Genomic DNA, 904,911 nt, shown 5'->3' with positions numbered 1-904,911 from the left:
ACGGCGTCACGATGCGCAGGCCACCGCCCGGTGACGCCACGGACTCCAGGTAGGGCAGCAGACCGGCGGCGAATGCGGCGGCGTCTTCCCGGATCGACGGCACCGTCTCGACCAGTTCGGCGAGCACCGCCAGGCCGAAGTCGACGGCGAGCGGCTGGCTTTCCGGCGCGCGGACGTCGGGTTCGAGCGCGTGGCCCAGCCCGCCGTCGGGATTGCGGTAGGCGGCGAGCGCGGCGAGCACCCCAGGCGCCGCGTTGTGTGCTCCGGCGCGCACCTCGGCGAGCCGCCGCTCCAGCAGCCGGGCGTGGGTGGCCAGGAATTCCCTTGCGCGGGCGAGGTTTTCGGTGTTCATGCCGGCGACCGTAGGCCGGCGCGCCCGGCGCCGTCTTGAACGGAACGGAAGTACGCCGACGGCGTGGAACCGGTCAGCTCGCGGCAGTCCCGGCTCAGGTGCGCCTGGTCGGCGTACCCGGCTTCGGCGGCGAGCGTGGCCAGGTCCGGCACCGCCCCGGCGAGCTCGATGGCCCGCCGCAACCGGGCCACCCGCAGGTAGGTGGCGGGCCCGTAGCCGACCGCCGCGCCGAAGCGGCGGCGGAACTGCCGGGCACCCAGGTCCAGCCCGGTGAGCGCCGCCGACACCCTCGGCACCCCGCGATCCAGCCGGGCCAGCACCACGTCGAGCGCCTGATCCGCCGGGTCCTCCGGCACGCCGACGAGATCGATCAGGGCGGCAGGGGAGTCCAGTACGCGCTCGCCGAGCCTGCGTCCGCGCGCACCCCACAGGTCGGCCAGGTCGACCCGCTGGTCACGCAACTCGTCGGCGGGCACACCGAGCACCCGCGGCGCGTGCCCCGGCCGGAACCGGACCCCGTGCAGCCTGGTGCCCGGCGCCTGCTCCGACCACCAGGCCGTGGTGTCCGGCCCGGCGACAAAAACGCGGCCACCGCCCGCGATCAGGTCGAGGCAGCCGTCCGGCACGATCCGCTTGCCGCCGCCCGCCTCGGCCACCGACAGCCAGCGGCAGCGCACCACCGAGCGCAGTGGGGCGGGAGCGGGCAGTTCGCGGTACACGCCGCCATCATGCACCGGGCCCCCGACAGTTTCGCGGGGTACGGTCGGGGCGTGGCTTTGGTGACCATCGACGACATCTCCGATGCGGCGAACCGCATCGAAGGGCTCGTGCTGCGCACCCCGCTGGTCGACAACCAGGTGCTGTCGCACGAGTTCGGCACGCGGGTGCTGCTCAAGGCCGAGAACCTGCAGCACGCGGGCAGCTTCAAGGTGCGCGGTGCGCTGAACACGCTGCTCACCTGGCAGGAACGCGGTGAGCTGCCGGAGGGCGTGGTCAGCTTCTCCGCCGGCAACCACGCGGCGGCCGTCGCGTACGCGGGCAAGCGTCTCGGCGTGCGGGTCATCGTCGCCATGCCGAGCAATCCGGTGCCGTCGAAGGTGGCGAACGTGCGGCGGTTCGGCGGTGAGATCGTGCCGACCGACGACCTGGCCGCGACGCTGGCCGAACTCGCCGAGGAACACGGTTTCCCCATCCTGCACCCGTTCGACCAGCCCGAGGTGATCGCCGGGCAGGGCACGGCCGGGCTGGAACTGTGCGCGGACGGCCCGCCGCCCGATCTGGTGCTGGTGCCGGTCGGCGGTGGCGGGCTGCTCAGCGGGGTGGCCGCCGCGGTGCGCAAGCTGGCGCCGTCGGCCCGCGTGGTCGGCGTCGAACCGGCGACTTCGAACGCGATGAGCCAGAGCCTGGCCGCGGGCAAGGTGGTGCGGATCGACAACCCGTCGGCGACCGTGGCGGACGGGCTGACCGCGCCCTTCGCCGGTGAGCACACGCTTCCGCACGTCCAGGCCTATGTGGACGACGTGGTCGAGGTGGACGAAGCCGCCATCTCCGCGGCGTGGCCGGAGCTGATCGAGTCGAGCAAGCTGCTGGTGGAGCCCGCGTCGGCGGTGTGCCTGGCGGCGCTGCGGTCCGGCGTGGTGGAGGCGCCGCGGGACGGGGTGACCGTGCTGGTCGTCTCCGGCGGCAACGCGGACCTGACCCGGCTGGCTTGAATGCCACGCTGTCTGGTCACCGGGTCGACCGGGTACATCGGCGGCAGGCTGGTGCCGAACCTGCTCGCGGCGGGGCATTCGGTGCGGTGCCTGGTGCGGGACCCGTCGAAGCTGCGGGACGTGCCGTGGGCCGGTGAGGTCGAGATCGTGCGTGGTGACGTGCTCGACGCGGACAGCCTGCACGCCGCCACCGAAGGCATCGACGTTCTCTACTACCTCGTGCATTCGCTTTCGCGGAAGGGGTTCGCCGGGATCGACCGGCGGGCCGCGCTGCTCACCGCGGAGGCCGCGCGGGACAACGGCGTCGGCCGCATCGTCTACCTCGGCGGGCTGAAGCCCGAGGGCGAGGAGCTGTCGGACCACCTCGCGTCGCGTGCCGAGGTCGGCGAGATCTTCCTGCGCTCGGGCGTGCCCACGGCCGTGTTGCAGGCAGCGATCATTCTCGGCTCCGGTTCGGCGAGCTTCGAGATGCTGCGGTACCTGACCGAGCGGCTGCCGGTGATGGTGGTGCCGAAGTGGGCGCACCACCGGGTGCAGCCGATCGCCGTTCGTGACGTGCTCCGCTACCTGACCGGCTGCGCGGACCTGCCCGCCGGCGTGAACCGCGCCTTCGACATCGGCGGGCCGGACGTGCTCACCTACCAGGAGATGATGCGCCGCTACGCCCAGGTTTCCGGATTAATCCGAAGAGTGATGGTGCCGGCACCCGTGCTCACGCCCCGGCTTTCGTCGCACTGGGTGAACCTGGTGACGCCGGTGCCGCAGGCCATCGCCCGGCCCCTGATCGATTCACTGGTGCACGAGATGGTGTGCCGGGAGCACGACATCGAGCGGTACCTGCCCACGCCGGCGGACGGGCTGGTGAGCTACGAGCGGGCCGTTGAGCTGGCCTTGGCCCGGATCCGGGACGCCGACGTGCCCACCCGCTGGGCCGGTGCGTCGGTGCCGGACGCGCCCGCCGAACCGCTGCCGTCGGACCCGGACTGGTCCGGCGGCTCGGTCTACACCGATCACCGGCGGTCACCGTGCGCGGCGCCGCCGGAGGCGCTCTGGCGGGTGATCGAGGGCGTCGGCGGCAGCCACGGCTGGTACTCGTTCCCGCTGGCCTGGGCGGTGCGTGGCTGGCTGGACCGGCTGGTGGGCGGGGTCGGGCTGCGGCGAGGGCGGCGTGACCAGCAGCGCCTGCACCTGGGCGAGGCGCTGGACTGGTGGCGCGTGGAAGCCATCGAACGCGGTGAGCTGCTGCGGTTGCGCGCGGAAATGAAGGTGCCGGGGCAGGCGTGGCTGGAACTGGCGGTGGAATCGGCGGAGTCCGGTTCGGTGTACCGCCAGCGCGCGGTGTTCGTGCCGAAGGGACTGGCCGGGCACCTGTACTGGTGGGCGGTCGCGCCGTTCCACGGGCTGGTTTTCGGCGGCATGGTGCGGAACATCGTGCGCACCGCCGAGAAGCCAGAACCCCCGAAAGAGTGAATGTTCAAATATTCCGACCTTCGGGGGTAACGGGCCAACGCGATTAAGCGAGTATTAGGCAGCGTGCCCGACCTGGGGCGCGGTGACGTGGGGAGCGGCACCTGTGACAGCAGCCGAGGACGACGAGGAAGCAGCGAAGCGGGCCGCCGAACGCCGGGCGCGCCGGTTGCTGGGCGGGGTTTCGCTGGTGCTCGGGGTGGCCGTGGTCGGGGCCGCCAGCATCGTGCTGCAGGTGACTGCCGGGGAGCGGACGGCCAGGTCGAACCAGCAGGCGCCGCGGGTGCGGGCCGACCACGTGGCGCCGATCGCGCCACCGATGCCGTCGAAGTACGTCACCTACGAGCTGAGCGGCGACAACGGCGCGCGGAACATCACCTACGTGGGCAACGAGCTGACCGTGGCGCAGGAGATGAGCGCCGAGCTGCCGTGGTCGCGGACGCTCGAGCAGCTGACCCCCAGTTCGGGCTACTTCAGCATCTCCGCGCAGAACCCGGCGGCCGGGAGCCTCACCTGCCGCATCGTGGTGGACGGCCAGGTGGTGTCGCAGAAGTCGACCACCGTGGCCAAGAACGTGGTGACCTGCTCGCACAGCCGGTAACCACCTTCCCAGCGCCGCATGCCGTGACGCCGCCAGCACGGCATGCGGCGCGCCACGCGCGCGGGGAGTGAGTCGGGCAGGATCGGCGCGGTGAGTGCAGCAATCGAGGCGGGGCCCCTGCTGGCCGCCGTGCTCGCGGTTTTTGTCCTGATCGCGGCGACCGTGGTGTGGCGCGGCGGGCTCGGCTCCGGCCGCGCGGTGCTGGTCGCGGCCGTGCGCGCGGTGGTCCAGCTGGCCGCGGTCTCGCTGGTCATCACGGCGATCCTCCGCTCCGGCTGGTGGACCGCGGGCTTTGTGCTGTTCATGTTCGCCGTCGCGTCGTTCACCGCGTACCGGCGCGTCGAGGCGCCGGGCGGCTGGCCGTGGTTCGCCGCGGCGATCGCCGCCGGGGTCCTGCCGGTGCTCGCGTTGGTGCTGGCCACCGGCGTGGTGCCGGGGAAACCGATCGTGGTGGTGCCGATCGCCGGCATCGTGATCGGCGGCGCGATGACCGCCACCGCGCAGGCGGGCCGCCGCGCGCTCGACGAGTTGAAGACCCGGCACGGCGAGTACGAGGCCGCGCTGGCACTCGGCTTCATGCCGCGTGCCGCCGCGCTGGAGATCTGCCGCCCGTCGGCGGGGCACGCGCTCATTCCCGGCCTCGACCAGACCCGCACGGTCGGGCTGGTCACGCTGCCGGGCGCCTACGTCGGCATGCTGCTCGGCGGTGCCAGCCCGGTGCAGGCCGGCGTGGCGCAGCTGCTGGTGCTGATCGGCCTGCTGGCCGCGCAGTCGATCGCGGTGCTGGCCACCGTGGAGTTCGTCGCGTTCGGCCGGATCAGCTGGTGAGGTGCGCGGTGTCGTTGTAGCGCCGGACGATCCACTGCGGCCCGTGCACCACCAGCTGCGAGAACGAGCCGTTGTCCGCGCCGACGAACGCGAACGGCCGCGAGCGCGCGGCCAGCGCGAGCGCCTGCCCGATCACGCCGCCGTGGGTGAACACCGCGACCCGCTGACCGGCGTGCTCGGCGGCGATCCGCTCGATCCCCGCGCGCACCCGCGCGGCGAACGCGTCGTCGTCCTCCGCGCCGGGCGCCACGCTCCAGCGTTCCTCGGCCCACAGCCGCTCGGCCAGCGGGTCCCGTTCGGCCACCTTCTGCCGGAAGACCCCGCCTTCCCATTCGCCGAGGAAGATCTCGCGCAGTTCGGGGATCACCCGCGGGGTGATGCCGAGCCGTTCGGCCAGTGGCGCCGCGGTCTGCGCGGTCCGCCGCAGCGGTGTGACGTAGAGGGCGTCGAACTGCTCCTTGCCGAGCCGTTCGGCGATCAGCTGGGCCTGTGCCAGGCCGTCGGGCGCGAGTTCGGGATCACCCTGGCCGTCGACCAGCGGGAACGGCTTGCTGGCGCGGGCGGGCGCGGATTCGCCGTGGCGGATCAGCAGCAGGTCGGCCGCGCCCGGCGGGGCGGTGAAGCGGCGTTGGCGGTACTCGGGCTCGGCGGGCTCCTCGGGCATCGTCACGCCTGCGAAGGGTAGCCCCAGCGGTCCCTTGCCCGGAAATCGGAAAGTGTTCCAGGGTGGTTTGGACCATTCCCCCGGGAGCAGCCATGCGCCGCACGCCGAAGTTGCTCGCCGCGATCGCGGTGCTCGTCCCACTCCTGACGGCCCTGGCCGCCACACCACCGGCGCCCGCCGGGTCCACGGTGCTGGCCGGGCTGGTGGCGAACGGCAAGTACGGTGACGTGACCTCCTTGCTGCGCAAGGGGAACAACGCAGCGGGACCTGGCCATCCACTTCATCGACTGGGCGCAGCTGCCACCGGACCGCAACCAGAGCCTGCTCCGCGATGTGCGGCAACTCCCGGCGGAAACGAACCTCGTTGACGGACGCCTCGAACATCCGGTTCGTCCGCGGGGCGCCGTCGGTGCGGTAGAAGCGCTGGGCGAGGTCGTTGCCGACAAGCACGTGTCCCCGGCTCCAGTGGGGTTGCCGAAGGTGTAGCTCGCCGCGCGGCCCTCAGGGCGGAGTCCGTCGAGGTAGTCGCCGGGCAGGAGCCCGCGGTAGGCGGCGTGCCACGACCGGACGTGCACAGTGGCCACCCCCGGGGCTCGCATCTCGATCGAACATGTGTTCTACTGGACGGGCCGGCTCCGATGGGGAAGATCGGGGCCGGCTCCAGCTTCAGGAGGGGCGTCATGGCGGTTGAGATCACCAGCCGGATCACCAGTCAGCGGGTGCGGTTCCGCAGCAGGCTGGCCGCCGAACGCTACGCCGAAATCATTGGCGGCGGGCTGGCGAACTGGGAGTTCGCCGCGGTCGACGGTGAGCCGGAGCCGCCGGTGGAGATCCCGGTACAGGCACGGCGGCTGGTCCACCTGGTACTCGAGGACTGGCGCCGCCGCGGTTCGTCGGCGCGCCCGCCCGTGACGTCCTGCACCCGACGGGAGGGCGCGATCGACTGAGTTCGCCGTTGGTTCCGCGCGCCTGAGCGCTCGGAGCGCGCCGATGCCGCGGCTCCGCATCCGCCACAGTTCGGCTCCGCAGAGGGTCGCGCGACGCGAGGCGTGCGGCCAAACTGCGCGCCCCCTATAGCTGCGACCGGGCCGGGACATTTGCCAGCCCCTGCGCAACCAGGACGATGCGGCTAGGCCTGCGCGACCGAACGTATGCGGCCAGACCTGCGCGGCTGACCCGCCGCAGCCAAGCCGCCGCGGGTGAGTCTGCGCCCCGGGAAGCAATGCGACGGGAATCGATGCAGCGGCAGCCAAACCGCCGCAGCTGAGCCGCCGTGGGTGGCCTGCGCGACCGGAACCAATGCGGCAGGTGCCAACGCGCCTGGCCTTGCGCCATCCGGAGCCAACACAGCTGAGCCCCGCGGTCAGAACTTACGCGACCCTCGGTCACCCTCAGGCAACCCGCCAGGGCAGTCAGCAGAAATTTCAACTCATAGTTGACGGCTTCAACAACGAGTTGTAGCGTCCTGCTCCAGCATTTCCCCTGGTCGCGGAGGTGGCCCATGCCCGCTCGAAAACTTGTGCCTGCGTTCGCACTGCTCGCGCTCGCTCTGACCGCCTGCGGTGGCGGGCCGGACGGTGCCGGTGGTGGACCGGCCCAGCAGCCCGGCGGCGGGGTGTCGGCCGGCGTGCCGGACACCGCGCCCGTGCTGGCCAAGATCACCAAGGACGAGCAGCTCAACGCCGGGCTACCGGCCCCGGTCAAGCAGGCAGGCGTCCTGCGGATGGGCTCCTACCTGCAGTCCGCGCCGAACAACTTCTACGCCGCCGACGGCAAGACCCCGGTCGGCTACGAGGTGGACCTGGCCAAGGCGATCGGCGCCAAGCTCGGGCTCACCGTCGCCCACCAGGACATGGCGTTCAGCTCGCTGATCACCAGCCTCCAGTCCGGCCGGATCGACCTGACCATGGCGGCGATGAACGACACCGCCGAGCGCCAGCAGCAGATCGACTTCGTCGACTACTTCACCTCCGGCATCACGATCATGGTCCGCAAGGGCAATCCGGACGGGGTGAACGGCCCGGAAACCCTGTGCGGCAAGGCCGTCGCCGTGGTGCAGGGCACCAGCCACCAGAAGTACGCCACCGAGCAGAGCGAGCGGTGCAAGCAGGGCGGCAAGCCCGAGATCACCGTCACCGCCACCGACAGCGACACCCAGAACCAGAACCAGCTGCGCACCGGCCGGGTGGCCGCGGTGCTCAACGACCTGCCGAGCGCGGTCTACATCTCGAAGACCGCCGGTGAGGGCCAGTTCTTCGAGGTGATCCCCGGCGAGCCGATCAACGGCGGCCCGTACGGCATCGGCGTGAACAAGGGCAACGCCGGACTCGCGCAGAGCGTGCAAAAGGCGCTGCAGGCGCTGGTCACCGACGGCACCTACAACGAGATCCTGCGCGCCTGGGGCGTGGAGCAGGGCGCGGTCGGCGAGGTGAAGCTCAATGGCGGCTCCTGAGCTGCCGATCGTCCGGCTCCGCCACTGGGGCCGGTGGGTCAGCGGCGCGGTCATCCTGGCGCTGCTCGCGGCGCTCGGCGTGGCGCTGGCCCAGGCGAAGATCGACTACGAGTCGGTGCCGGAGTTCCTCTGGTACCGGGTGATGGCCGTCGGCCTGCTGAACACCGTGCTGCTGGCGGTGGTCTCGCAGGGGCTGGCGATCGTGCTCGGCATCGTGGTCGCGCTGATGCGCCGCTCGGCGAACCCGGTGGCCCGCTGGTTCGCGGTGGTCTACATCTGGCTGTTCCGCGGTTTGCCGGTGCTGCTGCAGATCCTCATCTGGTACAACCTGGCGCTGGTGTTCGAGTTCATCTCGATCCCGCTGCCGTTCGGCGGCGGCTACCTGCTGCACGAGCCGACCAACGTGCTGGTCAGCGCGTTCGTCGCGGCCCTGCTCGGGTTGACGCTGAATGAAAGCGCGTACATGGCCGAGATCGTGCGCGCCGGGCTGAACAGCGTGGACGGCGGGCAGACCGAGGCGGCCAAGGCGATCGGCATGACCCCGGCCACCACACTGCGCCGGGTGGTGCTGCCGCAGGCGATGCGGGTGATCATCCCGCCCACCGGCAACGACTTCATCAACATGCTCAAGGCGACCTCGATGGCCTCGGTGATCGGGGTGACCGAGCTGATCCACGCCTCGAACAACATCTCGTCGAACAACCTGCTGGTGATGGAGACCCTGCTGGCGGCCGCGATCTGGTACATGGTGGTGGTCACCGTCGCCGGGATCGGGCAGCACTACCTGGAACGGGCGTTCGGCGCCGCCGACCGGGCGGGCGTCGCGGCGGGGCCGTGGTCACGGGCGGCGCGCGCGTTGCGCACGGTGCCGCTGCGGAGGGGGAAAGATGCCATCTGAGGACCCGTTGCTGCGCGCGGTCGGCGTGCGCAAACGCTTCGGCTCGGCCGAGGTGCTGCGCGGGATCGACCTGTCCGTCCGGAAAGGACAGGTGGTCTGCCTGCTCGGCCCGTCCGGCGCGGGCAAGAGCACGTTCCTGCGCTGCGTCAACCACCTCGAGCCGATCGACGGCGGCCAGGTCTGGGTCGACGGCGAGCCGATCGGTTTCCGCGAGCGCCACGGCAAGCTGTACGAGCTGCGTGAACGCGAAGTGGCCAAGCAGCGCCGCGACATCGGCATGGTGTTCCAGCGGTTCAACCTGTTCGCGCACCGCAGCGTGCTGCAGAACGTGGTGGAGGGACCGGTGCGGGTGCGCGGGATCGAACCGGACCAGGCGCGGGAGACCGCGATGGCGCTGCTCGACCGCGTCGGCCTCGCCGATCGCGCCGGTGACTACCCGGCCCAGCTCTCCGGCGGGCAGCAGCAGCGCGTCGCGATCGCGCGGGCGCTGGCCATGCGGCCCAAGCTGATGCTGTTCGACGAGCCGACCTCCGCACTCGACCCGGAGCTGGTGGGGGAGGTGCTCGAGGTGATGCGCGGGCTGGCCGAGGACGGGATGACCATGCTGGTGGTGACACACGAAATGGCCTTCGCCAAGGAAGCCGCCGACGAGGTGGTGTTCATGGCGGACGGCGCGGTGGTGGAAACCGGGCCGCCCGCGCGGGTGCTGGGCGATCCGCGGGAGCAGCGCACCCGCCAGTTCCTGGCGCGGGTGCTGCCGTGAACCGGATTTCCGCGCGGTACCTGGTCCAGTTCGACGAGACGCCCGGCTACCTGGACTTCGCCCGCTTCGGCCCGCCGTCGCACGCGGTGCTGGACACCACGGCCACCCTGCTGGACCGCTCGGTCAAGGCCGGGCAGTCCACTGTGGACGACCTGATGCTGCAGGAGGTCCGGGCGAAGGCGGCGGTGGCGCGGTTGTGCGGCACCGACACCGACCACGTGGTGCTGGTGCCGAACACCAGCACCGGCCTGTTCCAGGCGGCGTTCAACGCCACCGGTGAGGTGCTGGTCTCGGCGAGTGAGTTCCCGGCGAACACCTATCCGTGGGCCCGCGCGGAGCAGGGCGGCCGGGCGAAGGTGCGCTGGCTGCCCGCCGGGCACGTCACGCCCGAGGCGGTCGCGGCCGCGCTGACGCCGGAGATCACCGTGGTTTCGGTGAGCGCGGTGGACTTCCGCACCGGCTACCGCGCGGATCTCGGTGCGCTGCGGGAGGTCGTCGGCGACCGGTTGCTCGTGGTGGACGGGATCCAGGGCTTCGGGGTGGTCGAGGCGCCGTGGGAAGTGGCCGACGTCCTGGTCGCGGGCGGTCAGAAGTGGCTGCGGGCGGGCTGGGGCACCGGCTTCGCCGTGTTGTCGGACCGCGCGCGCGAACGCATGGAGCCGCTGCTGTCCGGGTGGACCGGAGCCCGTGATCCGGGGTTGTTCGACGACGAGATCCACCCGGCGGCGGACACCGCGGCCTCGTGGTCGATCAGCAACCTGAGCCCGGTCACCTCGGGTGCCTTCGCCGCCGCGCTGGAACTGGTCGAAGAGGCCGGGGTCGCCGCGATCGAGGCGCGGATCGCCGAGCGGGTCGGGGAGCTGGAGGAGGTGATCCGGTCGTGTGGCGGGGAAATCGTCTCGGCGACCGACCGCCGCGGCGGCATCCTGGCGTTCACCCTCGGCGACGTGCCGAGCGAGCGGGTCGGCGCGGCGCTGACCGCGGACGGGATCACCGCGACCGTGCGGCCCGAGCACGTCCGCCTGTCCCCGCACGCCTCCACGCACGCCGGTGCGGCCGAAGCGCTGCGGTTGACGCTGTCCCGGCTGCGCCGCCCGGCGGTGCCGGCGCACGGCACGACCGCGCGGGTCGCGGGCAAGGTGGACGACGTGCTCGCGGCGCTGGTCCCGGCGGTGGACGGGCTCGCCGCGATGCTCGGGCCGGGCAACGAGGTGGTGCTGCACGACCTGTCGCGGCTGCCGGATTCGATCGTGGCCATCGCGGGCGGGCTGACCGGCCGCGACGCCGGCGGGCCGATGACCGACCTGCTGCTCGGCCTGGTCCGCCGCGGCACCACGCAGGACCTGATCAACTACGAGACGCACGGGCCGGACGGGCGGCCGATCCGCTCGTCGACGATGTTCCTGCGGGACGCCGACGGCACCGCGATCGGCTGCCTGTGCGTGAACAGCGAGACCACCGGCGCCGACGACACCGCGGCGGTCCGGCGCGAGAGCTTCCCGCCGGACGTGGACAGCCTGCAGCGGTTCCTGATCGAGCGGGCGGTGGAGAAGGTGGCGATCCCGGTCGAGCTGATGAAGAAGCCGCACAAGGCCGCGGTGGTGCGCGAGCTGGACGAGGCCGGGTTCTTCCTGATCAAGGACTCGGTCGACTTCCTGGCCGCCGAGCTGGAGGTGACCAGGTACACGATCTACAACTACCTCAACGAAACCCGCAAATGAGCCGCGGTGGCGTGTGACCGTTTGGTCACGTAACCTGGTCCGATGACCGACGACGACCGGGTGTTCAAGGCGCTCGCCGACCCGACGCGCCGGTTCCTGCTCGACCTGCTCTTCGCCCGCGACGGGCGCACGCTCACCGAGCTCGAATCGGAACTGGAGATGTCGCGCTTCGGCGTGATGAAGCATCTCAAGGTGCTCGAGGAGGCGAACCTGGTGCTGACCAAGCGGTCCGGCCGGGAGAAGCTGCACTTCCTCAACGCCGTGCCGATCCGGCTCATCCACAACCGCTGGATCGACAAGTACACCGAGCAGCAGATCTCCGCGCTGGCCGAGCTCAAGGCCGATCTGGAGAACGGCTCCTGAGCGGTGTCACCGGCGGGCCCCGGCGCGCTCGCCGTGTTCTTTCTGCAGGGCCGCGGTCAGCTGTTCCGCGCTGATCCGGTGCCTGCTGACGAAGTAGAGCACCGACCCGGCGGGCAGCGCGGTGTCCCACGACGGGCTGACCAGCAGGTCGTCCGGGGTGCGCACGGCGAGCACGGTCGCGTTGTGCTTCCTGCCGAGCGCGGTCTGGCAGTCGCCGAAGGTGGTGGTGCCGGGCAGCCGCAGCGAATAGGTGTTCCCGTTGCCGCCGTGGGTCATCAGTTCCTCGTAGACCTGGGTGATCCCGGGGTCCTGCAGCTCCTCGGTCAGCATGTGCGGGTTGTGCCACTGCACGCAGTGGATGGTCTCGCTGACGTACCGGAAGTGCTTGGCGCGGTCGAGGTCGCGCAGCGCGACCACCACGTGCGCGGAGGACTGCAGGTGGTCCACCGTGACGGCCACGGCCAGCGCCTCGTTGTCGTCGCGCGCGTCGATGAGCACGGCACGCGCGTGGTGCACGCATGCCCGGCGCAGCACGCTTTCCGTGGTGAGGTCACCGCGCACGAACTCCACCGTGCGTTCCGGCAACGGGTTCGTCTCCACCTCCGGCCAGGCCGCGAGCACCAGCCGCAGTGAGGCGTCGGAGTGCAGTTCGTCGAGGATGCGCTCGGTGCGGCCGGGTGTGTAGCCCAGCACCACGATGTGGTCGGCGACCTCCAGCCTGCCGGATCCGTGCATGCGGCGTCCCCTCCGTTTCTCGATCATCGACGCCAGCTGGGCGAACAACGTGGTCAGCGTGGCGATCCCGCCGACGATCACGTAACCGCCGACCACGTGCCCCCAGGTGGTCTCCGGGTAGAAGTCGCCGTAGCCGACTGTCGAGGCGGTGACCACGAACCACCACCAGAAGTTCGACGGCGTGACCAGCTCGCTGCCGGACGGCTCGGCCAGCAGCATCAGCGGCCAGCTGGTGGCGAAAACGACCAGGATCACGGCCAGCGGGGGCACGCCGACCCGTGAGCCGAGGGCGCGGCGGATGAGCCGGATCAGGAAAACGGGCACCCGATACCTCCCCTTTCGCCGTGTTCTTCCGAGTTCCGCCAAGTTCCGGACACCGTAACCGCGGCTCGCCGCGCCCGTGTGCCGAATGGCGTCACGAGATCATCACACCCGAGCCGTGGCTTGACGCGGGGCACGTCAGGACCTATGGTCAACGCATCAGTTGATAAACAAGTTCGTTGATTAAGGAGTGCGGAGATGACCGGCACCACGATCACCGCCCAGCCCGGCACCCCGTTCATCGAGGTCGTCCGCGACTTCGACGCACCGCCGGAGCTGCTCTTCCGAGCCTCGACCGACCCGGAGCTGGTGGCCCAGTGGCAGGGGCCGCGGGAAATCGAGATGCGCGTGCTCGAGTACGACGTGCGGCCCGGCGGGCGCTACCGGTACGTGCACGTCGACCGCGAGGGCGAGCACTACTTCAACGGCGTGTTCCACACCGTCGAGGCGGAAAAGCAGCTCGTGCGGACCTTCGAGTTCGAAGGCTGGCCGGGCACCGTCAGCCTCGAGTCGTCCACCTTCGAGGAACTCGACGGCGGCCGCACCCGGCTGTGCACCCGCAGCGTCTTCCCGACCGTCGAAGCCCGCGACAGCATGGTGGAAAGCGGCATGGAGTACGGCGTCCGCGACGCGATGGACCGGCTCGCGGCGCTGGTCGGCCCGGCTAGGGGACGGGTGGTCGTGGACATCTCGATGTCGCTGGACGGGTACGTCGCCGGGCCGGACGCCAACGAGCAGCAGGGCCTCGGGGTCGGCGGGGACGACCTGCACCTGTGGGCGATGGGGGAGCGGGCGAACGAGCGTGACAAGGAGGTGCTCGACGCCTCGTACCACCGGTCCGGCGCGGTGATCATGGGGCGTCGGCTGTTCGACATCATCGACGGGCCGCAGGGCTGGAACGACGAGGTCGGCTACGGCGCCGAGCGCGACCAGAGCGACCTGCCGCCGATCTTCGTGCTCAGCCATTCCGTGCCGGAGAAGGTGCGGTTGTCGCGCAACTTCGTCTTCGTCGCCGACGGCCTGGAAAGCGCGCTGGAGCAGGCGCACGCGGCGGCGGGCGGCAAGGACGTGGTGATCATGGGCGGCGGCGAGACCTGCGGTGCGTTCCTGCGCGCCGGTCTGGTGGACGAACTGGTGCTGCACCTCGCGCCCGTGGTGCTCGGCGGCGGGACCCGGCTCTTCGAGCCCGGCGCGCCGATCCGGCTCGATCGCGTCGGTTCCGTGTCGACCCCGGCGGCCGAGCATCTGACCTATCGTGTGCGCAGGACTTCCTGAGCTCCTTGAGCTTCCTGACCGACCGGAGTGGGCCGATGGCTGTGGGGGAAGAGCGCGACGGGGTGCCGCTGACCAATCTGGACCAGCCGCTCTTCGACGGTTCCGGGGCGACCAAGCGGGACCTCGTCGACTACCTCGACGCCGTGGCGGACCGCATCATTCCCGGTCTGCGCGGCAGGCCGCTGTCGGTGGTGCGGGTGCTCCGCGGGCGGGCGCCGTTCATGCAGAAGAACGTTCCGAAGAACACACCGGAGTGGGTGAAGACGGTGGCGTTGTGGGCGGACAGCTCGAAGCGCGAGGTCTCCTACGCGCTCTGCGACGACCGGCCGACGCTGCTGTGGTTCGCCAACCAGCGCGCGGTCGAGTACCACCCGACGCTCAGCCTCGCCGAGCGGCGCGTGCACCCGACGCACCTGGTGCTCGACCTGGACCCGCCGGCCGGCGACGACTTCGACGTGGTGGTGCGGGCCGCGTTCCTGGTCCGGGAGGCACTGGCGAACGACGGCCTGCGGGGCTTGGTGAAGACCAGCGGTTCGAAGGGCGTGCACATCTTCGTGCCGCTGGCGCCGGACCAGGCCATCGACGACGTCGCCGCGGCGACCCGCGCGCTGGCGGCGCGGGCCGAGCGCATCGACCCGGTGCTGGCCACCACCGCGTTCATCCGCGAAGACCGCGAGGGCAAGGTTTTCCTGGACTCCACCCGAGCCGGCGGCGCCACGGTCGTGGCCGCGTACAGCCCGCGCCTGCGCCCCGGCACCCCGGTGTCGTTCCCGGTGTCCTGGGACGATCTCGATCGGGTGAAGCCCGCCGATTTCACCCTGCACACCGCCCCCGGCTTGCTGGGTGATGCCGACCCGTGGGCGGAGCAGATGCCGGAACCGCAGCGCTTGCCCGCGGACCTGGTCGAAGAGGGCCACACCATCCCGATCGCCAGGGTCCAGGCCATGCACGAAGGAAAACGCCGAGCCCGAGCCCGCCGCGACGATGATCCGGTCGCTCAGTGACCGTGGCGGCTGAGCCAGTGCGGGGTGCAGCAGAATTCGCAGGGCTCCACCTCGCCGGGATTCACCGAAGCCCAGACGCCTCCTGTGCGATGAGCCTGGTGGCGTGCCGTTATCGTCGGGCCACGGTAATGCGAAGATCTTTCTTCGTGGCCGGGACGGCGGAATTTCGCCCCGATGCTGCAGGGGCCGGGCAGATCCCTGCACTCGGTGCAGTTCGTCGAGGGGGCGGAGCCCGGCGCTGTCACCTACGTGAGTGGTGAGTGGTCACCGTTAGAGGGCTTTTCGGCGCCACTGGTGGCGTGTGGTGCTGCACTTTGATCATGACTGAATTCACGCGCAGACTGCTCGCACTCGTAGCCGGTTGCCTCCTGCTGACCGCCGTCCCAGCCACGGCCGCTCCGGCCGCCCCGGCGGGCGTCGAGACGTTCAAGGGCGTCAAGGTGCACGCCAAGGCCGACAAGGCGAAGGTCAAGGTCAATGAAAAGGTCCGCATCCGCGGGTCGCTGGAGATCCCGGCGCGCTCGGAGGCGGCCGAGACGGTGATCATCCAGAGCCTGCAAGCCGGGGTCTGGGTGGACCTGCGGTCGACCTCGTGCCGGCCGAACAGCTCGTTCTCGCTGAGCCTGTCGTTCAGCGTGTCGGCGCAGCTGACGCTGCGGGCCTACCACCCGGCGACCACGTTGTACGCGGCCGCGTCCTCGGAAACCTTCGTGCTGCTGGTGGTCTGATCACGGCCGGGCCGGTGGGAGGCGCAGCTCGACCTGCACGCCCTTCGGCCCGGAGGTGGTGAACGCCTGGCAGGTCACCAGGAGGCCCTGCTGGTGGAACTCGCGCACGGCGTTGCCGTAACGGAGCGTCATCGCGCGGGTCAGCTGCCCGACGCGTTGCCCGTCCAGGCGTACTTCGATGGCGTTCTGCCCGCGGTGCTTGCCGCTGGTGATCTCGCAGAAGTCCAGTGACGCGACCACGTTGCGGAACTCCCGGCCCGGCGCCGGGGCGTGGCGGGCGAGCACGTCCTGGTGGTCCTCTTCGTTGGTGACGGTGCAGCTCCAGTCGTCGCGCAGCAGGACCGCTCGCTTCGACCGCTGGGCCACCAGTGGGTCCTCGCCGCCGAGGGTGAACCGCAGCTCGCGCGGCGAGGCGAGGTGCAGGTAGATCCCGTAGAACTTCGCCCCGCCGCCCGCGATCCGCGCGGGACAGGTGCCCAGGCAGCCGTCGGCCCGCAGTTCGAGCAAGGTGGGCTGGTACTCCTTGGCGAGTTCGGCGGGGAGATAACCGACCGGCGCTGTGCGGTCGCCGTCGACCACGTCGACGCGCACGGCATTCGGATCCCATTTGTTGCCTGGCTCGGGAACCAGTGCCGCGGTGACCGGGATGTGGCTGGCGAAATCGCCGGTGGTGGCCAGTCCCGCGGCCGCGTTGCGGAGTGCGTGCTGGTATTGGGATTCACCAACCACCCGGACGCGCCCGTGATCGGGCAATGGCGTCGGCCGCAGTGCCGGATGGGACCCTCTTCGCAGGAAGGACAACACCCTGCGAAAGTCGGCGCTGGCCACCCCGTCGTTACGGCTGGGGAAATTCGCTGGCGACGTCGGCGGTGTCGTGCAGGAGCTGCTCGCTCGGCCGCCCACCGGCCGGCGCCGCCTCGGCGACGACCACCAGCGTGCCGTCACGCCGGGAATCGTAGTAGCGGCCGGTGAATTCGACCCCCGTGAGTCCCAGTGCCGCTCCCGCCGGCGGGGACACGTTCCCCGTTCCATCGATGTCGACCAGCGACTTGAACTCGGCGGCGTCCCCGGCCTTGCCCATGCGCACCCACGCGATGGAAACCGCGATTTCGTTGCCCTGCTCGTCGTTCACCGCGAAGAGCATCCGGTCCAGTTCGCGGCACGGGGTGCGAAGGAAGAACTGCTGGACATCGCCGAAGGAATGCTTGGCGCAGTTCAGTCCGCGCTGGGTGTTCTTCCTGATGTTCTTCATCTTGAGCTGACGAAACGCGTTTCCGTGCTGCCCTTTCTTGGCGGCCTGCTTACCGCCGGACTTACTCACCGAATTGACGGCACCACTCCCGGACCCGGCGCCGACGGACGCCGTACCACCACCGACGGCACCACCCCCGAATGCCATGAGCCCCGCGACCGTGGCCGCGGCCAATCCGGTACCGCTCTTCGTCCAGCGCCCCTTCTCGTCACGTGGTTGATTCCACCAGCCCATCCGATCCCTCCCCGGCTCGGATGAACGATCTTCCCCCGCGATTCCGGGAAAAGCGACCCTGTGCGATCACTACCCCTCGAACAGAGCATTTGGCCGGGTCAAACCCGCACTCAGTCGAGGCTGAGCGAGAAGATTGATCCGTCCGGGCTGACCGAATATGCTTCACCTGTGCCGCGCCGCTGAACCGGTTCGTGCGGTAGGCCATCGGCGAACTCCGCCTGGGTGTCAATGATGGCTTCGGGGCTGCCCTCCTCCAGTGCTCGGTCGACGGCCGAGTTGATCGCATACCTGACCGTGAGCAGTTGCCCGGCAACGGTGAAGGTAGTGCTGGTGCCTCGCGCGCGCCCGTAAGGCGTCTCGAACTCGTTGCGGGCGCGGGGCTGGCGGTCGAGGCGTTCCGACATGACCGTGGGTGCCCAAGTCTCGAAGGCTTGCCGGTTACCGCCGAAGTCGGCGAGCGTCGCCCACGACGCGCGTACCGACGCGGCAGCCAGCGCGGCCGGTGACCACTCCCGCTCGTCGGTGAGCCGGAAGCCGCGGACGTCGGCGATCGTGCCGGCGTCCACCACGTGCGAGCGCTCGTCCTCTCCCTCCGGATCGAGCGCCAGGTACCGCAGGCGGTCGGCGGCGATCACACTCGTCGCGAGTCCGGTGGGCACTTCGCCGCCCACCGAGATACCACCGAGTTGAGTGAGCGCCTTCGCCATTTGCTTCACTGCGTTACCACGTGTTTTGGTGCCCTTGCACTCCAAGGTGCGAAGAACGTACCCGCGACGGGCCGAAGGGTGCTGGCCGACCAGAAGGTAGTCGGGACGATTCGTGTTCACCTTTCGCACGGCATGCTTGGCGCCGCCCGCGAAGACGTACCGGTCGTCGAGCGCGGCGTCGATGTCGACGATGCTGATCGGAAGACGTGTGGTGACGGCCTGCTGGAACCAGCGGATCGCCAGGACCGCGCCGAAGGCGATGCCCATCTCTTCCGAGGTCACTCGCCGCTGGTTGCCGACGATTCGGCGGCCCGCTTCGCTGACGACGAGTTCCGGTGTCCCGGGCTTGTTCTTCCTGTGGTCGAAGAATCCCGCGTACCGCGTCAGCGCCCACTGCGCGTAGAAGTCGAGGAGATTGCTCAGGTATCGCGGCTTTGTCACATACGACAGCTGGTGCAACGCCTCAACCGGCCGAACGCGGATTCCCTGGCCCAAGCCGCGTGCCGGTGAAAGAACCTTGTCGGATGGTACGTACGCCGCGGCCTTTGTCACCTGACGTAAAAGCGTCTCGTCACTTTGGCCGGGCAGGAGAACGGGGGAGTCGACGATTTCCAGAGCTCGTGCGAGGTCCACAGTTCAGTGTTTCAGCTCGCGGCGAGCGCACCAACCGGGTCAACACCGAATGAGCGGTGATGATTGCCGTCCCGGGGGATCGGTTGTACTGTGGCCGCGCGGCAAGGGGCTTGGGATTGGGCCTGGGCCACCGCTGACCTTCTTCACCGGCAGGGAGCGCCGGAAAGCGCCTGCGCCACCGCCTGGTCCGCTGATCTTCCTCGCCGATGCGCCTGCCGCGCGTCGGCTGAAGGGGTGTGTCCATGACCGTTTACTCGGATCACGCCAACCGCGGGAAAGTGCAGATTCTGGCGACTTATCAAGGGCCTGCCGGTGTCACGTCGGCCACCGTCACCAGTGTCGAGGACCTGGCGCTCGCGGCGCCGATCGTCGGCGCGCTCAACCGGATTTCCGCCTGTGCCACGGTTCCGGTCAGCGTCTGGGACGACCGGCGGGGGCGCTTCGACGAATACCCGGCGGACCACCTGGCCGCGTTGACCGACCGCGACGCGCGACCGAGCCTGCTCACCGGGACGCACAGCCTCTGGTACGAGCACGCCATGGTGTTCCTGCACCGGGCACTGGCCGACCTGGACACGGCGGCCGCCGCCGCGCCGCCGCCGGTTCGGACGGCGATCGGCGCGGAGCTGGCGGCGGAAGCGCGTGCGCTCCGCGACGAGCTGGCCGAGCACCGGGAGGGCGTCGAGCCGCCGGAATCGGGGGAGCGGCGCAGCTGGGAGTTCGAGGCGCCGTTCGTGGTCATCGACGAAACGGTGTCCGGCCTCGGCCAGCGAAGCCGGGACGCCCTGACCGAACTGGACCGAGGACTGGACCAGACCGAACGCGAACAGGCCGTGGCGGATCTGCGCCTGCTCCTCGACGCCTACCTGCGGTGCTCCAACGACGAAGCGCAGCTACTGCTCGACGGCTTCGAGATCAGCGACGACCCGGACGACGGCTACCACCTCAACATCCAGGCGCCGATGCCGGGCGGCAAGTGGGAACGGACCGGGTGGAACGTCGAACTCTGCCGATGGGTGCCGGACGACGACGGAGCCAGCGGTGAGCCGGTGCTCCACTGCGCCCTCCCGGACCCGCCGTCGGTCCCGGACTTGGTCAGTCTGCTGAACCACAGCAACGGCCGGGCCGACGTGCTGGCCGGTTGGGCGGAAACCCCGGTCGGCGAAGCGCTGGCCGGTACGTCCCTGGCCGTGACCAACCGCTACGAGTGACAACCGGCACGAGTGACAAACCGGTACGGGTGAGGCCGCCTGCCGTGAGCGGCCTCACCCGCCAGCGAACTCACCAGCCGCGGGAACGCCACTCATCGAGGTGGGGGCGCTGTTCGCCCAGCGTCGAGTCGTCGCCGTGGCCCGGGTAGAACCAGGTTTCATCCGGCAGGACGTCGAAGATGCGCGAAGTCACATCGTCGATCAGCGACCTGAAGTCCTCCGGCGACCCCGTCTTGCCGACCCCGCCGGGGAACAGCGAATCGCCGGTGAAGAGGTGCGGGTGGCCGTCCGGGTCCCGGTAGAGCAGGGCGATCGAGCCCGGCGTGTGCCCCCGCAGGTGGATGACCTCCAGTTCGCACTCGCCCACCGACACGGTGTCGCCGTGTTCCAGCAGGAAATCGGGCGGGACGGGCAGCGGATCGGCGTCGGCGGGGTGGGCGGCGGTGTTCGAGCCGTTGGCACCGGCCACCGCGCCCAGCGCCTGCCAGTGGTCCGCGTGCTGGTGCGTGGTGACCACGGTGCGTAGCGCCGGGCGGTCGGGACCGTGGCCGATCAGGTCCGAGATGCGCTCGGGATCGGCCGCCGCGTCGATCAGCAGGGCCTCCCCGCTGGCCCGGCAGATCAGCAGGTACGCGTTGTTGTCCATCGGCCCGACCGACAGCTTGGTGATGGTCAGCTTCGGCAGCGTCCGGCGGGCGGCGTCGCCGCCCGGTTCGACATGACCGGTATAGGTGTCCACGACGTTCACGCGTCGAACTGTAGTACGAATTCCCCTCACCCGATCGAAGCCGCCGTTCGCGGCCACGTACCCTCGAACCCGGCGCGAATTCGCAGCCCCACCAGGCAGGACACGAGCGTGCCGAAACTGTCGGTGGTGCGACCTAGCATGGGGGCGGCCGCCCCATACCCGGCCGTTCCGAATCCAGTGAAGGGACCTCGCGTGGCTGATCGCCTCGTTGTTCGCGGTGCCCGTGAGCACAACCTCCGCGGTGTCGACCTCGACCTGCCGCGGGACAGCTTGATCGTGTTCACCGGCCTCTCCGGCTCCGGCAAGTCGAGCCTGGCCTTCGACACGATCTTCGCCGAGGGCCAGCGTCGTTACGTGGAGTCACTCTCGGCCTACGCCCGGCAGTTCCTCGGCCAGATGGACAAGCCCGACGTCGACTTCATCGAGGGCCTCTCGCCCGCGGTGTCGATCGACCAGAAGTCCACCTCGCGCAACCCGCGCTCGACGGTGGGCACCATCACCGAGGTCTACGACTACCTCCGCCTGCTCTACGCGCGCGCCGGCAAGCCGCACTGCCCCAAGTGCGGCGAGGCGATCAGCAAGCAGACCCCGCAGCAGATCGTCGACCAGGTGCTCGACATGGAGCCCGGCGTCCGCTTCCAGGTGCTCGCGCCGGTGGTCCGCGGCCGCAAGGGCGAGTACGTCGACCTGTTCGCCAACCTGCAGCAGCAGGGCTACTCGCGCGTCCGGGTGGACGGCGCGGTGCACTCGCTGACCGACCCGCCGAAGCTGAAGAAGCAGGAAAAGCACGAGATCGGCGTGGTGATCGACCGCCTGACCGTGAAGACCAGCGCCAAGCAGCGGCTCACCGACTCGATCGAGACCGCGCTGCGCCTGGCCGACGGCCTGGTCGAACTCGAGTTCGTCGACCTCGACGAGCACGACCCGCACCGCATCCGCGGCTTCTCCGAGCACCTCGCCTGCCCCAACGGCCACCCGCTGGCCGTGGAGGACTTCGAGCCGCGCTCGTTCTCGTTCAACTCGCCCTACGGCGCCTGCCCCGAGTGCACCGGCATCGGCATCCGCAAGGAGGTCGACCCCGAACTCGTGGTGCCGGACGACGAGCTGTCGCTCGGCGAGGGCGCGGTCGCGCCGTGGGCGGGCGGCCAGAGCGCCGAGTACTTCCAGCGGCTGCTCGAGTCGCTGGCCGAGACCATCGGCTTCCGCATGGACACCCCGTGGCGGCGGCTGCCCGCCAGGGCGCAGAAGGCCGTGCTGCACGGCGTCAACGAGCAGGTGCACGTCCGCTACCGCAACCGCTACGGCCGCCAGCGCTCCTACTACGCCAACTTCGAGGGCGTCATCCCGTTCCTCGAACGCCGCCAGGAGCAGACCGAGTCCGAGTACATGCGCGAGCGGTACGAGGGCTACATGCGCGAGGTGCCGTGCCCGGCCTGCCAGGGCACCCGCCTCAAGCCGGAGATCCTCGCGGTCACCCTGGAGCACCGCACGCACGGCCCGCGCTCGATCGCCGAGGTCTGCGCGCTGTCGGTGGACGAGGCTTCGGAGTTCCTCAACGGCCTGGCCCTCGGCAAGCGCGAGGCGATGATCGCCGGCGCGGTGCTCAAGGAAATCCAGGCCCGGTTGCAGTTCCTGCTCGACGTCGGCCTCGACTACCTCTCGCTGGACCGCGCCTCCGGCACGCTCTCCGGTGGTGAGGCGCAGCGCATCCGGCTGGCCACGCAGATCGGCTCCGGCCTGGTCGGCGTGCTGTACGTGCTGGACGAGCCGTCGATCGGCCTGCACCAGCGCGACAACCACCGGCTGATCGAGACGCTGACCCGGCTGCGCGACCTCGGCAACACGCTGATCGTGGTCGAGCACGACGAGGACACCATCCGCGCCAGCGACTGGGTGGTCGACATCGGCCCCGGCGCCGGCGAGCACGGCGGCCACATCGTCCACAGTGGACCGTACAAGAAGCTGCTGAAGAATAAGCAGTCGCTGACCGGGGACTACCTGTCGCGGCGCCGCGAGATCGAGGTGCCGCAGATCCGGCGCCCGATCGACCGCAAGCGCCAGCTGACCGTGGTCGGCGCACGTGAGCACAACCTGCGCGGACTGGAGGTGTCCTTCCCGCTGGGCTGCCTGGTCTCGGTCACCGGTGTCTCCGGTTCCGGGAAGTCCACCCTGGTCAACGACATCCTGGCCACCGTGCTGGCGAACAAGCTCAACGGCGCCCGCCAGGTGCCCGGCCGGCACACCCGGATCAAGGGCCTGGACAACGTGGACAAGCTGGTGCGGGTGGACCAGTCGCCGATCGGCCGCACCCCGCGGTCGAACCCGGCCACCTACACCGGCGTGTGGGACCACGTGCGCAAGCTGTTCGCGGCCACCACCGAGGCCAAGGTGCGCGGCTACCAGCCGGGCCGGTTCTCGTTCAACGTCAAGGGCGGCCGCTGCGAGGCGTGCGCCGGTGACGGCACGATCAAGATCGAGATGAACTTCCTGCCGGACGTCTACGTGCCGTGCGAGGTGTGCAAGGGCGCGCGGTACAACCGCGAGACGCTCGAGGTGCACTACAAGGGCAAGACCGTCTCGGACGTGCTGGACATGCCGATCGAGGAGGCCGCGGAGTTCTTCGAGCCGATCAAGGCGATCCACCGCCACCTGCAGACCCTGGTCGACGTCGGCCTCGGGTACGTCCGGCTCGGGCAGCCGGCGCCGACGCTGTCCGGTGGTGAGGCGCAGCGCGTCAAGCTGGCCAGCGAGCTGCAGAAGCGGTCCACCGGCAAGACGGTCTACATCCTGGACGAGCCGACCACCGGGCTGCACTTCGAGGACATCCGCAAGCTGCTCGGGGTGATCAACGGCCTGGTGGACAAGGGCAACTCGGTGATCGTGATCGAGCACAACCTGGATGTGATCAAGACCTCCGACTGGCTGATCGACATGGGCCCCGAAGGTGGGTCCGGCGGTGGCACGGTGGTCGCGCAGGGTACACCGGAGCAGGTGGCCGAGACCGAAGGCAGCTACACCGGGGAGTTCCTTCGGGAAATCCTCACCGCGGGCTGACCGGTGGCGTCCATAATGGCCGCGTGCGGCTGAACGACTACCGGTTCCGCGACACCTGGCTGGTCGGGGCCCCGGTCCGCCCGGTGTTCGCCACCCTGGTCGATCTCGGTGCCTATCCCCAGTGGTGGCCCGACGTGCGGTCGGTGCGGCAGGTGGACGACCACACCGCGGAGCTGGTGTGCCGCGCGCGGCTGCCCTACGCGCTGACGATCACCATGACCAGGGCCGAGGAGAACGAGCGCGACGGCAGGCTGCGCGTCGACCTGCACGGTGATCTGGTGGGCACGCTCGGCTGCCTGCTCTCCGCGCAGGACGGCGCCACGCGGCTGGACATCACCCAGCACGTGGTGGCGGAAAAACCGCTGCTGCGGTGGCTGTCGCCGGTGGCGGCCCCGGTGTTCCGGGCCAACCACGCGCTGATGATGCGCCGCGGCAGGCGAGGGCTGGTGCAACGGTTGGGCGCGCACGCCGGAAAGTGATTGACTGGTTCCATGGGGAGAATCGGTCATTTCACCACGGTCGAGGGGCGGTCCCGGTACTTCGCCGCGTACGAAGCGGCGATGCGGGAGTGCCCGGGGGTGCGCGCGGAACGGGACGTGCCCAGCCGGTACGGCACGGTGCGCGTCTACCGCTACGGCGATTCCGGGCGTCCGCCGATCGTGCTGCTGCACGGCTCGCACGCCAGCTCGGCGATGTGGGCGCCCAACCTGCCGGGGCTGGTCGCCGAGCGCACCGTCTACACGGTGGACACGCTCGGCGAGCCGGGCGCGAGCGTGCAGACCGTGCCGATGCGCGACGGTGCCGACCGCGCGCGTGCGCTGGAGGACGTGTTCGAGGAGCTGGGCCTGACCGGCTTCCACTTGGCGGGACTGTCCGCGGGCGGCTGGCAGACGCTGAACCAGGCACGGCATTTCCCTGGCCGGCTCGCGTCGATCGCGTTGTTCGACCCTGCCAACACGCTCGGCAAGCTGACCAGGCGGTTCTTCGCCGGGGCGCTGGCCGCGCACCTGCTGCCCGGCGACGCGGCGATGAAGCGGTTCCTGAGCTGGACCGCGGGCGGCGGCTCGTGGCCGGAGGTGCCCTCGACGCGGGTGCTGCTCGCCGGGATGACCGAGTTCCAGTCTGGCCTGCCGTTCCTCGGTTATCCGGGTGACGACGTGCTGCGGGCGGTCGAGGTGCCGGTGCTGGTGCTGATCGGCGGGCGAAGCGTGGTGCACGACCCCGAGGCGGCGGCCGAGCGTGCGCGGACGCTGTTCCGGGACGCCGAGGTGGAGCTGTGGCCGGAGGCGACGCACGCGCTGATCGGTGAGCAGCCGGAGCGGGCGGTCCAGCGCCTGCTGGAGTTCGCCGCCAAGCACGACTGACGCGGTTGCGAGCCTTGGGGGAAGCTCGCAACCGCGTCAGTTCGCGGCGGGTGGGGCCGGGGCGCCCCTAGTTCACCGCCGCCGGTTCCCGCCGCGGTGTGGCTTCGTCACCGCCGGCGGGTTTGTGGTCGTCGACCAGGGTGGCTTCGTTGAACGGGTCCTGCCCGTCGAACACCCGCCGCGCCTGGCCGCGGTCGAACTCCTTGGTCCACGAGCCGATCAGCACGGTGGCCACCGCGTTGCCGGCGAAGTTGGTCACCGCGCGGGCCTCGGACATGAACCGGTCGATGCCGAGGATGAAGCCGACGCCGTCGACCAGCTCGGGCCGGTGCGACTGGAGGCCACCGGCGAGCGTGGCGATGCCGGCGCCGCTGACCCCGGCCGCGCCCTTCGACGCGATGATCATGAACACCAGCAGGGAGATCTGCTCGCTGACCGGCAGCGGGCTGCCCTGCGCGGTGGCGATGAACAGGGTCGCCATGGTCAGGTAGATCGCGGTGCCGTCGAGGTTGAACGAGTACCCGGTGGGCACGGTGATGCCGACGACCGGCTTGCTCACCCCGAGGTGCTCCATCTTCGCGATCAGCCGGGGCAGCGCCGATTCCGACGACGAGGTCGACACGATCAGCAGGAACTCGCGGCCGAGGTAGCGCAGCAGCGAGAACAGGTTGACCCGCGCGCCGAACCACAGCACCGAGCCGAGCACCACAAAAACGAACAGCAGGCAGGTGGCGTAGAAACCGAGCATGATCACCGCGAGGCTCTTCAGCGCGTCCCAGCCGGTTTCGCCGACCACCGCGGCGATCGCGCCGAACGCGCCGACCGGCGCGGCCCACATGATCATCGCCAGGATGCGGAAGACCAGCCGCTGGATGTGCTCGATGCCCCGCAGCACCGGCTCACCGGCGCGGCCCATCTTCTGCAGCGCGAACCCGGCGAGCAGCGCGACCAGCAGGGTCTGCAGCACCGAGCCTTCGGTGAACGCCGAGACCAGGCTCTCCGGGATGATGCCGAGCAGGAAGTCGACGGTGCCCTCGGAGCCCTCCGCCTGCTGCTGCGCCTTCGCGGCGGCCTCCGGCGACAGGCTCAAGCCCTCACCGGGGTGCAGGATGTTCCCGACCACCAGGCCGATGCCCAGCGCGAAGGTGGACATCGCGAGGAAGTAGACGATGGCCATCAGGCCGACCTTGCCCACGCTGGCGGCCTTGGCCACCGAGCCGATGCCGAGCACGATGGTGCAGAAGATGATCGGCGAGATCATCATCTTGATCAGGTTCACGAACCCGGTGCCGAGCGGCTTGAGCTCCTTGGCCACGTCCGGGGCGGCGAAGCCGACGATCACGCCGAGCACGACGGCGGCGATCACCGCGAGATAGAGGTAGTGCATCCGATCCCGGCGCTTGCCGGGCGGAGCCGAGCCGGCGGTGGTCGTCGGTGATGATGGCACCGTTGCCTCCAAGTTGCGTCAAGGTTTCCGGTGACTATGCGGACCCTGGTGAGCGGGGTCACGGTTGTGTTCATTTCGTTCACGAACCGCGCCACATCGACGCCCCGCGCGGCGGGTGTGCTGGTATGTGGGCGTGTCGAACCGGTGGAGCCTCGCGCGTCAGCTCCTGCTCGTGCAGGTGGTGCTGGTGGCGGCGCTGGTCGGTGGCGGGGTGACACTGGCCTATGTGGACGCCGAGCGCGCCACCGAGGACCGCGCGACCGAGGAGGTCACCACGGTGGCGGTCACCGTGGCGGACTCGCCGAGCGTGCGGACCGCGGTGCTGGGCCCGGATCCGAGCGCGGAGCTGCAGCCGTTCGCCGAGCGGGTGCGCGCGGACACCGGGGTCGACTTCATCACGATCATGGACACCGGCGGCATCCGCTACACCCACCCGAACCCGGCGCTGATCGGGCAGCCGTTCGTCGGCAACACCGCGGCCGCGCTGCGGGGCGAGGTGCTCACCGAGACCTACACCGGCACGCTGGGGCCGTCCAAGCGCGTGGTGGTGCCGGTGACCGCCGAGCCGGGGCGGGTGATCGCGCTGGTCAGCGTCGGCATCACGGTCAGCACGATCAGCGCGGAACTGCGTGAGCGGGTGGTCACCGTGCTCGCGGTGGCCGGGCTGGTGCTGGCGGTCGGGCTCGCGGGCAGCCTGCTGGTGGCCGCGCGGCTGAAGCGGCAGACGCGCGGGGTGGCGCCCGCCGAGCTGAGCGCGATGTTCGACTACCACGAGGCGGTGCTGCACGCCGTGCGCGAGGGCCTGGTGCTGATCGACTCGCGCGGGGTCATCGCGTTGATCAACGACGGCGCGCGGACGCTGCTCGGCCTGCCGGAGGACGTGCAGGGCACGCCGGTCGCCGAGACCGGGCTGCCGGAGGAACTGGTCGCGGCGCTGCTGTCCGGGGAACCGCGGTCGGACGAGATCCACGTGACCGACACCGGGGTGCTGCTGCTCAGCGCGCAGCCGGTGCGCTCGCGTGAACGGTCGCTCGGCAGCGTGGTGACCATTCGCGACCACACCGAGCTGCAGACGCTGACCGGCGAGCTGGACACCGTGCGCGGGTTCGCCGAATCGCTGCGGTCGCAGGCACACGAGTCGGCGAACCGGCTGCACACGGTGGTTTCGCTGGTGGAGATGGGCCAGCCGGAGGAGGCGGTGCGGTTCGCCACGGCCGAGCTGGAGGTCGCGCAGCAGCTCACCGACCAGGTGGTCGGCGCGGTGTCGGAGCCGGTGCTCGCCGCGCTGCTGCTGGGCAAGGCCGCCGAGGCGAGCGAGCGCGGTGCCGAGCTGACGCTCACCCCGGACACCGCGATGGACGCGGGCACCGGCGGGGTGGACACGCGTGATCTGGTGACCATTCTCGGCAACCTGGTGGACAACGCGATCGACGCCGCGATCGCCGGAGCCGGGAACGGCAGGCCCACGGTTTCGGTCACCGTGCGCCAGGAGGACGGGGAACTGCTGTTGCGCGTGGCCGACACCGGTCCGGGAATCGATCCGGAGAGCGCCGAGCAGGTGTTCCGGCGGGGCTGGTCGAGCAAGCCGGCCGACGGGCCCGCCGGGCGCGGGCTCGGGCTCGCGCTGGTCGGCCAGGCGGTGCGCCGCCACGGCGGCACGATCGAGGTCTCGCGTGACGTCGGCGCGGTGTTCACCGTGCGCCTGCCCCAGCGGGGTGAGCGGTGATCCGCGTGCTGGTGGTCGAGGACGACCCGGTGGTGGCCGAGGCGCACCGGCGTTACGTCGAGCGCGTCGCGGGCTTCACCGTGGTCGCGGTCGTGCACTCCGGCGGGGACGCGTTGCGGGCCTGTGAGCGCATGCCGGTCGACCTGGTGCTGCTGGACTTCTTCCTGCCGGACAGCCACGGCCTCGCGGTGTGCCGGGCCCTGCGTGCCGCCGGGGTCGCGGTGGACGTGATCGCGGTGACCTCCGCGCGCGACCTGGCGGTGGTGAAGGCGGCGGTGTCCGTCGGCGTGGTGCAGTACCTGCTCAAGCCGTTCACCTTCGCCTCGCTGCGGGAGAAGCTGGAGCGGTACGCGCGCTTCCGCGACCGGTTCACCGAATCCGGCGAGGTCAGCGGGCAGGCCGACGTGGACGGGGTGCTGGCCACGCTGCGGGCCCCGGACCACCACGCGCTGCCCAAGGGCATGAGCGCGCAGACGCTGGAGGCGGTCACCGAAGCGCTGGCCACCGCGGCCGAGGGCCTGTCGGCGGGTGCGGCGGCCACCGTGGTCGGCGTGTCGAGGGTGACCGCGCGGCGGTACCTGGAGTACCTGGCCGACAGCGGGCTGGCGCGGCGGGAACCGCACTACGGGCAGGTCGGCAGGCCGGAGGTCTGGTACCGCCCGGCATGAGCTGGGTCACACCGTTCAACAAATGCGGGTTCCGGCGGGGTTTCCCGTGCGCCCAGTTCAACCAGGCAGAAGGGAGCTGTGGTGCCGGACGGGTTCGACCAGTTCGCCGCCGATCGGCTCGATCGGCTGCTGCGGTACGCCACCGCGGTGACCTGCGACCGCCACCTCGCCCAGGACATCGTGCAGGACGTGCTCCTGCGCGTGCAGCGCCGCTGGTCCCGGATCGAGCAGATGGACGCGCCGTACCTCTACGTCAAGCGCATGGTCACCAACGAGTACCTGTCGTGGCGGCACCGCCGGGCGGCACGGGACATCGCTTCCTCGCAGCGCACGCTCGACGCGCTGACCCCGCCGGTCGGTGATCCCGCGGTGCGGCACGCCGAGCGCGACGCGATGCGCGCCAGGATCGCGGTGCTGCCGCGCCGCCAGCGCGCGGCGCTCGTGCTGCGGTTCTACGAGGACTGCACCGACGCCGAGATCGCCCAGGTGCTCGGCTGCACGGAAAGCACCGTGCGCAGCCACATTTCCCGCGCGCTGGGCACGTTGCGCGCGGGTGCCCGTCTTCCCGCGGAGGTGACGCGATGAACGAGGAACAGCTGATCCGCCAGGCGATCGCCGACGAGGCGGCGCAGGCGGCCCCGGCCGAAGAGGTGCTGGCCGGGCTGCGCAACCGCCGGCCGCGCCGCCCGGTGCTGCCGGTGGCGGTGGCCGGGCTGGCGGCCGCCGCGGCGGTGGTGGCGACCGTGGTGGCGGTGCGGCCGTACGCCGATCCGGCCGCTCCGGTGGCCGCCGCACCCACCGCGACCGACGTGCTGCTGGTCGGCGCGGACGAAGGCGGGCGTGCCGACGCGATCGTGCTGACCAGGCTCGGCGCGGACGGGGTGGTGCGCGGGGTTTCGCTGCCGCGTGACATCGGGGCCGGCGAGTCGACGCTGGGCCAGACCTTCGCCACCCGCGGCATCGACGGCCTCACCGCCGCGGTGGAGGAGCTGACCGGGGTGCGGCCGGCCCACCACGCCGTCGTCGACATGGCGGGGTTCGCCCGGCTGAGCGACGCCGTCGGCGGGGTCGAGGTCTGCTTGCGGAACGCGACCAGCGATCCGCGCTCCGGCGCGGCGTTCCCGGCCGGTACGCAAACGCTTTCAGGGGAGCGGGCGCTGGCTTTCGTGCGTCAGCGGATGGGGCTGCCCAACGGCGACCTCGACCGCACCGCCCGGCAGCGCGCCTTCCTGGGCAGCCTGGTCGGCAAGCTGTCGCAGTCCACTATGGACAAAGCGGAGCTGGTGAAACTGGTGCAGGGCGACGTGCGGACCGATCCCGGCTGGGACGTGGCGGAGTTCGCCACGCGGGTGCGGGCCGCCGGCGACCTGGCGGTGGTTCCCGCCGAGGAGGTCCAGGTGGAGGGGGGCAGGTCGCTGCTGGTCGCCGATGCCGCCGAAACGAAGTCCTTTGTGGACGGAGTGCTGGGCGGTGGGCGGCCGGGCGGCCCTGGCGGCCCGGCCGCGGGCCCGTCCTGCGTGGACTGAGCAGGCGTGCACGCTGCTCAGCGCGGGCGGCCCGGCACCCCGGGCCGCCTCTGCCACGGGTGCGGGCCGTCCAGTGCGCGGTATTCGACACCGAGCGCGTCCAGCCGGGGCAGGTGCGCCTCGGCTAGCCGCGCGGAGAACTCGCCGAAGTCACGCGGACCCGAGGACCAGACGACCTCGGCGAACGCGCACAACCGCGGGAAAACCGCGTAGTCCACGCGCCGCACCGAATCCAGGTGCTCGGTCCACACCTGCGCCTGCGCGCCGAGGATCCGCGGCCGCGCGTCCTCGGGCAGGTCCGCCGGATACGGCTCGTAGGCGTAGAAATCCGCCAGCGTGCGCAGGAAACCGACCGGGATCGGCTCGTCGGGGTGATCGGCCTGCCGGTGGTCGAGGTAGACGTGCTGCTCGGGGCACATCACCACGTCGTGCCCCGCCTTGGCCGCGACCACGCCGGCTTCCTCGCCCCGCCACGAGCCGATGATCGCCGAGGTGGCGGGCTTGCCGTCGAGGATCTCGTCCCAGCCCAGCGCCCGCCGTCCCCGGCTTTCCAGGTGTTCGATCATCCGGTCCACGAACCACGCGTGGCGCTCGGTCGCGCCGGGCACCTCGTCCCCGCCGATCGCGATGACCTCGCTGGGAAAGATCTCCAGCACCGCGTCCAGCACCCGGCGATAGAAGTCCACAGTGGACTCCTTCGGGTCGAGCAGGCGCGGGTTGACCCCCCACGAGGTCCACACCTCGACCGGCTCGCCGGTGCCCAGCTCCGGGTAGGCCGCGATGGCCGCCTGCGAATGCCCCGGCACGTCGATCTCCGGCACCACGGTGATGTGCCGCTGCGCCGCGTAGGCGACGATCTCCCGCAGGTCGTCGGTGGTGTAGAAACCGCCGTGCGGCCGCCCGTCGCGCTCCGGCCCGTCGTGCCTGCCCACCATCGACCCGTGCCGCCAGCCGCCGACCGAGGTCAGCCGCGGGAACTCCGGGATCTGCACCCGCCAGCCCTGGTCGTCGGTCAGGTGGAAGTGCAGCACGTTCAGCTTGTGCGCGGCGAGCAGGTCAATGAACCGCAGCACCTCCGCCTTGGTACGGAAGTTGCGGGCCACGTCGAGCAGGCAGCCGCGCCAGGCGAACCGCGGGTGGTCGGTCACCACCCCGCACGGCACCGGATCCGGGGCGAACCCGGCGGCGCGGAACGCCGACGGCCCGCGCAGCTGCCGCAGCGTCTGCTCACCGTAGAACCGGCCCGCCGCGTCCGAGGCGCTGAGCGTGATCGCTTCGGGCGTGATCTCCAGCCGATACCCCTCGGGCGGGATGGTGCCGTCCTCGCGATGGGTCACGGTGTCCACAGTGGACGTGCCAGTCGATGGCTCGATCGAGACCGGCCGGGGGAGCAGGCCGCGCAGTCCATCGAAGCCGGTCATCCCTTCACCGCCCCCGCCATGCCCGAGACCAGCTTCCGCTGCACCAGCAGGAAGAAGACCAGCACCGGAATGGTCATCAGCGTGGAACCGGCCATGATCGCGCCCCAATCGTTTTCCTCCGGCTTGAAGAACACCAGGATGCCCAGCGGCAGCGTCTGGTTGCTGGTGTCGGAGATGATGAAGGTCTTGGCGAACAGGAAGTCGTTCCAGGCGTGGATGAACGACAGCACGCTGGTCGCCACCAGGCCCGGCGCCACCAGCGGGAACAGGATCTGCCAGGTGAACCGGAACCGGCTGGCGCCGTCCACGGTCGCCGCCTCCTCCAGCTCGGCGGGCACCGCGGCGACGAACCCCCGCAGCATCCAGATCGCGAACGGCAGGGTGAAGGCCAGGTGCACCAGCACCAGCGAGCCCAGCTCGTTCAGCCCGAACGCCGGTGCCACGTCACCGACCGAGCGCATCAGGAAGAACAGCGGAATGGTCAGCGCCTCGATCGGCACCATCTGCGCCACCAGCAGCATCACCAGCAGCACCGTGCGGCCCTTGAACCGGAACCGGGTCAGCGCCACCGCGGCCAGGAAGGACAACAGCATCGACAGCGCGACCACCACCACCGCGACGATCACGCTGTTGACGAAGTACCGGCCCAGCCCCGCCGAGGTCAGCACCCGCTCGAAGCTGTCGAAACTGGGGGAGAAGGTCCACGGCCGCGGGTTCGCCGACTGGATCTCACCGGCCGGCTTGAGCGCCGAGAGCACCATCCAGTACAGCGGGAAGGCCACGATCCCGGCCACCACCACGGTGATGATCTCCGCGACCAGCCTGCCGGTGCGGCGGGGCCGCCGCCGTTTCGGGGCGCGTGCCGGGGTGTCCGCCACCGGCGGCGCGGTCGCCGTCGCCGTCATATCAGCCCCGCTTCCCGTTTCTGCGACCGGACGTAGAGCGTGGTGATGGACAGCAGGAGCAGCGTCATCACCACCCCGATCGCGGCGCCGAGGCCGTAGTCGGCCCCGGCGAAGGCTTCCTGGTAGGCGTAGACGTTGAGCACCAGGTTCCGCCCGGCCAGCCCGCCCCCGTTGGTCATCACGTAGATCTGGGTGAACACCTTGAAGTCCCAGATGATCGACTGGATGGTGGCGATCATCAGCACCGGGCGCAGGATCGGCAACATCACCGAGGTGGCGATGCGCGTCCACGACGCACCGTCCAAAGTGGCCGCTTCGAGCACCTCCTCCGGGATCGCCTTGATCCCGGCGTACATGGTGATCATCACGAACGGGAAGGAGCACCAGATCACCTCGGCGGCGACCAGGCCGAACGCGCTGTAGGTGTCGAAGGTCCACGAGTGCCGGGCCATCGATTCGAAGCCCAGCCCGGACAGCACCTCGTTGACCAGGCCGAAGTCGGTGTCGAACAGGAACAGCCAGATGTAGGACCCGGCCAGCGCCGGGGTCGCCCACGCGCCGAGCGCGGCGATGAACAACAGCATGCGCGGCACCGCGCGCACCCGGCTGGCCAGCACCGCGAGCGTGGTGCCGACCACCAGGCTGCCGATGACGCAGACCGCGGCGAAGCCGACCGTCTTGGCCAGCACCGTCCAGAACTGCGCCTCGCCGAGCAGCTTGGTGTAGTTGCCGAACCCGACGAACTCCAGCGGCGCCCGGCCGGCCGCCTGCGCCTGGCCGTAGTCGTAGAATGAGATCAGCACCAGCTGGTAGATCGGGTAGGCCAGCACCGCGAGCAGCAGGACCGCCGCGGGCAGCAGGTAGATCGCGGCCGCCCGCCCGTCACCGCGGTTGCGGGACGGGCGGGCGGCGCCACCACGGGGTGGGGTCGTGACCGGGAGGATCTGCGTCGCCATCGGGCCCCTACGAACCGAACGCGTTGTTCATGCGCTCGCTCGCCCCGGCCAGCGCGCCGTCGATGTTCTGCTCCCCGGTGACGATCTGCTGCACCGCGGTGGGCAGGATCTTCTGGGCGTCGATCTTGGACCAGGCCGGGGTGGCGGGCACGAACCTGCTGCCAGCGGCCACCGTGTCGGTGAACGGCTTGAGGAACGGGTCGGAGGCGGCCAGCTGGCGCTGCACGCTGCCGAGCGTGGGCAGGTTCCCCATCGCGGTGTACATCTTGGCCTGGTACTTGGCGTTGCCGAGGAGCTGGGTGAACTGCACCGCCAGCGTCTTGCGCTTGGTCGCGCCGAACACGCCGAGCAGGTTGCCACCGGCGAACGTCGGCGCGATCGAGCCGGGGTCCTTGCCGGGCAGCGGCACCACCGCGTACTTGTCCTTGAGGCCCTCTTCGACGGCCTTGCGGTTGAAGTCACCGCCGACGGTCATGCCCGCCTTGCCGCCGGAGAAGGCCTGCACGCTCTGGGTGCCGGTGAGGTTGGCGCACTGCTCCGGCGGGCAGATGTCCGGCTTGATCAGGTCGGCGTAGGCCTGCACGCCGGCCTTGGCCTCGGCCGAGGTGAGCGAGGCGGTCCAGCGCTCGCCGTCCTGGCGGGCGATCTCACCGCCGTTGGCCCACAGGAACGGCAGCATCGCGTAGGTGTACTGCCCGCCGACCGAGATGCCGTACAGGTCGGGCTTCGCCTGGCGGATCTTGCGCGCGGTCTCGGTCAGCTCGGCGATCGACTTCGGTGGCTGCAGGCCGAGCTCGGTGAACACGTCGGTGCGGTAGTACAGCGCGCGGATGCCGGTGAACCACGGCAGGCCGTAGACCTTGCCGTCCACCTTCGCCGTGTCGAGCACGTTCGGCAGCAGGTCGGCGCCCTCGGACCAGTTCTGGATGTCCGCGGTGAGATCGGCGAAGGCGCCGGTCTCGGCGTAGCTGGCCGCGTCGGTGTTGCCGAACTCGGCCACGTCCGGCGCGTTGTTCGGGTCGTTGAAGGCACCGGAGAACTTGTCGGCGCGGCCTTCCACGGCCACCCACTGCACCTCGACCTTGACGCCGGGGTGCGCGGCCTCGAACTCCGCGATCGCCTCGTTCACCACGGCTTCCTTGGGCTGGCGCTTGGCCTCGTCGAACAACCACACGCGCAGCGGGCCGGTCTGCTCGTCGCCGCCCTCGGCCGGGCCACTGGACTGGGTGGGCGCGCAGGCGGAGGCGGTGAGCCCCGCCGCCAGCGCCACCGCCGCGACCACGCGGCTGAGTCTTCTGTTCATCAAGCACTCCGTTGCACTATTCGCAATGGGCGTTTCGCTATTAGCAACGAATCGTAGGACTGTGCTCGCGCCCACACAAGGGTCTAGACCACCCGGAGCGATTCCGTGACGAGCCGCCGTTGACCATCAGAAGGACACGAATGTGGCTTTGGGGGCCGATTCCGCCCTGTCGTGTCTCGGGAGATCTGTCGCAGTGTTGTCTCGGTTGTTGTGACACATGTTAGGCGGCGGGGGTGAGGGTGCCTTGCCAGTCTTTGGTGTGGTCGAGGTGGGTGTGGCCGATGGGGTGGCCGTGGCTGGTGTAGGCGGTGATCCGGTCGCCGTCGCGGATGATGGTGATGGTGTTGCCGGTGTGTTCGCGGCCGATGAGTAGGCGTTTTCGGTGTCCGAGATAGATGGTGCCGAGTTTGCTGACGGTGAGCCGGTGGATGGTGGCGTCGGTTTGGACGGGCGGGTGGGTGGGGCCGCCGTGGTGTTCGGCGTGGGTCCAGGCGTGGTGCGGGGTGTGGCGGCCGAGCGCGCTGTGCCCGCGGCGGGTGTTGTAGTAGTCGCGGTAGGTGTCGAGCAGTGTTTGCAGGCTGGTCAGGGTGGTTGGTGGGTGGGGTTGGCGAGCCAGCCATTTTTTGAGGGTTTGATGGTGGCGTTCGACTTTGCCGCAGGTTTGCGGGTGGTAGGGGCTGGAGTGGATCAGGCGGGCGCCGGTGGTGGTGACGGTGCGGGCGAACTGGGTGGGGCCGGCGTGTGGGTGCCGGGGATGGGCGGTGAAGGCGGGGCCGTTGTCGGAGAGCACGATCGCGGGTGGGCCGTGCTCGGTGAACGCGGCACTGATCGCGGTGCAGGCCGCCGCGGCGGTTTCCGACCGGGCTGCCTGGCAGGCCAGCAGCATGCGGGTGCAATCGTCGAGCACATCGAAGACCACGGCCTTGCTGCCGTCGGCGAGCACGATCTCGGTGGCGTCGATCTGGTAGCAGTCCCGGGGCCGGGCATAGCTGAACCGCCGCCAGGACGACCGCGGCCGTTTACGGGGGTTGCTGACCAGCAGGCCTTTCCGGTCCAGGACGCGGTTGATCGTGGCCCGCGACGGCACCGGCCAGCCCTGTCCCGCCCAGTCCCGCTCGGCCGCGAGCACCTCGAGCCGGTCATGGATGAAATCCGCGCCGTTGTCCGGCGCCAGTTCCTGGCGTAACCGCACGATCTGAGCCACCACCGGCTCCGCGGTGGCGTGCGGGACAGTGACCGGACGCCGGGACCGAGGGCTCCACTGTCCCTCGGCCCGGGCCCGTTCCCGATGCCGGTAAAACGTGCGCCGGTCAACACCGTTGACCCGGCACCACTCCGACACGTTCCCGACATCAGCCCCCGCAGCCACCACCGCATCCATCAGATGCATCATCGCCCGTTTCCGCGCCATGGCCAGCCACCACAACGCCGTCCAGGCAACAGACCCCGCAGCATCACCCACCCAGGGTGTGTCACTTGCTCAGAGACACAACCTGTGTCACATCAGCTGAGACTGAACAGGGCCGATTCCGCCCCGAAAGCCACATTCGTGTCCGGCAGCCTTCAGGCGACCTCTACGGAATCACACGGTCAGTCACCGGAAGAGCACAAAGGCGACATGGTTGACCGCCAGCGAGCCCGCCGGCTTGCCCAGCAGGCCGGTCGCCGGGTCGCGCGGTAGCCAGGTCACCGTGTTCGAGCGCTGGTTCGCCACGTAGACCCACCGCTCCGACGGGTCGAGCGTGAAGTGCCGCGGCCAGGCGCCCCCGGTGGTGGCGTTCTCGCCGATCCGCTTGATTTCCGCACCACCCGCGCCGACGCCGAAGGTGGCGATGGTGTCCTCACCGCGGTTGGAGGCGTAGACGAACCGGCCGTCCCGCGAAATCGCGATCTCCGCCGGGTACTGCGGTGCCGGAGCGGTCGAGGGCACCGTCGGCACCACGGCCCCGGCGGTCAGCTTGCCCGCGCTCGCGTCCCAGGCGGCGACGGTGATCTCCGCGCGCAGCTCACCGAGGATGTAGGCGTACCTGCCGTTGGGGTGGAACACCAGGTGCCGCGGCCCGGCCCCCGACGGCAGCTTGAGCTGCTGGTGCTGCGTGAGCTTCCCGGTGCCGGTGTCCAATTTGTACACGTACACCGAGTCGGTGCCCAGGTCCACCGCGACCACCCACCGGCCGCTGGGATCGGTCACCACCTGGTGCGCGTGGGCCTCGCGTTCCCCGCCGGTGTGCTTGACCACATCGGTCGGCGGACCCGCCTGGCCGCTCTGGATCGGCAGCACCGACACCGTGCCGTCGGTGTAGTTGGCGGTCAGCACGAACTTCCCGCTCGGGTGCACCGAAAGGTGCGTGGTGCCCGCGCCGCCGACGGCCTGCGTGCCCAGCACCTTCGGCGGGTTCCCCGCGCTCAGCGTGGTCACCCGGCCGTCCGGCACCAGCTCGTTGGTCGAGTACAGCTTGTCCTTCCACGCCGCCAGCCACGACGCGTCCGGCACGCCCGGCACGGTCGCGCCCAGCTTCAGCGCCGGGCCGCTGCCCCGCGTGGCCACCTGCAGGCCCACGCCGGGCGGCTCGCCCCAGGTGGTGTAACTGCCCAGGTAGACCACGCACCCCGCCCTTTCCGTGCTCGCGGCCGCGCGGCCGGTGAGCATGCCGGTCATGCCGACGGCGCTCGCCGCACCGACGGCCCCCAGGAACTTCCGGCGATCGAACCCAGCCATCCATCCACTCCTTCAGTTGTGGTGAAACAGTTGTGGCGGTTTCGGGTACTGCGTCAGACGAACGCCATGATCAGTGCGGCAACGGCGAAACCGGCGACCGAGAGCACGGTTTCCAGCACTGTCCACGTTTTCAGGGTGTCGGCCACCGAGATGCCGAAGTAGCGCGAGACGATCCAGAACCCGCCGTCGTTGACGTGCGAGGCGATGATCGACCCGGCCGCGATGGCCACCACCAGCAGCGCCAGCTGCACCTGCGAATAACCCAGCTCGGTGACCGTCGGCGCGATGATGCCGCTGGTGGTCACGATGGCCACGGTGGCCGAGCCCTGCGCGATCCGCATGCCGCAGCTGATCACGTACGCGGCCAGGATCACCGGCAGCCCGGCGTCGTCCAGCGAACCGGCCACCGCCTTGCCGATGCCGGTGGCCGAGAGCACCGCGCCGAAGAACGCGCCGGCGCCGACCACCAGCAGGATCATCGCCACCGGCCGCAGCGCGGTGGCCGACAGCTCGCTCAGCTGCTTGCCGGTCATCCCGCGCCGGGTGCCCAGCAGCCACGACGCCAGCAGCACCGCGATGGTCAGCGCCACCGCCGGTGTGCCGATGAAGGCGGCGATGCCGGACAGCGTGGTGGACTCCTTGGGCAGCCAGATGCTGCCGAACGTGCCGACCAGGATCAGCACCAGCGGCACCGCGATGATGAACGCGACCAGCCCGAGCGACGGCGGGTTCTCGTGCTCGTCGTCGCCGTTCTCCACCAGCATTTCCTCGGGCACCGGCAGCACGATCTTCTTGCCGATCCACGACGAATACACCACGCCGCCGATGAACCAGGCGGGCAGCCCGCAGATCGCGCCCATCAGGATGACCCAGCCCAGGTCCACACCGAGCAGCCCGGCCGCGGCCACCGGGCCGGGGTGCGGCGGCAGGAAGGCGTGCGTCACCGAAAGGCCGGCGAGCAGCGGCATGCAGTACAGGATGATCGACTTGCCGCCCTGCTTGGCGGCCACGTAGACCAGCGGCGCCAGCACGAAGATGCCGATGTCGAAGAACACCGGGATGCCGAAGATCAGCCCGGCCACGCCCATCGCCAGCGGTGCGCGCTTCTCCCCGAAGGCACGCAGCAGCGAGGAGGTGAGCACCCTGGCGCCGCCGGAGCGTTCCAGGATCGCGCCGAGCAGGGTGCCGAGCCCGATGATCGCCGCGATGTGCCCGAGAATGCCGCCGAAACCCTTTTCCAGCAGGGAATCCGAGGCCTTCTGCGCGGACCCGACCAGGGTGCCCACCGGCACGCCGGCGGCCAGCGCGGTGAGCAGGCCCACCACGATCAGCGCGATGAACGGCTCGAGCTTGAGCTTGATGATCGACAGCAGCAGTACCGCGATGGAGAGCGCGGCGAGGGTGAGCAGGCCGGCCGTGGAGTGCTGCAGCCAGTCGATGAATCCGGTCATGTGGTCGTGCTTTCTCGCTTGCGGAGTGAGTGCCCGGACAGCGCCCCGGTGGCGCGGCCGTCGTCGATCGCGGCGACCCCGTTGACGAAGACGTGCGGAATGCCGTGAGCCTGCTGCCGGGGTTCGTCGAAGGTGGCGGTGTCGGCGACCGTGTCCGGGTCGAACAGCACCAGGTCCGCCGCGTATCCCTCGCGCACCAGGCCGCGATCGGCCAGCCGCAGGCGCTTCGCCGCGCGCCCGGTGAGGTGCGCGACGCAGTCGGCGAGGTCCAGCACGCCCAGTTCGCGGACGTACCTGGCGAGGTAGCGGGGGAAGGTGCCCCAGGCACGCGGGTGCGGGCGCGCGCCGACGAGCAGGCCGTCGCTGCCGCCGGTGTGCGTGACGTGCCGCATGATCGCCTGCACGTTCTCCTCGTGCCCAACGTGCATCAGGCACGAGGTGCCCAGCCGCTCGGAGATCAGCACGTCGAAGTACAGCTCGGCGGCGGGCCGCCCGGCACGCCGCGCGGATTCGGCCACGCTGTGCCCGACGAGGTGCGCGTTGTCCGGGTTGCGCACGCCGTTGATCTCGATGGCCTCCCAGTCGATCGGCACGCCGTGCGCGCCGTCCGAACCGGTTTCCTCGATCTCGACGCGGATCCGCTCGCGGAGGCCCGCGTCGGCCAGCCGGTCCAGCGTCGCCTCCAGGCCGCCTTCGGCCGACCAGCTCGGCAGCAGCGCGGACAGATAGGTGGCGCCCGGCAGGTACGGATAGGTGTCGAGCGAGATGTCGCAGCCGTCGGCGAGCGCGTCGTCCAGCAGCGCCAGCAACTCCGGCGCGCGGCCCTTGTTCACCGAGAAGTTCATCGTGGCGTGCGCGAGGTGCAGCGGGCAGCCCGACCGCCGCGACACGTCGACCATCTCGGCGAAGGCCTCCAGCGCACCCGCGCCGTAGCTGCGGTGGTGGGGGCTGTAGTAGCCGCCGTGCGCGCCGACCACGGCACACAGCTCGACGAGTTCCTCGGTGCTCGCGTACATGCCCGGGGTGTAGGTCAGGCCCGACGACATGCCGACCGCGCCTTCGGCCAGCCCGGTGACCAGCAGCTCGCGCATCCGGTTCAGCTCGTCCTCGGTGGCGGGCCGGTCGTCGAAGCCGACCGCCAGCATGCGCACCGAACCCTGCGGGATGAGGTACGCGGCGTTCACCGCGATGCCCTGGTCGAGCCGGTCGAGGTACTCGCCGACCGAGCGCCAGTTCCAGTCGAAGCCCGGCGGGTCGTCGTTCCACCCGGCGAGCTGGGCGCGCAGCGCGGCCAGCGTCGAGTCGTCGACCGGGGCGTAGGACAGCCCGTCCTGGCCCAGCACCTCGGTGGTCACGCCCTGCGACACCTTCGCGAGGTGGTCCGGCTGGGCCAGCACCTGGATGTCCGAATGGGAGTGCATGTCGATGAAGCCGGGGGAGAGCACCAGGCCGTCGGCGTCGAGCGTGCGGCGCCCGCTGAGGGAGCCGGGCGCGCCGATCGCCGCGATGCGGCCGCCATCGACGCCGACGTCACCGGGTTCGATGGGGGCGCCGGTGCCGTCGGCGATCCACGCGCCCCTGATCACGAGTTCCATGAGCCGCCCTCAGAAGTAGGTCCGGACGAAGTCGACGACCGTGCGGCCGTCGGCGGCCACCACCGGGATGAGCGGCCACTTGTCGAACACCGTGCACGGGTGCGACAGGCCGAGCCCGATCCAGTCGCCGACCGCGACCGGCGAACCGGGCGGCAGCGAGAGGAAGGCGTGCTGGTCGTTCATCGCGGTGATGGTGTGGCCGCTCAGCGCGTCCACGCGGTCGTCGGGACCGCGCCGCAGCTGCGGTTCGGGCAGTCCTTCGTCGAAGGACGCGTCGCGCTTGCCGATGGTGAGCAGCGCCAGTTCGCCCGACGGCTTCGAGGTCACCAGCGCCCAGGCACGCAGCGCGGACCGGAACGGCTCGGCGCCGGTGGTGCGCGGGTGCTCGCCCAGTGGGGAGATGCCGCGGTAGAAGCCGTCGTCGTGGGTGAGGTAGGCGCCGCTGCGCAGCACCGGGCGGATGGTGAGCCCGTCCGGCCAGCCGGTGGTGATGCCTTCGGCGACCTGGTCGAAGTACGCGCTGCCGCCCGCGGTCACGATGATCTCGTCCACGTCGGCGAACAGGCCGCGCCCGTGCAGGTCGACGGTCAGCGCACGCAGATCGTCCACATAGGACTTCACCCGGGCCTGGGACGCCTCGCTCGCGTCGTGGGCGAGTGCGCCTTCGTACCCGCCGACCCCGGCCAGCCGCAGCGCCGGGCTGGCGTGCACGGCTTCGGCGACGGCGAGCGCGGTGGCCTGGTCGCGGGCGCCGGTGCGGCCGCCGTCGGCGCCCAGCTCCACCAGCACGTCCACCGGTCGCGTGCCGGTCAGCGCGGCGTTCATCCGCGTCACGCCCTCGGTCGAATCGACCCAGCAGGTGAACTCGAAGCCGGGGTCGGCGTCCAGCTCGGCGGACAGCCAGCGCAGCGCGGCCGGGTCCACCAGCTGGTTGGCCAGCAGGACCCGGGAGACGCCGAACGCGCGGTAGACCCGCAGCTGGCTCGCGTTCGCCGCGGTGATGCCCCACGCGCCGTGCTCGATCTGCCGGGCGAACAACGCGGGCGCCATCGTGGTCTTGCCGTGCGGGGCCAGCTCGACCCCGTGCGCGGCGCACCACTTCGCCATCTCCCGCAGGTTGTGCGCGAGTGCCGCCTCCTCGAGCACCACGACCGGGCCGAGGAAGCCGTCGGCGAACAGGTCCGGTTCGGCCGCCGCGGCGTCACCGATCCGGCGGCCGGACAGCGCGGCCGGGATCGACTTGAATCGCCAGTCGAGGGTTTCGTTCCGGGCGCTTTCCAGCGCGGCCTCGTTGATCTCGCAGCTCACCAGCCAGCCTCCAAGCGTTGCATATGTTGCAACGGGCGTTGCGCATATTGCGTGGCATAGGTGTAGCATCCGGGTCGCGACTGGTCAACGGCGAGAAAACGCGGGGAGTCGGGTTTGTCCAACCTGCCGGAAGTGCTCTGCATCGGCGAGTCGATGGCGCTTTTTGTCCCTGGTGAAGCCGGGCCGCCGCACCGCGTGCGGTCCTGGCAGCGCACGATCGGCGGTGCGGAGTCCAATGTGGCCTGCCACCTCGCCGCGCTCGGCCTGCGCAGCCGCTGGGCCAGCGCCGTCGGCGACGATCCGTTCGGGCGCGCGCTGCTCGAGGAGATCGCGGCCGCGGGGGTGGACGTCGGCGGTGCCGTCGTCGATCCGGCGCGGCCGACCGGGTTGTACGTCAAGGAGAGCAGCTCCGGCGGCAGCCCGGTGCGCTACTACCGGTCCGGTTCGGCGGCTTCGGCGATGGGCCCGGACCTGCTGCGGAACCTCGACCTCGGCGCGGTCGGCGTGATCCACCTGAGCGGGATCACGCCCGCGCTGTCGGCTTCCTGCGCCGAACTCGTGCGCGCGGTGCTGGCCCTGCCGCGGGCGGGCACGCGGGTCTCGTTCGACCTGAACTTCCGCCCGGTGCTGTGGTCCGGCCGCGATCCCGCCGCCGAGCTGACCGCGCTGGCCCGGCGGGCCGACGTGGTGCTCGCGGGCGACGACGAAGCCGAAATCGTCTGGGGGAGCGGCGATCCCGGTGTGCTGCGCAAGCGCCTGCCCGAGCCCGAGACGCTGGTGATCAAGCACGGCGCGCGCGGCGCGACCCTGCTCGAAGGCGATCGCGAACCGGTGTTCGCGCCCGCGCTGAAGGTGGACGTGGTCGAGCCGGTCGGCGCCGGGGACGCCTTCGCGGCCGGTTTCCTCGCCGCCACCCTGCGCGGGGCGGACCCGCTGACCCGGTTGCGGTCCGGGCACCTCCAGGCGGCATCTACGCTGCGCACGCACGACGACGTGGGGCCGCCGCTGCCCCCCGGGGTGGTCGCCGAACTGCTCGCCGCCGACGAGCGGGCCTGGGCGGCGACCCGGCTGACCGACGAAGGAGTGGTGCGCGCATGAGCCAGAGCCTGGACCGGGCGCTCATCGTGCTCGCGGGGCTGGCGAAGGAGCACAAGACCCTCGACCAGCTCGCCGAGGAGGTCGGCGTGCACAAGTCGACCGTGCTGCGGTTGCTGCGCACCCTGGAGCAGCACCACTTCGTCCGCCGCGACGGCACGCGGTACTACCGGCTCGGCACCGCGTTGTTCGACCTGGCCAACCAGGCGCTCGAAGGCTACGACGTGCGCCGCGCCGCGCAGCCCGCGCTCGCCGCGCTCAACGCGCGCACCGGGCACACCGTGCACCTCGCCAGCTACGACGACGGCGAGGTGGTCTACATCGACAAGTACGAGGGACGGCATTCGGTCCGGATGTACTCGCGGGTCGGCAAGCGCGCGCCGCTGCACTGCACGGCGGTCGGCAAGGTGCTGGTCGCCTCGTTCCCGCCGGACCGGCGGCATGAGGTGGCTCACCGCGTGGACTACGTGCGGCTGACCGCGAATACGATCACTTCGGCAGCCGGGTACCTGGCCGAGCTGGAGCAGGTGGAGCGCCGCGGGTACGCGGTGGACAACGCCGAGCACGAGGACTTCATCCACTGCATCGCCGCCCCCGTGCGCGGGGCGGGCGGCGAGGTGCTGGCCGCGGCCAGCCTTTCGGTGCCGAAGGTGCTGCTGGACTACGACGGACTGCTCGCGCTGGTACCGGAACTGGTGTCGGCCGCCGAGGAGGCGTCCATCCACAGTGGATGGACGGGAGCGAGGAACACGGAAGGATGAAGCACATGGGCAAGGTCGCGATCAGCACGGAGAACGCCCCGACGCCGGTGGCGAACTTCGCGCAGGCCGTTCGCAAGGGGAACATCCTGCAGCTGGCCGGCCAGGTCGCCTTCGAACCCGGGACGAACAAGATCGTCGGGGATTCGGTCGGCGAGCAGACCCGGCAGACGGTCAAGAACCTGACCGCGGTGCTGGAGGCGGCCGGGGCGAGCTGGGACGACGTGGTGATGGTGCGGGCCTACCTGACCGACACCGGGCACTTCGCCGAGTTCAACGAGGTCTACAACGAACTGATCGGCGGCGAGCCGTTCCCGGCGCGCACCACGGTCTACGTCGGCCTGCCCGCCGGCCTCCTGGTCGAAATCGACGTCCTCGCCGTCATCGGGGATTGATCCCGTGTCACGAATGTGGCTTTCGAGACGTTTCGCGTCCCGAAAGCCACATTCGTGACACCTTCCGGTCAGGGAAGTTCGCTGTACGCGCTCAACGCGGGCTGCCCGCCCAGGTGCGCGTAGAGCACCGTCGAATCCCGCGGGATCTCCCCGCGTGAGACCAGGTCGATCAGCCCGGCCATCGACTTGCCCTCGTACACCGGGTCGGTGATCATCCCCTCCAGCCGGGCCGCCGTGCGCATTGCGTCCACAGTGGACTCGTCGGGCACGCCGTAGATCCCGGCGTGGTACCGCTCGTCGAGGATCACCTCGTCCGGCTCGCGCGGGGTGCCGATCAGCTCGGCCGTCGCCTTCGCGATCCGGCCCACCTGCGCCCGGGTTTCCGCGGGCTTCGCCGAGGCGTCGATGCCGACGATCCGGCGCGGCCGCTCGCCCAGCGCCGCCCCGGCGATCATGCCCGCCTGCGTGCTGCCGGTCACCGAGCAGACCACGATCGTGTCGAAGTACACGCCGAGTTCCCGTTCCTGCGCCTCGACTTCCCGCATCCAGGTCGCGAAGCCGAGCCCGCCCAGCCGGTGATCCGATGCACCCGCCGGAATCGCGTACGGCTTGCCGCCACGCGCCGCGATCTCGGCGATCGCCTGCTCCCAGCTCTCCTTGAACCCGATGCCGAACCCGGCGTCGACCAGCCGGACGTCGGCGCCCATCAGCCGCGACAGCTGGATGTTGCCGACCCGGTCGTAACCGGGGTCCTTCCAGTCCACCCAGCTTTCCTGCACCAGCACGGCGTTCAGCCCGGTGCGCGCGGCGGCCGCGGCCACCTGCCTGGTGTGGTTGGACTGCACGCCGCCGATCGAGATCAGCGTGTCCGCGCCGCTCGCCAGCGCGTCGGCGACCAGGTACTCCAGCTTGCGGGTCTTGTTGCCGCCGTACGCGAGCCCGGAGTTGACGTCCTCGCGCTTGGCCCAGACCTCCGCCCCGCCGAGGTGCCGGGTGAGCCGGTCCAGCCGGTGCACCGGCGACGGGCCGAACAGCAGCGGGTGGCGGGGGAAGTCGGCAAGTGGCATCAGGTTTCCTCTCCGGCGTCCATCAGGTCGCCGAGTTCGGCCCAGATGCGGCCGGTGATCCGGACGGCTTCGCCGGTGTCACCCGCCGCGCAGGCGTCGATGAGCTGTTCGTGCCGCCGCACCGAGCGGTGCGCGGGCAGGCTGGAGAACCGCGCGCGCTCGAGGCGGCGCAGGAGCGGGGTGTAGCGGTCGAGCGTTTCGGCGACCGCGCGGTTCCCGCAGGCTTCCACCGGTACGTCGTGGAACTCGTCGTCCGCCTCGATCGCCGCGTCGACGTCGCGGGCTTCGACCGCCGCCGCGAACTTCGCGTTTGCGGCCCGCATCCGGTCCAGGTGCACTGGCCCGAGCCGGGCCGTGCGCACGGCGAACTCGTGCAGCACGCGGGTCAGCTGGAGCGCGTCGCGCACGTCGTCGCTCTCCAGCGGCGCGACCCTGGTGAAGCTCTGCGGCTTCGATTCGACCAGGCCCTCGGCGGTCAGCCTGGTCAGCGCCTGCCGCACCGGCGCGCGGGAGAGTCCCAGCTCCGCGGCCAGGTCGTGCTCGCGCAGCTGCTGCCCCGGCGCCAGCTCCCCGGTGATGATCGCGCGGCGCAGGAGTTCGTACGCCTCGTCGCGCAGCAGCACACGCCGGACCGGCTTCAGGGCACTCATATCTAACATGTTAGCTGTCGGAAAACGGGACCGCCAGGGTCCCTGCCGGGTGTGACTCAGTGCACGGGGCCGGTGTACTTCTCGCCGGGCCCCTGGCCGGGCGCGTCCGGCACGGCCGACGCTTCGCGGAAGGCCTTCTGCAGCGACTGCAGCCCGTCGCGCAGCGGGCCGGCGTGCGCGCCGAGGTACTCCGCCGACGACGTGACCAGCCCGGCCAGCGCGGTGATCAGGCGCCGCGCCTCGTCGAGGTCGCGGCGCGGGCTGGTGTCCGGGTCCTCGTCGGCGAGGCCGAGCCGCTCGGCGCCCGCCGACATCAGCATCACGGCGGCGCGGCTGATCACCTCTACACTGGGAATGGTCTCGAGCTCGCGGATGCCGTCGGCGTCCGTTCCGGGGGAATTCTGAGGCTGGTGTCCAGCGTTGTCCGACACGTCTGGTACCCTTCCACGAGCGACCAGCCCCCGAGTGATCGGGGGCGGCAAGTGGAGCCCCGCTCCCACCCGCGTCGCCGCTCGAGGCGGCCGGGTCCGGTCTCGCGAAACGGCACGACCCACCTCGGGCGTGGCCGTCGCGAAGGCAGCCGACCTCGTGTCGGCGGTCGATCGGATGAGGGCCCCGCGGCCGCACCCAGTGCGGAAGCCGGGGCCTTTGGTATGTGGGCACCAGGTCGAACGAGCAGAGCAGAACATTACTCGGACCAAGGAGGCCCCATCAGCTCCGAGACGCGCATCAACGAGCGCATCCGCGTTCCCGAGGTCCGGCTGGTCGGACCCAACGGGGAGCAGGTCGGCATCGTCCGCATAGAGGACGCACTCCGGCTCGCCCAGGAAGCGGACCTGGACCTCGTCGAGGTCGCCCCGCAGGCACGGCCGCCGGTAGCCAAGCTCATGGACTTCGGGAAGTTCAAGTACGAGAGCGCCCAGAAGGCCCGCGAGTCGCGCCGCAACCAGCAGCTGACCGTCATCAAAGAGCAGAAGCTGCGCCCGAAGATCGACCAGCACGACTACGAGACGAAGAAGGGCCACGTGTCCCGCTTCCTCGCAGCCGGCAACAAGGTCAAGGTCACGATCATGTTCCGTGGCCGGGAGCAGTCCAGGCCGGAGCTCGGCTTCCGGCTGCTGCAGAAGCTGGCCGACGACGTCCAGGAGCTCGGCTTCGTGGAGTCCTCGCCCAAGCAGGACGGCCGCAACATGATCATGGTGCTGGCGCCGCACAAGAACGTGAAGCCGCAGAAGGCGAAAGCCAAGGAAACCGAAGCCGAAGCCGCGGATTCCTGACCTCGCCCGCTCGGGCCGGCACAGTCAGCAGCACACCGAGATTTCGGTGTGCTGCCGCACGAAAGAGGATGAAAATGCCCAAGAACAAGACGCACAGCGGGACGTCCAAGCGAGTCCGCGTCACCGGCACCGGCAAGATCCGCCGTCAGAAGGCCGGCCGCCGTCACCTGATGGAGAAGAAGGCCAGCAAGGTGACCCGCCGCCTCGAAGGCACCACCGAGCTGGCCAAGGCCGACGTCAGCCGCGTCAAGCGCCTCCTCGGCCGCTGACCGCACTTGCTCTGAACACCCCCGGGGCGTGATTCGCCCCCCGAGATCGACAGGATGGACCCGTGGCACGCGTCAAGCGGGCGGTGAACGCCAAGAAGAAGCGTCGCACAACTCTCGAACTGGCCAGTGGTTACCGCGGTCAGCGCTCCCGGCTGTACCGCAAGGCCAAGGAGCAGACGCTTCACTCCCTGAACTACGCCTACCGGGACCGCCGTGCCCGCAAGGGTGACTTCCGCCAGCTGTGGATCACCCGGATCAACGCGGCCGCCCGGGCCAACGGCGTGACCTACAACCGCTTCATCCAGGGCCTCAAGGCCGCTGGTGTCGAGGTCGACCGCAAGATCCTCGCGGACCTCGCGGTGAACGACGCCGCCGCCTTCACGGCGCTGGCCGAGCTGGCCAAGCAGCACGTGACCACCGGCGAAGAGAAGAAGTCGGCCTGAGCACCACCGGCGTGAACCAGCGACCCGGGGACGGTCCCCCCGCCTTGGCGGGGCACAGGACCCCCCGGGTCGTTGCTGCGCGCAGGCTCACTTCGCGGTCCGGCCGCACCGAGGCCGGCCGATTCCTCGCCGAGGGCGCCCAGGCGGTCCGCGAGGCGCTCACGCACGGGACCGTGCACGAGCTGTTCGCCACCGAAGCGGCCGCCGCCAAGCACCCCGAACTGGTCACCCGAGCGGCGGAATCCGGTGCGCGGATCTCCTCGATCAACCAGCGTGCCGCCGAAATGCTCTCGGAAACCGTTTCACCGCAAGGGCTTGTCGCGGTCTGCGAGCTGGTCGACGTACCGCTCGCCGACGCGCTGTCCGGTTCGCCGCGACTGGTCGCCGTGCTCGCGGGCATCGCCGACCCCGGCAACGCGGGCACCGTGCTGCGGGTGGCCGACGCCGCCGGCGCGGACGCGGTGATCTTCGCCGGGGACGCCGTCGACCCGCACAACGGCAAGTGCGTGCGTGCCTCCACCGGCAGCCTGTTCCACCTCCCGGTGGCGCGCGAGCGTGATGTCGCCACCGCGATCGAGGCGTGCCGGGCTGCCGGCCTGCGGGTACTGGCCGCCGACGGGTACGCCGAGGCGGGCCTGGACTCCGCCGACGACCTGGCCGAGCCGTCCGCGTGGGTGCTCGGCAACGAGGCGCACGGCCTGCCCGCCGAGGTGCTCGCGCTCGCCGACCGGGGCATCCGGGTGCCGATCTACGGCAAGGCCGAAAGCCTCAACCTGGCCACCGCCGCGGGTTTGTGCCTCTACGCCAGCGCACTCGCCGCGCACCGCTGACCAGCCGCCTTGTTGATCTTTCAAGAAATCAGCTTTGAGCAGGGGTTAGCCGTCGGCGCGATTCGCCGGTCACCTAGACTCTGCGGCTGAATGTGCACGTGCGCCCGCGAACCCGTCCCGAGTGGACGCCGAGGAGCTATGTCCGAAGCCAACAACAGCCAGGAGCCGGCCACCGCCGACGCGCTGGCCCCGGAAACCCTGCAGGCCGCCGTCAAGTCCGCGGACACGGACTTCGCCGCGGCCGCGGACCTCGACGCCCTCGCCGCGTGCAAGCCGGCGCACCTGGGTGACAACTCCCCGCTGATGCTGGCCCGGCGGCAGATCGGCGGCCTGCCCAAGCAGGAGAAGGCCGAGGCCGGCAAGCGGGTCAACGAGGCACGCCAGGCCATCCAGGGCGCCTTCGACGCGCGCCGCGCCGCGCTGCAGGTCGAGCGGGACGAGCGCGTGCTGCGTGACGAGGCCGTCGACGTGACGCTGCCGTGGGAGAAGGTCGCGCCCGGCGCCCGGCACCCGATGACCACGCTCGCCGAGCGGGTGGCCGACGTGTTTGTCGGCATGGGCTACGAGGTCGCCGAGGGTCCCGAGCTGGAAGCCGAGTGGTTCAACTTCGACGCGCTGAACTTCGGCAAGGACCACCCCGCGCGGCAGTTGCAGGACACCTTCTACGTCGGCCCGGAGGACTCCGGGCTGGTGCTGCGCACGCACACCTCGCCGGTGCAGGCCAGGACGCTGCTGCACCGCGACCTGCCGGTCTACGTGGTCTGCCCCGGCCGCACCTACCGCACCGACGAGCTGGACGCCACGCACACGCCGGTGTTCCACCAGGTCGAGGGCCTCGCGGTGGACAAGGGCATCACCATGGCCCACCTCAAGGGCACGCTGGACGCCTTCGCGCGCGCCATGTTCGGCGAGCGCTCGAAGACCAGGCTGCGCCCGCACTTCTTCCCGTTCACCGAGCCGTCCGCCGAGGTGGACGTGTGGTTCGAGGAGAAGAAGGGCGGCCCCGGCTGGGTCGAGTGGGGTGGCTGCGGCATGGTCAATCCCAACGTGCTGCGGGCCTGCGGGGTCGATCCCGAGGTCTACTCCGGCTTCGCCTTCGGCATGGGCCTGGAGCGCACCCTGCAGTTCCGCAACGGCATCCCGGACATGCGCGACATGGTCGAAGGCGACGTCCGGTTCACCCTTCCCTTCGGAACGGAGGCGTAGTGCGAGTTCCCGTCAGCTGGCTGACCGAGCACCTCGAACTCGGTGAGGGCGTCGGGCCGCAGGAGCTGGTCGACGCCTTCGTCCGGATCGGCATCGAGGTCGACGCCGTGCACCCGCTCGACGCGGTCACCGGTCCGCTGGTGATCGGCCGCGTGGTCGAGATCGAAGAGCTCACCGAGTTCAAGAAGCCGATCCGGTTCTGCCGGGTCGAGGTGGGCGAGGAGCACGCGCCCGAGGACACCGGCGAGGAGCCGGACCCGTCGGCGATCAAGACGCGCGGCATCATCTGCGGCGCCTCGAACTTCAACGAGGGCGACCTCGTGGTGGTGGCGCTGCCGGGCGCGGTGCTGCCCGGCGGCTTCGCCATCGGCTCGCGCAAGACCTACGGCCGGACCAGCGACGGCATGATCTGCTCGGCGCGTGAACTGGGCCTCGGTGACGACCACAGCGGCATCCTGGTGCTGCCGCCGGGCACCGCGGGCCCCGGTGACGACGCCGCCGAGGTGATCGGCCTCTCCGACACCGTGCTGGAGCTGGCGCCGACCCCCGACCGCGGTTACGCGCTGTCCATCCGCGGCCTGGCCCGCGAGCTGTCGAACGCCTTCGACGCGCCGTTCGGCGACCCCGGGCTGAGCGAGATCCCCGGTGCCGAGGGCGAGGCCTGGCCGGTCCGCATCGAGGACCCCGAAGGCTGCTGCCCGCGGTTCGTGCTGCGCCGGGTCACCGGGCTGGACGCCTCCGCGCCGACGCCGTGGTGGATGCGCCGCCGCCTGATGCTGGCCGGCATGCGGTCGATCTCGCTGGCCGTGGACGTGACGAACTACGTCATGCTGGAGCTGGGCCACCCGCTGCACGCCTTCGACACCACCGCGATCCAGGGTGAGCTGGTCGTCCGCCGGGCGAAGCCGGGCGAGAAGCTGACCACGCTGGACGACGCGGAGCGCGAGCTCGACTCCGACGACATCGTCATCGCCGACGACTCCGGCGTGATCTCGCTGGCGGGCACCATGGGTGGCGCCAGCACCGAGATCACCCCGGAAAGCACCGACGTGCTGCTCGAAGCCGCGCACTGGGATCCGCCGTCGATCAGCCGGACCGCGCGGCGGCACAAGCTGTTCTCCGAGGCCGCGAAGCGGTTCGAGCGGTTCACCGACCCGCAGCTGCCGCCGGTGGCGGTGGAGCTGGCGGCGCGGCTGCTGCGCCAGTACGGCGACGGCCGCATCCAGCCGGGCCGCACCGACGCCGGTCAGCTGAAGCCGGTCGCCGAGATCACCATGCCGATCAACCTGCCCGACAAGGTGGCCGGCGTGCGCTACGACCGCGGCGTCACCGCGCGGCGGCTGAGCCAGATCGGCTGCAAGGTCGGCATCGCCACCTCCGACGACGGCACCGCGCTGGTCACCGCCGTGCCGCCGAGCTGGCGCGGTGACCTGGTGCAGCCCGCCGACCTGGTCGAGGAGGTGCTCCGGCTCGAGGGCTACGACAGCATCCCGTCCGAGCTGCCGACCGCGCCGGCCGGTGCCGGGCTGACCGAGGCGCAGCGCCGTCGCCGCACGGTTTCGCGTTCGCTCGCCGCGGCGGGTTACGTCGAGGTGCTGCCCTTCCCGTTCGTCGCGAAGTCCACTTGGGACGCCTTCGGGCTGCCCGAGGACGACGTGCGCCGCCGCGCGGTGAAGGTGCTCAACCCGCTGGAGTCCGAAAAGGACGAGCTGGCCACCTCGCTGCTGCCCGGCCTGCTGGAAACGTTGCAGCGCAACGTTTCCCGCGGCTTCCGCGACGTCACCCTGTACCAGATCGGCCAGGTCGTGCTGCCCGCCGAGAAGCCGGCCGCCATGCCGCGGCTCGGTGTCTCGGCGCGTCCCGCCGACGAGGAGCTGGCCGCGCTGGAGGCCGCCGTGCCCGCGCAGCCGGTGCACGTCGCCGTGGTGCTGACCGGTCACCGCGAGCGCCCCGGCTGGTGGGGCGAGGGCCAGCAAGCCTCGTGGGCGGACGCCGTGCAGGCGGCCCGCACCGTCGCCGCCGCGGCCGGTGTCGAGCTGGAGGTGCGCTCGGCGGACCTGCTGCCGTGGCACCCCGGCCGCTGCGCCCGGCTTTTGGTCGGCGACTGGCCGGTCGGGCACGCCGGTGAGCTGCACCCGAAGGTGGTCGAAGCCCTCGGCCTGCCCAAGCGCACCGTGGCCATGGAGCTCGACCTCGACGCGATCCCGCTGCTGGAACGCCGCCCGGCGCCCGCGGTGTCGCCGTACCCGCCCGTGCTGCTGGACGTGGCACTGGTCGCCGACAGCTCGGTGCCCGCGGCCGAACTGGCCGAGACCCTGCGCCGTGGTGGTGGCGAACTGATCGAGGATGTCTCGCTGTTCGACACCTACACCGGCGAGCAGGTCGGTGCCGGCAAGCGCTCCCTCGCCTACAAGCTGCGGTTCCGCGCGCCGGACCGCACGCTCAAGGTCGAGGAGGCCACCGCCGCCCGTGACGCCGCGGTCGCGGCGGCCGCCGAACGCTTCGGGGCCACCCTGCGCGCCTGATTCAGTTTTTCAGGTTCTTCAGTGCCTCCCTTCGTGACAGCGGGGAGAGGTCGCCGTGGTTCTCGGCGAAGGCCAGCACCCAGTCCGGGTCGGTCTTCGCCAGTTCCCGCAGGGCCCAGCCGATCGCCTTGCGCAGGAAGAAGTCCGGCTCGCCGATGCTGGCCTCGATGGCCTGGGTGAGCAGCCCGGTGTCGGTCGCGGACTTCGCCCCGATCTGGCAGATGATCGCGGTGCGGCGGCGCCAGTGGTCCTCGTCGGCGGCCCAGTCGAGCAGGACCGGCTTCAGCACGCCGGGATCGGTCCGCAGCAGCGGGCCGATCCGGCGGATGGCCACCTCGTCCACGTAGTCCCACCAGGCTCCGGTGACGATCAGCTCCTCGTACAGCTCGAGCAGGCCGGGCGACTGCCAGCCGCGGTAGGCGCCGTGCCCGGTCAGGTCGATCGCCAGGTACCGCTCCTCGCGGTAGCCGGCCTCGCGCCACAGTTGGCGGGTGACCGCGGTGAACTCCGCGACGTCGGCCAGTGGGTACGCGCGGAACAGCCGGTTCGCCAGCTTGCGCCTGGCCGGGGCGGGCACCCCGCGGAACGGCATCGCCGACTTCATGTACCGCTGCATCTGCGGTGCCTTCCCGGCGTCGGCCAGCTCCGCCAGCCCGGCCCGCGCGGCCGCCACCAGTTCTGCGGTCATCACCCGTCCTTCCCCTCGGCCGCCCACCATAAGCACCCCACCCGACAGTTTCCCGCCACCGCCCTGCGCGACCACCCGATCACCGCCGGTGTTCGCAAACTGTCGGACCCCGTGGCTAGCGTCCGGCGCATGACAGTTTCCGAACAGCACCGGACCCAGATCCGGACCGAAACCGCTACCTACACGGTCGAGGCCGCTTCCCTGCCGGAAGCGCGCCTGGTGGTGGACGTGCACGCCGCCGGGCCGCAGGGCGAGCCCGTCGCGGACGGCCGCCTCGACCTCGACGCCGCGGCCGCGGCCACGCTGGCCACCGTGCTCTCGAGAGCGCTGCGCTCGGCGGGCGCGCTCGGCCGCACCGGCCCGCGAAGATCGGGGCCGCGGCCGGCGCAACAGGGCCAGCCCTGGTCGCCGACGCTGGATGCCGCCCTCGAACGCCGGTGGATGGCGGGCGAGCCGGTCGAAACCATCGCCGAGGCCTTCGGCCGAAGCCCGGGCAGCATCCGGGCACGCCTGCCCAGGGTGGGCTGCGACCCGGAGAACCCGGGCGCCTACCTACCGGACCCGCCAAGCCGGCGAGAGGTGACCGCGATGAGCCCCTGACCCCACGCGATGAGCCTCCGACGCCACACGGTGAGCCCCCGGGCGCCGCCACCAACGGCGCCCGGGGCACACCCGTTGCCTCCGGCCGCGACCTCGGTGCCGCCCGCCCCCATGCGGGCGGTGCAGGGAACGCCTGTTTGCTTGAGGTCACAGCCTCACGGCTCTGGCTGTCCGCTCCGGTACGAGCAAACAGCAGTGGGCACGTGCGGCTGCGGGGCGCAGCCTCGGTGCCGCTGCCTTGCGCAGCGCGGCCCACTCGGCGCACGTGCCGCCCGCCCCGCACGGACGGCACCTGCCCGGCGCGGGCGGCGCCCGCCTTGTGCAAGTGCCGCCCGCCTTGGGTAAGTGGGCATGCCCAGCGCGGGCGCTGCTCGCCTTGCGCAAGTGCCGCGCGCCCTGCGCGAGCGTCACCTGCCGTGCGCAGGGCAGCGCTTGGGACGTGCCCGGTGCTTCCAGCCGAAGCCTCGGCCATGCTTGCTCGCCCCTGCGCGAGCGAGCGGAGGCACCTGCCGTGCCCAGCCACGGCCTCCGGAGCCACCCCGCGCGGGCGGCGACCCGGAGCGCTCCATGCAACCAGCCCGCGCCCACCTACTTCATGCGCCGGGCGCGCTACCAAACTCCAGGAAGGAGGTCGGCCGGACACCCCAACCCCAAACCCGGTTTGTTTAGAATTGCGTCAGCGTGCATAATCATGCGTATGACGGTGAAGGCGGCGGTGGCCGGCGCCAGCGGGTACGCGGGGGGCGAACTCCTGCGCCTGCTGCTGGTCCATCCGGAGATCGAGATCGGCGCGCTGACCGCGGCGAGCAGCGCGGGGGACAGGCTGGGCCAGCACCAGCCCCACCTCGTGCCGCTCGCCGACCGGGTGCTGGCCGAAACCACGGCCGAGACGCTGGCCGGCCACGACGTGGTGTTCCTCGCCCTGCCCCACGGGCATTCCGGCGAGATCGCTGCGCGGCTCGGCGAGGAGGTGCTGGTGGTCGACCTCGGCGCCGACCACCGGCTCCGCGACGCGTCGGACTGGCAGCGCTGGTACGGCGGCGAGCACGCGGGCACCTGGCCGTACGGCCTGCCCGAACTGCCCGGCGCCAGGGAGAAGCTGTACGGCACCAAGCGGATCGCGGTGCCCGGCTGCTTCCCGACCGGTGGCTCGCTGGCGCTCGCGCCCGCGTTCGCCGCGGGGCTGGTGGAGCCGGAGGCGCACTTCGTCTCGGTGACCGGCACCTCGGGCGCTGGCAAGAGCCTCAAGCCGCACCTGCTCGGGTCGGAGGTGATGGGTTCGGCCAGCGCGTACGGCGTCGGCGGTGCACACCGGCACACCCCGGAGTTCGCGCAGAACCTCGGGCTGGTGGCGGGCGAGCGGGTGACCGTCTCGTTCACCCCGGTGCTGGCGCCGATGCCGCGCGGCATCCTGACCACCGCCAGCGCGCCCCTGCGCGCCGGCACCGACCTCGACGCGATCCGGACCGAGTACGAGAAGGTCTACCACGACGAGCCGTTCGTGCACCTGCTGCCAGCGGGCAGCTGGCCGAGCACCGCCGCGGTGCTGGGCTCGAACGCGGTGCACCTCCAGGTGACCGTGGACGCCGACGCCGGGCGCCTGGTGGTAATCGCCGCACTGGACAACCTGACCAAGGGCACCGCCGGCGGCGCCGTGCAGTCGGCGAACCTGGCGCTGGGCTTCGAAGAAACCACCGGACTTTCCACAGTGGGAGTAGCACCATGACGATCACCGCTCCGCGGGGCTTCCGGGCCGCCGGGGTGACCGCGGGCCTCAAGGTCAGCGGCAAGCCCGACGTCGCGCTCGTGGTCAACGAGGGCCCGTCCGACGTGGCCGCGGCCGTGTTCACCACGAACCGCTGCAAAGCCAATCCCGTGCTGTGGAGCGAGCGCGTGCTCGACGACGGCCGCGCCCGCGCGGTCGTGCTGAACTCCGGCGGCGCCAACTGCTACACCGGCCCGCAGGGTTTCCAGAACACGCACAGCGCCGCCGAGCAGGTCGCCGCGCGGCTGGACCTCGGTGCCGTCGAGGTGGTGGTCTGCTCCACCGGCCTGATCGGCGAGCAGCTCGAAGCCGACAAGCTGCGCACCGGGATCGACGCCGCGGTCGACGCGCTCTCGGCCGACGGCGGCCCCGCTGCGGCCGAGGCGATCATGACCACCGACACCCGCCCCAAGGAGGCCGTGCGCCAGGGCAACGGGTTCACCATCGGCGGCATCGCCAAGGGCGCCGGCATGCTCGCCCCCGCGCTGGCGACGATGCTCGTGGTGCTCACCACCGACGCCGACGTGGACCAGGCCACCGCGGACGCCGCGCTGCGGGAAGCCACCCGGCTCACCTTCGACCGGCTCGACTCCGACGGCTGCATGTCCACCAACGACACGGTGGTCCTGCTGTGCAGCGGTTCCTCCGGGGTGAAGCCGGGCCCGAACGAGTTCGGCGAGCTGCTCCGCGACCTCTGCCACGACCTGGCCCAGCAGTTGCTCGGCGACGCCGAGGGCGCCGACCACGACATCGCCATCGAGGTGGTGAACGCGGCCACCGAGCAGGACGCGGTGAACGTGGGCCGCGCCATCGCGCGCAGCAACCTGTTCAAGACCGCGGTGTTCGGCAAGGACCCGAACTGGGGCCGCATCCTCGCCTCGGTCGGCACCACCGACGCGGTGTTCGAGCCGGACCGCCTGGACGTGGCGTTCAACGGTGTCTGGGTGTGCCGCAACGGCGAACCGGGCGAATCCCGCGACAAGGTGGACCTGAACCCGCGCGAGGTGACCGTGACCGTCGACCTCAAGGCGGGCCTGGCCGCGGCCACCATCTGGACGAACGACCTGACGCACGCCTACGTGCACGAGAACTCGGCGTACTCGACATGACCCCGTCCGAATCGGTGATCAGCGCCGACGAGCGGCTGGCCACCGCCGCCGAGAAGGCGGGCGTGCTGGTCGAGGCCCTGCCGTGGCTGCAGCGCTTCCACGGGGCCACCGTCGTGGTCAAGTACGGCGGCAACGCGATGATCGACGACGAGCTCAAGCGCGCCTTCGCCGAGGACATGGTGTTCCTGCGGCTGGCCGGGCTGCGCCCGGTGGTGGTGCACGGCGGCGGGCCGCAGATCAGCGCGATGCTCGCCCGCCTCGGCATCGAGGGCGAGTTCAAGGGCGGCCTGCGGGTGACCACCCCGGAGACCATGGACATCGTGCGCATGGTGCTGGTCGGCCAGGTCAGCCGCGAGCTGGTCGGGCTGATCAACGCGCACGGCCCGTACGCGGTCGGCATCTCCGGTGAGGACGCGCGGCTGTTCACCGCGGAACGCAAGCAGGCCACGGTGAACGGCGAGGCGGTGGACATCGGCCTGGTCGGCGAGGTGGCCTCGGTCAACCCGGACGCGGTGCTCGACATCGTGAACGCGGGCCGCATCCCGGTGGTCTCCACGGTCGCCCCGGACGTCGACGGCGTGGTGCACAACGTCAACGCCGACACCGCGGCGGGGGCGCTCGCCGCCGCGCTCGGCGCCGAGAAGCTCGTGGTGCTCACCGACGTCGAGGGGCTCTACGCGAACTGGCCCGACCGGTCCTCGCTGGTGGACCGGATCCGGGTGGACCGGCTGGAGCAGCTGCTGCCCGGGCTGGCCAGCGGCATGATCCCGAAGATGGAGGCCTGCGTGCGCGCGATCCGCGGCGGGGTCCGCCGCGCGCACGTGATCGACGGCCGCCTCGCGCACTCGGTGCTGCTGGAAGTGTTCACCAGCCAGGGGATCGGCACCATGGTACTGCCGGAGGGAGAGCCGGGATGAGCACGATCAAGTCCAATGAGGACGGTCAGGCGCGCTGGCGCTCCGCGCTGATGGACAACTACGGCACGCCGAAGCTGACGCTGGTGCGCGGCGAGGGCGCCACGGTGTGGGACGCGGACGGTAAGTCCTATGTGGACCTTCTCGGCGGGATCGCGGTGAACGCGCTCGGCCACGCGCACCCGGCGGTGGTCGAGGCGGTCAGCGAGCAGGTCAAGCTGCTCGGCCACACGTCGAACCTCTACGTCAACCCGGTCACCGTGGAGCTGGCGGAGGCCCTGCTCGACGTGGCGGGTGTGCGCGGCGACGGCAAGGTGCTCTTCGTGAACTCGGGCGCGGAGGCCAACGAGGCCGCGCTCAAGCTCAGCAGGCGCACCGGCCGCACCAAGGTGATCGCCTGCGAGGGCGCCTTCCACGGCCGGACCATGGGCGCGCTCTCGCTCACCGGGCAGCCCGCGAAGCGGGACCCGTTCGTGCCGCTGGTGCCGGGCGTCGAGCACGTCCCGTTCGGCGACGTCGAGGCGCTGCGCGCCGCGGTGGACACCGAAACCGCCGCCGTGTTCATCGAGCCGATCCTCGGCGAGGGCGGTGTGGTGCCCGCGCCGGACGGCTACCTGCGCGCGGCGCGTGAGATCACCGAGGCCGCGGGCGCGCTGCTCGTGCTCGACGAGGTGCAGACCGGCATCGGCCGCACCGGCGCCTGGTTCGCCCACCAGCACGACGGCGTGGTGCCGGACGTGATCACCCTGGCCAAGGGCCTCGGCGGCGGCCTGCCGCTGGGCGCGGTGATCGGTGTCGGCGCGGCCGCCGACCTGTTCGGCCCCGGCCACCACGGCACCACCTTCGGCGGCAACCCGGTGGCCTGCGCGGCCGGGCTGGCCGTGCTCCGCACCATCGCCGTCGACGGGCTGAACGAGCACGTCGCCGCGCTCGGCAAGGACATCGCGGCCGGTGTCGACCAGCTCGGCCACCCGCTGGTGACCGGCGTGCGCGGCCAGGGCCTGCTGCTCGGCATCACGCTCGCCGAACCGGCTTCGGCCGCGGTCGCCCAGGCCGCGCAGGACGCCGGTTACCTGGTGAACCCCATCCAGCCCGACACCGTCCGGCTGGCACCCCCGCTGACCCTGAGCGCGGAGGAGGCGGCCGGTTTCCTGGCCGCGCTGCCCGCCGTGCTCGGCCCCACCACCCAGGACTGAGAACCCATGCCAAGGCACTTCCTCCGGGACGACGACCTCACCCCCGACGAGCAGCTCGCCGTGCTCGACCTCGCCGACCGGCTCAAGGCCGCTCCGCTCAGCTCGCGCGCGCTGGAGGGCAAGTCGGTCGCGGCCATCTTCGAGAAGAACTCGACGCGCACCCGGCTGTCCTTCGACGTCGGCATCGCGCAGCTCGGCGGGCACCCGGTGATCGTCGACGGCCGGTCCATGCAGCTCGGCCGTGAGGAGACCATCGAGGACACCTCGCGGGTGCTCTCGCGCTACGTCGACGCGGTGGTCTGGCGGACCTTCGCGCAGAAGCGCATCGACGCGATGGCCTCGGTCTCCCGCGTCCCGGTGATCAACGCGCTGACCGACGAGTTCCACCCGTGCCAGGTGCTCACCGATCTGCAGACCATCCGCGAGCGCAAGGGCAAGCTCGCCGGGCTGACCATGGTCTACCTCGGCGACGGCGCCAACAACATGGCGCATTCGCTGCTGCTCGGCGGCACCACGGCCGGCATGAACGTGCGCGTGGTCTCGCCGGAGGGCTTCCAGCCGGACCAGCAGGTGATGCTCGACGCCAAGCACCGCGCCAGCGAAACCGGCGGCAGCGCGACCGTGTTCACCGATCCGCACGCCGCGGTCGACGGCGCCGACGTGCTGGTCACCGACACCTGGACCTCGATGGGGCAGGAGAACGACGGGCTGGACCGGGTCGGCCCGTTCCGCTCGCTCCAGGTCAACGCGGCCCTGCTGGAACGCGCCGCGCCGGAGGCGATCGTGCTGCACTGCCTGCCCGCGCACCGCGGCTGGGAGATCACCGACGAGGTGCTCGACGGCCCGGCCAGCGCGGTGTGGGACGAGGCGGAGAACCGGCTGCACGCGCAGAAGGCGCTGCTGGTCTGGCTCCTGGAAAACTCGCGCGACGAGCGACGCCGATGAGCAGGGCGGCCAGGCAGGCCAGGATCATCGAGCTGGTGTCCACGATGGCCATCCGCAGCCAGACCGAGCTGGCCAAGCTGCTGGCCGCGGAAGGCACCGAGGTCACCCAGGCCACGCTGTCGCGCGATCTCGACGAACTGGGCGCCGTCAAGCTGCGCGGGGCCGATTCGGGCGCGCCGATCTACGTGATCCCCGAAGACGGCAGCCCGGTCCGCGGCGTGCAGGGCGGGACCTCCCGGCTGGCGAAACTGCTGGCCGAGCTGATGGTCTCGGTGGACGCCTCGGGCAACCTGATGGTGCTGCGCACGCCGCCGGGCGCGGCGCAGTTCCTGGCCAGCGCGATCGACCGGGCCGCGCTGGAGGAGGTGGTCGGCTCCATCGCCGGCGACGACACGGTGGCCGTGATCGCCCGCGAGCCGCTGACCGGCAAGGGCCTGGCGGAGAAGTTCGCCGAACTGGCGGACCGCTCGTCCACACCGGACGAGTGAGTAGGGTGCCCGGCGAAGGAAACCAGCGACGAGAAAGTGTGTGAGCGAGTGAGCGGGAAAGAGCAGCCGGTCCAGCTGTGGGGCGGCCGGTTCGCCAGCGGGCCTGCCGAGGCCATGGCGGCGTTGAGCCTGTCGACGCATTTCGACTGGCGGCTGGCGCCCTACGACATCGCCGGTTCGCGGGCGCACGCCAGGGTGCTGCGCAAGGCCGGGCTGCTCACCGAGGACGAGCTGACCGGCATGCTGTCCGCGCTGGACACGCTCGCCGACGACGTGGCCTCCGGCGCGTTCACCCCGGAACTGGCCGACGAGGACGTGCACACCGCGCTCGAACGCGGCCTGCTCGAGCGCGCGGGCGCCGAGCTGGGCGGCAAGCTGCGGGCGGGCCGGTCGCGCAACGACCAGGTCGCCACGCTGTTCCGGATGTACCTGCGTGACGCCGCGCGGCGAATGGTCGCGGGCACGCTGGACGTGGTGGAAGCGCTGGTGTCGCAGGCCGAGCGCAACGCCGACGCGATCCTGCCGGGCCGCACGCACCTGCAGCACGCGCAGCCGGTGCTGCTCGCGCACCACCTCCAGGCCCACGCGCACGGCCTGCTGCGTGACGTCGGCCGCCTGCGGGACTGGGACGCGCGGGCCGCCGAGTCGCCGTACGGATCCGGTGCGCTCGCGGGTTCGTCGCTCGGGCTCGACCCGGAGGCCGTGGCCGCCGAGCTGGGCTTCGACACCTCGGTGGAGAACTCCATCGACGGCACCGCTTCGCGGGATTTCGCCGCCGAGTTCGCCTTCGCGCTGGCCATGCTCGGCGTGAACCTGTCGCGGATCGCCGAAGAGGTGATCATCTGGAACACCGCCGAATTCGGGTATGTCACGCTCGACGACGCCTGGGCCACCGGCAGTTCGATCATGCCGCAGAAGAAGAACCCGGACGTGGCGGAGCTGACCCGCGGCAAGTCCGGCAGGCTGATCGGCAACCTGACCGGCCTGCTGGCCACGCTCAAGGCGCAGCCGCTGGCCTACAACCGGGACCTGCAGGAGGACAAGGAGCCGGTGTTCGACTCGGTCGAGCAGCTGGACCTGCTGTTCCCGGCGATCGCGGGCATGCTCGGCACGCTCACCTTCCACACCGGCCGCCTCGCCGAACTCGCGCCCGCCGGGTTCACCCTGGCCACCGACATCGCGGAATGGCTGGTGCGGCAAGGGGTGCCGTTCCGCGTGGCGCACGAAGCCGCGGGGGAGTGCGTGCGCGTGGCGGAGGCCAGGGGCGCCGGCCTGGAGGACCTGACCGACGAAGAGCTGGCGAAGATCCACCCCACGCTGACCCCGCGGGTGCGTGAGGTGCTCACCATCGAAGGGTCGGTGGCTTCACGGGACGCGCGTGGCGGTACGGCCCCGGTGCGGGTCGCCGAGCAGCGCGAACGCCTGGTGCACAAGATCGGCGAACTGCGCGACTGGCTCAAGTAGCGCGCGACTTCGCCGCCGAGCGCAGTTTCGCGCGCACGGCCTTCGTGGTCATCGGGCCGAGGCTTTCCAGCACGTCGGCCAGCGCGGCGAGCTGGGTGAGCGCGCCGAGCGCCTGCTCACCGCCCGCCGGGTCGACGCTCTCGAACAGGGTGAGCCCGAGGAACCCGGCCGAGGTCGCGCGAGCGAGCCCGGCCGGGTCGGCGAACTCGGTCAGCGGTGAACCGGCGAGCACCCGCAGGAGCGTGCTCTCCACTTCGGTCGTCCACTTGGCCAGCGCCTCCCTGGTCGCTTCGGCGAGCCGTCCGCCGCCCTGCGACCCGGCCAGCGTCTGCGCCAGCACGGCCAGATTGCCTTCGGCGCGCTCGGTTTCGTGGATCTCGCGGCCGAGCGCGAGCAGTTCGCCGAGCGTGCGCACCTCGGCGAACCGGTCGCGGTAGGCCGCGACGCGGGCTTCGGTGGTCTGCACGCAGGTCTGCGCGATCAGCTCTTCCAGGGTGCCGAAGTGGTAGAAGATCAGCGCCTGGTTCGCGCCGGCGGCGGCCCCCACCGAGCGCGCGGAGACCGCGGTGATGCCCTGTTCCCTGATGACCGCGAGCACGCCGTCGATCAGCCGCTGCCTGGTGTCCACCGTGTTCACCACAACACCTTCTCGCGCAGTGGTTTCACCGCGCCGCCCGCCCCCTGTTCGACGAAGGTCGCGGTGAACCGGCCGTGGTAGCCGAACACCGGGCCGAACCGCGGATTGGCCACCACCACCTCGACGCGGAACTGCCCGAGTTCCTCGTCGAACCACTCGTCCACGGTGGCGGTGCCGCAGATCCGCCGCGGCAGGACCGTCCGCAGTGGACCTTCGCGCAGCCGGAACTCGCCGGAGCTGATCCGGAAGCCGCCGTCCTCGCGCACGCTCACCCGCAGTTCGGCGGCCACGTGCTGGTGCGTGCCGAGGTAGTCGACGATCCGGCCGGTGGCCGCGTCGAACACCATCTGCGCGTCGAACCGGCGGCGCTTCCCCGGGAGTTCGAAGGTGCGCACGAAGGAGACCGTCTCGCGCCCGAACGAGTCGGTGTACGGGTGGTTCTCGATGGTGAACGGCACGTTCTCGCCCTGTTCGGGAAACAGGATGTGGCGGGTGGTGCCCAGGCGCAGGAACGGCGTGGTGTAGCTCGGCCCTCGCCAGATCCGGTCCATCACGCCGCGGCCGACCATGCCGATGCCGCTGGCCGTGCCGAGGCTGAGCCGCTGCCGTACGCGCGGGTGCAGGCGGGCGAAGTCAGTACCGAAAGCTCGTTCGAAGATGGTCAAGTCCGCTCCTGGAGTGTTCGGGTTCGACGCCGGTCTCGAGCCAGCGGCGGAGCCGGTCGAAGGACAGCGCGGTCAGCCGGGCGAAGACCGGCCGGAACACCCGGTCGGCCGCCTGGCCGAGGGCGCCCCAGCGGGTCGAGTAGTCGAACCCGGTGGTGAAGCGGACGCCGCCGGGTTCCGGCGCGTACCGCCAGTACCCCGAGCCGTGGTGGATCAGCGACAGGGGATCGGCCGAGCGGAACCGCAACGCCGAGGTGCGGCCGCCGTCGGCGCGGTGGCGTTCTCCGGCGTGCGTGCCGAGGCCGGTGACCGTCACGCCGAGGAAGCGGCTGGTGTAGCGGAACCGGCCCGGCGCCAGCGGGGTGATCTCGGTGAACCGCAGGTCCCAGCGCGCGTGCAGGACGGGGTCCTGGGTGTGCTGCCACAGCACGTCGAGATCCGCCCTGATCAGCGTCTCCACCTGGATCGGAGCCATCGGACCCCCTCGTTCGCGCGACGTTTTGAGCGACCGCTCAACTCACTGTACCCCGAGTTGAGCGTCCGCTCAAAACACCTCCTGGTTAGGATCGGATGGGGACGAGGGGAGAGCGGTGCTGGATCACCTGGATCACTTGGTCTACGCGACACCGGAGCTCGGCCGGACGGTCGAGGAGCTGACCGGACGCGGAATCGCGTTGAGCCCCGGCGGGCCACATCCCGGCCTCGGCACGCGCAACCACCTCGCCGCGCTCGGTGACCACGCGTTCCTCGAGGTCATCGGCCCGGACCCGGACCAGCCGGAGCCGGCCACGCCGCGCCCGTTCGGGATCGACGAGCTCATCGCGCCCCGCCTGGTGACCTGGGCGATCCAGGTCCCGGACCTCGACCTGGCGCTGGAGCGCGCCCGCGCCGCCGGGCACGAGCCCGGCGACGCCGTCCCGATGTCGCGCCGCCGCCCCGACGGCGTGCTGCTGTCCTGGCGGCTCGCGTTCCCGCCGGACAACCAGGGCGGACTGATCCCGTTCGTGATCGGCTGGGGTGACACGCCGCACCCGTCACGCGGGGCCGCGACCGGCACGCGCCTGGTTTCGCTGCGCGGGGAACACCCCGACCCCGGACGCCTCGGACTGGTGTTCGCCGCGCTGGACACGGAACTCGAGGTGACCGAGGCCGCCGAGCCCGCGCTGGTCGCCGAACTGGCCACCGTCTCGGGAACGGTGGTGCTGCGGTGACGGGAAGACTGGTCACCGCGGACGAGCTGGCCATCGACCCGGTTGTCGCGGCGCCCTTCCTGCTGGGCTGCGAGCTGGAGGCGGACGGCCCCGACGGCACGGTGCGCGTGCGCCTGGTCGAGGTCGAGGCGTACCGCGGGCACGACGATCCGGCGTCGCACTGCTACCGCGGCCGCACCCCGCGCAACGACGTGATGTGGGGGCCGGCGGGTCACCTGTACGTGTACTTCGTTTACGGAATGCACTTCTGCGCGAACGTGGTGTGCGGCGTCGACGGGGTGCCCGGCGCGGTCCTGCTGCGCGCGGCCGAGGTGGTCGACGGCGCCGACGTGGTCCGCGCCCGGCGGCCGAAGGCGCGCTCGGCCACCGTCGCGAATGGACCCGCCATCCTGACCTCGGCACTGGGCCTCGACCGCGCGCACAACGGCACCGACCTGCTCGACCCGGCGTCGCCGATCCGCCTGCTGGCCGGGGACCGGGTCGACACCGGTGAGATCCGCACCGGCCCGCGCGTGGGTGTGGCCGCGGCGATGGACACGCCGTGGCGGTTCTGGGTGGACGGTTCGCCGGCGGTCTCGACCTACCGGCGCGGCGGGCGGGTGCGGCCGGGGCGGTAGAGCCCGCCCGGAAACCGATTGCGCTGGTGGGGGATCATTCAAGGCGTGAGTGCGCACATCCTTGACGAACTGTCCTGGCGCGGCCTGATCGCGCAGTCCACCGACCTCGACGCCCTGCGCCGAGACCTGGACCAGGGACCGCTCACGCTCTATTGCGGCTTCGACCCGACCGCGCCCAGCCTGCACGCCGGCAACCTGGTCCCGCTGCTGATGCTCAGCCGGTTCCAGCGCGCCGGGCACCGGCCGATCGTGCTGGCCGGCGGCGCGACCGGGATGATCGGTGATCCGCGCGACACCGGCGAGCGCACGCTGAACTCGCTCGACGTGGTCGGCGAGTGGGCGGGCCGGATCCGCGGGCAGCTCGAGCGGTTCGTGGACTTCGACGACTCGCCGACCGGCGCGGTGGTGGCCAACAACCTGGACTGGACCGGGCAGCAGTCGGTGCTGGAGTTCCTGCGCGACGTCGGCAAGCACTTCCCGGTCAACACCATGCTGAACCGGGAGACGGTGAAGCGGCGGCTGGACACCGACGGCATGTCCTACACCGAGTTCAGCTACCTGCTGCTGCAGTCGCAGGACTACCTGCACCTGAACCGCACCTACGGCTGCACGCTGCAGGTCGGCGGCTCGGACCAGTGGGGCAACCTGGTCGGCGGCGTGGACCTGATCCGCCGGGTCGACGGCAAGAGCGTGCACGCGCTGACCGCGCCGCTGGTCACCGACGCCGAGGGCCGCAAGTTCGGCAAGTCCACCGGCGGCGGCAACCTGTGGCTGGACCCGGAGATGACCTCGCCGTACGCGTGGTTCCAGTACTTCGTCAACGTCGGTGACGCCGACGTGATCCGGTACCTGCGGATGTTCACCTTCCTCACCGCCGAGGAGATCGCGGCGCTGGCCGAGGACACCGAGCAACGACCGCACCTGCGCTCGGCCCAGCGGCGGCTGGCGGAGGAGTTCACCACGCTGGTGCACGGCGAGGCGCAGACGCGGCAGGTCATCGCGGCCAGCCAGGCGCTGTTCGGCCGGGGCGAACTCGCCGAGCTGGAGGCGCCGACGCTGGACGCCGCGATGGCCGAGGTGCCCAGCGGCGAGGTGAAGCTGTCCGACGAGCCCACCATCGTCGAGCTGCTGCTGGCCGGCGGGCTGGTGGACAGCAAGGGCGCCGCGCGCCGCACGGTGAAGGAGGGCGGCGCGTACGTGAACAACACGAAGGTCACCGACGAGGAGTGGAAGCCGTCGGCCGGTGACCTGCTGCACGGCCGGTGGCTGGTCGTGCGCCGGGGCAAGCGCAACATCGCCGGCGTCGCCGCGGTGTAGTGGCGCGGGCCGGAAACAGGGCCTGACCAGCGGATTCGCCGTAAAGGGACCCCCTGTTTCCGGCCCCATCCACCCCGTGTAATGTTCTCTTCGTCGCCAGGGAGACCGGGCGGCCGCCGGGACTGCGAACCAAGCTCCCACCTCGTGTGGTAGAGTGGGTGGTCCCAAATCTGGAGCGGACACTACCCCCACTGAATCCGAGTGGTTCGACGTTGGGTAGGCTGTTCCGGGGCCAAAAACCTCGTGGTGTGTTGCTTGAGAACTCAACAGTGTGCTAGTGAACTAAGCCAGTAGAGCTTATATGAAACCCCTCGTCGGGGTTTCCTTTGAGAAGCTAGAAATATAGTCTAGATCAAATTCATTGTTGGAGAGTTTGATCCTGGCTCAGGACGAACGCTGGCGGCGTGCTTAACACATGCAAGTCGAACGATGAAGCCCTTTCGGGGGTGGATTAGTGGCGAACGGGTGAGTAACACGTGGGTAATCTGCCCTGTACTTTGGGATAAGCCCTGGAAACGGGGTCTAATACCGGATAGGACCGCGCATCGCATGGTGTGTGGTGGAAAGCTCCGGCGGTACAGGATGAACCCGCGGCCTATCAGCTTGTTGGTGGGGTGATGGCCTACCAAGGCGACGACGGGTAGCCGGCCTGAGAGGGCGACCGGCCACACTGGGACTGAGACACGGCCCAGACTCCTACGGGAGGCAGCAGTGGGGAATATTGCACAATGGGCGCAAGCCTGATGCAGCGACGCCGCGTGAGGGATGACGGCCTTCGGGTTGTAAACCTCTTTCGACAGGGACGAAGCGCAAGTGACGGTACCTGTAGAAGAAGCACCGGCTAACTACGTGCCAGCAGCCGCGGTAATACGTAGGGTGCGAGCGTTGTCCGGAATTATTGGGCGTAAAGAGCTCGTAGGCGGTTTGTCGCGTCGGCCGTGAAAACTGGAGGCTTAACCTTCAGCTTGCGGTCGATACGGGCAGACTTGAGTTCGGTAGGGGAGACTGGAATTCCTGGTGTAGCGGTGAAATGCGCAGATATCAGGAGGAACACCGGTGGCGAAGGCGGGTCTCTGGGCCGATACTGACGCTGAGGAGCGAAAGCGTGGGGAGCGAACAGGATTAGATACCCTGGTAGTCCACGCTGTAAACGTTGGGCGCTAGGTGTGGGCGACATTCCACGTTGTCCGTGCCGTAGCTAACGCATTAAGCGCCCCGCCTGGGGAGTACGGCCGCAAGGCTAAAACTCAAAGGAATTGACGGGGGCCCGCACAAGCGGCGGAGCATGTGGATTAATTCGATGCAACGCGAAGAACCTTACCTGGGCTTGACATGCACTGGAAACCGGCAGAGATGTCGGCCCCCTTGTGGCCGGTGTACAGGTGGTGCATGGCTGTCGTCAGCTCGTGTCGTGAGATGTTGGGTTAAGTCCCGCAACGAGCGCAACCCTTATCCTATGTTGCCAGCGGTTCGGCCGGGGACTCGTGGGAGACTGCCGGGGTCAACTCGGAGGAAGGTGGGGATGACGTCAAGTCATCATGCCCCTTATGTCCAGGGCTTCACACATGCTACAATGGCTGGTACAGAGGGCTGCGATACCGTGAGGTGGAGCGAATCCCTTAAAGCCGGTCTCAGTTCGGATCGCAGTCTGCAACTCGACTGCGTGAAGTCGGAGTCGCTAGTAATCGCAGATCAGCAACGCTGCGGTGAATACGTTCCCGGGCCTTGTACACACCGCCCGTCACGTCATGAAAGTCGGTAACACCCGAAGCCCATGGCCCAACCCCTTGTGGGAGGGAGTGGTCGAAGGTGGGACTGGCGATTGGGACGAAGTCGTAACAAGGTAGCCGTACCGGAAGGTGCGGCTGGATCACCTCCTTTCTAAGGAGCAACACATCCCAGCCCACGGGCTGGGAGTGGCCAGGGTTCAAGTGCCGAATGTGTACTTGCCGTGGTTGCTCAAGGAATTGTGGAACTACTGGTTATGGTCTGCTTGGTGAGAGCGGGCTCTGTTAGTACTGATCGTTCGCGGTCGTGGAACGTGGAGTCGGCGCTTGGTGAGTGGGTTGTTTGCTGGCACGCTGTTGGGTCCTGAGGCAGCACGCTGGTGTTGTTTCTGGTGTGGTGTTTGAGAACTGTAGAGTGGATGCGAGCATCTTTGTGGTCAAGTTGTTAAGAGCACATGGTGGATGTCTAGGCATCAGGAGCCGATGAAGGACGTGGGAGGCTGCGATAAGCCTCGGGGAGCTGTCAACCGAGCTGAGATCCGAGGGTGTCCGAATGGGGAAACCCAGCACCAGTTATGTGGTGTTACCCGCCGTTGAATATATAGACGGTGTGGAGGGAACGCGGGGAAGTGAAACATCTCAGTACCCGTAGGAAGAGAAAACAACCGTGATTCCGTGAGTAGTGGCGAGCGAAAGCGGATGAGGCTAAACCGTGCGCATGTCAAGCTGTCAGGCGTTGTGTGTGCGGTGTTGTGGGACCTGTCTTCCAGGAACTGACATTTCTGGCATGATGCTGCATGGTTAGTGGAATCACCTGGGATGGTGGACCGGAGTGGGTGAGAGTCCCGTACGCGAAAACTGTGTTGGTGTTGTGTGATGGTGTTCCCGAGTAGCAGCGAGCTCGTGGAATTTGCTGTGAATCTGCCGGGACCACCCGGTAAGCCTAAATACTTCCTGGTGACCGATAGCGGACTAGTACCGTGAGGGAAAGATGAAAAGTACCCCGGGAGGGGAGTGAAAGAGTACCTGAAACCGTGTGCTTACAAGCCGTCAGAGCCTTCGGGTGATGGCGTGCCTTTTGAAGAATGAGCCTGCGAGTTAGTGCTGCGTGGCGAGGTTAACCCGTGTGGGGTAGCCGTAGCGAAAGCGAGTCTGAATAGGGCGTGTGTAGTCGCGTGGTCTAGACCCGAAGCGGAGTGATCTACCCATGGCCAGGGTGAAGCGCCGGTAAGACGGTGTGGAGGCCCGAACCCACTTAGGTTGAAAACTGAGGGGATGAGCTGTGGGTAGGGGTGAAAGGCCAATCAAACTCCGTGATAGCTGGTTCTCCCCGAAATGCATTTAGGTGCAGCGTCGTATGTTTCCCATCCGGGGTAGAGCTACTGGATGGCCTAGGGGCCTTACCGGGTTACCGAAGTCAACCAAACTCCGAATACGGGTGGGTGAGAGTGCGGCAGTGAGACGGCGGGGGATAAGCTTCGTCGTCGAGAGGGAAACAGCCCAGAACACCAGCTAAGGCCCCTAAGTGTGTGCTCAGTGGGAAAGGATGTGGGATTGCCCAGACAACCAGGAGGTTGGCTTAGAAGCAGCCATCCTTGAAAGAGTGCGTAATAGCTCACTGGTCAAGTGGTCCTGCGCCGACAATGTAGCGGGGCTTAAGCACACCGCCGAAGCTGTGTCATTGACACAATAGATCCGCTTCGCTCTTCGGAGCGTTGTGTAGTCGTGTTGATGGGTAGGGGAGCGTCCTGCATCCAGGGAAGCCGCGGTGTGAACCAGCGGTGGAGGGTGTGGGAGTGAGAATGCAGGCATGAGTAGCGAATGCAGAGTGAGAAACTCTGCCGCCGGATGACCAAGGGTTCCTGGGCCAGGCTAATCCGCCCAGGGTAAGTCGGGACCTAAGGCGAGGCCGACAGGCGTAGTCGATGGACAACGGGTTGATATTCCCGTACCCGAGCATGTGCGTCCCTGATGAGGCAGTTGATACTAACCACCCAAAGCTGTTGTTGGATCCTTCGGGTGAAGACTTCAGTGGAGCGTGGGGCCTGATTCTGTAGTAGTCAAGTGATGGGGTGACGCAGGAAGGTAGCTCCGCCAGTGAATGGTAGTACTGGTGTAAGCGTGTAGGCCGTCATGTAGGTAAATCCGCATGGCAATAGGCTGAGACGTGATGCGTAGCCGATTGAGGTGAAGTAGAGTGATCCTATGCTGCCGAGAAAAGCCTCTAGCGAGTGCGTGCACGGCCCGTACCCCAAACCAACACAGGTGGTCAGGTAGAGAATACTAAGGCGATCGGGTGAACTGTGGTTAAGGAACTCGGCAAAATGCCCCCGTAACTTCGGGAGAAGGGGGGCCAAACACCTTGAAGTCCCTTGCGGGCTAGGGGTGGGTGGCCGCAGAGACCAGCGGAAAGCGACTGTTTACTAAAAACACAGGTCCGTGCGAAGAAGTAATTCGATGTATACGGACTGACGCCTGCCCGGTGCTGGAACGTTAAGAGGACCGGTTAACTCCTTTCGGGGGGTGAAGCTGAGAATTTAAGCGCCAGTAAACGGCGGTGGTAACTATAACCATCCTAAGGTAGCGAAATTCCTTGTCGGGTAAGTTCCGACCTGCACGAATGGCGTAACGACTTTCCGGCTGTCTCAACCACAGGCCCGGCGAAATTGCATTACGAGTAAAGATGCTCGTTACGCGCGGCAGGACGGAAAGACCCCGGGACCTTTACTATAGTTTGGTATTGGTTTTCGGTTCGGTTTGTGTAGGATAGGTGGGAGACTGTGAAGCCTTCACGCTAGTGGGGGTGGAGTCGTTGTTGAAATACCACTCTGGCCGGATTGGGAATCTGAACCTACGCCCATGATCTGGGTGAGGGACAGTGCCTGATGGGTAGTTTAACTGGGGCGGTTGCCTCCTAAAGGGTAACGGAGGCGCCCAAAGGTTCCCTCAGCCTGGTTGGCAATCAGGTGTTGAGTGTAAGTGCACAAGGGAGCTTGACTGTGAGACTGACGGGTCGAGCAGGGACGAAAGTCGGGACTAGTGATCCGGCACCTCCTGGTGGAAGGGGTGTCGCTCAACGGATAAAAGGTACCCCGGGGATAACAGGCTGATCTTGCCCAAGAGTCCATATCGACGGCATGGTTTGGCACCTCGATGTCGGCTCGTCGCATCCTGGGGCCGGAGTAGGTCCCAAGGGTTGGGCTGTTCGCCCATTAAAGCGGCACGCGAGCTGGGTTTAGAACGTCGTGAGACAGTTCGGTCCCTATCCGCCGCGCGCGTAGGATACTTGCGGAAGGCTGTCCCTAGTACGAGAGGACCGGGACGGACGAACCTCTGGTATGCCAGTTGTCACGCCAGTGGCATGGCTGGTTGGCTACGTTCGGAAGGGATAACCGCTGAAGGCATCTAAGCGGGAAGCCTGTTCCTAGATGAGGTATCCCACCCCATGTGGGTTAAGGCCCCCAAGAGACGATTGGGTTGATAGGCCAGAAATGGAAGCGCAGTAATGTGTGGAGTTGACTGGTACTAATAGGCCGAGGACTTGCTACAAAGGTGCTTCGCATCCACTCTACGGTGTCTGAGACACCACACCAGAACGCTTGAGCAGCATTGTGTGTTGTTTCGTAGTGTTTCGGTGGTTATAGCGGCGGGGAAACGCCCGGTCCCATTCCGAACCCGGAAGCTAAGCCTGCCAGCGCCGATGGTACTGCACTCGAAGGGGTGTGGGAGAGTAGGACGCCGCCGAACTCAACATGAGGGAGCGGGGTTCCAGCCAGTGATGGCTGGGACCCCGCTTTCGTGCTGTTCAGGGCCATTGGGCTACCGCGCCGCAGGGGTGGCGGAGCCGGCCAGATACAGTTGTGTGCTGGCCCCATGTGGGCCTTTCCCACTTTCGAGGTCTCTGCTAGGAGGACAGGTGTCCGAGTTCGGTCGGCGCGATTCTGAGGACGACCGCGAGGGCGGTCGCCCGCGGCGGCGCGACTCGAGTCCCCGCGGCAAGCAGCAGGGCGGTGGGCGCCCCACCCGGCAAACCAGCGACCGCGGCAGCCACAAACCCCGCGGCGACAACAAACCCTTCAAACCCCGCGACGACCGCGGCGGCTTCAAACCGCGGGATGACCGCGGCGGCTACAAGCCCCGCGAAGGCGGCGGCTACAAGTCGCGCGATGATCGCGGTGGTTACAAGCCTCGCGAAGGCGGCGGCTACAACCGCGATGACCGTGGTGGCTCCAAACCTCGCGAAGGCGGGGGCTACAAGCCCCGCGACGACCGCGGTGGCTACAAGCCGCGGGAGGATCGCGGCGGGTTCAAATCCCGTGATGACCGCGGTGGTTACAAGCCCCGCGAGGGCGGCGGTGGCTACAACCGCGACGATCGTGGCAGCTTCAAGCCGCGCGAGGACCGTGGCGGCTACAAGTCCCGTGATGACCGTGGCGGTTATAAGCCGCGCGAAGGCGGGAGCTTCAAACCCCGCGAGGACCGTGGCGGCTTCAAGCCCCGTGATGACCGTGGCGGTTATAAGCCGCGCGAGGGTGGCGGTGGCTACAACCGCGATGATCGTGGTGGCTTCAAGCCGCGCGAAGGTGGCGGCTTCAAGTCTCGTGAGGATCGCGGGGGTTTCAAGCCTCGGGAGGATCGCGGCGGGTACAAGTCGCGTGACGATCGGGGCGGTTACAAGCCTCGGGAGGATCGCGGCGGGTTCAAGTCCCGTGATGACCGGGGCGGGTACAAGCCGCGCGAGGGCGGCGGGGGTTACAACCGCGAGGATCGTGGCAACTTCAAGCCCCGTGAGGAGCGTGGTGGCTTCAAGTCTCGTGACGACCGTGGGGGTTTCAAGCCGCGTGACGACCGGGGCGGCGACAAGCCTCGCGAGGACCGTGGCGGGTACAAGCCGCGTGAGGACCGTGGCGGGTACAAGCCGCGTGAGGACCGTGGCGGGTACAAGCCGCGTGAGGATCGGGGTGGTGACAAGCCCCGTGAGTACAAGTCCCGCGAGGGTGGGTTCAAGCCTCGTGAAGACCGGGGTGGCAAGTCCCGCCAGGGCGGCTACAAGCCCCGGACCGATGACCGCGTGGTGGACGACGCCGAGTTGGCGAAGGAGCTGCTCGAGGCCCCCGAACTCCCCGAGGACATCGACTTCTCCGACCTCGACGAGGACGCGCGCCGCGAGTTGCGGACGTTGCCCAAGGGGCTGGCCGAGACCGTCGGCAAGCACCTCGTCGCGGCCGGCGGGCTGATCGACACCGATCCCGACGCCGCCTTCGAGCACGCCAAGTACGCCAAGGCCAAGGCCGCCCGCGTGCCGATCGTGCGCGAAGCCCTCGGCCTGGTCGCCTACCACTCCGGCAAGTGGGCCGAGGCGCTCACCGAGCTGCGCGCGGTCCGCCGGATGACGCGCACCGACTCGCACATCGCGATCATCGCCGACTCCGAGCGCGCCCTCGGCCGCCCCGAGCGGGCGCTCGACCTCGCCAAGGAAGCCGACACCGCACGCCTGCCGCGGGAGGTGCAGGTCGAGCTGAAGATCGTCGCGGCCGGAGCGCGCCGGGACCTCGGGCAGCTCGACGCCGCCGTTGTCTCGCTCCAGGGTGACGACCTCGACGCGCGCAAGCGTGAACCGTGGAGTGCGCGCCTCTTCTACGCCTACGCCGACAACCTCCTCGCCGCCGGCCGCCGCGACGAGGCGATCACCTGGTTCCTCCACGCCGCCGAGGCCGACGAGGACGAGCAGACCGACGCCGCCGAGCGCGCCGCCGAGCTGGGGCAGGCCGAAGGTGAGTGACGCGCTGCTGGCGGCCTACGACTCGCTGCTGTTCGACCTCGACGGCACGGTCTACCACGGCGCACGGGTCATCCCCGGCGCGCCCGAGGTGATCGGTGAGGCGCGGGCCGCCGGCACGGCGGTGCGGTTCGTCACCAACAACGCCTCCAAGGCCCCCGCCGCGGTCGCCGAGCACCTCAACGGCATGGGCATCGACGCCCAGCCCGGCGAGGTGCACACCAGCTCCCAGGCCGCCGCGAAGGTGCTCGCCGAGCGCCTCCAGCCGGGCGCCCAGGTGCTCGTCGTCGGCGCGCCGTCGCTGTGCGACGAGGTGGAGGCCGTCGGACTGCGACCGGTCCGGGAGCACTCCGACCAGGTCGAGGCCGTCGTCCAGGGCCATTCGCCGGACACCGGCTGGGCCAACCTCGCCGAGGCGTGCATCGCGATCCGCGGTGGCGCGCTGTGGGTGGCGAGCAACGTCGACAAGACGCTGCCGACCGAGCGCGGCCTGCTGCCCGGCAACGGCTCCATGGTCGCGGCCCTGCGCAGCGCCACCGATCGCGAGCCGATCGTCGCGGGCAAGCCGGAGGCGCCGCTCATGCGCACCGCGGCCCAGGGCCGGGCGCTCGTGGTCGGCGACCGGCTCGACACCGACATCGCGGGCGCGGTGGCCGCCGGGCTCGACGCGCTGGTGGTGCTCACCGGCGTGGACACCCCGGCCAGCCTGATCGCCGCCATCCCGGCCGAGCGCGCGCGGTTCCTCGCCGCCGACATCACCGGGTTGCGGGCGTCCGCCGAGGAAACGCTGATCGCGCCGAAACCGGGCTGGACCGTCACCGCCGGGCCGGACGCGCTGGAGGTCACCAGCGACGGCGGCACCGACGCGCTCGACCTGCTGCGCACGCTGTGCGCCACCGCGTGGGACACCGGCGTGACCGGCGTCAAACCGGTCGGCGACACCGCGAAGGCCGCACTCAGCGAACTCGGCCTCATCGGTTAGCGTGGTGGGGTGCAGGAGCAGAACCACCCCGTTCCGCGGCCGGTGCCCGGACCGCCGGGACAGCAGTCGCAGCCGCAGCCGATCGACCCGCGTGCCGGGATCGACGAGGCGGTGTCGGGGCTGGCCGAGCTGGACCGCGTCCCGCTCGCCGAGCACGTGGAGCGCTTCGACGCCGTGCACACCGAGCTGACCGTCGCGCTCTCCAGCATCGACAAGGTCTGACGCCGATGGCCCGCAGGGCACGGCTCGACGCGGAGCTGGTGCGCCGTGGCCTCGCCCGCTCCCGTGAGCAGGCGAGCTCGCTGATCGCGCAGGGCAAGGTGACCGTCGGCGGCATGGTCGCGACCAAGCCGGCCACCGGCGTGGAGGCCGCCGCGGCGATCGTGGTGCGCGACGAGGACGACCCCGGCTGGGCCTCGCGCGGCGCGCACAAGCTGCTCGGCGCCATCGAAGCCTTCGAACCCGGCGGGCTCACCGTCGAGGGCAAGCGCTGCCTGGACGCGGGCGCGTCCACTGGCGGGTTCACCGACGTGCTGCTGCGCGCGGGGGCCGCCCAGGTGGTCGCCGCCGACGTCGGCCGCGGCCTGCTCGACTGGCGCCTGCGCACCGACGAACGCGTGGTCGTGCTGGACAAGACGAACGTGCGCACGCTGACGCCCGAGCTGATCGGGGGCCCGGTCGACCTGGTGGTCGCCGACCTGTCGTTCATCTCGCTCAAGCTGGTGCTGCCCGCGCTGGTGAGCTGCGTGCGCGAGGGCGCGGACCTGCTGCCGATGGTGAAACCGCAGTTCGAGGTCGGCAAGGACCGGCTCGGCAGCGGCGGGGTCGTGCGTGATCCCGGGCTGCGGGCCGAAGCCGTGCTGGCGGTGGCGGCCGCGGCGGCCGAACTCGGCCTGACCACCCGCGGGGTGGTCGCCAGCCCGTTGCCCGGCCCGTCCGGCAACGTCGAATTCTTCGTCTGGTTGCGGCGTGCCGCCGCGGAATCGGCCGTGGACGTGGACCTCCTGGTCCGCACCGCGGTCCAGGAGGGTCCTTCGTGACGCTTCGGCGTGAGGTGCTGCTCGTGGTCCACCCCGATCGTGACGCCACGGCGGGCGCGGCCAGGGAGGTGGCCGCGCAGCTGGCGGCCGCCGGGGTCCGGCTGCGGGTGGCCGACGAGGAGGTCCGGCAGCTCGTCCAGGCCGACCGCCACGCCCCGGAGTGCACGGTGGTCGCGCCCGACGACGATCCGGCGGCCGGTACCGAGCTGGTCTTCGTGCTCGGCGGCGACGGCACGCTGCTGCGCGCGGCGGAACTGGCTCGACCGGCGGGCGTGCCGGTGCTCGGGGTGAACCTGGGCCGCGTCGGCTTCCTCACCGAGGCCGATTCCGACGCGCTGGCCGAGACCGTGCGGCGCGTGGTCGAGGGCCACTACCGGGTCGAGGAGCGGATGACGGTGGACGTCACGGTCGCCGTCGACGGCGAGATCGTGGCGCGCACCTGGGCGCTCAACGAAGCCAGCGTGGAACGCAGTTCGCGGGTGCGGATCCTGGACGCGCTGATCGAGGTCGACGGCCGCCCGGTGTCTTCGTTCGGCTGCGACGGCGTGCTCTGCGCGACGCCGACCGGGTCCACCGCCTACGCCTTCTCCGCCGGCGGGCCGATCATGTGGCCCGACGTGGAGGCGCTGCTGGTGGTGCCGAGCAACGCGCACGCGATGTTCTCGCGGCCGCTGGTGGTCTCGCGGAACTCGGTGATCACCGTCGGCATCGATCCCGAGGGCTCGACGGCCGTGCTGACCTGCGACGGGCTGCGGCACTTCGAGCTGCCGCGCGGGGCCAGGGTGCGCGTGGTGGCCGGCCGGGTGCCGGTGCGGCTGGCGCGGCTGTGGGACGGCCCGTTCACCGACCGGCTGGTGCACAAGTTCGCGCTGCCGGTCAAGAGCTGGCGCGAACGCGACCGCCACAAACCACGCTGACGGCCCGTTCGCACCGGTTTTCCGCAGGAACTTCGCCGTTGTTGCGAGTGCCGGGCGCGCGTCGCCCGGACGGGGCACTACGGTTGGTGGCGTGCTGGCCGAGATGCGCATCCAGGGCCTCGGGGTCATCGAGGACGCCCTGCTCGAGTTGCACCCGGGATTCACCGTGGTCACCGGCGAGACCGGGGCGGGCAAGACCATGGTGGTCACCGGGCTGCACCTGCTCTCCGGAGGACGGGCGGAGGTGTCGAAGGTCCGCGTCGGTGCGGGGAAAGCGCTGGTCGAAGGCCGCTTCGAAGGGGTGACCGGCAAGGTCGCCCTGGACATCGTCGGCGACGCCGGCGCCGAGGTCGAGGACGGCGGCGGGGTGATCGCGCTGCGCTCGGTGGCCAGTGACGGCCGCTCGCGCGCGCACCTCGGCGGGCGTTCGGTGCCGGTCGGCGTGCTGGCCGACCTGTCCGAGCAGTTGCTGGCCGTGCACGGCCAGAACGACCAGCTCCGCCTGCTGCGCCCGGCCGAGCAGCGGGCGGTGATCGACCGGTTCGCCGGTGACGCGGTGGCCGGGCCGCTGGAGCAGTACCGGGCGGTCCGCGAGGAGTGGCAGGCGGTGGTCACCGAGCTGACCGATCGCACCACCCGTTCGCGTGAGCTGGCCCAGCAGGCCGACATGCTGCGCCTCGGCCTGACCGAGATCAGCTCGGTCGAGCCGACGCCCGGCGAGGACACCGAGCTGACCGAGCAGATCAAGCGGCTGTCCGCGATCGACGAACTGCGCGCGACGGCCACCGAAGCGCACCACGCGGTTTCCGGCGCCCAGGACGGTGACCTGGAAGCGCCGGGCGCGCTCGGCCTGGTCGGCGAGGCGCAGCGGCGGCTGGCGAGCGCCGAGGACCAGGTGCTGCGCGACATGGAGCCGCGGCTGGCCGAGGCCGCCGTGCTGCTCGCCGACGTGGGCACCGAGCTGGGCAGCTACCTCGAATCGCTGGAGGCCGACCCGGCGCGGCTGGAGCAGGCGCTGGCCCGCCAGTCCGAGCTGAAGAAGCTGATCCGCAAGTACGCCGCGGACATCGACGGGGTGCTCGCCTGGGCCGAGGACGCGCGGCAGCGGCTGTCCACGATGGACACTTCGGAGGAGGCGCTGGCCGAGCTGGCCGCGCGCCGTGACGAGCTGGCCAAGCAGCTCGGCGAGCACGCGGCACGGCTGTCGGCCGCGCGCCAGGTGGCCGCGAGCGAGCTGGCCAGGGAGATCACCGCCGAGCTGGCCGGGCTGGCGATGGGCCAGGCGCAGATCGAGGTGACCGTCGGCGTGCGCGAGGTCGACGAGTCCGATCCGCACGCGCTGGTGGTCGACGGCCGGACGGTGCACGCCGGGCCGGACGGGGTCGACGAGGTCGAACTGCTGCTGCGCGCGCACAAGGGCGCGCCGCCGCTGCCGGTGCACAAGGCGGCCTCCGGCGGTGAGCTGTCGCGCGTGATGCTGGCCATCGAGGTGGTGCTGGCGCACGCGGACACCGTGCAGACGCTGGTGTTCGACGAGGTGGACGCCGGGGTCGGCGGCCGCGCGGCGGTGGAGATCGGGCGGCGGCTGGCCCGGCTGGCGACCAGCCACCAGGTGCTGGTGGTCACGCACCTGCCGCAGGTGGCCGCGTTCGCCGACCGGCACCTGGTGGTGGACAAGGGCATGTCCGACGGCATCACGCGCAGCGGGGTGAAGGTGCTGCAGCAGTCCGAGCGGGTGCTCGAGCTGGCCCGCATGCTGGCGGGCATGGACGACACCGAAACCGGCCGCGCGCACGCCGAGGAACTGCTCGCCGCCGCGGAAGCGGACAAGTACTCGTTCACCCGGCTGCCCCGCGAGGGCCGGAAGGGATCGAAGAAAAAGCGCACGAAATAGTGACCCCTCCCCGTAGTGGGGGATACGCAGGGTGAACCGCACACCGATCGTTGGATTCTCGAAATGCGTACCGGCGTGGCGGCCACCGTCTCACGTGCCCATTTGTCACCATCGGTCCCATGAAGCTCACCGGCTTGCTCTCGCGGAACGACGAAACCCGTCCCGGTGTGACCGGGGTGGCGCGGGTCGACCGGCGCACCAGGGAGTTGCTCCGCCGGATCTCCCCCGGTGACATCGCCGTGCTCGACCAGCTCGACCTGGACCGGGCCACCGCGGACGCGCTGGTGCGCGCGGAGGTGGCGGGCGTGGTCAACGCCTCGCCGTCGATCTCCGGCCGGTTTCCCAACCTGGGCCCGGAAATCCTGGTGGCCGCCGGCATCCCGCTGATCGACGCGGTCGGCGGTTCGGTGCTGCGCACCATCAAGGACGGCAGCAAGCTGCGCCTGCACGAGGACAGCCTCTACCTCGGTGAGCGCAAGGTCGCCTCGGGCACCCGGCAGACGCGGGAGAGCGTGGCCGACCAGATGATCGAGGCCAAGGCCGGGATGTCCACCCAGCTCGAGGCCTTCTCGGCGAACACGATCGAGTTCCTGCGCCGCGAGCGCACGCTGATCCTGGACGGGGTCGGCGTGCCGGAGCTGCGGACGTCGCTGCGCGACCGGCACGTGCTGGTGGTCGCCGCCGGCAACGGGCACGCGGAGGACCTGAAGAAGCTGAAGAAGTACATCGGCGAGCACCGGCCGGTGCTGGTCGGCGTGGACGGCGGCGCGGACACCCTGATCGCGCAGGGGCACAAGCCGGACGTGATCGTCGGCGATCCGCTGGGCATCGAGGCGGAAACGCTCAAGTGCGGGGCGGAGGTGGTCGTGCCCGCGCAACCGGACGGCCACGCGCCCGGTGTCGCCCGCATCCAGGACCTCGGCATCGGCGCGGTCACCTTCCCGGCGTCGGGCAACGCCGAAGACCTCGCGCTGCTGCTGGCCGACGCGCACGAGGCGAGCCTGGTGGTCACCGTCGGGTTCCAGGCGACGCTGCGCGAGTTCCTCGACCACGGGCGGTCCGGCTCGAACCCGTCCACCTTCCTGACCCGGCTGAAACTGGGCACGAAGCTGGTCGACGGCAAGGCTGTGGCGACGCTGCACCGCGGCCGGGTCTCCGGCGGGATGATCCTGTTCCTGGTGCTGGCCGCGCTCGCCGTGGTGGCCGCCGCGCTGCTGGTCTCCGACGCCGGTGAGGTCTATCTCGATTGGCTCGCCGACACCTGGCGGTCCTTCACGAACTGGGTCAAGGGGCTCTTCACGTGATCTCTCTGCGCTATCACATCGTTTCCATCGCGGCGGCCTTTCTCGCGCTGGCCGTCGGCGTGGTGCTGGGCTCCACGGCGCTGAACGGGCCGCTGCTGTCCGGATTGTCCGACGACAAGGCCGAACTGGGCAGGCAGGTGTCCGATCTGGAGGCCGAGCGCAACGCGCTGACCGCGCGGCTCGGCGATTCCGACGCCTTCGCCGGTTCGGTCGGGCCGAAGATCGTGGCCGGGCAGCTGGACCAGCGCTCGGTGGTGCTGGTCACCACCGAGGAGGCGAAACCGGCCGACCGGGACGCGCTCAAGGAGCTGATCGGGCAGTCCGGCGCCACGGTCACCGGCGAGGTGCAGCTGACCCAGTCCTTCGCCGACCCGGCCAAGGCGGACCAGCTGCGGCAGGTGGTCACCCGGCTGCAGCCGGCCGGGGTGAGCTTCCCGACCGCGGGCGACCCTGGCACGCTGGCCGGTGCGCTGCTGGGCTCGACCCTGTTGCTGAACAAGGATTCCGCGCAGCCGCAGTCCACTCCGGACGAACTGGCGGCGGCGCTGGGCGGGCTGTCCGACGGCGGGTTCATCAAGACCTCGGGTGAGGTGAAACCGGCGCAGGAGGCCGTGGTGCTGGTCGGCGGCAAGGCCACCGGCGACGGCGCCGGTGACCGCGCGGCGACGGTCGCGCGGTTCGCCACGCAGCTGGACCGCTCCGGCGCGGGCACCGTGCTCGCCGGGGACCTGGCCTCGGCCGAGGGCACCGGGGCGCTGGGCGTGGTCCGCGCGGACACCTCCGCCACCTCGATCCTGTCCACTGTGGACAACGTGGACACCGCGGCTGGGCGGGTGGTCACCGTGCTGGCGCTGCGGGAGCAGCTGGACGGCGCCGCGGGGCGGTACGGCATCGCGGGCAACGCGCAGAGCCCGGCCCCGGGCGTGAACCGGGACGGCAGCTAGCACCCGAACGACTCAGGACACGAATGTGGCTTTCGGGGCGTAATTCGCCTCGAAAGCCACATTCGTGTTCAGGCCTCGAGCAGGGTGGTCCAGGCGTCGACGAAGCCGGGGAAGGTTTTGCCGACGGTGGCCGGGTTCTCCACCTGAACACCCGGGACGCGCAGCCCGGCGACGGCGCCCGCCATCACCAGGCGGTGGTCGTCGTAGGTGTGGAAAACGCCCGCGTGCATGGGGGCCGGGGTGATCCGCAGGCCGTCCGAGGTTTCGGTGACGTCCGCGCCCAGGCCCGACAATTCCGTGGCGAGCGCGGCCAGCCGGTCGGTCTCGTGGCCGCGCAGGTGCGCCACCCCGCTGATCACCGACGGACCGTCCGCGAAGCACAGCAGCGTCGCGATCACCGGGGTCAGTTCACCGACCTCGTGCAGGTCGAACTGACCGCCGCCGAATCCGCCGCCGCTGGTGACGGTCAGGCCGGTCTGGTCGAGCTCCACCTTCGCGCCCAGTTCGCCGACCAGGCTGCGCAGCCAGTCCCCGGGCTGCGTGGTGTATTCCGGCCAGCCCTCGACCCGCACCGAGCCGCCGGTGAGCAGCGGCGCCACCACGAACGGGGCGGCGGTGGACAGGTCCGGCTCCACGGTGAAGTCCGGGCAGGACAGCGCGGCGGGCGGCACGAAGAACTCGGTGCCCGACCGTTCCGGTGCGGCACCGAAGCGGCGCAGGATGTCCAGCGTCATCTCGATGTGCGGCTCACTCGGCGGGGTGCCGGTCAGGCGCACGCGGACGCCCTCACCGAACGCCGGGCCCGCCAGCAGCAACGCGGACAGGAACTGGCTCGACGCCGAGGAATCCAGCTCCACGTCACCACCGGCGAGGCCACCGCGGCCGGTCACGGTGAACGGCGGCGCGCCGCGGCCGTCGTCGTCGATCTCGGCGCCGAGCGCGGACAGCGCGCCCAGCAGGGGAGCGAGCGGGCGGCGGCGGATCGCCTCGTCCCCGTCGAAGCGCACCGTCCGGCCGCCCAGCGCGGCCAGCGCGGGGGTGAACCGCGCCACCGTGCCCGCGTTACCGAGGGTGACCACCGCCTCGCCGGAACCGGCTTCGATCGGGTGGATCCGGGTGCCCGCCTCGGTTTCGGCAAAACCACCGCCGAGCGCGGACACCGCGCCCAGCATCAGCCGGGTGTCGCGCGAAACGAGCGGCTCGCGCACGAGCGTCGGCCCGGTGGCGAGCGCGGCGAGCACGTAGGCCCGGTTGGTGAGCGATTTGGAGCCAGGTACCCGGACGGTCGCGTCCAGTGGTCGCGTGCTCACCGGTGCGGTCCAGGTCTCGGCTTCGGCCATGTGTTCTACCCCTCGGCTTCCGTGCGCGGGTGTGGCAGCGGTGGCGCTCGCCGCCGCTCGTGTTAGCGTAAAAGCCCGTGGACGACACTCCCGCGCCGGTACGCGAAGTGCCGGTGGCCGAGTGTGCGTCCTGACCGGCAGACGGTGAGGACTAGTTGAACACGGGAGTCTCCTTGGTGCTTCAAGCACGTACGACCAAGCACGTATTCGTGACCGGGGGCGTCGCCTCCTCCCTGGGCAAGGGACTCACCGCCTCTAGCCTCGGCCAGCTGCTGACCTCGCGGGGCCTGCGGGTGACCATGCAGAAGCTGGACCCGTACCTCAACGTCGATCCCGGCACGATGAACCCCTTCCAGCACGGCGAGGTCTTCGTCACCGAGGACGGCGCGGAGACCGATCTCGACATCGGCCACTACGAGCGCTTCCTCGACCGTGACCTCAACGGCTCGGCGAACGTCACCACCGGGCAGGTGTACTCGCAGGTGATCGCCAAGGAGCGGCGCGGCGAGTACCTCGGCGACACGGTGCAGGTGATCCCGCACATCACCGACGAGATCAAGTCGCGCATCCTGGCGATGGCCGAGCCGGACGACGAGGGCCGCCGTCCCGACGTGGTGATCACCGAGGTCGGCGGCACCGTCGGCGACATCGAATCGCTGCCGTTCCTGGAGGCCTGCCGCCAGGTGCGGCACGACGTCGGCCGCGACAACTGCTTCTTCCTGCACGTGTCGCTGGTGCCCTACCTGGCGCCGTCCGGTGAGCTGAAGACCAAGCCGACGCAGCACTCGGTGGCCGCGCTGCGCAACATCGGCATCCAGCCCGACGCGCTGGTCTGCCGGGCCGACCGGGACCTGCCGGACGACCTCAAGCGCAAGATCGGCCTGATGTGCGATGTGGACACCGAGGCCGTCGTCGCCTGCCCGGACGCGCCGTCCATCTACGACATCCCGAAGGTGCTGCACCGCGAGGCTCTCGACGCGTATGTGGTGCGGCGGCTGGGCCTGCCCTTCCGCGACGTCGACTGGACGGTCTGGGGTGACCTGCTCGACCGCGTGCACAACCCGGCCGAGACCGTGCGCGTGGCCGTGGTGGGCAAGTACATCGACCTGCCCGACGCGTACCTGTCGGTGACCGAGGCGCTGCGAGCCGGTGGTTTCGCCAACCGCGCCAAGGTGGAGATCGTCTGGGTCGCCTCCGACGAGGCCACCACCCCGGCCGGCGCGGCCGCCGCGCTGTCCGATGTGGACGGTGTGCTGGTGCCGGGCGGGTTCGGCGTGCGCGGCATCGAGGGCAAGGTCGGCGCGATCACCTACGCGCGCACCCGCGGCCTGCCGGTGCTCGGGCTGTGCCTCGGCCTGCAGTGCATGGTGATCGACGCGGCGCGCAACCTGGCCGGGCTCACCGACGCGAACTCCGCCGAGTTCGACGAGGAGACCCAGCACCCGGTGATCTCCACCATGGCCGACCAGCGCGACGTGGTGGCCGGGGAGCGCGACATGGGCGGCACCATGCGGCTGGGCGCGTACCCGGCGAAGCTGCGGGCCGGTTCGCAGGTGGCCAAGGCCTACGGGCAGACCGAGGTGTCCGAGCGGCACCGCCACCGGTACGAGGTGAACAACAGCTACCGCAAGCAGCTGGCCGAGGCCGGGCTGGTCTTCTCCGGCACCTCGCCGGACGACCGGCTGGTGGAGTTCGTCGAGCTGCCCGCCGACGTGCACCCGTTCTTCGTCGGCACGCAGGCGCACCCGGAGCTGAAGAGCCGCCCGACGCGCCCGCACCCGCTGTTCGACTCGTTCATCCGCGCGGTGGTCGCCTACCGCACCGCGGACCGCCTTCCGGTGGCGCTGCCGGAGTCGACCGTCGGCGCGTCCTCGTGACCGCACCGGGCAGCCACAACTTCACCGTGGTGTCCACTGAGGACGTCCACATCGGACGCGTGGTCGGGCTGCGGGTGGACGAGGTGGCCATGCCGGGCGGGGGATCCGCCCGGCGTGAGGTGGTCGAGCACCTCGGCGCGGTCGCGGTGGCGGCGCTCGACGAGCACGGCAGGCTCACCTTGATCCACCAGTACCGGCACCCGCTGGGGCGCCGGATCTGGGAGCTGCCCGCCGGGCTGACCGACAAGCCCGGTGAGGAGCCGGTGGTGGCCGCCGCGCGCGAGCTGGTCGAGGAGGCCGGGCTCAAGGCCGAGCGGTGGGAGACGCTGGTGGACGTGGCCGCGTCGCCGGGGTTCACCGACGAGGTGGTCCGCGTGTTCCTCGCCCGCGATCTGTCCGAAGTGGACCGTGAGGTGCTCGGCGAGGAGGAGGCGGACCTGGTGATCCGCAAGGTCCCGCTGGCCGAGGCGGTGGCGATGGCGCTGCGGGGCGAACTGGTCAACGGGGCGACCGTGGCCGGGGTGCTCGCCACGCACGCGGTCCTGTCCGGCGCGGCGGAGACCCGCCCGGCCGACGCCCCCTGGCGCGACCGCCCCCACCGCTTCGCCGCCCGCAGCTAGTGTCCTGAGTCGTTAATTTTTGGTCACCGTAGTCTGGGTTGATGCCGAGTGCGAAGTTGGTGCCGCTGACCCTGACCGACGAGGAACGTCGCATCCTGGAAGGCTGGACGCGGCGGCGGACCACCGCTCAGGGACTGGCCATGCGAGCACGGATCGTGCTCACCTGCGCCGAAGGTGGTTCCAACACCGACATCGCCGAACGACTACGGCTCAACCGGAGCACGGTGGCGACCTGGCGGGCACGGTTCGTCCGTGACAGGCTCGACGGCCTGTCCGACGAACCGCGCCCCGGCCGACCGCGCACCATCACCGACGAGCAAGTCGAACACGTCGTGGTCACCACGCTGGAAACGAAGCCGGCCAACGCCACCCACTGGTCGACCCGAGCGCTGGCTGCGCAGACCGGAATGACACAGTCCGCGGTCTCGCGGATCTGGCGGGCCTTCGGCCTCAAACCGCACAAGATCGACACATTCAAGATCAGCAAGGATCCGTTGTTCGTGGACAAGGTCCGCGACGTCGTCGGCCTCTACCTCGATCCCCCCGCCAAAGCCGTGGTGCTGTGCGTGGACGAGAAGACCCAGATCCAAGCCCTGGACCGCTCCGCCCCGGTGCTGCCGATGCTGCCCGGCGTGCCCCAACGGCAAAGCTTCGACTACGTCCGCCACGGCACCACCAGCCTGTTCGCTGCTCTGGAGGTCGCCACCGGCCAGGTCATCAGCGCCGTCAAACGCCGCCACCGACAGCAGGAATTCCTCGCGTTCCTGCGCACCATCAACACCAACGTGCCCGCCGAGCTGGACGTTCACGTCATCCTGGACAACCTGTCCACCCACAAAACCCCAGCAGTGAAAACGTGGCTGCTCAAACACCCACGCTTCCACCTGCACTTCACCCCGACCAGCTCATCCTGGCTCAACCTGGTCGAACGCTTCTTCGCCGAGATCACCGTCAAACTGCTACGGCGAGGCGTCCACCGCTCGGTCACAGCCCTGGAAAAAGACATCCAAAACTGGATCAAACAGTGGAACACCAACCCCAAGCCCTACGTCTGGACCCGCACCGCAGACCAGATCCTCGAATCCCTCGCCGCCTACTGCCAACGAATTAACGACTCAGGACACTAGCGGCCCCCGGGCAGCTACTCGAGCGGGCGGCCCCTCAGGCAGCTATTCGAGCAGGCAGCTATTCGAGCAGGCGGCGGCCTTGGCCGTCGTAGCCGCCGTTGGCGAGGATGACGATGCCGTCGATGATCGGCCACAGCGCTCCGGCGCCGCAGGTGACCAGTACCACCAGCAGCTGGGCCAGGCCGATCCCGACGTGCCCGGCGTAGAGCCTGCCGATGCCGAACGGCAGCAGGATCTGCAGCAGACCGGTGGCCAGCTTCGACTTGTCCGACAGGCCGCGCGCCGCCGGGGTGTAGCCGTACACCGGCTGCGGGTACGGGCTGAACGCGGGCACCGGCGGCGGGCCGGGCGGGCGCAGCACCGGCGGGTGCGGTTCCGGCAGGTCGGCGAACAGCGGGACCAGATCCGCCTTCGTCTGCGCCCCGAGCGCGGCGGTCACGCGCTCCTCGTACTCGCCGGTCTCGAGGCGCCCGGCGGCGAAGTGCTCGCCGAGGGCCTCGACGCACTGCTCCCGCTCGAAGGTGCCGATGCGCACGGCATCGGGATCTGGCGATGTGGTCACCTCACCGACGGTAATGGAAGCCGCGGTGGTATGTGGCGTGATTCGGCGGTGTCGAGTCGCGTTCGTGCTCTGGTACCCAGCGCCGGGCCTGCGGCACACATCTCGACGGCCCAGCTTCCCACCGGCGGCGTTGCCGGTTCACCCGAGTACAACGCCGGTACGCGGGTGAACCGGCGCCTGGCCGGTGGAAACCTGGATCCGCCGATATGTGCACCGCATTCCCGGCGCAGGGCACTAGAGTGGCGCGGTGCCCAGGCCGGTAGCCGGTGTGATCAAGGCGTACCTCAACCACCTCACGGTGGAGCGGGGCACCGCCAAGAACACGCTGGACAGCTACGCGCGCGACCTGCGCCGGTACGCGGCGCACCTGGAGGCGTCTGGGGTCACCGACTTCACCGCGGTGAGCCCGGAGCACATCGCCGCGTTCGGGGCCGCGTTGCGCGAGGGGGACGGTGAGCACCAGCCGCTGGCTGCGTCGTCGTCGGCGCGGGCGCTGGTGGCGGTGCGCGGGCTGCACCGGTTCGCGCACGCCGACGGCATCACCGAGCAGGACCCGGCACGCGAGGTGCGCCCGCCGGCGGCGGCCAGGCGGCTGCCCAAGGCGCTGCCGGTGGACCAGGTGCTCAAGCTGCTCGACACCCCGCCCGCCGAGGGCGACCGGCCGCTCCGCGACCGCGCGCTGCTCGAACTGCTCTACTCGACCGGCGCGCGGATCTCCGAGGCGGTCGGGCTGGACCTCGACGACATCGACGCCGCCGAGCGCACCGTCCGGCTCGACGGCAAGGGCGGCAAGCAGCGGCTGGTCCCCATCGGCCGCCCGGCCGTCGAGGCGCTCGACGCCTACCTGGTGCGTGCGCGGCCCTCGCTCGCCGCCCGGGGCCGCGGCACCGCGGCGGTGTTCCTCAACGCCCGCGGCGGGCGGCTGACGCGGCAGAGCGCGTGGCAGGTGCTCAAGACCAGCGCCGAACGCGCCGGCATCCAGGCCGTGGTTTCACCGCACACGCTGCGTCACTCCTTCGCCACGCATCTGCTCGAAGGCGGGGCGGACGTGCGCGTGGTCCAGGAACTGCTCGGGCACGCCTCGGTGACCACCACGCAGGTGTACACGCTGGTCACGGTCAACACGCTGCGCGAGATCTACGCCACCGCGCACCCCCGCGCACTGGGCTGAACCCGCAGGCTAGTCCGAATGGCCCTGGCACTCGGTCGGCTGACGGCGGTCAACTAGTGCGGACACGCCCGGCGAGCCGCTTTTGCGCCCCCGTGCTACGCGCATAGGCTCCCGGCAGACCGCTGAGCAAGGAGCTTTCGAGGTATGTCGACATCGGAGCCGCCGGAGCGAGCGTCGGAGTCCGCAGGTTCTGCCGCCGCGAGCCTCAGCAAGATGACCATCGCCATCGAAGGAGACCAGCTCTCCGACGACGACCTGGACCCGGAGGCTCTCGTTCCACCGCTCAACGGCAAGAAGTCACGGGATCGGCTCGGCCCCACCGGAAGGCCCTACCGCGAGATCGCGGAGCCGCCCCTGCTCGACAAGCACGGCCCCGCCACCATCCTCGCCATGTGCAACCAGAAGGGCGGGGTGGGCAAAACCACCTCGACCATCAATCTCGGCGCCGCACTGGCCGAATACGGCCGCCGCGTGCTGCTGGTCGACTTCGACCCGCAGGGCGCGCTCTCGGTCGGCCTCGGCATCCAGCCGCACGAGCTGGACTACACCGTCTACAACGTGATCATGGAACGCTCGGTGAACATCCTCGACGTGATCCGCTCCACCGGGGTGGAGAACGTCGACCTGCTGCCGAGCAACATCGACCTGTCCGCCGCGGAGGTGCAGCTGGTCGCCGAAGTCGGCCGCGAGCACACGCTGCTGAGGGTGCTGAGACCGGTCATGGACACCTACGACTATGTTCTGGTCGACTGCCAGCCCTCGCTCGGCCTGCTCACGGTGAACGCGCTGACCGCCGCGGACGGCGTGGTGATCCCGCTGGAGTGCGAGTTCTTCAGTCTGCGAGGCGTGGCGCTCCTGATCGACACCATCGAGAAGGTGCGTGAACGCCTCAACCCCAAGCTGGACATCACCGGGATTCTCGCGACCATGTTCGACCCGAGAACCCTGCATTCGAAGGAGGTCATGGCGCGCGTGGTGGAGGCATTCGGCGAGACCGTGTTCGACACGGTCATCAACCGCACCGTGCGGTTCCCGGAGACCACCGTGGCCGGGGAACCGATCACCAAGTGGGCACCCAAATCGGCCGGTGCGATGGCCTATCGCGCACTGGCCCGCGAGGTGATCGCCCGGTGAGCAGGAGAGCACCCCTGCCCGGCGCGTCCGAACTGTTCCGCCTGACCAGCAGCAGCAACGCACTCGAACTGACCGTGCCGGCGGAGCAGGCCGCGCCCGCTCCGGAGCCCGAGCCGGCGCCGGAACCACCGCGGCGGCTGGTGCGCGGGGCCAAGACGGCCCGCTCCAGCACGCCCCGGCAGAAGCACGACGCGAAGATCACCGTCTACGTGTCCGGGGACGAGCTGCTCGCGATGGAGCACGCCCGGCTGACCCTGCGCGGCTCGCACAGCCTGGTGGTCGACCGCGGCAGGCTGGTCCGCGAGGCGGTCGCCGTGCTGCTGGCCGACTTCGACGAGTTCGGCGAGGACTCGGTGCTGGTGCACCGGCTGCGCGCGGCGGGCTCGGACGACGCCGCCGAGAGCGGGGCCGGCGGCTGATGACCGGAACCGAGCCGGCCGGGAGCACCGAACCCCGGCCGGAATCGGTGGACGAGGGCGCGGCCGGCAAGTTCAAGGTCCGGCTGGCCAACTTCGAGGGCCCGTTCGACCTGCTGCTGCAGCTGATCTCCCAGCACCAGCTGGACGTCACCGAGGTGGCGCTGCACCAGGTCACCGACGACTTCATCGCCTACACGCGGGCGCTGGGCGCGGAATGGGACCTCGACGAGACCACCGAGTTCCTGGTGATCGCGGCGACCCTGCTCGACCTGAAGGCGGCGCGGCTGCTGCCCGCCGCCGAGGTCGAGGACGAGGACGACCTGGCCCTGCTGGAGGCCCGCGACCTGCTGTTCGCGCGTGTGCTCCAGTACCGGGCGTACAAGCAGGTCGCCGCGTTGTTCGCCGAGCTGGAGGCCGGTGCGCTGCGCCGGTACCCGCGCTCGGTGGCGCTGGAGGAGCGTTACCTCGGGCTGCTGCCGGAGGTGATGCTCGGCGTGGACCCGGCGAAGTTCGCCGAGATCGCGCTCGCGGTGTTCCGGCCGAAGCCGCCGCCCACGGTGTCGCTGGACCACCTGCACATGGGCAAGGTGTCGGTGCGCGAGCACGCGGCGCTGCTGCGGCTGCGGCTGGCCGAGCAGGGCACGGCCACCTTCACCGACCTGGTCTCCGACTGCGAGCACACCATCGAGGTGGTGGCGCGGTTCCTGGCGCTGCTGGAGCTCTACCGCGAGTCCACCGTGCAGTTCGAGCAGCTCGAGGCGCTGGACGAGCTGCACGTGCGCTGGACCGGCGGCTCGGTGGAGCAGGCGAGCGCGGCGGCCGAGCAGGACCGCGCGATGATGGACGACGAGGAGTACGGGTGAACCCCGAAGAGATGCTGGACGTGGACGCGCCGGACCCCGAGGAGGAACTGGTCGCGGTCCGCGGTGGCACGGCCACGCCCGATCTCGGCGAGGACGCGGTGCTGGAGGCGGCGCTCGAGGCGCTGCTGCTGGTGGTCGACTCGCCGGTGAGCGAGGAGTCGCTGGCCGGTGCGCTGGAACAGCCGGTCGAGCGGGTCACCGCGAAGCTCGAGTCGATGTCGACCGCGCTGACCGAGCGCGCCAGCGGCATCGACCTGCGCCGGGTCGGCGAGGGCTGGCGCTACTTCACGCGCGACACCTACGCGCCGTACGTGGAGAAGCTGCTGATGGACGGGCAGCGCGCGAAGCTGACCCGTGCCGCGTTGGAGACGCTCGCCGTCATCGCCTATCGTCAGCCGGTGACCCGGGCCAGGGTCGCCGCCGTTCGCGGGGTCAACGTGGACGGGGTGATCCGGACGCTGCTCGCGCGCGGGCTGGTCGAGGAGACCGGTACCGACGCGGAGACGGGTGGCAACCTCTACGTGACGACCGAGCTGTTCCTGGAGCGACTGGGGCTCTCGTCGCTGGCCGATCTCCCGCCCATCGCTCCGTTGCTGCCTGAAGTGGATTCCATCGATGACATCGGCTGACGAAGGTGTTCGCCTGCAGAAGGTGCTGGCGAAGGCCGGGATCGCCTCCCGCCGGGCCGCCGAGGACCTGATCGCGCAGGGGCGGGTGAGCGTGGACGGTGAGATCGTCCGCGAGTTCGGGCGCCGCGTCGACCCGGACAACGTGGTGATCCGGGTGGACGGCACGCGCGTGGTGCTCGACGACACGCTGGTGTACCTGGCGCTGAACAAGCCGCGCGGCATGCACACCACGATGACCGACGACCAGGGCCGCCCGTGTGTCGGCGACCTGGTGCGCGACCGGGCCGAGCGGCTGTTCCACGTCGGCAGGCTCGACGCGGACACCGAGGGCCTGCTGCTGCTGACCAACGACGGCGACCTCGCGCACCGGTTGATGCACCCGTCGTTCGAGGTGCTCAAGACCTATCTGGCCGAGGTCGAGGGCTCGGTGCCGCGCGGGCTGGGGAAGCGGCTGCGCGCCGGTATCGAGCTGGAGGACGGGCCGGCGCGCGCGGACCAGTTCCGGGTGAAGGACATGCAGGCCGGGCGGACGCTGGTGGAGATCGTGCTGCACGAGGGGCGCAAGCACATCGTGCGCCGCATGCTCGCCGAGGTCGGGCACCCGGTGCGGAAACTGGTGCGCACCTCGGTCGGCGACATCCATCTGGGCAACCTGCGCTCGGGTCACCTGCGCGCGCTGACCCGCAAGGAAGTCGGCTCACTGCACAGCTCGGTGGGCATGTAGCTCGGGTCTCGCGGACACGAATGTGGCTTTCGGGGCGAAATCCGCCCCGAAAGCCACATTCGTGTTCACCGGTGGGACCCGGCCGGTGCCCGGGTCGCCGTGCAGGCGTTGCCCTGGAGGCTGGATGTCACGAATGTGGCTTTCATGGCGCCAGACGCTATGAAAGCCACATTCATTGCAACTCAGCCGGTCGAGACGGCGGCTTGGGTGCGGGTTTTCTTGGTCAGGGCGCGTGCGATGGGCTCGACCACGCGGGCGGCTGTCGGGCCGAGGATGGCCATGAGCAGGACGTAGGCGGTGGCCAGCGCGGCCAGTTCCCCGGTGACCGCGCCCGCCGACACGGCCAGTCCGGCGATCACGATGGAGAACTCCCCGCGTGCCACCAGCGCCGCCCCGGCGCGGGCCCGGCCCATGCGGCCGACGCCCTGGCGCCTGGCCGCCCACCAGCCGGTGGCCACCTTGGTCAGCGTGGTCACCACCGCCAGCGCGACCGCCCAGCCCAGCACCGGCGGGATCGACGCCGGGTTCGTGTTCAGGCCGAACACCACGAAGAACACCGCGGCGAACAGGTCCCGCAGCGGCTCCAGCAGGTGCGTGGCGTTCTCCGCGGTGGATCCCGAGATCGCGATGCCCAGCAGGAACGCCCCCACCGCGGCGGAGACCTGCATGGCCGAGGCGATCCCGGCCACCAGCAGCGCCGCGCCGAGCACCTTGAGCAGGAACACCTCGCGGTCCGGGCTGTCCACCACCGCCGAGACGTACCGGCCGAACTTCAGCGCGATCAGCAGCACCACGGTGATCACCAGCAGCGAGATGCCGACCGCCTGCGCGCCGCCGAGCAGGCTCACGCCACCCAGCACCGCGGTCAGGATCGGCAGGTACAGCGCCATCACCAGGTCCTCGAACACCAGGATCGACAGCACCACCGGGGTTTCCCGGTTACCGAGGCGCCCGAGGTCGCCGAGCACCTTCGCGATGATGCCGGACGAGGAGATGTAGGTGACCCCGGCCATCACCAGCGCGCCGACCGGACCCCAACCCAGCAGCAGCGCCACCGCCGCGCCCGGCGCGGCGTTGAGCACGATGTCCAGCAGCCCGGCCATCCACGACCGCTTGAGCCCGGTGAACAGCTCGGCCGCCGAGTACTCCAGGCCCAGCAGCAACAGCAGCAGGACCACGCCGATCTCACTGGCCAGGTGCGTGAAGTCGCCGATGTCGCCGAGCGGGATCAGCCCGCCCTGGCCGAAACAGAGGCCACCGATCAGGTACAGGGGAATGGGCGACATGCCGATCTTGCCGGCCAGCCTGCCGAGCGCGCCGAGGACGAAGAACACGCCGCCGAGCTCGATCAGGGCCAGTGCGGTGTGGTCCACGTTCTCCAGCCTCTGTAATTCACGTACAACTTCAGGTGAGCGATCCTCAGCCGTTCTTGAGGATCTTGTAGGCCGCCTGCAGCCCTTCGGAGGTGCCGACGGTGACCATCAGGTCGCCGCCGGTCAGGGTGAAGTCGGGGGCGGGGGAGGGGTGCACCTGCCCCGCCCGCATCACCGCGACCACCGAGACGCCGGTGCGCGAGCGCAGCGCGGTGTCACCGAGGGTGCGGCCGTCGAACGGCGAGCCGGTGCCGACCGGGAGCTGCTTGGTGTTGATGCCGGGCAGATCGGCGTGCTCTTCCTTGAGCTGCGCCACCAGTTGCGGCGCGCCGAGCAGGTTGGACAGCGCGGCGGCCTCGTCGATGGTCAGCGGCAGCGCCGCCAGGCAGGCGTCGGGATCATCGGACTTGGACACGATGAGCTCGATCTGCCCGTCCCGGTGGTTCACCACACCCACCCGTCGCCCGCTGCGCAGGGCGAAGTCCTTGCGCACCCCGATTCCGGGCAGGGGAGTCACTTCCACGTTCACCGGTCCACGGTAACCCATTTACCGGGGCGGGATGGCCGGAAGGTCGATTCCAGCCGTGGACCGTCCGAAGTGGACAGAGCGGGCGGATCAGCCGATGGTGGGCACACCGCGGCGGCGGCGGATCTCGGCGACCGTGCGCTCGACGCCCTCGCGCAGCTGCGCCATCGAGCCGTCGTTGACCAGGTGGTGGTCGGCCAGCGCGATCGCGGTGGCCTTGTCCAGGGTCCGGATCTCCCGCAGGTCGCGCGAGTGGATCTCGGCCGGGGTGAGCGGGCGCACCGGCCGGTGGGCGAGCCGTTCCTCGCGCACCGCGCGGGGCGCGTGCACGGCGATCAGGCTGAGCTGGTCCGGGTAGCGCTCGTGCAGCAGCTCGTACTCAGCGTAGCTGTACAGCCCGTCGATGATCACCTCGTCGTGCGCGCCGAGGTGCTCGTCGACGTCACGGCTGGCCAGGTGGGCGATGGCGGACATGCCGTGCGCGGCACGCAGTTCCTCGCGCACCACGCGCTCGGTGTCCTCGGTCACCTTGAGCCCGCGCCTGCTGACCTCAGCCACCACCACGCCACCGAAGTAGACGACCGGCACGCCGAGCAGCTCGTGCAGCAGTTGCACCACACTGGACTTACCGGTTCCGGCGAGCCCGACGACGGCGAAGATGCCACGTCCAGCATCGTGATTCACAGGCGTTCCTGACCTCGGTCGTCGTGCACGTCGGGGATTCACTTAGTGTACAAGCGACTGGACTTGCCTCGAACCAGAGGTTCACGAGCGGGGATTGACCGACCATGGTGCAGCTGGGGTTTCAGCGAGACGGTGCGCTGCCGGACGGAGCGGTCCCCTGGCTGCACGACTTCGGCAAGCTGATCGGCCGCCACGGCTTCGCCCCCGCCTTCCGGGTGCGGGTGCACGGGGCCGAGCGGGTGCCGCGGACCGGGCCGCTGGTGGTGATCGCCAACCACAGCTCGATGCTGGAACCGCAGCTGATCTACGGAATGCTGCCGCGCCGGTGCGCGTTCCTGGTGAAGCAGGAGCTGTTCACCGGGGCCGCCGGCTGGGGTCTGCGCCGTCTCGGCCAGATCCCGGTCCGGCGGGGTGCGCCGGACCGGGCGCCGCTGCTGACCGCGGTTTCGGTGCTGCGCGGCGGCGGTGCGGTCGGGGTGTTCCCCGAGGGCACGCGTGGCGCGGGTGACGTGGACAATGCGGAGCGGGGTGCCGCCTGGCTGGTCCGCGCGTCCGGCGCGACCGTGATCGGCGTGGCGACCAGGGGTACCCGCAAGCCGGACGACGGCAGGCGCCGGTTCCGGCCGCGGGTGGACATCCTGGTGGGAAACCCGTTCACGGTGAACGTGGACAAGGGCCGCGCCGGCCTGGAAACGGCGACCGAACAGCTTCGCGGCGAGCTCGCCGCGGTGGTACGAGCGCTCGACGAGTGGCGCGAGGCGCACGGGATCCGTGCGCAGGGACGGAAAGAGCAGGCATGACGGAGTTGACCGGGGCAGACGGCACGTGGTCCGACGAGTCGGAGTTCACCGTGCTGGACGGGGACTTCAGCGACGGCGCCGAAGGTGACGCGGAAGGCGGGCAGGCACAGCCCGTGCTGGCCGTGGTCGGCAGGCCGAACGTGGGCAAGTCCACGCTGGTCAACCGCATCCTCGGGCGCCGGGAAGCGGTGGTGCAGGACACCCCCGGCGTGACCAGGGACCGGATCGCCTACGACGCGCTGTGGGCCGGGCGCCGGTTCACCGTGGTGGACACCGGCGGCTGGGAACCGAACGCGAGCGGGCTGCAGGCCTCGGTGGCCGCGCAGGCCGAGATCGCGATGAACACCGCCGACGCGGTCCTCGTGGTGGTGGACGCCACGGTCGGCGCCACGGCCACCGACGAGGCCGTGGCCAAGGTGCTGCGGCGGTCCAAGCGGCCGGTGCTGCTGGCCGCGAACAAGGTCGACGACGAGCGCCTGCTGGCCGAAGCTGCGTCGCTGTGGTCGCTCGGCCTCGGCGAGCCGCGCCCCGTCAGCGCGCTGCACGGGCGCAGTTCCGGTGACCTGCTCGACGCCATCGTCGAGGCGCTGCCCGAGGCCCCGCGTGACGCCGACCGCCCGGCCGGGCCGCGCCGCGTGGCGCTGGTCGGCAAGCCGAACGTGGGCAAGTCCAGCCTGCTGAACAAGCTCACCGGCGAGGAGCGCTCGGTGGTGGACTCGGTCGCGGGCACCACCGTCGACCCGGTCGACTCGCTGGTCGAGCTGGACGGCGAGCCGTGGCGGTTCGTCGACACCGCCGGCCTGCGCAAGCGCGTGCAGACCGCCAGCGGCACCGAGTACTACGCCTCGCTGCGCACCAAGACCGCGATCGACGCGGCCGAGGTGGTGATCGTGCTGCTGGACGCCAGCGAGCCGATCAGCGAGCAGGACCTGCGGGTGCTGACCATGGTGGTCGAGGCGGGCCGCGCCTGCGTGCTGGCGATGAACAAGTGGGACCTGGTCGACGAGGACCGCAGGCACCAGCTCGAGCGCGAGCTGGAGCGCGGCCTGGTCCGGGTGCCGTGGGCGGAGCGGGTGAACATCTCCGCGCTGACCGGCCGCTCGGTGCGCAAGCTGGCCCCGGCCCTGCGCACCGCGCTCGAGTCGTGGGACCAGCGCGTGTCCACCGGCCAGCTCAACGGCTGGCTGTCCGACCTCGTCGCGGCCACCCCGCCGCCGGTGCGCGGCGGCAAGCAGCCGAAGGTGCTGTTCGCCACCCAGGCCGGTATTCGCCCGCCCACGCTGGTGTTGTTCACCACCGGTTTCCTGGAGGCCGGTTATCGCCGGTTCATCGAGCGGAAATTCCGGGAGCGGTTCGGTTTCACCGGCAGCCCGGTACGCATCAACGTGCGGGTCAGGGAGAAAAAACCCAAGCAGGGCGGCCGGAAGCCGGTTAAGCGTTCCTGAAGCACCGGACCGGGTGATCTCCGACATAAATCCGAGACCCTCCGGATACCGGGCGTTCACCTGACGTATTCTGGTCGGCCTGGACGCGGGCGCCTCATTCGGGAGAGCGAGCCCGAATGACGCTCGTCGGAAAGGTGAGTGAAGGTCTTCAGTGACCCTGACCGCTGATCATCGGCCTTTTTCCTGCGTTGCCGAGGTGACCGTCGCGCCCTCGGCCGCGCCCGTTCTCGACCGCGCGCTGTTCTGGTCCGGCCTGGCCGCCAGTGAGCGCACCCTGCTCGACGTGCTCGGCTCGACCGTGGCACGGCACCCGAACGCACCCGCGCTCGACGACGGCCACACCGTGCTGTCCTACCGCAGGCTCGCCGAAGAGGTCGACGACCTCCGCGCCAAGCTGGCGGCCACCGGCATCGGCGCGGGTGACCGCGTCGGCGTGCGGATCTCGTCGGGCACCGTCGAGCTGTACATCGCCATTCTCGCGGTGCTGGCGGCGGGCGCGGCCTACGTGCCGGTCGACGCCGACGACCCGGACGAGCGCGCCGAGCTGGTGTTCGGCGAGGCCGGGGTGTGCGCGGTGCTCGGTGACGGCGGCTCGATCACCGAGCTGGCCACGCCGTCCGGTCGCGTCGGCACACCCGCGCCGTCGGATGACGCCTGGATCATCTTCACCTCCGGGTCCACCGGCAAGCCGAAGGGCGTGGCGGTGAGCCATTCGGCCGCCGCGGCTTTTGTGGACGCCGAGGCCCAGCTGTTCCTCACCGACGAGCCGCTCGGCCCCGGCGACCGCGTGCTCGCCGGGCTGTCGGTGGCTTTCGACGCGTCGTGCGAGGAGATGTGGCTGGCGTGGCGCCACGGCGCCTGCCTGGTGCCCGCGCCGCGCTCGCTGGTGCGCACCGGCGTCGACCTCGGCCCGTGGCTGGTCGCGCAGCGCATCACCGTGGTCTCCACCGTGCCGACGCTGGCCGCGCTGTGGCCCGCCGATGCGCTGGAAGACGTCCGGCTGCTCATCTTCGGCGGCGAAGCCTGCCCGCCCGAACTGGCCGAACGCGTCGCCGTCGAGGGCCGCGAGGTGTGGAACACCTACGGCCCCACCGAAGCCACCGTGGTCGCCTGCGCCGCGCAGCTGACCGGCGATGGCCCGGTCCGGATCGGCCTGCCGCTGGCCGGCTGGCAGCTCGCCGTGGTCGACGAGCGCGGTGAGCTGGTCGGCATGGGGGAGACCGGTGAGCTGGTGATCGGCGGGGCCGGGCTGGCCCGCTACCTCGACGAGGCCAAGGACGCGGAGAAGTTCGCGCCGCTGCCCGCGCTGGGCTGGCGCCGCGCCTACCGCAGCGGGGACATGGTCCGCGCCGAGCCGGAGGGCCTGCTCTTCCTCGGCCGCGCCGACGAGCAGATCAAGCTCGGCGGCCGCCGCATCGAACTCGGCGAGGTCGACGCCGCGCTGCAGGCGCTGCCCGAGGTGGCCGGTGCCGCCGCGGCCATTCGCAAAACCAAGGCGGGCAACCAGATCCTGGTCGGTTACGTGGTTCCCCGTGACGGCGCCGAGTTCGACATCGACGCCGCCACCGCGCAGCTGCGCGAAAGCCTGCCCGCCGCGCTGGTCCCGTTGCTGGCGCCGGTCTCCGGCCTGCCGACGCGGACGTCGGGCAAGGTCGACCGCGACGCGCTGCCCTGGCCGCTGCCGTCCGTGCCCGAACAGTCCACTTCGGACACCCGCGGCGGGCTGACTCCGACCGAGGCCTGGCTGGCCGAGGGCTGGGCGGAGATCCTCGGGGTCACCGTGCGCAGCGGCAAGGCCGACTTCTTCAGCAACGGCGGTGGCAGCCTCACCGCCGCGCAGCTGATCGCGCGCATCCGCACCCGGCACCCGTCGGTGTCGGTCAACGACATCTACCAGCACCCGAAGCTGGGCTCGCTGGCCGCGATGCTCGACGAGCTGAGCACCGCCGAGACCAAGCGCCGCGAGATCGCGCCGACCCCGCGTCGCGCGGGTGTCCTCCAGAGCCTGCTGATGCTGCCGCTGATGGCGCTGCCCGGCCTGCGCTGGACCACCATCGCCGCCGCGCTGTCCACCGCGCTGGCCGAATTCGGCGGCCTGGGCTGGGCGCCCGCGGTGTCGTGGTGGCTGCTCGGCGCGGCCTGGCTGCTGCTGTTCACCCCGGCCGGGCGCATCGCGATCTCGGCCGGCGGCGCGCGGCTGCTGCTGCGCGGGGTCCGCCCCGGCAGCTATCCCCGCGGCGGCAGTGTCCACTTGCGACTGTGGACGGCGGAGAAACTGGCCGAGTACAGCGGTGCCGCCGAAGTCGCGGGCGCGTCCTGGATGACGCACTACGCCCGTGCACTCGGCGCCAAGGTGGGCAAGGACGCCGACCTGCACTCGCCGCCGCCGGTGACCGGCCTGCTCAAGCTCGGCCGCGGCGCCGCGGTGGAACCGGAGAGCGACCTGTCCGGCTACTGGGTCGACGGCGACCTGGTGCACATCGGCAAGATCCGGATCGGCGCGGACGCGCGGATCGGTGCCCGCAGCACGCTGTTCCCCGGCGCCCGGATCGGCAAGGGCGCGGAGATCGCGGCCGGCTCGACCGTGCGCGGTGCCGTCCCGGCCGGGCAGCGCTGGGCCGGTTCACCCGCCGAGCGCAGCGGCAAGGACGCGCTCAAGTGGCCGTCGAGCCGCCCGCCGCGGTCCCGCCGCTGGGCGGCGATCTACGGGCTGACCTCGCTGCTGCTGGGCCTGCTGCCCGCGGCCGCCGCGGTGCCCGCGCTGGTGCTGCTGTCCCGCGGGGTGCTCGGCGCGTCCAGCCTCGGTGACGCGGTGGGTGGCGCGCTGGCGCTGGTCCCGCTCGCCACCGTCGCGTACTTCGGCGCGTACGCGCTGCTGGTGCTCGCCGGGGTGCGCGCGCTGAGCGTGGGCATGGTCGAGGGTTACCACCCGGTGCACGGCCGCGTCGCCTGGCAGGTGTGGGCCACCGAGCGGCTGATGGGCATGGCGCGGACCGGGCTGTTCCCGTTGTACGCCAGCCTGTTCACCCCGGTCTGGCTGCGCCTGCTCGGCGCGAAGGTGGGCCGTGGCGCCGAGGTGTCCACGGTGCTCGCGCTGCCGAAGATGACCCAGGTCGACGACGGTGCCTTCCTCGCCGACGACACCATGGTCGCCACCTACGAACTCGGGCACGGCTGGCTGCACGTGGCGCCCGCGCGCATCGGCAAGCAGGCCTTCCTCGGCAACTCCGGCATCACCGCGCCGGGCCGGTCGGTGCCCAAGCGCGGGCTGGTCGGCGTGCTGTCGTCCACCCCGCTGAAGGCGAAGAAGGGCTCCTCGTACCTCGGCATGCCGCCGATGCCGCTGCGGCGCTCGGTGGAAAGCGGCGACGCCGGGCGCACCTACGCCCCGCCGGCGCGGCTGAAGCTGGCACGCGGGCTGATCGAGCTGTGCCGGATCGTGCCGGTGATGTGCGGCGTGGCGCTGTCGGTGCTGGTGCTGGCCGCGTTGTCCGCGCTGGTCACCGCGGTCGGCCTGGGCTGGACGCTGCTGCTGGCCGGGCCGGTGCTGTTCGCCGCCGGGGTGGCGGCCGCGGGCACCGCGACCGCGATGAAGTGGCTGCTGGTCGGGAAGTTCCGCCCGGTCGAGCACCCGCTGTGGAGCTCGTTCGTCTGGCGCAACGAACTCGCCGACACCTTCGTCGAGGTGCTCGCGGTGCCGTGGTTCGTCGGCGGGGTCAGCGGCACGCCGCTGCTGCCGATGTGGCTGCGCACGATGGGCGCCAAGATCGGGCGCGGGGTCTGGCTGGAGACCTACTGGCTGCCCGAGTCGGATCTGGTCACGCTCGGCGACGGCGCCACGGTGAACCGGGGGTGCGTGGTCCAGACGCACCTGTTCCATGATCGAATCATGCGCATGGACGGGGTGAACCTGCACGAGGGCGCCACGCTCGGGCCGCACGGCATCGTGCTGCCCGGCGTCGGCATCGGTGCCCGCACCACGGTCGGGCCGGGTTCGCTGGTCACCCGCGGCGACGAGGTACCGGCCGACAGCCGCTGGCTGGGCAACCCGATCGCGGCCTGGCCGGCCAAGGGAGGGCGCCGGGGGTGAGTGCGGCGAAGTCGATGCAGCCCGCGCCCGGCGCGGACACCTCACCGGATTCGTACCTCCCCGCCCACGGCAACGGTGGTTACCGGGTCACCCGCTACACCCTCGACCTGGACTACAAGGTCGGCCCGAACCGGCTCGCCGGGCACGCGGTGATCGAGGGCGTGGCCACCGCGCCGCTGTCGCGGTTCAGCCTGGACCTGGCCGGATTCCGGATCGGGCGCGTGCAGGTCAACGGCCAGAGCGCGAAGTACACCCAGCGCGCGGGCAAGCTGCACGTCAAGCCGCAGCGCGCGCTGCAGCCGGGCGCGGCGTTCATGGCCGAGATCCGCTACACCGGCAACCCGCGCCCGATCACCTCGCCGGACTGGGGTGACATCGGCTGGGACGAGCTGACCGACGGCGCGCTGGTGGCCAGCCAGCCGGTCGGCGCGCCGTCCTGGTTCCCGTGCAACGACCACCCGTCGGACAAGGCGGCCTACCGGATCTCGGTGACCACCTCCTCGGCCTACACCGTGCTGGTCACCGGGAACCTGCTCGCCAAGCGCCAGGGCGCGAGCACCACCACCTGGGTGTTCGAGCGGCCGGAGCCGACCGCCAGCTACCTGATGGGTGTCCACATCGGACGGTACGAGCAGCTGCCGCTGGCCGCCGAGCCGGTGCCGCAGGCCGCGGCGGTGCCCGCCAGGCTGCGCCGGCTGTTCGACCGCGACTTCCGCCGCCAGCCGGACATGATGGACGCGCTGGAGGGCTTCTTCGGCCCATACCCGTTCGGCGAGTACGTGATCGTGGTGACCGACGACGAGCTGGACGAGCCGATCGAGGCGCAGGGCCTGTCGGTGTTCGGCGCGAACCTGCTCGACGGCCGCGGCACGCACGAGCGGCTGATCGTGCACGAGCTGGCGCACCAGTGGTTCGGCAACAGCCTGACCGTGGCCGAGTGGAAGCACATCTGGCTCAACGAGGGCTTCGCCACCTACGCGGAATGGCTGTGGTCGGCCGAATCGGGCGGGCTGAGCGAGGACGTGCACGCGCGCCGGTGGCACGCGGCGCTGGCCGGGCGCCCGGCGGACCTGCGCATCGGCGATCCCGGGGTGGCCAACCTGTTCGACGAGCGCGTCTACAAGCGCGGCGCGCTCACCCTGCACGCGCTGCGCAAGCTGCTCGGCGACACGGTGTTCTTCGCGTTGCTCAAGGACTGGACGAGCCGCCACCGCCACGCGACGGTGACCACCGCCGACTTCGTCGCGCTCGCCGAGCAGCACGCGGGCCGCCCGCTCGGGGAGTTCTTCGACGCGTGGCTGTTCACCCCCGCGCTGCCGCCGTTCCCGGGGTGATGATCACCGCCTTGGCCATCCGGACGATCTCGGCGATCACGTCGTCCAGCGGGGTCCGGTAGCCGCCGGTGGACCAGTGGAAGACCAGCTCGTTCACCGCGCCGATCAACGCCACCGCGCCGAGTTCGAACTCGCGTTCCTCGGCCTCGCCGCGGGACACCGCGCGCCTGGCCTCGGCCACCAGCATCTGCACCCAGCGGCTGCGCCAGGCCAGCCGGTGCGCCTCCACCGCCGGGCTCACCCCGATGATCTCCACATAGGACAGTTTCGCCCGGCGGGGATCGGCGGCGGTGGAGGTGATGTAGGCGCGCACCGCGTGCTCGATGCGCACGGTCACGTGCTCGTCGTCGGTTTCGGCGAAGGCGGTGGCGACCGCCGCCACCGCCGTTTCGATCACCTGGTCGTGAATGGCCATCAACAGCGCTTCGCGGCTGCTGAACTCCTCGTAGAAATTGCGCGTGGACACCGATGCCGCCGCGCACAGCTTCTCGATCGAGCTGGCCGGATAGCCTTCGGTGCCGAACAGTTCGAGCCCGGCCTCGAGCAGGCGGCCGCGCCGTTCGGCTCGGCGGTCGGCTGCCGAGCGACCGCCGTACACGCGCCGGGGGGACGGTTCTTTCGCAGGCACCCTTGCCACCCTAGTGGGCTGGGGCACACTAGGGGACCATCAACGGCTTTCCGTGGCTGGCCCGGACCGGAAGGCGCAGCAGGCCACGGATTCCGGCGCTCGGCCGCCGCCGCGGGGTGCCGTCGAGCGCGAGGTCCGGCAGCCGTTCGGCCAGTGCCCGCAGCGCGATCTCGGCCTCCAGCCTGGCCAGTGGCGCGCCGAGGCAATAGTGGATGCCGCTGGAGAAGGCAAGGTGTTCCCGTTCCGGCGTTCGGGTGATGTCGAAAACCTCCGGATTCGCGAACACCGCGGGATCACGGCCGGTCGCGCCGATCATCACAAAAACGAGTTCGTTTTCGCGGATTCGCGTGCCGGCCAGTTCGACCTTCTCGTGCGCCACGCGGACCGTCTGCTGCACGGGCGGGTCGTAGCGCAGGGTTTCCTCGGCGGCCGCCCTGGCCAGTCCGGGATCGTCACGCAGCAGCCCCCACTGCCCGGGGTGGTTCAGCAGGGCGAACGTGCTGTTGCCGATCAGGTTCACCGTGGTTTCGAACCCGGCCACCAGCAGCAGTTCGCAGGTCGCCAGCAACTCGGGCAGGGTCAGCTCGCCCGCGTCGTGTGCCTCGGTGAGCTGGGTGAGCACGTCGGCTTCGGGGTGTTCGCGCTTGGCGGCCATCAGCGTGCGGAACAACGCGTACATCTCGTCGGTGGCGGTGCGCAGTTCGCGGGCGAGCCGCAGCGAGGTGATCCCGTCGAGCGCCTGGGCGAGCACCCGGCCGTAACCGAGGAAGCGGTCGGTGTCCACCGGCGGAATGCCGAGCAGTTCGCTGATCACCCGGATCGGCAGCGGCCCGGCGAAGTCGGCGATCAGGTCGAAGTTGTCCTTCGCCGTGGCGCGGTCGAGCAGGTCGTGCGTGATCGACTCGATCAGCGGGCGGTAGCCGTCGAGCCTCGCCGGGCCGAACGCGGGACGCGAGAGCTTGCGCAACCGCGTGTGGTCCGGGGGATCGAGTTCGAGGAAGGACTGCACCACCTCCGGGCCGCGGGCCATGGCCAGGGTGTCGAAGAAGCGCGGCAGCCTGCCGTCGGTGCGCTGCACACCGAAGCGGCGGTCACGCAGCACCAGGTTGCAGTGCTCGAAGGTGGCCGTCACGGCGCCGAGCTTGTTGCGGTACAAGGATTCCCGTGCACGCAGCCGGGCGTAGGCCGGATACGGGTCGGGCTGGGCGCCGACGGAGAGGCGGATGAACTCGTCACCGGTGGCGCGCAGCAGCCAGGTGCCGGCTCGCTCGATCGCGATGCGGGTGGACAGGCGGGCGTCGGACAAGGTGATCACGATGGTGCTCCTTGCTTGTCGTGGCTTGCTGTCGAACGGGGTCAGCGCACGCCGAGCCCGGTGCGCGCGGTTTCCAGTGCGATCTTCGGCGCGTCCAGCGGCGCGAGCTTGCCCCGCACGACGCTCTCCCACGCGGCGTAGGCGACGGAGTTGAGCGTGGCCGACACCCACCAGGCGGGCAGGTCGGCCCGCAGCAGCCCGTCACGCTGGGCGCGGGCGATGAACTCGTCGACGGCCAGTTCCAGCCGTTCGATCGCGACTTCGATCTCCTTGACCGGATCCAGCGTGGGCTGGCGGAACAGGAAGGCGATCCGCGAGCTGAGCCCCACCGAGGCCTCGACGAACTTCCGCAGGGTCTCGTCGGTGACCGGGCCGTCGGCGGTCACGCCGGTTTCCTCCATCGCCAGCTCGATCTGCTCGATCGAGTCGCGGGCCACCGCGAGCAGGAGGTCCTGGCGCTTCGGATAACGCTTGTGCAGGGTGGTCCGCCCGATGCCCGCGGCTTCGGCGATGGCCGAGAGCGAGGCCGTCGGATCGAGCGCGAGCAGGTCCGCGGCAATGCCCAAGGTGGACTTGCGCGTTCCGAACTGAACATCCATGTTCACCAAAGTACACAGATGTTCGCTTCGGGGTGGTGGGGTTTCCGCTCAGCGGGGGAGTTCGGCCAGTGCCGGGCGCCCGGCGGGGGAGCCGGTGTCGATCCAGTGCGCCAGCCGTTCCGGCGCGAACAGCTCGTCGATCACCATGAACGCGGCGCCGACCAGCCCGGCCTCGTCGCCCAGCGTGGACCTGGCGATCCGGAGCTCCCGCGTGGCCAGCGGCAGGGACCGGCGGTAGACCGTCTCGCGCAGCGTGGCCAGCAGCAGGTCGCCCGCGCCGGACACGCCACCGCCGACGATCACCAGCGCCGGGTTGTAGAAGCTGACCAAGGTGGCCAGCAGGCTGCCGACCAGCCTGCCCGCCTGGGTGAGCAGCTCCACCGAGGTCCGGTCGCCGCTCTGGGCCGCGATCGACAGGTCGGCCGCGGTGAGCGTGCCCCGCTCGGCGAGGCGGCTCGCCAGGAACTCGCTGCGCCCCTCCTTCGCCGCGGTGGCGCCGTCCCTGGCCAGCGCGGCGCCCCCGGCGAAGGCCTCCAGGCAGCCGGTGTTGCCGCAGCGGCACACCACCACCGGATCGTCCGCGACCGCGGCGTGCCCGATGTCGCCAGCGCAGCCCTGGCTGCCGCGGTGCAGCCGCCCGCCGGAGACCAGCCCGGCGCCGATGCCGGTGCCGATCTTGATGTAGATGATGTCCTGCTGGCCGCGGGCCGCCCCGGCACGCAACTCGCCCAGCGCCATCGCGTTGACCTCGTTGTCCACCCACACCGGCGCGCGGTAGCGGGCGGCCAGCCTGTCCCGCACCGGGTAGCGGTCCCAGCCGGGCATGATCGGCGGCGCGCTCGGCCGCCCGGTGGCGAACTCGACCGGACCGGGCAGGCCGACGCCGATGCCCCAGACCGGCGCGCCGCCGTCCAACTCGTCCAGCAGTTCGCCGAACAGTTCTTCCACCCGGTCCAGCACCACCTCCGGCCCGAGCGCGACGTCACCCGGCTCCTCGCGGCTGGCCAGCACGCGGCCGGTCAGGTCGGTGGCGGCGGTGGCGATGCTGGTGGCGCCCAGCTCGGCGGCGAGCACCACCCCGGCCTCGGCGCGGAACCTCAGCTCTCGCGGCGCCCGGCCACCGCTGGACGGGCCGAGCCTGTCCTCTTCGAGCAGCCCGCAGCCGGTCAGCTCGCCGACCCGCTGGGTGATGACCGTGCGGCCGAACCCGGACAGCCTGCTCAGCTCGGGCCGCGTGCGGGCGGCACCACCGCGCACGAGGTCGAGCACGGTGGCGAGGCCGCCGAGGTGGTCGGACGGGACCGGGCTGGCCGGCGAGGATGGCTCCACCAGGTCATTTTCGCCCATCCGGCGGCTCCGGCGGTGGTAATCACGTTGGCCGTGTCGTGACCGTGCGCTAAGCTCGTTCGCATGGCTTACCAGTTCTACCTCTGATTTCGCCCGCCCGGCGCCGCGGTGTTCCGCGAGCGCGGGCTCTTCCGCCGTCATTCGACCGGAACTTTCCCGGTGGCTTCCGCGCGTCCGCGTGCCCCGGGCCCGAAATCGGAGTGGAACTTTGTCACGCACCCGAAAATCCGCCCACCTCCAAGCTGAGCGACTGGGCAAGTCCTTCGGCGCGCAGCCCGTGCTCGAAGAGGTCTCGCTGGTGGTCAGCGCCGGGCAGTGCCTCGGCGTGGTCGGCGAGAACGGCAGCGGGAAGACCACGCTGCTGCACATCCTGGCCGGCGAGCTGCCACCGGACACCGGCACGGTGTCGCGGCACGGCTCGATCGCGCTGGCCGGTCAGGAACTGCCGTACGCCGAGGACGACACCGTCGCCTCGCTGCTCGACATCGCGCTGGCCGGTGCGCGTGCCGCACTGGCCGAGCTGGATGCCGCGTCGGCCGCACTGGCCGAGCAGGAACCCGGCGCGGACGACCGGTTCGCCACGGCGCTCGCCCGTGCCGAGGAACTGAAGGCGTGGGACGCCGAACGGCGCGCCGACCTGGCGCTCGCCGGACTCGGCGCCACCGCCGACCGGGAACGCAGGCTCGCCGAGCTTTCGGTGGGGCAGCGCTACCGCGTCCGGCTCGCCTGCCTGCTCGCCGAGGGCGTCGACATCCTGCTGCTCGACGAGCCGACCAACCACCTCGACGCCGCCGCGCTCGGTTACCTGACCGGCCGGATCCGCGAGTACCCCGGTGCCGTGATCCTGGTCAGCCACGACCGGATGCTGCTCGACGAGGTGTGCGGCTCGCTGCTCGATCTGGACCCGACCGCGGACGGTGGGCCGAAGGTCTACGGCGGCGGGTACACCGAGTACAAGCGGGAGAAGGCAGCCGAGCGCGTGCGCTGGGAACAGCGGTACGCGCTCGAATCCGGCGAAGCCGAGCGGCTCGAGCACGACGCGAAGGCGGCGGCGAACCGGCTGATCTCGTCGTGGCGCCCGGACAAGGGCACGAACAAGCACCAGCGGGCCACCCGGGCGCCCGGCCAGCTGCACAACGTCCAGCGCCGGATCGAGGCACTGGCCGAGCGCCGGGTGCCGCCGCCACCGGAACGGCTGAGCTTCGCCTGCCCGGATCTGGCCGGCACCGGCCAGGGCGTGGTGCTCACCGCGTCCGGCGTGGCGGTGCCCGGCAGGCTGGCGCTGCGCGAGGCCATCGCACTGTCCACAGGGGACAGACTGCTGGTCTCGGGCGCGAACGGCGCCGGGAAGTCGACCCTGCTCAACGTGCTGGCCGGACGGCTGGAACCGGCGGCCGGCGCGGTGTGGCGGGCCGGATCGGCACGGATCGGCCTGCTGGCACAGGAATCCGACTTCCCCGACACCGGGATCGGGGCGGCCACGCTGTACGAGCGGCGGGCCGCGGAACTGGTGTCGCGCGGTCAGCTCCCGGCCGGTTCGGTGGTGCCGCTGCGGCGGCTCGGCCTGTTCTCCGCCGCGGACGCCGACCGCCCGGTGAACCGGTTGTCCACCGGGCAGCGGCGCCGGCTCGCGCTGGCGTTGCTGCTGCTGCGCGCGCCCCACGTGCTGCTGCTGGACGAGCCGACGAACCACCTGTCGGTGACACTGGTCGACGAGCTGACCGAGGCCATCCAGCAGACGCCGGTGGCGGTGGTGGTGGCCAGCCACGACCGGCAGCTGCGCGCGGACCTGGCGGACTGGCCGTCGCTGGAACTGGCCGCCTGAGCACGGGCGGGCCGGGTATGTTCGATCGGGTGAGGCCACCGCTTGATCCCGACATGTTCGACCCGGCCTGCCCGAGCAGCGTCACCCCGATCCGGATCGGGGACAAGTGGGCGGGCATGGTGCTGATCTGCCTGGAGCACGGGCCGCGCCGGTTCTCCGAACTGCGCGTGCCGCTGCGCGGGGTCACGCCGAAGGTGCTCACCGAAACCCTGCGCGGGCTGGAGCGCGACGGCATGGTGGTGCGCACGGTCTATCCGGAGGTGCCGCCGCGGGTCGAATACGAGCTGACCCCGTTGGGGCGCACGCTGTTCGGCCCGATCGCGGCCTGCCGGGAATGGGCGGCGAAGCACCTGCCCGAGATGCTGGCCGCGCGTGATGCCTATGAACGGCGCGAGGCCGTCGTAGACTGAGGCATGGGAGTCCTGCTGCTGTACGGGCTCGTGGCCATCGCGCCGACGCTGCTCTGCTGGCTGCTGCTGCGCCTGCCGCGGCTGATTCGCCTTGTGCGCCAACGCTTTTTCCCGCCGCCCCCGGTTCCGGCGCATCCGCCGGTGCAGGTGCTCGCGGCCGATCTGCGACGGGTGCACCGGCTGCTGGCGGCCTACGGTCCGGGCACCCCGGCCGCCCGCCGCACCGGCACCCGGCAGGCCTACGACGCCCTGCTCGCCGAAGCGTGCGCGGTGCTCGAAGTGCCGCACCGCCTGGACGCGCTGCCCGAGGGCATGGACCGGGAAATCGAACGGCTGCGCGTGGAAGACGCCCTGCGCGAAGCCGGGCTGACCATTCCGTGAGCCGAACGCGGAAGGTGGCCCCACCACACGGGCGGGGCCACCTTCGGCAACGCTCTGCCGGACCTCAGTCCAGGTAGTCGCGCAGGACCTGCGAACGCGACGGGTGCCGCAGCTTCGACATGGTCTTCGACTCGATCTGCCGGATGCGCTCACGGGTGACGCCGTACACCTGCCCGATCTCGTCTAAAGTCCGCGGCTGGCCGTCGGTCAGGCCGAAGCGCAGCCGGACCACGCCCGCCTCGCGCTCGGACAGCGTCTGCAGCACCGACTGGAGCTGGTCCTGCAGCAGCGTGAACGACACCGCGTCCACCGCGACCACGGCCTCGCTGTCCTCGATGAAGTCACCGAGCTGCGAATCGCCCTCGTCGCCGATGGTCTGGTCGAGCGAGATCGGCTCCCGCGCGTACTGCTGGATCTCCAGCACCTTCTCCGGGGAGATGTCCATCTCCTTGGCCAGCTCTTCCGGAGTCGGCTCGCGGCCGAGGTCCTGCAGCAGCTCGCGCTGGATGCGGCCGAGCTTGTTGATCACCTCGACCATGTGCACCGGGATGCGGATGGTGCGGGCCTGGTCGGCCATCGCGCGGGTGATCGCCTGCCGGATCCACCAGGTGGCGTAGGTGGAGAACTTGAAGCCCTTGGTGTAGTCGAACTTCTCCACCGCGCGGATCAGGCCGAGGTTGCCCTCCTGGATCAGGTCCAGGAACGCCATGCCGCGGCCGGTGTAGCGCTTGGCCAGCGAGACCACCAGGCGGAGGTTCGCCTCGAGCAGGTGGTACTTCGCCCGCTCGCCGTCACGCACGATCCACTTCAGGTCGCGCCGCATCTGGGTGGTGAGCTTCTCGCCCTCCTCCTCGGCGGTGCGCACGCGCTCGGCGGCGTAGAGCCCGGCCTCGATCCGCTTGGCCAGCTCCACCTCCTCCTCGGCGTTGAGCAGCGCGACCTTGCCGATCTGCTTGAGGTAGGCGCGGACGGAGTCGGCCGACGCGGTGAGCTCGGCGTCCTTGCGGGCCTGCCGCAGGACCTCGGACTCCTCCTCGTCCCAGACGAAGTCGGGGTCGTTGGCGTTCTTGCCGCCCTTGGCCGCCGTGCGCTCGCCGCGCGAGCCGGCGGCCGGGGCCTCGGCTTCGTCCGCGTCGGGCTCGTCCTCGTCGGACTCCTCGCTCACCGTGGCGTCGACGACGTCGATCTCGACGCTCTCGAGATCGGCGAGGTCGGCATCCAGCGCGGCTTCGTCGATCTCCTCGCCGACGCCCTCACCATCGGCGCCCTTGGCCTCGTCGGCCTTGCCGGCGGCCTTCTTGGTGCGGCCGCCCTTCGCGGGGGCCTTCTTGGCGCCGGTCTTGGCACCGGTCTTGCGGGCGGCAGGCTTCGCGCCCCCCGAGGTGCCTTCGGGCTGAGTCTCGGGATCCACGTCCTTGCCTTCCGGCGAGGTCTTGGCGGCGCTCGTTGTCTTCGTCCCGCCTCGGGTTGCGGTTCTTGCGGCTGCCACGTACGCCCTTTCGCAGCGGTCGATCATGGCGAGCCGAGACACTCCGGCCTCAGCTGCCTCAGATTCGGGGAACACCCCTCGGCCTGCGGTTTTGCCCGCCGTGGCCGTGGGCCGTGTTCCATTGTAACGACGTTGCCCTCGAGCGTCGCGAAGCGATCATCCCCGGGCATGGCGAGGGGGGTGCTCCAGCGGCCCCGATCAGTGCTCGATACCCTCCACGGCCGCCGCGGCCGCGCCGACGATCCCGGCGTTGTTCTGGAGCGAGGCGACCACGATCGGCGTGCGGATCTCGAGCAGCGGGACCCACTTCTCCGCCTTCTTGCTGACCCCGCCGCCGACGATGAACAGATCCGGCCAGATCAGGTTCTCCAGCACGGAGAGGTACCGGTCGACCCGCTTCGACCACTCCGGGTAGGACAGGCCCTCGTTGTCCTTGACCGACGCGGCCGCCTTCTTCTCCGCGTCGTGCCCGTCGACCTCGAGGTGGCCCAGTTCGGTGTTGGGCACCAGCCTGCCGTCGAGGAACACCGCGCTGCCGATGCCGGTGCCGAAGGTGAGCAGCGCGGTCACGCCCTTGCGCGCGGCCGGGTCACCGAAGCGGATCTCGGCCATGCCCGCCGCGTCCGCGTCGTTGAGCATGGCGATCTCGTCCACACCGCGGCCGAGCCGCTTGGCGAACAACGCGTCGGCGTCGGTGCCGATCCAGCTCGGGTCGATGTTCGCCGCGGTCATCGCGACGCCCTTCTTGATCACCGCGGGCAGCGTGACGCCGACCGGGCCCGCCCAGCCGAAGTGCCCGACGATCTCGGCGACCACGTCCGCCACGGCGTCCGGGGTGGCCGGGCGCGGGGTGTCGATGCGGAGACGGTCGCCGATGAGCTTGCCGTTCTCCAGGTCGACCAGGGCACCCTTGATCCCGCTGCCGCCGATGTCGATGCCGAACCCTCGGGTCGCCGTCATGGGCGTGGTCCCTTCCTTCTCGATTCAGAAAACCGCTCGGGTGACTGTAACGGCACCGGTTCGCATGATGTGGTGGGAGCTATGGAGTCGATATCAACGCGGGCGCTGGCGGAACTGACGGGGATCGCGGAGCAGGTGGCCGCCGAGGCCGCCGAACTGGTGCGGACGGCGCGGGAGAAGGTGCTCGCCGGTGGGTCTGTGCTGGTGGACACGAAGTCCAGTGAAACCGATGTGGTGACCGCGGTCGACCGCGAGTCGGAGCGTTTTGTCCGCGCCAGGCTGGCCGAGCTACGGCCGGGCGAGCCGGTGCTGGGCGAGGAGGACGGCGGTGAGCTGGCGCCGGGCACGGTCAACTGGGTGGTGGACCCGATCGACGGCACGGTGAACTTCCTCTACGGCTTCCCCTGGTTCGCCGTCTCGCTGGCCGCGCAGGTGGACGGGGTGTCGGTGGCCGGTGCGGTGGTCGAACCGGTCAGCGGGCGCCGCTGGACGGCCACCAGGGGCGGTGGCGCGTACCTGGACGGGCGGCCGCTGCGCGTGGGTGCCCCGGAGCGGCTGGAGCTGGCGCTGGTGGGCACCGGGTTCAACTACGACCGGGACCGCCGGAAGCGGCAGGCCGAGCTGGTGGCGACGCTGCTGGGGCGCGTGCGGGACGTCCGGCGCGCGGGTGCGGCGTCGCTGGACCTGTGCGCGGTGGCGGCGGGCTGGATCGACGCCTACTTCGAGCACGGGCTGAACCGCTGGGACTGGGCCGCGGGCGCGCTGGTGGCCGCCGAAGCGGGCGCGGTGGTCGGCCTGCCGGGGGAGGAGCCGCGACTGGGCGGCGACTTCACCTTCGCCGCGGCACCGCCGATCGCGGACGCGCTGCGCGAGGCGCTGGCCGAGGCGGGCAGCGCCGGGATCTGAGCGGTCGGCAGCAGCGGTCAGCAGTAGCCGGTGCGGGCCGCGGCCAGCCGTTCCTTCTCGATGGTCGGCGCGGTCTGCCCGGTGGACTGCTCGTTGCCGCCGGAGTCCGACTCCTGGTTCTGGCTGGACCAGGTGCTCAGCTCCTTGAGGATGTCCAGCCCGGCCTGGTTCGGCCGCGGGTCGGTGAACTTGGTGCCGATGCTCAGGTCGACGCTGGCGTCCTCGCGGTTGTCCTGGACCAGCTCCACGCACGGGTCGACCAGGCTCAGCGTGCGCGCGGCGGCCCGGCCGTTCTCGCCGTAGCGGATCTGGCCGCGGCAGACCGCTTCGGTGCCCTCGTAGGCCGGGTCGTTCTCCGGGTCCGCGGCCTCGGTGAAGCCGAGTTCACGCAGGGTGGCCGTGGTGATCGCGCCCTGGCCGCGGGTACCGCCCGCGTTGAGCACCTTGAGCGAGATCTTGTCCGGCGGGATGGGCGCGGTGTCGTCGAGCGCGTCGTGCGCGACCGGGGTGTAGGTCACGCCCTCCGGCGCCACCGGGGCGGGCTCGCACCGGATCGCGTCGTTGATGTCGTCCTTGGTGAGCAGGGCGTTGATCCACACGCCCATCGCGATCGCCCCGAGCACGCCGATGACGATCAGCGCGGGCCACGGCCGCCGCTTGCGATACAGCCGTGACTTCCCGTTCCCCGACGCCACTGACCTGCCCCTTCCCAGAGCGCAGAAACTCGCGCGATGCGCCACCCACCGTTGTGCCGTTCAGACTAGGCGTTACGTCCTCCAGACGCCGGAAGCGCCACCGGGGTTGCCCGCACCAGCCCGGAAAAGAATCGCACCACGACGGCCCACAGCCGGGCAAGGAGGCAACACGCCGGGTGACCGGCCGCCACCGGTGCAGCCTAGTCAAGGCCACCCCGGGCTCCTCCTGACGGGTGACTTCGGAACGGACAAGGGTGACGGGTTTCGGTGCGGGGTATGCCGTGAGCTACCCTCTGCGGGCTCCGGCCACCCAGCGTGCGCGAGAAAGAGATCTGGCTCACGGGATTCGCCGGGCACAAACAGGGGCGCTGGAACGTTAACCAGCGGCACGGAGGACCACGGGCGAGCCCGGGGTCCGGCCACTGACATTCGAAGCTGATCGCAGGGGTGAGGGACAATGGCGACCGACTACGACGCTCCGCGCCGCAGCGAAGCCGACGAGCTGGCCGAAGACTCGTTGGAGGAGCTGAAGGCGCGCCGGAACGAGAACCAGTCCGGTGTCGTCGACGTGGACGAGGACGCGACGGCCGAGAACTTCGAACTGCCCGGGGCTGACCTCTCCGGGCTTTCGGGGGAGGACCTGACCGTCAAGGTGGTGCCGAAGCAGGCCGACGAGTTCACCTGCTCGGTCTGCTTCCTGGTGCACCACCGCAGCAGGCTCGCGGAGGAGAGCGGCGGGCGGATGATCTGCCGCGACTGCGCGTGAGGCGGCACCACCAGGGGATTCTCGGGGCGTTTCGGTGAACGGGGCGTTATCGGCTTGGGATGCCGGTAACGCCCCGTTCCGCACCTCAGGCGGACCGGGGCTCGCTCAGCAGCTTCGCCAGCGCCTCCGGCTTGCGCGTGCTGAACAGCCAGTACGGCGTGGGGTCGGCGGGGTCGTCCAGCCGGACCCGCAGCGCCGGGCCCACCCAGCCGCGGTGCACCACGAACGCGGCGGGATCGGCGTCCCGGCCCAGCGCGCGGCGCTTGTCGTTCTTGGCGATGACCTCGACCTCACCGGCGAAGCGGACGGGGAGATGCGCGTCACCCACCCACAGCTCGGTTTCGCCGTCGCGCCGCAGCACGCGGACCTTCGTCCGGCCCATGCTGAGCAGGATCGCCACCACCAGCGGCAGCACGATCAGGTAGGGCAGCCAGGCACGCACGCCCGGATAGCCCATGTGGATCTCGGCGGCGAGCAGGCCGCCACCCAGCAGCGGGAGCGGCCACAGCCACCACGGGACGTAGAGGCGTTCGGAGTGCAGCACCTCGCCGGTGATCTTGCTCGCCCGTTCTTCGGCCACGTTCGCGCTCTCGGTCACGGGTTCAGGGTAGTCTCGCGGCCCGTGTCCAGCGTGCAGGTACTCCTCTCCCGGGTAGATCCCGGCGTCCCGCTGCCCGGCTACGCCCGGCCGGGTGACGCCGGTGCCGATCTCGTCACCACCTCCGACGTGGTGCTCGACCCCGGGGAACGGGTGGTGGTCGGAACGGGGATCGCGATCGCGCTCCCCGAGGGGTATGCCGGGTTCGTGCACCCGCGGTCGGGGCTGGCCGCGCGGGCCGGGCTGTCGGTGGTGAACACGCCGGGCACGATCGACTCCGGGTATCGCGGGGAGATCAGGGTGTGCCTGATCAACCACGACCCCAGGGAGCCGCTGAAGCTGGCGCGTGGCGACCGGATCGCGCAGCTGGTGGTGCAGCGCGTCGAACACGCGCGGTTCGTCGAGGTGGCGGAGCTGCCGGAGACCGAGCGGGGTGGTGGCGGTTACGGGTCGACCGGTGGCCACGCGGTGTTGAGCTCCGGCGTACCCGCCGGTGAGGGAACGGAGAAGTAGTGGGGATTTTCGGACGCAAGCGGCGCGCGTCGGCGGCGGACGAGCGGCCGAGGGGCAGGCACGCGGCGCCGGACAGTGACGACACTGACGCTGACGACGACTACGACGACGAGTCGTACCTCGAGCCGGAAGCGACGACCGGGCCCTACGACGTCGCCGACGCGCCGGAGGACGACGGGATCCCGCGCATCGACCTCGGTTCGGTCCGGGTGCCGGTGCCCGAAGGCGCGCAGGTGCAGGTCGAGATGGACCAGGCCACCGGCGGGGTGCGCGCGGTGCACGTGGTGACGCCGGTGGGGCAGGTCACGGTCAGCGGGTACGCGGCGCCGAAGTCCGGCGGGCTGTGGACCGAGGTGTGCAAGGAGCTGACCGACCAGCTGCGCGCGGACGGCGCGAGGGTGCAGCCGGGCCGCGGTGAGTGGGGCATGGAGCTGTCGGCCATCGTCGGTGAGGTGGCGCTGCGGTTCATCGGGGTGGACGGGCCGCGCTGGATGCTGCGCGGGGTGATCGCCGGCCCGCAGTCGCAGGCGGCCGCGGCGCCGGACGTGCTGCGCGAGATCGTGCGGCACACCATCGTGGTGCGCGGCGACGCGCCGATGCCGGTGCGCACGCCCCTGACGATCGAGCTGCCGGAGGCCGTGCAGCAGCACATCGCCGCCCAGCAACAGGGCGGCTGAGCGAACACGAATGTGGCTTTCGGGGCGGAAACGCCCCGAAAGCCACATTCGTGTCCGGGCCGTGGCGCCGGCTAGCGGATGTCCGAAGTGCGCAGCAGCCGGTATTCGCGCCGCTTGACGTCCCACACCTCGACCGAATCCCCGTGGGGTTCGGGAGCCACGGCCAAGATCACCTCGCCGCCGTACTCGAGTTCGATCGGTGCGCCGGCGAGGAAGGGGCCGAGACGGTCCTCGGGCAGGCGTAGAGCGCGTGCCAACGCGTCGAAGTCGGGTTCCGGACCCACCGCGGGCACCTCGAGCAGCCGCCCGGCCAGCTCGGCCGGGTCCTCTCGCGCGGGTTCCGCGTACGGCGCGGGGCCGGGCTCGGTGAGCTTCCCGGCGGCGGCGAGCAGGCCGGGCGCGTTCGTGCGCAGGATGGTGCCTTCGGCCGCCTCCACCACGGCCCTGCCCAGCTCGGTGAGCGTCCCAGCGCGGGTCAACCCGAGCAACTCGGCGTCCGCGAGCGCCTGCCGGATCTGGTCCTCGACCACGTCGGCGACCACGAGCGGGGTCAGCCAGGAAACGCGTGCCGTCAACGCGGCTGCGTCCGCCTGACCGCGGCCAGGGCCGAACGAGCCGAGCAACGGCAGCAACCGGCTGCGGATGCGGGCGCCGGCGATCTCGTGCTGGGCGCTCTCGGGGTCATCGGGGTGGTCGGCGGCTTCCCACCAGATCGACAGGAGCGCGACCAGGGTCGTGCCGTCCGGTTCGGCCTGGAGCCGGATCGCTTCGCCGGAGGGGACGAGGGTGCCTTCCGGCGTGGCCTCGAGCAGCCCGGCCTTGAGCGCCAGCGCCAGCACCAGTTCGATCTCGGCCCGGGTCCCGCCGGTCTGCTTGGTGAGGCGGTTGACCATCCGCGCACCCACCTGCCCGGTCTTGCGCAGGGCGAGCGGCTCGGCGGCCGCGCTGTCGATGGTCGCGCGGTACCGGGCCAGCAGGCGGAGCGTTGCTTCGGCCGCTTCCGGCTCGATCCGCGCCTGGTCCACGGCGACGGTGGTGACCTCGGGCGGCTCGGGATCGAACGGCAGGTGGTAGCCGGGCCCGCGCACCGCCAGCGCCACCTCGAGCGGCATGTGCACCTCGGTGAAGAAGGTGGCGAACAGCAGTGCGCGCTCGACCGCCCAGCCCGCCGGGAAGTCCTCCGCGCGCGCGTTCTCCGGGTCCATCGGCAGCACGTCCGCGCGCTCTGGACCGTGCCAGGCGAGGTCGTGCAGCAGCGCCCGCGTGTCGGCGGGGGCTTCGGCGATCAGCGCCCGCATCCGCTCGCCGTCGCGGAAAAGAGCGAGCAGCTCCTTGCGGCCGGGAACGCCGTGCTGGGCGCAGAGGGTGCGGAGCCCTCGCGCGTCCAGGCCGTCCAGGAGTTCGGCCATCGGCATGCCGAGGCCGTGCACGCCGTAGGCGTACGGGTCGAACGCCACGCAGACGCCGAGCGCGCCCGAAGGCAACGGCCAGGCCAGCGCCCGTTCTTCCAGCGTGGCCACCAGTGGTTCGACCACCGAGGCGGTGGTGCCGAGGAGTTCCGCCACCGCGGGGATCGTCACCTCCCGCCCGAGCGCACGGCAGAGCTGCGCGGCTCGCAGGAACTGCACCCCCGGTGCGGTCAGGTCCGCGATCGCCTCGATCATCGACGCCTCGTCGTGCAGGCGCACGGCGATGTCCGCGAGCCGCCGGGGCCGCGGTGCTTCGGTGACGAGCGGCCGCCGGGCGAGCACGGCGGCGAGCGCGGTCTTGTCCAGGGCGCTCAGCCAGGTGAGCAATCCGTCGTCGTGGTGTTCATCCGGTCGCACCGGCCCGACGTTAGAGGGTGCCCGCTTGCCGCCATGCGGCGACCGCCGCTTGGCCGAGGGATTCGCGGTCCTCGCCGAGTGCCGCGAGGGTGGTTTCGCACACCCGCGCCCGCGGCAGCGCGGCCGCCCATGCGCGGGCGACGGCCGCCGGGTGCACCGGATCGTCCGTGCAGGCCGCTATCCCGGCCGGAACCCGCAACCGCGCCAAGGCATCCAGGGTCGGCGCCGGGTGGCCGCCCGCCGCCCGCAGACCGGCCGCCAGCGCGTCGCCGTGCCGGGGCCAGGCACGCCGGAGTTCGGCCGCCAGCCAGGGCGCCACGCCGTCGGTGGCGGTGCGCAGGGCGTTCGCGAGGCCGTCGCGCTCCACCATTTCCGCCGAGATCCGCGCGGCGACCGAGGCGGGCGCTCCGTCCGGCACGCCGTTCCACGCGGGCAGGGCGAGCACCAGCCCAGAACACCGTTCAGGATTTCGCAACGCCCACTCCGCCGCCAGGTGCGCGCCCAGTGACACGCCTCCCACCAGCAGTTTTCCGCCGGATTCCGCCGCGGCGGAGGTGAAGGCGGCCAGATAACCCTCGATCAGCGCCGTGCCGTCGGGCGGTGGCGCGGGCGCGACCAGCTCGATCCCGGCGGCACACAGCGGCCCCGCGAAGGCCGAGCGGACAAAAATCTCGTCGGATCCGGTGCCGGGCAACAGAACGGCGGTCGTGCAGGTCACGTTGCGATCCTGGGTGGAAATCGGTTTTCCTGGCCCGGAAAAGCTACGCTGGTTAGGCACGGGCCGTTCAAGTCGGGGGCCCCGGAGCACAGGAGCACCGCATATGCCCGCCAAAGACGGCGGCTACTTCAGCCGGTTGGTTCGCAAGCTGACCACCGACGTCGAGGAGCTCGACGCCGACGATCTTTCCGAAGAGTCCGAAAAGTCCGGAGCGCGCCGCGCCTGCGACTGCCGGTCGGGTGAGGAAGTGACCGTGCTCGGGCGGCTCAGAAGCGTCGAGCTGTGCCCGTCCGCCGACGTGGCCACGCTGGAGGCCGAACTGTTCGACGGGACCGACGGGGTGACCCTGGTCTGGCTCGGCCGGCGCCGCATCCCGGGCATCGAGCCTGGGCGGACGGTGAAGGCACGTGGCAGGATGGCGGACCGCGACGGCCGCAAGGTGCTCTACAACCCGTACTACGAGTTGCAGACCACTTCCTGACGCCGTGCTTGTCCGTGCACCCCGAGCAGAGTGGTAACACACCGTGAGCGAAAACCCGCGAACCGATCGCCAGGACGCCGACGGCGAGAACCAGCAGCAGGAACGCAAGATGCCCACGGTCTGGGAGGACATGGGCGGCGCGATGGGGCTGTTCTACTCGTCCTTCCCGGTGATGGTGTTCGTGCTGGTGAACTCGTTCGCCGGGCTGATGCCGGGGATCTGGAGCGCGGTCGGCGTCGGCGTGTTCTTCGTGATCTTCCGCGCGGTCCGCAAGGAGCCGATCAAGCCGGCCGTGTCCGGTTTCATCGGCATCGCGATCTCGTCGTTCATCGCCTACCGCACGGGTTCGGCGAAGGGCTTCTTCCTGGTCGGGATCTGGTTCAGCCTGGCCTGCTTCGCGATCGTGGCGCTCACCATCGTGTTCCGGTACCCGCTGGTCGGGGTGCTGTGGAGCGTGATGAACCGCGTGCCGATGAAGTGGAAGAAGGACAAGTCCTCGGTCTACGGCTACGACCTGGCCACCGCGGCGCTGGCGGCGGTGTTCGGGGCGCGGTTCATCGTGCAGCGGTGGCTGTACGAGGAGGATTACACCGGCTGGCTGGCCTTCGCGAAGATCGCCATGGGCTATCCGCTGTGGGGTTTGGCGCTGATCGTGGTGGTGTGGGCGATCCGGCGCGCGGACAAGCGGATCAAGCAGCGTGAGGCCGAAGAGGGCCCGGAACCGGCCGAGGAGACCGACGAGCAGGTCGAGGCCAGGCTGCGGGAGAAGTACGCGCAGACGCCGGACCAGAGCACGTAACGCGCGGGCTTGGACACGAATGTGGCTTTCGGGGCGAAATCCGCCCCGAAAGCCACATTCGTGTCCGGGCAGCGCGGCCATCGGCGACCGCGACGCAGCGCCCAGCGAGCCTGCCCGCCGGGTGGCTCGGATGTCACGAATGTGGCTTTCGAGACGCCAGACGTCTCGAAAGCCACATTCGTGACACCTCGGCTTCCCCCGGGCGCCACTGCGCTCACCAGTGCGGCCTCACACCAGGGGCTCGTGCCGCAGGCCCCGGAGCACGCTGAGCAGTTCGGTGCGCCGCTGGTGCGACAGCGGCCGGTACGCGCGGGCGGCGATCCGGTCGGTCAGCGCGTCGATCCGGACGCGTTCCGGTGAGCCCGCCGCCAGCCGCCGGACCGAGCGCACGGTGTGCCCTTCGGCCTGCCACGCCGCCGCGTGGCCGTCGGCTCGGTGGTGACGCAGCGCATTCAGCCGGTGGAACAGATCACCCGCCACACCGGGGTCCGGATTGTGTTCGGCGAGCCTTGCCACGGCGTCGAACACCGGGCCGCCGGAGGTCCCGACCGCGCCCGAGACGACCTCGTCGGCTAGTGACTTCCCTAGAACTGGTTCGCCCCAAAGGGTGCGGGCCGTCTGCGCCTGCGCGACCGCCAGCTGGCGCAACAACGCCCGCCCCCGCGAGCTGACCACGACCGTTTTGGCCGTTTTGAGCAGCCAGCCCGCTGCCACGAGCGCGTCGAGCCGCGCCTCCAGACCTGTGACGTACCGGTGCAGCCCGCGCACCACCTCCAGCGGCACCGGCTTCGACACCCCGAGCAGGCCGAGTTCGACCAGCGTGCCCGCGTGCGGTGGCAGCCCGTGCCGGTCGAAGATGGCCGGCGCCAGCCGGGTCGCGGTGAGCTTGTGCACGGCGGGCACCAGCCGGTCCAGCTCCGCGCCCACCGCGGCCGCGGTGACGGCCGCGTCGGCGGCGTCCAGCGCCATCCTGGTGGCCTCGATCAGCTCCTCGTCACCGCCGTAGAGCCGCAGGCGCATCGCGGTGGCGAACCGCTCCCTGGCCAGCACCCAGTCCCCGGCGTCGTAGGCGCACTTCCCGGCGTGCTGGTAGACCACGTGCACCTGATCTCCGGCCAGGTGCGCGTCGCGGAGGCAGTGCCGGAACTCCGATTCGGCCAGCGTGAACCGGCCCTGCCACTGGTGCACGTGAGCCAGCCGGACCCGCGCCAGCACCGCGTCACGCGGCTTGGTGGCCAGCTCGACCGCGCGGCCCAGCTGGACCTCGGCCTCGTCGAGCCGCTCCAGCATGCGGGCCGCCACACCGATGGCGGTGCGGTGCGCGCGCTCGTCGTCGGGATCCGACGGCGGGGTCCGCGCCAGCGCCGCGTCGAGCCACAGGGTCAGTTCCGCGGGGTTCTCGATCGTCTCGCGCAGGCTTTCCGGATCGATGCGGTAGCGCGCAGGCCAGACAGGTTGGGCCATGTCAGACGATCAGTACCCCAGCGCCGCGCGGATCTCCGGTTCCACATCGGACTGCGAGACGAACAGCAGCTCGTCCCCGGCCTCGAGCGGGTCGTCCGGCTGGGGCACGATCACCCGCTCCCCGCGCAGGATCGTCACCAGCGCCGCGTCCCGCGGCAGGGCCAGATCCGCCACCGGGCGCCCGGCCAGCGGGGTCTCCTCCGGCAGCGTGATCTCCACCAGGTTCGCCTGGCTCTGCCGGAAGGTCATCAGCCGCACCAGGTCGCCGACGCTGACCGCCTCCTCCACCATCGCCGCCAGCATGCGCGGGGTGGACACCGCCACGTCCACCCCCCACGCGTCGTTGAACAGCCACTCGTTGGCCGGGTTGTTCACCCTGGCCACCACCCGGCGCACCGCGAACTCGGTCTTCGCCAGCAGCGACACCACCAGGTTCACCTTGTCGTCACCGGTGGCCGCGATCACCACGTCGCACAGCTCGATGTCCGACTCCTCCAGAGTGGACACCTCGCAGGCGTCGCCGAGCACCCAGTCGGCCTGCTCCACGGTTTCCGGCATGAACTGGTCGGACTGGCGCTCGATGAGCATCACCTGGTGCCCGGCGTCCACCAGTTCTGCGGCGATCGACCGGCCGACCGCGCCGGCTCCGGCAATGGCGACCCGCATCAGTTCTCCTCCTCGGGGGCGCGCGCGGCCACGCTCGTCACGTCGCTCACCGTGCCCGAGTGCGCGGCCACGTAGACCACGTCACCGGACTGCAGCACGGCCTTCGAATCGGGCAGCACCCCGGTGCCGAACCGCATGATGAACGCCACCCGCGCGCCGGTTTCGGCCTGGAGCTGGGCCACGCTGCGGCCGATCCAGTCCTCGTGCAGCGGCAGCTGGAGCAGCGCGACCGTGCCGGAGGGATCCCGCCACGCCGAGGCCACGCCGTCGGGCAGCAGGGTCCGCAGGAACCGGTCGGTGGTCCACGGCACGGTGGCCACCGTCGGGATGCCGAGGCGCTCGTAGACCGCGGCGCGCTTGTGGTCGTAGATCCGCGCCACCACGTGCTCGACGCCGAAGGTCTCCCTGGCCACCCTGGCCGAGATGATGTTCGAGTTGTCACCGCTGGACACCGCCGCGAAGGCGCCGGCGCGCTCGATGCCTGCCTCGGTCAGCACCCGCCGGTCGAAGCCGACCCCGACCACCTGCTGGCCGTGGAAGTCGCTGCCCAGCCTGCGGAACGACTGCTGGTCGCGGTCGATCACGGCGACCTCGTGCCCGAGCCGTTCGAGTGCGGCGGCCAGCGATGCGCCCACCCGGCCGCACCCCATGATCACCACGTGCACCGTTGCGCCTCCCTAATCTCACACACCAGCGGAGAACCTACCGCCAGCACCCCGGAGAGGGGAGGGCGCCTTACCGCGCGGCGCCCGGCGGGGTGTGCGCGGGCTCCATTACCCTTCGGCCGTGTCCAAGTTCGCCACCGCGGTCAAACGGCTGGTACTGGGTCGGCCGTTCCGCAGCGACCGGCTGGCCCACACCCTGCTGCCCAAGCGGATCGCACTCCCCGTCTTCGCCTCCGACGCGCTGTCCAGTGTCGCGTACGCGCCGGAAGAGATCTTCCTGACGCTCAGCGTCGCCGGGCTGGCCTCGTTCACCATGTCGCCGTGGATCGGGCTGGTCGTGGTGGTGGTCATGCTGGCCGTGGTCGCCAGCTACCGGCAGAACGTGCACGCCTATCCCAGCGGCGGTGGCGACTACGAGGTGGCCACGGTCAACATCGGCCCGAAGGCGGGGCTGACCGTGGCCAGCGCGCTGCTGGTCGACTACGTGCTGACGGTGGCGGTGTCGATTTCCGCGGCCGCGGCGAACATCGGCGCGCTGGTGCCGTTCGTGGCCGAGCACAAGGTGATGTTCTGCATCGGCGGCATCCTGCTGCTCTCGGCGATGAACCTGCGTGGCATCCGCGAGTCCGGCAGCACCTTCGCGGTGCCCACCTACGCGTTCATGCTCGGCATCTTCGTGATGATCACCTACGGGCTCTACCGCACGCTGGTGGCCGGTGAGGAGCTCAAGGCCGACAGCGCCGGGCTGCAGCTGGCGCAGGACAACGAGCACCTGACCGGGCTGGCGATGGTCTTCCTGGTGCTGCGCGCGTTCACCCAGGGCTGCGCCGCGCTGACCGGGGTCGAGGCGATCAGCAACGGCGTGCCCGCCTTCCGCAAGCCCAAGTCCCGCAACGCGGCCACCACGCTGCTGATGCTCGGCACCATCGCGGTGACCATGTTCATGGGCATCATCGTGCTGGCCCGCGAGACCGGCGTGGTGCTCGCCGAGAACCCGGCGGAGCAGCTGCTCAACGCGCCGCCCGGCTACACCCAGGACACGCTGGTGGTGCAGCTGGCCGAGACGGTGTTCTCCGGCTTCGCGCCCGGGTTCTTCTTCGTGACCGTGGTCACCGCGCTGATCCTGGTGCTGGCCGCGAACACCGCGTTCAACGGCTTCCCCGTGCTCGGCTCGATCCTGGCGCAGGACCGGTTCCTGCCGCGCCAGCTGCACACCCGCGGCGACCGGCTGGCCTTCTCCAACGGCATCCTGTTCCTGGCCGGGTTCGCCATCGTGCTGGTGGTCGCCTTCGACGCCGAGGTGACCCGGCTGATCCCGCTGTACACCGTGGGCGTGTTCGTCTCGTTCACGCTGAGCCAGATCGGCATGCTGCGGCACTGGAACCGGCTGCTGGGCAACACCGAGAAGCCGCCGGCGCCCGCCGAGCGGCGCCGGATGCGGCAGTCGCAGAGCATCAACGCCTTCGGCCTGGTGATGACCGGCTCGGTGCTGGTCATCGTGCTGATCACCAAGTTCCTCGCCGGCGCATGGATCGCGATCGTCGCGATGGTGGCCATCTTCGGTGTGATGAGCGCGATCCGGAAGCACTACGACCGGGTGGCCGAGGAACTGCGCAAGGACGACGAGATGCCGGTCGTGCTGCCCTCGCGCAACCACGCGGTGGTGCTGGTTTCCCAGCTGCACCGCCCGACGCTGCGGGCGCTGGCCTACGCGAAGGCGACCCGGCCGGACGTGCTGGAGGCGGTCACCGTCAACGTGGACGACGCCGACACCCGCAAGCTGGTTTCGGAATGGGGCAAGAAGGGGTTCAAGGTGCCGCTGAAGGTGGTCGAGTCGCCGTACCGCGAGATCACCAAGCCGGTGCTGGACTACGTCAAGCGCATCCGGGGCGACAACCCGCGTCACGTGGTCACCGTGTTCATCCCGGAGTACGTGGTCGGGCACTGGTGGGAGCAGGTGCTGCACAACCAGAGCGCGCTGCGGCTCAAGGGCAGGCTGCTGTTCCAGCCGGGGGTGATGGTGACCAGCGTGCCGTGGCAGCTGAAGTCCTCGGAGAAGGCCTACGACCGGGCGGGCCGGGAGCGCCCGGCCGCCGGTGACGTGCGGCGCGGCCTGATGGGTTCGTCCACTTCGGAGCGCGGCCAGTGAGCGAGAGCTGGCGTGGCAGGCGGATCGAGCTGGAGATCGGCGCGGTCGCGCACGGCGGGCACTGCGTGGCGCGGGCCGAGGGCCGGGTGGTTTTTGTGCGCCACGGCCTGCCGGGGGAGCGGGTGATCGCCGAGGTCACCGAGGACAAGGGCGGTTCGTTCTGCCGGGCGGACGCCGTCGAGGTGCTCACCGCCGCGCCGGAGCGCGTGACGCCGCCGTGCCCGCTGTCCGGTCCCGGGCTCTGTGGCGGCTGCGACTGGCAGCACGCTTCGCCTGCGGCACAACGGGAAATGAAGGCCGCGGTGATCACCGAGCAGCTGCGGCGGCTGGCCGGACTGGAGCGCGAGGTCGAGGTCGAGGAGCTACCCGGCGGGCCGCTCGGCTGGCGGACGCGGGTGCGGCTGGTGGCCGGTCGCGACGGGCGCGCCGGGTTGCGCGCGCACCGCAGCCACCGGGTGATCCCGCTGGCGGGCAACGGCTGCCCGATCACCGTGCCCGGCGCGCTGGACGGGGTGCTGGCGCGGAAGTGGCGTCCCGGCAGCGAAATCGAGGTGGCGGTGGACGGCGACGGACAGGTGCATGTGGACAGTGCCGGGGTCGCCGTCCAGCACGCCGCCGGCCGGGACTGGCGCCTGGACGCGCACGGTTTCTGGCAGGTGCACCCGGCCGCCGCGGACACTTTCGCCGGCGTGGTCGGGGAATGGGCGCGGGCGCCGCGGACCGGGCGCGTGTGGGACCTGTACGCGGGCGTGGGGTTGTTCGCGTCGGTGCTGGCCGAGCAGGTCGGCGAGCGGGGCAACGTGCTGGCGGTGGAATCCGGCCGGCGCGCGGTGGTCGACGGCACGGCAAACCTGGTGGACCTGCCGCAGGTGCACTGGCGGTCCGGGCTGGTGGAGGACGTGCTGGACGCGCTGGACCCGGAGGACGAGCGGCCGGACGTGGTGGTGCTGGACCCGCCGCGGAAGGGCGCGGGCAAGGCGGTCGTCGACGCGATTGCCGAAGGATCGCCGGAGCGGGTGGTGTACGTGGCCTGTGACCCGGCGGCGCTGGCGCGGGATGTGGCCACGTTCGGGGAGCACGGGTACGAACTGGCGGAGTTGCGGGCTTTTGACGCGTTCCCGATGACGCATCATGTGGAGTGCATCGCGTTGTTGCGGTAGGGGGCCACCCCACCCCGGTATTTCATTGTGACGACGGCGAAGAACCCCTTGTCAAGGCGGGAAAGAGTACCTTGACAAGGGGTTCTTCGCCGTGTTTTTGGCTGCGGACCGGGGTGGGGAAGGGGGGCTCTGGGCGGTCCTTCGGTTTGCGCTCCCGGCTCACCTTGTGTCTGTTTGCTCCCGGCTCGCCTTTGTGTTCGCGGTGGCTCGCGCTTCGCGCCTCGTTTGCTCGCGGCTCGTGTCACGAATGTGGCTTTCGAGACGCCAGATGTCTCGAAAGCCACATTCGTGACGGTGGGTCGGATCAGCGGCGGGCGGCGCCTAGGCCTTGGCGTCTTCGGCGATCATGTCGGCGCAGCGTTCGCCGATGGCCATGGTGGTGATGCACGGGTTCACCGCGACCAGGAACGGCATGGCCGAGCCGTCGCAGACGCGGAGGCCGTCGACACCGCGCACCCGCAGGCGTTCGTCGAGTGGTGCCATCGGGTCGTCCGCGGCGCCCATTTTCACCGTGCACGACGGGTGGTACACGGTGTTGTGCGTCTTGCGCAGGTAGTCCGCGATCTCGTCGTCGGTCTGGGCTTCGGCGCCCGGGGCGAGTTCGGCACCGGCGTACGCGGCCATGGCGGGCTGGGCCACGATCTCCCGCGCCAGGCGCACGCCGTAGGTCATCACGCGCATGTCGTGCGGATCGGTGAAGTACCGCGGATCCACCTTCGGCCGGTCGCGGAAGTCCCTGGTGCGCAGGCGAACCGTGCCGGTCGAGCGGCTGCGGGTGACGTTCGGGGTCAGGCAGAAGCCGTTCTCCGTGGTCGGGTAACCGTGCCGCAGGGTGTTCAGGTCGAACGGCACCGAACCGTAGTGGAACATCAGGTCCGGCCGGTCCAGGCCCGGCTCGGTGGTGGTGAAGATGCCGATTTCCCACCACTGCGTGGATTCGGTGACCATCGGCTGCTTGGCGTCCCACTGGACCAGGCCCTCGGGGTGGTCCTGCAGGTTCTCGCCGACGCCCGGCGAGTCCACCAGCACCTCGACGCCGACCTCGCGCAGGTGCTCGGCGGGCCCGATGCCGGAAAGCATCAGCAGCTTCGGCGAGTCGATCGCGCCCGCGCTCAGGACCACCTCGCGGCGCGCGCGGATTTCCCTGCTGTGCAACAGGTCCGGCGCCTGGTATTCGACACCGGTGCAGCGCTTGCCGTCGAACACCAGCTTCTTCGCCCGCAGCCCGGTCCGGACCTCCAGGTTCGGCCGCTTGCCGAGGATCGGGTGCAGGTACGACACCGACGCCGAGGACCGCGTGCCGTCCTCGCGGGCGTTGATCTGGAACCAGTTCGCGCCGTGCGTCACCGTCTTGCCGGAGTTGAATTCGGTGCGCGGGATCCCCGCCTGCTCGCACGCCTCCAGCAGGGCCACCCCGACCGGGTCGTGCGGCGGCACCGAGCGAATGGTCACCGGGCCGGACCGGCCGTGGTGCTCGCCGGGCCCGTCGTTGGTCTCGAGTTCCTTGTACAGCGGGAAGATGTCCGCCGCCGACCAGCCGGGCAGGCCGAGCGAGGCCCATTCGTCGAGGTCCTCGGCCGGGGCCCAGAACGCGATGCACGAGTTGTGCGAGGAGCACCCGCCGAGCACCTTCGCCCTGGCGTGGCGCAGGAACGAGTTGCCGGAGTCCTGCGGCTCGACCAGGTAGTCCCAGTCATAGGCCGACTCCAGCAACGCCATCCACCGGTCCAGCTTCAGAATCGCGTCATCGTCCACATCGGACGGACCGGCTTCGAGCAGGCACACGGTGACCGACGAGTCCTCCGACAAGCGCGCCGCCAGCACCGAACCGGCGGTCCCCCCGCCCACGATGACGTAGTCGAACTCCTCGCTCACGCGGTTTCCTCCTGTTTCTCCGGGTCGGTCGCCCGGTGGTCGTCGAGAATGCCGGTGTGGTGGCGCAGCCGGAACCAGTAGTAGGCGAAGCCGACCACGGCCACCCCGCCGACAAAGAGCACCGCGCCCCATTCCAGGTACCAGTGGTAGGGCTCGGTGGCGTTGTAGACCTCACGCCGCGGCCAGGCCAGGTTCACCACGATCCCGGCTCCCCACAGCACCCCGAGAATGTTCACCGGCAGCCCGAGCTTGCCGAGCGAGAAGTACTTCACCCCCGGCGTTTCCGGCGGCGGCCACTGCCCGCGGAACCGCTTGACCAGCATGGGCACCGTCACCAGCAGGTAGGCGATGTAGATCATGATGATGCCGATGCTGGTGATCACCGTGAAGATCTGCGGCTGGCCCACGTTGACCACCAGGATCACCACCGCCAGCACGCCGGTCACCACCGCCGGGATCACCGGGGTCTTGGTCTTCGGCGAGATCCGGGCCAGTTTCGACCCGGCGGGCAGCGCGTTGTCACGTGCCATCGCGAACATCATCCGGATGGCGGCCGACTGGACCGCCAGGTTGCACACGGTGATCGCGATGACCACGGTGACCAGGAAGACCTTGCCGACCGTGCTGCCCAGCACGTCCAGCACGATGAACTGCAGCCCGCCGGTGGCGATCTCCGGGTTGTTGATGTCCCCGACCGCCATCAGCGCGAACAGCAGGATGAGCCCGCCGATGACAAACGACGCGATCAGCGCGCGCAGGATGGCCTTCGGCGCGTTGCGCCGCGGGTTGTGCGACTCCTCGCCGAGCGAGCTGGCGGTGTCGAAGCCGTACATCACGTACGTCGAGGCGAGCGAGGCGACCAGGAACGCGCCGAGATAACCCATGCTGTGCCCGGCACCGGTGTCCTGCGTCTCCATCACCACCTCCGGGCCGCGGGTGATGTTGGCCGCCAGCAGCACGATCAGCAGCACCGCGGCGATCAGCTCGATGAACACCCCGGCGCTGTTGATCCGCGCCATCAGCTGCACACCCCACGCGTTGACCACCGTGGTGAACACGATCAGCGCCGTGCCCAGGATCACCGCGTTCACCGCGGGGTCCTCGGCGAACTGGAAGAAGTCCAGGATCTGCGGCAGCGTGATCTGGTAGGCCAGCGCCACCGACGCGATGGTCACGATCGACGCGGTCAGCATCATCCAGCCGGCCAGCCAGGCCACGTGCTGGCTGCCCAGCCGCTTCGACCAGTTGTAGATCGAACCGGCCACCGGGTAGTGCGCGGCCAGCTCGGCGAAGGACAGCGCCACCATCAGCTGACCGGCGAACACCAGCGGCCACGACCACCAGTAGGCGGGCCCGCCGAAGCTGAAGCCGAAGTAGAACAGCTGGAAGGTGCCGGTGAGGATGGAGATGTAGGAGATGCCGGCGGCGAAGGTGTGGAAGTTCCCGAGCGTTCTTTCCAGTTCCTGCTTGTAGCCGAAACCGGCCAGGCCGTCGTCGGTCTGACTCATCGCACCATCCTTCGCTGTGGGGTGGGGGACGGGATTCAGCTTTGGCCGCCGGAGAACCAGTGCTGCGGTCCTGGCCGGGTGTTCTGGTAGATGTGCTTGGCCTCCTGGTATTCGGCGAGCCCGGTCGGGCCGAGTTCGCGGCCGAAGCCGGACTGCTTGAACCCGCCCCATTCGGCCTGCGGCAGGTACGGGTGGTAGTCGTTGATCCAGATCGTGCCGTGCCGCAGCCGGTTCGCCACGCGCTGCGCCTTGGACACGTCCGAGGTGAACACCCCGCCCGCGAGGCCGTAGTGCGTGTCGTTGGCGATGCGCACCGCGTCGTCCTCGTCGGTGAAGGTCTCCACGGTGAGCACCGGGCCGAAGGACTCCTCGCGGACCGCGAAGCTGCCCTGCGTCACGTTGTCCAGCACGGTCGGCAGGTAGTAGTGGCCGCCCGCGTACTTCTCGCCCTCGGGGCGCTTCCCGCCGGTGCGCAGCACGGCGCCCTCGGCGATCGCCTTGGCCACGTAGTCCTCCACCTTGGCCAGGTGCGCCGCGGAGATCAGCGGGCCGGTCTCGGCGTCGGGATCGAACGGGCCGCCGATCCGGATCAGCTCGGCGCGGCGGACGATCTCGTCGACCAGCTGATCGTGCAGCTCCTCCTGCACGATCAGCCGGGCACCCGCCGAGCAGACCTGGCCCGAGTGCAGGAAGACCGCGGTCAGCGCGAAGTCGACCGCGGTGTCGAAGTCGGCGTCGGCGAAGACCACGTTCGGGTTCTTGCCACCGAGTTCCAGCGCCACCTTCTTGACCGTGGCCGCCGCGGCGGCCGCCACGATCCGGCCGGTGGCCAGCCCGCCGGTGAACGAGACCAGGTCCACGTCCGGGTGCTCGGACAGCGGCGCGCCCGCCTCCGGGCCCGCGCCCAGCACCAGGTTGGCCACCCCGTCCGGCACGCCGGCCTCCATCAGCAGGCGCATCAGCATGATCGAGGTGTGCGGGGTCAGCTCGCTCGGCTTGAGCACGAAGGTGTTGCCCGCGGCCAGCGCCGGGGCCACCTTCCACGCGGTCTGCAGCAGCGGGTAGTTCCACGGTGTGATCAGCCCGCAGACACCCACCGGCTCGTAGGTGATCCGGCTGATCGCGTCCGGATTGCCGGTGTCCACCACCCGGCCGCTGTCCTGCCCGGCGAGCTTGCCGAAGTAGCGGAAGCAGGCGGCGATGTCGTCCATGTCGTATTCGCTCTCCACCAGCCGCTTGCCGGTGTCGAGCGATTCGGCCCGAGCGAAGCTCGCCTTGTCGCGCTCCAGCAGCTCGGCCACCCGGAGCAGGACGTCACCGCGTTTCCAGCTCGGCGTGGACGGCCACGGCCCGATGTCGAAGGCGTCGCGCGCGGCGGCGATGGCCGCCTCGGTGTCCTCGCGCGTGCCTTCCGCGACCTCGGCGACCAGTGAACCGTTGGCCGGGCACCGGATCTCCCTGGTCTTCCCCGCGACCGAGGCCACCCACTGCCCACCGATGAAGAAGTCCGCCATCTGCCCTCTTTCGACCTGTGTCCCGTTTCGCGCGCGTGCGAGGGGGAATCCTACGCCGATCGGGCGGTTTGGCCATCCGGGTGCGACGGGCCGGGTGATCTCGCTAACGCGGTGCGGGCTCCCAGTTGGACAGTCGGTCGAGTTCCGGGTAATAGTTCCGCGCCCGCCCCGTGCCGTCGATGGTGGCGGCGAGCTTCATGCCCACCTTTTCGATCGCCTGGTAGCTGACCATCGCCAGCGGGATCACCACCACCAGCAGGCAGACCGCGGTCACCACGAACGCGGTAGGGGTCCCGCGATCGGGCAGCAGCCCGCTCGCACCGAGCACGCGCAGAACCGGTTCGTGCCACAGGTACACGCTGTAACTGGCGACGCCGATGGTGACCAGTGGCCGCCAGCTCAGCAACCGCGGTGGCGCGACGGTGGTCAGCGTGGTGCTGGTGATCACCAGCGCGCAGCCGAGGCCGACCACGGTGTGCACGAACGCTTCGGAGAGGTCCGCGGTGTGCGCGAGATAGACCAGTCCTGCGCCGGTGAGCGCGAAACCGGCGCGCTGCCAGCGCGCGGCGAGCCGGAACCCGGCCGCCGACGCCACCGCCATCAGCAGGCCGATCGCGAAGAGGTCCAGTTTGGCCAGCGGGCCGAACCAGACCGACCACCGGTCGTGCGGCACCTGCCAGACGTACTTCGCGAGGATTTTGTAGCCGAGGCTGAGCGCGGCCAGCGTGCCCGCGCCGGTGAGCAGCACGGCCAGTTTCGCCCGTGTGCCACCGAATCGGGCGCACAACCGGTAGGCGAGCGGGCCGAGCACGGCCAGCAGCAGGTAGAAGTGCATCTCGTCGGCGAGCGACCAGGCCGGGCCGTTGGTCCAGAAGATGTAGTCGTCGCTGTAGACGTGCGTGAAGGTCAGGTGCAGCACCAGATCCCGCCACTGGCCGGGGAACTCCGGATTGGTCATCGTCCAGACCACCAGCACCACCAGGAAGTACAGCGGCACCAGCCGGGCCACGCGCTTGACCAGGAACACCCTGGCCGGCCTCGGTTCGCTCAGCCCCAGCGCGGCGCGCGCGACCGGGATGCCGAGCAGGAACCCGGAAAGCACGAAGAACATCGCCACGAACAGGTCGGTGGCGAGCAGGATTTCGTGCCACACCGTGCCTTCCAGCGGCCAGTGCGCGGTGCGGTTGGACTGGTAGGCGTGGAACACCGCGACCGCCATCGCCGCGAGCGCCCGGTAGACGTCGAGCTGGTACCGCTGTTTCATCCGCGCTCACCCCGCACCGGCACCTGCCGCGGCGTGATCGCCCACTTGCGCTCCCCGCTGAGTTCCTTCAGCTGCGCCACCCTGGCGACGTGGTTCTTGAATTCGGTGTAGAAGAACAGTGAAACCACCAGATAGGCCCAGAACCAGCGCTGGTGCCGCCGCACTTCGGGCGCGGCCAGCCGCCAGGCGAACAGCACCTGGCTCGGCCCGGCGGAAAAGGTGTAGAGCGTGCACAGCACGAAGGTGGGCACGAACCAGTCCATTTCGGTGATCCCGCCCTGGCGCCAGGCGATGAACGCGATCACCGGGATCATCTGCAGCGCCAGCCACGGGAAGATCTCGCGCCAGCCGAGCAGGAAGGTGATGCCGAGCTTGTTGCGCAGGGTCAGTTCGTCGGACTTGAGCGCCGCGCGCAGATGCCGCCGCGAGACCTGGAACCAGCCCTGCGCCCAGCGGATCCGCTGCTTCCACAGCGCCGACAGGGTCGCGGGCGCCAGTTCCCGGCTGACCAGCGCCGGGTCGTTGCGCACGGTCCGGCCGGCCAGCAGCACGCGCATCGAGGAGTCGATGTCCTCGGTCAGCATCTGGCCGTGCATCCGGGTTTCGTGCAGCACCTGGGTGCGCCAGAAACCGTTGGAGCCGCCGAAGATGCCGAACCCGTGCAGCTTGGTGCGCCCGGGGTGGCTGACCGCGTAGATCGACTCGAACTCCACCGCCACCGTGCGCGAGACCCAGGACGCCGAGCCGTTGCGGATCACGCAGTGGCCCTGCACCACGTCCGCGCCGTGGGAGATCCACCGCCAGGCCCGGTCGAAGGCGTTGGGCGCCGGGTGGTGGTCGGCGTCGAACACGCCGACGAACTCGCCGGTGACCACCTCGAGCGCGGCGTTGACGTTCTGCGCCTTGGAAGTCGAGTACGGCACCTGCATCACCACCAGCCGCGGGTCCTCGGCGGCCAGCGCCCGCAGGTCGTCCTCGACCGGCAGCGGGTGCGGGGTGTTGTAGGCCAGGATGATCTGCAGCGGGCCGTCGTACTCCTGGCGCCGGAACGCCTGCAGCGTGTCCACGATGGTCGCGGCCTCGTTCGGCAGGTAGGCCGGGATGATCGCGGACGCGGCGGGCGGCGGGGAGGCGGGGGAGTCCGGCGGCTGGTCGGGGTCCAGGGCGTGCAGGTTCTCCACCCAGATCACCACCGCGGTGAGCACCAGCGAGATGGTCACCACCAGGTAGGCGGCCGTGCCGAGGTCGACGCCCGCGCGGTAGGCCAGCACCAGCCCGGCGAACGGCGCCACCACGCCGATCAGCACGGTGGCCAGCGCCTGGAGCACGGTGCGCAGCGGGCCGCCGGAGGCACGCTTGGCGTGCCGGGCGGGCGGCGCCGGGGTCCACTTGCGCGGGATCAGGTCGACCTGGCTGGTGGCCAGCTCGACCGCCTCGGTGGCGCGCTGGGCGAGCTGGTCGGGGTCGGTGCAGGCGGGCCGGTCGGCGGCGTCGGCCCAGCCGATCACCGGGGTGACCGCGAGGTTGTTGTCGCCGAGGCGGACGGGCAGCCTGGCCAGCCGGGTCGAGATGCCCTCCAGCCGGGCGCGCACCTGCCAGGCGGCCGCGCCGCGCAGGGTCAGCACCAGGCCGCCGTGCCCGTCGGGTGCGAGCTGCTCCTGGTCGGACAGCTCCGGCCGGAGCATCCAGGCGACTTCTTCGAGCACGCGGTCCACGCCCTTGTGGCCGAACCGGGATTCGATGCGCGGTGCTTCGACGAACCGGACCACCGCGACCACCGGCGGCCGCCGGTGCGCGGTGGGGCCGTGGAGCGCGCGCGAGGTCTGCTGGTGCCAGTGCTCGGCCGGTGCCAGCACCGGCATCGATCCGCGAGCAGCGGGAATCGGCACGGTAGAGCTCACCCCCAGGTGTGAATCGATCGAGCTGTTCGCCGGGTCACGCTACGAGCAGTGACCACCCGGCTGGCTAGAGCAACCGGATCAAGTGAGAGGCGCTTCACATACTTTCGATATTGATGGTTTGTTTCCAACCATTGACGACCAGATGAAGTGACTCGCTTCGCCGCAGGCCAGCGCCCTGATCACCCGGTCGGGACGTGATGCCAGCCGCGTGGCGGATCCGGCCGCCCGCGGGCTCCGTAGACTGGGCGGTCGACGGACTTGTCGAGCGGGCGAGGTGGAGCGTGACGTTGCTGGATTCCGTGCACGGACCGGCGGACCTGAAGCGGATGGAGCACGGCGAGCTGGCGCGGCTGGCCGGCGAGATCCGGGACTTCCTGGTCGAGAAGGTGTGCCGGACCGGTGGTCACCTGGGCCCCAACCTGGGTGTGGTCGAGCTGACCATGGCGCTGCACCGGGTGTTCGACTCGCCGTCGGACGCGATCGTCTGGGACGTCGGCCACCAGAGCTACGTGCACAAGATCGTCACCGGCAGGCACCCGGAGTTCGACGGGCTGCGCCAGCAGGGCGGGCTGACCGGCTACCCCTCGCGCGCCGAGAGCGAGCACGACCTGGTGGAGAACAGCCACGCCTCGGCCGCGTTGTCCTATGTGGACGGCCTGGCGAAGGCGTTCGAGCTGGGCGGCGGGGGCAGGCACGCGGTGGCGGTGGTCGGCGACGGCGCGCTGACCGGTGGCATGTGCTGGGAGGCGCTGAACAACATCGCCGCCGCCCCGCACCGGCCGGTGGTGATCGTGGTCAACGACAACGGCCGCTCCTACTCGCCGACCATCGGCGGGCTCGCCGAGCACCTGGCCTCGCTGCGGCTGCGCCCCGGCTACGAGCGCCTGCTCGACGGCGGCCGCGAGCTGCTGCGCCGCACCCCGATCGTGGGCAAGCCGATCTACGCCGCGCTGCACGCGGCCAAGGCCGGGCTCAAGGACGCGGTCAGCCCGCAGCGCATGTTCGCCGACCTCGGGCTCAAGTACGTCGGCCCGGTCGACGGCCACGACCTGCCCGCGCTGGAGAAGGCGCTGCACAGCGCGAAGGCCTTCGGCGGCCCGGTGATCGTGCACGCGGTGACCGAGAAGGGCCACGGCTACCCGCCGGCGGTCAACCACGAGCACGACCAGATGCACCAGACCGACCCGCTCGACCCGGAGACCGGGCTGCCGCCGGTCAAGGGCCCGAGCTGGACCGGGGTCTTCGGCGACGAGCTGGCCGCGATCGGCGAGGAGCGCGAGGACGTGGTGGCGATCACCGCGGCCATGCTGCGCTCGACCGGACTGCACAAGTTCGCCGAGAAGCACCCGGACCGCTGGTACGACGTCGGCATCGCCGAGCAGCACGCGGTGGCTTCGGCCGCCGGGCTGGCGATGGGCGGCATGCACCCGGTGGTGGCCATCTACGCGACCTTCCTCAACCGCGCCTTCGACCAGGTGCTGATGGACGTGGCGCTGCACCGCCAGGCGGTCACCTTCGTGCTCGACCGCGCCGGCATCACCGGCCCGGACGGCGCCAGCCACCACGGCATGTGGGACCTGTCGCTGCTCGGCCTGGTGCCCGGCATGCGGGTGGCCGCGCCCCGGGACGCGATCACCCTGCGTGAGGAGCTGCGTGAGGCGGTGGCCGTGTCCGACGGGCCGACCGCGCTCCGGTTCTCCCGCGGTGGCGTGATCGAGTCGGTGCCCGCGGTGGACCGGCTCGGCGTGGTCGACGTGCTGCGCCGCCCGGACGGCGGGGCCGGGACGGACGTGCTGCTGGTCGCCGTCGGTGCCTTCGCGAAGCTGGGGCTGGCCGCCGCGGACCGGCTGGCCGACCAGGGCATCGGTGTCACCGTGGTGGATCCGCGGTGGGTGCTGCCGGTGCCCGGTGAGCTGACCGCGCTGGCCGAGGCGCACCGGCTCGTGGTCACCGTGGAGGACAACGGGCGGCACGGCGGCTTCGGCTCGCTGCTGGCCGCCGCCCTCCGCGACGCCGACTGCGCGACGCCGGTGCGGGACCTGGCCGTGCCGCAGCGGTTCCTGGAGCACGGCACGCGGGACGAGGTGCTCGCCGAGGTCGGCCTGACCGCGCAGGACGTGGCGCGGCGGGTCACCGAATGGGCCTCGAACCTGGTCGGCACGCCCGCCCAGGACCCCGCCGTGAAGTCCACCCAGGACTGATCGGCGGCTTCGCTCAACCTTTCCGCGCTCCCCGGTGTGATGCCTGACGAAGACACCACCAAGGGGGTTCGGTGAAGGACACGGGAGAGTTCGAGCGGTTCGTCTGCACCCGTGATTCTGCCGCGCCTCCGGCGCGGCGGCGAGGTCGCTTGGATCCGATCGCTTCCCTCGGGCTTTCGAGGCCGTGGGCGGCCTCGAAAGCCCTCAGTCCAGCGATCGGCGCGACCTCGCATTGGTGACCAGCCGCCGGTCGCGCCGCGTCGCCGAGGCCCCGCTGCTCGACGCGGCCCGTGCTGCCGGGTGACCCGGTGGATCCGGCCGCGGCGCTGCCGGTCCGCCTGCGGCTGCCGGACGGGCAGGGCTGGGTGGTCGCCGCGAAGGGCGCGCGCCTGGACTACCGCACCGGCGAGGCCCGGGAAGGCGACTTCGCCGATGCCGCCCTCATCCCGGACGCCGCCACCCAGGTGCAGATCCGCCACCCGGGCCGGTGTCACGAATGTGGCTTTCGAGACGCGAAACGTCTCGAAAGCCACTCAGTGTCAGGGTTGGTGTGGCCGCTCGTGGTGGGCGGTTAGGGTCCGGTCTTGATCGCGTGGTGACTCTGAAAGCCACTGCCGTTGCTGGCTTGCGAACGAATTGTCCAGCGTGATCAAGGTCCGGGCCTGGCTGGCCTGACTTGATAGAAGCGTGGGCATACGCCATCAACCTCGACTGAGGTGTGTCCGACCAGCCCGGCCCGGAAAAGACGCATGTTCTCCGGCTAGGGAAGGAACACACGCGGTGTCCATGGTGGTCATTGGCATCGATCCGCACAAGTCCAGCCACACCGCGGTCGCGGTCGATCAGACCGGCCGCCGCCTGGGGCAGAAAACCGTGACCGCCGACCCCGACGGGCTGCTGCGGCTGCGGTCCTGGGCCACCCAGTTCGGCACCGGGCCGCGCTGGGCGGTCGAAGACGGCCGCGGCGTGGCCGGGCGACTGGTCCGCACCCTGATCGGCACCGGCGCCACCGTGGTCTGGGTCCCACCCACACTGATGGCCGCCTGCCGCGCCAGCGCCCGCACCCGCGGTAAATCCGACCCGATCGACGCCCTGGCCATCGCCCGCGCCGCCCTGCGCGAACCCGACCTGCCCACCGCACACCTGGACCAGACCGCCCTGGACCTGCGCCTGCTCTCCGACCGGCGCGAACGCCTGGTCAACCGCCGCACCGCCAGCATCAACCAACTGCGCTGGCACCTGCACGACCTCGACCCCGCCCTGGACCAGACCCACCCCCGCCTGACCGGGCCCCGCGCCCAGCACACCCTCACCACCGCCCTGTCCACCCTGCCCGCCAGCGTCCGCCGCGACCTCGCCCTGGACCTGCTCACCGAGATCACCACCCTGACCCAGCAGATCACCCAGCTCGAACACCAACTCCGCACCCGAGTCCAGCCCCTGGCCCCCACCCTGCTGGCCATCACCGGCGTCAGCACCGTCCTCGCCGCGAAAATCATCGGCGAAACCGCCGGCATCACCCGCTTCCGCTCACCCGCCGCCTACGCCATGCACACCGGCACCGCACCCATCCCCACCTGGACAGCCAACAAACCCCACTACCGCCTCAACCGCGGCGGCAACCGCCAACTCAACACCTGCCTCCACCGCATCGCCATCACCCAACTCACCCACCACCCACCCGCCCGCACCTACCGCGACAACTGGACCAAACACCACCCCCACGCCACCACCAAAGCCGCCCTCCGCGCCCTCAAACGCCACCTCGCCAACACCATCTACCGAGCACTCACCACCGACCTCACTTGACATAGAAGCTTCATTCGTGACACCTAGACGAGTAATGCGTAAGTCGGTCAGTGGTCGTAGGCGGTAAGGGATCGGGTGACGGGTTGGCCGGTGGCGCGGTTGTGCCAGATGGCGGCGGTCAGCGCGAGTAGTCGTTGGGCGATGCGGACGCCGACGCCCTCGATGGTGCGCCCACCGTGTTGTTCGAGGTTTAGTTGACCTTTGAGTGTGTCGTTGACCGACTCGATGAGCTGGCGGATGGACTTGAGCAGCGGTTCGCCGGGATGTGGTGTGCGGTTGCGGTAGGACGGGCGGATCAGCCGGATCCCACGCTCGTGCAGGAACCGGTCCAGCTCACGGGAGACGTAGCCCTTATCGGCGATGATCAGCAGGCCGGGACGTTCGCCGAGTAGGTGGGGTTCATGGTCGCACAGGGCCATGAGCACCTGCCGCTCGTCGATCTTCGGATCGGCCAGTGCCCAGGTGACCGGAAGCCCGGCCGGGGTGCAGACCAGGTGCAGGCGCAGGCCCCAGAACCAGCGGGAGTGCGAACGGCAGAAGCCGTATTTCGCCCAGCCCGCCAGGTCCGAACGCTTGGCCGTTGGCCGGGAGCGGCCGCACTCCACCGGGGTGGAGTCGACGATCCAGGTCGTGTCGGTCCACAGGTCGGTGTCCGCCGCCAGCCAGCGCATCACCTGCTTGATCAGTGGCAACGCGGCACGCAGGCGGCGGTTGTAGCCGGGCTGTCCAGGCAGGAACGGAAAGGCGCCGGGCATACGGGCGGGTACGAACCGCAGCCAGCGGGCTTCGGAGGTGAACCCGAGCAATGCCTGGCCCACCGCGAGGGTGACCAGCTCGGCGTCGGTCAGCCTGGGCGGTCTGCCCAGGCGGCGCCTGCTCGCGAGGTGGTCGTCGATCCTGACGTAGAGTGCGGTCAGAAGGGTGTTCAGGTCTGTCGTCACAAACGGATCTTGAACACCCTTCGTCCTTCCCCGGCTACCACCCCGACTTACGCATTACTCGTCTAGGCGAATGCGGGCTGTGCAGGGCCGTGGACTTCGGCGGGTTCCGGGAACACCCGTAGCAGCACCGGGTAGGCGACGGCGGCGGTGAGCAGGGTGACCGGCAGGCTGATGTCCACCCCGCCCGCGATCTCGCGCAGGGGCCCGGCGATCATCGGCGTGTTCGCGGTGAGCAGGCCGAGCGTGGTCGCCGGGAGCCACGCCGCCATCGCCCGCCAGTTCACGCCGCGGGTGAACCAGTACCGCCCGCCGCGCCTGCCCTCGTTGAACACCTGCAGGTCCACCGGATCGTAGTAACCGCGCCGGACCAGGTAGCCGATCATCATGATCACCATCCACGGCGACGTGCACAGCACGATCAGCGTGGCGAAGGCGTTGATGCTCGACACCATGTCCAGCGCGAAGTTGCCGACGAAGATGAACACCACCGAGAGCGAGCCGATCAGCAGCGTCGCCTGCACGCGGCTCAACCGCACGAAGATGGAGCTGAAGTCCAGCCCGGTGCCGTACAACGCGGTGGTACCGGTGGACAAGCCGCCGATCAGCGCCACCACGATCAGCGGAATGGCGTACCACAGCGGGGAAATCGCGGTCAGCCCGGCGATGTAGTCGCCCGCGTCGGTGACCAGGGTGGCGGTGGCGATGCCGAAGCCGAACGGCAGCAGCGTGGCCACCTGCGCCAGGAACGGCGCCGCCAGCAGGGAACGGCGGCTGTGCGTGGCCGGGATGTACCGCGACCAGTCACCGAGGAAGGCGCCGAACGAGATCGGGTTCGCCATCACGGTCAGCGCGGCGAGAATCCACGTCGGCCAGAACGTGCCGAGCGCGTACTCGCCGGTACCCGCGAACGACGGGTCGAACTTCCCACCATATGCGAAAACCCCGAGCAGCATGATGATCGTGCCGAGGCTGACCGCGATCCGGTTGATCAGCAACATGAACCGGTACCCGTAGATGCACACGACCAGCGTGGCCACCGCGATCACGCCGTACGCGACGCCACGCAGCACCGCGCCGCCATCGACGCCGAACAACCGTTGCGCGGCACCGGCGACCGCGTCCCCGCTGACCCACACCGAGATCGCGAAGAAGGTGATCGCGGTCAGCAACGACAGGAACGAGCCGACGCACCGGCCGACCACCCCGAAGTGCGCGCCGGAGGACACCGCGTTGTTCGTCCTGGTCACCGGGCCGAACAAGCCCATCGGCGCGAGCACGCAGGCGCCGGCGAGCACCCCGGTCACCGTCGCCGCGGCGGCGGCCCAGAAACCCAGCCCGTAGGCGATCGGCAGCGTGCCGAGAATGATGGTGGCGAAGGTGTTCGCGCCACCGAAGGCGAGCCGGAACAGGTCGCGCGGTCGGGAAGTCTGCTCCGCGACCGGGATCGGCGCGATGCCGTTGTGCTCGACGGTGGTGATCCCGGGCGGTGTCCTGGGCTGTGTCTTGGGCTCTGTCTTGGGCTGTGTTGTGGGCATACCGCACCCGTCCTTTGTTGTCTGCGCGTTATTCGCCGCTGTCACAGTGGAACGGTGACCCGGCAGCTGGTGGTGGCAGGTCCGTCCCGCACGGTGGTCGCGCTCGGCGTGGCCGGTGCCGGGCTGGGCACCGGCGTGTCCTGGCTGGACCTCTACCTGCTGTCCTCGGCCCGTGACCAGTGCGTGGTCGGCATGTCCGCGTTCGAGAACTCCGGGCTGCTGGTGTTCTCCGTGCAGCCGGTGCTGTGGGCGGTCAACTTCCTGGCGTTCACGCTGCTCTACGCCGGGCTGTTCCCCTTGTTCCTCGACGGGGACACCGCCGCGGCGCGGTTCGCCGGGGTGGTGGCCTGCCTGCTGCTGACCGCGGTGCTGGTGGCCGCGTCGGTCTGGATCAGCATGGCGGTGTGGTCGCCGGAGCAGGTGGCTCCCGGTTGTGCCGGGGGACATCCGCCGTGGTGGCCGTCGTGGGCCGCGCTCTGAGCTGTTCGTAGCTATTCGTAACGCGTCATCACGTGCTTGACGCGCGTGTACTCGGCGAAGGAATAGGCCGAAAGATCCTTGCCGTGGCCCGAATGGCCGAATCCGCCGTGTGGCATTTCCGCGGCCAGCGGCCCGTGCGTGTTGATCCACACGCAGCCGAAGTCCAGTTCGCCGGAGACCCGCACGGCCCGCGCGTGGTCGTTCGTCCACACCGAGGACGCCAGCCCGTACGGCACACCGTTGGCCAGTTCGACCGCTTCGGCCTCGTTTCCGAAGCGCTGCACGGTGATCACCGGCCCGAAGATCTCCTCCTGCACGATCTCGTCGTCCTGTGCCAGCCCGGAAACCACCGTCGGCTCGAAGTAGAACCCGGCACCGGCGGGGCTGGTGCCGCCGGTGTGCACGGTGGCGTGCGCGGGCAGCCGGTCGATCAGCCCGCGCACCCGGTCCAGTTGCGCCGCGCTGTTCAGCGGGCCGAAGTGGGTGCCCGGCCGGTGCGCCGCGGCGGCCTTGGTGAGCACGGCGGTGAACTCGTCGTGGATCGACTCGTGCACCAGCACGCGGCTGCCCGCGGTGCAGTCCTGCCCCGCGTTGTAGAAGGCGGCGCCCACGATGCCCTCGGCGGTTTCTTCCAGGTTCACGTCCTCGAACACCAGAAGTGGCGCGTTGCCACCGAGTTCGAGGTGCGTGCGCTTGAGGTCGGCGGCGGCGACGGTGGCCACGTCGATCCCGGCCCGGGTGGACCCGGTGATCGACACCAGTTCCGGGATCGGGTGGCGGACCAGTGCGCGGCCGGTGTCGCGGTCCCCGCAGATCACGTTGAACGCCCCGGCTGGCAGGAACTCGGCGGCCACCTTCGCCAGCAGCACCGCCGTGCCCGGCGTGGTCTCGGCGGGCTTGAGCACCACGGTGTTCCCGGCGGCGAGCGCGGGCGCGATCTTCCAGACGCCCATCATCAGCGGGTAGTTCCACGGCGCGATCTGCGCGCACACGCCCACCGGCTCACGCCGGATCGACGAGGTGTGCCCGGGCAGGTACTCCGCCGACGCGGTGCCGTCCAGCTGACGCGCGGCTCCGGCGAAGAACCGCAGTGCGCTCACGCTTTCCGGGACCTCCTCTTCGAGCACCACGCGCCGGATCTTGCCGGTTTCGCGGACCTCCGCGTCGGCGAACTCCTCGGCGCGGGACTCCAGCGCGTCGGCGATCTTCAGCAGGGCCAGCTGCCGTTGCGCCGGGGTGCTGCGGCGCCAGGCGCGGAACGCACGCCGCGCCGACTCGAGCGCGGCGTCCACATCGGACTGTTCCGACAACGGGCTGGTGCCGGACATCTCGCCGGTGGCGGGATCGGTCAGCTCCAGCGTGCGCCCGCCCGTCGCGGGGACTTCCTTGCCGTCGACGAAGTTCATGCGATCCCTCACTGCTCAGGGTGGTCGAGGTGGGTGGGTTCGAACATGCGCAGCAGCGCGGGCAGCACCACCACGCTCGGGCCCGGTGTGGCCAGCGCCTTCGCCAGGTCGGCGCGCAGGCCGTCCACAGTGGACAAGGTTGCTGGCACGCCGAACGCCTTCGCCAGCGCGACGAAGTCCGGCCGGGCCAGTTCGGTGGCGTGTGCCTGGCCGAAGGCGCCGGTCATGTACTCGCGGAGAATGCCGTAACCACCGTCGTCCACGACCAGCCAGGTGACGTCCAGGCCGTGCTGCGCGGCGGAGGCGAGTTCCGCGATGCCGTACATCGCCCCGCCGTCACCGGACACGGCCAGCACCGGGCCACGCCGCGCGGCGGCCGCCCCGAGCGCGCCGGGCAGGCCGTAACCCAGCCCGCCCGCGCCCTGCGCGGTGTGGATCGGGGCGCCGTCGGCGTTCCAGGCCGACCAGGCCCAGTAACCGAGCACGGTCATGTCCCAGAAGCTCGGGGTGCCTTCGGGCAGCGCCGCGCGGACCTCGGCGAGCACCCGCTGTTCCAGGTCGAGCGACTGCGCACCGATCCGGGCACGAACCTTGGCCAGCAACTCGGCGACGGCGGCTTCGGCCCGCCCGTCGGCTTCCCGCGCCGGGGCCGCCTCCAGCAACGCGGTGAGCGCGAGCCGGACGTCGGCGTGAATGCCCAGCGCGGGGTGGTTGGACTCCAGCTTCCCGGCGTCCGCCTCGATCTGGATCATCCGGCCCCGCGGGGTGAACCGGTGGTAGTTGCTGGTCAGCTCACCGAGCCCGGAGCCGAGCACCAGCAGCACGTCCGCGCCGGCCAGGAACTCGGTGGAATGCCAGTCCTCCAGCCAGGACTGCCCGGACAGCGGGTGGTCCCAGGCGATGGATCCCTTGCCGCCGAAGGAGGACAGCACCGGCGCGCGGACCAGTTCGGCCAGTGCGCGCAGTTCCGCCTGCGCGCCCGAGCGGACCACCCCGCCGCCCGCGAGAATGACCGGGTTGCGCGCGGAACCCAGCAACCGCGCGGCTTCGGCGGTCAGTTCGGGCAGCGGCGCCAGTGGCTTCGGCGTGGCGGTGACCGACGTGATCGGCGGCAGGGCGGCCGGGGCCAGCAGCACGTCCTGCGGGATCTCCACCCACACTGGGCCGTACGGCACGGTCGCCGCCGACTCCCACGCCTCGCGCAGCGCGCCCGGGATCTGGCTGGCCGTGCGCACCACGTGCACCGACTTCACCACGTCGCGGAAACTCGCCGCCTGGTCCGGGAGTTCGTGCAGGTAACCGTGCCGCCCGCCGCCGAGCCCGGCCGCCGGGACCTGGCTGGAAATGCCGAGCACCGGCACCGAGGACGCCCGGGATTCCTGCAGTGAAGCCAACGTCAGCAGCGCACCCGGTCCGGTGGAGACGATCATCGGGGTCACCGGCACCGGTCCGCCGGGCTGCGCGGTGAGCCGGGCACGGGCGTGGCCGTCGGCGGCGAAGGCGAGATTGTTCTCCACCCGCGCGCCGATCAGCCGCAGTTCGGGGGCCCGGCGCAGCGCCTCGAACAGGCCGAGCGCGTGCTGGCCGGGCAGCCCGAAGACGGTGTCCGCGCCGAGCGCCCGCAGCGTCTCGACCACCAGGTCGCCGCCGATCCTCATGCGGACTTCCCGAGCGCGAGCAGGCTGACCAGGTCGTAGGCCACGTGCGAGGCGGCGATGGCGGTGATCTCGGCGTGGTCGTAGGCCGGGGCCAGCTCGACCACGTCCCCGCCGATCAGGTTCAGCCCGCGCAGCCCGCGCACGATCTCCAGCAGCTCACGGCTGGTCATGCCACCGGCTTCGGGCGTGCCGGTGCCGGGGGCGTGCGCCGGGTCGAGCACGTCGATGTCGATGGACACGTACAGCGGGCGGTCGCCGATCCGCTGGCGCAGCGCGTCCACGGTTTCGGTGACACCACGCCGCAGCACGTCGCCGGAGGTGACGATGCCGAAGCCGAGCCGGCGGTCCTCCTCCAGATCCCGCTTGCCGTACAGCGGACCGCGAGTGCCCACATGCGACAGCGCGCTGGTGTCGAGAATGCCCTCCTCGGACGCCCGCCGGAACGGGGTGCCGTGCGTGTACGGCTCGCCGAAGTAGGTGTCCCAGGTGTCCAGGTGCGCGTCGAAGTGCAGCAGCGCCACCGGTCCGTGCTTCTTCGCGGCCGCGCGCAGCAGCGGCAGCGCGATGGTGTGGTCACCGCCGACGGTGACCAGCTTCGTGCCGTCCGCGGTGAGCGCTTCGGCCTCGTGCTGCAGGGTTTCGATCGCCTCCCCGATGTTGAACGGGTTGATCGCGATGTCCCCGGCGTCGACCACCTGCGCGGCGGCGAACGGCGAGACGTCCAGCTCCGGGTGGTACGGCCGGAGCAGGCGGCTGGCCTCCCGCAGGGCCGCCGGGCCGAACCGCGCGCCCGGCCGGTAGGACACCCCGGCGTCGAACGGCACCCCGACCACGGCGACGTCGGCGCGCTCGACCTGGTCGGCGCGCGGCAGCCGGGCGAAGGTGGCGAACCCGGCGAACCTCGGCACCTTGGACGAGTCGACGGGACCGATCGGGGACTGCGCACTCACTGCGTGAACTCCTTTTCTGCTGCCGCGGTTTCGCGGCCGGCCAGGCGGTTCGACCAGCGGTCCAGCACCGCGGGCGAAGTGGGCGGGGTGGCCAGGCTGACCACCAGGTAGACCAGCAGGCTGCTGCCGAGACCCCAGTAGATCGGCGAGTTCGCGGCCATGCCGTCGACGATCATCAGCACGATCGCGGCCAGCGCGCCGACGGCCATCGAGGCGACCGCGCCCTGCCGGGTGCCGCGTTTGAAGAACAGCCCGCCGATGATCGCCACCAGCAGGCCGCCGACCAGGATGTTGTAGGCGATGGTCAGCGCGGCCACCACGTCGGTGACCACCATGGCGATGCCGATCGCGACCAGCCCGAGCACCAGCGTGGTGACCCGGTTCTTGCTCACCTCGGCCTCCTCGCCCGACGGCGCCGTCCGGCCGCGCAGCTTGCCCAGGAGGTCGGTGGTGCTCACCGTGGAGCAGGCGATCAGCGCGCCGCTGGCGGTGGACATCATCGCCGACAGCGCCGCGGCCAGCACCAGCCCGCGGACCCCGGCGGGCAGCAGGTCGGCCACGATCGTGGCGAAGGCGTCCTGCGCGCTGGCGAGCGTCGGGTAGAGGACCTTCGCCGCGGCCCCGATCAACGCGCCCGCGAGGCCGTAGATCAGGCAGTACACGCCGGAGCCGATGCCGCCGCTGGTCGCCACGCGCGGGGTCCGCGCGGTGAACACGCGCTGCCAGATGTCCTGGCCGATCAGCAGGCCGAAGCCGTAGGTCAGCACATAGGTGATGATCGAGCCGGTGCCGATGCTGGTGAAGTCGAAGAAGCTGGCGTCGAGCCGCTCGGCCATGCCGCCGAAGCCGCCCGCCGCGCCGACCGAGACCGGCAGCAGCACCAGCAGGATGCCGATGGTCTTGATGACGAACTGCGCGATGTCGGTCAGCGTGATCGACCACATGCCGCCGAGCACCGAGTAGAGCACCACGATGCCGCCGCCGATGGCGATGCCGGTCCACTCCGGGATGTCCAGCAGCACCTTGAACACGGTGGCGAAGGCGAGCGTGGAGGTGACCGTGAGCATCAGCGTGTACGCCCACATCACGATGCCCGAGATGGTCGATGCGGACTTCCCGCCGTACCGCAGGTCGAGCATCTCGCTGACGGTGTAGACCTTCAGCTTCACCAGGCGCCGCGCGAACAACGCGTGCAGCACCAGGATGCCGAGGCCGATCGAGACCACCAGCCAGGCGCCGGAGATGCCCCAGGTGTAGCCGAGCTTGACGCCGCCGACGGTGGACGCGCCGCCCAGCACCACCGCCGACATCGTGCCCGAGTACATGAACCAGCCGAGCCGCCTGCCTGCCACCAGGTAGTCGCTCTTGGTCTTGGCCAGGCGCAGGCCGTACCAGCCGATGCCGAGCATGCCGGCGATGTAGAGCGCGATCACCACATAGTCGGCGACCATGGGTTCCTCCTCGGACGGGGGCGTGTCCGGGTCACCGTAGGACCGGATTCCGATCGCCTGAACGGGATGTTCTGTCCCAGTTTCGAGTAATCTGTGGTCATTATGGCCAGGAACGCGGAAACCTTCGGCACTCCGGTGAACATTCCGTTACGGGCGGTTGTCGGCAACTCGGAGCTGGCCGTGGAGGTGGTCCGCGAGACGCTGCGGCCGGGCGCGCTCGACCTGCCGGTCCGCTGGGCGCACGTGTGCGAGCTGCGTGACCCGTCGCCGTACCTCCTCGGCGAGGAACTGCTGCTCACCGCGGGCGTGAACCTGCCGGCCGAGCAGGCCGAGGTGGACCGGTACGTGCGCGGGCTGCGTGCCGCGGGCATCACCGCGCTCGGCTTCGGCATCACCCCGCCGATGCACGAGCAACTGCCGGAACCCCTGCGCCGCGCCTGCGCCCGCGCCGGCCTGCCGCTGCTGGTGATCGGGGTGCGGACGCCGTTCATCGCGGTGAACCGGGTGGTCGCGGTCGCGCTGGCCGAGGCGGCGCAGCGCGAGCAGCGGCGGATCACCCAGGCGCGTGAGGCGCTGACCAGGGCCGCCGCCGGTGGGCTGGCCGAGCTGGCGCGCGGGCTGGCCAAGCACGTGTCCGGCTGGGTGGCGCTGGTCGGGAAGAACGACGTGCTGGCCGCCGAGCACGAGGTGCCGTCGCCGTTCCCCCCGGAGCTGGGGGAGTTGTTCGCCCGGCTGCGGGGCGGGTCGGGCATCCGCAGCGCCACCACGGAACTGCCGGACGGCACCTTCGTGGTCGCCCAGCCGGTGTATCCGCAGGCCACTGCGTCACACCTGGTGGTGGTCGGCAGGCGGGCGCGGTTCGACGGCACCGACCGGGCGATCGTGGCGGTCGGCGCGGCCCTGTTCGGGCTGGCCAGCCGCGCCGGCTCGGACACCGCCGGGCTCGGGGCCGCGGTCACCGCGCTGGTGCTCGCGGAACACCCGCCCGCGGCCCCGCTGGCCGAACTGCTCGGCGAGGGCGACTACCGCGTGGTCGCCGGGTTCGCGCACGGAGCCGGTCCCGGTGACGTCGCCGCCGGGTACGACTGGCTGCGCACCCGGCTCGACACCCCGCTGGTGGAGCTGAAACCGGGCCCCCGGTTCACCGCGGTCGTCCGCACCCCGCCGGACGCGCGTGCCCGCGAGGAACTGCTCGCCGCGGGCTGGCTGGTCGTGGTGAGCGCACCGCACCCGGTCGAGCGCCTGCCCGACACCGCCGCCGAACTGGCCGCCCTGGAGCAGCGCGCGCTGGTGCTCGGCCGCCCGGTGCTGGCCGACGGCAGCGGGCTGGCCGCGCTGGTGCCGCCGGGCCACGCCGCCGACTACGCCGAGCGCACGCTCGCGCCGCTGCGGGCGCTGGGCGACGACGGCCTGCTCGACACCCTGCGCACCTGGCTGGCCCACCACGGCGGCTGGGACCGGACCGCGTCCGCGCTGGGCGTGCACCGCAACAGCGTGCGGCACCGGATCGCCAGGGTGGAACGCGTGCTCGGGGTCGATCTCGCCGACCCGGAAACCCGGATGGAGCTGTGGTTCGCGTTGCGCTGGGCCGGCTCGTGAGGCGTCTCTGTCCGATCAGGTCACTCTCAGGATCGTGTGGGATTGTGTATCCGTGCGGATTCTGGTAGTCGAAGACGAAGAACCCCTCGCCGAGGCCATCGCCAGAGGCCTGCGCCGCGAGGGCATGGCGGTCGACGTCGCCTTCACCGGCGACGAGGGCCACGAGAAGTCCACCATCACCCGGTACGACGTGGTCCTGCTCGACCGCGACCTGCCCGGCATGTCCGGCGACGAGCTGTGCAAGGAGATCGTCGAGTCCGGTGAGCTGACCAGGGTGCTGATGCTGACCGCCAGCGGCACGGTGGAGGACAGGGTGGCCGGGCTGTCGCTCGGCGCCGACGACTACCTCGCCAAGCCGTTCGCCTTCCCCGAACTCGTCGCCAGGGTGCGGGCACTGGGCAGGCGCGCCACCCCGGCCGCGCCGCCGCTGCTCACCGCCGGCGACGTCCGGCTCGACCCGGCCAAGCGCACGGTCAGCCGCGCCGGCGGGCCGGTGGAGCTGACCCGCAAGGAGTTCGGCGTGCTGGAGGTGCTGCTCTCCGCCGGTGGTTCGGTGGTCAGCAGCGAGGAACTGCTGGAGCGGGTCTGGGACGAGAACGCCGACCCGTTCACCACGACCGTCCGGGTCACCGTGATGACCCTGCGCAAGAAGCTGGGCGAACCTGGGATCATCGAGACCGTGGTGGGATCTGGCTACCGGGTACCCGGTGCCGGTCACGGGTGAACCGGCACCTCCAGCTGATCCCGGCGCGGAGCCTGCGCGCCCGGATCACGCTGCTGTCGACCGCGCTGTCCGCCGCGGTCAGCCTCGTGCTGCTCTACCTGGCGTGGTCGCTGGTCGGTGACTCGGTGGCCGCGGTGCCCGAGCTGCCGCCGGGCACCAAGGTGCGCGTCGACGGCGTGAACGTGGACTCCTCGGTGCTGACCGCGCACCTGCGCGAGCACGCGCGGAACAAGGTGCTGGTGGTCGGCGCGGTCGCGTTCTGCTGCGTGGTGGCGGCGACGGCGGTGCTGGCGTGGACGCTGACTTCGCGCGTGCTGCGGCCGTTGCGTGAGATGACCAGCACCGCGCGGCGGTTGTCGGTCGAGTCGATGGGGGAGCGGATCGGCGTGCGCAACGCGCGCGACGAACTCGGTGAGCTGGGCGCGACCCTGGACGCGATGCTCGACCGGCTGCAGGCCGCGTTCGACACGCAACGCCGGTTCGTCGCCAACGCCAGCCACGAACTGCGCACCCCGCTGTCGGTGATCCGCACGGAACTGGACGTCACGCTCGCCGACGACCAGGCCGACGAGGCGGAGCTGCGCCGCATGGCCGGGGTGGTCCGCGACGCCACCGAACGCGCCGAGCAGCTGGTCAGCTCGCTGCTGCTGCTCGCGCGCACGGACGGCGCCGGGGTCGGCCCGACCGAGCCGGTGGACCTGGCGGCGGTGGTCGACACCGCGTGGAACGGGGTGTACCGGGAGGCCGAGCGGCGCCAGCTGCGCACCGACTTCCAGCTGGTGCCGTCGTACTCGATCGGCGACCCGGCGCTGCTGGAGCGGATCGCCGGGAACCTGCTGGAGAACGCGGTGCGCCACAACGTCGACGGCGGCTGGATCGAGGCGGTCACCCAGCCGGGTTCGCGGTGGACCACGCTGCGGGTGCGGTCTTCGGGCGGGCTGGTCGATCCGGCGACGGTGTCCGAGTTGTTCGAGCCGTTCCGCCGGGAGGGCGTGGCGCGCACGGCGCGGACCGGCGCCGGGCTCGGGTTGTCGATCGTGCGTGCCGCGGTGCAGGCGCACGGCGGCGTGGTTTCGGCGGAACCCGTGGTGGGCGGCGGGCTTTCGGTGACCGTGCACCTGCCCGCGCTGACCGGGACCGGGGTGCCCACGTGACCGACGTGCCGCTCGCCCGTGCGCACGCGCAACTGCTCGCCGGGCCGCGGGCGGACGGCGTGGCCGAGGTCGTGCGCCAGGTGGTCGCCCTGCAGGCGCAGGACATCCGGGCCAACCGGCTGGGGGTGCGCGTGCGGTCCGCCGGGCTGACGGCGTCCGATGTGGACACCGCGTGTGCTTCGGGTGCGGTGGTCCGGACCTGGGCGATGCGCGGCACGCTGCACATGCTGGCCGCCGAGGACGCCGCGTGGATCGTCGGGCTGCTCGGGCCGCGGTTCGCCGCGGCGGGCCGGGGACGCCGACGCCAGCTCGGGCTGGACGACGAGGTCGCCGCGCGCGGGGTCGCCGCGCTGCGGGCCGTGCTCGCCGGGAAGTCCTTGCCGCGCAACGAGATCGTCGCTGAACTAGCGGCGCACGGGGTGGTGCTGGACCCGAAGTCGCAGGCGCCCGCGCACCTGCTCGCGTACGCCGCGATGACCGGGGTGATCTGCCGGGGCGCGGATGCCGGTGACGAGCCGACGTACGCGTTGTTCCCGGAGTGGGTCGGTCCATTTGAGACACTGCGGGAAGACGAGGCGCTGGCGCGGCTGGCGTCGCGTTATCTGGCCGCCTATGCTCCGGCGACCGCCGAGGATTTCGCGGCCTGGTCCGGGCTGACGCTGCGGCAGGCGCGTGCCGGTTTCGCCGATGCCGATCATTCCGAAGTGGCCGTCGTGGATGATTTCTCGGTGCGTTTGCTCGGTCATTTCGATACGTATCTGCTCGGTTACCGAAGTCGCGAACTCGCCGTTCCGGCCGAGCACGACCGGCGCATCCAGGCCGGTGGCGGGTTCATCATGCCCGCGGTGCTGGTGAACGGCCGGGTGGTCGGAACCTGGCGCCAGGAAAGGAAAAAAGGTGTGCTGGAGGTGCGGGTCGAGCCGTTCGGCGAACTGCCCGGCTGCCTGCGCTCCGCGTTGAGTGCCGAAGTGGACGACCTCGGCCGCTTCCTGAGAATTCCCGTTGTCTTCCATTCAGCGGGCTAACCCGCTCGCCCAATGGTGGTAAGGTCGGTCGCAGTCGGCATTGGGGAGATGCCGCTGCGATGAATCCGAGGGGGATTCTGATCATGCACAGACATTCTCGGGAAAGCTATTACGTGGTCGGTGAAGGTGATCTTTCCTTCGACGCCGAGCGCAATCCGGTCAGCAGCCGCCCGTCCGCCCGCTCGGAACTGCGCCGGTTCCGGTTCTCGCGGCTGGGCCCGGTGGGGGAGCAGGTGGATCCCGCGCTCGCCCAGGAGCTGGCCGCGGCGATGACGGTGGAGCAGGACACCTCGGGCGCGGCGCCGGTGGAGCCGGTGCCCGCCGGGTTCACCTATCTCGGCCAGTTCGTCGACCACGACCTCACCCTCGACCGCACCGCGGTGGACTTCGGTGAGGACGTCTCGCTGGAGGACCTGATCGCCGGGCGCTCGCCCGCGCTCGACCTGGACGCGCTCTACGGCCGCGGCCCCGAGCGGGACAGGCACCTCTACACCGACGGCGTGCACCTGAAGGTGGGCACCACCGCGGCGGTGCCGCTGGACGGGGCGAACACCAACCGCACCGGGTTCGACCTGCCGCGCAAGGGCACCGGGGAGACCAAGGCCGAGGAGCGCTCGGCGGTCATCCCGGACGCGCGCAACGACGAGAACCTGGCCGTGGCGCAGACGCACCTGGCGTTCATCCACTTCCACAACAAGGTGGCCGACGTGCTGGCCGCCGAGGGCGTGCCGCCGGCGCAGCTGTTCGAGCGGGCCAGGGCCGAAGTGGTGCGGCACTACCAGTGGCTGCTGCGCACCGACTACCTGCCGCGCATCGCCGACCCGGCCGTGGTCACCGAGGTGTTCACGAACGGGCGGCGGTTCTTCGAGCCCGCGCCGGACGCGCACGACGCGGCGACCATGCCGATCGAGTTCTCCGTGGCGGCCTTCCGGCTCGGGCACAGCATGGCGCGCGCCACCTACCAGTGGAACCGGTTCTTCCGGGCGGGCGCGCCCGCTGGGATCGCCACCATGCTGCAGTTGTTCATCTTCAGCGGCACCTCGGGCACGTTGTCGCCGACCGGGAACCCGGCCGATCTCGACGACCCGAACGCGGGCACCTTCCTGCGGTTGCCGACCAACTGGATCGTGGACTGGCGGCGGCTGCACGACTTCCCCGGCGCGGGGCGGCCGGATCTCGGTGTGCCGGAAGGGGAGGGCAACGTCGCGCGGCGGATCGACACGCTGCTCACCAACCCGCTCGCCACGCTGCCCGCGGGCACCTTCGACGGCCGCGGGCAGAACCTGGCGCCGGACGACATCCAGCGGAACCTGGCCTACCGCAACCTGATCCGGGCGAACATGGTGAAACTGGCGTCGGGGCAGCAGATGGCCGCGTTCTTCGGGGTGAAGGAGCTCACCGGGGACGAGCTGCTGTCCGGTGACGGGCAGGGCGCGAACCTGGCGGCGCTGAGCGAGGAGCACCGGGAGGCGCTGGTCGCCAGGACGCCGCTGTGGTTCTACATCCTGCGCGAGGCGGAGGTGCACGGCGGGAAGCTCGGTGCCGTCGGGGCCACGATCGTGGCCGAGGTGTTCAGCCGATGCATGGACGCCGCGCGGTACTCGATCCTGCGGGAACCGGCCTGGCGCCCGCGCTTTGGCACGGCGGAGGGCCGGTTCGGCATGGCGGACCTCCTGCTGTTCGCCTTCGACGGCGACCCCGCCAAACTCAACCCCCTGGGCGACGGCTGACCTACGGGTCTGCCCACCCTGCGTGCCCCGGCTTGGACGCCGGGCCCACCGGACACGAATGAATGTGGCTTTCGGGGCATTTTCCGCTCCGAAAGCCACATTCGTGTCCGCTCCGGGAGCCGGGTACGCGCCTCAAGTCCTCACGTCACGAAAGCCACATTCGAGGCGTTCCGCGTCACGAAAGCCACATTCGAGACGCCCGCCCGTCGCCCACCGCCACCCTCAACGGAGCTTCGCACTGTTCTGACCGCGTCACGAAAGCCACATTCGTGACATCGGACCGCACCCGGCTCCGGCAGCAAGCGGCCCTCGGCCCCTTCTCGGCCAGCAGAACACGAATGTGGCTTTCGGAGCGTTTCCCGCCCCGAAAGCCACATTCGTGTCCGCGCCGAGAGCCGGGTACGCGCCTCAGGTGCCGCGGGAAAGCGGACCCGGCCGCCTCACCAGTAAACGGCGACGCCGACGTTCAGCAGGGCCAGCCCGCCGACCACCGGCAACCCGGCCTTGGGCAGCTTCCCCGGTTTGTGCGCCTCGAAAGCGACCACCAGCACCGCCAGCGCGATGACCAGTTTCACCGCGACCTTGACGTTGTTCGGCTCCACCGCGACCAGGCCGCTCGACGCGATGCCGACCAGCGCCGCGCCGGTCAGCACCTGCAGGCCCGAGCTGTGCAGCACCAGGGTCGGCACCCCGGTCCGCTTGGCGATCAGTTCCCCGGCCACCCCGCCGAGGATCCCGGCCATGCCCACCAGGTGCAGCACCACCAGGGTGCTGTACAGCACGTTCATCCGCACACAACTCCTTCGCTCCCGCCGGAGCACAGCCTACTACGCGACGTCGTATGACATCGCGTAGTAGGCCATCCGGAGCTACGCGGTCGGCACCGAAGCCACGCCCGGAGCCAGGAACGGCTTCCCGTTCACCTTCTCCGAGACCCCGCTCCGGTCCAGGTACGGCGTGATGCCGCCGAGCCAGAACGGCCAGCCCGCACCGAGGATCAGGCACAGGTCGATGTCCTGCGCCTCGGCGACCACACCCTCGTCGAGCATGATTCGCACCTCCTCGGCCAGCACCGACAGCGCCCGCTCCCGCAGCTGCTCCTCAGTGGACGGACGATCGCCCTGCTCCCACAACGCGACGACCTCGGGATCGACGGTGGCGTTGCCCTTGTCGTCCCACTGCCACACCGCGGACTTGCGTGCCTCGACGAACTTCGCCAGGTTCTGGCTCACCCCGAACCGGTCCGGGAACGCGCGGTGCATCGTCTCCGCCACGTGCAGCGCGACCGGCGGGCCGACCAGCTGCAGCAGCGTCAGCGGCGACATCGGCAGCCCCAGCGGGTCCAGCGCGCGGTCGGCCACCTCGAACGGCGTGCCCTCGTCGACCGCCGCCAGCACCTCGCCGAGGAAGCGGGTGAGCAGCCGGTTGACCACGAACGCGGGCGCGTCCGAGACCAGCACGCTCGACTTCTTCAGCTGCTTGCCGACCGCGAACGCGGTGGCCAGCGAGGCGTCGTCGGTCCGCTCGCCGCGCACGATCTCCAGCAGCGGCAGCACCGCGACCGGGTTGAAGAAGTGGAAGCCCACCACCCGCTCCGGGTGCCGCAGCTTCGACGCCATCTCGGTGATCGACAGCGACGAGGTGTTCGTCGCCAGGATCGCCTCCGGCTTCACGTGCTCTTCGACCTCGGCGAAAACCTGCTGCTTGACGCCGAGTTCCTCGAACACCGCCTCGATGACGAAGTCCGCGTCGGCGAAGGCCGCCTTGTCCAGCGAGCCGGACACCAGCGCCTTGAGCCGGTTCGCCGCATCGGGCGAAACCCGCTTCTTGGCCAGCAGCTTGTCGATCTCGCCGTGCACGTAGCCGACACCGGAGTCCACCCGCTCCTGGTCGATGTCGGTGAGCACCACCGGCACCTTCAGCCGCCGCACGAACAGCAGCGCCAGCTGGCTGGCCATCAGCCCGGCACCGACGATGCCGACCTTGTTCACCGGCCGCGCCAGCGACTTGTCCGGCGCCCCGGCCGGTCGCTTGGCGCGCTTGTTGACCAGGTTGAACGAGTACAGCCCGGCCCGCAGCGTGTCGGTCATCAGCACGTCGGCCAGCGCCTCGGTCTCCGCCGCGTACCCGCGGTCGAGATCGTTGGCCCGCGCCAGTTCCAGCAGTTCCACGGCCTTGTTCGCGCCGGGCGACGCGCCGCGCGTCTTGCCGTCCACAATGGACTTCGCGCGGGCGATGGCGGCGTCCCACCCGGCACCGCGGTCGATCTCGCGACGCGGCGGGGTGAGCTCACCGCGCACCACCTTCGCCAGCCACAGCAGCGACTGCTCCAGGTAGTCCGCCGAACCGAAGAGCTCGTCCACGATGCCCAGTTCCGCGGCCTGCGCGGGCTTGAGCATCTTGTTCTGGCTCAGCGCGTTCTCGATGATCACGGTGACCGCCGCGTCCGGCCCGATCAGGTTCGGCAGCAGCTGCGTGCCGCCCCAGCCGGGGAACAGGCCGAGGAAGACCTCGGGAAAGGCGATCGCCGCGGTGTTCTCCGCCAGCGTGCGGTAGTGGCACGACAACGCCAGCTCGAGCCCGCCGCCCATCACCGCGCCGTTGACGAAGGCGAAGGTCGGGATCTTCGACTCGGTGAGCCGCCGGAACACGTCGTGCCCGGTCTGCGCGATCTGCAGCGCCAGGTCGCGCCCGGCGATCTGCTCCACGCCGGACAGGTCCGCGCCGACGGCGAAGATGAACGGCTTGCCGGTCACCGCGATGGCCACCGGCTCGGCCGCGAACGCCTCGTCGATCGCCGCGTTCAGGCTGACCAGGCTCTGCGGGCCGAAGGTGGACGGCCGGGTGTGGTCGTGGCCGTTGTCGATGGTGATCAGCGCGACCTGGCCGGCCAGGCCCGGCACGGTGATCAGCCGGGTGACCGCGCGGGTCACCACCTCGTCGGGGAAGGCCGCCTCGGCCTCTGCTGCGGAAATCACTTGTTCCCCTCCCAAGCCGGGTTCTCCCAGATGACCGTGCCGCCCATGCCGATGCCGATGCACATGGTGGTCAGGCCGTAGCGCACGTCCGGCCGCTCGGCGAACTGCCGCGACAGCTGCGTCATCAGCCGGACGCCGGACGAGGCCAGCGGGTGCCCGCAGGCGATCGCGCCACCCCACTGGTTGACCCGCGGGTCGTCCTCGGCGATGCCGAAGTGGTCGAGGAAGGCCAGCACCTGCACGGCGAAGGCCTCGTTGATCTCGAACAGGCCGATGTCCGAAATGGACAGTCCGGTGCGGGCGAGCAGCTTCTCGGTGGCCGGCACCGGGCCGATGCCCATCACCTCGGGCTCGACACCGGCGAACGCGTAGCTGACCAGCCGCATGCCGACCGGCAGGCCCAGTTCCTCGGCCACGTCCTCGGCGGCCAGGATGGCGCCGGTGGCGCCGTCGTTCAGCCCGGCGGCGTTGCCCGCGGTGACCCGGCCGTGCGGCCGGAACGGGGTCTTCAGCCCGGCGAGCTGCTCGACGGTGGTGCCGGGACGCGGCGGCTCGTCCTCGGTGGCCAGGCCCCAGCCCAGCTCGGCGTGGCGGGTGGCGACCGGCACCAGCTCGGGGCCGATCTTGCCCGCCTTCACCGCGTCGGCGTAGCGCTCCTGGCTGCGCGCGGCGTAGGCGTCGGTGCGCTGCTTGGTGATCTCGGGGTAGCGGTCGTGCACGTTCTCCGCGGTCTGGCCCATCACCAGCGCGGTCGGGTCGACCAGCTTGTCGGCGATGATGCGCGGGTTCGGGTCCACGCCCTCGCCCATCGGGTGGCGGCCCATGTGCTCGACCCCGCCGGCGATGGCGATGTCGTAGGCACCGAAGCCGATGCCGCTGGCGGTGGTGGTGACCGCGGTCATCGCGCCGGCGCACATGCGGTCGATGGCGAAGCCGGGCACCGACTTCGGCAGCCCGGCCAGCAGCGCCGCGGTGCGGCCGATGGTCAGCCCCTGGTCCCCGGTCTGCGTGGTGGCCGCGATGGCGACTTCGTCCACACGCTCTGGCGGCAGTTCCGGATGGCGCCGCAGCAGTTCCCTGATGACCTTGACCACCAGGTCGTCGGCGCGGGTACCCGCGTAGATGCCCTTGTCTCCGGCCTTGCCGAACGGCGTGCGCACCCCCTCGACAAATGCCACGTTGCGCACTGCTCGTGCTGACACGGGTGCTCCTCACTCGGATCGGGTGTTCGGATACCCGCGACCATAGCGCTGGTTACCCGTCGGTAACCAGCGCTGTGGTCCAGTCGAGTGGTGGACACCACGTCAGCGCAGGCCGTTGTGGGTGGCGCTCATCAGCACGCCGGTGTCACCGGACATCTCCCAGATCATCGCGCCGAGCAGGCCCTTCTCCTTGATCCAGGCGGTTTTCTTCCCGATGGACCACGCGTCGTCGAAGGTCCACCACTGCCCGCCGTTGCCGGTGAAGCACGAGGTCGCCACCGCGGCCTCGTCGTGGTGCACGATGCAGTTCGGCACGCTCGCCACCAGGTTCGAATAACCTCGTGTGCCCGCTTCCTCGGCGAACTGCCCCGGCGCCGCGCCGTTGGCCGCCTGCCACTCACCGGCCTTGCCGCCGTCGGTCACGCCCTGCCAGCCGCGGCCGTAGAAGGCCAGCCCGACGGTCAGCTTGCGCGGGTTCACCCCGGCGTCGAGGTACGGCTTGATCGCGTTCTCCACGCTGAAGTGGAAGTTGTACGGGTCGTCGGGGTCGGTGTACAGGTTGCCCTGGTGCCCGGTGCGGTTCGGCTCCCACGAGTTGTCGCTGCCCGCGCCGTGGAAGTCGTAGCCCTGCACGTTGAAGATGTCCAGCGAGTTCGCCACCGGGCCCAGTTCCCAGCCCGCCTCGATCTTCGCCGGGTCGGCCGGGGTGAACGCGGTCAGCTGGTAGCGCTTGCCGTGCTGCGCGCCGAGTTCGTCCATCTGCCGGCGGAACTCGTTGATCAGCAGGGTGTTGTTCACCTTGTCCGCCGGGCTGACGTGGTTGCCGGGATGGCCTTCCGCGCCGGGCCATTCCCAGTCGAGGTCGATGCCGTCGAAGATGCCCGCCGCGGTGCCCGGCCCGCCGGCGCCGTTGTAGACCGGCAGATTGCCCTTGAGATAGATGTCCAGGCAGGAGGCGACGAACTTCTTGCGCGCGGCGTCGGTGGCGGCCACGTCGGAGAAGTACTTCGAATAGGTCCAGCCGCCGAGCGAGATGAGCACCTTCAGGTGGGGGTGCTTCGCCTTGAGCTTCTTGAGCTGGTTGTAGTTGCCGCGCAGCTTCTCCCAGCCGGTGTCGGCCACGCCGTCGACCGACTGCGCCGCCGACATCGGGCGGCTGTAATCAGCCTCGGCGTCACCGGCGCCGTCGCCCTGGTTCGGGTCCTGCGGGTTCGGCGTGGTGCCCTTGGTGACGCCCTGCAGGCAGGTCAGGTTCACCGGATCGATGTTGCCGAAGGCGTAGTTCAGGTGGGTCAGCTTCGCCGCCGCGCCGTTGGTGTCGAGGTTGCGCACGAAGAACTGGCGGCCGTAGATGCCCCACTGCACGAAGTAGCCGATCTTCGCGTACCCGCCGACGATGTCGCCGGTTTTCGCGGTGACCGTGTTGCTCGGTGCCGAGGTGTTGTCGTAGCCGTCGCGGGCACGCACCGAGAAACTGTACGAAGTGGACGGTGTCAGCCCGCTGATCTTGGCGCTGGTGGTGGTCACCGTGGCGGCCAGCGCGGTGCCGCGGTAGACGTCGTAGGCGGCCACGCCGGTGTTGTCGGTGCTCGCGGTCCACGCCAGCGAGACGCTGCCCGCGTCGGTTCCGGTGGTGTGCAGGTTGCCCGGCGCGCTCGGGGCCAGGGTGTCGTCGGCCGGGTTGTTCGTGCGCACGGCCAGCGGTGCGGACGCGGGGGAGGCGAGCCCGGCGGTGTCCTTCGCGACGACGGTGAACGAGTAGCCGGTGTTCGGAGTCAGCCCGGTGATCGTCGCGGTGGGGCTGGTGACCGTGGTGGCCTTGGTGTTGCCGTTGAACACGTCGTAACCCGCCACGGGCAGCGAACCCGGCGCCGACGCGGTCCAGGTGAGCGTCACCGACTTCGTCGTTTTCACCGTGGCCTGCACGTTCGAAGGTGCCGACGGCGGGGTGTCGGGGGAGCCGTCGCAGTTGGCGTTCGCGATCCGGCACGCGGTCGGGGTGGCCGCCGCGCTGAGCTGGAACGTCGGGCTGTACGGATAGGTGGATTTCCCGGGCTGCAGCGTGTTGATGTAGTGCGCCGGGGCCAGGGTGACCTCGGTGCCGTGCTGGGTGACGGTGCCGTGCTGGCCGCTGGTGGCGGTGACCCCGGCGGGCAGCCGGAAGGTGATCGTCCAGCCGGAGACGGCGGTGGACCCGGTGTTGGTCACCTGGTACTCGCCGGTGGTGCCGGTGAGGGTGAACGCGGCGGTCAGCGGGCTGGCGGCGGCCGCGGGTCTGCCGAGCGCCGCCGAAACCGTGATCGCCAGCAGGAAGGACAGCAGTGCGCTGAGCAATCGGCGTGGGGTGTGCCGCATGGCCTGATCCTTTGCGCGAGGACGGGATAGTGGTCCAGACCATTCCACGCTAGCGGGCGACCGGTGATAGGTATAGACCATTGTTCAACTGGGTCGATCCAGCCCACCCGCGCGGCACCTGGCACCATTCCAGCGTGCGGAACACGGGCAGAGTGGGCAGACCGCGGGCCAACGGCGTCGCGGCGAGCAGGCACGACGCGCGCGAGGCCGTGCTCGACGCGGCCGCCGAGCTGTTCACCACGGCCGGGTACACGGCCACGACCACCCGCGCGATCGCGGAACTGGCCGGGCTGCGGCAGGCCTCGCTCTACTACCACTTCCCGGCGAAGGAGGACCTGCTCGCCGCGCTGCTCGCGGAGACGGTGGACCCGTCGCTGGCGGTGGCCAGGGAACTGCTGGGGGAGCTGGCCCCGGCCGAGGTCCGGCTGTGGGCGCTGAGCTACTCCGACATCCGCCTGCTCGGCACCGCCCGGCACAACCTCGGGGTGCTGTGCCTGCTGCCCGAGGTCAAGGCGCTGAACCTGACCGGCTTCCGGGCCGCGCGCGCCGAGCTGAAGGACTGCTACCGCGCGCTGATCGCCGAGGCCGGGGCGGAACCGGCGTCGCTGGACATCTGCACCAGCCTGGCGTTCGGCCTGGTGGAAAGCGTCGCGTCGGCTCGCCGTGACAACCCGCGGCTGGACGTGGAAGCCCACGCGCGCCACGGCGCCGACGCCGTGCTGCGCCTGGCGGGCCTGCCGGGCGCGAGCGGTTCGGTGCGGGCGGCGGGCCTGGCGTTGCTCGAAGCCGCCGCCCTCGAGTGCTCGCGCGTCTAGGTGTACTGCCCCGGGAGGTTGGGAACGCGGCTGGCGGGTGGGTGGCCGCCGAGTGCGGTGTGGCCGCGGTGGTGATTGTAGGTGTGTAGCCAGCCGGGGAACGCGTCACGTCGTGCTTGTTCTGACTGGTAGGGGCGGGCGTAGGCCCATTCGTCGAGCAGGGTGCGGTTGAAGCGTTCGACTTTGCCGTTGGCCTGGGGTCGGTAGGGGCGGGTGCGTTTGTGGCTGATGCCGGCAGTGGCGAGGGTGTCGCGCCAGGCGCGGGATGTGTAGCAGGAGCCGTTATCGGTCAGGACCCGCTCGACGGTGATGCCGTGGGCGGCGAAGAAGGTCTGAGCGCGGAGCCAGAACGCCACCGCGGTGTCTTTCCTCTCGTCGGGCAGGATTTCGCTGTAGACGAGCCGGGAGTGGTCGTCGAGGGCGTTGTGCAGGTAGCTGTAGCCGATCGGTGCCCGGTTGTTGCGGCGTTCGGTGGTGGTGGCGCGGGCGTTGCGCCGGGAGTGGGCGCGCCCGAGTACCCGGTGCCCGCCGCCGTGGGGGATGTTGCCCAGCTTCTTGATGTCCACGTGCACCAGTTCGCCGGGGGTGGCGCGTTCGTAGCGGCGGATCGGGCGGCCGGTGGCCCGGTCGAGATGGGCCAGCCGCGCCAGGCCGAACCGGGCCAGTACCCGATGCACGGTGGAAGGCACCAGGCGCAGGAAGAACGCGATCCGCGCCGGCCCCCACCGCCGCAACACCCGGACCTTGATGATCCGCCGCTCGGTGCGCGTCGGGGTTCTGCGCGGGCTGGAATGCGGGCGTGAGGACCGGTCGATCATGCCCGCCTCGCCCTCGGCGCGGTATCGGCCAGCCCACCGCCGCGCGGTGGACACCGAGACCTGGAACCGCTCCGCGGCCCGCCGCAGCGGCCACTGATCGTCCACGACACAACGAGCCAGGCAGCCTGCCTACCGGGGTCAAGGGTGCGTTAGCGTGGGTCACGAGGGCCTCCGTGGGCTTGGTGCAGATGTCGCAATCCACACCGAACCCGGAGGCCCTCCCTCATACCAAGATCATCCGACTACGTGTCCCCACGTTCGCAACCTCCCGGGGCAGTACACCTAGTTCTCGGCCGTGGCCGCCAGCGCCTTCACCAGCGCGGGCACGGTCAGCTCGAGCTGCCACGGACGGGCCCCGCCCGCACGCAGCACCTCGGCCACCCCGGCCTCGTCGCGGTTCTCCGGCGGCCGCCAGCAGGTGCGGCGGACCAGCTCGGGCAGCAGCAGGTTCTCCACCGGCAGCCGGTGGTGCTCGGCCAGCGCGGTGAGCGCGGCCCGCGCCGCGGACAGCCGGGCCGCGGCGTCCGGGTCCTTGTCGGCCCAGCGGTTCGGCGGCGGCGGGCCGTCGGTGGGCTGGGCGGGCAGCGGCAGCTCCGACTTGGGCAGCGCACGCGCCACCTGCAGCGGCCGCAGCCAGGTCGAGGCGAACTTGCGCTGGACGCGCCCGCTGAACACCGGCAGCGCCTGCAGTTCGGCGGTGGTCTTCGGATCGGCGAGCACCGCGCTGACGATCGCGCTGTCCGGCAGCACCCGGCTGGGTGCCCGGTCGCGCTTGCGCGCCATCTCGTCGCGGATCTGCCAGAACTCCCTGACCGCGGCCAGGCCACGCGGGGAGCGGATCTTGTGGATGCCGGAGACCCGGCGCCACGGTTCGGCCCTCGGTGGGGGCGGGGGAGCGGTGCGGACCGCCTCGAACTCCTGCCGCGCCCAGTCGAGCTTGCCCTGTGCTTCGAGTTCGGCTTCGAGCTTCTCGCGCAGCGGGATCAGCAGTTCGACGTCCAGCGCGGCGTAGTTCAGCCAGTCGACCGGCAGCGGGCGGCGGGACCAGTCGGCCGCGCTGTGCCCCTTCTCCAGCTGGTAGCCGAGCAGCCGCTCGACCAGCGTGCCGAGCGCGACCCGGTCGTACCCGGCCAGCCGCCCGGCCAGCTCGGTGTCGAACAGGGCGGTCGGGCGCAGGTCAAGCTCGGCGAGGCAGGGCAGGTCCTGGGAAGCCGCGTGCAGCACCCATTCGGCGCCGTTGAGCACGTCGGCGAGCGGCCCCAGCTGCCCGCTCAGCGGGATGGGGTCGACGAGGAAGGAGCCCACGCCCTCCCGGCGCAACTGCACCAGGTAGGCCTTGGGCCAGTAGCGGTAACCGGAGGCCCGCTCGGTGTCCACCGCGATCGCGCCGGTGCCTTCGGCGATCCGGGCGCAGGCGTGTGCCAGCGCCTCCGGGTCCGCGATGACCCCGGGGGTCCCTTCGGCCGGTTCCCTCAGCGGAATCGGCGCCGGCGAGTCCGGCGAACCGGGCGTCGCGCCGTCCTGATCAGCGGTATCCACCCCATGACCCTACGGTAAGGGCCGGCCGCGCCTGGCCGGCCCTTACCGCAGTGTGCCTGACTAGCGGATGACGCCCGCGCGCATGGCCAGTGCGACCATCTGCGCCCGGTCACCGGTGCCGAGCTTGCGGCCGATCCGCGACAGGTGGGACTTCACCGTGAGCGCGGAGAGGCTGAGCTCCTCACCGATTTCCTTGTTGGACTGGCCGTCGGCGACGAGCTGCAGCACCTCCACCTCGCGAGCGGACAGCTCGCGCGGGGTGTTGTCGGTGCCGGCGACCCTGGTGCCGGTGGCCAGGACGGGAGCGACGCTCGGATCGGCGTAGACGCCGCCCTCGAGCACCCTGCGCACGCCGTCGGTGACCACCACCGGCGACGCGGACTTCAGCAGGTATGCCTGGGCGCCCGCCTGGAACGCCGAACGCACCGCGTACGGATCGTCCGAGGACGCGAGCACCACCACGCGAGGCCAGCCATGGCTACGGAGTTCCGTGACCAGCTCGATGCCGCTGCCATCGGGCAGGCCGAGATCGAGGATGGCCAGGTCGCACGGCCCGGTGGCCGTCGCCCTCGCCCTCGCCTCGGCCACCGTGGCGGCCTCGTGAACGGTGCCCGCACCCATCTGTGCGAGTCTTGCTGCGATTGCCTCCCTCAACAACGGGTGGTCATCGACCACCAGTACGGAAAAAAGTTCTTCCCGCGGGTGCGGAACCATGCTCGCCGGCAATGCACCGGCTGGCGTGGAACGGACGGCCTGAGATAAGCCGACGGCAGCCACGTCACTACCTCCCTGGAGTCGGTCGTGCCCCCCGACCGGCACCGGGACTTTCGGCCAATCAGCCGCGCCAGCTTTAGACCGAAAGTGGTGTCGTCGAAGGCACTCTAGCCGCCCGAGAGGGTCAGTGGGGGGATCGAACGGGTACGGATCTGGATCGAGTCGTCACTCCATGGCATCGTCGTCACACGATCGGGGTAGTAATGCGCATCTGGCTAACAGATGCCTGAAGACCGGCGATGAACAGAGGTTGCTGCCACCCGGATGGGCGTGCATTCGCTACGTGCATCCGCAGAGGAACACTCTCGCGGGTACTCCGGGGCCTCCGCTACGGCCGGTCGGGGGAGGCACGCGCGGTCTGGCCGACCGGACCACCGGGTCCCAGTTGTCCGGTGGACAACCGGATGAACGCGTGTTTTCCGGACATAACAGTCACATCGCGCATCCGCTGTGTGACGGACTGCGGGATTCCGGCGCCTGGCCGCCGGTGCCGTCCCCCATCCGCCGAACCCCCGCGGGGGAGACCCGCGAGCCTCTCCGGGCAAACCGCCCACATCGATCCGGGCGGCTGGTTAGAGTGTGCGCGGTCCGCCGGGCGATGACCGGTTCGACGAGATTCCGGTAGCCGGGCGTAATGGGGGTTTCACACGAATGGCTGACGTGCTCATTGTGGTGCTGCTCGTCCTGGTGCTGGCCGCGCTGGTGGTGGTCGGGGTGCTCCTGGCCCGCCGCGGCCGGTCCGCGCCGAAGGCCGAAGCACCACGCGCCGACCCGTTCGGCTCCGGTGACGTGGACGCGGTGCGCGGGGATCCGCGGACGCTGGGCCCCGGGGCGATCGCCGAAATCCGCGGTGAGTCCTACGCCGTGCGCGGCACGCTGCGGCTGACCGAGGACGGCTGGTCGTGGACCGAGCACCTGCTGGAGAACGCCGCGGGCCGCCGGTTCTGGCTGTCCGTGGAAGAGGACCCGGAGCTGGAGCTGGTGCTGTTCACCGCCCTGACCGACGTGACGGTCACCCCGGGCAAGACCATCGAGCTGGACGGCCGGACCTACCGCCACCAGGAGTCCGGCACCGCCACCTTCACCGCCGAGGGCACCACCGGCCTCGACTCCGGCGGGACCGTGCACTACCAGGACTACGCCGCCGGTGACGACGCCCGGCTGTCGCTGGAGTCCTACGGCCAGAGCGGGAAGTGGGAGGTCAGCCGCGGTGAAGTGCTGTCGCGGTACGAGGTGCGGATCTACCCGCCGGCGGGCTGACCGGGGCGGACTGGGGAAGAGGACGACGTGAAATACCGGCTGTGGTTCGTGCTGGGCGGGGTGCTGGCGGTGATCGCGCTGATCATCGCGGTGAACCTGCTGTTCTTCGGCGGGACGAGCGTGGCGAACTTCGTGGACAACGAGTTCGACCGCGACACCTCGCAGGACTTCGACACCGACGTGCGCTCCTACACCTCGGGTGAGAAGCCGAGCGCGGTGTCGACGCTGATCGTCACCGACTGGAAGCCGCTGGCGCAGTCGGCCGACAATTCGGGCATCTACCTGCGGTATTCATCGGATGCCGTGGTCATCACCCCGCGGGGGACCGGCTCGACCATCCAGGTGATGGACGTGGACCGGGCCTACCGGCGCTACGGGCACACCAGCGGGTACTGGGGCTGGACCTCCACGCACGGCGGTGACTTCCGCGGCCGCGGACCGGGGGCGGGCAAATGAGCCAGACCGAACCGAAGAAGCCGGGCAAGGGCTGCGCCTGGTTCCTGGTCGCGCTGATCGTGGCCGGGGTGGCGTGGGGCGTGTTCAGCGAGGTCGGTGGTGCGGCGCCGCCGGACCCCGGCAAGTTCCACAACGCCGACACGACTTCGTATTCCGACGGCACCAGGTACGGCGGTGGGTTGCTGCCCGCATTCAGCCCGGCCGCGCAGGAGGAGCTGACCCAGGGGCTCGCCGAGCTGGAGAAGGCGTACGGCATCTGCTTCGGGTGGAGCCTGGAGGACGGTTCGACGAAGAAGGTGCAGCTCGGCTCGAGCCGGGGGCCGGGCGTCGCGGCGAACACCTGCCCGCGCTGGCTGGAGACACGGGTGGCCGTCGGGTACAGCACCGACAGCTCCGAATCACCGGACGGCGTCCGGGTGTCGGCGGCTGGCTCGCCCGAGTTCACGAAGCTGCCCCGCGAGGACGACTTCGCGCGGCTCGGGGTGAACGGCCCGGCGCTGGTGGAGGACCCGGTGGGCGGCACCGGGCACGCGGCGCTCGGGCTGCCGCTGCTGATGGTCGAGTCGGGCGCGCTGCAGGCGGTGCCCACCCCACCCCCGGCGGACCGGCCCACCCCGCGGCCACTGGGGCGGGCGGGCAGTTCGGACTTCCCACTGAGCACGACGCTCACTTTGTCCGGGCTCGGTGTGGGGATCGTGGTGTGCGTAGTGCTGGGCTTCTGGATGCGTTCGCGGGCACGAAAGAAGAACGCGGGTTCGGCGCCTGCCGGGCCGCAGCCAGGCCAGCAACCGCCGGGCTACCCGCCGCGCTCCGGCCAGCAGGGCCAGCCTCCGCAACCCGGCCAGCAGAGTCAGCCGGGGCAACCGGGCCACTCAACGCAGCCCGGGCACCAGGGCCAGCCGGGGCAACCGCAGCCTGGCCACCCAGGGCACCAGGGCCAGCCATCGCAGCCCGGGCAGCAGGGGCAGCCGGGCCAACCCGGGCAGTCGGGCCAGCCTGGGCAGCCGGGCCAGGCCACGCAGCCGGGGCACTCGGGGCAGTCACCGCAGTCAGGCCAGCCGAGCCCGCCCGGTCAGTCAGGCCAGCCCGGTCATGCCGGGCAGCAGCCGGGGTGGGGTGGGCAGGCGTATCCCCAGCAGCCCCCGTACCCGCCTCACCCCCAACAGCCCTGGCCACCATCCGGCCGCTGACGCTGAACCCCAACCCAAGCACCGATAAGCACTGAAAGGCGACCATGTCCGAACTCGTTCTCGGCCTGCTGGCCACGCTGGCCTACGGCGCGGTCGGCACCATCCTGATGGCGCTCGGCTTCGTGCTGGTCGATCTCGCCACGCCCGGCAAGCTCCGCGAGCTGATCTGGGTGCAGGGCAACCGCAACGCGTCGGTGCTGCTGGCGTCCGGGCTGCTCGGCGTCGGCGTCATCGTCACCACGGCGATCATCACCAGCGACAGCGACCTGGTCACCGGCCTGATGTCCACCGTGGTCTTCGGCCTGGCCGGGCTGGCGCTGATGTCCATCGCGTTCGTGCTGCTGGACCTCGCCACCCCGGGCAAGCTCGGCGAGATCCTGGCCCGCCCCGAACCGCACCCGGCGGTGTGGGTCTCGGCCGCGGTGCACGTCGCGGTGAGCGCGATCATCGCCGCCGCCATCACGTGACCGCCACCCAAGAGAGCATTCGGGCGCCCCGCACGCGCCTGGCCAGGGCCGCGGTCCTGCTCGCCGTTTTCATCTGCGCGGCCTGCGGCCTGGTCTACGAACTCGCGCTGGTCGCGCTCGGCAGCTACCTGATCGGCGACACCGTCGGGCAGGCCTCGATCGTGCTGTCGGTGATGGTTTTTGCGATGGGCGTCGGCGCGTTGCTGGCCAAGCCGCTCCAGCGCCGCGCCGAGGCCGCGTTCGCGGGCATCGAAATCGCGCTGGCGTTGCTCGGCGGGCTCAGCGTGCTGCTGCTCTACGCCGCCTACGCCTGGCTGAGCCTGTACGTGCCCGCGCTGGTGGTGATCGCGCTGCTGCTGGGCATGCTGATCGGCGCCGAGATCCCGCTGCTGATGGCGCTGCTGCAGCGGATCCGCAAGCAGGACGCGGGCAGCGCGGTGGCCGACCTGTTCGCCGCGGACTACGTCGGCGCGCTGCTCGGCGGGCTGGCTTTCCCGTTCCTGCTGCTGCCGGTGTTCGGCCAGATCCGCGGTGCGCTGCTGGTCGGCGCGGTGAACGCGATCGCCGGGCTGGGCCTGGTGCTCACCGTGTTCCGCAAGCGGCTGCGGCGGCGGACGCAGGCCATCCTCGCGGTGGCGGCGGTCGGCGTGACCGTGGTGCTCACCGCGACCTTCGCCTTCGCCGGGCAGTTCGAACTGTCCGCGCGGCAGGCCCTCTACGCCGACCCCGTCGTGCACGCCGAACGCACGCCGTACCAGGAGATCGTGATCACCGAGTCGGTCAACCTGAGCGGACCGCCGGACGTGCGCTTCTACCTCAACGGCGACCTGCAGTTCAGCTCGGTCGACGAGTACCGCTACCACGAGGCGCTCGTGCACCCGGTGCTCGCCGGTCGCCACGAGAGCGTGCTGATCCTGGGCGGCGGCGACGGCCTCGGGCTGCGTGAAGTGCTGCGCTACCCGGACGTCCGGAACGTGACGCTGGTCGAGCTGGACCCCGAAGTGGTGCGGCTGGCCAGGTCCCAGCCCGAACTGCAGGCGATGAACCGGGGCGCGTTCAACGATCCGCGGGTCCAGGTGGTCAACGCCGACGCGTTCACCTGGCTGCGCGAGAACGCCGCGCGGTACGACTCGATCATCGTCGACATGCCCGATCCCGACTCCACGGCGACCGCGAAGCTGTACTCGGTCGAGTTCTACGCGCTGGTCCGGCGGGCGATGGCCGACGGCGGACGGCTGGTCGTGCAGGCCGGATCACCGTACTTCGCGCCGCGCTCCTACTGGTGTGTCGAGTCGTCGCTGCGGGAGGTCGGCCTGCGCACGGTGCCTTACTACATGTCGGTGCCGAGCTTCGGGGACTGGGGCTTCCACCTGGCCGCGGTGAACAGCGAGCCCGAACTCGCGCTTTCGCCCGCCGCGCCGCCGTTGCGTGCGCTGGATACCGAATCGCTGCGCGCGTCCGCCGTCTTCCCGGTGGATCGACGGCGCATCCCGGACGTGCCTTCGTCCTCGTTGATGCAGCCCCGGGTGCTCGACTACGCGAAGGACGAATGGCGCGCCTACTAGGAACCCGAGCGTTGTTCGAACAAGGACACGCCCACCGGCGGTAGGCCGACGACGCTGGACATCAGCTGCACGAACGCCTCGCCGTGCGGGCGCAGGCCCGCGTCGTCCGGCGTCCAGGACGCCCGCAGCTCGAGGTCGTCGGTGCGGGCGGGCCCGGCGATGTCGCCGAAGCGGGCCGACGAGGTTTCGGTGACCGTGCCGCCGAGCGCGGTGTACCCGGCGCCGGTGGCCTCCAGCGCGTCGGTCAGCCACGACCAGCCGACGGCGGGCAGGAACGGGTCGGTGGCCAGCTCGCGGTCGAGTTCGGCACGGACGTAGACCACCATGCGCAGCACCCCGTTCCAGCCCTCCTGGCCGTCCGGGTCGTGCAGCAGCACCAGCCTGCCCGACGCGAGCACGTCGGCAGGGCCGGTGACCTCGCAGCTGAGCGCGTACGCCCAGGGGGCGAGGCGCTGCGGGGCGCGCATCGGCTCGAGAACCACCTCCGGACGGGCGCGCACCGAACCCAGTGCCGCCACCGCCTCGCGGAAGAGGTCTGGCGCATGCGTCATCGCGGTCACGCTCTGGACTGTAGGCCGGAAAGTGCCCGCTGAGCTGGCGGACGCGCCGTCAGGTGCCTGGAAATCGGCCCTGACCTCCTGCGTGGCACGATGTAACCGATGTCTTCCTCTGCTTCAGCGCCCGCGAGCGCCACCGCGCGCCGCGCGCTGCCCGATGCCCCGTTCCTGCTGGCCGCGCGGGGTGAGCGGCCCAGCCGCCTGCCGGTGTGGTTCATGCGGCAGGCCGGTCGTTCGCTGCCCGAGTACCGCGAGCTGCGCGCGGGCACCGCGATGCTCGACGCCTGCTTCGACCCGGAGATGCTCGCGGAGATCACCCTGCAGCCGGTGCGGCGGCACGGCGTGGACGCGGCGATCCTGTTCAGCGACATCGTGGTGCCGCTGAAGGCGGCGGGTGTGGACATCGACATCGTCGCGGGCACCGGCCCGGTCGTGGCGTCGCCGGTGCGTGACGCCGCCGCGGTCGCCGCGCTGCCCGAGCTGGACGCCGAGCAGGTGGTCCCGGTTGCCGAGGGCGTGCGGCTGCTGGTCGAGCGGCTCGGCGAAACCCCGCTGATCGGGTTCGCCGGCGCGCCGTTCACGCTGGCGTCCTACCTGATCGAGGGCGGGCCGAGCCGCAACCACGAGCGCACCAAGGCGCTGATGCACTCCGAGCCGGAGGTCTGGCACGCGCTGGCGGACAAGCTCGCCGACATCGCGCTCGGCTTCCTGCGGGTGCAGATCGCCGCCGGGGTCGACGCGATCCAGCTGTTCGACTCGTGGGCGGGGGCGCTCTCGCCGCGTGACTACCGCGAGTTCGTGCTGCCGCATTCGGCGAAGGTGTTCGCCGGGGTGGCCGACTCGGGCGTGCCGCGGATCCACTTCGGCGTCGGCACCGGGGAACTGCTGTCCGACCTGCGCGACGCCGGTCCCGACGTGGTCGGGGTCGACTGGCGCGTGCCGCTCGACGAGGCCGTCCGACGGCTGACCGCCACCCGGCCCGGTTCGGCGCCGGTGGTGCAGGGCAACCTGGACCCGGCGCTGCTGTTCGGCTCGTGGCCGGTGCTCGAGGCCGAGGTGCGCCGGATCGCCGAGGAGGGCCGCGCGGCCGCCGCGCACATCTTCAACCTGGGACACGGCGTGCTGCCCGACACCGACCCCGAAGTGATCACCCGGGTGGTCGAACTCGTGCACTCGCTGTAACCGATGGTCACCAGGATCGCCGTGGTCGGCGGTGGCGTCTCCGGGTTCGCTGCGGCCTACCGGCTGCGCCGCCTGCTCGGTGCCGGGGCCGAGCTGACCGTGTTCGAGTCGACCGGGGTGATCGGCGGCAAGCTGCGCACCGGCACGCTGGCGGGACGGCCGTTCGACCTCGGCGCCGAAGCCTTTCTCGCCCGCCGTCCCGAAGCGGTGGCGCTGGCGCGGGAACTGGGGCTCGACGTGGTCCACCCGACCGGGGCACGGGCGACCGTGCGCGCGGGCGCGCAGGCGAGGCAGCTGCCGCCGGGCACGGTGATGGGCGTGCCCGCGAGCGCCGACGCGGTGGCCGGGGTGCTGTCTCCGGACGGGCTGGCGGCGGTGGCCGCCGAAGCCGCGTTGCCGCCGGTCGTGTTGCCCGAGGGTGACGTGCCCCTGGGCAGGCTGCTGCGGTCGCGCTTCGGTGACGAGTTGGTGGACCGCCTGGTCGACCCGCTGCTCGGCGGGGTCTACGCCGGGGGAGCGGACGGGCTCGGACTGCGCGCGACCATGCCGGGCCTGGCCGGTGCGCTCGACCGGGGAGCGGCCACACTGACCGAAGCCGCCGCGTCGCTGGTGCCCGCATCGCCGAGCGGCGCGCCGGTGTTCGGCACGCTCAGCTCCGGACTCGGCACCCTGATCGACCGGCTCGCCGCGGCGTCGGGCGCCGAGGTCCGCACCGGGACGACGGTTCGTGAACTGCATCGCCTGCCCGCCGGCTGGCGCCTGGTCGTCGGTGCCGCCGCCCCCGCCCACGCGCCGGAAGAGTCCACTGTGGACTTCGACGCGGTGCTGCTGGCGGTGCCGGCCCCGGCCGCCCGGCGGCTGCTCGACGGCGTCGCGCCCGCGGCGTCGTCGGCGTTCGGGCAGGTCGAACTGGCGTCGATGGCGGTGATCGGGCTGGCGCTGCCGCCGGGCACCGAGCTGCCGGACGCGTCGGGAGTGCTGGTCGGGGCGTCGGAGCGGCGCGCGGACGGCAGGCCGTTCGCGGTCAAGGCGTTCACCTTCTCGGCCAGGAAGTGGGCGCATCACACCGGCGACGACGGCGTGGTGCTGCTGCGCGGGTCGGTCGGCCGGTTCCGCGAGCCGGGCGCGCTGCACGCCGACGACGACGAACTGGTGCGGCTGGTGCTCGACGACCTCGCCGAACTGACCGGGGTGCGGGCCGAACCGGTGGACACCGTGGTCACCCGCTGGGGTGGCGGGCTGCCGCAGTACGGCGCCGGGCACACCGAGCTGGTCGCGTCGATCGACCGTGCCGTGGCCGGGCTGCCCGGCCTGGAAGTGGCGGGGGCCACGCTGCGTGGTGTCGGCATTCCCGCCTGCGTCGCCACCGCGGACGCCGCCGCCGCGAGGCTGGCGGAGTTTGCGAAGATGGACGCATGGCGCGGCTGAACTACAACGAGCTCAACGACACCATTCGCTACACCGCCTGGTCGGTGTTCCGGGCCGAACCGGGCCGGCTGCCCGAGGACCGCGGCCCCGCCGCGCGCGAGACCGCCGAGTTCCTCGACGGTCTCGAGAGCAAGGGCGTGGTGGTGCGCGGGGTGTACGACGTCGCCGGCCTCCGCGCCGACGCGGACTACCTGATCTGGTGGCACGCCGAGGAGATCGAGCAGGTGCAGGCCGCCTACACCGGGTTCCGGCGGACCCCGCTCGGGCGGGCTTCGGTGCCGGTGTGGAGCCAGGTCGCGCTGCACCGGCCCGCGGAGTTCAACCGCAGCCACATCCCGGCGTTCCTGGCGGGGGAGGAGCCGCGGAAGTACGTGTGCGTGTACCCGTTCGTGCGGTCGTACGAGTGGTACCTGCTGCCGGACGAGGAGCGTCGCAAGATGCTCGCCGACCACGGCAAGGAGGCGCGGGACTACCCGGACGTGCGAGCGAACACGGTCGCTTCGTTCGCGCTGGGTGACTACGAATGGATCCTGGCCTTCGAGGCGGACGAGCTGCACCGGATCGTCGACCTGATGCGGCACCTGCGCGGCACGGAGGCGCGGCTGCACGTGCGGGAGGAGATCCCCTTCTACACCGGCACGCGGGTGCCGCCGGCGGAGCTCATCCAGAACCTGCCGTAGCGACGGGGTGGCATAGGCCACTTGGCAACGACGGCGGTAAGGTGGCCCACATGTCTTTCCCCGAGATCAACCGGAAGCAGAAGCAACTGCGCCACGACGTCGACGACGTGTACGAACTCCTCGACGACACGAACAAGAGAGTCGACGTCATCGACAAGCGGATCGATGGCATCGACACGAGGGTCGACGCCATCGACACGAAGGTGGCGTCGGTCCTCGAAGTGCAGCATGACCACGGTGCTCAGCTGAGCCGGATGCAGGCCACGCTGGAAGCACACACCGAGGCGCTCGCCCACCACGAGACCCGGTTCGACACCATCGACACCCGCCTGAACCGAATCGACACCCGGCTGGATGGCTTGGATACCCGACTCGGCGAGTACGACGCTCGGTTCGGCCGGATCGAAACCCGGCTGGACGGGCATGACATCGAGTTCGAGAACATCAAGGTTCGCCTGGACGCCCAGTCGCTGATGCTCAGCGGTCAGGCGGCCAAGATCGACAGTCAAGGGGCCATGCTCGATAGGCAAGGCGCCATGCTCGACAGCCAGGCGGCCAAGCTCGACAGCCAAGGTGCCAAGATCGATAGCCAAGGGGTCAAGCTCGACAGTCACGGAGCCAAGCTCGACAGCCAGGGCGAGCAGTTGAGGCAGATCATCGAGCTGTTGAGCGGGCAGCGGCCCGAGAGCAACTGAGGGAACGTGATCGAAGAAGAACTCGCCGCGGTGTGGCGGCAGGTCAGCGGGGAAAGCCTGCCGCCGGGGGCGGTGGCGGTCGGGGGCGAGGAGTCCGTGCTGCCCGGGCCGTTCCGGGTGGCGGCCGCCGCGGCGGCCAGTGTCGGGGTCGCGACGCTCGCCGCGGGTGAGTTGCTTCGGGTGCGGGGGATCGAGCCGCCGCCGGTCGCGGTTGACCTGCGGCATGCGGTGGCTTCGTTCCACAGTGAGCGCCACCTCCGGGTGGACGGCCAGGTCCCCGGCGAGCTGTGGGCGCCGTTGACCGGCGACTACCTCGCCACCGACGGGTGGGTCCGGCTGCACTGCAACTACCCCCGCCACGTCGCCGCCGTCTGCTGGGGGCTCGGCACCGCCGCTACCCGCGAGGCGGTCACCGAGGCGGTCGCCAAGCGCCGCGCCCGCGAGGTGCAGGAGGCGGTGATCGCGGCCGGTGGGGCGGCCGCGTTGCTGCGCACCCGCCAGGACTGGCTGAACCACCCGCAGGGCGAAGCCGTCGCGGGACAGCCGCTGGTCGAGCTGCGCCAGACCGGCGACGCGCTGCCGAAGCGGCTGTTCGAGTCGGACCGCCCGCTCGGCGGGGTCCGCGTGCTCGAACTGACCCACGTCATCGCCGGGCCGGTGGCGGGGCGAGTGCTCGCCGCGCACGGCGCCGACGTGCTGCACATCGGCGCCGCCCACCTGCCGCGGATCGATCCACTGTGGATGGACACCGGGCTCGGGAAGCGTTCTGCCTTCACCGATCTCACGCAGGACGCCGGTCGTGCGCGGCTGCGCAAGCTGCTGGCCAGGGCGGACGTGTTCGTGCAGTCGTTCCGTCCCGGCGCGCTGGCCCGCTGGGGCTTCTCGCCGGAGGAACTGGCCTACGAGTTCCCTGGCCTGATCACGCTCGACCTGTCCGCGTACGGCTGGCACGGCCCGTGGCGCAACCGGCGCGGCTTCGACAGCCTGGTGCAGCTGGCCACCGGCATCGCCGCGCACGCCGGGCTTGATCATCCCCGCCCGCTGCCCGCGCAGGCGCTCGACCACGCGACCGGCTGGCTCGCCGCGGCGACGGTGATGACCGCGGTGCGCCGCGCCGCCACCGATGGCGGCGGCTGGCGTGGGCAGGTGGCGCTCGCGCACACCGCGGAATGGCTGGAATCCCTGGGGCGCCGCGAAATCACCGACACCGGCTACCAGGTGGACGACCTGCTGGCGACGCTGCCCAGCGCCTATGGCGAACTGACCTACGTCCCGGTGCCCGGTGCGAATCCACAGTGGACGGAAGGTACCCGGCTACCGGGCTCGGATCGCCCGTCCTGGTAACCGCCGCCACCAGCGCGGTGGCTTCAGCTCGCCCTTCGCGGTGAGCCAGTTCGCGAAGTTTTCCGCGTCCTGCCGCATCCGGACGCCTTCTTCACGGGGGTGCGCGGCCGCGTACTCGTCGAACAGGGGCGTGAACCTGTCGTCCAGCTCCTGCGCCAGGTCGGGCCGCAGGTAGGCGACGACCCGGCGGCGCTTGGCGCGCAGCGCCCGCACCTCGACGGCCACCCGGTCGGTGTCGAAGCCGGGTGGGGGAGTGCCGTCGGCGAGTAGTGCACGCAGTAGGTCCGCTTGCTGCGCCGCCAGGTGTTCGCGGCTCATGGCTCGACCACCGTGCGGATTGCGGTTAGTGCTCGGTTCATGGGCTGATCGCCGTGTGGATTGCGGTGGGTGGGGTGGGGTGCCGTGGGCGCGTGGTGCGCGTAGTGGGCTGCCCGCTGTTGCTGGCTCATGGCTCGGCCACCGTGCGGATTGCGGTTAGTGCTCGGTTCATGGGCTGATCGCCGTGTGGGTTGCGGTTAGGTCGGCGTTGGTGGCGTGGGTTTTGTTGTGTTTCAGTGGCATGCCGGTGGGCCGCTTGCGATTGTGGCTTGACGTTTGCCTGGCGCGCGTTGAAGCCGGTTGGCGGGGTGGCGTCGGCGTGTGGTGCGCGTAGCGGGTGGCCCGCTGGTCCCGGCTCATGGCTTGACCGCTGTGTGGGTTGCGGCTGGTGGGGTGGGTACCGTCGGGTGCGTGGTGCGTGGTGCGTATAGCGGGCGGACCGCTGTTTCCGGCTCATGGCTCGATTACGGCGCGGATGGCGGCCAGTTCCGCGGCCAGTTCGGCATCGGTGGGGTAGGCGTCATCGCGTTCTAGGAGGACGCCGGGTGGGTCCACTCTGGACCGTAGCTCGCCGAGTAGGTCCAGTACCGGTGGTGGCACGGCGTGGGCGTGTGTGTCGTGGTAGATGCCGTGGTGTTCTTCGCCGCCGGCCACGTGTACGTAGGCGAGCCGGTCCAGGGGGATTTCGTCCAAAAAGGACACGGGGTCGCTGCCCAGGTTCCGGGCGTTGGCGTACAGGTTCGCCACGTCCACGATCAGCAGGCAGCCGGTGCGATCGGTCAGCTCGGCCAGGAACCGCGCCTCGCTGAGCTCCGGATCGGGCCACTCCAGCAGCGCCGCGATGTTCTCCAGCGCGAACGGCACCCCGAGGATCGACTGCGCCAGCTTCACGTTGTCCACCAGCACGTCCAGCGCCTCGCGCGTACGCGGCAACGGGATCAGGTGACCCGCGTCCAGCCCGCCCGCGCGCACGAAGCACACGTGGTCGCTCGCCACCGGCGCCCCCAGCGCCTCGGTCAGCTCGGCCAGGTGCTCGACCCGCCGGGTGTCCAGTTCCTCGGCGCCACCCAGCGAAAGCGACACCGCGTGCGGCAGCACCGGCATGCCGCGATCGCGCAGCGCGGTCAGCGTCGCCGGGAGCGCGCCGGGCTGGAGGTTCTCCGCGACCACCTCCACCCAGTCGACCCCGGGCAGGCGCGGCACCGTCAGGTCCAGCTCCGGCCGCCAGCCGATCCCGACGCCGAACCGGGGCAGCTCAGCCACCACAACCCCCGCCGCAGCCACCACCGCACCCGGACGAACCACCGCTGCAGGACGAGCCGCCACCGTCCCCACCGGACGAACCGCCCGCGGGAGGAGCGGCCAGCGCCGTCCGCAGTTCCTCGTCCGGATACATCATCATGCCGCCCAGCGCGACCGCGCCCGCGGCACCGGCGAGGATCGGCACCGCCGCGGACGACCGGTGCGGGCCGCCCGACCGCGTGGAATGCCGCTGCGACTGCGCCTTCCGCGCGCTCGCCAGCTGCACCGAGCCCTGCGCGGTCGGCCGCACCATGGGCGCCGCCTTGGCCACCCGTGAGGCGATGAACGTGGCCACCGCGGCGATGATCAGCAGGAAGATCAGCACACCCACCGGCCGGTCCAGCGCGATACCGCTGATCAGCCGCACCACGCCGATGCCCAGCACCAGCAGGTACAGCGAGAACACCATCCGCCGCAGGACCACGCGCCCGCCGATGGGCCGGATCAGCCCGGCGTCGGTGAGATGCTTGGCCATGCCGCGAAGCACCGCCGCCGAGCGCAGTTCGCGGCGCAGGTCGGGCATCCGCGTGGTGCCGCGGCGCGCGACCACCCGGTACACCGCCTGCTCCACCGGATCGGACGGCACCGCACCGGCGGCGCTCACCCGCCCCGTGCTGTCCGCGCGGAACACCCCGCGCTCGAGCAGCGACGCCACGGCGGTCTCGACGACCCGGTCGTGCCCACCGGCCAGGAACGCCACCTCGTACACGTTGCCGGGCACGTACGCGGTGGCCGCCCGCTTCCCGGTGAAAGCGAGCACGATGCGGCCGACGAGCGCGATCACCAGTGGTGCGGCCAGCAGGCACAGGTACCCCACGATGAACCCCGGACCCGAGATGCCCCATGGGTCTTTCATCACTCGGCCTCCCACCGAATCGAACCTGTCCGGAGCCTAGGTCAGTGCACCGACAGTTCTGGCCGTAATTCCACCGGCATCAGCTGCCGCCGCCTCCGCCACCACCACAACCGCCACCGCAGCCGGAACCGCAGCCACCGCCGTCCCCGGCGCCGCTGTCGCCGGGCACCCCGTGCCCGAACGCGCCCGCGAGCAGCGTTCCGGCGATCACCCCGGCGCTGCTGGTCCCCGGGTAGCGTCGACGCGAGCGGTTGAACTTCAGCTCCAGCACCGGCGCGACCTCGGGATCCGGATAGGCTGACAGGCCGCCGTTCAGCGCGACCTCACGCGTCACGCCGGTCAGGTTCTGCCGTGACGCGCGCAGCACCTGCTTGCCCAGCTCGGTTTTGAGCAACCGCGGCCGCCGGCGGGCCGGGGCCAGCGCGGCGAAGGCGGCACCGGCCGCGACGAAGATCAGGAAGCTGAGGAAACCGATCGGTGTGCTCGTGGTGACCACCGCGAACCAGCGCACCAGGCCGAACAGCGTGACCAGGCCGTAGAGCACGGTGACCCCGAGCCAGATCACGTGCGTGGGCAACTCCGGCTCGATCAGCCGGCGGAGTTCGAGATCACGCCGGATCTCGGTCAGCTCCGGTGACTTCAGCGCGGCGACCGCGGCTTCGTTCGTGGTCGTGCCGAGATAACCGGTCTCGAAGATGACGCGCTCGAGGTCGTCCTCCGGCTCACCGCCGACCGAGGTGACGCGCCCGCCGCTTTCCGCCCGCAGGCTGCCGCGGTCGACCAGGGCGGCGATGGCCGTTTCGACCGCACGCAGCGGACCGCGGGCCAGGTAGGCGACGTGGTAGTCGGTCGGCAACGGCGAATCGTCCGGTGCGGAGCCGTGCAGCCGCAGCTGCCGGACGGCCAGCGTGACCAGCGCGCCGAGCAGCCCCGGAACCACCAAGAGGGCCAGGTACAGCCCGAGGAAACCGGATCCGGTCAGGCCCCAGGTCTCGTCCATCGCTCAGCCTCCTCCGCCACCACCACCGCAACCGCCGCCGCCTCCGCAACTGCTGCCACCACCCGACGAGGACGACGACGAGCAGCCGCTGCCGGCCGACGCGCAACCCGTACCACTCACCATGGCACCACCGGCATAGCTTCCGCACGAAGAATTCGACCGCCGCCGCCGGGGCAGGGCCATGCTGTACCGCAGTGCCTTGCGGATCTTGTGGTCCGGGTACGACGAAAGGCCGTGAGCGGCCACCTTTCCCGGCGCTCCGGGGAAGGTGGCCGTGTGCGTCCGCCTGCCTTCCTGCGTCGGCTGGTCACCGCCGCGCACCAGCAGCGTCGACGTGGTGATCAGGCCGGCCAGCGCGGCGACCACCATCAGCGTCAGGTAGCCGACCGGGAACTGCCCGGCGACTCCGACCGCGATCCGGAACAGGCCGAGCAGCAGCACGAGGCCGTACAGCCCGAGCGCGGTGAAGCACACCGCACGCCGCCGCCGGGCGTCGACCAGCAGTCCCTTGGCGACCAGGTCGGCCCGCAGCGCCTGCATGGCACCGGAGCGGCCGAGCCCGGTGACCAGCGTCAGTGGCGTGCGACCGCCCGCGCCGCTCGTGCTCGCCAGCACCTGCTGTTCCAGCGGGTTCGCGCCGGCGCCGCCGGTGTGGCGCAGGGTGCCCGAGGAATCCGCCCGCAGCAGGCCGCGCTCGATCAGCCCGGCCAGCACCGTCTCGGCCGCGCGTCGCGGGCCGCCGCGCAGGAACGCGGCCTGGACCGCGTCGAGCGGGCCCTGCCCCGCGCCGGCGGTGCCCGAGCGGAGCCGCACCAGCCCGGAGGCCAGCACCACGGTCGGTACGGCCAGGCAGCAGGCGTAGATGATCAGGAAAACCGGGCCGGACAGCCCCCACGGATCAGCCATTCGGTGCCCCTCCCACCCGAAGCGTGCGCGTCACGGTATCGGGCGGGGGAGGCGGCTGTCCCCGGAACGGGTTACGGCTTGGGCACCAGTTTCAGCGAGATCGAGTTGATGCAGTACCGCTGGTCGGTCGGCGTGTCGTAGCCCTCGCCCTCGAACACGTGCCCGAGGTGGCTGTGGCACGACGCGCACAGCACCTCGATGCGGACCATGCCCATGGTGCGGTCCTCACGCAGCAGCACCGCGTCGGAATCGGCGGGGTCGTAGAACGACGGCCAGCCGCAGTGGCTTTCGAACTTGGTGTCGCTGCGGAACAACTCGGCGCCGCAGGCGCGGCACTCGTAGACGCCGGTGGTCTTGGTGTCGGTGTACTCGCCGGTGAACGGGCGTTCGGTGCCTGCCTCACGCAGCACCGCGTACTCCTCGGGGCCGAGCTGCTCCCGCCACTCCTGCTCGGACTTCACCACGCGGGGAGTCGCGCCGACAACGGGCTTCATACCTTTCACACCACCCACGTTACTCGGCGAGCCAGGCCAGCGTCCGCAGCACGATGTCCCACGAGGCGACGATCACGCCGATCAGGATGAGGCACACCACGGCCACCGCCGTCCACCAGCGCAAACCACCGGCGCGGCGGCTGGAGTCGGCGAACTCGGCCACCCCGTCCAGCGAGGCCTCCACGGTGAAGGCGGGCCCGCAGCGCTCGATCCGGTCGAGATGGCGGGCGAACTCCTGGGCTTCCGGATCCGCCGGGTCCAGCCCGACGAGGTCTTCGTGGAACCGGGGGTTCGGCTCGTCGTCCGACCTGCCGGTGCTGTTCTTGGCAGCGGCCATGGCTTCACGGTATCGCGTCAGTAGCGCCATCGGGTGCGCGCCACGACTTCTTCGGCGGAGAGGCCGCCGAACAAGGCGACCTCGCCGCGACGCACGGTGATCACGGTGTCCACCAGTTCCTCGCCGAGCGCCTTGCGCAGCGCCGGGTCCGCTTCGAAGGCGGTGACCGCCGCGCTGAGGTTGTCCGGCAGGCGTTGCACGGTGTCCTCGGGCAGGGTGGCCGGGTCGACCTGGATCGGCTCGGGCAGCGCCGCCTGCTCGGCGATGCCGGTGGAGCCCGCGGCGAGCAGCGCGGCCACCACCAGGTACGGGTTCGCGGCCCCGTCGAACGCCTTGACCTCCAGGTTCGCCGCGCGCTGGCCGTGGCCGGACTCCCCGGAAACCAGGCGCAGCGCGGCTTCGCGGTTCTCCCAGCCCCAGCAGCGGAACGGACCGGCCCAGTGCGACGGCACCAGCCGCAGGTAGCTGGCCACCGACGGCGCGCCGATGGCGAGCAGGCCGGGCAGCCGGTCCAGGATGCCGCCCGCGAAGGCCTCGGCCAGCTCGGTGAGCCCGTGCCAGCCGTCGCCGTCGGCCATCAGGTTGGTGCCGTCACGCCACAGGCTCAGGTGCACGTGCCCGCCGTTGCCGACCCCGCCCGCCACCACCTTCGGCGCGAAGGTGGTGCGCAGGCCGTGTCGCCGGCCGACCGCGCGAATGGTCTCGCGCACCAGTACCAGCAGGTCCGCCGCGCCCACCGGGTCCGTTGCCGCCACCGACACCTCGAACTGACCGGCGGCGTATTCGGGGTGCAACTGCTCGACGGCCACGCCCTGCGCGCTCAGCGCCTCCAGCAGTTCGTGCAGGTAACCGGACAGGTCGGCGATCCTGGACATGCCGTAGGCCGGGCCCGGACTCGCCGGGACGAACTCGTCACCGTCACCGAGGGACACGCACCATTCGACCTCGAAGGCCAGCCGCGCGGTCAGGCCGAGTTCGGCGAGCCGGGCGACGGCCTGGCGCGCGAGGAGCCGCGAATCGCCCGGGTGTGGTGTGCCGTCCTGCTGGTAGCGGTCGGCGGGCGCCCAGGCCCAGCCCGGTTGTGCGGCCAGCACGGTCAGCCGGTCCAGGTCGGGGTGCAGCCGCAGGTCACCCGCCGGGCCGCCGGCGAACCGGCCGGTCACCGCGGAATCGTCGACCAGGAAGGCGTCGAACACCGGCGACGCGCCGATGCCCCAGGCGGCGGCGTGCTCGAGCCGCGGCACCGGGACCGCCTTGACGCGGGTGATGCCGCTGGTGTCCACCCAGGTCACCGCGACGGCGGCGACCCCGCGCTCGCCGAGCGCCGCGGCGAGCGGCCTGGCCTGTCCGGCACGCGCTTCGCGATCGTGCTGGTCCATCCCTCAAACCCCTTCAGCCGCGGTCTGGACAGAGCATCAGTTTCGCGTGAACGATCAACTTTGTCGTCCGCTATCCGGTCGAGAGAGGACAGATGGAGCCCGAACTTCCGCTGGTCGACCACCACTGCCACTCGGTGGTGCGGCGCGACCTGGACCGGCACGCCTTCGAAGCCCTGCTCACCGAGGCGCCCGAGCCGGGCACGCTGGGCGGTTCGCTGTTCGACTCACGCATCGGGCTGGCCGTCCGCCGGTGGTGCGCGCCGGTGCTGGACCTGGAAACCCACGCACCCGCTGACGAATACCTCCGCCGGCGAACCGAACTGGGCCACACCGAGGTCGGCAGGCGGTTCCTCGGCGCGGCCGGGCTGAGCGCGTTGCTGGTGGACACCGGGTTCGAGCCGGAACCGCTGCTGGGCCTGGCGGATCTCGGTGCGCTCGCGGACGCGCCCGCGCACGAGATCGTCCGGTTGGAACAGGTCGCCGAGCAGGTGCTCGCCGACGGTGTGTCCGCCGCCGGTTTCGCCGCGTCCTTCCGCGACAGGCTGGCCGCGCGCACGGAAAACGCGGTCGGCGTGAAATCTGTCGCCGCGTACCGGACCGGACTGGACCTCGCCCCGGAACGCCCCAGCCCGGCCGAGGTCACCGCTGCCGCCGGGCGGTTCCTGCGCGCGGGGCAGGGCCGGGTCGCGGACGAGGTGCTGCACCGGTTCGCCATCTGGTGCGGAGTGGACCTCGGGCTGCCCGTGCAGTTCCACATCGGCCTCGGCGACCCCGACCTGAACCTGCGTGACGCCGATCCGTTGCTGCTCATGCCGTTGCTGCGGGCACTGCAGCCGACCGGGATTCCGTTGCTGCTGCTGCACAACTACCCGTTCCACCGGGAAGCGGGTTACCTGGCGCAGGTGTTCGGCACGGTGTTCGTCGACATCGGACTCGCCGCGCACAATCTCGGCGACCGCGCCGGCGCGCTGCTCGCGGAACTCACCGAGCTGGCGCCGTTCGGGAAGGTGCTCTACAGCTCCGACGCCTTCGGCCTGCCGGAGCTGTACTTCCTCGCGGCCACGCTGTTCCGGCGCGCCTTGGACGAGGTGCTGACCGGCGGTGTCGAAGCCGGATCGTGGACCGAAGCGGACGCCGGGCGGTTCCGGCGGATGGTGGCCGGGGACAACGCGCGGCGCGTCTACTTCACCAGCTGACTCACTGCTGCGGGGCGGCGCCGTCGAGCTTGGTGTTCGTGTCGACGTAGAGCTGGCCATTCACCGCGACCACCCGGACCACCTTCTCCACCGAGCCGCCGCTGTGGCTCACGGTGACCTTGATGTCGACCGAGCCGTCCTCGTTGTTCGCCCGCTTGTAGGCGGTGGCGCCCTTGGAGCTGACCGACTTGAACTGCTGCCAGTACTGCTCGAAGGCCGCGGCGCTGCCGTAGTCGGCCTGCCCGGCCGGGGTCAGCATGGCCCAGGACGCGGCCGCACCACCGGGCAGGTTGTAGAAGTCGATCACCTTCTGCCCGGCCGGTCCCCATTCGACCTTGCCGGAGCTGGTGGTGTTCTGCTGCGACGGCTTGGCCGAGCTGGGCGGGGCCGAGGACTCGGCGGGGGCCTGCGACTGGCTGGTGGGGGGCGGGGCGCCCTGCGCGGTGTCACCGGACCCGTCGTCACCGCTGGTGGACAGCACGATGAGCACCACTACGGCGACCACCAGCACCGCGGCGCCACCGGCGCCGAGCATGAGCGCCTTGCGCTTGGCTTCGGACTGCTGGGCCGGGGTCCGCCCGGAGCTGAGCGCGGGCGGGGCGGCCGGGGCCTGCTGGGGTGCGGCGGCGGTCTGCTGCGGCGCCGCCGCCGGTCTCTGCGGCGGGAACGACGAGGTCGGGTTGACCGGCTTCGGCGCGGCGACCGGTACCGCGGCGGGCACCCCGGGCGCCTTGTCGGTGCGTGCCCACGGGGTGCGCGAAACCGGGTTGCCCCCGGCGGGCGTGGCGGGCTGTCGGCCGCCTCCGGCGACACCGAGCGCCGGGGAGACCGCGGCCGCGCGTGTGTCGCCCTCGCCCCTGGCCAGTGCGGCGAGCCGCTCGCGGGCCTCGGGCATGCTCGGCCGTTCCTCCGGTTCGACCTGCAGCATGCTCATCAGCAGCGCGGTGGCCGCGCCGGACTTGCGTGGCGGCTCGACCTTGCCGTTGGCCGCCTTGTACAGCAGCGCGAGCTGGTTCGTGGAGTTGCCGTAGGGCGCGACGCCCTCCAGCGCGTGGTAGAGCGTGGCGCCGAGCGCGAACACGTCCGACCCCGGTGACGGGTCGGCACCGCGGGCCAGCTCGGGCGCCAGGTAGGCGGGCGTGCCGCCGATCAGCCCGGTCTGGGTGAGCGTGAGGTCACCGGCGGCCCGCGAGATGCCGAAGTCGGTGATCTTGGTGGTGCCGGCGTCGTCGATCAGGATGTTGCCCGGCTTGACGTCGCGGTGCACGATGCCCGCCCGGTGCGCGGCCACCAGCGCCGCGGCCACCTGCTCGCCGATCCGCGCCACCTGGGGCAGCGGCAGCGTGGGGTTCTCCGCGAGCACCGCGGCCAGGCTGCGCGACGGCAGGTACTCCATGATCAGGCAGGGGTCGCCGTCGTGCTGGGCGATGTCGAACACCACGATGGCGTTCGGGTGCTGGAAGCGCGCGGCGTTCTTCGCCTCGCGCATCGCGCGCTGCCTGGAGTTGATCCGCTCGGCCTCGGACAGGCCGGGCTGGGCGAGGATCTGCTTGACCGCGACCGAGCGCTCGAGCCGCTCGTCGATGGCCCGCCACACCACGCCCATGGCGCCGCTGCCAATGTGCTCGACCAGGCGGTAGTGCCCTGCGATCAACTGACCGGTGTCGATGGCAACTACTCCTCGGAAGACGACGGCGCATGCTGGCTGGCTCGGCGCGAGCGACCGCTCAGCGCACCCGTTCGAGTGTAGCGGGCGCGGTGGGCGGCGCTGTCACGACACCGCGGGCGCGGGTGCGGCGGATTCCGGTTTTGTGCGCCGGATCACGCGGTACAGCCCGGCCGCGCCGATGAGCGCGAGCCCCGCGAAGCAAGCCAACAGGGCCGGATGTGTGGTGCCGGTGAGGGCGTCGCCGACCAGCACCACCAGCACGGTGCCGGGCAGGCTGCCGAGCGCGGTGCCCACCAGGTACGGCCAGAACCGGACCGACAGCACACCGCACGCCCAGCTCATCGGGGCGAACGGGACAAACGGGATCATCCGCAGCGAAGCCACCGCGAGCACCCCGCCGTCGGCCAGCCGGGCGTCCAGCGCGCGGAAGCGGCCGCGTTCGAGGTGCCCGGCCACCCATTCGCGGCCGAGCACCCTGGCCAGCCCGAAGCCGAGCGCGGCCGAGAGCACCGTGGCGAGCAGGGCCACCCCGATGCCGAGCACGTTGCCGAGCAGCAGGCCGGAGACCACGTTGAAGCTGGTGCGGGGGATCGGCGCCACGGTCAGCACCGAATACGCGCCGAGCAGCAGCACCGGCGCGATCCAGCCGGCGCCGGTCGCCCAGGCACGCAGCTCGGCCGGCGCCGGGACGTCGACCACGAGCGCGACCGCGACCAGTGCCGCGAACAGCACCAGCGCCACGATCAGTTTGGTCCGGCCGGTCATGGCACCCACGGTAATCGGGGTGACGGCGGGTGCCCGCACGTGGTCCAGTGGCGGGGTGCTGAATCTCGCGGCGCTGCGTGACCAGCCCGGCCTGCCCGGTGAGCTGGTGACCCTGCGGCAACTCGACGAAACCTTTCTCGACGGCGCGTGGGCCGTGCTCCAGGACCCCGAAACCCGGCGGCTGACCGGTACGCACGGCGTCTTCACCCGTGAGCAGGTCCACGACTACCTCAAGGGCAGGCCGGGGGCGCACGACCGCGCGGACTACGCGGTGGTGCGCAACACCGACGGCGTGTACCTGGGTGAGGTCGTGCTGATGGACCTGGACGAGGACAACCGGTCGATGGACTTCCGGATCGCGCTCGGCGGGCACGCCTTCGGCCGCGGGTACGGCACCGAGGCGACCCGGCTGCTGGTCGCGTTCGGGCTGGACGTGGTCGGCCTGCACCGCATCGGGCTGGAGGTCTACGACTTCAACCCGCGGGCGCGGCGGGTCTACGAGAAGTGCGGGTTCGTCGCCGAAGGCGTGCTCCGCGACGCGCTGCACTGGGACGGCGAATGGCACGACGCGGTTCAGATGTCCGTCCTGGAGAGCGATCCGCGACTAGGTTAGGCGCGTGGCCAAACACGGTGACCCAGTCGAGTACCAGGTGGGCGAGCGCACGGTACGGGTGTCCAGCCCGGACAAGGTGTACTTCCCCGAGCGCGGCATCACCAAGCGGCAGGTGGTGGAGTACTACCTGGCCGTCGGCGAGCCGCTGCTGCGCGCGATCGGCGAGCGGCCGACCACGCTCAAGCGTTATCCGGACGGCGTGACCGGCGAGCTGTTCTACGCCAAGCGCGTGCCCAAGGGCGCACCCGGCTGGGTGGACCGCGTGAAGATCACCTTCCCGTCCGGCCGGACCGCCGAGGAGGTCTGCCCGACCGAGCCCGCGGTCTTCGCCTGGGCGGCGAACCTGGGCACCTTCGACTTCCACCCGTGGCCGGTGCGACGCCCCGACGTGGACCACCCGGACGAGTTGCGCATCGACGTGGACCCGCCGGAGGAAGCGCGCTTCGCCGACGCCGTGCGTGTCGCCGGGACGGTGCGCGAGGTGCTGGCCGACGCCGGGCTGACCGGCTACCCGAAGACCTCCGGTGGCCGCGGCGTGCACGTGCTGGTGCGGATCCGGCCCGAGTGGGACTTCATCGCCGTGCGGCACGCGGTCATCGCGCTCGGCCGCGAGGTGGAGCGGCGCGTGCCGGAGCTGGCGACCATCTCGTGGTGGAAGGAGGAACGCGGCGGCCGGGTGTTCATCGACTACAACCAGGCCGCGCGGGACCGGACTGTCGCCTCGTCGTGGTCGGTGCGCGGCACCCCGCGTGCCACCGTGTCCACGCCGCTGACCTGGGACCAGCTGGCCGAGGCCGACCCGGACGAGTTCGACGTGCTGACCGTGCCGTCGTGGCTGGCCGAGCACGGCGACGCGCACGCCGGGTTGGACGACGAGGCGTTCGGCCTGGAGACGCTGCTCGAGTGGTACGACCGCGACGAGCGCGACACCGGGCAGGCGGAAATGCCGTATCCGCCCGACTATCCGAAAATGCCGGGGGAGCCCAAGCGCGTGCAGCCGAGCAAGGACCGGGACCGGCCGAAGTGAACCGCCGGGCCGAGGCGCTGTTGACCGCGTTCCTGCTGGTGGTGGCCGCGGTCCCGGCGGCGGCCGCGTCCGGCGCCGCGCTGCGGGTGCTGACCTTCAACATCCACTCCGGCATCGGCATGGACGGCAGGCTCGACCTGGCACGCACCGCCGGGGTGATCACCGGTTCGCGGGCGGACGTGGTCGGGCTGCAGGAGGTCGACGTGCACTGGTCGGCCCGCAGCGGGTACGCCGACCAGGCCGCCGAGCTGGCGCGGCGCACCGGGATGGAGCTGTTCTTCGCGCCCATCTACGACAAGGATCCCGAGCCGGGGCGCGCGGAGCGGCGGCGTTACGGCGTCGCGGTGCTCAGCCGCTTCCCGATCCGGCGGGCGGTCAACCACACCATCACCCGGCTGTCCACAGTGGACGCGACGCCGCTCGGGCCGATGCCGGGCTTCGCCGAGGCGGAACTGGAGGTGTGCGGGCGCGTGCTGCGGTTCTTCGTCACGCACCTGGACCACCGGCCGGATCCCGCGGTGCGCACCACGCAGGTGGGCGACATGCTGCGGGTGCTGGGGCCGGGCGTGCTGGCGGGCGATCTGAACGCCGGGCCGTCGGCGGCGGAGCTGCGGCCGCTGTTCGACAAGCTGCCGCCCACTGGTGTTGACGGAGCCACGTTCCCGGCGGACGCGCCCGATCGGCGGCTGGATTATGTGTTGAGCACGCTGGCCCCGGTTACCACGCGGATTCCGGTGGAGCGGGTGGCGTCGGATCACCGTCCGGTTCTGGCGACCGTGCAGTTGCCGTGAGAAACACTCAGGCCGGGCAGAGCGTGCCGTCCACCGGTGTTGATGGGGCCACGTTCCCGGCGGACGTGCCCGGTCGGCGGCTGGATTATGTGTTGAGCACGCTGGCCCCGGTTACTACGCGGATTCCGGTGGAGCGGGTGGCGTCGGATCACCGTCCGGTTCTGGCGACCGTGCAGCTGCCCTGAAAACACTCAGGCCGGGCAGAGCGTGCCGTCGTTCGGGATCTTGGCGTCGATCAGGAAGTCGCGGACCTTTTCGCCGACGCACGCGGACGCGCCGACCGCGCCGTGCCCGGCGCCCTGCCAGCCGATCCGCACCCCGCTGGGCATCTGCTCGGCGGCCCGCGTGGTGCCCTGCTCCGAGGTCAGCGGATCACCGGCGGTGCTCACCAGCAGCACCGGCGGCACCCCCGGCTTGCTCAGCGGCGGCAGCGCCTGCGTCGGCACCGGCCACGGGCTGCACCACGCCAGCCGCTGGGTGACAAACCCGCCGTACACCGGGTACCGGCCACGCAGGTCGCGGCTGATCGTGTCGATCTGGTCGGCGGACAGCCGCACCGTGGTGTCGTTGCACCGGGTGGCGATGCCGCTGTCGAGCCGGGTCGGGTTGACGCTGTCGTCCATTCGCAGCGGATCGGCGAAGGCGGCCAGTTTCGTGCCGTCACCGGACCGGGCCGCGGCGATCGCGTCGGCCAGTTCCGGCCACCGCTGGCGCTGCGCCAGTCCCGCGTTGATGGCGTGCATGGCGAGGCCGGGGCTGAGCAGGGTGCCGTCCCCGGTCGGCTGGCCGGTGACGCGCAGCTGGTCCAGCAACCCGGCGACCACCGTCTTGGCGTCACCGCCGAGCGCGCAGCCGCGCTGCGCGCAGTCGGCACCGAACGCCGCCAGCGCGGCCTCCCCACCGGCGGCCTGCGCGTCGTGCACGGAAGCCACGTCCGGTGACGGGTCGGGCGCGCCGTCCAGCACGAACCGGCCCACCTTGTCGGTGAACCGGACCGCGTAGGCGCCGAGCACCTGCGAACCCTCGCCCCTGGCCAGCGCGTTCAGCTTGGACAGGCCCAGCTGCGAGCGGATCTCGTCGAGATCGCCCGCGGTCCGCCAGCTGTCGAAGGCGCCCTGGTCGTCCTCCATGGTGATGCCGCACTGCTGACCGGCCTGCCGCGCGGCGTCCAGCAGCGGTTCGACCGACTCCTGCGCCGGGTCGAAGCCGATCAGCTCGCCGCGCACCTCGGCCGGGATGCAGCGCACCGGATCGGACTGCCCGCTGCCGCGCCGGTCCACGCCGATCAGCGAGAACCGCTGCAGCAGCTCGGGCGGCAGCGACTGGGCCAGGCGCAGCGCGTAGAGCGTGCCCGGCTCACCGTCGATGTCGTTGAGCACCACCAGCGGGACCGGGCCGGTGCCCGCCTTGAGCAGGTCGATCCGGAGAATGCCGCGGCCGGGCAGTTCGGGCGCGTCCAGCGGTGTGGACACCCGGCCGCAGCTGACCTGCAGGTTCGCCGGGACCGGCTGGCCGCCGAGCCGCTTGCCGGTGTCGGCGGCGCAGTCCTTCCACTCGACCCCGTTCTCGCGCGGCTCCTCCAGCGGCGGCAGCGGGGGCGTGGCGGGCGGGCCGGTGGCGGGGGAGACCGGCGGCAGCGGGCCGTCGTTCTCCACCACGGGCGGCCGGTTGGACGGCCCGGCGGTGCACGCACCCGCCACGGTGCACATCACGACCGCGAGTGCGAGGACAACCCGGCGCGTCAAACTGCTACTCCTCACCCGAACCCATTCGTCCCACCGAGCTTCGCATGCCCCGGGTATGGCCCGGGTGAGCAGGTCAGCCGACCCGCCTGACCTCACCGCGGAACACCGCGTCCAGGTCGTACCTGGCCGGCTCTTCGAGCTGCGCGTAGTCGCACGAGGACGGTTCGCGGTCCGGCCGCCAGCGGGCGAACTGCGCGGTGTGCCGGAACCGCGCCGGGTGCCCGCCCTCGGTGTGCTCGTAGCCGACCTCGACCACGCGCTCCAGCCGCAGCGGCACCCACGGTTGCTCCCCCGCACGCCAGCGGTTGACCGAACCGGGCAGCCGCTGCCCCGGCACCACGGCGTCGCCGAGCCACGGGTGCGGGCCGTCGGTGATCAGCGGCGCCAGTTCCTCGGCCAGTTCACGCCGCCGTGTCACCGGGAAGGAACCCACCACGCCGACGTGGTGCAGCACGCCGTGCTCGTCGTAGAGACCCAGCAGGAACGAGCCGACCATTTCGCCCGGCTCGCCGTCGACGTGCCAGCGCAGCCCGGCCAGCACGCAGTCCGCGGTGCGCGAGTGCTTGTACTTGAGCATGAGCCGCTTGCCCGGCTCGTAGGCGGCGTCCAGCGGCTTGCCGATCACACCGTCCAGCCCGGCACCCTCGAACAGCTCGAACCAGTGCCGCGCCACCGCCGGATCGGTGGTGGCCGGGGTGATGAACACACCGGGCAGCTGCTCCAGCCGGGCGCGACGGCGCTCGGTCGGCTCGTCCAGCAGCGACTCGCCGTTCAGCTCCAGCAGGTCGAAGGCGACGAACTGGGCCGGCGTCTCCTGCGAGAGCAGCTCGACGCGGCTCGCGGCGGGGTGGATGCGCTCGGTCAGCGCGTCGAAGTCGAGCCTGCCGCCGCGGCCGATGACCAGCTCACCGTCGAGCACCACCTGCTCCGGCAGGATGCCCGCGAGCGCTTCGAGCACCTCGGGGAAGTACCGGTTCAGCGGTTTCCCGGTGCGCGACTGCAGGGTCAGCTCGGCGCCGTCGCGGAAGACCAGGCAGCGGAAACCGTCCCACTTCGGCTCGAACAGCAGCCCGCCCGAGTCCGGGATGGACTTGGCCGGCTTGGCGAGCATGGGCTTGACCGGCATCGTCAGCGACATGCGCGTCATTCTGCTGGACGGCGTCCGCCGGGGTGGCCGGTCTGGCTTTTTCCACCCCGGCGTGGCATATCTACCCGTGCACAGCGACGGGAGGCGGGCGGATGGTGCCTGAGCCGGGAAGTGCGCGGCCGCTCCGGGTGGTGCTCGTGGAGGACCACAGCATGGTCGCCGAAGCACTGGAGATCGCCTTCGCCGACGTGCCCGACATCGACCTGGTCGCCTCGGCGCAGTCGGTGGAATCGGGGCTGGCGCTCACCCGCGCGCACCGGCCGGACGTGGTGGTGCTGGACCGGCGCCTGCCCGACGGCGACGGGATCGACGCGCTGCCGCGGTTCCGCGAGCAGTCCCCGCACAGCCAGGTGCTGGTGCTCACCGGCGAGGCGACCACGAACATGGCGGCCAGGGTGGTGGCCGCGGGCGGGGCCGGGCTGCTGGTGAAAACCGGGTTGTTCACCGACCTGGTGGCCGCGTTGCGCCGGGTGGCCGCCGGCAGTTCCGCCTTCGAGCCGGGCCTGCTGGCCGGGGTGCTGGACAGGCTGGCCTCGCGCGAGCGCGGCGAGCCGATGCTCACCGCCCGCGAACGCCAGGTGCTCGCGCTGATCGCCGAGGGCGCGGCCACCGATCGCATCGCCGCGGAACTGAATCTGGCCAGGAACACGGTTCGCAACCACATTCAGCGAATACTCGGGAAACTGAACGCGCATTCGAAGCTGGAAGCGGTCGCCTTCGCCCGGCGCAACGGCCTCATCGAGTAGTACTGAAAAAAATCACCGACTAGAACTTGCCGGTCCGGCGGTTGACCGGTGCGACAATGGGGCATCCGGAACCCGGCCCACCCACAAGGTGAGTGACAGGGAGACAGCGCCATGAATGCGAAGCCCGCGAACCGAACGCACCCCTGCGCCGCGAGCCGGATCGGCCTGTCCGATGTGGCCCGCGTGGAAACCGAGACCAGCACTTTCCGCGCGCTGGACTACCGCTACGGCGGTGGCTGGTGCCACGACGCGGCGCTCGCGCAGCTTTCGTGGGCTTATCGGCTGCTCGACGCCGCGGCCACGGAACGGGTGAAGGCGAAGTTGTGCACCGCGCTCGCCGATCTGACCAGTCTGGCCGGCTGGACCGCATTCGACGCCGGATTCCCGGACGCCGCGCACGCGCGTTTCGACCGTGCACTCGAACTCGCCAGGGAAGGCGGGGACAACGGCCTCGTGGCGAACATCCTCTATCGCAAAGGCAGGGTGTATTTGCACTACGAGGCACCGGGGCAGGCGCTGGCCGCGTTCGTCCAGGGCGAGCGCGCGGCCGCCGCGGCGGGGTCCGCGGTGATGCTGAGCGTGCTGTGCGCGAACCAGGCGTGGGCGCACGCGAAACTGGGCAAGCGCGACGACGCGATCCGCGCGCTCGGCCGGGCCGACGAGGCGTTCTCCCGCTCCGGGAACGAGGAGGTCCCCGTCTGGGTGCGGTTCTTCGACCAGAACGACCTCGCCGCGATGATCGGCACCGTCTACACCGAACTGGCGCTCGGCGTGGACTCCGCCTACGCCGCGCCCGCCTGTGACGAGCTCAGCTTCGTGGTCGAGCGGTACGGCCCGGACATGATGCGGAGCAAGGCCTTCTGCCTGGTGCTGCTGGCCATCGACCACCTGCTGATGGGGGATGTGGACGAAGCGGCCGAGGTGGGCGATCGCGCGCTGGCGGCCGCCGAAGGGATGAACTCGGCGCGGTTCGCCGACCGGCTGCGGCCGCTGGAAGCGGAGGCGGTCCGCCGGGCCGAGCACACCGAGGCTCGCGAACTCGCGGAGAGAATAGCTACCTTTGCCGCATGAGCCCAACGCGGCCGGGCACGCTCGGCGAGGAAAGCCTGCAGCAACTGCTGGAAGGGCTGAAGGCGGTCCGCGACGGGGATTTCAGCACCCGGCTGCCCCGCAGCGACGACCAGCTGATGGACGAGATGTCGGCGGTGTTCAACGGCATGGTCGACCAGCTCGCCCTGTTCACCTCCGAGGTGACCAGGGTGGCGCGCGAGGTGGGCACCGAGGGCAAGCTCGGCGGGCAGGCCGCGGTGCCGGGGGTCTCCGGCACCTGGAAGGCGCTCACCGACTCGGTGAACGCGATGGCGGGCAACCTGACCGGTCAGGTGCGGGACATCGCGGGCGTGGCCACGGCGGTGGCCAGGGGTGATCTGTCGCAGAAGATCACCGTGGACGTCAAGGGCGAGATGCTGGAGCTGAAGAACACCCTCAACACGATGGTGGACCAGCTTTCGTCGTTCGCCGACGAGGTGACGCGCGTGGCCCGCGAGGTGGGCAGCGAGGGCAGGCTCGGCGGCCAGGCGCAGGTGCCGGGGGTGGCGGGTACCTGGCGGGATCTGACGACGTCGGTGAACTTCATGGCGGGCAACCTCACCACGCAGGTGCGGTCGATCGCCGAGGTGACCACGGCGGTGGCGCGGGGTGACCTGACGCAGAAGATCGTGGTGGACGCGCGCGGCGAGATCCTCGAACTCAAGAACACCATCAACACGATGGTGGACCAGCTGTCGTCGTTCGCCGACGAGGTGACGCGCGTGGCCCGCGAGGTCGGCACCGAAGGCATTCTCGGTGGCCAGGCGCAGGTGCCGGGCGTGGCGGGTACCTGGCGGGACCTGACCACGTCGGTGAACTTCATGGCGGGCAACCTGACCAACCAGGTGCGCTCCATCGCGCAGGTGGCGACCGCGGTGGCCAAGGGCGACCTGACGCAGAAGATCGCGGTGGACGCGCGTGGTGAGATCCGCGAGCTGAAGAACACGATCAACACGATGGTGGACCAGCTGTCGTCGTTCGCGGACGAGGTGACGCGGGTGGCCCGCGAGGTCGGCACCGACGGGCGCCTCGGCGGCCAGGCCGACGTGAAGGGCGTGTCGGGTACCTGGAAGGGCCTGACGGAGTCGGTGAACGTGATGGCCGACAACCTCACCGAGCAGGTGCGCTCGATCGCCGAGGTGACCACGGCGGTGGCGCAGGGCGACCTGACGCAGAAGATCCGCGTCGATGCCCGCGGGGAGATCCTCGAACTCAAGGACACCGTCAACACGATGGTGGACCAGCTCTCCTCGTTTGCCGACGAGGTGACGCGGGTGGCGCGCGAGGTCGGCACGGAAGGCCGTCTCGGCGGCCGGGCGGACGTGAAGGGTGTTTCGGGTACCTGGAAGGGCCTGACGGAGTCGGTGAACGTGATGGCCGACAACCTCACCGACCAGGTGCGCTCGATCGCGCGGGTGACCAGCGCGGTGGCGCAGGGCGACCTGTCCAAGAAGGTCACCGTGGAGGCCAAGGGCGAGGTCGCCGCGCTCGCGCAGACCATCAACACCATGGTGGACACGCTGTCCGCCTTCGCCGACGAGGTCACGCGGGTGGCGCGCGAGGTGGGCACGGAGGGCATTCTCGGCGGTCAGGCCCGGGTGGCGAACGTGGCCGGCACCTGGAAGGCGCTGACCGACAACGTCAACTCGATGGCGGACAACCTGACCAGCCAGGTGCGCTCGATCGCGATGGTGACCACCGCGGTGGCGCAGGGCGACCTGTCGAAGAAGATCGACGCGGACGCCCGCGGCGAGATCCTCGAACTCAAAACGACCATCAACACCATGGTCGACCAGCTCTCGGCGTTCGCCGCCGAGGTCACGCGCGTGGCGCGCGAGGTCGGCAAGGAAGGCCGTCTCGGCGGGCAGGCCGAGGTCGAAGGCGTGTCCGGGACGTGGAAGCGGCTCACCGAGAACGTGGACGAGCTGGCGGGCAACCTGACCCGCCAGGTGCGCGCGATCGCCGAGGTGGCCAGCGCGGTGGCCACCGGCGACCTGACCCGGTCGATCTCGGTCGAAGCCCAGGGTGAGGTGGCCGAGCTCAAGGACAACATCAACGCGATGGTCCAGTCGCTGCGCGAGACCACCCGCGCCAACGAGGACCAGGACTGGCTCAACACCAATCTCGCGCGCATCTCCGGGCTCATCCAGGGGCACCGGGACCTGCGGGTGGTGGCCGAGCTGATCATGAACGAGCTGACCCCGCTGGTCGGCGCGCAGCACGGCACCTTCTACTTCGCCGATCCCGGGGAGGACCCGCCCCGGCTGCGGCTGATCGCCAGCTACGGGCACAACCCGGCCGAGCAGCTGCCCTCCGAGTTCGAGTTCGGCCAGTCGCTGGTCGGGCAGGTGGCCAAGAGCAAAACGCCGATCGTGGTCGACCGCACGCCGGCCGGTTACGTGCGGGTGTCCTCCAGCCTGGGCGCGGCGGCGCCGGTCAACCTGATCGTGTTGTCCGTCGTGTTCGAGGACCAGGTGCTCGGCGTGATCGAGCTGGCCTCGTTCGCGCGGTTCACCGACGTGCACCGCGACTTCCTCGAACAGCTCACCGAGACCATCGGCGTCAACGTGAACACCATCATCGCCAACGCCAGGACCGACGCGCTGCTGGAGGAATCCCAGCGGCTGGCCGCCGAACTGCAGGCGCGCTCGGAGGAACTCCAGGCACAGCAGGCGAAACTCCAGCGGTCGAACGCCGAGCTGGAGGAGAAGGCCGAGCTGCTGGCCAGGCAGAACCGCGACATCGAGGTGAAGAACTTCGAGATCGAGCAGGCCAGGCAGGAGATCGAGGAACGCGCGCAGCAGCTGGCGCTGGCGTCGAAGTACAAGTCGGAGTTCCTCGCGAACATGTCGCACGAGCTGCGCACCCCGCTGACCAGCCTGCTCATCCTGGCCGGGGTGCTGGCGCAGAACTCGTCGCAGAACCTGACGCCGAAGCAGGTCGAGTTCGCCAAGGTGATCCAGTCCGCGGGCACCGACCTGCTGCAGCTGATCAACGACATCCTCGACCTGTCGAAGGTCGAGGCGGGCAAGATGGACATCCACCAGGAACCGTTCCCGCTGGACCAGCTGCTGGACTACGTGCGGACCACGTTCCGGCCGCTGACCGCGGACAAGGGCCTGGAGTTCGACGTGGTGGTCGAGCCCGACGTGCCGTCGCGGTTGTTCACCGACGAGCAGCGGCTGCGACAGGTGCTGCGCAACCTGCTGTCGAACGCGGTGAAGTTCACCGAACACGGTTCGGTCGAGCTGCGGGTGAGCGTGGCCGGTGGCGGGTCCGAAGTGGCCTTCTCGGTGGTGGACACCGGGATCGGCATCGAGGAGGAGAACCTCGAGTCCATCTTCGGCGCGTTCCAGCAGGCCGACGGCACCACCAGCCGCAGGTACGGCGGCACCGGGCTGGGGCTGTCGATCAGCCGGGAGGTGGCCTACCTGCTCGGCGGCGCGATCGAGGCGGAGAGCAGGCTGGGCCACGGCAGCACCTTCACCCTGCGCCTGCCGGTGTCCCGGCTGTCCACTGTGGATGGTGCGGTGGTGGACCGGCTGCTGGAGCCGATCGAGGTCGGCGACCGCGCGGTGCTGGTGGTCGAGGCGGGGGAGGACGGGCTGCTGACCCTGCTCGCGCGCGGGGTGGCGCGGGACGCCGGCTCGGTGGCCGTGGACACCGTCGCCGCGCCGGACGACGCGGTGGAGCGGCTGGCCTCGCGGGTGTACGCCTGCGTGGTGCTGGATCTGAGCCTGCCGGGTGCGACCGCGCTGACCTTTCTCAAGCGGCTGGGGGAGTTCGACCGGACCCCGCCGGTGCTGGCGCACGCCACGCGGAAGCTGAGCGCGGCGCAGGACCGGCTGCTGCAGGCGCAGCTGCGGCACTCGGAGGTGACCGTGCTGTCCTCTTTGGACCAGCTGCGTGCGGAGATCACGGTGCGGGTGGCCGAGGAACCCGCGCCCGCGGAACCCGCCCCGGCGGTGGCCGACGAGCAGCGCCTGCGGGGCAGGAAGGTCCTGCTCATCGACGACGACGCGCGCAACGTGTTCGCCATCGCGGGCATGCTGGAGCTGCAGGGCATGGAGGTGGTGCACGCGCCGAACGGGCGGCTGGGCATCGAGCTGCTGCTGGAGCACCCCGACGTGGACCTGATCCTGATGGACGTGATGATGCCCGAGATGGACGGTTACGCCACCACGGCGGCGATCCGCGAGATGCCCCGGTTCGCCGGGCTGCCGATCATCACCGTCACCGCGAAGGCGATGGAGGGGGACCGGGAGAAGAGCCTGGCCGCCGGCGCCAGCGACTACGTGACCAAGCCGGTGGACGCCGGCGAACTGCTCAGCTGCATGAGCCGCTGGCTGAACCGCTGACCGCTACTTCACGCGTTGCTTGGTGCTGGCGTCCAGGTCGATGCGGACGGCGGTGGGCAGGGTGTCCACGCCGAGCGACTCCCTGGCCCGCGTGAGCACACGCGCGTCGAGTTCGTGCCACACGGTCTTCAGGTCCGCGCCTTCACGCAGCGAGATTTCCATGCGCAGCGCGGGTGAGGAGGCATCACCGACGGCCCGCACCCGCGCCCGGCTCACGCCTTCGACGGCTTCCGCGTCGGCGCGCACCGCACCCGAGATGGCGGCGGCGGTGACGGTCAGCTCCTGCCCCGGTGTCCGGTCCAGTTCCAGGTCCGGCCTGCCCTCCGGCCGCAGCGAGCGGAAGAACCACCACAGGCCGAAAACCAGCAGCACCACCCCGAGCACGATCGCGGCGACCTTCGCGAGCACCGGCTCGCGGCCCAGCCAGTCCACCGCGATCGGGTCGAGCACCGGGCGCTGCGCGCGGAAGGTGCCCAGCCATCCCTGCCCGACCACCAGCACCACCACACCACCGGCCAGCGCGAGCAGGCCGACGATCGAGGTCAGCGTGCGCTCGGCCCCGTAGGAACGCGCCAAAGCCTTGCTGGCGACGGATTTCATCGGCGGTCCTTCGGTGAGTCGACAACAACGGACACCTTCGGCTTGCGCACCAGCGGCACGTCGGCGACCAGCGCGCGCACCGTCTCCAGCAGCCGCGGCCGCAGCTCGCCCTCGGTGGCCAGCCGCGAAGTGGCGCGCACGCGCACCTTCTTCGCACTGGCCGTCACCGAGGCGCCGGTGACGTTGTCTTCGGCACGCACGTGCCTGCCGACCAGCCGCGCCAGCGAGCGCGGTGTGGTGGTGACGCTGACCTCGTCGGCCGGATCGGTCAGCCGCACCGCCCGCCGCCGCGCCGAAGCGGCGAACAACACCAGGACGAGCCCGCCGACGGCCACCGCGGCGGCGATCCACTGCACCGGGGCACTGGCCCAGTTCATTGTGGACAGAGCTTCCTGCCACCGCCGCCACGGCACGATCAGCGGTGAGCCGGCCGGGCGCCACCAGTGCCAGCCGACCTCGAGCGCGAGCAGCGCGCCGGCCGCCGCGACGGCCAGGCCGAGCAGGGTCGAAAGCAAACGGACGAAAACCCGCACGCCAAACTCCTCATCCTCATCGCACCCGTGGCCGGGTTTCCGGCACCAGCGCGGAAACCGTCACCGCGAGCGAGCGCACGTGGTAGGAGGTGATGTGCTCCACCTCCCTGGTCACCCGCTCCCGCACCTCGCCGACCACGGTGCGGACCGGGGCCGGGTAGTGCAGGGCGAGGTCGAGCGCCAGGTCCACGTCGTTGTCCCGGCCGGAGACCTTGGCACCGGCGCCGTGGCTGCCCAGGCCGAGCCCGGCCACCTTCCGCTCCACCTTGGCCGTGCCGGGCACCTCGTCGGCCGCGCGCTGGGCGACCTTGCGCACCACCGAGTGGTCGATGCTCAGCGTGCCGCGTTCGGCGGCGTCATCGTCGTCGGGCAGCGCGGCGACCGGCCGCTCGTCCAGTGCGGTCACCGGTCCCTGCCCTTGCCGAACATGTCACCGAGGTCCAGTTCACCGTCGAGCACCCGCCCGACCACCAGGCCGATCACGCCGACCGCGAGCGTGACGAGAAAGGCGGTGAAGCTCTGGCTCGCCGCGAGGCCGAGCACCAGCCCCGCGAGGATTCCGGTCTGCGTAGCGTTCATTCTTCCTTGGCTCCTTGGGTAGGGATGACGTCGGTGATCTCGATGTCGACCGGCACGTTCCCGGCGACCCGGCGCACCCGCTCGCGCAGTTCGGCACCGAGGCCGGGCAGCGGGCCGTCGAGCCGGAGCACCACGGCGACCTCGATGCCCGGCCCGTCGGCGCGCACGCCGGCCACGCGGCGGCCGGGCAGGTGGGTGCTCGGCCCGCCGGCACCCCCGGCCAGCCGGACCACCGACGGGTGCGCGAGCACCGCGCTCGCGATCTCGTCGGCCAGCGTGCCCGGCCGGCCGCTTCCGGATGCGGCGCTGGTCATCACTCGACCCGCGAGTTGCTTTCCTCGGCTTCGTCATCCTCGGGCAGGTGGATGTCGTTGACCGCGATGTTCACCTCGATCACCTCGAGCCCGGTGATCTGCTCGACGGTGCTGATCACGTTGCGCCGCACCGCGCGCGCCACGTCCACGATCCGCGCGCCGTACTCCACCACCACGTCGAGGTCCACCGCGGTCTGCTTCTCGCCGACCTCGACCGAAACCCCGGCGGTGGTCACCGTGCCCGAACCCGGGATGCGTTCCTTGATCGCGCCGAAGGCACGGGAGACACCCCCGCCGAGCGCGTGCACCCCGGACACCTCGCGGGCCGCGATGCCCGCCACCTTCTGCACCACCGCCGAGGCGATGGTGGTCTTGCCCTGAGCTCCGTCTTCGTTGAGCACCGGGGTGGACCCCGTCCGCAGTGCGGGAGTGGTGCCCTGGTTCGTCGCGCTCGTCTGCGCCATGTGAATGCCGCTCCTTTCCCAACCGTTGTGGCTCATTCGTACGATGGGTGCCGGTGCCGCGCCATTCCGCAACGTCCCTCGAATGGGTGAAGGAGGCGGCGCATCAGTCCACGTGGACGTCCACCACGTGCACGTTCACCGTCGGAGCCGGTTCGCCGAGTTCGGCCGAAAGCGCCCGGACGAGCGCGACGCGCAGCGCCTCGGCCGCTTCGTCCGCCGCCACGCCGTACCGGACCGTGGTGAGCACTTCCAGCCCTTCGGCTTCGAGCGCGACCGCGGCCACGTGCAGTCCGCCGATCCGGTGCCCGAGATCGGCCGCGAGCCGCCGGGTGAGCAGCACCAGCACCGGTTCGGTGATCCGGAGCTTGCCGCCGTCCTGGTCGTATTCGAACTCGGCCGAGCCGCCGCGCAGCCCGCGCACCGAGCGCAGGACCCGGTCGACCAGTCCCGGCGGGGTGGGCACCACCGTGCGGGCGGCGGCGCGCACCAGGTGCCAGTCGGGATCCTGCCGGGGGTCCCCGGCCGGTGCCGTGCTCATCGCAGCTCCTTGAGTTTCGCGAGCAGGGCCACCCTCGCGCGGTGCAACCGGGAACGCAAGGCCGGGACACTCACCTCGAGCACGTCGGCCACCTCCTCGTAGCTCAGCCCCTCCAGTTCGCGCAGCACCAGCGGAACCCGCTGCGACACGTCCAGTTCGGCGATGGCGCGCAGCGTGGCATCAACCTGCTCGGCCCGCACGACCTGGCCTTCCGGGTTCGCGCTGAGGTCGGCGAGCTGCAGGCCGGCGCCGTCCCCCTCCTCGGCGTCGAGCGAGACGGTCTGCCTGCGGCGGCGCACGTAGGCGAGCGCGGCGTTGGTGACCACGCGGTAGAGCCAGGTGGACACCGCCGACTCGGCGCGGAACCCGGACAGCCCGCGCCACGCCGAGATCCACGCGTCCTGCACCACGTCCTCCGCCTCGGCCGCGTTGCCGGTGATCCGCAGCGCCACCCGGTACATGCGCGGGGTGTGCCGCCGCACCAGCTGGTCGAAGGCGTGCGGATCACCCGCCGCGGCCTTGGCCAGCAGCGCCTGGTCCGGTTTCGGCTCGCCGGCCATGCTCAGGCGCGCCGGTACCGGAACATGGTGAACCCGTCTTCGTGCAGGATCGAGGCCAGCGCCAGCCGCCGCGGCACCAGGGTGTCGCGGCCGGCGGCGATGCGCCCGGCACCGGCCCCGGCCAGCAGCGGCGCCACGGTCAGGCACAGCTGGTCGACCAGGTCCTCCGAGATCAGCGCGCCGAACAGGTGCGGCCCGCCTTCGCAGTTGACCCGGCGCAGCCCGCGGCGGTCCAGCTCGGCCAGCGCGGTGGTCAGCTCCACGGTGAGCGGCCCGGCGATGATCACCTCGGCCCCGGCGTCGGCCAGCGCCTCGCGGCGGGCACGCGGTGCGCCTTCGGTGGTCAGGATGATCGGCGGCACCTTCGCGTCGGTGAACAGCGCCGAGTCCGGCTCGATCGAGCACCGCGCGGTGACCACCGCGATCGGCGGGATCTCGGCCAGGCCGAGCCGTTTCCGCGGCTCGGCCCGCTGCTCGCTCACGCGCACCCCGCGGTAGTTCTCCGCGATGACCGTGCCCGCGCCGACGAGAACAACGTCACACAGCGCGCGCCCGAGGCCGAAGATGTGCTTGTCCGCCGGGTGGGACAGGCCCTCGGACTTGTCCGCCACGGTCACCGCGCCGTCGGCCGAGGTCACGAAATTGACCTGCACCCAGGGTTTCGACAGGTCGTCGGGATAACCGTAGAGCCGTTCGAGATCGGCGTCGGACAAGTCGGACAGGTTGGATCGGGCGTCGTTCGGTGGCCAGAGCTGCTGCACGCCCTTCATCCCAGCACGGGTGGCCCGGTTACGCTCGCTCGCATGCCCCGCCTGATCGATCGCGACCCCCAGCTGGGCGCGGAGGAGCTGATCGGCTCACTGGTCCCGCCGCCGCGGTTCGACGGCGTGCGCTTCGCCACGTACGTGCCGAACCCCGCCGAGCCGAGCCAGGCCGCCGCCGTGCGTGACTGCTCGGCGTTCGCGGCCAGGGTCACCGCCGCGAGCAAGGCGAAGAAGTCGAAGTGGCGCAGCCTGTTCGGCGGCGGCGACAGCGCCGCGGACGGCAAGCCGGGGCTGTACCTGGACGGCGGGTTCGGTGTCGGCAAGACGCACCTGCTCGCGTCGATCTGGCACGAATCGCCGTCGCCCAAGGCGTATGCCACCTTCGTCGAGCTGACCCACCTGGTCGGCGCGCTGGGCTTCGCCGAGGCGGTGCGCCGGCTGTCCGCGCACCGGCTGCTCACCATCGACGAGTTCGAGCTGGACGACCCCGGCGACACCATGCTGGTCACCCGGCTGCTGCGGGAGCTGACCGACGCCGGGGTTTTTGTCGCGGCCACCTCGAACACGCTGCCGGACAAGCTGGGCGAGGGCCGGTTCGCCGCCGAGGACTTCCTGCGTGAGATCCAGTCGCTGTCCGCGCGGTTCGGCGTGGTGCGGGTGGACGGTCCCGACTACCGCCACCGCGGCCTGCCCGAAGCGCCGCCGCCCGCCTCGGACGCGGAGCTGGAGGCGTCGGCCGCCAGGGTGCCCGAGTCCACTGTGGACGACTTCGGCGAGCTGTGCGACTACCTGGCGAAGCTGCACCCGTCGCGGTACGGCAGGCTGGTGCGCGGTGTGCCGATGGTGCACCTGCGCGGGGTGTTCGCGGCGCCGGACCAGAACGTGGCGCTGCGGCTGGTCGCACTGGCCGACCGGCTCTACGACAGCGCGATCCCGGTGATGGCCTCCGGTCAGCCGCTGTCGGCGTTGTTCACCGAGGAGATGATCCAGGGTGGCTACCGGAAGAAGTACCTGCGGGCGGTGAGCCGCCTGACCGCGCTCGCGCGGGACGCGGCCAAGCCCGCGCCCCAGCCGTGAGCACCGCGGCGACCAGCGGCACCACCGCCGCCGCAAGGCCCGCGCCACCGGCCACGTCCGTGGCGTAGTGGTAGTGCAGGCCGATCATGCCGATCCCGGCGGCGGCCACCAGCAGCACGCCCACGCAGGCGACCAGCAACGCCGTGCGGGCGGCGCGGATCAGCAGCACCACCACGGCGAGCGTGGCGGCCAGGCTGGCCGTGTGCCCGCTCGGGTAGGCGAGGTGGTCGTCGTAGTACCGGCCGAACCACGGCTTGAGCACCCAGCTCGACAGCATCACCGCGACCGGCGGCGCCAGCGCGGTCAGCGCCAGCCCGGTCCAGTGGCGGCGGACCGCGCAGCCGGTCGCCAGCAGTACCAGCGCGGGCAGCAGCACGTACGGCTCGGTGGGGAGCACCAGCACGCGCAGCACGAACTCGTTGCCGCCCAAGGTGTTCTCCACCGCCTCGGCGATCCGCGCGTCCGGCGCGGCGAACGCGCGGTCACCGGCGAAAGCCAGGCCCAGCACCAGGAACACGGTCAACCCGGCCACCGCCGTGCCCAGCGTGACCGCGCTCCTGATCCTGGCCGCCCGTTCGATGCCGCCGAGCCTACGGGTAATTCGATCGCGTCCGCGCCGGAGGTCGGTCACCATGCGTGAGTGGGTTATCTCGAAGCGAGCGCGCTGTCCTACCGGCTCAGCGACGGCAGGCAGCTGTTCGAGGACGTCTCGTTCCGCGTCGGCCCGGACCAGGTCACCGCGCTGGTCGGCGACAACGGCGCGGGCAAGACCACCCTGCTGCGGCTGCTCGGCGGTGAGCTGACCCCGGTGTCGGGTGCCGTGCGCGCCCAGGGCGGGCTGGCGATGATGCCGCAGTTCATCGGCTCGGTGCGGGACGAGCGCACGGTCCGCGACCTGCTGCTCGCGGTGGCGCCGACGCCGCTGCGCGCGGCCGCCGCCGAACTCGACGCGGTCGAGCTGCTGCTGATGGACACCGACGACGAAGCCACCCAGATGCGGTACGCGGAGGCGCTCTCGGCGTGGGGTGAGGCGGGTGGCTACGCGGCGGAGGTCCTGTGGGACACGGTGACCGTCGCCGCGCTCGGCGTGCCGTACGACCGCGCGCGGTTCCGCGAGGTGCGCACGCTCTCCGGCGGTGAGCAGAAACGACTGGTGCTGGAAGCGTTGCTGCGCGGGCCGGAGCAGGTGCTGCTGCTCGACGAGCCGGACAACTACCTCGACGTGCCGGGCAAGCGGTGGCTGGAGGGCCGGCTGGCCGAGACGCCCAAGGCGGTGCTGCTGGTCAGCCACGACCGGGAGCTGCTGGCCGCGGCGGCCACCCACATCGTCACCCTCGAAGGCGGCACCACCTGGGTGCACGGTGGCGGATTCCGCCACTGGCACGAGGCCCGCGCGGCGCGCTGGGAGCGCATGGCGGAGCTGCGGCGGCGGTGGGACGACAAGCACGAGCAGCTGATCGAGCTGGTGCGCTCACTCCAGCGCGCGGCGTCGATGAGCGACGTAATGGCCTCGCGTTACCACGCCGCGCAGACCCGGCTGCGGAAGTTCGAGGAGGAGGGCGCGCCGCCGCTGCCGCCGAAGGAGCAGAAGGTCAAGCCGCGGCTGCGTGGCGGGCGGACCGGCCTGCGTGCGATCACCTGCGAGAACCTGGAGCTGACCGGGCTGATGCACCCGTTCGACCTGGAGGTCTTCTTCGGCGACCGGGTGTGCGTGCTGGGCTCGAACGGTTCGGGCAAGAGCCACTTCCTGCGCCTGCTCGGCGGGGACGGGGGCGTCGCGCACACGGGGGAGTGCCGCCTGGGCGCCCGGGTGGTGCCCGGCCTGTTCGCGCAGACCCACCAGCACCCCGAGTGGCTCGGCCGGACCCTGGCCGACCTGCTGTGGCGCGGCGACGACACCCGGCCGGGCGTGGACCGCGGCACGGCGATGGCCGCGCTCAGCCGCTACGGCCTGGCCGCCGCGGGGGACCAGCGGTTCGAAACGCTGTCGGGCGGGCAGCAGGCGCGGTTCCAGGTGCTGCTGCTGGAACTGAGCGGGGCCACGCTGCTGCTGCTCGACGAGCCCACCGACAACCTGGACCTGATCTCGGCGGAAGCACTGCAGGAAGCGCTGGCGGAGTTCACCGGCACGGTGGTCGCGGTGACGCACGACCGGTGGTTCGCGCGCTCGTTCGACCGGTACGTGCTGTTCGCGGCTTCCGGTGAGGTGACCGAGGTCGCCGAGCCGGTCTGGACCGAGGGCCGCGTGGACCGCGTCCGCTGAGTTGTGGACTATGCCACCCGTGGGGTACGGTGGCATAGTCCACTTCGGGAATGACTCAGGGGAGCGGGTAGGGATGCAGCGGCTTCCACACCTCGGCGGGGAAAACCGACTCGTCGAAGCGGAACGCGCTGCCCTCGGCGTCGAACACCACGAAGTGCTCTTCGAGCACGGCCGACGTGCCTGGGAGTTGGAGCCGCTCGCGCTCGTCGGCGGTGGCCATCCGGGCGCGGACCAGGTCGCGGCCGAACGACGGTCTCGGCCCGGCGCGCTCGGTGACGTACTCGTCCACCGCGGCCGGCGAAAGGCCGGTGTCCAGCAGATCCGGCGCCCGCGCGGCGACCTCACCGCCGAACCACGAGGTGCGCAGTTCCGCCGGGATGCCGTGGGTGTCGCTCAGCAGGACCTGCCGCCGGACCCCGCGATGCCCGGCCGGTGTGCCGAAGGCGTCCGCCACGTGCGGCGGCACCACGGCTTCTTCGGCGACCAGCACCACCAGCCCGGTTTCGGCGGGAAAACTCACGTCGAGCGTGCGCGAGGGGGCGAAGCGGTGCCCGCGCGCGCCGGGCAGGTCTTCGCGCACGATCGTGCCCGAGCCGTGCCTGCTCTCCACGTATCCCTGGTGCTGCAGCAAGCGCAACGCCTTGGCCGCGGTCGGGCGCGCGACACGGTGCTCCTCGGCGAGCTGCCGCTCGGAGGGCACGCTCGCACCCGGCGGTAGCTCACCGGAGACGATCCGGCTGCGGATGCCGTGCGCGATCTGGTGGTACTTGGGCGTTGTCTCAGCCATGCACATCCTGGTCGGGGTGGCCTAGGTCACCTGAACCCTAGCAGCCACTGGGCAAGTGCGGACTGGTTTGGGTGCCGGTGCGAGTCGCGGAGCGGGTTGGCGGCCCGCCTCCAGCGGCTGGCGCCGCTGGGAAACACCGGGTCAGTCGTCTTCTTCGAGTTCGGCTTCGACGCGCCCGCTGCGCACCGCGGCCGCCAGTTCCGCGTGGTCGGCCTCGGTCTGGTCGGCGTAGCGCACCGCATACCGGCCGATCGCCTCGTCCATCTCCTCGTCCTCGTCGAAGTACCCGGCGAGCAGGCGCGGGTCGATGGAGCGCACGTGCGCCCTGGCCAGCAACGCCCCGGCCAGCCGCCCGTAGTCGTCGAGGTGGTTGCCCTTGAGCGCGGTCGGGTCGATGTCGCCCTTCATGTTGCGGAACTGCCGCACGATGTAGGGCCTGCCTTCGATGGTGGTCCAGCCGAGCAGGATGTCGGTCTCGGCCTGCACCAGCCGGGCGCCGTGCACGATGCGCTGCCCCTCGTGCTCGGCCGGCGGGCAGTCCAGGTGGGGCTCCAGAGAGGACGGACGAGCCTCCTTCACCTGCAGCACCAGTGATTCCCCGGTGTTGCCGCGCAGCAGTGCCACGTAGCTGCGCAGCCCGACGCTGCCGGTGCCGACCACCCGGAAGGCCACATCGGACACCCCGAACCGGGTGATCAGGTTCCGCCGCGACTCGCGCAGCGTGTCCACATAGGACACCAGGCCGGTGGTGACCGCCTCGGCGGTGGCTTCGTCCACCCTGGTCAGCACCGGTGGCTCCTCGATGAACCGGTTCTCCCGCGTCCACTTCGCCACCACCTTGGCGCTGGTGTTCTTGCGGGCCTTCGCCGCGGCCTCGGCGAAGTCGTCGATCAGCTCGTCGGCCTTGACGCGGCTCAGCGCGGCCGCGTTGGGCAGCGCGTTCCACGACTGCATGAACGGCATCTCCGCCAGGTTGCGCACGGTCCGCCGGTAGGACTTCACCACGTCCTCGGCGGCTTCGAGGCACTTCGACGCGGAAACCCCGCCTTCCCGGCCCGCCAGCACCAGGCTGGTCGCCAGCCGTTTGACGTCCCACTCCCACGGCCCTGGCACGGTCTCGTCGAAATCGTTGATGTCCATCACGATCTCGCCGTCCGGTGTGCCGTACAGGCCGAAGTTCGCCGCGTGCGCGTCACCGCAGATCTGCGCGATCAGCCCGCTCCTGGGCGCCTCGGCGAGGTCGGCGGCCATCAGCCCGGCCGCACCGCGGAAGAACGAGAACGGCGAGGAGACCATCCGGCCCATCCGCAGCGGCACCAGCGACGGCAGCCGCCCGGCGTTGCTGGTGCCGATGAACTCCAGCACGCCGGGCCGCCGCGGCCCGGCCGCCTCGTGGTCGTGCGCGGCGGGCGGCGTCGCCTCGCGCAACGCCTTTCCCTGTGCCCGGACCTCGTCCGGGTCCTGGATCACTCGCAGCTCCGCTGCTTCCCGCCGTCCGCTGACCATGGCTGGCTCCCTCCGCCCGCTGCTGGGAGGGAGCTAACCAGATCGGGGCTACCGCGCGCCGATCACCTCGGCCAGCGCCTCGATGCCACGGTCCAGTTCGTCCTGTTCGATCACCAGCGGCGGCGCCAGGCGCAGCGTGTGCCCGTGGGTTTCCTTGCACAGCACGCCGAGCCCGGCCAGTGCCTGCGAGGCCTCGCGCCCGGTCGGGCCGCCGGGCGCGATGTCCACACCCGCCCACAGCCCGCGCCCGCGGACCGCGGACAGCCCGTTGCCGACCAGCTTCGCCAGCCGCTCGTGCAGGTGCGCGCCCAGTTCGGCAGAACGCTGCTGGAACTCGCCGGTGGCCAGCAGCCGGATCACCCCGCGCCCGACCGCGCACGCGAGCGGGTTGCCGCCGAAGGTGGACCCGTGCTCACCGGGACGCAGCACGCCGAGCACGTCACGCGACCCGACCACCGCGGACACCGGCAGAATGCCGCCGCCGAGCGCCTTGCCGAGCGTGTACACGTCGGCACGCACGTTCTCGTGCTCCAGCGCCAGCAGCGTGCCGGTGCGCGCCAAGCCGGACTGGATCTCGTCGGCGATCAGCAGCGTGCCGGTCTCGTCGCACAGCCGCCGCGCCTCGGCGAGGTAACCCTCCGGCGGCACGATCACCCCGGCCTCGCCCTGGATCGGTTCGAGCAGCACGGCCGCGGTGTTCGGGCCGATGGCCGCGCGCAGCGCCTCGGCGTCGCCGTAGGGCACGGTGACGAACCCAGGGGTGAACGGGCCGAAGTCGGCGCGCGCGGTCTCGTCGGTGGAGAAGGAGACGATGGTGGTGGTGCGGCCGTGGAAGTTGGACCCGGCCACCACGATCTGCGCCTGGCCGTCCGGCACGCCCTTGACCTGGTAGGCCCACTTGCGGGCGACCTTGACCGCGGACTCCACCGCCTCGGCGCCGGAGTTCATCGGCAGCACCATCTCGGTGCCGGTCAGCTCGGCCAGCTCCCGGCAGAACGGCCCCAACTGGTCGTGGTGGAAGGCCCGCGAGGTGAGCGTGACCCGGTTCAGCTGCTCGGTGGCCGCGGCGACCAGCGCGGGGTGCCGGTGCCCGAAGTTGAGCGCGGAGTACCCGGCCAGGAAGTCGAGGTACCGCTTGCCTTCGACGTCGGTGACCCAGGCGCCATCGCCTTCGGTGATGACCACGGGCAGGGGGTGGTAGTTGTGCGTGCCCCAGTGCTCGTCGAGGGCCACGTACTCGGCGGCGGAGGTTTCGGCGGCGGAGGTCGTCATGCGATCAGGTTAGGTCCTGCTCGCGGACTCTTCATCCGGAAATCATTGCTTCTGCCCGGCGTTCGTTGCGCAGTTGGCCGCTCTGGACCGCGATTCGTTGTGACCTCGCCGGGTGAGCACCGCTGCGTGCGGGTGATCACTGTTCTAGGGTCGCCGGATGACCGCGCGTGAGGTGTTCCGGGCCGTGAGCGGCGGCCTGCCCGACCCCGGCGACCGGCCGGCCGGGCCCGCCAAGAAGAGCAAGGCGCTCGGCGAGCTGCCCGAGCTCGGGGCCGAACTGGACGAGCTGCAGGAGCGGCTGTTCGCCGAGAGCGACCGCCGCGTGCTGCTGGTGCTGCAGGGCATGGACACCTCCGGCAAGGGCGGCACGGTCCGCCACGTGCTCGGCATGGTCAATCCGCAGGGCGTGCGGTACCAGGCGTTCAAGAAGCCGACCGCGGCCGAACGGCGGCACCACTTCCTCTGGCGGGTCCGCAAGGCGCTCCCTGATCCCGGGCAGATCGGGGTGTTCGACCGCTCGCACTACGAGGACGTGCTGGTGCCGCGCGTGCTCGGGCAGCTCGCCGGGCCGGAGCTCAAGCAGCGGTACCGCGAGATCAACGCCTTCGAACGGGAGCTGGCCGACACCGGCACCACGCTGGTCAAGGTGTTCCTGCACATCTCCCCGGAGGAACAGCTGCGGCGCCTGCGTGCCCGCCTGCTCGACCCGGCCAAGCGCTGGAAGTACACCCCGGCCGACCTCGAAGCCCGCGAGCGCTGGCACGACTACCAGCGCGCCTACCGCGGCGTGCTGCGGCAGACCAGCACCGCCGCCGCGCCGTGGTACGTGGTGCCCGCCGACCGCAAGTGGTACCGGAACTGGGCGGTGGCCACGCTGCTGCTGGAGACCTTGCGCGAGCTGGCGCCGGCCTACCCGGACCCGGGGTACGACGTGGCGGCCCAGCTGGCCGAGCTGGAAGCGGCGAAAGCGGTGCCGTAGCCAACCGCCGGTGGGTCTGACAGAGTTGCTGCCCGTGAGTGACGACGTCTCCTTTCTCCGGAAGCAGGCCCGCACCCAGCGGTTCACCCTGGGCGCGCCCAAGGAGTTCCGGATCTCCCCGGACGGCACCCGCGTGCTGTTCCTGCGCGCCGAGTCCGGGGTCGACCGGCGCACCAGCCTGTGGCACCTCGACCTGGGCACCGGCACCGAGACCAAGGTGGTCGACGCCGCCGTGCTGCTGCCCGGCGAGGAGGACCTGCCGCCGGAGGAGCGGGCCCGCCGCGAACGCAGCCGCGAGACGTCGGCCGGGGTGGTCGGGTACGCCGTCGACGCGGCCTTCCGCCTGGCCACCTTCAGCCTGTCCGGCAAGCTGCACACCGTCGACCTCGGCTCCGGCGAGATCACCACGCTGGTGGACACCGCGGTGATCGACCCGCGTCCCAACCCCGGCGGCACGCACGTGGCCTACGTGCGCGACCGGCGGCTGCGGGTGGCGGACCTGGCCACCGGCGAGGACCGGGTGCTGGTGGACGAGCCGGGCGAGCACATCGCCTGGGGGCTCGCCGAGTTCATCGCGGCCGAGGAGATGGGCCGCGCCCGCGGGTACTGGTGGTCGCCCGGCGGCGACCGGCTGCTGGTGGAGCGCAGCGACAGCAGCGCGGTGCCCCGCTGGACCATCGCCGATCCCGCGCGCCCGGACACCGGCGGGCACACCGTGGCCTACCCGGCCGCCGGATCGGCCAATGTGGACGTTTCGCTGTCGGTCATCGGGCTGGACGGCAGCCGGGTGGACGTCGAGCGCGGGGACTGGGAGTACCTGGCCGCGGTGCACTGGTCGGCGGGCGGCCCGCCGCTGATCGCGGTGCAGCCGCGCGACCAGCGGCGGCTGGAGATCCGCTCGGTGGACACCAGCGACGGCTCGACCTACCTGCTGCACGCGGAAACCGACGAGCACTGGGTCGAGCTGGTGCCCGGTTCGCCGGCGTGGACCAGCGACGGCAGGCTGGTCCGGGTCGGCGTCGCCGACGACACCTACCGCCTGTTCGTGGACAACCACGCGGTCACCGAGCCGGGGCTCCAGGTGCGCTCGGTGCTGCACGCCGGCGACGAGGTGCTGTTCAGCGCCTCGGCCGCGGACCCGACGCAGATCCACGTCTACCGCACCAACGGCGGCCGGGTGGAGCGACTGTCCCTTTCGGACGGTGTGCACATCGGTGCCGGTTCGGCCGCGGTGACCGTGCTGTCCTCGTGGAGCCTGGAGCACAGCGGGCCCGAGGTGACCGTGCTCAGCGACGCGCAGCCGGTGGCGAAGGTGGTTTCGTCCACTGTGGACCCCGGGCTGGAGCCGAACCCGGCCTGGCTGACGCTGGGGGAGCGCGGGCTGCGCGCGGCGCTGCTGCTGCCCACCGGGTACCGCCCCGAGCAGGGCAAGCTACCGGTGCTGCTCGATCCCTACGGCGGTCCGCACGCGCAGCGCGTGCTGCAGAGCCGCAACGCCTTCCTGAACCCGCAGTGGCTGGCGGACCAGGGCTTCGCCGTGCTGATCGCCGACGGCCGCGGCACGCCGGGACGTGGTCCCGCGTGGGAGAAGGAGATCTCGCGCGACCTCGCCGGGGTCACCCTGGCCGACCAGGTGGACGCACTGCTCGCGGCGGCCGCCGACCACCCGGCGCTCGATCTCGGCCGGGTGGGCATCCGCGGCTGGTCGTACGGCGGTTACCTGTCGGCGCTGGCGGTGCTGCGGCGGCCGGACGTGTTCCACGCGGCGGTCGCGGGCGCGCCGGTCACCGACTGGTCGCTGTACGACACGCACTACACCGAGCGCTACCTGGGCACGCCGCAGCAGGATGCCGAGTGCTACGAACGGAACTCGCTGCTCGCCGACGCCGGTGAGCTGCGGCGGGCGCTGCTGCTGGTGCACGGGCTCGCTGACGACAACGTTTTTGTGGCGCACACGCTGAGGTTGTCTTCGGCGCTGCTCGCGGCCGGGCGCCCGCACACCTTCCTGCCGCTGGCCGGTGCGACGCACATGACCCCGCAGGCCGAGGACGTGGCGGAGAACCTGCTCCGCCTCCAGGTCGGCTGGCTGCACCGGGAGCTGAACTCCCATCGAGAGGAGAACAACGCGTGACCAACCGCTGGGGCATCACGATCCCGTTCACCGGGGTGCCGCTCGCCGCGCACCGCGAACTGGTGCAGGAGTTGCCGGACCTCGGCTACACCGACGCCTGGTCCGCCGAAACCGCCGGTACCGACGCGTTCTCGCCACTGCTGCTGGCCTCGCAGTGGGCGCCTTCGCTGCGGCTGGGCACCGCGATCGTGCCGGTGTACACGCGTGGCCCCGGCCTGCTCGCGATGAGCGCGGCGACGCTGGCCGAATGCGCGCCGGGCCGGTTCGTGCTCGGCATCGGCACGTCGTCGCCGGTGATCGTGGAGGGCTGGAACGCCGCCGAGTTCAGCGAGCCGTTCGCGCGGACGCGGGACACGCTGCGCTTCCTGCGTGCCGCGCTGGCGGGGGAGAAGGTGACCGAGAAGTACCCGACGTTCTCGGTCAGCAAGTTCCGGCTGGAGCGCATCCCGGACCCCGCGCCGCCGATCATGCTGGCGGCGCTGCGGCCCGGCATGCTGAAGCTGGCCGCGAAGGAAGCCGACGGCGCCATCACGAACTGGCTCGCGCCCGCGGACGTGCCGAAGGTGCGCGAGGTGCTCGGCCCGGAGCCGGAACTGGCCGCGCGGATCTTCGTCTGCCCCACCGAGGACGCCGAGGCCGCCCGCGGCCTTGGCCGCCTGCTGATCAGCAGTTACCTGACCGTGCCGGTGTACGCGAAGTTCCACGACTGGCTGGGGCGCGAGGAGATCCTGGCCCCGATGCACCAGGCGTGGGCCGCCGGCGACCGGAAGGCGGCGAACGCGGCGATCCCGGACGAGGTGGTCGACGACCTGATCGTGCACGGCAGCCCGGAAGCCTGCCGCGAGCGCGTCCAGTCCTATGTGGACAACGGGCTGACCACACCGGTGATCGCCCTGCTGCCCACCGGCGGCGACCCGTTCGAACAGGTCAGGGCACTGCGCCCGCGCTGACCTCGCTGGGGCCTCACCGCAGGTGGAGGGTGAGCGCGGCGGCGCCGAAACCGGCGACCATCGTCGCCGCCACGTAGCCCACCGCCCGCGGTGCCTGGCCCCGGTTGATCAGCTCGACGGTTTCGAAACCGAAGGTCGAGTACGTGGTGAGCGCCCCGCACAGGCCGACCGCGAGCAGCGCCTGCGCCGCGCCGGTGACCCCGGTGAGCAGGCCGAGCAACGCCGAACCGGCCACGTTCACCGCGAACGTCGCCCACGGGAACGCCGTGCGCGACGCCCAGAGCCGGTGCACGAGATACCGCAGCACCGCACCGGCCGCGCCACCGACGGCAACGAGCAGCGCGGTCATCGCTCGCCCGATCGGGTGAACAGGCGCATTCCGGCCACCACGGCCAGCAGGCAGGCGACCAGCGTGCCGAAGGTGTAAGCCAGCGCGGGCAATGCGTGTCCGGTTTGCCCGGCTTGCAGCGCGTCGAGCACCGCCGTCGAATACGTGGTGTAGCCGCCGAGCACGCCGACACCGAGGAAAGCCCGCCACAACGGGTGGTCGGTTGCCGTGTACAACACGCCGATGAGCAGGCAGCCGGTCACGTTCACGAGCATTGTGGACACCGCGAAACCGCCCGGCGGGTGCGGAAACAGCACGGACAGGCCGAATCGGGCGAGGCTGCCGAGTGCCCCGCCGAGCGTGACCGCGCCCAGCAACCGAACCGGCAAGATCGTCACCTCCGCGGGCGAATCTACCCCGCGGTGGCCCGCGTAGACCGGATGGTGGAACCGCCACGCGCCCGGCCACCCACATGATGAAGCGGGAAGCGGTGGTCCGTACCCTGGTTCAGGGTAGGCAAACCTAAGGAGGACGGGTGGCGAACTCGCGCGGGGAACCGGGTCCGGCACTGGCCGGCGGAACGGCCGGGCACGAACGGCTGGCCGAGCTGATTCCCTTCGCGCTGCGGGGTTTCGCGGCCGGTGCCGCCGAACGCCGCGGACCCGCGCCGGGTGGCGGTCCCGCCGCGGTGGCCGCCGAACTGGCTTCCGCGTTGCCCAGTGGATCGTTGCTGGCCGAGGGCGTCGGCGCAGAGCGCGCGCTGACCGAGCTGAGCGCGCTGCTGGCCGCGGGCTCGGTCGATCCCGCGGATCCTTGGTGTGCCGCGCATCTGCACTGCCCGCCGCTGGCCGTGTCGGTGGCCGCGGACGTGGTGGCCGCCGCGCTCAACCCCTCGATGGACTCGTGGGACCAGGCACCGGTCGCCAGTGAGCTGGAACGCGAGTTCACCGCCGCGCTGGCCCGCGTCTGCTTCCCCGGTGAGGACACCGCACCCGACGCCGTGGTGACCACCGGCGGCACCGAGTCGAACCTGCTCGGCCTGCTGCTCGCGCGTGAGCACGCCCCCGGCCACCGCGTGGTCCCGGTCTGCGGCGCGAACGCGCATCACAGCGTGGCCAGGGCGGCGTGGGTGCTCGGGCTGCCCGCGCCCGTGGTGGTCGCCTGCGACGGCGACCGGCTGCGTCCCGACGCGCTCGCCGAGGCGCTGGACGCGCTCACCGAACCCGCCGTGGTGGTGGCGACCGCGGGCACCACGAACACCGGTGAAATCGATCCGCTGCCCGAAATCGCCGCGCTGTGCCGGGCCGCGGGCGCGCACCTGCACGTCGACGCCGCGTACGGCGGGATGGCGTTGTTCAGCCCGGCGCACGCCGGACTGCTGGCGGGGCTCGCCGAGGCCGACTCGGTCGCGCTGGACATGCACAAGTTCGGCTGGCAGCCGGTCGCGGCCGGGCTGCTGGCCTGCCGCGACGCCAGGATGCTCGGCGCGCTGAACGTGCGCGCGGAGTACCTCAACGCCGACGACGACACCGAAGCCGGGCTGCCGGACCTGCTCGGCCGGTCGATCCGGACCTCCCGGCGGCCGGACGCCTTCCGGATGGCGGTCACCTTCTACGCGCTGGGGCACCGGGAACTGGGCAGGCTGGTGGCGCGCTGCTGCGAAACCGCCACCGAGGTGGCCGAGGACATCGCCGCCGATCCCGGCCTGCACCTGTGGGCCGCGCCCTCACTGTCCACTGTGCTCTTCCGCCCGCGCGTGCCGGACGAGGTGGTGGCGCGGGTCCGCCGCACCCTGCTGGAGGCGGGCACCGCGGTGCTCGGCCGGGCCACCATGCCCACCGGGCCCGGCGGCGCCGAGCAGGTCTGGCTCAAGCTCACCCTGCTCAATCCCGAGGCCACCGCGGCGGACTACCGGCCGCTGCTGGACCTGGTGGTGCGGACGGCGGCGGAGCTGACCGCCGCCGGAGAGGAGCGGGTCCTTTCGTGAACGGCCCGGTGGACCTGGCGGGCGTCGGGATCGGCCCGTTCAACCTGTCGCTGGCCGCACTGGCCGCCGGGGTGCCGGAGCTCGACGCGGTGTTCTTCGAGCGCCGCCCCGGGTTCAGCTGGCATCCCGGGCTGCTCATCGAAGGCACCACGCTGCAGGTGCCGTTCCTGGCCGACCTGGTCTCGCTGGTCGACCCCACCAGCGAACTGTCCTTTCTGAACTACCTGCGGGCGAAGGACCGGCTGTTCCCGTTCTACTTCGCCGAGCGCTTCCACATCCCGCGCGCGGAGTACGACGACTACTGCCGCTGGGTGAGCGAGCGGCTGCCGTCGTGCCGGTTCGGGCGTACGGTGACCGGCGTGCGCTGGGAACCCGCGGAGAACGCGTTCGCGCTCTCCTTCGCCGAAGGTGATCCGGTGCTGGCCCGCAACGTCGTGCTCGGGGTCGGCACCTCGCCGAAGGTCCCGGAAGCGCTGCGCGAACTCGTCGCCGAACCCGGCGCGCTCGCCGTGCATTCGGCGGATTACCTCCAGGCACGCGAAGAACTGCTCGCCGCGCCGTCGGTCACCGTGCTCGGTTCGGGGCAGTCGGGTGCCGAGGTGTTCCTGGACCTGCTGCGTGCCCGGCCGCACGGCCTGCGCTGGCTGAGCCGGACGCGGTCGTTCGCGCCGATGGAGTACTCGAAGCTGGGGCTCGAGCAGTTCACCCCCGACTACACCGCCTACTTCCACGGCCTGGCCGAACCGGTGCGCGACCGGCTCGTCCCGTCGCAGTGGCAGCTGTACAAGGGGATCGACGCCGAAACGATCGCGGCCATCCACGACGAGCTGTACCAGCTGGGCATCGGCGGCCGCTGGCCGGACGTGACGCTCACGCCCGGCGTGGAGGTGGTCGGGGCCGGGCTCGCGGACGACGGCATCGAACTGCGCCTGCGGCACGCCGAACAGGGCAGCAGCGCGACCGTCCACACCGGAGCGGTGGTCGCCGCGACCGGCTACACCGAGACGCTGAGCCCGTACACCGGCGACTGCGAGCGCGACCGCGCCGGGCGCCCGGTGGTCGGCCGCGACTACCGGCTCGCGCTGCCACCCGAGGTGACCGGCTCGCTGTTCGTGCAGAACGCCGAACGCCACACCCACGGCGTCGGTGCCCCCGATCTCGGGCTGGCGGCGTGGCGCTCGGCCCGCATTCTCAACGCGCTCGGCGGGCGTACGGTCTACAGGTTGCCGGAACGCACCGCGTTCACCAAGTTCGGACTGGAGGGCTCGTGACCGAGACCGCGCAGGTTTCCCTGGCCAGCGACGATCCGGCGGACACCGCCGCGGCGTGGCGGGCGGCCGGAGCGCTGATCGTGCACAAGATGCTGGGGGAGTTGTCCTACGAAGGCCTGCTGCGGCCCGAGCCGGCCGACGCGGGCGACTCCGCGGAGTCGGACGACGGCCACCGCGGCTGGGTGCTGAACCTGCCGGGCGCGCGGTACGAGTTCCGCGCGCGCCGCGGTGCGTTCGACGCGTGGACCGTGCAAGCGGGCAGCGCGGTGCGGATCGCCGAGCGCACCGCGCCCGCCGACGATCCGCGGACGCTGGTGGTGGACGCCAAGGAAGCGCTCGGGCTGAGCGGGCTGCGCCTGGCGGACGTGCTGGCCGAGCTGACCGCCACGGTGGCCAACGAAGCCACCCGCCTCGCGGACGCGCCGAGCGCGGCCGTGCTGTCCACTATGGACTACAACCTGGCGGACGGGCACCTGACCGGGCACCCGCGGCTGGTGCTGAACAAGGGCCGTGTCGGCTTCTCGGCCACTGACCGCGAGCGGTACTCGCCGGAGTCGGGGGCGGACGTGGTGCTGCGCTGGTTCGCCGTGCATCGCGAACACGCCCAGTTCCGCTGCATCGGCGAACTGAGCGAGGAACGGCTGCTGGCCGAGGAACTCGACCACGACCTGCGTGCCGACTTCACCGCCCAGATCACCGAGTACGGGGATCCGGCCGACTACCTGCTGGTGCCGGTGCACCCGTGGCAGGCCGACGAGATCGTCGGCACGCTCTACGCCGCCGAGCTGAGCACCGGCGTGCTGATCGACCTCGGGCCGGGGCACGACCACTACCGTCCACACCAGACCGTTCGCACGCTGGCGAACATCGGCAGGCCGGAGCGCCGGGACGTGAAGACGGCCGTGTCGGTGCGCAACACGCTGGTCTACCGCGGGCTCAACTCGGCGGCCACGCTCGCCGGACCGGCGATCACCGCGTGGCTCAAGGAGGTCAGCGCCGCCGATCCGCTGCTCACCGAGCAGTACCGGTTCGAGCTGCTGGGTGAGGTGGCCAGTGTTTCGGTCCGGCACCCGCTGTTCGGCGCGCTGGACGAGCTGCCGTACCGGTTCCACGAAACGCTCGGCGCGCTCTGGCGCGAACCGCTGCGGGAACGCGTCGGCGACGGTGAGCACGCGCTGTCCTTCGCCGCGCTGCCGTATCGCGGGCCGGACGGGGAATCGGTGCTCGCCACGCTCATCCGGCGGTCGGACCTGGGTGCGGAAGCCTGGTGCGCCAAGGTGTTCGACCTGCTGCTGACGCCCTTGCTGCAATGGCTGCTCCGTTACGGCGTGGGGTTCTGCCCGCACGGCCAGAACCTGATCCTGATCGTGGACGAGGACGGCAGGCCACTCCGCGTGGCGATCAAGGATTTCGCGCAGGGCGTGGACCTGCTCGACGAAGAAGTCGACGTGTACGCGCGGCTGGCGCCGGAAGCGGCCGAGGAAATGCTGCGCTGGCCCGCGCACCTGCTCGCGCAGTCGTTGTTCAGCTCAGTGTTCTCCGGCCAGTTCCGGTTCTGGGCGGAACTGCTGCTGGACGAGCTTTCGCTGCCGCGCGCGCGGTTCTGGGAGCTGGTGCGCGAGGTGGTCAACCGGTTCCGCGAGGCCAATCCCGAACTGGCGGCGCGTTTCGACGCGTGCTCGCTGTTCGCGCCGGACGTCGAGCGGGTGACGCTGAACCGCGAACACCTCGCGGGCGAGGGCTTCGACAAGGTCGAGCGGGACGACGAGTTCGACGTGCGGTGGGGCCGGGCGCCGAACCCGTTGCACGGCCCCGATCCCGCGGGCGCGTGGTGAACGGTTCGCCGAGACCGGCCGGGCCGCGCAGCCTGGCCCAGCGGCGCGAAGCCGCGCGCGTGCCGGACGGTCTCGCCGAAGTGCCACGGGTGTTGCTGCTGGTGCCCGATCCGCACGCGCGGTTCGCCGGAGTCGAGCTGGACGGCCGGTTCTTCGCCGACGAGGTGCTGGCGAACGGGTACGGCGTCTGCTCGTATGTGTTCGTCTGGGACGTTCACCGGGATGTGCCGTCTACATTGGACGAGTCGCTGCGCCGGTATGCCGGCCGCTTCGGGGATCTGCGGATGCGACCGGATCTGGCCACGCTGACGCCGGTGCCGGGTGCGCTCGCGGTGGTCTGTGATGTCGAGTGGCCGGACGGCGCGGCCGTGGACATCGCGCCGCGCACGGTGCTCACCCGGCAGCTGGCCGCGCTGGAGGAACGCGGGCTGGTGCCGTCGGTCGGCATCGAACACGAGGTGACCTTCCGCGGCGCCGATGGTGAACCGCTCACCGCGCACCCGGTGGACTACGCACTCGGCGGCACGGAAAACTTGCGGCCGGTGCTCACCACCGCGGCCGAACTCCTGGCGCGGGCCGGGCTCGGTGTCGAGTCGGCGCGTGCCGAATGCCACCCTGGTCAGTACGAGATCGTGCTGCGGCACCGGGACGCGCTCGCGGCCTGCGACGACGCGCTCCTGCAGCAGTTCCTGGTGCGGCGGGCGGCTGCCGAGCACGGCGTGACCGCCGGGTACGCCGCAGCCGAGGGGAACGGCCGCGGCAGCTCCGGCCACGTCCACTTGTCACTGTCCGCTTTGGACGGATCTAGTGTGGACCGTGATCGCCTGAACGCTTTCCTGGCGGGCGTGCTGCGGCACGCCAGGGCGCTGACGCCGATCTGGGCGCCGACCTGGAACAGCTACGTGCGGCTGCGCACGGGGCCGTTCTCGCCGCGGGTGCTGCGCTGGGGGACTGACGACCGGACGGCGGCGGTGCGGGTGGCCGGTGGGGACACCCCGCGCCTGGAGTTCCGGTTCGCCGGCGCCGACGCGCAACCACACCTGGTCCTCGCGGCCCTGCTCGCGGCGGGCATCACCGGTCTCGACGAGAACCTGGCACCGCCGGCCGAGGGCGAGGTGTGCGGCGAGCTGGCAGGCAGCCCGTGGGAGGCACTGGCCGAATGCTCCGAACTGCTCGGCCCTGCGGTGGCCGCGCAGCAGAAGTCGTTGCTGCGCGCGGAAATCGAGGCCGGTCTCGAGTCGGTCAGCGATTGGCAGCGCGAGCGCGCGCGCCTGCGGTCCTGAGCGCGGGCAGCGCGAGGCAGATCAGGAAGGTCAGCGCCAGCAGCAGGTAGCTGTTCCCGGCGAACTGCTGGCCGGTGGTCCACAGCAGTTCCTTGTCGTTGTAGCCGGGCAGTTCGTGGAACGGCGCGAGGGTGAACGCGATCGTGGTGAGCAGCGCGGCGGTGAACCAGCCGATCGCGGCGAGTGAGTTTTCGGTCAGTCGGCGCACCACGTAGGCGAGCATCACCACCAGCGCGGGCACCACCCACACCCAGTGGTGCGACCAGGAGGTCGGGGAGATGACCAGCGCGAGCGCGGCGTTGGCCAGCAGGGCCGGTGCCGGGTCAGCGCGCCGCATCGCCACGATCGTCACGCCGAGCACGAGCAGGCCGAGCACGATCCACCACACCGTGACGTCGGCGGGGGAGAGGCCGAACCGCGCCAGCGCGGCTTCGATCGCCTGGTTGGTGCGGAACGGTGAGCCGCTGACCTCGGCGAGGCCCTCGGAACCGCCGGTCCAGAACTTCACCGACCCGGCGAAGTCGACGGCGAACCCGGCGACGGTGGCGACGGCGCCGGTCACCGCGGCCACGATCGCCGCCCGGTAGTCCTTGCGCAGCAGGAAGTAGAGGACAAAGGCGGCGGGCGTGAGCTTGATCGCCGCGGCGATGCCGACGCCGATCCCGCGTGGCCACCAGGTTTTCGGCGCCAGGCAATCGACCGCGACCAGGCCCATCAGCAGCAGGTTGACCTGGCCGAAGGAGAAGGTGTCGCTGACCGGTTCGAGGAAAACCGACAACGGCGTGGTCGCGGCGGCGATCATGATCGCGCCACGGGGGCCGCCCGCGGGCCACACGTGCCTGCCCACGACGTAGACCGTGGCCGCGATCGCGGCGAAGTTGGCCAGCACCAGGAGGGTGTTCGCGGTAACCCACGGCAGCGCGGCGAACGGCAGCAACGCCAGCAACGCGAACGGCGGGTAGATGAACGGCAGCGGATTGCCGATCTGCGTTTCGGGCATCACGCCGTACAGGTCGCCATCGGCTCGCCACGCGTTGTAGCCGTTGCGGTAGACCTCGAGATCGATCTGCCAGGAACCGGCGCTCTCGACCAGCGGCCACAACGTGAACCAGGCCCCGGCCAGGCCGAGCACGAGCACCACCCAGAAAAACCGCAGCGCGACCGGCTTCGGTGCCTCGTTTGCCAACGTCTCCCCCGCCCACGACCAAAGTGCGCGCCCAGTGTAGGCGGCTTCGACCGTGGCCCGATTCGCGGGAGCCAGCCCCTCCCCACGCCCCAAGCGCCGCTTCGAGCAGCCCTGTTGACGCCGCGACGCTACACCCCCGCCCATCCCTTGGGTGCCTGTGGATGGGGGAGCGGGTCGGGTTGGCTGTTGGGGTTGGCGTGGGAGCGGTTGGGTTGGGTGGCGGGGCGTCGTCGGCTTCGGGATGGTTTTGGCTGCGCGGTCGGCGAAGGCGGCGCTGCGGGCCGGTGGCAGGAAGGCGGCTCTGCGCGGTGGGGGCAGGAAGGCGGCTGTGGGTAGCGGCGTCACGAAAGCCACATTCGGGACGCCAGACGTCTCGAAAGCCACATTCGTGACACACCAGCCCCCGTCAGGCCCGTTGCGGTGAGCGGTGTGTGCGGCGGTAGGCCGAGGGCGGCGTGTCGTAGTGGTCGACGAAGGCTTGGCGCAGGGATTCGGTGGAGCCGAAACCGCACCGCCGGGCCACGGCGGTCAGGGGCAGGTCGGTGGTGCTGAGCAGTTGCGCCGCCGCCTCGGTGCGGACCTGGCGCACGTGCTTGCCCGGCGTGGTGCCGAGGTGTGTGTCGAACAGCCGCGTGAGCTGGCGTGTGCTCAGCCCCGCCCGCGCCGCCAGGGCCGGGGTACCGAGGTCGGCGTCCAGGTGGCTGGCGATGTGGCCGGTCAGGTCGCGCACCAGCGCGTGCTCCGGCGCCGGCGCGGTGAGGAACATGCTGACCTGCGCCTGGTTGCCCGGCCGCTGCAGGTAGGTGACCAGGTACCGGGCGATCTGCCGGGACATCGCCGGGCCGTGGTCGGCCTCGACCAGCGCCAGCGCGAGGTCGAGGCCGCTGGTCACCCCGGCGGAGGTGTAGACGTTGCCGTCGCACACATAGAGCGGCGCCGGATCGACGTCGACCTCGGGGTGCCGCCTGGCCAGCCGGGGCGCGTCGGCCCAGTGGGTGGTGCAGCGGCGGCCGGTCAGCACCCCGGCCGCGGCGAGCACGGTGGCGCCGGTGCAGACCGACGCCACCCGGCGGCTGGCCGCGGCGAGCCGCCGGACGTGCGCGATCATCCGCCCGTCCTCGGCGGCCTCCAGGTGCCCGAGCCCACCGGCCACCAGCAGCGTGTCGATCGGCCCGGTGACCTGGTCGAGTCGCACCTGCGGACTGAGCGAAAGCCCGGACTGGCAGCGGATCGGCCTGCCGTCCAGCCCGGCCAGCCGGATCTCGTAGGCGGGCTCGGCCTTCAGCCGGTTCGCCGCGTCGAACACGTCCGACGGGCACGCGATGTCGAGCAGCTCGGCCTCGGAAAAGGCCACGATGACGACCTGCCTGCCCGCCTTCACGGCCGGCGATCCCGGAAGGTGCGGCGCAGGTCGCTCACCCAGGCCCCGGGGTTCTCCCACGGGATGAAGTGGCCGCCGTGGTCGTGGGCGGTGACGTTGACGTGGTTGAACCAAGCGGCCTGCGGGCCGGTTTTGAACGCCTGGACGCGCTCCTCGGCGGTGTGGACGCCGGGCGGGTTCTCGTAGGTGACGAAGGTGAGCCCGGCCGGTGCCTCCACGACCGGGGTGCGGTCGTGGGCGGGGGTCCAGGGATAGCGGTTGGCGTTGGCGTAGTAGCGCATCGAGGTGGCGATGGAGTTGTTCACCCAGTAGATCGTGGCGTGGGTGAGCAGGTCGTCCTTGGTGAACACGGACTCGACGTCACCGCCGTTGTCGCTCCACGCGGCCCACCGCTCCAGCAGCCAGGCGAGCAGCCCCGCCGGCGAGTCGCTCAGCCCGTGGGCCAGCGTGGCGCCGTCGAGCATGTGCACGGCGAGGTGGGACGCCGAGCGGTGGTCCAGCTCGATCACGCGGGCGCGGACGTCGGCGGGCTGGTCGCCGGTGAGCGGACGGCCGCGGGCGAAGTCCCAGGCACGCGGGCCGGTGAAGAAGTCGAGCGGCAGGCCGGAGCCGATGTGGGTGCCGTACAGGTGGTCCGCGTACTTGTGGCCGAGCTGGCTCGAGACGATCCCGCCGATGTCGCAGCCCCCGGCGGCGTACTTCGCATAGCCCAGGGTTCCGGTCATCAGGGTGTGCCAGAGGTCGGCGACCTTCCAGAAGTTGACCTCCGGAAAACCGGTGAGCGGGCCGGGGAAGCCGAAGCCGGGCAGGGACGGCACGATGACGTCGAAGGCGTCCGCGGGGTCACCGCCGGAGGCGGCCGGGTCGGCGAGCGGATCGATCACCTTCGACCAGTGCCAGAACGTCCACGGCCAGCCGTGGGTGAGGATCAGCGGGATCGGGCGCGGGCCGCGGCCGGGCTTGCGCAGGAAGTGCACCGGCACACCGTCGACGCTGACCCGGTAGTGCTCGTAGGCGTTGATGGCGGCCTCGGCTTCGCGCCAGTCGTAGCCGTCCCGCCAGTACGCGACCAGCTCGCGGAGATAGCTGTCCGGGACGCCGTAGGACCAGTCCTCGTTCCCCTCGTCCAGCGGCGGCCGGGTCAGTGCGAGCCGGGTGCGCAGGTCGCCGAGCACCTCGTCGGGCACCCTGATCGGCGTGGGCGTCAGGGAAAAGCCGGTCATGGCCCGACGATAGCAGCGGATGTCTTACCGACACGGATCGCAGGAATACGGACATCGGCGGCCAGTGCCACCGCCGATGTGTCCATGGTGGACGGCATGACAAAAACGATCGCTTGCGTGCTGTACCCGGGGCTGACCGCGCTCGACCTGGTGGGGCCGCTGCAGGTGTTCAGCGTGCTGGCCGGGGTCTCCCCGGACTACCGGGTGGCCGTGGTCGGCCAGGACCGCGAGGTGGTGGACACGGACACCCCGCTCGGCCTGCGCCCCAGCCACACCTTCGACGAAGTGCCGTCGCCCGCCATCGTGGTGGTGCCGGGCGGTGGCGCGCCGACCTGGCGGGCGGCCACCGACGAGCGGCTGCTGGCCTACCTGCGGCAGGCGGCCGAGACCGCGGACGTGGTCGCGTCGGTGTGCACCGGCTCGCTGATCCTCGGCGCCGCCGGGCTGCTCGAGGGCCGCAAGGCGAACACGCACTGGAGTCACCGCGAGTTCCTGGCGGAGTTCGGCGCCGAACCGGTCGCCGAGCGCTGGGTGGAGGACGGCAAGTTCCTCACCGCGGCCGGCGTGGCCGCCGGGATCGACATGGCGCTGCACCTGGTGGCGCGGCTGGCGGGCGAAGAGGTCGCGCGTGGTGTGCAGTTCGGCATCGAGTACGACCCCGAACCACCGCAGGGCCCATTGGACTGGACCAAGGCACCGCACGAGCTGTTCGCCGCCTGGACCGCGGCCGGAATGCGCGAAGGCCTCGCCGGAACGCCTCTGGCCGAACGCTTCCTCCGGGAGTAAGGTCTAGACCATCCCGCCGCCGCAGGGATTCGAAGGGAACTGTGCCATGCCTTCACACGCTCCCCGGCGGCGGTGGGCCGCGGCGGGCCTCGCCGTCGCCACGGTCGCGACCGGGCTTTCCGTTGCCGTCGCGGCAGCCGACACGCTGGAAGCCGCGGCGTTGCCGGACGGGTTCCGCAGCGTCGGTTATATGCCGTCGTGGTCCGGGAACGTCAACAGCATCCAGTACGGCAAGCTGACCCACATCAACTACGCCTTCGTACTGCCGAATTCCAACGGCAGCCTGCAGGCCGTACCCGATCCCGGCAAGCTGCAATCGCTGGTTTCGCAGGGACACGGCAACGGCGTCAAGGTTTCGCTGGCCATCGGCGGCTGGAACAACGGCGACGACTCGGCCTTCGAGGCGCTGGCCGCGAACCCCGGCAGCCGGACCACGTTCGTCAACAGCGTGGTCAACGTGGTGAACCAGTACCACCTCGACGGCGTCGACATCGACTGGGAGTACCCCGACCCCGGCACCTCCGGCAACAACTTCACCGCGCTGATGCAGCAGCTCAGCACGGCGATGCACAGCCGGGGCAAGCTGCTCACCGCGGCCGTGGTTTCCGGTGGCAACACCGCGAACGGCGTGCAGCCCGCGGTGTTCGGCCTGGTCGACTGGCTCAACATCATGGCCTACGACGGCGGCAGCCCGCACGCGAACTACGACTGGTCGATCGCTTCGGCGAACGAGTGGAAGGCCCGCGGGCTGCCCGCCGCGAAAACCGTGCTGGGCGTGCCGTTCTACAGCAGGCCCGGGTACCTGACCTACGCGCAGCTGGTGGCGATGGACCCGGCGAACGCCAACCGCGACTGCGTCACCGTCAACGGCGCGCAGCAGTGCTACAACGGCATTCCCACGATCAAGCGGAAAACCCAGTGGGCGGTGGCGCACGCGGGCGGCATGATGAACTGGGAGCTGTCGCAGGACACCACCGGCAGCACCTCGCTGGTGAGCGCGATCTACGAAGCCGCGTCGGGCGGCGGCCAGGCCGGCCGGATCACCGGATACGGCGGCAAATGCGTCGACGTGGCGGGTGCGGCGACCGCGAACGGAACGGCCGTTCAGCTGTGGACCTGCAACGGCACCGCGGCGCAGCGGTGGACCTCGACCGGCGGAACCCTGCGCGCGCTGGGGAAGTGCCTGGACGTGACCAGCGCGGGCACCGCGAACGGCACGCCGGTGCAGCTGTGGGAGTGCAACGGCACCGGCGCCCAGACGTGGACGGCCACCGGCGGCGCCCTGCGCAACCCGGCTTCGGGCCGCTGCCTGGACGCCACCGGCCCGAGTTCGGCTGACGGCACGCGCCTGCAGATCTGGGACTGCGCGTGGTCCGGTAACCAGCTCTGGCAGCTCCCGGCCTGATCCGCCGACGCCTGCTCCAGAACACGAATGTGGCTTTCGGGGCGTTTTCTGCTCCGAAAGCCACATTCGTGTCCGCGCCGCCGCCCGTAGCCCGAATGGTGGTGTGCAATTAACCATCCATGCTGGTTCGATTCACGGCACCGCCGCCGGATGTCATCGGTCACTGCAAAAGGAGCAGTCCATGTCCCTGCGCCGCCGTATCGCCGCGGCCACCTCCGTGGTCGCCCTAGCCGGTCTGCTCGCCCCGGCCGCCGTCGCCGAGGTGGAACCACTGGCCATCAAACAGGTCGCCAGTGGTCTGAACCAGGCCTGGGCGGTCGACTTCCTGCCCGACGGCACCCCGCTGTTCACCCAGCGCAACGCCAAGTCCATCAGCAAGCTCACCGACGGCACGGTGGTGCCGGTCCAGACCATTGACGACGCGGTGGTCACCGCCGAGGGCGGGCTGCTCGGCCTGGCCGTTTCCCCGGACTACGCCACCGACCAGACCGTGTTCATCTACTACACCTCCAGGTCCGACAACCGGATCGCGAAGCTCACCCTCGGCGGCGAGCCCACGCCGATCGTCACCGGCATCCCGCGCGGCAGCCAGTACCACCACGGCGGCCGCCTGCGGTTCGGCCCGGACGGCTTCCTCTACGCGGGCACCGGCGACGGCCAGGTCGCCGACAACGCGCAGAACGACGCGTCGCTCGGCGGCAAGGTGCTGCGCGTGGACACCGACGGCAACGCCGCGCCCGGCAATCCCGGCGGGCACAAGTGGATTTCCAAGGGCCACCGCAACGTCCAGGGCGTCACCTGGGCCGGCGACGACCTCTACATCGCCGACATCGGGCCGAGCGACGTCGACGAGCTGAACAAGATCGAGCCCGGCGGCAACTACGGCTGGCCGACCTGCTCCGGCCCCTGCAACAACCCGGCTTTCAAGAACCCGGTGAAGACCTGGCCGACCTCGACGGCCACGCCGAGCGGGCTGGCTTACTACCAGGGCAGCTTGTACATGGCCTCGCTCAAGGGCGGCACGTTCAAGCTGACCACCTCGGGTGAGGGCGGCAAGATCTACACCGAGCTGGGCCGCACGCGCGACGAGGTCGCCGGGCCGGACGGGCAGTTGTGGGTGGTCACGCCGAGCGGGATCTACACCGCCGACGGTTCCTGACCCACCGCTTCCGGCGGACGTGCGACACTGTTCCGCCGTGAAGCCGTCTTCCCGTGACCCCGAACGGCCGTACGAGGAACTGTCCAACCGCGCGATCCGCTGGGCCGCGCTGGCGCTGGTCGTGCTGGGCGCCGGACTGGCCGCGGTGCTGCTCGTCGCGTTCGGCGACGGGCAGCACGCCGGCCAGCTGAACGCGATCCGCACCGCGGGCGCGATCGTGCTCGGCACCGGCGGCGCGGCGGCGCTGTGGCTGGCGGCCCGGCGTCAGCGCACGAGCGAGATCGCGCTGAACCAGAAGCACATCGACCAGCAGGCCGCCGACCGCGCCTTCGAGTTCCAGCTCCAGGTCAACGAGCAGAACCGGCAGCACATGGAACGCGTCGCCGCGGCCACCGAGCACGACGCGGAAGCCCGCCGCATCACCGAGCTGTACAGCACCTCGGTCGAGCAGCTCGGCTCCGACAAGGCGCCGGTCCGCCTCGGCGGCCTCTACGCGCTCGAACGGCTGGCGCAGGACAATCCCGGGCAGCGGCAGACCATTGTGAACGTGCTGTGTGCGTATCTCCGGATGCCGTTCGATACCCGCGAAGCGCAGGAACGCGAGGTCCGGACGACCGCGCAGCGCATTCTCGCCAAGCACCTCGAACGGAATGGGGCCGAATCCTGGGGCAGGCTCGATGTGGACCTCACCGGCGCGCACCTCATCGACTTCACCCTCATCCACGCCGACCTCGGGCGCGCGTGGTTCGAGCGCGCCGAGTTCGAGGGAACGGCGGATTTCCTCGGCACCGGTTTTGGTGATGCGCTCTTCGATGAAGTGGCTTTCTCCGGTGAAGCCGTTTTCGACCTCGCCGAGTTCGGTGCGCGCACGGAATTCCGGCAGGTGCGCTTCGCCGGTGCGGCCCGGTTCTCGGAGGCGCGGTTCCCCGACGAGGCCGACTTCCACGACGCGAAGTTCGAATCGGAGGCGGTGTTCCGGTCCGCCGTTTTCGGCGCGGGCCGCTTCGACGGCACGACCTTCTATCGTGGTGCCGTGTTCGACCAGGCGGCCTTCGGGGCTCCGGCGTTCTTCCGCCGAGCCGAATTCAAGGGTGACGCGGGTTTCCACGGCGCACGCTTCGAGCAGGGCGCGGTGTTCGACGGGGCGCAGTTCACCGATGACGCCCGGTTCCAGGAGTCGGCCTTCACCGGCGACGCCACGTTCGACGGCGTGGACTTTGCGGGCGTCGCCTCGTTCAGCCGGGGCTTGTTCGCCGGGAACTTGCAGGTGAAGGGCGCGCGGTTCGGCCGGAGCGCCCGATTCCACGACGTGGGCTTCGAGGGCGCGGTCGAGGTCACGGGCACCGAATTCGCCCGCGGAATGCCGGATGAACTGACCGAACGGGCCACCGGCCCGCTACCGTGAGAACGCCATCGTCATTCTGGGAGGACGTCTTGAAAAAGCTCATGGTGATCGGCGCACTGGTCGCGGGCGGGACCCTGCTCGGCTCCGGCGTGGCCGCGGCCGAGCCGAGCCCGCACTGCCAGCAGCACGGGTACTGCGTGTTCTCGGCGACCGGATTCGGCGGCACGAAGGCGAGCGTGCCGACCGGCGGCGGCTGCCGCGCGACGAGCGAACTGGGCATTCCGGTGGTGCGCTCGGCGGCCCGCGGTTTCGGTGACGGTTACGCGCTGGAGCTCTACGCCGACCAGAACTGCGCGACCTCGGCCGGCACCGTCTACTTCGAACTGCCGGACACCACGGCGACGGCGTACCGGCTCATCCCGATCCCGGGCTGAACCGGCACGCCGCCACCGTCACTCAGATCCCGCAGCTCGGGGCCGACCAGAACTGGCCGGACCGGTGCGCCACGTGGGTGTGGTCGTCGTGGCCGGGGTAACCCGGCCCGAGGATCTCACTGAACCCGTGGTTGCGGGCCTGCTTCGCGAGCCCGCAGAAGCCCTGCGAGCCCGCCCCGAGGTCCACGCCGTCGCCGTAGAGGTGACGGCTGTTCGTCGCGCCGCCGACCGCGTTGTTGCAGGCCACGCTGCGGAAGCCGCCGTTGACCACGATGGGCCGGTCTCCCATGGCGTGCCGCATCGCCTGCAGCTTCCACATCGACACCAGCGCGTTGGCCTTCGCCGTGGCGGCCGAAACCTTGCCGCCGGACCAGTCCGAGTTGCAGTTGTTCAGCTCGTCGTAGCTGAAGTTGACCGGCGTGCAGTCGTTGTCCTGCAGCTCGTAGAGCTTGGCGAAGGTGGCCGGGCCGGCGATGCCGTCGGCCCCGAGCCCGTACGCCTGCTGGAACCGGGTGACCGCGGCCTTGGTGCCCGCGCCGAACTGGCCGTCGATGGCCAGTACGCCTCCGTAGCCGGGATAACCGGCCACCCGGATCTGCAGTTGCCGGACGTCGTCGCCGGACGCGCCCTGGGAAAGGGTGCGCCCCCACGTGTAACAGGCGTCGGCGGCGGCCATGTCCTCGGCCGTCACCGGGCCCGGATCGGCGGCCGCCGGAGCGGCCACCGCGGTGCCGAGACCGGCCACGAGGGCCAGCATCGACAGCACAATGCGGATTCTCATACGGAAACACCTTTCAAGGCAGGGAAGGTGAGGTCCGCAGCGTGTCGATGTGACACTGAGCATGTCAATGAATCACCAGGCAAAGACCTGGTTCGGCCGAAAGTGACCGCCTGATCGGCTCACAACGAACGGATCTTGACAAACCACCCCTACCGCCCCCGTACGCGCACCAGGGGAGCTGTCACACCTGCTGGCCGAGCTTGAAGCCCTGCTCCCCGGCGGTGTAGGAGAAACCGTCCGCGCCGATGGTCACGTCCGCCTCGCGGGCCTCGGCGCGCGCCACCAGCGGCTGGGGGTTGCCGTCGAGGTCGAGCACCGCCGACGCCTCGGCGTACCAGCTCGGCACCACCGGATTGCCCCACCAGTCCCGCCGCTGGTTGTCGTGCACGTCCCAGCTGATCACCGGGTTGTCCGGGTCTCCGGTGTAGTAGTCGTGCGTGTAGATCTCGACGCGGTGCCCGTCCGGGTCACGCACGTACAGGTAGAACGCGTTCGACACGCCGTGCCTGCCGGGGCCGCGCTCGATCATCTCGGGCCGCCGCAGCGCGCCGAGGTGGTCGCAGATGTGCAGGATCTGGTGCCGCTCGTGGGTGGCGAAGGCGAGGTGGTGCAGGCGCGGGCCGTCACCACCGGTCAGCGCCACGTCGTGCACGGTCGGCTTGCGGAACATCCACGCCGCGTAGACGGTGCCCTCGTTGTCGCGGATGTCTTCGGACACCCGGAAACCGAGGCCTTCGTAGTACGCGCGCGCGGCGGGCACATCCGGCGTGGTCACGTTGAAGTGGTCCAATCTGGACAGTGCGCCCGCGCCGTGCACGTCGTAGCGCTGGGTGAACCGCTCGGTGTGCTCGGCGTGGTGGAAGAACTCCACCGGGAAGCCGAGCGGGTCCTGCACCCGGACCGCCTCACCGATGCCGCGCGTCGCGCCCGCCGGACGCCGTTCCACGCGCACGCCCAGCTCCCGGTAATACGCTTCGGCGAGCGCCAGGTCCGCTTCGGCACGCACCCGGTAGGCGAGCACGGCCACCGCGGGCACCGGCCCCCGGCGCAGGACCAGCGAGTGGTGCAGGTACTCCTCGAAGGCACGCAGGTAGATCGCCTCGCTGTCCTCGTAGGTGACCAGCAGGCCGAGCACGTCCACGTAGAAGGCGCGGGACGCGGCCAGGTCGGTGACCACGAGTTCGGTGTAGGCGCAGCGGAGCACGTCCGGCGGAGTGGTCATGACTGTCCCTTCCCGGCCGCGCCGAAGCGGGCCGTGTGCACCTCGCCGAGCGAGACGTGGATCGCCTGCTGGTCGGTGTAGAAGTCGATCGAGCGGTAACCGCCCTCGTGGCCCAGGCCGGAGGCCTTGACCCCGCCGAACGGGGTCCGCAGGTCGCGGACGTTGTGCGAGTTGAGCCAGACCATGCCCGCCTCCACCGACTGCGCGAAGGTGTGCGCGCGGGTCAGGTCCGAGGTCCAGATGTAGGCGGCCAGGCCGTACTTGACGTTGTTGGCCAGCGACAGCGCCTCGGCGTCGGAGTCGAACGGCGTGATCGCGACCACCGGGCCGAAGATCTCCTCCTGGAAGATGCGCGCGGTCGGCGGCACGTCGGCGAACACCGTGGGCGCCACGTAGTTCCCGGTGTCCAAACCGGACGGACGACCGCCACCGGCGAGCAGCGTGCCCTCGGTCTTGCCGAGTTCGACGTAGCTCATCACCTTCTCGTAGTGCTCCGGGTGCACCAGCGCGCCGACCTCGGTGGCCGGGTCGTGCGGATCACCGACCACGATGTGGCGCGCCCGGTCCGCGTACCGCTGGCAGAACTCGTCGTAGATCGCGCGCTCGACCAGGATCCGGCTGCCCGCGGTGCAGCGCTCGCCGTTCAGCGAGAACACCCCGAACAGGGTGGAGTCGATGGCCGCGTCGAGATCGGCGTCGGCGAACACCACCGCGGGTGACTTACCGCCCAGCTCCATCGACATGCCCTTGAGCGACGCGGCGCAGTTGCGGTAGATCAGCTGCCCGGTGGTGGTTTCGCCGGTGAACGAGATCAGCGGCACGTCCGGGTGCTTGACCAGCGCGTCCCCCGCTTCCTCACCGAAGCCGTTGACCAGGTTGAACACCCCGTCCGGCAGGCCGGCGTCGCGGAAGATCCCGGCCCAGAGGCTGGCCGAGAGCGGGGTGAACTCGGCGGGTTTGAGCACCACCGTGCAGCCGGAAGCCAGCGCGGGCGCCAGTTTCCAGCTCTCCAGCATGAACGGGGTGTTCCACGGCGTGATCAGCCCGGCCACGCCGATCGGCTTGCGGTGCACGTAGTTCACCTGGCGGCCCGGCACGCGGTAGGTGTCGTCGGCCTGTGCCACGATCAGGTCGGCGAAGAAGCGGAAGTTCTCCGCCGCGCGTTGCGCCTGGCCCAGCGCCTGGGTGATCGGCAGCCCGGTGTCGAAGGTTTCCAGTTCGGCGAGCCGCCGGTCCTGCGCCTGGACCGCGTCGGCGATCTTGTTCAGCACGCGGGCGCGGGCCCGCGGCAGCAGGCCCGGCCACGGGCCTTCGGTGAACGCGCGGCGGGCGGCGGCGACCGCCCGGTCGACGTCCTCGGCCTGTCCGGCCGCGGCGGTCACGTAGGTCTGGTTGGACACCGGGTCCAGCACGTCGAAGGTCTTGCCGGAGAGGCTGTCCACCAGCTCACCGCCGATGTAGTGCTGGATCTTCGACGGCAGGCCGCCGGGAACGTGGTGCTTGCCCATGCTTTTACTCGCCCTCCACCGCGGTGAGAAAACGTTCGCCCTGCGCCAGCAGGTCCTTGATCCGGGCGATGCCGGGTTCGGTCGGGGTGATCAGCGGCGGGCGCACGTACCCGGAGCCGATCAGCCCGCGTTGCTCGAGCACCCACTTGCCCGGCGCCGGATTGGTCTCCACGAAGAGCAGGTCCACCAGCGGGTGCAGGCCGTAGTGGATTTCCCGGGCGCGCTCGAAGTCGCCCGCCTGCCACGCCTCGTACATCTCCGCGCACGCGGCGGGCGCGAGATTGGCCGTGGCGCTGACAAAACCGGCACCGCCGAGCGCCAGCAGCGGCAGGCACAGCAGCTCGATCCCGGACCACACCAGCAGTTCCGGTCCGCACAGGTGCAGCACGCGCGAGAAGTGCTCGAAGTCCTTTGTGGTCTCCTTGACCCCGACGAAGTTGTCCACCTCGCGGAACAGCCGCGCCACGGTCTCCGGTGCGATGTCCACCGAAGTCCGGCTGGGCACGTTGTAGGCCACGATGGGCAGGTCCGGGAACTCCCGCGCGACCGTGCGGTACCAGGTGTAGAGCGCTTCCTGGGTGGGCCGGGCGTAGTACGGCGTGATGATCAGCGCCGCGTCGGCGCCCGCTTCGTGCGCGGCGGCGGTGAGTTCCAGGGTTTCGTCGAGCTTCGCCGAGCCGGTGCCGGGTACCACCGGCACCCGGTCACCCACCACGTCGAGCACCGTGCGGATGGCCGCCGCGCGCTCGGCCACCGTCTGCGCGCCCGGCTCGCCGGTGGACCCGCCGATCGAGATCCCGTGCGAGCCCGCCGCGAGCTGCCAGCGCACCAGGTTCGCCAGCCCTTCGTGATCGAGGGCGCCGTCGGCGGTGAACGGGGTCATCAGCGGCGCGATGGAGCCCTTGATGACCTGCGGATCCGAGCGGAATCGCATGGTTTGCCCTTTCTGTGTCTGCGGTTCAGTGGCGACCGGCCTGGTACGCCAGGAAGGCGTCCAGCGTCGCCAGCCGGTGCTCGCGCACGGCCAGCTCGATCTCCGTCGCGGGCGCGCCGCGGTCGAGCAGGCCGAGGATCTTGCGGTGCTCGGCCACTGATTCGTGGGCACGGCCGGGCACGAAGCTGAAGGTCGAGGTACGCAGCCCGCTGAGCCGGTTCCAGCCGCGGTTGACCAGGTCGAGCACCTGCGGATTCGGGCAGGTGGCGAACAGCACGCGGTGGAACTCGCGGTTCAGCGCGGTGAACCGGGACGGCTGGAAGTCGGCCAGGCAGGCGGTCAGCTCGTCGTTGAGCTCCTTGGCCCTGGCCAGCGCCTCGGCGGTGAGCGTGGGCGCGGCCAGCGCGGCGGCGTAACCCTCGACCAGCGCGAGCGTCTGCATGGTGTGCTGGTATTCGCTCTCGTCGACCATCGCCACCTGCGCGCCGACGTTGCGCTCGAAGGTGACCAGGCCCTCGGCTTCGAGCAGCCGGATCGCTTCGCGGATGGGCACCGGGCTGACGCCGAGTTCCTGCGCGAGCTGCCCGAGGACCAGGCGGTAGCCGGGGGAGAAGGTGCCGTCGCCGATGCGGGCCTTGATCCACTCGTAGGCGATGCGCGACTTGCTCATGGCACGGGAATTCACCGAGTTCACCGCTTCGCCAGCCATGCGGCGTACCTCCCCCGCCACTCGGCGTTCATCGGGTACAGGCCGTCCACGCGCTCGCCGGCGGCGACCTGCTCGGCGATGAACTCCTCCTGCCGCTCCTGCTCGATCGCCGCGTCGGCGACCTCCTCGGCCAGGTGCGGCGGGATGACCAGCACCCCGTCGTCGTCGCCGACGATCACGTCACCGGGCTGCACCGACGCGCCACCGCAGGCGATCGTCAGGCCGGTGTCCCACGGCACGTGCCGCCTGCCGAGCACCGCCGGGTGGGGACCGGAGTGATAGGTCGGGATGTCCAGCGCGGCCACCGCGGCCACGTCCCGCACGCCGCCGTCGGTGACGATGCCCGCCGCGCCACGGACCTGGGCACGCAGGGCGAGGATGTCGCCGACCGTGCCGGTGCCGGTTTCGCCGCGGGCTTCCATCACCAGCACGTCACCCGGTTCGAGCGCGTCGAAGGCGCGTTTCTGCGCGTTGTAGCCGCCGCCGTGCTCGCGGAACAGGTCCTCGCGGAACGGGATGTAGCGCAACGTCTTCGCCCGCCCGATCAACTTCACGCCGGGCCGGGTCGAGGTGACGCCGTCGATCGACACGTCGTTGTAGCCGCGCTTGCGCAACTGCGCCGACAGCGTGGCCGTGGCGACTCCTGCCAGCTTCGCCTTGAGTTCTTCGGTGAGCACGAATGCCTTTTCCCCGTAGGCTTCCGCGCGCTGCTTCGCGTCCACTTTGGGCTTCGCGCCGAACGATCCGAAGTGGACGGTTCCTTCGGTGATCGGGGTGACCAGCCTGCCGGTCGAGTGCCCGGAACCGTCCACCTCGACCTCGACCACATCGCCGGGCTCGACCACGGAGGCACCGGCCGGGGTACCGGTCAGGATGACGTCCCCGGGTTCGAGCGTGATCAGCTGCGACAGGTCCGCGACCAGCCTGCCGAAGTCGAACAGCAGGTCCGCGGTGGTGTCCTCCTGCACCAGCTCGCCGTTGACCCAGGTGCGCAGGCGCAGCGCGGCCGGATCGACCGCGTCGGCGGGCAGCACGGCCGGGCCGAGCGGGGTGAACCCGTCACCGCCCTTCGAGCGCAGGTTGGAGCCCTGATCGGCGTACCGGAGGTCGTACAGCCCGAAGTCGTTGGCGGCGGTCACCCCGGAGACGAACGACCAGCCGTCCTCCGGGTTGACGTGACGGGCGGGCTCACCGATGACCAGCGCGATCTCCCCCTCGAAGGCCAGCAGCTCGGTCCCGGCCGGGCGGGGGAGCGGGTCACCGCTGGCGGCCACCGAGGTCGGCGGCTTGAGGAAGTACGACGGCTGGGCCGGGGTGCGGCCGCGCTGCGCCGCCCGCGACGGGTAGTTCAGGTGCAGCGCGATGATCTTGCCCGGCCGCTCGGGAACGGTGCTGGTCATGGGCGTGGTCCTGACTGGAGGAAGAACATATCTCAGAAGGTATACGATTTCCGGCAAAGCTCAGTAGTGCAGCCAGACCGACTTCGTCTCGGTGTAGGCGTCCAGCGCCCACGGGCCCATTTCCCGCCCCCAGCCCGACGCCTTGTACCCGCCCCACGGCGCGGCCATGTCCGGGATCGACGGCATGTTCACAAAAACCGCACCCGCGCGGATGCCGTTGGCGAACCGCTGCGCGGTGCCGATGTCCCGCGTCCACACCGTGGCGGCCAGCCCGTATTCGGTGTCGTTGGCGCGGGCCAGCAGCTCGTCGGGGTCGTCGTACGGGGTGACCGCGAGGACCGGGCCGAAGATCTCCTCACGCATGATCGTCATGTCGTCGGTGGTCCCGGCGAACAGCGTGGGGGCGTAGAAGTAGCCGTCGCCGTCCACCACCCGGCCGCCGGTGACCAGCTCGGCGCCCTGCTCGCGGCCGGTCGAGACGAGGAAGTCCACGTGCTCGCGGTGCTTGGCGGACACCAGCGGGCCGAGCTGCGTCGACTCGTCCAGCCCCGGCCCGATCCTGAGGCCGTCGAGCCCGGTGGCCAGCTTGTCGACGAACTCCTGCTCGCGCTTGCGGTCGACGAAGAACCGGGTGTACGCGGCGCAGACCTGCCCGCTGTTCAGCGTGGCGCCCGCGAGATTGCCCGCGACCGCGGCGTCGATGTCGGCGTCGGCGGCGATGATGCTGGGTGCCTTGCCGCCGAGTTCGAGGGTGAGCCGCTTGAGGTTCGACTGCGCGCTGGCCGCGGTGATCAGCTTCCCGACCGCGGTCGAGCCGGTGTAGGACAGGTGGTCCACGCCGTGGTGGCGGCTGAGCAGCGCGCCCACCTCGCCGTCCCCGGTGACCAGGTTGACCACGCCCGGCGGGAACCCGGCCTCGGCCACCAGCTCCACCAGCCGGATGCTGGTCAGCGGGGTGACCTCGCTCGGCTTGACCACCACGGTGTTGCCGGTGGCCAGCGCCGGGGCGAGCTTCCAGACCAGGATCATCAGCGGGAAGTTCCACGGCGTGATCAGCGCGTTCACCCCGACCGGCTCGCGGCGCGTGTAGTGCAGCGTGTCCGGGAAGGACACCGGGTTCGTGGTGCCCTGGAGCTTGGTCACCCAGCCGGCGAAGTACCGCAGGTGCTCGGCCGCGCCGGTCACGCTGACCTGGCGGGAGATGCCGATCGGCTGGCCCTGGTCGCGGGTCTCCAGCGCGGCCAGCTCCTCGTGGTGCCGCTCGACCAGCTCGGCGAGGCGGAACAGCAGCGCGGCCCGCCGCACCGGCAGCAGCCCGGCCCAGGCGGGGTCGCCCAGCGCCCGGCGGGCCGCGTCCACCGCGGCGTCCACATCGGCGGCCGATGCGGTGCCGACCTCCTCGATCACCTTGCCGGTGGCCGGATCCCGCGTCGGCAGGGCGCCGCCGCCGGCGGCGGTCCACTGTCCGTCGATGAACAGGCGTGTGGCCATGGCAAGCTCCTCCTCAACCGGTGTGCGAACCGAGTATCGGGTGCCGCGCCGGTCGCGGTCTTGCCCGCCAGGGCACGCCGATTGTCGGCCAGCGAACCGAATCCGCCGGACCGCGCACTGGCGCGTGAGACTGCGGCCATGGACGTGATCGTGGTGGGTGCGGGCTCGGCCGGTTCGGTGGTCGCCAGGCGGCTGGCCGACGCGGGTGCGGCGGTGCGGCTGCTCGAAGCGGGCGGGCCCGACGGCAATCCGGCCATTCACGACCCGTCGCGGGCCGGGGAGCTGTGGCACGGTCCCGAGGACTGGGACCACTACACCGTGCCGCAGCCGCACGCGGCGAACCGGCGGCTGCACCTGCCGCGTGGCAAGGTGCTCGGCGGTTCGCACGCGCTCAACGCGATGATCTCGGTGCGGGGCGCGCCCGCCGACTACGACGGCTGGGACCTGCCGGGCTGGCGGTGGCACGACGTGCGCCCGGTGTTCGAGCGGATCGAGAAGGACCTGCTGGCGGTGGTGCCGAACGAGCCGCTGCACCCGATCCAGCGCTCCATTGTGGACGCGGCGGTGCAGGCCGGGCTGGAATTCAACCCGGACTACAACGGGGAACGGCTGGACGGGGTGTCGGTGCAGCGGATCACCGTGCGCGACGGCCGCCGCCTGAACACCTGGATCGCTTACGCCAAGCCGGTCGCCGGGCGGCTGACCGTCCACACCGGAGCGCTCGTGCACCGGCTGCTGTTCGACGGTGCCCGGGTGATCGGCGTGCTCGCCGAGATCGACGGCAGGCCGGAGCGGTTGTTCGCCGACCAGGTGGTGCTGGCCGCCGGTGCGCTGGCTTCGCCGGCGATTCTGCTGCGCAGCGGCGTCGGCCCGGCGGACGAACTGGCCGCGCTCGGCATCGAGGTGGTCGCGGACCTGCCGGGCGTGGGGCGCAACCTGCACGATCACCTGCTGTCCCCGGTCATCTTCACCACCGACCGGCGCGAGGTGGAGCCGCCGTCGCCCGGCCGGTCGGTGACCCAGACGCACCTGTTCTGGCGCAGCCGTCCCGGCCTGGCGGTGCCCGACACCCAGCCCATCCACTTCAGCGTGCCGATGTACGAACCGTGGATGACCGGGCCGGAAACCGGGTTTTCGCTGATGGCGGGCATGGTGTCACCGCGCAGCCGGGGCAGCCTGAAGCTGTCCGGGCCGGATCCCGAGGACGAACCGCTGATCGATCTCGCCGCGCTGGCCGATCCGGCCGACTTCGAGAGCCTGGTCGCGTCGGTGGAGCAGTGCCGCGAGATCGGCCGCGCGCCCGCGCTGGCGGACGAGTGGGGTGCCCGCGAGCTGTACCCGGAGCCCGGTGACGACGTGCGTGAGTACGTGCGGCGGACCGCGATCACGTACCATCACCAGGTCGGCACGTGCCGGATGGGCACCGGCGAGACCGCCGTGGTCGACCCGGAACTGGCGGTGCACGGGCTGGACGGCCTGCGCGTGGCCGACGCGTCGGTGCTGCCGCGGGTGACCACCGGCAACACCAACGCGCCCGCGGTGCTCGTCGGCGAGCAGGCCGCGCGGTTCATGCTCGGCCGATAGTCCGGCGCAGCCAGGAGGACCGGGTGGCGCGGGCCGCCCGGCTCACCTCGCTGTCCGGCGCGATCCGGTCGAAACCGTGGTACGCGCCCGCCCACACGTGCAGTTCGGCGGGCACCCCGGCCCGCCAGAGGCGCCGCGCGTAGTCGACGTCCTCGTCGCGGAAGATCTCGGCCGCGCCGACCTCGATGAACGCGGGCGGCAGCCCGGACAGGTCGGTGGCGGTGGCCGGGACCGCATACGGGGAGGTTTGCCCGTCCAGCAGCGAGCGCCAGCCGAACTCGTTGCTGGCCCGGCCCCACACCCCGCGCTCGGCGAATTCCACAGTGGACGCCGAGTTGTTGCGGCTGTCCAGCATCGGGCACAGCAGCAGCTGACCGGCCAGCGCGGGACCGCCCCGGTCCCGCGCGAGCAGGGCGAGGCCCGCGCTGAGCCCGCCGCCCGCGCTGCCGCCGCCGACCACCAGGCGCGCCGGGTCGAAGCCGAGCGCCGTGGCGTTCTCGGCCATCCAGACCAGGCCCGCGTAGCAGTCGTCGAGCGGTGCCGGGTGCGGGTGTTCCGGCGCCAGCCGGTACTCCACGGTCACCGCGACAAAGCCGAACTCCTCGACCAGCCCCACCATGCGCGGCAGGTCCGCGAACCGGTTGTCCACCACCATTCCGCCGCCGTGGATGTTGTAGAAACCGGGCGCGTTGGTGGCGTTCCGCGGCTTGACGACGGTGACGACCACGCCGGTGCCGGGTACCTCGTGGTCTGCCCACACCAGATCGCGGTCGCCGATGGCTTCGGCGCAGCTCAGGTTCGCGTCCGCCATCGCCTGGCGGACGGCGGGCAGCGACTCGGCGCTCAGCGGCGGCCCGTCCGGCAGCCCGCGCAGGGCCTCGGCCAGCTCGGGGTCGAAGGCGGTCACGGACCCTCCGGATCGACGACCCCGCGGTCCGCCCAGAACGGTTCGACCAGTTCACGCAGGTTCGGCACGCGCTCGGCCAGGTCCACCGCACCCAGGTTGTCCAGCAGCTGCCCGGTGCTGGTGGCGCCGAACAGGGTCGTGGTGTTGGCGGGGTGGGTGAGCGTGAAGGCCAGGCACAGCTGCGCCGGGGTCGCGCCCAGTTCGTTCGCGAGTTTCTGGATGCCCTCGGCGGAATCGGTGATGCGCTGCCGGATACCGCCAGGGTCGCGCCCGATCTGCCGGGAACTGCTCTTGCCCAGCAGCACGCCGCCTTCGAAGACGTCCGAGGACTGCAGCGTCACGCCGAGTTCCCCGAAGACGGCGGCGAACGGCTCACCGTCCGGAATGGACCGTCGCGCCACGCTGTACTTGAGCTGGGCGATGGCTGGGCCGGGCACGTTTTCGGTCTGGGCGAATTCGTGCAGCGCGCGAATGGTGGTGGCCGACCAGTTGTTCACGCCCCACTGCCGGATCAGCCCGGCCTGCCGCAGTTCGTCGAGGTCCAGCACGAGCTGGTGCAGGTCGGTGTCGTCGCGCCGGAGATCCCCGAGCACCACCAGATCGGCGTGCTCGACCCCGGCGCGGAACAACGCGTTGTCCAGCTGGTCACGCAGGCTCTGCGTCGGGTAGTTCTCCAGCCAGAGCTTCGCGGACAGCAGGTAGTCCTCGCGCCGGAGCCCGGCCGCGCGCACCATGGCGGAGAACAGCACGTCGGTGAACACCGGGGTGCTGCCGGGAAAGCCGTACACACCGACGTCGAACAGCGTGATGCCGTGGTCCACCGCGGTGCGAACCAGCTTCACCGCTTCGCGGAAGTCCATCCGGTCGTAGGTGTGCCAGGAACCGAGCGAGAGCACGCCGGTGAGCGGGCCGTCGCGGCCGATGCGGCGTTGCGGGATGACGGACATGGGGTCTCCTAGGGGAGCCGGGGATCGATGACGGCCTTGAGCTCGCCGAGCCGCGACATCGACTCGACGGCAGCGGAGGCGCCGGACAGGCCGACGGGCTCGCTGAACAGCTCGTCCCACGGCAGACGGTCGGCGAAGGTGCGGAAGAAGGACACCGAGCGGTGGTAGTCGGCGATGTCGCCGTTGAGCGAGCCGGCGACGGTGAGTTCCTTGCCCATCACCGTGCCCAGCGGGACAGGGGAGGGATCGGGGCCGGTGGAACCGACGATCGTGACAGTGCCGCGTTGTGCCGCGAAGGCCACGGCCTCCTCGCCGATGGTCGGGCCGCCCGCGAAGTCGAAGACGTGGTCGGCGCCGCGTCCGCCGGTGAGCTGCCGGACCTGCTCGATGCGGTCCTCGGGGGTGCCGTCCACCGGGATGGTCGCGGTGGCGCCGAAGCGTTCGGCGGTGCGGAGCCGGTCGTCCGGCCCGCCGATGGTGATCACCGTGCCGGCGCCGGAAAGGTGCGCGACGGCGGTGGCGAACACACCGAGCGCGCCCGCACCCTGGACGACCACCGTCGCACCCGGACGGATGCCGCCGGAGCGGGAGACGGCCCGCAGCACGGTTTTGCCCGCGCAGCCGGACATCGAGGCCCAGGTGTCCTTGATGTCGTCCGGCAGCACCAGCTTGGCGGCGCCGGGTGTCACGTAGCAGTACCGGACGAGTCCGCCGGTGGCGTACGGGAAGGCGTCGGCGCGCTGGAGGAAGCCGTAACCGCGGCGGTCGCAGGCGACCGGTTCACGCAGGATCGTGCAGCCGTAACACTTTCCGCAGGTCGATTCGGACCAGCCGATGCGGTCGCCCGGCACGATCTCGCGGCCCAGCGCGTCGGTGGTGCCGTCGCCCACGGCCACCACCTCGCCGACCATTTCGTGGCCCAGCACCATGGGGAGCATGCCGGGAAAGGTCATCTTCCCGGACCAGAGGTGCACATCGGTACCGCACAGCGTGGTGCAGGTGAGCTGGACCAGCGCGGCACCCGGTTCCGGCTCGTCCGGCAGCGGCAGTTGCCGCAGGAGCAGCGGGGAACCGTGGTCGGTGAGCACCGCGGCTTCGGTTCGGTGGGGCATGGTTTTTAGTCTACAGTCGTGGAAGAAAAAGTCCAGGTGCAGGAGGAAACCATGCCGTCACAACAGGTCTTTCCGTCGCTGGTGGTGCGTGGCGGGCCGATCCACACCTTCGACCCGGCGGGTTCGGTGGTTTCCGCGCTCGCGGTGCGGGACGGCCGGATCACCGCGCTCGGGGACGACGTGGTCGCCGGGCCGGACACCGAGGTGATCGAGCTGGCGGACAGGGCCGTGCTGCCCGGGATCAACGACTCGCACCTGCACGCGGCGTGGCTCGGGACGCGCTGGCCGGAGACGCTGCTTGGCGGATTCACCGGTGAGGAAGCGGCCGAGCTGCGGGCGGCGATCCTGCGGGCGGGCGAGGTGTGCGCGTCGCTGGGCATCACCAGTTACACCGAACCGGGGTTGGGGCCGGGGGAGACCGGGTGCTTCGGGTCCGAGGTGCTGGAGGAATACGCGCTTCTGGCGGAGGAAGGTTTGCTGCGGGCTCGAGTGACGGTGTTGCGGTTGTTCGGGCTGCTTGACGGGCCCAGTTCGCTGGCTGGTTTCGAGAGTGGGTTGGCTTCGCCGGTGCCTGTTTCGGATCCGTTGTGGCTCAATGTCGGCGGGGTGAAGATTTTTGCTGACGGCATTCCGCCGATGCGGTCGGCTTGGACGCACCATTGTTACGCGGACGGGACGCATGGTTCGTTGCTTGTCGGCGGTGAGGACGAGTTGGCGGCGATGATCTCGTTGGCGCACGAGGCGGGGTTGGTGGTGGGGGTTCATGCGACCGGTGATCGGAGTATCGAGGCGGCGCTGGGGTCGCTTCGGCGGGGTGATCATGTGGTGCATGGTGATCTGGTGACGGGGGCGCAGTTGGCGCGGATGGCTTCCCTGGGGGTGGGGTTGACCACTCAGCCCGCGATTGCGGAGGCGATGCGGCCGATGGTGGCTGAGGCGCTCGGGGGCGAGGTGGCTGGGCGGGCTTGGCCGTTGGCGGAAATGCTGGGGTCGGGGGTGTCGTTGACGTTGAGCAGTGACGCGCCGGTGGTTACACCGGATTGGCGGGTTCACGTCGCTGCGGCTGGCCGGTTGCTGGGAGTGTCCGGTGTGGACGGTGGGTTGTTGCGGCGGTTGTTGCGGTGTTATACGACTGCGGCTGCGTTGCAGGACGGGGCGGCGGGGTGGAAGGGGGCGTTGACGGTCGGACGGGTGGCGGATTTTTGTGTGCTGGCGGTGGATCCGTTTGGGGTTGCTTTTGAGGACTTGCCGGAGGTGGGCGTTTCGATGACGGTGGTTGGTGGCCGGGTGGTGTATTCAGGTGAGCAACTGGCCGCCGTCGACCTGGAGGCTGACGCCGGTGAGGTGGCCGGCGTCGGGGGAGGCGAGGAACAAGACTGAGGGGACGACGTCGGCGACGGAGGCGATGGTGCCCAGGGGGATTCTTGATTCCCAGGCTGATCGGGCTTCGGGGTTGCCGGCGAATCCGGCGGTCATGGGGGTGAGGACCGGGCCGGGTGCGACGGCGTTGACGCGGATGCCGTGCGGGGCCAGTTCGAGCGCGGCCGAGCGGGTGAGTGCTTCGACGGCGGCTTTGGTGGCTTCGTAGTGGCCGAGGCCGGGGGTTGGTTGCCGGGCGCCGATCGAGGAGATGTTCACGATCGTGCCGCGGGTACCGGTGTTGATCATGTGTGCGCCGACGGCTTTGGTCATCAGGAAGGTGCCGCGGAAGTTGACGCGTACGCAGCGGTCGAAGACGTCGATGTCCAGTTCGGTGAGCGGGGCGCTGCCGGCGGCCAGGCCCGCGTTGTTGATGAGTACGTCGATCGGGCGTTGGCGGGTGATTGTTGTTATGGCGGTGTCGATCTGGTGGGCGTCGGAGATGTCGAGGTGGATGTGCTCGGCGTTGCTGCTCTCCGGGGTGGCGAGGTCCGCGACGACGACGTGGTCGCCGTGGGCGAGGAAGGCGTCGGTGATGCCGCGGCCGATGCCGCTGGCGCCGCCGGTCACCAGCACGGTTCTCTTGTTCATTCTACGATCGTAGACTAAAACTGGGGTCGTTGTCGTGGAAAGGGGCGCGTTGTGTTGGAGAAGCGGGACGGGCTTGGCTTTGGTGCGTCGGCGCTGGGGTTGGGTTCGTGGAACACGTGGGATCGCATGGACTTCGACGACGCGGTGAGCTTGCTGCGGCGGGCGGTGGACGCCGGGGTGACGTTGTTCGACGTGGCGCACTACAACATGGGGCCGCATGCCGAGCAGTCGCGTACCGACATTATCTTCGGAGAGGCGATCCGGGCGGCGGGGATTGCGCGTGAGGACTACCAGTTGTGCGGGAAGCTGTGGTTGTGGGACTACCCGAAGACCGGGTTCGCCGAGCAGTTGGCCGTGTCGTTCGAGCGGGTCGGGGTGGAGCGGGCGGAGGCGGTGGTGGTGGGCGACTACTTCGAGCGGCCGGATGTGCCGCGCATTGTGACGGAGGTGGCGGAGCAGGTTCGGCTTGGCCGGTTCTCGGTGTGGGGGGTGAACAATTGGCGTGCGGATGATTTGGCGTCGGCGTTGGAGTTCGCGGCGCGAGAGGGGTTGCCGGGGCCGAAGTTCGCGCAGTTGAAGTACAGCGTGGTGCGGCGGTCGATGGCTGAGGGGTCGTATTATTCGGCGTTTTTTGGTGAGGGGTTTGGGTTGCAGGCTTCGGATGTGTTTGAGGGTGGGGTGTTGTTGGGTCGTCGGCCCGGACGGAAGATTGGGGCTGATGTCGGGGGGATTCGGGCGTCTGTTCGGGAGGCTGCTGGGGTGGTTGCGGAGGTGGCGGCGGAGTTTGGGGTTAGTGCTTCTCAGTTGGCGATCGCGTTTTGCTTGGCGTATGAGCCGGTTTCGAATGTTTTGTTTGGCGCGAGTAGCGTGGGTCAGCTGGTCGATAATTTGGGTGCGTTGCGGTTGGCGGCGAAGTATGGGGCGGAGATTCGGGAGGCGGTTTCTCATTTGTGGTTGGATCGGATGGTGTCCGCGGACGGTGCGTAGGGGTCCCCCGCCCCGGTCTTTTATTGTGACGACGGCTCGGTTTCCTTTGTCAAGGCGGGAAAGAGTACCTTGACAAAGGAAACCGAGCCGTGTTTTTGGCTGTGGACCGAGGCGGGGGAGGTGTGGGCGGTGGTCGGCTTTTTCTTCGCCTGTATGGCCTAGTGGTTTCGGCTGACTGTCGTACACCTGTGCGATAGAATGGGGGAATGGAAACGCTGGAGGAGATGCTCCTCGCGATGAAATCCACTGCCGCCGAGATCGCCCGCCTTGAGGGGCGGCTGGCTCGGCAGGTGGTCTCGTTCACCCGTGCGTCTTCGGTGAGGCGTGGGGTGGCCGAGGAGTTGGCGATGGCGTTGTGCCTGACGAAGTTCCGGGCGCAGGCGTTGATCGGCCACGCCGAAGGCTTGGTCGATCGGTTTCCTCGGGTGCTGGCGCTGGTCGAGGAAGGTCGTGTGCCGATGGCGTCCGCGGTGGCGGTGAATGATGCCGCGGTGTGGCTTGCCGACGACAAGGCGGCGGTGGTAGATGAGGTGATGGCCGGGCGCGTCGAGGGGAAGAATCCGACACAGGCACGGAGGTCGGGGAACTTGGCGGTGGCTCGGGCTGACCCGGAGGGGCTTGAGGAGCGGGCTCGTCGGCAGCGGGACGCGCGTTGTTTCGATTTGCGCCACGGGTCGGCTGGGGTGGCGGGGCTGTCGTTGGAGAATGCGCCGGTGGAGAAGGCGGTGGCGGCGTATGTGTGCGTGGATCGCCAGGCTCGGCGGTTGAGACGGGACGGGGAGATGCGCACGTTGGATCAGCTGCGTGCCGATGTGGCCTTGGACATGTTGGTGGGTAAGCAGTTCGGCGGTGAGGTGAAGGCGCACGTGTACTTGTATCTGGATGCGCTGACCTACGCCGGGCTGCGGGAGGTCCCCGCGGAGTTGGCGGGGCATGGGCCGATTCCCGCGTCGTTGGCGCGCGAGATCGCGGCCGCGCCGGGCACGGTGTTCCAGCGGATCCTGACCGACCCGGCGGGTGGTCAGGTCGTGGAACTGGGGCGGCGGCGGTACCGGCCGCGGGCTGGCCTGGACGAGCTGGTGCGGGTTCGGGATCGTGAGTGCCGCCGTCCGGGCTGCACGCGGCCCGCACAGTTCGGCGATCTGGACCACTGCGACACCCAAGGCCGCGGTTGGAAGGACGGCTGCCCAACCAACGCCACGACCCTGGTCGGCTTGTGCCGAGCCGATCACAAGCTGCGTGACCTACCTGGATGGCAGCACACGGTCGCCCCCGACGGCACGCTGACGATCACCACCCCCGCCAACCAGACCTACCATGCGGGGCCCGAACCCCTGTTGGGCTAACCCGCTGGACCCGAACTCGTGTTGGGCTAACCCCGCTGGCCCGAACCCCTGTTGGCTAACCCCTGGCCCGGTGCCGCTCCCAACGGCCAACCGCCCGCACTGGCTCCGAGGCCGCCCCGATCCACGCGCGCGGTCACCACGCCTGCTACTCAGCCCTATCGCACCGAACCCGAACTAATCCGACCTACCGCACGGGCCCGAACTAGCCCCGACCTGTCGCACGGGGCCGGAGCCGGTGGCGGCTAGCGCCCCTCGCCCGGTGCGGAGGCCCATCGGCCAACCGGCCGCCCTGGGTTCCCGGCGCCGACCTGGTCCGACGCCTGCCAACCAGGCCTACCGCACGGGGCCGGAACCGCTGGGCGCGCCTGGACCGGTGCCCATCGGCCAACAGCTAGCGCAGGAAGTCCAGGGTGGCTGCCTTGAATTCGGGGCTTCGGAGGGCGCCGCCGTGGTCGCCGGGGAGGGGGGTCAGGGTGGACCCGGGAATCATGGGGAGTAGCTGCTCGATGCCCTGGCTTACCGGGTCGTCGGTGCCTGCGACGAAGAGGGTGGGCACGGTGACGGCGCCGGCGGCCGGGGTGAACGGGTCCCGTCGCAGGCCTTCGATGCAGCGGGCGAGGGCGACCGGGTTGCGGCCGGGGGCGGTGATCAGGTGGGCGATCATGCCGGTCAGCGGATCGGCCGGGGGCTTACCGCCGTGCGCGAAGGCCAGGGCGGCATCGAGGTCGACGGCGGTGAACGGCTCCGTCGGGCTCAGGCCGCCGAGTACCAGGCGGCGTACCGGGGCCTGCGCGGGGAGTTCCCAGGCGAGCCGCGCGCCCAGCGAGTAGCCGACGACGTCCACTTCGGACTGTCCGATCAAATCCGCGAGGTCGGCGGTGATCGACTTCGCGGAGGGCGGCTCGGTGGGCGCGGGGCTGGAGCCGTGGCCGGGGAGGTCCGGCACCAGCACCTCCCGGCCGGCGGCGACCAGCACAGCCGGCCAGCCGGTGGTGATCCAGTCGGTGTGCCCGTCGGAGGCGAAGCCGTGCAGGAGGAGCACGGGCGGGCCGGTCGGCGCATCCGGGGTGAAGCGGCGCACTGTGGTCAAGGCGATCCTTTCAGCGTCGGACGGTGCGCAGGCGCCGCATGTCGTGCAGCGTCCTGGCGCGGGCGTCGACGGCTATTCGCAACGAGGTGCCGATGAGGTTCAGCAGGAACACGCAGAGCATGATCGTCACCCCGGGCACCACCACCAGCCACGGCGCCACCACCAGGTACGACCGGCCTTCGGCGATCATGTTGCCCCACGTCGGCGTCGGGGGAGCGATGCCGAGCCCCAGGAAGCTCATCGCGCCGTCGACCAGCATCGCCGCCGCGGCCAGGATCACCACCTGCACCAGCGCCAGCGGCAGCACGTTCGGGAACACGTGCACCAGCAAGGTCTTCGCGCGGCTCATGCCCGACACCCGCGCGGCTCCGATGTAGGCGCGGCCGGCGATGCCGAGCACCCGGCTGCGGATCACCCGTGCGGTGAACGGGGTGAAGATCACCGTCAGCGCGATCAGCTCGGTCCAGATGCTCGCGCCCAGCGAGATGGCCAGCGCCATCGCCAGAATGATCGCCGGGAACGACATCCACGCGTCCATCACGCGCATCAGCACCGCGTCCGCCGCCCGGTAGAAGCCGCTGACCAGCCCGATCACCAGCCCGGAGCAGGCCGCGCACAAGGTGATCAACGCGGACAGCCCGAGCGAGGCGCGCCCGCCGGAGACCAGCCTGGCCAGCACGTCGCGGCCGAACGAGTCGGTGCCGAGCGGGTGCGCGGCCGACGGCGGCAGCAGGCGGTTGACCGGATCGGTGGCACTGACACTGGGCAGGAAGAACGGCAGCACGATCACCGCGAGCACGATCAGCGCCAGCAGCGCGCTGGACACCACCAGCAGGCGGTTGCGCCGGAACAGGCCCCTCATGCCACCCGCACCTTCGGGTCGAGCAGTGCGTACGACAGGTCCACCAGCAGGTTGACCACCACGAACAACACCGCGACGAACAACGTCACGCCCTGGATCAGCGGGAAGTCCCGAGTGGACACCGCGCCCATCAGCAGGTGACCCAGCCCCGGCACCACGAAGATGGACTCGATGATCACGATGCCGCCGACCAGCATGGCGAAGTTGCTGCCCAGCTGGGTGACCAGCGGCATCAGCGCGTTCGGCAGCACGTGCTTGAGCATCACCTGCCGCTCGGACAGCCCCTTCACGCGTGCCGTGCGGAGATAGGCCAGCGGCAGCTCACCGAGCAGGCTTTCCCGCAGCGTCAGCACGAACAACGCGGTCTGCCCGATCACCAGCACGGTCAGCGGCAGCACCAGCGCGGGCACCGCGGCGACCGGATCGGTGAACAGGTTCTCGTAACCACTGGACGGGAACCAGCGCAGCGTCACCGAGAACACCAGCACCAGCACCAGCGAGAGCCAGAAGTCCGGCACCGCCATGCCGAGCGAGGACAGCCGGTCCAGCGTGCGGGCCACCGGGTTGCGCGGCGACACCGCCTGCCACGACGTGATCGCCACCGACAGGAAGAAGCTGACCACAGTGGACAGCACGGCCAGCGTCAGCGTCGGCACGATGTGCTCGGCGACCACCCCCAGCACCGGCGCGTGGTAGGTGATCGACGTGCCGAAGTCGCCTTGCAGCACGTTGCCGCCCCAGCTCAGGTACTGCTCCCACAGCGAACCGGCCAGGCCCATGCTCTCCCGCAGGGCGTCCACATCGGACGGTCGTGCGGTCGGACCGAGGATGGCCTGCGCCGGGTCGCCGGGAATCAGCCGGATGACGAAGAACATCATCGTGCCGACGATCACCAGGATGATCAGCAGGTCGCGCAGCCTGCGCAGCAGCAACCCGGTCATGACGCCAGCCAGCTGTTCCAGAACACGCGGTAGAAGTCCCCGTACCCCTTCAGCTTCGGCGAGCAGGCCGCGTACAGCTTCGACTGGCTCAGCGTGATCACCGACAGCTGCCGCCAGGTGAACGCCTGGAACTTGTCCACCACCGCCCGTGCCTGCTCGGGGGTGGCCGAGGCGTTGTACTCGGCCATCAGCGCGTCCAGTTCCGGCGAGGACGAGCCGTTCAAGGTGCCCAGGGTGAGCGCGGGCATCTGCGCCGGCGAGGTCAGCGCGGAGTCGAAGAACAGCGTGGTCAGGTCCCAGTCGCCGGGTTCCTTGGTCAGCGTGCCCAGCATGGTGGCGAAGTCGAAGGTGTCGATCTTGGTGCCGATGCCCAGCTTGGCCAGCGCGTCCTGGATCAGCACCGCCCACTTGGCGAACTCCGGGTACGAGTTCGTGGTGACGATGCGAATCGTGGCGCCCGCGGTGATCCCGGCTTCGGCGAGCAGCTGCCGGGCCTTCTCCGGGTCGTGCTGCCGGTAGATCTCGTCACCGGCGGTGGAGTAGAACGCCTTGTTGTCCGGGGAGGCGAACGCGCCGGTTTCGACGGTCAGGTCCTTGCTGCCGCCGGTGGCCGCGTTGATGGCCGGCTTGTCCAGCAGCAGGTTCAGCGCCTGCCTGGCCCGCGGATCGGCGAAGCGCGAACCGGGGTTGAAGTTCGGGATGACCACGTTCTCGTTGCCGCCGGGCAGGTGGCGCACCACCACGGCCGGGTTCGCGCGCAGGGTCTCGTACTGGTCGTTGGTCGGCATGGCGTGGTGCCACTGGCCGGTCTGCAGCCCGTTGATCAGCGCGTCCTGGTCGGCCACCACCTGGTAGGTCACCGTGTCCAGGTAGGCGTGCTTGGCCCCGGCCTGCCCGCCCCAGTCCTCTTCGGTGCGCGAGGCGTACCCGGGATGCCGTTCCAGCACCAGCTCGCGGCCGATGTCCCAGCTCTTCAGCTTGTACGGCCCGGTGCCGACGGCCTTGTCCTGCCCGAACCCGGTCGGCGGCACCCCGGCCAGGTTCTTCGCCTGGTAGATCTCGGTGCCCGCGCCGGCCAGCTCGTCGATCAGCGGGTACCGCGGCCGCTTGAGATGGATGGTCACGGTGGCCGGATCGGGTGCGGTGATCGAGTCGATGTCCGGCGACACCAGCTGCCCGGTGCGATGCGCCCGCTGCCAGCGCTGGAGGCTGGCCACCACGTCGTTCGCGGTCAGCGGGGCGCCGTCGTGGAAGGTCACGCCCTGGCGCAGCCGGAAGGTGTAGGTGAGCCGGTCCGGGCTGATGCTGTGGTCCTGCACCAGCATGGGCCGCGCGGTGAAGGTGCGGTCCACTTCGAACAGCTTCTCGTACATCATGTTGCCGATGTGCGCGGTCACCTGGCCGGGGTTGGCCACCATGTCCAGCGACTGCGGATCGGTGGGCACCGCGACGTCGAGATTGCCGCCGCGCACCGGCGGGCCGTCCGCGGCGGCACCCCCGCCCGCCGCCCCCATGCAGGAGCTGAGCAGTAACGCGCTCACCACGCCGAGCACCGCCGAAGTCAGGGTTCGTCTCATGGGCTTGTCGATCCTGTCTGGGGGAGCAGGGGCAGTTCGGGATTCGCCGCGAGCAGGCGGCGGGTGTACTCGTGCCGGGGCGCGAGCCGGATCTCGTCCGGGTCGCCGGTCTCGATCAGCTCACCCCGGTACATCACGCCGACGCGGTCGGCGACGGAGAGCACCAGGCTCAGGTTGTGCGTGATGAACAGGAAGCTCAGCGAGCGGGACGCCCGCAGCTCCAGCAGCAGGTTCATCACCTGGCCCTGCACCGAGACGTCGAGCGCGGAGGTGGGTTCGTCGGCCACGATCAGATCCGGTTCGGCGGCGATCGCGCGGGCGATCGAAACGCGTTGCCGCTGGCCGCCGGACAGCTGCGACGGCAACTTGGCCGCGGTCCCGGCGGGCAGTCCGACCTCGTCGATCAGCTCGGCCACGCGGCGGTCCAGCTCGGCGCCACGCAGGCCGGTGAGTTCCCGCAGTGGTTCGGCGATGATGCGCGCGGCGGTGTGCCGCGGGTCGAGTGAGCTCTGCGGGTCCTGGAAGATGAGCTGGGCGCGGCGGCGGAACGCGCGTTCGTCCCCGTCGAGCCCGGCCGGGGTGCAGCGGTGCTCGCCGAAGGTGATGGTGCCCGCGGTCGGCGGTTCGAGCGCGCTGACCAGCCTGCCGAGCGTGGTTTTGCCGGAGCCCGATTCACCGACCAGGCCGAAGAACTCGCCCGGCGCGATGGTCAGCGAGACCTCCTTGACCGCGTGCACCTCCGGCTGGCGGGTGAGCGAGAACCGGCCGCGGCGTCCGTACACTTTGGACACCGAGGCGATGACCAGCGGGGTGCCGGTGGTCTCCTGGCGGGGCTGGGGGAGCGGCCGGGTTTCGGTGGCCATCGCCGATTCGCCGTGCATCGCGGCTTCGAGCAGGGACTCGGAGATGGTCGGGAAACCGTCGCGCCTGCTCACGCCGAGCTGCGGCACGCAGTCCAGCAGCGCCCTGGTGTACGGGTGCCGTGGCGCGCCCAGGATGTCCTCTTTGGACCCGAGTTCGACGAGCCGCCCGCGGTACATCACCGCGATCCGGTCCGCCACCTGCGCGGCAACGCCCATGTCGTGCGTGATGAACACGCAGGCGGTGCCGTGGTCGCGGCGGACCCGGTCGAACAGGGTGAGGATCTCCGCCTGCGTGGTCACGTCGAGCGCGGTGGTCGGCTCGTCGGCGATGAGCAGGCTGGGATCGGCCATCAGCGCCAGCGCGATCATCACCCGCTGCTGCATGCCGCCCGACATCTGGTGCGGGTACAGGGAAAGCACCCGCTCGGTGTCGGTCAGCCCGACCTCGGTGAGCAGCCCGCGTGCCTTCTCCACCGCCTCGCGGTGCAACGGCGTGCCCTTGCGCACGGCCTGCCGCGGCAGGGAACCGGGGCGCCGGTAGGCCTCGATCAGCTGCCTGCCGACCCGCTGGCCGGGGTTGAGCGAATCCAGCGCCTCCTGGAAGATCATCCCGATCCGCGGCCCGCGATAGGCACGCATCTCGTCGGCGGACAGCTTCGTCAGGTCCACACCGTCCACAGTGATCTCACCGCGGGTGCGCACCGGTGCGACGAACTCCAGCAGCCGGATGATCGACAGCGCGGTCACCGTCTTGCCGCTGCCGGACTCGCCGACCACGCAGAGCGTCCGGCCGTGGTCGAGATCGAAGGACAGCTCGCGGACCAGTTCGCGTTCGGTTTCGCCGGTGAGCACCCCGACGGTCAGGTCCCGCAGTTCGAGCAGGGTCATGAAGTCCCCTTCCTTGGGCCCGCGCCATCGCGGGCCAGGGGGTGGTTCTACGCATGTTGACACTGCCGGATCGGCCCTGTCAATGGTTATTCTACAAACGTAGGAAGTTGATGTCCGACCGGTTTTGCTTGCCGCGGCGGGAAAAACCGACACTGGCATCTTTAGTCTACGTGTGTAGAATCTCGGCGGTGACCATCGGAGGAGGACAACCGTGAGCGGGTCGACCAGCAGTACCAGTCCCGAGCGCATCGTGGACGTGGCCGTGGGCTACATGGCGGCGAAGCAGCTTTTCGCGGCGACCCGGATCGGCTTGTTCGCCGCGCTCGGCGGTGGCCCGCTGACCGCCGCCGAACTGGCCGGGAAGACCGGCAGACCGGAGAAGATCACGCGGATCCTCGGTGACGCCATGGCTTCGCTCGGCCTGCTGTCGCGTGTGGACGGACGATATGCGCTGACCGCGGACACCGCGGCCCACCTCGGCGGCGGTGGTGGTCTCGATCTGGCGCCGTTCCTGCACTTCCTCGACTCGATCAGCTACGGCCACTGGCTGCAGTTCGGCCATACCGCCGACACCGGGGAACCCGGTGAGCTGGCCATGGACGAGGCGCGCTGGGCCACCTTCCTGGACGGCGTGATGACCTACAACGCGCTGCACGCGAAGATGCTCGCCGCGGCCGTCGACTACCGGCCCTGCCGGAAGCTGCTCGACCTCGGCGGGCTGTCGAGCGCGTTCGCGGCGGAAGCCATGCGCGCCAACGAAGAACTGCACACCACCTTCGTGTTCGACCCGCGTTCGGTCGAGCCGGTCACCAGCGCGGTGGCCGAGGCCGGGCTCGCGGACCGCGCGACGGTGGTGGGCGCGGAAACGGCGACGGCCCAGCCGGAAGGTGAGTTCGACCTGATCATGGTCAACCACGTGGTCCACCGGTTCACCGCCCCGCAGAACGCGGACATCCTGCGGAACGCCCGCGCGGCCGCCGCACCCGGTGCCCGGTTGCTGCTGCTCGACTTCTTCCTCGACGACGACGAGGTGCCGCGCCCGCTCGACGCGCTGCACGCGGGGGAGTACCTGGTGATCGACGGCACGGTGGTCTACCCGGAGGCCGAGGTGCGTGGCTGGCTGGCCGGCGCGGGCTGGCGGGTGACCGAGCGGCTGACCCTGCCGGGCAGCCCACGGGTCCTGGTCGCGGAAGCGGAGTGAGCCGGTGACCCTCGATCCCGCGGTCCGGGAACTGCTCGCCCGCAGCACACCGGCCGAAGCACCGGCGCGCCCGCCGGCCGCCGCCGAGTTGCGGGCCGCCTTCGACGCCTCGTGGCGGCGTCCCGAGTCGGTGGAGCCGGTCGCTTCGGTCACCGATTACGAGGTGCCCGGCGGCGTGCGTGTCCGGTTGTACCTGCCCGAATCCGCCACGCCGGTGCCGGTTTTCGCCTGGCTCCACGGGGGTGGGTGGACGATCGGCTCGATCGACGAGAACGAGCTCGCCTCGCGTGCGGTGTGCAACGCGGCGGGGGCCGCGGTGGCCGCCGTGGACTACCGGCTCGCGCCGGAACACCCGTTCCCGGCGGCGCCGGAGGACTGCTACCGCGTGGTCGAATGGCTGGCCGCCGGTGGGGCCGGGCCCGCGGTGGACGCGGCACGCATCGCGATCGGCGGGGAGAGCGCGGGCGGCAATCTGTCCACAGTGGTCTCGATGATGTCGCGCGACCGGGGCGGGCCGCGGCTGGCCGCGCAGGTGCTGATCTGCCCGGTCTACGCCCATCCCGACGACGGGTTCGCCTCGTACACCGATTTCGCCGAGGGCTTCGGCATGACCGCCGGGGCGATGCGGTTCTTCTTCGAGCAGTACGTCACCGATCCGGCCCAGCTGGACGATCCGTACCTGCTGCCGTTGCGGGCCGCCGACCTGAGCGGCCTGCCGCCGGCGCTGGTGCTGACCGCGGAGTACGACGTGCTGCGGGACGAAGGCGAGGAGTTCGCGCGGCGGCTGGCCGCCACGGGCACGCCGGTGGAGCTGACGCGGTACGCCGGTCAAATCCACGGTTTTTACGGCCTGTACACGGATCTTCCGGCTTCGCCGCGGTCACACGCCCAGGTCGCGGCCTACCTGCGGGCGGTGTTCAGGGCCGGGTGAGGCGGTCGAAAAAGGACTCCAGATGGGCCCGCTGCAGTGCGATGGTCGAGAATTCGCCGCTGACCAGGCTCATCACGTTCGCCCCGGCGTTCAGCAGGACGATCTCGTCGACCAGCTGCTCGTCGGGGGTCCCGGTGACGATGTCGCCGTCCTCGCGCCCCTCGGCCAGGTACCGGTGCAGCAGGCCACGCCACTCGCGCACGTGCTCCAGGTACTTGTCGTGCAGCTTCTGGTTGGTCAGCGACAGCTGCCAGAAGGTGAGCAGCACGCGCCCGGCGGCGATGCGGTCCTCGTCGATCGGCATCGCGGAGAAGCACAGCTCCCGCAGCGCCACCAGCCCGCGCAGCTCGTCGAGTTCCACGTAGGTGCGCATCATGCCGAGCGCGCGCTCGTAGGTGGCCTCGATGATGTCTTCCTTGCTGGGGAAGTACAGCTTGAGCGCGCCGTTGGCGAAACCGGCCGCGGCCGCGATCTCCCGCATCGTCGCGGCCTCGATGCCACCCCGGGTGATCAGCTCCCAGGTGACGTCGACGATCTCACGGCGACGCTGGTCGTGGTCGATAATCTTCGGCATCGGCTCATCTCCCGGACTGGTTCGTCTACCAGTGTAGGAGATCAGTCGCGCCGGAACACCCGGTGCCCGGCGAACCATGTTTCGGTCACCTCCGTGCGCGCGATCTCCGCCGGATCGGTCCGGAAGGGATCGCGGTCGAGTACCAGGAAGTCGGCCGACTTCCCGGGCGTCAGCGAGCCGGTGACGTCGTCCAGGCCCATCGCGCGGGCACCGGCCAGGGTGAACACCTCGATCGCCTCGGGCAGCGAGATCGCCTGCTCCGGCCACAGCGCACCGGGGTGCACGCCAGTCGGGTCACGCCGCGTGACCAGCCCCTGAATGCCCTCCCACGCATCGGGTGATTCGCTCACCGGCCAGTCCGAACCGCCCGCCACCAGCGCGCCGCTGTCCAGCAGGTCGCGGTTGGGTTGCATGCGCGCGGCCCGCGAACCGGGCAGCACCTCGGCGATGGCGGACGGGATGACCCCCGGCACCCACAGGAACGGCGAGATGTCGGCCGCGACACCCAGTGCGGCGAACCTCGGCACGTCGTCCGGGTGCACGAACTGGCCGTGCGCCACCTGGAACTTCGGCTCCGTGAACCCGGCCGCGCGCACCTTCTCGACCGCGTCGAGGGTGGCGCGGACCGAGGCGTCGCCAGTGCAGTGGACCTTGGCCGACAGCCCGGCTTCGGCGGCCGTGCGCAGCCAGCCTTCCAGCTCCTCGACGGGCATCGTGGTGGCGCCGCGGTGGCATGCCCCGTGCGCGTCGTCGGGCAGGTACGGCTCGAGGAAGGCGGCGGTGCGCGTCGGCGGCACGCCGTCGAGGAACACCTTCACGAAGTCCGGCCGGTGGTGCTCGCCGCGGTACTGGCCGGCGACCTCCAGCAGCGGCGCCCCGATCGGGTCGAAGCCGAAGATCGGGTCGTTGATCAGCAGGGACGACACCACCCAGGCGTGCAGCTCGCCCGCGTCGTCGAGCGACTTCAGCGCACGCAGGATGTCCGCCGACACCCCGGCGTCCTGGAACGCGGTGATGCCGTACGAATGCAGCGTGGCGATGCCGTGCCGGGACGCGGCGGCGTGCTGTTCGTCGCTGAGCGTCCGCGTGGCGCGCAGCGCGTGCTCGACCGGGACCCCGGCGGCCTCCAGCAGAACCCCGGTCGGCTCGCCGGTGGGGTCCCGGACGATCTCACCGCCCGCCGGATCCGGGGTGGCGGCGGTGATCCCGGCCAGCTCCAGCGCGCGCGTGCTCACCCATCGGTTGTGCCTGCTGTCGTCGGCCAGCGACACCGGACGGCCGCCCGCGGCTTCGTCCAGCGCGTGCCGCGCCGAGACTCGCGACAGCGTGCCGACCAAAGTGGACGCCCACGCGCCGCCGACCACCCATTCGTCCGGGCCCAGTCCCGCGGCGCGTTCGCGGACGGCGGCCAGGATGTCATCGAAGCCCGCCTCCGCGCCGAAGCCCAGTTCGAACAGGGCCGCGCGCCCGGCGAGCGCGTGGTGGTTGTGCACGTCGACCAGTCCCGGCAGGACAAACGCGCCACCGAGATCGACCACCTCGGTGTGCGGGCCGCGGTCGAGGTCCTCCAGCGAGAGCACCCGGCCGTCCTTGACCGCCAGCGCGGACGCCCAGGGCCGCGCGGGGTCCACTGTGTACACCGTGGCGTTGGTGAGGATCAGGTCGGCGGCCAAGGTTCAGCTCGCCGGGTCGAAGGTTTCGGGGTGCACGGTGGTGCTGAGCAGCCTGCCGTGCGCGCCGAAGGTGAAGTGGGTGGGCGTGCGGCCGGTCGAGTCCAGCCCGAACAACACCCCGTGGGAGCGCAGGCGCCGCGCGTCGCGGTGGTCGGCCACGGTCACCGACGCACACGGGATCACCTTTTCCCGCCAGGCGAACACATAGATCCCGGGTCGCAGCTCGTAGACCGAGTTCTCGTCGGTGTCGGCGAGCCCCTTCTCCGGACCGGCCAGGCACTGCCAGGTGTACCAGTGCGGGCTGAGGTAGATGTGCTCGTAGGCGTGCGCGGTGCTGTACACCCACAGCACGCGCCGCCCGACCAGCGAGGTGCTCGGCGCGAGCGGCTCCCCGTGCGCGTCGAGCCCGGCGATGGTGGCGGGCAGGAAGGTCTGGGTGACCCGGGGCGAGGTGTCGCCGATCCGGCTGAGCACCAGCAGCGCGCGGCCCTGGCGCAGGTCGAGCAGCAGGGTGAAGGCCTCCTCCTGCCGGGCCCGCGGGTGGAACTGCACGTAGTACAGCTCGTCGTCGACCAGGAACGTCTCGCACCGGTCGGTGCCGGAGCCGTGGTACCGCCACTCGATCCGGGTGCCGGAGAAGCCCGCGGTGAAGGTGGTGCCGTCGGCGCAGGTCAGTTCGTAGGACCGGCCGTGGAGGTCGCCGACCGTGGGCGCCTTGTTCGCGTCGAACCCGGGGGCCAGGCCGTCCAGCGGCAGCCAGGTGGAGGTGTCGGACAGGGTCAGTTCAGCCATGGGTGGGTCCTTGGTCGTCGTGACAAGAGTCGTTGTGGCAGGGGTCGTCGTGGCAGGGGGCGGCGGCCCCGGAGGGCAGGTCGAGTGCGGGATTGCGGTCGCGGAAGCCGTAGGGACGCAGGGAAAAGCCGGAGTAGTCGACCGGCATCACCGGCCAGTCCTCCGGCCGCGGGATGTGCGTGGGCCCGAAGACGTGCCACAGCACGAGATCGGTGCCGGTGAGGTCGCGGTCGGCCGCGGCCCACGCGGGTAGCCCGGCACCACCGGGATGCGCGTTCGGCCGGTCACCGGCGGGGAAGCGCTCGTCGGCCGCGTACGGCGTGGCCCACAGGTGCCGCGTGGCGAAGGTCGCTCGCTTGTGGACGGTCGAATCCGGTTGTGCCATCAGCGTGGCCGATGGCCGCGGCACGAGCTGGTAGGCGGTCGGCGTGCCGAGCCGGTTGACCCGGTCCGCGCTGCGGACCTCCCACACGCGGGCCTTCGACGGGTCCGCGAACCGCTGGGCCTCCCGCTCGGTGCGCAGCGGGGTTTCCCGCCAGGTGAACGCGTTGCCGTAGGGATTCTCTTCACCGGTCGGCACGCCTTCCACGTCGATCTCGAACAGCGAGTTGCGCTCGCCGTCGACGGCCATGTCCAGCCGGGCGCAGAACAGGTGCTGGTGCACCGGCGCGAACAGTCCGGGCGCGATCTCGTTGGCGTGCCGCTGCTTCGTGCCGGAGTGGCCGGCGCCGGCGAACACGATGCCGGTGGCCTTCGCCTCCAGCTCGATGGTGCCGTCGAGGTAGAGGTACCAGAAGAAGCCGTAGTCGTAGTTGCCGATGGTGGAGATCGACGAGATGACCAGCCGCCGCGACCGCCGGACCTCGGCGTGGCCGTCGAGATCGGTGTGCTTCCACAGGATGCCGTAGTCCTCTTCGTGCAGGCAGATCGCGCGCGGGATCTCAACGGGGTGCCCGTGGTCGTCGGCGACGAAGGCGGGGAAGTAGTGGATGACGCCCAGGCAGTCGCAGCCGAGCCGCAGGTTGTTGCCGTTCTTGCCGAGCAGGTACTCGCCGGCGTCGAAGTAGCTGATCCAGAACCGGCCGGGCGCGGTGTCACCGTAGGGCACCACCATTTCCGGCACCGACGCGCGGTAGAGCACCGACCGGTCGCCGAAGGTGAGCTGGTGCAGGGTCAGGCCTTCGCGGGCGTTGAACCCGACGCGCAGCCGCCACCCCTCCCAGGTGACCTCGCTGCCGTCGATGGTGAAGCTGGGCCCGTCCGGCTGGGTGATCTCGATCGGCTTGAGCGTGGTGCGCGGCGGCACGTCCCCGTAACGGCCGTGCTCGGGCGGGACCGGCACGCCGCCCTCGTCCTCGACCCGGAGCACGCGGCGCCCGGTGAGGTCGATGTGCACGATCAGCCCTTCGACCGGGTGCGCCCACGGGCTGTCCGCGGCGTGGTCGCGCAGGAAGGTCAGCGAGCGGATGACCCGGCCGGTCTCGTCGGGCCTGCCGAAGAAGCCGGGGGCCAGTGGTGCGCAGAACGCGTGCTCGATGTGGCCGGTGAGCCCGCGCCGCTCCATCGCCGCCCGCCATTCGGGCGACGCCTTGGTGATGGACGCGGCGAGGTCGTACTCCTCGAACAGGTACGGCGGCTGGCCTTCACCGCAGTCCTCGCACGACAGCAGCTCACCCTTGGTCACCGACACGACGGCGTCGCGGGCACGGCCGGTCGCGGTGTCCAGCAGGGTGTACTGGATGCGCCGGTCGGTGACCTGCGCGGCCACGCTCGCCTTGTCCGGTTCGACCGGCAGCACCTGCGGGAACCGGGTGGTCTCGGTGAGCAGGCCGGCCGCGGCCAGTACCGCGCGGCCCTCGGCCAGTTCCCCGGCGGTCAGCGGGTCGAGTGGGTGCATGCTCCGCAGTTTCGGGGGCCGGGCGGCCGGGCGGAACGCTCTCGCGGGCGTCGTGCGGGCGCGGACAAGAAGGGTGCACTGACGGCCAACCACCCGCCGCCCGCGGGCCCGCAGGATGACCGCATGCGACTGGACCTCGCGGGCAAGGCCGTGCTGGTGACCGGCGCGGCCTCCGGCATCGGGCTGGCCTGCGCGCGGGCGTTCCTGGCCGAAGGCGCGCGGGTCGGCGTGCTGGACCGGGCGCCCGCGCCCGAACTGGACGGCGATGTGGTGACCGTGCGTGCCGACGTGACCGACGAGGCGTCGATGGCCGCGGCGGTCGGTGAAGTGGCCGGGCGGTTCGGCGGGCTGGACGTGGTGGTCGGCTGCGCCGGGATCTCCGGCCCGGTCGGCACGCCGCTCGCGGACACCACGGCCGCCGAGTTCGGCGCGCTGCTCGCGGTCAACGTCACCGGGCAGTTCCTGCTGGTCAAGCACGCCGCGCCGTGGCTGAGCGCGGCCGGGGGCGCGGTGGTGCTGCTGGCCAGCGACTCGGCCTTCACCAGCGCGCCCGGCATGGTGCCCTACTGCGCGTCGAAGGGGGCCGTGGTGGCGCTGACCAGGGCGCTTTCGGTGGACCTGCCCGGCGTGCGGGTGAACTGCGTGTGCCCGTCGGTGGTGGACACCCCGATGGCGCGCGCCGATCTCGGCGCGGTGCTCGACGAGCCCGCGTTCCCGGTGCAGGCGGCCGAGGACGTCGCCTGCCAGGTGCTGTACCTGGCCTCCGCGTGCTCGCGGACGGTCAACGGCCAGGCCGTGCTCGCCGACTTCGGCGTCTCCGCGCGGTCCGGTTTTCCCGCCTAGAAAGGAATTCCCGAAGTGGACAAGGTGGTCGCGATCACGGGTGGCGGTACCGGTATCGGCGCGGCGGTGGCCCGCCGGTACGCGGGTGAGGGTGCCAGGGTGGTGGTGCTCGGCAGGCGGCGCGAGCCGCTGGAGAAGGTGGCCGCCGAAACCGGGGCGCACGTGATCGCCTGCGACGCCAGCGACCGCGAGGCCGCCGAGCACGCGGCCGCCGAGATCATCGGCCGGTTCGGCAGGCTGGACGTGGTGGTGGCGAACGCGGGCGGGCACGGCCTGTCCTCGGTGACCGACACCGGCGACGAGGAGTGGGAGCTGGCGCTGCGGTCCAATTTGTCCAGTGCTTTCGTGTTCTGCCGGGCCACCCTGCCGTCGCTGGTGGAAAGCGGCGGGCAGGTGGTGATCGTGTCCTCGCTGGCCGGGTTGTTCGCCGGGCCGAACGTGGCCGGGTACACCGTGGCCAAGCACGCGCTGATCGGGCTGACCCGGTCGATCGCCAGGGACTACGGGCCGAAGGGCGTGCGGGCGAACGCGGTGTGCCCCGGCTGGGTGCGCACGCCGATGGCGGACGGGGAGATGGACCAGTTCGCCGCGGCCGCGGGCTTCACCGGCGGCCACGACGAGGGCTACCGCCGCGTCACCGCCGAAGTCCCGCTGCGGCGCCCGGCCGAACCCGAGGAGATCGCGTCGATCGTGCGGTTCCTGGGCTCGGCCGAGTCGTCGTACATCACCGGTGCCGTCCTGGTCGCCGACGGCGGGGCACACGCGGTGGACCTGCCGACGCTGGCTTTCGAGCGCGCCGGCATGTAATCACGAGCCGCCGAGGTAGGCGGTGTGCAGGGTTTCGGGGGAGTCGAGCAGGGTGGCCGCGTCACCGGAGTAGGTGACGCGGCCCGACGACACCACGAGCGCGTCCCGCGCGACCCCGAGCGCCAGGTGCGTGAACTGCTCCACGAGCAGGATCGCCGCGCCTTCCTCGGCGAACCGGGTGACCATCGGCAGCAGCCGGGTGAACACCACCGGCGCCAGGCCCAGCGACATCTCGTCGATCAGCAGGAAAGCCGGGCGGGCGGCGAACGCGCGCGCCAGCACCACCATCTGCTGCTCGCCGCCGCTGAGCAGGGCGGCGGGGGAGTCGCGGCGCTTGGCCAGTTCCGGGAACAGGGCGAACAGCTCGTCGGCCCGCGCGCGGGTGCGCGCGGTGAGCATCAGGTTCTCCAGCACGGTCAGCCCGCCGAACACCGCGCGTCCCTGCTCGATGTGCGCCACCCCGCGCCGCGCGCGGGTCACCCTGGACTGCCGGGTGAGGTCTTCCGTTCCGATGTGGACGGTCCCGGCGGCGGCCGGGACCACGCCGGAGATCGCCTCCAGCAGGCTGGTCTTCCCGGCGCCGTTCGGCCCGACCAGCGCGGTGATGTGGCCCGGCTCCAGGGTGAAGCCGACGTCGGAGATCACCGGGCCCGCACCCCGCGTGACGGTCAGGCCGGTTACCCGCAAAGCGTTCACAACAGCTCCGTTTCACCCATGTACGCCTTGAGCACCGCCGGATCGGCCAGCACCTCGGCCTGCGGGCCGCTGGCCAGCACCCGGCCGAAGTCGAGCACGGTGATCGTGTCGCAGACCGAGCGCACCAGGTCCAGGTCGTGCTCGATGAGCAGGACCGACACGCCGAACCGCGCGGGCACCTGCCGCAGTCGCTCCCCGAAGGCCACGTGCTCGGAATGCGGCAACCCGGCGGCCGGTTCGTCGAGCAGCAACACCCGCGGCCTGGCCAGCAGGTGCCCCACCACCTCGACCAGCCTGCGCGCGCCCACGTCCACTTCGGACAGTGGTGTGCGCGCGTCCGGGCAGCCGAAGAAGTCCAGCGCCCCGGCGATTTCGGCCGCGCTCAGCCGCCGCCGGGCCACGAACCGCAGGTATGCCTCCACCCGCAGGCCCGGCGGTACGCGGTCCTGCTGGAAGGTCCGGCGCAACCCGGCGCGGGCGCGTTTCGACGGCGATCCGGTCAGCGGCCTGCCGTCCAGTTCGACGCTGCCCTCGGCGTCGGCCAGGAAGCCGCTGATCGCGTCGACCAGGGTGGACTTGCCCGCGCCGTTCGGCCCGATCACGCCCAGCACACCGTGTTCCGGTACTTCGATGTCCACAGAGGACAACGCGGTGACCTCACCGAAGCGCACGCCGAGCCCGCGTACCACGAGCACCGGCGGGCCGGGGACAACCGGCTCCACCGTGGTGGTCGCGTCGGCGAGTTCGAGCTTCGCCGGTGCGCCGGAGCGCCGGTACCAGAGCCGCCGCACCGCCGTGCCCAGGTTCCCGCCGCTGGTCAGCGCCTGGATGCCGAGCAGGCCGAACACCACGAACCCCCAGTCCTGCGGCACGCCCCAGCGCTTGAGCAGCTCGGGCACGCCGACCCAGAGCACCGCGCCGAGGATCGCCATGTCGATCAGGTGCGCGCCGGACATGATCGCCAGCACGTACAGCGCCAGCGACTGGATCGCGGTGAAGCTGGCCGGGAAGGCCAGCCCGACCTGCCCGGTGAGCAGGCCGCCGCTGATCCCGCCGAGCGTGGCGCTCACCGCGAACGCGGTCAGCTTCGAGGTGCGCACGCTCGCCCCGGCCGCCGCCGTGCCGCGTTCGGAGAACGCCACCGCCTGCCAGCCGCTGCCCCAGCGGCCGCGCCGCAGGAAGTACACGCCCAGGCAGCACCCCACCAGCACCACCACGGCCAGCAGGAAGTACGACCGGTCGTCGGAGAAGGCGTCCGGGCGCTCCACGGAGATGCCGGAGGCGACGCCGGGGAACTGCAGTTGCACCAGGGTGAGGTCGGCCGCCGCGGCCAGGCCGAGGGTGACCACGGCCAGGTTGATCCCGCGCAACCGCAACGCGGGCAGCCCGACCAGGACACCGACCAGCCCGGCGGCGAGCCCGCCGAGCACCAGCCACACCAGGAAGCCGCCGGGTGCCTCCGCGGCGTTCAGCGCGGACACCACCCAGGCGCCGACCGCGCCGAAGGTCAGCTGGCACAGCGAGATCATGCCCGCGCTGCCGGTGACCACCCCGAGCCCGAGCAGCGAGATCCGGCCGACGATCGCGCTCATGCCCAGGTACACGAAGTACCCGTCGAGCCCGGCGCTCAGCGCGTAACCGGCACCGATGGCCAGCGCGGCCACCGCGAACGGAAGCAGGCGCTCAACGAGCCGCATCCCACACCTCCTTGCGCTGCGACCACAGCAGCAACGCGACGATCACCGCGAACGGCAGGAAATACCGCGCCACCGACAGCCCGTCGACCTGCGCGGCCGCGCCCTGGACCAGGCCGAGCACCAGGCCGCCCGCCACCGCGAGATCGAGGCGGCGGAACCCGCCGAGCAGCGCCGCCGCGGCCGCCGGCACCACGAGCATGGCCAGCGACGTGGCGTCGTTGGACTGCGAAGGCGCCACAATGGACACCACGAGCGTGCTGACCACCCCGGTGGCCGCCCACACCGCGACGCTGAGCCGTTTCGCCGGGATGCCGAGCAGCTCGGCGGTGGTCGGGCGCTCGGACAAGGCCCGCAGTTCCACCCCGGCCGAGGTCCGGCTCAGCACCAGCCTGCTGGCCAGCGCGACCAGCACGGCCAGCGCCACGGTCACCACGGTGACCTGGCTGATCACCACGCCCCCGGCGGTCAGCGCCGGGCCGTCCAGGATCGGGTGGAACGGCTGCGGCTTGTTGCCGAACAGGATGAACGACAGCGAGATCAGCAGGAGCAGCACCGCGACGGTGACCGCCGAGCGGGCGCCGGTGTCGGCCTCGGCCAGCCAGGTGGACACGATCCAGCCGAGCAGCGCGCTGAGCAGCCCGCCGAGCAGGATGCCCGCCACCGTGGCCAGCCAGGTCGGCAGTCCGAACTGGACGGACAGGAAAACCGCCACGTAGCAGCCGAACATGCCGGTCGCGGACTGGGCGAAGTTGACCACCCGCACCAGCCGCGACATCAGCGTCAGGCAGACCGCGAGCACCGCGTACAGCCCACCGGCGGCGAGCCCGGCGAGAGCGCCTTGGAGCATGGGTGTCTCCCTAGTTCCGCGCGGGGATGCGCAGCCAGTCGCCGGCGGCCAGTTCCCACCGGTTCGTGCCGGTGGTCAGCTTGACCGGCCACCCCGCGGTGTTGGCGTGGTGCGATTCGCCCGGCCCGAACACGTACGGTGTGCCGACCATCGGATCGCTGATCGGCTTCATCTCGCGCAGCGCCTTGGTCACCGACTCGCGGGTGATCTCCCCGCCGATGCCCCGGATCACATCGAGGAAGTACTTCGCCGCCAGGTAACCGCCCTGGCTGAACGAGGTGAGCGGAATGCCGTTCTTGGTCATCAGCTCGCGCCAGTCCTTGTTCTGCGGGCTCCCGGCGTCGGTGAACGGGTAGAACTCGGCTGGCACGTACACCCCGGCGCCGGCGTTCGAGACGGCCTTGGCGTAGTTCTCGCTGTAGACGCTGGTCAGCAGCAGCCAGGTGACGTCGGTCCAGCCCTGCGCCTGCGCGGCCTTGAGCTGCCCGATCGAATCCGGCTCGACCGGGTTCACCGTGATCGCCTTGCAGCCGGCGTTGCGTGCCTTGACGATGTAGGAGGTGTAATCGGAACCGCCGTAGGGCACGGTCGCGTCGATATACTTGAGCTTCTTGCCGGTGATCGCCGACCACTCGTCGATCGCCGCCTGGTACGAGGGCAGCGTGTTGCCCGCGATCTCCAGCAGCGCGCAGATGTCGGTCAGCCCCAGTTCCTCCGAGCCGTAGAGCAGGCTCAGCGTCATGTCGTGGAACGGCCCGACGTTGACCGGCGCGATGTTGGGGCTGGAGAAGCACGCCGGGTCCACGCCGATGCCCGACATGGACAGGATCTTCTGCTGCTCGTAGTACTCGGCGTTGATCTCGCATTCGATCAGGCTCGACGAGCCGACCAGCGCGACCGCCTCGTCACCGCCGACGATCTCGCGTGCCGCCGCGGCGGCGGCCGCCGGATCGCCCTTGTCGTCGAGTGCTTTGTATTCGATCTGCCTCCCGTTCACCCCACCGGCCGCGTTGGCCGCGTCGAACACGGCCTTCGCCGCCTGCGAGGCCTCCGGGAAGGTGGCCGCACCACTGAGCGCGTTGACCGAACCAACCACGATCGGGCCAGCGGAACCGCTTTCGGCCCCGGCGCAGCCCGCGGTGGTCAGCACCACCGCGGCCGCCAGTGCACCCAGGCGCCGCATCACCGCTCCCCGGCCGCGCGGACCACCGGAGCGGAGTCGACGATCTGCTCGAAGCTGGCCAGCTTGCCGCCGTCGAACTTCCACACGTGCGCGACCCGCGCGGTGAACGAGCGCCCGGTCACGCGGTGCGTGGCCTGGTACGAGCCCAGCCCGATCACCGCGTCACCGGCGTCGAGCAGCTCGCCGAGGGTGAAGGTGTAACCGTCCCAGTCGCGGGCGATCGCCTCGAAGACGTTCTCCCGCACTTCTTCGGGGCCGACATACGTGCCGGCGTAAGGGAAACCGGCGGCCTCGGTCCAGGTGGTCTCGGGGCCCAGCGGGGCCAGCATGCCGGCCAGGTCGCCCTGGTCGCTGGCGTCGTAGTGCGCCGCGATGATGTCTGCATTGGACATGGAAGCTCCTTCAAACCGGTTGCGCGTCGGGATAGGCGACCGTGCCGAGTGGATAGATGTGCCCGCCGGCCCGGGAGTGCTCCGACCGGCCGTCGCCGGTCAGGCCGAGGAACACGCCGGTGGTCCGCAGCGCGTAACCGAGGTCGTGCAGCCACACACTGGCCACCGCGATGCGGAACTCCCGGAAGCAGAACAGGTAGAGCCCGTCGGAGAACTTCCACACCGTCGACAGGTCCATGTCACCGTGGCCGCGCTGCACGCCTTCGAGGCACTGCCAGGCGTAGCGCTGCGAGGACACGTAAACGTGCTCGTAGAGGTGATCCGGGCTGTAGCGGTAGATGTTGCGCTTGCCGATCAGGTCACGCGACGGCCCCGGCGCTTCGCCGGACGGCGTGCCCCCGTCGGTGGTTCCGGCCCGGAAGGTCTGCGAAACCCGGGGCACGCCTTCGACTTCCTCGGCGCCGATGACCGACCGCACGGCCAGCGCGCGGTGCGTGGTCGTGGAGAAAACGACGGTGAGCGCTTCACCTTCCACGCTGGTGTGCGGGAAATTCACGAAGAACACGTCGTCGCGCACGGCCACCGCGTCGTACGGGTCCTTGATCCCGTTGCAGGTGGCCGTTTCCGCGTCGTCGAACCGCAGCGCGAGCGCCGTGCCGTCGTCGAGGGTGACGGTCAGCTCACGGCCCGACAGGTCCGCGTTCGGCAGGCGGTAGGTGGCTATTCTGGCGGCGAACTCGTCATAGGTGCGCCATTGTTCGTCTGGGGTTCCGGGCATGCGGTCATCGTCGGCGCGCCTGCCGGGACGGGGCCAGCGGTCACGCGCTGGGCGGCAAGAACCGGTCGCTCACGGTCAAGCCGCGGCGCAGTTCGCTCGGCGAGCAGCCGAACTCGGTCTTGAACACCCGGCTGAAGTGCGGTGCGTCGACAAAGCCCCACTTGGCCGCGATGGCCGCGACCGGCCGCGCGGCGTGCACCGGATCGAGCAGATCGCGGCGGCAGTGCTCCAGCCGCCGGGTGCGGATCCAGCCGGAGACCGTGGTGCCCTGCTCGTGGAACAGCCCGTGCAGGTGCCGGGTGGAGATGTAGTGCTCGGCGGCGATCTGCGCCGGGCCGAGCTCGGTGGAGGACAGGTTCGCGTCGATGTAGGCCAGCACGCGGCGCATCAGCTCGTGGTGCGGCCCGGCGGTGGCGCGCGCCAGGTCCAGCTCGGTGGCGAACAGGGTGGCGAGCAGGTCCACCGCGGTGTGCGCGAGCCGGACGCCCGCCGGGCCGCCGAGCTGGTCGAGATTGGTGCCGAGCTGGGCGAGGAAGGGCACCACCACGTTGCCCATGCCCCGCTTGCCGGACATGCGGACCGCGGTGAGCTGGCCGACGAGGTCCTTGGGCAGGTCGATCAGCCGCTGCGGGAACATCACCACCAGCGTGCGGAAGTCCTCCTCGAACACCAGCGAATACGGCCGGTGCGTGTCGTACAGCGCGACGTCGCCGGGCCGCAGCAGGGCCTGCCGGTTGTCCTGCACCAGCAGCCCGGTCCCGGCCAGGATCAGGCTCAGCTTGTAGTAGTGCCGGTCGGCCCTGGCGATCAGCTCCGGGGTGCGCTCGACCACGTGCGCCGACGCGGTCACCTCGGACAGCTGCACCTGGTCGGCACCGCACGAGCGGATGCGCCCGCGGAACTGGTCGCGGTGGTCGCTGGTCACGCGCAGGGGCACGAACGACTGCGAAACCGCCGTGCGGAAGTCGGTGAAGTCACGGGCGACCAGGGTGGTGGTCGGGTCGGCGGTGGGGGACACGGCGTCACCTCACGACATCGGGAGGACCGGAATTTCATATACGATAAGCGATACGATGCCGTCGCGGCAATCATCCCGCGAACGATATGCCGATCTCCTGACGGGATCCAGCGCCGGGGTTTTCCCGCGATCCTGGCCGACTCGGCGCCTGGAACCCCCGATCCGGCCGGTCTGGGTGCAGGATTCCCGCGTTGACGAGCGGGGAACTGCTCCCTACCGTCTGCCCGCATGGTGATCGACGAACTGGACCGGCGCATCATCGCCGCGCTCCAGCTCAACGGCCGCGCGCCGTGGAGCGCGATCGCGCGCTGGGCCGGGGCCAGCGAGACCACCGTGCAGCGCCGGTTCGCCGCGCTGCACGAACGCGGGCTGGTGCACGTGGTCGGCGTGATCGATCTCGACCGCACCGCGGCGGGCTCGTCCATGCTGGTCCGCGTGCAGGCCCAGCCGGGCAAGGGCTGGGAGCTGGCCGAGCTGCTGGCGGCCCGGCCGGAGGCGCGGTTCCTCGCCGTGGTCACCGGTTCCGCCGACCTGATCGTCGACTTCGTCGCACACGACAACGACGAGCTGCTGCGGCTGCTGTTCACCGACCTGCCCGGCGCCGGCCTGATCACCGGCACCGACAGCGTCGCGGTGATCCGCACCTTCACCACCGCGCCGATGTGGGACACCGGCCTGCTCCCACCGGAAGCCGCCGAAGACCTGCGGCCCGGGCACCGGCCGCCGTTCGAGCGCGACGACTGGGACAGCCCGCCGCGGCGGCCGAGCGAGCTGGAGCGCGCGGTCGCCGAGGAACTCGCGGCCGACGGCAGGCTGCCGGTCAGCACTATCGCCCGGCGGCTGGACCGCAGCGAGTCGAGCGCGGCCAGGGCGCTGGAGCGGCTGGTGGCCAGCGGCAGCCTGCAGTTCCGCACGCTGGTCGAACCGGAACTGCTCGGCTACCGCGTGGAGTTCATGCTCTGGCTGTCGATCCACCCCGGCAAGCTCAACGAGGCCGGGCGCTGCCTCGCGCGGCATCCCGGCACGAAGTTCCTGGCCGCCTCCACCGGCCGGTTCAACCTGGTCGGGCAGATGGTGCTGCCGGGCACCGCCGACCTGTTCCGCTACACCGACGAGGTGATCGGCAGGCTGCCCGGCCTGACCGCCTCCGACGTCACCCTCCACCTGGCCACGCTCAAGCGCGCGTGGACCAGGGTCGACCGCTGATCCCCTGGAGGAAGCATGGAAACCGAGCCCTGGCAGTGGCCGGAGCGGACCTGGCGCGGCCACGTCGGCGCGGTCCGCGCCGGACGGCGGCTGGTGCCGTCGTCGTGGCCGGGCGGTGCCCGCGTCGCGGTCGCGCTGTCCTTCGACTCCGACCACGAGACGATTCCGTTGCGGGACGGGGAAACCAGCCCGGGCAGGCTCGCGCAGGGCGAGTACGGGGCCAGGGTCGGCGCCGGCCGCGTGCTGGAGCTGCTCGCCGAGCACGGCCTCCCGGCCACCTTCTTCATGCCCGCGGTGTCCGCTCTGCTGCACCCGGCCGAAGCGAAGGATTACGCGAGCGGACCGCACGAGATCGGCGTGCACGGGTGGATCCACGAGCGGAACACGCTGCTGTCCGAAAAGGACGAACGCGACCTGGTCCGGCGGTCGCTGGACACCCTGGCCGAGCTGACCGGGGTCCGGCCGGTCGGCATCCGCACGCCGTCGTGGGACTTCTCCTCGTCCACTTTGGCCATCATCAGGGAGCTGGGTTTCGCCTACGACTCCTCGCTGATGGCCGACGACGAACCCTACGAGATCCTGGCCGGTGGCGAGCCGACCGGACTGGTGGAGATCCCGGTCGACTGGATCAGGGACGACGCGCCGTACTTCACCATGGACCGCTACGGCTCGGTGCGGCCGTACACGCGCCCTCGTGACGTGCTGGAGATCTGGACCGACGAATTCGACGCGGCCTACCGCGCGGGCGGGGTGTTCCAGCTGACCCTGCACCCGCACGTGATCGGCCACCGCTCGCGGCTAGTGGTGCTGCGGGAGCTGATCGACCACATCCGCGGGCACCAGGACGTCTGGTTCACCACGCACGCGGACCTCGCGGCCGCCGTGCGCGAGATCCCTGGGAGCATGTCATGACCAGAGCGGACACAGTGGACACTGGCACGCGGTTGTCCCCGCGCCAGCGCAAGGCGATCGTCGCGGGCACCATCGGCAACACCGTCGAATGGGTGGACTGGGCGCTGTACTCGATCTTCGCCAAGATCATTGCGGCGGAGTTCTTCCCCGGCGGCGACGAGACCGTGGCGCTGCTGTCCACTTTGGCCGTGTTCGCGGTCGGTTTTGTGATGCGCCCGATCGGGGCCGCCGTGCTCGGTGCCTACGCCGACCGGCACGGCCGCAAGAAGGGCCTGACGCTGACCGTCGGGCTGATGGCGGGCGCTTCCTTTGTCATCGCGCTGACGCCGAACTACGGCGCGATCGGGGTGCTGGCGCCGGTGATCCTGCTGGTCGCCCGGCTGTTGCAGGGGTTCTCGGCGGGCGGTGAGTTCGGTTCGTCCTCGGCCTTCCTGGTCGAGTCGGCGGCCAAGGGACGCCGCGCGTTCGCCGGTTCGTGGCAGCAGGTCTCGGTGGGTGGCGGGGTGCTCATCGCTTCGCTGCTCGGCACCATCGCCACGTCCGCTCTGGACGAAGCCGCCCTGCACTCGTGGGGCTGGCGGGTGGCTTTCGTGCTCGGCGGGCTGCTCGGCCTGATCGGGCTGTGGCTGCGGATTTCGGTGGAGGAAACCGATTCCTTCACCAAAACCGCGGCGAGCCGCAAGGGCAACCCGCTCAAGGCGATGGTCAAGGAACACCCCGGCGCCGCGCTGCGCGTCGCGGGCATCACCATCGCGGGCACGCTGACCTACTACATCTGGGTCAACTACCTGCCCACCTACGCCAACATCACCACCGGGATCCCGCTGTCGCAGGCGCTGCTGTCCCAGACGCTGTGCCTGGTGGTCTTCGTGGTGCTGCTGCCGTTCGCCGGGCTGGTGTCGGACAAGCTCGGCCGCAAGCTCACGCTCGGCGTGTTCGCGGGTGGTTTCGTGGCGCTGTCGTGGCCGATGCTGCACCTGCTGGACAACAACTTCCTGAGCGTGTTCCTGGTGCAGCTGACCGGGATGCTGTTCCTGCTCGGCTACTCGGCGAACTGCGCGGTGATCATGGCCGAGCAGTTCCCGCCCGAGGTGCGGGCGACCGGCATCGCGCTGCCGTACGCGCTGGCGGTGGCGTTGTTCGGCGGCACCGCGCCGTACGTGACCACCTGGCTCAACGACATCGGCCAGCGTGACCTGCTGTGGCTGTACGTCTCCGGCTCGGCGTTGATCTCGCTGGTGGTCTACCTGACCATGCCGGAGACCAAGGACAAGGAGTTCGACTGATGCACGTGCTGGTCACCGGCGCGGCCAGGGGGATCGGGCGGGCCATCGCCGAGGAGTTCGGCGGTGCCACGCTCAGCCTGGCCGATCTCGACGGCGCGCTGATCCCGGATTCGCTGGGGTTCGCGATCACCGCGGACCTGACCGGGCCGGACGCGGCGGAGGAGGTCGTCGAGCGGGCGTGGCGGCGGAACGGGCCGGTCGACGTGCTGGTGAACGCGGCCGGGCGGTACCCGTCGCTGGACATGATCGACGTGGACGCGGCGGCGTGGGACGAGTTGTTCGCACTGAACCTCCGCGCGCCGGTGCTGGCCACGGCGGCGTTCGCCCGGCGGGCCGAAGGTCGCGGCGGCTCGGTGGTGAACATCTCGTCGGGGGCCGCGCTGCGGTCGCGTCCCGGCGGCGGTCCCTACGCCAGCACGAAGGCGGCGCTGGAGATGGCGACCCGGGCGGCCGCACTCGAATTCGGGCCGCTCGGCATCCGCGTCAACGCGGTGAGCCCGGGATTTGTGGCCGTCGACAGCGAGCGGAACCCGGTGGCGCCCGAGTACGCGGCGGCGGTTTCGGGCAATCCGCTCGGCCGCCCCGGCACGCCGGCCGACATCGCCCGCGCGGTCCGCTGGCTCGCCGGTGACGACGCTTCGTGGATCACCGGGGAGATCCTGCGGGTGGACGGCGGCTCCAGCGCCGGCGCCGCGCACCTGCCCCGCCTTTGGCCGTCCGTCCAGAAAGGACAGAACGCATGACCCGCGCGTACGCGGTGGTCGGTGGCGGTGCCATCGGCGGCACGCTCGCCTTCCACCTGGCCAGGGCCGGGCACCCGGTCACCGTGGTGGACAACGACACCGAGCACGTGGCGGCCATCCGCGACGGCGGCCTGACCATCGAACGCGGTGGTGCCAGGGAAAGCACCGAGGTGCGCGCGGTCACGCCCGGCGAGTTCGACGAGCCGCTGGGGCGGGTGCTGCTCGCGGTCAAGGCGCAGGCGACCGAGAGCGCCGCCGACTGGATCGCGCCGCGGCTGGCTAAGGACGGCTGCGTGGTGTCCATCCAGAACGGGTTCAACGAGCCGGTGCTGGCGGACCGGATCGGCTGGCCGCGGACCGTCGGCGCGTTTGTCAACATCTTCGCCGACCGCCTCGAACCGGGCGTGATCGCCGACGGCGGGGCCGGGGCGCTGGTGCTCGGGGAGCCGGGCGGGCAGCCGGTGTCGCCGAGGGTGCGGTCGATGGTGGACGACCTGAAGGCGTGGGGCCCGGCGCAGGCCAGCGACAACGTCGAGGGCTTCCTGTGGGCGAAGGCCGGGTTCGGCGCCATGCTCGCGGCCACCGCGCTGGCCGACGACGCGATGGCCGACCTGATCGACCGCCACCACCCGGCGATCCACGCGCTCGGTGAAGAGGTGTTCGACGTCGCCGCGGCGCTCGGTGTCCGGCTGGAGGCCTTCGACGCGTTCACCCCGGAAGCCTTCGTGCGCGGCGCCGACGCGGGGGAGCGGGCGGCGGCCACCGCGAAGCTGACCGCCTGGCTGCGCACGCAACCCAAGAACCGCAGCGGCATCTGGCGCGACCTGGCCGTGCGGCGGCGCCGGGTGGAGGTCACGACGCACTACGCGACCGTGCTGGCCGAAGCCGACCGGCTCGGCATCGCCACACCGGTGCTGCGTGCCGTGCTCGCCGGCCTGCGGGAACTGGAGGCCGATCCCGGCACCATGTCCGAGGCCCGGCTGGCCGCGCTCGACCGGCTGGTGGCGGGGTAGCGCGAACGGAGGTTGCGCTCCCGGTGGTGACCCTGCGAAGTTGATCGCCGTGGGACGCGGGCGCCGCCGGGCGAAGAAGCGGGAATCGGGCACGCTGTCGACCAGGGTGCGCCGGATCTGGGAGGTGGTGACCACCACCCTGGCCCTGCTCACCGCGGTCTACCTGGTGCTGAACACGATCGAGCCGACCAGGATGGTGCTCGAGCGGTACGTGCTGAAGCTCAACGTGGAGGCGCTGACCGCGATCGTGGCGATCATGCTGGAGGTCGCCATCGTGGCGGTGTACCAGCTGGGCAGGCAGGTCCGGGCGATGCGCGCGGAACTGGGGCCGCGGCAGGACACGCGGATCGTGAACGACGTCGGCGCCGTCGTCGACGCGGTGAAGCGGTTGTCGGCCGAGGGACGTCGCAGCGAGCGGACGCTGGACGTGCTCGGGCTGACGCTGAACACCACGTGGCCGCAGCTCGCCGCCTGGCTGACCGGGCACGACGCGCCTTCACACTGGCGGATCACGCTGTACAGCCTGGACCCGGCGTACCTCGAGCGGTCCGATGAGCTGCCCGGTTACTGGAGCAGCGAGGCCGCGCGCAGCCAGGAGCGGATCCGGGAGCGGGCCGAGGAGGAGGCCGAGGACCTGGCGCACCGGCGGATCAAGCTGGAGCTGCGGACCTACGCCTGCCTGCCGGCGGTGCACGGGTTCCGCCTGGGCAACGGGGACCTGTTCCTGGCCTATCTGCAGTGGACGGAGGCGGGCAGCATCCGGCCGTTCGAGTTCTACGAGCACATCCCGCGCGAGGACCAGTCGGCGCGGGCCAACCGGTACCGGGACCTGTTCGACAGCTGGCTCGCCCGAGCCGCCACCAAAGCAACCCCGGCCGTGCAATGAATGTGGCTTTCATTGCACGGCGGCCCCTTGGCGCTGCGCGTTCAGCAGCGGAGTGAGTTCGGTGACCACGGTGGTCAGGGGAGCGACGTCCCGCCGGATGCGGGCGGTCATGATGGCGCCTTCCAGCGTGCTGATCATCAGCGTGGCCAGCCGCCGGGCGCGTGACTTCGGCAGGCCCATCCCCACCAGCTGCCCGGCCACCGCCTCCTCCCACCGCGCCAGCGCGACGCGCAGCAGCTCGGTGACGGCCGAGTCACCGCTCGCGAGGTCGGCGGCGGTCGCCATCACCGGGCAACCGCGGTCGAAGCCGCGCCGGGTGAACTCGTCCTTCCACTGCTTGGCCAGATGCGCGAACAACCCGGCGGGCGTGGGCTTGCGCACCTTCGCGTAGGCCTCCGCGTGCCGCGCGGCGAAATCCGCCGACCACAGCAGCGCCTCCCCGACGAGCTGGTCCTTGCCGCCGGGGAAGTAGTGCTGGAACGACCCCCGCGGCGCACCCGCGTGCTCGACCACATCGCGCACCCCGGTGGCCGCCACCCCGCGCGTCCGCACCAGCTGGGCCGCGCTGTAGACCATGCGTTCCCGCGGCGATCGTCCGGTCAACCCTTCCCACCTTTCATGACAGCTGTCATAGTATGACACCTGTCATAGGAGGTGCGCATGCGGACCGGATTTCTCGGGCTCGGCGTGATGGGGCAGCCGATGGCGGTCAACCTGGCGCGCGCGGGCATCCCGCTGGTGGTGTGGAACCGCACAGTCGAGCGGGCCACCCCGCTGCGCGCGGCGGGGGCGACCGTCGCGGACCGCCCAGCGACGGTGTTCGACCAGGCGGACGTGGTGTTCCTGATGCTGACCGACGGGTCCGCCATCGACGCGGTGCTTCACCGCGGCAGCCCGGAATTCGCCGCGATGGTGGCGGATCGGGTGGTCGTGCACATGGGCACCACGTCGCCGGAGTACTCCCGCGGGCTCGAGGCCGACGTCCGCGCGGCCGGTGGTGGCTACGCCGAGGCGCCGGTCTCCGGCTCGCGCAAGCCCGCCGAAGCCGGGCAACTGGTGGGCATGCTGGCCGGCGATTCCGCGGTGACCGCCCGCGTGCGCCCGTTGCTGGCGCCGATGTGCCACGACGTGGTCGACTGCGGTGCCGTGCCGAACGGCATGCTGATGAAACTCTCGGTCAACCTGTTCCTGATCACCATGGTCACCGGGCTGGCCGAGGCGGTGCACTTCGCCGGGCGTCACGGCGTCGACCTGCCCACGCTGCTGGGCGTGCTCGACGCGGGACCGATGGCCAGCGCGGTCTCGCGGATGAAGGCACGCAAGCTCGCCGACCGCGATTTCGCCGTGCAGGCGGCGATCTCCGACGTGCGCTACAACAACGAGCTGATCGCCGCGGCGGCGCGTTCGGCAGGCGTGGCGTCACCCCTGCTCGACGTCTGCCTCGACCTGTTCCGCGAAACCGAGGCGCAGGGACTCGGTGACGCCGACATGGCCGCGGTGGTCAGCGCGATCGAGCGGCGGACCGCGTTCACATCCGCTCCACCGCTTCCTTCGCCTCCCGCAAGCCCGCTCCCGTCCGTTCCCGGTAGACCTTGATCGCCTGGATCTTCTTGCCTTCGTCCAGCAGCGCCCGGACGTCGTCGAACTCCGGCTCGGGCAGCTCGATGCCCTGATGTGCCATCAGCGCGTCGAGCTTCTCCTCGATGCGCGCCAGGCGCCGGTCCAGCCGGTCGGCCCTGGCGTCGGTCGCGGTGAAGCCGAGCCGGACCGCCAGCAGCAGGACAACCAGGGCGAGCAGCAACCATCCGTAATCCACGGCGCGGACCCTAACCGACGCGGCCCGCCGCCGCGTCGATCTCGGCCATGTGTGCCTCGGCCCACTCGCGCAACGCGGCCAGCGGAACCTCCAGCGACCGCCCGAGCCCGGTCAGGCCGTAGTGCACCCGCGGCGGCACCGCGCCCTCGACCCGGCGGGTGACCAGCCCGTCTTCGGTCAGCGCGCGCAACGTCACCGACAGCATCTTCTGCGACACCCCGGGCATGCGCCGCTGCAGTTCGGAGAACCGCAGTTCCGCCGGATCGGCCTCGGCGAGCAGCTTGATCACCATCGAGGTCCACTTCGAACCGATGCGGTCGAGCAACTGGCGGGTCGGGCACGCGGGATCGAACAGATCGCCACGGGTCACCTCGGGCTCACCTCCTGAGCGGAAAGTGCCGTCTTGGCGAAACCAAGTGGCTTACCTACGGTTTCCAGGTAACCAAAGGTAACTTATGGAGGTGGATCCGTGGTCACCGAGTTCCGGGTGGACACCGGCACAACCGAGCTCAACGTCGCCACCGCGGGCGGCCCCGGTCCGGCCGTGCTGCTGCTGCACGGCTGGCCGCACACCTGGCGGGTCTGGTCGAAGGTGCTGCCCGCGCTGGCCGCGGACCACCGGGTGCTGGCGCCGGACCTGCGCGGGCACGGCGGCAGCCGCCCCGAATCGGACGGCTACGAACCCATGTCGCTCGCCCGCGACCTCACCGGCCTGCTCGACGCGCTCGATGTGCCGTCGGCTTCCGTGGTCGCACTCGACGCCGGGGTGCACCCGGCCGTCGCGCTCGCGCTGACCGAACCGGCTCGCATCGACCGGCTCGTGGTGATGGAGGCGCTGCTGCCGTCCGACGGCGAGGACGTGCCGTGGTGGTTCGGGTTCCACGCGGTGCCCGGCCTGGCCGAGCGGGTGCTGGCCGGGCACGAAGCCGAGTACGTCGACCACTTCCTGCGCAGCGGCACCGAACGCGAAGGCGCTGTGCCGCCGGACATCCGCGACGCCTTCGTCGCGGCGTACTCCGGGGAGGACGCGCTGCGCCGCGGCTTCGAGCACTACCGCCACCGGCACCTGCCCCTGCCGCCGGGCAAGCTCGAAATGCCGGTGCTGGCCATCGGCGGCAACGTCGTGGGGGACCGGCTGCACCGGCAGCTGGGCGACCTCGCGCCCGACCTCACCGGCCGCCGGATCGACGCGGGGCACATCCTGCCGCTCGACGCGCCGGCCGAACTGCTCGGCGTACTCCGGCCGTTCCTGCGTTAGGAACTGCCGCGCACCACGAGTTCATGTGGTGCGACGATCGCCCGCGGCGCGCGGGATTCGCCGGTCAGGCAGTCGAGCGCGAGTTCGGCGATGGCGTTCTTGTCCGGCGAGATCGTGGTCAGCGCGGGCACGCTGAACCGGCCGTCCTCGATGTCGTCGAACCCGGCGAGCGCGAGGTCCTCCGGCACCGCGACACCCCGATCGGCGGCTGCCCGCAACGCGCCGAGCGCGAGTTCGTCGGTGAAGCAGAACACCGCATCGGGTGGCTCGGCGAGGTCGAGCAGGCCGAGCATCGCGCGGTGCCCGTCGGCTCGGTGCAACGTCCGCACCGGCACCTCCAACTCGGGCACCGGCGTGAGCCCGGCCGCGGTCAGCGCCTCCCGGTACCCGCGCAGGCGACGCCGGGCGGTCGCGTTCGCGACGTGCGGTTGCAGGCCGAGCGCGGCGACGCGGCGGCGGCCGGACGAGAGCAGGTGCGCGGTCGCGGCGCGGGCGGCGGTGACGTTGTCGATGGCCACGTGATCCACCGGCGCCGTGCTGTCGTGTTCACCGAGCAGGACCAGCGGCACGGTGTCGGTGCGCGCGGCCAGTTCGGCCGGGTCGACCGCCCACGGGTTGAACAGCACCCCGTCCACCAGCTGGGTGCGCTGCCCGTGCAGCAACCGGCGTTCGCGCTCGGCGTCGCCGTCGGTCTGGTCGATCAGCACGGTCAGCCCGCGTGCCTCGGCGATGCGGACCGTTCGCGCGGCCAGTTCCGCGAAATACGGCGAATCGACCTCGGGTATCACCAGTGCGACCAGCCCGGTGCGGCCGCGCCGCAGCGAGCGCGCGGCCATGTTGGGCCGGTAGCCGAGTTCGTCGATGCTGGCCTGCACGCGGGCCCTGGTGTCGTCGGCGACGTAGCGGAAGCCGTTGACCACGTTGGACACCGTGCGCACCGAGACACCGGCGTGCTCGGCCACCTCCCGCAGGCTCGCGCCCATGTCACCTCCCGACGACGTCCGGTCCAGGCTACCTCTTGCAACGTTGCATGCCACGTTGCAAACTGGGCGACACACCGAAGGAGGTCCCATGGACGAAGCTGAGCTGACGGCGGTCACCACCCGGATCGAGCAGGACGGCATCGCCGGCCTGCCCGGTGCCTTCGACCGGGCCTGGGTGAAGCGGCTGGGCGAGGACGTGGACGCCGCGTTCGCCGAGGCGCTGGCCCGCGAGGGCGGCGCGGTCGGCCGCGGCCCGAACCGCTACTACGTCGAGATCCATCCCGAGCAACTGCGCGGATTCGTCGAACTGGCCACGCACCCGTGGATCGACGCGGTGTGCGAAGCGGTGCTCGGCCCGGACTACCAGATCGTCGAGGTCGGGTTCGACGTGCCGCTGGCGGGCGCGGTCGACCAGCCGTGGCACCGCGACTTCCCGATGCCGCCGGAAACCCGCGACACCGGCAGGCTCACGTCGCTCGCCATCAACGTGACCACCGTGGACACCGAAGAGGACATGGGGCCGTTCGAGATCGCACCCGGCACGCACCGGGAAACCGGCGAGGACTTCGAGCACGGCATGTTCCCGGACAAGGCCAACTACCCGCGCTACCGCGAACTGGCGACGCGGAAGTACCCGAAGATGGGCGACATCTCCATCCGCTCCGCGCTCACCATCCACCGCGGCACGGCGAACCGCTCGCGGAAGTCGCGGCCGGTGCTGGTGCTGGGCGTGGACGCGCCGGGCGCGGGCAACGACGAACGCCACGACACCGCGGTGACCAGGCCGTTCTGGGAAAGCCTGCCGGAGTCGCTGCGGCGGCACCTGCACTGCCCGATCGTGGAACGGCTGGCCCCGATCACGCAGAAACACACCATCGAGGGCCTGGTGATGGGGGCGGCCGAGTAAGTTCCCTGGCATGTCGCATGGGCAAGACGACCAGCCCGCACCGCTCGTGGCCGGTCGCTACCGGCTCGGCGGTCCCCTCGGTGAGGGCGGCATGGGGGTGGTCTGGCGGGCCAGGGACGAACTGCTCGACCGGCCGGTGGCGCTCAAGGAACTGCGGCACACCACCGCGTTCGACCCGGCCGACCCCGATCCGGCCTACCGCCGGATGCTGCGGGAGGCGATGGCCGCCGCGCAGCTGCGCCACCCCGGCATCATCACCGTGCACGACGTGGTGATCGACCGCGACCGCCCGTGGATCGTGATGGAACTGGTCGAAGGCCCGTCGGTGGCGCAGCTGGTGGCCGGGCGCGGGCCGCTGCCCGAGTGGCAGGCCGCGGCGATCGGCCGCCAGATCGCCGCGGCACTGGCCGCCGCGCACGCGCGGGGCATCGTGCACCGCGACGTCAAACCGGCGAACATCCTGCTCGACGGGGACCGCGCGGTGCTGACCGACTTCGGCATCGCGGCGATGTCCGGCGCCACCGCGCTCACCGGCACCGGGCAGCTGATCGGCTCACCGGAGTTCATGGCGCCGGAACGGATCAACGGACATCCGTCCGGACCGGCCGGTGACCTGTGGTCCCTCGGCGTCACGCTGTACTTCGCGGTCAGCGGCCGGTCGCCGTTCACCGGGGAAGACCTGCAGGGCGCGCTGGCCGCGGTGCTGACCAGGGAACCCGCGCCGCTGCCGCACGTCCCGTCGCTGTGGCCGGTGATCGCCGCGCTGCTGCGGAAGAACCCGGCCGAACGCCCGGCGGGGGAGCAGGTGATCGCGCTGCTCAGCGGCCCGGCCCCGGCGTACCCGGTGGCACGTCCGGCCGGGGAGACGGGACGCTTGCCGGTGCGGCTGGCGCTGGTCGGCATGGTGCTGCTCGTGGTGCTCGCGGGCGGCGCGATCGCCTGGTGGCAGGGCACGCGCGACCGGTCGGAGGCGGAGACCCCGGCGGCGCAGTCGTCGTCGAAACCGGTGTCCTCGGCGCCCGTGGTCGAGGTCGAGGGATCGCCGACGGTGGACCGGATCCAGGCCCGCGGCACGGTGGTCATCGGGGTGAAGAGCGACCAGCCGGGCCTCGGCATGCAGAACCCGTCCGACGGCACGTACTCCGGGTTCGACATCGAGATCGCGCGGATCGTGGCGAGCGGGCTCGGGCTCGACGACAACCGGACCGTCTACCAGAACGTCGCCTCCGCCGAACGCGAGCGGGCGCTCGGCGAAGGCACCGTGGACTTCTACGTCGGCACCTACACGATCACCGAGGAACGCAAGAAGCGGGTGGGCTTCGCCGGGCCGTACCTGACCGGTGGCCAGTCACTGCTGGTGCGCCGCGGTGAACCGGCCATCACCGGCCTGGACACCTTGCGGGGCAAGAAGGTCTGCTCGGTGCTCGGCAGCACCTCGCTGGCCAAGGTCCTGGAGCTGAACGCCACCGAACCCGAGAACGTGGTGGGGCTCGGCAGCTATGCCGAATGCGTCGACCAGCTGCTCGGTGGTGAGGTGGACGCGGTCACCACGGACGACGCGATCCTCAAGGGCTACGCCGCGTCGGACCCGGGCGCGTTGCAGGTGGTCGGCGAGCCGTTCGACGAGGTGCGGTACGGCATCGGACTGGCCCACAACGACAAGCCGTTGCGGGACAAGGTGAACGAGCTGCTCCAGGCCGCACTGGACGACGGCCGCTGGCAGGCCGCCTACAACCGCACGCTCGGTCCGTCCGGCTCGACGTCGCCACCACCGGTGATCGACCGGTACTAAGCTGAGTTCATGCGGACCCGACCGACGCTGAGCTGGGCGTTCACCGGCGAGGCGCCGCCGCGCACCACCAGCCTGGACGAGGTCGTCGACGCTGTCGCCGAGCGGGGTGCGCTCGTGCTCAGCGGCGCCGGGCTGTCCACCGAGTCCGGCATTCCCGACTACCGGGGCGAGGGCGGCAGCCTCCGCCGTCACACCCCGATGACGTTCGACGAGTTCACCGGCAGCGTCGAAGGACGCCGCCGGTACTGGGCCCGCAGCCACCTCGGCTGGCGCACCATCGCGCGCGCCCACCCGAACGACGGCCACCGCGCGGTGGCCGTGCTCCAGGAACGCGGCCACTTCTCCGGCATCATCACGCAGAACGTCGACGGGCTGCACCAGGCGGCCGGCGCGCGGGACGTGATCGAACTGCACGGCAGCCTCGACCGGGTGGTCTGCCTGGACTGCCGTCGCCTCAGCCCGCGCGAGGAACTGGACCGGCGGCTGCGGGCGGCGAACCCGAACTTCGGCGGCGCGGCCACCCGGATCAACCCGGACGGCGACGTCGAGTTGGCTGAGGAGGACGTCCGCGGGTTCCGCCTGGTGGCCTGCGCGGACTGCGAGTCCGGCGTGCTCAAGCCGGACGTCGTGTTCTTCGGGGAGAACGTGCCGAAACCACGCGTGGAGCACTGCTACCAGCTGGTCGACGAGGCCGGTGCGCTGGTGGTGCTGGGTTCCTCGCTGACGGTCATGTCCGGCCTGCGCTTCGTCCGGCACGCGGCGAAGGCGGGCAAGCCGGTGCTGATCGTCAACCTCGGCCGCACCCGGGGCGACCAGTACGCGACGGTGCGCGTCGACCGCCCGCTCGGGCAGGCGCTGACCGAACTCGTCACGCGCCTCCGCTGAACCCGATGCGCGGTGGCGCTGTCACATCGGCTTGACTTACCGGGTCATCTCGATGACAACCCTCGAGGAAGGACAGTGGCCCGGTGGAATCCGTAGACGAGCGCGACCGGCTGGCGGCGGAGTTCGAGCAGCACCGCACCCGGCTGCGCGGCGTGGCCTACCGGATGCTCGGCTCGCTCGGCGAGGCCGACGACGCCGTGCAGGAGGCGTGGCTGCGGCTCAGCCGGACCGAACGTGACGAGATCGACAACCTGGCGGCCTGGCTGACCACCGTCGTCGCGCGGATCTGCCTGAACCTGTTGCGTGCGCGGGAAAACCGGCGTGAGGAGCCGCTCGACGGGGTGGACGGCGGCGCGGGCTCGGCGGATCCGGCCGAGGAAGCCGCGCTGGCCGACTCGGTGGGCGTGGCCCTGCTGGTGGTGCTCGACCTGCTCAGCCCGGCCGAACGCGTCGCGTTCGTGCTGCACGACCTGTTCGCCGTGCCGTTCGACGAGATCGGCACGCTGCTCGACAAGTCACCCGCCGCGGCCAGGCAACTCGCCAGCCGCGCCCGGCGCCGCGTGCGGGGCGCGGACCCAGCGCCCGCCGACCACGGCCGCCGCCGCGAGGTGGTGGACGCCTTCCTGGCCGCGTCCAGGGGAGGCGACTTCGGCGCGCTGGTCGCCCTGCTCGACCCGGACGTGGTGCTGCACGCCGACGCCGCGGCGGGCCCGGCACCCGCGCCGCTGGTGCTCCGCGGTGCCGCGCAGGTGGCGAAGGGCGCCATCGCCGCGGGCTCGGCGCGGGCCGCGTTCAGCGGACCGGCGCTGGTCAACGGCTCGCCGGGGGTCGTGCTGGCCCCGCACGGCAAGGTGTTCCTGGTGCTGTCGTTCACCGTGGAAGACGACCGGATCACCGCGATCGACATCATCGCCGAGCCGGAGCGCCTGCGCGGTGTGGAGATCGCGGTACTCGGCGACTGAGGCTCACTCGTCGTGCTCGTCCTCTTCCTCCGGGGGCGGCGCCTGCCGCCGGGCGAGCACGACGAGCAGCACGATGATCGCGACGGGACCGGCGAACAGCATGATCTCGTCCCAGCCGCCCTGGTGCGCCAGCACCACGTGCACGCGTCACGCTCCGGAAACCAGGTAGATGCCGATGGCGGTGTACCCCACCATCAGGGCCAGCACCGGGTACTGGCCCGCCCGCTCATAGTGCGGCCTGAGCACGGCGAGCGCACGGTCGTGGGCCGAGACCACACCGAGCACGTGCCCGAGCACGATGCCGCCGATCTGCACCGCGGCGATCACCGCTGGTGAGATGACCGTGTAGTCCACTTCGAGCAGCAACCCCTGCTGGCCTTCGAAGACGAAGAACGAGAAGTAGTGCGCGACGGTGTAGCCGACCATGATCGGCACCAGCGAGTGCGCGAACGCGCGGTAGGGCTCGGTGCCCTTGCGCAGGAACGGGCGGGTCAGCCGGACCGCGCCGGCGTACGCGACCGACAGCAGCGCGATCGCCAGCGCCAGCCCGGCGGTGCCGGTCAGCACGGCGGCCACGCCGTCCAGCTCGCGCGTGTTGTCCGTCCACAGTGGAAGCCTGGTCAGCCCGTCGAAGGCGGTGGCGCCGAGCACCACCAGGATGAACGGGGTCAGCCCGGCCGACCGGTCCAGGGTGAGCAGACCGTCGAGCGGGCTGCGCACGACCAGCCTGCCGTCCGCGCGCCTGCCGAGCGGGGACAACGCGGCGATCAGTCCGAAGTAGACCTCGAACGCGTCGCCCCGGTTGAACCACGCCGGGCCGTAACGCACGCCGCACGCGACCTGCACGAGCAGGTAGGCGGTGAGGTAGACGGCGACCGCGAGCGGCGCGTCGGAGTGCGGGAAGACCAGCTCCAGCCACAGGAAGGCGAGCACACCCGCGGTCGCCACGCGGTAACCGAGCCGGTCCGGCATCGGCGCGACGCGCGGCGTACGCAGGGCGACCCGGATCGACGCGGCAATCGCGCGTGCCGGGTTCACCAGCCGCCACACCGGTCCCAGCAGCAGCGACACCGCGACCATGCCCACCCAGAACCAGGCGTAGAACCAGGCGGGAGCCGGGTTCTCACCGCTGTCACCGCCAGACCACGCGGTGCCCAGCACAACGGCCAGCGCGAGCACGCCGACTAACCGGAGTACGACCCGGGTGACCGTGGCGCCGGCGGCTCGTTCGACGGTCCTCGGCAGCGGACGTCCGGCCTGTTCACCTCGCAGACGTGGCGTTTTCCACAGCGCGATCAGCGCGAAGAACGAGACGAGCACCGCGGCGGCACCCGCGTAGAGCGCCAGCCACAACGGCACCGGCAGGTCGGACCGGCCGCCGAGGCCGTGCGCGAGGAACACGCCGCCGGTCACTGCACCCGCAGTTCGGTCAGCGGCCCGGTCTCGTGCATCTCGACCTCGAACACACCTGGCACGTCCGCGGTGAAGGCCAGCGCCGCCGGGGCGCCCGGCCCGCAAGGCGCGGCCTTGTCGTAACCGTGCACGTGGAGTTCGTCGGTGGCGTCACAGGTGACCTCGATGGTCACCTGGGTGCCGGTGGTGACGGTGATCCGGTCCGGTCCCTCGGTACGGGCACCGCCCGCGACGGCGAACCGGTGGACCGCGTCGCCCGGGGAGGACTCCCCGGAACCGCACCCGGCGAGGCCGAACACCACCAGCGCGGCCATCAGCGCCGCCTGACCACGAACACGCCAGCTCACAGGACTTCCTCCACCCGGCTCGACTTTACGTGTGACCAACGGTAACATGCTATTTCCAGTAACTGTTACCCGAGGTAACACATAGATCGTCCGCCGGAGGACCAGCAGTGAACCTCGCACAGCCGACCAGTCCGCCAGCCGGTGGTGCCGAGCTCGGCCAGATCGCCATCGCCGGGCTGATGTTCTTCGTCGTCTTCCTGCCACTCGCCGTTTTTGTGCTGCGCGAGCGGGCGGGCAAGCGCACCGCGGCCGGGCGGCTCGCCGACTGGGCGGCCACACGGTCCGGCCTGCCCCGCTGGGCGGCGCTGCCGATGTTCCTCGCCGGGCTGTCCGGGCTCTCCGCGCTGATCGGCGTGTACTGGGACGTGCCGATCCACATGGAACTGGGCCGCGACGAGGGCCCGCTGGCCAACCCGTCGCACTACCCGATCTACTTCGGCCTGATGGGCATCTTCGCCAGCGGCGTGCTCAGCGCCGGGCTGGCCAAGGGCAAGCTGCCCGCGCGCACCTTCCCGATCGGCCCGCACTGGCGGGTGCCGATGGGCAGCGTGCAGATGATGGCCACCGGCCTGGTCGGCGTCGCCGGGTTTCCGCTGGACGACGTGTGGCACCGGTTGTTCGGGCAGGACGTCACCGAATGGGGCCCCACCCACGTGCTGATGATCGGCGGGGGCATCGGCGTGGTGATCGGCCTGCAGCTGCTGCTCGCCGAAGCGCGGCAGGTCGGCGCGAGCGGGCCGCTGGTCCGGTTGCTCGGCCCGCTGCTCGCCGGTGCGTGGATGATGGGTGCTTCGGCGTTCCTGATGGAGTTCGACCTCGGGGTGCCGCAGTTCCCGATGCTTTCCCAGGTCGTGCTGGTCGGCCTGATCGGCGGGTGGACCCTGCTCTACGGGCGGCTGAGCTGGGGGCCGGGCGGCACGCTGATCGTGCTCGCGGTGTTCCTGGGCAGCCGCCTGCTCTTCGCCGTCATCCCGTTCGCCGACGACCTGCACGTCGCGTCGCTCCTGCCGTACGTCGCCGAGGCCGTGGTCATCGAGGTGGTCGTGCTGCTCGCGGGCCGGGCGGGGGTCCACCGGCGCGCGGTGCTGGCCGGGATCGGCGCCGGCACGGTCGGCATGCTCGGCGAATGGGCGTTCTCCCAGTGGCTGATGCCGAACCCGTGGCCCGCCTCGCACCTGCCGCTGTTCCTCGGCTTCGGGGTGGCCGCGTCGGTCGCGGGCTGCCTGGTCGGGGCCTGGCAGTACCAGCAGGCGGAGAGCATCGCCGCGCCGGAAGGGCCGGTCGCCGGTTCACCGGAGCGGCGCGTGCGGCACGCCGCTGGGCTGGCCGGTGCGCTGGGCGCGGTCGCGCTGATGGCTGTGGTTGTGGTGCCGCAGGACCCGCCTGCCGGGCTGACCGCGGAGATCGCGCTGAGCGAGTCGACCACCGGGCTGCCGGTGTCCGCGCCGCACGGCGGTGGTGAGCCGCGCTGGGTCAACGCCGAGGTCCGCATCAGCGATCCCGCGCTCGCTTCGGACGCGCTCTGGCTGAACGGCTTTTCCTGGCAGGGCGGCGACTTCTTCACCAAGCCGCTGGAGCAGGTCGGCGAGGGTGTGTACCGCACGGCCGAGCCGCTGCCGGTCTACGGCGCGTGGAAGAGCGGGTTCCGGTTGCACACCGCGAACCGCATGCTGGCGCTGGCACCGGTGTACGCCCCGGACGACGCGGCCGCCGGCGCGCCCGCGATCGAGGCGGTCTCCGGCTCGCGGCCGTTCATGTCGGAGATCGAGTTCCTGCAGCGCGAGCGCAAGAGCGAGACCCCGGCCGTGCTGTGGACGGTCGCCTACGTGGTGGTCGGCCTGATCTTCGGCGGCATGTGGGTGCTGTTCGGCTGGCTGTACACCGCCGCCGCCGGTGTCCGCCCGGCACGCGCCCGGTCTACCGTCTAGGCATGAAGATCGTCGTTGATGACCTGTTCGGCCCGGAGATCGCCGAGTTCCTCGCCGAGCACGTCAGCGAAATGCGGTCGCTGACGCCGCTGGAGAGCAAGCACGCGCTGGACCTCGACGATCTCCGGAAGCCGGACGTGACCTTCTGGTCGGTCTACGACGACGACGCGCTGGTCGGCTGCGGCGCCATCAAGGCGCTCGACACCGAGCACGCGGAACTGAAGTCGATGCGCACCAGCACCACGCGCAAACGCGGCGGGGTCGCGTCGTTCCTGCTGGACCACATCCTGGCGGAGGCGCGGCGGATGCGGTTCTCCCGGATCAGCCTGGAAACCGGCTCCGCCGAGTTCTTCCGGCCCGCGCGGAAGCTGTACGAGAAGTTCGGCTTCACCTACTGCGAACCGTTTGGCGAGTACCGGCTGGACCCGCACAGCGTTTTCATGACCAGGACCCTCTGACGGGAACTCCGCGGCCACCGGCGCGGTTGTTGCGGTGTGACCCTCGGAGTGCTGTTCGCGCTGTCCATCCCCGGGCTGGTCTGCCTGCTGGTGCTGCTCGCCGCGGTCGAGCGGTTCGGGCGCTGGGTCGGCGACCGCGGCCTGCTGCCGTGGCGCCGCCGTCGCCGCGCCGCCGGTCGCGCTCCGCTGACCGCGACCGGCGTCGACGAACTACACGCGTTCTTCTCCGGCTCGCGCCGGGCGGAACTGGACGAGCGGAAGTCGCAGTCCCTGCTCCGCGAGGAGGCAGGCGACAACGCGCCCCCGCGCAGCCGGATCGATCTCGAGCGCGGCGTGGCCGACTTGGTGCTGCCGCCGCCGCGGAACCGGGACTAGGTCAGGTTCTTGCTCATCACGTCCCATTCGGTGGCGCACAGTCCGCAGTTCGGGCCCACGAACTGGGCGCGGCTCGCCTGGTCGCCTTTGAGCCGCCACTTCAGCCAGTGCCCGCCGACGCGGCCGAACTCACCGCCGTTCGGCTGGTCGAAGGTGCCGAAGTGGCCGACGTCCAGATTGCCCATGAACGCGGGCAGCCCGGCGGGCAGCCGCTGCCAGTCGTCCATCGCGTTCGGATAGGCGATATCGCTCGGGCCGCCGATGAAATAGGCGATCGGTGCGTGCAACCGCTGCAACAGGTAGTTCTGGCTGTCGCTGAGCAGCCCGCTGTTCCACAGCACGGTCGTGGTGATCTGCGGGTCGTCCGCCACCTCATAGGTCTCGATGCCACCGCAGGACTGGCCCATCACGGCGACCTTGGTGGTGTCGATCCGGCCGCGGTACTTGCTGCCGAAGCGGCTGTTCTCCGCGATGGCCCAGTCGATCGACTCGATCAGCATGTCCGAGTCGGTGGAGCCGAACCCGCCCGGCCTGCCGTTCGCGATCACCAGGAAACCGTGCGAGGCCCATTCGGTGAGGATGTTCTCGAACCAGGTGCCGTCCGCGCGGCAGGCGCCGTTGCCCCAGGCCACGATCGGCAGCTTCACCCCGGCGGGCAGGGTCTCCGGGCGGTAGATGGTGTGGTCGGGCAGCCGGAAGGTGGTCTCGTAACCGGCGGAGTACGGGCCGGAGCCGCCGAGCACCGACGGTGGTTCCGCGGCGGCCGTCGTGGAACCGGTGGTGACCAGGGCGGTGGTGAGCAGGCCGAGCAGAACTGTGCGCAATCGCATGGTGTTCTCCGGGTCGAGGGAGTGCGGCCGTGCCGAATTGTGGCGACCGCGCTCCGCACCCGGCCAGCGAAGCGGCGGCGGACCGGCGAAATTGCCGATAACCGTGCGAGTGTCCTCAGTGGACTGACAGGACGCCGGCGTCGGCATGGCGTCACCCGGACGCGACCACGATCGTGGGACGATCGCGACCATGAGTGAACTGCCGACGTCGTCAGTGAAGGTGAACGGGCACGAGCTGCGTTACTTCGATTCCGGTGGCGACGGCCCGCCGGTGCTGCTCGGGCACGGCTACTTCCTCGACCGCACGGTGTTCGCGCCGCAAGTGGAGGCGCTCGCGCCACGGTGCCGCCTCATCTGCTGGGACGCCCCGGCCCACGGCGACACCCCCGGCCGCGACGAGCGGATGACCTACTGGGACCTCGCGCGCGACCTGATCGGCCTGATGGACCACCTCGGCCTGGAGTCCGCGGTGGTCGGCGGCATCTCGCAGGGCGGGTTCGTCGCCCTGCGCCTGGCACTGCTCGCGCCCGAGCGGGTACGGGCGCTGGTACTGGCCGACACCGAAGCGACCGCGCTCGACGACGCCGACCGCACTGGGTACGAGGGCATGTTCGCCGCGCTCCGCGAAGCCGGTCCGGTCGACGAACTTCTGGTGCCGCTGTCGGCCCAGCTCCTCGGCGACGGGCAGCACGCGGCGCGGTGGCGGCAGCGCTGGCGCGACCAGGCCGCCCTGCCGCTGGGCACCACGACGCGGTGCCTGCTCGAGCGCGACGACGTGTCGGACCGGCTCGCCGAGATCACCTGCCCGGCGTTGCTGATCTGGGGTTCGGAGGACGTGTCGCTCCCACGCGACCGGATGGAGCTGCTGGCCGCCAGGCTACCGGGCGCCGGCGCGGTCCAGGTCATCGCCGGTGCCGCGCACACCCCGGCACTGACCCACCCGGAGCAGGTGAACCCGCTGCTGGAGCGCTTCCTCCAGGACCACTCAGGACTGCGCGGGTGACTCCGGTTCGGTGTCGAACCAGCCGGTGTCGCGTGGGCTGAGCGTAGCGATCGCCTCGTCGTGGAGGCTGGCGATCGCGCTCAGCGCTTCCTGCGCCTGCTCGGCCAGCCAGGTGTCGTCCTGCGTCTCGGGTGCGGTCTCCATCTCGGTTCCTTCACTCATCTGGATCTCGTATGCCTCGGAGGTTTGGGTGGCGGCGTGAGCTCGCCGTTGGATTCGGCGAGCCGGGTGGCGACGGTCCGGCAGTCCGCGCAGCCGGCGACGTGGTCTTCGATGCGCTGCGCCCGGTGGCACGACAGTCCACCGCGGATCCACGTGCCCATCTGGTGCCGGGGTGCCCGGCAGCCCAGCTCACCCGATTCGGGGACCTGCTCCTGGAGATAGGCCTTGCGCAGTCCTTCACGGGCGCGCTTCGCGAGCGCGGCGACTCCGTTCGGGGAGATGCCGAGCGTCGAAGCGAGGTCCACGGCCGGCGCCGATTCGATCTCGGTGTGCCAGAGCACCAGCCGCCAGCGCGGCGGCAGGCGCTGGAAGGCCGAGCGGGCCAGCTGGGTGTTCCACCGGCGCAGCACGATCTCGTCCAGACGGGGCGCGGTGACGTCGGGCCCGGCCTCCGGAGTGGTGCCGTACAGCTCGACCCTGGCCCGCGTCCGCCGCCAGGTGATAGCCAGATGACGCATGGTGACCAGCAGGTAGGGCCGCAGGTGCTCACGCGGACCGGCGCCGGCGCGGAGGGCGGCGAGCACGCGGGCGAACCCCTCGGCGACCAGCTCGTGCGCCTCGGCGGCGCTGCCCGCCCAGCGCCGCGCGAACTGCCGCGCCGGGTCGGCGTGCCGTTCGAACAGCACTCCGTAGGCGGTCAGGTCACCGGCGCGCACCGCGTCGAGCAGCGCGGTGTCGGTCAGCTCGGTCAGGTCCCCTCGAACAGCATTCGGCAACGCATCGGCCTCCTTCTCCCCAATTCGGCCGGTCCCGCGGTAACGAGTACAAGAATGTATCAGGTACACGGTCGTATTAGGCAGTTGATGGCCAGTAAACTGTGGGTATGCCTGCTTCGGCGTCCTCCGGCCGCACGGACGGCCGAGCCGCGCGCTGGGCTGGCCAGCGGGAACGTCGTCGCCGCGAGTTCGTCGAGGCCGCATTGCGGGCGATCAGGGAGCACGGGCCGGACCTGTCCACCGAGCGCATCGCGGAAGAAGCCGGGGTCGCGCGGACGCGGTTGTACAAGCATTTCACCGACGCCACCGATATCCACCGCGCCATCGCGGCGCGCGCCGTGGAATTGATCAACACCGAACTCGCGCCATTGTGGGATCTGCACGGTTCACCGGCGCAAATGATCAGTACCGCGGTCGACGCGCACATCCGGTGGCTGTCCGAGAACTGGCACCTCTACCGGTATCTGAGCAGGCTGTCGCTGTCCGGGCCGGATGCCGTCAACGATGTCAAAAGCACCATCGGCGAGCACCTGACCGTGTTGTTCGAGCACTACCTCGCGGCTTTCGGGCTGGACACCCGCGTCGCCGCGCCCGCCGCGTTCAGCGTGGTCGGGCTCGTCGACGCCAGCACCGCCCAGTGGCTCAAGGACACGCGAGGGCTCGAACACGCCGAGTTCGCCGGGCTGCTCGCGCGCTGGGTGTGGCGGATCGTCGACGACACCCTCCGCGCGGGCGGTGTCGAACTCGATCCCGGTGCACCACTGGCCATGCCCGACCTGGCTTTTCCCAGCGCGCGACCGGAGCCGGGCTGAGCGCCGGGCTCAGGGAACCAAGAGCGGCACCGGGATGAAGTCCGCGATGGCCTGCTGCCCGGCGATGTTGGCGTGCACGCCGTCGCCCGTGTCGTACGCGGGGTAGATTCCGTTGGGGTGCAAGGGATCCTTGAGCACCTGATCGAAGTCGACCACGGCGTCGCAGGTCCCGGAGCAGTTGTTCCAGCGCTTGGTGAACGTGCCCACCGCGTGCCGGTGGAGGTTCTGCGCGTCGGTGTACCCGGGGCGCGAGGTGATCGGCGTGACGTACACGTCGATCCCGGCGTCGCGCAGGCGCTGAAAGACCTGCCGGTAGCTGTCCAGGATCTGCTCGGCCGTGCAGCCGAAGGCCAGATCGTTGGTGCCGTAGTAGTAGATGACGCCGGTGACGCCGTGCAGCGCGAGCACGTCGCGGTCCAGCCGGGAAAGCGCGTCGAGGCCCGCGACCCGGCCGGGGGTGCCGGGGCATGCCGCCGAACTGGTGGTGCCACTGATCCCCGCGTTGGCGATGGTCACGCCCCGAGGTCCCTCGGCGACGACGCGGCGCGCGAGGTCGTCGGTCCAGCGTCGGTTGGTCCCCAGTTCGGTACAGCCGGGACCGCAGTTGGTGCTGCCGACGCCGTCGACCACCGAACTGCCGTAGGCGACGACCGTGCCGCGCAGCGCCCTGTTCCGCACGTCGATCGCGCTGACCAGGTAGGTCGACGTGACGGTTTCGGTGTACGCGGCGCCGGTGCTGTCCGCGGTGTGGTCGCCGGCGCCGGGCGCGGTGAGGTAGTTCTGGCGGAACGCGGACTCGTGCTGCCCGGGAACGACCGTGCCCGCCACGTACATGCTGATGCTGACGTCGGTGTCCGGCCGGGTGGCCAGCGCGGTGTCGTCGCTCCACACCTCACCGCCGGGCGGGATGGTCACCGACGGCTGCCCGTGGAAGGTCAGCGGCCGCGCGCCGGTGACCGAAGCGCCGGGGCCGCTGAGACCCGCCGTCGCGCGGTCAACGGTCAGTGGGGTCTTGCCGAAGGTGTTCTGCACGCGGATCCGCAGCGCGTCACCGCCCTGACTCAGGCGCGTGACCATCCGGACGGACTGGTTGTCCAACGTCTTCCCGGCGAGACCCTGCTGCGACTGCGCCCACGAGGTGAACCACGGGGAACGCTGCGGCTGGGTTGCGGGCGCCGAGCCCATCAGCAGTCCTGCCAGCAGGACCACGGCGGCGGCCAGCGCCGCCAGCCTTCCGGAACGCCTCATCGCACACACCTTTCAGTGGGACTCGCGGCTGACCTCGGAGCCGCTGGAACCGAGCAGAAAGTCCAGGTCCGCGCCGGTGTCGGCCTGGAGCACGTGGTCGACGTAGAGCCGTTCCCAGCCACGACGCGGATTCGCATACCCGGCGACGGTCGCCTCGCTGGGCGTCCGGGCCGCCAGTTCCTCTTCGGTCACCTCGACGTCGATGCGGCGGGCGGGTACGTCGAGGCTGATGACGTCACCGGTGCGGACGAGCGCGAGCGGACCACTGGCGGCGGCCTCGGGCGCGACGTGGAGCACGACGGTGCCGTAGGCCGTTCCGCTCATCCGGCCGTCGCACACGCGCACCATGTCGCGAACGCCTTGTTCCAGCAGTTTCCGGGGCAGCGGCATGTTGGACACTTCGGGCATTCCCGGATAACCCTTGGGCCCGCAGCCACGCAGTACCAGCACCGAATCGGCGTCCACGTCGAGCTCCGGGTCGTCGATACGCGCGTGGAAGTCCTCAATGGAGTCGAACACCACGGCCCGACCGCGGTGACGCAGCAGTTCGGGTGAGGCGGCCGCCGGTTTGATCAACGCACCGTCCGGCGCGAGGCTTCCGCGCAGCACGGCGATCCCGCCTTCGGTGACGAGAGGTTCGGCGCGGGTGCGGATGACTTCGGGGTCCCAGATCGGCGCGTCGTCGAGGTAGGACACCAGCGGTTGGCCGGTGATGGTCAGCGCGTCGGGGTCGAGCAGGTCGCGGACTTCGCGCAGCACGGCGAGCAGGCCGCCGGCGCGGTGGAAGTCTTCCATCAGGAACCGGCCGGCTGGCAGCAGGTCGACCAGGACCGGCACGGAGGAGCCGATCCGGTCGAAGTCGTCGAGGGATAACTCCACGCCAAGCCGCCCGGCGATGGCCAGCAGGTGGACCACGGCGTTGGTCGACCCGCCGATCGCGGCCAGCGCGACGATCGCGTTGCGGAACGAGTTCGCGGTGAGAAAGGTGCTCGGCCGGCGGTCCGCGGCGACCAGGTCGACCGCCAGGCGGCCGGTCGCGTGGGCGGCTTCCAGCAGGCGGCTGTCCGGTGCCGGTGTGCCCGCCAGCCCCGGTATCACCGTGCCGAGCGCTTCGGCGACCAGCGCCATGGTTGACGCGGTGCCCATGGTATTGCAGTGTCCGCGGCTGCGGATCATCGCCGATTCGGAGCGGGTGAACTGCTCCTGCGAGAGGGTGCCCGCACGGACTTCCTCCGACAGCCGCCACACGTCGGTGCCGCAGCCCAGCGGGGTGCCGCGGAAGGTGCCGGTGAGCATCGGTCCGCCGGGCACGACGACCGCGGGCAGGTCCACCGAAGCGGCGGCCATCAGCAGCGACGGGATGGTCTTGTCGCAGCCACCGAGCAACACGACCCCGTCGAGCGGGTTGGCGCGCAGCATCTCCTCGGTGGCCATCGCGGCCATGTTGCGCCACAGCATCGCGGTCGGCCGGACCTGCGTCTCGCCCAGCGACACCACGGGTAGTTCCAGCGGGACGCCGCCCGCTTCGTAGATCCCGTTCTTCACCGACGCGGCCACTTCGGACAGGTGCGCGTTGCACGGCGTCAGGTCGGAGGCGGTGTTGGCGATGGCGATCTGCGGCCGGCCGAAGGCGTCACCCGGTACGCCGCGGCGCATCCAGGCGCGGTGGATGTAGGCGTTCCGGTCTTGTCCGTCGTACCACTGTCCGCTGCGAAGCTTCCGTTCAGGCAAGGCGGACCGCCTTCCACTAGTCGGGTCGTTGATCTAGTGTTCGGAACCTGATGAACGATACGCAGGTTGGCTCGCCGCGCTCAAGGATCATGCGGGCTTTCGTGCTCACCGGCCCCGGGGTGTACGAGGTGCGGGAAGTGCCCGCGCCGCAAGCGGTTTCAGGTGAAGTGGTGGTCGACGTCGAGCGTGCTGGGGTGTGCGGCACCGATGCCGAGTTCTTCACCGGCGAGATGGCCTACCTGCACCAGGGGCATTCGTCGTACCCGATGCGCCTCGGGCACGAATGGGCGGGCACGGTGTCGGAACTGGGGGAGGGCGTCGATCCCGGTTGGCTCGGTCGCCGGGTCATGGGCGACACGATGCTCGGTGACCGAACCTGCCGCCGTTGCCGCCGGGGCCGCCAGCACGTCTGCGAGAACCGACAGGAGGTCGGCATCCGCGACGGCCGTCCAGGGGCGCTGGCCGAGCGGATCGCCGTTCCGGCCTGGTCGCTGCACGCGCTGCCGGACTCCGTGGACGCCGTGCTCGGGGCGCTGGTGGAACCGGGCGGCAACGCGCTGCGGGCGGCACGCGCGACCGGCGCTGGTCCCGGTGATCGCGTGCTTGTCATGGGGCCAGGCACGATCGGCCTGCTGACGGCGCTTTTCCTGCGGGCGGCGGACGCTGAGGTCCACCTGCTGGGCCACACCGCCGAGTCGCTCGAATTCGCGCGTAGCCTCGACTTCACGCACACCTGGACACGGGACGAACTGCCGGATCTGCCGTTCGACGCGGTGGTCGACGCGGCCAACGCCGAGCAACTGCCCGCGCTGGCCGTCGACCTCGTCGAACCCAGCGGGCGAGTTGTCTACATAGGACTGTCCGGGCAGCCGAGCCGAATCGACACCCGCGCGCTGGTACTCAAGGACGTCACCGCCACGGGCATTCTTTCGGCGTCTCCGGGGCTGGACGACACCATCACCGCGTACGCCGAGGGAACCGTCGATCCGAAACCGCTGGTCGCGGCGACGGTCGGGCTTGGTGAAGTCGGTGCCGTGCTCGCTGGCGAGCACGCCTTCGGGCCCGCTCCGAAGATCCACGTCGACCCTAGGCTTTGACCGAGCGCAGGGTAAGCAAGGTGATCTCACTCGGCGCGAACACACGCAGCGGCGGACCCCAGAACCCCGCGCCGCGGCTGGTGTACAGCTGGGTCGGGCCGTGCTGGGACAGGCCGTGCAGCACCGGCTGGTCGGTGCGGACCAGGTAGTGGAACGGCCAGATCTGGCCACCATGCGTGTGGCCGGACAACTGCAGGTCGACCCGGCCCGCGGTCTCGGCGATCTGCTTGGGCTGGTGCGCGAGCAGGAGGACCGGGGTGTCGGCGGGTGCACCGTCGAGCGCTTTGTCCAGTTCGGCACCGTGTCCGTCGAGACCGGAGGCGAGGGCCGTGGCGTCGTCGATCCCGGCCACCACCAGGCTGTCTCCGCCGCGTCCGACGGTGATGTGCCGGTTGTGCAGGGCTTCCCAGCCGAGTGAGGTGAGGTGGTCGAGCCACGCCTGCGCTTCGCCGAAGTACTCGTGGTTGCCGGTCGAGTACACGCGCGCCAGGCTTGCGGTGATCGTGCCCAGCGGCGCGACCTGCGCCCGCCGCTGCTCGACCGTGCCGTCGGCGATGTCGCCGGCATGCACGACGATGTCCGGGGTCAGCTCGTTCACCGCGGCGGCGGTGCGTCGCGACCAGCGCGTCCGGTCGAGCGGCCCGAAGTGCGTGTCGGTCAGCAGTGCCACCGTCGTGCCGTCAAGGCCAGGGCCGAGCCGGGGGAGGGTCACGTCGAGGCGGCGGATCCGCGGCACCCTCATCGCCTCGCGTACGCCGTAGCCGACCAGTACGAGGCTGATCACAAGCACCAGGACCGCGATGATCCGTGAACGCTGTGGTTCGGCCACGCCAAGTAGCGTGACCCTGGCCACCAGGCTGAGCACCGACCAGGCGAAGAGTACCCAGACCACACCGAGCGTGGTGTCGGCCAGGCGTGCTGCCCAGTCGCGGCCGCGCGCGTGGCCGAGGAACATCAGTACGGGGAACGCCAGCGCGGCGGCTCCGAACAGGACGGTCCCGGCCACCACCACGGGGGCGGACCACGGCAACACCACGGTGGCCCACGGCACTCCGAACAACAGCAGCAGCGCGAGCACCACAACACCGGCGAACACGCCGGGCCGCCGCCCACGCCGCTGCTGCCGAGGTGGCGTCGGCTGCTGAGTTTGCGTCATGACCCCACGTTACCCGCGTGCGGTGAGAGAACGCGATCTCGCTCCAGTCCTTGTTGGTGCAAAGTCAAATTATTGTGTTTGGCTGTGGATAGACTGGCGAGTTGTGGATAACTCGGGCTTTTATTCCGGGTGTCGAACGTGTGTTTGCTACCTTGGTGAGGTGTCTGATCCTCTTGAGGAGATTCTCCTCGCGATGAAATCCACTGCCGCCGAGATCGCCCGGCTTGAAGGGCGGCTGGCACGGCAGGTGGCCTCGTTCGTCCGTGCGTCTCCGGTGAGGCGTGGGGTGGCCGAGGAGTTGGCGATGGCGTTGTGCCTGACGAAGTTCAAGGCGCACGCGCTGATCAATCACGCCGAGGGGCTGGTGGATCACTTTCCTGTCGTGCTGGGCATGGTGGAAAGTGGCGCCGTGCCAATGGCTTCGGCGGTGGCGGTGCACGATGCGGCCGCTTGGCTGGTCGGCGAGAAGGCAGCCGTGGTTGACGAGGTGATGGCTGGTCGGCTGTCCGGGAAGAATCCCACGCAGGCGCGACGGTCGGCCAACGCGGCGGTCGCGCGGGCCGATCCGGAGGGCCTCGAAGAGCGGGTTCGCAAGCAGCAAGAGGACCGCTCATTTGGATTGCGCCACAAGGCTTCCGGGATCGCAGGGTTGTTCTTGGACAACGCGTCGGTCGAGAAGGCGGTTGCGGCGTATGTGTGCGTGGATCAGCAAGCCCGTCGGTTGAGGAACGGCGGGGATACTCGCACGTTGGCTCAGCTTCGAGCTGATGTGGCACTGGATATGTTGTTGGGTAAGCAGTTCGGTGGTGAGGTCAAGGCGCACGTGTATTTGTACCTGGACGCGTTGACCTACGCCGGGTTGCGTGAGAGTCCGGCTCAGCTGGCCGGGCACGGTCCGATCCCCGCGTCGCTGGCTCGCCACATCGCTTCCGGAACGAAAACCGTGTTCCAGCGGATCATCACCGACCCGGTAAGCGGGCAGGTGATGGAGTTGGGGCGGCGAAGATACCGGCCCAAAGCCGGGTTGGCCGAGCTGGTGCGGGTGCGGGATCGCGAATGCCGTCGTCCCGGGTGTACTCGGCCCGCGCAGTTCAGCGACCTCGACCATTGCGACCGCACCGGCAAGGGTTGGAAGAACGGCTGTCCGACCGGGCCGGCGACGCTGGTCGGGTTGTGCCGGGCCTGCCACCGGCTCCGCGACGTGCCCGGCTGGCACCACGCCGTCGACCCCGACGCCACCTTGACGATCAAGACGCCGGCCGGCCAGACCTACACGAGCAGGCCGGAGGCGCTGAGACCATAGCGCTGAGCCGTAGGGGCCGCTGGCGCCGACACCCCGGACCGTCAGCGTCGGAATGTCCGGCTTACGCCGGTAGTCCGCGTGCGTCGGCGTGCTCGGCCGCCGGTGTCAAGTGCGTGCCGACCATGATGAGGCGCAGTGCGCGTTCGGTGGCGTCGGTGAGCAGGGCGTCGGCGTCTCGGATGGCGTCGGCCAGAGTGCTGGGGGTGGCGAGAATGCCGCTGAACGCGTCGATCCCGGCGCTACGGGTGGTCTCGGCGCCGGCGCCGATGGTGCCGGCGAGGGCGATGACCGGAACATGGTGGCGTTTTGCCAGTCTCGCCACCTCGCCGGGCACCTTGCCGCGCACGGTCTGGGCGTCGATGGTGCCCTCGGCGGTGATCACCAGGTCGGCGGCGCTGATGCGCGCGTTCAGATCGAACTGGTCGAGCAGGACCTCGAACCGCGACCGCAGCTTTGCGCCCAGCGCACCCGCCAGGCCAGCGCCCAAGCCACCGGACGCGCCGCTGCCCGGGGCGAGCCGCAGGTCGAGGCCGCTGGATGTTTCGAGCAGGTCGGCCCAGCGGGACATCGCCGCTGCGAGGGCGTCGACCTGGGCCGGTGTGGCGCCCTTCTGCGGTCCGAACACGGTGGCGACACCGCAGTCGCCGGTGAGCACGTTGCACGGGTTGCAGGCCACGATCAGTTCGGTGTCGCGAAGGCGCGGGTCCAGCCTGCTCGTGTCCAAGGCCGTTGCGTCCTTGAGCGCATACCCGCCGAGTGGCAGGGGGCTGCCGTTGCGCCCGGTGATCCTGGCGCCCAGCGCGGTCAGCGCGCCCGCCCCACCGTCGCAGGTCCCGGAGTCACCACAGCCGATGAGGATGCGGGCGCAGCCGAGGTCCAAAGCGGACCGGATCAGCTCGCCGACCCCGTACGTAGTGGTGCGCCCTGGATCCCGCTGGTCGGCCGGGACCAGCCGCAACCCGGCGGCGGCCGCCATCTCGACCACCGCGGTGCGTGGTCCCGGTCCGCCCAGCAGTGCCAGCGGCGCGGTCACCGGAGCACTGACCGGTCCGGTCACCGTCACCGGAACCAGCTTGCCGCCGGTGCTCTCGGCGAGTGTGCGGGCCGAGCCTTCGCCGCCGTCCACGAGGGGCACGGTGTCGAGCAACGCGGTGGGTGCCACGCGCCGGACCCCGGTGGCGATGGCGTCCGCCACCGCTTCGGCGGACAAGGACTCCTTGAACCCGCTCGGGGCGATCACCAGACGCAGGGGCGTGGTCATTTCATCTCCTGGAGGTAGAGCGGCAGGCCGAGCCGCGGCCAGACGGCCGTGGCGAACAACAGGACGAGTCCCGCGACGAGCGGGCCGAGCAGCACCGAGAGCTTCAGCAGATCGCTCCGGTGATAGGTGGGCACGGTGGAGATTCCGCTGAACAACGCCACCGGCTTGGCCGAGGCGGGCAGTGTGTGGCAGAAGCCCGCCGCCACCGTCGAGGCGAACGCCGCGGCGACCGGGTTCAGCCCGGAAACCGCCGCCAGCGGCAGGATCAAGGGGACCAGTACCGACGATCGCGCCGAACGCGACTGCAGCACCAGGTGCGCGGCGACGCTGACGCCCACGATCCCCGCGAGCACCACGAACGCGTTGCCCGTGTGGTGGCCCATTGCCGCCTCCGCGAGCCACTGCGCCGCGCCGGACTGGTTCAGCGCCGACCCGAGTGCGGTGGTGGCCACCATGAACAGCAGCAGCGACCACGGAACCGAAGACAATGCGGAGTCGAGCGCCACCGTGCCTGCCTTCGGCACGGTGATCAGCACCGCCCCGGCGAGTGCCACCAGCGCCGCTGAAAGGCCGTGCCAAGACTCCGTGCACCACAGGGTGACTACGAGGGCGAGCACCGCCAATGCGCGGAGTTGCACCAGGTTCAAGCGCCCGAGTTCAACGCCCGCCTCCTCGGCGAGATGGCGAGGGTCCACAAGCAACGGTTGCCGCCGGTCGGCTCGTCGCGTCATCAGCAGTAGCACCAACTCGGCCGCGAGATGGCTGGTCAGCACAGCGATGGGCACGCCGAGCAGCAGCCACTGTCCAAACGAGATGCCGGAACCGGTCGACCCGGCGAGGATTTCGACGGTGATCAGGTGGGCTCCCGCACCGGTCAGCGTGGCCGCCGCGGACAGCAGGATGACCGTCGGCATCAGCAGGGCCAGTGCTCGGACCAGCGCCGGGCGGTCGCGGAATGCCTGTGCCAGTGCGAGGAACACCGGCAGCGCCAGCGCGGCGCGGCCCGAGGTGGCCGGGATGGCGAAAGCCGTGAGCACCAGCCACGCGGTGACCAGGTGGAACAGCGTTCTTGGCCGACCCGCCCTGGTGCACAACGTGATCGCGGCCCGGGCCGGCAGTCCGGTCGCCGAGATCCCCGCTGCCAGCACGAATGCCGAAATCAGCAACCACACCGTGTCCCCGCCGAGCGCGGCGAAAACCTGGTCGGCGTCCAGCACTCCGAGCAGGATCAGCGCGAGCAAAGCGGCGAAGCCGACATACGTGTCATTCCGGCCGAACAGCCAGAACAGCGTGGCACCGGCGAAAACGACCAGGGTGGTCCGGCCTGCCTCGGGCAGGCCGGAACCGGGCCCGGGCAGGGAAAAGTGCAGTGCGGTCAGTACGACCGCGGCCCCTGCCAGGCCGAACGGCCAGCGCGGTACGGGTGCGGCGGTGGGCCCGGCCGGTTCGGCACGCGCCGCGATCTTGAGCATGCCGTCGAGAATGTGGCCGGAGGCTGAACCGGCGGTGAAACGCGGATGAGCGAATCCTCATCGGGCGGTCGTCGTGTCCACTGGGGACGCACGCGCCGAACCCGCTGCTCCCAGGCTACGGGAAATTTTTACGTTCACCCGTTCGGCCCAGTGCATCCGGTGGTGTTCGGTGGCTAACGCTCGTACCTCGAGAAACGTGGGTAGTTGCCCGGATGCGCTCGGTAGCCGGTAGTTGATCATGGGGACGCAGCACACAGTCGGGTGGGCGGGGGCAACCGCGTTCGGGTGAGTCGTGGTAAAAAACGGATCCTGATCTGTTCCGCGGCAACACGGAGGGTGAGGCGAGCACTGGTGGCGATGAGCCCAGGGATCCAGCGATCCCAACGGTTCCTTCGACGGTCCTGCTTCCTCTGCCAGATCTCCACAAGCTTTCGCCGACCGTCACTCAGGAGTTCGTGAACCCCCGTGCAGAACAAAGATGACGCCGACAAGCCGTACGACAAGTCGATCCGGAAGCGGCTGACCCGGACCGTTCTCATCCCCAGCGTGACGCTGCTGGTGCTGTGGACCGCGCTGTCTTCGTACTTCTTCATCAACGGTCTCTACGTGCGCCTGGTCGCCGCGTCGGTGCGTGAGGTGTCCATTCCGGCCGCTACCGCACTGGCCGCGTTCCAGCAGGAACGCCAGACAGCCTTGCAGTACCTGGACAATCCGTCGGTCGGGCAGGCGCGGCTGCAGGACCAGCAGCGCGCCACCGACGAGAAGCTTTCCGCGCTGCAGGCCGCCTTCGATTCCACCATCTCCAGCGCGCCCGACGAGATCGCCACCAAGGTGAATGGGCTGAAGAGCCAGTTCGAGCAGTTGCCGGTGCTGCGCTCGCAGATCAACTTCCGCAGCATCGACCGCGGGCAGGTCAACGACTACTACAACGGCGTGCTGGACGCGGCGTCGAACCTGTTCGACACGCAGGCCCGCGTGGTGCCCGACGCCGAAGCTGCGCACGGTGGCGTCACGGCGACCATCGTGTTCCGCGCGGGCGACCTGATGTCGCGGGAAACCTCGCTTGTCTCGACCGCCTTCGCGGCCAAGGCCTTCGACCCCGACGACTTCGTCCAGTTCACCCAGCTGTCCGGCGCCTACCGCACGCAGCTGAGCCAGATCGAGCCGTTCCTCGACCCCGAGGTCCGTGCCCAGTACCAGGCGCTGACCGCGAGCCCGGCGTGGGACCAGCTCGCGAACGCCGAGGAGGCGCTGGTCAAGCGCGGCCCCTGGGCGGGCGCGCAGGCGAACAACCTGCCGGTGTCCGAAGCGGACTGGCAGAGCGCCGCGAGCCAGGTCGCGAACAGCCTCAACGACCTCGCCATCAAGCAGGCGGACAAGGTGTCCGCGGCCGCGATCGACTCCGGTGACGCCCAGCTGCGCAACGCCATCATCGGCAGCATCCTGGCGCTGCTGGCCTCGCTGGCGGCGATCATCGTCGCGGTGCGGGTGTCCCGCTCGCTCGTCGACCGCACGCTGATGACCCGCCTCGCCCGCCTGCGCGACGACGCGCTCGACCTCGCCCGCAACCGCCTGCCGCGCATCGTCGGCCGGCTGAAGGACGGCGAACCCGTTGACCTGAAACAGGAACTCCCGCAGCTCGACCACGGTCGCGACGAGATCGGCCAGGTGGCGGAGGCGTTCAACGCCGCCCAGCTCACCGCGGTCAACGCGGCGGCGAGCGAGGCCAAGGCCCGCAGCGGTGTGCACAACGTGTTCCTCGGCATCGCCCACCGCAACCAGGTCCTGGTCCACCAGCAGCTGCAGATCCTCGACGAGATGGAAAGCCGCGAGGAGAACTCGACGCAGCTGGCCTCGTTGTTCCAGCTCGACCACCTCGCCGCCCGCGCCCGCCGCACCACCGAGAACCTGATCATTCTCGGCGGCAAGCAGCCGGGCCGCCGCTGGCGCAAGCCGGTGCCGCTGATGGAGGTGCTGCGCGCCGCGATCTCGGAGACCGAGCAGTACGCGCGGGTCCAGGTCGAGCAGGTCGCCGACGTCGCCATCGTCGGCGTCGCGGTGGCCGACACCATTCACCTGATCGCCGAGCTGGTCGACAACGCGACCTCGTTCTCCCCGCCCGGTTCCCCGGTCGAGGTGACCAGCCGCCTGGTCGCCCGCGGTGTGGTGGTGGACGTGTCCGACCAGGGCCTCGGCATGAAGGACGGCGTCCGCCAGTGGGCCAACGAGATGATGGCCGAGGCGCCCGAATTCGACGCGATGGCCCTGCGGGCCGACTCCAGTCTCGGCCTGTTCGTGGTCGCGCGGCTGGCGAGCAAGCTCGGCATCACCGTCACCTTCGATCCGTCGCGGTACGGCGGCCTCCGCGCCACCGTGCTCATCCCCAGCCAGCACCTGGCCGGGAAGGAGACGGACCACCACGGCGAAGCGGAATTCGCGTCGCAGGAGGACAACGGGGTCCTCGCGTCAGTCGGCGCTCCGGCGTCACCGGTCCAGGCACAGGAAAGCTCCGCTCCGACGATGAACACGCCCAGCTCGTTCACCGACCAGATCCCGCTGAAGCGAGAGGTGAAGCCGAGGCCGTACCCGGCACGCGCGCACACCCCCGAATCCGGCACCCCGTTGGTGTTCACCGAGGCCAAGCACGCGGCCCCACCGGAGCCGCCGCCCGAGCCGCCGGTGGCCGACGACCGCCCGCGGCTGCCCCGGCGCGAGCCGCAGCAGAACCTCGTCGCCCAGCTCGAGCACGAACCGGACGACGACGTCCAGCAGTCGGTGGCACCGGGTGAGGGCACCGCGCGCACCCTCGCCGCGTTCCACAAGGGCACCCGTCGCGGCCGCGACGGGGACGCCGATTCGTAGTCCGCGACAGCACACGAAGTCCACATAGGAAAGTCAAGGTCTATCCGCATGAACGAGTACGGGAACGCCAAACCCGATCTCAACTGGCTGCTCGACGACGTGGTGAACCGGGTCGTCGGCGCGCAGAACGCCATCGTGCTGTCCGCTGACGGCCTGCTCATCGGCAAGTCGGCAGGCATGAGCAAGGACGACTCGGACCAGCTGTCGGCCATCGCGTCGAGCCTGCAGAGCCTGGCCAAGGGGGTGAGCAAGCAGTTCGCCCGCGGCGCGGTGCTGCAGAACATGATCGAGATGGAACTCGGTTACCTGTTCGTCTCCGCGGCCGGTCAGGGTGCCTGCCTCGCCGTGCTGGCGGGGGAGAACGTCGACGTGGAGATGATCGCCTACGAGATGAGCAGGCTGGTCAAGCGCGTCGGCGACTACCTCACCTCCGCTCCCCGTGAAGCCGCGCACGCCCTCCGGGAGGCCACGTGAGCGGGGAGGACGGCTGGTATGACGAGGCCGCCGGGCCGCTGGTCCGGCCATACACGATCACCAGCGGCCGCACCCCCGCCGAGACCGCCCAGCTGGACCTGTCCACGCAGGTGATGACCCTGCGGCAGGAGCAGGAACCGGCCGGGCTCGGCCCCGAGCACCAGGCGATCGTCCGGCTGTGCCGCAATCCGGTGTCCATCGCCGAGATCGCGGTGTACGTGAAGATCCCGCTCGGGGTGGTCCGCGTGCTGTGCGGCGACCTGATCGAGCGCGGTCTGGTGATCACCCGTTCCCCCACCCACCACCCGGCGCAGGCGCCGAACCTCGAAACTCTCCAGGCGGTTCTCGATGGCCTCATCAAGTACTGACGGCTCCGCGGCGGACAACGTCCCGACCCCGGTCAAGATCATCGTCGCTGGCGGGTTCGGTGCCGGGAAGACCACGATGGTCGGCTCGGTCAGCGAAATCCCGCCGCTGACCACCGAGGAGGTGCTGACCGAGGCGAGCGCCGGCGTGGACGACCTGTCCGGTGTGGAGCGCAAGCACACCACCACGGTCGCGCTCGACTTCGGCCGGATCACCATCTCGCCGCGGCACGTGCTCTACCTGTTCGGCACGCCGGGGCAGGCGCGCTTCTGGTTCATGTGGGACGACCTGGCGCGCGGCGCGATCGGCACCATCGTGCTGGTCGACACCCGGCGGCTGGAGACCAGCTTCGCCGCGATCGACTTCTTCGAGCGCCGGAAGATCCCGTTCATCGTCGCGGTGAACTGCTTCGACGCGGCACCCCGGTACGCCGCGGAGGAGATCCGCGAGGCGCTGGTGGTGCCGGACCGGGTGCCGATCGTGATGTGTGATGCTCGCGACCGTGACTCGAGCAAACTCGCGTTGATCCGCTTGGTGAAGCACGCGATGACGGTCCTGCCAGTACCAGCTTGATCCGTTGTGCGGCAAGGGAAGCGCTGGTGGTTCACCTGGATTTCGCAACGGCCTCCGGTGACACTTCGTGTCGGTGCGGGGTTGAACACTGTGTTGTCAACCCACACGGCGCAATTGGTTGGACCAGCCGGGTGCAGTTGATCAGTTGAATTCTCACCTGACTGCTACTCTTTGGCGCGTGGTCAATGGCTCGCCGTGGTTGTGTGATCAGGCAAGGGAAAACGGGAGCTATCCAGCACGCGGCCGGTTGTTCGGCGCGTTCCTGTGTGGAGCTTGGGCGACGGCGTGCGAGGCGCTCGAAGTGCCGCCGGACCAGGCTGCCTGGACCACGCGGCTGCTCGGCGCGGCGCTGCCCGCGTGGTCGGCCGACGTGATCGGGTCCACGCCGGACAAGCCTTCTTACGTTGCGGGAGACGGGTTCCCGGCCGAGATGTCGGTGAACTGGTCGAGCGGGCAGCCCGAGCTGCGGGTGCTGTTCGACTGCTTGGACGACGTGCAACACGGGCACAGCCTGATTTCCGCCGCGGCGCAGGGGGATGTTCGCGAGGGCATCCACCGGTTCTTCACGCCGGAGGCGGGCAGGCCGTCGTCGGCGCCGCTGTGGCACTCGGTGGCCTGGCGTCCGCCGTCGCGGCTGGTCCACAAGACCTACTTCGGGCTGTACGAATGGCCGGAGGACGAGCGGTACGCCGCGGTGGACGAGGCGATGGCCCGGCTGGGCATGGCCGCCGCCTGGGAAAACGCTCGTGCCCGGGTGGAAAACGCCGACGGGAAAAGGGAAATCGAGTTCTTCGCGGTCGACCTCGCCGGTGAGGCGGACGCCCGCGTGAAGATCTACTACCGCAACCACGGCGCCGACCTCGCCGAGGTGAACCGGATTGCCTCGACGGCACTGCGGCACGACACCGGGAGCGCGCTGGCCGCCTACCGCACGCTCGCTGGTTCCCGTGCCGACGCCGGTGACGCGGCGCTGAGCTGCCTCGCGTTCCGGTCTGGTGTGGACGGAGCCGACGAGTGCACCACCTATCTCCGGCTGTCCGACCTGGCCGCCGACGACCAGGAAGCGGTGGACCGCACCGCCGCGCTGCTCGCCGGTGAAGGCGTGGATCCCGCCCGGTTCCGCGCGCTGGCCGCTTCGCTGGCGCCAGGTGCCCTCGAGGACAGCCGGGGATTGCTGGAGCTGGTCAGCTACCGGGCATCCGGGCGGCGTGGTGACATCACCACGTACTTCCGGCTCCCGGTGTTCGAAACCTCCGCCGCCCGGCGGCTTTCGCCGGTTGATCTCGCGTAGCCGCACCGGGAAGATGATCATGCTTACCGCCACCGGAAGGAGCCGACCGTGAGCACCCAGGACGTGGACCGCATCGCCCGTTACAACGAGCAGCGGCAACAGGAGTACGCGTCGTCCGAGCTGATCCGCCTGCTGGCCGACGAGAACACCGCCGAGCCGACGAAGAAGGCGGTGCTGACCTACCTGCAGCCCTGGTCGAACGCCTTCCAGCGGATGATCAGCGCCCGCGTCACCTTCGAGTCCGACCCCGAGCTGCGCGCGCTCGCCCTGGAGCACCAGGAGGAGGAGATCGGGCACGACAAGATCCTGGCCAGGACCCGCGCGGAGGACAGGCGCCTGGTGTGGGACCCGGTCATCGAGTCGGGTGCGTCGTGGTTCGTCGACCAGTTCGCGATCCTGCCGAGCGTGCAGCGGGCGGTGCTCGCGCACCTCGCGCTCGAAGCGGGCAGCCTGGTGCTCAGCCAGGCTGGTACGAAGGCGTTCCCGGACGACCCGTACTTCGAACTGCACGACGAAGCGGACGTGGAGCACCTCGAGATGGGGTACCGCCTGCTGCGTGAGCGTTCCGATTGGACGGTGGACGAGCTGATCACCGTGCTGGACCGCGCGTGGCAGGTGATCGGCGTGGTGTCCGACCGCATCGCCGAGTGCGCGCGCCGGGACACCGCGGCGTGACGGCTGAGGCCGTCGCTGCCGAAAGCGCTCGTGCGTTCCAGGAGGCGTTCGGAGACCGGCTGACTGCCGTCTATTTGCTGGGAAGCCTTGCGTACGGCGGGTTTTCGCCCGCAGTGAGCGACATCGACCTCGCGCTGGTGCTCGCGGATTCGCGGGACGGCGATCGTGAGACCGTCGATGCGGTGTCCGAGGAACTGCGTGGGCGCGGCGGGATGTACGGGAAGCTCTCGGTTTTCTGGGCCTCGCTGGGCGCGTTGAGCGAAGGCCGAGACGACGGGCGTTTTCCCGCGCTGGATCGGCTTCAGTTGGCTGACCGCAGCCGGTTGCTGACCGGCGTTTCGGTCGAAAGCAAGGTGGCTCGTCCGGAGGCCGCGGAGTTGGCGCTGGAGAGCGCGCGGTTCGCGGTCGGTGTGCTCGCTACTGACGAGGTGGTCGCGGAGTTCCACCAGCCGCGCCGTCTGCTTTCGGATGCGGTGTGGTTCACGAAGGCTGTGTTGTTCCCGGTGCGTTTCCTGTACAGCGCCATGGAGTCCGGCGGCCGCGCGGCGACGAACGACGAGGCGATCGAGTGGTACCTGGCGCGGCAAGGGGCGCCGGGGAAGTCGCTGGTCGGGGTGGCCGCGGGGGTGCGTGCGGGGGAGCCGCTGGCGGTCGGGGCGGAGATCGCGCCCGAATTGCGCGAGTTGTACCGGTATTACCTTGACGAGGTGATGGCGCGGGTGGAGGACGCTGACCTTGTTGCCGCTTACGGCCGGTGGCGGGAGAAGTTGAGCTGAGTTCCGGAGGCCCGCCCCGTTTTGCGGTGAGTACAGCGAATCGGGGCGGGTTGACCGCGGTGCGCTCCAGCGCGGTGTCCTGACCGTCGTTCCGGGGCGGGGGATTGTTACCGGTTGCTGGTGAACCTCGCCAGGAGTGCCTCGGCTCGGGAGCCGATCAGGTGCATGCGGATCCGCTGCTCGTCCGGGTCGGTGTGGGCGGGGGACTGGGTGACCTGCCCCGGCCACTTCCGGTAGAGCAGGCCCGGGGTGGCGATGAAGTACCCGGGCGCCACGGCGTTCGCGGCCAGCAGGAGGCCGGTGTCCTCCGAAGCGGGCAAAGGGGACCAGCCGCCCAACATCAGGAGCAGGTCGCGCCGGAGGCACAGGGTGGTGCCGTGGACCGGCGGGCGGTGGTTGTGCGTCCGCCAGTGCCGGAGCACGCTGCCCGGCGCGAGCACGCCCTCGGCCGGGTCGTCGTCGAAAGCGGCGTGGCTGCCGTCCGGGAGCAGGTCGAGCGCTTTGCACGTGGTCCAGCCGAGCGACTCGTCGGCCAGTGCGGTGATCTCCCTGGCGAGCGCGCCCGGCAGCAGGAGGTCGTCGGCGTCGAGGTTCTTCACCAGTTCACCGCGGGCGCGGCCGGCCGCCATCGTGCGTGTGACACCGGGGCCGCCTTTGCGGTTGTGCCCGGGGCGCACGCGCGGATCGTCGGGCAGGCGCCCGGTGAGCAGGTCGCCGTCCCCGTCGGCCTGCACCAGCCATTCCCACGACCAGCCCGCCGGAAGCTCCTGCGCCGCCAGGGAACGGTAGGTCTCGTCCAGATGGGCCAGGCTGGGCGGGTGGACCGGCGTGATCACGCTGACCAGCCCTCGCTCGACTCCGGTGTGCACGCCTGAACTCTACAAACCCGCCAGCAGCGCGGCGAAGCCGTCGAGGTGGCGGGCGAGGCCGTACTCGAACAGGCCATCCAGGTCCGCCACCGTCTCTTCGGGGATCGTGGCCAGCAGCGGGAAGCGGCCGCTGTCGAGCAGGTCGCCGGTGCGTTCGCGCTGCGTCAGCCACCACCCGGCCAGCGTCACGCCCGTCTCCAGTTCCGTTTCGGCCTCCGCCGCCATGGCCCGCGCCGCGCTGACGACCAGCGAGTGCAGGGTGAGCGCTTCCCGGACCTTGATTGCCGCGTCAAGGCCGAGCCCGTCGAGCGCACGCAACGTCCATTCGGTGTGCGCCATCATGTTCGGTACCAGCAACGGCCGTGTGAACGAAAGCGCGCGGCAGCCAGAGGTGACGTCGGCTCAACGCCCAGTGCCCGCGGGCGACGAGTTCGAGCTTGGCCCGCCAGCCGTCCGGGTCGGGGCTGGGCAGGTCCAGCTCGCCGAACACCTCGTCGGCCATCTGCGTGACCAGCTCGTTCTTGCTCGCGATGGGCCGGTACAGGGTCATCGGCCCGGCGCCGAGGTCCGCCGCGATCCGGCGCATCGACACCGCGTCGAGGCCTTCGGCGTCGGTGATCGCGGCGGAGGATGTGCCCGCGGTTCACCCCACGCTGCGGCGTCGCGGCGGGCTGACGTTGCCTGGCCCGCGCGCTCACCACCGTGCCCGCGCCGACCTTCGCCTCGACCAGCCCGTCGTCGCGAAGCGCGGCCAGCACCGTCGATTTGCCCGGGCACGGCGACGAGGCCTTCTACCCGCGCGCCTACCAGGCCCCGCAGGACCTCGAAGCGCTGGCCACCGAACCGTCCCCGCTGGCGAAGATCACCATCGACGACTACGTGGAACACGTGGTGGCGGTGGTGCGCCGCGCCCGGCGATTCGGGCCGGTGAGCCTCGCCGGAGCCAGCCAGGGCGGGGTCACGGTGAGCCGCGTCGGCAACGTCATCCCGGACGAGTTGGCGCGCGTGGTCTACGTCGCCGCGTGGCGCTCGGCGGATCCGGCGGTGTTCGACGCGGTCAAGCAGTGCCTGGCCGCCGACTTCAGCGACGAGGACGTGAGCAGGCTGCTCAACCGGCTGGAGCCCGACGAAACCGCCGCGATCCCGGCGAGTGAGGCACGCGGCGAGGCGCACACCTGGGGCCGATTCCCCGTACCTACGTGCGGGACGTCGAGGCACCGCACGCCGGCCCGTTCGACCGGCCCGAACTGGTGGACATCGTCAGCGAACTGGCGTCCTAGAAGGGCACCACGGCGAGTGTCCACGCCAGCAGTGGCGCGAGCACGACCACCGAGCCGCAGTAGGCCAGCATCTGCCGCTGGAAGCGGACCTTGTCCGGCACCTGGGCCTGGGCGAGGATGATGATCCCGTTGGTGGAGAACGGGCTCACGTCGACCACGGTGGAGCAGAACGCGAGTGCGACCACCACCCCGGCGACGCTCAGATCACCCTGTTCCAGCAAGGGAAAGGCGAGCGGCAACGCGATGCCGAGCGTGCCGATGGACGAGCCGAAAGCCGACACCACACCGACCGCGAAGCACAGCAGCAGCGCGGCGAACAGCGGTGAGCCGAGCGAAGCCGCGGCGTCGCCGAGCATGGCGAGCGTGCCGTTTTCCTTCAGCACCGCCATGTAGCTGAGCATTCCGCACACCAGCACCACGGCGGACCAGTTCACGTTGTCGAACCCGGCCTGGTGTGCGGCCGGTGAGGCGAGCAGCAGCAGGGCGCCGATGACAAACGCGGCCACGCCCACATCCACCCCGGCCGCACCGGCGACGAGCAGCGCGAGCATTCCGGTCAGCGTCACGACGCGCATTGGCGTCACCTCGGTGCGCGTCGCGGCTGGGGCGAGTGTCGCAAGTGGACCACCGGTACCGCCGGGTGCCGGTGGTACCGCCGGGTTCTCGGCAGGCCGGAAGAGACCGCGGCCGAGCACGCCGAACAGCAGTGCCGCGATCAGCAGGTTCAGTCCGAAGGGGACGGCGAACAGCAGCACCGGGCTGACGTCGAACCCGGCGTTGGCCACCACACCGGTGGTGAACGCGCCGTAGACGGTGATCGGGGAGAAGGCCGTGGACAGCATGCCGTGCAACAGCATGCCGCCCATCAGCAGCGGGTGGATCCGGTAGCGGGCGGCGATCGGCATCGCCACCGGCGCGAGCATCGCGGCCGCGAGCACCGACCCGAGCGACATCAGGATCGCGGCCAGCGCGAACATCACCCAGGCGATCGCCCACCGCCGGCCGCGCACCAGCTGCAGCGACGCGGTGATGACCAGGTCGATCGTGCCGTTCACCTTCGCCACGCCGAACAGCAGGGTGATCCCCGCGACCAGGATGAACACGTCACCGGGGAAGAAGGTGAGCACCTCCTCGAGCGAAACCCCGGAGAGCGCGCCGACGCCGAACGCGGCGACGAAGGCGAGAACGCCCATGTTGACCGGCAGCGCCGTGGCGGTGGCGAACACCGCGGCGAGCACCACCAGTGAAACGGCGTGGACCATGGCTGACCCTTTCCGATCACGCGAGCCCGGCAGGGGCCACGTCACCATTGACGAGGTGTCGAAAGAGCGGGGGTTTCAGGCCGCGCGGGCCAGCACGTCCTTGATCAGGGCGACCGCGCCGGCGAGCGCGCGCTCGTCGATCCCGGTGGGCACACCGCGCGCGTGCAGGTACGCCACCAAGTCTTCGGTGGCGAGATTGCCGTGGGCGCCCGGCGCGAACGGGCAGCCGCCGTAGCCGCCGGCGGCACTGTCGAACCGGGTGATGCCCGCGTCCACCGCGGCGCTCACGGTGGACAGTGCCTGCCCGTGCGCGTTGTGCAGGTGCAGGCCGAACTCGGTGTCCGGCAACGCGTTCCGGACGAAAGCCAGTGACCGGGAGACCTGGGCGGGCGTCGCGGTGCCGAGGGTGTCGGCGAGCCCGATCCGCCGGATGCCCATGTCCGCGAAGCGCCGGGTCACGGCGAGCAGGGCGGACGGCGGGACATCGCCGTCGAAGGGGCAGACGAACGCCGTCGAGATCCCGCCGACAAAACGCACGCCGGGGTTTTCCGCGACGGCCGTGGCGATGTCGTCCACCGCCGCGTCGACGTCACGCCCGGCGTTGGCGCGGCTGTGCCCGGGGCTGGCCGAGGCGACCACGACGATCTCCTCGGCACCGGCTTCGACGGCCCGCCGCACCCCGCGCGCGTTCAACGCCAGCACGCTGTACCGCACGTTTTCGCGGTCCGGCAGGCGGGGCAGGAGCTCTTCGGCCCCGGCCATCTGCGGAACGCGCCGCGGATCGACGAACGAAGCCGCCTCGATGTGCCGCACCCCGGCGGCGACCAGGGCTTCGGCGATCCGGACCCGGCCGGCGACGGGCACCACGACCGGTTCGTCCTGCAACCCGTCGCGCAGCACCACGTCGGTGATCGTGACCGCCATGCTCAGACCACCTTCCGCTCGCGATACGCCGCCAGTTCCTCGTCGGTGAGGCCGAGCAGCCCGCCCAGCACCTCGTCGGTGTGCTCACCCAGCTCGGGGCCTGCCCACCGGACCTCACCGGGCGTGGCGGGCAGGTGGGGCACGACGCCGGGGAAGCGGATGTCCTCCGGTTCGCCGTCCACCACCACCTTCATCGGGCGCAGCATGCCGCGCGCCTGGTAGTGCTCGTCGGCCGCGATGGCGCGCGCGTCGTAGACGGGACCGGCGGGCACACCGGCTTCGCCGAGGATGCGGACGGCATCGGCCGCGCTGTGCCGGGAGGTCCACGCCGTGATCGCCTCGTCGAGCTCGGTTTCCCTGGCGTAGCGGGCATCCCCGTCGGCCAGGGTGGGGTCGGCGGCGAGGTCGTCGCGGCCCACGGCCGACATCAGGCGGCCGAAGGCGCCGCTGGAGTTGCCCGCGATCATCACCGACTGGCCGTCCGCGGCCGGGTACACCCCGCTCGGCACCACGCCGGGCAGGTTCCCGGCGGTGCGTTCGCGTGCCGTGCCGTAGGCGTCGAGGTCGGGGATGAGCGACTCCATCATCATGAACACGGATTCGTAGAGCGCGACGTCGACCAGGCGCGGCCCGGCGTGGGCCTGTCCTCTCGCCTTGGCCAGCAACAGGATCAGCGCGCCGACCGCGCCGTGCAGACCGGCGGCGGTGTCGGCGATCGGGGCGGCGGGGCGCACCGGCGGCCGGTCGGGATAGCCGGTCACGTGCCGCAGCCCGGCGAACGCCTCGGCGACCCCGCCGAAGCCCGCGCGGTCCCGGTACGGGCCGGTCTGGCCGTAACCGGAGATCCGCACCACGACCACCTCGGGATTGGCTTCGGTGAGCCGGTCCGGCCCGAGCCCCAGCCGTTCCAGCGCGCCGGGCCGGAAGTTCTCCACCACCACGTCGGTGTGCCGCACCAGGTCCAGCGCGATCCGGCGGCCTTCGTCGCCGCGCAGGTCGAGGGTGACCGACTTCTTGTTGCGCGCGATGGTCCGGAACAGCATCGACGTGCTGCCCCGGCTGCGCCGCCAGCCACGCAGCTCGTCCCCGGTGACGGGCCGTTCGATCTTGATCACCTCGGCGCCGAAGTCGGCGAACAGGCGCGTGGCGAACGGGGCCGCGATGAAGCTCCCCAGTTCGAGCACCCGGATTCCGGTCAGCGGAGCTTCGGCCACGATGCGGCTCCTTATCGAATAATGAGAAGCACTGTCATATACCGATAAGCACGGTAGGTGCAGTGGTCCCCTGACCGCAAGGGCCGATCGGGGTCAGCGGTACCGCAGCGCGCCTTCGAGCTGGTCCGCGACCTGCTCGACGAGTTCGCCGTACTGGGCGGCCGGGCCGTCTTCGCGCACGCGGAACACCGGCGCGGCCAGGCAGACGGCGGCGATCACGGCACCACGGAACCGCACGCCCGCGCTCACCGAGCACAGTCCCGGCGTGCGCTCGGAAACGCTCTCGAACACGCGCTCCCCGGTGTCGGCGAGCAGGGCCTTCGCCGCCGATCCCTTGGCGGACAACGGCAACACCGTGCCGACCGGCAGCGACGCGCGAAGCTCCTCTGTGGACTCCGCGCACACCACGCACAACCGGTCGTCGCCGCGGCGCACCCACAACTGCGCGGTCTCACCCGTTTTCGCCCGCAGTTCCTCGAGCACCGGCAGCGCGGCGACGGTGACGGCGGAGGAGGCGAACCGCGGACCGAGGTGGTGGCGCGCGTCGGCGTCGCGTTGCAGCAGGCCGTGCTTGACCATCGCGGTGACCAGCCGGTGCGCGGTCGGCACCGACAGGCCGACCGCGCGTGCCAGCTCGCTCGCGCCCATCGGGTTCGCCTCGACCACGTCGAGAATCGCCATCACCCGGTCGAGGACGCCGACGCCGGTTGCTTCCCTGTCCGCCACGGAGCACACCGTAACCGGTGGTGCGGGCGGCCAGCCGGTTCCCCGCTCAGAGGGTGGCCAGCTCCGCGGCCAGGTCGTCCAGGCCGAGCGAGCCCGCCGACAGGGCGGCCATGTGCCAGGACTTGGCGTCGAAGGCCTCGCCCTTGGCCTTGCGCGCCGCTTCGCGGCCGTCCAGCCACGCCCGTTCGCCGAGCTTGTAGCTGATCGCCTGGCCCGGCCTGCTGAGGTAGCGGGTGATCTCGCTGTCGATGTACGAATCCGGTTCGCTGCTGTGCGCGGCGAACAGCGCACGGCCCAGGTCCGGCGTCCAGTGCTGCCCGGCGCCCACCGGCGAGTCGCCCGGGATCGGCAGTCCGAGGTGCATGCCGATGTCGATGATCACCCGGATGGCCCGCATCAGCTGCGCTTCCAGGTAACCCAGGCGCGCGCCGGGATCGCGGAGGTAGCCGAGTTCGTCCATCAGCCGTTCCGCGTACAGCGCCCAGCCTTCGGTGCACGCGCTGACCTGGCCGATCCCGGCCTGGAACGCCGACAGCCGGTCGGCGAGGTGCGCCCACTGCGCCATCTGCAGGTGGTGCCCCGGTACGCCCTCGTGGTACCAGGTGCTGATCAGGCTCCACACCGGGAAGCTGGTGCGCCCGAGCGTCGGCAGGTAGGTGCGGCCGGGCCGGGTGAACGACCGGTCCGGGCGGACGTAGTACGGCGCGGCCGCGCTGCCCGGCGGGGCTTCGTGGGCCTCCACCCGGCGGATGCGGCCGGCCAGGTCGAAGTGCGTGCCGTCCAGGTCGCGGATGGCCTCGTCCATCAAGCCCTGCAGCCGGGCGAGGATCGCGGGCACGCCTTCGGCGCGCTCGCCGTGCTCGTTCAGGTGTGCCATCGCTTCGCCGATCGACGCGCCGGGCAGCACCCGCGACGCCTCTTCGGTGATTTCCTCGCGCAGCCGGTGGAATTCGGCCCAGCCCCAGTCGTAGGCCTCCCGCGGGTCGAGGTTCGAGCCGGTCCACTGGCGCGCGGCCACCCGGTAGCGCTCCTCGCCGACGCCGTCCGGCGTGCCCTCCGTCCGCGGCAGGTAGTCCTCGGACAACCACCCGCCCAGTTCGCGCACGGCGGCACCGGCCTGGTCGGCGGCACGGTCGAGGTCACCGCGCAGGGAATCCGGAACCGTCGCTTTCGCGGCCAGCCCGGCGAACCAGCCGCGCCCGTCCGCGACCGCGGACCAGTCGGCCAGCTGCCCGGCCAGCGTCCGCACCTGGCGCGGCGCGGCGGTGAGCCCGCGTTCCGCGCCGGTGCGCAGCGACTCGGTGTACCCGGCGAGCGCCGCGGGCACGTTGGCCATCCGCCGCGCGATCACCGCCCAGTCGTCGTCCGTGGCGGTCGGCATCATGGTGAACACCAGCCGCGTGACGTGCACCGGGCCGAAGATGTTGGACACGTCGCGCAGGTGCTCACCCGCTTCGCTGACGGCCAGGTTCGAGCTGAGCCGCTCGCGCAGCAGGCGGGCGCAGCGCCGCTCGTCGTCGTCCTCCGGGGCGGACGTGCCGCCGACCGCGGCCAGTGTGCGCCGGTCGAGGTCGTCGCGGGCCTGCTGGCCGTCGGGGGAGAAGTCGGGCAACCGGTCGTCACCGGGCCGCAGGCCGGTCATCGTGCCGATGATCGGGTTGAGGTCGGCGAGGTCGTCGGAGTAGGCGTCGGCGAGGTCGCGGATCGCGCGGGCGGGAGAAGCCATACCGGCACCGTATCTTGGTGCGGTGGACCAGGGTGAGGTGCTCGACGGGCGCTACCGGCTCGTGTCGCTGATCGGCCGCGGTGCGATGGGGGCGGTGTGGCTGGCGCACGACGACCGCCTCGGGCGCGAGGTGGCGGTGAAACAGCTGCTGGTGGACGGCCACGACACCGCCGCGGTCGCGCGGGCGGTACGCGAGGGGCGCAACGCCGGACGGCTGCGGCATCCGAACGCGATCGCCGTGTTCGACGTGGTCGAGCACGACGGACGGCCCTGCCTGGTCCTGGAGTACCTGCCGTCGAAGAGCCTGGCCGCCACCGCGGGCCTGTCGCCGCGTGAGGTGGCCGCGATCGGCGCGCAGCTGGCGTCCGCGCTCGCGGCGGCGCACGACGCGGGCATCGTGCACCGCGACATCAAGCCGGACAACGTGCTGATCGGCGAGGACGGCACGGCGAAGATCACCGACTTCGGCATTTCCCGCGCCGAGGGGGAAGCAGCGGTGACCGCGACCGGCGTGCTGGCGGGCACGCCCGCCTACCTGGCGCCCGAGGTCGCGCGGGGCGGCGAAGCGGACAAGCGGTCGGACGTGTACTCGCTCGGCGCGACGCTCTACGCGGTGCTGGAAGGCGAGCCGCCGTTCGGGATCGAGGACAACGCGATCGCGATGCTGCACAAGGTCGCGGGCGGCACGATCACGCCACCCCGCCGCGCCGGTGAACTGACCGGCGCGCTGCTGTGGCTGCTGCACGAGGACCCGGTGGCGCGCCCGTCGATGGCGTCCGCGCGCGAGGTGCTGGCCGCGGCCGCCGAGGGGCGCGAGGTGGCACCGCCGTCACCGAAGACGCCGACACTGCTGCTGCCCACGCGGCGGTGGCTGTCCCGCCGGACCGTGCTCGCGGGCACCGGCGCCGCGGCGCTGGTGGCGGCCGGTGTGGTGGTCGGGTCCCTGCTCAGCAGCCCGGATTCGACCGGCTCGGCGGCCCCGCCCGCGACCTCGTCTGCACCGCCGGTGGCTGACTGCGGCGCGCGGTTCACCGTGGGCGGCTCGTGGCCCGACGGCTACCAGGCGGCGGTGACCCTCCGGAACTCCGGCGACCGCGCGCTCACCGGCTGGCAGCTGAGCTGGACGATGCCGGACGGGCACCGCGTGGACAACCTGTGGGGCGGCCAGTTCACGCAGACCGGCACCGCGGTGTCGGTGACCAACGCCGACTACAACGTCACGGTCCCCGCCGGGGGCTCGGTGGAGGTCGGCATGACGGTGCGGGCGTCCACCGGCACCCGCGACGCACCGGAGGTCCGCTGCGAAGAGCGTTGACAGCCGGGCCTAACTGGAACTAACTTGGTTGCAGTTCGAAGGTCGCGAAGGGGGCACGGGTGGGACTCAGCAGCCGGAGTGCGGTGGCGATCCACGCGCTGACCCTGCTGGGGCGCTGGGAGGACCGGTCGCTGACCTCCGCGGAGATCGCGGACAGCCTGAACAGCAACGCGGTGCTCGTGCGCCGCATTCTCGGCGGCCTGCGCGACGCCGGTCTGGTGCTGGCCACCGAGGGGCGGGGCGGCGGCTGGTCGCTGGCCCGCGCGCCACGCGAAATCACGCTCTACGACGCGTATGCGGCGGTCGAGGCGGGCCCGGTCCTGTCGCGGCACGCCCATCCGCCGAGCGAGGCGTGCGAGGTCGGGCGCCACATGCAGGCGCTGGTCGACGCGGAGTTCCGGGAAGCGGAGCACGCGCTGGCGCAACGGCTGCGGCAGACGACCATCGCGCAGCTGGTCCGGCAGGTGGTCGCGCTCGAACGCGGCGCACCGGCCGGACGGTAGTACCCGGCGGAGGGTTCTCCGCCTTTCTTTTTGCCCTAACTGTAACCGTTGTAGTTGCAGTTTATCGAGAGGAATCCCGGATGACCGCAACACCTACCGCCACGCGCGGCCTGCTGGCGGTGCTCCTGCCGTCGATGCTGGTCACGGTGATCGCCAGCGACATGGTCAACCTGGTGCTCCCGTCGATCGGCGCCGAGTTCGACGCCACCGAAGCGGAACTCGCCTGGGTGGTCACCGGCTTCCTGCTGGTGTTCTCCGTTGGAATTCCCTTCTACGGCCGCATTTCCGACCGGGCCGGGCTGCGGCAGCTGTTCGCCTTCGCGTTGCTCGCCTACGCCGCCGGGAGCCTGGTCTGCGCGCTCGCCCCGGAACTGCTCGTCCTGGTGCTCGGGCGGATCGTGATGGGCGCGGGCGCGGCGGCGATCCCGGTGCTCTCGATCGTCGCGGTGACCCGGCTGGTGCCACCGGACCGGCGCGGCATGGGGATCGGCGTGGTGTCCGCGGCCGCCGGGATCGGCACCGCCGCGGGACCGGCGCTCGGCGGCGGCATCGGCCAGGCGCTCGGCTGGCCCGCGTTGTTCTGGCTGATGTTCGCCGCCGCGCTGGTGCTGCTGCCGGCCGCATGGCGTGTGCTGCCCGGTGCGCCGCCCGCCGCGGCCGGCCGGTTCGACCTGCTCGGCGGAATCCTGCTCGGGCTCGGTGCCGGGACCGTCCTTTTCGGATTCACGCGGGCGCAGGCCGCCGGGTTCGCCGCGCCTTCCGCGTGGGGCAGCCTGGTGCTGGCCGTGGTGGCGCTCGGGTTGTTCGGGTGGCGCACGACCCGCGTCGCGCGGCCGTTCGTGCCGCCCGCGTTGTTCGGCAACCGGGTCTACCGGGCCGCGGTGGTGGTCGCCTTCCTGGCCATGACCGTCAACCTGGGCGGGCTGGTTTTTGTGCCGCTGCTGGTGGTCGAGGTCAACGGGCTCACGCCGGGGGAGGGCGCGCTGGTGATGATCCCGGCCGGGCTCGCCGTCGCCGCGTTGTCACCGGTGATCGGGCGCGTCGCGGACCGGACCGGCACCCGGCCGCTGGTACTGGCCGGGCTGGTGGTGATGGGGTTGTTCTCGCTGTTCCTGGCGTTCTCCGCCGGGTCGGTGCTGCTGGCCGGGGTGGGCGTTCTCGGGCTGAGCGCCGGGGTCATCTTCGTGCTGACGCCGATCATCAGCGCGGCGGCGGGCGCGCTGCCCGCCGAGCAGGTCGGCGTGGGGCTGGGCATTCTGCAGGGCGCGCAGTTCCTGGGCGCCGGCGCCGGTCCGGCGTTGTTCGGCGTGCTCGTGACGGCGAGCAGGGAAGCCGGTAGCCTCGCCGTCGATGCTTATTCGGCCGTTTTCCTGGCCATGGGCGTCGTGGTGGTGTTCGCGCTGGCGGCGGCTTTCCGGATGCGCATCCCCGGATAAGGGGAGGGAATTCCCGCTTTTCTCGCCCGGTCGGGGGTAATTCCTTCGTTCGATGACGTGCCGCCGGTTCCCCGGCCCGAGAATCGGGCGCATGCGTGTACGGCGGTTCGCCTCGGTTTCTGCTGGTGTCGCGGCTGTGGTGGGGGTGGTCGTGGCCGTGGTGGCCGCTCCCGGCGCGGTCGCGGCGACCCTGCCGGGCGGACTCGGGCCGTGCGCCGGGAATGCCTGTCCCGGCAAATACCCGCCCGTCGGCAACGGTTCCTTCGCCGGTCGGGACAACGGCATCAATGTTTATGTCGGCGGTGGTTTCCAGGTGCGCGGTTCGGCCGCGGAAGCCGAGGGCCGCGTGGTCGTGCTGGGTGATTTCGACCAGGCGAAGGCGGCCGGAGTGTCCTCTGTGTACAACGTCGGCATCGCCGGGGTCGGCTCCAGGGTGCCGCCGCCGGACGGCGCGGACTTCCTGACCACCGGCGGCGACGTGCGCGTCGCCGGTGGGCAGCGGCTCCTCGCCGACGGCGGTGTGGTCCGGCACGCGGGCTCGCTCACCGGGACCGTCACCGGAACGCTGGTGGCGGATCCGGACGCGGCCAAGCCGTATCTCGGGCTGCGTGCGCAACTCGAGGCCGCGAGCCGCTGCTACACCCGCCCGGCGGCGACCGGCACCGCGCGCAACCAGGGTTACCGCACGCTGTTCACCGGGGACGGGCAGTCCGCGCTCCAGGTGTTCACTGTGGACTTCGACCTGACCGGGCCGGGCGGCGGCATGCAGGGCATCGAGTTCGAAGGCATTCCGGCGGGGGCGACCGTGCTGGTCAACCTGGTCGGCGCGGCGCGGACCATCAACACCTACAGCGGCGACCTCGCCGACCAGGATCCGCTGAACAAGCTGCGGGAGCGGCTGCTGTGGAACTTCCCGGACGCCGGTGAGGTGCGGATCGCCGGTGGTGCGCAGTTCCAGGGGAGCGTGCTGATCGGCAACCCGGACAGCCTCGCCACGATCACCGCCTCCGGCATGAACGGCCGGTTCTTCACCACCGGTTCGCTACTCCACACCTCGGCGGCGACCGGCGGGGGCGGGCAGGAAATCCACGCGTACCCCTTCGACGGCGACCTGCCCGACTGCACCACCCCGCCCACCACTGACCCCACTTCCACCGAGCCCACCACCACCGACCCCACCACAACCACAACGGAACCCACCACCACAACCACCGAGCCGACCACGACCGAGCCGACCACGACGACAACCGAGCCCACCACGACCACGACAACCACGACCGAGCCCAGCACCACGACCACCGAGCCCACGATCACTGAGCCCACGATCACTGAGCCGACGACCACCACGACGGAGCCGACCACCACCACGACCGAGCCCACCACCACGAGCCCGACGACCACCACGACGGAGCCCACGGCAACAACCGAGCCGACCACAACCGAACCGACGACCGAGCCCACCAGCACCACCACAGGCCAGACCACCACGACCGAGCCCGCCACCACGAGCCCGACGGCCACCAAGCTCACCTCGAGCAAAGCCCCCGGCGGCAGCTCGACCAGCAAGCAACCGATAGCGCCCCATCCCGGCGGCGGTCCAGCCGGCCACCGTCCCCTGGCGTCGACCGGGATCGACGTCCGCGTGCCCCTGATCCTCGGGCTGGGCATGCTCGGCCTCGGCGCCGTCCTGGTGGCCGTCGCGGTCCACCGCAACCGCCGCGAATCCTGACCCGGCTACCGGCTGATGCTCCGCAGGTGCGTCCGCAGCACGGCGTGCATCAGCTCAGGCGTCATCCGGTCCGGCTGAACGACGCCGTCGGTGAGCAGCCCGTCGACGAGCGCGGCGAGGCGTTCGGTCTCGACGTCGATGTCGAGACCCTCGCGCAGGGCACCGCGTTGCGCGGAACCTTCGAGGATCCGGCGCATCAGCAGGCGCACGCCGTCGTAGAGCCTGCGTAGCAGCGGCCGCAGCTGCGGGCTCGTGCGCGCCGCGTCGGCGAAGGCCAGCCACACGACGGCTTCGGTGTGGCGTTCGTCGTCCATCGGCAGCAGTTCCGCCAGCAGGTCCTCGACCGCCGCCAGCCGCGCCTCGTCGCTCGGCCCGGTCTTGGCGGGTTCGACCTTGGCCAGCACGCGGGCCGAGATCCGCTCGACGAACACTTCGAGCGCGAACTCGATCATCTCCTCGCTGCCGGTGAAGTAGTGCCGGACGGACCCGGTGGCCAGCCCGGCCTCGGCGGCCACGTTGCGCAGCGACGCCTGCGGCAGCCCGCGCGCGGCGACCACCCGGAACACCGCTTCGGCCACGGCGGTCCGCCGGGTCTCCGGATCGACGATCTTCGGCACGGTTGCCTTTGTAGCACAGCCTTGCTAATTTAAATGGCACAGCTGAGCTAAAAAGCTCACCCAGCACAACGGAGGGGGCCCGAGTTGCCTGGTTGGCTGACCGTCGTCCTGGTGGTCGCGGGGATCGGTTACACCATCGCGCGGCGCGCCATCGGCGAACCGCTCGCCGCGCGCGACCTGTTCGCCACGCCGGTGATCCTGCTGGCACTGGGCGTGCACCGGGTGTCCGAGCACGGGCACCTCGCCGCCGCGGACTGGTTCTGGCTCATCTGCACCGGGGTGGTGGGGCTCGCGTTCGGGGTGTGGCGCGGCACGACGGTGCGGCTGGCGGTCCGCGACGGCGTGCTCTGGCAGCGGTATCCGGCACGCGCGTACCTCGTCTGGGTGGTGTCGCTGGCGGGCAACGCTGCGCTCGGCTTCCTCGCGCTGTCCGCGGGCATGGCGGGTGACCTCCGGTCGATGCCGCTGTCGATCGGGGTCGGCCTGCTGGGGGAGGCGCTCGCGATCGGTGCGCGCGGGATGGCGGCGGGCGTGCCGTTCGCGCCCAGTGGCGCCGGGCATCCCGGCCTCCGGTTCGGCGCGCGCCCGGCCGAACTGCCGGACGCGCCCACTCTGCGGCAGGCTGTGCTGACCCTGTCCGGCGTGCGGCACTGAGGCCGCGCCTACCATCTACGCGTGGCAGAGCCTCCCGAAGCTGACCGGCCGGATGACTTCCTGTCCTTTGTGGACGTCGCGCTCGACCGGACCCAGGAACTGCTGCCCGGCACCGACCGGGCCGCGATGTCCATGGTGCTGCTGACCCACCGGGTGGCGAACGCGCTGGTCTACGACCTCGAATCGACCGTGCACCGGCCAGCCGGGTGGAGCTGGTCGGCGTTCCGGCTGCTGTTCACGCTGTGGGTGTCCGGCCCGCAGGAACCCAGCCGGGCCGCCGAGCTGACCGGGATGAGCCGGGCCGCGGTGTCCAGCCTGGCCAAGACCCTCACCACGGCGGGCCTGCTCGACCGGATGCCCGGCGAGCGGGACCGGCGGGCCGTGCGGCTGGGCCTGACCGACGCCGGCCGGGAGCGGCTGGAAGAGGCGTTCCGCAGGCACAACGACCGCGAACGGTCCTGGGCCGGTCTGCTCGAACCCGGCGAGCTGGAGGCGCTCAACCGCATCCTCACCAAGCTCGCCACGGCCGCGCACACCGAGGACTGGGTCAACCTGCGCTTCTGAATTCCTGTGATCCAGCTCACGCTGGTGTCCGTGGCCGGGGTCACGTACGTTCCCGGGTAATCAAACCTTTGATTATCTGCTGGGAAAGGGACTGCCGATGACGCACAGCCCTCCGCTCGCCCCGCCCGCCCAGTCCGCGCAACTGCGGCGCGTGGTCGGCGCGAGCCTGGTCGGCACCACGATCGAGTGGTACGACTTCTTCATCTACGCCTCGGCCGCCGGCCTGGTGTTCGGCACGCAGTTCTTCCCCGCGCTGGACGGCACGGCGGCGCTGCTGGCCTCCTTCGCCACGCTGGGCGTGAGCTTCGTGGCGCGGCCCGTCGGCGGCATCGTGGCCGGGCACCTCGGCGACCGTTACGGGCGCAAAGCCGTGCTGGTGGCGACGCTGCTGCTGATGGGCATCTCCACGGTCGGTGTCGGCGTGCTGCCGTCCTACGGCTCGATCGGCGTCGCCGCGCCCGTGCTCCTGGTGGTTCTCCGCTTGCTGCAAGGACTTTCCGCCGGCGGGGAGTGGGGCGGGGCCGCGCTGATGTCGGTCGAGCACGCGCCACCGGGCCGTCGCGGGTTCTTCGGCTCCTTCCCGCAGATCGGCGTGCCGATCGGGCTGCTGCTGGCGAACCTGGTCTTCTTCACCGTTTCGTCCGTCACCACCGCCGAGCAGTTCCAGGCCTGGGGCTGGCGCGTCCCGTTCCTGCTGTCGGTGGTGCTGATCGGGGTCGGGTTCTTCGTCCGCGCCAAGGTTTCCGAGAGCCCGGTGTTCACCGAGCTGCGTGACCGCCGGACGCGGCGCGCGGCCCCGCTGCCGCACCTGTTCCGCACCAACCGGCGTGAACTGCTCGTCGCCATCGGGCTGTTCATCGCCAACAACATGGTCGGCTACATCCTGATCGCGTTCATCAACTCCTACGGCACGCGCACGCTCGGCCTGTCCAGCACCACCATGCTGTTCGTCGGCATGGTCGGCGCGGTCGCCTGGGGGGTGTTCACCGTCCTTTCCGGACACTGGTCGGACCGGTGGGGCCGTCGCCGCACCTACCTCGTCGGCATCGTGGCGATGGGCGCGTGGACCTTCCCGTTCTTCCTGCTCTTCGACACCCGGTCGGTGCCGCTGATGCTGGCTTCGGTGATCGTGCTCGCGTTCGGGCTCGGCCTGACCTACGGCCCGCAGGCCGCGACTTACGCGGAACTGTTCCCGGCTTCGGTGCGCTACAGCGGCGTTTCCTTCGCGTATGCGTTCGGCGCGATCCTCGGCGGCGGGTTCGCGCCTCTGGTCGGAACCTGGCTGATCGGCGTCACTGGCACTTCTTTGTCGGTGTCGGCCTACATGCTGCTCGCGTGCCTGATCACCTTCGCCGCCGTGCTCGCCCTGCGCGAGCGCCCCGCCGCCGAACGCGAGGCGTTCGTGCTGGCGACAGACTGAATTCCGCACCACGAAAGGAAAACCATGGCCAAGCCGTTCGCGTCCTCCGCCGACACCGCCGCCAAGGAGCAGACCCTGGAGGTGCTCGCCGACGGCGTCTACGCGCTGACCGCCGAGGGCGACCCGAACATCGGCGCGATCGAGGGCGAGGACTTCCTCGTCTGCTTCGAGGCGCTCGCCACCCCGGTCGCCGCGCGCAAGTGGCTGGCGAAACTGCGCGAGCACACCGGCAAGCCCGTGCGGTACCTGGTGCTTTCGCACTACCACGCGGTGCGTGTGCTGGGCGCCAGCGCGTTCGGCGCCGAGACGATCGTCGCGCACGAGACCACCGCCGCGTTGATCGCCGAGCGCGGGAAACAGGACTGGGAAAGCGAATTCGCCCGCATGCCGCGCCTGGCCGAGGCCGCGGACTCGGTGCCCGGTCTCACCTGGCCGACGCTCACCTTCGCCGACCGCCTGACCATCGACCTCGGTGGCGACCGCGGCGAGCTGGTGCTGCAGTGGCACGGCCGCGGCCACACCGAAGGCGACATCACGGCCTGGCTGCCACAGCGGAAGATCCTGTTCGCGGGCGACCTCGTGGAGGCCGAGGCGGCGTTGTACACCGGGGACGCCTTCCACCGCGAATGGGCCACGGGCACGCTGGACGCGGTGCAGGCGCTCGGCGCGGAACAGCTGGTCGGCGGGCGTGGCGCGGTCAGCCGGGGCCGGGCGGCCGTCGATGCCGCGATCGAGCAGACGCGCGGTTTCCTGGAGGTGATGATCCGCGAGGTCGGTGCCGTGCGGGAGCGCGGCGGCACGCTCAAGGAGGCCTTCGACGCCACGCACGCGGCGCTGGTGGACGACTACGGCCACTGGCCGATCTTCGAGCACTGCCTGCCGTTCGACGTCTCGCGGTTGTGGGACGAGCTGTCCGGCATCGAGCGCCCGGTGATCTGGACCGCCGAACGCGACCGGGAGGTGTGGGCGCAACTGCAGGGCTGAGCACTCGGGCTGGAAAGGAGTCCTTCATGGCTGAACCGTGGCCGCTGGAGCCGGTTCTCGTGCTGGGCGCGGGGCCGGTCGGCCAGACCACGGCGCTGCTGCTCGCGCGGCACGGCGTGCCGTCGATCGTGCTCGACCGGCGCCCGGCCCGCGACCTGGCCGGGTCCAAGGCGATCTGCCAGCAACGCGACGTGCTCGACATCTGGGAGGCGGTCGGCGCGGGCCGCCGCATCGCCGACGAGGGCGTCACCTGGACCACCGCCCGCACCTTTCACGGCGAAACCGAGCTGTTCAGCTACACCTTCGCCGAGCCGGGCACGCCGGAGTTCCCGCCGTTCGTGAACCTGTCGCAGAGCCGCACCGAGGAGATCCTCGACGAGCGGATCGCCGCCGAGCCGCTGGTGGACCTGCGCTGGGGGCACGAGGTGACCGGCATCGACCAGGACACGACCGGGGTGACGGTCACGGCGGGTGACCGGTCGCTGCGGGGTTCCTACCTGGTCGTGTGCACCGGGGCCCGCAGCGACGAGCTGCGCCGCCTGCTCGGGGTCCGGTTCGACGGCGAGTCCTTCGACGACCGGTTCCTGATCTGCGACATCCGCGCCGACCTGCCCGGCTGGGCCACCGAACGGCGGTTCTACTTCGATCCCGCGTGGAACCCCGGCCGCCAGGTGCTCATCCACCCGTGCCCCGGCTCGACCTACCGCATCGACTGGCAGGTTCCGGCGGGCTACGACCTCGACGCCGAGGTCGCCTCCGGGGCGCTGGACGCCCGGATCCGCCGGATCATCGGTGACCGCGAGTACGAGATCGTCTGGAAGTCGGTCTACCGCTTCCACTCGCGCGTGGCCGACCGCATGCGGTGCGGGCGCGTGCTGCTCGCGGGGGACGCGGCGCACCTGGTCTCGCCGTTCGGGGCGCGTGGGCTGAACTCCGGCGTCGGCGACGCGGAGAACGCGGCGTGGAAGATCGCGTACGCCGGCCGTGGCTGGGCGCCGGAGGAACTGCTGGAGAGCTACCACGACGAACGGCACGCGGCGGCACGCGAGAACATCGCGGTCACCACGGCGACCATGGACTTCCTGGTGCCGCCCGACAAAGCCCGCGCGCGGCAACGAAGTGCGGTGCTCGCGCGTGCGGCCGTCGATCCGGAGGCGCGGGCGGCGGTGGATTCCGGGCGGCTCGCCGAGCCGTTCTGGTACGTCGATTCCCCGCTGACCACGCCGGATCCGGCGCGTCCGTTCGGCGGCCGCCCGCCACGTGGTGAGGTGCCGCCCGCCGGGCCGGGGGTGCTGCTCCCGGACGCGCCCGTGGTGGTGCCCGGGATCGGGCCGACGCGTGCTCGTGCCATCGCCCGCGACGGTTTTCTGCTGCTCAGCACGATCGAAGTAGTCGCGCCCGGCCGCGCGCGGGTGCTCCGGCTCGCCGAAATCGATCCGGACGGCGCACTGACCACCGCGCTCGGCGCCAAGCCGGGTGAGGTGTGGGTCGTCCGGCCGGACGCCCACGTCGCGGCCGTGCTCACCGAGCCGTCACCGGCGGAGATCGAGGCCGCGCTGGCGCGAGCGGCAGGCCGATACAGTGGACCCGTGTTCCGGACGGAGGCCGTATGAGCAGTCGAATTCCCGCTGTGGCAAGGCATCTCTGCGACGACGCGGCGGTGTTCCCGCCGGGTTTGGCGCCACTGCCCGACGCGGTCCGCGCCTATCTCGGCCGGGCCGGTGCTTGGTACGAGGACCTGGTCGGCCCGCTCGTGCTGGCGGCGAAGGCGCTCCCGGAGCTGGGTTCGCTGCTGCCGGACGACGGTACGCGGCTACCGCTCTCGGTGACCCTGCCCGACGGCCCGGCCGGGTTGCCGGGCGTGCTGGACGCGGTGGCGGCGCTGCCGGTCGAGCTGCGGTCGATCGAGGTGGCCGTGCCCGCCGGCCTGGCGGTCACCGACTTCCTGGCCCAGCTCGACGACGCGCCCGAGGTGGACGTCTACGTCGAGGTGCCGCGTGACGACCGGCGGCCGCGGGTGCTGGACGGCATCGCCGGGCGGTACCGCGCGAAGTTCCGGACCGGCGGCGTGCGCGCGGACCTCTACCCGGACGAAGCCGAGCTGGCCGCCGCGATCGCCGCGGTGGTCGCGGCGGGCGTGCCGTTCAAGGCCACCGCCGGACTGCACCACGCGGTGCGCAACACCGACCCGGAAACCGGGTTCGAGCAGCACGGCTTCCTCAACCTCCTGGTCGCCACGGACGGCCTGCTCGACGGCGGCTCCACCGAGGACGCCGCCGCCGTGCTGGCCGAACGTGACGGCGCGAAGCTCGCCGGTACGCTCGCTGCGCTCGGCGAGGAACGTGCCGCGGCGGTCCGCGCGTCGTTCACCTCGTTCGGCACCTGCAGCATCACCGACCCGCTCACTGAACTGGTGGAGCTGGGCCTGGTCACCGCGCCGCGATCCGGCGCCGGTACGGAAGGGACAACCGCATGACCGTGATCCGAGTCCCGGACGGCTCGCCGTTCGGCCACGACAACCTGCCGTACGGGGTGTTCTCCCGGCCGGGAGAGGCGCCCCGCGCCGGGGTGCGGCTCGGGGATTCCGTGGTGGACCTGGCGATCCTGCTCGGTGACGACGTGTTCGCCGCGTCGTCGCTGAACCCGTTCCTGGCGCAGGGTCGCGCCCGCTGGACCGAGGTGCGTGCCCGGATCGGCGAGCTGGTCGCCGGGGACGTGCCGGACCAGGCGGTCCATCCGGTCGCGCAGGTCGAGCTGCACCTGCCGGTCGAGGTCGCGGACTACGTGGACTTCTACGCCTCCGAGCACCACGCGTCGAACCTCGGCAGGTTGTTCCGGCCGGACTCCGAGCCGCTGATGCCGAACTGGAAGCACCTGCCGGTCGGTTACCACGGCCGCGCCGGGACCGTGGTGGTCTCCGGCACCGACATCGTGCGGCCGTGCGGCCAGCGCAAGGCGCCGGACGAGACCGCGCCGACCTACGGCCCGAGCCGGCGGCTGGACATCGAAGCCGAGCTGGGTTTTGTGGTCGGCACCGGCTCGCCGCTGGGCTCGCGCATCGGCGTCGGCGAGTTCGACGAGCACGTTTTCGGCGCGGTGCTGGTCAACGACTGGTCCGCGCGTGACCTGCAGGCCTGGGAGTACGTGCCGCTCGGCCCGCACCTCGGCAAGAGCTTCGCCACCTCGATCTCGCCGTGGGTGGTCCCGATGGACGCGCTCGCCGCCGCCCGCGTCCCGTTGCCGGGGCAGGACCCGGAACCGCTGCCGTACCTGCGCGGCGGGCAGTGGGGGCTGGACATCGACCTGGCGGTGGAGTGGAACGGCGAGGTCGTCGCCCGGCCGCCGTACCGCGAGATGTACTGGTCGCCGGCGCAGATGCTGGCGCACCTGACCGTCAACGGCGCTTCGGCGCGCACCGGTGACCTGTTCGCCTCCGGCACCATCTCCGGTCCGGAGAAGGAGCAGCGCGGGGCGTTCATCGAGCTGACCTGGGGCGGGCGCGAACCGGTGGTGGTCAAGGGTGAGGAACGCACCTTCCTGGCCGACGGCGACGAGGTGACGATCACCGCCACCGCGCCGGGCGCGAACGGCGGCCGGATCGGCTTCGGTGAGGTCACCGGCACGATCCGCCCGGCCGCCGGGGACTGAGCCGTGACCGGATTCGGCATCCCGCGCCCCGAGGTGCTCGAAGCCAGGCAGAAGCTGGTGCTCGACCACTTCCGCGACGAGGTCGCGCAGGACTGGGACGCCACCCTGTCGACCTTCCCGCACCCGCACTACGAAGTGATCGCGACGATGACCGTGCACGACGGCGAAAGCGCCGTCCGCGGTTACTACCACGACACCCGGACAGCGTTTCCCGACCAGCGTCACGAGCTGATCGCCCTGCGGCACAGCGCCGACGCGGTGATCGTGGAGTTCTGGCTGCTCGGCACGCACCTGGGGCCGTTCGGCAAGCTGCCGCCGACCGGCTCGAAGTTCCGGGTGCGCATGACGGCGTACTTCATCTTCGACGCCGGCGAGAACCTGGTGTGCGAGCGGATCTACTTCGACACGCTGTCCCTGCTCAAGCAGCTCGTCGGCGGGATCGACAAGCGGAAGCCGAAGAACTGGCTGCTGCTGGTCAGGCTGGTCCGCGGGCTGCTCGCGATGACCGGTGAGCAGCCCGACCGGCGCCTGGTCGAAACCACCGAACCGGCCGGGCTCACGGGCCCCGGTTCTCCAGCTCCCGGATGAGTGCCTGGCAGCGGCGGTCAGCGGAGAGGTAGGCGTCGGCGAAAACGTTGACCACCCCGCGCAGCAGGGCCCACGGTTGCCAGGCGGCGGGCGCCAGCGTGCGCCCGGCACGGCGAGCGATGGCGTCGGCGAGCACGCGGGCCGCCTGCTCGGCGGTGATCCGCCGCCGCAACGGCCGCGGCAGGCGGGCTTCCAGCGCGCGGCCCAGCGGGTCATCGTCCAAAGTGGTCCGCGCGAGCTGGGTGTCGACCACGCCGAAGTACGCGACGCCGACGCTGACACCGTGCGCGGCGAGTTCGAGCCGCAGCGCGCGGCCCAGCTGCTCCGCACCGGCCTTGCTGATCATGTACGCGGCGCCGCCGGGGCCGGGGGTGAAGGCCGCCGCCGAGGAGATCACCACGATGTGCCCGCGGCGGGTGATCACGTCCCCGATCGCGGGCCGGACCGAGTTGAACACGCCGGTGACGTTGACGTCGAGCACGCGGTCGAACTCGGCGTCGTCGATCTGGCGCAACGTCGCGGGCGGCGGGGTCACGCCCGCGTTGGCCACCACCACGTCCAGTCCGTGCGCGCGCTGGGAAAGCTCCCGCACCGCGTCGGCCGTCGCCGTGCGGGAGCGGACGTCCGCTGCCGCGGTGTGCACGCGGGAGCCGAGCGCCGCCGCGGCCTTGGCGAGCGCGTCGGCGTCGCGGTCCAGCAACGCGAGCACAGCGCCGCGCGCGTGCAGTTCGTGTGCCAGCGCCAGCCCGATTCCGGCGGCACCGCCGGTGATCAGCACGGCCTTGCCCGCGATGTCGTAGCTTCGCCCGCCGGGCAGCGGAAGCCCGAGGTCGCGCAGGGTCGACGTGACGGCGTTCATCGGTTCTCCCTGTCCAAGCGGTCCACGCGGGAAACCACACCAGAAGCCCAGCCGCCGGTGACCCGCCGCAGCACGGGACCGGATGCGGCGAGCACCGGCACCAGCCACGGCGCGGCGTCCACCGCGAAGGTCCAGCACAGCCGCGTCCCGCCCGTTTCGGGGAGTAGCCTGAGGTCCTCGGCGAACCGCCGGAAACCCGGCCGGTTCGCGGCTTCCGCGCTGAACGTCATCCGGCTGCCCTCGTCCCAGCGGTAGAACCGCTCGCGCAGCGAGGCCACCCCGCCGACGGTGACGGTCCTGGTGGTGCCCACGCCGAACGGCCGGGGTGAGGTCCATGCGGCGCCGGTGATCAGCTTCGACCACGACACCAGCGCGTCGTCCGCGGCGAGCACCTGCCACACACGCTCGGGCGGCGCGGCGATGTGGACCTCGTGCGGGAACCGGAACCGCGCGGTCCGGAGAAAGTTGTCGTCGCTCTCGGCGAGCGGGTACCACCGCGCCACGGTGTCCCCTTTCGGTCGGTTCACAGGTCGATGACCAGCGAGGAGGAGGTCGCGCGGGACACACAGACGAGCATCGAACCCGGCTCGGCGGGCAGGCGGCCGCGGTGCTCCACTTCGCCGTCGAGCACCCGGACGCGGCACGTACCGCAGAACCCCTGCTGGCACGAGTACGCGACGCCGGGCAGCTCACGCCGGGTCGCCGCCAGCGCGCTTTCGTCCCCACCCACGCGCACGGTGCCGCCGCTGCGCGCGAGGTGCAGGTCGAACGGCTTGCCCCCGGTCACCGGCAGCGGGCTGAACCGCTCGGTGTGCAGCGAAGCACGCGGGTTGATTTCCCGCAGCAGCTCACGCGCCCCTTCGGCGAGCGGCGGCGGCCCGCACAGGTACACGGCGGCGCCCGGTTCCGCGAGCGGCAGGATGGCGGTCATGTCGGGCACGCCGTGCTCGTCGTCGGGGCGGACGTCTACGTCGCCGAGCGCGCCCAGTTCGCCGAGGAACGGCATGCTCGCGCGCGACCGGCCCAGGTAGACCAGGCGCCACGGCGTCCCGCGCCGGTGACACGCGCGCACCATCGGCAGGATCGGCGTGATGCCGATGCCACCCGCGACGAACAGGTGCGAATCCGCGTCGACCAGCTGGAACGCGTTGCGCGGACCGCGCACGCGCACCCTGCCGCGCAGCCCGTCGTGGATTTCGCCGGACGCGGCCCCGATGCGGCGGACCGCGATCCGGTAGGTCCGGCGGTCGGCCGGGTCACCACACAGCGAGTACTGGCGCTGCCTGCCCGACGGCAGGAACAGGTCGAGGTGCGCGCCGGGGAGCCACGACGGCAGCTCGGCGCCACCGGGGTCGGCCAGCGTCAGGCTGATCACGTCCTCGGCTTCCGGTGCCGTACGCACGACCGCCAGGTCCAGGTCGAATCCCGTGTGGCGCACCGGATTCGGCCGCGACAGCAGGGGAGCGACGCGGCTGGTGGCGAACACGCGCCGGTACCCGCCGCTCGCCGCCGCGACCAGCCGCAGTGCCTTCGACGGCGTGAAGGCGGTCATCGGGCGGCGTGGTTGGCGGCGGGGGAGCGGGCGAGGTACCGCACCGCCTGGTCCATGCTGCCCAGCTGGGACGGGTGGAACCGCGGGTGCAGGTACTTCGGGATCTCGGTGACGAAGATCGTGGCCTTCGGGATCACCTCGCGCCGCGTCGCGCTGAGCAGCTGCCACGGCCAGCACCGGCCCTTGCCCGGCGTCGGATCCTTGCGGTGCAGGTGACCGGCCGTGGTCAGGAACAACACGGCGAGGGTGAAACTGGCCAGCAGCGCCGTGCGCACGCGCCGCGCGTAACCGCCGTCCACGTGCATGAAGGCGTCGAAGGCGACGTTGCGGTGCTCGACCTCTTCGGCGCCGTGCCAGCGGATCAGGTCCAGCATGGTCGGGTGCATGCCGAGGCGTTCGAGCTGGTCGGCGTTGAGCAGCCATTCGCCGACCACCGCGGTGTAGTGCTCCATCGCGGCGAACAGGCCCAGCCGCTCGCACAGCCACGCGTGCCCGGCCTTCCCGGTCAGGCCGCGGTTGCCGAGCACCTTGTCGACCAGCCATTCCATCTTGCGGGCCATCGGCTCGACGTCGAGGCCGAGCTTCGCCAGGTGCTCCCTGGCGCCCTCGTGGGACGCGGCGTGCGTGGCTTCCTGCCCGATGAAGCCGACGACCTCCTCCCGCAGGCGGGGATCGGTGATCAGCGGCAGCGCCTCGGCCAGCGTGGCCGACATCGCGCGCTCGCCCTCGGGCAGCACCAGGTGCATCACGTTGATCACGTGCGTGGCCATCGCTTCGCCGGGGATGTAGTGCATTGGCACGTCGTCCCAGGAAAAGTGCACGTCACGGGCGGCGATCGCGTGTGCCTGCCCGGTGTAGCGCCGCGCACCACGCGGGTCGACGACCGGCTTGCGGCCGAAGCCGCGAAGGAAGGACATGGACCGACGGTAGAAGCTGACATCAGCCAATGTCAACATCGGCCGATGTCAGCTTCTCGCGGGCAGCGGTCCTGGATCAGGCCTGATCGGGACGGGAACCGGCTTGGGCGATCTGCTCGATCACGCTGACCGCGTGCCGCACGAAGCGGTCGCGATCGACTGGCACGCGCTGGTTCAGCCAGCCCTGGTACAGCCAGGCCAGCGCGCCGAACACGGCCCGGGCGTTGAGTTCGACGTCCCGCTCGTCGGCGTCCTCCCCGGCCAGCGCCGGGCTGCGCAGCGCGAGCGCGATGGTCGCGGTGAACTCCTCGACCAGTTCGGTGCCCCGGCTGGCCAGCTCCGGCGCGGCCAGCGACTCGACAAAGAGCACCCGGCCCCGGCGCGGGTCCGCGGTGACGAACTCGGTGAACGCGGCCACCGCGCGGCGGACCAGGCCCGGACTGTCCGAAGAGGACTGTTCCAGCGCCTCGACCAGCACGTCCCTCGCCTGCCGTGCCACGGTTTCCAGCACCGCGGTGAGCAGTTCTTCCCGGCTGCGGAAGCTTTCGTAGAAGTACCGCTCGGTCAGCTTCGCTTCGCGGCAGACGCCCCGCATGGTCACCGCCGCCACGCCCTGCGTGCCCATGATGGCGAAGCACGCGTCGAGCAGTTGCGCCCGGCGCCGCGCCTGCCGCTCTTCGGCGGCGACGCCGCGCCACGGGCGGTGCACCCCGCTGTCGGGGCCGGGACTGGCGGCCATGCCCCTCATCCTGCCAGGCACCCGCCGCGAAGCCCGCTCACGCCGGGTCGGCGAGGATGCCGTTCACCCAGCTGCCCGGGTGAGTGGCGCCGTCCTGGCGCAGCACCGGCAGGTCGGACGGCCAGTCGAGCTGGAACGGCGTGGTCTGGCCGGGCGGGATGGTCTCGAGGTGGGTGGGCGTCCACGCGTCGTCCGGTGTGGACGGAGTCAGCACGGTGATGCCGGCGGTCGCGGTGTGGCCGGGCGTCACCACGTTGACCGGCGCGCCGTTGTCGATGCGCGGCAGGTGGTAGACCGGGCCCATCGGGTGGTCCGGTCCGAGCAGGTCGACGCCGGGCACACCGTGGAGACCGCAGTCCTGTCCGGAAATGTTGGTGTAGACCAGCGGAACCTCGTACTGGCCGGTGCTTTCGCCCGCCTGCTCCGGGGTGCCGAGCGAAACCGTCAGATCGTCGGTGGTGCAGCGCGGTGTTTCGTCGCTGGCCACCCGTACCGGCGCGGCACCGCCCGCCGCCCCGGAACCGCCCTGCTGCTGCGCGGGCGCCTGGCTCGCCGTGGTCGAAGACGAACCGCAGGCCGCGAGCGCGAAGACCCCCGCCACCGCCGTCGTGCCGAGCGCGATCCGCTTGAGCTGGCTGCCGAACATGTGTGCCTCCCCTTGCCTGTTTGCCTTACACAGGGAGGATGTCCGGGAGGGTGGTCGCGATGCGCCGCTGTGGGATTGGTCCCCCGAAAGCAACGTCCCGGGCTGCCACACGTCAGACAGCACGGTGGGAGCACGGCTCCCAGGAACGTCGCGGCCTTCCCGGCCCGCGGCGGGCCGGTGATGCTCGAAGGCATGAACGACACCGAAATCGTGGCCAACGCACACGAACGCTGGCTGCGGGGCTGGGATCGCGAACCTGGCGCGCCGCCCTTCGACTTCCGGGCGGTGCAGGGCGAATTCTACGACTGGGCAGCGGACGACCTGCTGCTCTACGACAGCGCCGATCCCGCGCATCGGGTGGCGCGCAGCGCCGAGCAGTACCGGTCGTGGTGGGAACCGGTATTCGACGGGCTGGCCGCCGCCGAGCACGAACTGTCCGACGGTCCGCACGTGCTGGTCTCCGGCGACCTCGCCACGTCACGGCTGATCTTCCTCGCGCGGCTGGTGGCCGCCGACGGCACCGAAACCCCCCTGCGGGCAACGAGTTCGCTGGTCTGGCGCCGCACACCGGCCGGGTGGCGGATCGCCTGGGACCACACGTCGTCGGTCAGTGAGCCGGTTTGACGTAGCGGGTGACGGTCCGCCGGAGCAGGTTCGGGGTGAAGCGCCGGGCACGCCAGAGCTGCCGGGTCCCGAACGCGGGGAAGAAGAACAGGGGAGCGGCGGGGTCGGCGATCGCTCGTTCGACCGCGTCCAGCACGGCCGCCGGATCGGCGCCCTTGCGACGGCCGAGCACCCCGGGGTCCGCCGCGCGCACGCCCTCGGCCAGCGGTGTTTCCACGTGGTCCGGGCACGCGCACAGCACCCGCACACCGGTGCCCGCGGTTTCCATCGCGAGCACTTCGCAGTAGGCGTGCACCGCGCTCTTCGAAGCCGAGTAGGCGGCGAGCCGGGGTGAGGGCAGCCAGCCGGCGAGCGAGCCGAACACCACGAAGCTGCCGCCGCCCGCTTCGATCATCGGCGGCACGGTCGCGCGCGCCAGGTGGACCGTGCCGAGGTAGTTGGTCTCGAACACCTTCCGCAGCTCGGCGGCGGGCTGGTCCACCGCACGGCCGATCCGGCACAGCCCGGCCGCGTGCACCACACGCTCGATCGGGCCGAGTTCGGCCGTGGCGTCGGCGACCGCGTCCCGCACGGCGTCCTCGTCGGTGACATCGCAGTGGTACGCGCGGACGGCCGGCGCCCGCCACGCCGGGCCCGTCAGATCGTCGAGGTCGAGCGCGGCCACCGGCGTGCCCGCCGCGGCCAGGCGGAGGGCGGCCAGCCTGCCCAGCCCACTGGCCGCACCGGTCACCAGCGCGGTCATCGCACCACCTCGGCGTCGCCGAAGCTCATCCGCATCCGGCCGATGACGCTGGTGAACAACGCACGCCCGGGCAGCCCGATCCGGCGGAGTTCGTCGGCGATCGGGTGGTCCCCGAGCCGCACTTCGGCACCGCCCGCCCTGGCACGTACCGCGCTCGCACGCAGCTCCCATGGCGTCCGGCGGAGCGCACCGTCGAGGCAGGTGTAGGCGTCGATGGAGGTGGCCGCGGCGCCGCTTGGCACCGGAATTCCCGGCCTGACCAGGAAACCGACCGCGAACCGGCCGCCGACGCGGACCGCGCAGCTCCGGGTGCGGCCGGACAGCCCCAGCTCGATGTCGGCCATCTCCTTGGGAAAACCCCAGATGGACCGGCCCGCCTCCAGCGTGAACGCCTGGTTGACCGGCAGCCAGTGGATGAACGCGCCGACCCCGCGACCGGTGGGGGAGCGGATCAGGAAAGCCACGCCGAATTCGTGGTAGGGCCCCAGATCCCCGTCCACGTAACGAACAAAAACCAGTGAGCACAACGCCCGCCCCTGCCGTGGTTCGGCGAGGTCCACCCCGGCGTACCGCACCACCTCGCGCGCGGGACCCGCCCGCACGGCGAAGGTGGCCGCGGCGGCGGTGGCGTCCCGGATGCGGACGGGCATGGTGACGTGCTGCCCCAGGATCACGTGTCCACTGTGGATGGTCATGGCGCCTCCTTCGATCGCAGGTGCCTGCGCAGGAAGGCCAGCTGGTGCTGGACCGCCTGCCGGAACCACGGGTTTCCGGGGAACACGTCGAAGTGGTCGCACGGGTAGTGCCGCACCTCGGCGCGCGCGGCCACCGCCGCCTTGGCCGCCGCGTGCGGCGGGCTCATCCGGTCCAGGTCGGCGATCTGGACCAGCAGCGGGCGCCGCACCCCGCGTGCCCGCCGCACCGGCCGGTACCGCGTGATCTCGACCATGGCCCGCGGATCGATTTCGTTGCGCCAGCTCGGACCCGCCATCGCGGTGTAGGCCTCGAACTGGCCGGGCAGCGACAGCACCGCACCCGAACCCGGCGGCCCGGCCAGCCGCACGGACTTCGGCCGCCGCACGGTGGTCAGCGCCGACCGAACCAGCCCGCGCGACCCGTGGTGACCGGCCGCGTGCCGGACCGCCGCCAGCCCGTCGACCATCGGCACGAGCGACACGGCCGCCGCCACCGCGGGGTCGGCGGCCGCGGTGACCAGCACGTGCCCACCGGCCAGCGAAGCACCCCACAGCACGATCCGCGCGGGATCCACGCCGTCGAGCCCGCGCGCGGCGGCCACGGCCGCGCGGTAGTCGGCGAGCTGGCGTGCGATCGACACCGACTGACGCGGCTCGCCACCGCTTTCGCCGAAGCCGCGGTAGTCGAAGGCGAGCGCGTCGAGCCCGGCTCCGGCGAATTCGGTGGCGAAGGCGTCGAGACCGCAGTCGCGCGTCGCGCCGAACCCGTGGGCCAGCACCACGCAGGGCACCCCGGCTTCGGTGCGCAGGTCGTCGGTTTCGGCCGGGAACCGGCGGCCCGCGCAGGTGGTGCCTTCGACGTCGAAGGTGACGGTCATGCGCACCTGCCGTAGATCGTCCGCAGCCACACCGTGACCAGCGTGTCCATCAGCGCGTCGGCGGACACGTCCGCGCCACGCGAGAGGCGTTCCAGCGCGCGGTCGTTGAGTTCGAGCAGCACGGTGGCCAGCAGCGCGGCGTCCGGCCCGTCCGGCGCGTTGCCCGCCGCGCGCTCCTGCTCGATCATGGTCGCCACCTGGGGCACGAAGGATTCGCGGTCGCGGTCCCAGAGCTCGCGCACGGTCTGGTCGGCGTCCCTGGCGTCGAGCATCGCGCGGAAGACGTGCCGGTGCTTGGCCCAGGCGTCGAAGAGCCCGGCCGTGGTGCGGCGGATGCGCTCCTCCGGGGTGCCGTCGGCGGAGAGCAGCGCGGTGCCCGCGGTGAACGCCTCCTGGTACATCTCGTCGCACAACGCGGCGACGGCGATCGCCTTGTTCTCGAAGTAGAAGTAGAACGCCGAGCGCGTGACCTCGGCGCGCTGCGCGATGTCACGCACGTTGATCGCGGCGAAGGTGTCCTCGCGCAGCAGCTCGTCGAGCGCGCCGAGCAGGGCCTTCCGGCGCTGGTCACCCCGGTTGGGCCCGCGGCGGTCCAGTACGTCCTTCATGCCGTCCTTTCCTCCGCGCGCCGGCGGCCTGCCGGTAGCTCCCTGGTGCGGATGTCGTGCTCGTAGATGAAGTAGTCGACCTGCTGCGTGTGGCGCGGGCGGTCGGCGAAGTGCGCGACGAACCGGCGTTCGTCCTCGGCGATGACCCGCCGCATCTCCTGCTCGCCGGGCAGGCGGTAGGTTCCGGCGAGCCAGGCCGCGAGCAGCCGTGCCTGGCATTCCACGAACGGGAACAGCGTAGGCGTCGCCTGCGCGAAACCGACAAACGCGAGATCGTCCAGTCCTGGCTTGAACATCCGCTTGTAGAGCGGCAGCCGGTTGTCCGGCGCGCTGAGGAATTCGGGGTCGAAGAACGGGAAGGTGATGTTGTACCCGGTCGCGTAGATGATCACGTCGAACTCGGCGGACGTGCCGTCGGCGAAGCGCACGCGGGTGCCGTCGAGCCGGCTGATGTCGGGTTTCGCGGTGACGTCACCGGAGCCGAACCGCAGCGGGAGTTCCTGCGACTGGGTGGGGTGCGCTTCGAGGAAGTGGTGGTTCGGCGTGGGCAGGCCGAAGCGTTCCGGGCGGCCGGTGAGCAGGCGCGGGCCGTGCCGCGCCAGCCGCCGCTGCCAGGACAGCGGGAGGTGCGGGCTGGTGGCGATGAGCCGGTCGGCGGGCACACCCGCGATGTACTTCGGCACGATCCAGGCACCGGAGCGAGTGGACAACACCACGGTGTTTCCCAGCGCGCGCTGGGAAAGCTCGACGGTGATGTCGGCGGCGCTGTTGCCGATGCCGACCACGAGCACCCGTTTCCCCTGGATTTCCAACGGGTCCCCGGGATCGATGTAGTGGTGCGAGTGGATGCTCTCGCCGGTGAACTCGCCGGGAAATTCGGGCAGCCGCGGATCCCAGTGGTGGCCGTTCGCCACCACCAGCGCGTCGAAATGACGGGTTTCCCCGTCGCCGGTGCGGATCTCCCAGCCGCCGCCGGGAAGCCGCCGCGCGTGCTCGACCGGCGTCTCGAAGCGGATGTTGTCCTTGAGCGAGAACGCTGCCGCGTAGCTTTCCAGGTATTCCTTGATCTGCGAGTGGTGCGGGAAGTCGGGGTAGTGCCCCGGGATCGGGAAGTCCATGAAGGACAGACGGTGCTTGGACGAGTCGATGTGCAGCGACCGGTACGCGCTCGAGTGCCCGTTCGGATTGCCGAAGGCCCAGTTGCCGCCGATCCGGTCGGAGGACTCGAAGCACTCGTACGGCACACCGTAGTCGGACAGCATCTTCCCGGCGCAGAGCCCGCTCAGTCCCGCCCCGATCAGGCAAGTCCGCCGCGTGGTCATGCCCGCTCACGCTACGAGCACATTTGACGCGTGTCAATTCGCCTGGACGTCTGTCGACTTTTGCCGGGCCGGCGGCTAGCGTGGTGGTGCATGAACGCTGACCCGCAGGCCGTCATCACCGCGCTGACCGGGCCCGGTGGTGAGTTCGAGATCGCCGAGCAGGACGTGCTCGGGGCGAAGATGCCGGTGTTCGCGCGCCGGGAGCCGAACCTGGGCGCGCTGTTCGCCGCGACGCCCGCACCGGGGGATCGCGAGTACCTGGTCACCGCACGCCGCCGGCTGACCTACGCCGAGCACGCCGAGGTGAGTGGCGCGTTCGCGGGCTTGCTGGCGCGGCGGTACGGGATCGGCAAGGGCGACCGGGTGGCGGTGCTGGCCGCCAACTGTCCTGAGTGGATAGTCGCGTTCTGGGGCGTGGTGCGGCTGGGCGCGGTGTGTGCTTCGTTCAACGCGTGGTGGACGACGGCGGAGATCGCTTACGCCGTCGGGCATTCACGGCCTCGCTTGCTGGTCGTGGACGGGGAGCGGGCCGCGAAACTGCCGCCGGAGCTGGGAATTCCGGTGCTGCGGCTGGAAAATGACCTGCCCGAGCACGGTGAATCGCCGCCGGAGGTGGCGGTTGACGAGGACGACCCGGCGGTGATCGTCTACACCAGCGGGACCACCGGGAAACCCAAGGGTGTCACGCATTCGCACCGCAACCTGGTGGCCACCGCCCACTACCACCGGCTGATGAAGGCGACGGCGGCCGCGCTGGACCCGCGGCAGGCGGAGCCGGGGCGGTGGCTGCTGAGCCTGCCGTTGTTCCACATCGCGAGCCTGCACAACGTGGCGGTGCCGAGGTTCGCGACGGGGGAGACGGTGGTGCTGACCGAGGGTGCGTTCGACGCGCGCCGGACGCTGGAGCTGGTGTCGCGGGAGCGGGTCACCAACTGGACCGTGGTGCCGACGATGGCGAGCAGACTGGCGGCGGTCGAGGTCGGCGAGTACGACCTTTCGGCGCTGAAGTCGTTCGGCCTGGCTTCGGCGCCGTCGTCGCCCGCCCTGCAGGCGCGGCTGCGGGAGCTGATCCCGGCGGCGCGGCTGAGCCTGATCACCAGCTACGGGCTCACCGAATCCTGCACCGGGGCGACGGTGACCAGCCCGGCCGCGCTGGCGGCGCACCCGGGGACCTCGGGCGCGCCGATCCCGACCGTGGCGGTGCAGGTGCGCGACGAGGCGGGCGCGGTGGTGCCGGACGGGGTGGAGGGCGAGATCTGGCTGCGGAGCCAGTTCACCATGCTCGGCTACTGGAACGACGACGCCGCCACGGCCGCCGTGTTCGACGAGGACCGCTGGATGCGCACCGGCGACATCGGCTGCCTGCGCGAAGGACTGCTCTACCTGACCACGCGGCGCAGCGACCTCATCCTGCGGGGTGGCGAAAACGTCTACCCGATCGAGGTCGAACACTGCCTGGACGATCACCCAGCGGTAGCGGAGTCGGCGGTCGTCGGGCTGGAGCACCCGGACCTGGGCCAGGAGGTCGGCGCCGTTGTTGTGCTTTCGTCGCCGGTGGCCGTGGAGGCACTGCAAGCCCACGCGGCCGATCGGTTGGCGTACTACAAGGTGCCCTCGCGCTGGCAACTGACCGACACCCCGTTGCCGCGCAACGCCACCGGAAAAGTGAACCGCGCCAACCTGCCGGGCTTCTTCAAGGATCTCGGAGGCTAGTCCGGCGCCGTGTTGTCGAAGTGGTCCGCTTCGCGGGGGGTCAGCTGCGATGGCCAGTACGGGCTGCCGTCCAGCGTGGCGTCGGTGAAGCGGATGTCACCGCTGAACGTGGCGTCCTCGAACGAGGTGTTGCCGTTGAAGAAGACCTGGCTGAACCACGCGTCCTTGGCGAATCTGGAGCCGAGGAAATAGGTGTCGCGGTTGAACGTCACGGCGGGCAGGTAGGCGTCGTCGAGGAAGCTGGTCCGCCGGAAGGACGCCGTCCTGGCGAAATTCGCCCGTGCGAAGACGACGCGGCCGCGAAAGACGCTGTCGTCGAAGTTCGATTCACCGAGGAACGTGGCGTCCCTGAACACGCTCGCTCCCGTGAACGCGGTGCCGTCGAACCGGGCGTTGCTGGCGAAGGTGGCCTGGTCGAATCGGGTGATCCCCTGGAAAGCCGCCTGGCAGAACCAGGCGTCGTCGGTGAAGGTGGCCCGTTCGAACCAGGTTTCGCCGGTGAACTCGATGCCGAGTAACCGGGTCTCACCGGCGAAGGTGGCGTCGGTGAAACGCGCGTTGTTCACCCGGCAGTCGCGAAGCGTGAAGTCGATGAGCAGGGCCCCGCTGAGGTCCAGGTCGATGTCCTCCCAGAACCGCCCGGCGTCCCGTAACGCGGGGTCGAGGTGCTCGGTCAGGATGCGTTGCGCGGTGACGCGTACCTCGCGTTCCTGCAGCTTCTCCCAGCGGTCACGGCGCGCTTCCGGCGGTTCCTCGGCACCCGGCGCGGACGACGGCAGTTCGTAGGGCATGCGCAGGTAGGCGCTGATCACGTTGACGATGGTCTGCCGCTGCGCGGAATTGTCCTGTGCGAGCCGGTCCAGCGCGTACAGCCCGGCCAGCCGGACGGTGGCCTTGTCCGCGCCGAGTTGCTCCACGGCCTTGAGGTAGAGCTCGGTTATCCGGCGCTCGGCGGCGTCGTGACGCAGGTCGGCATTGGCTTCCTCGCGGAGGATGAGGTCGTGTCGCTTCGTCGCCAGGTCGTGTTCCGCGGTTTGCTGACGGCGTGCGGTCAGCAGCAGCGCGACCGCTCCGCCCGCGCCCAGGACCACGGTCCCCACAGTGCGGACACCTTCGAGACGGGTTTTGCTGGCTTCGTTCCCGTCCCCGTACAAGGCGAGCAAGAGCCAGCACGCCGCGGCCGCGAACAACAGCAGCCCCAGTGCGCACAGCGCGATGGTTCGGTTCGTCAGGATCTTGTGCTGCCGTGACGAGTCTTCCCCCATCCTGCCAGCATCGCATTTCCCGGTGGTGAGAGGCAGTGACCGTTAGGCTGGCGGCATGCGGCGCCTTGAGCGGGTGGTGGGGGCGGTAGTGGGGTCCGCGGTGGGGGACGCGCTCGGCGCGCCGTTCGAATTCGGGCCCGCTGGGCGGTTTTCCGCGGGTGACGGGGAGATGAGCGGCGGCGGGGGCTGGGATCCCGGCGAGGCCACCGACGACACCCAGATGGCCGTCCACCTCGCCCAGTCGCTGCTCGAGCGCGGCGGGCTGGACCTGCCCGACATCTTCGCCCGCTTCCAGCGCTGGGCCGGCGCCGGTCCCCAGGACATCGGCCTCCAGACGCAGGCCGTGCTGACCAGCGGTGACCCGTGGAACCTCGCCGCCGCGCTGCAGTTCCAGCTGCACGGCCACGCCGCGGGCAACGGCGCCCTCATGCGGTCCACCACGTCCGCGGTGTTCTTCGCCAAGCAGAGCACCGAAGCCACGATGACCGCCGCCCGGCGGATCGCGGCGCTCACCCACGGCGACGCGGCGGCGTGGGAAGGCACGGCCATCGTCCACGAACTCCTGCGCGCGGCACTGGCCGAGGAACCTGCGAGTCTCCCCGCCGTAAGCCCACGCTTTGCCACGGTCCTCGATCCCGGCTGGCATCCCGACGCTGTACCTGGCGGACCTGACCGAACTCGCCGAACGCCTCGACCTCACCCCGGCAGGCGGCTGATTTCCCACAACGCCAGCGACTTGTCCGCGAACGCGCCGCCTTCCTCGGTGCAGCCCTCCAGCAGCACCGCCAGCGGCTCCGGGAAGCCGAACGGCTCCAGGCACAGGTTCAGCGGCCGCCAGTCGCCGGTCGAAATGTCCGTGTTCGCCGTGGTGCCACCGAAATGCGTGGTCAGCAGGTACCGCGAACCGCTGCGCCGCAGGTTCTCGATCGCCTTCCCGATGTCGGCGTAGCTCAGGTGGACCAGGCAGTCGCGGCACAGCACCGCGTCCGCCGCGGGCAGCGGATCCGCGGTCAGGTCGAGCACGCGGAACTCCCGCCCGTAGCGCTCGGCGTTCCGCTCGACCAGCTCCGGCACGATGTCGGCGCCGAGGTACCGCTCGATGCCGAGGTCGACGCCGCTCAGCCAGCCGAAGTCCCCGCACGGCAAGTCGAGCAGCGTCCGCACGCCGAACCGCGCCAGCAACCCGGGCAGTCCCTCCCGCAGCCCGCGCGTCTGCGCGTCCTCGGAACCGGGCCCGGACACCGATTCCGCGGCCCACAGGTTCGACTGGAAGATGTAGGTGAAGCGCTCCTGGTTGCCCATGCGCTCCAGCACGTCGGCGTGCTCCCGGAAGTTGCGCTGCGCCACCGTGATCGGCCTGTTGTCCATACCACCACGGTAGCGCCGCCGCGCGCTAGCCGATGGTGATCGCGTCCAGGCTGCGGGAGATCAGCGCGGGCAGCGAGCCGCCGTGGTCCACCCAGTCGTCGAGGCAGACGCGAATGGCGCCCATGGCGAACACGGCCAGCAGGCGCGGACGCGGGTCGCGCTCGGGGAACCGCGGCGCCAGCAGGCTCGCGATGGCCGCCTCGTAACGCTGGTAGGTCTGCATCGTCCAGGCGTTGAGCGTGGGCGACGAGCGGGTGAGCCGGGCGAGTTCCCAGATCTCGTCGCGGTGGGCGGCGAACTCACCGGCCAGCTCGCCGAAGGCCGCGGCCAGCACCGCCTTGGCGTCCAGTTCCTCGGGCTGCCGGGCGATCGCGCCGGTGACCAGGGTGAGCCAGGAACTGGTGATGCCCTCGGCGATCGCGCTCTCCTTGGTGTCGAAGTAGCGGAAGAAGGTCGCGCGCGCGACCTCGGCGTCGGCGGCGATCCGGTCGACGGTGGTGCCCGCGACCCCGTGCAGCCCGGCGAGCCGCGCGGCCGAGGCGGCGATGCGCGCGTTCGTCGCCCGCCTCTTGCGGGCGGCGAGCCCGTCCGGTTCACTGCGAGACATAGTCTCATTTTGGACGATGTCTCATCGAAGGGCCAGGGTGCGCGTCGTGGGCGAGAACCAGCGCAAGCAGATAGTCATGTCCGAGGAAGAGATCGCGCGGTTCCTCGAGGAGCAGCGGGTGGCCACGCTCGCCACGGTGGGCCCGTCGGGGCAGCCGCACCTGGTGGCGATGTGGTACGGGCTGATCGACGGGGTGCTCTGGTTCGAGACCAAGGCGAAGTCGCAGAAAGCGGTCAACCTGCGCCGGGACGGCCGGGCGACGGTGATGGTCGAAACCGGGCACACCTACGACGCGCTGCGGGGCGTCGCCATGGAAGGCCGCGCGACGATCGTCGAGGACCCGGACGCGCTGTGGGCGGTGGGGGTCAGCGTGTGGGAGCGGTACAACGGGCCGTACAGCGACGAGGTGAAGCCGATGGTCGAGTTCATGCTCGCCAAGCGCGTCGCCGTCCGCTTCGACGCCGAGCGGGTGCGGTCTTGGGACCACCGCAAGCTGGGGTTGCCTGAGCTGGAGGTCGGCGGCAGCACCGCCGCTTACCTCTGACCGCGCGAAAACCAGGCCACCTCACGTGGCGTGCGGTCGCGGTGCAACCTTCGCCGGACCGCCGCGTACCTGTTCCGGCGCGCACACCAGGACCACGACGGGTGGTACGCGGGCACCGCCGCCTGCTTGGCCAGCAACCCGGCCAGTCGGCGCAGGTTGGCGGGCTCCGGCGAGGGCACCACGTCGAGGTCGTTCGGCCGCAGGTCGGCGCCGTGCAGCAGGAGAACAGCGGAACCGCTGAGCACCCAGTCGATCCCGTGCTCGTGCAGGGCACGCAGCAGCGCGGCGGGTTTCAGGGTCGGACGGGATCGTGGATCGAGCACGCGGAACGCCCCAGCTCTTTTGTTCCCTCTTAAACGTATAGCGCACCCCGGGGCTTGCGGCAAGACCCCGGGCGTGCCGCAGAATCATGCGCCGTAGCGGAATTCGCGGTGAAGGGCGCGGATTTGACAACGGGTGGACAATAAAAAATCGGCGTGCCCTCCGTAAACATCCGGAGAACCCGCCGCTTCTACGTTCAGTTTAACCGCAGTGAGGGAATGTGTCAAATCAGGGGTACGAAGACGAATTGCGGTCCGAGCGCGAGTACATCGCCGGGCTGTACGCGCGGCTCGACGCCGAGCGCGCGCGGGTGAAGCGCGAGTACCAGGCGTCACTGGGGGCGAACGGCGTGGGCGCGATGGAACGCGACGTCGAGGTGCGCGCACTGGCCCGCGAGAGGAAACGGCTGGACGTGGTGGACAACGGGCTGTGCTTCGGCCGGTTGGACAGCGTTTCCGGCGAACATTCCTACATCGGCCGCATCGGTCTTTTCGACGAGGAGAACGGGTACGAACCGGTGCTGCTCGACTGGCGGGCGCCGGCGTCGCGCCCGTTCTACGTGGCCACCGCGGTCGAGCCGGAGAACATGCGGCGGCGAAGGCAGTTCCACACCCGCGGCCGCCGCGTGCTCGATTTCACCGACGAGGTGTTCGGCCGTCCCGGCGGGGACGAACGCGGCGACGCGGCCCTGCTCGCCGCGGTCAACGCGCCACGCGGGGACGGCATGGGCGACATCGTGGCGACCATCCAGGCCGAGCAGGACGAGATCATCCGGCTCGACCACCCCGGCGTGCTGGTGATCGAGGGCGGCCCCGGCACCGGCAAGACCGTGGTCGCGCTGCACCGCGTCGCCTACCTGCTCTACACGCAGCGGGAGCGGATGGAACGCCACGGCGTGCTGGTCGTCGGCCCCAATCCGGCTTTCCTGAACCACATCAGCCGCGTGCTGCCATCGCTGGGGGAGTCCGATGTGGTCTTCGTGACCCCCGGCGACCTGGTGCCCGGCCTGCACGTCACCGCCGAGGACACGCCCGAGGCCGCCAGGAGCAAGGGCTCGCTGAAGATACTGGACGTGCTCGCGGCGGCGATCGCCGACCGGCAGCGGCTGCCGGAGGAACCGCTGCCGATCGAACTGGCCGACGTCACCGTGCGGATCGACGCCGCGACCGCCGAATGGGCGAGGGAGGAAGCCCGCGCGAGCGGCAAGCCGCACAACGAAGCGCGTGCGGTGTTCACCGAGATCGTCACCTACGTGCTCACCGAGCGGGCGATCGGCCGAATCGGGAAGGGGTGGCTGACCCGGGACGACCGCGCCGCCTGGGAGGATCTGCGGTCCGATCTGCTGAAAGAACTCGCGGCGAGCGAGCAGTTCACCGCCGCGCTCGACCAGCTCTGGCCGGTGCTGACCCCGAAAAGCCTGCTGGGGCCGCTGCTTTCGTCACGCGAACGGCTGCGGGCGGCGGGCGCGGACGAGGTGCTGTGGCGTGAGGACGGCGAAGCGTGGACGACGTCGGACACGCCGCTGCTCGACGAACTGGTCGACCTGCTGGGGCCCCACCAGCCCGCCGACCGGAGCGTTGACCTGGAACGGCAGGCCGAGGCCGAGTACGCGGCCGGCGTGATGCAGGTGATGAAGCTGGACCGGGATGAGATGGACGAGGACGTCATGCTCTCGCCGGAGGACCTGATCTACGCCGAAGACCTGGCCGACCGCTTCGTCGAGCACGACACCCGCGACCTGGTCGAGCGCGCCGCCGCGGACCGGGACTGGACCTACCGGCACGTGGTGGTCGACGAGGCGCAGGAACTGTCCGAAATGGACTGGCGCGTGCTGATGCGCCGCTGCCCCAACCGGTCGTTCACCGTGGTCGGGGACCTGGCGCAGCGCCGGTCGGCGGCCGGGGCGCGGTCGTGGGGCTCGATGCTGGACCGGTACGTGCCCGGCCGCTGGGTCTACCGGCCGCTGTCGGTGAACTACCGCACCCCGGCGGAGATCATGGCGGTCGCGGGTTCGGTGCTCGCCGAGTTCGCGCCGGGCACGAAGCCGCCGGAGTCGGTGCGCGCCTGCGGGGTGGCGCCGTGGTCGCGGCAGGTCACCGAGGACGAACTGCCCGCCGCCATCGAGGAGTTCGTCCGCGAGGAGGCCGGTCGTGAAGGCACCAGCGTGGTGATCGGGCCGCCGGGTGTGCCGGGCGCGGTGCCGCCGTCGGAGACGAAGGGCCTGGAGTTCGACGCGGTGCTGGTGGTGGAGCCGGAACGGATCCTCGCCAGCGGCCCGCGGGGTGCGGCGGAACTCTACGTCGCCCTGACCCGCGCGACGCAGCGGCTGGGCGTGCTGCACCGGGGACCGCTGCCCACGGCGCTGTCCGGTCTCGAGGAAAGGACTATCTGCATTACGACCTGAGGGCGGGAGCGGCTGCACTAGCATGAACCGGCATGCACGGCAGTCGCGCCCCGCTGGAAGAAGCGCTGCGTGCCGCCACGGTTCCGCTGGTGTCCGGGAAGAAGGTGGGCACCGGGTTCTTCGTCGCACCCGACCTGGTGCTCACCAGCGCCCATGTGCTGGATGCTCCGGAGTCCCCGGTGACCGCGGCGGCCGGGCAGCGGTTCGAGGTGCTGCCCGGTACCTACCTGCCCGGCACGGTGGATCTGGTGCTGCTGCGAGCACTGGACACGCACCAGCCGGTGCCGGTGCAACTGGGCGAGCCCGCCGAAGCCGGTGACCAGCTCTGGACCTACGGCTATCCGGACGACAGCTACCGTGCCGGGGATTCGGCGTTGCTGGAGCTGGAAGGCTTTTCCGAACGTGACGACGGCACGATCCTGCTGAAAACCGCGCGGGGCCGGGTGCGGCCGGGCAACAGTGGCGGGCCGGTGCTCAACTGGCGGACCGGCGCGGTGTGCGGGGTGGTGCGCCTGCGCGACACCAGGCACGGCGACACCGCGCGCCTGGTGCCGGCGCGCACCGTCTTCGAATGCTACCCGTTCCTGCGCGGGCTTTCCGTGCGCTGGCTGGAGCTTCTGGACGACGACCAGCTCACCGCGCTCGGCGTGGCCTATCCGGGGCCGCTGATGCGCCGCTACCTGCGGGCGGCGGCCGCTGCCGGTGACGAGCACCCGTACGCCGCCGTGCTCGACGCGACCCCGCCACTGTCGAGGGTCTATCTCCGCCAGCACGCGAGCGACGGCACAGACCAGCGCGCCTTCGCCGACGACCTGGTGCGTGAACGGCTCGACGTGCAGGTCCTCGGTGGTCCCGGCGCGGGGAAGTCCAGCCTCGTTCGTCACCTGACCGCGGCCGAGGCGAACCGCTGGCTGGCCGGGTCGTCCGGCGCGTTCGTCCCGGTTCCGCTGCCCGCGGCGGCTTTGCTGGCGCCGGGCGGGCTGCCGGACCAACTGGCCGAGGGCGTCACGAGCATGCTCGACGTCGATCTCGACCGGGCGACGCTGGCGAAGTTGTTCAGCGAACCGCCGTTGCCCGGCGTGCCGTGGCTGCTGCTGGTGGACGGCGTCGACGAGGTGCTGGACCTGCAGCAGCGGTCGATAGCGCTGACCCGGATCGACGGGTATCGCGCGCGGGGCCACCGGTTCCTGGTGACCTCGCGGCCGTTGTCCGCCCCTGATCTGCAGCGGGGCTCGAGCAACGGGAAGTACCCGTACTTCTCGATCAGCCCGTTCGACGAGCCGCAGTTCCGCGAGTTCGCCAGGACCTGGTTCGCCGAACTCGGCGTCGATGATCCGGAACCCGCGGCGGCGCGGTTCGTCGACCGCATCCACCGGTCGAAACTCGCCGAACTGGCCGCCGTTCCGCTGACCGCGACGATGATGTGCGTACTGCACGCGCAGGACCCGGACCAGGACATCCCGGTCAGCAGGGCGGAGTTGTACGACCGGTTCGTCGCGTTGCTGGCCCGCCGTCGCGGGGTCGCCGGGGTCTACGAAATGGTGAGCCACTGGATCGGCCGTGGTACGCGCCGGGCCGAGCAGACCGCCGAAGACCTGCTGGCGCAGTTGCACGCCGTGCTGTCGCAGCTCGCGCACGAAAACCTCGATGGTGTGACCGGTCCGCTGCCGGAACGGGCCGCCGTGGTGTTCGCGGACCGGGGAGTGCGCCGGCCGGAGAGCGTGCCCGCCGGCGAGTGGATCAACGTGCTCCGCGAGGTCCTGCGCAGTTGTGGCCTGGTGGTGGAGAAACCGGCGGGGTTCACGTTCCTGCACCAGACCATGGAGGAGTACCTGGCTGCCTGCCACCTCGCCGAATACGGCGCCGCGGCACTGAAAGAACTGGCGCCGCGGGATGCGTGGCGGTCACCGGACCTGGAAGTCCGCCTGTTCCTGGTGGCCCGGCTCATCCAAGAAGAGGTGGAGGTGAGCCGGGCGCTGCTTCGGCTGCTCAAGCGCCGTCACCGCCGCACGAACCTCGGTTTTGTGCTGGAACTGGAACGCCAGGGTGTGCGGCTGCCGGACAGGGTGGAGCGGCAACTGCGGCAGGTGCTGGTGGCGCAGGTCGGCGACGAGAGCATCACGCACGCCGAATGGCTGGCCGCGGCCGAGGCGCTGCGTTGTCTCGACGAAGCTCACGCGGCCGAGGTCTTCCGGACGCTGAGCCAGTCGCGGGCCACCTTCCAGCGCCGGCTGAAAGCCGGCCTTCTCCTCCTCGGCCTGCGCCGGGAGACCGGATTGTCAGTGCTGGCGGGGCTCAGCGATGATCGGCGGCTGACCGGTGCCGACCGCCTGCTGGCCTCCCGCGCACTGGTCGAGGCGGACGCCGCACACGGCGTGCGGGCGCTGGCCGATCTCGCCGAAGACCTGCCGGACACCGATCTGGGACTGGAAGCGGCGCACGCGGTCGTGGGGCTGGACTGGGCGACGGGACTGGACCTCCTGAGCGGGGCCGTGGCCGGCTGGCGTGACGCCAGGATGCGGTTGAAGGCCGCGCGCATGATCAGCGCGCTCGACGCGGCGCGCGGGCTGACCGCACTGACCGGACTGGCGCGCGACCATCGAGTGGCCGCCGCCGAACGCCTGGCTGCGGCGGTGGCCATGGAGGACTGCGGTGCCGGGGCCAGTTTCCCGGTCCTGTCCGGGCTGGCGGTGGACCCGGCCATCGACGAGCGCATCCGGATCGAGGCGGCCGGGAAGCTGGCGGCCTGGGGACAGGCTGGCGGCGGCGAACTCCTGGTGAAGCTCGCGCTCGATCCGGCGATGAGCGTGCGGAAACGACTGGAGGCCGCGGCGAAGCTGGCCGAAGTGAGCCCGGCCGAAGGCCACGAACTGCGGATGCGGCTGGTCGCCGATCCGACGGTCGGGGACGAACGCCTGGACCTGGCCCTGATCACCGGTCCGATCGATCCGGCTGGTACGGCGCGTGTCCTGGTCCGGCTCTCCGAGGACGAGCAGTCAAACGCCGTCGTACGCCTGCAGGCCGCGCAGACCGTGCTGGAGTTCGCGCCGGCCGAAGGCATCGCGGCGTTGGAGCGGCTGGCGCGGGCGAGCGTGGCGACCCCGGTGCGGCTGGAGGCGGCGGGCATGGTCGCGGACGAGGACTTCGATCGCGGCACCCCGCTGCTGTGGGACCTGGTCGCGGACCCGCTGCTCGACTTTGCCACCAGGTTCACCGCGGCCAGGCAGCTCCACGGCCACGACCGTGAACTGGGCGGCGCCGCACTGGTCGAACTCGCCAGGGGCACGCTGGTGCCGGTGGCCGATCGGTTGCGGTTGGGGAAGGAGGTGCTGCCGTTCGACCGGGCGCTGGGCACGGGCCTGATCCGCTCGGCGGCCGAGCACTACACGGGCGGGCCCAAGCTCGACGCGCTGGCCGCGTTGCGTTCGGTGGAACCCGCCGAGGCGCGGCGGCTGTACAAGCGCTTCGTCGCGGACCGGTCCGTCCCGGCGGACCTGCGTGACCGAGCCTTGGCGCAACTGACTCCGTCTGAGCGCGCCGAACTCGAAAAGGCCGGCCAGGAGCCGAGACTCAGCCGCCGCCAGCAGCTGAAGCAGTACCAGTCGCGGGCGGAGGACCGCGAGCTGGCGCCGGAGGACCGGGTGGCGGCCGCGGAATCGCTGGCACGGCTGGATTCGGCGAAGGGCGGGGCCGCGCTGGAAGCGCTCGCCGAGGACACGCGCGTGCCGAAGCCGGTCCGGCGCCGGGCGGAGAAGTCGCTGCGGCGCGTGCGCTAGCTCGGCGGGCTCCACTCCATGGTGACCTTGATGTTCGCCTTTCCGGTGCCCTTGACCAGGATCGCGGTCAGTTTCCCGCTCTCCACGCCGACCTCACAGCCGAACTCCACGGTGACCTTGCCGGGCTTGGCCTTCTCGAAGCCGTTGAGCACGGCATCGGTGACCGACTGCGTCACGGCGGTCAGCGACGCGGTGAATTCGGGGAACGCGAAGGCCCGGGAGGCGACTTCCTCCTCTTCGTTGTCGCCGACCTGGCGCGCTTCGAGGAAAATCTGCTGACCGGCCATCTCGACCGGCAGGTACGCCGAACGTTCGTGCTCGTTCTCGTGCTCCACCCGTGGTCCCCCATCTCGTCGCGCTTGGTCCACGGCAGTCTAGTCCGGCCTAGTTCGGCGGCAGGCGGTATTCGGCGTGCACGAGTTCCAGCAGTTCCGCCACCGAGGTGTCCGCGGCGGCCCGGTCGAAGGTGATTTTCCCGTGCTGCAGCAGGTTCACCCGGTCGCACACGTCGACGACCTGCGCGTAGTTGTGCGCGATGAGAATGATCGCGAGGTCCCCGCGTTGCTTCAGTTCCGCCAGCAACCGCAGGATCAGCCCGCTTTCCTTGGCGCCCATCGCGGCCAGCGGTTCGTCGAGCAGCAGCAGTTTCGCGTTGGAGTACACCGACCGCGCCACCGCGATCGCCTGCCGCTGGCCGCCGGAGAGCAGGCCGACCTCGGCGGTCACCGACGGGATGTCGATGCCGATCGAGTCGAGCGCCTCCCTGGCACGCCGCCGCATCTCCCGGCGCCGCAGGAACGGCAGCGGCCGGTGCACCAGCTCCTTGTTCAGGTGCAGGTTCAGGTACACCGGCAGGTCGTTGACCATGGCGAGGTCCTGGAACACCGTTTCGATGCCGAGCGAACGCGCGTGCACCACCGACTTCAGCGTGACCGGCTCGCCGTCGACGAGCAGGCGCCCGCCGTCGGGCTGGTGGTAGCCGGTGAGGATCTTGATCAGGGTGGACTTGCCCGCCCCGTTGTCCCCGATCAGCCCGAGGATCTCGCCCCGGCGCACGTGCAGGTTGACGTCGGTGAGCGCGCTGACCGGGCCGAACCGCTTGCTCACGTGCTCGGCCCGGAGCAGGGCATCATCCATCACACCGTCCATCACAACTCCCTCGCGGCGAGGCGTTTGCGCAGCAGCGACAGCGAAACGTTGAGCACCATGGCGAGCAGGATCGCCGCGCCCAGCACCACGTTGAACGCGTTCGCGCTGACCCCGGTGAGGTTGAACCCGTCGAACACGATGCCCAGCAGCAGCGCCCCGAGGAACGCGCCGACCACCGTGCCCGACCCGCCGAGCAGCGCGGTGCCGCCGATGACCGCCGACGCGACCGCGAAGAACATCATGGTGAAGCCGCCGTTCGTCGGGTCGTAGGAACCGACCCTGGTGCCCTGCAGGATGCCGGCCAGCCCGGCCAGCGTGCTGGTGAGCGCGAAGTTGACGATCTTCACGCGGTTGACCGGTATCCCGGACTCCGCCGCCCCGACCGGGTTCCCGCCGGTGGCCCTGGTGTGGATGCCGAACCGGGTCGCCGACAGCAGCAGCTGCCCGAGCGCCACGATCACCACCGCCCAGGCGAACTCCGACCAGCGCGCCCCGCCGAACACCCCGACCAGCCAGCCCTCCGACGGCGCGCCGACCGGGCGGGCGTCGGAGATGATCAGCACCAGGCCCTGGAGCAGGAAGGCCATGCCCAGCGTGGTGATGAACGACGGAATGCCGAGCACGGTCCGGATCAGCCCGTTGACCACGCCGATCAGCGTGCTCACCAGCACCGCGCCGACCAAAGCCAGCCACAGCGGCGCGCCGTTGACCGAGAACAGCATCAGCGTGAACGGCGCGAGCGTGAACACGAACCCCGCGGACAGGTCGATTTCGCCGCAGATCAGCAGCATCACCTGGCCGGTGGCGATGATCGCCCACGGCGCCACGTACTGCGCGATCGTCTGGTAGTTCTCCGCGGAGTTGAACGCGTCGCTGGTGGCGGTGAAGTAACCCGCGGCGGCGACGGTGACCAGGAGGATGCTCAGTTCCCTGATCCGCAGCAGGCCGAGCAGGGCGGAGCGCCCGGAGTCCGGCATCGGTGGCCCTTCCTCGCGGCTGGCTCAGCGGGTCAGCGCCGACGGCGGCGGCAGCGGGATCGACGGTGGCATCGGGACCAGCGTGTTGTTCGGCCCGCCCTGGAACTTGCTGCCCGCGGTGGCGTACGGGCCGGCGTTCTCCTTGGTGACGAAGGTCAGCCCGGTGTCGGTGACCGGTGGCGCGACCAGCGTGCCGGACAGCCGGTACAGGTAGAGGTAGAGCACGGACAGGAAGCCCTGCAGGTACGGGGACTGGTCGATGGTGAAGTCCAGCGCGCCGGACGCCACGCCCTGCACGGTTTCGTCGAGCAGGTCGAACCCGCCGCCGCCGACGCGGCCGGTCAGCCCGCGGTCGGTGATCAGGCTCGCGCAGGCCGCGGTGCTGCCCGCGTCGACGGCGTAGATGCCCTGGACGCCGGGGTTTCCGGTGTAGGCGGCGGTCATCGCGTTGAGTTCGCCGGCCTGCTCGGCGCCGGTGTTGACCGAGCGCACGGTCACGCCGGGGGCGGCCTGCTTGAGCGCGTCGACGATGCCGTCGAGCCGCGGCTGCACGTTGTTGCCGCCCGGCTGGGAAATGCCGACCAGGATCTCACCGGAGGTCACCTTCTCGGCGATCCGCTGGCCCATCTTGAACCCGGACAGGTAGAGGTCCTGGCCGACGTAGGCGAGCGGGTGGTTGCCCGCCGCGTTCGCGTTGTAGGCGAGCACCGGGATCCCGGCGGCCAGCGCGCGCTTGGTCAGCTCGACGAAGGCGTTGTTGTCGGTCAGCGAGATCGCGATGCCGTCGGCCTTGCCGTTGAGCGCGGTTTCCATCGCGCTGGCCATCTGCGCGACGTTGCCGTTCTCCGAACCGGTCCACTGCGGTTCGGGGATGCCGAGCAGCGCGGCGGCGTCGGCGAGGCCGGTGCGGGTCGGCACGAAGAAGGAGTTCGTGGTGACGTGGTTGACGAACACGAACCGCCAGTCGGGGGTGTCCGGGAAGGTGCCCGTGCTCCGCTGGCCCTCCTGGACGCCGGTGCACGCGGACAGCAGCGCGCTCGCGGCGAGGACTCCGCCGCCCGCGCCGAGATAGCCCAGTGCGGCTCTGCGGGACGTGGTGCTGTCGGACTTCGCGAACCCCATCGTTCGACCCCGCATCCGTCTCGGCGGCAATGCTTGAATCATTGGATGATTGGGGTACGGAAGTCAAGGGCGCCCGGTTTGACTTCGGCCGGGGCGCCGCCGATGATCCGGTGGTGGAGAGCAGCAGTTCAGCGGGTCCGCTCGGCAGGCACCGGACCATGCACGGCCAGGTGGTGGAGTGGATCGGGCGGCGCATCGTCTCCGGAGAGCTGTCCTACGGGAGCAGGCTGCCGAACGAGGCCGAGCTGGCCGCGCAGCTGAAGGTCAGCCGCGGTGGCGTGCGGGAGGCGGTCAAAGCCTTGGCCGCCAAGGGATTGGTGGACGCGCGGCCGCGGCTGGGCACGCGCGTGCGGCCGCGTCACGAGTGGAACCTGATGGACCGCGAGGTGATCGACTGGCACGGCCAGGTGGCCGCGCCGGAGTTCCTCGACGACCTGCTGGAGCTGCGCCTGATGGTCGAGCCGGGCGCCGCGCAGCTGGCCGCCGAGCGCGCCACCGCCGAGCAGATCGCCACCCTGGAGAACGCCTACGCCGGCATGGCGGAGTTCGCGCCACGCCTGCCGGAGCACGAACAGTCCTTTGTGGACGCCGACCTGGCGTTCCACCTGACCCTGTTGCGGGCCAGCGGGAACCAGCTGATCGAGCAGCTGGGCAGGCTGCTGGAAACCAGCCTGCGGCACGGGCTGGCGGCCAGCTCGCACGCCCCCGGCGGGGTGGCGGCCACGCTGCCGCTGCACCACGCCGTGCTGGCCGCCGTCCGCGGGCACCGCCCGGTCGCCGCCCACCGAGCCATGCGGCGGCTGATCGAGACCACCACCAGCGCGGTCAACCGGATGAGCTGACCGGGCCAGGGGCGAACCGATCACCGGATCGGGCGGGGCGCGCGATCCGCGTTCCCATGACACGTGGTGTTCTGATCGCTACGGTGGGCGTGACCGCGAATCGTGCGTGAGGGGGCTGTGGTGGTGATGGGAGCCGGGCCGCGGCGGGCCGTGCCGTTCCTGGACCGGGCCGAGCAGCGGGGAACGATCGGCCGGTACCTCGCGAGCCGACGTGAGCTGGACCTGCCCGGGCTCGTCTGCGTGCACGCCAGTGCCGGCCTGGGAAGCTACAGCCTCGCGGCGGAGGTGTACGAGGACTACCGCCGCGCCGAGGGCGACTGCCCCTACCTTGAGGTCCAGGCCGCGACCGCGGATGGCGAGGCGCTGCCGCTGGAGGACCTGCTGCGCCAGGTGCTGCGGGGCCTCGAGGTGCCCGAGCGGGAACTGCCCAGCAAAGACGCCGATCTGGCGCAGGCCTACCAGCTGCTCTCGGCGGGCCGCCGGTTTGTCTTGCTGCTCAAGGACGTCGTCGATGTCGCGCAGGTCGAACCCCTGATCCCCAAGGCGGCGCCGTCGGCGGTGGTGCTGGTGACCAGCCGCCGCGCGTTGCGCAGGCTCGCCGCGAGCAACTTCATGCTCGTGCAGTTGCCGCAGCTGCCCGCGCCGGAAGCACGCGAACTGCTGCTCGCCAGCCTCGGCCCGACGGCGGCGGAGATCGACGACGCGCTGCTGGACGAACTGGGGGAGCTGTGTGGCGGGCATCCGCTGCTGATCCGCCTGGTGGCGGCGCATCTGCTCGGCCGCGCGCGGGTGGCCGAACCGCTGGTCAACCGGATCCGCCAGTCCCGGGCGGCGTTGCTGGAACTGGACGTGACGCAGCCGGTGGCGTCCTCGATCAAGCTGGCCTACGACGGGCTGACGACCGAATTCGCGCGCGTGTTCCGCCGGGTGGCCTTGCTGCCCGGCCCCGATTTCACGGCGGAAGCGGCCGAGGTCGCCTGCGGTGGCGATGTCACGGAAATGCTGGACGAACTGGTCGACGCGTCCCTGCTGTACTACGACGACGCCCGTGGTCGCTACTTCTTCCACGCGCTGGTTCGCGAACACGCGAAACTGCAGGAGGAAACCGAGGACCGCGCCGAAATCCTCGAGCGGGTCGTCACGTGGTACCTGGCCGAAGCCGCGCGTCGTGATCTGGCGCTTTCCGGGCGCTGGCGGATCGGTGACGTTTTCGCGGAAGTGGAGAATTCCGGCAGGCCTGTGCCCACGCGGGACGAGGCGCTGGCGTGGTTCGAGAACGAATGGCGAAGTGTCGCGGCCTGTGTGGCCGAGGCGGTCAATGCCAGTCGGAACGACGTCGCCTGGCAGCTTTGCGTGGCGTTGTTCAAGTTCCTGCACATGCACGGGTACACCACGGCCTGGCTGGAAACCCACCGGATCGGCATCGAGGCGGCGGAGTTGGACAGCGAAGCGGGCTTCATGCAGCTGGCGAACCAGCGCGGTGCCGCGTGGATGGAAGTCGGTGATGGGGAAAAGGCCCGTGCCGATTTCGAGGCTTCGCTGGCCGTCGCGCTGCGCCTGCGGCACCACATGGGCATGCAGTCGAACACGGAATGGCTTGGCAAGGTGGACGCCAAGCAGCGGAAATACGCCGACGCGCACCGGCGCTACGACGAATCCGAGCGGATGGTCGACGAAGCGGGCGCCAACATCCCACCCGGCCAAGCGGTGCGCATGCGGGCTTTGCTGCATCTGCAGCACGCGCGGGCGTATCTGGGCGAAGGGAACGATGCGGCGGCTGTTGCTTCCGTGCGGCGTGCGCTGGAATTCTTCGACGCGACGGCGGGGGAGCGGGAAAACACCGCCAAATGCCAGATGGTGCTCGGCGAGGCCGCCGAGGACGCGCTCGCCGGTGCCGAGGCCTATCGGACGGCGGCCGAGTTGTTCCGTGCGGACGGGCTCAAGCGGCGTCAAGCCGAGGCATGGCACGGCATGGGCAGTCGGCACCCGGATCCCCAGGCCGCTCGTGAGGCACTGGAACAGGCGCGTGCGTTGTACGCCGAAGTCGGTGATCCACGGGCGGAAGAGATCGACCTCGGCTGAATCAGCCGATGATCAGCCGCACGGTCCGCGGGCCGAGCCGCACTTCGAATCCGGCGGGCAGCTCGCGGCCGGTGTCAAGCCAGGGCAGCAGAGCGGTGGCGGCCGTTTCGGTCAGTTCCGGCTGGTCGGCGTGGATCGTCGCGGTGCGCCCGTCGCGGGTGGTGACCAGGCAGTGGTCGTCCCGGAGGTCCACCACGAGACGGCAGGCGGGACGGTCGGCGAAGATCGCCTCGGCGGCGGGACCGTCCGGGTTCGTGAGGACGGCCGCCGCCAGTCCGTACAGATCGCGGCGGGGGTGGTCGTAGGCGACCACGAGGTCGGTCTCCAGCGGTTCCGGCGGGCCGCCGTGGGGTGAGCGCACGTCGGCGGGCCAGCGGTTCAGCACCACGGCTCGCGCTCCGGCCGGTTCCGCGCGTGCTCGCCAGGCGCGGACTTCCTGGTGCAGCGGGACAAGGTCCTCGGCCCGGTACGGGGACACGACGGCGGCGAAGTCCGGCTCCGGCTGGCGCATCAGGCCGTAGAAGACCTGCCGGAGCTGCCGCGCCGACGCGCCGGGCAGTGAGGTCACCAGCGGGCGTACCTCGTTGCGGTCAGGCGGTTTCGCGGCGCGGAGCTGAGGGGCGAGCGGCTGGTGCGGGTCGAGCCGCGGGGTGGTCCGGCCGAGGGCGCCGATCGCCGACTCCGCGACGACGTCGGCCTCGGGAAAGGACGCCAGCAGGGTGGGCTTGCCGAGGGCGGCGGCGTATCCGGTGACGGCGCCGTGGTCGCCGATGACCACGTCGGCGGCGAGCAGGGCCTGCTGCCAGCCCTGGACCGGCGGGACGAGGTGGAGCCCGGCTCGCAGGCAGTCGGCGAGCCAGAGCCGGACCTGGGCCGGGCTGTGGGCGTACCAGAGGTTGGGGTGCAGCGCGGCGGCCACGAGGTGGTCGCCGAGGTCGAGTTCGGCGAGCAGGCGGGCGATCAGGCCGGGATGCCTGCCGTACAACGATCTCGGCCCCCAGGTGGAGGAGACCAGGACGACGGTGGTTTTGTCGCTTGCGCCCAGTGCTCGGCGATAGGACCTGCGGGCGGGTTCGCTGACGACCAGCCGGTCGAAGCAGGGATCACCGCCGACGACCGCCCTGGGCACCGCGGCGGGCACGGCCTGGGCGAGACGGGCTTTCTCCTGCTCGTGGGCCAGCACGATCGCAGCGGGCGCCACGGAACCGTTGCGGACCAGCGAGGCGGGGGACAGGCCGTAGACGGAGCGGTTTCCGGTTTCCGGTTTCCGGTTTCCGGTTTCCGGTTTCCGGTTTCCGGTTTCCGCGAATTTAGTGTACCCAATTCCATGGGAAAGCACCGCCAGTGGCGCCGGAATGTCGTGCAGGTTCCCACTATTGTGTACCGAAATGGCGAGATCGAATTCGGTGGCCCGTGCCTGGTCCCACGGCAGCACGACGGCGCCGAGTTCGGCCAGTTCCCGCTCGACCCCGGCCTCGGCGGCGGAGGCGCCGGGGATCGTGCAGGCCAGTTGCACCCGCCGGTCGGAGTCGAAGACGGTGAGCAGGTCGTGCAGCCGGTTCAGCGCGGTGACGGTGTGCACCACGATCAGCACGGTCCGCTCGGCCCGCGTGGTGTTCCAGAGGTGGCTCTCCGGCCCGAACGGGACCTTGGCCCACTGGCTGGCTGACACCTGGTTGCTCCTGCGTGCTGACGATCTTCCCGCACACTACCCGCGCCCCGCGGTGGCCGGGTGGTGGGCGCGCCGGGACAGCAGGGACTGCAGCACGACGAGCCCGCCCAGGACCAGGACTGCGACGCCGATCACACGCAGCCCGGAGCCCGTGCCCGCGACGAAGGCGGTGACGACGTCGTGCGTGCGGTCCGGCGCCGAGGTGAGGGCCTGCGCCACGGTGTGGGCGTGGACGTCCGGCGGCAGTTCGGCGGTGAACCGGGCGGTGAGCACCGTGCCGATGACGGCGACCCCGAGCGCGCTGCCGAATTCGCGGGTGGTGGCCTGCAGCCCGGTGCCGACGCCGGTCTGGGACGGCGGCAGCGAACCCGCGATGACCCCGGACAGCGTGGGCAGCGCCAGCGTCACGCCGATCCCGGTCACCACCAGCCACGCCGCGTAGGTGACGTACGGCGTCTGCGTGTCGCTTGTGGACAGTCCGAGCAGGCCGCCGCCGACGGAGGTGAAGGCGAGCGCCAGGGTGGCGTCGAGGCCGATGCGCCGCGCCACCTGCCCGGCGTACCGCCCGCCGAGAATGAGGGGCACGGTCAGCGGGATGATCCCGAGACCGGTCTCCAGCACGCCGAACCCCTTGCCGTACTGCAGGAACGACGCGTTGACGTAGAACAGCGCGAACATGCCGAAGAACACCGTGGTCATGCCGAGGCACGCGCTGCGCAGCCCGGCGACGCGGAACAGCCGCGGATCGAGCAGCGGGTGCTCGGTCTTCAGTTCGACGAAGGTCCACGCGGTGAACAACACGGCGGAACCGGCGAATCCGGCCACCACGATCGTGCTGCCCCAGCCCGCCTCCGGGCCCTGCACGATGCCGATCAGCAGGGCGACCGACGCGCCGACGAACAGCAGCGCGCCCAGCGGGTCGAGGCGGCGGTCGTGCCGGGACGACACCGGCGCGATCCGGCCGGTGAGCGCGGCGAGCCCCAGCGCGAGCGGCACGGCGGCGGCGAACAGCCACCGCCACGAACCGCCGGACATGATCGCGCCACCGCCGACGTTGCCCGCGACACCGCCGATGCCGGTCATCGACGCCCAGGTCGCGATGGTCGCCCCTTTCCGCTCGGCAGGCACCGCGTGCAGGAGGACGGCCAGCGTGTTGGGCAGCACGGCCGCCGCGCCGATGCCGGTGAGCGCGCGCCCGGCGAGCAGCACGACCACGTCGGGCGCGGTCGCGGACAGCAGCGCGCCCGCGGCGAACAGCACCAGGCCGGTGAGCAGCACGCCCTTGCGCCCGAAGCGGTCACCGGCCGCGCCGCCGGGAATCACCAGGCAGGCGAAGAAGATCACGTAGGTGTCGACGATCCAGACCAGCGCGGACGCCGACGGGTGCAGGGCACTCGCGGCCAGCAGCGGCACGGCCAGATTGATCGCGGCGACCATGCCGACCACCAGCACAACGCAGGCGCACATGACCGCGAGCAGGCCACGGCGTGCCGGAGTGGGAAGAACATTCGAGGACATGGCCCCGACGCTAGGAATCAAGACACCTGCCTCGCCACGCAACTTTGGCAAGGAGTCTTTGCGCGACACGCAAACCAGGTGCGCTGTCCAGAGCCGACCGCGGCGGCGGTTAGGCTCGCGGCCATGCCGGACACGCAGTACGAAGACCTCCTCCGCCACGTGCTGGACCACGGGGCACGCAAGGACGACCGCACCGGCACCGGCACGCGGTCGATCTTCGGGCACCAGCTGCGGTACCGGCTGGCCGACGGTTTCCCGCTGGTCACCACGAAGAAGGTGCACTTCCGCTCGGTCGCCTACGAGCTGCTGTGGTTCCTGCGCGGCGACGCGAACGTGACCTGGCTGCGGGACCACGGAGTCACGATCTGGGACGAATGGGCCGCGCCGGACGGCGATCTCGGCCCGGTCTACGGCGTGCAGTGGCGCTCGTGGCCGACCCCGGACGGCGGGCACGTCGACCAGATCAGCGAAGTGCTGCGCACGCTGCGCGAAAACCCCGACTCCCGGCGGATCATCGTCTCCGCGTGGAACGTGGCCGACATCCCGCGCATGGCGCTGCCGCCGTGTCACGCGTTCTTCCAGTTCTACGTCGCCGACGGCCTGCTGTCGTGCCAGCTGTACCAGCGCAGCGCCGACCTGTTCCTCGGCGTGCCGTTCAACATCGCCAGCTATGCGCTGCTCACGCACATGCTCGCCGAGCAGGTGGGGCTCGGAGTGGGCGACTTCATCTGGACCGGTGGCGACTGCCACATCTACGACAACCACGAGGAGCAGGTCCGCACGCAACTCGCCCGCGAGGCGCGTGCCTTCCCGACGCTGCGCCTGAAGCCGGCGGACAGCCTGTTCGACTACAGCTACGAGCACATCGAGGTCGAGGGCTACGACCCGCATCCCGGCATCAAGGCACCGGTGGCGGTGTGATCGGGCTGGTCTGGGCGCAGGCGGCGAACGGTGTCATCGGCCGCGACGGCACGCTGCCGTGGCACCTGCCGGAGGACCTCAAGCACTTCCGCACGCTGACCGCGGGCGCGACCGTGCTGATGGGCCGCCGCACGTGGGAGTCGCTGCCGCCGCGGTTCCGGCCGCTGCCGGGCAGGCGCAACCTCGTGCTGTCACGCACGCCGCAGGAAGGCGTGGAGACCTTCGCGGACCTGCCCGCGGCGCTCGCCGCGGTGTCCGGGGACGCCTGGGTGATCGGCGGCGCGGCGGTCTACCGGGCGGCGCTGCCGTATGCGGACCGGATCGTGGTCACCGAGATCCGGGAGTCATTTGACGGCGACACGCACGCGCCCGAGGTCGGGCGCGCGCCGGATTCGGCCGGGGAGTGGCAGGAGTCGGCGAGTGGCCTGCACTACCGCTTCCTCACCTGGACCGGAACCGGCGCACAGCCGGACTAGCTTGAGTTTTAACCTGTTCGTCGTGGTCGAGGTGTGCTCGTTTTGGTGTTCTTGCTGTGCTTGGGTTTTCGGGTGTTCGTGCTGGTGACGGTGTGGACGTCGTGGCGTGGTGCGGGTCGGTGATTGGGTGTTCCGGCGGAGCGTCCGGGGCCGGGCCGTGAGGGTTTCGGGACACCGGCGGGACAGGTGAGTTGTGGGCGCAGGTTCCGAAACCCTCGGCGGACTCTGGCCGGGGTGAGCCGCTGGGCTGGTCGGGGTTTCTCCCAGGGGCGGCGCAGGTCGGCGGTGAGGTCGCGGGTGAGGCGGAGTTGGGTGTAGGCGGTGATCAGCAGCCAGGTCCAGCGGTCGGCGGCCTCGGGTGAGCGGAGTTTCGGGGTGGTCCAGCCGAGGGTTTGCTTGAGCATGCGGAAGGTGTGCTCGATGTCGAAGCGGCGCAGGAACGCCTGCCAGGCCAGATCGACCTCGGCCTGGTCCAGGCCGGTGCCCGAGTGCCAGAGCCACACAGGTTTCGGGATCGCCCCGGAGGGCAGACGCTGGACCTGCAACCGGATCACGGTGCCCTCGATGATCGGCAGGGCGCCGTTGTGGCCGGCCCAGGCGATGCGGTGGGTCAGCCGTGGATGCAGCCGATCCCAGGCCCGGATCAGCGCGGGACCATAGAGCCGGGTCGTGGTGTCGGTGACGACATCAGGCTCGCCCCAGGTGTTCGGGTCGCCGAAAGCGAACTCGTCACCGTGGCGGCGGGGCCTGCCCATCGTGCCGGGCGGCTGCGGCGGGACCGGGCGATGCAGCACCCGATCGGTGCGCATCCGCACCAGCACGGTGATCGGAAGATCGGCCAGCACATGGGCCAGGCGGGGACCGTCGTAGCCGGCGTCGGCGACCAGCAGGATGTGCGGGTCTCCCGGCCGCCAGTGCCCGGCTGCGGTCAAGCGGTCCACCACGCCCCGGATCTGCCGGGCGGTCACGCTCGCGGCGTTGTCGCCGGGCGCGAGCCGGACCGCGTCCAGCGGCGCGGTCCACGAACTCCGTCCCGCTTCCAGCGCGACGACGACGGAGTAAGGCCAGCCGGGCACCATCATGTGCTGGTCCTTGCCGCGGCCGTAGGTGTGACACAGGACCCGCTGCGGACACGTGTGCGCCTCCGGGCGCAGCCAGCAGGTCACATCCACCGCCAGCACCAGCCGCCCGTCCGCGGCACGCGGCAGCGACACGCTGGTCAGCGCGGTCCGCAGCCGGTTGACCTCGACACGACCCCGCGCCAGCGCGGCATAGCCACTGCCATGACCACGGCGATGCTCACCGGCCAGCGATAACTCCGCGACCGACCGCACCGGCCCGTCAGCGCACAACACCGCGTCGGCCAACTCGAACAACGCGTCCGCCCGCCGGGTCAGGCACCGGTAGAACTCCTGCCGGAACACCGACAGCTCCCCGGACGCACCGGCGTCACGGGCGTGATGCACACTGATCAACTGAAGCCCTTGGTCTCGATCTTCCTCTGTCGCAAGAAGAAGGATCACCCAAGGGCTTCACTCATGATCAACAGGGGTCACCGCCGACCACTCAGGCGTTAAAACTCAAGCTAGGGGGTGTCACGAATGTGGCTTTCGAGACGTTCTGCGTCTCGAAAGCCACATTCGTGACAGCTGGGCAACGCGCGGGCAGGCCTGCCAGGGAGTCACGCCGAACTGGAGAGAACGCGCCGCCTGGACACGAATGTGGCTTTCGGGGCCGAATTCGCCCCGAAAGCCACATTCGTGTCGCGTGCCAGGCTCCGGGATCACGCCGTCAGGGCGTCACGCCGAACTGGTTTGCCAGGTCGGTCAGCATGGCGTTGGCGCCCTGCAGGCTGACCGCGGTGAACCAGGTGGTGTCGTTGGCGTCGACCACCTTGCCCTTGAGCGTGCCCCACAGCGGGTTCGCCTGGAACTTCGCCTTCGGGTCCTCGGCGTTCTTCGTCTCGTCCTGGTAGGCCGACACGAAGATCATGTCCGCGTCCAGCTTGGTGATGTCCTCCTGGCTGAGGTCCACCGAGATCTTGTCCTTGTTGTCCGGCTGCCCCTCGGGCCTGCCGAGACCGGCGTCGGTCATCACGATGCCGGGATAGGAGGCGCTGCTGTACAGGCGCACGGTCGGCTCGCCCTCGACGAACCGGACCACCGACACCTTGGGATCCTTGCCCAGCTTGGCCTTGATCTCGTCACCGATCCGCTTGGCGCGCTGCTCGTACTCGCCGATCTTCTGCTCCGCCAAGGCCTCCTTGCCCAGCGCCTTGGCGAGCATGCGGAGGTTTTCCTTCCACGTACCGCCGGTGGTCTGGCTGAAGATGGTCGGCGCGACGTTGGTGAACTGCTCGTAGAACTTCTCGTGCCGCACCTTCGCCGAGACGATCAGATCCGGCTTGATGTCGTAGAGCTTCTCCACGTCCGGGTTCTCCAGCGGGCCGACCTGCTGGGCCCGCTCGCCGTACCGGCGGCTGTCGCCGAGGTAGTCCGGGAGCGTGTCGTAGTTGCGGTACTTCGTGTACGCCACGACGTCCGTCTCCAGCGCGAGCGCGGCGTCGACGTAGCTGGAGTCCAGCGCCGCCACCGTTTTCGGCTGCTTCTCCAGTGTGGTCGCCCCCATCACGTGGTCGATGGTGCGCGGGTAACCCGCGTCGCCGCCCGCGTTCTGCGGCGTGGCTTCGTCGCCACCGCTCCCGCACGCGGTCAGTGCCAGCAGTGTGGTCACCGACAGCGCGAGCGCGGTTCGCCAAGGTCTCGTCATGGGGACACTCTCCCTGCGGTTAGGCTTGCCTAAAGGACCTTAGGCTGACGTCCGTCCGATGTGGAAGTCGGAGTAACCCAGATGACAGGAGCGCCGGTGACGGTGGTGGCCACGGCCGGTCTCGCCGGTCCCCGACGGCGCCGGCAGCGCCGGCAGCGCCGGGTGCTCGGCCTCGTGGTGCTGGTGGTGCTGCTCCTGGCGTTGTGCGCGGCCAGCGTCATGTTCGGTACCCGCACGATTCCGCTGGGTGAGGTGTGGACCGCGCTCGTCCGTCCGAACGGGACGGAACTCGACATCATCGTGCGGTCGCTGCGCGTGCCGCGCACGCTGATCGGCGTGCTGGCCGGGCTCGCCCTGGGCGCGGCGGGCGCGCTGATGCAGGGCCACACGCGCAACCCGCTGGCCGATCCCGGGCTGCTCGGCGTGACGCAGGGCGCGGCCTTCGGCGTGGTTTTCGCGGTGGTCGTGCTGGGCGCGAACGGGCTGTACGGCTACATCTGGTTCGGCTTCGCGGGCGCGATGATCGCCAGCGTCGCGGTTTTCCTGCTCGGTGCGGCGGGCGGGCGCGGCGCCACGCCGGTCACGCTCGCGCTCGCCGGTGCCGCGGTGAGCGCGCTGCTGTACGGCCTGATCGCGGCCGTGGTGCTGGGCAACGACCAGGGCATGGAGATCTACCGGTTCTGGCGGGTCGGCTCGATCGCCGGGCGCGACTTCGCGGTGACCGGGCAGGTGCTGCCGTTCCTGCTGCTGGGCCTGGTGCTCGCGGTGGTCAACACGCCGGGCATGAACACGCTCGCCCTCGGCGAGGACGTGGCCACCGCGCTCGGCCAGCGGGTCGGGCGCACGCGCGCGCTCGGTGTGGTGGCGATCACCCTGCTGGTCGGCGCCGCGGTCGCGGCCTGCGGCCCGATCGCCTTCCTCGGCCTGGTGGTGCCGCACCTGGCGCGGGCGGTCACCGGCCCGGACTACCGGTGGCTGGTGCCGTTCTCCGCGCTGCTCGGCGCGGCGCTGCTGCTGGCCGCGGACGTGCTGGGCCGGGTGCTCACCGGCGACAGCTTCGAGGTCGGCATCCTGCTGGCGATCCTGGGCGCGCCGGTGTTCATCGTGCTGGTGCGGCGGAAGGGACTGGCCAGGATATGACGCGCAAGGTGGTGGCGGCCGGGCCGCTCGCCTGGACCGTCCGGCCGCGCGCGGTCGCCGTCGCGGCCGGGGCGGCGCTGCTGCTGGTGCTGGTCGCCGCGATCAACATCGGCCTCGGCAGCTCGTACATCGCGGTGCCCGACGTGCTCGAGACGTTGTTCGGCGGCGGCACCGCGCGGGAACAGGGCATCATCTTCGACCTGCGCCTGCCGCGCACGCTGACCGGCATCCTGGTCGGCGCCGCGCTGGGGCTGTCCGGCGCGCTGTTCCAGTCGCTCGCGCGCAACCCGCTGGCCAGCCCGGACGTGCTCGGCATCACCTGGGGCGCCGGCGCGGCCACGGTCGCGGTCATCGTGCTCGGTGGCTACCGGGGCCAGGTCAGCGGCGCGGTGAGCGCGCTCGGGGTGCCGCTGGCCGGGCTGCTCGGCGGGATCGTCGCCGGGGTGCTGCTCTACGCGCTGTCGTGGCGGCGCGGCATCGACGGCTACCGCATGGTGCTGATCGGCATCGGCCTGTCCGCCATCGGTTACAACACGGTGTACTGGCTGCTCACCGTCGGTGACGTCAACGACGCCGCCCGCGCGGTCACCTGGATCGTCGGCAGCCTGTCCGAGACCAGCTGGGACGCGGTCGGCCCGGTGCTGCTCGCGCTGGCCGTGCTGGTGCCGATCGCGCTGGTCTGCGGGCACACCATCGGCGGGCTGCAGTTCGGCGACGAGACCGCGCGCGGCCTCGGCATCCGGGTGGACGCGGCCCGCGGCACGCTCCTGCTGCTCGGCGCGGCGCTGGCCGCGGTGGCCACCTCCGCGGCCGGGCCGATCACCTTCGTCGCGCTGGCCACGCCGCAGATCGCGCTGCGGCTGACCCGATCCGCGCAGCCGCCGCTGGTCGGCTCGATGGTGCTCGGCGCGCTGCTGACGGTGTCCGCGGACCTGGTGACCCGCCTGCTGCTGCCGGAACTGCCGGTCGGCGTGCTCACCGCGATCCTCGGCGCGCCCTACCTGATCTTCCTGTTCGTCCGGAGCCGCCGGGAGGCACGAGCGTGACCGACATCCGCCTGCGAGCCGAGTCGCTGGGCCTCGGCTACGGCGACCGCGTGGTCGTCGACGACCTGGACCTCGACGTGCCCGACGGCACGATCACCGCGATCATCGGGCCGAACGGCTGCGGCAAGTCGACCCTGCTGCGGGCGCTGGCCCGGCTGCTGCGGCCGGTGTCGGGCACGGTCCTGCTGGACGGCAAGCAGATCAGCAGCCTGCCGACCAGGGAGGTCGCGCGGGTGGTCGGCCTGCTGCCGCAGTCACCGCTCGCGCCGGAGGGGCTGACCGTGGCCGACCTGGTCGCCCGCGGCCGCCACCCGCACCAGCGCTGGTACCGCCAGTGGTCCTCGGCCGACGAGGGCGCCATCGAGCGCGCGCTCACCCTGACCGGCATGGCCGAGCTGGCCGACCGCCCGGTGGACCACCTCTCCGGCGGGCAGCGCCAGCGCGCCTGGATCTCGATGACCCTGGCGCAGGAAACCGATCTGCTGCTGCTCGACGAGCCGATCACCTATCTCGACCTGGCCCACCAGATCGACGTGCTCGACCTGGTGCACCGGCTGCACACCGAGCGCGGCACCACGGTGGTGATGGTGCTGCACGACCTGAACCTGGCGGCCCGGTACGCGGACACGCTGGTGGCCATGCGCGAGGGGCGTGTCATCGCGCGGGGCGCCCCGGCCGACGTGCTCACCGAGCCGTTGCTGGACGAGGTGTTCGGCCTGTCCGCCAGGGTGATCCAGGACCCGGTGTCCGGCACCCCGCTGGTGGTGCCGATCAGCGCGCACCTGGTGTGATCAGCCGGCGCGGCGGCGCAGGACCTCGACGCCGTCGCCGGTGAGTTCGTCGCAGTGGGCACCGCGCCCGGTCATCGCCATCACCAGCGCCAGCGTGCTGCCCGAGACGAGGGTGCCGGAACCCGTGGTGAACGGGCCGTCGGTGGCTTCGAGGCGCAGACCCTCGATGCGGCCCTTGGCGACGACCACCTGGTCGGTGCTCGCGTAGTACTCGGCCAGCCGGGTGAGCGTGCCGATCGGGTGGTCGCGGCGGCTGCCGAGCGGGCGCCGGATGTCCTCACCGTGCACGATCACCTCGCCGAGCATCGCCAGCACGGGCAACGGCGGCTTGGTGCGGCTGGTGATCACGTTCCGGAACCTCGCCAGGGTTTCGGCGCCGTCCGCGCCCAGCTGCTCGGCCAGGCGCATGGCCACCTGCTGGTCGAAGTCGAACCGGCAGCGGATCACGCCCGCCAGCCAGCGGACGGCGTTCAGGCTCGCCGCCGCGGTGAGGTGCGCCAGCACTTCCCGCACGGTCAGCCCGTCGCACAGGAAGGGCGTCGCCCACTGCGCCTCGCTCAACGGCGCGAGGTCTTCGGCCAGTGCCGCCCGCTCGGCGTGGATGAGCGGCCACACCTCGTTCTTGTTCTTGGTCATGCAGGTGAGACGCCGCCGCTGGGGCAGAATCGTCGCTCATGGGCGAAGATCTTCCGGACGACCTGGTGAAGGCGCGTGACGGTGACCACAGCGCGTTCACCCGGCTCGTGCGGCCGATGCGCGGTGAGCTGCACGCGCACTGCTACCGGATGCTCGGCTCGGCCCACGACGCCGACGACGCCCTGCAGGAAACGCTGCTCCGGGCGTGGCGCGGGCTCGCCGGTTTCGAGGGCCGCAGTTCGCTGCGGACCTGGCTGTACACGGTGGCTTCCCGGAGCTGCCTCGACCTCGCCGAACACCGTGGCAGGCGAGCACTGCCCGTCGACTTCGGACCGTCCGGCGCGCCGGAGGGCGTCGCCTGGCTCGGACCTTATCCTGGCGATTTCGAGGCGGGTCCCGGCGCGCGTTACGAGCAGCGGGAGGCCACCGAACTCGCCTTCGCCGCCGCGTTGCAGCACCTGCCCGCCAACCAGCGGACCACGTTGCTGCTGTTCGACGTCCTCGGTTTCGCCACCGCCGAGATCGCCGGGATGCTGGGCGTCTCGGCCACCGCGGTGAACTCCGCGCTGGCCCGCGCGCGGCGCACGATCGCGGCGAAGGGCCCGGCCGAAAGCCAGCAGCGGACGCTGCGGAAACTGGACGACGAGGTGGTGCGCGCCCGCGTCGCGGGCTTCGCCGACGCGCTGGAACGCGGTGAGGTCGAGCGGCTCGTCGCGCATCTCACCGAGGACGTCACCTGGTCCATGCCGCCGCTCCCGGAGTGGTACCGCGGGATCGACGCGGTCACCGCCTTCGCCGTCCGGGTGCCGATCACCGGCTGCGGCCAGTGGCGCTGCCTGCCGATCACCGCGAACGGCCAGCCCGCCGTGGCGTGCTGCCTGCGCGACGACGGCGACACCGCGTACCGGAGCTGGTCGATCAACGTGTTCACGTTGCGCGAGGACGGTATCGCCGCGATCACCTCGTTCCTCGGTCCCGAGCACTTCGTCCACTTCGGACTACCCGCGTCGCTGGAGTAGGCGCCTTCCGGTCAGGGTCCAGCACACGCCCCACAGGAGGAAGAAAGGCGACCACAGCAGCAGGTCCCACCACGCCAGGGTGTGCGCGAGACCCGGCGGGACCGGGCGGATCCCGGTCAGCACCAGTGCGTCACCGGCGAAGCCGAAGCCGGCGGCCCCCCAGCGCCCGGGCGATCATGGCGATGCCGATGATCCACGCCAGCACCCCCAGCAGCCGGTGCGGGACCCGCCACGGCCGCACCGCGGCCAGCGCGACGAGCACCCCGGCCACCGCCGCGCTCGCCAGGATCCAGTGGCTGGCCACCAAAAGCGGGTCGCGGGCCAGCAGCCGGTCCCGCAGCGACGGCGGCAGGGGATCCTTGTCCGCCAGTGCGTTCGCGCCCAGCGCCTGCGCGAGCTTCATGCTCCCGTAGGCCGTGGCGCAGGCGGCCGCGCCGTACGCGCCGATCCGCGTCAGCTCAGGCACGGCGGGTCCGCACCGCGTAGGTTCGCACCGTTTCCGCGGTCAGGCCGAGCAGGACGAGGCCGAGCACGCCGTGGTACCAGCGCCAGCCCACGCCGATACCGGCGAATCCGTCGACGACCATGATCCCGGCGCCGTACCCGATGGCGAGCAGCACCGCGCCCAGCACGCCCAGCATGAGCGGCCTCGGCACGCGCCTGCCGGTCGGCACGACGGTGAGCAGGACCAGGCCCGCGCCGAGCACACCGGAGGCGGCGGCGAACCACTGCGCCACCGCGGCGTCGAGGAAGTAGGCCGAGCTTTCGGCGGCGGAAACCGGTGGCCCGCCGGGGAAGCCGAGGCGGTCCTGGACGGCGAACGCGGCCTTGCCCACGGCGTAACCGAGGAACAGGGCGGCCAGCACGCAGGCCGGCCACCGCCGGGCGTCGGGAGATCTCACGCCCGCAACGCTAGGAAACGGGCGGCGCCCGGCACTCCCCATCGGGAGGGAAACGGCTCACCCCTGCGGTGGAACTCCGCGTGAGCTGCTTCACAGCATGTCAGGATTTCCGCCGGAGCGGTGTCTTGTGCTCGAACCTCTCAGCAAAGGAGACACCATGGGCGGGAACATCGAGGTGGTTGTGCTCGGCGGCGGTTATGCCGGGGTGATGGCGGCCAACCGGCTGACGCGGCGTGACGACGTGACGGTGACCGTGCTCAACCCGCGCCCGGAGTTCGTGCCGCGGCTTCGGCTGCACCAGCTGGTGGGCGGCACCCACGATGCCGTCGTCGGCTTCGACGAGGTGCTGGCCGACGGCGTCCGGCTGGTAGTCGACAGTGTGACGCGGATCGACGCGGTCGCACGCACGGTGACCCTGGCCGAAGGCGGCAGCCTCGGTTACGACCACCTGGTCTACGCGGTGGGCAGCGGCAGCGCGGGCCCGCGGGTGCCGGGGGCGGCCGAGCACGCCTACCCGGTGGCGACCTACGAAGCGGCGCAGCGGCTCCGGTCGGTACTGCTGGACACGCCGAAGACGGCGCCGGTCACGGTGGTTGGCGGCGGCCCGACCGGCATCGAGACCGCGTCGGAACTGGCCGAGCAGGGCCGTGCCGTCACGCTGGTGTGCGGTGGGGTGCTCGGCCCGTACCTGCACGCCCGCGCCCGGCGCACGGCCCGCAAGTACCTGGCGAAGCTGGGCGTCGAGGTCGTAGAAGGCCCCGGCACGGCGGTCACCGCGGTGACCGGGGAGGCTGTGGAACTGGAGGACGGCCGGACGCTGGCGAGCCGGGTCACCATCTGGACCGCCGGCTTCGGCGTGCCGGATCTGGCTTCGAACAGCGGGTTGCGCACCGATGCCGACGGGCGGTTGCTCACCGACGAAACCCTGACCAGCCTCGATGACGAGCGCATCGTCGCGGCGGGCGACTCGTCGGCGCCGTCCGGCCTGCCGTTCCGGATGAGCGCCTACGCCGCGGGCTGCCTGGGCGCGCACGCCGCCGACACCGTGCTGAGCCGGATCGCGGGGGAGCGGCCGCGGCCGATCGACCTGGCGTTCCCGGCCATGTGCGTCAGCTTCGGCCGCCGCGCCGGGATCTTCCAGCTCGCGAACAAGAGCGACGTCGCGGTGCCCGTCTACTTCACCGGGTTCGCGGGCAAGAAGCTCAAGGAGTTCTCGTGCGAGGCCAGCGTCAAGCACCTGGTGACCGAAGCACGCAAGCCGGGTTCGCACCACTGGCCCAAGGATGGCAAGCACCGGCCGCGGTTGTTGCGGGCGCGGCAGGATCAGATACCGGTCGCGTAGGGGAGATTCATGGACAGCGCAGATCGCACGGCGGAGGCGACGGAGACCTTCGTGGCCCACCGCGGGCTGCTGTTCACCGTCGCCTACGAGATGCTCGGCTCGGCGGCCGACGCCGACGACGTGCTGCAGGAAACCTGGCTGCGCTGGGTCGCCGTCGACACCTCCGCCGTCGGCGACCCGCGCGCGTACCTGGTCCGCATCACCACCCGGCAGGCGCTCAACCGGCTGCGGTCGGTGAAGCGCCGCCGGGAGGCGTACGTCGGTTCGTGGCTGCCGGAGCCGCTGCTGACCGCGCCGGACGTGGCGGCCGACGTCGAACTCGCGGAAAGCGTGTCGATGGCGCTGATGCTGGTGCTCGAGACGCTGAGCCCGACCGAACGGGCGGTTTTTGTGCTGCGTGAGGTGTTCGGCTTCGGCTACGACGAGATCGCGGACGCGGTCGGCAAGACCTCCGGTGCCGTGCACCAGATCGCCCACCGCGCCCGCCGCCACGTCGAGGCCCGCCGGCCGCGGCGATCGGTCACCGCCGGCCAGGCCGAGGCGGCGGCCGCGGCGTTCCGGCGGGCGCTGGAAGGCCGGGACCTGCAGGGCCTGCTCGACGTGCTCGCCCCGGACGTGGTGGCGATCAGCGACGGCGGCGGGATCAAGCAGGCCTCCCCGCGGCCGGTTGTCGGCGCCGGGAAGGTGGCGCGGTTCATCGTCGGCGGCCTCACCAAGCACGACGTCGTGGTCACCGCCGTCCCGGTCGCCGTCAACGGCGGCCCGGGCCTGGCCCTGCACGCGAACGGCGAACTCGACGGCGTCATGGCGCTGCGGGTCGAGGAGCACCGCATCACCGGCCTGTACTACGTGCGCAACCCGAACAAGCTCACCCACCTCGACGCCGAAACCCCGCTGACCCTGCTGTGACCCGGTCCGTCAGCGGTCGAAGCCGAGGTCGCGGAGGAAGGCGTCGCTGTCGCTGACCGGTTCGTCGTGGTGGACCGGCGCGGGTGCGGTGCCTTCGTCGAAAACGGTGCCCAGTGGTTCCTCGGGTTCGGCGGTCGCCCGGGGCCGGGGCGCCGGGGCCGGCTCGGTGAGCAGGTGCGCGCCGGGGCCGAGTGCGGTCGCCGGATCGACCGCCGGACCGGCGTGGGCGCGCACGATCTCCAGCTGACGCCGGGCCGCCCTGGCCGCTGCCTCCTTCGCGGTGGTGGTGAGCAGGCGGCTCAGCCCGGCCGCGTCCATGCGGAGTGCCTCCTCCCGGACGGTGATCTCCTGGATCGTGCCGCCGGGACCGGCCACCACTGCGACGGTCCCGTTCGGGGAGGTCGCGGTCACGCGCAGCGCGCCGATCTCCCCGTCTGCCCGGCCGAGCCCGGTCAGCAGGCGCTCGTTCTCGGCCTTGCGCTGCTGGATCTTTTCCAGTTGCCAGCGCATTTCCTCGATCAGATCGGGATTGCTCCGCACTTGACACCCCTCACCGCGTGCGTTTGCTGAAGCTGAGGATGCGGCCGGTCGCCTGGGTACTGGACTCGCTGGTGCACTGGTACCCGAAGGCGGCGGCCACCTGGACGATCAGCTGGTCCGACAGGGAGTAGAGCGAACTGATCACCGCGGTGCGCGGTCGCCCGTTGAACTCCCTGGCGAGAAAGCCCGCCTGGGCCGAGGCCGGGAACAACCGCGGTGCGTAGAAAACGATCGGCAGCAGGACGACCACGGCGGTGAAGGTCACCGACGCGGTCACCCGGAGATCGAGGAACAACGCGATCACACCGAACGTCCCGCCCAGCACCACCAGCAGTCCCGGCACGAGGAAGTGCAGCACGAACGGGCGCACGCGCGCGGAGGACCGCAGCGGCGGCCGGTGGTCACCTCGCCCGATGAGCAGCAGCTGATCGCTCGGATCGGTGCACTGCCACACCACCCGTTCCCCGTGTTCGGCGGCCACGGCGTCCACCTCCCAGCGCGGGAGCTTCGCCTCGCGCAGGCTGATCCACACCGGTTCCCGCGCGGTGATCCGCTTGACCAGCCACTTCCGCCGCGCTGGGCTGGACGTGGCCCGCCGGCCTTGGTAACCCGGCTGCCCGGCCAGGCCGAAGGTGAGCTGAACCCGCCCTGAACCGTGGTGCGTCGTCGAATCGGCGCAGGCGTAGCCGAGTTGCGCCGCCAGTCGCACCAGCAGCTCCGGGGAGATCTTGAACTGGCTGGGCAGCACGGTCACCGGTGTCCGGCCGTCGAACTTCGACAGCGCCGCGCTGATCCGGTACGACCGGCCGCGGGCGTACCAGCCGAAGACGAGCGCCGCGCCGAGCAGTACCTGGACGCCCAGCGAGGCGAACAGCACGGGCAGGCCCACAGTGTCCAAATAGGCCAGTGCGAGCGCGTTCGAAAGAACCAGGGCGAGCAACAGGAAGAGGCCGGACAGGGCGAGCGTGTGCGGATTCACCCGGCGCCGGACGATCAGCGCCCGCGGCTCGGCCACCGGACGGCGGCTGAGCAACAGGACCTCATCGGTCTGGTCGCCGGCGCCGCCGGCCACGTGAAACCCTTGCCGCGCCGCGACTTGCCCGGCCTGGGCCCGGGACAGCCCGACGTCGCGCAGGCTGATCCACGCGAACTCCCGGTCGCCGAGCCGCCGGTGCAGCCGCTGGGCCGCGGCGGGCGTCACCATGGCGGGCGGTGTCATGGTCTCGCGCTGCCGACCCGGATCGAGTTCGCGACGCGCACCGCCGCGGTCGCGATCTCCGCCTGCCGCTCGCCGGTGTCGGCGGAGACGGACAGCACCACGAGCCCGCGGCCGCCGGGAGTGGGCAGGTGGAAGTCGATCCGGAAGACCGGCCGCGTGCCCCGGTCGTCCGGAAACCGGAACTCCCCCTCGGTCAGCACCGCGATGGCCGGGCCGGCGGCCAGCGTGATCGGCCGGATCTGGCAGGACGGCCGCCGCTCCCGCAGCGACCGGCCCAGCCCGGCGACCGCTTCTTCCCGGGGTTCCGGCAGCACACCGCCGAGCGGGCGGAGCATCAGCGTGAGCGAGGCCAGCGCCGGATCCGGGTCGCCGACCGCGAACTTGCCGAGCAGCCGCACGCCATGGGGGCCGGTCCAATCGGCCACTCGCGCCAGGTGGAAAGCCAGCTCGGCGGCCGTGACACCGGTTCGCGGGGCCAGTTCCCCGGCGAGCGACCGGATGCGGTCCGCCAGCGTTTCCGGGTTCCCGGCCAAGGACAGGCCGGTGAAGCCGGGTGGGACGGTCAGGCTGATCCGCGGTGTGGTCATCCAGCTCACTCCCAGACCTTGTCGCGGCCGCGTTCGTGGCCGCGTCCTGGCCGCTGATCTGCTTCGTGGCCCTGCTCGGCGGCGTTCCAGAACGCCGTCGCGGCGGGGGAGAGGAACGACAGCGCGCCTTGTCCCGGATCCTTCGGCACCCAGTAGTTCAGGAAGTCGTCCACCGGGCTCTCCCACGGGACGTCCGTGGCCGCCGACATGCCCTCGCCGGCGAACTGGCTGGCCAGCAAGCCGTATCCGGCGCCCTTGAGCACACTGGTCGCCGGTACCCCGGAGGGGGCGAACACCCCGGCCACCGAGGTGAGCGCGCCGAGTCCGTCGTAGACCAGGGTTTCCGGGGCGACCTCGGCCCCGGCCAGCTTCGCCGTGGTGTGCCCGGCCAGCGCGCCCAGGCTGAACCCGGCGGACACCGCGCCCACGATCGCCCCGGCGGGCTCCGGGACCACGTCGCTGAGCACACCGAGCACGTTGCCGATGTCGCCGGCCACGTCGGAGACCTTGGCCACGACGTTCGCGTTGTCCTGGACGAAGTTCTCGATCGCCCCGTAGGCGTCGGCGACCGCGTTCACGGTGTCCGTGGTCAGCTCGCCCAGCGCGTCGAACGCCTTCTCCAGCAGGCCTGGCTCGTCCGGGGCGAGTTCGGTGGCCTGGCGGAGCAGGGCGGCGGTTCGTTCGGCGAGCTGACCGTGCTGCTCCAGCAGCCGCCGGGCTTCCTCCTGGACCGCGGCGCAGCCGTCGATGGCTTCCTGGAGCCGGCGGGCGGCGTTGTCCAGTAGCTGCTGCGCGACCTGGAGCGACCGCTGGTCGGAGAAGGTCTGGTTGGCCAGGGCGAAATCCGGGTTGCCCTGGGCGGCTTCGGCCGCCGCGGCGGCCTGTCTGGCCTTGGCTTCCAGGTCGACCGCGCGGCGCTGCAACTCCGTGAGATCCCGGTGCCAGTCGTCGAGTGCGGCGGCCGCCTGCGTCATCGACCGCGCGGCCGTGTCCAGGTACTCCGGCAGATCGCCGACGCGACGGGCGAAGGCCTCGCTTCCCTCCCCCGCCCAGATGCCTTCCTGGCGGACGATCTGGTTGATGGCCAGCAGTGCGTCGGCGAGGTCACGACCGACCACGCGGTACTTTTCGGCGATTTCCCCGATCACCGCCGGCTGCCCCGGCGCGGGGTCGAAACCGAGTGCGCCGAAGCCGGCGGGGGCGCTCATCGGCCACCACCCAGGAGGTCGCCGAGGCCGCCGGTGTACCCGCCGCCGACCGGCCCCTCGTCCAGGTCCGGCCCGCCGGCCGGAGCGGCCGGCGGCCGGTTCTGCTCGGTGATCAGCGGCGGTGGCTGCGGGAAGAGCCTGGCGTGTTCTTCCTCCAGCTCGCCGTACTTCCGCTTGGCCACGTCCAGTCGTTCGGTGACGCCGGCGGCGGCCTCGCCGAGCTGGGCGAGCCCGTACTCCCAGGTTTCCTCGAACCGCCCGCCCTCCTCGGCCAGCGTGGGGTTGCCGAGCAGGCCGAACGCCTGCGCGCCGGCGAGCTTGCGGTTGGCCTCGCCGATGCGTGCTGTCGCGGATTCGAGCTGCCCGATGAGCTTGCCCAGCGCCTCGATGTTGACGGCGTATCCCTCTGCCATGACCCCTCCCGCGGGCCAGCATAACCACGGGGAGCGACAGAGTGGTGCGAAATCAGTGACCGCTCTCGTGTCGATCAGGGGTGGGTGATCGTGGTCAGCCAGTTCGCCGCCAGGTCGGTGAGCAGTGCGGCGCCGCGGTCGTTGAGATGGATGTGGTCGACGAGCAGCGCCCTGCCGCCGCTGCGCGCGACCTCGTCCCAGCTCTGGCCGAGCACGTAGTGCCGCGTCGCCGCGGTCAGCGCCAGTGGGAAGGAGAAGTCGTACGGCTGCCGCGTGCTTTCCGGGCCGAGGAGGCCGAGCATGCGCTCGTGCACCGGCACGTAGTCCACGCCCGCCCGCGTCGCCGTCTCCTTGATCACCGTGTTGTACCCGGACAGCTTGTGGTTGATTTCCGTGCTCAGGTCCTCGCCGAGCGGCGGCAGTGACAGCAACGCGATCCGGGCGGTGGTGGCGGACCTGAGCCGCTCGGTGATCGCGGTGAGGTCGGCGCGGTACCGCTCCAGCGGCGTGCCGTCGCGGGCGTCGTTGGTGCCGACGAGCACCAGCACGGCGGCCGGGTGGCAGGCCACGACGTCGGTGTCCAGCCGGGCCAGCAGGTCGGCGGCGGTGTCGCCGTTGTGCCCCGCGTTGACGAACTCGTAGCCGCCGAACTCCGGTCTGCCGCGCAGCGCGCCGACCCAGTCACCGCCGAGCGTGCCCTGGGTCATGCTGGCCCCGGCGCCGACCACGGCGGGCCGGGCCGTGGTCCCGCCGCAGGCCTCGGCGGGCGTGTGCTCCGGTGAGCGCAGGAAAGCGAGATGACCGGCGGTGCCGATGGTGCCGAGAACGGCGACCAGCAGCAGGCCCGCGGCCACGAGAACGCGCTTCCTGGTGAAGATCCGCTTGCGCACGACGACGTGCTCCCTTCCAAGGTTGGTGAGTGCTCACTAACCATAGTTGGTGAGCACTCACCAACCTGTCAACGGGGCACGGTCAGCAGGTGTGCCGCGGTCCGCGCCGGGTCTTCGATGTTCGGCGAGTGCCCGCAGCCGGGCAGCAGTCGGATCGTCGCGCCCGGGACGGCGCGGTAGTCCGCGGCCGAGGAGGGTCGCCACCTGCGGTCTTCCTCGCCGAAGAGCACCAGCAGCGGCTTGCCCAGCGGCGCCAGCCGGTCCGGAAGGCTCCGCTCGTCCAGGTACGCGCGGACCGCCCGCGAGGTCTCCGCGAACGTGTGGAGGTCGATGTCGCGGAACTGGTCCACCAGCGACCGCGGGATCCGGTACCCCGGCGCGAATCCGGTGCTCATGGCCTGGCGCAGCTGCTCGTCGCTCAGGTCCGCCGGTGCTGCCGCGCCGCCGGTGTCTTCGCCCAGATAGGCGGCCATGTCGGGGCCGGTGTTGATCAGCACGACCGCGCTCACCAGGCCGGGGCGTTGCTCGGCCAGCGACGTGGCGACCGTGCCGCCGCTCGAATGCCCGGCGACGACGGCCCGCGCGACGCCGAGCCGGTCCAGCACCGCGGCGGCCCGCCGAGCCTGGTTCGCGACCGCGTAACTCGCGTCGCGTGGTTTGGCCGAGCGGCCGCAGCCGAGCAGGTCGATCCGGATGACGTGGTGTGCGTCAGCCAGGAACGGGACCATCGGGTCCCACGAGCGCGCCGACACGGCGGTCCCGTGGATGAGCAGCAGTGCGGGCGCGTCACGCGGGCCGTCCTGGCACACGTGGATTTTGCCGTCGTCAAAGGAAAGGAACGATTCTTGGGCAGGCGAACTCATGCGTGCACTGTGGTGACCCTTGCCGTCCCGTGGCTTGAACAAATGTTCCGCCGGTCGTGCGTAACATCGGGTCATGGGGGTTGACGTGCTGTGGGACATCGCCCGCCCGAAGCGGCCCGGCCGGGTGCCCGGGGTCGCCATGGCCGGGTTCGGCGACCGCGGCCGGACCCCGCCCGGCCTCCGGTTGATCCCGCACCCGGCCGTGACGCTGCTCCTGGTGCTGGGCGGCACGATCGCCGCGGAGGACACCGCCGGACGGCAGTGCCGGGGCAGCTTTGCCACCGGGCTCGGCTTCGGCGACCACTTCCGCGTGCGGCACGCGGAAGGTTTCGAATGCCTGCAGGTGCGGCTGTCACCGGTGGTCGCGCACGCCGTGCTGGGGCCCGCCGCGGCCGAGCTGACCGAGGCCGTGCCCCTGGATGCGTTGTGGGGCAGGGAATCGGCACGGCTCAGCGAGCAGCTGAGCGCGCTCGCCTCCTGGGACGACCGCTTCGCGTGGACCGACGCGTGGCTCGCCCGCCGATGCGCGGCAGCGGTCCGGAGCCGGGCCCGGGTGGCCCCCGAGGTGGCGTGGGCCTGGCACCGGATCGTCGCCGGCCGCGGCCTCGTCCGGATCGAGCGGCTCGCCGCCGACCTCGGCTGGAGCCGGAAGCGCCTGTGGTCCCGGTTCCAGGCGCAGCTCGGCAGGCCGCCCAAGCACGCGGCGAAACTGGTCCGCTTCGACCACGCCGTGCACCGCCTGGTCGCGGGCCAGGCCGCGGCGGGGGTCGCGGCCGAAGGCGGTTACGCCGACCAGTCCCACCTGCACCGGGACGTGGTGGCGTTCACCTCGCGGACCCCCGCGACCGTCGTCGACGAGCCGTTCCTCGCCATCGACGACCTCGCCTGGGGCTGGCCGGGCCCGGGGTCAGTGACCGGCCACGCTTTCCACCAGCTCCGGGTGCCTGCCGCCCTTCGCCCACGGCAGTGAGCCCGGCTTGCGGGCTTCGCGGCGGATCTTCGCCACGCCGAGCTTGCAGGTCAGCTCCTTGTACGCGGCGGCGAGACGGCCGCCGAAGTGGAAGTTCAGCGTGGTGTCGTCCTTGCGGGCGAACTGCCGCACCCCGCCGTGCCTGCCGAGGCTGACGCACGAGCCGACGAACGCCACGTCGAGCTTCGGCGGCTCGGTGCCCGCGATGCGGTTGAGCACGGTGTCGACGGCGTGCGCGCCCAGCGGCGCGGCGATCTGGCAGCTCATCCGCAGCGGCCGGCCCGAGGGCGCGGCGGCGTCCCCGGCCGCGACGATCCGCTCGTCGTCGAGGCTGGTCAGCGTCTCGTCGGTGAGCAGGCGGCCGACGTCGTCGGTGCGCAACCCGCTCGCCGCCGCCAGGCCGGGCACGCCGAAACCGGCCGCCCAGATGGTCAGCGCGCTCGTGCGCACCTCGCCGCCCGCGAACACGACGGCGTCCGCCCGCACCTCGCGGACCTTGGCCTCGACCACGGTGACGTCGTGCCGGGACAACCACTTCGCCGTGGACCGGCGGGCCGCCACGCTCAGTGACGGCGCCAGGGTCCCGCCACTCACCAGCGTGACATTGCGCCCTTGCTCGGCCAGCTCCGCGGCCGCCTCGATGCCGGTCAGCCCGCCACCGACGACCGTGATCGGCGCGTCCGGGCGTAGTCCGGCCAGCCTGGTGCGCAGCTCCTGCGCGGCTTCCAGTTCGGCCATCGAGACGGCGAATTCGCGTGCGCCGGGCACCGAGGACGGCACCGCGCCGGTGCTGCCGACCGCGTAGACGAGGTAGTCGTAGTCCAGCACGCGCCCGGAGGCCAGTTCGACCGAGCGGGCCGCGGGATCGATGGCCGTGGCACTGTCGACCACCAGCCGGACGCCTTCGCCGAGCAGCTCGCGGAAGTCCACTGTGGCCTCCCCGGTGCCGGCGACGTACTGGTGCAGCCGGATCCGGTCGACGAACGAGGGCCGGGGATTGACCAGGGTGATCTCGACGTCGTCGCGCTGGCGCAGGCGGTTGGCCGCGAGCGCGCCGGCGTAACCGCCGCCGAGGACGACAACCCGGTGGGCTTTCCGGTGTTCGGGCATGGGGTGGCTCCCTTGTCTGGAGTGGATGGGGTCTCACCAGTCCGACAAGGCACCGCCGCGGAATGTGAGGTGACCGGCCCGCCTCACATTTCGCCGCGCTGTCTTGTCGTAAGGGGGAAAGCAGCCGCCAGCGAGGGAGCCGCCACGCCATGACCACCCAGCCAGAACCGGCCGACCCGGGCCTGACCGCGATCATGGGCGAGCGCCGCCAGCTGATCAATCTCGCGTACCGCCTGCTCGGCTCGCTGGCCGACGCCGAAGACGTCGTGCAGGAGACCTACGCCCGCTGGTACGCCCTGTCACCGCAGGAGCAGGACGCCATCGAGGTGCCCGGCGCGTGGCTGAGCAAGGTCGCCAGCCGGATCTGCCTCAACGTGCTGTCCTCGGCCCGCGTGCGACGTGAAACCTATGTGGGTGAATGGATTCCCGAGCCGCTGCCGGAACCGGGGGAGTGGGTCACCGACGGGCTCACCACCGATCCCGCCGACCGGGTCACCCTCGACGAGTCGGTCAACATGGCGTTCCTCGTGGTGCTGGACGCGATGACCCCGGCCGAGCGCGTCGCGTTCATCCTGCACGACGTCTTCCGGTACTCCTTCGCCGAAGTCGCCGAAATCGTCGGCCGCAGCCCGGCCGCGTGCCGTCAGCTGGCGTCCTCGGCGCGGCGCCGCATCCGCGCCGAGCGGGCGCCCGGCCCGGCGTCGGCGCAGGCCGGTGTGGTCAGGGCGTTCAAGCGGGCCTGGGAAGCCGGGGACATCGGCGCGCTGATCGGCCTGCTCGACCCCGGTGCCACGGCCATCGCCGACGGCGGCGGCCTGGTCAGCACGGTGCGCCACCCGGTCGAAGGCGCCGAGGGCATCGTGCGGGCCATGGTCCGGCTCACCGCGCGACTGGAGGGCCTGACCATCCTGGAACGCACGGTGAACGGCCAGCCGGGGCTGGTGGTGCAGCGGGACGGCGTCACCGTGACGGTCGCCGCGTTCGAGGTCGAGCACGACCGCATCAAGCACATTTGGGCGGTGCGCAACCCGGAAAAACTCCGTTCGTGGCTTCCCGGGCGCTGAATTCCCCTGTCCATTTCATTCAAGGAGGAAGAAAAGAATGCCAGCACCGACGTCCGGCCGGGCCCGCCAGATCGTTTTCCGGGTGGCCACGCTCGCCGTTGTTTCCGAGCTGATCGCCGGCTCGGTCTGGAACCTGATGAGGATCGAATGGGTGGAAGTCCAGCTCGGCCACCTGGGATATCCGCCGTTCGTCGCCTACATCCTGGGCGTGTGCCACGTGGCCGCGGCGCTCGCGATCATCGCGCCGGGTTTCCCGCTGCTCAAGGAATGGGCGTACGCGGGCGTGCTGTTCACGTGGCTGGCCGCGGTGACTTCGCACCTGGCGCTCGGCGACGGACTCGTGTCGTGGGGGCCGCCGTTGGGGTTCGCGGTGCTGGGTGCGGTGTCGTGGGCGCTGCGCCCGGCCAGCCGCCGGATCGGTGGTGACCGTGAACCGAAGGTGGCCGGTCCCCGTGCCTGGGCCGTGCCCGCCGCGCTGGTTGTGGTGCTGTACGCCGTTTCGTTCGTGACGCTGCCGCTGGCCGAGGACGTCATGCTGCGGTCGGCGGTGGACCGGGGCTGGATCGCCGGTTAGCGCTGCTCGGTCCCGCGCGTCCGGTGAAACGCGCGGGACCGGGTGCTTTGTCAGGCCACGCAGTTCGCCAGTTCCGGGCTGGGCGCGGGAACGCCCGCCGGTCCGAAGAAGAGCTTGGCGCAGGCGCTCAGGAAAGCCGTGTTCTCCTCGGCGATCCAGTGGCCGCTGTCCGGCGCGACGACGCCGCGGACGTCATCGCCCACCTGGCTGAACGAGTTGGCCACGTGCGGGCCGAACGCGAACTCCGCACCCATCGCCAGCACCGGCATCTGCAGGCGCTTGTGCGCGTTGGCCTGGTTGTTCGCGCCGTCGGCGGCGAAGGCCCGGTAGTACTCGTAGCCCGCGGTCCGGCGTGCCGGGCTCGCGTAGGCCTGGAAGAAGGTCGCCTGGTCGATGCGCTCGGGATAGCGCGCGCCGCTGAACAGCCAGCCGAGATAGGTCGGCACATCGTCGTTGTCGATGAGCTTTTCCGGGACGGGCGCGGCGGTCTGGTTCAGGCCGAGGTGGAAGCTGATGCCGTAGAAGTTCTCGAGGCCGAAGCCGGACAGCGGTGTCTCCAGCACGGCCATCCGCACGACCTCCGCCGGGTAGTCGCGGGCGTACGGGTAGGCGACGAGCGCGCCGGTGTCGTGGCCGAGCAGGGACACCTGGGTGTAGCCCAGCTTGTGGACGCCCTCGCGGATGCGGGCCGCGGTGGTCGCCTTGTCGTAGCCGCCCGCCGGGATGCTCGACTCACCGGCACCGGGCAGGTCGAACGCGATCACGGTGTGGTTTTCGGCGAGCGCGGGCATCACCTTCGCCCATTCCCACCAGGTCTGCGGCCAGCCGTGCAGCAGGACCAGCGGCGGCCCGGAGCCACCGCGGACGTAGTGCAGCGTGGTGCCCTGCACGGCCACGGTGCCGTGGCTGAACCCGGGAAGGCTCTTCGATTCGGCCTGCTCGGCGACCGGCTGCTCGGCACCGGCGGCCGACCCGGCCAGCAGCAGCACGACGGCGGCCAGCACGGCGTAGAGGCCGCGGCGCGCGCGTGACTGGGCGCTGTTTCTTCGGAACACGCAGTTCTCCTCGGGGGTTGCTGAACAAAATGGTCGTTCGTCCAGGTGTTCGACTGGTTTGCGGGAAGCCGATGCCAACCTAGTGCATCCGGAGATGGCACAACAACCCTTGATCACCGGGGAAAGGAAGCAAGAAGAAAGAAGAGGGGTGGGGGTCGGGCGTGCTAGTGGTGGCGGGCTTGGGGTGACCCCGGTCACGCCGCCGTGACGGATCTGGTGGCCCGGTGTCCTTCCTGGTAGCGGCGCCCGCCAGGGGCGCCTCGAGGAGGGAGAACCGCGATGTCGTTGGGCGACAAGATCAGCAACAAGGCCGAAGACCTCGGCGGCAAGGCCAAGGAAGCCGCCGGGCGGGCCACCGGTGACGAGCAGTTGCGGGCGGAGGGCCAGGGCGACCAGGCCAAGGCGGGGCTGAAGGGCGCTGTCGAAGACGTGAAGGACGCGGTCGGCGACGCTGCTGACAAGGTCAAGGGCGTTTTCAAGCGGTAATTTTCTGCCGGGGGTGCGGCCGGGGCGCCGCCACCCCGGGTTTGTTACGACGGGGAAGAACTCGTTGTCGAGGCTGGGGAGAGTACCTTGACAACGAGTTCTTCCCCGTGTTTTGGCTGTGGACCGGGGCGGGGAAGGGGGAGTGTGGGTGGCTGCTCCGGTTTGTTTCCCGGCTTTCGGATGGTGGGGCCTTGGTTCCCGTTTTGGCTGCTGAGGCCCGGCTCCCGGCTTGGCGCTGGGGTGGTGGTGGCTGCGGCCTGGTCCGGAGGCGCGTAGCAGGGGATTCGGGGGCGGGACCAATCCGGCGCGCTACCGGCGCCGAATGCACCGTATGAACCACGCGAAGCGTTCGGCAGCGGTCATCGGGGTGGGGCGCGCGGGGCTCCTCGGTGTCCTGGCACTGGCCTCGGCGTTGGCCGCCGGGCATCTGGTGGCGGCGTTGATCAACATCAACGCGTCGCCCTATCTGGCGGTGGGGAATGGCGCCATCGATCTGACGCCGGTGGAGTTGAAGGACTTCGCGGTCCGGACCTTCGGCGTCTACGACAAGCTCGTGTTGCTGCTGGGCATGGCGGCGGTGATGGTGATCGCGGCCGCGCTGGCCGGGATCGCCTCGCGGCGCAGCCCGGTGCCGGGCGCCGTGGCTATTGTCCTGTTTGGACTGGTAGGGGTGCTGGCGGTGGCTCAGCGGCCCGATCTGGGTGTGGTGGCGTTGCTCGCGCCGGTGGCGAGCCTGCTTGCCGGGACGGCCGTCTTTCTCTGGCTGCATCGGGTGGCGCGCCCTCACGATGAGCTTGTCGAGGGTGGGCAACCATCGCGTCGGAGTTTCCTGGTGGCTGGCGCCGGGGTGGTGGTCGGTGCGGGTGTGGCCGGGGCTGGTGGGCAGTGGCTCGCCGGTGCCCGTGATGCCGCGTCGTCGCGTGCCGCGGTCGGGGCGTTGGTGCCTGCTCGCACCGCACCCGCGATTCCGGCCGACGCTGATTTCGCCAAGCTGGGCACGCCGACCTTCCTCACCCCCAACAAGGATTTCTACCGCGTCGACACCGCGTTGTCGGTGCCGCAGGTGCGCACCGAGGATTGGAGCCTGCGCCTGCACGGCATGGTCGAGAACGAGCGCACCTACAACTACGCCGACATCCGCAACCGCCCGCTGGTGGAACGCACGATCACGATGACCTGTGTGTCCAATGAGGTCGGTGGCAGCTACGTGTCCACGGCGAACTTCGTCGGCATCGACCTGGCGGACCTGCTCGCCGAGGCGGGTGTGCGGCCCGGTGCCGAGCAGCTGTTCTCCACCAGTGTGGACGGCTGGACCTGCGGCAGCCCGGTCGCCGCGGCGGCCGACCCCGGCCGGGGCGCGATGCTGGCGATCGGGATGAACGGTGAGCCGTTGCCGGTCGAGCACGGTTTCCCGGCGCGGCTGGTGATCCCCGGGCTGTACGGCTACGTCTCGGCCACCAAATGGGTGATCGATCTCGAAGTCACCACCTGGGCGGCCCGGCGCGCCTATTGGCTCGAACGGAGCTGGGCCGAGCAGGCGCCGATCAAAACGCAGTCACGCATCGATTTCCCGAAAGGGTTCGAGACGGTGCCCGCGGGCAAGGTCCGCGTCGGCGGCATCGCCTGGGCGCAGGGCACCGGGATCGCCAAGGTCGAGGTGCGCGTCGGCCAGGGCGCGTGGCAGGAAACCACCCTGAGCCGGGAAGTGAACGCCGACACCTGGCGCATGTGGTGGCACGAGTTCGACCTGCCCGTCGGCAACCACCAGGTGACCTGCCGGGCCACCGACAAATCCGGCTACACCCAGACCGACCAGCGCATGGGCACCGTGCCCGACGGCGCCACCGGCTGGCACGTCATCAACTTCACCACCCGCTGAGAAATTTTTTCCGGAAAACACCAATCCGGCATCCCCGCGGTACCGAATCCCCAGCAGAAAACCGGCTCGAGCCGGGCCTGTGCAATCCAATGGAGTGATTTTTGTGAAGAAGCTTCGCCTCGCCGGAATCGGTTTCACCGCGGTGGCCGCGCTTTCACTGGCCGCCTGTGGCAGCGACGACACCGCGTCGCCCGGCAACACCGCCGCGCCGGCTCCGGCCCCGACCAGCGAGATGGCGCCGCCGATGTCCAGCCCCGCGGCCGCCGCGGGGGACGGCGTGACCACCAACGCCGACGTGTTCGGCCCGGCCTGTTCCCAGTTGCCGCAGGGCAACGAGCCCGGTTCGCTGGACTCGATGGGCCCGCAGCCGGTGGCCAGCGCCGCCTCCACCAACCCGCTGCTGACCAAGCTGGTGGCCGCGGTCAAGGCCACCAACCTGGTGGACACCCTCAACAGCCAGCAGGCGATCACCGTGTTCGCGCCCGCCGACCCGGCCTTCGCCGAGCTGGGCGACGCGAAGTTCACCGAGCTGGCGGGCAAGCCGGACGAGCTGGCGCCGATCCTGCAGTACCACGTCGTGGCCAAGCGCTACGACGCCAAGGGCCTGGAGGCCGCGGGCGGTTCGCTGGAGAGCCTGAACACCGCCGGCGGCCCGCTCAAGATCGAGGGCAGTGGCGAGAACCTGACCGTCAACGGCGCGAAGGTGCTGTGCGGCAACATCCCCACCAAGAACGCCACCGTTTTTGTCATCGACAAGGTGATGATGCCGGGCACCAACAAGTAACCCCGGCTCGCCGCGGCGGTACCACCCACCGGTGGTGCCGCCGCGGCTTCGTGCCCGGGTACGCCGTCAGGAATAGTTCACCGAGAACTGGTTGGTGCGGAAGTCCAGGCCACCGGCCGACGAGGTGATCTCGTAACCGAACTGGGCGCGGCTCAGCGTGACGTCGCCGAACCAGCCGCGGGCGCGGATCCAGTTCATGATCGCCAGGATGTCCACCGTGCCCGCGTTGGTGTCCGAGCGCCGGAGGAACGAGAAAACCTGCGCCGAGCCGTTGGAACCGCGGTAGACCGCCCAGTCGTGCCCGCCGGCCGAAACGTTGGCCTGGAAGGAACCGATGGGCCCGATCGGGCCGTTCTGGTTCATCCACAGCATGATCTCGTAGGCGTGGTCGTCGGCCCAGATGTCGTAGGTGCTGGTGTAGGCGCCGCTGGCGGGCACGGTGACGTCGAAGCTGCTGGACACGCTGTTCAGCGAACTGAGCCGCCGGTTCACCTGCCTGGTGGAGTTCGGGTAGGACTTGATACCGCCCGTGTTCGGGTGATCGGCCCACACCCCCCAGTTGCTGAACGAGTTGGCCCAGATCGTCTGCGGGCCGCCACCTTCGCCCCAGATGTTGTTGTAGAGCGTGTATCCGCCGTTCTGCCAGGTGCCCCAGCGGTCCGACGAACTCCACGCCGCGGCCAGCGCCGGGCTGGGCAGGCCGGTGAACACCAGTGCCAGCACCAGTGCGGGGACCGCGGTGCGCACGAATCTGAACATGGACGACTCCCTTGTCGAACACCGTCGAACTGTCGAAGCGCTTCGACGGACAAGGGTAGTGCGCGAGCGGAGAGCGGCGATAGCCGCCAGCTGGGGCTTGATAGCGTCGGAGTCAAGTTTCCTGTTTCAGTCGCCGTAGGTTTGGGAACAAGCCGGGGCCCGTTGTCGTCTTTCCTAGTGAACGCGCTTCACCAGGCGCTGGAGGGACCACTTGACCATCGGGAGGTGCTACCGCGATGACCACCACGAGAACCCGGCATCCGGCCGCCAACCGCGTGCCGGTGGCCGGTTTCGACCGCTGCGCGGCCGGTGGCGCGCTGGCCGGTGCGTGGTTCGGGCTGCTGTTCGGCGTGTTCCTGTCGGTGTTCGTCTCCGCGCGCGAGCTGGTGACCGACGCGGAGGCGCGAGGCTGACGGTGATGGCCGAGGCGGTGTGGATGCCCGACGGCCCGGACGCTTCGTTCACCGCGCGGTTCGCGCGACGGCTCGACGAGGTGACCGGTGCGCTGGAGAACCTGGCGCGCGTGCTGGACCACGAGGAGGACCTCGACACGATCCTGGACCGGCTGTGCCGGCAGGCGGTCCACGCCGTTCCCGGCGCGGACATGGCCAGCGTGACGCTGCTGAGCGACGCCGGGCCGCGCACGGCCGCCACCACGGTGGCCAGGGCCGGTGAGATCGACGAGGCGCAGTACCGCGCGGGCGAGGGCCCGTGCCTGGAAGCGGCCCGCAGCGGGCAGGTCGAGCGGGTCTCGGTTGCCGAGGCCCGCTCCCGCTGGCCGGGCTTCGCCGCCGCGGTGGCGGGGGTGGCCGGCTACCTGTCGGCCCCGCTGTTCGTCGACGAGGAGTGCCACGGCTCGCTCAACCTCTACGGCACGCGCCACCACGGTTTCCGGGAACTCGACGCCGCGCTGCTCGAGCTGTACACCACCGCCGCCGAAGCGGCCCTGCGCAACGCCCGCCGGTTTTTCGAGAGCCGGCGGCGCGCCGAGCAGCTGCGCGAGGCGCTCGCCTCGCGGGCGGTGATCGAGCAGGCCAAAGGGATCATCATGGGCGCCCGCCGCGTCTCCGCCGACGAAGCCTTCGCGCTGCTCGTGGCACGCTCCCAGCGCGACAACGTCAAGGTGCGTGACCTCGCGCAGCGGTTCGTCACCGAGGTGACCGCCGCTGAAGCCCGTGACGGAGGGAAAGGGTGGTGATGAGGCGGTGCGTCCGTGCGTGCTGCTCAAGTACGGCGAGCTGATGTTGAAGGGCCGCAACCGCGGCTGGTTCGAACGGTGCCTGCTCGACAGCCTCCGCCAGACCGTCGGCGAGCGTGACGTGGTGCGGGTCGGCCGCCGTGACGGCGTGCTGGTGCTCTACTCCCGGCTGCCGCGGGCGGAGCTGGTCGAGCGGGCGCGCCGGTTGCCAGGGATCAGCGTGGTGCAGCCCGCGCTGCGGGCGGCCAAGACCCCGGAGGCGGCCGCCGACGCCGCCGTGCGCCTGGTCCGGGAACGCCTGGACGGCGGGCCGCGCCGGTTCGCCGTGCGGGCGCGGCGGCGGGACCGGCGGTTTCCGCTGACCTCCCAGGAACTCGCCGCAGCGGTGGGGTACCGGGTGGGGCAGGAGACCGGCTGGCCGGTCGACCTGGACGAGCCGGAGGTGGAGATCACCGTCGAAGTCGATCGCCGGGAGGTTTTTGTTTCCTCAGAACGCTTCCGCGGGCAGGGTGGGCTGCCGGTCGGGTCCAGCGGGCGGGCGCTGGTGCTGCTCTCCGGTGGGTACGACTCGCCGGTCGCGGCCTACCGGGCGATGCGGCGCGGGCTGCGGTGCGAGTTCGTCCACTTCACCGGCGCCCCCTACACCTCACCGGCTTCGGCGTACAAGGCGTACGCGCTGGTGCGCGTGCTGAGCGGGATCCAGGGGCCGTCCCGGCTGCACGTGATCCCGATGGGCACGGCACAACGGGCGCTGGCCACCGCGGGCGCGGGCGCGGAGCAGGTGGTGGCCCAGCGCCGGTTGATGATCCGCGCCGCCGCGCGGCTCGCGCCCGAGCTGGACGCGCAGGCGCTGGTCACCGGGGACAGCCTCGGCCAGGTCGCCAGCCAGACGCTGAGCAATCTCGCCGCGGCCGAGCAGGGCTGCGAACTGCCGCTGCTGCGCCCGCTCCTGGGCTGGGACAAGGAAGAGATCGTCGCCGAAGCCCGCCGGATCGGCACTGGCGAGATCTCCGCACTGCCCGACGAGGACTGCTGCTCGCTGCTCGCGCCACCCCGCGTGGCCACCCGCACGACCCCGGACCGCTTGGCCGCCATCGACCGGCGCGCGGGGCTGGATGACCTCGCCGACCAGCTGGTGGCCGCCGTCCAGGTACTGCAACCGGGTGAACCCGGGAAATCCTCCGGTGACGGGAACACAAAAGTTGAGTCGTGCGTTGGCAATGTGCGCAGAACGTGGAAGGAGTCAGGAGGCAACGGCGATGGTGATGTTCTCCGGCACGAACGGCACGAGCCGCCCCGCGGTGATGCCGATGGACGCCTACCGGTCCGGTGACGAGTTCGTGGTGCAGTTCGATCTTCCCGGGGTTTCGCCGGAGTCGATCGAGCTGAACGTCGAACGCGACGTGCTGACCGTGAAGGCCGAGCGCGGCAGCGGTTACGGCAAGAACGACGACGTGCGGGTCGCCGAACGTCCGCGCGGGGTGTTCACTCGCCGGCTGTTCCTCGGCGAGACGCTCGACACCGGCAACATCGCGGCCGACTACGACGCGGGTGTGCTCACGCTGCGGATCCCGGTCGGCGAGCGGGCCAAGCCGCGCAAGATCGCCGTCACCGCGGGGGCGAGCTGAGCCCGCCGGGGTGAGAACCGTGCCCGAATCGCGTCGCGCCGATCCGTACCGGGTGCTGGGCGTCGGCCCGGACGCCGCCCCGCGTGAGATCACGCTGGCCTACCGGCGGCGGGTACGCGAGGTGCACCCGGACGCGCCGGGCGGTGACGCGGCGCTGCTGGCCGCGGTGGTGGAGGCCTACCGCCTGCTGCGGGACCGGCAGCTCCGCGCCGAGTACGACCGGCACCGCACCCGTGGCACCGCGGTGCCGGTCCGCGTGCGCCGGAGCAGCCCCGCCGACCGCCCGCCCGACCTGTGGGCCGGGCCGGTGCGTTACCACCCGCCGCGCTGAGCCAGCCCGAACGCTGAGGGAGGATCGATGAGCAGTCCGGAATGGTTCGACCGGGACTTCTACGCCGACCTCGGCGTTTCGCCCGGCGCCCCGGCCGACGAGATCAAGAAGGCGTACCGGCGGCTCGCCCGCCGGTACCACCCGGACGCCAATCCGGGCGATGAGGGCGCCGAGGCGCGGTTCAAGGCGGTTTCCGAGGCGTACACCGTGTTGTCCGACCCGGGCAAGCGCGCCGAATACGACGAAGCGCGCCGGTTCGCGGCCAGCGGCGCCGCCCGCGGTGGCAGCGTGGGCACGGCGACGGGCGGATCGTTCTTCGATCTCGGTGACCTGTTCGGCTCCGGCCGTGGTGGCATGGGCATGGCGGACGCCCAGGCGTTGTTCGACAGCCTCTTCGGTACCGGCACAGCGCCGCGGCGTGGCGCGGACCTGGAAGCCGAGCTGACGCTGGACTTCCGCACCGCCGCCCGTGGCACCACGCTGCCGCTGACCGACGACTCCGGCACCCGCGGCGGGCAGGTCCGCATCCCGGCCGGGGTCACCGACGGCCAGCGCATCCGCCTGCGCGGACAGGGTGAACCTGGCGGGCCGCACGGCGTGCCCGGTGACCTCTACCTGCGCATCCACGTCACCCCGGACCCGGTGTTCGACCGCGACGGCGACGATCTCCTGGTGAGCCTGCCGGTGTCGGTGCCCGAACTGGTCTTCGGCGCGACCGTCGCCGTGCCCACCCTGGACGGCAGCCGGAACGTGCGCGTTCCCGCCGACAGCAAGCCTGGCCGGACCCTGCGCCTGCGCGGGCACGGCATCCGGCGCGAGCACGGCCGTCCGGGAGATCTCCTGGTCACGCTGCGGGCGGCGTTGCCAGAGCGGCACGACCGCCGGGCGCGCGAGGCACTGCGCGCCTACGCCGACGCCACCCGCGACTTCGACCCGCGCGCCGGTTCGACGTCGTGACGCGCGCTCAGGAGTCGAGCTCGACCGCGGCGACGGCGTGCACCGGCGGTGCGTGGAGCCCGAGTTCCCGTGCGATGGCCGGGATCTCGGGGTCGGCGAGGAACCTGTCGTAGTCCTTCTGGTCCCAGTCGAAGACGGACCACGCCCGGTGCGGGTCTTCGGGGTCGAAGTAGACGCGGGCACCGCGGCAGCCGTGTTCGCGCCGCTTCCGCGCGCCGATGGTCCGGAAAATCTCCAGGAACCGTTCGGGGTCGGCAACCTTGGCGACGGTGACGATCACCCTGCACTCCTCGGTAGCACGGACGGGGTTTCCGACCGTAGAACCTCGACCAAGGCGGAGGTCAAGGCTCGCCGATTCGCGGCGCCGCGCGACGGAGTGTCCGCTCGAATTGGTACACAAAGGAGCCATGGAGTTGGTGGTGATCCGCCATTCGCGCGGGTTTTGTTCATCGTTGTGAACGCCATTGCTCCGATCAGTTCACAGTTTTGCGATGCGTCCGCCGCGCCCGCTAGTGTGAGCGCTCCCAATCGGCGTTTGCGCTGTTCAGGAATGTGAACAGGGCATTCCAGGAGGTCCATGATGAGAATGCGAATGGTCGCGGCCGGTGCCGCGCTGGCCGCGGGCGCGGCACTGGCGCTGCCGCTCGCCACGGCGGGTGCCGCGACGGCGCACTACGAGGCCGAGTCCGCGCCCGCGGTCTGCACCGGCACCATCGACACGAACTGGCCCGGTTACTCCGGTTCCGGGTTCTGCAACGGCGAAAACGCGACGGGTGCGCACGTCGAGTTCACCGCGTCGGCGGCCGTCGCGGGCACGGCGACGGTGTCGGTCCGGTTCGCCAACGGCACCGCCACCAGCCGGGGCGCCGACCTCCTGGTCAACGGCACGAAGGTGCAGTCGGTGTCGTTCGAGCCGACCGGCGCGTGGTCCGGCTGGGTGTCGAAGGCGCTGACCGTCTCGCTGCCCGCCGGGACCAGCACGATCCGCCTCAGCCCGACCAGTTCGGGCGGCCTGCCCAACATCGACTACGCCGACATCACCACCGGCGACGGCGGGCCCGGCCCGCAGCCCGCCGACGCGTTGTACGCCTCGCCGACCGGCAGCGACGGCGCCACCGGCACGATTTCCGACCCCACCACGCTCACCTCGGCGCTGACCAGGGTCGCCGCCGGGGGAACGATCTACCTGCGCGGCGGCACGTACAACTACTCGCAGACGGTCACCATTCCGCCGGGCAACAGCGGTACCGTCAGCGCCCGCAAGAAGCTGGTCGCGTACCAGGCGGAGAAGCCGGTGCTGAACTTCTCGGCGCAGAGCGAAGATCCGGCGAACCGCGGCCTGGCGGTGAACGGTTCGTACTGGCACCTCTCCGGCGTCACCGTCGAGCGTGCCGGGGACAACGGCATCTTCGTCGGCGGCAGCAACAACATCCTCGAGCGCACGGTCACCCGGTTCAACCGGGACACCGGGCTCCAGCTGTCGCGAATGGCCTCCGACACGCCGAAAGCCCAGTGGCCGGCGAACAACCTCATCCTGAGCGCGGAATCCCACGACAACGCCGATTCCGACGGGGAGGACGCCGACGGCTTCGCCGCGAAGCTCACCTCCGGTCCCGGCAACGTGTTCCGCTACGCGGTGGCGCACAACAACATCGATGACGGCTGGGACCTCTACACCAAGACCGACACCGGCGCCATCGGTGCGGTGACCATCGAGGACTCGCTGGCCTACCAGAACGGCACGCTGAGCAACGGCGGTCAGGCGGGCAACGGCGACCGCAACGGCTACAAGCTCGGTGGCGAGGACATCGGGGTCGACCACACCGTCCGGCGCAGCATCGCCTTCGACAACGGCAAGCACGGGTTCACCTACAACCGCAACCCGGGCACGATGACGATGTCGGACAACCTCAGCATCGACAACGACCAGCGCAACTACACCTTCGAAGCCGGATCGACCGTGTTCCGCGACAACACTTCTTGCCGCAGCAGCAGCGGGACCAACGACAAGGTCGTCGGCAACACCGACAGCTCGAACCAGTTCTGGATGGGGTCGAACGGATCGCGGTGCGCCTCGTACACGGGCGCGCTCGGCTGGTCCTTCGCCGCGGACGGCCGTCTGGTCGTCACCCTCGGCGGCAAGCCGGTGGCCTGGTAGGCCGCCCGGTACCTGCGCGGCTACCCGCGCAGGTACCGGGTCACCATGGCGACCAGCTCGTTTTCGAACGTCTCCACGGGCGCTTTGTCTGACGTGGCCATGAACTTGTGCGTGTTCATTCCCACGGTACTGGTACAGCGAGCCGATGGATACGTGCTGACCTGCGTGGGTTTTCCGCTGTCGACGGTCACCCCGGACATCGCTGAGTCGTGACGTTCGTGGCCTTGGGGACCTAGCCGCGTGACCCGGGCAGCGCCGCCGACACGGCGTGGAGCAGGATTTCGACGTTTTCGCCGCAGCGGGAGGCGATGACGAGGTCGCGTGCGGGGTCGATCCAGAGCAGGTGCCGGTCGGCGTTGCCGCGTGCGCACCGCCCGGTCGGGGGTGCGGTGGGGAAGACGCGCTGGGCGTCGTTGAGCCACCACAGGTAGCCGTAGTCCGGGTTGACCGGGCAGGGCCGCCAGGTGTGCTCGATCCACGCGCTGCTGAGCAGCTGTTTTCCCCGGTGACGGCCGTGGTCGAGGTAGAGCTGGCCGAACCGGGCGAGGTCGCGGGCGGAGATCCACAGCCCGCCACCCCAGTGCGCGCCGCCGCTGACGACGGGCACCGCCTTGCCGTTGAGTTCGATCGTGGAATTGCGGTAACCGTGCCACGACCAAGTGGGCGACGCTCCGAGCGGTTCGAGAAGGTTTTCGTGCAGCACGGTGGGCAGGGGCTGCTGGAACAACACGGTCAGCGCCAGGCTCAGGAGGTTCACGCGGACGTCGTTGTAGGCCCAGGCGCCGCCCGGTGGCGCGTGGGCCCGGTGTGCGCTGGCAGCATCGACCCTCGCTGGCTTGCCCCAGAGTTCACCGTCCCATTGGCTGGTTTGCTGGAGCAGGTGCCGCCAGGTGATCGCCGGCTGGACACGGATGCCGAGCGCGGAAAGGTCGACCGTGGCGGCCACCGACCGGTCGACGTCCGGCAGCAGTCCCCGGTCGTAGGCGATTCCGGCGACCGCCGAGACGAAGCTCTTGGTGACGCTGTAGGCCATTTCGGGCGTGGACGGGGCGCCCCAGGCGGCGATCTCCTGTCCTTTGTGGAGGATGACGCCGCTGGCGCCGGAGGCGGGGAGCAGGGGCCCGAGTACTTCCCGGTGCGAGCGGTCCTTCACCTGCCGCGCAAGGTAGTCCGCCATGTTTTCGAGGCCGGGCGTGACGCGGCGCGCCTGTGCTTCCGCGGCGGTCCGGACGGCAGCCAGGTCACCGTCCATCGAGGGTTCCGGCGGTGAGGCGGTCGACGACCTCGGTGAGCAGGTCGGCACCGGCGCACGCGTCCGCGTCCTTGGTCAGCTCGCCTTCGTTGTGGCTGATGCCTTCCACGCTGGGCACGAACAGCATCACCGTCGGGACGCGGCCGTTCATGTTCACCGAGTCGTGCCCGGCGATCGTCATGATTTCCCGGTGCGACAGGCCCAGTTCGTCCGCGCAGTCGCGGGCCAGCGCCACGCCCGCCGCCGGGAACGGGCGCACGCCCCAGTGGTGCGCGCCCGCCACCGAGATCGAAACCCGCGCCGCCCGCTCGATCGACGGGATCCGCTCGTGCAGCATCGCGTTCGCCCGCGCCAGCACGGCCTCGTCCGGCGAGCGCAGGTCCAGGTGCAGCCGCGCCTCCCTGGCCACCGTCACCGGGCTGTTCGGCTCCACGGTCAGCTGCGACACCGAAGTGTGCAGCGGAGCGTCCGAAGTGGACAGCGCGTCGGCGATTTCGCGGGCCAGCACGGTCAGGTGCGCGGCGCCGAGCAGCGCGTCCCGCCGGTCGGCCATGACGGTGGAGCCGGTGTGGCTCTGCTCGCCCTCCACGGTGAGGAAGTACTTGTGCGCCGACCAGGTCGCGTGCACCAGCCCGATGGTGTGCCCGCTGTCCTCCAGCACCCGCCCCTGCTCGATGTGGATCTCGGCGTAGGCGGCCACGTCGTCGAGCGACGGCCCGCCGTCGCCGAGCTGCCCCAGTTCGGCGAGCCGGTCCCCGACCCGGACCCCACGCAGGTCACGCGTGTCCAGCGCGGCGTCGAGGTCGAGCAAGCCGGTGTACACCGCGCTGCCCATCATGCTCGGCGTGAACCGCGAGCCCTCTTCGTTGAACCAGTTCACCACGCCGACGTTGTAACGCGGCGTGCGGCCGGAATCGCGCCACCGCGCGGCCACGCGCTCCGCGGCGTGCGCCGCGGCCAGCACCCCGTACGCGCCGTCGTACCGGCCGCCGAACGGCTGGCTGTCCAGATGCGAGCCGACCAGCACGTACGGCGCGCCCGGCACGGCGTCGAGCAGCCCGAACTGGTTGCCGATCCGGTCGAAGGCCACCCGGAAACCACGTGCGGCGAGCAGTTCACCGAACCACGCGCGCTGCGCGGCGTCGGCGTCGGTGGCGGCTTCGCGGTGCACCCCGCCCCGCTCGGTGGCGCCGAAGGTGGACAGCGTGGCGAAGTCGGCCAGGAAGGCGGCATGGTGGTTCATCGAAGCGCTCCTTTCGGTCAGGACACCGGGCCACGGGTACTCGGATCGGTGCGCAGATGCAACACCGCGGGCCCGGGGGTGTCGAGTGCCTTGCGCAGGGCCACCTCGAATTCGGAGGTGTGCGTGACGGTGGCGCCGAACGCGCCGTACGCCTTCGCCAGCTCGGCGAAGTCCGGATTGGACAGTCCGGTTCCGCTGGGGCGGCCGGGATAGTGCGTCTCCTGGTGTGCCCGGATCGTCGCGTAGCAGCCGTTGTCCACGATCAGCACCAGCACCGGCAGGCGCCGGTCGACGGCAACCGCGAGTTCCTGGCCGTTCATCAGGAAGCAGCCGTCACCCGCGACCGACAGGACCCGCCTGCCCGGCTGGACGAGCGCGGCCGCCACGGCGGCCGGAATGCCGAAACCCATGGCGCCGTTGCGGGGCGCGAGCAGCGAACCCGGCCGGTGCGCGGGCAGGTAGCGCTGCGGCCAGAGCGCGTGGTTGCCCGCGCCGAAGGTGACCACGGGGTCGGTTTCCGAGAGGTCCATGGTGCGGCGCAGGATCCCGAAGGCGGCACCGAGGTCCACCCCGCGGTCTCCGTCGGGCACCGGCCGCGACCAGGCCCGGTGTGCTTCGTGCGCGGCTCGCATGGGTGCCGGATCGGCGTCCGGCCGCACCAGCACGTCACGGGCGGCGGCCACGAACGCCGCCGGGGTGGCGACCACGGTCGCGTCCAGCCGCCCGGTGTGGCCGTGCGCGGCCGGATCCGGTCCGATGTAGACAGACGCCGCTCCCATGCCGAGCGTGGAGGAATCGGTGGGCACGTCCCCGCGCGGGCAGCCCAGCCACAGCTGGAGATCGCTGTCGCGCAGCACCGCGGCTGCCGACGCGGAGCGGCCGTAACCGAGCGAACCGGCGTAACCGGCGCTGTCGTGGTCGATCACGTCGTAGGCGCGGAAGTCGGTGAGCACCGGCAGCGCGGCGGCCTCGGCCCAGTCGGCGAGGTCGCGGGCCGCCTGCTCGGTCCAGCCCTCGCCACCGGCGACGACCACCGGCGCCCGCGCACCGGCCAGCAACCCGCCGATCGTGTCGAGGTCGGCGGGCGACGGTGCCGGCCGGGCGGGCGCGCGCGGCGGCAGCGTGACCCCGTCGGTGAGTTCGGTCAGGGTGGTCTCCGGCAGGCCGACCACCACCGGTCCCGGCCGCCCGGTCACCGCGACCTGCATGGCTTCGGCGACGATCCCGGCCGCGGCCGCCGGGTCGTCGAGCACCAGCACCCGCTTGGCCGTGCTGCCGAACCAGGCGTTCGGGTCGAATTCCTGGAAGGACTCGCGGTACCGCTGGCCCGCCGGGATCAGCCCGGCGAACAACACCATCGGCGTGGCGTCCTGCCAGGCGGTGTGCACCGCGATCGCGGCGTTCGCCGCGCCTGGGCCGCGGGTCACCATCGCCACGCCGGGGCGGCCGGTGAGCCGCCCTTCGGCCACGGCCATGAACCCCGCGCCACCCTCGTGGCGGCAGACCACCGTGTCGATGGGGGAGTCGTGCAGGCCGTCGAGCACGTCGAGATAGCTCTCTCCCGGCACGCAGTAGACGCGCTCGACCCCCGAGCGCTCCAGCTGGCGGACGACCAGGTGCCCGGCGCTGCACGGGTTCGGCAAGGTTTCCTCCCGGTGGTTCCCGACTCGGCGGACCCCCAGCACACCAGCCGCCGGTGGCGTGGAGAAGCGGCGTCCGCCACGCGAACCGGCAAGCTGGTTGTGCAGATGCCCAGTGCGGCCCCGGCAAGTCGGTGCACCGCGCGGTTTCGTGCCCCCGGTCTCGTCTGCATGCTGTTGCGCACTGCACGGCGACCTGCGGACCGAGGATGAGCGATGAGCGAGAAACCCAGCCCCGCCGGGGCCGCGACGGTGACCGACGCCGAAGCCAGGAAGGTGGCCTTCGGCGCGTTCGTCGGCACCGCGCTGGAGTGGTACGACTTCTTCCTGTACGGCACGGCCGCCTCACTGGTGTTCAACCGGCTCTACTTCGCCACCGACGACGCGCTGGTCTCCACCCTGGCCGCGTTCGCGTCGTTCGCCGTCGGGTTCGCCGCCCGCCCGCTCGGCGCGGTGGTCTTCGGCCACCTCGGTGACCGGATCGGGCGCAAGAAGTGCCTGATCATCACGGTGACCATGATCGGCGTGGTGACCACGCTGATCGGCCTGCTGCCCAGCTACCTGTCGATCGGTGTCGCCGCGCCGATCCTGCTGACGTTGTTCCGGCTGCTGCAGGGCGTCGCGGTGGGCGGTGAGTGGGGCGGGGCGGTCACTCTCGCCGTCGAGCACGCCCCGCCGGAGCGCCGCGGCCGCTACGCCGCGATGCCGCAGATCGGCTCACCGGTGGGCACCCTGCTCTCCTCCGGCGCGTTCCTGGCGGTGTCGACCCTGCCGTCGGAATCGTTCGACTCGTGGGGCTGGCGGCTGCCGTTCCTCGCCGCGTTCCCCCTGCTCGGCATCGCGTTGTGGCTGCGGCGCCGGGTCGAGGAGTCGCCGCTGTTCGAGAAGCTGCTCGAAGAGGACGCGCGTGCGTCGTCGCCGGTCCGCCAGGTCTTCACCACCGCGTGGCCGCAGCTGCTGGTCGGGGCCGGGACCGCGTTGCTCGGCGTCGGCGGTTTCTACCTGATCACCACCTTCGTGATCAGCTACGGCACCACCACGCTCGGCATGCCGCGCTGGCTGCTGCTCACCGCGACGCTGGTCGCCGCCGTGGTCGAGATCGTGGTGCTCATCGTGGGCGGCAGGCTGGCCGAACGCCACGGGCCCGCGCGCGTGACCGTGGCCGGGGCGCTGGGCTCGGCGCTGGTGGCGTTCCCGGCGTTCTGGCTGATCGACAGCACCGCGGGGCTCGCGGTGATCATCGGCGTGACCCTGGTGACCGCGCTGCTCTCGGTGCCGTACGCGGTGTCGGGCGCGCTGCTCACCGAGCTGTTCCCGGCGCACCTGCGGTACAGCGGGGTCGCGCTTTCGGCGAACATCGCCGGTGTCGCGAGCGGTTTTGTGCCGCTGGCCGCGACCGCGCTGCTCACCCTCGGCGGCGGCAGCTCGGTGCTGCCGACCCTGCTGCTGGTGGCGATTTCGCTGATCACCGCCGGGTGCGGGCTTGCCGCGCCGCGGTTCTTTTCCAGTCGTGACAAGGTGAAAACCGTCGAGACGGCGGCCTGAGCCGATCCGCTCAGCGCGGGCCGAGCGCGTCGGAGCAGGCGAGCGCCAGCAGCACCACGGTCGCCTGCTCCGGCACCGTCACGTCGCGCCCGGTGAGTTCGGTGATCCGGCGGAGGCGGTTGAGCACGGTGTTGCGGTGGCACCACAGTTCCTGGGCCACGGCGGTGACCGAGCCGGTGCGCGCCCACGCCCGGATGGTTTCCAGCAGCCGTTCGCGCTCGGCGGGCGGCAATGCGGACAGGCCGCCGAGCACGGACCCGGCCAGCTCCGGCCCGATGCCTCGCGTGCCGGCGAGGCCCGCCGCGGCCACCGGCAACCAGACGTCGTACGGATCGACCGGCCCGGTCAGGCCGGGCAGCGCGTCCACGGCACGCAACGCGGTCCGCGCGCTCGCCGGCACGTTGGCCACGCCGTGCGCCAGCGGTCCCAGCACACACGGCACGGTGTCGAGCAGGCCGCCGAGCGCGGAGCGCAGCGCGCGGATCCCGGCCGAGCCCTCGCCCGGTGGTGACGCACCCGTCCACCGGGCGAGCAGCACCGCGTGCCGGGCCAGCGCCTGCACGTGGACCGGGCGGCCCTGCGCGGCGAAGGTGTCCGCGACCCGGTGCAGCCGCGCCCCGGCGGAGGCGGGGGAGACCACCACGAGCAGGTCGTCGTCGACGTCGATGGCCAGTGCCCGCGCGACCCGCGCCACGTCGTCCGGTGCGGGGTCGCCGAGCACGTGGCCGGCCCCGTCGACCTCGCCGAGCAGGGCGGCGACCAGCATCGACCGCTCGCCCTGGCGCTCACGGGCGATCAGCGCACCCTCGTCCTGGTAGGCGAGCTGGACGTGCAGGGCGTGTTCCTCCACCGCCGCCCACACCCGGTCCACGCGCGCCACCAGCAGCGGGCCGTCCTCCGGCCCGGCCTGCTCGCGCAGCGCGTCCCAGACGATCCGGAAGTTCAGCCGCACCGCGGTGAGCAGGTCGTTGAGCGGGACGCCGCGGTGGGCCCGGTCCCGGCCGATCTCGGTGCCGATCCCGGCGAGGCGGTCCGGCATCGGCGCACGGCTGATCCGGCGCAGCAGGTAGTCGAAGGTGCGGGTGGCGTCGTGTTCCATCCGGTCGGTGGGGACCAGCCCGCGCGCGTACGGCGGCACGCGGCGGACCCGCGCCAGGAAGGACTGGAACAACGCGTCGGAGTCCCCGCGCAGCCGCGTGACCAGTTCCTCCCAGCGGGCGTCGGCGGGCTCCGCACCGTTGGGCATGTGCACACTTTACGGCTGGGGTTCGACCCCGCACCATTCGGCGGTGAACAAGGCGATGGCGGTGGTGATCCGCCGGATCGACTCGACCTCCACGCGCTCGTCGATGCCGTGGATCGCCTCGGAAACCGGCCCGTAGACCAGGCACGGCATGTTCCCGTAGAGGGTGAACACCCGGCCGTCCAGGTAACCGGGCGTGGTGAAGGATTCCAGCTCGCTGCCGAACACCCGCTCGTGCGAACGGGCCAGCACCGCCTCGGCGTCGGAGCCTTCCTCCAGCACGTAGCCCTCGGCGAAGAAGCCCGACGGAGTGGCGACGACGGCGTCCGGCAGGTCGAACCGCGCGGCCGACTTGGCCAGCGTCTCCTGGATCTCGGCCCACGCGTCGGCGGCGGAGATCCCCGGGTAGAAGGCCGCGCGCACGGTGAAGGTGCACTGCGCCGGGACGCTGGAGGGCCAGTCGCCGCCGTTGATCACGCCGAAGTTGAAGTTGATCGGGTGCTCGGTGTCCTCGAAGTACCGGTGCCGGTCCTTGCGCCGGTTCCACTCGGCTTCGAGCCCGCGCAGGTCGTTCATCACCGTGTACGCGGCGTCGATGGCGTTCTGCCCGGTGTCCATCACCCGCAGGTGGGCCGGCACACCCCGGACCGTGACGTCGAACCACAGCACGCCGACGTTGGCGCGGACGAGCTTGTCGTCCTCCGGCTCGGGGATCACGCAGGCGTCGGCGGTGTAGCCGCGCAGCAGGGCGGCCAGCGAACCGTTGCCGGTGCACTCCTCCTCGACCACGGACTGCACGTGGATCCGGCCGGTCGGCCGCAGCTCGGCGGTCCTCAGCGCGGTGAGCGCGAACAGGTTCGCGCCGATCCCGGCCTTCATGTCGGCGCTGCCGCGGCCGTACAGCCAGCCGTCGACCACGCTCGCGTCCCACGGGGACCGGCTCCAGTACTCCTCCGGCCCGGTCGGGACGACGTCGACGTGTCCATTGAGGATCAGCGACCGGCCGCGCTCCACCGGCGGGTGCCAGGTGCCGACCACGTTCTCCAGCGCGGCGGGATCGACCGTGGTCGGCCCGTATCCCTGGTGCGCCCGCAGTTCCGGTGAGTCGATGGCCCAGCGGTCGATGTCCAGTCCCGCCCCGGTCAGCGCTTCCTCGATCAGGTCCTGCGCCCCCGCTTCACCGGTGCGCAGGCTCGGGCGGCGCACCAGCTCGGCGGTCCAGGCGAGCTGCTCGTCGAAGCGCTCGTTCACCGCCGCGATGACGCGCCCGGCGATTTCGGGGTCGAGCATGCGGATCGTGCCTCCAGTCGTGGGTCCCGTTGCGGCCGGTTCCACGGTCACGCCGGGACGGGCCCGCGGCAAGTGAGCGGCACACACACTTGGCCCCGCCGCCGATGTGCAGATACACACTCGGTGATCGAGCCCGCGCCGCTCGGCCACCGCGGAACGACTCGGTTCCTGCTGGACGACGAAGAGCGCGACGACTTCGATCCGGATGGCCTGCGCTTCCGGCTGGACGGCGAGGGACTCGAAGTGCGGCTGACCCCGGAGTCGTATGGCGCACCACCTCGGCACCGCCACCGCACGGAAAGCTGCCGCAGGACAGCTGCGAAAAGGCCTACGCCGAAACGGTGACGAGCACGCCTAAGCCAGCCCGCCTCGGTCACCGGCAACCACCACCGAACCGGCCGAAGGCCCCGGCGGGCCGCCGCCCTCCCGCTGAGCGCCCGGGGGCTCAGGTGGGCGAGGCCGCGAGCTGCCTCCCGGCGCGGGCCGCCCAGCGGCCGTCGTGGCGCTGCACCTCGATGGGGTGCTCGAAGGCCGCCGAAACGTGCTCGGTGGTGATCACGCGGCCAGCCGGGCCGGACGTGACCACCCGGCCGTGCGCCACGAGCAAGGCGTGCGTGGTCGTGGCCGGTAGTTCCTCGAGGTGGTGGGTGACCAGGATCGACGCCACCCCGGGATGCGTTTTGCCCAGCAGGTCAAGGGTTTCCAGCAGTTGCTCGCGCGCGGCCACGTCCAGGCCCGTGGCTGGCTCGTCCAGCAACAGCAGCCGCGGGTCGCAGCTGAGCGCCCGCGCCACCAGTGCACGTCCGCGTTCCCCCTGCGACAGAGTGGGCCAGCGTTCCTCGGCCTTGCCCGCCAGGCCGAGGTCGCGGATGAGCGCGTCCGCCTTGGCGAGGTCCTCGGCCGCGGGACGCCAGCGGGGCGGGAGGTCGACGGTTCCGGTGATCCCGGTGAGGACGACCTCGCGAACGGTCAGCGGTGACCGCAGCGGGTGCCGCGGGTTCACGTGCCCGATCGCGCGGCGCAGCGCCTGCAGCTCCACGCGGCCGAGTTGCTCGCCGAGCACGCGGACCGTGCCCGTGGTCGGATGGGTGGTGGCGCCGCAGAAGCCGAGGATCGTGCTCTTGCCGGCGCCGTTCGGGCCGAGCAGGGCCCAGTGCTCGCCGCGCCGCACGGTGAAGCTCACGCCGTGCAGGATCTGCTTGCCCTGACGGCGGAAGTTCACGCCGTCCAGTTCCAGTACGGGACTCATGCGAAGGCTCGTTTCAGTGCGGTCAGGTGGGAACGGCTGTGCGCGGCGGCCGCCTGCGGTTCGCGTTCGGCGATGGCCGTCACGAGATCGGCGTGCGCGGCGTGGTCGCCGTGTGGCTCGAGAGAATGGACGCGGAGCATGTCGATCATCGCCTTGCGCAGCCGCGGGAGGAAGCTGTCGAACAGCTCCACGAGCACGTCGTTGTGCGCGGCGGTGAGCACGGCCCGGTGGAAGGCCATGTCCGCGTCCACGTACTCCTCGACGGGCTGGCCCCGGTACTCGCGACCGGCCAGCGTCCGGCGCAGCGCACGCAGGTCGCCCGGCGTGCGCCGCTCGGCGGCGAGTGCCGCGGCCTCCGCTTCGATGGCCACGCGCGCCTCGATGACGGCGATCACGGACGCGCGCCGCAGGACCGCGTCCCAGTCCTCGGCGACGTCGGCCGCGGTGACGAACACGCCGGCGCCCTGCCGGGAATCGAGCACGCCCTTGGCGGCGAGTTCGCGGACCGCTTCACGCAGGGTCGAGCGGCCCACGCCCAGCTGCGCGGCCAGGGCGGCCTCGCTGGGCAGCTTGTGCCCGACGGGCCATTCCGCGGCGCGGATGCGTTCCAGCAGCACCTCCGCCGCCTGCGCGGCCAGCGGGCGCCGGATGACCGGTGGCATGTCGGCTCCTTTCACTACTCCTCAGCTTATCTGAGGAGTTGGCGGACGGTGCCGGCGGCTGCGGGAAGCGCCGGAAATACCGGCAGCGCGGGGAGAACGGGGACGGATTCAAATGCCCCGGAATTGTCGTTCTTGACGCGCTGATCGCCGGCGTGCTTGATTGACAGCAAGGTTTGTTCCGGTTCTGAGGGGTGGGAATGCGGAAAACGGGCGTGGTGCGGTGAGCGCGCCGATGGCGGTACGCACCGCCGCTTTCTTCCACCCCGCCGCCACGGCCAAGGTCGCCGAGTTGCCGGAGGTCGCGGAGCTGACCCCCGCCGGACGGGAAAACCTGGCGAACCTGGGCATCGACGAGATCCGGGCCGACGACGGGCTCACCGCGTTCGACCTCGCCGCCGAGGCCGGTCGCCGGGCGCTGGCCGGAGCCGGGCTGGACGCGGCGGAACTCGGCGCGCTGATCGTGGTGGAGCCACGCGCCCCGGCCGCCCTGCTGGCTTCGGAGGCGACCCGGCTGCAGGCCGAGTTCGGCGCGCACCGCGCGCTGACCTTCTCGGTGGGCGGGCTCGGCTGCGTCTCGGTCACCCCGGCGCTGCTGGCGGCCCGCGGCCTGCTGGCGGCGGACCCGGAACTGGGCGAGGTGCTCGTGGTGCACGGCAGCAAGCCGGCCACCCCGGCGCGGTACCGGCATCCGGTCACGGTGAACGGGGACGGCGGCGGCGCCGTGGTGCTCGCCCGGCACGGACCGGTTTCGGTGCTGGACATCCTGCAGGAGAGCAACGGCAGGCATTGGGACCTGTTCCGGGTGGACTACCGGGACCGGCCGGTCCGGGACTGGCGCGAAGAGTGCCGGGACCTCCCGGACTACTCCTTCGGCCTGGCCGTGGAGACCCGCAACCGGCTGCGGGAACTGCGCCGGCGACTGTTCGACCGCAACGGGTTGCGGCCGGACGAGGTCGCCTGCTACCTCAGCCACAACCTGTCCGCGGCCGCCTTCCGGTTCGCCGAGGAGGTACTGGAGGCCGAGCTCAGCCCGGTGTGCCGGGAGCACCTGCGGACCCTCGGTCATCTCGGCGCCAACGACGTCCTGCTCAACCTGTGGGCCGAAATCGGCCGCGGCGGGCTGGGGGATGGCAAGTACGCGGTGCTGCTGAACGCCAGCCCCGCCGCCGCGTGGAGCCTGGTGCTCCTCGGCACGGGCGCCGGGGACGACCTGCTCTGACAAAACCACCCGCGCGGCGAGCCCATGGGGGATGTGCGATGGAAGTGACGGCGGTCGCCCGTGAGATCCGGGAGTTCGTCACCCGGTCACTCGGCACAACTGTCGGCGACGACGAGGACTACTTCGAACTCGGTTTGGTCAATTCGCTTTTCGCGATCGAACTGATCGCGTTCGTCGAACGCGGCTACGCGTTCACCGTCGAGGTCGATGACCTCGATCGTGACAATTTCCGCACGGTCAGCAGGCTGGCCGCCTTTGTCGTGGCCAAGTGCGCGTGCTGAGCGTGGAAGCCCTGGGCGCCGACTTCGCCGCGGCCGTGCGCGAGGAGGCCACGGGCTGGGACCGGCGCGGTGCGCTCCCGGCGGAGATGGCGCGGGCACTGGGCGCGAACGGGCTGCTCGGCGCCGATCTGCCGCGCGCGCACGGTGGTCTCGACGCCGGGGCGGCCGCGCTCGGTGAGCTGTGTGCCCACCTCGGCGGCGTGTGCAGCGCGCTGCGCGGCCTGGTCACGGTGCAGGGCATGGTTTCGGCGGCGCTGCTGCGCTGGGGCACCCCCGCCCAGCGCGACCGGTGGCTGCCCGCGCTGGCCCGCGGCACCCGGATCGCCGGATTCGCGGTGACCGAGGAGGGCGCCGGTACCGACCTGGCCGTGGCCACGACCACGATCAGCCGGGCAGGCACGGGATTCGAGCTGACCGGCCGCAAGCGGTGGGTCACCTTCGGGCAGGTCGCCGACGTGTTCCTGGTTTCCGGCCTGGTCGACGGGGAGCACACCACGGTGCTGGTGGAGGCCGACCGCCCCGGGGTGTGGCGCGAACCGGTGACCGGCCAGCTCGGGATGCGCGCGGCCCAGCTGGCCCACCTGCGGTTCGACGCGGTCTCGGTGCCGGCGGAGAACCTGGTGGCGCCACCGGGTTTCGGGCTCTCGCACGTGGTGGCCACGGCTTTGGACCACGGGCGGTTCACCGTGGGCTGGGGCTGTGTCGGCATGGCCGAGGCCTGCTTGCGGGAGGCCACCGGGCACGTGGTGAACCGCCGTCAGGGCGGGGTTTCCCTGGCCGAGCACCAGGTCGTCCGCGGGCTGCTGGGCCGGGCCGCGGTGGACACCGCGGCCGCCAGGGAACTGTGCCGGCGGGCGGCGCGGCTGCGTGCCGCCGGTGACCCGGAAGCGGTGGTCGGCACCGTGGCGGCCAAGTACGCCGCGGCGCGGGCGGCGGCCGAGGTCGCCGGTTCCGCGGTGCAGGTGCTCGGCGCGGCCGGCTGCGCCCCGGAGAGCCGTCCCGGCCGGTTCTTCCGCGATGCCAAGGTGATGGAGATCATCGAGGGCTCCGCGCAGGTGTGCGAGCTGACCGTGGCCGAGGACCTGTTGCGGCGCCACGGATATTCCACGGCGGGCGCCCGATGAGCCGGCCCGGCCCGCCGCCGGTGAAGTGCCTGGTCTGGGATCTCGACGACACGGTGTGGGACGGTGTGGTGCTGGAAGGCGACGAGCCGCCGCCGTTCCCGGCCGCGGTGGCCACCCTGCGTGCGCTGGACCGGCGCGGCATTCTGCACGCGGTGGCCAGCCGCTCGGTCCCGGCGCCCGTCGAAGCCCACCTCGCCCGCCACGGGCTCGACGAGCTGTTCAGCGCCGTCCGGATCGGCTGGGGCGCCAAGTCGGCGGCGATCCGGGAAATCGCCGCCGAACTGGGGATCGGCCTGGACACCGTCGCCTTGGTGGACAACGACGAATTCGAGCGGGCGGAGGTGGCCGCCGCGCTGCCCGCCGTGCGCTGCTTCCCGGCAGGCGCGGTGGCCGGGCTGCCCGGGCGGCCGGAGTTCACCCCGGGCGTCATCACCGAGGAAGCCCGTGGCCGGCGGCAGCTCTACCGCGCCGACCGGCTGCGGCGGGCCGCCGAACAGGAGTACCCGGGCCCGGCCGCGGAGTTCCTCACCACGCTGGATCTCGTGCTCACCGTCCGGCCCGCCACCGAACGGGATCTGGCCAGGGCGCACGAACTGACCGTGCGCACGCATCAGCTCAACACCACCGGGCGCACGCTGGGACTCGGCAGGCTGCGTGCGTTGTGCGGCTCACCCGATCACGAGGTGCTGGTCGCCGATCTGGTGGACCGCCTCGGCTCCTACGGCACCGTCGGCCTCGCCGTCAACGCGGTGACCGCCGACGAGTCGGTCCTCGAACTGCTGCTGATGTCCTGCCGGGTGCTCTCCCGCGGGGCCGGTGCCGCCCTGCTGGACCACCTGGTGCGCACCGCGCTGGCCGCCGGCAGGCGGCCGGTGGCCGAGTTCGTGCCCACCCCGGTCAACCGGATCATGCTGGTGACCCTGCGGTTCGCGGGCTACGCGGTGGACGGCGGCACCGCGGACCGGCTCCGCCTGTCCGTCGACCCGGCCCGCCCGCCGCGACCGCGAGCCCATCCGGTCCGGGTGGTCGCCGGTCCGCCGAACCCGGGAGAGCGCTCATGAGACAGCAGATCGGTGTGGTCGGCGCCGGGACGATGGGCCTGGGCGTCACGCACTGCCTGGCCGAGGCCGGGTTTCCGGTGGTGGTCGTGGACCCGGTGCCGGAGGCGCTCGGCACCGCGCCGGTGCGCCTGGCCGAGGAACTCCGGCGGATCCGGCTGGTGCGCCGCGATCCCGCCGCCGCGCCGGTGTCCACGGTGACGGGCCGGGTCCGCTGGACCGGCCGGTTCGAGGACCTGGCCGGGACCGGCTTTGTGCTCGAGTGCGCCCCGGAACGGATTCCGCTCAAGGAAGCGGTTTTCGCGGAACTGGACCGGTGCTGCCCGGCCGGGGCGGTGCTCGCCTCGGTCACCTCGGCGATCCCCATCGACCGGCTGGCCGCGTGCACCCGGCGCCCGGCCGGGGTGGTCGGCCTGCACTTCATGAACCCGGCGCCGATGAAGGAGACCGTGGAACTGGTCCGCGGTCCGCGCACCGGGCCGGACACCCTCCGCGCGGCCGGGGACCTGCTGGCGGCACTGGGCAAAACCGGGATCGTGGTCGCCGACGGGCCCGGATTCGCGCTCAACCGGGTGCTGATGCCCGCCATCAACGAGGCCGCCGCCGTGGTGGGCGCCGGAACCGCGGACGCGGCCACGGTGGACCGGCTTTTCCAGCAGTGCCTGGGACACCAGCTGGGACCGCTGCGCACGGCGGACCTGATCGGCCTGGACACCGTCGCCGACACCCTGGGCGTGCTGGCCGAATGCACCGGGGAGCCCCGGTTCACCCCGGACGAGCGGCTGCTCGAGCTGATCGCCGCCGGGCACCTCGGCCGCAAGACCGGGCGCGGTTTCCACCACTGGCGCTGACGCCCCGCGCCCAGGTTTGCCCGTTCCGGTGGACTTTCGGCCTGCGGGCACCGGTGCGCTGTGCTTACGTGATCGAATGAGATTCGAGACGCCGGTGGCGTTGTGGGTGCGGGTGGGTGCGGTGTTCGCGGCCGCGGTCCTGATCTGGCTGCTCCTGGTGCAGGGCCTGGATCTGCTGCTGCCCTCGACCGGTCGTGACCTGCTGGCCCACACGATCCGGGCGGTCAGCGCCACGGTGCTCACGGTGGCCGCGATCGCGCTCGCCTGCCGCTTCCTCGACCGGCGTCCGTGGCGGGAGCTCCAGCTGGGCCCGCCCCGCGCCGGCTGGCGGTTTTTCCTGCTGGGCATGGTTTTGTGGCTGGTGCCCGCCGCGCTCGGCTGGGCGCTGTGCACCGGGCTCGGCTGGGCGCGGGTGACCGTGACCGGTGACGCGGCCGAGGTGGCCGCGTCGCTGCTGGCGCTGGTGGCGCTGGTGATCTGCTACGAGGCGCTGCCGGAGGAACTGATCTTCCGCGGCTACCTGTTCCGCAACCTGGCTGAGCGGTACCGGACGCCGGTGGTCGTGGTGGCCCAGGCCGCGCTGTTCACCCTGTGGGCCCTGTGCTGGGGCGGGATCGACGGCCCGGTGCGCGTGCTGCTGTTCTTCACCTTCGGGCTGGCGCTCGGCGCCTGCCGAGCGGCGACCGGCACCGTGTGGACCGGGATCGGTTTCCACACCGCCTACCAGGTGGCGGCCCAGTTCTTCACCCCGGGCACCACCCCGCTCAGTGACGGGCTGTCCCGGGTCGAGGGGGTCGAACCGCTCAGCGCGGTGGCGTTCTGGGCGCTGCCTTTCGCGCTCGGCGCGACCGCCGTGGTGCTCGGGCACCGGGCCCGCCGCCGGGTGACCGGGCTCAGCGCGGTTTGAGCAGGAGTTGTTTCGCCGCGGCGAATTCGTCGTCGGTGAGGATGCCGTCCCGGTGCAGGGCCCCGAGTTCGCGCAGCCGGTGCAGCAGCGCGTCGGCTTCGTGGACCTCGCCGGCCGGTGCCGGTGCCGCCGCGGGGAGCGCCAGTGGTTCCGCGGTGGTCTCCGACGGGTGCGGGAGCCGGGCCGCGACCGCGGCGGCGACCAGCACCGCCGTGCCACCCTCCCGCTTGATTCCCCAGTGCAGGCTGTAGGGGTCGTGCTCGATCGGCGGGGGAGTGCTCATCCCGCGCGGCCGGAACCGGAGAAAGCCGTGGTCGAGCCCGACCACCGGCTGCCACTCGACCGCCGCCACGTCGGCCAGCCGCAGTTGCTGCGGCCCCATCGCGCGCTTGCGGTCGTCGGCCAGCCAGTTCCACTCGAAGCGGAGCCGCTCGCCGTCGAAGACCACCGTGCCGTCCCCGGCGGCGGCGGTCACCGGCACCCGCGGCCCCGGCATCAGGTACTGCTCGGCCGGCCCCTCGGGCACCTGCTCGACGAGCAGCGCGTCGCGGACCCGGCCGGCGAAGTACTCGGCCGCCGCGGAGCGCTCGGCTTCCACGGTGAGCTGGTACGGATCGGCCCGGCCGGTGAGCCAGTCGCTGGACACCTGGGTCAGCGGATCGGCCCCGGCACGCAGTTGCAGGCGCAGGCGGCAGCTGCGGCGGCCCGGTTCGAAGCTGATCCCGGTCAGCGCCGCCAGCGGGACGCTGACCGGGCCCAGCGCGCGCCGCAGCTCGTGCAGGTCGCCGTCCGGCGCGGGAATGATCCGGACCTCGCGGAGGTCGAAGGTCCACTTCTCGTCGGGCCCGGCCAGCTCGTCGTCCATGCCGCCGATCATAGTGCCGTGGTGCGGTGCGCCGGTCAGTTGCTCAGGCGGCGGTAGCGCCGGATCGACAGCGGCAGGAAGATCGCCACCAGCAGCACCGGCCACACCACCGCCATCAGCAGGTAGTGCTGGCTCACCCAGGAATCCCCGGCCACGCCGGGATTGCCGAACAGTTCACGGGTCGCGCCCACCGTCGCCGACAGCGGGTTCCACTCGGCCAGCACCCGGAGCCAGTCCGGCATGCTGGACGGCAGCACGAAGGTGTTCGCGATCATGGTGAACGGGAACAGCAGCATCCACGCCGAGGACACGCTTTCCGGGCTGGGCAGCACCAGTCCGATGTAGATGCCCACCCAGATCACCCCGAACCGCAGCAGGAGCAGCAGCCCGGCCCCGGCCAGCGCCGCCCCGAAGCTGCCGTGCCAGGTCCAGCCGACGATCAGCCCGCAGGCCATCAGGATGAGCAGGTCCAGCGACGAGTTCGCGATGTCGGCGATGCTCCGCCCGGCCACCACCGCGGTTTTCGACATCGGCAGCGAGCGGAACCGGTCGGTGACCCCGCGGTCGGCGTCGGTGGTGACCGCGGTCATCGTCTGGCCGATGCCGAACATCATGGTCTGGCCGAACAGGCCGGGCATGAGGAATTCGCGGTAGTCGCCGCCGCCGGGAATGATGATCGAACTGCCGAACACGTAACCGAACAGCAGGATCGAGAACGCCGGGAACAGCATTCCGCCCACCACCTGGGTCGGGCGGCGGATCCAGTGCGTCAGGTCGCGCCGGGCGATGACCAGTGAGTCCACCACCGCCCAGCGCAGCCGGTCGGCACGATTCTTCGGCAGTACCGCCATGTTGATCGTGGTCACCGTGCCAGCTCCTCGGCGCGTTTCTCGGTCAGCCGGAGGAACACCTCGTCGAGGGTCGGCCGCCGCAGGCCGATGTCCTCCACCGCGATCCCGGCTCCGGCCAGTGCCCTGGCCGCTTCGGCCAGTCCGTATGCCCCGTCCCGCACCGGCGCCCGCAGCCGCCGCGCTTCCGGGTCGGCCACCGCGGTACCGCCGGTGACCAGTTCGAGCAGTTCCCGCGCCCGCGGCAGGTCGCCGGGGTCGCGCAGGACCAGATCCACCTGGTCCTCGTCGATCCTGGCCTTGAGCTCGCTGGGGCTGCCCTCGGCGACGACCCGGCCGCCGTTCATCACCGCGATCTGCCCGGCGAGCTGGTCGGCCTCGTCGAGGTACTGGGTGGTCAGCAGCACGGTGCCGCCGGAGGCGGCGACCGCGCGGATCTCGGCCCAGACCTCGTTGCGGTTGCGCGGGTCCAGGCCGGTGGTCGGCTCGTCGAGGAACAGCACCTCCGGGGTGACGAGCAGGCTCGCGGCCAGGTCCAGCCGCCGCCGCATGCCGCCGGAGTACTGCTTGGGCGGCAGCGTGGCCACGTGGGTGAGACCGAACTGCTCGAGCAGTTCGTCCGCGCGGCGCCGGGCGGCCTTCGGGCTGAGGTGGCAGAGCCTGCCGAACATCACCAGGTTGTCCCGCCCGGTCAGGATGTTGTCCACGGCCGAGTGCTGGCCGCACAACCCGATGCGGTAGCGGACCTGTTCCGGCTCGCGGCCGACGTCGAACCCGGCCACGCTGGCCGAACCGCTGTCCAGGCGGAGCAGGGTGGCCAGGATCCGCACCGCGGTGGTTTTGCCTGCCCCGTTGGGGCCGAGAAGACCGCACACGGTGCCCCTGGTCACGGACAGGTCGAACCCGTCGAGCGCGACGGTTTCGCGATAGCGCTTGCGCAGCCCCGTGGCCACGATCGCGGGTAGAGTGGAGTTCACACCGGCTCTTTCTGGTAATACGCGCCGACGCGCGTGCTCAGTAGCTGTGGATTTTTCTCCGCTGTTCCTCGGTGAGCTCGACCAGGCCGAAGAACTCCAGTTTCACCAGCGCGTCCCCGGCGATGTAGAAACCCGCGATGATGCACAGGAGCAGCAGGCCCTTGCGATCCTTTTTCTTTTTCTCCTGCCGCTTGGCGATGAACTCCTCGAACCGGGACTTCATCCGCGACCGGCTCCTGGTGTACGCGATCGCCGCGATCAGGCAGGGCGCGACCACGATCAGGTTGTAACCGAGAATGATCAGCAGCCGCACCACGGGGTCGAGCCCGCTCTGCGAAAGCACCGAGATCGCCGCCAGATAGGGCAGGGCGGTCGCCACCTCCACCGCGGCCACGGTCAGCGCCAGCCCCATGGTTGCCAGGTAGCCGACGGCGCCGGTCCGCCCGGCTCGCTGCTCGCGCGGCTCGGTTCTGGCGAAAATGCCGTAGAGCAGCAGCAAGGCGCCGACGGCGAGCTGGATCAGCTTTCCGGCCGAGCCGCCCAGCGCGCCGCCGATCGCGGCCGCGCCGCTGGCCAGCGCGAACCCGGCCACCACGTAGACGGCGTAGAAAACCCCGACGAACAGCAACACCCGGGGAATCGGGCGCTGGTTGTTCACCAGCAGGTAGAGCGTGGCGAGGAGCAATGAGATGTTGAGCGAGTCGAGCAGTGCCAGCCCACCCACGGTCAACAGGTCCTTGGCGCCCACGAAGCCGCCTTCCGGTCAAATGGCGTTGGTCGTTCTTCCGCGCCGCCCGCGCCGTTTTCCGGCCGGGCGGCACCGGTGCCGCCGGGCTCAGCCCGCCGAGATCGGCTGCGCGCTTCCCGCCAGATAGTCGACGACCGCGCCGACGGTGGTCAGTTCGGCCAGCTTATCGTCCGGGATCTCCACGCCGAGGTTGTCCTCGATGTTCGCGCCGATCTCCACCAGGCCGAGCGAGTCGATGTCCAGGTCGTCGGCGAAGTATTTCTCCGGGGTGATCTCGTCCACCGGCAGGCCGCCGACGTCGGCGATGATGTCGGCCACCTGCCGCAGGATTTCTTCCTTGGTCATCTGGTTCACCTTTCGTTGATTCTGCGCAACTGGCCGAGCAGGTACTTTTCCCGGCAGCGGCTGTGCTGGATCTTGTGGCTGCTGGTGCGGGGAATGGCGCCGCGGGAAGTCAGCAGCACGTCGTGGAGTTCGAGCCCGTGGGCGCGGGAAACGACCCGCCGGACGGCTTCCTCGGTCAGTGCCCGCAGTTTCGGCGATTCCACGTCGCGGGGCCGCACCTCGACCACGACCACCACCTGTTCCCGGTCGTCCCGGTCGATCGAGAACACCGCGCTCTCGCCGATCGGGCAGGGCAGGGTGGCCGACTCGATGGTGGCCTCGATGTCCACCGGGTAGTGGTTGCGGCCGTTGACGATCATCAGGTCCTTGCGGCGGCCGACCACGAACAGCAGTTCCCGGTGCCGGAACCCGATGTCGCCGGTGCGCAGCCAGTCGCCCTTCACCGGTTCGCCGTCCCGGTCGGTGAACGAGCCGTGGAAGACCTCCGCGGTGCGGGCGGGCTGCCGCCAGTACCCGGCCGCGACGTTCGGTCCCTGCACCCAGATTTCGCCCACCTCGTCGGCGGCGACCTCGGTCCCGGAGTCCGGATCGACGATGGCCACCCGCACGTCCTCGACCGGGACCCCGCAGGAGGACATGGCCCTGGCGTCGGGTCCGGGCTCGCGTTCGCGCACCCGGCCGGCGGTGAGCTCGGCCCGGTCGAAGTGGTAGACCGACCGCCCGTCCTCGTCGTACCGCGCGGTCACGCACAGGGTCGCCTCGGCCAGGCCGTAGGCCCCGGCGTCGAGGTCGGCGGTCAGCCCGCAGCCGGCGAACGCGTCGGCGAAGACCCGCTGGGTGTTCGGCCGTACCGCCTCGCCCCCGCTGACCAGGCCGAGCAGGCAGCTCAGGTCGAGGGTGGCCTTCTGCTCATCGGTGACGCGCCGCGCGCTGAGCTCGTAGGAGAAGTTGGGGCCGACCATCCACGCCGACCGGTAGTCCGAGATCGCCTTGAGCCAGCGGTAGGGCGACTGCACGAAGGCGACCGGGCTCAGGTGGATGGCGTGCCCGCCGATGCTCAGCGGCACCACCAGGCCGGTGATCAGCCCGAGATCGTGGAAGAAGGGCACCCAGCTGACCATGGGCGCGCCCGGGGTCAGATAGGTGGCGAACCCGGCGATCTGCCGCGCATTCGCGGTCATGTTGGCGTGGGTGATCCGCACCCCGGCGGGATTCCCGGTCGAGCCGGAGGTGTACTGCAGGTAGGCGACCGCGGCCGGGGTGGTGCGGTCGGTCCACTCCGGCGCCGGCAGTTCGAGCAGGTCCTCGACCGCGCAGATGGCGGCCGCCGGGATCCCGGCCGCCGCGGCCACCTCGGTGGTCCGGTCCAGCGCGGCCCGGTTGGTCAGCACCACCTCGGGTTCGGCGTCGAGCAGGGCCGAGACGATCCGGTCGTTCTTGCGGCGGGCCTCGACCTCCGGCAGCGGCACCGCGATCCGGTTCGCGTAGAGGCAGCCCAGGAACGCGGCCGGATAGGTGAAGTCGTGCGCGCAGATGACCGCCACCCGCGCGCCGAGCCCGCACCGCCGCTGCAACTGCGCGGCCACGGTGGCCGCGGCCCGGTCGGTCTCGGCGTAGGTGTGGGTCCGCGCGGTGTGCTCGGTCCCGGTGGTGTACTGCAGGAAGGTGAGCGCCGGCTGGTCGCCGCGGGTGCGGGCGAAGGTCCGCAGCGCGCCGACCAGTCCGGTCTGTTCCAGCTGACGGGTCACGCTCATGCGGGGCCCCCGGCCGCTTCCATCTCGTCGAACTCCTCCATCGCGAGCACCCCGGCAGGCACGTCGTCGTCGGGCACGGGCACGCGGATCACGGTGAACCGGCCCGCGGCGGCGTTCTGCTTGGCCATCAGCAGCGCGTCGTGCAGTTCCGCCTCGTTGCGCGCGGTGGTGCCCCAGCCGCCGAACGCGGCCGCCAGTTCCGCCGGGTTCCGCCGCTGCCGCACCGCGGTGAGCCGGTCCGGTTCGCCGGTGGCCGCGCGCAGGAAGCGGGGCCAGCCGAAACCACCGTTGTCGAAGACCACCAGGATCACGCCGAGCGAGTGCTCGGCGAGGGCGGCGAGTGCGCCGACGCTGAGCAGGAAGGCGGAATCCCCGGTGAAGACCACCACCGGCCCGGTGGTGGTCATGGCCGCGCCGGCCGAGGCCGCGACGCCGAAACCCATCATCGTCTGCTCGCCGGGGCAGACCACCCGCGTTCCGGCGTCGACCCGCAGCACCGGGTAGTGGTAGGCCCAGATGTCGTGCAGCCCGTTCTCCAGCACGACCACCGGTGGCGGGCCGAGCACCTCGGTGACCTGCCCGATGGTGGCCCGCACCGGGGACTGGCCGAAACCGACCTGGGCCAGTGCGGCCAGTTCGGGCCGCACCAGTGCCTGCTCCGCCGCCCAGTACAGCCGGGTCTCACCCGGGCGGACCCGCTCCAGCAGGCCGCGCACGGCCAGCCCGGCGTCGGCCAGCACCGCGATCTCCGGCTCGGCGCTTTCCCCGAAGGCCTCGGCGGACTTGTCGACCTGGATCATCCGCGCCCGCTGCCAGCCCTCCCAGCGCATCCTGGCCGTCTCCTCCAGGCGGCTGCCCAGCACCAGCACCACGTCCGCCTTCTCGAGCAGGGCGTCGGCCGGGGGAGTCGTGTAGAGGCCGAGCAGCCCGAAGCAGAGCCGGTGGCTCTCGGGGACCGTGCCCCGGCCGGCGGCGGTGGTGAACACCGGCGCGCCGAGCGCTTCGGCCAGCCGCAGGACGTCCTCGCCGGCCGCGGCCTGACGGCACCCGCCACCGACGACGATCAGCGGACGCTCGGCCTCGGACAGCAACCGCGCCGCCCGGTCGAGCTGGTCCGGGTCACCGGCCGCGCGCAGCGCGCGCACCGGGCGGACCGCTGGGCGAGGCACCGACTCGCGGGTCAGCTCGTCGGTGATCTCCACCAGTGAAATCCCGGCGCGCCCGTCCACGGCCAGCCGGACCGCCCGGTGCAGCGCCCATGAGAGGTTGCCGGCGTGTTCGGCCAGGTGGTGCCAGCCGGTCAGCGGCGCGGCCAGCCCGCGCTGCTCGAGGTGCTGGAAGGCACCGCGGCCGATGTTGGCGCCTGGCACGCGGGTGGTCACCACGACCAGCGGCACCCCGAGTGAGGCGGCCTCCAGCAGGGCGGGCATCGCGTTGGCGAACCCGGGCCCCGAATTCAGCGCCAGCACCACCGGGCGCCCGCTCGCCATCGCGTACCCGGCGGCGGCGCACCCGGCCACGCGCTGGTCGCCGAACACCTTCACCGCCAGCCCCGGATGGCGCTCGGCCGCGTCGAGCAGGCCGGGCTCGTCCGACGGCAGGCCGAAGACCACCTCGCAACCGGACTGGGCCAGGGTTTCGGCCACGGCGTCCCAGCAGCCGAGTCTCTCGCTCATGACACGCCCGCCAGCCCGATCAGGCTGTCGCGGCCCAGTTCGGCCGACAGCAGCAGCGGCCGGGCCAGCACCGTGGCGCCGCGGCGGACGTGGCTGGCGTCGAACCCGTACCCGCCCAGCGGCTCGTTGCCGTTCTCCATGTCGAGGGTGATCTGCTCGTGCAGCACCACGCTGGTGCCGAACACGTCTCCGGTCAGGTCCTCCGCGCCGTACTGCGACAGGTACATCCCGCGCCGGGCCTCCGCCGGCTTGGCCGCCCACCGCCGCAGCCCGGCCAGGTCGCGGTAGCGGACCACGCAGAACACCGGGCCGAAGAACTCCGGCGGGTGGAAGTTCTCGTCCCACGGCAGGTCGAGCAGGGTCGGCTGCACCAGGCCGGTCTCCTCCGAGACCGCGCCCCCGGCACGCACGTGCGCACGGTGGTGGTGCAGGAAGGAGCCGATCTCGGCGACCGCGTCGGCGTACACCAGCGGGGCGACGTCCACGTCGTGCTCGGTTCTGGCACCCACGTTCAGCCGCCGGATCGACTGCTCGAAGCCGGAAACCAGGTCGTCGGCGACGCTCTCGTGCGCGAAGATCACGTCCGGGCACAGGCAGTCCTGGCCGGAGTTGTAGGTGCGCACCCGCAGCACGTCGGAGACCACCCTGGCGAGGTCGGCCTTCGGGCCGGCCACCACCGGATTGGGGCCAGAGCCGAAGGCCAGGAACAACGGGTTCGCGGTCAGCTGCGCGGCGACGGTCTCGGCGTTGGACGCCTGCCCGGTGAACACCACCGCGTCCGCGGCGGCGCACCGGCGCACGAACTGCCGCTGGGACAGCTCGGCGAACTCGATCGGGAAGTCACCGGCCAGCAGCGGGTCGGTGCTCAGGATCCGGTGCACCGCGCGGGCGGTGTCGGCCACCCGCGCCGACGGCCGGATCACCACCGCGTCGCTGTAGCGGGCCGGGATCAGCCCGAAGAGCACGTACGAGTAGAGAATGTTGTTGGAGGGCAGGAAAACCGCCAGCTCCCGGATGCGCCGGGGCTGGTGCCGCCCGAGTTCCCAGGACGCCCCGGCCAGGCAGGAGATCGACCGGCGCAGCTCGTCCACCGCGGCGGGCCGCGTGGCGATCGCGGTCAGCACGTCGACCAGTTCGTCCCACCGGGACAGCAGGACCCGGATCACGTTGAGGGTGAACTGGTCGTCCACCCCCCGGTACGGGCCGGCGCTGGTGCTGAAGACGTCAGCGCCGAACAGCCCCGCCAGATCAATCGAAGTTTCCGACACTGTTAGCTCCTTCGGTTTAGGTCCAGCAGTCGTCCGCGTCGCGCGGCGGCGCCAGGTCAGCCCGCCCAGCGGCGCGCGACCAGCACGGCGTTGTGGCCGCCGAACCCGAACGAGTTGCTCATCACCGTGCGCACCTCGTGCGACTGCGCCACGTGCGGCACGAAGTTCATTTCCGGGTCTTCCGGCCGGTCGCAGTTGATCGTCGGGGGCACGATCCCGGTGAGGATCGTCTCGATCGCGGTGATCAGCTCCACCGCGCCGGCGCCGCCGAGCATGTGCCCGGTCATGCTCTTGATCGAGCTCACCGGGATCTTCGGGGCCCGCTCGCCGAACACCCCGCGGATCGCCTTGATTTCGGTGGTGTCGTTGAGCTTCGTGGCCGTTCCGTGCGCGTTGATGTAGTCCACATCGGACGCCTGGGCCCCGGCCCGGTCCAGTGCGATCCGCATCGCCCGCTGGGCGGTGATCGCCTCCGGGTGCGGTGCGGTCATGTGGAAGGCGTCGGTGGTGGTGCCGTACCCGGCCAGCTCGGCCAGCACCCTGGCGCCCCGCGCCGCGGCGTGGTCGGCGCTTTCCAGCACCAGTACCCCGCCCCCGGCGCTCATCACGAACCCGTCCCGGTCGGTGTCGAACGGACGGCAGGCGGCCGCCGGTTCGTCCTCCCGGCGCGAGAGCGCACGGGAAACCGCGGCACCGGTGATGTCGAGCCGGGTCAGGGTGTCGTCCACCCCGCCGGCGATGGCGACGTCGGCCTCGCCGAAGCGGATCATCCGCATCGCCTCGCCGATCGAGTTCGCGCCGGTGGCGCAGGCGGTCACCATGCAGATCGACGCGCCCTGCGCGCCGGTGTACAGCGCGATCTCGCTGGTGGCGCTGTCCACCCCGCTGCCGGGGAAGTAGAACGGGCTGATCCCGCGGGCGCCGCGGGCTTCCAGCCCGGCGGTGGCCTCGGCCGAGAGCTTGGTCGGCCCGCCCGCCGAGCCGACCACCACGGCGGTGCGCGGGGCGATTTCCGGGGTGATCTCCAGCCCGGCGTCGGTGATCGCTTCGATCGCCGCGAGCAGCGCCATGTGCACGGAGCTGTCGGTGCGCCGGACGAGCTTGTGCGGCAGCAGCCGTTCCGGCTCCAGGCCGAGCACCTCACCGCCGATCGACACCGGCAGCCCGGACATGTCCACGGTGCTCAGCTTCCGGATCCCGCTGACCCCCTTGATCAGGTTCTCCCAGGTCGACGGCCAGTCCAGGCCGATCGGCGAAACCGCGCCCCGGCCGGTCACCACGACCCGGCGGGCCCGCACCACCTCGTCCGCGTGCGTCATGACAGCATCCCTTCGTAGTCGACTCAGGTGGGGTTCGCGGCGGGCCCGGGGCGCCGGTGCCGCGTGTTCGCCACGGCGAGTTCCCGGATCCGCCGGGCGTCCCGCTTCCCGGTGGCCAGCTGCGGGAACCGCTCCAGCACCACGATCCGGTCCGGCAGCTCGTGCGGCGCGAAGATCAGCTTGAACCGCTCCCGCCACTGCGCGGCCGGGCCGCGCGCCGGGTCCTCGATGACAAAAACCAGCCGCCACTCGTCCGGTTCGCGCTCGACCGGGACGACCTGCACCGGCTGCCCGCACTCCTCGGCCCGGTGGGCCAGGTAGTCGGGGAAGAGCGTGTACCCGCGGCGGTGCACCGCCTTCTTGCGGCCCACGATCCGCAGCCCGAACCGCGGGTCCAGGTAGCCGATGTCGTTGGTGGGGAAGGCACCGGGCACGGTCGGCAGCAGCGTGCCGGCGACCAGGGTGCCGACCATGACGTCGGGCGCCTCCACCCACACCTCGCCGACCTGGCCGGCGGGCAGCGCGCGGCCCCGCTGGTCGGTCACCCGCACTCGCACCCCGTCCAGCGGCTCGCAGTATTCGGGAGCGTCCGGCCCGGCCAGCGCGATGTTGCCCAGTTCGGTGCTGCCGTAGCCGTCGAGCAGCGGCTTGCCGGTCTGCGTGGCGAACTCCGCCCGCAGGTGGTCCACCAGTGGCGCGCCGCCGGTGCACCACATCCGGACCTCGCCGAGCGCGGCCGCCAGCGCCGGGCGGCGCCGCAGCAGGTTCAGCACGCTGCGGTAGGTGGCCGGGGTGGCGTCCACCACGGTGGCGCGGTGCTCGGCCAGCAGGGGCAGCGCGCGGTCCGGCCGCGTGTGCGGGGCGATCAGCAGGCTCGCCCCGGTGTGCCAGGCCAGCAGGATCAGCGACATGCCGTACTGGTGGGAGAACGGCAGCAGCGGCGCGATCAGGTCGTCGCTCCGGTAGCGCATCCGCCGCGCGGTGCGCTCGATGTTGTCCAAAACGGACTGTCCTGATCGGACGATCGCCTTCGGGGCGCCGGTGGAGCCGGACGACCAGCAGATCAGGCCGTCGGCGCGCGCGGCCCACCGCTCGAACGAGGGCCGGGCACCGGTACCGGCGTGGTGGGGGTCATCGGTGAGCTCGGCGACGGACAGCAAGCCGGTGCCGGTCCCGAGTTCCCGCCGGTGCGCCGGATTGTCGCTGATCACCCACGCGGCCCCGGCCTCCGCCGCGGCGCGCGCGAGCTCGGTGGCGGGACGGCCGGGGCTGAGCAGCGCGATGCCGGTGCCGTACCGCATCAGGCCGAGCAGCACCTCGGCGAAACCGGCCGAGTTCGCCGCGCTGAGCAGGACGACCTGGTCCGGCCGCACGCCACGGGCGGCCAGTGCCGAGGCCACCCGGCCGGTGCCAGCGGACAGGCCGGCCGGGGTGAGCACCGCCGGATCCGGCCGCGCCGCGGCCGAAGTGCGGCGACAACAGTCGCTGGCACCCTCAGACATTCTGCGTTTCCCCCAGTTCCTCCGGAGTTTCTGCCGGTGTGCTCGGGTCTAGAACTGCACCGGCTCCACCGGCTCCACCTGGTGGAGCCGCGCCAGCGGCGATCCGCGCATGCCCTCGTTGCGCATCAGCCGCTCGACCGTGCAGCGGGCCACGTCCACCCCGCGGTTCTGGAGTTCCCGCCAGACCTTCCTGGCGCCGTAGGTGCGGTCGCTGGAAAGCCAGACGTCCCGGATCGCGACGGCGAGTTCCCGGTCCTTCCGCACGCGCTCGGACGGGTCGCGCTCGCGTTTTTTGACCGCGTAGTAGGTGGACGGAGCCAAGCCGATCGCCGCGCAGATCGTGCTGACCGGCTGGCGTATCCGATGCCGGTCCACGAACGCCACGCGCAGGGCCACCGTCGGACGACGCGGGCCGAGCATGGCGGCGAACTCGCTGGCCAGCCCGCCGCGCACCAACTCGGTGCCGGCCCCGGCCAGCACCATCGGCCGCATGGCGGCGAAGCCGGCCGCGACCCGCGGCCGCAGCGATCCCGCAGAATATTCACCTCGATGCACCAATGCCCCCAGAAAGCTCGGTACAGGTTGAAACGACGGCACTGTCGTCGAAACCAGTTATAAATCGCGTCGCTTCGAATTTCTTCGTGTTCATTCGGCGGGATGAACTGCCCCAGTGGTCACGCCTGCCCGGTCCGCCGATTCCTCGGGCAACCCCATCGAAGCATCGGCCCCGGCGGGTGTCAACAAGCAATGGCCGGCCGCGGTCAGGTGGTACCCGGCAAACCGCCGCGCTAGTTCTCAGGAAATTTTCAGGTGCCCCTGTCCAGGCGTTATCCGAGGTTTTCGGGACACTTGACAGCCTTCGCGGAGCTGGCGTAGGCATGAATCAGCCCGCCGTTTGCCGGACGTCGCAGCGCGGGGAGAACAACCTGGGGGCGAAGAATATTCCGGCTGGTACAAATATTCCCGCAAGAATATTCTCGCGAGTATTGAATGTGTCAATGGTATCCATCGGGTCACCGGCTGTCGAACGGCCGGTTTTCGAAAATCCGGTCGTGGAGCACAGTGAGGCGAAACAGTGCAAGGTGAATTGGTGTCGCTCCATCCCGCGCGTACGGCGGAGGACTTCGAAGCACTGGCGGGCTGGTCGTCGTCGATCACCTCGGTCTACTCGTCCGGCCAGGTCCAGCCGGTGACCGGCGCGGAACTGCGTGAAGCCGGGGTCCAGCACCAGGTCCGCTTCCTCATCGTCCGTGACCGCGACGGCCAGGCGGTCGGCGGCGTGAACTGGCGGCCGATGACCTACGAGGGCCACTACGAGGTGGGCAACGCGATCGGCCCACCGGAGCTGTGGGGACTGGGCTACGGGGCCGAGTCGGTGCTGCTGCTGCTGGAGTACCTGTTCCACCAGCGCAACGCCCACCGGATCCACCTGCTGACCGCGGCCTACAACAAGCGCATGGTGCAGATCTTCACCTCGGGGCAGATCCACGTCGAGGGCGTGCTGCGCGACTACTTCTTCGTCGACGGCGAATACCACCACGCGATCGTCGGCTCGATCCTGCGGGACGAGTACTACGCCGCGCTGGCTCCCGGCGACCGCGAGCGCATGGACCTGATCCCGCCGGGGGACAAGACCGACGCGCTCGGCCTGCTGCGGACCCATCTGGACCGGCACCCCGTCCGGCCCTAGCGCGTGGCGCGTAGTTCTCAGTCAACCGAACTCCTTGGGGGAAGCATGACGGCCAGCGAGGCCAGGGGCGCCGTCCGCGCCTGGATTGTCGACTGGGTGGCGCGGCGCCTGGAGATCCCGGCGCACGCGGTCAGCACCCTGCGGCCGTTGGACGAACACGGCCTGAACTCCACCGACATCGTCGCCCTGACCGGTGAGCTGGGGGAGCACCTCGGCGTGCCGGTGGCCCCCGACGCGGTGTTCGAGTACCCCACCGTCGCGCTGCTGGCGGACCACGTGAGCCAGGTCGTGGGTGCCGCCGGTCCGGTGGCGGCCGAGCCCGCGCCGGAACGGGTGCCCGAGAGCGAAGACCCGATCGCGGTGGTCGGGCTGGGCTGCCGGTTCCCCGGCGGCGTGCGCGGGGCGCGGGCGTTCTGGGAACTGCTCGACGAGGGACGTGACGGGATCCGCCGGGTTCCGGACGGGCGCTGGGATCCGTACACCACCGGTGACCCCGAAGTGGCCGCCGCGGTCGAGGGAGCCGCCGGGACCGGCGGTTTTCTCGAGGACGTCGCCGGCTTCGACGCCGCCTTCTTCGGCATCTCACCGCGTGAGGCGGTGGCGATGGACCCGCAGCAGCGCCTGGTGCTCGAGGTCGCCTGGGAGGCGCTGGAGCACGGCGGCATCCCGCCCCGGAGCCTGGCCGACTCCCGCGCCGGGGTGTTCATGGCCGCGTCGGCCATGGAATACCTGCCCGACGACATCGCCTCGGTGGACGGCTGGGCCACCACCGGCTCGTCGCTCGGGGTGATCGCCAACCGCCTGTCCTACACGCTCGGTTCACGCGGTCCCAGCATGCTGGTGGACACCGCCTGCTCGGGCTCGCTGGTCGCCATCCACCTGGCCTGCCGCCACCTGGCCGGCGGTGACTGCGACCTGGCGGTGGCCGGTGGGGTCAACCTCCTGCTCACCCCGGGTGTCTCGGTCGGCTTCGGCAAATCCGGGGTGCTGTCCTCCGACGGCCGCTGCCACACCTTCGACGAGAGCGCCGACGGCTACTCGCGCGGCGAGGGCGTCGGCGTGGTGGTGCTCAAGCGGCTTTCGGACGCGCGGCGCGACGGCGACGAGGTGCTGGCGGTGGTGCGTGGCACCGCGGTGAACGCCAACGGCCAGTCGAACGGCCTGATGGCGCCCCACCCCGGCGCACAGGAGGAACTGCTCCGCACCACCTACCGCAACGCCGCGGTGGACCCGCTGACCATCGACTTCGTGGAAACCCACGGCACCGGCACCGCGCTCGGCGACCCGATCGAGGTCGGGGCGCTGGCGTCGGTGCTGGCGCCGGGGCGGCCCGACGACCAGCCGGTCCTGCTCGGCGCGGTCAAGACCAATCTCGGGCACCTGGAGGCCGCGGCCGGGGTCGCCGGCTTCATCAAGACGGTGCTGGCCCTGCGGCACGGCCGGATCCCGGCCAACCTCAACTTCGAGACCGCCAACCCGCGGCTCGGCCTGGACACCCGGCCGCTGCGCGTGGTCACCGAGCCCACCCCGTGGCCGGAGCGCGGGCACGTGCGCCGGGCGGCGGTCAGCTCGTTCGGTTTCGGCGGCACCAACGCCCACGCCGTGCTGGAGGCCGCACCCGAGCCCGCCGGGCGGGTGCGCCCGCGCCGGGACCGGGGCGCGGACACCCCGGTCGCGCTGCTGTCGGCCAGTTCGGCCGACGGACTCCGCGCGGAAGCCGCGGCCCTGCTCGACTGGCTGGACGGGCCGGGCGCCGGGGTGCGGGTGACCGACATCGCCCACACCCTGTCCCTCCGCCGTTCCCACGGGTCCGTGCGCGCCGGGCTGCTGGCCCCGGACCACGGCGGGCTCACCGCCGCACTGGCCGGGGTGGCGGACGGGACCCACCACGAGTCGGTGGTCACCGGGGTGGTCCGGGAAGGGCCCGCACCGGTGTTCGTCTTCTCCGGCCAGGGTTCGCAGTGGCCGGGGATGGCCCGCGACCTGCTGGACCGGGACCAGGACTTCACCGAGGTCATCGACGAGCTCGAACCGCTGGTGCGGGAGCTGGCCGGGTTCTCGCTGCGGACGGTGCTGTCCTCGGCGGGGGAGGCGGAACTGTTCGGAGTGGACGTTGTCCAGCCGGTGCTGTTCGCCGTCCAGGTGGCCCTCGCCGCGGCGTGGCGGGCACGGGGCGTGCTGCCGGCCGCGGTCATCGGCCACTCGATGGGCGAGGTCGCCGCCGCGGTGGTCAGCGGCGCGCTGTCCGCGCGTGACGGGGCGCGGATCACCTGCGTCCGGTCCGGGCTGCTCCGGCGGATCTCCGGCCGGGGGCGGATGTCGGTGGTCACCGCCGGCGAAGCGGTGGTGCGCTCCTGGATCGATGACGAGGGACTGGACGGCCAGGTCTCGGTCGCGGTGGTGCTGAGCCCCGGCTCCACCGTGGTCTCCGGCAGCGGGATCGCCGTCGAGCGCCTGGCCAAGGCGGCCGAGGCCGCCGGTGCCGAGGCGATGCCGATCCAGGTCGACGTGGCCTCGCACTCGGCGCAGGTGGACGAACTGCTCGACGAGGTCGCCTCGCGGCTGCGCGGGGTGCCGGCCGGCGCGCCGCAGATCCCGTTCTACTCCACGGTCACCGGTGAGCCGCTCGAAACGGCGATGGACGAGCAGTACTGGGTGTCGAACCTGCGCCGCCCGGTGCGCCTGACCGCGGCGGTCGCCGCCGCGGCCGCCGCGGGGCATTCGGTCTTCCTGGAAGTCAGTCCGCACCCGGTGCTCACCCGGCCGCTGCTGGACACGTTGCGGGACAAGGACGTGCCGGAGCCGGTGGTGCTGCCGACCCTGCACCGCGAGCGGACCGGGGCCGGTGCGCTGGCACTGAGCGCGGCCTGGTTGCACTGCCTCGGCCAGGAAATCGCCTGGAGCGGCGCCTGGACCACCGGCGAGCTGATCGAACTGCCACCGCGGCGCTGGGACCACAAACCGTACTGGCGGGCCCCGAGCCCCGGCCCGGCCGTGCTCCCCGCCGGCGCGCATCCGCTGCTGGGCTCGCGGATCGACCTGGCCGACGCGGCCGGGACGCGGGTCTGGCAGCACGCGCTGGTCCCGGCCGCGCAGCCGTGGGCCGCCGAGCACGAGGTGGCCGGGACCGCGCTGCTGCCGGCCGCCGCACTGGTCGAAATGGCCGCCGCGGCCGCCGCCGAGCTCGGCTTCCCCGCGCCGGTGGTCCACGACCTGGTGCTGCACCAGCCGGTTCCGGCGGGTGAACCGGCCGAGCTGCAGACGTTGTGCCGCCGGGATCCCGGCGCCGCCGCGGCCACCGTGCAGATCCACTACCGCCGGTCCGGGACCACGGACTGGGTCCAGTGCGCGTCCGGCCGGGTGCACTCCGAACGTCCCGGCGAGGCGGTGGAAACCCGTGGGACTCCCGAAAACCCCGAACTCACCGAATTCCCGGTGCCGCGGTGGTACGACGACATGGCCGCGAAGGGCATCCGTTTCGGGCCCCGGTTGCGCGGGGTGCGGACCCTGCGCGCCGGTGACGGCATCGCCGAGGTGGAGCTGGCCCCGCCCGATGGCGCCGCGGCCGATCCCCGGTTCCGGCTGTCGCCGGTGCCGCTCAACGGTGCCCTGCAGGCGATCGGCGCGGCCCTGCCGGCCGGCAGCGCCCCGATGGTGGTCAGCGGGGTGGGGCAGGTGCGGGCGCTGACCTCGGTGCCGGCCACCCGCGCGGTGGTGCGGGTGACCGCCGGGCACCGCGGGCTCGTCGCCGACCTGGACCTGTGGGCCGGCGCGGAGCCGGTCGCCTCGCTGTCCGGGGTGCGGCTGACGCCGGTGCCCGGCACGGCCGGCCCCGAGGAGCCGGACGCGCGGTGGTGGCACGAGTTCACCTGGCGCGCCGAACCGCTCACCGGCCGGACCGCCGCAGGGGAGCGCTGGCTGCTGCTCGGCGGCGACCAGGCGCTGGCCGCGGGCCTGCACCGCCACGGGGTCCAGTGCCGCCTGCTCGGCACGGACGCCGACCTCGGGCCCGCCCTCACCGGGGTGGACCGGGTGGTCCTGCTCGCCGGGCCGGACGGGGACGAGCCCGCGACGGCGGTGCGCCTGGCCGCCGAAGCGGTGACGGTGATCCAGCGGCTGGCGCGGGCCGGAGCGGCCGCACCACGCCTGCACTTCGTCACCCGGCGCGCCCAGGTGCTCGGCGGCGAGGCCGCGGTCAACGCGGCGCAGGCGGTGTGGTGGGGGCTCGGCCGCAGTGCCGCGCTCGAACACCCGGAGTTCTGGGGTGGTCTGGTGGACCTGGACGAGGACGACCCGGCCGGGGTGGCCACCCGGCTCGCCGCGGAACTCGCCGCGGCACCGCCCGGCGCGCAGAGCGCCTACCGTGACGGCGAGCGCCGCACCCCGGTCCTGCGGCCGGTCGCGGCGCCGCCGCGGGAGCGGGTGGCGGAGGCTGCCGACGGCTGCCAGCTGGTTGTCGGCGGCACCGGACGGCTCGGTCCGCACCTGCTCGGCGAGCTGGCCGCACGCGGCGCCCGCTGCCTGGTGGTGCTGTCACGCCGTGGCCTGCGCGGAGAAGCCCTGCGACGCGCGGAGGAACTGCGTGCCGAGGGGATCACGGTGGTGGATTTCACCGCCGATGTCGCCGACCGCGAGGCGCTGGCGCCGTTGTTCGCCCGGTTCGGCGCGGACCTGCCGCCCCTGCGGCGGATCTACCACGCCGCCTTCGCCGAATCCGTCGAAACACTGGCCGAACTGGCCGAACCGGCGCTGGCGCGGATGTTCCGGACCAAAGTGGACGGTCTGGTCACGCTGCACGGGCTGGCGGGCGCCGCCGAGATCGTCTGCCTGTCCTCCACCACCGGGCTGCTCGGCTCGGCCGGGCTGGCGCACTACGCCGCCGCGAGCTGCTTCGCCGACACGTACGCCATGGCCCACTCGGCGGCGGGCGGGGCGTTGCGGGTGGTGAACCTCGGTCCGTGCGCCGACGGCCTGGCCGGAACCGGGCACGAGGAGGTCATCCTCGCCTCCGGCCTGCGGCTGATGCCGGGACGGCACGCGGTCGCCGGTCTCGGCCAGGTGCCTGCCGTCGGCGGGCGGCAGTACGTGCTGGCCGACGCCGACTGGGCCGCGGTGGACCAGTCCTTCGCGCTGGCCGTGCGCACACCGGTGCTGGCCGAGCTGGCCGGCGCCGGACCGTCCACAGTAGACGCGACGGTCAAACCGGCCACTGTGGACTCGGCGGGCGCGCTGGCGGAGCTGGCCACCGCCGGCGACCGGCGCCGCCGGGAGATCCTGCGCGAGCACCTGCGGATCCTGGTCGCCGAGGCGATGGGCACCGAGCCCGCCGCGCTGAACCTGCAGCAGAACCTGTTCATGCTCGGCATGGACTCGCTGATGAGCCTGGCGGTGATCCGCGCGGTCGCGGCGACCCTCGGCTACCAGCTCGCGGCCACCGTGCTCCAGGAGAACCCCACCGTGGCCGCACTGGCCGACCACCTCGCCGGCCAGCGCCTGCTGACCGGCCACGCCGAAGGAGACCCACAGTGGGAAAAGTAGCCTTGGTCACCGGCGGGAGCCGGGGTATCGGACTGGCCACCGCACGGGCACTGGCCAAGTCCGGGATGCGGGTCGCCATCACCCACCTCGGCACCGAGCCGCCACCCGACCTCTACGCGGTCCGGTGCGACGTCCGGGACGCCGGCGCGGTGGACGAGGCGTTCACCGCGGTGGAACGGGATCTCGGCGCGGTCGAGGTGCTGGTCGCCAACGCGGGCATCACGCGGGACCGCCTGCTGGCGACCATGACCGAGAACGACTTCGAGGACGTGCTCCGGACCAACCTGTCCGGGGCCTACCACGTGGCCCGGCGCGCGATCCGCTCGATGATCCGCCGTCGTGCCGGGCGCATCATCGCGGTGTCTTCCGCCTCGGCCATCATCGGCGCGCGCGGGCAGGCCAACTACGTCGCGGCCAAGGCCGGGATGATCGGCTTCGCCAGGGCCACCGCACTGGAACTGGCCTCGCGCAACATCACCGTGAACGTGGTCGCCCCCGGCTGGATCGAGACCGCGATGACCAGGGACCTGCCGGACGCCACCAGGGAGGCCGCGGCGGAGAGCATCCCGATGGGCCGCTTCGGCACCGACGAGGAGGTGGCCGAGGTCATCGCCTTCCTCGCCGGGCCGGGTGCCTCGTACCTGACCGGCGTGGTGCTGCCCGTCGACGGCGGCCTGACCCTGGAGCGGTGATCGGCGTGCTGGAAGGCAGAACGGTACTGGTGACCGGCGTGATCACCACCTCGTCCATCGCGTTCCACGTGGCCCGCGAGGCGCAGCTGGCCGGCGCCAGGGTCATCCTGACCGGCTACGGGCGGCTGCGGCTGGTCGAGCGGCTGGCCGGCCGGCTGCCCGAGCCGGTCCCGGTGCTGGAACTGGACGTGACCGATCCGGCGCAGCTGGACTCGCTGGCCGGCCGACTCGGCGAGCACACCGGCCATCTCGACGGGGTGCTGCACTCCATCGCCTACGCGCCGCCGGCGGCGCTGGGGGGCAACTTCCTCGACACCGGCTGGGCCGACGTGGCGACCACGCTGCACACCTCGACCTATTCGCTCAAGGCGCTGACCACCGCCGTCCTTCCCCTGCTGGAGAAGGGAAAGGACAGCGCGGTGGTCGGGCTGGACTTCGACGCGTCGGTGGCCTGGGACGGCTACGACTGGATGGGCGTGGCCAAGGCCGGGCTCGAGTCGACCGCGCGTTACCTGGCCAGGTACCTGGGACCGCGGGGGATCCGGGTGAACCTGGTCGCCGCCGGCCCGCTGCGCACCATGGCGGCCAAGGACCTGTCCGGGTTCGACGAGAACCGGCCGGTGTGGGCCGACAACGCGCCGCTGGGCTGGCAGGACCGGGACCCCACCGCGGCCGCCCGTGCCTGCGTGGCCCTGCTCTCGGACTGGTTTCCCGCCACCACCGGCGAAATCGTCCACGTCGACGGTGGCGCGCACGCGATGGGTTTCTGACTTCCCGCCTGTGCTTGACGTATCGGAAGGGGTGAAGATGGCGGATCTCACCGAGATCGCCGCATGGTTCGCCGGCCACGAAGGGACCCGGCTCGGGCACAGCGACTGGCTGGAGGTGACCCCGGACGACGTCCGTGCCTTCGCCGACGTGACCCGGGACTGGCAGCGCATCCACCTCGACGCCGAGGTGGCCGCCGCCGGGCCGTACGGGGTGCCGGTGGCGCACGGGTTCTACGTGCTGGGCCTGATCCCGTACCTGACCTCCGGGCTGCTGGACCTGCGCTGGACCACGCTCGGCCTGAACTACCGGCTCGACCGCGTCCGGTTCCACGCCCCGGTGCTGGTGGGCGACAAGGTGCGGGGCACCGCCACGATCGGCGGTTCGCGCGTCCGGCCCCGCGGCTTCCTGGAACTGGTGCTCCAGGTGACCGTGGAGACCTCCAGTGCCGATCGCCCGGCCTGCACCGCCGACCACACCCGGCTGTACCAGGTGGCCGCCGACGCCGAGCTGCCCGATCTCGCCCACGCCGGCACAGTCCGCCTGGACCCCCCGCCGGACCGACCCGCCGGGAGCGACCGATGACCGAGAAACCGAAGCCCGCGGGCGGTGCCGCGCCGGAATTCGGTGCCGGGCGCCTGCTGCTGATCGCCACCGGTGCGATCCAGTCGGTGCACCTGCCGTTCTGGCTCACCTGGTTGCGCGGCCACTATCCCGGCCTCGAGGTGCGCGCGGTGCTCACCCGTGGTGCGCTGCGGTTCACCACAAAACAGGCGGTGAGCATTCTGACCGGAAACGAGGTCGTCGTCGACGAATGGCCGGAAAACGCGCCCACCACCGCGTTGCACGTCGACCTGGTGGAATGGGCCGAGGCCATCGCGGTCTATCCGGCCTCGGTGCACTACCTGGCCAGGTCCGCGCTGGGGCTGGCCGACACACCGAGCATGCTCACCGTGCACTCGGCCACCGTGCCCATCGGGTTCGCCCCGTCCCTGCCGCCGGGGGTGGAGGAGAATCCGGTGTACCAGAACAACATCCGGCTGCTGGAGCAGCGGCCGAACGTGGTCGTCTCGGCCACCCAGGCCGCGCGCAGCGCCACCACCGGCCGTTCGGACGCGCGTGGCGCGGCCCCGCTGTCCACCGTGCTCCGTGACATGGAAACGATCCGCCTGCGCGAAACTGCCCCGGAAAATTTAGAGGAAACAGTTCCCGGTGAGTTTTCGTTAAAAGGTTGACGCCGGGCCGCGCGTTCTGAATACTCTTATTCAGAGGGAGCGAACCGGGGAAACAAAAACGAAGTTCGCTGACATTCCACGCGGTTCGGCGTGGTTCCCGACGAGTCTTCGCTCGTCACCGGAAAATCACCGAGGTTGCCAGTCATGAGTGTTGCCGCTCGCCAGGTCTACTGCTTCGCGGACCAGGTTTTCTACGAAACACCGGATCGGTGGGAACGCGAGCACAGCTCTTTCGGGGTCTCCGCCAGGGAGGTGCCGGCGGGCTGGCGCCGCACCGACCGCGGGTTCTGGACGCATCTCTCCCCGATCGGGGCGGAACTGCCCGAGCAGGGCTGGAAGATCCACGTCACGGCCGGTCCGGCGGACCTGGAGCAGGCCTGCGACCTCGTCTGGGACTACTGCGTGGCCAGGAACCTGCCGTTCAAGCACCTGTCCACCCCGCACACCTATCTCGCGGTCAACTCGAAGTACGCCCCCCGCGGCGCCAGCGGAAAGCTGGTGACCATCTACCCGGCCGACGAGCGCCAGCTGGAATCGGTGCTGCTCGACCTGGAGAAGGAGCTCGACGGCGTGCGCGGCCCGGACATCCTCAGCGACCTGCGCTGGCGGGAGTCGCCGCTGTTCGTGCGGTACGGCTCCTTCGTCGAACGGTACTGCCTCGACGCCGACGGTGAGTTCGTCGCCGCGCTGGCCACCCCGGACGGGGAGCTGGTCCCGGACCTGCGGAAGCCGGTCTTCACCGTGCCGGACTGGGTGCGTGTGCCGGAGTTCCTCGCCGAGAGCGAGCACGCGCGGCGGGCCGCCGACCGGTTCCCGTACCGGGTGCTCAAGGCACTGCACTTCTCCAACGGCGGCGGGGTCTACCTGGCCGAGCGGGAGTCCGACGGCAAGCGTGTGGTGCTCAAGGAAGCCCGCGCGCTGGCCGGGCTGGACCGCGGGTTCGGCGACGCTCCCGGCCGGCTGGCCCGCGAGCACCGCGCGCTGACCGAACTGGCCGGTATTCCCGGGATTCCCGAGTGGTACGACTTCTTCGAAGCCGGCGGCAGCCAGTTCCTGGCCATGGAGTACGTCGAGGGCACCAGCCTGTGGGTGTGGATGGCCAAGAACCACCCGATGATCCTGTTCGACCTCCCCGAACCCGAGGCCTACCGGGCCTACCGGGACGAGGCGCTGGACCTGCTCGGCCGCATCGGCGAAATCCTGGACCAGGTGCACGCCCGCGGCATCGGCTTCGGCGACCTGCACTTCGGCAACGTGATGGTGCGCCCGGACGGCTCGATCGCGCTGGTCGACTTCGAGATGATCTTCGACCTGGCCGATCCGGACTACAGCCCGGTGATGGGCACGATGGGCTTCATCGCCGGCCGCGAGGCCCGCGGCCTGGAACTGGACGACTACGCCTTCGCCGCGCTCAAGCTCGCGCTGTTCTTCCCGATGGAGAAGATGCGCGTGTTCGACCACGCGAAACTGGCGCAGCAGCTCGGCATCATCGGCGACCGGTTCGGCCTGGACGAGGAGTTCCTCGGCGCCATCCGGTCGAAACTGGGTGATCCGAAGGTGCGGCCGCTGGCGCCACCCGGGCTCGGTGAGAAGCCGCTCGAAGTCGATTTCGCGGCCGGGGTGCCGGACTGGCCGTCGATGATTTCCTCGATGCAGCGGGCGATACTGGCCTCGGCCGAGCCGTCCCGCACCGACCGGCTCTTCCCCGGCGACTCGGCGCAGTTCCGCGCCGGGGGCGGGGTGAACCTGGCGCACGGCGCGGCCGGGGTGCTGTGGGCGCTGGCCCGCACCGGCGTCCGCGACGAAGGTCTCGAGCGGTGGCTGGCCGAGGCCGCCACGCGGATCGAGCACCAGCCACCCGGGTTCTACAATGGACTGCACGGCGTGGCCTACGCCCTCGACTTTCTCGGCCACAGCGCCGAAGCACACCGGCTGCTCGACCGCGCCGGCGGCCAGTCGGCGGCGATCCGCGAGATCGGCCTGTACAAGGGGCTGAGCGGGATCGGGCTGAACTGGCTGCACTTCGGCGAGTACGAGCGGGCCGCCGCGGCCGCCGCGACACTGGCCGCCGCGCTCGAGTCCGGCGGCGGTGAGGCCGGTGCCGCGACTTCGGTGAAGGGCGGTCTGCTGCACGGCTGGTCCGGGCCCGCGTTGCTCTTCGTCCGCATGGCCGAGCACACCGGGGACCCGGCGTTCCTCGACCTCGCGGTCCGTGCCCTGCACCGGGATCTGGACCAGTGCGTGGTCACCCGGTCCGGTTCGCTGCAGGTGGAGGAGCGGGGCACCCGCACCCTGGCCTATCTCGACGTGGGCAGCGCGGGCATCGCGCTGGTCGCCGACGAACTGCTGCCCCACCGGGCGGACGAGCGGATCGCCGAGGCGCTGCCCCGGCTGCTCACCGCCTGCTCCAGCGAGTTCGTGCTGCAGCCGCAGCTGTTCAGCGGCCGCGCCGGACTGCTGGCCGCGCTGGACCGCAACCGGCGGCGCGACCCCGGCCTGGCGGGGCTGGACGAGCTGATCGAACGGCACCTGGTGCGCCAGTCCTGGCACGCGGTTTCCTACCGCGGGCACCTGGCCTTCCCCGGCGATTTCGGCCTGCGGTTGTCGATGGACCTCGGCACCGGCACGGCGGGCGTGCTGCTCACCACCGCCGCCTGCACCGGGCAGAGCGGGGCCTTCCTGCCCTTCTTCAGCGACCGCCCGGCAGCCGGCGTGGACCACCGCCGCGAAGCCGTTCTCGAAGCCACAGCTTGAAGTAGGGAGAACTAGTTCAACAAGGAGGTGAAAACCATGGAGAACGTCCGCGACCTGCAGACCCTCGTGATCGAGGTGGAGGAGAGCGACCTGCCGTCCTCGACCGGCTCGATCACCTGCTGAGCTGATTCGCGCCAGTGCGCGAAATCCGGCAAGGCAAGGCTCGAAGTAGGAAGAACCAGTCCAACAGGGAGGTGAAAACCATGGAGAACGTCCGCGACCTGCAGACCCTCGTCATCGAGGTGGAGGAGAGCGACCTGCCGTCCTCGACCGGCTCGATCACCTGCTGAGGTGATTTCCGGTTGTTGAGCAGCTAGCCGTGGTGGGGGCGCGAACCGCGTTCGCGTCCCCACCACCCGCAAGAAGTCTTCTGGGGGACGGGAAAACGTCATGGCAGAGTCGATCTTGAGCGCGGACACCGGACTGGACGCGGTGCGGGCGCTGTATGACTGGGGCACCTACCAGCGGGCCACCGAGCCGGTGATCTTCGACGCCGGTTCCGGCGCCTGGCATGTCTTTTCCTTCGAGGAGGCCGAACGGGTCTTCACCGACCGCAAGATCTTCTCCAGCGAGTTCCCCCGCGAGGTCTCGGTCAACGACGACCTCATCGAGGGCAACCTGGCCCTGACCGACCCGCCCCGGCACACCGAGCTGCGCGGGCTGGTGAGCAAGCGGTTCACCGCGCGCGCCATCACCGAGCTGCGGGACGAGATCGACACCATCATCACCGGATTGCTGGACAACCTGTCCGGCGACACCGGCATCGACTTCGTCGACGAGTTCTCCTACCGGCTCCCGGCCAGCGTGATCGCCCATGTGCTCGGGCTGCCGCGCGCGGACGTGCCGCTGTTCAAGCGGTGGAGTTTCGCGCAGCTGTCCGAGCAGCGGACGCAGGCCGTCGAAGCCGAGGGGCAGCACGACGTCGCGCGCTCGGTGCTCGCCGAGATGCGCGAGTACTTCGCCGAGCAGGTGCGGGACCGCCGGGCGAACCCGCGGGACGACCTGATCACCGCGCTGGCCCACGCCGAGATCCACGGTGTCCGCCTCTCCGACGAGGAACTCATCGGTTTTCTCCGCCTGCTGCTCACCGGCGGGGACATGACCACCTGCTCGCTGATCACCAGCGCGGTGCTGTGCTTCGACGGCCGGGCCGGCCTGCTCGACCGGCTGCGCGAGGACCCCGGGCTCATCCCCGCCGCGGTGGAGGAGGTGGCCAGGTACCGGCCGCCGTTCGCCAGGGTGGCCCGGTGGACCACGGCCGAGACCGAGCTCGGCGGGGTCCGCGTCCCGGCGGGGCAGGTGGTGCTGCCCTGGCTGACCTCGGCCAACCGCGACGAGCGGAAGTTCGCCGACGCCGAGGAGTTCCGGGTGGACCGCCACCCCAACCCGCATCTGAGCTTCGGCCGCGGGGTCCACTTCTGCCTCGGCGTTCATCTGTCCAAATTGGAGGCTCAGCGCGCGCTGGCGCAGCTGGCCGCCCGCTTCGAGGACATCGCGGTCCGGACCGACGAACCCCTGCGGCACTTCGATCCCGCGGGCGGGGTGCTGGCGCTGGCCGCGCTGCCGGTGGATTTCCGCGCCCGATCCTCCAGCCGGCCATGACGGCAGTGACGCCAGTGAGGAGGCAGCGATGAGAGTCCTCGTCTACACCTACGGCACGCGCGGTGACGTGCAGCCGTACCTGGCACTGGCGCACGCCCTCGCCGCACGCGGTCACCACGCCGTGCTGTCCGCCCCGGCGCTGTACGCCGACCTGGCCGCGGGGTACGGCGTCGAGTTCGCCCCGCGTGACGACGCGATCATCCGGATGTACCTGGAGGATCCGGAAGTCCAGTACACGATGGCGTACCAGGGCAGCGGCGATCCCGGTTACCGCAAGCGCGGGCGGCGGGCGAGCACCCGGCTGCGGCGGACGCTGCGCACCCGGCTGCCGAAGATGCTGCAGGACACCTCGGCCGCCGCGGCGGGCGGCGCCGATCTGGTGGTGGCCGGGTACTACCAGTGGGAACTGGGCCAGCACGTCGCCGAGCACCTCGGCGTGCCGCTGGTGATGACCTCCCTGTGGCCGAACTGCGTGCCCACCCGCTACTACGCCAGCGAGCTGGTGCCCTTCGGCATGCGCCTGCCCGAGCCGCTCTGCCGCCTGAGCTACCTGCCGATGCGGAACTTCCAGGTGGGGCGCCGGATCGTGGACGAGTGGCGGGAGAACACGCTCGGCCTGCCGCGGCGCCGCGGCCGCCACAACCGGATGCGGACGCCCACCGGCGAGCGGGTCCCGTTCCTGCACGGCTTCAGCCCCCTGGTGGTGCCGCCGGCCTCGGACTGGCGCGGGGAAGTGCACACCACCGGGTTCTGGCGGCTGCCCCCGGCCGGTGACTGGACGCCCCCGGCGGAGCTGACCGGGTTCCTCGACGGCGACACCCCGACGGTGTTCGTGGGCTTCGGCAGCCTGCTCAGCCGGGACGCCGCCGAGACCGGCCGGATCATCCGCGACGCGGTCGCCGGCGCCGGGGTGCGGGCGGTGGTCCGGCGGGACAAGAACATCGACGCCACGCTGCTCGGCCCGGACGTGCTCCTGGTCGACGAAGCACCCTACGACTGGCTCTTCCCGCGGATGGACGCGGTGGTGCACGGCGGCGGTGTCGGCACGGTCAACGACGCGCTGGCCGCCGGGGTGCCGCAGGTGCCGATCCCGCACACCAGCGAGCAGGAGGCCTGGTGCCGCCGCGTCCACGAGCTGGGCGTGGCGACGGCACCGGTGCGGCAGCGTGACCTGACCGCCGACGGGCTGGCCGCGGCGCTGCGCGCGGCCACCCGCGACCAGGCCATGACCGCCGCGGCCGGCCGGCTGGGCAGCCGGATCCAGGCGGAGGACGGCGCCGGCACGGCCGCGCGCGCACTCGAGTCGATGGTGCGCGAACCGGCGCCGGTCCGGTGAACCGGGGTGAGCTGAGATGACCGACGTGATGGCGAAGTGGGCCGGGAAGACCGTGGTGGTCACCGGCGGGCTCGGGTTCCTCGGTTCGCACTTCACCGAGGAACTGCTCGCCGCCGGCGCCGAAGTGGTGAGCCTGCACCGGAACGACAGTTTCGGGCGCCTCCAGCAGTTGCGGCGGGTGCCCGGCGCCGAGCGGCTGCGGCCGCTGCGGGTGGACCTGCTCGACGAGAACGAACTGCGGGCCGCGTTCCGGTTCTGCGCGCCGCGGGTGGACGCGGTTTTCCACTGCGCCGCGCTGGACGGCAACTCCGAGTTCAAGGTGAAGAACTCCGCGCGCATTCTCGACCTGAACCTGCGGTACACCTCCAACCTGCTCAACTGCGCGCGCGACTGCGGAGTCGGGGACGTGGTGCTGATCAGCTCGGCCGAGATCTACTGCACCGACAGCCCGGCCCCGATCACCGAAGAGGACGACTTCCGGCGGACCATGCGGTACTCGACCAACGGGTACTTCCTGTCGAAGGTGTTCGGCGAGGTGCTGGCCGAGCTGTTCCGCGCGCAGTTCGAGATGAACGTGTTCCTGGTCCGGCCGACCAACGTGTACGGCCCGCGCGACGGGTTCCACGGCCCGGTCAACCGGGTGATCCCGAGCATGCTGGCGCGGATCGCGGCCGGCGAGGAGATCGAGATCTGGGGTGACGGCAGCCAGGTCCGCTCCTTCGTCTACGTGACCGACATGGTGCGCGCGACCCTGGAGATGGTGGCGGCGGACCGGTACCGCACCTTCAACATCGGCAGCACCGAGTCGGTGGCCATCGTGGAGCTGGCCAGGACGCTGGCGGAGATGCTCGGTGAGCCGGAGCGCATCCACCTGCGCCCGGACAAGCCGGCCGGTCCCTCGGCCCGGCGCCTGGACGTGGGCCGCATGACCGAGGTCATCTCCTTCGTGCCACGCCCGCTGCGGGAGGGGCTCGCCGAAACCGTGCGCTGGTACCAGGAACGGCAGCTGGCGACGTCCGGGCTGGCGGGCCGGGTGTGACCGAGCTGGGCGCAGCGCACCGGGACCCGGCGCCGCCGGTGGACCGGGATCCCCACCGCTGGCTGGAACGGACCGGCTCGGCCGGAACCCAGGCGTGGCTGGAAGAACAGCGCGTGCGGTTCGAACGGCACCGCGCTCGGTGGCCGCGCGGGTTCGCGGACCGGCTGGCCGAGCTGTCGGACACCGGGGCCGCCGGCATCCCGGTCTGGGCCGGTGACCGATGTTTCACCGACCGGCGTCCCCGCGGGCACGAACACGATGTGGTGTGGGTGACCGGCCCCGGCGGCCGTGCCCGGATGCTGCTGGATCCGGCGGAATTCGGTCCCGGAGCCACTCTCGACGCCTGGCAGCCGTCCCCGGAGGGCGGGCTGCTCGCGTTCCAGATTTCCCTGGGTGGCACGGAACTGGGCACGCTGCGGGTGCTGGACGTGGACACCGGCGAGGTGGTGGACGGGCCGTTCGGCCGGTGCCGGACCTCCCCGGTCGCCTGGTTGCCCGGCGGCCGCGCGTTCTGCTACGTCCACGACGGCGAACCAGCCGGGACCCGCGAGGTCCGGCTGCACCGGATCGGGGAGCCGGGTCCGGACACCACGGTCCTGTCCGGGTACGCCTCGTACGGCTTGAGCACACACCGAACACGCCTGCTCGTCACCGCTTCCCGTGGCCCCTCCCAGTCCCGGGATCTCTGGATCGCCGAACTGCCGGAGGACGGCGTGGTGACCGGGACGCGCCTGATCCGCGGCGGGCTCGGCGGACGCGTGCGCACCGCCATCGACCGCGCGGGCCGGGTGTACCTGCTGTCCGACGAGACCGCGGAACGCGGCCGGTTGCTCCGGACGGTGACGGCGGATGCCCCGAACTGGGAAGAGTTGCTGCCCGAGGACGCCGAAGCCGTGCTGGAGGATTTCCGGCTGCTGGACGCACCGGAACTGGCCCGGCCGCTGCTGCTGGTGTTCCGCTCGCTGGCGACGGTGGCCGAGGTCGTGGCCCACGATCTGCGCACCGGCGAACCGGTCCACCGGGCCGGGTTGCCCGGCGCCGGTTCGGTGCCGGTCATCTCCGACCGCCCGCGGCGGGCCGACGAGGCTTTCTTCACCTACACCGACTACACCACCCCGCCGACCGTGCTGCGCTACGACGGCCACACCGGCGCGGTGTCGGCCTGGGCCGCGCCGGAGCGCCACACCCCGGACCCCCGGATCCGCACCTGGCACGAAACCTGCCGCTCCGCGGACGGGACCGAGGTCCGCCTCCACATCGTGGCCGCCGGCGCACCCGGGCCCCGGCCCGCCATTCTCTACGGCTACGGCGGTTTCGGCCTGTCCCAGCGCCCCGGGTACTCACCGGCGCTGCTGGCCTGGGTGCAGGCCGGTGGGGTCTACGCCATCGCGCAGGTCCGCGGCGGTGGGGAGAACGGCCGGAGCTGGCACCACGATGGCCGGCTCGACCGCAAGCAGCGGAGTTTCGACGATTTCCACGCGGCCGCGCACTGGCTGGTCGAGCGCGGCTGGACCACCGAGGGCCAGCTGGGCCTGTTCGGGGTGTCCAACGGCGGGCTGCTGGTCGGGGCGGCGCTGACGCAGATCCCCGGCCGGTTCGCCGCCGCGGTGTGCTCGGCGCCGCTGCTGGACATGGTCCGCTACGAGCGGTTCGGGCTCGGGCGGCTCTGGCGGGGCGAGTACGGGCGCGCGGACGACCCGGAGCAGCTGGCCTGGCTGCGTGCCTATTCGCCGTACCACCGGGTCGAGGAGACCACGGAATACCCGGCGGTGCTGTTCACCGTTTTCGACGCCGACACGAGGGTGTCGCCGGTGCACGCGTACAAGATGTGCGCCGCGCTGTCGCGGGCGCGCGGCGGGCCGTTCCTGCTGCGCCGCGAGCTCGGCGCCGGTCACGGACGCCGTCCGGCCAGCCGGGAGATCGAACTGAACGCCGACTGCCTGTCCTTCTTCGCCGACCGCCTCGGGCTCGGCGGAGGGGGAGCGGGGACGGAGGGGAGCAACACGAAGTGAAAGCCCTGATCTACGCCTACGGCTCACGAGGTGACGTGCAGCCCTATCTGGCGCTGGCGCACGCGCTGAACCAGGCCGGGCACGAAGCCGTTCTCGCCGCTCCGGAGCGGTTCGCCAAGCACGCCGCGGAGTACGGCGTGGACTACGTGCCACGCAACCAGGAACTGCTCGACTTCTACGTCAACGATCCCGACCTGTCCACCTGGCTGCGCAACCAGGGGGACAACAAGGCGGCCACCCGTGCGGTCCGCAAGCGGGCACTGGCGAAGCTGTCGAAGGAGTTCATCCGCTGCTTTCCCGGCATACTCCGGGAAATCTCGGCCGCGGCGCCGGCGGACGCCGACGTGGTCGTCCAGTCCTACGAGGGACTGCCGTTCGAGCAGGGGCACCACGTCGCCGAAAAGCTCGGTGTGCCGACCGTGCTGGCCACCCTGTTCCCGAACTACGTGCCCTCGGCCCACTACCCGGCGCGGTACCTGCCGTCGGATCGCGAGTTCCCGCGGGTGGTGCGGCGGCTGAGCCACTTCCCGGTGCGGGTACTGCGGCCGATCGGGAAGATGGCGGTGGACATGTGGCGGGACGAGGTGCTGGGCCTGCCCGCCCGCCGCGGCCAGCACAACCGGCTGCGCCGCCCGGACGGCGGCCCGGTGCCGGTGCTCCACGGCTTCAGCCCCGAACTCGTGCCCCCGGCGCCGGACTGGCCGCCGTGGGTGGCGACCACCGGGTTCTGGTACGTGCCGCCACGCGAGGGCTTCACCCCGCCCCGTGAGCTGCTCCGGTTCCTGGAAGCCGGGGAAACGCCGCTGTGCGTCAGTTTCGGCACGGTGCGGGGAATCGATCCCCGGCACGCGGGCCAGCTGGTGCTGGAGGCGATCCGGCGGGTCGGCATGCGCGCGGTGGTGATCCGGGCTTCCGGCAGCCTGGAGATCGACGACCCGCCCCAGGACGTGCTGGTCACCGACGACATTCCCTACTGGTGGCTGTTCGCCAGGGTGCGCGCGGTGGTGCACGCGGCCGGGGTGGGCGTGATCAACGAGGCCCTGCGCATCGGAATTCCGCAGATCGCCTGCCCTGTCCACAATGAACAGTTGATGTGGGCGGTGCACGCGCATCGCGCCGGTGTCGCGCCGCCGCCGATTCGCAACCGCGATCTGAATCCGGCGAATTTGGCCGCCGCGATCCGGACGGCGGTCGGTGACGAGTCCATTTCCGCCAGGGCGCGGGAACTGGCCACCAGGGTTTCCGCGGAGAACGGCGCCGAGCGCGCGGTGGCCGTGCTGGAACACCTTCTCGCGCACCGCGACACGCTGCTGACCGCCCGGCCGCACCGTGCTAAGGTGGCAAAACAGTAGTCATTTGATCACTGCGGGTGGCTAAGGGGGACTTGTGAAAGGTAGCTTGAGGTTCACCGTGGGAGTACTCGGACTCCTGTGCGTGATCCAGGGGATCGGTGGCCTGATCCAGGGAGCGGTGCATCCGGATTACCACGGCTGGTACCTGATGCACTACATTTTCGACGCCACGGGCGCGCGTATCGCGGCCAATATCGGCATGATCCTGGTCGGCTCGTTCCTGTTGCACATCACTCGGGACACCAAGAAGAAAAAGGAAGTCGAGCAGCAGTAGCCTGCCCGGCCCCGTCCGCCGAGGGCGCGGCTTCACCGGTGTTCCGGCACCGGCGAGGCCGCGCCCTCGGCTTTTGTGCCCGCGTCAGCCCACCCGGCGTGGAAAGGGCACGAGTTCGTCGAGGCGCCGGTCCGGGGTGGTGATCGCCGCTTCGGTCACCGCGCGGTGCAATTCCAGTAATTGTGCCGCCGTGGCGGCGTCGAAAAGGTCGAGAGCGTATTCCAGATAGCAGTGCATCGCCCCGCCGTTCTGGTCGATCACCCCGAAGGTGAGGTCGAACTTCGCGGTGCCGGGGGCGATGCCGAACCCGGTGGCCCGATCGGGTGTCATGGTGGCCGCGCCGAGCGGGCCGGCGTGCGCGGCGGTGTTCTGGTGGGTGTAGGCGACGGTGAACACCGGGTGCCGGGACAACTCACGTGCCGGGTTCAGCGCCGAAACGATCCTGGCGAACGGCATCTCCTCGTGATCGAGCACCTCGGTGGCGGTGGTGGCGCAGCGGGCGAGCAGTTCGGTGAAGGTGAGGCAGCCGTGCACCGCGGTGCGGAACGGCAGCACGTTGTTGAAGTAGCCGATCAGTTCGTGGGTGGCCGGATTCGACCGGCCCGAGGTGGCCGCGCCGACCACCACGTCCTCGTCGCCGCTCCACCGGTGCAGCACCGTGTTGAGCACGGCGAGCAGGGTGACGAACGTGGTGACACCCCTGGCCCTGCCGAATTCGCGGACGCGCTCGGCCGTCGGCGCGGGCAGTTCGGACCAGAGCAGCTCACCCCGGTGCGAGGGCACCGGCGGGCGCGGGTGGTCGAGCGGCAGCTCCCGGGTGGTGAGCCCGGCCAGTTTCCCGCGCCAGAAGCGCAGTGCGGTCTCGGCTTCCGGCCCGGCCAGCCAGGACCGCTGCCAGGACGCGTAGTCGGCGTACTGGATCGCCAGCCGGGGGAGTTCCGGTGGGCGGCCCTCCTGCCGCGCGGCGTAGCACTCCGAGAGGTCGCGCAGGAACACCGCCGGGGTCCAGCCGTCGAAGATGATGTGGTGCCACGTGCACATCAGCAGGTGGTCGGCCGGTCCCAGCCGGATCAGCAGCACCCGCAGCAGCGGGCCGGTGGCCAGGTCGAACGGGGTACTGGCCTCGGCCGCGGTGCGGGCGCGCAGTTCGTGCTCCGGCGCGCCCGCCAGGTCTGCCACCTTCAGCACCGGGCCGTGGCCGTCCGCGACCAGACCGGGCACCCCGTCTTCGGCGGGCATGCGGACGCGCAGGATTTCGTGGCGCGCGGCCACCGCCCGCAGGGCGTGCCGCAGGACCTCGTGGTCCAGCGGCCCGCGGTACCGCAGGCCGACCGGGATGTTGTAGAGCGGGCTGCCGGGATTCAGCTGGTCGAGGTACCACAGCTGTTCCTGGTTGACCGACAACGGCAGGTGCCCGGTCCGGGGCACCGGTTCGACGGCCCACCGCGGATCCGCCGCCTGCCCGGTCCGCCGGGCCTCGATCAGCGCGCCGAGTTCCCGCGGGGTGCGGTGCCGGAACAGGTCGGCGAAGGTGATCCGCACGCCGAACCGGTGCTCGGCCTCCCGCAGCACGGCGATCCCGGCGAGGGAGGTGCCGCCCAGCTCGAAGTAGTCCGCCTGCGGCGCCACCGCCGGGGCGCCGAGCAGCCGGGCGAACAACCGGGCCACCACCGCCTCGGCGCCCGCGGCCGGATCCAGCGGCGCGGGCTCGGGCTTCGGGTGGTGACCGAAGGAAACCGGGTCGAAGGTGGTCACCGGCACCTCGACGCGTGGCCCGCCGGGGCCGTGGAACCGAGCCCAGTCCACGTCCACGCCCGCCTCGTACAACCGGCCGATGGCGGTGAGCACGTCCCGGCGCCCGCCCGCGGACAGCAGCGGCACCACCGTGAGCCCGGGCGCCGCCTCCCGGATCCGGCGAGACAGCACCCCGTCCGAGCCCAGTTCGACGGCCACCGCGTGCTCCGTGACCAGCCGCCGGATCATCCGCGCCAGACCGGCCTCGTCGACCTCGCTGGAACCCGGGCGCCCGCGGGCCTGCTCGATCGCCGCGGTCCGCGTCAGCCGCCCACGGAGCACCTGGATGGCCAGGTTTCCCGCGCCCGAACCGGCCATCCGCGCCTCCGGCAGGCCGAGCGCGCCCAGCAGCCCGGCCAGCCCCCACTGGCGGGCGACCGGCTGGGCGGCCTCGTCCAGCCGGTCCGGGAAGTCCGCTCGCGTCCGGGTCCAGGCGGAATCGGTGATCCGGCCGTCACCGGAGAACAGCAGGGTCACCGGTGGGGCGGCAGCCACGGCCGGGGTAGCCGGGGCCGACGCCGCCGCACGCAGCGACGCGGCCAGTTCCCCGGTGTCTTCGGCGACAAAGGCCCGCCGGTGCCGGTGATCGTCGAAGCCGCGGTTCAGCGCCCGCGCCACCGACCGCAGGTCGTGCGTGGTGCGCTCGGCGAAATCGGCGAGCTGGTCCAGCCGCCGTCCCAGTGCGGCCGGGGTTTTCGCCGACACGGTGACCAGCTCGGCGGAACGAACGGGGGCGGTGCGGGCCGGGGAGCCGGGCGCCTCTTCGACCACGACGTGCACGTTGGTGCCGGTCAGCCCGAACGAGCTGACACCGGCCCGCCGGGGCCTGCCCGCCGGAGCCGGCCACGGGCGCGCGACCGGATTCACCTCGATCCCGTCGCCGAACTCGATCAGGGGGTGCGGCGTGGTGAAGTGCGGGGTGGGGTAGAGCGTGCGGTGGCGCAGCGCGGCCAGCACCTTGACCAGACCGGCGAAGCCGGCCGCGTGGTCGAGATGGCCGAAGTTGGCCTTGAGCGAGCCGATCGCGAGCGGCCCATCGGTGACCAGGCGCAGCCCGGCGACCTCGGTCACGTCGCCCAGCGGGGTGCCGGAGCCGTGACACTCGACGTAATCCACCCCGTCCACCCCGGCCTCCGTCCAGGCTTCGGTGATCGCCTCGGCCTGTGCCTGCGGGCTGGGCGCGCTCATCCCGGTGGCGCGGAAGCCGTTCTGGTTCATCCCGGTGCCCCGCAGCACCCCGAGGATGCGGTCACCGTCGGCCAGCGCGGCCGCCAGCGGCTTCAGCACGGCGAAACCGCCGCCCTCCCCGCCGACGGTGCCGTCAGCGTCCGCGTCGAACGGGCGGCACATCCCGGTGGGGGAGAACAGGCCGGGCAACTGCGGCCGCTCGACCTCGGGGGTGAGGACCGGCCGGACGCTCAGCCCACCGGCCACGGCCAGCTCGGCCCGCCCGGCGCGCAGTTCACGGACGGCGATCACCACGGACGCCAGGCCGCCGCTGCACGCGGTGTCCACCACCAGCGCCGGGCCGCGGAAGTCGAACAGGTACGCCACGCGCGCGGCCGCGGCCGCGGGCAGCGTGCCGAGGATCCGCTGCGGGTCGCCGGTTTCGCCGAAAGCGGGCTGGTCCGGCGCGGGAGCGCTGAACACCACCGCGGTACGGGAACCACGCAGCCCGGCCGGGGCGTGCCCGGCGTGCTCCAGCGCCTGGTACACCAGCTGCAGGCCGAGCCGGTGGTGCGGGTCGGTGAGTTCGGCCTCCCGCTGGGACAGCCCGAAGAACTCGTGGTCGAACCGGTCGATCCGGTCGAGGTAGCCGAACGGCAGGTACGGCCGCCCGGCCCGTTCACCGTGGGCGGCCAGCCGGTCCGCGCCCGGCTGGCCGACGCGAGCCTCCCCGGCGCTGAGCACGGCGTGCAGGCCGTCCAGATCGGTGGCCCCGGGCAGTGCCAGCGCCACCCCGGTGACGGCGATCGGTTCGGCCGCGTTCTCCCGTGTGCCGGTCACAGTTCCCAGTCCTCTCCGGATCCGGTGGTGCGGACCCGTCGCCTGTCGTCGAGCAGGGCGGCCATCTCGCTGATCGTCGGACGCTGGAGCAACTCGGCCATCGACAGCTCGGGCAGGTGCCCGTTGAGCCGCACCAGGGTGAGCGAGGTGCCCCCGGCCTCGAAGAACTTCTCGTCCACGCCGACCACCGCCCGCCCGAGCAGCCCGGCCCAGACGCGGGCCAGCTCCCGTTCGGTGCCGGTGCGCGGCAGCCGGTGGCCCGCCACCGGGGCGGGTGGCTCGGGCAGCGCGCGGCGGTCCACCTTCCCGTTGCCGTTCAGCGGGAGCTCGTCCAGTGGCACGAACACCGCGGGAATCAGGTGTCCGGGCAGCAGCCCGGCCAGGTGTTCGGCCAACTCGGCGGTGGTGGGCGCGGGAGTGGTGGCGGCGACCAGATAGGCGGCCAGTGTGCGGGCCGGGCCGTCGGCCCGTGCCACCACCACGGCCCGCCCGACCCCGGGATGGGCCGCCAGCGCCGCCTCGACCTCGCCCGGCTCGACCCGGAACCCGCGAATCTGCACCTGGTCGTCGGCCCGGCCGACGTACCACAGCGCGCCGCCGGCCCGCTGGCGCACGAGGTCGCCGGTCCGGTACATCCGCTCGCCCGGCTCGCCGTACGGGCAGGCGACAAAACGCGCCGACGTTTCGGCCGCCTGGCCGTGATATCCCCGCGCCAGGCCGGTTCCGGCGAGGTAGAGCTCGCCCGTGGTGCCCGGTGGCACCGGGCGCAGCCGGTGGTCCAGCACGAACGCCCGCAGGTCGGCCACCGGGGTGCCGATCGGTGGTTCTCCCGTCCCGTCGAGCGGTTCGCTGAAGGTGGCCATGGCGGTGGCCTCGGTCGGCCCATAGCCGTTGACCAGCCGCCGCCCGGGTGCCCATCGCGCGGCCAGCGCGGCCGGGAGCGCCTCACCGCCGGCGAGAAGCGCGCGCACCCCGCCCAGCGCGTCCCCGGGGAGCACCGCCAGCGCGGACGGCACCAGGAACAGGTGACTCACCCGCTGCTCGTCGATCAGCCGGGCCAGCGCGGGCCCGGGCCGCAGCCGCTCGCCGTCGGCGAGCACCAGGGTCGCGCCGGTGCCCAGTGCGGTCACCACGGTCCAGAACGCCATGTCGAAGCCGATCGAGCAGGCCAGCAGCAGCCGGTCGCCCCGGCCGACCCCGAGTGCGTCGGCGGAGTGGGCGACCAGGCCGGCCACTCCGGCGTGCGGCACGACCACGCCCTTGGGCCGCCCGGTCGACCCGGAGGTGTGGATCAGGCAGGCCGGGTGCCCAGGCCGGGCCCGCGGCAGTGGGGCGGAACGGGCGACTCCGGCCTGCCCCGGCGCGAGCCGCACCTGGACGCCTTCACCGCCTTCACTGCCATCACCGAGCCCGGCGGTTCCCGAAACGACCGTCACCGTGGCCCCGGCGGACGCGAGCAGGGCGGCGTGACGACCGGCTGGCCACGCCGGATCGAGGGGCAGGTAGGCGCCACCGGCCTTGTGGATGCCCAGCATGCCGAGCACGAATCCGGCGCCGCGGGTGGCGTGCAGCCCGACGAACACCTCCGGGCCCACGCCGAGCCCGGCCAGGTGGTGCGCCAGCCGATCGGACCGGGCATCGAGCTCGGCGTAGGTGAGCGTCGTGGCGCCGTCCACCACGGCTGTCGCCCCGGGCGTGCGCCGGGCCTGGGCCCGGAACAGCTCGTGTGCGGTCACCGGGGTGGCGGGCGGGCGGCCGGACCGGCTCCACTCGCCGAGCACCAGCCGGGTCTCCGCCGCGGCGGTCGCGGGCACGTCGTCGACCAGCCGGTCCGGGTCGGCGACCAGTCCCTCGACCGCGGTGGCGAGGGCGGCACCGAGCCGGTCGGCCGTGGCGGGGCCGAACAGCTCGGCGTCGTAGGCCAGCCGCAGCACGATCCGGGCGGCGGTCTCGTAGGCCGTCAGGGTCAGGGGGTTGTCGGTGTACTCGTCCCCTGACATCTCCTCGACGCGCACGCCCGCCCGGTTGAGCGCGTCCGGTTCGTCCGGGTAGTTCTCGAACGTGACCAGGGTGGTGAACAACGGCTGCCCGGCGGGCAGCCCGCTCACGGCCCGGATCCGGTCGAGGGCGAGGAACCCCTGGGCGCGTGCCGCGGCCCAGTCCGCCTTGAGTTCCCGCAGCCACGGCAGAACCCGGCTGTCCCAGCCGATCCGCGTGCGGACCGGCACCGTGTTGATCAGCGGGCCGACGATCGACGCGGCGTCGGGCAAGTCGCCGAACCGGGTGGAGATCGTGGTGCCGAAGACCACGTCGTCGGCACCGGCGTGGCGGGCCAGCACCAGGGCCCAGGCCGCGCGCACGAGGGTGTTCACCGTCAGCCGGTGCTCGCGCGCGAACCGGCGCGGCCGGTCCGCCGGCACGGTGACCGTCGTGTGGCCGAAGGCGCTGGCGCGGTGCCCGGCCGCCGGTGGCCGGTCCCAGGGCGGTGCCACCGGCGCGCCGAGGCCGGCCAGCGCCCCTCGCCAGTACTCCGCCGCGGCCGTCTCGTCCTGCTGCCCGAGCCAGGTCACGTACTCCCGGAACGGCGGCCGGGCAGGCGGCTCGTCCGGTTCGCCGGTGATCATCGCGGCGTAGGCGGCCAGGACGTCGTCGAGGATCCGTTCCACGCTCCAGCCGTCGACGAACAGGTGGTGCACCGTCCACAGGAGCTGGACCCGGTCACCCGGCAGGCGGGCGAGCACCAGCCGGGAGGCCGGGGCGCGGCGCGGGTCCAGCGGCCGTTCCCGGTCCCGGTCGACCAGCTCGCGAAGCCGGGTTTCCCGGTCGGGACCTTCCCCGGTCCAGTCCAGTTCCCGCACCGGCAGGACCACACCGCGGTGCACAACCTGGACCGGGGCGCCGCCGGCCAGCGACACCGAGGCACGCAGGATCGGGGTCCGGTCCACCACCCGCTGCCAGGCACGGCCGAGCGCGCCGGGGTCGGCGACCCCGGCGACGGTCAGCGCTATCCGCAGCGTGTACACGTCGAATTCGGGCGAGGCCAGCGTGTGGAACAGCATGCCGGCCTGCAGCGGGGTCAGCGGGTGGGTGTCCTCGATCATCGGTCGTTCCCCCGCAGGTCCTCCAGCCGGGCCGCGAGGACCGGTCCCAGCACCGCGACCGCGCGCGGGGTCAGCATCCCGTGGTGCGCGCAGGGCACGGGATGGTCGTCGATCCGCCCGGTGACGTGGTCGCGCCAGCCCAGCCGGGCCGGTGGCCGCCCGCCCGGTTCTCCGGCTTCTTCGGCGGCGGTGAAGTGGAGGAGCTCGCCCGCGTGGACGCCGGGCGTGAACCGGCCCCACAGGGTGCTCAGGTTGAGCAGGGTCCTGGCCACCCCGGCCGGATTGCGGGCCAGCAGGGCCGGCCCACCGGCGTCGAAGCGGCGCACGAACTCGACCACACCGGCTGGCGGCGGGCCCGGCTCGGCGGCCAGCCGCCGGAGCGCCGGGAGCACCTCGCGGGCTTCCGCGCCGGGATCACCCCAGTCCGGCGCGGGCAGGTCGAGCATCACCAGCAGGTCGACCGGCTCACCCCGCGCCCGCAGGGCGGTGGCGGCGGCGTGCGCGACCCGCGCCCCCAGCGACCACCCCAGCAGGCGGTACGGGCCGTGGGGCCGGACGGCGCGGATCAGGGTGAGGTAGTCCGCGGCCATCTCCTCGACGCTGGCGGGCAGGCCATCGGCTTGCCGCAGCGCCCGCGCCTGAAGGCCGAGAATCGGCTGATCCGGTGGCAGCGCGCGCAGCAGGGCGGCGTACCCCAGGCTCAGGCCGAGCCCGGGGTGGAAGCAGAACAGCGGCGGGCGGGCGCCGTGCGCCCTCAGCGGGACCAGCGGGTCGAAGTCCGCGGCCGGGTTCCCCTTGCCGAGCCCGCGCAGTTCCGCCACCGTCGGCGCCTGCCGCAGCGCGCGCAGCGACAACTCGACCCCGGTCGCCTCGCGGACCAGGTCCACCAGCCGGGCCGCGAGCAGTGAATCCCCGCCCAGGTCGAAGAAATCGTCGTCCACGCCCACCCGGTCCAGGCCGAGCACCTCGCCGAAGAGTTCGCACAACACGGTTTCGCGCAGGTCCCGCGGCCGGCGGTACAGCCGGATTTCCGGCACCGGTGCCCGCGCCGGTACGGCCGGTCCCTCCCGGACGGTGAGCAGTCCCGTCATCGGCTGGTCGAGGTCACCGCTCATCCGCACCAGCAGCCCGGCCAGGTCGCCGGCCAGCCGCGTGGCCTCCGCGCCGCCGACCGCGGCGGGGAGGTGGCCCACTTCCAGCCCGAGCCGGTCACCGGGGACCACGGTCAGGCTGAGGGGGTAGTGCGTGACGTTGCCGCCGTGCCCGCGGACACCGGTGACGCGCAGGTCCGGCGCGAGCGGCGGCAGTCCGCCCGGGACGAGGGGATGGTTCTGCACCGCGACGGCGGAGTCGAACACCCGGTCCAGCCCGGCCGCCCGCTGGATCTCGGCCAGGTCGAAGTGGTGGTGCGGGGTCAGGGCGGCCGTCCGGTCACGCAGCCGCGTCAGCGCGGTGCGCAGGGAGTCGCCCCGGCGCGGCCGGGGCCGCACCGGAACCGTGTTGAGCAGCAGGCCCGGCAGCAGTGCGGCCCCGGGCAGGTCCGGTGGGCGCACCGCGACGACCACGCCGACGGCCACGTCGGAACGCCCGGCCCGCCGCGCCATGAGCACCGCCCAGGCCAGCTGCACCACGGTGCTCAGGGTGACCCCGGCCGAGGCGGCTGCCGCGGTCAGCGCGCCGGTCCGCGCCGCGGACAGCGTGGCCGTGACGACCGCGGGCGCGATGGCGTGGTCCGGTGCCGGATCCGGCGGTGCCAGCCCGGCCAGTTCCTCCCGCCAGGCCGCCGCGGCGGCCTGGCGGTCCCGCGCACCCAGCCAGGCCAGGTAGTCGCGGTAGGCGAGCGGACGGCCGAGCAACTCCGCCCCGCCGGGCCGGTACAACGTGGTGAGCTCACGCAGCAGGACCGGCAGCGACCAGCCGTCCAGCACCAGGTGGTGGCAGCTGAGCACCAGGCGGTGCCGGTGCGCGTCCAGGCGCACCAGCGTGAACCGGAGCAGGGCGCCCCGGTCCAGTGGGAGCACACGGTCCTCGCGGAGGATTCCGGCCAGCCGCTCCGCCCGCTCGCCCGTGCCCGCGCCGGTCAGGTCGGCCTCGCGCCATCGCGGTACCGGCTCGGCCGGGACCAGTTGCACCGGTTCGGGCAGTCCCCGGTGGGTGAACACGGCGGCGAGGTGCGGGTGGCGGCGCAGCAGCGCGGTGGCGGCGGCACGCAGGTTGGCGGGGTCGAGCGGGCCGTCCAAGTCCAGTTCCAGCTGCGCGACGTAGACCTCGGCCGCTGGGTCGAGCACGGCGTGCGACCACAGGCCACGCTGCAGCGGGGACAGCGGCAGGATGTCGGCGAGCGGGCCGGGGCAGGCCGCCGCCAGCCGGTCGATCACGTGCTGGGGCAGCGGCGTCAGCAGATCCGAAGGGGTGAGCCCGCCCGGACCCGGCCGGGTGGCCAGCTCACCGAGCACCTCGGCGAAGGTGGCTGCCAGTGCGCCGATCCCGGCCTGGGTGAACAGGCCGCCGGCCCAGGTCCAGTGCGCGTGCAGCACCGGCCCGCTCGCGTGGTCGTGCACCGCCAGGTCCAGTGCGATCGCGTGGCTCAACGGGGTGCGGCCGGCCGCGGGACCCCTCAGCCGCGGCGAAGCCGGGTCGGTCGCCCAGTCGTCGCCCTCCGGCATGGCGAACCGGCCGAGGTAGTTGACCACGAACGGCCGGGGCAGCCGCGCGGCCAGCGCCGGTCCGGCCTCCGGGTCGAGGTGGCGGAGCAGGCCGAAGCCGATGCCGTGATCCGGCACCGCCCGCAGCTGTTCCTTCACCCGCTTGAGCGCGCGGCCCGGTTCGGTCAGCCCGGCCGCGCCGGGATCCAGGCACACCGGGTACACGCTGGTGAACCAGCCGACCGTCCTGGACAGGTCGGACGCGCCGGGCACCACCTGCGTCTCGCGCCCGTGGTCTTCCAGGTCCATCAGGACCGCCGTTCCGGCGCGGTCCCGCCAGCGTGCCACGGCGATCGCGAACGCGGTCAGCAGGACGTCCCGTGCCTGGGCGTGGTAGAGCGCGGGCACTTCGGTCAGCACCGCGCTGGTGGTCGTGGTGGACAGCGTCTGGGTCAGCCGGCCCGCGGTCGCCGCCGTGTCGCGCGCCGGATCCAGCGGGCGGGCAGCCAGTGTGGTGTCCGGCGTGTCCAGCACACCGGACCAGTGGGGCAGTTCCGCGCGCCGGGCCGCCGTCTGCTGTCGCAGCCGGTGTGCCCACTCCCGGAACGGCGTGCCCGGCGGGTCGAGCCGGGCGGGGACGCCCTCGGCTGCCGCCTCCCACGCCTGCCGCAGGTCCGGCACGAGAATGCGCCAGGACACGCCGTCCACCACGAGGTGGTGGGCGACCACGAGCAGGCGTCCCGGCCGCCCGGGGCCCGCGTCGAACCACACCAGGCGGAGCATCGCGCCGGTGTGCGGGTCCAGCCGGGCGACGGCGTCTTCGCCGCACCGGCGCACGGTTTCCGCGTCACCGGCCCACGCGACCCGCCGGACCAGCCCGCCGGTGGGGACGGCCCTGGGTGGGAGCACGGCGACCTCGCGGTCCGGTTCGCTCACTCGCAGCCGCAGCGCGTCGTGGTGGGCCAGCAGGGTGGTGGCCGCGGTGGTCAGGTCCGCTTCGGCCAGCCCGGCCGGGACACGCAGCAGCACCGACTGGTGGGTGTACCGGATGGGACCGGCTTCGGTGAGGAACCAGCGGAGCACCGGGGTGTGCTCGACCGGGCCGGATGCCGCGGCGGACGCGGGCGGCGGCGCCGCTTCGGCCACCGCCACGCCGGCGAGTCCGCCCGGGGTGGGGTGGCTGAAGAGTTCCGGGATGCCGACCCGCAGCCCGGCCCGGCGGGCCAGCGCGATCACGCGGAGGGCGCTGATGCTGTCCCCGCCCAGGGTGAAAAAGCTGTCGTGCGCACCGGCCGGGACACCCAGCACCGCGGCGAAGATCCCGCGGAGCACCTCGACGCGCCCGCCGGGGCTGTCCTGCTCCGCCGGGTCCGCCGTGTCAGCGGGGCCTGCTGAGTCCGCCGGGTCCGCCGGGCCAGCGGGGCCTGCCGTGCCAGCCGGGCCTGCCGTGCCAGCCGGGTCCGCCGGGCTTGCCGTGGCAGCCGGGTCCGTCGGGCCTGCCGGGCCTGCTGAGTCCGCCGTGCCTGCTGAGTCCGCCGTGCCTGCTGAGTCCGCCGGGCCTGCCGAGTCCGCCGGGCCTGCCGAGTCCGCCGTGCCAGCCGTGCCAGCCGTGCCAGCCGAGTCCGCCGGGCCTGCTGAGTCCGCCGTGCCAGCCGGGCCAGCCGGGCCCGCTGAGTCCGCCGGGCCAGCCGTGCCCGCCGTGCCAGCCGGGGGCCCCGGCTCGGCGAATTCCCCGGCCAATGCCCGCCGGTCGATTTTGCCGGTGGTGGTCAGCGGGAACGTTTCCACCGCCCGGATCAGCGAGGGGACCAGGTAGGCCGGAAGCGTCGCGGCCAGTGCGTCGCGCAACTGCCGCTCGCGCGGGGGAGCGGCGGCATCGGCCGGGGTCACGCAGGCCACCAGCCGCCGGTGGCCCGGCGGGTGCTCCCGGACCAGCACCACCGCGGCGGCCACCTCCGGCCGGTCGAGCAGCGCCTGCTCCACCTCGCGGGGTTCGATGCGGTGACCGCGGATCTTCACCTGGTCGTCGGCTCGCCCGCGGAACTCGAGCGGTCCCTCGGCGCGGCGGGTCACCAGGTCACCGGTGCGGTACATGCGGGAGCCGTCGGCGGCGAACGGATCGGCGACGAACCGTTCCGCGGTGGCGCCAGGGCGTCCGGCGTACCCGCGGGCGAGCCCGCTGCCCGCCAGGTAGAGCTCCCCGATGGTGCCGGGCGGCACGGGCCGGAGCTCCGGGTCCAGCACGTAGGCCACGGTGCCGTGCATCGGCGAGCCGATCGGCACGGGATCCGCGGGGGCGAGCACGGGGTACGCCGTGGCGAAGGTGGTGGCCTCGGTGGGCCCGTAGACGTGGGTCAGCCGCGTCCGCGGGCAGCCGGCCAGCACCCGCCCGACGGCCGCGGGGCTGGCCTCCTCTCCACCGGTGAGGACGTGCCCCAGGCGCGAGAGCAGGCCGAGATGGTGCTCGGCGAGCAGGTTGAACAGGGCGGTGGTGAGGAACGCGGTGGTGACGCCGTGCTCGGTGATGGTCCGGTCCAGCACGGCGACGTCCAGCTCACCCGGGGGCGCGAGGACAACCGCACCACCGTGCAGCAGCGGCACCCAGAGCTCGTAGGTGGCCGCGTCGAACGCGCAGGACGAGTGGAGGAGCACCCGTTCCGCGGCCGTCCCGGCGAACAGCGGGTCGCGGGCCAGTTCGGTGATGGCGCTTCCCGGGACGCTGATTCCCTTCGGTGTCCCCGTCGAACCCGAGGTGTACATCAGGTAGGCGAGCTGGCCCGGAGCCGCCGGGAAGGGCTCCTCGCCTGCCGGTTCGGGCTCGTCGGTGACGTAGACGACTTCCACGTCTTCGGGCAGTTCCCGGCCCGCCAAGGCGTCGGCGGTGGTGATCAGCAGCCGGGCGCCGGACTCCCGCAGCATCGCCGCCACGCGCCGGTCCGGGAACGCCGGATCCAGCGGCAGGCAGGCGGCTCCGGCGACGGCGACCGCCACCACGGCGACCGGCAGCGGGGTGGCGCGGTCGAGCAGCACCGCGACGATCGTTTCCGGTCCGGCGCCCCGGCGGCGCAGCCGCGTGGCCAGCGCACGGGCTCGTGCGGCCAGCCCGGAGTAGGACACCACACCCGCGCCGGAGACCAGTGCGGGCGCGTCCGGCGTCCGCGCGGCCTGGGCCGAGAACAGCGCCGCCGGTGATTCCGCCACCGCATTCACGTCCATTGTGGACTTATGGAACCCGCCTCTGGGCAACACCGATTCCGGCACTTGGGGTCCCCCAATCGATTCCCCGGCACTGGAATCGAAGCTACTCCGCCGAAGCGTCACTGGGAATCGGTGCGACATCGGGCCGGTCACTGTAAACCACAATTCCCGGGGCAGTTAAAACCGTTGTGCGGAAAGCGGTTGCCCGGACATCGCCGCCGCCTCTAAGGTGGGCCGGGAAAGGGGGACCATGTCTGCACTGCGCCGAAACGGGCGGGCCAGGTCTTTTCTGGGAATCGTCGCCGCGGTGCTGGTGCTGGTCCAGCCGGCGTCCGCGCAGGCGGGCGCGGCGACCGAGACAGCCGGGGCACTGCTGCGCGGCGACTCCATCATGCTCGCCAATCTCGACGACGACGAAGGCCGCTGCCGCGTGGACGAGGCCGATCTCGACCGTCCGGGGCTGGAGGTGGACCACCGGCTCGCCGCCTGCCACGACGCGGCCGACGAACGGGTGAACGGCCGGGCCGACGAGGACGATCTCGCCCGGGTCCGGATCGTGCCGCGGCCGTGGCTCGGGCCGGGCGCCTCCGGGGTGCTCCGCCTCGACGACGACAGCCGCGCCAGGGTGTTCCTGCGCGAGGACGGGCGGTTCCGGCCACTCGCCCCCGGCGATGGTGTGCTCACCGCCGCCCAGCTGCGCTCGGGCGCGGAACTCGGCATCGAGGGCCGCGACATCGTGCGCGACCGGGCCGAGTGGGACGGCGTGGTCACCCTCGTGCTGGAGGTCACCGACGGAAACCGCGCCTGGCAGGCCCAGCACCGGATCCGCGTGGCCCCGCTGCTGTTGCAGAACGACCTCCAGCGGGCGGTCACCGTGTTCGCCGGCCGCCCGGGTGCCGGGCCCGGCCTGCCCGATGACGGCGCGCCGCTGCATCCGCCACCCGGGGTACCGGGTGAGTGGGAGCCGTTCGCCGGTTCGCTGGGCGAGGCGGCCAGGAAGGCGGGCTCGGAGCTGCGGTTCATCACCGGCAGTCACCGGTGGTGGAAGGACGTGTGGTGGCAGGACCTGTTCGAACCGGCCGTCGCGAGCATGCCGGCCCGGCACGGGGTGCAGACCATGCGGGTGGCGATCCGCTCGGCCAATCTCTGGGACCTGGCCGGGCCGGACGGCACGGCCGAGCGCACCCTGCGCCCCGCCGGCCGCCTGCTGTTCCGCGACCTGCGCGGCCCGGATGTCGCGGTGGTGCAGGAATTCACCGACGAGGGCCGGGACTTCGGCATAGACCTGCGCAACGCCACCGGGAACTTCGAGACGCTGCCGCCGTACGCGGGACATCCGCAGGGACGGGTGCTCTACGGCTCGGCGCCGCCGGGAAGCCCGCTGCGGCCGGACCCGGCGTTTGTCCGCCTGCTCGACAGCCAGGGGCAGCAGCCGCCGGTGGTGCTCGACACCTCCTGGCTGGCGATCGGCCATGTGGACGAGACCACGCACGTGGTGCGGGCCGGCAACGACCGGGGCTGGACCGTGATGGTCGCGGATCCGCGCCAGGCCGTGGAACTGCTGCGGGAGGCGCGGCGGCAAGGGGGCGGGCAAACCCGGTTGTTCGCCGACACGAACTCGCCGGAACGGCCGACGGTGGACGAACTGCTCGGTGATCCCGGATTACTGGCGGACAACGAGTTTTCCGCGGGGAAGATCGACGCCCAGATCGAGGTGCTGCTGGCCGAGACCGGGCTGCGGGCGGAGGAACTGGTGCGGGTGCCCGTGTTGTTCAAGCAGCACAACGACTACCCGCTGATGATCGCCTACACCCCGGGCATTCCCAACGGCCTTTCGCTGACCAGCCGGGAGTTCGCCGCACCGGATCCGCACGGGCCCGAGGTGGGCGGCCGCGACCTGTTCCAGCGGGTGACCGAAGAGGCACTGGCCCGCAACGGGGTCCGGGTGCGCTGGGTCGAAGACTTCTACTGGGCGCACCTCGCCTTCGGGGAAGTCCACTGCGTCACCAACGCCTGGCGGGACACCAGCGGCGGATCGCCGTGGTGGCTGACCGGCGCCTGACGCGGAACCGCCCCTTTTGCCACCGGACCCGGCGGAAAAAGGGGCGGTTCGACGGCCGCTTCTCGCGGCTCAGAGTTCCAGCATGCTCAGCAGCAGGGACCAAACTCCTTCCAATCGCGATTCGCCGTTGCCATCGCCAGGGATGATCGGCGCGTGGAGCGAGCCGATCAGCGGTGCCAGCATCAGATGAGCCACCCATTCCGGGGAATAGGTGGAGATCATCGAGCCGTCCTGCTGGGCCTGGCGGACCAGTTTGGCGAAGTATTGCTGGATGTCGATGAGCAGATCGTTCAGCTCACTCAGCTGAATCGACGGATCGGCCATCAATTGCAAGGCGCTGCGGAAACGGATGTCCTGGTGTACCCGGTCCGAAAGCCTGGTGGTGATCCGGCGCAGCGCCAGTGCGGCCCCGGCCTCGACACCGTTCGTGCGCAGGTCCTCCCACGTGCGCACGGCGTGCTCGACTATCGCCTTGGCCAGGTGCTCCTTCGAGGAGAAGTGGCCGTAGAGCGCGCCTTTGGTCATTCCGGTTCTGGCTCCGACCACCTGGAGCCGGGTGTTCACGTACCCTTTCAGCGCGAACTCGATGGCGGCCGCGTCCAATACCTGCTCTCGAGTGATACGAGCCCTCTCCTGCACGGGCAGCCTCCCCATGGATTTCCCTCAGTGGGTCAAGAATACCGCGTTCGGTGGATGGGTTGTGAAAGAACTACACCGATGGGCTAGGAAAACTATTCAACGCGTGACGGACTGTGCTCTCCTGGCAACCAGTCAGCGCATGGGAAACGAACGGATGTCCTTGCCGTCGGCGATTCTCCGCGCCGGTCGGGCGCCGGCCAGTGGAAACTTGATCGGCCGCACGGCGTAATCCGACCCGCCGATCGGCCACGTCCGGAAGGCTTTCGATGCTTTCCATGTTATTCAGATGTTCGGGTACGGACAATTTTGTGTCGCCCGCGAATGGGGAGCAAATTTGTTTTTCCGCGCATTTTACCGGCGTCCCGGAAAATGCGGCTTCCGCTGGTGGTGAGCCTTCGGGCGGTGGTGGTCCCGCTCGCACCTCGGCTCACGTTTTGCCTGATCGCGGTCGGTCGCATCCCCAACCCCAGGCGGAGGGGGCGGCAAAGCCCCCGGTGGTGTCGAGGCTGCCGTCGGAAGGGGTTTCCGGGCGATTTGTCACCACCGGACGCCCCTCCGCGGCTTGATCTTCGCATTTCGGAAATACCGGCGAAGAGCTCAGCCGTGCTCCCTGCGCGGCCGGCGCCTGGCGGGCATGACGCCGTGTGGCGGTGTGCCCCGGCTCGGCGTGGTGGAAGGGTCGACGGGTATGAAGCGTCGTACGGCGGTTTTCGCGGTTCTCGCGCTGATCTCGGCCCTCACGCTCGCGCCTCCGGCCACCGCTGACCTCAAGGCCTCTCCGAACGCGGTGGTCGTCTGGGACCTCAACGCGCAGACGGCCATCTGGGACGTCGCGCAGCAGGCGCCGCCGCAGGTGGCCGGGCGCGGGTTCGCGATGGTCAGCGGCGCGGTCTACGACGCGGTGAACGCGATCGCCGGTACGCCGTACCAGCCCTACCTCGTCGCACCACGGGCCAGCGGCCGCGAGTCGGTGGACGCCGCCGTCGGCACGGCCGCCTACCGGGTGCTGGAGGCGATCTTCCCGGCACAGCGGCAAAGGCTGCGCGTGCAGTACAACGAATGGCTGGCCGGTATTCCCGACGGACCGGCGAAGCGCGGCGGTGTCCGGGTCGGCGCCAAGGCCGCCACCGCGATGATCGACGCGCGGAAGGGCGACGGTGCCTTCGACCCGCGGCTCTGGACCACCGGCACCAAGCCGGGGGAGTACCGCCCCACACCACCCGGGTTCGAGAACACGGGCGCCTGGGTCGGTTTCCTCAAGCCGTTCGCCATCCCCGACGCGACCATGTTCCGCACCCCCGGCCCGCCGCCGGTGACCAGTCACGCCTACACCCGCGATTTCGACGAGGTCAAGCGGCTCGGCTCGGCGACGAGCGAGGTCCGCACGGCCGACCAGACCGACGCGGCGCTGTGGTGGCACGACCGGCGCTCAGTCAGCTGGGGGATGAAGCGCGACCTCGCCGTCACGCAGGGACTCGGCGTGCTGGAGACCGCGCGCTTCTACGCGCTGGCCGACTTCACCGGCACCGACGGCGCGATCGCCTGCGCGAACGACAAGGAGTTCTGGCACTTCTGGCGGCCGATCACCGCCATCCACGCCGCGGGCACCGACGGGAACCCGGACACCACCCCCGATCCCGGGTGGACCCCGCTGGTGGTCACCCCGCCGAATCCCGACTACCCGTCCGGCCACACCTGCCGCACCGCCGCGCAGATGACCGGGTATGCGCACTTCTTCGGCCGCGACGACGTGCCCTTCAGCGCGTACAGCGCCGACAGCGGGAGCACGCGGCACTTCCGCGGCTTCTCGCAGGCGACGGCCGAAGTCGTCGAAGCACGCATCTGGGCGGGCATCCACTTCCGGTCCGCGGACGTCGACGGCACCACCCTCGGCACCGCCGTCGGCCACCACATCACCGAGCACCACCTCCAGCCACGCCGGTGACCGTCAGCCGGCGGGTTCGATGCCGAACGAGTAGTCACCGGTCCGGCCGTTCTCGGACCAGACGACCACCATCACCGGGCCGTCGCCGTCCAGCTCGGGCGAGGTCACGCCCCAGCACACCAGCGAAGGCGTGGACACCGCCGGTGCTTCCGCCGTGTCGCTGAAGCCGAGGGTCACGTCGTCGCACGGCGTGCCCTCGGTCAGCTCGATGCGCCGGGCCCCACGGGGATCCACCACGTAGACGTCCACCCGGCCGGGCAGGTCGAGCCGTCCGGTGCCCGGCACCCCACCGGCGCCGATCCGGTCGCCCGGCGCCACTTCGAACTGGCGTGGCCGCCGCGCGACCACCCGGAAGCCGTAGGCGCCGGACTGGCCGTCGCGGGGTACCACCGTCAGTTCGTAGCGGCCCGGTGCCGACACGGCGTACTGGTGGGGACCCGGAATGATCCGGGGCGCGGCGTCGCCTCCGCCGGACACCGTCACCTCGATGTCGCCCTCGACGTCGACGAGACTGAAGTGCACCGCGTCCGCCAGCTCGAGGGTGTAGGTGTTGCGGTCACCCGGGTTCGCCACGGTTCCGGTGACGCGGTCGCCGTCCCGCACCGTTCCGCCCGGCACCACCGGACCGGGGGTGGTGACCGGCGGCGGGGTCCAGGCCATCCGGTCGGCGAGGTCCGGCGGGAGCACGGTGGCCGCGGCGCGTTGTGCCGTCGAGGCGAATCCCGCTTGGCCCGTGGCGGCGACGTCGAGCACGCAGGCGGCGAAGGCGTCCTGGTTTCCCTGGTCCCGTAACGGGGCGCACAACCGCTCGGCGAGCGCGCGGGCCGCCTCGGGCAGTGCGGCCACGTCCACCGGCCGGGTGGCGAAATCGGGGTCGTGGAAGCCGTCCGCGCTTTCGCCCGGCTGGTAGTCGAACAGGCTGCGGTCCTGCGTGACCCGCCAGGACGGCCCGAAGTCCCGGTGCACCGCGTCGAACGACGGCGGCCAGTTCGTGGTGTCGATCTCCGTGCCGTCCGGCTTGACCAGCTTCCCGCCCGCCGTGCCGAGCAGCCCGGTCAGCTTGCCCGCGCGCGCCGGTGCGGCGGCGAACCCGACGGACTGGGCGGGTCCGTCCTCCTGTACCTCGACGATCGAACCGTCGGCCCACTTGATCGTCCACGCCTCACCGGTCAGCCGCAGCGCGCCACCCCGCGGCAGGGCCAGCGAGCGGGTCGCCGCCGGCACCGGTTCGCCGTTGACGAGCACCCGGTTTCCCCGCTCCGACCGGTAGATCCCGACCCGATCACCGTCCACAGTGGCCGCCAGCGCGGTGATCATCGAGGCGGGCACGGAACCGCCGGGGATCGGCCGCTGCCGGACCTGGACCTCGAAGGTGCCCGAACCGTCGGTGGCGGCGACGAACTCGCCGACGCCCATGAAGTCGTACATGCCGCGGCTGGTCCGCAGGTGCGGCTCGCCGAACATGGCCGCGAGCCGTTGCCCCGCCTCGGCCCAGGACTTGGGCAGCGAAAGGTGCTGGCCGGGGAAGGTGGTCGCGAGCCAGGCGTCGACCAGTGCCCTGGCGATCATGGCGCCGACCGGGCCGGTGCAGTAGAGGCACTCCGCCCCGGTTCCGGTGACGGCGATGCCCATGCCGCCGCCCCAGGACTTGCCGCCGCCGACGTTGATACCGGTGTACCCGGTGATGCCTTCGGGCGGCCAGGACACCCCGGCGCCCCACGGGCCGGCCCCGGCCGCGATGCCGTTGGACCAGCCTTCGAAAGCCTGCGACCCTACCGGGTCCACGCCGTTCGCCGGGGTCGGCAGCCAGCCCAGGTTGACGCCCGCACCCGCGCTCAGTCCACCTTGGACTCCCGCCGAAGGCCCGCCTGCCTTGTAGAAACCGATGGTGCCGTCGCTGAACACCTGGAAGCAGACGCCGAGGCTGAGGCCCGCGATCAAGGCGGCACCGACCATGCCGCACACGCCGATGGTGCCGACCGAACCGCCGGTCGGATCGGTCAGGTTGACCGGATCTCCCAGTGCGTAGCGGTAGAGATTGGCGTCTCCGGCTTCGAAACCCTGCGGATCGGGGGCGAGCCAGCGGCCGAGCGCGGGGCTGTACTCGCGCGATCCGAAGTGGACCAGTTTGGTGTCCGCGTCGTAGAGCCCACCGGCCAGGCCGAACGGCTGCAAGCCGGGATTGGTGTCCTCGACGACATTGCCCGCCGCGTCGTAGGCCATGCGCTGGGCCGCTTCGCCGGTGGCGGCGTCGACCACGAGCACCGGGCTGCCGCGCTGGTCGGTGACGATCACGTGATCCTTGCCGTCCCTGGTCATCCCGATCAGCTGACCGGCGTCGTCGTAGGCGAAGGTGGCGGCCACCTTGCCGGTCGCGTCCAGTTCGGCGATCGGCCGGACCGAGTCGAGATAAACCCAGGCGGCGACGATCCTGCCGTCCGCCAGCTTGGCGATCCGGCGGCCCTGGGCGTCGACCAGGTAATCGAGCTTCTTGCCGCCCGCCGGGGTCGCCGAAGTCAGCCGTCCCAGCGGATCCCAGCCGTAGCCGGTCCGCGCGGCGCCGTCGGTGATCGAGACCAGGCGGCCCGTCTTGTCGTAGGACAGGGCGGCCGAACCCAGTGCGCGCAACCGGTCCCGCTCGTCGTAGGTCGCCGGTTTGCCACCGATCGACGCGGGATTGCCGTTGGCGTCGTAGGCCGGGCCGGTGAGCCTGCGTTGCGCGTCGTAGCCGAACGTTTCGGTCCGGTTCCCCTGCCGGGTGCGCTCGACGGCCTTGGTCACCCGGCCCGCCGCGTCCCGTTCGAAGGCCAGGCTGGCGATCTCGCCGTGTTGGCCGCTCACCGTGCGCCGGGTGAGCTGGCCGTACTGGTTGTGCTCGGCGGCCACGGTGACCGGCCCGGCCGCGTACTGCCGGACCAGCCCGCTCGCCGGGTCCCGCCGCAGTTCGACCGGGCCGAACCTGGTGAGCAGCCCGTCCGCGTCATGCGCCACGGCGAGATTCGCCTCGGGGCCGACACGGACGGCGGCGAGCCGCCCGGTGTCGGCGTAGCTCGCCGAGACTTCGGCCTGGACGGGGCCAGACAGCGTCTCCTTGACCAGGCGGTCACCGTGGTAGCCGTAGTCGGTCTTCACCCCGCCCTCCACCGCGGCGGAGCGGATCTGCCCGGCGTCGGTCCGTTCCACGGAAAGCCCGAAACCCGGTGCTCGTACCGAAATCGCGCCGGCGTCGTAGCCGATCTCGTACTGCCGCTCTCCACCGGCGTTCAGCGCGGTCGGCCTGCCGAGCGCGTCGCTGAGCAGCTGCAGGTCTTCGACCGGTTCGCCGGGCGGGGTATAGCTCGCCAGCGTGCCGGCCGCGGTCCAGGTGTTCACGTGCTGCGCGCGCCGGGGTGTGCTGGTGCTGGTCACGCGCCCCGCCTGGTCGTAACCGGACACCGTCGGCGCGCCGTCCCCGAGCACCCGTTCGACCACCCGGCCCGCCGGGTCCAGCACCACCGATCCGGTGCCCGCCGGGTCCTCCGTGGACAGTGTGCCGGTCTGCTGGTCGTAGCGGTGGCGCCAGGTGCGGTCGCCGAGTGCCACCGACGTCAGCGCGCGCTGGTCGTAGCCGTACTCCGCCGCGGGCAAGCCGGGCTGCTGGGTGGCGGCCGCCCGCCCCTGCTCGTCGAACCGGGTGGTGGTGACGCGGCCCGCCAGGCTGGTCGCGGTCAGCGTCCTGGTCGCCGCCTGGTAGTCCCACTTGCCCGCGTCGGTGTCTTCTTCGTGCAGGGTTGTCACGCTCAGCGGATCGGCCTGGTCGGCCAGTACCGCGGTGCGGTCGAACCGGGTTTCCCGCGGTGCCCCACCGGGCGGCGTCACGCTCTTCCTGGCGATCACCGGCATCGAGGCGCCGAACCGCGGATCGTTGGTCACACCGAGTTCGACCACCGTGCCGTCGCCCGGTTCGATCCGCCGGTCGCCGCCGGGTTCGATCGTCTCGGTCACCGAACCGGCGCCGGTCTGGCTGAAGGACCGGCGGATCGTGCCGTCGTCCGCGCGTTCGGACCGGTATTCCACGCGGTCGCCGGTGTCGGCGGTGATCGTCAGCCCGGCATCGACGGCTTCGTAACGCAGGCTGCCGCCGCCGGGGTTGCGCACCTTGGCGAGCCGGGCGCCGTCGTACTCGTAGCGCGTCGTGCCGCCCGCCGGGCCGGTCACCGAGGCGAGCCGCGCGGTCTCGGTGTACCCGAACAGCCAGTTGGCCCCGTCGACGTCGGTCACCGCGAGCAGGCGGCCGTCGGGCTCGGCGACCAGGCCGATCTCGGATTCGTCCACGGTGATCGAGGTCGGCGCCGGGCCTTCGGCGCCGTAGTGCAGGCCGATCTCGCCGCCGGTGGCCGTGGTGATCCCGTTGAGCCTGCCGCCGTCGTCGTAACCGAAGGCGCGAACCGGCGCGCCGGTCACGGCGGCGACCGTGCGCAGGTGCCGCCCCCGCACGTCGAACTCGTACACCTCGCGCCCGTCCTCGGACCCGATCACCAGGCTCTGGGCGCCCGCCGCGGTGCGTGCGACGGCCTCCACCGTCCGGGTTCGCCCGTCGCCGAGCACCAGCAGCCTCTGCTCGGGCAGGTAGGTGTGCCGGTCGGTGAGGGTCCAGCCGTGCCAGGTCGCCTGCTGCACCGGGCCGCCGTCCAGGCGATCACCGGCGTGGACCAGCGCCAGGCGCCCGCCGGCCAGCGGCACGGTGGTCAGCGGCGCGTCCGGCACGCACGGCACCGCGGACAGGTCCGGGCACGGCTGCGGCGCGGTGGTGCCGCTGTTCCCGGCGGATCGCCACACCACCACGAGCACGCCCGCGACCAGCGCGAGCGCCACCGCACCCGCGATCAAGGCCCGGCGTCGTAACGGAACACCCATTCCCTTTGCCCCCCTGCGTCCGATCCCCGTCGGAGACCACCGTCCCCGGGAAGAGGCCGGAGCGGGATCCCCAGATTTCGGGGGTTGCGGGGTTCACCCGATCAGCGGTGGCGGCTCATCCGGGCGGGCGCTTGCCCGCCTTGCGGCGGCCGAGCGCAACGGCGGCGAGGATCAACGCGGCGAGCACGCCCAGCAGCGGCAGCACGCCGATGCCCTCCACCCAACCGGCCAGGGTTTCCTGGACGGCCCCGGCTGCCTCGATCACCGGGTCGGCGGCGTCGCCGTCACCGAAGTAGAGCCGTAGCTCGTAGACGCCGTAGTAACCGACGTACAGGCCGACGGCCACGAGCAGCCCGCCGCCGATCCGGTTGATGTGCGGCAGCAGGCGGCGAAACGCGGTGGTCACGGCAGAGCTGGCGAGCGCGACGGCGGTCGCGAGCACGCCGACGACCAGCGTCATGCCCAGGCCGTAGGCGAGGTAGGCGGTGATGCCGCCGAGCAGGGAGCCGCCGCGGAAGGTGGCGCTGGTGACCGCGAGGAACGGGCCGATGGTGCAGGACAGCGACGCGATCGCGTACGCCACGCCGTAACCGAACATCGACCCCACTCGCGCGGTGGGCGCGCCCTTGGTCAGCTTCGGCAGCAACACGGTGAGTTCGCGGCCGGTGAGCATCCAGACGCCGAGCCCGAGCAGCGCGGCGCCGATCACCACGGTGATCACGGGCAGGTACTGCTGGACCGACGCCGCCAGCGGTGCCACGACCAGCCCGAAGACGCCGAACACCACCAGGAAGCCCAGCGCCATCGCGGCCGTGGCCGCCAGTGCCCGGCCGACCAGCGCGGCACGGCCGCGCGACTCGCCGTCGCCGCCCGCGATCACCAGGGTGAGGTAGGCGGGCAGCATCGCGAACCCGCACGGGTTCAGCGCCGCGACCAGACCGGCGGCCAGCGCGAAGCCCAGCGTCTCCGGGTCCATCTCAGCCGCTGGTGAGCGCACGCACGCGCGCGGTGAGGTCCTTTTCGGACAGTGTGCCCTTGACCACCTCCACCGAGCCGTCCGCGCCGATGAACGCGAACGCCGGTTGCTTGGTCACGCCGAACCGCTGCCACACCGCGGCGTCGAGGTCGGCGAGGTGCTCGAAGCTGCCCAGCTGGTACTTGGCCACGAACTCCCGCATCGCGGGAACCTCGTCCTGCGCGGCGACACCGACAAAGGTGGCGCCGGTGCCCGCCTGCGCGGCCTTGGCCACGGTCGGCGCCTCGCGCTGGCACACCGGGCACCACGGCGCCCAGAACCACAGCACCGCCGGCTTGCCCGCGAGGCTCTGCCCGGAGAAGTCCTTGCCGTCGACGGTTTTCACGCTGAACCGGAGCTGCTCGGGGACACCAGCCGCGGCTGGTTCCGTGGTGCCCGGCGCGGCCGGTGCGGCCGGGGCCGGGGTCGCCGGTGTGCTGGGCTGGCCGCACCCGGCGAGCAGCGCGAGCGTGGCGATCACCAGTCCCGCGGACCGGAGGAGCTTCACCGGGACCACCTTTCGTAGCAAACCTGGTGCGGCGACGACAGTAGGCGGTGCGCGGCCGCACCGGCTCCGGTGCCCGAGCAACCGTAAGCACGCCGTAATAGGTGATCCTGCACCCGGTAACCCTTTTCCGCGTGGGGTGACCTCCGTTTGCCGGTACGGCGGGCGTACCACGCAGTGGGACGCTGCGAAGAGTGGCATGACTCACTGGGGAGGACCACATGCGGGGGAGAGGGCTGATCGTCGCGGTGATCGCGAGCCTGGTGGGTGCGGTGCCCGCGGTGGCGGCCGGGCCGGAGCCGGGGTGGCTGGCCGAGCGGCTGACCCGTGCGCCGGTGGGGGAGCGGGCGCTGGCCGACCTCGCCGCGTTCGACGCGATCGCCGCCGCGCACGGTGGCAACCGTGAGGTGGGCACGCCCGGCTTCGAGGAATCCCGCCGCTACGTGGACGCCCAGCTCACCGCGGCCGGTTACCAGGTGACCTACCAGGACGTGCCCTACCACGGGTTCGGCTTCGACGCGGAGCGAGTGGTCGATTCCGGCGGTGCTTCACCGCGGGTGCTGATGGCGCAGTACGCACCGTCGACGCCGGTCGGCGGCCTCACCGCGCCAGTGACTTTTCTTGCCACCTCGGGGTGTTCGGCCGCCGAGTACCCGCCGGAGAGCGCCGGGACCGTGGTGCTGTCCCGCACCGACGGCTGCACTTCGGCGCAGCACGCGCTGGCGGCGAGCCAGGCCGGTGCGGCGGCGCTGCTGCTGTACGACGTTTCCCCCGCACCCTGGACCAATCTGCGCCGCCGCACGCCGGGATCGTCGATACCGGTGGGTTTCCTGAGCCAGCAGGACGCGGAGGCGCTCAACCCCGGCACGGTCACCGTCGAACTGCGCGGTCACGACATCCACGGCACCACGGTGAACCTCTTCGCGGAGACCCGCGGTGGCCGCGCGGACAACATCGTGATGGCGGGAGCCCATCTCGACGGCACCCCCGACGGGCCGGGGATCAACGACAACGGCAGCAGCGTGGCCGCCGTGCTGCGGGCCGCGGTCCTGCTCGGGCCGTACCAGGAGCACGTGCCGAACAAGGTGCGATTTGCCTTCTGGGGCGCCGAAGAACTGGTCAACGTCGGTTCCGCGCACTACATCGATACCCTCGGCCCCGCGGAGCGGGACGCGATCACGCTCTACCTCAACTACGAGATGCTCGCGTCGTCGAACTACGTGCGGTTCGTGATGGACGGCGACGACAGCGAGTTCCCCGGCACGGGCAGCCCCGGCGGGCCGCCCGGCTCGGGGCAGGTGGAGGCGGTCATCGCCCAGGGCTACGGCTTGCAGGGCGTGCCGATCAAGAAGGCGGACTTCTCGGAAATGCGCTCCGACAGCGAGGCGTTCATGGCCGCCGGGATCCCGTCCGGTGGCGCGCACGGTGGCGGGCGTGGCATCAAAACCGCCGAGGAGGCCGCCGTTTTCGGTGGCACGGCGGGCCAGTTCTACGATCCGTGTTACCACCAGCCCTGCGACGACCTGGCGCATATCGACGTGCCCGCGTTGAAGCAGAGCGTGCTGGCGACGGTCTGGGCGGTGGGCCGGTTCGCGGTCTACGCCGACGACGTGCGGGCGGCTTCCGGCCGATGAACTCACCCGGCGACCAGGGGCAGGCTGTCGAGGCCGCGCTGGGTGGCTGTCGGCCGCTGGACGGGCTCGCCGGCGCGTTCGATCCGCTCGCAGTGCGTGGCGAGTGCCTCGAACAGGGCGAGCGTGACCCGGGTGGCGAGATGCCCGCCGAGGCAGGCGTGCACCCCGCGGCCGAACCCGAGGTGCGGGTTGGGATCGCGGGCGAAGTCGGCCTCCGCCGGGCGCGCGAACACCGCCGGGTCGTGGTTCGCCGCACCCAGCATCACGATCACCACTTCGCCGCGGCGGAATTCTTGTTCGCCGAGTTGCCCACCGGTCAGGCAGTGGCGGCTCACCGCCTGCACCGGGCCGTCGAGCCTGGCCAGTTCGTCGACCGCGCGGGCATCCAGCCGCCGCAGGTCCGCGGTGGCCAGCGGGCCCTGGCCGGTCAGGTACTTCATCGTGTTGCCGAGCAGGTTGGCGGTGGTGGAGAACCCGGCGTCGAACACCGCGCGGAGCGAGTTGACCAGGTACTGGCGCTCGATCGAGCCGACCTGGTCGAGCCCGGCCAGCGGAGCCGGCCGCGACGGCCTCGCCAGCCATTCCCCGACGTGGGTATTGAGCACTTCCCTGGCGGCGAGCGCGGGCGCGCGGCGGGCCGGGTCGAGTCCGGAATCCATTCCGAGGATCATTGTGCGCGAGGCCGTGCGCAACGGCTTGTCGTCGGCGGGGTGCGGCACGTCGTAAAGCAGGCACATGGCACGCAGCGCGAGCGGCTCGGCGATATGCGAAACGAAGTCGAACGGCTTGTTCCCGGTGTTCGCGAGCAGTTCCCCGGCGATTCGGCGTAACTGCGCGGACCAGGCGTCCAGGTCGCGCTGGCGAAACGCGGACAGGAAATGGCGGCGGACTGCGGACTGTTCCGGCGGGTCCATGGTCTGCAGGCTGATCACCGATTCCGGAATCGGCTTGCCGAGCTTGCGCGGATCGGATGAGAAGACCTCGGTGTGCTTGAGCACGCGGACGCAGTCGGCGTGCCTGGTCAGCACCCAGGCGCCGAGCTGGTGGTGCCAGTGCACCGGATCGGAGCGGCGAAGTCGCTGGTAGACCGCGTAGGGGTCGGCCAGCATGGCGGGTGCCAGCGGGGTGAAGACCTCATCCTGGGCGGGCTCGCCGACGGCGGGTGAAACGGTCATCCGGACTCCACGGTTCGGAAATGTTCGGAATGGTTTTCCGCGCGCCGGTGACCGCCAGCGTGGTTCTGGCGAGCCACCGGCGCCGGTCAGGTGATTCTTAGTGCGGGTAGTCCATGACGGACCTCCATTCTACTCGGCGACGGTGTTTTGCCAGACCGCAAAGCCGGAATTCGAATCCCCTTTATGGAGGCGACGGTACTCTTGTCTTCGCAGTTGATCCAGCATGTCGCCCGATCGGCGCACTGAATCGGTTTACCCGGAATTGTCCATTCAGGATGATCGTCGGCATTTCCCCGTGCATTTACCGCGGGTGGCGCGCGTTCACCGGTGTCAGGTGGTGAGTCGTCGCGCCTCCGCCATGACCTCGGCGTCGAGATCGCCGGTCGCCCGCTCGTCGTAGTCGGCGATGTCGTAGGCGTCGTCCAGCTCCGCCAGGCGCCCGGCGGCTTCGAGCGTGTCGTGCCCGAAGGTGCGGTGCGCCCAGGCCGCCAGCTGCCGGGGCGCGACCGCGCGGGACAAGGTCCGTGCCGCCATCGCCCGCAACGCCGCTTCACGCGCGGCAGGCGTGTCCCGCTCGTGGAAGCGATGGCCCGTCGACCCCGGCCACTAGCAAATCGCACGCCGCGCGGACAAGATCAGCCGCCCCCGCGCGGCCGACGTACCACAGGCCGAGGGTGTCACGCAGCTGGATCAAGGCGCTTTCCGGATTCACCGCACCATTGTCGCCCGGAGGCCGGTGGCGCAGTCGGCCGCCTCCACCGCCAGCGCACGCCCCGGGGGCAACCACTGGTGACGAATTCTGTGGTGCAGCTTGGCGTCTAGGTGTCGTTCCCGGCGCTACGGGCAGTAAGCGGCGTCCTGGCTCACCGGCGAGAGGTTCTTGTCGAGAACCCATCCCGCCGTTCCGCGCTCGAAGGCGGACACGTAGGTCCAGATCGCGTTGTCGGTGGAACCGACGGTCCAGCGGTAGTAGTCGAGCTTGTCGCCGTGGTAGATCTTGGCGAGGTCGCTGCAGGAGAACGCCGAACCGCTCTGCGGCACCAGGTCCCTGATCGCCCTCGGCCAGTTGCCGTTGCTGCCCTGCGTGTCCTTGTTCGGCGGACGGCTGCTGCCACACGGATAGTGCTGCACCCCGACCTCACCCACCTGCGCCGCGACGGCAGGCGTCACCGCGAACACGCCACCTGCCACCGTGGCCACCGCGGCCCCGATCAGTGCCAGTCTCCTGCCAGTGCCCGGATTCTTCGACACAACACCCTCCCCGATGTCTCGCCGAGGTACTCTCCTCGCGCGAGGTCAAGCTACCGCCACCACAACATCAAGTAAACGATTTCTCGAAGGTCCTTCGCTGGGCCCGGCATCATCGTGCGTATCCACGAGCGACCACGGAGGAGATGTTGTGACCCGGCGTGTTGGTGAAGTGCTCGATCTCTTCCGAGGCTGGAAAGTTCCCGGGCAGGGGCTGGGCGCTGATCGGCCCTTCGACCTGGCTTGCACCTTGGAACCACCGGCCTCGGCCACTGAGATACATGAGGCATGGCCGGGCTTGACCGGATCTGAAGAAGTGGTCGAATGCTGGCGGACGTGCCGATCCGCGCGGCTTTTCGAAGACGTGAAGTACGGCCAGTGGGGGCTCCGTATCCTGTCCCCCGTGGAGAGTGCCCAAGCAACTTCGGATCAGCGAAAGACCCGACCTGCGGACTTCAAACCTGGCGACCTGGTGCTCGGAGAATTCCTGGGCGACTCGGAACTTTGATCATAAACCAAAATCACGACGCAGGCCGAATCCTTGTCGCCCTGCCGCTTGATTCCCGGCCTGACTGGTTCATGGCGGCGGATACGTTGACTGACTTCCTGCGGCGGTACTTGACCAGCGCGGGCGACAAGTTCTGGGAGGCCAGCCAGCGCAAGGGATAGGCCCCCCGAGATGAGACATCCATCCCCTTGCGCGCCCCGCCACTCCATGCCCATGCGGCTGACATAACCCCACCACAAACCCGTGACCTGCGGCGAAAGCACAACTAGCAAGCGAATTTCGCACGCCGAACAAGACACCCTGGCGCCAGCCGCGATTTCGTGCCTTCCCCGGCAAGTCCATAACGTCGAATTCATGGACTGGAGCTTCCAAACAGCCGGAGAACTCAGCACCGCCCTGCGCGCCGGTGCGGTGACCTCGGTGGAACTGACCGACGCGGCCATCGCCCGTATCGAGCGCGACAACAACACTGTCAACGCGATCTGCGTGCCGGATTTCGATCGGGCCCGCGCCGCCGCGCGTCGGGCGGATCAGGCGCGTGCGCGTGGTGAGGACCGCCCGCTGCTCGGCATTCCGGTGACGGTCAAGGAGTCGTACAACGTCACCGGGCTGCCCACGACCTGGGGCATGCCGGAGCACCGCAACCACCTGCCCGCCGAGGACGCGGTACAGGTCACGCGCCTCAAAGCCGCGGGCGCCGTGCTGCTCGGCAAAACGAATGTGCCACTGGGCCTGCAGGACATCCAGACTTTCAACAAAATCTACGGCACCACAAGCAATCCGTGGGCACACGACCGCACCGCGGGCGGATCCTCCGGCGGGTCGGCGGCGGCGCTGGCGTCCGGGTTCGGCGCGCTGTCCATCGGCTCCGACCTCGCGGGCTCCCTACGCACCCCCGCGCATTTCTGCGGCATCTACGCGCACAAGCCCACAGTCGGGCTTGCGGCCACTCGCGGCATGGTCGCGCCCTCCGAGCCCGCCTTGCCTACCGAACTCGACCTCGCCGTCGTCGGTCCGATGGCGCGCAGCGCCCGCGACCTCACGCTACTGCTCGACGTGATGGCCGGACCGGACCCGCTGACGCACGGCGTGGCGCACCGCCTGGAACTGCCGCCCGCCCGCCACGAGCGGCTCGGTGATTTCCGGGTCCTGGTCATCGAAGACCACCCGCTCATCCCGACCGGCGCCGCCGTGCGGGCGGGCGTGCACCGCGTGGCCGCCGCGCTCGCGGACGGCGGCGCCCGCGTCGAATGGCGCAGCCCGCTGCTGCCCGACCTGACCGAAGCCGCGACGCTCTCCATGCAGTTGCTGATTTCCGGTGCCGTTGCGCGCTTTCCCATCGAGTCGGACGAGCAGCCGCGGAGCGCGGACGACCGGAGTCTTGACGCCGTGCGGCGGCGCGCCATGGTGTTCAGCCACCACGACTGGCTGGAGGCCAGCAACCGCCGCGAACTCCACCGCCACCGCTGGCGGCAAGTGTTCGCCGAGTTCGACGTCGTGGTTTGCCCGATCACGCCGACGCCCGCTTTCCCGCACGACCACAGTCCCCATCCGCTGGACCGCCGCATCGACATCGACAGCACCGAGTACCCCTACTTCGACCAGCTCGTCTGGGCCGGGCTGGCCACCATGCCCGGCCTGCCCGCCACCGCCGTCCCCGCCGGTCGTTCCCCCGAGGGCCTGCCGGTCGGCGTGCAGCTCATCGGCCCGATGTTCGAGGACCGCACCCCGCTCCGGCTGGCCGAACTGCTCGAACGGAAAACCCAGTGCTGATCGCCGAGGTGATCAGGCAGGCGGGCGACGGCTCCGCGAACACCGAGGCGCCGTCCTCGGTCGCGGCGTGGCGATTCGCCGACGGCCGGACGGGCAGCGGCACGGTGACCGGTGGCCCTATCGCCGTCGGCGACGAGATCCTCGCCGGGCTGCTGTGCCCACGCGCACACCGTCCGCCGTGGTGGGTGGCGGCCGCTAGCAGGTGATTTCATCGGGCAGCCTCGCGGCAGGGTCGAAGTATTCCAGCGAGCTTTGCGCCCCTCTGGTGATTTTCGGCCTGGGATCGGCGTAGGCGGGCGCCAGCAGCCCTTGGCCGAGAAAGGGGCAGGCGCTGAAGAAGTAGAAGCCCCGGCCGGTGGCCATGTCGAGGCCGCGGTGCTTGGCGGGCCACCTGCCGCCGTCGCGGTAGGTGAATTCGTTGTCTATCCGGACGCTGGTGACCACGTCGATCGGTTCGGTGGCCTGCCGCGGATTGTCGATGTCGAAAGCGTACGCGTAGACCATGTTGGTTTTGATCAGCAGTTCGCCCTTCTGGGCGCCGGGCTCGACGTGGATGGTGCCGTTGATCTTCGGTTCGCCGGGCAGCAGCCGGAAACCGGGGGCGAGCTTGGTGGCGAAGGCCGGTCTGGACATCGGATCTTCCAGCTCGGTCCGCAGTGCGTCGCGCAGGTTGGCGCTGAGCGGCGCGTAGAGCGGCTCCAGTTCGCGGCCGCTCAGCACGTCTCGGTTCAGCCGTCCCGCGATCAGGAATTCCTTCACCTTGCCCAGGGCCGTGCCCACCTGCTCGGCGGTGAAGGCCCCGGTGGCGACCGGCTCGGGCAGCCGGATGGCGGCCTCGCCTTCGGCCCAGTCCTGTGCCGGAGTGCCGTGGAACGGCCGGTTCTTCTCCAGCGACCAGGCCGCCGGCGCGGCGGTGCTGGGCTTGGTGGCCGGTGGCTCGGGGGAGACGGGCGTGAGGTAGATGCCCAGGCTCACCGCGGCCGTGGCCAGCAGTGCGACCAATAGGACGATCAGCCCAGTCTGGCTCTGCCGTTCAGGCGAATCACCGTCCGGCGGAGTAGTGGCGCCGTGCTGATCCGTTTGCATTTGTCTCCCAGTGCCGAAGTCGGCTTCTTGATCGTCAGCCGGGGGAGATTCGTTAGCCGTGGGCGGGCGGCAGGAAATTACGACAATCGGGTGTTGTGCGAGATTTTTCACCGAAGCCTGGTTTGGCCGTCCCGGCGCACGTCTACACGAATCGCGTGGCGTGCTCTTTTGTCCTTTGTGGACTTCAAACCCGAAAAGGAGACTGATGACGACGCACACGCATCGGCAGAAGGACCTGATCGCCGACATCTACCACCGGATCGCCTCCGAGTACGACGACCGCATTCCGGGTTTCACCGCACTCGACGCCACGTTCTCCGACACCGAGATCTCCTTTGTGCTGGACCGCGTCGGACCCGAGGACCAGGTGCTCGACCTGGGCTGCGGCACCGGCCGGATCACCCTGCCGGTGGCCCGCCGGGCGGGGTCCGTCACCGGTTTCGACCTCACCGGATCCATGCTCGAGCAGGCCGCGCGCAAAGCCGGGGAGGAAAACCTGCAAGTGCGGTTCGAGCAGGGCGACATGGCCGACCTGCCGTTCCCGGACGATTCCTTCGACGTGGTGGTCTCCGTGCTGGCGCTGATGCACGTGCCGCCCGCCGACCATCCCGCCGTCTTCGCCGAGATCCGCCGGGTACTGCGGCCGGGCGGCCGGTTGCTCCTCGGGGTGAAGAACGCCGTGTTCGAGCGGTTCAGCTCGGCCGACCGGTTCGCCACCGTCGACATCACCGACGTGGAGAACAAGGAACTGGTGTTCACCGGAACCCAGGGGGGCGCGGAATTCCGGGCGCCGTGGCACAGCTTCTCACCCGACGACCTCAAGCGGCTCACCGCGGTGGCCGGGCTGGTGCCGGTCACCATCCGCGGCAACATCCCGATTTCGGCGTGGCTCGCCGATTCCGTGCTGGACAACGGGGATCTCGCCGGTGCCGTGCGGACCCTGGAGGCGCTGCTGGGCGACCTGCCGCCGCTGAACCACCTCGGTTACCACCTGCTCGTCGAAGCGGTGAAACCGGCGGTGCCCAGCTGAGCGACGGCCACGAGGAGGCAGACCGATGACGGTGCGCCCGACACCCGGCCTGCGGCAGCGGGTCCGGGATGTGCTCGCGGCACCCGGAAACCAGGCGGAGATCGAATCCTGCGTGGGACTGCCCTGGGCCCCGGGCACCTATCGCGCGCTCGGCCGGGCTCGGCTGCTGGCGCCGGACTGGCCACGCGAGTACGGCGGTGGCGGCGGCAGTGTCGCCGACGCCGCCGTGGTGGCCGAGGAACTGGCGCTGGCCGGGGTGCCGGACACCGCGCGGGTCAACACCATCGAGAACGCGGGCACCACCTTGCTGACGGCGGGTGACGACCGGCAGAAGGCGCGCTATCTGCCGGCGATGGCCGCGGGTGAGGTGTTCTTCTCCGTGCTCTACAGCGAGCCCGGCGCCGGATCCGACCTGAGTTCCCTGCGCACCACGGCCGTGCGGGACGGCGACGGCTGGGTGCTCGACGGCACGAAGATCTGGAACGTGCGCAGCGAGCTGGCCGCCTACGGCATCTGCGCGGCCCGGACCGGGCCACCGGAACCGGCGGGCGCCGAGCGGTTCACCTCGATCACCCTGTTCGTGGTGCCGCTGGACACGCCGGGGGTGCGCGTGGAACGGGTCGGCTCGCTCAATCCGGAGGCGTTCACCCAGGTCACCTTCGACCGGGTGACGCTCGGCGCGGACGCCGTCGTCGGTGAGGTCGGCGGCGGCTGGCCGCTGATCGGCGGTGCGCTCGGCGCGGAACGGACCGGGATCAACTTCTACGGGCGGGCCCGCCGATGGCTGGACAGGCTGGTGGCGCGGTTGCGGCGGGACGGCGCCGACGTGGACTGGCGGCAACTCGCCGCCCTGCACCACGACCTGGAAGCGGCACGGGCCCTGTGCGACCGCGCCGTCGCGCTGCTGGCGGCGGGACGCTGCACCGACGCCGATCTGGCGGCGGCCAAGTGGCGCGCCAGCGAACTCGCCCAGCGGGTGGCGCTGCTCGGCTGGGAGCACGGGGTGGCCGACCCGGCGCTGACCACCGCGCTGGCCGAGGCACCGGGACTGACCCTGGCCGGGGGCACCTCGGAGATCCTGCTCGGCACGGTCGCCACCGCGCTGCTCGATCCCGCCACCACCGACGGTGAGCGCGGTACGGGCGCGGACTGGCGAACCGAGCTCCGCGGCCACTTCACCCGGGCCGTCGCGGAGGCGGCGCACTCGGAACGGCCAGCCGAAGTGCTGCGTGTCCGCGGTGAGAAGGAGAGGTGGCTGCCGCCGACCCGCCCGGCCCACCAGGGCGGGCTCGGCGCGGGGGAGACGGAAACGGTGGCGCTGGCCGAGGAGATCGGCCGCGCCGGTCTGCCGCCGGACACGCTCACCGCCGACCCCGCACTGCGAAACCCGTTGAGCCACACCGGTTATCTCCTCGGCCTGGGCTACCGGGCCACCGGGCTGGCCGCGGCCAGGGCGGGCCGCCGCGTCCAGTTCGGCGAGCGCATCGCGAACTACCAGGGGCTGACATTGCCGCTGGCCGCCGACGTGGTGCGCCTGGATGCCGCGGTGGCGCGGCTGGCCGAGTTGTGCCGCGGCACCGAGGGCGGCGAGGAGGTCACCGCCGACGCGGCGATGCTGCTCGCCGCGGTGGCGCGGGACGGCGTGCGCGCCTGCCTGCGTGCCATCCAGGTGCACGGCGCGTTCGGCCTGACCGACGAGTCCGGCGTGGCGGACTGCTACCGGCACACGGTGGCCATGTCCGGGGTGACGGCCCGGCGCGCGGCGGTGCCCGCCGGACCGCGGCGGCCGTGCCCCACCGGGCCGTCACCCCGGGAACTGGCCGCCCGCCGGACCCGGCCCGAGTGGAACGACACCGCCGCCTCGTTCCCCGGAAACCGTTGCGTGCACGAGTTGTTCGAGGAAACCGTGTGTGCCCATCCGGATGCCCCCGCGCTGGTTTCCGGCGACCGGACGATGACCTACCGCGAACTGAACCACCGGGCCAACCGGCTCGCGACGGTGCTCCGGCGGCACGGCGCCGGGCCGGGGGAACTCGTCGGCGTCTGCCTGGAACGCTCGCCCGAGATGATCGTGGCGGTGTTCGGCGTGCTCAAGAGCGGCGCCGCGTACCTCCCGCTGGACCCGGACTACCCGCCAGACCGGCTGGCCTACATGATCGAAGACAGCGGGACCCGCCTCGTGTGCACGCAGGACTGGATGCGGGAATGGCTGCCGGACCGGGGACCGCTCCTGCTCGCGATGGACGACCTGGACGCCGGCGAACCGGAACCGGACCCGCCACGCCGCGCCACCGCGAGGGACCTCGCCTACGTCATCTACACCTCCGGCTCGACCGGACGGCCCAAGGGCGTCGAGGTCGAGCACGCCGGGGTGGTCAACCGGATGTGCTGGGACCAGCGCGTTTTCGGGCTGGGCCCGGGCGACACGGTGCTGCAGCAGACCTCGCTGAGCTTCGACATCTCGGTGTGGGAGATCTTCGCCCCACTGCTGACCGGCGGCCGGTTACTGCTGGCCAAGCCGGGCGGGCAACGCGATCCGGCCTACCTGATGCGGTTGATCGCCGATGAGCGGGTCACCGCGCTGGGCCTGACCCCGAGCCTGCTCGACGTGCTGCTCGACCTCGAACCCGGGCTCGGGGACTGCCCGGACCTGCGTTACGTGTTCTCCGGCGGGGAAGAGCTCACCTCCCCGTTGTGTGCCCGGTTCTTCGAGCACACCAAGGCGGAGCTGGACAACTTCTACGGTCCCAGCGAAGCCACCGTCGATGTGACCTGGTGGCGGGTGACTCCGGAGGACGTCGAACGCGGGATCCCGATCGGGCGCCCGCTGAGCAACGTCCGGGTGCACGTGCTCGACGAGGACGGGCTGCCCGTGCCCGCCGGGCTGGCCGGTGAACTGCACGTGGCCGGAGCCGGGGTGGCGCGCGGGTACCGCGGCCGTCCCGTGCTCACCGCCGAACGGTTCGTGCCGGACCCGTTCGGCTCACCCGGCGAGCGGCTGTACCGGACCGGCGACCTGGTGCGGCACCGCCCCGACGGCGCGCTGGAGTTCCTCGGCAGGCTCGACGAACAGGTCAAGATCCGCGGTTTCCGGGTGGAACCGGGAGAAGTCGAGGAAGCGCTGCGAAGCCACCGGCAGGTGCGCCAGGCGGCGGTCTGCGCGGTCGACCGGCCCGGCACCCCCGCGCGGCTGGAAGCCTTCGTGGTCGGCGAGGACGGGAGTGAACCGGACGGCGACCGGCTGCGGGCCTGGCTCGGGGACCGGCTGCCTTCGCATCTCGTCCCCGCCGGAGTGCACCCGATTCCGGCGCTGCCCCGCGCCCCCAGCGGGAAGGTCGATCGTGCCGCGCTGCTCGCCGGTCACCTGGCGCCCGCACCCACCGGCCACGGCGATCTGCCGCCCGAGCACCGGCCGCTGGGGGAGCTGGTGGCCGGGGTGCTCGGCGTGCCCGAAGTCGGCCCGGACGACGACTTCTTCCGCCTCGGCGGCAGCTCCCTGCAGGCGGCGCGGCTGGTGCACCGGGTCGGCCGGGAACTCGGGGTGGACCTGCCGCTGGGCGCGTTCCTGCGGCGGCCGACCGTCCGCGGCCTCGCGGTCGCACTGACGGGGGAATCCGCATGACCCCGGTGACCCTGTACTGCCTGCCGCACGCCGGTGGCGGCATCTCGGCCTACGCCGGATGGCGCGAGGAAGCCCCCGATGGGCTCGACGTCCAGCCGGTGCGGCTACCCGGCCGTGACGGTGACCCGGGTGAGCACTGCCAGCGCATGGACGACCTCGTCACCACGCTGGTGGGTGACCTCACCGCGTTGCCGTGCGCGCTGTTCGGCCATAGCGTCGGAGCAGTGGTTGCCTTCGAACTGGCCAGAGCCGCCACCGCGGCCGGTCGCGCACCACGGGCGCTGTTCGTCTCCGGCAGCGTGGCGCCACCGCGGGCGGCCGGGCACGACCAGCCGCGGCGGGACCTGCCCGACGACGAGTTCGCCGCCGAGGTCGAACGCCTCGGCGGCGTGCCGCCGGAGCTGCTGGCCGATCCGGAGAGCAGGAGCGTGCTGCTGCCGCGGCTGCGCGCCGACTACACGATCGCCGAAACCTACGAATACCGGCCGGGGCCGCCGCTCGACTGCCCGATCTCCGCGTTCGCCGGGCGAGCCGACCCCGCCGTCGGAGCGGCGGACCTGGACGACTGGGCCGAGCACACCACCGCCACCTGCCGCGGGCGGCGGCTGCCCGGTGACCACTTCTACCTGACCACGGCCCGGCCACTGCTCCTGCGCGCGATCGGCCGGGATCTGGAGCTGTGATGGAGAACGCCGTGCCGCGCGGCCCTCGCTGGCTGATCGGGATCAACCTGCTGGTGCTGTACCTGGTCTGGGGATCGACCTACCTGGCCATCCGGATCATGGTCGAGACGATCCCGCCGCTGTCCGGCGCCGGTGTCCGGTTCGTCGTCGCCGGCGGGCTGCTCTACGGCTGGTGCGCGCTGCGCTCCCGCCGCTGGCTGCTGCTCGACCGCGCCGAACTCGGCGGCGCCGCGCTCACCGGGGTGCTGATCATCGGCGGTGGTCTCGGCCTGCTCACCCTCGGGGAGCGCACCGTGCCGTCCGGCCTGGCGGCGCTGGTGATCGCCTCGATGCCGTTGTGGGTGGCGGTTTTCCGGCTGCTGGCGAAGGAACGGCCGCGACCGGCCGTGCTGGTCGGCTTGGTGATCGGGTTCAGCGGCGTGGTGGTGCTGCTGGCGCCGTCCGGATGGGGCGGTCCGGTGGCGTTCACCGGGCTGATGATCCTGGTGGCGGCCGCGATCGCCGAGGCCGTGGGGTCCTTCTACACGCCGCGGGTGCGGCTGCCGGAGAACGCGCTGCTGACGGCCGGGGCGCAGATGCTGGTGGCCGGGCCGCTGCTGATCGCCGTTGGCCTGCTCGCCGGTGAGGAGCTGGCACCGTCGGCCTGGTCCGGTGATTCGTGGTGGGCGCTGCTGTACCTGATCGGCCCGGGCTCGATCCTCGCGTTCGGCTCGCTGATCTGGCTGCTGACCCGCGCACCAGTAACCGTGGCGACGACCTATGCCTACGTCAACCCGGCCGTCGCGCTGCTGCTGGGCTGGCTGATCCTGGACGAACAGCTCACCCCGGGCATCCTGGCAGGCGGTGCCCTGATCATCACCGCCGTCATCCTCGTGCTGTGGGGTGAACGGCAGGAGACGGCCGAACGGGAACCCGCAGCCGCCGACCACCACCGAGGCCGCGAGCCGTAGCCTCCACGAACCGACAACGGAGGACGCAGTTGCTCAACGAGTACCGGCCCGGCGGGGTCGGCTGCGCTCAGCCGAAGATCCGCGCACGCAGGACCTTGACGGTTTCCCGGGAGGCCACCAGGTCCAGCGTGTCGAACTGCAGCGACCACCGCTGCGGCCCGGTGCGCTCGACCATGGCGAACGGGATCGGCCTGGCGTCGCCGCCGCCGTGGGCGGTCGCGGTGCCGAGCCACTCCTGGTAGGTCGTCGCGCCGGAGCGCACCGTGACGCCCGGCTCGAGGCGCAGGTCGTTCACCTTGCCGAAGAACCGGTCCAGGTACGCCGTCAGCGACGTGCGGCCGGTGATCGGCGCGGTGAGGCCCGGCCCGCTCAGGCTCGCCGTGCCGGAATGGCCGGCCACCAGCGCTTCGCTCTTTTCCCGCTGCCACAACAGTTGCCGGACAGCCGTCGGCAGTTCGACGCCCGGCCGCGGGTCACCAGGTGACGACGTGATCCCCTCGAAGAGGCCGGGCAGCGGGTGCTGCGCGTCGGCCACCGGTTCGAACAGCTCGACCTGGTCCCACGATCGCCTGCCGTCCTGCACCCTGGCCGGTTCCCGCTCACCGAAGATCAGCCGGTGCGTGGTCCGGAACGAAACCGCCTGCCCGTTGACGGTGCCGGTGTTGCGTGCTTCGACAAAGGCGACCTTCCCGTCCGGGCTCGCGGTCACCTCCTCCGGGACGAAGCGGTAGTCGGGCACCAGCCGGTTCACGCCTTCGATCTGCGCGCGGATGCCCGCCGGGGTGTCGATGGGCTGCTGGAGCCCGCTGTCCCACAGCCGGGCCGAGCCGTCGGAGACGAACAGGTTCAGGTAGGCGTCCACGTCCCGCGGATTGTCGCCCCAGGCGGTGTACGCGGCCATGAAGGTGCGCACGTTGGCGGGCAGTTCGGTGAACCCCGCTTCGGCGGGGGCCGCCAGTGCGGCGAGTGCGGTGGTGGCGGCGAAGGCACTGACCCAGGCGCGCAAGGGTTTCTCCCAGTTCTCGGGGCAGCGGCTCTGCCCGGTGCTCGCCAGCCTGGCCAGGATCGGGGGCCGAGTCGATTACCCCGGAGGTAACTGCTGGGATCCCTCCGGTGGAATGGTAGGCGACCCACAACGCTTACTCGAGCGAACAAGGTGGCGGCGGTGCGAAGTCAGCTGAGAGGGCGGCGGGATGGGTAGGGGAACGGTGACGACGTTCGACACCGGGGCGGGCGAAGGCTCGATTCGTGCGGACGACGGTGGCTTCGACGTGTTCGTGTGCACGGCGAGCATGGGGTCGCCCGGGCCGGTGTCGTTGAGGGCGGGCGACCGTGTGTCGTTCGAGTTGGTGCGTGGCCCGAAAGGGTGGGAGGCGACCGGGGTGCGCCTGCTCGGCTCGCGTCGGACCGCGCCCGGCCGGCGGGCGTCGCCTGCCGAGGAGGAGCGTTTCCGGAAGGGCCTTCGCGGGGCGATCGACCGGCAAGCTGGTTCGCGGCGCCGCGTGGACCAGCGGCGGGCCCGGCGACGGCGAAACGTCGTCCTCACCTTGATCACCGTGGCGCTGGTGGCGTGGGTGGTCGCCTCGCTCTCGGGTGAGATCCGCTGGCTGACGGGCGCCGTCCTGTTCCTCATCGCGGTTGTCCTCATCCTGATGGGCGCCGCCTCCCCGTCGAAGGAGCACGACAAACGGGCCGCCGACAACCGACGCGGCTGGTGGGGCCCGTAAGCCCGCGATCCACGCGGTGGAACTTCTGTCCGTGGGCGAAGTGACAATGGACCTGCCCGGCTCCGCACTTCGCCGAGGCACGGGGGACACGCCGATTCCTCGCTATCGTGATCGGCCAGTGGCGTCGACGACAAGGAGCACCCTCCCATGACGGCTTCGGTCCGGCTGCACGTCAGCGAAGAACTTCCCGCGATGCTGGCCCGGATCGACGCGCTCGGCGAGGCGGTCGACGCGGACGCGGACGCGGCGGAGGAACTCGGCAGGCTCACCGACGACACCGCGCGGGCGCTACTGGACGCGGGCATCGTCCGCGCCGGGCTGCCGCGCGAGCTCGGCGGCCACGAGTTCTCCCCGTGCCAGCTGATCGAGACGCACGAGCGGCTCAGCTACCACGATGCCGCGGCCGGGTGGACGATGATGGCGCTGCAGCTGGTCACCGGCACGACCGCCGCCTATCTCGGCGCGGTCGCGGCGGCGGATTTGTTCCCCGACGTCGCGGGCGGCGAGTACGCGTTGCTGGCGGGGCACGGGACCCGGCCGGGCAGGGCCGTCGTGGTGGACGGCGGCTACCTGGTGAGCGGCAGCTGGCAGTTCGCCTCCGGGATGTCGCTGGCCACCCACATCCACAGCGCGATCCAGGTCGAGGGCACCGGGGAGCTTCGCGTGCTGGCGATGCCGAAGTCGCAGGTGGAGCTGGTGGACAACTGGGACGTGCTCGGGCTGCGGGCGACGAACAGCATCGACTACCACTGCACCGACGTACTCGTCCCGGAGACGCACACCTATGCGGCGGCGACCAAGGAACCGGCGCACGGTGGCGCGGTCTACCGCGCCGGCCTGGTGAACCTGGCCGCGGTCGGGCACACCGCCTGGGCGCTCGGCGTCGGGCGGCGCCTGCTCGACGAGCTGAAACTGGTGGCCGCGGCCAGGTCGGGCACGCGCAACGCCGCCGTCGACACCGCGCAGTTCCACGCCGAATACGCGAGCGCCGAGGCGAAGCTCCGCGCCGCGCGGGCGTGGGCGATGCAGGTCTGGCGCGGCAACGAAGAGACCCTGGCCGCGGGCGAGCTGCTCAGCACCGAGCAGGACACCCTGATCAGGCTGGCGCTCAACCACACGACGTGGACGGTGTCGGACATCGGGCAGACGGTGCATCGCTGGGCGGGTACGGCGGCAATCCGGCGCGGCCCGATCGACCGGTTCCTGCGTGATCTCGGCACCGGCACCCAGCACATCACCTCCAACCCGGTGGTACTGCAGAACTGCGGGACGTGGCTCAGCGGCGCACAACCCGGGGCGCACTGGGAGTTCCTCGACCTGGTGCCAGCTCCGGACGACGCGCATTCGCCCTGACCCGCCTTACTCGGTCGTCGTGTACCCATGGGCGCCGTCCATGTCATACCCTCCTGCTCTTGAATCTTCGTGGCGGACCTGGGCCGGCTGGTGCATGATCATGCGGTGACGGAGGCTGCGGCGTTCACCCTGGCTGAGAACTGGCATGGCGGCTTCTACGAGCTTGCCTTGGAGCTCGGGCCGACCAGTGACGCGCGGTTGGCGCGTGCGCTTACCGCGTTCGGTGAAGTCGTTGCTGTTCCGGCCTGGTACGGGAGTCACGACCGTGAACCGCATGAGCAAGCTGCTGTCGGCTGCACGTTCGAGTCCTTGCGGCGCTATCAGCACTTGCGCGGGATCGTTGCACTGCCAGACGGGACACCGGTCGTGTGCGGAATGGTGGCCATTCGCGAGGACGGCGGGAGCGACTGGCTGGACTTCTACCTGCCGCTGGGCGCGTTGGAACGCGCTGTCCCACAGGTAGCTGCCTTCCCTTACCCGGTTGACGCCGATGGTGCGTTGGCGCACCTGACCTGGCGGTGGCCGATCGACGACTGGCTGGCTGACATCGGCAGGCGGCTCCATGCCCGTGCCGGCTACTCGCTCGGCCTGATCGGGGAGGAGGTGTCCGGCCGGGTTTATGCCGCCGACCTCGACGGGGAACCACCACCTGAGCAACGCGGCATCGGCTACCTCATCCCAGCCCACGGCGAAGTCCGCTATTGGCGCGCGACGCAGTAGGGACTGCGGTGGCGACGGGCCAGGGTGCAGCTTCGCCGGCATGTCCGGCGGCCCGGTCAACCCGATCGCGGGACTCGCGCCCGGCAGGGCGTCGCACCCAGCACCGCCTGGGAAACGACCAGGCCGGCGCCGGGCCTCGGTCCACTGTGGAGTGAGGACAGTTGCGGGACGCGGACTTTCACCAGCCGTTCGTCAACTACGAGCGCTGAGGTGAAATCCGGAACTCGCCTTCGCCGTGCCCGGACTGACCCTCGCCGGTGGGCGCTACCGGCTGCTCAGCCAGTTGGGGCGCGGCGGTTACGGCCGCGTCTGGCTGGCCGAGGACAGCGCACTGGGCGTTCAGGTGGCCGTCAAGGAGGTCGCCGTTCCCCAGGGACGGGCGAGCTGACCCCCCGAGATGATCGAACGGGCTTCGCTGGAGGCACGCAACGCCGCCCGGCTGCGCGACCACCCGAACATCGTCACCGTGCACGACGTGCTCGTCGAGCGCGGGGTGCCTGGACGGTCATGCAGTACGTTCCCGACCGCTCGCTGGCCGACGAGGTCGACCTGCCCGAGCCGGTTCCCGTGGCGACGGCCCAGCACGTGGCGGTGGCCATGCTGTCGGCACTGTCGGCCTGCCACGAAGCCGGTGTCATCCACCGGGATGTCAAGCCGACAACATCATGCTCGCCAAGAACGGCACGCCGATGCTCGCCGACTTCGGCATCGCCAAGGCCGCCGGGCAGGCGACCGTGGCCGAAGGCGGCATGGTGATCGGCTCGATCCCCTACCTCGCGCCGAGCGCGCCAAGGGACAGCCCGCGGTGCCCGCTTCCGACCTGTTCTCGCTGGGGGTGGCCCTGTTCCAGGCCGTGGAGGGGGTTTCGCCGTTCGACCGGGGTTCGGGCATGGCGACGCTGTCGGCGGTCCTGCTGGAGGAGCTGCCCGAGCCGGTGCGTGCCGGGCCGCTCACCCCGGTAATCCAGGACCTCACCGGCAAGGACACCGGCCTGCGGTTGACCGCCGCGCAGGGCACCGCCCTGCTGTCCGGCCAGCCACCGAGGCGCCGCCCGCACAGGACGAGTTCGCCGTCGTCCTCCAGCACGCGGGGCGCAAGAAGATCCAGGTCATCAAGGTCGTCTACGAGGACCTCGGCCTCGGACTTGCCTTGCGAGACGCCAAGAACCTGGGCGAGGCCGTTCCGCGGACGATCCTGAAGAAGGTCTCCCGGCAAACCGCCGAGGACGCGAAGCGGAAAATCGAGGCGGCCGGGGGCAGCGTCACCGTGACACCGAGACAGGCGGCGCCGGGACCGAACCGGGAATAAGCTGTCGTAACTGGACTCGGGAGGGCTGCTGTGGACCGTCAATCCAAGGTCAACTTGTTGCGGAAGCTGCGAGACGAGCTTGAATGCGGATGTGCGTCCAGCGCGCGCTGGCACGCCCGCCGGATCCGCTCCTTGGAGAGGGAGATCTACGGCCCCGACACCTTGGTCAAGCAGGACGATGTGGTCGCGAAGAACATGCGGGAGTTCTTCTGGCTGCTGCACGACTTCCGCAGGGGCAAGAACGAGCCGGACGCAGAGTACTTGGCCGAAGTGGCTTGCCGGTACGCGCACCTGCTGTGGCATCAGGACAACGAACACGTCGTGGGTGGCGAAAAATTGGAGCGGTCCCGCTTCTCGGTCTTCCTTTCCAGTGGTGGTGGCGGTAGTGAATTCAGCCGGATCACCAAGCGGACGGCGCTGATATCGGACACCTTGCTCCTGACGCACGAGGACACCGCGGACTTCCACGTCGTCGGCACGCAGAATCTCGATCCGGCGAATGAGAAAGCAGCGAAAGCGAAGGAGGACATCCACCGGATCCGGCGGAAGCGGTTTCCCACGCGGGCCGATGGTTACCGTCTTAATCGCGCACGCAGGTACCTCGACCGGAACAGTCGCCGCGAGTCGTTCGGTATCCACTGTCCTGACCTGCCCGCCTTGGGGGAGTGGCTCCTGGATGCGGAGCCGCTGCTGAAGGCGGGCCTGGCGTGGTACCTCCCCCGGTATGCGACGGCGGCGGAGGAGGTCGTGCACGGCCAGGCACTGGGCAGGATGACGTCGCCTCAACGAGTTGGCGCCGTGGACTACCTGGTGAAGGACGGGCGGGCGATTGCCGCCACGACGGAGGAGCCCGTGAAGAGCCGGCTGGTCCGGCCGATCTTGGCCATCGACCTTCCTTTTGTCGATGGGATCGAACTGCGCGAATTCAGTAAGATCACTGTCGAAGAATTCAGTGCGTACTCGGCCTTTCGCGATTTCATGCGGCAGCGGTTCCTGGACATGGACGAAGCCGTCGACGACGTGCGGTCCGAGACCGAACTCGCCAAGCTGGGCCTGCAGATCAAGGACGAAGTCCGTGCGATAAGGTCCGAGATGGACAAGGTGAAGCGGAAGAAGTCACTGGCCATGTCCGGGGCGGCCGTCGGTACCGTGGGAGCGGTTCTCGTCGCCGTGTACGGTCCTGCGTTGCAGGCCGCGGTCGCGACTCTGGGAGCAACCGGCGGGCTGTGGGGCATCATCCACGCCAAGGCGGAAAACACTACTCGTGATCTCCGCGACAGCAAGTGGTATTACGTGTGGGCCCTGATGAAGAAGAACCCCAACCACATTATCTGATGAGCACCGGCATGGACTACGGCGACGCGATTTCCACGCTTATTTCCTGGGCCAGGACCCGGCCGGACGTGCGGGGGCTGGTCCTCACCGGATCCGCTGCGGAGGGCACGGCCCACCCTTTGTCGGATCGGGACATTCAGGTTTTCGCCACGGACGTTCCGGCGTTGCTCGAGGACGAGTCCTGGTGGACGCGGCTCGGTGAAGTTCTTGTGGTCGAACGACTCGAAGACGATGACGGCAATCCCACCCGGCTCGTGTACTACGCCGGCGGCAAGCTCGATTTCACCCTGCTGCCGGCCGTCGCCTTCGCCGGGCGCAGCTATGACCGGCCGTTCAAGGTGCTCCTCGACAAGGACGGCGCCGCCGGCACCGTCGTACACCGGCCGGAGGTGGCGATGGCGCCGGAGGCCGACGAGTTCAGCGAGTCGGTCAACTGGGCGTGGGCCGCGGCCCTGATGGCGGCCAAGGCGATCGTGCGCGACGAGCCGTGGTCGGTGAAGCTGCGGGACCACGATCTCAAGGAAGAACTCCTGCGCATGATCGAGTGGGAGCACCGGGCGCGCTACGGCAGCGGCTTCGACACCCGGTACCTGGGCACCCGCCTGCGCCGCTGGATGGACAGCGACGTGCAGGCCGAGCTCGAGCGGTGCTGGTCCGGATTCGGCGCGCGGGACAGCGAGCAGGCCTTGCTGGCCACCGTCAGCCTGTACCGAAGGCTCGCCGAACGCACGGCCCGGCACCTCGGGTTCCCGGTGTTCGATCACGAGCGCGTGGCAGCGGAGTTGCACACCATTCTCCGCTCGGGCACGAAATAGTACCGGGCTCGACGTCGCCGTCGGTGGATCACGATGCCGCCGCGGCGGTCGGCACCCCGATGACCGTGGAACTCCGCGAACGCATGGCCGCGGGCTTCCTCGTGACCAGCGAACTCCACCAGCAGTCACTCGACGAAACCACCCATCCCGACCAGGACGTCGCCGAACTGAGCGCCTGGTTGTCGGACGCGCTGCGCACCGATCAACGCAGGCCGGTTACCGGTGCGGATCGCCACCGAGGCCATCGCCTCCGCAGGTCCGTTGGTGGGGCGCTCGTAGTCCGTCCACTTTGGGCATCCGGATGCCCGGCAACACGACGTCGGGCCGCAGGCGTCGCGCCAGCCGGAACCCGGTGCACCGAGGTCGTCGGCGACGACTACGCGTCGTTTCGCAGCATGCCGACCAGGCGGTCATCTGTCTGCGCGATCCTTGGCCAGGAGTTCCGCCGTGAGTTCCAGGCAGCGGGTCCGGGCAGGGGAGAAGCCATAGGGCATCTTCGTGACCGCTTCGGAGACGCTCATCCGCGCGGGCTCCTCGCCCGTCAGGTCGGCGTCGTAGGTCTCGAAGAGCTTCTCCTCGTCGATGTCCAGCCCGTCCGCCTCGATGGCCTTCTCCAAAGCTTTGTGGTGGGCGTGTCGCTGCGCGGCGAGTTCTTCGACGCGGGGGTCATGGGGATCGACGCCGTCGTCGAGGGCGGCTTCCGCGGCGTCGAGACGGTCGTCCTCGGCCCGGAGGTCTGGGTGGGTGGCCAGCACGATGGACACGCTCGCCTGGACAGCGGCGCCCAGCGGGCCGAAGACTCGTTCCGTGACCAGCAGGGTGTCCAGGTCGGAGCGGCGCAGTGCGCCCGGGGGCAGGTGGCTGAGCCGGTCCGTCACCAGTTCGGAGAGCAGCCCGAGGGGGCTGCCCACGGCCCGCAGTCGCTGGACAACGGCGCGCTGGCGTTTGATGGCGGACTCCTTGGCGGCCAGGGTTTCCTCCAGTCGGCCCAGGCTCTCCTCGATGCCCCGGGTTTCGTCGAAGGCGGCCCGCATGTCGTCCAGGCTGATGCTGGCCTCTGCCATCCTGCGGATCCACAGCAAGCGGATCATGTCGTCGTAGCCGTAGCGGCGGCGGCCGTCCGCGCCCCGCTCGGGCTCCGGCAGCAGGCCGATCTCGTGGTAGTGGCGAATCGCGCGCGGGGTCGTCCCGGCGAACGCGGCCGCGTCACCGATCTTGACCTGGTGGGGAGGCGTGAAGGAGAGGTGCATCGCGGAGGGTGCCTTTCGTGCCGTGGTACCCCCACGACATCACATGCCGCTACGGCACGTGCAACACACACCACTCAGGTTGTCCTGGTCCAGGACATGTTGGCGACGGTGGATCGGCGGCGGGCGGGGTCACACCGCGGCTTCGCTGGCGATCGCGGCGCGCACCGGCAGGTCGCTGACTTGCGGAAACAGAGAATCTGCTGCGCGAGATGGCTTCGTGCGCATACGCCGCTCCAGTTTTGCTCCAGCTCTGGGGCTGATGTCACGTTCACAGAGAAAGTGGGCGAGCACCTCTTGCGGCACGGTCTGGCCGAGACCGCCATGGCCGGGCTGGTCGCGTCATGAAGGATGCGGGCCGATTCCATCCCGCCCGATGCCGCTAAGCGGGTGCGATTTCCGGCCTTTTATAGTCGGGAGTGAACGTGTTAACGACAATGGACACAGCAGATCCTTCCTGTCACTTGCGCAGGTGGGCAACGGGTGTCGTTCACCTGACGGCACGCCAGCTTCAACTGAACGGAAATGACGTCCGTGTAATTCCAGCTCGAGTGCCGATTTTCAGGCATTCGTGGTCGATCAAGCCCGGCGCCTTGCGGGGCGTCGAAAACCCGTGTTAACCTCGAGTTATCAGGGAGGGGGAAGTATGAGTATATGGAGCAGGATGGCGGCTGTCGGCATGTTGCTGGCCGCGCCATTGACGGTTTCAATAACGGGAACATCTGCGGCTGCGACGGCCGAGGGCGGAGCACAGGTGCAGGCCACCTGTGATCCAGGGCGAATCTGCTTTTGGGTAGGACCGAACTACACGCATCTCAAGTTCAGTTTGACACCGACGTCTTCCGGCAGTTGCAGCATCATCCCCTCGCCGTGGGGGTATCGATCGGTGCAGAACAACTCGGGCTACCTGCAAAAGGTGTATAAGAGCGCGAATTGCACAGGGGCAGTCATGGTGCCAATTGGGCATGGCAATAGAATTGCCGACCTGGGGGCGGCCTACGTTTCAGTTGGCGGCAACTAAAGCAACCGCCGGCCGCGCGGCCGAGCGCGGCGCCTGGCCCGGGATCCTGGGAAACAGGAGCGGGCCGAGGTGCTTGGTGCTCACGGAAAGTGGTGGTATTCGCGAACGGATTGACTGCCGACGTCGCCGTAGGTGGGCGGCGGTATGTGGTGAAGGGCATCGTTGTTACTTAGACGTGGCCTCTACGGGGTGATGAGCCTGGTCCGCCGGACTCGGATCCGCGGCGTTACCGGCGCTTTCGATAAGGGAGGAGACTACCAATCGGCCGAGCCCAAGCCCACGTGCGTCGGGAGGTGCCATCACCTTCTCGATGTCCGCGGAATGCGCGAACGCCGTGTCAGGACGGCGCCGCCACAGACCGATGGCCTCGGCTCGGTGGTCGGCCAGCGCGACCACGAACGCGGCGTTCCCCGATCGGACGGTGAGCAGTAATCCCTCCAGCCATGCATCGGTCTCGGCCGCGCTCGGCGGTGACGGATAGCCGATCGCGCCCCCGGCCTCGGCGACGTCGTGCACTACGCGGTGGATCTGGGTACGTAGCTGGGTGTCGGCGCGAGTGGGCCAGAGCAGTTCGATCTTCGGCGGCATAGTCGGTCATTCTCGCAATCGGCTCCGTCACCGGAGCCAAGCCGGACTTCGCTCGCTTGGGAGTGGACAGCGCCGTTGGTCGACTGGGCGCATCGACGATGTTCTGGCAGTGGTGGTTCCCGCGGACGTCGCTGATCGGGCATGCTGTACCGGTCAAGGTCCGCGCCGGTCGCGACGCCGGTACGAACCGGCTTACCGCGGAGAATCACGTGGCTCGGTACTCTGCGGCTGAGAGGGGAGTTGAGGATGTCGAACAGGCCCGAGCAGGTGCCGCCCGCAAATCCGCACTTCGTCAATCAGGTCGCTGTTCTCGGCAGGGCGACGGAAGCGGTGCGGCAGGCGCAGGCCGACGGGCGCCCCGCGACGGTGGTGTTCGTCGGCGGTCCCGGAACAGGGAAGACCGCTGTGGCGCTGAAGCTGGCGGAGCGAGTGCGTGAATTGTATCCGGACGGTCAGCTCTTCGCGCGGTTGAACGACGACCTGGACGACCACGGCGCCGAAGCGGCAATTCTGCGTGAGTTTCTGCATGAGCTGGGGGTGGACCGGACGGAGCTGCCTGATCGGCTGGATGCCGTGCGGGCCATGTTTCATTCCCTGACCAGGGATCAACGCCTGATGGTCTTTCTGGATGGCGCGATTCGTGGTAGCCAGGTGCGCATGTTGCTGCCGGGCGGTGCCCGGTCACTGGTGATCGTCACCGAGGCGCAGCCGCTGGGTACGCTGGGGGCGCACGGGCCGGTTACTTTTGTTGACCTCGAGCCGCTGGAGGACGCGGCGGCGCTCGCGCTGTTCGAGCGTGTGCTCGGTGAGTCCGTGGTGGCGCGGGAGCGCGCGGTGATCGAGGAGATCATCCAGCTGTGTGACCAGCTTCCGCTCGCACTCACCGTGGTGGCGGCCATGTTGCTGCGGTTCCCCCAGCGCCCGGCCGAGCGGCTGCTGCGGGAGCTGCGGGACGAACGCCGCCGGGTGCGCGCCCTTTCCCGCGATGACGACGTGTCCGTGTCCGCGGCATTCAATCTGGCCACTCGCTGGCTGAGCGACATCGCGCGCGACTGCTACTACGCGGTGGGATCGGTACCCGGGAGCGGCACCTGGAGCGTCGGCGTGCTGGCCGCCGCACTGGAACGGCCCGAGGTCGAGGTCGAAGAGGGGTTGCGCGATCTGGTTGAGGCCAGGCTCGCCCAAGAGCTGGCCGATGACCAATTTCTGGTTCGCGACCTGGTTCGCCTGCACGCACGAGAGATCGATCCGGCCGAGCCCGAAGAGCGTGAGCGCCGGAGTGCGCGTCTGCTCCTGCATTGGTTCGACGGAACGGTGGCCGCGGACGAGTTGATCGCACCGGCACGTCCCTGGCGGGCGCGGTTCGTGCCCGCGCGGCGCTTGACGGTCCGGCACTCCGATCTGGCGGCCGCTACGCAATGGTTGCACCGAGAGCGCACCAATCTGCGTGCCGCGGTGGAATACGCCTACAGCGTGGGTGAGGATGAGCTGGTCGCCCAGTGGTGTGTGGTGCTCTGGCCGTTCTACGAGGCCGGCAAGTTCCTTGACGAGCTGCTGGCCACCCACCAGCTCGGCCGAGTCGCCGCGGAACGCTCGGGTGACGCCGCGCTGGGAAGTCTTCTCGCGACGCAGGCCGGTTTCGCGCACTATCTGCGTCGTGAGGTCGACAAGGCAATCAGCGACTTCCGTAGCGCGACCGATCAGGCGCGCGAGGTCGGTGACCGTGAGCTGGAGGCGTCCGCGGTGGAGGGGTGGGGGCTCGCCTTGCATGCCGCCCAACGGGATGCCGAGGCGCGAGAGCTGTTGAGCCGTAATCTGGAGCTGGCCATGGCGATCGGTGTCCCTCGCCGGATCGCGCTGGCCCGGCTGCACTTGGCCAAGGTGCTGGCGCCGGAGGCCGCGCTGTCCTTGCTCGACCAGGCAGGCGAGTATTTCCAAGTCCACGGGGAGACGGTCAACGCGGCGAAGGTCGAGACCTGGCAGGGCATCAAGCATCGGGAAGCGGGAACGCTCGAGGACGCCGAGTGCGCACTGTCGCACGCGCTCACGGTCATGGCGGAGGCTCGTCGGCGCTTCGATGAGGCCGTGGCGCTCGAGGCGCTGGGCGACGTCGCCGTCAGCGCCGAGCAGCCGGGCCTGGCGCGCGAGCACTACGCGCAGGCTTTGGTGATCTTCGAGGATCTGCGGTTCGCGATCAACAGTGACGCGGTCAGGGCCAAGATCACTGCGCTGGGTGAGGCCGGCGAATGACGAACACGGTATGCCGGGCAGCACCAGTGACGAGTTCGAACTCCGCGGGTAGCTCGCTCAGCGATCGCCCGGCCCCCACCCAGGAGAACACCGCCGACGCGCACAACGCCCCTGCGCCAGGAGGGGACTCGAAAGCCAGCAGCTGATCGTCGGTGCCGGCGAACCAGCGCCCCCGCGGATCTTGAGCGGCCGCGACGACACACCCTGGCATCGCCGCGAGGGTCTGTCGGATCCACTCGTCCGGGTGTGGGCCGGGGCGGTGGTCGATCACCACGTCGGCCAGTTGGAGCCAGCGTTGCCGAGGCTCGTCGGTGCCCACGGCCAGGTGCGCGGTGCGGCTGCGCAAATCGCGCTCGCGCAGCCGTTCAGCCGGATAGCGCACCACTTCGGCCCACGTGTCGTGATGCCAATGGCACTCGACGAGACATGCCTCCGGGAGGGGAAGTACTTCGGTGCTCACGGGGACGGCGGTCGTTTCGGCCTCCCAGGTCGGTTGTGTCAGATCCAGCTGGCCGTAGATGGCGGACCGGAGTAGCGCGGTGGCCTGGCCTGGTGCGGAGGACGCCAGCGCGCGTAGCTCGGCCAGCGCCATGGGATCGTGCTTGTCCACGGCGTCGGCGACCTGCTTGAGCAGTGGCTGGCCACGGTCCAGTCGGGGAGCGGTGGCCAGCATGAGCGCGATGGGCGAGTCCGCGGCGACGGCGTTGTCCGGCGTAGCGGCCAGGAGAACCGGGCGGCCCAGGGCTGCCGCGTAGTAGGTCACCGATCCGTGGTCCCCGATCACCGCCTCGGAGGCGATCAGTGCGCCCTTCCAGCCCTCCAGTTCGGGAAGCAGCAGCACACCGGATCGTCGGGCGGCGGAGAGCCAGCCGCGCACCTGCCACGCCGAGTGCCCATGCCAGATGTTCGGGTGCAACGCGACCGCGACCCGGAACTCGTCGACCGGAAGCTCCAGCGCCAACCGCCGCGGCAGATCCGGGTCAACGGACAACAGGGACTGCGGCCCCCATGTCGACGAGACGACCACCAGCCGTTGCCCGTTGCGGACGCCCAGTGCTCGCCGATAGGTCTCGCGGAGGACGTCGCTGGCGAGCAGGCGATCGAACGTCACATCGCCGGCCACGAGCGCCCGGGGAACGGCTTCCGGGCACGCCAGGCGCAGCCGTGCGACCTGTTCGTCGTGTGACAGCGCGATGATCGACGGAACTACTTTGCCTTGGTGAGTAAGCCATTCGCGCGAAAGCCCGAACACCGGCTTCCGGCTTCCGGCTCCCGGCTCCCGGCTCCCGGCTCCCGGCTCCCGGCTCCAAAAATTTATTGTATCCCATTCCGTGAGGAATAGTGATCAGCGGCATGGGGAGATCATGCAGATTTCCGCCGTAGCTGGCTGCGATGGCGAGATCGAAACCGGAGGCGAGAGCGTCTTCCCAGGTAAAGTACGCTGCGCCCATCGATTTGAGAAAATCGACTGTATCGTTGTGGAAAGCAGATGACCGGGTGCAGGTGAACGCGATTCGCAGGCGGGGGTCGGCGGTCAGGGTCGGCAGGACGTCCAGCAGTCGGGTGGCCGCAGTCACGTTGTGCGCAACCGCGAGTATGGACCGTTGCGGCGTCAGTGTTTGCCACTGTCTTTCCGGGAAGGTCCAGTGCGTTTCTGGTGCGGTTGGTGACACAACGACGGATGCTACTGCCTGCCGGTTCCCATCCAGGTCAGCCGTGGCGTGTGGTGCCTGGTGGGGTTGATCACCGGGGTGCTCAGGTGCCTGGATCGAGGCGTCGAGTCTGAGATCGATGAGCGCGGCGGCCTCGCTTTCGCTTGCCCCGGTGGCCGTGGTGCATGTGTGGTCGTGCCTGGTGGTGGCGGAGGCCAGGGCACAGCGCAGGAGGCCGCGGCGACCAGCGTGGTGGACTGGCTTGGTGCCGACCATGAACCGGTGGTCAGACCGGCGGGCGGGCGTAGGTGACCGAGTAGGGGTTGCCGTGGATGACGAACGGCAGCGTGCCGCCGTTGTCCTGCACGAAGGCGTTGATCCGCCAGGTGCCGCACCCGCTGGCCGGCTGCGTCACCGTCAGCTGCCCGAGGAGCCGCAGGTGGTGCAGATTCCCGCTCACCGCCGCCGTTTCCGAGGGCGTGGCCTGGGCGACGCAGCCGGGCGCGGCTGAGGACGGCGTCGCGACCGTCCGGAATCGCACCATCGCGGTGTTGGCCTTGCCGGGATAGGTGGTGCCGTCCGGGCAGGCGTTGCCGCCGTTGCCGTAACAGCTCGTGGCGAACAGATCGGTGGTGGCGAGGAACCTGGTGGCTCCCGGCAATGGGGTGTAGTCCACCGGGTTCACCTGCTTGCCGGGTGCGTCCATCCCGAGGAACGTGTTCTGCGAGGACCCGAATGTCTGCGCGAAGCCCTCGGGGTCGATGGCTCCGTCGATGTCGCCGATGAAGCCGCTGTACAACCTGGCGGTCTCGCGGCCGGGCTGGCCGGGCTGCCCGGCCGCGTACCCGTCGAGGACGTACGCCCGCAGCAGGCACTCGTAGTTGCCCGTAGTGGCCGGCTTGAACAGCATGCGCACGACGAGGGTGACCCTGCCGCCGCCGTGCAGCAGGTTCTGGCCGCTCCAGATCTGCCCGTGCTGGGTCGCCGTGTTCGGCAGCGTCGTGCCGCCCACCGGCTGGCAGGTGATCTTGTGGCCGATCGCGATGGCGGACACCGCGCCGTCCACCCGGCCGTCGCCGACCTCGATCTCGCTGCGGAGGTTGTGGGAAGTGCCCGCGGTGACCGTGCCGAGGACGAGCCGGGCGCGGACCTCGCCTTCGCCGCCGGGTGACTCCACCATCGTCACCGGCGCGGCCTCGGCGATCTTGTCGTAGGCGTGGGCGATTCCGGCGAGCACCGGGACCAGGAGCAGGGCGCTGAGTGTGGCCAGGAGGGTTCGCACGCCTCCCACCATGCCGCAGGCGACTACGCTTTGCACGCGGTTCAACACGGATCGCCGGGCTCACTTCTTCTGATCGGGATGGGCTGGGACCGGTCCCGGCCTGCTCCGTGCGTTGAATGCGCGCGTGGGCGAGGACAAGCTGGCAGCACGATGCGGATCTTGCCCGCCGCTACGATTCGCCGTGTGGCTGCGGAACAAGCACTGCAGGCGGACGAGGGCCACGAGCGGGCGGCCGGGCGCTGGACGCCGGCAGCGGGCCTTCCTGCTGCACGAGTCGGCCCGTCCACGTCGTCGACCACTACGTCGACTTCATCGTTGGCCCGCCCGGACTTCCTTATCGGGTCCTGGATCTGCACGAGCTGGGTGACGCGATGACTTCGGGGAAGCTCACGCCCGGCCAGGTCGCGCACGTCCTGGCCGCCACCCAGGCGTTCGCCGACCGGTACCTGCAGGGCGAGGACCACGACGGGCCGGGCTGGCCGGACTTCCCGCCGGCCGCGCTCGCGCCCGTACGTGACATCGCCATACCCAGCCGCTGCCGCTCACGGTCAGCGGCCGTGCCGGCGGAACTTGTTGCGGTCGCCGGTGATCACCGTGCCGCTGACCGTGCCCGCCACCGAGCGAGTCCCGTGGGCGACGGCGTGCTGGCCGCTGCCCCCCGTCGCAGCCGCCAGTTCGGCGAGCAACCCGGGATCCGCCTCGCGAAGGGCTTTTTTGAGCTTCGCGCGGAGCGCGGCTTCGAAATCCTCGTCACCGGGATTGTCGGCGACGTCGCGGCTGGCGGTGTCGAGTTCGGCGTCCGGCTCACCGCTGTCGCGGTTCATCAGGCGGGTGAGCAGTCGCGCCCCCAGCGCGTGGGTCGCCTGGCCTGCCGCTGCCCCGGCCTCACCGGTCACGGTGTCAGCGTAGTTCTGCGCGGCGTTGAGCACGTGAGGCCAGATGGCGTCGAGGAGTTCTGGTAGTTCGAGTCCCATTGCTCGTTCCCTTCTGCTGGCTTTCGATGTTCGGCCGCGGTGGTGAGTTCGATGAGCCCGGCGCGGATGCGGTGCTGCACCACGCGGTAGACCCTGGGCAGCGCCACCGCGAAGCGTTCGATTCGGTGAGCGGCCTCGGCGAGGGCCGCGACGGCGTGCTCGGGCTCGCCGACGGCGCGCAGGACCGCCCCGTAGATCATCAGCGACCGCACCAGGCCGGGCTCGTAGGCGGCGGGATTCGTGCCGGCCAGTCTTCGGAAGATCCCGGTCGCCTGCACGGCGGTTTGCGCCGCTTCCGCGAGTTCACCACGGTGCAGGTGCAGCGCGGCCTCCGTGCCGAGGGCGGCGCCGAGGTCCGGCCGGTAGCTGTCCGGCTGCCCGTCGACCAGTTGCCGGAACGTACTGACGGCCTGCGCCGCGAGGGACAGGCCTCGCTCGGTCCGCCCGACAGCGGCCAGCCTCAGCGCCAGCGTGTTGAGCGAACTCGCCAGCGCGGGCTGGTACCCGGAGGGCCGGCGGTGCGTCGTTCCGGCCCGGGTGATCTCGATGGCGGTCTCGATTCCCGTGACGGCCGGTGAAGCGTGCACCGTGCCAGCCGGATCGGCGAGATCCCCTGGTGCGAGCAGGAACTCCCGTGCCAGTTCGGCCGGGATGAGCACGGCGGCGGGGGTGCTTCCCACCGCAGGGCTGTGCAGTTCCCCGTAGATACCGCAGGCCCGCTGCACCGTCCGCAGGGCTTCCTCGCGCTGTCCCCGTGCGGCGAGCTGGATCGCGAGGTTGTTGAGTGCCGCGGCGTAATCCGCTTGGTGAACCGCGGGTTCCGCGGCCGCGAGCCGCTCGAAGAGGGCGGTGGTCTGGCGTGCCACCCGGACCGCCCTGCCGAGCTTGCCGACCTCGGCCAGCCGTAGTGCCAGGTTGCTCAGTGCGGCGGCTTGGCGAGCTTGGTATGGACCGGGTTCAACCGTCACGAGGCGGTGGTAGAGGGCGGTGGCCTGGCGTGCCACCCGGACCGCCTTTCCGCGATTGCCGGCCTCCGCCAGCCGCAACGCCAGGTGGTCCAGCCGCGTGGCGTGTTCTGCCAGTACCGGCGCAGGTGCATCACTACCGGGGCGGCAGGTGCGGACCAGCCGCCGCGACACCGCGACCGCGATTTCGGTGCGGGTGACGGTGAAGCCCAGATCGGCCAGGAGGTTGTCCAATCCCCGGACGTAGTCGCCGGAGACGGCGTGCGGGCCGTGGGCGCGTGCAATCACCGCACTCACGCAGCGGCTGAATGTCAATGGCGCCAGGAGCACCGCTGGTTCCACGTACCCCCGCGGGTTGGTCTCTACGAGATGTTCGACAGCGGCGCGGAGCCGCTGGAGCCCGGCCGGGTAGTTGCGCTCGGCGTCCGGCGTGGACAATGCCCTGATCAGCACCCGCGCCGATGTTGCGGCGCGGTGCGGCGCCTGCTCGGCGCAAAGCGCGGTGACGGTGTCCACCCAGTCCCGGCTCGCCGTGGCCCGCTCGGCGACGTCCAGCAGGTGGGTGTCGGGCAGCCGGTCGGGCTGCGGTGGTGCCCAAAGCTGGCTTTGGTCGCCAGGGTAGAGCCGGACCAGGAGGTTCGCGGTGGTCCGCAGCTTGCGATCCGCGAGTTCACCGGGATCGGCCAGTACGCCGATCGCGCGGGCGGCCTCCGCGCCGGTTTCCGCCGGTACCAGGAACGGGGCCAGCAGCAAGGTGTCGCGCTGGTGGTCGGAGAGGGTGATCCCGGCACCGCGCAGGCATGCGTTGACGTAGCGGCGTTCGTGAACCAGGAGGTGGCCGAGCACGTTCTCCCGAGCATGGCCGGGCGCGGAGCCGCGCCATTCCGGAGTGAGGTTGAGGACCTTCAGCAGGGCATCGGCGTACAGGTCCAGCGTGGTGCCGAACATCCCGGTGCGCCGGCCCGCGGCGCCGAGTACGGCCATCTCCCTCCTGCCGAGATCCAGTCGTGCGGCGAAGCATCGCATCGCTCCGGCGTGCACGGCTTGCACCTGTTCGGCTTGTTGCTCGCCGAGGGACCCGAGGACGACGGGATGCGGGTGAACCACGGTGGCCAGTGCCGGGTCGTCGAGCAACTCCCGCCACCAGCCGCTTTCGTGCCGGGCCAGCAGCAGCACCCGGATCGCCGGGTTGCCCGCGATCCGAGCGAGCAGGAGGCGCAACGCGACGGCTTGGTTCTCGGCGTAGTCGACCACCAACAGGGCGCCGCGATGACGCCGTCCGGAACCGAGGCGCCGCACCGGGCGGCTGTCCAGGGCCGCGGCGAGCCGGGCCCAGCGGGAGGCCGCGTGGTCGGGATCGGGCACGACCAACTCGCCCAGGTTGACCGTTCCCGCCAGCCAGCCTTCCTCGCGCAGGCGGGCGCAGACCTCCCGGGCGAGATGGCTTTTGCCTTGCCCGCCCCGCCCGCAGACCAGCCGGACCTGCGCACCGGCTCGCAGCCGGTAGGCGGCGACCAGTTGCCCGACCTCGGGCCGGGGTTGCACTGGCAGCACCTCGGCCTGGGGGTGCAGCCAGCTCGTCGGCCGGGAGAGGTCCAGGACCAACGGCGGGACGAACAACATGCTCGCCGCCGCATTCTCCGTCAAGGGCCGGCGTGCCATGGCCGGGGTGCGCAGCGGGAGGCCGCCCACCGAGGTCACCACGACCTTGGCTCGATCACCGGTGATGACGATGCTGTCGCGGACGTGGCCCGCGACCGACCTGTCCCCGGAGGCGAAGGAAGTCATCATCATGCTGCCCGGACAGGCGTGTCCGCACCGCGCACTGGCTCTTCCGCTCCATCCATCAGGGGCAAACCCTATGTCGGCTCGACGGTTACCGTGGGTGCCTCACTCGGCGATCACCCACTTGCCGTAGCGCGAGCGAATCGGCCCGGCGGCTGTCCACAATGGACCGCAAATCCGCACGCACGTCGATCGCCTCACCGCGATCAGGAGGCACCCGTCGCCAGCACCTGCGCGGCGGCCCCTGCCTCCGTCGTATACTGCGCGGTCCCCGACGTCCGACGGAGGAGACGCCAGGATGAGATCCGGTGCCCCGAACAGCTCCTGCGGCTACCCGGGCCATCCGACGGGCATGGACATGCCCGCACTGATGAGGGGGGCGCGGGTACTCCTGTTCGTCGTGGGTGGCCTGCAGCTCACCGTCGGTGTGCTCGTCGCCGGCCTCTTTGCCGGCCTTGTCGCCAACGCTGGCGGCAGCATCGCCGACGCGGTTGCCGTCGTCAGCGTGCTGCTGGGCCTGGGGGCGCTGTCGATCATCCTGGGGACGAAGTTCGCCACCGGCGGGGGAGGTGTCCGGGTCACCACGATGGTGTACGCCTCGCTGATGATCGTGGCCTGCCTGGGCAGCCTGGGCCTCGGGGACGGCTTCGGCCTCATCTTCACGGGCGGGCCGGTCATCGGGCTCGCCTGTGGCGGCTTCATCCTGGCGTTGATGGTCACCGCACAGGCCGGAGCCTGGTTCCACCGCCCACGGTAGGTACCGAGCAGCTGCAGGCCATCGCAGACGACCTGAGCCGCGGCGACAGCGGGCCGGCGACTGGTGGGTCACCGGCCTCCCATGCCCCCGGGCAATCCTGAGCTGACAGCAACTGCTGGCACCGGCGCGCTGCTATGTCTTCAGGCGAGGTGGCGGGTCGCGTGTTCGATGGATCTCCTGATGTCCTTCGGGTCGTGCCCCGCTCGGGCTCGAAGCCGCCAGCCGAGGATGAGTGTGAACAGGAGATCGGTGAGCGCTGCTGGATCTGCTTCGCTCGGCAGTTCTCCGCTGTCGCGCAGCCGGGTGAGCAGGTCGACGAGCCCTGTTCGCGTGAGGTCGAAGGCGGTCTCGGTGCGACGGGAGACTTCTGGGTCCGTGCTGCCCAGTTCCGCCGCGGTGTTGATGACAAAACATCCGGCGGGGTCGGCTGCCTGGGCGTCGCCTCCCAGCGCGACGGCGGTGACTGCTTCGACGAGTGCGTCGATGGTCGGGGGAGCGTTGCGGAAGCGCTGACACCCGTCGGTGCTCTCCGTCGCCCGATAGTGATCCAGGGCTCGCAGGAAGAGGCGGTGTTTGTCGCCGAACGTCCGGTAGAGGCTGCTCGGGTTGAGCTCGAGCGCTTCGCCCAGGTCGCGCGTGCTGGTGGCGTGGTACCCCTTGCGCCAGAACACCTCAGTTGCCTGGTCGACAGCTGTTTCCTCGTCGAATGCGCGTGGCCTGGCCATCCCGGTTCCTCCCATTGTGGAGCGGACGCTCCCAATGCTAGCGTCCCAATTTGGGAGCGATCGCTCCCAAATGAGCTGAGGAGGAACCGGACGTGGTTGAAACGCGAGCCGTGGTGACCGGCAGATCGGGACCGGACGCCGGCCGGCAACGCTGGGGTGCGGCCTGGGCGGCGATGTTCGGCGTGTTCGTCCTGGTGGTCGCGGAGCAGCTGCCGATCGGGCTGCTGACCCAGATCAGCCCCGCGTTGGCCGTCACCGAGGGACTTGCCGGGCTGAGCGTGACCGTGCCGAGCATCATCGCCGGTGTCGCGGCGCCGCTGGTGCCGCTGGTGGCCGGGCGGCTCGACCGCCGGATTCTGCTGGTCGCGTTGATGGTCCTGATGAGCGTCGCGAACGTGGCCTCGTGGCTGGCTCCGACGTTCGAGGTCCTGCTGGTCTCGCGCGTCTTCGTGGGAATCGCGATCGGCGGGTTCTGGGCGATCGGGGGCGGCCTGGCCGTTCGGCTGGTGTCGGCGGAGAACGTGCCGAAGGCTACCTCGATCATCTTCGCCGGTGTCGCCGCCGCCAACGTGCTGGGCGTTCCACTGGGCACGATCCTGGGAACGGGCTTGGGGTGGCGCTTCGCCTTCGCGGCGCTGGGGGTGGCCGCGCTCGTCGCTCTGGTGGGCCTGATCCTCTTGCTGCCGCCACTGTCCGCGCAGACCTCGATCGGCCCGCGTCTGCTGTTCGGCCAGCTCGGGAACCGGGCCGTTGCGGTCGGGCTGCTCGCGACCTTGTTCTGCGTTGCCGGGCACTTCGCCGCGTTCACCTTCGTGGGGCCCATCCTGCGCGACATCGCCGGGCTGCCCGCCGCCGCCGTCGGTCCGGTGCTCCTTGTTTACGGGCTCCTCGGGCTGGGCGGGAACTTCGCGGCCGGATCACAGCTGGGGCGCAGCGTCACCGGCGTCGTCATCTCGATCTTGGCCGTGATCGGCATCGTGCTGGGGCTGGTCCCGGTTCTCGGCGGGCAGCCGGTCTCGGGGGTGGTGCTCCTGCTCGTGTGGGGCCTGTTCTTCGGCGGACTCTCGGTCAGCATGCAGACCTGGATGATCAAGGCGGCGCCCGCGGCGGTGGAGGCCGCGACATCGCTGTGGGTGGGTGTCTGGAACCTGTCCATCGGGCTCGGTGCGCTGGTGGGCGGAGTCGCCATCGACCGGCTGTCGCTGGCAGCCACGATCTGGATCGCCGCCGTGCTGACGCTGATCGCTTTCCTGCTGGTGGTTTTCACCCGTCCAGCCCGGGCGGCGGTCGAAGCTCGAGCGGCGCGGGGCTGACCTACGGAGTGAACGAGGTCCGACCGGTGACGGTTCAGCCGCTGCCGGGCAGCGCGTCGGCGCCGTAGACGTGGTGGCAGTGCAGGGCGAGTTCGAGGTGGGCGCGGCGCTCGTCGATCGGGTGCCCGAGGGCCTGCTCGGCTTGCTGCACGCGGTAGCGGACGGTGTTGCGGTGCACGTGGAGCGCGGCGCCGGCGCGGCGCGCGTCGGCGCCGTGTGCGAGGTACTCGCGCAGCGTGTCGCGCAGGCGGGTGGTGGCGTCGTCGGTGGCGGCGAGCTGGCCGAGTTCGCGTTCGACGAGCGCGCGCATGGCGGCCATCCCGCCGCTGCCTGCCGCCAGGCAGGCCAGCTCCACGTCGGCGTAGCAGGTGATGGGCCTGCCGTTGCCGGTGGTGATCGCGACGGACTGGGCGGCGAGCGCTTCCCGGTGGCTGCGGCGAAAGCCCGCCATGCCCGGGGCGCTGATGCCGGTCGCCGCCCGCACTCCGGGGCGGAACGCTTCCTTGACCACATCACCGGCCTCGGCGGCCTCCTCACCGAGCTGCACCTCCGACCGCTGACCGTGTCTTCCAAGCAACGCTGCGACTCGGACGGCGCCGCCTACCTCCGCGAACCTTGCCTCCCCGCCCAGTGCCGGAGACCAGCCACAGTGGCCGACCACCACCCCGAACCCCGGCGCGCCGCCGTCGCCCGCGGCGCGACGCTGACCCGACGCCTCACGCCGACTCCGGCCCTGTGCACGACCTGCCGCGACCGGTACACCGCGCCCGCCGCCCCGGCGGCTGGTACTCGCGACACCCCGAACACAGGACATGCGGCGAGCTATCGACGAGGCGTTCGCTGGCTATGCGAGAACCGCCTTGTCCAAGCCAGCGCCGCTGCAGTCCGACGGTATGGCCGAATGGGCCGACATGAGCCTTCCCATATCGTGGGCGGTCGGTTTTCACCAGGGATGACGGTGGGGTTTCAGTCGTGTCTACGGGCATCCCAGGTAAGACAGCGACGACGCGTCATTGTCCCATTCGGAGGTGAAAGGGCCGCCCATCTTGGGGGGCATGGTGTTATCGGGGTGTCCGCCGCCATTCGGAAGCCTGGAAACGCAGTACACCATGTTCGTGTTATTGAACCATGACGACGCATCGTTGTCGAATGTCGGGACCTGTCCTGGCAGTCCGTTGCAGGACGAGTTGTCCGGCGTGCACGGAATCCTGGCGAAGTCCGACTCGTAGTGTCCCGCCTTCCAGGAGACTATTCCGTCGCGCTGATTGAGGCCAGGAAACAGGCACACCCGTCCCTCGGGGCAGTTGTACTGCTTTCCCTTGCTGAATTCCCAGCAGACCTCCTGGTTGGGACTGCTGCACGACTGCTGGGTTGCCGACGGCGTGGAGGCGGCGTCGGCGGCGGTCGTGACACCGGACATCAGTGCGGCTGCGGAAAACGCGGCGGTTGCGCACAGCGCTGTTTTGATCATTCGCATGACTGATCTTCTCCTTGCTTGGGAGCGCTAAGCTCCTGTGTGAAAATACCTTGTTCCGATGTGTAAAACAGTGATAACTTTCGCATTCGTTCGACGCTTCAATGAAGACTTGTCGTCGTTTCGAACGAGAGCGGTGAGGACGCCGACCAGCACCACCGAGGTGTCGTGCCGGCGGTCGATGGACTGCTACCAGGCGTCTTCGGTGAACGCACGCGGATCGCCGCCTTCGTGGTAGGCGTCGGCCAGCTGCTTGCAGACCTGTGCGATTGTGGCCGCGTCTGCCTTGAACTGCTCGCTCAGCGCGCCGGCCCGGCCGAGTGCGATGTCGGCCCAGGTGGTGGTGCCGGTGTCGACGGCGAGTTGGAGGCTCTGCAGCGTCGGGCCGCCGCGTCCGTCACGGAAGTACTCGACAGCCTCCCGGTGCAGGGCGGCCGGTGGATTGGTCACGTCTCGGCGGGTACGGTCCAGCCGTTCTTTCGCTGCGCCCAGGTGCTTGTCGAATGCGGCCCTGGTGTTGCCGAAGCTCTCGTCAGCGGCTTGGAGTGCGGCGTTGAAACCGGTCATCGGTGGTTCTCCTCTCGATACTCCGGTGGGGTGCCTCACGGGTTGTCGGGTCCGCCGTAGGGCCTGTCCGGCAAGGAGACCTTGGCTTCGGGAAACTCGTGCGTCGGCTCGTGGCCGGCGATCAGTTTGAAGCTCTCGACGAGCGTGCCGACCCCGTTGGTCAGCAATTCGCCAACGCCCTTGACCATGTCGATGTTGTCCTTGAGATCGCTGAAGTTCCAGGCGATCTTCAGCGGCGCGATCGCCGGGCATTCCAGGATGCTGATGACGAACTCGATGACCGTGCAGATGGTCGTGACGAACTGGTCGAGCATTTCGGCCATGTCGTTGAGCTTGTCCCGCATGTCGCGGCAGAACTCCTGGTGATCGCCGAGGCGGCGGATCCAGTCCATCATGTACCGCTCGAAGGCCTGGGCCGCGTTGCCCTCCCACTGCGGCTCCAGCTCGCCGTACCCGGAACGGAGGTTCTCCGCGACGCCTTCGACCGCCCAGCGCAGGTTGTTCCAGACCGCGCCGATCGTCTTGAGCTGGCCGTACTCGGCACCGATCTCGTCGACGACGATTTCGACGAAGCTGAAGTCGAACAGCTCGTCCATGAGTTTGTCGATCCAGCCAAAGGTGCCAAGCGCGTCGCGGATCGCCTCGGCGGCGTCGTTGTTTTCCTGCCCCGGTGCCACGAGCCGGCCAAGTGGGTGGTGGGTGTCGACAAAAGCGGTCATGGCGTGGGCCCTCCGCTGGTCAGCTTCGAGCCCGCAGGGCCGTCCGGTCGTTGCTTGTCGAGCTGTTCGGCGTAGTTCTGGTCCGCGGTCTCGTAGGCCGTGGCGGCCGTGGTGAGCGCGGCGGCGGTGGAGTCCAGCTTGCTCATGACGTCGTTCATCAGCGTGATCTCCCGATCCGCCACCCGCACGCAGCCCTCGGCCAGGTCGCTGAGGATCCCGGCCAGCCCCGTGGTGTCCTTGCCGAACTCCTTGACGTGCGCGGCGATCTCCCCGGCGAACCCGGCGTTGCGGGCGATCTGAGTCCCGTATCCCCGAAGTGCTTCAGGATGGACGGCGAACTTCTCTCCAGCCACGGCGTCTCCCTTCCCCCTGCTGCGCGACTGGGAGCAGTCAACGCCCCACCGGCCTCAAACCGGCTTCAGAACGGCTTCCCGCCGACTCCTCGCTGACCTGGTGATTCACCCACGAGGTGCCCGGAAAGCACCTACCATCACGAATCGTGCCGGAGAAAGACGCACTGCGGGTCCAGCTCCTCGGGCCGGTTCGCGTGCTGGCCGGTGGACGGCCGGTGCCGATCCCGGCACGTCCTCGCGTGGTGCTCGCGGCGCTGGCCTTGGCCGGTGGCCGCCGGGTGGGTACCGGTGAGCTGATCGCCCACTGCTGGGAAGAGCGGCTGCCAGAGCACCCGCGTCGCGCGTTGCAAACGCTGGTCGGACGGCTGCGTGCGCTGCTCGGCGCAGGCACCCTGGTCACCGTCGCCGACGGATACGCCCTGGACACTGACCGCGTGGTGGTCGATTTGCAGCTGTTCCGGGATCTCGTGCGGCGTGCCGAGGCCGACGAGGACGCCGCGGATACGTTCCTGCGCCAGGCGCTGGAGCTCTGGCACGGCGAGCCACTGGCTGGGGTGGCTTCGGACCGGTTGCGCACGCAGGCGGCAGCACGGCTCACCGACGAGCGGATCGCGGCCCTGCTGCGGCGGATCGACCTCGACCTGGATCGTGGCCGCAGTCAGGAAGTGCTCGGCGAGCTGCGGGCGCTGACCGGCGAACAGCCGCTGCGCGAGGAAATCTGGCGTCGGTTGATCACCGCGCTGCACCGGGACGGCAGGCGCGCCGACGCACTGGCCGCTTACCAGCAGATCCGGACGAATCTGCGGGATGAACTCGGCATCGATCCCGGACCCGAACTCCAGCAGCTGCACCTGTCCCTGCTGCAGGACGAGCCGGTCGCCGCGCCCGCCGCAGTGCCCGTCCCGCGGCAACTACCCGCGGAAACCGCCGATTTTGTCGGCCGCGAGGCCGACCTCGCCGCCCTGGACCGGCTGCTCGCCGCCGGTAACACGGAACGGCCGGTACCGATCGCCACGATCACCGGTCTGGCCGGCGGCGGGAAGACCACGCTCGCCCTGCGCTGGGCGCACCGGGTGGCAGGTCACTTCCCGGACGGGCAGTTGTACGTGAACCTGCGCGGCTTCGACGCCGCTGAGCAGGCTCTGTCACCGGCGAGCGTGCTCGCGCCCTTTCTCGATGCGCTCGGGGTCCCGCCCGAACGCGTACCGGCAGACCTGGATGCGCTGGCCGGCCTCTACCGCAGTCAGCTGGCCGCGAAGCGGCTGCTCGTGGTGCTGGACAACGCGCGCGACGCCGGTCAGGTGCGGCCCCTGCTGCCCGGCAGCTCCGGCTGTCTGGTGCTGGTTACCAGCCGGGACCCGCTCGGCGGCCTGATCGCCGGGCACGGTGCCCAGCCGGTGACCGTGGGCCTGCCCTCGGAGTCGGACGCGCGGCTGATGCTCACCCGCCGCCTCGGCCGAGGCCGGACCGATACCGACTCCGACGCGGTCGGCGAGATCGTCGCCGCCTGCGCCCGGTTACCGCTCGCGCTCGCGGTGGTCGCCGCACGCGCCGCCCTCCACCCCGAATTCCCACTGCGGGACATCGCCGCGGAACTGCGCGCCGCCCCCACCACCCTGGACGCCTTCGCCGACGAGGACATCAGCACTGACGTACGCACCGTCCTTTCCTGGTCCTACCAGCAACTCGACCCGCCGACCGCGAGACTGTTCCGGCTACTGGGCCTGCACCCCGGGCCGGACATCACCACACCGGCCGCCGCCAGCCTCGCCGGAGTCCCCACCACACAGGCGCGGCCACTGCTCAACGCCCTGACTCGCACCGGGCTGCTGACCGAACACGCACCCGGCCGCTTCCACTTCCACGACCTGCTCCGCGCCTACGCCGCAGAACTCGTCACCAACGAGGCAGACCGCGACCATGCGCACGTCCGGTTGCTGGACCACTTCCTGCACACCGCCCACACCGCAGCCGGGCTGCTGGTGCCCTCGCGCGACCCTCTCGACCTGCCGGAACCACCGTCCGGATGCGTCCCGGAGCCACTCAGCGATCACCGTTCGGCAATGACCTGGTTCACCGCCGAACGGCACAACCTCATCGCCACACTCACCCACGCCGGCGCCATCGGCTACCACCGGCACGCCTGGCAACTGGCCTGGGCGCTGTGCCCGTTCCTGGACCGCGGCGGGCGCCGCCACGAACTGATCGGCGTCCACCGCGTCGGCCTAGCCGCCGCCGAACACCTCGACGACCCCACCGGCAGAGCACACACCCACCAAGGCCTGGCCAACGCCGACGGCCTGCTCGGCCGGTTCACCACCGCGAAAGAACACCTCACCGAAGCTCTCGGCCTCTTCCGCGAAGCCGGCGACAAACCGGCCGAGGCCGCAGCGCTCGTCGACCTCAGCTGGATCCTGCACGAGCAGGGACAACGCCGGGAAGCACTCATCGAGGCCGAACGGGCGCACGCGCTCTACCACGCCATCGACCACCACATCGGGGAAGCCATCGCACTCACCGAAATCGCCTGGTGCCAAGCACTTCTCGGCGATTACGAACAAAGCCTGGCCTCGAACGAGCAGGCATACACGATCCTCGAAAAAGTCGGCGACCGGCACGGCCAGGCCGACACCTGGCAGTCCATGGGATTCGCCCACCAGCAACTCGGCGACCACCTGCGGGCGATCGACTGCTTCACCCGCGCGCTCGAGCTTTACCGCGACCTCAACGACCCCGACGGCACCGCCGACGCACTGACCTCCCTCGGCGAAATCCACCACCACACCGGCGACACCGCCGCGGCTCACCGCGCCTGGCGCCACGCCCTCGAACTACGCGAGAAGTACCACCACCCCGACACCGAAGACCTCCGCGCGAAACTCCGCCTCGGGACCGCGCACCAGCGAAAATGACGCGAGTACCGCGCCTATCGCCTTCCGCCACCACCGCGCGAGGGGATCGGTGTGTGTGGGCAGTGGCACAGTAGGAACAGCGGCGCGGTGATGATCAGGATGAGGGTGATCGCGACCCGGACCACGTACACGATGAGCAGGCCGAGCCCGATTACCACCCGCGTACTCGCCCCGGAAGGGGCTGTCTCACCAAAGGTGTTTCCGGCGTTGTTGATCAGTAGGGTTCGGCTACTGGCCCGCGTCCACCGAAGGTGATGGCGGAGGCGTTGGGTACTGGCTTGCGGCGCCTCGCCCGTCGGGCGCGGATCGGCCGCCCTGGCCCGGGGACAGGCTGTCAGCGGTCGCCAACCGCCGCGTCGGTTAGATATGTCTTCAGGCGAGGTGGCGAGTCGCGTGTTCGATGGAGCTTCTGATGTCCTTCGGGTCGTGCCCCGCTCGGGCTCGAAGCCGCCAGCCGAGGACGAGAGTGAACAGGAGGTTGGTGAGCGCCGCTGGAGCCAGCCTCGTTGAACGCGGGACCACCCCCGCTCGCGCGGGACACACTTTGAGACCTGCGACGATACAGGAAGTAGCAGTGTTGTAAATGGCGGACTCGATGTCGTGGCCGGAGGCGCCGGTGCGCTCGGCGGGAAGGGATTTCGCGGCCGTTATCGCAACAGGTGTTGCGATCGGAAAAAGCGGTGGTAGTCGAGGGGGTTGATGGGAGTGCGAACAGCGACGAGGCCCAGGAGGTGGTGCCGTTGCTGTTGACGGTCGAGCAAGCGTCGGGTCTTTTGCAGGTGCGGCCCTCGTGGTTGCGCCGCAAAGCGGCCGCGCGTGCTGTGCCGTGCCGCTACGTGGGCAAGCATCTGCGGTTCTCGCGCGCTGACCTCGACGCTATCGCGGCGATGAGTGCGCAGGGGCCACGGGGAAGTCGTTAAGGCCTTCGTCGGGCAGGCGTAGAAGATTCTTTATTACTGGCTTGTATTTTGACGGACACGGAGCGTCCATAGGTCCGTCAATAAAACCCGATGGTAGCAAGGTATTCAACATGGCATTTGCGGAGAAATGCGGACGTGATTCATGGAGAGTTCGCTACCATCGTGACGATGGCTCGATCGGTTCGATTTCGGGGTTTCCCTCCAAGACGGCCGCCCAGGACAAGGCCGCTGAGATCAAGGTCGATCAGCGGCGAGGCAAGTTCATCGATCCCGAGGCCGGCAAGCTGGCCTTGGGAGAGTGGTCGGTGACCTGGTTCGACTCCATCGACGTCGCTCCGGCCACGCTGGCCCAGTACGAGAGCCTGACCCGTAACCACATCCTGCCCCGCTGGGGAAACACCAGCCTGTCCGGCGTGTCCGGCCTGGCGGTGCACACCTGGGGGAAGAAGCTCCGCGCCCAGGGCTACGCGCAGAACACGGTCAACACCATCATCAAGATCATGACCATGATGCTGGTCGACGCCACGGACGAACGTCTCATTCCGGTCAACCCGATCCAGCCACGCCGTCGCGGACGTCGCCGCCATCAGAAGCGCCGTGAGCAGGTGTGGGCCACTCCGGAGCAGGTGGTCATGATCGCGCTGCAGGCGGCCTCGCTGGTCGGCCCGTGGGCGGCGGTGCTGATCATCACCGCCGCGTGGACGGGCCTCGGTGGGGTGAACTCGGTGGTCTGCAGCGCTTCAACCTTGATCTCGATGCCTGTAGCCGATCGGTGCGCGGTTGTTGCGGCGTTCGGTGGTGGTAGCGCGGGCGTTGCGCCGGGATTGGGCGCGCCCGAGTCAGCGTGACGTCTGCAAGGTCCTTCTCGGCATGCGAGGGAGCTCCGTGCAACGGCAGAATGACGACCGTGCGGATCTCTTGGGATGAATTGGCCGAATCGCCGAAGAAGGCTAAGCAGCTGTTTGACCTGATCGTGCACTCCGAATACGGCGACCGTGTGCGCACGATCAACGGTTCCGGGGGCGACGGAGGCCGCGACGCCTGGATTGAGGACATCCGCCGCACGATGGAGTTCAAGAGCTGGACAAAGCTAGGAAAAACCAGCGCGCGCAGGTCGTCCGCTCGCTGAAGCGGGCTGTCGGAACGGACATCGCCCGCTACATGCTGACTACTCCACACCACGAGGTGATCGACATGCAGCGCGAACTGCACCAGGAACAGGCTGGATTGCTCGGCGGCGTGCCCGACCTACTAAAGCGCCTGGACGTCCTGCGCAGCCGCGCCGAGGAGTTGTCGCCGATCTGGGGCTTGGACTTCGCCTCGCGCGCCGGGCAGAGCGCCGTGTTCGTGCGCCTCAAGTCGGGTAGCCCTGCTCAGCACATCGAGGTCCATGTCGACGTCGAGGACGACGATCCGGCGGGTCCTGCCCTGTGGGCAACAATGCACATTAGCTCCGGTCTACTGAGGACTCCACGCGGGCTGTCGTGTTCTGTTGTGTGCGGCAAGACACTCGTGCGGTCAGTCGAGGGGTTGGCTCCCCTGCGGCGTGGGTGGAAGGTTTGCGCGTGCGATGCTGAGCTGCACTGGCCCGTACTTGGGATGAAGGTTCACCGATGACGGCTGAGAAGACGTATCTGTGTTTACGCCGGAATCAATGGCATCGTCGGTCGCGACGCCGCTGTTCACGATCATGCTGCTGATGGCGCTGGTGACGACGCTGATGGCGACGCCGTTGCTCCGGCGCTGGGCTCAGCGACCGGACACCGTCGGTAGCAGGCGATCGGGCCGCGACGGGTCGTCGTTGCGGAACACGGCGCGCCGGGCGACGTAGAAGTCGATTTCGTTGGTCGCGTCCATGGCGGGATAGAGGATCGGGTTGGAGCCGAAGAACCAGATGCCGCGCGTGCGCTTGACGACGATGATCGGGCCGTTCCCGATCAGGGCGTCGTTCGGGTCACCGGTGTCGAGGAACGCGTCGGACTGGGTGTTGACCGAGTAGGCCCAGCCGCGGTCGGTGATGCGGTCCTCGATGTGGCGCCAGCCGTACTCCGCACGCAGCCAAGCCGCCACCTCCGCCACGGTGGCCGTTGTCGGCGCCGAGGGGGGCGGAGGCTGGAACGGGAACATGTCGTGCGGGCGTGCCGGATCGACCCCGGCCGCCCGCATGGCCCCGTCGATCATCGCCGCACTCGGCATGGCGAAGACCGCACGGTTCGGCGGCTCGGCCCGGAGGTACCAGGCTCCGCCCGTCGCCTTGTGCACGAGCATCGGCCCTACCCGCGGATCGATGTCGACCCAGAACATCGGACCCGCGTCATGGACCTGTGCGGCCACGACGCCCCGTTCCGCCAGCCAGGCCGCGAGTACCTCTCGAGTCAGCACCTCCCGATCATGACATGTGACCCCGCTCGCGCCACGTCATGTTTGCCGGTGCCCGTCGTGTCTCGTGGTCGTCAAGCGAGCGGAAAGGACGGACGCCATGCGCAGGATCGTGGTTCTCGGCGGCGGGTACACCGCCATGTCGGCGGCGTCCCATCAAGTGGGGCGCCTCAGGTGGCGGGATGACGTGCGGATCACCGTCGTCAACGCGAGCGCCCGGTTTCACCGAACGGCTACGGCTCCACGCATCCCCTCCGATACCAACCGTCGCCCGAACAACGCCGCCAGCTCGCCCGAGCCAAGACCAGCAACCCCGTCATTGACCGGCACACGCGACCGCGCGGTGAAGAACAACACCTCCATGAGCACTCCGCAACAGTGGAGCAAGAACTGAACACGGAGAACCGAAGCGGACACAGTGGACGGTCGCCGGTTGACGCCGAAAGGATCACTCGAATGAGACACCGCTGAACGGGCCGGGGAACGTGCCCGAGCACACTGACACGCGGCACCGGGTGCTGGGCATCCACGTCGGTGAGGACGGGGCGGTGGCTGAACCCGCTATTCGGGCTGGCCGAGGGTCCGGCCGCTACCGTGCATTCGTACGAACGAATTTCGCAGGTGAAAGGCCCGATCGGTATTCTCGGCCTTGGCTGTCGAGCAGTATCGAGGGGGCCATGGCTGAGCGGGTGGGGATTCCGGCGGCGCGAGACAGCCCGCGGGCGGACGTATGGGCGGGCCGCCATTGACGCGGTTCCGCACCGTTTGAGGCGTTCAAGCCGCTGCGCTGCGGCGGCTGCACCACCGCCGTGATCGCGGTACCGACCTATCACCGCCGTGCACCCCACGGCGGAACGACCCAGGTGATGGCGTTCTACCGTCTGCCGGGACACGGCGAGCACGATCCAGGCTGCGCCTACGACTTCAAGAACCGCGCCGAGAACCTCATCCGCGACAGCCGCGGCACGCTGGTCAAAGACGGTGAGGACTGCGAGCTGCGGCTCCCGGACCCCGATACGATCGAACCACCCGATCCGCTCCCGCCCAGCAGACCCGGCAAACCCACGGCTCGTCTGAGCGTCACCGCGGCCGACCACACGCTGGTCCCGGCACTGAGCACGGCCACTCGCATTGTGCGGCTGCTCCGTGAATTCGACGACGCGCCCGACGCCGCACACCGGTTCCGCGCCCGATACGCCGGCCGGAAGCTGCGCTGGCACGAGTTCTGCCGCCACGCCACCGAGGCCGCCGCGATCGCCAGCCACCTCGATCTCGCCGCACGGCACCCCCTCGCCCTGCACGGCACCGTGCGCGACATCGGCACCGCCCACTCCGGCAACACCCACCAGTTGCGCGACGAGCACCAGGACTACCTCGGCCACGACGCTCGACGACGGCGTCTGCGCGTCGTCCTCCGATCGAGAAACCCCGACACCTTCGCCCACGTGAACCCTGGTGACCGATGGCTCGGATACGGACACTGGCGGCTCTGGCTCGCTCCGCAAGCCCCAATCGCCGAAATCCAGCTGTGGATCGATGGCCCCTGGTCACTCGCCACCTGGCGTGAGGACAGTCCCTCCTGGGCCGCCGCACGCGAGCTGTCGGACCGAAACGCCAGATAGCGCGCGCCGCCGGTAGCCTGCAACCCTCCACCGAAGGGTGGCATCCGATGCGCAGGGAGCGTGTACCTCGTGAGTGAGAACCTGGCGAAGTTGGCGGTTCTCATCGACGCGGACAACGCCCAGCCGGCGATCGTCGATGGGTTGCTGGCCGAGGTCGCCAAGTACGGCACCGCGTACGTCAAACGCGCCTATGGCGACTGGACCGGTAGCAGCCTGCGGGGGTGGAAGGACCAGTTGCTCGCGCAGTCGATCCAGCCCGTTCAGCAATTCGCCTACACGAGCGGGAAGAACGCCACCGACGCGGCGATGGTGATCGACGCGATGGACCTGCTCTACACCGGACGCTTCGATGGCTTCTGCATCGTGTCCAGCGATAGCGACTTCACCAGGCTGGCCGCGCGGGTGCGTGAGTCCGGGGTCACCGTGTACGGGTTCGGCGAACGCAAGACGCCGAAGCCGTTCGTCGTGGCCTGCGACAAGTTCATCTATACCGAGAACCTCATCTACAGCGTGATCGCCGCGGCGCCGGCCGATGTCGCGCTCAAGCCACCTCCGCGCGCTTCGGCTGCACAGTTGAAGCAGGACACCGCGTTGGTCAGGCAGTTGCGCAACGCGGTCGAGGCGGCCTCCGACGAGGATGGCTGGGCGGTTCTCGCCGCGGTCGGGCACATCATCACCAAACAGCGCCCGGACTTCGACGCGCGCAACTACGGCTACGCCAAGCTCAGTGACCTGATCGCCGCGACGACCCTGTTCGAGCTGGATCGCCGCAGCCCCGGTGACGGGAAACCCGCGGTCATCTACGCCTTTGACAAGCGACAGCACACGGGCAAGAAGGCGAGCACCACTCCACCGGGGCCAGCGGGCGGAGACTGAGGCCGGCCTTCATGCATGGCCACGTTCCCGCGCGAGGTGCGCGGGGGAACGTGGCCATACCGGAGTCGCGCTATTTCTGCTATAGCCGAGACGCAGCCTGTGAACTCGACCATAGCTGGGTAACGAATGATGATCTTCACTCGATGATCTGCGGTGCCCAATCCACCTTCCGCGCCGCCGTCCTTAGAGCCGTCCTTGTCGGCGAGGTTGCGGTTGCTGTTCGACTGGTGCCGGCGCGCAGACGGACACGCGTACACCGACCGGCAGGGTGCAGAGGGTGTGCGCAGGGCGGGTGGTTCAATCTCCCCCACGTACGTGTGGCAGTTGCGTACCGGCCGCGCTCGTGACCCGCGTATGAGTCATCTGCGGGGACTGGCCCAGTTCTTCGTGGTGCCGGCCAACTACTTCACTGACGATGACGCCTACGCCAAGGTGAAAGCTCGCCTGACCGGCGGAGGTCATGCCAGCCCTGATCAGTTGCTCACGTCGATGATTCCCAACTTCGCCAGCCTGTCGGTGGCAAGTCAGGCATTGATGCGCTCGATGTTGCCGCTGGTCACCCAGTGGGACAGGGAACGTGCCGCAGGCTGATACGCCGAGCAGCGATACTTCCGGGCCGCCCGCAGCCGGGAACGGCTGGCTGAGAGTCGCACTGTGCTGGTACCCCGTGCTGGCTACGGCGATCTACGCGATCGTCGCGCTGCTGACCATCGTTCGCGGGCTGGCCTGGCTCGGCGCTCCAGGACGACGACTGATACTGGGTACTGCGGTCCGCCAGCGGGCCGAGCCGCCGACGTTCGCGTTGTCGATGACCGTGGGGCAGGCGATTGCGCAGCTGATCACGAGCCTGGCCTCACCGCCGGTGTTGCTGGCAACCACCTGGCTGCTGCTCGGCGCGGGCACCGGTGCGCTCGGTGACGCGCTTGTCGCGATCGTCGCCACCGCGGTCGTACCGGTGCTGGTGATCGCGATCGGCATCCGCCGCGGCTGGTGGATCGATCGCTACATCGACACCCGCCCCGGACGGCTGATCTGCATGGCAGCGATCGGCTGTTCCCTCGTGGCCGGGTTCCTCGCGCTGCGGGTAGCGCGGGCGTCGCTGGCCATGCAGCACACCGCCCTCGCCATGACGATTGCACTGGCCGGGCTCTTGCTCACGACGATCTGGTGGAAGATCAGCGTCCACACCACCGTGGCGGCGGGCTGCGCGGCCATGCTCACGTTCGCACTCGGCGCGCCCTGGCTGGCGACGCTGCTGATCGTGCCGATCATCGCGTGGTCGCGCCTTGCCCTGCGCTCGCACACCATCGCGCAGGTTCTCGCCGGCACCGCGCTGGGCCTACTTGCGACTATCGTGGTCTTCCGCTGAAGCTGGTCGCGGCGATCGAGGACCCCACCCGCGACCAGTTCTGGCTCGCCGTGCGCGCTCCCTCAAGACCCAGCTGTGGATCGCTGGCTTCGCACTCTGGGTGCTTGGCACGAAGTCATAGCCGCCAGCTGGCCGGTGAACTGATCGCGCGGAACCCGAACGCTTCGCTGCGCGCGATCGCCAACGTGGTCGGCCTGGCCCCCTCGACGGTGCTGGACGTCCGGTCCCGGCTGCGGTCGGGCCACGATCCCGTGGCCGGAAAGGGGAATACCGGCTCCACCGCGCGTAAACCACACCGGAGACCGGCGCTCGGCGGCCGTCTCGACCGCGCGAACGCCCTCACCTGCTTGAAGAATGATCCGTCGATGCGGTTCAGCGAAGCCGGGCGCCTGGTGCTGCGAAGGCTCGAAGCCTGTCCGCCGTGTTCGGTGGAATGGCGTCGCGCGGTGGAGGCACTGCCGGATCACTGCGTCGAAATGGTCGCGAGCATCGCGCGGAAGAACGCCGAATCGTGGCAGGAGGTCGCCGACTCCCTGCGGCGAAGATGCGAGCTGACCTCGTGTCATCACGATTCAGGCTGAGGTCTGGACCGCGACGCCTTGCGCTCCCTGCGGCTCGGCCCGGTTACGCGTTGACGCAGGTGGCTCCCCGGATCGGCTTCGGCTGGCTTTGCACGTAGCCGGTGGAGGTGGCGCCCTGGATCAGGAAGCAGTACCGCAGCACCGGGTCGATGCGGACCCGGTAGGTGCTGGCCCGCGCCACGAACGCCGAGTGCGCTTTCTGCCCCTCCGGCGCGATGACCACCGCGAAGTCGAGCGGTTCGCTGCTGCGCCAGGACAGTTCGACGTAGTTGCCCTGGTCCACCGGATCGGCGAGTTCGAGCAGCACGGTCTGCCCGCTGGGCGGCCCGGGCTCGGGTGCCGCGACCGCGGCCGGGCTGATCGGCGCGCCGGGTTTCGCGGGCCGGTGCAGCACCAACACCATCGCCACGGCCAGCACCGACAGCGCACCGACAATAGCGAGGACAACCCCAGCCTTCGGCTTGCGCCGCGCCCGGTACCGCGTTCCACCGCGAGGCAGCGGCGGGGCCGGGGGAGCGGACGGCTGGGGTCTGGCGACGTGGCTCGCGAAGACGTCACCGAAGTCGTCGAACACGGGCTGGGCGCGCGGCGGGCCCAGCCTGGCCGCCACCGTCGCCGCGTCCAGCGGCCGTGCGTCCGGATTGCTCGCCAGCAGCGCGGAGACCAGCTGGCTCAACCCCGGCGGCAGGTCGGTGCGGTCCAGCACGGGCACCTCGCCGCTGAGCGTGCGCAGGAGCCGTTCGTCCACCTGCTCACCGGGCTGCCCTTGGTGCGGCGGCGAACCGGCCAGCGCGAAGTACAGCACGGCCCCGAGCCCGTACAGGTCCGTTCGCTCGTTCCTGGTGCCGTCCCGCACGGTCTCCGGAGCCAGGAAGTCCACACCGGTGGTCATTTCCCCGGGGAAGGCGTGCCGCAGGGTGAGGCCGAAATCGCCGAGCACCGGCTCCCCGGATGACCGGAACAGCACGTTGCCCGGGGTGACGCCGCCGTGCACCAGACCGGTCGCATGGGCGGCCGCGAGCGTCGCGGCCAGCGTGCTGCCCACGGCGAGGGCGTCCGGAACGCTCAGCGGCCCAGATGAGCCGACCAGTTCCGACAGTGACTGGGCGCACAGCTCCATCCGCAGCGCGCACCGGCCGTCGGGCAGTTCCTCGACCCGGTCGGCCACGAGCACGGGTGCTCGCGCGCGCAGCTCACCCAGCCGGTGCAGTTCGGCGTCCAGCAGGCCACGGGTGCGCCGGTCGATCGGCCCCGGGTAGGCCTTGAGGGCGAACGCGCCGTGCCCGTCGGCACCGGCGAGCACCTTGGCCACCGGACCTTCGCCGAGGGGAACCAGTTCGCCGTTGCCGGGAAGTGCCACCGAGGCCGCCGCCGTGCCCGCCGGATCGTGCGTACCTTTCATGGTGCCGCCATCCCCACTTTGTCCGGTAGCTGCCGTTCCCGTTCCCTCCGGCCGTTCGCGCTCCATCGTAGGAACGGGAAATTCCACGGTGGCGCCGACGGCAGGATGCTGCCGCCCAGTCCACAGGGCACGGAGGACGACGCGGATGACGACGAACCTCGTCAGGGTGACCATCGACGCACCAGCCCGGCGGATCGACCTGGCCCTGCCGGAGCGTGCCTCGGTGGCCGAGGTCCTGCCCGGGCTCCTGCGCCGCGCGGGGGAGAGCCTCGCCGACGACGGGGTGACCGACGGTGGCTGGCTGCTGCGCCGGACCGACGGCACCGCACTCGACCTCGCCAGCTCACTCGGCGTCTGCGGCATCCGCGACGGCGAGGTGCTGCACCTGGTGTCCCGCCGCCTGCACTGGCCCGAACTGGAGTACGACGACCTCGCCGACACCATCGCGCAGGGCGCCGGGCGCACCGGACGGCTGTGGGGACCGGTGCACACCCGTGCCGCGGGACTGCTCACCGGAGCGTTCGCGGCCGTTCTCGCCCTGGTGGCGGTGGTCCGGGCCGGGCCGCCGTGGACAACGGCGGCGTGGGCCGCCCTCGGCTGCTGCGCGGTGCTGCTCGCCGCCGGGACCGTGCTGGCCCGCGCGCTGGGTGACGCGGGTGCGGGCGCGGTCGTCGCCGGGCTGGGGTTGCCGTTCGCCTTCGCCGGCGGCGGGCTGTTGCTCGGCGGTGGCCCGCCGGCCGCGGGATTCGGCGCTCCGCACGTGCTCGCCGCGTGCTCGGCGCTCGTGGTGGCCTCGGCGCTGGGATACGCCGGCGTGGTCGAGCGCGCCGAACTGTTCATCGCGGGCATCACCGCGGGCCTGCTGGGCGGGCTGGCGTCCTGGCTGGCCAGCCTGGACGCGCTGGACGGGGTGGACGGTGCCGCGGTCGCCACCGTGGTGGTGCTGTTGTTTTCGCCGCTGTTCGGCCCGCTGTCCACCCGGCTGGGCCGGGTGCCGATGCCGGTGCTGCCGCGCAGCACGGCCGACCTCGTGCGGGACGACCCGCAGCCGCCGCGCCACGCGGTGTACGCGGCGGTGCTGCGCGCGGACCACGTGCTCACCGGTGCGATCGGCGGTGCGGCCACGGTCGCCGTGCTGGCCCAGTTCGTGGTGGCCCGGCAGGCGAGCGCATCGGTGGTTGTGCTGCTCTGCGTGCTCTCGGTGGGGTTCTGCCTGCGTGCCCGGCTCTACCCGGCGCTGCGGCACCGGGCGCCGCTGCTGCTGACCGGCGTGGCGAGTGCGGGGGCACTGGTCACCGGCCCGGTGATGGCCGGATCGGGCGGGCTGCTCACCGTGACCACGCCCGTTCTGCTCGCCGTGGCCGGGCTGGCGATCCTGCTGGGCCTCGGCCACAGCAAGCGGCTGCCGAGCCCGTTCTTCGGCAGGTTCGCCGAGTTGCTGGAAATCGCGATCGTGCTGGCGTGCGTGCCGGTGCTGTGCGCGGTACTGGGCCTGTACGGGCTCGTGCGCGGACTGGGGGGCTGAGGGATGGCGTCCAAACGCGACCTGCTGCAGGCACACCAGTTCCTGGCGCAGCGGGTGATCTCGGCACTGGTGACGCGCGAGCCGGACCCGGAGCAACCGCCGTTCCGCCGTCCCGGCGGCGCGGCGGTGGGCAGCATCGTCGTCGGCGTGCTGATATTGGTGGGGTTCTGGGTGTACGGGCTGGTCAACCCGGGCGGGAACACGTCGTGGCGGGACAAGCCCGCGGTGATCGTGGCGCAGGAGTCCGGGGCGCGGTACGTCCACCTCGGCGGTGTGCTGCACCCGGTGACGAACTACGCCTCGGCGCTGCTCGCGCTCGGCGAGCACGCCGAGACGGTGTCGGTGTCCAGTGACTCGCTGGCGGGTGTGCCGCGCGGGCCGTGGATCGGGCTCATCGACGCGCCGGACGCGCTGCCTGCCCCCGGCCAGCTGCTCACCGGCGGCTGGAGTCTCTGCTCGCGGCCGGTGCCCGCCGCCAACGGGTCCACTGTGGACGAATCACTGCTGCTGGTGGGTGCCGGTGCGCCCGGCGGCACGCCGCTGGCCGGCGCGGCCGTGCTCGCCGAGGTGCCCGCCAGCGGGGAGACCTACCTGATCGCCAACGGCCACCGGCACCGCATCGAGCAGCCCAGCATCGTGTCGGCGGGGCTCGCGCTGACTGGCGAGCCGAGGACACGCACCGGGATGCCGCTGGTGGACATCCTGCCCGCGGGCGCGCCGATCGGGCCGCTCCGCCCGGCAGGCACTGGTTCACCGTCCACGGCCGTGCCGGGTATGGCCGGGCTGCGAGTGGGTCAGCTGCTCGCGGTGCAAACCTCCGGTGGGCGGGAGCACTACCTGGCCGAGGCGGACCGGCTCCGGCCGATTTCCCCGCTGCAGTACGACATCCAGCGCGCCGATCCGGAAACCGCGCGGGCCTACGACGGCGGCCAGCCGTCGGACGTGCTGCTCGGCCCGGCCGCGGCCGCCGCCGCTCCCCAAGCACCGCCTGCTCCCGCCGAACCCGGTGCCCCGCCGGCAGTGCGTCCCCGGTTCGCCGGCGGGGGCACGCTGTGCGCCACCTACCAGCCCGGAGCGACGGCTCCGGAGCTGCACGTCGACGCACTGGTGCCCGAGCTCGCGACCGGCGCCACGGCGCGCCGGGGTGCCCACGGGATGCCGCTGGCCGACCGCGTGCACGTCGAGCCGGGCCGGGCGGCGCTGGTCGAGGTGATGCCGAGCGCGGGGGCGCACGCCGGCACCCTCGTCCTGGTCACCGACCAGGGCCGGGCGTATCCGCTGGCGAACCGCGAGGTGCTGAACATCCTCGGGTACGGCAACGCCGAACCCGTCCGGCTGCCCGCCGGCATCGTCGACCGGGTGCCGCTGGGCAGCGGCCTCGATCCGGCCACCGTGCTGGGACCCTGACCGGGCGGGTCAGCGCTCCACCGGCGGTGGCGGCACCACGAACATCTCGTCCGGCAGGTCGTCGCGCGGGGGCTCGGCCGCGGGCAGGACGGTGCGGCGCGGCTGCCAGCCGCCGCGCCGCACCCGGACCAGTACCAGCGCGGTGGCCGCGCCCAGAGCCACCACCGCGCCGGTGAGGATCGCGATGGTCCACGCCGTCGAGGTGCTGTCGTCCCACCACTCGGCGAGGCGCAGCTGGGCGGGATCGGGCACGGGCCGCCGCACCGCGGGCACGGCGGCCGGTCCGGTGCTCACCAGGCCGTCGGTCAGCGCCCGGTAGGGATCGACCAGCCCGGCCCCGTAGGCGGCGCTGTCCCGGCCGCCCGGCGCCGGGCTCGCCGTGGCGAGGATCCGCTGCACGACCTCGGGGGCGGACAGCTCCGGCCAGGCCGCGCGCACCAGTGCCGCGGTCGCCGACACGAACGGCGCGGCGAAGCTGGTGCCGTCGCGGTACTGGTGCCCGCCCGCCCGCGCGGCGCTGAGCACGCCGGCGCCCGGGGCCACCAGATCCACCTGCGGCCCGATCTGCGAGCTCGGCAGGCGGGTTCCGGTCATGTCCACGGCCCCGACCCCGAGCACCCCGTCGTACCCCGCGGGGTAGCTCGCCGGGCCGGGCGCGGTGCCCTGCTGGGCGTTGCCCGCGGCGGCCACCACAACCACGTCCTTCTCCACCGCGTACCGGACCGCGTCGCGCACGTAGTGGTTGTCGAGTCCGCCCGCGACGGACAGGTTGAGCACGCGGGCACCGTGGTCGGCCGCGTACCAGATGCCCCTGGCGAGCACCTCGGGATCGATGGCCTGGGTGGCGCCGTCGGTCATGTCGCTCTCGCTGATCCGGACCGGCAGGATCGTGGCGTCCGGGGCCAGCCCGGTGAATCCGACGCCGGGCATGGCGGCGGCCGCGATGATGCTGGCGACGCCGGTGCCGTGGGAGACGCAGTCGAAGCTGCCGGGGAGGTCGCCGACGAGGAAGAAGTCCTGGCCGGGCTGGACCTTTCCGGGTGGCAGCTGCGGGTGGTCGGCGTCCACACCGGAGTCGACCACGGCGACCAGCACCCCGGCACCGGTGCCGTGTTCGTGCACGGTCTTCGTGTCGAGCGTCCGCTGTGCCCAGGGCACCTCGGTGACCGTCGGGCTCGCCGGGGCGGGATCGGCGCAGGCGCCCGGCGGTGGCGCGGCCGCCGCCACGCCGGGGTGGACGACCAGGGCGGCCGCGACCACGGCCACCGCCGCCAGCCTGCCGCCGGTCATCCCGGGTCCAGGTCGCAGTCGGCCATCAGAACTCCCCGTTGATCTTCCGGTCGAGCTGGTGCAGGAACGGGCCGGTGTGCACGTCGGTGTCCTCGAGCTTCGCGGCCGGCGGCAGGTACTGGCGGGTGATCTCGAACAACTGCTCCTGCGACTGGGCGACCGCGTCCCTGATGGTGTCCACAATGGACTGGGCGAGGGCCTTCGAGTCGGGGCTCCGGTAGATCCTGGGGTCGAGGTGCATCTCGCTCAGCTCGCCGCGCCCGGCCACCGTGGCGCTGACCAGGCCGTCGGGCGAGTCGGCGGTCGCCTCGATTTCGGCGATCTTGTCCCTGATCTCGAGCAGGTCGTCGCGCAGTCGTTCGTAGCCTGCCTTCCGCGCGGCCGCGTCGAACATCGGCTGTGCCATGGATCCTCCTCGGTGCTTCCGGTTGTCCCCGTTGCCGGTGTGGCCGGGCGGACTCACCTGTCCCACCTTCGATCCGCCACGCGGCAGGACGGGGGGACTTGGCAGCTTCCGGCCGCGGGGAACGGCCCGGAACCGGGCCGATCGCAAAATGTCCCGGTGCGCGAGCGCACCGGGACACCTCGGGCCGGGCCGGTCAGGCGGAGCCCAACCTCCCGCAGGACCGCTGCACCGCGGCCATGTTCTCCGAGTTGCAGGACTGGACGCCCTGATTCATCGCCTGCAGCAGTTCCTGTCCCGCGATCATCACCTGCTGGCAGGCTCTGCTGATCTCGGCGAACTGCCCACCGGCCTGGTCGGTCCAGTCGGCCTGGGTCATGCCCGAGGCATTGCCCCAGGAATCGATCGATTGCTGAACGCCGTTGACACAGCCGTTCATGCTCGCCGAAAGTCCGTCCAGCGCACCGAACATCGCGAGTTTACGCACGGGTCATCTCCTTTCCATGATGTGTGTTCCTCAGATGGCGCGGAGCACTCCGGCGAACGCGTAGGTGGAACCGGAGGAGCTGGAGCCGCCCCCGCCACCGTCGCCACCGGAATCGCCGTCTCCGCCGTCACCGCCGCCGGAATCGCCGCCGCCGGAGTCATCTCCGCCGGAATCACCGCCACCGATGTCACCGATGTCACCGAGATCGCCACCGAGGTCACCCCCGAGTGCGCCACCGAACCCACCGCCGAAGCCGCCGCCGAAGCCGCCGCCGAACCCGCCGCCGAAGCCGCCACCGAAGCCCGCTCCGCCGCCGCCACCGTGGGCGCCGTTGAAGCACTGGACACCCTGTTCGTCGGCGCCGATGTAGTCGTTCATCGCGAACTGGGTGTCGCCACCCAGCTTTTCCAGTTTCTGGCACAGGTTCCGAATGGCCATGTCCCATTTCTTGTGCGCCACGAGCAGCGCCTGGGACTGGTCCATGCTCCACTGCGCGGGGATGACGCTGTTCACTTCACCCTCGAGCTTGCCGCGGTGCCCTTCGATCTCCTGCACGACCACCGCGGCCAGCTGGACCACTCTCGCGAGTGTGTCCGTATTGGCGTCCATCAAACCGCTACCGGTCATCGGAGCCTCCTTTCCTGTTTGCGGCTCGCGCCGACTTCCCCGCCCGCCGTTGGTTTCCGCAGGGACAGGGCAGTTTCGACGCTAGTTCGGGCGGGATGGCCCGCTGGGGCCCGCGGCACGTTCCTGCCAACGGCGCCACCACGGCGCGAACCGGCGTGAGAATCGCGGGGTCCGGGTGTGAGGAGGGGCGCGATGGCGACGGTCGTGGTGCGCAGGCCGGTGCGCCGGCCCGCCCCGGAGCAACCCGCCGGCGAGCTCATTCTCGACGCGCCGCCGGAGATTCCGCAGCCGGCCGGGCGGCAGTGGACGCAGGTGCTCATGGTGATCCCGATGATCGCCATGATGGCCGCGATGATGCTGATGTTCTCCGGCGGTTTCGGTGCGGACGGCGGAGTGCTGCGGCTGGTCGTGATGGGCCTGTTCGGCGTGGGCATGCTGGGCATGCTCGGCGTCGCGCTGCTCAACTCCGGTGGGCCGGGCAAACGGGAAATGGGCCAGGAACGGCGTGGTTATCTCCGCCACCTCGGCCAGCAGCGGCTGCGGCTGACCCGGTCCATCCACCGGCAACGCGACGCCATGGTCTACCTGCACCCGGAACCGGCCGCGCTGCTTTCCCTCGTCTCGAGCTACCGGCTGTGGGAGCGCCGCCCGCTGGACGCCGACTTCGGCGTCGCCCGCATCGGCACCGGCGAGCAGCGGCCCGCGATGACCCTGGTCCCGCCGGAGGCCAAGCCGCTGGAACAGCTGGAACCGTTGTCCGCGCTCGCGTTGCGGCGGTTCCTCACCACCTACACCGCGATTCCCGGGCTGCCGCTGGCCATGGCCGTCAACGGGTTCAGCCGGATCTACCTCCGCGGCGACCGGTCCCGGTCGGCGGCGCTGGTGCGCGCGGTGCTCACCCAGCTCGCTTCCCTGCAGTCACCCGACGACCTGCGGATCGCGGCCTGCGTCTCACCGGTCGCGCCGGCGGACTGGGAGTGGCTCAAATGGCTGCCGCACGCACTGCACCCCGAGCGGACCGACGCCGTGGGGCCACTGCGGCTCGTGGCGGGCTCGATCGTGTCCATCGAGGCGATGATCGACGACCTGCTCGGCGAGCGGCCCCGGTTCGACCCCGCGGTGGACAGCAGGACCGCCCTGCCGCACGTGGTGGTGGTGCTGGACGGCGGAGCGACCGCGGGCTCGGACACGCTGATGGCCGAGGGCGGGCTGGAGGGGGTCACGGTCATCGACCTGCGCACCGCACCGCCGCGTGCGCTCGACCCCGCGACCATCGTGCTGCACGTCGGCCCGGACGGCGCGCTGTCCAGCCAGACCCTGGACGGCACGGTCGAACTCGGCTGGGCGGACGCGCTGGACGTGCCCGCCGCCGAAGGCATCGCCCGGCAGCTCGCGCCGCTGCGGGCCAGCGCGGGCGGGCGCGGTGAGCAACCGCTGAGCACCGATCTCGACCTGGCCGAGCTGCTGGAGATCGGTGATCCGCACACCTTCGACCCGGCCGCGACCTGGGTGCAGCGACCGACGCGGGACCGGCTGCGGGTGCGGTTCGGCATCCGCACCGACGGCACGCCGGTGGAACTGGACCTCAAGGAGTCGGCCCAGGACGGGATGGGGCCGCACGGCCTGCTCATCGGCGCCACCGGTTCCGGCAAGAGCGAGCTGCTGCGCACGATCGTGCTGGCGCTGGCGGTGGCCCACCCGCCGAACTCGCTGAACTTCGCGCTGGTCGACTTCAAGGGCGGCGCCACCTTCGCCACCTTGGACAAGCTGCCGCACACCAGCGCGGTGATCACCAACCTCGCCGACGAGCTGCACCTGGTGGACCGGATGACCGACGCGATCACCGGTGAGCTGCTGCGCAGGCAGGAACTGCTGCGGGCGGCGGGCAACTTCACCTCGCTGCGCGAGTACGAGCGCGCCCGCGCCACCGGTGCGCCGCTGCCGGAGGTGCCCACCCTGCTGGTGATCTGCGACGAGTTCAGCGAGCTGCTCTCCGCCAAGCCCGACTTCATCGACATGTTCGTGCAGATCGGCCGGGTCGGCCGGGCGCTCGGCGTGCACCTGCTGCTGGCGAGCCAGCGGCTCGAGGAGGGACGGCTGCGAGGCCTGGAAACCCATCTGTCGTACCGCATCGGACTGCGCACCTTCTCGGATCTGGAGAGCCGGACGGTGCTCGGCGTCAGTGACGCGTTCAAGCTTCCCCGCGCGCCGGGCCACGGCTTCCTCAAGACGGACGACAAGTCCATGGTGCGGTTCCGCTCGGCCTATGTCTCCGGCACCCATCACGCGCGGGAGGCGGGCCCGGCGGACGCCGGGGACAACGGCGCGCTGGAGCTGATGGAATACACAACGCGGTACCTGGCCCCCGCGCTCGACGCCGAGGAGACCGAGCCCGCCCCGGACGAGGAGGCGGTGGGCGAGAGCCTGCTGGACATCATCGTCGAGCGGATGCGCGGCCGGGGCACGCCCGCCCACCAGGTGTGGCTGCCGCCGCTGGACGCCTCACCCACGCTGGACGCGCTGCTGCCCAACCTCATCGCACACGAAGAGCGGGGTTTCGGCAGCACGCACGAGCGGCTGGCCGGTGCGCTGCGGGCGGTCGTCGGGATCCTGGACCGGCCGCTGGACCAGCGGCGCGATCCGCTGGTGCTGAACCTGTCCGGCTCGGCGGGGCACGTGCTGGTGATCGGCGGGCCGCAATCCGGCAAGAGCACCGCGCTGCGCTCGATCATCGCCAGTCTCGCGCTCACCCACACACCGCGTGAGGTGCAGTTCTACTGCCTCGACTTCGGCGGTGGCGCGCTGGGCTCGGTCCGCGGCCTGCCGCACGTCGGGGTGGTCGCGGGCAGGCAGAACGTGGGCGCGGTGCGGCGCACGATCGCCGAGGTGCGCACGCTGATCGCCCGGAGGGAACGGGTTTTCGCCGAACGCGAGATCGACGGCATGCCCGCGTACCGGCGGCTGGTGCGCGAAGGCGGTGGTCCGGACGGAGACCGGTGGGGCGACGTGTTCCTCGTCATCGACGGCTGGGGCACGCTGCGGAGCGAGTTCGACGACCTGGAGGCCGCGGTGGCCGACATCGCCGCGCGCGGGCTCTCCTACGGCGTGCACGTGGTGGTTTCGGCGGCCCGCATGTTCGACCTGCGGATGAACATCAGGGACCTGTTCGGCAGCAAGCTGGAACTGCGCATCGGCGACCCGGTGGACAGCATGGTGGACCGGGCGTCGGCGATCAAGGTGCCCGAGGGCGCACCGGGCCGCGGCGTGACGATGAGCAAGCACCAGCTGCTGGTCGCCCTGCCCCGGATCGACGGCGTCGAGGACGCGGCCGGGCTGGCCGGCGGGGTGCGCGAGCTGGTGGACACCGTGGCCTCGGCCTGGCCGGGGCCGCCCGCGCCGGCCGTGCGGCTGCTGCCGGCACAGCTGCCCTACGCGAAGCTGTCGCACGCGCACGACAGCGCCAGGCACCGGCTGGCCGTCGGCATCGCGGAGGACAACTTCGACGCGGTCCGGCTGGACTTCGGCGCCGATCCGCACCTGGTGTTGTTCGGGGACACCGAATCCGGCAAGACCACCTTCCTGCGCACCCTGGCCAGGGCCATCGTGGACAGCTACGAACCGAGGCGGGCCAGGCTGATCATCGTCGACCACCGGCGCGGCCTGCTCGGCGACGTCACCTCGGAGCACCTCATCGGCTACGGCACCGACCGGGAGTCCACCACCCGGCTGATGCTGCAGGTGGCCGAGGAGATGTCGGCGCGGCTGCCCGGGCCCGCGGTCACCCCGGACCAGCTGCGCGACCGCAGCTGGTGGCAGGGACCGGAGCTGTACCTGCTGATCGACGACTACGACCTCGTGGTCAGCCAGATGGACAACCCGTTCCTGCCGCTGCTGGACTTCCTGCCGCAGGGCCGCGACATCGGCATGCACGTGGTGCTGGCCCGCCGCACCGGGGGCGCGAGCAGGGCGTTGTTCGAACCGGTCATCTCCCGGCTGCGCGATGTCGGCTCGCCCGGCCTGCTGCTGTCCGGGGACAAGGAAGAGGGCCCGCTGCTCGGCGGGCTGAAACCGGAAGTGCTGCCGCCGGGCCGGGCGTGGCTGGTCGACCGGCGGCACACCGCGCGGCTGGTCCAGCTCGGCTGGCTGGCGAAGGACAAAGGGGAGTAGCCATGGGTGGGGCGCGGCACGAGATGCACGGCGATCCGGAGGCGATGCGCGCCTTCGCCGAGCGGGTCGCCTGGCCCGATGCGGTGGCCGACGTCGCGGTGCCGCCCGCGGCCACGCCCTGTCCGGCCGGGATGTCCGCGTGCGCGGGCTTCACCGCCGCCGACCTGGCCGCGACGCTGTCGCTGGGCCAGTTCCTCGCCGAGACCAGGGACGACCTCGCGACGCTGAAGGCCGCCGCCGCGGTGGCCGCCGACGACTACGAAGCCAGCGACCAGGCCGGCGCGCGAGCGGTGCTCGGCGTTGTCCTCGAGCAGGGCTGAGCGATGGACTACGCCAGCCTGCCGTCGATGGTCCAGTTCGCGCTCGTCGACGTGGAGGCCCACACGCACCTGGCCAGGGTCGAGCAGGCCAGCCGGATGTGGCGCACCGTCGCGGCGGAACTGGGGGAGCTGAGCGATTCGCTGCGGCGTGAGCTGGACTGCCTGAAGCCGAACTGGGACGACTCGACCGGTACCGAGTTCGCCCGGCAGGTGAACCTGCGCCGGGCCGCGATCGACGAGGCGCTGTCCAGGGTGACCCGGCACCAGCCGTGGGTGGCGCTGGACGAGCTGGCCAGGCAGTTGCTGCTGACCAGGACCCGGCTCACCGGCGCGGTGGAGCAGCCAGCCGAGGACGGCAACCACGAGACAGCCGCCCATCTCGGCGAACTGGACCGCTACTTCCTCGCGGCCGCCGAGGCGGTGCTCGGCGCGGCCGGTGCCGAAGTGCCCGGCGGCCAGCCCGCGGTGGACTGCTGCGCCGCCGAACCGGGCGTGCGACTCGCGGGCGCGCCTGCTCCGGTATCCGGTGTCGTGCCGAACCTGGTTGGCGGAACGCTGCCGCCGGGCAGTGTTTCGATCCCCGGGCTCATCGCGGTGCCCGCGAGCGGCCCGCTGGCGGGCGGGCGCCGCCCGGCCGGGGGTAAGGCCGGTGGTGGTGCCGCACCGCGGGACGGCTCGCGCCTGCCGGACGGGTCCAGGCCCGGCGGCGGGTTCGACGCGAGCGCGGCCGACGGAACGGCACCGAGTACGGCCGGATCCGACGCGCCACGCCGGATCGAGCGGGCCGCCGATCCGGTACCGCTCACGACGTCCCGGGCCACTCCCGAGGCGCCACAACCACCCGCGTCGCCGGACGCGGCCGAACCGGGGTCGGCGGCGCGGGGGCAGGGGCGGATGGTGCCGCCCATGATGATGATGCCGCCGATGCTGGGAGGTGCGGCCCGCGCCGGCCGGACCCGCCCGGCGCGTTCACTGGAAGACGGCGAGCGGCGCACCCGGACCCCGCAGGCGACGCCGGGGGTGCCGCCGCGGCTGCGCGGGCGTTCGGCGCTGGCCGACCCGGCGGGCAGCGGCTACCGGCCGGTGGCCATGTCGGGCAAGGCCAACGTCGGCACCGCGCCCCAGGAAACGCTCGACCACGAGGTGTGGCAGGTCGCCAATCCCGGTGCGGCCACCCCGCTGAAGCCGGAACCGGTGGAACAGGAACAGCCGAGAAGGGTCCGCCGCCCGCGAGCGTGACGGGCGGAATCACCGGTGGCTCGCCTGGCCCGACGGCGACTGCCCGGACCAACGGCGACTCGCCTGGTCAGCGGTGGCTCGCTCGGAGCAGTGGTGGCAGCCCGGAGCAATGGTGGCTCGCTCGGATCAGTGGTGGCTCGCCCGGACCGACGATGACTCGCCCAGGTCAGTGGTGGTTCGCCAGGAGCAACGGTGACCCGCCCGGATCAGCGGTGGCTGCCGGGCCAACGGTGACCGCCGGATCAACGGCGATCCGCCCGGAGGACGGTGGTTTGCGCGGACCGATGGTGACTCACCCGGGGCAGTGGTGGCTCGCCTGGAGCTATGCGGCTCGGTCGCGCCGGAAGTCTGTCGCTGGACCCGGGCGTGTCACGAAAGCCACATTCGAGACGTCAGGCGTCCCGAAAGCCACATTCGTGACATCAGCGCAGGCGCCGCAGGGGCTTGGGGTTCAGCGCGGCACGCAGCCTGGCCCGTGCCCCTCGCCGGGCGAGTCCGCGGCGCACCGCGCCGACCGCGAGCCACGCGCGCTGACCGGCGTCCGGATCGGGGTCGGCGCCCGACCACAGGGCGAATTCCACCGTCTCGCCGAGCGATCGCAGGCCGTCAGCCGCGGCACCGTCGGTCGCCGCGACCGCGGCGGTGAGGTCGCGCACCGTCATTCCCGCGGACACCGGTACCCGGTAGGCCCGCAGCCGGTCGCGCACCTCCTCCCACGCACCGATCACCGCGCCCGCGCCAGGCCTGCGCCTGCGCCGCCGCGCCCGCGCCGCCGTTGCCAGCGGCACTCCGAATCCCCACAGCAGCGCGGCGAGCACCGGCACCGCGAGCAGGATCTCACCCGGAAACGCCCAGCCTGCCCAGAAATCCGGGCCGGTCGCCGCCGATACCTCCGGCAGCGGGGGATCGCGCAGTTGCTCCGGTGGCGGCAGGCCGGCACGCGCCCCGGCGGCGGCCGCGGCCAACCCGCTGCCCGGGGCCGGGGCCGCCATCGCGGTCGTGCCGCTCGGGTCGAGTGGCACCCAGCCCACCCCGTGCACGGCGACCTCCGGCCAGGCGAGCGCATTGCCGTTGCGCACCGTGTACGGCAGGCCGGGGACTCGGTCGGCAGGGGCGCGGAACCCGACGACGAGCCGGGCCGGAATGCCCTTGATCCTGGCCAGCGCGACGTACGCGGCCGCGAACTGCTCGCTCGTGCCGCGTTTGGTGTCCAGCAGGAACTTCTTCAGCTGTGGCCACGAGTTCCCGGTGGGCAGGTCCGGGCCGTCGGCCAGCCGGTACTGCTCGCGCAGGAACTTCTCCAGCGCCAACGCGGCGTTGAACGTCGGCCGGGTGGGCACGGCGCGGTCGGCCAGCTCGGCGATTCCCGGTGGCACCTGCCCGACGCCACCCAGCTCGCCGGCGAGCTGGGTGGAATCCACCGCGGCTTCGCTGAGCGCGTTCGGATCGGCCTGCGGTTCCCACCAGCTCAGTGTGTAACCCACCGGCCCCGGTGCCGAGGTGAACAGCGATCCCTGCCGCTCCTCCACCAGCGGCTCGAGGCCGTCGACGCTCGCGGGCAGCGCCTGGCTCGGCAGCCATGGCCCGTCGAGCCGGACGTCGCCGATCTCGGCGGTGCGCCGCTCGACCGCCACCGTGATCTCCTTGCCGGGCGGCAGTTCGGTGCCGAGCCTGCGGTACCGGCCGCCCGGCGTCCACCGGACACCGTCGAACTCGTGCAGCACCACCACCGGCCACCGGTCGACCCCGGTGGCACCGTCCACAGTGAACACCGGGGGAGCCGGGTCGGCCAGCCGGTCGGCCAGTCCGTCCAGCGGGCTGGTGACCCGGCTTTCGGCGAGCGGCGCGAACTGGTCGTCCCGCAGCGTGTACCTGGCCTCGGCCGGGGGCAGCAGCGTGCCACCGGCGAGCGCGGCGATCACGGCGAGGAGCACCGTGGGCGCGGCGAGCAGCAGGGTCGAAGCCCGCCGCTCGTCGTCGGCCCGCTCGGCCCGGGTGGCGGCCAGCAGCGCCCCGGCCGCCGCGGCGTAGGCCAGCGCTCCGATGCTCGCACCGAGGCCGGTGCTCGCGCCGTAGAGCTGGCTGAGCATCACCACCGCGAAACCCGGCGCCAGCGCGACCAGCGGCCCCCACCGGTGCAGCAGCTCGATACCGAGTACGCCGGCCACCAGCGCCAGCAGCGGTACGAACAACATGAGCGCCGGGTCGGGCTGAGCGGGCCACGTCGATTGCAGCACCAGCCGCCAGGAATCCGTCGCACCATCGGCCAGCGCGCGGATCGTCGTGCCGGTCGGCAAACCGGCCACCGTGGTGGACGGCAGCACCGTCTCCACCACGGCGAGCAGACCGGCCAGCGAGGTCAGCACCGGCCGCCACGGCAGCAGTACTTCGCGCCGGGAGCCGAGCATGGCGACCGCAAAAACCACCACCGCGGGCACCACCAGCGGCACAACCAGCGGCCAGCCGCCGAACACCGGCGCGAACAGCAGGCCCGCCACCGCGGCGGCCAGCAGCACGCACCCCACCGGCAGCGCCCTCATCCCAGCACCTCGTTCCAGCGGCGCACGGCGTGTTCGGCGTTCTCGGCGCCGAGCAGCCGCGCGCCGGTCACCGTCCGCGCCGCACCCGCGGCCCCCAGCACGAACACGAAGATCGCCGGATAGCGGTCGCGGAGCCGGGCCAGCGACGACATCTCGGCACCGGCCGAGGTGATCATCGCCAGGCAGCCGCCGACCGCGCGGTTCGTAGTCAGCACCGCGGGCACCACCGCGTCGGCCGCTCCGCCCTGGTCCAGCACGCACAGCTCGTCGAGCAGCCTGCGGGCGGCCCGCGGACCGCCGGAGGTGGGCACGTCGAGCCCGGACGACGTGACCAGCCTGCTGTGCTGACCCGCGCGGGCCGACGCGCCGAGCAGCGAAGCAGCGAGATCGACGGCCTCCTCGAACAGCCGTGGTGGCAAGGAATCCGGCCTGGTGTCCAGCAGCACGGTGAACCGCGGCTGCTGCGGGTCGGCCAGTGCGCGCACCATCAACCGGCCGGTGCGGGCGGTCGCTTTCCAGTGCAGGTGCCGGATTTCGTCGCCGTGCACGTACTCGCGCACCTCGCGCAGGTCCATCGAGCCGCGCAGCAGCTCGTCGGTGGCGGCGCCTTCGTGGTGGTGCCGGGGGTATCCGCCGACCAGCGCCCTGGCCGGGAATTGCCTGGGATACACCCACAACTCGGCGGTTTCGCCGGTCGGCAGCCGGTTGCGCGCCAGCCCGAACGGATCGGCCCGGTGCAGCAGCAGCGGGCCCACGGTCATCCGGCCGCGGACCGGGGTGGCCAGCGCGTAGTGGTAGGTCGCCCCGGTCGAGGGCGGCAGCGGGCGGATCCGCACGGTCTGCGCCGTGCCGCCCGCCCGGTCCGTGGCCAGCAGCGCGGGCTGCCGTGTGGTGCCGGGGTTGCGCACCCGCAGCCGAGCCAGCGCCGGACTGCCGCGCTGGACCCGGCTCGGGTACACCGAACGGGTCACCACCATCCGCACCCGGCGTGCCGTCACCACGACGGCGGCCAGCACCGCGGCGAGCAGGATCGCGCCCAAGGCGCGCAGCAGCGGATACCCCGCCCACTGTCCAAACGCGACAACCAGCAGGCCGAGGACGAGCACTGCGACACCACGCCGGGTGGGGCGCACGGTTACCCGCCTCCGGCGGGCGGGCCCGCCTCGGCGATCGTGTTCATCAGCCCGGCCAGGTGTAGTGCGGCGAAGTGGTACCGGTCTCCTGGATCACGACCCACACCTCGTATCCCGGCTCGCCGAAGTCGATGTTCTGGAAGTCCACCTCTCCGTTCTCGTCGGTGGTCCAGGCCGAGCCGGGGTTCTCCCAGGTCGGATGGTTGGAGAACGGGTTGAACTCGTACTCGGTGTCCGGTTCGAGGCCGGTCGCCCGGATGCGCATCTTGTGGCAGGGCGGCCCGCACCCGTCGTACTCGCTCGGCTTTCCGCGCGTCACGGTGACCTTCGGGCCGGGAACGGTCACCTTGGTACTGGCCGAGGCGCCTTGGCCGGCGCTGTTCTCGGCGACGATCGTCACGGTGTAGCTCGTGCCGGGTGCCAGCCCGGACAGCGTGGCCGAGCGGGCGGTGCCCGGGGTGGTCAGGCTGCCCGCGCCGGCGGCCGGTTTCCAGGACACGTGATACGCGGTCACCTTGCCCCCGTTGGGCGCGGCGGCACCCCAGCTGAACTGGACGGAGGTGCCGTTGACCTTGGTGGTGAGATTGGTGGCGACACCGGGCGGGCTCGCCGGAAGCGGCTTCGGCGGGTCCGGTTGCGGTTCGGGCTTCGGCTGCGGTTGGGGCTGGGGTTTCGGCTGCGGCTGTGGTTGGGGCTGTGGCTGGGGTTTCGGCTGTGGCTTCGGCTGGGGTTGTTCCGGCGTCGGCAGAGCCTGCTTCTGCTGAGGCGGCGGCCCGGCCTGCGTGGGCGGTTCGGCCGGCGCGGGTGGCGGGCCCTGGCCCGGCTGCGGCTCGGGCGGCGGTGCCTGCGGATCACCGGGTCCGCCCGGCTTTTCTTCGACCAGCGGGACCTGGTTCACCGCGCCCTTCTCATCGACCACCATGACGTGCCCGCCCTGGTCCCCGTCGACGTACACCCGGCCGTCCGCCCCCCGGTTCAGCCTGGGCACACCGGTTTCCGGCGGCACCGGGGTGACCGCCTGTGGCCTGCCGTCGCTGGTGTAGGTGTGCACCGTGTTGCTCCGCCTGTCGAGCAGCACGACCGAAGAACCGCTCGGTTCCGGGCTGGTGTACTCACCGTCGGGCAGCGGTACGGTCACCGTGTCCGGCGATGACGCCGCCGGGTCGCCGTTGCCGAGACCGGCCGTGCCGATCAGGTGCAGTCGCCGCGCGCCGGGGTCGACAACCGCGATGCGGCCCGCCGCGTCCGCATCGGCGATGGTGGCCGTGTGCGGCAGGTCCGCACCGACGTTCACCGGCGCGCCGAGCCCCTGCTCGGTCACCGTCTGCACGGTGTCGGTGGTGGTGTCCACGAACGCCACCGTGCTGCCCACCACGGTCAGTTCGCCGCTGTGGCCCATCGGGGTCACCGTCGGGCACGTCACCTGGTCGGCGTCCACGGCCAGCTCGCACACCACACCGGTGGCCGTCCGGTGCAGCCAGAGCGAGCCCTCCGGGGTGGCCACCGGGTCGCCGAGATCGGTCCCCGCGCGGATCGTGGCGGGCCGCTCGCCGAGCCGGACCACCGTGCCCGCCTTGCGGTAGACGAGATAGGGCCCGCCCGGCGCCTCGACCCCGATCGCCTCCTCGCCGGTCGGGGCCGGTACCTCGTTCTCCACCTCGAGGCTGGATTTGCCGAATTCCCTGATCCGCGCGTCGCCGATCACGTAGACGCTGGAGTCGCCCTGGTAGACCCGGTCGCCGGGCGCCAGCGGCAGGCTCGCCTGGGTGTCCACCGTCGCGGCCGCCCCGTTGACGTGGAACAGGAGGTCGCGTCCCGGGTTGCTCACCCAGTGCCCCGGCGGCGCGAAATCCAGCCCGCCCAGTGCCCCACGCGCCCCGGAGACCGCGACCGCCACCGTTCCCGCGCAGGCGGTCACGAGCAGTACCGCCGGTAATCGTTGCCGCAGCTTGCTCGTCACGCGGCGAGGGTAAGGCGCGCCGGTACAGAAAAGGTCCATGCGCCGCTGTCATCAAAACCTCATGTTGGGCTCGGCACGCTGGGCGGCATGCTCTTCCATACCCTGGGGCCGTTGGAGGTGCACGGCCGCGACGGTGAGGTACATCGGCTCGGCCACGGCAAGGCCGCGACCCTGCTGGCCACGTTGCTGCTGCGCCCCAACGCGTGGCTCACCAGTGCCCAGCTGATCGAAGCGACCTGGCAGGACGCGGCCGCGCCCGCCTCCGCCGAGTCGAACCTGAAGACCTACGTGTGGCAGCTGCGCCGCGTACTGGGTGAGGCCAGGATCGAAAGCGCCCCCGGCCGTTACCGGCTGCGGCTCGGCCACGGGGAGCTGGACACCCAGCGCGTCGCTGAGCGGGCGGCGGCGGCCCGTGCGGCCGCCAGGGCGGGTGAGTTCGGCACCGCGGTCGCGGCGTACCAGACCGCGCTCGGGTGGTGGCGCGGTTTCGCTTTCGACGGCCTGCCGGTGGGCTGCGCCGCCGACGAATTCGAGGAGCTGCGCGGGCAACTGCGGGAGGAACTCGCCGACGCGCAGCTCGCGCTCGGCCGCGCCGGCGACGCCGTGCGCACCCTGCGTGCGCTCACCGAGCAGGATCCGCTGCGCGAAACCGCGTGGACGAGCCTCGTGCGCGCACTGCACACGATGGGCAGGCGCGCCGAGGCGGTGCGCGCCTACCTTCAGGCGAGCCAGGTCCTCTCCGCCGAACTCGGCATCGGGCCCGGCCGCGCCCTCACCGCCGCGTACCTGGCCGCGCTCGAACCGGCGCGCAACCGCCATGAACTGCCCCGCGACACCCCGTGGTTCACCGGTCGCACCGCCGACCTGAACACCATCGGCCGCGCGACCGGCGTGGTGCTCATCGACGGCCAGCCCGGCATCGGCAAGACCGCACTGGCCGTGCACGCCGCGCACAAACTCGCTCGTGCCTTCCCCGGCGGACAGCTTTTTCTTGACTTGCACGGCAGCACGCGGCCGCTGGCAGTGTTCGACGCGCTCGGCACACAGCTGAGACGCATCGGCGTTCCGGGCGCGTTGATGCCCGGCACGGTGGACGAGCGCGCCGCGCTGTGGCGCTGCGAGCTGGCACACCGCCGGGTGCTGCTGGTGTTCGACGACGCCGCTGGCCCCGGTCAGGTCGAACCGCTGCTGCCCGCCGGACCGGCCTGCCGCACGCTGATCACCACCCGGAACCGCGACTGGCACATCGACGGCGCGGTGCGGATCGGCCTCGGTCCACTGTCCACATCGGACTCCGTCGCGCTGGTCCGGGCCGCCACGGGCGATCCGCACCACAGCGTCGGCGAGGCACTGCTCGCGCTCTGCGGTGGAATACCGGCCGCGCTGCGGGACGTGAGCACCAGCCTGTGCACTCGTCCACTGGGGACGCCGAGGATGTCGGCAACGCCGTGTCAGGTGCTCGGCGGTGCCGGTGACGGTTACCGGCACGCACTCGCCACGGCGTGGGCCGCGCTGCCCCTGGCTGGACGTTCGGCCCTGCGGGCGCTCGGGGAGCTGCCCGGCGAATTCGCTTGTGACGACGCCACAAAGGCGCTTGGCGGCACTGCGGCCGCCACACGGGGAGTGCTGGAGGCACTGGTGGACGCCGGCCTGCTCGACGCGCTCCCCGGCGGTCGTTATCGCGGCCACCGGCTCGTGTACCACTACGCGCGCTGCCGGGACTGCGGTCCGGCAGCCGTGACGGCCGCGGCGGCGTGGGTGGCTTGAGATGTCCGAGATGAGCGCCGCGCAGGGGACCGGTGCGGCAGAACGCGCTGAGCGTGCCGCACCCGCCGCCTCCGCTGTGCCCGTCGCGACCGTCGCCGCCGCCCGGATCGCCGTGCCCCGGCCACGTCCGGTGGTCCCGGCGGCGGCTACGGCCCAGCCCACCTCCGGGCCGGAGCCCGCGCGTGCCGCGGCTGCCAGCAGCGGGCAGGCGAATCCGATCCAGCCACCCCCTCCGCCACCGCCCGCCCGCCGGAGGCCGCTGGAACTGCCGGTGCTGCGCATCGTCTGCTGGCAGCTCGCACTGGTACTGGTGGTGCTCGCGATCGGCAGGCCCTGGCCCGTGGCGACCGGCCTGCTGCTGGCCGCCGCGATCCTGCTGACCTGGACCGCCGTGCGGGTGCGGGGCCGCTGGCTCTCCGACGAGCTGATGTCCACCGCGCGGCTGCTGGCGCGGCGTCGCACCAGGGAACTGCCCGAGACCGGTGGTGCCGCGGCCCTGTTGAGCGGCCTGGCGCCCAGCGCCGGGGTGCGCACCGTCGAACTCGCCGGAATACCCACCGGGGTGATCAGCCGGTTCGAGGAACTGCTCGCCGTGCTCCGCCCGGTCGACATCGCCCCGGTCGCGCTCGCCAGGTTCGCGCTGTCCGGCGCGCCGCTGGCCGACATCAGTGACACCAGCACCGACACCGGCACCACCCTGCCCGCCGTCCGGGCACAGCTCGTGCTGCACCGCGGCCCCCGGCCCGCCGAGGAGACCAGAGCCTGGCTGGCCGTGCGGATGCTGCGCGAACCGAACTTCGCCGAAGACGGCGAACTGCTCGTCGCACTCGGCAACACGGTGCGCAAGCTGCACCGGAAGCTTCGCGGTGCCGGCCTGGCGGCAGCGGCGCTGACCGAAGCGGAGCTGCTGGCCACGCTGGTCGGGCTCAGCCACACCGGGCCGGGCCGGGGCTCGCTCCGGGAGGAACGGCGGTACTGGCGGGCCGGGCCGGTGGCCCAGGTTGGCCTCCGGCTCTCCGGCCTCGGCACCCGCCCGCTGCCCGCGCGGCTGGACGTGCTGCACCGGCTGCTCGCCGCGGTTCCCGGGGTGGCGTGCACCATCTCGATCACCCTGCCCGAGCACACCGGTGTGCTGCGGGTCGCGGCTACCGCCGATGCCGTCGTGGACGCCGCCGCCGACCGGCTCCTGCGGCTGCCGGTGCCCGGGGTGCGGCTGGACCGGATGGACAACCAGCACGCGCTCGCCGTCGCCGCTTCGCTGCCCATCGGAGGGAACCCATGATGTCCTCGCCCCAGGAGATACCCCGGCTCGCCCCCGTCCACGGCGACCCGCCCCGCGTGCTGTTGTCCCGGCACGCCAAGGTGGCGGGCACCCTGGTCACCGCGCAACGGGAGGTGCTGGTGGTCAGCATGCTGGCCGACCCGGTGATGGCGGCGCACCGGACCGAGCAGGTCATCCTGGGCCGCGGGATCCGCTACCGCATGCTGGTGCCCGACCACGTGCGGACCACGGCGGGACCGGCGCGGCGGTTCGGCAGGCTCGCCAGGCAGGGGGTGCTGATCCGCACGATGCCCGCGGTCCCGGTGGAAGCGCTGGTGGTCGACGGGACGCTGGCGATGCTGCCCGACGAGGGCGCCCACGATGTCGCGGTGGTCCGGCTGCCCAGCGTGGTGTCGGCCATCACCGAACTCGTCGAGCGGCTGTGGCCGGTCGCGGTGCCGTTCACCGGGAGCGACCTGCCCGAAGCCGCCGAGCTGTCCGAACGCGACCGGGAGTTGCTCACGCTGCTCTGCGCGGGCCGCACCGACGAATCGGCCGCGGCCGCGCTCGGCGTCTCGGTGCGCACGGTGCGCCGGATGGTGTCGAGCCTGATGAACCGGCTCGGTGCCCGCAGCCGGTTCCAGGCGGGGGTGAAGGCCGCGGACCGCGGCTGGCTGGCCGAGGAGGCACGCTGATGACCACGTCCGCAGGCCGCACCCTGCTCGTCGACCCCGCGGGGCACGGCGCGTATCCCACGCTCGGTGAGGCGGTGCTCGACGCACCCGACGGCGCGTGTGTCTCGATCGCGGCCGGGACCTACGCCGAGACCCTCGAGCTGGCCGGGCGCCGCCTCACGCTGCGCGCGGCGGGCGGTGCCGAGGTGCTGCTCGACGGCACCGGCGCCGACGTGCCGGTGCTGCTCGCCCGCGGTGGCACGCTGGCCGTGCACGGGGTGAACGTGCGCGGCGGGGACGCGGCGGCGGTGCAGGCCGAGAACGCCGAGCTGACCCTGGCGGGCTGCACCGTGCAGGCAGGCCGGGGGACGGGAGTGGCCGTGCGCGGGCCGGGGCCGTTGACGATCAGGGACGTGACCATCACCGGCGCGGAACAGGGGCTGGTGATGGAAGGCACGTCCGGTGTGGTGGAGAACGTCACCATCGAAGACGTCGCCGCGGACGGCGTGGTCATCGGCCTCGGTGCCGATCCGGTGCTGCGTTCGTGCAAGATCAGCGGCTGCGGTCAGCGCGGCATCTACATCTACCAGCACGCGCGGCCCTCGGTGCGGAACTGCCGGGTCAGCCGTACCGGGCACGCGGCGATCGTGGTGGCCCACCGCAGCGAACCCGTGCTGAAGCACACCTCGGTGCGCGACGCCCGCGGTGTCGGCATCGAGGTGGGTCCCGGCTGCGGCGGCTCGATCGAAGCGTGCGACATCGGCAACACCGCCGAGCCGGCGATCCGGCTCGACAGCGCGGCGACGGCGCGGATCGTGGCCGAACCCACCGAGCTGCTCGGCGGGGCCAGCCCGCTGGACACCCTGCTCACCGAACTGGACGGCATGGTCGGGCTGCCGGGCGTCAAGGCCGAGGTGCGCTCGCTCGTCGACGAGATCCAGGTGAACGGGTGGCGGGCGCGGGCCGGGCTGGCCACCAGCGCGCTGAGCCACCACCTGATCTTCGCGGGCGCCCCCGGCACCGGGAAGACCACGGTCGCCCGCTCCTACGGCAAGCTGCTCCGTGAGCTCGGCGTGCTGCCGCGGGGCGAGTTCCGCGAAGTGTCCCGCCGGGACCTGGTGGGCCAGTACATCGGGCACACGGCCGAGAAAACCGCGGTGGTGTTCGAGGAGTCGCTCGGCGGGGTGCTGTTCATCGACGAGGCGTACACGCTGTCCCGGCAGTCCGGCAGCGGCGGCGACTTCGGGCAGGAAGCCATCGACACGCTGGTGAAGCTGATGGAGGACCACCGGGAGGAGATCGCGGTGATCGTCGCGGGCTACACCGACGAGATGCGCCAGTTCCTCGCGGCGAACCCCGGTCTGTCCTCGCGGTTCGCCAAGACCGTGGAGTTCGAGGACTACACGCCGGACGAACTGGTCCGCATCATCGCCCGGATGGTCACCGCGGGCGACTACGAGCTCGACCCCGCCGCCGCGCCCGCGCTCACCGCGCACTTCCGGCGACTCGCCGCCGAACCGGGCTTCGGCAACGCCCGCGACGCGCGCAAGCTGTTCGAGGCCGTGCGGAAGGCGCAGTCGGGCCGGCTGCGCGCGCTCGGCCGGATCCCGGAGCCCGGCGAACTGCGTGAGCTGCGTCGTGCGGACGTGCTGGCCGCCATCGGCCGCTCGTCGGGGTGACCACGTGGGTCAGGGCGCGGCGGACGGCCGCTCGTCGCCGCCGGTGAGCCGGTGGACGGTGGCGGTGCCCTCGGTGTTCGCGGCCAGGTAGTCGTCGACGCAGCACTGCATGTCGTCGCACGCGCCGCGGTAGGAGCCGGACAGGCCGTCGGCGCGTGCCATCAGGCGTTCGGCGATCGGCAGGTAGCGCGAAAGGAACGCCTGGGTCATCACGTCGCCGCCCAGGCCGGACGCACTGGCGGCGAGGGCCGCCCGGCGGGCCTGCCAGGCCGACTCGAACGCCTCCCCGGCGGCGCGGAACCGGTTGATGCCGTGGCTGACCCCGTCGGGATCCATGTCGTAGCGGGTCAAGTCGCCCTCCTTCGCAGATCAGGCAGTGGTACGGAGTTCTGGCGGGATGACAACATCGAGGAGGACCAGCTCGAACGGCTGGACGTCCTGGAGGTGCTCGAGCACGGGCGTGGGTATTCGCAGCCATGGCTGCTGTTCTCCGCAGCAAGAGCGCAGCTGGTCGAGTGACGAGTACACCATCAGCGCCAGCCGATCGTCGTTCACGCGGCGAAATTCGACGACGGCGTCCGCCGGATCCTTCACATGCGTGGCACAGGGGACAAAAACGAAGGGTGGGAGCTCGTCTGGTTCTTCGGGGGAGATCATGCCTGCGGACTCCGCTGGGGCGCCACCAGTGAACCGTGCTCGAACCAGTTGTCGATCGCGCCGGAGGTGACCGCGCCCGCCGCGGCTCCGCCGATCGCGCCCAGCACCGCGCCGACCGGGCCACCCACGGACGCGCCGATGGCAAGCCCGGTCAGTGCGCTCGCGCCCCAGCCGGCCCCGTTCGACCAGTAGGCCTGCGCCACCGACTCGCCGTCGGCGATGTCGTTGTCGATGGCCTGCCCGGCAAGCGGAAGGCCGAGCACCGGCCCGCCGAATTTGCTCGCGACATTGGCGAGCTTGCTGACATTCGAGAAATGAAGCGCGTTCGATTCGCCACGGCCCACCTGGCCGTGCAGAGTGACATGGCGTTGTACGTCCGAATTGGGCAGGTACTCCCTGGCCCGGGCAGCGATCCCGGACCACCAGTCCGCCTTGCGCGCCGCTTCCTGTGCCAGCTGGGCGCCGTCGACACCGGCGCCCGCATTCGCCAGGATGTCGGCCCCAGCGAGGACCTCGGGATTGCGATGCGGCGCGGTTTCGAGCTGGTCCCAGGCCGGGTCGTTCCGTATCTGGTCCGCGGTCTGATGGGCGATCCGTTCGCGTTCGGCCGCGGCCAGTTCCTGAGCGCGCTGATCCACGACGTCGCTTTCACCGCTGCCGAGCAGCGATTGGAGCAGGCCGGCCGATCCCGCGTCCTGATCGCTCTTTTCGATCTCCCGCCGGGCCGCGTCGATCTGCTCCTGGGTGCGGCCGACCTGCTGCCCCAGCGCGTCCGCGGAATCGCCGACCGCTCTGGTCTCGTCGAGCGTGCGGCCGGTCCGGTCGCGCGCCGGGTCCTGGTTGGGGTCCAGCCAGGAATCGATGACGTCGCGGCTGCCGCGGTCACCCTCGGAATGGGCGTGGTCGGAATCGCGCTTGGTGCCCTGCAACTGCTCGATAATGGAGTCGAGTGAACCTCCCGAGGAACCGTTCTGCCGGTCTTCCGGCGCGACGGGTCCGATGAACCCCTCTTCGCCGGGGCGTGGCCGCGTGTCCTCGTCGTTCACCTCCTCCATGTCCGCGCCGGGAATGGTCCCGGGGACCTTCTCTTCGTCCCCCTCGGTGGTGGCCTCCTGGCCGGACTGCTCCGGGGACCCGTTTTCCTGAGCGTTGTCGCCAGCCGGTTCGGAACCGGCGTCGGTCGGAGGTGGGTCGCCCTGTTCCTGGGACGTCGGTTCGGCGGTACCGTCCGCGGACTCTTGCGACGTCGAGTTGCCCTCCGGCACCGGCGCCTCTGCCGATGGCTCGGGAGACGGCGACGGCGCAGCGGGTTCCGCCGTGGCTGGCTTGTCCGCCGAGCCGCCGTTCTCGCCGGGAGGCGCTGTCATCTGGTACCTCCGAGACTGAAGCCGCGGTGTCGTCGCACCCCAGTTTTCGCCGGCGTGATGCCGCACTGTGGGCGTTGACCGGTTCCGGCCACCACCCCGCGGCACCGCCGTGGCCGCAACAGGTCACGGTCTCCTGGCCCGGGGTGACTGTGGAGACACTCGGGCTCGGCGAGCACGTGACCGAGTTCTCGGAGGTTCCCGATGGCAGACCCGGCAGCACCCGCCGCCCCCGGCCCGGAATCGTCGCCCGGTGGCGGCGCCTCCAGCGAGCCGTCATCCAGCGAGCCGTCCTCCGGCGGCGCCGCTTCCACGGAACCGACCTCCACGGAACCGGCTTCCAGCGAGCCGACATCCACCGAGCAGACATCCACCGAGGCGGCTTCCGGTGGCGACACGGCCGCCGACCAGACATCGGAGGGCGCCGAGGCGTCGGACAACGCAGGTCGGCCGGACGCCGAGGGCGATGCGGGGACGGGAGCCCCCGAACAGGAGGCCGCCGACAATCCTGACGACGGCGCTGGGCAGGCAGAGTCAGCCGGAACCGGGAACGACGACCCGATTCCCGGTCTGCTTCCAGGCGCGACCGTCGTGGAGGACGGAGACGACGCTTCGGACGACACCGCGGATCAGGACGAGAAGCCTTCGCTCCCGCTGGACGACGCGGAAATGACCGGTCCGAGTGTCGACGGTCCGGCCGGGATCCTCGGCGGGCTCGCCGATGAGTGGCAACGGACCAGCGGTGACGCTTCGAGTGCCCGCGACGAGGGCGAGGGCGGTGCACGGGCCGCCGGGGAGTCCTGGCAGGACGACAACCAGCGACCGCAGCAGGAGCGGACCGGGCGGACGCTGGACGAGACGAAGGGGGTCGAGGAATCGGCGCGGGCGATGGAGGACCAGGTTCGCCGAAGTGGTGAGCAGATCGACGCCGCCCTGAAAGCGATCGAGGCCAGCGATCGGGACGCTGGCTCGGTCGGCCTGCTGGAGCCACTGCTCGGGGCCGGCGAACGCGACGTCGTCACTTCTCGGACGGATGCGATGGCTGCCGAGGAGCGCGAACGCATCGAAACCGAAACGGCTCAGCGGATCCGGAACGACCCAGGCTGGGAACAGATCGCTCCGGCCGCGACTGCTCCTGCGCCGCCTCCGGCGCCGCCTGCCGACGATGCCGCGCGAGCAGACGATCCGAGCGACGGATCAAAAGGAATCTACGCCGATCTGTCGGTTTCGACTCCTCTTGGTCCATTCGGCGGTGAACTTGCCCTCATGTTCGATGACAAGGGCTTCTCCTTGACGGGCACTCCTCATGGCGGCCTGCCCGTGGGCTCGAAACCCGATCCGATACCGGGAATATCGGCCTCGGTCGGGTTCAAAGAGAGTTCGGCCGCGACCGATCAGCTCGGCGGCACCGCGGTTGCTCTCGGTGCGAGTGGATTCTTGGGTCCCGGCATAGAGGTCGGCGGCTCAGTTGACACAAACGGGCAGAACTTCAGCGACAATATCGGCGTAGGGGTCGGCCTCGGGGCCGGTATCGATGTGCAGCTCGAAAACGAGGCGCTGCTCTACCACGCGCGCTGGGAAGACGTCCCTCAACTCGTCGCGGATATCGGGACGAATGTCTATGAATGGATGGCCGATGTGGGGCGCAGAATGCAGGAGGGTGGCGTCTGCTGAGTGCGGAAAACATGATCGTCATGGCAGGTGGGGAGGAGCGTATGACACCCGTTGTCGAGTTCGGTATTCCGCCCGGTTGGCGTAAGCCGGTCGGTGATGAGGCGCGCTCGTCGCTGGGGTCGGTGCTCGCGGTGCGCCCTGACGCGGAGGCTGGCATTGTCGTGGCCAGTGGTTTTCGGACCGACAACGCGACCCTGGCTGATATCGCCGATCAGTTCGTTGCCGCTGTGCGGACGGCCGGGGTCGACGTCGAGGTGCTGCGGCGGGCCGAGATGGCCGCCGGTGCGGCAGAGGGGTTCGCCCAGCTGGTGAAGCTGCGCGATGGTAGCGGCATCGTGCAGTGCCATGCCTTTCTGGCTGTTCCCGATGCCTACGATGAGCGTACGCGCACGGTGCTGCGAGTCGTGCTGAGTACGACCGTGCCTCATCTTGCCGTCGTGGCCGCCGACTTCCAGGAGTTCCTCGGCGGCATCCGGGCTGCTGTTCGAGCGGACCCAGCAGGTGATGGCCGGGAAGGGGAGCGGGCCGTCGCTCTCAGCACCTGGCCAGCATGGTCAGGGCCTCGGTGATCGACGGCCGAACGACTACTCTTCCCGGCGTGCTCAGGGGAGGTGTCCGACGTGGAGTGGGTTCGCCTGTTGGCCGAGCAGCACCGCGAGAAGCCGCTGCCGCCGGACGAACTTCGGGAGTGGCTCCAGGTGCTGACCGAGGAAATGCGGAGTGAGCCGCTGCCTCGCGAGCTGGTCCGGGATTGGCTGTGGCTGCGGATGGTGGAGCGGCGGAACCGGCCGCCGTTGTCGCCGCTGGAGGGCACGCGGAAGTTCCTGCGTGACCGTGTCGACGACGCGGGCGGCCTCGAAGAAGTCCGAGCCGACGTGGCGCGGACCGCGGCTTCCGACCCGCGGCCCATCCGTGAGGCGGTGGAGGCGATCGAGGCGCTCATCGCCGAGCCGTCGCCCGATGGCACCCTGTCCTGGATTGTCGCGATCGACGGGAATACCCGGCTGGACGATGCCAGTGATTCCGGTGCCATCGAGTACTTGCACGAACTCGCTCAAATGCTGCGCGAGGTCCTGGACGGTGGCACCCCGGCGGGTGAACCGTGAACGAGCTCCGTGCCCGGGGAAAGAGGGCAAAAACGCTGGCGCGGGCTGGGCGCGTCCAGGAACTGCGCGACCTGGCGGGCTGGACCGGCGCAGGCGGGCGGGAACATCCCGCACCCGGCATCAACGGCGCTGCGGCTGTCACAGACGGTCGCGAACCGGTCTCAATGGGCGCCGACGGCTCCGCCCGATCCGGGTTCAGGTCGGTTGGGGACGGTTGGCACGTCTAACCGTTCGGGTGACCGGGTTGGGCGACCCCATTTGGCCGTCTGGGCAATGCCGACCATGATCCACTCCAGTTTCGCTCCAGTTTGCCCCTGTTGGCAGACTGCCAGTCCACTATGGACGGTCTAGTCAAGATCAATACAAGGGCATGAAAAAGCCCGCTGACCTGGACGTTTGTCCGTGGTCAGCGGGCTTCCGCTACCGGTCGGGCTGACAGGATTTGAACCTGCGACCCCTTGACCCCCAGTCAAGTGCGCTACCAAACTGCGCCACAGCCCGGCTGTCACCGCCCCTGGCGGGGCGTGATGCAGAGAAGCTTAGCGCGTCCCCTCCGTGGGGTGTGAGGCAGGGGCCACGGACCGGATCACGCCTGGTCAGCCCCAAGAAATCGCCGTCGGGCGTGTCGGTGGTGGGCTGGGGGCGGGTGGCGGGGGAGACTGCCCGGCGATGTACACCCCATCCGATCTTGCCGACCTCCTCGAGTGCGAGCACCGCAGCGTGCTCAAGCAAGCGCTCGCGGCGGGTCTCCCGGGTGCCCCTCGCCCGGGCACTGGGGCCGACCAGCTCGCGGTCAAGCACGGCCGCGCCCACGAGGCGGCCACGCTCAACCGCTTCCGCGGGGAGAAGCACGCCGTGGTGGAGATCGAGCACACCGACCACGCCACGGCCGTCGCGGACACCGCGGTGGCGTTGTGGTCCGGGGCGCCGGTGGTCTACCAGGCCGTCTTCGACGACGGTGAGTTCACCGGCCGCGCCGACTTCCTGCTGCGTGACGACCAGGGCCGCTACGAGGTGTACGACACGAAGCTCGCCCGGCACGCGCGGCCCGCGGCGGTCCTCCAGCTGACCGCGTACGCCGACGCCCTCCGCAGCGCCGGCTGGCCCGCGGGCCCCAACATGCACCTCCTCCTCGGCGACGGCAGCACCCGCACGCTGCGCGTCGACGACTTCCTGCCGTTGCTGCGGCGACTGCGGGCGCGCCTGCTGGCCCGACCGGCCCGGCTGCCCGAGCGACTGTGGGCCGACCCGCGTCCTGGATGCGCGAGCTGCGGGTTCGCCGACCATTGCGCGTCCGGCCGTGAGGCCGACCGCGACCTCTCGCTGGTCGCGGGCATGCGCAGCGACCAGCGGCGCAAGCTGGCCGAGGCCGGGCTGGGCACGATCGACGCGCTCGCGGAAGCCGAACCCGGGGATCGCCCGCGCGAGTTGTCCGCGGCCAGCTTCACCACGCTGCGTGCCCAGGCGAAGATCCAGGTCAAACAGGACAAAACCGGCGAGGTCAGCTACGAGATCCTCGACGAGGAGCCGCTGGCCGCGCTGCCCGCGCCGAGCCCCGGCGACGTCTTCTTCGACATGGAGGGCGACCCGTACGCGCTCGGCGGCACCGGCCTGGAGTACCTGTTCGGCGCGGTGACCACGGACGGTGGCCAGCGGTTCACCCCGTTCTGGGCGCATTCCCGCCCGGAGGAAAAGCGGGCCTTCGAGCAGTTCGTCGACTTCACCGTGGCACGACTCGCCGAGCATCCCGGCGCGCACGTTTACCACTACGCGCCCTACGAGGTCACCGCGCTCAAGCAGCTCGCCGCCCTGCACGGCACGCGCGAGGAACAGGTCGACGAACTGCTGCGCGGCGGCGTGCTCATCGACCTGTACGCCGTGGTGCGTAAGGCGTTGCTGGTCTCCCAGCGGTCCTATTCGACCAAGTACCTGGAACCGCTGTACATGCCCGAGGCCCGCGACGGCGACGTCAAGACAGCGGTGTCGAGCATCGAGGCGTACGAGGACTACCTGACCCTGTCGCAGCTCGGCGAGGACGAGCAGGCCGCCGAGGTGCTGCGCGGCATCAGCGACTACAACGAATACGACTGCGTGTCCACCCTGCGGTTGTTCGAGTTCCTGCACCAGATCCGCGAAAAGGCCGGGATCGAACCACTTCCGGCGCCGGATGAGTCCGAAGTGGACGCTCTGCTGCGTGATGCGTCGGACGACGTCGCGGCGCAGCGCCGGGCCGAACGCGCCGCGCGCCTGGCCGCGCTGGTCGACCCGCTGCTGGACGGCCTGCCCGCGGACCCGGTGGACTTCACCGAAGCCGACCGCGCCAAGGCGCTGCTGGCCGCGTCCGTCGGCTACCACCGCCGTGAGACAAATCCGGCGTGGTGGGAGCATTTCCGCCAGCTCGCCGCGCCGCTGACCGATCTGGAGACCGACACCAGCTGCGCGGTCCCCGTCTCGGTGCACGCGGGGGAGTGGGTGCCGCCGACCGGCCGCGCCCGCACCGCGAAGCGGTCACTGACCCTCACCACCGATCCCGAGCACCCGCACCCGTTCACCACCGGCGACAAGGTGCGTCTGCGTTACGGGGCCGCGTCACGCGACGCGCGTGTGGTCGCCGCCTCGGCTGAGGAGCTGACGCTCGAAGAGAGCAGCAAGCCTGACGAGACCACTGTGGACCGTCCGCAGGCCGTGCTGCCCGGCGATCCCGTGCGGCCCGCGCCCAAGGACGAAGCGGTGGCGGACCTCGCGCAGCTGGTGGTCGACCGGCTTCCGGAACTGCCACCGCATCCCGGCGTCGACCTGCTGCGCCGCCTGCCGCCGCGGCTGCGCAAGAGGAAGAAGCTCCCGGAACCGGGGGACGACCTGGTGGCAACGGTGATCGAGGCGGTGGACGCGCTCGACGGCTCGGCGCTGGCCGTCCAGGGCCCGCCCGGCGCGGGCAAGACCTACCTGGCCGGCAAGCTGATCGCGCACCTGGTGCGTGCCGGGAAAACCGTCGCCGTCACCTCGAACAGCCACAAGGCCGTGGAGAACGTGCTGACCGCCGCGATGGCGAACGCGCCGGAACTGCCGTGCGCCAAGCGCCCGCGCAAGGCGCCGGACCCGGAACTGCCGTGGGAGCAGCCGAAGGACAACAACGCGCTCGCCCGCTGGCGCACCGAGCACGACACCGGGCACCTGGTCGGCGGCACCGCGTGGACCTTCGCCAACACCGCGCTGCGGGCCGAGCCGTTCGACGTGCTGATCGTCGACGAGGCCGGGCAGTTCGCGCTGGCCGACGCGCTCGCGGTGTCGATGTGCGCGCGGAACCTGGTGCTGCTCGGGGACCCGCAGCAGCTGCCGCAGGTGGTGCAGGGCACGCACCCGGCGGGCGCGGAGGCGTCGGCGCTCGGGCACCTGATCGGCGAGGCCGACGTGATCCCGCCGGAACTGGGCTATTTCCTCGACCAGTCCCGGCGCATGCACCCGGCGGTCTGCGAGCCGGTCTCCCGGCTTTCGTACGCGGGCAGGCTGCACGCGCACCCGACCGCGGCGGACCGGGGGATCGACGGCATCGAAGCCGGGCTGTACGTGTCCGAAGTGGACCATCGGGGCAACACCACGCGCTCGGTCGAGGAAGCCGCCGAGATCGTCCGGATCGTGCGGTCCCTGCACGGTCGCAAGTGGACGGACCACGGGGAGGTGCGCCCGCTCGACGACGGCGACATCCTGGTGGTGGCCCCGTACAACCTGCAGGCGCGGGTGGTCGGCAGGGCGCTGGAGAAGGCGGGCTTTCCCGGCGTGCGGGTGGGCACGGTGGACCGGTTCCAGGGCCAGGAAGCACCGGTGGTGCTCACCACGATGACCTCGTCCTCGGCGGTGGACCTGCCACGCGGCCTGGACTTCCTGCTGTCCCGCAACCGCCTGAACGTCGCGTTGTCGCGTGCTCAGGCGGTCGCGGTGCTGGTCTGCTCGCCGCGCCTGGTCGAGGCCGACATCCGCACGGTCGAGCAGATGCGGCTGGTGTCCGGCCTGGTCGGGCTGATGGCCGGCGCGCGGCCGTACCCCGATCAGCCCTGACCGGCCGTGCCCTTGTTGGGGCGCGAGTTCCACTCCGCCACGCCGGGATGGCTCCCGGACGGCGCGTCGAGGCCCTTGAACCGGCTGATCAGGTCGTCGACGTGGGCCGGGGTGTAGTCGCCGGGGTGCTGGCGGAGGTTTTCGAACTCGTTGCGGATGGTCTTCCATTCCTTGTGCTGCGCGGTGTCCCCGCCGGGCCAGTCGAAGTCGGAGGAGAACTTCACATCGTCGAGGAACTCCTTGCGCGCGGCCGGGTCCTTGATCTCGTCCGCCGCCTTGAAGATCTCGTTGGCGAACTCGGCGCGGTGCTCCTTGGAGTACCCGCCCGACTTGTCGAACGCCTCGCTCGGCGCGATCGGCGAGTCCGGCCGGTCCTTGCCCGACGGCGTGTAGGTGCCGTCGATCCGCTGCTCGACCACGGTGAAGTTGTCCACCACGCGCCCGAGCGAGGAGTTGATCTCGCCCTCGCCGAGCGGCAGGTTCTCGATCTTGGTGTTCATCGCCTTGAGCTCGTCGCCGTACTTCTTGACCATCGCGTCGCGGTCCGGGTGCCCCGGCGGGTACTTCTCGTCCACCCAGGACCGCATGCTGTCGCGCATGGTCTGCCACGAAATGATGTGGCGGCCGTCGTAGTCGCCACCGCTGCCGTGCGCCGGGTGGTTCGCGTCGGCCTTCTGGTTCGCGTGCTCCTTCTTCGTGGCGCTGTTGAACGGCGGGCGCTTCTTGAACAGCTCGTCCGTTTTCGGCTTCTTGGCGGGCGGGGGATTCCCCGAGCCGTCGGCCTTGCGCTTGCCCTTGTTCGGCGCGGGGGTGGGCGTCGGCGTGCTGCCGCCCGAGTTGCCCGCGTTGTGCGATGCGGGCGGTTTGGCCGGTGGCGGGCTGCCGTTTCCGCTGCCCGACGGCGTGGTCTGGGAGCAGTCCATCAGCCCCAGCGCGTCGAACTGGGCGAACGGGTCGGTGACGTAGGCGGTCGGGTTCGGCCCGGCCTCCAGGCCCAGCGGGTCCTGGCTGAGGTAGCGCGCGGTCGCCGGGTCGTAGTAGCGGAAAACGTTGTAGTGCAGGCCCGATTCGGCGTCGGCGTACTGACCGGGGAAGCGCAGCGGGATGGCGGCGCGGGCGTCCGGTGACGGCAGTTCCCGGCCCCACAGCGTGCGGCGGCCGCGCCAGGCCAGGTGCCCGCGCTCGTCGACCAGTTCCGTCGGCGTGCCGAGCGCGTCGGTGACCACGGAGTGGAAGCGGATGCCCGCCGGGCCGCGTTCGAGCTGGGTGACCGGTGCGGCGCTGCCGGGCAGGCGGTCCCAGGTGGTGATCCACCGCGCGCCCGTGGCATCGACGTGCTCCTGCTCGATGAGCACCGTGCCGTCCCAGACGAACCGGAAGGACTCGGCGACCGAGCCGCCGGGGCGCACGCACTGCTTCGCGATCCGCCTGCCCAGTGGGTCGTAGTGGTAGCGCCACTGGTGGCCGTCCGGGGTGCGCAGCCCGGTCAGCAGGTCACCGGTCCAGCCGTACTCCCAGGTCCGGTCGCCTTCGCGCTGCCGGACGCGGCGGCCGAGGTGGTCGTACTCGACCTGCGGGCCGGTGGGCACGAGGTTGCCCGCGGGGTCGTACCGCAGTTCCTCCTGTCCGTGCACAGTGGACAGTGCGGTGATGCGGCCGGCGGCGTCGCGGGTCAGCCGCGACGGACCGGCGTGCTCGTCGTGCACCCCGGCCAGGCTGCCGTCGGCCCGGTACTCGAAACCACGGCGCTGCACCGGAAGGGACGCGGCGGTGAGGTGCTGGGCGGTCAGCCTGCCACCGGGGCCGAACGACTGCTCCAGCACGCTGGCGCCATCGACGTCGCGGGCCACGGCGCGGCCGTCCTCATCGAGCCGGTAACGCACGGTGTGCCCGGCGCTGGCCAGCGAAACCGGCCGATCCTCTTCGTCGAAGGACCACTCGCTCTCGGCACCGGACGGGGTCCGCCGCCGGATCGTGCGGCGATCGGCGTCGTAGGCGAAGGTGACGGCCAGCCCGTCCACCGACTCCCGGACGACACGGCCGTACTCGTCACGCTCGAACTCCACCACCGAATTCGCCGACGCCACCCGCACGACCTCGCCGACCGGGTCGTAGGCGTAGGTGGTGGCCCCGGCCGGGGTGCGGATTTCGGCGAGGTTGCCGAGCAGGTCGTAGTGGTATTCGGTGACGGCGCCGTCCGGGCCGGTGGAGCGCACCAGCTGGCCGGCGGCATCGTGCTGGTAAGTCCAGCTCCGGCCGTCGAAGTCGGTCTGGCCGGAGAGCCTGCCCGCGGCGTCGTAGCGGTAGGTCCAGACGCGGCCGGCCGGATTGGTGACCGACACCAGGCGCAGTTCGGTGTCGTAGGCGTATTCCGTGCGCGCGCCGGTGGGATCGACGACCGCGGTGAGCGAGTCGAACGGGCCGTACTCGCGCCGGGTCACCTGCCCGAGTTCGTCGATGTGCTCGACTTCGTTGCTTTCCCCGTCGTAGCGCCACATCGCGCGCTCCGACCGCGGGCCGGTGCGCGAGGCGCGCTTGCCGTCGACGGTCCAGCCCAGCCGCACCCGGCCGCCACCGGCCTCGGTCACCGACCGCGGCCTGCCGAACTGGTCACGATCGGCCGAGTCCGGCCGCGGTGGCTGTTCGACGGCGAGATCCGTCCGGTACGCGCTGGCGATGCCCACCGCGCCGGTTGTGGGGTCAGGCGCGGCCCCGGCTTCGTAGAACCGGCGCCACACCCGGTTGCCGTCGGTCACGCTGACCGAGGTCAGCACGTCACCGGCGTGGTCGAGGGTGACCACGCTGCCGTCGGCGCGGACGACCTGCCGCGGGTTCGCGTCACCGCCGTCGTAGGCGTAGCGCGTGACGCGGCCGAGCGGATCGGTGCGGCTGAGCAGGCGGTCGTAGCGATCCCATTCGAAGCTGGTCACGCCGCCGAGCGGGTCGGTCTCCCGAATGGTCTGCCCGGCCTCGTTCAGCTCGAACACCGTGGTGTGGCCGAGCGAGTCGGTGTGCGTGGTGAGCAGGCGTTCGCGGTCGTAGGTGAACGCGCCGTCGAGGAAGGCGCCGTCGCCGACGGTGCGCACGCAGCGGCCGTTGGTGTCGTAGACGTAGCGGTACCAGACGCCGTTGCGGTCCTGCCAGCCGGTCATCCGGCCGTCGGCGTCGTAGTCGAAGCGGGTCGGCAGGCCGGACGAATTGACCACTTCGGACAGTCGCCCGCGCTCGTCGTAGCGGTAGCTCAGCACGACGACGTCCGGGGTCCGGTCGCCGCCGAGCACGCTCAGCTCGGTGAGGCGGGCGCCGTCGGAGCGGAACCGCACACGCACGCCGCTGGAATGGGTGAGCAGCGCGGGCGCGCCGTTGTCGTCGTAGGCCAGTTCGATCCGCTCGCCGCCGGAACCGTCGAGCGCGCGCAGCCGCCGCACCGGCCCGCTGCCGCCGAAGTGCAGTGCGCCGTCCGGCTTGGTGATGGTGAAGCCGCCGTCGGCGTGCCGGGACAGCGGCCAGCGCGGGCCCTCGACCGGCAGCACCGGCTCGCCGGTGGCGGGCAGCGGGTAGACCAGGATGACGCCGTCCGCGCCGACGTAGCAGATGTCCGCGGCGTCGACCTCCAGCCGCTGGTCCACTGTGGACGCCCACGACGGGCCGAACCAGCGCCCGGCGCGGTAGGAGGACACGTGCACGCGCGCCAGGCGCAGGCCGGGCAGCTCCAGGTCGGTCTGCTCGAGGATCACCTCGCCGGTGGCGACATCGACCGGGTCGGACTTGCAGTTCCGGTTCCCGGCCTCGACGGACCGGTCGCGCGGGGTGTTCGGCTTGCTGCTGCTCGGCGTGGTGGCCGGTGGCTTCGGGGCCGGTGGCGGTGGTGGTGCCGGAGTGGGGTCCGGTGACTTCGGCGTGGGTGGCGGGGGAGGGCTGCTGCTCGACGGGGTCGGGTCGGGCTTGGCACCGCTGGGGGTGGTGTCACCACCGCCGCCGTTGCTCTGGCCGGGCGGGGGTTTCGGGGTGGGCGGGGCGCCGCTGGGCGTGGTGTCGGGGCCGGAGCGCACGGTGTCGGGCTTGTCCAGCTTGCCGCCCTTGATGTTCTTGAGCGCTTGGGACGCCTCACCGAAGGAGTCGGTGAGCTTCTTCAGCAGCGGCGAGAGCTTGCGGATGGCGTCAACGAGCTTCTTGGTCAGGTCGGCGATCTTGGCGGCGGTCTTGGCCACGGCGGCGACGACCTGGGGGACCACCCAGGCCAGCCCGATGCCGAGGGTGAACAGCACCTGGAGCGCCCAGCTGATCAGATGCCCGACCAGCTCCGCGATGATGTCGCGGACCAGCGACCGCACCGCGCCGACGACCTCGCCCGCGGTGCCGATGCCGCTGGAGGCGCCTTCGGCGGCGGACTGGGCGCCGCTGATCAGCGTGGCGGTGTCGGCGCCGCGGGTGCGGTAGGCGTCCCCGGCCGGGCCGATCCAGGACGCGGTGTCCTCCTCGATCATCTTGGCCAGGTCGGCGCTGATCGAGGACAGCTCGGTGCCGACGTTCTTCCACGTCTCCGAATGCGCCTTGATCTCGTCGGGATTGCCGGTCAGCGCGTCGAGCGCGTCCGACAACGGGCCGACGTGCTCCATCAGCCAGCCGACGCCGGCGGCCAGGATGGACCCGAACGGGTCCATGGCCATGCCGAGGGCATCCAGCGCGGTCCCGGCCGCGCCGAGCACTCCGGCCGCCCAGTCACCGCTCTGGATCGCCTTGCTGGTCTCGTCGATCGACTCCAGGATCGGAATGCCCGAAATGGCCGTCGTCGAGTCCTGGACTTCGGCTACCAGCGGATTGCCCACGGCCTTTGCTCAGCTTTCCGTCAGTCGCGCAGCGGATCGAAGTCGGGATCGATGTCTTCGTCACCGTCGTCGGGGCGGCGCGGACGTCGGGTCGGCCCGGCCGCTGGAGGCGCGGGCGGTGCCGGGGGCGCGGGTGGCGCGGGTGGCGGGGTGTCTTCGCTGTCGTCGTAGTCCCACTTCTCCGAGACCGCGGCCGCTTCGGCCTCGGCTTCGGGGTCGGGCTCGGGGAACCGCGTCCGCAGCTCGTCCATCATCAGCGAGCGGGTCTCCTGGTCCTCGTCACCGAGGGTGGCCTGCATCGTCTCGCCGACCTGGCCGACCACCTGCGCCTGCGCGGCCTGCATGGTGCGCAGCACCATCGCCGACAGCTCGGCGGGCGCGATCTGCCGGATGCGGTCGCTGAACTGCAGGTCGGTGACGCTGCCGTCGGCACGCACGGTCACCCGCACGGTGCCGTCCTGGCTGCTCGCGGTGGTGCGGATCTGCTCGACCCGCGCCTGCGCGGCCTGGTAGCGCTGCGCCTTCTCGGCGAACCCCTGCGCCCAGCGGTCGATGTCGGCTTCCACCTGCGACGGGTCCCGGCCGAGTGCGCCCAGTCCGTTGGTCATGGCTGCTTCCTAACTCGGGCTCAGATGATGCGGTTCGTGTGCTGCGGCGGGGTGATCCTGGGTTCACCCTGCTCGGCCGGGCTGAAGCGGGCTTCGACTGCGCGGTCGGCCTGCAAAGCGGGACTGAAGCGGGCTTCGACGGCGTGATCCGGGGTCACTTGGGCGCGCTGGAACGGTTCCACCCGGTGCGCCGGAGTTCCGGTGGACGCCGAGCCCGTGGTCCCCGCCAGCTCCACCACCTTCGTGCTTTCGGCGTCTTCCTGGAACTTGGTGAGCGGCTTGATGTGCGACTTGTCGGTCTCGCGGTACGACTCCGCCGCCTTGCGCACGTTGTCCGCGGTGATGGTGACCCCCTCCACCGCGGCGCCGATCGCCTCGACCCCCTTCTCCTCCATGGGGTTCACGATCGGCGGCAGGAACGAGCACAGCAGCCCGTAGGCGCTGTCGTCCATGCTCACCGTCTTCGCCGCGTCCAGCGCGGTGTTCAGCCGGTCGGCCACCCCGTCCAGATGACTCGCGTGCGCGACCAGGTCCTCGGTCTCCACCTCAAACGACATGACAGCCTTCCCCCTCAGCGCGCGCCGGCCAGCACCGTGGCCACCCGCTGCTCGATGCGTTCGTTGTCGGCGGGCGCGATGCTCAGCCACGAGTCCTCGCGCACCATCAGGTACCGGCCCTGGTGGGTGTCGAACCAGGTGACCAGCGTCGGCACGCGCTCGCTGCGCCTGCCACCCACGGTCACCCCGAGCTGGCCACCCGCCTTGCGGTTGTTCGCCAGCTCCACCAGCGCCCCGGCGTCGTTCCTGGACACCCCGGCGCGGCTGAGCACCACCCGCTCGTCGAGATCGCCGCCGTAGGGGTCGTCCTCGTCCTCCTGCGGCTCGGCCGCCGCGGCGAGCGCCTGGTACGGCACCGACATCGCCTGCCCCGGGCCGGGATCCGCCGACGGCAGCACCTCCACGATGGACCGGGCCAGCGCGGTCGGCCGGATCTGCTTGAACCACAGCTCACCACCGGCGAGCACGGCCAGCACCGCGCTGTTGCCGCGCGCGGCGGCCAGCGCGCGCACCGGATAACCGATGTGCCCGATGGCGTCCACCGCGATGTCGTACTCCGAGAGCAGGAACAGCAGGGACTCCAGGTCGGCGTCCACCCGCTGGCCGCGCGCCAGGCCACGGTCGGCCAGCTCGCGGTAGACCTCGGCGGCCAGCTGCGCGCGCTGCTCGACCGTGCGCCCGGTGCTCGGCACGTCCAGCGGATAGGGCAGCCTGCCCAGGTCCAGCTCTCCCCAGACGATGTCGAATTCGTGGGCGGAGAGCACGAAGTCGGGGGTGTTCACTGCTGCTCCGGCTTCTTCTTGCGCGCGCCGATCACCGGCGGCGGCAGGTCCTCACCAGGCACGTGGAAGATCTCCTCGCCCTGGATGTACGCGGCGGAGCGCCGCTCCTTGTCCTCGTCGCCCTGGCCACGGCCGGCGCCGGCGGCGCCCATGCCGCCCATCGGCGCACCCATGCCCGCCGGGCCGCCGGGACCACCCGCGGCACCACGCGGGCCGAAGCCCTCCGCGGGCATCCGGCCGCCGGGGCCGGAGCCGGTCGACGCGCCGGGACCCTGCGGGCCGTACCCGGCCGCGCCGGCACCACCGCCGCCCGGGCCACCGCTGCCGGGACCGAAGCCACCGGCCCCGCCACCGCCGCCGCTGCCCGGGCCGAAGCCACCGGCGCCGCCGCCACCACCACCGCCGAAGCTGAGGCCGCCGGGACCGGACGGCGGGGTGAAGCGCGGCATCTGCGGCGGGTTGGCGCCCGGCCGGGGCGCGTGGGGATTGTTCGGGTTGTGGGGATTTGGCCCGCCGAACGGGTTCCCCGGGGTGTAGTTCGAGCCGCCCGGCCCGGTGAAGTCAGGCATCTTCGGCGGCTGCACGGTCTTCTGCCGGATCGTGTCCTCGCTGCCGGGGCCGCCACCACCACGCGGGATGTTCGGCATCGGGATGTTGGGCACGCTCTGCGGTGTGGTGCCACCGGGCATGCGCGGTCCGGGGCCGGTGTCCGGCACCCCGCCACCCGGCATGTTCGGCATGGTGAAGCCGGGCGCGTTCTGCGGGCGGGTGCTGTCCGGCACGGACTTCGGCGTGAAACCAGCACCGCCGGGCCCGCCACCCGGCAGGTTCGGCAGCGGCGGCATGCCCGGGGCGCCACCACCGGGCGTGCCTCCGCCAGGGAGGTTCGCCGCGGCCGGGTTCGGCACGCCCGGAATGTTCGGCATGCCCGGTGCGCCGGGACCGCCACCGCCGGGACCGCCGCCCGGCCCGGTGAAGCCCGCGGTGGTGGTGCCGGTCTGGAACGGTTCGAGCGCGGGCGTGCCCTGCTGCTGGGTGCGCCGCAGCGTCTCGTGCTCGCCACCGGGTGCGCCGGGACCGCCCGAGCCACCGGCCGCGCCGCCGCCCCCACCGGCCGCGTCGGCGTTGTCGACTTCGGACATCGGCTCGCCGACGCTCATCGGGCGCAGCAAAGCCATTTCCGCGCGTGCCTTCACCACCGGCGGCTCGAACCGCGGGGTGGCGCTGTCGACCTCACGCGAGGCGGTCTCCATGTCGGACATCACGCGCACCGCCTGCTCGTGCGCGGAGTTGGCTTCCTCGCTCTTGGCACGCACGTCCTGCACGGCCATCGCGAACCCGGCCAGCCCGCCGGTGGCGAACCCGTTGGTGACCATCGCCTGCCAGTCGAACTCGACCGGCTCGGGCATCGCGGACCTGGCGTTCTCCATGATCCGGCCCTGCTCGCCGATCCGGCGGCCGACCTCCTCGGCGGTGGTCGCCGCCTTGCCCGACCACTGCACCAGCTCCATCACCGACTCGCGCGCGGAGTCGGCACCCTTGCCGCGCCAGCCGCTTTCGGTGGCCTGGATGCGCTCGCCCATCCGGCGCGAGTGCTCGCTCATCTCCGCGCCGATGCCGGTCCACTCCTCGCCGAGCTGGCCGACCTGACCGGGGTCGTTGCCGAGGTGCACCGATTCGTAGAGTTCGCGGTGGCTTCGCGACCGCCAGTTCTGCGTCTGCGTCAGCGCGAGGTCGGCGGGATCGCGCTCGTTGTCGTCGTTCACGCGTTGGTCTCCCCGTTGGCGGTGCGGAGCAGATCGATCGACTGGTGCTCGAAGTCGCCGTAGCGCTGCATGGCCACGCCGACCGTCTCGTGGGCCTTGGCCAGCAACTCGCGGTACGGGGTCAGGACACCGGCGAGAGCGGAGTCGGCGTCACCGGCCCGCTGCTGGAACTTGCCAGCCATCGCCTCGGCGACCGGGTTCTGCCCGAGCGGGGCCTGGCGCGCCAGGTCGATGGACCGGCGCAGCCACACGTCGACCTGGTCCATCTGCTCGGTGAGCATGCTGCGGATTTCTTCCCCGACGCCGGGGTCCACCGCGAGATCGCCGGATTCCACCTGCTTCCGCAGCCGCTCCACGCGTGCGGCCAGCGCGACCACCGTCGCTTGGGTGGGCATCAGCCGCTGCTGAGCGACTGCTTCTTCCTCGGCCACCGTTCGGGCTCCCTGGGATCGACCGTTGTCGTTTCCCCGCGAGTCAAGCGGAGAACCGGACCGCGTTCAGCCCGGTGCGCGGGGTGCTGCCCGATCCGACACCGGGTGCTGCCCGGTCACCCCTCGTGGCGCAGCCGGGCGGCCAGCGCGGCCGCCGCGTCCGTCTTCAGCTCGGCGCACAGCGCGAGCGCGCCCGCCCGGTACTCGTCGGCCGTCGGGTCGTCCATCAGCTCCAGCATGGTGATCAGCTCGGCCAGGGTGTTGGCGCGCTTCCAGCGGTTCGCCACCCCGGTGAACACGCTCAGCGCCAGCTCGAAGCACTCGCGCGCCACGTCGTACTCACCGGCCTCACGCCGCGCGATGCCTTCGTGCATCGCGGTGTCGGCCTCCTCGATGCGGAACCCGGACTCCTCGAAGTAGCCGCGTGCCTCCCGCAGCGTGCGTGCGGCTTCCTGCCAGTCACGCATGGCCAGCAGCGTGCTGCCGACGTCGAGCAGGGTGACCGAGCGCAGGAACCGGCGGGTGTCCGGGTTCGCCTCGGCACGGCGGGCATCGGCGTCGCTGAGCACCCCGCGGTGCACCGCGAGCGATTCATCGTGCTCGCCGTGCACCCGCAGGATCCGGCCGAGCGCGTTGCGGATGGTGCCCTCGCCGGTCCAGAACCCGAGCACCTCGGCCAGGTCCACCGCGCGCCGCACGCTTTCGAGCGCCTCGTCGAGACGGCCGAGCCGCATCAGCACCGAACCGCGGTAGCCCAGCGCCCACGCCTGCTCGGCCTTGTCGCCGATCTCGACGGCCACCGCCAGCGCTTCGTCGTGCGCGGCGAGCCCGCCGTCGTTGTCGCCGAAGCAGAAGTACCGCGCCCAGCCGACGAAGTTCAGCAGCACCGCCTCGTCGAGCTGGTTTCCCAGTGCCCGCGCGGATTCCACGCCACGCTGGAAGATCTCGTCCCACGGCCGCTGCTGCGTGCGGCCGTCGGAGTACCAGTGCAGCGCGCGGGCCAGCTCGACGACTTCGCGGTGCAGGCCCTCCTGCGGGGCTTCGCGATGCGCGGCCAGCCAGTTGCCCGCCTCCACGTCGAGCCACACCCCGGCGGCTTCGCGGGTGGTGAACCGGCGGGCGGCGTGGCTCGGTGCGACCAGCGCGTCCGGCATGAACGCGCGCCCGGCTTCGGCCGCGGTGTGCAGCAGGTGGTCGAGCATGGTGCGCCGGTGGCGGTCGCGGTCGCCGGGTTTTTCCTCGGCTTCCAGGCGTTCCACGGCGAAGATCCGGATCAGGTCGTGGAACTGGTACCGGCCGGGGGAGGCCGCCGCCTGCAGCAGGTTCGCGTCGACCAGCTCGTCCGCGTGGATCTGCACGTCGGCTTCGGCCATGCCGGTGGCGACACCGGCGAGTTCGGCGCCGAAGTCCGGGCCGGGCACGATCGCCAGCCTGCGGAACACCAGGCGCGCGGCGGGAGAAAGGCGCCGATGTGACATCTCGAAGGCCGAACGCACTTGCAGGTCACCGGCGGACAGCGAGCTGAGCCGCGTGCGCTCGTTGCGCAGCTGCGTGGTCAGGTACGCGATCGTCCAGTGCGGGCGGCTGGCCAGCCGGTTGCCCGCGATCCGCACCGCCAGCGGCAGGTTTCCGCACAGCGCCACCAGTTCCGCGGTGGCCCGCGGCTCGGCGCGCACCCTGGCCTCACCGGCGATGGCGGTCAGCAGGTCCACCGCGCCGATGTCGACCAGCGGCTCCAGCCACAGCCAGCGCGCGGATTCCAGCCCGGCCAGCGCGCTGCGGCAGGTGATCAGCGTCAGGCAGCCGGGCGAGGCCGCCAGCAGCGGGCGCACCTGCGCCTCGTCGGCGGCGTTGTCCAGCAGCAGCAGGACGCGGCGCCCGGCCAGCAGCGAGCGGAACAGCGCGCTCTGCTCGGGCACGGTCACCGGGATCTGCTGCGGTGGCACGTTCATCGCCCGCAGCAACTGGGTCAGCGCGCTGCGCGGGGTGACCGGCTCCTCGTCCATGCCGCGCAGGTCGAGTGCGAAGGCACCGTCGGGGAACTGGGCGCGCAGCTGGTGCGCGACGGTCACCGCCAGCGCCGTCTTGCCGACACCGGGGTGCCCGACCACGGACACCACCACACCGCTGCCGGTGTCGGAGACCGCTTCCTGGTGCAGCTTCGCGAGTTCGGCCTCGCGGCCGAGCAGATCCGGCACGGCCGGGGGCAGCGTGACCGACGGCGGGCTTTCGCCGTCCTCCTCCGCGCGCGGGGTGCGGCGGCGGCCCTGGCGGGCGGTTTCGAGGAACTCCTGCCTGGCACCACCGGTCAGGCCGAGGGCGTCGGCCAGCGCCGCGGCGGAGCGCCGCTGGGCGCCCTGCGCGCGGCCGCGCTCGAGGTCGCTCAGCGCGCGGATGCTCACGCCGGAGTTCTCCGCCAGGTCGGCCTGGGTGAGCCCGGCCGCGCGGCGGTGGCGGAGCAGGAGCGCGCCGAAGGCCGGCTCGTCGGTTCGCTGTCCGTCGTTCACCACGGTCCATTTAACCGGCAGAATTGCCGGGCGCGAAAAGCTGCCGGTTGTTCCGCCTGGTCTGCCGGTGTGCTAGCCGGTTGACTGCGGTGGTGACCTCGAGTTTGTCCACGAGTTTGCCCACCAGCCGAATCCCCGCTCCACCGGGAAAACCGGCGCTGCGCGCGGTCCCGTCGGCGGTGCGGGTGGCGGTGCTGGCCGCGGATCCGTTTGTCCTCGCCGGGGTTTCCGGCGAGCTGAAGAGCAAGCCCGGTGTCCACCTGGTGGACAACCGAGACGGCAGAGACAGCAGAGCTGACGTCGTGGTCGCGGTGCCCGACGGCACCAGGAAGCTGCACGAGGTGCTCGCCGGGATCAACCCGGAAGCGCGGGTGGTGCTGGTCGCCGACGATCCCCGTCCCGCCGAGCTGCTGACCGCGGTCGAGCACGGCCTGGCGGTGCTGCTGCCCAGGAAGGAAGCGACCACCGCGCGGCTGCTGCACGCGATCAACGACGCCTACCAGGGCCGTGGGGCGCTGCCCGCCGAGCAACTCGGGGAGCTGCTCAAAGGGGTGACGCGCCTGCAGCGCGAGGTGCTGGAGCCGCGTGACCTGACGCTGAGCGGGCTGTCCCGCCGGGAGACCGACGTGCTGCGCCTGCTCGCCGAAGGCCGTGACACCGCGGAGATCGCCGCCGAGATGGCGTATTCGGAGCGCACGGTGAAGAACATCCTGCACGGCCTGCTGACCCGCCTCGACCTGCGCAACCGCACGCACGCGGTGGCGCACGCACTTCGCCTCGGCCTGATCTGAGCCGGGGTGTTGACCTCGAGCCAGCTCGAGGTTCTACCGTCGCGCGGGTGCGGAAGACGATCCTGGTGACCGGCGCGACCGGCAGAGTCGGCGGGCAGGTGCTCGCCGCGTTGAGTGACACCGGCGCCGCCGTCAGGGCGTTCGCGCGCGATCCGCGCGGACTGCCCGGCGGCGTGGCCGGTGATCTTTCCCACCCGGACACCCTGGTGCCCGCGCTGGCCGGGGTGGACCGGGTTTTCCTGGTGTGGCCGGGCATTCCGGTCGAGCCGCGGGTGGTCGAGCTGATCGCCGAGCACGCCAGGCAGGTGGTCTACCTGTCCGCGGACGTGCCCGACCTGGCCGACGGCGAGCCGCCGTCGAGCTTCCACCAGGAGATCGAGCGGCAGCTCCGCGGCACCGGACTGGACTGGACCTTTCTACGTGCCATCGACTTCGCTGCCAACACCCTGGCCTGGGCGCCGCAGATCCGGCGTGGCGTGGTGGAACTGCCCTACGGCCAGGCGTCGCGTTCGCTGCTCCACGAACGGGACATCGCCGAGGTCGCCGCGCACGTGCTCACCACGACCGGGCACCACGGCGGCAAGTACGTGCTGACCGGGCCCGAGTCCGTTCCGCAGGCCGAACTGGTCCGGACCATCGGCGAGGTGGTCGGGCGTGAGGTGCGGTGGCGGGAGCTGGCGCCGGAGATCGCGCTGGAGCGGTTCACCGAGATCTGGGGCGACCGCGCCTTCGCCGAGGCCAGGCTGGCCGCGTGGCGGTCCTTTGTGGAGATACCGGAACGGGTGACCGGCACCGTGGCGCGGCTGCTCGGCAAGCCCGCGCGCACCTTCCGCACGTGGGCCACCGAGCACGCCGCCGCCTTCCGGTGACACTCACTTCGGTGGTGTCACAGCGGTTTCCACCTCGGCCAGCGTTTCGGCGGTGACCAGGCCGGTGTCCTCGAGCACCTCCATGTGGTCGAGCACGGTCTGGTTCGCCTCCCGCGCGTGCCGCCGGATCAGGTCGTTCTGCGTGCCGGCGCGGACCTCGCCGATGGTGGCGAAGATCTTGCCGTGTGAGGAACGCAGCACGTTCGCGAAGAACCGGTCGAACTCCTCACCGCGCAGGCCGGTGAGCTGGTCGACCCACTGCTGTTGTTCCTCGGTGGCCTCGTCGGGCAGCTCGACACCGAGGATCTCGGCGTCTTCGCGGACCAGCTGGTCCAACCGGGAGTGTCCGTCCAGCAGGTGGTGACCGGCGCGCTTGACCGCTTCGCTGGAGCCGTTGGCCTGCGCGAGCCTGCCCGCCGGGATCTCCCACAGCCCGGCCTGGCGCACCTTGACCAGGAAGGTCCGGTCCAGTTCGGTGACCGGACCGGCGACGCCCGCCTCCTGGGCGGCGTTGAGCTGACCTGGCGCGGTGACCGCGTTCGCCGTGTTCGCCGGGTGGTCGGAGTTCCGCAGTGAAAGCACCACGGGCACCAGCGCGGCCAGCGTGACCACCGCGATCGTGATGGCCAGCGTGCGCGAGCGGAACCGCGTTGTTCGCCGGGTGTGTCGCATTCTGCCCTCCAGATCGTGCGGGTCTGCACAGGGAAAAACGGACACCCGCCGCGGTCGTTCGTTCCGGCCGCGAAAATCCGGCACACTGGCGGTTCCCGGTGCGAAGGAGGGGCCCGATGAGCACGGACCCGACGATCGTCCGGATCGGCGAGGCGGTGCGGCGCGCCCACCAGGGCGAACGGGAGGCCGCTCGCGCGGTGTTCGCCGAGATCTGGGCGCAGATCGGCGGCGATGCCGGCGATCCGCTGCACCGGTGCACGCTCGCGCACGCGATGGCCGACGTGCAGGACGACGTGCGCGAGGAACTGGCCTGGGACCAGCGTGCGCTGACCGCCGCCGCCCTGCTCACCGACGACCGGCTGGCGGAAGCCGGGGTGGCGCTTCCGGCAGCCGGCTTGTTCCCGTCGCTGCACCTGAACCTGAGCGAGTGCTACCGCAAGCTCGGCGAGCTGGACCTGGCCCGCGAACACCTTCGGCGCGCGCGGGCCACGATCGGCGCACTCGGCGACGACGCGTACGGCCGCCTGATCAGGGACGGCCTGGAACGCGTGGCCGGAGCCCTAGCGGCCGAGCCGGAGCAGGCGCACCCCGTGTGACGGTGCGTCGGCGGAGATTTCGCCGTGGCTGAGCCATTTCCGGCCGCTCCACAGGTCGGTCACCCGGTGCCGCTTGCCGGGCGCGCCGACCTCCTTGGCCGTGGTGGTGATCTTCGCGGCGGTTTCCGAGCGGTTGAACAGGGCCACCGCCACCTCGCCACCGGCGAGCGGCTTGGCCCACACCTCCAGGTCACCGTCGTCGCGGACGCGGTCGGCGGCCACGCCCAGCGGGTCCTGGTTCACCGCGAGCACCGCGCGATTGGTCAGGATGCCGTGCACACCGTCCGGAATGGACCGCAGGTCGTTGCCCGCGATCATCGGCGCGGCCAGCATCGCCCACATGCTGAAGTGCGCGGCGGCTTCGGTGTCGGTCAGGCCGGGGAAGCCTTCGACGTGGTACACGCCCACTTCGAGCATGTCCGGGTCGTTCCAGTGGCCGGGGCCCGCCCAGTCGCGCAGCGGCTCGGTGACGTCGATGATGTCGGTGACGCCCATCGGGTAGGTGTTGGGATTCCCGGTGCGCCACACCGGCTTGATGTCCTCGGTGGTGCGCCACTGGTCGGCGATGTGCGACCAGTCGTACTTCGCGCCGTTCTTGTCGGGGTGGTAGCTGTTGGCGTTGATGCTGTACAGGATTTCGCGGCCGGTGTCGCGCAACGCGTCGCGCATCAGGGTGAACGCGTCGATCTGGTCCTCGAGCGTGCCTTCCGGTGAGCACCAGTCGTACTTCAGGTAGTCCACGCCCCAGTCGGCGAAGGTGCGCGCGTCCTGCGCTTCGTGGCCGAGGCTGCCGGTCGCGCCGGGATAGGCGCCGCCGCGCTGCGCGCAGGTCAGCTCGGTGGGCACCTGGTAGATGCCGAACTTCAGGCCCTTGCCGTGCACGTAGTCGGCGAGTGCCTTGATACCACTGGGAAAGCGCTCGGGATGGGCCCGCAGCGAACCGTCCGCGGCGCGCTGGGGATCGAACCAGCAGTCGTCGATCACCACGTACTCGTAACCGGCGGCGGCCATGCCGGAGGAGACCATCGCGTCCGCGGTGTCGCGGATCAGCTGCTCGTTGATGTCGCAGCCGAAGGTGTTCCAGGAGTTCCAGCCCAGCGCCGGGGTCGGCGCCGGTTCGGCCGCCTGGACCGGGCTCGCCAGCGCGGCCGCCGCAGCTCCGGTGGCGACCAGTGTGGTCAGTTTGGTCAGTGTGCGTCTCGCCGGAATCATCAAGACCCCTTCCGCAGTCAACAAAACCAAACACGAGCCAACAACAAGTAACCAACCGCGTCAATAGTGCGTTCGGGTCCCACTGAATCGTTCTGGTGATCGAGACCGAAACCATCAGGAATGCTGCCGGCCCCAAGGGGGTTGCTCCGCCCGGTGGAGCTCTTCACCGGGAGTGGCTCATGCACGAAGGCGGGTCATGGTTCCGGCGCTGGGTGCACCCCGTGGCTCCGCTCCGCTCATGTCCGGCGAACCGGCACCGCCGGGGGAGTTGCTGCCGTGGGAGTGGGCGCGCCGCCGGCTCGCCGGCGCCCGCGACTACTGGGGCGCCACCACCCGCCCCGGCGGGCGCCCGCACTGCCGTCCGGTGTGGGGAGTGTGGCTGCACCTGGAGAGCGGACAGGAGGTGGTGATCGTCGAAGGCGCGGCCAGGATGGGGCACGACGCCGAGACCCTGCGCGAGATGTGCGCGGTCTACGGCCCCAAGTACGACTATCCGATCTCACCCCGCGAAGACGGCACGGTGGTGGACGCGTCGGGGACCGGCGGGCCCGCCTTCCACGTGGTGCCCGAGGTGGTTTTCGGCTGGGGGCCGGAACTGGCCTCGCCGACCAGGTGGCGGTTCTGACTCATCGGGTCAGTGCCGCGGCCGCCGCGGTGGCGACCGCGTCGGCGGTGGCCGCCAGTGCGGGGGAGTCGAGTTTCCACTGCTGCCAGTACAACGGCACGTCGATCGCCTGCTCCGGCGCGAGATCGGCCAGCGTCCCGGCACGCAGGTACGGCCCGGCCTGCGCGACCGGCACCATGCCCCAGCCCAGCCCGGCGGCCACCGCCTCGACGAAGGCCTCCGACGAAGGCACGTAGTGCCGCCGCGAACCGGCGCCCCGGCCGCGGGTCAGCTTGCGGGTGAGCCGGTCCTGCAGGTCGTCCCGCCGGTCGAACAACACCACCGGCGCGTCCGGCAGCGACTGCCGCAGCGGGCCGTCGCCGAGGTGGCGGGCGGCGAACTCCGGGTTCGCCATCGGCAGGTACCGCATCTTGCCGAGGCCGCGCACCGAGCAGCCGGCGACCGGATCGGGCGACGACGTCACCGCCGCCATCACCACGCCCTCCCGCAGCAGCGCCGTGGTGTGGTCCTGGTCCTCGCGATGCAGTTCGAACGAGATCCGCAGGTCCTCGGGCACGCCGGCCAGCGCGGGCAGGAACCAGGTGGCCAGCGAGTCGGCGTTGACCGCGATGGATAGCCGGGCCGGTTCGCCGGTGTCGGCCATGCCCAGCTCGGCGCGCGCGTCGAGTTCGAGCCGGGCCAGCTGCCGCGCGAACCGGACCACCACCTCGCCGGATTCGGTGGCACGCACCGGTTTCGTGCGCAGCAGCAGCACCCGGCCGGTGCGCTGCTCGAGCGCTTTGACCCGCTGGCTGACCGCCGACGGGGTCACGTGCAGTGCGGCCGCGGCGGCGTCGAAGGTGCCCTCGTCGACCACCGCGAGCAGCGTGCGCACCTGGTCGAGCGGCAGTTCGGTCATCATCACGAGCGCTAATGTTACGTAAGAATCTTGAGCTGTACTGTTGACTCTCCGGTTCGTAGCCTCGATCGCATGGGAAACCTCCTGCTCGCCGCGGCCGCCGGTTTCGGCACCGGCCTCTCGCTGATCGTCGCCATCGGCGCGCAGAACGCGTTCGTGCTGCGCCAGGGCATCCGGCGCGACGGCGTGCTCGCCGTGGTGGCCATCTGCGCGCTGTCCGACGCGGTGCTGATCGCGCTCGGCGTGGCCGGGGTCGGCGCCGTGGTGGCGGCCTGGCCGGGCGCGGTCACCGCGGTCGGCCTGGTCGGCGGCGCCTTCCTGCTCTGCTACGGCGCGCTCGCCGCGCGCCGGGTGTTCCGGCCGTCGGCGATGCAGGTGGACCTCGGCCCCGGCTCACCGCGGCGCGCGGTGCTCACCTGCCTGGCGATGACCTGGCTCAACCCGCACGTCTACCTGGACACCGTGCTGCTGCTCGGGTCCGTGGCCGCGGCGAAGGGCGACCTGCGCTGGGCGTTCGGCCTCGGCGCGGTGGTGGCGAGCCTGTGCTGGTTCACCGCGCTCGGGTTCGGCGCGCGCCTGCTCACCGGGTTCTTCGCGCGGCCGTCGTCGTGGCGGGTGCTCGACGGCCTGGTCGCGGCGACCATGGTCACCTTCGGCGTGGTGCTGGTCAGCGGCGCCTGACGCGGCCGAGCAGCGCGGTCAGCTCGTCACGCCGCAGGACGGCCACGGCCAGCGACACCACCAGCAGGATCAGCGGCAGGGTCGCGCTGCCGTTGTCCAGGATGAACAGTTCGGTGGCGCTCGCGCCGACCATCACCGCGGCCAGGCCGAGCGCGGCCAGCGCGGTGAGCCCGGGGATCAGCAGGCCGATCGCCCCGGCTGCCTCCAGCACGCCGGTGGTGTGACGCAGCCACTGGCCCAGCCCGATCTGCTCGAAGGTCCGCTCGGTGTGCCCGCCGGCGAAGAGCAGGTAGGCGCTGTAGAGGAACTCGGCGGCGAGCAGCACCTGCACGATCCACAACACGATGTTCAGCACGGAAACGCCACGGGTACCGCCAACTCGGACCGGCATGCGAGCATCCTGCCGCAACCGGATCGGCGAAGCCAGGGCCGGGAAAATCGTCCGTGCACACTGGTTCCGGCACCGGCGGCGGTGGTGACTACGGTTGGTGGTGCACCCGCCCGCCGCTTTCCCGGAGAGGACCCCCATCGTGGCCGAAACCGACCGCCTGATCGCGGAGCGCTACCAGCTCCTGGAGCGGATCGGCGCGGGCGCGATGGGCGTGGTGTGGAAGGCGGAGGACCAGCGGCTGGACCGCGTGGTGGCGCTGAAGGAACTGATCCTGCCGCACACCCCGGGTGCGCCCGATGCCGCCGGGCTGGTCGCCGAGGCCAGCGCGCGGGCGATGCGCGAGGGCCGGATCGCGGCGAAGCTGACCCATCCGAGTGCGATCACCGTGTTCGACGTGGTCACCGACAACGACCGCCCGGTGCTGGTGATGGAGTACCTGCCCTCGACCAGCCTCGCCGAGGTACTGGCCAGACGCGGGCGGCTCGGCGCCGAGGAGGTGGCGGCGATCGGCGCGCAGATCGCCGCGGCGCTGGCCGCCGCCCACGAATCCGGGATCGTGCACCGCGACGTCAAGCCGGCCAACGTGCTGATGTCCGACGACGGGGTCGCCAAGCTCAGCGACTTCGGCATTTCGCGGGCCGCCGGGGACGGCACGCTCACCGCGACCGGGGTGGTCGCCGGGACCCCGGCGTACTTCGCGCCCGAGGTGGCCCGCGGGGAGGACGCCGATTCGCGGTCCGACGTGTTCTCCCTCGGCGCCACGATGTACCACGCGGTCGAAGGCGCGCCGCCGTTCGGCGTCGGCGACAACCAGATCGCTCTGCTCTACCGCGTGGCCACCGGCGAGTTCCCGCCGCCGGAGCACGCCGGTCCGCTGCACGGCCTGCTCACGCGCATGCTCGACGCCGATCCGGCCGCGCGCCCGGAGATGGCCGCGGTCGCCGCCGAACTCGCCCTGATCACCGAAGCGAAGACCGTGCAGCTCGCCCCGGCGGCCGTGCCCGAAGGCGGCCGTAGCCGGTTGCGGCTGATCCTGGCGGTCTGCGTGGTGGTGCTGCTGATCGCGGGCGGGGTGGTCGCCGTGGTGCTGATGAACCGCGGTGGGGAAACCCCGGAGGTGCCGCCGGTCGCGCAGAGCACCCCGCAGCCCGCGCCACCACCGCCACCGCCCGCACCGGAAACCTCGGCGAGCACCCCGCCGCCGAGTTCGGCGCCGCCGGCTTCCTCTTCCGCGCCACCGGATCCGGCGGAGGCGCTGCGGACCGCGGTCAGCGACTACTACGCCCTGCTGCCGGGCAATCTCGAAACCGCCTACGGCCTGCTCTCCGACCGGATGAAGCAGGCCCGCGCACCCAGCTTCGGCAGTTACGCCGCGTTCTGGGGCCAGATGAGCGCCGTGCAGGTCTCCGACATCAGCGTCACGGGGAACAACACCGTCTCCGCGACCGTCGTCTACACCCGTTCCGGCGGCGGCACCGAACGCGAGCGGCACACCTACACCCTGGTGCCCAGCGGCGGCAAATGGCTGATCGACAGCCAGCAGTGAGGCGAATCCGCCCACGGCAAACGGGTGATCCCGGGCGCGGGGCATCACGGATGCATGAATGTGGCGGCACACCACCGCGGAGCCGTCGTATGGTTACCTACGGTGAGGGGGAGCACAGGCGCTGAGGGCAAGGGAGCCGGGCACGCGGGAGAGCCGTGGCGGATCAGCATCCAGGATCCGGCGGGCGGCACCCTGGGGGCCGGGATGTTCCTCGGCGAGCACATCGCGCTCACCTGTGCCCACGTGGTTTCCCCCGATCCCGGCGCCGATCCCGCCGGGCTGCGGGTCAGCGCCCGGTTCGTCGGCCTGCCGGACCAGCCGTCGATCCCGGCGACCGTGGTGCCCGGCGCGTGGGTGCCCCCGGCCGACGACGGCACCGGCGACGTGGCGCTGCTGCGCCTGACCGAATCGCCGGACGTGCCCGGCGCGCCGCTGCGGTACACCGACGCCGTCCGCGATCGCGTGGTGCACACCTACGGTTTCCCGTATCCGCACGAGAACGGCGTGTGGGTCAACGGCGCCGAGCTGGCCGGTCCGGCCGGGGAGTGGGTGCAGCTGAACTCGCCGGTGCCCGGCGAGCGGGTGCGGGGCGGGTTCAGCGGCGCGGGTGTGGTCGACAAGGCCACCGGCGCGGTGATCGGCATGGTGGTCACCGAGTACACCGACCGGAGCACCGGGCTGGCCTACCTGATCCCGGTCCGGGTGCTCGCCGGGTACGTGCCCGCGCTCACCGGGTTCGTCGGCGGTGAACTGCCCGACGCCGGTGGCACCATCACGATCTTGATCGGGGACCGGGAAGCCGCGCTCGACAGCGGGTTCTCCGAGGTGGCGGCGAAGGAACGCGCGGGCAGGCTGTGCACCGTGGACGCCACCGGGAAGAGCCCCGGCGAGGTGTCCTCCAGGATCGCCGAGGAACGCGGGCATTCGCCGGAGCCCGCCACGCTGGCGCTGGCCGGGGTGGACGGCTCCAGCCACCCGGAGCGGCTGCTGCACGAGGTGGTGCGGCCGCTGCTGAAGGTGGGCACGCAGGTGATCGTGCAGTTCAGCGCGGACAACGCGCCGGGCGTGGGCCTGGCGCGGGACTGGCAGCGCGACGAGAACGCCGCCCGGCTGGACCGGCTGCGCGTGCTGGCCGCCGCCTTCGAGTCCGAAGAGGACAGTGTGCGGGCGCGGGCCAGGGAACTGGCGCGCAAGATCCAGCCGCTGCCCGAGTTCTCCCCGCGTGGCACCGAACTGGCCTTCCTGCTGGGTGCGGTGGAGGCGGCCGAGCCCAGCCGGACGCACCGGCGCCTGGTGTCGCTGGAGAAGTGGCTGCGCCGGCAGCGCGACCGGCTGGCCGCCTACCGGCACGAACTGGACGCCAGGAGCGAGGAGTACGACGAGCTGTACGGGCAGCTCAGCGGCTACAACGCGATGGCGGTGCGCAACGGGCTGATGGAGGACGAGGAACTGGACGAGGTGTACCGGCCCGCGAAGGCGGCGCTGACCGCGAGCCCGTGCCTGCTGCCGGACGCGGCCCCGCTCGTGCACGCCTACGTGGCCGAGGTCCGCCGGAGGGTGGGGTCGTGACGGGCGGGGAAGTGCCGACCTGCCACGGGAAACCGGTCGGCCCCGGCGGGTTCTGCGACGAGTGCGGGCGCCGCCGGGTGGTCCCGGAACGAAGACCCGTGCCGTCGAGTGCGCGGCGTGGCACCGAAAGCGAGGCCACCGGCGACAGCGAGTTCCGCTCGCTGCCCGAGGTGGACATCCCCGATCCGGCCACCCTGGTGCTGGCCGATCCCGAGTACCCGGTGGAGCAGCAGGTCTGCGGCCAGTGCGGTGGCCCGGTCGGCCGCCCCTACCTCGGCCAGCCGCCGCTGCGGCACGGGTTCTGCGAGGAGGACGGCGAGCCGTTCGACTTCCGGCCGAAGCTGAAGGCGGGGGAGCGCGTCGGCGGGCAGTACGACGTGCTCGGCTGCCTGGCGCACGGCGGGCTCGGCTGGGTCTACCTCGCCGCCGACAGCCACCTGCCCGACAAGTACGTGGTGCTCAAGGGCGTGCTCGACCAGCACAACGCCAGGGCGCGCCGGCTCGCGCAGGTCGAGCGGGACGTGCTGACCCGGCTGGACCACCCGAACATCGTGCGGATCGTCGACTTCGTCGCCCACGACGGCGACGAGTACATCGTGATGGACCACGTCGGCGGGCTTTCGCTGCGGGCCGTGCTGCGGCGGCCGGACCTGCTGCGCGTGGAGCACGTGATCACCTACGGCCGCGCGATCCTGTCCGCGCTGGACTACCTGCACGGCGAAGGCCTGCTCTACGTGGACATGACGCCGAACAACGTGATCCACGGCGACAAGCGCGTCAAGGTGATCGATCTCGGGGCCGCCAGGAAGATCGGCGACCAGGACAGCGTGGCCGTGCTGACCACCGGCTACCGGATCAGCGACGGGGAACGCCGCGAACGCGGGCTGACCGTGCGCTCGGACGTCTATTCGGTCGGCCGGACCCTGGAAACCCTGCTGGACGCGACCCCGGGCGCCGACGGCAACCCCGGCGCGGAATCGCTGCGGCTGGTCATCGCCCGCGCGACGGCCGCCTACGAACGCCGGTTCACCAGCGCCGCCGAGATGTCCGAGCAACTGGACGGCGTCCGGCGCGAAGTGCTGCTCCAGCGGCCGCGGCGGTCGACGCGGTTCGAGAGCACGCCGGAACTGCTCGACGCCGGTCTCGGCGCGGTGCCCGGCCTCGCGTACTGGACCGAGCCACAGCCCGAGGTGTTCGACACCGGCCGCCCGGAACCCGCCGAGGCGGCGTCCCGATTTCCGGTGCCCCAGCCGGTTCCCGGCGACAGTCCCGTGGAGACCGAGCTGACCAGGGCCCGCGCGCGGATCGCGTCGCGGGACCCGCGGGGTGCCGAGCGGGCGATCGGCCGGGCCGAGGAGGCGCTGGGCACCGAGGCGGCGTACGACTGGCGGATCGCCTGGCACCGCGGGCTGCTCTGCCTGGCGGACGGCAATGTCGGCGCCGTCGGCCAGGCGGACCGGAAGTTCGGTGAGGTGCGGCAGGCGTGGCCCGCCGAGGACGCGCCCAAGCTGGCCGCCGGGTACTGCGCCGAAGTGCTGGGCGACCACGACCGGGCGCAGCGGTGCTACCAGTCGGTCTGGTCCCGTGACGACAGCCAGGTCAGCGCCGCGTTCGGTCTGGCGCGCTGCCTGCTTCGCCGTGGTGACAAGGAAAACGCCGTCTCCGCGCTCGACGAGGTGCCGGGCACGTCACGTCACCACGACGCCGCGCGCGTCGCCGCGGTGCGCATCCGCGTGGCCGCGCCGGTCAGCCAGGCGGACCTGGAGGACGTGGTGCGGCGGGTGCCGGAACTGTTCCTGGACGGCGAATCCGCCGAGCTGCTCAAGACCTTCGTCCGCCAGGCCGCGCTCGACCACGGGGGAACCGGCGGCTGGAACGGCGGTGAGCTGCTCGGCGACCCGGTCACCGAGCACGGGCTGCGGCTGCGGCTGGAGCGCTCGTTCCGCCGGATCGCCGGGCTGGCCCGCGACGAGACGCAGTACGGCCTGCTGGTCGACCGGGCCAACGCGGTCCGGCCGAGGACAGTGACGTGACTTCAGATGACCGAGGAATCGGAGGTGACGCCCGTGCCCGCTGGAGAGGAATCCGAGTTCGCACTCGAGCTCAGCCAGAACAAGTACCTGTCGCCATCGGACCGGGCCATGCACGCGATCCTCACCGTGCGCGCGGTCGGTGCCCGGCCGCCTGCCGAAGCCGCCGAGGTGCTGCTGGTGGACTGCTCGGCGTCGATGGACTGGCCGCCGACCAAGATCGCCGCCGCGCGCCAGGCCACCGCGGTCGCCATCGACACCCTGCGCGACGGCGTGCACTTCGGCGTGGTGCGCGGGACCGGTCACGCGGAACTGGTCTACCCGGAGCGCGGGCTGGTGCGCGCGAACGACGAAACCCGGGCCGCGGCGAAGGCGAAGGCACGCGGCCTGATCGCGGGCGGTGGCACCGCGATGAGCACCTGGCTCAGCCTGGCGGCGAGCCTGTTCGAGCCGTATCCCGAGGCGGTGCGGCACGCGATCCTGCTCACCGACGGCAAGAACGAGTCGGAGCCGCCCGAACGGCTGGGACCGGCGCTGGCCGCGTGCACCGGCCGGTTCGACTGCGACGCGCGCGGCATCGGGGACGACTGGCAGCCCCATGAGCTGGAGCGGATCTGCGGGGCGCTGCACGGGCGGGCGGACGCGGTGCTGGCCGAAGCCGACCTGGCCGCGGACTTCCGGCGGTTGATCGAGTCGGCGATGGGCCGGGTGATCCCGGATCTGCGGCTGCGCATCCGCACCATGCCGTTCACCGCGCTGCGCTTCGCCAAGCAGGTCTATCCGTCCAAAGTGGACCTGACCGGCCAGGTGCGGCCGGTCGGCGAGCGCGTGGCCGAGCTGCCGACCGGCGGCTGGGCGGTCGAACACCGCGAGTACCACTTGTGTTTCGACGTGCACACCGGCACGCTGCCTGCCGCCGAGGACATCCAGCTCGCCAGGGTCGAGCCGGTCGGCGCCGCGGCGAGCTGCACCGTGCTCGGGCACGTCACCGAGGACCTCACGCTGTCCAGCCGGGTGGACGAGCGGGTCAGCAGGCACACCGAGCAGGCCGAGCTGCGCGGGCTGATCCAGGACGGCTGGCGGTCCTACGACGGCGGTGCGCTCACCGAGGCGGTCGGCCGGTGGGGTGAGGCGCTGCGGCTGGCGGTCCGGCTCGGCGACGAGAACCTGGTGACGCGGCTGGGACGGCTGATCGAAGAACGGCCGGACGGCGGAGTCCGGCTCAAGGACGGGCTCCGGCCGCGTGACGTCAAGTCCGCCGTGGTCGGTTCCGGCCTGTCGATGGATTCGGCCGTGCCGCGTCCGGCGCCCCAGGGAGACCCGGAGAACGGGCAGCCGGTGCGGTGCCGCGAATGCGACCGGCTCCTGCGGCCGGGCGCCAAGGTGTGCGGGCAGTGCCGCACCCCGGTGGAGGCGAGATGAGCACGCTGCGCCGGTTGCGGCGGCTGCGGGTCTGGCTGCTCGCCGCCACCGCGGTGGTCACGCTCGCCGCGCTGGCCACCTTCGCCGGTATCCAGTCCACTGTGGCCGGTGTGCGGGCCGGGACGGCACCCGCCGTGCTGGAGGTGGTGGCCGCGCAGGACGCGCTGGTCGAGGCGGACAACGCGGTGGTGATCAGCTTCCACACCGGGCAGGCGGCGCTGATCGGGCCGGGGGAGCGGCACCAGAGCGAGCTGGTCACCGCGCGCCAGAGCCTGGCCCAGGTCGCCGAGCACAACGCGGCGGGCGCCGAGGGCAGCCGCGCGCTGCAGGTGGTGGAAGGGCTGCTGGCCGGGTACGCGAACTTCGTCGAACAGGCCGACGCGCACTACCGGCAGCCGGAAACCCGCATGCTCGGCGCCGCCGACCTCTGGTACGCCTCACGCCTGATGCACGCGCCGGACAACGGCATCCTGGTCCGGCTCGGCGCGCTCGCCGACCTGCAGCACACGGCCCTGCGCGAGCAGCTCTCCGGCGGCTGGCTGGCCCCGGCGGTGGCCGCGCTGTGGCTGCTGCCCGCGCTGGCGCTGCTCGGGCTGCTCGGGTACGCCCAGTTCGAGCTGCGCAGGCGGTTCCGGCGGCGGTGGAACTTCTGGCTGGCCGGGGCCACCGCGGTGCTGCTCGGGTTGATCGTCACCACCTCGTTCGGTTTCGGCTCGGCTTCGGGGGCCAAGGACGCGGGCAGCACGGTGGACATGGCGGTGGCGGAATGGCGGTCCGGGGCGGTGGCCGAGGCCGCGGCCGCGCGGCCGGAGCTGGTGTCGCTGCTCCGGGACCACTGCGGGCCGGACTGCGGCGGCGTGGTGGACGAGCTGGCCGCCACCATTCCCGACGGGGGCGCGGCACCGGCCGCGACCGCCGGTGACCCGGCCGACGACGGCCGCCGCGTCACTCAGGAGCTGGCGGCGGCCGATCTGCCCGCCTTCACCGAGTACCTGATCGCGGGCCTCGGCCTGGCGATCGCCGGACTGGTGGTGGCCGGGTTCCGCCGCCGCATCGACGAATACCGGTTCAGGTCCACATGAGACGATCACTGGTCGCGCTGTCCGGCGTGCTGCTGCTCGGGTTGAGCGCCTGCACGGCCGGGGCCACCGGCGCCCCGGTGCTCACCGTGCTCGCTTCGTGGGAAGGCGCCGAAGAGCAGGCCTTCCGCGCGGTGCTCGACGAGTTCGAGACCGAAAGCGGGATCGAGGTCGACTACCGCGGCACCCGGTCGGTCAGCCAGGTGCTGCGGTCGGACGTGCAGAAGGGCCGCCCGCCGGACATCGCGGTGCTGCCGAACCCCGGCGAGCTGGCGCGGTACGTCGACAGCGGTGACCTCCGCCCGCTCGGCACCGAGGTGCTCGGCGAACGCCCCGGCCCGCAGTGGCAGCCCCTGCAACGGCTCGGCACCGAGGCCGACTACGCGGTGGTGGTGAAGGCCGATCTCAAGAGCCTGATCTGGTACCGCCGCGGCTCGCTGCCCGGCGCGCCCCCGCGCACCTGGGCCGAGCTGGCCGCGCTGAGCGGGGACCTGAGCGCGCGCGGGCAGGCGCCGTGGTGCCTCGGCATGGAGTCGCAGAGCACCTCGGGCTGGCCGGGCACCGACTGGATCGAGGACATCCTGCTGCGCCGGTCCGGGCCGCAGGTCTACCAGCGGTGGGCGGCGGGTGAGCTGCCGTGGACCTCGCCGGAGGTGCGCCGGGCCTGGGAGGACTGGGGGCAGCTGGTGGCGCGGCCGGGTGCGGTGCGCGGCGGCACGCACGGCGCGCTGCTACTGGGTTTCGGCGACGCGGCGAAGCCCATGTTCACCACCCCGCCGGGATGCGTGCTCGACCATTTCGCCTCGTCCAGGATCAGCGGCTACCAGGGCTACGAGCTGCCCGGCAGGCCCAAGCCGGGGATCGCGGAGTTCGACTTCTTCCCGTTCCCGGTGGTCGACGGCGCCGCCGAGCCGTCGGCCGAACCGGCCGGGGTGTCGGCGGACCTGGCCGGGATGTTCGCCGACACGCCCGAGGCCCGCGAGCTGATGCGGTACCTGGCTTCGGAACGCGGGCAGGCGGTGTGGCCGTCCCGGGAGGCGGGCGGCACCTTCTCGATCAATCCGAACCTGCTCGACCAGGGCGTCTACCGGGATCCGCTGAGCGAGCGGGTGGCCAGGCGGCTGACTTCGGGGCCGTGGTGCTTCGACGCGTCGGACATGATGCCCGCGACGATGAGCGACGCCTTCCACCGCGCCGTGCTCGACTACCTGGGTGATCCCGGCGACCTGGAGCGGCTGCTCGAAGTGCTCGAACGGGTCCGCGCCGGGATTCCCGCGGACGAACGCCTCAACCTGCCTTGCGGCCGAGAGGAGAACGGAAAGTGACGGAGTTCGTGCGGTTCCCGCTCGACGGTGGTGGCTCGGTGCTGGTCGAAGTGGAGGTGCCGCACGCGGTCGAGCGTGCCTCGCGGTCGAAGAACATGCTTCGCGAGGCGGGTGTCTCCTTCGAACGCGCGCTGGAGGAGGTGCGGGGTGCGGCGGCCGCCGCGCTGGAGAAGTTCCGCGCGATGGGCCCGGACGAGGTGGAGCTGAAGTTCGGCGTGAAGCTGGACGCGCAGGCGGGCGCGGTGATCGCGAAAACCGGGCTGCAGGGCCAGTTCGAGGTCAAGCTGAAGTGGCTGCGCGACCCCGCTGCCGCCGTGCCGCAGGAGGAGACGGTGGAAGACGCGCCCGCCAAGTCAGCCGATGGGCAGGGAGAGTAGGCGGAAGCTCAGCCCTTTGCCGTGCGTGTCCAGTGCGAGCGAGGTGGTGACACCGCCGTCGAGCGCCTGGCGGCAGCGGAACTGCAGCGCGCACAGGTTCGGCAGCACGTACCGGACGACCTCGCCGCGCAGCTGCCCGGCCAGGTGCGCGCGCACGCGTTCGGCGGTCACCTCGCGGACGAGCAGCGGGAAGTCCTCGTCGCGGTAGGGGAACAGCGACAGGATCGAGGTGTCACCCTTGTCGCCCGCCCGGCAGTGCGCGATGTCGTGCAGGATCATCGCACCGGCCCGAAGGTGGTGACCGCCGGTTCGGCGATTTCGCGGTCGGCGAGTACGGACACGATGCCGATGACCTCCGTGGTGCTGGTGCGGACGCCGCCGCCACCGGCGGGTCCGTTGGTGTACAGGGCTTCCACCTCGTGGCAGACCGCTTCGGCGGCGTCGCGGTCACGGGTCAGCGCGGCCACCCGCAGCCGGCTTTCGTGGTCCGAAGTGGACAGCTGGATCCGGGGCGGGGCCGGCAGCCGCTTGGTGACGATCTCCCCGGCGAGCGCGGCGCGTTCCCGGGAATTGGGCCCCTCATAGGAAATCTCGGCCTCCGCGCGGAACCCGGCGCGGTAGCCGACGCTCACCTTCAGCCGCGGCGGCCGGGCGCGCCCGATCGCACCCCGCACGGCGACCCGGTCGGGCCCGGTCTCGCGAACGGTGACTTCACGCAGGTCCAGCTCCACGTCCGGGGTCAGGTACGCGGTGGGATCGGTGATCTCGTACAGCAACTGCTCCCGCACGGTCGCCCGCGTGACCAGGCCGCCGGTGCCGTCCGGCTTGCCGAACACGGCCGCGCCGTCGGCGGTCACGTCGGCGAACGGGAAGCCGAGTTCGGCGAGGCCGGGCACTTCCTTCCGCCCGGGATCGGCGAAGTAGCCGCCGGTGAGCTGCCCGGCGCATTCGAGCAGGTGGCCGATCAGCGTGCCCGCGGCCGCCCGCGGCGGATCGGCCAGGTCCCAGCCGAGCCGGTCGGCGAGCGGGGCGAGGAACAGCGAGGGGTCGGCGACGCGGCCGGTGAGCACCACGTCCGCGCCGAGCGCGGGCATGATCGCGTCCGCGCCGAGATAGGCGTTGGCGGAGACCAGCTCGCCGTGTTCCTCCAGCGGGACACCGTCTTCGAGCGCCGGGGTGCGGGGGTCGATCCGGTCGAGCACGTCGTCCCCGGTGACCACCGCGACGCCGCGGTCGAGGCCGAGCTCATCCAGCAGCGCCGCGGTCGCGCGCCCGGCGGCGAGCGGATTGGCCGCGCCCATGTTGCTGAGCACCCGCACCCCGTGCTCGGCGGCCAGCGGCAGCAGCCGCCGGAAGCGCGCGAGCAGCCGCGGGTCGTACCCGGCGGCGGGATCGGTGAGCCGGCGTTGCTGGCCCAGCGCGATCGTGCGCTCGGCGAGGCATTCCAGCACCAGGTCGGCCAGCCCGGCGTGGCGCACCAGCACCTCGGCCGGTTCGAAGCGGTCGCCCGCAAAGCCCGCGCCACTGCCGATTCGTGTCGTTCGCATGTGTTTCGTGCCTTTTCAGCCGGAGATGGCGCCGGTGAGCAGGGCGACCGCGGTCATCACCAGCGTGGTGCCGAACGCCCACTTGAAGATGAACCGCTGGTGCGCGCCGAGATCGACGCCCGCCATGCCGACCAGGATGAAGGTGGACGCGGTCAGCGGGCTCAGCGGGAACCCGGTGGTCATCTGGCCCAGCAGCGCCGCCCTGGCCACCTCGTTCGGGTCACCGCCCAGCGCCGCGCTGGTTTCGGCCAGCACCGGCATCACGCCGAAGTAGTAGGCATCCGGGGTGAACACCAGGCTCAGCGGCATGCCGGTGAGCGCGGTGAGCGGCGGCAGCGCGCCCGCCGCCCAGTCCGGGATGACGCCGACCAGCGCGCGGGCCATCGCGTCGATCATGCCGGTGCCCGAGAGCACCCCGGTGAACACCCCGGCGGCGAAGATCATCGTGGTCACCAGCACCACGTTGTGCCCGTGCTTCTCGAACAGCTCCTGCTGCTGCGGCCACTTCGGCCGGTTCACCAGCAGCGCGAGCACGAAGGCGATGACGAACAGGATCTCCAGCTTGGCCAGCTGCGCGAGCAGGGCGGCGACCAGCGCGAGCGTGAGCACCACGTTGAGCCAGAAGCGAATCCGCTCGGCACGCGTGCGTTCGGGCAGCGCCTCGGCGGCCGGTTCGAGCGTGATCACGCCGAGGCGCTTGCGCTCGGCCCGGCCGATCAGGTACGCGGCGACGAGCACCCACAGCACCCCGCCGATCATCGCGGGCAGCAGCGGCAGGAACAGCTCACCGCTGCCCGCGTCCATCGCCGCCATCGCCCGCGCGGTCGGCCCGCCCCACGGCACCAGGTTCATCACGCCCGCGCCGAGGCAGACCACCCCGGCCAGCACCAGCGGCCGCATGCCGAGCCTGCGGTAGAGCGGCAGCATCGCCGAAACCGTGATCAGGAAGGTGGACGCGCCGTCGCCGTCGAGCGCCACCAGCAGGGTGAGCACCGCGGTGCCGACGGTGATCTTGAGCGGGTCGCCCTTGGCCCAGCGCAGGATCCTGGCCACCGCCGGGTCGAACAACCCGGCCTCGATCATCAGGCAGAAGTAGAGCACCGCGAAGGTGATCATGATGGCCACCGGGGCGACCGTGGTCAGCCCCTTGCCGATCAGCTCGCCGAGCCGGGGCGCCGCGCCGACGGCGAGCCCGGCCAGGATGGGGATCACGGTGAGCGCCAGCAGCACCGACACGCGGCGCGAGAGCACACCGGCCAGGAAGACCGCGATGGTCAGGAATCCCGCCAGGGCAAGCATGTGTTTCGGCCTTTCACCCGGTCACCGTTGACGCCACGACTGTGAGCCAAGCCGCTATCGAGGTCAAGCAAGGAATTCGCATAGAATGATGCACCATGCGCATGGATCTGACGGTTCCCCAGCTGCGTGCCGTGGTCGAGGTGGCCGACGCCGGTGGCTTCACCAGCGCCGCGCAACGCCTGCACCTGGCGCAGTCCTCGCTGAGCCGGGCGATCGGCGAGGTGGAGCGGCGGGTCGGTGTCGCCCTGTTCGAACGCACCACGCGGCGGCTCGAACTGACCCCGGAAGGCGCCGAGTTCGTCCGGATCGCCCGCGGCGTGCTGGCTTCCTTCGACGCCGGGATGCGCCACTTCGCCGGGTTCCTGGAGGGCGCCAGCGGGCACGTGCGGGTGGCCACGCTGCCCTCGCTCGCGGCGATCCTGCTGCCGCCGGTGGTCGCGGCCTACCGGCGTGCGCACCCGGCGGTGGAGATGTCCATCGAGGACGCTTTGTCGGGTGAGGTGCTCGACCGGGTCCGCGCGGGCGAGGTGGACCTGGCGGTGACGGTGGTGACCGAGCCGCTGCCGGACCTCGAAGTGCGGGAGCTGGCGGCCGACCGGTTCTGCTGCGTCTACCCGCCCGGCCACGAACCGGTGCGTGACTGGGCTTCGCTGGCGGGGGAGCCGTTCATCGCCTTCGGCACCGCGTCGAGCATCCGGAGCCTGGCCGACCGCGCGCTCGATTCCGCTTCGGTGGTCACCGGGCGCCGGATCGAGGCCAGGAACATCGCGGCCGTGGCCGGGCTGGTGGCCGCCGGGCTGGGTGTCTCGGCGGTGCCGGGACTGGTGCTGCCGCTGGTTTCCTTCGCCGGGCTGGAACATTCGCCGCTGGCCGGGCCCTCGGTGGACCGCACCATCGCCGTGGTGCGCGATCCGGCGCGGCCTCTCGCTCCCGCGGTACGCGCCTTTGTGGACGCCCTGTTCACCGAACGACCGCAGCTGCCGCCCGAAGCGCACTGGCTACAAGGGTGATGTCGCGAACACGCCGGACTTTTCCCGCGTCCGTTGGTGAACTGTCCGCATGCCCGCGGTTTTCTGCATAACACTCGGAATCTTCTCCATCGTCACCACCGAAATCCTGCCGATCGGCCTGCTCACCGCGATAGCGCGCGAATTCGGGATCTCGGACGGCACGGCCGGGCTGACGATGACCTTGCCCGGCCTGCTCGCCGCGCTCGCCGCCCCGGTGGTGACCACCGCGACCGGGCGGATCGACCGGCGGACCATGCTGTGTGCGTTGGTTTTGCTGCTCGCCTTCGCCGACTTCCTGGCCGCCGTCGCGCCGGTCTACCCGGTCCTGCTGGCGTCCAGGGTGCTGGTCGGGCTGGTGATCGGCGCGTTCTGGTCGATCGGTGCCGGGCTCGCGCCGCGGCTGGTCGCGCCGGAGCGGGCAGGCGTGGCCAAGGCGGTGATCTTCTCGGCGGTGCCGCTCGGCTCGGTGCTCGGCGTGCCCGCCGGTACGTTCCTCGGTGAACTGGCGGGCTGGCGCACGGCCTTTGTGGTGCTGGGCGTGTTCACCACCGTGTTGTGGCTCGCCATGCTCGCCTGTGTTCCCGCGCTGCCCGCACGCGAGGTGACCAGCGCCGCCGTGCTCACCGGGCTGCTGCGGCGGCGGAGTGTCCGAACCGGACTGCTGGTGACCTTCCTGGTGGTGCTGGCCCACTTCGGCACCTACACCTACGTGACCCCGTTCCTGTTCGGCGTCACCCGGCTGGATCCCGGATCGGTCACCGTTTTCCTGCTGGTGTACGGGCTCGCGGGCGTCGGCGGGAACTTCCTCGCCGGGTCCACTGTGGACAGGCGACCGCGCCGGACGCTGGCGGTGGCCGCCGCCGGGCTCGCCGCGGCGACGGCGCTGCTCCCGGTGCTCGGCGGGAACCCGGTGGGCGCGCTGGTGTTGTTGATCGTGTGGGGCCTGGCCTACGGCGCCGTGCCGGTGTGCTCGCAGACCTGGTTCGCCCAGGCCGCTCCAGAGGCACCCGAGGCCGCGACCGTGGTGTTCACCGCGTCCTTCCAGGCGACCATTGCCGCCGGCGCCTGGCTCGGCGGGCTGGTCGTGGACGCTTCGTCACCGTCGGTGGTGCTCGTGCTCGGCGGAGTTGTCGCGGGCGTGGTGGTCTCGCTGATGCTCCGGCGACCGGTGAACCGGCCGGGCGTGACCCCGAGATGACGCTTGAAGTGCCTGCTCAGGTGCGCCTGGTCGTGGAAACCGGCGGCGGTGGCCACCTCGGCGGGGCGCTGCCCGGCCAGCAGCAGCCGCCGCGCCAGGTCCACCCGGCGCCCGGTCAGGTACAGGTGCGGCGGCAGGCCGAAGGCCCTGGTGAAGGTGCGGACGAGGTGGGCGGGGTGCGCGTGCAGCACCGCGGACGCGTCGCGCAGGGTGAGCCCGTCCACGGTGTGCTCGTCGAGCAGGTCCCGCAGGTCACCGGCCAGCCGGGGGACCGGCACGGGCGGCTGCCCGCGCCGCCGCCGCAGGTGGCTGCGCAGCCGTTCGGCGACCAGCGCCAGCCTGCTCTCGGCTTCCAGTTCGTCACGCCGCACCAGGGTCAGGTGCAGCTGGTGGACGCGGTACCGCAGCGCCGGATCGGACAACGTGGGCCGGTCCACCGCGGCCCCGGCCAGCTCGGCGCCGAGCACCGAGGTGTCCACGTAGAGCACCCGCTTGCGGAAGCCGCCTTCGGTGGCCGAGCGCCCGTCGTGCGGCACGTGCGGCGGCAGCACCGTCACCGACGGCGTGCCGATGCCGTGGTGGTGCAGGTCCAGGTCGAACCGGACGGCACCGTCGTCCACGATCAGCACGGTCCACGCGTCGTGGGTGTGCGGCGGGTAGGCGTGGTCGGTGAACCGCGCGTGGAAGACCTCGGCGACCCCGGGCACGCCCGGTTTCCAGGCCCGGATCATGTCAAGAACATACAAGACCGGGTCGCCGCGGGGAGCGCATGCTGAAGGCCCAGTCAGCGTCTTTGGAGGAGCACCCCCGTGACCGCCCGGTTCGACACGAAGATCGCCATCCTGCTGCGCGACGACCTGGAGTCGTGGCAGCGGCTCAACGTCACCGCCTTCCTGAGCAGCGCGGTCGCCGGGGCCGAGCCAGCCCTGATCGGTGAGCCCTACGCCGACGCCGACGGCACCGAGTACCTGGCGATGTTCCGCCAGCCGGTGCTGGTCTTCACCGGGAACGCGGACCTGCTGACCACCGCGCACGGCCGCGCGCTGTCCCGCGGGCTCAAGCTCGCGGTGTTCACCGAAGAGCTGTTCGGCACCGGCAACGACGAGGACAACCGGGCGGCGGTGCGGGCGGTGCCCGCCGAGAAGCTGAACCTGGTCGGCATCGCGCTGCACGGCCCCAAGAACGCGGTGGACAAGGTGCTCAAGGGCGCGAGCCTGCATCCGTGAGGAAGTCCAGCACCAGCGGGCTCGCGATGTCGCGGAACTCCTCGAAGTAGGCGTGCCGGGCGCCGGGGATCAGGTGCAGCCGGGCGTCCGGGATGCGCTCGGCGAGCAGGGGAGCGTTGGCGGTGGGGTTGAACACGTCGTCGGTGCCGTGCACCACGAGCGTGGGCGCGGTGATCGCGGGCAGGGCGTCCCAGCTGTTGTGCTGGGCGCTGGCGAGCAGGTGCGCGCGGCGGGCGTGCGGTGGCATGGCCGGGTCGCCGAGCGTGCGGTACGGGCCGGGGTGCGTGGCGAGCCAGCCCGGCGTGTACATCAGCTCCAGCAGCGCCCGCCGGGCCGCGGCGCCGTCCCGCTGGCCGAGGGCGCGCTTGACCTCGCGGTCGCGTTCGAGGCCGTGGGGCAGGCCGGGCGAGGTGCAGCCGAGCACCAGCCGGTGCACCCGGCCGGGGTGGTCGGCGGCCAGCCACTGCGCCACGCGGCCACCCATCGAGGTGCCGTACACGTCGGCGCGCTCGACGCCGAGATCGTCCAAAATGGCCACCACGTCGGCCGCGAAACCCCTGGTGCTGTAGGAGTCGTCGGCCGGCTTGCCGCTCCGGCCGACCCCGCGGTGGTCGTAGACGACGGTGCGGAAGTACGGCTCGAAGTCCGCGCGGACGCTGTCCCACCAGTGGTGGTTGTTGGCCTGACCGGCCAGCAGGACCAGCACGCGGTCGCCATGGCCGTGCAGCTCGTAGTACAGCTCCACGCCGTCCGGCGCCAGCACGATGGGCATGCCGATGATCCTAGTGGTCACCATCGGAAGACCTGGATCCGCCGATACCCGCGGAGGACTTCCGATGGCAACCACTTGGTCGCCCGGCCGGGCCGGTCGTCCCGGCCCGGCCCGGCCCGGCCGCGCGGGGGTGTCACTCCTGGCAGGTTCTGCCCCGGTTGACGCAGTTCACCAGGCGCCACATGATGCGCTGCGACATCACGTTCGCGAAGTCGTCGTGGTCGCTCAGCGGGTTGTGCGCCTCCTCCGGGAACGAGTCCACCGCGTACCGCCCGGCGAGCTGCACCTCACGCGGGATGTCGTAGGTCAGCGTGATCCGCAGCTGCGGCACCGCGCGGAAACCCCGCCCGCACCGGCCGTTCTGGTCCGGGAAGACGATGTGGTCGCGGTGGTTGGCCGAATCGATGTTCCGGCCGTCCCAGCAGCTCGGGAAGTCGTGCAGCCGCACCACCTTGCTGCCCTCGGGGCAGATCGGGTACTTGTTCATCAGCACCCTGTCTTCGAACCCGCTGCACGTCCACGAATCCCGCGCGTTCTTCGGGCCGTTCGTGCTCACCTTCGCGTCACCGTAGAGGATCCGCAGGAAACGCGGCATCGCGGTGACCCGGGTGACCGGGCTGCCGCGGAAGGTCAGGTCCACCTTCGCCGGGCGCTGGATCTCGCCCTCGTTGCCCTCCAGCTCGTTGTTGTCGTTCTCCTCCGGCTGCGGCCGGGCCGCTTCCTGCGCGGTGCCTTCGGCCTGCGCGGCGTCGCTGTTCTCGTCACCGTTGGCCACACCGGGATTGCCCTGGTCCTTGATCCCGCACTGCGCGAGGTCGGGCAGCCCGGCCCCGATCGCGTCGCTCATGCGGTCGATGGCGGCGGCTCGCTCACCCTTCAGCGGTTCGAGCACGGCGGCCGGGTCCTCACCGGCCTGCACCTTCTGCTCGGCGGCGTCGAGCTGGCTGTCGAGTGCGCCCAGTTCGGCGTCGACCTCGTCCTGCGCGGGCTCCGGGACCTCTTCGGGCAGCTGGCTGGCCACGTCCGGGCAGTCCACCCGCGGCTGCGCCTTGGCCTGCTGGTCGGCCGCCTGTGCTTGCTTCCGCTGTGCTTTCTGTTCCGCCGCGGGCGGATTTTCCGCGGGCTCTTCTTCTTCGCTGATGCGCAGCACGGGCCAGAAATAGGTGGACTTGTCGCCGTTTTTGCACGTGGTCCCCGCGCGCGCCAGGCTGCGGTTGCTGGAATCGGCGTTGGTGGACAGGTTGCCCACGTAGTCGTGCAGGTGCTGGGCGCCGTTGCGGACCCCCGGCTGGGCGATGAAGTTGTCCGGGTTGAAGTGCCCGTTCTCGTTCCGTCCACAGTCGACCGTGAACGTACCTTTGCTCGCTTTGCGCTGCGGTGCGGGAATCCGCACGTTCGGCGGCACGGTGAGGATGTCGGCGAACAGCGACCTGTCGGCGCCGTCCGCGCTCGCCGGTGCGGGGTCACCGGCGGTCGCGCTGACCGTCACCACGCCGACCGCGATCACCAGCCCGAGCGCGCCGGTGGTCAGTTTCGCGCGCCGGGAAATGCGATGTCTACCCATGGATTACCTCATCGGGGTCAGAACTTCGTCGGGGCGGGGGCCGCGTCGCCGGAAATTGTTTCCGGCCGGGGAAGACGCGGCTTCGAACGCAATTACGTCCGGCCGCCGGCGGGTGTTCAGCTCGCGGATGAGGTTGCGCCGTCCGGCGCAGCGGAACTGGCCCTAACGGCCCATGGTGAAGAACTCGGGGTTCGGGCGCAGCGCGGTCAGGTGCGCGAGCCGGTTCGACATGGCGAACAGCGCGGTGATGGCGCCGACGTCCCAGATCTCGTCCTCGGTGAGCCCGGCCGCCCGCGCCGCCGCGAGTTCGGGCTCGCCGAAGCGCGCCGAATCGCGGGCCAGCGCGAGCGCCAGGTCGATGATGGCGCGCCCGCGCTCGTCCAGTTCGACCTGCCACGGGTTGCTGGACACCCGGTCGGCCAGCTCGGGGTCCTTCGCGCGGATGCGCAGGATCGCGCCGTGTGCCACCACGCAGTAGGTGCAGTGGTTGGCGCCGGAGGTGGCGACCACGACGAGTTCGCGTTCGGCCTTGCTGAGCCCGTCCGAGCGGTCCATCAGCGCGTCGTGGTAGTCGAGGAAAGCCCGCAGCTCGGCGGGGCGGTGGCCCAGCGCGCGGAAGATGTTCGGCACAAAACCGGACTTTTCGGCGATCGCGCCGACGCGGTCACGCAGGTCCTCGGGCAGTTCCGCCGGTTCCACCACGGGAAAGCGGCTCACGTCATCGCTCATGGCCCCACTCTAGGAGGTCCAGCACCACCGCCGCGGTCCAGCTGAAGTCGTGCGCGCCGTGGCCGCTGCGGGTCAGCGGGTCGACGTACTCGCGGAACCCGGCGTCGTCGGCGGCGCTGAGCAGGCCCGCGCGCACGGTCCCGGCGAGTTCGTCCTCACCGTGCAGCCGGAGCCCGTGCCAGAGCAGCCAGCCGATGTTGAACCAGGCCGGGCCACGCCAGTACCGGGCGGGCTCGAACCGCCCGTCGGTCAGGTCGAAGCTGGGCGGCAGGCCGAGCTCACCGAGCCGGAACCGCGGCCCCAGCATGGTCTTGACCAGCGCGTCGGCCACCGGCAGGCCGGGCACCACCAGCGGCACCAGCCCGCCGACGCTGCCCAGGCGCAACACCTGTCCACTGTGGACGTCCCGGGCGTGGAAGCAGCCGTCGCCCTCGTCGAACAGGACGTCCACCAGCGCGGCGGTCAGCCGGGCCAGCTCGGCCAGGTGCGGGGCCGGGTCGTGCCCCAGCTCGGCGGCGATCTCGGCCAGCGCGGCCTCCGACGCCGCCAGCAGCGCGTTGGTCAGCGGATCCTCCACGGCGAACTCGTGCCCGGCCGGATCGTCGGCGTACCCGAGGTCGCGGTAGGTCCGCGCGAGCCGGACGTACCGGCCGTAGTCCAGATCGGTCGGCCGCTCCCCGGCGGCGGCGTGGTCCAGGTCGCGGCGGGTGAACGCGGTGGCGGGCCGGACGCGGCCCAGCGGCTCGTCCCAGGCGGGGCTGTTGTCCATTCCGGACTCCCACGGGTGCACCACGCACACCAGCCCGCGCCCGCCGAAGTCCCGGCGGCCGGTCAGGTACCGGTGCCACGCCACCAGCCGCGGGTACAGCCGCGGCAGGAACCCGCGTTCACGGGCGAGTTCCGGCGCCGCGCGGAAGGTCTCCCACGCGGCCAGCGCGTGCACCGGCGGCTGGATCAGCCCGGAGGTCGCGGGAAAACCAGGGCCGGTCACCGCGGCGGAGGCCCAGAAACCGGGCCCGGGGAAGTAGGCGTCGGCCGGGGTGGCCGCGTCGAACACGATGTGCGGGACCCGCCCGTCCGGCCACTGCGCGCCGAACAGCGACTCCAGTTCCCGCTGCGCGCGCCGCGGGGACAGGTGCCGCAGGCCCAGCGCGATGAACGCGGAGTCCCAGCTCCACTGGTGCGGGTACAGCCCGCCCGAGGGCACGGTGGACTGCCCGTGCCAGTTGTCCAGCAGCACCCGGCTCGCCCGCGCGCGCAGGCCGAGTCTCGCCGGGGTCACGCGGCCCGCCGCAGGAACGCGGGCACCGAGCGCAGCGCCTCGGCGGGTTCCCCGCGCGGACGGCATTCCAGGGTCAGGTACCCCGAGTAGCCGATGGCGGTCAGCGCGCCGAGCACCCCGGGCCAGTCGACGTGCCCGGTGCCCGGCTGGGCGCGGTTCGACTCGCTGGCGTGGACGTGCCCGACGTGGTGCCCGGCCCTGGTCAGCGCGGTGACGGGATCGTCCTCCTCGATGTTCATGTGGTAGGTGTCGGCGGCGATCCGGATCGAGTCCAGCCCGGTTTCCTCGATCAGCTCGGCGGCCTGCGCGAGCCGGTTGACCATGTGGTCCTCGTAGCGGTTGAGCGGTTCGAGGTACAGGTGCACGCCCTCGGTGGCGGCGTGCTCGCCGAGTTCGGTCAGCCCGGCGAGCAGCACTTCGCGATCCTCCGCTTCGCTGCGCGGTGGTTCGAACGGCGGCAGGCGGCGCGAGAACATGCCGTAGGACGCCGGGGTCATCACGCCCTGCCCGCCGAGTTCGGCGACCACCGACAGCTGCGACTTGAGCTGCGCGATCGCGTCCGCCCGCAGTTCCGGGTCGAAGGCGCCGAAGAAGTGGGACATCTCCACGCAGACGGTCGGCATGACCACCCCGGACGCGGCCGCGCGCCGCAGCTCGGGCAGCCGGTCGAGCAGCGCGTAGTCACCCCGGCCGCGCAGTTCGATCGCGTGGTAGCCGGCCGCCAGCGCGAACTCCCACTTCCGCTCCAGCGTCTCTCCTGGCAGCAACTGTTCCTGACAGCCGAATCGGGGCACCACTTCACTCCTGGTCGAAATCGAGCACGATCTGCAGCGCGGCACCGGGATCGGTGTCGAGCAGCCGGTAGGCCTCGCCCGCGTGCGACGGCGGGAGCCGGTGGGTGACCAGCGAAACCGGGTCGAGCGCGCCCCGCGCGCTCAGCCGCAGGAAGGTCTCGTTCAGCCGCGCCTGGTCCCAGCGCCCGGACAGCCGCGCGCTCACCCCGCCGATCTGGGAGCTGACCAGCTCGACGCGGTTGTGGTGGAACTCCTCACCGAGCCGCAGCCCGAGGCCTTCGTCCTGGTAGAACCCGGCGGCGACCACCCGGCCGCCGGTGGTGACCGTGCGGATCGCCTCGTGCAGCGCCGGGTACACCCCGCTCAGCTCGATCGCGACGTCCGCGCCCGCACCGCCGGTGTACTCCCGCACGCCTTCCGCGACCGGCTCACCAGCCGGGTCGAACGCGCGCACGGCCCCGGCCTTGAGCGCCTCCGCGCGCCGGGGCGCGAGCCCGTCCACCGCGATCACCTCGGCTCCGCTCCGCCGTGCCATCTGCGTGGCCAGCAGGCCGATCACGCCCTGGCCGAAGATCGCCACCACCTCGCCGAGGTGCAGGTCCGCGGCCAGGATGGCGTTGAGCGCGACCGCGCCCACCCTGGCGAACGAGGCCGCCAGCGGGTCGAGGCCGTCGGGTACCGGCCGCAGCTTTTCCGCGGGTACCACGGCTTCGCTGCGATGTCCCCAGATGCCCCAGACCTGGTCACCCGCCGCGAATCCGGTGCCCGGCGCGGCTTCGACCACCTCACCGGCTTCCGAGTAACCCCAGCCGGCGACGGGGTACCGCAGTCCGGGCACGTCGGCGTCCGAGGTGAACAACCGCAGCCCGGCGTTCCACCGGCGGGTCAGGTACGGGTTCGTGCCGCGGTAGGCGGTCAGCTCGGTGCCCGCCGAGATGCCGGAGAACCGGGTGCGCACGCGGACCTGGTCCTCGCCGAGCGGCTCGGCCGGGACCTCGGCCAGTTCGACCTGGCGCGGGCCGGTGAACTGGACAACTCGCACGGCGCCGGGCAACGGTCCTCCTGAGGAGCAACTGCGACAAAAACTGCGACGACAACTGACAACTGGGGCTTACGCCCGGGACTATACCTACTTATGTCTTGCCATCAATCATAAGGTCTGTTTCGATGTGGCTCCTGCGGCCAGAAGTGGAGGCACGGAATGCGATGGAGCTTCCGGGCGGTGGCGTTGGTGCTCAGCGTGGTGCTGGGCGGGACGCTGCTCACGGGGTGCGGGACGGCGCCGGGGCAGAGCCCGGCCTTGGTGGTGTGGAGCCTGGAGAACCTGACCGACCGGTTCCAGGCCACGCAGCGGATCGCGGCGCGGTTCACCGAGGCGACCGGCATCCCGGTCGAGCTGGTGGCGGTCGACGAGAACCAGTTCAGCCAGCTGGTGATGTCCTCGGCCGCGGCGGGCAAGCTGCCCGACGTGATCGGCGCGCTGCCGCTGACCGCGACCTGGCAGCTGGCGGGCAACGAGCTGCTCGACACCGCCGCGAGCCAGGAGATCGTGCGGGCGCTCGGCCCGGAGACCTTCTCCCGGCGCGCACTCGAACTCACCAGCGACGGGGGCGGTCAGCTCGCCGTGCCGTCGGACGGCTGGGCGCAGATCCTGGTCTACCGCAAGGATCTTTTCGCCGCCGCCGGGCTCGCCCCGCCGGACACCTACGACCGGATCACCGAGGCCGCGCGCCGGCTCGACCAGGGCGACCGGGCCGGGATCTCGATGGCCACCGCGGCGAACGACGCGGCCACCGGGCAGGCGTTCGAAGGGCTCGCCGTCGGCAACGGCTGCGAACTCGTCGGTGACGACGGCGGCATCGCGCTCGACAGCGGGCCGTGCCGCACGACCTTCGACTTCGTCGGCGACGTCGTGGGGAACCATTCGCCGCCGGGCGCGCAGGACATCGACAGCACCCGCGCCACCTACTTCGCCGGGCGGTCCGCGATGATCGTGTGGTCGTCCTTCCTGCTCGACGAACTCGGCGGCCTGCGTGACGACGCGCTGCCCGCCTGCCCGGAATGCGCCGCCGATCCCGGCTTCCTGGCGCGCAACAGCGGCGTGGTCAGCGCGATCGCCGGACCGGACGGCACCGAGCCGAAGCAGTACGGCGAACTGACCTCGTGGACCGTGCAGGTCGGCGCGAAACGCGAGGAGGCCAAGAAGTTCGTCGAGTTCATGATGGGGGAGCAGGCCTATCCGGAGTGGCTGGCGATGGCGCCGGAAGGCAAGATCCCGGCGCGCCGCGGGACCGCCGCCGAGCCGGAGAAGTTCGCCAGGGCGTGGGAAAACTTCCCGGCCGGGGTGGACACCAAGCGCCCGCTCGCCGAGATCTACCCGCCGGAGACCATCGTCGCGCTGCGGGAGAGCCCGGAACGCTTCGCCCGCTGGGGATTCGAGCAGGGGCAGGGCGTGCTGGTCGGCGCGACCGCCGGGGAGATGCCGGTGCCGAAGGCGGTGGACGCGATGCTCGGCGGCAGCCCGCCGGGTGAGGCCGCCGAAGAGGCCGCGGAGGAGATCCGCTCGATCCAGACCTCCCTGAAGTGACTGGGGTGATGGCGTGAAGAAGGGGAGCCTGCGGCAGCAGGAAAACCGCGCCGGGCTGGCGATGATCTCGCCGACCCTGCTGGTGGTGCTGGCCGTGGTGGTGCTGCCGATGCTGTGGACGCTGGTGCTCGCCTTCCAGCGCATCCGGCTGATCAACGTCCGCGACACCGGCCTGTTCGAGCGGTACACGCTGCAGAACTTCGTCAGCGTGTTCGGCTCGCCCGGGTTCTGGAGTTCGGTGGCGACCACGCTGGTCTACGCGATCGGCGGCACGGTGCTGTCGCTCGCGCTCGGCCTGGTCGCCGCGCTCGCGCTGCGGAAACCCTTCCGCGGCCGGGGTTTCCTGCGCGGGGCGATGCTGCTGCCGTACGTCGCGCCGGTGGTCGCGGTCGCCTTCGTCTGGGAGGTGATGCTCAGCCCGCAGTACGGCATCGTCAACGAATGGGGAGCCCGGCTGTTCGGCTGGGACCGGCCGATCGCCTTCCTCACCCAGCGCGAGGCCACGATTTCCCTGCTGGGCATGGACATCCCGGTCCCGGTCGCGCTGCTCACGGTGATCGTCTTCGAGGGCTGGCGGTACTTCCCGTTCGCCTTCCTGTTCCTGCTCGCGCGGCTGCAGGCGATCCCGGGTGAGCTGGAGGAGGCGGCCAGGGTGGACGGCGCCACGCCGACCCAGCGCTTCCGGCACATCCTGCTGCCGCAGCTGGCCGGGGTGATCGCGTTGCTGGCGATGCTCCGGTTCGTGATGAACTTCACCAAGTTCGACGACGTGTACCTGCTCACCGGCGGTGGCGCGGGCACGGATGTGGCCAGCGTGCGGGTCTACGACTTCATCACCGCGCGCTTCGACGTCGGTGCCGCCTCGGCGCAGGCGCTCGCGCTGGCCGCGGTGCTGCTGGTGTTCCTCGCGGTGTACCTGAAGTTCTTCGCCCCGAAACCGGAGGACAAGGCGTGAACCGGGATACCTTCGAAACCAGGCTGTTCCGCGTCCTGCGGTGGGTGGTGCTCGCCGGGCTCGCGCTGGCCACGCTGTTCCCCTTCTACTACATGATCGTGCTGTCGATCCGGCCGATCGAGGACCTGCTGCGTGATCCGGGCGCGTTGTGGGTGAGCGTTTCGCAGTGGACCACCTCGACCTACGAGGAAGTGCTGTCGCCAGAGGACGCCGGCGGGCAGGGCATGCTCGGGCTGCTGGTCAATTCGGCGCTGGTGTCGCTGGGCACGGTGGTGCTGACGCTGCTGGTGTCCATCCCGGGTTCGTACGCGGTGAGCCGGCTGCGGTTCTTCGGGCACCGGCAGGTCCACTTCCTGTTCCTGGCGGTCTACCTGTTCCCGGCGATCCTGCTCGCGGTCCCGCTGTTCGTCCTGTTCACCAAGCTGGGCCTGCGCGATTCGCTGGTCGGGCTGACCATCGTCTACGTGGCGCAGACCATCCCGGTCTCGATCTACATGCTGCGCAACTACCTGAGCACCATTCCGGAGAGCATCGAGGAAGCCGCCGCGATCGACGGCTGCTCGCGCGGCCAGGTGCTGTGGCGGGTCACCGTGCCGCTGGCCGCTCCGGCGATCATGGCCAACGCACTGTACGTTTTCATGATCGCATGGAACGAGTTCCTGTTCGCCCTGCTGTTCCTGGTGGCCGACCGGGAGAAGTGGACGGTCTCGCTCGGCCTGGCGCAGCTCGCCGGTGGCATCGAGGTGCCGAAGACCGTGCTGATGGCCGGGTCGGTGGTGCTGACCATTCCGATCGTGCTGCTGTTCTACGCGGCGGAACGGATGCTGACCGAAGGGCTCACCAGCGGTGCTGACAAGGGATGACTGCTCGTCCGCCGGCCACCTGCTGTGGCTGGTGCGGACCGGCCGGGCGAGCACGCGCGCCGAACTGCAGGAGCAGACCGGGCTCGCGCGCTCGACGGTGGGCCAGCGCCTCGACGCCCTGCGCGCGGCCGGGTTCCTGCGCACCGGCGGGGTCGGCGGCTCGACCGGCGGGCGGCCGCCGCTGAAGCTGGAGTTCAACGACCGCCACGGTGTCGTGCTGACCGCCGACCTCGGCGCCACGCACGCGCGGCTCGGTGTGTTCGACCTCGCGGGGACGTCGCTGGCCGAGTCGCTGACGCCGCTGCGCATCGCCGACGGCCCGGAGCCGGTGCTGAACTGGGTGGAAGGCGAACTGGACGCGCTGCTGGCACAGGCCGGGTTCACCAGGCCGGAAGTACGGGGCATCGGGGTCAGCGTGCCGGGGCCGGTCGAGTTCGAATCGGGCACCGTGCGGCAGCCGCCGATCATGCCCGGGTGGGACGGTTTCCCCATTTCGCGGCACCTCGGCCGCCGCTTCGGCGTGCCGGTGGTGGTGGACAACGACGCGAACGCGATGGCCTTCGGTGAGCACATGAGCCGGTCGCCGGACTGCCCGTCGCTGGTGCTGGTGAAGGTCGCCACCGGCATCGGCGCGGGGCTGGTGCTCGGCGGCAGGCTGTACCGCGGCATCGACGGCGGGGCGGGCGACCTCGGGCACATCCGGGTGGACGCCTCCTCGACCGCGCGCTGCATGTGCGGGGCGCAGGGCTGCCTCGCCGCGCTGGCCAGCGGCGCGGCGCTCGCCGACCGGCTCACCGCGGCGGGCGTGCCCGCGTCGTCCAGCCGGGAGTTCGTCGAGCACGTCGCGGCCGGTTCCCCCGAAGCGGCCGCGCTGGCGCGTGAGGCCGGGCAGCTGGTGGGGGAGGTGCTGAGCACAGTGGTGTGCCTGGTCAACCCGCAGGTCCTGGTGCTGGCGGGCGACCTGGCCGAGACGCAGTTCGTCACCGGGGTGCGCGAGCTGCTCTACCAGCGCGCGCTGCCGCGGGCCACGCGCAACCTGAAGGTGGTGACCAGCGACCTCGGCGACCGGGCCGGCGTGCTCGGCCTGCGCGCGATGGTGGTCGAGTCGGTGTACTCACCCGAAGCGGTGGACCGCGCGCTCGAAGCTTGATCACTTGCGCGGGGGCGGGCGCACGGAACAGACTCAGCCATGCCCAGTGCCTTCACGCCGGAGACCGCCGACGCCATCGCCCGCGCCCGCCAGCATTCGGTCGGTGACCTGCTGCGCCGCACCGCGCTGCGGTACCCGGACAAGCTCGCCGTGGTCTCCGGGGACCGCCGGGTCAGCTTCGCCGAGTTCGACGCCGCGGTGAACCGGTGCGCGCACACGCTGGCCGCGCGCGGGCTGGTCAAGGGGGACAGGCTGGCGCTGCTGAGCCACAACTGCTGGGAGTTCGCGGTGCTGGTGTTCGCCACCGCGAAGCTGGGCGTGGTGCTCGTCCCGGTGAACTTCATGCTGGGTGCCGAGGAGGTCGCCTACATCCTGCGGCACGCGGGCGTGAGCGGCATGGTCGCCGAGAGCCCGCTGGTCGACACCGCGAACCACGCGCTGGCGCTGGCCGAGATGGACGACGTGCCGCGCGCCCGCATCTCCGGCGGCGCGCGCGACGAGCCGGGCTGGGAGGAGGTCACCGACTGGATCGAGGGGCCCGGTGACGTCAGCGCGCCGGACGTGCTGGTCACCGACGACGACCCGCTGCGCCTGATGTACACCTCCGGCACCGAGTCGCGGCCGAAGGGCGTGATGCTGTCGAGCCGGTCGCTGCTGGCGCAGTACGTCTCGTGCGCGATCGACGGCAACATGAGCGCGGACGACGTCGAGGTGCACTCGCTGCCGCTGTACCACTGCGCGCAGCTGGACTGCTTCTTCTCCGTCGACGTCTACCTCGGTGCGACCAGCGTGATCCTGCCCGGCCCGGACCCGGCGGCGCTGCTCGCCGCGGTCGAGAAGGAGCGCGCCACCAAGTTGTTCGCGCCGCCGACGGTGTGGATTTCCCTGCTGCGGCACGAGAACTTCGACCGCACCGACCTGTCCAGCCTGCGCAAGGGTTACTACGGCGCGTCGCCGATGCCGGTCGAGGTGCTGCGTGAGCTGCGGGAACGGCTGCCGGAGGTGGAGTTCTGGAACTTCTACGGGCAGACCGAGATGGCGCCGCTGGCCACCATCCTGCGCCCGCACGAGCAGCTGCCGAAGGCCGGTTCGGCCGGGCGGCCCTCGATCAACGTGGAGACCGCGATCGTGGACGAGCGGGACAACCCGCTGCCGCCGGGCCAGGTCGGCGAGATCGTGCACCGCAGTCCACACGCGACACTGGGGTACTACGACGACGAGGATAAGACGGCCGCGGCCTTCCGGGGTGGCTGGTTCCACTCCGGTGACCTCGGCGTGCTCGACGAGGACGGTTATCTGTCCGTTGTGGACCGCAAGAAGGACATGATCAAGACCGGTGGCGAGAACGTGGCCAGCCGGGAGGTCGAGGAGGCGGTCTACCTGCTCGACGGGGTGGCCGAGGTGGCGGTGTTCGGGATCAGCCACCCGCACTGGATCGAGGCGGTGACCGCGGTGGTGGTGCCGCGCGAGGGCGTGACGCTGACCGAGGAGCAGGTGCTCACGCACGTCCGCGGGCGCCTGGCGGGCTACAAGTGCCCGAAGTACGTGGTGTTCGCCGACTCGCTGCCGAAGAACCCGAGCGGCAAGATCCTCAAGCGGGAGCTGCGCGAGCGGCACGCCACGCTGGCTCAGGAGTCCTGAGCCGTCAGCTTCTTCGTCTGCTCCCGCAGGATTTCCACGGTTCGCGTGACGTAGTCCGCGATGGCGCGCTGTTCGACTTCCGAGTAGCCGCTGATCAGGTCCTCCATCGCGCTGCCCAGCCCGGCGAACGCGGCGCCGAACACCCGCGCGCCGCCTTCGCTGGTGCTGATCACCACGCGCCGCCGGTCTTCAGGATCGGGCTCGCGGCGCACCAGCCCGGCCCGCTCCAGCCGGTCGACCATGCCGGTGACCGCGCCCGGGGTCAGGCCGATCTCCTTCGCCAGCGCGCCCGCCGACAGCGGGCCGCGCTTCCCGATCAGCGCGTACGCCCGCTGGTCGACCGCGCTCACGCCCAGTCGCGCGCCGATGGCCTCGTGGAAGGCGACCACGGCGGTGCTCAGCTCACGTCCCAGTTCCGCGCCGTTCACGCCGTCACTTTAGCAAGGCGGATATTTCTGTATTGTGAACTAAAATACTTTCGAGGGAGAGAACATGCGTGCGGAACTGGGGCTGGCGTTGCGGGTACCTCGGTGGGCCTGGCGGTTCTACCTGCGGCACCTGCCGCTCGTGGCAGGGTTGTCACTGATCCCGTCTCTGCAGCGGCTGCTGGTGGTCGGCGGGGAGATGCCCGGTGGGCTGGTCGTCGCCTCCGAGGTGCTGGTGGGATTGGTGCGGCTGGGGCTGGTCGCGGTGGTCGCTTGGCTGGCGTTCCGAGGTCAGCGGCCCCGGATGGCGAACGCCTCGGCGTTCTTCCGCGACCACTGGCGGAGCCTGGTGCTCCAGGGGGTGCTGCTGTCGGTGGCGTTCGCGGTGTTCGACGTGGTCGCTGAGCGGGTGGTCGGCGGGCTGCTGCCGGAATCGGCGCGTCAGGGGTACCTGGCGTGGCTGCTGTTCCTGAAGAACCCGACGATCATCGCGCTGACGTTCATCTGGTGGATCGGCCTGGCAAGGCAGGTCCTGTGCACGGAGCCGGAGCGCGTGCCGGCGTCCTGAACGTCGTGGGCGCGAAACTGTCGTACCCCCGGGGCAGCATCGGAGCATGGCGAATTCAGCGGAACTCGAGGCGCTCGAGGCACTGGTCAGCTCGGCCGATGCCCGGCTGGAGGCTGCCGTCAAGTGGGGTCGGCGCACCTTCACCCTCGGCGGCGACTGGCACCACTGGCTCTGCGCTATCGCCGCGCCGAAGAGCGGCGCGCGGCTGGTCTTCCACAAGGGCGTACTGCTCGACGATCCGGCCGGGCTCCTCGCCGGATCGGGTCGCTACGTGCGTGAGATCCGGGCCGGGGTGGCCCTGGACCACCCGGACGAGGTGCGCGCGCTGATCCGATCCGCCATCGACCACCAGACCGACCTACTGGACCAGGGAGGTGATGCGTCAGGCCATTGACAACTGAAAAGTGTGCACGGTGTCGTAGCGGCGTCCGGTCGCGATGCGGATCTCGCCGGTCTTCTGCCCGTAGACCACCGACCACTGGGTGTGTCCCTGCTGCACCTGGGACAACAGGTCCATCGCCTCGCCGGGGCCGAGCCTGCCACCGGCCGCGGTGAGGGCGCGGCTCGCGGTGGCGTAGCGCGGGTCGGCCTGCCTGGTGGCTTCGTCGGTGCCGGTCAGCTCGAAGTTGACCAGCGCCTGCCACGGGCCCTGCTGCCGGTGCACGACCATGGTGCCGTCGACGAACTCGATCACCGCGGCCTGGCCGTGGGCGTCGGCGACCAGGTAGTGCAGTGGCGGGCCCGCGGTGAAGTCGAGGTTGTGCCGGTCGAACACGGCGAGCGCCTCGTCGACGGTGGCTGCCTCGTCCAGTGCCAGGCGCATGATCCGGATGCCGCCCGCCTGGCCGCGACCGGCGTGCCGGGTCGGCTCGGCGCTGGGGGTGGTGGCCATGCCGATGGTCAGGCCCTTCGCGTTCATCCCGTCGTAGGGCAGCAGGGGCGCGTTGAGCAGCGCCCGCCTGCCCGCCTCGGTGGCGAAGTCGACCTCGCGGGTCAAGCCCAGGTTCGACGTGTCGACCAGCGAGACCGACGCGTAGCCGTCGGGCGGTGCGGTGAACAGCAACAGCACCGGCTGCTGCGGGTAGTCGAAGTTGCGCCCGAACAGCGGGTTCGCCGGGTCGCCGTGGGCGGTGAACAGCGAGCAGCCGAACGCCGGCTGCGGCGCGGTCATGCCGGTGTAGCGGTCGTAGCCGCCCTGGAAGGTCATCGTCCAGAGCGGGTGGTCGTCGATCCGGCGCAAGCTGGCCAGCGTGGCGGCGCTGGCCGGGTCAGCCGAGCTGACGGTGCCACCCGTGCCACCCGTGCTGTCTGTGCTGTGTCCGGCCACCGGCGCGGGCGCACCGGGCGCGGGCTGGCACGCGGTCAGCACGGCCAGCAGCACGGCCATCACCAGTGCGGACGCGACGCGGATCACCCGTTCATCCTCACCCGGCCTGCCGCCGCCCGGATACCGCCGATCGGCGGCCCGACCTGCGTGGTCAAGGCCCTATCCGGGTGGTGGACACCACGGATGAAACACTTCCGGGGTGATCCTCGGATACGTGTTCGCCGTGCTGGCGGCGGTGGCGTCGGGTAGCGGATCGATCCTGGCGTCGATCGGCATCCGGCGGGCGGGTGCGTACGCCGGCCGGTCACGGGACCTGATCGGCGTCGGCAGGCAGCCGTTCTACTGGCTCGGGCTGGGCGTGGACGTGCTCGGTTTCCTGTTCGCCGCGGCCGCGCTGCACCGGCTGCCGCTGTTCCTGGTGCAGTCCGTGCTGGCGTTCAGCGTCGGTGTCACCGCGCTCATCTCCGCGCTGCTCGGCACGCGGCTCGCCGCCGCGGGCTGGGGTTCGCTCGGCCTCGGCGCGCTCGGCCTGGTCCTGCTCGGCATCTCGGCCGACCCCGGCCCCGGCAAGGTGCTGGAGGCGGGCTGGCGCTGGGGCCTGGCGGCGATGGTGGTGCCGGTGCTGGCGATCGCGGTCTACGCGCGTCGGCGCACCGGCTTCTGGGCGGCGCCCATGCTGGCCTTCGGCGCCGGGCTCGGCTACAGCTTCGTCGGCATCGCGGCGCGGACCCTGCACATCCCCGACTCGATCTGGCCGATCATCTTCGAACCGACGGCGTGGGCGATCCCGCTGAACGGGATCGCGGCCGCCGTGCTGTTCGCGATGGCCCTGCAGAAGAGCGGCGCCACCGCGGTCACCGCCATCATGTTCACCACGAACTCGGCGCTGTCCTCCCTGATCGGCCTGGTCTACCTGGAGGACGGCGTGCGCGCGGGCTTCGAAGGCGCCGCCGTGGCGGGCTTCATCTTCGCCATCGCGGGCGCGATCGGTGCCGCCCACTACGCGGCCATCGCCCGCCAGCCCGCCACCGCGACAACCACCTCTACCACCTCCTGACCCGCTTCCGCGGTTACGCGGCTTTCCGGTGGAGGCGCGACCTCGACACTTCGTGGGGTACCACGAGGGTGCGGCAGTGCGGTGACCAGACCGGTGCGCCGATGGTGCTGCTCCACGGCGCGGACGACTACGCCCGATGGCTGACCGAAGTGCTCACCGGGCTCGGCTGTGCCTGCGTCCACCTGGCCGGGTTTTCCCGTGACCGCGGTGGAACCAGGCGGGTTCGGGAAACCGGCTGGCGGTTCTACGGGTGGGCGGCGCGGAACCTGGTCCGCGCCGCCACGCCGTTGAGCCGGTTCGTCAAGCTGTCCGAGACCGAGCGCGCGGTCTCGAGAGACTTTCATCTTCGCCGAACACAGCGCACTGCACCGGTCGGCGCGGGTGCTCGCCTTCGCCGGGGCGTGATTCCACCAGGTCCGCGATCAGCTGGGGAACATGCTGGTGACGTTGACGAACGTGCCGGTGATGCCCATGGCGTCGTCCGAGGCGAGGAACGCCAGCGTGGCGGCGACCTCGGCCAGCCGGGGCGACCGCTTGGTCATCCGGGCCTCGGTGAGCGCGTCGAGGATCTGCTGCACCGATTCCTGGCTCACCGGCAGCGAGCTGTTGACGGCGGAGAGCTTCTCCGGGGTGAACGTCTCCGGGATCCCGGCCACCCACACACCGAGGGCGCGCACGCCCTGCGGGCCGATCTCGACGGCCAGGTTGCGGATGTAGGTGTCCAGCGCCGCGTCGATCGAGCCGGTCGCGCCCATCATGGGGCTGCCCTGGGCGGAGCCGCTGTTGAGCGCGAGGATGACCCCGGAGCCCTGGGCCGTCATGTGCCGGGCGGCCGCGCGGGCGGTGATGAAGTTGGTGGTGACGCCGGTGGTGATCGGGCCGGCGAAGTCCTGGACCGACATCTCCGCCAGCGGGACGCCCTGGACGTCACCGCGGCTGACCAGGTTGAGGGAGATGTCGAGGCTGCCTGCTTCGGCCACGACGGCGGCCGCGTGCTCGTCGACCGCGGTTTCGTCGAGAGCGTCGACGACGGCGACGTCGGCCCGGCCGCCGGCTTCCTTGATCTCGCCGGCGAGCTTGGTCAGCGCCGGTTCGTGCCGTCCGGTGAGGAAGACGCGGGCGCCGCGGGCGGCGAATTCCCTGGCGACGCCACCGCCGATGGCTCCGCCGGCGCCGTAGATGACCGCGTTCTTGTTGTGCAGGCTCATGGGAGGTTCCTTCCGCTCGGGTCGTGTTGTGGTGCTCGACCGTTGAGACGCGGAAGGCGCGCGAATCCCATCGGTGTGGCTCAGGTGAGCGTCAGCGGCAGGCCGAACGCGGGGAACAGGTGCGGCTCGAAAGCGGTGATCTCGGCGACCTTGCCGTCCTCGATCCGCAGCACGTCGAGCACCTGCGCGCGGTAGATCCGGGTGCCCGGCCGTCGCACGTACCCGGCCGCCGCGGGGAGCCGGTTGGCGCTGGTCGGCAGGTGCTTCCATTCGCCGAAATAGCCTGGTGAGGCGGGGTCGAGCGACTCGCTGACGAACTTGAGGAAGGTGTCGCGGCCGGAGAACCACAGCGGGTTCGGCGGCATGGTGACCAGCACGTCTTCCCGGAGCAACTCGGCCATCACCCGGGCGTCCCCGTTGCCGGTGGCGGCCGCCATGTAGCGCCGCAGGACGGCCTGCTCCTCCTCGGTCGGCTCGGTGGTGCGTGCCCACTCGCCGCGGTGCCGCGGCAGCCGTTCACGCAGGGTGGCCCGGGCGCGCTGGAGCGCGCTGGTGACCGCCGCGACGCTGGTTTCCAGCAGGTCGGCGGTCTCCGGCGCGGTCCACCCGAGCACGTCGCCGAGGATCACCGCGGCCCGCTGCTTCGGCGGCAGGTGCTGGATGGCGGCGAGGAAAACCAGTTCCACCGTCTCCCTGGACTCCGCGGCCTCGTCGGGTTCGGCCTCGGCCGAGGCGACCTCGTCGAGCTGGGCGTCCGGATAGGGCTGCAGCCAGGGCAGGAACTGGGGTGGTTCGCCCCGCTGGTCGACGCCGGGCAGCGGGTCGTAGGGACGCGGAACCCGCTTGTTGCGGCGCAGGAAGTCCAGGCAGGCGTTGGTGGCGATGCGGTAGAGCCAGGCGCGGAAACTCGACCGCCCTTCGAAGCCGTCACGGCCACGCCATGCCCGCAGGAAGGTCTCCTGGACCAGGTCCTCCGCGTCGTCGTAGGAGCCGACCATGCGGTAGCAGTGCACGCGCAGTTCCCGCTGGTGCTGCTCGATCCGGCCGGCGAAGGCGACCTCGTCCCCGACCTCGTGCCCGATTTCCGTCACCGGGTCCTCGGTGACGTTTTCCTCCTTCGCCCGCAGCGTGAGCTGGGCGATGCGCCGCAGCCTGCTGACCCGTGAGGTGAGCGTGGCGAGATCGGTGAGGAAGGTGTCCGGTGGCTGCGGGGCCAGCCGGTTCGCCACGTGGCCGACCTCGGTGATGAGAGCCGTGACGTCGGGTTCGGGAGTGCGCCGCGACCGATAGGCCCGCTGACGGCACGCGGCCGAGCAGTAGACCGCGGTTCGCCCGCGAGGTCCCGTCTTCGGCGGCAGCGGGCCACCGCAGTTCGCGCAGACCGGTCCGGCCATGGCACCTTCCCCCCGGAAAAAACGTCACACGCGTTCGCGTTACGCGTGCCCCTGCGGTCGTATAATAGGCTATACGTGGGCGCTCAGGCCGAGCCGGTGGAGTTCCCAGCCGGCGAGTTCCGCGATGACCTCCGGATCCCGCGTCCGCCAGCCGTCGGTGACCTCACCCGCGGCGGCCAGCCGGGGCAGGGGCTGGGTGACCAGCGCTCGCAACGCCAGCAGGTCCTGCCCGCCCTCGCCGAGGCGCCGCAGCCGGACGCCCGCGGTGGCCCGGCGGACGAACCGCACCCGCAGCGGCAGCCAGGTCACCAGCAGGAACAGCACCGGCAGGCCGATCAGCACCACCGCCAGCCACCACGCCAGGTCGCTGACCGCTGCCACCTGCCACTGGCCCGCCTCGCTCAGCCGCGTGCCCGCGTCCGAGCCGGTGTGCAGCGCGCCCGCCAGCGCCTCGCCGACCAGCGGGAGGTCGTCGGCGTTGTCGGCCGCCGAGTCGAAGGTGCCGCGCAGGCCGGCGCCCGCCTCGATCAGGCCGTCGCCCGGCGCGCGCAGGCGCATCACCTGCGTGTGCGCCTCCGTCGCCAGCCAGGTCGCGAACCCGGTGACAAAGACCGCGAAAAGATCGCTGAGCACCTGCAGGCACCAGCGGAACGGCCGATCGGCGTAGAGCTTCATGCGGGGACACCTCGCAGCGGCAGGGGAGAACTACCGGAACCACGGGGAACTACCCCGCCGCCGGGAACCGAATCCTCGCCGTGCGCGAGAATGCGGCGATGGGGACCGCGGAGAAGCACCTGGTGTACTGCTGGATCGAGCGCGACGGCGCGGTGTTGTTCCTGCGCCGCACCGAAGGCACCTTCCACGGCGGGCGCTGGGAACTGCCCGGTGGCACGGTCGAACCCGGTGAGCCGATGGAGACCGCCGCCGTGCGCGAGGTCGCCGAGGAGACGGGGCTGACCATCCGCATCACCGGCGAGCGCAGCCGCCACAGCTGGATGGACGTCACCGGCCGCGATCTGCGGGTCCACGCCCGGATCTACGTGGCCGCAGACGGAGCCGGGGAAGTGGTGCTCAATCCCGGCGAGCACCAGGAATACGCCTGGCTGACCCCGGCGAAGGCCGCTGGGCTGGACCTGCTGCCGCACGTGCGCGAAACGCTCACTCCCTGAGCATCGCGATGCCGTGGTCGGCGCGGGTTTCCTGGGCCAGGTAACCGATTCGCCGCGCGGTGTCGCGGGCCAGCCGGTGGTGCCGCAGCGCGGCCTCCGGATCGCCGGTGGCGCGGCAGGCGGTGCCGAGGCTGTTGGCGGCCATGGCGAGCATCAGCGGGTGGTTCAGCCAGGTCAGGATTTCGCACGCGCGCTCGGCCTGCTCCCTGGCGCGCGCCGGGAGCTCCGCGGCCAGCAGCACTTCGGCGTAGTCGATGCGGCTCCACGCCTCGCCGAACGGGTAAGCCAGCTCGACCGCCTCGCGTACGGACCGATCGGCCACGGCGACGGCTTCGCCGGTCCGGCGCAGCCGCGACAGCACCACGGCCTCCTGTGCGACGCTGAGCACGGCACCGCGGTGGTCCCCGGCGCGCCGCCGGATCTCGGTGGCGCGGCGCGCGCAGGCCAGCGCCTCGTCGAGTTCGCCGAGCATTTCCTCGTTGTGACTGGCGTTCGCCAGGATCAGCCCGGTCAGCGCCGGGTCCTCACCGGCCAGTGCCAGGGCTTCCCGGTAGCAGGTGCGGGCTTCGCCGTAGCGGCTGAACATCCCGTGCAGCGCGCCCAGCCTGCTCAGCGCGCTGGCGCGGTCGGTGGCGGATTCGGCGACACGCAGCCGTTCCTCAGCGCACGCCATGGCTTCGGCGAGTTCACCGGATTCCCAGTGCGCGTCGGCGAGATAACCGAGGCTGCGCTGGATGGCGTCGGCGTCGCCCGCCCGGCTGGCGGCGGTGTGCCCGGCGCGTGCCACGGCCAGGAACTCGTCGCGGCGCCCGCGTTGCTGCAGGTGCGCCGTGGCGTGCTCGGCGATCCGCCACGCGTGGTCGTACCGCCCGCTGAGCAGCGCGTGCTCGGTGACAGCGGCCAGGTTCCGGTCTTCCGCGGCGTACCAGTCCTCGTCTCCGCCGTCGCGGTAGTGGTCCAGCAGGCGGTCGAGCGCGACGGCGGTTTCGTTCTCGTCCGCGAGACTTCGGGCGTGCTCGGCGAGCAGGTCGTGGAACTGGTAGGCACCGCGGCCGCGCTGGGTGAGCAGATGCGCGTCGAGCAGATCCTCCAGCAGCCGTTCGGTGTCCACTCGCGACAGTCCGGCCAGCGCGGCCGCGGCGCCGACGGCGAGTGAGCTGCCGGGATGCCCGCCCAGCAACCGGAAAAGGCGCCGCTGCTCACCGGTAAGGTCCTGATAGGACAGTTCGAACGCGGCAGCCACGTCCCGGCTGCCCGCACGCAGCTCGGCCAGCCGGTGATGCGCGGAACCGAGCCGGCCGGCCAGCTCCTCGACCGTCCATTGCGGACGGTGCCGCAGTCGCGCGGCGGCGATCCGGATGGCCAGCGGCAGATAACCGCACCGCGCGGCCACTCCCGCGTCCCGGCGGCCGGAGACCGCGGTGAACAGCTCGGCCGCCGTCGCGGGCGGCAGGAGGTCCAGCGAGACCGGCACCGCGCCGTCGAGCGCGGTGAGGTGGCGGCGGCTGGTGGCCAGCACGGCCACCGTGCCGGTGCCCGGCAGCAGCGGCCGCAGCTGCTCCTCGTTCACCACGTTGTCCAGCAGTACCAGCAACTTCCGGCCCGCCGTGCGTGCCCGCCACAGCGCCGCCCGGCCTTCGAGGTCGCCGGGATGGCGGTTCGCGGGCACGCCGAGCTGCACCAGCAGCGCCGCGAGCGCGGCTTCCGGGCGCAGCGGCGCGCGGCCGGGCGTGTAACCGTGCAGGTCGACGAAGAGCTGTCCGTCGCCGAAGGCCGGGGCGGCCAGGTGTGCGGCGCGCACGGCGAGCGCGCTCTTGCCGACGCCCGCCATGCCGTCCACCACCACCGGCGCGCCCTCGGCGAGCAGCGTCACCAACTGCTGCACCTCGTGCTCGCGGCCGGTGAAATCCGGCAGGTCGTAGGGCAGGTAACACGGCCCGGCCCGATCCTCCGGCGGGTCGCGGAGCGCTTCCTCGTGCAGCGCGCGCAGCCGCGGCCCCGGCTCGACGCCGAGTTCGTCCACCAGCCGTCGCCGCGCCGACTGGTACACCCGCAGGGCGTCCGCCTGCCGCCCGCGCTGGATCAGGGCCCGCATCAGCAACCCGGCGAAGCCCTCGCGCAGCGGGTGCTCGGCGACCAGCGCGGTCAGCTCGCCCACCACATCGGCGCCCTCGGCCAGTTCCCCGGACAAGCACAACTCCACAGTGGACAGACGGCGTTCCTCCAGCCTGGCCACCGCGCCGTCGAGCGCGGCGCTGCCGACCCCGGCCAGCGCCGGGCCGCGCCAGCACGCCAGCGCCTCGCGGTACTCGCCGCGTTCGGCGAGCGCTTCGAATTCATGCAGGTCGAGCCACGGCGGGCGCAGCACGAAACCGGGGCCTTCCGCGGTGAGCACGTCCTCGGCGAAGCCCGCGCCGAGCAGCGCACGGCGCAGCGCGGTGGTCACGTTGCGAACCTGCCTGGTCGCGGTCGCGGGCGGCTCACCGTCCCACACCACGTCGACCAGCCGCTCGACCGGCACCACCCGCCCGGCGTCGAGCAGCAGCGCGGCGAGCACCCGTTCCTGACGCGGCCCGGCGGGCGGCACGGACCGGTCCCCGGTGCACACGCGCACCGGCCCCAGCACTCGGAACCCCGGACCCTCCATGACCTGCTCAGCTAACCAGCTCGGCGGGGGCGATGCACGGGTGATGCGGAGGCGGTGCGCGGCCCCGGCAGGCTCCTCACCACGAAGCCGGATTACGGAGGGCAAAATGCGCAAATGGGTGTCCGCGGCACTGGGCGTCGCGGCGGTGGGCACGGCGGCGGTGGTGGTGCCGATGGCGGCGTCGGCCACCGACGAGCAGGCGGCGAACCAGGCCTGCCAGCGGGAATTCGACCACGCCGTGTGGGAGGACATGGACAGCTTCAACAAGCGGGACGAGGCGCGCTACCGGGCGATCATCCACCGCGACATGGTCACCGTCGGCCGCAAGGGCCAGCTGTTCATCGGCTACGACGCCAACGTCGATCCGGTGATCGAGGCGTTCAAGCTGCCCTACGAGTGGTCCATGCCGTGGACGGTCACGCACACCGTGGTCAACGGCTGCAAGTCCGGGTTCGCCATTCTCGACGCGTACTACCAGGTGCCCTCGCAGAACGTCAACCGGCACTACACGATCAGCCTGACCCTGGTGAAGGAACGCGGGAAGTGGCAGGTCATCAAGGACACCGTGACCGACGTGGTGCCCTGACCTGACCGTTCACAGGCTGAAGTCGTCGAGCAGGCTGGCCAGCATCAGGTTGGCGAAGTGGTGGCCGACCTGCTCGCCGCTGAGCGGGCCGTCGTGGTGGTACCAGTGGCCCAGCCGGTGGATGGCGCCGAAGTGGTACTGCACCACGATGTCGGCGGGCACGTCGGTGCGGAACAGGCCCGCGCGCTGGCCCTCGGCGACCAGCTCGCGGACCCGTTCGTGGTACCGGCGGCGTTCCGCGCGCACCTGGGCCACCTTCCGCTCCGGCAGCAGGTGCATCGACTGGAAGAAGACCACCGCCTCGTCCAGGTGGGCGATGCTGGTGGCGACCACGTCCACCACGATCGCGTGGAGCCGCTGCGGGAGCGGGAGATCGGACGCGGCGATGGTCTCCATCCGCTGCGTCTGCACCCGCAGCATCCGCGTGTAGATCTCGTGGAGCAGGTCGTCCTTCGAGTCGAAGTAGTGGTACAGCCCGCCCTTGGTCACCCCGGCCGCGAGCACGATCTCGCGGACCGAGGTGCCCTCGTAGCCCTTCTGCGCGAACAGGGTGGTCGCGGCGCGGAGCACCCTGTCGCGCACCGTGGAACCGTCGCCGGACTCGGCGGCCGTGCCGGTCATGCCGGGACTCCTTTCCACGGTTGTAGATGATCACATGCTAGCTGGTACCGCCGAACAGGTTGATCTCCTGCGGAGTTTTCCGCTGCAGGTTCGCCGGCGTGATCGGCCCGGTGGCGCGGTCGGTCACCATCGGCGGCTGGATCTCCGTGGTGGTGGTGTCCGGATTGATCTTGAACACGAACGCGCCGGTGTACCCGGAGTGCGACTGCTGCGTGAATCCGAAGGGGGTGAGGCCGGGACCTTCCAGCGCGCCGGAGCTCATCGCGTCGACGAGCTTCTGCCTGGTGAGGTCCCGGCCTGCCGCCTTGAGCGCCTGCGCGAAGGTGAACGCCTGCACCATGCCGAAGATGACGGTGTTGGTCAGCTGCTCGTTCGGGATGTACTTCTGGTGCACCTCGCGCAGCAGCTTGATCCACGGGTCGTCGGCGCGGCTGACGTCGGGCAGGTAGCCGGTGCCGACCAGGCCGTTGAGCAGTTGCCCCGCGGAGACCTCGGTGCCGCCGCGCTTGCCGAACTCCTGCAGCAGCCCGGTCAGCGTGGCCGGGTCCGCGCCGATGCTGCTGACCACGAACTGGGCCCGGTACCCGAGCTTGGCCGCGTTCAGGATGGACAACGCGGTGTAGGCGGGCACGCACGAGCACACGATGACCTCGGCACCGGCGTCGCGCAGCGCCGAGATCTGGGGCACCACGTCGGTGTTGGCCGGGTCGTAGCCCTGGCGCGACACGATCTGGCCGGCGATGAACTGGTCCAGCCCGGTCTGCGAGTCGCGGCCGACGTCGTCGTTCTGGAACATCAGGCCGACCTTCTTGCCGGCCAGGTTCTTCTTGATCCAGTCACCCTGGATCTTGCCCTCGCGGGTGTAGTCCACCTGGTAGCCGAAGGTCATCGGGCTCTTGGCCGGGTCGTCCCACATCAGCGCGCCCGAGGAGACCAGCAGGTCGGGCACCTTCTCGGTGTTGAGGAACTCGATCACCTTCGAGTGCGTCGGCGTGCCGAGCCCGCCGAGCAGCGCGAACACCTGGTCCTGCAGGACGAGCTTCTTGACCACCTCGACCGTGCGCGTCGGGTTGTACCCGTCGTCCTCGACGCGGTACTCGATCTTGCGCCCGTTGATGCCGCCGTTTTCGTTGATGTAGTCGAACATCGCCCTGGCACCGACCGAGATCCGGCTGTACCCGGGCGCGGCCGGGCCGGTCAGCGGCTGGTGCGTGCCGATCAGCACGCTGGTGTCGGTGACCCCGGGCGCCGCGCCGGCGTCGGCGGTGTCGCCGGTCTGCTGCTCACCGGCCCCGCTGCAGGAGGCCAGGGTCAGTGCCGCGGCCAGTGCCGCGGCGAGGACCGTGGTTCGTTTCATCGATGACCTTCTTCCGTGCGTCGGAGACGGGACAGGCGGGTTCGCAGAGCCCGGACCCCGCCCTGGATCCCTTGGGGGAAAGCGAGGACAACCACGATGAGCACCACGCCGTACACCGCGAGCGGCAGGTTGTTCGCGATGTCGGTGCCCAGCTCCAGTGCGTGCGTCAGGTCCTCCGACCACGCCTGGAAGTAGACCAGCGCGAGCGCGCCCCACAGCGCGCCCCACATGCTGCCGATGCCGCCGAGCACCATCGCCGCGAGCAGGCTCAGCGACAGCACCGGGGTGAACGAGCCCGGCGCGGCCGTGCCGAGCAGGAAGGCCTGCAGGCCACCGGCCAGCCCGCCGCAGACCGCGCTGAGCACGAAGGCCAGGATCTTCGTCCGTCCGATGTGGATACCGGCGAGCTCGGCGGAGACCTCGTCGTCCCGCACCGCCCGCAGCGTGCGCCCGAACCGCGAGCGGGTCAGGTTCGCCAGCACCACCAGCGCCAGCAACACGGTGGTCCAGACCACCCAGGCCTGCCACTGCGGGGTGGGAATGGTGCCCGCCAGCGCGGCCGGCCTGCTGTTCACCGTGAACGCCAGCCCGTTGCTGCCGCCGAGCAGTTCGGGGAAGCGCTGGGTCACCGCGGGCAGGCCGACCGCGAGCGCGAGCGTGGCCCCGGCGAGGTACGGCCCGTGCAGCCGTGCCGCGGCGGCGCCCGCCAGCGTGCCCGCCACCCCGCTGGCCGCGGCGGCCAGCAGCAGGTCGGCCCAGAACGGCAGGCTCGGCACGTGCAGCACCAGCAGTGCCACGGTGTAGGCGCCGATGAACATGAACGCGCCGTGCCCGAGGGAAACCTGCCCGTTGAACCCGGTGAGCAGGGTCAGCCCGGCCACCGCGATCAGGTAGTAGCCGACGGTGGCCAGCCGGACGTTGGTGAACGGGTCGACGACGAAGGTGAGCGCGACGATCACGGCGAGCGCGGCCAGCGCCAGCAGCAGGTGCCGGACCAGCGGCGGCATCCCGGCCCGGGTGGCCGGCGGCGCCGGGGTGCCCGCGGTGAGGCGGTCGCGCAGCGCGGTGGACTTTCCTGCCATGGTTCAGACCCTCCTGGCGACGGCGTGGCCGAACAGGCCGTTCGGGCGGAGGGCCAGCACCAGCACCAGGATCGCCAGCGCGGCGACGGTGACCAGTTCCGGCCCGAGGTAACCGGACACATAGGACAGTCCAATGCCGACGGCGAAGCCGCCGAGCACGGTGCCCGCCGGATTGTCCAGCCCGCCGATCACGGCCGCGGTCAGCGCGTAGACAAAAACCCCGTCGAGCACGGTGGGGAAGAGGAACGGCGGGGTGGCCAGCAAACCGGCCAGCGCGCCGACGGCGGCGGCGAGCGCCCAGCCGACGGTGAGCATCAGCCCGACCCGGACGCCGAGCATCCGCGCCACCTCCGGCTTGAACGCCGCCGCCCGCAGCCGCAGGCCGAGCGCGGTGAACCGGAACAGCAGCCCGATGCCCGCCGCGGTGCCGAGCACCACCAGCACGGTGAACAGGTTCGAGCTGGAGAACATGCCGCGGAAGTCGAAGGCGTACGGGAAGGACTGCGGCTCGTTGGTCCAGATCATGCCTGCCACCGCCTGCAGCACCATGAGCAGGCCGAGGGTGACGATCACCGGGCTGAGCTCGGTGCGGTTGCGCAGCGGGCGGATCAGCAGCCGTTCGGTGAGCGCGCCGAGGATCGCGCCGGCGACCAGCGCCACCGCGAAGGCCAGCCAGTAGCTGCCGGTCGCCTTGTTCACCGAGTAGGCGAGATAGGTGGAGATCAGCGCCAGCGCCGGCTGCGCGAAGTTGATCACCCGGGTGGCCCGGTAGATGATCACCAGCGACAGCCCCAGCGCGGCGTAGACGGCGCCGGTGGCGACACCGTTCACGGTCAGGGCCAGGAAACCGTTCATCGACTGCGGTTCCGTTCCGGTCGGGGGTTCAGAAGCCGAGATAGGCGTGGCGGAGCTGGTCGTCGGCCAGCAGGTCCTCGGCGCGATCGGTGGCGACCACCCGGCCGAGGGACAGCACGAACCCGTGGTCCGCCACGGACAGCGCGCTGCGCGCGTTCTGCTCGACGAGCAGCACGGTCAGCCCGGTGGCCGCGCGCAGGTCCTCGATCACCTGGAGGATGCGCAGGGTGACCAGCGGCGCCAGGCCGAGCGACGGCTCGTCCAGCAGGAGCAGGCGCGGCCTGCTCATCAGCGCGCGGCCGATCGCCAGCATCTGCCGCTCGCCGCCGGACAGCGTGGCCGCCAGCTTGCCCTGGCGTTCGGCCAGCGGCGGGAACAACTCCAGCACTTCGCGCAGCGCGGCCGCGCGGTCGGCGCGGTCGCGGCGCCAGAGCGCGCCGAGGCGCAGGTTCTCCTCGACGGTCAGCTCGGTGATCACACCACCGCTTTCCGGCACGTGCACCAGCCCGCTGCGGGTGAGGCGGTCGGCGGGCCAGCCGGTGACGTCGGTGCCGTCGAAGCGCACCCGCCCGCTGTCCGGGGCGACCAGGCCGCCGACGGTGCGCAGCAGCGTGGTCTTGCCCGCGCCGTTCGCGCCGAGCACCGCGGTGATCGATCCGTCCTTTGTGGACAGGCTGACCGCGTCCAGCGCGCGGACCGCGCCGTAGCTGGTGACCAGCTCCTCGACCTCAAGCACGGCTGGTCTCCTCCGTTTCCGCGCCGAGATAGGCCTCGGTGACCAGCGGGTCCGCGCGGACCTCGGCCGGGGTGCCGTCGGCGATCACCTCGCCGAAGTTGAGCACCACGATGTGGTCGCACACCCGCATCACCAGGTCCATGTGGTGCTCGACGACCACCACCGAGGTGGTGTCGGTGAACCGGCGGATGCGCTCGGCCAGCTCGTCGATCTCGGCGCCGGACAGCCCGCTCGCCGGTTCGTCGAGCAGCAGCATGGCGGGCTCGGAGACCAGCGCCCGCGCCAGCGCGACGCGTTTCTGGACGCCGTAGGGCAACATGCGCGGGAACGCCCCGGCGTGCTGGTCCACGCCGAGTTCGTGCAGCACGTGCCGGGCCTTCGCGGTGAGCGAGGCTTCGTCGCGGGCCGCCTTGCGCGTGCCGAAGAGATTGGCGAAACCCTGTGCCGTGGCGTGCTTCTGCGCGCCCGCCAGCACGTTCTCGAGCACGGTGAGCCCGGCGAACAGGCCGAGTCCCTGCAGGGTGCGCGCGATGCCGAGGCCCGCGAGTTCGCGGGGACTGTGGTTGCGCAGCGGGTCACCGCGCCAGCGCAGCGTGCCCTGCTCGGGCCGGACGAACCCGCAGATCACGTTGAACAGCGTGGTCTTGCCGGCGCCGTTGGGGCCGATCACGCCGACGACCGTGGCGGGTGGCACCGCCATGGTGACCTCGCGGAGCGCGACCAGGCCGCCGAACCGCACGGTGATCCGGTCGAGCTCCAGCAACGGTGAGGGGGAAGCGATCGTCATTGGTCTCCTCCACGACACGGGTTCCCAATATGTGGAACACCCGATACCGCGCGGTCGGTATGACGCGAAACTATGCGGAACCGGGCATCGGCGTGTCAACCCCTCGGGTGCCGGTCGTGACCTGAGCGTGCCGTGCGCCCAGTGCGTGGACGTGCCCCGGAAAAGCCCGGGAAGCACGGAACTCGGCTGCCGCGCGGGCAGCCGAGTTCCGTTTTCCGGGTGCGAGTGGGGGGTTACGGGCGCGGGCCGACCTCCCGGTCGCCGTCGCGGACCAGAATGGCTTGCACGGGACAGGAATCCGCCGCGTCCAGCACGATCTCGTCCGGCTCGATCTCGCTCGCGACCGGTTCCGCGTGCTCGCCTTCGAGCACAAAGTGCTCCGGCGCGAGCGCCGCGCACATGCCGGACGCGATGCAGTCCGTGGCCGACACCTCGACTTGCCAAGTCATTCCGCGCTCACCAGCCCACCGGCATGGTGCGCGGCCCGCGCACGATCATCTGGCTCTTCCACACGATGTCCCCGGCCGGGTGCAGCCCGGGAAACCGCCGCAGCAGCGCGCCCAGCGCCTCCTGCAACTCGAGTCGCGCGAGTTGCGCGCCGAGGCAGTGGTGCACACCGTGCCCGAACCCGAGGTGCTGGCCGACTTCACGATCGACCTTCAGCTCGTCCGCCTCCTCGAAGCGCAGCCGGTCGCGGTTGGCCGCGCCGACCGCGACCAGCACCGGTTCGCCCGCGCGGACCAGCACACCGCCGACCTCGACGTCTTCGGTGGCATAGCGGGGAAACGCCGCCCCGGCGCCGAGCGGCACGTACCGCAGCAGTTCCTCGACCGCGTTGTCCAGCAGTTCCGGGTGTTCCCGCAATTTGGCCAGTTCGCCGGGATTTTCACACAGCACGTAAACGAAGTTCGGGATTTGCGACGCGGTGGTTTCGTGCCCGGCCACCAGGATGCCGACGCACAGGTCGACCAGTTCCAGTTCGGACAGCCGGTCGCGGACGTCGCGTGCCTCGATCAGCGCGGTCATCAGGTCGTCGGCGGGCTCGGCGCGGTGCCGCTCGATCAGCCCGGCCATGTATTCGCGGATCTCCTCCTGGTTCCGGTCGAACTGCTCGAGGGTGAGCCCGGCGGTCGAGAGCAGGCGGTCGCTCCACACGCGGAAGCGCGGCCGGTCCGCCGCGGGCACGCCGAGCAGTTCGCAGATGACCGCGACCGGGATCGGCAGCGCGTAGTTCTCCACCAGGTCCACCGGCGGGCCCATGGCCTCCATCTGGTCGAGCAGGGAGTGCGCCAGCTCGCGGACGCGCGGCCGCAGCGACTCGACGCGGTGCTTGGTGAACGCCTTCGCCACCAGGGTGCGCAGGCGGGTGTGGTCCGGCGGGTCCATCGCGAGAATGCCGTTGGTGCGCTGCGCGGGTGAACTGCGTGGCGCGTCGTGGAATTCGGCGGCGGCCCGGCTGAACCGGCGGTCGCCGAGCACCAGCCGGACGTCGGCGTAGCGCGTGGCGAGCCAGGCGGGCTCGCCGTAGGGCAGCCGCACGCGGAGCATTCCCTCGCGCTCGCGGGCGTCGGCGTAGGCGGCGTCGAGTTCGAGGCCGTCGGTCTGGTTGAACGGGTAGGTGACGGGTTCGAGGCTGGTCATCGGCGACCCCCGTTGATCGTTGTTGTAAGCAACTGCTTACAACGTACGACCGGGTCACGGATCGCGTCAACGTGATCACCGGGAGGAGCCGGGATACCGTGTGCGCCTGACCTGGAGGGGGAACGGTGACCGGACGGCAACGGCGCCGCCGCGACGCGACGGCGACCCGGCAGGCCCTGCTCGACGCGGCCGAGCAGCTCTTCGCCGAGCGCGGGTTCGACCGCACCACCGTGCGTGAGATCGCCCGCCAGGCGGAGGCGAACCAGGCGCTGCTGTTCCGCTACTTCGGCTCCAAGGAAGCGCTGTTCGAGGCGGTGGTCGCCCGCCGGGGCCGGCAGCGGCTGGCCAAGGGCGCGCCGGAGACCCTGGTCGAGGACACGCTGCGGGGCATCCTGGTGCCCGAGTCGACGGCGCACCACTCGCTGGAGACGCTGCTCCGCTCCACCGGCAACGACAACGCCGCCGCCGCGATCCGCCGCGAGGTGGGGGAGGAGTACAGCCACGCGCTCGCGGCCCTCACCGAGGCGGACAACGCGGACCTGCGGGCCGACCTGGTGCTCGCGTGGATCCTGGGCATCGGCCTGCTGCGGCACATCGCCCAGAAGGACCCGCTGGCCGATGCGGACCCGGACGAGGTGGTCGACCTGGTACTGGGCGCGGTGCGCACCCTCCTCGAACGCTCGGGCTGAGCTCAGCGGGCACTGTGTACTGAGATCTCAGCGGGTTTCGCGGGTGCGGCAGCGGGTTCGGCGGTCATCGCGACACCCAGCACGACGCCGAGCGCGGTCAGCCAGAGCGCGAGCCGGACCAAGGTGGACAGCGGGCACAGGATCTTCATCTTCACTCCAGCCGGGGCGTGGGCTTGTGGGTCGCAAAGCCCAGCCTCTCGTCCGGAATGCTTGGCGCAGAAGGGGTTTCGTGTTTCCCGGCCGGACGGGAAACGGGCGAAGGCCCCGGGGGGCCTTCGCCCGCCGGGGTCAGCCGGTGACGTCCAGGTGGGCGGGGACCGGGGTGGGCTTGGGGGCCTTGCCACCCGGCTGGGGCTTGTCGCCGCCCGGCTTGGTCGGGGGTGCCGGGGTGTTGTCGTCGCCGGGCTTGGCGCAGGTGGCCGAAGCGATGTCCAGGGTCTGCGTCTGCCCGAGCAGCTTGGCCGACACCGCGGTCACCGTCAGCGTGCCGTCGTCGTTCTTGGCCTGCTTGTTCACCACCAGCTCCAGCAGCGGGGCCAGCGGCACGGTGGTGTTCGGCGGCACCTGGTCCAGCTTGACCGCCTTGCCGCCGACCTTCAGGTTCGCGATCGACACCGAACCCTTGCCGTCGCGGCAGTCGGCCTTGATCACCTCGGCGCTCACCCCGGGCAGGGTGGCTGCGGCGGGCAGCACGCCGAGGTCCAGCGAGAGCCCGGCGACGCTGGACTGGGCGTGGCCCGGCTTCACCTCGGCGTTCAGCGCCTTCGCGCTGACCAGCGACGGGCCGGAGGTCGGCAGCGCCACCGAGGCGAGCGACTCCTGGCCGGTGCCGGTGACCGACGGCGTGCGGGGGATCTTGACCAGCCCGGACGCGGCGATGGCGTACGCGGACTCGGCCGGGGCGGCCGCGGCCGGGGTGGCGACGGCCAGGCAGGCCGCCACCGAGCAGACGAGCACGCCGGTGGTACGTGGGGACAAGGGAACTACCTCCATTTTTCGGGGGATTTGGTGAGCGGACCTGGTCGGGGCTGGCCGCTCAGGTGATCAGGACGACGGTGCCGAGTGGCAGTTCGACGAGGCGGTCCAGCGCCTCCCGGGTGACCCGGATGCAGCCGTCGCTGTTGGCCTTGCCGACGAAGCTGTCGTCCGGCCAGGTGTGCAGGCCGACGGTGCCCGGCCCGCCGCCGAACGTTTCGTGTGAGTCCGAGTGGCTGCTCAGCGGCAGCACGATCGGGCTGTAGGTGTTCACGCTCTCCTCGATCGAGGCGAGGATGAACGCGCGGCCGGTGGGCGTCGGGTGCTCCGGTTTGCCGATGCCGACCGTCCACGAGCCGGTCGGCTTGCCCGCTTCCAGGATCTCCAGCCGGAACTCGGCGAGGTCCACGGTGACCTGGAAGTCGTTGTGCGCCGATTCGACGGTCTCCGGCGTGGCGTGCAGCCAGCCGCTGGCGCCGTTCGGCCGGGTCGGCAGCAGCACCTGCGCCCAGTCGCCCTGCCGCGAGATCACCGGCACCCAGGTCGGCGAGCCGATCTGGGTCTGCGGCAGCCGCGCGATCGGTTCCCCGCCCGGCGCGCGGTAGACCACCGCGTCCGCCTTGGGGTGCAGCACCTCGCCGCCGGTGGGGAGCAGCGGCGACGGGTCCGCGGGCGCGGAGTTCAGTTCGCCGAAGGTGTTCGCCTCGGGCAGTGCGGCGAGCGCTTCGGGTGACGGCGGTGGCGGAGCCGCGGGGGCGGCGGCCCCGCCACCTTCGTCGCCGGCGGTGCCGCAGCCGGACAGCGGCAGCACCACCAGCACCAGTGCGATGAGCGCCAAAACCGCATGAGGGCGTGCGCCACCGCGGGAGGTCTGCAGTTGGGTCATCAGGGTCTGTCCTTGCGCAGAGTCATCCACAACAGGATGTGAATCCGGGGAAGCCATTGCTAACACCGAAGCCCTGCGTCAATCAACGCACACGATTTGTATTCGAAACACCGCTGCCTGCGGTTTTCCGTTGTTTCCGCAGGTCACAACAATGGGCCTGGTTCACTCGATCGGGGCGGAAAACCAATTTCTGTAACGCGCGAGAAAACACACTCTGAGTGGCGGTTCCTGCGTCCATTTCGGAGAGACGCCGACAATTGCCGCCGGGTGGCGATCACGGGGAGTGCCTGCGGCGGGGCCCCGGCGGGCGGGGCGGCTTGCTTTTCCTCGAACGGGTGACAGTATCCGCCGGGCACTGGAGTGCACTGGGGTGCACCCCAGTGCCGGGCGTGGTTGGGTGATCACCATGTCGTCCGCCGCCGGGGAACTGGAACGCGCGCTCGGTGTGCCGGTCACCCCGTGGCAGCGGGCCGGGGAGTTCCACAACCAGCACTTCCGGGCCGACGGGAGCTTCGTCAAGGTGCTGGACAATCCCGCGTGCCACCGCCACGCGATCCAGGCCGCGCCGCTCGCCGAGGCGCTGGTGCCGCGCACCCCGCGGCTCCTCGGGTACGGCGAACTGGGCCCGGACCGCTGGTGGCTGTCCTACGAATGGGTCGAGCTGGCCCCGTTCGACCCGGTGCCGGAGGCGGTCGAGACGGCGGGGGAGATGCTCGGCCGCCTGCACCGGGCGTCCGCCGCGCTCGACCTCACCGACCGGCTGGACCACCTCGACCCGCGCGCCGAACTCGACCACCGGCTGTCCGTGCTCGACCGGATCGACGGGGAGGCCGCCGCCCGCGTGCGCCGCGTGCGCGACCGGTTCGACGGCGTCGAGCTGACCGGGCCGCCGGTGCTGCTGCACGGCGACGTGCACTGGAAGAACTTCGGCGTGGACGAGCGCGGCGCCATCTGGTGGTTCGACTGGGAGGACGCCGGTTGCGGGCACCCGCTGCTCGACTTCGGCGAACTGGCCGCCTTCCCGCTGTCCGACCCGGCCGTGCGGGACGCCTTCCTGCGTGGTTACCACCGGCACGCCGATCCGGTGTACCCGTGGCCGGAGGCGATGGCGCTGGTCCGCCTGCACACCGTCGCCGGTGTGCTGGTCTACGCGCTCGCGCGGGACCTGCCCAAGTTCGCGCGCCAGGGTTTCGCCCTGCTCGAAGCGCTCGAAACCCCGTAGGCCTCCACGTCGAAACCACGCGGGTGCCGGGTGACGACCACCGACCGCGCGGCGGCGGCCAGCATCAGCAGGACGCCGAGGTTCTCGCCCAGTTCCTCGGCGTGGTAGGTGAGCACGTACAGCGGACCGCTCTCGTCCGCGGCGATCAGCAGGCCCTGCAGCGCCTCCCCGCCGAGCGCGGCGGCGAGCAGCAGCGCGCAGCCACCGGCCATGCACCACCGGGCGGCGCCACGCAGCCGCACCGCGAGCAGCAGCATCGCGGTGGCCACCACGACCCCGGCGGCGATGCCGGGAAGCAGCCAGTAGAACGGGAAACCGTCCTCGTAGACCACCAGCTGCCTGCCGATCCGGTCGAGGCGTTCGTGCAGCTGCGTGTGGTCGTCGAGGGACAGCGCGCCGAGCATGAGCGCGCTGCCGAACCACGCCCACGCGCCGCGCAGGCCCCTGGCGCGCGCGAGCAGGCCGACCACCAGGTGCGCGACCGTCGCGGTGACCAGCAGCCCGGTGCTCCACCACGTCGGCAGATTGCCCTCGACAAAAACGTCCAGGTAGAGCTGCACCTCACCGCGGTCGTTGGTCAGCGGGTGGTCGATCAGCGCGGGCACGGCCATGCTGGCCACGTTCAGCGCGACGGTGATGGTGAGCACCACCCAGCCCGCCGTGCGGAACCGGACCGGCCGGAGCTGAATCGTGTGCTCGACACTGGACATAACGGGCAGATTAGCCAGCCGGGACCGCCTTCCCGTCCTGGATGAAAGTTCTCTCATCCACCGCTCACGAAGCCGTCATGCGAGGTCAGGACGGTGGACCAGGTGAACACCGAGCTGAGCCTGCTCACCGGGGAACCGGCGGGCGAGATGCTGACCGCGGTGGTCGGCGAAGCGGGCGGCACGCTGCTGCGCTGGTCCGCCACGCAGGTGGACCACCAGCCGCGCGGCCGGACCACCGTCGGCTACACCGCGCGCGTGCGCTGGGGTGACGGCACCGAGACCGGCGAGACCTTCGGCGCCTGTTCCGGGCCGCTGCCCGAGGGCGTGGTCCGGCTGAGCGACGGGGTGACCGAGATCGGCGTGTGGCGGTTCCCGTACGACCCGGAACTGCCCGCGCTGCCGACCGCCTTCGACGCGGCCGGTGTGCGCCGCCTGCTCGAAGACGCCGGGCTCCGCTGCGATGGCGACGTCCGGCTGCGCCTGCGGTCGTACCGGCCGCGGCGGCGGGCGGTGGTCGAGGCGACCACGCGTGACCGGCGCCAGGTCTTCGTGAAGGTGGTGCGCCCTTCGCGTGCGCGCGAACTGCACGAACGGCATCGGCTGGCTGCGTCGGCGGCGGTACCGCAGTCGCTCGGCTGGACCGGCGACGGGCTGGTGCTGCTGGCCGGGCTGCCCGGCCGGACGTTGCGGCAGGTGCTGCTCACCGAGGAGGCCGTCGCACTGGACGCCGCGAGCGTGGTGTCCGCTTTGGACGGTCTGCCGCCGGAGCTGGCGGACGGCCCGCGCCGCCGCACCTGGGGGCAGAAGGCCGGGCACTACGCCGAGGTTATCGCCGCGGCGGCGCCCGAATTCTCCGCGCGGGCAACGGAAATCGCGCGTGCGGTGGACCACGACCGTCCGCAGGGGCCGGACGTGCCGGTGCACGGCGACCTGTACGAGAACCAGCTGCTGGTGCGGCACGGCCGGGTCACCGGCCTGCTCGACATCGACGGCGCCGGGCGCGGGGAACGGCTCGATGACGCCGGTTGCCTGCTCGGGCATCTCGCCGTGCTCGGGCAGCTGCACCCCGGCAAGGCGGCGTCGATCCTGGCCGCCGGTGCCGTGCTGGAGGACCGCTTCACCGCGGACCTCGACCGCGCCGACCTGGCCAGGCGCGCGGCGGCCGTGGTGCTCTCGCTGGCCACCGGGCCGCACCGGGTGCAGGAGCCGGAGTGGCGGCGCCGGACCGGTGAACGGCTCGCGCTCGCCGAGCGGCTGCTCGATGAAATTTCCTTCACCCGCGGTGCCGCCCTGCCTTCATCTTCGGACGGCATCGTGGACCTTGTCAGCACAGTGAAGGAGTGATCGATGAACAAGCGACCGTGGCTCATCGCCGGAGCGACCATCGCACTGGCCGGGTTCGGCACCGCGGTGGCCGCCGCCGACGGCGGCACCCAGCTCAACGACCCGCAGCCCGCGCCGGTGGTGCAGCAGATCGACGGGGCGGGCGCGGCGCCGGCCGCGGTGGACCAGTCACCCGAGTCCGCCGACTCGCCCGCGGCTTCGCCGGTCGACTCGGCCGATTCCGCCGCCGACTCGCCGGACGACGTGGCCGGCCAGAACGCCGCGGACACGGCGAACACGGCCAGCACCCCAGACGACGCGGACGACACGGACACCGCCGACAGCCCCAACTGAAGCCGGTGACCGGGGCACCCCTCCTCCCCGCCCCGGTCACCCCCAGTGGGCGGGCGCGGCCAGCGACCGCGGCAGCGCGGTGCGGCCGTCGCCCCTGGCGGAGTCCACTTGGGACTGGATGAGGAAGATGCTCTCGGACAGGTCGGCGCCGCGCAGGTCCGCGTCGCGGAAGTCGGCGCCGATCACGTCCGCGAGCCGCAGGTCGGCGCCACGCAGGTCGGCCCCGATCAGGTACGCGCCACGCAGGTTCGCCCCGGCGAGCTTGGCGTTGGCCAGCCGCGCGCCGATCAGGTCGGCACCGCGGTGGTTCTTCTTCTTGCCCCGCACCGAAGCACGCGCCAGTTCGCTGGCCCGCGAGAGCAGCGCGTTCGCCTCTTCGCGCAACGCGCCGACGTTGGTTTCGAGCAGTGCTTCCGGGCTTTCCTTGGTACGCAGGCCGATTCGCTCGCGCACCTCGCGCAGTCCACTGTGGACCGGCTCGGCCTGCGGCAGGTCGAGCGCCTCGGTCAGGTAGTACAGCAGTTCGTGCAGGTGCCGCATGACCGGGAAGACCTCGAACATCTGCTTCGCGGTTTCCGGCGCCCGCCGCCAGTCACGGCCGCCGTAGGTGACCTGCGCGACCTTCTGGCCGGCGCCGAAGCAGTCGTAGACCGTGCAGCCGGGAAAACCACGCGGGCGCAGTTCGGTGTGGATGCCGCAGCGGAAGTCCTCGAGCAGGTTGGGGCACGGCCGCCCGGCGGGCTTGTCGATGGCGAAGTCGGCCGACTTCGCGAAGGCGGGTGCCACGCAGCACAGGGCGAAGCACTGCGCGCAGTCGGCGCGCAGGGCGCTGCGGTCTAGCTCGGGCAAAACGGGCTCCAGCCGGGTTCTCGGTCGGGGGTGTCCGGCCGAGTTTACCCGCTGACCAGCAGGAAGATCGCGGTGCAGCGGGCCACCACCTGCTCCTCGGTGAAGTCGAGGTCACCGTCCAGCCACGCGGTCAGCGTCTGGGACAGCCCGCCGACCAGGAACTCGGTGTCCAGTTCCAGCGTGGCGTCCTTGACCGCGCCGTAGAACTCCCTGGCCTGCGTGCCGAGCAGCCCGGCGAACATGCGAGCCGACGCGGCCCGCCGCTCGGCCAGCACCGCCAGGTTGAGCTTGGGGGAGAACAGCAGCCTGCCCCGGCGCGGGTCCTCGGCGACCAGGCGCACGATGTTGGCCAGCCCGGCGCGGACCTTGGCGTGCGCGTCGGCGGGCGCGCCCTGGACCGCGGCCAGCGTGGTTTCGGCGATCTCGCCGACGACGTGGTCGAACACCGCGGCGGCCAGCGCGTCGCGGTCGGCGAAGCTCTCGTAGAAGTACCTGGCCGCGAGCCCGGCGGCCTTGCACGCGCCGCGCACGGTCAGCGTGCCCTCGGTGCCGAGCAGGTCGAATCCGGCCGCGACGAACTGCGCGCGGCGCTCGGCCTGGCGGTCTCCGCCCGCCACCCCGCCGTAGACCCGCAAGGGCGAAGTTTCCATGGCCCCATCTTGACAGGTTCCGCACCGAGCCGGTCTGATATCTGCGAACGGACGTGAGCAGAATTGGAGCCGACCATGCCCGAGCTGGACGACGCCGTGCTCGGTGCGGGCCTGCTGGCCGGCACCGCGAACGTGATCATGCAACTCGGCCGCCCCGGGGTGGGCTACGGCGTGGCGGAGAGCAAGGTGCACAGCGGGAACGTGTTCCACCACCCGGTCAAGCGCACCCGGACCACGCTGACCTATCTCGCCGTGGCCACCCTCGGCACCGACGAGGAGCGGCGGGCCTACCGGCGCGCGGTGAACCGGCAGCACGCCCAGGTGCGCTCGACCGAGTCGAGCCCGGTCCGGTACAACGCCTTCGACGAGGACCTGCAGCTCTGGGTGGCGGCCTGCCTGTACAAGGGCTTCGAGGACACCTACACGCTGCTCGGCGGCGGCCGCGAGGTCACCGACGAGATGTACGAGGCCTCCGCGGCCTTCGGCACCACCCTCCAGGTGCGGCCCGAGAGCTGGCCGGCGGACCGCGACGCCTTCGCCGAGTACTGGGAGAAGTCGCTGGACCGCGTCGACATCGACGACCGCATCCGCGCGTACCTGACCGACCTGGTCGAGCTGCGGTTCCTGCCGCGGGTCGCGCGGCCGTTCGCGCCGCTGCACCGGTTCGTCACCACCGGTTTCCTGCCACCGCGCTTCCGCGAGGAGATGCGGTTGCCGTGGAGCCACCGCCGCCAGCGGCGGTTCGACGCGCTGATGCGTGCCATCGCCGTGGTGGTCCGGCTTTCCCCGGGGCCGCTGCGCCGCTTCCCCTACAACCTCTGCCTGTGGGACCTGCGGCGGCGCCTCGCCGCCGGCCGTCCGCTCGTCTGATCCGCGCGAAAGGTACCGAAAATGACCGACCAGGAAGATTTTGTCCGGGCGATCGGCGAGTTCTGCCGTCGTGAAGTGGACCGCAAGCCCGGCGTCCCGCACGACGACGAGCTGTACCGCAAGCTCGCCGACCTCGGCTGGCTCGGCCTGTCGCTGCCGGAGGAGTACGGCGGTGGTGGCCGCGGCATGGCCGATCTGGTGCTCTTCCTGGAGGAGACCGCGTACTGGCGGGCGCCGATCGGCGGGTTCGCCACCACCATCATCGCGGCCGCCGCGTACGAGAAGTTCGGCTCGGCCGAGCAGAAGCAGCGGATCCTGCCCGCGGTGGCGAACGGCTCGGTGCTGTCCATCTCGATGTCCGAACCGGAGGCCGGATCCGACGTCGGCGCGCTGAGCTGCCGTGCCGAGCGCGACGGTGACACCTGGGTGCTCAACGGGCAGAAGACCTGGTGCTCGAACGCGCATTTCGCCGAGCACATCCTGCTGGTCGCGCGCACCACGCCCGGCGAGGGCAAGCACGCGGGCATGACCATGTTCTCGGTGCCGGCGACCGCCGGCGGGCTGGCGATCCGCGGGATCGACACCATGGGCGGCAAGGAGGTCAACGATCTCTACCTCACCGACTGCGTGGTGCCCGCCGACGCCGTGGTCGGCACCGTCGACCAGGGCTGGAAGCAGTTGATGACCGGGCTGAACCTGGAGCGGATGATCCTGGCCGCGGTCATGCTCGGCACCGCCAGGCGCGCCTTCGACGACACCCTGGCCTACGTCCGCGAACGCCACCAGTTCGGCAGGCCGATCGGCACCTTCCAGGCCCTGCGGCACCGGCTCGCCGACCACGCCACCGAACTCGAGTGCACCCGGCTGCTGGTGCACGACGTGGCACGCAAGATCGACGAGAACCCGGAAAAGAGCCTGCCGCGCGAGGCGTCCATGGCGAAGCTGAAGGCCACCGAATTCGCCAAGGCGATGGCGCTGGACGGCATGCAGATGCTCGGCGGCTACGGCTACGCCACCGAATACGGCATGGAGGGGCTGCTGCGCTCGGCCGTGGTGTCCACTGTGTACGGCGGGACGAGCGAGATCCAGCGGGACATCATCGGCAAGACCTACGGGTTGTGAGCACCTCGGGCTGGTTAGGCTGTCGCGGTGCCCGCCGCCAGCCGTTCCGCGCAGATCGCCGCCACCGCGGCGGAACTGTTCTGCGCGCGCGGTTACCACAACGTCGGGGTGACCGAGATCGCCGCGGCACTCGGCCTGACCGGCCCGGCGATCTACCGGCACTTCCCCGGGAAGCGGGCGATACTGGTGGCCGCGATCGGCGATCTCTGCGAGGGTGTCGCGGCCGCGGTCGAGGGCCCGGCCGGTGGTTGCGGCCCGGCGGGGGAGCGGCTGGACGAGGCTTTCCGCGCGCTGGTGGAGCTTTCGCTGCAGCGGCGCACGGCGGCGCGGCTGTACCAGTGGGAAGGCCGCCACCTGTCGGGTCCGGAGTGGACACGGCTGGCCGGGCGGATCCGGGAAGTGCTGGAGCCGCTGCGGGGACTGCTGCGCCAAGCGCGGCCGGAACTGTCGAAACCGGAGGCGAGCCTGCTCGTGCGGGCCGCGCTGAGCGTGGTGGTCAGCCCGTCCACCCATCGTGCGACGCTCTCGCGGGCCAAGGCGCGGGAAACGCTGCTCGACTGCTGCCGCACGGTCCTGGCCGCGACCGGCCTGCCACCCGCGGACGACACGGTGCCGCCCTCGCCTTCGCTGGACCTGTTGCCACGCCGGGAAAGACTGCTCGCCGAGGCGGTGCGGTTGTTCCACCGCGACGGTTACCACGCGGTGGCGATGGAGGACGTGGGCGCGGCGGCCGGGATCAACTCGTCCGGGGTGTACCGGCACTTCGCGAGCAAGCCGGCGCTGCTCGCGGCGATCTACCACCGGGCGGCGGGACGGGTCGAGCTGGTCACCGTGGACGCGCTGACCGCGCTCGACGCGCCGGGCGATCCGCTCGAACGGCTGGTGCGCGGCTACACCGAGCTGACCTACGGCCAGGCCGAACTCGCCGGGATCTACCTGGCGGAGCACGGAAACCTACCCGAGGCCGACCGGGCCGAACTGCACCGCGTGCAGCGGCGGCAGGTCGACGTCTGGCTCCGGCTGACCGAGGCCGAACGGCCGGGGGACAGTCCCGGCGAACTGCGGTTCCGCGTGCACGCCGCGCTCAACGTGATCACCGACCTGGCCAGGGTGCGGCGGCCGCACGGCGGCCCCGCGCACGCCGAGCACCTGGTGCTCGCGCTTCTCCGGAGATAACCAGCAGCGAACCACGGTTAACTTCGAATCGGTGCATTGCGCCGCACGAGTGTCGTTTCTCCAGCAAGAGAGCCATCTTTGCCGGTCAACTGGTGTTCCGCGACGCCCGTTGTTACTGTGCATGCTCGCGACCGGCCGTTAATCCACGCCTCGGCAGAGGAGGTGCGCATGTCCGCCGTTGACACCGACCGTGGCCCGGTGGCCCGCGCCGCCGCCGAAGCCGGGGACCTGATCGCCTTCTGCTGGTACACCCTGCGGGCGCTGGTGCGCGCGGTGGCGGCCAGAACCCTTTCGTGGCGCGAAATCCTGCAGCAGTTCTGGTTCACCGCGTCGGTCACCACGCTGCCGTCGGTGCTGGTGATGCTGCCGTTCGGGGTGGCCGTGGCGCTCAACGTCGGCTCGCTCGCCGCGCAGATCGGCGCCGAGGCCTACGGCGGCGCGGTGGTCGCGTTCCTGATCATCGGGCAGGCCGGGCCGATGGTGTGCGCGCTGATGATCGCCGGGGTCGGCGGCTCGGCGATCACCGCCGATCTCGGCTCCCGCAAGATCCGCGAGGAGACCGACGCGCTCGAGGTGATGGGCATTTCGCCGGTGGAACGGCTGGTGGTACCCCGGGTGCTGGCCGCGACCGTGGTGTCGGTGCTGTTGTGCGCGGTGGTGATGGTCGTCGGCATCGGCGCCAGCCTGCTGTTCCACGTGTACGTGGTCGACGGCACCGCGGGCAGCTTCCTGGCCACCATGACCCAGTTCGCCTCGGTGTGGGACTTCGTCTCGGCCGAGCTGAAGGCCGCGGTGTTCGGCCTGCTGTCGGCGTTGATCGCGGGCTACAAAGGACTGACCGTGCGCGGCGGCCCGCAGGGCGTCGGCGACGCGGTGAACGAGGCCGTGGTGCTCGCCTTCATCGCGGTTTTTGTGGCGAACACGGTGATCAGCCAGCTCTTCGCGCTGCTGGTGCCCGCGCGGGGTGAGTACTGATGGCCGTCACGCCCGTACCGCACGCCGTGCGTGCCGCCGGAGCGGCCGGGGTGGACCGGCTCGCCGGGCTCGGTGTGCAGTTCGCCTTCTACGGCAAGGCTTTGGGCGCGGTTCCGCTGACCGTGACCAGGTACTGGCGGCACGTGCTGCGGCTGACCGGCGAGATCAGCTTCGGCTCCGGCGCGCTGCTCGCCGGCGGCGGCACGGTCGGCGTCATCTTCGCCATGTCGTTCGTCTCCGGCACGCAGGTCGGCCTGGAGGGCTTCCGCGGGCTGGACCTGGTCGGCCTGTCGCCGATGGCCGGGGTGATGTCGGCGGTGGCGAACACCCGCGAGATCGCGCCGGTGGTGGCCAGCGTGGCGCTCGCGGCGAAGGTGGGCACCGGGTTCACCGCGCAGCTGGGCGCGATGCGCATCTCCGACGAGATCGACGCGCTGGAGTCGATGAGCATCCGCGCGGTGCCGTTCCTGGTCAGCACCAGGATGATCGCCGCGTTCGCCGCGGTGGTGCCGCTGTACCTGGTCGGCCTGTTCGCCTCCTACGTGGCCACCGGGCTGGCCGTGGTCGAGCTGAACGGCCAGTCGCAGGGCACCTACGACTACTACTTCGGCCTGTTCCTGCCGCCGGAGGACGTGGTCTACTCCCTGCTCAAGGCGCTGGTCTTCGCCGGGATCGCCACGCTGGTGCACTGTTATTACGGCTTCTTCGCCACCGGCGGGCCCGAGGGCGTCGGCCGCGCGGCGGGCCGCGCGCTGCGGACCAGCATCGTGCTGATCATGACCACCGACGTGCTGCTGACCGTGTTGTTCTGGGGTGTGCACCAGACGCTGCCCGGGATGGCGCCGCAGTGAGCGCGCGGTGGCGGCAGGCGGCGGGCGGCCTGTTCGGGGTGGCCGTACTGCTGGCTGCGTCGGTCACCGTGGTCGCCTTCCGCGCGGGAGCCTGGCGGGACGAACCGGAGCTGACGCTGGTGGTACCCGCTTCGGCGGGACCGCTGCGCGCGCAGTCGCCGGTGCAGTTCCGCGGCATCGTGGTCGGCACGGTCACCGAGGTCCGCGGTGGCCCGCGGGAATCCGTGCTGACGCTGGCGTTCACCCCGGACAGCCTGGAAACCGTGCCCGCCGGGGTCAAGGCGCGCCTGCTGCCGCGCACGCTGTTCGGGGACCAGTACGTGGATCTCGCGGGCACCGGCGCGCCCGGGCTGGCGGCGGGCGGGCGGATCCCGCACGACGACAGCGCGCGGTCGGTGCAGTTGTACGAGGCGGCGACCCGGCTGTACGACCTGCTCTCCGCGGTGCGGCCGAGCGAGCTGTCCGCCGCGCTCAACGCGGTGGCCGATGCCTTGCGCGGCAAGGGAGAACACCTCGGGCGGCTGATCGACGACGCGCACGCCGTGGCCGGTGCGGCCGGGCCGGAGCTGACCGCCCTGCTCGCCGAACTGCCCAAGGTGTCCACGCTCACCGGCGAACTGGCACGCAGCGCGCCCGACCTGTTCCGCGCGCTGGACGACGCCGTCGCCATCTCCGACACCTTCGTCGCGCGCCAGGACGACTTCAAGAGCCTGCTGCTCGCCGGTGCCGACGTCGGCGCGGCCGCGGAAGCCCTGTTGCTGGACAACACCGATCGCACCATCAAGATCATCCAGAACGCCGCCCCGGTGCTGGACACCGCCGCGGCGCATCCCGGCGCGCTGACCGCCACGGTGAACAACCTCGGCTCCCTGCTCGACGCGGTGGGACGCGCCTTCGCGCACGGACCGTGGGTCAAGCTCGAAGCACCGGTCACTTTGGACAGTCCACGGCCGTACACCGCCGAGGACTGCCCGCGGTACGGCTCGCTCGCCGGGCCGAACTGCGGCACCGCACCGCCACCACCGGAACCGCTGCCCCTCCCGGAACCGACTCCACCGGGTGGCACGGTCGGCCCGGTGGGCGGTGCGCCGGAGAAGGAACAGCTGCGGCAGCTGTTCCCCAGCCCACCCGGCCGGTCCACTTTGGATCTTCTCGGCCTGCTGGCCGGGCCGATCCTGCGTGGCGGGCAGGTGCGTGCCGGATGAAGGCCACCGTCGTCAAGGCACTCGCGTTCGCCGTGGTTTCCGTGTGCTGCGGTGCTTTTGTGGTCAACACGCTGACCACGCCCCTGCGCTCGGCGGCCCACGGCTACCGCGCCGAGTTCACCGACGCCACCGGGCTCTACGCCGGTGCTGCCGTGCTGATCGGCGGGGTGCGTGCCGGGCAGGTCACGTCGGTGGGCATCGAGAACGGGCACGCGGTGGCCGAACTGGACATCGAGGCCCAGCACCACCTGCCCGCCGACGTGCGGCTGGTCATCCGCTACGCCGACCTGCTCGGCGGCCGCACGATCGCCGTGGTGCCGGGCCCGAGCGGGCCGGCCGGGCAGCCCGCGCTGGCGCCGGGATCGCTGGTGCCACTGGCGAACACGCAGCCCGCGCTCGACCTGACCGCGCTGCTCAACGGGTTCCGCCCGCTGTTCGACTCGCTCGACCCGGCGCAGGTCAACCAGCTCGCGGGCGAGCTCATCGCCACCTTCCAGGGCCAGGGCGGCACGGTGCGCAGCCTGCTCGCCAGAACGGTTTCGGTCACCGAGGACCTGGCGTCCCGGCGCGAGGTGATCAGCGGGGTGCTGGCCAACCTGAACTCGCTGGTGGATTTCAGCCTGACCCACCGCGCGGACTTCCAGGAACTTCTCGACTCATTGAACACGCTGGTCACCGGGCTGGCCGAGGACGCGGGCCAGCTGGGCGGCGCGCTCGACGCGGGCACCGACCTGGCCGCCACGCTGTCCGGTACGGTCGACCGCCTCGGCCCGGAGGTCGGCCCGCTGGTCAATTCCCTGACCGCGACCGGGAAAACGCTCAACGACAACTCGGACGCACTCGCTGATGCCGTCGGCCGGGCACCCGCGTTGCTCGAAGACCTCAACCGCACGCTCGACTACGGATCCTGGGTGAACATCTACGTGTGCAATCTCCGCCTCGACACCGGCCCGCTGGGTGAGTGGGACCTCTCCGGCGGCCCGCATTCGGCGGTGTGCCGATGAACTGGAGCCGCGGCAACCCGCTCAAGGCCGGAATGCTCGGGCTGGCCGCCGCCGTGCTGCTGCTGACCACGGCCGTGCTCGCGCCGTCGGGGTACTTCACCGCGACCACCGACGACTTCCACGCCGAAGTGGCCAACGCGAGCGGGCTGCGCGTGGACGACCCGGTCTACGTGGCCGGGGTGCCCGCCGGGCGGGTCACCGGGATAACACTGGCCGGTGACCGCGTGGACGTGGCCTTCCGGCTGGACCACGACGTTCCGCTGGGCACCACGACCCGCGCGTCGATCAAGCTGATGACCGTGCTCGGCCGCCGGTACCTCGGCGTGGAACCGGCGGGACCGGGCAGGCTGGCCGCGGGCGCGGTGATCCCGCTCGACCGCACGAGCGTGCCGTACCTGCTCGACGACCTCGGGCGCAACGCCCAGCAGGCCACCGCCGAGCTGGACCTGCCGCGCCTGCGGGAGGCGATCCGCACGCTCGGTGAACTGACCCCCGAGGACCCCGCGCAGCTCGGGCGCGCGCTCGACGGCGTCAGCGAGGTCAGCACGATCGTCACCGAGAACGACACCGAGATCGGGCGGCTGCTCACCGGCGTGCAGCAGCTGACCGACACCCTGCTGGCGCAGAAGGACAAGCTGGTCACCCTGCTCGGCAACGCGGACCTGGTGCTGCGGACCATCACCGACCGGCGCGACGCCATCGCCGCCATGCTCGCCGACGTCAACGAGCTGACCGCGGCGGCCACCCGGCTGCTGTCGGAGCACGGCCCGCAGTTCGACACGCTGCTCGACCAGCTGCACAGCATCACCGGCAAGCTGAGCACGAGCGAGCAGGACCTGGCCAAGACCGTCGGCCAGCTCGCCCCGGCGTCGCGGTACCTGGCCAACGCCACCGGCAACGGGGACTGGGCCGATGTGGCGGGGCCCGCCGGCCCGGTGCCCGACAACCTGCTCTGCGTGGTCGGCCTGGTCAAGGGGTGCCGGTGAAACGCGGGATCGCCGTGGTGGTGGCCGCCCTGCTGCTGGCGGCCGCCGGGCTCTGGTACTTCCGGGACCGGCCGTCGCTCACCCTGGTCGCCGAGTTCGCGCAGGCCGACGGCGTGTACCCGGGCAACAAGGTGACCGTGCTCGGGGTGGAGACCGGCACCGTGGTCGCCACCGAACCGCGGGGTGGCACGGTCCGCGTGACCATGTCGCTGCCCGCCGGCACGAAGATCCCGCCGGACGCGCACGCGTGGGTGGTCACGCCCGCGGTGATCAGCGAGAAGTACGTCGAGCTGGACCCGCCGTTCCGCGGTGGCGAACCGGCGGGCGACGGCACGGTGATCCCGGTGGAGCGCACGCACGCGCCGCTGGCCTGGGACGACCTGGTGCGCTCGCTGGACACGCTGCTGGTCGCGGCCGGGGACGGCTCGCTGGGGCAGGCCGTCCACAATGGAGCGAACGCGCTCGACGGCAACGGTGCGAAGCTCCGGGACGCGGTGCACGACATCTCCCAGGCCTCGGAGCTGCTGGCCGGGCACTCCGGCGACCTGACCGGGCTGCTCGGCTCGCTGGACCGGCTGGTCGCCGTGCTCGGCGAGCACAAGTCCACTGTGGACTCGCTGAGCGGTTCGGTGAGCCAGGCGGCGGAGCTGTTCGGCGCGCAGCGCGGCACCATCTCGGCTTCGGTGACCCAGCTCGCCGAAGCGCTGCGCCAGGTGTCCGGCCTGATCGAGCAGCACGGGCAGCCGCTGACCGGTGATCTGGCGCGGCTGAGCGAGCTGAGCACCACGATCCTGGCGCACCAGGGCCAGCTCACCGAAATCCTGGACACCGCGCCGCTGGCGTTCGACAACTTCGGGCGCGCGGTCACCCCGGACGGCAGGCTGCGGATCCGGCTGAACATCTCCACGAACCTGTCCCAGCTGCCCGGTGCCTACGAGCTTTGCCGGCAGTACCCGATTCCGCTGTGCTCGGGCGCGGGCATCGTCAACCCCATCCCGTTCCCGCCCGGCGCGGTGGACGGGCTCGGCCTGAACTCCGTGCTCGGGGGTGGCTGATGCGACGGCTGTGCTGCCTCGCCGTGCTGACGCTGGTGTCCGGCTGCGGCGTCGGCTTCCAGGACCTCCCGCTCGGCCGCACCCCGGACGGTGATTCCTACCGGCTCACCCTGGTTTTCGCCGACGCCGCCGGGTTGCCGGTCGGTGGCAAGGTCAAGCTCGGGCAGGCCGAGGTCGGCCGGGTCAGCGAGCTGCGCGCCAGGGACTTCCGCGCCGAGGTGGTGGTGGCGATCAGCGCCGGCGTGCCGCTGCCCGCCGGGACCCGCGCCCAGATCCAGGTGAGTTCGGCGCTGGGGGAGCAGTTCGTCGACCTCCAGCCGCCACCCGGCCCGGCCGCGGGCACGCTCGCCGACGGCGGGGTGATCGGCGTCGAGCTGACCTCGGGCGGCCCGGCGGTGGAGGACCTGCTCGCCGCCGCGGGCACCATGCTCAACGGCGCCGGGCTCGACCAGGTGCGCACCATCGTGGCCGAGGCGAACACCGCGCTGGGCGGGCGGTCGGCGCAGGTCAAGGAGTTGTTCGGGCAGCTGGATTCGCTGCTGGCCTCGGTGGACGCGCACCGCGGTGAGCTGACGCGCGCGATCGATTCGGTCGGCGCGCTGACCACGACGGTGAACGACGAGCGGGCCACCATCGAGGCCGGGCTGACCCGGCTCACGCCCGCGATCGAGGTGCTGAACGGCCACCGCGGCACGCTGGAGAACCTGCTCGGCCGGGTGACCACGCTCAGCCGCGTCACCGGCGAAGCGCTCGGCAAGACCGAACAGGACCTGCTCGCCCTCGTGCCGCAGGTGCGGCAGCTGCTCGGTGAACTCGGCGGGCTGGACACCGAACTCGGGGCCACGCTGGCGAAGATCGCGCCGTTCCAGGAAAACCTGGCGAGGGCGACCCCGAGCGACTACCTCAACGTGGACGGCAGGCTGGACGTGCCGAACACGCTGCTGCCGCTGCTGACCGGCTCGCCGCCCCCGCCGCCCGGCAGCGCGCCCGAACCCGGTGCGCTGGCCGACTTCCTGGCCAGGAGCGCGCGGTGAAGACCTGGCGCGGGCTGCCGCGCGCCACCATCGTGCAGCTCGCGTTGTTCCTCGTGGTCGCCGTCGCCTGCACGGCGTATGTCGGCGTGCGCGTGTTCGGCAGCACCTCGCTGGCGGGCGGATTCCTGGTCACCGTGCGGATGGCCGACACCGGCGGCCTGACCCCGGCGTCACAGGTGACCTATCGCGGGGTGCCGGTCGGCAAGGTGGAACAGACCAAGGTGCGGCCGGGGCTCGCGGGTGTGGAGATCACGCTGCGGATCCGGGACGGGGTCAGCGTTCCGGCGTCGGCGAGCGCGGTGGTCAGCATGGAAACCCCGATGGCGATCCAGAAACTGGACCTGCGCCCGGCGGACGACCGGCCGCCGTACCTGGCCGAGGGCAGCGAGATCGCCAGCGAGGCGACCAGCCGCCCGGTGCCGCTGGAAACGCTGCTCACCCATTTCCTCACCCTTGCCGACTCGATCGACCCGGCGGACCTGGCCACGCTGAGCCGCGAGATGTCGGCCGGGCTCACCGGCACCACGGCCGATCTCGAACGCCTGCTCGGCAACGCGGGCAAGCTCGTGGACGCGATGGCGCAAGGACGCCCGTCGATCGTGAACCTGACCGGGAACGCGGCCTCGCTGCTGGATGTCGCGAAGGGACACAGCGGCACGCTCGGCCGCACCACCGAATCGCTGCGGCAGCTCACCGGCGAACTGCGCGGGCAGCTCCCGGCGGCGAACACCGCGCTGGACACCGCCGTGCCGCTGGCGGAGAAGGTCGCGCCGCTGCTGCGCCAGGCGCAGCCGTCGGTGTCCACGCTGCTGGCGAACCTGGCTTCGGGCAGCCAGATCCTGGTGACCAGGACCCCCGCGTTGAACGAACTGCTGGTGGCCGTGCCCGCCACGCTGGACGAACTGGCGAGCATCGAGCACGGCGGCGTGGCGCACTTCTACCTGGTCGCCGCGCAGGGCCCGGCCTGCTACTACGGCACCGAGCGCCGCCCGGTGACCGATCCCGCGCCACGGGCACCGGAAACCGGCTGGGCCTGCCCCGGCGACCAGCCAGGGCTCCAGCAGCGCGGCGCGGCGAACGCCCCGCGCCCCGCGGCCGTCACCACCTACGACCCGGCGACCCGGCGGGCGGTCACCCCCGCCGGCCCGGTGGAACTCGGCGTCAACGGCGGGCAGGCCGCGGTGCTCGGCCCGCGCTCGTGGTCCGCCCTGCTGCTCCAGGGCGCGCAAGGAAAGGGAAGCTAGCCATGTCCGCTACCACCACGGTCAAGCCGTCGCCCACCCCGCGCCCGCGCGTGCCGGAACCGGAAAAGCCGCGGCTGCTGCGGCGGGTGCTCCGGCGGAAGGTGCTCGCGGCCGCGGTGCTGGTGTGCCTGGTCGCCGGGGGCGCGGTGGCCGCCGGGCTGCAGATTTCCCGGCTCACCGAGCAGGCGGACGCACGCAGTTCCGCCCTGGACGCCGGAAAGCGGTACGCCACCACGATCTCCACCTACGACTTCCGCGATGCGGCGGCGAACCTGAACGGTGTCGTGCAGCATTCGACCGACAAGTTCGCCAACGAGTACCGGAACTCCTCGGGTCAGCTGATGCAGCTGATCACCCAGTACCAGGCGACTTCGCAGGGCACCGTGCTGGACGCCGCGGTGACCGAGGCGAGCGCCGACCGCGCGGTGGTGCTCGCCTTCGTGGACCAGACCATCACGAACACCAATCTGAAGGACCCGCGGATCGACCGCAGCCGGATGAAGCTGACCATGCTGCGCGCGGACGGGGAATGGCGGCTCGACGAGATCACCCTGATGTAGCCTGCGGCGCGTGGAAGACGAGGTCGCGGCCGGACTGGTCCTCGATGCCGCCGAGGAACTGTTCTACGGGCGCGGGATCCAGGCGGTCGGCATGGACGCGGTGCGCGCGCGGTCCGGGGTCTCGCTCAAGCGCCTGTACCGGCTGTTCGCGTCGAAGGACGACCTGGTCGAGGCCTACCTGACCCGCCGGGACGAGCGCTGGCACGGGCGGTTGCGCGAGCACGTTTCGGCGGCCGGGGAGCCGGTGGCGCGTGTGCTGGCGGTGTTCGACTGGCTGGCGATCTGGTTCGCCGAACCCGATTTCCGCGGCTGCGCGTTCATCAACTCCTACGGTGAACTCGGCACCACCTCCGAACGCATCGCCGCGATTTCGCGGGCGCACAAGGGCCGGTTCCATGCGTACGTGGAATCGCTGGCCGCCGACGCCGGGCTGTCCGCCGAGGTGGCCGCCCAGCTGGTGTTGCTGGCCGAGGGCGCGATGGTGGTCGCGGGCATGGAAACCGGCGCGGCACCGGGCACCGCACCCGCCGCGGACGCCCGCCGCGCGGCCGAGACCCTCTTGCGTCCAGGCGCGTGGCCCTCGTAGGGTTCACCTGCGGAGAACGAACGTTCTCCGGAGTCTGGAGGGAAGTCATGGCCGAGCGCCCACCGCTGCCGCCGTTCACCCGTGAGACGGCCATCGAGAAGATCCGGCTGGCGGAGGACGCCTGGAACACGCGTGATCCCGAACGGGTTTCGCTCGCCTACACCACCGGCACGCGGTGGCGGAACCGCGCCGAGTTCGCCACCGGGCGGGCGGAGGTGGTCGCCCTGCTGCGCCGGAAGTGGGCCGCCGAGCTGGACTACCGGCTGATCAAGGAACTCTGGGCGTTCGGCGGCAACCGGATCGCGGTGCGCTTCGCCTACGAGTGCCACGACGACGCCGGGAACTGGACCCGCAACTACGGCAACGAGAACTGGGAGTTCGACGAGCACGGGCTGATGGCCGTCCGGCACGCGTCGATCAACACGCTGCCGATCGCCGAGGCCGACCGGAAGTACTTCTGGCCGCTGGGCCGCCGCCCCGACGACCACCCCGGCCTGTCCGACCTCGGACTGTGACCGGCCGATACCCCTGCCGGGCGAATCCGGGTCCGCCTCCGGGGTCTCACCGATGCGAACCGGGCGCGGAACCCGCATGGTGGAGGTATGACAACACCGACGAGGACACTGACCAGGTCGAGGGACAACCGGGTGATCGCGGGCGTCTGCGCCGGGATCGCCCGCAAGATGGGCTGGAAGCCGCGCACCGTGCGGGTGCTTTTTGTGGTCTCCTGCGTCCTGCCCGGCCCGCAGTTCCTGATCTACCTCGCCCTGTGGTTGCTGATCCCGCAGGACAAGTACTGAGCATGTGACCGCGTTCACCCCGCCGGGTCGTCACAGACCGGCCCCGCCGCCGGTTCAAGGGGCGACGGAAAGGGGAACGACATGGCAGTGCGGATCGTGGTACTCGGCGCCGGGTATTCGGGGCTGCTCGCGGCCAAGCTGGTCGCGAAGCGCACCGGCGCCGAGGTGACGCTGGTCAACGCGGGGGAGCGGTTCGTCGAGCGGGTGCGCCTGCACCAGCTGGCCTCGGGCCAGCCGATGCGGGACCTGCCCATCGCGGACCTGCTCGCGGGCACGCGGATCCAGCTGGTGGTCGACCGGGTGACCGGGCTCGACCCCGGACGGCGGGAGGTGAGGCTGGCCGTCGGTGAGCCCATCGGGTACGACCTGCTGGTCTACGCGCTGGGCAGCCGGGCCGATCTCGGCGCGGTACCCGGTGCGGCCGAGCACGCGTACACCGTCGCGGGCAACGACGACGCCGCCCGCCTGCGCGACCGGCTGCGCGAAAGCCGGGTGGTCGCGGTGGCCGGTGGTGGCCTGACCGGGCTGGAAGCGGCCACCGAACTGGCGGAGACGTATCCGGAACTCACCGTCCGCCTGGTGACCGCCGGTGAGTTCGGTGGTGCGCTGTCCGACCGCGGCAGGCGGCACCTGCGCAGCACCTTCGCCCGGCTCGGCATCGAGGTCCGGGACCGGGTGCGGATCTCGGAAGTACGGGCCGACGGGCTGGTGCTGGACGGCGGCGAGCAGGTGGCCGCCGACACGGTCGTCTGGACCACCGGGTTCCAGGTCTCACCAGTGGCCCGCGAGGCCGGGCTCGCCGTGGAGGACAGCGGACGCCTGGTGGTGGACGAGACGCTGCGCTCGGTTTCGCACCCGGAGGTCTACGGCATCGGTGACGCGGCGGCGGCCCGGCGCGCCGGCGGGCAGGAACTGCGGATGGCTTGCGCCACCGGCATTCCCGCCGCGGTCGCGGCGAGCAAGGCGATCGCGGACCGGCTCGCGGGCCGCACGCCGAAGCCGCTGGAGTTCCGGTTCTTCAACCAGTGCATCAGCCTCGGCAGGCGCGACGGCCTGATCCAGTTCGTGCGTGCCGACGACAGCCCGGTCGAAGCGGTGCTCACCGGGCGGCTGGCCGCGCTGTACAAGGAAACCGTCGTCCGCAGCACCATCCTGGCGGCGCGACGGCCGGGGATCGTGGCCGCGGTCGCCTAGGGCGTGAGCAGCGCGAGGTCCGGTGGCACCAGCGTGGCCGAGCGGACCAGCTCGCGGAGGAGGCCGTCGTCCCCGGTGTCCTCCGCGAGCACGCCCTCGGCGGTCAGCCGGAACCGCACGGTGGCCAGCACGAAGTCCACCCGCGCCACCGGCCACGGCTCGTGGGGGCGCAGTTCGGCCAGCAGCGCCGCGGCCTCGCGCTTCGGCACCGGCCGCGGGTTCGCCTCGTGCAGCAGGTAGCGGCAGCCGCAGGCGACCAGGACCAGCCGCTCGCTGGCGGTCAGCGAACGCCGCCGGGCCGGGCCGGTGGCCGGACCACCGCCGACGAACACCTCCAGCAGGTGCTCGCGTCCGCCGGCACCACGCACGAACAGCGGCGTGTACCCGCCGGCCAGCACGGCGGGTTCGTCGTCCGGGCCGAGCAGCCGCGATTCCGGCAACCGTAGCGGCGCCCGGCCGGTGTTGCGCACACACCATCGCCCGTCGTGGCGGGACAGTTCGCCCTGCCTCCGGCTGACCCGCACGTCGTGCTCGCCGACGCACACGTCCACCTCGGGCCTATTGCGCCCGAACACCACCACCCGCTCCTCGGCCGCGCCGACCGTCACCCCGCCGGTGGCGCTCAACGCGTGCAGCGACCCGGGTTCGGCCCGCGGCACCCCCAGCGCCAGGCTCGCGTGCCCGCTCGCGAGCACCTCGGCCATCGCGGCCTCCCAACGCCCTGACGATCCTCCGCGTCAGTGTCACAGGGGCGGCCGGGACCGATCCCGGAACGCTCTTCACGCAGTCCGCAAATACCTCGGTGCCTTCCGCACCGGAGCCGCCTCTTCGAACGCGGCGGCCAGTGAAAGCACTTCCGCGTCCGCCCATCGCCCGGCGAACAGGGAAACCCCGATCGGCAGCTCACCCGCGTACCCGGCGGGCACGCTGACGTTCGGATAACCGGCCACCGCGGCGGGCGTGGACGAGCCCAGTTCGAACGCGTCACCCGGGCCGTACGCGGTTTTCCAGGCCGGGCCGTTGGTGGGGGAGAGGATCGCGTCCAGGTCGTGCGCGGCGAGTGTGCCGTCAATGGACTTCCTGGCCAGCGAAGTGGCCGTCGCCCGCTGCTCGCGGTAGCCGGGGTCGTCGGTGCCGGGCGCGGTCAGCGCCTGCTCGAACAACTCCTGCCCGAACTTGCTCAGCTCCACCGGATCACGCCGGTTGAACTCGACCAGTTCCGCGATGCTCTGCGGCACGCCCGGTCGGGTTTTCAGATACGCGGGCAGATCCCGCGCGAACTCGCTCAGCAGTGCCGCGCCTTCGGCCGCGCCGATCTGGTCCTGATAGGGCAGTTCGACCTCAACCACCTCGGCCCCACGCGAACGCAGGACCCGAGCCGCCTCGCCGACCACGCGGTCCACTTCGGCGTTGATCCCGCTCTGCCGCCACAACCCGATCCGCGCGCCCTTCAACGCCCCGGACCGGAGTTCGAGAGCGGAGCCGACCGGCCCGGCCAGCGTCGCCGGATCGGCCGGATCACGGCCCTGCAACACGGAAAGCGTGAGCGCGGTGTCCACCACGTTCCGCGCCATCGGGCCCGCCGTGTCCTGCTCGGCCGAAATCGGCACCACGCCCGCGCGGCTGACCAGCCCGAGCGTCGGCTTCGCGCCGACCACACCGTTCGCCCCGGCAGGGCAGACGATCGACCCGTCGGTCTCGGTGCCGATCGCCACCTGCGCCAGCGAAGCGGCGACCGCCGCGCCCGAACCGGACGACGAGCCACACGGATTCCGGTCCAGCACATAGGGATTGTGCGTCTGGCCGCCCACACCGGACCAGCCCGAAGTGGACTTCGTGGACCGGTAGTTGGCCCATTCGGACAGGTTCGCCTTGCCGAGCACCACCGCGCCCGCCGCCCGCAGCTTGCGCACCAGGGTCGCGTCCGCGGCGGGCGGCTTGCCGCTCAGCGCCCGCGAACCGGCGGTGGTGTCCAGGCCGCGGGTGTCGATGTTGTCCTTCACCAGCACCGGAATGCCTTCGAGCGGCCCGCGTGCCTGCCCGGTGCGCCGCCGGTGATCGCTGGCGGCCGCCTGGGCGAGCGCCGTCGGGTCGACGGCCAGCACGGACCGCACCTCGCGGTCGACCGAGGCGATCCGGCCCAGGTACCGGCCGGTGAGCCCGGCCGAGCTGAGTTGCCCGCGGTCCATCATCCGCTGCAGCTGGGGGATCGTGCTGCGGTCCAGATCGAGCGCGGGCGCCGCCGGTGCCGGAACGGCGAGCCCGGCCGCGAGAACGAGGGAAAGCGTGACCACCCGGAGAATGCGCACACCGCACCCAACCTTCCCGGCCGCCCGGCCGTCAAGAGCTCCGAGCACGGTAAAGGGCCGCGGGCAGCACATTCCTTGGTCGTCCACCGGTCGGAATGCGCTGCCCGCGGCCCGGGCGTGAGGAGGCTGCTCGGGGTTGCCTCCTCACGGGCTTCAGGGAGCGTCGGTGCCCAGCGTGTAGGTGCCGGAACCGCTGTAGGCGTGCACGCGCCAGCGGTACGTGCCCGCGGTGCCGTTGTAGGTCACCGTTTCGCTGGCCGCCGGGCTGGTGCCGCTGGCCACCGCGGCCCAGCTGCTGCCGTTCCACTTCTGCAGGTAGAGGTCGAAGTCGCTGCCCGCCGGTCCGGCCAGGCAACCGCGGTGCGTGCCGGAGGTCGTGGTGGTGTAGGAACCGCCGTTGGGCTGGATGGCGTTGCCACCACTGGCCAGGTTGCCGGTGTAGGTGTTCTCGGCGTCGTCGCAGTCGCCGCCCGGCGGGTTGCCGCCGTCGGTGACCAGGGTCAAGCCGTAGGTCTGCAGGATCTCGTTGACCGGCTGGAAGTAGGTGGTGCCACCGGAACTGCAGTTGCCGGAACCACCCGAGGTCACGCCCTGGGCCTGGCTGCCGGAGATCGCCGAGCCGCCCGAGTCACCGGGCTCGGCGCACGCGCTGGTGCGGATCAGGCCGCTGACCGTGCCCTGCGGATAGGTGACCGAGGAGTTGCGGGCCTGGATGGTGCCGCAGCGCCAGCCGGTGGTCGAACCGGACCGGCAGATCGACGAACCCACCGGGGCGTCCTGCGAACCGGCCACCGGGATCCGGCCGCCGGCGTAGTTGTTCACCGCGCCGATCGGGGTGTTGCCCGCGGCGACGCGGACGTAGGCGTAGTCGTTGCCGGGAAAGCTGGAACCGGCGAACTGGCCGGTCGGCTGGCTGGTGCTCGCGCCGGTGTTGCCGCAGTGCCCGGCGGTGACAAAACCGTCGGTCACCGAGAAACCGACCGAGCAGCGCGTGCCGCTGCCGATGTAGTAGGCGTTGCCGCCCACCACGTCGATCAGCGGGCGCGGGGATTCGGTGGAGGCGACCACGCTGACCGCGTCGGCGGGCACTCCGCTGGCCGCGACGAACGAGTGCGCGGCACCGAGCGCGGCACCGCGCGACAGCAGCACGATCTTGTTGCTCGGCACGTCCACGTACCAGCCGGCCACCGTGCGCGGGCTGCTCGCGCTCCGGTTGTCCAATTTGGACTTCAACGCGTCGAGCTGCGCCTCGGTGCGGGCGACCACCACGGCCTCCGCGCCGTCGGCCCGCGCCGTCTTCGCGGCGTCGTCGCCGGTCACCGCGACCACCAGCTTGGCCTTGGCCGGGTCGTACCAGGAACCGCCGTAACCATGGGAAAGCTTCTTGCGCAGCAGGCGATCCGTCTTCGCGGCACGGTCCTCATCGGACAGCCGGGTGGCGGCTTCGCCCGCGCTGATGCCGAAGTCCCGCTGCAGTGCGCCGAGTACTTCGGCCGAGGTGCCCGCGACGGCGGAGGTGACCGTCATCGCGGTGATCACGCCGGAGACCGCGACGGCGGCTCCGAGCAGGGCGACCAGGCGTCTGGCCATGGTGGTGCTCCTAGCGGTGAGGGGGCCGGGTTAAGCGACGTTAACCTTGGCTTCCACACGGCGGGAGATACCGTTTGCGTCATACCACCGGCGTCGGGCCCGGCACGCCGAACTCCGGGTGCTCGCGCAGGAAGGCCGCGTAACGCGGGCTGCGCGCGGTCACGTCCCGGTAGGCGGCACGGGCCAGCTCGAACAGCCGGGGCGCGAAAGCGGCCGCGGGGGCTTCGGGGTGCCAGCCGAGCAGATTGCGCCACCGCAACGGGTTCCCGGCGATCGGCACCGCCCGCACCCCGGGCATCCGGCGCAACATCGGCTGGCACAGCACCACCGCGTCGCCGGACTCCACCAGGTCGATGCAGCTGGTGACGTCGGTTTCGTAGAGTGAGCGCGGGGAGAACCCGGCGCGGGCGCAGGCGGCGGCGAAGCAGTCGCCGAAGCAGCCGTCGCCGGGGGTGGCGCCCCAGTCCGCGTCGGCCAGGTCGGCCAGCTCGACGGCGTCCGCGCCGGCCAGCGGGTGGTCGTCGGACAGCAGCACAAAAACGGGATCGGTGGCAAGCGTGCGCCAGTCGAGGCCGGGCTGCGCGGGCGGTTGCGCGTCACCGCAGACCCCGGCCAGGGTGAAGTCGAGACGGCCTTCGGCGACCATCGCGGCCAGCTCGTCCGCCGACCACGAAACGTGCGTGGTGATGCGGAGGCCGGGAAGGCTGGTGTTGAGCTGGTGCACCAGCCCGCCGAGCACGTGCCCGTTCGCCGAGCCGATCCGCAGCCGGGCGGGGGTGCCGTTCCCGGCGCTGCCCACCGTGTTCGCCAGCCGCGCGGCCTCTTCCTTGAGCGTGGACACCGCGGGCAGCAGCAGCCGGGCGCGGGAGAGCACCAGCTCGCCGAGCGGGGTGGGCCGCACCCCGCGGCGGCCGCGGTCGAACAGCGGCCCGCCGAGCGTGCGTTCGATGCGGTGGAGCTGGGCGGTGAGCGCGGGCTGCGCCAGCCCCAGCGCCGAAGCGGCCTTGGTGATGCTCCCGGCTTCGGCGACGGTGCAGATGATCCGGAAATGGCGCAGTTCCAGCTCCATACGCCAACGTTAGGGGCCAGGGGCGAGCGGCGACAGCCCTGCCGCTACTGCACTCTCACGGCGTGGCCTACGTAGGCCATTCGGCCCAGTGCCGCTCGCCCCCGGATGGTGCCTACTTGCCGACCGGTTCCGGCAGGGTGTCCACGCCCGGCACACCGCGGCCGCGCAGGGAAGCGCCCCTGGTCTCCGGGGTGAAGATGAGCGCCAGTGCGCCGATCAGGCAGGCCGCCATCATGTAGTACGCCGGGACGATGTTGTCCCCGGTCTCGGCGATCAGCCACTCGTTGATCACCGGCGCGGTCCCGCCGAACAACGCCGTCGAGACGTTGTAGGCGATGGCGAACCCGGCGTAGCGCACGTGGGTCGGGAACATCGCCGGGAACATCGCGGAGATGGTGCTCAGCTGCGGCACGTAGAGCAGGCCGAGAATGGCGAAGGCGAGGATCGCCGCGCCGAACCCGGTGCCCATCAGCTTGAACAACGGGATGGCCAGCACGAACAGGCCGATCACCGAGATCCACCACATGGTCTTGCGGCCCCAGCGGTCCGACAGCGCGCCGGAGAACGGCAGCAGGCACATCATCGCCAGCTGCCCGATGATGATCAGCGTCAGCGAGTCGCTGGAGCTGAGCTTGATCTGGCCCTCCAGATAGGTGGGCATGTAGGCCAGCAGCGTGTAGTTGACCACGTTGAGCGTGACCACCAGCCCGATCAGCAGCACCAGCGGCTTCCAGAACGCGGCCAGGTCGCGCAGCTGCGTCTTGGTCTCGTGCGTGGTCTCGCCCTTGCTCTCCAGCTCGCGGAAGACCGGGGTGTCCTCGAGCTTGCTCCGCAGGTAGAGCCCGATCAGCCCGAGCGGGGCGGCGATCAGGAACGGCAGGCGCCAGCCCCAGTCGCCCATCGCCTCGGCGCTGAGCGTCTTCTCGAAGATCAGCACCAGCAGCGCGCCGAAGGTGAACCCGGCCAGCGTGCCGAACTCCAGGAAGCTGCCGTACTTGCCGCGCTTCTTGTCCGGGGCGTACTCGGCCATGAAGGTGGCCGCGCCGCCGTACTCGCCGCCGGTGGAGAAGCCCTGGATCATCCGGAGCACGATCAGCAGGATCGGCGCGGCGATGCCGAGCGTGGCGTAACCGGGGAGCAGGCCGACGCAGAAGGTGGCGCCGGCCATCAGCAGGATGGTGGTGGCGAGCACGCGCTGACGGCCGAGGCGGTCACCCAGCGGACCCCAGACCATGCCGCCGAGCGGGCGGATCAGGAACGAGACGGCGAAGACCAGCAGGCTGCCGAGCGTGGACGCGGTCGGGTCCTCACTGGGGAAGAAGGCGTCGGCGATGTAACTGGCCGTGTACGCGTAGACACCGTAGTCGAACCACTCCGTGGCGTTACCGATCGCGGAGGCGGCGATCGCCTTCCGGAGCGTTTTCTTGTCCGGTTCCGCCACCGGGCCGGCGCTACCGTCTTGCTGGCTGACCATGAAAGATCCTCCGAAATCTGGAAGGCAGTGGCCGCACCACGTTCGGCCCCCGATACCGGTCGAACGCTGTTCATGGCCGTCACCGCGCCCTCGCGTGTGTTGCCTGCGGCTTGTCGATTCAAGCACCTCACCAGCGATTTCGCTGGCCGAACTTCCTCCCCGTCAGCTCGTGCCTATGGCGTTGGGGAAGGACCTTGGTCAAGGACCAGGTGTCTTGTCAAGTTCACCCGCCGATAATCCGCTTTGCACCGTGCGGAATTCGGGCCGTCCGGTCCGGACTGTCCACTGAGGACACAGCAGGCAAGCACTGCGGCACAACGGTATTCTCCGGTGCGCTAAGGTTTCCCCCAGCATCGGCACGGGAGGGATCATGACGGCGGTGTCCGGCCTCGCGCCCGCGCACGCGCGGGTGTCCGCGCTGGTGGCGGGTCCGCGCGAGGACCGGCTCGGCGCGCCGGTCCCGCGCGGGAGTTATTCGATCGAAATACTGCCCGGCTCGGCCGCGGCGCCAAATCGATCGAGGGTGTCACCGCCTTCGTGCTGGTGATGGCTCCGCCGGACCGGCGGCGGGACCCCGGTTTTGTCCGGCCCCGAGAGGGAACTGCCGGACGGCCCGGCGGGCGTCCGGCTAGCCGCTTTTCCCTTGCCGGGCCGCGAGCTGCGCCGCGGCGAAGGCGAGCTTGTCCGGGTTGAGCACGGTGCGGATTTCGGCGCACCGCCCGTCGCGCAACTCCGGCACCATGACCGCGATCAGTGCGCCCGCCTCGAACACCAGCAGCGCGGGTTCGCCGTTGACCACCTCGACGGTGAACTCGGCGGCCCGCGCCCGCGGGTGGCCGCCGAGCCCGGTCAGGAAGCGCAGCACCTTGGCGCGGCCGAGGATCGGGCGCCGCCCGGCGCCGACCTTGCCGCCGCCGTCGGACCAGGCGACCACGTCCTCGGTGAGCAGGCGTTCCAGCGCTGGCAGGTCGCCGTCGAGGGTGGCCGCGAGGAACCGCTCGACGATGCCGCGCCGCTCGTCCGCGGAAGCTTCGAACCGCTTGCGCGGCTCCCCGACGTGTTCTCTCGCACGCCGGTACAACTGACGCGCGTTGGCTTCGGTGACGCCGAGAATGTCGGCGATCTCACGATGGCTGTAGTCGAAGCCCTCGCGGAGCACGAACGCCGCCCGCTCCGCCGGGGTGAGCCGCTCCAGCAGCACCAGCACGCCGTACCGGAGGGAATCGCGCTGTTCGGCGGTTTCGGCCGGGCCCGGCTCGCTGACCACCGGCTCCGGCAGCCACGGGCCGGTGTAGCGCTCGCGGCGGGCCCTGGCCGAGGTGAGCCGGTTGAGGCAGAGATTGGTGACCACCCTGGTCAGCCAGGCGGGCGGGGTGCCCACCGGCTCGCTCTTCTCCCAGCGGAGATAGGCCTCCTGCACCACGTCCTCGGCCTCGGCGGCCTCGCCGAGCATCCGGTAGGCCAGCGCGAACACACGCGGCCGCGCGCTCTCGAACTCCTCCAGTGGTCCAGCGGTCACGCGCCCAGCTAACCACGGGCCTCCGGGGGCCACTACGACACTCGGGGCGGGTGGGGCACCGTTCGTCCGCCGCCGAAGGTCGCCCTGGTCACCGAGGGTGATGGAGTGACCGGGATCACCTTGCCCGTTCGCGCTCCCGGGAGCGCTCAAATAGCCGCTACCGCCAGGTACTCGCCTTGGCGTAGCGTCCTCCGGCAGGTGTACACCGTCGCTTTTCCGGCCCTTTCCTTCCCTGCCTTGGAGGCCGTTCGTGAGTCGACGTTCCCTGCGTACTTTCCTGGCACTGGTCGGTTCCGCCGCAGCCGCGGCCGCCGTCGCCAGTCCCGCTTCCGCCACCGGGAGCACCACGGCATCCACTTTGGACGCCACCGCCGAACCCGCCGTGCTGGCCGCGGCGCAGGAGTCGCTGAGCCAGCGGCTCGGCGAGTCCTACGCGAGTTCCTGGCTCGACGGCGACGGCAAGTTCGTCGTCGGCACCACCGACGCTTCGCGCACCCGTGACATCCGTGCCGCCGGCGCGGTGCCCAAGGTGGTCGAGCACAGCGCCGCCGAGCTGGCCGGTGTGCAGTCCACATTGGACGGCAGAGCCGGTTCGGTGCCCGACTCGGTCACCGGCTGGTACGTCGACGTGACCACCAACGACGTGGTGGTTTCCGTGCTGCACAACGATCCGGCCGGCGTCGCCTGGGCGAACTCGGCGGGCTCGGCCGCGGTGCGCGTCGAGCCGACCACCCAGGCCAACCATCCGAAGTGGAACCTGATCGGCGGCCAGGCCATCTACTTCGGCGGCGGCCGCTGCTCGATCGGCTTCAACGCGCGCAACTCCGCGGGCACCCGGTACGTCATCACCGCCGGGCACTGCACCGAGCTGGGCGGCAGCGTCACCGGCACCGGCGGCGCGATCGGCTCGGTTTCGGGCAGTTCCTTCCCCGGCAACGACTACGGCGTGATCCGGGTGACCAGCTCGTCGGCGGTGTCCACCCCGCTGGTGGACCGCTGGTCCAGCGGCTCGGACGTGACCGTGGCCGGGTCCACGGTCAGCCCGGTGGGCAGCCGGATCTGCCGCTCCGGCTCGACCACCGGCTGGCGCTGCGGCACCGTCGGCGCGTTCAACCAGACGGTGAACTACGGCGGCGGTGACATCGTCTACGGCCTGACCCGCACCAGTGCCTGCGCCGAGCCGGGCGACTCCGGCGGTTCCGTGGTCAGCGACCCGGGCTCCGGCACCCGCGTGCAGGCGCAGGGCATGACCTCGGGCGGCTCCGGCAACTGCAGCACCGGCGGCACGACCTTCTTCCAGCCGGTCAGGGAGGCGCTCAACGCCTACGGCCTGACCCTCTACACCGGCTAGTCCCGCGACACGAATGTGGCTTTCGGGGCGGATTTCGCCCCGAAAGCCACATTCATGTTCACCGGGGGAGCGGGGAAAACGATTGGCGCGCGGGCGGGCGTCCGGCGCAGAATGCGCCATGGCCGACGGACCACTGACCCGAGTACTGGCGAAAGCGGGTGGCGAACGCACCCTCGAACTCCTGGCCGAGCTGCCGGGCGCCGATCTGACCACGCTCATGCTGGCCGTGATGCGGGAACGCGCGGCCAGGATGTCCGGGCCGGACCTGGTGCGCCGCGGGCTGACCGACCGGTTCGTGGCCCCGTCCGGCATTGGCTTCGACCGCCTGCGTGCCGCCGAATCGGCCGCGCTCGACGCGCTGCCGCCGTCCTTCGAAAAGGTGACCCTGTCACCGCTCGCCCCGCTCGGGCTGCATTCGGTGGTCGGCACCGTGCACCAGAACAAGGTGGTCTCCACCGTGCGCGGCACCGAGGTCGCCGCCGACCCGACCAACGGGCTCGCGCTGGAGGCGGCGATCCGCCGCCGCGACGACGCCAAGAACGTGGTGCGCCTGGCTACGGCCCAGCGCGTGGTGCGCGCGCAACACGTCGACGGGCCCGCGTTGTTCGCCCACTTCACCTTGCTGGGCCTGGTGACCGCGGGCCGCGACACCGGGAACCTCGGGTTCGAACGGGAGCACGCGCCCGAACTCATCCGGGCGATGACCACCGCGGTACGGGCCCAGGTGGACGGACCGCTCGAGGTCCGGCTGACCGTGCTGGACCCTCGGTACACCGTGGTCGCCGACGCCATCCGGGCCGCGATTCCCGGCGAAGTGGCCGACGACCCCGGCCGCGAATCCGGCCGCGGTTACTACACCGGGCTCTGCTTCAAGCTGTTCTGCCACGCCGGCGGCGAATGGTGCGAACTCGGCGACGGCGGATTCGTGCCCTGGACACAGGAACTGCTGGGCAACCGGAAGGAACGGCTGTTCATCGGCGGCCTCGGCGTGGACCGGCTGGCCACGCTCTGAGCTACTCGCCGTCCAGCGCGGCCAGGTCCGGCGGCACCAGCGTGGTGGACAGCATCAGCTCGCGCAGCAGGTTGTCGTTGAGCGCGTTGCCCACCGGCTCGCCGACCTCCTCCTTGGTCAGCCCGGCCACCCCCGCCTTCGACAGCCGCCGCCGCACGCCGCTGACCAGGTGCTCCAGCCGTTTGGGCCCCCAGTTCTGGCCGGGGCGCAGCTCGGCGAGCTGGTCGGCGGCCTGCCGCCACGGCAGCGGCTGCGGCCGCGCCTCGTGGAGCAGGTACCGCTGGCCGAGCACGATCAGCGCCAGCCGCTCGTCCCCGCTGAGCCGCCAGGTCCGCGGCGGCTCGGTCACCTCCTGGTGCCGTGAGATCGGGCGCCCCCCGTCGGCGCCCGAGACGTACAGCTCCAGCAGGTGCTCGCGGCCGCCGGAGCCGCGGACGAACAGTGGCGTGTACCCCTCGGCCAGCGGAAGCGGATCTTCCTCCGGGAACAGCAGCCGCGAGCGCGGCAGCCGCAGCGGCAGCCGCCCGGTGTTGCGCACCCACCAGTGCTCGGCGGTGTAGACCAACTCGCCGTGGCGGCGGCTGACCTTGCGATCGTCCTCACCGACGCAGACGTGCACTTCGGGCCGGTTGCGGCCGAACAGTACCTGCCGCCCGTCCCGCGGGGTCATCGTGACGCCCCCGGCCACCGCGAGCGCGAACATGGTGCCCGGTTTCGCCGGCGGCACCCCGAAGGCCAGGCTTTCCCTGGCGGACAGCCGTGTTCCTGCTGCTTCCACTGGCACACTCCCGATCACCGGCTTGCCGCGGCAGTCAAGCATGCTCCCGGCGGGACCCCTCCCGGAAGCGCTCAGCCGGGTAGTTTCCCGGCCACCGCGGTGGCCAGCGCCGAGGTGGTCTCGCAGATCCGGTCCACCGGCAGGTCGCCGTCCAGCGTCAGGTGCACCAGCTCGACCAGCGACCGGCCGTCGCGGTCGTGGTAACCGCGGTGCACCACGCGGGCCACGCAGGTGCCCGCGCCGTCGTCCTCGGGATCGAGCCGGACCTCGTGCCCGTTCACCTCGGCCGCCGTGCCGTGCCGGTCGGACAGCGGCTGGTTGCGGTCGAACTTCAGCTGGATGCCCAGTTCGGCCGCCGGGTTCTCCCAATCGCAGGCCCAGTCGGCGAATTCGGTTTCCGCGTGCGCGGGTTCGGCGCCGGGGATGCGCGCGAGCGCGGCGGCGTCGAGCAACTCGCAGGCTTTGAGCTGGGCGAGCGAATCGGCGTCGAACCGGCGTGGCCGCCGGGGCACCTCACCGCCGGCCAGCTTGCCCACGGCGATTTCCGTGGCCAGGTCGGAGATCGCGCAGTAGTCGGCGGTGCCTTCCCCCTCGTCGCGCTCGGCCTCGATGTAGACGCGGTTCCGGTCGGCCAGCACGATCTCCCGCAGGCAGGCCTCCTCCTCGAGCGGCCGCCGGAGCACGCGCATGCCGCCGAGTTCGTCGGCCGGGCCCGAATCCGGGGTGCCGGGCGGGAGCGGGGCACCCAGTTCGAACCGCACGTCGACGCGGATGCCGTCGGGGATCTGCACCATCACGTCGCAGCGTTCGAAGGCGCCGTAGTCGGTTTCCAGGGTGACCGTGCCGAAGCGGGCGAGCGCGGCGGCGTCGGTGAGGCCGCACGGATCGGCGGTGTGCGGGTCGCCCATCAGCACCGGCCGGGCCTCCTCGTCCCGGTTCGCCAGCACCACCACGGTCGCGGCGGCGGCCACCACCACGGCGGCGGCGAGCGCGAGCACCACGCGCTTTCCCTTGCCGGGACGGCGATCCAGCGCGCGCGTCACCTCCGCGGTGGTGGCACCGGAGGCGACCACCTCAAGCAGTTCACGCGCTCGCGCGGCATCCGGGCGGTCGGCGGGATCTTCGCTCAGCAGAGCCGAAAGCACCGGACCGAGCGCTTCGGCGTGTGGTGCGGGCCGGATGTCGGCGGCGACCGCGCGGCGCAGCAGCACGAGCGGGTTTTCCGCCTCACCGAAGGGACTGGTGCCTTCGACCGCGCGGAACAGCACTGCTCCCAAGGAAAACACGTCCGACGCGGTGGTCGGGTCCGCGCCACCGGCCACCTCGGGCGCGAGATAACCGGGGGTGCCGGGCACCAGCGAGCCCTCGGTCATGGTGACCTCACGCCACACCGGGCGCGAAATGCCGAAGTCGGTCAGCTTCGCCGTGCCGTCCTCGGTGATCAGCGCGTTGGCCGGGGTGACGTCGCGGTGCACGATCCCGGCCGCGTGCACGGCGGCGAGCGCACCGGCCAATTGCGCGCCGATGCGCGCGGCTTCGGCGGGGGAGAGGGTGCCGCCTTCACTCAGGCGGGTGGCCAGGCTCCGCGCGGGCACGTACTCCATGACCAGCCACTGGTCGGCGCCGTCCGGGGTCAGCTCGTGCAGCCGCACCACACCGGGATGCCGGATCTTCGCGGCGATTTCGGCTTCGCGGCACAGATCCCCGCTGCCGAGCTTGAGCGCGACCGGCTCGCCGGTCTGTTCGTCCACCGCCCGCCAGACCACGCCCATGCCGCCGGTGCCGACTTTCTCCTCGAGCCGGTACCGGCCGGAGATCAGCTGCCCTTGCTGCACGCGGGCAACCTACTGCATTCGGCCGAACGGCCGATGGCGTGGGTCACAACCGCTTGAGCCCCTCCAGCACCCTGCGCATGAGCGCGAGGTCGGGACGGCCGTCGCCGGTGGTCGCGGTGGCGTGCACGGTGACGCGCCCGGCGTCGGCGAGATCGCCGATCAGCACCTGCGCCACGCCGAGCGGCACCGACAGCTGAGCGGCGATTTCGGCCACGGAACGCGGTTGCAGGCAGATGGAGAGCACCCGCTCGGATTCCGGGGTGGTGAACCCCGTGCGCCCGCCGGGATGGACCGCGACCAGCGTTTCGATGGCGAGCCTGCGCCTGCTGCGGGTGCGCCCGCCGGTGAGCACGTACGGGCGCACCCGGAGACCCTCGTCGGCGGGCAGCAGGTCGGACTCGGGCTCGTGCCCCGGCTTCGGCCGTTCCCGCGCTTCCCGCGCTTCCGGTGATGACAGTGGTGACGGTGCTGTTGGCGGGGCAGGCGGGGTCGGCGGGGCCGGTGGCAGCGGGGTCCGTGCTTCGGCCTGCGGTTCGGAGGCCGCGCCTGGTTCGGGGGCGGAGTCTGGTTCGAGGGTAGCCTCCGGTTCGGGGTCCGCGTACTTCTCCAGCACGCTCGCCGACGGGAACCGGGCCCCGGACCGGCCGACGCGGTCCTTGTTGTGCCGCCGCCGCTTCTTCCCGTCGCGGCCGTGCTCGCCGTCGGACGTGCCTGCGCCGTTCTCGCCGCTCTCGTCACCCAGTTTCGCGCGCTGCCTGGCGGTCGGGAAGCGCGCACCGGACAGCCCGAGCACCGGTTCTGGTTCACCCATGATTCGCCTCGACCGCCCAGCGGAGCGCGTTTCGACAGTGTCAACAGTTCCAACAGTTTCGAAGGCGCCCATGTTACCGGTGAAATGGCCCTTGTCACCCGCCCTTCGGGGGAATCACCCACCTTGGTGCAGGGCGGCGTAAATGCGATCACGCAACTCATTCGCCTCGGCCGAGGAAAGGGTGCGGTCGAGGTGACGGAGCACGATCCGGACGAGCAGGTTCTGCTGCCCCGGCCGGGCGCCCAGCCGTTCGCGCGCCACTTCGGGCAGTTCCTCGTACGGTGTCGCGTGCCGGATTTCGACCGTCTCGACACAGTCGGCGTCGGCGCCGAGTGCCTCGCGCACGCGGTCGCCGAGATCCTCGGCGACGTCGTCGGAATCCACCACGATCGAGACATCCCTGCTGGTCGCGGGCCTGGTGGAGACCGGGCGGTACGGCCGGAGATCGGTCAGCTGCGCCTGCACGGCCGGTTCACGCGAGCGCAGCAGCCGGATGTCGGGAATGCCCTTGGCCAGCATCAGGATGCGGTCGAGGCCGAGCCCGAGCGCGAGCCCGCGCCACTCGGGACCCAGCCCGGCTCGTGCCGTCACGGCCGGGTGGATCAGGCCGCATTCGCCGATTTCCACCCCGTTCACGTCGAGCTGACAACCGGATCGGGTATAGGGATGTTTCCGTGGTGTTTTCGATTCGATCGAGCCAGGTAACACGGCGGAAACAATTGCGGCGGTCATCGCCGCCAGTTCGGCCTCGCCGATTTCCGCGCGCGTGACGCGCCAGAGGTCGAGCTGGTGCGGCATTCCGGTGTGCAGCCGGTCGATGGAATCGCGGCGGTAGACGATTCCGGGGCACACCAGCAGCACGTCGTCCACCGGATCGGCGGCCAGCTCACGCAGCGCGGCCGGGATCAGCGCGCTGGAGTGACTGCGCAGCACCCGATCGGGTCCGGCGTAGCGGGTGTAGCGGGCGTCCCTGGTCACCGCGGCGCGGTCGTAGCCGAGGTTGTCGTAGTTGTCGGCGACGGTGACCACCCGCTCGCCGCGGCGCACGCGGACTTCGCAGGGCCAGAGTTCGCGCAACGCGCCGACGGCGCGATCGACGACGAGTTGCAGGGCGTGCGGGCCTTCGGCGGGATCGGTGAGGTCGCGGACGGACAGCAGATCTTCGAGCGTGGACACGGGTGCCTCCGGGAGGTGAACGGGCCTGGGTGGGAAAGCCCCCTGGCCGCGTTCGCCGCGCGGGCACCGGTCAGCGCGGCCGGGCCCCGTGGTCGATGACGACCAGGGGGCAGGTAAATCGGCGCGTGCTCATGCCACGAAGTTAACCGGCGACCGCGCGCGGGCGCACCGGAATTTTCCGGTGGGGGAGCAGACCGGTCGATCCGACGGATGTGCCGCGACCGCCGTGGTTCCTAGCGTCCGGGGGCATGTCGATCACCACTGAATTCCTCCGCCACCCGGTGCTGACCGGGGCCATCGCACCGAGTTCCCGGCGGCTGGCCGCGGCGATGACCGCGGGCCTCGGCCTGGAGCACGCCCGCACCGTGGTCGAGCTGGGGCCGGGCACCGGGGTGTTCACCGAGGCGATCCTGCACCGGCTGCGGCCGGGGGCACGGCTGGTCGCGGTCGAGCTGAACGAGCGGCTGGCCACACCGCTGCGAGCCCGCTACGGCCGCGGCCCGGTGACCGTGGTGCACGACTCGGCCGAAGCGCTCGCGTCCTATGTGGACAATCCGGTGGACGTGGTGGTGTCCGGCCTGCCGTGGGCGGTGCTGCCCGCCGCGCAACGGGACCGCATCCTCGACCAGGTCATCGCGGTGCTCGCGCCGGAGGGCCGGTTCACCACCTTCGCCTACGGGCACGCGGCGTGGACCCCGCCCGCACGCCGGTTCGCCGCGTCGCTGCGGGAGCGGTTCGCGGTGGTGACGCGGGGGCCGCTGATCTGGCCGAACCTGCCGCCCGCCTTGGTGCACCGCGCGGCGCTGCCGCTGGCCCGCGAAGGGCGCCTGACCTGGACTTTCGATCGGCCGTGCGTGAACCGGAAGTGATCCGCAGGTGCGGGCGGGCAGCGTGGGCCAGGTCAGAAACATCGACGGACATCGACGGACAAGGACGGTTACCCCATGACGAACAACCCGACCCCGGTCACCTTCATCGGCCTCGGCCCGATGGGTCAGGCGATGGTGCGGGTGCTGCTCACCGGCGGTCACCCGGTGACCGTGTGGAACCGCACCGCGAGCCGCGCCGACGGCGTGGTCGCCGCCGGGGCGAAGCGGGCGGACAGCGCGGCCGACGCGGTCGCCGAGAACGAGCTGGTCATCCTCAGCCTCACCGACTACCAGGCGATGTACGACATCCTCGGCCCGCTCGGCGACGTGCTGAAGGGCCGCGTGGTGGTCAACCTCAGCTCCGACACGCCCAGCCGCACCCGCGAGGCGGCGGAGTGGCTGGCCGAGCGCGGTGCCGAGCTGATCGCGGGCGGCGTGATGGTGCCCGCCGAGATGGTCGGGCAGGAGGGCTCGTACGTGTTCTACAGCGGCCCGGAGGCGGTGTTCGAGCGGTTCCGCGACACGCTCGCGCTGATCGGCCGCACCGACCACCTCGGCGCCGACCACGCCCTGGCGCAGCTGTTCTACCAGGCGCAGCTGGACATCTTCCTCACCTCGCTGTCGGCCTACCTGCACGCGAACGCGCTGCTGGAGGCACACGGCGTGCCGGCCGAGCGGTTCTGGCCGTACGCGGAGAGCAACTTCAACACGATCGCGCCGATCATCGGGGAGGCGCCGGGGCACATCGACAGCGGCGAGCACCCCGGCGACGAGGCCAACGCGAAGATGATGGGTGCCACCGCTGACCACATCGTGCAGGCCAGCTACGAAGCCGGGATCGACACCGGGCTGCCCAGGGCGGTCAAGGACCAGTACGACCGGGCCATCGCCGCCGGGGACGGCGCCAAGAGCTGGACCAGCCTGTTCGAGCAGCTCCGGCGCCGCCGCTGAGCCGGAATACTGGAGGGCATGACCGAACGGAAACCGACGGGCGCCGACTGGGAGCGGTGGGTGGACCGCCAGATCCGCGAGGCACAGGAACGCGGTGAGTTCGACGACCTGCCCGGCGCGGGCAAGCCACTGCCGGGGCTGCACCGGCCCCGCGACGAGCAGTGGTGGCTGCGGGACTACCTGCGCCGGGAGGGCGTCTCCGCGGATCCGCTGCTGCCGGAGTCGCTCCGGCTGCGCAAGGAGCTGGAACGGCTGCCGGACCGGGTGCGCGGGCTGCGCGGCGAGAAGGCGGTCCGCGAGCACGTGGCCGAGCTCAACGCGCAGATCGAGGCGTGGCTGCGGATGCCGGTCGGGCCGTACGTGCCGATCGGCCCCGCGGACGCCGACGAGGTGGTCGAGGCCTGGCGGGCGGCCAGGGAGGCGCCGGCCGAACCCGCCCAGGCCCCGCCGCCGGAGCGGGTGTCCTGGCTCAGCAGGTTACGTCGACGCTGGCGCCGGACCTGAACGAAACGTGCACGTGGTCGTAGTGGTTCGCGGTCTCGCCGCCGCGGTCCTCCATGGTGGACCAGCCGCTGCCGTCGTTGTAGCGCTGCCGCCAGATCACGTAGGTGATGCCGAACTCCTTCTGGTTCTCCAGCAGGTAGTCGGCGATCTCGTTGCCCTTGGCGGTGCCGACCATGAAGTCCAGCGCGAGGCCCGCCGGGTGGTCGCTGGCACCGGCCCGGCCCGCGGCGCCGCCGATGTCGTCGACGCCGAACTTGGCCTTGATGTGGTTGCCGACCTTGGCGACGTGGGGCTTCGTACCGGCCAGGCTGGTGCCGCACTGCTCGGGTTCGGGGGTCTTCTCCGAGGTGGTGGCCGGCGGGGGTGTGGTCGTGGTGGTCGACGACGTCGGGGGAGTCGTCGTGGTGGTGGCCGGGGGCGGGGTGGTGCTCAGCGCGGGGGCGGGGAGCGCGGGTGGGGGCGGTGGCGGCGCCTGCATGGCCATGGCGACCCCGTTTTCCGGGGACTCCCACGGCCCGCCTGCCAGCCACACGGGCACAACAAGCGCGGCGGCGACGCCCGCGCCGAGTCCGGCCGGAGCCTTCCACGACGCGACCTTCTTACGATGTCTTCCTGGCATTGCTGCTGCTCACTCACTGGTTCGGGGGTACCGGTGGGTAGCTCTGGCGCCAGAGCCGACGGCCACGTTACGAAACGGCAACGGCAGAGTCACGCTGGAGTGTCGAGCGCCACAAATCGGGCAAGCAACCCTTTTGTGCGGTATACGTCCCCGCACGTCCAGCGGTTTTCCGTGACCTGGCGACAACTCTCCGCAATCGCGACACTAATCGAACAGGTGAGCGATTGTGGTCGATTTCGGCGGGTTCGGATGCGAACATGTGTTCGTGCGAACCGAGGCCACGATTCTCCACGCCGACCTGGACGCGTTCTACGCTTCGGTCGAGCAGCGTGACGACGCGAGCCTGCGCGGGCGCCCGGTGATCGTCGGCGGGGGCGTGGTGCTGGCGGCCAGTTACGAGGCGAAGGCGCGGGGCGTGCGCACCGCGATGGGCGGCTGGCAGGCCCGCGCGCTGTGCCCGGACGCGGTTGTGGTGCCGCCGCGGATGAAGGCGTACTCGGCGGCCAGCAAGGCGGTGTTCGCGGTGTTCCGGAACACCACGCCGCTGGTCGAGGGCATCTCCATCGACGAGGCCTTCCTGGACGTCGCCGGGCTGAAGCGGCTGCGCGGTGATCCGGCCGGTATCGCGGTGCGGCTGCGGGAGGAGGTGCTGCGCGAGGTCGGGCTGCCGATCACCGTGGGCGTGGCCCGCACCAAGTTCCTCGCGAAGGTGGCCAGCGCGGTGGCCAAGCCGGACGGGCTGCTGGTGGTGCCGCCCGACGGTGAGCTGGACTTCCTGCACCCGCTGCCGGTGGAACGGCTCTGGGGCGTCGGCCGGGTCACCGCCGAACGGCTGCACTCGCGCGGCATCACCACGGTCGCGCAGGTGGCGCGGCTGCCCGAGGCGCGGCTGGTGTCGATGCTGGGGCGCGCGGCGGGGCACCACCTGCACGCCCTGGCGCACAACCGGGACCCGCGCCCGGTGCGGGTCGGCAAGCGGCGCGGGTCGATCGGCTCGCAGCGCGCGCTCGGGCGGCGGCCGCGCACCGCCGAGGACCTCGACGCCATCCTGCTCGGCATCGTCGACCGGCTCGGCAAGCGGCTGCGGGCGGCACACCGGGTGTGCCGGACGGTGGTGCTGCGCCTGCGGTTCGCCGACAGCTCCCGTGCCACGCGCTCGCACACCCTGCGCGAGTCCACGGCCAGCACGAAGGTGGTCCTGTCCACCGCGAGGGACCTGCTGGCCGGGGCGCTGCCGGTGATCGAGAAGCAGGGCATCACGCTGCTGGGCCTGACCCTGTCGAACCTGGACGACCAGAACGCGGTCCAGCTGGCGCTGCCGTTCGGGAAGGCGCCGGACGGCACGCTGGACGCCACGCTCGACGACCTGCGGGAGCGGTACGGCGCCACGGCGGTGACGCGTGCCGTGCTGCTCGGGAAGGACCAGGGCATCCAGGTCCCGCTGCTCCCGGACTGACCCGGCGTGCTGCCGCCGGAACCCGCGGAACCGTAGGCTGGACGGCTGTGGCGAGCACACGATGGGGCGAGTGGGCGCGGGTGGTCCGCTCCACGCTTTTCACCGGGGCCAGGCCACAGGCGGAGGTGTCGCGGTCGGCCGCGCTGCGGCGGCTGCGGGTGGTCGTCTACTGCGCGGTCGGGTTCTGGGGCGCGTTCGTCGCCGTGCTCACCGCGCCCGGTTCATTGCGCGGCACCGCCTTCGCCGTCCCGGTGGCGCTCGCGATCGCCGCCCCGGCGGTGCTCGCCGTCCGGTCGCCGCTGTGGGCGTGGCGGGTGCTGCTGGTGCTGATCGCGCTCACCCCGCTGGCGCACCCCGGCTCGGCAGCGCAGTGGGGCTGGGCGTGGTCACCGGGGCTGGCGCTGGTCACCGCGCTGGTGCTGTACGTCGTGGCCGAGAGCCACGAACAGGGCGTGGTCGCCGTGGTCGCGGTGGTCACCGCCGCGCTGCTGCCGCTGCACGTCGGCGACTTCCGCGACTGGCTGCTGCTGGTGGTGATGATGGTCGTGGTGCTGGTGCTGGGCAACACCGTCCGCCAGCGCCGGATCGCCGAGCACCAGCGGGCCGCCGCGGCCACCCGGACCGCGGTGTTCGCCGAACGCGCCCGCATCGCGCGTGAACTGCACGACGTCGTCGCCCACCACATGTCCGTGCTCACCCTGCGCACCGACTCCGCCCGCTTCCGCTTCCCCGATCTGCCCAGCGAGGTGCGCGCCGAGTTCGCCGAACTCAGCGAGACCGCGCGCGAGGGCATGGTCGAGATGCGCCGCCTGCTCGGTGTGCTGCGGGCCGAAGGCACCGAAGTCCCGACCGAGCCCCAGCCCGTCGCGCCCCAGATCACCGGCCTGGTCGACCGGGTGCGCGCGCTCGGCGTGGAGTGCGAACTCGAGGTACGCGGGGACCTGGACGCGCTGCCCGCCGGGGTGGCGTTGTCGATCCACCGGATCGTGCAGGAGGCGCTCAGCAACGCGGCCCGGCACGCCACCGGCAGCCGGATCACGGTCGAGCTGGCGGTGGACGAGGTGTCGGTGCAGGCCGTCGTGCGCAACACCGCGGGCGCGCGGCCCGCCGAGCGCACCGGTCCGGGGCACGGCCTGCTCGGCATGCGTGAGAGGGTCGCCGTGCTGGGCGGCACGCTGGAGGCGGGCGCGACCGGCGACGGCGGATTCCGGGTGGCCGCGTGGCTGCCGGTGGCGGAGCGGGAGGCCCAGTGATCACCGTGGTCGTGGCCGACGACCAGACGATGGTCCGGCAGAGCTTCCGGGCGGCGCTCGACGCGCAGGACGACGTGCGCGTGCTCGGCGAGGCGGCCGACGGAGCGGCGGCGGTGGATTGCTGTGCCCGGCTGCGGCCGGACGTGGTGCTGATGGACGTCCGCATGCCGGAGATGGACGGCCTGGAGGCGACCCGCCGCATTCTCGCCGACCCGGCGCAGCCCGCGCGCGTGCTGATGCTGACCACGTTCGACATAGACGAGTACGTCTACGGCGCGCTGCGTGCCGGGGCCAGCGGGTTCCTGCTCAAGGACGCGCCGCTGGACGACCTGGTCACCGCGGTCCGGGTGATCGCCGCGGGCAACGCCCTGTTCGCGCCGTCGGTGACCCGGCGCCTGGTGCGGGAGTTCGCCGCGCGCGGCCCGTCACCCGGTACCCGCGTCGGTGAGCTGACCGAGCGCGAGACCGAGGTGCTCCGGCTGGTCGCGAAAGGACTGTCCAATCAGGAGATAGCGGCCGCGCTGGTGATCGCCGAGCAGACGGCGAAAACCCATGTCAGCCGGGTGTTCGCGAAGCTCGGCGTGCGGGACCGCGCGCAGGCGGTGATCGCCGCCTACGAGTCGGGCGTCGTGGTACCCGGGTAGTACACCGGCGCCGGGGAGCTACCGGGGGAGTAGCCCCGGAACCGTGCCCCGGCCCGACGATCCGCGGGCGGATCCACGGCATCGTCGTGCCTCGTGAAAGCACTGATCACGGTGGTGTCGGTGGTGCTGGGGGCGATCGGCCCGCTCTGGTGGGTGCTGGACCTGCCGCTGGGCGTGGACACCGCGGTCTACCGCGCGGGCGGCTGGGCCGTGCTGCACGGGCAGCCGTTGTACGACCACCTGGCCGCGTTGCCGGACTGGGCCCCGGAACTGCCGTTCACCTATCCGCCGTTCGCCGCGCTTTTGTGCACGCCGCTGGCCTTGCTGCCGGCCCAGTGGTGCTGGTCGCTGCTCGCGATGGCCGCGGCACCCGCGCTCGCGGTCACCGTGCGCGCGTTCACCGACGACCGGCGCTGGTGGCTCGTGCTCGGCGGATTCGCGCTGTACCCGGTGTGGCAGAGCGTCGGGCTCGGCCAGGTGAACCTGGTGCTGATGGCCATGGTGACCGCGGATGTGCTGGTGCTGCGGGAATCCCGGTATCGCGGCCTGCTGATCGGGGTGGCCGCGGCGATCAAGCTGGTGCCGCTGATCTTCATCGGGCACCTGCTGCTCACCGGCCGCCGCGCCGGCGCGCTGCGGGCGCTGGGTGCCTTCGCCGGTGCCACCACACTCGGTTTCCTGGCGCTGCCAAGGGATTCACTGCGGTACTGGACTTCGGCGCTGGTCAACGACCACTTCGCGCAGACCGGGGGCTGGATCGGCAACCAGTCGTGGCACGGGTTCGTCACCAGGACCGTGCCGGAGGACTGGCGGTCCGCGGTGATCGCGGGCGGCTGCGCGGTGGCCGTGGTGGCCACCGCGCTGGTGGTCCGCCGCCTGCACCAGGGCGGTGACACGCGGGGCGCGCTGCTCGCCACCGCGGGCTGCGCCCTGCTGGTGAGCCCGATTTCCTGGACGCACCACTGGGTCTGGCTGGTGCCGCTGCTGGTGCACCGGCCCGTCCTGCGGCCGCTCGCCGCGGTGTTCGCGTTGCCGGTGGTGCTCACCGGCAACGCGTACCTCTTCACCGCGGTGCTCCTGCTCGGGATGCGGGCCGGTGGCCTGCTCAGCCCCGTTCGATCGCTTCGATGATCTTCGGGCGCAGCTCGGCCGCGCTGATGATCTCGTCCACCGAACCCACCTCGACCGCGCGCCGGATGCTGTGCACCCGGTCGAACTCGGTGGCCACCTCGCTGAGCTTCTCCGTGCGGACCGCCGACCGGACCTCGGCCAGCTTCGTGGTCAGCGCGGCCCGCTCGGCACCGGTCGCCTCGGCCACGCTGGTCTCCAGCTCGGCCACCCGCGGGTCCTTGGCGGTACGGGCGTTGACATCACCGGCGAAGACCACCGCCGCCGCCGGGGCACCGCCGATCACCGACGCGTACGAGCCCTCCACGGCCAGCACGGTCATGTTCGGGTTGAGCGCCTTGGAGAACACCACGAACGCGCCGCCGTGGTACCGCGAGATCACGCAGAACACGATCGGGCCCTCGAAGTTGACGATCGCCCTGCCGATCTCGGCGCCGTACTCCAGTTGCAGCTTCCGCATCGACTCCGGCGAGCCGTCGAACCCGGACAGGTTCGCCAGCACCACCAGCGGCCGGTTGCCGCTGGCCGCGTTGATCGCCCGCGCCGCCTTCTTCGACGAGCGGGGGAACAGCGTGCCCGCGGTGTAGGCGTCCGGCCCGTCGGTGGGCGGGAAACCCCGCCGCGGCACCGGCCGCGACTCGATGCCGAGCAGGCACACCGGCCGCCCGCCGAGGTGCACGTCCTGCACCGCGGCGGTGTCCGCGTCGGCCATGCCGGCCCAGCGCTCCAGCACCGGGTGGTCCTGGTCGGACAGCGCGCGCATCACCGTGCGGATGTCGAAGGACTTCTTGCGGTCCGGGTTGGTCTCCGCCGAGAAGATCTCGCCGACCGTGGTGAAGTCGCTGCCTTCGGCCGCGTGCGGATAGGTGGTGACGTCGCGGTCGTGCGGGTCGGTGGTGCCGATCGGCCGCGGCCCGGACTCGCCGGGCACCACGTAGGTGTGGTCGTAGTAGGACATCAGCAGGTCGCGTGCGGCGGCCAGGTTCGGCGCCCAGTACTGCGCCTGCCCGTTCGGCCCCATCACCCGGTCGTAGCCGCCGATGCCGAAGTTGTCCTCGGCCGAGACCCCGCCGGAGAAGTCCAGCGCCTGCTTGCCGGTCAGCACCATCGCCGAGTCCGGGGTCATCACCAGGATGCCCTTGGTGTGCATCAGCATGGTGGCTTCGGCGTTCCAGTACGGCTGGGCGCCGACGTTGATGCCGACCACCACGATGTTGATCTCACCGCCGTCCTGGGTGAAGTGCACGATCCGCTTGAGCGCGGCCGCCACCCAGTCCATGTTCTCGGTGCCCGAGTCCATCGAGATCCGCGCGCCGGAGGACAGCGCGTACCACTCCAGCGGCACCCGCAGTTCCTCGGCGAGGTCGAGCGCGGCGATCACCCGCGCGCACTCCGGCTCGGACAGCGCGCCCAGCGACTTCGTCGGGTCGCCGAGCAGCACCACCCTGGTCATGCCGTCCGGGTGGCGGCGGGTCGGCGTGGTGACCACCCCGGCCACGATCGCCGCGGAGTTCTCCCCGCGCGGGCGGTCCACCGGCACCAGCTTGCCGTCTTCGAGGTCGTACTCGGTGAAGCTGCCGCCTTCGCCGGTGAGCATGCCGGTCAGCTCGTACGGGTAGACCGTGCCGCGGCTGCTCGCGCGCACCACCTTCTGCCGGTAGGCGTCCATCGGCTCGATCGGGTCGGTCTCCGGCTCGCCCACGGTCAGCCGCGGGCCGTGCCCGGCGTCGTAGCCGATCCGGAAGGCCGTCTTGGTCAGCTCGCCGGTCTCCGGATCCCGCTGCCTGCCGAGGAAGAGCACCTCCTCCAGCCCGGCGCCGGCGGTGGTCGGCAGCACGCGCTGGGCGATGGTGTTCACCTCGTGCATGGTCAGCTCGCTCGGCGGCCACACGTAGATGACGATCCGGTTGGTGCCCAGCCGCTTGCGCGCCGGCCGCTGCACCTGGACCGTGCGGATCGCGTCCAGGCAGGTGGCCAGCACCTGCTCCAGCGCGGGCAGCGCGTACAGCCTGCCCTCGCTGTCGCGCAGCGGGGTCAGGTCGCGGACCTGGGCCAGCGCCACCAGCCGCTCGTCGGCCGGGTTCGACGGCGCCACGCACCGGAACAGGTAGGCCTCCTCGTCCGGCGACGGCAGGCGGGTCAGGTCGAAGTTGCTCAGCCGCTCGATCTGCATGCGCCGCGCGATCAGCGGGTGCAGCCCGCGGATCAGCCGCTCCTCGGCGAACCCGGCCGAGGACGGGCGGAAGGTGAAGTGGTGGTGCATCACCGCGCCGCTGCGCCCGGCCACCGTGGTGGTCACCCGGCGCACGCTGCTCGGCAGCTCACCGGCGGCGATCACCTTGCGCAGTTCGGCAGCCATCTCGTCGGCGTCGGACGGCTGGCCGTCCCAGCTGAGGTAGACGTCGGCGACCAGGTCGCTGCCGGCCGACAGCGAGCCGATCGCGCGGACCGCCTCACCGAGCGAGCCGAAGTCGACCGCGGTGGTCACCACGCGTGCGGCACCGTCGCCCTTCTGGCTTTCCGCGACCACGAAGGTGCAGCCGCCCACCTGCTCGGCACGCACGTCCGACAGCCCGCGGTTGCCGTAGTAGCGGCGGGACAGCACTTCGAGCAGCGGCGCGTGGTCCACCCCTTCGCGGCCGATGCGCTGCCCGAGCAGGCGGACCAGCGGTTCGGTGCTGGCCACCATCTCGGCGATCCGCTCGGCGCGGTCCGGCGCGTCCGGGTGCCGGTCGAGGTGACGCAGGTGCTTGCGGACCGCGGTGTAGACCTCCGCCCGGTGGCGGCGCAGCAGCGGCTGGGCGAACCAGGTGAACACCACGCCGCGCGCCAGGTCGGACAGCGCCGGGAAGCGCAGCTGGGTGGCGGCGATCAGGTGTTCCAGCGCCGGGCCGGTGGTGTCGCGCAGGGCACCGCCGGGCGGGCCCTCCTTGAGCCACTGCCGCAGCAGCGCGCCCACCACGTCGGCGCCCGCGTTCGCGCGCTGCTGGGCCAGGAAGATGCGGAAGACCGCGGTCTCCAGCTCGGGTGTGCGCTCCAGGTCGCCGACCCCGTAGTGGCCGAGCACCTTGGCCAGCCGCTCCTGGAAGGTGGCCGACACCCCGGCGCGTTCGACGTCCAGGCTCTGCAGATAGGTGTGGAAGTACTCGCGGGGGCTGTGCACGCGGGAGTCCGAAGTGGACTCCTCACCGGCCGGGCGGTTCCGGCTCAGCTCGGACAGGTCGGCGAACACGGTGAGCAGCTCCAGCTCACCGGCCAGCGGGCGGCCGCCCTCGGCGACCAGTTCCGCCCTCGCCGCGAGGTAGTCGGCGAGCACGCGGCCACTGTCGACCGGGTCGGCGTCGAAGCCGAGCAGCTGGTGCCGCAGATCCGCCAGGCCACGCGAAACCCGGTCCCGCGCGGGGATTCCGGCGGGTTCGGCAGGCAGGTCGATCGACACGCTGTCCTTGGCGGCCTCGGCGGCGGCAGCGCCGTCACCGAGCGGTTCCAGCCGCAGCAGCGGCGCGCCGGTCTCCACCTGGCTGCCCACCGAGACCGCGCATTCCTTGAGCCGGGCGCGGAACGGCGCCCGCAGCACGGTCTCCATCTTCATGCTTTCCAGCACCAGCACCGGAGCGCCCGCCTCGACCTCGGCGCCGACCTCCAGCGGCGTGGCCACCACCAGCGCGGGCGCGGGGGAGCGGACCACACCGCCCTCGTCGCGGCTGATCCGGTGCGCCACGCCGTCCACCTCGACCAGGTGGATCGGGCCGTGGCTGGCCGAAACCAGCCGGAACCGCTGCCCGCTGACGGTGATCTGCCCGGTGAACCGGTCGAACCGGTCGATCTCGACGTCGGCCGCGTGCGGCTCGCCGTCACCACCGGAAACGCCGACGCGGAACCGCTGCGGGCCGACCCGCGAGACCTGCACCTTGTACCCGGCGCCCCGCAGCTTCAGCTCCAGCGGCCGGCCGCTGTCCAGCTGGACCTGCGGGCGGCCGCCGTGCGCGGTGGACAGCAGCCGCTGGCGGGCCACCTCTTCCTCGTCCTCGTAGGCCTCGATGGCGGCCGCGGCCAGCGCGACCGCGGAATGCCGGTGGGTGACCAGCCTGCCTTCACCGCGCACGCGGTCGATCCAGCCGGTGTCGGCCGAGGCGTCGAGCACCTCGGGCTGGTCGAGCAGGTCCAGCACGAAGCTCTTGTTGGTGGCCCCGCCCTCGATGATCACCGTGGTCTGCGCCATCGCGCGCCGCAGGCGGCCGAGCGCCTCGTCGCGGTCACGGCCGTAGGCGATGATCTTGGCGATCATCGAGTCGAAGTCGGCCGGGATGGTGTCGCCTTCGCTGACGCCGGTGTCCACGCGGATGCCGGGGCCCGCGGGCAGATCGAGCCGGACGATGCGGCCGGGCGACGGCGCGAAGTCGCGGTCCGGGTCCTCGGCGTTCAGGCGGGCCTCGATGGCGTGGCCCTGTTCGGCGGGCGGCTCGCCTTCGAGCTTGCCACCGGCGGCCACGTGCAGCTGCGCCTTGACCAGGTCGACGCCGGTGGTGGCCTCGGTGATCGGGTGCTCCACCTGGAGGCGGGTGTTCACCTCGAGAAAGGCGAACAGCTGCTCGCCGGGGTGGTACAGGAATTCGACGGTGCCCGCGCCGCGGTAGTCCACGGCCAGCGCGAGGCGCTCGGCGGCGGCCTTCAGCTCGGCGGCCTGCTCGGCGGACAGCACCGGGGACGCCGACTCCTCGATGATCTTCTGGTTGCGCCGCTGCACCGAGCAGTCACGCACGCCCAGCGCCCACGCGGTGCCCTGGCCGTCGGCGATCACCTGGACCTCGACGTGGCGGGCGCCGGTGACCAGGCGCTCCAGGAAGACCACGCCGCTGCCGAAGGCGCGCTCGGCCTCCATGCTGGTGCGCTCGTAGGCTTCGGCCAGCTCGGCGGCCGAGTTGATCACGCGGATGCCGCGGCCGCCACCACCGGCGGTCGCCTTGAGCATCAGGGGGTAGCCGATCCGGCCCGCGGCCTCGATCGCGGCGTCCAGGCTCTCCACCGCGCCGCGGCTCCACGGCGCGACCGGCACGCCGACCTCTTCGGCGATCAGCTTCGCGCCGATCTTGTCCCCGAGGCGGCGCATCGCGTCGGGGCTCGGGCCGACGAAGGTGATGCCGAGCTTTTCACACAGCTCGGCGAAGGCGGGATCCTCGGCCACGAAGCCCCAGCCGACCCAGGCGGCGTCCGCGCCGGTCTCGGTCAGCGCGCGCCCGAGCACCTCGAGATCGAGGTACGGGCGGGCCGAAGCCGGGCCGAGGCAGTAGCCGATGTCCGCCTCCCGCACGAAGGTGGCCGTGCGATCCGCGTCCGTGTACAGGGCGACGGTTTCGATCCGCCGCCCGGTTTCCACGGCGAGTTCGCGGACGGCGTGGATGAGCCGCATCGCGGACTCCCCACGGTTGACGATGGCGACACGACTGAACACCGAGCTGAGCCTCCAAGATCCCGCTGACCCGTCTGAATACCCGTTTGGATACCCGTACCCTCTCGCATACCGCCGAGTAGTCATATGTCGTCACCGGCGCATGGCGGGCGCCCGGCTTTGTAGGAACCCCACAAGCCGCACTCGATCGCGGCGGCTGGCCAGCTCATTTCTTTGTGGTGGGCCCACCACTGTCCGGTGTGAGGTTGGTCGCAGCCAGGCCGGCGAGACCGTTGTCGTGGGCGAAGACCACCGCCTGCAGCCGGTCCCGCAGCTCCAGCTTCGCCAGAATCCGGGTGAGGTGGGTCTTCACCGTGGTCACGCTGATGAACAGCCGCCCGGCGATCTCGGCGTTGTTCAGCCCGCGCGCGACCAGCACCAGCACCTCGCGCTCGCGGCCGGTCAGCCGGGACAGCTTCGGATCGGGCTCGCGCCGCGGCGGCCCGGCCAGCTCGCGCGCCATCATCCGGTCGATCACCGAGGGCGCGAGCACGCGGTCGCCACGCAGCACCGCGCGCATCGCCACCAGCATCTCCTCGCCACCGGCGTCCTTGAGCAGGAAGCCGCCCGCACCGGCGCGGGTCGCGGCGAGCACGTACTCGTCGAGGTCGAAGGTGGTCAGCATGAGGACCTTGACCTCGCGGTCGGCCGCGCAGATCAGCTCGGTGGCGCGGACGCCGTCGAGCACCGGCATCCGCACGTCCATCAGCACCAGGTCCGGCCGCAGTTCCGCGGCCAGCTCGACGGCCCGCTGCCCGTTTTCCGCCTCGCCCGCGACGGTCAGGTCGGGCGCGCTGGAGACCACCATGCGCAGCCCGCCGCGCATCAGGGCCTGGTCGTCGCAGATGAGCACGCGGTGGGTCACCGGATTCACCCGGCCTCCAGCGGAAGGCGCGCGGCGACCCGGAACCCGCCACCGGCCGGTTCCGCGGTCAGCTCGCCGCCGAACATCGCCACTCGTTCCCGCATCCCGAGCACACCGTAACCGGCACCCCCGACAGCGGGCTCCCGGACGGCCCCGAACCCGGCGTCGTTGACCACGGACAGCCGGATCTCGCGGCCCGCGTCGCCGGGCTGCCCGAAGTCGACGGTCACCGTGCAGGACGCCCCGGACGGCGCGTACCGCAGCACGTTGGTCAGCGCCTCCTGCACGATGCGGTGCACGGTCATCGCCGCGCCCGGCGGCACCCCGTCGGCGCTGCCGAGCACGTCGAGCCGGGTGGCCACGCCCGCCGCCCTGGTCTGGTCGGCCAGCCCGGCGAGCGCCGCCGCCCCCGGCTGCGGTTCGATGCTCGCCTCGGCCTCGCGCAGCACGCCGAGCACGCGCCGGAGTTCGCCGATGGCCTCGCGGCCGGTCCCGCTGATCGCCTTGAGCGCCTCGTCCACGGCTGCCGGGTCCTGTCGTCCCAGCAGCCGGGCGCCTTCGGACTGCATCACCATGGTGCTCACCGCGTGCGCCACCACGTCGTGCATCTCGCGGGCGATCCTGGCGCGTTCCTCGGCGACGGCGGCCCTGGCCAGCGCGTCCCGCTTCTCCTGCGCCTCCCGCGCGCGGTCGCGGGCCTCGCCGAGCTGCTGCAACCGCACGCTGACCCCGTCGGCGACGGCCAGCGTGGCGACCAGGCACACCAGCAGCACGCCCAGCAGCACCGGCGTGCCGGTGGTCCAGCCCGCGAGCTTGAGCGACCACAGCGCGCACAGCACCACGGTCACCGCGACCGCGGGCCACAGCGCGCGCCGCGGCCCGTACACCGCCAGCCCGTAGACCAGCACCACCAGCGCCAGGTCGGCCGGGAGCAGGGTGTCGCGGGCCCCGCTGAAGGCGATCTGCCCGGCGAGCGCGGCCAGGCCGAACGCGGTGGCGGGCACCGGGTGCGTGCGGCGGAACGGCACCGGCAGGAGCAGCAGCACGCTGAACACCCGCACGTTCCAGCTCGCGTACGGCGAGAGCACCACCGGGGGCAATGAGAGCAGCGCGAGCAGCCCGACGAGGAACCAGTCGGTCACCATCGGGCGGGCCCGCACCCAGGACAGCAGCCTCCGCACCCGGCTACCTAACTACGCGTCCCGCCGCTTCGCGACCGAAATCGCGATGGCGAGCAGGGCCACCGCGAAGGTGGCGAAGTAGCCGAGCGAGCCCCAGTGCCCGAGCGGGCCGCCGTCGGCGCTGACGAACTGCGCCCCCGCGCGGAACGGCAGCCAGTCGCGCACGGCCGGGCCGAACTCCGGGATCAGGCCGAGCAGCATCTCGCCCTGCAGCACCCAGACCAGCAGCAGGGCGAGCGCACCGGCGGTCTGGCGCAACAGGATCCCGACGGCGACCGCGACCACCGCCGAGACCGCGTACAGCGGGCCGGAGCCGAGCACGGTGCGCCAGTCGCCGCCCGCGGCCAGCGCCGCGGTCCGGTCCGGCGCCAGCAGTTCGGCGGTCAGCCACGCGGCGGGCCCGGCGAGCAGCCCGGCCAGCCCGGCGGCCACGGCCACCACCACCGCCTTGGCGGCCAGCGCCGGGCCGCGGGCCGGTTCGGCCTGGAAGGTGGCGCGGATGGTGCCGAAGCGGTACTCCGTGGTCACCGCCAGCGCGGCGAGCACCACCACCACGGCCAGCGCGAGCTTGGTGCCGTTCTGCGTGGCCGGCACGGTCAGTTCGCTGTCCCCGGCGGCCGCCATCAGCCCGGCGGTGCCCACCACCAGCACGAAGGCGGCGACGAGGCACCACCACGGCGAGCGGGTGGAGAGCAGCTTGATGCGTTCGGAAGCGAGCAGGTTCATGGTTCAGACCGCCTGGTATTCGACCGCGTCACCGGTCAGCCGGAGGAACGCCTCTTCCAGCGAGCCGCGTTGCGGGCTCAGCTCGTGCAGGGCGATCCCGTTGTCGAAGGCCAGCTCGCCGAGCCGTGCACTGTCCATTCCGGACACCAGCAGGGCGTCGCCGTCGCGGGCGTATGCCGTGCGTTCGCCGCCGAGCACGGCCCCGAGCAGGTCGGTGCGCGGCGTGCGCACCCGCACCACGTTCTCCGCGGCGCGGCTGATGAACTCGTCGGTGGCGCACTGCGCGATCAGCCTGCCCTTGCCGATCACCACCAGGTCCTGCGCGGTCAGCGCCATCTCGGCGAGCAGGTGGCTGGACACCAGCACGGTGCGCCCCTCGCCGGCCAGCCGGTGCAGGAACTTCCGCACCCACAGCACACCTTCCGGGTCGAGCCCGTTCACCGGCTCGTCGAACAGCAGCACCCCGGGATCACCCAGGATGGCCGTGGCGATGCCGAGCCGCTGCGACATGCCCAGCGAGAACCCGCCCGCGCGCTTGCCGGCGACCTCGGTCAGCCCGACCATGTCGAGCACCTCGGCCGCACGCGTGCGGGGAATGCCGTTGGCCGCGGCCAGCCACTCCAGGTGGGCGCGCGCCGAGCGCTGCGGGTGCACCCAGCGCGCGTCGAGCAGGGCGCCGACCGTGCGCAGCGGGTGCTTGAGGTCCCGGTAGGGCCGCCCGTTCACCAGCGCGCGCCCGGATTCGGGCCGGTCCAGGCCCAGGATGATGCGCATCGTGGTGGACTTGCCCGCGCCGTTCGGCCCGAGGAACCCGGTTACCCGGCCGGGCCGCACGGTGAACGACAGGTCGTCCACCGCCTTCTTCGGGCCGTACCGCTTGGTCAGCCCGGTGGTCTCGATCATCGAAGCTCCTTTCCGCCTCGACGACCACCGTGCCGCGTGCGCGGCTCCCGCACGTCGGCGCGCGAGCCGCACCTGGTCGTCCCGGGAGAGGAGCTGCGCCTACGACCCGGGGAGGACACCGGTTCAGGCCAGGCGGGTGAGCCATTCGCGGAGCAGGGCGGTTTCGGCGGGGGAGAGGGAGTCCGAAGTGGACGGCAGGAGCGCGGCCAGGCGGGTGGCCGCGGCCGCGATCTCACCGCTGCCGGTTTCCGGGGCCGGGTCGCGGGTCAGGATGGCCGCGTGGATGGCGTCGCGCACCCGCGCCGAGTTCGCCGTGTCGAAGGACTCCGGCTGGCTGAGCACCATCAGCGCGAAGCCGACGTTGGCCGACATCACCATCTGCGCGGCGATCGGCGGCGGCACGCGCAGCCTGCCCGCCGCCGCGCACCGCTCGAGCACGCCGGTCAGCAACCGCATCGCCTCGGCCGCCGCCTCCGGGGGCGTGGTCACCGCCGGCGAGTGCATCAGGCGGTAGAAAGCCGGGTTCCGCACGGCGAACTGGACGTGGCTGTCCCAGCCGTCGCGCAGGTCCCGCACCGGGTCGTCCGACGCCTTCGCGGCGCGCTTCCCGGCCAGGTACCGCTCGAAGCCGTGGTCGACGACGGCCGAGAGCAGGCCTTCCTTGTCCCCGAAATGGCGGTACAGCGTGGGTGCGCCGACCCCGGCCGCCTCGCAGACCGCGCGAGTGGACACATCGGACACCGGGGAAGCGGCCAGCAGGTCGGCCGCGGCGGTGAGTATCGACGTTCGCGTGTCCACGGTAGCGATGGTACGTGAAAAAGGCATGCCCGGGACCTGGAACACGCATGGTGATCAGGAGGTTCCGCCGGGACCCCCTGACGGCGTAACGTTGAGCGACAGCTGTGCCGTCCGGTCGTTGTGGAGGGGTTGGGAAACGATGCGCGCGATGTGGAAGGGCTCGGTGTCCTTCGGGCTGGTCACCATCCCGATCCACCTGTACGCGGCCACGGAGAACAAGAACGTCTCCCTGCGGCAGGTGCACGAGGAGGACGGCGGCCGCATCCAGTACAAGCGGTTCTGCACGATCGACGGCAAAGAGGTGCCCTACAGCGAGATCGCCAAGGGGTACGAGCTGGACGACGGCGAGATGGTGGTGATCACCGACAGCGACCTCGCCGAGCTGCCGCTGTCCACTTCGAAGTCCATCGACGTGGTGGAGTTCGTGCCGCTGGAGTCGATCGACCCGATCTACTTCGACCGCACCTACTACCTCGAACCGCAGAAGTCGATGGCGAAGCCGTACGTGCTGCTGCGCGACGCGCTGCACAAGTCCGGTCACGTGGCGATCGCCAAGGTGGCGGTCCGCCAGCGCGAGTCGCTGGCGCTGCTGCGGGTGATCGGTGACGTGCTGGTGATGACCACCATGCTGTGGCCGGACGAGGTGCGGGCCGCCGACTTCCCGTTCCTGAACGAGGAGCCGCCGCAGATCCGCGACCAGGAGCTGGCCATGGCCGGTTCGCTGATCGACTCGCTGTCCGAGCCGGTGTTCGAGCAGGACAAGTACCGCGACCACTACCGCGAGGCGCTCGAAGCACTGATCGAGGCGAAGGCCGCGGGCAAGGAGACCACCACGGTCGCGGCACCCGCCGAGGAGGGCGAGGTCGTCGACCTGATGGCCGCGCTGCAGGCCAGCGTCAGCGAGGCGAAGAAGAGCCGGAAGGCCGACACGGAAACCACGGCGACCACGGCGAGCACCGAGAAGCCGAAGCGCAAGACCACGGCGAAGAAGAAGAGCGCCTGACGACACGCCGCGAGGTGGTCGCGGACCCGCGCGCGCCGGAGTGGTACCAAGGAACGATGGAATGCGCGACCTGTTCCGCGGGTCTCGACCACTGCCACGGCACCCTGGTGCTGCACGCCGAGTTCTCGGCGGAGTGCACCGAGCCGGGGTGCGCCGATCTGGGCCGGGCCCGCCACCTGCTGATCATCGACTGCCAGAGCCTCAACGGCGGCTGCACCTGCGCCGAAACCGAAACCCGCCTGCTCAGCGCCTGAGCGGGGTCATTCGCCGCGGATCACGACCACCGGGCAGCCCGCCCGCTCGATCACGGCCGACGAGGTGCTGCCGAGCAGCAGCTTGCTGAGCCCGCCGTGCCGGTGCGCGCCGACCACCACGGCGGCCGCGCCGGTTTCCGCGGCCAGCCGCACCAGGGTGTCGGCGACGGTGACGTCGTCGGCCACCGCGTGCCCGGTGGCGTCGAAGCCGTGCTCCACGGCCAGCCGGGCACCCGCCCTGGCCAGCTGCCGCGCGGTTTCGTAGGCGGCTTGGTCCACTTCGAGGCCGGTGCGGACGTCCACCGTGACCGGCGCGCCTTCGAGCCCGCTGATCGGCAGGTTCAGCGGGGAGAACGCCTGCCCGGCCTCCCAGACGGTGACCACCAGCGCGCGCCGGGCGCCGAGCAGCCTGGCCGCCTCGCGGATCGCGTGTTCCGCGGTGGGCGTGCCGTCGAAGCCGATCAGGATGCGCGCCTCGCTGTTCATGGTGTGCTCACCGTACGCCTGGCGCACGCGGGGGCAAGTAACCGACCGGAGCCTTGCGGGTTTCGCATGAACCACGCATACTTTCGCCAATCACGGCAAAAGTGATTCGCGCAGGCATCGTCGCCTCACGCGGGCGGTGGCCTGCACTCCCTTCCCCCGTTCGGTCCCCCACCGGTAGTGCCACCGCAGCGAAAGGTGTGCGCGATGTCCGTCCTTCCCCGTAATCTCCCCGGCAAACGCAGATCCGGCCGCTGGGCCGCCGCGGTGCTCGCCGTCGCCGCGGGCGCCAGCCTGGCCGTCGCCGCCCCGGCGGGCGGCAGCCCAGTCCCCGCCGCGACCCCGCTCGCCACCACCTTCGCCGACGAGTTCAACCTCCCGGCGGGCACGCCGGTCGACGGCGGCAAGTGGCAGCTGGAAACCGGTGACAACGTCAACAACCACGAGCGGCAGTACTACACGAACAGCACCAGCAACGCCGTCCACGACGGCCAGGGCAACCTGGTGATCACCGCGCGCCGCGAAAACCCCGGCAACTACCAGTGCTGGTACGGCCGGTGCGAGTACACCTCCGCGCGGCTCAACACCGCGGGCAGGTTCACCCAGGCGTACGGCCGGTTCGAAGCCCGCATCAAGATGTCACACGGTCAGGGGATGTGGCCGGCGTTCTGGTTGCTGGGCGACAACCTGGGCAGCGTCGGCTGGCCGGAATCCGGCGAGATCGACGTCATGGAGAACGTCGGGTTCGAGCCGTCCACCGTGCACGGCACGCTCCACGGTCCGGGCTATTCGGGCGCGGGCGGCATCGGTGCCGGGTACTCGATCGGCGGCCGGTTCGCCGACGCCTTCCACACCTTCGCCATCGACTGGGCGCCGAACCGGATCACCTGGTCGGTGGACGGCAACGTCTACCAGACGCGCACGCCCGCCGATCTGAACGGCCATCGCTGGGTGTTCGACCACCCGTTCTTCATGATCCTCAACCTCGCCGTCGGCGGGTACTGGCCGGGAGATCCGGACGGCAGCACGCCGTTCCCGAACCAGCTGCTGGTCGACTACGTGCGGGTGACCAGCGGCGGCGGTGGTTCCGGCGGCCAGATCACCGGTCTCGGCGGCAAGTGCCTCGACGTGGCGGGCGCGAACACCGCCAACGGCACCCCGGTCCAGATCACCGACTGCAACGGCAACGCCGCGCAGCACTGGACGATCGCCGGTGACGGCAGCATCCGCGCGCTCGGCAAGTGCCTGGACGTCTCCGGCGGATCCACCGCGGATGGCGCGGTGGTGCAGTTGTGGGACTGCAACGGCACCGGCGCGCAGCGCTGGGCCACCCCGGCGGCGAAGGACATCGTGAACATCGCCGCGGACAAGTGCCTGGACGTGATCGGCGGAAACGCCGCGAACGGCACCAGGACGCAGATCTGGACCTGCACCGGCGCGGCCAACCAGAAATGGAACATTCCCGCCTGACAACGGCGTCCGCGGGAAGCAGAGGGGCAGGGCCGGGCGACCCCCGGCCCTGCCCCGCGTGCGCTTCGTCGGGCACGATGGAGGACCATGGGGCAGAAGCAGGTCACCGAGGGCACCAGCCTGCGGGCGATTTTCTCGGGACGCCGTGGCTGGTTGCTGATCGCGCTGCTGTTCACCGAATTCGGCGGAGCCGTCCAGAGCATTTCCTATTCTTCGGTGCTGCCGATCGCCGCGGCGGAACTGCACGGCACCAGCCTGTACGGCGCCACGCTCGCCGCCGGTTCCTTCACCCAGATCCTGGTGCTGGCACTGGGGACCGCGCCGTTCGCGCGGCTGCGGCCGCTCGGCCTGCTGACCACGGCGACCGGGCTGTACGTGGTGGGCACGGTGTTGTCGGTCGGCGCGGTGGTGATGCCGATGATCCTGGCCGGTTCCGTGGTGCGCGGAATGGCGGGCGGCATGCTCGCCGGATTCGGGCTGTCGATTCTCGGCGGCCTGTTCGAGGACAAGGAACGCACGCGCGTCTACGGGCTGTTCGCGATGATGTGGCTGCTGCCGTCGATGATCGGCCCGGTGATCAACTCCGCGGTCACCGTCGCCTGGGGCTGGCGGGCCGCGCTCGCCTGGCCCGCGGTGCTGGTGCTCACCGGGCGGTTCCTGATCGGCAGGCAGATCGGCCTGGTGCCGTGGAAGCGCAGCACGTCGGTGCCGCCGTCGCCGCTCTGGTCGGCCGCGCTGCTGGGCGGGCTGCTGCTGGCGACCACGGCCACCGTGCCGCGTGGTGGCGCCGGGATCGCCCTGCTGGCCGGTGGCTGCCTGCTCGCCATGGTCGCGAGCCTGCGGATCCTCCGGCTCCAGATCGGGCCGGAACCGGTGCGGCTCGGCAAGGTCACGCTGCTGCACCTGCTGTCGCTGTGCTTCTTCGGCGGCGCGGGCATCGTTTCGCTCGCCGCGATCACCGGGCTCGGGCACGGCATCGTCGCCGGGACCACGGCCGTCGGCGCCGGGCTGCTCGCCTGGGCGCTGACCGGGTTCAAACCGGAACTGTTCGACCACCTGCGCCCGAAACCGCAGGTGACCGGGCTCATCCTGACCACGCTCGGCTTGCTCGCCGCGCTGCTCACGCAGGTGGCCATCGGCGGCACCCCGGCGCTGGCCGTGCTGATCGGCGGCTGGTTCGTCGCCGGCATGGGGATGGGCATCGCCTATCCGCGGTTTTCCGCTTCGGCGATGGACGACCTGCCGTCCGATCGGGTGCTCCCGGTGGCGACCGCGGTCGCGTTCGCCGAGGTCTCGGCCACCGCCATCGCCGGGTTCGTCGGCGGCGGTACCTATTCGCTGGCCCGTTCGCTCGGCCTCCCCGCGACCGGCGCGCTGGCCTGGGCCTTCGCCCTGCTCGCCGCGTTCGGTGTCGCGTCGCTCGTGCTGTACCGGCGGTTGTGGCGCGGGTGAAGCCACGGCTCCCGTCGCCGGTCACCGAACTCCGCGACGAACTGCTCACCGGCGTCACGGTTTTCCTCAAACGCGACGACCTCATCCATCCCGAATTCCCCGGCAACAAGTGGCGCAAGCTCAAGGGCAACATCGAAGCGGCACGGGAATGCGGTGCGGTGGTCACCTTCGGCGGCGCGTATTCCCATCACATCCGGGCGGTCGCCGCGGCGGGCGCCCGGTTCGGCCTGCGCACCACGGGTTTCATCCGCGGCGAAGAACACCTGCCGCTCAACGAAACCCTGGCCTACGCGGTGGCACGCGGAATGGAGTTGCACTACCTCGACCGCACCACCTACCGGGCGAAGAACGACCCGGAGTTCCTCGCCGGATTGCGGGCGCGTTTCGGTGAATTCCATTTGATCCCCGAAGGCGGCAGCAATGCGCTCGGCGTCCGCGGCTGCACCGAAATCGTGGCTGAGTTGGATTTCGCGTACGACGTGGTCTGCTGTGCTTGCGGCACCGGCGGCACCCTGGCCGGAATCGCGCGCGCGTTGCCCGCCGATCGGCAAGCGCTGGGATTCTCGGTGCTCAAGGGCGGCGGCTTCCTCCGCGACGACGTCGCCCGCCTCCAGCGCGCCGCTTTCGGCGAGGCGACGGGCAACTGGAGCATCGAACTCGGTTACCACTTCGGCGGTTATGCCAAGCAGAACAACGCCCTGACCGGATTCATCCGCGAATTCGAGGCGAAGCACGGCCTCACGCTCGACCGCGTCTACGAGGCGAAGATGATGTACGGCCTGTACGACCTCGTGCGGCAAGGGAAGTTCGCGCCCGGCACCAGGATCGTCGCGGTGATCGCCGGTTAGCGGACCAGCCGGTCGACCGGTACCACCGCGGCCATCGCCTCCATGCCCGCGTCGTTCGGGTGGAGGTGGTCACCGGAGTCGTAGGCCGCCCGCAGGCGCGTGGGCTGCGCGGGATCGGCGGTGGCGCGGTCGAAGTCGAGCACGCCGTCGTACTCGCCGGAGGTGCGGATGAACTTGTTGAGCGCCTGCCGGTCCGCCTCGCCATCGGGGGTGTAGTACCCGGCGCCTTCGAACGGCAGCAGCGTCGCGCCGTACACCTTCAGGCCCAGCGACTTCGCCCGCGCGATGAACTGCCGGTGCACCGAGATCAGGTCCTCGGCGAGCACCGCGCCCCGCGTGCCGCCGATGTCGTTGATGCCCAGCAGCAGCACCACCGCGCGCACCCCGCTCTGGCCGCTGACGTCGCGGTCGAACCGCGTCATCGCGCTCTGCCCGGCCGGGCCCTGCTCGGTGAGCAGCCGCGCGCCGCCGATGCCGGCGTTGAGCACGCCGTACTCGGCCCGCTCCGGTTTCGCCAGCACGCGCTCGGCGACCCGGTCGGGGTAGCGGTGGTTGCGGTCCACCGTGGTGATCGCGCCGTCGGTGATCGAGTCGCCGAAGAACACCGCCGAGCCCGCGCTCACCGTCCGCACGTCCACCGCGTCGAGCAGGAACCAGGAAGTACCCAATGGGGTGAACCCGGTGCCCTCGGCGGCGGTTTCGTTGCCGGGCGTGGTCCAGTTCGTGGCGAACGCCGAGCGGTGCTGGGTGAGCGGCCCGGTCGGCCCTGGCAGGTGCAGGGACACGGTCAGGTTCGCGCCGTCGGGCACGGTCAGGTCGATCGGGTCGGACACCCATTCCGCGCCGATCGGGATGGTGGTCGTCCGCTCGCCGCCGAAGCGCACCTGCCGCAGCGTGTCCTCGTCCACCCGGGAGCCGCCCTCGGCGTGCTGCAGGGCGACCGTGGCGGCACCGATCTGCAGCGTGGAGCTGCCGAACACGTTCGACAACCGCAGCCGGAGTTCGCTGCCCCCGACCGAAAGGTGCACCACCTGGCGCAGCGTGGTGTCGGTGAACCCGGTCAGCCCGGTTCCCGGCGAAGCGACGGTGACCCCGGTGGTCCACGAACCGACCCACGCCGGGCCCGTGCGCCCTTCCGGCGCGGTGGACGCGCCGGGAGCGGCGGTCAGCAGGAGGAGTCCGGCGGCGGCGAACACCGTGCCGCGGCGGAACCAGGACCGGAGCGAAGACGCGCGAGCTGGCATGCCGATCCCCTCAAGGCCGGTGGCTGCGGTGCCGGATCTTGATTTTCCGGCGCCCGCCGTTGATCGTCAACCGCCATCACGGCCAACGGGGGAAAGCCTGCCATGGCGTGTCCGGCGGCACGGCGCCGGACACGACCCCATATCGTGTTGGCGCGATCGCAGGAGGTGCGGCAGACCGTGCAAGGGGTCGACTACTACGAGCTGCTCGGGGTCCCCGAGAGCGCGTCGGCGACGGAGATCAAGTCGGCGTACCGTGCGCTGGCCAAGGCCATGCACCCGGACGCCGGTGGCACCTCGGACTCGTTCCGGCAGCTCCGCGAGGCCTACGAGACGCTGGCGGACCCGGAACGCCGTGCGGAGTACGACTTCGGCGAGCCGTGGGAACCCGACGAGGCGCCCGAACCGGTGCGGCCCGCGCGGTACCGCCGCTGGGAGTTCGAGGACGAGTACGAGCCGGTCTGCCCGCACCTCGACCCCGAGGAGATCCCGTGGTGGCCGCTGGTGGCGGCCCCTGGCGACCGGCTGCCGCGAGACGGCCGCGGGCACGCGCCGTGGGCGCTGGTCGCGGCCGGGGGACTGGCGCTGTGCCTGCCGATCCTGCTGCCGCTCGACGTCACCACGCCGGTGGTGGTCGCCTGGGTGCTGCTCGCCGCCATGGTCAGCGCCGCCTGCGCCTGGCTGGCCAGCGGGTACGCCGCCGATGTCAAGGCGGAGAAGGAACTGACCGCGGAGTTCGGCGACGCGGCGGTGTTCGGCCGCACCGGCGAGGACCCCGACCAGATCGGTGAACGGCTCACCGCCGAGCTGCTGGATCGCTACCTGACCAAGCTCCCCGGCCTGCGGGTGTTCCACAGCCTGGCGTGGCCCGGCTCGGTGTTCGCCGACACCGACCACGCCGTGCTGTGCGGCAGGCGGCTGGTGCTGATCGAGTCGAAGGTGTGGCCGCCGGGGCACTACGCGCTCGACGAAATGGGCGAGCTGACCCGCAACGGCAACCGGTTCCGCGGCGGCGGCACGAAGCTGCCCGAGGCGATCGCCGCCTTCGAGGACCTGCTGCCCGAGGTCGAGGTGCGGGGCGCGATGGTGCTCTACCCGAACCGCCCCGGCGAGATCACCACCGAGGACGACGACTGGATCGCGCCGCCGATGACGCCGGAGCAGTTCGTGCTGGAGATCGGCGACTGGCTGGCGGAAAAGCCCGCCGCGCTGGACCCCGCCGCCTTCCGCGCGGTCCGCGCCCAGGTGGTCTGAGCGCGCGGGCTCAGCTGTAGGTCCAGTGCCCGAGCCAGGCTTCGCGCCAGGCCACCGTCAGCTCGGCAATACCGTCCACTTCGGACTGGTCGGCCTGGTGCTTCCAGGCGTCCTCCAGCCGCGCGCACAGCCGCGACTCGCCGCGTTCCACGGCGGAGCCGCCGAACCGGTCCACCACCGCCCGCGGCACGCCGAGCTTTCCCTTGCCCCGCACCACGGACTGCTCGGTCGCCCGGCAGACCAGGTACTCCACCGACACCGCCTCGGCGTCCTCGCCGAGCACCTCCCGCAAGGCGCCGTACAGGCAGTCCAGCGGGGCGGCGAGCCCGTCACCGGAGAAGGCGATCCGCCACGACACCCACACCGCCATCATCTCGCCCGCGGCGGGCGGGCGGCAGGTGAACGCCGGGCCGAGAAAGGTCTGGTAGTCGCTGGCCGGGTGCGTGCGCTCGCGATCGGCCGGCTCGTCGGGAATGGCGTGCAGGCCGAGCCGGAAGAACAGCTTGCGCAGCAGTTCGTGGGGCCGCGACGGCACCTGGTCCGCGGCCAGCAGCTTGGCCAGGATCTTGTTCAGCCGGTCCGCGCTCACCCCTTCGATCGACAGCTGCAGGTGGATGAAGGCCAGGTCGTCGAGCGAGGTCCCGGTGCAGGCGGCCACGCCGACCTGCGGGTACCGCTGCAGGAAGGCGATGATCGCGTGCGTGGAGCCGACCCTGGCCGGTCCCGCGCAGGTCAGCGGCAGGCAGGTGCGCATCGGTTCGGCCTCGGCCGGTTCGGCCCGGCGCACGTCACGGCAGACCTCGAACCAGTTGCCCGGCCGGTGCCCCGGCCGGGTGTCGGCGAGCCAGAACCCGAAGCCGTAGTCCTCGCACAGCGCGCGCAGCCGGTCGCCCAGCTCGAACCGGCGCTCGGCGGAGGCGTCCGACAACGCGATCGAGAACCGCACCGCCAGCGAGGAACACGGCGACGGGGATTCCTTGCGGGTGCGGAGATCGTGCCCGCGCGTCTTGACCACGGTCGGCAGCTGGGCCGGGCACTGCAGGGTGAGCAGCGGCGCGCCGGCCACCCTGGCCGCGGTCTCGGAGATCTCCTTGGTCAGGTCGCGGACCGCGATCCCGTGCCAGTTCCGCGGTTCGCCGGGCTGCCGGTCCAGCACCACCAGTCCTTCGAAGGTGCGGGCCGACTCGTAGATGAAGGTCGGGTTCGGCAGCGCGGTGTGCCGGAACAGCCAGCCGTCGGCGAGCGGTTCCGGGCGCGAGCCGCCGCCGGGCTGGTCCTGGCCTTCGGTGGCGGCGCCGGTGCGCGTGCCGATCACCACGCCACCGCCGTTCGCCGCCGAGCACAGGGTCTCCACGAACACCGAATCCGGCGACAGCGCCAGTTCACGCAGATATCCCACGCGTGCCGCCACGTGGTGCACCTCGTAGTCCACTTTGGTCAGTGACTGCCGCGCGATCTCGAACCCGGCCCTGGCCAGGTCGGCGATGTTGCGGACCGAGGTTTCGCTCACTTCAGGCCGCCTTCGGGGCCGAAGCGGACGTTCGGCGGCAGCTGTTTCCTGGTGATCGGCCCGTTTCCGGCCCATTTCGGTGCTCCGATCCGGCTCAGCGGCATGCGCTCGTCCCGCCACGACCGCAGGCTGAACAGGATCAGCGCGGTCAGCACCGGGAGGACCACCGCGATGGTGAGGAAGACCTGCACCACCTCACCGCTGCTCTGCGCGGCGATCGCGGCGGCCAGCCCGGCGGGGGAGACGATGCAGAGCTGGCCCAGCGTGCGTGGCAGGGTCCGCAGGTAGGCGGCGACCGACCGGCGCGGTGGCAGCGCGAGCCGGGTGTAGAGGAAGCCGGGGACCAGCAGCAGCATGGTGATCACCGACTGCCCGTCACCGACGTTGCCCAGTGCCTCGGTGGCTTCCCGGCCGTACGGCAGCGGGCTGCCGACCAGCAACCAGCCCAGTCCCCACGCGGTCGCGGCCACGGCGAGCGCGTAGAACATGACGCTGCGCGGGCCCGCCTCCCCGGAATCCTTGAGCACCAGACCGGCGCGGATCCGCACCTGCTCGCCGTAACCGCCCGCACCGGCCGAGCGCCGCCAGTACGCCTGCGCCTGGTTGTCGGTGATGTTGCCGACCACCACCAGGTCCTGGCCGAGTTCGCGGGTGGTCACCTCCTCGGCGGCGGCCCGCAGGTTCTCCGCGTCGACCGCGGGATGCCGCAGCAGTGCGTTGTCGACGTCGTTGCCCGCCAGGCGCACCGCGTCGCCGGTGGTCGCGGCGGCGGCCAGCCGGTGGGTGACCGGCAGCGCGGCCTCCGCCAGCTCCACGCCGGACCGGCTGGCCTCCCACTTCCGGCGCCGCAGCAGATCGGCGAGCTGGCGCAGCACGGTCTGCGTCTGCAGTTCGAGGATCTTGCCCGCGGCGGACTTCCCGGCCGTGAGCGGGCGCTTGGCCAGCGACTTCAGGTCGGCGGCGAGGCTGCGCGCGAGCGGGCCGTCCGCGTCGGTGGTCAGGTACAGCCGCGTCAGGTCGACCTCGGGCGCGGTTCGCACCACCAGGTGGTAGGACCGCAGCGTGGCCGGGATCGTGGTGTCGTAGCGCGCGAAGTAGCCGCTGTGGCTGGCGCGCACGCGGCGCCAGTACTCGGCGAAGCGGCGCGGCCGGTCGTCGCTGACGTACAACGGGGTCTCGTAGCTCAGCCGGTGCTCGTCCACGGTGTCGTCCAGCGCGATCACCAGCAGGTAGTCGCGGACCGCCACGTCGAGCAGCTGCGCGTACTCCCGCAGCAGGTGCGCGTAACCGTCGAGAATGCGCAGCGCCATGTCACGGCACTGCCTGCCGTGCCCGGCCACCAGCCCTTCGGTGGGCTCGTGGGTGAACTCCTCGGCGGGGTGGTCGCGTTCGGTGAGCAGGGTGAGCAGCGCACGCTGCACCAGCCAGCGCGGTTCGTGCAGCCGGAACAGGAACGCGCTGAGGTCCTGCTTCGGCGAATGCGCGTGCTCGTCGCTGGCCAGGATCCCGCGCAGCAGGCGGTACAGGCCGGAGGCGAGCAGTCGCGAGGTCTCGTGCTGCGTCAGCCGCGGCAGCTGCTCGCCGGTGCCGTCGTGCACGTCGACGGGGGAGACGCTGCTGCGGGGCAGGCGGGCGATCGGCACCCAGAGCGTGGTGCCGCCGGGACGCGACGCGGTGCGCTCACCGTGTTCCTTGCCGATCAGGTCCTGGAGGTCCGCGGTCGCCTGCCGCTGGCCCTCGTCGAGCAGCTTGAGGCTGATGTCCACGTCGGTGGTGCGGCGGGCGGTGCCGTGCTCGACCACGGTCAGCCGCTCGGTCAGCCGCCGGACGTGGTTGAGCCGCAGCGCGGTGTCGAGCAGCGCCAGGCCGACCGCGGCGCCGTTGTGGGACAGGCGGGGCGGGGCACCGGGGATCGGTACCGTTTCGATCGCGTGCCGCAGGCTCGCCATCCCGTCCACGCTGCCCCCTCACGCTGTTCGGACCACTGTTCATCCCACATAGCTCGGGGCGGTGGCAAGAGCCGTGCGGAACCGGTCGAGCCGCGCGGTGTCCACCGGCGCGAGCGGCGGGCCGTCCGGGCCGGCCCAGCCGGTGACCGGGCTGATCCCGTGCAGGGCGTTGACCGCCCAGACCTCGGTGCCTTCGAGATCGGCGGGCAGCGCGTATTCCTCACTCAGCGGAATCCCGAGTTCGGCGACGGTCACCGACGGCAGCACCGGCAGGTCGCGAGCCGGGGCGCAGAGGTGGTCGCCGCGCCACCAGAGCAGGGCGGCGTGCGCGGTCTCCAGCACGCAGCCGGATTCGTCGAGGAGCAGCGCGTCGTCGGCGCCGGTTTCCTGCGCCCGCGCGCGGAGTTCGGTGAGCAGCGGAAGGTCGGGCCCCTTGAGCCGGGGGTGCCGGCGCACCACGGGCTCGGGCGGGATCCACAGCCGGGTTTCCGGGCGGGGCGGGGGAGCCGGGCGCAGCCAGAACACCAGCGAGCCGTCGGCGTGTGCCTCCACCCGCGGGAACCAGCGCTCGCGCACGGGCAGCTCGGCGACCATCGCCGCCCAGAATCTGTCCACAGAGGACTCACTGACCCTGGCGAGCGTGGTCGCACCCCGGGTGAACCGCGCGCGGTGGCGGCGCAGGCCGCGGACCGCGCCCCGGTCGAGCAACCAGGAATCCACCACGAGAGCGTCCGACGGCGGAACTTCCGTGGGCACCAGCCCGCCGGCCCACGTCCACCGGCGGCGATCGCTCATCCCCCGAAAATACCCAGTGGCCCCGCCAGATCGCCAGCACCAGCCGAACGCCCTCAACCCGATGTCACGAATGTGGCTTTCGAGACGTTTCGCGTCTCGAAAGCCACATTCGTGACAGTCGCTTCAGGGAACGGCCCAGCGGTCCCGGGCGCGCTAGTGGTCCCGGTGCGTGGCCAGCCGCGCCAGGGTTTCCAGGCCGATCGCGGCCCGGCGCTCCGGACGCGCCGCGCGCAGCCGCGCGCGTGCCTCCCCGAGCAGATCGTCCGCCTGCGCCCGGCACCACGCCCGGCCACCCGCCAGCTCCACCAGGTCGGCCGCCCTGGCCAGCTCCGCCTCGGTCAGCGCATCGGCCTGGTACAACTCCGCCAGCTCCCGCCCGGCCGGGGTGCCCGAGGTCAGCGCGGACACCACCGGCAGCGACTTCTTGCGGCTGCGCAGGTCGTTGTGCACCGGTTTCCCGGTCACCGCCGGATCGCCCCAGATGCCGAGCAGGTCGTCGATGAACTGGAAGGCCAGCCCGAGCTGGTCGCCGAACAACCGCAGTTCGCCGGCCCGTTCCGGCGTGGCGCCCCCGGCCAGTGCGCCGAGCGCGCACGAAGCGCCCACCAGCGAGCCGGTCTTGCGTTCGGCCATCCGGACGCATTCCGGTACCACCACGTCGATCCGCGTCTCGAACGACAGATCGGCGATCTGCCCCTCGACGAGGTCCTGCACCGCGTTCCCGAGCACGCGCAGCGCGGGCTGCCCGCTCGGCGCCAGCACGTCCATCGCCAGCGTGAGCAGCGCGTCCCCGGCGAGAATGGCCGCGCCGGTGCCGAAGACGTGCCAGGCGGTCGCGCGGTGCCGCCTGGTCACGTCCCCGTCCATCACGTCGTCGTGCAGCAACGAGAAGTTGTGCACCAGCTCGACCGCCACGGCCGCGGGCACCGCGCCCGGCCCGCCGCCCACCGCCTCGGCGCACAGCAGCACCAGCGCGGGCCGCAGCGCCTTGCCGCCGTCACCGTCGGCCGGCGCGCCGGTTTCGTCGAGCCAGCCGAAGTGGTACCCGGCGATGCGCCGCAGCGAGCCCGGCAGGGTGTCCACCGCCGCCCGGAGCGCCGGCTGGACCGAGGCCCGGCTCCAGGCCAGGATCTCGCCCGCGGTGCGCGGGTCGCCAATTGTTTCCACAGTGGACATTCGAGCGCCCTCCGGTCAGCGGGTGATCTCGACGTTCTCCAGCACACCCAGCGCGTCCGGCACCAGTACGGCCACCGAGAAGTAGGCGCTGACCAGGTAGGAGATGATGCCCTGGTCGTTGACGCCGGTGAACCGCACGCTCAGCCCCGGCTCGTACTCCTCGGGCAGCCCGGTCTGGTGCAGCCCGACCACGCCGTGCGCGTCCTCACCGGTGCGCATGGCCAGGATCGACGAGGTGCCGCCGTCGCTGATCGGGAACTTGTTCGACGGCAGGAACGGCACCCCGCGCCACGCGTGCACCGGCTTGCCGTCGAGCTGCTTGCCCTCGGGATAGATACCGCGCTTGTTGCATTCGCGGCCGAACGCGGCGATGGTCCGCGGATGCGCCAGGAACAGCTCGGTCTTGCGGCGGCGGCTGAGCAGTTCGTCGAGGTCGTCGGGGGTGGGCGGGCCGGTGCGGGTGTGGATGCGCTGTTTGAGGTCGGCGTTGTGCAGCAGGCCGAATTCGCGGTTGTTGATCATCTCGTGTTCCTGCCGCTCGCGCAGGGCTTCCACGGTCAGCCGCAACTGCTGCTCGGTCTGGTTCATCGGCTGGTTGTAGAGATCGGCGACGCGGCTGTGCACGCGGAGCACGGTCTGCGCGACGCTGAGCTGGTACTCGCGCGGGGACTGCTCGTAGTCGACGAACGTGGACGGCAGCTCGGCTTCGCCCTCGTGCCCGGAAGCGAGGTCGATCGCCGCTTCACCGTGCTTGTTCTGCGCCTTCTTGGGATTCGCGGCCACCCGCTCCAGATGCGCGCGCAGGCTTTCGGAACGGTCGAGCAGCGCATCGACCTCGCTGCGGGACAGCGAAAGCACCGTGCACGGGGTGACCGCCTTGACGGTGAACTCCCAGATGCCGTCCGGCTCGAGCAGCACCTGGTTGCCGAGGTGGTCGCCGTCGGCCAGCACGCCGAGCACGGTCAGGTCGCCGTACTGGCCGGTGCCGAGCTTGTTCACCTTGCCGTGCGCGATCAGCAGCACCTGGTCGGCCTGGTGGCCGAACTCGGCGATCACGTCACCGGGCGCGAACTCCTGCTGCCGGAACCGGTCGGCGATCCCGTTGAGGATCTCGTTGTCCTCGGCGTCTTCGAAGTCGCGCAACGCGGGCAGCTCACGCAGTTCCTGCGGGATCACCCGGATGTCCGACCCGGTGTTGGTGAAGGTGACGCGGCCGTCGCCGACGGCGTAGCTGAGCCTGCGGTTCACCCGGTAGGAACCGCCCGGCACGTCCACCCACGGCAGCATCCGCAGCAGCCAGCGCGGCGAGATGCCCTGCATCTGCGGCACGGACTTGGTGGTGGTGGCCAGGTTCCGCGCGGCCGCGGTCCCCAGGCTCTGCTGCTTCGGCTGTCCGGTGTCCACCCCGAGATCGGGTTCGGTGACTGTCATATCGCCTTCCTGGGTCGTGCCGGCATTCCTGGACCGCGGGTGCGCGGTGCGCCGCGCACCCGCGCGGGTGGGGTCAGCCTTCGCGGCCGATTTCCACGTTCTCCAGCACGCCGAGCGCGTCGGGCACCAGGATCGCGGCGGAGTAGTAGGCGCTGACCAGGTAGGAGATGATCGCCTGGTCGTTGATGCCCATGAAGCGCACCGACAACCCCGGCTGGTACTCGTCGGGGATGCCCGTCTGGTGCAGGCCGATCACGCCCTGGGCCGCTTCGCCGGTCCGCATCAGCAGGATCGAGCTGGTGCGGGTGTCGCTGACCGGGATCTTGTTGCACGGCAGGATCGGCACGCCGCGCCACGCGGGCACGCGGTGGCCTTCGATCTCGGCGCCGGTCGGGTAGAGCCCGCGCCGGTTGAACTCGTGGCCGATCGAGGCGATGGTGCGCGGGTGGGCGAGGAAGACCGCGGGGTCCTTCCACACCAAGGCGAGCAGTTCGTCGAGGTCGTCGGGGGTGGGCGGGCCGGTGCGGGTGTGGATGCGCTGTTTGAGGTCGGCGTTGTGCAGCAGGCCGAATTCGCGGTTGTTGATCATCTCGTGTTCCTGCCGCTCGCGCAGGGCCTCGATGGTCAGCCGCAACTGCTGCTCGGTCTGGTTCATCGGCTGGTTGTAGAGGTCGGCGACGCGGCTGTGCACCCGCAGCACGGTCTGCGCCACGCTCAGCTCGTATTCGCGGGGGGTGAGTTCGTAGTCGACGAAGGTGGACGGCAGATCCGGCTCGCCCTCGTGGCCGGAGGACAGGTTGATCTCGGCTTCGCCGTGGTCGTTCTGCGGCCGGGTGCGGGTGCTCAGCGACCGCCGGACGTGCTCACGCAGTGCTTCCGAACCGCCGTTCAGCTCACCGAGCGACTGTGCCCGCAGGGTCAGCACGATGCACGGGGTGACGGCCTTGACGGTGAACCCCCACTGGGCCTGCTCCCCGGAAAGCACCTCGTCACCGAGGTATTCGCCGTCGGCGAGCACACCGAGCACGGTCTGGTCGCCGTAGCGGCCCCGGCCGATCCGGTTCACCTTGCCGTGTGCGATCAGCAGCACCTGGTCGACCGGGCGGCCCTCTTCGACGATCACGTCGCCGGGCTGGAACTCCTGCTGCTGGAACCGGTTCGCCAGCGCGGCGAGCAGGTCGTCGTCCTCGAAGCCGCGCAGGGTGGGCAGTTCGCGCAGCTCCTGCGGGATGACCCGGACCTCCGAGCCGGTGTTGGTGAAGCTGACCCGGCCGTCGCCGAGGGTGTAGCTCAGCCGCCGGTTCACCCGGTACGCGCCGCCCTGCGCCTGCACCCAGGGCAGCACCCGCAGCAGCCAGCGCGAGGAGATGCCCTGCATCTGCGGCACGGACTTGGTGGTGGTGGCCAGATTTCGGGCGGCCGCGGTACCCAGGCTCGACTGGGGCCGTCCCTCCCCGACATCCGGCTCGGCCGACTCGGTCACAGTCACTGCGAATCCACCCATCCTTGGTCTGTGTGTTCTGTGGTCGTGTTCTGTGCTCGGAAAGTCGTCACCGGCACGGTGAAATACCCGCCCGCAATCCACTGATCGGCGAGTCGGGGCGGTAATGAGAAGGTGAAGGTTTTCCGATGCCGATCCCGGTGATCGGACCGGGGCTCGACGTCAGCGACGGTAGCACCGGGCGTGGTGACACGGGAGTCACCCGAAAGTGCTTTCGGGCAAATGAGTTAGTGCATTCCGGAATTCCCCCGGAATGACGCTGACCACAGTTTTCGGCGAACCCACGGTAACGGCCGGTGGACGCCGGTGCACGGACGGCCCAGTTCGGCTGCCGGTAATCGGCTGTTCGGGGGGTGCGCAGGCCCGCCCGGCGGCAGCGGACTGCCCCGAACGGGCCGCTCGCGGCGGCCGGGTGGCGGCGCTGCGCGACTGTCCGGAGTGGAGGATCCGGTGGTGCGGGGGGCGATTTCGGTGACTGCAGGTGAGCGTCGGCCCCTCGGTCGGACTAGCGGTGAATCGGTCGTGGCCCGGCGACCGGGGCCGACTGCTCGTGCCGGTTCACCGGTACTCGCGGAAATGCTCCGAATCGGTGGTGGGATTGGCCGCCTGCAATCAACAGGATGAACTGGCTCATGCTGCCTTGTGGGTCCGCCTATCGGTGGATAGCTTGGTGCGCGGCCTGCCTCGCAAAGGGGAGCCGGTGGATTTTCACCAAATCGCGTGATTGCGCGAAAAATCGTTCGGGAGGCACTGGGACAACTGTTCGCGCTGTCATTTTCAGGCTGGGCCACTGCTGTTCGGCGGTGGCGGTGACAATCGTGTCCGGTGAACTGGGAGTTCGATGAACATCGTTCTGAGCGGCGTGTTGTGGGTCGCCGGCGCCGCGGTCGTCGCGGGGGTGACCGCGTATCTGGTGCGGCGGTTCGGGCTGGACGAGGGCCGCCCCGGCAACAACGACGCGGCCGGGCAGGTGTTCACCATCGTCGCCGGTCTCCACGTGGTTTTGGTGGCCTTCGTGCTCATTTCGCTCTACGACGGGGTGGCCGCGGTCAGCGAGAAGTCCTACGAGGAGGCCGACGGCCTGGTGGCGGTCGCCTGGGCGGCGGACTCGCTGCCGGGGCCGGTGGCCGAGCAGGCGCGGCGGTCCGCCGCCGAGTACGCCTCGACGGTGACCAACGAGGAGTGGCCGAAGCTGCGGGCGGGGGAGCCGGTGCCCAAGACGGCCGAGCGCCAGCTGGAGGAACTCCGCGTGGCGATCGTCGAGACCGAGATCCCGGAGGACGAGTTCTCGGTCGGCCGCAAGACCGAGGCGCTGGACAAGCTGTGGGAGGTCTACCAGGCACGCCAGGCGCGGCTGAACGGGACGGACACGGCGGGCGTCGGGGCGGTGGTCTGGTTCGTGCTGGTGCTGGGCAGCGTGATCACGGTGCTGCTGCCGAACCTGTTCGGCGGGACCAAACTGCTCACGCACGTGATCATCGTGTCCACCCTGGCCGGGACGATCACGCTGTTGTTGTTCGCCATCTACCAGCTGCAAAACCCCTTCGGCGGTGGCGCGAAGGTGGAGCCGGACGCCTTCCGCTGGGCCGTGGACCGGCTGGCCTGATGGGCCCCGCACGCTACGGCGCCGCCCTGGCGGCGGGCGTCACGCTGACACTGGCGGGCCCCCTGCCGACCTCAGCGGCCGCGACCGGACCAGACGAGCTGGCTGCTTCGGCCGGGCCGGACGCTCGGACCGCGGCGGTCGGGGCCGAGCCGCGGTTGTGCCTGATCGGGTCGCTGTGCCTGCCGAACCCGCCGTGTCCGCCACAGAAGCCTCCGCCGCCGCCACCGCCGGTGCCGCCGCCCCCACCTCCGCCGCCCCCGGCACCATCGCCACCACCATCACCGCCGCCACCGCCGGAGCCGCCACCGGAGCCGCCGCCGCCACCACCGCCGCCGGAGCCACCGCCACCGGAGCCGCCACCGCCGTCACCGGAGCCGCCGCCGACGGAAACGCCGGAGCCACCCGTGACCCAGCCGGAGACCACTCCGCCGGAGACCGAGACCACCCCGCCCGGAACCAGCTCGCCGCCGACCAGCCGGCAGGCCGTGGCACCCCCGCCCCAGGAGGCCACGCCGCCGGAACCGGAATCGGCGCCGCCCCCTTCCGCGAGGAAGCGGGCGGCGCCGATCGAGCCGGCCGCCGAGGCGAAGCCGGAACGCGGGCTGGACACCGAGGACAAGCGCCGGTGGGGGCTCGCCGTGGTGGTGCTCACGCTGGGCGCGGGCGCCGTGGTGCGATCGATCGCCCGCCACCGCTGAGCAACGCGCCGTTCAACACGGCTCAGGCGTCGGTGAGTTCTTCGATGAGGGCATCCACGTCGAAGAAGGCTTCTTCGGCGCCGATCGGCACGATGGCGGCCGCGGCGTCGATGAAGGTTTCCACGTCCACGCGCAGCAGTTCCACCACCGCGTAACCGCCGGGTGACTCGAACTCCACGGCGAGGAACTGCTCGTCGCGCGCCAGCTCGGGCCGGATCCGGACGTCGCCCTCGCCGACCGGGCCGATCAGGCCGGCGATCAGCAGGTCACGGGCGAAGCTCCACTCGACCCAGGTGCCGTCGCCCGCCTGGAAGGACAGAACGACCCCGAACGGCTCCGCCGCCGAGTACGAGAAGCGGGAGAGCACGGGCGCGTCCGCGTCGCTGAGGGACACGAACTGGTGCTGGTGTACGGCGTCGTTCATCTCGGGCCACCTTCTTCCTTCACTTCGGTCGCCACTGAGATGGCCCGGCACGGGCCGCCTTACGCGAGTCGCGCGGCGGTTCACCCGAACCGGTGTACCGTGCTGGTCACGGGCAGTCAGAAAACCGCCACTACCAGCGACAGAAGGAGAAGCGACCCCGATGAGCGCAACGGAGCTGCTGGCCTCGGTCCAGGCCGAACTGGCCCCGCGCGACCGCGAGAACAGGCTGGTCCCGCTGATCACCGCCGGCGAGGCGCCGCGCTCGGTCTTCGCCACCATCGCCGCCGAGGAACTGCGCATTGTGCGCAGCGACTGGCGCAGCTGCCTCACCCTCGCCGCGCGCAGCGAAGAGCCCGCCGTGCGGGAGTTCTTCGCCGACCTCGCCGCCGGTGAACGGCTCGCCCTCGGCAAGCTGCCCGCGCTCGCGGCCGCCGCCGGGCTGGACGATGCCGCGCTCGACGCCTACGAACCGCAGGCCGGGTGCCAGGCCTACCCGGCGTACTTCGCCTGGCTCGCGCTCAACGGCGAACCGTCCGATGTGGTCATCGCGCTCTACTCGAACTTCGCCGCCTGGGGCAGTTACTGCGCGGCGATCACCGGCGCGATGCGCGAGCAGTACGGCTTCGACGACGAGGCGTGTGCCTTCTTCGACTTCTTCGCCACCCCCGCGCCGGGCGCCGACGAGCAGGCCGCCGCGGCTGTCCAAACCGGACTCGACGCGGGCCGCGGTGATCGTGAGGCCCGTCGCTACGCCCGCCTGTTCCAGAGCTACGAGCTGATGTTCTGGAACACGCTGGCCGATCAGCCCGGCTGAGCCGCGTTCGCCCGGGGCAGCGCGCCGAGCGCGCCCCGGGCGCGCAGGCCGAGAAACGCCGCCACCACCTGCGGGTCGAACTGGCTGCCGCGGCCGTCGAGCAGTTCGCGCTCGGCCTCGGCCTCGGTGCGGGCGCGCTGGTACGGCCGGTCGGCGAGCATCGCCGCCCAGCTGTCGCAGACCGCCAGGATCCTGGCCTCGAACCGGATCGCGGTGCCGGCGAGCCGGTCCGGGTAACCCTCGCCGTCGAAGCGCTCGTGGTGCTGGCGGATCACGTCGGCCACCTCGCCCAGCCCCGGCACGGCCAGCACCAGCCGGTACCCGTAGACCGGGTGCTGGCGCACCTGCGCCCATTCGTCGGCGGTCAGCGGCCCGCGCTTTTCCCAGATTTCCTTGGGTATCAGGATTTTCCCGACGTCGTGCAGTCGCCCGGCGAGTTCGGCGAGCCGCACGCTGGCGGGGGAGCGGCCCAGTTCCTCCGCGACCAGCGCGGCCCAGCGGCCCACCGCGCGCCCGTGTTCCCGTGTGGACAGCCAGCCGTCCACTTCGTCGGCGATCCGCTGCAGATAGGTGATCCCGGCGTCGGAGTCGGGTTCCTCGGCCGGCCAGTCGACCACCCGGTCGCGGCCGCGGTTCTTCGCGGCGTAGAGCGCGCGGTCGGCGGCGCCGACCAGATCGGCGGGTGTCTTGCCGTGCAAGGGAAAGCTCGCCGTGCCCACCGAGATCGTGACCTCGATGGGGCGGTGCCCGTCGTCGATGTCGATCGGGCTGTCGGCCACCGCGCGGCGGATTCGCTCGCCGATCACCGCCGGTTCCTCACCGCCGGTGCCGCGGATCAGCAGCGCGAACTCCTCACCGCCGTAGCGGGCCAGGATGTCGGTGTCCCTGGTGGCGTGGCGCAGGCGGCGGCCGATCTCCACCAGCACCCGGTCCCCGGCGGGGTGGCCGTACCGGTCGTTGATCGACTTGAAGTGGTCGACGTCGGCGATCAGCACCGCCAGCGGCGTACCGGCCCGCCGCGCGCGGGCGATCTCGGCGGGCAGCTCGGCCTCGAAGAAGCGCCGGGTGCGCAGGCCGGTGAGACCGTCGGTGATGGCCAGCCTGCGTTGCTCGGAGACCAGGCCCGCCAGCCGCGCGATGGTCAGCACGAACAGGATCGCGCAGGCGCAGCCGACCACCGGGATGGAGGAGTAGGCACCGTTCGCGTACTGCACCAGCAGGGTCGCCGGGGCGATCAGCGCGGCCGCGCACAATGCGGTGATGCGCAGCGGGCCGGGGCCGCGGTCGGGGGCCGCGCCGGGGTCGGCGATCCGGGCCATGGTCGGGTGCAGGGCCGCGGCGCCGAGCGCGAGATTGCCGGAAAGCCAGAAGGCGTCGAGGAAGTTGCCCGCCGCGTAGGTCTGGTTGAGCTGCTGGAAGACGTACACGCTGTCGGCGGCGAAGAAGGCCAGCAGGTTGGTCGACAGCAGCACGAAGGCGGTGTTGCGGCGGCCCCGGCCGAGGATCAGCCGCACCGCGACGGCGAACATCGCCAGGTCCATCATCGGGTAGGCGACCGACGCCACCTTCACCAGCACGGGTGAATGCGCCTCGGCCTGCGGCCCGATCAGGTACAGCCACGACAGCATGCCCGCGACCACCGCCAGCAGCGCGGCGTCGAGCAGGCTCGGCACGTCACGGCCGGCGTTGCGGCGGCGGATCAGCAGCACCAGCCCGGCCACCACCAGCGGGTAGTGCGACAGGTAGAGCACGTCGGCCACGGCCGGGAAGCTGGTGTCGGCCAGGATGAAGTGCGTGACGTAGAAGTTCGCGTCGGCGGCGGCGTAGATCACCTGGCTCAGCCCGAGCAGCACCCACGGCAGCCAGGACCGCGGCCGGTTGCGCACGCAGCCGAACAGCACCGCGGCCGCGGCCGAGGCGCTCACCAGGCAGTACAGCGTGACCCGCAGGGCGGGCGGGCCGCCGGTGCGCACGGTGGTGTAGTAGGCGGCCACGGTGAGCCCGCCGGCCAGCAGATACCCCACCCAGAGCCGCCCGCCGCGGGATCCAGATCTGCGCTTCTCCACGCCCTCTTCCGGTTTCGTGCGATCGGTCGCCGAATCGTCACCGTACGCTACCGCGTCAGCCGAACAGGGCAAGCCCTTCGGGTGAGCGGCCCAGTGGCCTTGGCCGTTCGCCGAAACCGGCGAAAGAAATCGAACCGGTTCGCGCGCGGACCCGTGTTCGTGCTGCCGGTGCGTGGCACGGTTACGCGGTCACTTACGCGCCCACGGGCGGGGAGGAGAGCTGGATGGCGGCGTTGTGGTCCCGGAACCGGGAACCCGCGGCCGACGAGGCGCTGATCCGATCGGTCTACGAGGAGCACGGCCGCGCACTGCTGGCCTACGCGACCCGCCTGACCGGGGACCGGGCGGCCGCGGAGGACGTGGTCCAGGAGACACTGGTGCGGGCGTGGCGCAATCCGGACGTGCTGGTCAACGGCAAGGGCTCGGTCCGCGGCTGGCTGCTGACCGTGGCCCGCAACATCATCACCGACCGGTTCCGGGCGAAGTCGGCGCGGCCGCCGGAGGTGCCAGAGGTGCCGGAGAAGCCGCCGGTGCAGCGCGACCACGCGGATTCGGTGGTGGATTCGGTGGTGGTGCTCGAGGCACTGGACCAGCTCTCGGCCGACCACCGGGACGTGCTGGTGAAGATCTACTTCGAAGGGCGCAGCGTGAGCGAGGCGGCGGCGGCGCTCGGGGTGGCACCGGGCACGGTGAAATCGAGATCGCACTACGCACTGCGAACATTGCGGAACACGTCGCTGGGACGGCAGCTGGCGCTGAAGGGGGTGGCCGGATGAACACGGGGCACGACGCGCAGTTGCTCGGCGCCTACGCGCTGGGCGCGCTCGACGAGTGGGAGGTGCGCGCGGTGGAGGAACACGTCGCGGCCTGCCCGCGGTGCGCCGCCGAGTTGGCCGAGCTGCGGCGGTTGCACGACGCGCTCGGCGAGGTCCCGCCGGAGGCGATGCTCGACGGCCCGCCCGAGGGCGGGGATCTGCTGCTGCAGCGCACGCTGCGGCAGGTGCGTGCGGAACGCGGCGGGCAGGAGCGCAAGCGGCGTTTCGCCGTCGGCGTGGCGGCGGCCGTGGTGGCCGCGGCGTTCCTGGGTGGCGGGGTGATCGTCGGCCAGCAGTCGGCGCCGGACGCGCCGGAGGTGGTCGCGCTGCCGCCGGGCACGAAGACCGGTTCCGGCACCGACGCGGCGACGGGCGCGAGCATGACCGCGACGGTGAAACCGGCGGCGGGCTGGGTGCGGATCAGCACCGACATCAAGGGCATTCCCGCCGGGCAGAAGTGCCGGATCATGGTGGTGGGCAAGGACGGCACGCGGGCCGAGGCCGGCAGCTGGCTGGTTTCACCGGCCGGTGAACGCGATGGGACCAAATTGGACGGTGCGGCACTGGTCGCGCCGGACCAGGTGGCCGCGGTCGAAGTGGAGAACTTCGACGGGAAGACCTTCGTCTCCGTACCGGTGTGACGGCCCGGGGGTGACTTTCGATGGAGGGTTCGCTCATCCGAAAGCCACCCCCGGGTCAGCCCGGAGGTTGATGTGGGCGCACCGGCCGGTTCCTAGGCTGGACGCGTCCTGATACCAACCTGTGGGGGCGTGATGCGAAGATCTCTGGCAGTCGTGCTGACGGCGGCTTCGGTGGTGGTGCTGGCACCGCAGGCCCAGGCGGCGGAGGCGGCACCGCAGTGGGCGCCGTGCGCGGATTCGCCGCAGCTGCTGTGCGCGAAGCTGACCGTTCCGCTGGACCACCGCAACCCCGCCGGTGAGCAGCTCGAACTGGCGATTTCCCGGCTCCCCAGCGCAAAACCGGCCCAGCGGCGCGGTGTGCTGCTGCTCAACCCCGGCGGTCCGGGCGGCCCGGGGCTGAGCATGCCCGCCGATCTCGCGGCGGCCGGGCTGCCGGCGAGCGTGCTCGACACCTACGACCTGATCGGCTTCGACCCGCGTGGCGTCGGCCAGAGTTCGCCGGTCACCTGTGATCTGCGGCCGGACCAGCTGGTCAGCAACGTGCCGCCGTACGCGAAGGACGCCGCCGACGTGGCGTCCAGGGCCCAGGTCGCGCAGGGGCTCGCGCAGCAGTGCGCCGCTTCGGTTTCCGGGCCGCGGTTGCCGTTCATCACCACCGCGAACACCGCGCGCGACATGGACCTGATCCGCGAAGCCCTCGGCGAGCCGAAGATCTCGTACTTCGGCGGTTCGTACGGCAGTTATCTCGGTGCCGTCTACGCCACGCTGTTCCCCGAGCGCACCGACCGGATCGTGCTGGACAGCGCGACCGGCACCGGCGGGCTCGACCCGGCCGGCGCGCGTCGCCTCGGCCAGGGCATGGAAGACCGCTTCCCGGACTTCGCGCGCTGGGCGGCCGATCGCGACGGCACCTACGAACTCGGCCGGAAACCGCGTGAGGTCAAGGCGAAGTACTTCGAACTGGCCGCGAAGCTCGACGCCGACCCGGTGGCCGGGATCGATGGCGCGTTGTTCCGCCACCTGACCTTCGGCGCTCTCTACGGGGACGCGAACTTCCCGGTCCTCGCCCAGCAGTGGCAGGCGCTGGACCGCGCCGACGCACCGGCCACCACCGCGGCCGCGGTGGACCTGGGAAACCTTCTGTCCTCGCAGCTGTACGTGGTGTGCGGTGACAGCGACTGGCCGGAGGAGGTCCGGACCTACCAGCGCAACGTCGAGCAGGACCGCAAGCGCTACCCGATGTTCGGCGCGGCCTCGGCGAACATCTGGCCGTGTGCGTTCTGGGCGGCCGAACCGGCCGAGCCGCCGGTGCGGATCACCGATGCGGGACCGTCCACTGTGCTCATCGTGCAGAACCGGCGCGACCCGGCGACGCCGCTGGCCGGGGCACGCGAGATGCGCCGTGCGCTCGGTGACCGCGCCCGGATGGTGACCGTCGACCAGGGCGGGCACGGCGCGTACCTGTCGGAGAACGCCTGCGCGAACAACACGGTCACCCGGTTCCTGGTGGACGGCACGCGCCCGCACCACGACGTCGCGTGCGGGGCCGACCGGTCGGCGTTCAGCGGGCTGGGCGACGAACAGCGGCAGGCCCGCGAGCGCGCGTACGCGAAGGTGCACGAGCACCCCGCGGTCTAGGATGACGGGATGGGACACGGGGTCGAGGGCCGCGCGGCACCTCCGGCGTCACTGGACGCCGAGGGCGCGGCGGCCGTCGCGGCCACGCTGCAGGCGCTGGCCACCCCGTCCCGGCTGCTCATCCTGACCACGCTGCGCCACGGCGCCTGCTCGGTGGCCGAGCTGGCGGAGGCGGTGGGCATGGAGCAGTCCGCGGTCTCGCACCAGCTCCGCCTGCTGCGCACGCTGAACCTGGTCACCGGCAGGCGCCAGGGCCGCAGCGTGGTCTACAGCCTCTACGACAGCCACGTCGCGATGCTGCTCGACGAGGCGGTGTTCCACGTCGAGCACATCCGCATGGGGCTGCGGGAGTTCCTGGCCTGAGCGGATAGCATCGGCGCTGTCATGAGTGCGACTCTTCTCGCCAGGGACCTGGCCGCCGGGCACGGCGATCGTGTGCTGTTCTCCGGGCTCGACCTGGTGGTCGCCCCCGGCGACGTGGTGGGCCTGGTCGGGGCGAACGGCGCAGGCAAGTCGACGCTGCTGCGCACGCTGGCCGGGCTGGTGCCGCCGGAGCAGGGCACGATCCGGCTGAACCCGCCGAGCGCGACCGTCGGGCACCTGCCGCAGGAACCGGAACGCCGCCAGGGGGAGACCGTGCGGCAGTTCCTGGCCCGCCGCACCGGCGTCGCCGAAGCGCAGCACGCGCTCGACGAGGCGACCGAGGCGCTCACCGAGGGCAGGCCGGGCGCCGACGACGCCTACGCCACCGCGCTGGACCGCTGGCTCGCGCTCGGTGGTGCCGACCTGGAGGACCGCGCCGCCGACGTGGTCGCCGACGTGGGCCTGGACGTCGGGCTGGACCAGGCGATGACGGCGCTCTCCGGCGGGCAGGCCGCCCGCGCGGGCATGGCGTCGCTGCTGCTCAGCCGCTACGACATCTTCCTGCTCGACGAGCCGACCAACGACCTGGACCTCGACGGGCTCGACCGGCTGGAGAAGTTCGTCGCCGGGCTGCGCGCGGGCACCGTGCTGGTCAGCCACGACCGCGAGTTCCTGGCCCGGACGGTGACGCGCGTGGTCGAGCTGGATTTCGCGCAGCAGCAGGTGAATTCCTACGGCGGCGGTTACGAGTCCTATTTGGAGGAACGCGCCATCGCGCGGCGGCACGCGCGCGAGGAGTACGAGGAGTACGCCGACACGCGCGCGGCGCTCGAAGCGCGGGCGCGGACCCAGCGCAACTGGATGGACAAGGGCGTGCGCAACGCGCGCCGGAAGTCCTCCGACGGCGACAAGATGGCGAAGAAGTTCCGCGCGGACGCCACCGAGAAGCAGGCGTCGAAGGTCAAGCAGACCGAGCGGATGATCGAGCGCCTGGACGCGGTGGAGGAGCCCCGCAAGGAGTGGGAGCTGCGGATGGAGATCGCCGCCGCGCCGCGGTCGGGCGCGGTGGTCGCCACCGCGCGGGCGGCGGTGGTGCGGCGGGGCGGGTTCACCCTAGGGCCGGTGGACCTCCAGCTCGACTGGGCCGACCGGGTGGCGATCACCGGCGCGAACGGCGCGGGCAAGTCCACCCTGCTGGCCGCGCTGCTCGGCCGGATCGAACCGGACGAGGGGCAGTGCGCGCTCGGTTCCGGCGTGGTCGTCGGTGAGGTGGACCAGGCGCGCAAGCTGTTCTTCGGCGAAGAAACCCTGCTCGACGCGTTCGCCGCCGAGGTGCCGGACCTGGTGCCCGCCGACGTCCGGACGCTGCTGGCGAAGTTCGGCCTGAAGGCGGCGCACGTGCTGCGCCCGGCGACGAGCCTTTCCCCGGGCGAGCGCACCCGCGCGGCGCTGGCGCTGCTCCAGGCGCGCGGGGTGAACCTGCTGGTGCTCGACGAGCCGACCAACCACCTGGACCTGCCGGCGATCGAGCAGCTGGAGTCGGCGCTGGCGTCCTACTCCGGCACGCTGCTGCTGGTCACGCACGACCGCCGCATGTTGGACGCCGTAGAGGTGACCCGGCGCCTCGAAGTGGCCGAGGGCCGGGTCACCGAACGCTGACTCAGCGGCGGAAGCGCCAGGTTTTGCTGTCGAAGGCAATGCAGATGCCGGGGGAGAGCACCACCACCCGCAGCGTGCCGTCGCGTTCGTCGTAGTCGATGCCCTCGGTTTCGAACTCGCCGGAGCAGCCGCTCTCCAGCGGCAGCTGGCCCAGCGCGGTGACCCGGCCGGTCACGTCCGAGCCGCCGAGCGCACCGGCGAGATCCACCTGCAGCAGCGGCTTCTTGATGCCGAACAACGCGCCTTCCGGATCGTTGGACGAGCACAGCAGCTGGGTCGCGGTGACGAAGTCGCAGCCCTGGATGTCACGCACGGGCCGGTCGAGGCGGATGGAGAAGGCGTACGGCAGGTTCTCCGCCGGGTTCTTCGCGACGATGCCCGGCGTCGGGTGCACCAGGAGCCGGTCCATCGTGCCCCATTCGCCCGCGACCATCCACGCGCCGTCGGGGGAGACCGCGGCGAACGAGTTGTTGCTGGCCTCCCAGGATTCCAGCGCGTGCTGGTACTCGGCCCACGAACCGTCCGGGGCCTGCACGCGGAACAGCTTCGCGCCGCGGTCGTCGCGCTGGTACGGCTCGATGTAGTAGCCCTTCGCGGTGCCGGGGTCGCCGACGTGGTTCCAGCCGCGGGCGGCCAGTCCCGGCGGAATGGTGCCGATGCCGGTGTAGCGGATGGTGGTGCCACCGGGGCGTTCGATGGTGGCCAGGCCCTGGCTCTCGTCGAGCGGGCGGGCCACGTCGGAGCCGATCTTCTGCCACGGCCCGGTGGCGTGGGCGGGGGCGGCGGCGAGCAGGAGGGCGGGGACCAGAAGGAACGCGGCGACAATCTTGTTGAGGCGCATGGGAATCTCGTACCAGCCGCCGACCGCGGGCAGAACCCGCCGGAAGGTGGTTTAAACCAACTTCGCGTGAACCGTTGACGGCTGTGGCCGGGCTCACTACGCTGACGGAAACCGTCTGGAAAGTTAACAGATTAATTTACCGGGAGACGCCCAGTGCGAGCAGGAAGCCCACGGCTGCTGCGCGAGATCAACGACCGCGCCGCGATCGACACGTTGCTGCGCGAAGGGCCGCTGACCAGATCCGACCTGGAGTACGTGATCGGCCTGTCCAAGCCGGCCACCGCCCAGCTGCTGACCCGCCTGGAGCAGGACGGGATCGTGGTCAAGGACGGCGTGCGCGGGGGCGGGCGCGGCCCGCGGGCCCAGCTCTGGTCGGTCAACGGCGCGGTGGCGCACGTGGCCGCGGTCGACCTGACCCCGCACGGCGCCGAGTTCGCCATCGCCGACATCACCGGCAAGGTGCTCACCGAGTACAGCGCGCCGCTGCCGGTCGAGGCCGGTGCCGACGTGGCGGGTGCCTTCCGCGAGGCGACGGTCGCGGCGACGGCGAGCGCGAACCTGGCGCTGGACGACCTCAAGCACGTGGTGATCGGCGCGCAGGGCGCGCTCAACCCGAAGACCGGGCACCTGGAGTCCGCGCCGCACCTGCCCGGCTGGTCCGGGTTCGACCTGCCGGGCAAGCTCAGCGAAGCGCTCGGGGTCGGCGTGACCATCGAGAACGACGTGAACCTGGTGGCGCTGGAGGAAATGATCTCCGGTGAGGCCGCCGAGCTGCGTGACTTCGTGCTGGTCTGGCTCAGCGAAGGCGTCGGTGGCGCGGTGGTCGTCGGCAGGCGGCTGCTGCGTGGCGCCACCGGTGGCGGCGGTGAGATCGACTGGCTGCGCATCCCGGGCACCGACGGCGGCGAAAGCGGGCGCTTCGGCGACCTGGTCGACTCGCCCGCCATCGTCGAACTGGCCGCACGCCACGGTTTCCGCGGTGACACCGGCTGGGCGGTGGTCGGTGAGGCTGTCCGAAGTGGACAGGACGGGCAGGCGTTCCTGGCCGCCTTGGCCCGCCGCGTGGCCATGGGCGTGGCCAATGTGGTCAGTGTGGTCGACCCGGAAACCGTGCTGCTGTGCGGGGAAGTCAGCCGCGCGGGTGGTGCGGTGCTGGCCGGGCTGGTCGCCGGAGAACTGCACCAGCTGGTCATCCCGCGTACGCCGGTCGGCCTGGCCTCGGTGCCCGGCAACCCGGTGCGGGCGGGCGCGCTGCACTCGGCGCTGTCCGTGGTGCGTGAGCAGTTGTTCGGCCTGGCGCCGGCCACGGCCGTCCCCATCTCCTGACAGACCGATCCCCATCCCTACCTAGGAGTGCCTATGCGAGCGTTGAAACTGCTTCTCGGCATCGCGTCGGTTTCGCTGCTCACGGCCTGTTCCGGCGCGGCGAGCGGACCGGCGGGCGGCGGTGAGCTCGGGGCGGCGCCCGGCAAGGACGAAGCGCTCACGCTGACCGTGTACAGCAAGTTCACCTCGCGTGAGTACGACGTGGTGACCAAGGGCCTGGAGAAGATCAAGACCAGGTTCCCGAACATCCAGATCAAGCACGAGGGCAACCAGGACGACGACAAGCTCACCCAGTCCATCCGCGGGGGCAACCCGCCGGACGTGGCGATCTCCTTCTTCACCGACAACCTCGGCGCCTGGTGCTCCACCGGCAGCTTCCTCGACCTCAAGCCCTACATCGACCGGGACCAGCTCGACCTGAACGTGATCCCGGAGGCGGTGCGCAGCTACACCGAGTTCGAGGGCAAGCGGTGCGCGATGCCGATGCTCGCCGACGTATACGGCTTCTACTACAACAAGGACATGTTCGCCGCGGCCGGGCTGTCCGCCCCGCCGAAGACCACCTCCGAGCTGCTGGAGATGTCCAAGCGGCTGACCCAGTTCAACCCGGACGGCTCGATCAAGGTCGCCGGTTTCCTGCCGTCCATGCCGCACTACTCGAACCAGGCGCAGATCTGGGCGCCGAACTTCGACGCGCACTGGCTGGGCGCCGACGGCAGGTCGAACCTCGCGGGCAGCCCCGAGTGGAAGGCGATGTTCGAGTTCCAGAAGCAGCTGATCGACTCCTACGGCGGGCCCCAGAAGGTCGAGCAGTTCAAGTCGGGCCTCGGTGACCAGTACTCGGCCGACCACGCCTTCCACCGCGGCAAGATCGCGATGATGTTCGACGGCGAGTACCGGACCGCCTTCCTGGCCGACCAGGCGCCCGAGGTCAACTACGGCACCGCGCCGCCGCCGGTGCTCGACAGCAAGCCGGACCGCTACGGCGGCGCCTTCACCACCGGCACCATCATCGCCATTCCCAAGGGCGCCAAGAACCCCGGCGCGTCGTGGGAACTGGTCAAGCACATGTCGACCGACACCGACACGCTGGTGGAGCTGGGCAACGGGCTGAAGAACGTGCCCAGCACCGAAACCGCGCTCAAGGACCCGCGGCTGGAGGTCAGCGAGCAGTTCCGCGAGTTCCTCACCATGTTCTCCAGCGGCAAGCTGCTGCCGAACCCGACCACGCCGATCGGCGACGCGCACCTCAAGGCGGTCAACGACTTCGCCGAGCGCTGGCAGGCGGGCAACGAGCCGAACCTGGAGGAGGGCCTGCGGAAGGTCGACGCGCAGATCAACGACGAACTGGCCCAGAAGTCCGGCGGGAAGTAAGCGAGACGATGACCGCCACCCTGGGCCGCGCGGTCGCGCCGTCCCCGGCCCCGCCAGCGCGGCGGGGCCGGGGAGCGCGTGGCCGCCGCCGCTGGACCGTGCTGGCCTTCCTGGCCCCGGCGCTGATCGGCTTCACGATCTTCTTCGCCTACCCGCTGATCGCCACGGTGTACTACTCGTTCACCCGCTACGACCTGGTGAACGCGCCGGAGTGGATCGGCTTCGACAACTACGTGCGGATGTTCACCACCGAGCCGCTGGTGGGCACCGCGGCGTGGAACACGCTGTGGCTGGTGGTCGTGCTGACCGTGACCCGGGTGCTGTTCTCGCTCGGGGTGGCCTCGGTGATCGCGCGGCTCAAGCGTGGCGTCGGGCTGATCCGCACGCTGTGCTACCTGCCCGCGCTCGCCCCGCCCGCCGCCGCGACGCTCGCCTTCGTGTTCCTGTTCAACCCGGAATTCGGGCCGGTGAACCGGTTCCTGCGGCTGCTCGGCATCGACGGCGGGCTGTGGTTCAACGATCCGGCGATGTCGAAGCCGGCGCTGACCCTGCTGGTGCTGTGGGGTTCCGGCGAGCTGATGATCATCATCCTGGCCGCGTTGCTGGACGTGCCGCAGGAGCAGTACGAGGCCGCCGAGCTGGACGGGGCCGGGCCGCTGCGCCGGTTCTGGCACGTGACGCTGCCGACGATCTCGCCGGTGCTGTTGTTCGGCGTGGTCAACTCGATCATCTTCGCGCTGCAGTTCTTCACACAGGCGGTGGTGGCCAGCGCGGTGGCGTCGGGCAGTTCCGACGTCGCGGGCAACACCAAGTACATCGGCGCGCCGCAGAACTCCACGCTGACCTATCCGGTGTGGTTGTACGTGCAGGGATTCCGGTACTTCAACATGGGTTACGCGGCCGCGATGGCAGTGCTGCTCTTCGTGGTCTCGTTCGCCTTCACCTGGATCCTGGTGCGCCAGCTGCGCAAGGCTTCGGCCGTGGAAGGGGGTGCGTGATGGTCGCGGTGACCGAACGCCCGCGTGCGGTGAAGCCGGTCGAACGGCGGAAGCAGTCGTGGGACCGCAGGCTGCAGTGGGTGGCCACGCACGCCATCGGGCTGGCGCTGGGCATCGGGTTCACGCTGCCGGTGGTCTTCGTGCTGCTGACCGCGGTGATGGCCAGCGACCAGGCGATGACCGCGAGCCTGTGGCCGGCCGAATGGCACTTCGGCAACTTCGTCAAGGTCTTCGAGCAGGCACCGCTGCTGGACTACCTGGTCAACAGCCTGACCTACTCGCTGCTCGCCACGCTGGGCATCCTGCTCTCGGCCATCCCGGCCGCGTACGCGCTGGCGAAGCTGCGGTGGCGCGGGCAGAACCTCTTCTTCATGCTGACCGTGGCCGCGATGATGCTGCCACCGCAGGTTGTTGTGGTGCCGCTGTACGACCTGTGGGTGCGGCTCGGCTTCACCGGCAGCCTGGTGCCGCTGATCGTGCCGTACTTCCTGTTCGACGCGTTCAGCGTGTTCCTGCTGCGGCAGTTCTTCCTCACCATTCCGCGCGACTACCTGGAGGCGGCCAAGATCGACGGCTGCTCCGAGTTCACCGCGATGGTCAAGGTGCTGGTGCCGATGGCCAAGCCGGGGATCGCGGCGACGGCCATGTTCTGCTTCCTCTACACCTGGAACGACTACTTCGGCCCGCTGCTCTACACCGGGGAGAACCGCGACGGCTGGCCGCTTTCGCTGGCGCTGGCGTCGTTCCGCGGCATGCACCACGTGGAGTGGAACCTGACCATGGCGGCCACCGCGCTGGTGATGGCGCCGGTCATCGTGTTGTTCGCGTTCGCGCAGAAGTCGTTCGTCCGGGGAATCACGTTCACGGGAGTCAAGGGTTGAAACTGACAGTGGTCGGTGGGGGATCCACCTACACGCCGGAGCTGATCGACGGCATCGCCGGCAGACGGTCCACTTTGGACGTCGACGAGATCGTGCTGGTCGATCCGGACGCGCACCGGCTGGAGATCGTGGGGGAGTTCAGCGCGCGGTTGCTGGCGCACGCCGGGCATCCGGCGAAGATCAGCACCACCGGTGATCTGGAGCGGGGGGTGGACGGCGCGGCGGCGGTGCTGCTGCAGCTGCGGGTCGGCGGGCAGGCCGCGCGCCGCTCCGACGAGACCTTCCCGCACCGGTGTGGTTGTGTCGGGCAGGAAACCACCGGCGCCGGCGGGCTGGCGAAGGCGCTGCGCACGGTGCCGCTGGTGCTCGACCTCGCCGACCGGGTGCGTGCGGTCGCCGGGGAGGACACCTGGATCGTCGACTTCACGAACCCGGTCGGCATCGTCACGCGGGCGCTGCTGAACCGGGGGCACCGCGCGGTCGGCCTGTGCAACGTGGCCATCCACCTGCAGCGGACCTTCGCGGGCCTGCTCGGCGTCGACCACGAGCACCTGCGGCTCGACCACGTCGGGCTGAACCACCTGAGCTGGGAACGCGGGGTGCGCGTCACCGAAGCGGACGGCACGGTGACCGACCGGCTCCCCGAGCTGGTCGAGCACCACGCGGACGCCGTCGCCGAGCACCTCGACATGCCGGTGGACTGGCTGCGCCGCTTCGGCATCGTGCCGTCGTACTACCTGAAGTACTACTACTCGCACGACGAGATCGTGGCGAAGCAGCGCGAGGAGCTGCCGCGCGCGGACGTGGTCACCGAGGTGGAGAACGAACTGCTCAAGGTCTACCAGGACGAGGAAGTGGTGACCAAGCCGGAGCAGCTTTCCCGGCGGGGCGGGGCGTTCTACTCCGAAGCCGCGGTGCAGCTGGTGCACGCGCTGACCGGGAACGGGCCGGCCGAGGAGCACGTCGTCAACGTGCGGAACAACGGCACGCTGCCGTTCCTGCCGGACGACGCGGTGATCGAAGTACCGTCCACTGTGGATTCCTCCGGCGCGCGGCCGCTGCCGGTCGCGCCGGTGGAGCCGATGCTGGCCGGGCTGATCGCGCACGTGACCGCGTACGAAAACCTGGCGCTGGAGGCCGCGCTGCACGGCGGCCGCGAGCGCGTGGCGAACGCGCTGCTCGCGCACCCGCTGATCGGCCAGTACCGGCAGGCGGACCTGCTCGCCGACGCGCTGATCCACCAGAACCGCGACCTGCTGCCGTGGGCCAAGGCATGACCGACCTGGTGGTGGCGATCGACGGCGGCAACAGCAAAACCGACGTGCTGCTCGTCGACGCCACGGGGACCGTGCTGGGCGAAGCACGCGGGCCCGGCGCCTCCCCGCAGAACGTGGGCGTGGCCGCCTGCGTGGAAACACTGGAGCGGCTGGTGCTGGCCGCGCACGAGGACGCCGGACTGGCCGCGGAACGGCCGTTCGGCGTGCACACCTCGGCCTACCTCGCGGGCCTGGACCTGCCACGGGAGGAGGAGGTCCTGCACGCCGCGCTCACCGCGCGCGGCTGGTCGCCTTCGCTGACCGTCGGCAACGACACCTTCGCGCTGCTGCGCGCGGGCACCTCCAGCGGCACCGGGGTGGCCGTGGTGTGCGGGGCCGGGATCAACTGCGTGGGCGTCGGCCCGGACGGCCGCGTGCACCGCTTTCCCGCGCTGGGGCGGATTTCCGGGGACTGGGGTGGTGGCGCGCACCTCGGTGAGGAGGCGCTGTGGTGGGCGGTGCGCGCGGAGGACGGCCGCGGGCCGTCGACCGCGCTGCTGCCCGCGGTGAAGGCGCACTTCGGGGTGGACTCGGTGGTGGAGGTGGTGCACCGCCTGCACTTCGGTGAGCTGCGCGGGCCGGTGCTGAACGAGCTGTGCCCGGTGCTGTTCGACGTGGCCGCCACCGGGGACGAGGTCGCCCAGGAGGTGGTGGACCGGCTGGTCGAGGAGGTCAGCGTGCTGGCCGGGGTCAGCCTGCGTGAGCTGGGCCTGACCGGCGGCTCGCCGGAGGTGATCCTCGGCGGGGGTGTGCTGACCGGGGTGGCCGAGCCGGTGATCGCCGAGATCGAGCGCCGCTGCCGGAAGGTGGCGCCGCACGCGGTGTTCCGCGTGGTCGACGTGGCACCGGTGGTCGGCGCGGCGTTGCTGGGGCTGGACGCGATCGGGGCGGACGTGGCGGCGAAGGAGCGGCTGCGGCTGGTGTCCGGTGGTGTGGTGTCGGAGAGCCGGAGGGATTCGGATGGCTGAGGTGGCTTACGTCGGGGCGTCGCGGATCTATCCGGGCACGCCGGAGGTCCGCGCGGTGGACCGGCTGGAGCTGGAGGTGGCCGACGACGAGTTCCTGGTGCTGGTCGGCCCGTCCGGTTCGGGCAAGTCGACCGCGCTGCGCATGGTCGCCGGGCTGGAGGACGTGGACGAAGGGGCCGTCCACATCGGACGCAACGACGTGACGAACACGCCGCCCAAGGCACGCGACATCGCGATGGTGTTCCAGTCGTACGCGTTGTACCCGCACATGTCGGTGGCCGAGAACATGGGGTTCGCGCTCCGGCTCAAGGGCCTGCCGAAGGCGGAGATCCAGGCGAAGGTGGCTGAGGCGGCGGCCATGCTGGACCTGACCAAGTACCTGGAGCGCAAGCCGAAGGCGTTGTCGGGCGGTCAGCGGCAGCGGGTGGCGATGGGTCGCGCGATCGTGCGGGAGCCGTCGGTGTTCCTGATGGACGAGCCACTGTCCAATCTGGACGCCAAGCTGCGGGTGGAGACGCGGGCGAACATCGCCGCGCTGCAACGGCGGCTGGGCACGACGACGGTGTACGTCACGCACGACCAGGTCGAGGCGATGACCATGGGGCACCGGGTGGCGGTGCTCAAGGACGGCCTGCTGCAGCAGTGCGCCACGCCGCGCGAGCTGTACGACCGCCCGGCGAACGCGTTCGTGGCCGGGTTCATCGGGTCGCCGTCGATGAACCTGCGGACGCTGCCGGTCACCGGCGGGCGGGCCCGGCTGGGCGAGCTGGCCGTCCCGGTGCCGAACGCGGTGGACCTGCCGGAGGTCACCTTCGGCGTGCGGCCGGAGTCGCTGCGGCTGGCCGGGGCGGGGGAGGAGGCCGTCGAGCTGACCGTGGAGCTGGTGGAGGAACTGGGCGCGGACGCCTACGTGCACGGCACCGCGGACGGCGGCCGACTGGTGGTACGCGTGGACGGCCGGATCCCGCCGCGACTGGGCGAGATCGTGCGAGTGGCGCTACGAGCCCCGGACGAGGTGCACCTGTTCCACCCAGCCACCGGCGACCGCCTGCACACCTGACCGGCCGAGTGCCTGCCCCGGGCGTTGCCCGATGTCACGAATGTGGCTTTCGAGACGTTTCGCGTCTCGAAAGCCACATTCGTGACATCCACGGCCGCCTGGGCTGCCCAGGGCCGCCCGGCCTCAGTCCTCCGCGGCGGCCAGGTACGGGTGCACGGTCTCGGCCAGGTGCGGCCGCGGCGTGAACCAGTCGGCGAAGTCGAGGCCCTTCACACCCTCCTCGAGCTCGCCCTCGAACAGCAGTTCGTGGTCGAGGTCTTCGAAGGCGTGCTCGTTGAACGCGGCGAAGATCTGCTCCAGCGGCAGCTCCTCGCTGATTCCCGAAAGGTCCAGCTGCACGGCCGCCGCCGACTTGATCAGGTGCAGGCCGAGCGCCTCTGCGGTGCTCTGCGGCGCGGTCCAGCCGGGCTGGCACAGCCGGTAGCCCAGGATCGCGGTGCTGACCAGGAACTGCTTGGCGAACAACGCGGTGTACTGGTCGGCGAACCGCTCGGGCAGCTGGTCGAGCACCCACAGCGTGTCCTGCTCACCGGCGGTCACCTCGGCCTCTTCGAGCGCCTGGATGTCCTGGAACAGCTCGTCGGTGAGCACCTCGATGCCCTGCACGAAAGCTCCCGCGACCAGGGTGGCGTGCTCGGCGGAGACCGAATCGGCGTCGTCGGGGACGTGCCCAAAAGCTTCCAGCCCGAAGGCCCGCAGCTGCTCCGCGCTGCTGAGCAGCTGCTCACGGGCGGCGGCCAGCTCCTCCTCGGTCGGCGCCTCCGCCACCTCCTCGTCGTCGGCCTCGAGCGGCTCGTCGTCACCGCTGAACGCGGCCTCCAGGTCCTCGTCCGAGGCGGAGACCTCGCAGCGGCGCACGGTCCAGTCGGCCAGCAGCTCGGTGTGGTCGAGCAGCTCGCCGAGCACGTGCCGGGCACCGTCCTCGGCGAGCACCAGCGCGGGCGCGTCGAGCGCCCAGGTGATCACCGCGCCGGTGCCGGAGACCTCCACGCTGTGGTCCACGGGTTCGATCTCCACCCCGTCGGGACCTTCGACGGCGGCGAGCTGGTCGAGCTGCTCGTCGAGCAGGGCGGCGACCCCGAGCCGCTGGAGCGCGTCGAGTCCGGCGGCGTCGGCTGGCGGGACGATTTCGGCGATGAGCTGGTACTCCACGCGCGGAAGTGTGGCACCCCGCCCGGACACGCGCGCGGCGGGTCCCCAGTACGGTGAGTGCATGCCGGACCGCCTGTACTTCCGCCAGCTGCTCTCGGGCCGCGACTTCGCCGTCGGCGACCCGGTGGCCACCCAGATGGTCAACTTCGCCTACCTGATCGGGGACCGCGAGACCGGGGAGGCGGTGGTCGTCGACCCCGCCTACCGCGTCGCCGACCTGCTCGACGTGCTCGCCGCCGACGGCATGCGGCTGACCGGCGCGCTGGTCACCCACCACCACCCCGACCACGTCGGCGGCGACATGATGGGCTTCTCGCTGCCCGGCCTGTCCGACCTGCTCGCGCTGTCACCGGTGCCGGTGCACGTCAACGCCGGCGAGGCGGACTGGGTCAAGCGGGTCACCGGCGTGTCGGACTCGGACCTGGTCGCGCACGACCACGACGACCTGCTGGAGGTCGGCTCGATCCCGGTGCGGCTGCTGCACACGCCGGGGCACACCCCGGGCAGCCAGTGCTTCCTGGTCGGGGACGACCGCCTGGTCTCCGGGGACACGCTGTTCCTCGAAGGCTGCGGCCGCACCGACTTCCCCGGCGGTGACGCGGACGCGATGTTCCGGAGCCTGCAATGGCTGGCCGGGCTGCCGGGCAACCCGGTCGTCTACCCCGGCCACCAGTACTCGGCGGCCCCGTCGTCCCCGCTGGCCGACGTGCGCCGGGACAACTTCGTCTACCGGCCGCGCTCGCTCGAAGAGTGGCGCCGCATGTTCGCCTCGTGACGCAGGCGGTCAGCGCATGCCGAGCCGCCGGGTCAGGCGGATCTCGATGACCACCCGGTCGGGTTTCGGGCGCGGCTGCCGCTGGTAGCGCACGGCGTACCGGTTTTCCGCGTCCCGCACCGATTCGGGGTCTTCCAGCAGCCGCGCACGTCCCTCCAAAGTGGACCACCGGCGGCCGTCGGCCTGGCTGACCGCCACCGGCACGTCGCCCGGCCGGACGTTGCGGGCCTTCACGCTCGCGGCGAAGGTGATCACCCTGGCCACCGCGAACTCCTCGTCCACGGTCACGCCCACCGGCACCACGTGCGGCAGCCCGTCCGGGCGCAGCGTGGTCAGCGTCGGGAAGTGCCGCTCCGCCCAGAACGCGCGCAGTTCGTCGGACGGGTCGATCAACGGGGGTCCTCGTTCCTGGTGCGGGGCAGGCGGACGGTGAACCGCGTGCCGTCCGGCGAGCTGGCCAGCGTCACCGTACCGCCGTGCGCGGTGACCAGTGAATGCACCACGGCCAGCCCGAGCCCGCTGCCCCCGCGCTGCCGGGCGCGCGACCGGTCGACGCGGTAGAAGCGGTCGAAGATGCGGGCCTGGTCCCCGGCCGGGATGCCGGGGCCCGCGTCGGCCACCTCCAGCACCACCTCGCCCGCGCTCGCCCGCGCCGTGAGCGTCACCGCTGTGCCCGCCGGGGTGTGCACGGCGGCGTTGGTCAGCAGGTTGTCCAGCACCTGCCGCAGCCGCAGCGGGTCGGCGGACAGCCGGATCGGGCCCGGCTCGGTGGCGAAGGTGTCGGAGATGTCGGAGATGTCGGAGATGTCCATGGTCAGCGGGTGGTCCGCATGCGCCGCGCGGAAGGCGTCACCGGCGGTGGCGACCAGGTCCGCCAGGTCCAGTTCCTCACGCCGCAGCGGCGTCTCGGCTTCGGCGTCGTCGAGCCTGGCCAGCAGCAGCAGGTCGTCGAGCAGCAGGCTCATCCGGCTCGCCTCCTGCCGCAGCCGCGCCAGGTGCGCCTCGCGCTCGGCGGGCTCGTTGGCCGCCGCGTACTGGAACAGGTCGGCGTACCCGCGGATCGAGGTCAGCGGGGTGCGCAGCTCGTGCGAGGCGTCCGCGATGAACCGCCGCAGCCGCTGCTCGGCCGCGGTCCGCGCGCCCAGCGAGGAGTCGATGTGCGCGAGCATGGTGTTCAGCGCGGTCCGCAGCTCGTCGACCTCGGCGCCGCCGCCGGTGCCGGTGGCGCGGACCGGCAGGTCCGGGGAGTCGGTCAGGTCGCGGGTGGTGATGTCGTGCGCGGTGTCCGCCATGTCGCTGAGCGGGCGCAGGCCCCGGCGCAGCACGATCCGGCCGGTGATCACCAGGATCGCCAGCGCCAGGCTGAACGTGGCCACCTCGACCGCGATCAGCTGCTGCACGGTGCTGTCCAGTTCGGCCTCCGGCGCGGCGCTGACCAGCACGGTGCCGTTGGCCCGGTCGATCGGGCAGGCCCGCACCCGGAAGTCGCCCTCACCGCGCAGGTGCACGGTCTGGATCACCTCGGTCTCGGTGGCCGCCCGCGCCACCCCGGCCAGGTCCTCGACGTCCTGCGGCAGCCGGTCCTCCGGTTTCGGCGTGGCCACCCCGTCGCGGACCTCGAAGGCGACCGAGTACCACGAGTAGAACGGGGTCGGGTCCTTCGCCGGGTACTTGCGCAGCTTCTCGCTCTCGTCGAGCTGGCTGGAGGTCAGCTGGTCGTCGAGGCGGTCACGCAGGTAGTCGCGCATGATGCCGACGGTCAGCGCACCCACGATGGCGAAGACCACCAGCGACAGCGCGGCCAGTGCGAAGGCGAGCCGGGTGCCGAGGCGGAGGCGGTTCCAGGCACCGAGCCAGCGGCTCACCTGGCGGCCTGGCGGACCACGTAACCCACCCCGCGCACGGTGTGGATCAGCGGCTCGGCCTCGGTGTCCAGCTTGCGGCGCAGGTGCGAGATGACCAGTTCGACCACATTGGACTTGCCGCCGAAGTCGTACTCCCAGACGTGGTCGAGGATCTGCGCCTTGGTCAGCACGCCGGGCGAGCGGCGCATCAGGTAACGCAGCAGCTCGTACTCGGTGGGGGTGAGCGTGACCAGCCGGTCGCCGCGGCGGACCTCGCGGGTGTCCTCGTCCAGGCTCAGGTCGGCCACCCGCAGCACCGAGTGCTGCCAGGCCGGGCCGGTGCTGCGGCGCAGCACCGCGCGCAGCCGCGCCATCAGCTCCTCCACCGAGAACGGCTTGACCAGGTAGTCGTCGCCGCCCCTGGTCAGCCCGGCGATGCGGTCGGCGGTGCCGTCCTTCGCGGTCAGGAAGACCACCGGCACCATCGTGCCGGATTCACGCAGCCGGTCCAGCACGGTGAAGCCGTTGAGGTCGGGCAGCATGATGTCGAGCACCACGATGTCGGGGTGGAAGGCCGAGGCCTCACGCAGCGCGGCCTCGCCGCTGCCCGCGGTGACCGCCTGCCAGCCCTCGTACTTGGCCACCGTCGCCACCAGGTCGGCGATGTGCGGCTCGTCGTCGACGACCAGCAGCTTCACCGGGTTGTTCGTGTTCACCGTGCTCACCGTGCCATGGTGCGCCAAGGCGCCGCCGGTGGCGAGGCGCGGGTGCCGCCCGGCGGCCGACCGACAGGATTTCGACAGGTGGCGGATAGCCCACCCTCAGCTTCGCCGCACAGGCTGGGCGCATGGCCGAGTTCACCAGCGCCGGGCTGCGCGCCCCGGTCCTCCGCCCGCGCACCACCGCCGGGATCGTGCTGTCCACCCTGTTCGCCGCGAACGTGGTGGCGGTCACCGCCTTGTTCGCCGCGTCGGGACCGTCGAGCAACGTGCTGGTCTCGCTCGGCAGGCTCGCCGGGCTCTACGGCGCCCTGCTGATGGCCTTCCAGCTGCTGCTGGTCGCCCGCCTGCCGTGGGTGGACCGGCGGATCGGCATGGACCGGCTGACCTCGTGGCACCGGCTGCTCGGCTTCGGGCTGCTGTGGACGCTGACCGGGCACGCGGTGTTCATCGTCTCCGGATACGCGGCGGTGGAGAACACCGGCCCGATCGACCAGCTCGGGACGCTGATCACCACGATGGAAGACGTGCTGCGCGCGGTGGTCGCGCTGGTGCTGATCCTGGTGGCCGGCGCCCTTTCGGCGCGGTACGCGCGGCGGCGGCTGGCCTACGAGACCTGGCACTTCACCCATCTCTACACCTATCTCGCGGTGGTGCTCGCCTTCGGCCACCAGGTCGCGGTCGGGGAGTCCTTTGTGGACTCCGCGGCCGCGCGGGCGTACTGGTGGACGCTGTGGGGTGCCGCGCTGGCCGCGGTGCTCGCCGGCCGGATGGTGCTGCCGGTGCGCCGCAACCTCAAGCACCGGTTCCGCGTGTCGGCGGTGGTCCCGGAATCGCCGGACGTGGTTTCGGTGTACGTCACCGGCGAGAAGCTGGACGAGCTGCCGGTGCGCGCGGGCCAGTTCTTCCTGTGGCGCTTCCTCAGCCGCGACCGGTGGTGGCAGGCGAACCCGTTCTCGCTGTCCGCCGCCCCCGACGGCCGGTCGCTGCGGCTGACCGTCAAGGCCGTCGGGCAAGGCAGCGCCGGGCTGCGCGGCCTGCGTCCCGGCACGCGGGTGTTCGCCGAAGGGCCGTACGGCGCGTTCACCACCGCGCACCAGACCCGCGACAACGCGCTGCTGATCGCGGGCGGGGTCGGCATCACCCCGATCCGCGCGCTGCTCGAGGACGTCCGCGGGCACGTGGTGCTGCTCTACCGCGTCCGGTCCGAGGACGACGCGGTGCTGCTCGACGAGCTGGTCGCGATCGCCCGCACCCGGGGCGCGGTGCTGCGCCTGCTCACCGGTCCGTCCGATCAGGACGGTCCGCACGGGCCGGTGCTCGGGGCGCGCAGCCTGGCCGCACTGGTGCCCGACGTGGCCGACCGGGACGTGTTCGTCTGCGGTCCGCCCGGCATGACCAAGGCCGCCGTGCGCGGCCTGAAGGAACTGGGCCTGCCACCCGCGCAGGTGCACGCCGAACGGTTCAGCCTGGCCGGTTGAGGAGAGAGATGAAGAAGACCATTCCCGTGCTGCTGCTCACCGCTGCGGGTTTCGCCTGGGTATGGCAGTACGAGCCCGTCCCGCACACCGAAACCGCCGTGGTGGCGCAGGCTGGAACACCGCAGCCGCCCGCGGCGGGCGCGGGCAGCCAGACCCTGACCGGCACCGAGGTCGCCGCCGGGCGGCACGGCATCGTGCAGGTCGAGGTGGTGCTGACCAACGGTTCGATAACGGACGTGCGGGTGCTGCGGGCTCCGGACACCAATCCGACCGAGCGCGCGTTGCCCACTTTGCGGGAGGAAGCGCTGACCGCGCAGAGCGCGGACATCGACACGGTTTCGGGAGCGACCATGACCAGTGAGGCCTACGCGGAGTCGCTGCAGGCGGCTCTCGACCGGAAGGGTTCCTGATGCTGGGCAATCCACGGCGGGTCGAGCACATCATGGGCTTCCCGATCTCGATCGACGTCCGCGCCACCACCAGCCCGCTCGGGCCCGCGGTGGACCGCGCCTTCGACTGGCTGCGGGAGGTCGACGCGCGGTTCAGCCCGTTCCGCGAGGACAGCGAGGTGAGCAGGCTCAACCGCGCCGAGCTGAGCCCGGCCGAGCTGAGCGACGACTTCCTCGAGGTGCTGGCGGTGTGCCGCCGGTACGAGGAACGCAGCGGTGGCGCGTTCAGCGTCCGCCTGCCGGGGCGCGGGCTCGACCCGTGCGCGGTGGTCAAGGGCTGGGCGGTGCAGCGGGCGGCCGAGGCGCTGATGGACGCCGGGGCCCGGCGGTTCTGCGTGAACGCGGGCGGGGACGTGGTCGCGGCGGGTGGCCCGTGGCGGGTCGGGGTCCGGCACCCGGACCGGATCGACCAGCTGTGCGCGGTGCTGGCGGTGGAGGACGCCGCGGTGGCCACTTCGGGCCGGTACGAGCGCGGGGACCACATTCTCGACGGCCGCACGGGCGCGCCGGCCACCGGGTTGCGGAGCATCACCGTGGTCGCGGACACGCTCACCATCGCCGACACCACCGCCACGGCCGCCTTCGCGCTGGGCGCGGACGGCCCGGAATGGGCGGCCGCGCAACCGGGCTGCGAGGTGTTCGCGGTGACCGAGGGCAACCGCGTGTTCCGCTCGGAGAACCTGCCGCTGGCGTAGCGGCCGGCGGCGGCGACCTACACTGGCCGCCGATGAGACGTGCTGGTACCAGGGCCTGGCTGCTTTCACTGACCGCGGGAGCGGCGGTGTGCGCCATCGTGGTGGCTGCCGCGCACGTGCTCGCGCGGCCGATCGAGGAGCCGGGCCGCGCGGCGGCGGTGCCCCAGGCCGCACCGCCGCCTACCTCGCTGACGGCCCGGGTCCCGTCCTGCGCCGACCTGGCCGCCGGGCTGGACGAGCGTGATCAGCTGGCCCAGCTGCTGATGGTCGGCGTGGATCCGGCGGATGAGCGCGACGCGATCGAGGTGGTCCGCGACGACCACGTCGGCGGCATCTTCGTCGGCGGCAGCGACACGCGGCTGCTCACCGGCAGCCGGTTGAACCCGGTGCACGCGGCCTCGAAGCACCCGCTGCTGGTCGCGGTGGACGACGAAGGCGGCCGCGTCCAGCGGGTCGACGAACTCGACGGCGACCTGCCGAGCGCACGGGAGCAGGCGGCCGCTTCGACGCCGGAGCAGGTGCGTGCCCTCGGTGCCGACCGCGGCCGGAAGCTGAAGGACCGCGGCGTGACGATGAACCTGGCGCCCGTCGCCGACCTCAGCGACGCGGCCGCGAACACGGTGATCGGGGACCGGTCGTACAGCCCGGACCCGGCTGTGGCGGCACGGTACGCGGGCGCCTTCGCCGGCGGGCTCGCCGAGGCCGGGGTGTTCCCCGTGCTCAAGCACTTCCCCGGCCACGGCCGCGCCGAGGGCGACTCGCACAAGGGCCTGGTCCGCACGCCCCCGCTGGCCGAACTGAAGGCCGCGGACCTCCTGCCGTACGCGGAGCTGCTGCCGCGCGGCGCGCCCGCGGTGATGCTCGGCCACCTCGACGTCCCGGGGCTGACCGGGGGAGAGGCGGCGTCGGTCAGCCCGGCGGCGTACCGGCTGCTGCGCGAGGACTACCGCTTCGGCGGCGTCGCGATGACCGACGACCTGGGCGCGATGCGGGCCATCACCGACCGCTACGGCCTGCCGGACGCGGTGCTCGCCGCGCTGACCGCGGGTGCCGACGTCGCCCTCTGGTCCGGCCACGACGCGCCGGGCCCGGTGCTGGACCGCCTGCAGAAGGCGAAGGCGTCGGGCGAGCTACCGGCGGCGCGCGTCGGGGAGGCACTCGGCCGGGTACTCCACTTGCGCACGGGCTGTCACTAGCGCCACCTTCGTGACCGCCTAGACCGCCAGGGCCTTGCGCAGGGAGCGCAGGCACAGGCCGATCGCGGTGTGCTTCGACGTGCCGTACTGGTCGGTCTGCTGCCAGGACGCGTAGAGCAGCGCCCAGAGCATGTTGCTCACCCAGCTCACCGGCAGCTCCGGATCGATCGTGCCCTCGGCGTGCCCGCGCTCGATCAAGCGGTTCAGCGCCCGGTCGGCCTCGGTTTCCTCGTCCCACTGCTCGTCGGTGATCAGGCCGGGGTTGTTGAACAGCAGCAGCATCACGTCACCGAGGTCGAAGTACTCCTGGCACAGCCGGTCCAGCGCCTCGAGCGCGGTGCCTTCGCCGAGCCGTGCGCGGACGGTGGCGTGTTCGATGCTTTCGAGCACGTCCGCGCCGATCGCGGTGAGCAGGTCCGAGCGCTCCGGGAAGTAGCGGTGCACGGTGGTCCGCCCGACCCCGGCGGCGTTCGCCACGTCGCCCAGTGACGCGCTGGTGTCCTTGTTCAGCACCGCGATCGCGGCGTCCAGGATGGCCCGGCGCGTGCGGGCCCTGGTCCCGGTCTCCTCGCTCATCGGCTCACCGTACTTCCAGGGTGTTCCAAATCGGAATTCGGGTTGACGATAGTGGAACATCAATGTTCCACTGGGGAACGTGAATGTTCAAGAAGTGAGCACAACTGTTCAACCGAAGGGACGCCTGCCGCGCCTGAAGGTGCTGTGGTCCTTCGCCCGGCCCCACCGGGGCACACTGGCGCTGGGCCTGCTGCTCGCGTTGCTGGGCTCGGCGGCGGGCCTGGCCACGCCGATGGTCACCAAGTGGGTGCTCGACCAGCTCGGCTCGTCGGGCTCGCTCACCGGGCCGGTGCTGGCGCTGGTCGCGCTGCTGGTGGCCGGCGTGCTGATCTGGACCTGCCAGTGGATCCTGCTCGGCACCCTCGGCGAGCGCGTGGTGCAGGGCGCCCGCGAATCGATGGTCCGCCGGTTCTTCCGCGCCACCGTGCCCGCGGTGACCCGGCGCCCGCCCGGCGAGCTGGTCACCCGGGTCACCTCCGACACCGTGCTGCTGCGCGAAGCCGCCACCTCCAGCGTGATCGCGCTGATCAACGGTGTGGTGATGCTGGTCGGCACGCTGGTGCTGATGGCAACGCTCGACCTGCTCCTGCTGGGCACCACGGTGCTCGCGGTGGTGGTCGTGGCGATCCTGTTCGCCCTGCTCATGCCCGCCATCGCGAAGGCTCAGGAACGCGCGCAGGAACACGTCGGCAGGCTCGGCGGACTTCTCGAGGGCGCGCTGCGCGCGATCCGCACGGTGAAGGTCAGCGGTGCCGAGGAACGCCAGGCCGACAACGTGCTGCGCGAGGCGGAATCCTCGGCGGCGCACAGCATCCGCGCGGTCCGCCGCGAGGCGGTGGCGTGGACGATCGCATGGGCCGGCATCCAGGTGGCGATCATCGCCATCCTCGGCCTCGGTGCCTGGCGGGTCGGCCTCGGGCTGCTGGAGGTCTCCAGCCTGATCGCCTTCCTGCTCTACGCCTTCGGCCTGATGGAGCCGATCATGGAGCTGAGCCAGAACGTGACCACGCTCCAGTCCGGGATCGCCGCCGCCGGGCGGATCCGCGAGGTGGAGACGATGCCGGTGGAGACCGACGGCACCGCACGCCCGGCGCTGGTGGCCGAGCCCGCCCCGGCGGGCCCGGTGCTGGAGTTCCGCGGGCTCACCGCCGCCTACGGGCCGGACGCCGAGCCCGCCGTGCGCGACATCGACCTGGTCGTGCCGCGGCGCGGGCACGTGGCGATCGTCGGGCCGTCCGGCGCGGGCAAGACCACGCTGTTCTCCCTGCTGCTGCGGTTTCTCGAGCCACAGCAAGGAGAACTGCTGCTCGACGGCAGGCCGTACCACGAATACACCTTCGCCCAGGTGCGGGAGCGGTTCGCCTACGTCGAGCAGGAGACGCCGGTGGTGCCCGGCACCATCCGGGAGAACCTGCTCTACTCCCACCCCGAGGCCACCGAGGCCGAGCTGCGGGCGGTGCTCGACGAGGTCCGCCTGACCGAGAAGATCACTTCGCTGGAGCACGGCCTGGACACCCCGCTGTCCTCGACCTCGGTCTCCGGCGGGCAGCGGCAGCGGATCGCGCTGGCGCGGGCGGTGCTGCGCACGCCGGAGGTGCTGCTGCTGGACGAGGCGACCGCCCAGGTGGACGGGCTCACCGAAGCCGCGATCCACGACTGCATCCGGCGACGGGCGGCCACCGGCGCGGTGCTCACCATCGCGCACCGGCTGTCCACCGTGCTCGACGCCGATTCGATCGTGGTGATGGACGGCGGCCGCATCCGCGCGCGGGGCACGCACGAGGAACTGCTGCGGACCGACCAGCTGTACCGCGAACTGGTCGAGGCGCTGCGGATCGCGACCGAGGAACGGGAGTCAGCCGCGTAGCGTGCGCGAGAGGGCGAGCGAGGCGGTCCGGACGGCGGGGCCGATCCTGGCCGTGCCCATCCGGTTCGCCCAGCCCGCCAAGGAGATCCCGGCGACCGCGGTGCCGCCGGCGTCGAGCACCGGTGCCGCCACGCACACCACGCCCGGCACCGACTCCTCGCGTTCGTAGGCCACGCCTTCGGCGCGTGCCTTGGCGAGCTGGCGCCGGAGCAGGCCGGGCGCGGTGATGGTGCGGCGGCTGATCCGGCCCAGCCCGGCGGCGATCACCTGCTCCACCAGGCTGTCCGGGGAGAACGCGAGAATGGCCTTGCCGACGGCCGTGGCGTGGGCCGGGAACCGCCCGCCGGTGCGCGAGGGCAGGCGCGGGGCGTCCGGTCCGCGCAGCACGTCGAGGTAGACCACCTCGGTGCCCTCCAGCACGGCGAAGTGGACGGTGTTGCGGGTCGCCTCGCGCAGGTCGGCGAGATACGGGCGGGCGGCGTCGGCCAGCCCGCGCTGGCGGACCGCGAGCTGCCCGATCTCGAACAGCCGCAGGCCCAGCCGGACCCCGGTGCCGTCGCGTTCGAGCAGGCCCTGCCGGGCGAGGTGGCCGATCAGCCGGTGCGTGCTGGACTTCGGCAGGCCGGTGCGCCTGGCCAGCTCGGACACGCCGAGCGCGGAGTCGCCGGGGCGGAAGGCGGTCAGCAGCAGTGCCAGCCGGGCCGCGGTGGCTCCCTCGTCGTTCCGCTCACCGGGACACATGGATTGAGTGTGCCCCATCGGCGGGTGGATGGTGAACGACATGCCCGACACCGCCCTGCACCACGCGCTCGCCGAAGACCTGCTCGCCGCCTACGTCTCCGGTGAACCGATTCCGCCGCTGATCGAAACCCACCCCGGGCTGACCGTCGCCGACGCCTACGCCGTGCAGCTCGAACAGGTCCGGCACTGGGAGGCCGACGGCGGGGTGGTGCGCGGGCACAAGGTCGGCCTGTCCAGCGAGGCGGCCCGGCGCCAGATCGGCGTGGACGAACCGGATTTCGGGCACCTGCTCGACACCATGTTCTACGCCGAGGGCGAGCCGATCCCGACCGCGCGCTTCCTGCAGCCGCGGATCGAACCGGAGATCGCCTTCGTGCTGCGGAAACCGCTGCGCGGCCCGGGTGTCACCGCCGAGCAGGCCGCCGACGCGGTGGACCACCTGCTGCCCGCGCTGGAACTGGTCGACTCGCGCATCCGCGACTGGAAGATCTCCATTGTGGACACCGTGGCGGACAACGCCTCCTCGGGCGCGGTGGTGCTCGGCTCCACGCCGGTGCCGCTCGACGCGATCGACCTGACCGGTGCGCCGTGTTCGCTGCACCTCAACGACGAGGTGATCGAAACCGGCGACAGCAGCGCGGTGATGGGCTCGCCGCTGAACAGCCTGGTGTGGATCGCCAACAAGCTCGGCGAGATGGGCACCGCCCTGCAACCGGGCCACGTCATCCTGTCCGGCTCGATCACCCGCGTCTCACCGGTGGCCCCCGGCGACCGCGTCACCTGCACCATCGACGGACTAGGCGCCGTGAGCGCCGTGTTCAGCTAGAGGTTCCTGGAAAGTGCTTGCGTGGCGGTGCGGGTGGCTGTTCTCGCGAGAAGACGCCTGAGAACCCGCGACGGCGCGGGTGGGCGGCCCACAGCAAGCGGCTGGCGCCGCTTGGGAAACGACCTAGGAGAGCACATGGCACGGACCGCCGCGATCGTCGGGCCTGGCAACATCGGTACCGACCTGCTGGTCAAGCTGCGCCGCAGTGAGCATCTCGACGTCCGCTACATGGTCGGCGTCGACCCGGCCTCCGACGGCCTCGCCCGCGCCGCCGAACTCGGGCTGCGCACGTCGGCCGGAGGCGTGGACTGGCTGCTCGCCCAGGACGACCTGCCCGAGCTGGTTTTCGAGGCCACATCGGCAAAAGCCCACGAGGCGAACGCACCGCGGTACGCCGAAGCGGGGATCCAGGCGATCGACCTGACCCCCGCCGCGGTCGGCCCGTTCACCTGCCCGGTGGTCAACCTGACCGAAGACAGCGCACTGCTCGAAGCACCGAACCTCAACCTGATCACCTGCGGCGGCCAGGCCACCATCCCGATCGTGCACGCGGTCTCCCGGGTGACCCCGGTGCCGTACGCGGAGATCGTCGCGTCGGTCTCGTCGCGCTCGGCCGGGCCGGGCACCCGCGCGAACATCGACGAGTTCACCAGGACCACCGCGCGCGGCATCGAGGAGGTCGGCGGCGCCACCCGCGGCAAGGCGATCATCATCATCAACCCGGTCGAGCCGCCGATGATCATGCGCGACACGGTGTTCTGCGCGATCGATCCCGGCGCCGACCGCGCGGCGATCGCCGATTCGATCCACGAGATCGTGCGCGCGGTGGGGGAGTACGTGCCCGGCTACACGCTCACCGCCGAACCGCAGTTCGACGATCCACGGCCGGGCTGGGAGGACCGCGCCAGGGTCGCGGTTTTCCTCGAGGTCGCGGGCAACGGCGACTACCTGCCGCGGTACGCCGGGAACCTGGACATCATGACCGCCGCCGCGGCCCGCGTCGGCGAACTGCTCGCGCAGCGGAAGGCGGTTTCGGCATGACCTCGAGCGAAGTCCGGCTCGTCGACACCACCCTCCGCGACGGCAGCCACGCGATGGCACACCAGTTCACCGAGCAGAACGTGCGCGACACCGTGCGCGCGCTGGACACCGCGGGCATCTCGCTGATCGAGGTGACCCACGGCGACGGCCTCGGCGGGTCCACTTTCAACTACGGGTTCTCGCTCGTCGACGAGCGCAAGCTGATCGCGGCCGCGGTCGAGGAAGCCAAGCGCGCCAAGATCGCCGTGCTGCTGCTGCCCGGCCTCGGCACCGTCGACGACCTCAAGGCGGCGGCCGACCTGGGCGCGGGCGCGGTCCGGATCGCCACGCACTGCACCGAGGCCGACGTGTCCATCCAGCACTTCGGCGCGGCCCGCGAACTCGGCATGGAGACCGTGGGTTTCCTGATGCTGTCCCACATGTCCACTCCGGACGAACTGGCCAAGCAGGGCCGGATCATGGTGGACGCGGGCTGCCAGTGCGTCTACGTGGTCGACTCGGCGGGCGCGCTGATCCTGGAGGACGCCTCGGACCGCGTCGCCGCGCTGGTCGCCGAATTCGGTGACCAGGCGCAGGCCGGGTACCACGGGCACCAGAACCTGAGCTTCGGCGTGGCGAACTCCGTGCTGGCCCACCGCGCCGGCGCCCGCCAGATCGACGGTTCGCTGGCCGCGCTCGGCGCCGGTGCGGGCAACTCGCCGACCGAGGTGCTGGCGGCCACCTTCGAACGCCTCGGCGTGCGCACCGGCGTGGACAAGGACGTGCTGATGGACGCCGCGGAGAACGTGGTCAAGCCCTACATCACCCGGCTGCCGGTGATGGACCGGTCGTCGATCGTGCAGGGCTTCGCCGGGGTGTACTCGAGCTTCCTGCTGCACGCGGAACGCGCCGCCGAGCGCTACGGCGTGCCCGCGCACGAGATCCTCTACCGGGTCGGCGAGGCGAAGTACGTCGGCGGCCAGGAGGACATGATCATCGACATCGCGCTGAAGCTGGTGGCCGAACGGGATCAGGCGCGGGCGAGCAGCCGGACGCAGTGATCGATCAGGTGCTCCCGGGACACCTCGAGCAACCCGCCGAGATAGGCGATGAACAGGTTCGCGAGCGCGCCGACCAGCCCGATCGCGGTCATGTCGCGATCGGCTTCGGCCGCGCCGGGCGGCAGCTGCTCGCGGATCAGCGCGGCGAACGCGGGCAGCAGCTCCACGCCGCGGCTGGACAGCGCGGGATCGCTCAGCGGGGCCAGCAGCAGCACCCGGCCCTTGCGCGGGTCGTCGATGATCAGCTCGACGAAGGCCGTCACCGCCGCCCTGGCGCGCTGCTCCGGCTCGGGCGAACTCGCTTCGACCGCGTCGATCAGCGCCTGCCGCGCGGCCTGGCCGACGTGCTCGTAGACGGCGAGCACCACGTCGTCGCGGTCGGTGAAGCTCTCGTAGAAGTAGCGCTCGGTGAGCTTGGCGTGGCGGCAGAGGGCACGCACGCTCATCGACGGCCCCGCCTCCGCGCCGAGCAGGTCGATGCCCGCCTCGATCAGCTGCGCCCGGCGCGCCGCCTTACGATCGGTGAGCGTGGTGCCACCCCAGGTCCGGCTCGTCGGCATGCTGCCTTACCTACTCGTTTTGTCTGCCACGCCTCCGGCGTGGCGCGCGCGGCCTCGCCGTTGACTACGGTCGTTGTCAATCCTAACCTGACAACGGGTGTAGTCACTTTGAGGAGAGCGCGCATGTCGGAGCAGCCTGAGCCACTCGGCCCGGATTCGCTGACCTGGAAGTACTTCGGCGACTGGCGCGGCCTGCTGATCGCCTTGTGGGCCGGGTCGATGCAGAACATGCACCCCGAGCTGGGCGCGGGCGTCGAGCAGCACTCGCAGTTCTTCAAGGAGCGCTGGCAGCGGCTGTTCCGCTCGCTCTACCCGATCGGGGGAGTCATCTACGACGGCCCCCGCGCGCACGAGACCGCCAAGGCCGTCCGCGGGTACCACAACACGATCAAGGGCGTCGACGCGAAGGGCCGCCCGTACCACGCGCTGAACCCGGGCACCTTCTACTGGGCGCACGCCACCTTCTTCGTCTCCGCGCTGCTCATCGCCGAGAACTTCATGGGCGGGCTGACCGCGGCGCAGCAGCGGAAGATGTTCGACGAGCACGTCCAGTGGTACCGGATGTACGGCATGAGCATGCGCCCGGTGCCCGCCACCTGGGAGGAGTTCCAGGAGTACTGGCACCACATGTGCACCGAGGTGCTGGAGGACAACAAGGCCACCCGCGACGTGCTCGACATCAAGGACATCCCGAAGCCCAACGGCATGTGGTGGCTGCCGTCGCCGGTGTGGCACCTGGTGCGCGGGCTGGTCGCGCGCAACTTCGTCTGGCTGACCGTCGGCATGTACGACCCGCCGATCCGCGAAAAGCTGGGCTACACCTGGAGCGCGCGCGACGAGCGGCTGCACCGGCTGACCGGCAAGCTGATCAACGCCGCGTTCAAGCTGGTGCCGTTCGAACGCCGCTACCACCCGCGGGCCCGCGCGGGCTGGCGGCGCGCGCTCGGCCGCGCGCCGGTGGACGCGCCGCTGGTGGAAACCCCCGCCCGCAATCTGCCCCCGCTGGACGAACGCGACAGTCCGACCCACTATGCACCCCAGGTGCCGAACTGAAGGAGCTGTTCATGAAGCTGGGTTACCACGTCGGTTACTGGTCCTCCGGCCCCACGCCGGGCGCGCTGGAGGCGATCACCGAGGCGGACCGGCTCGGCTTCGACTCGGTGTGGAGCGCCGAGGCCTACGGCTCCGACGCGTTCACCCCGCTGGCCTGGTGGGGCTCCGCCACCGAGCGGGTCAAGCTGGGCACGAACATCGTGCAGATGTCCGCCCGCACGCCGACCGCCACCGCGATGAGCGCGCTGACCATGGACCACCTCTCCGGCGGCCGCTTTGTGCTCGGCCTCGGCGCGTCCGGCCCGCAGGTGGTGGAGGGCTGGTACGGGCAGCCGTACCCGAAGCCGCTGGCACGCACCCGCGAGTACGTGGAGATCGTGCGGCGGGTGCTGGCGCGCGAGGCGCCGGTGACCTTCGACGGGCAGTTCTACCAGCTGCCGCACCCCGGCGGCGCGAAGCTGGGCAAGCCGCTCAAGTCCACAGTGCACCCGCTGCGCGCGGACCTGCCGATCTACCTCGCCGCCGAGGGCCCGAAGAACGTGGCGCTCGCGGCCGAGATCTGCGACGGCTGGCTGCCGTTGTTCTTCTCGCCCAAGAGTGACGCCTTCTACCGGGCCGCGCTGGAGGAAGGCTTCGCCCGGGAGGGCGCGCGGCGCGGCTTCGCCGACTTCGAGGTGCCCGCGTCGGCCCCGGTGATCGTGCACGACGACGTGGAGGAAGCGGCCGCGTTGATCAAACCGTCGCTCGCGCTCTACATCGGCGGCATGGGCGCGAAGGACGCGAACTTCCACCACGACGTTTTTGTCCGCATGGGCTACGAGGACGTGGCGGGCAAGGTGCAGGAGCTGTACCTGTCGGGCCGCAAGCAGGAGGCCGCCGCGGCCATCCCGACCGCGCTGGTGGAGGACATCTCGCTGATCGGCCCGCCGTCGAAGATCCGCGAGGAGCTGGCGGAGTGGGACAAGACGGTGGTGACCACGCTGCTGGTGCGCGGGGACGCCGCCGCGCTGCGCAAGATCGCCGACGTGCTCTCGTAGGTATCAGCAGGGTATTGGCAGGGTGAGGCCGGTCACGTAGTCTCCTCGTCGAACGTGAAGCGCATTCACATTTGACGAGGAGGCGGGCATGCCGGTCAGCCGGAGGCAGGTGCTGGCGGGAGCCGCCGCGGTCCCACTGGTGGCGGGCGCGCTGGGCGGCACGGCCGCGCGCGCGGCGGGCGGCTACCGGATCGGCGTCGGCATCGCCGACGTCACCGGGCCCGCCGCGGAGAACGGCATGATGGGCTACTCCATGCCGCAGCAGCAGACCGCGGGCATCCACCAGCGCACCCGGGCGCGTGCCTACGTCATCGACGACGGGACCCGGCGGATCGCCTTCGTCAACGCCGATCTCGGCGCCATCTTCCAGTCGGTGCACCAGGCCGTGCTCGCCGAGCTGGCCAAGGCGTACGGGAACCTCTACACCGAGCAGAACGTCCTGCTCAACGCCACGCACACGCACGCGGGCTGCGGCGGCTATTCGCATTACGCGGCCTACAACCTGTCGATCCTCGGTTTCCAGCGGCAGACCTTCGACGCGGTGGTCGGCGGCATCGTCGAGGCGGTCAAGGCCGCGCACGAGGACCTGGCACCCGGCACGATCCGGCTCGGGCGCAGCGAACTGACCGACGGCAGCGCCAACCGCTCACGCACTGCCTTCGAGCTGAACCCGGCTGCGGACAAGGCGTTCTTCCCGCTGTCGATCGATCCGGCGATGACCGTGCTGCGGCTGGCCCGGTCCGGCCGCGACACCGGTGCGATCTGCTGGTTCGCCACACACGGCACCTCGATGACCAACGGCAACAAGCTGATCAGCGGGGACAACAAGGGTTACGCCGCCTACCACTGGGAGCACGACCACGCCGGCGTGCGTTACCTGGACGGCAAGCCCTCGTTCGTGGCCAGCTTCCCGCAGACCAATGCCGGGGACATGTCGCCGAACCTGAACCTGAAACCGGGTTCCGGCCCGACCGAGGACGAGTTCGAGAACACCAGGATCATCGGCGAGCGCCAGTACCGCGCCGCCCGCGCCGCCTACGACTCGAGCACCCCGCTCACCGGGCCGATCGACTACCGGATGTCCTTTGTGGACATGTCCGATGTGGAGGTGGACGGCCGGTTCACCCCGGACGGCCGCCCGCGGCGCACCTGCACCGCGGCGATCGGCGCCTCGATGCTGGCGGGCAGCACGGAGGACGGCCCCGGTCTGCCGCTGCCCGAGGGCATCCGCAACCCGTTCGTCGACGCGCTCGGCGGCATGGACGCGCCGGTGCCGAAGGAACTGGCCGACGCGCAGGCGCCGAAGGTGGTCGCGGTGCCGTTCGGCGCGATGAAGCCGTACCCGTGGGCGCCGGAGGTGTTGCCGCTGCAACTGGTGCGCATCGGCTCGCTGTACCTGGTCGCCGTGCCCGCCGAGTGCACCATCGTCGCGGGGCTGCGGCTGCGCCGCACGGTCGCCGCCGAACTCGGCGTGCCGCTGGAGAACGTGGTGGTGCAGGGGTACGCCAACGCCTACAGCCAGTACGTGACCACGCCGGAGGAGTACGACTCGCAGCAGTACGAGGGCGCGTCCACCCTGTTCGGCCGGTACACGCTGCCCGCGTACCAGCAGGAGTTCGCGCGCCTGGCGGCGGCGATGCGCGCGGGCACGCCGGTCGATCCGGGCCCGCGCCCGCGCGACCTGTCGGGAAAGCAGCTGAACTTCCAGCCGGGCGTGGTGTTCGACAGCGCGCCGCCGTTCAAGGACTTCGGGGACGTGCTGACCGAGGCGAAGAGCAGCTACCGGCGCGGGGAGCGGGTGCTGGTGGAGTTCGTGACCGGGCACCCGAAGAACAACCTGCGCCGCGGCGGCACCTTTCTCGAGGTGCAGCGGCTGGTCGACGGGGCGTGGGTGCGCCACGCCGACGACGGCGACTGGGCGACGAAGTACCACTGGGCCAGGACCGTGCTCGGCGAGTCGAAGGCCGTGCTCACCTGGGACATCCCGGTGAACGCGCCGCTGGGCAAGTACCGGCTGGTGCACCACGGCGACTGGAAGCACGGCATCACCGGCGCGATCACCGCGTTCACCGGGACGTCACGGGCTTTTGTGGTCGCCTGAATGCTCCTGATGAGCTTCAACCTGTTCCAGCTGCCGTGGCCGTTGCAGCCGTCGCACCGCGACAAGGCGGCCCGCGCGCGTGCCGCGGAGGCGGTGATCCGCGAGGCACGGCCCGACGTGCTGGTGCTGAACGAGGCCTTCAGTGGGGAGGCGCTGGACCTGGTCCGCTCGCTGGCCGACGACTGGCCGCACCGCACGCCGGTGGTCGGCAGGCACACGCGGTGGCTGGCGGTCAGCGGCGGGGTCGCGGTGCTGAGCAAGCTGCCGATCACCGCACGCCACCAGGTGGTGTTCACCGACCACTGCCTCGGCACCAGCGACCGCTTCGCCGCCAAGGGCGCCGCGCTGGTCCGGTTCGACGGCTGGTGGGTGGCGGGCACCCACTTGCAGGCCGACGCCTGGCAGCCGCGTCGCGCGCACGCGGTCCGCACGCGCCAGCTCACCACGATCCGGCGGCTGGTCGAGCGGATCGTGCCGCCGTCCGAGCCGGTGGTGATCGCCGGTGACCTCAACGTCGGCCTCGCGCGGCTCGCCGAGGCCGGGCGAACGCTCGGCGCGACCCTGCACCCCGCGCCCACCTGGACTTACGACGCGATGACCAATCCACTCGCCAGGCCCGCGGGTTATCGGGACGTGCTCGACCACATCGGTGCCTTCCACGGTGCTGACGTGCGGGCGGTGATCGGGCCGGTGTCCGTCGCCGGTTTCGAGGGTGACACGATTCCCTCGGACCACTACCCGGTACTGGCGAAGATCGAGTACTAAATCGGGCCTCCCCTCCCCACCTCCGCGAGGTCGCGCCGATGTCTGGAGTGGGCACTGGGCCCGGCCCCCAAGGCCGGGGCCAGTGCCCACTCCAGACATCGGCTCAAAAGCGACCTCGCCGCCGCGCCGAAGGCGCGGCCAAAGATAGAGTCACGGTCGTGCTTCCGCTTCGGACCCGGCTCGGGTACTCGGTCGGCTCGTTTGTCACGGGCGCCTTCGGCACCGTGCCGGGCCTGTTGCTGCTGCCCTACCTCACCGACACGATGGCCGTGCCGGGTGCCATCGCGGGCGCGATCGTGCTGGTGCCCAAGGCGTGGGACGTGCTGTTCAACCCGGTCGCCGGCCGCATTTCCGACGCCCGCCTGGCCCGCTCGGGCAGCCGCGCGAAGTTCCTGCTCTTCGGCGGGATCGGCGTCGCGGTGCTGTTCGCGGCCTTGTTCGCGCATCCCGGCTTCGGCCGGACCTGGCTCGACGCCGGGTACGTGGTGGCGGTGTTCTTCCTGTGCGCCACCGCGTTCGCCTTCTTCCAGGTGCCGTTCAACGCGCTGCCCGCCGAGCTGACCCCCGGCTACGAGGAACGCACGCGGCTGAACAGCTGGCGCATCGGCGTGCTGGCGCTGGCGATCCTGGTCTCCGGCGGCGGCGCGCCCGCGATCGTGGGCATCTTCGACGGTGTGCTCGGGTACCAGGTGATGGGCGTGGCGGTCGGCCTGATCATCCTGGGCGGCGCGCTCGGCGTGTACTTCAGCATCCGCCACGCCCCGGTCGCCGAGATCCGCCAGCCCACCGCGAGCTGGCGTGAATTGCTGGCCACCATGCGGGCCTGGCGTTCCTTCCGCTGGCTGCTCGGCGTCTACTTCGTGCAGTCGCTGGGCATCGGCACGCTGCTCGCCGGGGTCAGCTACGGCGCCAGGTACGTGCTCGGCGACGCCGGGCTGCAGACCTTTCTCTTCGTCGGCTTCGTCGGCCCCGCGCTGCTGGTGATGCCGTTGTGCATGGCGCTGGGCAAGCGCTGGGGCAAGGTGACCGGGCTGCGGATCTTCACCGCGATCTTCGCCGTCGCGCTGCTGGGCCTGCTCGCCGCGCGGGTGCTGCCGGTGCCCGTCTCCTTTGTGTTCGTGGCGCTGGCCGGGGTCGGTTACGCGGGCATCCAGGTGTTCCCGCTGGCGATCCTGCCCGACCTGATCACCGCCGAGGAGGAGCGCACCGGCGCCACCCGCGCCGGGGTGGCGGCCGGGGTGTGGACCGCGGGCGAGACGCTCGGCCTGGCGCTGGGGCCCGGCCTGTTCGGGCTGATCCTCCAGCTCGGCGGTTATGTGTCCTCTGTGGACTCGTCGGCGGCGCAGCCGGACAGCGCGGTCACCGCGATCCTCGTCGGGTTCTCGTTGCTGCCCGCGATCCTGGTGGCCGTCGCCCTGCCGCTGCTGCGCAAGTCGATCCTGGAACCGGGCCGATGACCGCCGCGGCGGAGGTGCTCGCCGAACTCCGCGCGCTGCGTGCCGGGGACCTGCCCACGCACGGCGCCAGGACGCTGGCCTACGTCTACGACAGCGGACTGTCCGGAGTGGACGAACTGGCCGCCGAGGCGCACGCGCTGGCCGCGCACGCCAACGGGCTCGACCCCACCGCGTTCCCGAGCCTGCTGCGGCTGGAGAACGAACTGGTGGCCACCACCGCGGAACTGGTCGGCGGCACCGAGCACACGGTCGGCGCGGTGACCTCCGGTGGTACCGAATCCTGCCTGCTGGCGGTGCTCGCCGCGCGCACCGGCGCGCCGGAGGTGCGTGAACCGGCGATGGTGCTGCCGGAGACCGCGCACGCGGCCTTCCACAAGGCGGCGCACTTCTTCGGCGTGCGCGCGGTGCCGGTGCCGGTCGATCCGGTGACCTTCCGCGCCGACCCGGCGGCGATGGCGGCCGCGATGGACGAGCGCACCGTGCTGGTGGTGGCGAGCGCGCCGTCCTACGCGCACGGTGTGCTCGACCCGATCGCCGAAATCGCCGCGGCCGCGGCGGCCAGGGGGATCCGGATGCACGTCGACGCCTGCATCGGCGGCTGGGTGCTGCCGCACCTCGGGGTGCCGCCGTTCGGCTTCGACGTGCCCGGGGTGACCAGCGTTTCGGTCGACCTGCACAAGTACGCCTACTGCCCGAAGGGCGTGTCGGTCCTGTTGCACGCCGGCGCGGAACTGCGGCGCGGGCACTACTTCGCCAGCGCCGACTGGCCCGGCTACACGATGCTCAACACCACCGTGCAGTCCACGCGCTCGGGTGGCCCGCTGGCCGCGGCGTGGGCGGTGGTGCGGCACATCGGCGCCGACGGCTACCGGCGCCTGGCGCTCGACGCGCGGGCGGCGGCCGAGGAGATCGCCGCCGGGATCGGCAAGATCGACGGCCTGCGGGTGCTCGGCGCGCCCGACTCGACCCTGGTCGCGCTCGCGCTCGACGGCACGCCGGGCTTCGACCTGTTCACCGTGGCCGACGAGATGTCCGCGCGGAACTGGTACGTCCAGCCGCAGTTCGCGCACGGTGTCTCGCCGTCGAACCTGCACCTGACGCTGTCGGCCGCGAACCGGGGCCACGAGCGGGAATTCCTCGCCGATCTCGAATCCGCGGTGACCGTGGCGCGTGCGGCCGGGCCCGTCGAGGTGGATCCCCGGGTGCTGGAGTTCGTCGCGGCACTGGACCCGGAGGGGCTGACTTCCGAGCAGTTCGCCGGGCTGCTCGCGGCCGCCGGGCTCGGCGACGGTGGTGCGGTGCCCGCGCGGATGGCGGAGGTCAACACCCTGCTCGCGGCCGCGCCACCCCGGCTGCGAGAGCGCCTGCTGCTGGAATTCCTGGGGCAGTTGCACCACTAGGGGTTGACCTCCAGCTTGGTCGAGGTCCCAGGATCGTGGCCATGATGGAGATCGGGGTGGTCCTGCCGTCGGTGACCACGCAGCTGGAACAGGGTTTCGACCTGCGCACGGCGGCGCGGCACGCCGAGGCGGCCGGGCTCGACGGGGTCTGGACGGGCGACCACCTGGCCACCGGTATGTCCACTCTGGACAGCGTGGCCGCGCTGGCCACCGCGGCCGCGGTCACCGAGCGGGTCCGGATCGGCACCGGCGTTTTCGTGCCCGCCATCCGGCCGCTGGCCTGGGCCGCCAAGCATCTGGCCAGCCTGCAGTTCCTCTCCGGCGGCCGACTCGTCCTGGGGGTCGGGTCGGGCGGCGGGGCGGGGCAGTGGGCGGCGGCCGGCGTGCCGTTCGCCGACCGGGGCAGGCGCACCGACGTGGCGTTGCGCCTGTTGCCGGAGCTGTTCGTGGGCAAGCCGGTGCGCCTGCCGGACGAACCGGGGGAGCCGGAGGTGCAGCTCGCGCCCGCGGTGAAGACCCCGCTGATCTGGGTGGGCAACGATTCGGCCGTGGCCAGGCGGCGGGCGGCGCGCTTCGGTGACGGCTGGTTTCCCTCGCTCATTCCGGTCGACGAGGTGGTCCGCGGGCGCGGGCACCTGGCCGAGCTGGCGGCGGAGTACGAACGGCCGCTGCCGACGGTGACCGTCGGCGGGGTGGTCTCGTTCGGGGGCACCTCGGCGGAGGACCTCGCCGCGCAGATCGCCGGTGGGTACGGCATGGCGCCGGAGCGGGCGCGGCGCGTGCCGATCACCGGCACCCCGGACGAGGCGGCCGACCGGTTCGCCGAGTACGCCGCCGCCGGGGTGGACCACCTGGTGCTCGGCGTCGGCGGCGGGGACTGGCGCGAGCAGGTGGACCGGCTGGCGCGGGCCCGCCTGCTGCTGGGGTGACCCGATCGGGTTGACGTGGCACGCGGGAGCGCGCACGCGGTGTTAGCGTGGCCGCGAATCCGGAAGGAGCCGACCATGACCACCGCACACGCCGAACACACGGGCCACGACCACCGGCACGGTGAAGGATGCGGACATGTCGCGGTGCCCCACGGTGAGCACGTCGACTACGTCCACGATGGACACCTGCACCGCGAGCACGACGGCCACTACGACGAGTGTGAGCCCACCGGGCACGTGACGCACGAAGCGCACCCGCACGAGCACGGGGACGGCTGCGGCCACGTCGCCGTCCCGCACGGCGACCACGTCGACTACCTGCACGACGGCCACCGGCACGCCGCACACGCCTCGCACTACGACGACCACTGAGCGACCGGGGAAGTGTCACGAATGTGGCTTTCGGGACGCGAAACATCTCGAAAGCCACATTCGTGACAGTCAATCCCTAGCGACCCCGCGCCGGGTAGGGCAGTAGCGCCATTTCCCGTGCGTTCTTGATCGCGGTGGCCACCTGCCGCTGCTGCTGCGGCGTCAGCCCGGTCACCCGCCGCGCGCGGATCTTGCCGCGGTCGGAGATGAACTTCCGCAGCAGCGCCGTGTCCTTCCAGTCCACTTCGGACACCTTCTCGGTGGCCAGCAGGTTCCGCCGCTTCTTCAGCTCACGCTTCACGCCCGCTCACCAACTCGACTTCGAAACGCCCGGCAGCTCACCGTTGTGCGCCATCTGCCGGAACCGGACCCGCGACAACCCGAACTTCCGCAGGTGCCCCCGCGGCCGCCCGTCGGCGACGTCCCGGTTGCGCAGCCGCGTCGGGCTCGCGTCGCGGGGCATCGACTGCAGCGCGGAAACCGCCGCCGCGCGGGCCTCCGGTGAAGAAGCGGGGGAGCGCACGATCTCCTTCAGCTCCGCCCGCCGCTCGGCGTACCGGGCCACCACGACCCGCCGCTGCGCGTCGCGGGCGATCTTCGACTTCTTCGCCATCAGCGGTCCTCCTTGAACTCGACGTGCCGCCGCACCACCGGGTCGTACTTGCGCAGCACCATCCGGTCCGGGTCGTTGCGGCGGTTCTTCCTGGTGACGTAGGTGAAGCCGGTACCGGCGGTGGACCGCAGCTTGACGATCGGCCGGAGTTCGTTGCGCGCCATCAGAGCTTCTCCCCGCGTGCCCGCAGGGAGGCGACCACCGCGTCGATCCCGCGCTTGTCGATGGTCTTCATGCCCTTGACCGAGACGCGCAGCCGGACCCAGCGGCCCTCGCTCGGCACCCAGTACCGCCGCGTCTGCAGGTTGGGGTCCCAGCGCCGCGAAGTCCGCTTGTGCGAATGCGAGACCTGCTTGCCGAACCCGGGCCGCCGCCCGGTGACCTGGCACACAGCCGACACCTGTCCTCCTCAATTGGAATTGATAGTCGTTTTCAACTACAGTACACACCCGTGACCGAAGACCCCCGCATTCCCCTCACCCTGATCGGCGGCCTGGCCGCCGGGCCCAGCGCCGCGCTGGCGGACCGCCTCCGCGCCGGCGAACCCGGAACCGCGGTGGTGCACCACAATCTCCGCCGGATCCACGAGGGTGTGGTCACCCGCCGCCTCCAGCTCGGCGCGCGTGACCAGCTCACCGTGCTGGAGCTGGCCCACGGCTGCGTGTCGTGCACCCTGCGCCAGGACCTGCTGCCGCTGCTGCGCCAGCTGACCCGGCTGCCCGAGGTCCGGCGGATCGTGGTGCGCCTCGACGAGGCGATGGAGCCGGAACCGGTGTGCTGGGCGCTGGAGCACACGCTGGTCGGTGACCACCCGGTCATCGAGGACGTCCGGGTGGACGCGGTGGTCGCCGTGCTCGACCGCGCGAGCTGGCTCGCCGACGTCACCGGTGACGACACCCTCGCCGAGCGAGCGCTGCAGGCCAGCCCGGAGGACGAGCGCACGCTGGCCCAGGTCGGCATCGCGCAGGCCGAGTTCGCCGACGTGCTGGTCCTCGACGGCGACGCGCCCGACGCGTGGAGCGCCGCCAAGACCGCTGCCGTGCTCGACCGCCTCGCCCCGACCGCGCCTCGCCTCGAATTGGCCACCACCACCGAGGTGGCCGACGTCGTGCCCGCCGGCGCCCGCCGCGGCGAGGTGACCGACATGCACGGCACGCTCCTGCGTGGTGAGCCGCCGCTCGTCGAGGACTGTGGCATCGCGCTGCTGACCTACACCCGTACCCGGCCGTTCCACCCGGAACGCCTCCACGACGCCATCGACGTGCTGCTCGACGGTGTCGTCCGCACCCGCGGCCGGGTGTGGGTGGCGAGCCAGCCCGAGATGGCGCTGTGGGTCGAATCCGCCGGAGGCGGGCTCGGCATCGGGCACGCCGGGCACTGGCTCGCCGCCGACGAAGGTCCGGAGTGGACGGACGTGAGCCCGGAACGCCGGACCCTGGCGTCGCTGCGCTGGGACCCGGAATTCGGTGACCGGGCACAGGAACTGGTGGTGCTCACCCACCAGGCCACCCCGGAGGAGGTGTCGGCGGCGCTCGACGCGGCGCTGCTCACCGACGAAGAACTCGCCGCCGGGCCGGAGGCGTGGGCGCGCTACCCGGACCCGTTCGGCGAATGGCACGAAGAACCCTGCGACGACAGCGACAACGCTGAGAAAGCGCCGGGACACGAGGTCTCGGCGGCCGACCGGAAGGACGAACAGCGATGAAACCGGGTATCCACCCCGACTACCACCCGGTGGTGTTCAAGGACACCGCCACCGGGGAGGCCTTCCTCACCCGGTCGACGATGACTTCGGAGAAAACCGTCGAATGGTCCGACGGGAACACCTATCCTCTGGTGCTGGTGGACATCAGCTCCGCCTCCCACCCGTTCTGGACCGGTGCCCGCCGCATCATGGACACCGCCGGCCAGGTCGAGAAGTTCCACCGCCGCTACGGACAGCGAAAGGGCGGTAAGTGATGGCCGTGCCCAAGCGGAAGACCTCGCGCAGCAACACGCGGCACCGCCGCGCGCAGTGGAAGGCCACCGCGCCCGACCTGGTGCCGATCGTGGTCGACGGGCAGCGGCAGCTGGTGCCGCGCCGCCTGATCGGCCACTTCCAGCGGATCGCGCGATGAATCCGGAGTTCGCCGGCGGGGTGTTCAGCGCCGCCGGTGCCGAGTTCGCCGACTGGTACGCGCGGTTGTGGCGGCCGCTCGGCGAGCTGACGGTGGCGGTCACCCGGCCCGCGCCGGGTGACCGCGTGCTCGACGCCTGCTGCGGTTCGGGTGCCTCGGCGGTGCCCGCCGCGCTCGCGGTCGGCCCGTCCGGGCACGTCGACGCGGTGGACGTGGCCGAGGGCCTGCTCGCCCAGGGCCGGGCGCACGCCGCGGGCCTGACGCAGCTCGAGTTCACCCGGCACGACGTGCTGACCTGGACCGCCGAGCCGTACGACCTGGTCCAGTGCGTCTACGGGGTGTTCTTCTTCCCGGACATGGACGCCGGGGCGCGGCGGCTGGTCAGCCTGGTCCGTCCCGGCGGCCGGTTCGCGGTGACCACCTGGCGGCGCAGCAACATGGCCAGGATCGTGCCGATCGCACAGGCCGCGGCCGCGGCGGAACGCCCGGAAGCGGACCGGCCGGACGGCCGCGCCGGCGGACCGGAGCGGATCGACACCCCGGAGAAGCTGACGGACTGGCTGACCGGGCTCGGCCTGACCGGGATCACCGTCGAGCCGGTCGAGTTCGTCCAGCCACTGCACCCCGAGGACGCGTGGAAGCTGTACCTCGGCGCCGCCATGCGTGCCTTCCTCACCGGATTGGACGAAGCCGCGGTGGCGCGGGTGAAGGAGCGCTTCCTGGCCGGGCTGGCCGAGGCGGGCATCACCACGCTCGACTGCGGTTCGCTGATCGCGGTGGGCCGCGTCCCCGCGTGAGATGCTGGGGGCCATGACCGACCCCAAGCCCGAGACCGAGCCCGATCCTGATCCCGAACTGCTCGAACTGTGGGCCAAGGTGTTCGGCTTCGCCAGGGCGGGCCGCACCGAGGAACTGGCGGCCTATGTGGACGCCGGCATCCAGGCGAACCTGACCAACGACCGCGGGGACACGCTGGTCATGCTCGCCGCCTACCACGGCCACGCCGACACCGTCACCGCGCTGCTCGAGCGCGGCGCCGACCCCAACCGGGCCAACGACCGCGGCCAGACGCCGCTGGCGGGCGCGGTGTTCAAGGCCGAGCCCGAGGTGGTCAAGGCGCTGCTCGCCGGCGGGGCCGATCCGGCGGCCGGTCAGCCGTCCGCGCTGGAGACCGCGCGCCTGTTCGGCAACGACGAAATGCTCACACTCCTGCGGCCCTGACGCGCCGCCGCGCACGCGGCCAGGCATGCTTCTACGCATGCCAGAAGACCCCCACTACCTGTCCGGCCTCGACCTCTCCGGCAAGCGCGTGGTGATGGTCGGCGGCGGCATGGTCGCCCAGCGGCGGCTGCCGCGGCTGGTCGGCGCCGGTGCCGCGGTCGAGGTGATCGCCCCGCACGTGACCCCGTCGGTCGAGGCCATGGCCGAGACCGGCGAGCTGCGCTGGCACCGGCGCGCCTACGCCGACGGCGACCTCACCGACGCCTGGTACGCGCTGGCCTGCACGGACAGCCCCGAGGTCAACGCCGCGGTGTGCGCGGAGGCCGAGCGCGCGCGGGTCTTCTGCGTCCGCGCCGACGCCGGTGCCGAGGGCAGCGCGGTCACCCCGGCGTCGGGCCGGCACGGGGGAGTGCTGGTCGGGGTGCTCTCCGGCGGTGAGCCGCTGCGCTCGGCCGCGGTGCGTGACTCCATCCTGGACGGCCTGCGGGCGGGCACGGTGGCCGCCGAGTACCGCACCGCGGGGGAAGAACTGCCCGGGGTGGCGCTGGTCGGCGGCGGCCCCGGCGACCCGGAGCTGATCACCGTGCGCGGCCGTCGCCTGCTCGCGCGTGCCGACGTGGTGGTGGTCGACCGGCTCGGCCCGCGTGAACTGCTCGACGAGCTGGCGCCCGAGGTCGAGGTGATCGACGCGGCGAAGATCCCGTACGGCCGCGCGGCCAGCCAGGACGTGATCAACTCCACGCTGATCGAGCAGGCCAAGGCAGGCAAGTTCGTGGTCCGCCTCAAAGGCGGTGACCCGTACGTGTTCGGCCGCGGTTTCGAGGAGGTGCTGGCCTGCGCCGACGCGGGCATCCCGGTGACCGTGGTCCCCGGCATCACCAGCGCCTTCGCCGTGCCCGCGGTGGCCGGGGTGCCGGTGACGCACCGCGGGGTCACGCACGAGGTGGTGGTGGTCTCCGGGCACGTGCCGCCGGGACACCCGCAGTCGCTGACCGACTGGTCCGCGCTGGCCCGCCTGCGGGGCACGATCGTGCTGATGATGGGCGTCGAGCGGCTGGCCAAGTTCGCCGGTGCCCTGCTCGACGGCGGCCGTCCCGGCGACACCCCGGTGGCGATCATCGAGGACGGCACCATGCGCACCCAGCGCGTGCTGCGGTCCACTTTGGACAGCGTGGCCGGGGTGGCGGCCGAGGCCGGGGTGCGCCCGCCCGCGATCATCGTGATCGGGCCGGTCGCCGGACTCGGCTGACCCCGGCCCGCCGCCGGGGGATCACCGCGCGAATGAGGCGTCCAGGAAGTCCAGCACCGCGCCGGTGAGCCTGCCCGGGTCGAGCCGGAACTCGATCGGGCTGCGGGCCTGGATGAACTGCGCGTCCGGCAGGTCGACGGCCAGGGTGTCGGCGTCGCCGAAGGGGTGGATCGGGTCCCGCTGGTGCCCGATCACCAGCGCGGGCACCTTGATCTTGCGGCGCACCGACTTCGGCGGCGCGATCCGGCCGAACAGCACGCCGTGCAGCAGCGCCGCCATGCCGGCCGGTTCCTGGTCGAGCGTGTCGGTGACCACGTCCACCCACTGGTTGCCGTGCGGCACCAGCCCGGCCACCGCGGCCACCCCGCGCACGGTCACCGGCACGAACCTGGCCGCGAACAGCAGGGGCGCGAAGGTGAGCAGCCCGGCCACGATCGCGTTGTCCAGCACCGGCATCTCGGCGATCAGCGAGTGCATGCGCTCGGGCGCGGACACCGCCACCTCGAGCGAGACGTTGGCGCCGAGCGACGTGCCGCCGATCACCGCGCGGTCCACATCGAGGTGGTCGAGCAGCGCCACGGTCTGCTCGGCGAAGGCGGGCATCGAGTACAGCCAGGACTCGGTGGGCCGCGCCGATTCCCCGTGCCCGAGCAGGTCGAGCGTGACCACCCGGTAGCCCTCGGCGGCCAGCCGCCTGGCCAGCGGCGCGTGCATCCGCCGGGTGAACATGATGCCGTGGGTGAGCACCACCACCCGGTCGCCGTCGCCGTACTCGGTGTAGGCGAGCCGGTGCCCCTCGTGCACGAACGAACCGGCCAGCTCGATCGGCCGGGTGCTCCGCCGGGGCTCGCCGGGCTGCTCCAGTACCACCGCCGCGCTGTTCACGCTCATCGAGTCACCATCCCTCCGCCGAGACCAGCACAGGCCCGCACCTGCCCAGCAAACCATCTCCCGGGCTGGGTTGGCATCCCGCCAACCAGTCACCGGCCGGTCGCTGGCCCCCGCCCGTACTGATGAGTAATGATGACCGCCATGACTGTGAACGCCGATGCGCTGCCCGATCTCGTCTCGCTCAAGGTGGACCGCGACGGCCACGTGGCCGAGGTGACCCTGCTGGGACCGGGCAAGGGCAACGCGATGGGCCCCGACTTCTGGCGCGAGCTGCCACTGGTCTTCCGGGCGCTGGACGCCGACCCCGAGGTCAGGGCGGTGGTGCTGACCGGCAGCGGCAAGCACTTCTCCTACGGGCTCGACCTGCCCGCGATGATGCCGAACTGGGCGCCGCTGCTGGCCGGGGACGCACTCGCCAAGCCCCGTACCGCCTTCCTCGACGAGATCCGCGTGCTGCAGGACGCGGTCACCTCGGTGGCCCGCTGCCGCAAGCCGGTGGTGGCCGCGGTGTCCGGCTGGTGCATCGGCGGCGGCGTGGACGTGATCAGCGCCGCCGACGTCCGCCTGGCCAGCGCCGAAGCCAAGTTCAGCGTGCGCGAGGTCAAGGTGGCCATCGTGGCCGACCTCGGCAGCCTGCAGCGCCTGGCCACCATCGTCGGCGAGGGCCACGTCCGTGAGCTGGCGCTGACCGGCAAGGACATCGACGCCGCACGGGCCGAGCGGATCGGCCTGGTCAACGACGTGTACCCGGACCAGGACGCGGTGCTCGCCGCCGCCCGCGAACTCGCCGCCGAAATCGCGGCGAACCCGCCGCTGGTGGTGCAGGGTACGAAGGACGTGCTGTCGGTGAACACCGAGCGGCAGGTCGCCGACGGCCTGCGGTACGTGTCCGCCTGGAACGCCGCGTTCCTGCCGAGCAAGGACCTGGCCGAGGCGGCGCAGGCGTTCCTCGAGCGGCGCGCACCGCAGTTCCGCGGCGAATAGGGCGGCGAACAGGGCGGCGATTAGGGCAACGAGAAGGGCGGATGGTGACCAAGGTGAGCAACGAGGCTTCCCAGCGGTTCCGGGAGGCGCGCGACTTCCTGCTCGCGCACCGGGAGGACTACGCGGCGGCGAACGCCGGGTTCGCCTGGCCGGAGTTCGGCGAGTTCAACTGGGCGCTGGACTGGTTCGACCAGATCGCCCGCGACCCGGCCAACGCGCAGCGGTACGCGCTCTGGATCGTGGAAGAGGACGGCTCGGAGAACCGCTGGACCTTCCCGGAGATGGCGCGCCGGTCGGACCAGGTGGCGAACTGGCTGCGCGGGCTCGGCGTGCGCCGCGGGGACCGGCTGATCCTGATGCTGGGCAACCAGGGTGAGCTGTGGGAAACCATTCTCGCCGCGATCAAGCTGGGCGCGGTGATCATCCCGGCGTCCACCCTGCTCGGGCCGGCCGACCTGCGTGACCGCGTGGACCGCGGTGGCGCGAAGCACGTGGTGGTCCGTTCCGCCGACGTGGCGAAGTTCGACGGCGTGCCGGGGGAGTACACGCGGATCGCCGTCGGCGCGGCCGCCGAGGGCTGGCACGAATTCGCCTCCGCGTATGCCGAAGCGGGCGAGTTCACCCCGGACGGGGTCACCCTGGCGGACGACGAGCTGCTGCTCTACTTCACCTCCGGCACCACCGCGCAGCCGAAGCTGGTGCGGCACACCCACGTCTCCTACCCGGTGGGCCATCTGTCCACTATGTACTGGATCGGGCTGGAGCCGGGCGACGTCCACCTGAACATCTCCTCACCCGGCTGGGCGAAACACGCCTGGAGCAACGTGTTCGCGCCGTGGAACGCCGAGGCGACGGTGTTCCTGTACAACTACACGCGCTTCGACGCCGCCGCGCTGATGGCGCAGATGGACCGCTGCGGCATCACCAGCTTCTGCGCGCCGCCGACGGTGTGGCGCATGCTCATCCAGGCCGATCTCGGCGCGCTGAAAACCCCGCCGCGCAAGGTGGTCGGGGCGGGCGAGCCGCTCAATCCCGAGGTGATCGAGCAGGTCCGCGCCTCGTGGGGGGTGACCATCCGCGACGGCTTCGGCCAGACCGAGAGCAGCGTGCAGATCGCGAACACGCCCGGCCAGGAGGTCCGGCCGGGCTCGATGGGCCGCCCGCTGCCGGGGTTCACGGTGGCGCTGGTCGACCCGGTCACCGGCGAGCGCGCCACCGAGGGCGAGATCTGCCTGGACCTGGCGAAACGGCCGGTCGGGCTGATGACCGGGTACGCCGACGACGCCGAGCGCACCACCACCGCCTTCGCGAACGGCTACTACCACACCGGGGACGTCGGTTCGATCGACGAGGACGGCTACCTCACCTACGTCGGCCGCACCGACGACGTGTTCAAGGCGTCGGACTACCGGATCTCGCCGTTCGAGCTGGAGAGCGTGCTGATCGAGCACCCGGCGGTGGCCGAGGCGGCGGTGGTGCCCGCGCCGGACCCGATCCGGCTGGCCGTGCCCAAGGCGTACGTGGTGCTGGCCGCCGGGCACGAGCCGAGCGCGGACACCGCGCTGGCTATCCTGGCCCACTGCCGCGAGCACCTGGCGCCGTACAAGCGGATCCGGCGGCTGGAGTTCACCGAGCTGCCCAAGACGATCTCCGGCAAGATCCGCCGCGTCGAGCTGCGCGGCCGCGAGAACGAGTCGGCCGACCGCCCGGCGGGGGAGTTCCGCGAGGAGGACTTCCCGACGCTCAAGGGTTCCTGAGGCTCATTCCAGCGGTACGACGGCGGCCAGCACGGTCCGGTCCTGCCGGCCGCACGTCGTGCCGCCCTGCGCGGTGGGCGCGCCCGAGACGCACAGCCAGCCGTCCACCGTTTCGCTGACCGGTTCCTGCGAGCCGGCCGGCTGCCTGCCCGCGATCGCCCGGTGGAACCGCTCGACCACCGAACGGGCTTCGTCACACGGCACCCCGGTTTCGGCGGCGTCCAGCACCTGGAGGGTGAATCCGCTGGCGGCGGTCACCGTGCCGCAGCCGCCACCGGGCGCGCTCCGCTCGGGCGCGGGTGCCGGCGGGGTGGTGGTCGCCGGGCTGGGCACCGCCGGGGTGGTCAGGCTCACCGGCGGCGGCGCGGGCGGCGCGACGACCGCGTCACCGCTGGGCACGGCCGGTGCGGCCGCCCGCTCCGGCTCCGCTGAGCACGCGGCGAGCGCGGCGAGCGCGGCGAGCCCGACAACGGCGCAGGCCAGGCGTACGGTGGTGGTGGCGGTCAAGAGCGGCCCCTTCCGCGAGAAGCGTCGAGTCATTCTCGCCGGGGCGGCCTGGCCGGACCGGGACCGACACGCCCGGCGCGGGCCCGCGCGGGCCGGAGTAGTCCTCTGTGGACGGTAACGCACGGTCAGTTCGGGTCCCAGTAGCTGAAAAACCGGGTGAAAGATCACGCGAGCCGTTAACGAACGGCCGTTGCCGACCGACAGGTATGTCGGAGGCACCGCGAACCCCGAAGCGGTGCACCCGGACAGTCCCCCCCGAGCAGAAGCATTGAGAGCGATGGAAAACGCGGAATCCCCGGCCGAACCCGGAACAACCAGGTCCCAGTCCAGCACCACCGGCACGCGGACGCCGCCGACGGCGCCCTGCACCGTGGTGTGGAGCCTGGGACGCCCGTACGTACTGGAGAACAACGCGCGCTGGGTCGGTACCGACCGGCGCGGCCGCCCGCAGGTGCTCACCCGGGCGGAACTGCAGCGCCGCGGCTGGAGCTACCGCCGCGCCGGCTGAGCCGTCCCGGGCGGACGCTCACCCGCGTGCGCTTCGCGAAGCCCGTCGTCCCGGTCCGCCGGGCGATGCCTAGGCTGAGCGGGTGAGCGAGCCCCCATCGGCGACCAGGCCGGAACCGTCACTGGCCCGGCAGGCACTGACCGTGCCGAACCTGCTGTCCATCCTCCGGCTCGCCGGCGTGCCGGTGTTCCTGTGGCTGCTGCTGGGGCCCGAGGAGGACGGCTGGGCGCTGGCGGTGCTGGCCTTCGGCGGCTTCAGCGACTGGCTCGACGGCAAGCTGGCCCGCTGGCTCGACCAGACCAGCAGGCTCGGCCAGCTGCTCGACCCGGCCGCCGACCGCCTCTACATCATTGCCACGCTGGTGGCCTTCCTGCTGCGCGACATCGTGCCGTGGTGGGTGGTGGCCCCGCTGGTGCTGCGCGAACTCGTGGTCGGCTGCTGCATCCTGGTGCTGCGGCGCCGCGGCTTCGCCCCGCCCGAGGTCACCTACATCGGCAAGGGCGCCACTTTCGTGCTGATGTACGCCTTCCCCTTCCTCCTGCTCACCCAGGGTGGCTCCGACCTGGCCGCCGTCGCCCGGCCGATCGCCTACGCGTTCACCACCTGGGGCGGGGTGCTGTACCTGTGGTCCGGCGCGCTGTACGTGCTCCAGACCGTGCGGGCGATATCGCCGGGCCGGGGTGCCACCGCCGCCGTGTGAATGACAGACTTGCCCTCCGCAAGCCGGTGGTGAGAAAGGGGAACGGCGTTGTCCACTCCGGAGGAACTGCGCTACACCGAGGAGCACGAGTGGGTGGCCGTGCGCGACGGGGAGTCGGTGCGCGTCGGTATCACCGAGTACGCCCAGGACCAGCTCGGCGACGTGGTTTTCGTGGACCTGCCCGAGGTCGGGCTGACGGTGACCGCGGGGGAGACCTTCGGCGAGGTCGAATCCACCAAGAGCGTGTCCGAGCTGTTCGCCCCGCTGGACGGTGAGGTGGTCGCGGTCAACGACGCGGTGGCCGACTCGCCCGAGCTGATCAACAGCGACCCCTACGGCGAGGGCTGGCTGATCGAGCTCAAGCTGAGCGGTTCGGCCACCCCGGACAGCCTGCTCGACGCCGACGCCTACCAGCGCCTGACCAACGGCTGAGCGCCGCACCCGCCCGCGCCGCCGGTTGGGGGAGCCCACCAGGGGCCGAATCGATCAGGCACGGTACGTTGGGCTGCACACGTTTCGAAGAAAACCTTTCAGTGCGTAAGGAGAGCTCAGGTGAGCACGAACGACGGGCCCGGCGTTCCCCCGGAGCAGTCTCCGGAGCGGACCTCCGTCTTCCGGGCCGACTTCCTCGCCGAGGTCGAGGGACAGGAAGCCCAGGCGCCGGAGCCCCCGGTCGCGGGCATCGACGCACTGCCGGCCGGTTCGGCCCTGCTGGTCGTCAAGCGCGGCCCGAACGCGGGCTCGCGCTTCCTGCTGGACCGCGACACCACCAGCGCCGGCCGCCACCCCGACAGCGACATCTTCCTCGACGACGTCACGGTTTCGCGGCGGCACGCCGAGTTCCGCCGCGAGGGCGGGGAGTTCGTGGTGATCGACGTGGGCAGCCTCAACGGCACCTACGTCAACCGTGAGCCGGTCGACCAGGCCGTGCTCGCCGGGGGCGACGAGGTCCAGATCGGCAAGTTCCGCCTCGTCTTCCTGACCGGCCCGGGGCACGGGGGCCAGGGGGCGCGGTGACGGCTGCCGGGCGGCAGGGCCGTCCAGACGGTCTGAGCATCGGGGCGGTGCTGGCGCAGCTGCGCGGTGACTTCCCCGATGTGACCATCTCCAAGATCCGGTTCCTCGAGTCGGAGGGGCTGGTGCAGCCCGGCCGGACGCCGTCCGGTTACCGGCAGTTCGCCGCGGCGGACGTGGAGCGGCTGCGCTTCGTGCTGTCCGCGCAGCGTGACCACTACCTGCCGCTGAAGGTGATCAAGGAGCAGCTCGACGCCGCCGACCGCGGTGCCGAGCTGCCGGGGCCGGCGCCGCGGCCGCCGCGCAAGCTCGTCTCGCTCGGCGGGCCGGGCGGCGAGCGCGGGCTGCCGTCGCCGGAGGACTTCGCCCCGGCGCGCCCGGTGCGGCTGACCCAGGAGGAACTGCTCGCGCAGTCCGGGATCGACGCCGCCACGCTGGCCGAGCTCCAGCAGTACGGCCTGGTCCGGCCCGGTGCGGCTGGCTTCTACGACCCGGATGCCGTGCTGGTGGCGAAAACGGTGCGGGCGATGACCGAGTACGGCATCGAACCCCGGCACCTGAGGGCGTTCCGGGCGTCCGCGGACCGGGAGGTCGGCCTCCTGGAGCAAATTGTTACGCCGGTCTACCGGCAGCGCGACGCGGCCGCGAAGGCGCGGGCCGACGAGGTGGTCCGCGAGCTGGCGGCGCTGTCGGTCACGCTGCACACCCTGCTGGTCAAAGCGGGTATCCGCGGGGTGACCGGCGGTTAGCCCGGACCGGCGGGAATGATCTTGTCCCGGGTCGCGTTGAGCGTCGTGCGGAGGTGCCCGGACGGCCCGGCGCCGAATCCGTGGCTGAACGCGGGGACCCCGATGCCGTACGGTTGGAGAAGCCCGCGAGGCGGGCGCGAAGGTAGAGCGAGCACAGCGTCCGGAAGACGGGTAGCGTCGAGGGTGGCGATGCGGGACCCTTGGCACAGCGTGCGGCCCGTGTGCAGGTTAGGGAGGCGAACCCGATGAGCGAGATGCGCGTCGTCGGCGTGCGGGTCGAACTGCCCGCGAACCAGCCGATCTTGTTGCTGCGGGAGACCGAAGGAGAGCGGTACCTGCCGATCTGGATCGGCTCGGTCGAGGCCACCGCCATCGCCCTGGAGCAACAGGGTGTGCGCCCGGCCCGGCCACTGACCCACGACCTCCTCAAAGAGGTCATCGGCGCCCTCGGCCGGGAACTTGAGCAGGTGGTCATCACCGACCTGCGCGAAGGCACCTTCTTCGCCGAACTCGTCTTCGACGGCGACATCCGCGTGTCGGCCAGGCCCAGCGACTCGGTGGCACTGGCGCTGCGCGTCGGGGTGCCGATCCACGCCGAGGACGCGGTGCTGGAGGAGGCCGGGCTGATCATCCCCGACGAGCAGGAGGACGAGGTGGAGAAGTTCCGCGAGTTCCTCGACTCCGTCTCCCCCGAAGACTTCCGAGGCGCGGATACATAGTCGCGCCTCCGGCGCGACGGCGAGGTCGCTTTTGAGCCGGTCTCTGGAGCGAGGCACGCCAGGCCGCTGGGGCGACCTGACGCACCTCGCGCCAAAGACCGGCGCGACCTCGCGGTGGGTCCCTGGCGATCAGGGGCTGGTCGCCTTTTCGAAGAGGTTGGCCAGTTCGCGGCCGTAGCGTTCCGCGTCCAGCTCGGGTTCGCGGACCAGGCGGTCCGCCAGCCCGTCGAGCGCTTGGCGGATGCTCAGCGCCATCACCTCCACGTCGAACTCGCCGAACGCGCCTTCGGCCTGGCCCTGCCGCAGCTGCCGTTCGATGCGGCCGACCCGCATGTCCCGCAGCACCGCCTCGTGGAACATGTGGCCGCCACCCTCCTCGCCACCCCACACCTGGCCGAGGATCTCGTTCATCGCCCGCTGGAACTCCGGGTGCGCGGCCGCGAAGGCCACCTCCGACTCGATGAACCCGCGCAGCATGCCCGCCCTGGTCCGGTCGCCGGCCAGCCGCTCGGTCATGAACTCGTCCTTGAGCTGCGTGATCGTGCCGATGGTCGCGCTCATCAGCTCCTCCTTCGAGCCGAAGTGGTAGGAGATCATCCGCGTGCTGCTCAGCCCGGCGTGCTCGACGATGCGGGCGAACGACGCCTTCGCGAAGCCGAGCCGGGCGATCACCTCGATGGTGGCCTGGATGATCTGCGCGCGCCGTGCCGCTTCGGTCACGGACAGTCCCAGTTCCGGCTGGGAGCCCTCGTTTACCTGCATGAGTAAAAATTAACACGGCTGAGTAAATCGGGCAAGGTTCAACCTTTGGCCGGACCGGCCGCGCGTCGCGTTGACCGGCTCCCCGGCCCGGCTTACCGTCAACTACAGGTGAATCGCGACGGTGTGATTACGCCGTTCGAGGCAAGTGATCCACCAGGTCATGTTTGCCGGCCCGCAACGGCCGGGCGAGGGGAGGCATGGGTGGTCGAGGGAAGGTCGTTCGAGGTGACCGACGGCGAGCAAGGTGAGCTCTTTCCCGACGCGTCCCTGCCCGACGAACTGGTCGGCTACCGCGGGCCCGCGGCCTGCCAGATCGCCGGCATCACCTATCGCCAGCTGGACTACTGGGCCAGGACGAAGCTGGTCGCGCCGAGCATCCGCACCGCGCACGGCTCCGGCTCGCAGCGGCTGTACTCGTTCAAGGACATCCTGGTCCTCAAGATCGTCAAGCGGCTGCTGGACACCGGCGTCTCGCTGCAGAACATCCGGGTCGCGGTGGAGCACCTGCGTGAACGCGGCGTCCGTGACCTGGCGAAGGTGACCTTGTTCTCCGACGGCACCACCGTCTACGAGTGCACCTCGCCCGAGGAGATCGTCGATTTACTGCAGGGCGGGCAGGGCGTGTTCGGCATCGCGGTCAGCGGCGCCATGCAGGAGATCAGCGGCACCATCCACGAGTTCCCGGCCGAACGGGCCGACGGCGGCGTGATCGAGACGGTCCAGCCGGACGAGCTGACCCAGCGGCGCAACGCCCGCCGGACCGGTTGATCGCCGCGGTGGGTGAGTTGCTAATCTCTGCGCCGTAGTCGTTGACCCAGCGCGGGAGAGACCGGGCGGCCAATCGCCTCGCCCGGCGCCGAAGGAGCAACTCCTCCCCGGAAACTCTCAGGCACCCAGGACCGCGCATGGGGAGACGCCTCTGGAAAGCGGGCCGGCGGCCACTCACCGCGCGGCCCCGCCGAAGGTGCAAGCCCGTGGACTCGCGGGTGAACCTCTCAGGCGCCCGGAACCGGGCAGGGACAGAGGGGGAGGCTCCATCCCCGCCCGTGCGCGCTCAGCCCGGCACCTTGTCCAGGAAGCCGTGCACGCGGGCGATCCGGTCGTTTTCGGCCACCAGCACGTCGAACCCGATCACCAGCGGTTCCCCGCCCTCGGGGCCGAGGTGCCAGGTGAACCGGGCGATGTCGTGGTGGCCGTCCACCGGCCCGTGCAGGGTGAACCGCAGCCCGGCGAACTGCTCGGCCGCGCCGGCGAAGAACTTCTCGATGTCGTCCCAGCCGGTCACCGCGCCGAGCGGGTCGGTGTAGCTCGCGTCTTCGGTGAACAGCTCTTCGATCAGCGCGCGGCGCTCGGTGCCGGTGGCGTTCCAGGCGGCGAGGTAACGCTCGGCGAGTGCGGTGAAGTCGGTCATGATCACTCCTCGGGTTGGCTGGCACCCACCATTCCCGCCGCCGCGCGGCGCGTCGATTACCCGGGAAGTAATGGCCGCGGCGCGCGCCCGGCCGTAACGTCGAAGCGTGACCACAGCGACTGCTTCCCGCCCGGTGGGCGAACTCCTGCGTGAATGGCGGGACCGGCGCCGGATCAGCCAGCTCGACCTGGCCATCTCGGCGGACATCTCCACACGCCACCTGAGCTTCGTCGAGACCGGGCGCTCGGCGCCCAGCCGCGACATGGTGCTCCGCCTCGGTGAGCACCTCGACGTACCGCTGCGTGAACGCAACCAGCTGCTGCTCGCCGCCGGATTCGCCCCGGTGTACTCGGAAAGCGGGCTCGACGCGCCCGAGATGACCGCCGCGCGCGAGGCGGTCCGGCGGCTGCTCACCGCGCACGAGCCCTATCCGGCGGTGGTCGTCGACCGGCGCTGGACCATGGTCGACGCCAACGCCAGCGTGGCGCTGCTGATCGCCGGGGTGGCGCCGGAACTGCTGGACGGCCCGGTGAACGTGCTGCGGGCGACGCTGCACCCGGACGGCATGGCACCGCGCATCGCGAACCTGGGGGAGTGGCGCGCGCACCTGCTCGGCAGGCTGCGGCGCGAGGTGGCCGCCACGGCCGACCCCGAACTGTCCGAACTGCTCGCCGAACTGCGCGAATATCCTTGCCACGACGTGGTTCCCGAGGTCGAGGTGCCGAAGCCGGGTGACCTCGTGGTGCCGCTGCGGCTGCGGCACGGCGACACCGAACTGGCCTTCCTCAGCACGGTGGCGACCTTCGGCACGCCGCTGGACGTGACGCTCGCCGAGTTGTCGATCGAGGCGTTCTTCCCGGCGGACGCGCACACCGCCGAGGTGCTCCGGTCAGCCCCGCTCGGCGCGCCAGCCGGGTAACACGGTGGCCGTGGAGGCGAACAGCAGCAGCGCGATCAGCAGGAACGGCCCGGCCACGCCGACCAGCCCGGACACCGCGCCCGCCGCGGCCGGGGCCGCCGCCTGCGCCACCCGGTTGCCGGTCAGCCGCAGGCCGAGCGCGGTGGAGCGCAGGTTGTCCGGCGCCTCGCGCACGGTCCAGGTCATGGTCAGCGGCTGACCGAGCCCGAGTGCCAGGCCGAGCACCGCCATCAGCGCGGCCAGCGGCCAGAAGCCGCCGGTGAAAACCAGTGCCACCACGCAGATCCCGGCCAGCCCGCCGCTGACCACCAGCACCGCGAGCCTGCCGAACCGGCCCACCAGCAGCGGGATCAGCAGCCGGGACAGGAAGGAGAACCCGGCGCGCACCGCCAGCAGCACACCGACCACGGCCGGGCTGAGCCCGCGATCCTCGCCCAGCACCGGAAGGTACGCGGTGAGAACGTCCACACTGGACATCACGGCGAAGCTGGTGAAGATCGCCACCAGCAGCCTGCGATTGCGCAGCAGGGCCGCCGTCGATCCCTTGTGGACTCTCCGGTCGCCGTTCTTCTTCTGGTGCGCCAAGCCTTTCAGCGTCCACGCCAGCGCGAGGCAGAGCAGGGTGATCACCACACCGAGGCCGGTGGCGAGCAGGAATGCCTCGCGTGTCTCGGCGACCATCGAGCCCGCTGACGCCGAGCTGATCACCCAGCCACCGGTGAGCGGGCCGATCAGCTGGCCCACCGAGGCCGCCGCGGTGAACCAGCCGAAGTTGCGGTCCTGGTGCTCCGGCGGGGAAAGCTCGGCGACCAGGCCCTGGAAGGCCAGCATCAGCGCGAGCTGCCCGACCCCGATCACCACGTTCCCGGCGGCCATCAGCGGCAGCGTGCCGGCGAAGGCGAGGCCGAGCGCGCCGGTGGTCATGGCCAGCCCGCCCGCGGTGAGCAGCCCGCCCATGCCGCCGCGATCGGCGGCCCGGCCCATCGGCAGCGCCAGGAACACCGGCAGCAGCGCGCCCGCCGCGGCCACCAGCCCGACCGCGGTGGCGTCACCGCCGAGCGCGAGCACCCGGTAGGAGGCCACCGGCCGGATCAGGAAGGTGACCAGGTGCACGGCGAGCGAGGCGAGAACGACCAGCGCCAGCCCGGTGGTCGCGGGGCGGGGGACGGGCACCTGATCATCGTCGCAGTGCGCGCGCCGCCGGGCACGCTCCGCGGCGCAGGTGAGAGGATTGTCGCAGCGGGAGCCCCCGCCGGCCGGTCACCCAGCGAACCCAGTGAGGAAACTTGGTGAGCATCGCGCTGCACAACGAGGTCCCGCTCCCGCTGATCAGCTTCGACGCCGGCGCGCTGCCACCGGACGCCGTCGCCGGTTCGGTGCGCCAGGCGCTCGCCGCCGGGTACCGCGCCGTGAACGTCCGGCCCTCGGGTGAATCCGGGGCGGGCGAGGCGATCCGCGAACTGCCGCGCGGGGAGGTTTTTGTCACCCTGACCCTGCCGGGCACCGGGACCGCCGCCGCGCTGGCTTCGGCGCTGCGCATGCTCGGCACCGACCGGATCGACCTGGTGCTGCTCGAACGGCCGACCCCGCAGGCGTGGCGGGAACTGGAGCAGGCACAGGCCGACGGCCTGGTGCGCGCGCTCGGGGTGGCCGGGCTCAGCGCCGACGCCCTGCGCCGGTTCGTCGAGACCGTCGGCGTGCCCGCGGCGCACCGGCTCGAACTGCACCCGAGGGAACCGCGTGCCGAACTGCGCGCGCTGCACGCCGAGCACGGCATCGTCACCGTCGCCGCCGACCCGGTCGGGCCGGGCGCGCTGCCCGGGGTGCTGCGCGGGCTGGCCGCCAAGTACGGCAAGAGCCCGGCGCAGCTGGTGTTGCGCTGGCAGCTCGAACTCGGGCACGCCGTGGTGGTCGGGCCCGCCCCGGCCACCCTGCTCGCCGAGCAGCTGGGCGTGTTCGACTTCGAGCTCGCCGCCGACGACCTCGCGGTGATCGCCGAACTGGAAGGGACCTGAGGACTCAGGTCGCCTTGAGCCCGGCGGCCGCGAAGTCCGCCTGCTGCGCGGGTTCGGTGAGGAAGCCGCGGAAGGTCTGCGCGGCCCGCTTCTGCACGTCGTCCACGCCGTTGCCGGACAGCCCGATGTACGGGTAGTCCGCCGACCGCGCCGAAGCCACCGACTGCGGCGGGGAACCGATCAGCTCGGGCTTCTTGGTGGTCAGCTCGCTGATCCACCACGAGGATTCCGGCAGCCACGCGGCGGGCATGCCGCGGATGGAGCTCAGCTCGCTCTGGCCGAGCAGTGCGTCGAGCACCCGCTGCGAGGCCATCGCGTCCACGGTGATGTTGACGCAGTGCCCGTGCACCACGGTCTTCGCGTCGTTCCAGCGGGTCGCGGCGGCCTTGGCCGGCGCCTCCGCGCTCGGGGTCACGATCACGCGCAGGCTCGCGTCGCCTTCGGCGCAGCTGGCGGCCTGCGCTTCGGCGCGGCTGCTCAGCTCACCGCTGGCCCAGCCCCAGCCCAGCCAGCCGAGGCCGATCAGGGCGACCAGCACCAGGCAGGCGATCGGCCACTTGGCCACGCGGCGCCGGGTCTTCCCGATCGCGCGGTGGCTGCCGGTGCCGCTGACGGTCTTGTGGCTGCCGGTGCCGCTGATGGCCTGGTGGCTGCCGGTGGTGCGGATGGCTTGGTGGCTGCCGGTGGTGACGGCGTTGCGCTCCGGGCCCTGCACGGGCGCCGGGGCCGGGGTGAAGTAACCGGAGGGCGGGGAATCCGGGGCGCGGCGGGTGGTTCGGGGGGCCGCGGGAGGTGTCCGGGGAGTGTTACGAGGAGGTGTGGTCCGGGGAGCGGACGTCCGGTTCGCGGGGGAACGATGGCCGGACGGTCTGCCGTGAGGGGGTTCCGGAGCCGGGTCCTCGACCAAGCTGTGTCGCCCCATCGTGTGCCTTTCTCGTCTGATACTTGGACGCTCTCAGTATGCAACCAAAACGTTATCACTCTAACAGACGTAATCTGTTCGGGAAATGTGATGACGCTCAGTTGTCGCACAGCCTGCCAGCATCGGTACAACCGGACAATAGTGTGTTGCTGCACTCGATCAGGCGAGCCCGCAGCGGGGCGGCGCGTCGCGCGAAAGCGGCCTGTGCCCTGGCGTATTCGGCCCGCCCCGCCGCCGTTTCGATCGGCACCGCTGGGTAACCGAGCGGGGACAAATCGTAAGGACTCGCGCGCATGTCCAGCTCGCGGATGTCGGCCGCCAGTTCGAAACAGTCGCCGATCAGCTCGGCAGGCACGAATGGGCCGAGTTTGTACGCCCATTTGAACAGGTCCATGTTCGCGTGCAGGCAGCCGGGCTGCTCGGACTCGCGCTGCGTCTCGCGGGTCGGCGAGAGCGTGTTGCGGGGCACGGCGTCGGGCGTGAAGAAGCGGAACGCGTCGAAGTGGCCGCACCTGACCTCTAGTGATTCCACCACTTCGTCGGTGCCGCGGCTGCCCAGCCGCAGGGGTAGCTGGGCGTGCCGCACCTCGTCGTGCGGCTGGCGGTAGACCATCGCCCACTCGTGCAGCCCGAAGCAGCTCAGCCGCGGCGCACGCGACGCCGTCGCCTCCAGCAGCGACGAGACGTACCGGGCGGTCCGCTCGCGTGCCGGGGTGAACTCCGCCGGATCGACGGCGACACCGTCGGGCGTCTCGTGGTAGCCGCGCCGCTGGAGGAACCGCTTCGCCGCGTCACCGGCGAGCACCACGCCGAAGCCCGGCTGCCACCGCTCGACGTGCGACGGCCGGTGCGAGTAGTAGGTGAACAGGAAGTCCAGCACCGGGTGCTTCTCCCCGCGCGACCGGCGTCCGGCGTGCGGCACCGTCCACTTCCGCATGCGCGTGACGTGGGCTTCCTCGCGAGCCAGCCACTCCGGCTCGGCGAGGATCACCGGCTCGCTCATGCCGTCACGTGCGTGCCGTCCCGCACGGTGCCCACGTACTCCTCGACCAGGTCCTCCAGCGCCACCACGCCGACCACGGTGCCATCCGCGCCCAGTGCCCTGGCGAGGTGGCCCCGTTCGCGGCGCATCACCGACAGCGCGCTGTCCAGCTTCGCCTCCGCCGGGACCTCGCTCAGCGGCCGCGTCTTCGACGGCGGCACCTTCGTCCCGGCCGGTTCGCCGACCAGCTCCAGGATGTCCTTGACGTGGATGTACCCGGCGAGCCCGCCTTCGCTGTCCAGCACCGGGAAGCGGGAGAAACCGGTGCTCGACACGGCCTGCTCCACGTCGCCGACGGTCGGCGAAGCGGGCAGCGTGGTCAGCTCGGGCACCGGCACCAGCACATCGGCCACGGTCTTGCGGACCGACGACAGCGTCTGGCTCAGCCGCTGGTGCTCCGACTGCTCCAGCAGCCCTTCGCGGCGCGACTCGCTGAGCAGCTCGGCGAGTTCGGCGGAGGTGTAGGCCGTTTCCAGCTCGTCCTTCGGCTCCACCTTGAGCACGCGCAGCCCGGCGTTGGCGACGGTGTTCAGCAGCCAGATGAACGGGTTGGCCAGCTTCACCCAGGCCACGTGCACCGGGACCAGCCACAGCGCCAGCCGCTCGGGATCGGCGATGGCCAGGTTCTTCGGCACCATCTCGCCGATCAGCACGTGCAGGATGGTCATCACGGTCAGCGCGAAGGCGAACGCGATCGGGTGGAGCACGTACCCGGGCAGCGGCAGTCCGATCGCGCCGAAGGCGGCCTCCAGCTGGTGCGCCACCGCCGGTTCGCCGAACTGGAGCAGCAGCAGCGAGCAGATGGTGATGCCGAGCTGCGCGCCGGCCAGCATCTGCGACACCTGCTTGCTGGCGTTGATCACGATGCGGGCACGCGTGGTGCCCTGCTCGGCGAGCGCCTCCAGGCGGTCGCGCCGGGAGGAGATGAGCGCGAACTCCGCACCCACGAAGAAGGCGTTGGCCAGCAGCAGCAGGCCGATCAGCGAGATGGCGACCCAGTCGTTCACCTGGACACCTCCACCCGGGGCGAAGCGGCGGCGGTGGCGCCGCCCGCCGGTCCGGCCTTGCCGGTGATCGGGTGCACGCTGATCTCGGCGATGCGCAGCCGGTCCATCGTGTGCACGGTGAGCCGCCAGTCGTCGACGTCGGCCGAGTCACCGGGGCCGGGGATGCGGCCGAGGCGTTCGAGCACCAGGCCCGCGATCGTCTCGTAGTCGCCCTCCGGCATGCGGAACCCGGTGATCTCGCGGACCTCGTCGGCCCGCAGCTGCCCGGACACCACCCAGTTGTCCGCGCCGAGCTGCCGCGACGACGGCTCCTCGCGGTCGTCGTGCTCGTCGAGCACGTCGCCGATGATCTCCTCGACCACGTCCTCCAGGGTGACCAGCCCGGCGGTGCCGCCGTACTCGTCGACCACGATGGCGAGCTGGAAGCGCGAGTCCCGCAGGCGGTTCAGCAGCGCGTCGCCCGGCAGCGACTCGGGCACGGTCGGCACCGGCCGCATCACCGAGCCGATGCGCACGGAGTCGCGCTCGGCCTGCGGCACGGTGAACGCCTGCTTGACGTGCACCGCGCCCTGCACGTCGTCGAGATCCTCGTTGTAGACGGGGAACCGGGAGAACCCGGTGCGCCGCGACAGCGCGATCAGGTCGCTGATCGCGTCGTCCACGGTCAGCGACTCGACCTGCACACGCGGGGTCATCAGCTCGTCGGCCGTGCGGTCGCCGAAGCGCAGCGACTTGTCCAGCAACTCGGCGGTGGCGGTGTCGAGCGTGCCGCTCTCCGCGCTGGAGCGCACGATCGAGCCCAGCTCCTGCGGTGAGCGCGCCGAGCGCAGTTCCTCCTGCGGCTCGACGCCGAACTTGCGCACCACCCAGTTCGCGCTGTTGTTCATCAGCGTGATGAGCCACTTGAAGGTCTTCGAGAACCGCGAGTGGTAACCGGCCACCGCGCGCCCGGTCTGCAGCGGGCGGGCGATGGCGAGGTTCTTCGGCATCATCTCGCCGAGCACCATCGACAGCGAGGTGGCGATCACCAGCGCGAGCACCACCGAGACGGCGGCGGCCGCCGCGGGTGGCAGGCCGAAGGCGGTCAGCGGTGGTTCGATCAGGTCACCGATCAGCGGTTCGGCCACGTACCCGGTGACCAGCGTGGTCAGCGTGATGGCCACCTGCGCGCCGGAGAGCTGGAACGACAGCGTCCGGTGGGCTTCCAGCAGGGTTTTCGACTTCTTGTCACCGACCTGGCGGACATTGGCCTCGACGGTGCTGCGCTCGAGCGCGGTGAGCGAGAACTCGGCGGCGACGGCCAGGCCGGTGCCGATGGTCAGCACCACCACGAAGACCACGCCGAGGATCGCGAGCAGGATTTCCATCATCGGACTCCGGCGGTGCGTCGCGGGCCGATGGGGAGGGGATCGGGAAAGCCGGGTGTGCCACCCGGCTCAGTACTGTCACCAGGTGACGGCGCGTCGCGCACGGAAGGGTCTCTCCTCGGGAGGGGTTGTCACGTGGGGTAGATGATACCGGCCGGTTGGGCCGAACGTGCGAGTGACGGCCGGATCTGCCTGCTCAGAAGGGTGCCGCCGCTCACAGCCGGGCGCGGGTGAGCCCCGGATCGCGCCCGAGCAGGGCGACCAGCCGGTCCGACGGCGTGGCGTCGGAGCCGACGTCCACCGGCTCGGCGAAGATCCCGCCGCCCTGCCAGCCGGACACCTGCGGTCCCAGCTCGGCGAGCAGGTCCTCGGCCAGTTCGTCGCCGATGCGGTAGTCCGCGCCGATGCCCACCGCGAGGTCCCAGCCGTGCACCGCGAGGTCGCCGGTCATCTGCCAGCCGTAGTCCTCGAGCGGGATCTCACCGAACGAGACGTGCACCGTCTCGCGGGTGGCCTGCTCGAAGGCGCGGCGGGCCGCGCGGGAGGCGGTTTCCCAGCGCCGGACCGGGTCGTCGCCCAGCTGGTCGCCGTCGTAGCGGTCGCCGACCTGCTCGACGGTGGCGCCGCCGAGCAGGTCGGGCGCCCACAGCTGCTCGTAGACCAGGTGCCCGAGCAGGTCGCGGACCGTCCACTCGGTACACGGCGTCGGATCGGCCCACTGGTCGCGGCCGATGCGGTGGACGAGGTCGTCGAACCCGCGGAGTGCTTCAGCGTGCGCGTCGAGAAAGTCCATGCTCCGAGTCCATCACGGCCGCGCGGCGCCCGCAGGGTTCCGGTGGTGCACGCGCACGGTCTCCTCGACCAGGTCCAGCACCGGGGTGAGGTGGTCGGCGGGCAGGCCCATCGCCAGGTGCGAGACGAGCCCTTCGAGCACCAGTTCCAGGAACGCGGTGAGCACGTCGACGTCCACGTCGTCCCGCAGCTTGCCCGCTTCGTGCTGGCGCAGCAGGCGCTCGCGGGTCGCCCTGGTGAGCTGGTCGGAGCGCTCGGCCCAGCGCGCGCGGAACTCGGGATCGGTGCGCAGGCGGCGCGAGAGCTCGAGCCGGGTGCCGAGCCAGTCGGCCGGGTGCGCGCTGCCCTCGGTGAGCAGGTCGCGCATGACCTGCACCAGGCCCTGGTCGGCGACCACCTGGGCCATGCGGACCGCGTCGTCCTCGGCGAGCGCGAGGAACAGGGACTCCTTGTCGCGGAAGTGGTGGAAGATCGCGCCGCGCGAGAGCCCGGTGGCTTCCTCGAGCCGCCGTACCGTGGCACCCTCGTACCCGTAGCGCGCGAAGCACACCCGTGCGCCGTCCAGGATCTGGCGCCGGCGAGCGTCGAGATGGTCCTGACTGACCCGTGGCATCGTCCGATCCTGTCACCAGGGGTAGTGCCTTCGCAATCCGTACGTACGTACTGTGACTCGGGCGGGGCGGACCCGGCGGATTTCCCGCCCAGTGGGGGAACCCTGGACTAGTCTGCTGCGTCAAAGGCGTGTTTTCGCGGTTGTTGCGACAGTGCGACATGGGGAGAGAGCGGATGTTCGACGTAGGCGGTGCGGCCAGCGCCGCGGTGAGCAAGGTCTGGGGCGACAGCCTCGCCAAGGACGCGCCCGCTCCCGCGCCGGGTGGCGCGGGCGGTTCGTTCGAAATGGACGCCGAGGAGCTCGAAGCCGTGATCGGCCTCTGGGAAGCCGAGGCGGACAAGCTGGTCGACGACGCCAAGATCATCGAGGACATCTCGTGGGGCTTCACCCCGCCCGCGCCGGACGAGGCGAGCGTCGGCTACGTCGACGCCGGGATCAACTCGATCGAGGCGCTGCGCTCGCAGAACGAGTCGATGCTCAAGTACGCGCAGGAGTACGTGAAGAAGCTGAAGGCGGCCAAGGAAGCGACGGTGGCCGCCGACGAGGCGAAGGCACAGGCGCTCAGGACAGCCGAGTAGGCACCGCGTGAACAAGCTGACAGCCACGACCCTCCTCGTCGCCGTGGCGGCCTCGCTCGCCGCGTGCTCCGGGGAAACCGGGGGCAATCCCCGTCCGGCCGAACCGGCGGCGTCCACCGGGGCCACCGGTTCTTCGGCCGCGGACCAGCCCGGCGGGCCGAAGATCGCCAACCCGCTGGACGTGAGCCCGTACCTGGGCAACCCGTGCGAGCTGACGCCGCTGCCGAAGCTCGCCGCCGCCGGGTACACCGAGCCCGGGGAGCCCAAAACCGAGGACGACGTGGCCAAGGTGCTCGCCGGGCCCAGCTGCCACTGGAGCGGCGCCGAGCCCGGCGTCGGCATGACCGTCCAGGTGCAGACCGGCAACCGGGACAGCGGCATCGGCGGCGTGGCCGGCTTGGAGAAGGCCAAGCAGAGCCGCCAGCTCGGGTTCCTGGAGCAGACCGAGGACATCGGCGGATATCCCGCCTACTTCGCCGGGCAGTCGGACCGCCGCGCCACCGGCAACTGCGGCCTCGCCGTCGGCATCGCCGACGACCTGACCTTCACGGTGACCAGCCTGGGGTACCAGGGTGCGCAGGACTCCTGCGAAAACTCGGTACGGGTCGCCGGAATCGTGATCGACACGCTGAAAGGGGGCGCCTGAGGTGAGCGGTATGGACGGTCAGGCGATCTACGACAACTTCAAAAGCGGTGACAGCGAGCGCCTGCGGATGACCGCGGAGAACGTGCAGAAGCTGTCTTCTTCGTTCGAGCAGCGGGCGCAGAGCATCAAGTCGCTGCAGGAGCGGATGAAGGCCTCCTGGACCGGGGACGGCGCGGACGCGGCGAACGCCGGTGCCGGGCCGATGGAGCGCGCCTTCGCCGAAACCGCCGCGCCGCTGGACATCACCGCGAACTCGGTGAACGCCCAGGCGACCGGGTTCGACTACACCAGCAACACCGTGGTGCCGGTGCCGCCCGCGCCGGAGAAGCCGAGCGGCTGGAGCCTCGGGCTCAAGTCGGCGATCCCGGTGGCGGGGCCGTTCATGGCCGCCAACGACGTGAAGAACTACCAGGAGGGCGTGCAGGCCCACAACGAGGCGAACGAGAACAACGTTCGCGCGATGGACCAGTACAGCAGCATCAGCAAGAGCACCCAGCAGATCCTGCCCACGGACTACCAGCAGCTGACCTCCGACGGCGCGTCGGTGAAGCTGAAGACCGACGGGCCCGGCCCGATCGCCCCGCCGGAGTGGAAGAACCCGTGGCAGGGCAACGGTGACGGCGGCGGCACCGGGTCGGGCAGCATCGACGACTCCACCGGCAGCAGTGGCGCCGGTGGCGGCTCGGGCAGTGGCGGCACCGGTGGCACGGGCGGCACCGGGGGCACCGGTGGCGGCGGGACCGGGGGCACCGGCGGTGGCGGCGGCACGGGTGGTGGCGGCGGCACCGGCGGCGGTGGTGACACCGGCGGCACCGGGGGAACCGGTGGTGGCGGCACGGGTGCCAGCGGCGACAAGAGCGGCGGCAAGGACACCGGTGGCACGACCACCAAGCCGAAGGTGCCGCCGACGACCAAGCCGGGCACCGGCGACCCGATCGTCGGCCTGGTCAACAACCCGAACAACCCCGGCACCGGCAATCCGAACACCACCGGCCCCGGCAACCCGGGTACCAGCGGCGGGAAGCAGCCGGGCAGCGCGGCGGGCAGGCTGCTCAGCGGCGGTCCGGGCGGTCCGGGTGGTGTCGGTGGCGAAGCCGCCGCACGCGGTGGCGCGAACGCGAACGCGCCCGGTGCCGGCCGCGGCGTCGGCGCGGGCATGCTCGGCGGTGAAGCGGGTGCCCGTGGTGGCGCCGCGGCGGCCGCCGGCCGTGGTGGCACCGCCGGCGGTCCGATGGCCGGTGCGCACGGCGCGCGGGGCCAGGGCGGCGAGGACGAGGAGCACGTCCGGCCGAGCTGGCTGGTCGAGGCCGATCCCGACGCGTTGTTCGGCACCGACGAGCGCACCATGCCCCCGGTGATCGGGGAGTGACCGCACCGACAGCGGTCCCCGTGGCCGCGCTGGCGGCGCTGGTCCAGCGGGAGGGGGCCGGGCACCTGCACCTCACCCTCCAGCCGCAGCCGATCTGGTATCCCGAACGGGATCGCGACGAGCTGTCCCGCCAGGTGAACGAGGCGCTCGCCGAGGCGGGGCTGCTCGACCACCAGGGCCGGACCAAGGTCGAGGTGCTGGACCTGCTGCCGTTGCTGACCTCGGCTTCGGTGGAGTTCTACGGCTGGGCCACCCGCGGCGACGAGACGATCGGGCTGCTCGCGGCTTCACGCGGCATGCTCGGGGTGCTCGCCGTGCGTGCCGGGGACTGGGTGACGCTGCGCGAGGTCAACCAGCACGAGCTGCCGGAGGCGCTGGTCGCCGAGCTGCCCGAGCTGTACGCGGGCGGTGGGCGGTCGCAGACCGTGCGGGCGCGTGACTTCGAGGAGGCCGCGCGGGGCAAGGACCAGGGGCGGTCGCTGCCGCAGGCGATCGCCGACGTGGTGAAGGTGGTGCAGCGCCCGGTGCACGGCACCGGTGAGCTGTACGCGGGCAAGCGGGACGAGGTCGGCCGGTACGCGCGCGCCGACCAGCCGCTGCACTACGCCGACACGGACTGGGGCCGGTACCTCAACTACACCGTGGGGGAGGGTCCGGAGGCGGAGATCCACATCGCCCCGGGCACCCCGGCGGCACTGGCGGAAGCCCTGCGGTACCTGGCTTCCCGCCTGTCACCCGCCGTGCGCTGACCCCCCTGAACACGAATGTGGCTTTCGGAGCGTCTAACGCCCCGAAAGCCACATTCGTGTTCTTCACACCCCCGTGATCACGGAATGGTCAGCGCGGGAGCCAGGTGCTCGGTGGCGGCCCGTTCGACCCGGTTCGCCGCCGCCAGTTCCCAGCCGGTCTCGCGCGGCGGCCGCCGGTCGGCGTTCCACTGCGCCAGCAGCAGCGCCACCTTCGACTGCATTTCGGTGCGCAGCCGCAGGAACGAGTCGGCCGGGTCCGCGCCGACCTCGCCCAGCAGCAGCCACCACGCCCAGGCGGCGGCACCGGCGTTCGCCACGAAGTCGGGGATGACCGGGATGCCCGCCAGCACCAGCGAAGCCTCGGCCTCCTCGGTGGTGGCCGCGTTCGCCGCCTCCACCACCACCTTCGCGCGGACCTGCTCGACGTTGTCCTCGGTGATCGCGTACGAGATCGCGGCGGGCACGAAGATGTCGGCCTCGATGGCCAGCACCGCGTTGCGCGGCAGGCGCTGGACGTCGGCGGGCACCCGGTGGCGGTCGATCTCGCCGTAGGAGTCGCGCAGCTCCAGCAATGCCGGGACGTCCAGCCCGGCGGGGTGGTAGAGGGTGCCGGCGGCGTCGGCGACCGCGGTCACCCGCATCCCGGCTTCGTGCAGGTACCAGGCGGCGCCCCCGCCCATGGTGCCGATGCCCTGGATGGCCACCGTGGTCTCGGCCGGGTCCCACGCCCACGCCGCGGCCACGCCGAGGCAGGCCTGCGCGACGCCGTACCCGCCGACCACGTCCCCGAGCAGGAGCCCGCCGGGCACCGGCGCGTTCAGCCCGGCCTGCACCCGGCGCAGCGTGCGTGCCGGATCGGCGGACCGCGAGATGGCCGCGTGGTAGGACTGCTCGAGGCCGAGCCCGGCGAAGACCTCGTCGATCAGGTGCTGCGGCACGCCGAGGTCTTCGGCGGTCACCCAGTGCGCGTCGAGCCAGGGGCGCATCGCCGAGCAGAACCGGGTGAGCACGTCGAACGCACGCGGGTCCTTCGGGTCCAGGTCGATGCCGCCCTTCGCGCCGCCGACCGGCAGGTTGAAGGTGGCCGTCTTGTTGGCCATGCCCCTGGCCAGGTCCTCGACCTCGCGCATGGTGCAGCCCGCGCGCATCCGGGTGCCGCCGGTGGCCAGCCCGGAGACGAGGGTGTGCACGACGAGGAACCCGCGAGTGCCGGTCACCGGGTCCGTCCAGGTCAACCTCAGCAAAGGTTCGGTGCCGTTCTGGGTGCTCACTCGACCCACCTCCAAGCTGCTGCTCGAGCGGCGCCCAGTGGTTTCACGCGCGCACGGCAGGGCACACCGGTACCACGCCGGTGTGCGGTGGCTGCGGGGTTCGTGCGACGCGGAAGGCGTTCCGGGCGTGGCCGCATTCCGTTTACGTGCCTCCAGGGTGAGCCCGCGCCGCCGGTGCGTCCAGTTAAGGATCGTGCACGTTTTTGTTTAGGGTTTGTGTATGGAGTTTTCGTTGCAGAGACTGCGGATGCTCCGGGAGCTGGATCGGCGGGGCACCGTCACCGCGGCCGCCGGAGCGCTGCACTACACCGCGTCGGCGGTGTCGCAGCAGCTCGCCCAGCTCGAGCGGGACGTCGGCGCGAAGCTGTTCGAACGGCTCGGCAGGCGGGTCCAGCTGACCGAGCTGGGCAAGCTGCTGACCGCGCACGCCGAGGAGATCCTGGGCGCGGTGGAGCGGGCGACGCTGGCGCTGGAGGAGGCGCAGGAGTCGGTCACCGTCCGGCTGACCGCCGGGGTGTGGGCGTCGGTGGCCTCCGGGCTGCTGCCGCGCGCGCTGACCGCGCTGGCCGCCGAGCACCCCGGCATCAAGGTCCGCACCCGCGAGCTGGCGCCGGAGGAGACCGCGGACGCGGTGCGCGACGGCTCGCTCGACTTCTCGTTCGTGATCGACTACTCGGACGCGCCGATGCCGTGGGACGCCGGGCTGGAACGCGCGGTGATCGCGGTGGAGCGGCTGCACGCCGCGGTGCCTGCGGGCACCGTGCCCGCGGGCAGCGTCTCGCTGCTGGAACTCGCCGAGCACCCGTGGATCCTGGCCAGCCCCAAGAGCCACTTCGGCCGGGCGATGCGGATCGCCTGCCAGCGCCACGGGTTCGAGCCGAAGATCGACCACGAGGTGGAGGAGCAGGCCACCGCGATGGCGATGGTCGCGGCCGGGCTGGGCGTCACCCTGGTCTCCGACCTCGGCCTGATCCTGCGGCCGCCGGGGGTGGACACGGTGGCGCTGGCGAGCCCGCTGATGCGCACGGTGTCCATCGCCTACCGCACCACCGCGCTGCGCCGGCCGTCGATGCAGCTGGTCATCCACGCGGTGCGCGGGGCGGCGGCCGAACTCGGCCTGGCCACCGAGACCACCCTTCCGTAAGGATCGGCCCGGATTCGCTCGAATGGACTAATCCGCCCGCCGGATACGGGCTTTTCCTGCCGTTCCCGCGCCGGTTTCGCCCGGTTGTGCCACGCGGGCGCGAGCCGGGCCCGAGCGCGGGCGGCTGCGATTGTCGGACCCCGCGTGTAGCGTCCGAATCCTGGTGATCCCACTAGTCGTCCAGGTAGGAGGTGGCATGACGACGGTCAGAGATTTTCCTTCTCCCGCAACGGGTAATCTCGCCGCGCGGGTGGTTTCCGACCGCGCGGAGGGCGAAGCCTACGTGGCGTCGGTGTGCTTCAAGCATGGCCCGCCGAGACTGCTCGGCGTGGAACTGGAGTACACCGTGCACCACCGGGACGACCCGTCCCGTCCGCTCGACCCCGGGGTGCTGGCCGCGGCGCTCGGCCCGCACACCCCGCGAACGCTCGATCCCGGCAGCGAGGCGCTCCCGCTCCCGGGCGGCTCGCCGGTGACCCTCGAACCCGGCGGCCAAGTGGAGATTTCACCCCTTCCGCGTAGCTCACTGGCCGAGCTGGCCGGCGTCGTCGACGCCGAGCTGACCCACCTGACCGAACTGCTCGCCCGCTCCGGGCTGGAACTGGGCACCTCGGGCATCGACGCCCACCGCGCCCCCCGGCGATTCCTGGAAACCCCGCGCTACGCCGCGATGGAACGCCGGTTCGCGCCGGACGGTCCTGGCGGCATCACGATGATGTGCAGCACGGCCGGGCTCCAGGTCTGCGTGGACGCCGGTGAGGCCGGGCACCTGCCGTCGCGCTGGGCGGCGGCGCACGAAATGGGCCCGGCGCTGCTGGCGTTGTTCGCCAACTCCGGCAGGCACGCCGGGCGGGACACCGGGCACGCTTCCGCGCGCTGGCTGGCGGTGATGGCCACCGAGCGGGCCCGCACCTTCGCCGCCACGGCCACGCCGGACCCGCCAGCCGACTGGGCGCGGCGCATGCTGGACACGCCGCTGCTGGTGGTGCCGCGGGCCGACGGCCCGTGGGACGCGCCGGTGCGCTTCACCTTCGCCGACTGGATCGACGGCCGCGGTGAGGCGGGGGTGTTCGGCAGGCCGACACTGGCCGATCTGGACTACCACCTGACCACGATGTTCACCCCGGTGCGCCCGCAGGGCTACCTGGAGATCAGGTACCTGGACGCCCAGCCACCGCGGGGCTGGCTCGACGCCACCGCCCTGCTGGTCGCCCTGCTCGCCCAGCCGTCCACTGTGGACAAGGCACGCGAGCTGTGCGAACCCGTCGCCGGAGCCTGGGAGACCGCGGCCAGCCGCGGGCTCGCCGACCCGGCCATCGCCGGTGCCGCCAAGGCACTGGCCGATCTCGGCTGCGCCGCACTCGGCGCGACCGGATTGCCGTCCGAGGTGATCGACCGGATCACTGAAGCCGTGCAGCACCGAGCCGCCAGGACCCCGGCGCCTCGGACCCCCGAAGAGAGGGCGTGACCACCGTGGCTACCTCGACCGCGGAAAACACCGGAAACACCGGAAACACCGGAAACACCGGAAACACCGAGAACAATCCGTTGCTCGACCTGAGCCCGCAGGACCTGCGCGCGCACGCCACCGAAGCGCTGACCAGGGCACGGGCTCGCAGCACCGCGCTGACCGACGCGGTGGACGACGAGGACCTGGTGCGCCAGCACTCGAAGCTGATGTCGCCGCTGGTCTGGGACCTCGCGCACATCGGCAGCCAGGAGGAGCTGTGGCTGGTCCGCGACGTCGGCGGCCGTGAGCCGCTGCGCCCCGACCTCGACGAGATCTATGACGCCTTCAAGCACGCGCGTGCCGATCGCCCCGGCCTGCCGCTGCTCGGCCCGGCCGACGCGCGCGCCTACGTCCGCGAAGTCCGCGACAAGTCCTTCGACGTGCTGGAGAAGGCGCCGCTGAGCGACGGGAACGCCTTGCAGCGCAACGCGTTCGCCTTCGGCATGATCACCCAGCACGAGCAGCAGCACGACGAGACCATGCTCGCCACGCACCAGCTGCGCCGCGGTGAGCCGGTGCTGCACGCGCCCGCGCCGCCCGCCAGGCGCACCGGCGCGCTGCCGTCCGAAGTGGTCGTTCCCGGCGGCGCCTTCGTCATGGGCACCACGGCCGAGCCGTGGGCGCTGGACAACGAGCGCCCGGCGCACGAGACGCACGTGGCCGCCTTCGCCATCGAGACCACACCGGTCACCAACGGGGCGTACCTGGAGTTCCTCGACGGCGGCGGTTACACCGACCCGCGCTGGTGGAGCGAGGAAGGCTGGGCCTACCGCGCCGAGCACAACATCGTCGCCCCGCGGTTCTGGCGCCGCGAGGGCGATCAGTGGTGGCGTGTCCGGTTCGGCGTGCACGAGCCGGTTCCGCACGACGAACCGGTGGTCCACGTGTCCTTCCACGAGGCGGCGGCCTACGCGGCCTGGGCGGGCAAGCGGCTGCCGACCGAGCCCGAATGGGAGAAGGCCGCCCGCTTCGACCCGGCCACCGGGCGGTCGCGGCGGTTCCCGTGGGGTGACGACGAGCCGACCGCAGAGCACGCGAACCTCGGGCAGCGGCACCTGCGCCCGGCCCCGGTGGGCGCGTACCCGGCCGGCGCGTCGGCGCTCGGGGTGCACCAGCTGATCGGGGACGTCTGGGAGTGGACGAGCAGCGACTTCCACGGCTACCCGGGCTTCCGCGCGTTCCCGTACCGCGAGTACTCCGAAGTGTTCTTCGGGCCGGAGTACAAGGTGCTGCGGGGTGGCTCGTTCGGCACCGACGCCGCGGCCATCCGCGGCACCTTCCGCAACTGGGACTACCCGATCCGGCGGCAGATCTTCGCCGGGTTCCGGTGCGCTCGCGACCTGACCGCCGCCGAGCGGGGCTGAGCCGGGGGATGTGCCGTCACCTGGCTTACCTCGGCGAGCCGTGCTCGCCGGCGGAACTGCTGTTCGACGCCCCGCATTCGCTGCTGCACCAGTCGTACGCCCCGGCGGACATGCGGGGCGGCGGCACGGTGAACGCGGACGGCTTCGGGCTGGGCTGGTACGGGGCGGCGGCCGAGCCGCTCCGCTACCGGCGCCATGCTCCACTGTGGACAGACGAGGGGCTGCGGCCGCTGGCTTCCTCGGTGCGCACCGGGGCCTTCATGGCCGCGGTGCGCAACGGCACCACCGGCATGCCGGTGGGTGAGGCGGCCTGCGCGCCGTTCGCCGGCGGGCGCTGGCTGTTCAGCCACAACGGACTGGTCCGCGGCTGGCCGGAGTCGGTGGTACCGCTGGCGGAGAAGCTGCCGGTGGCCGACCTGCTGCGGCTGCCCGCGCCGACCGATTCGGTGCTGCTGTGGGCGCTGCTGTCCGCCCGCCTGGCCGGTGGTGCCGAGCCGGTGGGGGCGGTGACCGGGCTGGTCGCCGAGGTCGAGGCGGCCGCGCCCGGTTCCCGGCTCAACCTGCTGCTGACCGACGGTGAGGTGCTGGTCGGTACCGCGTGGACGCACGCACTGTCCTATTTGGCCACCGGTACCGGCACGGTGGTCGCCTCCGAACCCTGTGACGACCGGCCGGGCTGGACGCCGGTGCCCGAGCGGCACGCGGTAACCGTGCGCGGCTCGCAGGTCGAGATCACGCCCATTCCCAGCTGAGGAGCGAAAACCCGCCATGAGCGAACCCGATCTCACCGAGCACCGCAGCCCGGTCGACGTCACCGCAGCCCTGCGTGCCGACGTGCGCGCCGGGCTCACCGCCGAGCGGAAGTGGTTGCCGCCCAAGTGGTTCTACGACGCGGCGGGCAGCGAGCTGTTCGAGAAGATCACCTCGCTGCCCGAGTACTACCCGACCAGGGCCGAGCGGGAGATCCTGGCCCGCGAAGCCCCGGCGATCGCGCGGGCCACCGGCGCCCGCGCGCTGGTCGAGCTGGGTTCGGGGTCGAGCGAGAAGACCCGTCTGCTGCTCGACGCCCTGACCGCCCACGGCACGCTGGAAACCTTCGTGCCGCTGGACGTGTCGGGGGCGGCGCTGGCCGAAGCCACCGAGGCGATCGCCGCCGAGTACCCCAAGCTGGAGGTGCGCGGCGTGGTCGGTGACTTCACCGAGCACCTCGGCCTGCTGCCGGGGGAGCCGCCGCGGGTGGTCGCCTTTCTCGGCGGCACCATCGGCAACTTCCTGCCCGCCGACCGGGCGAAGTTCCTGCGCTCGGTGCGTGAGGTGCTGGCGCCGGGGGAGTGGCTGCTGCTCGGCGCCGACCTGGTGAAGGAACCGGAGCGGCTGGTCCGCGCCTACGACGACGCGGCGGGCGTGACCGCCGAGTTCAACCGCAACGTGCTGCGGGTGATCAACGAGCGGCTGGGCGCGGACTTCGACGTGGACGCCTTCGAGCACGTCGCGCACTGGGACGCGGAGGCCGAATGGATCGAGATGTGGTTGCGCGCCACCGAGGAGCAGGTGGTCTCGATCCCGGGTGCGGACCTGGAGGTGCGGTTCGCCGCCGGTGAGCACGTCCGCACCGAGATCTCGGCGAAGTTCCGCCCGGCGGGGCTGGCCGCCGAGCTGGCCGCGGCCGGGTTCGCCGTGGCGGAGCGCTGGACCGACAGCGAGGGGCTGTTCAGCCTCACCCTGGCCGAAGCCCGAAAGGAAGTGAACTAACCGATTTGGCCGACGCCGCACCGGCCGCTCCCGTGACATTCTCCGCTCGCTGAAACGGCGAAGGGAGAAGTCGTGTTCAAATCCACGGGAGGGCCGGTGCGCAGACGGGTGCTCACCGGGGTGGTGGCCGCGGGACTGGTGCTGACAGCCCTGCCCGCCACGGCCACCGCCGCCACCGCCACGCCAGCACCCGAAGCCGCCGCCGCGCCGGGGCTCGAGGCTGCCGCCGCAGGTGCGGTCGCGCCGATCGCCTGGAAGGCGTGCCCGCCGTCCACCTTGACCGGGGTGCCGCCCGAGCAGCACCAGAACTTCAGCTGTGCCCACTACCGCGTGCCGATCGACCACGACAACGCCGCGCTCGGCACCATCGACATCTCGCTGCTGCGGCGGCACGCGCGCCAGCCGTCGGCGAAGATCGGGTCGTTGTTCCTCAACCCCGGCGGTCCCGGCGGCTCGGGCCTGCGCATGCCGATCAGCGCGGACCGCTACCTCGAACCCGAGGTGCTGGACCGCTTCGACCTGGTCGGCTTCGATCCGCGCGGCGTCGGCGCCAGCAACCCGCTGCGTTGCTTCACCACCGCCGAGGACGCCGACGAGGTGTTCGCCAAGCAGGTGGTGGTGCCGATCAGCCGCGCCGAGATGTCGGACTCGCTGGCCTCCTACCGCGACTACGCCGGGTTCTGCGACCGCAACGCGGGCAGCCTGCTCGACCACATGTCCACCAAGGACGTGGTCCGCGACCTCGACCTGCTTCGCGCGGCGGCCGGGGACCAGAAGCTGACCTACGTCGGCTTCTCCTACGGCACGCTGATCGGCGCGACCTACGCGAACATGTTCCCGAAGCAGACGCGGGCACTGGTGCTGGACGGCAACGTCGATCCGAAGCTGCGCACCAGCGACGGCCTGCAGTACGACCGGGAACGCGCGCGTGGCTTCGAACTCTCGCTGGACGCCTATCTCGCCGAATGCGACGCGGTCGGGCCGAAGTGCGCGTTCAGCGAAGGCGACCCGCGGCAGAAGTTCGACGAGATCCGGGAGCACCTGCGGCAGCAGCCGATCCCGCTGCCCGGCGGCGGCCAGGTCAGCATCCACACCTTCACCAACGGGGTCGCGGGCTCGCTGTACAACTTCTCCGAGTTCGGCATCCTGGCCGAGCAGTTGCAGGCGGTCTACGACGTGCTGCACCCGCCAGCGGCGCAGACGCTGTCCGCGGCCGCGGTGCCGGCGCTGACCACGGCGGGTCACCAGGGCCGGTTCGACGTGCGGCCGGACACCCCGTACACCTCGGACGACTCGTACTTCGCGGTCAACTGCTCCGACAAGCGCTTCAAGCACAAGCAGCACAAGCTGCCCGAGATCGCGGCGCTGTGGGAGAAGGAGTCGCGCACCTTCGGCCGGGCACAGGCGTTCGCCGACGCGGCGGCCTGCCCGGTGTGGCCGGGGGAGGAGGACGTCTACGCCGGCCCGTGGCGGGCGAAGACCGAGACGCCGGTGCTGGTGATCGGGAACTACTACGACCCGGCCACCCAGTACGAGTTCTCGAAGCGGATGGCGGACCAGCTCGGCAACGCGCGCCTGGTCTCGGTCGACGCGTTCGGGCACTGCATCCTCGGTGACTCGCAGGGCGTGGACGACCTGACCGCGGACTACCTGGTGGAGCTGAAGGCACCCGCGCCGGGCCAGGTGTTCCAGCCGGACGTGGCGCCCTTCGACCCGGTGCTCGCCGGGGACTGAGGTACAGTCGACCGGCTCTGCTCAACGAGGAAACGGAAAGCGAGGTGAGCGGCACATGCCAGAGGACAGTAGTGGCGGGACCGGGGCCGTCACCCGCTTCGCGGTGCGCGGCTAGGACGTGTTTCACAAGTCTGTTCGATGGGCTTCGTGATCCAGGTGGTTCCTGGCGGTGCCGGGCGTTCGGCCTCGTACTTGGGCGTACTCGGCCGAAGGCCCGGTGCCGCCAGGGGCCGCCTGGGCGCGAAGAGCGCGAACAAGACTTGTGAAACGCGCCCTGGGTACTGCCCTGTCCGGTTTGTGTGCGCACGCCGGAAAGGCAGGTCGTGATGACCTTCTTCGAAGTACTGCTGCGCGTCGGCACCGGGGTCGGCCTCGGCGCGGCCATCGGGTTCGAGCGGCAGTTCCGCGCCAGGATGGCCGGGCTGCGCACGAACACGCTGGTGGCCGTCGGCTCGACGTTGTTCGTGCTGCTCTCGGCACACGGGTTCGACGGCCTCGGCGGGGCCGACCCGACCCGGGTCGCCGCGCAGATCGTTTCCGGCATCGGCTTTCTCGGTGCCGGGGTGATCCTTCGTGACGGTGGCAGCGTCCGCGGGCTCAACACCGCGGCCACGCTGTGGTGCTCGGCCGCGGTCGGCGCGCTCGCCGGGGCCGGCCTGTACGCGGTCGCGGCCGCCGGTGCGCTGGTGGTGGTGCTGGTCAACGTGGCGCTGCGGGCCCTCGGCCACGCCGTGGACCGGCGCCCCGAAAGCTGACCTGACAAAACCCGGAAACCCAGCGGAACGCCCCGCCACCCACGGGAAAGCGGGTGGCGGGGCGTTCATGGGGCGTGGCTCAGGCGGTCATCTTGCGCAGCACGTACTGCAGGATGCCGCCGTTGCGGTAGTAGTCGGCCTCACCCGGGGTGTCGATGCGGACCACCGCGTCGAACTCCACCTTCGAGCCGTCCTCCTTGGTGGCGGTCACCTTCACCGTCCGCGGGGTTTCGCCCTCGTTCAGCTTGGTGATGCCCGCGATGTCGAAGGTCTCCGTGCCGTCCAGGCCCAGCGACTTCGCCGACTCGCCCTCCGGGAACTGCAGCGGGATCACGCCCATGCCGATCAGGTTCGACCGGTGGATGCGCTCGAACGACTCGGTGATCACCGCGCGCACGCCCAGCAGCGAGGTGCCCTTGGCGGCCCAGTCACGCGACGAGCCGGAGCCGTACTCCTTGCCGCCCAGCACCACCAGCGGAACGCCCGCCTTCGCGTAGTTCTGCGCCGCGTCGTAGATGAACGCCTGCGGTGCGCCCTCCTGGGTGAAGTCGCGGGTGTAGCCGCCCTGCACGTCGTCCAGCAGCTGGTTGCGCAGCCGGATGTTGGCGAAGGTGCCGCGGATCATCACCTCGTGGTTGCCGCGCCGGGAACCGTAGGAGTTGAAGTCCTTCTTGTCCACGCCGTGCTCGGTCAGGTACTGCGCGGCCGGGGTGCCCGGCTTGATCGCACCCGCCGGGGAGATGTGGTCGGTGGTGACCGAGTCGCCCAGCTTGGCCAGCACCCGCGCACCGGAGATGTCGGTGACCGGGGCGGGCTCGGCGGTCATGCCGTCGAAGTACGGGGGCTTCCGCACGTAGGTGGACCGCGGGTCCCAGTCGAAGGTCTTGCCCTCCGGGGTGGGCAGCGACTTCCAGCGCTCACCGCCGTCGAAGACGTCGGCGTAGTCCTTGGTGAACATCTCCTGGGTGATGGCCGAGTCGATGGTCTGCTGGATCTCCTGGCTGGACGGCCAGATGTCCTTGAGGAACACGTCGTTGCCGTCGCCGTCCTGGCCGAGCGGCTGCGACTCGAAGTCGAAGTCCATCGTGCCGGCCAGCGCGTAGGCGATCACCAGCGGCGGCGAGGCCAGGTAGTTCATCTTCACGTCCGGGTTGATCCGGCCCTCGAAGTTCCGGTTGCCCGAGAGCACCGACACCACGGTCAGGTCGTTCTCGTTGACCGCCGCGGAGATGTCCTCCGGCAGCGGGCCCGAGTTGCCGATGCAGGTGGTGCAGCCGTAGCCGACCAGGTGGTAGCCCAGCTTCTCCAGGTACGGCCAGAGGCCCGCCTTCTCGTAGTAGTCGGTGACCACCTGCGAGCCCGGCGCCATCGAGGTCTTCACCCACGGCTTGACGGTCAGGCCCTTCTCCACCGCGTTGCGGGCGAGCAGGGCCGCGCCCAGCATCACCGACGGGTTGGAGGTGTTGGTGCACGAGGTGATCGAGGCGATCACCACGGCGCCGTGGTCGAGCACGAACTCACCGCGGTCCTCGGTCTTGACCCGGACCGGCTTGCTCGGGCGCCCGCTGGCGCCGTTGGCGGCGGACTGCAGGCTCACCGCGTCCTCGTCGGCGAACGACAGCGCCGCCGGGTCGCTGGCCGGGAAGGACTCCTCGACCGCCTCGTCCACGTTGGTGTGCGGGGTGACCTGCTCGCCGTCGACGTAGTCGTGCACCGACTTGCGGAACGAGGACTTCGCGTCGGTCAGCTCGATGCGGTCCTGCGGGCGCTTCGGACCGGCGATCGAGGGCACCACGGTGGACAGGTCCAGCTCGAGGTACTCGGAGTACTCCGGCTCGTGCGAGGGGTCGTGCCAGAGGCCCTGCTCCTTGGCGTAGGCCTCGACCAGCGCGACCTGCTCGGCCGAGCGGCCGGTCAGCTTGAGGTAGCGCACGGTCTCGTCGTCGATCGGGAAGATCGCGGCGGTGGAGCCGAACTCGGGGCTCATGTTGCCGATGGTGGCGCGGTTGGCCAGCGGCACCTCGGCCACGCTCTCGCCGTAGAACTCGACGAACTTGCCGACCACGCCGTGGCGGCGCAGCATCTCGGTGATGGTGAGCACCACGTCGGTGGCGGTCACGCCGGCCGGGATCTCGCCGGTGAGCTTGAAGCCGACCACGCGCGGGATGAGCATGGAGACCGGCTGGCCGAGCATGGCCGCCTCGGCCTCGATGCCGCCGACGCCCCAGCCGAGCACGCCGAGGCCGTTGACCATGGTGGTGTGCGAGTCGGTGCCGACGCAGGAGTCGGGGTAGGCCTGGCCGTTGCGCGCCATCACCGTGCGGGCCAGGTGCTCGATGTTGACCTGGTGCACGATGCCGGTGCCCGGCGGCACCACCTTGAACTCGTCGAAGGCGCCCTGGCCCCAGCGCAGGAACTGGTAGCGCTCCTTGTTGCGGCCGTACTCGAACTCGACGTTGCGCTCGAAGGCGTCGGCGCGGCCGAACACGTCGATGATCACCGAGTGGTCGATCACCAGCTCGGCCGGGGCCAGCGGGTTGACCTTGTCCGGGTCACCGCCGAGGTCGGTGACCGCCTCGCGCATGGTGGCCAGGTCGACCACGCACGGCACGCCGGTGAAGTCCTGCATGATCACGCGGGCGGGGGTGAACTGGATCTCGGTCGACGGATCCGCCTTTGGGTCCCAGCCACCGAGCGCGCGGATGTGGTCGGCGGTGATGTTCGCGCCGTCCTCGGTCCGCAGCAGGTTCTCCAGGAGAATCTTCAGGCTGTAGGGCAGGCGCTCCGAGCCCTCGACCTTGTCCAAGCGGAAGATCTCGTAGGAGGCGTCGCCGACCTTCAGCGTGTCACGCGCGCCGAAGCTGTCCTTGCTGGCTGGTGCAGTCACGTCTAACTCCATGGACATGGACGGACCTGTGTGAGTCGTCCCGGGTCAGTTCGGTGTGTGTTCGGGTGCGGTCGTTCGGGTCGACCACCGCCGAGTCTTGCGTACCGGCGCCACGCCCGCAGCGGCAGGCTGGCATCGGTGTCCGCCACAAACAGTACGCTTGTCCTTTTTTCAGTTCAAGCCGCCACGCCGGTGGCGCGTGAAAAAGGCCCCCGCGCGAGGCGTCTCGCGCGGGGGCCCTGCTCGGTACCGGGGTCAGTTCGCCATTTCCATCAGCGCCTTGATGTCACCCGGCTGCAGGCTGCGCAGGATCGTCATGCCCTGCTCGCTCAGCGTGCGGATCGGGCTGACGTAGTGCTTGCCGGAGACCTCGGTGGTGATCACGCCGACGCCCTGCTTGAGGATGCCGGTGCCGAGGCTGGTCAGCGCCTGCTTGACCGCGGGCGGCAGCGAACCGTCGGACTCGCTCTCGATCAGGTCGGCCAGCTCGGAGGCGCACATCCGCTCGGTGCGGCCCTCCATGGTCACCGAGTAGCAGTCGTTGTCCTTGCTGAGCTTGAAGTCCTCGCCCTCGGGACCGGTCAGCTCGAGCGCGGTCAGCGTGGCGCGGGTGCCGCCGCCGACGCTGCTGCTCTCGGTCTCCAGCTTGTTCACCTTCACGCCGCTGGGCTTCTCCTTGCCCGCGGCCTCGAGGATCGCCGGGCCGGCGTCCTGCAGCGCGCCCATCTCGTCCGGCGGCAGCAGCTCGATCACCCGCTTGACGTCGGCGTCCAGCGCCGCCTGCAGCAGCTCCTTGACCGCGTCGTTCGAGCTGCCCGCGCCGTTGGCCGCGATGCCCTGGGCCGGCCACTCGGTCTTCTCCTCGAGCAGCGCGTAGTCGGCGATCGTGTAGAGCAGGCTCGGGTACCAGGCATCGTCGACCTTGACCGTGGCGATCCGCACCGGCTCGCCCTTGTTCTTGCGGACCTCCTCGGCGATGTCGATCGTCTCGGTCTCCGGGCCCGACGGCAGGTCCTTCGAGTCCAGCGCGGCTTCGAGGAAGTCCTTGGTCAGCGGGACCTTGGTGAAGTCCGCGGTGACGGTGATCTTGCCCGCGGTCAGCTTGGTGATGGTCAGGTGGTCGTTGACCTGCTGCTGCTGTGCCTCGTCGAAGACCAGGCCCTCGGTTTTGATCTCCATGCCGGACAGCGCCTTGGGATCGGCCTCCGGGCGCACGATCTCCAGCCGCTTCAACTCGGCGGCGGCCTCTTCGATCGGGTCGGTGAACAGGGAGGCTTCGGCGGGGGCGAGCGTGCCGAGCAGGCCCACCACGTCACCCGAGCTGATCGTGTTCGCCAGGTTCTGCGCCGCCAGCGTCGGCGTGTCCGCGCCGCCGGAGGAACTCTGCGCCAGCGCGAACCAGGTCACGCCACCGCCGACCGCGACCACCAGCGCGATCACCAGGCCGATGATCAGGCCCTTCTTGCGCTTCGGCGTGCCGGGACCGCCCGGCGCGCCGCCGGGCTGCACCGGGTATCCGCCGCTGGCCTGCTGCTGGGCGTAGTACTGCTCCGGCGAGTACTGCTGCTGGTACTGGCCCTGCTGGTCCGGCTGCTGGTATTGGCCCTGCTGGGCGTACTGCTCGCCGGTCTGGGGCGCGTAGTACTGCTGCTGGCCGGTCTGCGGATAGTACTGCTGAGCCGTCGGCGGGTACTGCTGCTGCGGGTGCTGCGGGTACTCCTGACCGCCCTGCTGGCCGTGCTGCCCTCCGCCGCCCTGCTGCGGCCACTGGCCGCCCTGTCCTGGACTGGTCACGAGACCCCTCGATTCGTCTGTACCTGGCGCCGGCCCGCCGCGGCCGTGACGACCGCGCCGAGCGCCCCGATGACGGCGACCAGCGTGCCGATGGTAGTCGTGACGGGTCCCGCCGGTGTTACGCCGATGGGCCCGCCATCGTCACCGCCTTGGACGGCGGCGAACCCCGCCGCGGTTCCCACGAATATCGCCAGCACCACGGTGACCGCCGCACCGGTGCGCGTGGCGCCCAGCACCAGCAGCGCGATCGCCGCCGCGGCCAGCAGCGGGACCACGATCCACACCCGCAGCGCGAGCACCACGAAGGTGTTGTCGGTCAGGTCGAACCGGTCGATCAGGCCGACCACCTGGTAGCTGCTGCGGTTGACCGACCCCGAGCGGAACCAGCTGAGAAAGCTGCCCACCACGGCGAGCACCAGGCCCGCGGCGGCGGAGGCGGCCAGCACCTTGGTGGCCATCGAGCGGTTCGGCACGGGATCTCTCCTCGGGTTGTCGCGGGTTGTCGCGGGTTGCCGGTGCGGTTTGGACGCGTGAGAAGAGTGCCCGGTTCACCCCGGTGAGGTTTCGCCGTATCCCCGGAATGGGGGAAAAGTGATCAACGAGACCCGTGTTTCGCGTGTGACTGGTGGTCAAGGAGGGGCTACCGGTGGCACAGTGCTCGCGGAGGCTTGTGTTGCGGAAACGTCGCAGGTCAGCTGGTGTCGGTTGAGGACGGTCGGAGGTGGCGGGTGATGCGCAGCGGGCGCGCGCGAGCGAGCTGGGCGGCCATCGGCTCACTCACCGTGGTGCTGTTGCTGGGCGGGACCGGCACCGCGGTGGCCGTGCCGCCGCCCCCGCCGAACCCCAGCGACTCCGAGCTGAACAGCAGCCGCGAGGAAGCCGACTCCCGGGCCGGGGAGGTCGGCAGGCTGACCAACCAGCTCGCCGAGGCCGAGTCCCGGCTGGGCGAGCTGCAGGCCGACGTCGAACTCAAGATGGAGGACGCGAACAAGGCCCGCGTCGACATGGAGACCGCGCAGGACGAGGCGAGCGCGGCCCAGCGCGACGCCGAGTCCGCCGGCGCGGAGGCCGACGCGGCCGCGTCCGCGGTGGAGAACGCCCGCAGCGACCTCGACAAGTTCGTCGGCGCCAGCTACCAGCAGGGCAGCACGATCGGCTCGGTCTCGGCCTACATCGGCTCGGACAGCCCGAAGGACCTGCTCGCCCGCGCCCAGCTGCTCAACGCGGTCGGCGGCAGCCAGGTCGACGCGCTGGAGGGCATGCAGCGCGCGCAGACCGACAAGTCGAACAAGGACGCCGAGGCACGCAAGAAGCTCGAGATCGCCCGTGAGAAGCAGGCGGCGGCCGAGCGCGCCAAGAGCAACGCCGACGCCGCGCAGAACGAGGCGATCCGCGCCCAGCAGGACCAGGAAGCCGAGAACGGGCGGCTCGAATCGGAGAAGTCCGACGTCGAGCGGCGGCTCTACGAGGCACAGTCCAAGGTCAGCGGGCTGGAGGGGCAGCGCCAGCGGTACGAGGACTGGCAGGCGCAGAAGCGCGCCGAAGAAGAGGAGCAGGCGCGCAAGGCGGCGCTGGCCCAGCAGCCGAGTTCCGGCGGCAGCAAGGGCACCAAGAACGGCGGCTCGGCCGGCCGCCCGTCGGCGCCGTCGGCCCCGGCCGGGCGCAGCGTCGAATCGGTGATCGCGCGGGCGATGTCGCAGCTGGGCGTGGTCTACGCCTGGGGCGGCGGCAACCAGAGCGGGCCGACCCGCGGCATCCGCGACGGCGGTGTCGCCGACGCGCACGGGGACTACCGCAAGATCGGCTTCGACTGCTCGGGGCTGATGATCTACGCCTTCGCCGGGGTCAAGGGCCTGCCGCACTACAGCGGGTACCAGTACAACGCCGGGCCGAAGGTGCCGCTGTCGCAGATGCGCCGCGGGGACATGCTGTTCTGGGGCCGTGGTGGCCGCATCCACCACGTGGCGCTCTACCTGGGCAACGGGCAGATGGTGGAGGCCCCGCACTCCGGCTCGGTGGTCAAGGTTTCGCCGGTGCGCTACGGCGGGATCATGCCGTACGCCACCCGACTCATCGGCTGAGGTCGATTCCGGCGGTCGCCGTTCGACGTCTCATCGAACCCGATTCGATGAGGGGAGAACGCATGCTCGGACCAGCAGACGTGCGCCGGATCGCGATGGCGCTGCCCGAGGTCACCGAGGCCGGTGAGGGCACCGCGGTGAGCTTCCAGATCCGCCGCCGGACCTTCGCCGCCGTGGTCGCCGACGGCACCCGTGCCCAGCTCCACCTGAAGGAGGCCGACGTCCGCGCCGCGATCGAGGAGGATCCCGCGGTGTTCAGCGGCCTGATCCGGCAGCGGAAGCTGCTGCTGGAGGTCGACCTGGCCAGGGTCGACGCCGGGCGGTTCCGCGAACTGGCCGGGCGGGCGTGGGCGTGGCGGGCCCCGCGGCGGCTCGCCGACACCGGGTGGCGATGAGCGCTGTGGCATGCTGGGCCGGTGTTCGCCGGGATCGTGCTCGCGGGCGGCCGCGCCCGGCGACTGGGGGGCGTGGACAAGCCCATGCTGACCGACGGCGGCAGGCCGTTGCTCGCGGGTGTGCTCGACGCTCTTGGTGATGCTGACGTGGTGGTTGTCGGCCCGGAGCGGCCCGGCCTGCGCCCGGTGCGCTGGGCCAGGGAGGACCCGCCGGGCGGCGGTCCCGTCGCGGCGCTCGCGGCCGGGCTCGCGCTGTTGCCGGAGGCGACCGAGATCGCCTTGCTGGCGGCGGATCTCACCGGTTGCACGGCGTCCACAGTGGACAAGCTGCGCCGGGCGCGCGGCGCCGCGGACGGCGCGTTGCTGGTGGCGGACGGCCGCCGCCAGTGGCTGGCGGGGGTGTGGCGGGCGGCGGCGCTGCGAGCGGCGATCCCGGCCGAGGCCGCCGGTACCGCCCTGCGCCGCGTACTGGGCGATTTGTCCATTGTGGAGGTCCCGGCGGCGCCTGGGGAGGCGGCTGACGTGGACACCCCGGAAGACCTGCGCCGCCTGCGGTAGCGGACGCTGCCCACCCCGGTGATTCATTGTGACGACGGCGAAGAAGCCCTTGTCAAGGCTGGGAAGCGTACCTTGACAAGGGCTTCTTCGCCGTGTCCTTGGCTGTGGACCGGGGCGGGGAAGGGGGATTATGGGTGGTCCCGGGCTCGGTGCCCCCGGCTTCGGCTGAGTGCCGCAGGAGGCTCCCTGGGAACGCCGCCAACGCTATGAATGTGGCTTTCATTGCGCCAGACGCTAAGAAAGCCACATTCATAGCGTCTCTCGGCGGGGCGGCGGGGGTGATCGTGTCTTCACAGCCGTCATACCGCCGCACGGGTTGACTACGGTCGCGGCACCATACTGTGAACGTCTGTCGAGGAGGCACCCGTGACCGATCCCGGCTACGCCGAGGGCGTGCCCGGTCAGCAACCAGGAACCCCCGCGCGGGATGCCCAGTTGCTGGAGCGCACCGTGTTCGAGGTGAAGCGGATCATCGTCGGGCAGGACCGGCTGGTCGAGCGCATGCTGGTGGGCCTGCTCGCGAAGGGGCACCTGCTGCTCGAAGGCGTGCCGGGCGTGGCCAAGACGCTCGCCGTGGAGACCTTCGCGCGGGTGGTCGGCGGGTCCTTCTCCCGCGTCCAGTTCACCCCCGACCTGGTGCCGGCCGACATTCTCGGCACCCGGATCTACCGCCAGGGCGCCGAGCGGTTCGACGTCGAGCTCGGCCCGGTGGTGGCCAACTTCGTGCTCGCCGACGAGATCAACCGCGCGCCGGCGAAGGTGCAGTCGGCGATGCTCGAGGTGATGGCCGAGCGGCACGTCTCGATCGGCGGCAAGACCTTCCCGATGCCCGACCCGTTCCTGGTGCTGGCCACGCAGAACCCGATCGAGAACGAAGGCGTCTACCCGCTGCCGGAAGCCCAGCGCGACCGCTTCCTGTTCAAGATCGTCGTGGAGTACCCCTCCGCCGAGGAGGAGCGCGAGATCGTCTACCGGATGGGCGTGACCCCGCCGGAACCCCACGAGGTGCTCAGCCCGGCCGAGCTGGTCCGCCTGCAGGGCGTGGCCTCGCAGGTCTTCGTGCACCACGCGCTGGTCGACTACGTGGTCCGGCTGGTGCTGACCACCCGCACCCCGGCCGAGCACGGGCTCACCGACGTGGCGGGCTGGGTGTCCTACGGCGCCTCGCCGCGTGCCAGCCTCGGCATCATCGCCGCCTCGCGCGCGCTCGCGCTGGTCCGCGGCCGCGACTACGTGCTGCCGCAGGACGTGGTGGACGTGGTGCCGGACGTGCTGCGCCACCGCCTGGTGCTGTCCTACGACGCGCTGGCCGACGGCGTCCCGCTCGACCACATCATCACCCGCGTGCTGCAGACCGTGCCGCTGCCGCAGGTCTCGGCCCGGCCGCAGGGCGGTGGCCCGCAGGGCCCGCAGCAGCCGGTGCCGGCGGGCGCGCCGGTCAGGTAAGCGGCGAGGTCGATGTTTTCGAAGGAAACCAAGGAAGACCGCCCGCGCTGGGCGCCGCCGATCCTGCGCGGCGACCGGCTCGAAGCGGGCCTGCGCACGCTCGAGCTGGACGTCCGGCGGCGGCTCGACGGGCTGATGCAGGGCAACCACCTCGGCCTGGTGCCGGGTCCCGGCTCCGAGCCGGGGGAGGCGCGGCCGTACCAGCCCGGTGACGACGTGCGCCGGATGGACTGGGCGGTCACCGCGCGCACCACGGTGCCGCACATCCGCGAGACGGTCGCCGACCGCGAGCTGGAGACCTGGGTGGTGGCCGACCTGTCGGCCAGCCTGGACTTCGGCACCGCGCTGTGCGAGAAGCGCGACCTGGTGGTCTGCGCGATGGCCGCGATAGCGCACCTGACCGGCGGTGGCGGCAACCGGATCGGCGCCATCGTGTCCACCGGCGCGGACACCGTGCGCATCCCGGCCCGCGGCGGGCTGGCCCATGCGCGTGGCCTGGTCCGCAAGGTGGCCGAGACGCCGCGCGCGGGGGAGGGCACCCGTGGTGACCTGCCCGCGGCGATCGAGCAGCTGCGGCGCCCGCCGCGGCGGCGCGGGCTGGTCGTGGTGATCTCGGACTTCCTCGGCGGCACCGAGTGGCAGCGCCCGCTGCGCGGGCTGTCCGCGCGGCACGAGCTGATCGCGGTCGAGGTGCTCGACCCGCGTGACCTGGACCTGCCGGAGGTGGGCACCGTGGTGCTGGCCGACCCGGAGTCGGGGCGCCAGCGCGAGGTGCACGCGACCCCGTTGCTGCGCAAGGAGTTCGGCGCGGCGGCCAGGGCGCACCGCGCCGAGGTGGCGGCCGGCATCCGGCGGGCCGGGGCCGGGCACCTGGTGCTGCGCACCGATTCGGACTGGATCGCGGACATGGTCCGCTTTGTCGTCGCCCGCAAGCGCGGATGGTCGGGAGGTGCCGCATGAGCTTGACCGGATTCGCCGCGCCGTGGTGGTTCCTGCTGCTGATCGCGGTGGCCGCGGTGGTGGCGGGATACGTGGTGGTGCAGCGCATGCGCCGCCGCCGCACGCTGCGGTTCTCCAACCTGGAACTGCTGGAGAAGGTGGCGCCGAAGAGCGAGCGCCGCGTCCGGCACGTGCCCGCGGCGCTGATCACCGTGGCGCTGATCCTGTTCACCGTGGCGCTGGCCGGGCCGACCGCCGAGGCGAAGGTGCCGCGCAACCGCGCCACGGTGATGCTGGTGATCGACGTGTCGCTGTCGATGGAGGCCACCGACGTCGAGCCCAGCCGGATCAAGGCGGCGCAGGAGGCGGCGCGCTCGTTCGCCCAGGGGCTCACGCCCGGGGTGAACCTGGGGCTGATCTCGTTCGCCGGCACGGCGACCGTGCTGGTGGCGCCGACCACCGAGCGGGCCAACGTGATCAAGTCGATCGACAACCTCAAGCTCGCCCAGTCCACCGCCACCGGTGAGGGCGTGTTCGCCGCGCTGCAGTCGATCGAGGGCTTCTCGTCGGTGATCGCGGGTGCGGAGGGGCCGCCGCCGGCCCGCATCGTGCTGATGACCGACGGCAAGCAGACCGTGCCGACCGACGACCCGTACGGGCCGCGGGGCGGGTTCACCGCCGCGCAGGCCGCGCGGCAGGCGCAGGTGCCGATCTCCAGCATCTCGTTCGGCACCTCGCACGGCACCGTGGAGATCGAGGGCGAGCAGGTGCCGGTCGAGGTGGACGACGAGTCCATGCGGGAGATCGCGAAGCTCTCCGGCGGCGAGTTCTACAAGGCGGCGACCGCGGAGGAACTCAAGCAGGTCTACGCCAACCTCGGTGAACAGATCGGCTACGAGACCAAGGACGCCGACGCGAGCAGGCCGTGGGTGGTGCTCGGCACGCTGGTGCTCTTCGCCGGGGTCGGCAGTTCCCTGCTGATCGGCCAGCGCCTGCCCTAGCGCCTCAGGCGGACCCGGCGAAGCCGTGCTGCCGCCAGGCTTCGTAGGTGGCGATGGCGGCGCTGTTCGACAGGTTCAGCGAGCGGTTCGCCGGGCGCATCGGCAGGCGGACGCGGTCGGTGATCTCCGGGGCGTCGCGCACTTCCGGCGGCAGGCCGGTCGACTCGGGCCCGAACATCAGCACGTCACCGGGCGCGAACTCGACCTCGGTGTGCAGCGTGCTGCCCGCGGTGGTGAAGGCGTACACCTTCGCGGGCAGCAGCGCCGCCCACGCCGCCTCGAGATCGGGGTGCACCCGCACCACCGCCAGGTCGTGGTAGTCGAGCCCGGCGCGGCGGAGGTGGCTTTCCTCGAAGGTGAACCCGAGCGGCTCCACCAGGTGCAGCTCGCACCCGGTGTTCGCCGCCAGCCGGATGGCGTTGCCGGTGTTGGGCGGGATCTCCGGCCGGTAGAACAGGATGCGGAACACCCGCCCACCCTAACCAGGCCCGCGATCAGGTGTTGTAGGGCATGTTCGGCCACCACAGCACCCCGGCGCGGTAGCCCAGCTTGACCGTCCAGTAGCACACGAAGAACGTGCCGACCAGGATGAACGCGGCCGCCGAGACACGGGCCGCGCGGCCGGGCGACGCGGTCAGCCACCGCTGGAACCGGCCCCGCGTGGCGAAGGTGACCAGCAGGAACAGCACCGCGACCCCGGCGATGTTGCCCGTGGACTGCAGGGCGAAGGTGAGAAAGCCCAGCAGCGGGTTGTCGGTGGAGGCCGCGTACTCGTAGAGCTTGCGGAACGGCGGGTACGGCCGTCCGATCAGGAACGCGCCCATCAGCCCGCCGAGGAACACCAGCTCGGCGCCGGGACGGCGGGCGAACAGCCCGGCCAGCGGGTTGCGGGCCAGCCCGGCGTAGCTCAGCCCGCGCCACAGCATGATCAGCCCGATCACGCCGAAGACGATCCCGGCCTGCAGGATCCGCACCGGCAGCCCGGTTTCCGGGTCGCCGATCCTGGCCGAGGACAGCTGCGGCATGCCGTCGCTGAACAGCACGCCGATCGCGCCGTACAGCCCGGAGACCACCACCGCGCCCGCCAGCAGCAGCCCGATCGGGCGCAGCAGCGCGAGCACGCGGCTGCGCGTGCCGCCCGGCTGGGCGGCCAGCGGCGCGAGCGCGCTGAACACCGCCACGTTGCACGCGGTGAACATGCCCGCGACCCCGGTGACGAAGGCGAACGCGATGGCCATGCCGGACCCGGAGATGGTCACGCCGGCGAGGTCCTCGCCGAAGATCGGGCCGGCGATCCCGCCCGCGATCACCTTGTCCACCAGGTGCGGGGACCACAGCACGGCGAGCACCACCCCGGCCAGGCCGGACAGCAGCACCAGCCGCCAGGGTTTCGCGCGGGTGCCGGTGAGTTCGGGATCGGGCAGCGAAGTGGACTGGGTCATCGGTTCCTCCGTGGCCGGTGTGCAGTTGTGCCCGGAATGAAACCGGCCTGTTGACCGGTGATCAAGGTGTGCCCGGCGCAACAGGGGTCGCGCACCGGCGCCGAACCCCTATCCCAGCACGGCTTCGCGTTCCTCGGTGATGATCGCTTCGACGTCGAGGTCGTAGTTGCAGAGAATCACGCCGGTCCAGTCGCGGTCGAGGTAGATCGACCAGTTGGTGCTGCCGCCCGCGATCCCGCCGCCGTGCCCGATCACCCGCTGCCCGCGATACAGCGCGGCGACCGGGCCGTAGGCGTGGAAACCCTCACCGCGCAACGGATCCTGGGGTCCCATCGGCGCGGCGCTGACCTTCCCGTTGACGTAGAGCTCGTGGTACGCGCGGCCGAGCAGTTTCCCGTCCCGCAGCGCGCGGGCGAACGAAAGCAGGTCCGGTGCCGAGGCGAACCCGTTGCCACCGCCCGATCCGATAAAGGCTCGAGCCGAGTTCGAGCCGGGTGCGCCGCCGATCACCGCGCCCTTGTCCAGGTTCCGCACACCGTCCACACGGGACCCGTCCGCCTGCAGGATGTAGGGGTGGGCGATCCGGGGGTCGCTGAGCCATTCGGGCCGGGTGTAGTAGGCGGAACGGTCCATCCCGGCCGCCAGGAAGATGTGCTCGCGGACGTAGGTGTGGAACGGTTTCCCGGAAACCGCGGCCACCAGCTCACCGAGGATCTCGTAGGCCGGGCTGTTGTAGGCCTTCTTGGTGCCCGGCGCGTCCTTGATGATCATTTCCCTGGCGTACTGCCGCAGGTACTCGGTGCGTTCCTCGATGCTGGTGAAGATGTGCCCGCCTCGCCCGGCCGGGTCCGGGTGGGCGAGGCCGGAGGTGTGCGTGAGCAGGTGGTGCACGGTGACCTTCTCCGCCACGTCGGCGGGGAAGCCGCCGAGGTGCTGGCCGAGTTTGTCGTAGAAGCGCAGCTTCCCGCGCTCGGCCAGCTGGACCACGGCCAGCCCGGTGAACGGTTTCGACGCCGACGCCAGCGCGTAGATGGTGTCCGTGCGATTCGGGATGCCACGTTCGGAGTCGGCCATGCCGTAGGAACGGGTCAGCACCGGGTGGTCGCGGTGGGCGACGAGCACGGTACCGGAGAACTCGTCGGCGTCGGCGAGCCGGCGCAGGTAGCGGTCGTAGCGGCCGCCGGACAGCAGGGCGCCGGGCGGGGTCGCCGTCGCGGTGCCGGGGAGCGCGAGCAGTCCACCGGCGGCCGCGGCCATGGTGAGCAGGGCACGTCGTGAAGGCTGGGTCATGCCCGCGATCGAAGCGGAAACCGTGTTTCCCGGGTGTTTTCTCGCCTGTTTCAGCCGTGCAGCTCGCGGTAGGTCCGCACGGCACCGGGGTGCAGCGGGACCTCACCGGTGCCGATCAGCGTGCGCACGTCGAGGAACTGCGCGCCGACCGCCTCGGCGGGCACCAGGTCGGCGGCGTGGCCGACCAGCACGCGCACCACGGCGGCGGCCACGTCGTCCGGCAGGGCGGGGGAGCAGGCGAGCAGGTTCGCGGTGCCGATGGTGGGCACGTCGCCGACACCCTCGTACGCGCCAGCGGGGACGCGGACCTGCTCGTACACCGGCCCGTGCACCGACCGCAGCAGCGGCAGCGCGCGGTCGAGCGCCAGCAGCCGGATCGGGGTTTCCCGGTCCAGCTCGGTGATCGCGGGCGTCGGCACGCCGCCGGACCAGATCAGCGCGTCGACCCGGCGCTCGCGCAGCGCGGCGATGGCGTCGTCGAGCAGCAGCGTGCTCGGCTCCACCTCGATACCGGAGAGCACGAGCATGCGCTGCGCCAGGAAGGCGGCGCCGGAGAACCGCGAGCCGATCGCCACCGGGCGCCCGGCGAGCCCGGCCAGGTCGCGGACCGGGCCGTCGGCGCGGACGACCACCTGCAGGTAGTTCTCGTAGACCCGGCCGAGCGCGCGCAGTGGCACCGGGCCGGGGAACGGGTCCTGGCCGCGCACCGCGCTCTGCCCCACGTCGGCGAGCACCATGCCGAGGTCCACGGTGCCGTCGCGGACCTGGTTGACGTTGGCGACGCTGGCCTCGGTCACCACGGCCTCGCAGTGCAGCGCCGGTTCGGCCTTGGCGATCTCGGCGGCCAGCAACTCGGCGAAGGCCAGGTAGAAGCCGCCGCGTTCACCCGCCGCGATGGTCAGCTTGCGTTCCGGGCCGCGGTACCCGCCGCCCGCGCAGCCGGTGGCGAGCAGCGCCAGTCCGCCGAGGAGGAGGCTGCGCCGTCTCATGAGGACACCACCGGGAGTTCGACGCGGACGGTCAGGCCGTGGGGTTGGGTACCGTGCAGGCTCAGGCGGCCACCGTGTGCGGTGGTGAGCCGTTCCGCGATGGCTAGGCCGAGCCCGGTGCCGCGCGGCGCGCCGTCGCCACCGCGTCGCCAGAACCGTTCGGTGGCCTTCGCTCTGTCCTCTTCGGACAGCCCAGGACCGTTGTCCCGCACCAGGATCGCCGCGGTGTCGTCCTGCACCGAGGCGCTCAGCGCCAGTTCGGGACCGCCGTAGCTGATGGCGTTGTCGAGCAGTACGTCCAGGATCTGCGCCAGATCGGATTCGGGGCAGCGCAGCAGCACGTCCGGGACTTCGCCGACTTTGATGTCCACATCGGACCGATCGGCAGACGGCCGCCACGCGTCGACCCGCTCGGCGAGCACGCTGCGCAGTCCGGCGTGCTCGGGTGACCCGGCCGCCGCGGCCCTGGTCGCGGTGCTCTCGGCGACCGCGAGTGCGAGCAGTCCGTCCAAAAGGGACTCCAGGCGCTCCACTTCGGTCACCGTGGCCTGGTAGGTGCGCTGCCCGCCCTCGTCCACCCGCGGGGCCAGCGAATCCACCCGCAGGCGCAGTGCGGCCATCGGGTTGCGCAGCTGGTGGGAGGCGTCGGCGACCATGCGCCGCTGCTGCTCGGCCGATTCCAGCACGGCGTCGGACATCTGGTTGAACTCGGCCGCGAGCACGCGCAGCTCCTTCGGGCCGGTGCTGGCCGGCACCTGCACACGTCGTCCACCGGCGACCGCGAGCACGCCGTCTTCCAGCTGCCGCAACGGTTTCAGCACCCAACGCGCGAACAGCCAGGCCAGCGCGGCGAAGGCGAGCGCGGCGGCCACCGCGCCGAGCCCGGTGAGCAGCCAGCGCCGCCCGACGTCGGCCGCGGCGGCGTCCACCGAAGCCCGCAGCAGCACCACCCCGGCCACGCGGGTGCTGGGGCCGACCGGGCGCGCGAACATCACCGGCTCCGCCGACCACGGGCCGACGGTCTCCGGTGCCGGGGTGGCCTGGTTGCGGAGGGTGGCTTCGACCAGCGCGCGCACCGGCGGCTGGTCCACGCTCAGCTCCCGGCTCTCCACCAGAGGCCGCCGGTTCGCGTCGACTACCAGCACCGGTTCGTTGTATAACGACCTATACGATTCGGCTTCGGTGCGCAGCATCGCCGTGTCGCCGGATTCGACGGCCTGCTGCGCGAGCAGGACAAAGCGGTCGACGTCGGCGTTGCGGCTGATCACCAGCTGCTGGGTGCGCTGCTCCGCGGTGGCCGACAGCAGCGGCACGGCGAACCCGGCGACCGCGGCCAGCGCGAACACCAGCAGCGCGACGAGCAGGCGGGCACGCACGCCGATCAGCCGCCGAGCCGGTAGCCGAAGCCGCGGATGGTGGTGAGCAGGCCCGGCCGGTCGAGCTTGGCGCGCAGCTGGGTCAGGTGCACGTCCAGCGAGCGCGACACGGCGAGGCTGGCGTCACCCCACACCTCGTCCATCAGCTGCTGGCGGCTGACCGCGGTGCCGGGGCGGCCGGCCAGCACGGCCAGCAGGGCGAACTCCTTGGTGGTCAGCGTGACCTCGGTGCCACCGGCCAGCACCCGCCGGGCCGCCAGGTCGATCTCGACGTCGCCGACGCGCACGACACCGGGCCCGTCGCTGTCGCGGGCGCGCCGGGCGACCGCGTCCATGCGCGCGAGCAGTTCGGCCAGCCGCACCGGCTTGGTGAGGTAGTCGTCGGCGCCGAGGCGCAGCCCGCGCACCACGGACTGCTCGTCGTCACGCGCGGTGATCACGACCACCGGGACCGCCGAGACCTGCCGGATCCGGTGCAGCACCTCGAGGCCGTCGGTGTCGGGCAGGCCGAGGTCCAGCAGCAACAGGTCGGCGCCGGGGTGCCGGGCGAGCGCGTCGCCGCCGCTGGCGGCCCTGGTCACCACGTGCCCGCGCGCGTCCAGCGACTCGGTCAGGGCGTCGGCCACCCCGTCGTCGTCTTCGACGAGCAGCACACGCACGGCCGGTCCCTCCACCTCGAGCTTTCCCGCGCATTGTGCCGTACGGCGGCTACCAGCGAGTAGAGGTGGCGCGCCTGCGGGCGGCCGATCGCGGCTGGATAACCTTCGTGCGTCAGCAACGGCACGAGGGCTAGGGAGTGCATACGTGGGACGGTCCGTTCTGGTCACCGGGGGTAATCGCGGCATCGGCCTGGCGATCGCGCGCGATCTCGCGGCGCAGGGGCACAAGGTCGCGGTGACCCATCGCGGTTCCGGGGCTCCCGACGGCCTGTTCGGCGTGCGCGCCGACGTCACCGACGCCGAGCAGATCGACGCCGCGTTCAAGGAGGTCGAGGAGCACCAGGGCCCGGTGGAGGTGCTGGTGTCGAACGCGGGCATCACCGACGACACGCTGCTCATGCGGATGGACGAGGAACAGTTCACCCGGGTGGTCGACGCGAACCTGACCGGGGCGTACCGCGTCGCGAAGCGCGCCAGCCGCGCGATGCTGAAGGCGCGCTGGGGCCGGTTCGTGTTCATCTCCTCGGTGGTCGGCCTGACCGGTTCGGCCGGGCAGGTGAACTACGCGGCGAGCAAGGCCGGGCTGGTCGGTCTCGCCCGGTCGCTGGCCAGGGAGCTGGGCTCGCGCAACATCACCTCCAACGTGATCGCGCCGGGCTTCGTCACCACCGAGATGACCGACGAGCTGCCCGAGGCCCGCCGCAAGGAGATCCTCGCCACGATCCCGTCCGGCCGGTACGCCGACCCTGCTGAAATCGCGGCGGCGGTGCGCTTCATCGCGTCCGACGACGCGGGCTACGTCAACGGTGCGGTGCTGCCCGTCGACGGTGGTCTCGGCATGGGCCACTGACCCGTCTTCCCACGAACTTGGAGGTATTTGTGACCGGACTGCTCGAAGGCAAGCGCCTGCTGATCACCGGGGTGATCACCGACGGCTCGATCGCGTTCCACGCCGCGAAGGTGGCGCAGGAGCAGGGCGCGAAGGTGGTGCTCACCGGGTTCGGGCGGATGTCGCTGGTCGAGCGCATCGCCAAGCGCCTGCCCGAGCCCGCGCCGGTGATCGAGCTGGACGTGCAGAACAACGAGCACCTGGACACCCTCGCCGACCGGGTGCGCGAGCACGTCGACGGGCTGGACGGGGTGCTGCACTCGATCGGGTTCGCGCCGCAGAGCTGCCTGGGCGCGCCGTTCATGGACGCGCCGCGCGAGGACGTGTCGGTGGCGGTCGAGGTGTCGGCGTACTCGTTCAAGTCGCTGACCGCCGCGGTGCTGCCGCTGCTGGGCGAGGGCTCGTCGGTGGTCGGCATGGACTTCGACGCGCGCGTGGCGTGGCCCGCCTACAACTGGATGGGCGTGGCGAAGGCGGCGCTGGAGTCGGTCAACCGCTACCTGGCGCGCGACCTGGGGCCGAAGGGCATCCGGGTGAACCTGGTCTCGGCCGGCCCGGTGAAGACCATGGCCGCGAAGTCCATTCCCGGCTTCGGGGAGCTGGAGGACTCGTGGGGCGAGCGCGCGCCGCTCGGCTGGAACACCGAGGACCCGACGCCGGTGGCGAAGTCCATCTGCGCGGTGCTCTCGGACTGGCTGCCCGCCACCACCGGCTCGATGATCTGGGTGGACGGCGGCGTCCACGCCCTCGGCCTCTGACGGCTGACCAGCAGAACACTGCCGACTGCCGACACGAATGTGGCTTTCGGGGCGAAATCCGCCCCGAAAGCCACATTCGTGTTCAGGCGCCCGGTGCCTCGATCAGGTCGAGGTCGCGGACGCAGAAGCGGTGGTGCTCGAAGGTCTCGTCGAGCACCGTGCCGAGGCACTGCCGCACCGAGCGCCCCCGGGCGTACGGCGGCCAGACATCGTCGTCGGGCACCGGTGCTCGCGCGGCGAGTTGCCCGGCGGTGACCTCGTCGAGCCAGGCTTGGAGCTCGGCGGCCTGTGCCTCACGGACGCGCACGATCTCGTCGAGGGCCGGATCGACCGAGAGGTCGAGCCCGTGCGCGCCGCGGTAGGGCTCGACGTCCGGCCCGATGCCCATCGGCGTGAACGGCTCGGTCGAGCCCAGGCAGCAGCGGCGGAACCACGAGTCGTGGACGAAGACCAGGTGGCGCAGCGTCTGCGCCGCCGACCACTCGTTGTTCACGCCGCGGCGCTCGATGCCGGGCGTACGGCGGATCCGCTCGATCGTGGCGGCCCAGCCGGTGTGGAGCTGACGCGATGCTTCCCGCAGGTCGGCCGGGTTTTCGGAACGGATCAGCGTCCGCACCGGATAACGCCGGTCGAGTTCCGCTTCGACGTACTCGGTGACCTCGACGCCGTTCACCACGAGGTTGGTGACGAGCCCGTCGATCACGGCGTCCCGCATGACCACGCCGAGCAGGCGTGCCCCGGTCAGGTCGCACTCGCGGAACTCCGCGCCCCGCAGGTCCTCTTCGGCATACCGTGTCATGCTCCGCATCCTAGATCCCCGGGTGTCACCGGCGGTTGGCGTCGGCGACGTGCCAGCTGTCCTCGTGCAGGTGGTACCGGGTGATCAGGCCGTCGGTCACGGTCAGTTCGATGGCGAACCGGGTCTCGATCCAGCGATCGGTGGCCCGGATGCGCGAGCGCAGGTGCCCGGTGCGCACCGCGTGCTGACCGTCCACAAAGGTCCGCTCCACTTCGTACACGTTCCGCTCCAGGTAGCGGTCCAGCTCCACGAAGAAGTCACGGACCTCGGCGCGCGTGGTGCGCTTGCCGATCCACGGCACGGTCGCGGTGTCGCCGGGGATGTCCCAGTCCACGGTTTCGGCGAACAGGGCGGCGATCCGCTCGGGGTCGTACTCCGCCATCCGGCGGTCCAGCTCGGCCAGTACTTCACCAGTGTTCATAGGTTTTCCTTTCACTTCAGGGTTTTCACGCGGGAACCAGGACGGCCCGCTGCTGCCGGGACGAAGCGAGCGCGACCCCGCCGAGCGCCACCACGCCGACCGCGATGCTCACCCAGGTCACGCTGAGGTACCCGAGCCCGGCGTCGATGGTCAGCCCGCCCAGCCACGGCGCCAGCACGATGCCGACGTTGAACGCGGAGACGTTGCTGGCTCCGGCCAGCGTCGGCGCCGACGAGGCCAGTGCGAACACGCGGACGTTGAGCGCGGGATTGGTGACAAAACCGGTCAGCCCCAGCAGGAACGCCGCGGCCACGGCGACCGTGACCGAGCTGCCGGCGGCCGCCAGCACGGCCAGCACCACCACCGCCGCGCCGATCCCGCCCGCGAGTGTCCTCAGTGGATGGACGTCGGCGAACCGCCCGCCAGCGGTGATGCCGATGACCGCGCCGACGCCGTACAGCCCGAGCACCGCGGGCAGCCAGTTCGACGGCAGCCCGCTCACCTCGGTGAGCAGCGGCGCCAGATAGCTGAAGGTGGCCATCGCCATCGCGGTGCTGGCCGAGGTGATGCCGAACGCCAGCCACAGCTGCGGATTGCGGTAGGAGCGCAGTTCACCGCGCAGGCTCGGGCGCTCGGCGGCTGGCCGCACCGACGGCACCAGCAGCAGCACACCGGCCATCGCGACCGCGGTCAGCACCGCCACCGCCCAGAACGCCGAGCGCCAGCCCGCGACCTGGCCGAGCCAGGTACCCGCGGGCACACCGAGCACGTTGGCCACGGTCAGCCCGCCCGCCACCACCGCCAGCGCCCGGCCGCGCCGCTGTTCCGGCACCATGGCCACCGTGGTGACCGCGGCGACCGCCCAGAACCCGGCGGCGGCCGCGGCGCTGACCACGCGGGAGGCGAACAGCAGGCCGTAGGCGGGGGACAGCGCGCCGACCACGTTGCCCAGCAGGAAAACCGCGAGCATGCCGAGCAGGGTGAGCTTGCGCGGCAGCCGGAGCGTGGCCGCGGCCAGCAGCGGCGCGGAGACCAGCATGCCGACGGCGAACGCGGAGATCAGCAGCCCGGCGTCCGGAATGCTCACGCCGAGATCGGCGGCGATCGGCGGCAGCAGCCCGGAGAGCATGAACTCCGAGGTGCCGAGCGCGAAGATGCTCAGCGCCAGTACGTAGACGGCGATCGGCATCGGCGTCCCCTTCTTTTTGGATCGAATGGTTCAAAATCTGGGCAGCATGCGGCCGCCCTCGGCTGGATGACGGGATCAGAGCGTGCTGAGCGCCAGTTCGGCGAGCTGTTCGAGGGTGGCGCGATCGGTGCCGCCGCGTGCGCCCATCCGCAGCGCGCTGATCTGGCTGTGCAGGAACCGGGCCAGCAGCAGGGGATCGCGCTTCGTGTCGATCTCACCCGCGCGCTGACCGGCGGCGACCACCGCGCCGATGGCGGCCACGTAGCGCTCGGCGTCCTTCGCCAGCTTGGCGCTGATCTCCGGATCCTTGCCGCCGAGCTCGGCGACCGTGTTCACCGCGAGGCAGCCCCGGTTGTCGCCGGTGAACTCGTCCTCGACGGTGCCGAGCAGCAGGGCCCGCAGCTTCTCGCGCGGCGGCGGTCCCGGTTGCTCGAGGAAGTCGATCTGGTGCTGCGTCGCGGTGTCGCAGTAGTGCTGCAGCGCGCGGACGAACAGCTCCCGCTTGCTGCTGAAGGTGTTGTAGATGCTGCTGCGCCCGAGGCCGGTCGCCTCGCAGAGCTGCTGCGTCGACGTGCCTTCGTAACCGCCCTGCCAGAACGCGCGCATGGCGCGGTCGATGGCGGCGTGCTCGTCGAACTCCCGTGGGCGGGCCATGGCGGGTACCGTACCTGTTTTGGACTGGCTGATGCAAAACCCCCGGGCAAGCGTGGCCGGGATCACCGGGGGAAGATGGACACCGTGGGTTACGACGCGCTGCTGTGGTTGTCCTTCGGTGGTCCGGAAGGACCGGACGAGGTCATGCCGTTCCTGGAGAACGTGACGCGGGGCCGGGGGGTGCCGCGGGAGCGGCTCGAAGAGGTCTCCGAGCACTACCAGCACTTCGGCGGGGTGTCGCCGATCAACCAGCTCAACCGCGACGCGATCGCGGCGGTGGAGAAGGAACTCGCGGCGCGGGGCGTCGGCCTGCCGGTGTACTTCGGCAACCGCAACTGGAAGCCGATGGTGGAGGACACGCTGGCGCGGATGCGGGCCGACGGCGTGCGCCGCGCGCTGGTCTTCCCGACGAGCGCCTACGGCGGTTACTCCGCGTGCCGCCAGTACGACGAGGACATCGAGCGCGCGCGGGCGGCGGTCGGCGAGGACGCGCCGGAACTGACCAAGCTGCGCCAGTTCTTCGACCACCCGCTGTTCGTCGGTGCCTTCGCCGACGCGCTGCGCACGGCGCGGGCGGAACTGGAGGACGCCGAGAACGCGCGCGTGGTTTTTGTGGCGCATTCGGTGCCGGTCAGCGCGGACGCCGCGGCCGGGCCGCCGTCCGAGGGCGGGCACCGGTATTCGCGCCAGATCGCCGAGGCGGCGCGCCTGGTGGCGGCCGAAGCAGGCGTGGAGAGCTACGACGTGGTGTGGCAGTCGCGGTCCGGGCCGCCGCAGGTGCCGTGGCTGGAGCCGGACATCGTCGACCACATCGACGCGCTGCACGCCGAGGGCGTGCGCTCGGTGGTGGTCTGCCCGGTCGGGTTCGTCTCCGACCACCTCGAAGTGATCTGGGACCTGGACAACGAAGCCGCCGAACGCGCGGGGGAACTCGGCATGGGGTTCGCGCGCGCGGCCACGCCGGGCAGCGATCCGCGGTTCGCCGAGCTGGTGGTGGAACTGGTGCGGGAGCACGTCGCCGGGGCGCCGGCGCGGAAGCTGTCGGAGTTCCCGGCCGCGGGCTGCACGGTCAACGGCGCGCCGTGCGCGGTCGCCTGCTGTGAACCGGCGAAGCGGCCGGCCAGCTGACCTAGGGCGCGTTTCACCAGTCTTGTTCGCGCTCTTCGCGCCCAGGCGGCCCCTGGCGGCACCGGGCCTTCGGCCGAGTACGCCCAGTACAAGGCCGAACGCCCGGCACCGCCAGGAACCACCTGGATCACGAAGCCCATCGAACAGACTGGTGAAACCCGCCCTAGATGACGCGGTAGTGCGTGGTGAGCCGCCGGTTGTCGTCGAGCACGTGGAAGGCGACGGCCGGGGGTGCGCCGGGGTCGAGGAACTCGTCGGCCGGTTCCCACGGCAGCACGAGCGTCGAAGCCACACCGGGCGCGACGAGCAGCGGCAAGCCCGCGAAGGTGGTCGCGCCGCCGGTGTGCGCGTGACCGCACAGCACCGCGGCGACCCCGGGATACCGCGCGAGCAGCGCGGCCAGCCGGTCTTCACCGGTTTGCCGGATACCGTCGATGAACGGCACGTGCAGGTCCACCGGCGGGTGGTGGAAGCACACAAAAACCGGCGCGTCCCCGGCTTCGGTGAGGACCGTTTCCAGCCACGCCAGGGTGTTGCCGTCGAGGAAACCGCCGTCGCTGCCCGGCACGGTCGAGTCGCACAGGGCAAAAACCGCGCCGCCCGCGCGGTGTACCTGGTTGATCGGCGCGTCGCTCGCGGGTTCACCGAACAGGACCTCCCGGTACGGTCCGCGCGCGTCGTGGTTTCCGGGGCAGTGGAACACGTTCCGCGTGCCGGCGAAGAGCGCGGCGGCCTCGGTGTATTCGGCCGCCAGGCCGTGGTCGGCCAGGTCGCCGGTCACCAGGACCGCGTCGAGCCCGGTCAGTTCACCGAGCCGGGCGAAAACCCGGGCCGCCCGGTCGGTGCGCCGCGGGTCGCCGTCGAGGTGGAGATCGCTGATGTGCGCGAGGACGATCACGGCAGGAGGTCGGGCTGGTCGGCGAACACGCGGATGGTCTCGTTCACCGCGGCGAAGCGGGCGGTGCGGACGGCGTCGTGCAGGGGACGCAGGGCGTCCGCGCGGCGCAACGCGGCCGACGCCGACAGCGCGCCGCCGGGGTCGTCGGCGTTGGCCAGTGCCAGGATCGCGCCGATCTCCTCGGCACGCTGGAGCACGCGCAGCGCCCGGCCGGGGGTGCCCTGCGGCCAGCTCACGTGCGCGGTGCGGCGCAGGCGCTCGGACAGCTCCGCCCGCACCCCCGGCCGTTCCCTGGCCACGTCGAGGCTCTGCAGCGCACCCGCGCTGTCCCTGGTCGCGCTGGTCAGCCCGTGCTCGGCCTCGCCGAGCGCGATGTACTCCATCGGGGCGGCCGTGGTGATCCGGTGGACCGTCCAGCGCAGCAGGCCCTCGGCGATCGTCTCCGGCACGACGCCGTAACCGATCTCGGCGAACACCACCGCCTCGCCCGAGCGCAGCGCGGCTTCGGTCAGCGGGCCGCCACCGCCGAGCCCGCGCACGTCGCCGGGCACCGGCAGCACGAACCGGGCCGGGCCCGCCCCGAGCCGGCGCAGCGCGGTCAGGAAGGTGGCGAGCCCGGCCGGGCGCTCACCGGCGACCGGGATGTCGAAGGCGTCGGCGCCGAGCGGATCGGCCGCCACCACTTCGTGGTCCTCACCCCACACGCGCTGTGCGTCGAGGACGTCGTCGGAGGCCGCGGCACCGTGGAGCCACGCCGAGGACCAGACCGCGAGGGACGCACTGGGACAGCACACGGATAACAAGCGTACCTGGCCCTGGAGCTGGTCCACGTCGACGCCGGGCCGGTCGGTCAGTAGCGTCGGAGGGGTGAACTCCGCACCAGCACACCTTCCCCGCACCGCGGGGGAGCTCCGCGCCGCCGGGTACACCTCGCGCGGCGTGAAAACCGAGATCCACGACAACCTGCTCACCGCCCTGCGTGCCGGGAAGGACCCGTGGCCGGGCATCGTCGGCTTCGGCCGCACCGTGCTGCCGCAGCTGGAACGCGCGCTGCTGGCCGGGCACGACGTGGTCCTGCTCGGCGAGCGCGGGCAGGGCAAGACCCGGCTCCTGCGCACCCTGGCCGGCCTGCTCGACGAGTGGACTCCGGTGATCGAGGGCGCCGAGCTGCCCGAGCACCCGCTCGACCCGATCACCCCGGCGTCGCGGCGCCGGGCCGCCGAACTCGGCGACGACCTGCCCGTGGCGTGGCTGCACCGCAGTGAGCGCTACACCGAGAAGCTGGCCACGCCGGACACCTCCGTTGGTGACCTGATCGGCGACGTCGACCCGGTGAAGGTGGCCGAGGGCCGCAGCCTGGGTGACCCCGAGACCATCCACTTCGGACTGGTACCGCGCGCGCACCGCGGCGTCGTGGCCATCAACGAGCTGCCCGACCTGGCCGAGCGCATCCAGGTGGCGCTGCTCAACGTGATGGAGGAGCGGGACATCCAGGTCCGCGGGTACACCCTGCGGCTGCCGCTGGACGTGCTCATGGTGGCCACCGCGAACCCCGAGGACTACACCAACCGCGGCCGGATCATCACCCCGCTCAAGGACCGCTTCGGCGCCGAGATCCGCACGCACTACCCGCTGGAGCTGTCGGCCGAGGTGGGGGTGGTGCGGCAGGAGGCGCGGCTGGTCGCCGAGGTGGGCGACCCGCTGCTGGAGGTGCTCGCCCGGTTCGTCCGCAACCTGCGTGAGGCCAGCGTGATCGACCAGCGCTCCGGGGTGTCCGCCCGGTTCGCGGTGGCGGCGGCGGAAACCGTGGCCGCGGCGGCGCTGCGGCGGGCCGCGCTGACCGGCGAGGAGCCCGCGGTCGCCCGTCCGATCGATCTCGAAGCGGTGCCCGCCGTGCTGCGCGGCAAGCTCGAGTTCGAACCGGGGGAGGAGGGCCGCGAGACCGAGCACCTGGTGCACCTGCTGCGCCGGGCGGTCGCCGAGACCGCACGCGAGCGGTTCGCCGGGCTGGACCTGCGCCCGCTCGCCGACGTGATCGCCGACGGCACGCTGGTCGCCACCGGGGACCGCGTCCCGGGTGCCGACGTGCTCGGCGCGCTGCCGGAACTGCCGCTGCTGCACGAGGTCGCGCACCGCGCCGGGGTGTCCGCCGACGACTCGCCGGGCCGCATCGCCGCCGCGGTGGAGCTGGCACTGGAATCGCTGTACCTCGCCCGCCGGGTGGCCAAGGACGAGGACGGCACCAGCACGGTGTACGGGCCATGACCTACGCGTACGGGCCGTGGCACGACGGCCCCGATCCGCTGGCCCCACCGGCCGACCTCCGCGCCGCGCTCGACGAGATCGGCCGCGACGTGCTGGGCGGCTCGTCACCCCGCGCCGCGCTCGAGGAATTGCTGCGCCGCGGTACCCGCACCACCACCGGGCTCGACGAGCTGACCCGCCGGATCTGGCAGCGGCGCTCGGAAATCCAGCGGCGCAACAATCTCGACGGCACGCTCAACGAGGTCCGGCGCCTGCTGGACGAGGCGCTCGACGCGGAAAAGCGCGCGCTGTTCCCGGACCCGTCCGACGACGCGCGCTTCGACGAGGCCCGCCTGGACGCGCTGCCGCCGGGCACCGCGGCGGCGGTCCGTGAGCTGGCCGAGTACCCGTGGCGTTCCGAGCAGGGCCGCGAGAACTACCAGAAGATCCAGGAGCTGCTGGGCAAGGAGCTGCTGGATTCGCGGTTCGAGGGCATGAAGGAGGCGTTGCAGAGCACGCGGCCGGAGGACGTCGAGCGGGTGCGTCAGATGCTCGCCGACCTCAACGCGCTGCTCGCCGCGCACGCGCAGGGCTTTTCCGACGTGCACGAGCGCTTCACCGAGTTCATGCGGCGCCACGGCGAGTTCTTCCCGGAGAACCCGAAGAACGTGGACGAGCTGATCGACGCACTCGCCGCCCGCGCGGCGGCCGCGCAGCGCATGCTCAACTCGATGACCCCGGAGCAGCGGGCCGAGCTCGCGGAGCTGTCGCAGCAGGCGTTCGGCAGCCCGGAACTGGCCCAGCAGCTGTCCAATTTGGACGCTCAGCTGCGGGCGCTGCGGCCGGGGGAGGACTGGGAGTCGGCCGGCCGGTTCCGCGGGAACAACCCGATGGGGCTCGGCGAGGGCGCGCAGGCGATGGCCGACCTCGCCGAGCTGGACGCGCTGGCCGAGCAGCTCGCGCAGTCCTATCCCGGCGCCAGCCTGGACGACCTCGATCTGGAGGCGCTGACGCGCCAGCTCGGCGAGGACGCCGCGGTCGACGCCCGTCGACTGTCCGAATTGGAGCGTGAACTGCGCGGACAGGGCTTGTTCGAGCGCTCGCCCGACGGCTCACTTCGCTTGTCGCCCAAGGCTTTGCGGCGGCTGGGGGAGACCGCGCTGTCGGATGTGGTGCGCACCCTGCGCGGGCGCACCGGCGAACGCGAGACGGCCTCGGCCGGGGCGGCGGGGGAGCCGACCGGCTCGACCCGGCCGTGGCGGTTCGGTGACACCCAGCCGTGGGACGCCTCCCGCACCGTGCGCAACGCCGTGCTGCGCACTGCTTCCGCAGGCGGCGCGGCGGTCCGGCTGGACGTCGCCGACGTGGAGATCACCGAGACCGAGCACCGGTCACGCGCGGCGGTCGCGTTGTGCGTGGACACGTCGTGGTCGATGGTGCAGGAAGGTCGCTGGCTGCCGATGAAGCGCACCGCGCTGGCGCTGCACCAGCTGATCTCCACGCGGTTCCGCAACGACGCGCTGCAGCTGATCACCTTCGGGCGGTACGCCGCGCCGGTGGAGCTGGGTGACCTGGTCGGCCTGGAGGGGGCGTGGGAGCAGGGCACGAACGCCCACCACGCGCTGCTGCTGGCCGGACGGCACCTGCGGCGGCACCCCGACGCGCGGCCGGTGGTGCTGATGGTGACCGACGGTGAGCCGACCGCCCACCTGGAGGCCGACGGCGTGGCGGAGTTCTCCTACCCGCCGCTGCCGCAGACCATTCGCCGGACCATCGGCGAGGTGGACCGGCTGGCGAAGCTGGGCGCGGCCGTCACCGTGTTCCGCCTCGGTGACGACCCGCGCCTGACCTCGTTCGTGAACCTGATCGCCCGCCGCTCCGGCGGCCGGGTGGTGGCGCCGGACCTGGACGGCCTCGGCGCCGCCGTAGTCGACGACTACCTGCGCAACCGGCGCTAGTGTCCTGAGTCGTTAATTCGTTGGCAGTAGGCGGCGAGGGATTCGAGGATCTGGTCTGCGGTGCGGGTCCAGACGTAGGGCTTGGGGTCGGTGTTCCACTGTTTGATCCAGTTGCGGATGTCTTTTTCCAGGGCTGAGACCGAGCGGTGGACGCCCCGGCGGAGCAGTTTCACGGTGATCTCGGCGAAGAAGCGTTCGACCAGGTTGAGCCAGCTCGAACCGGTCGGGGTGAAGTGCGGGTGGAAGCGCGGATGTTTGAGCAGCCACGTTTTCACAGCCGGGGTTTTGTGTGTTGACAGGTTGTCCAGGATGAGGTGCACGTCCAACTCGGCGGGCACGGTCTTGTCGATGGTGCGCAGGAACGCGAGGAATTCCTGGTGCCGGTGGCGGCGTTTCACCGCGCTGATCACCTGACCGGTGGCGATTTCGAGAGCGGCGAACAGGCTGGTGGTGCCGTGCCGGACGTAATCGAAACTCTGTCGTTCGGGCACGCCGGGCAGCATCGGCAACACGGGCGCGGACCGGTCCAGTGCTTGGATCTGGGACTTCTCGTCCACGCACAGCACCACCGCCTTCCCCGGCGGATCCAGATACAGCCCGACCACGTCGCGGACCTTGTCCACGAACAGCGGATCCTTGCTGATCTTGAAGGTGTCGACTTTGTGCGGCTTGAGGCCGAACGCCCGCCAGATCCGCGACACCGCCGACTGCGTCATCCCGGTCTGCGCCGCCAGTGACCGGGTCGACCAGTGCGTCGCGTTCACGGGTGTGGTTTCCAGCGTGGTGACGACCACGCGCTCGACCTGGTCGTCGGTGATCGTGCGGGGCCGACCGGGGCGCGGTTCGTCGGACAGGCCGTCGAGCCTGTCACGGACGAACCGTGCCCGCCAGGTCGCCACCGTGCTCCGGTTGAGCCGTAGTCGTTCGGCGATGTCGGTGTTGGAACCACCTTCGGCGCAGGTGAGCACGATCCGTGCTCGCATGGCCAGTCCCTGAGCGGTGGTCCGGCGCCGCGTCCAGCCTTCCAGGATGCGACGTTCCTCGTCGGTCAGGGTCAGCGGCACCAACTTCGCACTCGGCATCAACCCAGACTACGGTGACCAAAAATTAACGACTCAGGACACTAGCCCGCGTACGACCAGGGCCGCCTGAGTCCCTCGCCCATGTCACGAATGTGGCTTTCGAGACGCGAAACGTCTCGAAAGCCACATTCGTGACATCCGCCCGGTCAGCGCGTACCGGCGTCGCGCTGGAGTTCGACGTCCCGGACTCCGGGCACGTCCTGCAGCGCGGCGACCCCGGCCTGCCCGATCGACCCGGTGACCGCGCCGATCGGCTCGAGCACCGAGTCCACGGTCAGCCCCGCCTGCTCCAGCGCCCGCACCACGGCCGGGATCTCCGCCAGCCGCTCGTCGGCGATGGACACGATCACTTTGCGCTGCTCGGCCATCGCCGCTCCTCGCTGCTCAGGCTCAGGGTGCCTGGACCAGTCCAACACCGGAGTCCTGCGAAGACAACCCGGTGCGCAGCGAGCACTGCGACAGCCTGCCCCACAGCTCCCAGCCCCGCGCGCCGTACTTCTGCGCGATGAGCGCGGCCAGCCCGGACACGTGCGGCGTGGCCATGCTGGTGCCGCTGATCGTGCGGTAGCGCTTCGGCATCGGCCACGCCGAGTGCACGTCCACGCCCGGCCCGCCGATGTCCACGCCGTGGCCGGGATCGACCGAGCCGGAGGAGAAGTCGGCGATCGCGCCCGCCGAGTCGACCGCGCCGACGGCGAGGATCGACGGGCAGTTCGCCGGGTGCCCGATCGGGGCGATCCGCCCCTGCGCGCGTTCGCTGGCGTTGCCCGCCGCGGCGATGATCAGCGTGCCGCGCCCGAGCGCGCGCTGGGCGACCTGCTCGTAGACCGGCGAGTACGGGTCACCCGGATTGGTGTCCGCGCCCAGCGACATCGAGACGATCGCGCAGCCGTTGCCGATCGCCCACGAGATGCCGGCGAGAATGCCGCCGTCGGAGCCGGAACCGGAGTTGCCGAGCACCTTGCCCGCGTAGATCTCGGCTTCGTGGGCGATGCCGTAGCCCGGCCCGCCGTCGACCTTGCGCGGTCCGCACGCGGTGCCGATGCAGTGCGTGCCGTGGCCGTTGCCGTCCTGCACGTCCTCCCCGGAGACGAACGAGCTGGTGGTCACCACGCGCCCGGCGAAGTCCGGGTGGCCGACGTCGAACCCGGTGTCCAGCACGGCCACCCGGATGCCCTTGCCGCTCAGCTCGCTCTCGTGCGCCCTGGTGGCCTGCAGGCCCCAGGTGAACAGCGTCTCGTCCACCTCGGCCTGCTCGACCGCCGGCGTGCCCGGTGAGATGGCGTAGACGGTGCGTTCCGGCTCGATCCGCGAGATCGGGCCCGGCCGGTCGGCCGCCGCGGTGAGCGCGGCGACCTGGTCCTCGGCCGCGGTCACCACCGCGACGCCCAGTTCGTGCAGCAGCAGCCCGTCGGCGTCGCCGAGCGAACCGGCCGTGCTGGTGTCGTACAGGTCGGCCGTGCTCGCCGTGCGGAGCCCGGCGACGTCGGCCATGCTGCGCGCCCCCGCGACGGCTGAATCCTCTTCCAGCAGAACCAGATACCGCCCCGTGGTCCCGCTCGCCCCGTCGGTCATGGTTGTTCCCCTCGTGCTCGAAAAGTGTGCCTCTTCGTGAATCGGCTTCCGGGCACGAGTTGCAACAGACCGGACATCACTGTTTGGTAGCGATCAGTTCCGCTCAGTGACAGCGATTTTCGCTCCGCGGGCGGGCACCATGGTGATGTGGCGGGCCTTGGGCCGTTCGGGTGTCCGGCGTTCGGGGGTCAGGTGGTAGCGCCGCAGCACCTCGCGCAGCACCACGGTGGCCTCCATCAAGGAGAACCCGGCGCCGAGGCACCGCCGCACCCCGCCGCCGAACGGGAACCAGGTCCCGGCGGGCGGCGTGCCCTCGAGGAACCTCTCCGGCCGGAACTTGCCCGGGTCGGGGTGGTGCGCCGGATCCGACTGCACCAGCGCGATCGACGGCTGCACGGTGTACCCGGCGGGCAGCAGGTAACCGCCGACCTCGACGTCCTCGGTGAGCCGCCGGGCCACCTCGTGGATCACCGGGTGCAACCGCATCGCTTCCTTGGTCACCGCTTCGAGGTATTTTTCGTCGTTGTCGTCCGCGGCTTCGGTGGCGGAGCGCAGGCACGCCGGATTCCGGGCGAGTTCGTGGAACGCCCAGCCGAGCGTGGTGGCGGTGGTTTCGTGCCCGGCCAGCAGCAGCGTGATCAGCTGGTCGCGCAGTTCCGCGTCGGTCAGCGGGTCGTCACCGGGCACGGTCAGCAGGCGGGACAGCACGTCGCCGCGGTCGGCCAGGTCACCGGCGCGGCGGCGGTCGGCGATCTCGGCGTAGATCAGCCGGTCGATCTCGCGCTGCTGCTCGGCGTTGCGCTTCCACGGGCCGAACTTCTGCAGCTGGGGGCTGTGCCAGCCGAAGATGTCCAGCGGGCCGATGTCGAGCAGGCGGCGCAGCAGCACGCGCAGCCGGTCCAGCCGCGGCCCGTCGGTCACGCCGAAGACCACCCGCAGGATCACCTCCAGCGTGAGCACCTGCATCCGTTCGTGTGACCGGAACACCCGGCCGCGTGGCCAGCGCTCGACCTCGGCCACGGTCAGCTCGGTGACCATCTCGCGGTACCCGCGCAGCGCCGAGCCGTTGAACGCGGGCAGCAGCAGCTTGCGCGCCCGCAGGTGCTCGTCCTCGTCGGTGAGCAGCACCGAGTGCTCACCCATCAGCGGCTTGAGGATGGCGTTGCCCTCACCGGCGTGGAAGGTGGTGGCCGGGCCGGTGAACACCGCCTTGATGTGCTCGGGATCGGACAGCGAGACCACGTCCCGCTCGGGGTAGATCCGCAGCCGCACCACGTCGCCGTACCGGCGGCGCGCCAGCGGCAGCAGGAACTGCCGGAAGTTGCCGAAGAGCACGGTCTGCACCGCCACCGGCAGGCGCGGGCCGGGTGGCAGCGTCCGGCCCGCCGAGGCGGCGGAGCCGGTGGGACGGGTCGGTGCGGTGCTGGTCATGGCAGGTCCTCCCGAGGCGTCTGCCCCCGATTTATACGCGCGTATAGATCGGCTGTCCAGGCGGCAGCGACTACCCTGTGCTGGTGGGTCACCGCGAAGAACTGCTGGCCGCCGCGCGGCGGCTGCTCGAGGACAAGGGCTACGCGCACATCACCGCGCGTGACCTGGTCGCCGCTTCCGGCACGAACCTCGCCTCGATCGGGTACCACTTCGGCTCCAAGGCCGGGCTGCTCAACGCCGCGATCGGCGAGGTGTTCGAGGAGTGGACCAACCAGCTGGCCGATCTCGCGATGGCCGAGCCCGGCGTGCCGCCGATCGAACGCGGCCGGGTGACCTGGGCGGCGTTCCTGGACAACCTGGACACCCACCGCGCGCTGCTGCTGTCCTATGTGGAGGCTCTGGCGCAGGCGGAGCGGATGCCCTCGCTGCGCGAGCAGTTCGCCGCGCAGTACCGGCGCTGCCGGGCCAGGGTGGCCGGGCTGGTGGCGCAGTCGCTGGGGGAGGGCTGGTCGGCCGACGACCCGCGCTGCGCGGCGGTGGCCAGTTTTGTCATCGCCGTCTGCGACGGGCTTTCCGTGCAGTGGCTGCTCGATCCGGAAGGCGCACCCAACGGCGAGGACCTGACCGCGGGACTCAACGCACTTTGGTCTGCTTCGGCGGAATGGACAGCGCGCAGCTCCGTTGAGGGTGGCGGTGGGCCGGCGGGCCGGGAGGGTTGACCCTCACGCGACGTGAGGACCCAGAGTGGTCCGCGTCAGGGCCGGGGAAGCACCGGCCGAAGGGGAAAGGGGGAAACCGTGGGCCTTCCGGTCGGCCGGGTGGCCGAACTCGCCGGGGTGACCGTGCGCACGCTGCACCACTACGACGAGATCGGCCTGCTCACCCCGAGCGGCCGCAGCGCCGCCGGGTACCGCCGCTACAGCGAGGCGGACCTGGATCGCCTGCAGCGCATCCTGCTCTACCGGGAGCTCGGCTTCCCCCTCGAGACGATCGCGGCCATTGTGGACGAACCGTCGGCCGACCCGATCGCGCACCTCGAGCGGCAGCGCGAGCTGCTGCGCGAGCGGATCGAGCGGTTGCGGCGCATGGCCGAGGCCGTCGAGCACGTGCTGGAGGCGAAAAAAATGGGTGAAGCGCTGACGCCGGAGGAGAAGCTGGAGGTGTTCGGCGGGTTCCGCGAGCCGGCGGGCTACGCCGAGCAGGCCGCCGCGCGCTGGGGTGGCACGCCGGAGTGGCAGTGGGCCCAGCGCCACCGGGAGCCGATGGGCAAACAGGACTGGGCCGAGGCCGAGCGGGTCCGCCAGGACTGGGTCGACCGGCTGCTGGCGCTGCTGGACGCGGGCGCGGCCCCGGACAGCGAGGCCGCGATGGACCTGGCCGAGGAGCACCGGCGCATGCTGGGCGCGTTCATGGGGGAGTGCGGGTACGAAATGCACCGCAACGTCACCGCGCTCTACGTGACCGAGCCGGTGCAGCTGGGCTTCCTGGTGCGCGAACCGGACCAGCGGCCGGGCCTGGCCGAGTTCGTCCGGGACGCCGCGGTGGCGAACGCGGCCCGCGCGCGGTAGCGGCCCGCCCTCCCGGCCGGTGATCCATCCCACCGGGCGGGAGGGTGCGCCGGCGGAAAGCTTACGCTGGTGCGTATGGATACTTGGTCTTCGATCGACGTGCCCCGGGTGCCAGGGAACCCCCGTCCGCTGCGGCTCCACGACACCTCGACCGGGCAGGTCCGGCCGACGGCCCCCGGATCGACGGCCCGGTTGTACGTCTGCGGCATCACCCCGTACGACGCCACCCACCTCGGGCACGCCGCCACCTACCTGGCGTTCGACCTGGTGAACCGGCTGTGGCGGGACGCCGGGCACGAGGTCCACTATGTACAGAACGTGACCGACATCGACGACCCGCTGCTCGAGCGGGCCGAGCGCGACCAGGACGACTGGGTGGTGCTCGGCATGCGGGAGACGGCGTTGTTCCGCGAGGACATGGAGGCGCTGCGGGTGCTGCCGCCGCGTGACTTCGTCGGCGCGGTGGAGACCATTCCGGAGATCGTCGAGGTGATCGGGAAACTGCTGGCCAGCGGGCTGGCGTACCGGGTGGACGACCCCGAGTACCCGGACATCTACTTCGCCAAGGACGGCAGCGGCCGGTTCGGCTACGAGTCCGGGTACGACGCCGCGACCATGGCGGAGTTCTTCGCCGAGCGCGGCGGTGACCCCCAGCGCCCGGGCAAGCGCGACCCGCTGGACGCGCTGCTGTGGCGGATGGCACGGCCGGGTGAGCCGTCGTGGGAGTCCGAACTGGGCGCTGGCCGCCCCGGCTGGCACATCGAGTGCAGCGCGATCGCGGTGAACCGGCTGGGCATGGGCTTCGACGTCCAGGGCGGCGGCTCCGACCTGGCCTTCCCGCACCACGAGTACAGCGCCGCGCACGCCGAGGCGCTGTCCGGCGAGTTCCCGTTCGCCCGGCACTACGTGCACGCGGGCATGATCGGCCTCGACGGCGAGAAGATGTCGAAGTCCAAGGGCAACCTGGTTTTTGTTTCGCGGCTGCGGGCGGACAAGGTGGACCCCGGCGCGATCCGGCTGGGCCTGTTCGCCGGGCACTACCGCAGCGACCGGTCGTGGACCAGCGAGGTGCTCGAGACCGCCGAGGCGCGGCTTTCACGGTGGCGTGAGGCCGTCTCGCTGCCCGCCGGACCGGCCGCCCAGAGCACTGTGGACCGGCTGCGCGAGCACCTCGCCGACGACCTCGACACGCCGAAGGCGCTGGCCGCGGTGGACGCCTGGGTTTCCGAGGCGCTGACCCGCCGGGGCACCGACAGCGCCGCGCCCGGTCTGGTGCGCGACGCCGTCGATGCCCTGCTCGGGATCGTCCTGTAGCCGATCCGCCGGGTCAGCAGGCCAGCCGTCCGGCGGTGACGGTCACCTCCCTGGCGCGGAAGCGCCGCTGCCACAGGCGGTCGTGGGAGACCGCGACCACCGCGCCCCGGTAGCCGGCCAGCGCGGCTTCCAGCTGCTCGACGAGCATCGGCGAGAAGTGGTTCGTCGGCTCGTCGAGCAGCAGCACGTCGACCGGGTTCTCCAGCAGCCGGTCCAGCCGCGCTCGCCGGCGCTGCCCGACCGACAGCGGGCTGCCGTCGTCCGGTTCGTCCTGCGGCAGGTAGCCCACGCACCCGTGTGCGCGGGCCGCGCCCGGTGCCAGTTCACCGGCGAGCACCCGCAGCAGGCTCGACTTGCCAGCCCCGTTCGGCCCGGTGACCAGCAGCCGGTCGCCGGGCCGCAGGGTCAGCCCGGACAGCGCGATCCGGCCCGGGATGTCCACATCGGACACCTCGAGCAGCGGCCCGTCCACCGCGCCGGTGGTGCGGGCGCTGGTGGTGAACCGCGGTGGATCGGGCGGCCGTGGCACCGGTTTCGCCCGCAGCCTGCCCAGGCGTTCCCTGGCCGAGCGGGTGCGGGTGGTGATCGACTGCTGCACCCGGCGGCCGTCCCCGTTGTACTTGCACTTGTTGTGGTCGGCCATCGGCCGCCCCGGCGCCACCCGGTAGGCGGTGTGCTCGGCGAACTCCGTCCAGCGCGCGATTTCCGCCCGCCAGTCGGCGTACGCCTGTTCCCACCGCAACCGGGCGGCGCGGCGCTCCTTCAGGTAGCCGTCGTAGCCCGTGCCGTACCGCCGGACCGCACCCGAGTCCACCTCCAGCAGGGTGGTGGTGATCGCGGTGAGGAACAGCCGGTCGTGGGAAACGGCCACCACCGTGCCGCGGTGCCGTCGCAGCCGGTTTTCCAGCCAGCTCAGCGCTTCCGCGTCGAGGTGGTTGGTGGGCTCGTCGAGCAGCAGCAGTTCGGGATCGGCGGCCAGCACGGCCGCCAGCGCCAGCCGTGCCCGCTCACCACCGGACAGCTCACCGAGCCGCCGGTCCGGCGCGAGGCCGGACAGCCCGAGCGTGTCCAGTGCCTCCGCCAGCCTGGCGTCCACTGTGTACCCGTCGCGGCGTTCGAACTCGGCCAGCAGCGCGCCGTACTCCGGCAGGTCCTCTTCGGACAGATTCCGTTCCGCCCGCCGCAGCTCGGCTTCGAGCCAGCGGAGGTCGGCCAGCGCGCTGTCGGCCGCGTCGGCCACCGTGGCCTCCGGCGGCAGGGCGAGCACCTGGTCCAGGTAGCCCACCCCACCGGGGAAGCGCACGGTGACCTCACCCGAATCCGGCGCCACCGTGCCCGCCATCAGGCGGAGCAGGGTGGACTTGCCGGAGCCGTTCTCCCCGACGATCCCGGCGCGTTCGCCGGGCCGCACGGTCAGCGTCACGTCCTGGAGTACGCGGTGACCGGGAAAGCCCTTCGAGACCGCGTGCAGGCTCAGCTGCGCGATGTCGGTTCGTATCAAGCGCTTTCCTCCTTTCCGTGGTGCAGCCTCAGTTCCCGGCCGGTCCAGCCGCGGCGGAGCCAGCGGTCGTGCGAGGCGATCACCACGGCACCCGGTGCGGTGCCCAGCGCGGCGAACAGCTCCTCGGCCAGGGTGAGGGAGAGGTGGTTGGTCGGTTCGTCGAGCAGCAGCACGTGCGGCGGCTCGGCGAGCAGCAGGGCCAGCGCGACCCGCCGCCGCTGGCCGACCGAGAGCTGCCCCACCGGCCGGTCCAGGTCGCGGCGGGCGATCAGGCCCAGGTCGGTCAGCGCCGCCGCACCGGCCAGCTCACGCGGGGTCCGGCGCGGGTCGGGAAAGGTGACGTCCTGTTCCAGCAGCCCGATCTTGACACCGCGTCCGCTGTGGACGGTGCCGCGGGCCGGGGACAGCCGCCCGGCCAGCACGTGCAGCAGGGTCGACTTCCCGGCGCCGTTGCCGCCGGTGATCAGCAGCCGGTCGTCGGCGGCCAGGTCGAGTTGTCCAATGTGGAGCCTCCCGGGTACTTCGATGCCGCGCGCGGAGATGGCGAGCTTGTCCTCGACCGCGGACGCGGTCAGGTTCGCCGAGAACCGCAGCGGTGCCGGTGGTTTGCGGACCTGGTCGCGGCGCAGTTCCTCGTACCGCAGCTGCGCGTTGCGCACCCGCCGCGAGATCTGCTTCTGCACCCGCCCGTCCTTGAAGTCGTAGAGCATCTTGGCGTTGTCGCGCTGCGGCCGGTTGTGCGCCACGGTGCGCGCGGTCACCGCGACGGCTTCCTTCAGCTTCTTGAGTTCATCCTGTTCCTCCGCGTAACGCTGTTCCCAGCGCGCTCGTTCGGCACGCTTGTGCTCCAGGTACTCGGAATACGCGCCGCCGTACCGGGTTGGCCCGCCGAGGGCCGGGTCGAGGTCGACGATGTCGGTGCACACCGCGTCGAGGAACACGCGGTCGTGCGAGGACAGCACGATCACCCCGGGCAGCGCGGCGAGGTGGCGTTCCAGGAACTCCATGCCCGCGTCGTCGAGGTGGTTCGTCGGCTCGTCCAGCAGCAGGGTTTCCGGCTGGCGGATGAGCAGCGCGGCCAGGCCGAGCCGTGACCGCTGGCCGCCCGACAGCGTGCCGAGCGGCCGGTCCGGCGAGATGCCGGCCAGGCCGAGCCCGTCGCAGACCAGCTTGGCGCGCCGGTCGGCGTCCCACAGGTCGTGTGCCTGCGCCCACTCCAGCGCCTGGCCGTACTCGTCGAGCACGGCCCGGTCCTCCGGTGACGCGGCCAGCTGCTCGGTCAGCCGGTCGAGCCGGTCGGCGGCGGCGCGGATCTCGCTGAGCGCGTCGTCGATGACGTCGGAGAACCGCGCGTCGCCGGGAAAGGGCAGTTCCTGCAGCAGGAAGCCGAGGTCGGCCCCGCGCTGCACCTGACCGGCGTGTGGTTCCTCGAGTCCGGCGAGCAGGCGCAGCAGGGTGGACTTGCCGGCGCCGTTCTCACCGACGAGCCCGAGCCGCTGCCCGGCGCTGGCGACCAGGTCGAGGCCGTCGAAGAGGACGCGGTCGCCGTAGCTGAAGGTGAGCTCGGTGGCACGCAGGTACAGAGAAGACACCGAAAGAGACATGGAACATCACCGGCCCGTGGGAGATGGGGAAGCACCCGCCGGGCATCGAGCCTCGGACGCGGATGAGGGCTGGGATCAGTTGTCCATGATGCGGTGAGCTTAACGCAACTGAAGTTGAGTTAGCAACCCCTTGTCCGGAGAAATTTTCCGTGTAACTCTGAAAGAGAACTTTCGAAAGAATTCTTTCAGGTTGGAGGAGCGATGGCCGAGCTGCCACCGCGCACCCGCGTCCACGACGTGGCGCTGCTCAAGGCGCTGGCCCACCCGCTGCGGTCGGCGCTGCTGAACTACCTGATGTCGGTGGGCCCGCGCACCGCCAGCGAATGCGCGGCCGCGGTGGATTCGACCGCCTCGAACTGCAGCTGGCACCTGCGCCAGCTCGCCGAGTTCGGCATGGTCGAGCGGGCCGAGGGCGGGGACGGGCGCGAACGGCCGTGGCGGGCGAAGCACGTCGGCCTGGATTTCGGCGAGTTCGACAACGAGCCCTCCGCCCGCTCGGCGCGGCTGGCCGCGTTCGGCACCCGGCTGCGCGAAGAGGAACTGCTGACCCAGCGCTATCTCGACACCGCCGACCAGGCCGAACCCGAATGGCGGGAGGCCGCGTCGATCGGCTTCTACGGCCTGCGGATCACCGCGGCCGAGCTGGCGGAGCTGGTGGCGGCGGTGGACGCGCTGATCCGGCCGTACGTGGCCACCATCCGGCAGGACGCGCCCGCCGACGCGCGCCCGGTGCACGCCAGCCTGCGGGCTTTCCCGCGCATCGAGGCGGACGGGCGGCCGAGCAGATGAACCTGCTGCGGGACGGGAAGTTCGCCAGGCTGTCGGCCGCTTCGCTGTGCTCCGAGATCGCCGAGTGGATCTTGCAGGTCTCGCTGCCGCTGGTGATGTACCGGCTGACCGGCTCGGCGGCGTCCACCGCGCTGATGATGATCATCGGGCTGGTGCCGGCGGTGGTGGTCAGCCCGCTCGCCGGGCCGCTCGCCGACCGCGGCAACCGGCACCGCGTGCTCTGCCTGGTCTCGCTCGCGCAGGCCGCGGTGGCGCTGCCGCTGCTGCTGGCCGAGCACGTCGCCGTGCTGTACGCGGTGATGGCGGCGCAGGCCGGGCTGGCGGCGATCGCCGAACCCGCGCGCAACGCGCTGGTCCCGCAGGTGGCCGGCCCGGACCGGGTGACCGGCGCGAACGGGCTGATGAGCGTGAACGCCAGCGTGGCGCGGCTGGCGGGCGGCTCGGCCGGTGGCTGGCTGCTGGCCTCCGGCGGGCTCGGGATCACGGTGGCCGTCTACGCCGGGGTGCTCGCGCTGGCCGGCGCGTTGTTCGCGCCGCGCTTCGCCCCGGACCTGCCGGGCACGGGGGAGCGGCCGCACGTGCTGCGGCAGTGGGTCGACGGGCTGGCCGAGGTCCGGTGCAACCCGGCACTGCGGGTCGTCTCGGTGGCGGTGGTCCTGCTGCAGGCCGCGCAGGGCATGTTCCTGGTGCTTTTCCTGGTTTTTGTGCTCCGGACCCTGGGGGGTGACGAGGCCGACGCGGGACTTCTGCGCGGGGTCCAGGCCATCGGCGGGCTGGCCGCGGGGGTGCTGGTGGCGACCGTGGCGCGGCGCGTGGACCCGGCGAAACTGCTCGGCTGGGGCGCGCTGGTGATGGGCCTGTACTCGGCGCTGACGTGGCACACCGCGCACCTGACCACGGCCATGGCGGTGTTCGCCGGACTGTTCGCGGTAGCCGGTGGACCTGGGGTTTTTGTCGGGACGGGGCTGCTGTCGGTGGTCCAGACGGTGACCCCGCCGGAGCTGACCGGGCGGGTGCTGAGCACCGCGTTCGCCGGGATGGCCGCGGCGCAGGCGGCGGGCATGCTGGTGGCCGGCGCGCTGGCCGACCGGATCGCGCTGGACCTCCTGCTCGGCGTGCAGTCGTTCCTGTTCCTGCCGGTCGCGGTGGTGGTCCTGCTGCGCTTGCCCCGGCGGCCGAGCCCGGCGCTAACGTAGGGGACGTGCCCACCCTCTTCGCCACCAGTGACCTGCACGTGACCCACGAAGGCAATGCCGAGGTCGTCGACACCATCCAGCCGGACGGGCCGGAGGACTGGCTGCTGGTGGCCGGGGACGTCGGCGAGCAGGTCCCGGCGATCATGAAGACGCTGAAGATGCTGCGCGACCGGTTCGCGAAGGTGATCTGGGTACCGGGCAACCACGAGCTGTGGACCACCGACCGCGATCCGGTGCAGCTGCGCGGGCAGGCGCGTTACGACGAGCTGGTGCGCCGCTGCCGCGAGATCGACGTGCTCACGCCCGAGGACGAGTTCGCGGTGTGGGAGCACGGGAGCGAGCCGCTGACCATCGCGCCGATGTTCCTGCTGTACGACTACAGCTGGCGCACCCCCGCCGCGCAGGGGCGGCCGCTGTCGGTGGCGATGGACCAGGCGCGGGAGGCCGGGGTCATCTGCACCGACGAGTACTTCCTGCACCCGGACCCGTACCCGACGCGCCAGGAATGGTGCGCGCAGCGGCTGAAGGTGACCGAGCAGCGGCTGCAGCAGATCCCGGCGGACCGCAAGACCATCCTGATGTCGCACTGGCCGCTGCACCGGCACCCGACCGAGCCGCTGTACTGGCCGGAGTTCGCGATGTGGTGCGGGACCACCGAAACCGAGGACTGGCACCTGCGGTTCCGCGCGGAGATCGCGGTGTACGGGCACCTGCACATCCCGCGCTCCACCCAGGCCGACGGGGTGCGCTTCGAAGAGGTCTCGCTCGGCTACCCGCGTGAATGGCGCAAGCGGGCCCGGGGGCCGGTGCCGCTGCACCGCCTTCTCTGATCAGTCGTCGCGAGAAGTCCCTGGGGTGGCTCGTTTCGCCAGTAAGGCGGCGAGTTCGACGCGGGACCGGACGCCGAGCTTGGTGTAGATGTTCCGCAGGTGGTGGTCGACCGTGCGGTGGCTGATCACCAGCCGCCGCGCGATCTCGCGGTTGGTCTTGCCGCCCGCGACCAGCAGCGAGATCTGCGTCTGCTGCGGGGTGAGCGAGGGCAGGTCGCCGTCGGCGGGCCCGGCCGGGTCACCACCGGCCGCGCGGAGTTCGGCGCGGGCGCGCCCGGCCCAGAACTCGGCACCGTGCTGGTCGAACAGGCGGGCCGCGTCGCCGAGCAGTTCGCGCGCGTCGCGGAAGCGGCGGTCCCGGCGCAACCGCATGGCCTGGCACAGCTGGGTTTTGGCCAGTTCCAGCGGGGTCCTGGCGAGCCGGTGCAGGTCCACCGCGGCGGTGAAGTGCTTGTCGGCGACGTCCGGATCCCGCGCCAGCAGACCGTGACAGCGTTGCGCGAGTGCCCGCCACTGCACGCTTCCGGTCGCTTCCGCCCAGCCGTCGAGCACCCGCAGCCCGCGCACCGCGTACTCCGGTTCCTCACACCGCACGGCCGCTTCGACCAGCAGCGGGGTGGCGAGCACGGCGATCGCTGGTTGCGCGTGCCCGGTGTCGGCGGACAGCGTGCGGAAGCGGGCCAGCGCGTCGTCGGGGCGGTCGATGGCGAGGTCGGCGCACACCTCGGCCCACGCGGCGATCGCGCGTGGCCGCCCGAGCGAGCGCCGGTCGAGATCGGCCTGGTCGAGCCACTTCCGCGCGGTCGCCACATCACCGAGTTGCGCGGCGGACAGCGCCAGCACGGTCAGGTTCTCCGCGGCGCAGGTGCGCTGGCCGGTGCTTTCGGCCAGCCCCTCGGTGGCCGCGGCCACGGCGGCGCGGTGCCGGTCGAGCAGGGCCGCGGACATGCCCAGGTGGATCAGCGCCCACGGCAGCGTGGTCACCGCGTCGATTCGCGCGCGGGCCACGGCCGCCGCCGCGTACTCGTGTGCGAGCGCGGTCCGGCCCAGCGCGAGCGCCGCTTCCGCCGCCCACACCTGGCTCCGGACGTCACCGGGCGCCACGCGCAATGCTTCCTCCAGCGCGGGGATGGCCTCGTCGTGACGTCCGGAGAAGGTTGCGGCCAGCCCGCGCAGGTGTGCCGCGGCGAGCCGGACGCCCGGCGCGTCGGCGGTGCGTGCGAGCTGGGTGGTGCGGTCCGCGACGGCGGCGAACCCGCGGAGGTCACCGCTGATCCGGCGGGCTTCCCCGGCCAGCATCAGCGCGACCGAGGCTTCGGACGGCGGCAGGGTTTCCGCCGCGGTCAGCAGTTCGTGCGCGGCGACGGCCGGTTCACCGTCGCGCAGCTCGATTTCCCCTTGCAGCAAACGATCCCCGGCCCGGCGCAGCAGCTTGCGCGCCCATGCGGTCCGGCCCAGTTCCCACGCGCCGCGGGCGGCCGGGACCAGCCACTGTGGACCGTTCTCACCGAGCGCCGCCGCGCGTTCGAAGGCGTGTACGGCTTCGACCGTCACGCCCGCGCGCACGGCGGCTTCCGCCAGCACCGTGGCCATCGCCGGGGCCGCGTCCTCCCGGACGGTGGCGCGGACCGCGGGACTGGCGAGCAGCCCGGAGGCGTGTGCTTCGTCGCGGGCCCGCACCCCGCACCGGTCGAATTCCGCCTGGGGCAACGGTGATTCGGACGCGGCCAGCAGCACGAACCGCCTAGCGGCTGGGGAAAGCCCGTCGAGGACGCGGCGGTAGGCGGCGCGCTGACGACCGTCCGGCGGCAGCGTTTCCCCGCCGGACTCCGCCAGCTCCAGCAGATCCGCTGGATTGCCGCGGGCACGTGTGAGCAACCGGGCGCGCTTGGCGGGGGAGAGGGCCGCCGGCAGCAGGGCCGCGGCGTACGAGTCGTCGAGCGGCGCCAGGCGGATCGTCGGCAGGTCTTCGAGCGGGTCCGGCCCGGCCGGTCCCGGCCCGCCGGCAAACACCATCACCACGGGCAACCCGGCCAGCCGCCGTGCCGCGAACGCCAGCACCTCGAGCGACGGCTCGTCCCACCACTGCGTGTCGTCGGCCCAGCAGAGCACCGGCCCGAGCCCGGCGAGCAGGCGGTGGACCGCGCTGCGCAGGGCGAACTCCGCCGGTTCGGCACCACCCAGGCCCGCCGCGAACCGCACCTCGCCGGAACAACCACCCGCCACCGGCCGCAGGAACCGGTGCAGCGCACCGAACCGCAGCGACCGCTCGGCCGGGCAGCCCGCCGCGCCGAGCTGCCGCGGCCCGCTCGCCCTGGCGTGGTCCAGCAACCGGGTCTTGCCGATGCCCGGCGGCCCGGTGAACCGCACCACCCCGCCCCCGGTGGCCAGCAGTTCGTCCAGCACCGCCACTTCCCGCTCCCGCCCCGGCGGCGGACCGGTCATGTCAGCTGTTCGCGCAGCGCCCGCTTGAGGATCTTCCCGGCGGCGGACACCGGCAGCTCGGGCACGAACCGCAGTTCGCGCACCCGCTTGTACCCGGGGACCTGCGCGTTGACCGCGTCGAGCACGGCCGTGTCGGACACCGAGGCGCCGGCGGGGACCACAAAGGCCACCGGCAGCTCGCCGACCGCCGGGTCGGGGCGGCCGACCACCGCGGCGGCGGCCACCTCCGGCAACGCGATGAGCAGCTCCTCCAGCTCACGCGGGTAGACGTTGTACCCCTTGTACAGCAGCATGTCCTTCTTGCGGTCCACAATGGACAGGTAGCCGTCGGCGTCCAGCACGCCGATGTCACCGGTGTGCAGCCAGCCGTCCCGCAGCACTTCGGCGGTGGCTTCGGGCCGGTTGTGGTAACCACGCATCACCTGCGGGCCGCGCACGCAGACCTCACCGCGTTCGCCGGGCGGGACTTCGGTGTCGTCGCCATCCAGGGACGCCAGCCGCACTTCGGTGTCGAACACCGGCCGCCCGACCGCGCCCGCCTTGTGCCTGCCGGAGCGGTGCGACGGGGTGCTGGTGGCGCCCATGGTGACCTCGGTCAGGCCGTAGCCCTCCAGGATCGGCGCGCCCGGCAGCAGGCGGCCGAGCTGGTTGATCATCTCCAGCGGCATCGGCGCCGCGCCGGAGCTGATCGAGCGGACCGAGCCGAGGTCACGGGTGCGGATGTCCGGGCAGGCCAGCAGCGCGGCGAACAACGCGGGCGCCCCGCCCATCGAGGTGACGCGGAGGCGCTCGACGTCGGCGAGGTAGGCGGCCGGGTCCAGCTTCGAATGCAGCACGATCGTGGTCCCGCTGAGCACGGGCACGTTCAGCCCGCCGATCGTGCCCATCGCGTGGAACCACGGCGTCAGGTTGATCGCGATGCCGGTACCCAGCCGGGTCGGCCACTCCTCGGCGCTGCCGACCTGGTCCAGCACCAGCCCGCCGTGCTCGTCGAGCGCGGGCACCGAGCCGGTGCCCCAGCAGGCGTACTGCAGGCAGTTCACCACCACGTTCCGGTGCGTCAGCTCGACGCCCTTCGACACGCCGGTGGTGCCGCCGGTGTAGGCGAGGTGGGCCAGGTGCTGGTGGATGTCCACGTCGATTTCCGGCGGCGTTTCGCGCTGCCCGGCGCTGAGGGCGGGCACGTCGGCGGCGGTGATCGTGCGCACCGCGCCCGCGTCGGCCAGCTGGGCCCGCGCGGCCGGTTCCGGCAGCAGCGGGCTGACCGGCACGAAGGTGCCGCCCGCCAGCAGCGTGCCGTAGTAGGCCACCGGGTAGGCCAGGCAGTTCGGCATGCGCAGGCCCACCGGGTCACCGGGGGAGAGGCCGTCGGCGAGCAGGCCGTTGGCGAACGCGGCGGCGGCCTGGCCCAGCTCGCGGAAGCTGAGCTGCTCGCCTTCGTGCACGAAGGCGGGGCGGTCGCCGTACCGCCGGGCGGACCCGGCCAGTATCGACGGCACGCTCACCTCGGGGTAGTCCAGCGACGGGCCGAAACCGGGCAGCCAGGTGTCGGGCATGGGGACACTCCTTAGTGGACAACAGCGTCCGGGAGGCACACGCGAGCCTGTCCGCATGAAACACCAAGGCGATGTGTTTCACAAGCGTCGAAGGTGGCTATCTCACCGCCGCCGGCGTGCCCTCGACAAGAACTCCCAGCAGCTTGGCCGCCGCTTCGAGGTTCGGCCTGCCCGCCGCGACCACGTCGGAGTAGAGAAAGGATTCCCCCAGACGCACCAACGCGAAGCTGAGCGAATCCAGGTCGACCACCGGCGTGAAGCCGCCGTCGGCGACGTCGCGGGCGAGCAGCTCGCGGTAGGCGGCGATCACCCGCGGCTGCACCCGGCCGTGGGGATCGGTGAGCACCCGGATCGCCGTGGTCGGCTCGTTGTCCAGCAGCACGCGCAGCCCGGTCGAGGCCGCCACGTCGGCCCGGTACCAGCCCATCACGGTCAGGCAGCGCAACCGGCCCTCGGCGTCCCGCACCACCGGGCCCTCGGTGGTTTCCCAGCGCCGGACCGCCTTGGCCAGGGTGCGCTCGGACATCAGCCAGAGCGCGTCGCCGAGCAGGTCCTCGCGGTTGCCGACGCGGCGGAACAGGGTGGCGCGGGAGATCCCGGCCTCGACGGCGAGCGTGCCCAGATCGAGCCGTTCGCCGCGCACCAGCTTGCGCGCGGCCCGGCGGACGAGGTCCTCGGCGGGTGCGGTCACGAGTGAAAAGCCTATCGGCGGCGGTCCGCGGCACGGGTGAACGCACGCGGGCTGGTGATTTCACCGATGCCAGCCGGGCGCGGCGGGTGCCAGAGTCAGCACCGTCCGTCACGTTCCACCCCAGAAGGAGCACAACGAAGTGCGCAAACGACTCACCGGTGCCGCGCTCGCCATCGCGCTGGGCGCGGCCACGTTCGCCGGCCCCGCCGCGAGCGCCGCCGAGAACCCGTACGAACGCGGTCCCGACCCGACCACCTCCAGCATCGAAGCCCCCACCGGACCGTTCTCCACCGCGGAGACCACCGTGTCCAGCCTGGTCAGCGGGTTCGGCGGGGGCACCGTCTACTACCCGACGAGCACCGCCGAGGGCACCTACGGCGCGCTCGCCATCTCGCCGGGGTTCACCGCCACCCAGTCCAGCATCTCCTGGATGGGCAGGCGGCTGGCCTCGCAGGGGTTCGTGGTGATCACCATCGACACGAACACCATCTACGACCAGCCGGCCAGCCGCGGTGACCAGCTGCTCGCCGCGCTGGACTACCTGACCCAGCAGAGCCCGAGCACCGTCCGCAGCAAGATCGACCCGTCGCGGCTGGCCGTGGCCGGGCACTCGATGGGCGGCGGCGGCTCGCTGGAGGCCTCGGTCAAGCGGCCGAGCCTGCAGGCGGCGATCCCGCTCGCGCCGTGGAACACCGACAAGACCTGGAACACCGACCAGGTGCCGACCTTCATCATCGGCGGCGAGTCGGACTCGGTGGCGCCGGTGTCCAGCCACGCCGAGCCGTTCTACACCTCGCTCACCAGCGCGCCGGACAAGGCGTACCTGGAGCTGAACAACGCCAGCCACTTCTTCCCGAACACGCCGAACACCACGCAGGCGAAGTACATGATCTCGTGGCTGAAGCGGTTCGTGGACAACGACACCCGCTACGAGCAGTTCCTCTGCCCCGGGCCGTCGAAGTCCACGCTGGTCGAGGAGTTCCGCAGCACCTGCCCCAACGGCTGAGTCCCCCGGGGAGGCCGTGCGCGCACGGCCTCCCCGGTAGGTTCTGCGGTCGTGGACGAACTGCTGGGGACGGTCGGTTCCGTCGAATGCCGGGTGGCCAGGACGCGGCGCCCGTGGGAACTGGGTCTCGACGCGATCGTGGTGCCGGTGGGGGACACGCTCGGCGAACTGGGTGACTCGCTCCGAGAGCGGTTTCCCCGCACGAACTGGGAGGCCATCCCGTTCGGCTCGATCTCCCCGGAGTCGCCGTGGACGATGAACCTGGGCGGCCAGGGGAGTCCGCCGCTCGGGATCTTCGTCGCCTCACCGGCCCAGTTCGGCGAACCGTGGGAGCCGGGCGTGGCGGTGCGGACCGCCGTGGCGGCGGCGGCCCGCTCGGAGGTCAGCTCGCTCGGGATGCCGTTGCTGTCCGCCGGGCGCCTGGGCAATCCGGCCGAAGTGGCCGCCGAGACGGTGGTTTCCGCCGCGGCGCGGGAGCTCGAGCGGGCCGGCGGTGACCTCCGGCGGCTGGTGTTCTTCGGGAAGTCCGAGACGTCGGTGTCCGCGATCCGGGCGGCGTTCTCCCGGGTGCACGCCGGTGAAGAGCTGGCCGGGGGAGTCAGCCGGGATCTGGTCGATCCCAACCAGAGCATTCCGCTGACCGAGGACCAGCTCGGCGTCGTGCCGTACGTGTCCATGCTGGCCACGGTGATCGCCGACCGGAGCACGCCGCTGCCGTTGTCCGCCGGGGTGTTCGGTGAATGGGGTTCCGGCAAGAGCTACTTCATGGGCCTGCTCCGCGCGCAGGTGGAGCGGCTGTCCGCGGCGAACCCGGACCGCTACTGCCAGGACGTCGTGCAGATCGGCTTCAACGCCTGGCACTACGCCGACAGCAATCTGTGGGCCAGCCTCGGCGACGAGATCTTCCGGCAGCTGGCCGGGGTGGACGCGAAGTCCCCGGAACGCGCCGAGCGCATCCGCGCCGAACTCGCCCTGCGGCTCGACCAGCGCAAGCAGCTGGAAGCGGAAACCGAGGAGGCACGCGACGCCGCCGCCACGCTTCAGTCCGAAGTGGACGCCGCGGCGGCGGGACGCGAGCGCAGCGCCAAGGTCCTCGTCACCGCGCTGCGGAACTCGACGGCCTTCCGCGACCGGGTGGACCGGTTGTGGAGCAGGCTCGGCGTCACCGAAGAAGCCGAGCAGGGCAGGCTGCTCGCCGAGCAGCTGACCGGCTCCGCCGACGACGCGGCCGTGCTCCGGCGGCTGCCGGGTGAACGGCACGGCAGGATCGCGCTCGCGCTGGCCGCGGTGATCCTGGTGGCCGGCCTGCTCGCCCCGCTGGCACGCGAGTGGCTGGCGGGGGTGGCAGTGTTGTTCACCGTGTTCGCGGGCACCGGCATCACCGTGCTCGCGCGCGTGCGCTCGGGCCTGCGCGGCCTGCGTGAACTGGGCGAGGACCTGCACTCCGGCATCACCCAGGCCGTCGAAGCCGAACTGCCGGACAAGCTCGAAGCCCTGCGTGCCGCCGAAGCGAGGCAACGTGTCGCCGAGGCGCAGCTGGCCGAAGTCGTTTCCCAGGTGGGAGAACTCGGCAGGCAGCTCGCCCAGCTCACCCCGGGGCGGCGGCTGTACACCTTTCTCGCCGACCGCGCCCGCAGCGAGTCCTACGCGGGCAACCTCGGCATCATCTCCACCATCCGCAAGGACTTCGAGCAGCTGGTCGCGCTGATGGCCGAGTGGCGGGACAACCCCGGCGACGACACCCCGCGCCCGGTCGACCGGATCGTGCTCTACATCGACGACCTGGACCGCTGCAGCCCGCGTCAGGTGGCCGAGGTGCTGCAGGCGGTGCACCTGCTGCTCGCCTTCGAACTGTTCGTGGTGGTGGTCGGCGTCGATCCGCGCTGGCTGCTGCGCGCGCTGCGCAGCCACTACGCGGAGATCCTGGACCACGGCGTGACCCGGAGGACTACCTGGAGAAGATCGTCAACATCCCGCTGGTGCTGCCGGGGCTGGCGCCGGACGGGATGAGCAGGCTGCTGCGGTCGATGGTGCGGACCACCCCGCGGGAGCCGGTGACCTGGTCCTCGCCGAAGCCGGCCGAACCGGCGCGGGGCGCCATCCAGATCGAGCCGGGGTCCGAAGTGGACGCACAGCGCCAGGCCGTGCGGATGCCCGAACCGCGGCCGCTCACCGAACCCGAGCTGAAGGTGCTGTCCACATTGGACGCTGTAGTGGCCACGCCGCGCGAGGCGAAGCGGCTGGTGAACCTGTACCGCATGGTGCGGGCCACCCGCGACCTGACCCCGGCGTCGGCGTTCCTCGGCCAGGACGGCGAACCGGGGGAGTACCAGGCGGTGGTGCTGCTGCTGGCGCTGCTCACCGGGCACGCGCGCCTGCTGAACGCGGTGCTCGACACCCGCCCGGACCCGGTACGCGGGATCGGCGGCGGGCTGGTGCACCGGGCCCCCTCGAGCGGCTGGCACGAGTTCGTCGACGATCTCGAACCCCACGACGGGGCGAACCGGGTCGCCGGGCCCCTGCCCCCCGACCGGCTCGCCGACTGGCGGCGCCTGCACGCCGGGCTGGCCAGGGTGTCCGCCGCGGTGAACCTGCCCGACGTGTCGGCGTTGCAGCGGTGGGAACCCCGCATCCGCCGGTTCTCCTACGTGCTGGGGCCCAAGAACGGTCAGCGGCGGTAGGACAGCCGGATGTTCTGCGGCCCGGCCGCGGCCCGCTCCCTGGTGAAGGACGACTCCAGCAGGTCGAGCACCGGCTCCCGGCGGCGGCGCCCGATCACCGGCCGCCACAGGAACAGCACCAGCTGCCCGCCGGGGCGCAGCACGCGGTGCGCGTGGTGGATCGCGGCCAGCGGATCGGCGAACTCCTCCAGGCTGTAGCCGTAGAACAACGCGTCCATGCTGGCGTCGGGCAGCGGCAGGGCGCAGCCGTCCCCGGCCTGGTAGGTCATCCGCGCGCCCGGCGCGCCGGTCATCCGCTGCCGCAGCACTTCGAGGCTGGCCGCGTCGGGGTCGAGCGCGATCAGCTCACTGCCCGCGCCGAGGTGCCGGGCCAGCGCCTTGGTGTAGAACCCGCCGCCGCTGCCGACCTCCAGGCAGGTCATGCCCTCGACCGGCCGGACCCAGCGGACGTCGCGGCCACGCAGGTCCCAGCCGAACGCCGCGCGCAGCGCGGGTGAGCTGATCAGCCGGTAGAGCGCCGCCGGGGTGCGCCAGCCCGCCCTGATCTCGGTGGTGGTCATCGTGCAGCTCCTGTCTTCGGTAGCAGCCGGGCCGCGACCACGGCGGCCACGGCGAAGGTGAGGAAGCCGGTGGCGAGCGCGACGGTCATGCCGTCGGTGAACGCGCCGCGCGCCGCGTCGAGCACTTGCCCGGCGACCGGCTCCGGAAGCACCGAGGCGGCCTCGGCCGCGTCGGTCAGCCCGCGCCCGGCCAGTTCCGCCTCCCGCGGCGGAACCCCTGGCACGGCGGGAAAAGCGGCGGTGTAGACCCCGGCGGCGATGCTGCCCAGCACCGCGACGCCGAGCCCGGCACCGAGTTCGTACGCGGTCTCCTCGACCGCCGACGCGGCACCCGCCTGCTCGGCGGGCGCGGCGGCGAGCAGCATGTCCGAGGCGGCGGTCAGCGCCACCGAGATGCCGAAGCCGACGGCGACCAGCACCGGCCCGAGCAGCCACAGGTTCTCCGTGGTGTCCAGCCACAGCGCCGCCGCGCCGAGCGCCAGCCCGACCGCGGCGAACCCGGCGACGGTCACCGCGCGGCCCTCGAACCGGCGCAGCAGCGGCGCCGCGACCAGGCTGCCCGCCACCGCGGCGACCATCACGAACAGCAGCCGCAGCGCCGCCTCCAGCGGCTCCAGCACCAGCACCAGTTGCAGGTACTGGGCGAACAGCAGGCCGAGGCCCACCAGCGACAGCATCACCAGCAGCACGCTGCCGACCGCCACGCTGAACGTGCGCCGCCGGAACAACGCGAGGTCCAGCAGCGGCGAGACCAGCTTCCGCTGCCGCCGGACGAACACCACCAGCAATGCCACGCCCGCCAGCCCGGCGGCCGGGCCGAGCACGGACATCGAGCCGCCGTGCGGGGTCTGCTTGATCGCGAACGCCACGCCGAGCACCCCGGCCGCGGCGAGCAGCGCGCTGAGCAGGTCCCACCGGCCCTCCGGCGGATCCGCCGACTCGGGGATCAGCCAGTAGGTCAGCGGCAGCGCGGCCAGCATCACCGGCACGTTGATGGCGAACGCGGCGTGCCAGCTGAACTCCTGCACCAGGAAGCCGCCGAGCAGCGGGCCGAGCACCGCGCCGGAACCGGCCACGCCGCTCCACACGCCGATGGCCGTGCGCCGCTCCGACCGGTCGGGAAAGGCCTGCCGCAGGATGGACAGCGTGGCGGGCATGATCATCGCGCCGCCCACGCCGAGCACCGCCCGCGCGGCGATCAGCATCGGCACGTTCACCGCCAGCACCGCGGCCACCGAGGCGAGCCCGAACACCACGTACCCGAGCACCAGCACGCGCCGCCTGCCGAAGTGGTCGCCGAGTGTGCCGAAGGCCAGCAGCAGCGGCGCGGCCAGCAGCGAGTAGACCGCGATGATCCACAGCTGCTCGGTGGCGTCCGGGCGCAGCTCACCGGCGATCGCGGGCAGCGCCATGTGCAGCACGGTGGCGTCGATCGAGACCAGCAGCAGGCTGGCGCACAGGATCGACAGCACCGCCCAGCGGCGGCGCACCAGCGCCTCGGTCCTCCCCATGGCGATCATCCTCGCTGGTCGACATGGTGCCGCACGACGGCGTGAAGGCGGATTCGAAGTCATCCTCAAGTCGGACAACCCCTGACGGGGGCGCTCACCGGGCACGCACCAGCACCGGGGTCACCAGGACCAGCACCGCGGCGGGCAGCAGGAAGCCCAGCCTCGGGTCGGCGTGGTAGAGGCCGGTGAAGGCGAGCGGTGAGCAGGCCATGCCGAGGAACCGCAGCGCCTGCACCACCGAGATCGCGCCGTTGCGCGCGGCCCCGGCGCGGGTGATCACCAGGGTGTTCGTGCCGACCGAGACCAGTTGCGCGACCACGCCGCCCGCCGCCCAGGCCACCACGAGCAGCGGCAGCGAACCGGCCAGCCCGAGCGCCGCGACCACGGCGGCGCCGCCGAGCAGGCCGGTGGCCATCGTGGTGAGCGCGCCGAACCGGTCGGAGAACGCGCCGCTGAGCCGGGCGGTGAGGAACCCGGCCGCGCCGAACACGGTCAGCGCGAGCCCGCGTGGACCCGAACTGAGCCCGAAGGCGTCCTCCAGCCGGAAGGCGACCAGGAAGGACAGGCCGGCCAGGCAGCCCCAGCCGACCAGCACCAGCAGCCCCGGCACCGCCGACGCCCGGACCACCGAGCGCCAGTCCGCGCGGTCCCCGGCCGTGACGGGTGCCGGGTCGGCGGGCAACGGCAGGAAGGCCAGCGCGAGCGCGGTGACCGCGATCCCGGCGAAGGCCCACGGCCAGGACACCTCCGCGGCGAGCCCGCCGACCAGCGGCGCGGTGGTGTGCCCGAGCGCCTGCATCGCGGCGAACAGCCCGAGCGCCCGGCCCAGGCGGTCACGCGGGGTGACCGCGGCCAGCTGCGCGAGCAGGAGCGGGGTGATGAACGCGTTCGCCACGCCCTGCAGCCCGCGGGCCGTCATGAACAGCCAGAACCAGGGCGCGACCAGGGCGAGCAGTGCGGTCAGGGCGTAGGCGGCGTAGGCGAACCGCAGGGTGCGGGCCACGCCCCAGCGCTCACCGAGCGTGCCGGAGACCAGCATGACCGCCGCGAACGGGACCAGGTAGACCGTCAGCGACGAGGCCGCTCCGGCGGGTGTCGTCCCGAAGCTGGCGGCGAGTTCGGGCAGCATCGCCACCACCACACCCGCGCCGAACGGCCCGACCAGCCCGCCGAGGTACACCCCGAGTACTCCGTGAGGTCGGCTCAACGCGACCTCACCGTTTCGGCGGAGCCGAAACCAACTATCCGCGGAGGCGGAACGATCAACCCAACCCGCCGGGGCGGCGGCGTCGCAGGTAGCGCTCGAATTCGGCGGCGATCTTGTCCCCGCTGGCCTCGTCCACGGTGATCTCGGCGTCCCGCTCTTCCAGCGAGCGGACGTAGTCGCGGATCTCCTCGTCCTCGTCGGCCATCTCGGAGACCGTGCGCTGCCACTCCTCGGCCTGCTCGGGCAGGGCGCCGAGGGGGATCTCCACGTCGAGGATGTCCTCGAGCTTGTGCAGCAGCGCCAGCGTGGCCTTCGGCGACGGCGGGTGCGAGACGTAGTGCGGCACCGCCGCCCACACCGACACCGCGGGAATGCCCGCCTGCACGCAGGCGTCCTGCAGCACGCCGACGATGCCGGTGGGGCCCTGGTAGCGGTTGCGCTCCAGGCCGAAGCGGGTGGCCGCGGCCGCGTCGTAGGCGGTGCCGGTGACCGGGACGGGACGGGTGTGCGGGGTGTCGGCCAGCAGCGCGCCGAGCGTCACCACGGTCGACACCTGGAGGTGCTCCATGTGCTCCAGCAGCTCGGCGCAGAAGGCGCGCCAGCGCATGTTCGGCTCCGGCCCCTGCACCAGCACCACGTCGCGGCCGAAGCCGTCGGGGTGGCAGACGGCCAGCCGGGTGGTCGGCCATTCGACCCTTCGGGTGACACCGTCCACCATGCGGACAGTGGGACGGCTCACCTGGAAGTCGTAGTACTCGTCGGGGTTGAGCTCGACCAGCGGCGTGGCGTCCCAGTTCAGCTGCAGGTGCTCGATCGCGGTGCTGGCCGCGTCACCTGCGTCGTTCCAGCCTTCGAAGGCCACCACCATGACCGGCTGGTGGTCGTCGGCGGCTTCCGGGGCCGGCTCGGCTTGCGGGCGGTTCGGCTGTTCGGGCTCACTCACTGTGCCAGCCTACGACCTGGCCGAGACCGCGCTGACCGTAGGCTAAGGACCATGGCCGAACGACTCTCCTCGCCCCTGCTGGACGCTCTCGCCGACCGGGTTGTGGTGGCGGACGGTGCGATGGGCACCGCGCTTCAGGCCCACGATCTTTCACTGGACGATTTCGACGGCCTCGAAGGCTGCAACGAGATCCTCAACGTCACCCGCCCCGACGTGGTGCGCTCCATCCACCGCGGCTACCTGGAGGCGGGGGCGGACGCGGTCGAGACCAACACCTTCGGCTGCAACTTCGCCAACCTCGCCGAGTACGGCATCGAGGACCGCATCTTCGAGCTGTCCGAGGTCGGCGCGCGTCTCGCGCGCGAGACAGCGGACGAGTTCGCCACCCCCGACCGGCCGCGGTTCGTGCTCGGCTCGGTCGGCCCCGGCACCAAGCTGCCCACCCTGGGCCACGCGCCGTACGCGCGCCTGCGTGACGCCTACGTGCAGGAGGTGCGCGGCCTGCTGGCCGGCGGCGCGGACGCGGTGCTGGTCGAGACCACCCAGGACATCCTGCAGACCAAGGCCTCCATCGTCGCCGCGCACCGGGCGATGGCCGCCGAGGGCAGGCGGGTGCCGATCATCGCCTCGATCACCGTGGAGACCACCGGCACCATGCTGCTCGGCACCGAGGTCGGGGCCGCGCTGCAGGCGCTGGAGCCGCTCGGCATCGACCTGATCGGGCTCAACTGCGCCACCGGCCCGGCCGAGATGAGCGAGCACCTGCGGCAGCTGTCCAAGCACGCCAGGGTCCCGCTGACGGTGATGCCGAACGCCGGGCTGCCCGAGCTGGGCCCCAACGGCGCGGTCTACCCGCTCGGCCCGGAGGGGCTGGCCGAGGCGCTGGCCGGGTTCGTCCGCGAGTTCGGCGTCGGCCTGGTCGGCGGCTGCTGCGGCACCACCGACGAGCACATCCGCCAGCTGGTCGCCGCGGTCGGGGAGGTCGAGCGCGCCCAGCGCCGCCCGCGCCCGGAGCCCGGCGTGTCCTCGCTGTACCAGGCGGTGCCGTTCGAGCAGGACGCCAGCGTGCTGATGATCGGCGAGCGGACCAACGCCAACGGCTCGAAGGCCTTCCGCGAGGCGATGCTGGAGGGCCGCTGGGAGGACTGCGTCGCGATCGCCCGCGACCAGACCCGCGACGGCGCGCACATGCTCGACGTCTGCGTGGACTACGTGGGCCGCGACGGCGCGGCGGACATGGCCGAGATCGCCTCCCGCTTCGCCACCGCCTCCACGCTGCCGATCATGATCGACTCCACCGAGATCGACGTGATCCGCACCGGCCTGGAGCACCTCGGCGGGCGCTGCGCGGTCAACTCTGTCAACTACGAGGACGGCGACGGCCCGGAGTCCCGGTTCACCCAGGTGATGGAGCTGGTCGCCGAGTTCGGTGCCGCGGTGGTCGCGCTGACCATCGACGAAGAAGGACAGGCGCGGACCGCGGAGAAGAAGGCGGCCATCGCCGACCGGCTGATCGCCGACATCACCGGCAAGTACGGGCTCACCGAGTCCGACATCATCATCGACGCGCTGACCTTCACCATCGCCACCGGCCAGGAGGAGTCGCGCCGGGACGCCATCGAAACCATTGAGGGCATCCGCGAGATCAAGCGCCGCCACCCCGGCGTGCAGACCACGCTCGGGCTGTCGAACATCTCCTTCGGCCTCAACGCGGCCGCGCGGCAGGTGCTGAACTCGGTGTTCCTGCACGAGTGCGTGCAGGCCGGGCTGGGCACCGCGATCGTGCACGCGTCGAAGATCCTGCCGATGTCGAAGATCCCGGACGAGCAGCGCAAGGTGGCGCTCGACCTGGTCTACGACCGCCGCGCCGAAGGCTACGACCCGCTGCAGGAGTTCATGGCGCTGTTCGAGGGCGTCACGGCGTCGTCGTCGAAGGAGTCGCGGGTCCAGGAACTGGCCAAGCTGCCGCTGTTCGAGCGGCTGGAGCGGCGGATCGTCGACGGCGAGCGCAACGGGCTGGACGAGGACCTGGCCGAGGCGCTGCGGACGCGGCCCGCGCTGGAGATCATCAACAACACGCTGCTGTCGGGCATGAAGACCGTCGGCGAGCTGTTCGGCTCCGGCCAGATGCAGCTGCCGTTCGTGCTGCAGTCGGCCGAGGTGATGAAGGCGGCGGTGGCCTACCTCGAACCGCACATGGAGAAGGACGACTCCGGCGGCAAGGGCAAGATCGTGCTGGCCACGGTCAAGGGCGACGTGCACGACATCGGCAAGAACCTGGTCGACATCATCCTGTCGAACAACGGCTACGACGTGGTCAACCTGGGCATCAAGCAGCCGATCACCTCGATCCTGGACGCCGCCGAGGAGAACAAGGCCGACGCCATCGGCATGTCCGGCCTGCTGGTGAAGTCGACGGTGATCATGAAGGAGAACCTGGAGGAGATGAACTCCCGCGGGGTCTCCGCCCGCTGGCCGGTGCTGCTCGGCGGCGCCGCGCTGACCAGGTCCTACGTGGAGAACGACCTCACCGAGATGTACCTCGGCGACGTGCGTTACGCCAGGGACGCCTTCGAGGGCCTGCGGCTGATGGACGCGATCATGGCCGCCAAGCGCGGCGAGTCGCCGGTGCCCGACCAGGAGGAGGAGGCCAAGCGCGCCGAGCGCAAGGCCCGGCGCGAACGGTCGCTGCGGATCGCCGAGGCCCGGCGCGCCAAGCAGGAGGCGGACGAGACCGAGCCGCCGCCCGCGCGCTCGGACGTGGCCACCGACGTGGCGCTGCCGACCCCGCCGTTCTGGGGCAACCGGGTGATCAAGGGCGTGCCGCTGGCCGAGTACTCGGCCATGCTGGACGAGCGCGCCACCTTCATGGGCCAGTGGGGCCTCAAGGGCGCGCGCGGTGGCAGCGGCCCCACCTACGACGAGCTGGTCGAGTCCGAGGGCAGGCCGCGGCTGCGGTACTGGCTGGACAAGCTCACCGCCGACGGGGTGCTGGCGCACGCGGCGGTGGTCTACGGCTACTTCCCGTGCGTGGCCGACGGTGACGACCTGGTGGTGCTCACCGAGGCGCGGCCGGACGCGCCGGAGCGCACCCGGTTCACCTTCCCGCGCCAGCGGCGCGACCGGCGGCTCTGCCTGGCCGACTTCTACCGCCCGCGTGAGCTCGCGCTCGCCGCCGGTGAGGTCGACGTGGTGCCGTTCACCCTGGTGACCATGGGCCAGCCGATCGCCGACTACGCCAACGAGCTGTTCGCCGCCAACGCCTACCGCGACTACCTCGAGGTCCACGGCCTCGGGGTGCAGCTCACCGAGGCGCTGGCCGAGTACTGGCACCGCCGCATCCGCGAGGAACTGCACTTCGCCAGCGGGGCCGCGGTGGCCGAGGAGGACCCGGCGGAAATCGAGCGCTACTTCAAGCTCGAGTACCGTGGGGCGCGGTTCTCCCTCGGTTACGGCGCGTGCCCCGAGCTGGAGGACCGGGCGAAGATCGTGGAGCTGCTCGGCGCGGAGCGCATCGGGGTCAAGCTCTCCGAGGAGTACCAGTTGCACCCGGAGCAGTCCACCGACGCGATCGTCTGCCACCACCCGGAAGCGAAGTACTTCAACACCTAGGAGACGCCGTGACTGAACCGTCCTCAATGTCCACAGTGTCCACAGTGGACGCTGCTGAGGTGGCGGGCACCGGGCTCGCCGCGGTGCTCTGGGACATGGACGGCACCCTGGTCGACACCGAGAAGCTGTGGGACGTCGCGCTGTACGAGGTGGCCCAGTGGCTCGGCGGCAGCCTGTCCGAGGCGCAGCGAGCCACCCTGGTGGGGTCCAATATGGAGTCCACCACCCGGTTCCTGCTGCGCACACTGGGCAAACCGGACACCCCGGAGCTGCGGGCGGAGATAGCCACCTGGATCCGCACCCGCACCGCCGAGCTGTTCGGTGACGCGCTGCCGTGGCGGCCGGGCGCCAGGGAAGCGCTCGCGGCGGTGCGCGCGGCCGGTATTCCGTCGGCGCTGGTGACTTCCACCGAGCGGGAGCTGACCGAGCTGGCGCTGAACACCATCGGCCGCGAGTTCTTCGACGTCACCGTCTGCGGGGACGAGGTGGACGGGCGCAACAAACCGGACCCCGAGCCGTACCTGCGGGCCGCGCGACTGCTCGAAGTGGACCCGGCGCGCTGCGTGGCGGTGGAGGATTCGCCGCCGGGCACCGAATCCGCGGTGGCCGCGGGCTGCACGGTGCTGGTGGTGCCGAACGACGTGGCCGTCGAACCGGGGCCACGCCGCGTGTTCAAGGAAACGCTGGTCGGCGTCGAGCCGGCCACGCTGGTGGAACTGCTCGGCTGACCCTGCCGGCGACGCTGCCGTCGAACGGTCCGTTCCTGCCCGGGATTGCCAGGAACGGACCGTTCGTGGCAGTGCGGGTGGTAACTAGAGGAATTCTGCGGGGATGTCGGCGTGTTTCGTGCCGACCACGGCCACGTAGTGCAGTGGCTCGCCGCTGATGTTGAGCCGGTGCCGGTAGCGCTCCGTGGCGCGGACCTCCAGAACGCCGTTGTCCTGGCAGGTCTTGATGAGTCCGGCGAATCCGGAGGTGTCCTCGTCGGTGAGGAACCGGTCCTTGATCGTGAACGCGATCCAGCCGCCGTCACTGACCAGGTTGAACGCCGCGCGGAACGCGCTCGGCGGGATGTCCGCGTACCCCAGTGCCGCCACGCAGACCATCGTGTTGAACTTCGCCGCGGCGAGCGCGGCGGCGGTTTCTTCGGAGGGGGCGGTCACGTCGCCGACGTGGTAGGCGTCGTAGACCTCGGGACGTTCCCGGCGCGCGGCCTCGGCCGCCTCCGGGATGATGTCGGCGCCGACCAGGTGGCCGACGCCGATGGTGCGCAGCTGCTCGCCGACCAGGCCGTTGCCCGCGCCGAGGTCGAGCACCCGCAGGCCCTCGGCGTCGTAGCCGTCGCGCTGCAGCTGCTCCTTGAGCAGCTTGGCGATGACGTCCGGGGAGCGGCAATCGAGAATTTCGTGGAACAGTTGCTCGTACAGCCCGTGAATTCGGTAGATACGGTCGTAGTCGTGAAAGCGGATGTCGACCCACTCACCGTCCAGGAGAACCGAGCAGTACTCGGCGTCCTGATCGATTTCCTCGGGCCGCTCCGGCAACCTGATCTGCGGCTTGCCCAGTGATCGCTGGTTCTCCATATCACTTCTTCCCGTTGTCTCCCATGTACCGAGGACCATTCCGAGATAAGTGGACGCGACGCCGAACGTCAACATCGACTGGACCATTCGGAGCAGGCAGGCGATGTGACCGGTCTGGCAGCAGGTCCGGCCCGCCTGGGCGCGCGCGGGCGGCGGATGGAAGGATCTGCAGACCGTGAAGACCTTCGATGAGCTGTTCGCGGAGCTGGCCGAACGCGCGCGCACGCGGCCCGCGGGATCGGGCACGGTGACCGCTTTGGACGCCGGGGTGCACGCCCAGGGCAAGAAGGTGCTCGAAGAGGCAGGCGAGGTGTGGATCGCCGCCGAGCACGAGTCCGACGAACGGCTCGCCGAGGAGATCTCCCAGCTGCTCTACCGCGTCCAGGTGCTCATGCTGGGCCGCGGATTGTCCACTGAGGACGTCTACCGGTACCTGTAGAACCGGTAACCGCTACAAAGGAGTGAACGTGCTGCGTGTCGCTGTGCCGAACAAGGGAGCGCTCGCCGGGGCCGCCTCGGAGATGCTCGGTGAAGCGGGCTACCGGCAGCGACATGAGCAGCGCGACCTGACCGTGCTGGACCCGGCCAACGAGGTCGAGTTCTTCTTCCTCCGCCCGAAGGACATCCCGATCTACGTCGGCTCCGGCGAGCTGGACCTCGGCATCACCGGCCGGGACCTGGCGCTGGACTCGGGCGCGCCGGTGGAGGAGAAGCTGGCGCTCGGCTTCGGTGGTTCGACCTTCCGCTACGCCGCGCCGGCCGGCCGCGACTGGCGGCCCGCCGACCTGCACGGCAAGCGGCTGGCCACTTCCTACCCGCGGCTGGTCCGCGACGACCTCGCCCGCCAGGGCATCGAGGCCGAAGTGATCCGGCTCGACGGCGCGGTGGAGATCTCCATCCAGCTCGGCGTGGCCGACGCGGTGGCCGACGTGGTCGGCTCCGGCCGGACCCTGCGCCAGCACAACCTGGTGGCCTTCGGCGACCCGATCTGCGTGTCGGAGGCGGTGCTGGTGCAGCGCACCGGCGGGGCCGCCACCAAGGCCAAGGACCAGCTGGCCGCCCGGCTGCGCGGGGTGGTCTTCGCCCAGCAGCACATGATGCTGGACTACGACTGCCCGCGGTCGCTGCTGGACACCGCGATCGCCATCACCCCCGGCCTGGAGTCGCCGACCGTGGCGCCGCTGGCCGACCAGGACTGGGTGGCGGTGCGCGCGATGGTGCCGCGCAAGGAGGTCAACCGGATCATGGACGAGCTGGCCGAAGCCGGGGCCAAGGCGGTGCTGGCCTCGGACATCCGCTCCTGCCGGCTGTAGCCCGCGAGTGGGGAGCGCGCTCACCGCGTTCGCGCCGATCTGGGCGCTGACCGGGCTCGGCTATCTGCTGAGCCGGTTCGGCGTGCTCGGTGACCGCGCGGACGCGGTGCTCACCCGGTTGGCCTTCCAGGTGGCCATGCCCGCGGTGCTGTTCAGCACGCTGATCGGCACGCCGTTCTCGGCGCTGGCCGACCGCGGCCTGCTGGTCTTCGTGCTGGGCACCGCGCTGGTCGCGCTGCTCGCGTTCAGCCTGTCCACCTGGGTGTTCAAGCGGCGGCGCGCCGAGCGCACGCTGTCCGCGGCGGCGGCGAGCTACGTCAACGCGGGCAATCTCGGCATCCCGGTGGCGTTGCAGGTGCTGGGCAGCTCGTCGTTCATCGTCGCGGTGCTGCTGTTCCAGTCGCTGCTGATGATGCCGTCGATGCTGGCGTCCATCGAGTCGGACGTGCCGCGTGACGACGGCCCGCGCTGGCGGCGCCTGGTGCTGCTGCCGGTGCGGAACCCGGTGATCGCCGCGTCCATGCTCGGCCTGCTGGTCGGCGGCATCGGCATCCCGCTGCCCGCGGTGGTGCTCGAGCCCATCCACACCCTCGGCGACGCCGGGGTGGCCTGCGCGCTGCTGGTGCTCGGCATGTCGCTGCGGGGTGACCAGGTCGCGGCCGGTCCGGTGGGGGAGCGGCGGCGCGTGGAGCTGGTCGTGGTGGTGGTGCTCAAGGCGCTGGTGCAGCCGGGCATCACGCTCGGCGCCGGGTTGCTGCTCGGGCTGCCCGGCCCATCGCTGTTCGCCGCGGTGCTCTGCTCGGCGCTGCCGACCGCGCAGAACGTGTTCATCGCGTCCAGCCAGTACGCCGTCGACGTGCGGTTCGTCCGGAACTGCGTGCTGATCTCGACCCTGCTGTCGATGGGCTCGCTGACCCTGATCGCCTGGCTGCTCGGCGGCGCGGTCACCTAGCGAGGGCCGAGGCTCGGCTCAGCGGGGTGGCCGGGGGCGCTTCGGCATCAGGTCGTAGAGCTTCTTCCGCGCGCCGTTGTCGTTGACGCTGCGCGTGTGCGCCACCTCGGTGATGAAGTCCTCGAAGACGAACTCCGTCTCGGCGGGCACCAGCTGGGCCACCGGCTGGCTCTGCCGCCGCTCCTCCAGCGCCCTGGCGATCTGGTGGAAGGCCACCGCCTGCGCGGTCTCCGGCGCGAAGGTGGTCACCGGCACGCCCCGGATGGCCGCCTCGTTCATCACCACACCGAGCGGCACGTGCGCCAGCATCGGGATGCCGAAGGTCTGCAGCTCGTTCATCGCGGTCACCGCGTAGGTCGACATCGGCCGCCGGTACAGCCCGGGGACCAGGCCGAAGTAGGTGATCGGGCCGCGGCCGACGCTCTGCTGGACGTAGCCGAGCTGGTCGTTGAGCAGCCGCAGCGCGCGGATGCTGGTGCGGTCGGGCTGCACCGGGACCAGGATGCCGTGGGTGGCGGTGAGCGCGTTGTTCGTCAGCACGTCCAGCGCCGGCGGGCAGTCGATGATCACGTGCTCGTAGTTGGCGAACTGGATCACCCTGGCCAGCTGCCAGCCGGGCACGCGGAACTGGTCCAGCCGCCGGATCAGGTCGAACATGCCCGGTGAGGTCGGGATGACGTCGAAGGCACCACCGCGGCCGATGTTGCTGCGCGGGTGGCTGACGATCAGGTCCTCGACCGGGCCCTTCCACATCTTGGTCAGCGCCTTGGCCATGCTCGGCTGGTTCGGCCCGGCCTCGGGCAGCCCGAGCATCTCCGTGGTGGCGTGCCCCTGGGGGTCGAGGTCGATGAGCAGGACGCGGCGGCCCTGCTCGGCGAGCGCGGCGGCCGCGCCGACACTGAGCGCGGTCTTGCCGACCCCGCCTTTCTGGTTGACCACCGAGGTGATCTGCATGCCAGGGGACTCCCGCGTGCTCGTGGTTGGCTCGATGAGGCAGGCTATTGGATCCGCCGCCCCAGCGGTGGGATATCCGTGGTGCGGCGTTCAGCGAGGGCGCACCAGCAGCGCCTGCGCCCCGGTGGCGACCTGCCCGCCGGGGTCGTGCAGCCGGCTGGTGGCGGTGCCGATGCCGTCCGGCCCGACCACCGTGCGCGCGTCCAGCCCGATCCACTCACCGGCGGGTTCGCGCTGGATGTGCACGGTGAGCTCGCTGTTGATGAACCACCAGCGGCGCGGGTCGAGGTAGTTGGACACCCCGTTGCCGGAGTCGGCCACCGCGAACAGCCGCTGCAGCGGGCTCGGCTTCTCCCCGCCGACCAGCGCGACACGCTGGCGCACCCAGACCGTGGCCGGGCCGGGGTCGATCATCGAGCCGCGGACCGCCCGCCACTCCATCGCGTCGAGATAGCCGCCCAGCCAGTGCTCCGGCCAGCCGGCGGGCTCGGCCCGCTCGGGCGGGGGCAGCGGCTCGGCGCCGCCGGCGACCACCTCCGAGCTGTCCGAGGTGACCAGCCGCCACGCGGACGCCCTGGCCACCACCTTCTCGCCCGCGCTCAGTTCCGCGGAGAGCAGCTCGACCGAGCGGCCCGGCCGCTCCAGCCGCGACCGCACGGTCAGCTCGGTCAGCGGCGCCGGGCCGAGGATCTCCACGGTCACCCTGGCCAGCCTGCTCTCGCGGGCGGCGGGCACCTCTTCGAGCGAGCGCACCAGCAGCGCCGACGGCGGCCCGAAGTGCTGCGCGCCGGGCGACCAGGGACCCGCGGTGTGCTCGGTGGGGGCGAACCGCCCGTCCCCGAGCGGTTCGTAGAAGGCCGTCATTCAGTCCGCCCGATCCAATGCCGTTTCCTCGCCGGCATCCGGTTCCGGCCAGCCGGGATAGGCCGGTGGCGTGCCGCCGAACTCCGGGCAGTGTGCCTGATGGTCGCACCAGGCGCACAACTTGCTCGGGTTCGGCCGGAAGTCACCGGTCTTGCCCGCCTTGAGAATGGCCTGCCAGATGGCTTCCAGGGTGCGCTCGAACCGGCGCAGCTCGGCCTCGTCCGGCGCGTAGGTCAGCGCCTGCCCGTCGGTCAGGTACATCAGCTTGAGCTGGCGCGGCACCACCCCGCGCAGCCGCCACAGCACCACCGCGTAGAACTTCATCTGGAACATCGCCTTGGCCTCGCCGATCTCACGCGGCGCGGCCCCGGTCTTGTAGTCCACCACCCGGATCTCGCCGGTGGGCGCCACGTCGAGCCGGTCGATGTAGCCGCGCAGCAGCACACCGGAGCCCAGTTCGGTCTCCACGTGCAGCTCGCAGGCCTCCGGTTCGAGGCGGGCCGGGTCCTCCAGCTGGAAGTAGGCGTCGACCAGCTTGCCAGCCGAGCGCAGCCAGGCGTCCACCTCGGTCTTGTCGGCGTTTTCGGCGTTGTCCCCGCCGAACAGCTCCATCCACTCGGGAAGCAGTTGCTCGGACAGCTCGCTCCAGGCCGGGACCAGCAGTTCCTGCGCCCGGTCGCGCTGGCGCTCGGCCTGCGGCAGGGCGAACAGCTTCTCCAGCACCGAGTGCACCAGGGTGCCCCGCAGCTGCGCCTTCGTCGGCGTCTCGGGCAGCTTGTCCACCGCGCGGAAGCGGTAGAGCAGCGGGCACTGCTTGAAGTCGCTGGCTCTCGACGGCGACAGCGCGGGACGGCGGCGTACCTCGGGCTCGGCGGGCGCGGCTTCGGTGTTCGCGGTCGGCAGGGGCGCTGACATACCCGCACCCTAGGACAGGGGTACGACAACCAGCGGGCCGGGCGCGCGGGGAGGGGCCGGATCACCGCTTTCCCACACGCGGCGTTCTAGGCTGTCCGGCGTGACCACCAACAGCGGTTCGGTACGGCCGTCCCCGCGCCGGGAGACGGCGCTGGACGGCGGCCTGCTGCTGTTCCGCGTCGACGGGGTGCCGGTGCTGCTGGCGCCGTCGTGGTGGGTCGGCTCGCTGCTGGTGGTGGTGCTGTACGCGCCGCTGGTGGAGCGGCTGCTGCCCGGCGCGGGCCCGGTCACCTCGTGGACGCTGGCGGCGGCCTTCGCGGTGCTGCTCGGGCTGTCCGTGCTCGCCCACGAACTGGGGCACTGCGTGGTCGCGCTGCGGCTGGGCATCCCGGTCCGGCGGCTGCGGTTGTTCCTGCTCGGCGGACTGTCCGAAGTGGCCAGAACCCCGCGCAAGCCGGGGCAGGAGGGCCTGGTCGCCGCGGCGGGCCCGGTGGTTTCGGTGCTGCTGGCCGGGATCTGCGCGCTGCTGCTGCTCGCCGTGCCCGAAGGCGGCGCGGCCTGGCTGCTGGTGGCGCAGTGCGCGGTGGCCAATCTCGCGGTCGCGGTGTTCAACCTGCTGCCCGGCCTGCCGCTGGACGGCGGGCGCATGCTCCGCGCCGGGGTGTGGGCGGTCACCGGCACGCGGTCCACCGGCACCAAGGCCGCGGTGTTCGGCGGCGGCGCGGTCGCGGTGGGCCTGCTGGTGTGGGCGATCTGGGGGCTGGCCAGCGACAGCGACGACAAGTGGCTGCGGCTGGGCGTGTGCGTGGTGACCGCGTGGTTCGTCGCGATGGGCGCCAGCGCGGAACTGGCCGCCGAGACCCGCCGCGGCTGGCCGGACGGGCTGGAGCTGGCCGACCTGGTGCGCCCGGTGCTGCAACTGCCCGCGGAGAGCCCGGTGTCCGACGCGCTGGCCGCCTCGGCCGGGCGCGGGGTGGTGCTGGTGCGTGCCGACGGCGTGGCCGCCGGGCTGCTCGACGCGACGGCCGCCGAACGGCTGGCCGCGCAGTCCCCGCAGTCACCCGCGGAACTGGCCGCCGAGCCGATCCGGGCCGAGTCGGTGCTGCTGCTGTCCGAACCGGGGGACGACATCGCCGAGCGCGTGCGCGAGACAGCGGCGTGGCAGTTCCTGGTGGTCGACGACGAGGGCAGGCCAGCGGGTGTGCTGCGGCGCGAGGACCTGCGCGCGGCGATGAGCGGGCGGCGTCCCGCCTGACAGCCCGCGGACCGGGTCTGAAAGGATCTGGCTTCCGCTGGTGATCAGGAGGTTCGCACGTTGGCGTCGGCAGGGGGCCCGTTTCGGGTTGGTGATCGGGTGCAGCTGACGGACCCGAAGGGGCGGCACTACACGATGGTGCTGACCGAGGGCGGCGAGTACCACACCCATCGCGGCGCGCTGGCGCACGACCAGCTGATCGGGCAGCCGGAGGGGTCCATCGTGGTCTCCGCCGGTGGGACCTCGTACCTGGCGCTGCGGCCGCTGCTGCCGGACTACGTGCTGTCCATGCCGCGTGGCGCGCAGGTGATCTACCCGAAGGACGCCGCGCAGATCGTGATGTGGGGCGACATCTTCCCGGGCGCGCGCGTGCTCGAGGCCGGTGCCGGTTCCGGGGCGCTGACCTGCTCGCTGCTGCGGGCGGTCGGGTCCGAGGGCAGTGTGACCTCGTTCGAGGTGCGCGACGACCACGCCGAGCACGCGGTGAAGAACGTCGAGCGGTTCTTCGGGGAGCGGCCGGCGAACTGGCACCTGACGGTCGGGGACGTGGCGCAGCACACCGGTGAGGTGGACCGGGTGGTGCTGGACATGCTGGCGCCGTGGGACGTGCTGCCCGCGGTGCGGCGGAACCTGGTGCCCGGTGGGGTGCTGACCGTGTACGTGGCGACGGTGACGCAGCTGTCGCGGGTCACCGAGGCGCTGCGGGAGGAGCAGTGCTGGACCGAGCCGGAGTCGTGGGAAACCCTGATGCGACCGTGGCACGTGGTGGGGCTGGCGGTGCGGCCGGACCATCGGATGGTGGCGCACACCGCGTTCCTGCTCACCACGCGCCGCCTGGCCGACGGTGTCACCCCGCTGAAGCTGAAGCGCCGCCCCAGCAAGGGCTGAGTCCGGGGGCGCGCCTGGCGGACGCTATGAATGTGGCTTTCATTGCGCCAGACGCAATGAAAGCCACATTCATAGCGTGAGCGGCTCCCGCCGAGCCTGCCGCCGCCCGGGCTCCGGCTCCCCGCCGCCGGGCTTCCGGCCGGCCCCTGCCTGCCCGATCCTCCGCCCCAGATGTCACGAATGTGGCTTTCGAGACGCCCAACGTCTCGAAAGCCACATTCGTGACACTTGAGCCCCGGCGCTCAGCCTGGGATGCACCACTTCGCGCGTTGCTTGACCAGCTTGAACGGGGTCTCCTTGAAGTTGCCCCCGCCTTCCACGCGTACCGTCACCGTGGCGCTGTCCCCGTTGATCTCCACCGGCTTCGCCAGTTTCGCGGTGATGTCGCCGGCGCGGTCCCAGGTGTCCTGCAGCCCGGTGACGTCCTCCGGCTTCTGGACGTTGCACGCGATCGTCGCGTACTTCTGCGCGTCCTTGGTGTTCAGCGCGTCGATCACCACCTGACCGGCCGCCTCCGGGGTGTCCTCACCGCGCCCGGTCGCCGCGCTCGACGGGGCGGGCTTCGAAGACGGCGCGGGCGTCGAGGCCGCGGGCGGCGGCAGTGCGGGTGGCGGCTGCTGGGCCGCGGGTGGCTCTTCGTCGCCGCCGGTGAGCACGAGGACGAGCGTGACCGCCACGCCGACGAGGAGCACCGCCCCGATCACCAGTCCGGCGATCAGCCCGCGGTTCTTCTGCCTTGCGGAGTTCGGCTCACCGGGCCAGCCGCCCGGCGGCGGATACGGCGGCGGATACTGCTGGTGCGGCGGATACTGTCCGTAACCATCGTGGGGTTGCTGCCCGTACGGGTTCGGCGGTTGGCTCATCACGGTCCCTTTCGCGCGGTGCCCGGCTCAGCTGCCCACGCACCACCGCGAGGCGTCCTTCTTCAGCTTGATCGGCGACTTCTGCGACTCGCCCTGGTAGGTCAGTTCGGCGTCGATGGTAGCCGTGCTGCCGCTGACCACCGGCTCGCCGACGAGCCTCGCCTCGACCCCCTGCGGCATCTCGTCGATGTCGGCCTGGGTGACGGTTTCGGGGCTGCAGGCCACTTCCTTGGCCAGGCTGACGTCGCGGTCGTTGATCGCGTCGATCGCTTTCTGGCCCGCCGCCTTCACTTCGGACTTGTCCGCGGGCGAACCGGTGTCGCCGCTGTTACCGCCCGGCTTGCTCGCGCTCGGCTTGCCCGAGGCGGGCGGCGGTGCCTGGCCGCCCGGCTGCTGCGGGGCTGACGTGGGATTCTGCGGCGCGGCCTGAGGTGCGGGCTCGTCTTCACCGGTGAGCAGCAGGATGGCCGCGACCGCCCCGCCGACCACCACGACGGCCCCGATCACCAGCCCGACGATCAGGCCCGTTTTCTTCTTTTTGGGCGGTTCCCCGCCGAACCCGCCGGGCTGCTGCTGACCGCCGCCGAAGGCGTCCCACCCCTGTTGCTGCTGCGCATAGGGGTCCGGTGCCTGCTGCCACCCCTGCTGCTCCCAGCCGCCGGTCTGGGGTTGCTGCGGACCGCCGCCGAAGGCGTTCCACCCCGGTGCCTGGCCGCCGGCCGGGTACTGCTGCTGGGGACCACCCGGTTGGCCCTGGTGACCGGGCTGGCCGTACGGCCCGGGGCTTCCCGGGTGCTGCGGTGGATACGTCATTTCTGCCCCCTGGGAAGTCGGTGCACATCCGGATCGTGGCGCGAGCGATGTAGACGCACGGTAGCGGTCGGCGTTCTTTCGCCTTTACCGGGTTGGACCATTGCGCTCGGGGGAACCCCGTGATCCCGGTGCGACGCGCCGATCCTGTGATGCGGATAGGGCTTCTCAAGTCGGTGATCGCCGGTACCGTGGACTGAAAAGCACTCCGAGGAGGTGCCGACATGCAACACGACCTTCCCGGAGGTCGGCCGGAGGACGCCGACCCATCAGAACCGAGTGGAGCTGGGAACACGTCGGATGAGCAGGCACGACAGGTCCGTTTCCTGGAAGAGGAAGTCGCCCTGCTGCGCCGTAAGCTGACCGATTCACCTCGTCAGAACCGGGTGCTGGAGCAGCGGCTGGCCGAGGCGTCGGAACGGGTCAGTCAGCTGACCGAACGAAATAACAAATTGGTCGAGACGCTGCGTGAAGCACGCGGCCAGCTGCTCGCTCTCCGTGAGGAGGTCGACCGGCTCGCGCAGCCGCCGAGCGGATATGGAGTATTCCTGGCCGCGTTCGAGGACGGCACGGTCGACGTGTTCACCTCCGGCCGGAAGATGCGCGTGTCGGTCTCGCCCGCGGTCGAGGTGGAGACGCTGCGGCGCGGGCAGGCGCTGCGCCTGAACGAGGCGCTGACCGTGGTCGAGGGCGGCGGCTTCGAGCAGACCGGTGAGGTGTGCGCGCTCCGCGAGGTGCTCGCCCCCGAGGTCCCCGGTGGCAGCTCGCGGGCGCTCGTGGTCGGACACGCGGACGAGGAGCGGGTGGTCTACCTCTCCGACCCGCTGGCCGAGCAGACGCTCAAGCCGGGCGACTCGCTGCTGGTCGACTCGAAGGCCGGCTACGCCTACGAGCGCGTGCCGAAGGCCGAGGTCGAGGACCTCGTGCTGGAGGAAGTCCCCGATGTCAGCTACGAGGACATCGGCGGGCTCGGGCGGCAGATCGAGCAGATCCGCGACGCGGTGGAGCTGCCCTTCCTGCACTCGGACCTGTACCTGGAGTACCAGCTGCGGCCGCCGAAGGGCGTGCTGCTCTACGGCCCGCCGGGCTGCGGGAAGACGCTCATCGCCAAGGCGGTGGCGAACTCGCTGGCCAAGAAGGTCGCGCTGGCCAGGGGCGACGATCCGGGCGACGGCTCGGAGGCGAAGTCGTACTTCCTCAACATCAAGGGCCCGGAGCTGCTCAACAAGTTCGTCGGGGAGACCGAGCGGCACATCCGCCTGATCTTCCAGCGGGCGCGCGAGAAGGCCTCCGAGGGCACGCCGGTGATCGTGTTCTTCGACGAGATGGACTCGATCTTCCGCACCCGCGGCAGCGGGGTGTCCTCCGACGTGGAGACCACCATCGTGCCGCAGCTGCTGTCCGAGATCGACGGTGTGGAAGGGCTGGAGAACGTCATCGTCATCGGCGCCTCCAACCGCGAGGACATGATCGACCCGGCGATCCTGCGGCCGGGCCGGCTGGACGTGAAGATCAAGATCGAGCGTCCGGACGCCGAGGGCGCGAAGGACATCTTCTCCAAGTACCTGCAGGAGGGGCTGCCCATCCACGCCGACGACCTGGCCGAGTTCGGCGGGGACCCGAAGGCGACCTTCGACGCGATGATCCAGCACACCGTCGAGCGGATGTACGAGGAGAGCGACGAGAACCGCTTCCTCGAGGTCACCTACGCCAACGGGGACAAGGAGGTGCTCTACTTCCGCGACTTCAACTCGGGCGCGATGATCCAGAACATCGTGGACCGGGCGAAGAAGGCGGCGATCAAGTCGGTGCTGGAGACCAAGCAGCCCGGCCTGCGCGTGCAGCACCTGCTGGACGCCATCGTCGACGAGTTCGCGGAGAACGAGGACCTGCCCAACACCACGAACCCGGACGACTGGGCCCGGATCTCCGGCAAGAAGGGCGAGCGGATCGTCTACATCCGCACGCTGGTCACCGGCAAGAACCAGGACTCCGGCCGGGCGATCGACACGGCGACCAACACCGGCCAGTACCTGTAGGAATCCGCGGGAGCGAAGCGGCAGCGGCTTTCCATCAAGGGCGGTGCCCCGGAGCGATCCGGGGCACCGCCCGTCCATGTGCCCGGCGGGTCCGGAACCGCCGATTCTTGTATAACGCCCTATACTGCGGGGCCATGAGCGGTGATGAGTATCCGTCCCCCGAGCCGCCGGTGACCCCGGCCCAGATCAACGAGTGGCTGCGGACGGTGGCCGAGTCCGCCCGGCGCGGCGAGCTGAGCGCGGACGAATTGATCGGACTTCTCGGCCAGTTGCGGGCCGCCTCCACGGCCTGCGCGAACGCGTCGGACTGGGCCCTGCTGGCGGCCAGGGAGGCCGGGGCGAGCCTGCGGCAGATCGCACCGGTGTTCGGGAAGGGTTATGTTCGCGCGCCGGCCGCGCGGCTGGAAAAACTGCACCGGCAGGTGCTCAACTCGGACCAGTTCCTGGAGCTGCTGCGGCGGAAGGAAAGCGGGGAGAGCTGACGCTCGCGCGTTCGAACGCCGCGTGTTTTCCGGGATATGGAAAATCGGGGAAACCTCCGCGAGTTTTTTCCGCGAGCGGGTTCACCGCGGTGGCCGGGCACTCCGGGTGACCGCGCCGGGCGGGCCGCTAGGCCGGTCGGGGAGGGCCCTTGACGAGCTGTGAAGCGGATCACTACAGTCGGGCTCGTTATTAGTAAGGAAAGTTTCCTGTCTATTTCCGCCGCCCTGGTCAGAGAGGAAAAACTCGTATGGGTTGGGACAGCATCCGGCGCCGCGCGGCGGCGGTCGTCTCGGCGGCCTTCCTGCTGCCGGTCGCGGTGGCCGGTAGCGCGCAGGCAGCGCCGGAACCGGCGGCGATCACCGCGCTGCCACCGGGTTCGCCCGCGGCGGTCAACGGCCAGCTGAAGGTCTGCGGCTTGCAACTGTGCAACCAGTACGGCAAGCCGATCCAGCTGCGCGGCATGAGCACGCACGGCATCCAGTGGTACGCCCAGTGCGTCAAAGCCGCCTCGCTGGACGCACTGGCGAACGACTGGAAGGCCGACGTCCTCCGGATCTCGATGTACATCCAGGAGGGCGGCTACGAAACCGATCCGGCGAAGTTCACCGGCATGGTGCACAACTACATCGAGGAAGCCACCAAGCGCGGCATGTACGCGCTGGTCGACTGGCACCAGCTCACCCCGGGGGACCCCAACTACAACCTGAGCCGCGCCAAGACCTTCTTCACCGAGATCGCCAAGCGGCACAAGGACAAGACCAACATCATCTACGACATCGCGAACGAGCCGAACGGGGTGAGCTGGGCGGGCATCAAGAGCTACGCCGAGCAGATGATCCCGGTCATCCGCGCCCAGGACCCGGACGGCGTGGTGCTGGTGGGCACGCACGGCTGGGCCTCGCTCGGTGTCTCCGACGGCCGCACCGAGGCCGACATCGTGAACAACCCCATCAAGGCCAGCAACTTCATGTACACGTTCCACTTCTACGCGGCCTCCCACAAGGACGAGTACTTCAACGCGCTCACGCGGGCCGCGTCGAAGCTGCCGCTGTTCGTCACCGAGTTCGGGACGCAGACCTACACCGGTGACGGCGGGAACGACTTCGCCTACTCGCAGAAGTACCTGGACTTCCTGGCCAGCAAGAAGATCAGCTGGACGAACTGGAACTTCTCCGACGACTCCCGGTCGGGCGCGGTGTTCAAGCAGGGCACCTGCGCCGGCAACAGCTTCACCGGCACCGGGCCGCTGAAGCCGGCCGGGGTGTGGATCCGCGACCGGATCCGGTCGGCGGACAACTTCCCGACGAGCTGACGCGACCGGCATTCCGGCCCCACTGCGGGTCCCCGGGTTACCGTCTCCCCGTGGCGGAAAATCCGGAGATCGCAGTGGGGCTGGCCGCGCTCGGCAGGCCCGCGTACATCAACCTCGGCCGCGAGGGCGCGCTGCCGCGCGAGCGTGACGTGGCGTCCATGCGCGCGGCCACCTGGGAGGTGCTCGACGCGGCCTACGCGGCCGGTGTGCGCTGGGTGGACGTGGCGCGGTCCTACGGCCGTGCCGAGGAGTTCCTGGCCGGCTGGCTCGGCGACCGCGGGCACGCCGACGTGACGGTGTCCAGCAAATGGGGTTACGCCTACGTCGGCGACTGGCGTCTCGACGCCGGTGTGCACGAGGAGAAGGAGCATTCGCTCGCGCGCTTCGAGCGGCAGTGGGCGGAGAGCGGCGAGCTGCTCGGCTCGCGGATTTCGCTCTACCAGGTGCATTCGCTGACCCTCGACAGTCCACTTTTCACCGATGGCGCGCTGCTGGACCGGCTCGCCGCGCTCGCCGCCACCGGGGTGCGGGTCGGCTTCTCCACCTCCGGCCCGGCGCAGGCGGAAACCGTGCGGCGCGCGTTCGAGCTGGAGCGGTCGGGGCAGCGGGTCTTCACCGCCGTGCAGTCCACCTGGAACCTGCTCGAACCGTCCGTGGGGGAGGTGCTCGGCGAAGCACGCGCGGCGGGCAACCTGGTGATGCTGAAGGAAACTCTGGCCAACGGCAGGCTCGTCGCCGAGCCACCGGCGCTGGTCACCGAGGTGGCCGCCGCGCACGGGGTCACCGCCGACGCGGTGGCCCTCGCGGCCGCGCTCGCCCAGCCGTTCGCGGACGCGGTGCTCGCCGGTCCGGCCAGCGTCGCCCAGCTCGAGTCGAACCTCGGCGCCGCCAGGGTTTCGCTCGGCGACACGGAAATCCAGGGGCTGCTGGCGCTGCGCGAACCGGCGGAGGAGTACTGGGCCCACCGAGCCGGGCTGGAGTGGAACTAGATACAGTCTCCGCGGTACGGACAGCGGAACCCGAGGGGGTTGCAGGTTGCGTCAGGTGCAGGTGGCCGCGCTCGCGGCCACGGCGGTCGCGTTCGCCGGGCTGGCCGGGTGCGCCGACCGGCCGAACGACCTCGACACCTACTACGACGACCCGGTTCCCTCCTCGGCGCCGGCCATGCCGCCCGCTCCACCACCCGCCCCGGCCGCGGCACCGCCGGCCCAGCAGCGCGCCGCCACCGCGCCCGCGCTGCTGACCGACGCCGACGTCGCCGCCGAAGAGGTCCGCCAGGCCGCCAAGCCGGCCACCCCGTCGAAATGCCTGGCACCGCTGGTCGACCAGGTGCCGGAGGACCAGCGCGAGCGCGCCGACTGGCAGTACCGCTCGGGTGCCTCGCTGAGCCACCAGGTGCTTCTCACCCGTGGCGCGGCCGAAGCGGTCACCCGGCTCATCTGCTCGGGCGCCACGCCGGTCCAGCTCACGCCCACCGGCGCCGAGGCGCAGCGGGCGTGGTGCGAGACGGACAAGGGCGCGGCGGTGTGCACCGTGCTGCTGGCCCGCGGGGACGTCATCTCGGCGGTGCAGGTCGCCGCGAGCACCCAGGCCCGCGCCACCGACGCGGCGAAGCGGCTGGCACCGATCAGCGCCGCCGCGCTGGTCCGCGTCTCGTCCTGAGCTTCACGGCTCGAAGCGGCGGAACCATTCGAGAACGCCGAGCCTGCCGTCCGGGATGAGCGAGCTGGCCGGATCCTCGGCCCAGCGGCGCAGTTCCGCCAGTTCGAGCCACTCACCGGAGACGATCTCCTCGGGCTGGTGCGTGATCGGACCGTCCCACCTGGCCTCGAAGGCGAAGTTGTGGCAGCGCATCGGCGGCTGGTCGTAGACGTGCACGAACAGCGGCTCCAGCGGCACGCCGCGAATGCCCAGTTCCTCGGCCAGTTCGCGCCGCGCGCAGTCGGCGGGCGTCTCACCGGCGGCGACCACCCCGCCCGCCCAGCAGTCGTAGGTACCGGGAAAGACGTCCTTGGTGTCCGTGCGCAGGTGCACGTAGACCTTCGCGCCGTCCGGCGAGCGCACCAGCACCACGCCCGCGGCGTGCCACAGCCCTTCGGCCCGCACCCGCGAGCGCGGGGCCGCGCCGACCGCCACGCCGGATTCGTCGTACACCGCGACCAGTTCATCGTTCACGACACGCATCCAAACGCGGCTACCTGGGAGTTGTCACGCCCCCCGGCCCCCGTAGGGTGGACGCCATGAGGCGGATCATGGGAACCGAGGTCGAGTACGGCATCGCGGTGCCGGGCGATGCGACGGCCAACCCGGTGTTGACCTCCACCCAGGTGGTGCTGGCCTACGCGGCCGCGGCGGACATCCCGCGCGCCCGGCGGGCCCGGTGGGACTACGAGGTGGAGTCGCCGCTGCGCGACGCCAGGGGGTTCGACCTCGCCGGGCCAGGCACCCCGGGGCACGACCCCGACGTGGAGGACCTCGGCGCGGCCAACGTCATCCTGACCAACGGCGCCCGGCTCTACGTCGACCACGCGCACCCCGAGTACTCCGCGCCCGAGGTGACCAACGCGCGCGACGCGGTGATCTGGGACAAGGCGGGGGAGCGGGTGATGGAGGAGGCCGCGATGCGCGCGGCCACCGTGCCCGGCCAGCCCCCGCTGCAACTGTACAAGAACAACGTCGACGGCAAGGGCGCCAGCTACGGCACCCACGAGAACTACCTGATGGCCAGGTCCACCCCGTTCACCTCGGTGATCTCCGGGCTCACCCCGTTCTTCGTCTCGCGCCAGGTGATCACCGGCTCCGGCCGCGTCGGCATCGGCCCGCAGGGCGAGGAAGCCGGGTTCCAGCTCTCGCAGCGGTCGGACTACATCGAGGTCGAGGTCGGCCTGGAGACCACGCTCAAGCGCGGCATCATCAACACCCGCGACGAGCCGCACGCCGACGCGGACAAGTACCGCAGGCTGCACGTGATCATCGGCGACGCGAACCTGGCCGAGTACTCCACCTACCTCAAGCTCGGCACCACCGCGATCGTGCTGGACATGATCGAGTCCGGGATGCGCTTCGACCAGCTCAAGCTGGACGAGCCGGTGCGCGCGGTGCACCAGATCAGCCACGACCCGACGCTCAAGACCAAGGTCGAGGTGGCCGGCGGGCGCAAGTTCACCGGGCTGGACATCCAGTTCGCCTACCACGAGCTGGCCTCGGAGTTCCTGGACCGCACCGGCGGTGACACCCAGTCCAAGGACGTGCTGCGGATCTGGGGCGAGGTGCTCGACGCGCTGGCCCGCGACCCGGCCGAGTGCGCCGACCGGCTGGACTGGCCCGCCAAGCTGCGCCTGCTGGAGGGCTACCGCGCTCGCGACCAGCTCAACTGGGGCGCGCCGCGGCTGCACCTGGTCGACCTGCAGTACTCCGACGTGCGGCTGGACAAGGGGCTGTACAACCGCCTGGTCACCCGCGGCTCGATGAAGCGGCTGGTCACCGAGGAGGAGGTGCGCGCGGCGATCACCACCCCGCCGTCGGACACGCGGGCCTACTTCCGCGGCCGCACCCTGGAGAAGTACGCGACCTCGATCGCGGCGGCGTCCTGGGATTCGGTGATCTTCGACGTCGGCCGCGAGTCGCTGGTGCGTATTCCCACGCTGGAGCCCCTGCGCGGGACGAAGGCGCACGTCGGCAAGCTGCTGGACGACTCGGCGACCGCTGAGGAACTGGTCGAGGCGCTCACCGGTTCGGACTAGAGAGCGACCCAGGAGTGATCCAGTGGTGGCACCGAATGTCGGTTCGAGCGGATAGGCTTGAGAACAACGGCCACACCGGGAGGCGAGATGGCTCAGGAAAAGATCGAGCGGCACGGCGGCGGTGACTCCGACGAAGAGGTCGAGGGCGGTGCCCCGGCCGGTCAGGAACGCCGCGAAAAGCTCGGCGAGGACGTGGACACCATCCTCGACGAGATCGACGACGTGCTGGAGGAGAACGCCGAGGACTTCGTCCGCGCCTATGTGCAGAAGGGCGGGGAGTAGTCTCCCGCGCGCACACCGGTCCCGCTGATCTTCGCTGATGGGAAAAACGAGCACGTATGGACAACACCTCGAACCACTCGGGCTTCGCGCTGCCCGCGTCGTACCTGACGACGACCACCTCGTCGTTCACCGACTTCCTGCGCGCGGAGGCCCCGGACCTGCTCCCCGGCCGCCGCGGCGCCGGTGCCGGGGCGGGCGGGCTGGACGTGCCGCACGGCACGACCATCGTCGCGGTCACCTTCGCCGGCGGTGTGCTGATCGCCGGTGACCGGCGGGCGACCTCGGGCAACCTGATAGCGACGCGGGACATGGACAAGGTCTACGTCACCGACGAATACTCGGCGGTCGGCATCGCCGGCACCGCCGGGCTCGCGCTGGAGATGGTCCGGCTGTACGCGGTGGAGCTGGCCCACTACGAGAAGCTCGAGGGCGTGTCGCTGTCGCTGGACGGCAAGACGAACAAGCTGTCCATGATGGTCAAGGCCAATCTGGACGTGGCCATGGCCGGGCTCGCGGTGCTGCCGCTGTTCGTCGGGTACGACACCGAGGCGGCCGACCCCAAGCGCGGTGGCCGGATCGTCTCCTACGACGTGACCGGCGGGCGGTACGAGGAGCACGGCGGTTACCACGCCATCGGCTCCGGCTCGCTGTTCGCCAAGTCGTCGCTGAAGAAGCTGCACGACCCGGACGCGGACCTGGAAGGGGCCGTGCGGGTGGCGGTGGAGGCGCTCTACGACGCCGCCGACGACGACACCGCGACCGGCGGGCCCGACCTGGTGCGCCGGATCTTCCCGACCGCGGTCACCATCACCGCCGAGCAGGGCGCGGTGCGGCTGCCCGCCGAGCAGGCCGAGGCGGTGGCGGAGGCGGTCGTCAACGATCGCGCGCAGCGCCCCGGCCGTCAGGGCTGAGTAAGACTTCCGAGTTCGAGAGAGAGTGGAGCCACCGCAGTGACGATGCCGCTGTACGCGTCGCCCGAGCAGCTGATGCGCGAGCGTTCCGAGCTCGCGCGCAAGGGCATTGCCAGGGGACGCAGTGTCGTGGTGCTGAAGTACGCCGGTGGCGTGCTGTTCGTGGCCGAGAACCCGTCGACCACGCTGCACAAGGTGTCGGAGATCTACGACCGCATCGGCTTCGCCGCGGTCGGGCGGTACAGCGAGTTCGAGAGCCTGCGCCGCGGCGGGATCAAGTACGTGGACCTGCAGGGGTACCAGTACGACCGCCGCGACGTGAACTCGCGGGCGCTGGCGAACGTCTACGCCCAGACCCTCGGCGCGATCTTCACCGACCAGCTCAAGCCGTACGAGGTGGAGATCTGCGTGGCCGAGGTGGGTGCCACCCCGGCCGAGGACCAGCTCTACCGGCTGACCTACGACGGTTCCATCGGCGACGAGCCGCGGTTCGTGGCGATGGGCGGGCAGACCGACCCGATCACCTCGAAGCTGAAGGACACCTACGAGGAGGGGCTGGAGCTGCGTGCCGCGCTGGCGGTGGCGGTGGCCGCGCTGAAGACCAGCGCGCCGAACACCTCGTCGGCGTCGGGTTCCGGGACCGGCAACATCAACGGTGGCGGCGGTGACGTCGGCAAGCTCGAGGTGGCGGTGCTCGAACGCGAGCGCCCCGGCCGGGCGTTCCGCCGGATCACCGGTGCCGCGCTCGAAGCGCTGCTGCCGAAGCCGGAGAAGGCCGAGGAGTCCGAAGCGGACAAGTCCGAAAAGGACAGCGACAAGCCCGGCGAACCCCCCGCCGACGACAAGAAGTAACCAGCCGGACCGGCCCTGCACGCTAGGAATGTGGCTTTCATTGCGGAATCCGCAATGAAAGCCACATTCATAGCGTCGTCGGGCCGCGCGCCGCTCAGAGCCGGTACAGCGCCAGCGCGCTCGGCTGCGACTTGAAGTGGAAGTGCGAGCCGAGCGGCCCGACCTCCCCGTCGGTGGCCACGCGGCGGTTGCCGTTGAGCAGCTTGACCTCCAGCTCCGGCACGTCGAACTCGCGGTAGACGTGGCTGGTGCCGAGCGTGTTGGTCAGCGCGGCGGCGATGAACCTGGCCCGCGAGTACGGCACGTCCGCCCGCAGGTACCGCACGTCCAGCAGCCCGGTGTCCAGCGCGGGCCGGTGCGCCGGGGCGAAACCCTTCGGGATGTACGGGCCGTTGCCGACGAAGATCAGCCAGACCGAGGTCCGGTGCCCGTTCAGCTCGACCTCCAGTGGCCGCGCCTTGCGCAGGCTGCGCACCATGGCGATCGCCGCGGCCGGCCACTTGGGCAGCTTGTCCTGCAGTTTCTCCCGCATCCGGACCATTTCCGGGTACCCGCCGATGCTGGCCGTGTTGACGAACCAGCGGCGGTCGCTGCCGGTGACCCCGTCCACGGTGACCTCGCCGAGGTCCATGCCGACCGCGGCGCCCGCCTCGGTGGCCGCGTCGGCGTCCGGCATGGACCGCACGCCGACGTCGCGGGCGAAGTGGTTCAGCGTGCCAGCCGGGATGAGCGCGAGCGGCAGCTTGTGCTCGGCGGCCACCGATGCGACCGCGGCCACCGTGCCGTCACCGCCCGCTACGCCGAGCGCGCGCACGGTGCCGCGGCGCTCGATCTCGGCGGTGAGCTGCTCGCGGATGTCGCGGTCGGCGTCGGGATAGATGATGGTCGCCTTGGGCCAGGCGAACCGCACGTCCTCGGTGGGGTCCTGCCCGTCGATCCCGGACCGCGGGTTGACCAGGGCGAGCATGTCCTCGCCGTCCACCATCACCGGGGCTTCGGCGGGGTGCGCGGTGTCGCCGGGCACCGTCGGGTGCACTGGCCACCAGTGCCGGGTGGCGAAGGCCGCGCCGATGCCGATCAGCGCGCCGGCGCCGACGTCGCTCGGCCAGTGCACGCCGGTGTGCACCCGCGAATAAGCCACCGCGGCCGCCACCGGCACGACGGCCAGGCCGAGCAGCGGTGACTCCATCGCCACGGCGGCGGTGAACGCGGCCGCCGACGCGGAGTGCCCGGACGGGAACGAGGACGACGTGGGCCGCTTGACCAGGCGCCGGTGCTCGGGCACCTCCTCGGCGGCCGGGCGGCGGCGCGGGAACAGCGGCTTGCCGATCAGGTTCGCGGTCAGGCTGGCCCCGCCGATGGCGACCACCCCGCGCAGCGCGGCGCGCCTGCCGGTGCCCTTGCGGGCGCCCATCACCGCGGCCACCACCCACCACAGCCTGCCCTTGTTCGCGGAACGTGTCAGCGCCATCAGTGCGCGGTCGGCGGGGGTCCTGGGGAGCGCGGCGCTGCGGCGGACCAGAGCCCGGTCGGTCTCGCCGACCTGGCGCAGCGGGCGCTTGATGTGCCTGAACACGTGGTGCAACGTAACCGACGCAACGCCGACGCCCGAACGGCGCACCGACTTGGGGGCACTTGCGCATACTCTGGTGACATGCAGCGGCGGATCTTTGGGATCGAGACAGAGTTCGGGGTGACCTGCACCTTCCACGGACAGCGCAGGTTGTCGCCGGACGAAGTGGCCAGGTACCTGTTCCGGCGGGTGGTTTCGTGGGGGCGTTCGTCCAACGTGTTCCTGTCGAACGGCTCGCGGCTCTACCTGGACGTCGGATCCCACCCGGAGTACGCGACGGCCGAATGCGACGACCTGACGCAGCTGGTCACGCACGACAAGGCGGGGGAGCGGATCCTCGAGGACCTGCTGGTCGACGCCGAGCGCAGGCTGGGCGACGAGGGCATCGGCGGCGACATCTTCCTGTTCAAGAACAACACCGACTCGGCGGGCAACTCCTACGGCTGCCACGAGAACTACCTGGTCACGCGGGCCGGTGAGTTCTCCAGGATCGCCGACGTGCTGCTGCCGTTCCTGGTCACCAGGCAGCTGATCTGCGGCGCGGGGAAGGTGCTGCAGACCCCGCGCGGTGCGGTGTACTGCCTGTCCCAGCGCGCCGAGCACATCTGGGAAGGTGTGTCGAGCGCCACAACCCGGTCGCGGCCGATCATCAACACCCGCGACGAGCCGCACGCGGACGCCGAGCGCTACCGCAGGCTGCACGTCATCGTCGGCGACTCCAACATGGCCGAGCCGACCACCCTGCTCAAGGTGGGGGCGGCGAACCTGGTGCTGGAGATGATCGAGCAGGGCGTGCAGTTCCGCGACTTCACGCTGGACAACCCGATCCGCGCGATCCGCGAGATCAGCCACGACCTGACCGGGCGGCGGCAGGTGCGCCTGGCCGGTGGCCGCGAGGCGTCGGCGCTGGAGATCCAGCGCGAGTACTACGCGCGGGCCGCCCAGCACGTGAAGACCAACGGCTCGGGCGCGACCGCCGAGCGCGTGGTGGAGCTGTGGGGCCGCGCGCTGGACGCGGTCGAGACGCAGGACTTCTCGAAGATCGACACCGAGATCGACTGGGCGATCAAGCACCGGCTGGTGGAGCGGTACCGGTCCAAGCACGACCTGGACCTGTCCAGCCCGCGCATCGCCCAGCTGGACCTGGCCTACCACGACATCCGGCGCGGCCGCGGCATCTTCGACCTGCTGCAGCGCAAGGGCCTGGTCCGCCGCGTGACCGACGACGGCGAGATCGAGGTGGCCAAGGACACCCCGCCGCAGACCACCAGGGCCAAGCTGCGCGGGGACTTCATCGCCGCCGCACAGGCCGCCCAGCGCGACTTCACCGTGGACTGGGTGCACCTGAAGCTGAACGACCAGGCACAGCGGACCGTGCTGTGCAAGGACCCGTTCCGCTCCGTCGACGAACGAGTCGAACGCCTTATCAGTTCGCTGTAATTTTCGCGAGGTCGCGCCGGTCACCGGGTGGGTGCCCGCCGGGCCGCCCAGCGGCACGGTGGGTGCCCGCCCGGTGACCGGCTCAAAAGCGACCTCGCCGTCGCGCCGGAGGCGCGACCAAAAACACGGTGGGCGGGCCCGGCCGTGCGCTGGTCAGGCTGGCACGCCGCGTCGGAACGCCGGGATGACCACGGCACCGACCACGATGTGCAGCAGGGCGAGCGTGAGGCGCGCGTCGAGCGGCCCGGTCGCCAGCAGCGGGCTGGCCAGCGACAGCACCATCACCCCGGCCGCGACGAACGTCCAGATCCGGCCCTTGCCACGGCGTTCGAGCAGCGCCAGCAGCCCCCAGCCGACCAGCGAAACCGCCACCGTGGCGATCAGGATGGTCACCAGGTCCACCGTCTGCGGGGCGGTGGCGCCGATGCTGGTCACGGTGAGGTCCACGCCGAGCACCGGCACGGCGAGCGTCCAGATCAGCGACACGGCGACGGCGGCGCCGACGATGCCGCCGACGCGGGTGAGGGCCTTCGACCCGGCCGGGGTTTCCTGGGCGGCGGAAGTGGTCATCACGGCCTCCTGAGGGGACTGGCGCGTGGATAACGCCGTTTGACGGGTTCGATTCGCACCTTATGGCCGTAGCGACGGCCCGCACTTCAACTGTTTGGTTGATGCCGCCCGCTTTGCGCGGGCCGCGAGGATCTGGTACTCACCGATCGCCGAACCGATGGGGGTAACCGCATGCGCAAGACCCGCCTGGCCGTGCTCACCGCCGCGCTGCTCGCCCTCACCGGGGCACCGGCGGCGGCCGATCCGCTGCCGTTGTGGCAGCTCACCCCGACCGGCGTGACCGCGCAACTGCGCGGGCTCGACGCGGTCAGCGCGCGGGTGGCGTGGGCCAGCGGCAGCAAGGGCACCGTGCTGCGCACCACCGACGGCGGCGATTCCTGGCAGCAGGTGGCCCCGCCGGGCACCGCGGCACTGGACTTCCGCGACATCGAGGCCTTCGACGACCGGCGCGCGGTGGTGATGTCGGCGGGCACCGGCACGGCCGCGAAGATCTACCGCACCGACGACGGCGGCGCGAGCTGGCGGCTGTCCTTCGAGAACACCGACGAGCGCGCCTTCTACGACTGCATCGCCTTCTTCGACCACCGGCGCGGCCTGGCGATGAGCGATCCGGTGGACGGCCGCTTCCGCATTCTGTCCACTGAGGACGGTGGACGGAACTGGGCGGAGGTGCCGCCGGACGGCCTGCCGCCCGCGTTGCCCGCCGAGGCCGGGTTCGCCGCGAGCGGCCAGTGCCTGACCACCGAGGGCCCGAAGGACGCGTGGTTCGGCACCGGCGGGGACGCCGCGGCACGCGTGTTCCACTCGCGCGACGGCGGTCGCACGTGGACGGTCAGCGAGACACCGCTGCTGAGCAGCCCGTCGGCCGGGGTGTTCGCGCTGGGCTTCCGCGACCGCCTGCGCGGCGTCGCGATCGGCGGCGACTACGCCAAGCCCGCCGAGCCGGTGCCCGCGCTCGCGCTGACCCGCGACGGCGGGCGCAGCTGGGAAAAGCCCGCCGCGCCGCCCGTCGGTTACCGGTCGGGCGTCGCGTGGCGTCACCACGCGCTGCTGGCCGTCGGCCCGACCGGCAGCGACGTCAGCTTCGACGGCGGCAGGCACTGGCGGTCGTTCGACACCGGCAGCTTCGACAGCGTCGAATGCACCGCGCGCGGCGCGTGCTGGGCTTCCGGCGCGGGCGGCCGCGTCGCCAAGCTCGGCTGAGCACGCGCGGGCACGGCGCGCCCGGGCGCGAGGGGTGCACCTCACCAACGGCCGCCGGGCAGCGAGCTACTGTGTCCTGGTGTCCACCGCCCGCGCCGAGCGCCTGGTCAATCTGGTGCTCGCCCTGCTCGCCACCCGGCAGTACCTGACCGCCGAGCGGATTCGCGGCATCGTGCCCGGTTACGCCGATGCCGCGACCGAAGACGCCTTCTTCCGGATGTTCGAGCGGGACAAGACCGAGCTGCGGGAGCTGGGCATCCCGCTGGAAACCGGGCGCAACTCCGGCTTCGACCCGGTCGAGGGCTACCGGATCGCCCGCCGCGACTACGAACTCGGCGAGATCGACCTGGCCCCCGACGAGGCCGCTGCGGTGGCGCTCGCGGTGCGCCTGTGGGATTCGCCGGAGCTGACCGGGCAGGCGCAGGCGGCGCTGGTGAAGCTGCGTGCCGCCGGGGTCGAGGTGGACCAGCACGCGCAGCCGGTGGTCGAGCCGCGCGTGCGCACCGAGCCCGCGTTCTCCCCGCTGCTGGCCGCGGTGCAGGCCGGGCGGCCGGTGAAGTTCGAGTACCGCCGCAGCGACTCGCCGGAGCGCAAGCTGCGCACGGTCGAGCCGTGGGGCGTGATCTCCTGGAAGGCACGCTGGTACGTGGTCGGCCACGACCGCGACCGCCGGGCCACCCGGTGCTTCCGGCTGTCCAGGATCAGCGGCGAGGTGCGGGCCTTCGGCAAGCCGGGGGAGGTCCGGCGGCCGGAGAACGTGAACCTGCTCGAGTACGTCGCGGGCGCGGTCGATCCCGCGCCGAGCCCGACCACCCCGGCGCTGCTGTGGGTGGCCGACCGGCGCGCGGCCGGGGTGCGGCGGCGGGCGAAGCCGGTGGACCGGATGACCGTGGACGGCATCGACGGCGACGTGATGGAAATCGAGCTGCTCTACCCGGAAAGCGCCGCCGACTGGATCGCCGGGCACGCGCCGGACGTGCTGGTGCTCGAACCGGACGTGCTGGCCAAGGCGGTCCGCGGCAGGCTGGAGGCGATCGCGCACGGGATCGGGGCGGGCCGGTGAGCCGGGGGTCCACCGAGCGCATGCCGCGGCTGCTGGCGCTGGTCCCGTACCTGCTGGCCCGGCCGGGCATCGAGATCGCCGAGGCCGCGCGCGACTTCGGGGTGAGCCCGCGCCAGCTGCGCAAGGACCTCGAACTGCTCTGGATGTGCGGGCTGCCCGGGTACGGTCCCGGCGACCTGATCGACCTGTCCTTCGAGGGCGACACCGTCACCGTCACCTTCGACGCCGGCATGCGCCGCCCGCTGCGGCTGACCGGCTCCGAGGCCACGTCCATGCTGGTCGCGCTGCGTGCGCTGGCCGAGACACCCGGGGTGGTCGACAGCGCCGAGGGCGCCGACGGTGACGCGGTCAACCGCGCGATCGCCAAGATCGAGGCCGCGGCGGGCCAGGCGCGGCCGTCCGGCGTGGTGGTCGGCACCGGGGTGCGCGAGGCCGAGAACACCGCCCGCGCCCGGCGCACGGTCAGCGACGCGCTCAAGGCCCGCAAGGCGATGCGGATCCGCTACTACACCGCGTCGAAGGACGAGATCACCGAGCGCACGGTCGACCCGATGCGCCTGCTGATCGTGCAGACCTTCGGGTACCTGGAGGCCTGGTGCCGCCGCGCCGAGGGCGTGCGGTTGTTCCGGCTGGACCGCATCGACGCCGCCGAGGTGCTGGACGAGCCCGCCGCGCCGCCGCCGGACGCCCGGCCGACCGACATCTCGCACGGCGTGTTCACCGAACGCCCCGGCCAGGGCGAAGCCGACCTGGTGCTGGAACGCGACCAGCGCTGGGTGGCCGAGTACTACCCGTGCGAGGAGCTGGCCGAGCTCGACGGCGGCAGGCTGCGCGTGCGGATGCGCTACGGCGACGAGTCCTGGATGGTGCGCCTGGTGCTCGGGCTCGGCGGCGGGGCCAGGGTGGAGCGGCCCGCCGAGCTGGCGTCGGCTGTTCGACGCCGGGCCGCCGAAGGACTGGCCAGGGCACGTCACCTGCCGGTCACCTGATTCCAGTACGGTTGTCCTCGTGTCCTACATGCTGAGCATCGTGCTCGTGGTGATCGGGCTCGTCCTGCTCGCGGCCGTGGCGATTCGCCTGCGCCGAGGCTTGCGAACGCTCCGCCGCACCACCAGCATGGTGACTACGGCTGCCGGTGACCGTGCTGGGTTGCTGCGGGCGCGGTCGGCCGCGCTCGGAGTCGCCTTCGCGCAAAGGCGAAGCCAGCGTAAGATCCACACGATAGAGCGATAGGGAGGCCAGAGATGAACGCTCTGCAGCCGTGGCACCTGATCATCCTGGTTCTGGTCGTCGTCCTGCTGTTCGGTGCCAAGCGCCTGCCGGACGCGGCGCGGTCGATCGGCAAGTCGATGAAGATCTTCAAGGCCGAGACCAAGGACCTCAAGGACAAGGAGGCGCCGGAGGCGCCCGCCGAGACCGCCACCCCGGCCACGGAGACCAAGGCGCTGCCGCAGACCCCGGCGGGCACCGACAAGCAGGTCGCGGACCTGCAGCGGCAGCTCGACGAGCTGAAGAAGCAGCAGCCGGCCACCACGCCGTCGGACAACACGCCGAAGAACGCGGGCTGACCCCCCGCGCGGCACCGGCGCCAGGCCGCCGCACCGGTGCCGCGCCGGCGCTGTCCCCTTTCTCCCCAGTCCCAGTAGCTTCCAGTAGCGCAGAAGAACGGACCCCGTAGTGGCGGACGAGGGCACCAGCCGCAAGAGCAAGCGGCGCAGGAGGAGCCGTCGGCACAATCCCGACGGCACGATGACGCTCATCGAGCACATCTACGAGTTCCGCCGGCGGCTCGGGTACGCGCTGCTGGCGATCCTGGCCGGTGGCATCTTCGGCTTCATCTGGTTCGCGGTGAAGCTGGGGCCGATCCCGTCACTCGGTGACATCATCACCGGCCCCTACTGCGCGCTGCCCTCGGACGTGCGGATCGAGTTCGAGGACCGCGGCTGCACGCTGCTGCAGACCCAGCCGTTCGAAGCCTTCATGATCCAGCTGAAGGTGGGCATCGTGGCCGGCATGGTGCTGGTCGCGCCGCTGTGGCTGTACCAGCTGTGGGCGTTCATCGCGCCGGGCCTGTACTCGAAGGAACGCAAGTACGCGATGACCTTCGTCGGCTTCGCGAGCGTGTTGTTCGCGGCCGGCGCCTATCTCGCGTTCTTCCTCATCCCCGGCGCGCTGGCGCTGCTCGTCGGCTTCGGCGGGGACGAGTTCGCCACCGCGCTGGCCGGTGACAAGTACATCTCGTTCGTGCTGTCCCTGCTGATCATCTTCGGCGTCAGCTTCGAGCTGCCGCTGCTGATCGTGATGCTGAACCAGGTGGGCGTGCTGAAGTACGCGCAGCTGAAGAAGTGGCGGCGCGGCATCATCTTCGCGTTGTTCGTCTTCGCCGCGTTCGCCACGCCGGGCAACGACCCGTTCTCCATGCTCGCGCTGGCCGGGGCGCTGACCCTGCTGTGCGAGGTGGCCATCCAGGTCTCGCGGTTCCACGACCGCAAGCTGGACAAGGCCCGCCAGGACGAGGGCTGGGACCAGCTCGACGACGACGAGGCAGCGCCCTTCGAGTACACGCCGAGCAGCATCGACGAACCCGAGCCGGTGCCCGCCGACAAGGGCAAGCGCGGCGGCAAGTCGAGCACCGACGACATCACCTAGGAGCGTTGTCATAGTCCGGTCGCCAGGCCGCGCGCTGCCGAGGTCCAGGGTGCGCCGCGGGGACGGAACCTAGTGGCCGGGCACGCCGCGCTGGCCGTGCACCCCGCGTCCGGGCACGGCGCCGCCGCGCGGGTCGCGGGCCGGGTGGCCGAGCGGCTGCGGGCCGGGGTGGACCGGCTGGACCTGCTGGTGGCGAACACCGTCGAGGAGTCGCGCGCGCTCATGCACTCCTCGGCCGCGGCCGGGCTCGACCTGCTCGTGGTGCTCGGCGGGGACGGGGCCGCGCACCAGGGCGTGCAGTTCTGCGCTGGCCGTGACGTCCGGCTCGGCCTGGTCCCGGCGGGCACCGGCAACGACTTCGCCCGCGCGCTCGGCATCCCGGACGACCCGCTTGCCGCGGCCGACGCCATTCTCAGCGGCTCGGAGCGGCGCGTCGACCTGGGCCGGGTGGGGGAGGCGTGGTTCGGCACGGTGCTGTGCGCCGGGTTCGACGCGCTGGTCAGCGAGCGGGCGAACCGGCTGCGCTGGCCGAGCGGCCCCCGCCGCTACGACCTGGCGATCGTCGCCGAGCTGGCCGCCTTCCGCCCGAAACCGCTGCGCGTGCGCACCGAGCACACCACACTGGAACTCGAGGCGACGATGGTGGCCGTCGGCAACACGACCTTCTACGGCGGCGGCATCCCGATCTGCCCGGACGCGCGCCCGGACGACGGCCTGTTCGACGTCACCCTGGTCGGCCGCGCGAGCCGCACCGAGCTGGTGCGCATGCTGCCGCGGCTGCGGGCCGGGCGGCACCTCGGCCACCCGGCGGTGCGGACGCTGCGGGCCCGCGAGGTCGTGCTCGACGGCGCCGACTGGCCCGCCTACGCCGACGGCGAACCGCAGGGCATGCTGCCGCGCACCATCACCTGCGTACCGGGCGCACTGCGCCTCGCCGGGGCTCAGGCCGATCAGACGCGGTAGTCACCGATCTGCCACAGGTAGGCGCGGAACGCGGGCAGCGGGATGGCCTGCCCGCCGTCGGGGAAGAAGACCACGCCGCAGCGGTGGCAGAACCAGGCCCGCGACCACACGTCGAGCACCCGCTGCGAGCCACGCCGCATCTCGGCGTTCGCGCGGCTGCGGTGCGTGTACTGCAGGTATCCCAGTACCGACATGCCCACGCCGAGGGCGGGCCAGATCCAGGTCCAGAACAGCCCGATCACGCTCATCCCGTCACCGGCCAGGGTGAGCGAGAGCGAGACGAGCAGGGCGATGCCGGCGAAGATGGTGGAGAGCACCCCCAGCACCAGGTACCCGCTCGCGCCGCGCACCGGCGGCATCGGGTTCAGCGCCGAGGACACCGCGCTGGTCGCCACCCCGTGGTACGGCGTGGCGTAGCCGGTGTTGCCCGTGTAGGCGGGCCCGAGGCCCTGGTAGGACATCCGACCGCCCTGGTGCGCCGCCGGCACGTGCTGGACCTGGTCCACCTCACGGCACTGCGGGCACGCGAGCGGTGACGGCGCGGTCTCCTCGGTGTCCATCGCGGCGACCCCTCTCGAAGCGATCATGCCGATGAGATGCACCCGCCGCGCCGCTGGTTCCCGGCCTGCCGAATGCGCGCCGGCGGGCTGGTGTGAAACGCTGAGATCGTGTCCGACAGCTCTCCCTCGCCTGCCGAAGCCTACGGGCAGGCCAGGCGCCGCTCCAGGTTTCCCCAGCTGGCCAGGTTCGCGGCCGAATCCGCCTTTGTCTTCGACGACTTCCAGCTCCGCGGGTGCGAAGCGCTGGAGGAGGGGCACGGGGTGCTGGTCTGCGCGCCGACCGGCGCCGGGAAGACCGTGGTCGGCGAGTTCGCCGTGCACCTGGCGCTCGCCGAGGGCCGCAAGTGCTTCTACACCACGCCGATCAAGGCGCTGTCGAACCAGAAGTACGCGGACCTGGTGGCCCGCTACGGCACCGGCGCGGTCGGCCTGCTCACCGGTGACACCGCGATCAACGGCAGCGCGCAGATCGTGGTGATGACCACCGAGGTCCTGCGCAACATGCTCTACGCCGGGTCCTCGACCATCAACGAGCTGGCGTACGTGGTGATGGACGAGGTGCACTACCTCGCCGACCGGTTCCGCGGCGCGGTGTGGGAGGAGGTCATCCTGCACCTGCCCGAGCACGTGCGGGTGGTCGGCCTGTCCGCCACGGTGAGCAACGCCGAGGAGTTCGGCGAGTGGCTGGTCGCGGTGCGCGGTGACACCACCGTGGTGGTGGACGAGCACCGGCCGGTGCCGTTGTGGCAGCACATGCTGGTCGGCGGCCGCCTGCTGGACCTGTTCGCCGGGGACAGCGGCCGCGACACCGAGCTGCAGATGAACCCGACGCTGCTGCGGCGCGTCGAGGAGGTCGGCGCGCGGTTCGCGTCGCCGTACGCGCTGCGGAACGCCCGCGGCCGCCGTGGCGGGCCACGGGGCTTCCAGGGCGGGCCGCGGTTCCGGCCGCCGTCGCGCGTCGAGGTGGTCGAGCAGCTCGACGGCGCGGGGCTGCTCCCGGCGATCGTGTTCATCTTCTCGCGCGCGGGCTGCGATGCGGCGGTGGCGCAGTGCGCCCGCTCCGGGCTGCGGCTGAACACCCCGGAAGAAGCCGCCGAGGTCCGCCGGGTGATCGCCGACCGCACCGGCGACCTGCCCGAGGGCGATCTGGGCGTGCTCGGGTTCTGGGAGTGGCGTGAGGCGCTGGAGCAGGGCATCGCCTCCCATCACGCCGGACTGCTGCCCGCGTTCAAGGAAACCGTCGAGGAGCTGTTCGTCCGCGGCCTGGTGAAGGTCGTGTTCGCCACCGAGACGCTGGCGCTGGGCATCAACATGCCCGCGCGCACGGTGGTGCTGGAGAAGCTGGTCAAGTACAACGGCGAGGCCCACGTCGACCTGACGCCCGGCGAGTACACGCAGCTGACCGGGCGGGCGGGCCGCCGCGGGATCGACGTCGAGGGCCACGCGGTGGTGGTGTGGCAGCCGGGCGTGGACCCGAAGCAGGTCGCGGGGCTCGCCTCGACGCGGACCTATCCGCTGCGCTCGTCGTTCCGCCCCGGCTACAACATGGCGATCAACCTGGTCGCGCAGCTCGGCGCCGAGGACGCGCGCACGCTGCTGGAGCAGTCGTTCGCGCAGTTCCAGGCGGACCGGTCGGTGGTCGGCACCGCGCGCCGGATCGAGAAGAACACCGAGGCGCTCAAGGGCTACCGCGAGGCCATCACCGGCGACTTCGACGAGATGCTGTCCTATGTGGAGCTTCGGAAGAAGATCTCCGACCGGGAAAAGGCGCTGGTGCGCCAGAACACCTCGGCCCGCCGCGCGCAGACCACGGCGTCGCTGGAGAAGCTGCGCAAGGGCGACGTGATCGCGGTGCCGCAGGGCCGCCGCGCCGGGCTGGCCGTGGTGGTCGATCCCGGGCTCGACCCGCTGCGTGAACCGCGGCCGGTGGTGGTCACCGAGGACCGCTGGTCGGGTCCGCTGTCGGTGGCCGACTTCCCGGCGCCGGTGGAGTCGCTGGGCCGGATCCGGCTGCCCAAGCACGTCGAACTGCGCTCGCCGAAAACCCGCCGCGACATCGCCTCCAGCCTGCGCAACGCCGGGATTTCCCCGCCGGGGCGCGGAAAGCGGCGTACCGGGGCGAACGACGACGGCGAGCTGGCCGCGCTGCGGCGGGCGTTGCGCGCGCACCCGAGCCACGGCCTCGCCGAGCGTGAGGCGAACCTGCGCTGGGTCGAGCGCTACCAGCGGCTCGCCGCGGAAAACGCCCAGCTGGAGCGGAAGGTCGCGGCCACAACGCATTCGCTGGCGCGGGCGTTCGACCGGATCCTGCGCCTGCTCTCGGAACGCGGGTACCTCAGCGACGACGCCGAGGCGCCGGTGAACGAGCACGGCAAGCGGCTGGCGCGGCTCTACAGCGAGTCGGACCTGCTCGCCGCGGAGTGCATCCGCCACGACGTGTGGTCCGGGCTCAACCCGGCCGAGCTGGCCGCGGTGGTCTCCACGCTGGTCTTCGAGGCCCGCCGTGATTCGGCGGGGGAGCCGCGGCTGCCGCAGGGCGCGGTGACCAAGGCCTGGCAGGAGACCGTGCGCCTGTGGTCGGACCTGGCCGAAGACGAGCGCAGGCACCGGCTCGACCGCACCCGCGAACCGGACGCCGGCTTCGCCTGGCCGGTTTACCGGTGGGCGCGGGGCGAGTCGCTGGAGAAGGTGCTGACCTCGGCGGAGGCCAACGGCCAGGAGTTGTCCGCCGGTGACTTCGTGCGCTGGTCACGGCAGGTCATCGACATCCTGGACCAGATCCGCGACGTGCTCGGCAAGGCCGATCCGGTCGGGGCGACGGCGGCGGACGCGGTGCGCGCGGTGCGCCGCGGCGTGGTCGCGGCGGGCGGGACGTGACGCACGGCCCGGGGCAAAGGCCATTCGTTACGTGAATTGCACCCCGGCCTGTGGTTGGATCGCCGGGGACGAAGCACACCGGATTCGCGGAGGCGAGAGATGAGCACGCCGTACGGCGGCAACGACCCCCAGCAGTGGGCCCAGCAGCAGCCGGGCTACGGCGGGGGAACACCGCAGGGCACGCCATCGGGCGGCTTCCCGGCCCAGCCACCGCAGCAGCCCGGTTACCCGCAGCAGGGCGGCTACCCGCAGCAGCAGCCGGGCTACGACCCGAACCAGCAGTACGGCCAGCAGCCGCCGCAGCAGCCGCAGTACGGGCAGCAGCCGCCGGGTTATCCGCAGCAGCAGCCGGGTTACGACCCCAATCAGCAGCAGTACGGCCAGCAGCAGCCCGGCTACCCGCAGACCGGGCCGCAGCAGCCCCAGCAGCAGTACAACCAGACCGCGCAGTACGACTTCCAGCAGCAGCAGGGCTATCCCGGCCAGGCACCGGCCCCGGCCGGCAAGAAGTCCGGCAAGGGGCTGTGGATCGGGCTCGGCGCGGTGGTGGTGATCGCGCTGGTCGCGGTGGCGCTGCTGGTCTGGCCGGCGCCGTTCAACAAGAAGGTCTTCGACAACGTCGCCATGCAGGACGCGGTGAAGAAGGTGCTCACCGACAACTACCAGGTGCAGGGCGTCGAAGGGGTGACCTGCCCGGAGAGCCAGGAAGTCAAGAACGGCACCGGGTTCGACTGCCAGGCCAAGATCGGCGGGGACACCAAGACGGTGCCGATCAAGGTGGTCAACGAGGAGGACGGCACCTACGAGGTCGGCACGCCGAAGTAATTGGGTGGCACCGGCCACCCGGTGCCGACGAGGATCGACGCATGACTGACCACACCCCGCGCGTGCTCGGCGAGGACGAGGTACGGGCGGCGCAGCGGTTGTTCCGCGCCGCACTGCACCTCGGCCCGTCCAGCGACGAAGAATGGGCGCGCACCGGCGCCCGCACCCAGCAGCCAGGCCGCACGCTCGGCGTGTTCGGCGCCGGGGACGACCGCCCGATCGGCACCGCCCGGTCGATGGATCTGGAGCTGACCGTGCCGGGTGGGCGGCGGGTGCCGTTCGCCGCGGTCACCGGCGTGGCCGTGCGGCCGGACCGCACGCGCCGCGGGGTGCTGAGCGAGCTGATGCGCACGCAGTTCGACGACTTCGCCGCGCGCGGTGTGCCGATCGCCGGGCTGTACGCCACCGAAGGCCGGATCTACGGCCGCTTCGGCTACGGCGTCACCACCCTCGCACGTTCGTACACAGTGGACACTCGCCGGGCGGCGCTGCGGCCGGAAGTGCCGCGTGGCGGGGAAATCGAGCTGCTGGACCTCGACGAGGCGATCGAACGCCTGCCGGGGCTCTACGCGGGTCTCCCGGCACACGGACCCGGTCACCTGACCAGGAGCGAGCACTGGTGGGCCGGGTGCGAAGCCGGGTTCCGCCGCGGTGACAAGCCCGTGGTGACCGTGGTGCACCACGGCGAAAACGGTCCCGACGGTTTCGCCGTCTACTCCGCCGACCGCATCTTCGACTCGGAAAGCGTGCTGCGCCTGGACATGCTGCACGCGGCGAACGACACCGCGCACGGCGCGCTGTGGCGCTACCTGACGGGTGTCGACCTGGTCGACCAGATTTCCGCTTCGTACCGCCCGCTCGGCGACCCGGCGCGGCTGATGTTCGAGGACCCGCGCAGTTGCCAGACCACCGGGGAACCGGACGAGCTGTGGCTGCGGCTGGTCGACGTGCCCGCCGCGTTGTCCGCCCGTGGGTACGGGCCGGGTTCGCTGGTGCTGGAGGTGACCGACCCGGTCCTGCCGTCGAACGCGGGCCGGTACCTGATCGACGGCGGCAGCGACGGCACCGTCACCCGCACCGAGCGGCCCGCGCAGCTGCGCATCGGCGTCACCGAGCTGGCGATGCTCTACCTCGGCACGTGGCGGGCCGAGGCGCTGGCGACGGCCGGGCGGCTGGAGGCCATCGACGCGACGGCTCCCGCCGTCGCGGACGACCTGTTCGGCACGCGGAGTGCGCCCTGGTGCGGTACCTTTTTCTGACCTTGCCGATCAACGGACAGCGGGGGTGCACGCGTGCGGCAGCGCCTACTCGTACTCGGGTTGGCCGTGACGGTACTGGCCGGGGTGCAGGCGGGCTGTGAAAGCGCACCCGAGTCACCGGCGCCGCCGCCCGCCGCCTCGTCCGTTCCACCCCCGCCCGTCACCACCACCTCGGCCACCCCGGTGAGCTTCAGCCCGCAGCCGAAGCTGTTCGACCACGGCGCGGTGGCGCAGGGCGTGCGGCAGGTGCTCACGCAGAGCTTCGAGATCACCGATCTCGGCGCGGTGGTGTGCCCGCCGGGGCAGCCGGTCCGCGCCGGGCACACCTTCGACTGCCAGGCGCAGGTCGGTGCCGAGCAGCGCAGCGTGCCGATCACCGTGAAGACCGACGAAGGCGAATATGAAGTTGGTGCCCCCGGCTAGGTTTGGGGCATGAACGACTTCGACGTGCGCCCGATCGCGGAGGGTGAGCGGCGGGCCGTCCACGGCCTGCTGGCCGAGGCACTGCACGGGAGCCCGCCCGACGACGAGGCGTGGGCGAAGGTCGGGCCGTCCTTCCCGGCCGACCGCACCTTCGGCGCCTTCGACGGTGCCACGCCGATCGGCATGACCAGTTCGTTCGCCACCGCGCTGGCCGTGCCCGGCGGGAAAACCCTGCCGGCGGCGGCCGTCGACGGGGTGGCGGTGCGAGCCGACCACACCCGCCGCGGCGTGGTCACCGCGCTGCTGACCGAGCAGCTGCGCGACTGCGTGCGCCGCGGTGACCTGCTCGCCTCGCTGCACGCGAGCGAGGCGACCATCTACGGCCGCTTCGGGTACGGCGTCGCGGTGCTGGGACAGGATCTGCGGATCGTCACCGCACGCGCGGCACTGCGACCCGAGGTGCCGTCGAGCGGGCGGGTGCGGCTGCTCGACGGTGACGAGGCGATCAGCCGCGTGCCCGGGCTGTACCGGCGGATCGGGCTGCACCGGCCGGGCATGATCCTGCGGCCCGGGCTGTGGTGGCCCGGCTACCACGACCGGCTGGTGCGCGGCGGCGGTGGCGACTACCGCGTCGCCGTGCACATCGGCACCGACGGCGAAGACGGCTTCGTCGTGTTCCGGGCCATCGACCAGCGCACGCACGACGATCCCGAACGCGGTGCCGTGCTGGCGGTCCGCGACCTGCACGCCGCCGATCCCGCCGCGCTGGCCGGGCTGTGGCGGTTCCTGATCGGCATGGACCTGACCGACGAGATCCGCGCGCCGATGCGCCCGCTCGACGAACCGCTGCGCGCGATGGTGGTGGACGCCCGCGCGGTCCAGACCACCGGCGTGGGGGACCACACCTGGCTGCGGCTGCTGGACGCGGGCGCCGCGCTGGCCGCGCGCACCTATCGCGAGGCGCCGCCGGTGGTGCTCGGCCTCGAAGACCGGTTGCTGCCGGAGAACACCGGCGCCTACCGGATTTCGCCGGACGGCGCGGTGCGGACCGAGGCGCCCGCGCAGCTGCGGATGGACGCCGAGGTGCTGGCGATGCTGTACCTGGGGGAGTGGACGGCGAGCGCGCTCGCCGGGGCGGGCCGGATCACGGTGAGCGATCCGGCCGCGCTGCCCGCGGCGGACGAGCTGTTCCGCACCGGGGCCCGCCCCTGGTGCGGGACCTACTTCTGAGCGGCGGCGATCGGCAGTGCCTTGAGCAGGCGGTCCACCGAGGTGCCCAGGCCCCAGCGTTCCGCCAGCTCGGCGACCCGTGCCGGGTCGGCGGGCTCGGCGGGCACGCGGTCCGGGCGCGACATCTTCACCGGCGCGTCGGCGGCCACCCGCACCACGGTCGGCGCGGCGGCGAGGTAGTTGGCCGCTTCGGTCAGCCGGATGCGGGTTTTCAGCGGAATGCCGCTGTCCCCGTTGCGGCCCGCCTCGATCAGCGCTTCGAGCGAGCCGTACTGGGTGATCAGCTTCGCCGCGGTCTTCTCGCCGATGCCGGGCACGCCCGGCAGGCCGTCGGAGGGGTCGCCACGCAGCGCGGCCATATCGGCGTAGGCGGCGCCCGCGTTCTCCACCGGCACGTTGTACTTCGCGGCGAGCGCGGCCGGGTCGAGGATCTCCTTCTTCATCCAGCCGCGGCCCACGTAGACGACCGACGCCGGGGTGGGTTCGTTGCGCACCAGCTGGAACAGGTCGCGGTCACCGGTGATCACCTCGACCGGCGATTCGGTCTCGTGCACGGTCAGCGCGCCGATCACGTCGTCCGCCTCGTACCCGGCGGCCTCGGCGGTGGCCAGGCCGACCGCCTCCAGCAGGTCGATGATGATCGGCACCTGCGGGCTGAGCGTGTCCGGCACCTCCTCGGCGTTGACCTCTTCGTCGGCGACGCGGTGCGTTTTGTAGGTGGGCAGCAGGTCCACCCGGAACTGCGGCCGCCAGTCGGCGTCGAGGCAGGCGACCAGCCGTGACGGCTTCCGCTCGCTGAGGATGCGGGCGACGGTGTCGGTGAACCCGCGCACGGCGTTCACCGGGGTCCCGTCCGGCGCGGTCATCGACTCGGGAACGCCGTAGAAGGCGCGGAAGTAGAGGCTGGCGGAGTCCAGCAGGGCCAGAGGTGCGGTCACCCGCAACAGCCTGCCACGAAACCCCCGCCCCGGTTCTCCCGGCTTGCGGAAAAAACCACCGGGCTGGGCGGGCGGATGCCGCGTGCCCGCACGGCACGATGGGGTGGCACGACCGCACGATCGTGGGACTCGTGATCGCGGGAGGGTGCCGGTGGCGTGCTCGACGCGCCGCCGCTCGCCGGGCTGGGGGTGGTGGGGCCAGGCTAGGATTCGGGCCATGGCACGCCGATCCCTGCACACCCCAGCCCCCGATGCCGCCGCCCTTCGCGCTCGTCTCGACCGGGCCAGGCAGGCCGCGGCCGCCGCGGACACCGACGCGCTGGTGATCGCGCCCGGGTCGGACCTCCGGTACCTGATCGGCCAGGCCGGCGGCTCGTTCGAGCGGCTCACCGCGCTGGTGGTCCCCGCCGACGGCACGCCCGCGCTGGTGGTGCCGAAGCTGGAGGCGCCCGGTTACGCCGACGTGCCCACCGAGGCGCTCGGCGTCGAACTGCACACCTGGGTCGACGGCGAGGACGCCTACCGGCTGGTGGCCGGGCTGCTCGGCAAGCCGGGCCGGGTGGCGGTCAGCGACTTCACCCCCGCGCTGCACGTGCTGGGCCTGCGCGACGCGATCGCCGGGGCCGAGCAGACGCTGGCCGGTCCGGTGGTCCGCGAGCTGCGGATGCGCAAGGACGCCACCGAGATCGCCTCGCTGCGCCAGGCGGGCGAGGCCATCGACCGCGTGCACGCCAGGATGGCCGAATGGCTCAAGCCGGGCCGCACCGAGGCCGAGGTCGGCGCGGACATCGCCGCGGCGATCGTGGCCGAGGGCCACACCGAGGCCGCCTTTGTCATCGTCGGCTCCGGGCCGAACGGCGCCAGCCCGCACCACGACGTGTCGGACAAGGTGATCGAGGACGGCGACGTGGTGGTCGTCGACATCGGCGGCCCGCTGCCCGACGGCTACAACTCCGACTCCACCCGCACCTACGTGCTCGGCACACCGCGTGACGCGGACGTGGCCGAGACCTACGCGGTGCTCCAGCGCGCGCAGCGGGCCGCGGTCGAGGCGGTGCGCCCCGGCGTGACCGCCGAGTCGATCGACGCGGCCGCCCGCGACGTGATCGCCGACGCCGGGTTCGGCGAGTACTTCATCCACCGCACCGGCCACGGCATCGGCCTGGACGTGCACGAGGAGCCCTACATCATCAAGGGCAACGCGCTGCCCCTGGAGCCGGGGATGGCCTTCAGCGTGGAGCCGGGCATCTACCAGCCGGGCCGCTGGGGCGCGCGGATCGAGGACATCGTGGTGGTCACCGAAACCGGGGTGGAGGCGGTGAACAACCGGCCGCACGAGCTGGTCGCGCTTTGACCGCCCCGCTGGAGCCGCTCGACCGGGCGATCGCGCGTGAGCTGGCCGCGGACGGGCGGTGCAGCTTCACCGATCTCGCCGAGCGGGTCGGGCTCTCGGTTTCCGCGGTGCACCAGCGCGTCAAGCGGCTGGAGCAGCGCGGCGTGATCCGGGGGTACTCGGCGCGGCTGGACGGCGAGCAGATCGGCCTGCCGCTGACCGCGCTGATCTCGCTCACCCCGAACGACCCGGCCGCGCCCGACGACTACCCGACGCGGCTGCAGCACATCACCGAGATCGAGTCGTGTTATTCGGTGGCCGGCGACGAGTCCTACATCCTGCTGGTGCGGGTGGCCTCGCCGCTGGGGCTGGAGGACCTGCTGCGCCGGATCCGCGAGGCGGCGAAGGTGTCCACGCGGACCACGGTGGTGCTGTCCACCCCGTTCGAGGGCCGCTCGCCGACGCTCTGACCCGCGCCGGGCGACTGGTACGATAAAAGGTATGGCAACGCGTAAGGTCACACTCTCGCTGGACGCCGGGGCGCTCGAGTTCGCCGAACGGGCCGCGAAGGCCCACGGCATCTCCGTCTCGTCCTGGTTGTCCAAGGCCGCCCGCCGGGAGGCCGTCCGCACCGGGTACACCCCGCACACCGAGACCAAGCAGGCCGAGGCACTGGCGCTCGCCGACGAGCTGGAGCGCGCCCGTGCGGAGGAGGACCTGCGTGCGGAGGGGTGAAGTCTGGACGTACCACCCCCCGACCGAACCGGCTCGTCAGCGCAACGTCCTGCTGCTGTCCTCGGACGGCGTGAACGACTCCGAGCGGCCATGGCTGCTCGGCACCGAGCTGCTCGACCGCGATCCCCAGGACATCCTGGGCGTGGCCGTGGACGGGCGGTACTGGATCTCCACGCTCAACCTGACCAGGCTCTACCGGCCCTGGCTCGACGAACGAATCGCCGAGGTCGGCCTGGACGTCCAGGAGCGCATCGACATCGCACTCCGGGCGGCACTGGACCTGTGACGGGGGTCAGCTCGCCGTCGGCCAGGGGGTCTGCTCGACGAGTTCCTCCGGCGCGGACAGCCGCCAGGCCTCGTAGACCAGCTCGGCCAGCTCGTCGGCGTCGATGCCCTCCAGGTACACCACCACCCAGCCGAAGCCGCCGGCGGTGAACTGCACCTCGAACACCTCCGGCCGCTCGGCGACCAGCGCCTCCTGCTCGGACAGCGTCTGCTTCAGCCCGACCGTCTGCGTCCGCGGCCAGTAGTAGCCGAACCGCTTGCCGCGCACGCTGTATGAGGTGTACTCGCTGCCCTTCGCACGCTGGACCTCGGCCAGCGCGTCCACCATGCGCTGGAACTCCTCGCTGCGCACACCCACGTCACACCCCCAAGTTCACGGGCGTCCAGTCTAGGACCCGGCGGGCCGGAGCAGGCCGTCGACCACACGGCGGACCTTGGTCACCGCGGTGTCGTCGCCGAGGCGCAGCGCGGTGTTCGCCGCGCACAGCACGGCGTCGAGCTGGAAGGCGGCGAGTTCGGGGTCGAGTTCCTGGATTTCCCCGGCTTCGACCGCGTGCCGGAACTGGGCGGCGAGCAGTTCCTGCCAGTCGCGCTGGTCGCGGACGAGGGCGTCGCGGACCGGGCCGGGCTTGGAGTCGAACTCGGCGAGGTTCGCGGCGCGGAAGCAGCCGCCGGGGAACAGCGGCACGGTCACGTACCGGATCCACTGCTCGAGCAACGCCCGCAGCCGGGCGACGCCGGGCTCGGTGTCCTTGGCCGGGCGCACGACCGCGTCCAGGAACGCCTCACGCGCCGTCTCGACCGCCGCCAGCTGCAGGTTTTCCTTGGTACCGAACAGGGTCTGCACCCCGCTCTTGCTCACCCCGAGCGCGCTGGCCACCCGGCCGATGCTCATCGCGGTGAGCCCGTCGAACGAGGCGAGGTCGACCGCGTGGCGGGCGATGGTCTGCCGGGCGCGGGCGCCGCGCAGCAGCCGCCCGTCGGAGATTTCCGTGGTCACGGGTCCATCCTGGCACAGGTCTTGAGAAAACAATACGACCGGTCGTATGTTTATCTCGTGACCGCACTCCTGACCGAAGGCACCGACCCCTTCTGCCTGTCCCCGGCCGAGGCCGCCCGCCTGCTCGAAGGCGCGCCATGGCACCGTTTCGCCGTGCTCGGCGACAGCCTCGCCGCGGGCACCGGCGACCCGAGTCCCGGCTACGCGCCGCTGCCGTGGGCCGAGCGCGTGGCGGCCGCGCTGCGGTCGCACCACCCGGATCTGGCCTACCGCAACACCGGCACGATCGGCGCGACCACCGGCCGGACGCTCGCGCACCAGGCCGACGGCCTGCTCGCCTTCGAACCCGACCTGGTGCACCTCAGCTGCGGTGCCAACGATCTCTGGCGGCCGGAGCCGGATTTTGGTGCCATCGAAGGAAATCTGCGCCGGTTGTTCGCACTGTCCGTCGATACCGGAGCGCTGCTGACCACGTTCACGCTCGGCCGGGCGTTCACCGTGCCCGAGTTCCCCGCCTTCCCGGACCGCGTGCGGCGGCTCAACGCCTTGGTCCGCACCATCGCCGCCGAGCACGGCGCGCTGGTGATCGAGATGTGGGACCACCCGGTGAACGACCGGCCGGACCTGCTCAGCGCGGACGGCATCCACTTCGCCGGTGCCGGTCAGGCGGTCATGGCCGCCGAGGTGATCAGGGCACTGGCCGAGGTCACCTGAGGTCACCGGAAACCCTGGCTCGGGCACGGCCACCCGGGGTCGTGATCGTCTAGCCTGGCCGCATGCCATCGCCCGATCGTCTGGCCGCTTTCGCGCTCGCGTCGTTGCTGCTGATCCTCATCCCGGGGCCCGCCGTGCTGTTCGCGATCAGCCGCGCGCTCGCCCACGGCCGCCGGGCCGCGCTGACGACCGTGGCCGGCGGGGCGCTCGGCAGCTTCACCGCCGCCACGGCCGTCGCCGTCGGGGTGGGCGCGATCGTCCAGACCTCGGCCGTGGTCTACACCGTGATCAAGCTGGCCGGCGCCGCGTACCTGATCTACCTGGGAGTCCAGACGATCCGGCGCCGCCGGGCGCTGCGGGAGGCCTTCGAAGCGCGGGCGGCCCCGATCGGCGGCGGGCGCACGCTGCTGCAGGGCTTCATCGTGGGCGTGACGAACCCGAAGACCGTGGTGTTCTTCGCGGCGATCCTGCCGCAGTTCGCCGATCCGTCCGCCGGGCACGCCGGTCTGCAGATGGTGGTGCTGGGTGCGGTGTTCGCCGTGATCGCGCTGGCGATGGACTCCGTGTGGGGCGTGGCGGCGGGCGCGGTCCGGGCCTGGTTCGGCCGCTCGTCGCGGCGCCTGGACCTGGTCGGCGGCGCGGCGGGGCTCACCATGGTCGGGCTCGGCGTCGGCCTGGCCGTCAGCGGCCGCAAGGAGTAGCGCTCGCCGGCTCAGCTCTTGCTCGGCCGCCGGTGGAGAAGGTCGAACCGGGACCACATGGCCTCCGCGGCTTCGATGGATTCGCTGGTGCGGCGCGGATCGACGGCCGCCAGCTGCGCCACGATGGCCTGCACCAGCGCCATGCCGCCGGTCAGTGACGGGAAGAAGGTGACCCCCTCGGCGGGCACCATCAGCACCTGGTCGGCCGCCCCCGCCAGCGCCGGGCTCGCCGCGTCGGTCACCGCGAAAACCTTGGCACCACGGCGTTTCGCCTCGTCGGCGGCGAGCACGGTGCTTTCGTACAGGCGCCAGAAGCTGATCGCCACCAGCACGTCGTCCTCGGTCATCTTCGCGGTGTGGTTGGCGAGTTCGGCGTCACCGGCCGTCACCGCCTGCACGTCGTACCCGGCCAGGCGCGCGTTGTGCGCGAACGCGATGCCGACCGCGGCGTAACTGCCGTCGGCGATCACCACCGTCCGCCGCGCCGCCGCGATCGCCTCGGCCACGGCCTTGATGGCTGACTCGTCGAAGCGGCGGTTGAGCAGGGCGAGGCTGTCCAGGTCCCGGCGCAGGGACGCCGACGCGGGCGACCCGACGCCGTTGTGCTCCTCGGCGACCTGCGGGGCGCTGAGCGAGGACAGGTACCGCGCCCGCAACTCCTGTTGCAGCGCGGGCCAGCCGGCGAAGCCGAGCGCCTGCGCGGTCCTGGTCACCGTGGCCACGTTGACCCCGGCGAGCTGCGCCAGCTCACCGGTCGAGCCGAACGACGCCCGGCGCGGCTGGGACACCAGGAGTTCCAGCACGGCCGCCGAGCGCGGCCGCAGCCCGCGTTCGGGCAGGCGGCTGCGGAGCCAGCTCTCCAGGCCGTCGTCGGTATCGGTCACGCTGCCACGGTAACGCACCGTGCGTGACCGGATCCGGATGCAACAACTATTGCAACTATCGAGATATGCAGTATAGCTTGTCGGCACCTCGTTGGGCGGACACGAAGGGCGCGGCATGACGCTCCTGGCACGACTCGACCGGCTCCCGCTGAGCCGTCCCCACTACAAGCTGCTGCTGATCGGCGGCCTCGGCTACACCTTCGACGGCATGGACTCGGCGGTGGTCGCCTTCCTGCTGCCCTCGGTCAAGGCGGTCTGGGACCTCGACAACGGCCAGCTCGGGCTGATCGGCTCGGCGACGCCGTTCGGCTTCCTCTTCGGCGCGATCGCGGCGGGCCTGCTCGGCGACCGCATCGGCCGCAAGAAGGTGATGATGTACGCGCTCGCCTTCTACGCGGTGTTCTCCGTGGTCGCCGCCTTCGCGCCGAACTACGAGATCTTCCTCGGCGCCCGCGTGCTGGCCGGCATGGGCGCCGGCGCGGAAAGCGCGATCATCGCGCCGTTCCTGTCCGAGTTCGTGCCGGCGAAACGCCGCGGCTGGTTCGTCGGCGCGCTGGCCGGGTTCTTCTCCTTCGGCTTCGTCGCGGCCGCGTTGATCGGCCGGTTCGTGGTGTCGGCTTCCCCGGAGGGCTGGCGCATCGCGCAGGTGATCACCGCGCTGCCGATCGTGATGCTGCTGTGGTGGCGGCGTTCCCTGCCGGAATCCCCGCGGTTCCTGGTGATCCAGGGCCGGGACACCGAAGCCGAGCAGGTGGTGGCCAAGCTGGAACGCGACGTCGAACGCGCGACCGGCAGGCCGTTGCCGCCACCGGAGCCGACCGAACTGCGGCCAGCCACCGAAACCCCGAAGGTCAACCTGCTCACCGCGCTGCGCTTCCTGTGGAGCAAGGCGATGCGGCGGCGCACGGCGGTGATCTGGACGGTCTGGTTCGTGATCACCTTCTCCTACTACGGCTTCTTCTCGTGGATCCCGACGCTGCTGGTGGACCGCGGCATCACGGTTACTAAGAGCTTCGAGTTCTCCATCATCATCTACCTGGCCCAGATCCCCGGGTACTTCTCGGCGGCCTGGCTGTCCGAGCGGCTCGACCGGAAGCGGACCATCGCGCTGTACCTGACCGGCTCGGCGGTCAGCGCGTTCTGGCTGAGCCAGATGGACGCGCCGTGGTCGATCACGCTGGCCGGCGCGGTGCTGTCGTTCTTCCTCAACGGCACCTACGCCGGGGTCTACTCCTACACGCCCGAGGTGTTCCCGACCTGGATCCGCGCCACCGGCACCGGCCTGTCCAGCGCCTTCGGCCGGGTCGGCAGCATCCTGGCGCCGACGATCATCGGCCTGTCCGCGGCCAGCCTCGGCTTCGGCGGGGTGTTCGGCCTGACCACCGCGGTGCTCGGGGCGGGGGTGCTGTGCGTGCTGGTGTTCGGCCTGTCCACCGCCGGGCGCTCGCTGGAAGAACTGACCGAACACGGCGCGGCCGTGTCCACCGCCGAGGAGATGACGAAGTGAGCACACTGTCCACTGTGGAGGAACGCGTGCGGGCCGCGGTGGGGGTGAAGCTGTTCACCGTGCTGGCCTGGGTGCCCCAGCGGCAGGCGCTGCGGCGCGTGCACAGCAGTCACCCCGATCATTACCCGGTCGGCGGTGAGAAGACCGTGGAGGTCGCGCGAGGCTGGCTCGACGAGTGCATCACCGGGCAGCGCCCGTACTTCGGCCCGGACGCCGGAGCCGTGCGCGCGATCTTCGCCGATCACGAGCTGATCGCCGAACTGGGCTGCGGCGCGGTGATCAACGTGCCGGTGGTCGACGAGGAAGGGAAAACCTTGGGTGTGCTGAACCTGCTCGACGCGGAAGGCAGTTACGACCGGTATTCGGTGGAGAAGGCGGTGTCGCTGGCGCCGCTGGCGGTGGCCGCGCTGCGTGCGGAGGTGGGCCGGTGAGCGCGCTGCTGCTGCGCAACGCCCGGCTGCTGGACCCGGCGGCGGGGGAGTACACCGAGGGCGACCTGCGGTGCGCCGGCGGCCGGATCGTGGAGACCGGCACGGGGCTCAAGGCGGACGACGTCCCGGTGATCGACGTGCGGGGCGGCGTGGTCGTGCCCGGGCTGATCGACGCCCACGTGCACGTCACCGCCTCGACCGCCGACCTCGGTTCGCTGCCGGCGCAGTCACCGTCCTATGTGGCCGCGCACAGCGTGAACACCATGGGGCGCATGCTCGAACGCGGGTTCACCACCGTCCGTGACGCCTCCGGCGCCGACTTCGGCCTGGCCGACGCGCAGGCGGAGGGCCTGTTCCGCGGGCCGAGGCTGCTGTTCTGCGGGCGCGCGCTGAGCCAGACCGGCGGGCACGGCGACAGCCGCGGCCGCGGCACCTACCGCCACGACGACCACCCGTGCTGCGCCGGGCTCGGCCGCATCGCCGACGGCGTGGACGCGGTCCGCGCGGCGGCGCGTGACGAACTGCGGAAGGGGGCGCACCACCTCAAGGTGATGGCGTCCGGGGGAGTGGCGTCGCCGACCGACCGGATCGACTCCGTGCAGTACTCCGCCGAGGAACTCCGCGCCATCGTCGAAGAAGCCGAGGGCGCGAACCGGTACGTCGCCGCGCACGCCTACACCGCGCGTGCGGTGAACCGGGCGCTGGAGCTGGGGGTTCGCTCGATCGAGCACGGCAACCTGCTCGACGACCGCAGCGTGGAGCTGTTCCTCGAGCACGACGCGTTCCTGGTGCCGACGCTGGTCACCTACTGGGCGCTCAAGGAGGAGGGGCGCGAGCACGGGCTGCCGGAGTCGAGCTGGCGCAAGGTGGACGAGGTGCTCGGCGCCGGGCTGGCGGCACTGGAGCGCGCTGCCCGCGGCGGGGTGAAGATCGTCTACGGCTCGGACCTGCTCGGCGGCATGCATCGCCACCAGAACCACGAATTCCGGCTGCGGGCCGAGGTGCAGCGGCCGCTCGACGTGCTGCGGTCGGCCACCTCGGTGGCGGCGGAGCTGGTCGGCATGACCGGGGAGATCGGCACGCTGGCGCCGGGCGCGCACGCGGACCTGCTGGTGCTCGACGGTGATCCGCTGGCGGACATCGGCGTGCTGGCGGCGCCAGAACGGTTCCGCGCGATCATCCAGGGTGGTGTCCCGCTCTGAGCCGAGTGCTGCCGGTGCAGTGCACTGCCGCCATTCGGCTCACTTTCACTGGCTGAGCGCACACTTTCGTTGACTTCTGACGAAAGTGCTCCCTAGGGTCATGTGACCTGCGTTGCGCCCGGTCCCCAGGGAGTGCCCATGCGCCTGCCCACGTTGTTCGCCGCCCTGCTCGTCGCCGGGGCCGGGCTGGTGCCCGCCCCGGCGGCGGCGCAGGTCCCGCCCCAGGAACCCGGGGTCACCCTGCGCGTGTACGACGTGCAGGTCGGCCTGACCAAGCTGTGCACGCTCAAAGCCGGGCAGACGCCCAACGTGGACAAGCTGATGCCGGTCATCGACTGGGCGTCCACAGCGGACTTCGGGATCGCCGACAACTTCGTCTCCGAGGTCACCGCGAACCTGAACGTGCCCGCGGACGGCACCTACAAGTTCCGGCTGACCAGCGACGACGGTTCTCGGCTGAGCATCGGCGGCAACGTGGTCGTCGATCACGACGGCCTCCACGAGCCGACCGCCAAGGAGGGCTCGGCCGAGCTGACGGCCGGGTACCAGCCGCTGCGGATCGACCACTTCGATGCCTCCTACGACCAGGTGGTCAAGCTCGAATGGCAGCCGCCCGGCGCCACCGGGTACACCGTGGTGCCCAACTCCGTGCTCAGCACCGACGCCGACGTGGTCAGGGTGACCGCACCCGGCCGCAAGGAGTGCGAAGCGGGCACCGACTCACCCGGCGACGGCCTGCCGCTGACCGAGGTGCACCCCGGTCTCACCCTGGCGAACCTGCGCCCGGACGGCTTCGAACCGCAGGTCAGCGCGATGGACTGGCTGCCGGACGGCAGGCTGGCGGTCGCCACCTGGGGCGGTACCGACAACGAACTCGGCGAAGTGCACCTGCTCAGCGGCGTGTCCGGCAACACCGACCCGTCGAAGGTGCGCACCCAGAAGATCGCCGAAGGGCTCAAGGAACCGATGGGCCTCAAGTTCGTCGACGGCAAGCTGTACGTGTCCGAAAAGGACGGTCTGACCGAGCTGAACGACACCACCGGCGACGGGGTCACCGACAGCTACCGCACGGTGGCGACCTGGCCGTTCGGCGGCAACTTCCACGAGTTCGCCTTCGGCCTGCTCTACCGTGAGGGGCACTTCTACCTGAACCTGTCGGTGGCGATCAACTACGGCGGCGCCACCACCGATCCGCAGCCCGCGCCGAACCGCGGCACCACGATCAAGGTCAGCAAGGAAACCGGCGAAGTGTCCTATCTGGCCGGTGGGCTGCGCACCCCGCACGGCATCGGCTGGGGTCCGGACGGCGACATCTTCGTCACCGACAACCAGGGCGGCTGGCTGCCGTCGTCGAAACTGCTGCACGTCAAGCAGGACCGGTTCTTCAACCACTACCTGAATCCCGACGGCCCGTTCGACGACCGCGCGGTGACGCAGCCGGTGCTCTGGCTGCCGCAGAACGAGATCGCCAACTCGCCGAGCAACCCGATCCAGCTGCCGGACGGCCCGTTCGAGGGCCAGCTGGTGTTCGGCGACGTGACCTACGGCGGTTTGCAGCGCGCCTACCTGGAAAAGGTCAACGGTGAGTACCAGGGCGCGGTGTTCCGGATGACGCAGGGCCTGGAGTCCGGGGTCAGCCGGATCAGCCTCGGGCCGGACGGCGCCATCTACACCGGCGGCATCGGCGCGGGCGGGAACTGGGGCCAGCCGGGCAAGCTGAGCCACGGCCTGCAGAAGCTGACGCCCAACGGCACCAACGCCTTCGACATTCTCGCCATGCGTGCCATCGAGGGCGGCTTCGAGCTGGAGTACACGCAGCCGCTGTCCGCGGAAACCGCGCAGAACCTCGCCGCGAAGTACCAGGCCACGCAGTGGCGTTACGTGCCGACCGCGGACTACGGCGGTCCGAAGATCGACGAGCAGAAGCTGCCGGTGTCCTCGGCTACGCTGTCGGACGACGGCAAGAAGGTCACACTGCGGATCCCGGGCCTGAAGGCGGGGCACGTGGTGCACGTGCGCTCGCCGCGGCCGTTCGCCGCCGAATCCGGTGCCCCGCTGTGGAGCACGGAAGCCTGGTACACGCTGAACTCGCTCGTCGGCTCCGCGCAGGCGACCGAATACGAGGCGGAAACCGCGGGCCTGAGCGGCGGCGCGGCGGCCAACACCAACCACCCCGGTTACTCCGGGACCGGTTTTGTGGACGGTTACTGGAACCAGGGCGCGGCCACGGCGTTCACCGTGAACGTGCCCACCGAAGGGGACTACAACGTCGGCCTGCGTTATTCGAACGGCCCCGATCCGTTCTCCGGCAGCAAAACCGTGAGCGTGTACGTCAACGGTGAGAAGGCGCGGCAGACGCGGCTCGCGAGCACGGTGAACTGGGACACCTGGGCGACGCACACCGAAGCGCTCCGGCTGCGGCCGGGGAACAACGTGGTGACCTACAAGTTCGACAGCGGCGACGACGGCAACGTCAACCTCGACAAGATCGGCGTCGCGCCGGTACAGCGGGTTCCGTTGTTCAACGGGTCCGGTTTGGACGCTTGGGAAGCCCGTTCCGGTGGCCCGGCGAGCTGGCCGGTGACGGGTGGCTCGATGGAATCGCTCGGCGGTGACATCCGCACCAAGCAGAAGTTCGGTGACTTCAAGCTGCACGCCGAATGGCTGGAGCCGCAGTACCCGCCGGAGGTGACCGGCCAGGCACGCGGCAACAGCGGGGTGTTCCTGCAGGAGCGGTACGAGGTGCAGGTGCTCGATTCCCATGGTGACACCACGCCGGCCGCGGACGAGGCCGGGGCCATCTACTCGAAGCGGGCGCCGGACAGCAACCAGGCGGCCGCGCCGGGGACCTGGCAGACCTACGACATCACCTTCCGCGCGGCGCGGTTCGACGCGGCCGGTGCGAAAATCGCGAACGCGCGGGTGACCGTGGTGTGGAACGGGATCGTGGTGCACAACGACGTGGAGATCGACGGGATCACCGGCGGCAACAGCCTGCCGGAGGGCCCGTCGGCGGAAGCCGTGCTGTTGCAGGACCACGGTGACCCGGGGGAGAACCCGCGCTTCCGCAACCTGTGGATCGAGCCGCTCGGCTGAGCGTGTTCAGCGGCCGAGTATCCGGCCGGCCAGGTCCGGGACCCACTCGACGTACTCGATCTCCGCGCCGTCGCGGTGGCGTGCGTAGAGGAACCGGCCGGTCGGCCCGGCGGTCTCCGGTGTGGTGATGGCGGCGCCCGCCGCGGCCAGCGTCCGCTGGAGTTCGCCGAGGTCGTCGACGACGACCGTCGCGGTGGCGTGCGCGTACTTCGCGCGTTCCTCGGCGGGGCCGGCGATGACCAGGAAGTCACCGATCGCGGCCAGTTCCACGGCGTGGAACGCCAGCCGGAGGTCGGGCTCGGCGCCGGTAAGTTCGCGCAGCAGGGGCAGGGCGTCGTCGAGGCGGTCGGCCCAGAGACGGGCGTAGGTTTTCCGGATGCTCACGGCCTGAACGGTAGGAACCGGGGCGCGATCGCGGAAGAACGCACTTTCCGGTGAGAGGGGTGCTCGATGGGAACCGAGCAGGCCAGGGTGGACGCGCTGGCGTACGAGATCTTCCACGGGGTGTCCGGGAAGTGGGCGCTGCCGGTGCTGAACCTGATCGGCGAGCGGACGCTGCGGTTCGGTGAGGTGTACGCCGCCGCGGAGGGGATCAGCCACAAGATGCTCACCCAGACGCTGCGCGGCCTGGAACGGGACGGCGTGGTGGCGCGGCGGGTGCACCCCACCGTACCGCCGAAGGTCGAGTACTCACTGACCGAGGCGGGGCAGGCTCTGCGCGGCACGCTCAACCAACTGTGCGGATGGACCAGGCGCTACCTGGAACACATCGACGCGGCGAGGGCGGGCTTCGGGTCGCAGGGCTAGTCCACAGTGGAATGCGCGGTGTCGTAGAGGTGCCAGCCGTACAGCAGCGCGCCGACACCGAAGGCACCAAACAGGAGGCCGAACGCCACCGGCGCGCCGAGGAACAGGGCGATCACGGTGACCACCATCAGGCCCAGGCCCACCACCATCCCCGCCAGGCCCGCCCCTTGAAGTGGCGCGCCGGACGCCCGAATCACCGGCCGAGGCCGCGGGGCGGACGTGCCCGACGCCTCCGTGGGCGGCGATGACGTGGCGGGCCGCGCCGCCGGGGGAGTGGCGGAAGCGTGCTGCGCCGGGCGGGCTGGCACCCGGGCGGCGGTCGGTGTCGGCCGGGCAGTAGCGGGAGGCTGCTTCGCCGGGCTCGGTGACGGCTGGGCGGCGGGCGTTGTCGCCGGGGGAGTGCTCGGTGGGGTGGGCGGGTGCGTCGCCGGGTGATGTGGTGGCTGGGTAGCGGGCCGCGGCCGTGGTGCGGGCGCGGCGGCGCGTGCGGATGCGGCGGCGCGTGCGGATGCGGCGGCGCGTGCGGATGCGGCGGCGCGTGCGCGTGCGGCGGCGCGTGCGGCGCCCGTGGGTTCGGTGGCGCGTGCAGGAGCGGTGGCGTCTGTCGGGTCGGCGCCGCGGCTGGGGTCGGTGGAGCGTGTGGGGTCGGTGGCGCCCGTGGGGTCGTGGCGTGGGGCGAGTAGCGAGTCCGCCTCAGTGATCGGCAGTACGTCCGCGCCCAACTCCCGCGCCCGGCTGAGCCGTGGTTCCGCGGGCGAAACGTCCTCATCGTGCACCAGGTGCGTGACGGAACCGGTCAGCTTCTTCGCCAGCTGAATCCCGGCGTCCAGCACGGCGGCGCGCATCGCGTCCGCCTCCGGGGTGGTGCCCAGCACCAGCACCCGCCGAGGTTTGCCGGTGGCGCGCAGGTCCCGGACCGCCTCCGGCACCCCGAGCACGGCGGCGAGCTGCCGCAGGTCCCGTTGCTCCTCGGCGGTTACCACGCCGTCGGCCTTGGCCAGGGCCACCATCGCATCGACGAAATCCCGGTGCGCCCGGGCCGGGTCCACGCCAGCGGCCGAGGCCTGGGCCGCCAGAACTGCCGCCTCCTCGGGCGAGATGTGCCCGTCGGCGAAGGCGTCGGCGAGCAGGTCGGCGTACGAGCGTTCCCACTCCCCGCCGCTCGGCGACGGCAGGCGTTCGGCCAGCTCGCCCAGCCAGCCCTGCGTGGTGGGCGCGGCCTGCGCCGGCGGCACCACGCGGCCCAGCGGAATGATCGGCAACCGGCGGAAACGGGGCTGCTCACCCAGCGCCAGCCGATGCCTGCCGAGCAGCGAACTCAGGATCCGCCCGCACAGCCGTGCCCCGCCGAGCGCGGTCTGCGCGTCGTCGGTGCCGATCCCGAGCGCATGCGCGATGGTGGCCTGACGGTAGTTCGGCAACCGCAGCACGCTGCGCGCGGCGTCGGCGGTGCAGACGCCCGGCAGCATCGGCATCGGCACGCCCGCCCTGCTCAGTTCGGCGGCGAGCGACCGGGTTTCGTGCGACCACTCGTGCGTCACCAGCACGCTGCCACGGCACAGTTCGACGAAGTGCCCGGCCACCTCACTCAGCGCGGGTGCCGGGGCCGGGCCGACGACAGTGGCCAGCTCGGCGGCCACCGTGCCGTCCGCGCGCAGGCGCACCGCGGCGAATTCGACGATCCGGCCGGGCAGCCCGGTGGTGCGGAAACCGAGCGCGGTGAATTCCCCGGAATCCGCCGGGAAATGTCCCGACCGGGTCAGCCGGATCGGTTTGACCAGCTCGATTCCCATGCCTGCCACCTTCCGTCGGCAGGGAGATCGAGTCCGGCCGGGAAATGTGACGGTATTCGCCGTCATATCACCCGTTCGCCTCAATAACGGGTAACCGAGTGCAGAAAACCACTGCACAGCCCAGCGAACGGGTGAAGAAGCTTCATTATCGACCCGGAGCGTAACGAGTGCTGTGCGCCGGACGAGGTAGTGGAGCACAGCCTCCGCGTCCAGCGGGCGGCCAGGAAACATTCCGAGGAACGATTCCCATGCGCACCACTCCGGGCATTCCCCAGTCGACGAAGCGCCGGTTGCCGAAATGGCTCAAGGTCACGCTCACCGTCTTCGGGGTGTTATTCGTTTTTGCGCTCATTTTTGGTGAATCACCGACGGAGAAGGTGGCCGTGCCGACGGTCACCGTTCCGCCCGCGGCGACGACCACCAGCACGAGCGCGGTCCCGCGGCCCGCCGAGTACGTGGTCGCCGAGGTCACCAACGGCACCACCGTGAAGCTGACCGGGGCGGCGGGCACAACGACCGCGCGCCTCCTCGGCCTGGAAACCCCGCCCGCCTCCGGCGAAAGCTGCTTCCGCGCCGAGGCCTACGACTGGGCCAGCCAGGCGCTCACCGGCAAGGAAGTGGTGGCGGTGCTGGACGACACCAGGGACGTGGTGACCTCGCTGGTGCTGGCCGACGGCACCGACTACCTGGTCAAGGCACTGGAGACCGGCCACGCGAAGTACGCCGCCGACGTGGCGCTCGGCAGCGCGGCGGCCGGGCTGCGCGAGGCGGAGTCCGCGGCCAAGGCAGCCGGACTCGGGCTGTGGGCGCAGCCGTGTGGTGGCGTGATCACCAGCGCCCCGGAGCCCGAACCCGCGCCCGTGCCGCAGCCCGCGCCCAAGCCCACCCCGAAGCCGGAGCCGGTGGCGCCGCCGAAGACCACCGAGAAGCCCCCGGCCGCCGCGTACTACAAGAACTGCGACGCCGCCCGCGCCGCCGGGGCCGCGCCGCTGCTCGCGGGCGAACCCGGTTACAGCGCCAAGCTCGACCGCGACAAGGACGGCGTCGCCTGCGAATGATCAGGCGCGCGACCGGCCGACGTAGACGTTGCGCGCGCGGTAGAGGGTGTCGCCGGACGGCCCCGGCGACCCCGACGAACCCTCCATCTGCAGGTTCAGGATCAACCACATCGGCTTGTTCACGAAGTTCGCCGCGCGGTGCTGGCCGGCCCAGTTGCCGTCCAGGTAGTAGTGGATGTCGGCGTCGGTGGCGCTGACCTTCGCGATCCACGCCCGATAGGTGTGCCAGGCGCCCGGATTGGCCACGTTCACGATGGTGTTCGACCAGCCGCCGTTCGCGTTTTTGTAGGTGTTGAACCAGTTCCGCGCGTCACCCTTGTACTCGAGGATGTCGCTTTCCGGCGGCCAGCTGGTGGCACCGGTGAGCCAGAACGCGGGCCAGGTGCCGCGTGCCGACGGCGCCTGGAACTCGCCGCGCACCTCCCACTGCGGGAACTGGTCGCTGATCACCACCTGCTGCTTCGCGTGCAGCGCGCCGGAGTGGTAGTGGATCGGCAGGTACGGGTCCTTGCTGCTGTTGCCCTCGTTCCAGGTAATCCGGCTGGCGCGGAGCACCAGCACGCCGGAACCTTCGAGGTAGACGTGGTTGTGGTCGGACGCGCCGCCGTACATGCGCGCGGTGCCGTTGTGGTCCGAACCCCAGGGATAGCCGTAGTGCCAGGCGGCTTCGAGCGCCGGATAGCCGGAGAAGCTGCCGTTGAGCACGGTTTCCCAGGTGGCGGCCGCGGCCGGCCGGAGGCCGATGGCGGTCCCCAGCAGACCCGCTGAACCGGCGATCAGGAACCGGCGTCTGTCCGTTGCCATGACTCGGCCTCTCTGTCGGAGCGTGCCTACGGAAAGCGCTTTCAGCTTGGCGTCGCGAATGGAGCCGCGCAATCCGCCGGTCAGGTGTTAGCGCTCACAGGCCATCCGGGGAGCCGTGACCTCAGGCCCGCGTCGCCAGCCGGAAGCCGACGTCGTCCACGCGGAAGGTGGGGTGGCTGCGCCGCCGGACCGAGGCGCGGCAGCTCCAGTGCTCGTCGAACCAGCCGCCGCCGCGCAGCACCCGGTAGGTGCCGTAGACCTCGGCGTCGTAGACGTCCCAGCACCATTCCCACACGTTGCCGAGCATGTCGTACAGGCCCCACGCGTTGGGCCGCTTGCCGCCGACCTCGTGCACGCGTTCCCCGGAATTGCCGCGGTACCAGGCGATCTGGTCGATCGGGCCGTACCGCGGCCCGGTGCTGCCCGCGCGGCAGGCGTGCTCCCACTCGGCTTCGGTGGGCAGGCGGTAACCACCGGCGCCGGTGTCCCATTCGACGTCCTCGGCGTCGGCTTCGAGCTGGTACACCGGCGCCAGCCCGTCGCGCTCGGACAGCAGGTTGCAGAACCGGACCGCGTCGAGCCACGACACGCTCTCGACGGGCAGCCGCTCACCGCGGGCCGCGCTCGGCCACTCGCCGGTCACCGCCGCGTACAGCTGCTGCGTCACCGGGACCGCGGAGATCCGATAGGCCGCCAGTGCCACCGCCCAACTGCGCTGGGTCCGCCGGTCGGACAGCGTCACCCGGCCGGGCGGGATCGCGATCATCGGCTCCACGGGCGGCGACTCTAGCGGTCGAGCCGTCGGAAGTAGCGGGCGATGGGGAGTTGGGTGAACCCCGCGCGCTCGTAGGTGCGCCGGGCCGGGGCGTGCCCCGGATCGCCGCCCGTTTCGACCATGGCCAGCGTCAAGCCGTTCTCGGTGAACCACCGGAGCGCGTGCTCGGTCAGCGCCGTCGCGATGCCCCGGCGCTGGTACGCCGGATCGACCGCGGAGGCCGCCTCGGACACCCAGGCGGTCAGGTTCTCGTCCTGGCAGGCGGCCTCGACCGCACGCCGCTGATCGGCACGCAGCGCGAACTCGGTGACGGCGGGCTGGTCGGCGGGTTCGAAGGCCCGGATGCCGGTGCGCATGGGCCCAGCCTCGCATCCCGGCTTGACCCTGACCCAGCAGGAGGCTTCACGATCGCCGTCATGAGTGAGTACCGCAGTCCCGTGCCCCTGCCCGGTCCCGGGGCGACCGATCCCGGGATCTACCGGGAGATCTACCCGATGCCCATGTTCGTCATCGTGCCCACGGCCGATCTGGAGGCCTCGAAGGAGTTCTGGATGCGCGGGCTCGGTTTCGCCGATCTCTTCTCGGCACCCGGCCAGGTGACCCACCTGCGGCGGTGGGCGTTCCAGGACGTGCTGCTGGTCCCCGGTGAACCGCCCGCCGAGCCCGGCCCGATGAGCACCAGTTTCTCCTGCGTGCTCGACCAGATCAACGAGATCGCGGCGCGCTGCGAGGAACTCCGGCCCGGCAGCGTGGGTGAGCCGGTGGTGAAGCCGTGGAACTCGATGGAACTGGAGGTGATCACCCCGGAGAACGCGCGGGTGGTGATGACCGCCGCGCGGGTGTTCGACCCGGACGGCCCGGAGGCGGAGCACGTGCGCCGGATGGGCATCGAGGTGCCGCGCGGGTGACACTGGGCGGATGATCGATCCGGTTGCCGAACCGCCGCCCGGCCCCGGTGGGCTCACCGTGGGCCGGGCGGCTTCGCTCGTCGGGGTGAGCGTGAAGACCCTGCACCACTGGGACGCCATCGGGCTGGTGCGGCCGGGCGGTCGCACCTGGGCTGGTTACCGGGTGTATTCGGACGAGGACGTCGCTCGTATCCATCGGGTGCTGGTCTACCGCGAGCTGGGCTTCCCGCTCGCCGAGATCGGCCGCATTCTCGACGACCCGTCCGCCGACGCGCAGGAGCACCTGCGGCGTCAGCGGGCGCAACTGGTCGAGCGCATCGACCGGCTGCGCGAGATGGTCACCGCGGTGGACCGGATGATGGCGGCCGCACGTGGCGGCATCCGCCTGACCGTCGAGGAACAGGTCGAGATCTTCGGCGACCACTGGCAGCCGTCGTGGGTCGAGGAGGCCGAGCAGCGCTGGGGCGAGAGCAAGCAGTGGGCGCAGTACGCCGAGCGGGCCGAAGCGAGAACTCCCCAGGAGTGGAAGGAAATCGTGGCGGCCGCCGACGCGCTCCACGCCGACCTCGCCGCCGCGAAGCAGGCCGGGGTCGTGCCCGGTTCCGAGGAGGCGAACGCGCTCGCGGAACGGCACCGCGCCCAGCAGTCCGAGTACTTCGACTGCACGCATTCGATGCACGTCTGCCTCGGCCGCACCTTCGCCGGTGACCCCGGCTTCGCCGCCTACTACGACGGGTTCACCCCCGGCATGGCGACCTGGCTGCGGGACGTGATCTTCGCCAACGCCGAGGCACACGGGGTCGATCCGGACACCGCCGAGTGGGGCTGAGGACTGATCAGGAATCGAGAAGCGTGGCGGGCCGATGCTCACCTAGCGTTACCGGCATCCAGTTCGCACCCTCTCAGGAGTGATCATGACCGAAGGTTTCAAGACCGTGCTGCACCCCGTTTCGGACCTCGCCGCGGCGAAGGCCGTGTACACCGCCCTGCTCGGCACGGAGCCGCAGGCCGATTCGGAGTACTACGCCGGTTTCGACGTGGCGGGCCAGCACATCGGGCTCGTGCCGGGCGGCGGCCCGCAGGGCATGACCTCGCCGGTGGCCTACTGGCACGTGCCCGACATCGAGGCGAAGCTGGCCGAGGTCACCGCCGCGGGCGCCACCGTCAAGGAGGCCGCGCACGAGGTCGGCGGCGGCCGTCGCGTGGCCACCTTCACCGATCCCGACGGCAACGTGCTGGGGCTGCTCCAGGACAGCTGACGTACTGTTCGACCGGGTCGGGCAGCAGATGGGGACGGGAAGCATGAGCAAGGGCAAGCGGGCGCCGCAGGTCGCCGACACCCACGACGTGATCCGGGTGCACGGTGCGCGCGTGAACAACCTGAAGGACGTCTCGGTCGAGATCCCGAAGCGCCGGTTGACCGTTTTCACCGGCGTTTCGGGCTCTGGCAAGAGTTCACTGGTGTTCAGCACGATCGCCGCCGAGTCGCAGCGGATGATCAACGAGACCTACAGCGCTTTTGTGCAGGGGTTCATGCCGACGCTGGCGCGTCCCGAAGTCGACGTGCTGGAGAACCTGACCACGGCGATCATCGTCGACCAGGAGCGCATGGGCGCGAGCAATCCGCGGTCCACTGTGGGCACTGCCACCGACGCGAACGCCTTGCTGCGCATCCTGTTCAGCCGCCTGGGGAAGCCGCACATCGGTTCGCCGAACGCCTATTCGTTCAACACGCCGTCGGTGAAGGCCAGTGGTGCCATCACCGTCGAGCGTGGCAACAAGAAGACCGTGCGCGCGAGCTTCACCCGCGTCGGCGGCATGTGCCCCCGGTGCGAGGGCAGGGGAGCGGTGTCGGACATCGACCTGACCCAGCTCTACGACGACTCGAAGTCGCTGCGCGAAGGCGCGATCACCATCCCCGGGTACAAAGTGGACGGATGGTGGACGGTCGGCATCTACATCGAGTCGGGCTTTCTCGACCCGGACAAGCCGATCCGGAAGTACACCAAGCGGGAGCTGCAGGACTTCCTGTACAAGGAGCCGACGAAGGTCAAGGTCAACGGCGTCAACCTGACCTACGAAGGGCTGATCCCGAAGATCCAGAAGTCGTTCCTGTCGAAGGACAAGGAGGCGATGCAGCCGCACATCCGCGCGTTCGTCGAGCGTGCGGTGACGTTCGCGACGTGCCCGGAGTGCGACGGTACCCGGTTGAGCGAGGCGGCGCGGTCGTCGAAGATTTCCGGGAAGAGCATCGCCGATCTGTGCGCGATGGAGATCCGGGACCTGGCCGAATGGGTCCGCAAACTCCAGCAGCCCACCGTCGCGCCCCTGCTGGCCACCCTGCAGCACACCCTGGACTCCTTCGTCGAAATCGGCCTCGGCTACCTCTCCCTCGACCGCCCCGCCGGCACCCTGTCCGGCGGCGAAGCCCAGCGCACCAAACTCATCCGCCACCTCGGCTCCGCCCTCACCGACGTCACCTACGTCTTCGACGAACCCACCATCGGCCTGCACCCCCACGACATCCAGCAAATGAACGACCTGCTGCTACGCCTGCGCGACAAAGGCAACACCGTGCTCGTCGTCGAACACAAACCCGAAACCATCGCCATCGCCGACCACGTCATCGACCTCGGCCCCGGCGCCGGCAGCGACGGCGGCACCATCACCTACCAAGGCCCGCTGGCCGGACTCCGCACAAGCGGCACCCTCACCGGCCGCCACCTCGACGACCGCGCCACCCTCAAACCCGAAGTCCGCACCCCCACCGGCACCCTGGAAATCCGCGGCGCCACCACCCACAACCTCCAACACGTCGACGTCGACATCCCCCTCGGCGTGCTCTGCGTCATCACCGGCGTCGCCGGCTCCGGCAAAAGCTCCCTCCTGCACGGCTCACTACCCACCGACGCCGGAGTCATCACCGTCGACCAAACCCCCATCCGCGGCTCCCGCCGCAGCAACCCCGCCACCTACACCGGCCTGCTCGACCCCATCCGCAAAGCCTTCGCCAAAGCCAACAACGTCAAACCCGCCCTGTTCAGCCCCAACAGCGAAGGCGCCTGCCCCGCCTGCAACGGCGCCGGCGTCATCTACACCGACCTCGGCATCATGGCCGGCATCACCACCACCTGCGAAGAATGCGACGGCCACCGCTTCCAAACCGCCGTCCTCGACTACCACCTCGCCGGCCACAACATCAGCGACGTCCTCGCCATGTCCGTCGCCCAAGCCCACCACTTCTTCACCACCGGCGACGCCACCACCCCCGCCGCCCACACCATCCTCACCCGACTGGCCGACGTCGGCCTCGGCTACCTCAAACTCGGCCAACCCCTCACCACCCTGTCCGGCGGCGAACGCCAACGCCTCAAACTCGCCACCCACATGGCCGACAAAGGCGGCATCTACCTGCTCGACGAACCCACCACCGGCCTGCACCTCGCCGACGTCGAACAACTCCTCACCCTGCTCGACCGCCTCGTCGACACCGGCAAATCCGTCCTCGTCATCGAACACCACCAAGCCGTCATGGCCCACGCCGACTGGCTCATCGACCTCGGCCCCGGCGCCGGCCACGACGGCGGCCGCATCATCTACCAAGGCACCCCCGCCGACCTGGTCGCCAACCCCACCACGCTGACGGGGAAGCACCTGGCGGAGTACGTGGGCAGCTGAGCCCGGGCGAGTGGACCACTGGGCCGACTGGTCCAGACCGGTGGCCCTGGCTCGCCCGGCGGGGTGGCTGGTGATTACTGTGGACAGCGCGTCCGAGGCCTCCTAGCCCGGGCACTGGTCTCCGGTCGCGACCGCTGCTGGACCCGCCGAACCCCACTGGCGGGTCCAGCAGCCCGGACCGGCCTCCGAAACTCGCCCAGATGTCACGAATGTGGCTTTCGAGACGCTGAACGTCTCGAAAGCCACATTCGTGACACTCGAGTGAGGGGTTGCCGCGTGGTGTCAGTTCTTGCGGGCGACGCCGCCGGTCATGAAGCGCACGCCGATGGTGGTGGCGTCGGTGACGATGGTGTCCGGGCGCCACAGCGGCAGCGGCACGATGCCCGGCGGCAGCAGCTCCATGCCCTCGAAGTAGGCGGCCAGCTCGGCCGGGGTGCGCACGCGGCCGGTGCCCAGCTGCGACAGCAGCACTTCCTCGAGCTGCGCGCTCTCCGGGCTGTCGCTCAGGCGCGTGAAGTTCGTGATGAAGAAGTACGAACCGGGCGCGACCGCGTCGCGCAGGGTGCGGACGATGCCCGCCGGGTCCTCTTCGTCGAGCAGGTGGTGCAGGATGCCCACCAGCATCACGCAGACCGGCTTCGAGAAGTCGATCATCGCGTTGACCTCGGGGTGGTCCAGCACCTCGCGCGGGTTGCGCAGGTCGGCGGTGATCACCCGGGTGTTGTCGTTGTCCTGCAGCAGCGCCCGGCCGTGCGCCAGCACGATCGGGTCGATGTCGACGTAGACCACCTTGGCGTCCGGGTTGGCCTCCTGCGCCACCTCGTGCGTGTTGCGCGCGGTCGGCAGGCCGGAACCGAGGTCGAGGAACTGGGTGACGCCTTCTTCGGCGGCGAGATGGGTGACCACCCGGTGCAGGATCGCGCGGTTGTGCGCGGCGATCTCCTTCAGCTCGGGCATCACCTCGAGGCTGGCGTTCGCCACCTGGCGGTCGATCTCGTAGTGGTCCTTGCCGTCGAGCATCACGTCGTAGACGCGCGCGGCGGTCGGCACCCCGTCGTCGAGGATGACGACTTCGGATTCGGTCGACTCGGCAGACATGTGTTGGTCGCTCTCCTCACCGCTGGTCGGAAACGCACCCAGGATAGTCACTCGGGCACATCCTGTCACAGCCCGCGCGCGGCCATCTGGCGGGGCGCCAACAGTCCGATCGCGACGGCCGATTCCCGCCGGTGGGGGAGCCGCCGCTGCGCCATGGTGAGCACATGACCACATCGACGACCTCACCGGTGGCCGTGCTCGAAGGCATGTACGCGGCCGAAGCGGAGTACCTCGCCGCCGGTGGCCCCGGCCAGGCCTCCTTCGCCCCGCTGGCCCCGTTCTTCGCCACCGACGTCGTGCTGCACCAGGCCGAGGGCCTGCCCTACGGCGGGACCTGGCGCGGGCACGACGGGCTCGCTGCCTTCTTCCTGGCGATGAGCCGGACCTGGGCCCGCTTCGACCTGGCCGAGCAGGAGTTCCTGGCGACCACCAGTCCGCTCGTGGTGCTGACCAGGGTGCGGGCCCGCGCCAGGACCACCGGCCGCGACCTGGAGTTCCCGATCCTGCAGACGATCACCGTCGAGCACGGCCGGATCACCGAGATCCGGCCGTTCTACTGGGACACCGCGGCGATCGCCGCCGCCTGCTGAGCCGCTGACTTGCTGGACGCCGTCACGAGGGGGCATCGGCGGTGGCCCAGCCCAGCGCGGTTTCCACCGCCTCTTCCACGATCGGCGCCATGGTGCTCATGTAGGTGGCCGTCACGTGGTTGTCGTCCAGGTACAGCAGCACGTTCCCGATCACCGGCGGGCACACCTCCGGCTCGCAGTAGTAGTCGCTGAAGTCGAGGAAGGACACCTCGGGCGGCACGTCCTCGATGCCGAGGTACGGCGGTTCCGGGGCGAACAGGTCGGCCCGCGGTGTGCTGCACTCGGGCGCCGCCGGGCCGTTGGCGTCCACGCAGGCCGACGGCGAGAAGTTGTAGCGCGGGTTGTCGCGGGCGGCCAGCACCGGGATGCCCGCCGCGGCGATCTTGCGCCACTGCGCCACGTACCCCGGCGGGGTCCATTCGACCAGGCCCGGCCGCGCGTCCCTGGTGCCGATGGTGAACACCGCGTCCGGCCCGATGGCCAGGATCTCGTCGGCCACCGCCGCGTTCCAGTCGATGCACGGCTGGTCGCCCGGCACGCTGTCGGAGTCGGTGGAGAACGGGCAGCCACCCCGCAGCATCGAGATGATCTGCCAGTTCTTCTGCTCCGCCACCGGCCGCAGCGCGGCGATGAACTGCTGCGCGTGCGAGTCACCGGCCACCACGATCCGCTTCGACGGCGGGTCGTGGAACTCCGTCGAGCAGACCGACAGCTCCGGGTGGCGGGGCGCGATCTCGCAGTCGCCGGTGGCCGCGTACTCCTCGGGCAGGGACAGGAAGGCCGGGGTCAGCGGCGGATCGGGCGCGCCCCAGTACTGGAATCCGGGCGTGTGCGCGCGGGCGCCCGGATGGTCGGGGTCGCCCGCGGCGAGCGCGTAGCTGTCGGCCTTCCAGCGGGCGGCGACCTGCCAGCCGCCGGTGGCCAGCAGGACCGGCACCATCGCGATCGCGGCGAACCGGTAGGTGCGCACGCGCACCTGGCGCGCCGGGTTCTCGATGAAGTGGTGCGTCAGCACGGCCAGCCCCACCGACAGCCCGATGATGCCCAGCCCGCCGATCAGCCCGATTTCCGTCTGTCCACGCGCCACCAGGTAGAACACCAGGATCGGCCAGTGCCACAGGTAGAGGGCGTAGCTGAGGTCACCGGCGTAGGTCATCGGCCGCGAGCCGAGGAACCGGTCGGCGCCGAAGTTGCTGCCGCTCGCCCCGGCCAGCAGCACAAAAACGGCCGACATCAGCGGCCACAGCGCCACGTAACCGGGGAACTGCTCGCCGACGGTCAGCACCAGCCCGCACGAGATCAGCCCGGCGATGCCCAGCCAGCCCAGCACGACCCGGACCAGCCGGTGCAGTGGTACCCGGTCGATGAACAACGCGAGCAGGCCGCCGAGCGCGAACTCCCACACCCTGGTCAGCGAATGGAAGTACGCCAGCGGCTGGTCGAGGGCGGTCAGCACCACCGAGAAGGCCAGCGAACCGGCGAAGACCGCGACCAGCGCCGGGGTGAGGAACCGCCGCGCGACCAGCGCGATCAGCAGCGGCCACACCAGGTAGAACTGCCCCTGGATGGACAGCGACCAGAAGTGCTGCACCACGCTGGACTGGTCGTGCTGGGTGAAGTAGTCGGCCGAATCCGCGGCCAGGCGCCAGTTCTCCACGAAGAACGCCGACGCGAAGACCTCGCGAATGGTCTGGAACCAGCGGTTCTCCGGCAGCAGCAGCACCGATCCGGCGACCACCGCGAGCAGCACGGTCAGCGCGGCCGGGAACAGCCGCTTGACCACCTTGCCCCAGAACCGCCGGAAGCCGATCGGCCCGCGTTCCCGCGCCCGCACCAGCTGCCCGGTCAGCAGGAAACCGGAGATCAGGAAGAACACGTCCACGCCGCCGGAGATGCGGCCGAGCCAGACGTGGTAGACGACCACCAGCACCACGGCGATCGCCCGCAGCCCCTGCAGTTCGGGCCGGTAGCGTCGCTCGGTCACAGTTCCACCAGCCCCGCCCTGATCGCGTACCTGGTCAGCGCGACCCGATCCCGCATGCCGAGCTTCTGCAGGATGTTCGCGCGGTGCCGGTCGACCGTCTTCACGCTGATCACCAGCGTCTCGGCGATCTCCTTGGCCGAATGGCCCTCGGCGATCAGCTTGACGATCTCCTCCTCACGCGGGGTGAGAATGCTGTCGGGCAGCCGGTCGCCCTGGCGGTCGCGGCGCAGGTAGTCACGCACCAGCGCGGTCACCGCGCCCTGGTAGAGGAACGGCTCACCGCGCATCGCCGCCCGGCAGGCCTCCATCAGGTCCTGGTCGGCGACCGACTTGAGCACGTACCCCGAAGCACCCGCCTTGAGTGCTTCGAAGAAGTACCGCTCGTTGTCGTACATCGACAGCATCAGGATGCGGATTTCCGGGGCGCGGCGGGAGATCTCGCGGGCGGCCTGGATGCCGGTCAGCCGCGGCATCGCGATGTCCAGGATGGCCAGGTCGATTTCACCGGCCACGGCCGCGTCGATCGCCTCGGCGCCGTCGGCGGCTTCGGCGACCACGGTCAGGTCGGGCTCGGCGTCGAGAATGAGCCGGAGGCCGCGACGGACCAGCGCGTGGTCGTCGGCCAGCAGGATGCGCGTGGTCATCGGGGCACCCGCAGGCACACGTCGGTGCCGTCCGGTGTGGACTCCACGGTGAGTTTCGCGCCGATCAGCAGTGCCCGTTCCCGCATCCCGCGGATCCCCGCTCCTTCGTGGTCGATGCCGCCACGGCCGTTGTCGGTCACGCGCAACGTCAGCTCGCCGTGCCGGGCGGTCAGTGAAAGGTCCACTTCGGACGCCCCGGCGTGCCTGGCCACGTTGGTCAGGCTCTCCTGGGCGATCCGGTACAGCACCAGCTCGACGTCCGGGCTCAGCTCCGGCAGGTCGTGGTCCACCCACCGGTTCACCCGCAGCTCGCCGAACTCCCCGCTCAGCGAGTGCAGCGCGCTCTGCAGGCCGAGATCGGCCAGCACCCCGGGCCGCAGCCGCCGCGCCACCTGACGGACCTCGTCCAGGCTGTCGCGCACGGTCTCCTGCACGGCGAGCAGTTCCTCCCGCAGCTCGGCCGGGGCGCGATCGACCGTGCGCTTGAGCCCGAGCAGCACCACGGTCAGGCTCTGCCCGATCTCGTCGTGCAGCTCGCGGGCGATGCGCTGGCGTTCGGCCTCCTGCGCGGCGAGCGCGTGCGCGCTGCTCTCGCTGCGTTCGGCCTCCAGCCGGTCCAGCATGGCGTTGAAGGTGTGCACCAGGTGCGTCACGTCGCCGTTGCCGCGTTCGCTGATCCGGTCACCGGCCCGCAGCAGGTCCACCCGCTGCATCAGGGTGGCCAGCGAGTCGAGCGGGGCCAGGCTGCTCCGCACCAGCACCGCGTTCGCGCCCAGGATCAGCAGCAGGCCGATCACCAGCACCGGCAGCTCGGTGACCTGCACCGGGGAGGACACGGTGGCGGGGGAGAGGACGAGCGCCAGCGTGCCTGCGGTGAACAGCAGCCCGTTGATCACGAGCAGCCGGCGGAACAGCGCTTGCGTGGGGCGCAGTGCTCCCTCGGCGGCAGCCACACTGCGGTCGATCATTCCCTCACCCTCACCCGCCGGGCACCCGCTGTCCATGGGAGTCAACACCCATTCGGGCTAGGTGCCGGTCCGCGCGGGGCCGCCCGAATGGGTGCCCTTGCCGCTGTTGTTCCTGCGCTGACCAGCGGAAACCCTGAGCAATGCAGGTCAAGGACATCGCGGTGAACGTGCCGACCGTCACCGTCGGCGGCGACGGCACGGCGGCCGCGGCGAGCGCGAACGTGGTGGCGATCGGCATCGCCGCGCGCACCGGATCAGCTGCGTTACTTCTGGTAACGCACCCGGAGTGCCTTGGGCAGGCCAGCCACCACGCGTTCGTAGGAGTGGTCGATCAGGTCGAGCAGCTCGTCGGCGGGCACGGTGCCGTCGAGGACCACCGTGTTCCAGTGGCGCTTGTTCAGGTGGTAGCCCGCGGTGATGGCGGGGTGCTCGTGCCGCAGGTGCAGGGCCAGTTCGGGATCGCACTTCAGCGACACCCTGGGCGGTTCGTCCTTTGTGGACAGCAGGGCGAAGATCTTGCCCTCGACCTTGTAGACGTCCAGCTCGGGGCCGAACGGGTGGTCCTCCACGGCGGCGGGCAGCGACAGCGCGTGCGCGGTCACCTCTTGTGGTCCCACGGTTTCCTTCGTTCTCAGCGCTTGGGCCACTGCCAGGCCGGGCGGTCCAGTTTGCCCTGCCCGCGCAGGGTGGTGGCACCGAACTCCTTCTCCAGTTCGAGCGAGGCCACCTCGCCGGAGATCTGCTCGAGGGCGCGCACCAGCGGCTGGGCGTGCGAGACGACCACGATCTGGGCTTCCTTCGCGGCGGTGGCGATCAACGCGGCCAGCGCGGGCAGCAGTTCCGGGTGCAGGCTGGTCTCGGGTTCGTTGAGCACCAGCAATTCCGGCGGGCGCGGGCTGAGCAGCGCGGCCACCCACAGCAGGTACCGCAGCGTGCCGTCGGACAGTTCGGCGGCGCTGAGCGGGCGGAGCAGGCCGTGCTGGTGGAAGCGCAGTTCGAAGCGCCCGTCGGTGTTGCCCACGGACAGCGTGGAGCCGGGGAAGGCGTCGTCGACCGCGGTGGCCAGCGCGGTGGCGTCGCCGAACTCCTGGATGGTGCGCAGTGCGGCGGCCAGGTCACCGCCGTCGTGGTCGAGCACCGGGGTGCGGGTGCCGATGCGCGGCTGCCGCGCCGGGGCGGCGGCGTCGGTACGGAAGTGGTCGTAGAACCGCCACGAGCGGATCCGGTCGCGGACCACCAGCAGCTCGGGGCAGGCGCGGGGGTCGGCGTACTCGCTGAGCATGCTGTCGGTCAGGCCGATGCGGTGCGGGTCCTCCGCCCAGCCGCGGTCCTCGCGGATGCGCACCACCGTCCCGGCGCGATCGGCGAGCAGCGTGGCCGGGCGCAGCACCGGGCCGTGCCAGACGGCCTCGCGCTTGAACTCCGGGTCCAGGTTGAACGCCGACTCGCCGGGCACCGGCAGGCCGAGGTCGAGCGCGTACCCGAACTCGTCACCGGCGAAGCCGAGCCGCAACCCGACCGGCTTGGTGCGGCGCGTGCCCTGCACCGGCGTGCGGCCTTCGCGGACGGCCCTGCCGTGCACCTCAGGCCCGGCCCACAACGTCGAGGGCAGCCCGCCCTCGCGGGCGAGCGCGGCCACGGCACCGTTGCGGGCGGTGTCGGCGAGCAACCGCAGCGCACGGTACAAACTGGACTTGCCGCTGCCGTTGGCCCCGGTGACCACGGTCAGCCTGGCCAGCGGCAGCACCAGGTCACGCAACGAGCGGTAGTTCTCGACGGCCAGTGTGGTGAGCACGCCAGGGACGCTAACGCACCACCCCGACAGTTTTGTCTGCCTCGGCTCCGCCGAGGCGGGCGAAGCCACCGGCGCGGCTTCGCGTGGGGCCGGGTTACAGCCAGCCTGGGGCGACGAAGACCAGCCAGGTGAGCACCGGCGCCACCACGATCATGCTGAACCCCCATCGCATCAGCTTCCCGAAGACCGCCTCGCGCGTGTCCTCGGTGGCGTTCGCGACCACCAGGGCGCCGCTGGTGGAGAACGGCGACGAGTCCACCACGGACGACGAGATCGACAGCGCGATGATCAACCCCACCGCGCCCACCTCGCCGGCCAGCAGGAACGGCACCGCCAGCGGGATCAGCGCGCCGAGAATGCCGGTGGTGGAAGCGAAAGCCGACACCGCGGCGCCGATCAGGCAGATGATCGCCGCGGCCAGCAGCGGGACGCCGATGCCCGCCACCTGGTCGCCGAGGAAGGTGATCGTGCCCGCGCGTTCCATCAGGCTGACAAAGGTGACGATGCCGCAGATCAGCAGCACCGTCGGCCACGCGACCTGCGCCACCGCGCCCTTCGCGCTCTTCGGTGACGCCAGCGACAACAGCACCGCCACGGTGATCGCGGTGAAACCGACGTCCAGGTCGAAGAACAGCACGCCGATGGTGAGCGCGGCCAGCCCGGCCAGGGTGAGCGCGCGGTCGACGGTGAGCCTGCCCGCTTCGTCGTCCGAAGATTCGGTGCCGCCGGTGCTCGGTGCCGGGGTGCGTGCGGTGCCCGGCTCGCCCGCCACGGCCAGTTCCGCCACCGTTTCCCGGCCGCGCGCCAGCAGTTCGCGCCCGCCGAAGAGGAAGAACACCACCACGCTCAGCGCCACGTTGACCAGGAACGAGCTGACGAACAACAGCACCGGGTCGCCCGGCAGGTTGTTCCTGGTGACCACGCCGTTGACGATGCCGCCGAAGATGCTCATCGGGGAGAACCCGCCGGCACTGGCGCCGTTGATGATGAACAGGCCCATCAGCGACGGGTTGATCCGGTAGCGCACGGCGAAGCCCATGCCGATCGGCGCGATGATCGCCACCGCCGCGGGGACCACCGCGCCGACCGCTGTCAGCGCGGCGGTGACCAGGAACATCATCCACGGCACCAGCGCGATCCGGCCCTGCACGAGCCGGACGGCCCGGTGCACCAGCCAGTTCACCGTGCCGTTGTTGGTGGCGATGGCGAACAGGTAGGTGACCCCGACCAGGATCACGAAGAGGTCGCCGGGGAAGCCGCCGACGATGTCGTCGCTGGATTCGCCGAGCACCAGGGTGCCCACCGCGAAGGCGGCGACGAAGGCGAGCGCGCCCATGTGCACCGGGAGCACGGTGGCGATCAGGAACACCGCCACCAGCGTGGCGATCATGATGAGCTGGACCGACATGCGTACTCCCAGGGTCGGTGAGGACAACCGGGCAACTTTCCGCATTACGGAATCAAGCTTCCGTGTTGAGCGAGTATGGCCGGGGTCACACTCACCGTCAAGGCTGGCGGCCGCCCCTGGCCGCACGGCTCGACCGCACCGCCAAACCCGGGCTACAGTTCACATGGCGGTAGTTGACTTCCGTAATGCGGACACGTCCGAGAGGACCGGCCATGAGTTTCGCGGGCGGCAGGCACTTCCTGCAGATCCCCGGCCCGACCAACGTTCCCGACTCGGTGCTCCGGGCGATGGCCGCGCCGACCATCGACCACAGAGGACCCGAGTTCGGCGAACTCGGCCGGACCGTGCTCGCCGGGCTGAAGCCGGTGTTCGGCACCACGCGCCCGGTGGTGATCTACCCGGCTTCGGGCACCGGCGCCTGGGAAGCCGCGCTGGTCAACACGCTCAGCCCCGGCGACAAGGTGCTCTGCTTCGAAACCGGGCACTTCGCCACGCTGTGGCAGGAGATGGCGCGCCGGCTCGGCCTGACCGTCCACTTCGTACCGGGGGACTGGCGCCACGGCGTGGACCCCGCGCGGGTGGCCGAGCTGCTCGGCCAGGACGGCGCGCACGAGATCAAGGCCGTTTGCCTGGTGCACAACGAAACCTCGACCGGGGTGACCAGCCGGATCCCCGAGATCCGCGCCGCGATCGACAACGCGGGCCACCCGGCGCTGCTGCTGGTGGACACCATCTCCTCGCTCGGCTCGATCGACTACCGCCACGACGAATGGGGCGTCGACGTCACCGTCGCCGGTTCGCAGAAGGGCCTGATGCTGCCGCCCGGCCTCAGCTTCAACGCGATCAGCGACAAAGCCCTTGCCGCTTCGGAGAAGGCGAAGCTGCCACGGTCCTTTTGGGACTGGCGGCCGTTGCTGGAGGCCGGTGAACGCGGCTATTTCCCTTACACCCCGGCCACGAACCTGCTCTACGGCCTGCGGGAAGCGTTGCGGCTGCTGGAAGCCGAGGGCCTGCCGAACGTGTTCGCGCGCCACCTCCGGCACGCCGAAGCGACGCGTGCGGCGGTCGAGGGCTGGGGCCTCGAAGTGCTGTGCGCCGACGAACGTGAGCACTCCGCCGCGCTGACCGCGGTGGTGGTGCCCGAAGGCCACGACGCGGACAAGATCCGCGCGCTCATCCTGGACCGGTTCGACATGTCGCTCGGCGCCGGGCTGGGCAAGCTAGCCGGGCGGGTGTTCCGCATCGGCCACCTGGGTTCCTTCAACGACCTGAGCCTGGCCGGAACGCTGTCCGGGGTGCAGATGGGCCTGGCGCTGTCCGGGGTGCCGATCCGGCCGGACGGCGTCAACGCGGCGCTCGACCGCCTCGCGGCGGCGAGCCGGACCGATCGGGAGGCAAGGTGACGGGACCGCTTCACGGCATCACGGTGCTCGAGGTCGGGGTGTTCATGGCGGCGCCGTTCGCCACCGCGCAGCTGGCCGACCTGGGTGCCAGGGTGATCAAGGTCGAGTCGCGCGCGGCCCGCGACCCGGTCCGCGCCACCGGCCCGTTCGTCGGGGGAGTGAGCAGTACTTTCCTGCGGCTCAACCGGAACAAGGAAGCCGTCGAACTCGATCTCAAGTCGGACGCGGGCCGCGAGGCGTTCCTCCGGCTGGCCGCCGCGGCGGACGTGGTGGTGGAGAACCTGCGCCCCGGCGCGATGCGGCGGCTGGGCCTGGGTCCGGACGAACTGCTGGCCGCGAACCCCGGACTGGTCTACGCCTCGGCTTCGGGCTGGGGGCAGGACGGTCCGCTGGCCGAACAGCCGGGCCTGGACATCATGGCGCAGGCGCGGTCCGGGCTGATGTCGGTGACCGGCGATCCCGGCTCCGGACCGGCGAAGGTCGGCGTGCCGGTCTGCGACCTGACCTGCGGGCTGTACGTGGCGCTGGCCGTGACCGCGGCGTTGCGGCACCGCGACCGGACCGGCGAGGGCCAGCACGTGGACGTTTCCCTGCTGGAGTCCGGGGTTTCGCTCGCCGTCTGGGAAGCGGGCCGCTACTTCGCCACCGGTGAACCGGGCCAGCGCCACGGCACCGCGCACCAGTCGCAGGCGCCCTACCAGGCCGTCGAGGCGGCGGACGGCTGGGTGACCGTCGGCGCGATCACGCCGAACACCTGGGCCGCGTTCACCAAGGCGCTCGGCCGCCCCGACCTGTTCGAGGACCCGCGATACGAAAGCAGCACCTCGCGGCTCGCGCTGCGCGGCGAGCTGATCCCGGAGATCGAGCGGACCACGCGGGAGCACACCACCGCCGAACTGGTCGAGACGCTGACCGCGGCCGGGGTGCCGTGCGCGCCGATCGCCGACTACACGCAGGTGTTCACCGACGACCACCTCACCCAGCGCGAGTTCTTCTGGGACGCCGAGCACCCGGCCGCCGGGCGGGTGCGCCAGCTCGGCTCGCCCATGCGCTTCTCCCGCACGCCCGCGCGCCGGGACACGGCCGGGCCGGATTTCGGCGAGCACACCGAACAGGTGCTCGCCGAGTTCGCGCCGGTCGACGACCCCGGTGACGATCTGCTCGTCGAACTCGAAAACGACGTGCTGACCGTGACGTTCAACCGCCCGGAGTCGCGGAACGCGCTCACTTTCGCCATGTACGAAGGGCTTTACCGGGCCTGCGAACGGGCGGACGCCGATCCGGCCGTGCGGGTGCTGGTGTTGCGCGGCACCGGTGACAAGGCGTTTGTCGCGGGCACGGACATCCGGCAGTTCGCCGAGTTCCGCACCGGGCAGGACGGCATCGACTACGAAGCGAAGATCACCCGCGTGGTCGATCGGCTGGAGGCGGTCCGGAAACCGACCGTGGCCGTGGTGCGCGGGGCCTGCACGGGCGGCGGGCTCGCGCTCGCGGCGGCCTGCGACCTGCGGATCGCGGACACCGGCGCCCGGTTCGGCGTGCCGATCGCCAGAACGCTCGGGAACTGCTTGTCCGCCAACACGATCTCGCTGCTGGTGGGGCACGCCGGGCCGGGACCCGCGCTGAACCTGCTGCTGCGCGGGCGCTTGCTGGACGCCGCTGCCGCCGAACGCGCCGGGCTGCTGAGTGAGCTGGTGGCGCCGGAGGAACTGGACGAGGCGGTGGAGCGGCTGCTCGGCGACCTGCGCCGGGGCGCGCCGCTGACGCAGTGGGCGAGCAAGGAGATCGTCCGCCGCATGCGCCGCCGCCTGCTGGTGCCCGACGACGACGTGGCGTCCGCGGTGTTCGGCAGCGAGGATTTCGCCACCGGCGTGCGCTCGTTCCTCGCCGGTGAACGGCCGGACTGGTCGGGCCGCTGAAAAAGTCCGAGATCGGAATGAACCGCGACTCGGGTTGATCCGTGTGCCCGGCGTGACGGACAGCGGAGTGGTGATCGCGGGGCGCTACCGGCTGGCGGACCGCGTGGGCGAAGGTGCGATGGGCGCGGTGTGGCGCGCCGGTGACGAGCGGCTGGGCCGGGTGGTCGCCGTCAAGCGACTGGGGATCGATGATCCCCGTGCGATGCGTGAGGCGCGGGTGGCGGCGAGGTTGCGGCACCCCTGCGCGGTGACCGTGCACGATGTGGTGGACACCGCCGAGGGCACCTATCTGATCATGGAGTACGTGCCGCTGAGCCTGGCGGCGCTGCTGCAGGGCGGGCGGACGCCGCCGGTGGCCCAGGTGGCCGGGATCGGCGCGCAGGTCGCGTCGGCGCTGGCCGCGGCACACGAACTGGACATCGTGCACCGCGACGTCACCCCGGGCAACATCCTGCTCGGACCGGGGCAGACCGCGAAGATCGCCGACTTCGGCATCTCGCACGCGCCCGGTGAGGCGACGGTGACCGCGGCCGGGTACATCGCGGGCACTCCCGCCTACCTCGCGCCCGAGGTCGCCGGGGGAGCGGAAGCCACGCCGGCCTCCGACGTGTACTCCCTGGGCGCCACGCTCTACGCGGCGCTGGAGGGAAAACCGCCGTACGGCAAAGAACCGAGCACGGCGGCGATGCTGATGCGGATCGTCGGCGGTGAGATCGGTCCACCACGTCGCAGCGGGCCGTTGACCGGGTTGCTGCTGCGCATGCTCCGGCGGAACCCCGCCGAACGCCCGACCATGGCGCAGGTGCACGCCGAGCTGGCGCCACCACGGCCGCGTCCGGCGGCGTTGCCGGTGCTTTCGCCGGTGACCGGGCCGGACCCGTGGCAGCCGGTGCGCCGTGGTGGCCGCCGGTGGCGCGCGGCGGTGGTGCTCGGACTGGCCGCCGCCGGACTGGCCGGGGGCGGCATGCTCGCCGGGTACGCGGCGGGCGGCGACCACGCGGTCACCGGCACGCCCGACCTGGTTGCCGCGCCCAGCATGTGTGAAGCGCGGTTCGAGGTGACCGGCTCGTGGCCGGGTGGCTACGAGGGCCGGGTGACCGTGCGCAATGTGGACACCGCGGCCATCGACGGCTGGGCGGTGCGATGGGCACAACCCGGCGGGCACACGGTGAACCACCTGTGGAACGGCCGGATGGCCCAGCACGGCGAGGAGATCACGGTGACCGGCGTGGGGCTGGCCGCCGGGGGCAGCACCAGCTTCGGCCTGGTCGCCGGGGTGCACTCCGACAACCCGGTGCTGCCCGCGGTGGCCTGTCAGTCCTCCTGACCGGGGGCCGGCCGGAACCGGAGGTCGATCGCCTCGGTGGGGTCGCCGTCGTGGATCCGGTGCCAGCGCACGGCCTTGCCACCGGGCACGTCGTAGAGCCGGATGCCGTCGCCGAGCATCACCGGCGCCAGGTGCACGGAGAACTCGTCGATCAGGTTCCGCTCGAGGCACTGGCGGGCGAGGTCGGCACCGAAGATCTCCAGCGCCTTCCCGTTCGCGGCTTCGAGCCCGATGGCGACCGCTTCGGCGATGTCGCAGTTGAGGAAGGTCAGCCCCGGCTCGGGCACGGCGTCCTCGGGGTGGTGGGTCAGCACGAAGATCGGGCCGTTCCACGCGCCGCCGTAGGCCTGCTTGGCGGTGTTGCCCGCGCCCACCTGCGCCACACCCGCGTCGTAGCCGCGGCGGCCGGCGAGGATCGCGCCGGTGGTCTCGACGGCGTGCTCGAACACCCCTGGCGCGAGCGTCACCCCGGTTTCCAGCCAGTCCATGCGGTGGTCCGGCCCGGCGATGAACCCGTCCAGTGACATCGTCAGGTGCCACCGCACGAACGCCCCGGATTCCTTGCCCATGTCGATCTCCTCGCTGTAGTCGTCCTGCCCGTTGAGACTCGGGGGCGCGGCGAAACTCATCGGTGCCGGGCATGATGGGCCGATGACGCAGCGCGCACTGGTCCTCGGCGGCGGTGGCATCACCGGGATCGCCTGGGAATGGGGAATGCTGACCGGGCTCGCCGAAGCCGGGGTGGACCTCGGCACCGCGGACCTGGTGATCGGCACCTCGGCCGGTTCGGTGGTGGGCGCGCAGGTCGCCGCCGGGGTCGAGCCGGCCGTCCGGTACCGGGCCCAGCTCGAACCGCCCGACGGCGAGCTGGCCGCGGCGCTGGACCGCGGACTGCTGCTGCGGTTCGCGCTGGCCATGGTCGGCCTGCCGTCGCCGCGGCGGTTCCGCGCCCGCATCGGCCGGATCGCCCTGCGTGCGCACACCGAAGCGTCCGAAGCGGACCGCATCGCGGTGATCGAGTCACGGCTGCCGGTCCGCGAGTGGCCGGAGCGGCGGCTGCTGATCACCGCGGTGGACGCGGTCAGCGGCCGGTTCCGCGCGTTCGACCGGCACGACGGTGTCCCGCTGGTGCACGCGGTCGCGGCGAGCTGCGCGGTGCCGGGTGTGTGGCCGCCGGTGACCATCGACGGCCACCGCTACCTCGACGGCGGCGTCCGGTCGGGCTCCAACGCGGACCTGGCCACCGGCGCGGACCGGGTGGTGGTGCTGGCGCCGCTGCCACGCGGCATCGGCCCGATGACGCCGGTCGGCAAGCAGGTCGCCGCCCTGCGGGAACACGCGCAGGTCGCGCTGGTCAGCCCGGACCGGGCCGCGCTCGCCGCCATCGGCCGCAACGTGCTCGACCCGGCCGCGCGGGCGGCGGCGGCACGGGCCGGGTACACGCAGGCGCGGTCGGCGGTGGACGGCATCCGCGCGGTCTGGGCATAGGGTGGGCGGTGATGGCTGACGAGAACGCGGAATTCGCCCGGCTGACCCGGGTGCTGCTCGACGCCGAGACCACGGCCGGGGTGCTGGAGCGGGTGGTCGACGCGGCGTACCGGGTGGTGCCCGGTGCCGAGCTGGTCTCGATCACGCTGCGCTCCCCGGACGGGCGCTTCCACACCCCGGTCGAGACCGCGCCGGTCGCGCTCGAACTCGACCAGGTGCAGTACGACACCGGCGAGGGACCGTGCCTCGACGCCGCGCGTCCCGACGGGCCCGCGTGCGCGCACAGCGTGAACCTCGGCACCGACTCACCGTGGCCGCGGTTCGGCCCGGCGGCGGCCAGGCACGGGTACCACGCCGTGCTGTCCACCGCGCTCGTGCCGGACGCCCGCCCACCGCGGCTTTCCGGCGCGCTCAACATCTACCGCGCATCCGACGGCGATTTCGGCCAGGACGCCAGGGAAGTGGCGCTGCTGCTCGCGACCCACGCGTCGCTGGCGCTCGCGCGCACCGAGGCGGTCACCCGCGCCGAACTCGAAGCCGTCCAGCTGCGCCGGGCGATCGACAGCCGTGACGTGATCGGGCAGGCGAAGGGCATCCTGATGGAGCGGCGCGGGCTGTCCGCCGAAGACGCCTTCGCCTTCCTGCGCCGCGCTTCGCAGACGCTCAACGTCAAGCTCACCGAGGTGGCCGAGACGCTGGCGGCCCGGCGGGCGGACCTCGACGAATCGCGTTGATCGCACCCAGGGTCACCTTTCGCAACAATTCGTGTTCGCTTCGCTTCACCGTCGCCCGGCGGTGTTTCACTGACCTGCATGCAGCCGGCAGCCTCGGTCCAGACGTCCCAGCTGAGCTTGGTGCACTCGTACCTGTTCCTCCGGCGCGCGGTCGGGGTGATCGGCCTGGCGCTGCCGGTGGTGCTCATCGCCGGGAAGCTGCTGATCGAGGGCGGTGACCTGCTGCCGTCGATCAGCGGTTACTACCACAGCGTGATGCGCGGGGTTTTTGTCGGCGCGATGTGCGCGGTCGGCACCTTCCTGTTCTCCTACCGCGGGCACGACCGGATCGACGACCTGTGCGGTGACGTGGCCGCGGTGGCGGCGATCGGGGTCGCGTTGTTCCCGATCGCCGGTCCCGATCCGACGCCGGGCCAGCGGGTGGTGGAAACCGTGCACGTGGTGTGCGCCGCGGTGTTCTTCGTGACGCTGGCGGTGTTCAGCCTGTTCCTGTTCACCAGGACCGGCGGTGAGCCGACGCGGCGCAAGACCTGGCGCAACCGCGTCTACCGCACCTGCGGCGTGGTCATGCTGGTCTGCCTCGTGCTCATCGCGCTCGAGGGACTGTGGCTCGCCGACGAGCTGGCGGCGCTGAAACCCGTGCTGTGGCTGGAATCCCTGGCCATCTTCGCGTTCGGCGTGGCGTGGTGGATCAAGGGCGAGACGCTGTTGCGCGATCCCTGACCCGGACCGCCGGTGCGCAGGCACCGGCGACCAGCAGCATCACCAGCACCACCACCAGCGCGTTGCGCAGCCCGGCGTACTCGCCGAGCAGGCCGAGCAGCGGCGGTCCCACCAGGAAGGCGAGGTAGCCGATCGTGGCCACCGCGCTGACCCGCGCCGTCGCGTTGTCCGGTTCGTCCCCGGCGGCCGAAAGCGCGACCGGGAAGCCCAGTGAGGTGCCGAGCCCCCACAGCACCACGCCCGCGGCGGCGAGTTCGATGCCCGGGGCGAACACCACCAGCGCGACCCCGGCGGTGGCGATCACCGCGCTGCCGCGCATCGCGGTGGTGCGGCCGAACCGGGCGAGCAGGCGGCTCCCGCTGAACCGCCCGATCGACATCGCCAGCCCGAACAACGCGTAGGCCACCGAGCCGACGGTGGCCGTGGCACCGAAGCCGTCCACGGTGATCAGCGGCAGCCAGTCGTTGGCCGAGCCTTCGGCGAGCGCCATGCCGAGCACGATCACGCCGATCAGCACCACCCGCGGTTCCCGCCAGACCTTCGCGCCCGCCTTGCCACCGGTGTCCTGCTCGGCGGGCGCGTGCGCGGGAATGCCGCGCACCGCCCAGATCGACACCGCCGCCATCAACGCGGCCGAGGTGCCGACGTGCAGCGCCACCGACACGGCCAGCGCGTTGAGCGCGATCCCGGCGAGGGCACCGGCGAAGGTGCCGATGCTGAAGCAGCCGTGCATGGCGGGCAGCACCGAGGCGCCGAGCGCGCGTTCGATCTCGGCGCCTTCGACGTTCTGCGCCACCTCCGACGCCCCCATGCCGAGGCCGAAGAAGGCCAGCCCGCCGCAGACCAGCCAGCCCGCGCCGGCCGCCGCGCCCGCCGCGATGAGCAGCAGCCCGCCCACCATGGCCACCGCGCCGAGCGCGATCACGAACCGGCCGCCCCTGGCCACCACCAGCTTCCCGGCCACCGCGATGCCGAACAGCGAACCGACCGACAGGCCCGCGATGATCACGCCCAGCTGCGCGGTGGACGCGCCGACCGCGTCGCGGATGGCGGGTGTCCTGGTCACCCACGAGGCGAAGGTGATGCCGGTGAGCAGGAACATGGCGAACAGGGCGGCACGCCACCGCCGGATCTCCGGGGTGCTCATGAGGCGGTGATCCGGTGGACCGCGCGCCGCACCCGCTCGGCGTCGAAGGGCTCGGTGGACAGGTGGCTGTGCAGCACCATGCCCTCGATCAGCGCGTCGATCTCGGGCGCCGAGTCGGCCGGGAAGTGCCGCGCCAGCGAGCGGCGGCTGGCGTTCATCCAGTCCTGGATCAGCTCGCGGAAGGCGGGCTTGCGAATGGCCAGCACGTAGAGCTCGACCATCAACAGCAGGTCGCGGTCGAAGCCGAGGCTCTCGTCGCAGATGATCCGGACCACGCCCTCGCGGCCGTCGCCGCCTTCGGGAATGGCGGCGAGCGCGGCGTCGAACCGGCCGTGCATGCGCTCGGCGAGCCGGGTGAAGGCCAGCCGCAGCAGTTCGTCGAGGCTTTCGAAGTGGTAGGTGAGCGAGCCGAGCGGCACGTCGGCGGCCTCGGCCACGGTGCGGTGGGAAGTGCCGGCCACCCCGCGTTCGGCGATCACGTCGATGGCCGCTTCGATGATGCGCTCACGCCGTTCCGGGTCGAACCGCCTGCGGCGTGCGGATTGTGCGGTCATGCCACTCCACTCCGGTCGATGCGTACGACTGTACACATCGGCGGCGGGTGAACCACCGGCCCCCGCCGGCCGTGCTATCCGGCAGGACCACCGGAAAGGACTTCCCGTCAGTGAGCGAAGAATCCGCGACCCGGCCGGTGAGGCGGCTGCTCGCGCGCGCCGGGCTGGTGGCGGCCGCGCTGCTGGTGTTCGCCGCGCTGGTGGTGCCGGACGAACCGGACCGGCTGACCCCGGGCGCGTTCGCGCGGATCCCGGTCGAAGCGCTGGCCGGGATGGCACTGGTGCTCGTGCTGCCGGTGCGCCCGCGGCGGGTGCTCGCCGTGCTCGCCGGGGCGCTGCTCGGCGTGGTCACCCTGCTGAAACTGATCGGCATCGGCTTCCGGATCGCGCTGGACCGCCCGTTCCACCCGGTGTTCGACTGGGCGCTGTCCGGGCCCGCGTTCGACCTGATGGTCACTTCGCTCGGCCAGGCCGGTGCGCACGCGGCGGCGGCCGGGATCGTGGTGCTCGCACTGGCGCTGGTGGTGCTGCTGGCCCTGTCGGCGGTGCGGCTGGCACGGCTGGTGGCCGGGCACCGGACGACCTCGACCCGCGTGGTTTCGGTGCTCGGCGCGGGGTGGATCGGCTGCGCGGTGACCGGGGTGCAGTTTGTGCCCGGTGAGCCGGTCGCCGCGAACAGCGCGGTCGCGTTCGCCTACGAGGACCTGCGTCAGGTGCGCGCCGATCTGCGTGATCAGGAGGCGTTCGCGGGGGAGTCCGCCGCGCCGGACCCGTTCGCCGCGGTGCCGGGTGACCAGCTGCTGACCGCGTTGCGCGGCAAGGATGTGGTGTTCACCTTCGTGGAGAGCTACGGCCGGTTCGCCGTGCAGGGGTCCGACGTGGCCGCCCGGATCGGCCCGCTGCTCGACGCGGGCACCGACCGGCTGCGTGCCGCCGGATTCCACGCCCGCAGCGCCTTCCTCACGTCGCCGACCACCGGCGGGGGCAGCTGGCTCGCGCATTCGACACTGCAGTCCGGGCTGTGGATCAAGAACGAGCAGCGCTACGACACCCTGCTCGCGAGCGACCGGCTCACCCTCGGCGGCGCGTTCCAGCGGGCGGGCTGGCGCACGGTCGGCGACGTCCCGGCGCACACGCGGGACTGGCCGGAGGGCGAGTTCTACGGCTACGACCGGTACTACGAAGCACGCAACGTCGGCTACCAGGGTCCGTCGGCTTCGTACGTGACGATGCCCGACCAGTTCACCCTGTCCGCCTTCCATCGCAACGAGCGCGCGGTGGACGGCGACCAGCCGGTGATGGCGGAGATCGACCTGGTGTCCAGTCATTGGCCGTGGGCGCCCCCGCCGCCGGTGCTCGACTGGGCCGCGGTCGGTGACGGCTCGGTCTACCACTCGCTGGGGCGGCCGCCGGTCGAGGGCATGTGGTCGGACCCGGCGCTGATCCGCGGCGCCTACGCCGAAAGCGTGGCGTACTCGCTGGCTTCGCTGCTGTCCTATGTGGAGACTCACGGCGGCGGCGACCTGGTGCTGGTGTTCCTCGGCGACCACCAGCCTTCGACCATGGTCACCGGGGAGGGCGCCGACTGGGACGTGCCGGTCACGCTCGTCGCGCGGGACCCGGCGCTGCTCGACCGGGCCGCGGCGTGGGGGTGGGAGGCGGGCCTGCGACCGGGACCGGGTGCGCCGGTCTGGCCGATGCATGAGTTCCGTGACCGGTTCCTGACCGCGTTCGCGAGGTGAGCCGCTTGCCCGCGACCACGATCCGGCATACTCTCGGCATCGAGATGGTGTGAACATTTGAAATGCGGGGAGTACTTCCGGATGGCAGCCGGTGAGCGGGCACGGTGCTCCTTCTGCGGGCGCGGGCAGCACCAGGTGGGACGGCTGATCGCCGGCCCGTCCGGGGTGCACATCTGCGACGAGTGCGTGGGCGAGTGCACGGCGCTGATCGCCGAGCCCGCTGCGCGGGGGACGGCGGAACTGCCGCGCCCCCAGGAGATCCGCGCGTACCTCGACCGGTACGTGGTCGGCCAGCCCGCCGCCAAGCGCGCGCTGTCGGTGGCGGTCTACAACCACTACAAGCGGATCGAGCGCGGGGCGGCGGCGGCCGGGCGGCACGCCAAGGACAACCAGGCCGAGCCGGTCGAACTCGGGAAGTCGAACGTGCTGCTGCTCGGGCCGACCGGCTGCGGCAAGACGCACCTGGCCAGGACCCTGGCGAAACTGCTGGACGTGCCGTTCGCGATCGCCGACGCCACCGCGCTCACCGAAGCCGGGTACGTGGGCGAGGACGTGGAGACCATCCTGCTCAAGCTGATCCAGGCCGCCGACCACGACCTGGCCCGCGCCGAGACCGGCATCATCTACCTCGACGAGGTGGACAAGCTCGCGCGCAAGTCAGAGCACCCGTCGCTCACCAGGGACGTGTCCGGGGAGGGTGTGCAGCAGGCGCTGCTGAAGATCCTCGAGGGCAGCGTGGTTTCGGTGCCGCCGCAGGGCGGGCGCAAGCACCCGCACCAGGAGTCGCTGCAGTTCGACACCACGAACGTGCTGTTCATCGCCGCGGGCGCGTTCGACGGCCTGGAGCGGACGGGCGAGCGGCGTGGCTTCGGCTTCGGCGCGGACCTGCGCACCGGCGGGCTGCCGCCGGTGCAACCCCAGGACCTGGTGCGGTACGGGCTGATCCCGGAGTTCGTCGGCAGGCTGCCGGTGCTTTCGGCGGTGCGGCCGCTCGACCGCGCGACGCTGGTGCGCATCCTCACCGAACCCCGTGACGCGCTGATCAAGCAGTACCGCAAGCTGCTCGCGCTCGACGGCGTCGATCTCCGGTTCACCGGCGAGGCGGTCGAGGCGATCGCCGAGCAGGCACTCCTGCGCGGCACCGGCGCGCGGGCCACTCGGGCCGTGCTCGAAGAGGTGCTGCTGCCGGTGATGTACGAGGTGCCGAGCCGCGACGACGTGACTGAGGTGGTCATCGGCCGTGAGACCGTGCTGGACCGCGTCCGCCCGGTGGTGGTGCCGAGGGCGAGCTGGTCGGCGTGACTCACTGGCGCACGCGGTCGCGTTCCCAGCGCAGGAACACCCCGGAGGCCGCGGAAATGCTGGTGAGCAGCCAGACCAGCACACCGGCGTCGTCGGTGACCCCGAGTACCGGCAGCAGCTCGGGCACCAGGTCGATCGGCGAGACCAGGTACACCAGCGCCACTGCCCACAGCGCGATCCGGCTCTTCGGCAGCCCGGTGTAGCCCTCGCGGCGGGCACGCAGCAGCCGGGGCAGCGCGCGGGCGCGTTCGAGCACGTTCCCGGCGGGCTCGGGCTCACCGGCGGCTATCCGGCGCCGCCGCTTCGCCGCGCGCCAGGCCAGCCCGCCCGCGAACACCACCGCGCCGAGCACGGCCAGCCCGATGCCGAACCCGGTCGCCGGGAGGCCGAGCACGTCGGCGTCCCGGAAGAGCAGGGTCGACACGCCCAGTACGACAAGCAGAACACCGAGTAAGGCCACGTTTCGAGTCTAGGCGCGGCGGGCGATGGTCGTCGCCTTGACGTAGGCCGAGGAGGCCGGCAGGTAGGCCAGGATCAGGAAGGCGATCATGCCGACGATGACCACCGTCGCGTGCGCGTAGCCGAGCGGCTGGAGGCTCGCCGGGATGCTCATCGTGTAGGCGTCGTGGAAGTAACTGTCCACTCGGGACAGCAGCAGTGCGCCGCCCGCGGCGCCGAGCAGGCCGAACAGCAGCCACAGCACGGCGAAGACGGCCAGCGTGGTCCGCGCCCCCGAACTGCCCTTGCGCAGTTGCAGGCCGAGCACGATCCACAGCACGGACAGCAACGCGAAAACCGCCAGCACGGCGGCAAAACTGCCCAGCACGTACGGCGAGACCGCCTCCGCGGACTCCCGCTTGGCCTGGGTGAACGCGGTGCCGTCGTCACGGGTGGCGGTGCCGTCGGCGACACCGCCGATCCAGCTCATCATGCTGACGCAGGCGGCCACGGTCAGGCCGATCACCACCACCGGCACTCCGATGGCGAGCAGGGAGGCGGCGGTCAGCGAGGCGGGCCGCGCGGGTGCGTGCGGGGAGGCGTGGAGCGAGGTCACCCGGGCACCCTAGGAATCGGCGCCCTGCCTCGTCCGCCGGACCTAACTGGCGTTACCTGATCGAGATCAGCGGGCCGCGGTGGCGCCCGGCCAGCACGTCGCCGTGGCACTGCAGGGGCGCGCACCAGCAGCCGAGCGCCCGCCCGCGCAGTTCACCGAGGCCCAGCCGCCGCAGCAGGTGCGGTTGCTGGTCCAGCCACTCCTCGTACAGGCGCACCGCCAGCGCGCGATCGGTCCTGGCCTCGGCCACGAACGGGCTGGCGAAGTCCGACTCCGGCCACGAGTGCCTGGTCCCGGCGTGGCCGATGTAGGTGAGCAGGCCGGCCTCGGCCAGCCACGGCACCAGCCGCCGGTGTGGCCCGTTCTTCCGGACGTTGACCACGGTGGCCTGCCCGCCGAGCACCAACTCGGCGCGTTCCTGCTCGTCCTCGGTCCACCGGGACGCCTGCTCCGGCAGTCCGCTGCACGTCATGGCCCCACCCTAGGTGCGGCTCGGGGCCAGGCAACTCGATCAAGGCGATCCGGGGCCGGTTTCCCGGGTGGTGAGCAGCCAGAACTCGCGCATCACCGCCGGGACGGCCGGGCCGTCCGAGGCCAGCTGGGTGAGCAGGACGGTGACCGTGCCCGCCGACGGCACCAGGTGCGCCGTGGTGCCGGTCCCGCCGACCCAGCCGTACCGGCCCGGCACGATCCACGGATCGACCGGGTCGACGTCCACCGCGCCGCCGAACCCCCAGCTCTGGCCCTCCAGGAACAGTTCACTGCCTTCGCGCTGGGCCCGGGTGAGCTGGTCGGTGGTCAGCCGCCGTACCGAGTCCGCGGACAGCACGTGCTCACCACCGGCCAGCAGCATCCTCGCGAACCGGTGCCAGTCGCGGGCGGTGGAGACCAGGCCACCGGCACCGGACGGGAACGCGGGCGGGGTGCTCCACTGGCCTTGGGGGCCGTCGGCTGGTTCGAAGCCGCCGGGGCCGGGGCGGTAGTAGGTGGTGAGCCGGTGGCGGTCGCGTTCCGGCACGGAGAACCCGGTGTCGATCATGCCCAGCGGCTCGAACACCCGCTCGGCGAGGAACTCCGGCAGTGACTGGCCACTCGCCCTGGCGATCAGCACGCCCTGGAGGTCGGAGCAGGTGTTGTACAGCCACGCGCCGCCCGGCTGGTGGACCAGCGGGACGCGGGCCAGCGCGGCAAGCCACTCGTCCGGCGGCGGCACGTGCTGGGGTTCGCGGCCGTCGCGCTGCACGCTGAAGAGGGCCTGTACGGCGGGGAGGGAGAAGTCCGAGGAAAAGCCGTAGCCCGCGGTCGAGGTGAGCAGGTGCGCCACGGTGATCGGCCGGACCGCGGGCACCACGTCGTCGACCGGCCCGCCGGGAGTCCGCACCACCATCGGCGATCCGAGTTCCGGCAACCACTTGGCGACGGGGTCGTCGAAGGTCAGCACCCCGGCCTCGACCAGCACCAGCACCGCGGCGGCGACGATCGGCTTGCTGATCGAGGCGAGCCGGAAGATCGAGTCGGCGGCCATCGGCGTGGCGGTCTCGATGTCGGCGTACCCGGCCGTGCGGATCTTGACCTCGTCACCGCGTGCCACCAGCGCCACCGCGCCGGGGACCGATCCGGTGGTGACGTGGGTGTCCAGCAGTTGCTGCAACTCGTCCATACCCGGACAGACCAGCGACGAGCGTGAAACTCACCGGCCAGCGAGTCCGCTGGCCGGTTCTCCTCATCGCTCAGGCCGGGTTGAGCAGGCCGGTGGGTACGTCCACGAAGCCGGTCGGCAGTGCGCGCGGTCCCCAGTGGCCCGGATAAGAGGGATGCCCAGGGTAGCCGGGAAAGCCCGGCGTCCCGGGGTAACCGCGATACGGCTGGTGGTGCCGCCGCAGCAGGCGGTCGCCGACGACGGTGCCGAGGTAGTCGCCGGTGGTGGTGACCGCGTCGGCGTCGCCCCACGGGAACCAGCCGATCCATTCCGCGCGCGAATTGAACAGGAACCGGTCGCTCTCCCGGCGGCGGAAGGCGATCCACAGTCCGGACGAGTCGTAGTAGTGGATCGCCATGCCGCCTCCCGGGGGTCATCAGGGACTCGCCACGGGCTCCGGCTTCGTTACCGGCGCCGCGCGCAGCACGCGGCGCAGGGCGAACGTGCCCAGTATGCCCAGCACCGACACCACGATGAGGAAGATCAGCCCGGTCAGCGCGGAACCGGTGGCGTCCACGACCGCCGCGATGCCCATCGGGCCGAAGCCGCCGCCGAGATTGCCGATGCCGTTGATCGCGCCGATCCCGGCCGCCGCGGCCGCACCGGAGAGGAACCTCGGCACGATGCCCCACATCACCGGCTGCGCCGCGTACCCGCCGACCGAGGCCACGCAGATGCCCAGCATCTGCAGCCACGGGCTGCCGGAGAACGCCGCCACCAGGAACCCGCCCGCGCTCAGCCCGAGCATCAGCGCCAGCCAGCCGAACGGCGTGCCACGCGTTTTCGCCAGCTTCGGCACCACCACCAGCCCGGCCATCACGCACAGGTACGGGATCGCCGAAAGCAGCCCGACCGAGAACCCGGACAGCTCACCGAAGCCGTCGACGATCGTGGGCAGCCAGAACGCCAGGCCGTAGGTGGCCAGCGGGAAGCAGAGGAAGAACACGGCCAGCGAGACCACGCGGCGGTCCTTGAGCACCGCCCACGGATTGTGCGGCTGCGAGCCGACCTCCGCCGCTTCCTCGTCGAGCCGCGCTCGCACCCAGCCGCGTTCGGCGGGCGTGAGCCAGCGCGCGGTGTCCGGTTCGCGCGGCAGCAGCCAGAGCACCACCGGCGCGGCCAGCACCGCGGGCACGCCGGTGGCGAGGAAGATCCACTGCCAGCCGTCGAGCCCCCACACGCCGTGCAGGTCGTTGAGCCCGCCCATGAGCGGATTGCCGATGATGAACGAGACCGGGCCGGCCAGCATGAACAGCCCGATCGCGGTGCCGCGGTGCGCCGACGGGAACCAGCGGGTCAGGTAGTAGAGCACGCCGGGGAAGAAGCCCGCTTCGGCCGCGCCGAGCAGGAAGCGGGCCAGGTAGAACTGCCAGGTTTCGCTGACCAGCGCGGTCGCCACGGTGACCAGGCCCCAGGTGAGCATGATCCTGGCCAGCCAGCGGTGCGCGCCGAACCGGTGCAGCGCGAGATTGCTCGGCACCTCCAGCAGCGCGTACGCCACGAAGAAGAACACCTGGCCGAGGGTGAACACGGTGGCCGAGAGGCCGAGTTCGGCCTGCAACGTCAGCTTCGCGAAGCCGACGTTGGACCGGTCGATGTAGGCGATCACGTAGAGCAGGCCCAGCAGGGGCAGCAGGCGCAGGGTGATCTTGCGGATCGCGCCGCGGGGGATGTCGGCTTCCAAAGGTACGACCCCATCGTCGTGGTGTTCGAGATTTCGAACAACGTGCGGTATGTGAGCGAACCCTAGAAGTGGACTGCGCCGGATGTCAACGGCCCGTTGTGCGGCCGGCCGGACCTCGGTTGACAGCGGGCGACGGCGGCCAGCTGAATGTTAGCGCTCACATGTCAGGTATCTGCCGGATCTCTGCGAGAGGACAGCGATGTCCAGACGATCACTGCGGCTCGGGCTCTCCCTGGCCGCGCTCACCGCGCTGACGGTCGTGCCCGTGCCGGTGGCCGCGCAGGCCGAACCCGCCTACCGGCTCGAGATCGATCCGGCGGCGGCCGGACCCGACCTGCCACGCAGCATGTACGGCGTGTTCTTCGAGGACATCAACCACGCCGCCGACGGCGGGCTGTACGCCGAGCTGGTGCGGAACCGGTCCTTCGAATTCGACCGCGCGGACCACGCCTCGTTCACCGGGCTGACCGCGTGGACCCCGGCCACCACGGGCGGCACCGCCACCGTGGCCGACGACGAGGGCAGGCTCAACGAGCGCAACCGCCGCTACCTCCGGCTGGAGGTGACCGGCGATTCGTTCGCCGTGACCAACACCGGGTACAACGCGGGAATCGCGGTCGAACGCGGGAAGCGGTACGACTTCTCCGTGTGGGCCCGCGGCGACGCGCCGCTCACCGCAAGTCTGACCGACGCCGATGGCACGGCGTTGGCGCGGCCGGTGCTGGTCACGTCGCGGGCGGGGGAGTGGGCCAAGTTCACCGGCAGCTTCACCGCACGCGAGTCCAGCGCGACCGGGCGGCTCACGGTGAGCGCGGGCGCGTCGGTCAGCCTGGACATGGTCTCGCTCTTTCCCCGGACACCTACAAGAACCGGCCCAACGGCCTGCGGCCCGACCTCGCGGAGAAGATCGCGGCGCTGAAGCCGGGCTTCGTGCGCTTCCCCGGCGGCTGCCTGGTCAACACCGGCAGCCACGAGGGCTACGAAGCACCGGGCTGGGAGCGCCGCCGCTCGTACCAGTGGAAGGACACCATCGGCCCGGTCGAGGAACGCGCCACCAATGCGAACTTCTGGGGCTACAACCAGTCCTACGGGCTCGGGTACTACGAGTACTTCCAGTTCGCCGAGGACATCGGCGCGATGCCGCTGCCGGTGGTGCCCGCGCTGGTCACCGGGTGCGGGCAGAACCAGGCCACCGACGACCCGGAACTGCTGCGGCGGCACATCCAGGACACTTTGGACCTGATCGAGTTCGCCAACGGCCCGGCCGACTCGCCGTGGGGCGCGCGGCGCGCGGAAATGGGGCACCCGGAACCGTTCGGGCTGACGCATCTCGGCGTGGGCAACGAGGAGAACCTGCCGGACGAGTTCTTCGCGCGGTTCACCGAATTCCGCAAGGCGATCAACGAGAAGTACCCGGAGATCACCGTGATCAGCAACTCCGGCCCCGACGACGCGGGCGCCACCTTCGACCGCGCCTGGGAGCTGAACCGGGCGGCCAAGGTGGACATGGTGGACGAGCACTACTACAACAGTCCACAGTGGTTCCTGGAGAACAACAACCGGTACGACACCTACGATCGCAACGGGCCCAAGGTGTTCCTCGGTGAATACGCCTCGCAGGACAACCGCTTCGCCAACTCGCTGGCCGAGGCCGCGTTCATGACCGGGCTGGAGCGCAACGCCGACGTGGTGCGGCTGGCTTCGTACGCGCCCCTGCTCGCCGACCGGGACAACACCCAGTGGCGCCCGGATCTGATCTGGTTCACCAACGCGGCGTCGTGGGGCTCCACCAGTTACGAGACGCAGAAGCTGTTCATGACCAACGTCGGTGACCGCGTGGTGCCGAGCACGGCCACGCCGACGCCGATCGTGAACGGCCCGATCACCGGCGCGGTGGGCCTTTCGACGTGGGCGACCAGCGCGCGCTACGACGACGTCACGGTGACCGCGGCCGACGGCACCCCGTTGTTCGCCGACGACTTCTCCGCGGGCGCCGGGAAGTGGACGAACATCAGCGGGCGCGGGAACTGGACGGTGGACGGCGGCGCGTACGTCCAGTCCGATGTGGCCGCCGAGAACACCATGGTCACCGCCGGGGACCCGAGCTGGCGGAACTACGACCTGTCGGTGAAGGCGACCAAGCAGGCCGGGGCGGAGGGCTTCCTGGTCGGCTTCGGCGTGCGCGGCAGCGGTGACTACTACTGGTGGAACCTGGGCGGCTGGGCGAACACGCGCTCGGCCGTGGAGAAGGCCACCGGCGGGGCGAAGCAGACCCTGGTGGAGAACGGCACGCGGATCGAGCAGGGCCGGACCTACGACCTCCGGATCGAGGTGCGCGACCGCCACGTCACCCTGTACCTGGACGGCGTCGAATGGGGCGAGTTCACGGACGACAAGGTGGCCGAGCCGTTCCGCCAGGTGGTGACCAGGGATCTCGCCACCGGTGAGCTGATCGTGAAGGTGGTCAACGCGCAGGCGTCGGCCGCCCCGACCCGGATCGACCTGGGCGGCACGCGGGTCGCGCCGCGGGGGCGGGTCACCACACTGGCGGGCGCGCCGGACGCGGTGAACACCGAAACCGCCACGCCCATCCGGCCGGTCGAGTCCACTGTGGACGGGCTGTCGTCGTCGTTCGACCACACCTTCCCGCCGCATTCGATCACCTTCCTGCGCCTGCGCCCCCTCCCGTAGGCGTCCGTGCAATGAATGTGGCTTTCATAGCGCCAGACGCTATGAAAGCCACATTCATTGCGTTCGGAGGACCTAGCGGAGGGTGCGGACGACCCGGTGGTGTTCCGCCGGGTTCAGCGGCAGCACGGTGCCGTGCCGCGGCGACGACGGCAGGTCGTAGGCCGGCGGCACCGTCCACCGCCCCGAGGTGAGGTCGGTGGTCTCGAACGGCACGTACCCGCGCCCGCCGAACTCGTCGATGAACAGGTACCACTTGTCCCCGGTGTTCGCCTTGAACACCGTCGGGCCCTCCCCGCGGCTGATGGCGCCCTTCCCGATGCAGTCGGCGACGAAGTCCCACGACGGCGCCAGCAGGTCCGCCGAGCTCTCCTGCAGCACGAACTTGCTGCACGGCGTGGACGACGACGGGTTCCGCTCGTCCTTGGTGAGCCGGTGGTACACCCCGTCCGCCTCGATCACCGTCGAGTCGATGACCGAATAGCCCGGATCGTTCCACACGCGTGCCTCGCTGAAGTGCACGAAGTCCGTGGTGGTCGCGTACATCATCCGGTTGTAGCTGTCCCCGAGGTGCTGCGGGTCGTTCTCCGCGTACAGCTTCGACGCCCAGAACACCACGTACGAACCGGTCGCCGCGTTCCAGTACGCCTCGGGCGCCCAGGTGTTCCCGGCGGTCGGCGGCGAGACCCGCACCGAGCGCTGCGCTGACCAGTGCACCAGGTCGGCCGATTCCCAGACCATGATCGACCGGCTGCCGGTGCGCTGCACCTGGTCCCAGTTCCCGTTGCCGTGCATCCGCAGATCGGTGGCCAGCAGGTAGAACCGGCGCCCGTCGGCCGAGCGCAGCAGGAACGGGTCGCGGACACCCCGGTCGCCCAGGGTGGAGGTGAGCACCGGCTGGCCGCCGTTGAGCTCGTCCCAGGCCAGCGGGTCGTCCCCGCGGCTGGCGGCGAAGTAGATCTGCTCGCCGTCCGGCGTGCCCTCGCCGGTGAAGTAGGCGAACAAATACCCGGAATTCGGTGTGGCGGCACCGGCTTCCGGGACGCTGAAAAGTCCTAACAGGACAGTTATGGTGAGCAGGAGGCGGGTCGGCATCTTCGGCGATCCTTTCGGCGGTGGTGCGCGGTGATGGATCCGAGACTTGACGCGCTTTAGTGTTATCGCTAACACTTGCCCGTGTCGAGGTAGGGTTCTCCCTGGCGGAACGTCCGGGGACCGGAGGAGGCAGCGTGGCCAAGCGGACCGAAGTGCGGGAGGCCGCGCCCGCGGTGCGGCTGCCCGCGCTCACCGACGTGGCCTCGCTGGCCGGCGTGTCGCACATGACCGTCTCCCGCGTGATCAACGAGACCGGCCCGGTCCGCGCGGAAACCAGGGAGAAGGTGCTGGCCGCCATCGAGGAACTGGGCTACCGGCCCAATTCCACCGCCCGCGCGCTGGCCACCGGCCGCACGCGCAACCTCGGCGTGGTCGCGCTGGACTCCACCCTGTTCGGCCCGGCCAGCACCCTGTTCGGGGTGGAGCTGGCGGCCCGTGAAGCCGGGTACGGCATCTCCATCGCCAGCGTCAGCGATCCGCGGCGGGATTCCATCGCGGCCGCCGTGGACAGCCTGCGGCGCCAGGCCGTCGAGGGCGTGGTGGTGATCGCGCCGCACGTGGTGGCCAAGCCCGCCCTGCGCGCGGTCCCCGCCGGCGTGCCGCTGGTCGCGGTGGCCGACACCGACCGGGCCTCGATCCCGGTGGTGTCGGTGGACCAGCGTGACGGCGCCCGGCAGGTCACCGAGCACCTGCTCGGCCTCGGTCACCGCACGGTCTGGCACGTCGCCGGCCCGTCGGACTGGCTGGAGGCGCGGGCGCGTGAGCAGGCCTGGCGGCGCACGCTCAAGCGGCACGACGCGGAACCGCCGCCAGTGCTGCGTGGTGACTGGAGCCCGCGCTCCGGTTACGAAGCGGGTAAGCGGCTGCTCGGCGAGCGCGGGGTCACCGCGGTTTTTGTCGCCAACGACCAGATGGCGCTGGGACTGCTGCGCGCGTTCGCCGAGGCGGGCCGCTCGGTGCCCGGTGACGTGCACGTGGCCGGGTTCGACGACGTGCCGGAAGCCGCCTTCTTCAACCCGCCGCTGACCACCGTGCGGCAGGACTTCATCGAGGTGGGCAGGCGCACCTTCGGCCTGCTGCAGGAACGGATCGAAGGGGCGGCCGCGCCGGTTCGCTCCCTGGTGCCCGCGGAGCTGGTCGTCCGCGAGAGCACGGGCGCGTAACCCACCCGGGGCAGCACGCTGCCCCGTCCGGCCGCGTCCGAATGTTAGCGATAACAGTTTCGGTAGTTTTCTGATCAGTGTGGATCGAGGAGTGAGTGCCGTGAAGCGAAGGACGTGGGCCACGTGGTCGGCGGCGATACTGGGGCTGGGCATGCTGGCGGGCTGCGCGTCCGGCGGCGGGGGCCAGGCCGCCGGTGACGGGCAGCTGACCCTGGGCTTTTCCCAGGTGGGCGCGGAAAGCGGCTGGCGGACCGCGAACACCCAGTCGATCCAGGAGGCCGCCGCCGCGGCCGGGGTGGACCTGAAGTTCTCCGACGCCCAGCAGAAGCAGGAGAACCAGATCAAGGCGATCCGCTCGTTCATCCAGCAGCGGGTGGACGTGATCGCCTTCTCGCCGGTGGTCGAATCGGGCTGGGACACCGTGCTCAAGGAGGCCAAGACGGCCAACATCCCGGTCATCCTCACCGACCGCGCGGTGGATTCGGCCGACACCACGCTGTACAAGACCTTCCTGGGCTCGGACTTCGTGGCCGAGGGCCGCAAGTCGGGGGACTGGCTGGTCAAGGAGTTCGGCGCGGCCACCGGCCCGGTGCGCATCGTGGAACTGCAGGGCACCACCGGTTCCGCGCCGGCCAACGACCGCAAGGCCGGCTTCGCCGAGGTGATCGGCAAGGACCCGAAGTTCCAGGTGGTCGCCTCCCAGACCGGTGAGTTCACCCGGTCCAAGGGCAAGGAGGTGATGGAGGCCTTCCTCAAGTCGCAGGGCAAGATCGACGTGCTCTACGCGCACAACGACGACATGGCGCTCGGCGCGATCGAGGCCATCGAGGGCGCCGGGCTCAAGCCGGGCACCGACATCAAGATCGTCTCGGTGGACGGGGTGCGGGACGCGCTGCAGGCGCTGGCCGACGGCAAGATCAACTTCGTGGTCGAGTGCAACCCGCTGCTCGGCACCCAGCTGATGGACCTGGCCAAGAAGGTGGCCGCGGGCGAGCCGGTGCCGCCGCGGGTGGAGACCGAGGAGACGGTCTTCGACCAGCAGGCCGCCAAGGCCGCGCTGCCGCAGCGGAAGTACTGAGCGCTCACGAGCCCTCCCGGCGCCGGCCGCCGTCCGGCGCCGGGAGCTCCACTCCCGAGACGAGGGCACGCATGACAAGTCCGCCGATCCTGACCATGACCGGCATCCGCAAGCAGTTCCCCGGGGTCGTCGCGCTCGACGACGTCGGCTTCCGCCTGTTCCCCGGCGAGGTGCACGCGCTGATGGGCGAGAACGGGGCGGGCAAGTCCACCCTGATCAAGGTGCTCACCGGGGTCTACGACATCGACGCCGGCGCGATCGAGCTGGGCGGCGAGCCGGTGGCCTTCACCGGGCCCGCGCAGGCCCAGCGCCACGGCATCAGCACGGTGTACCAGGAGGTCAACCTCTGCCCGAACCTGTCGGTGGCGGAGAACATCTTCCTCGGCCGTGAACCGCGGCGGTTCGGCCGCATCCAGTGGGGCCCGCTGCGCCGGCGCGCGGCGGAACTGGTGCGGCGGCTGGACCTCGACCTGGACGTGACCAGCGAACTGGGCGGGCATTCGCTCGCGGTGCAGCAGCTGGTGGCCATCGCGCGGGCGATGGAGGTCTCCGCGCGGGTGCTGGTGCTCGACGAGCCGACGTCCAGTTTGGACACCGGCGAGGTGGACAAGCTGCTGGGCGTGATCCGCGCGCTGCGCGCCGAGGGCATGGCGATCCTGTTCGTCTCGCACTTCATCGACCAGGTCTTCGCCATCGCCGACCGGATGACCGTGCTGCGCAACGGGAAACTGGTCGGGGAGTACCTGGCGGACGAGATCACCCCGGTGTCGCTGGTGACCAAGATGATCGGCCGCGAGCTGGACACCCTGGAGGAACTCGAGGAGCCGCGGCGCGACTGGGACCCGGCGGAGAAGAAGCCGTTCGCCGAGGCGACCGGGCTGGGCCGCAAGGGCGCGATCGAGCCGTTCTCGCTGACCATTCGCGAGGGTGAGGTGGTCGGGCTGGCCGGGCTGCTCGGCTCGGGCCGCACCGAACTCGCGCGGCTGTTCTTCGGTGCCGACCACAGCGACTCCGGCGCCCTCGAACTCGACGGAAAGAAGACCGTCCTGCGCACACCACGGGCGGCGATGTCGGCCGGCGTCGCCTTCTGCTCGGAGAACCGCAAGGCCGAGGGCCTGATCGAGGACCTCACCGTGCGGGAGAACATCATTCTCGCGCTGCAGGCCACACGCGGCTGGACCCGCCCGATCTCGCGGCGCCGCCAGGACGAGCTGGCCAAGAAGTACATCTCGGCGCTGGGCATCCGCCCGGCCGATCCGGACCTGCCGGTGGGCACGCTCTCCGGTGGCAACCAGCAGAAGGTGCTGCTGGCGCGCTGGCTGATCACCGAACCGCGGCTGCTCATCCTGGACGAGCCCACGCGCGGCATCGACGTCGGCGCGAAGGCGGAGATCCAGAAGCTGGTCGCCGAACTCGCCGACGGCGGCATGGCCGTGCTGTTCGTTTCGGCCGAACTGGAGGAGGTGCTGCGGTTGAGCCACCAGGTGGCGGTGCTGCGCGACCACCGGGTGGTCGACCGCCTGCCCAACACCGGCCTGACCCCGGAGGCCATCATGCGCACGATCGCCGAAGGAGCGCCGTCATGAGCAGGTACCGGCTGTTCTGGCCCGCGGCCGCGCTGGTCGCGCTGCTGCTGGTGAACCTCGTGCTCTCGCCGTCGTTCTTCA

The 904,911-nt window shown here is 71.3% G+C and carries 843 protein-coding genes, 1 tRNA gene, 3 rRNA genes, 6 pseudogenes and 1 riboswitch (2 of these 854 cut by a window edge); of the genes and pseudogenes, 461 read left to right on the top strand and 392 right to left on the bottom strand.

Annotated elements, in window-relative coordinates; translation table 11 throughout:
- Together A4R43_RS14720 and A4R43_RS14715 are read right to left on the bottom strand one after the other, a co-directional pair.
- On the bottom strand, positions 1 to 352 hold the start of the coding sequence (locus tag A4R43_RS14720) for a hypothetical protein (RefSeq protein WP_113692856.1). The gene continues 524 nt to the left of window position 1, outside the view; 352 of the gene's 876 nt are visible here — the first part of the coding sequence; it begins with the start codon at positions 350 to 352; its stop codon lies beyond the left edge, outside the window.
- Complete coding sequence (locus tag A4R43_RS14715) at positions 349 to 1,071, bottom strand: AraC family transcriptional regulator (protein WP_236809007.1); 723 nt, start codon at positions 1,069 to 1,071, stop codon at positions 349 to 351. Before A4R43_RS14715 ends, A4R43_RS14720 begins: the two co-directional genes overlap by 4 nt.
- 51 nt (positions 1,072 to 1,122) lie before the next feature.
- Here A4R43_RS14715 and A4R43_RS14710 point away from each other — a divergent pair, with 51 nt between their 5' ends.
- The 4 genes from A4R43_RS14710 (at position 1,123) to A4R43_RS14695 (ending at position 4,960) form a co-directional block, all read left to right on the top strand.
- Positions 1,123 to 2,064: a threonine ammonia-lyase gene (locus A4R43_RS14710; RefSeq protein WP_162788471.1), complete on the top strand. Its 942-nt coding sequence runs from the start codon at positions 1,123 to 1,125 to the stop codon at positions 2,062 to 2,064.
- A complete protein-coding gene (locus A4R43_RS14705) occupies positions 2,065 to 3,534 on the top strand; it encodes an SDR family oxidoreductase (protein ID WP_113692854.1) in 1,470 nt (489 codons plus the stop codon).
- Between the two features lie 103 nt (positions 3,535 to 3,637).
- Entirely contained in the window at positions 3,638 to 4,132 is a 495-nt protein-coding gene (locus A4R43_RS14700) for an MmpS family transport accessory protein (RefSeq protein ID WP_162788470.1), read from the top strand.
- A 90-nt stretch (positions 4,133 to 4,222) separates the two neighbouring features.
- On the top strand, positions 4,223 to 4,960 hold the full coding sequence (locus A4R43_RS14695) for an ABC transporter permease (RefSeq protein ID WP_236809006.1): 738 nt from the start codon (positions 4,223 to 4,225) through the stop codon (positions 4,958 to 4,960).
- Here the strand turns inward: A4R43_RS14695 and A4R43_RS14690 are convergent.
- Positions 4,950 to 5,630 (bottom strand): histidine phosphatase family protein, encoded by a 681-nt coding sequence (locus A4R43_RS14690; RefSeq protein ID WP_113692851.1) that lies wholly within the window; start codon positions 5,628 to 5,630, stop codon positions 4,950 to 4,952. The two genes, A4R43_RS14695 and A4R43_RS14690, sit on opposite strands and share 11 nt — an antisense overlap.
- A 674-nt stretch (positions 5,631 to 6,304) precedes the next feature.
- Here A4R43_RS14690 and A4R43_RS14680 point away from each other — a divergent pair.
- The 6 genes from A4R43_RS14680 (at position 6,305) to A4R43_RS14655 (ending at position 11,821) form a co-directional block, all read left to right on the top strand.
- Complete coding sequence (locus tag A4R43_RS14680) at positions 6,305 to 6,571, top strand: hypothetical protein (protein ID WP_113692850.1); 267 nt, start codon at positions 6,305 to 6,307, stop codon at positions 6,569 to 6,571.
- A gap of 554 nt (positions 6,572 to 7,125) precedes the next feature.
- On the top strand, positions 7,126 to 8,076 hold the full coding sequence (locus tag A4R43_RS14675) for an ABC transporter substrate-binding protein (protein WP_113692849.1): 951 nt from the start codon (positions 7,126 to 7,128) through the stop codon (positions 8,074 to 8,076).
- On the top strand, positions 8,063 to 8,974 hold the full coding sequence (locus A4R43_RS14670) for an amino acid ABC transporter permease (protein WP_113692848.1): 912 nt from the start codon (positions 8,063 to 8,065) through the stop codon (positions 8,972 to 8,974). The genes A4R43_RS14675 and A4R43_RS14670 overlap by 14 nt, the downstream gene beginning before the upstream one ends.
- The gene (locus A4R43_RS14665) at positions 8,964 to 9,737 is read left to right on the top strand and encodes an amino acid ABC transporter ATP-binding protein (RefSeq protein ID WP_113692847.1); all 774 of its coding nucleotides are present in this window, start codon (positions 8,964 to 8,966) and stop codon (positions 9,735 to 9,737) included. Before A4R43_RS14670 ends, A4R43_RS14665 begins: the two co-directional genes overlap by 11 nt.
- Positions 9,734 to 11,458 carry an aminotransferase class V-fold PLP-dependent enzyme gene (locus A4R43_RS14660; RefSeq protein ID WP_113692846.1) on the top strand — a complete coding sequence of 575 codons (1,725 nt, stop codon included), beginning with the start codon at positions 9,734 to 9,736 and terminating at the stop codon, positions 11,456 to 11,458. Before A4R43_RS14665 ends, A4R43_RS14660 begins: the two co-directional genes overlap by 4 nt.
- Before the next feature lie 42 nt (positions 11,459 to 11,500).
- The gene (locus A4R43_RS14655; protein ID WP_113692845.1) at positions 11,501 to 11,821 is read left to right on the top strand and encodes an ArsR/SmtB family transcription factor; all 321 of its coding nucleotides are present in this window, start codon (positions 11,501 to 11,503) and stop codon (positions 11,819 to 11,821) included.
- Between the two features lie 6 nt (positions 11,822 to 11,827).
- Here A4R43_RS14655 and A4R43_RS14650 read toward each other — a convergent pair whose 3' ends face one another.
- A complete protein-coding gene (locus tag A4R43_RS14650) occupies positions 11,828 to 12,880 on the bottom strand; it encodes an ion channel (protein WP_113692844.1) in 1,053 nt (350 codons plus the stop codon).
- A 195-nt stretch (positions 12,881 to 13,075) separates the two neighbouring features.
- Between A4R43_RS14650 and A4R43_RS14645 the strand changes: the two genes are divergently transcribed.
- From A4R43_RS14645 to A4R43_RS14635, 3 genes are all read left to right on the top strand, one after another.
- Positions 13,076 to 14,152 (top strand): SRPBCC domain-containing protein, encoded by a 1,077-nt coding sequence (locus A4R43_RS14645; protein ID WP_113692843.1) that lies wholly within the window; start codon positions 13,076 to 13,078, stop codon positions 14,150 to 14,152.
- 35 nt (positions 14,153 to 14,187) lie between these two features.
- Positions 14,188 to 15,156: a DNA polymerase domain-containing protein gene (locus A4R43_RS14640; RefSeq protein WP_113692842.1), complete on the top strand. Its 969-nt coding sequence runs from the start codon at positions 14,188 to 14,190 to the stop codon at positions 15,154 to 15,156.
- Positions 15,157 to 15,476: 320 nt separating this feature from the next.
- Complete coding sequence (locus A4R43_RS14635) at positions 15,477 to 15,884, top strand: hypothetical protein (RefSeq protein WP_113692841.1); 408 nt, start codon at positions 15,477 to 15,479, stop codon at positions 15,882 to 15,884.
- Here A4R43_RS14635 and A4R43_RS14630 read toward each other — a convergent pair whose 3' ends face one another.
- The 3 genes from A4R43_RS14630 to A4R43_RS14620 all read right to left on the bottom strand — a co-directional run bounded on the left by A4R43_RS14630 (position 15,885) and on the right by A4R43_RS14620 (position 18,710).
- Positions 15,885 to 16,613 carry an HIRAN domain-containing protein gene (locus tag A4R43_RS14630; protein WP_113692840.1) on the bottom strand — a complete coding sequence of 243 codons (729 nt, stop codon included), beginning with the start codon at positions 16,611 to 16,613 and terminating at the stop codon, positions 15,885 to 15,887.
- Positions 16,614 to 16,719: 106 nt separating this feature from the next.
- Complete coding sequence (locus tag A4R43_RS43975) at positions 16,720 to 17,370, bottom strand: hypothetical protein (RefSeq protein WP_236809005.1); 651 nt, start codon at positions 17,368 to 17,370, stop codon at positions 16,720 to 16,722.
- 110 nt (positions 17,371 to 17,480) lie between these two features.
- Complete coding sequence (locus tag A4R43_RS14620) at positions 17,481 to 18,710, bottom strand: hypothetical protein (protein WP_162788469.1); 1,230 nt, start codon at positions 18,708 to 18,710, stop codon at positions 17,481 to 17,483.
- A gap of 242 nt (positions 18,711 to 18,952) precedes the next feature.
- On the opposite strand from A4R43_RS14620, the gene A4R43_RS14615 reads away from it, so the two are divergent.
- The gene (locus tag A4R43_RS14615; RefSeq protein WP_113692837.1) at positions 18,953 to 19,921 is read left to right on the top strand and encodes a hypothetical protein; all 969 of its coding nucleotides are present in this window, start codon (positions 18,953 to 18,955) and stop codon (positions 19,919 to 19,921) included.
- Between the two features lie 70 nt (positions 19,922 to 19,991).
- Here the strand turns inward: A4R43_RS14615 and A4R43_RS14610 are convergent, their stop codons facing one another.
- Positions 19,992 to 20,669 (bottom strand): MBL fold metallo-hydrolase, encoded by a 678-nt coding sequence (locus A4R43_RS14610; protein ID WP_113692836.1) that lies wholly within the window; start codon positions 20,667 to 20,669, stop codon positions 19,992 to 19,994.
- Positions 20,670 to 20,861: 192 nt separating this feature from the next.
- On the opposite strand from A4R43_RS14610, the gene uvrA reads away from it, so the two are divergent.
- From uvrA to A4R43_RS14595, 3 genes are read left to right on the top strand one after another with little or no spacing between them, the layout of a single operon-like run.
- Positions 20,862 to 23,723, top strand: coding sequence for an excinuclease ABC subunit UvrA (gene uvrA / locus A4R43_RS14605; RefSeq protein ID WP_113692835.1), 2,862 nt, complete (start codon positions 20,862 to 20,864; stop codon positions 23,721 to 23,723).
- A 23-nt stretch (positions 23,724 to 23,746) separates the two neighbouring features.
- Complete coding sequence (locus tag A4R43_RS14600) at positions 23,747 to 24,202, top strand: SRPBCC family protein (protein WP_113692834.1); 456 nt, start codon at positions 23,747 to 23,749, stop codon at positions 24,200 to 24,202.
- Between the two features lie 12 nt (positions 24,203 to 24,214).
- Positions 24,215 to 25,087, top strand: coding sequence for an alpha/beta fold hydrolase (locus tag A4R43_RS14595; RefSeq protein ID WP_113692833.1), 873 nt, complete (start codon positions 24,215 to 24,217; stop codon positions 25,085 to 25,087).
- A 67-nt stretch (positions 25,088 to 25,154) separates the two neighbouring features.
- On the opposite strand, the gene A4R43_RS14590 is transcribed toward A4R43_RS14595, so the two are convergent.
- The gene (locus A4R43_RS14590; RefSeq protein ID WP_113692832.1) at positions 25,155 to 26,474 is read right to left on the bottom strand and encodes a cation:dicarboxylate symporter family transporter; all 1,320 of its coding nucleotides are present in this window, start codon (positions 26,472 to 26,474) and stop codon (positions 25,155 to 25,157) included.
- Between the two features lie 193 nt (positions 26,475 to 26,667).
- On the opposite strand from A4R43_RS14590, the gene A4R43_RS14585 reads away from it, so the two are divergent.
- From A4R43_RS14585 to A4R43_RS14570, 4 genes are all read left to right on the top strand, one after another.
- Positions 26,668 to 28,260, top strand: coding sequence for an ATP-binding protein (locus A4R43_RS14585; RefSeq protein WP_236809003.1), 1,593 nt, complete (start codon positions 26,668 to 26,670; stop codon positions 28,258 to 28,260).
- The gene (locus tag A4R43_RS14580) at positions 28,257 to 28,928 is read left to right on the top strand and encodes a response regulator (protein WP_113692830.1); all 672 of its coding nucleotides are present in this window, start codon (positions 28,257 to 28,259) and stop codon (positions 28,926 to 28,928) included. The genes A4R43_RS14585 and A4R43_RS14580 overlap by 4 nt, the downstream gene beginning before the upstream one ends.
- An 81-nt stretch (positions 28,929 to 29,009) precedes the next feature.
- The gene (locus tag A4R43_RS14575; protein WP_113697598.1) at positions 29,010 to 29,513 is read left to right on the top strand and encodes a SigE family RNA polymerase sigma factor; all 504 of its coding nucleotides are present in this window, start codon (positions 29,010 to 29,012) and stop codon (positions 29,511 to 29,513) included.
- The gene (locus A4R43_RS14570) at positions 29,510 to 30,454 is read left to right on the top strand and encodes an LCP family protein (RefSeq protein WP_113692829.1); all 945 of its coding nucleotides are present in this window, start codon (positions 29,510 to 29,512) and stop codon (positions 30,452 to 30,454) included. The genes A4R43_RS14575 and A4R43_RS14570 overlap by 4 nt, the downstream gene beginning before the upstream one ends.
- Before the next feature lie 17 nt (positions 30,455 to 30,471).
- Here A4R43_RS14570 and A4R43_RS14565 read toward each other — a convergent pair whose 3' ends face one another.
- The 9 genes from A4R43_RS14565 to A4R43_RS14525 form a co-directional block, all read right to left on the bottom strand.
- Complete coding sequence (locus A4R43_RS14565) at positions 30,472 to 31,875, bottom strand: beta-N-acetylhexosaminidase (protein WP_113692828.1); 1,404 nt, start codon at positions 31,873 to 31,875, stop codon at positions 30,472 to 30,474.
- On the bottom strand, positions 31,872 to 32,780 hold the full coding sequence (locus A4R43_RS14560; protein WP_113692827.1) for a carbohydrate ABC transporter permease: 909 nt from the start codon (positions 32,778 to 32,780) through the stop codon (positions 31,872 to 31,874). The genes A4R43_RS14565 and A4R43_RS14560 overlap by 4 nt, the downstream gene beginning before the upstream one ends.
- A complete protein-coding gene (locus tag A4R43_RS14555; RefSeq protein WP_113692826.1) occupies positions 32,777 to 33,736 on the bottom strand; it encodes a carbohydrate ABC transporter permease in 960 nt (319 codons plus the stop codon). The genes A4R43_RS14560 and A4R43_RS14555 overlap by 4 nt, the downstream gene beginning before the upstream one ends.
- 7 nt (positions 33,737 to 33,743) lie before the next feature.
- Entirely contained in the window at positions 33,744 to 35,039 is a 1,296-nt protein-coding gene (locus tag A4R43_RS14550) for an extracellular solute-binding protein (RefSeq protein WP_113692825.1), read from the bottom strand.
- A 220-nt stretch (positions 35,040 to 35,259) separates the two neighbouring features.
- Positions 35,260 to 36,465, bottom strand: coding sequence for a DDE-type integrase/transposase/recombinase (locus A4R43_RS14545; RefSeq protein ID WP_236808802.1), 1,206 nt, complete (start codon positions 36,463 to 36,465; stop codon positions 35,260 to 35,262).
- 168 nt (positions 36,466 to 36,633) lie between these two features.
- Complete coding sequence (locus tag A4R43_RS14540; protein WP_113692824.1) at positions 36,634 to 37,758, bottom strand: lactonase family protein; 1,125 nt, start codon at positions 37,756 to 37,758, stop codon at positions 36,634 to 36,636.
- Positions 37,759 to 37,811: 53 nt separating this feature from the next.
- Positions 37,812 to 39,209: a GntP family permease gene (locus A4R43_RS14535; RefSeq protein ID WP_113692823.1), complete on the bottom strand. Its 1,398-nt coding sequence runs from the start codon at positions 39,207 to 39,209 to the stop codon at positions 37,812 to 37,814.
- On the bottom strand, positions 39,206 to 40,804 hold the full coding sequence (locus A4R43_RS14530; RefSeq protein ID WP_113692822.1) for an N-acyl-D-amino-acid deacylase family protein: 1,599 nt from the start codon (positions 40,802 to 40,804) through the stop codon (positions 39,206 to 39,208). Before A4R43_RS14530 ends, A4R43_RS14535 begins: the two co-directional genes overlap by 4 nt.
- A 9-nt stretch (positions 40,805 to 40,813) precedes the next feature.
- Complete coding sequence (locus A4R43_RS14525; protein WP_236809211.1) at positions 40,814 to 42,115, bottom strand: amino acid deaminase; 1,302 nt, start codon at positions 42,113 to 42,115, stop codon at positions 40,814 to 40,816.
- Positions 42,116 to 42,265: 150 nt separating this feature from the next.
- Between A4R43_RS14525 and A4R43_RS14520 the strand changes: the two genes are divergently transcribed.
- The 3 genes from A4R43_RS14520 to A4R43_RS14510 are packed head-to-tail and all read left to right on the top strand — an operon-like array spanning position 42,266 to position 44,360.
- Complete coding sequence (locus A4R43_RS14520; protein ID WP_236809209.1) at positions 42,266 to 43,210, top strand: sugar kinase; 945 nt, start codon at positions 42,266 to 42,268, stop codon at positions 43,208 to 43,210.
- Positions 43,207 to 43,968 (top strand): IclR family transcriptional regulator, encoded by a 762-nt coding sequence (locus tag A4R43_RS14515; protein ID WP_113692819.1) that lies wholly within the window; start codon positions 43,207 to 43,209, stop codon positions 43,966 to 43,968. Before A4R43_RS14520 ends, A4R43_RS14515 begins: the two co-directional genes overlap by 4 nt.
- 5 nt (positions 43,969 to 43,973) lie before the next feature.
- Positions 43,974 to 44,360, top strand: a complete 387-nt coding sequence (locus A4R43_RS14510) for a RidA family protein (RefSeq protein ID WP_113697597.1) — start codon at positions 43,974 to 43,976, stop codon at positions 44,358 to 44,360.
- A gap of 68 nt (positions 44,361 to 44,428) precedes the next feature.
- Here A4R43_RS14510 and A4R43_RS14505 read toward each other — a convergent pair whose 3' ends face one another.
- From A4R43_RS14505 to A4R43_RS14495, 3 genes are read right to left on the bottom strand one after another with little or no spacing between them, the layout of a single operon-like run.
- Positions 44,429 to 45,427, bottom strand: coding sequence for a 1-aminocyclopropane-1-carboxylate deaminase (locus A4R43_RS14505; RefSeq protein ID WP_113692818.1), 999 nt, complete (start codon positions 45,425 to 45,427; stop codon positions 44,429 to 44,431).
- On the bottom strand, positions 45,427 to 46,077 hold the full coding sequence (locus tag A4R43_RS14500) for a GntR family transcriptional regulator (RefSeq protein ID WP_236809001.1): 651 nt from the start codon (positions 46,075 to 46,077) through the stop codon (positions 45,427 to 45,429). Before A4R43_RS14500 ends, A4R43_RS14505 begins: the two co-directional genes overlap by 1 nt.
- A gap of 56 nt (positions 46,078 to 46,133) precedes the next feature.
- Positions 46,134 to 46,508, bottom strand: a complete 375-nt coding sequence (locus tag A4R43_RS14495; RefSeq protein ID WP_113692817.1) for a DUF1844 domain-containing protein — start codon at positions 46,506 to 46,508, stop codon at positions 46,134 to 46,136.
- A 222-nt stretch (positions 46,509 to 46,730) separates the two neighbouring features.
- Here A4R43_RS14495 and infC point away from each other — a divergent pair, with 222 nt between their 5' ends.
- From infC to pheT, 6 genes are all read left to right on the top strand, one after another.
- Positions 46,731 to 47,354 (top strand): translation initiation factor IF-3, encoded by a 624-nt coding sequence (gene infC / locus A4R43_RS14490; RefSeq protein WP_113692816.1) that lies wholly within the window; start codon positions 46,731 to 46,733, stop codon positions 47,352 to 47,354.
- Between the two features lie 74 nt (positions 47,355 to 47,428).
- Positions 47,429 to 47,623 carry a 50S ribosomal protein L35 gene (gene rpmI, locus A4R43_RS14485; protein WP_113692815.1) on the top strand — a complete coding sequence of 65 codons (195 nt, stop codon included), beginning with the start codon at positions 47,429 to 47,431 and terminating at the stop codon, positions 47,621 to 47,623.
- A gap of 62 nt (positions 47,624 to 47,685) precedes the next feature.
- Complete coding sequence (gene rplT, locus A4R43_RS14480; protein ID WP_113692814.1) at positions 47,686 to 48,066, top strand: 50S ribosomal protein L20; 381 nt, start codon at positions 47,686 to 47,688, stop codon at positions 48,064 to 48,066.
- 44 nt (positions 48,067 to 48,110) lie between these two features.
- Positions 48,111 to 48,896 carry a TrmH family RNA methyltransferase gene (locus A4R43_RS14475; protein WP_236809000.1) on the top strand — a complete coding sequence of 262 codons (786 nt, stop codon included), beginning with the start codon at positions 48,111 to 48,113 and terminating at the stop codon, positions 48,894 to 48,896.
- 138 nt (positions 48,897 to 49,034) lie between these two features.
- A complete protein-coding gene (pheS, locus tag A4R43_RS14470) occupies positions 49,035 to 50,102 on the top strand; it encodes a phenylalanine--tRNA ligase subunit alpha (protein ID WP_113692813.1) in 1,068 nt (355 codons plus the stop codon).
- On the top strand, positions 50,102 to 52,627 hold the full coding sequence (gene pheT / locus A4R43_RS14465) for a phenylalanine--tRNA ligase subunit beta (protein ID WP_113692812.1): 2,526 nt from the start codon (positions 50,102 to 50,104) through the stop codon (positions 52,625 to 52,627). The genes pheS and pheT overlap by 1 nt, the downstream gene beginning before the upstream one ends.
- Before the next feature lies 1 nt (position 52,628).
- Here the strand turns inward: pheT and A4R43_RS14460 are convergent, their stop codons facing one another.
- Complete coding sequence (locus A4R43_RS14460; RefSeq protein WP_113692811.1) at positions 52,629 to 53,315, bottom strand: DNA alkylation repair protein; 687 nt, start codon at positions 53,313 to 53,315, stop codon at positions 52,629 to 52,631.
- 129 nt (positions 53,316 to 53,444) lie between these two features.
- Between A4R43_RS14460 and A4R43_RS14455 the strand changes: the two genes are divergently transcribed.
- The 8 genes from A4R43_RS14455 (at position 53,445) to argH (ending at position 61,796) form a co-directional block, all read left to right on the top strand.
- Positions 53,445 to 53,915, top strand: a complete 471-nt coding sequence (locus A4R43_RS14455; protein WP_113692810.1) for a helix-turn-helix domain containing protein — start codon at positions 53,445 to 53,447, stop codon at positions 53,913 to 53,915.
- Between the two features lie 697 nt (positions 53,916 to 54,612).
- Positions 54,613 to 55,641, top strand: coding sequence for an N-acetyl-gamma-glutamyl-phosphate reductase (gene argC, locus A4R43_RS14450; protein ID WP_113692809.1), 1,029 nt, complete (start codon positions 54,613 to 54,615; stop codon positions 55,639 to 55,641).
- Positions 55,638 to 56,789, top strand: coding sequence for a bifunctional glutamate N-acetyltransferase/amino-acid acetyltransferase ArgJ (gene argJ / locus A4R43_RS14445; RefSeq protein ID WP_113692808.1), 1,152 nt, complete (start codon positions 55,638 to 55,640; stop codon positions 56,787 to 56,789). Before argC ends, argJ begins: the two co-directional genes overlap by 4 nt.
- Entirely contained in the window at positions 56,786 to 57,706 is a 921-nt protein-coding gene (gene argB, locus A4R43_RS14440; protein ID WP_113692807.1) for an acetylglutamate kinase, read from the top strand. The genes argJ and argB overlap by 4 nt, the downstream gene beginning before the upstream one ends.
- Positions 57,703 to 58,899, top strand: coding sequence for an acetylornithine transaminase (locus A4R43_RS14435; RefSeq protein WP_113692806.1), 1,197 nt, complete (start codon positions 57,703 to 57,705; stop codon positions 58,897 to 58,899). The genes argB and A4R43_RS14435 overlap by 4 nt, the downstream gene beginning before the upstream one ends.
- A gap of 6 nt (positions 58,900 to 58,905) precedes the next feature.
- Positions 58,906 to 59,844, top strand: coding sequence for an ornithine carbamoyltransferase (gene argF, locus A4R43_RS14430; protein WP_113692805.1), 939 nt, complete (start codon positions 58,906 to 58,908; stop codon positions 59,842 to 59,844).
- Positions 59,841 to 60,332, top strand: coding sequence for an arginine repressor (locus tag A4R43_RS14425; RefSeq protein WP_205215333.1), 492 nt, complete (start codon positions 59,841 to 59,843; stop codon positions 60,330 to 60,332). The genes argF and A4R43_RS14425 overlap by 4 nt, the downstream gene beginning before the upstream one ends.
- 48 nt (positions 60,333 to 60,380) lie before the next feature.
- Positions 60,381 to 61,796 carry an argininosuccinate lyase gene (argH, locus tag A4R43_RS14420; RefSeq protein ID WP_113692804.1) on the top strand — a complete coding sequence of 472 codons (1,416 nt, stop codon included), beginning with the start codon at positions 60,381 to 60,383 and terminating at the stop codon, positions 61,794 to 61,796.
- On the opposite strand, the gene A4R43_RS14415 is transcribed toward argH, so the two are convergent.
- From A4R43_RS14415 to A4R43_RS14405, 3 genes are read right to left on the bottom strand one after another with little or no spacing between them, the layout of a single operon-like run.
- Positions 61,789 to 62,433, bottom strand: coding sequence for a TetR/AcrR family transcriptional regulator (locus A4R43_RS14415; protein ID WP_236808999.1), 645 nt, complete (start codon positions 62,431 to 62,433; stop codon positions 61,789 to 61,791). The genes argH and A4R43_RS14415 overlap by 8 nt on opposite strands.
- Positions 62,430 to 63,098 (bottom strand): DUF4166 domain-containing protein, encoded by a 669-nt coding sequence (locus A4R43_RS14410; protein ID WP_113692802.1) that lies wholly within the window; start codon positions 63,096 to 63,098, stop codon positions 62,430 to 62,432. The genes A4R43_RS14415 and A4R43_RS14410 overlap by 4 nt, the downstream gene beginning before the upstream one ends.
- On the bottom strand, positions 63,067 to 63,573 hold the full coding sequence (locus tag A4R43_RS14405) for an SRPBCC family protein (RefSeq protein WP_113692801.1): 507 nt from the start codon (positions 63,571 to 63,573) through the stop codon (positions 63,067 to 63,069). Before A4R43_RS14405 ends, A4R43_RS14410 begins: the two co-directional genes overlap by 32 nt.
- A gap of 115 nt (positions 63,574 to 63,688) precedes the next feature.
- On the opposite strand from A4R43_RS14405, the gene A4R43_RS14400 reads away from it, so the two are divergent.
- The 6 genes from A4R43_RS14400 (at position 63,689) to rrf (ending at position 71,717) form a co-directional block, all read left to right on the top strand.
- Complete coding sequence (locus tag A4R43_RS14400) at positions 63,689 to 64,309, top strand: VOC family protein (protein WP_236808998.1); 621 nt, start codon at positions 63,689 to 63,691, stop codon at positions 64,307 to 64,309.
- Positions 64,306 to 64,926 (top strand): DNA-3-methyladenine glycosylase, encoded by a 621-nt coding sequence (locus A4R43_RS14395; RefSeq protein ID WP_113692800.1) that lies wholly within the window; start codon positions 64,306 to 64,308, stop codon positions 64,924 to 64,926. Before A4R43_RS14400 ends, A4R43_RS14395 begins: the two co-directional genes overlap by 4 nt.
- A gap of 45 nt (positions 64,927 to 64,971) precedes the next feature.
- Positions 64,972 to 66,243 carry a tyrosine--tRNA ligase gene (gene tyrS / locus A4R43_RS14390; protein WP_113692799.1) on the top strand — a complete coding sequence of 424 codons (1,272 nt, stop codon included), beginning with the start codon at positions 64,972 to 64,974 and terminating at the stop codon, positions 66,241 to 66,243.
- A 361-nt stretch (positions 66,244 to 66,604) separates the two neighbouring features.
- Positions 66,605 to 68,124: ribosomal RNA gene (locus A4R43_RS14385) — 16S ribosomal RNA — on the top strand.
- 281 nt (positions 68,125 to 68,405) lie between these two features.
- Positions 68,406 to 71,519 (top strand): 23S ribosomal RNA (locus A4R43_RS14380).
- A gap of 81 nt (positions 71,520 to 71,600) precedes the next feature.
- A 5S ribosomal RNA gene (rrf, locus tag A4R43_RS14375) occupies positions 71,601 to 71,717 on the top strand.
- Together the 16S, 23S and 5S rRNA genes form the textbook arrangement of a ribosomal RNA operon.
- A gap of 157 nt (positions 71,718 to 71,874) precedes the next feature.
- Here the strand turns inward: rrf and A4R43_RS43970 are convergent.
- The gene (locus A4R43_RS43970) at positions 71,875 to 73,185 is read right to left on the bottom strand and encodes a hypothetical protein (protein WP_236808997.1); all 1,311 of its coding nucleotides are present in this window, start codon (positions 73,183 to 73,185) and stop codon (positions 71,875 to 71,877) included.
- On the opposite strand from A4R43_RS43970, the gene A4R43_RS43965 reads away from it, so the two are divergent.
- From A4R43_RS43965 to A4R43_RS14335, 8 genes are all read left to right on the top strand, one after another.
- Entirely contained in the window at positions 73,150 to 73,752 is a 603-nt protein-coding gene (locus A4R43_RS43965) for a hypothetical protein (RefSeq protein WP_236808996.1), read from the top strand. The two genes, A4R43_RS43970 and A4R43_RS43965, sit on opposite strands and share 36 nt — an antisense overlap.
- Entirely contained in the window at positions 73,745 to 74,731 is a 987-nt protein-coding gene (locus tag A4R43_RS14365) for an HAD-IIA family hydrolase (RefSeq protein ID WP_113692797.1), read from the top strand. The genes A4R43_RS43965 and A4R43_RS14365 overlap by 8 nt, the downstream gene beginning before the upstream one ends.
- A 42-nt stretch (positions 74,732 to 74,773) precedes the next feature.
- Positions 74,774 to 74,953, top strand: coding sequence for a hypothetical protein (locus A4R43_RS14360; RefSeq protein WP_162788822.1), 180 nt, complete (start codon positions 74,774 to 74,776; stop codon positions 74,951 to 74,953).
- 5 nt (positions 74,954 to 74,958) lie between these two features.
- Positions 74,959 to 75,771, top strand: a complete 813-nt coding sequence (locus tag A4R43_RS14355; RefSeq protein ID WP_113692795.1) for a TlyA family RNA methyltransferase — start codon at positions 74,959 to 74,961, stop codon at positions 75,769 to 75,771.
- Positions 75,768 to 76,688, top strand: a complete 921-nt coding sequence (locus A4R43_RS14350) for an NAD kinase (RefSeq protein ID WP_113692794.1) — start codon at positions 75,768 to 75,770, stop codon at positions 76,686 to 76,688. The genes A4R43_RS14355 and A4R43_RS14350 overlap by 4 nt, the downstream gene beginning before the upstream one ends.
- Before the next feature lie 91 nt (positions 76,689 to 76,779).
- Positions 76,780 to 78,582 (top strand): DNA repair protein RecN, encoded by a 1,803-nt coding sequence (gene recN / locus A4R43_RS14345; RefSeq protein ID WP_162788468.1) that lies wholly within the window; start codon positions 76,780 to 76,782, stop codon positions 78,580 to 78,582.
- Between the two features lie 119 nt (positions 78,583 to 78,701).
- Positions 78,702 to 79,886 carry a putative cytokinetic ring protein SteA gene (gene steA, locus A4R43_RS14340; RefSeq protein ID WP_113692793.1) on the top strand — a complete coding sequence of 395 codons (1,185 nt, stop codon included), beginning with the start codon at positions 78,702 to 78,704 and terminating at the stop codon, positions 79,884 to 79,886.
- The gene (locus tag A4R43_RS14335) at positions 79,883 to 80,830 is read left to right on the top strand and encodes a copper transporter (protein WP_113692792.1); all 948 of its coding nucleotides are present in this window, start codon (positions 79,883 to 79,885) and stop codon (positions 80,828 to 80,830) included. Before steA ends, A4R43_RS14335 begins: the two co-directional genes overlap by 4 nt.
- 68 nt (positions 80,831 to 80,898) lie before the next feature.
- On the opposite strand, the gene aroA is transcribed toward A4R43_RS14335, so the two are convergent.
- Entirely contained in the window at positions 80,899 to 82,170 is a 1,272-nt protein-coding gene (gene aroA / locus A4R43_RS14330; RefSeq protein WP_113692791.1) for a 3-phosphoshikimate 1-carboxyvinyltransferase, read from the bottom strand.
- 173 nt (positions 82,171 to 82,343) lie between these two features.
- Here aroA and A4R43_RS14325 point away from each other — a divergent pair, with 173 nt between their 5' ends.
- The 3 genes from A4R43_RS14325 to A4R43_RS14315 are packed head-to-tail and all read left to right on the top strand — an operon-like array spanning position 82,344 to position 85,794.
- A complete protein-coding gene (locus tag A4R43_RS14325) occupies positions 82,344 to 84,047 on the top strand; it encodes a CTP synthase (RefSeq protein ID WP_113692790.1) in 1,704 nt (567 codons plus the stop codon).
- Entirely contained in the window at positions 84,044 to 84,667 is a 624-nt protein-coding gene (locus tag A4R43_RS14320) for an NUDIX domain-containing protein (protein WP_113692789.1), read from the top strand. Before A4R43_RS14325 ends, A4R43_RS14320 begins: the two co-directional genes overlap by 4 nt.
- A 41-nt stretch (positions 84,668 to 84,708) precedes the next feature.
- Complete coding sequence (locus tag A4R43_RS14315) at positions 84,709 to 85,794, top strand: IS630 family transposase (protein ID WP_113692788.1); 1,086 nt, start codon at positions 84,709 to 84,711, stop codon at positions 85,792 to 85,794.
- A gap of 58 nt (positions 85,795 to 85,852) precedes the next feature.
- On the opposite strand, the gene A4R43_RS14310 is transcribed toward A4R43_RS14315, so the two are convergent.
- Positions 85,853 to 86,356: a DUF1707 domain-containing protein gene (locus A4R43_RS14310; protein ID WP_113692787.1), complete on the bottom strand. Its 504-nt coding sequence runs from the start codon at positions 86,354 to 86,356 to the stop codon at positions 85,853 to 85,855.
- 268 nt (positions 86,357 to 86,624) lie between these two features.
- Here A4R43_RS14310 and xerD point away from each other — a divergent pair, with 268 nt between their 5' ends.
- From xerD to A4R43_RS14280, 6 genes are all read left to right on the top strand, one after another.
- Positions 86,625 to 87,527, top strand: a complete 903-nt coding sequence (xerD, locus tag A4R43_RS14305; RefSeq protein ID WP_113692786.1) for a site-specific tyrosine recombinase XerD — start codon at positions 86,625 to 86,627, stop codon at positions 87,525 to 87,527.
- A 144-nt stretch (positions 87,528 to 87,671) separates the two neighbouring features.
- A complete protein-coding gene (locus tag A4R43_RS14300; RefSeq protein ID WP_113692785.1) occupies positions 87,672 to 88,661 on the top strand; it encodes a ParA family protein in 990 nt (329 codons plus the stop codon).
- Positions 88,658 to 89,080: a cobyrinic acid a,c-diamide synthase gene (locus A4R43_RS14295; protein ID WP_113692784.1), complete on the top strand. Its 423-nt coding sequence runs from the start codon at positions 88,658 to 88,660 to the stop codon at positions 89,078 to 89,080. Before A4R43_RS14300 ends, A4R43_RS14295 begins: the two co-directional genes overlap by 4 nt.
- Complete coding sequence (locus tag A4R43_RS14290) at positions 89,080 to 89,943, top strand: segregation and condensation protein A (RefSeq protein ID WP_113692783.1); 864 nt, start codon at positions 89,080 to 89,082, stop codon at positions 89,941 to 89,943. The genes A4R43_RS14295 and A4R43_RS14290 overlap by 1 nt, the downstream gene beginning before the upstream one ends.
- Positions 89,862 to 90,572 (top strand): SMC-Scp complex subunit ScpB, encoded by a 711-nt coding sequence (scpB, locus tag A4R43_RS14285; RefSeq protein ID WP_418190848.1) that lies wholly within the window; start codon positions 89,862 to 89,864, stop codon positions 90,570 to 90,572. The genes A4R43_RS14290 and scpB overlap by 82 nt, the downstream gene beginning before the upstream one ends.
- Positions 90,559 to 91,296: a pseudouridine synthase gene (locus A4R43_RS14280; protein WP_113692782.1), complete on the top strand. Its 738-nt coding sequence runs from the start codon at positions 90,559 to 90,561 to the stop codon at positions 91,294 to 91,296. The genes scpB and A4R43_RS14280 overlap by 14 nt, the downstream gene beginning before the upstream one ends.
- A gap of 182 nt (positions 91,297 to 91,478) precedes the next feature.
- On the opposite strand, the gene A4R43_RS14275 is transcribed toward A4R43_RS14280, so the two are convergent.
- From A4R43_RS14275 to A4R43_RS14265, 3 genes are all read right to left on the bottom strand, one after another.
- Entirely contained in the window at positions 91,479 to 92,669 is a 1,191-nt protein-coding gene (locus A4R43_RS14275; RefSeq protein ID WP_113692781.1) for a cation:proton antiporter, read from the bottom strand.
- Positions 92,670 to 92,715: 46 nt separating this feature from the next.
- Entirely contained in the window at positions 92,716 to 93,198 is a 483-nt protein-coding gene (locus A4R43_RS14270) for a cation:proton antiporter regulatory subunit (protein ID WP_162788467.1), read from the bottom strand.
- An 87-nt stretch (positions 93,199 to 93,285) separates the two neighbouring features.
- Positions 93,286 to 93,879: an AAA family ATPase gene (locus tag A4R43_RS14265; RefSeq protein WP_162788466.1), complete on the bottom strand. Its 594-nt coding sequence runs from the start codon at positions 93,877 to 93,879 to the stop codon at positions 93,286 to 93,288.
- A 104-nt stretch (positions 93,880 to 93,983) separates the two neighbouring features.
- Between A4R43_RS14265 and A4R43_RS14260 the strand changes: the two genes are divergently transcribed.
- The 4 genes from A4R43_RS14260 to A4R43_RS14245 all read left to right on the top strand — a co-directional run bounded on the left by A4R43_RS14260 (position 93,984) and on the right by A4R43_RS14245 (position 101,548).
- Positions 93,984 to 94,679, top strand: a complete 696-nt coding sequence (locus A4R43_RS14260; RefSeq protein ID WP_113692778.1) for a lysophospholipid acyltransferase family protein — start codon at positions 93,984 to 93,986, stop codon at positions 94,677 to 94,679.
- Between the two features lie 5 nt (positions 94,680 to 94,684).
- Positions 94,685 to 96,124, top strand: a complete 1,440-nt coding sequence (gene der, locus A4R43_RS14255) for a ribosome biogenesis GTPase Der (RefSeq protein WP_418190847.1) — start codon at positions 94,685 to 94,687, stop codon at positions 96,122 to 96,124.
- 151 nt (positions 96,125 to 96,275) lie between these two features.
- A complete protein-coding gene (locus A4R43_RS14250) occupies positions 96,276 to 100,214 on the top strand; it encodes a Pls/PosA family non-ribosomal peptide synthetase (protein ID WP_113692776.1) in 3,939 nt (1,312 codons plus the stop codon).
- Positions 100,211 to 101,548 (top strand): M1 family metallopeptidase, encoded by a 1,338-nt coding sequence (locus A4R43_RS14245; protein WP_113692775.1) that lies wholly within the window; start codon positions 100,211 to 100,213, stop codon positions 101,546 to 101,548. The genes A4R43_RS14250 and A4R43_RS14245 overlap by 4 nt, the downstream gene beginning before the upstream one ends.
- Here the strand turns inward: A4R43_RS14245 and A4R43_RS14240 are convergent.
- Genes A4R43_RS14240 through A4R43_RS14225 form a run of 4 tightly spaced genes read right to left on the bottom strand, consistent with a single transcriptional unit; the run spans position 101,517 to position 105,419 of the window.
- Complete coding sequence (locus A4R43_RS14240; RefSeq protein ID WP_113692774.1) at positions 101,517 to 102,176, bottom strand: TetR/AcrR family transcriptional regulator; 660 nt, start codon at positions 102,174 to 102,176, stop codon at positions 101,517 to 101,519. The two genes, A4R43_RS14245 and A4R43_RS14240, sit on opposite strands and share 32 nt — an antisense overlap.
- Before the next feature lie 28 nt (positions 102,177 to 102,204).
- Entirely contained in the window at positions 102,205 to 103,491 is a 1,287-nt protein-coding gene (locus tag A4R43_RS14235) for a cytochrome P450 (protein ID WP_113692773.1), read from the bottom strand.
- Between the two features lie 41 nt (positions 103,492 to 103,532).
- The gene (locus tag A4R43_RS14230) at positions 103,533 to 104,090 is read right to left on the bottom strand and encodes a TetR/AcrR family transcriptional regulator (RefSeq protein WP_113697590.1); all 558 of its coding nucleotides are present in this window, start codon (positions 104,088 to 104,090) and stop codon (positions 103,533 to 103,535) included.
- 48 nt (positions 104,091 to 104,138) lie between these two features.
- On the bottom strand, positions 104,139 to 105,419 hold the full coding sequence (locus A4R43_RS14225) for an ROK family protein (protein WP_236808992.1): 1,281 nt from the start codon (positions 105,417 to 105,419) through the stop codon (positions 104,139 to 104,141).
- A gap of 226 nt (positions 105,420 to 105,645) precedes the next feature.
- On the opposite strand from A4R43_RS14225, the gene A4R43_RS14220 reads away from it, so the two are divergent.
- The 3 genes from A4R43_RS14220 to A4R43_RS14210 are packed head-to-tail and all read left to right on the top strand — an operon-like array spanning position 105,646 to position 108,053.
- On the top strand, positions 105,646 to 107,262 hold the full coding sequence (locus tag A4R43_RS14220; RefSeq protein ID WP_113692771.1) for an ABC-F family ATP-binding cassette domain-containing protein: 1,617 nt from the start codon (positions 105,646 to 105,648) through the stop codon (positions 107,260 to 107,262).
- A gap of 53 nt (positions 107,263 to 107,315) precedes the next feature.
- Positions 107,316 to 107,672 carry a winged helix-turn-helix transcriptional regulator gene (locus tag A4R43_RS14215; RefSeq protein ID WP_205215478.1) on the top strand — a complete coding sequence of 119 codons (357 nt, stop codon included), beginning with the start codon at positions 107,316 to 107,318 and terminating at the stop codon, positions 107,670 to 107,672.
- Between the two features lie 3 nt (positions 107,673 to 107,675).
- A complete protein-coding gene (locus A4R43_RS14210) occupies positions 107,676 to 108,053 on the top strand; it encodes a hypothetical protein (RefSeq protein ID WP_113692770.1) in 378 nt (125 codons plus the stop codon).
- 64 nt (positions 108,054 to 108,117) lie between these two features.
- Here A4R43_RS14210 and A4R43_RS14205 read toward each other — a convergent pair whose 3' ends face one another.
- Positions 108,118 to 109,569 carry an RNA polymerase sigma factor gene (locus A4R43_RS14205; RefSeq protein ID WP_205215477.1) on the bottom strand — a complete coding sequence of 484 codons (1,452 nt, stop codon included), beginning with the start codon at positions 109,567 to 109,569 and terminating at the stop codon, positions 108,118 to 108,120.
- Between the two features lie 171 nt (positions 109,570 to 109,740).
- Positions 109,741 to 110,502 (bottom strand): polyphosphate--glucose phosphotransferase, encoded by a 762-nt coding sequence (gene ppgK, locus A4R43_RS14200; protein ID WP_113692769.1) that lies wholly within the window; start codon positions 110,500 to 110,502, stop codon positions 109,741 to 109,743.
- 81 nt (positions 110,503 to 110,583) lie between these two features.
- Between ppgK and A4R43_RS14195 the strand changes: the two genes are divergently transcribed.
- Positions 110,584 to 111,408: an inositol monophosphatase family protein gene (locus A4R43_RS14195; protein WP_113692768.1), complete on the top strand. Its 825-nt coding sequence runs from the start codon at positions 110,584 to 110,586 to the stop codon at positions 111,406 to 111,408.
- A gap of 17 nt (positions 111,409 to 111,425) precedes the next feature.
- On the opposite strand, the gene cei is transcribed toward A4R43_RS14195, so the two are convergent.
- The gene (cei, locus tag A4R43_RS14190; protein ID WP_113692767.1) at positions 111,426 to 112,103 is read right to left on the bottom strand and encodes an envelope integrity protein Cei; all 678 of its coding nucleotides are present in this window, start codon (positions 112,101 to 112,103) and stop codon (positions 111,426 to 111,428) included.
- Positions 112,104 to 112,560: 457 nt separating this feature from the next.
- Between cei and A4R43_RS14185 the strand changes: the two genes are divergently transcribed.
- Entirely contained in the window at positions 112,561 to 112,869 is a 309-nt protein-coding gene (locus A4R43_RS14185) for a DUF4193 domain-containing protein (protein ID WP_113692766.1), read from the top strand.
- An 85-nt stretch (positions 112,870 to 112,954) separates the two neighbouring features.
- Here A4R43_RS14185 and A4R43_RS14180 read toward each other — a convergent pair whose 3' ends face one another.
- Positions 112,955 to 113,467 carry a DUF3093 domain-containing protein gene (locus tag A4R43_RS14180; RefSeq protein WP_236808990.1) on the bottom strand — a complete coding sequence of 171 codons (513 nt, stop codon included), beginning with the start codon at positions 113,465 to 113,467 and terminating at the stop codon, positions 112,955 to 112,957.
- 24 nt (positions 113,468 to 113,491) lie between these two features.
- On the opposite strand from A4R43_RS14180, the gene dut reads away from it, so the two are divergent.
- Together dut and A4R43_RS14170 are read left to right on the top strand one after the other, a co-directional pair.
- Positions 113,492 to 113,980 (top strand): dUTP diphosphatase, encoded by a 489-nt coding sequence (gene dut / locus A4R43_RS14175; protein WP_113692765.1) that lies wholly within the window; start codon positions 113,492 to 113,494, stop codon positions 113,978 to 113,980.
- The gene (locus A4R43_RS14170) at positions 113,980 to 114,657 is read left to right on the top strand and encodes a DUF3710 domain-containing protein (RefSeq protein ID WP_113692764.1); all 678 of its coding nucleotides are present in this window, start codon (positions 113,980 to 113,982) and stop codon (positions 114,655 to 114,657) included. Before dut ends, A4R43_RS14170 begins: the two co-directional genes overlap by 1 nt.
- A gap of 71 nt (positions 114,658 to 114,728) precedes the next feature.
- On the opposite strand, the gene A4R43_RS14165 is transcribed toward A4R43_RS14170, so the two are convergent.
- A complete protein-coding gene (locus A4R43_RS14165; RefSeq protein ID WP_162788465.1) occupies positions 114,729 to 116,483 on the bottom strand; it encodes a hypothetical protein in 1,755 nt (584 codons plus the stop codon).
- Between the two features lie 10 nt (positions 116,484 to 116,493).
- Entirely contained in the window at positions 116,494 to 117,201 is a 708-nt protein-coding gene (locus A4R43_RS14160; RefSeq protein ID WP_113692762.1) for an alpha/beta fold hydrolase, read from the bottom strand.
- 103 nt (positions 117,202 to 117,304) lie between these two features.
- Between A4R43_RS14160 and A4R43_RS14155 the strand changes: the two genes are divergently transcribed.
- Both A4R43_RS14155 and A4R43_RS14150 read left to right on the top strand, forming a co-directional pair.
- Positions 117,305 to 117,682, top strand: a complete 378-nt coding sequence (locus A4R43_RS14155) for an OB-fold nucleic acid binding domain-containing protein (protein WP_113692761.1) — start codon at positions 117,305 to 117,307, stop codon at positions 117,680 to 117,682.
- A gap of 109 nt (positions 117,683 to 117,791) precedes the next feature.
- Positions 117,792 to 118,481 (top strand): DUF3159 domain-containing protein, encoded by a 690-nt coding sequence (locus tag A4R43_RS14150; protein ID WP_113697586.1) that lies wholly within the window; start codon positions 117,792 to 117,794, stop codon positions 118,479 to 118,481.
- A 228-nt stretch (positions 118,482 to 118,709) separates the two neighbouring features.
- Here the strand turns inward: A4R43_RS14150 and A4R43_RS14145 are convergent, their stop codons facing one another.
- From A4R43_RS14145 to A4R43_RS14135, 3 genes are read right to left on the bottom strand one after another with little or no spacing between them, the layout of a single operon-like run.
- The gene (locus tag A4R43_RS14145; protein ID WP_113692760.1) at positions 118,710 to 119,945 is read right to left on the bottom strand and encodes a tetratricopeptide repeat protein; all 1,236 of its coding nucleotides are present in this window, start codon (positions 119,943 to 119,945) and stop codon (positions 118,710 to 118,712) included.
- 9 nt (positions 119,946 to 119,954) lie between these two features.
- Positions 119,955 to 120,611, bottom strand: coding sequence for a potassium channel family protein (locus A4R43_RS14140; RefSeq protein ID WP_113692759.1), 657 nt, complete (start codon positions 120,609 to 120,611; stop codon positions 119,955 to 119,957).
- Positions 120,611 to 121,276 carry a potassium channel family protein gene (locus tag A4R43_RS14135; protein WP_113692758.1) on the bottom strand — a complete coding sequence of 222 codons (666 nt, stop codon included), beginning with the start codon at positions 121,274 to 121,276 and terminating at the stop codon, positions 120,611 to 120,613. The genes A4R43_RS14140 and A4R43_RS14135 overlap by 1 nt, the downstream gene beginning before the upstream one ends.
- 121 nt (positions 121,277 to 121,397) lie before the next feature.
- Between A4R43_RS14135 and A4R43_RS14130 the strand changes: the two genes are divergently transcribed.
- Both A4R43_RS14130 and A4R43_RS14125 read left to right on the top strand, forming a co-directional pair.
- The gene (locus tag A4R43_RS14130; protein WP_113697585.1) at positions 121,398 to 123,425 is read left to right on the top strand and encodes an APC family permease; all 2,028 of its coding nucleotides are present in this window, start codon (positions 121,398 to 121,400) and stop codon (positions 123,423 to 123,425) included.
- Positions 123,422 to 124,585, top strand: coding sequence for a class I SAM-dependent RNA methyltransferase (locus A4R43_RS14125; protein WP_113692757.1), 1,164 nt, complete (start codon positions 123,422 to 123,424; stop codon positions 124,583 to 124,585). Before A4R43_RS14130 ends, A4R43_RS14125 begins: the two co-directional genes overlap by 4 nt.
- Before the next feature lie 321 nt (positions 124,586 to 124,906).
- Here the strand turns inward: A4R43_RS14125 and A4R43_RS14120 are convergent, their stop codons facing one another.
- The 5 genes from A4R43_RS14120 to A4R43_RS14100 all read right to left on the bottom strand — a co-directional run bounded on the left by A4R43_RS14120 (position 124,907) and on the right by A4R43_RS14100 (position 132,635).
- Positions 124,907 to 126,460 (bottom strand): GMC family oxidoreductase, encoded by a 1,554-nt coding sequence (locus tag A4R43_RS14120; RefSeq protein WP_113692756.1) that lies wholly within the window; start codon positions 126,458 to 126,460, stop codon positions 124,907 to 124,909.
- Positions 126,457 to 127,968, bottom strand: coding sequence for an APC family permease (locus A4R43_RS14115; protein WP_113692755.1), 1,512 nt, complete (start codon positions 127,966 to 127,968; stop codon positions 126,457 to 126,459). The genes A4R43_RS14120 and A4R43_RS14115 overlap by 4 nt, the downstream gene beginning before the upstream one ends.
- Positions 127,969 to 128,003: 35 nt before the next feature.
- The gene (locus A4R43_RS14110) at positions 128,004 to 129,482 is read right to left on the bottom strand and encodes an aldehyde dehydrogenase family protein (RefSeq protein ID WP_113692754.1); all 1,479 of its coding nucleotides are present in this window, start codon (positions 129,480 to 129,482) and stop codon (positions 128,004 to 128,006) included.
- Between the two features lie 103 nt (positions 129,483 to 129,585).
- Positions 129,586 to 130,746, bottom strand: a complete 1,161-nt coding sequence (locus A4R43_RS14105; protein WP_113692753.1) for an acyltransferase family protein — start codon at positions 130,744 to 130,746, stop codon at positions 129,586 to 129,588.
- Positions 130,743 to 132,635 carry a glycosyltransferase family 2 protein gene (locus A4R43_RS14100; protein WP_162788464.1) on the bottom strand — a complete coding sequence of 631 codons (1,893 nt, stop codon included), beginning with the start codon at positions 132,633 to 132,635 and terminating at the stop codon, positions 130,743 to 130,745. The genes A4R43_RS14105 and A4R43_RS14100 overlap by 4 nt, the downstream gene beginning before the upstream one ends.
- 293 nt (positions 132,636 to 132,928) lie before the next feature.
- Here A4R43_RS14100 and dxs point away from each other — a divergent pair, with 293 nt between their 5' ends.
- The 3 genes from dxs to A4R43_RS14085 all read left to right on the top strand — a co-directional run bounded on the left by dxs (position 132,929) and on the right by A4R43_RS14085 (position 136,657).
- Positions 132,929 to 134,848, top strand: coding sequence for a 1-deoxy-D-xylulose-5-phosphate synthase (dxs, locus tag A4R43_RS14095; protein WP_113692751.1), 1,920 nt, complete (start codon positions 132,929 to 132,931; stop codon positions 134,846 to 134,848).
- Between the two features lie 308 nt (positions 134,849 to 135,156).
- Positions 135,157 to 135,423: a hypothetical protein gene (locus tag A4R43_RS14090; RefSeq protein ID WP_162788463.1), complete on the top strand. Its 267-nt coding sequence runs from the start codon at positions 135,157 to 135,159 to the stop codon at positions 135,421 to 135,423.
- A gap of 211 nt (positions 135,424 to 135,634) precedes the next feature.
- Positions 135,635 to 136,657, top strand: a complete 1,023-nt coding sequence (locus tag A4R43_RS14085) for an IS110 family RNA-guided transposase (RefSeq protein ID WP_113692749.1) — start codon at positions 135,635 to 135,637, stop codon at positions 136,655 to 136,657.
- 47 nt (positions 136,658 to 136,704) lie between these two features.
- Here A4R43_RS14085 and A4R43_RS14080 read toward each other — a convergent pair whose 3' ends face one another.
- Positions 136,705 to 137,598, bottom strand: a complete 894-nt coding sequence (locus A4R43_RS14080) for an IS982 family transposase (protein WP_113692748.1) — start codon at positions 137,596 to 137,598, stop codon at positions 136,705 to 136,707.
- Positions 137,599 to 137,660: 62 nt separating this feature from the next.
- Positions 137,661 to 139,133, bottom strand: a complete 1,473-nt coding sequence (locus A4R43_RS14075) for a purine-cytosine permease family protein (protein ID WP_113692747.1) — start codon at positions 139,131 to 139,133, stop codon at positions 137,661 to 137,663.
- Between the two features lie 54 nt (positions 139,134 to 139,187).
- Between A4R43_RS14075 and A4R43_RS14070 the strand changes: the two genes are divergently transcribed.
- Entirely contained in the window at positions 139,188 to 139,613 is a 426-nt protein-coding gene (locus A4R43_RS14070) for a hypothetical protein (RefSeq protein ID WP_113692746.1), read from the top strand.
- 11 nt (positions 139,614 to 139,624) lie between these two features.
- Here A4R43_RS14070 and A4R43_RS14065 read toward each other — a convergent pair whose 3' ends face one another.
- Genes A4R43_RS14065 through A4R43_RS14050 form a run of 4 tightly spaced genes read right to left on the bottom strand, consistent with a single transcriptional unit; the run spans position 139,625 to position 145,078 of the window.
- A complete protein-coding gene (locus A4R43_RS14065; protein WP_113692745.1) occupies positions 139,625 to 141,019 on the bottom strand; it encodes an aminobutyraldehyde dehydrogenase in 1,395 nt (464 codons plus the stop codon).
- An 8-nt stretch (positions 141,020 to 141,027) separates the two neighbouring features.
- On the bottom strand, positions 141,028 to 142,677 hold the full coding sequence (locus A4R43_RS14060; RefSeq protein ID WP_113692744.1) for a thiamine pyrophosphate-binding protein: 1,650 nt from the start codon (positions 142,675 to 142,677) through the stop codon (positions 141,028 to 141,030).
- On the bottom strand, positions 142,674 to 143,627 hold the full coding sequence (gene speB, locus A4R43_RS14055) for an agmatinase (RefSeq protein WP_162788462.1): 954 nt from the start codon (positions 143,625 to 143,627) through the stop codon (positions 142,674 to 142,676). The genes A4R43_RS14060 and speB overlap by 4 nt, the downstream gene beginning before the upstream one ends.
- On the bottom strand, positions 143,624 to 145,078 hold the full coding sequence (locus A4R43_RS14050) for a sodium:solute symporter family protein (RefSeq protein ID WP_113692743.1): 1,455 nt from the start codon (positions 145,076 to 145,078) through the stop codon (positions 143,624 to 143,626). The genes speB and A4R43_RS14050 overlap by 4 nt, the downstream gene beginning before the upstream one ends.
- 102 nt (positions 145,079 to 145,180) lie before the next feature.
- Between A4R43_RS14050 and A4R43_RS14045 the strand changes: the two genes are divergently transcribed.
- The 5 genes from A4R43_RS14045 (at position 145,181) to A4R43_RS14020 (ending at position 151,310) form a co-directional block, all read left to right on the top strand.
- Positions 145,181 to 146,677 carry a PucR family transcriptional regulator gene (locus A4R43_RS14045; RefSeq protein ID WP_205215332.1) on the top strand — a complete coding sequence of 499 codons (1,497 nt, stop codon included), beginning with the start codon at positions 145,181 to 145,183 and terminating at the stop codon, positions 146,675 to 146,677.
- Positions 146,678 to 146,729: 52 nt separating this feature from the next.
- Positions 146,730 to 147,401: a response regulator transcription factor gene (locus tag A4R43_RS14035; RefSeq protein WP_162788461.1), complete on the top strand. Its 672-nt coding sequence runs from the start codon at positions 146,730 to 146,732 to the stop codon at positions 147,399 to 147,401.
- The gene (locus tag A4R43_RS14030; protein ID WP_236808988.1) at positions 147,398 to 148,555 is read left to right on the top strand and encodes a sensor histidine kinase; all 1,158 of its coding nucleotides are present in this window, start codon (positions 147,398 to 147,400) and stop codon (positions 148,553 to 148,555) included. The genes A4R43_RS14035 and A4R43_RS14030 overlap by 4 nt, the downstream gene beginning before the upstream one ends.
- Positions 148,552 to 149,580 carry a winged helix DNA-binding domain-containing protein gene (locus A4R43_RS14025; RefSeq protein ID WP_113692741.1) on the top strand — a complete coding sequence of 343 codons (1,029 nt, stop codon included), beginning with the start codon at positions 148,552 to 148,554 and terminating at the stop codon, positions 149,578 to 149,580. The genes A4R43_RS14030 and A4R43_RS14025 overlap by 4 nt, the downstream gene beginning before the upstream one ends.
- An 83-nt stretch (positions 149,581 to 149,663) precedes the next feature.
- On the top strand, positions 149,664 to 151,310 hold the full coding sequence (locus A4R43_RS14020; protein WP_113692740.1) for a peroxidase family protein: 1,647 nt from the start codon (positions 149,664 to 149,666) through the stop codon (positions 151,308 to 151,310).
- Positions 151,311 to 151,750: 440 nt separating this feature from the next.
- On the opposite strand, the gene A4R43_RS14015 is transcribed toward A4R43_RS14020, so the two are convergent.
- From A4R43_RS14015 to A4R43_RS14000, 4 genes are all read right to left on the bottom strand, one after another.
- Complete coding sequence (locus A4R43_RS14015) at positions 151,751 to 152,098, bottom strand: hypothetical protein (RefSeq protein WP_113692739.1); 348 nt, start codon at positions 152,096 to 152,098, stop codon at positions 151,751 to 151,753.
- 81 nt (positions 152,099 to 152,179) lie between these two features.
- A complete protein-coding gene (locus A4R43_RS14010; protein WP_113692738.1) occupies positions 152,180 to 154,288 on the bottom strand; it encodes a 3-hydroxyacyl-CoA dehydrogenase NAD-binding domain-containing protein in 2,109 nt (702 codons plus the stop codon).
- Complete coding sequence (locus tag A4R43_RS14005) at positions 154,285 to 155,475, bottom strand: thiolase family protein (RefSeq protein ID WP_113692737.1); 1,191 nt, start codon at positions 155,473 to 155,475, stop codon at positions 154,285 to 154,287. Before A4R43_RS14005 ends, A4R43_RS14010 begins: the two co-directional genes overlap by 4 nt.
- Positions 155,476 to 155,592: 117 nt before the next feature.
- Entirely contained in the window at positions 155,593 to 157,845 is a 2,253-nt protein-coding gene (locus A4R43_RS14000) for a glycosyl hydrolase family 18 protein (protein WP_113692736.1), read from the bottom strand.
- Positions 157,846 to 157,979: 134 nt separating this feature from the next.
- Here A4R43_RS14000 and A4R43_RS13995 point away from each other — a divergent pair, with 134 nt between their 5' ends.
- A complete protein-coding gene (locus tag A4R43_RS13995) occupies positions 157,980 to 158,660 on the top strand; it encodes a TetR/AcrR family transcriptional regulator (protein ID WP_205215331.1) in 681 nt (226 codons plus the stop codon).
- Here the strand turns inward: A4R43_RS13995 and A4R43_RS13990 are convergent.
- From A4R43_RS13990 to A4R43_RS13980, 3 genes and pseudogenes are all read right to left on the bottom strand, one after another.
- Positions 158,657 to 159,641, bottom strand: a pseudogene (locus tag A4R43_RS13990) (IS481 family transposase). The gene A4R43_RS13995 and the pseudogene A4R43_RS13990 overlap by 4 nt on opposite strands.
- Before the next feature lie 119 nt (positions 159,642 to 159,760).
- On the bottom strand, positions 159,761 to 161,017 hold the full coding sequence (locus A4R43_RS13985; protein ID WP_113692735.1) for a ribonuclease D: 1,257 nt from the start codon (positions 161,015 to 161,017) through the stop codon (positions 159,761 to 159,763).
- A gap of 60 nt (positions 161,018 to 161,077) precedes the next feature.
- A complete protein-coding gene (locus A4R43_RS13980) occupies positions 161,078 to 161,794 on the bottom strand; it encodes a response regulator (RefSeq protein WP_040406084.1) in 717 nt (238 codons plus the stop codon).
- A gap of 648 nt (positions 161,795 to 162,442) precedes the next feature.
- On the opposite strand from A4R43_RS13980, the gene A4R43_RS13975 reads away from it, so the two are divergent.
- The 5 genes from A4R43_RS13975 to A4R43_RS13955 are packed head-to-tail and all read left to right on the top strand — an operon-like array spanning position 162,443 to position 166,729.
- On the top strand, positions 162,443 to 163,051 hold the full coding sequence (locus A4R43_RS13975) for a DUF4178 domain-containing protein (protein ID WP_113692734.1): 609 nt from the start codon (positions 162,443 to 162,445) through the stop codon (positions 163,049 to 163,051).
- A gap of 27 nt (positions 163,052 to 163,078) precedes the next feature.
- Positions 163,079 to 163,507 (top strand): DUF4247 domain-containing protein, encoded by a 429-nt coding sequence (locus A4R43_RS13970; RefSeq protein ID WP_113692733.1) that lies wholly within the window; start codon positions 163,079 to 163,081, stop codon positions 163,505 to 163,507.
- Positions 163,504 to 164,697 (top strand): hypothetical protein, encoded by a 1,194-nt coding sequence (locus A4R43_RS43275; RefSeq protein ID WP_205215330.1) that lies wholly within the window; start codon positions 163,504 to 163,506, stop codon positions 164,695 to 164,697. Before A4R43_RS13970 ends, A4R43_RS43275 begins: the two co-directional genes overlap by 4 nt.
- Before the next feature lie 44 nt (positions 164,698 to 164,741).
- Complete coding sequence (locus A4R43_RS13960; protein WP_113692732.1) at positions 164,742 to 165,164, top strand: DUF350 domain-containing protein; 423 nt, start codon at positions 164,742 to 164,744, stop codon at positions 165,162 to 165,164.
- Positions 165,161 to 166,729, top strand: a complete 1,569-nt coding sequence (locus A4R43_RS13955; RefSeq protein ID WP_205215329.1) for a polyamine aminopropyltransferase — start codon at positions 165,161 to 165,163, stop codon at positions 166,727 to 166,729. The genes A4R43_RS13960 and A4R43_RS13955 overlap by 4 nt, the downstream gene beginning before the upstream one ends.
- On the opposite strand, the gene A4R43_RS13950 is transcribed toward A4R43_RS13955, so the two are convergent.
- A complete protein-coding gene (locus A4R43_RS13950) occupies positions 166,726 to 167,289 on the bottom strand; it encodes a DUF3000 domain-containing protein (protein WP_162788460.1) in 564 nt (187 codons plus the stop codon). The two genes, A4R43_RS13955 and A4R43_RS13950, sit on opposite strands and share 4 nt — an antisense overlap.
- Before the next feature lie 99 nt (positions 167,290 to 167,388).
- Here A4R43_RS13950 and hemE point away from each other — a divergent pair, with 99 nt between their 5' ends.
- The 5 genes from hemE to A4R43_RS13925 are packed head-to-tail and all read left to right on the top strand — an operon-like array spanning position 167,389 to position 172,615.
- Complete coding sequence (gene hemE / locus A4R43_RS13945; RefSeq protein WP_113692730.1) at positions 167,389 to 168,468, top strand: uroporphyrinogen decarboxylase; 1,080 nt, start codon at positions 167,389 to 167,391, stop codon at positions 168,466 to 168,468.
- 3 nt (positions 168,469 to 168,471) lie between these two features.
- A complete protein-coding gene (gene hemG, locus A4R43_RS13940; protein ID WP_113692729.1) occupies positions 168,472 to 169,896 on the top strand; it encodes a protoporphyrinogen oxidase in 1,425 nt (474 codons plus the stop codon).
- On the top strand, positions 169,884 to 170,576 hold the full coding sequence (hemQ, locus tag A4R43_RS13935) for a hydrogen peroxide-dependent heme synthase (RefSeq protein ID WP_113692728.1): 693 nt from the start codon (positions 169,884 to 169,886) through the stop codon (positions 170,574 to 170,576). Before hemG ends, hemQ begins: the two co-directional genes overlap by 13 nt.
- Before the next feature lie 50 nt (positions 170,577 to 170,626).
- Positions 170,627 to 171,271: a hypothetical protein gene (locus A4R43_RS13930; RefSeq protein ID WP_113692727.1), complete on the top strand. Its 645-nt coding sequence runs from the start codon at positions 170,627 to 170,629 to the stop codon at positions 171,269 to 171,271.
- 9 nt (positions 171,272 to 171,280) lie between these two features.
- Entirely contained in the window at positions 171,281 to 172,615 is a 1,335-nt protein-coding gene (locus tag A4R43_RS13925; protein WP_236809208.1) for a CoA transferase, read from the top strand.
- On the opposite strand, the gene A4R43_RS13920 is transcribed toward A4R43_RS13925, so the two are convergent.
- From A4R43_RS13920 to A4R43_RS13885, 8 genes are all read right to left on the bottom strand, one after another.
- Positions 172,586 to 172,933: an SCO6045 C-terminal-like domain-containing protein gene (locus A4R43_RS13920; protein WP_113692726.1), complete on the bottom strand. Its 348-nt coding sequence runs from the start codon at positions 172,931 to 172,933 to the stop codon at positions 172,586 to 172,588. The two genes, A4R43_RS13925 and A4R43_RS13920, sit on opposite strands and share 30 nt — an antisense overlap.
- Positions 172,934 to 173,386: 453 nt before the next feature.
- Positions 173,387 to 174,196 carry an MbnB/TglH/ChrH family RiPP precursor modification enzyme gene (locus A4R43_RS13915; protein WP_418190822.1) on the bottom strand — a complete coding sequence of 270 codons (810 nt, stop codon included), beginning with the start codon at positions 174,194 to 174,196 and terminating at the stop codon, positions 173,387 to 173,389.
- On the bottom strand, positions 174,189 to 175,091 hold the full coding sequence (locus tag A4R43_RS13910; protein WP_113692725.1) for a TIGR04222 domain-containing membrane protein: 903 nt from the start codon (positions 175,089 to 175,091) through the stop codon (positions 174,189 to 174,191). Before A4R43_RS13910 ends, A4R43_RS13915 begins: the two co-directional genes overlap by 8 nt.
- A gap of 79 nt (positions 175,092 to 175,170) precedes the next feature.
- Positions 175,171 to 176,091 carry a TIGR04222 domain-containing membrane protein gene (locus tag A4R43_RS13905; RefSeq protein WP_113692724.1) on the bottom strand — a complete coding sequence of 307 codons (921 nt, stop codon included), beginning with the start codon at positions 176,089 to 176,091 and terminating at the stop codon, positions 175,171 to 175,173.
- Between the two features lie 3 nt (positions 176,092 to 176,094).
- Positions 176,095 to 176,997, bottom strand: coding sequence for a TIGR04222 domain-containing membrane protein (locus A4R43_RS13900; RefSeq protein WP_113692723.1), 903 nt, complete (start codon positions 176,995 to 176,997; stop codon positions 176,095 to 176,097).
- A gap of 71 nt (positions 176,998 to 177,068) precedes the next feature.
- On the bottom strand, positions 177,069 to 177,491 hold the full coding sequence (gene msrB / locus A4R43_RS13895; RefSeq protein ID WP_113692722.1) for a peptide-methionine (R)-S-oxide reductase MsrB: 423 nt from the start codon (positions 177,489 to 177,491) through the stop codon (positions 177,069 to 177,071).
- A gap of 19 nt (positions 177,492 to 177,510) precedes the next feature.
- Positions 177,511 to 177,828: a hypothetical protein gene (locus A4R43_RS13890; protein ID WP_113692721.1), complete on the bottom strand. Its 318-nt coding sequence runs from the start codon at positions 177,826 to 177,828 to the stop codon at positions 177,511 to 177,513.
- A gap of 17 nt (positions 177,829 to 177,845) precedes the next feature.
- Entirely contained in the window at positions 177,846 to 179,207 is a 1,362-nt protein-coding gene (locus tag A4R43_RS13885) for a glutamine synthetase family protein (protein ID WP_113692720.1), read from the bottom strand.
- Positions 179,208 to 179,299: 92 nt separating this feature from the next.
- On the opposite strand from A4R43_RS13885, the gene A4R43_RS13880 reads away from it, so the two are divergent.
- Complete coding sequence (locus tag A4R43_RS13880) at positions 179,300 to 180,403, top strand: amidohydrolase family protein (RefSeq protein ID WP_113692719.1); 1,104 nt, start codon at positions 179,300 to 179,302, stop codon at positions 180,401 to 180,403.
- Between the two features lies 1 nt (position 180,404).
- Here the strand turns inward: A4R43_RS13880 and A4R43_RS13875 are convergent, their stop codons facing one another.
- Both A4R43_RS13875 and A4R43_RS13870 read right to left on the bottom strand, forming a co-directional pair.
- On the bottom strand, positions 180,405 to 182,009 hold the full coding sequence (locus tag A4R43_RS13875; RefSeq protein WP_236809207.1) for a serine/threonine-protein kinase: 1,605 nt from the start codon (positions 182,007 to 182,009) through the stop codon (positions 180,405 to 180,407).
- A 165-nt stretch (positions 182,010 to 182,174) separates the two neighbouring features.
- Complete coding sequence (locus A4R43_RS13870) at positions 182,175 to 182,837, bottom strand: TVP38/TMEM64 family protein (protein WP_113692717.1); 663 nt, start codon at positions 182,835 to 182,837, stop codon at positions 182,175 to 182,177.
- Between A4R43_RS13870 and A4R43_RS13865 the strand changes: the two genes are divergently transcribed.
- Genes A4R43_RS13865 through A4R43_RS13855 form a run of 3 tightly spaced genes read left to right on the top strand, consistent with a single transcriptional unit; the run spans position 182,836 to position 185,268 of the window.
- The gene (locus A4R43_RS13865) at positions 182,836 to 183,450 is read left to right on the top strand and encodes a GNAT family N-acetyltransferase (RefSeq protein ID WP_236808987.1); all 615 of its coding nucleotides are present in this window, start codon (positions 182,836 to 182,838) and stop codon (positions 183,448 to 183,450) included. The two genes, A4R43_RS13870 and A4R43_RS13865, sit on opposite strands and share 2 nt — an antisense overlap.
- Positions 183,451 to 183,454: 4 nt before the next feature.
- Positions 183,455 to 184,477: a non-homologous end-joining DNA ligase gene (gene ligD, locus A4R43_RS13860; protein ID WP_113692716.1), complete on the top strand. Its 1,023-nt coding sequence runs from the start codon at positions 183,455 to 183,457 to the stop codon at positions 184,475 to 184,477.
- Positions 184,474 to 185,268, top strand: a complete 795-nt coding sequence (locus tag A4R43_RS13855; RefSeq protein WP_236808986.1) for an endonuclease/exonuclease/phosphatase family protein — start codon at positions 184,474 to 184,476, stop codon at positions 185,266 to 185,268. The genes ligD and A4R43_RS13855 overlap by 4 nt, the downstream gene beginning before the upstream one ends.
- A gap of 191 nt (positions 185,269 to 185,459) precedes the next feature.
- Here A4R43_RS13855 and A4R43_RS13850 read toward each other — a convergent pair whose 3' ends face one another.
- Entirely contained in the window at positions 185,460 to 186,977 is a 1,518-nt protein-coding gene (locus A4R43_RS13850; RefSeq protein WP_113697575.1) for an alpha/beta hydrolase, read from the bottom strand.
- Positions 186,978 to 187,086: 109 nt separating this feature from the next.
- Positions 187,087 to 188,151, bottom strand: a complete 1,065-nt coding sequence (locus A4R43_RS13845; protein ID WP_418190821.1) for an ATP-dependent DNA ligase — start codon at positions 188,149 to 188,151, stop codon at positions 187,087 to 187,089.
- Positions 188,152 to 188,297: 146 nt separating this feature from the next.
- Here A4R43_RS13845 and A4R43_RS13840 point away from each other — a divergent pair, with 146 nt between their 5' ends.
- From A4R43_RS13840 to A4R43_RS13830, 3 genes are all read left to right on the top strand, one after another.
- Positions 188,298 to 188,906, top strand: coding sequence for a response regulator transcription factor (locus tag A4R43_RS13840; protein WP_335645154.1), 609 nt, complete (start codon positions 188,298 to 188,300; stop codon positions 188,904 to 188,906).
- A 111-nt stretch (positions 188,907 to 189,017) separates the two neighbouring features.
- A complete protein-coding gene (locus tag A4R43_RS13835) occupies positions 189,018 to 189,977 on the top strand; it encodes a transcriptional regulator (RefSeq protein ID WP_113692713.1) in 960 nt (319 codons plus the stop codon).
- Positions 189,974 to 194,353: a HAMP domain-containing protein gene (locus A4R43_RS13830; RefSeq protein ID WP_113692712.1), complete on the top strand. Its 4,380-nt coding sequence runs from the start codon at positions 189,974 to 189,976 to the stop codon at positions 194,351 to 194,353. Before A4R43_RS13835 ends, A4R43_RS13830 begins: the two co-directional genes overlap by 4 nt.
- 3 nt (positions 194,354 to 194,356) lie before the next feature.
- Here the strand turns inward: A4R43_RS13830 and amaP are convergent, their stop codons facing one another.
- From amaP to A4R43_RS13785, 9 genes are all read right to left on the bottom strand, one after another.
- Positions 194,357 to 194,953, bottom strand: coding sequence for an alkaline shock response membrane anchor protein AmaP (gene amaP / locus A4R43_RS13825; RefSeq protein ID WP_113692711.1), 597 nt, complete (start codon positions 194,951 to 194,953; stop codon positions 194,357 to 194,359).
- On the bottom strand, positions 194,950 to 195,486 hold the full coding sequence (locus A4R43_RS13820; protein WP_113692710.1) for a DUF6286 domain-containing protein: 537 nt from the start codon (positions 195,484 to 195,486) through the stop codon (positions 194,950 to 194,952). Before A4R43_RS13820 ends, amaP begins: the two co-directional genes overlap by 4 nt.
- Before the next feature lie 16 nt (positions 195,487 to 195,502).
- Complete coding sequence (locus A4R43_RS13815) at positions 195,503 to 195,892, bottom strand: Asp23/Gls24 family envelope stress response protein (protein WP_236808985.1); 390 nt, start codon at positions 195,890 to 195,892, stop codon at positions 195,503 to 195,505.
- Positions 195,889 to 196,065, bottom strand: a complete 177-nt coding sequence (locus A4R43_RS43270; RefSeq protein ID WP_113692709.1) for a hypothetical protein — start codon at positions 196,063 to 196,065, stop codon at positions 195,889 to 195,891. The genes A4R43_RS13815 and A4R43_RS43270 overlap by 4 nt, the downstream gene beginning before the upstream one ends.
- A complete protein-coding gene (locus A4R43_RS13805; protein WP_113692708.1) occupies positions 196,062 to 196,379 on the bottom strand; it encodes a hypothetical protein in 318 nt (105 codons plus the stop codon). The genes A4R43_RS43270 and A4R43_RS13805 overlap by 4 nt, the downstream gene beginning before the upstream one ends.
- Entirely contained in the window at positions 196,379 to 196,843 is a 465-nt protein-coding gene (locus A4R43_RS13800; protein WP_113692707.1) for an Asp23/Gls24 family envelope stress response protein, read from the bottom strand. The genes A4R43_RS13805 and A4R43_RS13800 overlap by 1 nt, the downstream gene beginning before the upstream one ends.
- Before the next feature lie 103 nt (positions 196,844 to 196,946).
- Positions 196,947 to 197,381: a hypothetical protein gene (locus tag A4R43_RS13795; protein ID WP_113692706.1), complete on the bottom strand. Its 435-nt coding sequence runs from the start codon at positions 197,379 to 197,381 to the stop codon at positions 196,947 to 196,949.
- Complete coding sequence (locus A4R43_RS13790) at positions 197,378 to 197,941, bottom strand: RNA polymerase sigma factor (protein WP_113692705.1); 564 nt, start codon at positions 197,939 to 197,941, stop codon at positions 197,378 to 197,380. The genes A4R43_RS13795 and A4R43_RS13790 overlap by 4 nt, the downstream gene beginning before the upstream one ends.
- A 2-nt stretch (positions 197,942 to 197,943) precedes the next feature.
- Positions 197,944 to 198,711 carry a pyrimidine reductase family protein gene (locus A4R43_RS13785; RefSeq protein WP_113692704.1) on the bottom strand — a complete coding sequence of 256 codons (768 nt, stop codon included), beginning with the start codon at positions 198,709 to 198,711 and terminating at the stop codon, positions 197,944 to 197,946.
- Positions 198,712 to 198,744: 33 nt separating this feature from the next.
- Between A4R43_RS13785 and zapE the strand changes: the two genes are divergently transcribed.
- Entirely contained in the window at positions 198,745 to 199,782 is a 1,038-nt protein-coding gene (zapE, locus tag A4R43_RS13780; RefSeq protein WP_113692703.1) for a cell division protein ZapE, read from the top strand.
- Here zapE and A4R43_RS13775 read toward each other — a convergent pair.
- Entirely contained in the window at positions 199,676 to 200,416 is a 741-nt protein-coding gene (locus A4R43_RS13775) for a phosphatase PAP2 family protein (RefSeq protein ID WP_236808983.1), read from the bottom strand. The genes zapE and A4R43_RS13775 overlap by 107 nt on opposite strands.
- Before the next feature lie 6 nt (positions 200,417 to 200,422).
- Here A4R43_RS13775 and A4R43_RS13770 point away from each other — a divergent pair, with 6 nt between their 5' ends.
- Positions 200,423 to 202,045: an ABC-F family ATP-binding cassette domain-containing protein gene (locus tag A4R43_RS13770; protein ID WP_113692702.1), complete on the top strand. Its 1,623-nt coding sequence runs from the start codon at positions 200,423 to 200,425 to the stop codon at positions 202,043 to 202,045.
- A gap of 55 nt (positions 202,046 to 202,100) precedes the next feature.
- Here the strand turns inward: A4R43_RS13770 and A4R43_RS13765 are convergent, their stop codons facing one another.
- From A4R43_RS13765 to rocD, 3 genes are all read right to left on the bottom strand, one after another.
- A complete protein-coding gene (locus A4R43_RS13765; protein ID WP_162788459.1) occupies positions 202,101 to 202,832 on the bottom strand; it encodes a GntR family transcriptional regulator in 732 nt (243 codons plus the stop codon).
- Positions 202,833 to 202,973: 141 nt separating this feature from the next.
- Positions 202,974 to 204,338 carry a DUF2252 domain-containing protein gene (locus A4R43_RS13760; protein ID WP_113692700.1) on the bottom strand — a complete coding sequence of 455 codons (1,365 nt, stop codon included), beginning with the start codon at positions 204,336 to 204,338 and terminating at the stop codon, positions 202,974 to 202,976.
- Between the two features lie 48 nt (positions 204,339 to 204,386).
- Positions 204,387 to 205,610, bottom strand: a complete 1,224-nt coding sequence (gene rocD, locus A4R43_RS13755; RefSeq protein WP_113692699.1) for an ornithine--oxo-acid transaminase — start codon at positions 205,608 to 205,610, stop codon at positions 204,387 to 204,389.
- A 157-nt stretch (positions 205,611 to 205,767) separates the two neighbouring features.
- Here rocD and A4R43_RS13750 point away from each other — a divergent pair, with 157 nt between their 5' ends.
- The 3 genes from A4R43_RS13750 to A4R43_RS13740 are packed head-to-tail and all read left to right on the top strand — an operon-like array spanning position 205,768 to position 209,670.
- Positions 205,768 to 206,589, top strand: a complete 822-nt coding sequence (locus A4R43_RS13750; protein ID WP_113692698.1) for a PPK2 family polyphosphate kinase — start codon at positions 205,768 to 205,770, stop codon at positions 206,587 to 206,589.
- A gap of 34 nt (positions 206,590 to 206,623) precedes the next feature.
- Complete coding sequence (locus tag A4R43_RS13745; protein WP_113697572.1) at positions 206,624 to 208,720, top strand: S9 family peptidase; 2,097 nt, start codon at positions 206,624 to 206,626, stop codon at positions 208,718 to 208,720.
- Complete coding sequence (locus A4R43_RS13740; protein ID WP_113692697.1) at positions 208,717 to 209,670, top strand: LLM class F420-dependent oxidoreductase; 954 nt, start codon at positions 208,717 to 208,719, stop codon at positions 209,668 to 209,670. Before A4R43_RS13745 ends, A4R43_RS13740 begins: the two co-directional genes overlap by 4 nt.
- 13 nt (positions 209,671 to 209,683) lie before the next feature.
- Here the strand turns inward: A4R43_RS13740 and A4R43_RS13735 are convergent, their stop codons facing one another.
- Together A4R43_RS13735 and A4R43_RS13730 are read right to left on the bottom strand one after the other, a co-directional pair.
- The gene (locus A4R43_RS13735; protein WP_113692696.1) at positions 209,684 to 210,019 is read right to left on the bottom strand and encodes a fluoride efflux transporter FluC; all 336 of its coding nucleotides are present in this window, start codon (positions 210,017 to 210,019) and stop codon (positions 209,684 to 209,686) included.
- Positions 210,016 to 210,387: a fluoride efflux transporter FluC gene (locus tag A4R43_RS13730; RefSeq protein WP_236808981.1), complete on the bottom strand. Its 372-nt coding sequence runs from the start codon at positions 210,385 to 210,387 to the stop codon at positions 210,016 to 210,018. The genes A4R43_RS13735 and A4R43_RS13730 overlap by 4 nt, the downstream gene beginning before the upstream one ends.
- 146 nt (positions 210,388 to 210,533) lie before the next feature.
- On the opposite strand from A4R43_RS13730, the gene A4R43_RS13725 reads away from it, so the two are divergent.
- From A4R43_RS13725 to A4R43_RS13710, 4 genes are all read left to right on the top strand, one after another.
- A complete protein-coding gene (locus A4R43_RS13725) occupies positions 210,534 to 211,985 on the top strand; it encodes a pyridoxal phosphate-dependent decarboxylase family protein (protein ID WP_236808979.1) in 1,452 nt (483 codons plus the stop codon).
- Positions 211,982 to 213,256 (top strand): lysine N(6)-hydroxylase/L-ornithine N(5)-oxygenase family protein, encoded by a 1,275-nt coding sequence (locus tag A4R43_RS13720; RefSeq protein ID WP_113692695.1) that lies wholly within the window; start codon positions 211,982 to 211,984, stop codon positions 213,254 to 213,256. The genes A4R43_RS13725 and A4R43_RS13720 overlap by 4 nt, the downstream gene beginning before the upstream one ends.
- Positions 213,257 to 213,345: 89 nt before the next feature.
- The gene (locus tag A4R43_RS13715; protein WP_113697568.1) at positions 213,346 to 215,091 is read left to right on the top strand and encodes an IucA/IucC family protein; all 1,746 of its coding nucleotides are present in this window, start codon (positions 213,346 to 213,348) and stop codon (positions 215,089 to 215,091) included.
- Positions 215,088 to 216,374 carry a type I glutamate--ammonia ligase gene (locus A4R43_RS13710; protein WP_418190846.1) on the top strand — a complete coding sequence of 429 codons (1,287 nt, stop codon included), beginning with the start codon at positions 215,088 to 215,090 and terminating at the stop codon, positions 216,372 to 216,374. Before A4R43_RS13715 ends, A4R43_RS13710 begins: the two co-directional genes overlap by 4 nt.
- On the opposite strand, the gene A4R43_RS13705 is transcribed toward A4R43_RS13710, so the two are convergent.
- From A4R43_RS13705 to A4R43_RS13695, 3 genes are all read right to left on the bottom strand, one after another.
- Positions 216,334 to 217,560 (bottom strand): glycosyltransferase 87 family protein, encoded by a 1,227-nt coding sequence (locus A4R43_RS13705; RefSeq protein WP_113692694.1) that lies wholly within the window; start codon positions 217,558 to 217,560, stop codon positions 216,334 to 216,336. The two genes, A4R43_RS13710 and A4R43_RS13705, sit on opposite strands and share 41 nt — an antisense overlap.
- A gap of 406 nt (positions 217,561 to 217,966) precedes the next feature.
- Positions 217,967 to 218,914 (bottom strand): GlxA family transcriptional regulator, encoded by a 948-nt coding sequence (locus A4R43_RS13700; RefSeq protein ID WP_236808978.1) that lies wholly within the window; start codon positions 218,912 to 218,914, stop codon positions 217,967 to 217,969.
- 23 nt (positions 218,915 to 218,937) lie between these two features.
- Entirely contained in the window at positions 218,938 to 220,164 is a 1,227-nt protein-coding gene (locus A4R43_RS13695) for an epoxide hydrolase family protein (protein ID WP_113692693.1), read from the bottom strand.
- A 96-nt stretch (positions 220,165 to 220,260) separates the two neighbouring features.
- Here A4R43_RS13695 and A4R43_RS13690 point away from each other — a divergent pair, with 96 nt between their 5' ends.
- The 5 genes from A4R43_RS13690 (at position 220,261) to A4R43_RS13670 (ending at position 225,293) form a co-directional block, all read left to right on the top strand.
- On the top strand, positions 220,261 to 220,950 hold the full coding sequence (locus A4R43_RS13690) for a DJ-1/PfpI family protein (protein WP_418190820.1): 690 nt from the start codon (positions 220,261 to 220,263) through the stop codon (positions 220,948 to 220,950).
- A gap of 46 nt (positions 220,951 to 220,996) precedes the next feature.
- Positions 220,997 to 222,355, top strand: a complete 1,359-nt coding sequence (locus tag A4R43_RS13685; protein ID WP_113692692.1) for a glycosyl hydrolase family 18 protein — start codon at positions 220,997 to 220,999, stop codon at positions 222,353 to 222,355.
- 181 nt (positions 222,356 to 222,536) lie between these two features.
- Positions 222,537 to 223,514 carry a PQQ-dependent sugar dehydrogenase gene (locus A4R43_RS13680; protein WP_113692691.1) on the top strand — a complete coding sequence of 326 codons (978 nt, stop codon included), beginning with the start codon at positions 222,537 to 222,539 and terminating at the stop codon, positions 223,512 to 223,514.
- Between the two features lie 37 nt (positions 223,515 to 223,551).
- Positions 223,552 to 224,919 (top strand): pentapeptide repeat-containing protein, encoded by a 1,368-nt coding sequence (locus A4R43_RS13675; protein ID WP_113692690.1) that lies wholly within the window; start codon positions 223,552 to 223,554, stop codon positions 224,917 to 224,919.
- 29 nt (positions 224,920 to 224,948) lie between these two features.
- Positions 224,949 to 225,293, top strand: coding sequence for a hypothetical protein (locus A4R43_RS13670; protein WP_162788458.1), 345 nt, complete (start codon positions 224,949 to 224,951; stop codon positions 225,291 to 225,293).
- A gap of 22 nt (positions 225,294 to 225,315) precedes the next feature.
- On the opposite strand, the gene A4R43_RS13665 is transcribed toward A4R43_RS13670, so the two are convergent.
- The 7 genes from A4R43_RS13665 to A4R43_RS13635 form a co-directional block, all read right to left on the bottom strand.
- On the bottom strand, positions 225,316 to 226,074 hold the full coding sequence (locus A4R43_RS13665) for a D-Ala-D-Ala carboxypeptidase family metallohydrolase (protein WP_113692688.1): 759 nt from the start codon (positions 226,072 to 226,074) through the stop codon (positions 225,316 to 225,318).
- A gap of 181 nt (positions 226,075 to 226,255) precedes the next feature.
- Positions 226,256 to 227,296 carry a 3,4-dihydroxyphenylacetate 2,3-dioxygenase gene (gene hpaD / locus A4R43_RS13660; RefSeq protein WP_113692687.1) on the bottom strand — a complete coding sequence of 347 codons (1,041 nt, stop codon included), beginning with the start codon at positions 227,294 to 227,296 and terminating at the stop codon, positions 226,256 to 226,258.
- Positions 227,293 to 228,804, bottom strand: coding sequence for a 5-carboxymethyl-2-hydroxymuconate semialdehyde dehydrogenase (hpaE, locus tag A4R43_RS13655; RefSeq protein WP_113692686.1), 1,512 nt, complete (start codon positions 228,802 to 228,804; stop codon positions 227,293 to 227,295). The genes hpaD and hpaE overlap by 4 nt, the downstream gene beginning before the upstream one ends.
- Before the next feature lie 4 nt (positions 228,805 to 228,808).
- Positions 228,809 to 229,738 (bottom strand): 4-hydroxy-tetrahydrodipicolinate synthase, encoded by a 930-nt coding sequence (dapA, locus tag A4R43_RS13650; protein ID WP_113692685.1) that lies wholly within the window; start codon positions 229,736 to 229,738, stop codon positions 228,809 to 228,811.
- A gap of 25 nt (positions 229,739 to 229,763) precedes the next feature.
- Entirely contained in the window at positions 229,764 to 230,447 is a 684-nt protein-coding gene (locus A4R43_RS13645) for a GntR family transcriptional regulator (RefSeq protein ID WP_113692684.1), read from the bottom strand.
- Positions 230,429 to 231,847: a fumarylacetoacetate hydrolase family protein gene (locus A4R43_RS13640; protein WP_113692683.1), complete on the bottom strand. Its 1,419-nt coding sequence runs from the start codon at positions 231,845 to 231,847 to the stop codon at positions 230,429 to 230,431. The genes A4R43_RS13645 and A4R43_RS13640 overlap by 19 nt, the downstream gene beginning before the upstream one ends.
- A 60-nt stretch (positions 231,848 to 231,907) precedes the next feature.
- The gene (locus tag A4R43_RS13635; RefSeq protein ID WP_113692682.1) at positions 231,908 to 233,338 is read right to left on the bottom strand and encodes an aldehyde dehydrogenase family protein; all 1,431 of its coding nucleotides are present in this window, start codon (positions 233,336 to 233,338) and stop codon (positions 231,908 to 231,910) included.
- Between the two features lie 138 nt (positions 233,339 to 233,476).
- Between A4R43_RS13635 and A4R43_RS13630 the strand changes: the two genes are divergently transcribed.
- Positions 233,477 to 234,922 carry a GMC family oxidoreductase gene (locus tag A4R43_RS13630; RefSeq protein ID WP_113692681.1) on the top strand — a complete coding sequence of 482 codons (1,446 nt, stop codon included), beginning with the start codon at positions 233,477 to 233,479 and terminating at the stop codon, positions 234,920 to 234,922.
- Here A4R43_RS13630 and A4R43_RS13625 read toward each other — a convergent pair.
- Genes A4R43_RS13625 through A4R43_RS13615 form a run of 3 tightly spaced genes read right to left on the bottom strand, consistent with a single transcriptional unit; the run spans position 234,906 to position 237,888 of the window.
- Positions 234,906 to 235,829 carry an alpha/beta hydrolase gene (locus A4R43_RS13625; protein ID WP_113692680.1) on the bottom strand — a complete coding sequence of 308 codons (924 nt, stop codon included), beginning with the start codon at positions 235,827 to 235,829 and terminating at the stop codon, positions 234,906 to 234,908. The two genes, A4R43_RS13630 and A4R43_RS13625, sit on opposite strands and share 17 nt — an antisense overlap.
- A complete protein-coding gene (locus A4R43_RS13620; RefSeq protein ID WP_113692679.1) occupies positions 235,826 to 236,776 on the bottom strand; it encodes an aldo/keto reductase in 951 nt (316 codons plus the stop codon). The genes A4R43_RS13625 and A4R43_RS13620 overlap by 4 nt, the downstream gene beginning before the upstream one ends.
- Before the next feature lie 8 nt (positions 236,777 to 236,784).
- Complete coding sequence (locus A4R43_RS13615; protein WP_113692678.1) at positions 236,785 to 237,888, bottom strand: zinc-binding dehydrogenase; 1,104 nt, start codon at positions 237,886 to 237,888, stop codon at positions 236,785 to 236,787.
- A 51-nt stretch (positions 237,889 to 237,939) separates the two neighbouring features.
- On the opposite strand from A4R43_RS13615, the gene A4R43_RS13610 reads away from it, so the two are divergent.
- The gene (locus A4R43_RS13610) at positions 237,940 to 239,268 is read left to right on the top strand and encodes an amidohydrolase (protein WP_205215476.1); all 1,329 of its coding nucleotides are present in this window, start codon (positions 237,940 to 237,942) and stop codon (positions 239,266 to 239,268) included.
- Here the strand turns inward: A4R43_RS13610 and A4R43_RS13605 are convergent.
- Positions 239,185 to 239,898: an SDR family NAD(P)-dependent oxidoreductase gene (locus tag A4R43_RS13605; protein WP_236808977.1), complete on the bottom strand. Its 714-nt coding sequence runs from the start codon at positions 239,896 to 239,898 to the stop codon at positions 239,185 to 239,187. The genes A4R43_RS13610 and A4R43_RS13605 overlap by 84 nt on opposite strands.
- A 51-nt stretch (positions 239,899 to 239,949) precedes the next feature.
- Here A4R43_RS13605 and A4R43_RS13600 point away from each other — a divergent pair, with 51 nt between their 5' ends.
- Positions 239,950 to 240,885 (top strand): aldo/keto reductase, encoded by a 936-nt coding sequence (locus tag A4R43_RS13600; RefSeq protein WP_113692677.1) that lies wholly within the window; start codon positions 239,950 to 239,952, stop codon positions 240,883 to 240,885.
- A 206-nt stretch (positions 240,886 to 241,091) separates the two neighbouring features.
- The gene (locus A4R43_RS13595; RefSeq protein WP_236808976.1) at positions 241,092 to 242,231 is read left to right on the top strand and encodes a DUF222 domain-containing protein; all 1,140 of its coding nucleotides are present in this window, start codon (positions 241,092 to 241,094) and stop codon (positions 242,229 to 242,231) included.
- Between the two features lie 391 nt (positions 242,232 to 242,622).
- On the opposite strand, the gene A4R43_RS13590 is transcribed toward A4R43_RS13595, so the two are convergent.
- The 5 genes from A4R43_RS13590 to A4R43_RS13570 are packed head-to-tail and all read right to left on the bottom strand — an operon-like array spanning position 242,623 to position 248,452.
- Positions 242,623 to 243,312, bottom strand: coding sequence for an alpha/beta fold hydrolase (locus tag A4R43_RS13590; protein WP_236809206.1), 690 nt, complete (start codon positions 243,310 to 243,312; stop codon positions 242,623 to 242,625).
- 19 nt (positions 243,313 to 243,331) lie between these two features.
- Positions 243,332 to 244,183: an ABC transporter permease gene (locus A4R43_RS13585; protein ID WP_113692676.1), complete on the bottom strand. Its 852-nt coding sequence runs from the start codon at positions 244,181 to 244,183 to the stop codon at positions 243,332 to 243,334.
- A complete protein-coding gene (locus A4R43_RS13580) occupies positions 244,180 to 245,124 on the bottom strand; it encodes an ABC transporter permease (protein WP_113692675.1) in 945 nt (314 codons plus the stop codon). The genes A4R43_RS13585 and A4R43_RS13580 overlap by 4 nt, the downstream gene beginning before the upstream one ends.
- Complete coding sequence (locus A4R43_RS13575) at positions 245,121 to 246,701, bottom strand: ABC transporter substrate-binding protein (protein WP_113692674.1); 1,581 nt, start codon at positions 246,699 to 246,701, stop codon at positions 245,121 to 245,123. Before A4R43_RS13575 ends, A4R43_RS13580 begins: the two co-directional genes overlap by 4 nt.
- Positions 246,698 to 248,452, bottom strand: a complete 1,755-nt coding sequence (locus tag A4R43_RS13570) for a dipeptide ABC transporter ATP-binding protein (protein ID WP_113692673.1) — start codon at positions 248,450 to 248,452, stop codon at positions 246,698 to 246,700. The genes A4R43_RS13575 and A4R43_RS13570 overlap by 4 nt, the downstream gene beginning before the upstream one ends.
- 211 nt (positions 248,453 to 248,663) lie before the next feature.
- On the opposite strand from A4R43_RS13570, the gene A4R43_RS13565 reads away from it, so the two are divergent.
- Both A4R43_RS13565 and A4R43_RS13560 read left to right on the top strand, forming a co-directional pair.
- Complete coding sequence (locus A4R43_RS13565) at positions 248,664 to 249,653, top strand: methyltransferase (protein WP_113692672.1); 990 nt, start codon at positions 248,664 to 248,666, stop codon at positions 249,651 to 249,653.
- Between the two features lie 4 nt (positions 249,654 to 249,657).
- Positions 249,658 to 250,584, top strand: a complete 927-nt coding sequence (locus A4R43_RS13560; RefSeq protein WP_113692671.1) for an alpha/beta hydrolase — start codon at positions 249,658 to 249,660, stop codon at positions 250,582 to 250,584.
- Here A4R43_RS13560 and A4R43_RS13555 read toward each other — a convergent pair.
- From A4R43_RS13555 to A4R43_RS13540, 4 genes are read right to left on the bottom strand one after another with little or no spacing between them, the layout of a single operon-like run.
- Positions 250,571 to 251,158, bottom strand: a complete 588-nt coding sequence (locus tag A4R43_RS13555) for a TetR/AcrR family transcriptional regulator (RefSeq protein ID WP_113692670.1) — start codon at positions 251,156 to 251,158, stop codon at positions 250,571 to 250,573. The two genes, A4R43_RS13560 and A4R43_RS13555, sit on opposite strands and share 14 nt — an antisense overlap.
- A gap of 41 nt (positions 251,159 to 251,199) precedes the next feature.
- The gene (locus A4R43_RS13550; protein WP_113692669.1) at positions 251,200 to 252,831 is read right to left on the bottom strand and encodes an amidohydrolase; all 1,632 of its coding nucleotides are present in this window, start codon (positions 252,829 to 252,831) and stop codon (positions 251,200 to 251,202) included.
- 3 nt (positions 252,832 to 252,834) lie between these two features.
- Complete coding sequence (locus A4R43_RS13545) at positions 252,835 to 253,623, bottom strand: molybdenum cofactor biosynthesis F family protein (protein WP_113692668.1); 789 nt, start codon at positions 253,621 to 253,623, stop codon at positions 252,835 to 252,837.
- Positions 253,616 to 255,520: a primary-amine oxidase gene (locus A4R43_RS13540; protein WP_418190819.1), complete on the bottom strand. Its 1,905-nt coding sequence runs from the start codon at positions 255,518 to 255,520 to the stop codon at positions 253,616 to 253,618. The genes A4R43_RS13545 and A4R43_RS13540 overlap by 8 nt, the downstream gene beginning before the upstream one ends.
- 123 nt (positions 255,521 to 255,643) lie before the next feature.
- Between A4R43_RS13540 and A4R43_RS13535 the strand changes: the two genes are divergently transcribed.
- On the top strand, positions 255,644 to 256,363 hold the full coding sequence (locus A4R43_RS13535) for an SDR family NAD(P)-dependent oxidoreductase (protein ID WP_113692667.1): 720 nt from the start codon (positions 255,644 to 255,646) through the stop codon (positions 256,361 to 256,363).
- Positions 256,364 to 256,378: 15 nt separating this feature from the next.
- Complete coding sequence (locus tag A4R43_RS13530; protein WP_113692666.1) at positions 256,379 to 257,170, top strand: SDR family NAD(P)-dependent oxidoreductase; 792 nt, start codon at positions 256,379 to 256,381, stop codon at positions 257,168 to 257,170.
- On the opposite strand, the gene A4R43_RS13525 is transcribed toward A4R43_RS13530, so the two are convergent.
- The 7 genes from A4R43_RS13525 to A4R43_RS13495 are packed head-to-tail and all read right to left on the bottom strand — an operon-like array spanning position 257,171 to position 263,781.
- Complete coding sequence (locus tag A4R43_RS13525) at positions 257,171 to 257,866, bottom strand: ABC transporter ATP-binding protein (RefSeq protein ID WP_113692665.1); 696 nt, start codon at positions 257,864 to 257,866, stop codon at positions 257,171 to 257,173.
- Positions 257,863 to 259,563 carry a branched-chain amino acid ABC transporter ATP-binding protein/permease gene (locus tag A4R43_RS13520; RefSeq protein WP_113692664.1) on the bottom strand — a complete coding sequence of 567 codons (1,701 nt, stop codon included), beginning with the start codon at positions 259,561 to 259,563 and terminating at the stop codon, positions 257,863 to 257,865. The genes A4R43_RS13525 and A4R43_RS13520 overlap by 4 nt, the downstream gene beginning before the upstream one ends.
- On the bottom strand, positions 259,550 to 260,410 hold the full coding sequence (locus tag A4R43_RS13515; RefSeq protein ID WP_113692663.1) for a branched-chain amino acid ABC transporter permease: 861 nt from the start codon (positions 260,408 to 260,410) through the stop codon (positions 259,550 to 259,552). The genes A4R43_RS13520 and A4R43_RS13515 overlap by 14 nt, the downstream gene beginning before the upstream one ends.
- Before the next feature lie 10 nt (positions 260,411 to 260,420).
- Positions 260,421 to 261,593, bottom strand: coding sequence for an ABC transporter substrate-binding protein (locus A4R43_RS13510; protein WP_113692662.1), 1,173 nt, complete (start codon positions 261,591 to 261,593; stop codon positions 260,421 to 260,423).
- Complete coding sequence (locus A4R43_RS13505) at positions 261,593 to 261,985, bottom strand: nuclear transport factor 2 family protein (RefSeq protein WP_113692661.1); 393 nt, start codon at positions 261,983 to 261,985, stop codon at positions 261,593 to 261,595. Before A4R43_RS13505 ends, A4R43_RS13510 begins: the two co-directional genes overlap by 1 nt.
- Before the next feature lie 10 nt (positions 261,986 to 261,995).
- Complete coding sequence (locus A4R43_RS13500) at positions 261,996 to 262,763, bottom strand: MoaF C-terminal domain-containing protein (RefSeq protein ID WP_113692660.1); 768 nt, start codon at positions 262,761 to 262,763, stop codon at positions 261,996 to 261,998.
- A gap of 40 nt (positions 262,764 to 262,803) precedes the next feature.
- Positions 262,804 to 263,781 (bottom strand): AraC-like ligand-binding domain-containing protein, encoded by a 978-nt coding sequence (locus tag A4R43_RS13495; RefSeq protein WP_113692659.1) that lies wholly within the window; start codon positions 263,779 to 263,781, stop codon positions 262,804 to 262,806.
- Positions 263,782 to 264,009: 228 nt separating this feature from the next.
- Between A4R43_RS13495 and A4R43_RS13490 the strand changes: the two genes are divergently transcribed.
- Genes A4R43_RS13490 through A4R43_RS13465 form a run of 6 tightly spaced genes read left to right on the top strand, consistent with a single transcriptional unit; the run spans position 264,010 to position 269,827 of the window.
- Entirely contained in the window at positions 264,010 to 264,987 is a 978-nt protein-coding gene (locus A4R43_RS13490) for an Lrp/AsnC family transcriptional regulator (protein ID WP_205215328.1), read from the top strand.
- 15 nt (positions 264,988 to 265,002) lie between these two features.
- Positions 265,003 to 265,899, top strand: a complete 897-nt coding sequence (locus A4R43_RS13485; RefSeq protein ID WP_113692658.1) for a polysaccharide deacetylase family protein — start codon at positions 265,003 to 265,005, stop codon at positions 265,897 to 265,899.
- Positions 265,896 to 267,185, top strand: coding sequence for an MFS transporter (locus A4R43_RS13480; protein ID WP_113692657.1), 1,290 nt, complete (start codon positions 265,896 to 265,898; stop codon positions 267,183 to 267,185). Before A4R43_RS13485 ends, A4R43_RS13480 begins: the two co-directional genes overlap by 4 nt.
- Positions 267,185 to 267,928, top strand: a complete 744-nt coding sequence (locus A4R43_RS13475) for an SDR family NAD(P)-dependent oxidoreductase (RefSeq protein ID WP_236808975.1) — start codon at positions 267,185 to 267,187, stop codon at positions 267,926 to 267,928. The genes A4R43_RS13480 and A4R43_RS13475 overlap by 1 nt, the downstream gene beginning before the upstream one ends.
- Positions 267,925 to 268,941 carry a ketopantoate reductase family protein gene (locus tag A4R43_RS13470; RefSeq protein ID WP_113692656.1) on the top strand — a complete coding sequence of 339 codons (1,017 nt, stop codon included), beginning with the start codon at positions 267,925 to 267,927 and terminating at the stop codon, positions 268,939 to 268,941. The genes A4R43_RS13475 and A4R43_RS13470 overlap by 4 nt, the downstream gene beginning before the upstream one ends.
- A gap of 49 nt (positions 268,942 to 268,990) precedes the next feature.
- On the top strand, positions 268,991 to 269,827 hold the full coding sequence (locus A4R43_RS13465) for a hypothetical protein (RefSeq protein WP_113697558.1): 837 nt from the start codon (positions 268,991 to 268,993) through the stop codon (positions 269,825 to 269,827).
- A gap of 9 nt (positions 269,828 to 269,836) precedes the next feature.
- Here the strand turns inward: A4R43_RS13465 and A4R43_RS13460 are convergent, their stop codons facing one another.
- Positions 269,837 to 270,430: a TetR/AcrR family transcriptional regulator gene (locus A4R43_RS13460; RefSeq protein WP_236808973.1), complete on the bottom strand. Its 594-nt coding sequence runs from the start codon at positions 270,428 to 270,430 to the stop codon at positions 269,837 to 269,839.
- A 57-nt stretch (positions 270,431 to 270,487) separates the two neighbouring features.
- On the opposite strand from A4R43_RS13460, the gene A4R43_RS13455 reads away from it, so the two are divergent.
- On the top strand, positions 270,488 to 271,423 hold the full coding sequence (locus tag A4R43_RS13455; RefSeq protein WP_113692654.1) for an NAD(P)-dependent oxidoreductase: 936 nt from the start codon (positions 270,488 to 270,490) through the stop codon (positions 271,421 to 271,423).
- On the opposite strand, the gene A4R43_RS13450 is transcribed toward A4R43_RS13455, so the two are convergent.
- Positions 271,356 to 271,643, bottom strand: coding sequence for a ribosomal protein L7/L12 (locus A4R43_RS13450; protein WP_113692653.1), 288 nt, complete (start codon positions 271,641 to 271,643; stop codon positions 271,356 to 271,358). The two genes, A4R43_RS13455 and A4R43_RS13450, sit on opposite strands and share 68 nt — an antisense overlap.
- Positions 271,644 to 271,653: 10 nt before the next feature.
- Positions 271,654 to 272,013, bottom strand: a complete 360-nt coding sequence (locus tag A4R43_RS13445; protein ID WP_113692652.1) for a winged helix-turn-helix transcriptional regulator — start codon at positions 272,011 to 272,013, stop codon at positions 271,654 to 271,656.
- 99 nt (positions 272,014 to 272,112) lie between these two features.
- On the opposite strand from A4R43_RS13445, the gene A4R43_RS13440 reads away from it, so the two are divergent.
- Positions 272,113 to 272,901, top strand: a complete 789-nt coding sequence (locus A4R43_RS13440) for an alpha/beta fold hydrolase (protein ID WP_113692651.1) — start codon at positions 272,113 to 272,115, stop codon at positions 272,899 to 272,901.
- On the opposite strand, the gene A4R43_RS13435 is transcribed toward A4R43_RS13440, so the two are convergent.
- The gene (locus A4R43_RS13435; RefSeq protein WP_113692650.1) at positions 272,898 to 273,884 is read right to left on the bottom strand and encodes a LacI family DNA-binding transcriptional regulator; all 987 of its coding nucleotides are present in this window, start codon (positions 273,882 to 273,884) and stop codon (positions 272,898 to 272,900) included. The two genes, A4R43_RS13440 and A4R43_RS13435, sit on opposite strands and share 4 nt — an antisense overlap.
- A gap of 88 nt (positions 273,885 to 273,972) precedes the next feature.
- Between A4R43_RS13435 and A4R43_RS13430 the strand changes: the two genes are divergently transcribed.
- From A4R43_RS13430 to A4R43_RS13415, 4 genes are all read left to right on the top strand, one after another.
- Positions 273,973 to 274,791 carry a phytanoyl-CoA dioxygenase family protein gene (locus A4R43_RS13430; RefSeq protein ID WP_162788457.1) on the top strand — a complete coding sequence of 273 codons (819 nt, stop codon included), beginning with the start codon at positions 273,973 to 273,975 and terminating at the stop codon, positions 274,789 to 274,791.
- A gap of 10 nt (positions 274,792 to 274,801) precedes the next feature.
- Positions 274,802 to 276,583 carry a bifunctional serine/threonine-protein kinase/glutamate ABC transporter substrate-binding protein gene (locus tag A4R43_RS13425; RefSeq protein WP_113692648.1) on the top strand — a complete coding sequence of 594 codons (1,782 nt, stop codon included), beginning with the start codon at positions 274,802 to 274,804 and terminating at the stop codon, positions 276,581 to 276,583.
- Between the two features lie 9 nt (positions 276,584 to 276,592).
- Positions 276,593 to 277,468: an NAD-dependent protein deacetylase gene (locus A4R43_RS13420; RefSeq protein WP_113692647.1), complete on the top strand. Its 876-nt coding sequence runs from the start codon at positions 276,593 to 276,595 to the stop codon at positions 277,466 to 277,468.
- Positions 277,469 to 277,551: 83 nt separating this feature from the next.
- The gene (locus A4R43_RS13415) at positions 277,552 to 278,430 is read left to right on the top strand and encodes a sigma-70 family RNA polymerase sigma factor (RefSeq protein WP_113692646.1); all 879 of its coding nucleotides are present in this window, start codon (positions 277,552 to 277,554) and stop codon (positions 278,428 to 278,430) included.
- Between the two features lie 3 nt (positions 278,431 to 278,433).
- On the opposite strand, the gene A4R43_RS42715 is transcribed toward A4R43_RS13415, so the two are convergent.
- The 3 genes from A4R43_RS42715 to A4R43_RS13405 are packed head-to-tail and all read right to left on the bottom strand — an operon-like array spanning position 278,434 to position 280,190.
- On the bottom strand, positions 278,434 to 278,574 hold the full coding sequence (locus tag A4R43_RS42715) for a hypothetical protein (protein WP_162788240.1): 141 nt from the start codon (positions 278,572 to 278,574) through the stop codon (positions 278,434 to 278,436).
- Between the two features lie 3 nt (positions 278,575 to 278,577).
- Complete coding sequence (locus tag A4R43_RS13410) at positions 278,578 to 279,843, bottom strand: hypothetical protein (RefSeq protein ID WP_236808971.1); 1,266 nt, start codon at positions 279,841 to 279,843, stop codon at positions 278,578 to 278,580.
- Complete coding sequence (locus A4R43_RS13405) at positions 279,840 to 280,190, bottom strand: cupredoxin domain-containing protein (protein WP_236808969.1); 351 nt, start codon at positions 280,188 to 280,190, stop codon at positions 279,840 to 279,842. Before A4R43_RS13405 ends, A4R43_RS13410 begins: the two co-directional genes overlap by 4 nt.
- Before the next feature lie 107 nt (positions 280,191 to 280,297).
- Here A4R43_RS13405 and A4R43_RS13400 point away from each other — a divergent pair, with 107 nt between their 5' ends.
- The 3 genes from A4R43_RS13400 to A4R43_RS13390 are packed head-to-tail and all read left to right on the top strand — an operon-like array spanning position 280,298 to position 282,951.
- Positions 280,298 to 282,118: a hypothetical protein gene (locus A4R43_RS13400; protein ID WP_113692645.1), complete on the top strand. Its 1,821-nt coding sequence runs from the start codon at positions 280,298 to 280,300 to the stop codon at positions 282,116 to 282,118.
- A gap of 2 nt (positions 282,119 to 282,120) precedes the next feature.
- The gene (locus A4R43_RS13395; protein WP_113692644.1) at positions 282,121 to 282,576 is read left to right on the top strand and encodes a GNAT family N-acetyltransferase; all 456 of its coding nucleotides are present in this window, start codon (positions 282,121 to 282,123) and stop codon (positions 282,574 to 282,576) included.
- Between the two features lie 36 nt (positions 282,577 to 282,612).
- Positions 282,613 to 282,951 carry a DUF6191 domain-containing protein gene (locus A4R43_RS13390; RefSeq protein ID WP_113692643.1) on the top strand — a complete coding sequence of 113 codons (339 nt, stop codon included), beginning with the start codon at positions 282,613 to 282,615 and terminating at the stop codon, positions 282,949 to 282,951.
- Here the strand turns inward: A4R43_RS13390 and A4R43_RS13385 are convergent.
- Entirely contained in the window at positions 282,948 to 283,781 is an 834-nt protein-coding gene (locus A4R43_RS13385) for a poly(ethylene terephthalate) hydrolase family protein (protein WP_113692642.1), read from the bottom strand. The genes A4R43_RS13390 and A4R43_RS13385 overlap by 4 nt on opposite strands.
- Before the next feature lie 190 nt (positions 283,782 to 283,971).
- On the opposite strand from A4R43_RS13385, the gene A4R43_RS13380 reads away from it, so the two are divergent.
- On the top strand, positions 283,972 to 284,784 hold the full coding sequence (locus A4R43_RS13380) for an alpha/beta fold hydrolase (RefSeq protein ID WP_113692641.1): 813 nt from the start codon (positions 283,972 to 283,974) through the stop codon (positions 284,782 to 284,784).
- Here A4R43_RS13380 and A4R43_RS42710 read toward each other — a convergent pair.
- Both A4R43_RS42710 and A4R43_RS13375 read right to left on the bottom strand, forming a co-directional pair.
- Complete coding sequence (locus A4R43_RS42710; protein WP_162788456.1) at positions 284,767 to 284,946, bottom strand: hypothetical protein; 180 nt, start codon at positions 284,944 to 284,946, stop codon at positions 284,767 to 284,769. The genes A4R43_RS13380 and A4R43_RS42710 overlap by 18 nt on opposite strands.
- Entirely contained in the window at positions 284,943 to 285,722 is a 780-nt protein-coding gene (locus tag A4R43_RS13375) for a sigma-70 family RNA polymerase sigma factor (RefSeq protein WP_236808967.1), read from the bottom strand. The genes A4R43_RS42710 and A4R43_RS13375 overlap by 4 nt, the downstream gene beginning before the upstream one ends.
- 107 nt (positions 285,723 to 285,829) lie before the next feature.
- On the opposite strand from A4R43_RS13375, the gene A4R43_RS13370 reads away from it, so the two are divergent.
- Positions 285,830 to 286,534, top strand: a complete 705-nt coding sequence (locus A4R43_RS13370) for a TetR/AcrR family transcriptional regulator (protein ID WP_113692639.1) — start codon at positions 285,830 to 285,832, stop codon at positions 286,532 to 286,534.
- Positions 286,535 to 286,543: 9 nt separating this feature from the next.
- Here the strand turns inward: A4R43_RS13370 and A4R43_RS13365 are convergent, their stop codons facing one another.
- Both A4R43_RS13365 and A4R43_RS13360 read right to left on the bottom strand, forming a co-directional pair.
- On the bottom strand, positions 286,544 to 287,782 hold the full coding sequence (locus A4R43_RS13365; protein ID WP_113692638.1) for a GDSL-type esterase/lipase family protein: 1,239 nt from the start codon (positions 287,780 to 287,782) through the stop codon (positions 286,544 to 286,546).
- A gap of 12 nt (positions 287,783 to 287,794) precedes the next feature.
- Entirely contained in the window at positions 287,795 to 289,513 is a 1,719-nt protein-coding gene (locus A4R43_RS13360; RefSeq protein WP_113692637.1) for an IlvD/Edd family dehydratase, read from the bottom strand.
- 89 nt (positions 289,514 to 289,602) lie between these two features.
- Between A4R43_RS13360 and A4R43_RS13355 the strand changes: the two genes are divergently transcribed.
- On the top strand, positions 289,603 to 290,610 hold the full coding sequence (locus tag A4R43_RS13355) for a zinc-dependent alcohol dehydrogenase (protein WP_113692636.1): 1,008 nt from the start codon (positions 289,603 to 289,605) through the stop codon (positions 290,608 to 290,610).
- On the opposite strand, the gene A4R43_RS13350 is transcribed toward A4R43_RS13355, so the two are convergent.
- Complete coding sequence (locus A4R43_RS13350) at positions 290,600 to 291,766, bottom strand: metallophosphoesterase (protein WP_113692635.1); 1,167 nt, start codon at positions 291,764 to 291,766, stop codon at positions 290,600 to 290,602. The two genes, A4R43_RS13355 and A4R43_RS13350, sit on opposite strands and share 11 nt — an antisense overlap.
- A 160-nt stretch (positions 291,767 to 291,926) precedes the next feature.
- On the opposite strand from A4R43_RS13350, the gene A4R43_RS13345 reads away from it, so the two are divergent.
- Entirely contained in the window at positions 291,927 to 293,069 is a 1,143-nt protein-coding gene (locus A4R43_RS13345) for a DUF222 domain-containing protein (RefSeq protein WP_236808966.1), read from the top strand.
- 61 nt (positions 293,070 to 293,130) lie between these two features.
- Here A4R43_RS13345 and A4R43_RS13340 read toward each other — a convergent pair whose 3' ends face one another.
- Positions 293,131 to 294,330, bottom strand: coding sequence for a glycerate kinase family protein (locus tag A4R43_RS13340; RefSeq protein ID WP_113692633.1), 1,200 nt, complete (start codon positions 294,328 to 294,330; stop codon positions 293,131 to 293,133).
- Positions 294,327 to 295,802, bottom strand: coding sequence for an SLC13 family permease (locus tag A4R43_RS13335; protein ID WP_113692632.1), 1,476 nt, complete (start codon positions 295,800 to 295,802; stop codon positions 294,327 to 294,329). The genes A4R43_RS13340 and A4R43_RS13335 overlap by 4 nt, the downstream gene beginning before the upstream one ends.
- Positions 295,803 to 296,267: 465 nt before the next feature.
- On the opposite strand from A4R43_RS13335, the gene A4R43_RS13330 reads away from it, so the two are divergent.
- The 7 genes from A4R43_RS13330 (at position 296,268) to A4R43_RS13300 (ending at position 302,819) form a co-directional block, all read left to right on the top strand.
- Complete coding sequence (locus A4R43_RS13330; protein WP_113692631.1) at positions 296,268 to 298,664, top strand: sensor histidine kinase; 2,397 nt, start codon at positions 296,268 to 296,270, stop codon at positions 298,662 to 298,664.
- A 48-nt stretch (positions 298,665 to 298,712) separates the two neighbouring features.
- On the top strand, positions 298,713 to 299,138 hold the full coding sequence (locus A4R43_RS13325; RefSeq protein ID WP_113692630.1) for a roadblock/LC7 domain-containing protein: 426 nt from the start codon (positions 298,713 to 298,715) through the stop codon (positions 299,136 to 299,138).
- Complete coding sequence (locus A4R43_RS13320) at positions 299,135 to 299,506, top strand: DUF742 domain-containing protein (protein WP_113692629.1); 372 nt, start codon at positions 299,135 to 299,137, stop codon at positions 299,504 to 299,506. Before A4R43_RS13325 ends, A4R43_RS13320 begins: the two co-directional genes overlap by 4 nt.
- Complete coding sequence (locus A4R43_RS13315; protein WP_113692628.1) at positions 299,487 to 300,077, top strand: GTP-binding protein; 591 nt, start codon at positions 299,487 to 299,489, stop codon at positions 300,075 to 300,077. The genes A4R43_RS13320 and A4R43_RS13315 overlap by 20 nt, the downstream gene beginning before the upstream one ends.
- A 178-nt stretch (positions 300,078 to 300,255) precedes the next feature.
- Positions 300,256 to 301,368, top strand: coding sequence for a hypothetical protein (locus tag A4R43_RS13310; RefSeq protein ID WP_236808965.1), 1,113 nt, complete (start codon positions 300,256 to 300,258; stop codon positions 301,366 to 301,368).
- 48 nt (positions 301,369 to 301,416) lie between these two features.
- Entirely contained in the window at positions 301,417 to 302,043 is a 627-nt protein-coding gene (locus A4R43_RS13305) for a hypothetical protein (protein ID WP_113692627.1), read from the top strand.
- Positions 302,040 to 302,819 carry a nucleotidyltransferase domain-containing protein gene (locus tag A4R43_RS13300; RefSeq protein ID WP_113697554.1) on the top strand — a complete coding sequence of 260 codons (780 nt, stop codon included), beginning with the start codon at positions 302,040 to 302,042 and terminating at the stop codon, positions 302,817 to 302,819. Before A4R43_RS13305 ends, A4R43_RS13300 begins: the two co-directional genes overlap by 4 nt.
- A gap of 107 nt (positions 302,820 to 302,926) precedes the next feature.
- Here the strand turns inward: A4R43_RS13300 and A4R43_RS13295 are convergent, their stop codons facing one another.
- From A4R43_RS13295 to A4R43_RS43260, 3 genes are read right to left on the bottom strand one after another with little or no spacing between them, the layout of a single operon-like run.
- Positions 302,927 to 303,688, bottom strand: coding sequence for a glycosyltransferase (locus tag A4R43_RS13295; protein ID WP_236808964.1), 762 nt, complete (start codon positions 303,686 to 303,688; stop codon positions 302,927 to 302,929).
- Positions 303,689 to 303,697: 9 nt separating this feature from the next.
- Positions 303,698 to 304,030, bottom strand: a complete 333-nt coding sequence (locus A4R43_RS43265; RefSeq protein WP_205215326.1) for a TetR/AcrR family transcriptional regulator C-terminal domain-containing protein — start codon at positions 304,028 to 304,030, stop codon at positions 303,698 to 303,700.
- Positions 303,978 to 304,274 carry a TetR/AcrR family transcriptional regulator gene (locus tag A4R43_RS43260; protein ID WP_205215325.1) on the bottom strand — a complete coding sequence of 99 codons (297 nt, stop codon included), beginning with the start codon at positions 304,272 to 304,274 and terminating at the stop codon, positions 303,978 to 303,980. Before A4R43_RS43260 ends, A4R43_RS43265 begins: the two co-directional genes overlap by 53 nt.
- 116 nt (positions 304,275 to 304,390) lie before the next feature.
- Here A4R43_RS43260 and A4R43_RS44755 point away from each other — a divergent pair.
- Positions 304,391 to 304,927 (top strand): annotated as a pseudogene (locus tag A4R43_RS44755) (alpha/beta fold hydrolase); the annotation flags it as partial.
- 37 nt (positions 304,928 to 304,964) lie between these two features.
- Here A4R43_RS44755 and A4R43_RS13285 read toward each other — a convergent pair.
- The 5 genes from A4R43_RS13285 to A4R43_RS13265 all read right to left on the bottom strand — a co-directional run bounded on the left by A4R43_RS13285 (position 304,965) and on the right by A4R43_RS13265 (position 310,820).
- Positions 304,965 to 306,230 carry an SLC13 family permease gene (locus tag A4R43_RS13285; RefSeq protein ID WP_113692626.1) on the bottom strand — a complete coding sequence of 422 codons (1,266 nt, stop codon included), beginning with the start codon at positions 306,228 to 306,230 and terminating at the stop codon, positions 304,965 to 304,967.
- Positions 306,231 to 306,305: 75 nt separating this feature from the next.
- Positions 306,306 to 307,154 (bottom strand): hydroxymethylglutaryl-CoA lyase, encoded by an 849-nt coding sequence (locus A4R43_RS13280; protein WP_113692625.1) that lies wholly within the window; start codon positions 307,152 to 307,154, stop codon positions 306,306 to 306,308.
- 2 nt (positions 307,155 to 307,156) lie between these two features.
- Positions 307,157 to 308,368, bottom strand: a complete 1,212-nt coding sequence (locus tag A4R43_RS13275) for a CaiB/BaiF CoA transferase family protein (protein ID WP_113692624.1) — start codon at positions 308,366 to 308,368, stop codon at positions 307,157 to 307,159.
- Positions 308,369 to 308,461: 93 nt separating this feature from the next.
- The gene (locus tag A4R43_RS13270; RefSeq protein WP_236808963.1) at positions 308,462 to 309,094 is read right to left on the bottom strand and encodes an IclR family transcriptional regulator; all 633 of its coding nucleotides are present in this window, start codon (positions 309,092 to 309,094) and stop codon (positions 308,462 to 308,464) included.
- Positions 309,095 to 309,140: 46 nt separating this feature from the next.
- On the bottom strand, positions 309,141 to 310,820 hold the full coding sequence (locus tag A4R43_RS13265) for a DUF885 domain-containing protein (RefSeq protein WP_113692623.1): 1,680 nt from the start codon (positions 310,818 to 310,820) through the stop codon (positions 309,141 to 309,143).
- Positions 310,821 to 310,842: 22 nt separating this feature from the next.
- Between A4R43_RS13265 and A4R43_RS13260 the strand changes: the two genes are divergently transcribed.
- From A4R43_RS13260 to A4R43_RS13245, 4 genes are all read left to right on the top strand, one after another.
- On the top strand, positions 310,843 to 312,135 hold the full coding sequence (locus A4R43_RS13260; RefSeq protein ID WP_113692622.1) for a protein kinase domain-containing protein: 1,293 nt from the start codon (positions 310,843 to 310,845) through the stop codon (positions 312,133 to 312,135).
- A 59-nt stretch (positions 312,136 to 312,194) separates the two neighbouring features.
- Positions 312,195 to 312,638, top strand: coding sequence for an RrF2 family transcriptional regulator (locus tag A4R43_RS13255; RefSeq protein ID WP_113692621.1), 444 nt, complete (start codon positions 312,195 to 312,197; stop codon positions 312,636 to 312,638).
- An 80-nt stretch (positions 312,639 to 312,718) separates the two neighbouring features.
- Positions 312,719 to 314,074, top strand: coding sequence for an MFS transporter (locus A4R43_RS13250; protein WP_113692620.1), 1,356 nt, complete (start codon positions 312,719 to 312,721; stop codon positions 314,072 to 314,074).
- Positions 314,075 to 314,165: 91 nt separating this feature from the next.
- Positions 314,166 to 315,803, top strand: a complete 1,638-nt coding sequence (locus tag A4R43_RS13245) for a choice-of-anchor A family protein (RefSeq protein WP_113692619.1) — start codon at positions 314,166 to 314,168, stop codon at positions 315,801 to 315,803.
- 5 nt (positions 315,804 to 315,808) lie between these two features.
- On the opposite strand, the gene A4R43_RS13240 is transcribed toward A4R43_RS13245, so the two are convergent.
- Positions 315,809 to 316,420 carry a TetR/AcrR family transcriptional regulator gene (locus A4R43_RS13240; RefSeq protein WP_113692618.1) on the bottom strand — a complete coding sequence of 204 codons (612 nt, stop codon included), beginning with the start codon at positions 316,418 to 316,420 and terminating at the stop codon, positions 315,809 to 315,811.
- Between the two features lie 111 nt (positions 316,421 to 316,531).
- Between A4R43_RS13240 and A4R43_RS13235 the strand changes: the two genes are divergently transcribed.
- From A4R43_RS13235 to A4R43_RS13200, 8 genes are all read left to right on the top strand, one after another.
- Complete coding sequence (locus tag A4R43_RS13235; protein ID WP_205215324.1) at positions 316,532 to 317,074, top strand: DUF1453 domain-containing protein; 543 nt, start codon at positions 316,532 to 316,534, stop codon at positions 317,072 to 317,074.
- Positions 317,075 to 317,095: 21 nt separating this feature from the next.
- Positions 317,096 to 317,638, top strand: a complete 543-nt coding sequence (locus tag A4R43_RS13230; protein ID WP_236808962.1) for a MarR family winged helix-turn-helix transcriptional regulator — start codon at positions 317,096 to 317,098, stop codon at positions 317,636 to 317,638.
- Between the two features lie 97 nt (positions 317,639 to 317,735).
- A complete protein-coding gene (locus A4R43_RS13225; protein ID WP_113692617.1) occupies positions 317,736 to 319,058 on the top strand; it encodes an MFS transporter in 1,323 nt (440 codons plus the stop codon).
- A gap of 24 nt (positions 319,059 to 319,082) precedes the next feature.
- Positions 319,083 to 320,042, top strand: coding sequence for an MBL fold metallo-hydrolase (locus tag A4R43_RS13220; protein ID WP_113692616.1), 960 nt, complete (start codon positions 319,083 to 319,085; stop codon positions 320,040 to 320,042).
- 26 nt (positions 320,043 to 320,068) lie between these two features.
- Complete coding sequence (locus A4R43_RS13215) at positions 320,069 to 321,655, top strand: FAD-dependent monooxygenase (protein WP_113692615.1); 1,587 nt, start codon at positions 320,069 to 320,071, stop codon at positions 321,653 to 321,655.
- Complete coding sequence (locus A4R43_RS13210) at positions 321,652 to 322,518, top strand: hypothetical protein (protein WP_113692614.1); 867 nt, start codon at positions 321,652 to 321,654, stop codon at positions 322,516 to 322,518. Before A4R43_RS13215 ends, A4R43_RS13210 begins: the two co-directional genes overlap by 4 nt.
- Complete coding sequence (gene fahA, locus A4R43_RS13205) at positions 322,515 to 323,690, top strand: fumarylacetoacetase (protein WP_113692613.1); 1,176 nt, start codon at positions 322,515 to 322,517, stop codon at positions 323,688 to 323,690. Before A4R43_RS13210 ends, fahA begins: the two co-directional genes overlap by 4 nt.
- Positions 323,691 to 323,693: 3 nt before the next feature.
- Entirely contained in the window at positions 323,694 to 324,278 is a 585-nt protein-coding gene (locus tag A4R43_RS13200) for an ester cyclase (RefSeq protein WP_113692612.1), read from the top strand.
- On the opposite strand, the gene A4R43_RS13195 is transcribed toward A4R43_RS13200, so the two are convergent.
- The 6 genes from A4R43_RS13195 to A4R43_RS13170 all read right to left on the bottom strand — a co-directional run bounded on the left by A4R43_RS13195 (position 324,247) and on the right by A4R43_RS13170 (position 328,991).
- A complete protein-coding gene (locus A4R43_RS13195; protein WP_113692611.1) occupies positions 324,247 to 325,137 on the bottom strand; it encodes a short-chain dehydrogenase/reductase in 891 nt (296 codons plus the stop codon). The genes A4R43_RS13200 and A4R43_RS13195 overlap by 32 nt on opposite strands.
- A complete protein-coding gene (locus A4R43_RS13190; protein WP_113692610.1) occupies positions 325,134 to 325,640 on the bottom strand; it encodes an SRPBCC family protein in 507 nt (168 codons plus the stop codon). Before A4R43_RS13190 ends, A4R43_RS13195 begins: the two co-directional genes overlap by 4 nt.
- Before the next feature lie 20 nt (positions 325,641 to 325,660).
- Positions 325,661 to 326,689, bottom strand: coding sequence for a PDR/VanB family oxidoreductase (locus A4R43_RS13185; RefSeq protein WP_113692609.1), 1,029 nt, complete (start codon positions 326,687 to 326,689; stop codon positions 325,661 to 325,663).
- Complete coding sequence (locus A4R43_RS13180) at positions 326,686 to 327,606, bottom strand: metal-dependent hydrolase (protein ID WP_113692608.1); 921 nt, start codon at positions 327,604 to 327,606, stop codon at positions 326,686 to 326,688. The genes A4R43_RS13185 and A4R43_RS13180 overlap by 4 nt, the downstream gene beginning before the upstream one ends.
- Positions 327,607 to 327,682: 76 nt before the next feature.
- Positions 327,683 to 328,345 (bottom strand): TetR/AcrR family transcriptional regulator, encoded by a 663-nt coding sequence (locus A4R43_RS13175; RefSeq protein ID WP_113692607.1) that lies wholly within the window; start codon positions 328,343 to 328,345, stop codon positions 327,683 to 327,685.
- Positions 328,346 to 328,382: 37 nt separating this feature from the next.
- Entirely contained in the window at positions 328,383 to 328,991 is a 609-nt protein-coding gene (locus tag A4R43_RS13170; RefSeq protein ID WP_113692606.1) for a DUF4232 domain-containing protein, read from the bottom strand.
- Between the two features lie 192 nt (positions 328,992 to 329,183).
- Between A4R43_RS13170 and A4R43_RS13165 the strand changes: the two genes are divergently transcribed.
- Entirely contained in the window at positions 329,184 to 329,615 is a 432-nt protein-coding gene (locus A4R43_RS13165) for a YybH family protein (protein ID WP_113697550.1), read from the top strand.
- On the opposite strand, the gene A4R43_RS13160 is transcribed toward A4R43_RS13165, so the two are convergent.
- From A4R43_RS13160 to A4R43_RS13140, 5 genes are read right to left on the bottom strand one after another with little or no spacing between them, the layout of a single operon-like run.
- Positions 329,599 to 330,357 (bottom strand): SDR family NAD(P)-dependent oxidoreductase, encoded by a 759-nt coding sequence (locus A4R43_RS13160; protein ID WP_113692605.1) that lies wholly within the window; start codon positions 330,355 to 330,357, stop codon positions 329,599 to 329,601. The two genes, A4R43_RS13165 and A4R43_RS13160, sit on opposite strands and share 17 nt — an antisense overlap.
- A complete protein-coding gene (locus A4R43_RS13155; RefSeq protein ID WP_205215323.1) occupies positions 330,354 to 331,052 on the bottom strand; it encodes an acetoacetate decarboxylase family protein in 699 nt (232 codons plus the stop codon). The genes A4R43_RS13160 and A4R43_RS13155 overlap by 4 nt, the downstream gene beginning before the upstream one ends.
- Entirely contained in the window at positions 331,049 to 331,930 is an 882-nt protein-coding gene (locus A4R43_RS13150) for an alpha/beta hydrolase (protein WP_113692604.1), read from the bottom strand. The genes A4R43_RS13155 and A4R43_RS13150 overlap by 4 nt, the downstream gene beginning before the upstream one ends.
- Complete coding sequence (locus tag A4R43_RS13145) at positions 331,927 to 332,538, bottom strand: TetR/AcrR family transcriptional regulator (RefSeq protein WP_113692603.1); 612 nt, start codon at positions 332,536 to 332,538, stop codon at positions 331,927 to 331,929. Before A4R43_RS13145 ends, A4R43_RS13150 begins: the two co-directional genes overlap by 4 nt.
- Positions 332,535 to 333,860, bottom strand: coding sequence for a flavin-containing monooxygenase (locus A4R43_RS13140; RefSeq protein WP_113692602.1), 1,326 nt, complete (start codon positions 333,858 to 333,860; stop codon positions 332,535 to 332,537). The genes A4R43_RS13145 and A4R43_RS13140 overlap by 4 nt, the downstream gene beginning before the upstream one ends.
- 90 nt (positions 333,861 to 333,950) lie before the next feature.
- Here A4R43_RS13140 and casG point away from each other — a divergent pair, with 90 nt between their 5' ends.
- The gene (casG, locus tag A4R43_RS13135) at positions 333,951 to 335,573 is read left to right on the top strand and encodes a steroid-24-oyl-CoA synthetase (protein ID WP_113692601.1); all 1,623 of its coding nucleotides are present in this window, start codon (positions 333,951 to 333,953) and stop codon (positions 335,571 to 335,573) included.
- On the opposite strand, the gene A4R43_RS13130 is transcribed toward casG, so the two are convergent.
- On the bottom strand, positions 335,570 to 336,838 hold the full coding sequence (locus tag A4R43_RS13130; RefSeq protein WP_113692600.1) for a pentapeptide repeat-containing protein: 1,269 nt from the start codon (positions 336,836 to 336,838) through the stop codon (positions 335,570 to 335,572). The genes casG and A4R43_RS13130 overlap by 4 nt on opposite strands.
- Before the next feature lie 55 nt (positions 336,839 to 336,893).
- Between A4R43_RS13130 and A4R43_RS44750 the strand changes: the two are divergent.
- Positions 336,894 to 337,370 (top strand): annotated as a pseudogene (locus tag A4R43_RS44750) (ADP-ribosylglycohydrolase family protein); the annotation flags it as partial.
- A gap of 164 nt (positions 337,371 to 337,534) precedes the next feature.
- Here the strand turns inward: A4R43_RS44750 and A4R43_RS13120 are convergent.
- Entirely contained in the window at positions 337,535 to 338,206 is a 672-nt protein-coding gene (locus tag A4R43_RS13120; protein WP_113692599.1) for a class I SAM-dependent methyltransferase, read from the bottom strand.
- Positions 338,207 to 338,231: 25 nt separating this feature from the next.
- A complete protein-coding gene (locus A4R43_RS13115) occupies positions 338,232 to 338,813 on the bottom strand; it encodes a TetR family transcriptional regulator (RefSeq protein WP_113692598.1) in 582 nt (193 codons plus the stop codon).
- Positions 338,814 to 338,859: 46 nt separating this feature from the next.
- Here A4R43_RS13115 and A4R43_RS13110 point away from each other — a divergent pair, with 46 nt between their 5' ends.
- Positions 338,860 to 339,357 (top strand): pyridoxamine 5'-phosphate oxidase family protein, encoded by a 498-nt coding sequence (locus A4R43_RS13110; RefSeq protein WP_113697548.1) that lies wholly within the window; start codon positions 338,860 to 338,862, stop codon positions 339,355 to 339,357.
- Here the strand turns inward: A4R43_RS13110 and A4R43_RS13105 are convergent.
- Entirely contained in the window at positions 339,348 to 339,680 is a 333-nt protein-coding gene (locus tag A4R43_RS13105; RefSeq protein ID WP_113692597.1) for a hypothetical protein, read from the bottom strand. The genes A4R43_RS13110 and A4R43_RS13105 overlap by 10 nt on opposite strands.
- 218 nt (positions 339,681 to 339,898) lie before the next feature.
- Between A4R43_RS13105 and helR the strand changes: the two genes are divergently transcribed.
- Positions 339,899 to 342,082 carry an RNA polymerase recycling motor ATPase HelR gene (gene helR, locus A4R43_RS13100; RefSeq protein WP_205215322.1) on the top strand — a complete coding sequence of 728 codons (2,184 nt, stop codon included), beginning with the start codon at positions 339,899 to 339,901 and terminating at the stop codon, positions 342,080 to 342,082.
- A 32-nt stretch (positions 342,083 to 342,114) separates the two neighbouring features.
- A complete protein-coding gene (locus tag A4R43_RS13095; RefSeq protein WP_113692595.1) occupies positions 342,115 to 345,858 on the top strand; it encodes a serine protease in 3,744 nt (1,247 codons plus the stop codon).
- Here the strand turns inward: A4R43_RS13095 and A4R43_RS13090 are convergent.
- The 4 genes from A4R43_RS13090 to A4R43_RS13075 are packed head-to-tail and all read right to left on the bottom strand — an operon-like array spanning position 345,855 to position 349,106.
- Entirely contained in the window at positions 345,855 to 346,193 is a 339-nt protein-coding gene (locus A4R43_RS13090) for a CU044_2847 family protein (RefSeq protein WP_236808960.1), read from the bottom strand. The two genes, A4R43_RS13095 and A4R43_RS13090, sit on opposite strands and share 4 nt — an antisense overlap.
- Positions 346,194 to 346,242: 49 nt before the next feature.
- Positions 346,243 to 347,007 carry an ATP-binding cassette domain-containing protein gene (locus tag A4R43_RS13085; protein WP_236808958.1) on the bottom strand — a complete coding sequence of 255 codons (765 nt, stop codon included), beginning with the start codon at positions 347,005 to 347,007 and terminating at the stop codon, positions 346,243 to 346,245.
- Complete coding sequence (locus A4R43_RS13080) at positions 347,007 to 347,984, bottom strand: ABC transporter permease (protein ID WP_113692594.1); 978 nt, start codon at positions 347,982 to 347,984, stop codon at positions 347,007 to 347,009. Before A4R43_RS13080 ends, A4R43_RS13085 begins: the two co-directional genes overlap by 1 nt.
- Before the next feature lie 24 nt (positions 347,985 to 348,008).
- Positions 348,009 to 349,106, bottom strand: a complete 1,098-nt coding sequence (locus A4R43_RS13075) for a substrate-binding domain-containing protein (protein WP_113692593.1) — start codon at positions 349,104 to 349,106, stop codon at positions 348,009 to 348,011.
- 113 nt (positions 349,107 to 349,219) lie between these two features.
- Between A4R43_RS13075 and A4R43_RS13070 the strand changes: the two genes are divergently transcribed.
- Positions 349,220 to 349,948 carry a FadR/GntR family transcriptional regulator gene (locus tag A4R43_RS13070; RefSeq protein WP_236808956.1) on the top strand — a complete coding sequence of 243 codons (729 nt, stop codon included), beginning with the start codon at positions 349,220 to 349,222 and terminating at the stop codon, positions 349,946 to 349,948.
- A 102-nt stretch (positions 349,949 to 350,050) separates the two neighbouring features.
- Positions 350,051 to 352,030 carry an NB-ARC domain-containing protein gene (locus A4R43_RS13065; RefSeq protein ID WP_162788455.1) on the top strand — a complete coding sequence of 660 codons (1,980 nt, stop codon included), beginning with the start codon at positions 350,051 to 350,053 and terminating at the stop codon, positions 352,028 to 352,030.
- A 1-nt stretch (position 352,031) separates the two neighbouring features.
- Here A4R43_RS13065 and A4R43_RS13060 read toward each other — a convergent pair whose 3' ends face one another.
- Both A4R43_RS13060 and A4R43_RS13055 read right to left on the bottom strand, forming a co-directional pair.
- Entirely contained in the window at positions 352,032 to 353,702 is a 1,671-nt protein-coding gene (locus tag A4R43_RS13060; protein WP_113692590.1) for a hypothetical protein, read from the bottom strand.
- Between the two features lie 36 nt (positions 353,703 to 353,738).
- Entirely contained in the window at positions 353,739 to 355,169 is a 1,431-nt protein-coding gene (locus tag A4R43_RS13055; protein WP_113692589.1) for an MFS transporter, read from the bottom strand.
- A gap of 174 nt (positions 355,170 to 355,343) precedes the next feature.
- Between A4R43_RS13055 and A4R43_RS13050 the strand changes: the two genes are divergently transcribed.
- Both A4R43_RS13050 and A4R43_RS13045 read left to right on the top strand, forming a co-directional pair.
- Positions 355,344 to 356,141 (top strand): thymidylate synthase, encoded by a 798-nt coding sequence (locus tag A4R43_RS13050; RefSeq protein WP_113692588.1) that lies wholly within the window; start codon positions 355,344 to 355,346, stop codon positions 356,139 to 356,141.
- Entirely contained in the window at positions 356,138 to 356,617 is a 480-nt protein-coding gene (locus tag A4R43_RS13045) for a dihydrofolate reductase (RefSeq protein ID WP_113692587.1), read from the top strand. The genes A4R43_RS13050 and A4R43_RS13045 overlap by 4 nt, the downstream gene beginning before the upstream one ends.
- Before the next feature lie 8 nt (positions 356,618 to 356,625).
- On the opposite strand, the gene A4R43_RS13040 is transcribed toward A4R43_RS13045, so the two are convergent.
- Complete coding sequence (locus A4R43_RS13040; protein WP_236809205.1) at positions 356,626 to 358,083, bottom strand: NF041680 family putative transposase; 1,458 nt, start codon at positions 358,081 to 358,083, stop codon at positions 356,626 to 356,628.
- 325 nt (positions 358,084 to 358,408) lie between these two features.
- A complete protein-coding gene (locus A4R43_RS13035; RefSeq protein ID WP_205215321.1) occupies positions 358,409 to 359,386 on the bottom strand; it encodes an ABC transporter substrate-binding protein in 978 nt (325 codons plus the stop codon).
- Positions 359,387 to 359,482: 96 nt separating this feature from the next.
- Between A4R43_RS13035 and A4R43_RS13030 the strand changes: the two genes are divergently transcribed.
- The 3 genes from A4R43_RS13030 to A4R43_RS13020 are packed head-to-tail and all read left to right on the top strand — an operon-like array spanning position 359,483 to position 362,363.
- Positions 359,483 to 360,526, top strand: a complete 1,044-nt coding sequence (locus A4R43_RS13030) for a FecCD family ABC transporter permease (protein ID WP_113692585.1) — start codon at positions 359,483 to 359,485, stop codon at positions 360,524 to 360,526.
- Positions 360,523 to 361,572 (top strand): FecCD family ABC transporter permease, encoded by a 1,050-nt coding sequence (locus A4R43_RS13025; protein WP_113692584.1) that lies wholly within the window; start codon positions 360,523 to 360,525, stop codon positions 361,570 to 361,572. Before A4R43_RS13030 ends, A4R43_RS13025 begins: the two co-directional genes overlap by 4 nt.
- Positions 361,569 to 362,363 (top strand): ABC transporter ATP-binding protein, encoded by a 795-nt coding sequence (locus A4R43_RS13020; RefSeq protein ID WP_113692583.1) that lies wholly within the window; start codon positions 361,569 to 361,571, stop codon positions 362,361 to 362,363. The genes A4R43_RS13025 and A4R43_RS13020 overlap by 4 nt, the downstream gene beginning before the upstream one ends.
- Here A4R43_RS13020 and A4R43_RS13015 read toward each other — a convergent pair whose 3' ends face one another.
- The gene (locus tag A4R43_RS13015; RefSeq protein ID WP_113692582.1) at positions 362,364 to 362,999 is read right to left on the bottom strand and encodes a maleylpyruvate isomerase family mycothiol-dependent enzyme; all 636 of its coding nucleotides are present in this window, start codon (positions 362,997 to 362,999) and stop codon (positions 362,364 to 362,366) included. It abuts the gene before it with no gap.
- A 38-nt stretch (positions 363,000 to 363,037) separates the two neighbouring features.
- Between A4R43_RS13015 and A4R43_RS13010 the strand changes: the two genes are divergently transcribed.
- The gene (locus tag A4R43_RS13010) at positions 363,038 to 364,018 is read left to right on the top strand and encodes a sigma-70 family RNA polymerase sigma factor (RefSeq protein ID WP_113692581.1); all 981 of its coding nucleotides are present in this window, start codon (positions 363,038 to 363,040) and stop codon (positions 364,016 to 364,018) included.
- Positions 364,019 to 364,148: 130 nt separating this feature from the next.
- On the opposite strand, the gene A4R43_RS43255 is transcribed toward A4R43_RS13010, so the two are convergent.
- Both A4R43_RS43255 and A4R43_RS13000 read right to left on the bottom strand, forming a co-directional pair.
- Complete coding sequence (locus A4R43_RS43255) at positions 364,149 to 364,484, bottom strand: hypothetical protein (protein WP_205215319.1); 336 nt, start codon at positions 364,482 to 364,484, stop codon at positions 364,149 to 364,151.
- Positions 364,477 to 364,920, bottom strand: a complete 444-nt coding sequence (locus tag A4R43_RS13000) for a hypothetical protein (protein WP_205215318.1) — start codon at positions 364,918 to 364,920, stop codon at positions 364,477 to 364,479. The genes A4R43_RS43255 and A4R43_RS13000 overlap by 8 nt, the downstream gene beginning before the upstream one ends.
- Positions 364,921 to 365,077: 157 nt before the next feature.
- Between A4R43_RS13000 and A4R43_RS12995 the strand changes: the two genes are divergently transcribed.
- Together A4R43_RS12995 and A4R43_RS12990 are read left to right on the top strand one after the other, a co-directional pair.
- On the top strand, positions 365,078 to 366,262 hold the full coding sequence (locus tag A4R43_RS12995) for an NAD(P)/FAD-dependent oxidoreductase (RefSeq protein WP_113692579.1): 1,185 nt from the start codon (positions 365,078 to 365,080) through the stop codon (positions 366,260 to 366,262).
- 9 nt (positions 366,263 to 366,271) lie between these two features.
- Entirely contained in the window at positions 366,272 to 367,171 is a 900-nt protein-coding gene (locus tag A4R43_RS12990; RefSeq protein WP_113692578.1) for an RNA polymerase sigma-70 factor, read from the top strand.
- A gap of 9 nt (positions 367,172 to 367,180) precedes the next feature.
- Here the strand turns inward: A4R43_RS12990 and A4R43_RS12985 are convergent, their stop codons facing one another.
- The 7 genes from A4R43_RS12985 to A4R43_RS12955 form a co-directional block, all read right to left on the bottom strand.
- Positions 367,181 to 367,711 (bottom strand): YbaB/EbfC family nucleoid-associated protein, encoded by a 531-nt coding sequence (locus A4R43_RS12985; RefSeq protein WP_236808954.1) that lies wholly within the window; start codon positions 367,709 to 367,711, stop codon positions 367,181 to 367,183.
- 10 nt (positions 367,712 to 367,721) lie between these two features.
- On the bottom strand, positions 367,722 to 368,930 hold the full coding sequence (locus tag A4R43_RS12980; RefSeq protein ID WP_162788454.1) for a hypothetical protein: 1,209 nt from the start codon (positions 368,928 to 368,930) through the stop codon (positions 367,722 to 367,724).
- Positions 368,927 to 369,517, bottom strand: coding sequence for a hypothetical protein (locus tag A4R43_RS12975; RefSeq protein ID WP_162788453.1), 591 nt, complete (start codon positions 369,515 to 369,517; stop codon positions 368,927 to 368,929). Before A4R43_RS12975 ends, A4R43_RS12980 begins: the two co-directional genes overlap by 4 nt.
- A gap of 5 nt (positions 369,518 to 369,522) precedes the next feature.
- Positions 369,523 to 370,725, bottom strand: a complete 1,203-nt coding sequence (locus A4R43_RS12970) for a putative T7SS-secreted protein (protein WP_113692575.1) — start codon at positions 370,723 to 370,725, stop codon at positions 369,523 to 369,525.
- Positions 370,722 to 371,138, bottom strand: a complete 417-nt coding sequence (locus tag A4R43_RS12965) for a hypothetical protein (protein WP_113692574.1) — start codon at positions 371,136 to 371,138, stop codon at positions 370,722 to 370,724. Before A4R43_RS12965 ends, A4R43_RS12970 begins: the two co-directional genes overlap by 4 nt.
- A gap of 74 nt (positions 371,139 to 371,212) precedes the next feature.
- The gene (locus A4R43_RS12960; RefSeq protein ID WP_113692573.1) at positions 371,213 to 372,028 is read right to left on the bottom strand and encodes an SGNH/GDSL hydrolase family protein; all 816 of its coding nucleotides are present in this window, start codon (positions 372,026 to 372,028) and stop codon (positions 371,213 to 371,215) included.
- A gap of 68 nt (positions 372,029 to 372,096) precedes the next feature.
- Positions 372,097 to 372,891 carry an alpha/beta fold hydrolase gene (locus A4R43_RS12955; protein WP_113692572.1) on the bottom strand — a complete coding sequence of 265 codons (795 nt, stop codon included), beginning with the start codon at positions 372,889 to 372,891 and terminating at the stop codon, positions 372,097 to 372,099.
- A gap of 73 nt (positions 372,892 to 372,964) precedes the next feature.
- Between A4R43_RS12955 and A4R43_RS12950 the strand changes: the two genes are divergently transcribed.
- Positions 372,965 to 373,861 carry a helix-turn-helix domain-containing protein gene (locus A4R43_RS12950; protein WP_205215317.1) on the top strand — a complete coding sequence of 299 codons (897 nt, stop codon included), beginning with the start codon at positions 372,965 to 372,967 and terminating at the stop codon, positions 373,859 to 373,861.
- On the opposite strand, the gene A4R43_RS12945 is transcribed toward A4R43_RS12950, so the two are convergent.
- Complete coding sequence (locus tag A4R43_RS12945; protein ID WP_113692571.1) at positions 373,799 to 374,971, bottom strand: NAD(P)/FAD-dependent oxidoreductase; 1,173 nt, start codon at positions 374,969 to 374,971, stop codon at positions 373,799 to 373,801. The genes A4R43_RS12950 and A4R43_RS12945 overlap by 63 nt on opposite strands.
- Positions 374,972 to 375,120: 149 nt before the next feature.
- On the opposite strand from A4R43_RS12945, the gene sigJ reads away from it, so the two are divergent.
- Complete coding sequence (sigJ, locus tag A4R43_RS12940; protein ID WP_113692570.1) at positions 375,121 to 376,035, top strand: RNA polymerase sigma factor SigJ; 915 nt, start codon at positions 375,121 to 375,123, stop codon at positions 376,033 to 376,035.
- A 37-nt stretch (positions 376,036 to 376,072) separates the two neighbouring features.
- Entirely contained in the window at positions 376,073 to 376,609 is a 537-nt protein-coding gene (locus A4R43_RS12935; protein ID WP_113692569.1) for a DoxX family protein, read from the top strand.
- A gap of 50 nt (positions 376,610 to 376,659) precedes the next feature.
- Here A4R43_RS12935 and A4R43_RS12930 read toward each other — a convergent pair whose 3' ends face one another.
- The gene (locus tag A4R43_RS12930; RefSeq protein ID WP_236808952.1) at positions 376,660 to 377,664 is read right to left on the bottom strand and encodes an alpha/beta fold hydrolase; all 1,005 of its coding nucleotides are present in this window, start codon (positions 377,662 to 377,664) and stop codon (positions 376,660 to 376,662) included.
- 279 nt (positions 377,665 to 377,943) lie between these two features.
- Here A4R43_RS12930 and A4R43_RS12925 point away from each other — a divergent pair, with 279 nt between their 5' ends.
- From A4R43_RS12925 to A4R43_RS12915, 3 genes are all read left to right on the top strand, one after another.
- Complete coding sequence (locus A4R43_RS12925; protein ID WP_113692568.1) at positions 377,944 to 378,150, top strand: CsbD family protein; 207 nt, start codon at positions 377,944 to 377,946, stop codon at positions 378,148 to 378,150.
- A gap of 331 nt (positions 378,151 to 378,481) precedes the next feature.
- The gene (locus tag A4R43_RS12920) at positions 378,482 to 380,029 is read left to right on the top strand and encodes a molybdopterin-dependent oxidoreductase (protein WP_113692567.1); all 1,548 of its coding nucleotides are present in this window, start codon (positions 378,482 to 378,484) and stop codon (positions 380,027 to 380,029) included.
- Positions 380,030 to 380,132: 103 nt separating this feature from the next.
- The gene (locus A4R43_RS12915) at positions 380,133 to 380,813 is read left to right on the top strand and encodes a fasciclin domain-containing protein (RefSeq protein WP_113692566.1); all 681 of its coding nucleotides are present in this window, start codon (positions 380,133 to 380,135) and stop codon (positions 380,811 to 380,813) included.
- A 66-nt stretch (positions 380,814 to 380,879) separates the two neighbouring features.
- Here A4R43_RS12915 and A4R43_RS12910 read toward each other — a convergent pair whose 3' ends face one another.
- A complete protein-coding gene (locus tag A4R43_RS12910; protein ID WP_113692565.1) occupies positions 380,880 to 381,572 on the bottom strand; it encodes a GH12 family glycosyl hydrolase domain-containing protein in 693 nt (230 codons plus the stop codon).
- Positions 381,573 to 381,808: 236 nt separating this feature from the next.
- Between A4R43_RS12910 and A4R43_RS42705 the strand changes: the two genes are divergently transcribed.
- From A4R43_RS42705 to A4R43_RS12885, 6 genes are read left to right on the top strand one after another with little or no spacing between them, the layout of a single operon-like run.
- Entirely contained in the window at positions 381,809 to 381,985 is a 177-nt protein-coding gene (locus A4R43_RS42705) for a hypothetical protein (RefSeq protein WP_162788452.1), read from the top strand.
- A 5-nt stretch (positions 381,986 to 381,990) separates the two neighbouring features.
- Complete coding sequence (locus tag A4R43_RS12905) at positions 381,991 to 382,770, top strand: ANTAR domain-containing protein (protein ID WP_418190818.1); 780 nt, start codon at positions 381,991 to 381,993, stop codon at positions 382,768 to 382,770.
- A gap of 43 nt (positions 382,771 to 382,813) precedes the next feature.
- Positions 382,814 to 384,103, top strand: a complete 1,290-nt coding sequence (gene thiI, locus A4R43_RS12900) for a tRNA uracil 4-sulfurtransferase ThiI (RefSeq protein WP_113697540.1) — start codon at positions 382,814 to 382,816, stop codon at positions 384,101 to 384,103.
- Positions 384,030 to 384,398 carry an Hsp20/alpha crystallin family protein gene (locus A4R43_RS12895; protein ID WP_236808950.1) on the top strand — a complete coding sequence of 123 codons (369 nt, stop codon included), beginning with the start codon at positions 384,030 to 384,032 and terminating at the stop codon, positions 384,396 to 384,398. The genes thiI and A4R43_RS12895 overlap by 74 nt, the downstream gene beginning before the upstream one ends.
- Before the next feature lie 19 nt (positions 384,399 to 384,417).
- Positions 384,418 to 384,729 (top strand): DnaJ domain-containing protein, encoded by a 312-nt coding sequence (locus tag A4R43_RS12890; RefSeq protein WP_113692563.1) that lies wholly within the window; start codon positions 384,418 to 384,420, stop codon positions 384,727 to 384,729.
- A gap of 27 nt (positions 384,730 to 384,756) precedes the next feature.
- Positions 384,757 to 385,686, top strand: coding sequence for a DnaJ C-terminal domain-containing protein (locus A4R43_RS12885; protein ID WP_113692562.1), 930 nt, complete (start codon positions 384,757 to 384,759; stop codon positions 385,684 to 385,686).
- A 7-nt stretch (positions 385,687 to 385,693) separates the two neighbouring features.
- Here the strand turns inward: A4R43_RS12885 and A4R43_RS12880 are convergent, their stop codons facing one another.
- Entirely contained in the window at positions 385,694 to 385,966 is a 273-nt protein-coding gene (locus tag A4R43_RS12880; protein WP_113692561.1) for a hypothetical protein, read from the bottom strand.
- A 297-nt stretch (positions 385,967 to 386,263) separates the two neighbouring features.
- Here A4R43_RS12880 and A4R43_RS12875 point away from each other — a divergent pair, with 297 nt between their 5' ends.
- Positions 386,264 to 387,844, top strand: a complete 1,581-nt coding sequence (locus A4R43_RS12875; protein WP_205215316.1) for a carbohydrate-binding protein — start codon at positions 386,264 to 386,266, stop codon at positions 387,842 to 387,844.
- Positions 387,845 to 388,076: 232 nt separating this feature from the next.
- Here the strand turns inward: A4R43_RS12875 and A4R43_RS12865 are convergent, their stop codons facing one another.
- The 3 genes from A4R43_RS12865 to A4R43_RS12855 are packed head-to-tail and all read right to left on the bottom strand — an operon-like array spanning position 388,077 to position 391,982.
- Positions 388,077 to 389,096, bottom strand: coding sequence for a serine hydrolase domain-containing protein (locus A4R43_RS12865; protein WP_236808948.1), 1,020 nt, complete (start codon positions 389,094 to 389,096; stop codon positions 388,077 to 388,079).
- On the bottom strand, positions 389,086 to 390,339 hold the full coding sequence (locus tag A4R43_RS12860; RefSeq protein ID WP_113692559.1) for a M20 family metallo-hydrolase: 1,254 nt from the start codon (positions 390,337 to 390,339) through the stop codon (positions 389,086 to 389,088). Before A4R43_RS12860 ends, A4R43_RS12865 begins: the two co-directional genes overlap by 11 nt.
- A gap of 17 nt (positions 390,340 to 390,356) precedes the next feature.
- Entirely contained in the window at positions 390,357 to 391,982 is a 1,626-nt protein-coding gene (locus A4R43_RS12855; protein ID WP_113692558.1) for a thiamine pyrophosphate-dependent enzyme, read from the bottom strand.
- A 213-nt stretch (positions 391,983 to 392,195) separates the two neighbouring features.
- On the opposite strand from A4R43_RS12855, the gene A4R43_RS12850 reads away from it, so the two are divergent.
- Positions 392,196 to 393,524 (top strand): MFS transporter, encoded by a 1,329-nt coding sequence (locus A4R43_RS12850; protein ID WP_113692557.1) that lies wholly within the window; start codon positions 392,196 to 392,198, stop codon positions 393,522 to 393,524.
- 10 nt (positions 393,525 to 393,534) lie between these two features.
- Here A4R43_RS12850 and A4R43_RS12845 read toward each other — a convergent pair whose 3' ends face one another.
- Together A4R43_RS12845 and A4R43_RS12840 are read right to left on the bottom strand one after the other, a co-directional pair.
- Positions 393,535 to 394,770, bottom strand: coding sequence for a PucR family transcriptional regulator (locus tag A4R43_RS12845; RefSeq protein WP_113692556.1), 1,236 nt, complete (start codon positions 394,768 to 394,770; stop codon positions 393,535 to 393,537).
- Positions 394,771 to 394,779: 9 nt separating this feature from the next.
- Positions 394,780 to 396,057 carry an ArgE/DapE family deacylase gene (locus A4R43_RS12840; RefSeq protein ID WP_113692555.1) on the bottom strand — a complete coding sequence of 426 codons (1,278 nt, stop codon included), beginning with the start codon at positions 396,055 to 396,057 and terminating at the stop codon, positions 394,780 to 394,782.
- Positions 396,058 to 396,180: 123 nt separating this feature from the next.
- On the opposite strand from A4R43_RS12840, the gene A4R43_RS42700 reads away from it, so the two are divergent.
- Positions 396,181 to 396,402, top strand: a complete 222-nt coding sequence (locus A4R43_RS42700; RefSeq protein WP_162788451.1) for a hypothetical protein — start codon at positions 396,181 to 396,183, stop codon at positions 396,400 to 396,402.
- A gap of 100 nt (positions 396,403 to 396,502) precedes the next feature.
- On the opposite strand, the gene A4R43_RS12835 is transcribed toward A4R43_RS42700, so the two are convergent.
- Both A4R43_RS12835 and A4R43_RS12830 read right to left on the bottom strand, forming a co-directional pair.
- Positions 396,503 to 397,306, bottom strand: a complete 804-nt coding sequence (locus A4R43_RS12835) for an ABC transporter ATP-binding protein (protein ID WP_113692554.1) — start codon at positions 397,304 to 397,306, stop codon at positions 396,503 to 396,505.
- Positions 397,303 to 397,968: a FadR/GntR family transcriptional regulator gene (locus A4R43_RS12830; protein ID WP_113692553.1), complete on the bottom strand. Its 666-nt coding sequence runs from the start codon at positions 397,966 to 397,968 to the stop codon at positions 397,303 to 397,305. The genes A4R43_RS12835 and A4R43_RS12830 overlap by 4 nt, the downstream gene beginning before the upstream one ends.
- A 232-nt stretch (positions 397,969 to 398,200) precedes the next feature.
- Here A4R43_RS12830 and A4R43_RS12825 point away from each other — a divergent pair, with 232 nt between their 5' ends.
- The 6 genes from A4R43_RS12825 (at position 398,201) to A4R43_RS12800 (ending at position 403,408) form a co-directional block, all read left to right on the top strand.
- Entirely contained in the window at positions 398,201 to 399,187 is a 987-nt protein-coding gene (locus tag A4R43_RS12825; protein ID WP_113692552.1) for a 3-oxoacyl-ACP synthase, read from the top strand.
- Between the two features lie 38 nt (positions 399,188 to 399,225).
- Positions 399,226 to 399,468, top strand: coding sequence for an acyl carrier protein (locus A4R43_RS12820; protein ID WP_113692551.1), 243 nt, complete (start codon positions 399,226 to 399,228; stop codon positions 399,466 to 399,468).
- On the top strand, positions 399,456 to 400,592 hold the full coding sequence (locus tag A4R43_RS12815; protein WP_236808947.1) for an acyl-CoA dehydrogenase family protein: 1,137 nt from the start codon (positions 399,456 to 399,458) through the stop codon (positions 400,590 to 400,592). The genes A4R43_RS12820 and A4R43_RS12815 overlap by 13 nt, the downstream gene beginning before the upstream one ends.
- Positions 400,589 to 401,653 (top strand): HAD-IIIC family phosphatase, encoded by a 1,065-nt coding sequence (locus tag A4R43_RS12810; RefSeq protein ID WP_113692550.1) that lies wholly within the window; start codon positions 400,589 to 400,591, stop codon positions 401,651 to 401,653. Before A4R43_RS12815 ends, A4R43_RS12810 begins: the two co-directional genes overlap by 4 nt.
- Positions 401,650 to 402,501: a 3-hydroxyacyl-CoA dehydrogenase family protein gene (locus A4R43_RS12805; protein ID WP_113692549.1), complete on the top strand. Its 852-nt coding sequence runs from the start codon at positions 401,650 to 401,652 to the stop codon at positions 402,499 to 402,501. The genes A4R43_RS12810 and A4R43_RS12805 overlap by 4 nt, the downstream gene beginning before the upstream one ends.
- A gap of 76 nt (positions 402,502 to 402,577) precedes the next feature.
- Positions 402,578 to 403,408 (top strand): CPBP family intramembrane glutamic endopeptidase, encoded by an 831-nt coding sequence (locus tag A4R43_RS12800; RefSeq protein WP_113692548.1) that lies wholly within the window; start codon positions 402,578 to 402,580, stop codon positions 403,406 to 403,408.
- On the opposite strand, the gene A4R43_RS12795 is transcribed toward A4R43_RS12800, so the two are convergent.
- The 11 genes from A4R43_RS12795 to A4R43_RS44745 form a co-directional block, all read right to left on the bottom strand.
- Positions 403,395 to 404,273, bottom strand: a complete 879-nt coding sequence (locus tag A4R43_RS12795; RefSeq protein ID WP_113697538.1) for a DUF4429 domain-containing protein — start codon at positions 404,271 to 404,273, stop codon at positions 403,395 to 403,397. The genes A4R43_RS12800 and A4R43_RS12795 overlap by 14 nt on opposite strands.
- Before the next feature lie 35 nt (positions 404,274 to 404,308).
- Positions 404,309 to 405,139 carry an ABC transporter permease gene (locus A4R43_RS12790; RefSeq protein ID WP_236808946.1) on the bottom strand — a complete coding sequence of 277 codons (831 nt, stop codon included), beginning with the start codon at positions 405,137 to 405,139 and terminating at the stop codon, positions 404,309 to 404,311.
- Positions 405,136 to 406,098, bottom strand: coding sequence for an ATP-binding cassette domain-containing protein (locus tag A4R43_RS12785; protein ID WP_113692547.1), 963 nt, complete (start codon positions 406,096 to 406,098; stop codon positions 405,136 to 405,138). Before A4R43_RS12785 ends, A4R43_RS12790 begins: the two co-directional genes overlap by 4 nt.
- Before the next feature lie 37 nt (positions 406,099 to 406,135).
- A complete protein-coding gene (locus A4R43_RS12780) occupies positions 406,136 to 406,846 on the bottom strand; it encodes a GAP family protein (RefSeq protein ID WP_113692546.1) in 711 nt (236 codons plus the stop codon).
- 87 nt (positions 406,847 to 406,933) lie between these two features.
- On the bottom strand, positions 406,934 to 407,191 hold the full coding sequence (locus tag A4R43_RS12775) for an acyl carrier protein (RefSeq protein ID WP_113697536.1): 258 nt from the start codon (positions 407,189 to 407,191) through the stop codon (positions 406,934 to 406,936).
- A 5-nt stretch (positions 407,192 to 407,196) separates the two neighbouring features.
- On the bottom strand, positions 407,197 to 408,945 hold the full coding sequence (locus A4R43_RS12770; protein ID WP_113692545.1) for a fatty acyl-AMP ligase: 1,749 nt from the start codon (positions 408,943 to 408,945) through the stop codon (positions 407,197 to 407,199).
- Complete coding sequence (locus A4R43_RS12765) at positions 408,942 to 410,621, bottom strand: thiamine pyrophosphate-binding protein (RefSeq protein WP_113692544.1); 1,680 nt, start codon at positions 410,619 to 410,621, stop codon at positions 408,942 to 408,944. Before A4R43_RS12765 ends, A4R43_RS12770 begins: the two co-directional genes overlap by 4 nt.
- Positions 410,618 to 411,889 (bottom strand): aldehyde dehydrogenase family protein, encoded by a 1,272-nt coding sequence (locus A4R43_RS12760; protein ID WP_205215315.1) that lies wholly within the window; start codon positions 411,887 to 411,889, stop codon positions 410,618 to 410,620. Before A4R43_RS12760 ends, A4R43_RS12765 begins: the two co-directional genes overlap by 4 nt.
- 56 nt (positions 411,890 to 411,945) lie before the next feature.
- On the bottom strand, positions 411,946 to 413,208 hold the full coding sequence (gene fabF, locus A4R43_RS12755) for a beta-ketoacyl-ACP synthase II (RefSeq protein WP_113692543.1): 1,263 nt from the start codon (positions 413,206 to 413,208) through the stop codon (positions 411,946 to 411,948).
- A gap of 23 nt (positions 413,209 to 413,231) precedes the next feature.
- Positions 413,232 to 414,710 (bottom strand): class I adenylate-forming enzyme family protein, encoded by a 1,479-nt coding sequence (locus A4R43_RS12750; protein ID WP_113692542.1) that lies wholly within the window; start codon positions 414,708 to 414,710, stop codon positions 413,232 to 413,234.
- Between the two features lie 48 nt (positions 414,711 to 414,758).
- Positions 414,759 to 415,202 carry an IS3 family transposase gene (locus A4R43_RS44745; protein ID WP_162788450.1) on the bottom strand — a complete coding sequence of 148 codons (444 nt, stop codon included), beginning with the start codon at positions 415,200 to 415,202 and terminating at the stop codon, positions 414,759 to 414,761.
- A 598-nt stretch (positions 415,203 to 415,800) separates the two neighbouring features.
- On the opposite strand from A4R43_RS44745, the gene A4R43_RS12740 reads away from it, so the two are divergent.
- The 13 genes from A4R43_RS12740 (at position 415,801) to A4R43_RS12680 (ending at position 435,002) form a co-directional block, all read left to right on the top strand.
- Positions 415,801 to 416,400 carry a GNAT family N-acetyltransferase gene (locus A4R43_RS12740; RefSeq protein WP_162788449.1) on the top strand — a complete coding sequence of 200 codons (600 nt, stop codon included), beginning with the start codon at positions 415,801 to 415,803 and terminating at the stop codon, positions 416,398 to 416,400.
- Positions 416,401 to 416,445: 45 nt separating this feature from the next.
- A complete protein-coding gene (locus A4R43_RS12735) occupies positions 416,446 to 421,938 on the top strand; it encodes a type I polyketide synthase (protein WP_113692539.1) in 5,493 nt (1,830 codons plus the stop codon).
- Positions 421,926 to 422,630, top strand: a complete 705-nt coding sequence (gene fabG / locus A4R43_RS12730) for a 3-oxoacyl-ACP reductase FabG (protein ID WP_113692538.1) — start codon at positions 421,926 to 421,928, stop codon at positions 422,628 to 422,630. Before A4R43_RS12735 ends, fabG (A4R43_RS12730) begins: the two co-directional genes overlap by 13 nt.
- The gene (gene fabI / locus A4R43_RS12725; RefSeq protein ID WP_205215314.1) at positions 422,627 to 423,400 is read left to right on the top strand and encodes an enoyl-ACP reductase FabI; all 774 of its coding nucleotides are present in this window, start codon (positions 422,627 to 422,629) and stop codon (positions 423,398 to 423,400) included. Before fabG (A4R43_RS12730) ends, fabI (A4R43_RS12725) begins: the two co-directional genes overlap by 4 nt.
- A 37-nt stretch (positions 423,401 to 423,437) precedes the next feature.
- Entirely contained in the window at positions 423,438 to 423,983 is a 546-nt protein-coding gene (locus A4R43_RS12720; RefSeq protein WP_162788448.1) for a MaoC family dehydratase, read from the top strand.
- Entirely contained in the window at positions 423,980 to 424,633 is a 654-nt protein-coding gene (locus A4R43_RS12715; protein ID WP_113692536.1) for a flavoprotein, read from the top strand. The genes A4R43_RS12720 and A4R43_RS12715 overlap by 4 nt, the downstream gene beginning before the upstream one ends.
- Positions 424,634 to 424,777: 144 nt before the next feature.
- The gene (lanKC, locus tag A4R43_RS12710) at positions 424,778 to 427,387 is read left to right on the top strand and encodes a class III lanthionine synthetase LanKC (RefSeq protein WP_113692535.1); all 2,610 of its coding nucleotides are present in this window, start codon (positions 424,778 to 424,780) and stop codon (positions 427,385 to 427,387) included.
- A 390-nt stretch (positions 427,388 to 427,777) separates the two neighbouring features.
- A complete protein-coding gene (locus A4R43_RS12705) occupies positions 427,778 to 428,989 on the top strand; it encodes a cytochrome P450 (RefSeq protein WP_113692534.1) in 1,212 nt (403 codons plus the stop codon).
- A 28-nt stretch (positions 428,990 to 429,017) separates the two neighbouring features.
- Positions 429,018 to 430,325 (top strand): glycosyltransferase, encoded by a 1,308-nt coding sequence (locus A4R43_RS12700; RefSeq protein WP_113692533.1) that lies wholly within the window; start codon positions 429,018 to 429,020, stop codon positions 430,323 to 430,325.
- Positions 430,326 to 430,341: 16 nt separating this feature from the next.
- Entirely contained in the window at positions 430,342 to 431,364 is a 1,023-nt protein-coding gene (locus tag A4R43_RS12695; protein ID WP_113692532.1) for an NAD-dependent epimerase/dehydratase family protein, read from the top strand.
- Positions 431,361 to 433,376, top strand: a complete 2,016-nt coding sequence (locus A4R43_RS12690; RefSeq protein WP_113692531.1) for a prolyl oligopeptidase family serine peptidase — start codon at positions 431,361 to 431,363, stop codon at positions 433,374 to 433,376. The genes A4R43_RS12695 and A4R43_RS12690 overlap by 4 nt, the downstream gene beginning before the upstream one ends.
- Positions 433,373 to 434,728, top strand: coding sequence for a glycosyltransferase (locus tag A4R43_RS12685; RefSeq protein WP_162788447.1), 1,356 nt, complete (start codon positions 433,373 to 433,375; stop codon positions 434,726 to 434,728). Before A4R43_RS12690 ends, A4R43_RS12685 begins: the two co-directional genes overlap by 4 nt.
- A gap of 82 nt (positions 434,729 to 434,810) precedes the next feature.
- The gene (locus A4R43_RS12680; RefSeq protein ID WP_113692529.1) at positions 434,811 to 435,002 is read left to right on the top strand and encodes a hypothetical protein; all 192 of its coding nucleotides are present in this window, start codon (positions 434,811 to 434,813) and stop codon (positions 435,000 to 435,002) included.
- Between the two features lie 84 nt (positions 435,003 to 435,086).
- Here A4R43_RS12680 and A4R43_RS12675 read toward each other — a convergent pair whose 3' ends face one another.
- The 3 genes from A4R43_RS12675 to A4R43_RS12665 are packed head-to-tail and all read right to left on the bottom strand — an operon-like array spanning position 435,087 to position 447,750.
- Positions 435,087 to 438,803, bottom strand: coding sequence for a condensation domain-containing protein (locus tag A4R43_RS12675; RefSeq protein WP_162788446.1), 3,717 nt, complete (start codon positions 438,801 to 438,803; stop codon positions 435,087 to 435,089).
- Positions 438,800 to 441,904: a non-ribosomal peptide synthetase gene (locus A4R43_RS12670; RefSeq protein ID WP_113692527.1), complete on the bottom strand. Its 3,105-nt coding sequence runs from the start codon at positions 441,902 to 441,904 to the stop codon at positions 438,800 to 438,802. Before A4R43_RS12670 ends, A4R43_RS12675 begins: the two co-directional genes overlap by 4 nt.
- Positions 441,901 to 447,750, bottom strand: coding sequence for a non-ribosomal peptide synthetase (locus A4R43_RS12665; protein ID WP_162788445.1), 5,850 nt, complete (start codon positions 447,748 to 447,750; stop codon positions 441,901 to 441,903). Before A4R43_RS12665 ends, A4R43_RS12670 begins: the two co-directional genes overlap by 4 nt.
- Positions 447,751 to 447,997: 247 nt before the next feature.
- Between A4R43_RS12665 and A4R43_RS12660 the strand changes: the two genes are divergently transcribed.
- On the top strand, positions 447,998 to 449,809 hold the full coding sequence (locus A4R43_RS12660; RefSeq protein WP_162788444.1) for a protein-arginine deiminase family protein: 1,812 nt from the start codon (positions 447,998 to 448,000) through the stop codon (positions 449,807 to 449,809).
- Between the two features lie 69 nt (positions 449,810 to 449,878).
- On the opposite strand, the gene A4R43_RS12655 is transcribed toward A4R43_RS12660, so the two are convergent.
- Positions 449,879 to 450,448 carry a TetR/AcrR family transcriptional regulator gene (locus tag A4R43_RS12655; protein ID WP_162788443.1) on the bottom strand — a complete coding sequence of 190 codons (570 nt, stop codon included), beginning with the start codon at positions 450,446 to 450,448 and terminating at the stop codon, positions 449,879 to 449,881.
- Between the two features lie 688 nt (positions 450,449 to 451,136).
- Here A4R43_RS12655 and A4R43_RS12650 point away from each other — a divergent pair.
- Positions 451,137 to 452,393, top strand: coding sequence for a vanadium-dependent haloperoxidase (locus A4R43_RS12650; RefSeq protein WP_113692523.1), 1,257 nt, complete (start codon positions 451,137 to 451,139; stop codon positions 452,391 to 452,393).
- 3 nt (positions 452,394 to 452,396) lie between these two features.
- Here A4R43_RS12650 and A4R43_RS12645 read toward each other — a convergent pair whose 3' ends face one another.
- The 3 genes from A4R43_RS12645 to A4R43_RS12625 all read right to left on the bottom strand — a co-directional run bounded on the left by A4R43_RS12645 (position 452,397) and on the right by A4R43_RS12625 (position 458,812).
- Complete coding sequence (locus tag A4R43_RS12645; RefSeq protein ID WP_162788442.1) at positions 452,397 to 457,262, bottom strand: RHS repeat domain-containing protein; 4,866 nt, start codon at positions 457,260 to 457,262, stop codon at positions 452,397 to 452,399.
- A 142-nt stretch (positions 457,263 to 457,404) separates the two neighbouring features.
- On the bottom strand, positions 457,405 to 458,265 hold the full coding sequence (locus tag A4R43_RS12630) for a cytochrome c biogenesis CcdA family protein (RefSeq protein ID WP_113692520.1): 861 nt from the start codon (positions 458,263 to 458,265) through the stop codon (positions 457,405 to 457,407).
- Between the two features lies 1 nt (position 458,266).
- Positions 458,267 to 458,812 (bottom strand): protein disulfide oxidoreductase, encoded by a 546-nt coding sequence (locus tag A4R43_RS12625; RefSeq protein ID WP_236808945.1) that lies wholly within the window; start codon positions 458,810 to 458,812, stop codon positions 458,267 to 458,269.
- 218 nt (positions 458,813 to 459,030) lie between these two features.
- On the opposite strand from A4R43_RS12625, the gene A4R43_RS12620 reads away from it, so the two are divergent.
- Positions 459,031 to 460,443, top strand: a complete 1,413-nt coding sequence (locus A4R43_RS12620; protein WP_113692518.1) for a M28 family peptidase — start codon at positions 459,031 to 459,033, stop codon at positions 460,441 to 460,443.
- A 2-nt stretch (positions 460,444 to 460,445) separates the two neighbouring features.
- Here the strand turns inward: A4R43_RS12620 and A4R43_RS12615 are convergent, their stop codons facing one another.
- The 3 genes from A4R43_RS12615 to A4R43_RS12605 all read right to left on the bottom strand — a co-directional run bounded on the left by A4R43_RS12615 (position 460,446) and on the right by A4R43_RS12605 (position 462,869).
- On the bottom strand, positions 460,446 to 461,618 hold the full coding sequence (locus A4R43_RS12615) for a cytochrome P450 (protein WP_113692517.1): 1,173 nt from the start codon (positions 461,616 to 461,618) through the stop codon (positions 460,446 to 460,448).
- 330 nt (positions 461,619 to 461,948) lie between these two features.
- On the bottom strand, positions 461,949 to 462,152 hold the full coding sequence (locus tag A4R43_RS12610) for a hypothetical protein (protein WP_113692516.1): 204 nt from the start codon (positions 462,150 to 462,152) through the stop codon (positions 461,949 to 461,951).
- A gap of 303 nt (positions 462,153 to 462,455) precedes the next feature.
- Positions 462,456 to 462,869 (bottom strand): hypothetical protein, encoded by a 414-nt coding sequence (locus tag A4R43_RS12605; protein WP_113692515.1) that lies wholly within the window; start codon positions 462,867 to 462,869, stop codon positions 462,456 to 462,458.
- Positions 462,870 to 463,728: 859 nt separating this feature from the next.
- Here A4R43_RS12605 and A4R43_RS12600 point away from each other — a divergent pair.
- Together A4R43_RS12600 and A4R43_RS12595 are read left to right on the top strand one after the other, a co-directional pair.
- Complete coding sequence (locus tag A4R43_RS12600; RefSeq protein WP_113692514.1) at positions 463,729 to 465,147, top strand: amidase; 1,419 nt, start codon at positions 463,729 to 463,731, stop codon at positions 465,145 to 465,147.
- Positions 465,141 to 465,353: a hypothetical protein gene (locus A4R43_RS12595; protein ID WP_113692513.1), complete on the top strand. Its 213-nt coding sequence runs from the start codon at positions 465,141 to 465,143 to the stop codon at positions 465,351 to 465,353. Before A4R43_RS12600 ends, A4R43_RS12595 begins: the two co-directional genes overlap by 7 nt.
- On the opposite strand, the gene A4R43_RS12590 is transcribed toward A4R43_RS12595, so the two are convergent.
- Entirely contained in the window at positions 465,343 to 466,344 is a 1,002-nt protein-coding gene (locus tag A4R43_RS12590) for a hypothetical protein (protein WP_162788441.1), read from the bottom strand. The two genes, A4R43_RS12595 and A4R43_RS12590, sit on opposite strands and share 11 nt — an antisense overlap.
- 94 nt (positions 466,345 to 466,438) lie before the next feature.
- On the opposite strand from A4R43_RS12590, the gene A4R43_RS12585 reads away from it, so the two are divergent.
- The 4 genes from A4R43_RS12585 to A4R43_RS12570 are packed head-to-tail and all read left to right on the top strand — an operon-like array spanning position 466,439 to position 472,518.
- A complete protein-coding gene (locus A4R43_RS12585; protein ID WP_113692511.1) occupies positions 466,439 to 467,263 on the top strand; it encodes a class I SAM-dependent methyltransferase in 825 nt (274 codons plus the stop codon).
- 25 nt (positions 467,264 to 467,288) lie between these two features.
- Positions 467,289 to 470,885: an amino acid adenylation domain-containing protein gene (locus A4R43_RS12580; RefSeq protein ID WP_113692510.1), complete on the top strand. Its 3,597-nt coding sequence runs from the start codon at positions 467,289 to 467,291 to the stop codon at positions 470,883 to 470,885.
- The gene (locus A4R43_RS12575) at positions 470,882 to 471,568 is read left to right on the top strand and encodes a thioesterase II family protein (protein WP_113692509.1); all 687 of its coding nucleotides are present in this window, start codon (positions 470,882 to 470,884) and stop codon (positions 471,566 to 471,568) included. The genes A4R43_RS12580 and A4R43_RS12575 overlap by 4 nt, the downstream gene beginning before the upstream one ends.
- Positions 471,568 to 472,518: an EamA family transporter gene (locus A4R43_RS12570; protein WP_113692508.1), complete on the top strand. Its 951-nt coding sequence runs from the start codon at positions 471,568 to 471,570 to the stop codon at positions 472,516 to 472,518. Before A4R43_RS12575 ends, A4R43_RS12570 begins: the two co-directional genes overlap by 1 nt.
- Positions 472,519 to 472,585: 67 nt before the next feature.
- On the opposite strand, the gene A4R43_RS12565 is transcribed toward A4R43_RS12570, so the two are convergent.
- The gene (locus A4R43_RS12565; protein WP_113692507.1) at positions 472,586 to 473,524 is read right to left on the bottom strand and encodes a nuclear transport factor 2 family protein; all 939 of its coding nucleotides are present in this window, start codon (positions 473,522 to 473,524) and stop codon (positions 472,586 to 472,588) included.
- Between the two features lie 202 nt (positions 473,525 to 473,726).
- Here A4R43_RS12565 and A4R43_RS12560 point away from each other — a divergent pair, with 202 nt between their 5' ends.
- From A4R43_RS12560 to A4R43_RS12530, 8 genes are all read left to right on the top strand, one after another.
- Complete coding sequence (locus tag A4R43_RS12560; RefSeq protein WP_162788440.1) at positions 473,727 to 474,245, top strand: cold-shock protein; 519 nt, start codon at positions 473,727 to 473,729, stop codon at positions 474,243 to 474,245.
- Positions 474,246 to 474,392: 147 nt separating this feature from the next.
- Positions 474,393 to 475,598 carry an acyl-CoA dehydrogenase family protein gene (locus tag A4R43_RS12555; protein ID WP_113692505.1) on the top strand — a complete coding sequence of 402 codons (1,206 nt, stop codon included), beginning with the start codon at positions 474,393 to 474,395 and terminating at the stop codon, positions 475,596 to 475,598.
- Between the two features lie 69 nt (positions 475,599 to 475,667).
- The gene (locus tag A4R43_RS12550; RefSeq protein WP_205215313.1) at positions 475,668 to 476,318 is read left to right on the top strand and encodes a hypothetical protein; all 651 of its coding nucleotides are present in this window, start codon (positions 475,668 to 475,670) and stop codon (positions 476,316 to 476,318) included.
- Positions 476,319 to 476,553: 235 nt separating this feature from the next.
- Complete coding sequence (locus A4R43_RS42695; RefSeq protein WP_162788439.1) at positions 476,554 to 476,706, top strand: hypothetical protein; 153 nt, start codon at positions 476,554 to 476,556, stop codon at positions 476,704 to 476,706.
- 417 nt (positions 476,707 to 477,123) lie between these two features.
- The gene (locus A4R43_RS42690) at positions 477,124 to 477,516 is read left to right on the top strand and encodes a protein kinase family protein (protein WP_162788438.1); all 393 of its coding nucleotides are present in this window, start codon (positions 477,124 to 477,126) and stop codon (positions 477,514 to 477,516) included.
- Positions 477,420 to 477,626: a ribosomal protein L7/L12 gene (locus A4R43_RS12540; RefSeq protein ID WP_113692503.1), complete on the top strand. Its 207-nt coding sequence runs from the start codon at positions 477,420 to 477,422 to the stop codon at positions 477,624 to 477,626. Before A4R43_RS42690 ends, A4R43_RS12540 begins: the two co-directional genes overlap by 97 nt.
- Before the next feature lie 30 nt (positions 477,627 to 477,656).
- Positions 477,657 to 478,961, top strand: coding sequence for a hypothetical protein (locus A4R43_RS12535; protein ID WP_162788437.1), 1,305 nt, complete (start codon positions 477,657 to 477,659; stop codon positions 478,959 to 478,961).
- Positions 478,961 to 479,776: an aminoglycoside 6-adenylyltransferase gene (locus A4R43_RS12530; protein ID WP_236808944.1), complete on the top strand. Its 816-nt coding sequence runs from the start codon at positions 478,961 to 478,963 to the stop codon at positions 479,774 to 479,776. Before A4R43_RS12535 ends, A4R43_RS12530 begins: the two co-directional genes overlap by 1 nt.
- Positions 479,777 to 480,186: 410 nt before the next feature.
- Here A4R43_RS12530 and A4R43_RS12520 read toward each other — a convergent pair whose 3' ends face one another.
- Positions 480,187 to 481,026: a MerR family transcriptional regulator gene (locus A4R43_RS12520; protein ID WP_113692501.1), complete on the bottom strand. Its 840-nt coding sequence runs from the start codon at positions 481,024 to 481,026 to the stop codon at positions 480,187 to 480,189.
- A 643-nt stretch (positions 481,027 to 481,669) separates the two neighbouring features.
- Between A4R43_RS12520 and A4R43_RS44740 the strand changes: the two genes are divergently transcribed.
- Positions 481,670 to 482,044 carry a peptidase inhibitor family I36 protein gene (locus tag A4R43_RS44740; protein WP_113692500.1) on the top strand — a complete coding sequence of 125 codons (375 nt, stop codon included), beginning with the start codon at positions 481,670 to 481,672 and terminating at the stop codon, positions 482,042 to 482,044.
- A gap of 165 nt (positions 482,045 to 482,209) precedes the next feature.
- Here the strand turns inward: A4R43_RS44740 and A4R43_RS12510 are convergent, their stop codons facing one another.
- Positions 482,210 to 482,632 (bottom strand): GNAT family N-acetyltransferase, encoded by a 423-nt coding sequence (locus tag A4R43_RS12510; protein WP_113692499.1) that lies wholly within the window; start codon positions 482,630 to 482,632, stop codon positions 482,210 to 482,212.
- A gap of 246 nt (positions 482,633 to 482,878) precedes the next feature.
- Here A4R43_RS12510 and A4R43_RS12505 point away from each other — a divergent pair, with 246 nt between their 5' ends.
- The gene (locus tag A4R43_RS12505; protein ID WP_162788435.1) at positions 482,879 to 484,882 is read left to right on the top strand and encodes an ATP-binding protein; all 2,004 of its coding nucleotides are present in this window, start codon (positions 482,879 to 482,881) and stop codon (positions 484,880 to 484,882) included.
- Here the strand turns inward: A4R43_RS12505 and A4R43_RS12500 are convergent.
- Entirely contained in the window at positions 484,854 to 486,134 is a 1,281-nt protein-coding gene (locus A4R43_RS12500; protein WP_162788434.1) for a hypothetical protein, read from the bottom strand. The genes A4R43_RS12505 and A4R43_RS12500 overlap by 29 nt on opposite strands.
- A gap of 686 nt (positions 486,135 to 486,820) precedes the next feature.
- Complete coding sequence (locus tag A4R43_RS12495; RefSeq protein ID WP_113692496.1) at positions 486,821 to 487,816, bottom strand: hypothetical protein; 996 nt, start codon at positions 487,814 to 487,816, stop codon at positions 486,821 to 486,823.
- 116 nt (positions 487,817 to 487,932) lie between these two features.
- Between A4R43_RS12495 and A4R43_RS44905 the strand changes: the two are divergent.
- Positions 487,933 to 488,259, top strand: a pseudogene (locus tag A4R43_RS44905) (DUF402 domain-containing protein); the annotation flags it as partial.
- 105 nt (positions 488,260 to 488,364) lie between these two features.
- Here A4R43_RS44905 and A4R43_RS12490 read toward each other — a convergent pair.
- The gene (locus A4R43_RS12490; protein WP_162788433.1) at positions 488,365 to 488,712 is read right to left on the bottom strand and encodes a hypothetical protein; all 348 of its coding nucleotides are present in this window, start codon (positions 488,710 to 488,712) and stop codon (positions 488,365 to 488,367) included.
- Entirely contained in the window at positions 488,709 to 491,459 is a 2,751-nt protein-coding gene (locus tag A4R43_RS12485; RefSeq protein WP_162788432.1) for a tetratricopeptide repeat protein, read from the bottom strand. Before A4R43_RS12485 ends, A4R43_RS12490 begins: the two co-directional genes overlap by 4 nt.
- Before the next feature lie 433 nt (positions 491,460 to 491,892).
- Here A4R43_RS12485 and A4R43_RS12480 point away from each other — a divergent pair, with 433 nt between their 5' ends.
- Positions 491,893 to 492,297: a hypothetical protein gene (locus tag A4R43_RS12480; RefSeq protein ID WP_236808943.1), complete on the top strand. Its 405-nt coding sequence runs from the start codon at positions 491,893 to 491,895 to the stop codon at positions 492,295 to 492,297.
- Positions 492,298 to 492,437: 140 nt separating this feature from the next.
- On the opposite strand, the gene A4R43_RS12475 is transcribed toward A4R43_RS12480, so the two are convergent.
- Positions 492,438 to 493,022, bottom strand: coding sequence for a TetR/AcrR family transcriptional regulator (locus A4R43_RS12475; protein WP_113692492.1), 585 nt, complete (start codon positions 493,020 to 493,022; stop codon positions 492,438 to 492,440).
- A gap of 92 nt (positions 493,023 to 493,114) precedes the next feature.
- On the opposite strand from A4R43_RS12475, the gene A4R43_RS12470 reads away from it, so the two are divergent.
- A complete protein-coding gene (locus A4R43_RS12470; RefSeq protein ID WP_205215312.1) occupies positions 493,115 to 494,335 on the top strand; it encodes an MFS transporter in 1,221 nt (406 codons plus the stop codon).
- Between the two features lie 34 nt (positions 494,336 to 494,369).
- On the opposite strand, the gene A4R43_RS12465 is transcribed toward A4R43_RS12470, so the two are convergent.
- From A4R43_RS12465 to A4R43_RS12445, 5 genes are all read right to left on the bottom strand, one after another.
- Positions 494,370 to 494,912 carry a PucR family transcriptional regulator gene (locus A4R43_RS12465; protein WP_162788431.1) on the bottom strand — a complete coding sequence of 181 codons (543 nt, stop codon included), beginning with the start codon at positions 494,910 to 494,912 and terminating at the stop codon, positions 494,370 to 494,372.
- Positions 494,913 to 495,311: 399 nt separating this feature from the next.
- Positions 495,312 to 495,812, bottom strand: a complete 501-nt coding sequence (locus A4R43_RS12460; protein ID WP_113692490.1) for a peptidase inhibitor family I36 protein — start codon at positions 495,810 to 495,812, stop codon at positions 495,312 to 495,314.
- A gap of 186 nt (positions 495,813 to 495,998) precedes the next feature.
- Positions 495,999 to 496,376, bottom strand: coding sequence for a hypothetical protein (locus A4R43_RS12455; RefSeq protein ID WP_113692489.1), 378 nt, complete (start codon positions 496,374 to 496,376; stop codon positions 495,999 to 496,001).
- 35 nt (positions 496,377 to 496,411) lie between these two features.
- A complete protein-coding gene (locus A4R43_RS12450; RefSeq protein WP_113692488.1) occupies positions 496,412 to 497,095 on the bottom strand; it encodes a WXG100 family type VII secretion target in 684 nt (227 codons plus the stop codon).
- The gene (locus tag A4R43_RS12445; RefSeq protein ID WP_113692487.1) at positions 497,092 to 497,448 is read right to left on the bottom strand and encodes a type VII secretion target; all 357 of its coding nucleotides are present in this window, start codon (positions 497,446 to 497,448) and stop codon (positions 497,092 to 497,094) included. Before A4R43_RS12445 ends, A4R43_RS12450 begins: the two co-directional genes overlap by 4 nt.
- A gap of 146 nt (positions 497,449 to 497,594) precedes the next feature.
- Between A4R43_RS12445 and A4R43_RS12440 the strand changes: the two genes are divergently transcribed.
- The 5 genes from A4R43_RS12440 (at position 497,595) to A4R43_RS12420 (ending at position 502,897) form a co-directional block, all read left to right on the top strand.
- A complete protein-coding gene (locus tag A4R43_RS12440; RefSeq protein ID WP_162788430.1) occupies positions 497,595 to 500,360 on the top strand; it encodes an AfsR/SARP family transcriptional regulator in 2,766 nt (921 codons plus the stop codon).
- A 659-nt stretch (positions 500,361 to 501,019) separates the two neighbouring features.
- Entirely contained in the window at positions 501,020 to 501,280 is a 261-nt protein-coding gene (locus tag A4R43_RS44605) for a helix-turn-helix domain-containing protein (RefSeq protein WP_113692485.1), read from the top strand.
- A 110-nt stretch (positions 501,281 to 501,390) separates the two neighbouring features.
- A complete protein-coding gene (locus A4R43_RS12430) occupies positions 501,391 to 502,128 on the top strand; it encodes a hypothetical protein (RefSeq protein ID WP_113692484.1) in 738 nt (245 codons plus the stop codon).
- A gap of 59 nt (positions 502,129 to 502,187) precedes the next feature.
- On the top strand, positions 502,188 to 502,409 hold the full coding sequence (locus tag A4R43_RS12425) for a hypothetical protein (RefSeq protein ID WP_162788429.1): 222 nt from the start codon (positions 502,188 to 502,190) through the stop codon (positions 502,407 to 502,409).
- Positions 502,410 to 502,474: 65 nt separating this feature from the next.
- Positions 502,475 to 502,897: a hypothetical protein gene (locus A4R43_RS12420; RefSeq protein ID WP_162788428.1), complete on the top strand. Its 423-nt coding sequence runs from the start codon at positions 502,475 to 502,477 to the stop codon at positions 502,895 to 502,897.
- 132 nt (positions 502,898 to 503,029) lie between these two features.
- Here A4R43_RS12420 and A4R43_RS12415 read toward each other — a convergent pair whose 3' ends face one another.
- A complete protein-coding gene (locus A4R43_RS12415; protein ID WP_113692481.1) occupies positions 503,030 to 503,614 on the bottom strand; it encodes a YrhB domain-containing protein in 585 nt (194 codons plus the stop codon).
- A 145-nt stretch (positions 503,615 to 503,759) separates the two neighbouring features.
- On the opposite strand from A4R43_RS12415, the gene A4R43_RS42685 reads away from it, so the two are divergent.
- From A4R43_RS42685 to A4R43_RS12390, 6 genes are all read left to right on the top strand, one after another.
- Positions 503,760 to 504,053: a hypothetical protein gene (locus A4R43_RS42685; RefSeq protein WP_162788427.1), complete on the top strand. Its 294-nt coding sequence runs from the start codon at positions 503,760 to 503,762 to the stop codon at positions 504,051 to 504,053.
- 472 nt (positions 504,054 to 504,525) lie between these two features.
- A complete protein-coding gene (locus tag A4R43_RS12410) occupies positions 504,526 to 505,281 on the top strand; it encodes a hypothetical protein (RefSeq protein ID WP_113692480.1) in 756 nt (251 codons plus the stop codon).
- A 69-nt stretch (positions 505,282 to 505,350) separates the two neighbouring features.
- Positions 505,351 to 506,157, top strand: a complete 807-nt coding sequence (locus A4R43_RS12405) for an NYN domain-containing protein (protein WP_236808941.1) — start codon at positions 505,351 to 505,353, stop codon at positions 506,155 to 506,157.
- A 213-nt stretch (positions 506,158 to 506,370) separates the two neighbouring features.
- Positions 506,371 to 506,748: a hypothetical protein gene (locus A4R43_RS42680; protein ID WP_162788426.1), complete on the top strand. Its 378-nt coding sequence runs from the start codon at positions 506,371 to 506,373 to the stop codon at positions 506,746 to 506,748.
- 76 nt (positions 506,749 to 506,824) lie between these two features.
- Positions 506,825 to 507,526 (top strand): phosphatase PAP2 family protein, encoded by a 702-nt coding sequence (locus A4R43_RS12395; RefSeq protein ID WP_113692477.1) that lies wholly within the window; start codon positions 506,825 to 506,827, stop codon positions 507,524 to 507,526.
- Positions 507,527 to 507,630: 104 nt separating this feature from the next.
- Complete coding sequence (locus tag A4R43_RS12390; protein ID WP_113692476.1) at positions 507,631 to 508,107, top strand: TFIIS N-terminal domain-containing protein; 477 nt, start codon at positions 507,631 to 507,633, stop codon at positions 508,105 to 508,107.
- 43 nt (positions 508,108 to 508,150) lie between these two features.
- Here the strand turns inward: A4R43_RS12390 and A4R43_RS12385 are convergent, their stop codons facing one another.
- On the bottom strand, positions 508,151 to 509,509 hold the full coding sequence (locus tag A4R43_RS12385; protein WP_113692475.1) for a serine/threonine protein kinase: 1,359 nt from the start codon (positions 509,507 to 509,509) through the stop codon (positions 508,151 to 508,153).
- Positions 509,510 to 509,654: 145 nt separating this feature from the next.
- Between A4R43_RS12385 and eccD the strand changes: the two genes are divergently transcribed.
- Positions 509,655 to 511,034: a type VII secretion integral membrane protein EccD gene (gene eccD, locus A4R43_RS12380; protein ID WP_113692474.1), complete on the top strand. Its 1,380-nt coding sequence runs from the start codon at positions 509,655 to 509,657 to the stop codon at positions 511,032 to 511,034.
- Between the two features lie 3 nt (positions 511,035 to 511,037).
- Positions 511,038 to 512,441: a type VII secretion protein EccB gene (eccB, locus tag A4R43_RS12375; RefSeq protein WP_113692473.1), complete on the top strand. Its 1,404-nt coding sequence runs from the start codon at positions 511,038 to 511,040 to the stop codon at positions 512,439 to 512,441.
- 9 nt (positions 512,442 to 512,450) lie between these two features.
- Here the strand turns inward: eccB and mycP are convergent, their stop codons facing one another.
- From mycP to A4R43_RS12355, 4 genes are all read right to left on the bottom strand, one after another.
- On the bottom strand, positions 512,451 to 513,731 hold the full coding sequence (gene mycP / locus A4R43_RS12370) for a type VII secretion-associated serine protease mycosin (protein WP_113692472.1): 1,281 nt from the start codon (positions 513,729 to 513,731) through the stop codon (positions 512,451 to 512,453).
- Positions 513,732 to 513,756: 25 nt separating this feature from the next.
- Positions 513,757 to 514,137 (bottom strand): YbaB/EbfC family nucleoid-associated protein, encoded by a 381-nt coding sequence (locus tag A4R43_RS12365; protein ID WP_236808940.1) that lies wholly within the window; start codon positions 514,135 to 514,137, stop codon positions 513,757 to 513,759.
- A 193-nt stretch (positions 514,138 to 514,330) separates the two neighbouring features.
- Positions 514,331 to 514,621, bottom strand: a complete 291-nt coding sequence (locus A4R43_RS12360) for a hypothetical protein (RefSeq protein ID WP_236808939.1) — start codon at positions 514,619 to 514,621, stop codon at positions 514,331 to 514,333.
- A 30-nt stretch (positions 514,622 to 514,651) separates the two neighbouring features.
- Positions 514,652 to 515,248: a hypothetical protein gene (locus tag A4R43_RS12355; protein ID WP_113692470.1), complete on the bottom strand. Its 597-nt coding sequence runs from the start codon at positions 515,246 to 515,248 to the stop codon at positions 514,652 to 514,654.
- A gap of 192 nt (positions 515,249 to 515,440) precedes the next feature.
- On the opposite strand from A4R43_RS12355, the gene eccCa reads away from it, so the two are divergent.
- The 3 genes from eccCa to A4R43_RS12340 are packed head-to-tail and all read left to right on the top strand — an operon-like array spanning position 515,441 to position 520,974.
- A complete protein-coding gene (eccCa, locus tag A4R43_RS12350) occupies positions 515,441 to 519,415 on the top strand; it encodes a type VII secretion protein EccCa (RefSeq protein WP_113692469.1) in 3,975 nt (1,324 codons plus the stop codon).
- Positions 519,416 to 519,417: 2 nt separating this feature from the next.
- A complete protein-coding gene (locus A4R43_RS12345) occupies positions 519,418 to 519,735 on the top strand; it encodes a hypothetical protein (RefSeq protein ID WP_113692468.1) in 318 nt (105 codons plus the stop codon).
- Positions 519,736 to 519,738: 3 nt separating this feature from the next.
- Positions 519,739 to 520,974, top strand: a complete 1,236-nt coding sequence (locus A4R43_RS12340) for a hypothetical protein (protein WP_113692467.1) — start codon at positions 519,739 to 519,741, stop codon at positions 520,972 to 520,974.
- A gap of 422 nt (positions 520,975 to 521,396) precedes the next feature.
- Here the strand turns inward: A4R43_RS12340 and A4R43_RS12335 are convergent, their stop codons facing one another.
- The 3 genes from A4R43_RS12335 to A4R43_RS12325 form a co-directional block, all read right to left on the bottom strand.
- Complete coding sequence (locus tag A4R43_RS12335) at positions 521,397 to 523,514, bottom strand: transglutaminase TgpA family protein (protein WP_113692466.1); 2,118 nt, start codon at positions 523,512 to 523,514, stop codon at positions 521,397 to 521,399.
- Positions 523,511 to 524,620, bottom strand: a complete 1,110-nt coding sequence (locus A4R43_RS12330; protein WP_236808938.1) for a DUF58 domain-containing protein — start codon at positions 524,618 to 524,620, stop codon at positions 523,511 to 523,513. The genes A4R43_RS12335 and A4R43_RS12330 overlap by 4 nt, the downstream gene beginning before the upstream one ends.
- A 73-nt stretch (positions 524,621 to 524,693) precedes the next feature.
- Entirely contained in the window at positions 524,694 to 526,607 is a 1,914-nt protein-coding gene (locus A4R43_RS12325; RefSeq protein WP_236808937.1) for a fibronectin type III domain-containing protein, read from the bottom strand.
- Positions 526,608 to 526,694: 87 nt separating this feature from the next.
- Between A4R43_RS12325 and A4R43_RS12320 the strand changes: the two genes are divergently transcribed.
- Genes A4R43_RS12320 through A4R43_RS12305 form a run of 4 tightly spaced genes read left to right on the top strand, consistent with a single transcriptional unit; the run spans position 526,695 to position 531,988 of the window.
- Positions 526,695 to 528,374 carry an AfsR/SARP family transcriptional regulator gene (locus A4R43_RS12320; protein WP_113692463.1) on the top strand — a complete coding sequence of 560 codons (1,680 nt, stop codon included), beginning with the start codon at positions 526,695 to 526,697 and terminating at the stop codon, positions 528,372 to 528,374.
- Position 528,375: 1 nt separating this feature from the next.
- Positions 528,376 to 529,656: a hypothetical protein gene (locus A4R43_RS12315; RefSeq protein WP_236808936.1), complete on the top strand. Its 1,281-nt coding sequence runs from the start codon at positions 528,376 to 528,378 to the stop codon at positions 529,654 to 529,656.
- On the top strand, positions 529,653 to 530,330 hold the full coding sequence (locus A4R43_RS12310; RefSeq protein WP_113692462.1) for a response regulator transcription factor: 678 nt from the start codon (positions 529,653 to 529,655) through the stop codon (positions 530,328 to 530,330). Before A4R43_RS12315 ends, A4R43_RS12310 begins: the two co-directional genes overlap by 4 nt.
- Entirely contained in the window at positions 530,330 to 531,988 is a 1,659-nt protein-coding gene (locus A4R43_RS12305) for a right-handed parallel beta-helix repeat-containing protein (RefSeq protein WP_205215311.1), read from the top strand. Before A4R43_RS12310 ends, A4R43_RS12305 begins: the two co-directional genes overlap by 1 nt.
- A gap of 9 nt (positions 531,989 to 531,997) precedes the next feature.
- On the opposite strand, the gene A4R43_RS12300 is transcribed toward A4R43_RS12305, so the two are convergent.
- Genes A4R43_RS12300 through A4R43_RS12290 form a run of 3 tightly spaced genes read right to left on the bottom strand, consistent with a single transcriptional unit; the run spans position 531,998 to position 534,012 of the window.
- Positions 531,998 to 532,339 carry a hypothetical protein gene (locus A4R43_RS12300; protein ID WP_113692461.1) on the bottom strand — a complete coding sequence of 114 codons (342 nt, stop codon included), beginning with the start codon at positions 532,337 to 532,339 and terminating at the stop codon, positions 531,998 to 532,000.
- An 18-nt stretch (positions 532,340 to 532,357) separates the two neighbouring features.
- A complete protein-coding gene (locus A4R43_RS12295) occupies positions 532,358 to 532,645 on the bottom strand; it encodes an SAV_915 family protein (RefSeq protein ID WP_113692460.1) in 288 nt (95 codons plus the stop codon).
- Positions 532,642 to 534,012, bottom strand: coding sequence for a hypothetical protein (locus tag A4R43_RS12290; protein ID WP_162788425.1), 1,371 nt, complete (start codon positions 534,010 to 534,012; stop codon positions 532,642 to 532,644). Before A4R43_RS12290 ends, A4R43_RS12295 begins: the two co-directional genes overlap by 4 nt.
- A 201-nt stretch (positions 534,013 to 534,213) precedes the next feature.
- Between A4R43_RS12290 and A4R43_RS12285 the strand changes: the two genes are divergently transcribed.
- From A4R43_RS12285 to A4R43_RS43250, 3 genes are read left to right on the top strand one after another with little or no spacing between them, the layout of a single operon-like run.
- Positions 534,214 to 535,683 carry a hypothetical protein gene (locus A4R43_RS12285; protein ID WP_162788424.1) on the top strand — a complete coding sequence of 490 codons (1,470 nt, stop codon included), beginning with the start codon at positions 534,214 to 534,216 and terminating at the stop codon, positions 535,681 to 535,683.
- Positions 535,684 to 535,724: 41 nt separating this feature from the next.
- Complete coding sequence (locus A4R43_RS12280) at positions 535,725 to 536,252, top strand: hypothetical protein (RefSeq protein ID WP_162788423.1); 528 nt, start codon at positions 535,725 to 535,727, stop codon at positions 536,250 to 536,252.
- A gap of 51 nt (positions 536,253 to 536,303) precedes the next feature.
- On the top strand, positions 536,304 to 536,789 hold the full coding sequence (locus tag A4R43_RS43250) for a hypothetical protein (protein WP_205215310.1): 486 nt from the start codon (positions 536,304 to 536,306) through the stop codon (positions 536,787 to 536,789).
- Positions 536,790 to 537,216: 427 nt separating this feature from the next.
- Here the strand turns inward: A4R43_RS43250 and A4R43_RS12270 are convergent.
- Positions 537,217 to 537,290 (bottom strand) — tRNA-Pro (locus A4R43_RS12270).
- Positions 537,291 to 537,458: 168 nt separating this feature from the next.
- On the opposite strand from A4R43_RS12270, the gene A4R43_RS12265 reads away from it, so the two are divergent.
- Positions 537,459 to 540,845 carry a TM0106 family RecB-like putative nuclease gene (locus A4R43_RS12265; protein WP_113692456.1) on the top strand — a complete coding sequence of 1,129 codons (3,387 nt, stop codon included), beginning with the start codon at positions 537,459 to 537,461 and terminating at the stop codon, positions 540,843 to 540,845.
- Here the strand turns inward: A4R43_RS12265 and A4R43_RS12260 are convergent.
- The 7 genes and pseudogenes from A4R43_RS12260 to A4R43_RS12220 form a co-directional block, all read right to left on the bottom strand.
- Positions 540,836 to 545,674: an RHS repeat-associated core domain-containing protein gene (locus A4R43_RS12260; RefSeq protein WP_113692455.1), complete on the bottom strand. Its 4,839-nt coding sequence runs from the start codon at positions 545,672 to 545,674 to the stop codon at positions 540,836 to 540,838. The two genes, A4R43_RS12265 and A4R43_RS12260, sit on opposite strands and share 10 nt — an antisense overlap.
- Positions 545,675 to 545,694: 20 nt before the next feature.
- The gene (locus tag A4R43_RS12255) at positions 545,695 to 546,282 is read right to left on the bottom strand and encodes a YbaB/EbfC family nucleoid-associated protein (protein ID WP_113692454.1); all 588 of its coding nucleotides are present in this window, start codon (positions 546,280 to 546,282) and stop codon (positions 545,695 to 545,697) included.
- A gap of 275 nt (positions 546,283 to 546,557) precedes the next feature.
- Positions 546,558 to 546,839 (bottom strand): annotated as a pseudogene (locus A4R43_RS43950) (type VII secretion target); the annotation flags it as partial.
- A 14-nt stretch (positions 546,840 to 546,853) separates the two neighbouring features.
- A complete protein-coding gene (locus A4R43_RS12245) occupies positions 546,854 to 547,621 on the bottom strand; it encodes an ESX secretion-associated protein EspG (protein WP_113692452.1) in 768 nt (255 codons plus the stop codon).
- A complete protein-coding gene (locus A4R43_RS44500; RefSeq protein ID WP_162788422.1) occupies positions 547,618 to 549,387 on the bottom strand; it encodes a WXG100 family type VII secretion target in 1,770 nt (589 codons plus the stop codon). Before A4R43_RS44500 ends, A4R43_RS12245 begins: the two co-directional genes overlap by 4 nt.
- Positions 549,384 to 549,818 (bottom strand): hypothetical protein, encoded by a 435-nt coding sequence (locus tag A4R43_RS12225; protein ID WP_236808934.1) that lies wholly within the window; start codon positions 549,816 to 549,818, stop codon positions 549,384 to 549,386. Before A4R43_RS12225 ends, A4R43_RS44500 begins: the two co-directional genes overlap by 4 nt.
- 116 nt (positions 549,819 to 549,934) lie before the next feature.
- Positions 549,935 to 552,325 carry a helix-turn-helix transcriptional regulator gene (locus A4R43_RS12220; RefSeq protein ID WP_113692450.1) on the bottom strand — a complete coding sequence of 797 codons (2,391 nt, stop codon included), beginning with the start codon at positions 552,323 to 552,325 and terminating at the stop codon, positions 549,935 to 549,937.
- Positions 552,326 to 552,417: 92 nt separating this feature from the next.
- On the opposite strand from A4R43_RS12220, the gene A4R43_RS12215 reads away from it, so the two are divergent.
- Positions 552,418 to 553,116 carry a helix-turn-helix transcriptional regulator gene (locus A4R43_RS12215; protein WP_418190817.1) on the top strand — a complete coding sequence of 233 codons (699 nt, stop codon included), beginning with the start codon at positions 552,418 to 552,420 and terminating at the stop codon, positions 553,114 to 553,116.
- A 47-nt stretch (positions 553,117 to 553,163) separates the two neighbouring features.
- On the top strand, positions 553,164 to 553,985 hold the full coding sequence (locus A4R43_RS12210) for an NmrA family NAD(P)-binding protein (protein WP_205215308.1): 822 nt from the start codon (positions 553,164 to 553,166) through the stop codon (positions 553,983 to 553,985).
- Between the two features lie 3 nt (positions 553,986 to 553,988).
- On the opposite strand, the gene A4R43_RS12205 is transcribed toward A4R43_RS12210, so the two are convergent.
- The gene (locus A4R43_RS12205) at positions 553,989 to 554,657 is read right to left on the bottom strand and encodes a DUF4142 domain-containing protein (RefSeq protein ID WP_113692449.1); all 669 of its coding nucleotides are present in this window, start codon (positions 554,655 to 554,657) and stop codon (positions 553,989 to 553,991) included.
- Between the two features lie 116 nt (positions 554,658 to 554,773).
- On the opposite strand from A4R43_RS12205, the gene A4R43_RS12200 reads away from it, so the two are divergent.
- Complete coding sequence (locus A4R43_RS12200; protein ID WP_113692448.1) at positions 554,774 to 555,253, top strand: hypothetical protein; 480 nt, start codon at positions 554,774 to 554,776, stop codon at positions 555,251 to 555,253.
- Here A4R43_RS12200 and A4R43_RS12195 read toward each other — a convergent pair.
- Positions 555,218 to 556,465, bottom strand: a complete 1,248-nt coding sequence (locus tag A4R43_RS12195) for a glycoside hydrolase family 27 protein (RefSeq protein WP_113692447.1) — start codon at positions 556,463 to 556,465, stop codon at positions 555,218 to 555,220. The two genes, A4R43_RS12200 and A4R43_RS12195, sit on opposite strands and share 36 nt — an antisense overlap.
- A gap of 238 nt (positions 556,466 to 556,703) precedes the next feature.
- Between A4R43_RS12195 and A4R43_RS12190 the strand changes: the two genes are divergently transcribed.
- Positions 556,704 to 557,090 (top strand): hypothetical protein, encoded by a 387-nt coding sequence (locus tag A4R43_RS12190; protein ID WP_162788421.1) that lies wholly within the window; start codon positions 556,704 to 556,706, stop codon positions 557,088 to 557,090.
- Between the two features lies 1 nt (position 557,091).
- Here A4R43_RS12190 and A4R43_RS12185 read toward each other — a convergent pair whose 3' ends face one another.
- Complete coding sequence (locus A4R43_RS12185) at positions 557,092 to 557,991, bottom strand: LysR family transcriptional regulator ArgP (RefSeq protein ID WP_113692445.1); 900 nt, start codon at positions 557,989 to 557,991, stop codon at positions 557,092 to 557,094.
- A 69-nt stretch (positions 557,992 to 558,060) separates the two neighbouring features.
- On the opposite strand from A4R43_RS12185, the gene A4R43_RS12180 reads away from it, so the two are divergent.
- Positions 558,061 to 558,669: a LysE/ArgO family amino acid transporter gene (locus A4R43_RS12180; RefSeq protein WP_113692444.1), complete on the top strand. Its 609-nt coding sequence runs from the start codon at positions 558,061 to 558,063 to the stop codon at positions 558,667 to 558,669.
- On the opposite strand, the gene A4R43_RS12175 is transcribed toward A4R43_RS12180, so the two are convergent.
- A complete protein-coding gene (locus tag A4R43_RS12175) occupies positions 558,656 to 559,060 on the bottom strand; it encodes a DoxX family protein (protein WP_113692443.1) in 405 nt (134 codons plus the stop codon). The genes A4R43_RS12180 and A4R43_RS12175 overlap by 14 nt on opposite strands.
- 139 nt (positions 559,061 to 559,199) lie before the next feature.
- Here A4R43_RS12175 and A4R43_RS12170 point away from each other — a divergent pair, with 139 nt between their 5' ends.
- The 7 genes from A4R43_RS12170 (at position 559,200) to A4R43_RS12140 (ending at position 568,408) form a co-directional block, all read left to right on the top strand.
- Positions 559,200 to 560,606: a serine/threonine-protein kinase gene (locus tag A4R43_RS12170; RefSeq protein ID WP_113697524.1), complete on the top strand. Its 1,407-nt coding sequence runs from the start codon at positions 559,200 to 559,202 to the stop codon at positions 560,604 to 560,606.
- A gap of 102 nt (positions 560,607 to 560,708) precedes the next feature.
- Positions 560,709 to 562,175 (top strand): S1 family peptidase, encoded by a 1,467-nt coding sequence (locus tag A4R43_RS12165; protein WP_236808932.1) that lies wholly within the window; start codon positions 560,709 to 560,711, stop codon positions 562,173 to 562,175.
- Positions 562,172 to 564,208: a serine/threonine-protein kinase gene (locus A4R43_RS12160; RefSeq protein WP_236808931.1), complete on the top strand. Its 2,037-nt coding sequence runs from the start codon at positions 562,172 to 562,174 to the stop codon at positions 564,206 to 564,208. Before A4R43_RS12165 ends, A4R43_RS12160 begins: the two co-directional genes overlap by 4 nt.
- A 6-nt stretch (positions 564,209 to 564,214) precedes the next feature.
- Positions 564,215 to 565,627, top strand: a complete 1,413-nt coding sequence (locus tag A4R43_RS12155) for a VWA domain-containing protein (RefSeq protein WP_113692442.1) — start codon at positions 564,215 to 564,217, stop codon at positions 565,625 to 565,627.
- Positions 565,624 to 566,709 carry a hypothetical protein gene (locus A4R43_RS12150; protein ID WP_162788420.1) on the top strand — a complete coding sequence of 362 codons (1,086 nt, stop codon included), beginning with the start codon at positions 565,624 to 565,626 and terminating at the stop codon, positions 566,707 to 566,709. The genes A4R43_RS12155 and A4R43_RS12150 overlap by 4 nt, the downstream gene beginning before the upstream one ends.
- The gene (locus A4R43_RS12145; RefSeq protein ID WP_113692440.1) at positions 566,706 to 568,031 is read left to right on the top strand and encodes an ABC transporter substrate-binding protein; all 1,326 of its coding nucleotides are present in this window, start codon (positions 566,706 to 566,708) and stop codon (positions 568,029 to 568,031) included. Before A4R43_RS12150 ends, A4R43_RS12145 begins: the two co-directional genes overlap by 4 nt.
- A complete protein-coding gene (locus A4R43_RS12140) occupies positions 568,028 to 568,408 on the top strand; it encodes a CU044_2847 family protein (RefSeq protein WP_113692439.1) in 381 nt (126 codons plus the stop codon). Before A4R43_RS12145 ends, A4R43_RS12140 begins: the two co-directional genes overlap by 4 nt.
- On the opposite strand, the gene A4R43_RS12135 is transcribed toward A4R43_RS12140, so the two are convergent.
- Genes A4R43_RS12135 through A4R43_RS12125 form a run of 3 tightly spaced genes read right to left on the bottom strand, consistent with a single transcriptional unit; the run spans position 568,385 to position 571,254 of the window.
- Positions 568,385 to 568,687 carry an AtuA-related protein gene (locus A4R43_RS12135; protein WP_113692438.1) on the bottom strand — a complete coding sequence of 101 codons (303 nt, stop codon included), beginning with the start codon at positions 568,685 to 568,687 and terminating at the stop codon, positions 568,385 to 568,387. The genes A4R43_RS12140 and A4R43_RS12135 overlap by 24 nt on opposite strands.
- Positions 568,684 to 569,955 carry an acyclic terpene utilization AtuA family protein gene (locus A4R43_RS12130; RefSeq protein WP_113692437.1) on the bottom strand — a complete coding sequence of 424 codons (1,272 nt, stop codon included), beginning with the start codon at positions 569,953 to 569,955 and terminating at the stop codon, positions 568,684 to 568,686. Before A4R43_RS12130 ends, A4R43_RS12135 begins: the two co-directional genes overlap by 4 nt.
- A gap of 15 nt (positions 569,956 to 569,970) precedes the next feature.
- Positions 569,971 to 571,254, bottom strand: coding sequence for a CitMHS family transporter (locus A4R43_RS12125; RefSeq protein WP_113692436.1), 1,284 nt, complete (start codon positions 571,252 to 571,254; stop codon positions 569,971 to 569,973).
- A gap of 95 nt (positions 571,255 to 571,349) precedes the next feature.
- On the opposite strand from A4R43_RS12125, the gene A4R43_RS12120 reads away from it, so the two are divergent.
- Positions 571,350 to 572,264, top strand: a complete 915-nt coding sequence (locus tag A4R43_RS12120; protein WP_113692435.1) for a LysR family transcriptional regulator — start codon at positions 571,350 to 571,352, stop codon at positions 572,262 to 572,264.
- Positions 572,265 to 572,313: 49 nt separating this feature from the next.
- Positions 572,314 to 573,462, top strand: coding sequence for an MFS transporter (locus A4R43_RS43935; protein ID WP_113692434.1), 1,149 nt, complete (start codon positions 572,314 to 572,316; stop codon positions 573,460 to 573,462).
- Here the strand turns inward: A4R43_RS43935 and A4R43_RS12110 are convergent.
- Positions 573,423 to 574,193: pseudogene (locus A4R43_RS12110) on the bottom strand (helix-turn-helix transcriptional regulator); the annotation flags it as partial. The gene A4R43_RS43935 and the pseudogene A4R43_RS12110 sit on opposite strands and share 40 nt — an antisense overlap.
- Positions 574,194 to 574,271: 78 nt before the next feature.
- Between A4R43_RS12110 and A4R43_RS12105 the strand changes: the two are divergent.
- Complete coding sequence (locus A4R43_RS12105; RefSeq protein WP_113692432.1) at positions 574,272 to 574,688, top strand: DUF2000 domain-containing protein; 417 nt, start codon at positions 574,272 to 574,274, stop codon at positions 574,686 to 574,688.
- Here A4R43_RS12105 and A4R43_RS12100 read toward each other — a convergent pair.
- The 6 genes from A4R43_RS12100 to A4R43_RS12075 form a co-directional block, all read right to left on the bottom strand.
- Positions 574,663 to 575,460, bottom strand: a complete 798-nt coding sequence (locus tag A4R43_RS12100; protein ID WP_113697521.1) for an alpha/beta fold hydrolase — start codon at positions 575,458 to 575,460, stop codon at positions 574,663 to 574,665. The two genes, A4R43_RS12105 and A4R43_RS12100, sit on opposite strands and share 26 nt — an antisense overlap.
- Positions 575,461 to 575,593: 133 nt before the next feature.
- Positions 575,594 to 577,024, bottom strand: coding sequence for a DUF1996 domain-containing protein (locus tag A4R43_RS12095; RefSeq protein ID WP_162788419.1), 1,431 nt, complete (start codon positions 577,022 to 577,024; stop codon positions 575,594 to 575,596).
- A 162-nt stretch (positions 577,025 to 577,186) separates the two neighbouring features.
- Positions 577,187 to 577,753, bottom strand: a complete 567-nt coding sequence (locus A4R43_RS12090) for a peroxidase-related enzyme (RefSeq protein ID WP_113692431.1) — start codon at positions 577,751 to 577,753, stop codon at positions 577,187 to 577,189.
- Positions 577,743 to 579,035, bottom strand: a complete 1,293-nt coding sequence (locus tag A4R43_RS12085; protein WP_113692430.1) for an MGH1-like glycoside hydrolase domain-containing protein — start codon at positions 579,033 to 579,035, stop codon at positions 577,743 to 577,745. The genes A4R43_RS12090 and A4R43_RS12085 overlap by 11 nt, the downstream gene beginning before the upstream one ends.
- Positions 579,032 to 579,829 (bottom strand): sugar phosphate isomerase/epimerase family protein, encoded by a 798-nt coding sequence (locus tag A4R43_RS12080; RefSeq protein WP_113697520.1) that lies wholly within the window; start codon positions 579,827 to 579,829, stop codon positions 579,032 to 579,034. Before A4R43_RS12080 ends, A4R43_RS12085 begins: the two co-directional genes overlap by 4 nt.
- 4 nt (positions 579,830 to 579,833) lie before the next feature.
- Positions 579,834 to 580,883 (bottom strand): zinc-binding dehydrogenase, encoded by a 1,050-nt coding sequence (locus A4R43_RS12075; protein ID WP_205215307.1) that lies wholly within the window; start codon positions 580,881 to 580,883, stop codon positions 579,834 to 579,836.
- A 147-nt stretch (positions 580,884 to 581,030) separates the two neighbouring features.
- Between A4R43_RS12075 and A4R43_RS12070 the strand changes: the two genes are divergently transcribed.
- From A4R43_RS12070 to A4R43_RS12050, 5 genes are read left to right on the top strand one after another with little or no spacing between them, the layout of a single operon-like run.
- Positions 581,031 to 582,416, top strand: a complete 1,386-nt coding sequence (locus tag A4R43_RS12070; RefSeq protein ID WP_113692429.1) for an ABC transporter substrate-binding protein — start codon at positions 581,031 to 581,033, stop codon at positions 582,414 to 582,416.
- 13 nt (positions 582,417 to 582,429) lie between these two features.
- Positions 582,430 to 583,371 carry a carbohydrate ABC transporter permease gene (locus A4R43_RS12065; protein ID WP_205215306.1) on the top strand — a complete coding sequence of 314 codons (942 nt, stop codon included), beginning with the start codon at positions 582,430 to 582,432 and terminating at the stop codon, positions 583,369 to 583,371.
- The gene (locus tag A4R43_RS12060; RefSeq protein ID WP_113692428.1) at positions 583,368 to 584,234 is read left to right on the top strand and encodes a carbohydrate ABC transporter permease; all 867 of its coding nucleotides are present in this window, start codon (positions 583,368 to 583,370) and stop codon (positions 584,232 to 584,234) included. The genes A4R43_RS12065 and A4R43_RS12060 overlap by 4 nt, the downstream gene beginning before the upstream one ends.
- Positions 584,218 to 585,384: an ROK family protein gene (locus A4R43_RS12055; protein WP_236808929.1), complete on the top strand. Its 1,167-nt coding sequence runs from the start codon at positions 584,218 to 584,220 to the stop codon at positions 585,382 to 585,384. The genes A4R43_RS12060 and A4R43_RS12055 overlap by 17 nt, the downstream gene beginning before the upstream one ends.
- Positions 585,385 to 585,423: 39 nt before the next feature.
- On the top strand, positions 585,424 to 587,025 hold the full coding sequence (locus A4R43_RS12050; protein ID WP_113692427.1) for an acyl-CoA synthetase: 1,602 nt from the start codon (positions 585,424 to 585,426) through the stop codon (positions 587,023 to 587,025).
- Here A4R43_RS12050 and A4R43_RS12045 read toward each other — a convergent pair.
- Positions 587,013 to 587,453, bottom strand: a complete 441-nt coding sequence (locus tag A4R43_RS12045; RefSeq protein ID WP_113692426.1) for a MarR family winged helix-turn-helix transcriptional regulator — start codon at positions 587,451 to 587,453, stop codon at positions 587,013 to 587,015. The genes A4R43_RS12050 and A4R43_RS12045 overlap by 13 nt on opposite strands.
- Before the next feature lie 64 nt (positions 587,454 to 587,517).
- Between A4R43_RS12045 and A4R43_RS12040 the strand changes: the two genes are divergently transcribed.
- Positions 587,518 to 588,018: a hypothetical protein gene (locus A4R43_RS12040; RefSeq protein WP_113692425.1), complete on the top strand. Its 501-nt coding sequence runs from the start codon at positions 587,518 to 587,520 to the stop codon at positions 588,016 to 588,018.
- Positions 588,019 to 588,064: 46 nt separating this feature from the next.
- The gene (locus tag A4R43_RS12035; RefSeq protein ID WP_113692424.1) at positions 588,065 to 588,412 is read left to right on the top strand and encodes a DUF1801 domain-containing protein; all 348 of its coding nucleotides are present in this window, start codon (positions 588,065 to 588,067) and stop codon (positions 588,410 to 588,412) included.
- Here the strand turns inward: A4R43_RS12035 and A4R43_RS12030 are convergent.
- Positions 588,401 to 589,432, bottom strand: a complete 1,032-nt coding sequence (locus A4R43_RS12030; protein ID WP_205215305.1) for a linear amide C-N hydrolase — start codon at positions 589,430 to 589,432, stop codon at positions 588,401 to 588,403. The two genes, A4R43_RS12035 and A4R43_RS12030, sit on opposite strands and share 12 nt — an antisense overlap.
- A 112-nt stretch (positions 589,433 to 589,544) precedes the next feature.
- Here A4R43_RS12030 and A4R43_RS12025 point away from each other — a divergent pair, with 112 nt between their 5' ends.
- Positions 589,545 to 590,402, top strand: coding sequence for a hypothetical protein (locus A4R43_RS12025; protein ID WP_113692423.1), 858 nt, complete (start codon positions 589,545 to 589,547; stop codon positions 590,400 to 590,402).
- A 422-nt stretch (positions 590,403 to 590,824) separates the two neighbouring features.
- Here A4R43_RS12025 and A4R43_RS12020 read toward each other — a convergent pair whose 3' ends face one another.
- From A4R43_RS12020 to A4R43_RS12010, 3 genes are all read right to left on the bottom strand, one after another.
- A complete protein-coding gene (locus A4R43_RS12020) occupies positions 590,825 to 591,610 on the bottom strand; it encodes an SDR family NAD(P)-dependent oxidoreductase (RefSeq protein ID WP_113692422.1) in 786 nt (261 codons plus the stop codon).
- A gap of 80 nt (positions 591,611 to 591,690) precedes the next feature.
- On the bottom strand, positions 591,691 to 593,004 hold the full coding sequence (locus A4R43_RS12015; protein ID WP_113692421.1) for an RNA polymerase subunit sigma-70: 1,314 nt from the start codon (positions 593,002 to 593,004) through the stop codon (positions 591,691 to 591,693).
- Between the two features lie 69 nt (positions 593,005 to 593,073).
- The gene (locus A4R43_RS12010; protein ID WP_113692420.1) at positions 593,074 to 593,679 is read right to left on the bottom strand and encodes a hypothetical protein; all 606 of its coding nucleotides are present in this window, start codon (positions 593,677 to 593,679) and stop codon (positions 593,074 to 593,076) included.
- A 98-nt stretch (positions 593,680 to 593,777) separates the two neighbouring features.
- On the opposite strand from A4R43_RS12010, the gene A4R43_RS12005 reads away from it, so the two are divergent.
- Entirely contained in the window at positions 593,778 to 594,173 is a 396-nt protein-coding gene (locus A4R43_RS12005) for an NUDIX hydrolase (RefSeq protein WP_113692419.1), read from the top strand.
- Here A4R43_RS12005 and A4R43_RS12000 read toward each other — a convergent pair.
- Positions 594,163 to 596,820, bottom strand: coding sequence for an AfsR/SARP family transcriptional regulator (locus tag A4R43_RS12000; protein WP_113692418.1), 2,658 nt, complete (start codon positions 596,818 to 596,820; stop codon positions 594,163 to 594,165). The two genes, A4R43_RS12005 and A4R43_RS12000, sit on opposite strands and share 11 nt — an antisense overlap.
- Before the next feature lie 106 nt (positions 596,821 to 596,926).
- Between A4R43_RS12000 and A4R43_RS11995 the strand changes: the two genes are divergently transcribed.
- Complete coding sequence (locus tag A4R43_RS11995; RefSeq protein ID WP_113692417.1) at positions 596,927 to 597,406, top strand: hypothetical protein; 480 nt, start codon at positions 596,927 to 596,929, stop codon at positions 597,404 to 597,406.
- A 9-nt stretch (positions 597,407 to 597,415) separates the two neighbouring features.
- On the opposite strand, the gene A4R43_RS11990 is transcribed toward A4R43_RS11995, so the two are convergent.
- From A4R43_RS11990 to A4R43_RS11955, 8 genes are all read right to left on the bottom strand, one after another.
- Positions 597,416 to 598,027: a TetR/AcrR family transcriptional regulator gene (locus A4R43_RS11990; RefSeq protein WP_113692416.1), complete on the bottom strand. Its 612-nt coding sequence runs from the start codon at positions 598,025 to 598,027 to the stop codon at positions 597,416 to 597,418.
- Between the two features lie 37 nt (positions 598,028 to 598,064).
- On the bottom strand, positions 598,065 to 599,384 hold the full coding sequence (locus A4R43_RS11985) for an ABC transporter substrate-binding protein (RefSeq protein WP_113692415.1): 1,320 nt from the start codon (positions 599,382 to 599,384) through the stop codon (positions 598,065 to 598,067).
- Positions 599,381 to 600,466, bottom strand: coding sequence for a branched-chain amino acid ABC transporter permease (locus tag A4R43_RS11980; RefSeq protein ID WP_205215304.1), 1,086 nt, complete (start codon positions 600,464 to 600,466; stop codon positions 599,381 to 599,383). The genes A4R43_RS11985 and A4R43_RS11980 overlap by 4 nt, the downstream gene beginning before the upstream one ends.
- A gap of 3 nt (positions 600,467 to 600,469) precedes the next feature.
- Positions 600,470 to 601,321, bottom strand: coding sequence for a branched-chain amino acid ABC transporter permease (locus A4R43_RS11975; RefSeq protein ID WP_113692414.1), 852 nt, complete (start codon positions 601,319 to 601,321; stop codon positions 600,470 to 600,472).
- 28 nt (positions 601,322 to 601,349) lie between these two features.
- Complete coding sequence (locus tag A4R43_RS11970) at positions 601,350 to 602,057, bottom strand: ABC transporter ATP-binding protein (RefSeq protein ID WP_113692413.1); 708 nt, start codon at positions 602,055 to 602,057, stop codon at positions 601,350 to 601,352.
- A complete protein-coding gene (locus A4R43_RS11965; RefSeq protein WP_113692412.1) occupies positions 602,050 to 602,844 on the bottom strand; it encodes an ABC transporter ATP-binding protein in 795 nt (264 codons plus the stop codon). The genes A4R43_RS11970 and A4R43_RS11965 overlap by 8 nt, the downstream gene beginning before the upstream one ends.
- 233 nt (positions 602,845 to 603,077) lie before the next feature.
- Entirely contained in the window at positions 603,078 to 603,293 is a 216-nt protein-coding gene (locus tag A4R43_RS11960) for a ferredoxin (protein ID WP_113692411.1), read from the bottom strand.
- Between the two features lie 7 nt (positions 603,294 to 603,300).
- Positions 603,301 to 604,485: a cytochrome P450 gene (locus A4R43_RS11955; protein WP_113692410.1), complete on the bottom strand. Its 1,185-nt coding sequence runs from the start codon at positions 604,483 to 604,485 to the stop codon at positions 603,301 to 603,303.
- A gap of 125 nt (positions 604,486 to 604,610) precedes the next feature.
- On the opposite strand from A4R43_RS11955, the gene A4R43_RS11950 reads away from it, so the two are divergent.
- Positions 604,611 to 605,174, top strand: a complete 564-nt coding sequence (locus A4R43_RS11950; protein ID WP_113692409.1) for a TetR/AcrR family transcriptional regulator — start codon at positions 604,611 to 604,613, stop codon at positions 605,172 to 605,174.
- 2 nt (positions 605,175 to 605,176) lie between these two features.
- On the opposite strand, the gene A4R43_RS42670 is transcribed toward A4R43_RS11950, so the two are convergent.
- The 3 genes from A4R43_RS42670 to A4R43_RS11940 all read right to left on the bottom strand — a co-directional run bounded on the left by A4R43_RS42670 (position 605,177) and on the right by A4R43_RS11940 (position 607,035).
- Complete coding sequence (locus tag A4R43_RS42670; RefSeq protein ID WP_162788418.1) at positions 605,177 to 605,323, bottom strand: hypothetical protein; 147 nt, start codon at positions 605,321 to 605,323, stop codon at positions 605,177 to 605,179.
- 139 nt (positions 605,324 to 605,462) lie between these two features.
- Positions 605,463 to 606,152: a choice-of-anchor P family protein gene (locus A4R43_RS11945; RefSeq protein ID WP_236808927.1), complete on the bottom strand. Its 690-nt coding sequence runs from the start codon at positions 606,150 to 606,152 to the stop codon at positions 605,463 to 605,465.
- Between the two features lie 58 nt (positions 606,153 to 606,210).
- Positions 606,211 to 607,035 carry a L,D-transpeptidase gene (locus A4R43_RS11940; RefSeq protein WP_113692407.1) on the bottom strand — a complete coding sequence of 275 codons (825 nt, stop codon included), beginning with the start codon at positions 607,033 to 607,035 and terminating at the stop codon, positions 606,211 to 606,213.
- Positions 607,036 to 607,441: 406 nt separating this feature from the next.
- Here A4R43_RS11940 and A4R43_RS11935 point away from each other — a divergent pair, with 406 nt between their 5' ends.
- The gene (locus tag A4R43_RS11935; protein WP_162788417.1) at positions 607,442 to 608,257 is read left to right on the top strand and encodes a phosphotransferase family protein; all 816 of its coding nucleotides are present in this window, start codon (positions 607,442 to 607,444) and stop codon (positions 608,255 to 608,257) included.
- On the opposite strand, the gene A4R43_RS11930 is transcribed toward A4R43_RS11935, so the two are convergent.
- Positions 608,182 to 608,967 carry a hypothetical protein gene (locus tag A4R43_RS11930; protein WP_236808925.1) on the bottom strand — a complete coding sequence of 262 codons (786 nt, stop codon included), beginning with the start codon at positions 608,965 to 608,967 and terminating at the stop codon, positions 608,182 to 608,184. The genes A4R43_RS11935 and A4R43_RS11930 overlap by 76 nt on opposite strands.
- Before the next feature lie 93 nt (positions 608,968 to 609,060).
- On the opposite strand from A4R43_RS11930, the gene A4R43_RS11925 reads away from it, so the two are divergent.
- The gene (locus tag A4R43_RS11925; protein WP_113692405.1) at positions 609,061 to 610,311 is read left to right on the top strand and encodes an aminoglycoside phosphotransferase family protein; all 1,251 of its coding nucleotides are present in this window, start codon (positions 609,061 to 609,063) and stop codon (positions 610,309 to 610,311) included.
- Positions 610,312 to 610,314: 3 nt separating this feature from the next.
- Positions 610,315 to 610,644 (top strand): hypothetical protein, encoded by a 330-nt coding sequence (locus A4R43_RS11920; protein ID WP_113692404.1) that lies wholly within the window; start codon positions 610,315 to 610,317, stop codon positions 610,642 to 610,644.
- Positions 610,645 to 610,680: 36 nt separating this feature from the next.
- Here the strand turns inward: A4R43_RS11920 and A4R43_RS11915 are convergent, their stop codons facing one another.
- Positions 610,681 to 611,493, bottom strand: a complete 813-nt coding sequence (locus A4R43_RS11915) for a pentapeptide repeat-containing protein (RefSeq protein WP_113692403.1) — start codon at positions 611,491 to 611,493, stop codon at positions 610,681 to 610,683.
- A 44-nt stretch (positions 611,494 to 611,537) separates the two neighbouring features.
- On the bottom strand, positions 611,538 to 612,143 hold the full coding sequence (locus tag A4R43_RS11910; protein ID WP_113692402.1) for a TetR/AcrR family transcriptional regulator: 606 nt from the start codon (positions 612,141 to 612,143) through the stop codon (positions 611,538 to 611,540).
- A 75-nt stretch (positions 612,144 to 612,218) separates the two neighbouring features.
- Between A4R43_RS11910 and A4R43_RS11905 the strand changes: the two genes are divergently transcribed.
- The 16 genes from A4R43_RS11905 (at position 612,219) to A4R43_RS11830 (ending at position 626,805) form a co-directional block, all read left to right on the top strand.
- A complete protein-coding gene (locus A4R43_RS11905) occupies positions 612,219 to 613,013 on the top strand; it encodes an oxygenase MpaB family protein (RefSeq protein WP_113692401.1) in 795 nt (264 codons plus the stop codon).
- Positions 613,014 to 613,034: 21 nt separating this feature from the next.
- Complete coding sequence (locus A4R43_RS11900; protein ID WP_113692400.1) at positions 613,035 to 614,135, top strand: acyl-CoA dehydrogenase family protein; 1,101 nt, start codon at positions 613,035 to 613,037, stop codon at positions 614,133 to 614,135.
- A 27-nt stretch (positions 614,136 to 614,162) separates the two neighbouring features.
- Positions 614,163 to 615,311, top strand: a complete 1,149-nt coding sequence (locus A4R43_RS11895; protein ID WP_113692399.1) for a TetR/AcrR family transcriptional regulator — start codon at positions 614,163 to 614,165, stop codon at positions 615,309 to 615,311.
- 168 nt (positions 615,312 to 615,479) lie between these two features.
- Positions 615,480 to 616,286, top strand: coding sequence for an MlaE family ABC transporter permease (locus A4R43_RS11890; RefSeq protein WP_113692398.1), 807 nt, complete (start codon positions 615,480 to 615,482; stop codon positions 616,284 to 616,286).
- Positions 616,286 to 617,137, top strand: a complete 852-nt coding sequence (locus tag A4R43_RS11885; RefSeq protein ID WP_113692397.1) for an ABC transporter permease — start codon at positions 616,286 to 616,288, stop codon at positions 617,135 to 617,137. The genes A4R43_RS11890 and A4R43_RS11885 overlap by 1 nt, the downstream gene beginning before the upstream one ends.
- Positions 617,134 to 618,342 carry an MCE family protein gene (locus A4R43_RS11880; protein ID WP_162788416.1) on the top strand — a complete coding sequence of 403 codons (1,209 nt, stop codon included), beginning with the start codon at positions 617,134 to 617,136 and terminating at the stop codon, positions 618,340 to 618,342. Before A4R43_RS11885 ends, A4R43_RS11880 begins: the two co-directional genes overlap by 4 nt.
- Positions 618,339 to 619,346, top strand: a complete 1,008-nt coding sequence (locus A4R43_RS11875; protein ID WP_113692396.1) for an MCE family protein — start codon at positions 618,339 to 618,341, stop codon at positions 619,344 to 619,346. Before A4R43_RS11880 ends, A4R43_RS11875 begins: the two co-directional genes overlap by 4 nt.
- Positions 619,343 to 620,332, top strand: coding sequence for an MCE family protein (locus A4R43_RS11870; protein ID WP_113692395.1), 990 nt, complete (start codon positions 619,343 to 619,345; stop codon positions 620,330 to 620,332). Before A4R43_RS11875 ends, A4R43_RS11870 begins: the two co-directional genes overlap by 4 nt.
- A complete protein-coding gene (locus tag A4R43_RS11865; RefSeq protein WP_236808923.1) occupies positions 620,329 to 621,387 on the top strand; it encodes an MCE family protein in 1,059 nt (352 codons plus the stop codon). Before A4R43_RS11870 ends, A4R43_RS11865 begins: the two co-directional genes overlap by 4 nt.
- A complete protein-coding gene (locus A4R43_RS11860) occupies positions 621,387 to 622,421 on the top strand; it encodes an MCE family protein (RefSeq protein WP_113692393.1) in 1,035 nt (344 codons plus the stop codon). Before A4R43_RS11865 ends, A4R43_RS11860 begins: the two co-directional genes overlap by 1 nt.
- Positions 622,418 to 623,665: an MlaD family protein gene (locus tag A4R43_RS11855; protein ID WP_113692392.1), complete on the top strand. Its 1,248-nt coding sequence runs from the start codon at positions 622,418 to 622,420 to the stop codon at positions 623,663 to 623,665. Before A4R43_RS11860 ends, A4R43_RS11855 begins: the two co-directional genes overlap by 4 nt.
- A gap of 2 nt (positions 623,666 to 623,667) precedes the next feature.
- Positions 623,668 to 624,225: a hypothetical protein gene (locus tag A4R43_RS11850; protein ID WP_113692391.1), complete on the top strand. Its 558-nt coding sequence runs from the start codon at positions 623,668 to 623,670 to the stop codon at positions 624,223 to 624,225.
- A 10-nt stretch (positions 624,226 to 624,235) separates the two neighbouring features.
- Complete coding sequence (locus A4R43_RS11845; RefSeq protein WP_113692390.1) at positions 624,236 to 624,811, top strand: TetR/AcrR family transcriptional regulator; 576 nt, start codon at positions 624,236 to 624,238, stop codon at positions 624,809 to 624,811.
- A 47-nt stretch (positions 624,812 to 624,858) separates the two neighbouring features.
- On the top strand, positions 624,859 to 625,326 hold the full coding sequence (locus A4R43_RS11840; RefSeq protein ID WP_113692389.1) for a nuclear transport factor 2 family protein: 468 nt from the start codon (positions 624,859 to 624,861) through the stop codon (positions 625,324 to 625,326).
- A gap of 87 nt (positions 625,327 to 625,413) precedes the next feature.
- Entirely contained in the window at positions 625,414 to 625,611 is a 198-nt protein-coding gene (locus A4R43_RS11835) for a PspC domain-containing protein (RefSeq protein WP_113692388.1), read from the top strand.
- A gap of 81 nt (positions 625,612 to 625,692) precedes the next feature.
- A complete protein-coding gene (locus A4R43_RS11830; protein ID WP_113692387.1) occupies positions 625,693 to 626,805 on the top strand; it encodes an NAD(P)/FAD-dependent oxidoreductase in 1,113 nt (370 codons plus the stop codon).
- On the opposite strand, the gene A4R43_RS11825 is transcribed toward A4R43_RS11830, so the two are convergent.
- The 5 genes from A4R43_RS11825 to A4R43_RS11805 form a co-directional block, all read right to left on the bottom strand.
- Positions 626,802 to 627,509: an FHA domain-containing protein gene (locus A4R43_RS11825; protein WP_113692386.1), complete on the bottom strand. Its 708-nt coding sequence runs from the start codon at positions 627,507 to 627,509 to the stop codon at positions 626,802 to 626,804. The two genes, A4R43_RS11830 and A4R43_RS11825, sit on opposite strands and share 4 nt — an antisense overlap.
- 75 nt (positions 627,510 to 627,584) lie before the next feature.
- Complete coding sequence (locus A4R43_RS11820) at positions 627,585 to 629,186, bottom strand: amidase (protein ID WP_113692385.1); 1,602 nt, start codon at positions 629,184 to 629,186, stop codon at positions 627,585 to 627,587.
- An 81-nt stretch (positions 629,187 to 629,267) separates the two neighbouring features.
- Entirely contained in the window at positions 629,268 to 630,704 is a 1,437-nt protein-coding gene (locus A4R43_RS11815) for a S1 family peptidase (RefSeq protein WP_113692384.1), read from the bottom strand.
- 79 nt (positions 630,705 to 630,783) lie between these two features.
- Positions 630,784 to 631,773 carry a LysR family transcriptional regulator gene (locus tag A4R43_RS11810; RefSeq protein WP_113692383.1) on the bottom strand — a complete coding sequence of 330 codons (990 nt, stop codon included), beginning with the start codon at positions 631,771 to 631,773 and terminating at the stop codon, positions 630,784 to 630,786.
- A 112-nt stretch (positions 631,774 to 631,885) separates the two neighbouring features.
- The gene (locus A4R43_RS11805) at positions 631,886 to 633,247 is read right to left on the bottom strand and encodes an MFS transporter (RefSeq protein ID WP_113692382.1); all 1,362 of its coding nucleotides are present in this window, start codon (positions 633,245 to 633,247) and stop codon (positions 631,886 to 631,888) included.
- A gap of 370 nt (positions 633,248 to 633,617) precedes the next feature.
- Between A4R43_RS11805 and A4R43_RS42665 the strand changes: the two genes are divergently transcribed.
- Positions 633,618 to 633,794: a hypothetical protein gene (locus A4R43_RS42665; protein WP_162788415.1), complete on the top strand. Its 177-nt coding sequence runs from the start codon at positions 633,618 to 633,620 to the stop codon at positions 633,792 to 633,794.
- A gap of 81 nt (positions 633,795 to 633,875) precedes the next feature.
- Here A4R43_RS42665 and A4R43_RS11800 read toward each other — a convergent pair whose 3' ends face one another.
- Complete coding sequence (locus tag A4R43_RS11800; RefSeq protein ID WP_113692381.1) at positions 633,876 to 634,766, bottom strand: RNA polymerase sigma-70 factor; 891 nt, start codon at positions 634,764 to 634,766, stop codon at positions 633,876 to 633,878.
- A gap of 250 nt (positions 634,767 to 635,016) precedes the next feature.
- On the opposite strand from A4R43_RS11800, the gene A4R43_RS11795 reads away from it, so the two are divergent.
- The gene (locus tag A4R43_RS11795; RefSeq protein WP_113692380.1) at positions 635,017 to 636,117 is read left to right on the top strand and encodes a S1 family peptidase; all 1,101 of its coding nucleotides are present in this window, start codon (positions 635,017 to 635,019) and stop codon (positions 636,115 to 636,117) included.
- A gap of 118 nt (positions 636,118 to 636,235) precedes the next feature.
- Entirely contained in the window at positions 636,236 to 637,129 is an 894-nt protein-coding gene (locus A4R43_RS11790) for a hypothetical protein (RefSeq protein ID WP_113692379.1), read from the top strand.
- Between the two features lies 1 nt (position 637,130).
- Here A4R43_RS11790 and A4R43_RS11785 read toward each other — a convergent pair whose 3' ends face one another.
- The 4 genes from A4R43_RS11785 to srmL form a co-directional block, all read right to left on the bottom strand.
- On the bottom strand, positions 637,131 to 637,907 hold the full coding sequence (locus A4R43_RS11785; RefSeq protein WP_236808921.1) for an FHA domain-containing protein: 777 nt from the start codon (positions 637,905 to 637,907) through the stop codon (positions 637,131 to 637,133).
- Positions 637,908 to 637,978: 71 nt separating this feature from the next.
- On the bottom strand, positions 637,979 to 639,742 hold the full coding sequence (locus A4R43_RS11780; protein ID WP_113692377.1) for a serine/threonine-protein kinase: 1,764 nt from the start codon (positions 639,740 to 639,742) through the stop codon (positions 637,979 to 637,981).
- Between the two features lie 43 nt (positions 639,743 to 639,785).
- Positions 639,786 to 640,553, bottom strand: coding sequence for a DUF742 domain-containing protein (locus tag A4R43_RS11775; RefSeq protein WP_113692376.1), 768 nt, complete (start codon positions 640,551 to 640,553; stop codon positions 639,786 to 639,788).
- Between the two features lie 114 nt (positions 640,554 to 640,667).
- Entirely contained in the window at positions 640,668 to 641,729 is a 1,062-nt protein-coding gene (gene srmL, locus A4R43_RS11770) for a PheS-related mystery ligase SrmL (protein WP_113692375.1), read from the bottom strand.
- Between the two features lie 248 nt (positions 641,730 to 641,977).
- On the opposite strand from srmL, the gene A4R43_RS11765 reads away from it, so the two are divergent.
- The 3 genes from A4R43_RS11765 (at position 641,978) to A4R43_RS11755 (ending at position 644,053) form a co-directional block, all read left to right on the top strand.
- Positions 641,978 to 642,598, top strand: a complete 621-nt coding sequence (locus tag A4R43_RS11765) for a class I SAM-dependent methyltransferase (protein WP_113692374.1) — start codon at positions 641,978 to 641,980, stop codon at positions 642,596 to 642,598.
- Between the two features lie 75 nt (positions 642,599 to 642,673).
- Complete coding sequence (locus A4R43_RS11760) at positions 642,674 to 643,549, top strand: NAD(P)-dependent oxidoreductase (RefSeq protein ID WP_113692373.1); 876 nt, start codon at positions 642,674 to 642,676, stop codon at positions 643,547 to 643,549.
- An 18-nt stretch (positions 643,550 to 643,567) separates the two neighbouring features.
- Positions 643,568 to 644,053 carry a DnaJ family domain-containing protein gene (locus tag A4R43_RS11755; protein ID WP_205215302.1) on the top strand — a complete coding sequence of 162 codons (486 nt, stop codon included), beginning with the start codon at positions 643,568 to 643,570 and terminating at the stop codon, positions 644,051 to 644,053.
- Here A4R43_RS11755 and A4R43_RS42660 read toward each other — a convergent pair.
- Positions 644,019 to 644,672 (bottom strand): VldE C-terminal domain-containing protein, encoded by a 654-nt coding sequence (locus A4R43_RS42660; protein WP_162788414.1) that lies wholly within the window; start codon positions 644,670 to 644,672, stop codon positions 644,019 to 644,021. The two genes, A4R43_RS11755 and A4R43_RS42660, sit on opposite strands and share 35 nt — an antisense overlap.
- Before the next feature lie 259 nt (positions 644,673 to 644,931).
- Between A4R43_RS42660 and dinB the strand changes: the two genes are divergently transcribed.
- From dinB to A4R43_RS11730, 4 genes are all read left to right on the top strand, one after another.
- Complete coding sequence (dinB, locus tag A4R43_RS11745) at positions 644,932 to 646,128, top strand: DNA polymerase IV (RefSeq protein ID WP_113697513.1); 1,197 nt, start codon at positions 644,932 to 644,934, stop codon at positions 646,126 to 646,128.
- Between the two features lie 47 nt (positions 646,129 to 646,175).
- Complete coding sequence (locus A4R43_RS11740) at positions 646,176 to 647,381, top strand: sensor histidine kinase (RefSeq protein ID WP_162788413.1); 1,206 nt, start codon at positions 646,176 to 646,178, stop codon at positions 647,379 to 647,381.
- A complete protein-coding gene (locus A4R43_RS11735; protein WP_113692370.1) occupies positions 647,378 to 648,025 on the top strand; it encodes a response regulator in 648 nt (215 codons plus the stop codon). The genes A4R43_RS11740 and A4R43_RS11735 overlap by 4 nt, the downstream gene beginning before the upstream one ends.
- A gap of 93 nt (positions 648,026 to 648,118) precedes the next feature.
- A complete protein-coding gene (locus tag A4R43_RS11730) occupies positions 648,119 to 649,156 on the top strand; it encodes a glycosyltransferase 87 family protein (RefSeq protein ID WP_113692369.1) in 1,038 nt (345 codons plus the stop codon).
- Here A4R43_RS11730 and A4R43_RS11725 read toward each other — a convergent pair.
- The 6 genes from A4R43_RS11725 to A4R43_RS11700 all read right to left on the bottom strand — a co-directional run bounded on the left by A4R43_RS11725 (position 649,131) and on the right by A4R43_RS11700 (position 659,075).
- Positions 649,131 to 654,605 carry an ATP-binding protein gene (locus A4R43_RS11725; protein WP_113692368.1) on the bottom strand — a complete coding sequence of 1,825 codons (5,475 nt, stop codon included), beginning with the start codon at positions 654,603 to 654,605 and terminating at the stop codon, positions 649,131 to 649,133. The genes A4R43_RS11730 and A4R43_RS11725 overlap by 26 nt on opposite strands.
- A gap of 163 nt (positions 654,606 to 654,768) precedes the next feature.
- Entirely contained in the window at positions 654,769 to 655,467 is a 699-nt protein-coding gene (locus A4R43_RS11720) for a response regulator (RefSeq protein ID WP_113697512.1), read from the bottom strand.
- 5 nt (positions 655,468 to 655,472) lie between these two features.
- A complete protein-coding gene (locus A4R43_RS11715) occupies positions 655,473 to 656,648 on the bottom strand; it encodes a sensor histidine kinase (RefSeq protein WP_113692367.1) in 1,176 nt (391 codons plus the stop codon).
- A 12-nt stretch (positions 656,649 to 656,660) separates the two neighbouring features.
- Positions 656,661 to 657,374 (bottom strand): hypothetical protein, encoded by a 714-nt coding sequence (locus tag A4R43_RS11710; RefSeq protein ID WP_113692366.1) that lies wholly within the window; start codon positions 657,372 to 657,374, stop codon positions 656,661 to 656,663.
- 3 nt (positions 657,375 to 657,377) lie between these two features.
- On the bottom strand, positions 657,378 to 658,277 hold the full coding sequence (locus A4R43_RS11705) for an ATP-binding cassette domain-containing protein (RefSeq protein WP_113692365.1): 900 nt from the start codon (positions 658,275 to 658,277) through the stop codon (positions 657,378 to 657,380).
- Between the two features lie 123 nt (positions 658,278 to 658,400).
- Positions 658,401 to 659,075 (bottom strand): TetR/AcrR family transcriptional regulator, encoded by a 675-nt coding sequence (locus A4R43_RS11700; RefSeq protein WP_113692364.1) that lies wholly within the window; start codon positions 659,073 to 659,075, stop codon positions 658,401 to 658,403.
- Between the two features lie 139 nt (positions 659,076 to 659,214).
- Between A4R43_RS11700 and ku the strand changes: the two genes are divergently transcribed.
- Positions 659,215 to 660,078, top strand: a complete 864-nt coding sequence (gene ku / locus A4R43_RS11695) for a non-homologous end joining protein Ku (protein WP_113692363.1) — start codon at positions 659,215 to 659,217, stop codon at positions 660,076 to 660,078.
- Between the two features lie 56 nt (positions 660,079 to 660,134).
- Positions 660,135 to 660,332 carry a hypothetical protein gene (locus A4R43_RS11690; protein ID WP_113692362.1) on the top strand — a complete coding sequence of 66 codons (198 nt, stop codon included), beginning with the start codon at positions 660,135 to 660,137 and terminating at the stop codon, positions 660,330 to 660,332.
- A 6-nt stretch (positions 660,333 to 660,338) separates the two neighbouring features.
- Here the strand turns inward: A4R43_RS11690 and A4R43_RS11685 are convergent, their stop codons facing one another.
- Complete coding sequence (locus A4R43_RS11685) at positions 660,339 to 660,818, bottom strand: universal stress protein (protein ID WP_162788412.1); 480 nt, start codon at positions 660,816 to 660,818, stop codon at positions 660,339 to 660,341.
- A 204-nt stretch (positions 660,819 to 661,022) separates the two neighbouring features.
- Between A4R43_RS11685 and A4R43_RS11680 the strand changes: the two genes are divergently transcribed.
- The 3 genes from A4R43_RS11680 (at position 661,023) to A4R43_RS43925 (ending at position 664,585) form a co-directional block, all read left to right on the top strand.
- Complete coding sequence (locus A4R43_RS11680) at positions 661,023 to 662,285, top strand: glycoside hydrolase family 16 protein (protein ID WP_113692360.1); 1,263 nt, start codon at positions 661,023 to 661,025, stop codon at positions 662,283 to 662,285.
- 87 nt (positions 662,286 to 662,372) lie between these two features.
- The gene (locus tag A4R43_RS43930; RefSeq protein WP_113692359.1) at positions 662,373 to 663,737 is read left to right on the top strand and encodes an MFS transporter; all 1,365 of its coding nucleotides are present in this window, start codon (positions 662,373 to 662,375) and stop codon (positions 663,735 to 663,737) included.
- Complete coding sequence (locus tag A4R43_RS43925; protein ID WP_236808920.1) at positions 663,734 to 664,585, top strand: 1-aminocyclopropane-1-carboxylate deaminase/D-cysteine desulfhydrase; 852 nt, start codon at positions 663,734 to 663,736, stop codon at positions 664,583 to 664,585. The genes A4R43_RS43930 and A4R43_RS43925 overlap by 4 nt, the downstream gene beginning before the upstream one ends.
- On the opposite strand, the gene A4R43_RS11665 is transcribed toward A4R43_RS43925, so the two are convergent.
- On the bottom strand, positions 664,582 to 665,829 hold the full coding sequence (locus tag A4R43_RS11665) for an SGNH/GDSL hydrolase family protein (RefSeq protein WP_113692357.1): 1,248 nt from the start codon (positions 665,827 to 665,829) through the stop codon (positions 664,582 to 664,584). The genes A4R43_RS43925 and A4R43_RS11665 overlap by 4 nt on opposite strands.
- A 147-nt stretch (positions 665,830 to 665,976) precedes the next feature.
- Here A4R43_RS11665 and A4R43_RS11660 point away from each other — a divergent pair, with 147 nt between their 5' ends.
- Entirely contained in the window at positions 665,977 to 667,080 is a 1,104-nt protein-coding gene (locus tag A4R43_RS11660; RefSeq protein ID WP_418190816.1) for a J domain-containing protein, read from the top strand.
- A 10-nt stretch (positions 667,081 to 667,090) separates the two neighbouring features.
- Here A4R43_RS11660 and A4R43_RS11655 read toward each other — a convergent pair whose 3' ends face one another.
- From A4R43_RS11655 to A4R43_RS11630, 6 genes are all read right to left on the bottom strand, one after another.
- Complete coding sequence (locus tag A4R43_RS11655) at positions 667,091 to 668,590, bottom strand: hypothetical protein (RefSeq protein WP_113692356.1); 1,500 nt, start codon at positions 668,588 to 668,590, stop codon at positions 667,091 to 667,093.
- Complete coding sequence (locus tag A4R43_RS11650; RefSeq protein ID WP_236809198.1) at positions 668,587 to 670,539, bottom strand: hypothetical protein; 1,953 nt, start codon at positions 670,537 to 670,539, stop codon at positions 668,587 to 668,589. The genes A4R43_RS11655 and A4R43_RS11650 overlap by 4 nt, the downstream gene beginning before the upstream one ends.
- Before the next feature lie 39 nt (positions 670,540 to 670,578).
- The gene (locus A4R43_RS11645) at positions 670,579 to 671,334 is read right to left on the bottom strand and encodes an aminotransferase class IV (RefSeq protein WP_113692354.1); all 756 of its coding nucleotides are present in this window, start codon (positions 671,332 to 671,334) and stop codon (positions 670,579 to 670,581) included.
- 153 nt (positions 671,335 to 671,487) lie between these two features.
- Positions 671,488 to 672,510: a family 2 encapsulin nanocompartment cargo protein polyprenyl transferase gene (locus A4R43_RS11640; protein ID WP_113692353.1), complete on the bottom strand. Its 1,023-nt coding sequence runs from the start codon at positions 672,508 to 672,510 to the stop codon at positions 671,488 to 671,490.
- A 15-nt stretch (positions 672,511 to 672,525) separates the two neighbouring features.
- Positions 672,526 to 673,941: a family 2B encapsulin nanocompartment shell protein gene (locus tag A4R43_RS11635; RefSeq protein WP_113692352.1), complete on the bottom strand. Its 1,416-nt coding sequence runs from the start codon at positions 673,939 to 673,941 to the stop codon at positions 672,526 to 672,528.
- Between the two features lie 73 nt (positions 673,942 to 674,014).
- Positions 674,015 to 675,430 (bottom strand): family 2B encapsulin nanocompartment shell protein, encoded by a 1,416-nt coding sequence (locus tag A4R43_RS11630; RefSeq protein ID WP_236808919.1) that lies wholly within the window; start codon positions 675,428 to 675,430, stop codon positions 674,015 to 674,017.
- Positions 675,431 to 676,283: 853 nt separating this feature from the next.
- On the opposite strand from A4R43_RS11630, the gene A4R43_RS11625 reads away from it, so the two are divergent.
- Both A4R43_RS11625 and A4R43_RS42655 read left to right on the top strand, forming a co-directional pair.
- On the top strand, positions 676,284 to 677,048 hold the full coding sequence (locus A4R43_RS11625; RefSeq protein ID WP_113692350.1) for a bestrophin-like domain: 765 nt from the start codon (positions 676,284 to 676,286) through the stop codon (positions 677,046 to 677,048).
- 404 nt (positions 677,049 to 677,452) lie between these two features.
- A complete protein-coding gene (locus tag A4R43_RS42655; RefSeq protein ID WP_162788411.1) occupies positions 677,453 to 677,746 on the top strand; it encodes a hypothetical protein in 294 nt (97 codons plus the stop codon).
- A gap of 22 nt (positions 677,747 to 677,768) precedes the next feature.
- Here the strand turns inward: A4R43_RS42655 and A4R43_RS11615 are convergent, their stop codons facing one another.
- The gene (locus A4R43_RS11615; protein WP_113692349.1) at positions 677,769 to 678,170 is read right to left on the bottom strand and encodes an SsgA family sporulation/cell division regulator; all 402 of its coding nucleotides are present in this window, start codon (positions 678,168 to 678,170) and stop codon (positions 677,769 to 677,771) included.
- 160 nt (positions 678,171 to 678,330) lie between these two features.
- Between A4R43_RS11615 and A4R43_RS11610 the strand changes: the two genes are divergently transcribed.
- Positions 678,331 to 678,984: a thiaminase II/PqqC family protein gene (locus tag A4R43_RS11610; RefSeq protein ID WP_113692348.1), complete on the top strand. Its 654-nt coding sequence runs from the start codon at positions 678,331 to 678,333 to the stop codon at positions 678,982 to 678,984.
- Here A4R43_RS11610 and A4R43_RS11605 read toward each other — a convergent pair.
- Positions 678,972 to 681,008, bottom strand: coding sequence for a bifunctional diguanylate cyclase/phosphohydrolase (locus A4R43_RS11605; RefSeq protein WP_236808918.1), 2,037 nt, complete (start codon positions 681,006 to 681,008; stop codon positions 678,972 to 678,974). The two genes, A4R43_RS11610 and A4R43_RS11605, sit on opposite strands and share 13 nt — an antisense overlap.
- A gap of 266 nt (positions 681,009 to 681,274) precedes the next feature.
- Between A4R43_RS11605 and A4R43_RS11600 the strand changes: the two genes are divergently transcribed.
- The 5 genes from A4R43_RS11600 to A4R43_RS11580 all read left to right on the top strand — a co-directional run bounded on the left by A4R43_RS11600 (position 681,275) and on the right by A4R43_RS11580 (position 686,166).
- Positions 681,275 to 681,826 (top strand): sigma-70 family RNA polymerase sigma factor, encoded by a 552-nt coding sequence (locus A4R43_RS11600; RefSeq protein WP_113692346.1) that lies wholly within the window; start codon positions 681,275 to 681,277, stop codon positions 681,824 to 681,826.
- Positions 681,823 to 682,506: an anti-sigma factor family protein gene (locus tag A4R43_RS11595; protein ID WP_113692345.1), complete on the top strand. Its 684-nt coding sequence runs from the start codon at positions 681,823 to 681,825 to the stop codon at positions 682,504 to 682,506. The genes A4R43_RS11600 and A4R43_RS11595 overlap by 4 nt, the downstream gene beginning before the upstream one ends.
- Positions 682,507 to 682,638: 132 nt before the next feature.
- Complete coding sequence (locus tag A4R43_RS11590; protein ID WP_113692344.1) at positions 682,639 to 684,144, top strand: alpha/beta hydrolase; 1,506 nt, start codon at positions 682,639 to 682,641, stop codon at positions 684,142 to 684,144.
- Between the two features lie 9 nt (positions 684,145 to 684,153).
- Positions 684,154 to 684,507, top strand: coding sequence for an ArsR/SmtB family transcription factor (locus A4R43_RS11585; protein ID WP_113692343.1), 354 nt, complete (start codon positions 684,154 to 684,156; stop codon positions 684,505 to 684,507).
- A gap of 21 nt (positions 684,508 to 684,528) precedes the next feature.
- Positions 684,529 to 686,166, top strand: coding sequence for an ABC-F family ATP-binding cassette domain-containing protein (locus tag A4R43_RS11580; protein ID WP_113692342.1), 1,638 nt, complete (start codon positions 684,529 to 684,531; stop codon positions 686,164 to 686,166).
- Between the two features lies 1 nt (position 686,167).
- Here A4R43_RS11580 and A4R43_RS11575 read toward each other — a convergent pair whose 3' ends face one another.
- A complete protein-coding gene (locus tag A4R43_RS11575) occupies positions 686,168 to 687,007 on the bottom strand; it encodes a hypothetical protein (protein ID WP_113692341.1) in 840 nt (279 codons plus the stop codon).
- Between the two features lie 174 nt (positions 687,008 to 687,181).
- Here A4R43_RS11575 and A4R43_RS11570 point away from each other — a divergent pair, with 174 nt between their 5' ends.
- From A4R43_RS11570 to A4R43_RS11540, 7 genes are read left to right on the top strand one after another with little or no spacing between them, the layout of a single operon-like run.
- On the top strand, positions 687,182 to 688,333 hold the full coding sequence (locus tag A4R43_RS11570) for an ROK family transcriptional regulator (protein ID WP_113697510.1): 1,152 nt from the start codon (positions 687,182 to 687,184) through the stop codon (positions 688,331 to 688,333).
- Between the two features lie 33 nt (positions 688,334 to 688,366).
- Positions 688,367 to 689,707 carry an extracellular solute-binding protein gene (locus A4R43_RS11565; protein WP_113692340.1) on the top strand — a complete coding sequence of 447 codons (1,341 nt, stop codon included), beginning with the start codon at positions 688,367 to 688,369 and terminating at the stop codon, positions 689,705 to 689,707.
- A gap of 8 nt (positions 689,708 to 689,715) precedes the next feature.
- Positions 689,716 to 690,705 (top strand): carbohydrate ABC transporter permease, encoded by a 990-nt coding sequence (locus A4R43_RS11560; protein WP_113692339.1) that lies wholly within the window; start codon positions 689,716 to 689,718, stop codon positions 690,703 to 690,705.
- Entirely contained in the window at positions 690,705 to 691,586 is an 882-nt protein-coding gene (locus tag A4R43_RS11555) for a carbohydrate ABC transporter permease (protein ID WP_113692338.1), read from the top strand. The genes A4R43_RS11560 and A4R43_RS11555 overlap by 1 nt, the downstream gene beginning before the upstream one ends.
- The gene (locus A4R43_RS11550; protein ID WP_113692337.1) at positions 691,583 to 692,863 is read left to right on the top strand and encodes a 6-phospho-beta-glucosidase; all 1,281 of its coding nucleotides are present in this window, start codon (positions 691,583 to 691,585) and stop codon (positions 692,861 to 692,863) included. Before A4R43_RS11555 ends, A4R43_RS11550 begins: the two co-directional genes overlap by 4 nt.
- The gene (locus A4R43_RS11545) at positions 692,860 to 693,870 is read left to right on the top strand and encodes an N-acetylglucosamine kinase (protein ID WP_113692336.1); all 1,011 of its coding nucleotides are present in this window, start codon (positions 692,860 to 692,862) and stop codon (positions 693,868 to 693,870) included. Before A4R43_RS11550 ends, A4R43_RS11545 begins: the two co-directional genes overlap by 4 nt.
- Entirely contained in the window at positions 693,863 to 694,930 is a 1,068-nt protein-coding gene (locus A4R43_RS11540; RefSeq protein ID WP_113692335.1) for an ABC transporter ATP-binding protein, read from the top strand. Before A4R43_RS11545 ends, A4R43_RS11540 begins: the two co-directional genes overlap by 8 nt.
- A 123-nt stretch (positions 694,931 to 695,053) precedes the next feature.
- On the opposite strand, the gene A4R43_RS42650 is transcribed toward A4R43_RS11540, so the two are convergent.
- Positions 695,054 to 696,082, bottom strand: a complete 1,029-nt coding sequence (locus A4R43_RS42650; protein ID WP_162788410.1) for a hypothetical protein — start codon at positions 696,080 to 696,082, stop codon at positions 695,054 to 695,056.
- A 61-nt stretch (positions 696,083 to 696,143) separates the two neighbouring features.
- Between A4R43_RS42650 and A4R43_RS11530 the strand changes: the two genes are divergently transcribed.
- On the top strand, positions 696,144 to 696,857 hold the full coding sequence (locus tag A4R43_RS11530; RefSeq protein WP_113692334.1) for an MBL fold metallo-hydrolase: 714 nt from the start codon (positions 696,144 to 696,146) through the stop codon (positions 696,855 to 696,857).
- A gap of 9 nt (positions 696,858 to 696,866) precedes the next feature.
- On the opposite strand, the gene A4R43_RS11525 is transcribed toward A4R43_RS11530, so the two are convergent.
- From A4R43_RS11525 to A4R43_RS11515, 3 genes are read right to left on the bottom strand one after another with little or no spacing between them, the layout of a single operon-like run.
- Positions 696,867 to 697,247 (bottom strand): TIGR03618 family F420-dependent PPOX class oxidoreductase, encoded by a 381-nt coding sequence (locus A4R43_RS11525; RefSeq protein ID WP_113697509.1) that lies wholly within the window; start codon positions 697,245 to 697,247, stop codon positions 696,867 to 696,869.
- On the bottom strand, positions 697,247 to 698,722 hold the full coding sequence (locus A4R43_RS11520) for a sensor histidine kinase (protein WP_113692333.1): 1,476 nt from the start codon (positions 698,720 to 698,722) through the stop codon (positions 697,247 to 697,249). The genes A4R43_RS11525 and A4R43_RS11520 overlap by 1 nt, the downstream gene beginning before the upstream one ends.
- Positions 698,719 to 699,417 carry a response regulator transcription factor gene (locus tag A4R43_RS11515; protein ID WP_113692332.1) on the bottom strand — a complete coding sequence of 233 codons (699 nt, stop codon included), beginning with the start codon at positions 699,415 to 699,417 and terminating at the stop codon, positions 698,719 to 698,721. The genes A4R43_RS11520 and A4R43_RS11515 overlap by 4 nt, the downstream gene beginning before the upstream one ends.
- Before the next feature lie 131 nt (positions 699,418 to 699,548).
- Between A4R43_RS11515 and A4R43_RS11510 the strand changes: the two genes are divergently transcribed.
- Genes A4R43_RS11510 through A4R43_RS11495 form a run of 4 tightly spaced genes read left to right on the top strand, consistent with a single transcriptional unit; the run spans position 699,549 to position 703,241 of the window.
- Positions 699,549 to 700,901 carry a ferredoxin reductase family protein gene (locus tag A4R43_RS11510; RefSeq protein ID WP_113692331.1) on the top strand — a complete coding sequence of 451 codons (1,353 nt, stop codon included), beginning with the start codon at positions 699,549 to 699,551 and terminating at the stop codon, positions 700,899 to 700,901.
- An 8-nt stretch (positions 700,902 to 700,909) separates the two neighbouring features.
- Positions 700,910 to 701,311, top strand: coding sequence for an FMN-binding protein (locus tag A4R43_RS11505; protein WP_113692330.1), 402 nt, complete (start codon positions 700,910 to 700,912; stop codon positions 701,309 to 701,311).
- On the top strand, positions 701,311 to 702,045 hold the full coding sequence (locus tag A4R43_RS11500) for an FAD:protein FMN transferase (RefSeq protein ID WP_205215301.1): 735 nt from the start codon (positions 701,311 to 701,313) through the stop codon (positions 702,043 to 702,045). Before A4R43_RS11505 ends, A4R43_RS11500 begins: the two co-directional genes overlap by 1 nt.
- 32 nt (positions 702,046 to 702,077) lie before the next feature.
- Positions 702,078 to 703,241 carry a glycoside hydrolase family 3 N-terminal domain-containing protein gene (locus A4R43_RS11495; protein ID WP_113692329.1) on the top strand — a complete coding sequence of 388 codons (1,164 nt, stop codon included), beginning with the start codon at positions 702,078 to 702,080 and terminating at the stop codon, positions 703,239 to 703,241.
- 18 nt (positions 703,242 to 703,259) lie between these two features.
- On the opposite strand, the gene A4R43_RS11490 is transcribed toward A4R43_RS11495, so the two are convergent.
- Positions 703,260 to 703,817 (bottom strand): TetR/AcrR family transcriptional regulator, encoded by a 558-nt coding sequence (locus A4R43_RS11490; protein WP_113692328.1) that lies wholly within the window; start codon positions 703,815 to 703,817, stop codon positions 703,260 to 703,262.
- Between the two features lie 94 nt (positions 703,818 to 703,911).
- Here A4R43_RS11490 and A4R43_RS11485 point away from each other — a divergent pair, with 94 nt between their 5' ends.
- Positions 703,912 to 705,684, top strand: coding sequence for an ABC transporter ATP-binding protein (locus tag A4R43_RS11485; protein ID WP_236808916.1), 1,773 nt, complete (start codon positions 703,912 to 703,914; stop codon positions 705,682 to 705,684).
- Here the strand turns inward: A4R43_RS11485 and A4R43_RS11480 are convergent.
- The gene (locus A4R43_RS11480) at positions 705,673 to 706,425 is read right to left on the bottom strand and encodes an IclR family transcriptional regulator (protein ID WP_113692327.1); all 753 of its coding nucleotides are present in this window, start codon (positions 706,423 to 706,425) and stop codon (positions 705,673 to 705,675) included. The two genes, A4R43_RS11485 and A4R43_RS11480, sit on opposite strands and share 12 nt — an antisense overlap.
- Before the next feature lie 40 nt (positions 706,426 to 706,465).
- Between A4R43_RS11480 and A4R43_RS11475 the strand changes: the two genes are divergently transcribed.
- From A4R43_RS11475 to dmpG, 3 genes are all read left to right on the top strand, one after another.
- Entirely contained in the window at positions 706,466 to 707,251 is a 786-nt protein-coding gene (locus A4R43_RS11475) for a 2-keto-4-pentenoate hydratase (RefSeq protein WP_113697506.1), read from the top strand.
- Positions 707,252 to 707,386: 135 nt separating this feature from the next.
- Positions 707,387 to 708,292: an acetaldehyde dehydrogenase (acetylating) gene (locus tag A4R43_RS11470; protein WP_113692326.1), complete on the top strand. Its 906-nt coding sequence runs from the start codon at positions 707,387 to 707,389 to the stop codon at positions 708,290 to 708,292.
- Complete coding sequence (gene dmpG, locus A4R43_RS11465) at positions 708,289 to 709,332, top strand: 4-hydroxy-2-oxovalerate aldolase (protein ID WP_113692325.1); 1,044 nt, start codon at positions 708,289 to 708,291, stop codon at positions 709,330 to 709,332. The genes A4R43_RS11470 and dmpG overlap by 4 nt, the downstream gene beginning before the upstream one ends.
- Here the strand turns inward: dmpG and A4R43_RS11460 are convergent.
- Positions 709,302 to 709,892 carry a TetR/AcrR family transcriptional regulator gene (locus tag A4R43_RS11460; RefSeq protein WP_113692324.1) on the bottom strand — a complete coding sequence of 197 codons (591 nt, stop codon included), beginning with the start codon at positions 709,890 to 709,892 and terminating at the stop codon, positions 709,302 to 709,304. The two genes, dmpG and A4R43_RS11460, sit on opposite strands and share 31 nt — an antisense overlap.
- 123 nt (positions 709,893 to 710,015) lie before the next feature.
- Between A4R43_RS11460 and A4R43_RS11455 the strand changes: the two genes are divergently transcribed.
- From A4R43_RS11455 to A4R43_RS11420, 8 genes are all read left to right on the top strand, one after another.
- Complete coding sequence (locus A4R43_RS11455; RefSeq protein WP_113692323.1) at positions 710,016 to 710,945, top strand: oxygenase MpaB family protein; 930 nt, start codon at positions 710,016 to 710,018, stop codon at positions 710,943 to 710,945.
- 11 nt (positions 710,946 to 710,956) lie between these two features.
- The gene (locus tag A4R43_RS11450; protein WP_113692322.1) at positions 710,957 to 711,982 is read left to right on the top strand and encodes an LLM class F420-dependent oxidoreductase; all 1,026 of its coding nucleotides are present in this window, start codon (positions 710,957 to 710,959) and stop codon (positions 711,980 to 711,982) included.
- Between the two features lie 88 nt (positions 711,983 to 712,070).
- Positions 712,071 to 714,083, top strand: coding sequence for a neutral/alkaline ceramidase (locus A4R43_RS11445; RefSeq protein WP_113692321.1), 2,013 nt, complete (start codon positions 712,071 to 712,073; stop codon positions 714,081 to 714,083).
- Between the two features lie 9 nt (positions 714,084 to 714,092).
- Positions 714,093 to 714,848 (top strand): endonuclease/exonuclease/phosphatase family protein, encoded by a 756-nt coding sequence (locus A4R43_RS11440; RefSeq protein ID WP_162788409.1) that lies wholly within the window; start codon positions 714,093 to 714,095, stop codon positions 714,846 to 714,848.
- A 158-nt stretch (positions 714,849 to 715,006) separates the two neighbouring features.
- Positions 715,007 to 716,305: an MFS transporter gene (locus A4R43_RS11435; protein WP_236808914.1), complete on the top strand. Its 1,299-nt coding sequence runs from the start codon at positions 715,007 to 715,009 to the stop codon at positions 716,303 to 716,305.
- Positions 716,302 to 717,705, top strand: a complete 1,404-nt coding sequence (locus A4R43_RS11430; protein WP_113692318.1) for a pyridoxal phosphate-dependent decarboxylase family protein — start codon at positions 716,302 to 716,304, stop codon at positions 717,703 to 717,705. The genes A4R43_RS11435 and A4R43_RS11430 overlap by 4 nt, the downstream gene beginning before the upstream one ends.
- Positions 717,706 to 717,746: 41 nt before the next feature.
- Entirely contained in the window at positions 717,747 to 718,634 is an 888-nt protein-coding gene (locus A4R43_RS11425) for an LLM class flavin-dependent oxidoreductase (RefSeq protein ID WP_205215299.1), read from the top strand.
- Between the two features lie 75 nt (positions 718,635 to 718,709).
- A complete protein-coding gene (locus A4R43_RS11420; RefSeq protein WP_113692317.1) occupies positions 718,710 to 719,006 on the top strand; it encodes a hypothetical protein in 297 nt (98 codons plus the stop codon).
- 76 nt (positions 719,007 to 719,082) lie between these two features.
- Here A4R43_RS11420 and rpsR read toward each other — a convergent pair whose 3' ends face one another.
- From rpsR to rpmB, 4 genes are read right to left on the bottom strand one after another with little or no spacing between them, the layout of a single operon-like run.
- Positions 719,083 to 719,307 (bottom strand): 30S ribosomal protein S18, encoded by a 225-nt coding sequence (rpsR, locus tag A4R43_RS11415; RefSeq protein ID WP_113692316.1) that lies wholly within the window; start codon positions 719,305 to 719,307, stop codon positions 719,083 to 719,085.
- Positions 719,308 to 719,313: 6 nt separating this feature from the next.
- Positions 719,314 to 719,619, bottom strand: coding sequence for a 30S ribosomal protein S14 (rpsN, locus tag A4R43_RS11410; RefSeq protein WP_113692315.1), 306 nt, complete (start codon positions 719,617 to 719,619; stop codon positions 719,314 to 719,316).
- Positions 719,619 to 719,783: a 50S ribosomal protein L33 gene (rpmG, locus tag A4R43_RS11405; RefSeq protein ID WP_113692314.1), complete on the bottom strand. Its 165-nt coding sequence runs from the start codon at positions 719,781 to 719,783 to the stop codon at positions 719,619 to 719,621. Before rpmG ends, rpsN begins: the two co-directional genes overlap by 1 nt.
- On the bottom strand, positions 719,783 to 720,019 hold the full coding sequence (gene rpmB, locus A4R43_RS11400; RefSeq protein WP_113697504.1) for a 50S ribosomal protein L28: 237 nt from the start codon (positions 720,017 to 720,019) through the stop codon (positions 719,783 to 719,785). The genes rpmG and rpmB overlap by 1 nt, the downstream gene beginning before the upstream one ends.
- Positions 720,020 to 720,070: 51 nt before the next feature.
- Here rpmB and mrf point away from each other — a divergent pair, with 51 nt between their 5' ends.
- Genes mrf through cobA form a run of 6 tightly spaced genes read left to right on the top strand, consistent with a single transcriptional unit; the run spans position 720,071 to position 724,206 of the window.
- Positions 720,071 to 721,324 (top strand): ribosome hibernation factor-recruiting GTPase MRF, encoded by a 1,254-nt coding sequence (gene mrf / locus A4R43_RS11395; RefSeq protein ID WP_205215298.1) that lies wholly within the window; start codon positions 720,071 to 720,073, stop codon positions 721,322 to 721,324.
- On the top strand, positions 721,321 to 721,578 hold the full coding sequence (locus A4R43_RS11390; RefSeq protein ID WP_113692312.1) for a type B 50S ribosomal protein L31: 258 nt from the start codon (positions 721,321 to 721,323) through the stop codon (positions 721,576 to 721,578). Before mrf ends, A4R43_RS11390 begins: the two co-directional genes overlap by 4 nt.
- The gene (gene rpmF, locus A4R43_RS11385) at positions 721,578 to 721,736 is read left to right on the top strand and encodes a 50S ribosomal protein L32 (RefSeq protein ID WP_113692311.1); all 159 of its coding nucleotides are present in this window, start codon (positions 721,578 to 721,580) and stop codon (positions 721,734 to 721,736) included. The genes A4R43_RS11390 and rpmF overlap by 1 nt, the downstream gene beginning before the upstream one ends.
- Entirely contained in the window at positions 721,733 to 722,533 is an 801-nt protein-coding gene (locus tag A4R43_RS11380) for a class I SAM-dependent methyltransferase (RefSeq protein WP_113692310.1), read from the top strand. The genes rpmF and A4R43_RS11380 overlap by 4 nt, the downstream gene beginning before the upstream one ends.
- Positions 722,534 to 722,546: 13 nt before the next feature.
- Entirely contained in the window at positions 722,547 to 722,957 is a 411-nt protein-coding gene (locus A4R43_RS11375) for an ankyrin repeat domain-containing protein (RefSeq protein WP_113697503.1), read from the top strand.
- 37 nt (positions 722,958 to 722,994) lie between these two features.
- Entirely contained in the window at positions 722,995 to 724,206 is a 1,212-nt protein-coding gene (gene cobA / locus A4R43_RS11370; RefSeq protein ID WP_113692309.1) for a uroporphyrinogen-III C-methyltransferase, read from the top strand.
- Positions 724,207 to 724,227: 21 nt separating this feature from the next.
- On the opposite strand, the gene A4R43_RS11365 is transcribed toward cobA, so the two are convergent.
- Positions 724,228 to 725,097, bottom strand: coding sequence for an alpha/beta fold hydrolase (locus tag A4R43_RS11365; RefSeq protein ID WP_113692308.1), 870 nt, complete (start codon positions 725,095 to 725,097; stop codon positions 724,228 to 724,230).
- Between the two features lie 141 nt (positions 725,098 to 725,238).
- Here A4R43_RS11365 and A4R43_RS11360 point away from each other — a divergent pair, with 141 nt between their 5' ends.
- Together A4R43_RS11360 and A4R43_RS11355 are read left to right on the top strand one after the other, a co-directional pair.
- Positions 725,239 to 726,081 (top strand): crotonase/enoyl-CoA hydratase family protein, encoded by an 843-nt coding sequence (locus A4R43_RS11360; RefSeq protein ID WP_113697502.1) that lies wholly within the window; start codon positions 725,239 to 725,241, stop codon positions 726,079 to 726,081.
- A gap of 53 nt (positions 726,082 to 726,134) precedes the next feature.
- Positions 726,135 to 727,838, top strand: coding sequence for an AMP-binding protein (locus tag A4R43_RS11355; protein WP_418190815.1), 1,704 nt, complete (start codon positions 726,135 to 726,137; stop codon positions 727,836 to 727,838).
- A 3-nt stretch (positions 727,839 to 727,841) separates the two neighbouring features.
- Here the strand turns inward: A4R43_RS11355 and A4R43_RS43915 are convergent, their stop codons facing one another.
- On the bottom strand, positions 727,842 to 728,345 hold the full coding sequence (locus A4R43_RS43915) for a hypothetical protein (protein WP_236808912.1): 504 nt from the start codon (positions 728,343 to 728,345) through the stop codon (positions 727,842 to 727,844).
- Positions 728,346 to 728,622: 277 nt separating this feature from the next.
- On the opposite strand from A4R43_RS43915, the gene A4R43_RS11345 reads away from it, so the two are divergent.
- The 6 genes from A4R43_RS11345 (at position 728,623) to A4R43_RS11320 (ending at position 732,035) form a co-directional block, all read left to right on the top strand.
- Positions 728,623 to 728,853 carry a hypothetical protein gene (locus A4R43_RS11345; RefSeq protein ID WP_113692306.1) on the top strand — a complete coding sequence of 77 codons (231 nt, stop codon included), beginning with the start codon at positions 728,623 to 728,625 and terminating at the stop codon, positions 728,851 to 728,853.
- A gap of 82 nt (positions 728,854 to 728,935) precedes the next feature.
- Positions 728,936 to 729,553: a CDP-alcohol phosphatidyltransferase family protein gene (locus A4R43_RS11340; protein WP_113692305.1), complete on the top strand. Its 618-nt coding sequence runs from the start codon at positions 728,936 to 728,938 to the stop codon at positions 729,551 to 729,553.
- Positions 729,554 to 729,601: 48 nt separating this feature from the next.
- Positions 729,602 to 729,985 (top strand): glycine cleavage system protein GcvH, encoded by a 384-nt coding sequence (gene gcvH / locus A4R43_RS11335; RefSeq protein ID WP_113692304.1) that lies wholly within the window; start codon positions 729,602 to 729,604, stop codon positions 729,983 to 729,985.
- Positions 729,986 to 730,105: 120 nt separating this feature from the next.
- Positions 730,106 to 730,570 carry a glycogen accumulation regulator GarA gene (garA, locus tag A4R43_RS11330; protein ID WP_113692303.1) on the top strand — a complete coding sequence of 155 codons (465 nt, stop codon included), beginning with the start codon at positions 730,106 to 730,108 and terminating at the stop codon, positions 730,568 to 730,570.
- Entirely contained in the window at positions 730,567 to 731,316 is a 750-nt protein-coding gene (ftsR, locus tag A4R43_RS11325; RefSeq protein ID WP_162788408.1) for a transcriptional regulator FtsR, read from the top strand. Before garA ends, ftsR begins: the two co-directional genes overlap by 4 nt.
- A 245-nt stretch (positions 731,317 to 731,561) precedes the next feature.
- Positions 731,562 to 732,035: a bifunctional nuclease family protein gene (locus A4R43_RS11320; RefSeq protein ID WP_113692302.1), complete on the top strand. Its 474-nt coding sequence runs from the start codon at positions 731,562 to 731,564 to the stop codon at positions 732,033 to 732,035.
- A 129-nt stretch (positions 732,036 to 732,164) separates the two neighbouring features.
- Here A4R43_RS11320 and A4R43_RS11315 read toward each other — a convergent pair whose 3' ends face one another.
- Complete coding sequence (locus tag A4R43_RS11315) at positions 732,165 to 732,797, bottom strand: TetR/AcrR family transcriptional regulator (protein WP_113692301.1); 633 nt, start codon at positions 732,795 to 732,797, stop codon at positions 732,165 to 732,167.
- Positions 732,798 to 732,998: 201 nt separating this feature from the next.
- Between A4R43_RS11315 and A4R43_RS11310 the strand changes: the two genes are divergently transcribed.
- Positions 732,999 to 733,565 (top strand): MerR family transcriptional regulator, encoded by a 567-nt coding sequence (locus tag A4R43_RS11310; RefSeq protein WP_113692300.1) that lies wholly within the window; start codon positions 732,999 to 733,001, stop codon positions 733,563 to 733,565.
- Between the two features lie 42 nt (positions 733,566 to 733,607).
- Positions 733,608 to 733,709: riboswitch (glycine riboswitch) on the top strand.
- A gap of 142 nt (positions 733,710 to 733,851) precedes the next feature.
- Here the strand turns inward: A4R43_RS11310 and A4R43_RS11305 are convergent.
- Positions 733,852 to 734,208, bottom strand: coding sequence for a nuclear transport factor 2 family protein (locus A4R43_RS11305; RefSeq protein WP_113692299.1), 357 nt, complete (start codon positions 734,206 to 734,208; stop codon positions 733,852 to 733,854).
- A gap of 106 nt (positions 734,209 to 734,314) precedes the next feature.
- Between A4R43_RS11305 and A4R43_RS11300 the strand changes: the two genes are divergently transcribed.
- The gene (locus tag A4R43_RS11300; protein WP_113692298.1) at positions 734,315 to 735,127 is read left to right on the top strand and encodes a helix-turn-helix domain-containing protein; all 813 of its coding nucleotides are present in this window, start codon (positions 734,315 to 734,317) and stop codon (positions 735,125 to 735,127) included.
- Here the strand turns inward: A4R43_RS11300 and A4R43_RS11295 are convergent.
- The gene (locus tag A4R43_RS11295) at positions 735,098 to 736,300 is read right to left on the bottom strand and encodes an MFS transporter (RefSeq protein WP_113692297.1); all 1,203 of its coding nucleotides are present in this window, start codon (positions 736,298 to 736,300) and stop codon (positions 735,098 to 735,100) included. The genes A4R43_RS11300 and A4R43_RS11295 overlap by 30 nt on opposite strands.
- 116 nt (positions 736,301 to 736,416) lie before the next feature.
- On the opposite strand from A4R43_RS11295, the gene A4R43_RS11290 reads away from it, so the two are divergent.
- The gene (locus A4R43_RS11290) at positions 736,417 to 737,142 is read left to right on the top strand and encodes an aldo/keto reductase (protein ID WP_113692296.1); all 726 of its coding nucleotides are present in this window, start codon (positions 736,417 to 736,419) and stop codon (positions 737,140 to 737,142) included.
- A gap of 4 nt (positions 737,143 to 737,146) precedes the next feature.
- Here A4R43_RS11290 and A4R43_RS11285 read toward each other — a convergent pair whose 3' ends face one another.
- The 6 genes from A4R43_RS11285 to A4R43_RS11260 form a co-directional block, all read right to left on the bottom strand.
- On the bottom strand, positions 737,147 to 737,857 hold the full coding sequence (locus A4R43_RS11285; protein ID WP_236808910.1) for a hypothetical protein: 711 nt from the start codon (positions 737,855 to 737,857) through the stop codon (positions 737,147 to 737,149).
- 304 nt (positions 737,858 to 738,161) lie between these two features.
- Complete coding sequence (locus A4R43_RS11280; RefSeq protein WP_113692295.1) at positions 738,162 to 739,067, bottom strand: 3-methyladenine DNA glycosylase; 906 nt, start codon at positions 739,065 to 739,067, stop codon at positions 738,162 to 738,164.
- Positions 739,064 to 740,113, bottom strand: a complete 1,050-nt coding sequence (locus A4R43_RS11275; RefSeq protein WP_113692294.1) for a hemolysin family protein — start codon at positions 740,111 to 740,113, stop codon at positions 739,064 to 739,066. Before A4R43_RS11275 ends, A4R43_RS11280 begins: the two co-directional genes overlap by 4 nt.
- Positions 740,110 to 741,483 (bottom strand): hemolysin family protein, encoded by a 1,374-nt coding sequence (locus A4R43_RS11270; RefSeq protein WP_113692293.1) that lies wholly within the window; start codon positions 741,481 to 741,483, stop codon positions 740,110 to 740,112. Before A4R43_RS11270 ends, A4R43_RS11275 begins: the two co-directional genes overlap by 4 nt.
- Positions 741,484 to 741,694: 211 nt before the next feature.
- Positions 741,695 to 742,273 carry a TIGR03086 family metal-binding protein gene (locus A4R43_RS11265; RefSeq protein WP_113692292.1) on the bottom strand — a complete coding sequence of 193 codons (579 nt, stop codon included), beginning with the start codon at positions 742,271 to 742,273 and terminating at the stop codon, positions 741,695 to 741,697.
- Positions 742,274 to 742,285: 12 nt separating this feature from the next.
- Complete coding sequence (locus A4R43_RS11260) at positions 742,286 to 742,885, bottom strand: TetR/AcrR family transcriptional regulator (RefSeq protein WP_113692291.1); 600 nt, start codon at positions 742,883 to 742,885, stop codon at positions 742,286 to 742,288.
- A 173-nt stretch (positions 742,886 to 743,058) separates the two neighbouring features.
- On the opposite strand from A4R43_RS11260, the gene A4R43_RS11255 reads away from it, so the two are divergent.
- From A4R43_RS11255 to A4R43_RS11240, 4 genes are read left to right on the top strand one after another with little or no spacing between them, the layout of a single operon-like run.
- A complete protein-coding gene (locus A4R43_RS11255; RefSeq protein WP_113692290.1) occupies positions 743,059 to 743,463 on the top strand; it encodes a hypothetical protein in 405 nt (134 codons plus the stop codon).
- 7 nt (positions 743,464 to 743,470) lie between these two features.
- Positions 743,471 to 744,109 (top strand): DUF3558 domain-containing protein, encoded by a 639-nt coding sequence (locus A4R43_RS11250; protein WP_113692289.1) that lies wholly within the window; start codon positions 743,471 to 743,473, stop codon positions 744,107 to 744,109.
- 10 nt (positions 744,110 to 744,119) lie between these two features.
- A complete protein-coding gene (locus A4R43_RS11245) occupies positions 744,120 to 745,478 on the top strand; it encodes a WXG100 family type VII secretion target (protein ID WP_113692288.1) in 1,359 nt (452 codons plus the stop codon).
- Positions 745,475 to 746,227 carry an ESX secretion-associated protein EspG gene (locus tag A4R43_RS11240; RefSeq protein ID WP_113692287.1) on the top strand — a complete coding sequence of 251 codons (753 nt, stop codon included), beginning with the start codon at positions 745,475 to 745,477 and terminating at the stop codon, positions 746,225 to 746,227. Before A4R43_RS11245 ends, A4R43_RS11240 begins: the two co-directional genes overlap by 4 nt.
- Before the next feature lie 77 nt (positions 746,228 to 746,304).
- Here A4R43_RS11240 and A4R43_RS11235 read toward each other — a convergent pair whose 3' ends face one another.
- Positions 746,305 to 747,498, bottom strand: a complete 1,194-nt coding sequence (locus A4R43_RS11235; RefSeq protein WP_113692286.1) for a Glu/Leu/Phe/Val dehydrogenase dimerization domain-containing protein — start codon at positions 747,496 to 747,498, stop codon at positions 746,305 to 746,307.
- Between the two features lie 220 nt (positions 747,499 to 747,718).
- On the opposite strand from A4R43_RS11235, the gene A4R43_RS11230 reads away from it, so the two are divergent.
- The 7 genes from A4R43_RS11230 to A4R43_RS11200 all read left to right on the top strand — a co-directional run bounded on the left by A4R43_RS11230 (position 747,719) and on the right by A4R43_RS11200 (position 755,757).
- Positions 747,719 to 748,642, top strand: a complete 924-nt coding sequence (locus A4R43_RS11230; protein ID WP_113692285.1) for a LysR family transcriptional regulator — start codon at positions 747,719 to 747,721, stop codon at positions 748,640 to 748,642.
- A gap of 196 nt (positions 748,643 to 748,838) precedes the next feature.
- Positions 748,839 to 750,110, top strand: a complete 1,272-nt coding sequence (locus A4R43_RS11225; RefSeq protein WP_113692284.1) for a glutamate-cysteine ligase family protein — start codon at positions 748,839 to 748,841, stop codon at positions 750,108 to 750,110.
- Positions 750,111 to 750,190: 80 nt separating this feature from the next.
- Positions 750,191 to 751,516 carry an ergothioneine biosynthesis protein EgtB gene (egtB, locus tag A4R43_RS11220; RefSeq protein WP_113697498.1) on the top strand — a complete coding sequence of 442 codons (1,326 nt, stop codon included), beginning with the start codon at positions 750,191 to 750,193 and terminating at the stop codon, positions 751,514 to 751,516.
- 8 nt (positions 751,517 to 751,524) lie between these two features.
- A complete protein-coding gene (gene egtC / locus A4R43_RS11215) occupies positions 751,525 to 752,268 on the top strand; it encodes an ergothioneine biosynthesis protein EgtC (RefSeq protein WP_113692283.1) in 744 nt (247 codons plus the stop codon).
- Positions 752,269 to 752,284: 16 nt separating this feature from the next.
- The gene (gene egtD, locus A4R43_RS11210; RefSeq protein ID WP_113692282.1) at positions 752,285 to 753,268 is read left to right on the top strand and encodes an L-histidine N(alpha)-methyltransferase; all 984 of its coding nucleotides are present in this window, start codon (positions 752,285 to 752,287) and stop codon (positions 753,266 to 753,268) included.
- Between the two features lie 96 nt (positions 753,269 to 753,364).
- Positions 753,365 to 755,002, top strand: coding sequence for an alpha/beta hydrolase (locus tag A4R43_RS11205; RefSeq protein ID WP_236808909.1), 1,638 nt, complete (start codon positions 753,365 to 753,367; stop codon positions 755,000 to 755,002).
- Between the two features lie 326 nt (positions 755,003 to 755,328).
- Positions 755,329 to 755,757 carry an MgtC/SapB family protein gene (locus tag A4R43_RS11200; protein ID WP_113692281.1) on the top strand — a complete coding sequence of 143 codons (429 nt, stop codon included), beginning with the start codon at positions 755,329 to 755,331 and terminating at the stop codon, positions 755,755 to 755,757.
- Positions 755,758 to 755,836: 79 nt separating this feature from the next.
- Here A4R43_RS11200 and A4R43_RS11195 read toward each other — a convergent pair whose 3' ends face one another.
- The 3 genes from A4R43_RS11195 to A4R43_RS11185 all read right to left on the bottom strand — a co-directional run bounded on the left by A4R43_RS11195 (position 755,837) and on the right by A4R43_RS11185 (position 760,911).
- A complete protein-coding gene (locus A4R43_RS11195) occupies positions 755,837 to 758,656 on the bottom strand; it encodes an aconitate hydratase (RefSeq protein WP_205215466.1) in 2,820 nt (939 codons plus the stop codon).
- A 243-nt stretch (positions 758,657 to 758,899) separates the two neighbouring features.
- Positions 758,900 to 760,438, bottom strand: a complete 1,539-nt coding sequence (locus tag A4R43_RS11190) for a flagellar basal body protein FliL (protein WP_113692279.1) — start codon at positions 760,436 to 760,438, stop codon at positions 758,900 to 758,902.
- Positions 760,435 to 760,911 carry a hypothetical protein gene (locus tag A4R43_RS11185; protein ID WP_236808908.1) on the bottom strand — a complete coding sequence of 159 codons (477 nt, stop codon included), beginning with the start codon at positions 760,909 to 760,911 and terminating at the stop codon, positions 760,435 to 760,437. Before A4R43_RS11185 ends, A4R43_RS11190 begins: the two co-directional genes overlap by 4 nt.
- A gap of 258 nt (positions 760,912 to 761,169) precedes the next feature.
- On the opposite strand from A4R43_RS11185, the gene A4R43_RS11180 reads away from it, so the two are divergent.
- The 6 genes from A4R43_RS11180 to A4R43_RS11155 all read left to right on the top strand — a co-directional run bounded on the left by A4R43_RS11180 (position 761,170) and on the right by A4R43_RS11155 (position 766,858).
- Positions 761,170 to 762,519, top strand: a complete 1,350-nt coding sequence (locus A4R43_RS11180; RefSeq protein ID WP_113692278.1) for an NlpC/P60 family protein — start codon at positions 761,170 to 761,172, stop codon at positions 762,517 to 762,519.
- A 62-nt stretch (positions 762,520 to 762,581) separates the two neighbouring features.
- Positions 762,582 to 762,914: a hypothetical protein gene (locus A4R43_RS11175; protein ID WP_162788407.1), complete on the top strand. Its 333-nt coding sequence runs from the start codon at positions 762,582 to 762,584 to the stop codon at positions 762,912 to 762,914.
- 84 nt (positions 762,915 to 762,998) lie between these two features.
- Positions 762,999 to 763,472, top strand: coding sequence for a molybdenum cofactor guanylyltransferase (gene mobA, locus A4R43_RS11170; protein ID WP_335645161.1), 474 nt, complete (start codon positions 762,999 to 763,001; stop codon positions 763,470 to 763,472).
- Between the two features lie 366 nt (positions 763,473 to 763,838).
- Positions 763,839 to 764,918, top strand: coding sequence for an AAA family ATPase (locus A4R43_RS11165; RefSeq protein ID WP_113692275.1), 1,080 nt, complete (start codon positions 763,839 to 763,841; stop codon positions 764,916 to 764,918).
- A gap of 12 nt (positions 764,919 to 764,930) precedes the next feature.
- A complete protein-coding gene (locus A4R43_RS11160; protein WP_113692274.1) occupies positions 764,931 to 765,878 on the top strand; it encodes a DUF58 domain-containing protein in 948 nt (315 codons plus the stop codon).
- The gene (locus tag A4R43_RS11155; RefSeq protein ID WP_113692273.1) at positions 765,875 to 766,858 is read left to right on the top strand and encodes a VWA domain-containing protein; all 984 of its coding nucleotides are present in this window, start codon (positions 765,875 to 765,877) and stop codon (positions 766,856 to 766,858) included. The genes A4R43_RS11160 and A4R43_RS11155 overlap by 4 nt, the downstream gene beginning before the upstream one ends.
- A 4-nt stretch (positions 766,859 to 766,862) precedes the next feature.
- Here A4R43_RS11155 and A4R43_RS11150 read toward each other — a convergent pair whose 3' ends face one another.
- From A4R43_RS11150 to A4R43_RS11125, 6 genes are all read right to left on the bottom strand, one after another.
- Positions 766,863 to 767,327 (bottom strand): tRNA (cytidine(34)-2'-O)-methyltransferase, encoded by a 465-nt coding sequence (locus tag A4R43_RS11150; protein ID WP_113692272.1) that lies wholly within the window; start codon positions 767,325 to 767,327, stop codon positions 766,863 to 766,865.
- 25 nt (positions 767,328 to 767,352) lie between these two features.
- On the bottom strand, positions 767,353 to 768,300 hold the full coding sequence (locus tag A4R43_RS11145; RefSeq protein ID WP_113692271.1) for a hypothetical protein: 948 nt from the start codon (positions 768,298 to 768,300) through the stop codon (positions 767,353 to 767,355).
- 108 nt (positions 768,301 to 768,408) lie between these two features.
- A complete protein-coding gene (locus A4R43_RS11140; RefSeq protein ID WP_113692270.1) occupies positions 768,409 to 769,590 on the bottom strand; it encodes a serine hydrolase domain-containing protein in 1,182 nt (393 codons plus the stop codon).
- 50 nt (positions 769,591 to 769,640) lie between these two features.
- Positions 769,641 to 770,579, bottom strand: coding sequence for a TAXI family TRAP transporter solute-binding subunit (locus A4R43_RS11135; RefSeq protein ID WP_113692269.1), 939 nt, complete (start codon positions 770,577 to 770,579; stop codon positions 769,641 to 769,643).
- Positions 770,576 to 771,955 carry a sensor histidine kinase gene (locus tag A4R43_RS11130; protein WP_113692268.1) on the bottom strand — a complete coding sequence of 460 codons (1,380 nt, stop codon included), beginning with the start codon at positions 771,953 to 771,955 and terminating at the stop codon, positions 770,576 to 770,578. Before A4R43_RS11130 ends, A4R43_RS11135 begins: the two co-directional genes overlap by 4 nt.
- A gap of 5 nt (positions 771,956 to 771,960) precedes the next feature.
- Positions 771,961 to 772,614, bottom strand: a complete 654-nt coding sequence (locus A4R43_RS11125) for a response regulator transcription factor (RefSeq protein WP_113697495.1) — start codon at positions 772,612 to 772,614, stop codon at positions 771,961 to 771,963.
- 145 nt (positions 772,615 to 772,759) lie between these two features.
- Here A4R43_RS11125 and fabG (A4R43_RS11120) point away from each other — a divergent pair, with 145 nt between their 5' ends.
- Positions 772,760 to 773,464 (top strand): beta-ketoacyl-ACP reductase, encoded by a 705-nt coding sequence (fabG, locus tag A4R43_RS11120; protein ID WP_113692267.1) that lies wholly within the window; start codon positions 772,760 to 772,762, stop codon positions 773,462 to 773,464.
- A gap of 29 nt (positions 773,465 to 773,493) precedes the next feature.
- Positions 773,494 to 774,261 (top strand): enoyl-ACP reductase FabI, encoded by a 768-nt coding sequence (gene fabI, locus A4R43_RS11115; RefSeq protein ID WP_113692266.1) that lies wholly within the window; start codon positions 773,494 to 773,496, stop codon positions 774,259 to 774,261.
- A gap of 82 nt (positions 774,262 to 774,343) precedes the next feature.
- On the opposite strand, the gene A4R43_RS11110 is transcribed toward fabI (A4R43_RS11115), so the two are convergent.
- From A4R43_RS11110 to A4R43_RS11095, 4 genes are all read right to left on the bottom strand, one after another.
- Positions 774,344 to 775,060 carry a DinB family protein gene (locus tag A4R43_RS11110; RefSeq protein WP_205215296.1) on the bottom strand — a complete coding sequence of 239 codons (717 nt, stop codon included), beginning with the start codon at positions 775,058 to 775,060 and terminating at the stop codon, positions 774,344 to 774,346.
- Positions 775,061 to 775,085: 25 nt separating this feature from the next.
- Positions 775,086 to 775,481 (bottom strand): nuclear transport factor 2 family protein, encoded by a 396-nt coding sequence (locus A4R43_RS11105; protein ID WP_113692264.1) that lies wholly within the window; start codon positions 775,479 to 775,481, stop codon positions 775,086 to 775,088.
- A gap of 25 nt (positions 775,482 to 775,506) precedes the next feature.
- The gene (locus tag A4R43_RS11100; RefSeq protein ID WP_113692263.1) at positions 775,507 to 776,670 is read right to left on the bottom strand and encodes a Cmx/CmrA family chloramphenicol efflux MFS transporter; all 1,164 of its coding nucleotides are present in this window, start codon (positions 776,668 to 776,670) and stop codon (positions 775,507 to 775,509) included.
- A gap of 75 nt (positions 776,671 to 776,745) precedes the next feature.
- Complete coding sequence (locus A4R43_RS11095; protein WP_113692262.1) at positions 776,746 to 777,324, bottom strand: TetR/AcrR family transcriptional regulator; 579 nt, start codon at positions 777,322 to 777,324, stop codon at positions 776,746 to 776,748.
- An 84-nt stretch (positions 777,325 to 777,408) separates the two neighbouring features.
- Between A4R43_RS11095 and A4R43_RS11090 the strand changes: the two genes are divergently transcribed.
- Positions 777,409 to 778,452 carry a ferrochelatase gene (locus A4R43_RS11090; RefSeq protein WP_113697494.1) on the top strand — a complete coding sequence of 348 codons (1,044 nt, stop codon included), beginning with the start codon at positions 777,409 to 777,411 and terminating at the stop codon, positions 778,450 to 778,452.
- Positions 778,453 to 778,615: 163 nt separating this feature from the next.
- Here A4R43_RS11090 and A4R43_RS11085 read toward each other — a convergent pair whose 3' ends face one another.
- Entirely contained in the window at positions 778,616 to 779,350 is a 735-nt protein-coding gene (locus A4R43_RS11085; RefSeq protein ID WP_113692261.1) for a metallophosphoesterase, read from the bottom strand.
- Positions 779,347 to 780,144 carry a hypothetical protein gene (locus A4R43_RS11080; protein ID WP_113692260.1) on the bottom strand — a complete coding sequence of 266 codons (798 nt, stop codon included), beginning with the start codon at positions 780,142 to 780,144 and terminating at the stop codon, positions 779,347 to 779,349. Before A4R43_RS11080 ends, A4R43_RS11085 begins: the two co-directional genes overlap by 4 nt.
- A gap of 73 nt (positions 780,145 to 780,217) precedes the next feature.
- Between A4R43_RS11080 and A4R43_RS11075 the strand changes: the two genes are divergently transcribed.
- Together A4R43_RS11075 and A4R43_RS11070 are read left to right on the top strand one after the other, a co-directional pair.
- On the top strand, positions 780,218 to 781,615 hold the full coding sequence (locus tag A4R43_RS11075; protein ID WP_113692259.1) for an ATP-binding protein: 1,398 nt from the start codon (positions 780,218 to 780,220) through the stop codon (positions 781,613 to 781,615).
- A complete protein-coding gene (locus A4R43_RS11070) occupies positions 781,612 to 783,552 on the top strand; it encodes a vWA domain-containing protein (RefSeq protein ID WP_113692258.1) in 1,941 nt (646 codons plus the stop codon). The genes A4R43_RS11075 and A4R43_RS11070 overlap by 4 nt, the downstream gene beginning before the upstream one ends.
- Here the strand turns inward: A4R43_RS11070 and A4R43_RS11065 are convergent.
- From A4R43_RS11065 to A4R43_RS11050, 4 genes are all read right to left on the bottom strand, one after another.
- A complete protein-coding gene (locus A4R43_RS11065; RefSeq protein WP_113692257.1) occupies positions 783,549 to 784,634 on the bottom strand; it encodes an IS630 family transposase in 1,086 nt (361 codons plus the stop codon). The genes A4R43_RS11070 and A4R43_RS11065 overlap by 4 nt on opposite strands.
- A 146-nt stretch (positions 784,635 to 784,780) precedes the next feature.
- Positions 784,781 to 785,002: a hypothetical protein gene (locus A4R43_RS11060; protein ID WP_113692256.1), complete on the bottom strand. Its 222-nt coding sequence runs from the start codon at positions 785,000 to 785,002 to the stop codon at positions 784,781 to 784,783.
- A gap of 22 nt (positions 785,003 to 785,024) precedes the next feature.
- Positions 785,025 to 786,209 (bottom strand): S8 family serine peptidase, encoded by a 1,185-nt coding sequence (locus A4R43_RS11055; protein ID WP_113692255.1) that lies wholly within the window; start codon positions 786,207 to 786,209, stop codon positions 785,025 to 785,027.
- A 93-nt stretch (positions 786,210 to 786,302) separates the two neighbouring features.
- Positions 786,303 to 787,640: a cytochrome P450 gene (locus tag A4R43_RS11050; RefSeq protein ID WP_113692254.1), complete on the bottom strand. Its 1,338-nt coding sequence runs from the start codon at positions 787,638 to 787,640 to the stop codon at positions 786,303 to 786,305.
- Positions 787,641 to 787,723: 83 nt separating this feature from the next.
- Here A4R43_RS11050 and A4R43_RS11045 point away from each other — a divergent pair, with 83 nt between their 5' ends.
- From A4R43_RS11045 to mshC, 3 genes are all read left to right on the top strand, one after another.
- On the top strand, positions 787,724 to 788,359 hold the full coding sequence (locus A4R43_RS11045) for a TetR/AcrR family transcriptional regulator (protein WP_113697493.1): 636 nt from the start codon (positions 787,724 to 787,726) through the stop codon (positions 788,357 to 788,359).
- Positions 788,360 to 788,437: 78 nt separating this feature from the next.
- Positions 788,438 to 789,208, top strand: a complete 771-nt coding sequence (locus A4R43_RS11040) for a MerR family transcriptional regulator (RefSeq protein ID WP_113692253.1) — start codon at positions 788,438 to 788,440, stop codon at positions 789,206 to 789,208.
- A gap of 75 nt (positions 789,209 to 789,283) precedes the next feature.
- A complete protein-coding gene (gene mshC / locus A4R43_RS11035) occupies positions 789,284 to 790,522 on the top strand; it encodes a cysteine--1-D-myo-inosityl 2-amino-2-deoxy-alpha-D-glucopyranoside ligase (protein WP_113692252.1) in 1,239 nt (412 codons plus the stop codon).
- A gap of 13 nt (positions 790,523 to 790,535) precedes the next feature.
- Here mshC and A4R43_RS11030 read toward each other — a convergent pair whose 3' ends face one another.
- Positions 790,536 to 792,023 (bottom strand): ABC-F family ATP-binding cassette domain-containing protein, encoded by a 1,488-nt coding sequence (locus tag A4R43_RS11030; protein WP_113692251.1) that lies wholly within the window; start codon positions 792,021 to 792,023, stop codon positions 790,536 to 790,538.
- Positions 792,020 to 793,627: an ABC-F family ATP-binding cassette domain-containing protein gene (locus tag A4R43_RS11025; RefSeq protein WP_113692250.1), complete on the bottom strand. Its 1,608-nt coding sequence runs from the start codon at positions 793,625 to 793,627 to the stop codon at positions 792,020 to 792,022. Before A4R43_RS11025 ends, A4R43_RS11030 begins: the two co-directional genes overlap by 4 nt.
- 201 nt (positions 793,628 to 793,828) lie before the next feature.
- Between A4R43_RS11025 and A4R43_RS11020 the strand changes: the two genes are divergently transcribed.
- From A4R43_RS11020 to A4R43_RS11010, 3 genes are read left to right on the top strand one after another with little or no spacing between them, the layout of a single operon-like run.
- Positions 793,829 to 794,416 carry an ArsR/SmtB family transcription factor gene (locus tag A4R43_RS11020; RefSeq protein ID WP_113692249.1) on the top strand — a complete coding sequence of 196 codons (588 nt, stop codon included), beginning with the start codon at positions 793,829 to 793,831 and terminating at the stop codon, positions 794,414 to 794,416.
- Complete coding sequence (locus A4R43_RS11015) at positions 794,413 to 795,612, top strand: MFS transporter (protein WP_113692248.1); 1,200 nt, start codon at positions 794,413 to 794,415, stop codon at positions 795,610 to 795,612. Before A4R43_RS11020 ends, A4R43_RS11015 begins: the two co-directional genes overlap by 4 nt.
- 5 nt (positions 795,613 to 795,617) lie before the next feature.
- A complete protein-coding gene (locus A4R43_RS11010) occupies positions 795,618 to 796,442 on the top strand; it encodes a metallophosphoesterase family protein (protein WP_113692247.1) in 825 nt (274 codons plus the stop codon).
- On the opposite strand, the gene A4R43_RS11005 is transcribed toward A4R43_RS11010, so the two are convergent.
- From A4R43_RS11005 to A4R43_RS10995, 3 genes are all read right to left on the bottom strand, one after another.
- Positions 796,443 to 798,887 (bottom strand): helix-turn-helix transcriptional regulator, encoded by a 2,445-nt coding sequence (locus A4R43_RS11005; protein WP_113692246.1) that lies wholly within the window; start codon positions 798,885 to 798,887, stop codon positions 796,443 to 796,445.
- Positions 798,884 to 800,443 carry a class I adenylate-forming enzyme family protein gene (locus A4R43_RS11000; protein WP_113692245.1) on the bottom strand — a complete coding sequence of 520 codons (1,560 nt, stop codon included), beginning with the start codon at positions 800,441 to 800,443 and terminating at the stop codon, positions 798,884 to 798,886. The genes A4R43_RS11005 and A4R43_RS11000 overlap by 4 nt, the downstream gene beginning before the upstream one ends.
- Before the next feature lie 97 nt (positions 800,444 to 800,540).
- On the bottom strand, positions 800,541 to 801,134 hold the full coding sequence (locus tag A4R43_RS10995) for a QsdR family transcriptional regulator (RefSeq protein WP_113692244.1): 594 nt from the start codon (positions 801,132 to 801,134) through the stop codon (positions 800,541 to 800,543).
- A 139-nt stretch (positions 801,135 to 801,273) separates the two neighbouring features.
- Between A4R43_RS10995 and A4R43_RS10990 the strand changes: the two genes are divergently transcribed.
- Genes A4R43_RS10990 through A4R43_RS10980 form a run of 3 tightly spaced genes read left to right on the top strand, consistent with a single transcriptional unit; the run spans position 801,274 to position 804,821 of the window.
- A complete protein-coding gene (locus A4R43_RS10990) occupies positions 801,274 to 802,140 on the top strand; it encodes an alpha/beta hydrolase family protein (protein WP_113692243.1) in 867 nt (288 codons plus the stop codon).
- A gap of 51 nt (positions 802,141 to 802,191) precedes the next feature.
- The gene (locus tag A4R43_RS10985) at positions 802,192 to 804,150 is read left to right on the top strand and encodes a P-loop NTPase fold protein (RefSeq protein ID WP_113692242.1); all 1,959 of its coding nucleotides are present in this window, start codon (positions 802,192 to 802,194) and stop codon (positions 804,148 to 804,150) included.
- Positions 804,120 to 804,821 (top strand): hypothetical protein, encoded by a 702-nt coding sequence (locus A4R43_RS10980; RefSeq protein WP_113692241.1) that lies wholly within the window; start codon positions 804,120 to 804,122, stop codon positions 804,819 to 804,821. The genes A4R43_RS10985 and A4R43_RS10980 overlap by 31 nt, the downstream gene beginning before the upstream one ends.
- Here A4R43_RS10980 and A4R43_RS10975 read toward each other — a convergent pair.
- The 4 genes from A4R43_RS10975 to A4R43_RS10960 all read right to left on the bottom strand — a co-directional run bounded on the left by A4R43_RS10975 (position 804,809) and on the right by A4R43_RS10960 (position 809,042).
- Positions 804,809 to 805,381: a class I SAM-dependent methyltransferase gene (locus tag A4R43_RS10975; protein WP_113692240.1), complete on the bottom strand. Its 573-nt coding sequence runs from the start codon at positions 805,379 to 805,381 to the stop codon at positions 804,809 to 804,811. The genes A4R43_RS10980 and A4R43_RS10975 overlap by 13 nt on opposite strands.
- Positions 805,378 to 806,892: an MFS transporter gene (locus A4R43_RS10970; RefSeq protein ID WP_113692239.1), complete on the bottom strand. Its 1,515-nt coding sequence runs from the start codon at positions 806,890 to 806,892 to the stop codon at positions 805,378 to 805,380. The genes A4R43_RS10975 and A4R43_RS10970 overlap by 4 nt, the downstream gene beginning before the upstream one ends.
- A gap of 94 nt (positions 806,893 to 806,986) precedes the next feature.
- The gene (locus A4R43_RS10965; RefSeq protein WP_236808906.1) at positions 806,987 to 808,099 is read right to left on the bottom strand and encodes an MFS transporter; all 1,113 of its coding nucleotides are present in this window, start codon (positions 808,097 to 808,099) and stop codon (positions 806,987 to 806,989) included.
- A gap of 55 nt (positions 808,100 to 808,154) precedes the next feature.
- Entirely contained in the window at positions 808,155 to 809,042 is an 888-nt protein-coding gene (locus A4R43_RS10960; protein WP_113692238.1) for a PAC2 family protein, read from the bottom strand.
- A gap of 51 nt (positions 809,043 to 809,093) precedes the next feature.
- Here A4R43_RS10960 and metH point away from each other — a divergent pair, with 51 nt between their 5' ends.
- The gene (gene metH, locus A4R43_RS10955; protein WP_113692237.1) at positions 809,094 to 812,654 is read left to right on the top strand and encodes a methionine synthase; all 3,561 of its coding nucleotides are present in this window, start codon (positions 809,094 to 809,096) and stop codon (positions 812,652 to 812,654) included.
- Positions 812,655 to 812,680: 26 nt separating this feature from the next.
- The gene (locus A4R43_RS10950; protein WP_113692236.1) at positions 812,681 to 813,382 is read left to right on the top strand and encodes an HAD family hydrolase; all 702 of its coding nucleotides are present in this window, start codon (positions 812,681 to 812,683) and stop codon (positions 813,380 to 813,382) included.
- An 84-nt stretch (positions 813,383 to 813,466) separates the two neighbouring features.
- Here the strand turns inward: A4R43_RS10950 and A4R43_RS10945 are convergent, their stop codons facing one another.
- Positions 813,467 to 814,237, bottom strand: coding sequence for a class I SAM-dependent DNA methyltransferase (locus A4R43_RS10945; protein WP_113692235.1), 771 nt, complete (start codon positions 814,235 to 814,237; stop codon positions 813,467 to 813,469).
- 175 nt (positions 814,238 to 814,412) lie between these two features.
- Between A4R43_RS10945 and A4R43_RS10940 the strand changes: the two genes are divergently transcribed.
- From A4R43_RS10940 to A4R43_RS10930, 3 genes are read left to right on the top strand one after another with little or no spacing between them, the layout of a single operon-like run.
- Entirely contained in the window at positions 814,413 to 814,676 is a 264-nt protein-coding gene (locus A4R43_RS10940; protein ID WP_113692234.1) for a phosphoribosyl-ATP diphosphatase, read from the top strand.
- A gap of 28 nt (positions 814,677 to 814,704) precedes the next feature.
- Positions 814,705 to 815,550, top strand: coding sequence for an ATP phosphoribosyltransferase (gene hisG, locus A4R43_RS10935; RefSeq protein ID WP_113692233.1), 846 nt, complete (start codon positions 814,705 to 814,707; stop codon positions 815,548 to 815,550).
- Between the two features lie 7 nt (positions 815,551 to 815,557).
- Entirely contained in the window at positions 815,558 to 816,502 is a 945-nt protein-coding gene (locus A4R43_RS10930; RefSeq protein ID WP_113692232.1) for an AEC family transporter, read from the top strand.
- An 18-nt stretch (positions 816,503 to 816,520) separates the two neighbouring features.
- Here the strand turns inward: A4R43_RS10930 and A4R43_RS10925 are convergent, their stop codons facing one another.
- From A4R43_RS10925 to A4R43_RS10915, 3 genes are all read right to left on the bottom strand, one after another.
- Positions 816,521 to 817,456, bottom strand: a complete 936-nt coding sequence (locus A4R43_RS10925) for a ParA family protein (protein WP_113692231.1) — start codon at positions 817,454 to 817,456, stop codon at positions 816,521 to 816,523.
- A gap of 90 nt (positions 817,457 to 817,546) precedes the next feature.
- Positions 817,547 to 818,320 carry a thioesterase family protein gene (locus A4R43_RS10920; RefSeq protein WP_113692230.1) on the bottom strand — a complete coding sequence of 258 codons (774 nt, stop codon included), beginning with the start codon at positions 818,318 to 818,320 and terminating at the stop codon, positions 817,547 to 817,549.
- Positions 818,321 to 819,235 carry a RecB family exonuclease gene (locus A4R43_RS10915; RefSeq protein WP_113692229.1) on the bottom strand — a complete coding sequence of 305 codons (915 nt, stop codon included), beginning with the start codon at positions 819,233 to 819,235 and terminating at the stop codon, positions 818,321 to 818,323.
- A 163-nt stretch (positions 819,236 to 819,398) separates the two neighbouring features.
- Between A4R43_RS10915 and A4R43_RS10910 the strand changes: the two genes are divergently transcribed.
- Together A4R43_RS10910 and A4R43_RS10905 are read left to right on the top strand one after the other, a co-directional pair.
- Positions 819,399 to 820,490: a site-2 protease family protein gene (locus tag A4R43_RS10910; RefSeq protein ID WP_162788819.1), complete on the top strand. Its 1,092-nt coding sequence runs from the start codon at positions 819,399 to 819,401 to the stop codon at positions 820,488 to 820,490.
- A gap of 60 nt (positions 820,491 to 820,550) precedes the next feature.
- Complete coding sequence (locus A4R43_RS10905) at positions 820,551 to 821,378, top strand: tRNA (adenine-N1)-methyltransferase (RefSeq protein WP_113692228.1); 828 nt, start codon at positions 820,551 to 820,553, stop codon at positions 821,376 to 821,378.
- A 242-nt stretch (positions 821,379 to 821,620) separates the two neighbouring features.
- Here A4R43_RS10905 and A4R43_RS10900 read toward each other — a convergent pair whose 3' ends face one another.
- Positions 821,621 to 822,241: a hypothetical protein gene (locus A4R43_RS10900; protein ID WP_113692227.1), complete on the bottom strand. Its 621-nt coding sequence runs from the start codon at positions 822,239 to 822,241 to the stop codon at positions 821,621 to 821,623.
- Positions 822,242 to 822,268: 27 nt separating this feature from the next.
- A complete protein-coding gene (locus A4R43_RS10895; protein ID WP_113692226.1) occupies positions 822,269 to 823,054 on the bottom strand; it encodes a hypothetical protein in 786 nt (261 codons plus the stop codon).
- Between the two features lie 221 nt (positions 823,055 to 823,275).
- On the opposite strand from A4R43_RS10895, the gene arc reads away from it, so the two are divergent.
- The 5 genes from arc to A4R43_RS10870 all read left to right on the top strand — a co-directional run bounded on the left by arc (position 823,276) and on the right by A4R43_RS10870 (position 828,547).
- On the top strand, positions 823,276 to 825,090 hold the full coding sequence (gene arc, locus A4R43_RS10890) for a proteasome ATPase (protein ID WP_113692225.1): 1,815 nt from the start codon (positions 823,276 to 823,278) through the stop codon (positions 825,088 to 825,090).
- Positions 825,091 to 825,224: 134 nt separating this feature from the next.
- A complete protein-coding gene (locus A4R43_RS10885) occupies positions 825,225 to 825,572 on the top strand; it encodes a hypothetical protein (RefSeq protein ID WP_113692224.1) in 348 nt (115 codons plus the stop codon).
- Between the two features lie 248 nt (positions 825,573 to 825,820).
- A complete protein-coding gene (locus tag A4R43_RS10880; protein WP_113692223.1) occupies positions 825,821 to 826,885 on the top strand; it encodes a glycoside hydrolase family 5 protein in 1,065 nt (354 codons plus the stop codon).
- A gap of 50 nt (positions 826,886 to 826,935) precedes the next feature.
- Positions 826,936 to 827,874 (top strand): aldo/keto reductase, encoded by a 939-nt coding sequence (locus A4R43_RS10875; RefSeq protein ID WP_236808904.1) that lies wholly within the window; start codon positions 826,936 to 826,938, stop codon positions 827,872 to 827,874.
- Between the two features lie 55 nt (positions 827,875 to 827,929).
- A complete protein-coding gene (locus A4R43_RS10870) occupies positions 827,930 to 828,547 on the top strand; it encodes a hypothetical protein (protein ID WP_113692222.1) in 618 nt (205 codons plus the stop codon).
- A gap of 3 nt (positions 828,548 to 828,550) precedes the next feature.
- Here the strand turns inward: A4R43_RS10870 and A4R43_RS10865 are convergent, their stop codons facing one another.
- On the bottom strand, positions 828,551 to 829,060 hold the full coding sequence (locus A4R43_RS10865; protein WP_236808901.1) for an NUDIX hydrolase: 510 nt from the start codon (positions 829,058 to 829,060) through the stop codon (positions 828,551 to 828,553).
- 65 nt (positions 829,061 to 829,125) lie between these two features.
- Between A4R43_RS10865 and dop the strand changes: the two genes are divergently transcribed.
- The 4 genes from dop to prcA all read left to right on the top strand — a co-directional run bounded on the left by dop (position 829,126) and on the right by prcA (position 832,673).
- Entirely contained in the window at positions 829,126 to 830,628 is a 1,503-nt protein-coding gene (dop, locus tag A4R43_RS10860) for a depupylase/deamidase Dop (RefSeq protein ID WP_113692220.1), read from the top strand.
- A gap of 87 nt (positions 830,629 to 830,715) precedes the next feature.
- Positions 830,716 to 830,910, top strand: a complete 195-nt coding sequence (locus A4R43_RS10855; protein WP_113692219.1) for a ubiquitin-like protein Pup — start codon at positions 830,716 to 830,718, stop codon at positions 830,908 to 830,910.
- 56 nt (positions 830,911 to 830,966) lie between these two features.
- Positions 830,967 to 831,821: a proteasome subunit beta gene (prcB, locus tag A4R43_RS10850; protein ID WP_113692218.1), complete on the top strand. Its 855-nt coding sequence runs from the start codon at positions 830,967 to 830,969 to the stop codon at positions 831,819 to 831,821.
- Between the two features lie 39 nt (positions 831,822 to 831,860).
- Positions 831,861 to 832,673: a proteasome subunit alpha gene (gene prcA, locus A4R43_RS10845; RefSeq protein WP_113692217.1), complete on the top strand. Its 813-nt coding sequence runs from the start codon at positions 831,861 to 831,863 to the stop codon at positions 832,671 to 832,673.
- 94 nt (positions 832,674 to 832,767) lie between these two features.
- Here prcA and A4R43_RS10840 read toward each other — a convergent pair whose 3' ends face one another.
- The gene (locus tag A4R43_RS10840; protein ID WP_418190844.1) at positions 832,768 to 834,144 is read right to left on the bottom strand and encodes a bifunctional phosphatase PAP2/diacylglycerol kinase family protein; all 1,377 of its coding nucleotides are present in this window, start codon (positions 834,142 to 834,144) and stop codon (positions 832,768 to 832,770) included.
- Between the two features lie 183 nt (positions 834,145 to 834,327).
- Here A4R43_RS10840 and pafA point away from each other — a divergent pair, with 183 nt between their 5' ends.
- Entirely contained in the window at positions 834,328 to 835,686 is a 1,359-nt protein-coding gene (gene pafA / locus A4R43_RS10835) for a Pup--protein ligase (RefSeq protein WP_113692215.1), read from the top strand.
- A gap of 153 nt (positions 835,687 to 835,839) precedes the next feature.
- Here pafA and A4R43_RS10830 read toward each other — a convergent pair whose 3' ends face one another.
- Positions 835,840 to 836,256 carry a DUF6069 family protein gene (locus A4R43_RS10830; protein WP_113692214.1) on the bottom strand — a complete coding sequence of 139 codons (417 nt, stop codon included), beginning with the start codon at positions 836,254 to 836,256 and terminating at the stop codon, positions 835,840 to 835,842.
- Between the two features lie 171 nt (positions 836,257 to 836,427).
- Here A4R43_RS10830 and A4R43_RS10825 point away from each other — a divergent pair, with 171 nt between their 5' ends.
- The 7 genes from A4R43_RS10825 to A4R43_RS10795 all read left to right on the top strand — a co-directional run bounded on the left by A4R43_RS10825 (position 836,428) and on the right by A4R43_RS10795 (position 842,134).
- On the top strand, positions 836,428 to 837,459 hold the full coding sequence (locus tag A4R43_RS10825) for a WD40/YVTN/BNR-like repeat-containing protein (protein ID WP_113692213.1): 1,032 nt from the start codon (positions 836,428 to 836,430) through the stop codon (positions 837,457 to 837,459).
- 79 nt (positions 837,460 to 837,538) lie between these two features.
- The gene (locus A4R43_RS10820; protein WP_113697489.1) at positions 837,539 to 838,522 is read left to right on the top strand and encodes a helix-turn-helix transcriptional regulator; all 984 of its coding nucleotides are present in this window, start codon (positions 837,539 to 837,541) and stop codon (positions 838,520 to 838,522) included.
- 20 nt (positions 838,523 to 838,542) lie between these two features.
- The gene (locus A4R43_RS10815) at positions 838,543 to 839,511 is read left to right on the top strand and encodes a helix-turn-helix transcriptional regulator (protein ID WP_113697488.1); all 969 of its coding nucleotides are present in this window, start codon (positions 838,543 to 838,545) and stop codon (positions 839,509 to 839,511) included.
- A gap of 28 nt (positions 839,512 to 839,539) precedes the next feature.
- A complete protein-coding gene (locus A4R43_RS10810) occupies positions 839,540 to 839,755 on the top strand; it encodes a bacteriophage holin (RefSeq protein ID WP_418190843.1) in 216 nt (71 codons plus the stop codon).
- Positions 839,756 to 839,766: 11 nt separating this feature from the next.
- Positions 839,767 to 840,090 carry a Sec-independent protein translocase subunit TatA gene (gene tatA / locus A4R43_RS10805; protein WP_113692211.1) on the top strand — a complete coding sequence of 108 codons (324 nt, stop codon included), beginning with the start codon at positions 839,767 to 839,769 and terminating at the stop codon, positions 840,088 to 840,090.
- Between the two features lie 109 nt (positions 840,091 to 840,199).
- Entirely contained in the window at positions 840,200 to 841,171 is a 972-nt protein-coding gene (gene tatC, locus A4R43_RS10800) for a twin-arginine translocase subunit TatC (RefSeq protein ID WP_236808900.1), read from the top strand.
- Positions 841,172 to 841,243: 72 nt separating this feature from the next.
- Entirely contained in the window at positions 841,244 to 842,134 is an 891-nt protein-coding gene (locus tag A4R43_RS10795) for a diacylglycerol/lipid kinase family protein (protein ID WP_113692209.1), read from the top strand.
- Here A4R43_RS10795 and A4R43_RS10790 read toward each other — a convergent pair.
- Complete coding sequence (locus A4R43_RS10790; RefSeq protein WP_162788406.1) at positions 842,122 to 842,721, bottom strand: hypothetical protein; 600 nt, start codon at positions 842,719 to 842,721, stop codon at positions 842,122 to 842,124. The two genes, A4R43_RS10795 and A4R43_RS10790, sit on opposite strands and share 13 nt — an antisense overlap.
- Before the next feature lie 81 nt (positions 842,722 to 842,802).
- Here A4R43_RS10790 and A4R43_RS10785 point away from each other — a divergent pair, with 81 nt between their 5' ends.
- From A4R43_RS10785 to A4R43_RS10765, 5 genes are all read left to right on the top strand, one after another.
- The gene (locus A4R43_RS10785) at positions 842,803 to 845,571 is read left to right on the top strand and encodes a DEAD/DEAH box helicase (RefSeq protein ID WP_113692207.1); all 2,769 of its coding nucleotides are present in this window, start codon (positions 842,803 to 842,805) and stop codon (positions 845,569 to 845,571) included.
- Positions 845,572 to 845,670: 99 nt separating this feature from the next.
- Positions 845,671 to 846,396 carry a DUF4333 domain-containing protein gene (locus tag A4R43_RS10780; protein ID WP_113692206.1) on the top strand — a complete coding sequence of 242 codons (726 nt, stop codon included), beginning with the start codon at positions 845,671 to 845,673 and terminating at the stop codon, positions 846,394 to 846,396.
- 41 nt (positions 846,397 to 846,437) lie between these two features.
- A complete protein-coding gene (locus tag A4R43_RS10775; RefSeq protein WP_113692205.1) occupies positions 846,438 to 847,655 on the top strand; it encodes a GNAT family N-acetyltransferase in 1,218 nt (405 codons plus the stop codon).
- Between the two features lie 33 nt (positions 847,656 to 847,688).
- The gene (locus tag A4R43_RS10770) at positions 847,689 to 848,078 is read left to right on the top strand and encodes a DUF4333 domain-containing protein (protein WP_113692204.1); all 390 of its coding nucleotides are present in this window, start codon (positions 847,689 to 847,691) and stop codon (positions 848,076 to 848,078) included.
- A 9-nt stretch (positions 848,079 to 848,087) separates the two neighbouring features.
- The gene (locus A4R43_RS10765; protein WP_113692203.1) at positions 848,088 to 849,308 is read left to right on the top strand and encodes a GNAT family N-acetyltransferase; all 1,221 of its coding nucleotides are present in this window, start codon (positions 848,088 to 848,090) and stop codon (positions 849,306 to 849,308) included.
- Here A4R43_RS10765 and A4R43_RS10760 read toward each other — a convergent pair.
- Positions 849,299 to 850,246, bottom strand: a complete 948-nt coding sequence (locus A4R43_RS10760) for a 5'-3' exonuclease (protein ID WP_113697487.1) — start codon at positions 850,244 to 850,246, stop codon at positions 849,299 to 849,301. The two genes, A4R43_RS10765 and A4R43_RS10760, sit on opposite strands and share 10 nt — an antisense overlap.
- Positions 850,247 to 850,463: 217 nt before the next feature.
- Between A4R43_RS10760 and A4R43_RS10755 the strand changes: the two genes are divergently transcribed.
- Genes A4R43_RS10755 through A4R43_RS10740 form a run of 4 tightly spaced genes read left to right on the top strand, consistent with a single transcriptional unit; the run spans position 850,464 to position 852,600 of the window.
- A complete protein-coding gene (locus tag A4R43_RS10755) occupies positions 850,464 to 851,600 on the top strand; it encodes a M24 family metallopeptidase (protein ID WP_113692202.1) in 1,137 nt (378 codons plus the stop codon).
- Complete coding sequence (locus A4R43_RS10750) at positions 851,597 to 852,049, top strand: Lrp/AsnC family transcriptional regulator (RefSeq protein ID WP_113692201.1); 453 nt, start codon at positions 851,597 to 851,599, stop codon at positions 852,047 to 852,049. The genes A4R43_RS10755 and A4R43_RS10750 overlap by 4 nt, the downstream gene beginning before the upstream one ends.
- 31 nt (positions 852,050 to 852,080) lie before the next feature.
- A complete protein-coding gene (locus A4R43_RS10745; protein ID WP_113692200.1) occupies positions 852,081 to 852,314 on the top strand; it encodes a hypothetical protein in 234 nt (77 codons plus the stop codon).
- A complete protein-coding gene (locus tag A4R43_RS10740; protein WP_113692199.1) occupies positions 852,301 to 852,600 on the top strand; it encodes a hypothetical protein in 300 nt (99 codons plus the stop codon). The genes A4R43_RS10745 and A4R43_RS10740 overlap by 14 nt, the downstream gene beginning before the upstream one ends.
- Positions 852,601 to 852,606: 6 nt before the next feature.
- Here the strand turns inward: A4R43_RS10740 and A4R43_RS10735 are convergent, their stop codons facing one another.
- Positions 852,607 to 852,957: an MmcQ/YjbR family DNA-binding protein gene (locus tag A4R43_RS10735; protein ID WP_113692198.1), complete on the bottom strand. Its 351-nt coding sequence runs from the start codon at positions 852,955 to 852,957 to the stop codon at positions 852,607 to 852,609.
- 30 nt (positions 852,958 to 852,987) lie between these two features.
- Complete coding sequence (locus tag A4R43_RS10730) at positions 852,988 to 853,599, bottom strand: TetR/AcrR family transcriptional regulator (RefSeq protein WP_236808899.1); 612 nt, start codon at positions 853,597 to 853,599, stop codon at positions 852,988 to 852,990.
- Positions 853,600 to 853,656: 57 nt separating this feature from the next.
- Here A4R43_RS10730 and A4R43_RS10725 point away from each other — a divergent pair, with 57 nt between their 5' ends.
- Together A4R43_RS10725 and A4R43_RS10720 are read left to right on the top strand one after the other, a co-directional pair.
- On the top strand, positions 853,657 to 854,313 hold the full coding sequence (locus tag A4R43_RS10725) for an SGNH/GDSL hydrolase family protein (RefSeq protein WP_113692196.1): 657 nt from the start codon (positions 853,657 to 853,659) through the stop codon (positions 854,311 to 854,313).
- 62 nt (positions 854,314 to 854,375) lie between these two features.
- Entirely contained in the window at positions 854,376 to 855,014 is a 639-nt protein-coding gene (locus A4R43_RS10720) for a LysE family translocator (RefSeq protein WP_113692195.1), read from the top strand.
- Between the two features lie 11 nt (positions 855,015 to 855,025).
- Here A4R43_RS10720 and A4R43_RS10715 read toward each other — a convergent pair whose 3' ends face one another.
- Positions 855,026 to 855,898, bottom strand: coding sequence for a MurR/RpiR family transcriptional regulator (locus A4R43_RS10715; protein WP_113692194.1), 873 nt, complete (start codon positions 855,896 to 855,898; stop codon positions 855,026 to 855,028).
- A gap of 115 nt (positions 855,899 to 856,013) precedes the next feature.
- On the opposite strand from A4R43_RS10715, the gene A4R43_RS10710 reads away from it, so the two are divergent.
- The 4 genes from A4R43_RS10710 to A4R43_RS10695 all read left to right on the top strand — a co-directional run bounded on the left by A4R43_RS10710 (position 856,014) and on the right by A4R43_RS10695 (position 862,134).
- Complete coding sequence (locus tag A4R43_RS10710; protein WP_113692193.1) at positions 856,014 to 857,405, top strand: MFS transporter; 1,392 nt, start codon at positions 856,014 to 856,016, stop codon at positions 857,403 to 857,405.
- The gene (locus A4R43_RS10705; RefSeq protein ID WP_113692192.1) at positions 857,402 to 857,836 is read left to right on the top strand and encodes a GAF domain-containing protein; all 435 of its coding nucleotides are present in this window, start codon (positions 857,402 to 857,404) and stop codon (positions 857,834 to 857,836) included. The genes A4R43_RS10710 and A4R43_RS10705 overlap by 4 nt, the downstream gene beginning before the upstream one ends.
- A complete protein-coding gene (locus tag A4R43_RS10700) occupies positions 857,833 to 859,038 on the top strand; it encodes a metal-dependent hydrolase family protein (protein WP_113692191.1) in 1,206 nt (401 codons plus the stop codon). Before A4R43_RS10705 ends, A4R43_RS10700 begins: the two co-directional genes overlap by 4 nt.
- A gap of 138 nt (positions 859,039 to 859,176) precedes the next feature.
- Positions 859,177 to 862,134, top strand: a complete 2,958-nt coding sequence (locus A4R43_RS10695) for a 3-keto-alpha-glucoside-1,2-lyase-like domain-containing protein (RefSeq protein WP_113692190.1) — start codon at positions 859,177 to 859,179, stop codon at positions 862,132 to 862,134.
- A gap of 6 nt (positions 862,135 to 862,140) precedes the next feature.
- On the opposite strand, the gene A4R43_RS10690 is transcribed toward A4R43_RS10695, so the two are convergent.
- Positions 862,141 to 862,518 (bottom strand): VOC family protein, encoded by a 378-nt coding sequence (locus tag A4R43_RS10690; RefSeq protein WP_113692189.1) that lies wholly within the window; start codon positions 862,516 to 862,518, stop codon positions 862,141 to 862,143.
- Positions 862,519 to 862,584: 66 nt separating this feature from the next.
- Here A4R43_RS10690 and A4R43_RS10685 point away from each other — a divergent pair, with 66 nt between their 5' ends.
- Positions 862,585 to 862,941 carry a winged helix-turn-helix transcriptional regulator gene (locus tag A4R43_RS10685; protein ID WP_113692188.1) on the top strand — a complete coding sequence of 119 codons (357 nt, stop codon included), beginning with the start codon at positions 862,585 to 862,587 and terminating at the stop codon, positions 862,939 to 862,941.
- Here the strand turns inward: A4R43_RS10685 and A4R43_RS10680 are convergent.
- Positions 862,938 to 864,734, bottom strand: coding sequence for a hypothetical protein (locus A4R43_RS10680; protein WP_113692187.1), 1,797 nt, complete (start codon positions 864,732 to 864,734; stop codon positions 862,938 to 862,940). The genes A4R43_RS10685 and A4R43_RS10680 overlap by 4 nt on opposite strands.
- 248 nt (positions 864,735 to 864,982) lie before the next feature.
- Here A4R43_RS10680 and A4R43_RS10675 point away from each other — a divergent pair, with 248 nt between their 5' ends.
- Entirely contained in the window at positions 864,983 to 865,792 is an 810-nt protein-coding gene (locus A4R43_RS10675) for an excalibur calcium-binding domain-containing protein (protein WP_113692186.1), read from the top strand.
- Here the strand turns inward: A4R43_RS10675 and A4R43_RS10670 are convergent, their stop codons facing one another.
- From A4R43_RS10670 to A4R43_RS10660, 3 genes are all read right to left on the bottom strand, one after another.
- Positions 865,793 to 866,596 carry a glycoside hydrolase family 16 protein gene (locus A4R43_RS10670; protein WP_113692185.1) on the bottom strand — a complete coding sequence of 268 codons (804 nt, stop codon included), beginning with the start codon at positions 866,594 to 866,596 and terminating at the stop codon, positions 865,793 to 865,795.
- A 121-nt stretch (positions 866,597 to 866,717) separates the two neighbouring features.
- Entirely contained in the window at positions 866,718 to 867,362 is a 645-nt protein-coding gene (locus tag A4R43_RS10665; RefSeq protein ID WP_113692184.1) for a formylglycine-generating enzyme family protein, read from the bottom strand.
- A 20-nt stretch (positions 867,363 to 867,382) separates the two neighbouring features.
- Positions 867,383 to 867,727 carry a GNAT family N-acetyltransferase gene (locus tag A4R43_RS10660; protein ID WP_113692183.1) on the bottom strand — a complete coding sequence of 115 codons (345 nt, stop codon included), beginning with the start codon at positions 867,725 to 867,727 and terminating at the stop codon, positions 867,383 to 867,385.
- Between the two features lie 60 nt (positions 867,728 to 867,787).
- Between A4R43_RS10660 and A4R43_RS10655 the strand changes: the two genes are divergently transcribed.
- The 4 genes from A4R43_RS10655 (at position 867,788) to A4R43_RS10640 (ending at position 871,957) form a co-directional block, all read left to right on the top strand.
- A complete protein-coding gene (locus A4R43_RS10655; protein ID WP_113692182.1) occupies positions 867,788 to 868,279 on the top strand; it encodes a VOC family protein in 492 nt (163 codons plus the stop codon).
- Positions 868,280 to 868,289: 10 nt separating this feature from the next.
- Positions 868,290 to 869,108: a MerR family transcriptional regulator gene (locus A4R43_RS10650; RefSeq protein ID WP_113692181.1), complete on the top strand. Its 819-nt coding sequence runs from the start codon at positions 868,290 to 868,292 to the stop codon at positions 869,106 to 869,108.
- A gap of 85 nt (positions 869,109 to 869,193) precedes the next feature.
- Positions 869,194 to 869,538, top strand: coding sequence for a VOC family protein (locus A4R43_RS10645; RefSeq protein WP_113692180.1), 345 nt, complete (start codon positions 869,194 to 869,196; stop codon positions 869,536 to 869,538).
- 43 nt (positions 869,539 to 869,581) lie between these two features.
- Entirely contained in the window at positions 869,582 to 871,957 is a 2,376-nt protein-coding gene (locus A4R43_RS10640; protein ID WP_205215295.1) for an ATP-binding cassette domain-containing protein, read from the top strand.
- 282 nt (positions 871,958 to 872,239) lie between these two features.
- On the opposite strand, the gene A4R43_RS10635 is transcribed toward A4R43_RS10640, so the two are convergent.
- Positions 872,240 to 873,055, bottom strand: coding sequence for an SAM-dependent methyltransferase (locus A4R43_RS10635; RefSeq protein ID WP_113692178.1), 816 nt, complete (start codon positions 873,053 to 873,055; stop codon positions 872,240 to 872,242).
- 164 nt (positions 873,056 to 873,219) lie between these two features.
- Here A4R43_RS10635 and A4R43_RS10630 point away from each other — a divergent pair, with 164 nt between their 5' ends.
- The gene (locus A4R43_RS10630) at positions 873,220 to 873,645 is read left to right on the top strand and encodes a nuclear transport factor 2 family protein (RefSeq protein ID WP_236808898.1); all 426 of its coding nucleotides are present in this window, start codon (positions 873,220 to 873,222) and stop codon (positions 873,643 to 873,645) included.
- A 22-nt stretch (positions 873,646 to 873,667) separates the two neighbouring features.
- On the opposite strand, the gene A4R43_RS10625 is transcribed toward A4R43_RS10630, so the two are convergent.
- From A4R43_RS10625 to A4R43_RS10595, 6 genes are all read right to left on the bottom strand, one after another.
- Entirely contained in the window at positions 873,668 to 875,629 is a 1,962-nt protein-coding gene (locus A4R43_RS10625; RefSeq protein WP_113692177.1) for an acyltransferase family protein, read from the bottom strand.
- Positions 875,626 to 876,273 (bottom strand): response regulator, encoded by a 648-nt coding sequence (locus A4R43_RS10620; RefSeq protein ID WP_113692176.1) that lies wholly within the window; start codon positions 876,271 to 876,273, stop codon positions 875,626 to 875,628. Before A4R43_RS10620 ends, A4R43_RS10625 begins: the two co-directional genes overlap by 4 nt.
- Positions 876,270 to 877,241 (bottom strand): sensor histidine kinase, encoded by a 972-nt coding sequence (locus A4R43_RS10615; RefSeq protein WP_113692175.1) that lies wholly within the window; start codon positions 877,239 to 877,241, stop codon positions 876,270 to 876,272. The genes A4R43_RS10620 and A4R43_RS10615 overlap by 4 nt, the downstream gene beginning before the upstream one ends.
- Positions 877,242 to 877,504: 263 nt before the next feature.
- Positions 877,505 to 877,858 carry an MmcQ/YjbR family DNA-binding protein gene (locus tag A4R43_RS10605; protein WP_113692173.1) on the bottom strand — a complete coding sequence of 118 codons (354 nt, stop codon included), beginning with the start codon at positions 877,856 to 877,858 and terminating at the stop codon, positions 877,505 to 877,507.
- Positions 877,859 to 877,872: 14 nt separating this feature from the next.
- The gene (locus tag A4R43_RS10600) at positions 877,873 to 879,036 is read right to left on the bottom strand and encodes an AAA family ATPase (protein ID WP_113692172.1); all 1,164 of its coding nucleotides are present in this window, start codon (positions 879,034 to 879,036) and stop codon (positions 877,873 to 877,875) included.
- 94 nt (positions 879,037 to 879,130) lie between these two features.
- The gene (locus A4R43_RS10595; RefSeq protein ID WP_113692171.1) at positions 879,131 to 880,444 is read right to left on the bottom strand and encodes an SLC13 family permease; all 1,314 of its coding nucleotides are present in this window, start codon (positions 880,442 to 880,444) and stop codon (positions 879,131 to 879,133) included.
- A 212-nt stretch (positions 880,445 to 880,656) separates the two neighbouring features.
- Between A4R43_RS10595 and A4R43_RS10590 the strand changes: the two genes are divergently transcribed.
- Genes A4R43_RS10590 through A4R43_RS10580 form a run of 3 tightly spaced genes read left to right on the top strand, consistent with a single transcriptional unit; the run spans position 880,657 to position 885,093 of the window.
- Positions 880,657 to 881,847, top strand: a complete 1,191-nt coding sequence (locus tag A4R43_RS10590) for a pyridoxal-phosphate-dependent aminotransferase family protein (RefSeq protein ID WP_113692170.1) — start codon at positions 880,657 to 880,659, stop codon at positions 881,845 to 881,847.
- Entirely contained in the window at positions 881,844 to 883,766 is a 1,923-nt protein-coding gene (locus tag A4R43_RS10585; RefSeq protein ID WP_113692169.1) for an enoyl-CoA hydratase, read from the top strand. The genes A4R43_RS10590 and A4R43_RS10585 overlap by 4 nt, the downstream gene beginning before the upstream one ends.
- A 52-nt stretch (positions 883,767 to 883,818) precedes the next feature.
- On the top strand, positions 883,819 to 885,093 hold the full coding sequence (locus tag A4R43_RS10580) for a serine/threonine-protein kinase (RefSeq protein WP_113697485.1): 1,275 nt from the start codon (positions 883,819 to 883,821) through the stop codon (positions 885,091 to 885,093).
- On the opposite strand, the gene A4R43_RS10575 is transcribed toward A4R43_RS10580, so the two are convergent.
- A complete protein-coding gene (locus A4R43_RS10575; protein WP_236808897.1) occupies positions 885,081 to 885,722 on the bottom strand; it encodes a dihydrofolate reductase family protein in 642 nt (213 codons plus the stop codon). The genes A4R43_RS10580 and A4R43_RS10575 overlap by 13 nt on opposite strands.
- Positions 885,723 to 885,744: 22 nt before the next feature.
- Here A4R43_RS10575 and A4R43_RS10570 point away from each other — a divergent pair, with 22 nt between their 5' ends.
- The 3 genes from A4R43_RS10570 to A4R43_RS10560 all read left to right on the top strand — a co-directional run bounded on the left by A4R43_RS10570 (position 885,745) and on the right by A4R43_RS10560 (position 888,038).
- Complete coding sequence (locus A4R43_RS10570; RefSeq protein WP_113692167.1) at positions 885,745 to 886,581, top strand: patatin-like phospholipase family protein; 837 nt, start codon at positions 885,745 to 885,747, stop codon at positions 886,579 to 886,581.
- A gap of 11 nt (positions 886,582 to 886,592) precedes the next feature.
- Positions 886,593 to 887,315 (top strand): GAF and ANTAR domain-containing protein, encoded by a 723-nt coding sequence (locus A4R43_RS10565; RefSeq protein WP_113692166.1) that lies wholly within the window; start codon positions 886,593 to 886,595, stop codon positions 887,313 to 887,315.
- 78 nt (positions 887,316 to 887,393) lie between these two features.
- Positions 887,394 to 888,038 carry a DUF998 domain-containing protein gene (locus A4R43_RS10560; RefSeq protein WP_113692165.1) on the top strand — a complete coding sequence of 215 codons (645 nt, stop codon included), beginning with the start codon at positions 887,394 to 887,396 and terminating at the stop codon, positions 888,036 to 888,038.
- Here the strand turns inward: A4R43_RS10560 and A4R43_RS10555 are convergent.
- Positions 888,007 to 889,185, bottom strand: a complete 1,179-nt coding sequence (locus A4R43_RS10555; protein WP_113692164.1) for an MFS transporter — start codon at positions 889,183 to 889,185, stop codon at positions 888,007 to 888,009. The genes A4R43_RS10560 and A4R43_RS10555 overlap by 32 nt on opposite strands.
- Positions 889,182 to 889,739 (bottom strand): TetR/AcrR family transcriptional regulator, encoded by a 558-nt coding sequence (locus A4R43_RS10550; protein ID WP_113692163.1) that lies wholly within the window; start codon positions 889,737 to 889,739, stop codon positions 889,182 to 889,184. The genes A4R43_RS10555 and A4R43_RS10550 overlap by 4 nt, the downstream gene beginning before the upstream one ends.
- A 110-nt stretch (positions 889,740 to 889,849) precedes the next feature.
- Between A4R43_RS10550 and A4R43_RS10545 the strand changes: the two genes are divergently transcribed.
- Both A4R43_RS10545 and clpX read left to right on the top strand, forming a co-directional pair.
- Positions 889,850 to 891,481 carry an alkaline phosphatase family protein gene (locus A4R43_RS10545; protein ID WP_236808896.1) on the top strand — a complete coding sequence of 544 codons (1,632 nt, stop codon included), beginning with the start codon at positions 889,850 to 889,852 and terminating at the stop codon, positions 891,479 to 891,481.
- 81 nt (positions 891,482 to 891,562) lie between these two features.
- The gene (gene clpX / locus A4R43_RS10540; protein WP_113692162.1) at positions 891,563 to 892,783 is read left to right on the top strand and encodes an ATP-dependent Clp protease ATP-binding subunit ClpX; all 1,221 of its coding nucleotides are present in this window, start codon (positions 891,563 to 891,565) and stop codon (positions 892,781 to 892,783) included.
- A gap of 1 nt (position 892,784) precedes the next feature.
- On the opposite strand, the gene A4R43_RS10535 is transcribed toward clpX, so the two are convergent.
- The 6 genes from A4R43_RS10535 to A4R43_RS10510 all read right to left on the bottom strand — a co-directional run bounded on the left by A4R43_RS10535 (position 892,785) and on the right by A4R43_RS10510 (position 897,220).
- Complete coding sequence (locus A4R43_RS10535) at positions 892,785 to 893,207, bottom strand: YkvA family protein (RefSeq protein ID WP_236808894.1); 423 nt, start codon at positions 893,205 to 893,207, stop codon at positions 892,785 to 892,787.
- Positions 893,208 to 893,252: 45 nt separating this feature from the next.
- Positions 893,253 to 893,837 carry a hypothetical protein gene (locus tag A4R43_RS10530; RefSeq protein WP_113692160.1) on the bottom strand — a complete coding sequence of 195 codons (585 nt, stop codon included), beginning with the start codon at positions 893,835 to 893,837 and terminating at the stop codon, positions 893,253 to 893,255.
- 52 nt (positions 893,838 to 893,889) lie between these two features.
- Positions 893,890 to 894,309, bottom strand: coding sequence for a DUF4326 domain-containing protein (locus tag A4R43_RS10525; RefSeq protein WP_113692159.1), 420 nt, complete (start codon positions 894,307 to 894,309; stop codon positions 893,890 to 893,892).
- A 39-nt stretch (positions 894,310 to 894,348) separates the two neighbouring features.
- The gene (locus A4R43_RS10520; protein ID WP_113692158.1) at positions 894,349 to 895,497 is read right to left on the bottom strand and encodes a serine hydrolase domain-containing protein; all 1,149 of its coding nucleotides are present in this window, start codon (positions 895,495 to 895,497) and stop codon (positions 894,349 to 894,351) included.
- Between the two features lie 70 nt (positions 895,498 to 895,567).
- The gene (locus tag A4R43_RS10515; RefSeq protein ID WP_113692157.1) at positions 895,568 to 895,894 is read right to left on the bottom strand and encodes a hypothetical protein; all 327 of its coding nucleotides are present in this window, start codon (positions 895,892 to 895,894) and stop codon (positions 895,568 to 895,570) included.
- An 18-nt stretch (positions 895,895 to 895,912) separates the two neighbouring features.
- On the bottom strand, positions 895,913 to 897,220 hold the full coding sequence (locus tag A4R43_RS10510) for an MFS transporter (RefSeq protein WP_236808892.1): 1,308 nt from the start codon (positions 897,218 to 897,220) through the stop codon (positions 895,913 to 895,915).
- A 199-nt stretch (positions 897,221 to 897,419) separates the two neighbouring features.
- On the opposite strand from A4R43_RS10510, the gene A4R43_RS43910 reads away from it, so the two are divergent.
- Positions 897,420 to 898,139: a carbohydrate binding domain-containing protein gene (locus A4R43_RS43910; protein WP_236808891.1), complete on the top strand. Its 720-nt coding sequence runs from the start codon at positions 897,420 to 897,422 to the stop codon at positions 898,137 to 898,139.
- A gap of 11 nt (positions 898,140 to 898,150) precedes the next feature.
- On the top strand, positions 898,151 to 899,911 hold the full coding sequence (locus A4R43_RS10505; protein WP_236808890.1) for an alpha-L-arabinofuranosidase C-terminal domain-containing protein: 1,761 nt from the start codon (positions 898,151 to 898,153) through the stop codon (positions 899,909 to 899,911).
- 72 nt (positions 899,912 to 899,983) lie between these two features.
- Here the strand turns inward: A4R43_RS10505 and A4R43_RS10500 are convergent, their stop codons facing one another.
- Positions 899,984 to 901,003, bottom strand: coding sequence for a glycoside hydrolase family 43 protein (locus A4R43_RS10500; RefSeq protein ID WP_113692156.1), 1,020 nt, complete (start codon positions 901,001 to 901,003; stop codon positions 899,984 to 899,986).
- A 101-nt stretch (positions 901,004 to 901,104) separates the two neighbouring features.
- Between A4R43_RS10500 and A4R43_RS10495 the strand changes: the two genes are divergently transcribed.
- The 4 genes from A4R43_RS10495 to A4R43_RS10480 form a co-directional block, all read left to right on the top strand.
- Positions 901,105 to 902,166 carry a LacI family DNA-binding transcriptional regulator gene (locus A4R43_RS10495; RefSeq protein ID WP_418190842.1) on the top strand — a complete coding sequence of 354 codons (1,062 nt, stop codon included), beginning with the start codon at positions 901,105 to 901,107 and terminating at the stop codon, positions 902,164 to 902,166.
- 151 nt (positions 902,167 to 902,317) lie between these two features.
- Positions 902,318 to 903,244: an ABC transporter substrate-binding protein gene (locus tag A4R43_RS10490; protein WP_205215462.1), complete on the top strand. Its 927-nt coding sequence runs from the start codon at positions 902,318 to 902,320 to the stop codon at positions 903,242 to 903,244.
- A gap of 71 nt (positions 903,245 to 903,315) precedes the next feature.
- Positions 903,316 to 904,830, top strand: a complete 1,515-nt coding sequence (locus A4R43_RS10485) for a sugar ABC transporter ATP-binding protein (RefSeq protein ID WP_113692154.1) — start codon at positions 903,316 to 903,318, stop codon at positions 904,828 to 904,830.
- Positions 904,827 to 904,911: the beginning of an ABC transporter permease gene (locus tag A4R43_RS10480; protein ID WP_113692153.1), read on the top strand. The gene runs 953 nt beyond the window's last position; the window shows 85 of its 1,038 coding nt (coding positions 1-85); it begins with the start codon at positions 904,827 to 904,829; its stop codon lies beyond the right edge, outside the window. The genes A4R43_RS10485 and A4R43_RS10480 overlap by 4 nt, the downstream gene beginning before the upstream one ends.

Origin of the sequence: Amycolatopsis albispora, assembly GCF_003312875.1 — a bacterium.
Classification (GTDB): domain Bacteria; phylum Actinomycetota; class Actinomycetes; order Mycobacteriales; family Pseudonocardiaceae; genus Amycolatopsis; species Amycolatopsis albispora.
Note: the sequence above shows the minus strand (reverse complement) of the source record. Positions and strands in the feature narration are given on the sequence as shown.

What these genes read in the sequence shown, in the direction of transcription:
- A4R43_RS11830 (WP_113692387.1), top strand. Translation starts at nt 625,693, where the DNA reads ATGGCAGTGCGGATCGTGGTACTCGGCGCCGGGTATTCGGGGCTGCTC.
- A4R43_RS11900 (WP_113692400.1), top strand. Translation starts at nt 613,035, where the DNA reads ATGACCGACCAGGAAGATTTTGTCCGGGCGATCGGCGAGTTCTGCCGT.
- A4R43_RS10560 (WP_113692165.1), top strand. Translation starts at nt 887,394, where the DNA reads ATGCAGCCGGCAGCCTCGGTCCAGACGTCCCAGCTGAGCTTGGTGCAC.
- A4R43_RS11510 (WP_113692331.1), top strand. Translation starts at nt 699,549, where the DNA reads ATGGCCGAGTTCACCAGCGCCGGGCTGCGCGCCCCGGTCCTCCGCCCG.
- A4R43_RS13500 (WP_113692660.1), bottom strand. Translation starts at nt 262,763, where the DNA reads ATGCCCGGAACCCCAGACGAACAATGGCGCACCTATGACGAGTTCGCC.
- A4R43_RS10755 (WP_113692202.1), top strand. Translation starts at nt 850,464, where the DNA reads ATGGCACGCCGATCCCTGCACACCCCAGCCCCCGATGCCGCCGCCCTT.
- A4R43_RS11820 (WP_113692385.1), bottom strand. Translation starts at nt 629,186, where the DNA reads ATGTGCTGCCCGCGGCCCTTTACCGTGCTCGGAGCTCTTGACGGCCGG.
- A4R43_RS12700 (WP_113692533.1), top strand. Translation starts at nt 429,018, where the DNA reads ATGAGAGTCCTCGTCTACACCTACGGCACGCGCGGTGACGTGCAGCCG.
- A4R43_RS13340 (WP_113692633.1), bottom strand. Translation starts at nt 294,330, where the DNA reads ATGACCACGCCCCTGCGTCTGGTGATCGCCCCGAGCGGGTTCAAGGAG.
- dmpG (WP_113692325.1), top strand. Translation starts at nt 708,289, where the DNA reads ATGACCTCGAGCGAAGTCCGGCTCGTCGACACCACCCTCCGCGACGGC.
- A4R43_RS11565 (WP_113692340.1), top strand. Translation starts at nt 688,367, where the DNA reads ATGCGAGCGTTGAAACTGCTTCTCGGCATCGCGTCGGTTTCGCTGCTC.
- A4R43_RS11390 (WP_113692312.1), top strand. Translation starts at nt 721,321, where the DNA reads ATGAAACCGGGTATCCACCCCGACTACCACCCGGTGGTGTTCAAGGAC.
- lanKC (WP_113692535.1), top strand. Translation starts at nt 424,778, where the DNA reads ATGAGTGTTGCCGCTCGCCAGGTCTACTGCTTCGCGGACCAGGTTTTC.
- A4R43_RS11755 (WP_205215302.1), top strand. Translation starts at nt 643,568, where the DNA reads ATGACCGAACGGAAACCGACGGGCGCCGACTGGGAGCGGTGGGTGGAC.
- A4R43_RS10895 (WP_113692226.1), bottom strand. Translation starts at nt 823,054, where the DNA reads ATGACGTATCCACCGCAGCACCCGGGAAGCCCCGGGCCGTACGGCCAG.
- A4R43_RS11195 (WP_205215466.1), bottom strand. Translation starts at nt 758,656, where the DNA reads ATGGAGTTAGACGTGACTGCACCAGCCAGCAAGGACAGCTTCGGCGCG.
- A4R43_RS12585 (WP_113692511.1), top strand. Translation starts at nt 466,439, where the DNA reads ATGACGACGCACACGCATCGGCAGAAGGACCTGATCGCCGACATCTAC.
- A4R43_RS12475 (WP_113692492.1), bottom strand. Translation starts at nt 493,022, where the DNA reads ATGGCCAGGCCACGCGCATTCGACGAGGAAACAGCTGTCGACCAGGCA.
- A4R43_RS13010 (WP_113692581.1), top strand. Translation starts at nt 363,038, where the DNA reads ATGGGCGAAGATCTTCCGGACGACCTGGTGAAGGCGCGTGACGGTGAC.
- A4R43_RS13605 (WP_236808977.1), bottom strand. Translation starts at nt 239,898, where the DNA reads ATGAACAAGAGAACCGTGCTGGTGACCGGCGGCGCCAGCGGCATCGGC.
- A4R43_RS11005 (WP_113692246.1), bottom strand. Translation starts at nt 798,887, where the DNA reads ATGACCGGTCCGCCGCCGGGGCGGGAGCGGGAAGTGGCGGTGCTGGAC.
- A4R43_RS11850 (WP_113692391.1), top strand. Translation starts at nt 623,668, where the DNA reads ATGTCCGCTACCACCACGGTCAAGCCGTCGCCCACCCCGCGCCCGCGC.
- A4R43_RS11890 (WP_113692398.1), top strand. Translation starts at nt 615,480, where the DNA reads ATGTCCGCCGTTGACACCGACCGTGGCCCGGTGGCCCGCGCCGCCGCC.
- A4R43_RS13265 (WP_113692623.1), bottom strand. Translation starts at nt 310,820, where the DNA reads ATGGCTTCTCCCGCCCGCGCGATCCGCGACCTCGCCGACGCCTACTCC.
- argB (WP_113692807.1), top strand. Translation starts at nt 56,786, where the DNA reads ATGACCCCGTCCGAATCGGTGATCAGCGCCGACGAGCGGCTGGCCACC.
- A4R43_RS12070 (WP_113692429.1), top strand. Translation starts at nt 581,031, where the DNA reads ATGCGATGGAGCTTCCGGGCGGTGGCGTTGGTGCTCAGCGTGGTGCTG.
- A4R43_RS11065 (WP_113692257.1), bottom strand. Translation starts at nt 784,634, where the DNA reads ATGCCGAGTGCGAAGTTGGTGCCGCTGACCCTGACCGACGAGGAACGT.
- A4R43_RS11910 (WP_113692402.1), bottom strand. Translation starts at nt 612,143, where the DNA reads ATGGAAACTTCGCCCTTGCGGGTCTACGGCGGGGTGGCGGGCGGAGAC.
- A4R43_RS13910 (WP_113692725.1), bottom strand. Translation starts at nt 175,091, where the DNA reads ATGAAAGACCCATGGGGCATCTCGGGTCCGGGGTTCATCGTGGGGTAC.
- A4R43_RS14020 (WP_113692740.1), top strand. Translation starts at nt 149,664, where the DNA reads ATGCACAGACATTCTCGGGAAAGCTATTACGTGGTCGGTGAAGGTGAT.
- A4R43_RS11345 (WP_113692306.1), top strand. Translation starts at nt 728,623, where the DNA reads ATGGAAAACGCGGAATCCCCGGCCGAACCCGGAACAACCAGGTCCCAG.
- A4R43_RS13800 (WP_113692707.1), bottom strand. Translation starts at nt 196,843, where the DNA reads ATGGCGCAGACGAGCGCGACGAACCAGGGCACCACTCCCGCACTGCGG.
- A4R43_RS10695 (WP_113692190.1), top strand. Translation starts at nt 859,177, where the DNA reads ATGCGCCTGCCCACGTTGTTCGCCGCCCTGCTCGTCGCCGGGGCCGGG.
- A4R43_RS12480 (WP_236808943.1), top strand. Translation starts at nt 491,893, where the DNA reads ATGGACATGCCCGCACTGATGAGGGGGGCGCGGGTACTCCTGTTCGTC.
- A4R43_RS11490 (WP_113692328.1), bottom strand. Translation starts at nt 703,817, where the DNA reads ATGAGCGAGGAGACCGGGACCAGGGCCCGCACGCGCCGGGCCATCCTG.
- A4R43_RS14455 (WP_113692810.1), top strand. Translation starts at nt 53,445, where the DNA reads ATGACAGTTTCCGAACAGCACCGGACCCAGATCCGGACCGAAACCGCT.
- A4R43_RS12505 (WP_162788435.1), top strand. Translation starts at nt 482,879, where the DNA reads ATGTCGAACAGGCCCGAGCAGGTGCCGCCCGCAAATCCGCACTTCGTC.
- A4R43_RS13385 (WP_113692642.1), bottom strand. Translation starts at nt 283,781, where the DNA reads ATGCGATTGCGCACAGTTCTGCTCGGCCTGCTCACCACCGCCCTGGTC.
- A4R43_RS11530 (WP_113692334.1), top strand. Translation starts at nt 696,144, where the DNA reads ATGCCGGACCGCCTGTACTTCCGCCAGCTGCTCTCGGGCCGCGACTTC.
- A4R43_RS12630 (WP_113692520.1), bottom strand. Translation starts at nt 458,265, where the DNA reads ATGGACCCGGAGACGCTGGGCTTCGCGCTGGCCGCCGGTCTGGTCGCG.
- A4R43_RS10855 (WP_113692219.1), top strand. Translation starts at nt 830,716, where the DNA reads ATGGCTCAGGAAAAGATCGAGCGGCACGGCGGCGGTGACTCCGACGAA.
- A4R43_RS14515 (WP_113692819.1), top strand. Translation starts at nt 43,207, where the DNA reads ATGAGCCAGAGCCTGGACCGGGCGCTCATCGTGCTCGCGGGGCTGGCG.
- A4R43_RS14290 (WP_113692783.1), top strand. Translation starts at nt 89,080, where the DNA reads ATGACCGGAACCGAGCCGGCCGGGAGCACCGAACCCCGGCCGGAATCG.
- A4R43_RS11050 (WP_113692254.1), bottom strand. Translation starts at nt 787,640, where the DNA reads ATGACCAGCACCGCACCGACCCGTCCCACCGGCTCCGCCGCCTCGGCG.
- A4R43_RS13665 (WP_113692688.1), bottom strand. Translation starts at nt 226,074, where the DNA reads ATGAGAATCCGCATTGTGCTGTCGATGCTGGCCCTCGTGGCCGGTCTC.
- A4R43_RS10595 (WP_113692171.1), bottom strand. Translation starts at nt 880,444, where the DNA reads ATGTCGGTCCAGCTCATCATGATCGCCACGCTGGTGGCGGTGTTCCTG.
- tatA (WP_113692211.1), top strand. Translation starts at nt 839,767, where the DNA reads ATGAACGCTCTGCAGCCGTGGCACCTGATCATCCTGGTTCTGGTCGTC.
- A4R43_RS42670 (WP_162788418.1), bottom strand. Translation starts at nt 605,323, where the DNA reads ATGAAGATCCTGTGCCCGCTGTCCACCTTGGTCCGGCTCGCGCTCTGG.
- A4R43_RS12620 (WP_113692518.1), top strand. Translation starts at nt 459,031, where the DNA reads ATGCGGGGGAGAGGGCTGATCGTCGCGGTGATCGCGAGCCTGGTGGGT.
- A4R43_RS14145 (WP_113692760.1), bottom strand. Translation starts at nt 119,945, where the DNA reads ATGGCCCAACCTGTCTGGCCTGCGCGCTACCGCATCGATCCGGAAAGC.
- A4R43_RS12295 (WP_113692460.1), bottom strand. Translation starts at nt 532,645, where the DNA reads ATGATCTCCCCCGAAGAACCAGACGAGCTCCCACCCTTCGTTTTTGTC.
- msrB (WP_113692722.1), bottom strand. Translation starts at nt 177,491, where the DNA reads ATGAAGCCCGTTGTCGGCGCGACTCCCCGCGTGGTGAAGTCCGAGCAG.
- A4R43_RS43935 (WP_113692434.1), top strand. Translation starts at nt 572,314, where the DNA reads ATGCCCGCGGTTTTCTGCATAACACTCGGAATCTTCTCCATCGTCACC.
- A4R43_RS13850 (WP_113697575.1), bottom strand. Translation starts at nt 186,977, where the DNA reads ATGTGCACCGTGGCGGGTGCGTGCACCGCCGGGCCGTCCAACCGGCCG.
- A4R43_RS11495 (WP_113692329.1), top strand. Translation starts at nt 702,078, where the DNA reads ATGAGACGTGCTGGTACCAGGGCCTGGCTGCTTTCACTGACCGCGGGA.
- A4R43_RS12180 (WP_113692444.1), top strand. Translation starts at nt 558,061, where the DNA reads ATGGGAAACCTCCTGCTCGCCGCGGCCGCCGGTTTCGGCACCGGCCTC.
- argC (WP_113692809.1), top strand. Translation starts at nt 54,613, where the DNA reads ATGACGGTGAAGGCGGCGGTGGCCGGCGCCAGCGGGTACGCGGGGGGC.
- A4R43_RS14115 (WP_113692755.1), bottom strand. Translation starts at nt 127,968, where the DNA reads ATGAGTCAGACCGACGACGGCCTGGCCGGTTTCGGCTACAAGCAGGAA.
- A4R43_RS11975 (WP_113692414.1), bottom strand. Translation starts at nt 601,321, where the DNA reads ATGAACGGTTTCCTGGCCCTGACCGTGAACGGTGTCGCCACCGGCGCC.
- A4R43_RS12020 (WP_113692422.1), bottom strand. Translation starts at nt 591,610, where the DNA reads ATGAGCCTGCACAACAAGAACGCGGTCATCTACGGCGCCGGCGGAGCC.
- A4R43_RS13280 (WP_113692625.1), bottom strand. Translation starts at nt 307,154, where the DNA reads ATGGCGGTCACGATCACCGACGTGGTGCTGCGCGACGGGTTGCAGGAC.
- A4R43_RS13575 (WP_113692674.1), bottom strand. Translation starts at nt 246,701, where the DNA reads ATGAGACGAACCCTGACTTCGGCGGTGCTCGGCGTGGTGAGCGCGTTA.
- A4R43_RS13890 (WP_113692721.1), bottom strand. Translation starts at nt 177,828, where the DNA reads ATGGCCGCTGCCAAGAACAGCACCGGCAGGTCGGACGACGAGCCGAAC.
- A4R43_RS12850 (WP_113692557.1), top strand. Translation starts at nt 392,196, where the DNA reads ATGAGCGAGAAACCCAGCCCCGCCGGGGCCGCGACGGTGACCGACGCC.
- A4R43_RS11825 (WP_113692386.1), bottom strand. Translation starts at nt 627,509, where the DNA reads ATGGCCGAGGTGCTCGCGAGCGGGCACGCGAGCCTGGCGCTGGGGGTG.
- A4R43_RS43930 (WP_113692359.1), top strand. Translation starts at nt 662,373, where the DNA reads ATGGGGCAGAAGCAGGTCACCGAGGGCACCAGCCTGCGGGCGATTTTC.
- A4R43_RS13905 (WP_113692724.1), bottom strand. Translation starts at nt 176,091, where the DNA reads ATGGACGAGACCTGGGGCCTGACCGGATCCGGTTTCCTCGGGCTGTAC.
- A4R43_RS10525 (WP_113692159.1), bottom strand. Translation starts at nt 894,309, where the DNA reads ATGACGTGCAGCGGACTGCCGGAGCAGGCGTCCCGGTGGACCGAGGAC.
- A4R43_RS12990 (WP_113692578.1), top strand. Translation starts at nt 366,272, where the DNA reads ATGGACAGCGCAGATCGCACGGCGGAGGCGACGGAGACCTTCGTGGCC.
- A4R43_RS11460 (WP_113692324.1), bottom strand. Translation starts at nt 709,892, where the DNA reads ATGCCGACGAGCCGGACCTGGGGTGGCACCACGCTCACCGATCGTAAG.
- A4R43_RS14510 (WP_113697597.1), top strand. Translation starts at nt 43,974, where the DNA reads ATGGGCAAGGTCGCGATCAGCACGGAGAACGCCCCGACGCCGGTGGCG.
- A4R43_RS42710 (WP_162788456.1), bottom strand. Translation starts at nt 284,946, where the DNA reads ATGAGTGAAGGAACCGAGATGGAGACCGCACCCGAGACGCAGGACGAC.
- A4R43_RS14560 (WP_113692827.1), bottom strand. Translation starts at nt 32,780, where the DNA reads ATGACGGCGACGGCGACCGCGCCGCCGGTGGCGGACACCCCGGCACGC.
- A4R43_RS13185 (WP_113692609.1), bottom strand. Translation starts at nt 326,689, where the DNA reads ATGACCGCCTTCACGCCGTCGAAGGCACTGCGGCTGGTCGCGGCGGCG.
- A4R43_RS13775 (WP_236808983.1), bottom strand. Translation starts at nt 200,416, where the DNA reads ATGGTGACCGACCTCCGGCGCGGACGCGATCGAATTACCCGTAGGCTC.
- A4R43_RS11305 (WP_113692299.1), bottom strand. Translation starts at nt 734,208, where the DNA reads ATGACCGACTTCACCGCACTCGCCGAGCGTTACCTCGCCGCCTGGAAC.
- A4R43_RS11860 (WP_113692393.1), top strand. Translation starts at nt 621,387, where the DNA reads ATGCGACGGCTGTGCTGCCTCGCCGTGCTGACGCTGGTGTCCGGCTGC.
- A4R43_RS13335 (WP_113692632.1), bottom strand. Translation starts at nt 295,802, where the DNA reads ATGCTCAAGATCGCGGCGCGTGCCGAACCGGCCGGGCCCACCGCCGCA.
- A4R43_RS14300 (WP_113692785.1), top strand. Translation starts at nt 87,672, where the DNA reads ATGTCGACATCGGAGCCGCCGGAGCGAGCGTCGGAGTCCGCAGGTTCT.
- A4R43_RS13490 (WP_205215328.1), top strand. Translation starts at nt 264,010, where the DNA reads ATGGTGATCGACGAACTGGACCGGCGCATCATCGCCGCGCTCCAGCTC.
- A4R43_RS13930 (WP_113692727.1), top strand. Translation starts at nt 170,627, where the DNA reads ATGTCTTTCCCCGAGATCAACCGGAAGCAGAAGCAACTGCGCCACGAC.
- A4R43_RS11955 (WP_113692410.1), bottom strand. Translation starts at nt 604,485, where the DNA reads ATGACCAGCCTCGAACCCGTCACCTACCCGTTCAACCAGACCGACGGC.
- A4R43_RS11885 (WP_113692397.1), top strand. Translation starts at nt 616,286, where the DNA reads ATGGCCGTCACGCCCGTACCGCACGCCGTGCGTGCCGCCGGAGCGGCC.
- A4R43_RS10640 (WP_205215295.1), top strand. Translation starts at nt 869,582, where the DNA reads ATGAGCAAGGGCAAGCGGGCGCCGCAGGTCGCCGACACCCACGACGTG.
- A4R43_RS12315 (WP_236808936.1), top strand. Translation starts at nt 528,376, where the DNA reads ATGTCCGAGATGAGCGCCGCGCAGGGGACCGGTGCGGCAGAACGCGCT.
- A4R43_RS14155 (WP_113692761.1), top strand. Translation starts at nt 117,305, where the DNA reads ATGCCCGCCAAAGACGGCGGCTACTTCAGCCGGTTGGTTCGCAAGCTG.
- A4R43_RS13680 (WP_113692691.1), top strand. Translation starts at nt 222,537, where the DNA reads ATGTCCCTGCGCCGCCGTATCGCCGCGGCCACCTCCGTGGTCGCCCTA.
- A4R43_RS12150 (WP_162788420.1), top strand. Translation starts at nt 565,624, where the DNA reads ATGAGCACGCTGCGCCGGTTGCGGCGGCTGCGGGTCTGGCTGCTCGCC.
- A4R43_RS13085 (WP_236808958.1), bottom strand. Translation starts at nt 347,007, where the DNA reads ATGGACGGTGTGATGGATGATGCCCTGCTCCGGGCCGAGCACGTGAGC.
- A4R43_RS12265 (WP_113692456.1), top strand. Translation starts at nt 537,459, where the DNA reads ATGTACACCCCATCCGATCTTGCCGACCTCCTCGAGTGCGAGCACCGC.
- dapA (WP_113692685.1), bottom strand. Translation starts at nt 229,738, where the DNA reads ATGCGATTCCGCTCGGATCCGCAGGTCATCAAGGGCTCCATCGCGCCG.
- A4R43_RS11685 (WP_162788412.1), bottom strand. Translation starts at nt 660,818, where the DNA reads ATGAACAGCGAGGCGCGCATCCTGATCGGCTTCGACGGCACGCCCACC.
- mshC (WP_113692252.1), top strand. Translation starts at nt 789,284, where the DNA reads ATGGATACTTGGTCTTCGATCGACGTGCCCCGGGTGCCAGGGAACCCC.
- A4R43_RS13220 (WP_113692616.1), top strand. Translation starts at nt 319,083, where the DNA reads ATGGCCAAGCCGTTCGCGTCCTCCGCCGACACCGCCGCCAAGGAGCAG.
- A4R43_RS11225 (WP_113692284.1), top strand. Translation starts at nt 748,839, where the DNA reads ATGACGACGGTCAGAGATTTTCCTTCTCCCGCAACGGGTAATCTCGCC.
- rocD (WP_113692699.1), bottom strand. Translation starts at nt 205,610, where the DNA reads ATGACGACCTCCGCCGCCGAAACCTCCGCCGCCGAGTACGTGGCCCTC.
- A4R43_RS12280 (WP_162788423.1), top strand. Translation starts at nt 535,725, where the DNA reads ATGACACCCGTTGTCGAGTTCGGTATTCCGCCCGGTTGGCGTAAGCCG.
- A4R43_RS11995 (WP_113692417.1), top strand. Translation starts at nt 596,927, where the DNA reads ATGCGCAAATGGGTGTCCGCGGCACTGGGCGTCGCGGCGGTGGGCACG.
- A4R43_RS12450 (WP_113692488.1), bottom strand. Translation starts at nt 497,095, where the DNA reads ATGACCGCTTTTGTCGACACCCACCACCCACTTGGCCGGCTCGTGGCA.
- A4R43_RS10685 (WP_113692188.1), top strand. Translation starts at nt 862,585, where the DNA reads ATGGGAACCGAGCAGGCCAGGGTGGACGCGCTGGCGTACGAGATCTTC.
- A4R43_RS11805 (WP_113692382.1), bottom strand. Translation starts at nt 633,247, where the DNA reads ATGGTCAGCCAGCAAGACGGTAGCGCCGGCCCGGTGGCGGAACCGGAC.
- A4R43_RS11705 (WP_113692365.1), bottom strand. Translation starts at nt 658,277, where the DNA reads ATGATCGAGACCACCGGGCTGACCAAGCGGTACGGCCCGAAGAAGGCG.
- A4R43_RS13790 (WP_113692705.1), bottom strand. Translation starts at nt 197,941, where the DNA reads ATGGCCGGCGAGCCGAAACCGGACCAGGCGCTGCTGGCCAAGGCCGCG.
- A4R43_RS11640 (WP_113692353.1), bottom strand. Translation starts at nt 672,510, where the DNA reads ATGTCCACTGTGGAAACAATTGGCGACCCGCGCACCGCGGGCGAGATC.
- A4R43_RS14150 (WP_113697586.1), top strand. Translation starts at nt 117,792, where the DNA reads ATGCCCACGGTCTGGGAGGACATGGGCGGCGCGATGGGGCTGTTCTAC.
- A4R43_RS12195 (WP_113692447.1), bottom strand. Translation starts at nt 556,465, where the DNA reads ATGATTCCGGCGAGACGCACACTGACCAAACTGACCACACTGGTCGCC.
- A4R43_RS12970 (WP_113692575.1), bottom strand. Translation starts at nt 370,725, where the DNA reads ATGAGCGCCCCCGCCGGCTTCGGCGCACTCGGTTTCGACCCCGCGCCG.
- A4R43_RS13520 (WP_113692664.1), bottom strand. Translation starts at nt 259,563, where the DNA reads ATGCGGCTCGTTGAGCGCCTGCTTCCGTTCGCGGTGGCCGCGCTGGCC.
- A4R43_RS10520 (WP_113692158.1), bottom strand. Translation starts at nt 895,497, where the DNA reads ATGGACGAGTTGCAGCAACTGCTGGACACCCACGTCACCACCGGATCG.
- A4R43_RS11445 (WP_113692321.1), top strand. Translation starts at nt 712,071, where the DNA reads ATGCCGGTCAGCCGGAGGCAGGTGCTGGCGGGAGCCGCCGCGGTCCCA.
- A4R43_RS13885 (WP_113692720.1), bottom strand. Translation starts at nt 179,207, where the DNA reads ATGGACCAGCACGATCGCGAAGCGCGTGCCGGACAGGCCAGGCCGCTC.
- A4R43_RS11180 (WP_113692278.1), top strand. Translation starts at nt 761,170, where the DNA reads ATGCGCAGCGGGCGCGCGCGAGCGAGCTGGGCGGCCATCGGCTCACTC.
- A4R43_RS10925 (WP_113692231.1), bottom strand. Translation starts at nt 817,456, where the DNA reads ATGCAGATCACCTCGGTGGTCAACCAGAAAGGCGGGGTCGGCAAGACC.
- A4R43_RS13315 (WP_113692628.1), top strand. Translation starts at nt 299,487, where the DNA reads ATGGCCTCATCAAGTACTGACGGCTCCGCGGCGGACAACGTCCCGACC.
- A4R43_RS13760 (WP_113692700.1), bottom strand. Translation starts at nt 204,338, where the DNA reads ATGGTCAGCGGACGGCGGGAAGCAGCGGAGCTGCGAGTGATCCAGGAC.
- A4R43_RS12305 (WP_205215311.1), top strand. Translation starts at nt 530,330, where the DNA reads ATGACCACGTCCGCAGGCCGCACCCTGCTCGTCGACCCCGCGGGGCAC.
- rpsN (WP_113692315.1), bottom strand. Translation starts at nt 719,619, where the DNA reads ATGGCGAAGAAGTCGAAGATCGCCCGCGACGCGCAGCGGCGGGTCGTG.
- A4R43_RS11985 (WP_113692415.1), bottom strand. Translation starts at nt 599,384, where the DNA reads ATGAAACGAACCACGGTCCTCGCCGCGGCACTGGCCGCGGCACTGACC.
- cobA (WP_113692309.1), top strand. Translation starts at nt 722,995, where the DNA reads ATGCCAGAAGACCCCCACTACCTGTCCGGCCTCGACCTCTCCGGCAAG.
- A4R43_RS11835 (WP_113692388.1), top strand. Translation starts at nt 625,414, where the DNA reads ATGACAACACCGACGAGGACACTGACCAGGTCGAGGGACAACCGGGTG.
- A4R43_RS12190 (WP_162788421.1), top strand. Translation starts at nt 556,704, where the DNA reads ATGTCCGGCGAACCGGCACCGCCGGGGGAGTTGCTGCCGTGGGAGTGG.
- A4R43_RS12860 (WP_113692559.1), bottom strand. Translation starts at nt 390,339, where the DNA reads ATGAACCACCATGCCGCCTTCCTGGCCGACTTCGCCACGCTGTCCACC.
- A4R43_RS12120 (WP_113692435.1), top strand. Translation starts at nt 571,350, where the DNA reads ATGCGCATGGATCTGACGGTTCCCCAGCTGCGTGCCGTGGTCGAGGTG.
- A4R43_RS11470 (WP_113692326.1), top strand. Translation starts at nt 707,387, where the DNA reads ATGGCACGGACCGCCGCGATCGTCGGGCCTGGCAACATCGGTACCGAC.
- A4R43_RS14570 (WP_113692829.1), top strand. Translation starts at nt 29,510, where the DNA reads ATGAACGAGGAACAGCTGATCCGCCAGGCGATCGCCGACGAGGCGGCG.
- A4R43_RS42705 (WP_162788452.1), top strand. Translation starts at nt 381,809, where the DNA reads ATGACCACCACGAGAACCCGGCATCCGGCCGCCAACCGCGTGCCGGTG.
- metH (WP_113692237.1), top strand. Translation starts at nt 809,094, where the DNA reads ATGGCCGAACGACTCTCCTCGCCCCTGCTGGACGCTCTCGCCGACCGG.
- A4R43_RS10710 (WP_113692193.1), top strand. Translation starts at nt 856,014, where the DNA reads ATGACGCTCCTGGCACGACTCGACCGGCTCCCGCTGAGCCGTCCCCAC.
- A4R43_RS12015 (WP_113692421.1), bottom strand. Translation starts at nt 593,004, where the DNA reads ATGGCCGGACCGGTCTGCGCGAACTGCGGTGGCCCGCTGCCGCCGAAG.
- A4R43_RS10790 (WP_162788406.1), bottom strand. Translation starts at nt 842,721, where the DNA reads ATGATCGCTTCGAGAGGGGTCGCCGCGATGGACACCGAGGAGACCGCG.
- A4R43_RS44745 (WP_162788450.1), bottom strand. Translation starts at nt 415,202, where the DNA reads ATGCGGCCGATGGTGCTGGCCGGGGCCGGCACCGAGTTGGTGCGCGGC.
- A4R43_RS11440 (WP_162788409.1), top strand. Translation starts at nt 714,093, where the DNA reads ATGAGCTTCAACCTGTTCCAGCTGCCGTGGCCGTTGCAGCCGTCGCAC.
- hpaE (WP_113692686.1), bottom strand. Translation starts at nt 228,804, where the DNA reads ATGGGCAAGCACCACGTTCCCGGCGGCCTGCCGTCGAAGATCCAGCAC.
- A4R43_RS12185 (WP_113692445.1), bottom strand. Translation starts at nt 557,991, where the DNA reads ATGATGACCGAACTGCCGCTCGACCAGGTGCGCACGCTGCTCGCGGTG.
- A4R43_RS13165 (WP_113697550.1), top strand. Translation starts at nt 329,184, where the DNA reads ATGAACGACACCGAAATCGTGGCCAACGCACACGAACGCTGGCTGCGG.
- A4R43_RS12615 (WP_113692517.1), bottom strand. Translation starts at nt 461,618, where the DNA reads ATGACCGTTTCACCCGCCGTCGGCGAGCCCGCCCAGGATGAGGTCTTC.
- A4R43_RS11505 (WP_113692330.1), top strand. Translation starts at nt 700,910, where the DNA reads ATGAAGAAGACCATTCCCGTGCTGCTGCTCACCGCTGCGGGTTTCGCC.
- A4R43_RS14540 (WP_113692824.1), bottom strand. Translation starts at nt 37,758, where the DNA reads ATGGCTGGGTTCGATCGCCGGAAGTTCCTGGGGGCCGTCGGTGCGGCG.
- A4R43_RS13145 (WP_113692603.1), bottom strand. Translation starts at nt 332,538, where the DNA reads ATGAAGGACGTACTGGACCGCCGCGGGCCCAACCGGGGTGACCAGCGC.
- A4R43_RS12430 (WP_113692484.1), top strand. Translation starts at nt 501,391, where the DNA reads ATGGCATTTGCGGAGAAATGCGGACGTGATTCATGGAGAGTTCGCTAC.
- A4R43_RS14140 (WP_113692759.1), bottom strand. Translation starts at nt 120,611, where the DNA reads ATGCGGGTCGCCATTGCCGGAGCCGGCGCGGTCGGCCGGTCGATCGCC.
- A4R43_RS13510 (WP_113692662.1), bottom strand. Translation starts at nt 261,593, where the DNA reads ATGCGGCGCCTGGGTGCACTGGCGGCCGCGGTGGTGCTGACCACCGCG.
- A4R43_RS14640 (WP_113692842.1), top strand. Translation starts at nt 14,188, where the DNA reads ATGGCTGTGGGGGAAGAGCGCGACGGGGTGCCGCTGACCAATCTGGAC.
- A4R43_RS11760 (WP_113692373.1), top strand. Translation starts at nt 642,674, where the DNA reads ATGACGAACAACCCGACCCCGGTCACCTTCATCGGCCTCGGCCCGATG.
- A4R43_RS11105 (WP_113692264.1), bottom strand. Translation starts at nt 775,481, where the DNA reads ATGAACACTGGTGAAGTACTGGCCGAGCTGGACCGCCGGATGGCGGAG.
- A4R43_RS12255 (WP_113692454.1), bottom strand. Translation starts at nt 546,282, where the DNA reads ATGACCAACGGACTGGGCGCACTCGGCCGGGACCCGTCGCAGGTGGAA.
- A4R43_RS12835 (WP_113692554.1), bottom strand. Translation starts at nt 397,306, where the DNA reads ATGAGTCCCGTACTGGAACTGGACGGCGTGAACTTCCGCCGTCAGGGC.
- A4R43_RS11000 (WP_113692245.1), bottom strand. Translation starts at nt 800,443, where the DNA reads ATGCCCGACACCTGGCTGCCCGGTTTCGGCCCGTCGCTGGACTACCCC.
- A4R43_RS10655 (WP_113692182.1), top strand. Translation starts at nt 867,788, where the DNA reads ATGAGTGAGTACCGCAGTCCCGTGCCCCTGCCCGGTCCCGGGGCGACC.
- A4R43_RS14655 (WP_113692845.1), top strand. Translation starts at nt 11,501, where the DNA reads ATGACCGACGACGACCGGGTGTTCAAGGCGCTCGCCGACCCGACGCGC.
- A4R43_RS10615 (WP_113692175.1), bottom strand. Translation starts at nt 877,241, where the DNA reads ATGATCGACCGCAGTGTGGCTGCCGCCGAGGGAGCACTGCGCCCCACG.
- A4R43_RS12875 (WP_205215316.1), top strand. Translation starts at nt 386,264, where the DNA reads ATGATGAGAATGCGAATGGTCGCGGCCGGTGCCGCGCTGGCCGCGGGC.
- rpmG (WP_113692314.1), bottom strand. Translation starts at nt 719,783, where the DNA reads ATGGCGCGCAACGAACTCCGGCCGATCGTCAAGCTGCGGTCCACCGCC.
- A4R43_RS14405 (WP_113692801.1), bottom strand. Translation starts at nt 63,573, where the DNA reads ATGGCTCCGATCCAGGTGGAGACGCTGATCAGGGCGGATCTCGACGTG.
- A4R43_RS13515 (WP_113692663.1), bottom strand. Translation starts at nt 260,410, where the DNA reads ATGCTCCAAGGCGCTCTCGCCGGGCTCGCCGCCGGTGGGCTGTACGCG.
- mycP (WP_113692472.1), bottom strand. Translation starts at nt 513,731, where the DNA reads ATGACCGGCGGCAGGCTGGCGGCGGTGGCCGTGGTCGCGGCCGCCCTG.
- A4R43_RS10680 (WP_113692187.1), bottom strand. Translation starts at nt 864,734, where the DNA reads ATGGGAATCGAGCTGGTCAAACCGATCCGGCTGACCCGGTCGGGACAT.
- A4R43_RS13805 (WP_113692708.1), bottom strand. Translation starts at nt 196,379, where the DNA reads ATGACCAGCGCCGCATCCGGAAGCGGCCGGCCGGGCACGCTGGCCGAC.
- zapE (WP_113692703.1), top strand. Translation starts at nt 198,745, where the DNA reads ATGCCCCGCCTGATCGATCGCGACCCCCAGCTGGGCGCGGAGGAGCTG.
- A4R43_RS12975 (WP_162788453.1), bottom strand. Translation starts at nt 369,517, where the DNA reads ATGACCACACCGCGGATCAGCCTGACCGTCCCACCCGGCTTCACCGGC.
- A4R43_RS14530 (WP_113692822.1), bottom strand. Translation starts at nt 40,804, where the DNA reads ATGGAACTCGTGATCAGGGGCGCGTGGATCGCCGACGGCACCGGCGCC.
- A4R43_RS10810 (WP_418190843.1), top strand. Translation starts at nt 839,540, where the DNA reads ATGCTGAGCATCGTGCTCGTGGTGATCGGGCTCGTCCTGCTCGCGGCC.
- A4R43_RS11930 (WP_236808925.1), bottom strand. Translation starts at nt 608,967, where the DNA reads ATGTCCAGTGTCGAGCACACGATTCAGCTCCGGCCGGTCCGGTTCCGC.
- arc (WP_113692225.1), top strand. Translation starts at nt 823,276, where the DNA reads ATGCAACACGACCTTCCCGGAGGTCGGCCGGAGGACGCCGACCCATCA.
- A4R43_RS12345 (WP_113692468.1), top strand. Translation starts at nt 519,418, where the DNA reads ATGGGTGGGGCGCGGCACGAGATGCACGGCGATCCGGAGGCGATGCGC.
- A4R43_RS13480 (WP_113692657.1), top strand. Translation starts at nt 265,896, where the DNA reads ATGACCAGAGCGGACACAGTGGACACTGGCACGCGGTTGTCCCCGCGC.
- A4R43_RS12000 (WP_113692418.1), bottom strand. Translation starts at nt 596,820, where the DNA reads ATGGAGGGTCCGGGGTTCCGAGTGCTGGGGCCGGTGCGCGTGTGCACC.
- A4R43_RS10815 (WP_113697488.1), top strand. Translation starts at nt 838,543, where the DNA reads ATGCCGCGGCTGCTGGCGCTGGTCCCGTACCTGCTGGCCCGGCCGGGC.
- A4R43_RS11545 (WP_113692336.1), top strand. Translation starts at nt 692,860, where the DNA reads ATGACCGACCTGGTGGTGGCGATCGACGGCGGCAACAGCAAAACCGAC.
- A4R43_RS13025 (WP_113692584.1), top strand. Translation starts at nt 360,523, where the DNA reads ATGACGCGCAAGGTGGTGGCGGCCGGGCCGCTCGCCTGGACCGTCCGG.
- A4R43_RS11610 (WP_113692348.1), top strand. Translation starts at nt 678,331, where the DNA reads ATGAGCGCAACGGAGCTGCTGGCCTCGGTCCAGGCCGAACTGGCCCCG.
- A4R43_RS12955 (WP_113692572.1), bottom strand. Translation starts at nt 372,891, where the DNA reads ATGAGTTCGCCTGCCCAAGAATCGTTCCTTTCCTTTGACGACGGCAAA.
- A4R43_RS11060 (WP_113692256.1), bottom strand. Translation starts at nt 785,002, where the DNA reads ATGGCCGAGCAGCGCAAAGTGATCGTGTCCATCGCCGACGAGCGGCTG.
- A4R43_RS14000 (WP_113692736.1), bottom strand. Translation starts at nt 157,845, where the DNA reads ATGCGGCACACCCCACGCCGATTGCTCAGCGCACTGCTGTCCTTCCTG.
- A4R43_RS12420 (WP_162788428.1), top strand. Translation starts at nt 502,475, where the DNA reads ATGCAGCGCGAACTGCACCAGGAACAGGCTGGATTGCTCGGCGGCGTG.
- A4R43_RS43270 (WP_113692709.1), bottom strand. Translation starts at nt 196,065, where the DNA reads ATGAACGCTACGCAGACCGGAATCCTCGCGGGGCTGGTGCTCGGCCTC.
- A4R43_RS11135 (WP_113692269.1), bottom strand. Translation starts at nt 770,579, where the DNA reads ATGAGACGGCGCAGCCTCCTCCTCGGCGGACTGGCGCTGCTCGCCACC.
- A4R43_RS13580 (WP_113692675.1), bottom strand. Translation starts at nt 245,124, where the DNA reads ATGACCGGGTTGCTGCTGCGCAGGCTGCGCGACCTGCTGATCATCCTG.
- A4R43_RS10570 (WP_113692167.1), top strand. Translation starts at nt 885,745, where the DNA reads ATGACGCAGCGCGCACTGGTCCTCGGCGGCGGTGGCATCACCGGGATC.
- A4R43_RS12600 (WP_113692514.1), top strand. Translation starts at nt 463,729, where the DNA reads ATGGACTGGAGCTTCCAAACAGCCGGAGAACTCAGCACCGCCCTGCGC.
- A4R43_RS12925 (WP_113692568.1), top strand. Translation starts at nt 377,944, where the DNA reads ATGTCGTTGGGCGACAAGATCAGCAACAAGGCCGAAGACCTCGGCGGC.
- A4R43_RS13735 (WP_113692696.1), bottom strand. Translation starts at nt 210,019, where the DNA reads ATGACCGCGCTGCTCGTTGCCGTCGGTGGCGCGGCCGGTGCGGTGCTG.
- A4R43_RS10555 (WP_113692164.1), bottom strand. Translation starts at nt 889,185, where the DNA reads ATGAGCACCCCGGAGATCCGGCGGTGGCGTGCCGCCCTGTTCGCCATG.
- A4R43_RS13765 (WP_162788459.1), bottom strand. Translation starts at nt 202,832, where the DNA reads ATGGCTGAGACAACGCCCAAGTACCACCAGATCGCGCACGGCATCCGC.
- A4R43_RS13875 (WP_236809207.1), bottom strand. Translation starts at nt 182,009, where the DNA reads ATGGGCGTGGTGTGGCGGGCCATCGACGAGCGGCTCGAGCGCTCGGTC.
- A4R43_RS12670 (WP_113692527.1), bottom strand. Translation starts at nt 441,904, where the DNA reads ATGATCGAGGACACCCACCCGCTGACCCCGCTGCAGGCCGGCATGCTG.
- A4R43_RS13585 (WP_113692676.1), bottom strand. Translation starts at nt 244,183, where the DNA reads ATGAGGGGCCTGTTCCGGCGCAACCGCCTGCTGGTGGTGTCCAGCGCG.
- pafA (WP_113692215.1), top strand. Translation starts at nt 834,328, where the DNA reads ATGCAGCGGCGGATCTTTGGGATCGAGACAGAGTTCGGGGTGACCTGC.
- A4R43_RS11480 (WP_113692327.1), bottom strand. Translation starts at nt 706,425, where the DNA reads ATGTGTCCCGGTGAGCGGAACGACGAGGGAGCCACCGCGGCCCGGCTG.
- A4R43_RS13535 (WP_113692667.1), top strand. Translation starts at nt 255,644, where the DNA reads ATGCGACTGGACCTCGCGGGCAAGGCCGTGCTGGTGACCGGCGCGGCC.
- A4R43_RS13470 (WP_113692656.1), top strand. Translation starts at nt 267,925, where the DNA reads ATGACCCGCGCGTACGCGGTGGTCGGTGGCGGTGCCATCGGCGGCACG.
- A4R43_RS10645 (WP_113692180.1), top strand. Translation starts at nt 869,194, where the DNA reads ATGACCGAAGGTTTCAAGACCGTGCTGCACCCCGTTTCGGACCTCGCC.
- A4R43_RS11870 (WP_113692395.1), top strand. Translation starts at nt 619,343, where the DNA reads ATGAACTGGAGCCGCGGCAACCCGCTCAAGGCCGGAATGCTCGGGCTG.
- A4R43_RS13545 (WP_113692668.1), bottom strand. Translation starts at nt 253,623, where the DNA reads ATGGCTGAACTGACCCTGTCCGACACCTCCACCTGGCTGCCGCTGGAC.
- A4R43_RS12340 (WP_113692467.1), top strand. Translation starts at nt 519,739, where the DNA reads ATGGACTACGCCAGCCTGCCGTCGATGGTCCAGTTCGCGCTCGTCGAC.
- A4R43_RS13615 (WP_113692678.1), bottom strand. Translation starts at nt 237,888, where the DNA reads ATGCCCCACCGAACCGAAGCCGCGGTGCTCACCGACCACGGTTCCCCG.
- A4R43_RS12095 (WP_162788419.1), bottom strand. Translation starts at nt 577,024, where the DNA reads ATGGGTAGACATCGCATTTCCCGGCGCGCGAAACTGACCACCGGCGCG.
- A4R43_RS12650 (WP_113692523.1), top strand. Translation starts at nt 451,137, where the DNA reads ATGAAGCGTCGTACGGCGGTTTTCGCGGTTCTCGCGCTGATCTCGGCC.
- A4R43_RS13485 (WP_113692658.1), top strand. Translation starts at nt 265,003, where the DNA reads ATGGAAACCGAGCCCTGGCAGTGGCCGGAGCGGACCTGGCGCGGCCAC.
- A4R43_RS13835 (WP_113692713.1), top strand. Translation starts at nt 189,018, where the DNA reads ATGAATGCGAAGCCCGCGAACCGAACGCACCCCTGCGCCGCGAGCCGG.
- A4R43_RS13170 (WP_113692606.1), bottom strand. Translation starts at nt 328,991, where the DNA reads ATGTTCGGCAGCCAGCTCAAGCGGATCGCGCTCGGCACGACGGCGGTG.
- A4R43_RS14260 (WP_113692778.1), top strand. Translation starts at nt 93,984, where the DNA reads ATGGTGCAGCTGGGGTTTCAGCGAGACGGTGCGCTGCCGGACGGAGCG.
- A4R43_RS10590 (WP_113692170.1), top strand. Translation starts at nt 880,657, where the DNA reads ATGAGTTTCGCGGGCGGCAGGCACTTCCTGCAGATCCCCGGCCCGACC.
- A4R43_RS11360 (WP_113697502.1), top strand. Translation starts at nt 725,239, where the DNA reads ATGACTGTGAACGCCGATGCGCTGCCCGATCTCGTCTCGCTCAAGGTG.
- A4R43_RS12720 (WP_162788448.1), top strand. Translation starts at nt 423,438, where the DNA reads ATGGCGGATCTCACCGAGATCGCCGCATGGTTCGCCGGCCACGAAGGG.
- A4R43_RS10620 (WP_113692176.1), bottom strand. Translation starts at nt 876,273, where the DNA reads ATGACCACGCGCATCCTGCTGGCCGACGACCACGCGCTGGTCCGTCGC.
- A4R43_RS12610 (WP_113692516.1), bottom strand. Translation starts at nt 462,152, where the DNA reads ATGGCGGCACGGACCTTGTCCCGCGCGGTCGCGCCCCGGCAGCTGGCG.
- A4R43_RS11270 (WP_113692293.1), bottom strand. Translation starts at nt 741,483, where the DNA reads ATGATGGAAATCCTGCTCGCGATCCTCGGCGTGGTCTTCGTGGTGGTG.
- A4R43_RS10970 (WP_113692239.1), bottom strand. Translation starts at nt 806,892, where the DNA reads ATGGGGAGGACCGAGGCGCTGGTGCGCCGCCGCTGGGCGGTGCTGTCG.
- hemE (WP_113692730.1), top strand. Translation starts at nt 167,389, where the DNA reads ATGTCTTCCTCTGCTTCAGCGCCCGCGAGCGCCACCGCGCGCCGCGCG.
- A4R43_RS11790 (WP_113692379.1), top strand. Translation starts at nt 636,236, where the DNA reads ATGGCCGACGGACCACTGACCCGAGTACTGGCGAAAGCGGGTGGCGAA.
- A4R43_RS42665 (WP_162788415.1), top strand. Translation starts at nt 633,618, where the DNA reads ATGACGGCGGTGTCCGGCCTCGCGCCCGCGCACGCGCGGGTGTCCGCG.
- A4R43_RS11935 (WP_162788417.1), top strand. Translation starts at nt 607,442, where the DNA reads ATGTCGTCCGCCGCCGGGGAACTGGAACGCGCGCTCGGTGTGCCGGTC.
- A4R43_RS10675 (WP_113692186.1), top strand. Translation starts at nt 864,983, where the DNA reads ATGCGCACCACTCCGGGCATTCCCCAGTCGACGAAGCGCCGGTTGCCG.
- A4R43_RS13250 (WP_113692620.1), top strand. Translation starts at nt 312,719, where the DNA reads ATGACCGCAACACCTACCGCCACGCGCGGCCTGCTGGCGGTGCTCCTG.
- A4R43_RS10880 (WP_113692223.1), top strand. Translation starts at nt 825,821, where the DNA reads ATGGGTTGGGACAGCATCCGGCGCCGCGCGGCGGCGGTCGTCTCGGCG.
- A4R43_RS14615 (WP_113692837.1), top strand. Translation starts at nt 18,953, where the DNA reads ATGACCGTTTACTCGGATCACGCCAACCGCGGGAAAGTGCAGATTCTG.
- hemG (WP_113692729.1), top strand. Translation starts at nt 168,472, where the DNA reads ATGGTCACCAGGATCGCCGTGGTCGGCGGTGGCGTCTCCGGGTTCGCT.
- A4R43_RS11650 (WP_236809198.1), bottom strand. Translation starts at nt 670,539, where the DNA reads ATGGCGAGCCTGCGGCACGCGATCGAAACGGTACCGATCCCCGGTGCC.
- A4R43_RS12660 (WP_162788444.1), top strand. Translation starts at nt 447,998, where the DNA reads ATGTCTGCACTGCGCCGAAACGGGCGGGCCAGGTCTTTTCTGGGAATC.
- argF (WP_113692805.1), top strand. Translation starts at nt 58,906, where the DNA reads ATGCCAAGGCACTTCCTCCGGGACGACGACCTCACCCCCGACGAGCAG.
- A4R43_RS13960 (WP_113692732.1), top strand. Translation starts at nt 164,742, where the DNA reads ATGTCCGAACTCGTTCTCGGCCTGCTGGCCACGCTGGCCTACGGCGCG.
- infC (WP_113692816.1), top strand. Translation starts at nt 46,731, where the DNA reads ATGTGGGCACCAGGTCGAACGAGCAGAGCAGAACATTACTCGGACCAA.
- A4R43_RS12090 (WP_113692431.1), bottom strand. Translation starts at nt 577,753, where the DNA reads ATGAGCGATGACGTGAGCCGCTTTCCCGTGGTGGAACCGGCGGAACTG.
- steA (WP_113692793.1), top strand. Translation starts at nt 78,702, where the DNA reads ATGAAGCTCACCGGCTTGCTCTCGCGGAACGACGAAACCCGTCCCGGT.
- A4R43_RS13435 (WP_113692650.1), bottom strand. Translation starts at nt 273,884, where the DNA reads ATGGGCGCGAGCCTGCGGGAGGTGGCCGAGCACGCCGGTGTCTCGGTG.
- A4R43_RS11645 (WP_113692354.1), bottom strand. Translation starts at nt 671,334, where the DNA reads ATGAGCGATCGCCGCCGGTGGACGTGGGCCGGCGGGCTGGTGCCCACG.
- A4R43_RS13830 (WP_113692712.1), top strand. Translation starts at nt 189,974, where the DNA reads ATGAGCCCAACGCGGCCGGGCACGCTCGGCGAGGAAAGCCTGCAGCAA.
- A4R43_RS11960 (WP_113692411.1), bottom strand. Translation starts at nt 603,293, where the DNA reads ATGACTTGGCAAGTCGAGGTGTCGGCCACGGACTGCATCGCGTCCGGC.
- A4R43_RS11145 (WP_113692271.1), bottom strand. Translation starts at nt 768,300, where the DNA reads ATGACCCAGTCCACTTCGCTGCCCGATCCCGAACTCACCGGCACCCGC.
- A4R43_RS43910 (WP_236808891.1), top strand. Translation starts at nt 897,420, where the DNA reads ATGTCCAGACGATCACTGCGGCTCGGGCTCTCCCTGGCCGCGCTCACC.
- A4R43_RS14315 (WP_113692788.1), top strand. Translation starts at nt 84,709, where the DNA reads ATGCCGAGTGCGAAGTTGGTGCCGCTGACCCTGACCGACGAGGAACGT.
- A4R43_RS11840 (WP_113692389.1), top strand. Translation starts at nt 624,859, where the DNA reads ATGGCCGAGCGCCCACCGCTGCCGCCGTTCACCCGTGAGACGGCCATC.
- A4R43_RS13120 (WP_113692599.1), bottom strand. Translation starts at nt 338,206, where the DNA reads ATGGACAACAGGCCGATCACGGTGGCGCAGCGCAACTTCCGGGAGCAC.
- A4R43_RS12865 (WP_236808948.1), bottom strand. Translation starts at nt 389,096, where the DNA reads ATGGACGGTGACCTGGCTGCCGTCCGGACCGCCGCGGAAGCACAGGCG.
- A4R43_RS13645 (WP_113692684.1), bottom strand. Translation starts at nt 230,447, where the DNA reads ATGGCTGGCGAAGCGGTGAACTCGGTGAATTCCCGTGCCATGAGCAAG.
- A4R43_RS13225 (WP_113692617.1), top strand. Translation starts at nt 317,736, where the DNA reads ATGACGCACAGCCCTCCGCTCGCCCCGCCCGCCCAGTCCGCGCAACTG.
- A4R43_RS11175 (WP_162788407.1), top strand. Translation starts at nt 762,582, where the DNA reads ATGCTCGGACCAGCAGACGTGCGCCGGATCGCGATGGCGCTGCCCGAG.
- A4R43_RS10490 (WP_205215462.1), top strand. Translation starts at nt 902,318, where the DNA reads ATGCTGGCGGGCTGCGCGTCCGGCGGCGGGGGCCAGGCCGCCGGTGAC.
- eccB (WP_113692473.1), top strand. Translation starts at nt 511,038, where the DNA reads ATGGCGTCCAAACGCGACCTGCTGCAGGCACACCAGTTCCTGGCGCAG.
- A4R43_RS10575 (WP_236808897.1), bottom strand. Translation starts at nt 885,722, where the DNA reads ATGAGTTTCGCCGCGCCCCCGAGTCTCAACGGGCAGGACGACTACAGC.
- A4R43_RS13630 (WP_113692681.1), top strand. Translation starts at nt 233,477, where the DNA reads ATGGACGTGATCGTGGTGGGTGCGGGCTCGGCCGGTTCGGTGGTCGCC.
- A4R43_RS11590 (WP_113692344.1), top strand. Translation starts at nt 682,639, where the DNA reads ATGCGAAGATCTCTGGCAGTCGTGCTGACGGCGGCTTCGGTGGTGGTG.
- A4R43_RS10500 (WP_113692156.1), bottom strand. Translation starts at nt 901,003, where the DNA reads ATGCCGACCCGCCTCCTGCTCACCATAACTGTCCTGTTAGGACTTTTC.
- eccCa (WP_113692469.1), top strand. Translation starts at nt 515,441, where the DNA reads ATGGCGACGGTCGTGGTGCGCAGGCCGGTGCGCCGGCCCGCCCCGGAG.
- A4R43_RS14565 (WP_113692828.1), bottom strand. Translation starts at nt 31,875, where the DNA reads ATGACCGGCTTCGATGGACTGCGCGGCCTGCTCCCCCGGCCGGTCTCG.
- A4R43_RS11710 (WP_113692366.1), bottom strand. Translation starts at nt 657,374, where the DNA reads ATGAACCTGCTCGCTTCCGAACGCATCAAGCTGCTCTCCACCCGCTCG.
- A4R43_RS10945 (WP_113692235.1), bottom strand. Translation starts at nt 814,237, where the DNA reads ATGGAGAACCAGCGATCACTGGGCAAGCCGCAGATCAGGTTGCCGGAG.
- A4R43_RS10885 (WP_113692224.1), top strand. Translation starts at nt 825,225, where the DNA reads ATGAGCGGTGATGAGTATCCGTCCCCCGAGCCGCCGGTGACCCCGGCC.
- A4R43_RS12705 (WP_113692534.1), top strand. Translation starts at nt 427,778, where the DNA reads ATGGCAGAGTCGATCTTGAGCGCGGACACCGGACTGGACGCGGTGCGG.
- A4R43_RS12575 (WP_113692509.1), top strand. Translation starts at nt 470,882, where the DNA reads ATGACCCCGGTGACCCTGTACTGCCTGCCGCACGCCGGTGGCGGCATC.
- A4R43_RS43975 (WP_236809005.1), bottom strand. Translation starts at nt 17,370, where the DNA reads ATGGGCTGGTGGAATCAACCACGTGACGAGAAGGGGCGCTGGACGAAG.
- A4R43_RS11245 (WP_113692288.1), top strand. Translation starts at nt 744,120, where the DNA reads ATGGACGGTCAGGCGATCTACGACAACTTCAAAAGCGGTGACAGCGAG.
- A4R43_RS12050 (WP_113692427.1), top strand. Translation starts at nt 585,424, where the DNA reads ATGCCCAGTGCCTTCACGCCGGAGACCGCCGACGCCATCGCCCGCGCC.
- A4R43_RS13555 (WP_113692670.1), bottom strand. Translation starts at nt 251,158, where the DNA reads ATGCCGAAGATTATCGACCACGACCAGCGTCGCCGTGAGATCGTCGAC.
- A4R43_RS12040 (WP_113692425.1), top strand. Translation starts at nt 587,518, where the DNA reads ATGCGTGCGGAACTGGGGCTGGCGTTGCGGGTACCTCGGTGGGCCTGG.
- ku (WP_113692363.1), top strand. Translation starts at nt 659,215, where the DNA reads ATGCGCGCGATGTGGAAGGGCTCGGTGTCCTTCGGGCTGGTCACCATC.
- A4R43_RS11265 (WP_113692292.1), bottom strand. Translation starts at nt 742,273, where the DNA reads ATGGACTTTCTCGACGCGCACGCTGAAGCACTCCGCGGGTTCGACGAC.
- A4R43_RS13475 (WP_236808975.1), top strand. Translation starts at nt 267,185, where the DNA reads ATGCACGTGCTGGTCACCGGCGCGGCCAGGGGGATCGGGCGGGCCATC.
- A4R43_RS12200 (WP_113692448.1), top strand. Translation starts at nt 554,774, where the DNA reads ATGAGCACGGACCCGACGATCGTCCGGATCGGCGAGGCGGTGCGGCGC.
- A4R43_RS11425 (WP_205215299.1), top strand. Translation starts at nt 717,747, where the DNA reads ATGATGGAGATCGGGGTGGTCCTGCCGTCGGTGACCACGCAGCTGGAA.
- A4R43_RS12285 (WP_162788424.1), top strand. Translation starts at nt 534,214, where the DNA reads ATGGCAGACCCGGCAGCACCCGCCGCCCCCGGCCCGGAATCGTCGCCC.
- A4R43_RS13900 (WP_113692723.1), bottom strand. Translation starts at nt 176,997, where the DNA reads ATGGCTGATCCGTGGGGGCTGTCCGGCCCGGTTTTCCTGATCATCTAC.
- A4R43_RS11600 (WP_113692346.1), top strand. Translation starts at nt 681,275, where the DNA reads ATGGCGGCGTTGTGGTCCCGGAACCGGGAACCCGCGGCCGACGAGGCG.
- A4R43_RS11905 (WP_113692401.1), top strand. Translation starts at nt 612,219, where the DNA reads ATGCCCGAGCTGGACGACGCCGTGCTCGGTGCGGGCCTGCTGGCCGGC.
- hemQ (WP_113692728.1), top strand. Translation starts at nt 169,884, where the DNA reads ATGGCGCGGCTGAACTACAACGAGCTCAACGACACCATTCGCTACACC.
- A4R43_RS12510 (WP_113692499.1), bottom strand. Translation starts at nt 482,632, where the DNA reads ATGCCGCCGAAGATCGAACTGCTCTGGCCCACTCGCGCCGACACCCAG.
- A4R43_RS14675 (WP_113692849.1), top strand. Translation starts at nt 7,126, where the DNA reads ATGCCCGCTCGAAAACTTGTGCCTGCGTTCGCACTGCTCGCGCTCGCT.
- A4R43_RS14635 (WP_113692841.1), top strand. Translation starts at nt 15,477, where the DNA reads ATGACTGAATTCACGCGCAGACTGCTCGCACTCGTAGCCGGTTGCCTC.
- dop (WP_113692220.1), top strand. Translation starts at nt 829,126, where the DNA reads ATGAGGCGGATCATGGGAACCGAGGTCGAGTACGGCATCGCGGTGCCG.
- A4R43_RS11100 (WP_113692263.1), bottom strand. Translation starts at nt 776,670, where the DNA reads ATGCCGATCGCCGTCTACGTACTGGCGCTGAGCATCTTCGCGCTCGGC.
- A4R43_RS12290 (WP_162788425.1), bottom strand. Translation starts at nt 534,012, where the DNA reads ATGACAGCGCCTCCCGGCGAGAACGGCGGCTCGGCGGACAAGCCAGCC.
- A4R43_RS14215 (WP_205215478.1), top strand. Translation starts at nt 107,316, where the DNA reads ATGTTCGACCCGGCCTGCCCGAGCAGCGTCACCCCGATCCGGATCGGG.
- A4R43_RS11475 (WP_113697506.1), top strand. Translation starts at nt 706,466, where the DNA reads ATGCCCGACACCGCCCTGCACCACGCGCTCGCCGAAGACCTGCTCGCC.
- A4R43_RS42685 (WP_162788427.1), top strand. Translation starts at nt 503,760, where the DNA reads ATGCGCAGGATCGTGGTTCTCGGCGGCGGGTACACCGCCATGTCGGCG.
- A4R43_RS10780 (WP_113692206.1), top strand. Translation starts at nt 845,671, where the DNA reads ATGAGCACGCCGTACGGCGGCAACGACCCCCAGCAGTGGGCCCAGCAG.
- A4R43_RS11635 (WP_113692352.1), bottom strand. Translation starts at nt 673,941, where the DNA reads ATGACAGTCACCGAACCCGATCTCGGGGTGGACACCGGACAGCCGAAG.
- A4R43_RS12885 (WP_113692562.1), top strand. Translation starts at nt 384,757, where the DNA reads ATGAGCAGTCCGGAATGGTTCGACCGGGACTTCTACGCCGACCTCGGC.
- A4R43_RS13175 (WP_113692607.1), bottom strand. Translation starts at nt 328,345, where the DNA reads ATGGCCGCCAGTCCCGGCCCCGACAGCGGGGTGCACCGCCCGTGGCGC.
- A4R43_RS13380 (WP_113692641.1), top strand. Translation starts at nt 283,972, where the DNA reads ATGAGTGAACTGCCGACGTCGTCAGTGAAGGTGAACGGGCACGAGCTG.
- A4R43_RS13715 (WP_113697568.1), top strand. Translation starts at nt 213,346, where the DNA reads ATGCTGGGGGAGTTGTCCTACGAAGGCCTGCTGCGGCCCGAGCCGGCC.
- A4R43_RS11680 (WP_113692360.1), top strand. Translation starts at nt 661,023, where the DNA reads ATGTCCGTCCTTCCCCGTAATCTCCCCGGCAAACGCAGATCCGGCCGC.
- A4R43_RS13795 (WP_113692706.1), bottom strand. Translation starts at nt 197,381, where the DNA reads ATGAGCACGGCACCGGCCGGGGACCCCCGGCAGGATCCCGACTGGCAC.
- A4R43_RS10775 (WP_113692205.1), top strand. Translation starts at nt 846,438, where the DNA reads ATGACTGACCACACCCCGCGCGTGCTCGGCGAGGACGAGGTACGGGCG.
- A4R43_RS12695 (WP_113692532.1), top strand. Translation starts at nt 430,342, where the DNA reads ATGACCGACGTGATGGCGAAGTGGGCCGGGAAGACCGTGGTGGTCACC.
- A4R43_RS14425 (WP_205215333.1), top strand. Translation starts at nt 59,841, where the DNA reads ATGAGCAGGGCGGCCAGGCAGGCCAGGATCATCGAGCTGGTGTCCACG.
- A4R43_RS13050 (WP_113692588.1), top strand. Translation starts at nt 355,344, where the DNA reads ATGCCGGACACGCAGTACGAAGACCTCCTCCGCCACGTGCTGGACCAC.
- A4R43_RS10920 (WP_113692230.1), bottom strand. Translation starts at nt 818,320, where the DNA reads ATGACGGCCTTCTACGAACCGCTCGGGGACGGGCGGTTCGCCCCCACC.
- A4R43_RS14085 (WP_113692749.1), top strand. Translation starts at nt 135,635, where the DNA reads ATGGTGGTCATTGGCATCGATCCGCACAAGTCCAGCCACACCGCGGTC.
- A4R43_RS13140 (WP_113692602.1), bottom strand. Translation starts at nt 333,860, where the DNA reads ATGACCACGCGGCGGACTTGCCTGATCGGGGCGGGACTGAGCGGGCTC.
- A4R43_RS14665 (WP_113692847.1), top strand. Translation starts at nt 8,964, where the DNA reads ATGCCATCTGAGGACCCGTTGCTGCGCGCGGTCGGCGTGCGCAAACGC.
- A4R43_RS12455 (WP_113692489.1), bottom strand. Translation starts at nt 496,376, where the DNA reads ATGACCGGTTTCAACGCCGCACTCCAAGCCGCTGACGAGAGCTTCGGC.
- A4R43_RS13215 (WP_113692615.1), top strand. Translation starts at nt 320,069, where the DNA reads ATGGCTGAACCGTGGCCGCTGGAGCCGGTTCTCGTGCTGGGCGCGGGG.
- A4R43_RS13610 (WP_205215476.1), top strand. Translation starts at nt 237,940, where the DNA reads ATGCCGTCACAACAGGTCTTTCCGTCGCTGGTGGTGCGTGGCGGGCCG.
- A4R43_RS11110 (WP_205215296.1), bottom strand. Translation starts at nt 775,060, where the DNA reads ATGACACGGTATGCCGAAGAGGACCTGCGGGGCGCGGAGTTCCGCGAG.
- A4R43_RS10635 (WP_113692178.1), bottom strand. Translation starts at nt 873,055, where the DNA reads ATGTCTGCCGAGTCGACCGAATCCGAAGTCGTCATCCTCGACGACGGG.
- A4R43_RS11625 (WP_113692350.1), top strand. Translation starts at nt 676,284, where the DNA reads ATGAACATCGTTCTGAGCGGCGTGTTGTGGGTCGCCGGCGCCGCGGTC.
- A4R43_RS13750 (WP_113692698.1), top strand. Translation starts at nt 205,768, where the DNA reads ATGACCGCGCGTGAGGTGTTCCGGGCCGTGAGCGGCGGCCTGCCCGAC.
- A4R43_RS10665 (WP_113692184.1), bottom strand. Translation starts at nt 867,362, where the DNA reads ATGATCGCGATCCCGCCCGGCCGGGTGACGCTGTCCGACCGGCGGACC.
- A4R43_RS14105 (WP_113692753.1), bottom strand. Translation starts at nt 130,746, where the DNA reads ATGAAACAGCGGTACCAGCTCGACGTCTACCGGGCGCTCGCGGCGATG.
- A4R43_RS13075 (WP_113692593.1), bottom strand. Translation starts at nt 349,106, where the DNA reads ATGGGGTTCGCGAAGTCCGACAGCACCACGTCCCGCAGAGCCGCACTG.
- A4R43_RS14185 (WP_113692766.1), top strand. Translation starts at nt 112,561, where the DNA reads ATGGCGACCGACTACGACGCTCCGCGCCGCAGCGAAGCCGACGAGCTG.
- A4R43_RS14550 (WP_113692825.1), bottom strand. Translation starts at nt 35,039, where the DNA reads ATGAACAGAAGACTCAGCCGCGTGGTCGCGGCGGTGGCGCTGGCGGCG.
- A4R43_RS12845 (WP_113692556.1), bottom strand. Translation starts at nt 394,770, where the DNA reads ATGCCCAACGGTGCGGAGCCCGCCGACGCCCGCTGGGAGGAACTGGTC.
- A4R43_RS12175 (WP_113692443.1), bottom strand. Translation starts at nt 559,060, where the DNA reads ATGCCGGTCCGAGTTGGCGGTACCCGTGGCGTTTCCGTGCTGAACATC.
- A4R43_RS11940 (WP_113692407.1), bottom strand. Translation starts at nt 607,035, where the DNA reads ATGACCCAACTGCAGACCTCCCGCGGTGGCGCACGCCCTCATGCGGTT.
- A4R43_RS13570 (WP_113692673.1), bottom strand. Translation starts at nt 248,452, where the DNA reads ATGACCCTGCTCGAACTGCGGGACCTGACCGTCGGGGTGCTCACCGGC.
- A4R43_RS12795 (WP_113697538.1), bottom strand. Translation starts at nt 404,273, where the DNA reads ATGGACGACGAGCTGGCCGGGCCCGACGAGAAGTGGACCTTCGACCTC.
- A4R43_RS13035 (WP_205215321.1), bottom strand. Translation starts at nt 359,386, where the DNA reads ATGACGAGACCTTGGCGAACCGCGCTCGCGCTGTCGGTGACCACACTG.
- prcB (WP_113692218.1), top strand. Translation starts at nt 830,967, where the DNA reads ATGGACAACACCTCGAACCACTCGGGCTTCGCGCTGCCCGCGTCGTAC.
- A4R43_RS11015 (WP_113692248.1), top strand. Translation starts at nt 794,413, where the DNA reads ATGAACCTGCTGCGGGACGGGAAGTTCGCCAGGCTGTCGGCCGCTTCG.
- A4R43_RS10550 (WP_113692163.1), bottom strand. Translation starts at nt 889,739, where the DNA reads ATGACCGCACAATCCGCACGCCGCAGGCGGTTCGACCCGGAACGGCGT.
- A4R43_RS13155 (WP_205215323.1), bottom strand. Translation starts at nt 331,052, where the DNA reads ATGACCATCCACAGTGGACACGTGATCCTGGGGCAGCACGTCACCATG.
- A4R43_RS14355 (WP_113692795.1), top strand. Translation starts at nt 74,959, where the DNA reads ATGGCCCGCAGGGCACGGCTCGACGCGGAGCTGGTGCGCCGTGGCCTC.
- A4R43_RS14075 (WP_113692747.1), bottom strand. Translation starts at nt 139,133, where the DNA reads ATGCCCACAACACAGCCCAAGACAGAGCCCAAGACACAGCCCAGGACA.
- A4R43_RS14050 (WP_113692743.1), bottom strand. Translation starts at nt 145,078, where the DNA reads ATGGTCGCCGACTATGTGGTGATCGCGCTCTACATCGCCGGCATGCTC.
- A4R43_RS14520 (WP_236809209.1), top strand. Translation starts at nt 42,266, where the DNA reads ATGGCGCTTTTTGTCCCTGGTGAAGCCGGGCCGCCGCACCGCGTGCGG.
- A4R43_RS10660 (WP_113692183.1), bottom strand. Translation starts at nt 867,727, where the DNA reads ATGCGCACCGGCATCCGGGCCTTCGAACCCGCCGACCAGCCCGCCGTC.
- A4R43_RS13865 (WP_236808987.1), top strand. Translation starts at nt 182,836, where the DNA reads ATGGCACCCACGGTAATCGGGGTGACGGCGGGTGCCCGCACGTGGTCC.
- A4R43_RS10840 (WP_418190844.1), bottom strand. Translation starts at nt 834,144, where the DNA reads ATGGCGCTGACACGTTCCGCGAACAAGGGCAGGCTGTGGTGGGTGGTG.
- A4R43_RS13920 (WP_113692726.1), bottom strand. Translation starts at nt 172,933, where the DNA reads ATGAGCCGCGAACACCTGGCGGCGCAGCAAGCGGACCTACTGCGTGCA.
- A4R43_RS14595 (WP_113692833.1), top strand. Translation starts at nt 24,215, where the DNA reads ATGGGGAGAATCGGTCATTTCACCACGGTCGAGGGGCGGTCCCGGTAC.
- A4R43_RS11990 (WP_113692416.1), bottom strand. Translation starts at nt 598,027, where the DNA reads ATGACCGGCACGGCCGCCGAGTCCGGCGACGGTTCCACGGTGCGCGAC.
- A4R43_RS11020 (WP_113692249.1), top strand. Translation starts at nt 793,829, where the DNA reads ATGGCCGAGCTGCCACCGCGCACCCGCGTCCACGACGTGGCGCTGCTC.
- A4R43_RS14680 (WP_113692850.1), top strand. Translation starts at nt 6,305, where the DNA reads ATGGCGGTTGAGATCACCAGCCGGATCACCAGTCAGCGGGTGCGGTTC.
- A4R43_RS12965 (WP_113692574.1), bottom strand. Translation starts at nt 371,138, where the DNA reads ATGGCAGAGGGATACGCCGTCAACATCGAGGCGCTGGGCAAGCTCATC.
- A4R43_RS14705 (WP_113692854.1), top strand. Translation starts at nt 2,065, where the DNA reads ATGCCACGCTGTCTGGTCACCGGGTCGACCGGGTACATCGGCGGCAGG.
- eccD (WP_113692474.1), top strand. Translation starts at nt 509,655, where the DNA reads ATGACGACGAACCTCGTCAGGGTGACCATCGACGCACCAGCCCGGCGG.
- A4R43_RS13080 (WP_113692594.1), bottom strand. Translation starts at nt 347,984, where the DNA reads ATGCCGGACTCCGGGCGCTCCGCCCTGCTCGGCCTGCTGCGGATCAGG.
- A4R43_RS13785 (WP_113692704.1), bottom strand. Translation starts at nt 198,711, where the DNA reads ATGAAGGGCGTGCAGCAGCTCTGGCCACCGAACGACGCCCGATCCAAC.
- A4R43_RS13685 (WP_113692692.1), top strand. Translation starts at nt 220,997, where the DNA reads ATGCCTTCACACGCTCCCCGGCGGCGGTGGGCCGCGGCGGGCCTCGCC.
- rpmI (WP_113692815.1), top strand. Translation starts at nt 47,429, where the DNA reads ATGCCCAAGAACAAGACGCACAGCGGGACGTCCAAGCGAGTCCGCGTC.
- A4R43_RS11585 (WP_113692343.1), top strand. Translation starts at nt 684,154, where the DNA reads ATGGGACACGGGGTCGAGGGCCGCGCGGCACCTCCGGCGTCACTGGAC.
- pheS (WP_113692813.1), top strand. Translation starts at nt 49,035, where the DNA reads ATGTCCGAAGCCAACAACAGCCAGGAGCCGGCCACCGCCGACGCGCTG.
- A4R43_RS12820 (WP_113692551.1), top strand. Translation starts at nt 399,226, where the DNA reads ATGGAAGTGACGGCGGTCGCCCGTGAGATCCGGGAGTTCGTCACCCGG.
- A4R43_RS13370 (WP_113692639.1), top strand. Translation starts at nt 285,830, where the DNA reads ATGCCTGCTTCGGCGTCCTCCGGCCGCACGGACGGCCGAGCCGCGCGC.
- A4R43_RS12800 (WP_113692548.1), top strand. Translation starts at nt 402,578, where the DNA reads ATGAGATTCGAGACGCCGGTGGCGTTGTGGGTGCGGGTGGGTGCGGTG.
- A4R43_RS12130 (WP_113692437.1), bottom strand. Translation starts at nt 569,955, where the DNA reads ATGCGAACGACACGAATCGGCAGTGGCGCGGGCTTTGCGGGCGACCGC.
- A4R43_RS11315 (WP_113692301.1), bottom strand. Translation starts at nt 732,797, where the DNA reads ATGCAGGTAAACGAGGGCTCCCAGCCGGAACTGGGACTGTCCGTGACC.
- A4R43_RS12775 (WP_113697536.1), bottom strand. Translation starts at nt 407,191, where the DNA reads ATGACCAAGGAAGAAATCCTGCGGCAGGTGGCCGACATCATCGCCGAC.
- A4R43_RS13210 (WP_113692614.1), top strand. Translation starts at nt 321,652, where the DNA reads ATGAGCAGTCGAATTCCCGCTGTGGCAAGGCATCTCTGCGACGACGCG.
- A4R43_RS11230 (WP_113692285.1), top strand. Translation starts at nt 747,719, where the DNA reads ATGGAGTTTTCGTTGCAGAGACTGCGGATGCTCCGGGAGCTGGATCGG.
- A4R43_RS14555 (WP_113692826.1), bottom strand. Translation starts at nt 33,736, where the DNA reads ATGGCGACGCAGATCCTCCCGGTCACGACCCCACCCCGTGGTGGCGCC.
- A4R43_RS11615 (WP_113692349.1), bottom strand. Translation starts at nt 678,170, where the DNA reads ATGAACGACGCCGTACACCAGCACCAGTTCGTGTCCCTCAGCGACGCG.
- A4R43_RS13355 (WP_113692636.1), top strand. Translation starts at nt 289,603, where the DNA reads ATGCGGGCTTTCGTGCTCACCGGCCCCGGGGTGTACGAGGTGCGGGAA.
- A4R43_RS10485 (WP_113692154.1), top strand. Translation starts at nt 903,316, where the DNA reads ATGACAAGTCCGCCGATCCTGACCATGACCGGCATCCGCAAGCAGTTC.
- A4R43_RS14535 (WP_113692823.1), bottom strand. Translation starts at nt 39,209, where the DNA reads ATGACCGGATTCATCGACTGGCTGCAGCACTCCACGGCCGGCCTGCTC.
- A4R43_RS10950 (WP_113692236.1), top strand. Translation starts at nt 812,681, where the DNA reads ATGTCCACAGTGTCCACAGTGGACGCTGCTGAGGTGGCGGGCACCGGG.
- A4R43_RS12125 (WP_113692436.1), bottom strand. Translation starts at nt 571,254, where the DNA reads ATGCTTGCCCTGGCGGGATTCCTGACCATCGCGGTCTTCCTGGCCGGT.
- hpaD (WP_113692687.1), bottom strand. Translation starts at nt 227,296, where the DNA reads ATGACCACTCCGCCGGACGTGCTCCGCTGCGCCTACACCGAACTCGTG.
- A4R43_RS13640 (WP_113692683.1), bottom strand. Translation starts at nt 231,847, where the DNA reads ATGACCAGCACCGTTCCCGAGCGGCCGGGCAAGATCATCGCGCTGCAC.
- A4R43_RS13160 (WP_113692605.1), bottom strand. Translation starts at nt 330,357, where the DNA reads ATGACCGCGCTGGTGACCGGTGCGGCCAGTGGGCTGGGCAGGCTGGCC.
- A4R43_RS12895 (WP_236808950.1), top strand. Translation starts at nt 384,030, where the DNA reads ATGGTGATGTTCTCCGGCACGAACGGCACGAGCCGCCCCGCGGTGATG.
- A4R43_RS10670 (WP_113692185.1), bottom strand. Translation starts at nt 866,596, where the DNA reads ATGGCAACGGACAGACGCCGGTTCCTGATCGCCGGTTCAGCGGGTCTG.
- A4R43_RS10650 (WP_113692181.1), top strand. Translation starts at nt 868,290, where the DNA reads ATGATCGATCCGGTTGCCGAACCGCCGCCCGGCCCCGGTGGGCTCACC.
- A4R43_RS11375 (WP_113697503.1), top strand. Translation starts at nt 722,547, where the DNA reads ATGACCGACCCCAAGCCCGAGACCGAGCCCGATCCTGATCCCGAACTG.
- A4R43_RS11420 (WP_113692317.1), top strand. Translation starts at nt 718,710, where the DNA reads ATGACCACCGCACACGCCGAACACACGGGCCACGACCACCGGCACGGT.
- A4R43_RS11155 (WP_113692273.1), top strand. Translation starts at nt 765,875, where the DNA reads ATGAGCTTGACCGGATTCGCCGCGCCGTGGTGGTTCCTGCTGCTGATC.
- A4R43_RS13055 (WP_113692589.1), bottom strand. Translation starts at nt 355,169, where the DNA reads ATGTGCGCCTGCGTTGTGCTGGTGGTCGGCATGGTCGCCGCGATCAAT.
- A4R43_RS12005 (WP_113692419.1), top strand. Translation starts at nt 593,778, where the DNA reads ATGGGGACCGCGGAGAAGCACCTGGTGTACTGCTGGATCGAGCGCGAC.
- A4R43_RS11810 (WP_113692383.1), bottom strand. Translation starts at nt 631,773, where the DNA reads ATGGAGCTGGAACTGCGCCATTTCCGGATCATCTGCACCGTCGCCGAA.
- A4R43_RS11980 (WP_205215304.1), bottom strand. Translation starts at nt 600,466, where the DNA reads ATGGCAGGAAAGTCCACCGCGCTGCGCGACCGCCTCACCGCGGGCACC.
- A4R43_RS12135 (WP_113692438.1), bottom strand. Translation starts at nt 568,687, where the DNA reads ATGATCCTGCACGACATCGCGCACTGCCGGGCGGGCGACAAGGGTGAC.
- argJ (WP_113692808.1), top strand. Translation starts at nt 55,638, where the DNA reads ATGACGATCACCGCTCCGCGGGGCTTCCGGGCCGCCGGGGTGACCGCG.
- A4R43_RS12335 (WP_113692466.1), bottom strand. Translation starts at nt 523,514, where the DNA reads ATGAGGGCGCTGCCGGTGGGGTGCGTGCTGCTGGCCGCCGCGGTGGCG.
- amaP (WP_113692711.1), bottom strand. Translation starts at nt 194,953, where the DNA reads ATGAAATCCGTCGCCAGCAAGGCTTTGGCGCGTTCCTACGGGGCCGAG.
- A4R43_RS12715 (WP_113692536.1), top strand. Translation starts at nt 423,980, where the DNA reads ATGACCGAGAAACCGAAGCCCGCGGGCGGTGCCGCGCCGGAATTCGGT.
- ppgK (WP_113692769.1), bottom strand. Translation starts at nt 110,502, where the DNA reads ATGACGGCGACCCGAGGGTTCGGCATCGACATCGGCGGCAGCGGGATC.
- sigJ (WP_113692570.1), top strand. Translation starts at nt 375,121, where the DNA reads ATGACCACCCAGCCAGAACCGGCCGACCCGGGCCTGACCGCGATCATG.
- A4R43_RS12205 (WP_113692449.1), bottom strand. Translation starts at nt 554,657, where the DNA reads ATGCGACACACCCGGCGAACAACGCGGTTCCGCTCGCGCACGCTGGCC.
- A4R43_RS13880 (WP_113692719.1), top strand. Translation starts at nt 179,300, where the DNA reads ATGGAGCCCGAACTTCCGCTGGTCGACCACCACTGCCACTCGGTGGTG.
- A4R43_RS12155 (WP_113692442.1), top strand. Translation starts at nt 564,215, where the DNA reads ATGACCGAGGAATCGGAGGTGACGCCCGTGCCCGCTGGAGAGGAATCC.
- A4R43_RS10720 (WP_113692195.1), top strand. Translation starts at nt 854,376, where the DNA reads ATGCCATCGCCCGATCGTCTGGCCGCTTTCGCGCTCGCGTCGTTGCTG.
- A4R43_RS11140 (WP_113692270.1), bottom strand. Translation starts at nt 769,590, where the DNA reads ATGACCCAGCCTTCACGACGTGCCCTGCTCACCATGGCCGCGGCCGCC.
- A4R43_RS13325 (WP_113692630.1), top strand. Translation starts at nt 298,713, where the DNA reads ATGAACGAGTACGGGAACGCCAAACCCGATCTCAACTGGCTGCTCGAC.
- A4R43_RS14205 (WP_205215477.1), bottom strand. Translation starts at nt 109,569, where the DNA reads ATGATCGACCGCTGCGAAAGGGCGTACGTGGCAGCCGCAAGAACCGCA.
- fahA (WP_113692613.1), top strand. Translation starts at nt 322,515, where the DNA reads ATGACCGTGATCCGAGTCCCGGACGGCTCGCCGTTCGGCCACGACAAC.
- A4R43_RS12385 (WP_113692475.1), bottom strand. Translation starts at nt 509,509, where the DNA reads ATGAAAGGTACGCACGATCCGGCGGGCACGGCGGCGGCCTCGGTGGCA.
- A4R43_RS12750 (WP_113692542.1), bottom strand. Translation starts at nt 414,710, where the DNA reads ATGTCTGAGGGTGCCAGCGACTGTTGTCGCCGCACTTCGGCCGCGGCG.
- A4R43_RS10825 (WP_113692213.1), top strand. Translation starts at nt 836,428, where the DNA reads ATGCGCAAGACCCGCCTGGCCGTGCTCACCGCCGCGCTGCTCGCCCTC.
- A4R43_RS14065 (WP_113692745.1), bottom strand. Translation starts at nt 141,019, where the DNA reads ATGAACTTCGTCGACGGCAAGGAAGTCCCCGCGACGGGCGGGCGCACG.
- fabF (WP_113692543.1), bottom strand. Translation starts at nt 413,208, where the DNA reads ATGACGCACGCGGACGAGGTGGTGCGGGCCCGCCGGGTCGTGGTGACC.
- A4R43_RS12840 (WP_113692555.1), bottom strand. Translation starts at nt 396,057, where the DNA reads ATGCTCGACCCCGAAATCGCCGGGCGCGTCATCGCGGCGGTGAACGAG.
- A4R43_RS11365 (WP_113692308.1), bottom strand. Translation starts at nt 725,097, where the DNA reads ATGAGCGTGAACAGCGCGGCGGTGGTACTGGAGCAGCCCGGCGAGCCC.
- A4R43_RS10830 (WP_113692214.1), bottom strand. Translation starts at nt 836,256, where the DNA reads ATGACCACTTCCGCCGCCCAGGAAACCCCGGCCGGGTCGAAGGCCCTC.
- A4R43_RS12765 (WP_113692544.1), bottom strand. Translation starts at nt 410,621, where the DNA reads ATGAGCGAGAGACTCGGCTGCTGGGACGCCGTGGCCGAAACCCTGGCC.
- A4R43_RS14060 (WP_113692744.1), bottom strand. Translation starts at nt 142,677, where the DNA reads ATGAGGATCGGCGGCGACCTGGTGGTCGAGACGCTGCGGGCGCTCGGC.
- A4R43_RS12980 (WP_162788454.1), bottom strand. Translation starts at nt 368,930, where the DNA reads ATGACACCGCCCGCCATGGTGACGCCCGCCGCGGCCCAGCGGCTGCAC.
- A4R43_RS11095 (WP_113692262.1), bottom strand. Translation starts at nt 777,324, where the DNA reads ATGGCCCGCCCACGGGAGTTCGACGAGCACGCCGCCATCGACCGCGCC.
- A4R43_RS13095 (WP_113692595.1), top strand. Translation starts at nt 342,115, where the DNA reads ATGCACGGCAGTCGCGCCCCGCTGGAAGAAGCGCTGCGTGCCGCCACG.
- clpX (WP_113692162.1), top strand. Translation starts at nt 891,563, where the DNA reads ATGGCAGCCGGTGAGCGGGCACGGTGCTCCTTCTGCGGGCGCGGGCAG.
- A4R43_RS11920 (WP_113692404.1), top strand. Translation starts at nt 610,315, where the DNA reads ATGAACAAGCGACCGTGGCTCATCGCCGGAGCGACCATCGCACTGGCC.
- A4R43_RS12555 (WP_113692505.1), top strand. Translation starts at nt 474,393, where the DNA reads ATGACGGCTTCGGTCCGGCTGCACGTCAGCGAAGAACTTCCCGCGATG.
- A4R43_RS12355 (WP_113692470.1), bottom strand. Translation starts at nt 515,248, where the DNA reads ATGACCGGTAGCGGTTTGATGGACGCCAATACGGACACACTCGCGAGA.
- A4R43_RS12950 (WP_205215317.1), top strand. Translation starts at nt 372,965, where the DNA reads ATGGGGGTTGACGTGCTGTGGGACATCGCCCGCCCGAAGCGGCCCGGC.
- A4R43_RS11815 (WP_113692384.1), bottom strand. Translation starts at nt 630,704, where the DNA reads ATGGCCAGACGCCTGGTCGCCCTGCTCGGAGCCGCCGTCGCGGTCTCC.
- A4R43_RS13620 (WP_113692679.1), bottom strand. Translation starts at nt 236,776, where the DNA reads ATGTCCGTCATCCCGCAACGCCGCATCGGCCGCGACGGCCCGCTCACC.
- A4R43_RS14435 (WP_113692806.1), top strand. Translation starts at nt 57,703, where the DNA reads ATGAGCACGATCAAGTCCAATGAGGACGGTCAGGCGCGCTGGCGCTCC.
- A4R43_RS12460 (WP_113692490.1), bottom strand. Translation starts at nt 495,812, where the DNA reads ATGCGAATGATCAAAACAGCGCTGTGCGCAACCGCCGCGTTTTCCGCA.
- A4R43_RS13365 (WP_113692638.1), bottom strand. Translation starts at nt 287,782, where the DNA reads ATGAGGCGTTCCGGAAGGCTGGCGGCGCTGGCCGCCGCCGTGGTCCTG.
- A4R43_RS10765 (WP_113692203.1), top strand. Translation starts at nt 848,088, where the DNA reads ATGAACGACTTCGACGTGCGCCCGATCGCGGAGGGTGAGCGGCGGGCC.
- A4R43_RS14505 (WP_113692818.1), bottom strand. Translation starts at nt 45,427, where the DNA reads ATGCCACTTGCCGACTTCCCCCGCCACCCGCTGCTGTTCGGCCCGTCG.
- A4R43_RS10565 (WP_113692166.1), top strand. Translation starts at nt 886,593, where the DNA reads ATGGCTGACGAGAACGCGGAATTCGCCCGGCTGACCCGGGTGCTGCTC.
- A4R43_RS12570 (WP_113692508.1), top strand. Translation starts at nt 471,568, where the DNA reads ATGGAGAACGCCGTGCCGCGCGGCCCTCGCTGGCTGATCGGGATCAAC.
- A4R43_RS14195 (WP_113692768.1), top strand. Translation starts at nt 110,584, where the DNA reads ATGGAGTCGATATCAACGCGGGCGCTGGCGGAACTGACGGGGATCGCG.
- A4R43_RS13245 (WP_113692619.1), top strand. Translation starts at nt 314,166, where the DNA reads ATGCGTGTACGGCGGTTCGCCTCGGTTTCTGCTGGTGTCGCGGCTGTG.
- A4R43_RS11320 (WP_113692302.1), top strand. Translation starts at nt 731,562, where the DNA reads ATGAGCGAGATGCGCGTCGTCGGCGTGCGGGTCGAACTGCCCGCGAAC.
- egtC (WP_113692283.1), top strand. Translation starts at nt 751,525, where the DNA reads ATGTGCCGTCACCTGGCTTACCTCGGCGAGCCGTGCTCGCCGGCGGAA.
- A4R43_RS11560 (WP_113692339.1), top strand. Translation starts at nt 689,716, where the DNA reads ATGACCGCCACCCTGGGCCGCGCGGTCGCGCCGTCCCCGGCCCCGCCA.
- A4R43_RS11070 (WP_113692258.1), top strand. Translation starts at nt 781,612, where the DNA reads ATGACCTACGCGTACGGGCCGTGGCACGACGGCCCCGATCCGCTGGCC.
- A4R43_RS13195 (WP_113692611.1), bottom strand. Translation starts at nt 325,137, where the DNA reads ATGAACGCCGTCACGTCGACCCTGCGCGACCTCGGGCTTCCGCTGCCC.
- A4R43_RS13180 (WP_113692608.1), bottom strand. Translation starts at nt 327,606, where the DNA reads ATGTCCTTCCTTCGCGGCTTCGGCCGCAAGCCGGTCGTCGACCCGCGT.
- A4R43_RS12935 (WP_113692569.1), top strand. Translation starts at nt 376,073, where the DNA reads ATGCCAGCACCGACGTCCGGCCGGGCCCGCCAGATCGTTTTCCGGGTG.
- A4R43_RS13635 (WP_113692682.1), bottom strand. Translation starts at nt 233,338, where the DNA reads ATGGCCACACGCCTGTTCATCGACGGACAGTGGACCGCCGCCGGCGGC.
- A4R43_RS12520 (WP_113692501.1), bottom strand. Translation starts at nt 481,026, where the DNA reads ATGCACCTCTCCTTCACGCCTCCCCACCAGGTCAAGATCGGTGACGCG.
- mobA (WP_335645161.1), top strand. Translation starts at nt 762,999, where the DNA reads ATGCTGACCGACGGCGGCAGGCCGTTGCTCGCGGGTGTGCTCGACGCT.
- A4R43_RS13455 (WP_113692654.1), top strand. Translation starts at nt 270,488, where the DNA reads ATGCGGACCGGATTTCTCGGGCTCGGCGTGATGGGGCAGCCGATGGCG.
- A4R43_RS11965 (WP_113692412.1), bottom strand. Translation starts at nt 602,844, where the DNA reads ATGACGATCGCTTCCCCCTCACCGTTGCTGGAGCTCGACCGGATCACC.
- A4R43_RS11200 (WP_113692281.1), top strand. Translation starts at nt 755,329, where the DNA reads ATGACCTTCTTCGAAGTACTGCTGCGCGTCGGCACCGGGGTCGGCCTC.
- A4R43_RS10745 (WP_113692200.1), top strand. Translation starts at nt 852,081, where the DNA reads ATGGCAACGCGTAAGGTCACACTCTCGCTGGACGCCGGGGCGCTCGAG.
- A4R43_RS11055 (WP_113692255.1), bottom strand. Translation starts at nt 786,209, where the DNA reads ATGACCGACGGGGCGAGCGGGACCACGGGGCGGTATCTGGTTCTGCTG.
- A4R43_RS10975 (WP_113692240.1), bottom strand. Translation starts at nt 805,381, where the DNA reads ATGACCACCACCGAGATCAGGGCGGGCTGGCGCACCCCGGCGGCGCTC.
- A4R43_RS14015 (WP_113692739.1), bottom strand. Translation starts at nt 152,098, where the DNA reads ATGAACGTGCTGTACAGCACCCTGGTGGTGCTGCACCTGGTGGGCATG.
- A4R43_RS13845 (WP_418190821.1), bottom strand. Translation starts at nt 188,151, where the DNA reads ATGTCGCTGACGATGCCGGTCAAGCCCATGCTCGCCAAGCCGGCCAAG.
- A4R43_RS12410 (WP_113692480.1), top strand. Translation starts at nt 504,526, where the DNA reads ATGGCGTTCTACCGTCTGCCGGGACACGGCGAGCACGATCCAGGCTGC.
- A4R43_RS12735 (WP_113692539.1), top strand. Translation starts at nt 416,446, where the DNA reads ATGACGGCCAGCGAGGCCAGGGGCGCCGTCCGCGCCTGGATTGTCGAC.
- A4R43_RS44740 (WP_113692500.1), top strand. Translation starts at nt 481,670, where the DNA reads ATGAGTATATGGAGCAGGATGGCGGCTGTCGGCATGTTGCTGGCCGCG.
- A4R43_RS14460 (WP_113692811.1), bottom strand. Translation starts at nt 53,315, where the DNA reads ATGACCGCAGAACTGGTGGCGGCCGCGCGGGCCGGGCTGGCGGAGCTG.
- A4R43_RS12770 (WP_113692545.1), bottom strand. Translation starts at nt 408,945, where the DNA reads ATGAGCGTGACCCGTCAGCTGGAACAGACCGGACTGGTCGGCGCGCTG.
- A4R43_RS14670 (WP_113692848.1), top strand. Translation starts at nt 8,063, where the DNA reads ATGGCGGCTCCTGAGCTGCCGATCGTCCGGCTCCGCCACTGGGGCCGG.
- A4R43_RS11500 (WP_205215301.1), top strand. Translation starts at nt 701,311, where the DNA reads ATGCTGGGCAATCCACGGCGGGTCGAGCACATCATGGGCTTCCCGATC.
- A4R43_RS12995 (WP_113692579.1), top strand. Translation starts at nt 365,078, where the DNA reads ATGGGCGGGAACATCGAGGTGGTTGTGCTCGGCGGCGGTTATGCCGGG.
- A4R43_RS11025 (WP_113692250.1), bottom strand. Translation starts at nt 793,627, where the DNA reads ATGTCTCTTTCGGTGTCTTCTCTGTACCTGCGTGCCACCGAGCTCACC.
- A4R43_RS12580 (WP_113692510.1), top strand. Translation starts at nt 467,289, where the DNA reads ATGACGGTGCGCCCGACACCCGGCCTGCGGCAGCGGGTCCGGGATGTG.
- A4R43_RS11580 (WP_113692342.1), top strand. Translation starts at nt 684,529, where the DNA reads ATGAGTGCGACTCTTCTCGCCAGGGACCTGGCCGCCGGGCACGGCGAT.
- A4R43_RS11380 (WP_113692310.1), top strand. Translation starts at nt 721,733, where the DNA reads ATGAATCCGGAGTTCGCCGGCGGGGTGTTCAGCGCCGCCGGTGCCGAG.
- A4R43_RS10900 (WP_113692227.1), bottom strand. Translation starts at nt 822,241, where the DNA reads ATGAGCCAACCGCCGAACCCGTACGGGCAGCAACCCCACGATGGTTAC.
- A4R43_RS14210 (WP_113692770.1), top strand. Translation starts at nt 107,676, where the DNA reads ATGGGAGTCCTGCTGCTGTACGGGCTCGTGGCCATCGCGCCGACGCTG.
- A4R43_RS12010 (WP_113692420.1), bottom strand. Translation starts at nt 593,679, where the DNA reads ATGAAGCTCTACGCCGATCGGCCGTTCCGCTGGTGCCTGCAGGTGCTC.
- A4R43_RS13015 (WP_113692582.1), bottom strand. Translation starts at nt 362,999, where the DNA reads ATGACCAAGAACAAGAACGAGGTGTGGCCGCTCATCCACGCCGAGCGG.
- A4R43_RS13395 (WP_113692644.1), top strand. Translation starts at nt 282,121, where the DNA reads ATGAAGATCGTCGTTGATGACCTGTTCGGCCCGGAGATCGCCGAGTTC.
- A4R43_RS13285 (WP_113692626.1), bottom strand. Translation starts at nt 306,230, where the DNA reads ATGGTCCACGCCGTTTCACTGGTGGTGCTCGCCGCGGTGTTCGCCACC.
- A4R43_RS13425 (WP_113692648.1), top strand. Translation starts at nt 274,802, where the DNA reads ATGTCGCATGGGCAAGACGACCAGCCCGCACCGCTCGTGGCCGGTCGC.
- A4R43_RS11690 (WP_113692362.1), top strand. Translation starts at nt 660,135, where the DNA reads ATGGAATGCGCGACCTGTTCCGCGGGTCTCGACCACTGCCACGGCACC.
- A4R43_RS14045 (WP_205215332.1), top strand. Translation starts at nt 145,181, where the DNA reads ATGGCCAGGAACGCGGAAACCTTCGGCACTCCGGTGAACATTCCGTTA.
- A4R43_RS12320 (WP_113692463.1), top strand. Translation starts at nt 526,695, where the DNA reads ATGCTCTTCCATACCCTGGGGCCGTTGGAGGTGCACGGCCGCGACGGT.
- A4R43_RS43260 (WP_205215325.1), bottom strand. Translation starts at nt 304,274, where the DNA reads ATGCGCCGGATCGCGGCGGACCTCGGCGCCGGGCCGATGACCCTGTAC.
- A4R43_RS14230 (WP_113697590.1), bottom strand. Translation starts at nt 104,090, where the DNA reads ATGGATGTTCAGTTCGGAACGCGCAAGTCCACCTTGGGCATTGCCGCG.
- A4R43_RS13870 (WP_113692717.1), bottom strand. Translation starts at nt 182,837, where the DNA reads ATGACCGGCCGGACCAAACTGATCGTGGCGCTGGTGCTGTTCGCGGCA.
- A4R43_RS13595 (WP_236808976.1), top strand. Translation starts at nt 241,092, where the DNA reads ATGGAAACGCTGGAGGAGATGCTCCTCGCGATGAAATCCACTGCCGCC.
- A4R43_RS12905 (WP_418190818.1), top strand. Translation starts at nt 381,991, where the DNA reads ATGGCCGAGGCGGTGTGGATGCCCGACGGCCCGGACGCTTCGTTCACC.
- rpmF (WP_113692311.1), top strand. Translation starts at nt 721,578, where the DNA reads ATGGCCGTGCCCAAGCGGAAGACCTCGCGCAGCAACACGCGGCACCGC.
- A4R43_RS10630 (WP_236808898.1), top strand. Translation starts at nt 873,220, where the DNA reads ATGACCACATCGACGACCTCACCGGTGGCCGTGCTCGAAGGCATGTAC.
- A4R43_RS14500 (WP_236809001.1), bottom strand. Translation starts at nt 46,077, where the DNA reads ATGAGTGCCCTGAAGCCGGTCCGGCGTGTGCTGCTGCGCGACGAGGCG.
- A4R43_RS11430 (WP_113692318.1), top strand. Translation starts at nt 716,302, where the DNA reads ATGACCGCCGCGGCGGAGGTGCTCGCCGAACTCCGCGCGCTGCGTGCC.
- A4R43_RS12100 (WP_113697521.1), bottom strand. Translation starts at nt 575,460, where the DNA reads ATGCCCATCGTGCTGGCGCCGGACGGCGTGGAGCTGTACTACGAGCTG.
- A4R43_RS11280 (WP_113692295.1), bottom strand. Translation starts at nt 739,067, where the DNA reads ATGAGCGAGCCGGTGATCCTCGCCGAGCCGGAGTGGCTGGCTCGCGAG.
- thiI (WP_113697540.1), top strand. Translation starts at nt 382,814, where the DNA reads ATGTTGAAGGGCCGCAACCGCGGCTGGTTCGAACGGTGCCTGCTCGAC.
- A4R43_RS12830 (WP_113692553.1), bottom strand. Translation starts at nt 397,968, where the DNA reads ATGCCACCGGTCATCCGGCGCCCGCTGGCCGCGCAGGCGGCGGAGGTG.
- A4R43_RS12945 (WP_113692571.1), bottom strand. Translation starts at nt 374,971, where the DNA reads ATGCCCGAACACCGGAAAGCCCACCGGGTTGTCGTCCTCGGCGGCGGT.
- A4R43_RS12805 (WP_113692549.1), top strand. Translation starts at nt 401,650, where the DNA reads ATGAGACAGCAGATCGGTGTGGTCGGCGCCGGGACGATGGGCCTGGGC.
- A4R43_RS11775 (WP_113692376.1), bottom strand. Translation starts at nt 640,553, where the DNA reads ATGGGTGAACCAGAACCGGTGCTCGGGCTGTCCGGTGCGCGCTTCCCG.
- A4R43_RS14280 (WP_113692782.1), top strand. Translation starts at nt 90,559, where the DNA reads ATGACATCGGCTGACGAAGGTGTTCGCCTGCAGAAGGTGCTGGCGAAG.
- A4R43_RS10515 (WP_113692157.1), bottom strand. Translation starts at nt 895,894, where the DNA reads ATGGCGATCCACTACTACGACTCGTCCGGACTGTGGATCGCCTTCCGC.
- A4R43_RS11255 (WP_113692290.1), top strand. Translation starts at nt 743,059, where the DNA reads ATGTTCGACGTAGGCGGTGCGGCCAGCGCCGCGGTGAGCAAGGTCTGG.
- A4R43_RS11450 (WP_113692322.1), top strand. Translation starts at nt 710,957, where the DNA reads ATGAAGCTGGGTTACCACGTCGGTTACTGGTCCTCCGGCCCCACGCCG.
- A4R43_RS11875 (WP_113692396.1), top strand. Translation starts at nt 618,339, where the DNA reads ATGAAGGCCACCGTCGTCAAGGCACTCGCGTTCGCCGTGGTTTCCGTG.
- A4R43_RS11160 (WP_113692274.1), top strand. Translation starts at nt 764,931, where the DNA reads ATGTTTTCGAAGGAAACCAAGGAAGACCGCCCGCGCTGGGCGCCGCCG.
- A4R43_RS11595 (WP_113692345.1), top strand. Translation starts at nt 681,823, where the DNA reads ATGAACACGGGGCACGACGCGCAGTTGCTCGGCGCCTACGCGCTGGGC.
- aroA (WP_113692791.1), bottom strand. Translation starts at nt 82,170, where the DNA reads ATGGCCGAAGCCGAGACCTGGACCGCACCGGTGAGCACGCGACCACTG.
- A4R43_RS13350 (WP_113692635.1), bottom strand. Translation starts at nt 291,766, where the DNA reads ATGACGCAAACTCAGCAGCCGACGCCACCTCGGCAGCAGCGGCGTGGG.
- A4R43_RS12910 (WP_113692565.1), bottom strand. Translation starts at nt 381,572, where the DNA reads ATGTTCAGATTCGTGCGCACCGCGGTCCCCGCACTGGTGCTGGCACTG.
- A4R43_RS13695 (WP_113692693.1), bottom strand. Translation starts at nt 220,164, where the DNA reads ATGACCGGCTTTTCCCTGACGCCCACGCCGATCAGGGTGCCCGACGAG.
- A4R43_RS12530 (WP_236808944.1), top strand. Translation starts at nt 478,961, where the DNA reads ATGAGCACCGGCATGGACTACGGCGACGCGATTTCCACGCTTATTTCC.
- A4R43_RS42660 (WP_162788414.1), bottom strand. Translation starts at nt 644,672, where the DNA reads ATGCCAGGAAGACATCGTAAGAAGGTCGCGTCGTGGAAGGCTCCGGCC.
- A4R43_RS13150 (WP_113692604.1), bottom strand. Translation starts at nt 331,930, where the DNA reads ATGACCGTCACCTTCGACGTCGAAGGCACCACCTGCGCGGGCCGCCGG.
- A4R43_RS12145 (WP_113692440.1), top strand. Translation starts at nt 566,706, where the DNA reads ATGAGACGATCACTGGTCGCGCTGTCCGGCGTGCTGCTGCTCGGGTTG.
- A4R43_RS13420 (WP_113692647.1), top strand. Translation starts at nt 276,593, where the DNA reads ATGCGGACCCGACCGACGCTGAGCTGGGCGTTCACCGGCGAGGCGCCG.
- A4R43_RS43265 (WP_205215326.1), bottom strand. Translation starts at nt 304,030, where the DNA reads ATGATGGCGCACACCGAATGGACGTTGCGTGCGCTCGACGGGCTCGGC.
- A4R43_RS11540 (WP_113692335.1), top strand. Translation starts at nt 693,863, where the DNA reads ATGGCTGAGGTGGCTTACGTCGGGGCGTCGCGGATCTATCCGGGCACG.
- A4R43_RS11455 (WP_113692323.1), top strand. Translation starts at nt 710,016, where the DNA reads ATGTCGGAGCAGCCTGAGCCACTCGGCCCGGATTCGCTGACCTGGAAG.
- A4R43_RS12310 (WP_113692462.1), top strand. Translation starts at nt 529,653, where the DNA reads ATGATGTCCTCGCCCCAGGAGATACCCCGGCTCGCCCCCGTCCACGGC.
- A4R43_RS12810 (WP_113692550.1), top strand. Translation starts at nt 400,589, where the DNA reads ATGAGCCGGCCCGGCCCGCCGCCGGTGAAGTGCCTGGTCTGGGATCTC.
- A4R43_RS13130 (WP_113692600.1), bottom strand. Translation starts at nt 336,838, where the DNA reads ATGGGGGAAGACTCGTCACGGCAGCACAAGATCCTGACGAACCGAACC.
- A4R43_RS43275 (WP_205215330.1), top strand. Translation starts at nt 163,504, where the DNA reads ATGAGCCAGACCGAACCGAAGAAGCCGGGCAAGGGCTGCGCCTGGTTC.
- A4R43_RS13115 (WP_113692598.1), bottom strand. Translation starts at nt 338,813, where the DNA reads ATGTCTCGCAGTGAACCGGACGGGCTCGCCGCCCGCAAGAGGCGGGCG.
- A4R43_RS11575 (WP_113692341.1), bottom strand. Translation starts at nt 687,007, where the DNA reads ATGCGCCTCAACAAGATTGTCGCCGCGTTCCTTCTGGTCCCCGCCCTC.
- A4R43_RS11260 (WP_113692291.1), bottom strand. Translation starts at nt 742,885, where the DNA reads ATGCCACGGGTCAGTCAGGACCATCTCGACGCTCGCCGGCGCCAGATC.
- A4R43_RS13690 (WP_418190820.1), top strand. Translation starts at nt 220,261, where the DNA reads ATGACAAAAACGATCGCTTGCGTGCTGTACCCGGGGCTGACCGCGCTC.
- A4R43_RS14110 (WP_113692754.1), bottom strand. Translation starts at nt 129,482, where the DNA reads ATGGCGGACTTCTTCATCGGTGGGCAGTGGGTGGCCTCGGTCGCGGGG.
- A4R43_RS12035 (WP_113692424.1), top strand. Translation starts at nt 588,065, where the DNA reads ATGGCGAATTCAGCGGAACTCGAGGCGCTCGAGGCACTGGTCAGCTCG.
- A4R43_RS12920 (WP_113692567.1), top strand. Translation starts at nt 378,482, where the DNA reads ATGAACCACGCGAAGCGTTCGGCAGCGGTCATCGGGGTGGGGCGCGCG.
- A4R43_RS13505 (WP_113692661.1), bottom strand. Translation starts at nt 261,985, where the DNA reads ATGTCCAATGCAGACATCATCGCGGCGCACTACGACGCCAGCGACCAG.
- egtD (WP_113692282.1), top strand. Translation starts at nt 752,285, where the DNA reads ATGAGCGAACCCGATCTCACCGAGCACCGCAGCCCGGTCGACGTCACC.
- A4R43_RS12825 (WP_113692552.1), top strand. Translation starts at nt 398,201, where the DNA reads ATGGCGGTACGCACCGCCGCTTTCTTCCACCCCGCCGCCACGGCCAAG.
- casG (WP_113692601.1), top strand. Translation starts at nt 333,951, where the DNA reads ATGAACGCTGACCCGCAGGCCGTCATCACCGCGCTGACCGGGCCCGGT.
- A4R43_RS11555 (WP_113692338.1), top strand. Translation starts at nt 690,705, where the DNA reads ATGGTCGCGGTGACCGAACGCCCGCGTGCGGTGAAGCCGGTCGAACGG.
- A4R43_RS13975 (WP_113692734.1), top strand. Translation starts at nt 162,443, where the DNA reads ATGGCTGACGTGCTCATTGTGGTGCTGCTCGTCCTGGTGCTGGCCGCG.
- A4R43_RS11765 (WP_113692374.1), top strand. Translation starts at nt 641,978, where the DNA reads ATGTCGATCACCACTGAATTCCTCCGCCACCCGGTGCTGACCGGGGCC.
- A4R43_RS13430 (WP_162788457.1), top strand. Translation starts at nt 273,973, where the DNA reads ATGGACGAAGCTGAGCTGACGGCGGTCACCACCCGGATCGAGCAGGAC.
- A4R43_RS14645 (WP_113692843.1), top strand. Translation starts at nt 13,076, where the DNA reads ATGACCGGCACCACGATCACCGCCCAGCCCGGCACCCCGTTCATCGAG.
- A4R43_RS10915 (WP_113692229.1), bottom strand. Translation starts at nt 819,235, where the DNA reads ATGTCAGCGCCCCTGCCGACCGCGAACACCGAAGCCGCGCCCGCCGAG.
- A4R43_RS12365 (WP_236808940.1), bottom strand. Translation starts at nt 514,137, where the DNA reads ATGGCACAGCCGATGTTCGACGCGGCCGCGCGGAAGGCAGGCTACGAA.
- A4R43_RS11665 (WP_113692357.1), bottom strand. Translation starts at nt 665,829, where the DNA reads ATGCCAGCTCGCGCGTCTTCGCTCCGGTCCTGGTTCCGCCGCGGCACG.
- A4R43_RS13540 (WP_418190819.1), bottom strand. Translation starts at nt 255,520, where the DNA reads ATGCACCCACTCGACCCGCTGACCGCCGGGGAACTGGCCGAGGGCCGC.
- A4R43_RS14590 (WP_113692832.1), bottom strand. Translation starts at nt 26,474, where the DNA reads ATGCACTACCTCTATCTCGCGGTGATCGCCGCCGTCGTGCTCGGCGTG.